The following is an 860387-nucleotide window of genomic DNA, read 5'->3' as shown; positions in this document are numbered from 1 at the left end:
GCCGCCCGTCTTCGCCAGGATCTTCGTGATCGCCGCCGTCAGCGACGTCTTGCCGTGGTCCACGTGCCCGATCGTGCCGATGTTGCAGTGCGGCTTGTTCCGCTCAAATTTCGCCTTGGCCATGACTGTTCCCGCTATCCGCCCCGTGCTCCGCCGCCCGGGACCTCGTGAATATGCCGCGCCTGATGACCATGATCCGCCGCCCGCGCGCGCGTGGAGCGGGTGACGGGAATCGAACCCGCATAGCCAGCTTGGAAGGCTGGAGCTCTACCATTGAGCTACACCCGCGCCGCGGAGGAACTGCGGCACAGCGCCGCCCGGCGGGAGAGACCTGTAGGCCGGCTGGCCCGGGGGGGAGATATGGAGGGGGTTGGATTCGAACCAACGTAGGCGTAGCCAGCGGATTTACAGTCCGCCCCCTTTAGCCACTCGGGCACCCCTCCGCAGCCCTGACCAGGCCTGCCGCCCCAGGCTCATCGCCGGAAGCGGGCGGGACTTGCCTCTTCGCGGGGCGCCTGTCAACGGCGCCGCGTTGGGGATTCCGCGGGAAATGCCCGCGCGGCTTGGACAGAAGGCGCCGCGCGGCGCAGAATGGGGCGATGTCACGTCCCCCGTCTCGCCGTCCCGCCCCAGGCTCCGGCCGCCCGCCCTCGGGCAAATCCCCCCGTTCCACGGGCGGCCCGGCCGCGGGCGGCAAGCCCCCCCGCCCGCCCCGCGATGGCGCGCCGCGCCCCTTCCGGGAGCGTGGCGCGGATGCCGGCCCCCGCGAGGCTGGGCCTCGTGAGTCTGGGCCGCGCGCCCCGCGTGATGCCGCGCCACGCCCGCCGCGCGACGCCGCGCCGCGGGATGCCGCTCCACGCACTCCGCGCGATGCCGCCCCGCGTGCCCCTCGTGACTCCGCCCCGCGCACTTCGCGTGACTCGGCTCCGCGTGCCCCGCGCGACGATTCGGAAGACCGCCCCTTCCGCCCCCTGGGCGAACGCCCGTCCCGCTCCGTCGGCGGCCCGGCCCTGCGCGGCACGGCCGGTCAGAAGCCGCCCCGCAAAACTTCCGGCAAGCCGGCCAGCCGCTTCGGCGGCAAGACCGATCGCGGTTTCACCCGTGGTCCGGATCGGGGACCTGTCCGTGGCCCCCGCGCCACGGCGCCCCACACCCCCGCCACCAATGCCCCTGAGTCCACGGCCGAGGCACCGAGCCGCGGCCGCGACCGGCGCGGCAGTGGCGAGGCCAAGCCGCCGCGCCAGGCGCCCGTCGCCCCGCCGGTCAAGGCACCCCGTCCTTCCCAGGCTGCCATGGCGCGGGATGCGGCGCCGGGCGGCACGCTCTGGCTGCACGGCATCCACGCCGTCGCCGCCGCGCTGGCCAATCCGCGTCGCGGCGTGAAGCGTCTGCTGCTGACGGTGGAGGCCGAGGCCGCCCTGTCCGAACGCCTGCCGCGCCCCTGGCGCATCCAGGCCGAGCGGGTGGAGCGCAACCGCTTTCAGACCTTCCTGCTGGAAGATTCGATCCATCAGGGCGCCGCCCTGCTCTGCGAGCCCTTGCAGCCTTTGCCGCTGGAAGATGCCGTGGCCACCCGTTCCGGCCCCGTGCTGGTGCTCGACCAGGTGACGGACCCGCGCAATGTCGGCGCCATTCTGCGTTCCGCCGCCGCCTTCGGCGCCGCCTGCGTGGTGATGCAGGACCGCCACGCCCCGCCCGAGACCGGCGCCCTGGCCCGCGCCGCCTCCGGCGCGCTGGAACTGGTGCCCATTTCGCGGGAGGTGAACCTCTCCCGCGCCATCGTCGCCTTGCAGAAGGCCGGCTTCTGGGTGCTCGGCCTGGCCGGCGAGGGCAAGCGCACCCTGAGCGAGGCAGTGCCGCGCGATCGGCGCTGCGTGCTGGTGCTGGGCGCCGAGGATGCCGGGCTGCGCCGCCTGCAACGCGAGACCTGCGACGAGCTGGTGCGCCTGCCCATGGCGCCGGAGGTCGAAAGCCTGAACGTCGCCGCCGCCGCCGCCGTCGCGCTGTACGAGATCGCCCGCGGCGCCCTGCCGGCCGATGACGAGGCGCCCGACCCGCAGGACGAGATGGAAGAGGTCCTGGAAGACCTCGCCGAGGAGGAGGACGACCTGGAATGACCAGCCCTGCCGCCACCGCCATCCTGGCCGCGCGCCGCGCGCGCCAGAACCTGGCCCCGCTCGGCGCCCATGCGCCGGCCGATACCGCCGGCGGCTATGCGGTGCAGCGGGAGGTGGCGCAGGCCATGGGGGCCATCCCACCGGCCGGCTTCAAGATCGGCGCCACCACGAAGCAGATGCAGGCCTATCTCGGCCTGACCGGCCCGGCCGCCGGATTCGTGCCGGCGGAGGGGCTGCACAGCAGCCCCGCCCGGGTCCGATTCGCCGATTTCGTCGCCCCCGGAGTCGAATGCGAGGTCGGGCTGCGACTCGGCGCCGATCTGCCGGCTGGCCCCTGCACCCGGGCGCAGGCCGAATCGGCGGTGGCGGAAGTCTTCGCCGCCATCGAGATCGTCGAGAAGCGCTATGACGACCTGGCCGCGCTGGGCACGCCGACGCTGATCGCGGATCAGGTGTTCCATGCCGGCGGCGTGCTCGGCGCCCCGGCGCCGGGCTGGCGCGACCTGGATCTGGGCGCCACCCGCGGCCGTATGACGGTCGCGGGCGACATGCGTGGGGAAGGCGTGGGGGCGGATCTGCTCGGCCATCCGATGGAAGCGCTCGCCTGGCTCGCCGCCTCCCCAGCCGCCACGGCCTTTGGCGGGCTGCGGGCCGGGCAGGTGGTGTTCCTCGGCTCCGTCACGCCGCCCATCTGGATCGCGGGGCCCTGTGAGGTGGTGGTGGAATTCGACACGCTCGGCCGGGTGGCGCTGCACTTCACCTGATCCCCGCGGCCGCGTTTATCCTTTGGCAATGCCGCACTGCCATATTGGCCTTGGTCGCCGCCTTCTCGCGGCCTTTCGCCAAGACGGCGCCCCCTCGTCAGGGACCGTCATGCGCATTGCCGAATGGAACACGCTGCCCGAAGACCTGCAGCTCGTCTTGTCGCGGGAAGCACTTCGCCGCGCGGCGGAGACGCTCGCCGAACATGCCGAATTGCTGGCCGAGGAGATGGAGCAGGGTACCCTCTCCGACCGCGGCGGGCCGGACGCGCTGCGCCTGTTCGCCGCCGTGGTCCGCGCCACCAATGACGATGCCTTCGGCCAGGTCGGCCACGCCTGAGTTCAGGCACATCCTGACCGCCGGCTTTCGCATACCCCTGAACCGCGTCAGCCGGGGGTGACATCCCAGACCTCTCGCGCTACCTGAGCGCCGCAGCCTGCAAGGCGAAGACCCTGGCGGTCCGGCCGGCAAGCTGTAAAATTGGACGGCAGCGGGCGGTCGGTGCAATCCGACCACCCCACAAGCCTCGGCTTCGCGCCGTTTCGCCGGGTTAGCACAGCGGTAGTGCAGCGGTTTTGTAAACCGAAGGTCGGGGGTTCGATCCCCTCACCCGGCACCAAATATTCCGCCATTTTCTGCAAAGTTGCGGGTTTCAGCGCCTCTGTCTGACCGGACATTGACCGGACGGCTACCCCTAAGGGTGCGGCAGGTGATCGCCTTGACGCCCCGTCGGGTCGCTGCGTCCGCCGGATGCCCCTTGAGATAGGGCCGCTCAAGCAGTCTGATCTTCCCTCGCACATTTCCGGCATGAAAATGGACCGCCTGGACTGGAGGGAACAATGAGACAGCGTGTGATGGGTATGGTTTGGTGCGTGGCGGCCTTGTCCCTCGCGTGGCACGGCATCAGCGCTGCACAGTCCCCAGGCCCCGCGCAAGCTGACCTAGCAGTCGCATATTGTCTTGGCGTATCTTTTCAGCACCAAGCAGATTTCGAGGCGATTGGCGTATGCACTGATCCCGCCATCGGGGCCGCCTTACAGGGGGCCTGCGCGGATGGGCAACGTGTTGAGGCGCTGCACCAAAGAAGGCTCAGGGGCTATCTAGCGGCCCGTGGCTATTTTTCGCGAGGTGCTCTCGACGCCGGCATAAGTAGATTGCTTCTCATCCCGCTAGAACAGGGGCATGAAGACGTGCGCACCTGCGGAGCACGGAGCCGCCAAGTCTGTGCTCATTGTACAGAGCAAGCGGACCATGACTTTATGCGGCAGGCTTGCCTGGACCGCTGTAACACAACCATTCCCGAGTGCCAGCGTGTTGTGCGCTGCACCGACGGTGATCTTTTGCGAGGGGTGCCATAACCAGAAGCCCCCATGCGGCCTGACAAAGCGGACCATTATCGCCGCTCAGCGCCCAAGGGTGTCGCTTGCATTAAGGCACGTCAAAACCCGCTAGGGTGGAGTTAGCGGCGGTTGAAGCCTATCGCGCCGTGGGCAGCATGGATGACTTGACAGTAGTTAGGAGAATCGTAGCCGCTGCTGTTAGTCGTATTCAGAAACACGCAATCGGCGAAGCGGCATCCATCATCCCTCGCCACGATCCTGAGTGGCATTCTGCCGACGATGCTTGCGTTGAGATCGTCTCGTCTTTGCTGGGTCTTGCGTCTTCCTAAAAACAACACTAGTCGGCTTTCGTCTGAATATAGAAGCCAGTTTGGGATGCAACACGGGAAGCAAATTAGACGCGTCTCGCGCAACATCTTCAACGCGCTCTAGCAAAAGCGGCAAATCCGATGCCAGAAATGGCTTATCGGGTCGCTTGTCGCTTTTGGCTGCCACTCCAATCCAAGCGTCGCCTTCTATTAAGTGACCCCATACACCATGAATGCAGTGATTTCGATCAAAATTAACAGGCTTAAATTTTTCTACAAACGCGGATATTTTTTCGAAGTCACTATCATCCATAGTGTATTCCGACATGTTCTTGATCATGTCCATCTTGGTCGAAAACATAGCCCTCTCAGTAAGAACTTGATACTTCCATACATTATTGCTTCCTATCATTAACATTAGCGCTATATCAAAACTTTGCTCCATAGCACCCCATACTGTGGCAATCTTTCCAATTACGGCGAATTCCGCTTCTGTTAGGGGAATGGAGTGCGTTAAGCCGAAAGCAGGATGACCTGTCGGCGGCAACAAGGCACTTGGAAGTTTGCGGGGGTTCTTCACCCGGAATTTCCCCCATGCAAAAGATCGGGCTCAATCATGGTGCAAGGCATGCCTTCTGGTGACGATGACGGGCGCCGCGACGCCGTTCTGCGGCGTATGCTGGCGACGCCGAAGGCTACCACCAGCAAGCCGGCTCCTGTCGAGCCCGAAACTAAGGATCGCGAGGCTCTGCCAGAAGGCGACGCAGCCAAGCAGCGAAAGCGCGCCCCCTCTGCCTCTCAGTCTTAGGCCGCGTTAACCCGCCGATAGGTGAGCCGCTTAGGCTAATCCTGCCGCCCCGCAATCGGGCCAGGGTGAAGACGGCCACAGTGCCGCCGGGCAGCAGCACATCCATCGCAACGCGGGGGTTCGGGCGCCTCGCACAGGCAGGGCGCGCAGCACCTGCCAGCCTCGCGCGCGGGCGCCTAGGCGCGCGTGTTTTCTCGGGCTGACAGCCCATCATCAGGCACTGGCCTCACTCCTGTTCGGTCGGGGGTTCGGCGCAGGACAGCCGCTCAGATGGAAGCATGTCGCAGATGTCGCCTCGCACGCATGGAACACCTCCGAAGCCCATGCCCAGCCGAAGGGTGGACCCCCGCCCAAAAGCCGTTGGGCTATATGAACGTAGGGCGATACTTGCGATATTTTGGGCGGCAATTCGGCTCGGCCCGCTCGGCGCGGACCAGTGTAGGGTTGTGTATAGTTTCTCGTAACACCCGTTCGCGCGTGCGCTGGCGTGTCATGCGTGAGAAACAACAAAATACGCTGCACGACCCTACACTGGCCATATGATCCACCATCAGCAGACCCCCGTATCGCTCGGCCGGAGGCGCAGTCCGATGAACATGACCCCAGCATTTGTCCGCCTCTTCGCGTGGTGCCGTTCCAGCGCGGCGGAGAACGCCTTGCTTGTCCCGGCATCCTCGCCGCGCTTTTTCGCGTAGTCCTGCCAGTCTCGGAACAGCGCCGAGGATGGCGCTTCGCCGTGCCGCACCACGTCGCAGCGCTCGGCCAGCCATTGGGCGATCAAGTCCTGTTCCGCAAAGTATTCGGCCGTTGCCTCCAACATCGTCCGGCAGTGGCCGAGCCTTTCGCGTTGCCAGGACAGGCAGCCTTCGATAGCCCATGCCAGGATGCCGGGGGCTTCCGCCTGCAACGCCTCCGCCAGATCGCGGTCCGGTTCTGGCGGCTTGTAGGTCAACGGCAACAGATGCAGTCGGCGCCGCATCGCTTCATCAGGGTTGCGGATCACGGGGCGATGATTGCCCGTCATCACCAGCTTTAAGACAGGCTGAAACTCGAAGAAGTCTTGCCGCATGAAGCGGGCCTTGATCCGGTCGCCGCCCGTCATGGCCTTGATCTTGGCCTCAGCCAGCGCCCGTCCCTGTTCCGTCTCTTGCGCCAGCACCAACCGCGCACCGCGCAGGTCGGCTAGCCCGGTCGGATGACTGTTACCGCCGCCCACCGTGAACAGTTCCATATCGGCTGTGGTGGCGTAGTCCCCCATGACGTGCGCCAGCGTGTTCAGCAGAACCGATTTGCCATTGCCGCCCGGGCCATAGAGGAACAGAAAGGCATGCTCCCGCGTGCCGCCTGTCAGCGCGTATCCGCACCACCGTTGGACATAGGCGATGACCTCGGCGTCGCCTTGCATGATCTCATGCAGGAACCGTCGCCAACGCGGGCAATCACCACCAGCGGCAACCGCCGTCACCTTGGTGAACAGGTCCACCGGCCCGTGCGGGCGCATGTCGCCCGTCCTGAGGTCCACCACCCCACCCGGCGTGTTCAGTGCCCAAGGCTCGGCGTCGAACGCATCCGCCGAGCGTGCATGACGCCGATCCGCGCGGGCCAATCGTTCAACTGCCGAGACCTTTTGTGCGCTGGCCAGTTTGGTGGCGGCCTGTTCATCGCGCCGGCCGCCTCCCTCCGCCGTAATCGCCGCCTCCCGGCAGATCACCCGCGCCAGATCGAAGACGGCCAGCGTCTTGTCAAAGGCCCAGCGGCTGCCATCCCAGCGCAGCCATGCGCCCCACTCGGGCACATGAAGCAACTGGCCCGCATGCCGATCCGAGAAGGCCAGCGCAAGCGCGTCGTCAGAATGCTCTGGCGGTTCCCCTCCCGCCTGAGGCTCCGGCTTCGCACCGCTCGGCGTGAACCATTCCTCTTGCGCGCCAGCCTCACGGAAAATCCGCTCGGCGTCTTCCAAATCACTCAATTGCCCCCCTTCCGCGCCGTAGCGCATCATCCCAATCCCCAGCCGGCGGCCAGATCACCCGCGCGTTTCGGCCCGCCGCTGCCCACGCCCGCGCGCATTGCCGCGCTGCGTTCAGTCCTGCCGTGTCTGCATCCGCAAAGAGGTGAAGCGTCCCGATGGGCCGCAGCACCGGAAACGCCGCGATCCCGCCCGCCGAGGTCGCCGCCCAGATCGGCCGCCATCCGCCGCGCTGCATCACCGCAAGGCCCGTCTCGATGCCTTCCACCAGGCCCAGCGCGTCGCCAAAGTCGTGCAATGGCGAGAGGCAGATGACGCCCGAATGGCCCGCCATCATCTTCGCCTTGCCGTCCGCCTTCCCGCTGCCGTCCGGCTTAAGGAAGGTCCGATGCACGCCCGCTGCCTTGCCCGTCGCTGCCGAGACCATCAGCGTGACCATGGCGGGCAGCCGCTCCGGGCCGCGCGGGCAGGAACCGTGAAACCGGATCGGCGCCGCATCCGGAAGCGCCAGCCCTCGCGATGCGAGGTAGGCTTCAACCACCGTCCCGGCAGCGGGCGCGGACTGCATCCAAATGCACCGGGCAAGGTCCAGCGTCCCGGATACCCCAGTTTTCGCGTCCGGCGAGGCTACAGGGCGTTGCAGCATCACCGGGCGCCGCTGCCCTGCCTCAGCACCCAGCCAGTTCAGCGCCCATCTATAAGCCTCTCGCATGGGCTTGCCGTTTAGATGGGCAATGAAGCCCAGCGCGTCGCCGCCCTGCCCCGCCTCATGGTCAAACCAGCTTCCCCGCTTGGCGCCCTGCACCACCACCGCAAGACTGCCCCTGCGGCGGTAGCGCCATGTCTCCCGGCCGCGTTCGGTAGGCTCGCCGCATAGCTGCATGGCCAGTTCCGACATGCGGCCCGAAAGCATGCCCACCACTTCGGGAATGTCCGGGCGTTCCGTCACGCGGCCCCGCACCGCTCCACCACGCCGCGCGGGGTTTGCTGTTTAAGGCGGATCGCGGATGCGACCGGCCGCTTGCGGCAACCCGGTTTCACCGCAAAGGTGGGGGCGCCATCCGGCCAGGGGCAAGGCTTCTTCGGGCAGGCCATCACGCAGCCTTCCACGGGACGCGCTTCCCGCCCCGGATCGGCGCAGCACCGACCAACTTCGCATCGGCCAGCGCGAACAGTTCGGCGGTCGCCACCACCGCCTTGCCGTTCACGTGGCGCCAGGTCAGGGGCCACACTTCCAAGGTGCGCGGGCTGACCGGGAAATAGATGCGCGTCACCAGTTCCGCGCCCGCCCGGCGGTCCACATACCGGGGCAGAGTAGAGAAATCGGGAACCGCGCTAAGCGCCTCGCGCGCTGCACGGCGGATCATCGCAAGTTGGTCGTGGGGAACAGCAGCGTTCATCTTTGCCACCTTCTCTACGCCCCGAAGCGGGGCCTATGTGGCGCAGATATCGAACGCGGGACCCGCAGTCCGCGACTTAGTTACGCAGCTAATCAGGTCGCAGTCGGGGCTAGGCTCAATCCCTGCCAGCCGTTCGAGAAACTATGTCACTGAGGTAGGCTGCGGCGGCATTACGCTTCTTCCGCCGGGCCAGCAGCAGTTTTTGCAGTCTGCGCTCAAAGGCATCGCGCCCTACTTCCGCAAGCCATCCCCTGCTAACGTATGAGTCGGCAACGCGGGTGATGGTTTGCCTCTCGGATCGCGCCCCGCTCCCGATCCGCGCGTTGTCGAATTGCGCTAACAACTCAGTTTCCGCCATACGACCCGCCATACGGGTCTGTCCCTTCTTCGGCCCTCTCGGCTTCGGGGCTTGAGCTGCGAAACTGTCAGCCATGGCTTGCAGCATCCCGGCGGCGGCGGCGGGGCCAACCAACTGCGCCACACCTTCGGCGTAGGCTTGGATTTTGGCTTCAAAGCCGCCAACAAGCGAGTTGACGCGCCACGCTTCCAGTTCCTCCGGGGAAAGGACAGTGCCGGTTGCCAGGGCATGAGCTAGGTCAATGCGCCGACGAGCGTTATCCCATGCGCCCGTGTCAGGTCGCGCGATGCGCTTGGCAGTTTGCTTCGGCATCGCCGCGCCTCCGCGCGCTCCGCAAGGGGGTAGGCGACGGGGCGGCGTTGGGCGGAGGTCCGACGCGCAGGGCTGGCCGGCCTGCCCCGTCATTGTTCAGATGGTGCCGGTCATTGCTAGATCAAAGCCCGCTGCCTTGCGGGGTCTTGGAGCCTTGGGCCGGCCACGCGTTACAGCGCCCGCCGGGCCCTCATACCGGGGAGACCGCCCCGGCCCGGACCGGTTGGCGGGCGTCTCAGCCCGTCTTGCGCGGCGCCATTGCGACCACGTTGGAAGGCGCGGCCTCACCCTTGATGGCAGCGGCCAGGATCGCGCCCCATGCGTTCATGGCGGCAACCTGTTCCGGCCACCGGCTGGACCGCTGATAGACACCCAGGACACCGCCACGGGTGGCGGCCTGCCGATGGTTCAACACGGCGTCGGCAATCGTCTCCGAAATACCCGCCTCACCTAGCGCGCTGGCGAAGCTGCGCCGCATGTCATGCAGCCGCCAGCCGGTGAAGTCAGGCGCGGCCTTTTCCAGCGCTGCCTTGATCTTCGTGAAGCTATCCACCGTCTTGCCCGCGCGGGGGGACGGGAAAACCAGCCCCTTCGCAGGCTTCTTCGCGGCCTCATGCCGGGCGCGGAGGATTTCCAGCGCCAGCGGGTGCAGATGCAGCCGGTGCGGGTCGCGGTTCTTCGTCATGTGGCCGGGTTGCGCCCAGGTAGCCGCCTCTAGGTCCAGATGTGACCAATCCATACGGGTCGCCTCGCCCCGGCGGCAAGGGACTGCGATAAGGAAACGGATCAGGTCACGATGCACCGTATCCAGCCCCTCCGCCGTCTCCACCAATTTCCATAGCCGAACCAGTTCGGGCGTTTTGAGGTAGTGGGTACGGGATGCCGGAGCCTTCGGACGGCGGGCCTTCGCGATGGTGGTGCAGGGGTTCAACGTCACCAGTCCCTCATCCTGCGCCCAATCGAAGAACCGGCTGACCGCCCCGAACCGATGCCGGGCGGCGTTGGGGTGGTGGGGATCGGCCCTCAGCAGCGCGCGGAGGTCGGCACCGTCCACTTCCGCGACCGGCTTGCCGCCGGCCCGCATCGCCGCCACGGCGGCTTTCACGTGAGAGGCTTCCTCGGCCGCGTGCTTGGCGGAGATTAGGCCGGCCCCGCGCAGCTTCCGGCGCTTCGGGATGACCTTCACATATTCCTCAACCAGCCGGTGCAGCGTCTCACCCCGCCGCTTCGCGGCCTCGGCAATCTGCGCCTTCCGCTCCGCCGCAGGATCGCCCCCGGCCTTGGCGCGTCCCTTCACGGCGCTGGCGGCCTCGCGCGCTTCGTCCGGTGAATGACTGGCGGCGTTGCCGATGGTGACGGATTGAGAGGCGAACCGCTTGCCGGTCGCTTGATCGATGCCGCGCGGCTTGAAGTCAAAGCGCCAAGTCATGCCCGTGGGATTCACCACCAGCGCCAGGCCCCGGCATTCCATATCGCCGATCATCAGCCGCTGGTCTTTGTCACGGCGGCGCCACGCCGCCTCAACCGTCGCCTTCGTGATCCTAACCGGCCCTTCGCGCAGCACCCGCATACCTGTCGCTCCTAGCTGACCGGACCCTAACCGATGGTCCACCTGACCGGACACTGACCGGACAGGGGGCGCGGAGGCAAGCGGAAAATTGCGGGCGCCTACGCAATCCCATCACCCCAGGTCTTACCTAATATATTGGTCCGTTCGGACGAGTGCGGAAGCCATCGGGAGCGGGAGAAGAAGACGAATCTAGGTTTTGTAAACCGAAGGTCGGGGGTTCGATCCCCTCACCCGGCACCATCGCTCAGTCGATGTGCTCCAAAGGCAGTTCCAATCATCCCGGCAGCGTCACCCGCAAACCGCTGGCCGAGGCGCCCGCCACGGCCTCCAGCAGCCGGTGACGCGCGAGCGCCGTGGCAAAGTCCGGCGCCAGGTCCTGGCCCAACCGAATCGCGGTGGCGAAGCGCGCCAGCAGCGGCGCGGCGTAGCGCGGCGGGCCTTCGAGCACCTCGGGCGGCAGATCCGCGGGGGCCACCGGCAGGGTCACCAGGTCCCGGCTGCCCCATAGCGCGCCCTGCAAGGTCAGCACCGCCCGCTGGATGCCGACCGGGGAGGCGCCGATGGGCGGGGTGGTGCTGATCACCAGGTCGCCCTCGGTGCCGTTGATCTCGAAGCGCAGGCCGGTCGGCGCATGGATATCCGCCTTCACATGCACACTGGCCAGGGCGCCACTTTGCAGGCGGCCGGTGACCAGAAGCTGGGTCGGCGCGGTCACGGCCACGGTCTCGCCGGTATCGGCCATCACCGCCACGGGCTGTGGCGTCGCCACCACGGCCGACAGCTCGGCGAAGTCGCCGAGGCAGGTCACCAGCGCATCCAGCGTATGGCCGCCCGGCACGGTCAGGCCCGTGGCACCGAAGCTGGCATCCATGCGATAGGCCTCGCCCGCCGGCAGCACCGGCCCCCAATTGCTCAGCGAGGCGACCAGGGTGGCGGAGATGACGCGGCCGATGGCGCCCTGCTGCACCAGGTGGCGTGCCTCCGCCAGCACAGGATGGACATGGCTTTGCAGCCCCACCATGTGGCGCACGCCGTGCCGCTGCGCAGCCCGCAGCATCTCCTCCGCCTCCGCCGCATGCAGGCCCAGCGGCCATTCACAGAACACATGCAGCCCGGCGGCGGCGGCGGCCAAAACGATCTCGCGATGCGCCGGCACCTTCACCGCCACCAGCACCACATCCAGCTCTGCCTCCGCGATCATGCGGCGCCAATCGTCATAGGCCAGCGGCACGCCATGGCGCTCCGCCGTGGCCTGGGCACTTTCCTGCCGCGTGGTGGCCACGGCTGCGATGCGGAACTGCGGCAGGGCACGCAGCGCGGGGATATGCGCCGCCTGAGCCCAGCCGCGCGTGGGATGCGCCCCGACGATCCCTACCCGCAATGCGTTCTGCGCCATGGTGGATGTGCCTTTTTTTCCTCGCCCGCCGAGGACCCTAGCGGGCCTCCGCCGGCGCCGCCTTTGATGCGGCGGCACAGTTGCTTTGCAGCGCGCGGCCAAGCGCGACGGCACGGCGCATCCCATGATGCGGAACGGGCGCGGAGACGCCCGGTATGATCGGAGGAACGCCATGCCCACCCCCAGATTCCGCCGCGCCCTGCTCGGCGCGCTCGGCCTGCTGGCCGCCACTCTGCCCGCCACCCTGGCCGGCGCGCAGGCGCAGGATTATCCGCAGCGGCCGATCCGGCTGATCGTGCCCTTCCTGGCCGGCGCGGGCACCGACCTGTCCGCGCGCACGGCGGCTGAGGCGTTGACCGCGCGGCTTGGCCGCCCGGTGGTGGTGGAGAATCGGGCGGGCGCGGGCGGCACCATCGGCAGCGCGCTGGTCGCCCAGGCGGCGCCGGATGGCTACACCCTGCTCTGGGGCGAGGCCGGCGGCGTGACGATCCAGCCGATCCTGCAGCGCAACCCGCCCTATGCGCAGAGCGACTTCACCTACATCGCGAAGTTCGCCGAGACCGGCATGACCTATGTCGTCAGCAGCGACGTGCCGGTGCGCAGCATCGCGGAGTTGCAGCACTACGCCGCCGCCAATCCCGGCCGGCTGCGCTACGGCTCCTCCGGCACCGGCACCTCCACCCAGCTTTCCACCGTGCTGTTCCTGAACACCATCGGCGCGCGGATGGAGCATGTGCCCTATGGCGGCGTCGCCGGCATGGTCAGCGACCTGGTGGCCGGGCGGATCGAATTCGGCCTGTTCACCCCCGCCGCCGTCGGCGCGCTACGCGGGTCCGACCGCATCCGCATCCTCGGCATCTCCGCCCCCGCTCGCCACCCCTCGCTGCCCGACGTGCCAACGGCGCGGGAGGCGGGGATCGCCGGGGCGGAGATCACCACCTGGTACGGCATGCTCGCCCCCGCCCGCCTGCCGCCCGCCATCCGCCAGCGGCTTCAGGCGGAAATCGCCGCGATCGCCGCCGACCCGGCCGTGGTCGAGCGCATCCGCCGCATCAACCTGGAGGTGGCGCCGGTGATCGGCGAGGCGTTCGAGGCGCTGGTGGCGCGGGAGACGGAGGTCTGGCGCGGCATCATCCGGGCGGAGGGGATCGTCGCGGAATGAGCTTGATATCAGCGGACCGGTCGACTGATCGGTCCACGCGCCCCGTGGCGCGAGCCAAGCCGGCGGATGTCGGCGCCCGGCCTGAGGGGTCTCGGAATGCGGCAGCATGTCGGGCCAGTGGCATAATGGCTTGATATTCATGGCCGGGCCGCTACCAATCTGTGCAGGGAATGAAAAGAAACCCGGCCGGACCATGGAAACGTTGCGCACGATGAGCCTGTTCGCCGCGGTCGCGCACCACGGCAGCCTTTCCGCCGCCGGGCGCAAGCTGGGGCTTTCCCCGGCTTCCGTCTCCCGCCAGATCACGGCGCTGGAGGAACAGCTCGGCGCCCGGCTGCTGAACCGCACCAGCCGCAGCATGACCCTGACCGGTACCGGCGAGATCTACCTGCGCCACGCCGAGAACATCCTGCACCAGATCGAGGAGATGCAGGCAGAGGTCAGCCAGCGGGAACAGCAGCCCTCCGGCCTGTTGCGGGTGCATTCCCGCCTGCTCGTCGGCACGCTGGTGCTGATGCCGAACCTGCCGCGGTTCCTGCAGGCCTATCCGCAGATCTCGGTGGAACTGGCCATGTCGAACCACCCAATCGACCTGGCGGAGCGGAACGTCGATGTCGATATCCGCATCGGCAAGCTGACCGAAAGCGCCCTGATAGCCCGGCGCCTGGCCACCAGCGAAAGGGTGGTCTGCGCCGCGCCCGCCTACCTCGCCGCCCGTCCGCCGATCCTGTCACCGGCCGATCTCGCACAGCAGAACTGCCTGACCTATCGCCTCGGCATGGGCCGTTCCGTCTGGCGCTTCGCGCATGCGGAGGGTCCGCCGGTGGAGGTGCCGGTCTCCGGCAGCCTGACCACCGACAATGGGCCGGCGCTGCATGCCGCGGCGCTGGCCGGCATCGGCGTGGTGCTGATGCCCGACTGGTCGGTGCGGGAGGATATCCGCGCCGGCCGCCTGGTGCGGCTGTTCGCGGACCACCGCGCCAGCCATCTGGAATTCGAGAACGGCGTCTTCGCCGTCTACCAGCGCAGCCGCCACCTTTCGGCCCGCATCCGGGTCTTCATCGATTTTCTGGTCGACACTTTTCGAAGCGCCGAACGCTAACCCGGCTGCTCCAGCAGCGACATCAGCGCGGGGATGCCGATGGAGCAGGAATGGATGGAGATGGCGCCCGCCAGTTGCAGCACCTCCGCCAACTCCTCCCGCGTCGCGCCCTCCGCCAAGGCACGGCGGATGTGGAAGCGCATGCCGGGCTCGTAAAGTGTGGCGGGGGAGGCCGCGACGGCGAGGCCGATGAACTCCACCACCTTGCGCTCCAGCGGCCCGGTGCGACGCGGGCTGGTCAGGAACAGCAGATAGGCCTCGACATAGGCAGGCGCGACAGAGAGCAGCGTTTCCACCTCCGCCGGCCATTCGCCCAGCAGCGGCTCGAAGCGCTGGCGCAGCGCGGCCAGATGGTCCGCGGCGACCGGCAGCGGCGCCTGGCGGCCGGCGCGGGCCACTTCCTCCCCCAGCATCGCCAGGCCGCTGCGCGCGGTCCAGGTGCCGAGCGCGCTGGTCAGCTCGATCACCTGAAGGATCTCGGCCGGCGTGGCGCCGGCTTCCAGCGCGAATTCCATGTGCCGCTTGGCGCCGCGCTCGTAGAGATGCGCGCAGGACAGGTCGGCGGCGATATAGACGAATTCGCGGACCTTCGCCGGCAGCGCGCCGCTGCGCCACGGGCCGTGCAGGAAGGCCAGATAGGCTTCGAGGAAGGCGGGGTCGTGTTGCAGCAGACCTTCGTGGAACGGCGCCCAGTAGCGCCGTGCCGCGATCACCTCCGCCTTGAGCCGATCCTTTTCGGCCTCGTCCAGGCTCAAAGCGGCGAACGCCACATGGCGGGGACGAAGCCGTAGCCCTCGCTGCGCCGCGCGACATGGCCGATGGCTGGGAAGGCGAGGTGCGAGCCGGCGACCACGATGCGGTCCGTCGCCGCCATATCGAAGATGCGGCTGCGCGTGCGGGCCGCGAGGTCGGGGTCGGAGTCGAAGGAGATCGACCAGTCTGGCCGGGCGAATTGCAGCGACTGCGTGTGCACCACGTCGCCCCACATCAGGAACTGCGCGCCGCCCGAGGCGACATGCACGCCGAGATGACCCGGCGTATGGCCCGGAATGGCGAGGGTGCGGACACCCGGCGCCACCTCCGTCTCCAGCCCGATGCGGCGCACCCGGCTGCCATAGGCGGCCAGCACGGCGCGGGCCGGGCCGAAGAAGGGGCGCAGCGGCGCCGGGGCGCGGGTTTCCTCCCCGCTATCGGACCAGTAGGCGGCCTCCGCCTCCGCCACCAGCAGCTCGCCGCGCGGGAACAGCGCGGTGCCCTCGGCCGTCAGCAGGCCGGCGGCGTGGTCGCGGTGCAGATGGGTCAGCACGATCGCGTCGATATCCTCCAGCGCCACCCCCGCGGCCCGCAGATTCGCCGGGATTTGGCCAAGGGTCGGGCCGAGCGCCGCGGCCGCGCCGGCATCCACCAGGATCAGCCGCGTGCCGGTGTTCACCAGGAAAGCGTTCACCGCCAGGGGCACGCCGCCGGGCGGGTCGAAGGCTTCGGCCTTCAGCCGGTTGCCGGTGGCCGCGTCGTAGTTGCGGAACAGATTCGGCAGCGCCGCATCCGGAAAGGCGAGATTGCCATCGAGCAGCGCCGTCACCTCGATCTCGCCGACACGGTGCCTGTAGAAGCCGGGGGCCTGGTTTGTCGCGCGGGCTACGGCGGCGGCGGCGCCGTGGCTGCTTGCGGCGATGGCGCCCGCAAGACTGCCCAGCAGCAGGCCGCGGCGCGGAAGGGTGATGCGTTGCATGGTCCTGTTTCCCCAGCCTATTCGGCGCGGATGTTGGCGCGCGTGATGACATCCCGCCATTCGGCGATGTCGCGGCGCAGCGTGGTGGCGAATTCGTCCGGCCCCAGCCCGCGCGGCACCATGCCCAGCGCCAGCAACCGGTCGCGGAAGGCGGGCTCGGCGAGGGCACCCTGCACCGCCTCCGCCATGCGTGTCTGGATCTCCAGCGGCAGCCGCGCGGGCGCCATCAGGCCGAGCCAGAACTCGTTGGAGAAGTCCGGCAGGCCGCTTTCGGTGACGGTCGGCACCTGCGGCAGCAGCGGCGCCCGCTGCGCGCTGGTCACGGCCAGCGCGCGCAGCCGCCCATCCTCCACCAGGCCGCGGGAGCCGGGGATGGTGTCGAAGATGAACTGGATGTCGTTCTGCATCAGGGCGGTCACGGAAGGCCCGCCGCCGCGATAGGGCACATGCACCATCTGTGCGCCGGCCCGCAGCGCGAAGAGCTCCCCGATCAGATGGCCGGAGGAGCCGGTGCCGGCGGAGCCGAAGTTCATCTTGCCGGGATTGGCGCGGGCGAAAGCGATCAGCTGCCCTACATCCCGCGCCGGCAGGCCGGGATTGACCACCAGCAGATAGGGCCCGCTGACGAGCAGGGAGACCGGCACCAGGTCGGTCAGCACGTCATAGGGCAGGTTCTGCTTGAAGCTCGGCTCGGTCGCCAGGACGGAGGTATGGAACAGGAAGGTGGTGCCATCCGGTGCCGCGCGCGCCACCGCCTCCGTGCCGATGGAGCCCGCCGCGCCGGCACGGTTCTCCACCACCACGGGCTGGCCGAGGCGGCTTTGCAGGACGGTGGCCAGCAGCCGCGCCACCGGGTCGGTGGAGCCACCGGGAGGATAGGGCACGACGATGCGGATCGGCCGGTCCGGCCAGCGGGGCTGCGCCAGGGCGGGACTGGCCAGCAGGGCGGTGGCCGTGCCCGCCAAGTGAAAAGCCTGCCTGCGGCTCAGCTTGCGCATCTACGCTTCCCCCTTTGTCCCATGCCGTTGCGCGGCCGGATTGCGGCGACGTTAGGCATCGCGTGGCGGCAGGTGAACGTCACTCCGCAGCACGGCATCCTTGCGCCAGATGAAAGGATGAAAGGCGCCTGCGGCCATCCCGGCGTTGCATCCAGAGCAAGGATGCTGCTCATCCGCTGGGCGTTGTCCGCACCGCCGGCGCGCCGCAAGACTCCCGGCAACATGGATCGGGAGAAGAAACGGATGCAGGCGACACGCCGCACGCTGCTCGGAATGGGGGCTGGCCTGATGCTGGCTGCGCCGGCCTTGGCCCAAGGCAATGCACCCTTTCCCAGCCGGCCGATCCGCTTCGTGGTCCCCTTCGCCCCTGCCGGCGGCAGCGACATCGTGGCGCGGCTGCTGGCGGAGGAACTCTCGCCCCGCCTCGGCCAGCCAATGGTGGTGGAAAACCGGCCCGGCCAGGCGGCCTCCGTCGGCGCCGCCCATGTCGCCCAGCAGCCACCGGACGGCCACACCATCATCATCTGCACCCCGGGCGTGCAGATGACCAATCCCTTCCTCTACAGCAACCTGCCCTATGATGCGGAACGCGGCTTCACGCCGCTGGTGCATATCGCCTATCTGCCAAACATCCTGGTGGTGCATCCTTCCCTGCCCGTGCGGAACGTGGCGGAGTTCATCGCCCATGCCCGCGCCAATCCGGACCGGCTGAGCTTCTCCTCCACCGGCCCCGGCAGTTCCAGCCATCTGGCGATGGAGCTGTTCATGAGCATGAGCGGCACGCGGATGACCCACGTGCCCTATCGCAGCTCCGGCCAGGCCTTGGCCGATCTGATGGCCGGCCGGGTGCAGGCCAGTCTGGACAGTTTTGCCGCGATGATCCCGGCGGTGCGTTCGGGCAGCCTGCGCGTGCTGGGCATCTCGACCGAGCGGCCGCTGGAGGATCACCCGGAGATCCCCGCCATCGCCGAAACGCTTCCGGGCTATGAGGGCACCACGCTGCTCTACATGCTTGGCCCGGCCGGCATGCCCGCGCCCGTGGTGCAGCGGCTGAACGCCGCCTTCAACGAGGTGCTGGCCCTGCCCCGCATTCGCGAGCGATTCCGCGAGATGGGCATGGCGGCCTCCGGCGGCACGCCGGAAGAACTGGCGCAGGTCATCACCGACGGCCGCGCCAAATGGCGCGCGGTGATCGAGCGCGCCGCCGTGAAACTGGATTGAGCCGCATGGATTTGCAGACCTGCCGCCTGACGGTGGCCGAAGGTATCGCCACCGTCACCCTCGACCGCCCGCCGGTGAATGCGCAGAACCGCCGGCTGCGGGAGGAGCTGACCTGGATCCTCGACAGCTGCAGCGACCGGCGCGACGTGCGCTGCGTGGTGCTGACCGGCGCGGGCAACAGCTTCTCCGCCGGCGCCGATATCAAGGAGCGTGTGGGCCTGGTGCAGGAGCCGGGCGACTACATCTCCCACAACCGGCTGACTCGGGAATTCTTCTACGCGCCGATGGATTGCCTGAAGCCGGTGATCTGCGCCGCCAACGGCCCGGCGATCGGCGCCGGCTTCGCGCTGATGCTGTCCTGCGACGTGATGTTCGCCTCCGAGACCTGCTGGGTGCAGATGCCGGAGATCGATGTGGGGCTGGCCGGCGGCACCAAGCTGCTCTCCGAGCATTTTGGCCGCTCCAAGGCGCGCGCCATGTATTTCACGGGCCGCAAGGTCCCGGCGGCCGAGCTGTACCGCCTCGGCCTGATCGAGGCGGTGCTGCCGGCGGAAGCGCTGCTGCCCGCCGCGCTGGAAATGGCGCAGGAGATCGCGGCGAAAAGCCCGCTGGCGGTGCGGGAGATCAAGCGGTCCTTCAACGTGGTGGAGAGCATGCCCTATCGCGAGGCCTATCGCTTCGAACAGACGGTAACGGAAGGGCTTTCCCACACCGCCGATGCGAAGGAGGCGCAGCGCGCCTTCGTCGAGAAACGCAAGCCCGTCTTCAAGGGGGAATAGGATGGCAACCGGCCGCTACACCAGCGACCTCGAGGAAGGTGACCGGCTCGGGCCGGTGGATGTCGTGATCAGCCCCTTCCAGGTGCGCGAATACTGCCACGCGAACGAGCTGCACCAGCCCTGCTTCCAGGACGAGGCGAATCCCATCGTGCCGCCCAGCATGGCGCATCTGGAGAAGCTGCGCTTCTACACGCTGTACTGCCCGGGTGGCTGCGGGCCGAATGCCCGGGTGCATTTCACCTTCGACGTGCGCTGGCATGCGGCGGTGCGCGCCGGGCAGGCGCTGGTCGTGGAAGGCGTGGTGCGCAGCCGCTACATGAAGCGCGGGCGCGAATTCATGGATGTGGACATCACCATGCATGACAAGGCGAGCCACCGCCTGCTGGTCGAATACCGCGACACCGTCTGCCTGTCCTACCGCGAAGCCGCAAAGGATGCCGCGTGATGCAGCTGCGCGAAGGCGACGAGATTCGCTCCGCCCCCCGGCTGATGACGCGGGAGCGCATGCGCTGGTACGTCGATGCCCTGCCGACAGTGGAGGCGAATGACGGGCGCGTGCATTTCAGCGTGCCCACCATTCATGACGACGACGACTATGCGAAGGGCCAGGGCCTGCCGGGCATCATCTCGGACGGCATGATCTCCACCAACTGGATCCTGGACCTGCTGCTGCGCAGCTTCGGCACCCAGGTGCTGGAAGACCCCGGCGCGCTGCTGACCAAGTTCGTCGCCCCGGTCTATGAGGATGTGCCGATCACCTGCGTGCTGCGGGTGGAAGGCGCGCAGGCCCTGCCGCAGGGCGGCCGGCGCCTGGCGCTGAAGGTCTGGGCGGAGGATGGGGCGGGCAAGCTCGTCACCGTCGGCACCGCCGCCGTGAACGTGGCCTGAGCCTCGCATGACCGGTGTGCTGGATGGCGTGCGCGTGCTGGATTTCAGCCGCGTCTTTGCCGGCCCCGCGGCGACCCAGATCCTGGGCGACCTCGGTGCCGAAGTGACCAAGGTGGAGGAGCCGGGCGGCGGCGACGAGGCGCGCGGCTTCGGCGTGACGGCGGAGGTTCTGGCCCGGCTCGGCGCCAGCCCGTCCTTCCTGGCCCTGAACCGCAACAAGCGCAGCATCGCGCTGGACCTGAAATCCCCCGCCGGCCTGGCTCTGGCTCGGCGGCTGGCGGAAAGCGCCGATGTGCTGGTGCACAATTTTCGGCCCGGCGCGATGGAGAAATGGTGCCTGGGCTGGGAGGATTTGCGGGCAGTGAACCCGCGGCTGATCCATTGCGGCTTCTCGGCCTATGGCGAGTCCGGGCCCCTGCGCGACTTCGGCGCCAATGACGTGGCGTTGCAGGCCCATAGCGGGCTGATGCACCTGACCGGGGAGCCGGACCGGCCGCCCGTGCGCGTCGGCACTGCGGGGATCGACCTGCATGGCAGCCTCGGCATGGTCAGCGCCATCCTCGCCGCGCTGCTGCATCGGGGGAAGACCGGGGAGGGTCAGAAGGTCACCTCCTCCCTGCTGCAATCCTCGGCGCATCTGATGAGCTATTTCTACACCGACTGGTGGCTGGCGCGGACCGAGCACCGGCGCATGGGCACGGCGAACCACCTGACCGTGCCGAACCAGGTCTTCCCCGCGGCCGATGGCGACGTGGTGATCATCGCCCCCAGCGACGACATGTGGCGCCGCCTGGCCCGCGCGCTGGACCCGGAACGGCTGGAACGGCCGGAATACCTGACGGCGATGGATCGCCGCACCAACCGGGCGCCGCTGCTGGCGACGCTCACGGAGGTGACGCGATCCCTGTCCTGCGACGAAATCCTGCGGCGCCTGGGCGCGGCCAAGGTGAATGTCGCGCGGGTGCATGATGTGGGCCAGGCGGCTGACCATCCGCAATTGGAGGCCGCCGGCGCGGTGCTGCACTGGCAGCGGGATGGCCATGCCGAGCACGGCGTGGCGCCGCCCTTCACCCTGACCGCCAGCCCCGTCGAGGTGCGCCGCCCGCCGCCTTCAGTGGGCGAGCACACGGCCGAGATCCTGCGCGAAATCGGCCTTGGGGAGCAGGACATCGCCCAGGCCCGTCAGGACGGCGCTTTCGGCAAGGCACGCTGACGGGGCAGCTACCTTCGCCGCGCCGGCCTGTCCCGCAGCAGGGTGCCCACGCCCTGAAGGCGGTCCGTCCGGCGAAACTCCTCCAGCAGCCGCCACATGCCGGCCTGGTTGGTGGAGATCACCGGCTTGCCGATCCGCGCCTCGATCGCCTCGGCAACGCCCAGGCAGGGCATGTTGCCGCCCGGCATCAGCACCGCCTGAGCCTCCGGATGGTCGGCGGCGCAAGCCATCTCGATGATGGCCTCGGCGTGGATTTCGGCGATGGCGAAATTGTCGCGCAGGCCGCCAAATCGGGTCGCCACCACGGCGATCCCGCAGGCGCGCAGATAGTCCAGGCTGGCCTGGCCGATCTCCGGCGGGAAGGGCGCGGCGAAGCCGACCCGTGTGACGCCGAGGGCGGCCAGCGCTTCCTCCACCGTCTGGGCCGCGGTCAGGGCGGGCACGCCGGCCCAGGCCGACATGTCGGCGCGGATCGACGCGTCCCAGTCGCGCCCCATCCAGTAGCTCGCCGCCGTCTGGCACAGCAGGATGGCATCCACCCGCGCATCGGCGAGGCTGCCCACAGCCCGCCGGAGATCGGCCAGCTGTTCCGCCATGCCCGCCGCATCCAGCCGCGTCATGGTCAGGCGCGCGAAGTGGAAGGATAGATCCGGCGGCATATGAGCCGGGTATTCGCGCTCGATCGAGGTGTTGGAGGAGGGGATCAGCATGCCGATCCGCCGCCAGGCTGTGCGTTCCGTCATTCCCACACCTTCTCCAGCGGCCAAGACGCAAGCCCGGCGGCGACCTCGCGATTGGGCGCCGATTCCGCGTGCCTGCCAAGCGGCCGGCACCTCGCCATGCCAGGCCAGGCCGCGCTAGACGGGTGACGAGGACGGCCGTGTTGCGCCGGGGACTGGTGGAGGCGATGGACATGACGGCGGCCTTGCTCCGGCGCCTATCGGCCAATTTCTACATGGCACCGCCCGATTGCGACATCGCGCGGTTCTGCGCCCTGGCCGCCGCGCGCGGGCTGGGTGGCGTCGGTCTCACCGCGCGGGCGCTGACGGCCATGCCCGCCCCGGCCCTGGCGCGGCTGCTGCGCGCGCATGACCTGGCGTGCACCTCCCTGAACAGCACGGGCTATGTGCTGCATGCCGACGCCGAGGCCCGGCGCGGCCAGGCTGCGCTGGACGACCTGCTATTCGCCGCGGCGGCGGAGCTGGCCGCGCCCATCAACGTCATCCTCGGCGGCACGCTGCACGCGGCGGTGGCCGGCGCCGCGCCAAGCCTGCGCGACGCCAGGGCGCGGGCGGCCGAAGGCCTTGCGGAGCTGGCGCGACGCGCCGCCGCCGCGGGCGCGCGACTGGCTCTGGAGCCGATGCATCCCAATGGCCTCGGCACCAAGGGCTGCATCAACCAACTTTCCGATGCGCGCCGCCTGGCGGCGCGTCATGTGGAGGTCGGCCTGACCGTCGACTTCTTCCATTCCTGGTGGGATGCCGATCTGGAGGCGACACTGGCCGACGAGGTTGGGCGGCTGGAGGTGGTGCAGATCTGCGGCGTCATCGTGCCGCCCGATGGCGGTCCGGCCCGACGCGCGGAACTGGCGACGGGACCGGCCGACCTGGTCCTGTTCCTGCGCGCCCTGGACGCGGCGGGCTATCGCGGCGCCATCGAATATGAGGTGTTCCACGACCAGATGCCGGGCACGGAGGTCGAAGGCCTGCTGGATCGGCTGGTCGAGGATATGCGCGACCTGCTGGGCTGATCTTCGAAATTCAGCCCAGCACTGCCGCCATCGGGCGCGGCGCATCCGCCCGCTGGCCACGAGCCAGATCCAGCAGCCACGCCAGGCCCTCGGCATCGGCGAGCAGCGCGGCCTTTTCCGCCCGGTTCAGCGCCGCAAGCGCCTCCTCCAGCGTCTCCGCCTCCGCCACCTTGGCGCGACCGAGCAGCAGGTTCGCGTCCAGCGGGTCGAGGCGGGGGCGGCGCGGCGCGGGCAGCATCCGGGCATGGGCCTGATGCAGGGCTGGATCGGTGGAGAGCCGCCGCACCGCTTCCAAGGGTTCCGCCGTCGCCTGCAAGTCGCGCCGGATGGCATTGGCACGCGACAGCACGGCGGGCGGCCGCGCCTCCTCCGGAATCGCCAGAATGCCAGCCCGCCGCAGCATCGTGGTACCGCGCGCCGTCCAGGCCGCCAGCGGAACCGCCAAAGCGAGACCCAGCGTCACCGGCAGCATCCAGAGCGCCAGATAGGGCGAGACGAGCCAGGAGGCGATGCCGAACAGCAGGCCGAACAGCGTGTGCTTCCAGTAAAGTCGCACCACCGCACGCAGCGGCAGCGATCCATCGTCGCGCTGCTGCGGCTGCCAGCCGGAGTCACGGCCCATGAGGATGGAGACGACGTCGGCGCTCTGCGTCAGCATCGTCACCGGCGCAAGCAAACCCGCCACCACCGTCTCCACCAGCATCGACAGCAGCGATCGCACCGGGCCGCCCATCCCCTGCCGGTCCTGCCGGCGGCGCAGCATCAGCAGCCAGGCGAGGACCTTAGGCACCAGAAGCAGTGCCATGGTGCCGATGAACAGCCACATCGCCCGCACCGGGTCCACCACCGGCCAGTCCGGGAACAGCGAGGGGCCGGAGGGAAAGTAGTTCGGTCGGACGAAGCGCACTTCCAGCGCGCCGAAGACACCGACCACCAGGAACAGCAGCCAGAGAGGGGCGGTGATGTAGCTGCCGATGCCGGTGAACAGATGCAGCCGGCTGATCGGATGCAGCCCGCGCGCCGGCAGCACCGCCGCATGCTGAAGATTGCCCTGGCACCAGCGCCGGTCGCGCACCGCGAGGTCGGTCAGCGAGGGCGGGCTTTCCTCGTAGCTGCCCTGCAAGGTGGGCACCATATGCACCGCCCAGCCGGCGCGTCGCAGCAGCGCGGCCTCCACGAAGTCGTGGCTCAGGATGTGCCCGCCGAAGGGCTTCGGGCCGCGCAGCGTCGGCAGCCCGGCATGGGTGGCGAAAGCGCGGGTGCGGATGATCGCGTTGTGGCCCCAGTAATTGCCCTCGGCCCCATGCCACCAGGCGATGCCCGCGGCGATCATCGGTCCATAGACCCGGCCGGCGAATTGCTGCATCCGAGCGAAAAAGGACCTGCCGCCGACGATCACCGGCAGGGTCTGGATCAGGCCGACGTCCTCATGGCCTTCCATCGCCGCGGCCAGGCGGACCAATGCATCGCCTTCCATCACGCTGTCGGCGTCCAGCACCAGCATCTGCGGATAGGCGGCGCCGAAACGCTGCACCCATTCGGCGATATTGCCGGCCTTGCGCTCCGTGTTCTTGGGGCGGCGGCGGTAGAAGATGTGGTCGTGGTCGCCGGTGCGCTCCCGCAGCGCCAGGAAGGCGGCTTCCTCCGTCACCCAGGCATCCGGGTCCGTGGTATCGCTCAGGATGAAGATGTCGAAATGGGCGCCGCGCCCGGTGGCGGCCAGGCTTTCATGGATCGCCTGGAGGCCGGCCATCACCCGTTCGGGGGGCTCGTTATAGACCGGCATCAACAAGGCGGTGCGGCTGGTGAGCTCCGGCAGCGGCGCGGCGGGGTCGATGCCCAGGCGCCGGCCGCCACCCGCCAGCAGGCTGCCAAAGCCGCAAAGCGCGCTGATGAAGGACAGCGCGATCCAGCCGAACAAGGCGATGAACAGCAGCAGCAGGATGACCTGCAAGGCGGTAGGGCGGCTGATATCCAGCGCCAGCCCCATCTCACGCGCCGCGAAGGCGGTCAGCAGCACAGACCCGCCGAGCACAAATAGGCGGCGCCATGCCATGCCCCGGGGTGCGGAAGGGCGGCTTGTGGGACCGGGCTCCGGCATCCGGCGCAACGACTGCACCGGCATCTCCAGCGGTGCGGGCTCGGGCAGCGCGCGCCACGCCTGCGGCGAGGCTTCGATCACGCCGTCCATCGATAAAGCCAGGTCTCGGTCAGCGGGGTGTCACCGATCTTCAGCACCGCCCGCAGCTCGACCAGCCGGGCGGAGCCGGGCACCAGTTCGAAATGCACCCGCCAGCCGCCATTCTGCGGGTTGCGCTGCACCACCGGATTTCGGATTTCGCCGGCGCCGTTCGACAGCTCCAACTTCGGCGTCACATCCGGAGGCACCTCACCGGCCTTGCCGCCCGCGACATCCAGCACGAACAGCCGCCCGCTGCGCCCCGCGGCACCCAGCCGCGTTTCGGTGAACTGCGCCAGCTCCCGGTTGCCGGGATAGACCGGCATCCAGTGCAAACGATAGACGAAATTGTATTCCTGGCCGGCCCGCATCGGCTGCTCCGGCCGCCAAAAGGCCACGATATTGTCGTGGATCTCGCCATCGGTCGGGATTTCCACGAGCTGGACGCGACCGGGCCCCCAGTCGGAGATCGGCTCCACCCAAAGGCTCGGACGGCGCTCATAGACCGCCTCCAGGTCGTTGTAGCCGAGGTAGTCGCGCCGGCGCTGCATCAGCCCGAAGCCGCGTGGATTGACCTCGGCGAATTCGCTGACCTGCAGGTCGCGCGGATTGTGCAGCGGCCGCCAGAGCTGCTCGCCGCGGGAGGTCGCGATCATCAGCCCGTCGGAGTCATGCACGGCATTGCGGTAGTCGTTCACACCCTCCCGGTCATTGGGCGCGAAGAAGAACATGCTGGTCAGCGGCGCGATGCCTGCGGCGGTCACCTCCACGCGCGGGAACATGGTCGCCTGCACATCGAAGACGGTGTGGTCGCCGGGGCGGATGGTGAAGCGGAAGGCGGCGGCGACGCTGGGGCTGTCGAGCAGCGCATGGACCACCACGGAATTCGCGCCGGCATGCGGGCGTTCCAGCCAGAAGGCGCGGAACACCGGGAATTCCTCGCCCGCCGGATCGGCCGTCTTGATGGCGAGGCCGCGTGCCGAAAGCCCGTAGAGCAACCCGCGCCCAACCGCCCGGAAATAGGAGGCGCCGATGAAGGAACACAGCTCGTCGAAGACGCCCTGGGTGTTCAGCGGATTGTGGATGCGGAAGCCCGCATAGCCGAACTCGGCATCCGGCGGCGCGCGGTCGCCCAGCGTGAAGGCGGTCGGGTCGTAGGGGATGAGCCGCGCCTGGCGCTCCACCACCTCATACATCTCGACCTTCTGGGCGTAGAGAAAGCCGCGATGGAACAACTGCACCTGGAAGCCCAGATCCTGGCCGCGCCACATGCTGCGCTGCGGGTCAAAGCGCAGCGTGCGATAGTCGTCATAGCTGAGATCGGTGAAGGCGCGCGGCAGGTTTGAGGGCGGTGCGCGATAGTCACGCTTCGCCAGATCGCGCGCCAGATCGCGTACAGTTCCGTCGTTGAACGGCTGGCCCGCCGCCTGGACGGCAGGCTGAGCCTCCACCTCCTCCCCCGTGTCGCGCAGGAACAGGGCGGAGGCAGCGAGGGCGGCAAGGGCGGTTCGGCGTTGCAATTCTGGCCCCCAATCGGCGCGGGTGAGATGCCGTGGGCGCCTTGCCAGGCGAATCCAGCGGCTGCCCAGCTAACGGGATGAGGCCTGACCGGTTGCATCGGCGATGCGGCAGCGCAAAAAAAGTCGGGCGGGGCACAGGGCCCCGCCCGGTTCATGGCCGCCGGATCAGACCCGCGACGTTTCGCTGGTCATGGACCTGATCGCGCGACCCGCCTGTCAGGCGACATCGCCCGGACGGCGAAGCGACGGATCATTGGCCAGCGGCAACTCGCCCGGGGCGCGGATCGGCGCCGTGTGGCCGACCGGATTGCGCGCGGGGTCGTGCGAGGTGGCCGCATCCGGCGCCCAGCCGCCGTCGCGCCATTCCTGCTGGCGCGCATCCATGTCGATCGGGCCATGCTGCTCCAGGATGCGCTCGGCCTCGGCGGCACGCGCCTCATCCGTGCGCACGGCCACCAGATGGCCACCGCGACGCAGCCCCTCGGAGTAGGTGGCCGCATGTTCCTCACCGACACCGGCGGAGACAAGGCCGCCGAGCAGGCCACCCGTCGCCGCGCCGACACCGGCGCCGGTCAAGGCAGCGACCAGCCAGCCGGCGGCGACCAGCGGGCCAACGCCCGGGATCGCCAGGGCGCCGATGCCGGCCAGAAGGCCAGCGCCGCCGCCCAGCACGGTGCCCAGCGACGCGCCCGTCGCGGCCCCGGTGCCGGTGGGGGCCTCGTCCACGGTGCCCGCGGGATGCGTCGAACTCACATCCGCAGCGGCGGCGCGGCCGGGTGTGGCGGCCAGGTCGTCGCGCACGGCGGTCTCGCCGGCGCTGCCCATATAGGTGATGTCCTCATGCCGGAAGCCGGCGGCTTCCAGGCTCGCCACCGCGGCATGCGCGGTCACGGAGCTGTCGAAAAGACGGGCGATGGTACGGCTTGTCATGGCTGCGTTTCCTGTCGTTGTTGTGGGACCGGGGCGAACGTTCACGGCGTCGCGGCGATGTTGCCCTGGTAGTCCAGGCCAACGCCGGTCTGCTGGCCGTTGCGCATGGCGCGGCCGCGCCAGATGCCCTGGTCATCCAGGCTCAGCCCCTGCACATCGGCGAAGCCGGCATCGGTGATGCGGGACCGCGCCTGGCCCTCGGTGAAGGAGTTGGCGCCCTGCTGAAGCTGCGACGCCTCGCCGCCGCCCTGCACCGGGGCGGCCCGGGTGGTGGCGCCCGTGGCGGGAGCGGCACCGGGGGCGCCCTGCGCGGTCGTGCCCGGGGGCGGGGAGGCCGGCGAGGTTGTCGCGCCCATGCCGGGAGCCTGGTTGGCCTGGCTGCCAGGCGGCATCGGGGTGGGGTTGGTGCGCTGCGCCTCGGTGCCGGGCGCCTGCGTGCCCTGGCGCGGCGCCTGCTGCGTCATCGGCTGGCCGGTGGGTCCCAGATTGGGGGCGGTGGCGCCGGGGGTGGTGCTCTGGGCGAAGGCCGTGCCTGCCAGACCGAGCGTGGCCGCAAAGGCGCCCGCGAGGGCGATGTGCCGGGTACGCATGGTGGTGGTTCCTCCGTGTTCTGATCAGGTGCGATGCACCCATGCCAATCAGAACGCGGCATTCCCCCAACTGTTCATCTCGGCATCGGCACGGTGGCGCACAGCGCCGCGAGCAGCGCCCCTTTCCGGTTCAGGGTCCGCCGACGGCCAGCGCCGCATTGGCGTAGCGCGGGTCCTCCGTCACCTCCGCCCCCAGCCAGTCCGGCAGCGGCACGTCGGTGGTTTCATCCGGCAATTCGACCTCCGCCAGCACCAGCCCGGCGAGCCGCGCCGGCGCCTCGAAGACATCGACGGTCCAGAGATGGCCGGCATGCGGCACCTCATGGCGGGTCTTGGCCAAGGGGGGCGTCAGGCACAGCGCCAGCATCGCCTCCGCATCGGTGACCGGGACCTCATATTCGAACTCCGCGCGCATCAGGCTGCCCGGCCCCTTGATGGTCAGGAAGCCGCGCGGCCCCGCGATTCGCACCCGCACCACCGGCGCGGCCCTGCCCGGCGCTGAGAGATAGCCCTGGCGCATCGGCAGGCCGGGGCCGACGGCCTCGGCGCGCCACCCCTCCCCCGCCACCAGGAATTTGCGCTCGATCTCGATGCCCATGCTGCGGAGTCCCCTGCCGGAGGCGGCATGGCCCCCACTACCATTGCCGCCGTGGAGCGCCCACATTCGTCGCGCCATGAACATCCTGACCCCCGTCGAATTCTTCCCGCAGAAGCGGCCGGCCCCGCCTTCCGGCACGCCGCTGCGCGTCGTTTCGCCCTATGAGCCGAATGGCGACCAGCCGACCGCGATCGCCACCCTGCTCGATGGGCTGGGCAAGGGGGAGCGGGACCAGGTGCTGCTGGGCGTGACCGGTTCCGGCAAGACCTTCACCATGGCCAAGGTGATCGAGGCGGTGCAGCGGCCGACCCTGATCCTGGCGCCGAACAAGACCCTGGCGGCGCAGCTTTACGGGGAGATGAAGTCCTTCTTCCCCGACAATGCGGTGGAATACTTCGTCAGCTACTACGACTACTACCAGCCGGAGGCCTACGTCCCGCGCACCGACACCTATATCGAGAAGGACGCGCAGATCAACGAGCAGATCGACCGCATGCGGCATTCCGCCACGCAGTCGCTGCTGGAGCGGTCCGATGTGGTGATCGTCGCCTCCGTCTCCTGCATTTACGGTATCGGCTCGGTCGAAACCTATTCGCGCATGGTGGTGAAGCTGGAGCGCGGCGGGAAGATCGAGCGTGACGTGCTCATCAAGGGGTTGGTCGAACAGCAATATCGCCGCAACGACAGCGCCTTCCAGCGCGGCACCTTTCGCATTCGCGGCGAGACGGTCGATATCTGGCCGTCGCAGCTGGAGGACCGGGCCTGGCGCGTCAGCCTGTTCGGGGATGAGATCGACGGGCTGAAGGAATTCGACCCGCTGACGGGTGAGATCACCGGCGACCTGGACCGCGTGGCCATCTACGCCAACAGCCACTACGTGACGCCACGGCCGACGATGCAGCAGGCGATTCTCAGCATCAAGGCGGAGTTGAAGGAACGCTTGGCGGAGCTGCATGCGGCCGGCCGCCTGCTGGAAGCCCAGCGCCTGGACCAGCGCACGACTTTCGACATCGAGATGCTGGAGACCACCGGCGTCTGCAAGGGCATCGAGAACTATTCCCGCTACCTGACCGGCCGCAAGCCGGGCGAACCGCCGCCCACCCTGTTCGAATATCTGCCGGAAAACGCGCTGCTGGTGGTGGATGAAAGCCATGTCACCGTGCCGCAGATCGGCGGCATGTATCGCGGCGACTTTGCGCGCAAATCCGTGCTCGACGAATTCGGCTTCCGCCTGCCGTCCTGCAAGGACAACCGGCCGCTGAAGTTCGAGGAATGGGACGCCTATCGCCCCACCACCGTCTTCGTCAGCGCGACGCCCGGGCCGTGGGAGATGGAACGCACCGGCGGCGTTTTCGCGGAACAGGTGATCCGGCCCACCGGCCTTGTCGACCCGGTCACCGAAATCCGGCCCGTGGAGGGCCAGGTGGACGATCTGCTGGCCGAATGCCGCAAGGTGGCGGCGGCAGGTGGCCGCATCCTGGTCACCACCCTGACCAAGCGGATGGCGGAGGATCTGTCCGAATACATGACGGAAACCGGCATCCGCTGCCGCTACCTGCATTCGGACGTGGACACGCTGGAGCGCATCGAGATCATCCGCGATCTGCGCCGCGGGGTGTTCGACGTGCTGATCGGCATCAACCTGCTGCGCGAGGGGCTGGACATCCCGGAATGCTCGCTGGTGGCGATCCTGGATGCGGATAAGGAGGGCTTTCTGCGCTCCACCACCGCGCTGATCCAGACCATCGGCCGCGCCGCGCGCAATGTGGAAGGGCGCGTGGTGCTCTATGCCGATGTGATGACTGAGAGCCTGAAGAAGGCCCTGGGCGAGACGGCGCGGCGCCGCGCCAAGCAGCAGGAATGGAATGCTGCCCACGGCATCACGCCCACCAGCATCCGCCGCGACATCTCCGATGTGCTGCAATCGGTCTATGAGCAGGATTATGTGACGGTCGAGGCGGTCGAAGGTGACAGCACCGCCAACTTCGTCGGCAGGGATATCGGCGCCAGCATCGCCGAGCTGGAAAAGCGCATGCGCGCCGCCGCCGCCGATCTGGAATTCGAGGAGGCCGGCCGGCTGCGCGACGAGATCAAGCGGCTGGAGGCGCTGGAGCTCGGCCTGCAGCCGAACATGGCCGGACGTTCGCTTCAGGACAGCGCGCCGCGCGCTGGCGGCCCCGCCAATGGCAAGGGCCGGGCCAAACAGGACTGGAAGCCGAAGCCGATGGGTCCCGGCGGCGGCGGCTACGACCCGAACAAGGCCAAGGGCGGGCGCGGCCGGCGGCGCTGACGCTCACGCGCGCTTGATCGGCTGTGGCGGAGACAAGGCAGGCGCTGCCGCATGGGCGCCTCAGCCACGCGGCCTATTTGCGCTCAGTGCAACTGACTGAGGAACACTTCCATGCGGACGACTTCTGGGCTGGTCCGGCTGGCGCTCGTCAGCGCCCTTCTCATCCCGCTCGCGGCCTGCGAAGGGCTGTCGCGGCGCGAACAGCGGGCGCTGTCCGGTGGCGCCCTCGGCGCGGCGGGCGGTGCGGCGGTAGGTGCCCTGACCGGCGGCTCCGCGGTGACAGGCGCCTTGATCGGTGGCGCGGGTGGCGCGGCGCTGGGCGCGTTGACCGGTGGTGGTGGCCGCCACCGATAGGACCCTGGCCGCGCCGGCCCTTCACCGCCCGATGCCGCATTCCGACAGCAGGCCGGAGACGCCGCCTCGGGCGGATTGGGCGGACTGGGCCACGCGCAGTTGATCCTGCAGCGGCAGGCCCTGCACCAGGCAGGAGGTCACCGCCGCCGCGGCCAAGCCCCCGCCGATGGCGCAGCGCCCGGCGGCGGTGGCGATTCGCTGGCAGAAGTCGCGCTTCTGCTGGGGGGTTTCCTCTGATATTCCCTGGGGCGCCAGCAGCCCCGGGGTGGAAGGCGCGGCACGGCCGAGCCCTGGAATTCCCTGCGCCAGGGCCGGTGCCGAGCCCAGCAGCACCATCACAGCCAAAGCCGCCCGCATCGACACCTCCCCCAACCCATGGACCCAAGGAAGGCGCCGGCAGGACGGCGGTCAAGCATTGGCGGGTGGCGCGGCGCCCGCTATCTCCGGCCGCGCATGACCCCTTCCCTCATCCCCGCCGCGATTCCCCGCGCGGCCCTGGTCACCGGCGGGGCCAAAAGGCTCGGCCAGGCCATGGCGCTGGCCCTCGCCGAGGCCGGCTTCGACGTCGCGATCCACTTTGGCAGCAGCGCGACGGAGGCGGCGGAGACCGTCGGGCGGATTGAAGCCCTGGGCCGCCGTGCCATCGCGCTTCAGGCCGACCTGGCGCGGGAGGCGGAGGTGGCGCCGCTGGTCGCCCTGGCCAGCGCCGCTTTGGGGCCGATCGGCGTGCTGGTGAACAACGCCTCCACCTTCGAACGCGACGAATGGCACGACGCGACGCGGGAAAGCTGGGACCGGCATATCGAGGCCAATCTCCGCGCGCCCTTCGTGCTGTCCCAGGCCATGGCCTCGGCGCTGCCGGCGGGGGCGGAGGGTGTCATCATCAATCTGCTGGACCAGCGGGTCTGGTCGCTGACGCCGCATTTCATGTCCTACACCGTCTCCAAGGCCGGGCTCTGGACGCTGACCCAAACGCTGGCCCTGGCCCTGGCGCCGCGCATCCGCGTGAACGCCATCGGCCCCGGCCCGGCCATGCCTTCCCCGCGCCAGACCCAGGCCCAGTTCGACCGGCAATGCGCCTCTGTGCCGCTGCGGCATGGGACAGGTCCGGCGGAGGTCGCGCGCGCGCTGCTCGCCATCCTGTCGCTGCCCGCCATGACCGGGCAGATGATCGCCCTCGATGGCGGCCAGCATCTGCAATGGGCGCCCACGCCGGTGGCGGACGCCACGGAGATCGACGAATGATTCACGCCCCCCTCTATGCGCCCGATGCCGAGCACGGCTACCGCGTGGTGTTCCTGCGGCGGATGGCGCTGATGGCGCGGCTGGGCATCCATCCGCATGAGAAGGCGGCGCCCCAGCGAATCATGCTGAGCGTGGAGCTGGTGGTGCGCGACGATGCGGCGCCGGCGGCGATCGGCCCCGATGATTTCCGCCGGGTCGTCGATTACGCCCGGCTGGTGGAAACGGCCCGCGCCACGGTGGCGGAAGGCCATGTGCTGCTGGTGGAGACGCTGGCCGAGAAGGTCGCGTTGGCCGCACTGGCGGACGACCGGGTGGAGCGGGCGCGGGTGACGGTCGAGAAGCCGGATGCCTTTCCGGATGTCGAGACGGTCGGGGTGGTGGTGGAACGCCGCCGCGCAGCCCCGTCATCACAGGCTTGATACCGGTAAGTCTTTGGCAATGGCTGTGTGAACGGTGTGTTACCGGCAGCATGCCACGGTGGGTGGCCGCCCCGGACTTTTCCACCGGGCTCGCAAAAATGAGCGCGGAGGGGGGCTGTCAACCTCGAACTAGCGCTTGACGAGCCGATAGGTGGCCCCGGATCGTGAATTCTGAGCACAATCAACTAGTTAAAAAAACAGCCCAAAAAACAGGCAAGCATGTGTGACTGGCGGATGACGGCCATTCCCGGGGGTTTCGGGGTAGTTGCTCCACAGAGTTGTCCACAGCTTTGGTGGAAAAATCCCCTGGGACCAATATCCTGTCTGATCCCCCTGCATAGGACTGTCGGACCATCCCGATGACCGAGCCCGACCCGCCCGAAATCCCCAGCGTCACGCCCGCACCCAGCGGCCTGGCGGTGATCGAGCGTGCCCTGGAAACCCTGCCGCTGGCGCCGGGCGTGTACCGGATGCTCGATGCCAAGGGTGATGCCCTCTATGTCGGCAAGGCGCGCAGCCTGAAGCGGCGCGTCGCCGCCTATACCCAACTCTCCCGCCTGCCGGAGCGGCTGCGGCGGATGGTCTTCGAGACGCGCGGGCTGGAGGTGGTGACCACTGGCAGCGAGGCGGAGGCCCTGCTGCTCGAAGCCAATCTCATCAAGAAATTGCGGCCGCGTTTCAATATCGTGCTGCGGGACGACAAGTCCTATCCCTGGCTGGTGATGACGGAGGACCATCCCTGGCCGCAGATCGCCAAGCATCGCGGGGAGCGGCGCAAGGGCGCCAGCTATTGGGGACCCTTCGCCAGCGCCTGGGCGGTCAACCAGACGCTGACGGCGCTGCAGAAGGTCTTTCTGCTGCGTACCTGCCGCGACACGGTCTTCGACAGCCGCACCCGCCCCTGCCTGCTGTTCCAGATCAAGCGGTGCTCCGCCCCGTGCGTCGAGAGAATATCGCGGGATGAATACGCCTCCCTGGTTCGTCAGGCGAAAGATTTCCTGGGCGGCGGGATTCCATCCCTGCAACGCAAGCTGGCCACGGAGATGGAGGCAGCGGCGGAGCGACTGGAATTCGAGCGGGCGGCCAGCCTGCGCGATCGCATCCGCGGCCTGACCCATATCCAGGGCAGCGACCGCATCAATCTGGACGGCGTGAACGACGCGGATGTGGTGGCGCTGCACCAGATGGCCGGGCAGTCCTGCGTCCAGGTCTTCTTCTTCCGCGGCGGCCGCAACAACGGCAACCGGCCCTTCTTCCTGTCCCACGCCAAGGCGGAGCAATCGGCGGAGGAGGTGTTGGGCGCCTTCCTGGCGCAGCTTTATGACGACCTGCCGCCGCCACCCCTGGTGCTGGTCAGCCACGAGCCGCATGATTCCGCCCTGCTGGCGGAAGCGCTGACGCTGAAGGCCGGCCGCAAGGTGGAAATCCACCGGCCGCAGCGTGGCGAAAAGCGCGGCGCCGTCGAACATGCGGCCACGAATGCGCGAGAGGCGATCGAGCGTCGCATGGCCGAAGGCGCGGCCCAGGCCGATCTGCTGGCCGGCGTGGCCCGCATCTTCGACCTTCCGGCACCGCCGGAGCGCGTGGAAGTCTACGACAACAGCCACATCATGGGCACCAACGCCTATGGCGTGATGATCGCCGCAGGCCCCGGCGGATTCCTGAAATCCGCCTATCGCAAGTACGCTATCAAGGGACCGGCGCCCGCCATCCCCCCCATGGTCCCCACCCCCGCACCACGCGGAGGTGACGATTTCGCCATGATGCGGGAGGTCTTCGAGCGCCGCTTCGGCCGCGCCTTGAAGGAGGACCCAGGCCGGGAAAGCGACGCCTGGCCCGACCTGGTGCTGATCGATGGCGGTGCCGGCCAGCTTTCGGCGGCGCGGGAGATCCTGGCCGAGCTGGGTGTGGACGACATCCCCCTGGTGGCCATGTCCAAGGGGCCGGACCGCGATGCGGGTCGCGAATGGTTCCACCAGACAGGCCGGGACCCGATCCAGCTCCCGCCCCGCGATGCCGTGCTGTACTACCTGCAAAGGCTGCGCGACGAGGCGCATCGCTTCGCCATCGCCACGCATCGCACCGGCCGGTCCAAATCCCTGGTGCGATCGGAGCTGGATGACGTGCCCGGCGTCGGCGCCGCGCTGAAGCGCAAGCTGCTGAACCACTTCGGCTCGGCGCGCGGCGTGCGCAACGCGGCGCTGACCGACCTGGAGAATGCGCCCGGAATCGGCCCCGCCGTGGCGCGCCGCATCCATGGCCATTTCCACCCGGGCGCCGGGACGGGTAGAGTGGGGGAAGGCTGAGCCGAGACAACGCCGGATGAACATGTGCCGACCGACCTCCCCAATCTTCTGACCCTGTCGCGCATCGCGGCGATCCCCCTGCTGGTCGTGCTGGCGACGCTGGGCCATGCCTGGAGCGACCTGGCGGCCTGCGCGGTGTTCTCCGCTGCGGCCATCACCGATTATTTCGATGGCAAGCTGGCGCGATCGCGCCAGCAGATCAGCGATTTCGGCCGCATGCTGGACCCGATCGCCGACAAGCTGCTGGTGGGCGCCGCGCTGATGCTGCTGGCGGGCACCGGCGGGCTCAGCGAGTTCGGCCTGTTCCCCGCCATTGTCATCCTGCTGCGCGAGATTCTGGTCTCCGGCCTGCGGGAATATCTGGCCGGGCTGAAAATCGGCCTGCCGGTGACCAACCTGGCCAAATGGAAAACAGGCTTCCAGATGGGCGCGCTCGGCACGCTTCTGGCTGGCGACAGCGGCGCCTCCGTCATCTGGCTGTCCTGGCTGCCGGTGTCCCTGATCGGAGAGGTTATGCTGCTGACGGCGGCGGTGCTGACGCTTGTGACCGGCTGGGACTACCTCCAGGCCGGGCTGCGCCATGTCGGCCGCGCGAGCATCCCGCCAGCGGCGCAACCGCCGCCGGCGCAGACTCCGCTACACCCTTGAGACGTGCCATGCTGCGGCGCATCTTCCGCCCGAACCTCGCGAACACGGGAGCCGACATGGCCGCCGAACGTTACCGCCCATCTTTCCGTCGCGGCGCGAATTGCGCGCCGCTTCTGGCACTCACCCTTCTGGCCGGCTGTGCCGGCAGCGACTTTGGCAGCACGCTTTCGGCCGGCTGGGACCGCATCCGCTCGCCCTTCATGGGCTCGGCGAACGTGGTCACCGGCGACAGCCTGACCATCCAGCGCGTCCGCGGCAGCAATCCGACGGTGCAGCCGCTGGTGCCGGAAACCGGCGATGTCTGGCCGGGTGAGGAAGCCGCCCGGCCGACCATGATGGGCGGGCCGGATGAGGCGATGCGCAATATCCCGTCCTATCGCCCCAGCCTGATCGACGGTGCGCCGCCCGCGGCCTCTCCGGTGCCGACGCCAGGGACCCGTCGTGGGTCTTCCAATCCCCCGGGCAGCCTCGGCGCGCCGGGCGAGTATCCGCGCAGCCCGGCCGCGGCCGCGCCGCCCGGCGCCCTGACCCCGCCGGCCGCGCGGCTGGAGGGTCGGTCGCTGACCACCCCCTCCGGCGGCCTGGTCACGGGCACCGGCGGCACGCCGCGCGTGCAGGGCTATACCGGGCCGCAGGGCGGCGGTGCGGTGATCCGCGACGGCAATGTGGAAACCTGGATCGGGCCGGATGGCCGGACCAGCACGCGGGTGGTGCCGAACTGAGGGGACCTGCCGGCTTGAAGATCCTCTATTTCGCCTGGGTTCGGCAAAAGGTCGGTCTGGCCGAGGAGGATGTCGTGCTGCCGGAGGATGTGCGGGACGTGGCCGGGCTGGTGGCCTTCCTGGCCCGCCGCAGCCCGGGCCATGCCGCCGCCTTCGCCGATCCGCGCCAGATCCGCGCCGCGGTGAACCAGGACTTCGCCACGCCGGACCAGATGGTGGCGGCGGGCGACGAGGTCGCCTTCTTCCCACCTGTGACGGGTGGCTGAGATGGCTGGCCCCACAGTCCGGGTGCAGGAAGCGCCATTCGACCTCGGTGCTGAAGCGGCCGCATTGAGCCAGGACCGCACCGATATCGGCGGTCTGGCCAGCTTCGTCGGCCTCTGCCGCGCCGATGACGGGCTGGCCGCCCTGGTGCTGGAACACTATCCGGGCATGACCGAGCGCGCCTTGCGAAAAATCGCGGACGAGGCCTGGGGCCGCTGGCCGCTGACCGGCTGCACTGTGATCCACCGGGTTGGCCGGCTGGTGCCGGGGGCGCCGATCGTGCTGGTGCTCACCGCCTCCGCCCATCGCGCCGCCGCGCTCGACTCCTGCGCCTTCCTGATCGACTGGCTGAAAACCTCCGCCCCCTTCTGGAAGCGGGAGGAATTCGCCGATGGGCGGGAACGCTGGGTGGAAGCCAAGGCCAGCGACGATGCGGCCGCCGCGCGCTGGGCCACGGGGGCTTGATCCTCCGCCTCGCCGCGATCCTGGTCGGCGGGCTTCTGCTGGTCTGGCCGGCCTTCCTCAACGGCTATCCGCTGGTCTTCAGCGATACCGGCGCCTTCCTGCACCAGACGGCACCGCCCCCTGGGGGGCCGCTGGTGATCTGGGACAAGCCGCATGTCTACGGCCCGCTGATGCAGCTTTTCCACGCGCGGATCAGCCTCTGGGGACCGTTGCTGGCGCAGGGGCTGTGCCTGTCGCATCTGCTCTGGCTGACGCAGCGGGCGCTGCGGGGGGATGCGACGCCCGGCTGGCATCTGGCCGCCAGCGCCGGAGCGGCGCTGCTGACCACGGCGCCCTTCACCATCGCGCTGCTGATGCCGGATGTCTTCGCGCCCATCCTCGCGCTGGCGCTGCTGCTGCTGGGCTTTGCGCGGGAGTCGCTGAGCCGGCTGGAAGCGGCCTGGCTGGGTTTGCTGGCCGCGGCCGGCATCGCCACCCACCTGTCCCATCTGCCGCTGGCCCTCGCGCTGCTGGTCTTCGTGCTGCTGGTAGCGCGGCGGTTGAGACCGGCGCTGCGCGTCGCGGCGCCGCTGGTCCTCGCGGTGCTTCTGCTGCTCGGCACCAATCTCTGGGGCCATGGCCGCGCCAGCCTGTCCCCGCATGGCGCCACCTTCGCCTTGGCGCGCTTGCAGGCGGATGGCCCGGCGGCGGCGCTGATCCAAGCGCGTTGCCCGGAAGCCGGCTGGTACCTGTGCGCCTTCGCAGATCGCCTGCCGATGGACAGCGACGCCTTCCTCTGGGAGCCGGACAGCCCGGTGAACCGCGCCCCGGATGGCACGCCGCGCTTCCTCGGCGGCGCGCTGCTCTCCGATGAGGCGCGGGTGATCGTGGCAGAGACGCTGCGCGCCTATCCCGGCGCGGTGGCCTGGAGCACCGCGCGCAATGCGCTGCGGCAGATGGCGCTGGCCACGGCGGGCGACACGCTGGTGGCGACCCATCTGGAGGCCGCGGTGCGCCCGCGCATCGCCGAGGGCTTTCCGGCGCGCGAACTGGCGGCCTACGACGCCGCCCTGCAACCGCGCGGGCTGCTGCCCGCGGCCGCGGCGCCGTTCCTCTGGCCGCACGCGCCCGTGTTGCTGGCCGGCGCGGTGCTGGCCTTGCTCGCCTGGTGGCGGGGCCTGGGGGACCGGCGGCGGATCGGGCTGGTGGTGGGGGTGCTGGTCGCCGTCTCCGCCAATGCCCTGGCGACAGGTGGCCTGTCCAAGCCGCATCTGCGCTACGAGGCACGCATCCTCTGGCTGATGCCGGTGGTGGCGGGGCTGGCCCTGTTGCCTCGCGCGCGACCGGAAGACACGGCACGCACGGCCATCCTGTGACGGCGCGCCTGCTGGCACTGCTGGCCGTACTGGGCGCTGCGCCCTTCCTGATCTGGCCGGCCTGGATGAATGGCTATCCGCTGGTCTTCATCGACACCGTCTCCTACCTGCTGCACACGACCCAGCCGGAGGTGCCCTGGGACAAGACCCAGGCCTATGGCCCCTTTCTCCACCTGTTCCACTGGCAGCGATCGCTCTGGGCGCCAGTGCTGGTCCAGGGCGTGCTGGCCTCCCATTTCATCTGGCTGACGCAGGGCGCACTGCGCGGCCGTGCGCATCCCGGATGGCATCTGCTGATCTGCGCGGGGCTGGGGCTGCTGACCTCGGCACCCTGGTTCCTGGCGACGCTGATGCCGGATGCGCTGACCGGGCTGGTGCCGCTCGGGCTGTTCCTGCTGGCCTTCAGCCGACTCCACCTGGGGCAGGCCCTGTGGGTGGGCGGGATCACCACCCTGGCAGTGGCCGCCCATCTGTCGCATCTGCCGACGGCCCTCGCGCTGCTGGCGCTGACCCTTTTGCTGACCTGGCGGATCGGGCCGGTGCTGCGAGCCGCGCTGCCGGTAGCCCTGGCCGTGCTGTTGCTGTGCACCGCTAACAGCCTGGCCTTCGGCCGCTTCACCCTGTCACCGCATGGCTCCGCCTTCCTGCTGGCGCGGCTTCAGGCGGATGGGCCGGCGGCCGCGCTGCTGCGGGATCGCTGCCCGGAGGCCGGCTGGCACCTCTGCGCCTTCACCGACCGGCTGCCGATGGACAGCGACGAATTCCTCTGGGACGGCACCAGCCCCCTGAACCGGGAGGCCGATGGCAGCCCGCGCGCAATGGGCGCCATGCAGGGCGCGGCCGAGGCGCGGGAGATCATCGCCGCGACGCTGAAGGCCTATCCGGCGGAGGTCGCCCTGGCCGGCCTGCGCAACACCCTGGCGCAGCTCGGCCTGATGCGGGTGGGTGACACGCTGGTGCCGGACCACCTCACCGCCTCCGCCCGTCGCGCCATCGCGGGCCATTTCCCGGCGGAGGAGCTGGGGCAGTTCGATGCCGGGGCGCAGATGCGGGGCGACCTACCAACACTCGCCGCGCCCTGGCTGCGGCCGCATCTGCCGATCCTCGCCGTGGCGCTGGCTGCGGCGTTGTGGCTGGGCTGGCGGGCCGCGCGGGGCAGGGACAGGGCGCGACTGGCCCTGCTCGGCTTCGTGCTGGTGGCGCTGCTGGCCAATGCCGCCGTGGCCGGGGCGCTGTCCAAGCCGCATCATCGCTACCAGGCGCGGATCATCTGGCTACTGCCGCTGGCCGTCGCACTGGTGGCGATCCCGCGCCGCCCCCATTTTCAGTAAAAGCCGAGCCTCAGTAGAAGAAGCGTTCCTCGACCACCTTGCCATCCTTGACCGTATAGAGGCCGATCTCGGCCATCTGGATGCGCTGGCCGGTCTCCTTGACCGTCACGTCCATCTCGAAGCGCAGGGCGAACTGGTCGCCATGCACGAAGGGGCCTTCGGTGATGGCGGAATGCACCTCATGGTTCGCATACCACCACTCGCTTTTGCCCTTCACCGCGGCCCGGCCGCGGATTTCCGCCATCGGGCCTTCCATAGCCTCCCGGCTCACCACCTCCTCGGCCCAAAAGCGTTCGCCGGCTTCCTCATGCTGGTTGGCCTTGCACAGCGCGGCGAAGGCCTCCGCGATCTCCCTGGTCGTCATCTTTGTACCCTCTTTGTTCCGGAGGCATCACGCTAACCGATCAGGCTCGTTGGCAGCAAGTGACGTTTTCAGGGCGCCGCGCAGGCCCCAATCAAGCGGTTGATATCCGCCCAGGCGATGCTGCGCTCCGGCATCGGATGGCCGATCCGCTCGCGCTCCACCACCGGCCCCAGAATGCCGCCGAAGCGTTTGGCGAATCGCGCCAGCCCCTCCGCCCCCGCCGGCACCGCCAGGGTCGCGGCGCGCGCGCCATCCTGCCGCATCCGCTGCGCCAGCAGGCCGAGCAGCGAGCGGCCAATGCCGCGCCCGCGCATCTTCTCCCGCACCTCCAGATGGTCGATCTGTGCCGTGCCGCCCGCCAGCACCGCATTGGCGAAGCCTTCCAACTGGTGGCCCGTCATCGCCACAACCACTTGGCCGGGGCGCTTGCGGCCGCGCAGCAGGTCCTGCCACTGAGCCACCATCGCCGCTTCCAGCGGGTCCTCGATGAATTCGGCGTCGAAGAAGGCGGCGCGCGAGTCGCGCCAGAGGTCGGCATGCAGCTTGCTGATCCGCGCCACATCGCCGACCCGGGCCGTGCGCAGGGTCAGCGGCATCGGCGGCATGTCCCGAAAGGCACCAGAACCATATGTCTCATTTCCCCTGCCGGCCCTGCCGGCATCGCTGATCGCTACTCGTTCGCGCGCCTGTGCCCTATATCTGCAAGCGGCGCGCAGCGCGATGACGCGCGAAGCATCGGTCGGCCCGGCAGAACGGCCGAGGATGAAAGTTCAGGGGACTCCGTAACGGCCATGCCGGCAGAATCTGACATCTCGGCGCCCACCAGGCCCCGCCCAGCCGGGGCGCGGGAGGATGACCGGGCCGGCGCCGCCGGCCGCAACCTGCTTTTCCTTCGGGAGGAGGAGCTGCGCCTGGCGCAGGATCTGCTGTTCTTCGGCTATCGCGACTTCACCGCCGGCGCCGATGCCCTGCTGGCGGGTCTCGACATGGGCCGGGCGCATCACCGCGTGCTGCATTTCGTCGGCCGCCGGCCGGGCATCACCGTGGGCGACCTGCTCGGCATATTGGGCATCACCAAGCAGTCGCTCGGCCGGGTGCTGACGCCGCTGGTGGAGGATGGCTTCGTCACCCAGCACCCAGGCCGCAGCGACCGCCGCCAGCGCCTGCTGACCCTGACCGAAAAGGGCGCGGCGCTGGAACGCAGCCTGTTCGAGCGGCAGCGGGACACGGTGATGCGCGCCTATCGCGAGGCCGGCCCCCAGGCGGTGGAGGGATTCCGCCGCGTCATGCGCGGCCTGATGGGGGAGGAAGCGCGCGCGGCGCTGACGCGGCTGGAGGCCGGGCCGGACCAGGAGGCGGGCCGATGACGCTCAGCGCCGATGCGCCGCACCTTCTGGTGGTGGATGACGATGCCCGGCTGCGCGCCCTGCTGCAGCGCTTCCTGACCGAGCAGGGCTTCCGGATCACCGCCGCCGCCGATGCCGCCGCGGCGCGCCATGCCCTGACCTCGGTCAGCTTCGACCTGATGGTGCTGGATGTGATGATGCCGGGCGAAAGCGGCCTGGAACTGACCGAAAGCCTGCGGCGGGAGGGGCAGGACGTGCCCATCCTGATGCTGACCGCGCGCGGCGCCCCGGATGACCGGGTGAGCGGCTTCGAACACGGCGTCGACGACTACCTCGCCAAGCCCTTCGACCCGCGGGAGCTGGCGCTGCGCATCCGCACCATCCTGCGCCGCGCCGCGCCACCGCCGGTGACGGAACTCACCGGCGGGCCGGTGCAGCTCGGCCAGCGCTGGTTCGACCCGCAGCGCGCGGAGCTGCGGGGGCCGGAGGGCGTGGTGCGGCTGACCGGCGGCGAACAGGCCCTGCTGCTGGCCCTGGCGCGGCGGCCGAACGAGGTGCTGAGCCGCGACGAGATCGCCGAAGCGCTGGGCACGCCGGAGGCCGGCGAACGCGCCATCGACGTGCAGGTGACCCGCCTGCGCCGCAAGATCGAACCCGATCCGCGGGAGCCCCGTTTCGTGCAGACGGTCCGCCACCGTGGCTACGTGCTGCGGCCCGGCGGATGAGCGGCACGCCCGCGCCCCCGATCGCCGAGCCGGTGCCCAGGCCGGCACGGCCGGTGCGCGCCTTCGGCCAGGGGCTGCGCCCCCTGCTGCCACGGGGGCTGCTCGGCCGGTCCCTGCTGATCATCCTGCTGCCCCTGCTGATCCTGCAGGGGGTGGCGCTGCAATTGTTCTATGGCAACCACCTCGATGTCATCTCCCGCCGCCTTGCTGGTGGCGTCGCCGGCGAGATCGGCATGGTCATCGAGGTGATGCAGCGCATGCCGGACCCCGCCGACCGCGCCTGGCTGTTCCGGGACGCCGCCTGGCGGCTCGACCTGGCCCTCGCCTTCGAGGCCGGGGCCAGCCTCGGCAATACGCCGGACCGCACCGCCTCCCTCCCCCTGCTGCCGCTGGAGGATGATCTGGCGCATGCGATGGTGGAGCGGGTGCGCCGGCCCTTCGATGCCGACTGGCAATCCGACCGGCGCAGCGTGATCATCCGCATCCAACTGCCGGACGGCGTGCTGCATGTGGAGGCGCCGCGCAAACGGCTGTTCACCGGCACGCTCTACCTGTTCTTCATCTGGCTGGTCGGCTCCTCCCTGCTGCTGTTCGGCGTGGCGTCGCTGTTCATGAAGAATCAGGTCCGCGCCATCCGCCGGCTGGCCGGGGCGGCGGAAGCCTTCGGGCTGGGCCGCGACATCGGCCAGATGAAGCCGGAAGGGGCGAGCGAGGTGCGCCAGGCGGCGAGCGCCTTCAACCGCATGCAAGACCGCATCCGCCGCTTCGTTGCCCAGCGCACCGACATGCTGGCCGGCATCAGCCACGACCTGCGCACACCGCTGACCCGCATGCGCCTGGCGCTCGCCATGCTGCCGCCCTCCCCGGAGACCGAGCAGGATATTGCCGCGCTGACCGAGGATGTGGAGGAGATGGAGCGGATGATCGCCGTCTACCTCGCCTTCGCGCGCGGCGAGGCGCAGGAGCAGACGCAGCCCACCGATCTCGCCGCCATCGTCCGCGACGTGGCGAAGAAGGCGCAGCGGGACGGCGCCCTGATGGCGGTGCAGGCACCGGAGGCACTGACCCTGCCGCTGCGGCCGGATGCGCTGCGCCGCTGCTTGGCCAATCTGCTGGACAATGCCCGCAAACATGCCGGTCGCATCGAGGTCCGGGTCTGCGAAATCCCACGTGGGGAGAGCGGCAACTGGGCGCAGGTGACGGTGGATGATGACGGGCCGGGAATCCCGGAGGCGTTGCGGGAGGAGGCCTTTCGGCCATTCGCCACGCTTTCGGCGGGCGGCACCGGCCTTGGCCTCGCCATCGCGCGGGACATCGCGCGGTCGCATGGGGGCGACATCGTGCTGGAAGCGAGCCCGCTGGGTGGGCTGCGGGCCCGCATCCGGCTGCCGATGTAGTCAGCCGGGCGTCAGGGCGCGCGCGGTTGGCGCGCGCCCGAAACCTCAGGCCTTCTGCTGCGCGACCAGGGTCTTCACCTCGTCCATGGCTTCCGTGAAGCGCTTGTTCAGCACGCCCAGCGCCTCGGAATTGGAGTTCTGGATGAGGTCCGCGACCTCCTTCATATTCGCCACCGCGCGCTCATAGGCGGACTTCAGCATCTCGGCCTGCTTGGCGGCGCGGACTTGCGGGCTCTCGGTGCCGGACATGGTGCGGATGGCGTCGGTCATTTCGGCCATCGACGCCTGCAGGATCTCCATATGCCGCCGGGCCACGGCCTGCGCGCCTTCCAGCGCCACGCGATTGGCGTTGGAGAGGGCTTCCAGGTTCCGGCGCTGCGCCTCGGCCAGGCCGGTCATGTCCGGCATCGCGGGCAGGCGGAATTCGGACAGCATGCGCATCATCTCGTCAGGCTTCATGCCAAAGCGGTCGGACATCGCAACGTTCTCCTCGGCGCGGGTTTTGCAGGCGCATATCTAGGTGAGCTGGGGAGCCGGGAGAAGGCGCCCAATGATGCACTGCACAAAAAACATCCGACATGCCCAGGACCGCGTCTTGCAGAGCGAGACCCGAGGCGCGATCAGGCCTCCGCGGGCGGCAGCGCCAGATCGCCCGGCTCCAGCCGCAGGCTGCGCGCCGTCTGTTCCGCGCGGTCCAGGGCGCGATCCAGCGCGGCCATGGTGGTGCCGAGATCGACGCTGTCGTCCTGTTCCCAGGCCCGCAGCGTCATCAGCCAGACGCCGACCAGCCCGGTGGCGCGCAACCGGCCTTGCAGGCCGCTGGAATCCAGCTCCGCCGCCTCCAGCATCCGCGCCATGCTGCCTTGCAGGATGGGAAGCAGCGCCACGGCCAGCACGCCGTCGCGGCGCATGTCAGACATCAGCCGCAGCATGCCGGCCCGGTGCGGCAGCAGCGCATCCACGCCCCGCATCAGCACATCGAACACCCGGTCCCGTGGCGTGCCGCCCTGACCGGGCACGGTGCCTTCGGCGACACTTTGCGCCACCGCTTCCGCATGCAGCCGCAGCAGATCGAGGCGGGAGGGGAATCGGCGCACCAGGTCGCGGGCCGGGATGCCGGAAAGGGCCGAGAGCCGGCCGGGTGTGACGCCGCGCCAGCCATGCTCGGCGATCACGGCGAAGAGCGCATCAAGCAGCTTGGGGTCGGAGGCTTCCATGGCGGGGATGTTGGGGGTGGAAGCGCCCCGCGCCAATGGGGATTTCGTGAATTAACCTGCAAGCTCGCGGGATCGCGCCGTGGCGGCCGCGATCGCCTGGGAAATACTGTCCGGCCAGGCCTGCTGCGCCATCAGCACGGCCAGCGCCCGTTCCGTGGTGCCCTTCGGGCTGGTGACGTTCTTGCGGAGCTGGGCCGCATCCTCCGTGCTGGCGGCCAGCAGGGCGCCGGAGCCGGCGACGGTGGCGCGCGCCATGCGGCGGGCGAGGTCGGCCGGAATGCCCTGTTCCACCGCCGCGGCTTCGAGCAGTTCCGCCAGCAGGAAGACATAGGCCGGGCCGCCGCCGGAGACGGCGGTGACCGGGTCGAGCAGCGCTTCCTCCGCCACCCAGTCCACCTCCCCAGTCGCGGCGAGCAGCGTGTCGGCCAGCGTGCGCTGAGCGTCGGAAACGCCAGGGCCGGCGAAGGCCACTGTAAAGCCCTGGCGCACGGCGGCCGGCGTGTTTGGCATGGCGCGGACCACCGCCGCCCCCTGCCCCAGCAGCCCGCGCATGAAGCCCACGGTCTTGCCGGCCATGATGGAGACGAAGACCGCCGAGCCGGCGAAGCGGGCATAGGCCGGAAGGCTGGCCGGTGCCTCCTGCGGCTTGGTCGCCAGAACCACCGCGGCGGGGGCGAAGCCGGCCGGGATCTCGGCCGCATCCCGCAAAAGTGTGGCGCCGGGGATGGGGCCGGTGGCGAAGGGGTCCACCACCAGCGTCTCGCCCAGGCCGCGTTCGCGCCAGCCGGCCAGCATGGCGCCGCCCATCTTGCCGCAGCCGATGAGAAGCAAAGGAGGGAGCGTTTCGGTCATGGCGGCGAGCCTCGCCGTCATGACCGTATTTGGCAAGCCGAGGTCTGCGGAGACGGTCAGGCCTCGCCCACGCAATCCAACATGGCCGCCTGCAGCGCCTCCGCCGGCGGCTTGCCGCCCCAGAGGACGAACTGGAAGGCCGGGAAGAAGCGCTCGCACTCGGTCAGCGCGATGTCGACCATATCCTCCAGGCTCTCGGCGGAGGCGCCCGGCGCGCCCCGCAGCAGCACGGCGTGGCGAAACACCGGCATGCCGTCGTCGCTATCCAGCCCGAAATGGCCGATCCACAGCTTTTCATTGGCCAGGGCCAGCAGCTCGAACAGCTTGTCGCGCTTGTTGGCCGGCACCTTCATGTCGAAGGTGCAGGAGAAGTGCATGGCGCTGATTTCCTGGGACCAGGAGAAATACAGGCCGTAGTCGCACCATTTGCCGGGGGCCTCGGCGGCCATTTCACTGTCCGAGCGCCTGTCGAACGCCCATTCATTGGCCGTTACGATCTGTTCCAGCACATCGAGGGGGTTCGCGGACCGGTCGCGTTCCTCGTATCCGACATAAGCGGACATCGCGGCACCTCCTTCGCCCGTCCAGGCGCGACCCCCCCTGATGGTGGGAGGCGGCTGCCCGAATCGCCACTAGCTGTAGACTACGCAGGTGCGAAAAGGCACCGCAAGCATCGGCTTGATGACGAGCTCAAGGGCTTGCCGGGCGAGTCGGCGAAACAGGATGCACCGCGCCGCCCAGCCACCATTGGCGGACCGCTCAGCCGCCATCCGCCGCAAGGCCGGGATCATTGGCCGGCGGCGCGGTATCCGCCGCCGTCAGCCTGGCCTCCAGCGCCGCGACGCGAGTCTCCAGCGCCTCCGCCTGTTCGCGGGCCCGGCGCGCCACTTCCAGGGCGGCGTCGAGGTCCTCGCGCTTCACCAGATCCAGCCGCTGCACCATGGCATCGAGCTGGGCCCGACCCATCGCCTCCGCCTCCGCCCGCGCGCCGGCGAGCACCGAGAAGGCGCCGCCGGCCATGCCGGCCAGGTCGTCGAACAGGCCGCGCTTCGGCCCCTGCCCGCCGGAGGGTCCACCACCGGTCCCGCCGGAGGCTCCGCCACTGGTACCGCCGCCGCCCATGCCGCCGGGTCCGGTTTCGCTGGTCATCACGACCTCCTGCCTGATCTGTCCGTGCCTTGTCCGGCCGCGACACCGCGGCCTATACCCCGGCCGCGGCGAGATAAGCGCCGCAGCACGAAGGGACAACCACCGATGTATGTCGTGACCGGCGGCGCCGGTTTCATCGGGTCCAACCTGGTCGCCGCACTCTGTGACCGGGGGGCGGAGGTTCTGGTGGTGGACCGGCTGCGCGAGGGGCTGAAATGGCGCAACCTCGCCAAGCACGGCATCGCCGGAATTTTGCCGCCGGAGGCGCTGCCGGACTTCTGGGCCAGCCAGCCGAAGGTCACCGCGGTGCTGCATATGGGCGCGATCAGCGCGACCACGGCGACCGATGGCGACCTGGTGGCGGCCACCAACCTGACCCTGCCGCTGACGCTCTGGGCGGAATGCGCGCAGCGGGCCATTCCCTTCATCTACGCCTCCTCCGCCGCCACCTATGGCGATGGCGCGCTGGGCTTCGCCGATGACGACAGCGCGACGGCGCTGGCAGCGCTGCGGCCGCTGAACCTGTATGGATGGTCGAAGCTGGCCTTTGACCGGCGGGTGGCGGAGATGCTGGCGCGTGGCTATCCGGCGCCGCCGCAATGGGCCGGGCTGCGCTTCTTCAACGTCTATGGGCCGAACGAATACCACAAGGGCCGCATGGCCAGCGTGGTGTTTCACAAGTTCAATGAAGTGCAGCGCGGCGAACCGGCCCGGCTGTTCCGTTCCGACCGCCCGGATGTCGCCGATGGCGCGCAGATGCGCGACTTCGTGCATGTCGAGGATTGCGTCGCGGCGATGGTCTGGCTGCTCGACAACCCAAAGGTCAGCGGGCTGTTCAACATCGGCTCCGGCCAGGCGCGCAGCTTTGTCGATCTGGTGCGGGCGATGTTCGCCGGGCTCGGCCAGAACGACCGCATCGAATTCATCGACATGCCGCCGGACCTCCTCGGGAAATACCAGTATTTTACCGAAGCCCCCATGGCGAAGCTGCGCGCGGCCGGGTTCGACCGGCCGCCGACGACGCTGGAGGCGGGTGTTGGCCGCTATGTGCGGGACTTCCTGTTGAACCCTGACCCGCATAGGTGACCCGGAAAGATGTTCGTGATCGCCTTCCCCGTCATCGACCCGGTGCTGATCGAGATCGGCCCCTTCGCGCTGCGCTGGTACGCGCTGGCCTATATCGCCGGAATCCTGCTGGGCTGGATGCTGGCGCGGCGGCTGATCGCGCTGGCGCCGGTCGCGGCGAGCCGCGAACAGCTGGACGATTTCGTCACCTGGACGACGCTGGGCATCATCCTCGGCGGGCGGCTCGGCTACGTGCTGTTCTACCGGCCCGGCTACTACATCACCGCACCGTGGGAGGCGCTGTATGTCTGGCAGGGCGGCATGTCCTTCCATGGCGGCATGCTGGGCGTCATCCTCGCCGCGCTGTGGTTCTGCCGCCGCCAGGGCCTGCCAGCACTTCGCTTCGGTGACCGCGTCGCGCCGGTGGTGCCGATCGGGCTCGGGCTGGGGCGGCTGGCGAATTTCGTGAATGGGGAGCTCTGGGGCCGCGTCAGCGACGTACCCTGGGCCATGGTCTTCCCGACCGGCGGGCCGGAGCCGCGGCATCCCAGCCAGCTCTATCAGGCGGCGATGGAGGGCGTGCTTCTCTTCATCATCCTGAACATCCTGGTGCGCATCCCGGCGCTGCGTGAGCGGGAGGGCTTCGTCACCGGCGCCTTCCTCGCCTTCTACGGGCTGGCCCGTTTCATCGGCGAGTTCTTCCGCCAGCCGGATGCGCATCTCGGCTTCCTGATCGCCGGCACCACCATGGGGCAGTTGCTGTCGCTGCCGATGATGCTGGTGGGCGCGGTGCTGATGCTGCGGGCGCGCCGCCCGGCATGAGTGAAAGGCTCGACCGCTTCATGGCGCGGGCGGTCGCGGCCTATTACGCCCGGCCAGCGACGCCCTTCGGCCGGGCGGGCGACTTCACCACGGCGCCCGAAATCTCCCAGGCCTTTGGCGAGGTGCTGGGCCTTTGGGCCGCCATCGCCTGGGACCAGATGGGCCGGCCCGATCCGGTGCTGCTGGTGGAGGTCGGGCCTGGGCGCGGCACGCTGATGGCCGACGCGCTGCGCGCCGTGGGCGATGTCGCCGCCCCCTTCCGCGCCGCGCTGCGGCTGCATCTGGTCGAGACCTCTCCGCCCCTGCGGGAGGCGCAGCGGCGCATGCTGGGGGCGGCCGTAAGCGGCTGGCACGACGATCTCGGCAGCCTGCCGCCGGGGCCGATGCTGCTGCTCGGCAATGAATTTCTGGACGCCCTGCCGATCCGGCAATTCGTGCGGCGCGGCAACGCCTGGATGGAGCGGCATGTCGAGGACGGGCAATTCATCGAGGTGCCGTCCGACCTCCCCTTGCCTGCCGAAGCACCCGATGGTGCCGTTTGTGAAGTCGGGGAAGCGGCGCAGGCCGTGGTGGCCGCCCTCGCCAGCCGGCTGGCGGCCCAGGGCGGCGCGGCGCTGTTTCTCGACTACGGGCCTGCGGGATCCGGCTTCGGCGACAGCCTGCAGGCGGTGCGCGGCCAGGCGGCGGGGCTGGACCCGCTGGCCGATCCGGGTTCCGCCGACCTGACCGCCCATGTCGACTTTTCCGCAATTGCCCGCACAGCCCGCGCCGCGGGCGCCGCCGCGCAGGGGCCGCTGCCGCAGGGGTTGTTCCTGCAACGCCTCGGCCTGATGTCCCGCGCCGCCATGCTGGCCCACGGCCGGCCGCGCCTCGCGGGGGAAATCCTGTCGGGCGCGGAGCGGCTGGTGGCGGCGGAGGGCATGGGCCGTCTGTTCAAGGCACTGGCCGTCTGCGACCCTGTGCTTCCCACCCTTCCCGGATTCGACCCTTCATGACCCCCGGCTTCCTCACGGCCGGCCTGGCCGTGCCGCATGGCTTCTTCACCCGGCAGGGCGGCGTCTCCTCCGGCCCCTATGCCGCGCTGAACTGTTCCTTTTCGGGCCAGGATGACCCGGAGGCGGTGCGCCGCAACCGCGCCGCCTGCGCTCAGGTGCTGGGGGCCGAGACCGTGATGGGACTGGTACAGGTGCATGGCGTGGCGGTGGCCGATGCCCGGACGCCCTGGACCGATGACACCCGCCCCACCGCCGATGCGCTGGTGACGAACCGCCCGGGCCAGGCGATTGGCGTGCTGACCGCCGATTGCGCGCCAGTGCTCTTCGCCGATCTCCGCGCCGGCGTCATCGGCGCCGCCCATGCCGGCTGGCGCGGCGCCGTGGCCGGCGTGCTGGAGGCGACTATCGAGGCGATGGAAGCCCAGGGCGCAGTGCGGGAAGATATCGCCGCCGTGGTCGGCCCCTGCATTGGCCAGGCGAGCTATGAGGTCGGCCCCGACCTGCGCGATGCCGTGCTGGCACGGTCAGGGACGGATGCCCGCTTCTTCGCCCCCGGCCAGCGGGAGGATCGCTGGCAGTTCGACCTGGCCGGCTATTGCGCGGCCCGCCTCGCCGCCACCGGCATCGGCCGCGCCGACGCCCTGTTTCAGGATACGCTGGCGTTGGAAGAGCAGTTCTTTAGCCATCGCCGGCGCACCTTGGCTGGCGGAGGGCCTATCGGACACCAACTCTCCGCCCTCGTCCTGCCTGGGTGACCCGATGCCTTACGTAATCATGTTCCTGGTACTGATGGTGGTGACCCTGATGGCTTCCTGTGTCTTCGCATAGCCGTCGGTTCCTGCTGCTGGCGCCCTTGGCGCTGGCGGCCTGTGGCGGGCTTCCGCAGCCCTTCCGTGGCCGGCCGGGCGCCGTGGCGCGCCGGCTGCGCCTGCCCCCCGGCTACCGGGTGGCCATCCCTCCGTCGCGCGATCTGCTGCTGACGGATGCCGATTCCACCAGCCTCGCCCAGGCGATGGCGGGGGCGCTGGTGGCGCAGGAGATTCCGGCCGTGGCCGGCCCCGCTCTGCCGCTCGACTGGCAGTTGCTGATGGTGGCGGAGCGGCAGGGTGAGCTGGTGGTGCCGCGCTTCGCGCTGCGCGACGCAGATGGCCGCGCGCTCGGCATGCTTGTCGGCCAGTCGGTGCCGGTGGGCGCCTGGGCGGAGAGCGGCGCGCCGCTGCATGCCGAGATCGCCGGGCAGGCCGCGCCGCGGCTCGCGGATCTGATCGGCCGCATCGATGCGCAGCGTCGCACGGGGGATGAGCGTGCCTCCGGCGGTGGCGCCCCGGTGCTGCGGCTGCTGCCGGTGCGTGGTGCCCCGGGCGACGGCAATCAGAGCCTGACCGCGCGCATGCGCGACAACCTGGCCGGCTTCGGCTTCCAGGTGCAGGACGAGGCCGAAGGCGCGCAATTCGCGGTGCAGGGGGAGGTCACGGTGGTGCCCTCCGGACCGCGGCTCCAGCGGGTGGAGATCGTCTGGGTGGTCTCCCGCCGCGACGGCGAGGATCTGGGACGGGTGCTGCAGCTGAACGAGGTGCCGGCGGGCTCGCTGGCCGGGCTGTGGGGCGATATTGCCTTCGTGGTGGCGCAGGAGGCTTCCGGCGGCATCCGGGACGTGGTGACCAATGCCGGTGGCTTCCCGCCCGCCGCGACGCCCGCGGCCGCCGCGCCGCGCTGAGGCACGGCCGGACAGGGCCGCCATGCGTGGCGGTCATCCGGCGGTGATGGACACTTTACCGTCACGTTGCTACCAAGCCGCCCGTCGGGCGCGGGGCCTATCTTCCGCGGCCGTGCCCGCCTTTCTCGCACTCCTTCCCCCCGGGGTTCGCGCTCGTCATGAAGATCATCGCCTGCAACAGCAACCGCCCCCTGGCCGAGGCGGTGGCCGCGGCGCTCGGCATCGCGCTGACCCAGGCCTCGGTCCGCCGCTTCGCCGACATGGAGATCTTCTGCGAGATCCATGAGAATGTCCGCGGCGAGGATGTCTTCGTGGTGCAGTCCACGAGCTACCCCGCGAACGACAATCTGATGGAGCTGCTGATCATGCTGGACGCGCTGCGGCGCGCCAGCGCGCGGCGCATCACCGCCGTGATCCCCTATTTTGGTTATGCCCGGCAGGACCGGAAATCCGGCAGCCGCACGCCGATCTCGGCCAAGCTGGTGGCAAATCTGATCGTCGAGGCCGGCGCCCATCGCGTGCTGACCATGGATCTGCATGCGGGCCAGATTCAGGGCTTCTTCGACGTGCCGGTGGACAACCTGTTCGCCGCGCCCCTGTTCGCCCGCGACATTCAGGAACGTTTCGCCGGACGCGACCTGATGGTCGTCTCCCCCGACGTCGGCGGCGTGGTCCGCGCGCGCGCCATCGCGGCCCGCATCCACACCGACCTCGCCATCATCGACAAGCGCCGCCCCCGCGCCGGTGTGTCCGAGGTGATGAACGTGATCGGTGAGGTCGAGGGACGCGATTGCATCCTGGTCGACGACATCGTCGATTCGGGCGGCACGCTGGTGAATGCGGCGGAGGCGTTGCTGAAGAACGGCGCGAAATCCGCCAGCGTCTATGTCACGCACGGTGTCTTCTCGGGCGGCGCGGTGGCCCGCGTGGGCGCCGCGCGGATCGAGCATATGGTGGTGACGGACAGCATCCTGGCCACCGAGGCCGTGCGGATTTCCCACAATATCAAGCAGTTGACCATCGCCCCCCTGCTCGCCGAGGCGATGAAGCGGATCAGCGAGGAAAGCTCCGTCAGTTCGCTGTTCAACTGATACCCGGGGTTGCAATCCGGCTGAAATAGAGCCGGGTTTGGACAGCTTCCCGCCATGATCGCGGCGTTCTCTGAGCATCCCAACCCAGAAGGGAAGACTCAGATGGAACGCCGCCGCTTCTTGTTCGCCGGTCTTGCCGGGGCCCTCGCCGCCACCTTGGGCGGCGTCGCCGCCCAGGCCGCCACACCGGCCATCCGCCCCCCCATCACCCCGGACCCGCAGCCCGCCGCCGAGCCCGCCTTGGCGCGGGAGGAGGAGGTCGATGCGTTGATGGAGGAGGTACAGTGGGGCCCGCCGCCCGGCCGCCCGCGCCCAGGCCGTGGCCCCCGCCGTCGCCGCTGCTGGACGGAGCGCCGCCGCGTCGCCTATCGCGACCGCTGGGGCCGGGTCCGCTATCGCATGGTGGACCGGCGCGTCTGCCGCTGAGGCGATACACCCTCTCCCGGCATGCGGGAGAGGGGTTTGTCAGGCCGGCGCGAACATCGGTACGGGCGCGCCGGCCGCGCCTTCCGCATCCTGGGTCGGCCTGAACACCACCCGCACCTTCATGCCGATGCGGATCTCCTCGAAGGCGCAGTCGACGATGTTGGTGAAGAGGCGTGGCCCCTCCTCCAGCTCGACATAGGCGCAGGCATAGGGCTGGGCGACGCGCATCACCGTGTAGCTGTAGATGGTGCCGCGCCCGCTGGCCTGCACCAGCTCGACATTCGGTGACAGGGTGAAGGGCGAGGCACCGCGCGGATAATAGAAATGCCGGCCGGTATCCTTGCACAGGCCGATCAGCAGCCTGCCTTCGGCCGCGGCGTCCCAGACCGGCTTGGTGCTCGGATCGACGATCGGCGCAGCGTAGATACGTTCCGCCATGGCCCTCACTCCCTTTCCAGGATCAGCGTGGCGCTGCCATGCCGATGGCCGAGCAGCCCGCCCGTGCCATGCGCCAGCGCCAGGCCGCAATCCTTCACCTGCACGGCCGGATGCGCTTCCCCGCGCAATTGCCGCACCGCCTCGATCACCTTGGTCATGCCGCCACGATTGGCCGGGTGGTTGTTGCAGAGCCCGCCGCCATCGGTGTTGAAGGGCAGCTTGCCGACGCCCGAGATCAGATTGCCGTCGCGCACAAACCTGCCGCCCTCCCCCTTGGCGCAGAAGCCGAGGTCTTCGAGCTGGATCAGTACGGTGATGGTGAAGCTGTCATAGATGCTGGCATAGCGGATATCGGCCGGCGTCACGCCGGCTTCCGCGAAGGCCCGGGAGCCGGAGAAGCGGGCGCCGGAGAAGGTCAGGTCCGGATAGCCGCCGAACTGCCCTTTGATCGCTTCACCCGTGCCGCGGACTGTCACCACCGGCCGCTTCAGGGTCCTGGCGATCTCCGGCCGGGCCACGATCAGCGCGCCGCCACCATCGCTGATGACGCAGCAATCCAGGCGGTGCAGCGGGTCCGCCACCATCGGCGAATTCACCACCTCCTCCACCGTCACCACCTTCTTCAGCATGGCGTGGGGGTTGTGCTGGGCGTGGTGGCTGGCGGCGACTTTGATCCAGGCCAGGTCCTCGCTGGTGGTGCCGAATTCATGCATGTGGCGCATCGCGCACATGGCGTAGCTGCCGGCGACGGTGCGGCCCATCGGGATCTCGAAGGGATCGTCCGGCACCTGGGCGTTCTGCGCCCTTGCGCCGGTGCCGGTCGCCATGCCCTCGCTGCGCGGTCGGCCGGCCAGGGTGATCAGCGCGATGTTGCACCGGCCCAGCGCGATGGCCGCCGCCGCATGGGCGACATGGGCGAGGTAGGAGCTGCCGCCGATATCGGTGGAATCGACATGGCTCAGCCGGTCGAGGCCGAGATAATCCGCCATGGCCAGCGGGCCCATGCCGGGGGCGTCGCCGGCGCAGAAATAGCCGTCGACATCGTCCTTGCTCAGCCCGGCATCCTGGAGCGCACCGAAGGCGACTTCCGCATGCAATTGCGCGACGGATTTGTCCTCCGCCTTTCGGGTTGGGTGTTCGAAGGCGCCGACGATACAGGCGCTGCCGCGAAGGCTCATCGGGGGGCGGTCCTGGCGTTGTTCGGAGGCAACCTGCCGTCCCCGCCGCCTCGCGTCCAGCATCCCCACCGGCCAAGGATGCGCTATGCTGGGACCATCGGAGGGAGACGAGCATGGATATCACGCCGCAACAGACCATCATCACGGCAGCCAATGCCGGCTACATGTCCGGCTTCGGCAATGGTTTTGAGACGGAGGCGCTGCCCGGCGCCCTGCCGGTCGGCCGCAATTCACCCCAGCGCTGCGCCTATGGCCTCTATGCCGAGCAATTGTCCGGCTCGCCCTTCACGGCCCCGCGGGCGAGCAATGCGCGGTCCTGGCTGTACCGCATCCGCCCCACCGTGGCCCATATCGGCCGCTTCGCGCCGCGCGATGCAGGGCTGTGGCGCAGCGCACCCTGCGCGGAGGAGACCGGCCTGCCGATCCAGCCGCTGCGCTGGGACCCGCTGCCGATCCCGGAATCGGGCGAGACCTTCCTGACCGGGATGCGGACCATCACCACCTGCGGCGATGCGGCGTCCCAGACCGGCATGGCGGCCAGCATTGCGCTGGTCACCCGCAGCATGGTGGACGAGACGTTCTGGAACTCCGACGCCGAGATGCTGGTCATCCCGCAGCAGGGCCGCCTGCGGTTCCGGACCGAATTCGGCGTGATCGATGCCGCGCCCGGGGAGGTCGCGGTGCTGCCGCGCGGCGTCAAATTCCGGGTGGAGCTGTTCCATGAGGAGCCGGCGCGGGCCTATGTCTGCGAGAATTACGGCGGCGCCTTCACCCTGCCGGAGCGCGGCCCGATCGGTGCCAATTGCCTCGCCAACCAGCGCGATTTCCTGTCACCCGTCGCGGGTTATGAGGACATCGAGCGGCCGCATCTGGTCGTGGTGAAATGGGGCGGGCAGCTCTGGCAGGCGGAGATCGGGCATTCGCCGCTGGATGTGGTCGCCTGGCACGGCAATTACGCGCCGTACAAATACGATCTTTCGCGATTCTCCCCGGTCGGGCCGCTGCTGTTCGACCATGCGGACCCGTCGATCTTCACGGTGCTGACGGCGCCGTCGGAAACGCCCGGCACCGCCAATATCGACTTCGTGCTGTTCCCGGAACGCTGGATGGTGGCGGAAAACACCTTCCGGCCCCCCTGGTACCACATGAACCTGATGAGCGAGTTCATGGGCCTGATCCTCGGCCAGTACGACGCCAAGCCGCAGGGTTTCGTGCCGGGCGGCTTTTCGCTGCACAACTGCATGCTGCCGCATGGGCCGGATGCGGAGGCCTTCGAGAAGGCGAGCACCGTCGAGCTCGCGCCCCACAAGCTGGCCAATACCATGGCCTTCATGCTGGAGACGCGGCTGCCGCAGCGGGTGACGGCCTATGCCGCCGCCGTCGCGCAACGCCAGCCGGATTACGAGGCCTGCTGGTCGGGCCTGGTCAAGAAATTCGATCCGACGCGGCGGTGACCTGGATGCTGGATGCGACTCATGATGCGGCACGGCGCAGCCGCGTCGTCTCCGCCAATGGCCATGCGGATTTCCCGATCCAGAACCTGCCGCTCGGCATCTTCGCGCCGCCGGGTGGCGCGAAGCGGGCCGGCGTCGCGATCGGCGACAGTATTCTGGAGTTGGCCAGCGCGCCGCTGACGGGCGTGGCCGCCGAGGCGGTGGCGGCGATGGCGGATGACACGCTGAACAGCTTCTTCGCCCTGGGCGCGGCCCCGCGTCAGGCGCTGCGGGCGCAGCTTTCCGAATTGCTGGCGGAAGGCAGCGACGCGCCGCTGGTGCTGCATGATGCGGAAAATTGCACGCTGCATCTGCCGGCGCGGATCGGCGACTACACCGACTTCTACGCCGGCATCCAGCACGCCACCAATGTCGGCGCGCTGTTTCGGCCGGACCAGCCGTTGATGCCCAACTACAAGCATGTGCCGATCGGCTATCACGGCCGGGCCAGCTCCATCGTCCCCTCCGGCACCGCGCTGCGGCGTCCCAATGGCCAGCGCAAGCCGGCCGCCGAGACGACCCCCAGCTTTGGCCGGAGCCGCAACCTGGATTACGAGTTGGAGCTCGGCATCTGGATCGGGCCGGGCAATGCGCTGGGGGAGCCAATTCCCATCGCCCGGGCCGCCGGCCATATCGCTGGTTACTGCCTGCTGAACGACTGGTCGGCACGCGACATCCAGGGCTGGGAATACCAACCCCTCGGCCCCTTCCTTGCGAAGAATTTTGGCTCAACGATCAGCCCCTGGGTCATCACGCCGGAGGCGCTGGCACCTTTCCGGGTGGCGCAGCCGGCGCGGCCCGAAGGCGATCCGAAGCCCATGGATTATTTGTGGGACGATCAGGACCAGGCGCGGGGCGCGATGGCGCTGGAGTTGGAAGTCTGGCTGACCGTCCCAGGTGAGTCGCCCTTCCGCCTCTCCACCAGCGAGGCGCGCGGCCTGTATTGGACACCGGCGCAGATGGTGGCGCATCACAGTTGCGGCGGCTGTAATCTGCAACCCGGCGACCTGTTCGGCAGCGGCACCATCTCCACCGAAGCCGGCTACGGCTCGCTGCTGGAAATCACCGCCGGAGGCCGCAAGCCCCTCACCTTGCCATCCGGCACCACCCGACGTTTCCTGGAGGATGGCGACACCATCACCCTGCGCGCCCGGGCGCGGCGGGAGGGTTTTGTCGGTATCGGCTTCGGCGACTGCACGGGCACCATCCTCGCCGCGCCCTGATTCTTGGAGGAAATCCCATGTCCGACCGGCCGAAACGGGTCGAATTCCGCGAGGAAGGCCCGCGCGAGGGTTTTCAGATCGAAAAGACCATCTTCCCGCTGGCGGAGCGGGTGAAGCTGGTGGAGGTGCTGGCCGAGACCGGCCTGCACCACATCCAGGTGGCCAGCTTCGTCAGCCCGAAGCACGTGCCGCAGATGGCCGATAGCGCCGAATTCTTCGCCGCCATCCGCAAGAAGCCCGGCGTCCACTACGCCGGCCTCTGGCTGAACGAGCAGGGTTTTGAACGGGCGCGGGCCACGGGTAACGTCGACCTGTCGGGCAAGATTTCGCTCTATGCCTCCGACGCCTTCGCCCAGCGCAACAATCGCTGCTCGGCAGCGGAGATGGCGGAGCGCCAGAAGGGCTGGCTCGACCTCTATGCGAGTGCCGGCGTGAAGCCCGAATACGCGATCATCATGGCCGCCTTCGGCTGCAATTATGAGGGCGATATTCCGCCGGAGCGCGTTGTCGCCCTGGCCCGCTACGCCCATGACATCTGCGCGGAACGTGGCGAGAAACTGCCGCAAATCTTCCTGGCGGACACCATGGGCTGGGGCAATCCAGACCAGACGCGACGCCTGATCGGCATGGTGCGGGACGCGCTGCCCGACACACGCATCGGCCTGCATCTCCACGACACGCGCGGTCTTGGCACCGCCAATGTCATGGCGGCGCTGGAGATGGGCGTGGACCTGTTCGACAGCAGCGTTGCCGGGCTCGGCGGCTGCCCCTTCGCGGCCCATGGCGATGCCGGTGCGGCGGGGAATGTGTGCACGGAAGACCTGGTCTTCCTCTGCCACGAACTCGGCATCGAGACCGGCATCGATCTGGAAGCCCTGGTGGAATGCGCCCGGATGGCGGAACGCCTGATCGGCCGCCGCCTGAACGGCCGTGTCATGCATGCGGGGTCGCTGGCCAAGTACCGGGGCAAGCGGGAACTGGCGGCGTGACGCCATTGGCGGGCGTGAAGGTCGTCGAGATCGGCCAGGTCTTCGCCGGCCCCTTCGCCGGCGCGATCCTGGCCGATCTCGGCGCCGATGTGATCAAGGTGGAAAAGCCCGAAGGCGGGGACGATGCCCGCCAGATGGGCCGCGCCTTCCGCCATGGCGACGCGCTGAACTTTCATGAATTCAACCGCGGCAAGCGCAGCGTGGCGCTGGACCTGAAATCGGCGGAGGGCGTGGCCGCGCTGCATGCCCTGCTCGAACAGGCCGATATCCTGATCCACAACATGCGCCCCGGCGTGCCGGAAGCACTCGGCCTGGGCGGCGCCGAGACCACGGCGCGCCATCCGCGCCTGATCTATTGCGAGATGGGCGCCTTCGGCCATCGCGGCCCCATGAAGGACCAGCCGGGCTATGAGCCGCTGTTGCAGGCCTTTGGCGGGCTGTCCTCCATCACCGGGGAGCCCGGCGGCAAGCCCGTGCGCATGGGCGCCAGCGTGGTCGACCAGGGCACCGGCATGTGGACGGTGATCGGCGCGCTCGCCGCCCTGCAGCAGCGTGCGCAAACGGGGCGCGGCTGCGTCATCAACACATCCCTGTTCGAAACCGCCTTCACCTGGGCCAACCAGAAGGTTTCCGCCTTTGTGAACCAGGGCGAGCAGCCGGTGCGCCATGCCAGCGGCCATCCCGGCTTCGTGCCCTATGAGGCCTTCGAGGCCAGCGACGCGCCCTTGCTGGTCTGCTGCGGCAATGACCGGCTCTTCGCCAAATTTTCCCGGATCCTCGGCCGCGCTGAGTGGATCACGGACGGGCGCTTTGTCACCAACCGCGACCGCCTGACGAACCAGCACGCGCTGCTGCCGATGATCCGCGAGATCATGCGCACGCGCCGCCGCGCCGAATGGCTCGGCCTGCTGGTGGAGGCCGGCGTGCCCTGCGCGCCCATCAACACCATCGAGGAGATGCTGGCCGAACCCCAGGCCCAGGCCATGGAGATGCTCGCGACCCCGCCCGGAGAGGATTTCGTGGTGGTCGCCGTGCCGATCAGCTTCGACGGCACCCGCCCCCTGCCCCGATCCGGCGCGCCCCGGCTGGACGCCGATCGCGGCGCCCGCTTCGAAAGGTAGCGCCGCGTCAGGGCAACGGCAGCAAGCGGCGCAGTTCCGCCAGCACCGCATCCATGTCGAGCGGCTTGGCGAACAGTGCGATCGGCCCCTCCCCCTGGCCGGCAAAGGCCGCTGCCCCACCGGCGGGCGCATAGCCGGTCATCACCACCACCGGCAGTTCCGGCATCTCCGCCCGCAACGCCCGGATCAGCCCGGCCCCGTCCAGGCGGGGCATGCGCAGGTCGGTCAGCAGCAGGTCTGGTCGGCGCGTCCGCGCCGCTTCCAGCGCCGCCTGTCCATCGGTGGCCAGCACCACCTCATAGCCCTCGCCCAACAATTCCTCCTCGATCGCCATGGCGGCAAGCGCTTCATCCTCCGCCAGCAGGATGCATCGGGCCATCATGAAAGCACCTCGACGGGGGTTTGAAGACTGGAGGTTGGCGCGAGCGCCAGGCGCAGGGTGAAGGCGGCACCGCCTTCGGGCAAGTTCCGGGCCTCGATGCGCCCGCCCATGCCGCGCGCGACCGCGGCCGCCAGGGGCAGGCCGAGCCCGCTGCCTCGGCCCGGATCGCGGGTGGTGAAGAAGGGATCAAAGATCAGGTCGCGCAGCGCCTCCGGCACGCCGGGGCCGGTATCCGCTACCTCCAGCACCGCCTCCCCGGCTTCCGCGCCCAGGGTCAGCGTGATGCGCGCGGGGGCGTCGGGGTCATGGGCACCGCGGTCCCGCACCGCGTCCCGCGCATTGATCAGCAATCGCAGCAAGGCCTGCGAAAGCCGCGCGGCGACGCCCAGCACCGGCAGGGTCGTGGCTGTCCCCTGCAAGGTCACCTCGATCCCCTCCGCCTCGCCTGCGAAGTCGCGCAGCGTGGCGGCGGCGGTCTCGGCGGCGTCGAAGACCTCGGCCGCCCCGGCTTCCTCGACCGGCAAGGCGCGGATCTGCGTCACCAGCTTCCCGGCCCGGCGAAGCTGGCTTTCGATGATGTCATGCGCCCGATGCAGCCGGGCGGCCGCTTCACCGCCCTCCAGCCCCGCCGCCGCGGCGCGCGCGTTGCGCAGCCAGAGCGTGGCGGTGTTCAGCGGCTGGCTGGTTTCATGCGCGAGCCCGGCGGACATGGTGCCGATCGTCGCCAGCCGGGCGCTTTGCAGCAGTTCCGCCTGCAGGCGGCGCATCCGGGTGATGTCCCGTGCCGAGCCGAGCAACCTCTCCACCTGGCCCTCCGCCCCCACCATTGGCACCAGCACGGTTTCCCAGACCCGCCACCCGGCGGGCGTCTCGGCCTCCACCACATAGTCCACCGGCTGCTTGATGCTGATCGCCCTTTGCCAATGCGGCAGCACCTGATCGAGCGCCGGTCGCGGTATCACCGCCGCCACCTCGCGCTGTTCGACGGCCGCCGCCGGAATGCCGAAGAGCTGTTCGAAGGCGGGGTTCACGGTCTCGACCGTCAGGCGGTCCGGTGCCTCCACCCGGATGACGAACAGCGCCTCCGCCAGATGGGTGATGAAGGCGGCGCTGCGGGCTTCGCTGGCCACGGCGCGGGCTTCCGCCGCCCTACGATCCGCCACTTCCCGCGCCAAGGCGGCTGGGCTGGGCAGGGCGAGCAGCCGCGGCAGCAGGGGCCAGAGCAGGATGGCGGTCGCCACCGAAATCGCGGCGGTGACCAGCTTGAGCAACCCCTCCGTCACCGGGGCCGGCCGGAACATGGTCCAGGCATGCATCAGATGGGTGGCGCCGCAGGCGATGATGAAGGCGGCGAAGAGGGGGAGGACCCAGGGAAAGGCCAGGTCCTTCCGGCGCCGCGCGAAAACCAGCAGCGCCGCCGGGATTGAGAAATAAGCGAGACCGATCGCGATATCCGAGATCAGATGCAGATATATGACATCTGGCTCAACGAGCGAGCAAAGGCCGGGCGAAGGGACCCACACCGTGGAGAGGTTCAATATGTCCAAGGCCATGCGTGTGGGCGCGATACTTTGACCGACGTTCGGGATAGGCTAGCAGCATAGAAGGGCGCTCGTGGCAGAAACCCCATGATCCCAGGCCCCCGATCACGCGGCCTTGAACACAATTATTGAGATTCGGCGTCACGTTGCAGCCGGCATGAGGCTCACATGGGCCGAAACCACCCGCCAGCCCTCCGGCAGGCGCACCCATGTCTGGCTTTGCCGCCCGACGCGACCGTTCCGGGCGAAGGTAGTGTTCGCGGTGGCGAAATCCCGCCCATGGGTGGTGATGACCGTCCGCAGCAGCTCCCGCTCCAGCCCGACGGAGGGGCGGGAGGCGCGGAATTCCATGATCTCGGCATAGCCGTGCAGGATTTCCGTGGCGCCGTAGCGGATGGTGCGGGGATCGTTCCAGAACAGCTCGTCCAGCACCGCCACGTCATTGGTGACCAGCGCCGTCTCGTAACGCTGGAAGGCGGCGGTGACCTCGGCGACGACCTCGGGGATGTCGATCTGCATCAGAAGGGGTCCTTGGGCGAAGGGCAGCCGGCGATGCCGGCGGTTTGCAGGGCGGCGGCGGCGCGGAACAGCAGATCCTCCCGCCAGGGCGGGGCGACCAGCTGCACCCCGAGAGGCAGGCCATCCGGACCGATCATCGGCACGGAGAGCGCGGGCAGGCCTATGGCCGAAATCGGCTGGGTGAACCAGCCGAGCTGTGGCCGGGCCGGCACCATCCGCCCCTCGATCTCGATCATCGCCGTGCCGATGGGCTGGGCGGCGAAGGGGGTGGTGGGCGTCAGCAGCAGGTCCCAATCCTGGAAGATGGCCAGGGCCGCGCGCTGCCAGGCCGCCCGCACCCGCTGCGCCTGGATCAGCCAGGCGGCGGGCAGCAGGGCACCGCCAAGGAAGCGGTCGCGGGTCAGCGGGTCATAATCCTCCGCGCGGCTGCGCAGATCGGGCAGGTGCAGGCTGCCGCCCTCCGCCAGGGTGATGAGCAGCGCCGCGGCGCGGCCTTCCGCTGCCAAGGGCAGGTCGATGCGGGCGCTGGCGCCGAGCGCCGCGGCCGCCCGGTCCAGCGCCGCGAAGCAGTCCGGCTGGCCGCCCTGGGCGAAATGGCCGCCGGCGATGGCGATGCGCAGGCCCTCCACGCCTGTGCCGAGAAGGCCGGAGACCGGCTCCGCCAGCCGGTCCTGCTGCACCGGATCCGCCGCATCCCGCCCCTGCATGACGTCATAGGCCAGGGCCAGGTCATCCAGGCTGCCGGCCAGCGGGCCGACATGGTCCAGCGAGGTGACAAAGGGAAAGGCGCCGCGCCGCGACAGCCGACCATAGGTCGGCTTCAGCCCCCAGATGCCGCAAAGCGCCGCCGGCACGCGGATCGAGCCATTGGTGTCCGTACCCAGCGCGATCGGCACCAGCCCCGCCGCCACCGCCGCCGCCGAGCCACCAGAGGACCCGCCGGCGACGCGGCTCAGGTCGTGCGGATTGTGGACGGCGCCGTCATGGCTGTTCTCGGTGGTGAAGCCGAAGGCGAATTCATCCATGTTGGTGGTGCCGACCAGCACCGCGCCCGCGGCGCGCAGCCGCGCCAGGGCGAAGGCGTCCGCGGCCGCGGGCGCGGCCTCGCGCCGGATGCGCGACCCGGCGAGGGTGGGCAGGCCCGTCACATCGAACAGGTTCTTCACCGCGATGGGCACGCCGGCGAGCGGCCCGGGGTCCTGGCCTGCCGCCAGGGCGGCATCCACTGCCGCGGCCTCCGCCCGTGCCCGCTCCGCGGTGATGGCGGTGAAGGCGTTCAGCCTAGGATTGGCGGCAGCGATGCGCGCCAGGGCGGCGTCCACTGCCTCCGCCGCGGGCAATTGCCGGGCGCGGATGGCGGCGGCGAGGGTTCGGGCGCTCATGGTGTCGCCCGGAACACAGGCGCCGGCTCATCCTCCGCCGTCAGCGGCACCTGGGCGATCTGCGCCGCGGCGGCGGCGGCGACCTGCCATGTGGCCACCATGCCCGGCAGATGCGTAGGCGCGATCGGCAGGTCCAGCAGGGCGGCGGCGGAGCGGATATGGGATTCAAGATCAGCAGGGGTCATGGGCCGATGTTGGCAAGCGGCGTGCCGCGGATATGACGAGGATCAAGGCGCCGCGCGCCCTCGTCGCCCAATCTGGCTCCGACGCCATCGGGCGAGGAGGATATCATGGCCTTGCAGGATCTTCTGGTGCATCTGGACGGCTCGCCCCGGGCGGCGGCGCGGCTGGACCACGCGGCGGCGCTGGCGGCGCGGCATGACGCACACCTCATCGGCCTCTACGCGGTCGAGACCGCCCTGCCCCTCGCCCTGACGGGCTACTACCCGGTGGCGGAGTTCGGCCAGTTGGTCGAGCGATTCCGGCAGGATGCAGCCGCCAGAGCCCTGGCGGCACGCGGCGCCTTCGAGGAAAAGCTGCGCCGGGATGGGCTGAATGGCGAATGGCGCGAGGTGGACCTCTTCCCCGCCGACCCGGTCGCGCTGCATGCCCGCTACGCCGACCTCACTGTGGTGGGCCAGCCGGAGCCGGGCAGCGCGGAGGAGGAGTCGGATATCGCCATCCTGGAAGCAGCGCTGTTCCAGTCCGGCCGCCCAATCCTGGTGGTGCCCTATGCCGGCAAGTTCCAAGTCACGCCGGAGCGGGTGCTGGTCGCCTGGAATGCGGGGCGGGAGGCGGCGCGGGCGGTGCATGACGCGCTGCCGCTTCTGCGGGCGGCGAGCCATGTCGACGTGGTGGCGGTGAATCCGCGCCAGGGCATCGGCGGCCATGGCGAGGTGCCCGGCGCCGATATCGCCCTGCACCTGGCCCGCCATGACGTGAAGGTCACCGCGCGGCAGATCCTGGCCGAGGATCTGCGGGAGGCTGATGTGCTGCTGAACGAGGTCGCGGATTCCGGTGCCGGCCTGGTGGTGATGGGCGCCTACGGCCATTCCCGCCTGCGCCAGTTCATCCTAGGCGGCGTCACCCGCGGTATCCTGTCGCGGATGACTGTGCCGGTGCTTCTGGCGCACTGACCGGTCTTCTCAGTCGATCCCGAACAGCGCCGCCGGATTGGTCGAGGTCATCCGGCGGAGTTCCGCATCCGAAAAACCCTCGCTCTGCACCAGCAGCAGAAACTCACGCAGGCATTCCACCGGCGGCGGCAACAGGTAGACGCCGCCATCGGAGGACAGGATGCAATTGTCGCCGGCGGCGCGGATGCGCGGCGTGTAGTCCTGCACGGTGCAGACGGAGGAGCTTTTGTGCTTCTCCTCATCCACATGCGTCAGCCCGACCTGGGTGGCGTGGGACAGGCTGAAGAAGGTCAACTCCACATAGCCGCCGAGCGCGACGATCGCCGCGATCTGGTCGGTGCTGTAGCGCGAGCCATGGGTGCGGATGCGCTTGACGCCACGACGCCCGCATTCCTCCGCCAGGATCACGGCCTCGTCCCCCGAGACATGGCCGCAATCGAACACGACATCCTTCTCGGCGCAGAGGTCCAGGATGGCGCGGACCACATCGGGCACCTGGCCGGAGGGAAGCTGGAAGGTGGTCTCCAGGAAGGCTGGGCTACGGCCCTCCTTCTCCGCGATGTAGCGGGTGTGGTGCGTGGGCAGGGAGACGAAGCGGGCGCCGGTGCCCGGGCCGTAGCCATAGCCGATCGCCGCCTTGGCCGCTTCCAGCGTCACGCCGCCCGCCCCGGGCTGCATGATGAGGCCGCCAAAGACCTTGCAGCCGAGATGGCCAAGTTCGTCATTCGCCAGGGCGGCGAAGCCGGAGGTGTTCTGGAAGTTGCACATGATGCCGATGGCTCGCATGCCCGCCGCGGCCGCCTGACGCACCGCCTCGAACACATTCACCGAACGGCCGTTCAGATGGGGCGCGCAATGCACATGCGGGTCGATGGCGCCCTGCAGCAGATGCGTGCCGGGCATGACGTAAGGCATGGGGAGGGTCCTCAGCGGGTGGCTCGGCGCATTTTGTCAGCACAAATGCATCGCGCCTAGCGACCCGGCCGGGTCAGCGTGCCAGCGACCGTCCGGCCAGCACCGCGAGCAGGCCGGCCAGCAGCAGTGGCAGGGCGGCGAGGGACCAGGATTGCGTGGCCAGGGCGCCGATCAGCGGCGGGGCCAGAAGCTGCGCCAGGTTGTTGCCCTGGATCACCAGCCCGACGGCCGGCGCCAGCAGCGCCGGGTTGGGCACGGCACGCGGCAGCAGGGCGAAGCAGGCCGCCGGCAGGACGCCGCCGATGGCGCAGGCCAGTACCGCGAGGCCCGTCACCGCGACCGGGTCCGGCACGAGGTAGACAGCGGCGGCGGTCACCGCCATGCCCAGCGCACCCACCACCACCAGCCGGTCCGCCGCCACGCCGCGCCCCATCAGCAGGCCGGAGACAAGGTTGCCGCCGGCATTGGCCAGCGCCGCCACCGCCGCCGCGGCGCCCGCCCCGCCGGTGCCGGCGCCGAGCGATTCCAGCCGGGCCGGCAGAAAGGCGGCGATGCCGAAATACATGACGTTATAGGTGGCGAAGGCCGCCGCGATGCGCAGCGGTGCCCGCGCCGCGACCAGGGCGCGGAGCTGTCCGAGGATCGGTGCGCGGGTGGGCGCCGTGGCGGCCTCCGCCTTCGGCACCAGCGCCCAGCAGGCCAGGGTGGCGGCGCCGAGCGCCAGGGCCAGCGCCATCCAGGCGAAGCGCCAGCCGGCCGCCTCCACCAGCGGGGCGCTCAGCAGGCCCAGCGCGATGCCGGCCGGCATGTAGGTGCCCCAGAGACCCATGGCGAGGCCGCGATCCCTTGCCGCGACGCTGGCCGTGATCAGTCCCGGCGCCGCGACGGCCAGCAGCAGGAAGCCCGCCCCTTCCACCACGCGGGCCAGCAGCAGCAAGCCGGTGCTGGGCGCCAGCGCCGCGCCGATGGCCGCCAGCGCGCCCAGCCCCAGCCCGGCCAGCAGCGCCCGCCTTGGCCCGATGCGCGCGGCGGCCAGCCCGATGGCCAGCCCACCCAGCGCCGCCATCAAGGCAAATAACGAGACGAGCAGCGCCGCCCCGGCCAGGCCCAGGCCGAATTCGGCGCCGATGGTGGTCATCGCCGCCGGCACCTTGCCGATCTGCGCCGCCCCCAGGATGCCAGCCGCCAGGATGGCGGCGACGGGGGCCCAGCGGGTTGCGGCCGGCTGGATCAGCCGCGGCGCTCGATCAATTCCACGCGGACGCCATCCGGCGCCTGGAGGAAGGCGATGCGCACGCCGGGCCGGGCCTCGGTGGGGCCGGAGATCAGCGGCACGCCCTTGGCCTTCAGATCGGCCAGGGCCGCGTCCAGGTCATCGACGCCGAGGCCGATATGCTCGATGCCGAGGAAGGGCGGCGCCGGCGGCGCGGCGGTGTCGGCCGGCACCTCCTCGACGAACAGCGGCACGCCGGCCAGGTCCAGGATGATCCGCAAACGGCCGCCGGGGGTCACGCGTTGCTTGATCTCGGCGCCGAAGGCCGAAACATAGACAGCAACGGCGGCCTCGGGGTCGGGGCTGCGGAGATGGATGTGGTCGAATCGATAAGGGCTCATACCTTCTTTTCGCCGATTCCGGGGCGGAACTCCAAGAGGCTGCGCGGGGGGTATAGAAACATGATGACTGATGGATTAGAATATTCGTCATGACCACAGCCATCAAAGACCCGCCGGCCCGCCGCGGCGCGACGGCGGAAGAGACGAAGCAGCGGATCGAGGACATGGCGGAGACGCTGTTCCGGTCGATCGGCTACCAGAAGACCACGGTGGCCGACATTGCCCGCGAGCTTGGCATGTCGCCGGCCAATATCTATCGCTTCTACCCTTCCAAATCCGCGATCAATGAGGCGATCGCCGCGCGGATGCTGAATGGGGTGGAGGCGGAGCTCTGGGCCATCGCCCGCAGCCAGGCGCCGGCGCCGGAGCGGCTGCGTACCCTGCTGAACACGCTGCACAACCGACATATGTCCTTGTTTTTCAAGGAGAGGCGGCTGCATGACATGGTCACCGCGGCCATGGCGGAGCATTGGGGCGTGGTCGAGCGCTTCATCGAAGGCATCCGCACCGCCATCCGCCATGTGCTGCTGGACGGCATGGCCAGCGGTGCCTTCGGCCGGCTGGATCCGGAGGCGACCGCGGGTTCAGTGAAGATGGCGGTGATCGGCTTCATGCATCCGGTGCTGATCGCGGAATGCGGCCTTCGGCAGGTGTCGGAGGAGCAGATGGCGCGGGACCTGGCCGCGATGATCGACCTGTTGCTGCGGGGCCTGCGCCCTGACTGATGTTGACTGACGATTATTGACTTTCATCATTTAGCCGCCATACTCGCTGGCAGACAGCCCGCGAGACCCCCATGCCGCTCCCCCGCGCGACCACCCTCCTGCTCGGCCTGCCCCTGCTGACGGCGGTGAGCATGGCGACGCTGACGGCCTGCGATGGCGAGGCCTCGGCCCCGCCGCCCGCCGCCGAGGCCATGCCGCCCCGGCCGGTCCAGGTGGCGGAGGTGCGGCTTTCCTCCGGCGAGGCCGCCTCCGCCCATACCGGTGTGGTCCGCGCGAGGCGGGAGGTGGAGCTGGGCTTCCGGACCGGCGGGCGGATTGTCAGCCGGTCGGTGGAGGTGGGTCAGGCGGTGGCGGCCGGCCAGGTCCTGGCGCTGCTCGACCCCGCCGACCTCGCCTTGTCGCTGCGTGCGGCGGAGGCCGACCTGGCCTCGGCCGAGGCGCAGGCACGGCAGGCGCGCAATGACGCGACGCGGTCGCGGTCGCTTCTCGCCGCCGGCCATGTCGCCGCCGCCTATGACGACCAGCGCGTCGCCGCCGATCGCGCGGCGGCGGAGCGGGTCGCCTCGGCCCAGGCAGCGCTGCAACTGGCGCGCAACCGCCTGTCCTACGCCACGCTGCGCGCCGCCGGGCCGGGCGTGGTGACCGCCCTGCTGGCAGAGGCCGGGCAGGTGGTGACGGAGGGCCAGGCGGTGCTGCGCCTGGCCGATCCGGCGGAGCGCGAATTGCAGGTGGCTGTGCCGGAATCGGCCTTGCCCGACCTCGCCCGGTCCCATGCCGAGGTGCGCTTCTGGGCGCGGCCCGATGTCACGCTGCCGGCCACCTTGCGGGAGGTGGCGCCCCAGGCCGATGCCACGCTGCGCACCTATGCCGTGCGCTTCGCCCTGGCAGAGGCGCCAGACTGGGTGGCGCTGGGCATGACCGGCACGGTGCGGCTGACGCGCCCCGGCGTGGCCTCCGCCAGCCTGCCGCTTTCCGCCCTGCATGACCGCGGCCAGGGGCCGATGGTCTGGCGCGTGCTGCCGCAGGGGCTGATCGAGGCGGTGCCCGTCACCGTGCGTGCTCTGGCCGCGCTGACCGCGGAGGTGGAGGGCGGCTTGTCGCCCGGCGATCAGGTGGTGGCGATGGGACCGCAACTGCTCGACCCAGGCCAGCGCGTGCGGGTGGTCCAGAACCGCCTCGCCGCGACGCTGCGCTGAGGGGCGCGCCACCATGGACCGCTTCAACCTCTCCGCCTGGGGCGTGCGCAATGGCGCGCTGACCCTGTTCGCCATGCTGATGCTGGCCGTTCTCGGCACCGGCGCCTATCTGCGGCTGGGCCGGGCGGAGGACCCCTCCTTCACCCTGAAGGTCATGGTGGTCTCCGCCGCCTGGCCGGGCGCCACGGCGGCGGAGATGCAGGCCCAGGTCGCTGACCGCATCGAAAGCCGGCTTCAGGACCTGGCCTATCTCGATACGCTGCAAACCTATGTCCGCCCCGGCAATGCCGTCATCACCATCACGCTGCGCGACACCACGCCGCCGCGGGAAGTGGCGGGGCTCTGGTACCAGGTGCGCAAGAAGGTCGGCGACATCACGCAGAACCTGCCCGAGGGCGTACGCGGGCCGTTCTTCAATGACGAGTATTCGGACGTCTATTCCGCCGTCCTCGCTTTGACGGGCGCGGAGAACCCCGAGCTGGTGCGCCAGGCGGAGCAGATTCGCCTGCGCCTGCTGCGCGTGCCGGGGGTGGAGAAGGTCGCGATCCAGGGCGAGATCGAGCAGCGCATCCATGTCGAGGTCAGCCATGCCCGCCTCGCCACGCTGGGCATCACGCCCAGCGTGATCCTGGACGCGCTGGCCCAGCAGAATCCGGTGGTGCCGGCGGGCGTGGTGGAAACCGGCCCGCTGCGCGTGCATCTGCGCGTCGGCGGCGGGCTGGACGGTTTGGCGGCGATCCGCAACGTGCCGGTCAGCGCCGGCGCCGGCCGCACCGTGCGGCTGGGCGACATCGCCGAGATCTCCCGCGGCCTGGCCGATCCGCCAAGTTCGGCCGTGTATCATGATGGCGCCGAAGCGGTGATGATTTCCGTCGTCAAGCAGCGCGGCTTCAATGTGCTGGCGCTGGGCGAGAGCCTGCGCCTGGCGCTGGCGGAGGTGCGGCGCGACCTGCCGCTCGGCCTGGAATTGCAGATGGTCTCCGACCAGCCGCATATCGTGGCGGAGAGCGTGGCGGAGTTCCTGCAGAAATTCGTCGCGGCGCTGACCGTGGTGCTGGTGATCTCCTTCCTCTCGCTCGGCCTGCGTGCCGGCATCATCGTGGCCCTGTCAGTGCCTCTGACCCTGGCCGCGGTGTTTCTGATGATGCTCTACTGGGGCACGGAGCTGGAGCGGATTTCGCTCGGCGCGCTGATCCTCGCTTTGGGCCTGCTGGTGGATGACGCGATCATCGCCATCGAGGCGATGGTGGTGAAGCTGGAGGAAGGCTGGGACCGCAGCCGCGCCGCCGCCTTCGCCTGGGGCAGCACGGCGGGGCCGATGCTGTCGGGCACGCTGGTAACCATGGCGGGCTTCATCCCGGTGGGTTTCGCGGCCTCCACCTCCGGCGAATATGCGGGCGGCATTTTCTGGGTGGTGGGCGGCGCGCTGCTGGCCTCCTGGCTCGTCGCCGTCTGGTTCACGCCCTGGCTCGGCGTGAAGCTGCTGCCGACACCGAAGCATGTGGTGCATCACGACACGCTCTATGATGGCCGCTTTTACCGGACACTGCGGCGGCTGGTGGCCTGGTGCGTGGATTTCCGCTGGGTCGTACTGGCCGCGACGCTGGCCGTGCTGGTGGCGGGCTTCGCCGGCATGGGGATGACCAAGAAGCAGTTCTTCCCCACCTCCGCCCGGCTGGAATTGCTGGTGGACGTCAATCTGCGCCAGGGCGCCAGCTTCGACGCGACCCGGCAGGCGGTGGAACGCGTGGCGGCGGAGCTGGACGGCGACACCGACGCGATGATGTCCACGGCCTATCTCGGCGCTGGCGCGCCCCGTTTCTTCCTGGCGCTGAATCCCGACCTGCCCAATGAGGCCTTCGGCAAGCTGGTGATCCAGGCACGTGACGTGCCGGCCCGCGAAAGACTGCGGGAGAAGCTGATCGCCTTCGCCGAATCCGGCGCGGTGCCGGAGGCGCGCATCCGCGTCTCCCGCCTCGATTTCGGGCCGCCCGTCGGCTTCCCCGTGCAGTTCCGCGTCGTCGGCGGCCAGCCCGATGCGCTGCGCCAGGCGGCGGAGGAGGTGATGGCGGCGCTGCGCGCCATGCCGGGCACGCGCGACGTGCAGCTTGCCTGGGGCGAGCGCGCGCCGTCCCTTCGGCTGGTGCTGGATGAGGACCGTGTGGCGCAGCTCGGCCTCAGCCCTAGGGCCGTGGCGCAGTCGATGCAGGCGCTGGTCTCCGGTGTCACCGCCACGCAGCTGCGGGAGGGTTCGCGGCTGGTCGATGTGGTGCTGCGCGCCCCTGCGGTGGAGCGGCTCGGCCTCGCCGACCTGCGGGACCTGACCCTGGTGACCAGCGCCGGCCCGGTGCCGCTCGGCCAGGTGGCGCGGCTGGAGCCGGTGATGGAGGAGCCGATCCTGTGGCGCCGCAACCGGGAGGCCTTCCTGACCGTGCGCGCCGATGTGGCACCCGGCCTGCAACCGCCCGATGTGACGGCCGCCGCCCTGCCGCGGATCAACGAAATCGCGGCGCGGCTGCCGGTGGGCATGCGCATCGAGACGGGCGGCGCGGCGGAGGAATCCGGCAAGGCCAATGCCAGCCTCTTCGCCCTGTTCCCGGCGATGGTCGCGGTGATGCTGCTGATCCTGATGATCCAGCTGCGGCACTTCGGGCAGGTGGCGCTGGTGGTGGCGACGGCGCCGCTGGGCATTCCCGGCGCGGCAGCGGCGCTGCTGTTGATGGACATGCCCTTCGGCTTCGTCGCACTGCTTGGCGTGATCGCGCTGGCCGGGATGGTGATGCGCAACACGCTGATCCTCGTGGATCAGGTGCGCCAGGATGTGGAGGCGGGAATGCCGCTGCGCCAGGCGATCATCGAAAGCAGCGTGCGCCGCGCGCGGCCGGTGGTGCTGACGGCACTGGCGGCGGTGCTGGCCTTCGTGCCGCTGACGCTCTCCGTCTTCTGGGGGCCGATGGCGGTGGCGATGATCGGCGGGCTGCTGCTGGGCACGGTGGCGACGCTGCTGGTGGTGCCGGCGCTGAACGGCCTGGCGCTCGGGCGTGGGACGCGGAAGACGAAGGTTCCGGCGGGCGCCTTCGCGCCCGCCGAATAGAGCTACGCCACCCGTTGCAGCAGGCGCCCGGCGGGCGTCTCGCTGGCGCCGGCAGCGTGGGTATAGACGGACTGGCCGTTCACCCAGGTTTCCACAATGCCATCGGCCACCTGGCGCGGCTCGGTGAAGGTGGCGCGGTCGCGCACCGTGGCGGCGTCGAACAGCACGAGGTCGGCGAAGGCGCCTTCGCGCAGCACGCCGCGGTCGGGGATGCCGAAGATGGCGGCGGTGCGGCCCGTCATCTTGTGGACGGCGGTCTCCAGGTCGAAGAGTCCAAGCTCCCGGCAATACTGCCCCAGCACCCGCGGAAAGGTGCCCCAGAGGCGCGGATGTGGATGCTTGGCCAGTGGCCCGCCATCGCTGCCGACCATCGACAGGCGATGCGCCAGGATGCGGCGCACATCCTCCTCCGCCATGTTGTGGAAGACACCGCCGCCGGGCGTCAGGCGCTGCGCCGCCTCCTCCAGCGTCACGCCCCATTCCTGCGCGATGTCGGACAATGCGCGGCCCGCCATTTCGGGATGCGGGACGGAGGTCGTCACTGTCACCGGGACATCCGGCCGCGGCTTGCGCGCGGCGAGCGAGGTGGAGGAGGCGGTGTAGGGATAGACGTCGAAGGCGACCTGATACTCCGCCGCATGCTTCTCGATCAGCGGCAGCGTCTCCACCGACCGGCCGTGGTTTTCCGGCTGGGCGCATTTGTGATGGCTGATGATGACCGGTGCGCCGACCGATTTGCCGATGCGCAGCGTCTCCTCGATGCTGTCAAGCACATGATCGGCCTCGTCACGCATATGCGTGACATACAGGCCCTTGTGCTCGCGCAGCGCCTCCGCCACCGCGATCACCTCCTCGGTCGGGGCAGCCTTGCTGGGCGGGTAGAACAGGCCGGTGGAGAAGCCGGCGGCGCCTTCCGAAAGGGCCTGGGCGAGTTGCTTGCGCATCCGCTCCGCCTCCTTGTCCGTCGCCGGGCGGCCGGTGTCGCGGCCCATGGCACCGACGCGCAGCGACATATGGCCGATCAGCGCCAGCGTATTGACCGAAGACGGCGTGGTGCGCAGGCGCTCCGCATAGGCGCCAAAGCTGTCAAAGATCCACCATTCGGGGGCGCAGACGCCGTCCAGCGGGGCGGGCGGGCGTTCGCTCATCGTCACGGGCGACAGGCTGATGCCGCAATTACCGACCACCACCGTGGTGACGCCTTGGCTGGTCTTGCACAGCATGCAGGCCGGGCCGCAGAGCACCGCCTGGTCGTCATGCGTATGCGCATCGATGAAGCCGGGGGCCACCACGCGGCCTTCCGCCATCACCTCGCGGTCTGCGGACATGCCGGACAGGTCGCCGATGCCGGCGATGCGGTCGCCCTTCACTGCGACATCGCCGCGTCGGCGCGGGCCGCCCGTGCCGTCGATGATGGTGGCGTCACGAAGGATCAGATCGCAGCGGAGGGTCATGAGCACAGCTTCCTTGGCCGTTCACGCAGCATGGCGCCGCTTTGCGGATGACGAAACCCCCTTCCCCACCCACAAACTCCTCCGGCATGCTGCGCCGCGTCGCCGCCAGGAGAGTCCAGCCCATGCCCAGCCGCCGTCAATTCCTCGGCACCGCCGGGGCGATCCTGGCCGCCCCGCGCCTGGTCAGCGCGCAGGGTGCCGCCAGCCGCACGCTGCGCTTCGTGCCGCAGGCGGATCTGACGGTGCTGGACCCGATCTACAACACCGCGACGGTGACACTGACGCATGGCGCCATGGTGTTCGACACGCTCTATGCGTTGGATGCCGCATTCAATGTGCAGCCGCAGATGGTCGAGGGCCACATCATCGAGAATGACGGCCTGCAATGGACCCTGACCCTGCGCGAGGGCCTGCGCTTCCATGATGGGGAGCCGGTGCGCGGCCGCGATTGCGTCGCCAGCATCCGCCGCTGGGGCGCGCGGGACATGTTCGGGCAGGAGCTGCTGGCCGCGATCGACGAGCTGACGGCACCCGATGATCGTACCATCCGCTTCCGCCTGAAACGCCCCTTCCCGCTGCTGCCGCAGGCGTTGGGCAAGGTGACGGCGCCACTGCCGGCGATGATGCCCGAACGCCTGGCGCTGACCGATCCCTCCCGCGCCGTGACCGAGATGATCGGCAGCGGGCCCTTCCGCTTCAATGCGGCGGAGCGGGTTTCCGGCGTGCGCGTGGTCTATGACAAGTTCGACGGCTATGTGCCGCGCCAGGGCGCGCCGAGCCGCGCCGCCGGCGCGAAGATCGCGCATATGGACCGCATCGAGTGGCACATCCTGCCCGACCCGGCGACGGCCGCCGCCGCCTTGCAGCAGAATGAGGTGGATTGGCTGGAATATGCGCCGAACGACCTGCTGCCGATCCTGCGCCGCGCCCGCAACGTGCAGGTGAAGGTGACGGAGGACAGCAGCATCAGCATCCTGCGCTTCAACCACCTGCATCCGCCCTTCGACAATCCCGCCATCCGCCGCGCCCTGATCGGCGCGCTGGACCAGTCCGCCTATATGACCGCCGCCTTCAGCGAGGACCGCAACCTGTGGCGCACCGGCGTCGGCGTGTTCCTGCCGAACACGCCAATGGCGAACGATGCCGGCATCGCCGCGCTGGAAGGCCCGCGGGATTATGAGCGGGTGAAGCAGGACCTGATCGCCGCCGGCTACAAGGGCGAGAAGGTGGTGGTGCTGCAGCCGATGGACCTCGCCTTCCTGAAGGTCATGGCGGATGTGGCGGTCGATATGTTCCGCCGCGTCGGCGTGAATGCGGAGGCCTTCTCCGCCGACTGGGGCACCATCGTGCAGCGGCGTGGGTCGCGGGAGCCATCCGATCGCGGCGGCTGGAACGTCTTCATCTCCGGCTTCAGCGCGGCGGGGCTGCTCGACCCCGTGGCCAATCTCGGCCTGCGCGCCAATGGGCCGCGCGCCTGGTTCGGCTGGCCCAGCAGCCCCGATCTGGAACGGCTGCGGCAGGAATGGATGGCCGCGCCCGACGTGCCTGCGCAGCAAGCCAAGGCGCGGGAGCTTCAGACGCAGTTCTGGCAGGACGTGCCCTATCTGCCGCTGGGCGAATATTTCCGGATCATCGCGCATCAACGCAACCTGGCGGACATTCCCGTTGGCATGTCGAACTTCACCGGGGTGCGGCGAATCTGACGTGCCGCATCTGCTGCTGGTCGGCGGCGGCCATGCGCATGTGGAGGTGCTGCGGCAATGGGCCGAGCGCCCCCTGCCCGGCTGGCGCGTGACCCTGCTGACGCGGGAATGGATGTCACCCTATTCGGGCATGCTGCCCGGGGTCATCGCCGGGCTTTATGCGCCGCAGGAGGCGCTGATCGACATCACCGCGCTGGCGGCGCGCTGCGATGCGGCGCTGATCCTGGACCGGGCCACCGGCATCGACCCGGCGCGGCAGTGCCTGCGGCGCGCCCAGGGGGCGGATGTGGCCTGGGACCTGCTGTCGATCGACACCGGCGCGACGCCGGATACCGCCCGCACACCGGGGGCGGCGGAGCATGCGCTGCCGCTGAAGCCGATCGACGCCCTGCTGCCGCGGCTGCGCGGCATCTTTCACGAGGCGCGGCCCGGACAGCGCATCGCCGTGGTCGGCGCCGGAGCGGCGGGGGTGGAGGTGGCCTTGGCGCTGGCGGTGCGGCTGGAGGCGGAGATCACGCTGGTGGCCGGCGCTTCCGGCCTGCTGCCCGGCTTTCCGGATCGGCTGCGACGCCGGGTGACGAAAGCCCTGGCGGCCCGGAAGGTGATGCTACGCGCGGCGGCGGATGTCGCCTCCGTTGAGGCCGGGGAACTGCACTTCGCGGACGCGCCCCCGCTGACGGCGGATGCGATCATCTGGGCCACCGGCGCCGCCGCGGCGCCCTGGCTGGCGGATACCGGGCTGGCACGGGATACGCGCGGCTTCCTGCGCGTCGATGCCTGCCTGCGGGCGGAGGGGCACAGCCATATCTTCGCGGCCGGGGACGTGGCGAGCTTTGGCGCGGGGCTGCCCAAGGCGGGGGTATTCGCCGTGCGCCAAGGGCCGGTGCTGGCGGCCAATCTGCGGGCCGTGGCCCGGGGCCGCCCCCCCCGCCCCTATCGCCCGCAGCGCGACTATCTGCGGCTGCTGTCGCTGGCCGATGGCACCGCGCTGGGCACCCGCAACGGGCTGGTCTTCGGCGGGCGGTGGGTCTGGTGGCTGAAGGACCGGCTGGATCGCGGCTTCATGGCCCGCTACCAGGGCTGAGAATCGCCGCCAGGGCCGGGGAAAGGCCGATGGTCTCCACCGGACCATGCGGGATCAGCCCGGCGCCGCCCTGGCCGAGCGCCGCAACGGCCGCGCGCACGCCTTCCTCCACCGAGCACAGCACAGGCACCGGCATCATGGGTGCCAGCCGGGAGGCCAGACCGGCGAGGCCGGCGCCGCCCAGGATCACCACCTCCGCTCTATCCTGCGCCACACAGGCGCGGCAGGTCTCGGCCAGCAGGGCCAGGGCGCCTTCCGGGTCGCGGGCGATCTCACCGCCGGTCGGCGCCACGGTCCGCACGCCAGTGAGCTGTCCGCCATAGCCGCGCGCGGCAAAAAACTCCTCCAGCATCGGCTTCCAGGCCGCGCCGCCAGTGACCACGCCGAAGCGGCGACCCTGGGCGGCGGCGGCGCTGGCATCGGCCAGGCCGAGCACCGGCACGGGCGCCAATTCGCGCAGTGCGTCGAGGCCCGGATCGCCGAAGCAGCCGATCAGCACGCCATCCGCCCCTGCACCGTGCTCAGCATAGGCGTCGATCGCCGCATGGGCGGCGATGGCGGAGCTGGCGCGGCTGGCGATGTAGCGGGCGCCGAAACGGCCGGTGGCGCCCTGGATCGTCACGCCGGGCGGGGCCAGGTCGCGGGCGATGGCGACCAGCCGGTCGGTGATGGATTCGGTGGTATTGGCGTTGATGAGCAGCAGTTTCATGGGTCGATGCTTCGCGCGGATCACGCGGGATGGCCAGGGGGTGTCAGGCGCCGATCTCATCCAGCAGCGCGTTCAGCCGACCGCTGCGCCGAATGGCGCGGGCGGTATTGTGGTCGTGTGATTCCACCTGCTCCACCAGGACGCCCGGCAGATCCTCGACATGGCGCGCATGCAGGCTATCCAGCGCCTCGCCGGCCGAGACGAAGAGCTGATGGCGGGAGCGCCCGCCGGCCAGCGTCTGCCGCAGGTCCAGATAGCCGGGGGTGGTGGTGCTGGCATGCGTCTCCCGCACTTTTGCCAGCCAGCGAAAATCCTTCCAGGCGCGGCGATGCGCGGTGGTGATGGTGGTCTGCGGTGCGGTGGCGATGGAGCCGGTCAGGCCACAAAGTTCAGCGAACAGCATGGCGGCGTAGCCCCCCATGCTGTGGCCCATGGTGTAGCTGCGGCTGTGGCGGGCCGTATAATCCGCCAGGCGCGCGGCCGTCTCGGGAATATCACCCGCCAGCCCATGCACGCCGGAATGGTACCAGTGCTGCAACCGATCCCGCAGGAAGAGGCAGGCGATGCGGCGGTCCCGCAGCGTGCGGACGAATTCGAACCGCGGCTGTGCGAGCGCGGTGCTGCCGGCGGCACCGGGGATGCCGAAGCTGGAGAAGACGATGACCAGCGCCTCCCCTTCCGGAGCGTATTCGAAATCCGTCTCCTCCATGCCGCGTCAGTGATGCCGGCGGCGGCCTGCTGTCAAGGTGGAACGTTTCAGGTCAGATCGCCGCAGCCCGCATACCAGTCCAGGATCTCACGCGCCTGAAGAAAGGCGATGCCCGGCATGGCGGCGAGGTCGTCCAGCATCGCCTCCAGTGCCGCGATGCGGTGCGGCACGCCGGTGATATAGGGGTGGATGGCGATGCACATCACGCGCGGCGTGGTGGTGGCTTCCGCCAGCAGCCGCGCGGCGTGCAGCCGGGCACGGCGGGGCAGTTCCTGCTCGTCATGGTGCTGGATCATCACCACGGGAATGTCGTTCAGCTCGACGCTGTAGGGCATGGTGAAGATCGGGCCGTGCGCCGTCTCCAGCCGACAGGGCAGGTCGTCCACCACCCAATCGGCGCAATAGCGCAGCCCGGCCTCGGCCAGCAGATCGGCGGTTTCCAACGTCTCGGTCAGCCCCGGGCCAAGCCAGCCGAGCGGCGGCGCGCCGGTGCAGTCCTGGATCGCCTGGATGGTCTGGCGGATCATCGCCCGCTGGTCCGGCACCTTATGGGTCGGCACCTGCACATGGCCGTGCCCCATGAAGTCCCACCCGGCCTCATGCGCCGCCTGGGCCACGCGCGGATAGGCGGTGCAGACGGAGCCGTTGACGGAGAGCGTCGGCCGGATGCCCCGATTCTGGAAAGCTTCGAGAAAACGCCAGAAGCCGACACGCATGCCGTATTCGTGCCAGCCCCAATTGGCGATATCCGGCAGCAAAGCGGCGCCAGTCGGGGCCACGAGAACCTGGCGCGGCATCGGGTTGTCGATCAGCCAGTTCTCGACATTCACCACCGGCCAGACGGCGACCTTGGCGCCATTGGGCAAGGCGGAAGGCGGGCGATCCGAAGGGGTCGCGTAGCGCAGGCGTTGTTCGGGCCGCATCAGGCCGCCTTCTTCGCATGGTGGGAATGCAGCCGCGCACCCAGTTCGCGTCGCACCTCGTTGAATTCCGGGGAGGCGACATCGCGCGGGCGCGACAATTCCACCTGATGCGCGCTGGCGATGCGGCCGGGGCCCGGCTCCATCACCACCACGCGGTCAGACAGGAAGATCGCTTCCTCGATGGAATGCGTGACGAACAGCACGGTCAGGCCCGTACGCTGCCATAGCTCCAGCAATTCGTCCTGGAGCCGCTCGCGCGTCATCGCATCCAGCGCGCCGAAGGGCTCATCCATCAGCACCACCTCGGCGTCATTGGCCAGCACGCGCGCGATGGCGACGCGCTGCTTCATGCCGCCGGAGAGCTGGTGCGGATAGGCATCGGCGAAGCGGCTGAGGCCGATCAGGGAGATGAAGCGCTCGACGGTATCGCGCACTTCCGCCTTGGGGCGGCCACGGCTGGCCGGGCCGAAGCCGATGTTTTCGCGGACGCTGAGCCAGGGGAACAACCCGTAATCCTGGAAGACCATGCCCCGATCCGGCGCAGGCCCCGTGATCGGCTTGCCCCACATCAGGGCCTGGCCCGCAGTCGGGGCTTCAAAGCCCGCGACAATTCGTAAAAGTGTGGATTTGCCGCAGCCGGAGGCGCCGATCAGGCAGACGAATTCGCCCTTCTTCACGGTGAGGTTCGCATCGCGCAGCGCCTCGATGCGGCTGTCGTTCAGGATGTAGGTCTTGCCCACGCCCTGGATGTCGAGGATCGGGATCTCAGCCATGGTGGGAGGGGCTCCAGCGCAGCAGCCGGTTCATCAGCATCACGACCACGCGGTCCGAGATGAAGCCGGCGATGCCGATGACGATCATGCCGCAGATGACGAGCTCGGTCCGCGACAGCGTGCGGCCATCCATGATGACGGCGCCAAGGCCCTGGGGTACGCCCGTCATCTCGCCAACCACGATGACGAACCAGGCAAGGCCGAGGCCGAGGCGCAGGCCGGTGAAGATGGAGGGCAGCGCCGCCGGCAGCACAACGCGAAAGAACTGCGCATTGCCGCGGCAGCCGAGCATCGAGGCTGCCTCGAACAGACGGGGCTCGACATTCTTCACGCCGAAGATGGTGTTCAGCAGGATCGGGTAGAAGGCGCCCAGGAACACCAGGAAGAAGGCGGATCGCGCGCCCAGGCCGAAGAGGATCATGGACAGCGGCAGCCAGGCGGTGACCGGGATCGGCCGCATCAGCTGCAGAAACGGATCCAGCAGCTGCCGCACGAAGGCGTTGCGGCCGATCAGCAGACCGAGCGGAATGGCGACCAGCGCCGCCAGCACGAAGCCGCCATAGACCCGGCTGGCGGAGGCCAGAAGGTGGATGTGCAGCGTGGCGGAAAAGGCATCATCCCAGATGCCCCCCACCGCGAAATCCACCATATATTCGGCGACTTCGGCCGGGGACGGGATCAGCCGCGTCATTCCTGCCGCCACCGCCCAATGCCAGCCGAGCAGCAGCAGCAGCGGCACGATCAGGGAGAGCAGCACCGGCCGGACGCGTCGCCACAGCCGCAGCGCCGGCAGGGGCCGCGCCGCGGGCGCCTGTGCAAGGGTCACGTCCGACATGATGCTGCCCTTCCAGGTCAGGCGGTGGCGATGGCGTTGGAGAAGGAGGGATTGAGGAAGGTGTCGAAGTTCGGCAGGCGGCGGATCTGCCGCAGTTCCAGCATTTGCTGGGCATAGGTGCGGGACTGGCGCAGCACCGTGTCGTCCAGCTTCCAGATGTATTCGACATTGCCGGCACCCAGCGCCTGTTCCACGGCTGCGCGCGGGGCACCCAGGACGCGCACGGTGGCCTCCGCCACCTCGGCCGGATTGGCCTTCATGTAGTCGCTGGCCTGGCGGTGGATGTTCAGCATGGTGCGAACCAGCGCCGGGTCGGATTTGATGAGATCCTCGCTGGTGCCGAAGATCATGTTCAGCCCGCCCATGGCGGTGCCGTAGGGGTATTCCACCAGCTGCCCGACGCCGGAGGAGATGGACAGGCCTGGCCCGGGCTCGGCGCCGACATAGGCGTCGATATCGCCGCGCGACAGCATGGCGTGCATCTCGCCGAAGGGCACGCGGACGGGGGTGATGTCGCGGACCGACATGCCGGATTCACGCAGGCGTTCCAGGATGAAGACCTCCTGCGTCGAGCCGGGCCAGATGCCGATGCGCTTGCCGCGCAGATCGGCCAGGGCGCGCAGATCACTGCCCGCCTTGCTGACCACGCCCATGCCCTTGTTGCAGAAGGCGCCGACGACGACGACAGGTTCACCCGCCGCGGCACCCAGCGTGGCGGCGGCGATGCCGAAGCCGCCGCAGGCGACGGAGCCGGTGACAACGGCGTTCTTGCCATCGGTCGGGCTGTCGAAGGTTATGATCTCGATGGTCAGGCCGGCGGGGGCGAAGCGCTGGTAGAAATGCGGCGTCATCGAATGGATCAGGCGCAGCGAGCCCATCTTCACCGTGCGCGCGGCCTGCGCGTTGGCGATATGGGGCGTAGCCAAGGCGGCGGCGGAGGCGGCGAGCAGGTGGCGACGACGGATCATGATGAGCTCTCCCTGTTTCATGCGGCGTTGGGTCAAGCGGGGGCGAGGCTGGCGATGAAGGCGCGCCAGCCCCCGAAGCGGGTGATGTCCTCAGCCCCGTGCAGCCCCTCGGGCTCCACGAGAAAGCCCTTGGGCGTGGTGCCATCGGCCAGGCGCAGCGTGCCGATGCAGAGCGGCGCGGGAATGCCGGCGACGAAGCGGCCAAAGCCGTCCTCGGTCAGTGCCCAGACCTCCGTGGCAATGGCGGCGCCACTATCCGCGGCGACACGGAGAAGGCCGGGGCGGCGCGGAGGGCCGCCGGCGAGCGCGAAAAGGCGATAGCAGGGCTGGGTGGCGACCACGCGCAGCATGCGGCCGCCCTGCCCCATCAGCTCCGCGTTCAGCGCCATGCCGGAGAGATGCGCGCCGACGACGCAGATCTCGATCATTTCGAAAAACTCCGCATCAGGGCGGCGCCGGTGGCGGCGAGCGCCGCGTCGCTGGCGCGCGGGCCGATCAGCGTGACGCCGAAGGGCAGGCCATCCGGCCGCAAGGGCGCCGGCACGGCCAGCGCGGCAAGGTCCAGCAAATTGACAAAATTGGTATAGGTGCCGAGCCGGGCATTCGGTCCGATCGGGTCGGCCTCCAGCTCCGCCAGCGTCGGGAAGTTGGGCGCGGTCGGTACCAGCAGCGCGTCCATATGCGCCCAGGCGGGCAGGGTCGCGAGGCGCAGCGCCGCGAGGCGGTGCAGGCCCGCAAAGGCATCCATGGCGGTGAAGCGCGCAGCGCCCGCCAGGATGCGCTGCGTCACCGGATGCATCGCCGCGCGCGGCACAAGATGGCCGAAGGCGGCGTCGCGTTCGGCGACGAAGGCGCCCTCATACAGAAGCCGCGCGGTCTCCAGGAAGGGCGAGAGGTCGATCTCCGCCAGAACCACATCGCCCGGCAGCCGTGCCAGCGCCGCATCCCAGGCGGCGCGCTGCTCGGCACCATCCAGCTGCAGATCGGCGGCACGCGGAATGCCGAGCCGGGTCAGCGGGGCGCCCGGCGTGCCGAGGGTGATGGGGCGCGACCAGGGGTCCCGCGCATCCGCCCCCGCCATCACCGCATAGCCGGCCCAGGCATCGGCGATGCTGTGGGCGAAGAAGGAAATGCAGTCGAGGCTCGGGCAGGCCGGCACCACGCCGCGCGAGGGGATCGCGCCCACCGAGGGCTTCAGCCCCACAAGCCCGTTCAGCGCCGCCGGCACCCGCCCCGATCCGGCCGTGTCTGTGCCCAGGGCCAGCATGGCCAGGCCCTGTGCCACGGCGACGGCGGAGCCGGAGGAGGAACCGCCCGGGACGCGGTCCGGCGCGCAGGCATTGCGTGGGATGGGATGCGGCGTGCGAACGCCGACCAGCCCGGTGGCGAACTGGTCCAGATTGGTCTTGCCGACGATCAGCGCGCCCGCCGCGACCAGCCGCGCCACCGCTGGCGCGCTCTCCTCGGGAAGGTAGGAAAAATCCGGGCAGGCGGCCGTGGTCGGCATGCCGGCGACGTCGATATTGTCCTTCACCGCCACCGGCACGCCCCAGAGCGGGAAGCGCGCCGGGTCGAAGGGTGGCAGGGCGGCGGCGGCCGCGGCCAGTTCCGCCGCGCTGGGGCGGTGCAGGAAAATGCCGGGATCGGCCAGCGCATCATGCCGAGCGGACAGCTCCGCCAACAGCGCGGCCGGGGTGAAGCCCCCGGCATAGGCAGCGTGCAGCGCGGCGATGGTGCGGGGGAGGACCGGCGCGGTCATGGGCGGAAGGGCTGGGTCATCGCGCTTTGGTAAGCAAACTGCGTGCCGTCCGCGGCACTGTTTCAGATCAGTGCTTTAGTGACCCTACTCCCGCCCCATGTATGCAATACCGCGTTAAAAACGGCGTTTTGCCTAAATTCTACGCAGCATCCGGTCGACGAAGCGCGGTGGCCATCGCCGACCAGGTCTGTTCCGTCAGCCCGATATGCGTGCGGATTCGCGCCGCGGCGCCGGCCGCATCGCCACGCTGAATCGCCGTGACGATGTCCCCATGCTCCTCATGCGACCGCCGCAGACGGTCCGGCGCCTCCAACTGTGCGGCGCGGAAGGGAGCCAGCCGGCGGCGTGTGGCGGTGGCGATCTCGGTCAGATAGCCGTTATGGGCGCCGAGATAGAGCAGATGGTGGAAGGTGACATTGGCGGCGCGATAGGCCGCGACATCGCCGGCCCGCATCATGGCCGCCATCGCCGCATGCTGGCGTTCCAGCCCGCGCCGCTGGTTCGGCGTCATCGCCAGCGCGGCCAGCGCCGCCGCCATCGCCTCCAGCTCCGCCATCACCAGGAACATGTCCCTCAGCTGCGTCGCATCGGGAATCGCCACCACGGCGCCGCGGCGCGGCGCGACCTGCACCAGGCCGGTGGGGGCCAATTGGCGCAGCGCCTCCCGCACCGGGGTGCGGCTGCTGCCAAAGGCCTTGGCCAGGCCGACCTCGTCCAGCGGCGTGCCGGGCCTCAGGCGCCCCGACACGATCTCCTCCGCGAGGCTGGCGGCGATCGTCTCGCCCCTTGTGGGGCGCGGCGCGGGGGACTCGGCGGGGGTCGTCCGGCGGGGCATCACGCGGTTGTGCCGCCTGGGAAGGCCCTGCGTCCAGGCCCGGGATGCGCCGGCGGATTGTCTCGTCTGCCGAAATGGCTTCCGATGCCTGCCTGGGAGAAACGAAGATGAGCGGCACCGTAAGCCTGCCAACCGATCCGCTGTTCGCCGACCAATGGTACCTTTACCAGGGCGGCCGACCGGGGGTGGATATCAACGTGCTGCCCGCCTGGGCCGACTACACGGGGCGCGGCGTGAAGATCGGCGTGGTGGACACCACGATCGAGGCCACCCACCCGGACCTGGCACCCAATTACGACGCCTCCCTGGAACTGCCCGACGACCCGCTGCGCGTGCCGGATAGCGGCTCCATCCACGCGACGGCGACCGCGGGCCTGATCGCCGCGGCGCGCAATGGCCTGGGCATCGTCGGTGTCGCCTATGAGGCCAGCATCACCCAGATGCCCGTCCTCGCCAGCGGCATCGCCATGCACGGCCAGGCGCGGATCGAGGAAGTCTTCTCCCTGCTGAAGAATTTCGACGTCGCCGCCCAGGTCTGGGCGCTGAGCTGGCCTTTCACCGGCGGCCCGACGAATCGCGAATGGGCCGGTATGCATGCGGGGCTGGTGGCCTCGGTTGAGGAAGGGCGCGGCGGGCTTGGCACCGTCTCTGTCGCCAGCTCGGGCAATGACCGTTTCACCAATTCCTATATCGACGCCAACATGACCGGGCTGACCGCGAGCCGTCACGTGATCAGCGTCGGCGCGGTGGGGCGGGACGGGATGGTCAGCAGCTATTCCAATCCCGCGGCCACGCTGCTGGTGGTCGCCCCCTCCTCCGCCAGCCTCTATGGCGACATCACGACGACGGACCGCACCGGCGCCGAAGGCAGCAGCCTGGGCGACTGGACATCCAGCTTCGGCGGCACCTCCACCAGCGGACCGCTGGTCGCGGGCGTCGCGGCCCTGATCCTGGAGGCCAATCCCGAACTGGGCTGGCGCGACGTGCAGGCCATCCTGGCGCTCAGCGCCCGGCATACCGGCCACGAGATCGGCGGGGCGATGTCCCACCCCGAGCGCAATCCCTGGCGCATCACCCATGCCGAGGACTGGAATGGCGGCGGGATGCATTTTTCCAACGACTACGGCTTCGGCCTGGTCGATGCCCGCGCCGCGGTGCGGCTGGCGGAAAGCTGGCAGCCGGCGGCTCGGACCTCCGCCAATGAGGTCGCCGTCTCCGCGCCTCGCTGGACGGGAAACCTGCTGGTGCCGGACCATGATCCGGCAGGGCTGAGCTTCACCTTCACCATCGCCGACGACATCCGGGTGGAACGCATCGCGCTGTATGTGGACCTGACCTCCGGCATAGCATCCCAGGTCGATATCCGGCTGTATTCGCCGGATGGCACGCGGGCGGATCTGGCGCCGAATGCCGGGGATAACGCCGTCTACAAGCCCTGGACCTTCGGTGCCAACAGCTTCCTGGGGGAAGGCGCGGCGGGCACCTGGCGCGTGGAAATCCGCGACGAAAGGGCCGGCGCGCCGATGACGGTGCGAGAGCTGGCGCTGACCGTCTATGGCGCCGCCGAAAGCGACGACGACCAGTACATCCATACGGACGAATTCGCCCGCTTCGCGTCGGAGGATAGGCGCAACCTGTTGCAGGACGCGGCCGGCCACGACGTGCTGAACGCCGCCGCCGTCACCGGTGCCATGGTGATCGACCTGCGCCCGGGCGCCCAAAGCCGCATCGCCGGGCAGAGCCTGACCATCGATGCGGCGACGCTGATCGAGGATGCCATCGGCGGCGATGGCAACGACGTCCTGCGCGGCCATGTCGGCGCCAATCTGCTGATGGGTGCGCGCGGCAAGGACCGACTGATCGGTCTCGGCGGGGCCGACACGCTGCTGGGCGGCGATGGCGACGACATCCTGACCGGCGGCGCCGGCGCGGATCTGATGATCGGCGGCGCCGGGCTGGACCGGGTGACCTACAACACCCAGGTGCGGCTGGACCTGCTCACGCCCGAACTGTCGACCGGGGAGGCGCGCGGCGACGTGCTGCAGGAGATCGAGCAGATCTGGGGCTCCACTTACGCCGACACACTGGCGGGCGGCAACGCGGCGGATGTCCTGCTGGGGGAGGCCGGCGATGACTGGCTGTTCGGCCGCGACGGTGTGGACCGGCTGATGGGCGGCGACGGCGACGACCGGCTGGTGGGTGGTGCCGGGACGGATGCGCTGACCGGAGGCGCCGGGCGGGACATCTTCGTGATGGAGGCGCCGGGCGCGCGGATGGACCGCATCCTGGACTTCACCAGCGGTGAGGACCGTATCCTGCTGACCGGCATCGGCCTGCCGGAGGGTCGGCTGGCCAAGGTGCGCTTCGGCTATGTGGGGGAGGAGCCGGGCACCCACCGCATCCTGTATGACCGCGACACCGGCCTTCTGTCGCATGACGTCGATGGCGGCGGCCCGGCCGCTCCCGTGGCCTTGGCCATGCTGGTGGGCGCGCCGAGCCTGCTAATCAGCGACCTGCTGATCGGCTGACTCCGATCAGCGGAAGGGATAGGCGTACATCAAGCCGCCACGGCGCCAGAGGTCCGACAGGCCGCGGTCCAGGCCGATGGCGGAGCCGTCACCCAGGTTACGGTCGAAAATCTCGCCGTAATGGCCGACCTGGCGGATCGCCTCCGCCGCCCAGGTGTCGGCCAGGCCCAGCGCGGCGCCAAGGCCGGGGTCGAGGCCGATCAGGAAGCGCACCTCGGGATTGTCCGATTGCAGCGCGGCTTCGAGCGTGCTGCTCGCCACTTCCAGCTCCTCCGCCGCCACCAGGGCCTGAAGGGTCCAGGTGACGATCTTGCGCCAGGCCTCGTCGCCACCGCGCACGAAGGGGGTCAGGGGCTCACGGCTCAGCCGTTCCGGCAGCAGGATGGCGGCGGCGGGGTCGGGAAGCTCGGTCACGCGCAGCGTCGCCAGCGCGGCGGCATCCGCCGTCACAGCATCGCAGGCGCCGCCACGGAAACCTTCGAGCAGCGCCGGCCCGCCCGTGCTGTTGGGCACCGGGATCACGGTGATGCCGGCGCGGCGGGCGGCATCCCGCAGGATCGCCTGGCTGGCATCCGTGGTCGCGACGCAGACGCGCTTGCCATCCAGCTGGGCGAGGTTGCCGATATTGGCATCGGCGCGCACCAGCAGCCCCTGCCCATCATAGAGCAGAACGCCGACCGGGGTGACGCGCTGCCCGGCATCGCGCATGGCGGTGGCGGTCAGGTTGCTGGACAGGACCTCCACCCGGCCTTCCGCCAGATTGGCCATGGCCGCGTCGATGGAGCCGGCGGTGACGAAGGCCACCTTCTCGGCATCGCCGAGTACCGCGGCGGCGGCGGCCCGACAGAAATCCGCATCCAGCCCGCGCATCACACCCTGCGCGTCGGGGGCCGAAAAACCGGGAAGCTGGCCGAAGACGCCGCAGCGCAATTCGCCGCGCTGGCGCACCGCCTCCAGGGTCTGGGCCGGCGCCGCGCCAGCGGCACCGAACAGCATCAGAAGGCCAAGGAGGCAGCGGCGCATGGCGGAGGTCCGATCGAGGAAGGGGCGCGGCATGGGATCAGCAACCGGAGACGGCGATGCGGCAGACGATGCCGGAGCCCGGACGCTCGGCGATCCGGCAATCCTGCAAGGCCTGGGCCTCCGCCTGCTCGCGGGTCTGGCCGGCGCCGGCTGCGCTGCTGCGCAGCTGGGCGGGATTGCCGCTGACCGCCTGGGCCAGGGCGCCGCAGGCATTGGGGAATTCCCGCGCGATCCGGCACTGGTTGCGGCCCACCAAGGCCTCGCAGGCGCGGATTGCCTGCATGCTGGCGGCAAGCCGGTCGGCCTGGCCGCTGGTGAAGCCATAGGCGGTGGAGGGCGGTTCCGCCGTGTAGATGAAACCGAAGCGGCCGCGCACCGCGCTGGACGTGCCACGCAGCGCGGGTGCTGAGGCCTGGATCGTGCCCCCCTCCGCACAGCGTCGCAGGCAGGCATTGGTGAGCGCCCCTGGCTGCGTCTGACAGGCCTGGCGGCAGGATTGCGGTGTGGCGGAGGGGCTGGGTGACGTCGCCAGGCGCTGCGGCGGCGGGGCGCCGGCGCCAAGTGGCTGGAAGCAGGCGCCGGCGGCCGGGCCGCTGGTCAGCCCGCAGGGAAACAGCCGTGGCGCGCTCCAGCGCTGCGCCGGCAAGGCGAGGCGCCAGGGCCCGCCATCCCGGCATTGCAGGTCCCAATAGGCGGTGCGGTCGCGGCCCATGCCGGCGGCGAATAGGTTGGAGACCTCCGCGCAGGCCACGCCATTGGTGCGCAGCAGGCTGCGCAGCGCGTCACGCTGCCCGCTGACGCTCCGCGCCAGCATCGCGTCATGGGTGGGATTGCCGGTCTGCGCCTGCGCCGGCGCGGCCCATAGCGCGCCGAGGAGGCCGAGCAACCCGGACAGTGCCAGCACGGCCAAACGCATCATCGGACTCCCCTATCCCAGGACAAGGTGTCGCTCGTCGTTACGGCAGGCGCAAGTCCCGAAAATGCGCCATGACGCCCCCGCATGACGCGGCCCTCTCGCCTGATGCAGGGCATGATACACTGTGCGTATTCTGTGCCGGATCTGGGATGGCGGGGATGGCGGCGGGTTGTGGCGCCATTTCCATTGCAAGCGGCACGCGCAAAGCCTCGCCTCTTGTCGCCGCCTCGCCCAGCGGGCACCGCGGATGCTATAGGCGGCGGGCGATGCAGACGGAGCGGACGGCATGAAGACGCGCGCGGCAGTGGCCTGGGCGGCGGGCAAGCCCCTTTCGGTGACGGAAGTGGAAATCGGCGGCCCCAAGGCGGGGGAAGTCCTGATGGAGGTGAAGGCCACCGGCCTGTGCCATACGGACCTCTACACCCTGTCCGGCGCGGATCCCGAGGGGCTGTTCCCCTCCATTCTGGGCCATGAGGGCGCCGGAATCGTGCGCGAGGTCGGCGCGGGCGTCACCAGCCTGAAGCCGGGCGACCATGTGATCCCGCTCTACACGCCGGAATGCCGGCAGTGCAAAACCTGCCTCAGCCAACGCTCCAACCTCTGCACCGCCATCCGCGGCACGCAGGGCAAGGGCGTGATGCCGGACGGCACCAGCCGCTTCAGCTGCGAGGGCAGCCCGGTGATGCACTACATGGGCTGCTCCACCTTCGCCAACTACACGATCCTGCCGGAGATCGCGCTGGCCAAGGTTCGCGAAGACGCGCCCTTCGAGAAGATCTGCTACATCGGCTGCGGCGTGACGACCGGCATCGGCGCCGTCATCAATACGGCCAAGGTCTGGCCGGGCGCCAATGTGGCGGTGTTCGGGCTGGGCGGCATCGGGCTGAACGTGATCCAGGGCGCCCGCATGGTCGGCGCCGACAAGATCATCGGCATCGACCTGAATGATGGGCGGGAGGAAATGGCCCGGAAGTTCGGCATGACCGACTTCATCAACCCGAACAAGATCGGCCACGACAAGGTGGTACAGGCGATCGTCGACCTGACCGGCGGCGGCGCCGATTTTTCGTTCGAATGCATCGGCAATGTGAAGGTGATGCGCCAGGCGCTGGAATGCACCCATCGCGGCTGGGGCGAATCCATCATCATCGGCGTGGCCGGCGCAGGGCAGGAGATTGCCACCCGGCCCTTCCAGCTGGTCACCGGCCGGTCCTGGCGCGGCACGGCCTTTGGCGGTGCGCGCGGGCGAACCGACGTGCCGAAGATCGTCGATTGGTACATGGAGGGGAAGATCGACATCGACAGCCTCATCACCCATGTGATGCCACTGGATGAGATCAACCATGGCTTCGAGCTGATGGAACGCGGCGAGTCCATTCGTTCGGTGGTGGTGTACTGAGGGATCGATGCTGAGGCTGACCGAACTCAAACTGCCGCTGGACCACCCGGAAGGGGCGGTCCGGCAGGCACTTTGCGCGGCGCTCGGGCTACGGGCGGAGGCGGTGCGCGACGTCACCATCGCCCGCCGCGCCTGGGATGCGCGCAAGCGGTCAGCCATTCTGCTGGTCTATTCCGTCGACTTTTGTGTGGATGACGAGGGGGCGCTTCTGCGCCGCGCGGCGTCGGACAAGGTGCTGGCGCGCACGCTGATCCGCACGCCGGACACCAGCTACCGCCCCGTCGCCCAGGCCCCTGCCCGCCTGCCGCAGCGCCCCGTGGTGATCGGCACCGGACCCTGCGGCATCTTCGCGGCCCTGATCCTGGCGGAGATGGGGTTCCGGCCGATCATTCTCGACCGCGGCAAGGTGGTGCGGGAGCGTACCAAGGACACCTGGGCGCTGTGGCGCCGCAACCAGCTTACGCCCGAAAGCAACGTCCAGTTCGGCGAGGGCGGCGCTGGCACGTTTTCGGATGGAAAGCTGTGGTCCGGCATCAAGGACCCACAGCATCTCGGCCGGAAGGTGCTGACCGAGTTCGTGCAGGCGGGCGCGCCTGAAGAGATCCTCTATGTCGCGAAGCCGCATATCGGCACCTTCCGGCTGGTGACGATGGTCGAAAGCCTGCGCGCCAAGATCGAGGCGCTGGGCGGCGAATACCGCTTCGGCACCAAGGTGGTGGATTTCCTGGTCGAGACAGGGCGCGACGGCCAACGCCGCATGCGCGGCGTGGTGACGGAAGCGGGTGAGACGATCGAGACCCAGCATGTGGTGCTCGCCATCGGCCATTCGGCGCGCGACACCTTTTTCCAGTTGCACGCCGCTGGCGTCTTCCTGGAAGCCAAGCCGTTTTCCATCGGCGTGCGGATCGAGCATCCGCAGTCGATCATCGACCGGGCACGCTTCGGCAATTTTGCGGGCAACCCGATCCTCGGCGCGGCGGATTACAAGCTGGTGCATCACTGCGCGAATGGGCGCAGCGTCTATTCCTTCTGCATGTGCCCGGGCGGCACCGTCGTGGCCGCGGCGAGCGAGCCGGGGCGGCTGGTGACAAACGGGATGAGCCAGTATTCGCGGGCGGAGCGCAATGCCAATGCCGGCATCGTCGTCGGCATCACGCCGGAGGTGGATTTTCCCGACGGCCCGCTCGCCGGCATCGCCCTGCAGCGACAGCTTGAGGAGAAGGCCTTCATCGCCGGCGGCAGCAATTACTGCGCGCCGGCACAGCTTGTCGGCGACTTCCTGGCCGGCCGCGCCTCGCAAAGCCTTGGCGCGGTCGTGCCGAGCTACAAGCCGGGCGTGACCCCGACCGACCTCGCCACCTGCCTGCCGGATTTCGCCGTGGCCGCGATGCGGGAAGCCCTGCCCGCCTTCGGCAAGCAGATCCGCGGCTTCGACATGGCGGAGGCCGCGATGACCGGCGTCGAGACGCGCACCTCCTCCCCGCTCCGCATCCGCCGCGATGCCAGCTTCCGCAGCGTTAATACGCTGGGCCTGTACCCGGCCGGCGAAGGCGCGGGCTATGCGGGCGGCATCTTCTCCGCCGGCGTTGACGGCATCCGCGTGGCGGAGGCCGTGGGGCGCGACATGGCCGGGCTGGCCGAAGCCGCGTGACCCATTTCGATGTGGTGGTGCTGGGCGCCGGGGCGGCGGGGCTGTTCGCCGCCATGCGTGCCGGGCAGCGTGGGCGGCGCGTGCTGCTGCTGGACCACGCCGAGGAGCCGGGGAAGAAGATTCTGATCAGCGGCGGCGGGCGCTGCAATTTCACCAATACCGGCTGCGTGCCGGATCGCTTCCTCTCCGCCAATCGCCACTTCGCCCGATCGGCGCTGGCGCGCTACACGCAGCATGATTTTGTCGGGCTGGTGAAGAAGCACGGCATCGCCTTTCACGAAAAGACGCTGGGCCAATTGTTCTGCGACGGCTCCGCGCGGGCGATCGTCGCCATGCTGCTGGCGGAATGCGCGGCCGCGGGGGTCGATCTGCGGCTGGCGCATCGGATCACCGATGTTTCGCGGGATGACCGCTTCCGTGTGACCACGGATCGTGGCGGCTTCACGGCGGATAGTCTGGTGCTGGCAACCGGCGGTCTTTCCATCCCGAAAATGGGCGCCACCGGCTTCGCGCATGATGTGGCGCGGCGTTTTGGTCTGGCGCTGGTGCCGCCCCGCCCCGGCCTGGTGCCGCTGACCTTTGGCGGCGAGGATCTGGAGCTGATGCAGCCCCTGTCGGGCGTGGCGCTGGACAGCATCGCCAAGGCCGGCAAGGCCGGGTTCCGGGAGGCGCTGCTGTTCACCCATCGCGGCCTGTCCGGCCCGGCGATCCTTCAGGCCTCGTCCTACTGGCAGCCCGGCGAGGCCATCACGCTCGACCTGCTGCCGGAGCGTGACGCCACTGCACTGCTTCTGGCCGGTAAGCGGGCGCGGCCGAAGGCGGAGCCGAAGACCGTGCTGGGCGAATTCCTGCCGTCCCGCCTCGCCCAGGCCCTGGCGGCCCGGCACCTGCCACCGCGGGTGATCGGCGAAGTGGGGGACGCGCCGTTGAAGGCGCTGGGCACCTTGTTGAAGGGGTGGCGCCTGCAACCTTCGGGGAGCGAGGGTTACGCCAAGGCAGAGGTGACGCTCGGCGGCGTCGACACAGCCGCCCTGTCCTCTCAGACCATGGCGGCCAAGGACGTGCCGGGCCTCTTCGTGGTGGGGGAGGCGGTGGATGTGACCGGCTGGCTTGGCGGCTATAATTTCCAATGGGCCTGGTCGAGCGGCTGGGTCGCGGGCGAAGCCGCCTAGACACAAAAGCCGACCGTCAGGCCGCGCGGTAAGCGCCCTTGCTCAGAATGGGTGCGACGCTGCTGGCTTCGATGTCCAGGGCGATATCAACGTCTTGGACAAAACCCCTGCCGATAAGCTCGCGCCCCGATGCCGAGTCACGGATCAAGCGTGCGATATCGTCGCCGGTTGAACGGAAGGCGCTTCTTGCGATCTCCGCCTCGGGCGAGCAGGGAAGATCCAGATGATGGATGATGGCACCCGCGCCCAGCAGATCTTCGATCGCCGGGCGCAAGCTGTCATCCGGCCAACGCTCTCCCGCAGGGACCACGCCAATCGCGCCCTCTCCCGCCATCGCACGAGCCACCCGCGCGACTGCGGCGGCATTGCGCAAGCAGCCGGTCAGAACCGGCGTGGCACCTCCGGCCAGGGACAAGCGCGAGCCATTGGGTGATGGCAGCATCAGCATTGTTCCGGTCGTGACCGTCATCAGGCTCGCGGGCGACAGGCTGAACTGCCCACCCCCGGCGCCTCTGGGATAAGCCAGTACCGCGCCCGCCTGCCTGGCGGCGATCTCCGCCGCACTACGGTCTCCATATGGGAAGGGAACCACTGCGGCTCCCCTCGACACGGCCACATCGACCGCTGTGGAGAAAGACAGGACATCCACGATGACCAGCACCGCGACCTGCTGCCGCAGAGTCTCGACGCCAGCCATACCCCATTCGGTGTGAACTGAACTCACTCTGCGTCATGCCCCTGGCGCATATCCCTAATAGGACTGCGAAAACCGCAGCAGATACCCATCCGGGTCCTGTACGATGAACTGCCGCACGGTGCTGGCGCCGCCTTCGACGCGATAGGATTTCTCCTCCGGCGGCAGGTAAAGCGGCCACCCGGCCTGCTCCAGCGCCGCCAGGATCGGGTTGCAATCCGGGACTGCAATCTGGAAGTTGATCCCACGGCCAAAGGGCTTTTCCAGCCTGCCGGTGATCCAGCGGCGGCCGGGGCCGGCCGCCTCCTCCAGCATCACCTGGGCCCCGTCACGGTCCAGATAGGCGAAGCGATCCTCCGGCCGGTCATAGGAAACGCGAAAGCCGCACAAGTCGCACCAGAAGCGAAGGCTGGCCGCCAGATCGGCGACCAGCAGTTCCGGAACCAGGACGGCCCGGCGAAGCTCGCTCACCCGAGGCCCGCGACCACCAGCATCAGCGCCGCCATGGCGCCACCCGCGACGCGGACGACCGTGCGGTTGGTGATGGCTTGCGCGCTGAAGACGCCCAGCGCATGCAGCGCGGCGGTGGCGATCAGGAAGCCCGCCGCATAGGGGAAGGCCCCTGCCCCGGCCAGTTCCGTGCCATGGGCATGGCCATGCAGCAGCCCGAACACCGCCACCAGCGGAACGGCCAGCGCCAGCGAAAAGCGCGCGGAGGCGGCGACCAGCGCGCCGAGGATGATGACGGAGGCGAGGATGCCGGCCTCCACCATCGGCAGCGCGACATCCGCCGCGCCCAGCCCGAAGCCGAGCACCATGGCGCCCAGAAAACCCGCCGGCAGCGCCCAGAGCGCCCGACCACTGAGCAGCCCGGCCCAGAGGCCCACCGCCACCATGGCCAGCACATGGTCCAGCCCGCCGACCGGGTGCAGGAAGCCGGCGGCGAAGCCATGCACATGATCGCCCGCGCCATGCGCGAAGGCGGGCATCGGCGCCAGAAGGACGGCGAGGGTGAGAAGACGGCGCATCAGGCAATACCTCCGGATTTCAGGATAAAGTCGGCGATCTCGGACACGCCCTGGTTCGCCTTCAGGTTGGTGAAGATGAAGGGACGCGCGCCGCGCATCTTCTTGGCGTCGCGGTCCATGACGGACAGGTCCGCGCCGACCAGGGGGGCGAGATCGGTCTTGTTGATGACCAGCAGGTCGGACCGGGTGATGCCCGGCCCGCCCTTGCGGGGGATCTTGTCGCCGGCCGAGACATCGATGACGTAGATCGTCAGATCCGCCAGTTCCGGGCTGAAGGTCGCGGCCAGGTTGTCCCCGCCGGATTCGATGAACAGCACCTCCAGCGCCGGGAAGCGGCCGGACATTTCGGCGACGGCGGCGAGGTTGATGGAGGCGTCCTCCCGGATCGCGGTATGCGGGCAGCCGCCGGTTTCCACACCCATGATGCGCTCCGGGGCCAGGGCGCCGGAGCGGGTGAGGAATTCCGAATCCTCCTTGGTGTAGATGTCGTTGGTGATGGCGGCGATGTCGTGGCTGTCGCGCATCGCCTTGCAGAGGCGATCGACCAGCGCGGTCTTGCCGGAGCCCACGGGGCCGCCGATGCCGACGCGGAAAGGGCCGTTACTCATGATCTGAAGAGCCTTGTGTATTGCGTCTCGTGGCGCAGCGAGAACAGGTCGATGATGGGCGCAGCGCTGCCGATGTCATCGGCACCCGTCACCGCCAAGGCGGCTTCGGTGGCGGTGGTGAGCGCCGGCAGCAAGGCAGCCGTGGCGATCTGGCCATCGGTCTGACCAAGCGGCACCAACCGCACACCCGCGGAAACCAGATTGGCGGCGAAGGCAGCGAGCCAGCCGAAACAAGATTCACGCAGCGGCATGCCATGGAAGCCGGCGGCGGCACCGAAGGCCACCGCATGCGTCAGGCGCCCTGGATGGCGCGTGGTGAAGGCGCAAAACGCCGCATGAGGCCAGGCGGCATTGGTGGCGATGGCGAAGGCGCCGCCGGGCTGCGTCGCCTCCAGCGCCAGCTCCGCCGTGCCGCGCAGGGCGGCGGCAAGCTCGGCCAGCTCGTCCAGCGCCGCGGCATCCCCGGCCACGGCAGCGCGCCAGGACAGCGCCAGCAACCCGCCATCCACCGCCCCGGCGCCATGCGCCAGCGCGGCCTCGGCATAGGCGACGAGGCCGGCGCGATCGGTCACCGCGCCCTCCTCCACCGCCATCTCCAGCCCGTGGCTGTAGCTGAAGGCGCCGGTCGGATAGGCGGGCGACAGCCAGGCGAGCAGCCGCGCCAGGGCGCCGAGGTCAGTGCTCGTGGTGATGGTGGTCATGATCGTGGTCGTGGCCGTGGTGACCATGCGGATGCGCCGGCAGGCGGTTGTGCTCGCCATAGGCGCCACCCTCCGGATTGAAGGGCGCGCGCACTTTTTGCAGCGTGGCGCCAAGGCCTTCGAGCATGCGGATGATGACGTGGTCGTGGCGGATCAGGATGCGGTCGCCATCCAGCTCCGTCGGCAGGTGGCGATTGCCGAGATGCCAGGCGAGGCGCAGCAGCAGCGCCGGGCTGGAGGCAGTGACGGAAACCAGATCCTCCGCCGCCGCGCGCAGCCGGATGAAGCCGCCGGATTCCAGTTCCAGCCCATCGCCCTCGCGCATCACCGTCGCTTCGCCGAGGTCCAGCAGGAAGCTGCCACCACCATCGGTCAGATAGACCTTGCGGCGGCGAAAACGGTCGTCGAAATCGACCGTCACGCTGTCCTTCGCTTCGGCTTCCGGCCAGCTTCCGGCGGGGTGGACGGCAATGGCGCGGGCTTGAGGCATGGGCTCTCTCAGAACAGGAAGTAGCGCTGCGCCATTGGCAGCGAGGTGGCGGGCTCGCAGACCAGCAATTCGCCATCGGCGCGGACCTCATAGGTTTCCGCATCGACCTCGATCCTGGGCAGCGCATCGTTCAGCACCATGTCACGCTTGCTGATGTTGCGGGTGTTCGTCACTGCCAGCATCGGGCGTTGCAGGCCGAGGCGTTCCGCGATGCCACCCTCCAGCGCCGCCTGGCTAGTGAAGGTGACGGAGGACAGCGTATTGGCGCGGCCATAGGCGCCGAACATCGGGCGATAGTGGATCGGCTGCGGCGTGGGGATGGAGGCGTTGGGATCGCCCATCGGCGCCATGGCGATGGTGCCGCATTTCAGCACGTAGTCCGGCTTCACGCCGAAGAAGGCCGGCGACCACAGCACCAGGTCCGCCAGCTTGCCCACGGCGATGCTGCCAACATGCGTGGCGATGCCCTGCGCGATGGCCGGGTTGATCGTGTATTTCGCGATGTAGCGGCGCACCCGCAGATTGTCGTTGTCGCCCGTCTCGCCGGGCAGCCGTCCGCGCTGCTGCTTCATCTTATGCGCGGTCTGCCACGTGCGGATGATGACCTCGCCGACACGTCCCATCGCCTGGCTGTCGGAAGACATCATGCTGATGGCGCCGAGATCATGCAGGATATCCTCCGCCGCGATCGTCTCCTTGCGGATGCGGCTTTCGGCGAAGGCGACGTCTTCCGGGATGCGCGGGTCCAGGTGATGACAGACCATGAGCATGTCGAGATGCTCATCGACCGTGTTGCGGGTGTAGGGCATCGTCGGATTGGTGGAGGACGGCAGGAAATTCGGCTCGCCGATGACCCGCAGAATGTCCGGCGCATGGCCGCCACCGGCACCTTCGGTATGAAAGGCCTGGATGGCGCGGCCGCCGATGGCGCGGATGGTATCCTCGACGAAGCCGCTTTCGTTCAGCGTGTCCGAATGGATGGCGACCTGGATGTCGAACTCATCCGCCACCTTCAGGCAGGTGTCGATCGCCTTCGGCGTGGTGCCCCAGTCCTCATGCAGCTTCAACCCACAGGCGCCGGCGCGGATCTGCTCCTCCAGCGCATCCGGCAGCGCCGCATTGCCCTTGCCCAAAAAGCCGAGATTCATCGGGATGGCCTCGGCCGCCTGCAGCATGCGCGCCAGGTGCCAGGGGCCCGGCGTGGCCGTGGTGGCGAGCGTGCCATGCGCCGGACCGGTGCCGCCGCCGAACATGGTGGTGACGCCGGAGACCAGCGCCTCCTCGATCTGCTGCGGGCAGATGAAGTGGATATGCGGGTCGATGCCGCCCGCCGTCAGGATGCGCCCCTCACCCGCCAGCACTTCCGTGCCCGGGCCGATGATGATGGTGACGGCCGGCTGCGTATCCGGATTGCCGGCCTTGCCGATGCTGTGGATCAGCCCGTCCTTGAGGCCCACATCGGCCTTGTAGATGCCGCTGTGATCCACGATCAGCGCATTGGTGATGACGGTATCCACCGCGCCATCGGCACGCGTGACCTGCGACTGGCCCATGCCATCGCGGATCACCTTGCCGCCACCGAATTTCACCTCCTCACCATAGGTGGTGAGGTCGCGCTCCACCTCGATGATCAGGTCGGTATCCGCCAGACGCAGCCGGTCGCCGGTGGTCGGGCCGTACATGCCGGCATAGGCGCGGCGAGAGAGCTTTGCGGGCATCAGAGCTTCCCCTCCGTCTCACCGCGAAAACCATGCACGATGCGCGCACCGGCATAGGGCACCAGCCGCACACTGCGCGACTGCCCCGGCTCGAAGCGCACCGCGGTGCCGGCGGGGATGTCGAGCCGCTGGCCATGTGCGGCCGCACGGTCGAAGCGCAGCGCCGGGTTGGTCTCGGCAAAATGATAGTGGCTGCCGACCTGGATCGGGCGGTCGCCGGTATTCGCCACCTCGATCTCCGTCGTGGGGCGGCCGGCGTTGAGTTCGATCTCACCCGGGGCGGGAAACAGTTCGCCCGGGATCATCGGATGGGCTCATGCACGGTGACAAGCTTGGTGCCGTCCGGGAAAGTCGCCTCCACCTGGATCTCATGGATCATCTCGGCGATTCCCTCCATCACCTGGTCGCGGGTGACCACCGTGGCGCCGTCGCGCATCAGCTCCGCCACGCTGCGGCCGTCGCGGGCGCCTTCCACCACGTAATCGGTGATGAGGGCCACGGCCTCCGGATGGTTCAGCTTCACGCCACGCTCCAGCCGCCGTCGCGCGACGGTGGCCGCCATGGCGACCAGCAGCTTGTCCTTCTCACGCGGCGTCAGGTTCATGCGTCACCTCCGTCGAATGCCAAGCATGGCCCATGCCAGATCATGCACGCCAGAGCCTGGGCAGCAAAGGCGGCAGACCGAGGGCGGCCGCCCGCAAGGCACAGATGGCGGCGGCGAGACTGGCGCGCACCGAACCCGCCTCCCCCAGCCAGCGTGCCACGAGCAGACCGGGGGCCACCAGCCCGGCGCCACCACCCGCCAGATCCCGCGCCAGGTCGCGATGCGACGCGGCCTCCGGCATGGCCAGCACCAGCGTTGCCATGGCGCCGGCGCCGTCCAGGGTGAAGCGATGCGACAGGGTGGCGGCATCCAGTTTCAGGGCCTCGACCCAAAGCAGCCTTCCCCCACGGCGAATGCGCCAGCGATCCGCCAGCGCGCCGCCGGCAAAAACCTCGCCCCGCGCGGCGCGGCCGAAAACCAGCATCTCCGCCGCCAGAAGATGGCTGCCGGGCTCCAGCGCAATATCCAGGCTGCGGGTCAGTCGGGCGTCGTTGAACAGGATGGTCTCCTGCGGGAGCCATTCGCAGACGGCGCCTTCCGCGACATCGAGGTTGCCGGCGATTTCCGTCCGCGGGCCGAGGCTGCGATAGATTTTTTCGGCCGCAGGGGTTGTGGCGGTCAGCCGCGCCCCGGCATCGAGCCGCAGCGCCACGTCCAGCCGGTCCCCACCCGCCAGGCCACCGGCGACATTCACCATCGCCACCTGTTTCGGCTCGCTGGGGTCCGCATCCGGGAACAGCATGCGCAGCGGGGCGGATTGGAACAGGTGGAGGATGCGCGCACCGCCGGGTGCGGCGGCCAGGCGCAGTTCGGCACGCCCGCGGGCACGCTGGTGGCGAGTCTCGAAAGTCATCCCAATGACCATCGCATGGCCGGGATGCGGCGGCCAGACTTCGGTCATCTGCCCAATACTGATGCGAACCGAACGGCGACTGTGCAGAGGACGCTCGTTTCGGGGGCAGCCGTTCAGGTTTCGTTTGCGGAAACGGAAGGAATGCGCCTATCGAATCGTATGCGATGCCGTGGCACGTATCTCGCAATGCCGCATTCTGGGGCGCTTAGACGCCGCCGGTTCGTGCATCCCCGAGGAGGCTTCAAAAAAATGATCCATCGCCTGCCCATCACACGGCGCGCCGCCCTGGCCGGCCTGGGCGCCGCTCTGGCCGCTCCCGCCATCCGACCCTCCTTCGCCCAATCCGCGCCGATCAAGGTCGGCGTCCTGCACTCCCTCTCCGGCACCATGGCGATCAGCGAGACGGCGCTGCGCGACACCGTGCTGATGATGATCGAGGCGCAGAACGCCGCCGGCGGCATTCTGGGACGCCGGCTGGAAGCGGTGGTGGTCGATCCGGCCTCCAACTGGCCGCTGTTTGCCGAGAAGGCGCGGGAGCTGCTCGCGGTTTCCAAGGTCGATGTGACCTTCGGCTGCTGGACCAGCGTGTCCCGCAAATCCGTGTTGCCGGTGTTTGAGGAGCTGAACGGCCTGCTATTCTACCCCGTGCAGTATGAGGGCGAGGAGGAGAGCAAGAACATCTTCTACACCGGCGCCGCGCCGAACCAGCAGGCGATCCCGGCGGTGGAATATCTGATGGGTCCGGATGGTGGCGAGGCCAAGCGCATCGCGCTGCTCGGCACGGACTATGTCTATCCGCGCACCACCAACCGCATCCTGCGCGCCTTCCTGAACAGCAAGGGCATCCCAGATTCCGACATTCTGGAGGAATACACGCCCTTCGGCCACAGCGACTGGCAGGGCATCGTCAGCCGCGTGAAGCGTTTTGCGGGCGAAGGCAAGAAGACCGCCATCGTCTCCACCATCAACGGCGACGCCAACGTGCCGTTCTACCGCGAGCTGGGCAATCAGGGCATCAAGGCGGAAGACATTCCCTCTGTCGCCTTCAGCGTCGGTGAAGAAGAGCTGGCCGGCATCGATGCGCGTCCGCTGGTCGGCCATCTGGCCGCGTGGAACTACTTCATGTCCGTCGACAGCCCGGCGAACACGCAGTTCAAGACCATGTGGCAGGCCTATATCAAGAACCCGCGCCGCGTGACCAACGACCCGATGGAAGCCACCTTCACCGGCTTCAAGATGTGGGCGCAGGCCGTGGCGCAGGCCGGGACCACCGCGGTCGATCCGGTGCGCACGGCAATCATCGGCCAGAAGGTGGACGCCCCCTGCGGCTTCACCGAGGAGATGCACGCCAATCACCACCTTTCGAAGCCGGTGATGATCGGCGAGATCCAGGCGGATGGGCAGTTCAACATCGTCTGGAAGACGCCGAACGCGATCCCGGCGGAGAACTGGTCGCCCTTCATCCCGGAGAATGCGAACCGGCGCCGCGGCTGAGAATCAGGGGGCGGCCTGGCGCCGCCCCCGCCTGATCCGCATGAAGCATCCCTTCCTCATTGTCCTGCTGCTCTTCGCGCTGGCCCTGCCGGCGCGCGCGCAGGATGCCTTCACCGCCGGGCTCACCGGGCTCGGCACCAGCTTCAACCAGACCGCGGAGTCCGTGGACCGTCTCGGCGCAAGCGGCGACCCACGCGCCCTTCCCCTGCTGCGCGCGCTGAATGATGGCCGGCTGCTGCGTCGGGCCGATGACACGCTGCTGATTCGCGAGGCGGCCGGCACCACCGAAGCACTGACCGGCGCGGCGGCCGATGCCACGGGGGCGGAGCTGGTACGGCTGAACAACCGCGTGCGCGTGGCCCTGCGTGGCGCGCTGGGCCGTCTGCAACTGGTCTCGCCCGATCCCGTCGAGCGTCAGGCGGCAGCGGAGGCGGTGTTCCGAAGCCGTTCGGCGGAGAATGTGCCGCTGCTGGATGCGGCCTTGGCGCGGGAGACGGTGCCGGCGATCCGGGCGCGCATCGCGCTGGCGCTGGCGGCCTCTCGGCTGATGGCCAATGACCCGGAGAACAAGCTTCTGGGCGTGACGGCGCTGGGCGCCACCTCCTCCCCGGAAGCACGCGCCGTGCTGCTGGAAGCCCGCGCGACGAACCCCGCCATCGCGGCGCAGATTGAGGATGCGGTGGCGGCGATCGATCAGCGCCTGGCGGTGCGCCGCGCGGCGGAAACGTTGTTCCAGGGCCTGTCCCTCGGTTCCGTTCTGCTGCTGGCGGCGCTGGGGCTCGCCGTGACCTTCGGCGTGATGGGCGTGATCAATATGGCGCATGGCGAGTTCGTCATGCTCGGCGCTTACACCACCTTCATCGTGCAGGAGGCGCTGCGCGGCATTCCGATGTTGCAGCCCTGGTCCCTGCCCCTGGCCGTGCCGGCCGCCTTCCTCGTAACAGCTGCCTGTGGCGCGGCGATGGAACGCGGCTTGATCCGGTATCTGTATGGCCGGCCGCTGGAGACGCTGCTGATGACCTTCGGCGTCGGCATGATGATCCAGCAATCCGTGCGCCTGGCTTTCGGGGCACAGAATCGGGAGATCATCAGCCCGGCCTGGATGCAGGGCACGTTGATGCTGCCGGGCGACATCGCCGTGACGCAGAACCGCCTGTGGATCCTGGTCTTCTCGCTGGTGATCCTGGGCCTGACGGTGGCCGCGATCCGCTTCACCCGCTTCGGGCTGGAAATGCGGGCGGTGACCCAGAAGCGCGCCATCGCGTCTTCCATGGGCATCCGCACGGGCCGCGTGGATGCGCTGACCTTCGCCTTCGGGTCCGGCATCGCCGGCATCGCCGGCGTGGCGCTGAGCCAGATCGACAACGTCTCCCCCAACCTCGGCACCGGCTACATCATCGACAGCTTTTTGGTGGTTGTCTTCGGCGGCGTGGGATCGCTGGCGGGGACGCTGGTCGGGGCCTTCGGGCTGGGTACCATCAACAAGATTCTGGAGCCCTGGGCCGGCGCGGTATTGGCCAAGGTTTTCGTGCTGGTCGCCGCCATGCTGTTCATCCAGCGCAAGCCGCGCGGGCTGTTCGCCCAGAAAGGGAGGGCGGCGGACGCATGATCCTTGCTGTGTCACCCCTCGCCGCGGATGCGCGGCTACGGTTCGGCCTGCGGGCGGGGCTTGCCATCTTCGTGCTGCTGCTCGGCATCATGCCGCTGCTGAACCTGCTGCCGGCGACCAACCCGCTGCATGTCTCGGATTTCCTTGTCTCCATCACAGGCAAATGGATCTGCTACGCCATCCTGGCGCTATCGCTGGATCTCGCCTGGGGCTATGCGGGCATTCTCTCGCTCGGCCATGGCGCCTTCTTCGCGCTGGGCGGCTATGCCATGGGCATGCATCTGATGCGGATGATCGGGCCGCGCGGCGTGTATGGCCATCCGGTGCTGCCGGACTTCATGGTCTTCCTCGGCTATCAGGAACTTCCCTGGTACTGGCTGGGCTTCGACAGCTTCCCCTTCGCCATGCTGATGGTGCTGCTGGTGCCGGGCACGCTGGCGCTGGTCGTCGGCTTCCTGTCCTTCCGCAGCCGCATCACCGGCGTCTATCTCTCGATCCTGACGCAGGCGATGACCTTCGCGCTGATGCTCGCCTTCTTCCGCAATGACATGGGCTTTGGCGGCAATAACGGCTTTACGGATTTCAAGGAGCTGTTGGGCTTCGCGCTGAATACCTCCGGCGCGCGGGCGGGGCTGTTCTATGCCTCGCTGATCGCGCTGGTGCTGTCCTTCCTGATCTGCCTGCGGCTGACGCGCAGCAAATATGGCCGGGTGCTGACGGCGATCCGCGACGCGGAGAGCCGCGTGCGCTTCCTCGGCTACAACACCACCAGCCACAAGTTGTTTGCCTTCGTCCTGTCCGCGATGCTCGCGGGCGTGGCTGGCGCGCTTTACGTGCCGCAGGTCGGCATCATCAACCCGGGCGAGTTCAGCCCCGCCAATTCGATCGAGGCGGTGATCTGGGTGGCGGTTGGCGGGCGCGGCACGCTGGTAGGCGCGGTGCTCGGCGCCTTCACCGTGAACGGGTTGAAGACCTGGCTGACCAGCGCGGCACCCGATCTGTGGTTGTTCGTCCTCGGCGGGCTGTTTGTGGCGGTCACGCTGTTTCTGCCGAAGGGGCTGATTGGCCTGGCGAGGGGGCGCGCGAAATGAAGGAAGGGCGCCGCCTCTATCTCGATGGCGTCTCGGTGGTCTTTGACGGCTTCCGGGCGCTGAACAATCTCTCGCTCATTGTCGAACCTGGGGAGTTGCGCTCGGTCATTGGCCCGAATGGCGCGGGCAAGACGACGATGATGGATGTCATCACCGGTAAGACGCGCCCCACGGCGGGCAAGGTACTGTTCGGCGAGACCGACCTGACCAAGATGGATGAGGCCGGCATCGCCAATCTCGGCATCGGCCGCAAGTTCCAGAAGCCCACCATGTTCGACGCGCTGACGGTGTTCGAGAATCTCGAACTCGCCCTGAAGGCGCCACGCGGCCCCATCGCCTGTCTGCGCTGGAAGCTGAATGGGGAAGCGCGGACTCGCATCGAGATGACCATGGCGGAGATCGGCCTGACCGAGCGCGCTCAGGACCTGGCCGGCATCCTCAGCCACGGCCAGCGGCAATGGCTGGAGATCGGCATGCTGCTGATGCAGGACCCGGAACTCCTGCTGGTGGACGAACCCGTGGCGGGGATGACGGATTCCGAAACCGAGCACACCGCCGCCTTGCTGGTCCGCATCGCCGGGCGTCGCAGCGTGGTGGTGGTGGAGCACGACCTGGAATTCGTGCGCGCCCTCGGGCGACGCGTCACCGTGCTGTGTGATGGCAGCGTGCTTTCGGAAGGGTCGATCGACCATGTGCAGAACGACCAGCGCGTGATCGAAGTTTATCTGGGGCGGTGAGATGCTGACGGTATCCGCAATCGACCTGTCCTATGGCGCCAGCCTTTGCCTGCGCGGCGTCTCGCTGGAAGCGCATCCCGGCAAGGTCACCGCCGTGCTCGGCCGCAACGGCGTCGGCAAATCCTCGCTGCTCCGCGCCATCATGGGGCTGGAGAAGGTGCGCGCCGGCACCATCACCTGGGAAGGCCGCGACGTGACGCGGCTGGGCCCGGCGGAACGCGCCCGCGCCGGCATCGGCTATGTGCCGCAGGGACGGGAGATCTTTCCCTTCCTGACGGTGCAGGAAAACCTGGAAACCGCCCTGGCCGCGGCACCGCGCGGCTCGGGCGTGGATTCCGAAATCTTCGATCTGTTCCCGATCCTGCGGCAATTCCTGCGCCGGCGCGGTGGCGACCTTTCGGGCGGTCAACAGCAGCAGCTCGCCATCGGCCGCGCGCTCTGCGCCCGCCCTCGCCTGCTGATCCTGGACGAGCCGACGGAGGGCATCCAGCCCTCCGTCATCAAGGACATCGCCCGCGTCATCCGCCATCTGGCGAAGGACCGCGGCATGGCCGTGATCCTTGTGGAACAATATTACGACTTCGCCCGTGAGCTGGCGGATTCCATCGCCGTGATGGTCCGCGGCGAGGTGGCATTGGGCGGCCCCGCCGGCACGCTGGATGAGGAAGCGGTACGCAAGCTGCTCACCGTATAGACAGCACGCCCTTGGCATCCAGCGACAGCGGCGGGGTGCCGGGGCGGGCGGCGAAGACTTCCTCCGGATGGAACAGGTAGAGCCAGGGCGGGTTCTGCCGCAGGCGTGCCATGCAGCGGCCATAGGCAGCCTCGCGATCCCCCACCTCCTGCCGCGCAGCGGCGAACAGCGCCTCCAGTTCCGCATCGTCATGGCCCTGCCACCACAGGCCCTTTGTGGTGGAGGACACCTTGTCGTCCAGCACGCGGAAGCTGCTATGCGGCGTGGAATCGAAGATCGCCATATCGCCGATCTGCTTGCGCCCAACCTCCCGCGCATATTCGGGCCGGTCCTCCTGCACCTCGATCCGGCAGTCGAGGCCGATGGCGACAAGGTCCTGCGCAACCTTCGCGCTGATCTCCCGCGCCCGTTCGGGCATGAAGGTGGGCGTACGGATCAGCAACTGGCTGGGAATGTCGCAGCCTTGCAGCAGCCGCTTCGCCGCCTCCGGATCATAGGTGAAGGGCGTGGGGGGCTGCAGCCGCATGCCGAGATGCAGCGGGCTGGCGACACTGGCGCTGCGCTGGCCGAGCCCGTGGCAAAGGCCGTCGATGATGCCCTGGACGTCCACCGCATGGTTCACCGCCAGCCGCGCGGCCGGGCTGGCGAAAAGCCCCGCGAAGCCGTTCAGGTAGTACATGACGGATTGGCAGTGCATCGCCCGGCCCCAGACCAGGTCCGCGCCGAAATCCAGCGCATGCTCCGCACGCTCCAGGTTCATCGCCACATCCACCGCGCCATCGCGCAGCGCGCGCAGCCGGTCCTCCGCCTCCGGCATCGCCAGGGCCTCGATCCGATCCGGGCCAGCACCGGGCGCCACGCGCCGCAGCACCGCCCGGCGATCCTGTTCCAACGCCTCGACCCGATAGGGGCCGGTGCCGAGCACGGCGCGCCCCTCCGCATCCTCCCGGCAGATGTAGAATTCGGAGAAGATATCCAGGATGTCGGCGAAGGGCGTCGGATGGTCCATCGCCAGGATATCGGCCGCCACGGCGGTGAAACGCGCCTCCGCCAAGTAACGGGCATAGGCCCATTTCATGCCGAACTGGTCGATGGAGGCGCAGATCTCGGTGATGTAATGCAGCACATCCTCCGCCGTGCAGGGCTTGCCATCATGGAAGATGGCGCCGGGACGGATGCGAAAGCGCCAGTTGCGCGCAGTGCCGTCATGCGACCAATCGGCCAGCAGGCCCGGCCGCGCCTCGCCCTGCTCCCAACGCGTCAGCGGCTCCAGCACCCAGTTCTTCAGGGTGAGGATGGAGGTGTCGTCGGTGACCGAACGGGCGGGGAGGAAGCGGCATTTGGCGGCCGCGAGGCGAAGCGTTGTCATGCCGCCTTGCTGCTCGATTCGCACCTCTGGCGCAACCGCCAAAACGGCGTAGCCTTCCCGCGATTCACCGGAGACGCCGCATGGCCCTGACCACCGAGATCGCCCGCCAGCTCGCCCTCTGCGCCGTGCCGACGGTGAATGCCGTGATGGCCAAGTCCGGTCTGGGCAGCAACCATATGCGCAGCCTGGCGCCCATCGGCCCGAAGCGCCGCTTCGTCGGCCGCGCGGTGACGCTGCGCGCCATCCCGACGCGGGAGGATCTGAAGAAGCGCGTCGCGGCCGGCGAATTGCCGGACCTGCAGATGGCGGCCTTCGAATCGCTTGGGCCGGACGATGTGCTGGTGATCGAGGCGGGTGGCGATCTGCGCGCCTCCGTCTTCGGCGACATCATGGCGACCTACGCCCTGGTGCGCGGCGCCGCGGCCATCGTCATCGATGGCTGCGTCTCGGATCAGGAGGCGATTGCCGGAATCGACCTGCCCGTCTTCGCCAAGGGCAACGCCGCCACCTCCGCCTCCCTGTTCCTGCACTTCACGGAGATGGGCGGGCCGGTCGGCTGCGACGGCGTGGGCGTGATGCCCGGCGACGTGCTGGTCGGCGACGGCAATGGCGTGGTGCTAGTGCCCGCGGCCCATGCGGCGGAGGTCGCGGCTGCCGCCGCGGCGCGGGAGGAGATGGAGGCCTTCATCGTCGAACGTATCAAGGCCGGCGCGCCGCTGAAGGGTACCTACCCGGCCAATGAGGCGACGCGCGCCGCCTTCGCGGAGTGGAAGGCGGCGCGGGGCGGCTGACTACGGCACGGCCATGCCGCGCGCCACGCCCGGGCGCGCGGCCATGGTCCGCATCCAGGCCCGCAGATGCGGCAGGCCACCAGCCCGGTCCAGCAACCGGCCACGGAAGGCAGCGGTCGGATACAGCGCGAAATCCGCCACTGTTACCTCCTCGCCGCACAGATAGGGCGTGGTGGCGAGCTGCGCATCCGCCTGGCCCAGGAAGCGCAGCAGCCGCGCCTCATAATGCGCGATGATCGGCGCGGGCGTGTCGGTGAATTCGCTGGTCAGGACAAAGATCGGATGCGTCGCGCTGATAACGTCCGTCATCACATAGGACATCCATTGCAGCACCAGGGCGCGCGCCGCCGCCTCCTTCGGCAGGAAGCGTCCTTCCTGCTCGCACAGATGCTGCATGATGGCGAAGGACTGGGTCATGGCGATGCCGGTCGCATCGTCCTTGAGCACCGGGATGGCGCCGTGCGGCGCGATGGCCATCATCTCCGCCGGCTTGGTCGCCGGATCGTCGATATCCACAGCATGGGCGCGGTAGGGCAGGCCCAGCTCCTCCAGCATGATGGAGACGCGCAGCCCGTTGGTGGTCCGGGCAGACCAGATCTCGATCATTGGGGGTCGAAGGTCCTGAGAATGGGCGCCCAGAGCGCTTCCTGCGCCTGCATATAGGCGAGATGGGCGGCGGGGCTGGAGGGGGTGATGTCGACGTTCAGCCGTTCGAAGGCCGCGCGATTGGTGGCGCTGGCGAAGACGGCGTCGAAGCCCTCCTGCAACCGGTCGCGGACGGGGGCTGGCATGCCCTTCGGCCCGAACAGGCCCATCCAGCTCATCACCACATAGCCGGGCAGGCCGCTTTCCTCAATGGTCGGCAGCTCCGGCATGGCGGAGGCGCGGCTGGGGCCGGTGGTTGCCAGGCCGCGCCACTGGCCGGCGCGCACCGGCTCCACGGTGCTGGCGATGGAATTGAACATCACCTGCACGGCGCCGCTGGTCAGGTCCGCCCGTGCCAGGGCATCGCCGCGATAGGGCACATGCACCATCTGGGTGCCCGTCATCCGCATGAACATCTCGGCGGACAGATGAATGGACCCGCCGGCGCCGGCCGAGGCGAAGTTCAGCCGCCCTGGATTGGCCCGCAGATGGGTGATGAACTCCTGCACATTGCGTGCGGGTACGGAGGGATGCACGACCAGCACGTTGGAGGAGGCGAACATCAGCCCCAGCGGTTCCAGGTCGCGTTCCCAGCGGAAGGGCGTGTCCCGCAGCAGATAGGCGGTGTTGATGGTATTGGGGCCGCCGATGACCAGCGTGTAGCCATCCGCCGGCGCCCGCGCCGCGGCCTCCGTGCCCAGATTGCCACCCGCGCCCGGGCGGTTATCCACCAGCACGCGCTGGCCGTAATGTGCCGCCAGCGCATCGGCGAAGGCGCGGGTCTGCGCATCCGACGCGCCACCGGCCGGGAATGGCACGATGATGCGGATCGGCCGCGTCGGGAATGTCTGGCCGAGGACGGCGCCTGGCCAGGCCAGCGCGGCGGAGAGAAGAAGCTTCGCGAGCAACCTACGCATGGCAGGATCCTTCGACGCGCCGATTTACCAAAGGCCGGGCAGCCACAGCGACAGCGCCGGAAACAGCAGCAGGATGATGATGCGCACGATGTCGGAGAGGCAGAACGGCATGACGCCGCGATAGGTCTCCCCCATGGGGATGTCCTTCGCCATGGCATTGATGACGAAGAGGTTCATGCCGAAGGGGGGCGAGATCATCCCCACCTCCACGCTCATCAGCACCAATATGCCGAACCAGACCAGCACCTGATTGCGGTCCATGCCGAAATCCAGGCCGAGCATCAGCGGGATGAAGATGGGCAGGGTCAGCAGCACCATCGCCATGCTTTCCATGAAACAGCCGAGGATCAGGTAGACCACCAGGATTGCTGCGAGGATCGCCAGTGGCGGTACCGGCAGCGCCGCCACCATGGTGGAGAGTTCCGATGGCAGATGCGACAGCGCCAGCGCCGCGCTGAACAGCTCCGCCCCCAGCAGCACCAGGAAGATCAGGCCGGTGGTCTCGGCGGTGGAGAGCAGGCTCTCCTTCAGCCCCTGCCAGCGCATGCCACCCAGCACCACGGCGAGGATACCCGTGGCCGCAGCGCCGATCGCCGCCCCCTCCGTCGCGCTGAACCAGCCGCCATAGATGCCTGTGACGACGGTGATGAAGACCAGCATCACCGGCCAGACTTCACCGGTTGCGCGGATGCGTTCCCGCCAGGGCATCCGCTCCACCGCCGGCGCGGCGCCAGGCACAAGGCGCGCGTAGATGTTCACCACCAGCATATAGCCCGCGGTGGCGATCAGCCCGGGAATGACGGCGGCGATGAACAGGGCGCCGATGCTCATCTCGGTATAGATCGCGTAGATCACCAGAATGACGCTGGGCGGGATCAGGATGCCGAGCGTGCCGCCCGCCGCCAGCGTGCCGGTGGCAAGCGCCGGCGAATAGCCATGCCGCCGCATCTCCGGCAGCGCCACCTGGGACATGGTGGCGGCGGTGGCGAGCGAGGAGCCGCAAATGGCGCCGAAGGCCGCGCAGCCGCCGATGCTGGCCACCGCCAGGCCGCCGCGCCAATGCCCCATCCAGGCGCGCGCGCAGCGGAACAGCGCGCGGTTCATACCGCCCTTGGTGGCGAAATCGCCCATCAGCAGGAACAGCGGAATGACGGAGAGCGTATAGGCGGAAAAGCGGCTGAAGGTCAGCGTGTTCAGCGTGGCGAAAAGTCGGTCCCAGCCCGACAGCTCCGCATAGCCAAGCCCGCCCACCAGCAGCATGGCGATGCCGACCGGCATGCGCAGCGCGATCAGCGCCAGCGCGCCGCCGAACATCAGAAGACCGATGGCGAAGTTGCTCATGCCGCGCGACGCGGCCGCAACAGCCCCTCAATCGCGACGAAGCAGGCGCAGAGGCACCAGGCCAGCATGCCGAGCGCCGCCGCCGCATAGCCCCACCAGAAGGGCAGTTGCAGGAACATCGTGTCCCTTTCGCGATCCCACATATTGTAGCCACCAATCGCCAGCCGCCAGGCCAGCACCGCCACCACCAGCGCCGCGACGGCGCGCATCACCGCATCCAGCCCCGCGATGCCGCGCGCGGGAAGTTTCTGGGTGAAGAAATCCACCACCACATGCGCGCCCTTCATTTCGCAAAGCGGCATGCACAGCGCCACGGCGACACCGAGGAGCATCTCGACCACCTCGCTATCGCCCAGGATCGGCCGCCCAAAGGCGCCGCGCAGGACGGAGGCGGTGGTGACCGCCACCGCCGCCAAAAGCAGAAAGCCCGCGAGAATGGCGCAGCCCACCGCGAGCCGGGTAAAGCCGGCCCGCAGAGCCTCCAGGCTCATACGCGGCCGTGCTTGGCCGTGATGGCCTGCAGATCGTCGAACATCGCGCGGCCATCGCGGCCACGGCGCGTCATCTCCGCGATCCAGGCGTCGTAGGCCGGCTGCACGGCCGTGCGCCAGCGGGCCTTTTCGGCATCGCCAATGGCGATGATCTCATTGCCGGCAGCGATGGTCGCATCCACGGCCGGCTTGGTCTGCGTGTCCCAGATGGCGCCGCGATTGGCGGCGAGCGCCGGGCCGGAATTGGCGTCGATCACGGCCTTCAGGTCCGGCGGCAGGCGATTGTAGCTGCGGCCGTTCATCAGGGTCAGGATCATGCCCTGGAACAGGCCGACGCCCGGCGGCTCGCTGTGGAATTTCGCGACTTCGTACAGGCGGAAGGGCTGGGTGATCGCCCAGTTGATGAGGAAGCCGTCCACCTGGTTGCGCGCCGTGGCTTCGTAGACTCCGCCCAGCGGAATGCCCACCGGCGTGCCGCCGAGCGCCGTCACCGCCTCCCCAATGAAGCGGCCGGCGACGCGCAGCTTGAGCCCCCGAAAGTCCTCCATGGTGCGGATCGGCTTGCGGGAGGTGTGGACCAGCGCGCGGTCGGTGGCATGCACAGCGATGATCTTGATGCCGCGATATTCGGTATCGGCCAGATGCTTGGCGATGAATTCCATCGCCGCCGGGCTTTCGGTTGCGGAGAGGCCGGTGTTCAGGAAGGGCAGTTCCAGCCCCTCCGTCCCCATGAAGCGGCCGGGCGTGAAGCCGGGCACGGTCCAGATCATGTCGACCACGCCGTCTTCCAGCTGCTGCACCAGGTCGCGCGGCTGGCCGCCGAGCTGCATGGCGGGGAAGACATCGATCTTGATACGCCCACCGGATTCCTGCGCCACTTTCGCCGCCCAGGGGTCCAGATGCAGCGTGTGGTCCAGCGCGGTGGGGGAGGAGAAGCTGTGCAGCCGGAAGGTGAAGGTGGTCTGCGCCCGTAGCGTGGCCGGCGCGGCCAGGGCCAGGCCGGTGGTCACACCGGCGCCCAGCAGGTGACGACGATTCAGCATGATCATGCTCCTGTTCAGCGCGCGGGATGCGCGGGCACGAAGACCGGCTTCAGCAGCCAGCGACGCGCGATGTCGAAATAGCCGGGGAAGACGTAGTGGCCGTTATGTTCCAGCAGCTTCTCGCGATGGCGGCGCCAGAAGCCGGGAATCTCGAACCAGGCCATCTGCGGATACAGGTGGTGGACGATATGCAGGTTGTTCCACAGGAACAGCAGGCCGAAGACCCAGTTGGATTCGACGCTGGCCGTGCGTTCGCCCGGCGTCGGACCCCAGCGATGCTCGATGAAGGCGCGCAGCAGGCCGAGGCTGAGCCCGGGCAGCACGAAGACCAGGTAGTAGTGCCAGACCGGCATGCCGGCGACGCCGGAGACGAACCACAGCACCACCGCGAGGCCGGCGAAGAAGCGCAGCCAGATCGGCACATCCCGGAAATCCCCGGCGCGCAGCTTGGCCCATTCTGTCAGCACCAGCTTGCGCAGCCGCAACACCGGGCCGATGGTCAGCCGGCCGAGCAGGGTCTGATTGAACAGCAGCACCGCCTGCCAGGGGCGTGAATAGCCGGACCAGTCCTCCCGCCGGTGATAGACGCTCTCGGTGTCCTCGCCGGGATAGGTGAGCACCGTATTGCGGTGATGCGCCGTGTGGCTGCGCTTGTAGAGCTCGAAGGGGAACCAGCCCCCAATGGGCGGCCAGACCATCGCCGTGCGCAGCCAGCGCGGAATGCTGCGCCAGCCGTGGATCGCCTCATGCTGCAGGGAGAAGTGCCAGGCCAGCACATAGGCCCCGCCCAGCATCTGTAGCGGCCAGGGGATGCTGGCATGGAACCAGACCAGCGCGAACCAGGCGGCATAAATGGCGAAGGCCACGCCCCAGGTCGGCACTTCCCATCGCCGCCACCAGACCGGTGAGGGCGCGAGCGCGGCCGAGCGGGGAAGCGTTTTCTCCTGCATGCCGCCAGCGTGGCAACAATCCGTGGCGGCTTGCAAGCGGGATCGCTCGCCTCAAACCACGCCCCCGCGCCGCGTTGCGCGGACGGCAAGCAGGCGATGCCGGTATACGCAGCAATGCGACCCGGCATACGATTTCCGCCTCCGTTCCGGGGCTGGAAGCGGCGCGAATTCCGACCATTCTCGGCTACCCCTCAGGAGTGATTCGCCTTGCCCGCACCCCGCAGCCTCGCGGCCCTGGAAGACGATGCGCGGCGCGACCTGGACTTGATCGCGCATCCGCGCATGGACTGGCTGCAATCCAAGACCAGCGGCGGCAAGCCCGTGTTGGATGTACTGGTGGTGGGCGGCGGGCAATGCGGCGTCGTCACCGCCTTCGCGCTGATGCGCGACCGCGTGCGCAACCTGCTGGTGCTGGACCGCGCGGCCTATGGGCAGGAAGGGCCGTGGCAGACCTATGCGCGGATGCACAATCTACGGTCCTGGAAGGATCAGAGCGGCCCCGATCTCGGCGTGCCCTCCCTCACCTACCAGGCCTGGCATGAGGCGCAGTTCGGCACCGCGGATTGGGCGGCGCTGCGCTACATCCCCAAGGAATTCTGGAACGACTATCTTCTATGGCTGCGCCGCGTGGTCGGCGTGCCGGTGCGCAACGGGGTGAATGCGGGGCGCATCTCCCCCGCCCGGACCGATGACGGGCTGCCCTGCCTGTCCGTGGAAACCTCCGCCGGCCCGATGCTGGCGCGCAAGGTGGTGCTGGCGACGGGGCAGGAGGGCGCGGGCGTCTGGTGGATGCCGGATTTCGTCGCCGCTCTACCTCGCCATCTGCGCGCCCATAGCGCCGACCCGATCGACTTCGCGGCGCTGCGCGGCAAGGTGGTGGCGGTGCTCGGCGCCGGCGCCTCCGCCTTCGACAATGCGGCGATGGCGCTGGAGGCCGGCGCGGCGGAGGTGCATCTGTTCTGCCGGCGGGCGGAGCCGATGGTGGTGCAGCCCTATCGCTGGCTGACCTTTGCCGGGTTCCTGCGCCACCTGCACGAGATGCCGGATGAGTGGCGCTGGCGCTTCATGGCGCATGTGCTGGGGCTGCGGGAGGGCTTTCCGCCCGATACCTATGCCCGCGTCCTGCGTTTTCCCCATTTCGAAATGCATGTCGGCCGCGCCTGGACCGATGCGCGAAGCGATGGGGTGCGCGTGACGCTGGCCACCCCACGCGGCGACTTCGAAGCCGATTTCCTGATCTGCGGCACCGGCGTGCGGATGGACCCGACTTTGGTGCCGGAACTCGCCGGCTGCGCCCACAACATCGCGCGCTGGTCGGACCGCTACACACCACCGGCGGAGGAGGCCAATCCGCGCCTCGGCGAATTCCCCTACCTTGCCGACGACTACAGCTTCGTGGAGCGTGTGCCGGATGAGACGCCCTGGATGCGGGACATCCACCTGTTCGGCATCGGCACCACCCTGTCCTTCGGCCCCGCTGGCGCTTCCATCAACGCCATGGGCATCGCCGTGCCGCGCCTGGCCGCCGGCATCACCCGCGGCCTGTTTGCCGCCGAACTGCCACGCTATTACGCGGAGCTGCGCGCTTATGACGTGAAGCAGGTGGAGATCGATCCGAGCAGGATCAGTTGAGCGTCTCCATCAGCCGCCGCAGCAGCAGCGCGCGGGGCACCAGGCTGTCGAGATAGATCTGCTCGAAATCGGTGTGCCCGCCCTTGCCATCTGCGCCCAGCCCATCGAGCACCGGCGCAAGATCGGCGCAGAAATTGCCGTCGCTGCCACCGCCGGTCTTCAGGTCCTGCAACTCAAAGCCGATCTCGGTCGCCAGCGCCTTGGCATGATCGAACAGCGCGGCGATCGCGGGCGTCTTCTCATAGGGGGGACGGTTCAAACCGCCGGTCAGGGTCAGGGTCACATCGGGGCCATGCGGGCGCAGCGCCTGGATGCGCGCCAGCATCTCCTCCGCGATCGCGGGCGTCGGCAGGCGCATGTCGATGGCGGCGCGGGCTTCTTCCGCCACCACATTCGCCCGCGTGCCGCCCGTAACGACGCCGACATTCACCGTGACGCCACGCTCGTAATCGGTCATCGCATGCAGGTCGATGATCTGCCGTGCCAGCTCGTCGATGGCGCTGCGGCCGTCCTGATGTCGACTGCCGGAATGCGCGGCGCGGCCCTTCACAACCAGGTCGAAGCGCGCGGCGCCCTTGCGGGCCGTGACGATCTTCCCACCCTCCCGCGCCGGCTCCGTCACCAGCACATATTTGGCGCGGCCGCCGAGGCTGCGGATCAGGTCCTTGCTGGTCGGGCTGCCGACCTCCTCATCCGAATTGAACAGATAGGTGATGGGCAGGGGCGTCTGCGTGCCGGCGCGGAGGAAGGAGAGAAAGGCCTCGAAGGCCAGCCGCGCACCGGCCTTCATGTCGTAGATGCCAGGGCCGTAGGCGATGCCCTCCTGCACCCGGAAGGGCATGCGCGCCAGCATGCCCATGGGATGCACCGTATCCAGATGCGACAGCACCAGGATGCCCGGCGCATCGCCGCCCCAGGGTGAGCGCAGCAACACATGGTCGCCCATGCCTTCCCGGCCCGGGATGATTTCCACGCGTGCGCCGGCCTCGCCAGCCTCCGCCGCGACCTTCGCCATCAGGGCGGAGACGGCATCGGGCGCGTCGGTCGGCGTCTCATGCTCAACCCAGGGGCGGATATTGGCGAGCAGCGCATCGGTGGTGAAGGTCATGTGGAGGGCACCAGTTTCGTCACGAGGGTTGCGGCATCGCCGCCTTCCGCCAGCGCGGCGATGGCGGACAGGGCGTCTTCGGTCGCTGTGGGGCTGAGCACGCGCGCCGCGCAGTCGCGGAATTTCGCGAGATGCTCCGCCTCGGTCATCGGGTTCTCGGCCGCGCCGCGGCGGATGCTGCGTGTTTCGTGCAGCGTGCCGCCATTGCGCAGATGCAGAGTCACCTGCGTCGGTGGGCGCGGGTCTGCATCCGGCAGCGCGCGCATCGTGATGCGCGGCATCAAGGCGCGGATGGCCGCGCGGTGGATCGCATCCCCCTCGAAATCCGCCAGCGTCACCTGGCCCTGGAGCGCGGCCGTGGCCAGGCAATATTCCATGCTGAAACGTGCCTGCATGCCCGTGCGCGGATCGGGATGGATCAGGTTGCCGGCGAGCACCGCGGGCAAGGCCGTCTCGATCGCGGCGATCTCGGCGGGCGGCACCTTCATCGCCAGCAGCGCATCCAGCGACAGATGCGTCGCCGCACAGGTGGGATAGGGCTTGTAGCTGATGCCCACGGCCGCGATGGCCAGCGGCGCATTGTCGCCGGGCGGGTCCATCGTCCCCTCCGGCACATCGGCGCCCGCGAACATCTCCGCGAAGCGCCAACGGCCGGCCAGCGCCTCCTCCGCACCATCCACGCCCTGCTCCGCCAGGCTCGCCGCCAGCAGACCGGATTTCGCGGCGAGGCCGGCATGCACGGACTTGGCCATCGCACCAAGCTGCATGCGGCTGCCGCTGGACATGCTGGTGGCGAGGCTGAGCGCATGCCCGGCCCGCACCGCATCCAACCGCAGAAGCCGCGCGCAGGCCGCCGCCGCGCCGAGGGCGCCGATGGTGGAGGTGGCGTGCCAGCCCAGCCCGTAATGGCGCGGATTCACGCCGCGGCCGATACAGGCCATCACCTCCAGCCCCACGACCAGCGCATCCAGCAGCGCCGGGCCTGCGGCCTGGCGCTCCTCGCCCAAAGCGAGGATGGCGGGCACCAGAACGGCGGTGGCGTGGCCGTGCAGCGGGTTGAAAGTGTCGTCGTAGTCCAGCACATGCGCCGCCGCGCCATTCACCAGCGCCGCCCAGGGCGCGGCCAGGGCGGTTCCCGTGCCGAGCAGGCGCGAACCGCCGCCGCCCCAGCGCGATACGGTGGCGGCGACGCGGCGTGGCGTTTCCTCCACCGATCCAGCCAGCATCACCCCGATGGCATCACGCAGCCCGGCGATGGCCAGCGGCGCCACGGCGGCCGTCCGGGCAGGCGGCACATCCGCGATCCATTCCGCGAGTCGCTGCGTCGGCCCCGCCATCCTCACCCCTTCCCGCCTGCCGGCCGCAGCCTCGCGCGCCACATGCGGCCGGGCAACCCCCGCACGTCTTCACGCCGCCGCCGATGCCTGCGAAGCTTCGCCACGGAACAAGGGTGGAGAGAGCCGGTATGGCGGGGACCAGGGCTGGAGCGATCGCACGCGCGGAACGCTGCTTTGACGATGGCGCATATCTGGAGGCGCTGCGAAAGCTGGTCGCCGTGCCAACCGAAAGCCAGCTTTCGGACAGCCTTCCGGCGCTGACCCGCTACTGCACCGAAACCCTGCCCGATTTGATGCGGGACATGCCCTTCGAGCAGACGGTGCTGCCGAACCCGCGGGAGGGTCGTGGCCCGGTCTTTGTCGCGACGCGCATCGAGGACCCGTCTTTGCCGACCGTGCTGGTCTATGGCCATGGCGATGTGGTGCGCGGCCTGGCGCCGAAATGGAGTGAGGGGCTCGACCCCTGGCAGGTCACGGTGCGCGGCGATAAATGGTACGGCCGCGGCACGGTGGACAATAAGGGCCAGCACCTGATCGCCATTGAGGCGCTGCGCGCGGTGATGGCGGAGCGCGGCGGAACGCTCGGCTTCAACGCCAAGGTGCTGGTGGAGACCGGCGAGGAACAGGGCTCCCCCGGCCTGCGCGCGATGCTGCAACAGCATCGCGAGATGCTGGCGGCGGATGTGTTCATCGGTCTCGACGGCCCGCGCCAGACCACCTTCATGCCGGAGATGAAGCTCGGCGCGCGCGGCGGCGTCGCCTTCGACCTGGTGGTGAAGCTGCGCGACCATGCGCATCATTCCGGCCATTGGGGCGGCGTGCTGACCGACCCCGGCTTCGTGCTGGCGCATGCGCTCTCCACCATCCTCGATCGCAACGGCCGCATCCTGGTGGAAGGCTGGTCGCCGGCGGCCATCCCGCCCGCCGTCAAGCGCGCCATCGGCGATCTGGTGTTCGAGGACATCCCCGGCCTGCCGGAAGGCGACCCCAACTGGGGCGAGCCTGGCCTGACGAAAGCCGAAAAGATCTTCGGCTGGACCAGCGTCATCATGCTGGCGCAGATCACTGGCCATCCGGACGCGCCGACCAATGCGGTGCAAGGCGAGGCGCGCGCGCGGTTGCAGATCCGCCACACGGTGGACGTGCCCGGCGCCGCCTTCGTGCCCGCGCTGCGCAAGCATCTGGATGCCAAGGGCTTCCCGGAGGTCGAGATCATTCCGATGATGGAGCGCGACATGTTCGGCGCCGCGCGGACCAATCCGGACGATCCCTGGGTCGGCATGGTGGCCAATTCCATGGCGCGCACCAGCAACCGCGCGCCGAACATTGTGCCCAGCTCCTCCGGCTCCAACCCCTCCGACATGTTCCTGGAGGAGCTGGATGCGCCGGTGATCTGGATTCCGAACAGCTATGCCGGCTGCAATCAGCATGGTCCCGACGAACACGCCCTGGCGCCGCTGCTGCGTGAGGGGTTGGGGCTGATGGCCGGCATCTGGTGGGATATCGGCGAAGGCAAGGTGCCAGCCCGGCGCTGAGAGAAGGACAACGAGCATGACGGACGCCCTGCCCGCCGCGCTGATCGACCAGGTCAGCGGCCCGGAGATGATGGACAACCTGCGGGAAATCGCCCGTTGGGTGAAGCTGAGCGGCGCGGCAGAGGAGCTGGAGTCACTCGGCTTCCTGAAGGAGCGGATGAAGGCCTATGGCTTCCGCACGCAGATCCTTCTGCACGATGCCTATATCAGCCTGCCGGGCAAGGCCGCCGTCACCGTCGACGGCAAGGCCCTGCGCTGCATCACGCAGTCCTTCTCCCGGCCCGGCCGCGTCTCCGGCGTGCCGGTCTATCTCGGCCATGGGCACGATGCCGACTTCTCTGGCAAGGACCTGGCCGGCCGTATCCTGCTGTTCGAGGGCATGGCGACGCCGGCCGTGGCGCAGCGCGCCTCGCAGGCCGGCGCGGCGGGGCAGCTGCATATCAGCCATCACGAGCATATCCACGAGATGTGCATCTCCCCCGTCTGGGGCAGCCCGGGCGCGAGCACCCTGGCCGATTTGCCGACCACGGTGGTGTGCAGCGTCGACAATGCCGAAGGCGGCGCCATCCGCGACGCGCTGGCAGCCGGCGCGCAGCCGGTGGTGACGCTGGAGGCGGAGGTGGATACCGGCTGGCGCAAGACGCCGATCCTGGTGGCGGAGATGGAGGCGCCGCATGGCGGGGCGGAGGCACCCTTCATCCTGCTCTCCGGCCATCAGGACACCTGGTATTATGGCGTGATGGACAATGGCTCCGCCAATGCCGGCATGATGGAGGCGGCGCGGCTTTGCGCCCTGCATCACGCCAAGTGGCAGCGCGGGCTGCGGGTGTGCTTCTGGTCGGGCCATTCGCATGGGCGCTATTCCGGCTCCGCCTGGTATGCCGACACGCATTGGGATGAGCTGGACCGCCGCTGCGCCGCGCATGTGAATGTGGACAGCCTCGGCGGCGCCGGCGCGACGGTGCTGGAGAATGCGGCTGCGATGACGGAGCTGCGCCACCTGGCGGCGGAGGCCGTGCAGGCGCAGACCAACCAGACCTACAAGGGCAAGCGCAAGGCGCGGAACAGCGACGAGAGCTTCGTCGGCATCGGCATTCCCTCCATGCTCGGCTCCATCAGCGAACAGCCGGCGCGGCACGCGCAGGCGCGCAATGCGCTCGGCTGGTGGTGGCACACGCCGCATGACCTGATCGACAAGGTCGATGAGGCGAATCTGGTGCGCGATACGCGCGTGCTGACGCAGGTGGTGTGGAAGCTGCTGGCGGAACCGGTGCTGCCGCTGGATCATGCTGCGACTGCGGCCTCCCTGGTGCAGGAACTGGCAGGCCTGTCAGGAAAGCTGTCGGGCCGGTTCGAGATGGATGGCTTGGTCGCCGCAGCGACACGGCTGCGGGACAGTGCGGCGCGTATCGCCGGGCGGACGGCGAAGGATGCCGTGGCGGTCAATGCGGCGCTGATGCGGGCGTCCCGTGCTCTGGTTCCGCTGGACTACACGCCGGGCGACCGCTTCGCCCATGCCGCCGCTCTGCCCCTGCCCGCCTGGCCGACGTTGCAGCCGATCCGCGATCTGGCGGCGACGGAAGCCGGGACGGATGCGGAGAAGTTCGCTGCGGTGGACGCGACCCGCGCCCGCAACCGCCTGGCCTTCGCCCTACGCGAGGCGCAGGCCGCGCTTGATGCCGCCGATGCGGCGCTGAACTGAAGGAAGAAGCCATCATGCGGAACGACGAACAGGTCTGGCGCAGCGTCGATGAGCGCAAGGAGACCTATGCCGAACTCAGCGATCGCATCTGGGGCATGCCGGAGCTCTGCTACAACGAGCACCGCAGCGTCGCCGAACATATCGCGATGCTGGAGGCCGAGGGTTTTGCGATCACCCGCGATGTCGCCGGCATCCCCACCGCGGTGATGGGCGAGGCTGGCGAGGGCGGTCCCGTCATCGCCATCCTCGGCGAGTATGACGCCCTGCCCGGCCTGTCGCAGGAAGCCGACGTCGCGGAACACAGGCCTCTGCCCGGCGATGGCTACGGCCATGGCTGCGGCCACAATGTGCTGGGCTCCGCCAGCCTGCTCGCCGCCGCGGCGGTGAAGGATTACCTTAAGGCCAACAACCTGCCAGGGCGGGTGCGCTATTATGGCTGCCCGGCGGAAGAAGGCGGCGCAGCCAAGGGCTTTATGGTGCGCGAAGGCGCCTTCGATGATGTGGACATCGCCATCTCCTGGCACCCGGCCAGTTTTTCGGGCGTGAATGACGCGATTTCGCTGGCCAATACGCGCATCGACTTTTCCTTCACGGGCCGCGCCGCGCATGCCGCGTCGTCCCCGCATCTCGGGCGCTCGGCGCTGGACGCGATCGAGCTGATGAATGTCGGCGTGAACTATATGCGCGAGCACATGCCGAGCGATGCACGCATCCACTACGCCTATCTGAATGCCGGCGGCATCGCGCCGAATGTCGTGCAGTCCCAGACCAAGGTCCGCTATCTGATCCGCGCGCGGAACTTGCTCGAATTGAACGCGCTGGTGACGCGCGTGCGCAAGATCGCCGATGGCGCGGCGCTGATGACGGAGACCACCGTCTCCACCCAGGTGATCTCGGCGGTGTCCAACCTGCTCGGCAATTCGCCGCTGGAACAGCTGATGTACGACAACTTCCAGCGCCTCGGCCCGCCGCAATTCACCGATGAGGACAAGGCCTATGCCGCCGAGATCCAGAAGACGCTGAGCGACGAGGACATCCTCTCCGGCTATCGCCGCCAGGGCGTCACGCCGGATACCGGCAAGGCGCTGTGCGAGCTGATCGTGCCGCTGGACGCCAAGGGCGCGGGCATGAACGGCTCCACCGATGTTGGCGATGTCTCCTGGAAGGTGCCGACCGTGCAGGCGCGTGGCGCAACCTATGCCATCGGCACGCCCGGCCATAGCTGGCAGGTTGTGGCGCAGGGCAAGGCACCGGCGGCGCATACCGGCATGGTGCATGTGGCGAAGGTGATGGCCGGCACGGCGGTGGATGCGCTGCGCAATCCGGACATCATCGCCAAGGCCAAGGCCGATCATCAGGCGCGCACCGGTGGCAAGCCCTATGTCAGCCCGCTGCCGGCCGATGCGAAGCCGGCGCTCGGCATGTCGCTCGCCGAGTGATCTAACCCGGACAACCCCGTGATCGCCGCGAGACTGCTTGCGGTGGCACGGGGATGGCGGCAGCCTTCCGCTTTCTGTGGGAGGTGTCGCCATGGCGCGGCGTCAGATGAAGCTCGGTGTCTCGATGATCGGGCTTGGCTATCACATGGCGGCCTGGCGCCATCCGGATATCGATCCGGCCGGTAACATGAAGCTGTCGCATTATGTCGATGTCACGCGCATCGCCCAGCGCGGCAAGCTGGACCTGGTATTCCTGGCGGATGGCGTCGGCATTCGCGCGCAGGATGAACCGAAGGGGGCGCTGGCCCGCTCCTCGAAGAACGTGGTGTTCGAGCCTCTGACGCTGCTCTCGGCGCTGGCCATGGTCAGCGAGAATGTCGGCCTCGTCGCCACCGCCTCCACCACCTATAATGAGCCCTACCACGTCGCCCGCAAATTCGCCTCGCTGGACCATATCAGCGGCGGTCGCGCGGCTTGGAACGTCGTGTCCTCCTTCACCGATACCGAGGCGCGGAATTTTGGCTTCGAGAAGGCGCCGGATTACGACAAGCGCTACGACCGCGCCGCCGAATTCGTCGAAGTGGTGCGTGGTCTGTGGGAAAGCTGGGAGGATGACGCCTTCGTCCGCGACAAGGCATCGGGCGTCAATTACGACGAATCCAAGCTGCATGTGCTGAACCATAAAGGCGAGCACTTCCGGGTCGCCGGCCCGCTGAACGTCGCACGCACGCCGCAGGGCCATCCGGTGATCTTTCAGGCCGGCGCTTCCGATGCCGGGCGCGAATTGGCGGCGGCAACGGCCGATGGGCTCTATGCCGCATCGCAGGAACTGTCCGTCGCGCAGGCCTATTACAGCGACGTCAAGGGCCGCATGGCGCGCTATGGGCGCGAGCCCGATCATCTGAAGATCATGCCCGGCATCCTCGCCGTGCCCGGCCGCACGCGGCAGGAAGCACAGGACAAGCATGAGCAGGTGCAGTCCCTGCTCGACCCGCTGCTCGGCCTGAACCAGCTGTCCCGCGTCATGGGCGACCTCTCGGCCTATGACGTGGATGGGCCCGTGCCGGATGCGATCGACCCGCGCATGCGCAGCCGCGCGCAGATTTTTCTCGACCTGGCGAAGCGCGACAACCTGACCATCCGCCAGCTCTACACGCTGGTCGCCGCGGGCAATGGCCATCGCACCGTGGTCGGCACGCCCGCCGATATCGCCGACGCCATGCAGGAATGGTTCGAGCAGGGTGCGGCGGATGGCTACAATATCCTGCCGCCCTGGCTGCCGGGCGGCCTCGCCGATGTCGTGGACCTCGTGGTCCCGGAATTGCAAAGGCGAGGCCTGTTCCGCACCGAATATGAGGGCACGACATTGCGCGAGAATCTTGGCGTGCCTTACCCCACCCACCGTCGTGCCGCGCTCGCCCGCGGCCTAGCGGCCGAATGATGTCGGGAAACGCCACCATGCGCCTGCTCCGCCCGCTGCTGATGACGGCAGCCCTGCTCACCGCCCTGCCCGCCGCCGCCCAGGAACTGCGCATCGGCTTCAAGGCCGCGGTCGATGGCAGCGACCCGCACCAGAACTACACGCCGAACCGCAATGTGCAGCTGCATGTCTACGAACCGTTGGTGTTCCAGGACGCCTTCATGCGCCCCCTGCCCGGCGCGGCATCCTCCTGGCGGCAGGTCAGCGACGAGGCCTGGGAATTCACGCTGCGCGAGGGCCTGACCTTCCATGACGGCACGCCGGTGACGGCGGATGACGTGGTGTTCTCGATCAAGCGGGCGCGGGAGATCACCGGCCTGCGCACCTTCGTCGGCCAGACCCGCAGCATCGCCTCCGCCGAGGCGAAGGACGACCGCACCGTCATCATCCGCACCCGCGGCATCTCCACCCTGCTGCCGAGCCAGATGGCGGTCATCGCCATCCTGTCGCGCCGCCTGGCCGAAGGCGCGGTGGAGGCGGATTTCAACGGCGGCCGCGCCGCAATCGGCACCGGCCCCTATCGCTGGGTGCGCCTGTCGCAGGGCCAGGATGTCGTGCTGGAACGGGCCGAGCGGCATTGGCGAGAGCCGGAGCCCTGGCAGCGTGTGACCTTCCGCTTCATCAGCAATGACAGCGCCCGTGTCGCCGCGCTGCTGGCCGGCGATGTGGATGTGATCGACAATGTGCCGGCGGCGCTCTACGGCCGCGTGCGCGACAGCGACCGGTCGCAGCTCATCACCGGCACCGGGCTGTTCACGCTGTACATGTATCTCGACCATTTCCGCGACCAGGTGGCCTTCGCCACCGGCCCGGATGGCCAGCCCCTGGCGCGTAACCCGATCCGCGACCCGCGTGTGCGACAGGCGATGAACCTTGCCATCAATCGCACCACGCTGGCCGAACGTGCCATGGAAGGCTCCGCCGACCCGATCGGGCAGTTCGCCGCGCCGGGCTTCATCGGCCACGATCCCGGCCTCACCGTGCCGGCGCAGGACCAGGCGCAGGCGCGGCGACTGCTGGCGGAAGCAGGCTATCCGAACGGCTTCGGGCTGACGATCCATTGCACGAATGACCGCTTCGCGGGCGATTCCCGCACCTGCCAGGTGGTCGGCCAGATGCTCACTTCGGTCGGCATCCGCGTGACGGTGGATGCGCTGCCGGCGGCGGTGTTCTTCCGCCGTGCCAATGGCAATGCGCAGCTCGATCCCGAATTCACCGCCTTCATGGCGATCTTCGCCTCCTCCACAGGCGTTGCCAGCGAGACGATGAGCAGCATCCTGCGCACCCGCAACGCCGCCCTCGGCCAGGGGCCGCTGAACCGGGGCCGCTATTCCAACCCGGCGATGGATACGGCGCTGGATGTGGTGGACCGCACGCTGGACGATGCGGAGCGGGAGCGGCTGATGGGTGCCGCGGCGCGCATCGCCATCGAGGACAATGCCATCCTGCCGATCTTCTCGCTCCGCGCCTCCTACGGCGTGCGGCGCGGCCTGACCCTGACGCCGCGCGGCGACCAGTACACCATGGCGACCGGCATCCGCACCGCGCCATGACCCGGCCGCGCATTCTGGTCATCGATCCGCAGGGCGAGGACGAGGACATCGAGAGGGCGATCGTCGGAGAGGATGCGGAGCTGGCGTTCCGCCGTTCCATCGGCGGTCGCCTGCCTGACCCGGCGGATTACGCCGCCGCCGATGCGGTGCTGAACTGCCGGTCCATGCATCGCCTGCCGGCGGAATCGATCGCATTGTTCGAAAGGTGCCGAGTGATCGTGCAGGGCGGCGTGGGCTTCGCCCATGTGGACCTGGAAGCCGCCGCCGCGCGCGGCATACCCGTGCTGAACACGCCCGATTACGGAACGACGGAAGTGGCGGATCATGCCGTGGCGCTGGCGCTTGGCCTGCTGCGCGGCGTGCAGGGCTACGACCGGCGGCTGCGGCGCGGCAATGCCGCCTGGGACGCGCGGCAGATGAAGCAGGTGCGGCGGCTCGGCACGCTGCGCGTCGGCATTCTGGGGCTGGGGCGCATCGGCACGGCGGCGGCGTTGCGCTTCCAGGCCTTTGGCATGAAGGTCGGATTCCACGATCCCAACCTGCCGGTGGGCCACCAATTGGCCTTTGGCTGGGAGCGTTTCGACACGGCGGAGGCGCTTCTGGCGCGCAGCGACGTGCTCAGCATCCATGCCCCGCTGAACGCCAGCACCCAGGGGTTGGTCGATGCGCGGCGCCTGGCGCTGATGCCGCAGGGCGCCGTGGTGGTGAACACGGCGCGCGGCGCCATTCTCGACCTGGATGCGGTGCATGCGGCGCTGCGCGCCGGCCATCTCGCCGGCGCGGGCATCGACGTCTTCGAGACCGAGCCTCTGGACCGTGCCCACCCGCTGATCGCCGCCTGGGCGGCCGGGGAGGAATGGCTGGATGACCGACTGGTGCTGACCCCGCACGCCGCCTTTTATTCCACCGCCAGCATCCGCGACATCCGCCGCCTGTCCATGCAGTACATGATGGATTTTCTCCGGACCGGCGCGCGGCCGACCTGTGTGAATGAGGCCCTGTTGGCCAGGCAGGTCTGATCCGCGCCACGCGGGGTGCAACCCGCGCTCGGCCCGCCCGTTCGCCCCAGCGCGCGCATTGCGCTGGGGAATCGATTCCATGACGCCGGACCAGGCCATCGCCTTCGCTATCCTGGGCGGCACCATCGCCTTATTCATCCATGGGCGCCTGCCCTACGATCTGGTCGCGCTGCTGTCCTTGTTCGCCGCGGTCATCAGCGGGGTGGTGCCGGCCGACAAGGCCTTCTCGGGTTTCAGCGACGACGTGGTGATCATCGTGGCCGGCGCGCTTCTCGTCAGCGCCGCGGTCGCGCGCTCCGGCGCGGTGGAGGCGGCGATGCGGCCGCTGCTGCCCTGGATGCAGGGGGGGCCGGCCGTTCAGGTGCCCATCCTGGCGGCGGTGGTGATGGTTCTGTCCGCCGTGACCAAGAATGTGGGCGCGCTGGCCATCATGATGCCGGTGGCTTTCCAGCTTGCCCGACGCACTGGCACGCCAGCCAGCGCCCTGCTGATGCCCATGGCTTTCGCCGCGCTGCTGGGTGGGCTGGTCACCCTGGTCGGAACCTCGCCCAATATCATCGTCTCCCGCCTGCGGGAGGAGATCACAGGCGCGCCCTTCCGCATGTTCGACTTCGCACCCGTCGGGCTGTGCATCGCCGCCGCCGGGCTGGTGGTGTTGGCGGTCGGCTGGCGGCTGCTGCCGGGGGGGCAGAAGGGCAGCGGTTCAAAGGATGCCGCCTTCACCATCGAGCAATACACGACGGAAGCCCGCATTCCGAAGGGCAGCGACCAGATCGGCAAGACGGTGGCGGAGCTGGAGGCGATTGGCGAAGGCGAGGTCCGCATTGCGGCCGTCATCCGCGCCAATGTGCACCGCCTGTCACCCGTCCCGGGCCGTGCGCTGCAGGAGGAGGACCGGCTGCTGCTGGAAGGTGAGGCGGAGGATCTGGATTCCTTCATCGCCCGCAGCGGGCTGACACTGGAGGGTGAACGCCACAAGATTCCCGAGGATGCCGCCCAGGTGGTGGAGGGTGTGGTGACCGGGGAGAGCCCGCTGGTCGGCATGACGCCCGCCGGCTTCGACCTGCACCGGCGCAGTGGCCTGAGCCTGATCGCCGTCAGCCGCCGCGGCCAGCGGATCGCAGAGAAGCTCAGCGACCTGCGACTGCGCGCCGGCGACGTGGTCATCCTGCGCGGCGAGGCCACGGTGATGGCGGAGGCGATGGGCGGGCTGCGGGTGCTCCCCCTGTCGGAGCGCAATGTGCAGCTTGGTCGCAGCCGCCGCGGGTGGCTGCCGCCGCTGGTGCTGGCCGCGGCCATGGCCCTGGTGGCGCTGAACTGGGTGCCGGTCGCCATCGCCTTCTTCGGCGCCGCCGTGGTGCTGCTGGCCCTGCGGACGCTGACGATGCGGGAGGCCTATGAGACGGTGGAATGGCCGGTTGTCGTGCTGCTGGCCGCGCTGATCCCGGTGAGCGAGGCCATCCGCACGACTGGCGGCACCGACTTGGTCGCGGGCTGGCTGTCCGGTGTGGCGCAGGCCCTGCCGCCGCTGGCCGCGCTGGCCCTGATCATGGTGATCGCCATGGCGGTCACCCCCTTCCTGAACAATGCGGCGACGGTGCTGGTGATGGCGCCGGTCGGCGCCAGCCTGGCGCAGCAGATCGGCCTCAGCCCCGATCCCTTCCTGATGGCGGTCGCCATCGGGGCGGCCTGTGACTTCCTCACCCCCATCGGCCACCAGTGCAACACGCTGGTGATGGGGCCGGGCGGCTATCGCTTCGGCGACTACTGGCGGCTGGGACTGCCGCTATCGGTCACGGTGGTGCTGGTCGGCGTCCCGGCCATCGCCTTCTTCTGGCCGCTCGGTTGACGGCGGATCAGATCTTGTGGGCTTCCAGCGTGCTGGGGTGGAACAGCTCCTCCGGCACCAGCAACCGGCTGGACAGGCCCTGCGCGTGATGGTGGCGCAGGAACCAGTCGAAGACATGGCGGTTTGCGGCCAGGCCGTAGGAGAAGAAGTCGTCCCCCATCAGCCGACGGGCGGCGCGCAGGTTTTCCTCGACGAAGGGCAGCGTGACCTTGGTGGCGGAGGTGTCAGCCAGCTTGGCCAGAGCCACGGACTTCGACTTCTCGAAGGCTTTCTGGACCGCGGCGGGTAGCCAGGGGTGGCGCTCCACCAGCGTCTTGCGGATGCCGAGCACATGCATCACCGGGAAGATGCGGGTCTTGCGGAACCAGGCCTGGGCTTCCGCCGTCGGGTCCGGGAACAGCCAGTCGATGTTCGGCTCGCCCCGTTCGAAGCAGGAGGGTGCGCGCGGCCCCATCACGCCGTCCAACTCGCCCGCCGCGAGCATGCCGGAAATGGTGGCGCCTTCCGGCGCATTCTCGACCACCACGCCGGGCGGCAGGGTGAGCGAAATTTTCTCAACGCGGCCGGGGGTGTCATAGCCGCCGCGCACCCAGGTGACCTCGGCGGGGGCGACGCCGTACTCCTCCTCCAGGATCGCCCGCGCCCAGACATTGGCGGTGAGCTGGTATTCCGGGATGCCGATGCGCTTCCCGCGCAGATCGGCGGGCTTCCCGATGCCACGATCCGTCCGCACCACGATGCAGGTGTGGCGAAAGGCGCGGGAGGGGAAGACCGGCACGGCAATGTAGGGCGAGTCCCCCTTGGCGACCCGCACGGAATAGGAAGACAGCGACAATTCGCAGATGTCGAAGGCCTCATGCCGGAAGGCGCGGAAGAAGATCTCCTCCGGCTCCAGCAGCATGAATTGCGGATCGACGGCATCGATCTGCACCTCCCCATCCACCAGGGGGCGCATGCGGTCATAGGGGCCGATGGCGATGGAAAGCTGAAGCTTCGACATGCGTTATTCCGCCGCGATGGAGGACGGGGCGCTGACGAAAAGCTCGCGCTCCATCTCCGTCGTGCCGAAGCTGCGCCAATCGGTGGTCTTCGGCACCACGCCCTCGAAACTGGCGATGTCCTTCAGCGACACGCGCGGTTCGGTGCGGCCCAGCGCCGGGGCTCCCTCCGCCAAGGCGCGCGCGGCCTCGATCATCAAGCGGCGCCATTGCACGATGGCGACATCGCTGGCGCCGAGGCGTTCGCTGGTGCGGTCGGCGATGGGGCCCATGCTTTCCCACATCGCCATATCCTGGGCCGGGATGCCCTTGATGCCGGTGAAATTGCCGAGCGCCATTAACCGGCGATCCTGCCCGTAGTCATTCTCCCGCACCCGCTTCTTCTGCCAGTCGGCATCCACGTCGATGCCGGGCTGAAGTGCCAGGAACTTGCGCCAGTCCTCCGTGGAGGGCACGTCCGGCCCCTCCCCCCACGCCATGAAGTAGAACCAGCTATGGGTGTCGTCGATCGGCACCGTCACCTGAGCCACGTTGTAGCTGGCGTTCGGCGGGATCAGGCAGGTCAGCGGCGCGACGAAGGTGGTGATGCGCACATAGTCATGCGTCGCCGCCTGGGTGATCGGGCGGCGGATGGCGGCATAGCGGAAGCCGTAGGAGGTGAGCTGCACCTGCAGCCGCGGCGCCTTGTCGGTCGAAGGCCGCGTCCAGCTTTTGGCGCTTGCCCCGGCCCGGCCGACGCGGGCCGGCACCATGTCGGAGGAATGAAGGGACGAGGAATGGGCGCTGTCGATCTGCCCCTCGACGATCTGCGCCCAGTTGCAGGGCACCATGGTCTTGCCGATGGACACGCGGGTGGCCGGCGTCGGCGCGAAGGGCGGCGGTTCGAATTCCGGCATGTCGGCACGGTCGCCGAGGAAGGCCCAGACGAAGCCGCCCGCCTCCTCCACCGGAAAGCTCGGATGCTTGAACTTCGCGGCGGCGCAGGCCTCCGGCGGCTCGCTCGGCATTTCGAGGACATTGCCCTCCACGTCGACCTTCCAGCCGTGATAGAGGCAGCGCAGCCCGCCCTCCTCGTTCCGCCCGTAATAGAGCGAGGCCTTGCGATGCGGGCAGGCCTCCGCCACCAGGCCGAGGCGGCCGTCGCTGTCACGGAAGGCGACCAGCTTCTCGCCCAGCACCTGAACGCGGACGGGCTTGCCATCCGCCTCCTCCACCTCCTCCGACAGGCAGACGGGCAGCCAATGGCTGCGCAGCAGGCGGCCCATGGGGGCATCGCCGGTGACGCGGCACAGCAGCTCGTTCTCGGCCTGGGTGAGCATGGCGGTTCCTCCCGATATGCTTAGGTCCCTAAGATATGCGGCGCACCTTTCGCGCTGTCCAGAGGGTGTTGACGGTAGATAGTTAGATTTCTAAGTGAATGGAAAGCGTGCGGAGGCAGGCAGCATGACGGAGGCGGCGTTTCGGCCCCTGCGGGTGATGGCGGCGGCGGAGATCGCCAGCGGCATTTTTCGGTTCGACCTGGCGCATCCCGAAGGCCAGGACCTGCCGCCCTTTACCGCCGGCGCGCATCTGCGGGTGCAACTGCCGGGTGGATTGGTGCGGCGCTATTCGCTCTGTTCCGACCCGGAGGACGTCGCCGCCTGGTCCATCGCCGTGAAGCGCGACACAACCGGCCAGGGCGGCTCCCTTGCTTTGTGTGATGGAGTGAAGGCCGGGGACCTGCTGCCCTGTGGCGAACCCCAGAATGACTTCCCGTTGGAAGGGCGACCGGTCGGGCGGGTCTTCATTGCCGGCGGCATCGGCATCACGCCGATCATGTCCATGATCCGGCATCTGGAAGCCTCCGGCGGGCCGTCCTGGAAGCTGTACTACCTGACCCGCTCCCCTGCCGAGACCGCCTTCCGCGAGGAGCTGTCCGCCTTTCGCGGCAAGGTGGTGATCCACCATGACGGCGGCGATCCGGACCGCGCCTTCGATCTCTGGCCCATCCTGGAACAGCCCAAGGGCCGCCATATTCATTGCTGCGGGCCGCGCGGGCTGATGCAGGCGGTGCGGGACATGACCGGCCACTGGTCCTCCGCCGCCGTGCATTTCGAGGATTTCGGGGCCGGCTCCGGCCAGAAACGACCGGAGGACACGGCCTTCACCGCCGCCCTGGCACGATCTGGCGGCGAGGTGACCGTGCCGGCCGGCACAACCCTTCTGGCGGCGCTGCACGCGGCGGGCCATGCCGTGCCATTCTCCTGCGAAAGTGGCACCTGCGGGTCCTGCCGCACCGGCCTGGTCGCCGGCGCGGTGGACCATCGCGACCTGGTGCTGATGGAGCATGAGAAGGCCATGGCGATCATGCCCTGCGTGTCCCGCGCCGCCCCCGGCTGCGCCCGTCTGGTGCTCGACCTGTGACCCAACCCGCCGAGCCGGAGCTGGACCTGCGGCCACCGCGCCGGCTGAAGCTCGGCGTGGCCGGGCTGGGCCGGGCCTTCATGCTGATGCTGCCGGGGCTGGCGCATCATCCGCGCATCCAGCTTGTGGCCTGCGCCGATCCGCGGCCGGAGGCGCGCATCCGCTTCACCGCCGATTTCGACGCGCCCTCCTATGCCGAATTTGGCGAGCTCTGCGACGATCCGAATGTCGAGGCGATCTACCTCGCCACCCCGCACCAGTTCCACGCCGCCCAGGTCGCCCGCGCCGCCGATGCCCGCAAGCATATCCTGGTGGAAAAGCCGCTGGCGGTGACGCTGGCGGAGGCCGCTTCCATGGTCGAGCGCGCAAGGGCGGCGGGGGTGCATCTGCTGGTCGGCCACAGCCATGCGCAGGACGGGCCAGTGCTGGCGGCGCGGCGGCTGATTGCCAGCGGGGAGGTCGGCGCGCCGCGCCTCATCACCGCGCTGAACTACACCGATTTCCTGTATCGCCCCCGGCGAGCGGAGGAATTGGACACCAGTCAGGGCGGCGGCGTGGTGTTCAGCCAGGGGGCGCATCAGGTGGATGTGGTGCGGCTGCTGGGCGGCGGGTTGGTGCGATCCGTCCGCGCCATGACCGGCGCCTGGGACCCGGCGCGGCCGACGGAGGGCGCTTATGCCGCCTTCCTGGCCTTTGAGAATGGCGCGGCGGCCAACCTGACCTATTCCGGCTATGGCCGCTTCGACAGCGATGTCTTCCTCGACTGGGTGGGGGAGATGGGCCAGCGCAAGGACCCGGGCCGCCACGGCTTGGCCCGTGCCGCCCTGGCCGGGCTGCCTGATGCGGCCGCCGAGGCGGCGCTGAAGGCCAGCCGGACCTATGGCGCCCCCGGCCAGCCGCCCGGCCTGCCGCCGCTGGAGCCCCCCGAATTCCACAACCAGTTCGGCCTGGTCATCGCCAGTTGCGAACAGGCCGATCTGCGGCTGACGGCGCAGGGGGTGGAGGTGCATGGCGATGCCGCGCGCCGCCTTCGCAAGGCGCCGCTGCCCGCCGTGCCGCGCGGCGAGGTCTGGGACGCATTGTGCAGTGCAGTGCTGGATGGCATTCCCCCGGTGCAGGATGGTGCCTGGGGCATGGCCACGCTGGAGGTCTGCCTCGCCATCCTGCAATCCGCCCACGAAGGGCGGGAGATCGCGCTGCATCACCAGGTGGCGCCGAAAGGACCTTGAGACATGCCGACGCTCCGCATCGAGGCGCAGCAGGATGCCACCAGCGGTTTGTTTTTCCTGGAGGTTTTCTTGCCGGCTGAGTCCCCGACCCCCTTCGTCAGCACCGCGCCCCGCTACAGCAGCGCGGCGGCGGCCGAGCAGGACATGATTGCCACCCTCACCGCTGCGGCGAATCGACCGCGCGCCCGATGACACCACCCCGAATGATGTCCCGCCTGCGGCCGGCTTCCTTTGCCGGCCGAGCGGCCGAACGGCCGCCGCGGCAAGTGCCGCGCAGCCAAGCGCGCGGAGCGCGCGCCCGGCGCATGAGGGAAGAACAGTGAGCGACCGCGAATCCGCGCTGCCGTTCGAGCAAAGCCTCGGCTTCCTGGTGCGGGACCTTAACCGGGCCATCCAGAAGAATCTTCAGGCGCGCATCCAGCCCAGCGGCGCGACGCTCGGCGCCTGGTACTTCCTGCGCGTGCTGTGGGAGGAGGACAGCCTGACGCAGCGGGAGCTGGCGCAGCGCATCGGCATGCAGGAACCCACCGCCGTCATCGCCCTGCGCGGGATGGAGGAGGCGGGCTGGATCATCCGGGAACGCAGCGAGACCGATCGCCGCAAGGTCTATATCCACCTGACCGACAGCGGCCGCGCGCTGCGCGAAAAGCTGCTGCCCGAGGCCAAGGGGGTGATCGCCGAGGCGCTGGTCGGCCTGGAGGCCGCCGAGGTGGAAACCCTGCTGAGCCTGCTGCGCCGCGCCCGCGCCAATCTGGCGGAGCCCGCGCCCGCTACCCCGCCGGCGAAAGCCCGAGCTGCCGGGCGGCGGCGGCCACGCAGCGGCTGAACACCTCGAGCGCATCGAAGGGCAGGTCCTGACCGGCGTCGGGCAGGAAGATGGGCAGGCCGCCGGCCTGCTCCACCGCGCCGGGGATCATCAGATTGTCCGGCAGGCCGAAACCGCCCACGGTCAGGCCCGGCATCGGGTCAGGCACCGCCGCCAGCAGCGCCGCGCTGCGGGCGGCGAAAGGTTTGGTGCTGTTGGAATAGGCGAAGATCGGCCGCCCACGCCCCAGGAACCAGCCCAGTTCGACCAGCGTGCCGGCATCGGCCGAGGCACCGCGAAAGGGGGTGAGGTTGGCGATGACCAGATCGGCGCTTTCCATCATCGCCAGGTCCTTGGCGAAGATCACCCGCCAGGCCTCGGCCTCCGCCATGCTGGCGAGGGAGGCGACATCCTCATTCAGCGGCGGCAGGGCGGTGATGCCATGGCGGGCGCAGATCGCCGATTTGCGGGCGGCCTGGGCAGGCGCGTCGGGCAGGAAGACGTCGGGTCCGGCGAGATAGGCGAGCGGCATGGGGTGAAGCTGACCACGCGGCGCGCAAAGCGCGCAAGCGGCGAGCAGTCCCGCGCCAGCATGGCGGGCCTTGGCGGAAAAGGCCTCTGGTCCGGTCACGCGGGGTTCTGGCAGGTTTGCGGCATGAGGAACCCCGTTTGAAGCCGGCCCCCTTTGAATGGCAGGCGCCCGAGACCCTGGATGCGGCGCTGGCCCTGAAGGCCCGGCATGGGGAGGCCGCGCGCTTCCTGGCCGGGGGCCAATCCCTGGTGCCGGCGATGAATTTCCGGGTGGCGCAGCCGGCCGTGCTGGTGGATCTCAACCGAGTGGTCGATCTGGACTTCTGCCAGTTCGACGCGGATGGCACGCTGCGCATCGGCGCCATGGCCCGCTACCGGCGGATCGAGCGGGATGCCGCGGTGGCCGCGCGGCTGCCGCTGCTGGCGGAGGCGCTGGCGGAAGTGGCGCATCCGCAGATTCGCACGCGCGGCACGCTCGGCGGCAATCTCTCCCATGCCGATCCGGCCAGCGAGATGCCGGCGGTGATGCTGGCGCTGGATGCCCGGTTCCGGCTGCGACGGGCAGGCGGGGCAAGGGTCGTGGCGGCGGCGGATTTCTTTCTGGGGCCGCTGGCGACGGTGCTGGCGGAAGATGAAATGCTGGCGGAGATCCTTATCCCGCCTTTGCCGCCCGGCAGCGGCACCGCCTTCCTGGAAGTGGCGCGGCGGCGCGGCGACTACGCCATGATGGGCGTGGCGGCGGTTCTGCGGCGCGGGCCGGATGGGCGCTGTGCGGCGGCACGGATCGCGTTGTGCAGCGCCGGGCCGACGCCCATGGCCGCGCCGGGCGCCGCCGCCGCACTGCTGGGGCTGCGGCTGGATGCGGGGGCCTTCGCGGAAGCGGCGGTGCTGGCTGTGCGGGAAATTGATCCGATGGGTAGCGTGCAGGCCTCCTCCGCCTATCAGCGCCATCTGGCAGGCGTGCTGGTGGGCCGCGCCTTGGCCGTCGCAGCGGAGCGCGCCTGGGATCCTAAGGCGGAGCGTGCGGCATGAAGATCACCATCCGGGTGAACGGCGCGGCTTACACACGGGATGTCGAGCCGCGTCTGCTGCTCAGCGACTTCCTGCGCCACGAAATCGGCCTGACCGGCACCCATGTCGGCTGCGAACACGGCGTCTGCGGCGCCTGCACCATCCTGTGGGATGGCGAGCCCGCGCGATCCTGCCTCGCCTTCGCGGTGCAGGCGGAGGGGCATGAGATCGGCACGGTGGAAGGCCTGGCGCCGGCGCCGGGCAAGCTCAACGCGCTGCAACAGGCGTTCCAGGACGCGCATGGCCTGCAATGCGGCTATTGCACGCCGGGGATGCTGATGACGCTGACCGCCTTCCTGGCCGAGAATCCCCATCCGGACGAGGCGCAGATCCGGGAAGCGCTGTCGGGCAATCTGTGTCGCTGCACCGGCTATCAGCACATTGTCGATGCGGTGCTGCGGGTGGTTGCGGCATGACCAGCTTCGGCCGCCCGCTGACCCGCAACGAGGACCCCCGCCTGCTGCGGGGCGAGGCGCTGTTCGTCGATGATGTGGAGCTGCCCGGGCTGCTGCATGTCGCCTTCTTCCGCAGCCCCCATGCCCATGCGCGGTTGATCTCCATCGATGTGGAAGCCGCCAAGGCGCGGGCCGGCGTGGTGGCGGTGGTGACCGCCGCTGATCTCGGTGACTACTGGCAGCCTGGCCCGCTGCTGGTGCCGCCGCCGCCGGTGCCGGGAATGGATTTCTACCAGCGCTGCCAGGTGCCGCTGGTGCGCGACAAGGCGCGGCATGTTGGCGAGCCGGTGGTGATGGTGCTTGCCGAAAACCGCTATGTCGCGGAGGACGCGGTCGGCGACATTCTGGTGGAATGGGAAACGTTGCCCGCGGTGGGCGATCTGGAAGCCGCTCTGCAACCCGCCGCGCCGCTTGTGCATGATGACCTGGACAGCAATGTCGCCGCGAGGGTGCATCAGGCACGCGGTGACTACGCGGCGGCGGCAAAGGCCGCGCATCTGATCCTGAAGCGTCGCTTCACCTATGACCGCGGCGCCTCCATCCCGATGGAGACACGCGGCGTGGTGGCAAGCTGGGACCCGCGTGCGGACCGGCTGACGGTGTGGGACACCACCCAGGCGCCCGTCGTCATCCGAAACGGTCTCGCCGCCATGCTGGGTCTGAGCGAGCGGCAGGTGCGCGTGGTGGCGCCGAATATCGGCGGCGGCTTCGGGCCGAAGATGATGATGTTCTATCCGGAGGAGGTGCTGATCCCCTGGGCCGCCATGCGCCTCGGCCGTCCGGTGAAATGGATCGAGGACCGGCTGGAGCATTTCTTCGCCACGACCCATGAACGCAGCCAGATTCACGATGCGGAAATCGCGCTGGATGCGCAGGGAAAAATCCTCGGCGTGAAGGACGTGTTCCTGCACGACACCGGGGCCTATGACCCTTATGGGCTGACGGTGCCGCTGAACAGCCAATGCACCCTGCTCGGCTGCTATGTGGTGCCGGCCTATGACAGCCTCTTCACCGCCGTCTTCACCAACCGCACGCTGGTCACGCCCTATCGCGGCGCCGGCCGGCAGCATGGCGTCTTCGTCATGGAACGGCTGCTGGACATGGCGGCGCGGGCGCTGGGGCTGGACCGCGCGGAAATCCGCCGGCGCAACTTCATCGCCGCCGATGCCTTCCCCTTCGACCAGGGCGTGATCTACCAGGATTTTTCGCGGCTGAGCTACGACAGTGGCAATTACGAACCGATCCTCGACAAGGCGCTGCACGCCATTGGCTATGGTGACTTTCTGGCACGTGTGCAGCCGGCGGCACGTGCCGAGGGCCGCGCGCTCGGCATCGGCCTGGTCTGCTATGTGGAAGGCACCGGCATCGGCCCCTATGAGGGGGCGCGGGTGCAGGTGCAGGGCTCCGGCAAGGTCAGCCTCGCCACCGGCATCGGCAGCCAGGGCCAGGGCCATGCCACCGCCTTTGCCCAGGTCGTCGCCGAACAGCTCGGCGTAGATATCCGCGACGTGGAAGTGGTGACGGGCGACACCGACCAGTTCCAATGGGGCGTCGGCACCTTTGCCAGTCGCGGCGCCGTCGTCGCCGGCAGCGCGGCGCATGAGGCGGCGAAGGTGGTGCGCCAAAAGATTTTGAAGACCGCGGCAATGCATTTCGAATGCGCGGAGGAGGATCTGGTCCTCGCCGATGGCAAGGTGCATGTCGCCGGTGTACCCGACCACGCCATCACCCTCGGAAAACTCGCGGGTCTGGCCAATCCGATGCGCGGGGCGGTGACGCCGGGCACCGAGCCCGGGCTGGAAGCCACCAGCTATTTCGGCCCAGCCAGCGGCGCCACGGCGAGTGGCGTGCATGCGATGATCGTGGAGATCGACCGCGGCACATTTCGGCCGACCATTCTCGACTATGTGGTGGTGCATGACTGCGGCACGGTGATCAATCCCCTGATCCTGGCCGGCCAAATTCACGGTGGTGTGGCGCAGGGAATCGGCAATGCCTTCTTCGAGAAGCTGGAATGGGATTCCGAAGGCCAGTTGCTGAATGCCAGCCTGGCCGATTACCTGATCCCCACGGCGCTCGACGTGCCGCGCATGCGGCTGGATCACACCGTCACCCCCTCCCCGCTCAATCCGCTCGGCGTGAAGGGCGCGGGCGAGGCGGGCGCAATTCCGGTGGGCGCGTTGTTCGCCCAGGCGCTTGAGGATGCGCTGGACCTGCCGGCGCAGGGCATCGAGATTCGGGAAATGCCGCTCAGCCCTTCCCGGCTTTGGGAGATCACGCAGGGTGGCTGACGCCGTCATTTCCACCAAGGACCTGTCGCTGGTCTTCGAAACGCGCGACGGGCCGGTGCATGCGCTGTCCGGCGTGAACCTCGACATCGCACCGGGCGAGTTCATCTCCCTGATCGGCCCCTCCGGCTGCGGCAAGACCACGCTTTTGCGGGTCATCGCCGATCTGGAACGCGCCACTTCCGGCAGCATCACGGTGAACGGCCGCACGCCGGAAGAGGCTAGGCTGGCGCGGGACTATGGCTATGTTTTCCAGGCGCCAGCGCTCTATCCATGGCGCACCATCCTCGGCAACGTCATGCTGCCGCTGGAAATCATGGGCGTGCCCCGCGCCGAACGTGCGGCACGGGCGAAGACGCAGCTCGATCTGGTGAACCTCTCCGGCTTCGAACGCAAATTTCCCTGGCAGCTTTCCGGCGGCATGCAGCAGCGCGCCTCCATCGCCCGCGCGCTGGCCATCGAGCCGAAACTGCTGCTGATGGACGAGCCATTCGGAGCGCTGGACGAGATCGTCCGCGACCACCTGAACGAACAGCTTCTGAAGCTCTGGGCTGCGACCGGGAAAACGGTGGTCTTCGTAACGCATTCGATTCCGGAGGCGGTGTTCCTCTCCACCCGCATCGTGGTGATGTCGCCGCGGCCGGGGCGGATCACGGATATCGTGCCCTGCGACCTCGGCCCGGATCGGCCGCTGGAGATTCGCGAGACCCCGGAATTCCTGCGCATCGCGCAGCGGGTGCGGGACGGGCTGCGGGCGGGTCATGCCTATGATGTCTAGGTCCGTCCTGCCGGTGCTGACGGTCTGCGCGGCCCTGGTCGTGCTTTGGTATCTCGGCGCCGTCTGGATGAACTGGCAGCTGGTGGCGGATACCCAGGCGCGGGCCGGCGCCACGCCGGGCCTTACCGAGATGATCCGGCTGACCCTGGCGCAGCCGCGCCCGCTGCTGCCGGCGCCGCACCAGATCATCGAGGAGCTCTGGCGCACCACGGTGACGCTGCCCATCACATCCCGCCGCAGCCTTGTGCACCATGCCTGGGTGACGCTGTCGGCTGCTTTGGCCGGCTTCGGCATGGGAGTGGGTTTCGGCGTGGTGCTGGCGGTGGCCATCGTGCATCTGCGGGCGCTGGAACGCAGCGTGATGCCCTGGATCGTCGCCTCCCAGGCCGTTCCGGTGCTGGCGCTGGCGCCGATCGTCATCGTGGCGCTGGGCACGCTGGGGCTGGAGGGGCTTCTGCCTAAGGCGATCATCGCCGCCTATCTCTGCTTCTTCCCCGTCACCATCGGCATGGTGAAGGGTTTTCGCGCGCCGGATGCCATGGCGCTGGACCTGATGCGCACCTGGTCGGCCAGCCGGGCGCAGGTCTTCTGGAAGCTGCGACTGCCGGCCTCCCTGCCCTATCTCTTCGCCGGGCTGAAGGTGGCGATGGCCGCCGCCGTGGTCGGCGCCATCGTGGCGGAACTACCGGCCGGCGCGCAGGCGGGGCTGGGCGCGCGACTGCTGGCGGGGTCCTATTTCGGGCAGACGCTGCAAATCTGGTCGGCCCTGGCCATGGCCGCGCTGGTCTCCGCCACGCTGGTCGGATTTTTGGGGATCGCGGAGCGTGCGGTGGCGTGGCGCATGGGCGCGCGGGCATGAGGACCGGCCTGCTGGCCTTGATCGTCGCCGCCGGCTTCACTGGGCTGATCGCGGCGGCGCATGCGGGTGTGCCCGGTATTGGCCTGGGGGCGGGCGCAATGACGCTCCTCGCCGCCTGGCTGGTGCAGCGGCTCGGCGATGGCGCGGGCGAGGGAGTTGCGGGCCTTAGCGCCCCGCTTGTCTTCGGCGCGAGCGCCCTGGCCTTGTGGGAAGTGCTGGTCGTCGGCTTCAGCGTACCGATGGTGCTGCTGCCGGCGCCTTCGGCCATCGCCGCGCGCATGGCGGTTTCCGCACCGATGCTTTGGCAGGATTTCGGGCAGACCTTCCTGAAGGCGGTGCTGGCCGGCTATGCGATCGGCTGCGGCGCCGGCTTCGCGCTGGCGCTACTGGCGGATCGGGTGGATTTCCTGCGCCGCGGGTTGCTGCCCTTGGGCAGCTTCGTCGCGGCGCTGCCGGTGGTGGGCATCGCGCCCATCATGGTCATGTGGTTCGGCTTCGACTGGCAGTCCAAGGCCGCTGTCGTCGTCGCCATGACCTTCTTCCCCATGCTGGTGAACACCGTGGCCGGGCTGGCCGCCGCCGGAGCGCTGGAGCGCGACCTGATGCGCAGCTACGCCGCCAGACCAGGCCAGACCCTATGGCTACTGAAACTGCCCGCCGCTTTGCCCTTCATCTTCACCGCGCTGAAGGTGAATGCGCCACTCGCGCTGATCGGCGCCATCGTCGCGGAGTTCTTCGGCAGCCCGACCATGGGCATGGGTTTCCGGATCACGACGGAGGCAGCGAAGCTGGCGCTCGATCTGGTCTGGGCGGAAATCGTTGTCGCCGCGGTGGCGGGTTCGGCATTCTACGGGCTGGTCGCGCTGGCGGAACGTGCCGCCACCTTCTGGCACCCCAGCGTGCGCAACGGCTAGCAGGAGAAAACAGGGATGCGACGGAAGATACTCGCGGGGCTGGTGGGGCTCGGGCTGCTGGCGGGAGGCGCGGCGGCGCAGGCCCAGGCGCAGGCGCAGGAGCGTGTGACACTGCAGCTGAAATGGGTCACCCAGGCGCAATTCGCCGGCTACTACGTGGCGCAGGCGCGCGGCATGTATCGCGCCGCCGGCCTCGATGTGCGGATCAATCCGGGCGGACCTGATATCGCCCCGCCCCAGGTCATCGCCGGCAACCGCGCCGATGTGGTGGTGGAATGGATGCCGGCGGCACTCGCCAGCCGGGAGCGCGGCGTGCCGCTTGTCAACATCGCCCAGCCCTTCAAGCAATCCGGCATGATGCTGACCTGCCGCGCCGAGACCGGCATCCGCACCCCGGCCGATCTGCGCGGGCGGACACTGGGCGTCTGGTTCTCCGGCAACGAATATCCCTTCCTCGCCTGGATGGCGCGGCTGAATCTGCCGACCAATGGCACGCCGCAGGGCGTGCGGGTGCTGCGCCAGGGCTTCAACGTGGACCCGCTGCTGCAGCGCCAGGCGGATTGCGTGTCCACCATGGCCTATAACGAATATTGGCAGGTCATCGATGGCGGCTTCCGCCCGGACCAGCTGACCGTCTTCCGCTACGCCGATCAGGGCGTGGCAACGCTGGAGGATGGCCTCTATGTGCTGGAAAGCCGCCTGACCGATGCGGCCTTCGTGGCGCGCATGGGCCGCTTCGTCCGCGCCTCCATGCAGGGCTGGGACTGGGCGCGCCAGAACCCGGATGCGGCGGCGGCGATCGTGCTGGATAACGATGCCTCCGGCGCGCAGACGGAGGCGCATCAGCGCCGGATGATGGCCGAAATCGCCAAGCTGCTGGACACCACCGGCGGCGGCCGGCTGGACCCCGCGGATTATGAGCGCACGGTGCAGACCCTGCTTTCCTCCGGCGGCGAATCCCCCGTCATCAGCCGCGCGCCGACTGGCGCCTGGACGCATGCGGTGGTGGACGCCGCGCGGTAATTCTCAGCCGCTGGCGAAAACGCAGACGAGGCCGCCGCCCGGTGGCCCCTGATGCTCCGCCCCGCCGCTGACGAAGACCTGCCCGTCGCCGGCCACGCTGGCGACGATGGCGCCCAGCGCGCCGCGCAGATGCCGCTGGGCATCGAGGTCCGTATCGCCCAGCATGGTGTGCCGGGCGCCCCGGATATGCCCAGCCTTCTCCGGCTCGCCTTTGGCGATCACGCCCAGGACGCGATGGCGCTGATCTGCGGGCACCGAGGGATCGGCGGGCAGCCCGGCCGCGTGGAAGGCGGCGACGACGCCCGGCAGGTCCAGCAGGTCCACCATGGGCGCGACGCCGGCAGTCAGGCCGGGCGCCCAACCTTCGGCATGACCGAAGACCACCACCTCATTCGCCACCACCTCGATGCCGGAAGAGATGCTGGCGCGGTTGGAATACTTGGTAAGGTCGCGCAGCAGATCCGCCTCCCCGGCCTCCGCCACATCGCCCAAGGCCAGCGCCACGCCTAGCGCGGCAGCGGCGCGGGACAGGGCCATCAGCAGGCGGGGGTCGGTGCTGCGGGCGTCCGGCCCCGGCGCCTGGGCACAGGGCGCCTTCACCTGCACCAGCGCCACATCCTCCACCCGCGTGATTCCGGCGTCGGCCATGGCATCGCGCACCGCCTGGACCACGGCGGCGATCTGCGCATCGCGGCCGATTTCCGCCGCGGATGTCGGTGGGCTGAAGGCCGTGCCCAGCGCCAGGCCGCGGGGGCCGGAACCGGCCGGGTCCACGACGAAGACCAGGTAATGGGGGGAAAGCGCCCCCTCCGTCCCGCCCGACAGCACGCAGGGGATGCGGGCGGAAAGCGCCGCCGCGTCCTCCCCCGTCTCCCGTGCCAGAAGCAGCATCAGCGACTGGGTGAAGAAGCCGCGCGTGAAATCGTTCAGCCCGCCATTGCCCTCGGTCTTGCCGATCACCGCCCGGATATCGCCGGCACGAACGGCGCCGGCCGCAATCAGCGCGGCCAAGGCGGAAAGATCGCCCGGATGGGCCATGGGCAGTCGGTGGATAGCGAGGCTGGGCATGGCGGGAGCATAATGCCCTGGCGCGGCGATTGCACCGCTTCGCACGGATTACGGGACAGACTTCATGCGCATCGGCATCATCGGCACCGGCGTCGCGGGCAGCCTGCTGGCGGAGGGGCTCGCCGGCTTCGACGTGACCGCCTTCGAGCGTGTGGCGCCGGGCGACCAGGCGGAGGCCGGCACCGGGCTGAACATCGGCCCCAATGCGCTGAAGGCGCTGCGGCTGCACATGCCGGCGCGCCATGCGGCGCTGCGCGAGGCCTCGCTGCCCTGGCACCGCTGGTTCGTGGACCTGACGGATGGCACGCGGCTCTTCGACCTCGACATGCTGTCGGTGGCGGAGGAGCCGGGCCTGCGCATTCGCTGGTCCGAGCTTTACCGGCTGTTGCGCGCGCCTGTGGCAGGCTGCACGCGCAACGGGCATGCGCTGGAAGCGCTGGAGGAGGACGCGGCGGGCCGGCTGGTGCCGGTGTTCCGCACAGCTGATGGGCTGCGGCGGGAAGACGGGTTCGACCTGCTGGTTGGCGCCGATGGCCGCTACAGCCGGCTACGCGCGCTGGCGGCGGGGGAGCCGGAGGGCACGCTGCTCGGCGTGTGCATCTGGCGGCTGCTGGTGACCGATGCGGCGGATTGCCCCTATGACGATTACGGCCAGTGGTTCAACGGCAATGCCCGGCTGCTGTCCTTCCGGGTGCCCGGCGGCGCCGTCTATATCGCCGGCACCTTTCCCCTGCCGGTCGAGGGTCAGATTCCCGAGGCGATGAAGACGGCGGAGGCCCAGCGCGCGCTGTTCACGCCGGCAGATGGTGCGCCCTGCCCGGCCGTCGCCTGGATGCTGGACAAGATCGCGGCGCATCTGCCGGACATCCATTGGGCCCGCTCCGCCACCGTGCCGGTGCTGCGCCATGCGCTGGACGGCCGCGCGCTGTTCCTGGGCGATGCAGCGCAGGCCATGGTGCCGACGCTCGGCCAGGGCGCGACCCAAGCGGTGGAATGCGGCGTGGTGGCGGCGCGGGTGCTGCGGGCGGGTGGCGATGCCGCGGCGGTGGCGACGGCACGCGATGCACGGGTTGATTTCGTGCGGGACTTTTCGCTCGCCGCCTCTGACACGCTGCTGCCGCCGGCCGATGTGGTGGCCGGCACCCGGAAGAAGACGGGGCCAGAATTTCTGGACAGGCTGCGGACGCTCTACACGGAAGTCGATTAGCGTCCCGACCAATGCACGAAGCGCTTTTCAATCAGTAGAAAAGTGAGGTTCAGCAGGTAGCCGAGGGCGCCGGCGACAAAAATCACGCCATACATCAGCCCACTCTCGAACAGCATCTGCGCATTGATGACGCGGTGGCCGAGGCCATCGGTGGAGCCGATGAACATCTCCGCCACCACCACGATGACCAGCGCCAGCGAAATACCGCTGCGCATGCCGACCAGGATTTGCGGCAGCGCCTCCCAGATCAGCACATCCACCAGGATGCGCGGGCCGGAGGCCCCCATGATCTGCGCCGCCAGCACGCGGGTGCGCCGCGCATTGATGACGCCATAAGCCGCGTTGAACAGGATAACGAGCGCCGCGCCGAAAGCGGCCACCGCGATCTTTGTGCCCTCCCCGGGTCCAAACAGGATCAGGAACAGCGGGAACAGCGCGGAGGCCGGGGTGGAGCGAAAGAAATCCACGATGAACTCGACGCCGCGATACAGCTTCTCCTGCGCGCCCAGCGCCACGCCCAGCGGCACGCCAATGGCGGTCGCGATCAGGAAGGCGAGGCCGGTGCGCTGCACGGTACGCCAGGTATCATGCGCCAGCGTGCCACCCGCGAAGCCCCGCCAGGTTTCGGTGAAGGCCTCGGCCGGGGGTGGCAGCAGGATGGGGTCGGCGACGCGCAGCCAGACCGCCACCTGCCATAGCAGTATGAAGCCAACGGCGCCGAGCACCGGTGCGGTCAGCGCCTTCATGCCGCCACCGCGCGCTGGAAGACATCGAGGCAGCGTGCCTTCAGGGCCATGAAGTCGGGCGCCGCCAACGCCTCCGCCAGCCTGGGCCAGGGCAGCGTGATGGGCACGTCATCCGCAACAGTGGTGGGGCGGCGCGTCAGCATCAGCAGCCGGTCAGCCAGCACGATGGATTCCTCCAGGTCATGCGAGACCAGGATGGTGGTGACGCCGAGGTCCTTCAGCACGCGCTGCAACAGGTCGCGCAGCGACAGGGTCGTCTCGAAATCCAGCGCGGAGAAGGGTTCGTCCAGGAACAGCACCTCCGGCTCCACCGCCAGCGCCCGCATGATGGAGACCAGCTGCTGCTGCCCGCCGGAAAGCTCATAGGGATAGCGGTTCAGGTCGAAGCGCACCCGGAAGCGCTCGGAGAGCGACAGCAGCCGGCGTTCCACCTGCGCCTTGGGCAGTCCCATGCGGCGCAGCGGGTAGCGGATATTGTCGGCGGCACGGCGCCAGGGGAACAGCGCCTCCCGGTAATTCTGGAAGACGTAGCCGACGCGGATCTCGGAAACATCGCGCCCGTCATACAGGATCTCGCCGCCATCCCTCGGCAGCAGACCGGCCGCCATGTTGATCAGCGTGGATTTGCCGCAGCCATTCGGGCCGAAGATGGCGAGGATATCGCCACGCTTCACATCCAGGTCGAAGCCCGAATAGACCGGCTGCCCGCCAAAGGCCTTGCGCAGACCACGGATGGTGATCGCGGTCTCGCGGGGGCTCAGCTTCACAGCGCGCGCAGGAAGCTGCCGACGGGAATCGCGCTGCGCACCACGCCCTGCGCCACGGCGAGATCCACGAACTTCTGGAAATCCGCGATGTCCTGCGGCGAGAGGTCCCGCACCATCACGAAGTTCACCAGCGGCACGGTCGGCGCCAGCTCCGCCGAGGTCTGCATGTGCTGCACCAGCAGCGGCCGCACGCTGGCAGCATCCGAGGTGATCAGCGCGCAGGCCTTGGACCAGGCGCTGGCGAAGCGGCGCGCGACATCCGGCTTTTCCTGCAGGAATTTGCCGGTCAGCGCCGCGCCGGCCGCAAAAGCCTGCGCCTCCGCCCGGCCCAGCAGATGCGTGGCGATCACGCCCGCTTCCAGCCGCCGCGCGGCGCCGGCGCGTTCGGCGATGGTGGCGACGGGTTCCAGCGTATAGGCCGCATCGAAAGTGCCGGCGGCCAGCGCCCCGACATGCACGCCCATCTGCTGTTCCTGGATGGTGTAGTCGCGCCCCTCCTGCAACCCATTCGCCGCCAGCACGGCCCGCGCGGCGGAAAGATTGGCCGGGCCGGGGGCGGAGAGGATGCGCGCGCCCTTCAGATCGCGAATGCCCTGCGCCGTGGATTGCGGACGGACGATGAACTGCTCCATCTGGTAACGGGCATTCTGGCCGTTCAGCGCGATATAGACGGCGGTATTGGCGCGCCGGCTGTTGATATTGGCGCCTTCCAGCGTCACCAGGTTCGACGCAGCCTCCACATCGCCGGAGACCATCGCCTGCACGATCAGCGGCGCGGCCTGCAAGGGCACAGCACTGGCCTCGATGCCCTCCGCCGCGAAGAAGCCGCGCTCTACAGCCACGTAGTAAGGCAGTGCGGAGGACACGTTGAAGACCGCGACCCGCACGCGGTCGGCCGCCTGGGCCTGGGCAATGGCGGGTGTGGCGAGGGCGGCGAGCAGCAGCTTGCGGCGGCGGATCATGGGCGCATCCTCAGGACAAAGCGGGATAGGTGGCGGGGTCGTGGAAACTGGCGCCGGCGATGTAGCGGCGGCCCTCGGACATGTCCGGCGGCGGTCCGGCTTCCGCCGCGCCATCGAAGGTCAGCTCGAGCTGCACGCCGGAGGGGTCGTGTACGAAAAGCTGCCAGAGCTGCGTCCCGGGCACGAGGAACTCGCGCCAGTCGAGTCCGGCCGCGCGAAAGCGCGCGATATAGGCGTGATAGCCGTGGCAGCTCAGCGAGACATGGTCGATGGCACCCGTGCCAATCGGCGCACGGCCCTCCGGCCCCAGCGCCGGGCCGCCGGCATAGATGTGCAGAATGGCGCCACCACCCGGCAGCGGCACGGCGAGCCAAGCGCCGGGATAGCCGAAATCCGGCCGCGCCACGGGGCGCAACCCGATGACGCGCGTGTAGAAGGCAACGGTGCCGGCCAAGTCATTGGTCTTCACCGCCACATGGAACAGGCCAGCGGTGATCGCCGCGTCGTCCGAAGGCTCCGTCATTGCCGCTCCGGCTGAATTTGCAGCAGACACCAGCAACTGCCGTGCCAGGGATCACCCGCAGGTTCCGACCAGGCTGACCACGGCCTGGGCATATCCATGCCAGAAGGTGGCGCGGGAGGCGGCAGACCCGCCCAGTGATGCTGCGTCGCAGCAACATTGACGATTGCGAACTGCGCCAGCTTCGTCATCATCGCAGTCCCGTGAGAGGGATTGAGTCCGCATGTCCGATGACGCCGCCGCCCGAGCCCCGTCCGATGCAGGGCGCAGCGCCGCATCGGCAGGACAAATGACAGGACATTCATCTTTCCCTGCCGCGGGCCGCATGCGGGGCAAGCTGGCGACGACTCGGCACAACAGCCAACGGGCCGCGCTGTAGCGTGGCTTCCATGAACAGGGGGACGAGGGACATCATGAAAAAGCTGACGAATTGGGGCCGCACGCTGCTCGGTGCCACCATGGGGGCGACGTTGCTCGCTGGCGCCGCCGCGGCGCAGGCGCCGATCAACCTGCAGGCCGTGACACAGCCGAATCCGCAGCAGCCGCAATACACGCGCGTGGACGTGCCGCTGCTGCGCGACGCCTTGCAGCAGCGCAGCAACGGCCGCTTCCGCGTCACCATCGCCACCTGGCCCGAGCGCAATCTGAACGGGCCGGAACTGATCCGCCTGACCCGCTCCGGCCAGATCGAGATCGGCGCGGCGCCGCTGAACACCGTGGCGGGCGACGTGCCCTTGCTGGACATGGCGGACCTCGCCGGGCTGAACCCCACCATCCAGCAGGCGCGCCAGATCGGCGAGGCCCTGCTGCCCGACATGAACCGGGCGCTGGAGCGCTTCGGCGTGCGCCTGCTGGGCGTCGCGCCCTATCCGGCGCAGGTGCTGTTCTGCCGCGAGAAGGCGGAGAGCCTGGCGGCGCTGCGCGGCCGCCGCATCCGCACCGGCGGCGGCAGCATCAACGACTTCGTCAGCGCCATCGGCGGACAGGCCGTCGGCATCGGCTTCCCGGAGGTCTATCCCTCCCTGGAACGCGGCGTGGTGGATTGCGCCATCACCGGCACTGGCTCGGGCAATGCCGCGCGCTGGTATGAGGTGACGACGCATATGTATGCGTTGCCGGTCGCCTGGTCGACCTACGGCTATTTCGTCAACCTCGCCTGGTACAACCGCCTGGATGCCCCGGCGCGGGAACTGCTGACGCAGGTGATGTCCGAAGTGGTGGATGCGCAGTGGAAGCTGGGCGATGAGGCCTCGGAAGACGGCATCTCCTGCAATATCGGCCAGCGTGCCAATTGTTCCATCGGCCGGTTGGTAGAGACCCGCCCGATGACGGTCACGCGCCCGACGCCGGAGGATCTGGTGACTCTGCGCGGCGTGCTGACCAACAACGTGCTGCCCGCCTTCGTGCGTCGCTGCGGCGCGGCCTGTGGTGAAACCTACAACCGCATCGTCGCGCCGATCTCCGGCGTTCGCTACACGGCGCAGTAGAGCATGCTGCACGTCGCCACCCGCCTGCGGCGCGCCGTTGGCGCGCTTTCATCGCTGATGGGCCTCGCCGCCGGCTGGGGCTTCGTGCTCTGCGCCTTCTTCATTGCCTTCGAGGTGCTGGCGCGGTCGATCTTTCGCTTCAGCACCCAGTCCACCACGGAGATCACGGGCTATATGCTGGCCTTTGGGCTGTCCTGGGGGTTGGGACATGCCTTGAACACCCGCAGCCATGTGCGCATCGACATGCTGGTGAACCGGATGCCCCAGCCGGCGCGCATCTGGCTGCACCTGCTGTCTTTGCTGCTGCTGGGGCTCCTGATGGCCTTTGTCGCCAAGGGAGCATGGGACCTGGTGGATGAATCACTGCTGTTCGGCGCCACCGACATTAGCCTGCTGCGCACCCCCCTGGCCATTCCGCAGGGGCTCTGGGCCTTCGGCCTGATCGTCTTCCTGGTGCAGATCGCCACCATGCTGTTCGAGAACCTGCTGCTGGCCCTGGCCGGCGAAGCGTCCCAGCTGGAACGCAATCTTTCCTCCCGCGGTTATGTGGAGGAAGCGCAGGAAGCGCTGGATGCCCTGGCCGAGGCGGAGGCGCGCCGATGATCGCCGTTGTATTCATCGTCGTCCTGATCGCGGTTTTCCTTGTCCTGTCGATGACGGGCGTCAGCCAGGGCCCTGAGATTCCCTGGACCGGCGTGCTGCTGCTGCTCGGCGTCTTCATCACCTTCTTCGCCGCCGGGATCTATGTCGGCGCGGCATTGGGCGTGCTGGGGTTGCTGGCCGGATTCGCCTTCTCCGACCGGCCGTTCTGGACCTTCCTGGGGCAGACCATCTGGGGGCCTTCCTCCTCCTTCGTCCTCGTTGCCGTGCCACTGTTCCTGCTGATGGGCGAGATCCTGCTGCGGGCCGGGCTGTCGGAGCGGCTGTACCGCTCGCTGAACCTGTGGCTGGACCGCATGCCGGGCGGGTTGCTGCACACCAATATCGTCGCCTCCGGCGTTTTCTCCGCCATCTCGGGCTCCTCCGTCGCCACCGCGGCGACGATGGGCTCGGTCGCCATGCCCTTCTTCCAGGGCAAGGGCTATGATCCGAAGATGGTGATGGGTTCACTGGCGGCGGGGGGCGCGCTCGGCAACCTGATTCCGCCTGGCATCACTTTCATCATCTATGCGCTGATCACCGAGACCTCGGTTGGCGCGCTGTATCTGGCGGCGGTCGGGCCGAGCATCCTGGTGATGCTGGCCTTCATCGGCGTCATCCTGCTCAACCGCAAAAGCGCGCCGCCACCCGGGGAACCTGTTCCACTCAACGTCAAGCTCCGCGGCCTGGTGGATCTGCTTCCCACCATCGTGCTGATCCTGATCGTGCTGGGCACCATCTATGCGGGCCTGGCAACGCCCACGGAATCGGCCGCGCTGGGCGTGGTGGCGGCGATCGTCATCGCCATCGTGGAGCGCCGCTTTTCGCTGCGCATGCTGCACGCCTGCGCCGAGGCCACGGCACGCAACACGGCGATGATCGGGCTGATCCTCCTCGGCGCCTATGTGCTGAACTACATCATCACCCTTCTCGGGGTGCCGCAGATGATGTCGGCGCTGGTCTCCGGCCTGCCCTTGCCGGCCTGGGTCATCATGGCACTGATCATCGGCTTCTACCTGGCGCTCGGCACTTTCATGGAGGGCTTTTCCATGATCATCACCACCATCCCGGTCATCTTTCCGGTGGTGGTCGCGCTGGGCTACGACCCCATCTGGTTCGGCGTCGTTGTCACCATGCTGGTGGAGATCGCGCTGATCAGCCCGCCGGACGGCACGGTGCTCTATGTGCTGCAAGGGCTGCGCAAGGATGGGCGGGGCATCGGCGATGTCTTCGTCGGCGTGCTGCCCTTCGTCACCGTCTATATCCTGGCCATCGGCCTGCTGATGCTCATGCCCGGCATCGCATTGTGGCTACCCAGCGCCGTGGGGCCATAAGGACGCCGATGCTCAGCTTCACCCGCCACACCGCCAACGGCCGCGACCACATCTCCGTTTCACCCGAGGCGCTTGTGATCGCCGGCTGGGCGGCGCGGGATGAAGCCGCGGTGCGGCACCATATCGAGGAGTTGGCGGCGATCGGCGTGCCGCCACCGTCATCCGTCCCGGTCTACTACCGCGCGGCGGCCGCCAATCTGACACAGGCGGAGGTGCTGGAAGTGCTGGGGCCGGATTCCTCCGGCGAGGTTGAACCGATTCTGCTCTCCCTCGCCGACGGGCTTTGGGTCGGCATTGGCTCCGACCACACGGACCGTAAGGCGGAAGCTATTGGCATAGCGCTGTCCAAGCAGATTTGCGGCAAGCCCGTGGGCCGGGACCTTTGGCGGCTGGAGGAGGTGGAGCCGCATTGGGATTCGCTGATCCTGCGCGCCACCGCCACCATCGATGGGCAGGCCGTGCTGTACCAGGAAGGCAGCCTGGCCGCGCTGCGCCATCCGCGCGATCTGCTCGCCCGTCGCCCAGGCGGCCCCAGCTTGCCGCCCGGGACCTTGATGTTCTGCGGCACACTGGGCGCCATCGGCGGAATCCGCCCCTCCAGCCATTTCGCCATGGAGCTGCACGACCCGGTGCTCGGCCGCAGCCTGCGCCATGCCTATCAGATGCTGGAACTGCCCGTCATCGCCTGATCCCGACATGGTTGTCCGGACAAGCCGGACGGTCTAGCCTTTCGCCACAGGGCGGAAGGACGAGATCATGCGAAACGGCCAGGAGGCACGGCTCTGAGCCGGCCCCTCTACGCGCAGATCGAGCAGCAGCTGCGCGAGGCGATCGCGAAAGGCCAGTATCCGGTCGGCGCCTTGCTGCCGACCGAGGCGGAGCTGTGTGACAGCCTGCACGTATCCCGCCACACGATCCGGGAGGCGCTGCGTCGCCTGGCCGAGGCGGGGCTGGTGGAGCGCCGGCAGGGCGCCGGCACCATGGTGGTGGCGCTGGAGGCGCCCAGCGGCACGGTGCAGTCCCTGCGCAGCATCGAGTCCCTTTTCCAATACGCGGCCGATACGCGGCTGGAGATCCGGGACCGCCGCATGGCCCCGCTGGGGGCCGAGGATTCCGCCCTGATTCCCGCCGAGGCGGGAGAGACCTGGCTGCATCTGCAAGGCCTCCGCATCGGCCAGGACGGCGCCGCCATCGCCACCGCCGAAGTCTTCATCCATCCGCGCTTCGCCGCCATTGCCAATGCCCTGCCGGAGCGCGGTGCCATCTACGCCATGATCGAAAGCCGTTTCGGGGTGGAGGTGGCGGAGGTGGTGCAGGAAATCAGCGCCGGCCCGCTGCCCAGCCGCATCGCCACCGCCCTAGGCCGCAAGCGGCGCGAGGTGGGGATGCGCTTCGTCCGCCGCTACCTGGGCACCGATGGCGCCACACTGCTGCTGTCCCGAAGCTGGCACCCGGCGGAGCGCTTCACCTATGCGATGCGTCTGCGGCGCGGCGAAGGTTGAGGGGTTTACGCGCCGCACTTCTGGTCTAGGATTTGTCCGGACAACATAGGTGGACACGATGCCCCTTTCGCCCTGGCCTCAGGATTCCCGCCTCGCCCTCTCCGTCGTGGTGAATGTCGAGGAGGGCGCCGAGATGTCGGTGCGGGATGGTGACAAGGGGCCGGAGCCAGTTGATGAGTTGGGCGTCGCGCTGAAGATTCCGATCCGCAACTACGCCAATGAATCCAACTATCTCTACGGCATTCGCGCCGGCTGGCCGCGCGTCGCGGCACAGCTCGCGAAGTATGAGGTGACGGCGACCTTTACCGCCGCGGCCCAGGCGCTGGAGCGCGCGCCGGAGATCGGCCAGGCCATCGCCGCCGGCGGGCATGAGGCCTGCAGCCATGGCTGGCGCTGGGTGCATCAGTTTTCCTATGATGAGGCGCGGGAGCGCGATTTCGTGCGCAAGGCGGTGGACAGCATTACCCGCACCACCGGCACCCGTCCCTATGGCTGGCTGTCCCGCTACCTGCATTCCCCGCGGCTTCGCACCACGCTGGCGGAGGAAGGCTTCCTCTACCACATGGACGATTTCTCCGACGACATGCCGCGCTGGGATGTGGTGGAGACGAAGGATGGTCCGCGCGCCATCCTCATCCTGCCCTATGCTCTGGACAGCAACGACATGAAGTTCTGGCTGGCGCCGGGCTACACGCCGCAGCAATGGCTGGACTATGCGATCGAGACCTTTGAGGTGCTGTATGAGGAGGGTGCCATCGCGCCGCGCATGATGTCGCTCGGCGTGCATCTGCGCATCATCGGTCGGCCCGGGCGCATCGGCGCCTTCGGCAAGTTCCTCCAGCATGCGCGCAGCAAGCCGGATGTGTGGATCGCCACGCGCGCGCAGATCGCCCGCGCCTTCGCCGCCCAGACCCCGCCCCCCGTGGAGCCAGCCGCACGATGAGCGACGATCTCGCCCAGGCCTTCGCCGAACATGCGGTGCGGATACGGCTTGCCGACCTCTCGCCCGGCGCGGTGACAGCGGCCAAGACCTTTCTGCTCGACACGCTCGGCGTCGGCCTTGCCGGCAGCAGCGGCGCGAATGTGCGGACGGTGCTGGACCTGGCGCAGCAATGGGGGCCGGGCGACGAGGCCACCGCCTGGCTCGGCGGGCGCCGCATGTCCGCCGGCTCGGCCGCCATCGTCAATGCCTATCTGATCCACTGCCTGGAATTCGACTGCGTGCATGAACGCGCGGTGGTCCACCCCATGGCGACGCTGCTCTCCGCCATCTTCGCCTGGTCGGAGCGGGAGGCGGCGCAGGGCCGGCCGGTTTCCGGTGCGCGTTTTCTCACCGCCATGGCGGTCGGCGTCGATCTGGCGGGCCTGCTCGGCGTCGCCACGGATGCCGCGCTGCGCTTCTTCCGCCCGGCGACCGCCGGCGGCTTCGGCGCCACGGCGGCCATCGCCAATCTCGCGGGCTTCGACGTCGCCACAACGCGCAGCGCCTTCGGCCATATGTATGGGCAGACCAGCGGCAATCTCCAGGCGCATCTGGAAGGCTCCCCGCTGCTGGGGCTCCAGATCGGTTTCAACGCCCGCGGCGCCATCGCCGCCTGTGACCTGGCGGCGGCCGGCATGCAGGGGCCGCTGGACGTCTTCACCGGCCGCTACGGCTATTTTTCCCTGATCGATCCAGACCTTCATCCGGAACGGGTGACCGGCGCGCTCGGCCACGAATGGCAGATCGAGAAGCTGTCGCACAAGCCCTTCCCTTCCGGCCGGCTGACTCATGGCGTGGTGCATGGGCTGCGCGACCTGATGGCACGGCATGGCTTCACCGCCGATGAGGTGGCGGAGGTGGTCTGCCGGGCGCCGCCGCTGGTGCTGCGACTGGTCGGCCGGCCCAATGTGCCGGACCCGACATCGAACTACGCCAAGCTCTGCCTGCCCTTCGTCGCCGGCGTCTTCCTGGCCAAGGGGCGTTGCGACGTGCCGGATTTCCGGGGCGCCGCCCTGCGCGATCCGGACGTGCACCGCCATGCGGCAAAGGTGCGGTTGGAGCCGGATGGCAACACGGATGAGAACACGCTGGACCCGCAGGTGGTGGAGGTGCGCCTGACCTCCGGTGCCAGCCACGTCATCACCCTGCCCCGCATCTATGGCCATCCGGAGGTGGCGCTTTCCGCCGCCGACAATGAGGAAAAATTCTTCCGTTGTTGCCGCCACGCGGTGCCGCCGGTGCCGGAGAGCCGCGCGACGGCGCTGCGTGACTTGGTGGCACAGATCGAAACGCTGCCGGATGTGTCGGCGATCACCGCGAAGCTGGCCGGAACCGATTGACGCGGGGCGACTCCGCCCCCTAATTTGTCCGGACAAGTCTGGAAGAGGAACGCCGCCATGGATATGCATGAGGAAGAGGCTGCCCTCCTCGACAGCATCGCCAAATGGCTGGACCGGGATGTGCGGCCACATGTGCTGCGGCTGGAACATGCGGATGAGTGGCCTGCCGAGATGGTCGCCCAGATGCAGGAACTCGGCCTGTTCGGCGCCACCATCCCGGTGGAATATGGCGGGCTGGGCCTGTCCGCCACCGTCTATGCCAAGATCGTCGAGAAGATCGCGGAAGTCTGGATGTCGCTGAGCGGCATCTTCAACAGCCACCTCATCATGGCGGCCTGCGTCTCCCGCCTCGGGACGGAGGAGCAGAAGGCGGAATGGCTGCCGAAATTCGCCACCGGCGAGATCCGTGGCGGGCTGGCGCTGACCGAGCCGGATTGCGGCACCGACCTCCAGGCCATCCGTACCCGCGCGGTGCGCGACGGTGACGACTACATCGTCAACGGCACCAAGACCTGGATCAGCAACGGCATCCATGGCTCCTGCTTCGCACTGCTGGTGAAGACGGATAGCGACGCCAAGCCGCGCCACAAGGGCATGTCCATGCTGCTGGCGCCGAAGGGCGAGGGTTTTACCGTCTCGAAGAAGCTCGAAAAGCTTGGCTACAAGGGCATCGATAGTGCCGAGCTGGTGTTTTCGGACTACCGCGTGCCAGCCGCAAATCTGATCGGCGGCATCGAGGGCCAGGGCTTGCAGACGGCGCTGGGCGGGCTGGAACTCGGCCGCATCAACGTCGCCGCGCGCGGCTGTGGTCTCGCCTCCGCCGCGCTGATGGATTCAGTGCGCTACAGCCAGATTCGCAAGACCATGGGCAAGCCAATCTGCGAGCACCAGGCCATCCAGCTCAAACTCGGCGAGATGGCTACGCGGGTGCAGGCGGCGCGGCTGCTGACCTATGACGCGGCGCGCATCTACGATGCAGGCCAGCGCTGCGACATGGAGGCCGGCATGGCAAAGTACTTCGCCAGCGAGGCCGCGGTGGAGAACAGCCTGGAGGCGCTGCGCATCCATGGCGGCTATGGCTATTCCAAGGAATATCATGTGGAGCGCTATTATCGCGACGCCCCGCTGATGTGCATCGGCGAGGGCACCAACGAGATTCAGCGCATCATCATCGCCAAGCAGATGATCGAGCGGAATCCGGCGTGAGCCCCCTGCTGCCGTTGAAGGGCCTGCGGATCATCAGCTTCGAGCAGTTCGGCGCCGGCCCCTTCGCCACCATGAACCTCGCCGATCTGGGCGCGGAGGTGGTGAAGGTGGAACAGCCGGCGGTCGACGGCGAATTGCCCGGCGACATCGCCCGCCACACCGGCGGCCATGCGCTGGGTGAGAATGACAGCCAGTACTTCCAGTCCTTCAACCGCAACAAGCGCAGCCTGACGCTGGATCTGCGCAAGCCCGGCGCGCGGGATGTGCTGCACCGGCTGGTGCGGGACGCCGATGCGGTGCTGAACAATCTGCGCGGCGACCTGCCGGCGAAGCTCGGCCTCGACCATGCCGCGCTGTCGCAGGTCAATCCCGCCATCGTCTGCGTGCATCTCTCGGGCTATGGCCGCGACGGTCCGCGCGCCGCCTGGCCCGCCTATGACTATCTCGCCCAGGCCGAGGCCGGCTTTTGCGCGATGACCGGCGAGCCGGATGCACCGCCGGCCCGCGCCGGGCTTTCGCTGGTCGATTTCCTGTCAGGCCTGACCGCCGCCATGGCGCTGCTCGCCGGCGTGATGGGTGCGCGCGCCAGCGGGCGGGGCTGCGATCTGGATGTGTCGCTCTACGATGTGGCGATGCAGAACCTGACCTACCTCGCCACTTGGTATCTCAATGACGGGTTCGAGGTCGCGCGCCGGCCGCGTGGCGGCCACCCCTCCGTGGTGCCCTGCGAGATGTTTCCGACGGCCGATGGCCATGTCTTCGTCATGTGCATCAAGCCCGGCTTCTGGCGCGCCTTCTGCGAATTGGCCGGCACGCCCGCCCTGCTCACTGATGCTCGCTTCAAGGGTTTTGAGGCGCGGCTGGCGAATCGGGATGCGCTGATGGTGGAACTCGATCCTGTCATGCGCGGCCGAACCTCTGCCGAATGGGTGGCGCTGCTGGCAGGCAAGGTGCCGGTGGCGCCGGTACTCGGGCTGGGCGCGGCGCTGGACAACCCGTATTTCCGTGATCGCGGTGGCGTGCTGCACCTGCCGCATCCGGCGAGGCCCGACCTCAAGGTCGCGGCCAACGCCATCCATCTGAACGGCCAGCGGCTGCCCGGTCGCGCTGGCCCCGGCCATGGCGCGGACAGCGCGGCGCTTCTGGCGGAAGCCGGCTATGATGCGGCGGAGATCGCGCAGTTGCGCGCATGGGGAGCGGTCTAGGCGATGAAGCTGCAAGGCATTCGGGTTCTCGACCTGTCGCTGTTCCTGCCGGGCCCGTACCTCACCACCATCCTCGCCGATCATGGGGCGGAGGTGATCAAGCTGGAACCGCCCTCCGGCGAGCCGGTGCGCCAGATCGGCCAGCGCGCCGGCGACCACAGCGTGTGGTTCCGCAATGTCGCGCGTGGCAAGAAGTCCATCGTGCTGGACCTGAAGAAGCCTGACGATTTGGAAGCGCTGCGCGACATCGTCCGAACCTGCGACGTGATGCTGGAGGCCTTCCGGCCCGGCGTTGCCGATCGCCTCGGCATCGGCGCCACGGCGATGACAGCGCTGAATCCCCGGCTGGTCTATTGTTCCATCTCCGCCTTCGGCCAGGACGGGCCGGAAAGCCGCCGCCCCGCGCATGACCTGGCGGTGGAGGCGCTGGCCGGCACGCTGGCCATCAATCTCGGCCAGGATGGCAGGCCGACGCATCCCGGGATTCCGATGGCTGATGCCACCGCATCCCTCCTCGCGCTGTCGGGCATCTTGATGGCGCTGCTGCGGCGGGAAAGCACGGGGCGTGGCGATGTGATCGACATGGCGATGTTCGATGCCACCCTATCATGGCTGCCCAATGCGACCGGCGCCGTCTTTGGCGAGGATCGCGCGCCGCTGGTGAAGCATGAACGGCAGTGGGGTGGCGGCGCCTTCTACAACATCTACCCGACCCGCGACGGCAAATGGGTGGTGCTCGGCGGCGCCGAACACAAATTCGTCGAGACGCTGCTGAAGGCACTGGATCGCCCGAACCTCATCCCCGGCGCCTCCGGCCCACCCGGCCCCGGCCATGACGCCGCGCGGGATTTCCTGCGCACCACTTTCGCCACGCGCACGCGCGACGAATGGGAAGCCTGGTTCGCAGGCCGCGACGTCTGCTTCGCGCCCGTGCTCGATCTGAAGGAGGCTTTCGACGGCCCGCAGGTCGCGGCGCGAAAAATGCTGGTGCGGGATGAGGAGGGCCATCTGCATATCGGCCTGCCCATCAAATTCCGCGACGAACCCGGCACGCTCAACCCCAAACTGCCCGCACTCGGCGAGCATACGGCGGAGGTGGTGGCGGAGGCGCGGCGCCGGCTGGCTACATAGCGCGTCGCATCGCCGCCCATTCTTCCGCGAGCCTGTCGCGGAACTGCGGCGCGGCGATCGCGATCAGCCGATCCGCCCGCCGGTCGATATCCGCATGGCGCAGCTCCGCCACGCCATGTTCGGTCACCACAACATCGACATCCGCCCGGGTGATGGAAACGGGCGTGCCGGGCGCGAGGCGCGGCACGATTCGGGTGACCGTTCCGCCACGGCCACTGGACAGCAGCGCGATCACCGCAAGGCCGCCAGCGCTGCGCCGCGCACCCCGCACGAAGTCGGCGACGCCGCCCTGGGCCGAAACCTGCCGCCCCTCGATCATCTCGGAATTCACCTGGCCGAACAGATCCACCTCTACCGCCGAATTCACCGCGGCCAGGCCGGGAATCGCGGCGAGGCTTGCGCCATCGTGGGTTTCGGATACGGGCCGGAAGGCGATATGCGGCGCCTCCGCCAATCGGCCGTACAGCGCCTGGCTGCCGAGGGCGACTCCGGCGGTCGCCTGAGTCAGCGCCCCGGAGTCGAACAGCGCCATGACGCCGTCGGAGATCATGCCGGCGTGATAGCGCAGCCGCCGGTGATCACGCAGCTCCGCCAGCACGGCGCCGGCCACGGCACCGAGGCCGAGCTGCACCGTCGCCCCATCCCGCACCAGCCCCGCCACATGCCGCGCCAGGGCCTGCATGGGTACTGTCGGCGGCTCAACCGGCAGGATTGGCGAAGCGCAGGGACCATCGACCAGCGCATGCAGCCGATCAAGCGGCAGCAGCATGCCATCCGGCACATCTGGCAAATCAGGATCAACGACACCAACCAGGGCCGCCCCGGCTGCCGCCAGCGTCGGCACGAAGTCATGCGCCAGGGCGAGAGAGACACTGCCGCCGCGCGGCGGGGTGCAGCGGAAGATCGCCATATCGGCGCGCGCAGAGCCACGCAGCCAGGCATCGGCCTCGGAATAATGCAGCGGCAGGAATCGTACCCGACCAGCGGCCAGGCCAGGCCGCAGCTCCGGCGTCATGAAGGCGGCCTCCACCGGGGCGATCGCGGCCAGATCGGTGCGGTTCACGCCGGCGACAGGCAGCGCCAGCAACGTCAGATCCGGCCGCGCCGGCATCGCCGTCAGCACGGCCAGCGGTTCCCCCCCGCTGCCAGCGATGAACAGCCGCAACCCTCGCGGCAATGTGGCGAGGAATGCGGCGACAGAGACGGCTTGCGCAGTGGACATGCTTCCGTTGATATGTCCGGACAAGTTTCATGGCAAATCCCATGTCCAATGCCTCCCTCACCGAGGACCTGACCGCACTGCTGCGCCGCCCGATCACGCAAGCCGATCGGATGCGCGCGGCGCTGCATCTGCTGGACTGGATCGGCTGCGCGGTGGCCGGCGCGGCCAGCGAGGTGGGCGGGGTGTTTCGGGCGCAGGCCGCGCGCCAGCCGGGCGGTGCGGCGCGCATCATCTTCGGCGGCCAGGCCAATGCCCGCGACGCGGCGTTCGCCAATGGCGCCTTCGGCAATGTGCTGGAGATGGATGACGTCCACCGGGAGGCGATCCTGCATCCCGGCCCGGTCATCATGCCCGCGGCTCTCGCCCTGGCCGTTGAACGCGGCGCCGTCGGTCTCGCGCTGCTGGATGCGATCCTGCGCGGCTATGAGGCGGAAATCCGCATCGGCCGCGCCATGGGTCCCGTGCATTACAGCCACTTCCACCCCACAGCGAGCTGCGGCCCCTTCGGCGCGGCCGCGGCCGCGGCCTCCCTCCTCGGGCTCGATGACAGGGCGATGGTCTGGGCGCTGGGCAATGCGGGCACGCAGGCGGGCGGTGTCTGGCAATGCCGGGCAGAGCCGGTGATGACCAAGCAGCTTCACACGGCCCGCGCCGCGGTGATGGGGCTGGAAGCGGCGGAGCTGGCGGCGCTCGGCCTCACCGGCCCCCGGCTGATCCTGGAAGGCCCCTTCGGCGTCTTTGCCGGGCTCGCCCCGGATGCGCGGCCGGAACGCGTGCTGGCGGAACCCGACGCGCCGTGGACGGTCCACGCCACCAGCTTCAAACCCTGGCCCGCCTGTCGGCATTGCCATGCCAGCATCGACGCCGCGCTGGTGCTGCACGGCCCGGACGTGGACAGCATCGCGGCCGTGGAGGTGGCGAGCTATGGCGACGCCATCGCCTTCTGCGACAACCCATCGCCGACCAGCGTCATCCAGTCCAAATTCTCGCTGCAGCATGCCGTCGCAGTGGCGCTGCGCGATGGGCCGCCGCCGCTTGAGGCTTTCACGCCAGCGGGGTTCACCGATCCGAGCCTCGCTGGCCTGCGCCAGCGCGTGACGATACGCCGCGACCCGGATTTCAGCGCCGCCTACCCGCTGCGCTACGGCGCTGCCGTCACGCTGATGCTGAAGGATGGCACGCGTCATCGCGCCGAGGTACCGGACGCGCTGGGTGATCCGGAGAACCCGCTGCCGCAGCCGCGCATCCTCGACAAGGCACGCATGCTGATGGCCAGCGTCGATGTGGCACCGGACCGGATCGAGGCCATCATCGCCGCGACACTCGCCTTGGCCGAAGGCGCCTCCCCCGCCGCGCTCGACGCGCTTCTCCCCTGATCCCGAAGGAACCACCGCGCATGCCGGTCTTCGACTACGTCACCGCCATGGACCATCCGGCCTTGCTGCGGGACTACCCGATCGGGCCGGACTTTCCACGGGCGCTGCAAGGCCTCTCCCGCGATGCCCTGCGGGCGCGGCAGGATCGTGACTTCCGCAGGCTGTTGGACTTCGCCTGGAAGGTGCCCTTCTACCAGCGGCTCTGGGGCGCCAAGGGCATCGAGCCGGGGGACATCCAGAGCCTCGACGACCTGCCGAAGCTGCCGGCCTATGACAAGTCCGACCTAATGGCCTCCGTCGCCGCCTATCCGCCACTCGGCGATTTCCATGGGCAGGATGCGCATCCGCCGGAACGCCGGCCGCAGATCATCTTCCACACCACCAGCGGCACAACCGGCACGCCGCAGCCGCTGCTATTCGGCGCGAAATCGCGGGAGGTGCAGAACCGCCTGCTGGCACGAATGTATTTCATGGCCGGCATGACGCGGGAGGATGTGGTGCATTCCGTCTATGGCCACGGCATGATCAACGGCGGTCACTACATCCGCGAAGCCGTGCATCACTGGGTCGGCGCCCGCTTCCTGTCCGCCGGCACGGGGGTGGAGACACGCTCAGCGCAGCAGGTCTTCATCATGAAGCAGTTCGGCGCCACGGCCATCGTCGGCTTCGCCGACTATATCCGCCGCCTGTCCGATGTGGCGCGCGATGAGGGTCTGGTGCCCGGCCGCGACATTCCCATCCGCCTGATCTGCGCCCATCTCGGCAGCGAGACCCAGGCCAGCCTCTCCGCCGCCTGGGGTGGCGCAGCGGTCTATGACTGGTATGGCGTGGGCGATACCGGGATCATCGCTGGCGAAGGGCCGGACCGCAGCGGTATGCACATCATGGAGGATGCGCATGCGCTGGAAATCGCCGACCCCGACACCGGCCTGCCGGTGCCGGAAGGCACGCTGGGCGACATGATCTGCACCTGCCTGTTCAAGGACGACATCTTCCCCATCATCCGCTTCAACACCCATGATGTGACGGAGGAAGTGCTGGGACCGAATCCCCTCGGCATTCCCTTCCGGCGGATGAAGGGTTTTCTGGGCCGCTCCGACAACATGGTGAAGCTGCGCGGCATCAACCTGTTCCCTACCGGCATCGGCGCCTTGCTGGTGGACCAGGCCGGCGAAGCGACCGGCGAATTCATCTGCCGCGTCAGCCGCAGCGAGGGCCGCGACGCGATGACCGCGCAGCTGGAGGTGCGGGGCGCCATCGATGACGCCCTGCGCGAAAGACTGGAAGGCCTGTTGCGGCAGCGGCTTGGCGTCGAGATCGGCGTCGCGCTCTGCGCCCCTGGCAGCCTGGCCGCGCTGACCCAGGTAGAAAGCCGCCAGAAGCCGATCCGCCTGATCGACGACCGCAAATGAGCGACATTCCGGGCTTCCTCGACCGTATCGCGCAGCGGGACGGTGCCATCGGTGCCTTCTGGCAGGTGGATGCTGCCGGCGCCCTGGCCACGACCCCCACCGGGCCGCTGGTCGGGCTTGCGCTGGGGGTGAAGGACAATGTCGATGTGGCGGGGCTGCGGACCACCGCCGGCATCACCGCCTTCAGGGACCGCGTCGCCAGCGCCGATGCACCCTGCGTCGCGGCGCTGCGCCGTGCAGGCGTCGTCATTCTCGGCAAGCTGGCGATGCATGAGGGTGCGCTGGGCGCCACTACGGACACGCCGGGCTTCGGCCGCTGCATGAATCCGCTGCGGGAGGGCTTCACGCCGGGCGGGTCTTCCGGCGGGTCCGGCGCGGCCGTGGCCGCAGGCTTTGTCGATCTCGCCATCGGCACGGACACCATGGGTTCCGTCCGCATTCCGGCCGCCTATTGCGGCGTGGTCGGGCTGAAGCCAACACGGGGCCTGGTGGGTCGCAGCGGCGTCGTGCCGCTGTCGCCAGCGTTGGACACCGTCGGCATGCTCGCCGCCACGCCGCGCCTGGCCGCGCGGGGGCTGGAGGCGATGGTGGCGGAGGACCTCGGCGACCCTGCCTGGCGCCCTGCCCCGGCCGGCTGGCACGCCGTGCCGCAAGCGCCGCCGGATATCTCCACGCTACGCATTGGGCTGCCGGAGCCTGTCCTGGCGGCGGAGATGGAGCCGGAGCTGCGCGCCGCCTGGGCCGCCGCCGCCGCGCATCTGCGCGCGGAGGGCGCGGTGGTGGAGCCGGTGGCCATGCCCGCCTGGCACCCCACCCAGGCCCGCCGCGCCGGCTTGCTGCTGGTGGAGGCGGAGGCGGCGGCACTGCATGAGGCGCTGATCGACAAACCGGAGGCGGCGACCCCTGGCTTTCGCGCCGCCCTCGCCTATGGGCGGGATGCCGGCACGCTGCGGCTGATGCGGGCGCTGTTCCGGCTGGAGGAGGTGACGGCCGCCGCGCTGCGCGCGCTCGACCGCTACGATGTGCTGCTGATGCCAACGGCGCCGCAGCGCGCCTTCGCCCATGGTACGCCGGCGACCGTGGACCAGGCGGATTTCACCGCCCTGGCGAACTTCGCCGGTCTTCCTTCCATCGCTTTGCCCTGGCCGGCCCAGGATGGCGGGCTGCCGGCCTCCGTGCAGCTCGTCGGGCGTCCGCATGCGGAGGCGCTGCTGGTCGGCATTGCGGAGGCGCTCAGTCCGCCGTGAAGCGCGGCGGCCGCTTGGCCAGGAAGGCGGCGCTGCCTTCGGCGAAATCGGCGCCGCGGAACTGCTCCTCGAACAGCGCCTCCAGCTCCGGCGCAGTGGGTGGCGCGCCGGCCTCGATGGCGTCCGCCATCCGCTTCACGGCACGCAAAGCGGGGCGGGAGGTGACGGCGAGGCCGGCCAGGATCTGTGCCGACCCCGCCTCGAAGTCATCAGGCGGCAGCAGCCGCTCCACCAGGCCGATGCGCAGCGCTTCCGCCGCCTCCACCATCCGCGCGGTGAACAGCATCTCCTTCGCCCGTCCGACGCCCACGGCGCGGATCAGGCGCTGCGTGTCGGATTGGCTGTAGATGAGGCCGAGCTTCACCGGAGTGACCGCGAAACGGGCATCTTCCGCGGCGATGCGGATGTCGCAAGCCAACGCCATCGCCACGCCGCCGCCGATGCAGGCGCCACGAATCACGGCAACGACGGGCTTCGGGCATTCGGCCAGCGAGTCCACCGCCGCGCGGATCGCGGCATTGCTGACGGATGCGGCTTCCGGCGTCGCATAGCCCGTGGCGAATTCGGCAATGTCGGCGCCGCCGCAGAAATGCGCGCCCTGGCCGGTCAGCGCCAGTACCGCAATGGCAGGGTCGGCCACGGCCTGTGCCACCAGCCCTGGCAGCGCCTGCCACATCGCGCGGCCCATGGCATTGCGACGCGCGGGATTGTCGATCAGCAGGGTGGCGATGCCAGCCTGGCGGAGCAGTCGGAGGGTCATGGACGAAGACTAACGCAGGGCGAAAAAATTGTCCGTACAAATTCCTTGTCGACTGGCACGCCTCATGCTTGGCTTCATTCCAAGTAGGGGCTTCCTCACAAGGAGTGGGCAGATGCGGCGACGCGATATGATGCGGGTGGCAGGTGGCGCGGTGCTGGCCGGCGCGACGATGCGTGGCGCCGGGGCGCAGGCGCCCGTGCGCTGGGACGTTTCCCTGCCCTGGGGCCCGACCGAGTTCCACACAGTGAACGCCCAGAACTTCGCCGCCGAGGTGAAGAAGGCCACCAACGACGCCGTGCAGATGACGGTGCATCCGGGCGGCGCGCTCGGCGTGCGCGCGAATGAGACGGTGCGCGCGGTGGGCGACGGCGTGGTGCCCATGGCGGAATCCGCCGGTTTCCAGAATGTCGGCGACCTGCCGCTTCTGGGTATCGAGAGCCTGCCCTTCCTGATCGCGAATTACGACGAGCTGCAGATCATGCACAGCCTGGTCCGCGCGACCTGGGAGCGGGAGCTGGAGCGGCGCGGCGTGGGCGTGCTGTACATGGTGCCTTGGCCGACGCAGAACTTCTATTTCAAGAAGCCGATCGTCGCGGCCGCCGATCTGCGCGGCGTGCGCATGCGTACCTATGACCGCGTGACGGCGGAGATGTGCACGCGGCTTGGCATGGTGCCGCAGCAGCTCAACAACCCCGATGTGGTGCCGGCGCTGGCCTCCGGCCGCGTCGATGCGGTGATGACCTCCGGCACCACGGCCGCGGCCCAGCGCTACTGGGAATTCCTCAAGCACACCTACGTCACCAACCATCTCTGGGCGACCAACCTGATGCTGGTGAACCTAGAAAGCTGGCGGCGCCTGCCGGCGGCCACACGCACCACCATCCAGGACATCGCGAAGCGGATGGAGCCGGAATTCTGGAACGTCTCCAAGGCCGAGCATGCGACCCGCATGGCGGAGTTGCAGCGCAACGGCATGACGGTGGAGGAACCCTCCCCCGCCCTGGTGCAGGCGATGCGGACCGCGACCTCGACGATGGCCGATGACTTCGCCCGCGCCAATCCGGCGGCGGGCCCCATCATCCAGGAATTCCGCCGGCGCGTCGGGCGGGCGTGACCTTTTCAGCCAGGCGGAGCTGCGGTGAGTGCCTCGACACGGCGCATCACCGCCGCCCCCGCCTTGGCCCAGCACTGATGCCCGTGGATCAGGATGGCGATGCTCAGCGCCTCCATGATCTGGCCTGGCGTGAGGCCGGCGCGCAGCCCGGCCTCGGCATGCGCGACGGCGCCTTCCACATGACCCGCGGCGACATCGAGCACGATGAAAACCAGTTCCTTGCTCGCCAGGGGCAGATGCCCCTCCGGCGGCAGGCGATAGGCGGCTTCGCGAGCCATCAGATAGGCGGCGAAAGCCTCCGGCGCATGGCGGCGCAACAGCGCGACACTCTCTGGCACGGCCCCGAGGGTGGCTTCGAAATGTTCGGCCTCATCGGCCATGATGGAATCCTTCCCATGCATCCTTCATCCAGGCTAACGCGACACGGCCCCGCACGGCGAGGGCTACTGGGATGAGGATGCTGCTGCGCGGCGTGGATGTGCTTTGCACCGCCGGGGCCTGGGTCGCCGCGATTTCCGCGGCGCTGCTCGCCATCATCCTGATCGTTGAAGTGGTGGCCACCAGCTTCTTCAACTGGTCGCAGCCCTGGGCGGTGGAATACGCCATCTATCTGCAATGCTTCGTGCTGTTCTGCGGCGCCGGCTGGACCCTGCGGCAGGGCGGGCATATCCGGGTCGCGGTGCTGACGCAGACCCTGCCGCCGGCAGCCGCCAGGTTGCTGGACATGGCGGGCTGCGTCTTCGCCATCGGCGTCATCGGCTTCGCCACCCAGACACTGTGGCAGCAATTGCTGCGCAGCTTCGATTTCGCCAGCACCTCCTACTACCCCATGGCCACCCCGGTCTGGATACCGCAGTTGCTTCTGACTTTGGGATTCACGCTTCTGCTGCTGGGCTTCGTCGCGCGACTGCTGCGCCTGCTGCGGCAGGAGGCGCCGGACCTCGGCGATGCGCTGGCGAGTGGAGGCGTGGAATGACCGCGCCCCTTATCCTCGTTCTGGGGATGCTGCTGGTGACACTCGCCGGTGGCGTCTGGGTGGGCGTCGCGCTGATGTCGATTGGCATCGTCGCCTTGGAGGCCTTCCGCGATATGCGGGTGGATCGCTTCCTGGCCGGCGACATCTGGTCCAGCGCCACGGCTGTGGAGCTGATCACCCTGCCGCTTTTCATCCTGATGGGTGAGATCCTGTTCCATACGCGGCTGTCCGAGAATCTGTTCAAGGGCCTGTCGCCCTGGACGCGGCTGCTGCCCGGTCGGCTGGTGCATGTGAATGTGCTGGGCTGCACGCTGTTCGCCGCCGTCTCCGGCAGCAGCGCGGCCACGACGGCGACGGTCGGGCGGATCACGCTTCAGGAACTGCTCGGGCGCGGCTACGATCGGCGGCTGGCGGTGGGGTCGCTGGCCGGCGCGGGCACGCTGGGCTTTCTGATTCCGCCGTCGATCCCGATGATCGTCTATGGCGTCGTCGCCGATGCCTCGATCCTGGAACTGTTCATGGCAGGGCTGGTGCCGGGGCTGTGCCTCGCTTTGATGTTCATGGGCTACATCGCCTTCCGCGCCTGGATGGACCCCACGCTGGTGCCGCCGCAGGAGCCGGCGATACCGATGAAGGACGCGCTGCGCGCCTTGCTGCAACTGGTGCCGATCGCCTTCCTGATCTCCTTCATCATGGGCAGCCTGTATTTCGGTTTTGCCAGCATCACGGAAGCCGCGGCGATCGGCGTGCTGGGGGCGCTGCTGGTGGCGGTGGGCCAGCGCACGCTGACGCTGCGTGGCATGTGGGGCGCGCTGCTGGGCACGGTGAAGACCTGTTCGATGATCGGGCTGATCATCGTCGGCGCGCTGTTCCTGTCCAAGGCCATGGCACGGCTGGGCCTGCCGGCGGATGTGGCGAATGCCATCCAGTCCTGGGGCCTGCACCCCTATATGCTGATCTTCGTGCTGCTGCTGTTCTATCTCGCGCTTGGCTGCATCCTGGATGGGCTTTCCGCGATTGTCATGACCCTGCCCGTGACGCTGCCGCTGGCCGTGGCGGCGGGATTCGATCCGATCTGGTTCGGCGTCTTCCTGATCATCACCATTGAGATGGCGCAGATCACGCCGCCCGTCGGGTTCAACCTGTTCGTCATCCAGGGCCTGACCAAGGAGAACATCTTCCGCATCGCCGGCTATGCCTGGCCCTTCTGCGTCATCATGATGGTGTTCACGGGGCTGATCACGCTGTTCCCCCAGATCGTCACGGCACTGCCCACCTCCCTGCGAGGATGAATTTGGGTCCCTGGATTCGTCGCCACGGCCTGAAGCTGATCGCCGTGGGTGCGCTCGCGGGCGTCGCCCTGCCGGAACTGGCGGAGGCGACGCGGCCTTCGCTGGTGATCATGTCCATCGCGCTGATGCTCTGCGGGCTGCTGCGGATCGAGCCCGCCGCCTTCGGCCAGGTCCTGCGACGCCCTACCCTGGCGCTGCTGATCCTGGCCTGGGTCACCCTCGCCGTGCCGCTGCTGGTCTGGCTGGTGCTGGGGGCCGTGCTGCCGGCGGGCTCGGCCTTTGTCTCGGCGGCGGTGCTGATGTCCGCCGCACCCTCCGTCATGTCCGCCGCCACCTTCGCCCTGCTGCTCGGCGCCGATGCGGCGCTGCTGACCGTGGTCGCCATTCCCTCCAACTTCCTGGCGCCATTATGGCTGCCGTTGGTCGCGGGGCTGATGGGGGTGGGGGCTCAGGTTGATCCGGGCGCCATGGCGATCCGGCTCGGCATCATGGTGGGCGGCAGTTTCGCGGGCGCCTGGCTGGTGGCCTCGATCGTCGGGCGGCCCGCTTTGCGGCAGGCGGCGCCGACCATCGATGCCTGGCTGGTGGTGCTGATCACCATCTCCGCCTTGCCCTGTATGGCCGGGGTGGGGCCGGCGCTGGCCGCGCGGCCGCTGCAATTCCTGGGGATGATCGGCTTCGCGCTGGTCCTGAACCTCGTGCTCCAGGCCATCGGCTGGCTGGTGTTCCGCGCGGCACCCATCGCCGGTGCGCTCTCCGCGGCCCTGGTCAGCGGGTCCCGCAACATGGTGCTGCTGCTGGCGGCGCTCGGCACGCCGGGCGACAGTGACCTGGGCCTGATCGTGGCCGCCGCGCAACTCACGCTGTTCATCATGCCGATGCTGGTCGCACCGGCCTATCGGACCCTCGCGCGCCGCCGCATGATGCGCTAGTAATTTGTCCGGACAAATTTGGGAGAGCCAGCATGGTGCAGACGCATGCCGAGGTGGCGCCGAACCGCTTCCGCGAGAGCTTCGGCCGCTATTTCGAGGATTTCGTGCCGGGCCATATCTATGAGCATCGACCGAACCGCACGGTGACGGAAACCGAGAATACCTGGTTCACCCTGCTGACCATGAACCAGCACCCGATGCATTTCGACGCGGAATACGCCAAGCATTCCGAATTCGGCCGCTGCATCATCTGCTCCCCCTTCACCGTCGCGTTGCTGGTGGGGATGAGCGTCAGCGATGTCTCCCAAAAAGCCATCGCCAATCTGGGCTGGAAGGAGATCAAGCTGACCTTCCCGCTGTTTGCCGGCGACACGCTGTCGGGCGAGAGCGAGGTCCTGGACAAGCGCGAGTCCAAATCCCGCCCGAATGCCGGCATCGTCAATGTCCGCACCCGCGGCTTCAACCAGGACGGCAAGCTGGTCTGCGAATTCGACCGCACCATGCTGATCGCCAGGCGCGGCTTCGACGTAGAGAAGAAGGCGAATTACTGATCGCCCAGCGCCGCTACCGAACGGCGGAGAAGGCGGTTGGCGTCAGGATCAGGTTGCTGATGCGCTCGACGATCGGCCCATCCGCCTCGCTCTCCGCGCGCTTGGCGATCCATTCGGGGTCGGCCTGGAAGGCGGCCCATTTGGCCTCCCGGTCTGCGAGCGAGTCCCAGGCGACAAGGTAGTAAAGGTCCTGGTTGGAGGGGCCGACCGCCACGGTCCAGAACCCCGCCTGACGGATGCCGTGGCGCGCCCACAGGTCGAGCGTCACCGTCTCGAACCGCTTGAGCAGCGCCGGTAGCCGGCCCGTCACGCAGTGATAGATGCGCAGTTCATGGATCATGCTGTGTCCTCCGTGCCGGGCAGCCTGCCTTGCCGCGCGGCGCCGATCAATCCGCCTGGACAACACCGGGCCACCGCTTAGGCTCGGCGCCTTCCAACCCGCTGGAGACGCCTCCCCGTGGATCGGTTCTTCGAACTCACCGCCCGCGGGACGACGCCGCGCACCGAAATCCTGGCGGGCATCGCGACCTATCTCACCATGGTCTATATCGTCGTGGTCAATCCCTCGATCCTGGCCGCGGCCGGCATCGACCACGGCGCCGCCTTCGTCGCCACCTGCCTCGCCGCGGCCATCGGCAGCCTACTGATGGGGCTGCTGGCGAATTTCCCCATCGCGCTGGCGCCGGGCATGGGGCTGAACGCCTATTTCGCCTTCGTCGTGGTCGGCGCCATGGGCATCCCCTGGCAGGTGGCGCTGGGGGCGGTTTTCGTCTCCGGCTTCCTGTTCTTCCTGGTCTCCGTGCTGCGCATCCGCGAATGGCTGATCAACGGCATCCCGATGTCACTGAAACTCGGCATCGCCGCCGGCATCGGCTTCCTGCTGGCGCTGATCGGGCTGCAAGGCATGGGCATCGTGGTGGCCAGCCCGGCGACCATGGTCGGGCTGGGCCGGCTGACGGCGCCGGGCACGCTGCTCGCCTGCGCCGGCTTCCTGCTGATCGCGGGCCTCGCGGCACGGGCGGTGCCGGGGGCGATCGTGCTGGGCATTTTGGCCACGGCCGCCATCGGCCTGCCCTTCGGTTTGACGGAGTTCAAGGGCGTGGTGGCCCTGCCACCTTCCCTGGCGCCGACCTTCCTGCAGATGGACATCCCCGGCGCCCTCAGCCTCGGGCTGGTCGCGATCGTCTTCACCTTTTTCCTGCTGGATCTGCTGGACAATACCGGCACGCTGATCGCCACCGCCCATCGCTCCGGCCTGATGAATCCGGATGGCACGGTGCCGCGACTGGGGCGGGTGCTGATGGCCGACAGTGGCGGGGCGATGATCGGCGCGGCGCTCGGTACCTCCACCACCGTCAGCTATATCGAGAGTGCGGCCGGCATCCAGGCGGGCGGGCGCACCGGGCTGACGGCGGTTGTGGTGGCGGGGCTGTTCCTGCTGACCCTGTTCCTGGCGCCCCTGGCCACCTCCATCCCCGCCTTCGCCACGGCGCCCGCGCTGGTCTTTGTCGCCTGCGTGATGGCCAAGGGCCTTCAGGACCTGGCCTGGGAGGATACGACCGAATACCTGCCGGCGATCCTGACGGCGCTGGCCATGCCCTTCACCTTCTCCATCGCGACCGGCATCGGCCTGGGCTTTCTCAGCTATGCGCTGGTGAAGACCATGGCCGGCCGGGCAGCGGAGGTGCATGGCGCCGTGTGGCTGCTGGCCGCGCTCTCTGCCGTGAAATTCGCGCTCAGCTGACCCGCCAGGGGCGGGGCGTCACGACAGGCCGGCCCGGCGCAGTTCCGCCCCCAGCCGGTCGGTCAGCAGCAGCCAGGTCATCCGCGCATCACTCATCAGAGACCATAAGGGATGGCCGAAGGTGGCCGGCCGGTTGCCCTCGATGAGCAGATGCGAGCCCCAGGCGGCGCCGTAGCCGAACACCACGCCGACCGGCAGCAGCCACCGGGGCCCGGCGACCAGCCCGGAAATCACCAGAACAAGCCCGGTCAGCGTACCCGCCACGTGCACCAACCGGGTCCGCGGATGGGCGTGCTGGCGCAGGTAGTGCAACCAGAAGTCGTCATAGGTCCAGGCGCTCGATGTGTTCATGGCCGCGCGAGCATAGCGGGATGACGGCGCCTTTTCCGTTCAAATCCGCGCTTTGCGCTTCCCCCCGCGCCTCAGGCCAGCCACCTTGCGGCCAAATGCACCTCCCCTCCGCCCTGACCCCGCTTCGGCATTCGGCCTTCCGCATGCTTTGGCTCGCCAATCTTTGCAGCAATACGGGCATGTGGATGCAGAACACGGGCGCGGGGTGGTTGATGACCTCCCTCGCCCCCTCCCCGCTCATGGTCAGCATGGTGCAGGTCGCCAGCCTGCTGCCCGTATTCCTGCTGGCGCTGCCGGCGGGCGCCCTGGCGGATATCGTGGACCGGCGGCGCTATCTGATCCTCGCCCAGGCCTGGATCGCCGCCGCCGGAACCCTTTTGGCCCTGCTGGCCTGGACCGGCACGTTGGGCGCCTGGGGGTTGGTGGCGCTGACCTTCGCCATCGGCATCGGCACCGCCATGAATTCCCCCGCCTGGGCTGCCACGACGCCGGAGGTGGTGCCACGCCAGGACCTGACCGGCGCCATCGTGCTGAACGGCATCGGCTTCAACCTGGCACGCACCATCGGCCCGGCGCTGGGCGGCTTCACGGTGGCGGCGGCGGGGGCGGAGGCGACCTTCGCGCTGAACGCGCTGTCCTTCATCGTCGTCATCGGAGCCCTGGTGGCCTGGAAGCGCGAGGCTCCGCGCGCCGGCCTGCCGAAGGAGCATTTTCTCTCCGCCATCCGCGCCGGCCTTGGCTACACCCGGGCCAGCCCGGTGCTGCGCGGGATCATGCTGCGCGGCTTCGTTTTCTTCCTGTTCGCCGCCGCGCTCTGGGGCCTGCTGCCGCTGCTGGTCCGCCAGCAGCTGGGCCTTGGCCCGCAATGGTTCGGCATCATGCTGGCCTGCATGGGCGTCGGCGCGGTGGCCGCAGGCTTCGTGCTGCCCTCGCTGCGCGGCCGGCTGGACCGTGGCGGCACGGTGACCGCCGCCATGGTGGTGACCGGCCTCGCGCTGATCCTGCTCGGCCAGGCGCAACACTGGGCGGTGGCCATGCTGGCCATGCTGCTCTACGGCGTCGGCTGGCTCAGCGGCGCCTCCACCCTTCAGGCCTCGGCGCAGCTATCCGTGCCGAGCTGGGTCAGGGCGCGGGCCTTGGGCATCTACCAGCTCAGCACCTTCGGCGGGCTCACGCTCGGCGCCGGCTTCGGTGGCTGGGGGGGCGAGGCGCTGGGCATCGGCACGGCGCTTGGGCTGTCCGGCCTGTGCTGCGCGGTGGGCGGGCTTCTGGTGCGGGGCTATGCCATCGAGGCGCCGCCCGCCGAAGCCTCCGCCACCGATGCGCCGCCCCCCGCCGTGCCGAAGCCCGAGCCCGCGGCACAGTCGCTCGCCGCCCTGCTCCAGGGTGACAGCGGCAGGGTGTTGGAGGTGGTGCGCTACCGGATCGACCCCGCCGATCGCGCCGTCTTTCTGGCCGCCATGGTGGCTTGCCGGCAGGTGCGGCTGCGCAGCGGCGCGCAGGGATGGCGGCTTTATGAGGATGTCGCCCATCCGGAAGTCTGGGTGGAGTTCTGGCTGATGGAAAGCTGGACCGAACATCTGCGCGAAGAAGGGCGGATGACAGAATGGGATCGCGGCGTACTGGCCCGCGCCGCCGCACTGCATCGCGGCCCCGAAGCGCCGGAGGCAGCGCGTTTCCTGAATGTCATGCCAGGATTACCGGGTTGAGGGATGCAACGAGGCGGCGGCTTGCTACGTTACTGTGCGACGCAACAGCCACGGAGACAGCACATGGCCAAGTCCGGCGCGAAGAGCCGCAATGACCTTCAGGACAATGCCAAGTCCACCTCGATCGAAGTCCTGCAGGCCTGCCTGACCGACAGCATCGACCTGTACAACACCACGCGCCAGGCCCATTGGAACGTGAAGGGCCCGAACTTCCACGGCCTGCACCTGATGTTCGAGACCTTCTACACCACGCTGGAAACCGACATCGACGAGCTGGCCGAGCGGCTGGTGCAGATCGGTGGCACGGCCATCGGCGCCAGCCAGGACGTGGCGGCCAAGACCCGCCTCGCCGCCTATCCGGGCGATCTGAAGGCCGGTCGCGACCACGTTCTGGCCCTGAGCGAGCGTTACGCGGCGCTGGCCAAGTCCGTGCGTGAGGGCATCGACGACACCGACGAGGCCGGCGACGCCGATACGGCCGACATCCTGACCGGCGTGTCGAAGAACCTCGACAAGGCGCTCTGGATGCTGGAGGCGACGGCCACCGGCGAAAGCTGAGCCGCCTGATCGCATCCCGCACGACCAGAACCACTTTGGTTGTGCGGGGCGCGACCGGCCGCTATCTTGGGCCGGAACTTGAGAACACAGCATGAACGACCTGTTCAAGGCCGGGCGCGCGGCCCGGCCGGCTTCGAAGCCGCCAGCCACCGCGCCAGCGATCGCCGCGCCGACCAGCGACTATTCAGCCAAGGATATTGAGGTCCTTGAAGGGCTGGAGCCCGTACGGCGCCGGCCTGGCATGTATATCGGCGGCACCGACGAGAACGCGCTGCACCATCTGGCAGCCGAGATTCTCGACAATGCCATGGACGAGGCCGTGGCCGGCCATGCCGACCGAATCGAGATGTCGCTGGAAGCCGGCAACTGGCTGACCGTCCGCGACAATGGCCGAGGGATTCCTGTCGATCCGCATCCGCGTTTTCCGAAGCTTTCGGCGCTGGAAGTCATCCTCACCACCCTGCATTCCGGCGGAAAATTCTCCGGCAAGGCCTATGAGACCTCCGGCGGCCTGCACGGTGTCGGCTCCTCCGTCGTCAATGCCTTGTCGGAGCGGATGGAGGTGGAGGTGGCGCGCGACCGCACCCTCTATGCTCATGCCTTCGAACGCGGTCAGCCGGCGCAGCAGCTGAAGACGGTGGGCCCGGTGCAGAACCGGCGTGGCACGCAGGTGCGCTTCCGCCCCGATCCAGATATCTTCGGCAAGCAGGTCTTCAGCGCGGCGCGCCTGCACCGACTCTGCCGTTCCAAGGCCTATCTGTTCCGTGGCGTCGAAATCCGCTGGTCCTGCGATCCGGCGCTGGTCGCGGGCACCGACACGCCGGCCCAGGCCGTGCTGCATTTTCCGGGCGGCCTTTCCGACTTCCTCGCCGCCTCCATCGAGGGACGCGCCCAGGTGGTGCCGACCCCATGGGCGGGGGACGCCACCTTTCCCGATGGCGCCGGCCGAGTCGAATGGGCCGTAACTTGGCTGGAACAGAGCGACGGCTTCCTCTCCACCTATGCCAACACCATCCCGACGCCGCAGGGCGGCACGCATGAGGCAGGGCTGCGCGCGGCCCTGGTGAAGGGGTTGCGGGCCTATGGCGAGCTCAAAAAGGAACGCCGCGCCGCCAATGTGACGGCGGAGGACCTGCTCGGCGGCCTGGCCGGCATGCTCTCGGTCTTTGTGCGGGAGCCACAGTTCCAGGGCCAGACCAAGGACCGCCTGACCAGCCCGGAGGCGGCGCGGCTGGTGGAAGCGGCGCTACGCGACCATTTCGACCATTGGCTGGCGGGCGATCCGGGGCGGGCCGACAACCTGCTCGCCTGGTGCATCGAACGCGCGGAAGACCGCATCCGCCGGCGCGAGCAGAAGGAAACGCCGCGCAAATCCGCCACCCGCAAACTCCGCCTGCCCGGCAAGCTGGCCGATTGCGCGCGAGAGGGCGTGGACGGCACGGAGCTGTTTCTGGTGGAGGGCGATTCGGCCGGCGGCTCCGCCAAGCAAGCCCGGGACCGGGAGACACAGGCCGTGCTGCCGCTGCGTGGCAAGATCCTGAACGTCGCCAGCGCCAGCGCCGACAAGCTGCGTCAGAATCAGGAACTGCGCGATCTGATCGAGGCGCTCGGCTGCGGCGCCGGGGACCGCTTCGACATCGGCCGCCTGCGCTACGGCCGCATCGTCATCATGACGGATGCCGATGTGGACGGCGCGCATATCGCCGCCCTGCTGATGACCTTCTTCTACAAGGAACTGCCGGAGCTGGTGCGCCAGGGCCGGCTGTTCCTGGCGCAGCCGCCGCTGTTCCGGCTGCAGGCGCCGGGCAAGACCATCTATGCCCGCGACGATGCGGACCGGGAGCGGCTGCTCAAGAAGGAATTCAAGGCAAACCAGAAGGTCGATGTCAGCCGCTTCAAGGGTCTCGGCGAAATGCCGCCGGCCTCGTTGAAGGAAACGACGATGGACCCGAAGCGCCGCACGCTGCTGCGCGTGATGTTGCCCTCGGCGGAACTGGCCGCGACATCGGAGCTGATCGAGGCGCTGATGGGCCGCAAGCCGGAGCTGCGCTTCCGCTTCATCCAGGACAATGCGGCGAAGCTGGATGAGGAGGCGGTGGACGCCTGAGGCGTCCACCTTCTTTGCTCAGCCGCGGGCGGCCTGAGCGATGCCGACCACGAAGGGCATCGGGTCCACCGGCCGCACCTGGCGCACCGGTGCGGTGACCTGCACCTTCAGGAAACGCCCGGCGGCGGCGCCGAGGCAGAGCAGGGTCTGCACCGGTTGCCGGCCATACGTGCTGCGCAGGTCCACGCATTGTAGCGGCGCCTGCCCCGGAACCGGCAATTCGCTGCGCACGCCTTCGGTGACCTGCTGGTTGGTGCGCCGGTCCGCCATGGCCAGCGCTTCCTGCACGGCCGTGGCGAATTCACGCTGGATGGCGGCGGAGGTGACGTCCTGCGGCACCATCGGCTCACCCCGGTCATAGAGGCTGACCGTGGAAACGGCGCTGCGCCCTGGCCCGGCATAATCCACCGCCACGCCGAAGCCCGGCCGGTCACGCTCATGCCAGATGGTTTCGCCGCGGCTGAAGGCCGCGACCTCCGCGGGCAGCCGCGCCGCCACCTGCTCCAGGCCCGGCCGGGCGGAAGCCCGCGCCGAGGAGGAGGACGTGCCGTCCGGCCCACCAGCGCAGGCTGTCAGCACGCCGGACAGGAGCAGGCCGAGAACCGGCAGCCCACGCCGCATCATCCGTGGTTCCGCCGGGTCACCTGGCGGGTGAGGTCCACCGCCAGGGTAGCGATCACGGCGAGCACGATGACATGCATCACGGTCGCCATCACCCACAGCCCGACCGGGAAGACCCCCGGCAGCGCGATCCAGCCCATGGGCAGGAACAGATAGCCATAGGCCTGCGGCACGGTCTCGGCGACCTGGTGCGTGCCCTCCACGATCATCATGATCGCGACGTAGAGGATGACGAGCAGACCGATCCAGGCGATCCAGCGATGCTTGTCGAGAAGACGGGCGATCAGCGTCGCGGCCACGCCCATCAGCACGACCGAGAAGGCCAGGCCGATGATCAGGATATAGGGATGGTCCTTCGCCGCGCCGGCGACGGCCAGCACGTTGTCCAGGCTCATCGACACGTCGGCCACCAGGATCTGGATGATGGCCTGCTTCAGCGTCTTGCGCGGCGGGCCGCCCGGCTCGCCTTCCAGCGCCTCGACGCCTTCCTGCTCGGCATGGCCGCCGCCAGTGCGCAGCTCGCGGTACATCTTCCAGCAGACCCAGAGCAGCAGGACGCCACCGGCGAGGACGATGCCGACAATGGACAGCAGCTGCACGGTGATGGACGCGAAGGCGATACGCATGATCGTGGCGGCGATGATGCCCCAGAAAATCGCCTTGCGTCGCTGGTCGGCCGGCAGGCCGGCCGCGGCCATTCCGACCACGATCGCGTTGTCGCCGGCCAAGACGATATCAATGAAAAGAACCTGACCAAGAGCGACGAGCTCTGGTCCATATGAAGAAAAATCCATGTTCTCGACACCTGTCCCGCTTGCCGGCCTAATGCCATGGGGAGCGGGAGACTTGTCAACTGGCTGTCTGCCGCGCGAAGACACGCGCGCACAATTGCTCACGGAATCCGGTCCATGGTCCCCCGCTACAGCCGACCTGAAATGGTGTCCATCTGGTCGCCGGAGAACCGCTTCCGAATCTGGTTCGAGATTGAGGCGCTGGCCGCCGAGGCCATGGCGGAACTGGGCACCATCCCGGCCGAGGCGGCCCAGGCCATCCGGCGTGGCGGCGCGGCGAAGGTCGCCGACATCACCGCCGCCGATCTGGAACGCATCGACGCCATCGAGCGCGAGACCCGGCATGATGTGATCGCCTTCCTCACCTGGCTGGGCGAGGGAATCGGGCCGGAGGCGCGCTTCATGCACCAGGGCATGACCAGCAGCGATGTGCTGGACACCTGCCTGTCGGTGCAGATGACCCGCGCCGCCGACCTGCTGATCGCGGATATCGATGCGCTGTTGGAAGCGCTGCGGGCGCGGGCGGAGGAACACCGCCACACGCCGACCATCGGCCGGTCGCACGGCATCCATGCGGAGCCCACCACCTTCGGCCTGAAGCTGCTTGGCCATTACGCCGAATTCCAGCGCAACCGCGCCCGGCTGGTGGCGGCACGGGCGGAGGTCGCGACCTGCGCCATCAGCGGCCCGGTCGGCACTTTCGCGAGTGTCGATCCCCGGGTGGAAGCGCATGTGGCGGCGAAGCTCGGCCTGACCGTGGAGCCTGTCTCCACCCAGGTGATCCCACGCGACCGCCATGCCGCCTTTTTCTGCGCCCTGGCCGTGATCGCCAGCGGGGTGGAGCGGCTGGCGACGGAAGTGCGGCATCTCCAGCGCAGTGAAGTGCGGGAGGCGGAGGAGTTCTTCCACGCCGGCCAGAAGGGCAGCAGCGCCATGCCCCACAAGCGCAATCCGGTGCTGTCCGAGAACCTGACCGGCCTCGCCCGCCTGGTGCGCGGCTACGCCATGCCGGCGCTGGAGAACGTGGCGCTTTGGCATGAGCGGGACATCAGCCACAGCAGCGTCGAGCGAGTGATCGGCCCGGACGCCACCATCACCCTGGACTTCGCGCTGATGCGCCTGACCGGCATGATGGCCAAGCTCACCATCTATCCGCGGCGCATGGCGGAAAATCTCGCCAGCCTTGGCGGCGTCGTGCATTCCCAGAAAGTGCTTCTGGCGCTGACCCAGGCAGGCCTGAGCCGGGAAGCCGCCTATTCCGCCGTCCAGCGCGCTGCCATGGCGACCTGGCAGGCGCTGGGCCAGCCGGAGGCAAAGGATTTCCGCACCAACCTTCTGGCCGACCCGGACGTGGCCGGCTGCATGACCGCGGACGCGCTGGAAACCGCGATGGATCCGGCACGTGATTTCGTTCATGTGGACGCCACCTTCCGGCGTGTCCTCGGCAGCTAGCCTCGCGCCAGACCGCGATCGCGCGACCGTCATCGGCGGAAAGCGTGGTTTGCCAAGGTCCTGCCACATCTCATGCCTAGCTAGGATGAGAGACAGGGAGGACCATGTCGTGATGCGTTTCCTGGCGAAGTTACTGCCCTTGGCCGCCGGCGCCGTGCTCCTGGCAGGTGCCGGCAGCGCGCCGGCCGTGGCGAAGGACGATGCTGTCCTGCTGGTCCATGACCATCGTCGCGGCGGGTATTATCATGGCCCGCCGCCCCGCTACTATCGTGGCCCGCCGCCGCGCGCCTATTACGGCCCGCCGCCGCGGCGCTACTACCCGCCGCCGGTCTACTATGCCCCGCCGCCGCGGCCGCGCTATTATTATGCGCCGCCCCCGCCGCCGCCCGGTGTCGGATTGTACTTCCGATTCTGAGGATGGCCCGACGGCGTGTGCACCCTGGTTCTGCTGCGCCGTCCCGACCATGCCTGGCCTTTGCTGGTCGCGGCAAACCGCGACGAGAAGCTTGACCGGGCCTGGTCGCCGCCAGCGATGCACTGGTCGTCCTGGCCGGAGGTTGTCGGCGGACTGGACCACAGCGGCGGCGGCACCTGGATGGCGCTGGGCCCTCATGGCGTGATGGCGGCGGTGCTGAACCGGCCCGGCAGCCTGGGGCCTGAGGCAGGCAAGCGGTCGCGCGGGGAGCTCCCGCTGTTGGCAGCCTCCGCCCGCGATGCCCGGCAGGCCGTGGCAGCGCTGGGCGCATTGGATGGTCGCGGCTGGCGCCCCTTCAATCTGGTGATCGCGGACGCCGCCCGCGCCTTTTTCCTGCGCGGCACCGGCGCTGAACAGGTCGACGTCCAGCCCCTGACGGACGGCGTCACCATGGTGACGGCCCAGGACCCGAACGACTTCGCAAGTCCGCGAATCCGCCGGCACCTGCCGCGCTTCCGTGAGACCGCGCCGCCAGACCCCGACAGGGGCGAGTGGTCGGCCTGGGAGGGTCTGCTCGCGGATGGTGACTATGGCGAGGCCGGCATCGCCGAGGCCCTGAGGGTTCCCCCCGTGCGCGGCTTCGGCACCGTCTGCGCGAGCCTACTCGCCCTAGGCGCCCAGGGTGGCCGGCACTGGCGCTTCTGTCCGGCCCCGCCGGGCAGCGCTTCGTTTCAGGACCTGCCCCTGGCCACGGCCTGAAACCGATGCAATGCGGACCTGCGGCCGTGCCGTGGCGGTTCGCGAGAGGCCCTGCTATAGCTCCGCCAGATACCGGGCCGCCGCGGCCTGTCGTCCCGCGCGCCCGCTTCCTGGGATCGCGGCAGTCGAGGAGTCAGCACCATGGCGCGCCGCCGTCAGCTCTACGAGGGCAAGGCCAAGATTCTGTTCGAGGGCCCTGAACCGGGCACCCTGGTGCAGTATTTCAAGGACGACGCCACCGCCTTCAACGCGCAGAAGAAGGGCACGATCACCGGCAAGGGCGTGCTCAACAACCGCATCAGCGAATACCTGATGATGAAGTTGGCGGAGATCGGCATCCCGACCCACTTCATTCGCCGGCTGAACATGCGTGAGCAGTTGATCCGTGAAGTCGAGATCATCCCGCTGGAAGTCGTCATCCGCAATGTCGCGGCCGGCAGCCTGGCCACGCGCCTGGGCATTCAGGAAGGCACGCGGCTGCCGCGCTCCATCCTCGAATATTACTACAAGAACGATGCGCTGGGCGACCCCATGGTCTCCGAGGAGCACATCACCTGCTTCGGCTGGGCCGCGACCCAGGACCTGGACGACATGGTCGCCCTGGCGCTGCGGGTGAATGATTTCCTGACCGGGCTGTTCCTCGGCGTCGGCATCACCCTGGTCGACTTCAAGCTGGAATTCGGCCGGCTATATGAGAATGACGAGATGCGCATCGTCCTGGCCGATGAGATCAGCCCGGACAATTGCCGCCTCTGGGATGTGAAGACCGGCGAGAAGATGGACAAGGACCGCTTCCGCCGCGACCTGGGCAAGGTCGAGGAGGGCTACCAGGAGGTGGCCAAGCGCCTCGGCATCCTGCCCGAGGCCGGGGTGCGGGACATGAAGGGTCCGGAGACCGTCCAGTGAAGGCCCGCGTCACCATCATGCCGAAGAACGGCGTGCTTGACCCGCAGGGCAAGGCCATTGGCCATGCCCTCGCCTCGCTCGGCTTCGACGGCGTTGCCGAAGTGCGCGCCGGCAAGGTGATCGAGCTGGAGCTCGCCGAGACCGACCCCGCCAAGGCGCAGGCCGCGGCGGAGGAGATGGCGCGGCGGCTGCTGGCCAATACCGTGATCGAGTCCTTCCGGGTCGAGCTCGCCTAGCCAGCCATGGTGAAGCTCTCCCTCGTCGTCATGCTGGTGCTGACGGTGCTGATTTCCATGCTGCTGCGCTGGCGCGAACAGCGTCTGCCGGCCGTGGCTCAGCAGCGACGGCTCGGTCTGGTGGCGCGGGGCAAGAAGGGGCTGGATCGCTGGGTGACGGCGGCGGCGCTGGCCACCGTGGCGACGCTGGCCGTGATCGGCGGCCTTCATTGGCTGCGGGTCTGGCTGGAATAGGAGGGCGCCGGGTCGATGCAGGAGCTGTTGGAGCTACTGATCGACCTGTTTGCCCGGCTTGGCCGCCTTATCCTTCGGCCCTTGGGGGCGGAGCAGGCGCTCGGGGTCTTCTTCGGCTTCGCCTGCTGGCTGGTCGGGCTTTTCATCGTCCTGGCCATCCTGGCCGGTCTGATCCTCTGGGTATTCTGGTGACTCCATGAAATCCGCGATCATCGTCTTCCCGGGCACCAACCGCGAGCGCGACATGGCGATCGCGCTGGAACGCGTCAGCGGCCGCAAGCCGGCCATGGTGTTCCACCTGGACACGGCCCTGCCGGCGGGGACGGACCTTGTGGTGCTGCCGGGCGGCTTCAGCCATGGCGACTATCTGCGCTGCGGCGCTATGGCGGCGCAGTCGCCGATCATGAAGGCGGTGCGGGCCTTCGCCGAAGGCGGCGGCTTGGTGCTCGGCGTCTGCAACGGCTTCCAGATCCTGACCGAAGCCGGCCTGCTGCCCGGCGCCCTGCTGCGCAACGCCACGCTGCGCTTCCTGTCCATGGACTGCCTCATGCGGGTGGAACGGGCCGACACGCCCTTCACCCAGCACTGGCAGAAGGGCGCCGTGTTCCGCGCCCCGATGGCCCATGGCGACGGCAACTACTTCTGCGATGACGCGACGCTGGCGCGCCTGAACGGCGAAGGCCTGGTCGCCTTCCGCTACGCGACGCCGGAGGGCGCCATCACGGAGGCCGCCAACCGCAATGGCGCGCGCGACAATATCGCCGGCATCCTCTCCCCCAACCTCCGCATCTGCGGGCTGATGCCGCATCCGGAGGATCTGGTGGACCCGTTGATGGGTGGGGAGGACGGCCTGCCGCTGTTCACCAGCCTGCTGGATTCGCTCGCCTCCGCCTGAGGCCTTCTTCTTCTCCGCCCCCGGAGCCCCCGCCGATATGCAGCTTTTGCCCGCCGACCATGCCGCCCAGCTCGCCGCCGAATTCGGCCTGAAACCGGACGAGTATGAACGGCTGCTGGCCATTCTCGGCCGCTCTCCCTCCCGCACCGAGCTCGGCATCTTCTCGGTCATGTGGAGCGAGCACTGCTCCTACAAATCCTCCCGCGTCTGGCTGAAGACGCTGCCGACCAAGGCGCCCTGGGTGATCCATGGGCCGGGCGAGAATGCGGGGGTAATCGATATCGGCGATGGGCTGGCCGCCATCTTCAAGATGGAAAGCCACAACCATCCGAGCTTCATCGAGCCCTATCAGGGCGCCGCCACCGGCGTGGGCGGCATCCTGCGGGATGTCTTCACCATGGGGGCGCGGCCGATCGCGAACCTAAACGCGCTGCGCTTCGGCATGCCGGATGCGCCGAAGATGAAGCGGGTGATCGACGGCGTGGTGCGCGGCATCGGCGGCTACGGCAATTGCGTCGGCGTGCCGACCGTGGGCGGGGAGGTGAACTTCCACCCGGCCTATAATGGCAACCCACTGGTCAATGCGATGACGGTGGGCATCGCGCCGAAGGACCGCATTTTCCTCAGCGCCGCGGCGGGGCTGGGCAATCCGGTGGTCTATGTCGGGTCCAAGACCGGGCGCGACGGCATCCACGGCGCCACCATGGCCTCCACCGAATTTTCGGCCGATTCGGAGGAGAAGCGCCCGACCGTGCAGATCGGCGACCCCTTCACCGAGAAGCTGCTGATCGAGGCCTGCCTGGAGCTGATGGCGACCGACATGATCGTCGCCATCCAGGATATGGGCGCGGCCGGCCTGACCAGCTCCTCCGTCGAAATGGCGGGCAAGGGCGGCGTGGGCATCGAGCTGGTGATGGACAATGTCCCCCAGCGCGAGGTCGGCATGACGGCCTATGAGATGATGCTCTCCGAGTCCCAGGAGCGCATGCTGATGATCCTCAAGCCCGGCCGCGAGGCCGAGGCCGAGGCCATCTTCCACAAATGGGAGCTGGATTTCGCCGTCATCGGCCATCTGACCGATACCGGCCGCATCGTCATCCGCCACAAGGGCGAGATCGAGGCCGATATCCCCCTCGCCCCGCTGGAATCCGAGGCGCCGCTGTACCGCCGCCCGACGGTGGAAACGCCGAAGCAGCCGGTGCTGGACGCGGCCGATATCGACGACCCCGCCGGCCCGCTGCCGGCGCTGGAGCAGCTGGTGGGCAGCCTCGACCTGTGTTCCCGCCGCTGGATCTGGGACCAGTATGACAGCACGGTGGGCGGTCAGACGGTGAAGCGCCCCGGCGGCGCCGATGCCGCTGTGGTCAAGCTGGAAGGGCTGAAGCGCGCTTTGGCCATGACCACCGACTGCACGCCGCGCTACTGCCAGGCCGATCCCGAGGCGGGTGGTGCCCAGGCGGTCGCGGAAGCCTGGCGCAACCTGACCGCGGTCGGCGCCCTGCCGCTGGCCGTCACCGACAACATGAACTTCGGCAATCCCGAGAAGCCCGAGATCATGGGCCAGTTCGCCGCCGCCGTACGCGGCATGGGCGCGGCCTGCCTCGCACTCGACTTCCCGGTCGTGAGCGGCAATGTCTCGCTCTACAACGAGACCCAGGGCCGCGGCATACTGCCCACCCCCGCCATCGGCGGTGTCGGCGTGCTGGAGGATGCGGCCCAGGCGGTGGGCCTGGCCCTGCAACCCGGCCTCGACCTGGTGCTGATCGGCGAGACCCGTGGCTGGCTCGGCCAGTCGATCTGGCTGCGCGAGATCGTGGGACGGGAGGAAGGCGCGCCGCCGCCGGTCGATCTGGCGGTGGAGCGCCGCAACGGCGATTTCGTCCGTGGCCGCATCCTGGCCGGCGAAGTGGTTGCCTGCCACGACCTGGCCGATGGCGGGCTGCTGGTGGCCGTGGCGGAAATGGCGATGGGTGGTGGCGTCGGCGCCACCCTGACCGCGCCGCCCGCCGGCATCGCCCCGCATGGCTGGTGGTTCGGCGAGGACCAGGCGCGCTACATCCTGGCGGTGCGCGATGGCGCGGTGATGCTGACGGCGGCCAAGGCGGCCGGCGTGCCGGCGCGGAAGCTCGGCCGCAGCGGCGGTGGGGACTTGGTTCTCGGCGATGGCTCCTCCATATCCGTGACGAAGCTGGTGGCGAGCCATGAGGCGACGCTGCCGGCGCTGATGCAGGGGGAGGCAGCCTGATGGCGATGGATGCGGCGGAAATCGAGGCCTTCATCAAGGCCGCCCTGCCCGACGCCGTGGTGACGATCGAGGATCTGGCCGGCGATGGCGACCATTACGCCGCAACCGTGGTCTCCTCGGCCTTCAAGGGCCTCAGCCGTGTGAAGCAACACCAGATCGTCTATGCCGCCCTGCAGGGCCGGATGGGGGGTGCGCTGCACGCCCTGGCATTGCAGACTTCCGCCCCCGAGTAACCTTTCCGACCAGGGACCCCGTGCCATGAGCAATCCCGTTTTCGACCGTATCCAGGCCGACATCTCCGCCAATCCGGTGGTGCTCTACATGAAGGGCACGCCGGTCTTCCCGCAATGCGGCTTCTCCGCCCGCGTGGTGCAGATCCTGTCCCATGTCGGCGTACCCTTCAAAGGCGTGAATGTGCTGGAGGACATGGAGGTCCGCGAGGGCATCAAGGCCTTCGCCAACTGGCCGACCATTCCGCAGCTCTATGTGAAGGGCGAATTCGTCGGCGGCTGCGACATCATCACTGAGATGTTCCAGTCCGGCGAATTGCAGACGCTGATGGAAGACAATGGCGTGATGCCGAAGGCGACCGCCTGACGCCTTTGACTGGGAGTGCCCAGCCCACCGGTTCCGGCGATGCCTGGGCACCGTGGCGGGGCGCTTCTGGCCGATGGCCGCCCCTTGGTTCCGTTCCTGGCTGAACCAGGTCGTCTCGCCTTCGCGGTCACCCTACCTGTCGCCCAGCTCAGCTGGGTCGGTGCCCCTCCTCTCTCGGCCCTGCGACTGCTGACGTCGGAAGCTGGGACCGACCTGGCGGTGGATGGCTGCGGCCCAGCGCTCCAATCAGCCAACGGCCCCGCCGTGCTGGTGGCGGAGCTGTCAGCGCCCGGGGCTGCGCGCGGCGACTGCATCATGTTCCTGAGCGGCGATTCACGCCCGAAGGACGCGCATTTCGGCCCGCTGGTGCGGCGCTCCCTCGTCCCCTTCTTCGAAGCAAGCTTCCATACGGAGGGGGAGCAATCCGGCATACCGCCGGATCAGGCCCTGCCGCGCAGCTTCGCGGAACGGCAGGAATGGCTCACGGGCGTGCTGCAAGGCTGCGCCGATCCGGGCCGGTTGATCCTGATGGGCCGCTCCTCCGGCGCGAGGATCGCCAGCACCCTGGCCGATTTGCGCCCGGTGCGCGGCCTCGTCTGCCTCGGCTATCCCTTCCGTCAGCCAGCGCGGCCGGACGATCCGTCACGCTACACCCACCTGCCGCATCTGCGCACACCCACGCTGATCATCCAGGGCAGCCGGGATCCCTATGGCGGCGACGACGTGCCGGGGCGCTATCCCCTGGCCGAGAGGACCAGGCTCGTCATGCTCGACACGGACCATGGCTTCCGCATGGAGCCGCAAGGCTGGGAGAGGGTGGGACGCGAAATACTGCTGTTCCTGGGACATTGCTGCCCCAACCCTGGCTGACGCGGCTCCTGCCAAAAAGCGCCCATGAAAAAAGGCGAGGTCTTGCGACCTCGCCTTCCATCGCGTTCCCGGGTGACCGGATCAGCGCGAGTAGAACTCGACACCCCTGCCCTTCAAGCCACTGAAACCCTTGTGTTGCAACGCCTTCCGGGGCACCGTGAGGGGGAGAACGTGAGGGGTGGCGTGAGGGGTATGAAGATCAGCGGGTATCTTTCCAAGCGCCGGGCGGGGTTTGAGGCGGTGGTGGACGTGCCGCCCAGCCTGCGGAAGGCGGTGGGGCGCAAGAGGCTCCGCAAGGGCCTCAGCACGCAGGACGTCCACGTCGCGGAGGCGCGCCTCAGGAAGGCGGTGATGGAGTTGCACGCCAGGATAGAGGCCGCCTGCAAACAGCATCCGGCTACCGACACCCTGACCGCCGAGGCCATGGCCTACCGGGAGGAAGCCGCCCGCATCCGCTCCGGGGATGTCGCCGGCTGGGGCGCCACAGGTGGCCGGCTGGTGGAGCTTCAGGACGGCCGGCTGTTGGAGCTGACCGCCGAACAGGAAGCGGAGGAAGCCCTCGCCACGGCTATCGTCACAAGGGCGGAGGACATTGAGGCATCGGAGGGGGCCTCCCGCGCCTCCGCCTTCGCGGACATGGCCCTGGGTCGGTCCACCCCGCTGGCCCACCACGCGGAGACGTGGCTTGCCGAGCCGGGCCGCAAGGGCCGCCGCCATGAGCGGACCAAAGCGGAGTACCGCGCCATGCTGGCCGCCTTCGGGGAGTGGCTGGCCAAGCAGCGCCACCCCGTCACCGTCGAGGCCGTCAGCCGGCAGGTGGCCGGCGCCTATGCCTCCGCCCTCTTGGCCGCTGGCCGAAGCGATGCCCGCATCCGCGATGTCTGCTCCGCCCTGTCCGGTTACTGGCGGTGGCTGGAATACCGGGGGATCGCCAAGGAGGGCGCCAACCCGTGGCCCCGGCAGGCCCCCCGGAAGGTGGCCCAGGAGGACAGCCTGGATGAGCCGGAAAGGGCGTTCACCCCGGAGGAGATGAGGAAGCTCCTGGGTGGCCCGGCCGATGCGGCCCTGTCCGACCTCATGCACATTGCCGCCCTGACCGGGATGCGGGTGGAGGAGATTTGCCAGCTCACTGCCGCCCGCTGCACTGGCCCCGCCTTCGATGTGCCAGGGACCAAGACGGCGGCAGCAATCCGCCGGGTGCCTGTCCACCCCGACCTTCGGGCCATCATCGCCCGCAGGACGAAGGACAAGGCCGGGCCGGAATGGCTGTTCCCTGAATGGGGTGACCCCAACCGCTTCGGCAAGCGCAGCGCCAACGCCATTGCCCGCTTCAACCGCTACCGCCAGGAACGGGGCGTGCATGAGGCGCGGGAGGGCCGCCGCCGGTCGCTCGTCAACTTCCACTCCTTCCGCCGATGGTTCATCACCGAAGCCCTGCGAGCGGGCCAGCCTGAGCGGGTCGTGAAGCAGGTGGTCGGGCACAAGCTGCCGAAGGCTGATGTGACAGTGGGGGTCTACTTCGCCGGGGACACCGCCGCCGCCCTGACCGCCTGTGTGGAGGCCGTGAGGCTGCCGCCCCTGGAGGCCTCCCCAGGAGCCCCCACAGACTCGCCAGCGCCTCCGCCGGTAGGACAGTAGCGGGCGCTCTGCCGGCAGGCTCCAGGGGCTTCCTGGGAGTCGCCACAGGGCTGTTCCTTGGGAGCCTGTCCCCGGTGGTCAGTTCCCCGGTGCGGACCTTCTCCTCGCCCATCACATAGGCGCCGTCCTTGCGGATCGCCGGGAGGACTTCACGGGTTACCCAATCTCGGAAGGCGAGGGCCGCCGTTTTGTCGCTCCGCAGGGTCAGCCGGTAGAGGCCGCTCTCGGAGAGCACGGTGATGGACGACGCCTGCGTCTCCCCGAACAGAGGCAATCCGATTGCCTCACCCCGCCGCAGTGTACGCTTCTCGTCACTGGCCAGCTTTGCGAGGTGGCGGGTGGTGCCCCCGGCAGCGCCTCCGATGGTGACGCCCAACGCCCGGCAGACATCCGCCGCGACGAACCACGGGTTGCCGTCGATCTGGATGACGCGGATGGCCTGGCCGGCGGCGGCGGTGAAGGTGGTCAGCATGGTACCAAAAACAACAGATGGGCGGACATGCGTGACCGGAAAAACACACAGACGATCAATCATCAGTCATCCCCTATAGGGGCATAGTATTGTGCCATGAAGTCTGAACCGTCGGGGCTGTCCCTGGGTCATCTCATGAGGTTCACCATGTCCATCATCTTGAAGCTGTCCAACCTGATCCTGTCCCCCTTCGGCTGGGAGGCTGGAGTCTTTGGCGCTTCTGGCGCTGGTGGCCGGATCATCTTCCCCGACAACGCCCAGGGCCTCGCCTGCCGACGCCTGGATGACGGTGGGGTGGCGGTCCTGGCCGGTGGTCGGGAATGGCTGGCCGGTCCTAGGTGACGCCACGGGGCGCAGGCAGGGAACGCCCATGGGCTGCTCTACTCGCCTGCGCCCTGCTCTGCCCAAGTATTCTCCAAGGAGGCCCCATAGGTGAACCACCATCGGGGATGATGCAGGGGGGATTACCTCCACTGGTCATCACGCCATAGGAGCTTCCTTATGCTCATCCATAGGAGCTTCTTTAGGAGTATCTATAGGGACTTCTTTTTGACTCTCAGGGAAGCGGGGGGAAAACTCGGAGCGGCGAGGAGGTCATAGGGAATGCCTATGGCGTCATTTCCACCACCACCATCGACGGCGAGGCCGTCCAGACGGTGAACGCCCGGGAGCTGCATGCGAGCCTGGAGGTGGCGACCGCCTTCAAGGACTGGATCGCCCGCCGGATCGCGGACTACGGGTTCCGTGAAGACGTTGATTTCATTGCGGAAATTCGCGGCTCAAATCTGAGCGGCAAGACGTGGGGCGGTAGCAACGCCCGCGACTACCACCTGACCCTCGACATGGCGAAGGAGCTGGCCATGGTCGAGCGCAACGACGCCGGCCGCCGGGTGCGTCACTACTTCATCGAGTGCGAGCGCCGGGCGAAGGCCCCATGGTTCCCCTCCAGAACCCATTCCGGCATCATCCCGAGACACCAAAGGAGATCGAGGGTGAGTGGAACCATCACCGTCTATGACGACGACACTGGGCAGCCGGATTACGAGTATCGAACAGGCCCGACAGGCGTCCTCTCTGGCCCCTATACCGCCTATCTACTGGACTATGACCAGCGGGGCGAGAACCCCTGGGCCACCTACGAGATTACCCACGAACTCTACGGCTCCGTCCCCGCATTGGACACCGTGAGGGTCACCTGGGATGACGGGTCGGTGACCCTCAGGGAGGTCAACTATGTGTTCGCCATAGGGGGCAGCCCGGCCGGCATCGCGACAGACACCTATATGACCTTCGACGCACAGGGGCGCACCTTGTCGGAGACGGTCTTCGTCGAGACATCCTATGCGGCAGGGCCGCAGCTCTCGGGTCTGACCTACCGCCAGACCGAGTATGACCCAGGCACCGGCAATCTCGACTATTCCTATGTGGAACACATCGACGGTCTGATCGAGGCCAAGGACTTCAACGCTGCCACCGGCCTGATCGACTATGCCTATACCGTCTTCGCCAATGGTCGCACCCTGGCGCAGGACTATGACGCCCAGGGTCGGCTGGACTATGCGGTGGACAGGTTGGCGGATGGTCGGATGATCGTCACCGACTACGACCTGCTGAACCAGCACACCTGGGACACCTACCAGATCGCCTATAGCGCCTCCGGTCAGATCGACAGTGTGGTAGTGGGCTAGCCCTCCGCCTTGGCCAGCACCCGCCGCACGGTGGTGGCGGTCCAAGCGCCGCCCCTAGGGGACGCCACCCCGCGCGCCGTGAGGGCCGCCGCGAGCTGGTGCAGGCTGCTGGCCCCGGTGGCCCGAAGCTCCGCGATGACCGGCAGGACCGCATGGGCATGGTGCCCGGCCTTGAGGGCGCGGGCCTCCGCCGACGCCTTGGCGCCCTTCTGGATGCCCTCAGGGGTCGCCGGCCGGTGGCCACGGTCGCCGCCGAGCTTCACGCCCCTGGCCTTCGCCGCCACCAGCGCCGCCTTGGTTCGGGCGCTGATGGCCCTGGCCTCCTCCTCCGCCACCAGCGCCAGGATGCCGACTGTGAGCCGGTTCGCATGGGGCATGTCAGCCGCGATGAACTCCACCCCAGCCTTCTGCAACCCGAACAGGAAATGGGCGTCACGGGACAGGCGATCCAGCTTGGCAATCAGAAGGGTGGCCCCGGTGACCCGGCAGCGGGCCATGGCCTCCGCTAGCTTGGGACGGTCTGCCCTGCGCCCGCTTTCCACCTCGACGAAGATGGGGGCCAGCAGCCTGTCAGCCGGCTGGAGGAACGCCTTGATGGCGGCTTCCTGCGCCTCAAGCCCCAGCCCGCTCCGCCCCTGCCGCGCCGTGCTGACCCGGCAGTAGGCCACGAAGGAGCGCCCCTGGGGGCTGGCGGTGGTGGTGCTGGTGGTGGCGGTGCTGGTGGTGGCGGTCATCGGCGCCGGTCCTGGCGGGTGCTGCGCCACCCTGAGTCCCCGGCTGATCTATGTCAACAGCCTTCATCGGAGGTAGTAGGCCAATGACATGGATGGCAGGCTCCCGCCCGCTCTCCGAGGTTGGGGACCGGAGCCGCCGGATGAGGTTGCAGGATCATGCCTGCCGGGCCGCTTGGGGACAGCAATGGGGGGGCCGCTGCGCTGCCCTGCAGTGGTGGTGCCGGGACTAACGCGCCGCGCCCTGGCCGAACCGCCTGCGCCGCCACGGCCACGCCCGGGGGGCATCCATAGAGGGGGGTGGGGGTGCCACCCGGGGAGGGGGGGATGTCGTGCGGCGGCCCTGTAAATGGGCGTCTCGGACATGCACATCAAATATTTCGGAACCGCGACCTTTGCCCTGCGGTAGGCGCCGAGACACAGTGGCCACCGAGGTTCAGCCTGAGGGGTGCCGGATGGGCGAGGACACGATCAAGGACGCTGCGGTTGCGGCCGGGAAGGTCGGGGACGGAATGGGCAAAGTTGCCGAACTGGGCAGCAACGCCCTGGCTACCGGCCGAGCCTTCGGCGGGTGGCTGAAGGATACCCTAGGGACGATCCCCGAAGACCTCCTGGGGTTGGCTGGTGGGGACTGGCTACACCACCAGCGAAGGCGCAACCTCATGGCGCTTGAAGCGAACACCGAGGCTGTCCGCGCCCGCCTTGGCGCCGGGCAAATCACCGCGCCAAGCGTGTCCGTGGTCATGCCACTTCTTCAAGCAGCCGCCGATGAGTCGCGCCCAGAACTTCAGGAACTGTGGGCTGCCTTGCTGGCGAACGCCATGCAACCGGACGGTGGCAGGAGGGTGCGCCGAGCCTTCTTCGACGCGGTTCGTCAGATGGAACCGCCAGATGCCATCGTATTCCTGCTCTACGGGCAGGATGTTTCCACTGGCAGTTGGACCTTCATGAGCGAGCAATTCCAGCGGGTGAAAGCGCAGGCGGCTATTCGCGGAGTTGGGCCGCTCGATTTCGGGCTTTCTATGGCTGCACTTCACCGCCTGGGGCTGCTGACCCAGACAGGCGTCGAAGCCTCCATGTCGGAATTTGGGAAGGGCCTGCTCTCGGCGCTGGCGGGAGTCACCGAGCAATAGAAAGACATCGGCTGGAAACAGGCAGCCGAACCCACCTCAGCCGGGTTAACGCCCCTTTGCGGCATCGCGCTTAACGTGGCCGTGGGGGGGACACCGTGAGGGGTGGCGTGAGGGGGAGCGCCAATGGCTCACCCCTCATAAGGCACTGAAAAAGCGGAGCTTTTAGGCCCCGCCTCGTTACCCTTAGCGCGAGTAGAACTCGACCACCAGGTTCGGTTCCATCTGCACCGGATACGGCACGTCGCTCAGCTTCGGCGCGCGCAGGATGCGGCCGCGCATCGCACGGTGGTCGATCTCGATGTATTCTGGCACGTCGCGCTCGCCGGACTGGGCGGCGTCCAGCACGCAGGTCAGCTGCTTGGACTTGTCCTTCACCTCGATCACATCCGTGTCCTTCACCAGGTAGGACGGGATGTTCAGGCGCTTGCCGTTCACCAGCACATGGCCGTGGTTCACGAACTGGCGCGCGGCGAAGGGCGTCACCGCCAGCTTCATGCGGTAGATGATGGTGTCGAGCCGGCGCTCCAGGATCTCGATCAGGTTCTCCGAGGTGTCGCCCTTACGGCGCACGGCTTCCTCGTAGTACTTGCGGAACTGCTTCTCGCCGATGTTGCCGTAGTAGCCCTTCAGCTTCTGCTTCGCCATCAGCTGAACGCCGAAGTCGGTCGGCTTCTGCTTGCGGCGCTGCCCGTGCTGGCCGGGGCCATACTCGCGCTTGGCGATCGGGGACTTCGCACGGCCCCAGAGGTTCACGCCGAGGCGGCGGTTGATCTTGTACTTGCTTTCTGCGCGCTTGGTCATGCGCTTCTCCTGCCCGGCACCTGTGAGGGTTGCCGGTTCTTACTTGTGCCGGCACCCTTGAAGGCATCGCGGCGGGTTGTCCCGGTAGGCCCAAGGCCAGCATGGCCAAGGGCGGGCGCAGGCCCCGAAGGCCTGTCCGCGTTCCCGGAAGTGCGGCGCCTATAGGGGGACGCCGGGCGGCTTGTCAAACCCGCCCCACCTCCCCTACTTCGCCCGCATGGTCACACGCGAAGACATCCTGATTCTCGGCCTGACCGCGGGTGTGGTCGGCAGCCTGGTGGGCGGAATGATGCTCGGCATCGGCCTGGGGCTGGTCATCGGCGGTCAGCATCTCGGCTGGCTGATGGTCCTGCCCGCCGCGCCCGTCGCCGGCATGATCGGCTATGTGCAGGCGCGGAAGCTGGCCAAGCGCCTCTGATTTAAACCCTCACGCGCCGGGCGAGGCCTCCGGCGTCTTGGCTCGCCGCATAAGCGGCGGCGGCCATCCGGCCGCTCGGACCGGTCAAGCGACCGGCCCGCCGTTCATTGGTCGGGCGTGATGCCGGCGGCCCGGATCAGCCCGGCCTTGTAGTCGAAATCCTGACGCAGGAAGGCGGCGGTGGCTTCCGGCGTCGCCGCATGCACGGTGTAGCCCGCGGGCAGCAGATGCCGCTCCCGCACCGCAGGCTCCGCCATGGCAGTGGCAATGTCGCGCTGGATGCGGGCGACCAGCGGCGCCGGGGTGCCGGCGGGGGCGAAGGCGCCGAACCAGGTGCGCGGGTCGATATCGTCGAAGCCGGCCTCGGCCAGCGTCGGAACATCCGGCAGCGCCTCGAACCGCGTCGGCTTGCCGACCGCCAGCGCCCGCAGCGTGCCGGCGCGGATATGGCTGGCGCCGGAGGCGATGCCCGCCAGCGTCATCTGCACCTCCCCGGCCAGGGTCGCCATCACGGCCGGTGTCAGGCCGCGATAGGGCACATGGACCATCTCGATCTTCTCGCGGGCCATCAGCGCGCCGAAGCAAAGGTGCGGCTGGCTGGCGATGCCATAGGAGCCGAAGTTGAACTGACCGGGCGCGGCCCGGGCCGCCGTCACCAGTTCCGCCATGCTGCGCGCCCCCACCGAGGGATGCACCAGCACCATCTGATGGACATCCACCAGCAGGCTGACCGGCGCCAGGTCCTTCATCGGATCATGCGGCAGACTGCGGATCAGATGCGGATTCGAGGTGATGGAATTGTCCGCCGTGATCAGCAGCGTATGCCCATCCGACGGCGCCTTGGCGACGATATCCGTGCCCGGCACGGTGGACCCGCCCGGCCGGTTGTCCACCACCACCGGCTGCCGCCAGGTCAATTGCAGGCGCTCCGCCAGCACCCGCGCCAGCGCGTCGAGCCCGCCGCCGGGCGGGAAGGGCACGACGATGCGCACCTGCCGCGTCGGGTAGTCGCTGGACTGCGCCCGGGCCAGCGCCGGCGTGGCAAGGCCGGCGAGCAGCGTGCGGCGGGACAGGCGCATGGTCAGTCTCCGAAAAAATGGCGGCGCAGAATGTCCAGCGTCCAGGCCGGGGCTTCAAGCTCCGGCAGATGGCCGATACCGGGTGGCGAGACGAAAACCGAACAGGGGATCGCCTCCGCGATCAGGCGGCCGACCGTCTCCGGCGGATTCACCACATCGTCCGCACCACTGATGGCCAGCGTCGGCGCGCGGATATGCGGCGCGAAATCGGCGATGACATCGACCCGGTCGGTGCAGCGCGCCGCCTGCAGCAGGCCGCGCGGATGGGTCGCGGCGACCACGCCTTGCACCAATTCGCGCACCAGCGAACCGGCATTGGGCGAGACCAGATTGCCCGACCGCGTCCGCGCCAGGGCGACCGCCCCCTGGGCCACGCTCGCCGCCCGCATCGCCAGCATGGCGGCGCGACCCTCCTCGCCCTTCCAGCGCTGACCGCGGGAGGTGCCCATCAGGGCCAGCTTCGCCACACGCTCCGGATGCCGCGCCGCCAGGCAGGCGCCGAGCATCGACCCGAAGGAGGACCCGGCAACACAGACCGGCCCCCGCACGCCCAGCGCATCCAGCAGCGCCACCGCGACATCCGCATAGGCCTCGGCCGTCGGCGCATCGGCGCCAAAATTGTCGGACAGAAAATAGCCTGGCGCGTTCCAGGCGATCACCCGAGCCCGGTCGGAAAGCCCGGCCAGGGAAAAGCGCCAGCCCATGCTGTTGGCGCCGATGCCGTGCAGGCAGAGGATCGTCAGCGGCCCCTCGCCGGCTTCCATATAGGACAGGCGCGGCCCCTCCAGCCCCAGCGCCGCCGCATCCACCTCGCAGAAGCGCGGGTCCGGCAGGGCTGGGATGGGGGTGCCGTCGGGGTGGATCATCCGCTGTCCTTCTCCGCCGCCTCATGCCAGGGCGGCAACGGGTCTTCCGCCGGGAAGCGGCCACGCTGCATGCGGCCGGTGGAAAGCTCCGTCACCACGCCATGCAGGGTGCGCAGCTCCTGCTCCGTCACCTCGCCGCGCTCGAACCAGTGGCGCAGGTTGCGGATCATGCCGGGACGCTTCGGCGGGTTGTGCAGGAAGCCGGAGGCATCCAGCTCCGCCACCAGCCGGCCGAGAAAATTCTCCAGCGCCCCCTTGGTGGCCACCGGCGTACCATTGGTCAGGAACTGGCGGGGCGGCGTGGTCTCGGCTGCCATCCACCATTCATAGGCCAGGATCATCACCGCCTGGGCCAAGTTGAGCGAGCAGTGCTCGGGGTTCAGCGGGTAGCGGACCAGCGTGTCGCAATAGGACAGATCCTCCGCCTCCAGCCCCGCGCGTTCCGGGCCGAACAGCACGGCGGCCCGCAGCCCACGGCCGTTGATCTCGCGCAGATCGGCGGCGGCGGCGCGGGCATCGCGCAGCTGCACGATGGCGTAGCGCGGCCGCGGGCAGGTGCCCATCACCCGGTGGCAATCCGCAACGGCGGAAGCCACATCCGGAAACACCTGCGCCGCGTCCAGGATCGCATCGGCGCCGGAGGCCGCTGGATAGGCATTGGGCTGCGGCCAGCCATCGCGCGGGGCCACGATCCGCAGATGGAACAGCCCCCCATTGGCCATGGCGCGGGCCGTGGTGCCGATATTCATGGCCATCTGCGGCCGCACCAGCACCACGATGGGGCTCTCGCCCGGGGCCGGCGTCAGCACCGCGCCCCCTTCCCCACGCCCGCCTGTCATCGCGTCGGTGGCGCGGTTCGGGCGAGGAAGGCGCGAAGCTGTGCGATCTCGGCCTCCTGCGCCCGGATGATGTCCTCGGCCAGCTTGCGCATCTCCGGCGTGGTGCCGTGGCGAAGCTGGATGCGCGCCATCGCGATGGCGCCCTCATGATGCGGGATCATGCCGGCGGCGAAGTCGCGATCGGCATTGCCGGTGAAGGTGATGTCCATGTCGCGATGCATGCGCGCATTGGCGGCGCGGAACTCGACGGTGCTTGCCGGCTCCGCGGCCCGTTGCGGGGCGCGCGACGCCGGCGGCGCGTGGTGGCCTTGATGCCCCTGCTGGGCGAAAGCCGGCATGGTCAGGGCAAGCGAAAGCGCGGTGGCGATGGCAAGGCGGGGCATGTCCGATCCTCCTTCGATGGGGTCGGCCGGACAGATGGAACCTTGCCCCCGGGGGAAGGCAAGGGGTTCACGCACGGCGCCAGCTCGTGCCCTGCGGCCCGTCCTCCAGCAGGATGCCCTGCCCCGCCAGTTCCTGGCGGATGCGGTCGGCCTCGGCCCAGTCCTTCGCCTTGCGCGCCGCGAGGCGGGCAGCGATGGCGGCCTCGATGGCCTCGGCATCGCCGGCCTCGCCGCGGAACCAGGCGGCAGGGTCGGTGCCGAGCAGGCCGAGTAGCGCGCCGCAGGCCAGGATTCGGCCCTTGAGATGCGGCAGGCCGGCCTCGCTGCCCCGCGCCAGCGTGTCATTGGCGGTGGAGACCAGGTGGTGCAGCGTGGCGAGCGCCAGCGGCGTGTTCAGGTCATCCGCCAGGGCCTGTTCGAAGGGTGGTGATTCGGCCGGATACGGCCGGTCGCCATCCTCCGGCTCGATCTCGGCCATCTTCGACAGGGCGCGATAGAAGCGGTCCAGCTCCCGCCGCGCCTCTTCCAGCGCCGCCAGGTTGTAATCCAGCGACGCGCGGTAATGGGTGCGCAGCAACAGCAGCCGGAACGCCTCACCGGCCCAGGGCCCGTGCGCCAGGATGTCCTGCACCGTCCGAAAATTGCCGAGCGACTTCGACATCTTCTCGCCGTCGACCAGCAGCATCCCATTGTGCAGCCAGTAGCGGGCATAATGGCTGCCCGGGAAGGCGCAGAGGGATTGCGCGACCTCGTTCTCATGATGCGGGAACATCAGGTCGGCGCCGCCGCCATGGATGTCGAAATCCGGCCCGAACTGCTTCCAGGACATGGCGGAGCATTCGATATGCCAGCCCGGCCGACCCCGGCCCCAGGGGCTGTCCCAGCCGGGCTGTTCCGGGGTGGAGGGCTTCCACAGCACGAAGTCGCCCGCATCGCGCTTATAGGGCGCGACCTCGACCCGCGCGCCCGCCAGCATCTCCTCCGTCGAGCGGCCAGACAGGGCGCCATATTCGGGAAAGCTCGCCACGGCGAACAGCACATGGCCCTCCGCCGCATAGGCATGGCCATTGGCGACCAACCGCTCGATCAGCGCCACCATCTCGGGGATGCTGCCGGTGGCCGTCGGCTCCACATCCGGCGGCAGCACACCGAGCGCCGCCATGTCGCGATGGAAGTCGGCCGTGGTCCGCGCGGTCAGCGCCGCGATCCCCTCCCCGCTCTCCCGCGCCCGGTCGATGATCTTGTCCTCGACATCCGTGATGTTGCGGGCATAGGTCAGCTTCGGGAAGGCCTGGCGGAGCAGCCGGGCCAGCACGTCGAAGACCACATTGGGGCGTGCATTGCCCAGATGCGCCAAGTCGTAGACGGTCGGGCCGCAGACATACATGCGCACATGCTGGTCATCGATCGGCACGAACCGCTCCTTGCGGCGGGTCGCGGTATTGTGGAGTTGGATGTCCATCACTTCAGCCTGCGGCGGCCTGAAGCAGGCGCTTCAGCGCCCGTTCCCGGCCGATCAATGGGAGGAAGACCTTGAGGTCCGGGCCGTGGTCCTCGCCCGTCAGGGCGCGACGCAACGGCAGGTACAGCGTGCGGCCCTTGTGGCCACTGCGCGTCGACAGCTCGGATGTCCAGGCCGGCCAGGTGGCCTCATCCCACGGCTCCTCGGGCAGTGAATCCGCGGCCAGACGCAGAAGCTCGGCATCGGCGGGATCGCCCTGCGGAACTATACCACCCGAAGTAACCTCCCACCAGTCGCGAGCTTCGCGCAACAGATCAAGGTTGCCGCGCACCGCCAACCAAAAATTCTCCCCCGCCCCCTCCGGCAGCCAGTCCCGCACCGCGTCGAAGCTCAGGCCGTGCAGCCATCGGCGGTTCAGCGCCAGCATCTGCTTCGTGTCGAAGCGCGCCGCGGATTTGGAGACGCGGCCGAGATCGAAGCCGGGCACCAGATCGGCCGGCATGGCCGGCACCGGATCGGCGGAGGTGCCGAGGGCGGCCAGGTAGCCAACCAGCGCCGCTGGCTCCACCCCATCGCGCCGAAGCTGCCGCAGCCCGACACTGCCGGTGCGCTTGGACAGTGGCCCGCCATCGGCATCGGTCAGCAGCGGCAGATGGGCGAAGCGGATCTTCCGCGGATCCCCGCCGAGGGCGGCGAAGATATCGAGCTGGATGCCGGTATTGGTGACATGGTCCTCGCCCCGGACGATGTCGGTGATCCCCATCTCCAGGTCATCCACCACCGAGGTGAAGGTATAGAGATAGCTGCCATCGGCGCGGATCAGCACCGGGTCGGACAGGCTCGGCAGCTTGACGCTGCGCTTGCCCAGCACGCCGTCCTGCCACTCCACATGGCCGCCCGAGAGCTTGAAGCGCCAATGCGGCGTCTTGCCATTGGCGATGGCACGGGCGAGCTGGTCTTCCGTCATGCGCAGCGCGGCGCGATCGTAGAGCGGCGGCTTGCCCTGGCGGATGCGCTGTTCGCGCTTGAAGGCCAGTTCCTCCTCCGTCTCCAGGCAGGGGTAGAGGTGGCCGGAGGCCTTCAGCCGTGCCGCCGCCGCGTCATAGGCGGCGATCCGGTCCGACTGCCGGGCGAATTCGTCCCAGTCGAGGCCGAGCCAGCGCAGATCCTCCTCGATCGCCTGGGCGTATTCGGGGCGGGAGCGCTCGGTATCGGTGTCATCGAGGCGCAGGAGGAAGCGACCGCCCCGGTGCCGGGCGAGGCACCAGTTGGCGATGGCGATACGGGCATTGCCGACATGCAGCAGGCCGGTGGGGGACGGGGCGAAGCGAACTTTCATGAGGCGGGCAGAGGAACGTCAAAAGGCCGCGCAAAGCAAGGCGCCGGATACAATTCGCCGCATTCCGGTCATGCTTGGGGTGCTAATGTTGGTCGGTAAGGAGACTTTCGATGCCCAGGCTTCGTACCGCGATCTTTGCCGGCGTTCTCGCCTTGGGTGCCATGGCGGCGCCGGCGGCGCATGCCGATTGGCGCTACCGGGGCCATCACGGCGGCGGCTACCACTATAATAACGGCGGCGCCGTGGTCGGTGGCGCCCTGCTGGGGCTTGGCGTCGGCGCGCTGCTGGGTGCGGCCCTGGCGCCGCCTGCGGTGATCTATGCACCGCCGCCGGTCGTCTACTACCCGCCGCCCCCGCCTCGGGTCTATTACGCGCCGCCGCCGCGGGTTTATTACGCGCCGGCCTATCCGCCGCCGGCCTATTACGCACCGTCCTATGCGCCGCCGCCGGGCTATTACGAGCCCGCCCCGGTCTATGCCCCGGCGCCAGGCTGGGGTGGGACGAAGTAGCCGCCGGCTACTCCTCGCCCTCCTCCTCCTCGCCATCATCCTCGTCCCGGCGCGGGTCGATGATGCGCCAGTTGCGCTCCTCGGCATCCGCCGCCGGGCGAGCGGCGAAATCGGCCAGTTCGGTGGCGCTGCGCCAGGCGTCGTCGCCGGCGCCATCCACCTCGGCATCCTCGCCGAAGGTGCCCCAGGCCGCCATCACCGCCTTGGCGTCCATGCCGGAACCCCGGCAGATATCGACCGAGTCCCGCACATAGCGGCGGGCGAAGGCATTGGCATGGGCGATGGTGCCGAAGCCGCGCACCACCTCCACCGGCTCTGCGCCATTGGCACCGGAGAGGTCCATGATGCGGACCTCCAGCCCCTCCACCTGGCCAAGCACCTGTTCGGCGAAGATAGGATCCTCCTCGCCCTCATCCGACCCGCTCATGCGATCAATCCCGAAAAGCCGTTGGTCAGGGGGTAGCGACGGTCGCGGCCGAAGGCACGGGGGGTGATCTTCACCCCGGGTGGCGCCTGGCGGCGCTTGTATTCGGCGCGGTCCAGCATGCGCCAGATGCGCAGCACCGTGGCGCGGTCATGCCCCTGGGCCACCAGCGCATCCACATCCATCTCCCGCTCCACCAGCCCCTCCAGGATCGCGTCCAGCACCTCATAGGGTGGCAGCGTGTCCTGATCGGTCTGGTCGGGCTTGAGTTCCGCCGAGGGCGGCTTGGTGATGACCCGCTCCGGCATCACCGCCCCGTCCGGCCCCAGGGCGCCCTGCGGCACATTCTCGTTCCGCCAGCGCGACAGGGCGAAGACCGTCATCTTCCAGACGTCCTTCAGCACCGAATAGCCACCGCACATGTCGCCATAGAGCGTGGCGTAGCCGGTGCTCATCTCGGATTTGTTGCCGGTGGTCAGCAGCATGTCGCCGAACTTGTTGGACAGCGCCATCAGCGTCACGCCGCGCAGGCGGGATTGCAGGTTTTCCTCGGTGGTGTCGGCGGGGCGGTTGCCGAAGGCCGGCGCCAGCATGCCCTGCATGGCCTGCATCGCCGCGCCGATCGGGATGCTTTCGTAGCGGATGCCGAGCAACTGCGCGCAGCCCTCCGCATCGTCCAGGCTGTCGCGGGAGGTATAGGGCGAGGGCATCATCACCGCCCGCACCCGGTCCGGCCCCAGCGCATCGGCGGCGACGGCGGCGGACAAGGCGCTGTCGATGCCGCCTGACAGGCCCAGCACCACACCGGGGAAGCCATTCTTGTTCACGTAGTCGCGCAGGCCGAGCATCATCGCCCGGTAGATCTGCTCCAGCCGCGGCATGGCGGGTGGGATCGGCTGCGGCGCACAGGCCCAGCCCTCCGGCCCGCGCGACCAGTCGGTGATCGCCACCTGCTCCTCGAACATCGGCATCTGCAGGGCGAGGCTGCGATCGGCGTTGAGGACGAAGGACGCGCCCTCGAAGACCAACTCATCCTGGCCGCAGATCTGGTTCAGGAAGACGAAGGGCAGCCCCGTTTCCACCACCCGCGCCACGGCGAGCTGCACGCGGGTGTCCTGCTTCTCGGCCTCGAAGGGCGAGCCGTTGATGCTGATGAGCATCTCCGCGCCGCTTTCCAGCAGCGTCTCACTGACCGCGGGAAACCACCAATCCTCGCAGATCATCAGGCCGAGCCGGACGCCGCGGAAGGCCACCGGGCCGGGCGCGGGACCGGCGATGAAGACGCGCTTGTCGTCGAAGACGCCGTAATTCGGCAGCTCGTGCTTGGCGCGCCGGGCGAGGATGCGACCGCCTTCCAGCAGGAACAGGGCGTTGTGCAGCCGGTCGCCATCGCGCCAGGGGCCGCCTACAACCACGCCCGGCCCGCCATCGGCGGTCTCCGCCGCCAGCGCCTCGATCCTCTGCATGCAGGCCTCGACGAAGGCCGGCTTGAGCACGAGGTCCTCCGGCGGATAGCCGGCGATGGAGAATTCAGGCGTGATGAGGAGATCGGCGCCAGCATTGGCGGCCTCCGCCCTGGCCCGGCGGATGCGGTCCGCATTGGCGTCGAGCGCGCCCTCATGCGGGTTGATCTGGGCGAGGGCGATGCGGAGGCGGTTTGTCATGATCCGGGGAACCTAGGGACGGCCCCACACAGGGTCAACGCGCCCGTTCCGGGAAGCGGACCACCATCAGGATCATGCCGGCCGAAACCAGCCCGACGCCGAGGAAGCCGATCAGCCCCAACGGCTCCGCCAGCAGCGGCCAGGCCGCCAATGCCGCCATGCCCGGCACCAAAGCGGTGATGGTGGTGGTGGTCGGCGCGCCGAGGGCCGTGACCGCGCGGGTGAACAGCAGCCCGGCCAGGATCGTCGCGCCAATGCCCTGATAGGCGAGCTGATAGAGCACCGCGCCCGTACTGGCCGTGCCCATGCTCGATGGCAGCAGGAACCACCAGACCGGCAGGTAGATGGGCGCGGACCAGAGCGCGATGGACAGCGTCGCCTGCATCGCGCCGATGCCCCAGAGGCGGATCAGCAGCGTATAGACGGCCCAGCAGCAGGAGCCGGCCAGGAACAGCACGTCGCCGCGCCAGGCGCCGGGATGGGTGCCGAAGGTGTCGCTGGCCAGAAGGCCGATGCCCGCCGCCACAACGAGCAGGGAGGCGACTCGCCGTCGGGTCCAGGCCTCGCCGAGGAAGGCGGCGCCGAGGGCGGCGGTCAGGAAAGGCAGCGTCCCCGGCAGCATCACCCCGCCATGCGCCGCGGGCGCCAGGGTGAAGCCGTGATAGGCGAGGATCGGGAAGCCGAAGGAGGCCGAGGCCAGGATCGGCAGCAGTCGCAGAGGCGGCAGCCTCGGCCGGCCCAGCACCGCCACCAGCGGCACTGCCGCCAGGAAGGCGCCCCCATAGCGCAGCATCGCCACATCCCAAGGCGTCAGCGCCTGGCTGGCCGAGAGCCGGGAGGAGAGCAGGAACCCCGCCCAGACGAACAGCACCGCGAAGGCACATGCAAAACCGATGCGCCGCTCGCGCAGGGCGGCAGCGCCGGGCTCGGCGGAGGGGGGAGGCGTTTCGCCGGGCATCAGCTTCAGTCTAATGGTGATCCGAGCCTTTGCCCACCTGACGGAAGGACCCGCCATGGCCACCCCCGATCCCTTCCTGCCCGGTGACCTGCTGCCGGCCCTGTCCCTGCCGGATGCGGCCGGGGCGCTGTTCGACCTGAACCAGCAGACCATCGCCGGGCTGCACCGGGTTCTGGTGCTGGGCAGCGCGCCCAGCGTGCCGAAGGCCGCGGTGCAGCAGGCGGCGGACCACGCGGCATGCATCATCCTGATTTCCGACCAGAGGCCCGATGGCACCCATTCGGCGGACGGGCCGCAACGCCTGTTCGACCCTGCGCGAAAGCTGTTCAAAGGGCTGGGCCTGCCGGAAGGCGGCGTCGCCGTGATCTCACCGCGCGGGCGGCTGGCCTTCGTCCAGGCCGGGGATGCGGCGCTGCGGGCCGGCCTCGCCATATTGCCCGAACCTGCCACACCCGAGTTGCGGCGCCAGGCGGCGCCGGTGCTGCTGATCCCCGGCGTGCTGGAGCCGGCGCTGATCGCCGCGCTGCTGGCGCATTGGGAAAAGGGCGAGAAATCGCAGGACCGCGTTGCCTCCTCGGCCGGCGGCGCCGGGGTGGGCAAGGTGGCGAATATCAAGCGCCGGACGGATGTCTTCCTCGATGACCGGAACCTCTACGCCACCTTCCAGCGCCGGCTGGAACGCCGCGTGCTGCCGGAGATGTGGCGCGCCTTCCATTTCCGCGCCGCCAGCTTCGAGGCTCCACGCATCGGCTGCTATGCGGCGGAGGTGGCCGGCGCCTTCGGCGCGCATCGCGACAACCGCACGCCCTTCACGGCGCATCGCCGCTTCGCCATGAGCCTGAACCTGAACAGCGGCGCCTATCGTGGCGGACGGCTGCGCTTCCCGGAATTCGGCACGGAGGAGTACGAGCCCGAGGCCGGCGGCTGCGCCATCTTCTGCTGCGACCTGCTGCACGAGGCGCTGTCCGTGACCGAGGGCCAGCGCTTCGCCATCTTCACCTTCTTCACCGATGCGGAAGGCGCCCAGCAGGAGCGGCGGCTGATGGCGGAGGCCGCCGCCCGCGGGCAGAAGGGCGTGGAGATGCGGTAGCTTAGCCGGGACCGCGCCGCCGCATCCCATTCCGCAGCAGGAATTCGCGCCCGACCTTCACCCGCGGCGCGCCGTCATAGGCGACGATATCCGCGGTGGCGTAGGTCTCGCTCCAGACATCTGGGATGAAGGAGCCGGTGCCGACCACATCGATCGGCGCCTTGGCCTCCGACATCACGCGGCACTTGCCGACCCCGAAGCCGGACGACGCAACGATGCGGACCTTCGGAAACCCAGCCTCGTCCAGCGCTTCCCTGATCCGCCAGATGGCCGCCGCCGAAACACCGGTGCCGACCAGGTGGCGCAGTTCCGTCTCGCTGCGGTAGCGGCGGACCGCCTGCGGCGCATGACGTTCCAGCACGGCATAGGATTCGCCCGGATCGAGCCCCTCCAGAAAGCGGCCGCCATGGGTGTCGAGCCGCACTGCCATCCGCCCGGCCGCAGCAAGTTCGGGGAAGCGCTGGCAGACCGCCAGGCTGTCCGTCACCTCCCGCCCAAAGTAATCGACCAGAACGGTCAGGTCCTCGGACGGGAAGGTCTCGTGGAACATCTCCGCCGCGCGGACCGTGGAGCCTGCATAGCCGATCAGCGCATGCGGCATCGTGCCGCGCCCACGGGCGGCGCCGAACCAATGGGCCGTGGCGTCATTGGCATTGCCGATGAAGCCCTTCGCACCCTCCCGCTGCGCCGCTACGCTGCCGATGGCGGCGGCATAGGCCATCATCTCCTGCATCTCGGCACCGGCGCAGTGCCGGGCCTCCATGGCCAGGAAGGGGACCTGCGGCAGTTCGACACACATCTGATAGGCGTTATGGGCCGCGACACAGGCCGGGCCCAGCTTCTGCAGCAGGATCGTCTCCAGATCCGCAAGCTGCGCGAAGGACCCCGAGAGGTAGAAGATCGGATCGCCGGCGCCGACCCAGTCCCCCTCCCGATGCATCAACTCCACCTCGAAGCTGGTGTTCCGGCTGGCCGCCACTGCCTCCAGCCATTCGGTTGCCAGGCGCGGTGCGGAGATGACCGGGCGGCGCAGGAACACCGCATAGGTCACACGGCAATCGCCGAATTTCTCGACGACCGCCCGGGTGCGGTTGAAATAGCTGTCGGTCCAGGCCGGGATATCCCCCACCGCCGGCGGCAAGGACCGGCCCTTGGGGGGCATGGCGGTCACTGGGCCGCCTTGGCGGGGATGAAGGCCCCGCCCGGACGTCGGGCCTTCAACTCCTCCGAGACCAGGAAGGCCAGTTCCAGCGATTGCTCGGCGTTCAGCCGCGGATCGCAGAAGGTGGCGTAGTTGGCGGCCAGGTCGGCTTCCGTCATCCGATGCGCGCCGCCGATGCATTCGGTGACGTTCTGGCCGGTCATCTCGACATGCACGCCGCCCGGGATGGTGCCCACCGCCGCGTGGCAGTCGAAGAAGCGGCGGATTTCCGCCAGGATCGAGTCGAAGGAGCGCGTCTTGTAGTCGCCCGCCTTCACGGTGTTGCCGTGCATCGGGTCACAGAGCCAGACCACGTTGCGGCCGGCGCGCTGCACGGCGGTAAGCAGACCGGGCAGCTTGCCCTCGACCTTTTCCGCCCCCATTCGGGCGATCAGGGTCAGGCGGCCCTTCTCGTTGGTAGGGTTCAGGATCTCGGTCAGCCTAACTAGCTCATCCGCCTCCATGGAGGGGCCGACCTTCATGCCGATCGGGTTGGCGACCCCGCGCAGGAACTCCACATGGGCGCCATCCGGCTGCCGGGTGCGGTCGCCGATCCACAGGAAGTGGGCCGAACAGGCATAATGCTTGCCCGGATGGGTCGAGGGCTGGCGGGTCAGCGCCTCCTCGAAGGGTAGCAGCAGCGATTCGTGGGAGGTGTAGAACTCCGTCTCCCGCACCTGCGGCAGGTCGGACATGCCGCAGGCGCCCATGAAGCGCAGCGTCTCGTCGATCCGATGCGCCAGGCCGGCATAGCGGTCGGCCAATGGGCTGCGGGCGGCGAAGTCCAGGTTCCAGCGATGCACCTCGTGCAGGTCGGCATAGCCGCCGGTCGCGAAGGCGCGCAGCAGGTTCAGCGTGGCCGCCGATTGCAGATAGGCGAATTCCATCCGGGACGGATCAGGCACCCGCGCCTCGGGGGTGAATTCCGGGCCGTTGACAATATCCCCGCGATAGGATGGCAGGGTCACGCCATCGATCGTCTCGCTGTCGCTGCTGCGCGGCTTGGCGAACTGCCCGGCCATGCGGCCGAGCTTCACCACCGGCACTGCGGCGCCGAAGGTCAGCACCACCGCCATCTGCAGGAGCACCCGGAAGGTGTCCCGGATGGTATTGCCGTGGAATTCGGCGAAGCTCTCCGCACAGTCGCCCCCTTGAAGGACGAAGGCGTGGCCATCACCCGCACGTGCCAGCTGGGCCTTCAGCCGATCAGCCTCACCTGCAAAAACGAGCGGCGGAAATCGGCGGACCTTGTCCTCGATGGCCTTCAGTTGGCCCGGGTTCGGATAGTCCGGAACCTGCCGGATGGGCATCGCCCTCCAGCTGTCCGGGGTCCACGCGCGCGCATTCATTGTGATCCGTGCTCCACTCCTGGCTGTAACCTTAGCGTCAGGAGCCGCTTAGGGAAACTCCGGCCTATTCGGCCGCCGCCTGCTGGGGTGGCTGCACCCCCGACTCCCGCGCCCGTGTGCGCAGGGTGACGAATTCCTCGGCCGCCGTGGGGTGGATGCCGATGGTGCGGTCGAAATCCGCCTTGGTGGCCCCCATGCCGACGGCGATGCCGATGCCCTGCATGATCTCCGCCGCATCCTCGCCCAGCATATGGGCGCCCAGCACCTTGTCGGTGCGCTGGCAGACGATGAGCTTCATCACCGTCCGCCGCCCCTTTCGACCGCTGATCGTGTGCCGCATGGGGGTGAAGCGGGTGACATAGACATCGACCGGCCCACGCGCCGCGGCCTCGCCTTCCGAAAGGCCCACCGTGCCAATCGGCGGGTTGGTGAAGACCGCGGTGGGTACATTGTCATAGGAGGCTCGGCGCGGCTTGTTGCCGAACAGGGTATCGGCCAGCGCATGGCCTGTGGCGGTGGCCATGGGCGTCAGGTTGATCCGGTCGATCACATCGCCCAGGGCGAAAATATTCGGCTGGCTGGTGCGATGATCCTCGTCCACCACCACGGCGCCGGCGGCATTGGTGGCAACGCCGGCCGCCTCCAGCCCCAGGCCATTGGTATTGGGGGACCGGCCGGTGCAGAAGAAGACCGCATCCGTCTCCCGCATGAAGTTGTTGGACATGGCAACCATCAGATGGCCGTCCACCCGCGTGATGCGGGTGGGGGAGACATCCGGATTCAGCTTGATGCCCTGGGCGGTCAGCGCCTCCACCAGCTCGGCGCGGATGTCGTCATCGAAGCCGCGCAGCGGCAGGGAGGCGCGGTACATCACATCCACCTCCGCCCCCAGCCCGCGCAGGATGCAGGCGAATTCCAGCGCGATATAGCCGGCGCCGATCACCACCACCCGCTTCGGCAGGGCCTTCAGGGTGAACAGGTCGTCGGAGATCAGCCCGAGTTCGGCGCCCGGAATGTCCAGCTTCTGGGCGGTGCCGCCGGTGGCGATCAGGATGCGCTCCGCCGTCACCTTGCGGTCGCCGACCTGGATGGTGTTCGCATCCAGCAGCGTCGCGCGGGCGTCGAAGGTGGTCACGCCATTGCCGGCCAGCAGCTTGCCGTAGATGCCGGACAGGCGCTGCACCTCCCGGTCCCGCGCCTCCGCCAGCTTCGCCCAGTCATGGCCCTTGATCTCGACATCCCAGCCGAAGGCGGCGGCGTCCTCCGCCCATTGGCCGTATTCGGTGGCGTTCACCATGATCTTCTTCGGCACGCAGCCGACATTGACGCAGGTGCCGCCCCAGAACCGCTCCTCCGCCACGCCCACCCGGGCGCCATGGCCGGCGGCGATGCGGGCGGAGCGCACGCCGCCCGAGCCGCCGCCAATGACGAAGAAGTCGAAATCATAGGCCATGGAGGTCAGGTCCCGATGCCACCGAGGGCGAGATACTTGATCTCAAGATAATCCTCGATGCCGTATTTGGAACCCTCGCGCCCCAGCCCGCTCTGCTTCACGCCGCCGAAGGGCGCGACTTCGGTGGAGATGATGCCTTCATTGATGCCGATGATCCCGGCCTCGATGGCTTCCGCCACCCGGAAGATGCGGCCGATGTCGCGGGCGTAGAAATAGGCGGCCAGGCCGAATTCGCTGTCATTGGCGAGTGCCACCGCCTCCTCCTCCGTCTTGAAGCGGAACAGGGGGGCGACGGGGCCGAAGGTCTCCTCGCGGAACACCATGGCGCCGGGGGGCACGTCGGTCAGGATGGTGGGCTGGAAGAAATTGCCGCCGCGGGCGTGGCGCTTGCCGCCGGTCAGGATATGGGCGCCCTTGGCGGTGGCGTCGGCGATATGTTCCTCGACCTTGGCCACCGCATCGGCATTGATCAGCGGGCCCTGGGTGACGCCCGGCTCCATGCCGTCGCCCACCTTCAAGCCCTCCACCGCCGCCTTCAGCTTCTGGGCGAAGGCGTCATAGACCCCGTCCTGCACCAGGATGCGGTTGGCGCAGACGCAGGTCTGGCCGGTATTGCGGTACTTGGACGCCATGGCGCCCTGCACCGCCGCATCCAGGTCGGCATCGTCGAAGACGATGAAGGGCGCATTGCCGCCCAGCTCCATCGAGGTCTTCTTGATGGTCGGCGCGCATTGCGCCAGCAGCTTGCGACCAACCTCGGTGGAGCCGGTGAAGGACAGCTTTCGCACGGCGGGGTGAGAGGTCAGCTCCCCGCCCGTCTCCGCGGCCGGACCGGTGATGATGTTGCAGACGCCGGGCGGCATCCCCGCCCGTTCCGCCAGCACGGCCAGGGCCAGGGCGCTGAACGGGGTCTGGGAGGCCGGGCGGATCACCCCGGTGCAGCCCGCCGCCCAGCCGGGGCCCGCCTTGCGGGTGATCATCGCGGCGGGGAAATTCCAGGGCGTGATGGCAGCGAAGACGCCGATCGGCTCCTTCAGCACCAGGATGCGGCGGCCCTTTGCATTCTGCGGCACGGTGTCGCCATAGATGCGCTTGGCTTCCTCAGCGAACCACTCGATGAAGGAGGCCGCATAGGCGATCTCGCCCTTGGATTCCGTGAGCGGCTTGCCTTGTTCGGCCGTCATGATCGCGGCCAGGTCGTCGGTATTGGCCAGCATCAGGTCGTTCAGCTTGCGCAGGATCGCCGCGCGGTCCTTGGCCAGCATGGCGCGCCAGCCGGCGAAGGCGGCCTGCGCCGCCTCAATGGCGCGGCGGGTTTCCGCCACGCCCATGGCCGGGACCTGGCCGATCACCTCCCCCGTCGCCGGGTTACGCACGGCGATGGTCTTGCCGCTATCGGCCTGGACCCATTGGCCATTGATGCAATTGGCCTGGCGGAACAGCTCCGGGTCCTTCAGCGGCAGCTTGGCCGTGACATCCAGCATATCGGCATTCCTTCCCTCGGGTCCGGCGAAGATAGGACGTCGCCGGGCCGATGTCAGGATCGAGGGTGCCTCACTCCACCGTCACGCTCTTCGCCAGGTTGCGCGGCTGGTCCACATCCGTGCCCTTGAGCACCGCGACGTGATAGGCCAGCACCTGCACCGGGATCGCGTGCAGGATCGGCGCGGCGAAGGGATGCACCGTCGGCAGCACGATGACCCTCTCGGCGAAACGGCCCAGGGCCTTGGCGCCCACCGCATCGGTGAAGGCCATGATCCGCCCGCCCCGCGCCGCCGCTTCCTGGAGGTTCGAGGCCGTCTTCTCGAACAGCGGGCCGGAGGGACAGAGCGCGATCACCGGCACATCCTTGTCGATCAGCGCGATCGGCCCGTGTTTCATCTCCCCGGCCGCATAGCCCTCCGCATGGATGTAGGAGAGTTCCTTCAGCTTCAGCGCGCCTTCCATGGCGATGGGCATCAGCGCACCGCGGCCGAGGAACAGCACATCCCGCGCCTGCGCCACCTCCGCCGCCATGGCGCGGATTTCCTCGTCCTGTTCCAGGATCAGGGCGGCATGGCCTGGCACCTCGGTCAGGGTATTGGCCAGCAGCCGCGCCGTCGCCTCGTCCAATGTGCCGCGCGCCCGGCCAAAGCCGATCGCCAGGCAGGCCAGCAAGGCGAGCTGGGCGGTGAAGGCCTTGGTCGAGGCGACGCCGATCTCCGGCCCCGCCACGGTCAGCAGCGCGCCGTCACTCTCCCGCGCCATGCTGCTCTCCGGCACGTTCACCACGGACAGCACCTTCTGGCCGCCCTGTTGCAGCAGCCGCAGCGCCGCCATGGTGTCCGCCGTCTCGCCGGATTGGGAGACGAGGATGGCGCCGCCGCCCGGGGCGAAGGGCGGCTCGCGATAGCGCAATTCACTGGCCACATCGGCATCCACCGGAATGCGCGCCAATTGCTCGATCCAGTAGCGGCCGACCTGCGCCGCCAGGAAGGCGCTGCCGCAGGCGGACATGGTCAGCCGCGGCACCACCGCCGGGTCGAAGGGCAGCGGCGGCAGGGCCACGGCGCGGGTGCCGGGGTCGAGGTACTGCTGCAAGGTGTCACCCAGCACGGCCGGATGCTCATGCAGCTCCTTTTCCATGAAGTGCCGGAAATTGCCCTTGCCGACGGCGGCGCCGGAGATCGCGGTCAGCCGCACCTGGCGCTGCACCGGACGGTCCTCGGCATCGAAGAAATCGGCGCCGGTGTCGGAGACCACCGCCCAGTCGCCTTCCTCCAGATAGGCAATGCGCCGCGTCATCGGCGCCAGGGCCAGGGCGTCGGAGCCCACGAACATCTCGTTCTCGCCAAAGCCGATGGCCAAAGGCGCGCCCTGCCGAGCCGCGATCAGCTTGCGCGGATGGCCGGCAAACATCATCGCCAGGGCGAAGGCGCCATGCACCCGCTTCAGGGAACGGGAGGCTGCCTGCTCCGGCGTCGCGCCCTGTTGCAGATGCCAGTCGACCAATCGCGCGAACGTCTCGGTATCGGTCTCGGTCTCGAAATCCTGGCCCTGCGCCTCCAGCTCCAGGCGCAGTTCCGCATGGTTCTCGATGATTCCGTTATGCACCACGCTGACGCGCGCCGTGCCATGTGGATGCGCGTTGCGCTCCACCGGGGCGCCATGAGTCGCCCAGCGGGTGTGGCCGATTCCGGTGGTGCCGGGCAGCGGCATCTGATCCAGCACGAGGGCCAGATTGACCAGCTTCCCCTCGGCGCGGCGGCGCTCGATATGGCCATTCACCAGCGTCGCGACGCCGGCGCTGTCATAGCCGCGATATTCCAGGCGCCGCAGCGCCTCCAGCAAGCGCGGCGCGGCGGCTTCCCGCCCGACGACTCCGACGATCCCGCACATCAGGCTTTCACTCCCTTGCCGCGAAAGCCGCGTCCCGGCTTGTTGGCCTGGCGGCCGCGCGCGATGGCCAGAGCATCGTCCGGCACATCCTCGGTGATCACGCTGCCGGCCGCGACCAGCGCCCGCGCGCCGACCCTCACCGGCGCGACCAGGGCGGTGTCGGAGCCGATGAAGGCTCCCGCGCCGATCTCGGTCCGGTGCTTGTTCACACCATCATAATTGCAGGTGATCGTGCCGGCGCCGATATTCGCGCCCGCACCGATGGTGACATCGCCCAGATAGCTGAGGTGGTTCGCCTTGGCTCCCTCCCCCAGCACGGCCGCCTTCAGCTCCACGAAATTGCCGACATGCGCGGCGCGCTCCACCACCGTGCCGGGCCGCAGCCGGGCAAAGGGGCCAATCACCGCGCCATTGCGCACGATGCAGCCTTCCAGATGGCTGAAGGCGCGGATCTCGACCTCATCCTCCACCACCACGCCGGGGCCAAAGACGACATTCGGGCCGATGGTGACATCCTGGCCGAGCCGCGTGTCGAAGGCGAAGGTCACGCTGTCCGGCTGGACCAGCGTCGCCCCCCCTTCCATCGCCGCCGCCCGCAGCCGCGCCTGGACCGAGGCCTCGGCCGCTGCCAGCTCGGCGCGACTGTTGATGCCGCGCAGCTCGGCCTCCGGCGCCTCGATGGCGACCACGCGCTGGCCGTCCTGCCGGGCCAGGGCGACCGCATCGGTCAGGTAGTATTCGCCCTTGGCGTTGTCGTTGCGGATCGCCCGCAGCCAGCCGAACAGCTTTGCGGCGGGTGCGCAGATCACCCCGGCATTGCAGAGGCCGACCTCGCGCTCGGCTGGGCTGGCATCGGCCCATTCGACCACGCGCGCCACGTCGCCATTCGCGTCCGTCAGCACCCGGCCATATCGGCCCGGATCCGCCGGCCGCATCGCCACCAGCGCCAACCCGGCCTCGCCGCGCGCGGCGGCGAGCCGGCGCAGTGTCTCCGGCGTGATCAGCGGATTGTCGGCATAGAGCACCGCCACATCGCCCGCGAAATCCTCCAGCATCGAGGCCGCCTGCAAGGCGGCATGGCCGGTGCCCAGCCGGTCCACCTGCGCCACCACAGGATGCGGCGCGGCGATGCGCTCCAACTCCGGCATGTCGGGGCCGATGACCACCACGGCACGGTCGAAGACCTCCGTGGCCGCGGCCAGAATGTGCCGCAGCATCGGCCGGGCGGCGATCGGGTGCAGGGCTTTGGGCTGGCGGGACCGCATGCGGGTGCCGAGGCCTGCGGCAAGAATGACGGCGGCTGTGCTCATGCCTCCGGGTAGTCCGACAGCCGGCCGCGCCGCAAGGTGCCCTTGGTCAACTCGCATTGCGCGACGTAACCAGGGCAGCTTGCGGGGCGCGCGGGCCCGGCTTATCGGGGGCCATGCAACCGATCGCCGTCTTTGACCTGGATGGCACGCTGGTGGACAGCGCGCCCGACCTTCACGCCTCGCTGGACCGCCTGATGGCGCAGCGCGGCCTTCCCGGCTTCACCCGGCCGGAGGTCGTGGCGATGATCGGCGACGGCGCCAAGGTGCTGGTGGAAAAGGCCCTGGCCGCGCGCGGCGCAGAATTCGACCAGGCGGCGCTGGAGGCCTTCCTGCTGGATTACGGCGCCCATGCCGTGATGGAGACCGCCCCTTTCGAGGGCATCCGCCAGGTCGTGGCGAGCCTTGCCGCCGATGGCTGGCGGCTGGCAGTCTGCACCAACAAGCCGGTCGTGCCCGCCGTGACGCTGCTGCGGGAACTTGGCCTGGAATCGGCTTTCGCGACGATAGGCGGCGGCGATACCTATCCCACCCGCAAACCCGATCCAGGCCATCTTCTGGGCACCCTGCGGGACGCCGGCGGCACGCCCGAAAGCGCGGTGATGATCGGCGACCACCACAACGACATGGCCGCGGCGCAAGGCGCCGGGGTACGGGCGATCTTCGCTGGTTGGGGCTATGGCCCCCGCGCCATGGCCGGCGGCGCGCCGATCGCGGAGCGGCCTGCCGACCTGCCCGGCCTATTGGCCGCGTTGCGCCACGGTTGAAGCCTGCGCCGTCAGCAGCACGGCGGTGGCGCTGCCGAACCAGCGGCTTTCCATCTCGATCCGCACCGGGATCGGCGGCGCGCCCGGATACGGGGCCGCGATCCAGGCCGTGCCGCGTTGCGGTGCCGCCGCCTGGTCACGACGCTGGTCCCGCATGAAGCCGGAGACCATCCGCCCCTCGAAGCCGCAGCGGAGCGCCTGGCCATGCCAGGCGGCCCCCCAGGGGCGAATCACCTCCTGCCCGACATTGCGGCTGATGAAGTCGCTGCGCCGGCGGCCGTCGAAGACCGGTGCCTGACCCTCGCAGCTTCCCGTCATGGCAACGGCACGGGAGAGCAGCGCCATGGCGGAGAGGGAATCGATCGTGCCGAGGCGGTCGGCCTCCGGCACCGGCTCACGTTCCTCGTCATTCGGCGGAACCAGAGCCTGGACCACCGGATTCCCCGCCTCCCAGCCCAGCACGATCACCCGCTGCCGGCCCCGCCAGGTGCCCTCGGACCGGAAGCTGGCCGGGGTCGCCCGATCGCCGCGCCAGGCCCCGACCGCCCGGGCCATCTGTTCCCCCGGGACAAAGGCGGAGGCGACGCCGCGCGTGCGCATCCGGGTTTCCACCTCATAGCCACGCGGCGTGATGTCGAAGACCGCCTCGAGCTGCAGGATGGTCATGCCGGCGGCATAGACGTCGTAGGTGGCACGGACAGGCTGCGCCGTGGCCGCCAGCGGAAGAAGGACCAGGAAGCCTGACAGCACGGCAGGGATGATGCGCATGGCCGGCATATCGGAGTGAGAGGGAGCTCTGCCAAGGTCGGCCGGCTTGACACCCTGGCGACCCCGATCTAATTCCGCGCTCCCGGGATGGGCGCGTAGCTCAGCGGTAGAGCATTCGCTTCACACGCGAAGGGTCACAGGTTCAATCCCTGTCGCGCCCACCATCCCGGGTACTCCTTCAGATTGTGGTCATGATGCGCCGGAGGAGCCGAGGCCCCTCCGACACCTCATGGCTGTTCCGGCCGGCTCAGTTCGCCGGCGCGGCCGGCGGCGGGCCGCCGCGCTCACCGGCGGGCCCACGGTTCTCACCCGGGCCACGATGCGGGTGCTGGCCGGGACGCGGACCGCGATGACGGGGGCGCACTTCCTCGCGTGTCAGGAAGCCATCGCTGTTCACATCCCGCGCCCGGAACATCGCCTCGGCGAAGGGGCGGATTTCCTCCAGCGTTACCTTGCCATCGGCATTCGCATCCAGCGCCCGGAACATCCCGGCACCGTGCTGCTGCGCATCGCGACGCTGGCTGCGCTGACCCATGCGGGCCTGGGCATAGGCCTGCATCTCCTCGATGGTCACGCCGCCATCGCGGTCGGCGTCGACTTCCTGGAAGCGAGCCTGCAACCAGGCCCAGCCTTCATCCCGGCTGACGCGGCCGTCATTGTTCGCATCGGCGCGGGCGAAGGCCTCACCCATGGCGAAACCGCGGGCGGGCGGCGGTCCGCCAGGGGGGCCACCCGGGCCAGGCTGCGCAAGGGCCGGCAGCGCACCGGCCGCGAGGGTCATGGCCGCACCGGCAAACAGGGCGATCCTCTTCGACATCATCTTGCTTCTCCTACCGCCGACCAAGCGCCGGCTACAGGATCAAGATGGGTGCCCCATGCAACGGGGGCGTGTCGGCGAGCCCATCTTCACGTGAGGAAGCGTAACACGCCGTAGCACGCCTTGATCAGCCGCGGGGCGGCGTGCCTGCCTCGCCCAGATCCCACCACATGCCCGTGAAGCTCGCGATACCCTCACGCGCCGCGGAGATCAGCATGTGCTCGTCCGGCCCATGCTGCTTGCAGCCATTGTAGCTGTGCGGAACCCAGACAAGCGGCACGCCGAGATGGTCCACGAAGACATCGCCCGGCAGCCCACCCGAACTGGCCGGAATGATCTGCACCCGCTTGCCCAGGGTCTTTTCCATGGAGGCCTGCGCCCAGATCACCCAGGGGTGGTCGGGGGCGGTGCGGCTGGCGGGCATGCGGATGCCGGGGTTCAGGATCTGCACGTCTTCCAGATGGTGCGCATCCAGATGCGCGCGCAGCGCCGGTTCGAACACCGTCGGCTCGGTGTCCACCGTGTAGCGGATCTGGCAGAAGGCGCGCGCTTCGGGGGCGACCGCATTCACCGGGTTCTCCGGCCGGCCGGAGAGCATGGCGAGCACGATGAAGCTGTTCCAACCGTAGATCTTCTCGGCCGAGGTCAGGCCGGGCTCCCCCCAATCCGCGTCGATGGTCGCCGCGCCATCACCACCGCCCACCGGGCAGCCTTCCAGCACCTTCTTCACCGGCGCCGGCACGCCACCGGCCGGCAGCCAGCCGCGCACCAGGATCTTGCCGTCGCGGTCCATGATGGTGGACAGCGCATGCGCCAGGCGAATGGCGGGATCGGTGGTCAGCCCGCCCCAATGGCCGGAATGGACCCCACCCTCCCGCAGCTTCACCGCCAGCTCGAAGTGGAAGGTGCCGCGCGTGCCGGTGGCGATGGTCGGCACCCCCGGCTCCACCCGCGGCCCGTCCGAGGCGATCAGCGCATCGGCCGCCAGCTCCTTGGCATGGGCCGCCACGAATTCCCGCAGGCCGCGGGAGCCGCGTTCCTCCGCCATCTCGATCACCAGCTTGACGTTGGCGCCGAGCTTGCCGCCGCGCTCCGCCAGCACGGCCTCCAGCGCCGCCAGATTCAGGGCGTGCTGACCCTTGTTGTCGGCGGTGCCGCGGCCGTACCAGCGGCCGTCCTCGCGCGTCAGCTTCCAGGGCGACAGGCCGGCCCGCCACTGATCCTCCAGCCCCCGCACCGTGTCGCCATGCCCGTAGAGCAGGACGGTCGGGCGCGTCGGATCCTCAATGCGCTGGGCGGTCAGGATCGGGCCGAAGCCGGGCAGCGGGTTGGGCGAGATGGTGATGGCGAAGCCCAGCCGTTCCAGCCAGGGCCGCATCGCGGTTTCCAGATAGGCCGTCAGCCCCGGCGCGCCGGATTCCTCCTGGGAGGTCGAGGGAATGGCGACCAGCTCGGCCAGCCTTCCTTCAAAACCACCCTCATCGAAGAATGCCAGGGCGCGTCCAACCGCACCGTCCCGCGTCGCCATGAATCAAGCTCCCACTGCAAAAGGCGCGGCAAGATGACGGAGCGTCCCGGCGCTGTCCAACCTGCGGCCGGCGGGGGCTGCTCAGCGCCCCAGCAGATGCCTGGCGATGATCACCCGCATGATCTCATTCGTGCCTTCCAGGATACGGTGGACGCGCAGGTCCCGGACAATCTTCTCGACGCCGTATTCCGCCAGATAGCCGTAGCCGCCCAGCAATTGCAGCGCCTCATCCGCCACGCGCGATCCCGTATCGGTGGCGAAGCGCTTGGACATGGCGCAGAAGGCGGGCGCATCCGCCGCGCCGGCATCGAGCCTGGCGCAGGCCCGCCACAGCAGGGTGCGCGCGGCCTCCAACTCCGTCGCCATATCGGCCAGCTGGAACTGAGTCGCCTGGAATTTCGCGACAGCCTGCCCGAAGGCGCGTCGCTCCCGCACATGGGCCAGCGCAATGTCGAGCGCGCGCTGCGCGCCGCCCAGGCTGCAGGCGCCGATGTTCAGCCGCCCGCCATCCAGCCCGCTCATGGCGATGCGAAAGCCCTCGCCCTCCGCCCCCAGCAGCGCCTCCGCCGGCACGTGGGCGCCGCTGAAAATCACCTGGCGGGTCGGCTGGGCGTTCCAGCCCATTTTTTTCTCGTTGGGACCGAAGGTCAGGCCCTCGATCTCCCGCGGCACGAGCAGGGCGGAGACGCCGCCGGCGCCAGGCCCACCCGTGCGCACCATGGTGAGATAGAGGTCGGAACTGCCGGCACCGCTGATGAACTGCTTTGTCCCGTCCAGCACATAGCCCGCATTGTCGCGCGTCGCGCGGGTGGCAAGCGCCGCCGCATCGCTGCCGGCGTCAGGTTCCGTCAGGCAATAGCTGGCAATGGCCTGCATCGGGATCAGCCTCGGCAGCCAGGATTCTCGTTGCGCCGGCGTGCCGTAGCGATCGACCATCCAGGCGACCATGTTGTGGATCGACAGGAAGGCGGAAATGGTAGGGCAGCCGGTCGCCAGCGCCTCGAACACCACCGCCGCATCCAGCCGCGTCAGCCCGGCGCCACCGCTTTCCTCCCGCACATAGAGCGCGGCCATGCCGAGGCCGGCGGCTTCCCGCAGCACATCCACGGGAAAATGCCGCTGCTGGTCCCACTCCAGGGCATTCGGCGCGAGGCGATCGCGCGCGAAGGCGAGAGCCGTCTCGCGCAGAGCCCGGGTCGCCTCGGGCAATTCAAACAGCGCCGGGTCATCGGCCATTCCTGTCTCCTCCCGACGCGGCTACAGGCCCGCGCCGATCTCCTGCCAGCGCTGGCGCACCCGCGCCAGGTTGCGCGCCTTGATCGGCCCGAAGCCCTTGATGCCTTCCGCCGCCTCCGCCCATTCGCAGATTACCGCATGGTTGCTGGCGGTCAGGCGCGGCAGCAGCGCGAGGATCGTGTCGCGGTACTCGGCGATCAGCGCCCGCTCCATGCGCCGTTCCTCCGTGCGACCGAAAGGGTCGAGCGGCGTAAAGCGCAGTGCCTTGCCGTGCCGCAACAGCCCCATCGCGCGCAACATCCAGGACCCGAAGCGGCGCTTGCGCGGCAGGCCGGTATTGGGGTCCTCCGCAGAGAGCAAAGGCGGCGCGAGATTCATCTCGATGCGTGGCGCGCCGGCGAAACTCGCCTTCAGCATGTCACGCCATTCCGGCAGACTGTGCAGGCGCGCGACCTCATATTCATCCTTGAAGGCCATCAGCCGGTGCAGCTGCCGCGCCACGGCGCTGGAAAGCCGCGTCTCGCCCGGCAGCAGGGCGGCTTCCGCCGACCGGACCTGCGCCACCACATCGGTGTAGCGCCGCGCATAGGCGGCATTCTGATAGTCGGTGAGGTCGGCCGCGCAGCGGGCGATCATATCCTCAAGCGTTTCCGCCACCGGCGGCCCCGCATCCCGCGCCGCCAGCGCCGCCTGCCGGCCCAGCGCGAAGGCGGTGAGGTTCCGCTCCACCTGCGCCCCATTCAGCGTGATCGCCTGGCGCAGCGCCGTTTCGCTGACCGGCACCAACCCGCGCTGGAAGGCGAGGCCCAGCAGCCAGACGTTTAGGAAGATAGCATCGCCCAGCTCCGCCATGACCTCGGTGGCCGCCGGCAGCGCCGTCATATCGCGGCACACCGCGGCGAGATTGGCCAGCATCGCCTCCGGCGCGTAGCGCGTCGCGGTGTCCCGCACGAATTGCGCGGTGGGCGACAGGTCCGCATTCACCACGGCGGCCGTCCGCCCCGGCCCCAGCATTGGCCGCGCGCTGCGCCCATGCGCCACCACCATGTCGGAGGCCAGCAGCAGATCCGCCTGGCCGGCGCCAATCCGGGGCGCCGGGATGCTGTCCTCCGTCGCGCCGACCTGGCCGATGCGCAGCTGCACGAAGACGCCGCCACCCTTCTGCGCGAAACCCAGCGTATCGACCGAGCGCGACGGCCGCCCATCCAGATGCGCCGCCATGGCAAGGATGGCGCCCAGCGCCGTCACCCCCTGCCCGCCCACGCCCGCCACCAGCACGTTCCAGGCAACGCCATCGACCAGCGCCGGCGGCACCGGATCGGGCAGCGCGGCCTCCGGCGCCGCCACCGGCTTTGGCCGCGCCAGCTCCGCCCCGACCAGCGTGACGAAGGAGGGGCAGAAGGCCTGGACGCAGGACAGGTCCTGGTTGCAGGCGGATTGGTCGATGCGGCGCTTGCGGCCCCAGGGCGTCGCCAGCGGCTCCACCGCGATGCAATTGGAGACGCGGGAGCATTCGCCGCAATCCTCGCAGACCCGCGGATTGATGACGGCGCGGCGCTCGGCCAGCGCCGCCGTGCCGCGCTTGCGCTTGCGGCGGCGTTCGGTGGCGCATTCCTGGTCATAGATCAGGGCGGTGACGCCGGGCTGTTCGCGCAGGCTGCGCTGAACGGTATCCAGCTCACTGCGGTGATGGAAGCCAATGCCCGCTGGCAGCATGGGATCGCCGCGATGCCGGTCGGGATCATCGGCCACGATCTCGATCCGCTCCACACCCTCCGCGCGCAGCTGCGCGGCGATGCGGGGCACGGTGAATTCGCCCTCCACATGCTGGCCGCCAGTCATGGCGACGGCGGAATTCACCAGCACCTTGAACGTCATATTCGCCTTGGCCGCGACCACCGCGCGCAGGGCCAGGCTGCCGGAATGCGCCCAGGTGCCGTCGCCGATATTCGCAAAAATATGCGGCGTGTCCGTAAAGCCCATCTGGCCGAGCCAGGGCACGCCTTCCCCGCCCATCTGGGTGAAGGGCAGGCTGTCCCGCTCCGGCATCTTGGTGACCAGCCAGTGGCAGCCGATGCCGGCCAGGCCCTGCGAGCCCTCCGGCAGGCGGGTCGAGGTGTTGTGCGGGCAGCCAGGGCAGAAGAAGGGATCGCGGGCGGAAAGCGGCTCCGTGGTCTGGCGGTCCAGCGCCTCCAATTCGCGCAGCCGGGCCGCCATGGCCTCCGTGCGCAATTCCTCCGGCAGGCGGGGCGCCAAAGCACGGAGGATTTGGGCGCTGTCGAGCTCCGCGAGATCCGACAGCAGCGGCGCGCCCTGTTCGTCGCGCTTGCCGAGGATGCGCGGCGGCTGCGCCACGCCATACAGCGCATCCCGCAGCTGGGTTTCCAGGAAGGCGCGGCGGTCCTCGATGACCAGGATCTGCTCCAGTCCCCGGCCGAAGGCGCGCGCGCCCTCGGCATCCAGCGGCCAGGCCAGGCCCACCTTCCAGACTCGCAGCCCGTGCCGCCGCGCCATCTCCGCCGTGATGCCGCATTCCGCCAGCACCTGGCGCAGCGTGGCGAAGGCCTTGCCGCGCACGGCGATGCCGAGGCGCGCCTGCGGGCTGTCCATGACCATGCGGTCGAAGCCATTGGCACGCGCGAAGGCCAGCGCCGCCGGCAGCTTGTATTGCCGCAGCCGCTTTTCCTGCATCAGCGCCGGGTCGGGCAGACGGATGGAGAGGCCATCGGCCGGCAGCGTGACACCGCCGGGCTCCTGCGTCGCATAGCGGGCGAGGTCGATGCGCAGCGTCTGGCTGGCATCCATGGTCTCCGCCACGCATTTCAGCCCGGTCCAGAGGCCGGCATGGCGGGACAGGGCGATGCCCTTCAGTCCGAATTCCAGCACCTCCGCCACCTCGCCGGGATCCAGCAGTGGGATCTCCAGATCCTGGAAAGTGAATTCGCAGCCGGAGGTGACGGTGGAGGATTTGGCGGCAGGATCATCGCCGGACAGCGCCAGCACACCGCCACGCGGCGCAGTGCCGGCGGAATTGGCGTGGCGCATCACATCGCCGCTGCGGTCGAGCCCCGGCCCCTTGCCGTACCAGATGCCGAAGACGCCGTCATAGCGGGCGCCGGGCGCCAGCCCGACCTGCTGGGTGCCCCAGACGGCCGTTGCTGCAAGTTCCTCATTCAGCCCGGGCTGGAAGACGGTATGGGCGTCCTTCAGCCGCGCCGCCTGCCGCCCCAGTTCCAGGTCGTAGCCTCCGAGGGGGGAGCCGCGATAGCCGCTGATGAAGCCGGCGGTGTTCCAGCCCATGGCGAGGTCGATTTCGCGCCGCAGCATCGGCAGCCGCACCAGGGCCTGGATGCCGGTGAGCAGCACCGGCTCTCCGGCCAGGTTCCAGCGATCCTCCAGCGTAACCTCGGGACGTTGCAGGCTGCCCATCCGCATTCCCCCGTTGAAGGTTCAGACCTTGGAAAGGATGGACCGATCGCACAAGGGAGCTTTTCCGAATTCTGTTGTGCGCTGCCGAATAAACGGCAGAAACTGCCGCCATGGACGCCATCGACAAACGAATCCTCCGTGCCCTGGCCCGAAAGGGCCGGCTGACCAATACGGAGTTGGCGGAAGAGGTGGGGCTTTCCGCTTCCCCCTGCTGGACCCGGGTGCGACGGTTGGAACAGGCCGGGGTGATCCGCGGCTACGCCGCCATCCTGGACCAGGCCGCGCTGGGCCTGCCGGATACGGTCTTCATCGAGGTGATGATGGAACGCCATGACGAGGACAGCCTGCGCCGCTTCGAAGAAGCGGTGCAGGCGATTCCGGAGGTGCTGGAATGCCACCTCGTCACCGGCGAATACGACTTCATGATCAAGGCGGCGGTCGGCGGTACGGTCGGCTATGAGCGCCTGCTGCGCGACCGCCTCTACCGCCTGCCCGGCATCCGCCACACCCGCAGCAGCTTCGCGCTGCGCTGCCTGAAGCAGGAATTGTCGCCGATGCCTTGATGGGCAATGCACGCCAGTGAACCGGTCGTAGACCGGTTCGAGCGGCCGAATGGCCGCCGCCGCTTATGCGGCGAAGCCAAGGCCGCGGATGCGGCCGCCCGGCGTTTGAGGGCAGCTCAAAGAATCAATGCTGCCCGGCATCCTTGGCATCAAAATGCTGCTTCAGCAGCATCAGCCCAAACAGCACCCCGAAGGCGAAGAGCGCCAGGCCGAAATAGGACAGGCTGGCTTCCTGCGCGGCCGCGGCGGCGGCCAGGCCGATCAGGGAGATCAAGGCAGAGAGGATCATGAAGTAGATCACGGTGTCGGGTCCTTCCTAGGCAAATCATCGAACAGAATGCGGGCGGCGGCGCCATCCAGATCCTCGTATTGCCGGTTGCGCAGCGTCCACAGGAACAGCGCGAGACCCAGCAGGCCGAGGAGGAGGGCGATGGGCACGAGCAGGACGAGGGCGTTCATCAGACCGGCTCCTTCCCCGCGCGCAGGGCGTTGCAGATGACGATGATGGAACTGCTCGCCATCACCAGCGCCGCGATCAGCGGGGTGACCAAACCCAGCACGGCCGCCGGCACCGCCACCACGTTATAGATCAAGCTGAATGCGATATTTTGCCGCGCCAGGCTCTGCGCACGGCGCGCCACGCGGATCGCGTAGGGCAGCGCGCCCAGCCCCTCGCCACGCAGCACCAGGTCGGAGGCCGCCTGGGCGATGTCGGTGCCATTGGCGGGGCTGACCGAGACATGCGCCATGGCCAGCGCGGCCGCATCATTGATGCCGTCGCCCACCATCAGGGGACGGGTTCCGGCGCCACGCAGCGCCTCGATCCGCGCCGCCTTATCGGCAGGCGTCGCCCGGGCCTGCCAGGGGCCGATCCCGGTCACCTCGGCGGCTTCCTCCACCGTGGCCGGCGCGTCGCCGGAGAGCAGCTCGGTCCGCAGGCCCAGGGCCTGAAGCGAGGTGACGACGCGGCCCGCATCCTCGCGCAGCCGGTCCTGGAAATGGAAGGCGATGGGCGCTTGGCCCGGTACGCTGAGCCAGAGGCTCATCCCGGAACCCGGCGCCTCCACCACGCCGCAGAAGGCAGCGCTGCCGAGCCGGACATCGCCGCGCTGCAGGCCGCTGCCGGGCACCTCCACCACCTCATCGAGCGCCGGCGCCTCCGGGCAGGCCCGGACCACGGCCTGGGCCAGGGGATGGCGGCTGCTTCGCGCCAGGGAGGCCGCCAGCCTCAGCATCACCGGGTCCAGCGCCGCATCGGGCAGCAGGTCCGGATGGCCTTCCGACAGCGTGCCGGTCTTGTCCAACACCGCGTGGTCGGCGCTCGCCAACCGCTCCAGCGCCGTGGGCGAGGCGACCAGAACGCCGCGCCGGAACAGCGCGCCCACTGCCGCGACCTGCACCGCGGGCACGGCGATGGCGAGGCCGCAGGGGCAGGTGACGATCAGCGCCGCGACCGCCGGCACAAGCGCTGCCTGCCAACTGACGCCAACCCCCAGCCACCAGCCCAGGAAGGTAGCGAAGGCGACCGTGTGGATGACCGGCACATAGAAGCGCGCGGCGCGATCGGCGATGGAGACGAAACGCCCCCTGCCCTGCTCCGCGCGCTCCAGCAACCGTCCAAGGGCGGCGAGCGAGCCGTCCTTCAGCGCCGCGGTCACCCGCATCCGGAAGCCGGTGCCCATGTTCACCGAGCCAGCGGCCAGAACCTCTCCGGCCGGAAGGCGGCGCGGCACGGATTCGCCCGTGGTGGCGCCGAGGTCGAGCACCACCTCCTCCGCCGCCACGCCATCCAGCCGCAGGCGGTCACCGCTGGCGATCAGAAGCTCATCCCCGGCATGGACGCTTTCCGCCGGCACGGATCGGGTGGTGCCATCGGCGCAAAGTAGTGCCACCGTGCCGTCCTGAAGCGCCAGCAACTCCGCCACCGCCTGCCGCGCCCGCCGACGCATGCCGCGATCCAGCACCCGCCCCGCCAGCAGCAGGGCCAGCAGCGCCGTCGCGCCATCGAACCAGGTGTAGGGGCCGTTCCGGAAAGCTTCGCTGAGGCTCATGAGCGTGGTGGCGATGACGCCGAGCGAGACGGCGAGGTCCATATTGCCACGCCGTGCGCGCAGTGACTCCCAGGCCGAGCGGTAGAAGGGCATGCCGGCGACCAGCACCGTCGGCAGGCCGATCAGCGCGGCCAGCCAATGCATCAGCGCCCGCGTCTGCTCGCCCATGTCGCCACCGACCCAGACGGCGATGGAAACCAGCATGACGTTCATCGAGCCAAAAGCGGCAATGCCCAGCGCGCGCAGCAGCGCCTGGCCCTCCGCATCCTCCGTCGCCCGCAGACAGGCCGGCGACCAGGGTGCGACCCGGAAGCCCAGGCGCGCGACCAGCGCCACCAGGTCCCGCGCGCGTTCGGCCGGGCCGCGCCAGACGACGGTCAGGCGGCGGGCAGTCAGGCTGGCTCGCGCGCGCAGCACGTCCGGCTCCGCGGCCAGCGCCTGTTCCACCAGCCAGACGCAGGCGCCGCAGGTCAGGCCACTGACCATCACCTCCAGGCGCTGGGTACCATCGGCCTGGGCGACGGCGAGCGTCGCCGCATCGAAGGCCGGCGGCGCTTCCGGTGGCCGCAGGGTGCCAGCGGCGGTGTCCTGGCGGCGATAGAAGGCATCCAGCCCCAGGCCGCGCACCAATGCATGCGCCCCGTTGCAGCCGGTGCAGCAGAAGGCGCCCTGGCCGGGTGCCAGGGGCGTGCCGCAATGCGCGCAATGGGCGCGGGACAGGCCGATCTGCGCCGGCTCGAACCGTTCCCGGGTCGCCGGTTCGCTGCTCATGGCGCGATCAACCGCTGGCGGATGTCGAAGGTCTCACCGCCGGCACGCAGCAGCAGGCGGGCTTCCCACTGGCCGGGCAGCGAGGGTGCGGCCGGGGCTTCAAAGCGCCCCGCGGCGCGTTGCTGGAAGGCCAAGGGCTCTTCGAGCCCCTGCAGTGGTCGCAGCAGCACACCCTCCAGCGCGCCGGCCACCGGGGCGCCATCCCGATCCACCACAAGGACCTTCACCATCCCCTGCACCAGCGCGACCTCCGCCCGCCAACCCAGCGCCTCCTGCCGCGCGGCGGCTTCCAGCACGTGGTTGTAGCTGCGGCCCCGATCAAAGGACTTGCCGACGGTGACGCCCGTGAAGGTGGACAGCGCGGCCCAGACCAGGCCGAAATTGACCACGACCACCAGCAGCATGCCGCCGACAAAGACCCAGGGAATCCAGCGGCCGCGCCGCGGATCGTAATTCATCGCCGTCTCGTTCATGGCTTTGGCCCCAGAAAGACGCTGTGGCTGGAGGCGACGACATGGCCCCGCGCATCCAGCAGGCGGAAGGTGACATCCATGCTCTCGCGCGCCGGCAGGCCCTCGGGACGCGTGACCAGCACGCGCCATTGGGTGATGCCGTCCGGACGGGTGGTGACGCCGAAGCGGTTCTCACCCATCGCCACACCCTCCTGCACCGCCACCTGCAAGGGTTGGGGCGCGACGAGTTCGAGCGTCAGGGTCGTTACGTCGCGATCCTTGTTGGCGATCTTCAGCGTGTAGCCGTTGCGCACGGCGCCATCGGAGAGCGTGACAAACAGCGGCGCGCGGTCACGCAGCACGGAGAGGGTGACCGTCTCGCGCAGCAGGAATGCGCCCAGCATCACCGCCATCACCGCAGCCAGCATCGCCCCATAGAGCATGGTGCGCGGCCGGACGAAGCGCGGCACGCGGCGCACTGCCATGCCGGTGGAACAGCGCGTGGAGCTCGGCGGCATGGCCTTCGTCGCCGCGGTGGAGGCGGCTAGGTTGGCGAGCGTCTCGAAGGCCACGAGGCCCTTGGGGCGATCCAGGCGCGTCATGATGTCGTCGCAGGCGTCGATGCAGAGACCGCAGCCGATGCATTCCAGCTGCTGCCCGTCGCGGATGTCGATGCCGGTGGGGCAGACATTGACGCAGGCGCGGCAGTCGACGCAGTCGCCGGCGCTCGCATCCTTCGCCTTGCCGCGAGGCTCCCCACGCCAGTCGCGATAGGTCACGACAAGGGAGTTCTCATCCAGCATCGCGGCCTGGAAGCGCGGCCACGGGCACATATAGGTACAGACCTGCTCGCGCGCCCAGCCAGCCAGGAGATAGGTGGTGCCGGAGAACAGGGCGAAGAAGAAGTAGACCTCCAGCGAGGCGCGGCCGGTCAGCAGTTCCCGGGCCACGGTCGGGGCATCGTTGAAATACATGATCCAGGCACCGCCCGTCGCCGCCGCGATCAGCAGCCAGGCCACGTGCGTGCTCGCCTTCTTGCGGAACTTGTCGAGCGACCAGGGCGCCTTGTCGAGGCGCATACGTTCATTGCGATCGCCCTGGATCAGTCGCTCGACCCACATGAACAGGTCGGTCCAGACCGTCTGCGGGCAGGTGAAGCCGCACCAGACGCGGCCGAACAGGCTGGTCGCCACGAACAGCCCGATGGCACCAAGCACCAGCAGGCCAGTGAGGAAGTAGACCTCCTGCGGCCAGATCTCGATGAAGAAGAAGAACAGCCGGCCGTTGGCGATATCGACCAGCACCGCCTGGTCCGGCGCGCCCGGGCCGCGGTCCCACCGCAGCCAGGGCACGAGGTAATAGGCGGCAAGACACAGAATGAGCACCACCCACTTGGCGCGCCGCACCTGCCCGCTGACCGCCTTGGGATAGACCTGCTGGCGGCTGGCATAGAGCGACGGCGCGGCGACCGAAGCCTCGTTCGTGGGACGCAACCGGTCCTTGGGCGGGATGGTGCTCATGAGACGCGCTCCGCGCTCCGTCCTTCAGTTTTCGCCGCCGCCCAAGGCATGGACATAGACGGCAAGCATGTTGATCACCGCCGCATCCAGCCTCGGACCCCAGGCCGGCATGACGCCGCCGCGGCTGTAGGAGATGGAGCGAACGATGGACGGCTTGTCGCCGCCATAGAGCCAGATGCGATCCGACAGACGCGGCGCGCCGACATCGCGATTGCCCTCGCCGCGTTCGCCATGGCAGGCGGCGCAGTTCTCGGCGAAGAGGGTCGTGCCACGCTCCAGCGCCGCCGCATCCGTCGAGTGCCCGGTCAAGGACAGGACGAATTCGGCAGTGTCGTTCACCTGCGGCAGGGTCAGCACGCCATCGGCGAGGAAGCGCGGCATCATGCTTACCCGCTCGGAGTCGCTTTCGCCGGCGCGGATACCGTGCGTGACGGTCTGGAGGATCGCGTCATGGCTACCGCCCCAGATCCAGTCGTCATCGGCCAGGGAGGGGAAGCCGCCCGCGGCACCCTGGCCGCCTGCGCCGTGGCAGCCGGCACAGTTGTTGGCGAAGGCGATGCGCCCACCAGCGATGGCGAAGTTCCGCAGTTCCGGATCCTCCGCGATCTGCTGCGGCGTCGCGCTACGGATGCGGGCCATCATAGGCTCGCGCCGCGCTTCCGCCTGCCGCACCGTGTCCACCACCGCTTCACGCGCGATCCAGCCGGACAGGCCGGTGGCGCCCTGGAAGGGGAAGGCTGGATAGATCACCACCCAGACGGCGGCGAAGGCGATGCAGGCATAGAAGGTATAGAGCCACCACTTCGGCAGCGGCGTGTTCAGCTCCTGGATCCCGTCCCAGCTATGGCCGGTGGTCTCGGTGCCGGTGAGGCTGTCCTTCTCGATCTTGGTCGGCATGCGATGGGACTCCTCAGCGCTGGCGGTCGGAGGGGTTTTCACGGAAGGGGATCTGCCCCGCCCGCTCGAAATCCTGCTTCCGGCCAGGCGCCAGGACCCGCAGCAGGATTCCGATGAAAAGAACGAAGAACCAGACCACCCAGAGGGTGGAGAAGATCGGTTGCAGGGCGACGAGGTCCATGATGGCGCTCCTCACTGCTGGCGAAGCTGCTCAGGCGTCACGTCGCTGAAGCGAACGAGCGTGCCGAGCATCTGCAGATAGGCGACCAGCGCATCCATCTCCGTCACAACGCTGGCGTTACCGTCGAAGGTGCCCTGGCGGGCGCGGGCGTAGCGGCCGCTGAAGGCGGCGCCATCGAGATCCGGTCTGGCCTGCGCCTCAAGGTCCGCGCGGGCATTGGCGATCATCTCCGGCGTATAGGGCACACCCACGGCGACCTGCGCCCGCAGATGGTCGGCGATGTCGCGCGCCTCCAGCGGACGATCCAGGAAGGCGTAGGGCGGCATCACACTCTCCGGCACCACCGCGCGCGGGCTGCGGAGATGCGCGGCGTGCCAGTCATCCGAATAGCGGCCACCGACACGCGCCAGGTCAGGCCCAGTGCGCTTCGAGCCCCATTGGAACGGGTGGTCGTACATGCTTTCCGCGGCCAGGGAGTAGTTTCCGTAACGCTCCAACTCGTCGCGGAAGGGGCGCACCATCTGGCTGTGGCAGAGGTAGCAGCCCTCCCGCACATAGATGTTGCGGCCCGCCAGTTCGAGCGGCGTGTAGGGGCGGACGCCTTCCACACGTTCGATGGTGCTTTCCACCGTAAACAGCGGCACGATCTGCGCGAGCCCGCCGATGGAGACCGTGATGAGCGTCAGCACGCCCATCAGGATCAGGTTCTTCTCGATGAGTCCGTGATTGAACCAACGCATGACAGGACTCCTCACTCGGCGGGGGCGTGGGTGTAGGTGGCGACGGGCTCAGCCACCGGCGCGGTCTCGTTCAGCTCTTCGCTTGTCACCGTCTTCCACAGGTTGAAGACCATGATCAGCGCGCCACTCAGGTACATCACACCGCCCAGCATGCGGATGACGTAGTAGGGATGCATCGCCGCGACGCTTTCGATGAAGGCGTATTGCAGGAAGCCCAGCTCGTCATAGGCACGCCACATCAGGCCCTGCAGGATGCCGGAGACCCACATCGCGGTGATGTAGAGAACGATGCCAAGCGTCGCGATCCAAAAGTGCCAGGACACCAGCTTCTGGCTGTACAGCGACTTCTTGTTCCACAGCTTCGGGAACAGCCAGTAGAGCGCGCCGAAGGTGATGAAGCCGACCCAGCCCATGGCACCGGAATGCACATGGCCGATGGTCCAGTCGGTATAGTGCGACAGGGCGTTCACCGCCTTGATCGACATCACCGGCCCTTCGAAGGTGGACATGCCGTAGAAGCCCACGGCGGTGACGGAGAAGCGTAGCCCCGGATCGGTGCGCAGCTTGTCCCAAGCGCCGGACAGCGTCATCAGCCCGTTGATCATGCCGCCCCAGGACGGCATCCACAGCATCACCGAGAACACCATGCCCAGCGTCTGCGCCCAGTCGGGCAGCGCGGTGTAGTGCAGGTGGTGCGGGCCGGCCCAGATGTAGAGGAAGATCAGCGACCAGAAGTGCACGATCGACAGGCGGTAGGAATAGACCGGCCGGTCGGCCTGCTTCGGGATGAAGTAGTACATCATGCCGAGGAAGCCGGCGGTCAGGAAGAAGCCCACCGCGTTGTGGCCGTACCACCACTGGATCATCGCATCCTGCACGCCGGCCGCCAGGCCGTAGCTCTTGCCGTGGCCGAGGGTGATCGGCAGCGCCAGGTTGTTGACGATGTGCAGCATGGCGACGGTGACGATGAAGGCGAGGTAGAACCAGTTCGCGACATAGATATGCGGCTCCTCGCGCCGCAGGATCGTGCCGCCGAAGGCGATCAGGTAGTGCACCCAGACCACTGTCAGCCAGATGTCGACGAACCACTCGGGCTCGGCATATTCCTTGCCCTGGGTCACGCCGAAGACGTAGCCGACGGCCGCGGCCACGATGAAGAACTGGTAGCCCCAGAACAGGAACCAGGCCATCGGCTCACCACCGAACAGGCGGGCACGGCAGGTGCGCTGCACGACGTACAGGCTGGTGCAGATCAGCGCATTGCCACCGAAGGCGAAGATCACGGCGGAGGTATGGACCGGGCGCAGCCGCCCAAAGGTCGTCCATTCCAGATCCAGGTTCAGCAGCGGCCAGGCCAGCTGAGAGGCGATCAGCACGCCCATCAGAAAGCCGACCACGCCCCAGAAGACGGTCGCGATCGCGAAGGCCCTTATGGGTGCCTCCACATAGGGCTCGTACCGCGTCACCGCAGCCGATCCGACTGAGCTGGCGGCGTAGCCTGCTGCTGCCATGACAAAACTCTCCCCTCCGCACACCGGGGTCGCAATCTGGGCGGTGTGGTCGCGGCAGAAGACACGAGCCGCCTCACCGGGTCCTTGATGCGGATCAATGGAAACGTCGGGGGTGGCCGGTAATGTGATGACAGGGATGACAAACAGGAAAGTTGGGGCCCGCAAGATGGACGAGACCGCCGCATCGACGGCCCATGGGCCGTGGACACCCTCCATCGGCCCGGCGCCACCCGACAGGCCCTGGGTCTGGCTGGCCGCCGGCTGGCAGGATCTGATGGCCCTGCCGCATATAGGCTTTCTGTACGGCGGCGCCGTGGTCGTCGCCGGCTGGGTTCTGAGCGCGCTGCTGCTGAATTCCTGCATCGCCTGGGCCGTGCTGCCTGCCACCGCCGGCTTCTTCCTGGTGGCGCCCTTGATCGCCGCCGGCCTTTATGAGGCCAGCCGGCGTCGGGAAAGGGGCGAGCCGGTTTCCCTGGCGCTCTGCCTGCAAGGGTTCCGACGCAATGGCCCCCAGCTGGCCTTCATGGGCGTGGCGTTGCTGCTGCTGCATCTGTTCTGGGTGCGCGTGGCGGGACTGCTCTTCGCCGTCTTCTTCGGACTCGGCTTCTCCCCGGCCATCGAGACCCTGCCCATGGCCATGCTGCGGTCCGAGATGCTCCTCCCCTTCCTGATCATCGGCACCGGCTTCGGCTTCGTCCTGGCGTCCGTCGCCTTCGCCATCTCCGCCGTCGCGATCCCCATGCTGGTGGATCGCGACATCTCGGCGGTGGAGGCCATTGTCGTCTCGACGCGCGTGACCCTGCTGAACTGGCGCGCCATGGCGCTTTGGGCCGGGTTGATCGTGGTCTTCACCGCGATGGCCCTGGTGCCGTTTTTCCTGGGTCTCGCCTTGGTCATGCCCCTGATCGGGCACGCCACATGGCATGCCTATCGCGACCTCGTGCGCTGATCAGAACAGGTTGATGTCGCCGGCGTGGAGCTGCGAAGGCGTCAGGCCGAGCAACAACACGCTGCCGCTGCCGAGCGTCAGCATGGCGCCGGCCTCGACGGCACGAATCGCTGTCAAAGCCGCGGCTGCCGTGGCGAAGCTTGAGGCGGGCAATAGCAGAAAGTCCTCGCCGGGCCTGAAATCGAGGATGATGTCGGCACCTGCATTGTGGTCGATCATGAAGCGGTCGGCGCCGGCTCCGCCGCTCAGCGTATCGTCGCCAAGCCCGCCGCGCAGCGTATCGGCCCCACCTTCGCCCAGCAGGAGATTCGGCAATGCATTGCCGGTGATCTGGTTCGCCAGCGCATTGCCTCCCCCCAGAAGCGCTGCGCCCAGAAGGACCAGGTTTTCCACATTCGGCGGCAGCAGATAGCCGCCGGCCGACAACTGCGCCCAGACCGTGTCCGTGCCGCCGCTCGCGTCCTCGATGACGACGTCGCCGCGCGAGTCGATGATGTAGAGATCGTTTCCCGGCCCGCCCAGCAATCGGCTGGTGAGTCGATCCCCCGACGCGGCATCAAGCGTATCGGCGCCGTCGCCACCGCGAAGGATGGAACCAGCGCCGAGCCCCGCCCGCAGCAGGTCATTGCCCGCCCCGCCCTGAAGGTCATCGGCGCCGGAGCCGCCTTCCAGCGTGTCGTCGCCCGCACCGCCATCCAGCCGGTCATTGCCATCGCCGCCACGCAGGATGTCATTGCCGTCACCGCCCATCAGCGTGTCGTTATCGGCTCCGCCATCCAGGGTGTCCGCCCCCGTCCCACCCGACAGCAGGTCGGCTCCCGCCTCGCCGGAGAGCCAGTCCAGACCGTCATTCCCGGAGATGCGGTCATTGCCGGTGCCACCGTACAGGACATCATTGCCCGAATAGCCGATCAGCCAATCGGCTCCGTCGCCACCATACAAGGTGTCGGCGCCGCCATCGCCGGTCATCGTGTCATCGCCGGCCCCACCCTCGACGAAATCATTGCCCGAGCCCGCGGTCAGCAGGTTGTTGCCGTCATTGCCATACAGCGAGTCGTCGCCGGCGGACCCCGTCAGTGAGTGATGGCCACTGCCGGCGCGAAGACGCAGCCGTTCGATCTCCGCCGGCATGGTCATCGACCAGCTCACGACCAGTTCGTCGATCCCTCCCCCCGCCACTTCCAGCCAGGTTTCGGTCTGGTTGCGTAGAAGGTAGACGTCATTACCCAGGCCGCCGATCAGCCTGTTGGCCTCGGTCCCGCCGCCATCCAGCGTGTCGGCGCCATCCCCGCCCACCAGCCGGTCGATGCCCTCGCCACCTTCGAGCCAGTCGTCACCCGCATCGCCGAACAGGCTGTCGGCCCCGTCGCCACCGCGGAGGACGTCATTGCCGTTGCCGCCCCGAATGGTGTCCGCCGCCCCGCCGCCTTCAATGGTGTCGTCACCATCGCCGCCTTCCAGGCTGTCGGCCGCGACCCCGCCGCGCAGCAGGTCATTCCCGCCATGGCCGAACAACGCGGCGGGCGTGCCCCCGGCGGTCAGCGTGTCGGCGAAGATGCTCCCGTCCTGCACCACGAAGGCCGAGCTGGGACCCGGCTGAAGGATGGAGACGGATATGGTGTGACTGGAGATGTTGAGACCGTCATCGGCCTCGATCATCACCTCCCGCACCGTGCCGCCCTGGCCGACCATGTCAACGCCGGGACGCAGCCGCAATTCGTTGCCCACCATCATGAACCAGGCCGAATCCGGCCAGGCCACGCGATAGGTGATAGGGCCGGCCGTATCCGGATCGGTCGCGGTGAGCATGCCGATCGGCGCGCCGACATCATTGGCCAGCACCACGCCGCCGCTGCTGAAGCGAACGCTTTGCGGCGGCGTGTCGTCGAGGTTGACCAGCCGGATGCTGAACTGGAAGCCAGATGGCGCCCAGCCGGCCGAGGTCTTGACACTCAGGGCAAAGGTGAAGCTGGTCCCGGCCGGATACGCCTCTGCATCAAAGGTCTGCAACGGCGTGATGGTCATCAGCCGTCGGCTGCTGCTGAAGGTCGCGGTGAACAATCCGGCATCCACGCCGTACAGCGCGGCCGACTGCACACCCTCCGAGAAAGTCAGGTAGGCGACCCAGTCGCTGCGTTGCGCGTTCTCGTAGATCGTATCCGGTACCGTGCCGCTGAACGACACAGACATGCCAAGGCCCCGTCCTGGTGCAGGGCGCAGATCAGCACGAGGCTGGTTTAGATGCCGTCAACGCCCGGCGGGATTGGTCATCACGCCATCAATTGCATGGCCATCCCGGCCAAAAGGGCCGCATTCACCACGAAGAGCAGCGCCCCTACCATCCGGGTCATCGGCCCGGAGCGCCTCAGGAACAGCCGGCCGAGCAGAGCCACACCGATCAGCGCCGGAATCGTGCCCAGCGTGAAGGCCAGCATGGCCAGCGCCCCGGCAAGGGCGCTGCCGGTCGCCGCCGCCGCCGCCAGCGCGGCATAGAGCAGGCCGCAGGGCAGTGCCGAGAGAAGCAGCCCGAGCCCGAAGCCGTTCCAGCCGCCGGGACGCACCAGCAGCCGACCGATCGCGCGCTGGAAGGGACCTTCGGTGTCGCTGGCGGTGCTTACAGTCTTCGATGCCGCCGCGCCGCGCCGCCAGAAGGCCAATTTGCCCCGCCAGGATGCGGGCAGGCGCCCGAGGGCCTGGCGCATCATCAGCACGGCCGCCAGCAGCAGCAGCGCCGCCAGCACATGTCGCAGCCCTGTCACCTGGCTGAGCAGCCCCGCGCTGGCGCCGGCCACCGCACCCAGCGCCCCGTAACCCACGAGGCGTCCTGCGTGATAGGGCAGCAGCGCCGCACCCGACAGCCGTGCCAGCATCCCATCCCCACCACCACCCACGGCCGCGCCTGACTGGGCGATGACGAAGGGGGCGCACATGCCGGCACAATGGGTCACTCCGCCCGCCAACCCGGTCAGCAGCATGGCGACGAGCACGGATGCCAGGGCACCCGTGCCCAGGGCGGTCAGGTCATGGAGACAATTGGCGAGCATGGAGGCCATGCTACATGCCTTCCCCTGCCGTAACCTTGCGCCAGGTCAATCGCCCGGCACGTTCAGAGGCTGGTGCGGACCGACCACAATTCCGGGAAGAACCGCCCGTCCAGCGCCGTTTGCAAATAGCTGACGCCGGCGCTTCCGCCGGTGCCCTTGCGATGGCCGATGATGCGTTCGACGGTCTTCAGATGGCGAAACCGCCATGTCTGGAAGGCGTCCTCCAGATCCACCAGCTCCTCCGCCAGCTCATAGAGGTCGAAATGGGTGGAGGCGTCGCGATAGACCGTGGCCCAGACGGCCTCGACCGCCGGGTCCGCGACATGGGCTTCACGCACATCGCGCGTCACCACCTGCTCCGGCACCGGCAGGCCGCGGCGATGCAGCAGCCGCAGCGCCTCGTCATACAGGCTCGGCGATTCGAAGGCCCTGCGCAGCAGGCCGTGCACCTCCGGCACATGGGCATGCGGGCGCATCATGAAGGCGTTCCGGCTGCCGAGGCGGTATTCCACCAGCCGATACTGCCAGGACTGGAAGCCGGAGGAGGAGCCGAGGCTCTCCCGGAAGGCCAGGTAGTCGTGCGGGGTCAGGGTGGTCAGGACATCCCAGGCCTCGACAAGCTGGCGCTGGATGCGGCTGATGCGGGCCATCGCCTTGAAAGCGGGGGCCAGGTCGTCGGCCCGGATGCGGTCCATCGCCAGATCCAGCTCATGGCCCATCAGCTTCAGCCACAGCTCCTGGACCTGATGGATGATGATGAACAGCATCTCGTCATGCTGGCCGCTGCGGGGCATCTGCGCCGACAGCAGGCGGTCCAGGCCCAGATAGTCACCATAACTCATCCGGCGGCTGAAATCCGTCTCCGCACCCTCGACCATCCACAGACCTCCATCGGGTAAGATCCAGTCTAGACGCCGCCCCGGCCGATGCCACATGGAAGCCCGCATGTTGGACCTCAGATCGCATTTTTCCCGGTTTCTCGGCGCCGATCCGCAGCGGCTGCACTTCGCCGCGCATAGCCACCACCCCTGGCCTGATGTGACGCGCGCCGCTCAGTTGCAGGCCTGGGACGTGGCAGCCCGCCTGCAGGATGGGAAATGGGAGGAGGTGCTGGGACCAGTCTTGGACCGCTGCCGCCAGCAGGTGGCGCATCACCTCGGTCTGCCCGATCCGGCCACGCTGGTCTTCGCTTCGAATACCCATGATTTCCTTCTGCGCATCCTTTTCTCCCTGCCGACCGGGCGCCCGCCGCGCATCCTGACCACCGATGGCGAGTTCCACAGCCTGTCCCGCCAGCTCGCGCGGCTGGAGGAGGAAGGCCTGGTCACCGTCACCCGGATTGCCAGCGAACCCGGTGAAAGCTGCCTGGACCGGCTGATGGAGGCCGCCCCCCGGGGCTTCGACCTCATCTGGGTCAGCCAGGTCTTCTTTGCCTCCGGCTTCGCGATGGAGGGTCTCGAAGCCCTTGCGGCGGCGGCCGGCGAGGCGGTGTTCGTGATCGACGGCTACCACGCCTTCATGGCGCGCCCGGTCGATCTGGGGCCGCTGGTCGGCCGCGCCTTCTACACCGCTGGTGGCTATAAATACGCCATGGCAGGCGAGGGCGCCTGCTTCCTGCATTGCCCGCCCGGCTGGCTGCCGCGGCCGCGCGCCACCGGCTGGTATGCCGCCTTCGGGGCGCTGGAACAGGCCGGCGGCGGCGTCGGCTATGCGGCGGATGGCTGGCGCTTCATGGGCGCCACCTTCGATCCCTCGGGCCTGTTCCGGCTGGATGCGGCGCTGGGCTGGGTCGCGTCCATGGGGCTGACCACCGCCACCATCCACGACCACGCCCATGCCTTGCAGGCCCGCTTCGTTCAGGGCCTGGGCGGCACGGGCCTCGACCCCAGCCGGCTGGTGGTGCCACTGGCCGAGTCGAGGCGCGGCAACTTTCTCACCTTCGACCTGACGGATGCCGAAGCCTGGCAGCAGCGCCTCGCCGCGGCGGGCATCGTCACCGACCGTCGCGGCAACCGGCTGCGCTTCGGCTTCGGCATCTACCAGACCGAGGTGGAGGTGGATGCACTGCTGCTCCGCCTGCGCCAGATGCCCCACTAGGCGCCCGGCGGCGAAGGCGCTACGCGGCATCCATGACCCGTCTCCCCCTCGCGCTGACCATGGGCGAACCGGCCGGAATCGGCGGCGAGACCACCGCCAAGGCCTGGCGCGCCCTTCGAGAGTCGGGTCCCGCCTTCTTCCTGATCGGCGATCCGGCGCAATGCCTGGATGTCCCCGTCGCGGTGATCGAGGCACCCGAACAGGCCGCCGCCGCCTTCGCCACCGCTTTGCCGATCCTGCCCCGCCCCCTGGCTGCGCCCCTGCGCCTCGGGCATCCGGACCCCGCCAATGCCCCCGCCGTGATCGGCGCCATCGAGGACGCGGTGCATTTGGCCCTGACGGGCCGCGTCGGTGCCGTGGTCACCAACCCGATTCAGAAGGCGGTGCTGACCGCCGCCGGCTTCCGGCACCCCGGCCATACCGAATTTCTGGGCGAACTGGCCGGCGATGGCGGTCCGCCGGTGATGATGCTGGCCTGCCCTGGCCTGCGCGTGGTGCCCGTGACCATCCATGTCGCCCTGGCCGAGGCGCTGCGCAGCCTGACCACGGCGATGATCGTGGAACAGGGCAGGATCGTCGCCGCCGCGCTGCGCCGGGATTTCGGCCTCGCCCAGCCCCGCCTCGTCATCGCCGGCCTCAACCCCCATGCCGGGGAGGCCGGGACCATGGGGCGAGAGGATATCGAGATCGTGGCGCCCGCCATCGCCGCCCTGCGCGAGGCCGGCATCGCCGCCCGTGGCCCTCTGCCCGCCGACACGATGTTCACGCCACGGGCGCGCGCCGGCTACGACGCCGCGCTGTGCATGTATCACGACCAGGCGCTGATCCCGATCAAGACGCTCGACATGGATGGCGGCGTCAATGTCACGCTTGGGCTGCGCATCATCCGCACCAGCCCGGACCACGGCACTGCGCTCGATATCGCCGGCCAGGGCCTGGCCGATCCCGGCAGCCTGATCGCCGCGCTGCGGCTGGCCGCGGAAATGGCCGCAAGCCGCGCAAGGGAATCCACGCCATGAACACGATCCTGCTGTCGATCAATGTGGACCACGTCGCGACGCTGCGGAATGCGCGTGGCGGCCAGTTCCCCGACCCGGTCGCCGCCGCGCATATCTGCCTGGAAGCGGGAGCAGAGGGCATCACCATCCATCTGCGGGAGGATCGCCGGCATATCCGCGACCGCGACGTGGAGCGGATGAAGGCGGAAGTCCCGACCAAGCTGAACCTGGAAATGGCCGCGACCGAGGAGATGGTGGCCATCGCCACGCGCCTGCGGCCGGAGGCCTGCTGCCTGGTGCCGGAGAAGCGCCAGGAACTGACCACCGAAGGCGGCCTCGACATCCTGCGCGCGGGCTCCGACCTCGCCGAGGCGGTGAAGCGCCTGAACGGCGCCGGCATCCGCACCTCCATCTTCATCGAGGCCGATCCGGCGCAGATCGAGGCCGCGGCGCGGATCGGCGCGAACTGCGTGGAGCTGCACACCGGCACCTATGCCGATGCCGCCCCGGCCGACCGCCCGGCGCATCTGGCGCGACTGACCCGCGGCGCGGCGGCGGTCGAGGCGGCGGGCCTGCTCTGCCACGCCGGCCATGGGCTCGACTATGACTGCATCGGCGGCATCGCGGCCCTGCCCCAGGTCTCCGAAGTCTCGATCGGCCATTTCCTCATCAGCCAGAGCGTCTTCGAGGGTCTGCCCTCGGCGGTACGGCGCATGCGATCGCTGATCGATCAGGCGCGCGGCGGAAGGTAAGCTCTCGCAAAATGCATGGCATGGCGGTTGCTCTCATCCCGTAGCATGAGCCCGCGGCACATTTGGCCCGGGCCGGTGATGCAGGATGCGAGACGCCCCATGGCGACAACGGCCAAGGCTCGACAGACCCTTCCCCTCTGGTCCCTGCGGACAGGCGCCGCGGCACGACGGCCACAGGCCCGCGGCGCGAAGGTCATTCGCCTGCCCTGCGGCGCCGCGCGGCGCCACCGCGTGCTGACCTACCCCGCCGCCATCGCCGTTCCGCCGCGCCAGGCCACCTGGTCCACAAGTCCGGAGCGGCCATCCCGACCGCTCACCCTGCTGCTGGCCCTAACCGCACCCACGGCGGTGCTGGGCTGCGGCATGCTGCTGATGCAGCTGCTCGCCTGACGACGACCGTCAGGCCGAGACATTCCACTTCTGGCCCAGCTCGGCAAAGAAGCCGCTGGCCAGGCGGATCGTCACCCAGGTGTTCAGGAAGTTGAGGAAGACCGGGTCCTGCAGCGGCGCCATGAAGGCCATGGGAATCGGGTTGCGCGGCTGATCGCCGAACAGCGCCACCAGGTCGGGATATTCCCGGGTCAGGAAGGCGGCCTCGATCACCGTGGACATGGTGGCATCCACCCGCCCGCCCAGCAGCTCCTGCCAGTCCCGCGCCGGGCTCTCGACCCGGCGCAGGGTCGCGGCCGGCAACGCCTGCTGCACGAACTGCTCCATGGTGGTGCCGAGATTGGTCGCCACCGTCACCCCCCGCTGGTTCAATGCCTCCCAATTCGCGAAGCGGGCGGCGTTGCGGCGCGTGGTCAGGGGGATGAAGCCGGTGCGGCCCCAGGGCAGGGTGAAGCTGCCCGCCATGGCGCGGGCGACGGACATTGAGGTGCCCGTGAAGATCACATCATACTGGTCGGCCTGGAGCCCGTTGATGAGGGTGCGCCATTCGGTCGCGACGAATTCCGCCCGCACCCCCATGTCCTTCGCCAGTTGTTCCGCCGCCTCGATCTGGTGGCCGCGATAGCTGCGGGTGGCGGGGTCGCGGAAGCTCATCGGGTTGAAGTCGCCCGTGGTGCCGATACGGATGCGCCCGGCGGATTGGATGGCCTGCAACCGCCCCCCGCCAGCGGGCTGGGCCGAGGCCTGGGCAGGCAGCAGTAGGGCGGCGGCCGCGGCGGCAGCAGGGATGTGGCGACGATGCATGGGAGGGCTCCTGTTCGGCTCGGGTCGAGTTTGGGCCGGCCCGGCAAATCCGCAACGGTGCGGCACCGAATCACCCCGCCGATATCGCACGGCGGCGCGAAGCATGGGAGACAGCGGCATGGCCCTGCCCCTCCTCCGCCTTCTTCCCCTGTCGCTGTTGCTGGCCGGCTGCGGCGGTAATTGGGGCTGGCACGTGGTCAATCCGGCGGACAGCCGGGGCCAGGCCAATCTGCTGTTCATGGTAGAGGGGCTTTGGGCGACCGTCTCGCTCTCCCTCGCCGCCATCCTGCTTTCGGTCACGCTGGGCACCGGCGTCGCCCTGCTGGGCTTCGCGCGGTCCCGCGCCCTGCGGCTGGCCAACCGCGCCTGGGTGGAGCTGTTCCGCGCGGTGCCGATCTTGGTGCTGATCCTCTGGGTCTTCTACGGCCTGCCGGTCGTGCTCGGCATCCGACTGGATGTCTTCACCGCGGCGCTGATCGCCATCGCCCTCTGCGATTCGGCCTTCGAGGCGGAAATCCTGCGCGGCGGCATCCAGAGCATCGAGCAGGGGCAGCGAGAGGGGGCCCATGCGCTCGGCCTGTCGCGCTGGCAGGCGATGCGCTTCGTCATCTTGCCGCAGGCGCTGCGGCGGATCATCCCGCCGGTCGCGAACCAATTCGTCTATGTGGTGAAGATGAGCAGCCTGGCCAGCGTCATTGGCTATCAGGACCTCACCCGTCGGGCCAATGAGCTGGTGGTCTCCGTCTTCCGGCCGCTGGAGATCTACACCGTGCTGATCCTGGAATATCTGGTGCTGATCCTGCTGATCTCGGCGGGCACGCGCTGGCTGGAGCGGCGGCTAGGAGCGGACCAGACGCGACCGCGCGACTCTTGAGGCGCGCCTCCGGCGCGACGGTTGACGTAGGGCGGCGCAGACGCCAGCGTCACCCGCATGACCTCAGCGCACAACGACAAGCCGATCGCCACCCGGGACGGCGAGGCGGCGCACCACGCCGCCATCCATGCGGCAACCCTGACGCTCGACACCCATGTCGACATTCCCTGGCCGAATACCCCCGATCCCGCGACGCAGACCACGCGACGTGTGGACTATATGAAGATGAAGGCCGGCGGGCTGAAATCCGTGGTCTTCATTGCCTACGTCTCCCAAGGGCCGCTGACCGCGGAAAGCCAGGACGCGGCGGGCGCGCGGGCGGAGGCGATGCTGCGGGCCATCGCCGCCACGGCCGGCGAGACACCCATGCGGCGGAAGCTCTGCACCACACCGGATGAGCTTGAGGCCTGCATCGCCGATGGGGCTCTGGGCATCCTGCTCGGCGTCGAGAATGGCCATGCGATGGGCCAGGATCTGTCGCGCCTCGCCCTGTGGCGGAAGCTCGGCGCCATCTATCTCACCGTGACGCATGACGGCCACAACGCCCTGTCCGATGCGGCGCGGCCCCGCGCCGATCTGGGCGACGGCCCCACCCTGCATGGCGGGCTTTCTGCGCTCGGCCGGCAAGCCATCGCGGAGATGAATCGCGTCGGGCTGATCGTCGATGTCTCGCATGTGGCGCGCAGTTCCATGCTCCAGGCGGCGGAACTGTCCCGCACGCCCGTCGTGGCCACGCATGCCTGCTGCCGCGCGCTGCGCGACCATCCGCGCAACCTGGACGACGTGCAGCTCGATACCCTGCGCGATGTCGGCGGGCTGATCCAGATCACGGCCGTGCCCGCCTTCCTGGTCGATCCAGGCCCGAGCGGCAGCTCCCGCGCCAGCATCGCCGATTATGCGGACCATGTGGATTACGCGGTGCGTCGCATCGGCATCGATCACGTCGGCCTGTCCTCCGACTTCGATGGTGGCGGCGGGATTGAGGGCTGGCAGGATGCCTCGACGACCGGCGCGCTCAGCGCGGAGCTGCTGCGGCGCGGCTATGGCCCCCGGGAACTTGGGCTGCTCTGGTCCGGCAACTTCCTGCGGGTCTGGCGTGCGACGCTACGTGCGGCGGGGTAATTCGGTTCGGCTTGGCAATTCCCGTCGCACCGTCCGTTTCGACCTATACTGACGAGTCCGCCCATCCCAACCGTCTCGTTTTGCATGACACTTGAATGTTCCTTCATGAGCCGCCGCTTTTCACTCGGGCGTTCCCAAAACCGACAGGCTACGGCACAATAACGGACTAAGGGCGCAGGCTGAGACGTCGCCCAGGATCTGACCGCACACGCATGTCGCCCCCTTCCCTGTTCCGCCGCCAGGCGGTCGACGAGGCTGCCGCGCCGGACCGGTATGACGAGGCATTGCGCGTCATGCGACCCTGGACCTGGGCGGTGGGCGGCACGCTTCTGGCACTCGCCGTCATCGGCATCGTCTGGTCCTCCCTGGTCGATGTTCCAGTGAAAGTGGCGGGGCGCGGCATTCTCCTGCCCCCTGGCGGCGTGATCGATATCGTTGCGGATACGGATGGGCGCGTCGAGAACCTGCTGGTCCGCCCTGGGGACCGTGTCGAGGCGGGACGGCCGATCGCCAATGTGGACCAGTCGGAGGTCCGGCTGCAGCTTTCCCTGGCCGAGGGCCAGGCCGCCGACGCCGCCCGGCACCGGCGCGAGCTGATGGAGTTCCATCGCCGGGAGGAGGCGGCCGCCGACGCCTTCCGCATCGCCCGCGACGCCGCCCTGACCCAGAACCTCCGCCTTCTGGAGGAACGGCTGAGCATGATGATCCAGCGGGAGGACGTGCTGCGCGGCCTGTCCCAGCAGAACCTGGTGAACCGGGACCGCGCCTTGTTCGCCCGGGTGGAGGTATTCCAGGTCCGCGAGCAGATCGCCGCCTCCCGCAATGAGCGAGAGCAGCTCGTCCTCGATCAGGCGCTGAAGCGGACCCAGCGGGAACGCGAGACCATGGAGGCCGAGCGCCGCGCCGACGAAACCGGCCGCCAGGCGCAGGCGCTGCGCGACCGGCTGGAACGCCTCGGCGCCGTTCTGGCGCCCTATTCCGGCACGGTCGTGGAGGCCAAGGTCAATGAGGGCCAGGTGGTGCAGCGAGGCACCGCGCTGCTGACCATCGAGCGGGACCCGGCCAGCGGGCCCGGCGGCCCGGTCGCGATTATCTACGTCACCGCCCAGGACGGCAAACGCCTCGCCGAGGGTCTGCGGGTCGAGGTGTCGCCCTCCTCCACGCGGCGAGAGGAGCATGGCTTCGTCTATGGCCGCGTGCTGCGCGTGGCGCATGTGCCGGCCTCCTCCGCCGGCCTGCTTCGGACGCTTCAGAACGACCAGCTGGTGCGCAGCTTCACCACCGGGCTCGGGACGCCCTTCGAGGTGGAGGTGGCGCTGGAACGGGACCCCGCGACCCGCAGCGGCCTTCGCTGGTCCACCGGCAGCGGCCCCGATTTCGCCGTGGAATCCGGCACCCTGGCCGAGGCGGAATTCACCGTCCGCTCCGTGCGCCTCATCGGGCTGGCCTTCCCCGCCCTGCGCGGCTGGCTGACCCGGACCGCGGACGCCGCGACGCCATGAATGCCGGTACCGCCGCGCCGGCAGCCGCCCGGCCCGGACGCCGGGTTCGCACGCCCACCCTGTTGCAGATGGAGGCCGTGGAATGCGGCGCGGCGGCGCTTGGCATCGTCCTTGGCCATTACGGCCGCTGGGTGGCGCTGGAGGAGTTGCGCGTCGCCTGCGGCGTATCCCGCGACGGCAGCCGCGCCAGCCACGTCGCGGCGGCGGCCCGACAATACGGCATGGAGGTGCAGGCCTTCCGCATGGAGCCGAGCCACCTTTCCGGCATGCGGCTGCCCCTGATCGCCCATTGGGGCATGAACCATTTCGTGGTCATCGAGGGCATCGGGCCTCGCCACGCCTTCATCAACGACCCGGCCAGCGGCCCTCGCCGCATCCCGATCGAGGAATTGGACCGCAACTTCACCGGCGTTGCCCTGGTGCTGGAGCCCGGTCCGGATTTCCGCAAGGGAGGGGAGAAGCCGCGCGCGCTGGGCGGCATCATGCGCCGGCTGCGCGGCAATGAGGCCAGCTTCGGCTTCCTGGTCGGAGTCAGCATGCTGCTGATGATCCCGGCCCTGTTGGTGCCGGCCTTCTCCCAGGTCTTCGTCGATGATGTCCTGGTCGGGCGCTTCGATTCCTGGCTGCAGCCGCTGCTTTGGGGCATGGCGGGCGTGGCGGCGGTCATGGCCGTCATCACCTGGCTTCAGCTCGATCTGCTGCTGCGGCTGGAGACGCGGCTTTCCGTCGCCGGCTCCGCGCAGTTCCTGGAGCGTCTGACCCGCCTGCCGGTCGCCTTCTTCGCCCAGCGCCATCCCGGCGATGTCGCGGGCCGTGTCATTCTGAACGACCGCGTCGCGCGGCTGGTCTCGGGCGATGTCGGGCGGGGGCTGCTGGGCCTGATCACGGCCTTTGCCTATGCCGCGGTGATGGTTCTCTATGACCCGCTACTGACCGCGGTCGTGGTCCTGGCCGCGCTTATCAATCTGGTGGCCCTGGCGTGGCTTGGCCGGTCGCTGAGCGACGACAATCAGCGCTTGCTGTCCCGCACCATGCGCTCCGACGGCCTGGCCCGGCAGGGGTTGCAGATGATGGAGACCTACCGCGCCTCCGGCAGCGAAAGCCTGCTGCTGGCGCAGTTGGCGGGTACCCGTGCCGGTGTCGCCAACATCACCCAGCGGCTGGCGTTGCGCCGAGGCATGCTGGAGGGACTGCCCGCCTTCATCGCGGTACTCGCCGGTGCCGCGGTGCTCGTGCTGGGCGGCGGGCGGATCATGGAAGGGGAGATGACGGTCGGCCAGTTGGTCGCCTTCCAGGCTCTCGCTATGGGCTTTATGGGGCCGGTCGCGCAGCTGGTCGGCGTCGCCACGCAGATGCAGGACGCCAAGGCCAACCTGACGCTGCTGGAAGACACCATGCACCACCCGCTGGCGCCGGAATTCGCCACCGCGCCGGCCCGCAGTGCTGCTGCCCGCTTCGCCGGCCATGTCGAGCTGCGCAACGTGGTCTTCGGCCATAGCCGGCTGGAACCGCCACTTCTGGACGGCATTTCCCTGACCCTGGAGCCCGGCCGTCGCCTGGGCATTGTCGGCGGCTCGGGCTCCGGCAAATCAACCCTCGCCCTGCTGGTGGCCGGCCTTTACCGCCCCTGGTCGGGTGACATCCTCATCGATGGCCGGGTGCTGGACAGCATCCCGCGTGAGGAGTTGCGGCGGGAAGTCGCCGTGGTGGACCAGCAGGGCTATCTGTTCGACGGCACCATTCGCGACAATATCGCGATGTGGGACCCGACGCTGGCCGATGAACGCCTGGTCGAATGCGCCCAGGACGCCGCCATCCATGACGAGGTGCTGGCGCGCCGCGGCGGCTATGCCGGGGTGGTGGCGGAGGAAGGGCGCAACTGGTCCGGCGGCCAGCGCGCCCGGCTGGAATTGGCCCGCGCCATCGCCACCGACCCCGCCATCCTGATGCTGGACGAGGCGACGGCCGCGCTCGACAACCGGTCGGAGGCCACGCTGATGCGCAATCTGCGCCGGCGCGGCTGCACCATGATCATCATCGCCCATCGCCTCGCTTTGGTGCGGGATTGCGACGAGGTGATCGTCATGGAGCGTGGGCGCATCATCCAGCGCGGCCATCCGGACGATCTGGCGCGCGACGAGGGGCCCTTCCGCACGATGCTCGCCAGCGGGTGACCATGCCTGACGACCTGCCCGCGACGCCGCTCGCCCCGGCCGAGGCATCCGCATCCGAACCACCGCCGAGCTTCCCCCTGCCCGCCCATGCGCCGTTGGCGCTGGATGATCCGGCGGATCGATGGCTGGTCAGTTCCGGCAGCGTCACCCTGTTCGCCATGCGCCCACCCCGCGCGCCGGCAACCGAGGGGCCGCGCCGCTACCTGGGCACCATTCCGACCGGCGGGTTGATCTGCGGGCTCGGGATCGACGAGATCGGCGCCCGGCTGATCGCCGTGGGCACGGCCGACACGCGACTGACGCCCGTGACACTTGCCCCGGCGGAAACACCGGAGGATCAGACCCGGCTCGCCATCGCCAGCTCGGCCTGGTGCCACGCCCTGGCGGAAGGCCTGGCGCGTCCGATGGCGCCGCGGCCCCGCGCCGACCTGGCCATCTCCGACATCACCGGCCCGGTCCGGACACAGCCCGGCGCGACCATCGCCGCCCGCGGCAATCCGATCTGGGTGCGGCTTCCGCCGGGATCCTGGCTGTTGCTGGGGCTGGAACCGCTGAGCGGCCTGGTGCCGCTGCCGCCCGAGGCCTGGCTGACGGGCAGTGGCGGCGTGCTGACGCCGGTGCTGGCGGCCCAGGCCATAGCGGAGCCGGATTGGGTCGAGGGGCTTGCCTCCTTCAACGCCGCCAGCCTCGCCGCGCTGTCCTCCGCCCTGGCGCTCGATGCCGCCGATGAGCTGAACCGTCTGCGCCTGCGCGCGGAGCGGGATGATGAAGCCGGCGCGGAACAGCGTTCCGCCTTTGCGGCCATCCTCGGCAATGCGCCGGAAGTGCAGGCCAGCGCGGACACCGATCCGCTCATGCCGGTCTTCCGCGTCATCGCGGCACATCTCGGGGTGCGCGCGAAGCGGCCGATCCGAGTGCGGCGCGCGGATATCGACGCCGTGCCGACGCTGGAGGAGCTGGCCCGCGCCTCCGGCCTGCGGCTGCGGCCCGCGCATCTGCCGCAAAAGTGGTGGCTGGAGGATCACGGGCCGCTGTTCAGCACCCTGGGCGGCCAGGCCACCGTGGCGCTGCTGCCGGATGGACGCGGCTACAGGCTGTTCAGCGCGGAAAAGCCGAAAGGCATCCGCGTCGATGCCACATTGGCGCAGGGCATTGGGCGGGACGCGCTGGCCCCCATCGTGCCCCTGCCCCGCAAGGCGCTCGGCCTGCTGGACCTCGTCGGCAGCGGCATGCGCGGCAGCGGCACGGATGTGACGGCCATCTTCGTCACCATGCTGATCGGCGCCGCGCTGGGCCAGGCGGTGCCGATGGCCACCGGCGTCGCCTTCTCCCTCCTCATTCCTGGCGGGCATATGGGGGAGCTGGCGCAGCTCGGCCTGGCACTGGTGCTGGTGGCGGCGGTCAGCTGGATGGTGAAACTGGGCAGCGAGATCGCGCAGCAGCGCATCGAGGCCCAGGCCGGACCCGCCCTGCATGCAGCGATCTGGGACCGGGTGATGCGCCTGCCCATGGTCACGCTGAACCGCCAGACCGTGGGCGAGACCTCCGGCCGCGCCGTCTCCGCCATATCGCTGGCGGTGCAGCTGCGGGCTTTCGGCTTCGTCATCGTCAGCGCGGTGGCGACGATCCTGTCCTCGATGGTGCTGATGCTGCTGTCGCAGCCGCTGGCCGCCGCCGTGGCGGTCGGCATGCTGGTGCTGCAACTCGCCGCCGCCAATCTGGCGGGGTGGTTGCAGGCGCGTGCCTTCGCGACTGGCGAGGCGCTGTCCGGCCTCGCGGACGCCATGGTGTTCCAGATCGTCTCCGGCCTGGTGAAGCTGCGCCTCGCGGGTGCCGAGGCGCGGGCGCAGACCGTCTGGGCGGGGCGTTTCGCGGAAATGCGCCGCCGCCTTGCCGCCGCGCGGCGGATCAGCAATGGCTACGACGCCTTCGCCGCCGGCTTCGCCGTGCTGTCCACCGCCGCCGCCTTCCTGATCATCGCGCTGATGCAGCGGGTCGAGGTGGGAGAGCCGCCGCCGAGCCTGTCCTCGGTCATGACCTTCATCGCCGCCTATGGGCTGATGGCGGCCTCCGGCACCCAGCTCGCCAAGACCATGTTTGCGCTGTGGTTCCTGATGCCGACCCGCAAATTCGCCCAGCCGCTGCTGGATGCCTTGCCGGAGCCGGATACGGGCAAGGTGGATCCGGGCCGGCTGAGCGGTGCGGTGGAGCTTTCCAACCTCGCCTTCCGCTACGGCCCCACCGAGGCCTGGGTCTTCGCGGGGCTCAGCCTGCGGATCGAGCCGGGCGAGTTCATCGCCATCGTCGGCCGCTCCGGCGCCGGCAAATCCACCCTGGTGCGGCTGCTTCTGGGGATGGAGGAACCGAGCAACGGCGCCATCTACATGGACGGCCACGACATTCGCGGGCTGGACCTTGCTGTGCTGCGCCAACAGGTGGCGACGGTGCTCCAGGCCGGCCGCGTCGCGCCCGGCAGCCTGCGGGACGCGGTGCGCGGCCTGTCCCAGGTCCCGGATGTGGAGATCTGGCAGGCGCTGGAGCAGGCAGCGCTCGCGGCCGATGTGCGCGCCATGCCGATGGGGCTGGAGACGATGCTGACCGATGCCAGCCGTGTGCTGTCCGGCGGACAGGTACAGCGCCTGCTGCTGGCGCGGTCGCTGTTGCAGAAGCCGGCCATCCTGATCCTGGATGAGGCGACCAGCGCGCTGGACAATGTCACCCAGCGGGCCACGATGCGCGCCATCCGGACCATGCCGGCCACCCGCATCGTCATCGCCCACCGCCTGTCCACCATCCGCCATGCCGACCGGATCATCGTGCTGGATGGCGGGCGGATCGTGGAAAGCGGCAGTTTCAAGCAGCTTCTGGCGCGCAAGGGCGGCTATTTCGCCCGCCAATACGCCGAGGAAGCCCGCTGGCAGGCGGCGAGCAAAACGGCGCCCGCCAGCGGAAAGGCGTAATCCTCAGGCGGCCTGGATCGCCTGCCAGATCCGCTCCGGCGTCGCGGGCATGTCGATATGCCGGATGCCGTAGTCAGACAGCGCATCGACCAAAGCATTCATCACCGCCGGCAGCGACCCGGCGCAGCCGGCCTCACCGCAGCCCTTGGCGCCCAGCGGATTAGTCGTGGCCGGGACGGCATGGCTGACGAAGCCGATGGAGGGCATGTCCCCGGCCCGCGGCAGCGCATAGTCCAGATAGCTGCCGGTCTGGAGCTGGCCATCCTCGCCATAGCCGACGCTTTCCAGCAGCGCCTGGCCGATGCCCTGGGCGATGCCGCCATGCGCCTGGCCGGCCACCAGCATCGGATTCACGATCACACCGAAATCGTTCACCGACATGTAGCGGTCGATATGGACGATGCCGGTCTCGGGATCGATCTCCACCTCCACCACATGGCAGCCATTGGGATAGGCCTGCGACGCCTGGTCGAAGACATGGGTCACGTCCAGCGTCGCCGGCACGCCTTCCGGCAGGCTGGGCGCCTGCCGCAGCCGGGCGGCGAGTTCCATCATGCCGATGCCGCGGTCGGTGCCGGCGATCAGGAAGCGGCCCTCGCCGCCATCCGGATGAGCCTCGAATTCGATATCCGCGGCCGCCGCCTCCAGCGCCCAGGCGGCCGCTTCGCGCCCCTTCTCCACCACAAGCTCCGCCGCCTCCACGATCGCGGCGCCGGAGGCCATCAGGGATTTGGAACCGCCGGTGCCACCGCCGGCGATCAGCTCATCGGAATCGCCTTGCAGCAGGCGGATCTGGTGGAAGGGGATGCCGATCGACTGGTGCAGCACCTGGGCGAAGGCGCTCCAATGGCCCTGGCCGTAGTCCAGCGTGCCAGTGATGATGGTGACGGTCCCATCCGCCTCGAACCGGATTCCGCCCTGTTCCTTGGTCGGTGGCGCCGTGCATTCCAGGAAGTTGCCGATCCCGAGGCCGCGCAGCAGCCCGCGCTGCGCCGTTTCAGCCTTGCGGGCCGGGAAGCCCGCCACATCGGCGGCTTCCAGCGCGCGCTCCATCAGCGCGGTAAAGTCGCCACCGTCATAGATGCTGCCGGAGGCGGCGGAATAGGGGAATTCCTCGGGCCGGATATGGTTGCGACGGCGGATGTCGAGGGCGCTGATTCCCATCTCCTTGGCGGCGGTCTCGATCAACCGCTCCATGAAATAGTTGCCCTCCGGCCGTCCCGCGCCGCGATAGGCGGAGACCGGGCTGGTATTGGTGAGCAGGCTGCGGGTGACGACCTCGATCAGGGGCGTGCGGTAATTGGCCTGGACGTTCTTCCAGAAATTGGCGGTGCCCATCAGCGGCGCCACGGTGGAGAGGTAGGCACCCATATTGGCGAAGGAGGTCAGGCGCACGGCCAGGAACCGGCCCTCCGCATCCAGCGCCAGTTCCGCATCCACCTCATGGTCGCGGCCATGCTGGTCGGACAGGAAGCTGCTTGTCCGCTCATCCGTCCACTTCACCGGCCGGCCCAGTTCCTTGGCCGCATGCAGCAGGCACACATATTCCGGATAGGCATTCGCCTTCATGCCGAAGCTGCCGCCGACATTGCCGGTCAGGATGCGCACCTTCTCCTTCGGGACCTTCAGCACCTCATTCGCCATCTGGGCGCGCAGGCCGAAGACGCCCTGGCAGCCCACGCGCAGGACGTAGCGATCGTCCTCATAGCTGCCGATGGCGCTGCGCGGCTCCATGGCGCAGACCACGATGCGGTTGTTGCGCAGCGACAGGCGGGTGACATGCGCCGCCTGGGCGAAGGCCTCCGCCACCTTGGCGCTGTCGCCCTGCTGGAAGTCCAGCACCTCATTGCCGGGAATGTCGTCGTAAAGCTGGGGCGCATCGGCGGCCGCGGCGGCCGAGGCCAAAGTGACGGCCGGCAGGGAATCGATGTCCAGCTCCACCATCTCCGCCGCGTCCTTGGCCTGGGCGCGGGTCTCCGCCACCACGAAGGCGACGGGGTCGCCAACGAAGCGCACCTTGTCGGTGGCGAGCGGCGGGCGCTGGGTGGTGCGGAGCGGCGATCCATCCCGGCTTTTCAGGGGCATGCCGCATTTCATCAGGCCGTAGCCCGCGGCCGCGAGATCCGCGCCGGTCCAGACGCCCAGCACACCCGGCATCTCCCGCGCCGTCTCGGTGCCGATGCCGCGGATCACGCCATGGGCGTAGGGGCTGCGCACCATGACAGCCCAGACCTGGCCGGGCAGGGCAATGTCATCGGTGTAGCGCCCCCGGCCCGTCAGCAGGATGGGATCTTCGGCGCGGGGAACGGACTGCCCGATTCCGAATTTCAGACGGGTCGTGTCCAGCATGTTGGTATCGGGCATCAGAACCTCGCGGCAGTTACGCGGTGGAGATGGGTAGCGATCGGCGCCGGTCCATGATCGGACGCATGACGGGACAGGCCAAGCCTCACGGCCGCGCCGTGGCCCGCAGCCAGGCCGCATAATCGGCATAGGCAGCCTCGGGCGTGAAGACCGGCGCCCAGCCGAGCGCGGCGGCACGGTCGATGGCCATCAGGCCGCGCGGCTTTGTCTCGTTGAAGGGGATGTTCGGCTCCTCCCCCGGGGCCGCGTGGCGCCAGGAGAAGCCAGGCATGGCGGCCGCCATGGTGTCGCAGCAGGTGCCGGCATGCGGTGCCCAGTCCCGTGCCGAGGCCAGGTTGAAGACCCGGCTGGGCGGGTCGACGCAATCGAGCAGGGCGATGAGCCCGGCGACCAGATCGCGCACATAGATCCAGTCATAGCGGGGCAGCGGTGCCGGCGGCAGAACAGCCTGCTTCCCGCGCAGCGCCGCCTCGGCAATCGCCAGATGCGGGCTCAGCGTGTCGCGCAGCCCGGTATCGCGCTCCCACGGCCCAAAGGTCGCACCGATGCGCGCCGCCACCGCATCCAACCCCCAAAGCCCGGCCAGCCGAAGGCCGGCGCGTTCCACGGCATATTTGGTCACGCCATAGAGGCTGATCGGCATGCAGGGCGTGGTGACCTCGTCCAGCAGCGGATAGGCATAGGCGGATTCACCATAGACGGCGGAGGACGCGGGCAGCACCACCCGCCGCACCGTGCCCGCATCCCGCGCCGCTTCCAGCGTGGCGATGACGCCCTGCAGATTGACATCCAGCACCAAAGCCGGCGCCGCCGCCTCCCGCGCCGGACCCGCGGTGATGGCGGCGAAGGGGAAAACGCGGTCGATGGGCCGCTCGGCGAACAGCCGCGCCAGGGCAGCCCGGTCGCGGACATCGCCGGTCACCACCTCCAGCCGCCCGGGCAGGCGGGCGAAAACGGTGCCGGCAGGCTCGGGCAGCTCCGTCTCCTGCCCAAAAACCACCACATGCTCGCCGCGGGTGAGCAAAGCCTCGACGAGGTTCAGACCGACGAAGCCGGCGCCTCCGGTGACGAGGATGGCGGTCATGGGCAACTCCTTGAGACACGCGAATTCGACGCAGGCCCTGGATATCCCGCGCTGCCCGCCGCAGTAAGCCATGCATGAACAATGCCGCTCCGCCGACTGCCGTGCAGCACCCCACGGTCACCATCATCGGGGCCGGACCAGCGGGCCTGATGGCCGCCGAAATCCTGGCCCAGGCAGGGCTGCGGGTGACGGTCCACGACCACATGCCCTCGGTCGGCCGCAAATTCCTGATGGCCGGGCGCGGCGGGCTGAACCTGACGCATGGGGAAGCGCTGGAGACCCTGCTGGGCCGTTACCAGCCCGCCGAACCCTCGTTGCTGGAGGCCATTCGGCACTTTCCACCGGCCGCGCTGATCGCCTGGTGCGAGGGGCTGGGCGTGCCGACCTTTCAGGGTAGCAGCGGTCGCATCTTCCCGAGCAGCCTGAAGGCCTCGCCGCTGCTGCGCGCCTGGCTGGGGCGGTTGAACGCGCTGGGCGTGGAGCTCCGCACGCGTAGCCGCTGGACAGGCTGGGATGCGGCAGGGAATCCCTGTTTCCAGGACGGCACAACTGCGCAGGCGGCAGCCACCATCCTGGCGGCGGGTGGCGCTTCCTGGCCCCGGCTCGGCTCGGACGGTCTGTGGCCGGCGCTCTTGCCGGAGGCGCGCGTCACCCCCTGGGCGCCGGCCAATATGGGCTTCACCCTGGACTGGTCGCCCCATTTCCGGGAACGCTTCCAGGGCACGCCGCTGAAACGCATCGGCCTGCGCTTCACCGGCCAGACCTTGCGCGGAGAGGCCATGGTGACCCGGGGAGGCCTGGAGGGCGGCGCGCTCTACGCCTTGTCCGCACTGCTGCGTCAGGCGATTGCGGAGATGGGTCAGGCAGAGATCGAGCTGGACCTGCGCCCCGACCTCGGCGCGGAGGTCGTGGCGGAACGGATGGCGGCGCGGCCGCGCGCGGAATCGCTGGCGAACGGCCTGCGCAAGGCGCTGGCCTTGCCCCCGGTCGCCATCGGGCTGGTGCAGGAAGCCCTCCGCGCCGGGGCTTCGCCCCCGCCGGTGGCGCAATTGGTCAAGGCATTGCCGCTGCGCTTGACGGGCGTTGCCTCGATCGAGCGGGCGATTTCCTCGGCCGGCGGCCTTGCCTGGTCGGAACTGGACGCAAGGCTGATGCTGCGCGGTCGCCCCGGGGTCTTCGCCTGCGGCGAAATGCTGGACTGGGAGGCGCCGACCGGCGGCTACCTTCTGCAAGGCTGTTTCAGCACCGGGGTTGCCGCCGCCCGAGGCGTGCTGGATTGGCTGGCCGAAAGCCGCGACTGAGGATCACACCGGCACCGCGCCGGGCGGCTTCAGCGCCATCAACACGAAGGAGCTGCGGGTCTCCTTCACCCCCGGCATGCGCAGCAGGGCCTTGAGCGCGAAATCGGCATAGGCCTCGAAATCCGCCGCAACGACATGCAGCATGTAGTCCATGCCGCCACTCATGGCGTAGGCGGCGATGACTTCGCCCCGCGCGGCCAGGGCCTTGTGGAAGGCCGCCGCCACCTCCTCGGCATGGGAGGACAGCGCCACCTGCACGAAGGCCTGGATCGGCAGGCCGACCCGGCTGGGCTCCACCACCGCGGCATAGCGGGCAATGACGCCCGCCTCCTCCAGCCGCCTGATCCGCCGCAGGCAGGGGGTGGCGGAAAGGCCGACCTGCTCGGCCAGCAGCGTCACGGCGATGCGACCGTCCTGCTGCAGCAGGCGCAGGATGCGTCGATCAATCTCATCCAGGACAATAGTGGATTTCGCCATTTTTCCGACCTTGTTTGGCGAGTTCACGAAAGCATACCCATTGTCGGAAGGAAATTCGCCGAAAATCACCGCGCGGGATGGCGTATTCCTGAAGCCTCACCGAACGACGGAGAAGCGCCCATGGATGTCCCGCCCGATCGCAGCGCCTATGCCGGCCAGATCTCCGAGGCCAATCCGATGGGCACGGATGGCTTCGAATTCGTGGAATTCACCGGCCCGGACCTGCCCTATCTGGAGACCCTGTTCGCCCGGCTGGGCTTCTCGGCGGTGGCGCGGCACCGGTCCAAGGCGGTCACGCTCTGGCGCCAGGGCGACATCAATTTCATCCTGAATGCGGAGCCGGAGAGCTTCGCCCAGGCCTTTGCCCGGGTGCATGGCCCCTGCGCCTGCGCCATGGCGTTCCGGGTCGCGGATGCCGCCCAGGCCTATCAGCGCGCCATCGCGCTCGGCGCCAAGCCGGTGCAGGGCCGGATCGGCCCGATGGAGCTCAACATCCCGGCCATCGAAGGCATTGGCGGGTCCCTGCTGTATTTCGTGGACCGCTATGGCGCCCGCGGCAGCATCTATGATGTCGATTTCCACTGGACCGGTGAGCGCGACCCCAAGCCCGCCGGCAGCGGCCTGACGGTGATCGACCACCTGACCCATAATGTGCATCGCGGCCGGATGGATGTCTGGTGGCAGTTCTACGCCAAGCTCTTCAATTTCCGCGAAATCCGCTACTTCGACATCGAGGGCAAGCTGACCGGGCTGAAGTCCCGCGCCCTCACCTCCCCCTGCGGCCAGATCCGCATCCCGATCAATGAAAGCTCGGACGATCGCAGCCAGATCGAGGAATTTCTGCGCGCCTATGGCGGCGAGGGCATCCAGCACGTCGCCCTCGGCACGGCGGACATCCATGCGAGCGTGGAGGGCATGCGGGGCGCGGGCGTCAAATTCCTCGACACGCCCGACACCTATTATGAGCTGTTGCCGAACCGCCTTCCCGGCGTCGAGGCCGGACTCGATCGGCTGCGGCGCAATCGCGTGCTGATGGATGGGGCGCCGACGCCGGAGGGCGGCCGGCTGCTTCAGATTTTCACGGACACCGTGATCGGCCCCATCTTCTTCGAGCTGATCCAGCGCCAAGGCGATCAGGGCTTTGGCGAGGGCAATTTCCGCGCCCTGTTCGAGAGCATCGAGCTGGACCAGATCCGCCGCGGCGTGCTCAAGCCGGCGGCGGCCTGACCGGCCTGCGCGGAAGGTCGTCCAGCCGCGCCTGGCTGCGCCTGAGTTGCTCCGCCCGCGCCTCCCGGGCGAGGCGCGCGGCTTCCTCCGTCGCGGCTGTCGCGGCGCGGGATGCCGCGGCGACGGCATCGCGCAGCGGCAAAACCCCGGCCGCGGCCGCGTCGCGGCGGGCGGTGAGTTGCGCAACCCGGGACTGAGACGTCGGCAGCCAGGCGGCATAGCTCTCCGGCGTCGCGTCAGCCCGCTCGGAAAGCTGCGCTTCCTCGGCGCGCCGTAAGGCCTCGATGACCTGTCCCTCCTGGGCCAGCGCCTCACCGAGGTGACGCCGCGCCGCGTCCAGCTCGATGCGCCGCAGCAGGCGCAGGGCGTCGATGGCGCTAGATCGCGGCATCAGACAGCGCCTCGGCCAAGCGGCCGAATGCCTCGTCCAACGTCGAAACCTCGCCACGCGCCTGATGCAGCATGGCGTCGATGCGCGGCGCCATGCGCAGGGCCTGGTCGACAGCGGGGTCGGTGCCGGCGCGATAGGCGCCGAGACGCACCAGGTCCGCCACCTCATCCCGCAGCGACAATATCTGACGCGCACGGCGCACAAGTGCCGCCTGATCCGGCGTCAGGCAGCCCGGCGCACTGCGGGACAGGCTGCGCAGGACCTCCACGGCCGGGTAGCGGCCGGCCTCGGCGATGCGCCGTTCCAGCACCGCATGGCCGTCGAGGATGCCGCGAACCGCATCGGCGATGGGCTCATCATGGTCGTCGCCCTCGACCAGCACGGTCACCAGGGCGGTGATGCTGCCGACGCCCGGGCCGCCCGGCCCCGCCCGTTCCAGCAGTGCCGGCAATTCCCGGAAAACGCTGGGCGGATAGCCCCGGGTCGCCGGCGGCTCACCGGCTGCAAGACCGATCTCCCGGCAGGCCAGAGCAAAGCGGGTAACCGAATCCAGCAGCAGCAGCACGCGATGCCCGGCATCCCGGAAATGCTCGGCCACCGCCAGGCTGGCATAGCCCGCTTCGCGCCGAAGCGCGGCCGGCGCGTCGGAGGTGGCGCAGACAACGACGCTGCGCGCCAGACCTTCCGGCCCCAGATCGTCCTCAATGAACTCCCGCAACTCGCGTCCGCGCTCGCCGATCAGGCCCAGCACCACGGTGTCAAAGGCCGCGGCGCGCGCCATGGTGGCCAGCAGAGTGGACTTGCCGATCCCTGACGCGGCGAAAAGGCCAATCCGCTGCCCTTCCCGCATGGTGCAAAAGGCATCCAGCACGCGCACACCCACGCCGATGGGCGCGCCGAGGCGTTGCCGTGTCGCCGCCGGCGGGGCGGGCGCCCGGGTCGGGCAGGGCTGCTGCGCCCCCAATAGCGGTCCCTTATTGTCCAGCGGCTGGCCCAGCGGATCGACCACACGCCCAAGCCAGCCAGGACCTATACGCAGATCTGAGCACGGAAATGCAATGACCTCATTGCCCACGGCCACATGCGATGTTTCACCGAAAATCACCGCGCGCGCGGAAGCGTGCGCGACGCTGACCACTTCGGCCAGCGGGGCGGCGGAGCCTCCACGGCTCCGGATACTGAGCCTCTCGCCGATGGCGAGGTTCGGACGAATGCCAGCGATCTCGACTGCCAACAGGTCGGCAGCGGCCACGGTGCCGCGGCGCTGATGGCGCGGTGCGCGACGTAAGGCGCGTGCTGCAGCGCGCCAATCGTTACTTTTTATGGACTTATCTAAATAAATCATAAAAAGTCATTTCTCCGTTCAATCCTCGCTACTGTGCGTATTTTTCGGTGAATAAGGCCTTCACAAATCGCGCGGAGGTGGTATTCCTACACGCATCAGGTGTGTGGAGGCCTTCCATGCGTGTCCTTTTGGTTGAAGATGATACAATTGTAGCGCGTGGTGTGACGTTGGCGCTCAAGGCTGCGGCCATGATCGTCGATACCGCCGATACAGGTGAGGAAGCTCTCGAACTCGCCCGGCTCTACGACTACGACATCGTGGTTCTCGATCTCATGCTTCCTGATATGGAAGGTTATGAGGTGGTTCGTCGGCTGCGCGCCGCGAGGCTCGAAACACCGGTGCTGATCCTGTCTGGGCTGACCCGCCCGCAGGCCAAGATCCGGGGCTTCGGCATGGGCGCCGATGACTACATCACAAAGCCCTTCGACCAGCAGGAATTGGTGGCCCGCATTCAGGCCATCGTGCGCCGCGCGAAGGGTTTCAGCCAGCCCACACTTTCCGTGGGCCCACTGACTCTCAACCTGGGCTCGCGAGAAGTGCTGGTCGATGGTCGCGCGGTGCATCTGACCGGCAAGGAATATGCGGTTCTCGAACTGCTCACCCTTCGCAAGGGCATCGTCCTGACCAAGGAGGCGTTCCTCAACCACCTCTACGGCGGGATGGACGAACCTGAGGTCAAGATCATCGACGTCTTCATCTGCAAGCTTCGCAAGAAGCTCGCCAATGCCGGCGCGGCGGAGTTGATCGGCACGGTCTGGGGACGTGGCTATGTCCTGCGGGAGCCGAGCAACACGGTGCGTCTGCCGGCCGGTCCGACCGGACGCGGTGGTCCGACGAGCGCCGCGGCCTAACGGCCCGGCGTCTCTCATGTTTTCGCCCAGGCTGCGATGCAGCCTGGGCAAGCTATCCACCGATTACCAGGCTGCGCACAGCGCGTGCCGCCCTTCAGGCGGCCGCGCGTTGCGTTGAGATGCCATAGGCACCGCGCTCGCCCGCGATCGGCATCAACCGATCCGTCAGCCCGAGCACCGTTTCCGCACCACCCAGATACAGCACACCATCCGGCGTCAATCGGCGTGCCAGGGCATCCAGGACGCGCGTCTTGGTCGGTGCGTCGAAGTAGATCAGCACGTTCCGGCAAAAGATCGTGTCGAAGCGGCCCAGCGACGACAGATCATTCAGCAGGTTACGCTCCTCGAAGCGCACCATCGCGGCCAGCTCCGGTGAAATCCGCCACTTCGCGCCGTCCTGCTTGAAGTGCTTCACCAGCGATCGGATCGGCAAGCCACGCTGCACCTCGAACTGGGTGAACACGCCCTGCCGCGCACGCTGCAGGATCTCCGCCGAGATATCGGTGGCCAGGATCTCAACGCGGCAATCCGGCCGCACCCCAAGCGTGTCAGCCACCAGCATGGCAATCGAATAGGGCTCCTGCCCCGTCGAGCAGGCGGCCGACCAGATCCTCAGCGGCGTGCCCGGCGACCGGGATGCGGCCAACTTGGGCAGGATCTTGGTGAGGTGCTCGAAGGGCTTGCCGTCGCGGAAGAACGACGACTCATGCGTCGTCAGTGCCTCCACAACAGCACGCTCCAGCGGCTCATCCGGCCGCCGCAGCTTCTGGCCCAGCGCGGCAAGCGAGGCCAGGCCGAAGCGAGTCAGAACGGGCCCGAGGCGTGTCTCCAAAAGGTAGGCCTTGTCCGATGTCAGTACGATACCGGATCGGCGTCGCACAACGCCGGCAATCTCAGCGAAATCGTCGTTCGTCATGTCCGCTTTCCGTCTGTGCCAGCCGCAAGAATGCGGCCTGCAATGTCCTCGACACTGAGAATCGCCGAGGCGATCCCGGCCTTCGCGACCGCACCGGGCATGCCCCAGACGACCGAACTCGCTTCATCCTGCGCCAGCACGGCGCCGCCTGCCCCGGCCACCGACCGGCAGCCCGCCAGGCCATCACTGCCCATGCCTGTAAGGATCGCCACCAACAGACGCCCCTGGCAGGCAGCGACCAGGCTGCGCAGCATCGGGTCGACCGCGGGGCGGCAGAAATTTTCAGGAGGGCCGTCGCCGAGTTGCGACACCAGGCTTCCTCCCACATCCTTCACCAGCAGATGCCTGTCGCCTGGCGCCAGATACAGGCGACCTGGCAACAGCTTCTCACCATCGCTTGCCTCGCTGCAGGGCAGTGTACCGATCCGGTTGAGGTGATCGGCGAGCAAGGTGGTGAACCCTGCCGGCATGTGCTGCACAACGACAACCGGCGCACCAAGAGGGCGATCCAGCTTCGCGACAAGGGCAGCCAATGCCTGCGGGCCGCCCGTGGAAGACCCAATGGCGATCGCACGCGGCTTGCCAGTGACGGCAGCCGGACGCTCCGCCAATGCATAGCGTACCGGCGCCTGCACGCTGCGCGCGGCCGGCCGACGCATACGCGCCCAGCCCTTTACCTTCGCGACAAGCTCCGCCTGGAATTGCCCGCCATTCATGCCACCGGCCGCCGCTGACGGCTTCGGCACATAATCCACCGCCCCCGCCCGCAGCGCCGCCATCGTCACGGTCGCGCCGCGCTGGCTGAGCGCGCTGGCCACGATGATGGCAGTGTTCGGCGCCGCCTTAAGCAGCAGCGGCAATGCCGTCATGCCATCCATGCGTGGCATTTCGAGATCGAGCAGCACCACCTGCGGCCGTTCCGCGACAGGCATGGCATTCAGCTGCGCGAGCGCGTCTCCGCCATCAGTCGCCCTGGCGATCACCTTGATGCCGGGGTCGGTGGCCAGCATGCGTGACATGATGTTACGCGCGGCCGCGCTGTCATCGCAAAGCAGGACCCGGACAGGCCCGGTGCCGATCACGCTGGCGCTGCCTGCAACAGTCCGAGTTGGACCAGCTTGTCGCCCAGGATCGCGGCATCGAAGGGCTTCATCACATATTCCTGGGCACCCGCTTCCAACGCCTCGACAATGCGCTCGAAGGCGATTTCCGTGGTGCAGAGCATGATCACCGGATGATCAGGACCGAATTCCGCGCGCGCGGCGCGAAGGAAAGTCACGCCATCCATCACCGGCATGTTCCAGTCGAGCAGCACCAGCTCCGGCAGCAATTCGCGGCAGGCGACCAAGGCCTCGCTCCCGTCGCCCGCTTCGCGGACGGTGAAGCCGAAGCCTTCCATGAAGCGGCGCGCCGCCTTGCGCACGACCCGGCTGTCATCGACGACGAGGCACTGGCGCACGGCCGTCTGATCCATCACGGCGCTCATCGGCCACCTCCGATCGCGAGAACACGCTCGACATCCAGGACGATCAGCAACTGCCCGTCGCGCCGATGCACGCCGCGTGAGACATCACGCCAGACCGGATCCAGGGTCGGCGGGTTCGCCGCCGAATCATCCTGGCGCAGCGGCACCACCTCACCGACCGCGTCGGCCAGCATGCTGTAGAGTTCGCCGGCCATCTCGACCACGATGCTCATCGGCTGAATGTCCGCGGGTCGCTGCGGCAGACCGAGCCTGCGTCGCAGGTCGACCGCGGTGACGATGCGACCACGCAGGTTCAGGCTTCCCGCCACCTCGGGCGGCGCCAGCGGGATGCGTGTGATGACCTGCGGACCGAGCACGTCGCGCACAACCAGCACGGGGACGCCGCAGGCCTGACCCGCAACGGTCAGTGTGAGAATGAGGTCGGCATCCGTAACGGCCGACTGAGTCGTTTGGGTACGCAAGGACAAATCCTCCGCTTCAGGCCGCAACCGGCACGGCCAGGCACTCGGCGAGGCTCGCGAGAAGGGCCTCGCGGTCGTACTTGCCGACATAGTCGGTGAAGCCCGCTGCCCGGCCGCGCGCCACCGCGGCGGGATCGACCCGCCCCGTCAACGCGATCATGGGCAGGTCCTGCCAGCCGCCACCGTTCCGCACCTCACGGGCGAAGTCGTAGCCATTCATCTCCGGCATCTCGATATCGGAGACGATGGCATCGAAGGCCTCGCCCCGCTCCCGCAGACGCAGCGCCTGGGCCGGACCCTCGACAGCGACCACCTCATAGCCTTCGGCGGCCAGGGCGGGCACGACCAGTTCACGGAAGAAGGCGCTGTCCTCCACCACCAACAGGCGGCGGATCGCAGAGGCGGCGGTGAGGGGGCGGAACCAGTCGCCACCACCCTGTCCGAGCCACCATGCCGTATCGATCACGTCCGTGACCTTGCCGGCCACGACGGCCGAGCCCAGGAAGCCCGGACGGCCCTGGCCCGCCTGAACGCTCAGTGCTTCGTCCACCACGTCAAGGATGGCATCGACCATGATGCCGAGGCTCCGCTCACCCTCGCTGAAGACCAGCACGGTCTGCCGGGTGCGGCCGCTCTCGGCCGGGGCGAAGCCGCCGGACATGGACAGCAGCGGCATGAGCTGGCCGCGATACTGCACCACCGGCGTGCCGCCCGAATTCTCGATCTGCTCGACCGGGATATCGTCCAGCCGCGCGATGAGGCCAAGCGGCACCGCCTTCGGGGTCTCATCGCCCGCCCGGAACAGCAGCAGCGAGGTCTTGTCGTTCGAGCGCACGGCGCTGGCCGCCTTCCCTTCCGCGGAGCGCGTTCCGGCCCCATCCGCCACCACGCCGGTGACCCGGGCAATCCCGTTGGGATCCAGGATCATGATGACACTGCCATCGCCCAGAATGGTGTTGCCGGAGAACATGCCGATATGACGCAGGATCGGCGCCACCGGCTTCACCACGATCTCCTCGGTGTCGAAGAGGCGATCCACGATGATCCCGAAGACATTGGCGCCAACCTGCGTCACGACGACGAAGCCGGTGTCGCCATTCTCGCCCAGTGTCGGCGCGACGCCCTCATCGAGGCCCAGGACACGACCGAGGGAGACCAGGGGCAGCAGGCGGTCGCGCAGGCGCAGCACCGGCGCGTCCTTGATCCTCTCGACACGGGAGCCAGAGCCGCCGCCGACCCGCACCAGTTCGAGCACGCCGATCTGCGGGATGGCGAAGCGTTCGCCCGCAACCTCGACGATCAGCGCCGAAACGATGGCAAGTGTCAGCGGAATCTTGATGGTGAAGCTGGTACCGCGACCCTCGACGGAGCTGACGTCGATGGTGCCGCCGATGCGCTCCACATTGGTCTTGACCACATCCATGCCAACGCCACGGCCGGAGACGGCGGTGACGGCGGCGGCCGTGGAGAAGCCCGCGCGGAAGATGAAGCGGTGGATTTCCGCCTCGCTCATCCCGGCGATCTCGGCCTCGCTCGCCAGGCCCTGAGCCACGACCTTCTGACGAATGCGGTCGATATTGAGGCCTCGGCCGTCATCGGAGATCTCGATGAGGATATGGCCGCCCTCGTGATAGGCATTCAGCATGATCCGGCCGGTTTCGGACTTGCCGGCGCGGCGCCGATCCTCCGGCCCCTCCAACCCATGGTCGCCGCTGTTGCGGACCATGTGAGTCAGCGGATCCTTGATCAGCTCCAGCACCTGCCGGTCCAGCTCGGTATCGGCGCCGCGCATCTCGAGATCGATCTTCTTGCCAAGTTCGATCGAGAGATCGCGCACCAGCCTTGGCATCTTCGCCCAGGCATTGCCGATCGGCTGCATGCGGGTCTTCATCACCCCGTCCTGCAGATCGGACGTGATATGCGAGAGACGCTGCAGCGGAACGCTGTAGGCGCCATCGCTGCGGGCACGGGACAGCTGCATCAGCTGGTTGCGGGTCAGCACCAGCTCGCTGACCAGCATCATCAGGTCTTCGAGCACATCGACCGAGACGCGGATGCTCTGCGGGGGCGCGCGGCCACCGCCGCCTTCCTCCGGAGCCGCCTCGGGTGCCGCCACAGGCTTGGGTGCGGGCTTCGATGCCACCACCTCGCTCCGAGGCTCAATGGCCTCGACCACCTGGGGCGGCTCATCGGCCTTCGCATCGGGTTTGACGTCGAACTCCGCCTCGATCTCGGCGGCGTCGGACGATGCGGGCGGCGCGCCGCTGTCACCGCAGGCGGCCGCATCGAGTTCGGCGATCAGCGGCGCGTCGTCGCCAGCGGGTTCTGTCCCACCGACTTCAAGCGCACCAACGATCTCCTTGATCCGATCGAGTGCGCGCAGCACGAGGCTGACGCCGGCGGGTGTGACCGTCAGAACGCCATCGCGGTACAGGCCGAGGATGCTTTCCGCGGCGTGCGCCACCCGCTCAAGGCGCGAAAGACCAAGGAAGCCACAGGTCCCCTTGATGGTGTGCACGAGCCGGAAAATTTCCGACAGCGTGGGTTTGTCGTCAGGGGATCGCTCCAGCCGAAGCAGAGCGACATCCAGCGCCACAAGGCCTTCATGTGTCTCGGTCAGGAAATCAGCGAGCAAGTCGTCCATTCGGGGCTCCGGCGCCTTGTCTTATCCGGAGCCTGCACGAACAGACCGAATTTTCGGTAAACACGCGGTGATATGCCGCGCATTGGCCGGTTTAGTTGCGGGTCGCCAAAGTCAGCATGAGCGGCGCGGCGCCGCTCGCCCCCATCAGCATCTCGACCTGGATACCGGCCGATGCACCCAAGGCGAGCAGAAGCGGCACGGAGACACTGCGTGGATTGAGCGGCACCGCCTCGCCCGCGAGGCCTGCGGCCAGGCCGATGGGCCAGGCCGCCAGCGGGCCATCCGGCCAGATGGACAGGCCGCCGACGGGATCGCCGCCCATCCGCACCACGCCACCACGTGGCAGGGCGTCCACCGCCAACCAGGACGCCAGCAGCATGGCCTGGGTCAGATGGGCCGGGAAGACCGCCGTCGGCTCCAGATCCGCCAGATCGATGCTCGCCCGCCTCCCAAGTGTCAGGCCTTCGGCCATCTCGGCGATTTCCTCCACCCGGCAGTCGCCGCAGCCGGCACCCACGGCGGCACGATAGAATCGGATGCGGCGGTCCATGATTCGGGCCGCGTCGCGCGCAACCTCCATCGCATCATCGCCAGGCCCCTCAAGTAGCTCGAGTGCGCCGGCCAGCGCGCCGGCGGGTCCCCCGAGATCATGGCAAAGTCGCGTGCAAACGGCCTGGGCCAGGGCGATCGTGTCAGGCAGCATTCATTCCTCCGCAACGCAGTAGCCGACCACGACGGTCAGCCCGGGAACCAGGCATTCGGCATACCCATGGCAGGTTGCCAGATCACCAAGGCGAAGTGGCAAATCAATGTCGCGGCGTCGCGCCAGGCTAGGCGGCGGGCGGCAAGCACGGATACCATCGCCTCGTGTGGTCAGAACTCTCACCCGGCATGCGTGTACGTCATCCCCTATGCCCGGAATGGGGTGTGGGGCAGATCCAATCTGTTGTCGGACAGCGCATTACCGTCAACTTCGAGAATGCCGGCAAGGTCGTGATCCGCAGCGACCTGGTGGCTCTCCTACCCGTGGAACATGACGAGTCTTGACCGACATCCCCTTGGAACTGCTGAATTTGTTGCGTGGGTGGCATATTTATGCCGCCATCGCCGTCACGGCGATCGCCGGGCTGATGCGGGGCTATTCCGGCTTCGGGACGGCCGTGCTGCTGGCACCGGCCTACTCCGTGCTCTGGGGGCCGCGAATCGGCATTCCGGTCATGTTGGTGATGGAGCTGGTCGTTTCGCTGCAGCTCGTGCCCCGCGCATTTGCCGAGGCAAACCGCCGCGTCATCCTGCCGATTGGTGCCGCGGCCTGCCTGGCGACGCCCCTCGGGGCCTTTATCCTGCTCACCGCGGATCAGGATACGCTGCGCCGGTTCATCGGCGGCCTGGTGCTGGTGTTTGGGCTGCTGCTGATGTCGGGTTGGCGCTACCACGGATCACGCCCGATGCCCCTCAACCTGATGGTCGGCGGCCTGGCCGGGCTGCTGAAGGGCGCCACCGGCATCAGTGGCCCGCCCGTCATCCTGTACCTGCTGGCGGGGCCGGAGGCGGCGCGGCAGCATCGTGCCAATCTGATCCTGTTCTTTGGCACCATCGCCGTCATTTCCGTCATCCCACCGGCGCTGGGTGGCCTCATGGGCTGGCCGGTGCTGGCCAAGACCATGCTGCTGCTGCCGGTGCTGATGCTGTGCGTGCCGATCGGGGCGCGGCTGTTCCGGGTGCTGCCGGAACGCTGGTACAAACGCCTGGCCCTGATCTTCCTGGTCTCCACCGGGGTGGCCGCCTTGTTGGCCTGAGCAGACGGGGCTTGCATGCCTGGGGGGGGGTGGACCAAATGAAGGCACAGTGGCGCGTCCCTGCCCCCGCCTTGCCCAAGGACCCATGATGATCGACCCGTTTGGCCGAAGGGTAAGCTACCTCCGCGTCTCCGTGACCGACCGTTGCGACCTGCGCTGCGTCTACTGCATGGCCGAGGACATGACCTTCCTGCCCAAGGCGGAGGTCCTGTCACTGGAGGAGTTGGACCGGCTCTGCGGCACCTTCATCGGCCTGGGCGTGGATCGTATCCGCCTGACCGGGGGCGAGCCCTTGGTGCGCAAAAACGTCATCAGCCTGTTTCGCAGCCTTGGCGCCCGGCTTGGCGAGGGTGGCCTGCGGGAGCTGACCACGACGACCAACGGCACCCAGCTCGTCCGCCTGGCCGGCGACCTGTATGCGGCCGGCGTCCGGCGCATCAATGTGAGCATGGACACGCTGGACCCGGCGACCTTTGCGGCCATCACCCGCTGGGGGAAGCTGGAGCCGACGCTGGATGGCATTTTCGCCGCCAAGGCGGCCGGACTGGCCGTAAAAATCAATGCCGTGGCCATGAAGGGCGTCAATGAGGACGAATTCGACCGCATGATCGCCTGGTGTGGCGAGCACGGCTTCGACCTCTGCCTGATCGAGACAATGCCTCTGGGCGAGATCTCCGGCGACCGCAACGACCAGTATCTGCCGCTGTCGACCGTACGGTCCAGGCTGCGGCAAAACTGGACGCTGGATGACACGGATTATACCACCGGCGGTCCGGCCCGTTACTACACGGTCCGGGAAACTGGTCGGCGGATCGGCTTCATCACGCCGCTGACCCACAATTTCTGCGAATCCTGCAATCGGGTCCGGCTCACCTGCACCGGCACGCTGTATATGTGCCTGGGTCAGGATGATGCCGCGGACCTGCGACGCCCGCTGCGCGATCCGGATCTGGACGAGAAGGGATTGCAGCAGGCGATCCTGGAAGCGATTTCCCGCAAGCCGAAGGGGCATGATTTCGTGATCGACCGCAACAGCCGCCAGCCCGCCGTGGCCCGGCATATGAGTGTGACGGGCGGGTGATGCTTCAGGATACCGCCTCTGCCCTGACGATCCCGGGCCTGCCGGACTGGTCCGGCCTTGTCGTTCTGGTGCTGCTCGCGCTTGTTGGCCTCGCCTATCTGCTGATGCCCTTCAGCGTGTTCGGCCTCAAGGGACGGCTGGAGGCGATCGAAGCGCAGCTCGATGAAATCCAGGCCGAGCTGCGCAACCGCACCCTGCCCCTGCCGGAGCAGGGCCGCCGCCGCGCCGCGGTCGAGGACGATTGGGCGGAGCCGCCCCCCCCCGGCCGCACCACGGCCGAAGTGCCGGCGCAGCGCATGCGCCCACCCGTGCCGCCGCCCGCCACATGGCCGGAGCGTGGTGTGGGGCGCGCGGAGCCCAAGCTCGACTGGCCGCGCACGCCGCGCTGAGCCACCCTTGCCCGGCAGGGCCAAGCCGGGCTTGATGGCGCCGCGTTGGAACAGGAGCACTCGCCGCATGCGCGTCGCCGTCGTGCAGATGAATCCCGGGCACGACAAATCAGCCAATATCGCCCAGGCGGAACGGCTGATCGAAGCTGCGGTGGTCGCCGACCAAGCCGAATTGGTGGCTCTGCCTGAAATCTGGACCTGCCTGGGTGGCGACCGCGCCACCCGACTCGCGGCCGCCGAGCCCCTGCCCGCCCCGGGCAGCGCGGAGCCGGGTGGCGAAGCCTATGAATTTCTGCGCGGCATGGCGCGCAAGCATCGCATCTACCTGCATGGTGGCAGCATCGGCGAGGTTGGGCCGGAGAAGCTGTTCAACACCACCCTGGCCTTCGGGCCGGACGGCCAGGAACTGGCGCGCTACCGCAAGATCCATCTGTTCGACATCGTCACGCCGGACGGCACCGGCTACCGAGAGAGCGCCACCTATGGCGGTGGGCAGCAGGTCGTGACCTATCAGGCCGGTGGCCTGCGGGTAGGCTGCGCCATCTGCTACGATATCCGCTTCCCCGAGCTTTTCCTGGCACTTCGGCGCGCTGGCGCGGAGCTGATCCTGCTGCCCGCCGCCTTCACCGTGCCGACCGGGCGCGACCACTGGGAAATCCTGATCCGGGCGCGGGCCATTGAGACCCAGTGCTGGTTCGCGGCCGCGGCGACCTGGGGCGAGCACCAGGAACGCGGCGGGCCACGCCATACCTATGGCCATAGCCTGATCGTGGATCCGTGGGGTCGGGTGGTGGCGCAGCGGCCGGACGGCATCGGCTTCGCCTCCGCCGTCATCGATACGGCGCTGACAGCAAAGGTACGTCGGGACATGCCGGTGCAGGATCATCGCAGCGCTGCCCAGGTGGTCTTTTGAGCCGGCACGCCGCCGGATCGCCGGAATGAGCGGCCTCGCCCCATTGCCCGATGGCCTGGCCCTGGCCGGACGCATCACATTCCTCGCCGCCCCGACCGACCATGCCAAGGAAGCCTTGGAACGCCTGACCACCCAGTTCGGCAATGCGCCGCTGGACCATGCCAGCGTGGTCGTGGCGCTGGGGGGTGACGGCATGATGCTGGAAACCCAGCACCTGCTGCTGGGCCGCAACCTGCCGATCTACGGCATGAACTGCGGCAGCGTCGGCTTCCTGATGAATGACTTCCGGGAGGACGGCCTGCCCGACCGCCTGGCCCAGGCGCAGGCGGCCACCCTGCACCCGTTGCGGATGCGGGCCTTTGTCGGGGTGGGTGATCCGATGGAGGCGCTGGCGATCAATGAGGTCTCGCTGCTTCGGGAAACCCGCCAGGCCGCCAAGATCCGCATCCTGATCGACGGCAAGCAGCGGCTGGAGGAGCTGATCTGCGACGGCGTGCTGGTCTCCACCCCCGCCGGAAGCACGGCCTATAACCTCTCGGCGCATGGGCCCATCGTGCCGCTGGGGGCCAATCTGCTGCCGTTGACCCCGATTTCCGCCTTCCGCCCTCGCCGCTGGCGCGGCGCCCTGCTGCCGGCGGAAGCCCGGGTGGTGTTTGAGGTGCTGGAGCCGGAAAAGCGGCCGGTTGCCGCCGTTGCCGACTACACGGAAGTCCGGGACGTGCGTCGAGTCGAGGTTTGGGAGGACCGTGCGGTCGCGCTGACCATGCTGTTCGATCCCGATCACGGCCTGTCGGAGCGGATCATCGCCGAGCAGTTCACCGTCTGATCCGCGGCAGCCGCTGCCCAGCCCTGCCCGCCCACAGGTTGACGCAAGGCGTCGCTTCTGCGATCCGGCCGACCATCCGGCACAGGTCACCGCCGGGGTAAGGAACCCTGGCGATGCAACCCGCCGCCAGCCAGTCAGGCCGGACATGGACACCGTGACAACCACGCTCTTTGCCGCCGACCCTTCGACGCCCGCCGAAACCGGCGGCCCGCTGGTGCTTGCATTGCCGAAGGGTCGCATTCTGTCCGAACTGGCCCCGCTATTGGCCCGCGCCGGCATTACCCCAGCCGCCGATTTCGCGAATGAGGGCAGCCGCCGGCTGCGCTTCGAGACCAACCACCCCAATCTCGATGTCGTCCGCGTCCGCTCCTTCGATGTCGCCACCTTCGTGGCCCATGGCGCTGCCCATATCGGCGTCTGCGGCGCCGATGTGCTGATGGAATTCGACTACGACCAGATCTATGCGCCGCTCGACCTGGGCATCGGTCGCTGCCGCGTCTCGGTTGCGGAGCCTGCCGCCCTGGCAGCGCGCGAGGATATCGCGGCCTGGTCCCGGGTGACCGTGGCGACCAAATATCCGACCATCGCCCACCGCCATTTCGCCGCCCGCGGCATCCAGGCGGAAGTCGTCCATCTGAACGGCGCGATGGAACTGGCCCCGTCGCTGGGCCTGGCGCGGCTGATCGTGGATCTGGTGCAGACCGGCTCGACCTTGAAGGCCAACGGTCTGGTGGAGACGGACGTGATCGCGCACATCTCCTCCCGCCTCATCGTCAACCGCACCGCCCTGAAAACAAGGCCGGAAGCGATCGGTGCCTGGATCGCGCGGTTCCGGGCCGCGCTGGCGGAGACTCACTCCCGATGAAGTGGCTCAACACCCGGGATGCCGGCTTCGCGGCCGAGTTCCAAGCCCTGCTGGACGATGCGCGGGAGACGACGAGCCGCGTCGATACGGTGGTGGCGGCCATCATCGATCAGGTGCGCCGCCAGGGTGACGCCGCGCTGGTGGAGCTGACCAGCCGCTTCGACCGCTGGAGCCCGGCCGATGGCGGCGCCTTGCGCATCACCGCGGCCGAGATCGATGCCGCAACCGCCTCGGTCCCGGCGGAGCAGGCCGAGGCCCTGGCCGTGGCGGCGCGGCGGATCGAAGCCTTCCACCGCGCCCAATTGCCACGCGATATCGAGATGACGGATGCCGATGGCGTCTGCACCGGGCTGCGCTGGAACGCGATTGATGCGGTCGGCATCTATGTGCCGGGCGGCAAGGCCGCCTACCCCTCATCCGTGCTGATGAACGCCGTGCCGGCGCGCGTGGCGGGCGTGGCCCGCATTGCCATGTGCGTGCCGACGTCGGATGGCGTGTTGAACCCCCTGGTCCTGGCCGCCGCCCGGTTGGCCGGGGTCAGTGAGGTCTGGCGCATCGGCGGCGCCCAGGCGATCGCCGCCATGGCCTGGGGGACCCCGCTTCTGGCGCCGGTGGACCGCATCGTCGGCCCCGGCAATGCCTATGTGGCGGAGGCGAAGCGCCAGGTGTTCGGCCGCGTCGGCATCGACAGCATCGCCGGTCCTTCCGAGGTGGTGGTGATCGCGGATGGCGCCAACCACCCGCGCCATGTCGCACTCGACCTGCTGGCGCAGGCCGAGCATGACGAGGCCGCGCAGTCGATCCTCATCACCGATGATGCCGCCTTCGCGCAAAGGGTGGTCGACGCCCTGCGGCATGAGTTGGAAAGCCTGCCACGCGCGGCGATCGCCGGCGCATCATGGAACCAGCACGGTGCGGTCATCACCGTCGCCGATTGGCAGCAGGCGGTGGAACTGACCAATTGCCTGGCGCCGGAGCACCTGCAGATCATGGTCGAGTCGCCCCGTGCGCTGCTCGCCCAGATCCGCCATGCGGGCGCGGCCTTCCTCGGCCGGTTTTGCCCCGAGGCGCTGGGCGACTATGTCGCCGGCCCCAACCACGTGCTTCCGACCGGGCGCACGGCCCGTTTCGCCTCCGGCCTTTCGGTGTTCGATTTCCTCAAGCGCACCACCTGGGTGGAGGCGGAAGCCGGCGCCATGGCGTCGATAGGCCAGGCGGCAGTGACCCTCGCCCGGGCGGAAGGGCTCGATGCCCATGCCATGAGTGTTGCGGTGCGGATGGGCGTCACGGACAAGCGTCCTTGACCGAAAGCGCCGCGACGCCCATGTTCCGCGCCGATTTGCGCCTTGGCGCAACCCATCTCATGTCGAGCTCTGCCGGCCTTGGCCGAGACGACCTTGATGACTCCGATGAAGGATCTGCATGTCGAAAGAGGACATGATCGAGTTCAGTGGCACCGTTGCGGAGCTGCTGCCCAACGCGATGTTTCGCGTCAAACTCGACAACGACCACATGGTGCTGGCCCATACCAGCGGGAAGATGCGCAAGAACCGCATCCGCGTGCTGGCGGGTGACCGGGTCAATGTGGAAATGACGCCCTATGACTTGACCAAGGGGCGCATCACTTTCCGCTTCAAGTAGCTGCCGCTTTGCCGGCCCAGCTCGGCGTGAACCAGCCGCGGCCGCCGCTGCTGCTGGCATCCGGCAGTCCGCGCCGAATCGAGCTTCTTGGCCGGATCGGGGTTATCCCTGACCGTGTGCAGGCGGCTGACATCGATGAAACCCCTCGGAAGGCGGAGCTGCCGCGTCAGCTTGCGGAGCGACTTGCCGCGGCCAAGGCACAGGCTGTCGCCGCGGAGGCGGGGGATGCGCTTGTGCTGGGCGCGGACACCGTCGTGGGGGTCGGGCGTCGGATCCTTGGCAAGCCAGCGGATGAGGCGGAGGCGGCCCGCTTCCTCAACTTCCTGTCCGGGCGGCGACACAGGGTGATGACGGCCGTCTGCCTGATTCAGCCGGGGGGGCGCCGGACCGCGCGGTTGGTCACGACGATCCTGGCCTTCCAGCGCCTGACCCAGGCACAGATCGAGGACCATATCGCCTCCGGCGAGTGGCGCGGCGTGGCCGGCGGCTACCAGATCCAGAAGCGTGCCGAGATGTATGTCCGCTTCCTCTCCGGCAGCCATTCCAATGTGGTGGGTCTGCCGCTGTTCGAGACGGCGCAGCTTCTGCGCGGAGCTGGCTGGCTGAGGCCATGAGCAGCGGCGCGGTGATCCGCGTCAGCGTGTCCCCCGGTGAAATGCGCGTCGCCGGCCTGGTTGATGACCGGCTGGATGAGGCCTGGATCGAGCGCCCCTCTCACCCTGACGGGGTGGGCGACCTGCACATGGCGCGAGTCGCTGCCATTTCCGCGGCGATGAGCGGCGCCTTCCTGACCCTGGCGGAGGGGCTGACGGGCTTTCTGCCCGAAAGCGAATTGCCGCCGCCCCGGCGCCCGATCGCCAAGGCGCTGCAGGACGGGCTGGCGCTGCCGGTGCGTGTGACGCGCGCTGCCCAGGGCGGCAAAGGTCCACGGGTGACGGCGCGGCTGAGCGCAGCGGAGCTGACGCTGGCACAAGGCGCCGATGCGCCCGCATTGCTGCGGCGTGGAGACGGCGCCGCGCTGCGGCTCGCTTTCGCATGGCCCGAAGCGACCCTCATCACCGATAGCGCGGCCATGGCGGCTGAGCTGCGGACGCGGCTTGGTCCTTCTCGGGTGACCTTTCAGCACGGCCCCGCCTTCGATGCGGAACTGGAGGAGGCATTCGCCGAGCTGGCTTCGCCCCAGGTTTCGCTGCCCGGCGGCGCCAGCCTGACCATCCACCCCACCCCGGCGCTGACGGCGATCGACGTCGATGCCGGCGGCCTCGCCGGGTCCCGGGACGCCGGCGCCCATGAGCGGATGAACATCGCCGCGGCGCGAGAGGTGGCTCGGCAGATCCGCCTGCGGAATCTCGCCGGCGCCATTCTGGTCGATTTCGCCGGCATGCCCATCAAGCGGCGTGAGGACCTTCAGGAGCCGCTGGCAGAGGCCCTGCGGCAGGACCCGCTTGGCGCACGCCTGCTGGGGGTGACGCGGCTGGGCCTCATGGAAATCGTCCGCCCGCGGGTTCATCCGCCGCTGCATGAGCTGATCGGCTTCCCGCACTCCCCACTGACCCTTGGCCTGGCCGCCTTGCGACGCGCGTTACGGGAGGTCTCCGCACGCCCGGGTGCGACCCTCGCCTTGGTCGCCGCCCCCGAGGTCGCGCAGGCCCTCATGGCGCTTCCGCGGGCGCTGGACGCCTATCGGCTGGCGTCCGGACGGCCGCTGCGCTTGCAGCCCGATCCTTGCCTGCGCCCCGGGCAGGAATCCATCGAGGAGGTGCCCGCATGACGACCCAGTCGCCCCAACGCCCGGCCCGTCCCCGGCGCTGCCCGATCTGCAACAAGCCGGTCGCGTCAGGTGCCAGCCGCTTCTGCTCCGAGCGTTGTTCGGCGGTGGACCTGGGTCGGTGGCTGAGTGGGGACTACGCCATTCCGGTCCGCGAAGAGGATCAATCTTCGGATGATTCCTGAGCCAAGGATGGGTGGACAGCCCCCAGCCCATCGGCTATCAGGCCCGCCTCTGCTGCGGGAGACGGTTCAGCACCGCCTCCGCTTGGGCCCAGGTAGCTCAGTTGGTAGAGCATGCGACTGAAAATCGCAGTGTCGGTGGTTCGATTCCACTCCTGGGCACCATACCCCCCTTTCGTCCGCGCTTCTCTTCACCGCCGATACCGCGCCGAAGCGTGCTTGGATCGGGCCAAACGCTCATGATTTGAGGCACTTTGGCGTGGTTTGGCGCAGTCCCGGATACCCCGTCGCGCTTCGGGCATCGGGTGGCTCGTGTTGGTATCTTTGTCGGTATCCGACCCCCTGTTGATATCGTGGCAGTCGAAGGGGCCGGTTCCGATCCCACTGACCGACGCGAGATGCCGCTCCCCGGACCTATGGCGCCCGCCCGGTCTGGCACGACATCCTGGCCTCCTGTGGCAGGGTGGCGCGATTCGGGGTGGTGTCTGCCTCCTGTCGCACCATAACCGCAGGACGCCCAGCGTCACTACGCCTCCAGCCACGCTGCGGCGGAACCAGCTCCACTCAGTGAACACCTCCATCCGTAGATGCGGGCAACAGGATGCTCACCATCAGCCCGCCAAGATGGGAGTCCAGCAGCCGCAACTCGCCGCGATGGGCCTGGACGATGCTTTGGACGATGCTCAAGCCAAGGCCACCCTGCCCGCCTCCTGAAGCCTTGCCATCAAGCTGGCGGAAGGGCTTCAGCATGTCCTGGCGGCGATCGAGGGGGATGCCCGGGCCGTCATCCAGGACATGCACGATGGTGCTCGTTGCCGTGCCGAGAACGTTCACCTGCACGATGGTGCCGTAGCGGAACGCGTTCTCCAGCAGGTTGGCGATGGCGCGCACCAGCGACTCTCGATGACCGAGAGCAAAGGCCGGCTGCGCCGCATCACAGATGATGGCGTATCCCGCCTCCCGAAAATCATCGCAGATGGCGAGAGTCAACGCCGTGAGGTCGAGCCGTTCATGGGGCTCGCGCTCCGCTTCCCCCTTCAAATAGGCGAAGGATGTGGAGAGCATCGACTGCATGGTGTCCATATCGCGAACCATCCGGTCCTTGAATGGGGATTGCGCGTCCAGTTCCAGCTCCAGCCGCAGGCGCATGCGCGTCAGTGGCGTCCGCAGATCGTGGCCGATCGCAGCCAGTGCCAGGCTTCGCTCTTGCAGCAGCCGCAGGATTTCCTGCTGCATCTGGTTGAAGGCCTGCGCGGCGCGGCGGACTTCGGTGGGCCCCTGTTCCTGCAACGGGGCGATGGCCATGGCGGACCCGAACTGCCGCACGCCTTCCGAAAGGCGCTCCAAAGGCCGGACAACACGCCGCACCGCCCAGGCCGCCAGCATCATAGACGAGATGCTGAGGCAGAAGATGAAGGTGAGCATTGGCATGGTCACGGCCGGGGACATGGCCAGCGGCTGCAGCGGGATGCGGACCGTCAGCATTCGCGCATCCAGCGGGATGCGGACTTCCAGCCCATCCTCGTCCTCGCAAGCCTCAAAGACCAGCTGCGCAGAGGCTTCGTCGATCAGCGCGCGCAGGGCATGCTCCATGCTGCGTGCAGCCGGCGTGGAGGCACCACATGGCGCGCTGGCCTCCACCAGGTCGAGCACGAGCTCGTCCTGCTCCGCCCGCGCCACATAGGCGTCCTGCTGTCCCGTGTCCGCATTGCGCAGCGCGTTGACGATCCGCGCAACCGTCGCCGCCTGCGGCCAGGGCCATGGCAGCGGCGGCAGGGCATAGGGCGGCAGGGAGATCAGCAGCACCGCGATCAGCCCGGAGGTGACGCCGAGCGTCACGAAGACGATGCCGAGGATCTGCCCGACCGTGGTTTGCAGGAGCAGGCCGGCACGCCGATACCGCGCCAGAAGACCGTGACGGATGCCGCTCGCGCCGCGCCTCACCAGCCACCTCCAAGCGCCTTGAACAGCGACACCGCATTGCTCGAAAGCTGCGCCTGGCTCTGCACCAGCGCATCCTGCGCCGAGGCCAGGGAGCGCTGCGCCGTCACCACGTCGCTGTAGTCGCCCATTCCCGCCCGGTACAGCGTGGTCGCCAGCGACACGGAATCCGCATATGCATTCACGGTCCGCTGCAGCGCGGCCTCATGCGCGCGCTCACGGTCCAGCGCATCCAGCGCCTTCTCCACCTCCTCGACCGCGCCGTTCACCACGCCCTGCCAGGCGGCCACGGCCTCCTCGCGCGCCGCCACACGCTCCCGCACCACGGAGGCGCGGCGGCCCGCATCGAAGATCGGCAGGCTGAGGCTCGGCCCGAGGGACCAGACGGAGGTGCCGCCGCGCGTGGCGCTGCTCAGCGTCGTCGCATTGAGACCGATGGAGCCCGCGAGCGTGAGGGCGGGAAGCCGATCGGCCTCCGCCACGCCGATATTGGCGGTCGCCGCCGCGATCCGGCGCTCCGCCGCGCGGATATCCGGGCGCCGTGCCAGGGCGGCCAGCGGCGGATCAGGGTTGATGCCGCCGGACAGGCGCGGCGGCGGCCGGGGCTGCTCCAGCCTGTCCAGCATGGCGGCGGGCGTCTGGCTGGTCAGGACGGCCAGGCGGAGCGCCGCCTGCCGGGAGCCCTGCTCCAGCGGCGGAATGGTGGCCCGCGCGCTTTCGAGCTCCGCCTGCGCCTGCACCGCGTCGATCTCCGCCCCCGTGCCGCCCCGCGCGCGGCTGCGCGCCAGGGAGAGGCTGTCCTGCCGCAGGGCGACGGTGCGCCGCGCGATCGCCACCCGCTGCTGGTAGGCGCGGGCGTCGATATAGGCGCTCGCCACCTCGCCCTGGATGCTGACCAATGTGTCCGCAAGATCGGCGACGGAGGCTTCGGCCGAGGCGATGGTGCGTTCCACATCCCTGCGCTGGCCGCCGAAGAGGTCGATCTCCCAGCTCGCATCGAAACCCGCCGCGTAGCTGCTGCTGGTGACCGCGCCGCGATCGCCGCCGGCGGCGCCACCGAGCGAGCCCAGCGCGCTTCGGGAGCGGGAGACGCTGGCGGAGCCCTCGAGGCTCGGCAGCCGCGAGGCGCCGCTCTGGATCGCCACCTCCCGCGCCTGGCGCAGCTTCGCCGCGGCCTGGGCCACATCGGTATTGGCCGCGGTCGCCGCGGCGACCAGCGCATCCAGCACCGGGTCGTCGAAGCGGCGCCACCACTCGGCCAGGCTCTCGATGCGCCCTGCCTGCTGCTGCGCGGAAGACCAGGTCGCGGCGACCTGCAAGGTGGGGCTGGCATGGTCCGGGCCGACCGTGCAGGCGCCGAGCAGCCCGGCCAAGACCAGCACGGCGAGCCGGCTGCGGTACGTGTGGGCCATCATCGGCTGGCCGGCTGCGGCGTGGCCGCGGCGCTGTGCAACGTCAGGGGCTCCGACTTCAGGAAGACGTCGAGGATCTGGCCCGCATAGAGGGGCAGATTCTCGGCTTCGACCTCCATCACCACCTGAAGGACGCGCGTGTCCACACGCTCGTCGCTGGAGCCGGTCAGGGAGGATTTGGGTACCACGAAGGGCTCGACACGCACGAAACGCAGCGGGGAGGACAGCGCTGAATTGCCGCGCAGATAGGCGATCCCCGGCTCTCCGGCGCGAACCCGCCAGGCGTCGTTCTCGTCGATCTCCACGCGCACCTGCAGCCGGCCCGGATGGCCCAGCACCACCAGCGCGGTCTCGAGCGCGGCCGCGGAGGCATATTCGCCAACGCGCAGATTCACCTGCAGCACGCGCGCGGCGAAGGGCGCGCGAATGGTCAGCTTGTCCAGCGCCGCCTCGGCCACTGCGAGCTGCGCCTCGGAGGCTGCGACGGAGGCGCGCGCGGTGACCAGCTTCGCCTCATAGAGGCGGACCGCCTGGCGACGCTTCGACAATTCCTCGCTGCTGATGGCGCGCCGGTCGCCGACCGCCTCGGCGAAGCGCAGCTGGGCGCGGTAATCCGCGAGCTGCGCCTCGGCCTCCGTGACCTGCGCCTGGCTGGAGGCCAGCTCCGCGCGGCGCTGCACCACCGTCGCCCGCTCGCTGCGGTCGTCCAGGCGGAACAGCACGGCGCCCTCCTCCACCTGGTCGCCCGGCGCCACCGCGACCTCCACGGCGACGCCGCTGGCGAAGCTGGCGATGTTGATGGCGCGTCCCGGCGTTTCGGTCAGGCCGGTGCCGCTGACATAGGCCTCGAAGGGCGCGGCGCCGGGCTCCGTGAGCGGCTGCGAGGGTGGCGGGCTTCCCCCGGCGGAGAGCACGGAGGCGCCGGCCAGGCACAGGCCGGCCAGTGCCAGGACGGGCAGCAGATAGGCGCGCAGAATTCCGTTCACGAGGTCTGTCTTTCGAGCACGTCCGCAGGCAGTGCGGTCCGCGTGATCCGGCCGTCATCCATTTCGGCGATGCGGTCCGCAAAGCCGTAGATGCGGTGGTCATGGGTGACAACGATCAGGGTGCAGCCCCTGTCCTGCGCCAGGCCGCGCAGCAGCCGCATCACCTCCTGGCCATTGTGGTGATCCAGCGCGCTGGTCGGCTCGTCGCAGACGATCAGGCGCGGCCCGTGCACGATGGACCGCGCGATGGCCACGCGCTGCTGCTGGCCGCCCGAGAGGCGGGAGGGACGTTCCTGCCCCTTATCCGCCAGACCAACGGAGGCCAGCGCCGCCTGCGCCGCGGCGCGCGAGGCGGCCCTGCCGTGGCCGTTCAGGATCATCGGGATCGCGACATTCTCGAGGACGCTGAGCGTCGGGATCAGGTTGTAGGCCTGGAAGACGAAGCCGAGGTTCTGGCGGCGGAAGGTGGCCGCCGCGGTGGCAGACATGGCGGCCTGGTCCTGTCCGAGCACCTCGCACTGGCCCTGGTCGCGCGCCAGCAGGCCCGCGATGATGGTGATCAGCGTCGTCTTGCCGCAGCCCGACGGGCCGATGAGGAACAGCACCTCGCCAGCCCGGACCGTGAGGCTGGCGCCGCGCAGCACCGGCACGGGACCGGCGGCGGAGGCATAGGCCTTGGTGATGCCGTCGCAGATCACCGCCATGGGCGCGTCGGTCACTTGAACACCACCGCCGGATCGGTGCGCAGCACGCGGACCAGTCCGGCCGTGCCGGCGACCGCGCCCACCAGCACCACGATGCCGCCGACCACCGATAGCAGTGGCCCGGTCAGCCGCATGGAGATCTCGCTGCCGGCCAGCACGTAGGTGATCAGCAGGCTGACGGCGCCGATCCCAAGCCCGAAGCCGAGGACGGTCACCCCAACCGCCTGCAGCGTCACCATGCCGACCAGGGTCCGGTTCGCGGTGCCCATGGCGCGCAGCACGGCGAACTGCCGCTGGCTGTCCAGCATGAAGTTGTAGAAGGTCATCCCCGCGATGCCGCCGCCGATCAGGAAGGCCATCACCGCGGAGAGGCCGACATTCATGATGACGCCGGTGTTCTGGATGAAATAGGCGAGCGAGGAGTCGGAGAATTCCTGCTGCGTATAGGCGCGCAGCCCGGTGCTTTGCCGGATGAGCGCCTGGACCGTGACCACATCGGCATCCGGCTTTAGGCGGACCAGGACGTAGGACAGCAGCTTCCGCTGGCTGGGCACGAAGCTCTTCGCCCGGTTGTAGGTGGTGTAGATGACGGGCTGGGACTGGAAGTTCTGCTGTGCCTGGAACAGGCCCACGACGGTCGCGCGATGGTCGTTCAGCTCGAAGGTGTCGCCGACCGCGGCGGGCCGGGTGGTGCCGTCGGCGCCCCGCTGCGCCAGGTTGCCGCGCGCCGAGTTGATGTCGAGCAGGATGGCATCGGCGTTCCGCAAGTCACCCATCTGCCCGGTCACCAGGCTGGGCGGCCCAGCGATCAGCGTGGCGTCATCCAGCCCGATCAACTGGGCGGTCTGGGACGTGCCGTCCGGCAGCCGGGCCGTGATCGAACCCTTGTAGAGCGGCACCGCCCAGGCCACGCCCGGCACGCCGCGCACGCGATTGACCTGCGTATCCGGCAAGGACTTGATGTCATCCACATTCTGCACCCGCGGGTCCACGACCCACAGGTCCACCCCGCCGACATTGTCCACGAAGCTCGTGGTGGTGGAGAGGATGCCCAGCAGCGTCGCGCCCTGCTGGGTGATCAGCAGGGTGGTGAAGGCGAGCGAGAACAGGATGCCGAGATACTTGGCCGTGTCCCCGATCAGCATCTTCCAGGCCAGTCCGAGCATATCCACCCTTCCCAGCGGTCGCCGTCCCGGCCGCCGCGAAGGCTGAATACCGAACTCAAATTAGAATTTCAATTTGAGTTTTGTGACCGAATGTCATAGGTGGTGGCAGAGCTTGGGAGGTTGCACATGGCCCCGCATCCAGCGGCCCGCCGCTCCGACGGGCGTGTCACGGCGGAAGCCATCCTGCAGGCGGGGGGCGAGGTCTTCGCGGAAAAGGGCCGGCTCGGCGCCACCAGCAAGGAGATCTGCGCCCGCGCCGGCGCCAATGCCGCCGCGGTGAACTACCACTTCGGTGGCTTCTCGAACCTCTATGAGGCGGTGCTGCTGCACGCGCATCAGCGCATGATGAACTGGCAGGACCTGGCCGCGCTCGCCGAGGCCAGGCTGCCGCCCGTGGACAAGCTCGAAGGGCTGATCGTCCTGCATGTCGAGGCGGCGCTCGGCCTCGGTTCGCGATCCTGGGAATTGCGCCTGATCAATCGCGAGATGCTGGCGCCCTCCGACGTCATGCTGCGCCTGCACCGGACGGAGGTGGCGCCGCGCCTGGTGGTTGTCGAGCGCATCGTCGCGGATGTGCTGGGCGCGCCGGTCGACGACGCAACCCTCCGCCGCGCGGTGTTCTGCACCATCAGCCCCTGCCTGATGCTGCTGAACAGGCCGCCGCGCCTCCTCGAGGAGATGTGCGAATCCGAACAGCCCGGCGCCGGCGATGTGCATAGACTGGCGAAGCATTTTGCTCGCTTTGCCTTCGCCGGGCTTGAGGCGGTGAAGGCCGGTGCGCCCTCCGCAGCCGTCGCATCCAGGCCGCGGGCTGCTGCGAGGGACCGACCGGCCTGACGCCGAGCACCGGCGGCCCGGATGCGGCCCTCAGCCAGCCGGTCTTCGCCTCCCGCCACCCCCGGCCATCAAGACCCGCGACGCCGCAGCAGGTCGCCCCTCACTGCCAGGGCGTGCGCTGCCAGATCCCCTGGTAGCGCGCGAGCTGCGCCGGCATCCGGGCCTCCCACTCCGCCCCGCGCAGGAAGGCCATGGCGAGTTCCAGCTGGCGCACCTTCTCCGCCCATTCCGGCGTGGCGATCACCTTCGCGATCGCATCCTCCAGCTGCTTCGCGATCTCGTCCGGAATGCCGCGCGGCGCGCCGATCCCGCGCTCGCTGGTCATCACCACGTCGTAGCCCGCCTCCCGGAAGGTCGGCACATCCGGCATCAGCTCCCAGCGCTGCTCACCCATGCCGGCGATGGCGCGAAGCAGCGGGTTCTCCTGCCCGAGCATGCCGATCTCGCCGAGATTGAGCCCGGCGATGTCGATCTGCTTGCCGAGCACGGCGTTCCGCACCGGCCCCGCCCCGGCGAAGGGGGCGTGGATGAATTCGGTGCCGGAGGCGGCTTCGAACAGCGTCAGGCCAAGGTGGTCGTCGGTGCCGATGCCGGAGGAGCCGACGCTGATCGTCCCGGGCCGGCGCTTCGCGGCCTCGACCACGTCCTGCAGCGTGCGGAAGGGCGAATCGCGGTGCACGACAAAGGCGCTGGGATCGTCCACCAGGCGCGCGACCAGGCGGATCTGGGCGCGGTCATAGCGGACGCGGCGCTGGACGCCGAGCGAGACATAGCCCGGCGTATTGATGGTGCCGAGCGTGTAGCCATCCGGACGGGCGGCCTGCAGCGCGACATAGGCCGTCTCGCCGCCGGCGCCGGGCCGGTTCGAGATGACGAAATTGGCGCCGGGCAATTCGGCGCCGAGGGCCTGTGCCAGGGCGCGCACCATCACATCCGTGCCGCCGCCCGGCGCGAAGCCGACCACGACCTCGATGGGCCGGCCCGCCGGCCAGCTGGGCTGCGCCAGCGCGGGCGCGGCCAGGGATGCGAGGCCCGTGGCCAGGACGCCGCGGCGCGTGAGGGCGATTTGCGTGTTCATGGTTTCCTCTCCTCTTGGAAGTGTTGCCGGGCGGCGCGCCGCGCCCTCCCGTCAGGCCGCCGCGCGCAGGCCGCCCGGGATCACCACGGCGCCCGGCAGGGCCGGCAGCCGGCCCGCCAGCACGGCGACGATGCTCTCGGCCGCGCCCGTGGACATGCCGACGGCGCCGAGCGGCGTATTGGCCGCCAGGTGCGGTGTCGGCAGGATTCGCGGATGGCCGCGGAGCGGGCTGGCGGCGTCCAGCGGTTCCTTCGCGAAGACGTCGAGGCCGGCCCAGGCGATGTGGCCGGAGCCGAGCGCCGCCAGCAGCGCCGCCTCGTCCACGATGCCGCCGCGGGCCGTATGCACCAGGATGGCGCCGCGCGGCAGCGCCGCAAGTTCCCCCGCCCCGATCATGTTCCGCGTCGTCGCATCCAGGGGGCAATGCAGCGACAAGACCTCCGACCGCGCCAGCAGCGCCGGCAGATCGGCAACGCGCGTCCCAGGCCCCGGCAGCGGGCCGGCGGGCAGCAGAGGGTCATAGGCGGCGATCCGCATGCCGAAGGCATCCGCAAGGCGCGCGACCCTGGAGCCGATCGCGCCATAGCCCACCAGCCCGAGTGAAACGCCCTCTACGTCGCGGGTCATGCGAGAGGTCTTCTCCCAGAGGCCCTCCCGCATGCCGGCGGCGACCACGGGCAGGTCCTTCAGCAGGGAAAGCATCAGGGCCATCGCATGCTCCGCGACGGAGCGGGCATTGGCGCCGGCGGCGCGGGTCACCGTCAGGCCGCGTGCCTCGGCCGCGGGAAGGTCGATGCCGTCCACGCCGGCGCCGTGGCGCGCGATGACGCGCAGCGCCGGCGCAGCCGCATCCATGACCGTGCCGTTGATGATGCCCTGGCGGTGCAGCAGGGCGATCGGCCGGTGCTCCGCGATGGCGGCCAGCAGCTCGGCCTCGGACGGATATCCGGAGGTGCAGGGCACGGCGTAGCCGGCCGCTTCAAGGATGGCGACCGCCTCGGGGGCAAGCATTGCCGCCGTGACGAGGACGGCGGGTTTCACGGCATGGGGCTGGGGCATGGCGGACACTTTCGGAAGGGATCAGGGCGCGCGGTTGAAGCAGGACGTCACCGCCCAGGCAGCTTCGGCCGCCCCCAACCCGGCGGGGACGCGGACCGGGACAGGCTCGCCCGGCGATGGGCGCGCGCAGTCAAGGCCGCGCGTGGTGAAATCATGTTTCACTGGGAACGATCACCGCGTCCCCGGACGCCGAGGGCCAGGGTGGCCATCGCATCGAGGAGGCTTGATCGAGGGCCGTAACTGGCTCCAAACATCCTGGATGTCTCCCTTCCCTGCGCCGCAGCTTTTGTTGACAGCCCCGGGCGCCAGGAGCTTATAACGAAACGCCATTTCGAAATGCAAGATCCGCTGTAGAGGTGCGACCGTGCCGGCCGGAGGCGCATCGCCGCGGCGGGAAACCTGTAGCCCTGCCCTCTTGGCGCAATCACCAAGGCCGGGCGGGCGGGCGGGCGCTGTTCACCACCGAAGGCAAGACGGGCCGCGTTCTTCGCCCGCATCCCAAAAAGGCTTAGATGGGGCCAAAGAAGCGGAGGCGTCCATGGCGGAGATGGGAAGGCGGAAACCGGCACTCGAGGGCGTCGCGTCGGCGGACCGCGCCCTGACGGTGCTGTCGGCATTCCGCAGGGGAGATCGCGCACTGTCTCTGGCGGAGCTGGCGGAGCGGACGGGGTTGGTGAAGAGCACGATCATGCGCCTCGCCATCTCGCTGGAGGAGCATGGCTACCTGGCGCGCGCGGGCGACGGTGCCTACCAACTCGACGCCGAAGTCCTCCGGCTTGGGATGATCTACACTCAGTCCTTCCGGCTGGAAGCCCACGTCATCCCGGCGCTGGAGGAGCTCGTGGCGCGCACGGGCGAAACGGCGGCCTTCTACGTGCGGCGTGGCGAGCAGCGGCTCTGCCTGTACCGCGTGGACAGCCCGCATTTGCTGCGGATGCATGTCCGCGTCGGCGATGCGCTGCCCCTCGACAGTTCCGCCATCGCCCAGGTACTCCGCGCCTTCACCCCCCGTCCCCTGCCCGCCTATGCCGCGACGCTCGACCTGCCGATCGTCACCATGGGCGCGACGGATCCGCACACCGGGGCCATGGCCGCGCCGGTCTTCGGGCCGGGCGACAAGCTCGCCGGGGCCCTCGCACTCTCCGCACCCGTGATCCGCTGGACGCCCGAGGCGCAGGCCATCGCGCGGCCCTTGTTGGTCGACGCGGTTGTGACACTGACCCGGCGGATTGGTGGCGAGTTGCCGGAACGGCCACGCCTGGCAGCGGAGTAGGCCTGCATGCGCATGTTACGCGCGACGATGGCGCTGCGCGGGGTCTGTTGCTGCCGGCCTGGCGAAGTTCGAAGTAAGGGCCGCCGAAGGCATGCCGGTTGTCCGTGCTGTCGCCAGACGCCTACACACAGGCGCGGATGATCAGCCCACTCCAATAGATCAGGACGCCCAGGGGTAAAGCCCAACGCACATAGGCGCCGATCTCGGCAAACATCAACGGCGCACGGCGGGCAAGGAAGAAGTCCTTGTTGAGCAGGAACATGTTCAGGAAGAGCACGCTGACGATATAGAGGAAGCCCGTGGAGATGATGCGCGCGATCGGCGTGCCCTGAGACATCGAGCCGGGGAAATTCGATTCGAAGGTGAAGCTCAGCGCGACCAGGGCGAGCAGGGTGGTGAAGGCCAGAGCGCCCTTGGGCGCCAGTGGCATGGTTTGCTCGGTGGTCCAGAGGATGACCAAAGTGCTCGACATCAGGGTCAGGAACGGCAGGAAGATGCGGATCAGGTATTGGCCGTAAAGGCGGACGGCATCGAGGGTGAAGGTGAGTCGGCCATGCGGGGCACCGCTCCAGCCGGCATAGGTGGCGTTGCGGACATCAAGGCGGCGCAGAGTCCAGAGCGTGGTTTGCAGGCGGGTGGGGAAGGCGGAGTGGGCGGCATCGGCCGCGGTATGGACCGGTAGGACTTGGCGGGCGTTGTAGCGGTTCGAGGTCAGGGTGATGTCGAGGGCCTGGCTGTCGAAGGGGAAGGACGCCATGTCGATGCCGACGCGGAAGCTGGCATCAAGGCGGCGCACCAGAGTTACGGCGCCGGAGGCATCGATGACCAAGCCAAGTTGGTCCTGCCGGGGGGCGCTGGAGAGGTTTTCGATCTCGATGGCAGGGTGCCAGATGCGGCGGAGTTCAGCGACGGCGGCGTCGCCGAATAGGCTGCGCTGGGCGCGGGCCTCGCGGACGCGGTCGAAGGCCAGACGGCGGTCCTGCCAACGATAGGTGAGTTCGACGCGGGCGGCCATGAGGCCGGCGGTTTCCTGCACCTGCGAGATGTCGATGACGCGGATAGCGGTGGCGACGCGGATGGGCAGGGGTTCGTCGCGCGGGAGGTCGGTGAGTTCGGCGGCCTGGGCGGCCGTGCCGAGTAGGATGAGGGCCAGGGCGGCGAGCCGGACGAGGGCCTTCATGGCGCGGGCTCGCGGGTGCGAGCGGCGGCGCGGATGAGGCGATCAAGCTCGGGCGCGGCGCCTGGCTTGGGTAGGCTTGGGGGCGTGGCGCCGCCAGGAGCTTCAAGGGCTTCGGCGATGATGGAAACGGGACGGAGGACGAGGCCGCGGAAGAGCAGCAGGATGATTCCGGCCAGACCGATCCAGGCGATCAGGCCCGCGGCGGCGGTGGCGACGGCGAGGCGGCGCAAGGTACGTTGCTCGGGAGCGAGCGATGTCATGGCGATGATGACGCCGATTTCGGCGCCGCTGTAATCGAGCAAGGGGATGGTGGCGGCGCCGAAGGGGACTCCGTGGATGTTGGGGAAGCTGAAAACAGGTTCCTTGACCAGGGTGATGGCGAGCGTCTCGTGCAGGCGGACGACGAGCGGCCAGGTGGTGGCACTGTCGCCGCGTAGCGACCCGAAGAGGCGGACATCGCCAGCGGTGGTGGTGGGGATCAGGCGGCGGTCGATGAGGGTGGCGAAATCGGCATTGGTCCGGGCTCGCAGGGCTTCGAGCAAAGGCTGGAGTTCGACGCCGAATTCGACGCTGCCGAGGACACGGTCGGTACTGACGGGTGCGGCGCCGCGAACGCGGACGCCGGAGGCGCCGATCTCGACGCCCATCTGAGCCTGGTTGGCGCCGTGGGTGGCGACGATGATCTGACGGTTGCGCGTGAAGTCGTCGCCGGCGTCGCGCGGGCTATGGAAGCGGTGCAGGACGGTATTGGTGGCGGCGCTGTTCACCTGGGCGTTGGTCAGACCGTAGCGAGCGTTGAGCGCGGCGTAGGATTCGCCCATGAGAGCGACAAGCGCGGCGCGGTCCTGCTCGGCGAGGGCGGCGCGGATAGGCGGCATGTGGGCGATGAGGTCCGCGCGGGCGGCGAGGTCGCGGGCGGTGCCGGCGATTTCCTCCTCTACCTGGTTGGCGAGGGCGCGGAGGGCAGCTTCGCCGTCCTGGGCACGGGTGGCGGCGAGTTGCTCGAAGAGGAAGAGGCAGAGGCCTCCTATGACCAGGCCGGTGCCGGCGATGGTGACTAGGATGACGCGCATTTTCACGAAAGGCTCCTTGTGCGGGGCCCCTGCGCTGGCCTCTAGGGATTATGTCGTCAGCCCGTTGATAAAGACTGAAGTAGGCCGCCTTGAGCCCCTTGACCAGGAAGGCGAATGCCAGACCGCGCGCCATGTCGGGGTCGAGTTCGGCCTCCGCGGCGCGGAGACGCCGAGACGACGCGCGGCATGTTCGGGCCGCATCCTCAACATCTCATCGATCGGTGGCTACCGCGGCGCCGCGGGCTTCGGCGTCTACGGATCAACCAAGTTCGAGGCTGCGATGATGCCGAGAGGTGTGACGGGTGTTGTATGCGGCGTGGTGGCACAATATCCGCACTCGGTGCTGACGACGATCAGCTACCTTCGAGGACGATACGTCCGGTGCGGGAAGGCCCATTCAGCTGTCCAGCATCTCGCGCAGCGCCCGCATCGCGGTCGCGTAGCCGCGTGCGCCCAGCCCCGCGATCACCGCCGTGGCGGCGCTGGAGACGAGGGACTGGTGGTAGATCGCCTCCCGCCTGTGGATGTTTGAGATATGCAGCTCGATGATCGGCGCTTTGACCATCTTGAGCGCGTCGAGCACCGGGATGGAGCGGAAGGTCAGTCCGGCCGGGTTGATGATGAGGCCCGCCGCGCCAGTGTCGATCGCCTCATGGATCCAGTCCACAAGTTGGCCTTCGTAGTTGGTCTGGTGGAAAACCACCTCATCGTCCCCGGCCTCGGCGCGACACATCGCCTCGACCTCGGCCAGCGTGGTGCGGCCGTAGATCTCGGGTTCGCGCTTGCCCAGCCGGTTCAGGTTCGGGCCGTTGAGGACATGCAGGCTGCGCGTCACGACGTGTTCCCTTTCTGCAATCTTGCGAGCCGCGGCGTCAGCCCTGGTAGCCGAACTGCCGCGGCATCCAGAGCACCAGCTCCGGGATGAAGGTGATCAGGGCCAATGCCACCACCATCGCCGCCACGAAGGGCAGCGTGTCCCGCACCACGGCGGCGAGCGGCGCATCCGAGATCTTCGCCACGATGAACAGCAGCAGCCCATAGGGCGGCGTGATCAGGCCGAGCATGATGTTCACCACCACCACCACGCCGAAATGCACCATGTCGATGCCCAGCGCCTGCGCGGTGGGCACCAGCACCGGCACCACCACCAGCAGGATGGTGCTGCCTTCCATCAGGCAGCCCAGCACCAGCAGGATCAGGTTCACCACCAGCAGGAATTCCCAGCGAGAGAGCTCCCACCCCGCCAGGATATCCCGCACAGTATTCGGCACGTTTTCGCTGGTGATGACGTAGTTGAAAGCGAGCGCGCCGGCGATCAGCATGCCGATGGCGGCGGTGGAGCGCGCGCTTTCAACCACGGCGGCATAGGTCTGACGCAGCGTCAGGCTGCGGTAGAAGACGGCGGCGATGAGATAGGCATAGGCTGCGGCGACGGCGGCGGCCTCGGTCGGCGTCATCACGCCGCCATAGATGCCGCCGAGCAGGATCACCGGCATCAGCAGGGCCGGGAAGGCCTCCACCGTCAGGCGCGGCACCTCGCGCAGCGGCACGCGTTCCGCGATCGGGAAGTCGTGGCGATGCGCCATCCAGCTGTTGATGCCCATCTGCGCCGCCGCCATCAGCAGGCCGGGGATCACGCCGCCCAGGAACAGGTAGCCGATCGAGGCATCGGCCACAAGCGCGTAGAGCACCATGGGGATGGAGGGCGGGATGATCGGGCCGATCACCGCGGTCACCGCCGTCAGCGCCGCGGCATAGCTCACCGGATAGGCGCCGCCCTTGGCCATCATGTCGATCTGCACCTTGCCGCTGCCCGCCGCATCGGCGATGGCGGAGCCCGACATGCCCGCAAAGATCACGCTCTGCACGATGTTCACATGGCCGAGCCCGCCGCGCAGCCGGCCGACCAGCAGGTTGCAGAAGCGCAGCAGGCGATCGGTCAGGCTGCCGGCATTCATCAGCCCCGCGGAGAAGATGAACAGCGGCACCGCCAGCAGCACGTAGCTGCCGTTCAGCCCGTTCAGCACCTGCTCGGCGGCGGTGGACATGTCCTGGCCGGAGGCGCCGAGATAGATGATGCTGGCCATGATCATGGTCAGGCCAAGCGGCAGGCCCATCAACGACAGGCCGAGCAGCGCGATGAGCGAGAGGGTGAAGGGGTCCTGGAAATTCACCGCATGCGCCCCGTGGCTGCGCGCCAGGCCATGGCGGCGTGCCGGATGATCATCGCCACTGCGAAGATCAGCCAGACCGAGTAGAGAATGTCGAAGCGGATGCCGAGATAGGCGCTGCGCTCCACCTTCATGAAGGTGACGTAGTCCACCATGGCCGGCAGCGACCAGCTGAAGACGGCGACGACGGCGAGGCCCGTGATCACGTCGAAGACGCGCCGCAGCGGGCCACGGATCACGCTGTACAGGACGTCGAAGCGGATCTCCTCCTCGTCCCGCAGCACCAGCGCCGCGCCCCAGAGGATGCCCCAGACCCAGGTGAGGGTCGAAAGCTCCGCCGTCCAGCTCAGCGGCGCGTTCAGCACGTAGCGGGTGACGATCTGCAGCATGAAGGCTGCGAACATCACCACCAGCAGCAGTGAAAGCACGTTCTCGGCGCGCCGCCTGGCCCAGCCGAACAGGCGGCACGCCGCGCTCATCGGATCAGCGCACCGCCGCGATGCGGTCCAGGATCCCGGCGGGCCAGCCCTGCGACTGCGGCGAGGCGAGGTAGCGGCGCTGCGCCTCCGCACGGAAGGCGGCGACATCCGGCTCGTAGACCTCGAGGCCCTGCGAGCGGAAGAAGGCCAGCATCTCCTGCTCCTGTGCGATATGGCGCTGCGTGCTCTGGTCGATCGCCTTGTCCGCCGCGGCCTGGATCGCATCGCGCTGCGGCTGCGTCAGCCCGTCCCACAGGCGGGCGGAGATCGAGAGCAGGTCGTAGGCCACAAGATGGCTGGTGAGGACGAACTGCGTCGTGACCTCATGGAAGCGCATGGTGCGGCTGGTCGGCAGCGGATTGTCCTGGCCATCCACCGTGCCGGATTGCAGCGCCGTATAGAGCTCGGCGAAGGCCACCGGAGTCGGGTTCGCGCCCAGCGCCTCGCCGAGGAATTGCCAGGTCTCGCCGGGCGGCATGCGCAGCTTCATCCCCGCCATGTCGGCCGGCGTGCTGATGCGCTTGCGCGGCTTCAGGTTCACATGGCGCGTGCCGAAATACAGCGGGCCGAGCACATGGACGTTCAACTGCTCCCGCGCCATGCGGTTGAAGTCCTGCCCGATCGGGCCCGCAAAAACCTTGCGCATGTGATCGGCGTCGCGGAACAGATAGGCGGAGGCCATCACGGACCAGGCCGGGATCTGCCGCGACAGGTCCTGCGGCGCGAGATTGGCCATCTCGACGTTATTGCGCTGGATTGCCACCAGCTCCGTGCCCTGGCGGAACAGCGTCGCGTTCAGGTGCAGCTCCACGTCGAACTGCGACTGCAGGTCTTGCGCGAAACCGCGCATGGCATCGCCGCGGATGTCCTGGTCGGAGAAGACGGCGGTGAAGCGGAGGCGCCGGCGCGCCTGGGCGCGGGCGGGCAGGCTGGGCGCGGCCAGGGTGGCCGCACCGGCGAGCATGGCGGCGCGACGTCCAAGGGTGATGGGCATGGCGTGGTCCCTCCTCGATGTTCTTTTCGGCCTCGATGGGTCGGCTTGCGGCGACGCTAAGGGGGCTAAGAAAGCCGATCAAGAGAGATTCGCCAGAATCTCCGATATTCGTTCAAATGCCGGCTCTTGCATGGGCAGGGTCACCGCCGTGATACTGGCGCCGGTTGGAGCAGGGAGGCGCTGCCGTGACATCGGCCGAGGACGAGGCCGGGGAATCGCCGGGCGAGGCGGCCTATCGCCGCATCCGCGCCGATGTCGTGCTCGCCCGCCTCGCGCCCGGGCAAAAGCTGGGGCTGGACGGGCTGCGGGAGATCTACGGCGTCAGCATCGGCACGCTGCGGGAGGCGCTGAACCGCCTTGCCTCTGAGGGGCTGGTGATCGCGGAAGGCCAGCGCGGCTTCGCCGTGGCCCCGGTATCCGCCGAGGATTTCCGGGAGATCGCGGAGCTGCGCCTGCTGCTGGAGAGCGAGGCGATCGCCGCCTCCTTCGCCGCCGGCGACCTCGACTGGGAAGGCCAGGTGGTGGGCGCGCATCACAAGCTCGCCGTGCTGGAGCGCCGGCTGCTGGCGGGGGATGGTGCCGATACCTCACTGTGGAAGCAGTACGACCGGGAATTCCACACCGCGCTGATCGCCAGCTGCGGCTCCGTCGCGCTGCTCGAGACCTATGCGGCGGCCTATGACCGCTTTCTGCGCTACCAGATGGCGGCCGTGGTGTTCCGCGGCGCCATCGCGGCGGCGCAGCATGCGGCGCTGCTGGAAAGCGCCCTGGCGCGCGATGTGGCGCGGGCGCAGGCGCTGCTGCGGGCGCATGTCGAGGGCTGCGTCGGCCATGTGGTGCAGGGCGGCGCGCTGGCGCCCTTCGCCGCCACCAGACGCCGCACCCGCGCCGCGCCGGCCAGCGCCACGGCGGCCGCCCGATGAGCGTGAAGGAAACCGCGGAGGCGGCGAGCGAGCGCGCCTGGCGGCTGATCCGCGCTGATATCCTGCGCGGCACCCTGGCGCCCGGCCGCAAGCTGCGGCTGGAAGGGCTGCGCGACAGCTACGGCGTCGCCGTGGGCACGCTGCGCGAAAGCCTGAGCCGCCTGATCGCCGAGCGCCTGGTGGTGGCCGAGGGCCAGCGAGGCTTCGAGGTTTCGCCGTTTTCCGCCAAGGAGCTGCGCGAGCTGGCGCAGTTGCGCCTGCTGCTGGAAGGCCATGCGCTGGAACACGCCTTCCGCGCCGGCGACATGGAGTGGGAGGGGCGCGTCGTCGCCGCGCATCACAAGCTGTCGCAGATGCAGGAGAGGCTGGGCGAGGGCGAAGGCGCCGTGCTTGACCTGTGGCGGCGGCTCGACGTGGAATTCCACCGCACGCTGATCTCCGCCTGCGGCTCGCGCACCCTGATGGCGACCCATGCGACGGTCTTCGATCGCTACCTGCGCTACCAGAACCTGGCGCTGGGCTTTCGCGGCGCCATCGCGGTGGAGGAGCATCATGCGCTGTGCAACAGCGCGACGCGCCGGGACGCGACCGCCGCGCGGCAGATCCTCGCCGCGCATATCCTGGGCGGCGTCGACCACGCGCTGGCCAGCGGCGCGCTGTAGCAGGCCTGGGTCACAGCGCATGCAAGCCGTGGCAGGATGCCGGTGCATCGCCACGAAAGCGCGCTTCGCCCATGTCCCAAATCCTGCCACCCCGCCGGCAGCGCCGTGCCCCCGCGGAAGCGCGGCGCGAGGTGATCGAGGCGGCCATCGCTGAATTCGCCGCCAAGGGTTTTGCGGCTGCGCGCGTGGACGATATCGCGGCGCGCATGCGGACGACCAAGCGCATGATCTACTACTATTTCGGCGGCAAGGCGCAGCTTTACGCAGCGGTGCTGGAGCACATGTACGGCCGGATGCGCGATGCGGAGCAGGCGCTGCAGCTGGATACGCGGCCGGCGATGGAGGCGCTGCAGCGCCTGGTGGAAGTCACCTTCGACCACCATGCGCAGCACCCGGAATTCGTCCGCCTGGTCAGCGTCGAGAACATCCAGGAGGCGCGGATCGTCGCGGCCTCCGAGACCATCCCGGCCCGCAACGCCGCCATCATCGGCACCCTGCGCGACCTCATCGCGCGCGGGCAGGCGGAGGGTGTGTTCCGCGCGGGGCTGGATGCACTCGACCTGCACATGCTGATCAGCGGCTTCTGCTTCTACCGCGTCTCCAACCGCCACACGCTGCAGGCCATCTACGGCCGCGCGCTGGAAGCGCCGCAGGTCGCGGCGTCGCATCGGGAGATGATCATCGACGCGGTCCTGCGCTACGTCGCGTCCTGAGACACCATCTCGGCAAAATGCCGCAGCATGCGCGGTGCATCGGGTTCCAGGCCGGTGAACAGCCGGAAGGCCCCGGCGGCCTGGAACACCGCCATGCCGCCACCATCCAGCGTGCGGCAGCCGAGGCCGCGCGCCGCCCGCAGCAGTGCGGTCTCGAAGGGGAAGTAGACGATGTCGGCCACCCAGAGTGCGGGCCGCAGCCAGTCCACTGGCAGCGGCGTGCCCGGGAATTTCGCCATGCCGACGGGGGTGCAGTTCACCAGCCCATCCGCGCCCCGAACCTCCGCCGCCAGGTCGGTGCAGGCCGCGGCGCGTCCGGTGCCGAAGCGGGCGCACAGCGCCTCCGCCAGCGCGGCTGCGCGCGGCGCGTCGCTCTCGGCGATCACCAGCCGGCCGACGCCCTCGCTCAGCAGCGCGTGCGCCACCGCCGCCCCGGCGCCGCCGGCGCCGAGCTGCACGACGCAGGCGCGGGGCGCATCTGGCAGGCCGCGCCGGAACCCCTCGGCAAAGCCGGTGCAATCCGTGTTGTGCCCGATGCGCCGGCCATCGCGCAACACCACCGTATTCACCGCGCCCAGGGCCTCCGCATCCGGGGACAGCGCATGCAGCAGCGGCACCACGGCCTGTTTGGCGGGATAGGTGATGTTCAGCCCCGCGAAACCCATACGCTCCGCCGCCGTCAGCAGCTCCTCCAGCGCCTCCACCCCCAAGCCGAGGCGTTCCAGGTCGATCAGCCGATAGACCAGCCGCAGCCCCTGCGCCGCCCCCTCCCGCTCATGCATCGCGGGCGAGAGCGAGCCCTGGATGCCGAAGCCGATCAGCCCGGCGAGGAGGGCGGGGGCGATGTCCCGGGTCGTCATGCCGCATCTCCAGGGGAGGTCTTGCTTGCGGTACTTATGTACCCGTTGGTACAAAGCAACTCAATGCCGAGGCCGGCAACCGAATGGAGGATGCGTGATGCCGCAGCACCGCCTGCCGAAATCCATCGCCACGGTCTGCCTTTCGGGCACCCTGCCAGACAAGCTGGAAGCCGCCGCCGCCGCCGGCTTCGACGGTGTGGAAATCTTCGAGAACGACCTACTTACCTTCGATGGCACGCCGGCCGAGGTGCGCCGCATGTGCGAGGATCTCGGCCTCGCTATCGCCATCTTCCAGCCTTTCCGCGATTTCGAGGGGATGCCAGAGCCGCAGCGCCGCCGGAACCTGGATCGGGCGGAGCGGAAATTCGACACGATGCAGGCGCTGGGCACGGACCTCATCCTGGTCTGCTCCACCACCCATGCCGCGGCCCTGCCGGAGCCGGAGCGTGCCGCGGCGGATCTGCGCGAGATGGCAGAGCGCGCCGCCTCGCGCCAGCTGCGCGTCTGCTACGAGGCCTTGGCCTGGGGCCGCCACACCAACCGCTGGCGGCAGGCCTGGGACATCGTGCAGCGCGCGGATCACGCCGCACTCGGCCTCTGCCTCGACAGTTTTCATACGCTGTCGCTGGGCGATGACCTGACCGGCCTCGCGGAGGTGGTACCATTTGAAAAGCTGTTCTTCCTGCAGCTGGCGGATGCGCCGCGGCTGTCGATGGATGTGCTCTCCTGGAGCCGGCATCACCGGCTGTTCCCCGGCCAGGGCGAGCTGCCGGTGCCCGGCTTCCTGAAGGACCTGCTGGCGGCGGGCTACGCCGGGCCGCTGTCGCTCGAGATCTTCAACGACGAGTTCCGCGCCGCCCCCTCCCGCCGCATCGCCCGCGACGGGCAGCGCAGCCTGGTCTGGCTTGAGGACCAGGTGGGCCTCGCCCCGCTGCCGGCCCTGCCGAAGCTCTCAGGGCTGGAATTCGTGGAATTTGCCGTGGACCACGCGGCGCGGGCCGAGCTCGGCGCCTTCATCGGCACGCTGGGCTTCCGGCGCGGCGGCATGCATCGCTCCAAGGATGTGGAGCTGTGGCGCCATGGTGGCGTGAACCTGGTGCTGAATTCGGAGCCGGACAGCGCGGCCAGCGAGCGCTTCGAACAGGCCGGCCCCTGCGTCTGCGCCATCGCGCTGCGCGTCGATGATCCGGCCCGCCTGGTGGCGCGCGCCGAGGCCCTGTCCTACCGCGTCTGGCGCGAGCGCATCGATGCCGGTGAGCGTGCCATTCCGGCGATCCGCGCGCCGGACGGCACGCTGGTCTATCTGGTGGAGGACCCGGTCTCCGGGGCGCGCCCGATCTGGGAGGATGACTTCCGACTGGAAGGCGCGGCCGCCGCCGATGGGTTGCTCGGCCTGGACCATGTGGCCCAGGCGATGACGCCCGACATGATGGACAGCTTCGTCCTGTTCTACCGGGCGCTGCTGGGGCTGGCGGCCCATGCGATCTGGGAGCTGCCGGACCCCTACGGCCTGGTGCGGTCCTGCGCCTTCGTCAGCGCCGATGGCAGCGTGCGCCTGCCGCTGAACGTCTCGGAAAGCCGGCGCACCGGCACCGGGCGCTTCGTCTCCGCCCGCGCCGGCGCCGGGGTGCACCACATCGCCTTCCAGGCTGCGGATGCGGCGGCCGAGGTCGATGCCGCGGCAGCGCGGGCGGCCCCGCTGCTCGACATTCCCCAGAACTACTACGAGGACCTCGGCGCCCGCTTCGACCTGGAGGATGCGGAGATAGCGGCGCTGGCGGCGCGTCACCTGCTGTATGACCGGGACGCGGCGGGCGGCAGCTTCCTGCACGCCTATACGCAAGCCTTCCGCGACCGCTTCTTCCTGGAGATCGTCGCGCGACAAAAGGGCTATGCCGGCTTCGGCGCCGCCAACGCGCCCGTGCGCATGGCGGCGCAGATGCGCCAGGGTCCGAGAGACTGATCTATGTTCCGAGAGAAGAGGCAGTGTCGGTGGCCAGGCACTGAAGTGGCGGCCGCTTGTCGGCGAAGGCTGTTCGCCGGCGCCTGCTGCACCCGGACATATCCGAGCGTATCGCGGGCGCTGGCGCCTGTACCCTACTGAGGAGCCGTCAGCGTTGACGCGATGCCAGGCAGACCCACGGTCAGGCCGCACAGTGCGCTGGGCTATCGGCCGCCGGCGCCGGAAGCGGTGTCGCCCTGGCCGGCTGGCCCCGCCTACGCGCCACTCTGGCAAGGCCCAAGCCAGAACACAGGCCAAGTCTCTCATAGCCGGTGGATGCCCGACCAGGGGGCAGGTCACCCCCCCCGCCGGCAGGTGACCCTCGTGGAGGGATAGACTTAAAGGCCGCCCCTCACCGTTCAGAAGGCCAGGGACAGCGTGCCCCTCACGCCATTGCTCTGCGCATCCTGCCCGAACTGGCCTCGGTAGGAGAGGTTGAGCGCGATGCCAGGCGCCATATCGTAGCTGAGCCCCGCGCCAATGATCGCGGCATCTCGCGCGATCGGCACACCACTGACCTGATAGCCCGCGCCACCATTGTCGAAGGCGAGCCTGGCCGTGCCGGCGACATCGCCGATGGCGTGCTGCCAGCCGAAACTCGCCTGTGGGCGGAAGGTCCTGCCCCAGAGCGTGACCTCGGCCTCGGAGCGCAGTCCAAGGGTGCTGTAGGCGGTGTCCAGCGAGCCAATCTTGCCCGAGAGCGCGGCACTGGAACCGGTTTCGGTGAAGGCCTCGCCACCGGTGTTGACATAGGCCAGTCCGAGATACGGCATCAGCCGGACAGGGTTGAGGTCGATGCGGAAGCTCGCCTCGCCGAAAACCTGCGCCGTATTGGCGCCGTAGCTGCCGCGCGCCGTGCTGTTGACATTCGGGAAGACGATGTGCCGCTTCGTGTCGACGTCGTGCCAAGCATAGGACGCGCCAAGCTGCAGGTTGAGCGCGCCATATTGGCCGCCGAGATAGGCCCCAAGCTCCAGATTGTCAGCGTTGCCGGAGGAGTTGCGGGTATTGGCGTGGAACCCGGTACGGCTGACGCCCAGCACCACGCCCGCCTTCCAATTCTCATCCAGCTGCTGGTCGAGCCCGATGAAAACACCGCCCACATTGCTGGTGATGGAGCCGGCATTGCCGTTCCCGCCCAGATGCGACCAGTCACCGAAGCCCTGGATCCAGGCGGTCGCCCGGCCGTCCAGGGCTGACTGCGTGCCCGCCAGGGCCAGCCGGTCATCCCGCAGCCTTGCGCTCACCGCCTCACGCAGGAAGCGCGACTGCTGGGAGAGCAGACCCGGCACCGCCGCGTGCAACTCACCCGAGAGGGCGTCGAGGGCGGCGGGCACGGCCCCTGTTGTCAGATCGAGCACGGATTCATAGACGGCATTGCCGAGGCCGAGCGTCTGGATCGCATCGGCCGCCGCGGTCTGATTGCGCGTCGTCGCATAGTCGCGGAAGGCGACATCGTTGCGCGCCAGCGTCAGCACCACGGCGCCGGCCTCGTAGCCAAGCACCGGCGTGAGATAGGCGAGGTTGCTGGTCGTCGCATCGAAGGCGCCGCTGACGCCGCCGCCCGCCGTCAGGATCTCGTATCGGGCGAGATGCGTCATATAGCCAGACTGCGCCACCACGGCCACGGTGCCGCCATTGATGGTGGCGGTGCCGGTCGCGGCGATGCGGTCATGCGTGCCGTCGGTCCAGACCTCGACCTGGTAGGTCGAGCCGGGATTGAAGGTGACGTTGCCGGCGACGGAGAGCGTGCCGGGCGAATAGCCTGGCGCGGCCGTGCCACCGTTGTTGATCACCAGGCCCGAGATCGTGCCGGAGCCCGAGATCGTGCCCTGTGCGCCGATGGTATAGGTTGATCCGGAGGTGGAGCCGTTGGCGAGGATGAAGTTCGTCGCGCCGACGGTGACCGGCCCGCTATAAGCATCGGCCTGCTCGAAGACCACGGTGCCGCCGCCGGCGAAGCTGACGGAGCCGCTGCCCGTGATGGTACCAGGGAAGAGGTAACTGTCCGAGCGGTTAAAGACGAGATTGGCGTTGTTGTAGATGGTGCCGATCAGGCTGCCGCTGGTGCCGCCATTGCCGACCTGCAGCGTGCCCTCGTTGATATAGGTGCCGCCGGTATAGGTGTTGGTGCCCGTCAGGATCAGCGTGCCGGCACCATTCTTCTGAAGGTTGCCCGTACCACTGATGCTGCCGGCGAAAGTGCCGTTGCTGGCCTGATCGAAGACGAGCGAAGCGTTGTTCGTGATGGCCGATCCGCGCAACGTCGTCGTATTGCCGACAAGGGTGCCCTCCGAAATCACCCAGTTCTGGTCAGCGAGGCCAGCGCCGCTGCCATAGGTCAGATTCCAGGTCCCTGGGCCGGTCTTGTTGAAGCTGCTGAAGCCCCGGTACTGGCCGCCATCCGCGGTGCCGGTACCGGTATGGACGCCGTCCGCGAGCACGAGGCCGCGCTGCGTGGGCGTGGGGCCAATCTGGCTCACATCAAAGCTCCCACCCGCGCCACCGAGCGTGAGGGTATTGACGCCAATCGTTTCGACACCACCGCTGACGCTACCATTGGTGACGAGGCCGGTGATGGTCGAGCCAGGCAGGATGACCAGCGTGTTGTTGCCGGTGCCGAAGGCGATGGCGGTACCATTCTGCGACCGCGTCTGAATCGCACCGGAGTTGATAACTGTCGAAGCCGTGTTGCCTGTTTCGATCGCGTTGCCGGTCGCAGTGATCGTGCCGGCATTGTCGATGCGGACAGTGCCGCTATCCGTCGCCGCCACGACGCCACGCTGGCCATCAACGCGACCCGTGCTGGTGTTGGTAATGGAGACATTGCCGGAATCAGCCGCGCCCTGAACACCGATGTGGGCGTCCGCCGTAACCTGGCCGGAATTGACGATCTCAACGGTGCCGTTCGGTGTCCAGGCGATGAGGCCCTGCAGCGTGGTCGAAGTCACCTGGCCCGAATTGTTGATCGATGCGAGCCCGTTGTATCCGATGACACGGATGCCCGCGGCATAGGCATCGATGGTCCCGCTGTTGGTCACGCTGACAGTAACAGGAGCGGTGCTGTTATAGCCGCCATCGGCATAGATGCCGCGGCCACCGTTGGAGGTGATCGTGGCGGAATTGGTGATGCGGACTCCGCCGTCATTGGTCGTCGCCGTGATGGCGGGGCTATCGGTGCCGGAAGCCGTGATCAGACCACTCGCGGTCAGCACGATATTGCCGCCGATCTCGTTGCGGACCCAAACAGCACCGGGGTTGTCACCAGAGACCAGCGTTACCTGGTCGAGGGTGAGGTCGATGTCGGTATCCGCGAAGACCGAGGACACCGTGACGGCGGCATAGTCAGGTGAAGTGATCGTGGTGCTGCTGATGGTCAGCGCGATATCGAGCGGACTGTTCTGGGTCGGCCGGGTGCTGACGTTGAGGAAGCCACCCGCGATGACGTGGTCAGTGACGGCGATGACCGGACTGCCGCCAAACAGACGCAGGTCGACGCCACTGGTGTCGCAGGTGAGAAAGCCGCCATTGTAGAGATCACCGCCCGTGACGTTACAGGCCGCCATGGCCACTTCGGGCAGAAACATCAGCCCAGCCGCAGTCGCTGCCGTAACGGTCGCGGAAACGCAGTTTCCTGCTCCGCGCGATATTGGTAAATTATTGGTAAAATTCTTAATCATGACGGCTCGTTCCTTTTATTTGTGATCTTCTAGCCATAATTTCAGTCGTTGCGGTACGCAACCCGCCTGACCTTTACAAATTGAAGGACGCTGACTTCAGGTCGATCCTCCATTTCTGGGATCCCACTCCGGATAGTCGGGGTGGCAGAGAGCTGCGACACCGGGGCACCGGATCCCGATGCGAATGATGAGCGTGCCCGCCGGCCGTTGTGCGGAGCGCCGCTCTGAAGACGTCGCTCTGGCGTGGCAAGGTGGTCCTTGCCGTTGCACCAGGCGCGTGCCTCAGGCGGCTCGCAGCTCTGCCCCGCCATCCAGGATGCCGCGCGCCACCAGCGCCTCGAAGCTGCCGGAATGCGCCACCTTGCCACGCTCGATCACGAGGATGCGGTCCGCGCCACGGATCGTCTCCAGCCGGTGTGCGATGACGATGCGTGTGCAGGTCAGCGACGCCAAAGTGCGTGTCGTCACCGCCTGGGTTGCCGGATCCAGCGCGCTGGTCGCCTCATCCAGGATCAGCACATCGGGCTTGTTCACCAAGGCGCGTGCCAGCAGCAGTCGCTGCACCTGTCCGCCCGAGAGCACATGCGCCGCATCGGCGATCGGCGTGCGCAGCCCGAGCGGCATGGCGCGCACATCCTCGGCGATGGCGGCCGCCGCCAGCGCCTGCCAGATCTGCGCCTCCGTCGCCTCGCTGAAGCCGCGCAGCACGTCGAGCAGCGCACCGGGCGGCAATTGCGCGCCCTGTAGCACCGTGCCGATGCGCCGCCGCAGCAGGCCCAGGTCGAGCGAGACCAGATCCTGCCGATCGAAGGTCACGCTGCCGAAGCGCGCGCGTTCCAGCCCCAGTAGCAGCCGCACCAGGGTGGATTTACCGCAGCCGGAGCGACCGACAATGGCGACGAACTCGCCCGGCTCGATCGACAGGTTCAGGCCGGAAAACAGCGGCGTGTCCGCACCCTCATAGCCGAAGGCGACATTGGTCATGGCGATGCGGCCGGTCAGGCGGCCCGGATCGATGCGCCCCGCCGTCGGCTCCGGCTGCGCTTGCAGCAGCGGCGCGGCATAGCTCCGCATCGCATACAGCGGATAGAAGCCCGTGAAGGCCTGACCCAACCCATTGGCCGCGCCATTGGCGATCATGAAGGCCATCAGGAAGCCGACCACGGCCGCGTTATTGGGCGCCTCGCCGGACATGAACAGCAGGAACAGCAGGCCGACGCCGAAGAGGGACAGGAAAGCGGCAGCGGAGGCCAGCCAGGTGTCGATATGTTCCTCCACCAGCTTCGTGCGGCGCATGCCGATGAAGCGTTCGGCCCAGGCCGCCAGCAGGCGGTGTTCCACCCCGGCCAGGCGCAGCTTGGTGATGCCGCCCACCGCCTCGATCGCCAGGCTGTCCGCCTGGCCCGTAAGCTGCTGCCCGGTTTGCTGCACACGGGATTTCAGAATGCCACCCGCCACCGCGATGCCGAGCTGCACCGCCAGAATGCCAAGCCCGACCAGCGCGGCGATGGCGTGGTACATGAACAGCATGGCCATGGAAGTCGCCAGCGCCGCGGCATAGCCCGTCACGGACAGCCTGAAGCCCTGCATGCCGAGCGGGAGGGACAGCGCCACGTTCAGCCGCGAGGAAACCTCGGAAGGCGTGAATTTACGCAGCAACGGCATGGGCAGCCGCAACAGCCGGTCCCATAGCCCCGCATGCAGCGGCGCTTCCGCGGTCGCCGTCAGCCGGTGCTTGGCGATATCGCCCGCCATCTGCACCACGAAATTGGCCACACCGACGCAGGCCAGCGCGATACCCAGCTCCACCAGCCCCATTCGGTTGCCGCCCGGAATCAGCGATCCGGTGGCGAAGGACATGGCGATCGGCATGCCGAGCCCGAGGAAGGCACCGAGCAGCGCCGCGCCGAGTGCCAACCCGCTATCGCCACGACTGGGCAACACGAATCGGCCGAGATCGGCGACGGTAAGTTGCCGGTCCGACAGCGGCTCGATCATCGTCCAGGCGCGCGGCGCCAGGCGACCCGCCAGCGCCGCGGTCATCGGCTGCGGCGCGACGTCGAAGCCCTGCAGAATATAGCCGCCCTTGCGAGGCAGCAGCGCCACGGGCTCGCCGTTATCCATATGGGCCAGCAGCGGGCCGAGGTCGCGCTTCCACCACTCCGCCGGCAGCCCCACCGGCCGCAGACGAAGGCCGGAGGCGCGGGCGATCTCGTCCATGGTCGGGGGCGTGTCGATGTCCTGCTCGCGCAGCCGGGTCGGGCGCTGGATGCGCGGGCGCATGCGGGCGGCCTTCGCCACCGTGACCATGGCCTGGAACAGCGGCTCCGCCGGCCCAGCTTCCACCGGCTTGGCAGCCACCTGCGGCGCCGGCGCGTGCAGCAGCCCGGCCGCCAGTTCCGTGGTGCGCTGGGCGGCTTCCGCATCCTGCTGGGCGCGCTGACCCAACCGGCCGCTTTCATCGATCTCCGCGAGGCTGCGCAGGCCCGGCAGCATGGCAACGCAGGCATCGGTGAAGGCGGTGATGCCCTCCACCGCCGCATCGAGCAGCGAGGGCGGCGGAGCACTGAGCACGAGCGCATCCAGCTCCCCATCGGCGATCAGCCAGGCTTCGGGCGGCAACGGCAGCAGGCCGCCCACCGGCTCCAGCCCCAGCAGCATGCCGCAGCCGGCAGGCAGTTCCAGCCACACCCCCTCCCCGCGCGCGGTCGCGGACTGGCGCCCGGCCAGATGCAGCCTGCGGCCGGGGCGCGCCACCTTGTCGATGTTGGACGGCCGCCAGAGCCGCGCACCCATGCCGCCGGCCAAGGCCGAAGCCCAGAGCTGCATCGCATCGACCAGCGCCTGGTGCCCGCCCAATGCGGAAAGCTGCGGGAGCCGGCGCAGCCGAGCGCCGGCGGCCGGGCGCAGGACGAGGCATTCCAGATCGGGCCCATGGCCCACCACCAGCGTGCCGGGGCCAATGCGGCCGATGAACATGTGGGGTCCGGGCGGCGCCTGGCCTGGCTCAAAGTCGTCCAACCCGCCCTGAGCCGCGAAGATATCGGCCTCCCCGGCTTCCAGCAGCCAGAACGCGCCTGGCTCCCCCAGGCTGCGGGCCGGCTGCTGGAAGTTGGGGTCGGGCTGCGAAGGCAGGTTGGGCGGTACAAAGGCGTCCATCTCAGGCCCCCATCTCAGCAACGGCCGGCAGCATCAGCGTGGCGAAGGCACCGCGCCGCGCCGCGAGTTCCACGGGCGGTCCGACCTCGACGATCGCGCCGCGTTCCATGACCACCACACGGTCGCAATCGCGCAGCGGCGCCAGGCGGTGGGCCACCACCAGCATGGTGGCGCCACGCCGGCGGATGTTGGACAACAGCTCCGCCTCGGTCTGGTCATCCAGCGCCGCGGTCGCCTCGTCGAACAGCAGGATGCGCGGGTCCTGCACCAAGGCACGCGCGATCTCGATACGCGCGCGCTGGCCACCCGAGAGGTTGGTGCCACCGCCGGAAATCGGGAAGGCGTATCCCTCGCGCCGCTCCAGGATGAAATCATGGATCGCGGCATCGCGCGCCGCAGCATGCAGGCGCTCCTCGGACACCGTCGGATCCCACATCGCGATGTTTTCCCGGACCGTGCCTGTGAACAAGGTGGCCGTCTGGTCGACCACCTGAAGGCTCTGCCGCAGCACGGCGCGTGGAATGTCCCGCAGCGGCTTGCCATCCAGCAGCACCTGCCCCGACCAGGGCTCATGCAGCCCGGCGGCCAGCAGCGCCAAGGTGGATTTGCCGGAGCCGGAGGCACCGACGATGCCAACCCGCTCCCCCGGCTCCACCACCAGCGAGACGCCGGAGATCAACGGCGCGGCGCGGCGCGAGTGACCGAAGGTGACGTCGCGCAGCTCGATCTTACCATCCAGGCGGCGGATCAACCGCGGCGCGGCGGGCGGATTGGTGAATTCCTCGGCCAGCGGGTGCTGCAAGGTGTCGTCCAGCAGTCGCAGGCTGGCTCCCGCTTCCTGCATGCGTGGGCCAAGCTGCACCAGGCGCCCGACCGGGGACAGGAACATCGCCAGAAGGAACTGGAACGCCACGAGCGCTCCGATCGACATCTGCCCGCCGATCACCAGCCCACCGCCGATCGCCAGCGACGTCGCCGCCGCCACGGCGGTCGCCAGCCCTGGCAAATGCCGCAGCGCCGTGCGGCCCAGCATCAGCGACTGCCGCAGGTTCAGCGCCCGCGCGCGGCGCGCCATCAGCCTGTCGAACAGCAGCGCTTCGCTGCCGCTGGCGCGATAGCTTTCGATCATGCGGAGGCCCTGCTTGGCCTCCGCAGCCTCCATCGCCTGTTCGTTCATCAGGCGCTGCTGGTCCTCCTTCAGCCGGGCCGACAGCAGGCCCAGCGCCACGGCCAGCGATGCCGCGGCGGCGAGGGCCACCAGACCCAGCCGCAGATCGAACAACAGCAGCACCACCAGGTAGATCACCGCCATGATCAGCGCCAGCATGGTGCCGCCGATCTCGCCCGCGACGATGCCGGCGACGCGATCGTTCTGCATGACCCGGTCGGCGATGCTCGCCGGGCCACGCTGGCCGTAGAAGGCCATGGGCAGGCGCAGCACACGCTCCATGAAGCCGATGCCGCCAGCGACGGCGACACGGGTCTCCAGATTGTGCTGCAGCGTCTTCTGCATCCAGGTGCACAGGGCGGCGAAGGCGCCGACGCCCAGCATGGCCAGCAGCATCGGCCACAGCCAGGCGATCACACCGGCCGACAGGATGCGGTCCATGAAGACCTGGCGGAAGGACGGGCCAAGCACGCCCGGCAGCGCCAGGATCACGCTGACGCCGATGGCCAGCAACACGGCGCGCCGGCAGCCCCGCAGCCGGTCCGCCAGGCCGCGCATGGCGCTTGGCGGTGATCCGCCCTTCTTGAAGGCGGGCCCCGGCTTGATCATCAGCACGATGCCGCTGAACTGCCGGCGCAATTCCCGGTCATCCACCCGGCGACGGCCGCGCGCCGGATCATTCAACTGCCAGCTGCTGCCGCGCTTGCCTTCCAGGACGAGGAAGTGATCCATGCCCCAATGCAGGATCACCGGTCCTTCGACGGTGGCCAGCGCCTCTGGCTCGCCGCGCACGGCGCGCACCTCGAAGCCCATCTCGCGCGCCGCCGCGGCGATGTGCTGCGCCTTGCTGCCGTCGCGGGACACGCCGCAGCGTGCGCGCAGATCCTCCAGCGTCAGCCAGAGCCCGTGATGGGCGGCGATGATGCCGAGTGCCGCCGCGCCGCATTCAGCGGCCTCGATTTGCAGGATGGTGGGCGTGCGCATCTGCTAGCGCACCGCGACGGTGGTCGGCGGCTCTGCCGCGAGAGGTGCAGCGGAGACACGCACATCCTCCCCCAGCCAGCGTTGCAGCGCGGGCAGTCCGAGCGAGATCATCCGCACATTGCGCACCGTGGCCTGCATCGCCACCGGCGTGCCCCCTTCGATGGTGAAGGGCGGCCCATTTCCCGCAGACCAGCTCAGCCCGCCCTGCGTATTGCGCTCCATCACGATGTTCACCTCGAACAAGGTGCGCTGGTTGCGCTGGAACTCGGTCACCAGCGCATCGTTCTGCAAGGTCCGCAGCATGCCGGCGGACGACGCCGGCGTATCCGCCACCCGCACCACGCGGCCACGCAGATAGCCATATTCCTGCTGCGGGGCGGTGGCCGGGGACAGTTCGACAGACATGCCCGGCTGCAGCTTCTTGCCGTCCTGCGCACCGACATAGATCAGCCCGACGAGCCCGCCAGCCTCGGCGCCCGGCACATCGCTGCGCACCAGCGTCAGCAACGGCCCGCCGCGACTGACCACCTGGCCGGCATTGGCCTTGGCCTCCACCACACGCCCATCGAAGGGAGACCGGATGGCACCCATGCGGCGGATACGTTCGTTCAGGGTGGTCACCTGGCGTTCTGCCTGGGCGACGCGCTGATCCGCTGTCATCAGATCCTTCTCGCGCTGCGTCTGCCGCATCACCGCATCCAGCCCCAGCACACGACGGTCGTTGCTGACGGTCTCGATCTGATCGCGGATTCCGAACAACTCGACCTGCGCACCAATGGCCCGGTCGCGCGTCGCCAGGGAGCGGGAGGCGAGGTCGCGCACCACCTGCTCGCGTTCCGTCATCAGGCGCAGGCGTTCCTGGGCGGAACGCAGGCTTTGCGACAGGCCCTCATCGCGTGCCGTTCGCCAGGCGCGGTCCGCTTCCGTATCGCGTTCCTGAAAGCGCAGCACCTCGGCCCGCGCCGCCTGCGCATCGCGCAGTTCACCCTCCGCCGCCGTCAGCAGCAGGCGCTGCTCCGCCTGGTCCACCACCGCGACGACGCTGCCGGCCGTGACAGTGTCACCCGGCGCCACCAGCAACTCGACGACGCGCCCTTCGGTATCGGAGACGATGTCGGTCAGCCCACCGGCCGACAGAAGGATGCCCTGGCCACCGATCTTCACCGGCACATCCGTGGTCGCGGACCAGGCCAGCAGGCCGACGACCAGTGCTGCCAGCCCCCACCACAGTACCATTAGGGGCGGCTGCACCACCTCCAGCGCATCCTCGACCACGGTGACGGAGGTTGCCGAGGCAACCGCCTCGGCACGGAACGGCGGTGGGCTGGGGGCGGTACTCATGCGGGAAATCCCTCGGGCCGGGGTCGGGAACGACGCAGCCAAAGCTGCTTCGTGATGGGCGCAGGGCAACCGGGAGGAAGGCGGTACGGCACAATCATGCCGCGCCGCCTACCCCGGCCCGGCAATGTCAGAGCCGGAATGCCTTCTTGATGGAATTGCCGGCTTTTTTCGCTCCACTGCTGATGGCGTCTCCGGCGCTCTTCGCAGCCGAGGCCGCGGCGTCGGCCACGGCCTTGGCCTCCGCCGCCGCCTTGTCCGCGGCGGCCTTGGCCGCTGCCGCCGCCTCAGCCGCGGCCCGCTCGGCGGCTGCCGCCGCTTCGGCAGCGGCTCGCTCGGCGGCTGCCGCCGCTTCCGCTGCGGCGCGCTCTGCGGCCGCCTTGGCCTCCGCTGCGGCGCGCTCGGCAGCCGCCTTGGCCTCCGCCTCGGCACGTTCGGCAGCCGCCTTGGCTTCCGCCGCGGCGCGCTCGGTCGCGGCCTTGGCGTCCGCCGCGATCTTCTCGGCCACCGCCTTGGCTTCCGCCGCGGCCTTCTCGGCCGCGGCCTTGGCTTCCGAAGCCGCCTTCTCCGCCGCCGCCTTCATCTCGGCCGCCGCCTTTTCCGTCGCCGCCTGGGCCTCGGCCGCCGCCTTCTCCGCCGCTTCCCGCGCCTCCGCCGCCGCCTCTTCCGCCGCCGCCTTGGCCTCGGCCGCCGCCTTCTCGGCCGCCGCTTCGATCTGGTCGGCGGTGGCCTTCACGGCATCCGAAGCCTGGTCGAGCAACTTCTCGGCGGTGGCCTCCGCCTTCTCAAGCGCATTTTCCGCGGCCTTCAACGTGGCAGTAGCCTTGCTCGCGGCAGCCTCCAGGCGATCCGCCGCGGCATCTGCCGCCTTGGCCTGTGCTTTCTCGACAGCGGCCTTGACGGCATTGCCACTGATTGCGCCGAGAATGCCGCCGCCCACCTTGGCTGCTGCCTGCACGGCTTCCTTCGCCTCCTTGTCGGCGACCTCCCGCGCGTGCTCGGCCGCCTGCTCGGCCTTCTCAGCAGCCTCCTTCGCCTCCGCCACTGCCTCCCGCGCCTGCTCCGCCGCCTGTTCGGCCGCGACCAGCGCCTGCGCCTCGGCCTGAACCGCGGCGTCGCTCGCCGCGTCGCCGATCGCATTCACATCGACCGTGCCGCTGACGCCGAGATTGACGCCGCCGACCAGCAGCGACACCTCGCCGCCCACGCCCAACGTGATTTCGCCGTCCTGATAGCCAGCCTGCACATCCGCGCCGACGCCCGCCGAACCCGGATCGACATAGCCGACCGAAGCGGTGCCGGAGCCTTCGTCGCCGCCGATCGTCGCCTCCAGCGTGACCGAGGCATAGGCGCCCGCCATGATCTCCGCCTCGGTCTCCACACCTTCCGCGCCGATCGAAACCGTGCCTTCCACGCCCGCCTTCACGCCCACTTCGGTGGTGGTGCTGGTGGTCGCGGTCGTGCCGTTGCCAAGGTTGTGCTCGGTCGACACCTCCACCGTCACGCTGCCACCGATACCCGCCGAGGCGCCGTAGCTGATGCCGGTGACGCCGACTTCCACGCCCACCTGCGCGCCCGCGCCAGCTTCCAGCGTGACCGTGGTGGTCACGTTGCCCTCGGTCACGCTGCCGCTGGCATAGACGCCGGCGCCGACACCCGCCCCGGCACTCGCCCCGGTGTGCGTCACCTCATATTCCGCCCCGGCCGCCCAGCCGGCGCCGGCTTCCAGCGTGACGCCATTCACGACGATGCTGGTCGAAACCTGGTCGCCGGTGGAGACGCCGCCCGACACCACGGTCGGGCTGCTGATGCTGGCGCCATACTCCGCCTCATCCTCGTCCCCGCCACTGGTCGGCGTGCTGTTGGTGGAGCCGCTGCCCCCGACAACGGCGGAGAGTGACTTCTCGTCGAGATCGGTCCAGGCGTTGTTGTCAGGTGCGGTCATGGCGGCGCGTCCTTCGGGTCAATGGATTCGAACATAAGTAATACGACGATCTCGTAGCAGACTTATGTTGCGCCATTATTATCGCGCAACATTCTTTATCGAAGATGTATGGCAAACATACTTTCTCGGTCGCTCAGAACCTGAATGCGCGCGAGATGCTTCTGCCGACGCTGCTGGCGCCGCTTGCGACCTGATTCGCGACATTGGTGACCGTCGAGGCTGCCGCCGCGGCGATACGCTCCGCCTCGGCTGCCGCCGCCTGGGCCACACGCTCGGCTTCCGCCGCCGCTTCCTGGGCCAGCCGCTCGGCCTCCGCCGCCACCGCCCGGGCCACACGCTCAGCTTCCGCCGCCGCTTCCTGCGCCACGCGCTCGGCTTCCGCCGCGATGGCCGCGGCAACCCGCTCGGCCTCGGCGGCCTCGGCCTCGATCCGCTCGACGACCGCCTGGACCGCCTCCGATGCCTGGCCGGCCAGACTCTCAAACTGGGCGCTGGCCCGTTCAAAGCCCGCCTGCGTAACATCAAGCGCCTGCTGCGCACCGCCCAGCGCATCCTGCAACCGTACCGCAACCGCCTCGAGGCGGTCGGCGGCGGCGTCGGCCTGGTCTGCCATGAACCGCGGCATGGTCCGGGCGGCTTGCCTGGCATGCGCTCGCGCCCCCTCGGCCGCCTCCTGCGCCTGTTCGGCGGCGTGGCGCGCCCCGTCCGCCGCCTGCCGCGCCTGGTCCATCGCCTCACGTGCGTGCTCCACCGCCTCCTCGGCGGCGATCAGCGCCCGCGCCTCGCCCAACACCGCCTGCGCCGCACGCTCGGCCTCCGCCGCTGCCGCAGCCGCCGCGCGCTCGGCCTCCGCGGCCGCCGCCTGAATGGCCCGCTCCGCTTCCGCTGCCGCCTCCTGCGCGGCCCGCGCCGTCTCCGCGGCAACCCGCTCAGCTTCCGCCGCCGCCTGCGCGGCCGCTCGCTCCGCCTCCGCGGCGACCCGCTCGGCCTCCGCCGCAGCTTCCTGCGCCGCCCGTGCCGCCTCGGCGACGGCCCGCTCGGCTGCCTCTGCCGCGGCTTCCGCCGCCCGCTCCGCCTCCTCGGCGATTGCCGCGGCCGCACGCTCGGCTTCCGCCGCCGGCCACTCAGCCGTGTCCTCAATATGCTCGACAGCCGCCCGCACGGCATCCGAAGCCTGATCCGTCAGGTCGCCGAAGGTGGACTCGGCCTCCCTGAAGCCTGCCCGCGCCTCACGGAGCTCGGCACGCGCCTCGACAACCGCCTCCTGCAACCGGGCCACCGTAGCCTCGGCGCGATCGGCGACACGGTCCAGCTGGGCGGCGACGGCCGCCGGCCCGCCACGGGCGACCATGTTCGCGGCCGTGCGTGCCGCCTGGGCGGTCTCCTGCGCCTGCTCGGCGGCTCGCTGTGCCCCCTCAAGCGCCTCGCGCGCCTGGTCCACCGCCTTCTGCGCCTGCTCCACCGCCTCCTCGGCGGCGATCAGCGCCTGCGCCTCGGCCAGCACGGCCCCGTCAACTGCTGCGGCACCCACCGCGTTGACATCGACGGTGCCGCTGACGCCGAGATTGACGCCGCCAACCCCTAGCGCCAATTCGACTTCGCCGCCCAGCGTGAGCTCGCCATTCTGGTAGCCCACGCCGGACTGCACGCCGACGCCGGCCGAACCCGGATCGACATAGCCGGCCGAGACGGTGCCGGAGCCTTGCTCGCCGCCGACCGTCGCCGCCACGGTGACGGAGGCATAGGCACCGGCCATGATGTCCGCCCCGGCCTCCACGCCCTGCACGCCGAGCGAAACTCCGCCCTCGGCCCCGGCCCGGACGCCGACCTCCGTGATGGTCGTGGTCGTGGCCGTGGTGCCGTGGCCGAGATCGTGCTCGGTCGCGACTTCCACGGTGACCGTGCCGCCGATGCCCGCCGCAACACCGGTGCTCGCGCCGGTGGCGCCCGCTTCCACGGTAACCTGAGCGCCCGCGCCGGCCTGCACCGTGACGGTGGTGGTGACGCTGCCCTCCGTCACGCTGCCGCTGGCATAGACGCCGGCGCCGACGCCCGCGCCGGCGCTTGCCCCCGTATGCGTCACCTCGAAGCTCGCGCCTGCCGCCCAGCCGGCACCGGCCTCCAACGTCACGCCATTCACCACGATTTCCGCGGAGACCTGCTCGCCCGCTGAAACCCCGCCCGACACCACCGTGGGGCTGGTTACGCTCGCGCCGTACTCCGTCTCATCCTCCTCACCACCGCCGCTGCTCGGCGCGGCGCTGGTGGAACCGCTGCCACCGACGATGATGGCCAGAGCGGCCTCATCGAGGTCGGTCCAGGCGTTGTCGTCGGGTGCGGTCATGGTGAGGACTCCTAGCGGTCGGAAGCTGCGGTGAGGTGGGCCGGTTCAGAGCCCGAAGAATTTTTTGGCCGCGTTCGTGGCTTTATTGACAGTGCTTTCAGCTTTGCTGACGACGCTGCTGGCGGCCGAAGCCGTCGCCGCCGCAGCACGCTCCAGCTCCGCCGCTGCATCCGCCGCGGCACGCTCGACCTCCGCCGCCGCTTCCGCCGCGATGCGCTCGGCCTCCGCGGCCGCTTCCGCCAGAGTCTCGAAGGTGGCGCTGGCCGTCTCATAGACGGCGGTCACCTCGGCGAGCTTCGCGGCCGCTACGGCAGCGGCCGCCTCCAGCCGATCTGCCGTGGCCTCGGCGCGCTCGAGCGCGCTCTTGCCACCGATCCCCTTGTTGATGGTGCCCCCACCACCAAAGATGGAGTTCATGTGCATTTTTCTCTCCAGCGACTCAGCGGTCTCGCGCGCCACTTCCGCCTTCTCGCGCGCAGCGTCCGCCGCCTCCTGGGCCTCCGCCATCGCGTCGCGCGCCTCCTCGGCCGCCTGCTCCGCCACGACCAGCGCCTCCGCCTCGGTCAGCGCCACGCCCTCGACGACCGCATCGCCCACCGGGGTGACATCCACCGTGCCGCCGACGCCGATATTGGCGCCGCCGAGCAGCACGGCGGCTTCCCCGCTGATGCCGATTGTGATCTCGCCATTCTGCAGGCCGATCTCGGCGTCCACGCCCGCACCCACGGCGCCCGCATCGACATAGCCGATCGAGGCGGTGCCGGAGCCGCCCTCGCCACCGATCGTCACCTCCACCGTGCTGGAGTGGTAGGCGCCGGCCATGATCTCGCCGCCGACCTCCGCGCCTTCCGTGCCGATCGCCACGGTGCCTTCCACCCCGGCCTTGACGCCGATCTCCTCCGTCGTGGTGGTCGTCATCGTGGTGCCGCCGCCCAGATCCTGCTGGGTCGAGATCTCCACCGTCACCGTGCTGCTGGTGCCGGCGCCGGCGGTTGCGCCGATGCCGGTCACGCCGACCTCGACCGCAACCTCGACGCCCGCGCCCGCTTCCAGCGTCACGGTGGTGGTGGTGTTGCCCTCGGTCACGCTGCCGCTGGCATAGGTGCCGGCACCAATGCCGGCGCTGGCGCCCGCGCTGGTATAGGTGATCTCGTATTCAGCGCCCGCCGCCCAGCCGGCACCGGCCTCCAGCGTCACGCCCTCCACCACGATGCTGGTGGAGGTCTCGTCGCCCGTGGACACGCTGTCGGATGCCGCGGAGGGGGTGGAGATGCTGGTGCTGTATTCCGCCTCGTTCTCGTCCTCGCCGCCGCCCGCAGGCGTGCTGGTCAAGGTGCCACTGCCGCCGACGACGGAAGCCAGCGTGGAATCATCAAGATCAGACCAGGCGTTGTTGTCGGGCGCTGTCATCAGATAGTCCTCGATCTGGCGCAGCGCTCGGGGGGCCGGGCCGCGTATGAAACCATCCTGGTTACATCTGCTTTCCGACCTGTGAACCGTCACGGAAACGTTATGCCTGGGTCAGGCCGGAGGACGGCGCCGCGGCGCCTGTTTCAGCCACGCTGCAGCAGCTTCTCGACCCGAAAGCGGTTCTCGCCGTTCTCCCGGTCGTAGCGCTGCGCGTCCGTCATCTCCCGCACCAGGAACATGCCCAGTCCGCCGATAGCGCGGTCATCCAGCGAAGCCTCGATGTCAGGTTCCGCCTGCGCCGTGGGATCGAAGGGCAGGCCGTCATCGATTGTGGTCATGCTGACATGGAGCCCGGCCTCGCGCGGCTCCGCCGCCAGCTCGACATGAAACTGCGCCTCGGTGCCTTCGGGCCAGGCACAGCGCGCGATGTTGGTGACGATCTCCTCCGCCACCAGGCGCAGCTGCATTACCTCCGGCTCCGCTGCGCCGGCGGCCAGCAGATGCGCCTCGATGGCGTCGAGCGTGCTTTCCACTGCCTCCGGGTCACGGTCGCAACGCAACCGAATTTCGACCATCTCAGGGCGCGACGGCAGCAAGGGCGGAGGCTTCATCGTCGCGGATTGTCACCACCTTGTCGAAGCCCGACATGGCGAAGACCTCCCGCACCGTCGCCTGCAGGCCGAACAGGGAAATGGCACCGCGATTCGCCTTGGCCAGCTTCGCCGCCATCAGCACCACGCGCAGCCCCGCGGAGGACACATAGGCCACCTGGGTCATGTCCATGGCCACGCGGCGACCCTGGCGCACTTCCGCCGTCAGCTTGCGCTCCGCATCGGCGGCCGTGCCGGTATCGATGCGCCCGCTGACGCGGTGGATCAGCGCATCCCCATGCACTTCGGTGGTCACATCCATCAGACCGTCTCCTTCTCACGTGTTTGTACGACAGGCGCCGCCTCGACTCCGCGCCAGTGCAGCGCCACCATGGTGATGTCATCCGCCTGCGGCTCGGTCTCTGCGAAGACCTCGACGCTCTGCGCCACAGCCTCGACGAGCTTTGCGGGTCCAGCGAGGCGCGGATCGGCGACGATGGCGGCCAGCCGCGCATCGCCGAACATCGCATCGCCCGGACCCATCGCCTCCGTCACGCCATCGGTGAACATCAGTAGATGGTCGCCCGCTTCCAGCGTCAGGGTCTGGTCGGCGAAATCGATGCCATCCACCACGCCCAGCGCGATGCCGACTTCGACCGGCAGCTCGCCTTCCCGCCCGTCCTCGCAGCGGCGGCGCGGCGCGTTGTGGCCGGCATTGGCGTAGGTCAGCAGGCCGGTGCGGCAATCCAGCACGGCGACGATGGCCGTGGCGAACATCAGTGTCGGGTTGTCCGCCGCCAACATGTCGTTGGCCTGGGCCAGCGCCTCCGCCGGCGTCGCACCGCGACCCATGGCGGCGCGCAGCAGGCTGCGGGCCATCGCAATGAAGATGGCCGCACCGACGCCCTTGCCGGAGGCATCGCCGATCATCAGCACCAAGCGGTGTTCGTCCAGCATGACCAGGTCGCAGAAATCGCCACCCACCTCCTTCGCCGGCACCATCGCGGCATGCAGGCGGAAGCAGGGGCGTTCGGGGAAGGTGGTGGGCAGCGAGGACAGCTGCAGCCGCCGCGCCACGTCCAGCTCCTCCCGCATCCGGTTGAATTGCAGGCGCTCATCCAGCGCCTGGCGCACAAGGGCCAGGTCGCGGGTGCGTTCGGCCAGCAGTTCCGCCATGGCGCGGTGCTGCTGCACCACATGCCCGGACAGCCGCGCGAAGGCCGGGCCAAGGGTGGCGCCTTCGCCTTCCAGCAGGCCCAGGATTTCCCGCCGCGCCGGGCCTTCCAGCACCGCCGTCAGGCGTGCGATCTCCCGCCCGATCAGCGCGCGTTCGCGCAGCCCTGCCAGGCGGTTGCCGGTCTGCAACCGGTCGAGCGCCAGGGTGTTGCTGCGCAGCGCTTCCAGCGCCTCGCCGATCGCGCCTACCTCGTCGCCACGCCGGCCGATGGCGGCGGAGGCGAAGATGTCGCCGCCCGCCACCGCCTGCAGCGCGCGCGCCAGTTCCGTCAGCGGGTCCAGCGCATCGCGGATCACGCCATACAGCGCCCGGCAGGTAACGGCAGCGGCCACGACGAGCAGTCCGAAGGCCACCAGCAGCAACAGGCGACGGGACTGAATCTCCGCCGTGGCATCCGCCAGCACCAGGATCTCGCCCACCACGGCGCCGGCGGAATTCTCCGATGGCGTCGCCTCCAGCCGGAGCAGCCGGCTGTTCATCTGCACCGTCTCCCCGGCCCGCAGCGCCGCCGCCTCCTCGCGCAGGGCCGGCGTGCTGGCGAACAGCGTTGCGCCGCTGCGATCGCGCATCAGCAGATCGGCGCCGAGATGCCGCGCGATCTGCCCGAGTGCGGCTTCCGCCGGCACGCCGAGCGACAGCAGATCCCCCTGCGCGAGACGCAGGCTGGCCACCAGCAGAACCTCACCTTCGGCCGATTCGAAGCCGGCATGCACCTGGCCCGGCACCAGATCGCGTTGCAGCGCGGTGGCGCCGCTGGCCAGCGGGTCCGCCGCGGCGGGGGCGGCCGCCAGAAGCTGGCCCTGGGCACCGACCATGTCGATGCGCCCCACCATGCCGAGTGATTCGCGCAGCGATGCCAACCTCTGCCGCAGCGCCGATTCGTCATTCGCGGCACGCGCCGCGAGCAGCGCCTCATCCATCGCGGCGCCACGCAGCGTGGCGATCAACGGCGCCGCCGCACGGTCCACGGCCTCGCGCAGCGTTGCGGCCTGCAGGCCGGCGCGCAGCGTGGCGGCGCGTTCCTGCCCGTCGCGGAGCACCAGCCAGGCCGGCAGTGCGACCGAGGCCGCGACCAGCAGCGTGGCCAGCGCGAAGAGCAGCAGGATACGGGATCGGAGGAGCATGGCTCAGACGGTCTCCGCAACGCGCAGCAGCCCGACGGGCGGGAAGATCTGCAGGCGCCGCGCGCTTTCCATGCGGATCAGGAAGGACATGCGCGTCAGCGTCTCCACCGGAATCGTCTCCGGCGCACGGCCGCCGCGCAGGATCTGCTCCGCCTTGAAGCCGGTGAAGGCGCCAACGCTGTAGTAGCGGCTGACCAGCCCGGCGAGGCCTTCGGCGAATTGCACGAAGCGCTCACTGGCGGAGAAGCAGGGCAGGCCCTCCTCCAGCGCCGCGGCGGTCAGCACCGCGCGGTGGTTGTTCAGGAAGGTGTCGGGCGGAATATACAACCACTCCGCGCCGGCGCGGCGCGCCTGCGCCACCAGCTCCGGGATCGAATCCGGGTCCGGCCGGCGCGCGGAATCCAGCGCCACCGGGAATTCCAGCACACCATCGCCCAGCAGCCCGCGCATCTGCGCCACCACGGACAGCGAATTGCGCTCATTCGGATTGAAGGTGGTGGCGACGCGGCGGAAGGCGCGGTAGCGCGCCATCGCCCGCATCTGCACCTCGACCGGCGCGATGTACTCCGTGCCCGTCACCGCACGGCCCGGAGCCTCTCGCGACTGGACGATACGGTTGCCGACGGGATCGGTGACGATGTTGAACACCACCGGCACGCCGGTGATGTGCCGTACCGGATCGGGCGCATCCCACGGCCCGAGTGCCGCGATGGCCAGCGAGGTGCCCCAGACATAGACGAGGTCCGGCTTCAGCTCCCGGATCTCCGCCACCAGTCCCGGCACGCGGCGCAGGTCCTCGGCGATGTCGCGCACGATCAGCTCCACCGGGATGCGGCGCGCGGCGAAATGGTCCCGGAAGCCGTCGCAGGCCTCCTCCCAGCCGCGGAACAGCAGCATCACGATGCGGAAGGGGCGCGGCTGGGCCTGTGCCGCGTCCGGTCGCGCCAGCAGCAAGGCAGGTGCCGCCAGCAGATGTCGCCGATGCAGCATCACGCGGCCTCCTTCTGGCGCAGACGCTGGAAGGCCAGCGACAGCGCATAACCCAGGGCGGTTGCGAGCGAGAGCACGCCGAGCGCCAGCATGGTTTCCTGCCCGGTGCCGAGCGCCAGCAGCGCCGCCGCGGCGGGCGGGCCGATGACGCTGCCGAAGCGTTCGGCCAGGCGCAGGAAGCTGAGCATGGCCGCGGAATTCGGCGCGCCGCGCATCAGGCTCAGCCCGGGAATGATCGCCAGCATCGGCGCGGCGGCCAGGCCCTGGGCCAAGCCGGTGCCGATGATCGCCAGCGGCAGCGCCGTCTCCCGGTCCAGCCACAGCGGCAGCAGCAGGGCCGCGCCGTTGAGCACGCCGGCGGCCGCGATGATCAGGCCGCCGCGCCCGCTGCGATCGGTCAGCCAGGCACCGACGAGGATCGCCGGCAGCATGCACAGCCCGTACAGCATCACGTTGCGGCCGATCGCGGCCTGGCTCAGCCCCAGCTCGCGCAGTTCAAGCGGCGCCAGGAAGAAGATGAAGCCGCCCAGCAGCACCTTCGCCGGGATGGCGGCGAACAGCACCAACAGGGCGAAGCGCGGCTCCGCGAAGGCGGCACGCGCGCTGCGCCACAGGCCCATCGGCTTCTGTTCTGTGGCACCACCGGCGGTGAAGGCACGCCAGACCAGCAGTGCGGTGCCGGCCACCAGCAGCATGGACAGGCCGAAGGTGAGGCGGAAGCCGACACGGTCCGCCAGCACCGCGCCGATGGCAGTGCCGCAGACAGCCCCCGTCATCACCGCCGCGGTGAAGCCGCCCAGGCTGCGCGCCACGCGCCCCTGTGGCGCTTCCTGCGCCAGATGCACCTGGCAGGCGATGGTGACGATGGCATAGCCGGCCCCGCAAACCGCGCGCGCGATGGCGAAGGTGGTCAGGTCCGTGGCCAGTGCCGCGCCGACATGGCCGAGCGCCGCCGGCAGCAGCCCGAGCAACAGCGCATCGCGCGGGCCATGCCGCGCCACGATGGCGCCGCCGAAGGGCGTGAACAGAGCGACCGCCGCGACAAAGGCGACGATAGGCAGCGCCGCGCCCATGATGCCGCCCTGCCCGCCGGATAGTTCCATGGCGAAGATCGGGTTGAAGGAGGTGGAGAGCTGTTCCGCGAAGACGAACAGAAACAGCGGCAGGCGGGCGGAAGCCGCACCCGCGCCGAGCCCCTCCTGCACGGCCGCCACGCCGAAGCGAAGGCGTTCACGCACCGCATCCAGCACGGCCGTCGCGCCCTGGGCGGCGCTGGATTGCGCCGCCATCCAGCACAGCCGGTCCCAGCGGTCATTCATCCGGCGCACCAGCACGTTCAGATGCCGCGCCACGCGCCCGGCCTCCGCGCCCATGTCGCCCGGTGCGCGCAGCGTCCAATCGCCAGCGGCCAACCGCTGCTGCAGACGCAGCACCATGCCGATGGGCGCCGCCACGGTGCGGGACAGCACGAAACGCAGGAACTCCGTGGTGGCCAGCAGCACCACAAGCAGAACGATCAGCACATCCCAGCGCATGTCGTCCAGCGCGGTATCGAGACGTGCGCGGGCGATGCCGACATGCAGCCAGCCTGCCACCCGCCCCGATTCCAGCACCGGCAGCGCCGCATCGTAGCTGCCGCCCAGCAGGCGCATCAGCGCGCCGCGCTCAGGCGGCGCGGTGCCGGCCGCGATGCCGGCGAATTCCGCCGAAGCCTGGCCGGCGCTGGCCACCTGTTGTCCCGCGGCATCGGTCAGCAGCACATAGGCAAGTCCCTGTCGTGCCGCGAGCAGGCTGGCCAGGTATTCATCCAGCCCCGACAGCCCATTGAAGGGCACGCCGAGATCGAGCGCACGCTGCAGCGTGCGGGCGCCGATGCTGCCGACGATGGTGGCCTCGCGCTCCAGCTCCGGCCGCAGCTCCGCCTCGAAGCTGCGCAGCGCGGTGTGGGAGACGAAGCCGACCGCGAGGGTCAGCAGCAGCACGGCCACCGCGACGACGCGGGCCACCAGGCGACGATCCGGCGTCATGGCGCGGTGGCCTCCATTGGCTGCTGGCTGGGATGCTCTGCCGGCGGTTCAGCCTCCGGCAGCTGTGCCGCGATCTGCTCCAGCTTCGCCTCCGCCTCGGTCAGCACGGCATCGGTATGGGCGATCGCAACCTGCAATCCGGCGGCGAGGGCGGCTGGCGGTGCGCCGGGCTGCATTGCCTCCTGCATCGCGGCGAACCAGCGCCGCGTATGGCGCGTCACCAGATGCAGGCCGATGGCGCCGGCCGGAATGGCGATGGCCAGCGCCAGCAGCGTCGCCTGCATCATGGCCAGCAGCGCCGCGGCCAGACGCTCATCCACCGCGGAGCGTTCGTAGCGCAGCAGGATCGCGCCTTCCTGCTGGCCGAAGCCATTGATGATCGGCGCGCCGATGCCGTAGCGCGGCCCGTCGCGGAAACGCCAGGTTCCGGCATTGCCCGCGGCGGCCACATGTTCGCGCGGCAAGGCGGATCCCATGTTCTGCCGGTCCGTGTCGAACAGCACGATCTGGTCCGCATCGGCGATGCTGAGCCCGGCGATCAGCGGTTCCGCCGCGCGGCTTCGCTCCAGCAGCGCCTGCGCGCCGGGCACGCCGGCCAAGCGCACGCCGAGGGCCAAGCTGTTCTCCACCGTGCTGCCCAACTCGCCCGCCAGAATTTCCAGCACGCGGGCCTGCTGCTCCAGCAGCATGCGCTCGAATTTCAGGTAGTTCAGCCCCGCCGCCAGGCCGCAGCCCAGCAGCAGCATCGTGGCCAGCACGCCGGTCAGGCGCGTGGCGAAGGAGAGTTCGCCCTTCACGCTGCCTGCCTCTGCGCCAGTCCCGCCATGGGCAGGGCGGACAGCTCCGGCGAGACGGGGGTGAAGGCATTCTCCAGCACCTGCGCGTAGTCGCGCGCGCTGACGATTGGCACCGGCAGGGCGGCGAAATCCGCCGCGGTCGGGAAGCGGAAATAGGCGCCGCCGGCAGGCTGTGGCGTGCCGGCGGGCTGCCCACCGCGGGCCAGCGTGGCGGCGGCGGCGGCGGCGATGGCAACGCCGCCGCTGTACAGGCCCGCCGTGTGCCACATCAGCGAACGCGTCGCATCGAAGGGCACGCGCGACACGCCGAGGATCGGCCCTGTATCGATGCCCCTGTCCACCATATGCACGGTGCAACCCAGCTCACGCTCGCCGCGCAGCACCTGCCAGAAGGGCGCGAACAGGCCGCGATAGCCGGGCAGCGCGCCGGGATGGACGTTGATGATGCCGCAAGCCACCGCATCGATCACGCGCTGCGGAAAGATCAGGCTGAAGCGTGCGGAGATGACGATATCCGGCCGGAAGGACAGCAAGGTTGCAGCACCGCCCTCGGCGCGCATGTCGTGCAGCGGAATCCATTCATCGGTGTGCGGCAAACCCGATGTCGGCGGCTCCATCATCGCCAGTGCGTCGATGGCCACGTCGCGTTCCAGCAGCTTCATCAGACGCAGCGCGGGAACGTCATCTTCCGCCTGTCGCGTCTTCACGCTGCAGAAGAAGCGAAGATTGGCGAAGCCGAGCCGGGCGGCGAGGATACGGGCCGCCAGAAGGCCATGAATGTCCTTCTTGACGCAGATCGCGATCCTCATGCAGTGCCCCTGTGGCTGCGCAACGCAGGCGGCTATGCCGATGCGTCGCGATACGTGGTCTGGGCCTCCTGCCCCGCAGTGGGCGAATGTAACGATGACAGGTTAGGGCATGGCTAACGGCCGCCCTGTTGCGGCTGCGGGCGGCGGCACCGGCGGTTCCGCCGCACAGGTCACGTGGCGTGACGTGGTTCAGGAAAGCGCCGACCAGCACTGACGTATCGTGCAGAAACTGGCCCGGCTGCCGCAGCTACAGCCTCTCGTAGTGTTCCGCACCGGCGTCCAAGACCAGGATATGTGGCGGCAGCGGAATCGCCTCTGCCACTCACCCCACCATCGGACGTCGCGATGCCGAGTCGGAGATCAAAACCCACTAAAACTTGATCTGGATTGTGCCGTGGGTTTGAGCGGCGAGCTCGGTCATGGATGGCGTCGAAGGCTGCACGACGAACCTTGTGGACCTCACACGCTGTCTGGTCGTTCCCGCAACCCACCACGCAGCAGCATCAGACCACAAGCCAGCGAAGGCAGCGCGCAAAGCAGGTATCCGAGCACATAACCCCCGCTCAGCCCGAGCGCCGCGGCGAAGGCCAGCGGCATCAGCAGCGCGCCAAGCTGGCCGAAGGACAGCACGCCGCCCGTGGCCGCGCCGCGCATCCCTTCCGGCGCCAGCCGCGCCGCCTCCGCCAGCAGCACCCCGTTCCATGACAGCGCCGTTGCGCTCAATCCCAGCCCGACCAGGCCCAAAGACAGAAGCGGCCAGCCCGGCCCGGACAGGCCAGCGAACAGGAAGCTGACCGCCATGCCCAGCGCCAACAGCCCCATCACCACACGAGGACTGGTCAAGACGCTGCCAGCCCAACCCCAGAGGATCCGGCCCGGCACCGCGACCAGCGTCGCCACCGAGAAGACCATGCCGGCCACGGCCAGTTCATGTCCCAGCGAGGTCAGATAGACCACGAAGTAGGACATGAAGACCGTCTGCATGCCGTTGAAGACGAAGCAGGCCAAAGCGAGCTTGAACAGTGCGCGGTCGCGCATCACCACCGCCAGCGTGGTGTGGAAGTCCGAGAGGCGGAAGCTCCGCGACGGCACCCGGTCTTCATCGAACTGCGCCCGGAGGGGTTGCAGTACCACCGCCAGCACCAGGCAGGCGGCAGCGGAGGTCAACAGCGCGCCGCGCCAGCCCCACCAGCCAGTCAATAACGGACCCAGCAGCCCAGCCAGCAGCAGTCCTGCCGGCACCGCCGTCTGCTTGATGGAGAAAACCAGCGGCGCGTAGCGCGGCGGGGAATAGCGGCCGAGCAGGTGCGAACTGGCGGGGGTCGAGACCGCCGCCCCTCCGGCGCCGATCAGTGCGGACAAGGCGAAGAAGACCAAGGCGCCATCCGTCGCCACCACCAGCCCCGCCGCCAGCATCAGCAGCGCCACCTGACTGACTCGCAAGGCGCCGTGGCGGATGATGAAGCTGCCGCAGCCTAGCTGGAACAGCAGCGACCCCGCCGCGCCGATTCCGACATAGACACCCAGCCAGGCCGGATCGAGTGCGAGGTCCAGCAGGATGGCGGGCGCGATGACCGAGATCAGGTTTCGGCCGAGCGCCGCGCAGGTCTGTTGCAGGAACATGGCGCTGAGCGCGACCAGCAGCAGATTCCAGGCCTGGCCGCGTCGCATGCTTTCGGACATCCCCCCGGCGCGGTGATTCCCGCCTTTGCCCAGGCCAACGGGCGAGGGTCAGGCCGGGATCATCCACGCCACGACGGCAATTGTGAACCCACGCAGCCCCGCGGTCCGACGAGGTCCAGACTGCGACCGACGCAGGACTCACCGCCCGCTTGATGGCCCGGCACCCGAGGAACGCATCACATGCTCGCGTGAGGCGCGCGCGTCGTGATGATCGGGCGGCGGCGCAATGTTAAGCGTTTGGCGTCAGAAAGGTGCGCATATGTCCGTCTTTGGAGTTTTCCTGGTTGCATTCCGACCGATTCCTGGCTCTCCACAATGTCAGGCGCCTGGGCCATGGACCACTGCGCATCCTCCTCGCCCATGGCTATGGCTGCGACCAGTCCATCTGGCGGCTGGTCGCGCCATTGCTGGCAGGTGATTTCGAGGTGGTGCTGTTCGACCATGTCGGCGCCGGCGGGGCCGTCGCCGCCTATGACCCTCGCCGCCATGCGGCGCTGGATGGCTATGCCGAGGATGTCTTGGCGATCTGCCGGGCCCTGGGGCCGGAACCGCTGGTCTTCGTCGGCCATTCCGTCAGCGCGAGCATCGGCGTCCTCGCCGCGGCCAGGGCGCCGGAATGCTTTGCCCGGCTGGTGCTGCTGACCCCCTCCCCCCGCTACATCAACGATGGCGACTATGTCGGCGGCTTCACCGCCGAGGATATCGAATCCCTGCTCGCGCTGCTGCAGGCTGACCAGGAGGGTTGGGCCGCCGCCATGGCACCCACCATCATGGGCAATCCCGACAGGCCGGAACTGGCGGAAGAGCTGGAGGCGCGCTTCTGTCGGTTGGACCCCGCCGTGGCGCTCGGCTTCGCCCGCGCCACCTTCACCGCGGACAACCGCGCGGACCTCGCCCGGGTGCGGACGCGGACGCTGGTGGTGCAATGCGCCGATGATTCCATCGCCCCGCCCAGCGTCGGGGCCTTCGTGCGCAACCAGTTGCCCAATGGCACGCTGGAAACACTGGCCGTCTCCGGCCATTGCCCGCATCTCTCGGCCCCGGCGGAGACGGCCGCCACCATCCAGGCCTTCCTGGCGGACCTTGTCCGGCCCGAGCGGAGGTGACCTTGCCGCAGGAGATACAGGCCGACGCTCTGCAGCATTTCTACGAGGACGCGCCCTGTGGCTATCTGTCCTGGCGGATCCAGGATGGTGTCGTGCTGAGCGCCAACCGCACCCTGCGGCGCTGGCTTGGGGCCTGGGAGCCTGTCGCACTCTCCGGACGCTTCCGGGACCTGCTGACCCCACCCGGCCGGATCATGCACGAGACCCGCCACACACCTCGGCTACGCGCCGGTGGGGCGGTGGAGGCCGTGGCACTGGAACTGGCCTGCGCCGGCGGCCAGCGCCTGTCGGTGCTCGCCCATTCCCAATTGCTGCCGGACGGCCCCGGTGGCGGATCCGTCGTGCATACCTCGCTGTTCAACGCCACCGTCTATCGGCGATACGAGGAGGGCCTGGTGGCGGCGCGGCGGAGGGCCGAGCAGGCGGAGGCAGAGGCCCGCCTGGCGCTGGCCGCGGCCGAGGCGGCGGCGCAGGCCAAAACCGGCTTCCTGGCGGCGATGAACCATGAATTCCGCACACCGATCGGCATCGTCTCCGGATTCACCGGCCTGTTGCGGGCGGAGGCTGAGGCCGGAGGGCCGGGCGCCGCGCGGCTGGACTGGCTGCGCGATGTCGAAGCGGCCTCCGACCACCTGCTGACGCTCCTGGAAGATGCGACACTTTTCGCCCGGCTGGACGACATGGCGCGCCGCATGGTGGTGCGGCCCGTGGCGCCAGGACGCCTCGTCGACTCCGCCCTCGCCCTCGCCGCCCCGGTGCTGGAACGGCTGCGGATTCAGACCAGCACGTCGGAGATGAAGACGCTGCCCGGCTTTCGCGCCGATCCGTCCCTGGCGGCGGAGGCCTTGGCCTGCGGGCTGCGGGAGATCGCACGGCTGGCGCCGCGGGACGCCCATATCAGCATCGAGGCGACGGCGGACGCGCAGCTGGCCAGCATCAGCCTGATCTGCCCGACGCTGGAGATGGGCGAAGCCGCGCTGGCCGATTTGCGCGCGCCCCTCGCCCCCTCCGCCTGGCTGGTGCGGGGGCTGCAAGGCTCCGGCCTTGGCATCGCCGTGGCGCAGCGCATTGCGGAGCTGCATCAGGGTCGGTTGCGGATCGAGGCGGCGCCACTGGGCGGGCTGCTGCTAGCACTGGACCTGCCGCAGGGCGATTGAACGGCACCGCGCCCAGCCATCGCAATTCCGTCTGACCCATCCTATATTACAAACAGGAAACCCAGACCGGAGCCACGGACCCTACCATGCGCCGCAAAGCATCCATCCTCGCCGCCTTCGCCGTCGTGGCGCTGGCGCTCGCCCCTGCCCTCGCGGAAGCGCGCCGGGGTGGCGGATTCTCGTCCGGCAGCCGTGGCACCCGCACCTACCAGGCACCGCCTCCGACCAGCACCGCGCCGGGCGGCGCCACACAGATGCAGCGCACCCAGGCGGCGCCGCCCGCGGCGACCGCAGGCGCCGCCGCGGCTGGCACCGCCGCGGCCGGGACTGCCGCCGCGCGCACCGGCATGCGGGGTGGGTTGATGGGCGGCCTGCTGGGCGCCGGCCTGTTCGGCATGTTCCTTGGCGCCGGCCTGTTCGGCGGCCTGGGCGGCTTCGCCTCCATCCTCGGCCTGCTGCTGCAGGTGGCGCTGATCGGCGGCGTGATCTGGCTGGTGATGCGCATGATCCGCGGCCGCCGGGAAGCGACCGCCGGTGGCCCGCCGAATGCCTATGCCCGCGACATGCAGCAGGGCGTCGGCCCGCGGCCGATGACCGGTGGCGCCATGGGCGCGCCGCGTGGCCCGATGCCGGCCGCTGCGGAGCCTGAGGTGGCCACCCTGCCGCTGCAGATCGGCGAGGCCGATTATCAGGCCTTCGAGCAGAATCTTCATGCGGTGAACGATGCCTGGACCCGCCAGGACCTGGAGGCGCTGCGCCGTCTCTCCACCCCGGAGATGACCAACTACTTCGCCAACGACCTGAAGGACCTGCGTGCCCGCGGCTGGACCAATGCCACCAGCGGCACGAAGCTTCTGTCCGGTGACCTGTCCGAGGCCTGGCAGGAAAATGGCCAGCATTACGCCACCGTGGCGATGCGCTACTCCATCGTGGACGTGACCACGGATGCCTCCGGCAAGGTGGTCGAGGGCCATCCGACCGAGCCGCAGGTGGTCACGGAACTGCTGACCTATACCCGCTTCCCGGGCGAGGCCTGGCGCCTGTCAGCGATCCAGCAGACTAGCTGACAAGCCAGGGCGAAGGGGCGGAAAACCCCCTTCGCCCTTGCTTCCGCCCCCTGCATCGGCTAGGCGTCCCCGCTGCGTCGGCACCCCTGGAGGCCGGCGCATTTTCTTTGCGCCCGCCCCGGCGAAAACCGGCTGTGGGCGCAATATTCATGTGAAGGAGCCTGGCAATGGTCCAGACAGTGCGGATCGAAGCCGTGGCGCGCGCAGATGCAGGTAAGGGGGCAGCGCGCGCGACCCGGCGGGAGGGGCTGGTCCCCGGTGTGGTGTATGGTGCGAAGCAGGCGGCGACGCTGGTGGCCTTCGACCCGCGCGACATCATGAAGGAACTCACCAAGGGTGGCTGGCAGTCGCACCTCTATGAGGTTGCGGTGAAGGACGGCCCGACCGAGCGCACCATCATGCGCGAGGTGCAGTTCCACCCGGTGACGGATCGCCCCATCCATATCGACTTTCAGCGCGTGGCCCCCGGTGCGCGTATCCGCGTCCGCGTGCCCGTGATGTTCCTGAACGAGGACACCTCGGTCGGCATCAAGGCCGGTGGCGTGCTGAACGTGGTCCGCCGCGAGGTCGAGGTTCTGGCCGAGACCGACAAGGTGCCGGACCAGTTCGAGATCGACCTGGCCGAGGCCAAGATCGGCGACGGCCTGCGCTGGTCGGCCATCAAGGACCATCAGGGTGCGCGCCCCGGCATCGCCGGCCGCGACTTCATGATCGCCTCGATCGCCGCCCCGACCATCGATGAAAGCCTGGCACCCGTCGTGGTCGCCGCGCCGGAGCCGGTGAAGGGCAAGGGCAAGGCGCCGGCCAAGGCTGCTGCCAAGCCGGCCGCCGCCGCCCCGGCCGCGCCCGCCAAGAAGAAGTAGTCTTTTCAAATCAAGCCCTCTCCCCCCGACGGGGGAGAGGGTTGGTGAGGGGGGCCAGGACGGCCATGCGTGGGTTCAGGCACCCGTATGGCCCCCACCACGCTCCATCTGAAAAAAGGGGTCCGTTGCGGTGGCGCTGCTTTGGGTCGGCCTCGGCAATCCGGGGCAGGAACATGCGCGGCAGCGCCACAACATCGGCTTCATGGCGCTGGATGCCATCGCCCGTCGCCACGGCTTCACCGCCTGGCGCAAGCGCTTCAAGGGTCTGGTCGCGGAGGGCAATCTCGGCGGCCAGAAGATCCTGGCGCTGAAGCCCGAGACCTACATGAATGCCAGTGGCGACGCCGTGCAGCAGGCCGCCGCCTTCCTGAAGCTCGGCACGCCCGATATCTGGGCCTTCCATGACGAACTGGACCTGGCGCCCGGCAAGCTGAAGGTGAAGAAGGGCGGCGGCACCGCCGGCCATAACGGCCTGCGCGACATGCAGCGTGCCTTCGGCAATGCGGATTTCTGGCGTGTCCGTCTCGGCATCGGGCATCCTGGCCACAAGGATCGCGTGACCGGCCATGTGCTGGGCAACTTCGCCAAGGTCGAGACCTGGGTGGAACCGTTGCTGGACGCCGTGGCGGATGCGGCGCCACTGCTGGCGCAGGGCCAGCATGAGGCCTTCATGACGCGCGTCGCATTGCTGACCCAGGAAGGATGACCCGATGAGCGGATTGGACGAGGACAGCGTGTTCGATGGCGATTTCGGCGGCCCGGGCCCCGAGGATTTCGCCAATGGCGCCGCCGCGCTCGCCGCCGGGCTGATCCGGGAAGCGCAGGGCCTGGCCAATGCCGCCGCATCGCTGCGCAGCGTCGCCATGCCCAACCCGCCCGGCGTCGCTGGCGGGGAGCCTGTCTCCGACATCCGTCGCCAGCGCATGGTGCTGCACACGGCCGGTGAGGCCGCGCTGCGCGCAGCTCTCGCATTGGATGCCGCCGCCCTGCTGGCCGAATCCCGCGCGCCGGCCGAACAGGCCGCCCGCATCGCGGAGGCCGCCAAGAAGGTGGGCCTGCCGCCCGCCACCCTCGCCCCCTTCCTGCGCAGCGCCGCGCTGGATTTCCGAACGGATGACGCGGCCGCCCGCATCGCCGCCTCCACGCTTGCCAACGACCTCTGCGCGTTGCTCGACGCCGCTTCCAGCTGAACGGATACTTCCCATGGGTTTCAACTGCGGCATCGTCGGCCTGCCCAATGTTGGCAAGTCCACGCTTTTCAATGCGCTGACGGCCACCGCCAGCGCCCAGGCGGCGAACTACCCCTTCTGCACGATCGAGCCGAATGTCGGCCGCGTCGCCGTGCCCGACCCGCGCCTGGCGGTGCTGGCGAAAGTCGGAAAATCCCAGAAGATCGTGCCGACCAGCCTGGAATTCGTCGACATCGCCGGCCTGGTGCGCGGCGCCTCCAAGGGTGAAGGCCTGGGCAACCAGTTCCTGGCCAATATCCGGGAGGTGGACGCCATCGTCCATGTGCTGCGTTGTTTCGAGGATGACGACGTCACCCATGTCGAGGGCAATGTCGACCCGGTTCGGGATGCCGAGACCGTCGAGACCGAGCTGATGCTCGCCGACCTCGACAGCCTGGAAAAGCGCGCCTACAGCCTCAACAAGCGCGCCCGTGGCGGCGACAAGGAAGCCTCGGCGCAGCTTGCCTTGATCGAGCCCATCCTCGCCGCGCTGACCGCCGGCAAGTCCGCCCGAACCGCCATTCCGAAGGGGGAGGAGGAGGCGGTGCGCCGGCTGCAGCTGATGACCAGCAAGCCCGTGCTGTACGTCTGCAACGTCGAAGAAGCCTCCGCCGCCACCGGCAATGCGCACAGCCAAAAAGTCTTCGAGATGGCGAAGGCGCAGGGCGCCAAGGCCGTGATCGTCTCCGCCGCCATCGAGGCCGAGATCAGCATGATGGCCGAGGCCGACCGCGCCGAATTCCTGGAAAGCCTGGGCCTGGCGGATAGCGGCCTCGATCGCATCATCCGCGCCGGCTACGAGCTGCTCGGCCTGATCACCTACTTCACGGTGGGTCCGAAGGAGACGCGGGCCTGGACCATCACCCGTGGCACCAAGGCCCCGGGCGCCGCCGGCGTCATCCATGGCGACTTCGAACGCGGCTTCATCGCCTGCGAGACCACGGCCTATGACGACTACACCAGCCTCGGCGGCGAACAGGGTGCCAAGGAAGCCGGCAAGATGCGGATCGAGGGCAAGGAATATGTGGTGAAGGACGGCGACGTCCTGCTGTTCCGGTTCAACGTGTGAGACTTACGCTGGCGGATCGGGACCGATCCGCCTCTACGCGCCGGCACCTGCCGAAGCGCGCTTGGCGCCGCGCCATCCGGCACGGCGCCCGTTCGGGCGCAGTTCGCGACCCCTGGGAATTGGTATGACCGACACCTTCGACATCTTCCTCGCCACGGCGCCGGGGCTGGAGCCCCTGCTGTTCGAGGAAGTGCGGGGCCGCGGCTTCAAGAAGCCCCGCGCCGTGCCGGGTGGCGTCGTCGTCACCGGTGGCTGGCCGGAGGTGTGGCGCGCCAACCTTTGGATTCGGGGCGCCGGGCGCGTGCTGGCACGGGTCGACAGCTTTCGGGTGGTGCACCTCGCCCAGTTGGACGAGAAGGCGCGGCGGGTGGACTGGGCCAGCGTGCTGCGCGCCGATGTGCCTTTCCGGGTCGAGGCGACCTGTGCGGCCTCCCGCATCTACCATTCCGGCGCCGCGGCGCAGCGGATCGAGACCGCGATCCGGGAGACCCTGGGCGCGAAGCAGGCCGAGGACGGCGTGCTGGTCATGGTGCGGATCGAGAACGACCAATGCACCATCAGCGTCGACACCTCCGGCGAGCCTCTGCACAAGCGCGGCTACAAGCAGGCGGTCAATCCGGCGCCGATGCGGGAGACCATGGCCTCCCTGTTCCTGCGGCAATGCGGCTTCGAGGGCACGGAGCCGATGCTCGACCCGATGTGCGGCGCCGGGACCTTCGTCATCGAGGCCGCCGAGATCGCCGCGCGGCTGAACCCCGGCCGGTCGCGCGACTTCGCCTTCCAGCGCCTAGCCAGCTTCGATGACGCGGCCTGGCAGCAGATGCGCGCGGTGAAAAGCGCGCGGGTGCCGGTGGCGCGCTGCCAGGGCAGCGACCGCGACGCCGGTGCCATCGAGATGAGCCGCGCCAATGCGGAACGCGCCGGCGTGACCGACTTCACCGATTTCCGCCAGGCGCCGATCAGCGACATCACCCCGCCGGAAGGCCCGCCCGGCCTGGTGATCGTCAACCCGCCCTATGGCGGCCGTCTGGGAGAGGGGAAAGACCCGTCCCGCCTCTATGCGGCGTTCGGGCAGATCATGATGACCCGCTTCAAGGGCTGGCGCGTCGGCCTGGTCACCAGCGAGTCCCGACTGGCCCAGGCAACCCGCCTGCCCTTCCTGCCGCCGACCGCGCCGGTGCCGCATGGTGGGCTGCGGGTGACGCTGTACCGGACGTTGCCGCTGGCCTGACGGCTACATCCGCCAGCGGCGGTGCTGCCACAGCCACTGGCCGGGATATTCGCGCACCCAGCCCTCGACGATGTCGTTCACCTGCTGCGTCGCCGCCTGGATGTCGACCAGGCCCTTCGCGTCCCGTACCAGTTCCACCGCCTCCGTCAGTTCCAGCCGGAAGCGGCCGCCGGGCAAGCGGATGGCGCGGGCGCCGTGGATCGGGCAGTCGAAGCGCCGGGCGAGGCGGGCCAGGATCGGGATGGCCGTCGCCTCCCGCCCGAAAAAGCGGATCTTGGGACCACGGCCGAAGCGCTGGTCGACCAGCATGCCGAGATGCAGCCCCTCGTCCAACGCCTCCATCATGCGGATCGGTGCGGCGGGGCCGGCAGGGATCAGCGCGCCCATCACACCCTTGCGCAGCGCCAGGATGTCGCGGGCGATGGCCGCGTTGTTGGGGGTGCGGTAGAGCGCCGCCGCCGGCAGGCCGTGGCGCAGCGCGGCGACGGCGGGCAGCTCCCAGTTCGCCAGATGGGCAGCGAAGATGATGGCGGGCTTTCCGTCATCCCGCAGGCGCTCGAAGCGGGCCATGCTGTCGGCGTCCAGCTCGATGCGGCCGGTATTCGGATTCTCCGGATCGAAATCCCAGAGATCGCCGAGATGCACATATTCGCTGGCGGTGCGGCCGAGATTCTCCCAGCTCTCGCGCAGGATCGCGGCGCGTTCGGCGGCGGTCTTCTCGGGAAAGGCCGCGTCGATGTTCTCACGTGCGATGCGGTTGGCCGAGGTCAGCGGCCCCAGCGTCCGCGCCACGGCGGCGCCGATGCGCCCCGCGCGGTCCGGCCCCAGCGCGCGAATCAGTGCGAAGCCGCCCCGGACCAGGGCGGCCAGTGTCTCGTCCGCGGCGCGTTTCAGCGAGGCCTTCATGGAAACCGGCAAAAAATCAGAACTTCACCACGATCTTGCCGAAGACGCGGCGCGATTCCAGCCGTTCCAGGCCTTCCGTGAAGCGCTCCAGCGCCACCACCGTGTCCAGCACCGGCAGGATGCCCTGCGACATCTTGCCCAGCGCATCGCCGACGTTGCGGATGGCGCAGCCGAAACTCCCAAAAATGCGGAGCTGGCGCTGGAAGATCATCATCAGGTTCGTCTCGGCCGAGACGCCGGAGGTGCTGCCGCAGGTCACCAGCCGCCCGCCCGTGCGCAGCGACAGCAGCGATCCCGCCCAGGTGGTCGCGCCCACATGTTCGAACACCACATCGACGCCGCGCTTGCCCGTCACCCGGCGTGCGACCGTCGAAAAGTTCTTGTCGGTGTAGTTCACCACATGGTCGGCGCCGAGCGCCTGCGCCTTGGCGCATTTCTCGTCATCGCCGGCCGTGGCGATGACGGTGCAGCCATGCGCCTTGGCGACGCGGATGGCGACGGAGCCGATGCCCGACCCCGCGGCCTGGATCAGGATGGTCTCGCCGGGCTTGAGCTGCGCATTGTCGAACAGCATGTGCTCGACGGTCCCGAAGGTGACGGTGGCGCAGGCGGCTTCCTCGAAGGGCACGTTTTCCGGAACCCGTACCAGCAGCCGCGCCGGCACATTCGCCAGTTCGCGCGCAAAACCGTCGATATGGAAGCCGGCGACGCCCGAGACGTTCTCGCAGAAATTGTCGCGACCTTCGCGGCAGGCGGCGCAATGGCCGCAGGTGCGGGCGCCATAGGGCACGGCGCGGTCGCCGGCCTTCCAGCCGGTGACGCCGGCGCCAACGGCCACCACCTCGCCGGACGCCTCCGCCCCCACCGCCAGCGGCAGGGTGCGCTGGGCGAAGGCCATGCCGCGCCAGCCCCAGACGTCGATGTGGTTCAGCGAGACGGCGCGGATGCGCAGCTGCACCTCGCCCTCGGCGGGCGGCGGCGGAGGTTCGATGTTTTCGAGCCGCAGGTCGCGGTCGCCATGCAGGCGCAGCGCGCGCATCAGCCTGGTGCCCCGCTGAGCACCAGGCACACATTCTGCCCGCCGAACCCGAAACTGTTGGACATCACATGGGTGACCTTCGCGGCGCGGGCGACGTTCGGCACCACATCCAGCGTGATCGCCGGGTCCGGCTCGTCATGGTTGATGGTGGGCGGCAGCATCTGGTCGCGGATCGCCAGCAGGCTAAAAGCCGCCTCGATAGCGCCGGCGGCCGACAGCGTGTGGCCGATCATGGATTTGTTGGAGGAGATCGGCGGCGCCCGCTCGCCGAAGACGGCGCGCATGGCGAGGTTCTCCATCTTGTCGTTCTCCGGCGTGCCGGTGCCATGCGCGTTGACGTAGGAGATCTCCTCCGGCGTCAGACCGGCATCGGCGATCGCATTGCGCATTGCGCGGATCACCGCGCTGCCATCGGGGTTGGAGCGGGTGCGGTGGAAACTGTCCGACTTCTCGCCACAGCCGCGCAGGATGCCGAGCACCTTCGCCCCGCGCGCGCGGGCGTGTGAAAGGCTTTCCAGCACCAGGCAGGCGGCGCCCTCGCTCATCACGAAGCCGCCCCGGGTCTTCTCGAAGGGGCGGGAGGCGGCAGTGGGGTCTTCGTTGCGGGTGGACAGCGCGGAGAGCAGCGAGAAGCGGATCAGCGCCTCCGGCTGCACCGTGCCATCGGCGCCGATGGCCAGCGCCGCCTGGGTCTCGCCGCGCTGGATCGCCTCGACGCCGAGCTGGATGGCCGATGCGCCGGTGGCGCAGGCGGTGGTGACGGCGATGGGAGAGCCCTGGGTGCCGAAACGCGCGGCGAGATGCTCGCCGACGCTGGCGAAGGCGGCCGTCTCATACAGCGACGTCCAACCGGTGGCGGCCTCTGTCAGGGCCGGATAGACGGCCGGCGCAGGTGCCAGGCGGCGGGCGAGTTCGAAGCGGTGCGGCCATTCCACCTCGACCGGCGGCATGCCGAGCATCAGCGGGCCGGGGAAGGCGCCATCGGCCCCGAGCCCGGACTCGGCCAGGGCTTCCTCCGCCGCCATCGCCGCCATGCGCATGACGCGGGGCGTGGCGGTCAGCGGCGGGCCATCGGCCTCCTCCGGCAGGTCCACCGTGCCGGCGATGGTGGTGCGCAGATGGTCGGTGGGGAAGCGGGTGATGCGGCGGATGCCGGAGGTGCCGGCCAGCAGCGCCGTCCAGTTGGCGGCAACGCCGAAGCCGAGCGGCGTGACCAGGCCGATGCCGGTGACGGCGACGATCGGTCGGCCGAGATGGTCGAGGTCGCTCACGGCTGTTCCTCCGCCGGGATCGCCCGCAGATGCGCCAGCGCTTCCCCGCGCCAGGCGCCGAAGCCGGTCACCAGAAGATCGCGCGCCGGTTCGGCCATCGGCGCTTCCGCCTCCTCCAACGCCGCCGGCATCAACCCCTCGGCCAGCATCAGCGCACCGAGGGCGAGGCTGGCCGGGAAATTGGCCTCCACACCCCAGCCAAGCCGGCTGCCGGCGGCGCGCAGCGTGATGTCGCGACCGAGCCCGGCGAGGAATTCCTGCTCCGCCGCCAGCGGCGCGGCGAGGCCTGTGGCGCCGGAGAGTACCGTCAGCGGGCCTTCCGGCAGGTCCAGCCGGGCCAGCGCGCGGCTGGCCGCGGCGGCAGAGGTGTCGGTGGCATTGCGGCGCGCCTGTTCGCAGGCCACGCCCATCACCTGCGCGAGGCCCTTGGCGCCCCGGGCGCGGGCGCTGCCGGCGGTTTCCAGCACCAGGAAGGCGCCGAGCGTACCGGGGATGGCGCCGGGCGCCTCGGTGCGGGAGAAGACCGGCGCATAGCCGCCCCGGCGCAGCAGCCCGCCCGCGTGATACAGCACAAGAAGGTCCCAGCGCGGTGCGATATAGGCACCGCCGACCAGAGCCGACTGGCCCCGCCCCTCGGCGAGACGCGCGGCGGCGATGCGCACCGCCTCCGCCCCCGCCTGCTCCTCCCCCATCAGGGTGCGGGAGGCGCCGGTGACGCCATGGACGATGGAGACATTGCCGGCCAGCAGGTTGGACAATTGCGCCAGGAACAGCGTCGGCCGCAGCCCGCCGGCCAGCAGAGCGTTGAGCTGGGTCGCGGCCTCGGCCGGGGGCAGGCTGGCGAGCGCGGCCAGCACGCTTTCGTCCAGGCCCATATCACGCTCACCGCCACCGGCGGCGATGATGAGGTCCATCTCCGCGACCAGGCCGCGGGCGCCCGCATCATCGAGCGCGAGGCCCGCGGCATAGGTGCCGAGGCGCTGCCAGGGCTCCATCTGCCGCTGATCGCCCTTCTTCGGGATCTGCCGGTCAAGCTCCAGCACCGGCGAAGGGTGCAGCGGAAAGGGGGCGTGGCTTGCGGTATCGACCGGCGGCGGTGCGGTGCCGGCCAGCAGCGCGGCATGGGCGGCGCGGCCTTCCCCGGCGGCGGAGACCAGCCCGATGCCGGTGATCCAGATCGGCTCCTGCACCATCTCAGCCATGCCCCGATCCATCATGTCCGGGCAAGCCAATGCGCCGAGCGGTTTCGGTCATGGCTTCGCGCAGCGGCTCGGCCGGGAAATCCATGATCCGGAAGGTCAGCTCGGCATCGGCCACGCGCTTGCCCTCCGACAGGATGCGGGCGCTGGCGACGGCGTAGCCGGACCCGTCATGGCTGCGCGTCGCCTCCACCACCAGCGGCGCGCCGGGGCCGACGAAGCCGCGGAAATTGGCGCTGTTGACCTTCAGCAGGAAGGGCATGCGTTGCAGCTTCTCGATGGACAGCAGCAGCCATCCGGCGGTCTGGGCCATCGTCTCCACCAGCAGCACGCCGGGGACGATGGGGTAGCCGGGGAAATGGCCCTCGAAGACCGGGCTCGCCTCCGGCACCCGGCTTTCGACCGTGATCTGGTCGGCGCCCAGCGTCACCACGCGATCGACCATCTGGAAATATTCCAGCCGCATCGCCTGTGCCCCCGTGCCTCCCTGAACGCCTGGTCTCAGGCCTTGGCCTGCTTGGCGGCCACCAGCTCCTCGATCCGCTGGGCGAGGTTGCCCATGACGAAATACTTCTCGGCCGGCGCGGTGCCGGCATTCACTTCCTGCGTCCAGCTTTCCACCGGCACCTTGATGCCGAAGGCCTTGTCGATCGCGAAGACGATGTCGAGGAAGTCCAGGCTGTCGATGCCCAGGTCATTGATGACATGCGCGCCCGGCGTGATGCTGTCGCGCGCCACTTCGCTGTTTTCGGCGATGATGTCGGCGATCTGGTCGAAAACCGGGGACGTCATGGGGAACAGGCTCCGGGCGGCGAGGGGGCGATAGCGGAAGGGCGCCTCTTCGCCTGAACCGGCCGGCTTGTCCAGCGCCGAGGGGTGTCAGAGCCTGTTGAGGAAGGCCAAAACGGCCGCATTGAATTGGTCCGGCTGCTCCATTGGCACGGAATGACCGGCATCGGCGATGGCCACGACCTCCGCTTGCGGAACATGCCGCAGCCAGCGCGCCATCAAAGTCGGCGGCGCGTAGAGGTCGGCGCTGGCGGTGACGGAGAGCATCGGCAGGCGAATCGTCGCGATCTTGGCGAAGGTATTGGGCGTGCGCAGCGGCTGGGCTGGCGCCTCCGGCTGTTTCGCCACTTCCTGCGCATGGGCCCAGGCCTCCGTCCGCTGCGGATAGGCGGCGCGGAAGGAGGGGCCGATCTCCCGAAAGCTTTCCGGCAGCGCCTTGAAGCCATCGAACAGCACGTTCCGGGTCAATTGCTCCATTTCGGGCTCGGAGAAGGACCCGGTGCTGGCCGCGACGGTCAGGCTGCGCAGCCTGTCTTGCCGCCAGCTGGCGAAGTCCAGCGCGACGAAGCCGCCGCCGGCGACGCCCAGCAGATGGAAGGGCGGCAAGGCGAGATGGGTGGCCAGCGCATCCAGATCCTCCGCCACGCTGGCAGGCTGCGGGCCGGTGGCGGCGTTGGCGAGGCTGCCACCCCAACCGCGACGATCGAAGGCGATCACGCGATAGCCGGCGGCGGTGAAGGCGGCGAATTGCGGGTCCCAGCTCGCGCTGGTGCCGGTATTGGCGTGCAGCAGCACGATCGGCACCCCGGCGCCGCCAGTGTCGCGGTAGCACAGGCTGACGCCGGGCAAATCCGCTTGACGGGGCGGTGGTGTGGCGGGGCCGGCGAGGCTCATCGGTGGGTCTGGCTCTGGTTCGGGGTCATGGCGGTCCTCCTGGCCCAAAAGGTTATTCCTGTGACCTATACCCTGTCGAGCCGGCCCCATCTGGCCGGTCCACGCTCGCGGCGATAGCCTCCGCGCCAGCGGAATCAGGGGAAGGGAACAGTTCATGGGCAAGCGCATCGCCATCATCGGGGCCGGCGCGGTCGGCGGCTATGCTGGCGCGCATATGGTCCAGGCCGGCGAGGATGTGACCTTCGTCGATATGTGGCCGGAGAATGTGGAGGCGATTCGCGCCACCGGCCTGCGCATCAGCCACATCAAGGACGTGCCTGAATTCACCGTGAAGGCGCGCGCCCTGCACCTGACGGAGTTGCAGTCCGTGGCGCGGGAAAAGCCCTTCGACATCGCCTTCATCTGCGTCAAATCCTACGACACCGACTGGGCGACGCTGATGGTGCGGCAGTATCTGGCGCCGGATGGCTATGTGGTCAGCCTGCAGAACTGCATGAATGAGGAGACCATCGCCGGCCTCGTCGGCTGGGGCCGCACGCTAGGCTGCATCGCCAGCTCCATCACCGTCGAACTCGCCGCCCCCGGCCATGTGAAGCGCGCCTCCGGCAAGGGTGGCGCGGCACATACGGTCTATCGGGTGGGGGAGGTGCATGGCCGCGTCACCGATCGGGCGAAGGAGGTGGCGCGCCTCACCGCCCTGTCCGACAGCACGCTGGTGACGAACAACCTGTGGGGCGAACGCTGGTCGAAGCTGGTGGCGAATGTGATGGGCAACGGCATCTCCGCCGCCACCGGGCTCATCAGCCGCGACGTGCTGCTGGATGACCGCCTGCGCCATTTCACCGCCCGGCTGGGCAGCGAGGCGATCCGCCTCGGCAAGGCGCTGGGCTATGGGCTGGAGGAGATTCTACACCTCGACCCCGAGCTGATCGCCCGCGCGGGAGAAGGCGATGCGCAGGCCGTCGCCGGCTACGACGCGGCGCGCATCGCGGAGGCGAACAAGCCCGGCGGCGCGGCGGGGCACCGCCCCTCCATGGGCCAGGACATGGTCAAGGGACGGCGGACGGAGATCGAATATCTGAACGGCTTCATCGCCACCCAGGCCGCGCCGCTTGGCCTGGCGACGCCGGCCAATGCGGCCCTGACATCGCTTGTGCAGCGGATCGAGCGCGGCGAAATCGCGCCCGATCCGGCTCATATCCATGCGCTGCGGCTGAACTGAGCATCACACCCTCCGCCGGCGCGTCAGGCGCCGGCGAGGGTCAGACCTTCCACGCGGATGGTCGGCGCATCCGTGCCACGGCGGAACACCAGGTCGTCCGCCGCCGTCATGTTCAGGAAGATGTCCTTCAAATTGCCGGCGATGGTGATCTCGCTCACCGCCTCCGCCAGGACGCCATCGCGGATCATGAAGCCGGCGGCGCCACGGCTGTAGTCGCCGGTGATGCCGTTCACCCCCATGCCGATCAGGTCGGTGACGTAGAGACCTTCCTTGATATCGGCCATCAGCGCTGTCGGGCTCAGACTGCCCGGCGCCAGCCACAGATTGCTCGCCGCGGGGCCGGGCGGCCCGCCGGTGCCGCGGCTGGCATGGCCGGTGCTGGCCAGGCCGAGCTGCCGGGCGCTGCGCCAGTCCATGATCCAGGTGGTCAGCACCCCATCCTCGACGATGGCGCGCGGCGCGCCGGCCATGCCCTCCCCATCGAAGGGGCGCGACCGCAGGCCGCGCGGGCGCCAGGGGTCGTCGCGCACCGTCAGGCCCTTGGCCAGCACCTGGCCGCCCAGGCGATCCGCGAGGAAGGAGGTGCCACGCGCCACGGAGGCGCCGTTGATCGCCCCCAGCAGATGCCCCAGCAGGGACGACGCCACACGCGGCCCATAGACCACCGGGATGCGCGCCGTCTTCGCCCGCACCGGGTTCAGCCGTGCCACGGCCTGCTGCCCGGCGCGCCGGCCGATCGCTTCGGCATCCTCCAGATCGGCCAGATGCACGACGGAGGAATAGTCGTAATCCCGTTCCATCGCCGTCCCCTGCCCCGCCAGCGCGGTGCAGGACAGGCTGTGGGAGGTGCGGACGTAGCTGCTGGCGAAGCCCGCGCTGGTGGCGAGTGCGATGCGCACCCGGCCCCAGCTGGCATCGGCGCCCTCGCTATTGGTCACGCCGGGCACCGCCAGCGCCGCCTCCTCCGCCGCGGCGGCGCGGGCGATCAGCGCCTCCGCATCCGGCTCGCTCGGGTCGTGCAGGTCGAGCTCGGCGGCATCACGCGGCGGATCGAACTGGTCGGCGAGGCCGCCAAAGGGATCCTCCGGCACCACTTTCGCCATGGCCACAGCGCGCTCGGCCAGCGCCGCGAAACCGGCGGGGTCCGCCACGGTGGTTGAGACGATGGCCTGCCGCTTGCCCAGGAAAACACGGAGCCCGATGTCGAATCCCTCCGACCGCTCCAACTGCTCGATCCGCCCGAGGCGGCGGGAGACGGAGAGCGAGGCGTTCTGCACCGCCAGCGCATCGGCGCTGTCGGCCCCGGCGCGGCGCGCCGCGGCGACGAGATCCGCCAGCAGTTCGGCGTTGTTCATGCCGCCAGCTTCTCGGTGATCGCCGGGAGCCCCGGCACCTTGCCCGCCGGACCCAGCGCCGCCAGGGTCGGAGCCCCCCGGAAGGCCAGCGCCGCGGCTTCCTGGATCTGGTCCACCGTCACGGCGGCGATGCGCGCCTTGGTTTCCTCGGTGGGGATGATGCGGCCATGCACCTGGAGCTGGCGGGCGAGCTGTTCGCAGCGGCTGCCGGTGGATTCCAGGCTCATCAGCAGGCTGGCGCGCAGCTGGGCCTTGGCGCGGTTCAGCTCATCCTCCGTCACGTCCCGCTGCACCCGGCGCAGTTCCTCGAGCGCCACCGGCACCAGCTCCTCCGCCTGGTCCTCGCCGGTGCCGGCATAGATGCCGAACAGCCCGCCATCCTGGAACGGCGAGGCGAAGGAATAGATGGAATAGACCAGCCCGCGCTTTTCCCGGATCTCCTGGAACAGGCGGGAGGACATGCCGCCGCCGAGCAGGGTGGAGAGAAGCTGCGTCGCCATGTGCAGCCGGTGGGTGGAGGCGACGGAGGGGAAGCCGAAGCACAGATGGACCTGGTCCAGGTCCCGCTCCTCCCGGAACTCACCGCCGGTGTAGCGGGCGGGTTCGGGCACGGCGGCGATGGCGCTGGGCAGTTCGGAAAAATGCCGCTGGGCGAGGTCGAGCAGGTCCTCATGTTCCAGCGCGCCGGCGGCGGCGATTACCATGCGGGACGGGCCGTAATGCCGGCGCATATAGCCGGTCAGCGCCTCCCGGCTCATCGCCGCGACGGTCTCCTCGGTGCCGAGCACCGGGCGGCCCATGGCCTGGGAGAGATAGGCGGTGGCCTGGAAATGATCGAAGACGATGTCGTCCGGCGTGTCGTTGGCCTGGCCGATTTCCTGCAGGATCACGCCCCGCTCACGCTCCAGCTCCTCCGGCACGAAGGTGCTGTGGGACAGGATGTCGCCCAGGATGTCGGCGGCGAGGCCGACATCCTCCTTCAGGATCTTGGCGTAGAAGGCGGTGTTTTCGCGGGACGTATAGGCGTTCAGATGGCCGCCGACATTCTCGATCTCCCGCGCGATGGCGGCGGCGTCGCGGCGTTCGGTGCCCTTGAAGGCCATGTGTTCCAGGAAGTGGGAGACGCCGTTCTCCGGCGCTGCCTCATGCCGCGTGCCGGCATCGACATAGGCGCCGATCGAGACGGTCTCGACCCGGGGCATCTTCTCGGACACCACGGTCAGGCCGCTTGGCAGCCGGGTCAGGCGGATGGCGTCGTTCATGATCTTCCTTCGCCGCCCGTCAGGCGACGTTGCGCAGGGTGTGGCGTCGCACGAAGGCCTCGATCTGGCCGAGATCGGCCGGCAGGCGGGTGAAACGCTCGGGACGCTCATATAGGTCGGCAAGGCGCGAAGGCAGAGGGGCCTCGATACCCGTGGCCTGGCGCACCGCATCCGGGAATTTGGCCGGATGTGCGGTGGCCGCCACGACGATCGGGATGGCCGGGTCGGCGGGCGGGCTGGCCATGGCGGCGGCGGTGCCGATGGCGGTGTGCGGGTCGGCCAGATAGCCCTGCCCATGCAGCCGGCCGATCTCGGCCAGCGTGCCGGCATCATCCAGGGCAAATCCGCGAAACACCTGGGTGGCGCTGCGCCAGGCGGCATCCGGCACCGGCATGCGGCCCTCGGCACGGAAGCGCCGCATGGTATCGGCCGTCGCCACCGGGTCGCGGCCCAGCAATTCGAACAGCAGGCGCTCGAAGTTGGAGGAGACCTGGATGTCCATGGAGGGGGAGAAGGAAGGCTCCACGCTCCGCATGGTCATGTCGTTGGAGGACAGGAAGCGGGTCAGGATGTCGTTGCGGTTGGAGGCGATCAGCAGCTGCGCGATCGGCAGGCCCATCCGCCGCGCCGCCCAGGCCGCCAGCACATTGCCGAAATTGCCGGTGGGCACCGAAAACGCCACTTCGCGATCCGGCGCGCCGAGCGCCAGGGCGGAGGCCACGTAATACGGGATCTGCAAGGCGATCCGCGCCCAGTTGATCGAATTGACCGCGGAAAGCTGCATCTCGGTCCGGAAGGGCAGGTCCGAGAACATCTCCTTCACCAGGTCCTGGCAGTCGTCGAAGGAGCCTTGGATGGCGAGGTTGGCGATGTTGGAGGACAGCACCGTGGTCATCTGCCGGCGCTGCACCACGCTGGTGCGGCCTTCCGGATGCAGGATCACCACATCCACCGCCGCACGGTCGCGCAGCGCCTCGATGGCGGCGGAGCCGGTGTCGCCGGAGGTGGCGCCGACCACCGTCACCCTTTCGCCGCGCCGGGTCAGCACATGGTCGAACAGCGGGCCGAGGGCCTGCATCGCCATGTCCTTGAAGGCGAGCGTCGGGCCGTGGAACAGCTCCAACGCGAAGACCCGCGTATCCAGCTGCACCAGCGGCGCCACCGCCGGGTGGCCGAAGCCGGCATAGGCCTGGCGCAGCATGGGCCGCAGCGTCGCCTCATCCGGCTGGCCGCCGGTGAACAGCGCCAGGATATGGGCGGCGAGGTCCGGATAGGGCATGCCGCGCAGTGCGCGCCATTCGGCGCTGGTCAGCACCGGCCAGGCCTCCGGCACGAACAACCCGCCATCCTCGGCGAGGCCGGCCAGCAGAACGCCTTCGAAATCGCGCGACGGGGCATCGCCGCGGGTGGAGATGTAACGCATGCCCCCAACCTAGCCCGACCAGGCGCCGCCCGCGAGGGGGCGGCGATTATTGCGCGGGGATGGTGACCGTCAGCGGCGTATGCCCCGGCCCGCTTTCGGCCAGCACCTGCAAGGACTGCACGAAGGCGAACGTGACCTTGGAGGGGAAATCGTCGAAATCGATCCAGAAGGACCGGCCGCGATAGACCACCGAGGCATAGGCCTCGGCCGGCGCACGGTCGCCCTGGCGTATCGTCACCAGCCGGTCCGCGGCGCGCGCCTCGTACTGCAAGGTCGCGCCCCTGGTGATATCGGCCTGCGCCACCTCGATCTGGCTGCCCATCTCATACAGGATCTGCAACAGGGACCGGGTCAGCACCGAAACCCGCCCTGCCCCGGCCGCGGCGCGGCCATAGACCAGTTCGAATTCCCGAACCGGTCCGCTCAGCCCCAGCAGGCGGCGCAATTCGCGCAAGGCGGGCTCGGCACGGGAATCGCCGCCGCCGGGCAGCAGGAAGACCCGGTTGCCATGTCCCTCGCTTTCGAAGCGCAGGCTCAGCGCGCGGGCGCCATGCGCTTCGGACAAGGCGCGCATCAGCGCCTCGAACCCATCCGAGCTCTGGCGAGGCGCACCGCCGCTGACGGACTGGTTGGGCAGGCCGTTCACCGATTGCACGCCGATGCGAAACAGCAGGTCCAGCGGCGCGCCGCTTTGCGCCAGCGACAGCAGCTGCGCCGGCTCCAGCGGCCGCAGATAGGCCCGCGCGAAGCGCTCCCCCGTCACCGGCGTGAAGTTGTAGGTGGGACGGGAGGCGAATTCGAAGGTGCCGGACAGGGTGGCGAAATTGCCCGGATTGGCATTGGGATAGGCGTTCAGCCCCGCCTGCCCGCCGGCCTGCAGAGTATAGCCGGAGATCAACTGGCTGACGGTCAGGAAGGTCGGCACGTCGCCATAGCGCAGCCGGACCATGTTCAGCAGCATCTGCCGTTTCAGCCCCTCCCCCAACGCATTGGCATAGCCGAGCTGGTCCAGGTCGAGCTGCTGCGGCCCGAGCTGGTGGCAGCCGGCGAGCGGCAGCAGCGCGGCGGCGAGGAACCGGCGGCGGCCGGGTGGCGGGGAGGCGGACATGGTCCTGCATCCACGCCCCCACCCCCGAAGGTCAACCTTGCCGCGTTGACATCCCTGTGCGGCGGCGCGATTGAATTATATCGTTCATGACGATAAATTCGTCTTATGCGAAGCGATCCCGATCTGGCCCGGCTGCTGTCCGACCGCTACGCGGCGATCTACCGCCACGGCCACCGCCCCTATGCGACGCCGCTGAGCCACCAGGCGGTGCGGGTGCTGCAATATGCGGCGGAGGGTGGCGCGACGGTGCAGTCCCTCGGCCAGGCCATCGGCTGCGCCACCAACACCGCCTCCGAGATCATCCGCCGGCTGGCCGAGAAGGGGTTGGTGACCAAGACGCGGCGCGCCTCGGATGAGCGTGTGGTGGAGGTGGCCGTGACGGCCCAGGGGGCGGCGGTGCTGGAGGAACATACCGGCCTGGATCAGCACCGCCTGGCCGCCGGCCTGGCCCGGCTGACACCGGCCGAGCGCGACCGGATCGCGGAAGGCCTGGCGCTGCTGCTGCGCTGTGTGACGGGGGGCGAGGCGCCATGCTGATGGTCTTCAAGGTTGCCGCCAGCGCCGCGGTGATCGGCGGCATCAACCTGCTGGCGCGGCACAACCCGCAGCTCGGCGGCTGGATCGCCGCTTTGCCGCTGATCTCCATCCTGTCGATGATCTGGCTCGGCGTGGATGGCGCGCCGCCGGCGGAAATCCGCGCCTTCACCGTCACGGTGCTCTGGGGCCTGGTGCCGACGGCGACCGTGCTCGGCATCATCGCCGTCGCCATGGGCCAGGGGCTGTCCCTGCCCCTGGCGCTCGGTTGCGGGGCCGTCGCCTGGGGGTTCTACACCCTGGCAGCCCGGCATTTCGGCCTATTGGGGTGAGTGGCCCACCTCGATCAGGAAGGCCTCGACCAGGGCGTTGAAGGCGGCGGGAGTCTCGAAATAGGCGGAATGGGCGGCATCGGGGATGCGGGCCACCTTGGCGCCGGGAATCTCGGGCGCCATCGCCTCCAGCGCGAAGGGCGGGATCACCTGGTCCTGGCCGTTCGGCATGAACAGCACCGGGCAGTTGCCGCCAGCGAGGTCGGCGGGCGGGCGGCGGCGCATCTCCGTCATCCGGGCACGCAGCGCCTCCTTGTCCAGCCCGGCGCTCAACCGGTCGAGCGCGGCGTAAAGGTGATGCTGCGCCGGCTGGCGTTCGGCCATGGCCGGGCCGCCGGCCGGGTGGATATTCGCGGCCTGCATGGCGGCGCGGGCGGCGGCCGAGTCCCGGTTCCAGCCTTCCAGCCGGCCTCGCGCGGGCTCCCGCATCTGGCGCGGGTCGAGCGAGCCGGTGGTCGCGGCCAGCACCAGGGCCTTCAGCCGCCCCGGCCGTGCCAGCGCATATTCCACGCCCGTCCAGCCGCCCATGGACTGGCAGACCAAGGCGATGTCGCCGAGGTCCAGATGGTCGACCAGCGCCGCCAGATCCCCCGCATAGTCGCGCGGGTCCGGCCCGCCCGCCGGCGCGGTGGAGGGGAAGAAGCCGCGATGGGAGAAGCTGACGCAGGTGTAGCGCGGCGCGAAATGCGCCACCTGCTGGAACCAGGACAGGTAGCAGCCGCCCAGCCCATGGGCGAAGACGATGGGTGGGCCGCTGCCCGTCACCTCATAGGCGATCCGGCAATCCGGGCGTTCGAGCGTGCCGAGCCGGCGCGGCGGGGCGGTGAAGGACATGGGCTGCGTCTCCGTCTGTCCCGCCCAGCCTCGCAGCCCGCGCCAGTGCTGCAAAGGGTCAGGGCCAGCCGAATCCCGCATCCGCGCCGCCGGAGGCCGCCTGGAAGAGCTGGTTCACGCCATAGGGCTTGGCCAGCCGCGCGAAGCAATCCGCCGGGCTGACATAGGTGGCGTGATTGCCGGCGATGGCCTTCATGCCGATCAGGAAGGGGTCCAGATAGACCACCTTGTTCGACCCGCTGATGCCGACGATCAGCACCACATGCCCACCCACGATCCTCGCCGGCCCATAGGTGCCGGAGGCGAGGATCGGCCCGCGATGCCGCAATGCCTCACGCCAACCATCGATCTGGGCGGAGATGTCATTGCGCAGAACCTGCTGCAGCCCATAGCCCTCGATGGCGCCGGGGGCGAAGCCGCGGTTGCGCGCCTTGGCGGTCTGCACCTGGGCGGTATGAGCGACGCGGTTGGCACCGGTGCCGGGATCAACGCCGTAGATGCAGCCGTAGCGCCAGTGCATCAGCATCTCCAGCGCCGTCATCCAGCAATGCAGGCTGATGCCCTGCCAGCGATAGGCGACGTTGTAGCCCATGCGGATGGCCATGCGCGTTTTCTCCCCCTCGGCGGCAGGCCGATGGCGAAAGCTTGTCGCATGTCCCGGGGGCCGGCCATCCCTTTCGGACTTGCAACCAGTCCATATTGTTTCGTCGCATTTTTGGAGTCGGAGACGCCGACTCCCTCATCGTCAGGGACGCTCGAACAACTGTTCCTGCACCCGCACGCCCCAGCTTTCGGCGGGCGCTTCCTCAATCAGCCGGAAGCCGTGCTGCTCATACAGTCGCCGGGCCGCATCCAACCCGGCGAAGGTGGTCAGCCAGAGCCGCTCGAAGCCGCGCGCCGCGGCGAAATCCAGCGCCGCGCCCAGCAGCCTGCGGCCCACCCCGCCACGAGCGCCTTCCGCCACGATGAACCAGCGGATGCGGGCCGATGGACGGTCGCGACCGTCCAGCGCGATGCCGCCCACCACCTCCCCCGCCTCGGACAGCGCCAGGAACAGCTGCGCATCCGGATGCGGCAGGGCGGTGGCGAAGGCGCCGAGTTCCGCCGCCACCTTGGCCTCGAAGGGCAGCCCAAAGCCCCAATGGCGACCGTACCATTCGGCATGCAGGGCGATGATCCGGGCCAGGCCGCCCGGCACCGGAGTCTCGGTGATGACCATCGCCGTCAGAAACGCCGCAGCAGCCGGTCGATGTAGTCCAACTCCTCCTGCGGCCTCGTCCGTTCGGCGCCGCGCTTGCGCAGCTCCTCCTGAATCCGGCGGGTGCGCAGCAGCTCGGCCTCATCCGGCACGCGGGTGTCGCTGCCATTGTCCTGGGCGCCAGGGGATTCGCGGGTGCGGCGGCCGAGCGGGTCGCGGCCCGGGCCCTGGTTCTGGGCCTGGTCATTGCCCTCCCCCTGGCCCTGGCCCTCGCCCATCATCTGGCCCTGGCCTTCACCCTCGCCTTCCTCGTCCCCCTCGCCGGGCTCGCCCTGGCCGAACTGGCGCTGCATCTGCTGCGCCATCTGGCGGCTGCCCTCCTGCAATTCGCGGATCGCCGTCTGCTGGGGCTCGCGGGCGTCGCGGCCCTCCGCCAGCGCCTCCTGCGCCTCCCGCATCGCCTGGTCGGCGCGGCCGAGCGGCGCGGGAATCTCGCCGGTCAGGTCACCGAATTGCTGCATCACCTCGCCCAGCGCCCGGCGCAGGGCGCGTTGGGTGCGGGCCTCCCGCGCCGCTTCCTCCCGCGCCGCGGCATCACCCTCGCGGCGCGGCTGTTGCGGGTCGGGCTGCTGCGGAAGCGGCCGGGACCAGGGGGCGCGGTTCAGCAATTGCTGGGCGCGGCGTTCCGCCTCCTGCCGCTGATTCTCGGCCTCGGCCCGGCGATGGCCGCTGTCCAGCATCTGGGTCTCGCGGCGCACCATGTCCTGCACCACGCCCATCTGCTGCTGGCCGCGTTCGCGCTGCTGGCGCTGGCGGTCCATCGCCTCGGCGCGGGCGGAGCGGCCTTCCTCCAACGCGCGCAGCATCTCCTCCAGCTCCGCCAATTCGCGCTCGGCATCCTGCGGGCGGTTCTCCCGGTTCGCCTCGCGCATCCGCTCCGTCCGGCGGTCCAGGTCGCGGCGGTTCATCAGGCGGTTCTGCGGATCGGTGGTCATCGATTCCGCGTTTTCCTGCTGCAGCCGCTCGGCCAGCGCCTCCAGATGGCGGCGGATGGCGTCGCGCAGCTCCTGGATGCGGCGATCAGCCTCGGCGCGCTGTTCCTGGTTCTGCTGGTTCTGCTCCGGCGTCTGCTCGCGATTCTCCTGCTGCTGGCGCAGCTGTTCCTCCAGCGCCTCCCGCAAGGCCGCGCGGGCCTGTTCCAGGGCGCGGGCGGTGCGGTCGGCGCGGCCTTCCTCCAGCGCCAGGGCGGTTTCCCACATGGTTTCCTGCGCTTCCGCCACAGCCTCCGGCCTGCGGTCGAGTTCCAGCCGATGGCGGGCGCTGCGCAGGGCCAGGAAGGTGATGGTGTCGTGCTCGAAGGCTTCCGGCGCCTCAGCCAGCCCGTCCAGCTCCGCCATCGCCGGCGGCCGCGCGGTGGGGTCCAGCGACAGGGCCTTGCGGATGGCGATCAGGGCCTGGGCCACGGGATGGCTGAAGGCGCGTTCCGGCAGGATCACGATGGCGTCGGCGGAACGCCCTTCCTGCCCCGCCCCGTCCCGCGCCAGAAGCTGCACCCGCACCTCCAGCCCCGCCCAGGGATGGGCCGACAGGTCAGGGCTGGCGACGCCATTGGCCTGGCGCGGCTGGACGGAGGGCAGGTTGATGTCGACCACATGGGCCGGCGCCTGCGGCCGCGCCGCCAGGCGGATCTGGGTGACGAGGCTGACCAGCCCCCAGTCATCCTCCGCATGCCAGGGCAGGCGCAGCGCCAGACCACGGGCGGCGCGGGCCGGCGCCTCCGTGAAGCGGGCGAGCGGCGGCTGGTCAGCCTGCACCGTCAGGGTCCAGCCCGCCACCTCGAACCCGCCGCGGCGAATCGCCAGCCGCGCGCCCTGATCGATCCGCGCCTCCGCCGCCCAGGACCGGGAATCGAGGGCGCGGAACGGCGTCGCGGCGCTGCCAAGCTGCAGTTCCGGCGCGCCGCCGCTGCCGCCCGACAGCGCCACCTGCAATTGGCTACCCTGCGGCACGGTCAGGCTGCCGCCGGCGGCATCAAGGAAGATCGGCGCGGCGCCGGTATAGGCGGGTGGCGTCACCCAGGCTTCCAGACGCAGCGCAGGAACCGGCGTGGTGAGGCCAAAATGCGGCAGGAAGGCACGGCGCAGCCGTTCCGGCGCCTCGCTGCCCGCCATCACCAGCGCGGCACCCAAGGCAAGACCCAGGGCGCTGCGCAACGCGATCGGGTCGCGGCGCGCCAGCCCCGGATGCGGCAGGCCAACGCGCAGGCGGCGGATGGAGGCCGTGGCACGGCGGCGATGCGCCGCCCACACCGCCAGCGCCACGGGGTCGTCGCCGGCCGGGCGGTCGGCCAGGGCGGCAAGTGGCCGGTGGGCGAGGCCGGAGGCGGATTCCAGCCGGCGGTCGGCCTCCTCCACCCGCGGCAGGGCCAGCCCGCGAAAGCCGTGGCGCGCGGCGAAGATCACGGCGACCAGAAAGGCCAGGGAAAGCAGCGCCTGCGCCCAGCCCGGCAGCATCAGCGGCAGACCCAGCAGCGCCACCAGCAGGAACAGCCCAAAAACGCCGAGCGGCGGCCAGAGGGCGGGCCAGAGCCTTTCCCAACCCAGCGCCAGCCGTGCCAGACGGCGGCGGCGCCTCAGGCCGCGAAGCGGGGAGGCAGCCGCCTGATCCGTCATGCGTCGAGCCACTCCGGCACATGCTGCCCGGCGAGCAGCGCTTCCTGCGTCTGGCGTTCGCGCACGACGGCGAAGCGATCGCCATCGACCAGGACCTCGGCGGCCAGTGGCCGGCTGTTATAGGTGCTGCTCATGGCCGCGCCGTAAGCCCCCGCATCCAGTATGGCGACCAGACTAGACGGAGCGAGGGAGGGAATGCCACGACCTCGGGCAAATGTGTCTCCGCTTTCGCAGATCGGCCCCACGATATCGGCCGGTGCGAGGGGGGCGGTGAAATCCGCCGGCGCGACCGGCACGATGCCATGCCAGGCTTCATACATCGCGGGCCTGACCAGATCGTTCATGGCGGCGTCCAGCACCACGAAGCGCCGGGCCTCGCCCAGCTTCTGCAGCACGACGGAGGTGACCAGAACGCCCGCCGGCCCGGCGATCCAGCGCCCCGGCTCCACCATCAGCTCCACCCCCAGATTGCCCAGCGTGGCGGAAATGGCGCCAGCCAAAGCGGCGGGGCTGGGCGCGGGCTCGTCGCGATAGGGGATGCCAAGGCCGCCGCCGCAATCGACGCGCTCCACGCTCAGCCCCTGGGCGCGCAGGCCGCGGACCAGATCGGCCAGATGGCCATAGGCGGTGCGATAGGCGCCGACGCCGGCGGTGATCTGGCTGCCGATATGCACGGCAATGCCGACCGGATGGATGCCGGGCATCGCCGACATGCGGGCATAGAGCGCCGGGGCCTCGCCGATGGCGATGCCGAACTTGTTCTCCGACTTGCCGGTGGTGATCTTGGCGTGGGTCTTGGCGTCCACATCAGGGTTCACCCGCAGCGCCACCCGGGCGGTGCGGCCCATCGCGGTGGCGACGGCGGAGATCATCTCCACCTCCTCCGCGCTTTCGGCGTTGATCTGCTGGATGTCCTCGGCGATGGCGAGACGCAGCTCCGCCAGCGTCTTGCCGACGCCGGAGAAGACGATATGGGCGGCCGGGATGCCGGCGGCGCGGGCGGCGCGCAGCTCCCCCTCGCTCACCACATCGGCGCCGGCGCCCTGCTGGCCGAGCAGACGCAGCACGGCCAGGTTGGGGTTGGCCTTGACCGCGAAATGCACCTGCGCGCCCAGCTGCGCCTCCTTCAACGCGCCCTGCAAGGCCGCGAGGCGGCGGCGCAGCGCGCCGGCGGAATAGGCCCAGACCGGGGTGCCATGGGCGGCGGCGATGCGCGCCAGCGGCACCTCCTCCATCATCAGGCCCGCCAGCGGGTCCATGCGCAGATGCGGGCGGAGGGCGAGCAGCTCGGCGAAGCTGGGGTCGGGGTCCGGGTGAAGCAGGGGAGCGGGTGCGGCCATGCCCCTATTCTGGGGGCGATCGCCCCACCCGCCAAGAAGTACTGTGCTCAGTAGCCCACGGTGAAGCGCGCGCGGGAATGCGCGGGACGCTCGACCTCATCCACCAGGGCGATGGCATAGTCGGCGAAGGAGATGGAGCTGCCCTGGGCGTTGCTCAGCAGCTGGTCGCCGCCGAGCCGAAAAATGCCGGTGCGCGGCCCATCGAAGAACAGGGCGGAGGGGGAGAGGAACGTCCAGTCCAGCGTCTTCTCCTGCCGCAGCAGGTCCAGGAAATCAGCGCCGGCGGTCGCCTCAGCTTTGTAGATGGCGGGAAATTCCGGCGTGTCGATCAGCCGCAGGCCGGGCGCCACCTCCAGGCTGCCGGCGCCACCGACCACCAGGTAGCGCGGCACCTTCGCCTGCCGGACCGCACCGACCAGGGTCGCGGCATCGCTTTGCAGGAAATGGACCGAGCTGATGGCCAGGTCATGGCCCGCCAGCAGCGCCGCCAGGCCCGGCCCGTCGAAGACATCGCCCTTGCGCGCGGTGACGCCGGGCAGGGCCGGCACCTTCTCCGGATTGCGGACGATGGCGGTCACATGATGGCCGCGGGCCGACAGCTCCGCGAGGATCTTGCTGCCAGCCTGGCCGGTGGCGCCAATGAGGGCGATGTTCATGGGGAATGCTCCTATTAGGTTTCTTCTGGTGACCAGATGCCCTTTCTGATATCTACTGCAAAGAAGGCACTAGTTGCTCACTTGGTTACCGACCGGAAACCGCCATGCATCTTCCCAATGCCTATGACGCGAACTGCCCGACGCGGCTGGTGCTGGACCGGATCGCCGACAAATGGGCCGTGCTGCTGCTCATCCTGCTGGCGGAGGCGCCACACCGCTTCAATGCGCTGCGGCGACGGATCGACGGCCTGTCGCAGAAGATGCTGTCGCAGACGCTGAAATCGCTGGAACGCGACGGGCTGGTGACGCGCACCGCCTTCCCCACCGTCCCGGTCACGGTGGAATACGCCATCACCCCCCTGGGCGCGACGCTGGCGGAGCGGGTGGACGGGCTACGGCTCTGGGCCGAGCAGCATATGACCGATGTGCAGGCCGCGCAGGCCCGCTACGACCGGGCCGTGTAGCCCAGAAGCCGCGCCACGCCGGCTTCGAGCACCGCCTCCGGCGGCGGGTCGGCGGGCAGCATGCCGGCGCGTTCCAGCCCGGCCACGCCATGCGACATCGCCCAGACCTGCACCGCCAGGCTTCGCGCATCCATCCCTTGTGGCAGCATGCGGGCCAGGGCCGTGACCAGCGTGCCAAAACTTGCCTCGCTGCCCGGCACGGCGGGGCTGGCCGCCCGCCAGTCGAACATGGCGCCGTAATAGCCCGGCTCCTCCCGCGCGAAGGCCAGGTAGCTGCGGCCCATGGCGGTCAGCCCGCCCTCCTGCCCCGCCTGGCCGAGCCTGGCCCCGAACAGCGCGAAGCCGCGACGGCAGAGTTCCGCGAGCAGCGCGTCGCGATCCTTGAAATGGCGATAGGGGGCGGAGGCGGAAACGCCGGCCAGCCGCGCCGCCTCCGCCATGGTGAAGCCATGGGGGCCGCGTTCCGCGGTCAGGCGCCGGGCGGCTTCCAGCAGCGATTCACGCAGATTGCCGTGGTGATAGCCGCGCCGTGTGGCGAGGTCGGCGAGGGGCGATGTGTCGTCGATTGACATCACCCCGTTCTAATCGCCCTTCAGCGGTTGGGATAGCCGCGCGGGTAGCTGATCTCCTCCGCCGGGCCAGGCGGGCGGATGCCGCCCGCACGGCCACAGGCGGCCAGCGTGCCGACCACCAGCAGCAGCGCCATGAGCAGCTTCATGCCAGTCTCTCCTGCCATTCCGCCGCCATGCGGGCGACATTCTCGGGCGCCGTGCCGCCGAAGGAGGTGCGCGACCGCACGGAGGCGTCAACCGTCAGCACGTCGAAGACGCCCTGGCTAATGCGCGCATCCACCTGCTGCATCTGGGCGAGGCTGAGCCCGGCGAGGTCCAGCCCCGCCGCCTCCGCCATCGCCACCAGCTTGCCAGTCACATGGTGGGCGTCCCGGAAGGGCAGCTTGAGTTCGCGCACCAGCCAGTCCGCCAGGTCGGTCGCGGTGGAGAAGCCGGCGCCGGCGGCGACCTTCAGCCGATCAGGCTGCGGCACCATGTCCCGCACCATGCCGCCGGTGGCCGCGAGGCACAAAGCCAGGGTCTCGGCGGCATCGAAGATGCCTTCCTTGTCCTCCTGCATGTCCTTGCCATAGGTCAGCGCCAGGCCCTTCAGCACGGTCAGCATGCCCACCAGCGCGCCGAACACCCGCCCGGTCTTGCCCCGCACCAGCTCCGCCGCATCCGGATTGCGCTTCTGGGGCATGATGGAGCTGCCGGTGGTGAAGGCGTCCGAGAGCTTGACGAAGCCGAAATAGGGGTTGGTCCAGATCACCACCTCCTCCGCCAGGCGGGACAGGTGGGTGACGCACATGGCGCAGGCGAACAGGAATTCCGCGGCGAAATCGCGGGAGGCCACGGCATCCAGGCTGTTGCGCATCGGCGCATCGAAACCCAGCGCTGCGGCGGTCATGTGCCGGTCGATCGGGAAGCCGGTGCCACAGAGCGCGGCGGCGCCGAGGGGGCTTTCATTCAAACGCTTGCGGCAATCGGCCAGCCGGCCGCGATCGCGCGACAGCATCTCGACATAGGCCAGAAGATGGTGGCCGAAGGTGGTGGGCTGGGCGGGCTGGAGGTGGGTGAAGCCCGGCATCACCGTGCCGGCATGTTCCGCCGCCCGGCCCACCAGCGCCCGCATCACATCCGCGATCTGCCGGTCCAGCCCATCGATCGCATCCCGCGTCCATAGCCGCACATCCAGCGCCACCTGGTCGTTGCGGCTGCGCGCGGTGTGCAGGCGCTTGCCGGCCTCCCCGATGCGCTCCGTCAGCCGCGCCTCGATATTCATGTGGATGTCTTCCAGCGCGTCGCTGAAGACGAATTTTTCCGATTCGATCTCGGCGGCGATATCCGCGAGGCCCTGGCGGATCGAAGCCTCGTCCTCGGCGCTGATGATCCCTACATGGCGCAGCATGGCGGCATGGGCGAGACTGCCCGAAATGTCCTGGCGCCACATCTTGCGGTCGAAGCCGATGCTGGCATTGATCTCCCGCATGATGGCGGAGGGGCCTTCGGCATAACGCCCGCCCCAGAGGTCATGGCTCGCACGCTGTTCGGTCACGGAGGAGGTCTTTCGTAGTGCAGAGGAGATATGGCGGCCGTCGCGGGTTTTTGCAGCTTGCCGCGGGCGCGACCCTACTCGCCACGGCGGGGGGACGCCAAGCCACGGCCAACGGCCTGCAACGGCTGACCGAGCATCCCGAGCCGCGGCCTTTGCCCGAGGGCCTGTCCTTCACCGACGCCGAAGGCCGCCAGACCGGCTTCGAGGCCTTTCGCGGCAAGGCCCTGGTGGTGAATTTCTGGGCCACCTGGTGCCCCCCCTGCGTGGCCGAGATGCCGGCGCTGGACCGGCTGCATGCGCAACTGGCGGCGGAGGGGGTGGAGGTGCTGGCCCTGTCCAACGACCGCGGCGGCCGCGCCCAGGTGGAGCCCTTCTACCAGCGCACCAATCTGCGCCACATGGGCATCTGGCTGGACCCGCGCGGCGCCACCGGCCGTGCGCTGGGCGTGCGCGTGCTGCCCACCACCATCCTGATCGACCGGCGCGGGCTGGAAGTGGCCCGGCTGATGGGTGAGGCTGAGTGGGACCAGCCCCCGGTGGTCGCCGCCATCCGCCGGCTGACCCGCACCCGCGCCGCCGAACCCACCACACGCAGCTGAGACAGGACCAGGCTGACATGACCGACTTCGCCACGCGGCTCGACAGATTGGCGGCGCTTGCCGTGCGCGTCGGGCTGAACCTCCAGCCGGGCCAGGAACTGGTGATGACCAGCCCGGTGGAGGCGCTGCCGCTGGTCCGCCGCATCGCGGTCCATGCCTATCAGGCCGGCGCCACGCTGGTGACGCCGCTGATCGGCGATGACGAAGTCGCGCTGGCCCGCTATCGCCACGCGGCGCCCGAGGCCTTCGATGTCGCCCCCGGCTGGCTGTTCGAGGGCATGGCCCAGGCGTTTCGCGGCAATGCCGCCCGCCTCGCCGTGGTGGGTGAAAGCCCGACCCTGCTCGCCGGCCAGGACCCGGAGAAGGTGGCGCGGTCGAACCGCGCGCGCTCCATCGCCTATCGCCCGGCGCTGGAGCTGATCACCAGCTTCGCCATCAACTGGAACCTGGTCCCCGCCTCCACGCCCGGTTGGGCGAAGGAGGTGTTTCCGGGCATTCCGGAGGAGGAGGCCGTCGCGAAGCTGTGGGACGCGATCTTCGCCGCCTGCCGCGTCGATGTGGCCGACCCGGTGGCGGAGTGGGCCGCGCACAATGCCCGTCTGCATGCCCGCACGAAGTACCTGAATGAGAAAGATTTTTTCGAGCTGCGCTATCGCGGGCCGGGCACCGACCTGACCCTCGGCCTGGCCGATGGCCATCTCTGGGCCGGTGGGGCGGAGCCGGCGAAGAACGGCATCACCTGCAACCCCAACATCCCGACCGAGGAGGTCTTCACCACCCCCCACCGCCTGCGCGTCCAGGGCACCGTCCGCTCCACCAAGCCGCTCGCCTATGCCGGCACGCTGATCGAGGACATCGTGGTGCGCTTCGAGGAAGGCCGCATCGTCGAGGCGCATGCCTCCAAGGGCGAGGAGGTCCTCCGCAAGGTGCTGGAGACGGATGAGGGTGCGGCCCGGCTGGGGGAGGTGGCTCTGGTGCCCCATTCCTCGCCGATCTCGGCCAGCGGGCTGCTGTTCCGCAACACCCTGTTCGACGAGAACGCCGCCAGCCACATCGCCCTCGGCCAGGCCTATACCACCTGCCTGCGCGACGCGGCCGGCGTGCCGATGGAGCGCCTTTCGGCACGTGGCGCCAATGCCTCGCTGATCCACATCGACTGGATGATCGGCAGCGGGCAGTTGGATGTGGACGGCGTGACCAAGGACGGGGCGGTGGAGCCGCTGATGCGCGGCGGAGAATTCGTGGGAGTCTGATTTCCAGCAAATCCCCGCGACAAGCGTTACGCAGGCAGAATCTGGTTTAGCGTCCCATTGCCGGCGGCGGTCACCGCCGCCGGCCCATCAAAATGGGATGAAACGCCATGAGACAGATATCGCGCCGCGGCCTGTTCGGTGCCGCCTGCCTGGCCTGCGGTACCGGCCATCTGGCGGCGACGCCGGTCCAGGCCCAGGGCGGCTGGTCGCCGCCGGCCGCCGCGCAGCGCTGCCCCAGCCGCTGGGGGCCGAATGACCGCCGCGGCTCGATGAACCTGATGACGCCGGCCCGCGCGCAATCCGCCTCCAGCCTGATCCGGACCGGGGAGATGGTGGAGCTTGGCCATGTGCTGGCCCCCACCATGCCCTTCTTCGGCACAAGGCGCTTCGACCTGCACACCAAGCGCACCTTCATGAACCCGGAAGCCAATCGACGAGGCTCCAATGAGGAGATCGTCATCACGGAGATTGGCCAGGTCGGCACCCAGCTCGACGCCTTCCCGCACCAGACCATCGGCGACCAGGTCTATAACTGCGTGGACATGCCCTCCATCACCAGCCGGTCCGGCTTCACCGAAATGGGCGTGCACACCATCGGCACCGTCTTCACCCGCGGCGTGCTGATCGATGTCGCCGGCGCCAAGGGCGTGGCGGTTCTGGGCGACGATTATGAGATCACGGTGGCGGATCTGGAGGAGGCGCTGCGCCGCCAGAACACGCAGTTGGCGGAAGGCGACGCGGTGCTGATCCACACGGGCTGGGGCACGCTCTGGGGCCGCGAGAATGCGCGCTATGTGCGAAGCTGCCCGGGCATTGGCGTCGCCGCGGCGGAGTGGCTGATTGCGCGCAACCCTATCCTGATGGGGGCCGACAACTGGCCGGTGGAATGCGCGCCCTCCAAAACCATGCCCGACGCCTCCCTGCCCGTGCATCAGCTGGCTCTGGTGGCGCATGGCGTGCACCTGCTGGAGAATCTGAAGCTGGATGAATTGGCGCGCCGGCAGGAACGGCAATTCGCCTTCATGATGCAGCCGCTGAAGGTGCAGGGCGGCTCCGGCAGCACCGTGGCGCCGACCGCGATCTTCTGAAGCTGGAGCATGATGACCTAGGGTGCGAAGGCACCGAAGGTCGTTGCGGCCCGCCGCCGTGCCGGCGGCGGGCCTTACGGCTCAGGTCTCCGTGCCGCCATTCACCTGCAGCATCTGCCCATTGACGAAGCCGCCATCCGCCGAGACCAGCAGTCGCACCATCGCCGCCACTTCCCGCGGCGTACCCATGCGGCCCACCGGCACGCGGGACACCATCTTCTGGCGGTACTCGGTGGGATTGTCGCCCTCGTCATCCGCCGCGATCGGCCCCGGCGAGATGGCGTTCACGGTAATGCCCTTCGGCCCGAACTCCTTGCCCAGCGACTTGGTCAGACCCCAGAGCCCGTGCTTGGAGACGGAAACCGGCGCGCGGCCGGCATAGCCGTGGATGGCGTTCATGCCGGTGAAGTTGACGATGCGGCCCCAGCCGCGTTCCAGCATGCCCGGCAGGCAGGCCTGGGACAGCCAGATCGCGGCCTCCAGATCCACCGACATCACCCGGCGCCAATCCTCGGCCGTTGTCTCCAGGAAGGCCTTGGCCGGGCGCAGCGCGGCGTTGTTCACCAGCACGTCCACCGCGCCGAATTCGGACAGGGCCGCGGCGGCGATGCGACCGCAGGCGGCGGGGTCGCCGACATCGCCCATGGCCACCAGCGCCTGCACGCCCAGCGCGCGGGCCTCCGCCGCCACGCTCTCCGCCGCTGCCTTGTCGGAGGAACCGTTGACGACGACGTTGAAGCCATCCCCGGCCAGGGCCAGCGCCACGGCCCGGCCGATATTGCGGCCCGCGCCGGTGATGAGGGCGGTCTTGCGGTCTGTCATTCCTGGAGTCCTCGGATATGGGATTCCCTACCTCCTGCCCGTCCCCGACGCCGGAGGCAAGCTAGCCGCCTCGGCGTATGAAATCCGCGCAGCGCTCCCCCACCATCAGCGCGGCGGGCTGGATATTGGGGGAAGGGATCAGCGGGAAGACGCTGGCATCCGCCACTCGCAGCCCGGTGACGCCGCGCACCCGCAATTCGGGGTCCAGCACCGCCCGGCTATCGGTGCCCATCCGCGCCGTGCCACAGGGGTGGAAGACGGTGCCGGCGGTGGCGCGGATATTGGCTTCCAGCGCCGCATCGCTGTCGCCCTGCGGGCCGGGGCGCAATTCCTCCTCGATCAACGCGGAAAAAGGCGCGGCGGCGGCGATGCGCTGGGACAGGCGGGCGGCGCCGAGCATCACCCGCAGGTCGTTCGGATGATCGAGATAGTTCGGCCGGATCACCGGCTTCGCCGCCGGATCAGGCGAGGCCAGCGTCAGCCAGCCGCGGCTGTCCGGACGGCAAGGCCCGTAATTCCACATCACGCCCGGGAAAGGGTGCAGCCCCTTGCTGTAGTCGAAGGTCGAGAAATTCACGAAGAGGATCTGCGCCTCCGCCTCCTCCGCCCCCGGCGTGATTCGGGCGAAAGCCGTCGCCTCCCCTGCCCCGATCGCCAGCGGCCCGGCGCGCCGGAACAGCCAGTCGAGGCCCATGGCGCCCTTGCGGAAATGGCTGCCCAGAATCTCGTTCAGCGTGCCGCAGGGCTTGGTCCGGAAAATGAATTTGGAGATCAGGTGGTCCTGCAGATTGCGCCCGACATCCGGGCTATGCGCCACACTCTCGATGCCAAAATCCCGCAGCGCCGCCGCATCGCCGATGCCCGACAGCATCAGCAATTTCGGCGACTCGATCGCCCCCGCGCTCAGCACGATTTCACGGGTGGCGCGAAACACCCCCTGCCCCGTCTCCACGCCCGTGGCCCGGCCCTGCTCGAACAGGATTCGCTGCACCGTGATGCCGGTCTCCACCCGCAGATTCGGCCGCCGCATCGCCGGATGCAGATAGGTCCGTGCCGAGGAGGATCGAAAACCGTTGCCCACATTGAGCTGGATCGGCCCGGCGCCCTCGATCGGCCCGCCGCCATTCACATCGGTGAAGCGCGGCAGGCCGGTGGCGACACAGGCCTCGACAAAGGCCCGCGCCGCGGGCGCCAACCGCTTCGGCTCACTGACCCGGATCGGCCCATCCTTGCCGCGCGCCTCGGAAGGTGGCCCCTCCCAGCTTTCCAGCTTGCGGAAGAAGGGCGCCACCTCCTCATGCGACCAGCCACGCGCGCCGGCCTGCGCCCAGCGGTCATAGTCATTCGGGCTGCCGCGCAGAAAGACCAGCCCATTCACCGATCCCGACCCGCCCAGCACCCGCCCCCGCGGCCAATGGATCGCGCGCCCGGCGAGCGCGGCCTCCGGCTCCGTCATGAAGCGTGGATCGTAGCGGCCGCCGCCATACAGCTTGGCATAGCCCATCGGCAGGCGGATCCAGGGGTCGCGATCCGGCGGCCCGGCCTCCAGCAACAGCACGCGGCAGGAGGGATCCTCCGACAGCCGGGCGGCCACCACGCAGCCGGCGGAGCCGCCGCCGATGACGATGATATCGGCGGCAGCATCCATGCTCAGGGCTCCAGCCGCACGCCGGTGCGTTCCACCACCTGGCGGAATTTCGCCAGCTCCGCCTGGAAGAAAGCGGCGGCATCGGCGGGGCTGTTCGGCCGGGTCCAGGGGGCAACGCCGGCGGTCAGCAGACGCTCCCCCAGTTGCGGCTGGGCGATTGCCTCCCGGATCGCGCGGTTGATCTGCGCGGTCACCGCCTCCGGCATGCCCTTCGGGCCGATCACGGCGAACCAGTTCTCCAGGTCGAAGCCGGGCAGCGCTGTCTCGTTCAGGGTGGGGATGTCGGGGAAGGAGGGAAAGCGCTCCATCCCCGTCACCGCGATGCCGCGCACCCGCCCGTCCCGCACCTGGCCCGCAGCGGAGGCCAGCACGGCAACGCCCCATTGGGTTTCCGCCTTGGCGATGCTCTCCACCATCTGCCCGCCGGAACGGTAGGAGATATGCGGGAAGCGCCCGCCGAGGCCGATCACATTGGCCAGCATCTCCCCGGACAGATGCGGCATGGAGGCGACGCCGGAGGAGGCGAAGGGCATCTGCTCCGCCTGCCCCTCCCGCATCCGCGCCACCATCTCCACCGGGTTGCGCACCGGCAGGTTGGGCTGCGCCACCAGGATCATCGGGCCGGTGCCGACCACCGCGACATGGGTGAAATCGGCCAGGGCGTCATAGCGCGTGCCGCCGACCACGGCATTGGGCGCCAGCGCATGGGACGATGCCTCCACCAGCATCAGCGTGTAGCCATCCGGCGACTGGCGGCGCAGCCATTCGCTGGCGATCATGCCGGAGGCGCCGGGCCGGTTTTCCACCACCACCCGGCCATTGGCGCCGAGCGCCGGCCCCAGCCGGTCCGCCAGAAGGCGGGACGTGATGTCGGTGGACCCGCCTGGCGCATAGCCCACGACCATCGAAATCGGCCGGTCCGGATAGGCCAAGGCGGGGCTGGCCAGGCCGGCGGCCAGGGCCAGGCCCAGCAGGCTGCGTCGCATCGTCATTCTTGATCCTCCCAGATCTTGTTGCGGTCAGCGTCGCGCCGCCCGGCGGGGCGCGCAAGTCCCGGCCGTTGGTTGCGAAGTGCAACAGACCGCGCGGGCCTGAAGTGATGCGTTGTGGCGCGCGGCGCGCGCTGGCAGTCTCACCTTTCGAGAAACGAAAGGACCTTCCCGCATGCGCGTTTGGTTGACGGCAGCCGTTGCCCTGGCTTCCCTGGGCATCACCGGTGCCGCCATGTCCCAGGATGTGGTGGCCGATCGCCGCGCGGGTCTGCGCGGCTTGGGTCAGGGCATGGAGGCCGTGGCGCAGACCGTTCAGTCGCGCGGCGACACGCGCGCGCTCGTGCCGCGGATCGAGGCCATGTCCGCCTTCATCGCGACCCTGCCGACCCTGGTGCCGACCGACAGCCTGACGCCGCCGCAACCGCAGGGCACCCAGCCCGGCCAGACCCGCGCTCTGGCGGCCATCGAGGCCGACCGCGCCGGCTTCCAGACCCGCGCCACCAACATGGTCGCCGCCTTCGCCACGCTGAAGACCGCGGCGGAATCGGGCACCATCTCCGCCGACCTGCTGCGCACCACCGGCGGCACCTGCGGCGCCTGCCATCAGGCGTTCCGCGCGAGGTAAACCTCGCGCCCCTCAGGCGCCGGGCGCCGGCTCCGCCGGCTTGGCTCGCCGCATTGGCGGCGGCGGCCATTCGGCCGCTCGGCCGGCGGAAGACGCCGGCCGCAGGTTGGAGAGTTGAAGCTTTATCGGGGGCCTCACCCAAACGCGCTGGCGCTGCCCTGGGCCGAGCCCCACTGCACCAGCGCCCAGACCACCGCCGCCGCCACGGCCAGCAGCGCGGCGGCCAGCCAGTTGCTGCCCATGCGCGGCTGCGGCCCGCGATAGACCACCGGCAGGCGCAGCGCGCCGGTGATCATCGGCCCCACCAGATTCTGCTTGCGCACCAGGCGATACAGCAGGATCGCCAGGATATGCAGCACCGCCGCCGCGACGATTCCCCAGAACACCCGCAGATGGATGGCGGTGGCGAGCGCACTCGTCGCCGGGTCCACGGCGCGGGCCAGCGGCCCCCGGGTGAAGATCTCATCATCCGCAAACAGCCCGCTGCCCGCCTGGGCCAGCAGCAGCCCCAGCAGCACCAGCACCATCCAGCCACCGGCCGCATTGTGGCCGATCTCCACCGCGGCCTGGCGCCGGCGAAAATGGCCGAGATGACGGATCGCCTCCAAGGGGGAGGCCAGGAAGTTGCGGAAGCGCGCGGTCTGGCTGCCAACAAAACCCCAGACGATGCGGAAGATCAGCAGCGTCAGGATGGTGTAGCCGGACAGCACATGCAGATCGAAGCGATGCGTCTCCGCCGACCACCAGGAGATCGGGATCAGCAGCACGATGGCCCAATGCACCAGCCGGATCCAAGGGTCCCAGACCTTCAGGCGGCGGGTTCCCGGCAGGGGGGTGGTCTCGCGGGCCATGGCGGGTCCTCGGTTTGGCAACGATGCCGATTAGGCCGGCCGGTCGCGCCACCGCAAGTTTCGGAAGGTGACGCGGCATGATGGCGCAGGCGATGCCGGGGCTGGTCGGCCTGCTGGTGGCGGGCGCGCTGGCCTTGGCCGGGCGGCGCTGGCGCGGCGCCGGCATTCTGGCGCTGGGCGCGGGGGTGCTGGCGGGATGGTGGTGGCTCTTCGGCGCCCTGCCCGCCTCCCCCCGGCAATTGCCGGAACGCTTGCCGCTGCTGGCGCTGGCGATGCTTCTGCTCGTCGGGCTCGGCGTGGTCTGGCGGCGCATGCCCGCCCGGCTGCTGCCGGGGCTGGGGGTGCTGGGCGCCGGCTGGTGGATGGCGGGGGCGCCGCGCAACCTGGCCGATCTGGCCCAGGCGGCGCCGGTGCTGATCCTGGTCGCGCTCTACGCGCTGCTGGCGCTGCGGGCGACGCGCGGGGCGGCGGTGTTGGCGGCCGGGCTGCTCTGGGCCGGGCTCGCGCTGGCCGGGCCGCCGGGGCCGGCACCGCTGCTGGCCCTCGCTCTGCTGGGCTCCAGTCTGGGCGCGGCGGCCGGTCCGCCCGGCACACGGCTGGCCACCTTGCCCTTCGCCGCCGCCTTGGCCGCCCTCGCCGCCTTGCCCGTGCTGGCGCGCGGCATGGCGGTGGACTGGGCGGTGGCGCTGCTGCCGCTGGCGGCGTTGCTGCTCTGGCCACGCATCTTGACCTTCGGGCGCCGCGGCCGATAGCGTCGCCGCGCGGAGCAAGCCGCATCCGGGCCCGCGGGCAGGGTTCAACCCACTTGCAGCGCTGACCTCGCGCCAAACCTTTGTGCCGCCGGCATTGCGGGCCTTCGGCGATCTAGTGCACGGAGGTTTCGCATGCCCACCTTGCCCGACCGGGTGAATCTCGACCATTTGCGGAAACAGGCGAAGGCGCTGCTGCGCGCCCTTCGCGCCGGCGAGGCCGAGGCCATCGCCCGTTTTCGACGCGCTTTGCCCGCCGCCGCCGACCTTTCGGACGAGGCTCTCGCCGCGCTCCGTCTGCACGACGCCCAATCCTGCCTGGCCCGTGACTACGGCTTCGTCAGCTGGACGGAGCTGAAAAGCTATGCCGAGGCGCAGGGCGACGGCGGCGCCCGACAGCGGCTGTGGCTGGAGCGGGTCTATGCCGGCGACGTCACCGGCAGCCTACACCCTGCCCGCCCCGGCGTCGCCGAACGGATGCTGGCGGAGGCGCCCGAGTTGGCGGCGGGCGACCCCTGGCTTGCCTGTGCCGTCGGCGATGGCGCGGCGCTGCGCCGGGCGATCCAGGCCGATCCCGGCTGGGTGAACCGGCCGGGCGGGCCGCTGCACCTGCCGCCGCTGGTCGCCGTCACCCATTCCAGCCTGCTGCGCCTGCCCGCCTTCGCCAAGGCACTGCGCGATGCCGCCCGGCTGCTGCTGGCGGCCGGCGCCGACCCGAACCAGCGCATCGGCAACCGCTTCCCGCCCGCCTCGCTCGCCGCGCCGGATGCGGCGCAACCCCTCTCGGCCCTCTACGGCGCCGCGGGGCAGCAGCGGGATGTGGCGATGACGCGGCTGCTGCTGGAGGCGGGCGCCGATCCGGATGACGGCGAATCGCTCTATCATTCGCTCGAAAGCCCGGACTGCACGCGGCTGCTGCTGGCCCATGGCGCGCGCATCCCGGGCACCAATGCCATGTTCCGCGCGCTCGACCTCGCCGATCCGACGCCGCTGGAACTGCTGCTGGCCGCCGGCGGCGATGCGCAGGAGCCGGCCCGCAACCCGCCCTTGTCCAGCTATGGCTCACCGCTGCTCTGGGCGATCCGGCGACGGCGGTCGCCGCGCCATGTCGCAGCGCTGCTGGCGGCCGGCGTCGATCCCCGGGACCGCACGCCGGAGGGCGTCAGCGCCTGGCGCCTCGCCATGCAATTCGGCCTGTCGGAGGTCGCGGCGCTGCTGGCCGACCACGGCGCGGCCGAAACCCTGACGGAAGAGGAGGCCTTCCTCGCCGCCTGCGCCAGTGCCGACGAAGCCGCCGCGCGCGCCATCGCGGCGCGGCGCCCGGACCTGCCGGCCGCGCTGACGCCGGGCCAACTGCGCCTGCTCCCCGACCTGGCGGCGGAGGGCGCGGCGCCCGCGGTGCGGCTGATGGTGGCGCTGGGCTGGCCCATCGCGGTGCCGGGCGGCGACTGGAACGCCTCCGCCCTCAACCTTGCGGTGTTCCGCGGCGATGCGGCGCTGGCGCGCTTCCTGCTGGCCCATGGCGCGCATTGGACCGAGCGGCACGGCCATGGCGGTGATGTCCTCGGCACCCTCGGCTGGGCCTCGGTGAACGAGCCGGTCGAGGGCGGCGACTGGCCCGGCTGCGCCCAGGCCCTGCGCGACCACGGCCTGCCGCCCGGCCGGCGCGATCCGGCCGCACCCGGGATGGTGGTGATCGAGGGGCGCGGCCGCCTGTTCTCGGAGGAGGTGGCGGAGGTTCTGGTGGGCGAGGCCGACTGAACTCAGCCGAAGAAAAAGTCCCGCACCAGCGCGGCCGTCGCGTCGGGGTCGGAGGCGGCGACGTGGTAGCTGTCATTCTCCACCACGACGAGGCGGGAGCCGGCGATGCGCTCCTGCCAGGCCTTCACCTCATCAACGGAGCCGAGGCCGCTGCCGGTGGTCGTCACCACCAGCGTCGGCGCCTTGATACGGTCAACCTCCGCCGTCACATCGACGCTCGGCACCATTTGCAGGAAGCCCTCCAGGGTGGAGGCGGCGGTGCGGCCCATCATCCGCGTCCACCAAGCCAGCGCCTCCGGCGACATGCGCGTGCCCATGCGGCCCTCATTGGAAGCCGCGACCCAGGCGGGCACGCCTTCCGCCGCGATCTGCGCCCGCCAGCCGGGGGTGCGGCCGGCCATGTTGGTGAGCGAGGCGGGGCCGCCGAGCACTGCCAGCTTCTCCACCAGTTCCGGATGCCGCGCGGCGACGGCCATGGCGATCGTGCCGCCGATCTTCCCGCCTGCCAGCAGAACCCGCCCGGCGCCGAGATGGCCGATCAGCGCCACCACATCGGCGACAAGCTGGTCGAAGCGCCAGGGATGGTCCGCCGGCATCGGCGTCGATCCGCCATAGCCGCGCAGATCCAGCCGCACCACGCGGGCCTGGCGCGCCAAGGCGGGCACGAAGGCGCGAAACGCCTCCCCGCTTTCCGCCAGGCCGTGCAGCAGCAGCACGGTGGGCGGCGTGGTCCAGCCATCGGTGAAGTCATCCACGGAATAGGCCAGCGTCACGCCGGTCGAGACCTCGAAATGGGGCATTTGAAAAAGGCCTTCAGATGCAGCGGGTGCCGCCGCCGTCGATGTCGATATTCGTGCCGGTGATGAAGCCGGCGCGGTCGGAGCAGAGGAAGGCGACGAGGCCCGATACCTCCTCCGCCGTGCCCAGCCGCCCCATGGCGACGGACCCGATGGCCGCCGCGTTTTCGGCCTCCGGGTCCCGTCCGCTGCCGGCGGCGCCCTGGGCGACCAGCGCATCCCAGCGCGGGGTCGCAATCGGGCCGGGATTCACCCCCACCACCAGCACATTGTCCGGCGCGCAATCCTGCGCCAGGGCATGGGTGAAGCTGAGCAGGGAGGCATTGACGCTGGAGCCGACGATATAGGTGGCGCGCGGCTGGTGGCCGGAGCGGCCGATGATGTTGATGACCCGCCCCCAGCGCCGCGCCCGCATCGGCGGCACCAGCAGCCGGGCGCAGCGCATATAGCCCATCAGCTTCAGATCCAGCGATTTGCGCCAGGTGGCGTCGTCGCTGTCGGCGATGCGGCCCATCGGCGTGGCGCCGGCATTGTTCACCAGGATGTCGATGACCCCGAGCGCCGATTCGGCCTGCGCCACCGCCGCTTCCAGCGCCGCCGGGTCCACCAGGTCGGCCGCGATCGGCACGGTGCGGGCGCCGGTCTCCGCGGCGATGGCGGCGGCGGCCTCCGCCAGCCGTTCCGCGCCGCGCGCCACCATGGCAACGGCCACGCCTTCCGCCGCCAGTTCCCGCGCGATGGCGCGGCCGATGCCCATGGAGGCGCCGGTGACCAGCGCCGTCCTGCCCTTCAGGCCGAGTTCCATCCTGCCCGCTTCCCCAATTCTGGCGGTGAACAGGCCGCCACGCTGCCGTGCTGTCAATCCTGGGTGGTTGGGTTGCGAGGGCGCCGGTCCGACCAAAGATGAGGGGTCATCATGAAAATCCTCCGCTGGTCCCTGGCGCTGTTCGCGCTGTTCTTCCTGCTGCCGCTCGCCATCTCGGCGCTGCTATACCAATTCAACGGCGTGGGAACCGCCTGGTATGCCGCCGATCGCGGCAGCGCCGGGCTGTTGCCGGCGGCAAGCCAGCACCGCCCGGCCGTGGTGCGCGTCTTCGCCGCCCCCACGGTGCGCTGGCGCGGCATCTTCGCCGTGCATTCCTGGCTGGTCATCAAGCCGGAGGGCGCGGACAGCTACACCCGCTACGACTACACCGCCTGGGGCGCGCCGATCCGCGTGAACGGCTTCGCCGCCGATGGCCGCTGGTTCGGCCGGATGCCGGAGCTGGTCTTCGCCGCCGATGGGGCGGAGGCGGCGCGGATGATCCCAGCCATGCAGGCCGCCATCGCGGATTACGCCTGGGCCAACCAGGGCGACTACCGGGTCTGGCCCGGCCCTAATTCCAATACCTTCGTCGCCGCCGTGCTGGATGCCGTGCCCGGCCTGCCGGCCGCGCTGCCGCCCAACGCCATCGGCAAGGATTTTCCGCATGACGGGCGCTGGCTGCGCCCGACCGGGTCCGGCACCGGGCTGCGCCTGTCGCTCGGCGGCTATGCCGGGCTGACGCTGGGCTGGGTCGAGGGCCTGGAGGTGAATATCCTCGGCGCGGTCGCGGGGCTCGATCTGCGCCGTCCGGCGCTGAAACTGCCCGGGCTGGGGCGGATCGGCCTGGCGCCGGTGGCGACGGCGCAGGCCGGCGAGGCTTTTTCCCCAAGGGAATGAACGCGGCACGCCGCGAGGCGTTGTGACCAGGATGCTTGCGCGGAGGGAACCATTCCCCGGCCGAGCAGACTCTGCCGCTTCACGTCCCGAGGGAGGAACCGACGATGCGCCTTGTGGCAACCGTCGCCATGCTGGGCCTGCTGGGCCTATCCACCGCACACGCCCAGGGACCGCGCGGCCCCGACCGCGACAACGACCTGACCGACCATGTGCAGACCGTCGCCGACCTCGCCGCTGTCTGCGATCCGCGCGTCCAGGGCATGCGCCGCTACGAGGCCATCGCCTATTGCCAGGGCTTCGTGACCGCGGCGGGCCAGTATCATGCCCTGCTGCATCCCGCGGGTGGCCCGGTGCGGCCGCTGTATTGCGTGCCGAGCCCGGGGCCGAGCGTGGCCGAAACCGGCATCGGCTTCGCCGCCTGGGCACGGTCCAACCCGTCCTATGCGCAGGAACCGGCGCTGGATGGCTTCCTGCGCTACGCGCAGGCGCAATTCCCCTGCCCGCCGATGACGCCCCCGGCCCGCCGCGGCCGGCCGACACGCTGAGCGAAAGGACCCCGATCATGCGCTTCATGCGCCTCGTTCTTCCCCTTGCCGCCGGCCTTGGCCTGGCAGCCTGCGGTGACCTCAACCCGACGCAGCAGCGGGTCGCCACCGGTGCCCTCGGCGGCGGTGCCGTCGGCGGCGTTCTCGGCTCCTTCAGCGGCAATACCGGCCTGGGCGCCCTGCTGGGCGCCGGTGTCGGCGGCGCTGGCGGCTACCTCTATGACCAATCGCAGCCGCGCTACGACGACCGCCGCGGCCCGCCGCGCCGGAACAACTACCGCCGCTGACGCTTGCCCATTACCGGGCGGCGCGGGTAACGCGCCGCCCGGCACGGACAGGATTCCGCATGCGGTTATTCATCATGCTGGTGGCGCTGATCGCGGCACCGGCCTCGGCGCAGACCCTTCCCATCGCGCTGCATCTGCCCGTCAGCCCGGCCTGCATATCCTCTCCCTTCGGCCCCAGGGCGGAGGGCGCGGCGGGCCCGCGCGCTTCCCGCAACCATCGCGGGCTGGACATGCCCGCACCGGCCGGAGCCTGGGTGGTGGCCGCCGCCGCCGGGCAGGTGGTGGCGATCCGGCGGCAGGGCGCGGCGGGTCTGGCGGTGGAGCTCCGCCATGCCAGCGGGATCACCACACGCTACGTCCATCTCGGCACCGTCGCCCCGAGCCTCGCCTCCGGCCGCCGTCATGTGGCGCAAGGCGAGCGTCTTGGCCGCATCGGGCGCAGCGGCATCACCTATGGCACGCATCTGCATTTCGAACTGGTGGTGAATGGCGAGGTCGTGGACCCGGCGCCGCATCTGCCGATCAGGCCCTGCTAACCGCCCCGCGCGACGCCACGAAGCGTCTCCAACCCCTTTCGTTGGAGCCTCGGCGTGGAATTGCGCGAGATGACCTATTTCCTGGCGGCCAGCCAGACGCTGCATTTCACCCGCGCCGCCAGCCTCTGCGGCGTCACCCAGCCGACCCTGACCCGCGGCATCCAGAAGCTGGAAAAGGAGCTCGGAGCGCCGCTCTTCGCGCGGGAAGGCGGGACCACCCATCTGACGGCGCTCGGCCGCATGGTGCAGCCGCGGATCGAGGAGATCGTCGCGCGCAGCCGCGCCGTGCAGAAGCAGGCGGCGTTGCATCAGCGGCTTCAGGGCAGCGACCTGCGGCTGGGCATCATGTGCTCGCTCGGACCGGCGCGCTTCGGCGCGCTGCTGGGCCGCTTCCGCGCGGCACAGCCCGGCATCGACCTCAGCCTGACGGATGCGCCGCCGGATCGGCTGGCGGAGCAACTGCTGCAGGGTGACCTGGATGCGGCGCTGATGGTGCAGCCGGAGGCCTATCATGAGCGGCTGCGCGCCGAACCGCTTTACGCCGAACGCTACCTGGTCGCCTGCGCGCCGAGCCATCCCTTCGCCCAGCGCCGCTGCATCGCCATGCGCGACATGGATGGCCAGACCTACCTCTCCCGCATCAACTGCGAGCATCGCGACGTGCTGCGGGAGCATCTGGCGGCGGCCGGGGCGCAGCTTGTCCATGCCTGCCGCAGCGAGAGGGAGGACTGGATCCAGTGCCTGGTCGCGGCCGGGATGGGGGTATGCTTCCTGCCGGAATTCAGCGCCGTGCAATCCGGGCTCGTGTTGCGGCCGGTGATGGATTCGCCGGTGGCGCGGCAGGTCTGCCTGGTGACCGTGGCCGGGCGGCGCTGGTCCGGCCCGCTGTCCCGCTTCGTGGAGGCGCTGCGCCGTACCCGCTTCGCCGCGCCGCCGGCGAATGACCAGCCTCATGCGCCGCGCGCATCATTCCGATAGAGGCGGCGCATGGAGGCTGCGCCACCTCGCGCGGCCGCCTCACTTTCCCCGTCAGGCGCGGCACTTCGCCGAAGCCCGAGGACGGAGACGCCCGATGATGTTGACGAACCGCACGCCCCTTCTGGCCGCCGCGCTGCTGCTGCTCGGCGCCCCTGCCGCCCTGGCTCAGAGCTACCCGCGGGTGACCGGCACGGGCGAGAACATGATGGTGGAGTACGGCCCGATGGGTCAGGGCACGCTGGTCGGTGGCGGCCGGGTGATGGTCTCCGAGCCCGGCGGGATGGATGTGAAGGTGGTGCATTTCGACGCCATGTTCGCCCAGGCGCCGCGCCCGGGCTTCGTGCCCCTGACCATCGGCTCCGGCGAATCGCAGCAGACGGTCTATGTCCCGGCGGGAATGGTGGAGATGTTCCGTCGCGCCCGCGACGGCGGCCGCTGAACACATCTGTGTGGAACCCGCGGCGGCGCTTCGATAGGCTGGCGACAGCAACCCGGCGTTCCGCGGAGGATGCATGTGCGAAGAATGCCGCAAATCGGCGCTCGGCATGGTCAGCACCGCGCAGCGGCTCAAGGATGAGCCGCTGCCGGCCTTTGCCCAGGGCCATTACCGCCCGCCGAGCGAGGTGATTCCCAAATTCAACTTCCGCTATGTCCGGCTGCCCACCAGCACGACCTTCGCCCATGCGAACGGCCGCCCGCCGGAGGAGATCAAGGCCTCCGGCGGGCTCGACCCCGCCTTCTCCACTGAGATCTGCTACAGCGGCGACAGCGGCGTCCATGAACGCTGGTTCGACCGCCTCGTCTTCGCCGCGCGCTGGGACCCGAATGGCACGCGGGTGCTGTCCAAGGTGGCGGAGATGCAGGGCTATGGCACCGACGCCCAGGGGAAGGGCGATGTCTTCAACTACATCTTCGAGGCCCCGGCCGGCACGCTGATCCGCAGCACCAACGGCTCGCTGAACGGCGAGGTCTGCTTCCCGGAAGTGATCCCCTGGGCCTGGATTGTCTCGGTCCGCAAGGTCAGCCGCGCAGGGGGCGGCAAGCTGGCCAGCGTCGTCGTCTATACCCGGGCCTGAACGAAGGGCCGCTTCATCGCTTGTGAAGACCACGGGGCGCAGGCTTGCCGCGCTTTCACCGGGCTGCCGTTTCCGGCCGCCGGGATAATGCGGTATTGCTGCGCTGCGGCATGAACAAGGGAATGGCGATGAGCGAGCGGCAGATCTGGGTGGTCTGGGGTGGCGTCTTCACCGACACCAATTTCACGGTGCTGGAGAAGGGGACCGAGGAGCTGCACGGCCCCTATCACAGCGAGGCGGAGGCGGACCGCGCCTGGCAGGACCATACCCGCCGCAAGGTCGATATCGCGACGCACCGCCTATTCGTGCTGCTCGCGCGTCGGGCGGGCTGAGCGGGGACGCAGCCGGGCCAGCGCGGCGCGCAGCCCGGCCACCTGCTGCGCCAGGAAGCCGCCGGTGACGATCGCCTCATCCGCCCCCGGCACGCCGGTGGCGGGGTAGTGGCGCCGGTTCCAGTTGGCCGTCCCAAAAATCCAGTCCCAGACCGGCAGCAGCACGCCGTAATTCACGCCCTTCGCCTCGGTGGACAGCACGCCGTGATGGGCGCGGTGGAAGCGCGGCGAGACCAGCAGCCTTTCGCCGACCGCGCCGAAATCCACCCGCGCATTGGCATGCGACAGCGATTCGACGATGCGGGTGACCAGCACGATCAGCGGGAACTGCGCCGGCGGCACGCCGATGGCCAGCGCCATCAGGCCGAGCCAGACGGCGGCGATGACGTCATCCACCAGATGGTTGCGGTCATCGGTCCAGAAGGTCATCTGCGTCTGGGCGTGATGCACCGCATGCAGCTCCCACCACCAGGGGATGCTGTGCTGCAGCCGGTGGCGCCAGTATTCGCCGAAATCCAGCACCACCACATAGACCGCCAGCGCGATAAGCGGGTACTCCCGCAACGGCGGGATCAGGCTTTCCAGCGTCGGCGGCACCGCGCCGAAATCGACGATGGTGCCATGCAGCCAGACCTGCAAAGGCCGGAACAGGACGAAGACCGCCAGCGGCAGGATGCCGAGGCGAATCAGCAGGGTGTAGAGGATATCCGTCCGCACCGCCGCGCTGTCCTTCCAGCGCTCCACCGGCCGCCACAGCTCCAGCCCGCCGCAAAGCGCGATGCAGACGGCGATCTGCACCAGGCCGAGCAGGGCGAAGCCGAGCCAGTCGAAGGCCTCCTCTTCCCACGCCATCAGGCCGAGATCGTAGAGGGCCGGTATGAGCCAGGCCTCATGGATGCTGGCGCGGATGCCGTCGAGGAATTCGATCATGGGGCCTTGCCACGCTCCGCCAGGAACCGCTCGAAAGCGGCCAGGGTCTCGGCGCTGACATGGTGCTCGATCCCCTCCGCGTCAGCCTCCGCCGTCTCGGCCGGCACGCCCAGCGCGGTGAGGAAGGCGACGACGGTCTGATGCCGGGCGCGGACGCGGCGCGCCAGCTCATGACCGGCCTCGGTCAGGAAGACTCCGCGATAGGGTTTGGAATGCGCCAGGCCGTCGCGCTTCAGCCGGCCGATGGTCTTGATGGCGGTGGCATGGGTGACGCCGAGGCGGCGGGCGATATCGGTCGGCCGCGCCTCCGAATCGCGTTCCAGCAGGTCGGCAATGATCTCCACATAATCCTCCGCCAGCGCGGCCGCGCGGGCGGAGCGGGCGGAGGCATGGCGCGCGGCCTCATCCGGCGGTTCGGATGGGGCGGGGTCCGGGCTGGGATCGGCCGTGGTCATCGCACCATCCTAGCATCACGGAATGGTGGGTGCCAATTTGTAGCTTTGGTAACATTGTGTGCCGGACCTCCCTCATGCAGAGGTCGCGACCTCCGTCCGGGCGGCGACGCGCCGGCGCAGCAAGCCATGGCGTGGCGAGGCCAGCAGCGCGATGACAAAAATCGCCGACAGCGCCAGCACGATGGACCCGGCGGTCGAGGCATTCAGCATGAAGCTGACCTGGATACCCACCACGGTCGCCGTGCAGGCCGCCGCCACCGAGACCATCACCATCCGCCCAAAACGGTCCGTCATCAGCAGGCCGATGGCACCGGGCGTGATCAGCAGCGCCACCACCAGGATGACGCCCACCGCCTGCACCCCCGCCACGATGCTGGCCGCCAGCACCGTCAGCAGCAGCAGCCGGAGCCGGCCCACATGCAGGCCGACGATGCGCGCCTGACCCGGGTCGAAGCAGTACAGCACCAGGTCCCGCCCGCGCACCGCCAGGATCAACAGGGCGGCCGTGGTGATGCCCAGCGTCGTCCAGAAATCCTCGGCTTCGATCCCGAGAATGCTGCCGAACAGCACATGGGAGAGATGGACGTTGGACCGCACCTGCGACAGCAGGATCAGCCCCACCGCGAACATGCCGCTGAACACCACGCCCATCGCCGCATCCTCCTTGACGCGGGAGGTCGCCTTGATGGCGCCGGAGGCGATGGCGCAGGTGAGGCCGGCGACGAAGGCGCCGATCACCAGCGGAATGCCGAGCAGCCAGGCGCCGACCACGCCGGGCAGGATGGCGTGGCTGACCGCATCGCCCATCAGCGACCAGCCCTTCAGCACTACGAAGCAGGACAGGATGGCTGAAAGGCCCGCGACCATCAGGCCAACGACCAGGGCCTGGATCATGAAGCCATGCATCCAGGGGGCGAGCAGGGCTTCGATCATGCGGGGGACTCCACGGCATTCGCGGCGGCGCGGCGGCTGGCGCGGATGCCGTGCTTGGGGGCGAAGACCAGCACGACCACGAAGATCGCGGCCTGGAGGGCGACGATGCTGCCGCCGGTCGAGCCATCCAGGAAATAGCTGGCATAGGCGCCGAGGAAGCCAGTGCCGGCGCCGATGGCGGAGGCGATCGCCGCCATCCGCCCGAAGCGGTCGGCCAGCAGATAGGCGGTGGCGCCGGGCGTCACCAGCATGCCGATGACCAGCACCGCGCCCACCGCCTGCAACCCGGCCACCGCCGTCGCCGCCAGCAGCGTCAGCAGCAGCACCCGCATCCGCCCGGGGCTACCGCCCGCGGCCACGAGTTGCACGGGATCGAACAGCGACAGCATCAGGTCGCGCCCGCGAATGGCGATGACCAGCGCCACCACCACGGCGATGACCGCCATCTGGATGATGTCGGCATCGGCGATGCCCAGCACATTGCCGAAGATGATGGTCTGCAGCCGTACATTTGACGGGAACAGCGAGAGCAGGAACAGGCCGAGGCCGAAGAAGCTGGTGAAGACCACACCGATCACCGCATCCTCCCGGATCGGCGTGCGGCCGCGCAGCCCGGCCATGGCGAGTGCCGCCAACATGCCGGAGGCGAAGGCGCCGATGGCGAAGGGAATGCCGCCAAGCCAGGCCAGCACCACGCCCGGCACGATGGCATGGCTCAGCGCATCGCCCATCAGCGACCAGCCCTTCAGCACCACGTAGCAGGAGAGCAGCCCGGCCACGGCGCCGACCAGCACGCTGATGCCCATGGCGCGCAGCATGTAGTCGTATTCGAAGGGGATCAGGAGTTCGCTCATGGGGCGGGGGTCCCGGTGGCCTGGCCCGCCGCCCTGCTGAAGCCCTCTCCCCCGGACGGGGGGAGAGGGTTGGGGTGAGGGGGGCCGCCGAGACGCAGAACAGCCCGCCAAGCCGGAAGCAGAGGGCTTGTGTGAATTGCGCTGCCCTGCGCGACCAGGCCCCCCTCACCCAACCCTCTCCCCCCGTTGGGTGGAGAGGGCTTTCCTGGAATGGCGAGAATGGCCGTCATCACGCGCACCCTCACAAATCCTGCGTCAGCCGGCCGAGCACCCGCCCGTCCGGCGCCATCACCAGCGGCCGCTCGTCATCCGACAGCACCACCACATGCCCCGCCTCCAACGGCGCATGAGCCTTGGCCTGTTCCGGCAGGCTGTGCTGGCGCAGCGCGCCGCCGAAGGCGTGCAGCAGGTTGGGGCCGGTGAAGACCTCCGCGGTCGGGCCAGCCGCCAGCACGGTGCGGTTCACCAGCACTACGTGGTCGCAGAAGGTGGGCACGGAGCCGAGGTTGTGGGTGGAGACCAGGATGATCTTCCCCTCCTCCCGCAGCGCCTTCAGCAGGTCGATGATGGCATCCTCGGTGGTCACATCGACGCCGGTGAAGGGCTCGTCGAGCAGCAGCAACTGGCCGCCCTGGGCCAAGGCGCGCGCCAGGAAGACGCGCTTGCGCTGGCCGCCGGACAGCTCGCCGATCTGCCGTTCCGCCAGTTCCAGCATGCCGACGCGGGCCAGCGCGGCATCCACCGCCGCGCGGTCGGCGGCGCGTGGGATCCGCAGGATGTTCATGTGGCCGTAGCGGCCCATCATCACCACGTCGCGCACGCCCACGGGGAAGGACCAGTCCACCTCCTCCGCCTGCGGCACATAGGCGACGAGGTTGCGCCGCAGCGCCGCCTGCACCGGTTCCCCACCGATGCGCACACTGCCGGCGCTGGGCCGGACCAGGCCCATGATGGATTTGAACAGCGTCGACTTGCCGCTGCCATTCACGCCCACCAGCCCGCAGACCGTGCCGGGCGCCAGGATGAAGTTGGCATCGCGCAGCGCCAGATGGCCGTTGGGATAGGTGACGGTGATGCCCTGCACCACCAGCCCAGGCAAAGCTCCGCCATCCATCAGCGGGACGCCTGCGTGCCGAGCAGGCCGCGCAGGATCACCTCCGCATTGGCCTCCAGCAGCTTGAGATAGGTCGGCGCCGGGCCGTCATCGGGGGTCAGGCTGTCGACGAACAGGGCGCCGCCGTAACGCGCCCCCGCCTCCCGCGCCACCTGGCGCATGGGGCGGTCGTTCACCGTGCTTTCGCAGAACACCGCCGGCACGCGCGTGCGCCGCACCGTGTCGATCATGCTGCGGATCTGGCGGGGCGAGCCCTCATCCTCCGCATTGATCGGCCAGAGATAGGCCTCCCGCAGGCCGTAGTCGCGGGTCAGGTAGCTGAAGGCGCCCTCGCAGGTGGCCAGCACGCGGCGATCCGCCGGCAGCCGCGCCAGGCTTTCGCGCATCCGCGCATCCACCGCGCGGATCTGCGCCGAATAGCGTTCCGCATTGGCGGCGAAGACGGCGGCGCTGGCCGGGTCGAGCGCGGTCAGCGCCTTGCGGATGTTCTCGACATAGACCAGCGCCAGGGTGGGCGACATCCAGGCATGCGGGTTGGGCTGGTTGGCATAGGGACCCTCACCGATGCCGATGGGGGTGATGCCCTCCGTCAGCACCGCCTGCCGGGCATTGCCGGCGCGGCTGAAAAACCGCTCGAACCAACGCTCCAGCCCCATGCCGTTCCACAGCACCAGATCGGCCGCGCGGGCGCGCACCACATCCAGCGGCGTCGGTTCGTAGTCATGGATCTCGGCGCCGGGGCGGGTGAGGCTTTCCACCAGCACCGCCTCCCCCGCCACGTTCTGCGCCATGTCGGCCAGCACGGTGAAGGTGGCGACGACGCGCTTCGGCGCCTGGGCGTGGGCGGGCAAAGCGAGAAGCGCGGGCAGGGCCAGGCTGGCGGCCAGCAGGCGGCGGCGGGTGGCAGGTCCGGTCATGGCATCCCTATCGGCTGACGAGTCGGTGGATGTCGTATGAGGTTGAACATCAGGCTCGGCCGTCAGTATGTAGCCAAGGCTACATGCAATGCAAGGGAGCAGACTCCCAGGGTGGGAGACCCCCCGTCATCACCCCGTCAGTCGACGTCCCAGCGCCCGTCGCCGGTAATTTCGGATTGCGCCAGCGCAGTGGCCTGGGCGGCGCGCGGCAGGGCCGGCAGCGCCCCGAGGCGTGCCAACACGGCCGCCCCCTGCCCGGCCGACACCGCGTCCAGCGCCGCTGTCGCGCGCGGCACCTCGCCGGCCTCCAGCGCACCGGCGGCATCGAGCATCGCCCCCGCCACGGCGGCCGGCGTGGCGGAGGCCGGGATGCCCAGGGCGGCGCGCAGCTCGTCGCGGCCTTGGATCAGCAAGGGTCCAAGCAAGGGCGAGGCGCGCCGCCATTCGGCCAGCTGGACCAGCTCCGCCGCCAGCCATTCCAGTCGCGCCGCCTGCCGCGCGGCCTCCGCCGGCCGGCCGGCCAAGGCTCCGGTGTCGGCGAAGGCCGGCGCGGCGGCGAGCACCGCGGCGCGGGCCGGGTCCGCCAGCCCGGCCGGCATGGCGATGGGCACGACAGCCGCCGGCGGGGCGGGCAGCGCGCCGCAGCCCGCGAGGATCAGAAAGGCGAGAGCTCTAGAAAATCCGGTCACGCTGGCTGCGGTCATTGTCGCGCCGGTTCAGCGCATCCCGCGCCCGGGCCGTGGCGGAGGCGGCGCGCGGCAAAGGCGGCAACTCCGCCAATCGCGCCAGCGCTGCTTCAGTGCCGCCCTGGGGCACGAGGGGCGCCAGCGCCGTACCAGCCGCCGCGCGATCGTCGCGGCGCAGGGCCGCGGCCGCGTCATACAACGCATTCACCGCCGATTGCGGCGAGGCATCGCTCCGGAAGCCCAGGGCCTGGCGTGCTTCCGCCCGCGCCTGGCGCAGCTCCACCGAAACCCCCGGCTGCATATCCCGCCAAGGGCCGCCGAAGCCCAGCTCCACCGTCAGGTATTCGAGCTGCGCCAATGCCTGCGCCGCCGCCGCCGGGTTTCCGGCCAGGACGGAGGGCGTGCCGAAGGCGTAGGAGGAGGCCAGGATGGCGCCGCGGGTGGGATCGCCTACCCCGGACCGCTCGGCGCTGACCGGCAGGTTCACATATTCCGGGGGTGGGCTGGGCGTGCAGGCGCCGGCCAGCAGGGCTGTCACGGCCAGGGCGGCGAGCGGTGGTCGCATCTCGGGCATCCTCACCTTGCTGACAGGAAACTGGGGCGGGCCTGACCGCCCCGCAAGTCGCCCGCCGAAGCTCAGCGCGCCTTCAACGCGCCAATGAGGCGCGATGCCGCTTCGACAGCGCCACGTAATTCGGCGCGGTGCGGTCGAACTTGGCACGCTCCTCCGCCGACATCACCCGCACCAACTTGGCCGGGCTGCCCATCCACAGCTCGTTCGGGCCGATCACCTTGCCGGGCGGCAGCATGCCACCGGCGCCGAGCATGCCGCCCTCCTCGATTACCGCGCGATCCAGCACCGTCGCGCCCATGCCGACGAAAGCACGGTTCTTCAGGGTGCAGGCATGCACGATGCAGGCATGGCCGATGGTGACGTCATCGCCGATGATCAGCGGCTCCGCCCCCGCATTCAGGTGCAGCACGCTGCCGTCCTGGATATTGGTGCGGGCGCCGATGCGCATGATGTTGGTGTCGCCACGCAGCACGCAGTGATACCAGACGCTGCTGTCCTCGCCGATCTCGACATCGCCAATGACAATGGCCGTCGGCGCCACCCAGGCCTCCGGATGAATCTTTGGGGTCTTGTCCTCGAAGGGAATCACGGGGCCGGTCATCTTGTCGTTGTCCTCCGGTTACGCTGCCAAGGGCAGTGCGGCGGCCACGTCCACACCGAGCATCAGCCCGATATTCTGCACCGCCGCGCCGGATGCACCCTTGCCCAGATTGTCGAGCTTGGCCACCAGCACCGCCTGCCCCAGCGCCGCATTCCCGTAGACGCGCAGCTCCAGAAAATTGCTGCCGTTCAACTCCTCCGGTGCCAGCCGCGCCTTGGGGTCGGCCGCTTCCACCCGCACCCAGCCGCTGCCGGCATAGGCGGCACGCAGGCAGGCTTCGAGGTCGGCCGGCGTCGGCTTGCCGTTCAGCAGGTCGAGATGCAGCGGCAGGGAGACCAGCATGCCCTGGGCGAAATCGCCGACCGAGGGCACGAAAACCGGCCGCCGCGTCAGCGCGCCGTACTTCTGCAACTCCGGCACATGCTTGTGCTCAAGGTTCAGGCCGTAGAGGAAAAACGGCGCGGCGCTGCGGGTCGGCTCGAACTCCGCGATCATCTGCTTGCCGCCGCCCGAATAGCCGGAGACGGCATTGACGGTCACCGGATAATCCGGCGGCAGCAGCCCGGCCTCGACCAGCGGGCGGATCAGCGCGATGCCGCCGGTGGGGTAGCAGCCGGGATTGGAGACGCGCGTGGCAGCGGCCACGGCGGCCGTCTGCGCTGCGTTCAACTCCGGAAAACCATAGACCCAGTTCGGGTCCACCCGGTGCGCGGTGGAGGCATCGATCAGCTTGGGCGCATCGGCGCCGAGGGCCTGCGCCATGGCGGCGCTTTCCTTGGCCGCGGCATCGGGCAGGCAGAGGACCACCAGATCCACCTCCGCCATCAGGGCGCGCTTCGCCTCGGCATCCTTGCGCTGAGCATCGGGGATGCTGCGCAGGGCGATTCCGGGGAAGCGGGCCAGGCGCTCACGGATCTGCAATCCGGTGGTGCCGGCTTCGCCGTCGATGAAGACGCTGGGGATGGGTCCCTTGGCCATGGTCGTATTCCCTCGGATCGCAGCCATGCCGCCCTCCGGCGGCCGAAAAAGCAAGAGGGGCAGGCCCTTGCGGACCTGCCCCCCTGATAAACCAGCCATGCAGGCCGGGCGTGACGCCCGGTCCGCCGGGCGTCAGCGCTTGGAGAACTGGAAGGAACGTCGGGCCTTCGCCTTGCCGTACTTCTTGCGCTCAACCACGCGGCTGTCGCGCGTCAGGAAGCCGGCCTTCTTCAGGATGCCGCGCAGGCCCGGCTCGTAATAGGTCAGCGCGCGGGTGATGCCGTGGCGCAGCGCACCGGCCTGGCCGGACAGGCCGCCGCCGACCACCGTCGCGAAGACGTCGAACTGCTGGTCGCGATCGGCGACCAGGAAGGGCTGGCCAATCACCATCCGCAGCACGGGGCGCGCGAAATAGGTGGTGGAGGGCTTGCCGTTGACTTCGATCTTGCCGCTGCCCGGCTTCACCCAGACGCGGGCGATCGCGTTCTTCCGGCGACCGGTGGCGTAGGAACGGCCGAGCGCGTCACGCTTCGGGGCGACGATCGCCGCCGGCTCGGCAGCCGGACCACCGGCGGCCGCGACCAGATCCTTCAGTTCCGCCAGAGACCCGCCGCTGCGGGTGGATTCGGTTTCGCTCATGATCAGGCAGCCTTACCAGCGGCGGCCTTCGCAGGGGCGCCGAAGACGTTCTTGCGGTTCATCGCGCCGACATCCAGCGCGGCCGGGGTATTGCCGGCATGGGGATGCTCGGGGCCGGCATAGACATGCAGGTTGCGCATCTGCGCGCGGCCGAGCGGGCCACGGGTGATCATGCGCTCCACCGCCTTCTCCAGCACCCGCTCGGGGTGCGGGCTGGCCAGGCGTTCCGCGACCGTGCGGCCCTTGATGCCGCCGGCATAGCCGGTGTGCCAGTAGAAGACGGACTGGTCGGCCTTCTGGCCGGTGACCTTGACCTTCTTCGCGTTGATGACGACGACATGGTCGCCGCAATCCACATGCGGGGTGAAGGTCGGCTTGTGCTTGCCGCGCAGGCGATTGGCGATGACGCTGGCGAGACGGCCGAGCACCAGGCCCTCCGCGTCGATCAGCACCCAGTTCTTGGTGACCTCCGCCGGCTTGATGGAGGTGGTTTGCCGAGTAAGCATTTGCTTCGTAATTCCGACTATCGGTCTGGCGCGCCTTATCCAGCCGCGGGGCCGGAAAGTCAAGGCAAACCGGGGTTTTTCCGTGGCGGTATCCCGATACCGCCACCCTCCCGCCAGGACAGCAAGACCTATCAAGCGCCACCATGGCATGACCCCGCCGCAACCGGAGACCCGCCATGCTCAGCCACGTCACCCTCGGCACCAATGATTTCGAGCGCGCCTTGGCCTTCTACGACGCCCTGCTCACGCCGCTGGGCGTAACACGCTTCCATACCGACGCGGCCCAGGGCCAGGCCGGCTATGCCGCGAATCCCGAGGCGACGCCGCAATTCTGGCTGCTGCGCCCGATCGACGGCCGCCCCGCCAGCGTCGGCAATGGCGTCACCCTGGCCTTCGAGGCACCGGACCGCGCCGCCGTCCGCGCCTTCCACGCCACCGGCCTGGCCCAGGGCGGGACGGAGGAGGGTAGCCCTGGCCTGCGGCCGCATTATCATGCCGACTATTACGGGGCGTATCTGCGCGACCCCGATGGCAACAAGCTCTGCTGCGTGTGCCACCGCCCGGAATAACGCCGGCGCGGGGTGCGTGGCGGCCAGGGCGCGGGGGGAAAGCGGCATGGCGACCAAAGCACACGGACTTGGCAAGAACGCCTCCAATTACGGCGATCGCGACTTCGCCCTCTATCTCCGCCGATCCTTCGCCAAATCCATGGGCTATTCCCAGGCCATGCTGGACAAGCCGGTGGTCGGCATCGCCGATACCGGCTCGGACTACAACAACTGCCACCGCACAGCGCCCGAGCTGATCGAGGCGGTCAAACGCGGCGTGCTGGCCGCCGGCGGCCTGCCGCTGGCCTTCCCGACCATCAGCATCTGCGAGCCGTCGCTCTCCCCCTGTTCCATGCACTATCGCAACCTGATGGCGCTGGACACGGAGGCGATGCTGGCGAACCAGCCGATGGACGCCGCCGTGCTGGTGGGTGGCTGCGACAAGACCGTGCCGGCCCAGTTGATGGCGGCCATCTCCTCCGGCACGCCGAGCGTGATGCTGGTGGTCGGCCCGATGCTGGCGCAGTCCTTTGCCGGCGAACGGCTTTCCGCCTGCACCGATTGCCGCCGCTACTGGGCGCGCTACCGGGCGGGCGAAGTGTCGGGGGAGCGGATCAAGACCCTGGAAGGCAAGCTGGCCACCACCGCCGGCACCTGCGGCGTGATGGGCACGGCCAGCACCATGGCCTGCATCGCGAGCGTGCTCGGCTTCATGCCGCTGGACGCGGCCTCCGCCCCCGCGGTGCATGCGGACCGTCTGCGCATGGCGGAGGAGGCCGGCGCCCAGGCGGTGCGGCTTATCCAGAAGCCGGTCACGCCGCTTTCGCTGATGACCCAGGGCAATCTGGACAATGCCGTGCGGGTGCTGCTGTCCATCGGCGGCTCCACCAATGCCGTGGTGCATCTGGCGGCGATTGCCGGCCGCGCCGGTCTGAAGCTGGATCTGCGGCGCCTGGATGAGCTCAGCGAGACCACCCCCGTGCTGGTCGATCTGAAGCCGACCGGCGAGGGCTATATGGAAGACTTCCACAGCGCCGGTGGCATGCAGGCCCTGCTGTGGGAAATCCGGGACCTGCTGGACCTCGACACGCTGGACCTCGATGGCGTGACGCTGCGCGACCGCATCGGCGATGGCAGTCATTTCGTCGATCGCAAGATCATCCGCGCCCGCGAAACGCCGGTTTCGCCGGTCGGTGGCCTTGTCACGCTCTATGGCTCCCTCGCCCCGGACGGCGCCATCCTGAAGCGCAGCGCCGCCACCGCCGCCCTGTTCGAGACCGAAGCACGCTGCCTGGTCTTCGACGGGCTGGAAGATCTGGCCAACCGGATCGACGACCCGGATCTGGACGTGCTGGCCACCGATATTCTGGTTCTCAAGAATGCCGGCCCGCGTTCCCCGGCGGGCATGCCGGAGGCCGGCTATCTGCCGATCCCCAAGAAGCTCGCGCGCCAGGGCGTGAAGGACATGGTGCGGATTTCCGACTGCCGCATGTCCGGCACCGCCTTCGGCACCATCGTGCTGCATGTGGCGCCCGAGGCCTCGGTCGGCGGGCCCCTCGCTCTGGCCGAGACCGGCGACCGCATCCGGCTGTCCGTGAAGGACCGCCGGATCGAGCTTCTGGTGGAGGAGGCGGAAATGACCCGCCGCCGCGCCCTCTGGTCCCCCGCCCCCGCCCCGGCGCGGGGCTGGGACCGGCTGGTGCATGAGCAGGTGACACAGGCCCCGCAGGGCGCCGACCTGGCCTTCATGCTGCCGCCGGGTGGCTAAGGCTGCCGCACCGGCCGTGCCGCGCTGGCGCCGCTGGCTGAAATGGGTTGTGCTGCTGCTGGTGCTGGGCTGGCTCGGCAACTGCACCCTCACAGTACTGCGCGGCATCCACCCACCGTTCTGGATGCTCTACGCCATGGCGCAGGTGGCCGTGTTCGTGGAGTTCCATGAACACGGCCTCCAGGGCCCCCTCGGTATAGCTGACGGCATGCCAGGTACCCGGCCCGAAGCCTGCTTCCAGAACGGCGCACCGCATCCTTCCCTGGCGGCGGGCCAGAGCTGCCATCCCGGCATCTTTCAACGCGAAGGCGGCTACACCAGCTCCTTTTTCCTGTCGCAGGCGCGGGCCAGCGGCGTCGTCCTGCCGGCCTTCCTGATGCAGACAGGCTTCGGGGGACGGCTCCTCGCCTATGCCGAGGCGCCCTGTCGCGCCGCCCGCGACTTCGAAAGCGTGGTCCTTCCGCCGCGATCTCTCCAGCACTTTGCCTGGCTGGCGCAGGAGATGCACCTCATCCGGACCATTTTCGATTGCGAGGGCGACGGCCGGCTGCGCCCCGAATATCAGCCCTACTGGTCGGAAATGACCTTTCGCGTGCATCTCTATGACGCTGCCGGCCAGGGCGTCGGCATGCTTGACTTCGCACCAAGCTGGACCTTGCGAAGAAGCGGCCATGAGCCGGCCCGCCGCATCGGCGTGCGGGAAGAATTCCGCTGGCTGCCCGACCAGTTCCCGCCCGCCATGGCGCTTGACCAGCCCGCCACCGTCGCGCATCCAGACCCCTGACGACAGAGGCCGCCCCATGCCCATCATCAACCGCATCGCCGAATTCCACCCCGAGATGACCGCCTGGCGGCACGACTTCCACCAGCATCCGGAACTCGGCTTCCAGGAAACCCGCACCAGCGGCGTGGTCGCTGCGAAGCTGCGCGAATTCGGCTGCGACGAGGTCGTCACCGGCATCGCCACCACCGGCGTGGTCGGCGTGATTCACGGCCAGGGCGGCCCGAATGGCCGCGCCGTGGGGTTCCGGGCGGATATGGACGCGCTGCCGATCGAGGAGGCCACGGGCAAGCCCTGGTCGTCCCAGACCCCCGGCCTCATGCATGCCTGCGGCCATGACGGCCACACCACCATGCTGCTCGGCGCGGCCAAGTACCTGGCGGAAACCCGCAATTTCGCCGGCACCGTCTATCTGGTGTTCCAGCCGGCCGAGGAAAATCTGGCGGGCGGCGAGGTGATGGTGAAGGAAGGTCTGTTCGACCGCTTCCCGATGGATCGCATCTTCGGCCTGCACAACTGGCCCGGCGCGCCGGCCGGCATTTTTCTCCACGCGCCCGGGCCCGTCATGGCCGCCGTGGCCAATCTGGAAGCCACCATCACCGGCCGTGGCGCGCATGGCGCCATGCCGCATAACGGCATCGACCCGATCCTCATCGCCTCCCACATCGTCACCGCGCTGCAATCCGTGGTCGCGCGCAATGTGAACCCGCTGGAGGCGGGGGTGATCACCATCGCCCATATCAAGGGCGGCTTCACCTTCAACGTCATCCCCGAAAGCGTGCAGATGCAGGGCACCGCGCGCTGGTTCCTGCCGGAGGTCGGCGACCTGCTGGAGGCGAATTTCCTGCGCATCGTCAACGGCGTCGCCGCCAGCTTCGGCGCCACGGCGGAGGCCAGCTTCACCCGCGCCTACCCCGCCACGGTGAATGAGCCGGTGAGCACGGTGGCCGCCGCCCGCGCCGCCGCCATGGTGGTCGGTGAGGCCCGCGCCCGCCCCCTGCCGCAGCCCACCATGGGCGGCGAGGATTTCAGCTTCATGCTGAACGAAAAGCCCGGCGCCTATCTGTTCCTGGGCGGCGGCAAGGGGGAGGGCGACGCCATGGTCCACCACCCGAAATACGACTTCAACGACGACATCCTGCCCATCGGCGCCTCCTGGTTCGCCACGCTGGCGGAGCAGGAACTGCCGCGGCGCGGCTGAGGACTATACCCCGGCGGCAGGCCCCGCCGGGCTGATGCGCAGCGCCGCGATCACGTCCAGCAGCCGGTGGGGTTCCAGGGGCTTGCGCAGCGCCGCGTCGAAGCCGGAATCCCGGACCTCCGCGGCCACCGGCTCCCCCTGATCGGAGGTCAGGGCCACCAGACGCAGCCCGGGTTCGACCCCGGGCAGACCGCGCACCGCCCAGGCCACGCCGGCGCCGCCAAGGCCCGGCATCTGCAGATCCAGCAGCGCCACGTCGAAACGCGCATCCCGCAAGGCGATCAAGGCCGCGCCGCCATCCGGCACAGCGGTGACGACATGGCCGGCGCGTTCCAGAACCGTGGTCAGCAGCAGGCGCGTGGCCGGAACGGCTTCCGCCACCAGGACATGCAGCGCGGACCCCATAGTTGCGGCCTTCGGCGCCGCGCCGGGGCGGAAAGGCACCCAGAAGACCAGGCGGTTGCCCTCACCGGCCGTCCGCTCGGCGCCGATCGCCCCGCCCATCGCCTCCACCAGACGGCGGCAGATCGCCAGGCCGAGGCCGGAGGATGAGGGCGCCGCCGCATCGCGCGGCGCATCATGGCGAAACCGCTCGAACAGGCGCGGCAGTTCGGCCTCCGGAATGGCGGGCCCCTCATCCGTCACCGCCACCTCCACCCGCTCCGGCCGCGGGGTCAGGCGGGCGGACAGCACCACCTGCCCCACAGTGGCGGTGTGGACCGCATTGTTCAGCAGCCGGGTCGTCACCTGCCGCAGCCGCAACGGATCGCCGCGGATCCAGTGCGGCAGGCCGGGATCGATCGCGACCCGCAGGCGCAGGCCCCTGTCCTGCGCCATGTTGCGCATCAACTGGGCGCAATCCTCCAGCAGGACCGCGATCTCGATGTCGGTGTCCTCGAAGCTGAGGCTGCCATCCTCCAGCCGCGCGAAATCCAGCACATCGCTCACCAGGGCCATCAGCGCCTGGCCGGCTTCGCGCTGCTGCCTGACCCAATGGGCGGCCTGCGGCGGCAGGTCGGCGCGCGCCAGTCGGTCCGTATAGCCGAGCAGGCCGGTCAGCGGCGCATGCAGTTCCTGGCTGACCATGGCCATCAGGGCGCCGCGACTGCGGTCCTGCGCCGCGGCGCGGGCCAGGGCCTCATGCTGACGGCGGCGCTGCTGCGCCTCCTGGCCCGCGCCGCGCATGGACATGCTGGCCGCAATGGCGCAGCCGGCGACCAGGGCGGCGATGCCGCCGGCGATCAGCAGCCACAGCAGCGCCGTATCCCCCGCGCCACGCCGTGGCGCGGCGATGATGAGCGACCAGCGATATTCCGCCAGCGGCATGAGCTGCGCCAGCATGCCGTCGATCTCGACGACCCCGCGGCGGTAGCCGAGCATCGGGCGCAGCGTCTCCGGCTCTGTGCTGCCGCTGGCGGCGCGGGCGATCAGTCGACCATCGGAATCCAGCAGCAGCGCGGACCAGCCAGCCGGCAGGCCGGCGCGGTCCAGCAACTGGGAGAAGCTCGTGGCCTCCTGCGTCGCCACCAGGGCGAAGCGCACCGCGCCGTCGATCCGCACCGGCACACGGAAGGAGACCCGTCCCTCCACCAGCCCGCCGGGCGCGGCGTAGCCGGTGCGGAGCACGCTGCCCACCGCGGCCAGGTCCTGGATGCCCGGCAGCGGCGCCCCTTCCGGATAGCGCAGGTTGAGAAGCTGACGCTCGCCATCGGTCAGGGCGATGGTGAACCACTGGGGCTCCCGCGCCAGCAGGCGCTGGGCTTCCTGGCGGAAGCCCGCCAGGTCGCCGGTCTTCAGATGCTGCGATCCGGCCAGCGCATCCAGCGCCCGCAGCCCGGCGCGCAATTCGGACTCCAGACCCGTGACCAGCGCCCTGCCGATGCGCTGCACATCCTCCCGCCGGTCCGCCTCCTGCTCCGTCCGCATCGCGATGAGCAGAAGCAGGGCGTAGAAAGCCAGGGGCAACAAGGCGAGGAAGGGGCCGAGGCGCGCCAGGCGGTTCCATGACAGGACCTTCGCACCACCGGCCGCCCTGGCCTTGTCATCCGGTGGGTCGCGGAAGGGGAACACGGAAGCGTGGTAGCCTTGCCATGCGTGGTGGGCTGCGGCGCGCCGATGCCACGGCCAGCGGCAGTCCGCCGATCTGCAACTGGCGCTATTTGTCAGAACATACCATCAATGACCGCATTGTCACCCGGCGCGATCACCGGGCGCTGCATCACCCCAGCATGATACAACCGGATGTCACTGGGGCTGGATACGGGCGGCGGCGACCAGGGCCTGGTTGCGGGTGATTTCCGCGGCGATGGTCGCGGCGAATTGCGCGGCGGATTCGGCCAGCGGCGTCAGGCCCAGATCGGCCATGCGCGCGGCGACCGAGGCCTCCGCCGCCGCCTGGTTCACCGCCGCATTGGCGCGGTCCACGAATTCCGCCGGCAGGCCCTTCGGCCCCCAGATCCCGGTCCAACCCTCATAGACCATGTCGGCGAAGCCGGCTTCGACCAGCGTCGGCGCCTCCGGCAGCACGCGCTGGCGGGTTGCGGAGGTGACGCAGTAGGCGCGCAGCCGGCCCTCCCGCACCAGCGGGATCGCCGGACCCAGGGGGGCGAAGAACAGGCTGACGGCGCCGGAGACCAGATCGTTCATGGCCGGCCCGGTACCGCGATAGGAGACGAAGGTCGTCTCCACCCCCAGCTTCTGCCACAGCGCAGCGGTGGCGAGCTGGCCCACCGAGCCGAGCGAGGAGCCGGCGAAGGAGAAGCGATCCGGCGTCGCGCGCAGCCCCGCCAGCAGGGCCGCCATGTCCGGCGGCGCCAGGCCGCTGCCGCCGACCAGCACATAGGGGATGGAGACGGTGCGGGCGACCGGCGTGAAATCCGCCTGCAGGTCGAAGGGGATATTGCGCTGCACGAAGGGCAGCACCGTCAGCACCTCGTTAGAATACAGCAGGGTCGTGCCATCCGCCGGGCTGCGCGCCACCGCCTCCGCCCCCACCACGCCATTGGCGCCGGAGCGGTTCTCGATCACCCAGCTCACGCCGAGGCCTTCCGCCGCCTTCGGCGCGATCAGGCGCGCCGTCAGGTCGGTGGTGCCGCCCGGCGGATAGGGCACGACGAGCCGGGCATTGCGCGGCTGCGCCAAGGCGGGCGCCGCCAGGGCGCCGAGGCCGAGTGCCAATGCCTCGCGGCGGCCCATCCGAGTGGTCATCTGCTATCCTCCATGCGATCGCTTCTGACAGGCGCTGCGCGGCCGGCCGGCGAATACTTCACTATCTAAGCATGTGAGGGGATGTCGTATCGGTCAAGCATCCGCGCATGCCGGGCGAGGCTATCGTATTCGCCGTCATCGGTGCGAAGTTCAAACTGGTGAAGCCTCAAAGCCCACACTGCTCAGGATACAGCCATGCCAGACCGCGCCACCCGCATCGCCGCCCGGCTCAGCGAGACCTTCTCCCATGCGGATGTGACGGTCCAGGACGACAGCGCCCAGCATGCCGGCCATGCCGGCGCCCGGCCGGGTGGGGAGACGCATTATTCGGTGCGCGTCATCTCCCCGGCCTTCACGGGCCTCAGCCGCGTCGCCCGGTCCCGCGCCGCGCATGACGCGCTGGCGGCGGAATTCGACACCGGGCTGCATGCGCTGTCGCTGCGGCTGCTGACGCCGGAGGAAGCGGCGAAAGGGTGAGCCCCCCACCCCCGCAGGCGGGGGAGGGAGAAGCTAGGCGGCGCCGCTTTCGCGGTGCCGCAGCACCACGGGGCTGTCCTCGGCATAGGCGTAGCAGCTGCCGATCGGCAGGCGGCGGGGCGGTGGGGCGCCGGTGATGTCGCCCGCGGCGATCGCCGCTTCCCGCACCGCACGCGCCCGGCGCCACTTCACGGGGGCGATGGTCTGGTAGGCGACGGTCGCCATCTGGGCCATCACCTCCCGCAGATGGGTGCAGCCGAGCACGCCGCCGACCCGTTCCTTCACCGCGCGGTTGAAGCCGGGGCCGATGGAGACGCCGGCCAGCTTGCTCATGCTCAGCGCGGCCTTGGGACACACCTCGTAGGGGGTGAAGTCGGACACCGCCTCGCAGGCGCGGATCACCATCTCCTCATCCACCGTCATCCGCACCCACATGCCGTGCAGCTGGTCGCCAGGCGCCAGCGTGCCCCGGTCCATGTTGTCGAAGGGATAGGATTTGGTGTCGACGAGATGCGCCTCGATGTCGAACAGCCCATCGGTCCGCTGATAGCCATCCATGGTGATCTGGCGGCGGTGCAGCGGAACGCGCGAAACCTCGGGCTCGGAAAGCGGCATCGGGCAGGAACCCCCGGATGGTGCAGTGCAGCGTCCGGGTATCGCATGCAGATGCCACAGCGGGAAGGCTACTCCGTCGCGCCCTCGTCCCGCAGCAGGCTTTCGACGGCAGCCGGCGGCACCTCCGAGGTCGTGAAGGCGTCCCCCGGCCCGCGCAGCAGCACGAAGCGCATCGCCCCGTCCCGCACCTTCTTGTCCTTGCGCATCCGCGCCATCAGCCGTTCCACCGAGAAGTCGCGCGGCAGGTCGCCGATCCGTGCCGGCAGGCCGCAGGCCTGCAAATGGGCGATCACCCGCCCCGGCAGTTCCTGCGAACAGAAGCCGAGCCGGGCCGAGAGCGAGGCGGCAAGACCCAGGCCCACCGCCACCGCCTCCCCATGCAGAAGTGTGCCGCCATAGCCGCATTCGGCCTCGAAGGCGTGCCCAAAAGTGTGGCCCAGATTGAGCAGGGCGCGGCCGCCTTCGGCGCTTTCCTCCCGCTCATCGGCGGCCACCACGCCGGATTTCAGGCGGCAGGATTCCAGCACGGCATGGGCCAAAGCGGCGGGATCGCCGGCCACAGCCTTCGCCCCCTCCGCCTCGCACCAGTCCCACAGCGCGCCTTGCAGCAGCCCGTGCTTGGCGACCTCGGCATAGCCCGCGCGCAATTCGCGCGGCGGCAGGGTCGACAGCACGGTGGTATCGGCCAGCACCAGCAGCGGCTGGTGGAAGGCGCCGACCAGGTTCTTGCCCAGGCCGAGATTGATGCCGGTCTTCCCCCCGACCGAACTGTCCACCTGCGCCAGCAGGGTGGTCGGCACCTGGATGAAGGGCAGGCCGCGCAGCGCCACCGCCGCGGCGAAGCCGGCCAGGTCACCGACCACGCCGCCGCCCAGCGCCACCACCGCGGTGCGCCGATCCGCCCCGGCGGCCAGCGCCGCCTCCACCACCATTTGCAACTGGGCGAAGGACTTGCTGGCCTCGCCCGGCGGCACTTCCACCGTGGCGACCAGGGTGATCCCGGCCTGCTCCAACCCCTCGCGCAGCGCCGGCAGGTGCAGCGGCGCGACGCTGGCATCGGTCACCACCACCACGCGCCGCGCCGGCAGCACCGGCGCCATCAGCGCCCCGGCACGCTCCAGCAGCCCGTCGCCCACCACGATGTCATAGCTGCGTTCCGACAGGCGCACCTTCAGCCGGGCCGGATCACGATGCGCCGCCAGGGCGTCCATCACCCGCTTGGTCGTCGTCTCGGGCGGTTCGTCGGTACAGTCCACGATCACTTGGGCCTCTGCGAAGGTCGGGTGGCGCGCGACCATCAGGCGCTCCAGCACCTCGCGCGGGTCCCGGTTGAGAAACATCGGGCGGTGGTCCCGCCCGGCGACGCGGCGCAGCAGCACCGGCAGGGTGCAGCGCAGCCAGACCGCGAGCGCGCCCGATTCGCGCACGGCCGCCCGCGTCCGCGCATCGGTGAAGGCGCCACCGCCGGTGGCCAGTACCAAGGGCGGGCCCGCCAGCAGCCGGGCGATCACCCGGCGCTCCCCATCGCGGAAATGCCGCTCCCCATACCGGGTGAAGATCTCGGTGATGGGTAGGCCGGCCGCCGCCTCGATCTCGGTATCCGCATCGAGGAAGGGCAGGTCGAGCCGGGCCGCCAGGCGCTTGCCGATGGAGGATTTGCCGCAACCCGGCATGCCCACCAGCACGATGCTGCGATGCGGCGGGGGGTAGGCCGCCGGCTTGGGCGGGGCGGCATCGGGCAGAAGCCAGGCCGGAAGGGCAGTGTTGCGTGACACGGTGGCGGAGGCTACAGCAAGTCGGGCCGGGACGTAATCGTCCGAGCCGGGCGCATACCTTGGTTTCAGGCTTCCGACCGGGAGCTTCACCACGGGCGTCCGGACCCAGGAGGGTTGACCGTGCCGGGGCACGGCCCTCAGCGCAGTAGGATCCTCATCCACGATGTTTCGTCACCCTCTGCTCCTGCTGGCCGCTGTCATCGTCGCGCTGCTGGTGCTCGGGCTGTTGTTCATCGGGGCCTTCCCGCCTTCCGTCGTGCCGCAACCGGTGGAGCGCAGCGTGCCGGCCGAGCGCTTCGGAACCCGCTGACGCCGCGATCGGCATGGACCGCCACGCCGAAGCCTTTCTCGAAATGCTGGCGGCCGAGCGCGGCGCCGCCCGCAACACCCTGGCCGCCTACACCGCCGACCTGGCCGACTTCAGCGCCCACTGCGCGCCGCGCGGCATCACCCCCCTGACCGCCGATGCGGGCACCATCCAGTCCTATCTGCGCGCTTTGACCGATGCCGGCTTCGCCGCCCGCACCGCCGCCCGCCGCCTTTCCGCCCTGCGCCAGTTCTTCCGCTTCCTGGTGCAGGAGGGTCTGCGCGCGGAAGACCCGACCGCGCTGGAGGAAGGCCCCCGCCTGCCCGCCAGCCTGCCCAAGCCCCTGGCGGAGGCGGAGATGGAGGCGCTGCTGGACGGCGCCGCCCGCCTGCCCGGCCATCGCGGCCCCTTCGCCGTCGCGCTGATCGAGCTGCTCTACAGCAGCGGGCTGCGCGTGAGTGAGCTGGCCGCCCTGCCCGCCAGCGCCCTGCGCCCCAACCAGCCGCTGGTCACTGTGCGCGGCAAGGGCAACAAGGACCGGCTGGTGCCGATCTCCACCCGGGCGCGGACGGCCGTGCAGCTGGCGCTGGAGGCCCGGCCCGATCCCCAGAAGCCCTCACGCTGGCTGTTTCCCTCCCGCGCCGCGGGGGGGCATGTCACGCGCCAGACCATCGGGCTGATCCTGAAGGATGCGGCGCTGGCCGCAGGCCTGGACCCGGCACGGGTCAGCCCGCATGTGCTGCGGCATTCCTTCGCCTCCCACCTCCTGGCCCGCGGCGCCGATCTGCGCAGTTTGCAGGTGCTGCTGGGCCATGCGGATATCGCCACCACGCAGATCTACACCAAGGTGCTGGAGGAAAAGCTCCAGCGCCTGGTGCAGGACCACCACCCGCTCGCTGTGCAGGAACCCGCGCCATGACCGCCACCCCCCTCGCCCGTCTGCACCGCAGCGAGCTCGCCGTGCCGGCGATCCGCCCCGAACTGTTCCCGAAGGCCGCCGCCGGCCCGGCCGATGCGGTATTTCTCGACCTCGAGGACAGCGTGCCGGAGGCCGAGAAGGACCGTGCCCGCGCCAATGCCGTGGCGGCGCTGAGCGGCATCGACTGGGGCCGCAAGATCCTGGCGGTGCGGGTGAACGGCCAGGACACGCCGCATTTCTACAAGGACGTCATCGCCCTGCTGGAAGCCGCCGGCGACCGCCTCGACGTCATCATGATCCCCAAGGTCGGCGACCCGCGGGAGGTTTTTGCCGCCGACCTGCTGTTCAGCCAGATCGAGGCCAGCGCCGGTCGCGCCCGGCGCGTGGGCCTGGGCCTTGTGATCGAGACAGCGAAGGGTCTGGCGAATGTGGAGGCTATCGCCACCGCCTCCCCCCGCAATGAAAGCCTGCATCTCGGCGTCGCCGACCTCGCCGCCAGCCTTGGCATGCGCACCACGGCGATCGGTGGGCTGAACCCGGATTACGCCAGCCCGGCCGGGCTGCTCGACCCCTGGCACTTCGCGGTGTCCCGCGTGATCACCGCCGGCCGCGCCGCCGGGCTGCGGCCTATCGACGGCCCCTATGGCGATTTCCGCGATGCGGAGGGGCTGGAAGCCGCGGCACGCCGGGGCCGGGCGCTGGGGGCGGAAGGCAAGATGGCGATCCACCCCAATCAGGTCGCCACGCTGAACGCCGCCTTCCAGCCGGATGAGAAGGAAGTCGCCCAGGCCCGCCGCGTGCTGGCGGCGATGGAGGCCGGGCGCCTGGAAGGCCGCGCCGCCGTGGCGCTGGATGGCAAGCTGCTCGACATCGCCTCCATCCGACAGGCGGAGGCGATGGTCGCCAAGGCCGAACGCGCCGCCTGAGCAAGAGGTGCCGCCCATGACCGCTTCCTCCGACGCCCTGATGGGCGGGGCGATCACCGATGTGGCTGGCGTGAAGGTCGGCCATTTCACCGAGACGCGCCGACCGACCGGCTGCACCGTCATCCTGACGGAGGAAGGCGCCGTGGCCGGCGTCGATGTGCGCGGCGCGGCCCCGGGGACGCGGGAGACGGAGCTGCTCGACCCCTCCAACCTGGTCGAGAAGGTCCACGCCGTGCTGCTCTCCGGCGGCAGCGTCTTCGGGCTGGAGGCGGCGACGGGCGTGGTGCGCTGGCTGGAGGAGAAGGGCATCGGCTTCCCCGCCGGCCCCGCCACCGTGCCCATCGTGCCGGCCGCCATCCTGTTCGACCTCGACCACGGCGACCACCGCATCCGCCCGGATGCGGCCGCCGGACACGCCGCCTGCGCCGCCGCAACCGATCAGCCGCCGGCGGAGGGCTCCGTGGGGGCGGGCACGGGGGCGACGGTGGGCAAGCTGTTCGGATCGCCCCGCGCCATGAAGGGCGGTATCGGCACCGCCTCGGTGAAGCTGGGCCAGATCACGGTGGGCGCCATCGTCGCGGTGAATGCGGTGGGCGACGTGGTGGACCCCGCCAGCGGCCGCGTGCTGGCCGGCGCACGCGACACGGCCGAGGGGCGCGAGCGCATCGGCACCGTCGACAGCATCCTGCGCGGCGACCTGCCCGCCATCCTTCAGGCCGGCATGGCGACCACGATCGGGGTCGTCGCCACCGATGCGACCCTGACCAAGGCGCAGGCCCGGCGCCTGGCCCAGGTGGCGCATGACGGCCTGGCCCGCACCATCAACCCAGTTCACACGATGTGGGACGGCGATACGATCTTCGCGCTGGCGACCGGCAAATCCGGCCAGGCGGGCAACATGACCGTCCTGTCGGTGATGGCGGCGGAGGCGATGGCGGCGGCCGTGCTGCGGGCGGTGCTGCACGCCCAGGCCATCGCCGGCCCGGGCGTCCCGCAGCTACCGACCGCGTCGGACTTCGGCTGACATCAGCCCTTGTGCACGCGCAGCGGCCCGAAGCTCTGGCTCACGGGCATGACCTGCAAGGTGTTCACATTCACCCGCGCCGGCCGCGTCGCCACCCAATGCACGGCATCGGCGATATCCTCCGGCAGCAGCGGATCGGTGCCGGCATAGGGCGCCGCGGCCTTGTCCGCATCGCCCTTGAAGCGCACCGCGCTGAATTCCGTGCCACCGACCAGGCCGGGCTCGATATCCGTCACCCGCACCGCCGTGCCATGCAGGTCGGCGCGCAGGTTCAGGCTGAAATGCCGGACGAAGGCCTTGGTGGCACCGTAGACATTGCCACCCGGATAGGGCCATTCGCCGGCGGTGGAGCCGATATTCACCACATGGCCGCGATTGCGCGCCACCATCCCGGGCAGGATGGCGCGCGTCACATACATCAGCCCCTTGCAGTTGGTGTCGACCATCGCGTCCCAGTCATCGAGGTCAGCGCCCTGGGCCGGGTTCAGGCCGAGCGCCAGCCCGGCATTGTTCACCAGCAGATCGATGTCCATGAAGCCGGCCGGCAACACGGCCAGCGCCTGCTCCACCGCGGCGCGGTCGCGCACATCCAGCGTCACCGCATGGCAGCGCTCGGCGCCCAGCTCCGCTACCAGCCCCTCCAGCCGATCCTGCCGCCGCCCGGCCGCGACGATGCGCCAGCCATCGGCGGCGAAGCGCCGGGCGATGGCCAGGCCGAAGCCAGCGGTGGCGCCGGTGATGAGGGCGATGGGTGCGGTCATTTGCGATCTCCGAAGACATGCGGCACGGGGCGCCGACGTCATCGTAGAAGTCGCGGCTGCGACTAGCCATACGCTCCCGCGCGCTACTCCAGGCGGACGCCGGTGCGCTGGACCACCGCCGCCCAATGCTCGATCTGCTGGGTGAAGAAGGTGGCGAAGCTGTCCGGGTCGGAGGTGACGATGCGGAAGCCCAGCCGATCCGCCCAGCCGCGCATCGCCTCCGCCGCCATCACCTCCCGCACCCCGGCATTCAGCTGCGCGACGATCGGCGCCGGCGTCTGGCCCGGCGCGAAAAGGCCATGCCAGATGTTCACGCCGTAGCCCGGCAGCCCGCTTTCCGCGACAGTCGGCAGTTCCGGCCAGGCCGGCGCGCGATCGATGGTGGAGGTGGCAAGGCCGCGGATGCGCCCCGCCTCGGCCAGCGGCTTGGCGGTGGAGGCCGGGTCCATCACCAGCTGCACCTCGTTCGTCTGCAACGCCGCCAGATAGGGCGCCGCGCCGCGATAGGGGATATGCGTCATCTGCACCTCCGCCCGCACAGCGAAATCCGCCAAGGCGAGATGGCCAGAGCTGCCGACACCCGCGGTGCCGTAGTTCACGGCGCCGGGATTCGCCTTGGCGTGGGCGATCAGCTCCGCCACGCTGCGCGCCGGCGTCGGATTGCTCACCATGAACAGGAAGGGCGTCTCCGCCACCTGCGTCACGGGCGTCAGGTCGCGGCGCGCATCGTAGCTCAGGTCGCGGCGCAGCGAGGGTTCGATGGCCACGGCGGCGGTGTGAAACAGCATCGTCGTGCCGTCCGGCGTGGCACGCGCCACCGCCTCCACCCCCACCGCGCCCCCGGCGCCGGAGCGGTTTTCCACCAGCACCTGCGTGCCGAGCACGGGGCCCAGCCGCTCGGCGATGGCGCGGGCGACGATGTCCGTATTGCCGCCGGGCGCGAAGGGCACGACGATTCGGATCGGGCGCAGTCGCTGCGCGAGAGCCGGCGCGGCGAGGCCAGAGGCTGCGGTTGCCAGCAGCAGGCGACGGGAAAGCAAGGTCATGGCGTCCTCCTTCACTCGGCCCGGATATTCGCGGCACGGATCACGCCGCCCCACAGCGCGACATCGGCCGCGACACGCTCGGACAATTCCTGCGGCGTGCTGGAGCGTTGCGCATAGCCAAGCTCCTGCAACCGCGAGGCCAGTTCCGGCTGCGCCAGCGCCTTGACGAAAGCGGCGTTGAGCCTGTCGCGGATCGCCTCCGGCACGCCGCGCGGCGCGAAGACACCCATCCAGCCGACGATCTCGAAGCCCGGCTGGGTTTCCCCGATGGTGGGCACTTCCGGCAGCAGCGGGTGCCGCGCCCGGCCCGTGGTCGCGATGGCCCGCGTCTGCCCGCCGCGCAGGCTGGGCATGGCGGTGGAGGCGACGTCGAACATGAAGTCGACGCGCCCGCCAAGCAGATCCGCCAAAGCCGCGGCGCTGCCGCGATAGGGCACATGCAGCCAGCGGACCCCGGTCGTGCTGCCAAGCAATTCGGAGGACAGATGGTTGCTGGAGCCAATGCCGGCGGAGGCATAGGTCACGCCATTCGGCGCGGCGCGCGCCCTTTCCAGCAGGTCGCGCAGGCTGCGCACCGGGGAGGAGGCCTGCACCAGCAGGATATTGTCGTACTCGGTCAGCACCGAGATCGGCGTGAAGTCCCGCAGGGGATCGTAGCCGACATCGGTCCCCAGCGACGGGTTGACCGTCATCGTGCCGGTATTCGCCAGTCCGATCGTATAGCCATCCGGCGCGGCGCGGGCGATGCGCGCAACGCCGATGCTGCCGCCAGCGCCGCTGATATTCTCGACAACGACCGGCTGCCCGAGTTCCTGCCGCACCATCTCCAGTATCGGCCGGCTGATCACGTCGGTGGCGCCGCCAGGCGGAAAGGGCACGATGTAGCGGATCGGCCGGGTCGGCCATTCGGCCTGGGCGGATGCAGCGGCGGGCAGGCCGGCCGCCAGCGCGACAAGCGCCAGCAGCCACCATCGCGGGCGGCGGGAATAGGCGGACATTGGTTGTTTCCTCCGTTTCGTTTGGTCTTGGGGCGGCTAGCCCGGCGGCAGGGCCATCACCTGTTCTTTCAGCAGGAAGGTCTTCACCTCGCCCAAGAAGGTGGCGCCATCGGCGAACCAGCGCTTCGCCTCGGGCGAGGCGACCATCGCCCGTCGCGCCGCCAGATCCTGGCACCAGCTTTCGGCGAAGCCATCGATGGGGGAGGCCATGGGCAGGGGCGGAATGTCGTGGCGGAACTGTTCCTCGACGACGCCCGACAGCACGAAGCCTTGCAGACCCGGCACCTCGGAGGCCATGGCCGCATGCCGCTTGCGCCAGGCCTCCTGGAACTGCTCGGAGGTCGCATCGGCGCGGCGGCGGATGACGGTCAGCGCCTTGATCTCGGGGCGCGTCGCGCGCGGCACCGGCAGCACCACCTGCTCCTCCGTCACGAAGGTGCGGATCGCACCGATGATGCTGGCGCCATCGCCATGCCAGCGCTTGCCCTCGGGCGAGGCTGCGGCCGCGGCGCGCGCGGCGAGGTCGTCGAACCAGACCTGGGCGATGCCGTCGAACTCGCCCATCTCGAGCGCCGGGACGTCGGAACGCCCATGCGTCTCGACCGGGATGTTCAGGATGTAGCCCCGCACGCCAGGCACGTCGCGCCACATCGGGGCGTGCACTTCGCGCCAATGGTGCTGGAATTCCTCCGGCGAAAGGCCGGGGCGACGCGACAGGAAGCTGATGGATTTGAGCACGCGGACGTTCCCTTTGCAGCGCCATGCCTGAAGCCAGCGGCGTATTTAAAGGTCATATGATTGGACTTTTAATTCTAAGGCAAGACGTCAGGCCGCTCTCGCGCGATCGCGTAACGACGGATTCTAGCCAACCCGCAGCAGCCGCGGCCCATGCGCCCGCAGCCAAGCGACGGCGGCCTCCCGATGCGGCGTCAGCCCCGCCACAAGCGTCCAGAAGCGCGCCGAGTGGTTCATCTCGCGCAGATGCGCCACCTCATGCGCCACCACGTAGTCCAGCACCCAGGCCGGCGCCATCACCAGGCGCCAGGAGAAGGCGAGCGTGCCATCCGGCGCGCAACTGCCCCAGCGGGTATGGGTATCCTTGATGAGAATGCCGCGCGGGGTGCCGCCCAGCTTCGCCGCATGCGGCCCGACCAGCGCGGCGATGCGGCGCTTCGCCTCCGCCCGCAGGAAGTCGGCCACGCGGCGCGGCAGGAAGGCGGGATCGCCGGTGATGATCAGGTCACGGCCATCCAGGAAGGCGCCGCCCCGCGCCTCTTCCTCATGCCGTATGCGGAATTCCTGCCCGCCGAGGGTGATGCGCCCGCCATCCACCAGAGGCGTGGCCGGGGCCAGCGCGGCCAGCCGGTCCAGCACCCAGGAGGCGTTTTGGTGCAGCAGCGCCAGGCCGGCGCGTCGCCCGGCGCGCGGCGGCAGGATCACCACCACCGCCCCCTGGCGCGGACAGATGCGCAGCGAAACCTGCCGCGCCCTGGCCGTCGGGCGCCACTGCACCGGGCATTCCCCGCTCTGCCCCGCCACGGCGCCCGGCAACACGACGATTTCCAGTTCGGGCAGGTTCATTGACCCAATGATGTCGCAAGGCAGGGCACCGCCGCAACAGCGGCGCCCCCTCGCGACTCAGCCCGCCAGGGCCTTCAGCTCAACCTCGACGAAGGAGAGCTTCTCGGTCCCGGCATTGACCACATTGTGCTCCACCCCGGGGTCGCGGGTGTAGGAGACGCCCGCGGTCAGGGTGGCATTGGCGGTGGCGCCGCCCGGCAGTTCCAGCAGCAGCGTGCCGTCGGTCACCGGAATCACCACATAGCCCCAGCCATGGCGATGCCAGCCGGTCTCCGCGCCGGGATCGAAATCCCAGCGCGTGACGCGGACCATGGCGTCGTCCTGCTGCACGGTGCCGATGGCCGGCGCGCGGCAGGTCAGCGGGGTGGTCACTCCGCGGCGGCCTTCATCCCAAGGCCCGGCAGCGGCAGCGCGCCGGCGGCTTCCATATTGTCCCAGGCCTTCTGCCCAGCCTCGGCCGAGAGCGGCAGGTGCGGCGGGCGGATGTTGCGCCAGGCGTCATCGCCGGTCGCACGGGCGATGATCTCGCGCAGGCCGGGGATGAGCGGGGATGCGGTGGCGGCCTTGCGGGTCGCGTTCAGCACGGCCTGCGCGGCATCAGCTTCCGGCCCGGTGCGGTGCTTGTAGACGATGGCGCCGAAGCGGGCGTTGACGTTGCCGGCCGCGGTGATGCAGCCCGCGCCGCCCTCGGCCAGGATCTTCTGGACGAACTCGTCGGAGCCCGAATAGACCTCGAAGCCGTCCTTGGCGAAGGCATCGATCATCGCCTTCATGTTCGCGTAGTCGCCGGAGCTGTCCTTCACGCCCTTGATCTGGCCCGGGAAGGCCTTCAGCAGCCGCCCGATCAGGTCGAGGCTGAAGGGCACCGCGCTCTGCTGCGGGAAGTGGTACAGGTAGATGGCGATGCCGCCGCCAACCCGGTTCACCAATTCGGAGAAGTAGGCGAACAGCCCGTCATCGGACGGCGCCTTGTAGTAGAAGGGCGGCAGCACCAGCACGCCGCGGCAGCCCTGCGCCTTGGCATGCTTGGTCAGCTCCACCGTATCGGCGAGCGAGGCGCAGCCCGTGCCCGGCATCAGCTTGGAGGCCGGCACGCCGCGGGCGATGATGCCTTCCAGGATCTGCTTGCGCTCCTCGAAGCCGAAGCTGTTCGCCTCGCCCGTGGTGCCCAGGATGCCGAGGCCGTTGCAGCCATTGGCCAGCAGCCAGTTGCAATGCGCGGCATAGCGATCGAGGTCCGGCGAGAAGTCGGCCTTCATCGCCGTCAGGGCCGCGGCGTTGATGCCGCCGAAAAGCGCGTCTTTCATCGGTTCGGGTCCTTCCCGTTGGTCATCGATCCGCCCGCCTCGGGCGGGGTTTTGGCCGTGCCGCCGGCGGCCAGTTGCCTGGCCAGTCCACGGCATGATCTTCCAGAGCGCCGGCATCCCGCTCCGCGACACTACGGCCGCGCACCGAAACGCCGGCCGCGTGCACCGTCTCCCGCGTACCGGACACCAGCGGGTGCCACCAGGGCAGGTCGCGCCCCTCGGCCAGCAGGCGATAGGCGCAGGTGGGCGGCAGCCAGTCGATGGAGGCGACCTTGGCCGGGGTCAGCTTCACGCAGTCGGGCACCAGGGCCTTGCGGTTGGCATAGTTCCGGCACAGGCAGCTTTCGCCATCCAGCAGCCGGCAGGCGACGCTGGTCCAGACCAGATCCTCGGTCTCCGCATCGCGCAGCTTGTGCAGGCAGCAGCGGCCGCAGCCGTCGCACAGGCTTTCCCATTCCGGGCGCGTCATCGCGCCCAGGGTCTTGGTCCGCCAGAAGGGTTCAGGGCCTGCCATCAGCGGCAACCTATCCTGTGCGGCCCCGACTGCAAACGGCGCCGCGTCCCGGCGCGCCTCAGCTTTCGGCGGTATCGCGGAAATAGGGCTCGACCGGCCCCTTCAGCTTCAGCGTCAGGGGCTGGCCCTTGCGGTCCACGGCCTTGCCGACGGAGACCCGCACCCAGCCTTCGCTGACGCAGTATTCCTCGACATTGGTCTTCTCGACCCCGTTGAAGCGGATGCCGATGCCGCGCGCGAGCAGCGCCTCCTGGTAGAAGGGGCTGCGCGGGTCCACGGACAGGCGGTCGGGCAGGGTTTCGGGTGCGTCTTCGGTCATGTCGGGGTGGTAGTCGCCGCGGGGCGCGCTGCCAAGGGTTCCTGCAACCGCCGCAGCGCCGCCAGGAAACGCGAAGCCGCGAGTTCCGGCGGCCAGGGCTGCCATTGGGTGCCGCCGAACTCCGCCACCAGCGGGTCCGTGGCCATCACCCCCGCCCGGATACCGAGCGTGGCGCGCACCTCCGCCTGCGACCAGCCGGCGACATGCACCGCCTCCGCCGCCGCCATCGCCACATCCAGCTTCTTGTGCAGCTTTTTCTGAATTGGGTCCCAGGGCGGCAGGGCGTAGCGCTGCGCCACCACCGCCGAAAGCCGGTCCTGAAGTGCCATGAAGCCTGGGCCCAGGAAGGGTTTCAGCGGGGAGATGCAGTCGAAATTGGTCAGCCCCTCCTCCGCATCATGCAGCAATTCGCGCAGCGCCTCCGCCCGCCCAGGCTCCGGCTTGGCCCGCTTGCGCAGGGCCAGCACCGCCAGGGAATGCTGCGCGACGGACAGCGGCGCGCCGGGCCAGATGGAATGCCCGCCCCAGCGAAAGGTCCGTGCCAGGCCGATGGCCAGGTCCTCATCCGTCCAGTCGAAGGGGGTGGGCGCCAGCAGGTCCAGCCGGCGGCCGGAGGGCAGGCGGACCCAGGCGCGCGCGGCCCCGCTCAAGGCGCCGTCAGGTCGAAATCGGCGGTCACGGCCAGATCCTCGCTGAACCAGGACCGGATGGCCGCCTGTCGCTGGCCGCAATATTCGGGGTGGCCCTCCGCATCCAGCCGCATGGTCAGGTCATGGCCCGGCACCAGCAGCGTGCCCGCCACCGCTCGCCAGAGCGACCAGATCCCCGCCATGGAGGATTCGGAAGCCGCCGCATCCATCGTCATATCCGCCGCCATCGACAGCATCTCCGCCCGGTTCTTCGCCGCGTCCCCGCTGAAGATCACCGGCGGGTCGTTGCTCGCCAGGTAATAGACCAGGCAGCCCGGCGTATGCCCGGGTGCCGCGATGGCATGGATGCCAGGCAGCGGCTCATCCCCCGCCGCGATCCGCCGGGTGCGCGGGCTGTTCGCCAATTCGCGCACATGCAGCTCCGGCAGCGCGTTGAAATCCCAGGGCTCCGCCTCGGCCCAGGCCATTTCCTCGGCGCCGATCCAGATGGTGGCGTTGGGAAACAGCGGGGCGTTCACGCTGTGGTCCCAATGGGCGTGGGTCAGCAGGATGTCCGTCACATCCTCCCGCTTCACGCCCCTTGCCGCGAGTTGCTTGGCCAGTTCCGGCCGCACGCCGAAGGACCCCACATCCACCAGGGCCACCCGCCCCTCCCCGCGCAGCAGGGCAATGGTGCTCCAGCCCAGCGCGCCATGGCAGACCGATTTGCCGGGATAGCCCTGCACCAGCACGTCCAGCGTATACATTCCATGCCCCTCCATCCCACCTTCCACAGTAACGGGGTTGCGGAGGGCGCCAAGCCGGCCGATTCTGGAGGGGATGAAATTCCTGCACGCCGCAGATATCCACCTGGACAGCCCAATGGCCGGATTGCAGGCGCGCGGCGACCTGCCGCCCAATCTGCTGCGCGATGTCACCCGCCGCGCCTTCGCCGCCCTGATCGACCTGGCGATCGCCGAGGATGTCGCCTTCGTCATCATCGCCGGCGACCTCTATGACGGCGACTGGAAAGACTTCAACACCGGCCTGTTCTTCGCTGCCCAGATGAAGCGGCTGGGTCGCCCCTGCTTCCTGCTGCGCGGCAACCATGATGCGCGCAGCGTCATCACCAAGGATCTGTCCCTGCCGCCCAATGTGCGGGAATTCTCCACCCGCACCTGCCAGACGCATGAGCTGGGCGAGCTCGGCATCGTCCTGCACGGCCATTCCTTCCCGAATCGCGCGGTGCCGGAGGATCTCTCGCAGGGCTATGCGGAGCCGCGCCGTGGCTGGCTGAACATCGGCGTGCTGCACACCTCCGGCAACGATCCCGGCGAGCACGAGACCTATGCGCCCTGCGATCCCGGAATGCTGCGGCTGAAGGGCTACGACTACTGGGCGCTCGGCCATATCCACCAGCGCCAGGTGCTGGCGGAGCGACCCTGGATCGTCTTCCCCGGCAATATCCAAGGCCGCCACATCCGCGAATCCGGCGCCAAGGGCTGCAGCCTGGTGACGGTGGAGGATGGCCAGGTGGTCGCGGTGGAGCATCGCGCCGTGGACATGCTGCGCTGGGCGATGCTGGAGGTGGAGGCCGCCGAGGATTCCGCGCTCAGCCGCCGGATCGCGGATGCCGTGAGCGGGGCGCTGGCCGCCGCCGAGGACAGGCCGCTGCTCGCCCGACTGGTGCTGACCGGGGAGGCAACCCCCGGCCTCGCCAGCGATGTCGAACGCCTCGCCGCCGAATGCCGCAACGCCGCCATCGAGGTGGGCGGCGAAGTGCATGTCGAGGCCGTCCGCCTCCGCACCCGCCCGTCCCGCAGCCTGGCCGCCGGCACGCTGGCGCCGCTGCGCGCCGCCTTCGAGGCCGGCCTCGCCGACCCGACCCGCGTCGCGGCGCTGCTGGCCGAGATGGCAGCGCTGCGCGCCAAGGTGCCGGCGCCGGCCCGCGATGCGCTCGACCTGCCGCAGGATGCCGAGGCGCTGGCGCGGCTCGGCGCGGAAGCCTGGGAACTCGCCGCCGCCGCCATCGCCGCGGAACAGCCAGCGTGAGGCTGCTGCGCCTCGACCTGCTGCGCTACGGGCATCTGACCGACGCGCGACTGGAATTCCCCGAAGCCGCGCCACTGGTGGTGGTGCTCGGCGCCAATGAGGCTGGCAAATCCACCGCACTCGCCGCCATCGGCGATGCCCTGTTCGGCTTTTCCGCGCGCAGCCCCCACGCCTTCCTGCATGAGACCAGCGCCCTGCGTCTCGGCTTCGAAATCCTCGGCCAGGACGGCAGCCGCACCGCCTTCCTGCGCCGCAAGGGCAACAAGAACACGCTGCTGGACAGCGCGGAAAACGCGGTGCCGGAAGCCACGCTGCTGCGCCTGCTCGGCGGTGCCAGCCGGGAGGTGTTCAAGACCACCTATGGGCTGAACGGCGTCACGCTACGCGACGGCGCGCTGTCCCTGTTGCAGAGCGGCGGCGAGGCCGGCGAGAGCCTGTTGGCCGGCATGGGCCTGCCGCATCTGCGCAAGGCGCTGGAGCGGCTGGATAACGAGGCCAAGGCCCTGCATGGCGATGGCCGCGGCAAGCGCGCCTTGTCCACCGCCGCGGACGCCTGGAACGACCAGCGCCGCGCTGCCGAGGAGGCCTCGGTCCGGCCGCGGGACTGGCTCGCCGTCACCGCCGAATTGGAGGATCTCTACCGCCGGCGAGAGGCCGCGACCGCCGAGGCCGATGCGCTGACCGTCGAATCCGCACGGCTGCACCGCACCCGGCGCGTGCTGCCGCTGCTGACCGCCCTCGCCGCCCGCCGCGACGATCTCGCCGCCGTCGCCGACGCGCCGGACCTGCCCGGCGGCGCCGCCGACACCCTCGCCCGGCTGGTCGAGGCCCACCGCCTCGCCACCGAGGACCTGCGGCGGGAGACGGCAGAGGCCGAGCGCCTCTCCCGCGAACATGCCGACCTGCCGCAGGATGGCGCGGTGCTGGAGGTGCAGGACGCGATCGACCGGCTGGCCGAACAGCGCGCCAGCATGGTCCAGGCCGAGGCCGATCTGCCGGAGGTGCAGCGCAAGGTGGATGGCTACCGCGCCGAGGTGATCGAGGCCGCGGCCATCCTGGGCAGCGAGGCCACGCCGGAGGCAGTTCGGGATGCGCTGCCCAAGGCCGCCGACCGCGCGGCCGCCCAGGCGCTGATCCGCCGCCGCACCGAACTCACCACCGCGCTGCGCACAGCGGAGGACGCGCTGGCCGAGGCCGAGCGCCAGAGCAGCGCGGCGCAAGCGAAGCTGGCCGCCACCGCCGCGCCACCCCCGACCGCGCCGCTCCGTCGCGCCATCGATGCCGCCCGGGGCGAGGGTCCGCTGGATCGGGAGCTGGCGGCGGCGGAACGGGCGCTGGCCGATGCGACACGGCAGGTGGACACCGCCCTGGCCGCGCTGCCGCTCTGGTCCGCCGACCTGGCCGCGCTCGCCGCCTGCAAGCTGCCTCTGGCCCCGGCGGCGGAGGCCGCGGCGCAGCGCCTGGCCAGCACCAACAGCGAGTTGGAAGCCGCCCGCAGCGCAGAAGCCGCGCTGGCCGCCGAAATCGCCGCGCTGGAGGAGGCGGTGGAACACCTCGCCCGCGGCGAGACCGTGCCGACCCGCGCCGTGATCGCGGCCGAACGCGCCCGCCGGGACGAGGCCTGGGCCGCACTGCGCCGCAGCCTGGACCAAGGCGCTCCCTCGGAACCCGGCCTGCCCGACACTTTTGAAACCCTGCGCGACAGCGCCGACCGCTTGGCCGATGCCCGAGCCGACGATGCCGCGCGGGTCAATGATTACGCCGCGAAATCCGCGCGCCTGACTTTGCTACGCGCCCGCCTGCCGGATGGCGCCGCTGCGCGCCGCAAAGCGGAGGAAGCCGCGACCGCAGCGGCGACGGAATGGAACGCACTCTGGCAGCCCAGCGGCGTCGCCCCCCAGGATGCCGCGACCATGGTCGAATGGCGTCGCGCCCGTGCGGAGGTGCTGGGGCTCGCCACCGTCGCCGAGGAGATTCGGCAGAAGCGGGATGCGCTGGTCGCGCGCCATGCCGCAGCGCTGGCACTGCTGCCGGAGGGCGCCCCGGGCGACAGCCTCGCCACGCGCCTCGGCCGGGCACAGGATGTGCTGGAGGCCGCGCAGGCCGCCGAAACCGCGCATCGCAACCTCGCCAGCAGCGCCGCCGATGCCGCCAAACATGCCGAGACCGCGCGCCTTGGCGCGGCGCGGGCGCGGGCGGCGCTGGACGCCTTCGAACCGCAATGGCGCGCCACCACCCAGGCGCTGGGCCTGCCCGCCGAGGCCTCGGCCGAGGCGGTGGAGGCGGCGCTCGGCGCCTGGACGCGCGTGGCGGAGGCCGCCAAGGCCTGGCGCGGCGATGCCGCCCGGATCGCCGACATGCGGGGCGCCCTGGAGGGTTTCGCGGAGGCCACGGCCGCCCTGCTGCAACGCCTTGCTGCGCCACAGGACGATCCCGCCCCCCTGGCCGTGGCCCAGCTTGCACGCCGCCTGGCCCGGGCGCGGGCGGCGGATACGCAGGCTGCCGCCCTGCTCAAGCGCCTGCGCGAGCGCCAGCAGGCGGCCGCCAAGGCGACCGACCTGCGCGATGCCGCCGAGCGGGACCTCGCCACGCTGCGGCAGGCCGCGAGCGCCGCCGATCTGCCGGCACTGGAATCGGCGATCGCCCGGGCCGCCGCGCGCGACGATCTCCGCCGCGCCATCGCCAGGCTGGAGGCGGAGCTGCTCGCCCAGGGCGATGGCCGTGACGAAGCGGCGCTGCGGGCGGAGGCCGAGGGCACCGATACGGATGCGGCCGCGGCCCGGCAGCAGCACATCGATGCCAGGCAGGCAGCGCTGCGCGAAACCCTCACCAGCCTCGGCGCCCGCCAGCAGGATGCCGAATCCCGCCTGCTCGCCATGCAGCAGGGCCATGACGCCGCCGCCCATGCGCAGGAGGCCCGGCACCATCTGGCGGAGGCCGCTGCCGCCGCCGAGCGCTATGCCAGGCTGCACCTCGCCCGCAGCCTGTTGCAGGCCGGCATCGAGCGTATCCGCCAGGAACGCCAGGGCCCGCTGCTGCGCCGCGCCGGCGACCACTTCGCGCTGCTGACGGAGGGCCGTTACACCCGCCTGACCACCGATGAGGACGAGGCGGGCGGTACCCTGCTGCGCGCCGTGCGCGACAACCACATGGAATGCCCGGTGGAAGCGCTGAGCGAGGGCACGCGGGATCAGCTTTACCTCGCGCTCCGCATCGCCGCGGTGGAGGCGCAGGCCAGCGCGGCGGAGCCCCTGCCGTTCATCGCCGATGATCTGCTGGCGACCTTCGACGACGCCCGCGCCAGCGCCGCCCTGGCCCTGCTGGCCCGGCTGGGGGCCACGACCCAGACCATCCTGTTCACCCATCACGCCCATCTGGCGGAGCTGGCGGCGCGGCAGCCCGGCGTGGTGGTGCGGGAGATGCCGCACCCCTTCCAAGCGGCGACGCCGGCAGCCTAAGCTGGCCCAAATGGAGGACAACGAATATGGACGCCACCACGCTGCCGCCGGTGCTCCGCCTCGCGCCCGATGATGGCGTGCTGATCGCCCGCATCGCTCTGCCGCCGGGCACCAGCGTGGCACCAGGGATCGTGGTGGGGGCAAAGCGCATCCCACCCGGCCACAAGGTGGCGATCCGCCCGCACGCCCCTGGCGACGAAATCCGCCGCTACGGCCAGATCATCGGCTTCGCGACCGAGACCATCGCGCCGGGCGACTGGGTGCACACCCACAACTGCGCCATGGGCGATTTCGCCAAGGACTACGCCTATAGCCGCGAGGTGAAGGCGACGGCCTATGCCAATACACCGGCCAGCTTCATGGGCTTTCGCCGCCCGGATGGCCGCGCGGCGACGCGCAACTACATCGGCATCGTCACCAGCGTGAATTGTTCGGCCCATGTCGCCGACCTCATCGCCGATGCCTTCAAGCGCAATCCCTTTGCCGGCACCGACCCGCTGGCCGATTTCCCCAATGTGGATGGCGTGGTGGCGCTGACCCACAAGACCGGCTGCGGCATGACGGAGGGTGAGCCGCTGCGACTGCTGCGGCGGACCCTCGCCGGCTATGCGCGGCATGCGAATTTCAGCCATGTCATCGCCATCGGGCTGGGCTGCGAGGTGAACCAGCTTGGCGGTCTGCTGGAGGAACAGCGCCTCGCCGGCCGTCTGCGCAGCATGGACATCCAGGAGATGGGCGGCACCCGCAAAACCGTGGAAGCCGGCATCGCCTTCGTGCGCGGGGTTCTGGCCGAGGCCAATGCCGCGCAGCGCGTGCCGATCCCGGCAAGTGAGCTGGTCGTCGCCCTGCAATGCGGCGGCAGCGACGGCTATTCCGGCATCACCGCCAACCCGGCGCTGGGCTATGCCAGCGACTTGGTGGTGCGCCACGGCGGCACCGTGATCCTGTCCGAAACCCCGGAAACCTATGGCGCGGAGCACCTGCTGACGCGCCGCGCCGTCTCCCGCGAGGTCGGCGAAAAACTGGTCGATCTGATGCGCTGGTGGGAGGATTACACGGCGAAGGAGGGGGCGGAGATGAACGCAAACCCCTCCCCCGGCAACAAGGCCGGCGGGCTGACGACCATCTTGGAAAAGTCGCTCGGCGCCATGGCGAAGGCGGGCACCACCAACCTGGTCGAGGTCTATCGCTACGCGGAGCCGGTGACGGCCAAAGGTTTTGTTTTCATGGACACCCCCGGCTACGACCCGGTCGCCGCCACGGGCCAGGTGGCGGGCGGCGCCAATCTGGTCTGCTTCACCACCGGCCGCGGTTCCGTCTTCGGCGCCAAGCCCGCGCCCTCCATCAAGCTCGCCACCAACACCCTGATGTACGAGCGCATGTCGGAAGATATGGACGTGAATTGCGGCACCATCGTCACCGGCGAGGAAAGCATCGAACAGGTCGGCCAGCGCATCTTCGAACTCATGCTGCGGGTCGCCAGCGGGGAGCGGACGAAAAGCGAAAGCTACGATTTCGGCGGCGCCGAATTCGCCCCCTGGGTGATCGGCGCGACGATGTGACGACAGCGGGGCGGGTGGCATGAACAGCTTCAGCTTCACCCCACGCCCCGTCCACCCCGCCCTGCGCGGCCTCGTGCGCGGCTACTGGCACTATGAGGAACAGCGCGACGCCCCCCAGCGCCGCCGCGAAATGCCCTGCGCCGAGGCGGTGCTGCTGATCAATCTCGGCCCGCCCATCGGCGTGTCCTGGCCCGACCCGACGCGCGAAAGCCGCTTCGACACCGCCGCCGGCTTTCTCGCCCGCCCGCACCCCGCCTCCGCCCGCAGCTTCATGCCCGGCCATCAACGCGGCTTGCAGGTGATGCTGACGCCGCTGGGGGCGGAACGGCTGCTGCGCAGCTCCCTCTCCGGCCTGCCGGCCGCGTTTCTCGACCTGCGCGACAGCCTGGGTCGCGACGGCCCTTCCCTCGGCGCCAGGCTGGCCGAGACCGCCGGCGCGGAGGCCTGCCTCGACCTGATGGAGGCCGAATTGCTGCGCCGCTTGGCCGATGACACGCGACCGCCGGACCGGGTGGCAGAGGCTTGGCGGCGGATCGAGGCCAGTGCCGGCGGCCTCGGCATCAACGGCCTGGCGCGCGACCTGGGCTGGAGCCGCCAGACCCTGGTCCGCCATTTCCAGGCGCGCACCGGCCTGACGCCCAAGCTCGCCGCGCGGCTGCACCGCTTCGGCGCCCTCATCGCGCGGTTGCCGGAGGTGCCGGAGCAGGGCTGGGCCGGGCTGGCGGCGGAGCTGGGCTATGCCGATCAGTCGCATCTCATCCGCGACGTGCGCGACTTCACCGGCCTGACCCCGGCCGCGCTGCTGCGACGGCGGCTGCCGGATGGGCTCGGCTTCGCAGTGTAGCGCGACAAATCTCCAATCCGGCGTGGGCCGCCTGGGATTAGCGTCAGGGTCCAAGGCCAGGAGACCTCGACCATGACGGAAGCAAGACCCGGCACGCTGTGCCCCTGCCTGCGCTACCAGGACGCGCCGGCGGCGCTGGACTGGCTGGAACGCGCCTTCGGTTTTCGGCGCGGGCTGGTGGTACCGGACGGCAAGGGCGGCATCGCCCATGCGGAGCTGCATCTGGAGGACGCCGGGCTGGTGATGCTGGGCTCCGTGCGGCCGGACGGTTTTGGCCAGGCGCCCGGCCAGCTGAGGAACATCACCGGCAGCATCTATGTCCGCACCGCCGATACCGATGCGGCGCATGACCGCGCCGTGGCGGCGGGGGCGGAGGTGGTGCGACCGCTGGAGAACACCGACTACGGGTCCCGCGACTTCTCGGTGCGCGATCCGGAGGGCCACGTCTGGTCCTTCGGCACCTATTGGCCGGCGACTCCGTGAAGGTTTCGTGTCAGCCTTGATCCGACCTTGCCGGCCCTCGGGGCGAATGCGACGCCGACGCGCCGCGGATCAGCGCGGCGCAGTCGAACGGCCCAATCCCATGCGCATCTCCCTCCGCACCCTGCTGCTCACCAGCCTCTGCGCCCTTCCCGCGGTGGCGCAGGAGGCCCCGGTCTTCAACCGCATCGCGACTATCGAGGCGGTGCGCATGCTGCCGCCGGACCGCGACCGCGCCGGTCGCTCCATCGCCGAGATCGTCACCGCCTCGGCCGATGGCAACACGCTGATCTATGTCGATGGCGGGCAGCGCGGCCTGGGTTTCGTGGACATCGCCGACCCGGCCGCGCCGCGACCGGCCGGCTTCCTGCCGCTGGATGGCGACCCCACCTCCGTCACCGCGCGCGGCGCCCGCGCCTATGCCGTGCTCGACACCTCCCCCAACAAGGCGGCGCCCAGCGGCCATGTGGTGGTGGTGGATATTGCCGGCCGCCGCGTCGAACAGCGCTGTGACCTCGGCGGCCAGCCCGATGCGGCGACGATCAGCCCGGATGGCCGGACCCTGGTCGTGGTGATCGAGAATGAGCGCGACGAATCGCTGGACCGCGGCCGCATCCCGCAACTGCCTCCGGGCAACCTGACCCTGCTGCCGATCACCGAGGCGGGGCTGGATTGCGCGGCGCTCCGCCGCGTGGACCTGACCGGCCTCGCCGCCGTGGCGCCGACCGATCCCGAGCCGGAATTCGCCGATGTGAACGGCCGTGGCGAGGCCGTGGTGACGCTGCAGGAAAACAACCACATCGCCATCGTAAACTTGGCGGAGGGCCGCGTCGTCGCGCATTTCAGCGCCGGCACGGTCGATCTCGACCAGGTCGATGGCCGCCGCGACAACGTCATCCGCACCAGCCAGCGCCTGACCGGCCTGGTGCGGGAACCCGATGCGGTGCGCTGGCTGGATGATGAGCGCTTCGTCACCGCCAATGAAGGCGACATGGTCACCGGATCGCGCGGCTTCACCATCTTCCGCCGCGACGGCACGGTGGAATGGGATTCCGGCAACCTGCTGGACCATCTGGCGATCCGCACTGGCCATTACCCGGAGGCGCGCTCCGCCGCCCGCGGCAATGAGCCGGAGGGGGTTGAGGTGGCCCGCTTCGGCGATCGCCGGCTGATCTTCATCGGCTCGGAACGCGCCTCCCTCATCAGCGTCTGGCAGGATCGCGGGCCGGGGCAGGCGCCGACCTTCCTCCAGGTGCTGCCGACCGGCGTGGCGCCGGAAGGGCTGCTGGCCATCTCCGCGCGCGGGCTGCTGGTCGCCGCCGGTGAGGGTGACAATCCGGAAAGCGGGCTGCGATCGACCCTGTCGATCTACCGCCTCGGCGATGCGCCCGCCGCCTATCCCACCCTGCTGTCCGAGAATGGGCCGGCGGGCACGCCGATCCCCTGGGGCGCGCTCTCCGGCCTCGCCGCCGACCGCGCGGTGCCGGGCCGCCTCTATGCGGTGACCGACAGCGTTTATGCCGAGGCGCAGATCCTGACCCTCGACGCCACCACAACGCCCGCCCGCATCACCACCAGCCTGACGGTGACGCGCGACGGCCAGCCCGCCGCCAATCTGGATATCGAGGGCATCGCGATGCGCCCCGGCGGCGGCTTCTGGCTGGCGTCGGAGGGCAATCCGGAGCGGGCGCAGAACAAGACCGCCAACCTGCTGCTGCGCGTCTCCGCCGCCGGCGCGATCGAGGAGGAAATCGCCCTGCCGGAGGCCTTGGCCAGCCGCGCCCTGCGCTTCGGCTTCGAAGGCGTGACCGTGACCGGCGAAGGCGCGGCCGAGACGGTGTGGATCGCCGTACAGCGGCCCTGGACCGGCGACCCGGCGAACCACGCTATGATCCTGCGCTACCAGCCCGCGACCCGCGCCTGGGGCGTGTTCCACATGGCGCTGGAGGCGACGCCGGCCGGCTGGATGGGGCTTTCGGAAATCACCGCGGTCGGCCCGGACAGCTTCGTGGTGATCGAGCGCAACAACCAATGGGGGGAGCCGGCGATCAAGCGTCTGGTGCTGATCTCGACGTCCGGGCTGACGCCCGCGGCGCCGGGGGCAACCACCGTGCCGGTGGTTGCACGCCGCCTGCTGCGGGACATGGTGCCGGACCTGGCCGCGACCGGCGGCACGGTGCTGGAGAAGCTGGAGGGCTTCGCGATTGACGCGGCGGGGAATGCCTTCGCCGTCACCGACAATGACGGTGTGCAGGGCGCCTCCGGCGAAACGCAGTTCCTGCGGCTGGGCCGGCTTCCGCTGGATCGCTGAGGCGGTTCAGCGGAGGGGCGAAACCGGCCCCCGGTCGATGCGGGTCAGCACCTCGTTGACCCCGCGATAGCTCGCCTCGATCTCCGTCACGCCGCGGGCGGCCAGGCGCCGGGCGTGCATCGCGTGATAGGCCTCGGCGGCGGCGCGGGTCTCGAACAGATAAACGCCGCCGGCACGGCCGGCGGCGGGCTCCTCGGTCCAGATCTTCCAGATCAGCCCGGCCTGGCCGGCGATATCCTCCGCCAGCGGCTTCAGCGCCTCCGTCCGTTCCGGACCGAAGGCGCTGTTGGGAAAGTCGAAGATGAGGACGGTCGGGCCGTCCGACATCCTCAGGGCGCCGGCGGGGCGGCCGGGGCGTTCAGGTCGAGGAACTTCAGCGGGCGCCAGCCGGAGACGTTGTTGGCCTCGAAGCTCAGCTTCCAGGTCCGGCCGCTGCTGCTGTCGACCAGCACCACGAACATGCCGGTGCCCACCGGGCAGGCGACAACCTGATAGCGGCCATTCTCATTCGACTCAGACATTACCAAAGCTCCTGCATCCAACGTCAGGCGTAAGATATCGTGCGTTGCACCTGTTCGCCTAGGCCCTGAATCGACAAACGCATGCTTTGTCCCGCTTTTAGAAACACGGGCGGCTTCTGACCCAGGCCCACACCAGGGGGTGTACCGGTCGAAATCACATCTCCTGGGTGCAGTGTAATAAAATGAGACACGTAGGACACGAGATGCCGCACGCCGAAGATCATGGTGCGCGTGGAACCGTCCTGCATGCGGACGCCGTCCACATCCAGGTTCATCGCCAGGTCCTGCGGGTCCGCGATCTCATCCTTCGTCACCAGCCAGGGGCCGAGCGGGCCGAAGGTGTCGCAGCCCTTGCCCTTGTCCCAGGTGCCGCCGCGTTCGATCTGCCATTCGCGCTCGGAGACGTCGTTGCACACCGCGTAGCCCGCGACATGCTCCATCGCCGTCTCCTCCGGCACGCATTTGGTCAGGCTGCCGATGATGATGGCGAGCTCGACCTCCCAATCCGTCTTCACCGAATTCTTCGGGATCATCACATCGTCATTCGGGCCGCAGAGCGCGCCGAGCGACTTCAGGAAGACGATCGGCTCCTTCGGAATCGCCGCCCCGGTTTCCGCCGCGTGGTCGGCGTAGTTCAGGCCGATGCAGACGAAGTTCTTCATGCCGGAGACGGGCGGGCCGAGGCGCGGCGTGCCGGTGACGGCCGGCAGGCTCGAAGGATCGAGCGCCGCGATCTGCGCGAGGCCGGCGGGGGACAGCGCGACCCCCGCCAGATCCGGGATCACGCCCGAAAGGTCACGAATGGTGCCGGAGCTGTCCAGCAGGCCGGGTTTTTCCTGGCCCGGGGGGCCATAGCGCAGGAGCTTCATGGGAACCGCCTATAGTCGTGTTGGGGGGATTGGGGAATTACAGGGTCCAGCCGCCATCGATCAGGATGGCCTGGCCGGTGACGAAGGCACTCTCCTCGCTGGCGAGATAAACGGCCAGCGCCGCCATCTCCTCCGCCGTCGCCAGCCGACCCATGGCCTGGCGCGCGACGAAGGCGGCGCGCGCCGCTTCCTCGCTGCCGGCCGCGGCCGCATTGGCGGAGATGCGCTCCCCCAGGCTGGGCGTGTCCACCGTGCCAGGGCAGATCGCGTTGCAACGGATGCCCTGGGTCACATATTCGGTGGCCACCGACTTGGTCAGGCCGATGACCGCGGCCTTGGTGGTGCCGTAGACGAAGCGGTTCGGCGCGCCTTTGATCGAGGAGCAGCCGGAGGACATGTTGACGATGGTGCCGCGCTTGCGCTCCAGCATCCCCGGCAGCACCGCCTGCACCATCTTCCACATCGACCGCACATTCAGCGCGAAGCCGAAATCCCATTCGGCGTCGGTGGCCGTCAGCACCGTGTTCTGGTGCACGAAGCCGGCGCAGTTGAACAGGATGTCGAGCGGCCCCGCCGCCGCGATGGCGGCCGTGATCGCCGCATCGTCCAGCACATCGAGACCCTGCGTTGTCAGCCCCGGCACCGTCAGATCGGCGAGCTTGCCGACATCCTTGTCGGTGGCAATCACCGTCGCGCCCTCGGCAGCGAAGGCAAGCGCGGTGGCGCGCCCGATGCCCTGCGCCGCCGCCGTCACCAGGCAACGTTTTCCTGTAAGCCGTCCGGCCATGGACCCGCTCCTCAGTGGTTGTGCCGGCTTTCGCCGCGCGTCTCCAGGATGTTGAGGAACAGCGTCGCCGGCTCCAGGCAGCCGCCGGTGCCGAGCTGGCCGACCATGCTGCGATAGATCTCCTCCCACGGCGTCTTGTGCAGCAGCACGGGCGCGGTCCAGGCGGCGCGGCGTGCTTCCATCTCCTCCGCCGGGATCAGCACATCCACACGCCGCGCCTTCAGGTCGATGCGGATCGGGTCGCCGTGTTTCAGCAGCGCGAGACCGCCGCCCACCACCGCTTCCGGCGTGACATTGAGGATGGAGGGCGAACCGCTGGTGCCGGATTGGCGCCCGTCGCCAATGGTCGGCAGCGCCATGATGCCGCGTTTGATCAGCGCTGCCGGCGGCTGCATGTTCACCACCTCCGCCGCGCCGGGATAGCCGACCGCGCCGCAGTTGCGCACCACCAGCACCGTCGTCTCGTCGATGCCGAGGTCGGGGTCCTCGATGCGCGCGTGATAATCCTCGGGTCCTTCGAAGACGGCGACCTTGCCCTCGAAGACATCCGGGTTGGTGGTCAGGAAGCGTTCCCGGAACGCCTTGTCGATGACGCTGATCTTCATCACGGCGCTGTCGAACAGATTGCCGGACAGCACGATGAAGCCCGCATGTTCCTTCATCGGCTTTTCGAATGCGCGGATCACTTCGCGGTCCGGCTCGGGCAGCCCCTCCAGATTCTCCGCGACGGTCTTGCCGGTGACGGTCATCACATCGCCATGCAGGATGCCAGCCTTCAGCAGCTCCCGCATCACGCCAGGCACGCCGCCCGCGCGATAAAAAGCCTCGCCCAGGAAGCGGCCGGCGGGCTGGCAATCGACCAGCAGCGGCACATCGGCGCCGACGCGCTGCCAGTCGGACAGGTCGTGCTCCACGCCCATGTGGCGGGCGATCGCCACCATATGCACCGGGCAGTTGCTGGACGCGCCGATGGCCGAGGCCACCATCACCGCATTCTCGAAGGCCTTCTTGGTCATGACGTCGGACGGCCGGAGATTGGCCTTCACCATCTCCACCGCGCGCACGCCTGTCATATAGGCCATCTGCGCGCGCTGCCGGTACGGGCCGGGGATCGCGGCGCTGCCCGTCATCGTCATGCCCACGGCTTCCGCCAGGCTGTTCATCGACAGTGCCGTCCCCATCGTCGAGCAATGCCCGACACTGGTGGAGCTGGCGGCCACCATTTCGATGAAGCCCTCATAATCGATCTCGCCGGCCGCGAGCTTCTTCCGCGCCTCCCACACGATGGTGCCGGACCCCGCCAGCCGCCCATGCCACCAGCCATCCAGCATCGGCCCGCCCGGCAGGGCGATGGCCGGGATGTTCATGGTGGCGGCGCCCATCAGCATCGCCGGCGTGGTCTTGTCGCAGCCCGTGGTCAGCACGACGCCGTCGATCGGATAGCCGTGCAGGATTTCGACCAGGGAGAGGTACTGAAGGTTCCGGTCCAGCGAGGCCGTGGGCCGCTTCAGCGTTTCCTGGATGGGATGCACCGGGAATTCCAGCGGCACGCCGCCCGCATCGCGAATGCCCGCCTTCACCCGCTCCGCCAGCGCGATGTGGTGGCGGTTGCAGGGGGAGATGTCGGAGCCGGTCTGCGCGATGCCGATCATCGGCCGCCCCGACTGCAATTCCGCCCGCGTCATGCCAAAGTTCAACTGCCGCTCGATATAGAGCGAGGTCATCCCCGGATCCTGCGGATCGTCGAACCAGCGCTGGCTGCGTAGACGGAACGGCTTCTTCGTCTGGTCGTGGTCGTCCATGGGCCCCCTCCCCTTCGGCTGTTGCCGTTGGAGGGAGTGAGGCCCCGCGCCAGGCTTTCGTCAACCTCTCCCCGCCCCAGCGGGCCTCAATCCCGCGCGGGCAGCCGTGACAGCCATCGGCTGGACAGCAGGGACCAGAGGCATTCGGCATTCAGGGACATCGCGGCGCGGCTCCGTGGGCGTCCCCTGATGCCCCGGCGCCGGTTTCGTCGCGATTTCGCGCAACCCGCGCCCTGTTGTGCTTTATTGCGCCGCCGCGCTGATCCATGCTGGCGGCGTTGCCGGATTCCGAAGGACATTGCCGCCCATGGCGGAGACACCCGCCATCATCGTCTGCGACGATGAGACCGACCTGCGCGAAGCCATCGCAGAATACCTCACCCGCCGCGGCTTCGCCGTGCGCCAGGCGCCGGATGCGGAAACGCTGCGCCGGCTTCTGGCCGAGCAGATGGCCGATCTCGTGCTGCTGGACATCGCGATGCCGGGGGAGGACGGGCTCTCGCTGGCCCGCGCGCTGCGCGCCGAATCCGACATCGGCATCGTCATGCTCTCGGCGGCGGGGGATGTCGTGGACCGGGTGGTGGGGCTGGAGGTCGGCGCCGATGACTACATCGCCAAGCCGGTCGATCTGCGCGAATTGCTGGCCCGGCTGCGCGCCGTGCTGCGGCGGAGGGAGGCAACGGCCGCGGCCCTGCCCGCGGCACCGCCCAGCGCGCTTCCAGCCGCCGCCCACCGCATCCGGATGGGCCGCACCTGGCTGGATCTGGAAGCCCGCCGCCTGACGGGGCCGGAGGGGCAGGAGATTCCGCTTGGCCCCTCCGAATTCGCACTGCTGCGCGCCTTCGCTGAACGCCCCGGCCGGGTGCTGACGCGGGAGGCGCTGCTGGACCTCGCCCATCCGCGCGGGGAGGAGCATTTCGACCGCTCCATCGATGTCCGCATCGCCCGAATCCGGCGCAAGGTGGAAGCCGTGCCGGATCGCCCCGCGGTCATCCGCACCATCCGCGGCGCCGGCTATGTCTTCGACCCCAGCGCCGAAAGCTGACCCGATTCCGGGCGAGGAAGCGGATGTCGCCTTGCTGCGCGGCGTGCTGGATGCGGCGCCGGCGCGCGTCTGCGTCGTCTCCCGCGACCGGCGCTACCTGTATGTGAACCGCGAATTCGCCGAATTCGCCGAGCGGCCGGCCGAGGAGATCCTGCGGCTTCGCACCCGCGACCTGGTGGGTGAGGAGGTCGCGGCACGGCTCGACCCCTATGCCGACCGGGCCCTGGACGGGGAGGTGGTCAGCCTGGAAGGCTGGATCGACTACCGCCGCAGCGGCCGCCGCTTCATCGCCTGGACTTTTACACCTTTCCGCACCGTCACCGGCCGGCAGGACGCCTTCATCCTGTACATGCGCGACCTGACCGAAGCGAAGCTGCGGGAGGAGGAGGCGGAGGCCAATCGCGACCGGCTGCGCGCCATCCTGGAAGGCATCGCCGATGGGGTGAACATCGTCGGCCCCGACGCCCGACTGGTGCTGGCCAATCCCGGCTTCCTGCGGATGTTCGGCTTCCCGCCCGAACTTGGCGCGCCCGGAACACCGCTGGCCGATTTCGTCCGCAACCGCCTGCGCCGCGCCGATCTCCGCCCCGATGAGGACCCTTGCGATGCGGAGGAATCGCTGGTGCTGCGCCGTGTCGCCGACATCATGATCCGCCCGCCAGGTCGGCAGGAGGAGATCCGCCCCGATGGCAGCATCATCGAACTGCGCACCACCCGTCTCGCCGATGGCACGCTGGTCAACACCTATAGCGACCTGACCCTGCAGCGGGAGGCCGAGCGCGCCCGCCGCGCGAACCGGGAGGCGATGCGCCGGAACGAGCGGCTGTCCGCCATCGCCTCCCTGCTCGGCGGCGTGGCGCATGAAATCAACAACCCCCTCGCCGTCGTCGCCGCCCAGGCCCTGCTGCTGGCGGAGGAGGCGGAGGGCACGCCCCTGGCGCAGCGGGCGGAGAAGGTGCGCCTCGCCGCCGAGCGCTGTGGCCGCATCGTCACCAGCCTGCTCGCCTCCGCCCGGCAGCAGCCGCCGAAGCGCGACAGGGTCGATCTGGCGCGGGTGGTCGAGGCCGGGCTCGATCTGGCGGAGCCGGCGGCCGGAGAGGCCGTGGCGGTGATGACGGAGTTGCCGGCCGAGTTGCCAGGTGTTCTGGGCGATGCGGTACAATTGGCGCATCTGGTCGGCAATCTGGTGGGCAATGCCCGCGCGGCCCTGGCAGGCCATGCCATGCCGGAGGGGCGCGCGCCCCATATCGTCGTCCGGCTGCGCGCCTTGCCGGAGGCCGTGGAGTTGCGGGTGGAGGATAATGGCCCGGGGATTCCGGAAGCGCTGCGCGAGCGCGTCTTCGACCCCTTCTTCACCACCAAGCCGCAGGGCCAGGGCACCGGCGTCGGCCTCGCTCTGTGCCGCACCATCGCCAAGGCGCATGGCGGCAGCATCGGGGTGGAAACAGCGGCGGGGGGCGGGGCCGCCTTGGTGGTGCGGCTGCCGCGCCCCGCCTGACCCGCTACTGGATGTTGAAGTCCGTCAGCTGGCAGGTGTTGCGCTGGCGCCATTCCTGCGAACGGCCATTGCCATAGACCACCTTGATGTCGTTCACGCATTGGCCGCCCGGCAGACGGATGGTCAGCGACTGGCCGGATGCCAGCACATTCGCGCCGAGCCGGTCAGGGCCCCAGCCATTTTCATTGGCCGAGGAGACATAGACCTCGCTGATCGTGCCGCCGGTCCGGTTGTTCAGCCGGAAGGACGGGTCCTGCGCCAGGGCGCTGCCGGCCAGGCCAAGGCTGGCCGCGACGACGAGCGGAAGGACGCGCCGGAAGAAAGCCATTTTCGAAACTCCCTGTCCCACCGGAAGCGGCGAGGACAGGGGGATCGTGGGGCAACAACGGAGCCGAAACGAAGGCGCCCTCGGGGCGAATTCGCGGCGCCGAAATCAGGCCGCCGCTTCCTCCAGGAAGCCCTGCACCGCCTGGAACAGCGCGCCTCGATTGCGCTCCATCCACATGTTGTGGGTGCCTTCCGCCAGCACGGTCATGCGCTTGCCGGGGGACTGCGTCATCAGGCCGAAGATGGCGAAGCCGAGCGGCGCGGGCGTGGTGCGGTCCCATTCGCCGACCACGATCAGGCAGGGCGCGGTGACCTTGCCGGGCTCCCACCACGGCTTGCCCGCATTCCAGAACTCCCGCCCATCCGCCACCGGCCCGTTCGGCACGCGAAGGACGGAGGGGTTGGCGCGGATGCCATCGGGGTCGAGTGCCCAGGTGACGCCGGCAAAATGCTCGAACCAGCCGGGCGGGATCAGCCCGGCGCGCTGGGCTTCCGGCGCCTGGGCCAGGATGCCTTCCCGCAGCGCGCGCTGGGTCAGCGGCCGCCACGCACCGAGCGGCCCGCCACCGGGGTCCGTCCGGCTCGGCCCGTCACGCAGCCAGGGCGGCGCGAACAGCACCAGGCGTTCCACCTGCGCGGGCTGCTCGGCGGCGAAGCGCCCGACCAGCTTGGTGCCCCAGCTATGGCCCAGCAGCGACAGCTTTTCGAGCGACCGGCGCTGCCGGATGAAGGCCACCGCGGCCGCCAGATCGGCCAGCGCCTGTTCGCCGCGCGCCACCGGCGGGTTCTGGTCGGCAGGCTGGGACAGGGCGGCGGGGCGGGTGGAACGGCCGAAGCCGCGCACGTCCAGCGTCCAGACATCGAAGCCGCGCCCGGCAATGTAGTCCATCCAGGACACGCCACCGAAGGGCAGGTCGAAGGAGGAGGAGGCGCCAAAGCCCGCCCCATGCACCATCAGCAGGGTGCGGCTGGCGCCGGACGTGGCGCCTTCCGGCCGCTTGTTGCGCAGGAACACCTCGATGCCCTCACCGCTCGGCACCATGAACTCCTCGGTGACAATCTGCGGCGCGGCCTGGGCGCGCGCGGCACCTGGCAAAGCGGTGGCCAATGCGGCCAAAGCGGGCGCGGCGAGGATGTGGCGTCGCTTCATGAACCAGGCTCCGGACGTCTGTGGCCGCCAATGTAGCCCTGGCATCGTCCGCCCCCAAGGGCCGCGCGCGCGAAGGTCACGGGACGGCGGCGGCGATCCGGGCTATGCCCTCGCCAGCCATGTCACACACAACAAGCACCACCACCGGCAGGCTCGGCGCCTGGGGACCGGAAGTCTGGACCACGCTCGCCCTCGCCTGGCCTCTGGTGCTGACGAACCTCTCGCAATTCGCCCTGTCGCTGACCGACGCGCTGTTCCTCGGCCGGGTGTCCACCGAAGCCCTGGCGGCCGCGACGCTGGGCGGCAACCTGTACTTTGCCGCACTTTCCCCGGCCTTCGGACTGGCTTTGGCCGCAGGCCCCATGTGCGCGCAGACGCGCGGCCGGGGGCGCGGCCATCTGCGCGGCATGCGGCGGGATGTACGGGCCGCCTTCTGGGCCTGCGCGGCGGCCACCATCCCGGTCTGGCTGGCGCTGTGGCATACGGAAGCGCTGCTGCGCGGCCTGGGCCAGGACCCGGTTCTGGCGGCGCTCGCGGCCGAATATGTCGGCGCGCTGATGTGGGGCATGCCGCTGTTCTGCGGCTTTGTCGTGTTGCGCGGCTTCCTCTCCGCCGAGCAGCGTCCGATCTCGGCCCTGGTGGTGTCCTTCCTGGGCGTCGCGGTGAATGTGCCTTTGAACTACTGGCTCATCCATGGCGGCGCCGGCATCCCGCCGCTCGGCGTGTTCGGCGCCGGCATCGCCTCCGCGCTGTGCAACCTGGTGATGTTCGCCGGTCTGGTGAGCTTCATCGCCTGGGACCGGCATCTGCGCCGCTACCACCTGTTCGGCCGGCTGTGGCGCTACGACCTGGCCCGGCTGCGGGAGGTGGCGCAGATCGGCCTGCCCATCGCCGGGTCGATGGCGCTGGAGATATCCGTCTTCGCCTTCGCCGCCATCGCCATGGGCTGGTTCGGCGCCGTCGCGGTGGCCGCCCATGCCATCGCGGTGCAGATCGCCTCCGCCACCTTCATGGTGCCCATGGGTATCGCCCAGGCGGCGACGGCGCGCGTCGGGCTGATGACCGGCGCGGGACGGGCCACGGCGGCGGCGCGCGCGGGCTGGATCGGCATCGCGCTGGGGGCCGGTTTCATGGCGCTGTCGGCGACGATGCTGGTGGCGCTGGCCGGGTCGATCGCCTGGCTGTTCCTCACCCCCGACAATCCCGGCGCGGCGGAAACCGCGGCGCTGGCCGCGACCATGCTGGTGCTGGCCGGGCTGTTCCAGCTCTCCGACGGGGTGCAGGCCGTGGCCTCCGGCGCGTTGCGCGGGCTGAAGGACACGCGGGTGCCGATGCTGCTGGCCGGGCTGGGCTATTGGATCATCGGCCTGCCGCTGGGGCTGCTGCTGGCCCTGCCGGGGGGATTCGGGCCGATCGGGCTGTGGATCGGGCTTTCCGCCGGGCTGTTCCTGGTGGCCGGCATGATGCTGGCCCGCTGGATGCGGCTTTCCGCCAGCGGTGGCTTGACGCTGCGCCGCCGGCTGGGATGACTGGCGAGGAACTCGTGGAGGCTGGCATGTCCTTGTGGAAGCGCGACTGGACCCCGGACCAGATCAATGCCCGCATGGCCGAAAACATGTCCGGCCTGCTTGGAATCACGGTGACGGAGATCGCGCCGGATGCGCTGCACGCCACCATGCCGGTGGATGCCCGCCACGCGCAGCCCTTCGGCCTGCTGCATGGCGGCGCCAGCGTGGTGCTGAGCGAGACGCTCGGCACCTTGGCCTGCATCATGACCCTGCCCGGCCACCAGCGCGCCGTGGGCATCGAGGTGAACGCCAACCACATGGCCGGCGTGAAGCGCGGCGAGGTGGTGACCGCCATCTGCCGCCCGCTGCACACCGGTGCCCGCACCCATGTCTGGCAGACCGAGATCCGCCGCGCCGACGGCAAGCTCGCCTGCGTCTCCCGCCTCACCTGCGCCGTGGTGGATGCGTGATGGCCTGCTGGGCCGTCAAACGCGGGGCGGACGGCCTTTCCTCGTGCCCGAACTGGAGAACGACCACCCCATGAGCAAACCGAAAGTCGCCGTGATCGGCACCGGCGGCACCATCGCCTCCCAGGGGCTGCATCCGCTGGATGTGCAGGACTATGCCTCCTCCGGCCGGCCGATCCTGGATGCCGCGGCGCTGGTCGCCGGCGTGCCGGACCTGGCGCGCGTCGCCGATGTCTTCGCCGTGCCCTTCACCGCCATCCCCTCCACCGCCATCGGCTGGTCCGACTGGCGCGCTTTGGTGGCGAAGATCGTGGAGCTGGAGGCGGCGCATCCCGACCTCGCCGGCGTCGTCATCACCCATGGCACCGCGACGCTGGAGGAGACGGCCTATTTCCTGTCCCTCACCCTGCCCACTGACCTGCCCGTGGTGGTCACTGGCGCGCAGCGGCCCTTCACGGGCCTGTCCTCCGACGCGCAGATGAACCTGGTGGCGGCGGTGCGCGTGGCGGCGGACCCGCAGGCGCGCGGGCTCGGCGTGCTGGTGGTGCTGAATGACGAGATCCAGGCGGCGCGGGAGGTGACCAAGACCTCCACCGGCCGCATGCAGACCTTCCGCAGCCCGGATGTCGGCGTGCTCGGCCATGTCGATGCCGACCGCAACACCTTCTGGCGCCGCCCCACCCGGGTTCTGCCCGTGGCAGACCGCTTCGATATCCTCGGTCTGGAACAGCCGCCCCGCGTCGATGTGGTGTATTCGGTGGCAGGCGGCGATGGCGTCGCCGTGCATGCCTTCCTGGCCGCCGGCGCCGCCGGGCTGGTCGGCGCGGCCCTCGCCCCCGGCTTCCTGACGCCCGCCGAGCGCGGCGCCATGGTGGAGGCGATCACCCAGGGCTGCACCGTGGTGCTGTCCTCCCGCGCCGGATCGGGGCGGACCTTCCCGACGAAGCGCTATGGGGAGGAGGGCTTCATCAATGCCGACAACCTTAACCCGCAGAAGGCGCGCATCCTGCTGATGCTGGCGCTGACGCGGACCAAGAATCGGGCGGAGATCGCGGCGTTGTTCGACGCCGCGTGATCAATTGTCGGGCGGGGGTCGTTCGGGCCGGTCCAGCGACCGGCCCGCTGATCTGATCCCGCTCAGCAGCCGCCGGGCAGCGGGGAGAGTTCCAGCGCCCGGCCGGTGACCGAGAACTCGCCGAAATCCATGACGATCTCATCGGCCACGCCATTGTCGTAATAGCGCAGCCCGACCTCGTAATCGGGCTGAGACGCGCCGCCGGAGGCCGCGCCGCGCTCGAAGAAGGCGATGCGCATATGGCCGGAGGCCGCGCCCGCCAGCAGCGGGAAGCGCGCGTCGCCGGCCGCCTGCACCCAGCTCGGGATCACCGTGGTGGTATCCTGCGCGCCCTCATCCGAAGTGCCATCGAACAGCGGCGCGGTCAGGATGCGCTTGCCGGCGCGGGCGGCTTCCACCGCGAGCACGGTGTGGCGCATCGGCAGCAGCGTGCCGGGCGGCAATGTCTCCTCCTGCCCCGCGGGCTCCGCGAAGCGGACGGTGCCGGAACCGTCGGGCTGCAACGTCGCCTCGCCGGAGATGCGCTGGCTGACCGCGCCCTCCGTCGTCTGGGTCAGGGAGAACCGGAGGCTGGAATTGTCCTTCGCCTCATAGGTCGCGTAGTCGGAGACGGTCTCGATATCCCGCCCGTCCCGGTCCGTCACCGTCATGGTCATGCGCTGACGCGTGGCCCAGCCCTCGCAGGCATCGGCCACGTCGAAGACCATGGCGCCGCGCACCGCGGCAATCCCGGAACTGCGGCCCTCGCCGAGGTCCAGCCGATAGGCCGCGCGATGCGGCGCCATGCGGGCGATGCCGGCCGCCAGCGCCTCCGCCGACACGCCGGCGCGCGGGCCGGCGGTGATCGCCGGCTGGGCCGCCGCGGGCAGAGCGAGGCAGCACAGGGCGGCGAGAAGGCTCAGGCGGCGGGTCTGAGGCATGGGGACTCCGGAATGCGTGCTGCGCTGCATCTAGGAAGCCTTGGGGCCGCCCGCACCACCCTTCGGCGGCGGCAGGTCCAGCTTGATGGACAATTCCTTCAACCGCGCGGCATCGACCGGCGCCGGCGCGCCCATCATCAAGTCTTCCGCCTGTTGATTCATCGGGAAGAGAATGACTTCGCGAATATTCGGTTCATCAGCCAATAGCATAACAATGCGGTCGATGCCGGGGGCGGAGCCACCGTGGGGGGGAGCGCCGTAGCGGAAGGCGTTCAGCATGCCGCCGAAGCGGTCTTCCACTGTCTGGGCCGTATAGCCGGCGATTTCGAAGGCGCGGACCATGACGTCGGGGCGGTGGTTGCGGATGGCGCCCGAAGACAGCTCAATACCGTTGCAGACGATGTCGTACTGATACGCCTTGATCTTCAGAGGATCCATTGTATTCAGCGCCTCCAGCTCCCCCTGCGGCATGGAGAAGGGGTTGTGGCTGAAGTCGATCTGGCCGGTATCCTCGTTCAATTCATACATGGGGAAATCGGTGACCCAGCAGAACTTGTAGGTGTCCTTCTCGATCAGCCCCAGTTCATTGCCGAGCCGCGTGCGTGCTTGCCCGGCCAGCTTGGCGGCGACGTCCACCTTGTCGGCGGCGAAGAACACCGCATCCCCATCCGCCAGACCGCAGGCCGCCTTGATGGCCGCCACACGCTCCGGCTGGAGGTTCTTGGCGATCGGGCCGCCGGCCTCTCCATTGGCGAAGGTGATGTAACCGAGGCCGCCGGCGCCCTGTTCGCGGGCCCATTCGTTCATCTTGTCGAAGAAGCTGCGCGGATTGCCGGCCGCCCCCGGCGCCGGGATGGCGCGCACCACCGCGCCTTTGTCCACCGCCCGGGCAAACAGCCCGAAGCCGCCGCCCGCAAAATGCTCCGTCACATCGGCGATGCGGATCGGGTTGCGCAGGTCCGGCTTGTCGGAGCCGAATTCGAGCATGGACTGGTCATAGGGGATGCGCGGGAAGGGCGCCGGCGTCACGGACCGCTTGGTGCCGGAGAAGGACGAAAACTCCTCGAACACCCCCGACAGCACCGGCTCGATGGCGGCAAAAACGTCTTCCTGTGTCACGAAGCTCATCTCGAAGTCGAGCTGGTAGAACTCGCCCGGGCTGCGGTCGGCGCGGGACGCCTCATCCCGGAAACACGGCGCGATCTGGAAGTAACGGTCGAAGCCCGCGACCATGGCGAGCTGCTTGAACTGCTGCGGCGCCTGCGGCAGGGCGTAGAACTTGCCGGGATGATTGCGCGCCGGCACCAGGAAGTCCCGCGCACCTTCGGGGCTGCTGGCCGTCAGGATCGGCGTCTGGAATTCCGTAAAACCCTGGTCGATCATGCGGCGGCGGATGCTGGCGATGACGGCGCTGCGCAGCATCAGGTTGCGGTGCTGGCGGTCCCGGCGCAGGTCGATGAAGCGGTAGCGCAGGCGCAGATCCTCGGGGAATTCCTGTTCCCCCGCCACCTGGATCGGCAGGACCTCGGCGGCCGACTGCACGGTGACCTCGGCCACCCGCAGCTCGATCTCGCCGGTCGGCAGCTTGGTGTTGATGGTCGCGCCTTCCCGCGGCACCACCTGCCCGGTCACGGTCACCACCGATTCGGGCCGGGCGCCGTCCAGCGTCGCGAAGGCGTCGCTGCCCTGGGCCACCACGCATTGGGTCAGCCCATAATGGTCGCGCAGGTCGACAAACAGCAGCCCGCCATGGTCGCGCTTGCGGTGCACCCAGCCCGAAAGGCGGACGGTCTTGCCGGCGTCGGCGGCGCGGAGCGCGCCGCAATGATGGGTGCGGTAGGCGTGCATGGTGAATTGGCCTGGCGGTGATGTGCTGAAGCGGCAAACCGCCCGACCGCGCCCGCGATGTCAAGGGCGACGCCTTCCGCCGGGGCCCGGCGGGCGCTACAGACATCCCATGAGTCGCCGCACCCCGGGCGCCGAAGCGGCGCCATACCTCGTCACCGACACCGCGGCGCTCGCCGCCCTGTGCACCCGGCTCCGCGCCGAGCGCTTCGTGACGGTGGATACGGAATTCATGCGGGAGCGGACCTACTGGCCCGAGCTCTGCGTGGTTCAGCTCGCCGGCGACAATGAGGTCGCGGTGGTGGACGCCCTGGCGCCCGATATCGACCTGACGCCGCTGGGCGAATTGCTGGCCGATACGGCGGTGATGAAGGTGTTCCACGCCGCCCGGCAGGATGTGGAAATCTTCCTGCTGCGCTTCCACGCGGTGCCCACGCCGATCTTCGACACGCAGATCGCCGCCACCGTCGCCGGTTTTGGCGACCAGGTGAGCTATGACCAGCTGGCCCGGTCGCTCGCCAATGCGCAGATCGACAAGGCGCATCGCTTCAGCGACTGGGCCGCCCGCCCGCTGTCGCCGGCGCAGATCGCCTATGCCGCCGCCGACGTCACCCATCTGCGCCGCATCTACACCGCCCTGACCAGCAAGCTGGAGCGGGAGGGCCGCACCGCCTGGGTGGCGGAGGAAATGGCGGCGCTGGCGGAACCCGCCACCTACCTCCAGGACCCCGAAACGGCCTGGGAAAAGCTGCGCCCGCGCAGCAACAACCGCCGCTTCCTCGGCCTGCTGCGCGCCGCGACGGCCTGGCGGGAGCGGGAGGCGCAGCGCGTCAACATCCCCCGCCAGCGCCTGGTGAAGGACGAGACGCTGCTGGAAATCGCCGCCACCGCGCCCAGCAATGTCAATGAGTTGGCCCGCGCGCGCGGCATTTCGGAAGGCTTTGCCAAGGGCAAGTCCGGCGCCTCCCTTCTTCTGGCGCTGGAGGCGGCGAAGGCGCTGCCGGAGTCCGAACTGCCGGAAGCGCCGAAGGAGCGGGGCGGCGGTGCCAACCCCTCCCCTGCCTTGGTCGCGCTGCTGAAGGTGCTGCTGGCGGCGAAAAGCGAGGAGCACCAGGTGGCGCCTCGCCTGCTGGCCAATTCCGAGGAGCTGGAACGGCTGGCGGCCGGGGAGACGGAGCTGGCCGCCCTGCAGGGCTGGCGGCGCGAGGTGTTTGGCGAGGCGGCGCTGGATTTGCGCGCCGGGCGCGTGGCGATGGGCGTGGATGGGCGGAAGGTGCGGCTGATCCGCAGTTAGGGGTTCGGGGGGGGAAGGTGTCTCCCCCGGCCTGGGTTCACGCATGCGTCCGAGGTGAGTGGGGCGCGCAAGTATATGAACTTGCGCATACATTCCTCGTCCCCCCTCACCCAACCCTCTTCCCCCAACGGGGGGAGAGGGTTGGGTGAGGGGGGGGGCGCCGCAGTACTAGGTACCGCTCACCCACCCGCACCGCCCAGCTCCCCAGCGATATTTCGCCCGGTCTGCAACCGCCATGGACCGCCAACGTTCTTGGCTGCAACCCGACCCCTGGAGCTGCACCATGCCCATCGACCGCCGCACCCTCGCCCGCCACGCCGCCATCGCCCTGACCGGCGGCAGCCTGCTCTCCACCCTGCCGGTCGTCGCCCATGCGGCGACCCGCGCCGAGATCGACGCACAGGTGGCGGCCGCCATGGCGACGCTGCGCGCCCAGTCCAACACCGCGCCGCTGTTCGAGCGTGCCCAGGCGGTGCTGATCTTCCCGCGCATCGTCTCCGGCGGCCTCATCATCGGCGGGCAGTATGGCGAGGGCGCGCTGTATCGTGGCAACCAGCGCCAGGCCTATTACCGCATCGCCGGCGCTTCCTTCGGCCTGCAGGCCGGTGCGCAGGTGGCCGGGCTGGCCATGTTCTTCATGACCGACGAGGCGCTGCGCGCGCTTCAGGCGGCCGATGGCTGGGAGATTGGCACCGGCCCGTCCGTGGTGGCGCTGGACCGCGGCGTGCAGGCGAATGTGACGGCCACGACGCTGCGCGAGCCGGTCTACGCCGTGACCTTCGCCCAGGAAGGCCTGATGGCCGCGCTGGCGATCAACGGGACCAAGATCACCCCGATCAGCCCGGACTGAGCGGGGCGGCGCCGGGGTCGTCCGGGGCCATTTCCGATTTTCATCGATGCCGCCCCTATGGCGGTGGCGAGGGCCGGGGGCCAGCGGAAGCTGGGCCCCGGCCTTTTTCATGGCCTCCGCCGGCGCTGGTTTGTGGGAAATAGCCTTGGCGCCGATCCGGGCCAATTGAGGCGGCTTTGTGGCGGGCTTCACACCCGCCTTTGGCTGCGCAGCACCAGATGGCGGCCGCGGCGCGGCGCCTTCACCACCAGCCGGGGCAGTTCCGGCACATGCAGGCGCGGCGGCGGCAGGCCGCGCAGGGTGCGGCGGGGGATGCGGGGCATCGCCTCATAGCCCAGGGGTGGCAGCGGCATGCCGGGCTCGTGCGGCGGCACCTCCGGCAGCAGGGCGGGATCGAAGGGCAGCGCGCTGAGCAGCCCCAGGCCCCGCGCCATGAACAGGCTGTAGGGCGTAAGCTGCCGCGCGGCGCGCCGGAAGGCGCGGACGATGCGCCATTCCATGCTGTCCATCGCCGGGTCCGAAAAGGGGTGGCGGGAGACGGCGAGCAGCAGCCGGTCCAGCGTGCCGTTGCGGGCCTGATACATCAGCGCGCTATGCGCCGTGCCGTAGTCGCAGAAGTCTTTGGGCAGCGCCGCCCAGGGGTCCGTGCCGCAGGCGACCCAGAAGATGGCATCCCAGATCCTGCGGCGGTCCTTTGGTGGGCGGCCACGGCCGATGGGGAGGTAGTGGGACAGGGCGGCCCATTCGGCATCGGTCATGGGGACCCAGGCATGGGGGGCGGTGGGACGGAGGGCGTAGGTGAGCGGGGGTTTCATGGGGGCCTCGCGGGAAGGGTGCAGGGCCTTATAGGAACATTGTCTCCCATCCATGCAAGCATTTCTTCCTGTACGCGGTCCGCTCGCCGCCGCCGCAACACGGGCGAAACCGGACGAAACGCCCGCAACATCCCCCGCCGTGGTGCGGGCCCTACCCTCCGCTCACCAGCGTCCCCCTGTCACGGAGAGCACCATGGAAATCAATCTGCGCCGCCATGTGGCGGTCGGGGATGCCACGATCGGCACCATGACCATCGGCGACTTCACCTGCTACACGCTGGAAGACGTGATCCGTGACACGAAGGTCTGGGGGAAAACCGCGATCCCGGCCGGCATCTATCCGGTGCTGATGACCGAAAGCCCCCGCTTCACCGAAAGCTATGAGAAGAAGGGGCTGGGCCGGATCGTGCCGCTTCTGGATGGGGTGCCGGAGTACACGGGCGTGCGCATCCATGTCGGCAATGTCGCAGAACACAGCCATGGCTGCATCCTGGTCGGCGATGACTGGGACCAGAAATCTGCCCGCATCACCGGCTCCGCCTCCGCCTTCAAGCGCATGATGAAGGCGCTGAACGCGGCGACGGGCAGCCATCGGATCACCATCGTGAACGATATCGGGGAGGCGAAGGTGAAGCTGAGCCATCCGCCGGCGCCGCTGTTCAATATGATGTATGCGCGGAGTTGTTTTCCGGCGTAGCCTCCCCGGTATGGCCAGACGAACCACGACGCCAAAATCGCCATAGGTGTTTTTCCCACAACGCGCGACATGTTACGGTTGCGTTTGGGATGGACTTGCTTTATTGCTCGCCAGACAAATGCTATCCACACCTCAGATCGTCCGAGCGAGAAAATGGCAACTAAAAACAAGCTACAGCGCCGCGTCGATATTTTTAATTTCGCCTCTTCCACAGAAAAAGGCGCCGGCCCGTACGAGGAAGTTTTCTTAAATCTTAAGAAGAAGTCGCCATTCGAAAGCACCGCCTCTTTTCAAAAAAAAGTTCGCGTTACCTATGTCGAAATGATGGATTCTGTTTGGATTATTGAACTCTACAATATTATTGAACGACTTGACGTGCTCGAGGTCAGCGCTCAACCTCAGCCAAACGACAAACCAACCTTCGTCGTACCTCGCGCAGAAAAGAGCTTTGCAACCAGAACATGCGCGGTATTTAATATTAAAACTCGAACTTGCTGCATTGAGTACGTCCACAATGGGCCAAAATCTATTGATTTTTCCGAAATACTCTCCCAAGAAGCCTTCAAGATCACTCAAAAAAAAGGCACGCACTTTGCCTTAACCCCAGTAATTGGAAAAAGTTTTCTTAGTGAAATAAAGAGTTTTGAGCGCATTAGGCAGGTTCGGGTTGTATTTGAGCGCCCAAATCCAGGCTGGGGGGATATCGGTATTTTAGCCGATGCCATTGAGGGCTCAGGTGACGCCAGAAGAGAAGTCGTACTTACGGCACCTCGCAGCGGATCCATCAAAAAGACTAAAGGTATTCTTGAATTTATAACCGATTCGATCAAATCCGGAACAACCCCGATGTCTAGTGTTGTTGTAGAGGGCAAACGTCCTGGCGACGCTGGTGAAACACGCATTAGCTCAGAAAAATCTGTCGCCAAACAAGTAGTTTCTCTACCTATTACAGAAAACGAAGGCCTCTACAGAAGAGGCTTTGTGGCAGCAACGCTGCCTATGTTCGGGTCACAGAATGGAAGAAAAAATTGACGCCCGCGCTTTAAAAAATGAACGCCATCTCAAAGACGGTTGCCAAATCGACGGCAGGCATTATTTTTTGCCGTCATTTTGCGGCATTCTTTGCCGCATTCCAAATTTTTTGTTATTTCATCAGGCCATTGGCAATTTCGGTTGTTGAAAGTAAAGATTTTGCCAGTATAATTTTAACGTATAATGCACTGGTTCTTAGTCTGAGTTTAGCGTCAATGACTCTTGTCATAGCAATACCATCGCAGGCCTTTATACAATTTTTGGCCGAAGAGCGCAAAATCAACTCAAAAATAATAAATCCGTTCCAGAATCTAATTCTGTCATTTTATCAATGCGCCGCAGCGCATTATTTTTCTCTCTTACTTGTGGTGTTTATCTACATTTTTGCCGGAAACACCATCACCCTTCAAAATTTATTTAATTATGAGAGTTTTTATAGTTACTTTTTTGTTGTACAGGCCTGGTCCATTGTTCTTTTTGGGTTTGCTTTGTGGGACATAGCAAATCTGGGTGTTCTCTATGCCAATTTTCTAGCAAAGAATGGGATTTCGCCTAAGGGAAATTCTAATATTTAAATCGCCACAGTGCTGATTTAATTATCATTTTCATTATGCCGCCTGCCGCTATAGCGCCGCCACCTCGACGCTCGGCACCAACCCAAGCGCAGCGGCCAGCGAATCCAACCGGCGCTGCACGCTCTCCCCCGCAAAAACGCCGCTGCCTTCGACCAGCCGCAGCTGCAATTCGCCGCCGCGGCGGCGGAGCGCGGTGCCGGCCAGCAGGACCGGGGTGCCGCCCGAAAGGGTAAAGGCCAGGCGCAGGGCGGCACCCAGGGTTTCGGCGCGCTTCACCGCGGAGGGGTCGAGCAGTTGCTTGGCCGTGTCCAGGAAGGGGGCGTTGGTGTCGGCCTCGTAGCGAAGGGCGACCACCATCGCCAGGAAGGCGCGCTGGTGGTGGTCCAGGCCCACGCCGGGCTGGCGCAGCACGCGGAAGAAGGCGTGTTCGGACCGGTAGTCGGGGTGGTCGTGGCTGCCGCTGTCGGCGATCCAGCAGGACGCCTCCCGCATCGCGGCCTGTTCGGCGGTTTCCTCCTCGAACAAGCCCTCGGTCCAGGCTTGCAGGGCGCGGGGCAGGTCGGGGTCGCGGCCCCAATGCTGGGCGAGCTCGCGGCCGGCGGCCAGCATCGGCTCCTCCTGCCGCACCTGCTCGGTCAGCAGGCGGCTGTACCAGCCCTCCCGCAATCCATTGGCGGAAAACACCACGCGGCGGGCGCCGGTGGCGCGCAGCAACCGGCGCAGCACCACGGCGGCATAGGCCATGTCGCCCAGTCGCTTGGCGGGCGCGCCCGGCATGCTGGCCAGCATCTTGCGGTCGGCCTTGGCGACGACGCCGGCCAGGTCCCGCGCCTCCTCCCGCCGCAGCACGTAGTGGTGGACGATGGAAAGCGGGTAGCTGGTCTGGGCGATGTGCATCCGGGCCAAGGCGCGCCAGGCGCCGCCGACCAGGTAGAGGTCCCGCCCCTCCCCGCGCTTCAGCCAGGGCACGCGGGCGAGGTCGGATTCGACGATGGCGCGGGCCTTGCTCGGGTCGCCGCCCGCGCGGTCGGCCAGGCGGATGGCGCCGATGGGCAGGGAGACGGCGTTGGTGGCGCGGCCGCGATCCAGCTCCACCAGCTCCAGCGACCCGCCGCCGATATCCCCCAGGATGCCATCGGCGCCGGGGAAGCCGAGCAGCACGCCATCGGCGGAGAACATCGCCTCCTCCTGCCCCGTCAGCACGCGGACGGACAGGTCCGGGTGGCGGTCGCGCAGGGCGGCGATGAAGTCGGGGCCGTTCTCGGCATCCCGCGCCGCGGCGGTGGCCAGAACCTCCACCCGTTCCGCGCCCATGGCCTGGGCGACGGCGGCGTAGCGGCCCATGACGGTCAGGGCCGGGCCGATTGCCTCCTCATTCAGCAGGCCGGTGTTCTGCAGGCCTCGGCCGAGGCCGAGCACGGCCTTTTCGTTGAAGATGGTCAAAGGGTTGCGGGTCAGACCCTCGAACACCACCAGGCGCACGGAGTTGGAGCCGAGGTCCACCACCGCCAGGCGGGGCGGTGCTTCGATGATGCGGCTGCGGGGCATGGTGCGGTGCAATGTCCGGACAGGATGCCGCTGCGTGACGAAAAGCGAGGGGCGCGTCAACGGCTGCACCGCCACTTCAGTCCTGCAACACGCGGTCCTGACGGCGGCGGGTGGCGGTGGCCGGGCGTTGCAGGGCGCTGCCGCGGCCGGAAAGAGACGGGTTGGTCATGAAATACTCATGCGCCGAGACCGGCTTGGCGCCGGGGGCCATGCGGCGATAGGTGCCATCGGCGCGCAGCTGCCAGGACTGCATCGTATCCTGCAAATTCACCGCCATCACCTGGTCGAGGATTTGCGTGTGGACGGTGGGGTTCTCGATCGGGACCATCGTCTCCACCCGCCAGTCCATGTTGCGGGCCATCATGTCGGCGCTGCTGATGAAGACGCGGGCGCGGCGGGACGGCAGGCGGTGGCCGTTGCCGAAGACATAGACGCGGCTGTGTTCCAGGAACCGGCCGACGATGGATTTGACGCGGATATGCTCCGACAGGCCGGGCACGCCGGGGCGCAGGCAGCAGATGCCGCGGACGACGCATTCCACGCGCACCCCGGCCTGGCTGGCGCGGTAGAGGGCATCGATGATCTGCTCATCGACCAGGGAGTTCATCTTCAGCCAGATGCCGGCGGGCTTGCCTTCCTTCGCGAAGGCGATTTCGCGCTCGATCAGGCCGAGCAGGGAGGGGCGGATGGTCAGCGGGGCGAAGGCGAGGCCTTCCATCGTCTCCGGCCGGGCATAGCCAGTCATGTAGTTGAACAGCTTGGCCGCGTCGCGGGTCAGGGCCGGGTCGGCGGTGAAGAAGGACAGGTCGGTGTAGATGCGGGCGGTGATGGGATGGTAGTTGCCGGTGCCGAAATGGGCGTAGCTGCGCAGGATGTCGCGCTCGCGGCGGACCACCAGGGACACCTTGGCGTGGGTCTTCAACTCCACGAAGCCGAAGACGACCTGGACGCCGGCGGCTTCCAACTCGCGGGCAAGGGCGATGTTCCGCTCCTCATCGAAGCGGGCCTTGATCTCGACGATGCCGGTGACGGATTTGCCGGCCTCGGCCGCCTCGATCAGGGCGCGGGCGATGGGGCTGTCGCGGCTGGTGCGGTACAGGGTCTGCTTGATGGCGACGACGTTGGGGTCGCGCGCGGCCTGGCGCAGGAACTGCACCACCACGTCGAAGCTCTCATAGGGGTGGTGGACGACGATGTCCTTGGCGGCGATGGCGGCGAAGCAGTCGCCGCCGAAATCCAGGATGCGTTCGGGGAAGCGCGGGGTGTAGGGGGTGAAGAGCAGGTCGGGGCGGTCGTCCACGATTAGCTGCTTGATGTCGGCGATGCCGATCAGCCCGTCCAGCTTCACCACCCCGGCGCGGTCCGAATCCAGCTCCTCCGCCACCAGATGCACCATGTCGGCGGCCATGCGGCTGTCGACCGACAGCAGGATGGCCTGGCCGCGGCGGCGGCGCTTCAGCGCGGTTTCGTAGGAGCGGACGAGATCCTCGGCCTCCTCCTCGAATTCCACATCGGTGTCGCGGATCAGGCGGAACAGGCCGTGCTCGGCGGCGATGAAGCCGGGGAAGAGGCGATGCAGGAACAGGACGATCAGGTCCTCCAGCATCACGAAGCGGATCGGGGCGCGTTCGCCCGGCGGGGCGAGGCCGGCGGGCAGGCGGATGAAGCGCTCGATCTGCGGCGGCAGCGGCAGCAGGGCGCGCATGGTGCCGCCATCCTCCTCCCGCACCAGCTTCAGCACCATGCAGAGCGCCAGGTTGGCGATGAAGGGGAAGGGGTGGGCGGGGTCCACGGCGAGTGGCGTCAGCACCGCGAAGACGCGGTCCATGAACCAGCCCTCCAGCCAGCTGCGATCCGCGTCGGACAGTTCCCCGGGCTTGCAGACGGAGACGCCGGCCTCGGCCAGCAGGCCGCGCAGCTCATGCCAGGCGGATTGCTGGCCCTCGATCAGCGCCTGGGCGGCGGCATTCACGGCGGCGAGCTGCTGCGCCGGGGTCAGGCCATCCGGCGAGGGGGTGGAGATGCCGGCGCGGTCCTGGCCGATCAGCCCGGCGACGCGCACCGAATAGAATTCATCGAGGTTGGAGGCGGAGATGGCGACGAAGCGCAGCCGTTCCAGCAACGGATGGCGCGGATTGGCCGCTTCCTCCAGCACCCTCGTGTTGAAGGCGAGCCAGGACAGCTCCCGGTTGATGAAGCGGGCCGGGCTGTCGGCGGCGATCGCGGGCGGCCGCACGGCGCCCACCGGCGCCCCGGGTTTCGGGGTGCTCGCGGCGGCGGGGGCGGGGGGAGTCGTGGGCAGCGTGTCCATGAGGTGAGACTAGCCCAGCGCCGGGTCGTTCGGGGAGGCGGTTTGAGATATCGTCTCGGAACGGTCATCCAGCGCCAGGATCTGCCGCGCCAGCGGCCGGGTGATGGGGCTGCCGCCGGCCAGCGCCGCCGCATCCAGCCGGGCCACCGCCTGCGCCAGCGCCGCCGCGCTGCGCGGCAGGCGGGCCAGCAGGAAGCTCTGCACGCCGGGTTCCACCCGCAACTGCCGGTCCGCCAACTGCTTGGCCAGCAGCACGGCCAGCAGCGCATCCGAGGGCGGCTGGATCGCCACCGCCTGGGTGGCGCGCAGCCGGCTGGCGAGGTCGGGCAGCCGCGTCGCCCAGCGGGCCGGGGGGGCGCGGGCGGCCAGCAGCAGCGGCACGCCGGATTCCGCCGCGTGGTTGATCAGGTGGAACAGCGCGGGCTCCGGCGCCCGGTCCGCATCGTCCAGCGCCGTGCCGGCCACATCGGCCAAGGCGAGGTCCATGTTCAGCGCCGCGCCGGCGAAGCAGCGCCAGCCCAGGCCGGCGGCGGTGGCGCGCAGCATATGGGTCTTGCCCACCCCCTCCGGCCCATGCAGCGCCAGGCGGCGCAGCGGCCAGCCCTCCGGCGCCTCCAGCCAGGCCATGGCCTCGGCATTGGAGACGTCGGGGACCAAATCCGCCGCGTCGGTGGAGTCCTGCAAAGGCAGGGGCAAGGGAAGCTGGATCATGCGTCCCGGGGAGATAGGCGATCCGGGGACCTCCTGCGAAGGGCGCGCCGCATTTTGCCGGCGAGATGATCCCGCGGGCGACAGCCCATACTCACGAAATCGCGATCAGAACATCGGCCGGGCGTCAACCACTCCTTCACCCCAGGCCTTCCAAATGGCGCCACCGGCCCCGCCGGAGCGCCGCAAGATGCCGCATCCCCTTCCGCAGCCTGCCCCCGCAGGCGGAGACGATACGGCATGTTCGACGGCCTGATGACACCTGGCGCGCCCAATGGCGGCACCCTGCAGCGCGGCCTGGCCTCTGTGCGGCGGCACCTCGGCATGGAGGTCGCCTATATCGCGCAGTTCATCGAGGGCCGCACCCTGGTGCGGGAGGTGGACGCGCCGGGCCGGGAGGCGACGATCCGGCCCGGCAAGTCCCAGCCCTTCGCCGAGGACTACTGCCGCGCCATCCTGACCGGCGCGCTGCCGGAGCTGATTCCGGACACCGCGCTGCACCCCCTGGCGTCCAGCCTGCCGATCACCGCCGCGCTGCCGGTGCGCGCCCATATCGGCGTGCCGATCCGCCTGCCGAATGGCGAGGCCTTCGGCATGTTCTGCTGCCTCGATTCCCACCCCAACCCGACGCTGAACGCCCGTGACCTGGCGGTGATGCGGGTTTTCGCCGAGCTGGCGGCGAAGGAGATCGCCCGCGAGTTGGCGGAGGCCGAGACGCGCGCCACCCAGTTGACGGAGGTGGAGGCGGTGATCCGCGACGGCATGTTCACCTTCCGCTTCCAGCCCATCCTGGCGATCCAGCCCTTCCAGGTGGTGGGTTTCGAGGCGCTGAGCCGCTTCGCCACCGAACCCTATCGCAGCCCCGACCTGTGGTTCGCCACCGCCCATGCGGTGGGGCTGGGGGAAGCGCTGGAATGCGCCATGCTGCGCCAGGCCGCAAAGGCGGTGAACCGCCTGCCCTATCCCACCTTCGTCGCGGTCAATGCCTCCCCGGCCACCATCCTGGGCGGCAGGCTGCCCGAGATCTTCGCCGGCCTGCCGCTGGACCGGCTGGTGGTGGAGGTTTCGGAACATGCGCAGGTGGAGGATGCCGGCGCGCTGCGCGTGGCGCTGGCGCCGCTGCGCAAGGCCGGGCTGCGGCTGGCGGTGGATGATGTGGGCGCCGGCTATGCCGGGCTGCGCCACATCCTTCAGCTTCGCCCGGACCTGATCAAGCTGGACATGGCCCTGACCCGCGACGTGGACCGCGACCCGGCCAAGCGCGCCTTGGCCGCGGCGCTGTGCCATTTCGCGCGGGAGACGGGCTGCCAGATCGTGGCGGAGGGGATCGAGACGGAGGCGGAGTTCATGACGCTGGAGGCGCTGGGCGTGTCCCAGGGCCAGGGCTACCTGCTCGGCCGGCCGGGGGATTTGGCGACGGCGAACGGGCTGGTGGGGCTGCCGGCGCATTTGCGGGAGTGAGGGCGGGGACGGCTGGGAAGGTAGGGCCCTTCGCCTGCCCCCACCCCGTGAGTCAGGCGCCCGTATCCGGCTCCAGCCCCTCATCCATGATCGGGATTATGTAGCAAGCACACCTAGGCAAAAACTAGATCCTGCTTGCATGCGAGCTAGCAAGGATGCATGATGCCTCTCTAGCAAGCAGGAGGCGCCTATGGCTGACGACGAACCTCAAGATCCCCCGGAGCCGAGCAAGCAGAGCCGGGGCGGCAAAGCGCGTGCGCTGCGCCTAACGCCGCAAGAGCGTTCAGCCATCGCTGCCTCGGGGGCGAGGCAGCGATGGGCAAAGCCGGAAGTCCTCGGCCAGATGCCCGAGGCATCTAGCCAGGGCACGCTCCCGATCGGCGATACAATGGTCGAAGTGTATGTGCTCAAAGATCGGCGAAGGCTGGTTGCGAAGCGGGCCATGGCCCGCGCCATCGGTCTCAAGTCGGAGGGCGGCAACGCCTTCATGAAGACGCTCAGCGGCAAAACCATCGGATCCGCAATCCCGCCGGAGTTGTGGTTGAAGATCGAAAATCCCATTATTTTCAAGCCATTAGTTGGGGATCCGGCCCACGGGTACGAGGCTTCAGTTCTAATCGAAGTCTGCGATGTTCTGATGCGGCTGCGCGGCAAGCTTGGGGAGCAACAGGCGTTTCTGGCGCAGCAGGCGGAGACAATCATCCGGGCGGCGGCCAAGGTTGGCATCATCGCGCTGATTGATGAGGCCACCGGCTTCATCGAAGACAAGCGGCGCGAGGAGTACCGAGAACTTTGGCAAGCGTTTGTTCTGGAAGAGGCGGCGCAGTGGAAGGAAGCCGAGTTTCCGGAAGAATTGTTCAATCTTATTTACAAACTCTACAACCTAAAGCGGTTTGATCCAAAGAGCACGAAGCACCCGAAGTTTTTTCCAAAGGTTCTGCGGAAGTATGTCTACGAGCCTCTCGCCAACAGTAGCGGCGCTATACTGCAAGAGTTGGATCTTCGAAATCCGGTTGTCTACGCGAATGGTGGCCGCCGGTACAAGCTTTGGCAATTTCTTAGCGAAGAAGTCGGCCTCGCTGAGCTTCGCAAGCACATTTGGAAGACGGTTGGCATCGGCCAGTCAGTGTCCACCAAGGAACAGTTCGATCGGGCCTTCTACAAGGCATTCCCCGCCGCTCGCCCACTAGGAACGGACGGGACGCCAGACCTATTCAGCTTGCCGGGCTCCGAAAACTAGGCTGACGCGGATCCGTCGACCCCGATGGCAAGCCCCTCCCTGAAGACAGGCCGCACACCTGCACCCTCCAGTGCAGAGCGGATCGCCGCGAGGTTATTCGCGATGGGGATGCGCCTCCCCTTCTCGAAGTCGCGTACGGTCGACAGGGAGACGTTGGCGCGCTTCGCCAACTCTTCCTGGCTCCAGTCCAGCCAGCCGCGCGCGGCGCGGCTTTGTTCGGGTGCAAGCATGAGGACGCGCATAGTCGAAAACCGCCCAGAAGCCAACGAAATACGTTGACATTACCTCATTCCACGGACACAAGCGATGTCAACGGAAATCGTTGAGGCGCGTCGTGGGTCAGCACTTCCCGCTCGAACGGTGCCTTGCATGGGATAGCGACCGCTGCGGCCCTTTCGCATCCCGTGTCACGCGTCTGGGCCGGCTACTGGCAGCGTTAGACCACTATTCACTCTCGACAACTCCTCACGCCTCCGTAAGGATGCCCGAAGAATCGGGAGCGAAAAAAACCTTGGCTGGAATCACTGCCGCAGACCTACTTTCACCTCCATCCCAGCCCGCGCTTGCCAGGACGATTTCAGACAGGCTTTCGCAGGAGCTAATCATTGCTTTTGTTGGCCCGGTTGGGTCAGGAGTATCCACATCCGCGTCATTTATAAATGAGATACTTGAGGGAACTTACGGTTATCGAGTTTTCCCAATTATCAAGCCCAGTGACATAATCAAGGCAGAATGTCATAGGGTGGGCATGACGATTGGGTCACGAGTAGAATTAAACGAATATATAGCCAGCATGCAAAACGCAGGAAATAAGCTGCGTGAAATGTTTGGTGGCGACTATCTGGCAGAAAAGATTGTTGAGCGCATTTGTAGATATCGCGCCGAAGGCGGCGGCTATGCCCCAGACGGTATAACGCCGCTCCCAGGCAGGCGGGCGTACGTCGTAGATTCTTTGAAAAATACCGAAGAGCTTGATTTACTAAAAAAAATATATGGAGAAACTCTCTGCATCTTCGGCGTCTTCGCGCCGGACGGACAGCGAGAGCAGCGATTAATTCATGCAGGAGCGGTTCAGGAATCGACCAGATCACTCATGGATCGAGATCAAAGCGAGGTAGCCACCTTTGGGCAGAAAACCAGAAAACTATTTGTAATGGCTGATTTTTTTCTGTGCAATGATCGAAAAAAGGAGGATTTGCGAAACCGCTTGGTTAGATATCTTGAATTAATATTTGACACTCATATTCACACCCCAACACGCGCAGAATCCGCCATGTATGAGGCGAGTTCGAGCGCTGCAAACTCAGCGTGCATGTCGAGGCAGGTTGGCGCAGCGATAGTTTCGAAAGATGGGGAATTAATATCCGTCGGGTGGAACGATGTTCCAAAATTCCGAGGCGGACTTTATACAGAGGATGACCAATCGCAGTTTGACACAGAGAAGCGCGTGATTGTTGATGGTGATAATCGCTGCTTTAAGTGGGGAGGCTGCATCTGCCACAATGAAACCCGCCGAATCAAGATAGTTGATGATCTGGCCGCAAAGCTGGTTAGTAAAGGTCTTTTGCGCAAAGGAGTGACCGCACCGCAAGTGAAAGCCGCGCTCGCAGGCTCTTCGATCGACTCTTTGATCGAATACTCTCGTTCCATTCATGCCGAAATGGAGGCGATTCTTGCCATTGCGCGGGAAGGAAAGCATTCTTTAGTTGGAGCCACTCTTTACACAAATACGTATCCGTGCCATAATTGCGCACGTCATATTGTAGCCTCGGGCATAAGCAGCGTGTTTTATATTGAGCCGTATCTAAAGAGTCTTGCGATTGTGCTTCATTCAGACGCAATCAGCGAAGACCCAGAGGTGAAAGACAAAGTTATTTTCCGCCAATTCGAGGGGGTGGCCCCAAGAAATTTCCTCAGATTGTTCAGATCCGGCTCGGATCGCAAAAAAAATGGTCATTTATATCGCACGCTGGCCAAGCAGGCAGATCCTGTTTTTCGCATACAACTCGATGCGCCTTCTGACTATGAAGCGAAAGTGATTGTGGACCTGACGCAAAAAGAGCAGGATGCGTCGTTATCGACAGCGGCTTTGGGTACTGAGGGCGCTTGAAATGGCACATCAGCGTGACGCTAACGGACAGATGAAACTAGCTCTTCCTCCACACGAGCCAGTTCCGCAGCGACGGAAAGAGAATGTAATTACGTTCACCGACGCGGCAACTCGCTCTTTGAGACAATGCGCACTCGAGCGAGTTCTAAAATCTGGAATTTTTTCACCTTACGATCTGGGTTGTTCGGCAAATAAGCGAAAGTAGCGAGGCCTTGGACTGGTTACCTTACGGTCCAACGCTGCCCCTCTGCTGCAACAATCTCATCCACCATCCCATTCGTCCGCTGATACCGAAGCGCCAGCCCCACGCGCTTCACCATGAGTAGCGCGCAGCCCCTTGTCGCTCGCGTCCAACCCGCGCTCCGCGATGATGCGCTTCGCCACCTCAGCAGCCGACAGCGACTCACCGGCAACGCGCAAGGCGTCCAGAACCGCTCGGCTCATCGCACCCGTCTCGGCAGGCGTCTGCGCGCGCCGGTAGCGCGGCCGAAGGTTCCCCACGGGGTATTCGGGATCGAACTGGCGGATTGCCGCGTCGAGGCTGGCCAGATCCGGTGAAGCTGCTGCACAAGGCCTTGGGCCTTCTCCAAATCCCCGAGCATCTCGGCGCGGCGCTTAACCAGCGCGGGGAGAACTTGGTCGGCCATGGTCTTCTCCTCGCGGGAGGCGCCACGATAGCCCGAAGCAAGCAAGAAAGCACGATACGCCCAGGCATGCTTGCTGCACAATTCCGTTCATGATGGCGTAGAGGCGGTCCATCTCCACGTCGAATTCGGCCCAGAGCGCCTGGCCTTCCTCGGGTGGCAGGGCGTCCTTGGCGATACGGAAGGCATCGCCTTCCCGAATGATCGCCAGATGGTGGTCCCTGGGCATCTGGGTCACCGCACCAGCCGCGGATCATAAAGCCATTTGCGCAGCTTGCGGCAGGTCACCGCGCCAGCATCCGGGTGCTCCGGATTCAGCAGCACGTTGAACTCCTCCGGCACGATCACCGACGGCACGACCAGCAGGGCGCTGCTGCCGCCTCGCAGCCAGTCCGTGCCGAAGCCGGTGCTGGTCAGGCTGGCCGGCTCGGCGTCCCAGCCGACCGGCAGGCTTTGGTCGGTTTCGTGCCGCGCGGCAGCCCAGACCGGATCGGGGATGGTGATCTCGACCAGGTAGCGGTTCAGCGGCAGCCCGCCGGCATTCAGATGCACCACGGTTTCCAGGCAGGCCAGGGCTCGCGTCATGGAGGCGTAGACCACCGGGTGGTCCGGTGCGTTCCAGCGCCCGCCCGTCATCTTGGCCCCGGTGCCCGAAAGATCCTCGGCCGGGTAACGCGCGGTGTCGGCGGCGATCCGCCATACCACCTGGGTCACGCGTAGGCGCCGCCGCCGATCTGCGCGAGCTTTTGGGCGACCAGGGCCTGGCCTTCCATCGTATTCATGAAGTCGATCGGCCGTGCATGGCCGAGCGCCGGCAGGGGCTCCGTGAGCCAGCGCGCCAGCCAGGCGCGGGCATCGAAATCGGCCGGGGCGCCGGCCTCCTCCAACAGGGCCTCCACCTGGCCGACGAGGCGCGCGAAGCCGATGACCCTTTCGCTTTCCGCCGGCGACAGCCGCGCATTCGCCTTGACCTTCCGGTTGAAGGTGGCGGCCGGCAGGTCCAGGGCCTTGAGGGTGCTGCTGCGCCCCAGTTCCGCGATGTCCAGCCAGCGCTTGGCGTCAGCCGCCGGCACGCCATCCGTCATCAGGCGGATACGTTCCATGGCGGGGGCCCGGTAGAGGGTGCCGTAGAGGCGGGTCGCGCCGGTGGCGGACATCAGCTCAGCTCCTTTGAGCAATTCCTACACTCAAATGAGCAGCCACGTCGAGAATATCCAGGGGTGAGGTGAAGGGCGGGCTTTCCCTGCCCTCCCTCGACGCAAGCGCAGAACCATGTCGCAACGTTCCGTAATCCGGAGGATTGTCCACTCCGCGTGTCTCGCTATGCTCCGCCCGATAACGGACGGAGCGTCGGCCGAGGGGTCGGCGTGCGGCAGGCGACATGATCCTTCGACACCTGGCCCCCCTGGCCCTGGGCGCGGCCCTGCTCGGCTTCGCCGGCCCCGCCGAGGCGCAGCGGCGGGATGAGGAGGTGGGGCGCAGCGGCAATGTCCGGATCGTGCGGGTGTTCGAGGGCCATCGCTTCGATCGCTGCTACGGCATGGTCCCGGGCCACCAGCTTGGCGCGCGGCTGTTCTGGGCGGTCGGGCGCGACTACATCCTGACGGTTCCGGGCGTGAACCCGCCGGGGGACAAGACCGTGCGAATCCGCACGCCGGGCGGGCTCATCCAGGCGCGCGGCAGAAGCGATGGGGGGCGGACCATCATTCCGTTGAATGGCCCCGACGCGGCGAAGTTCATGCAGCTTCGCGGCGAGCTGGTGGTCGATGTGGCGGGGACGAGCTTTCCCTTCCGCATGCAGGGCACGACGATGGAGCAGGTCTTCGTCAGCGTGGAGAACTGCGCCTCCCGCAACATCCGTTAGCGGCTGGCGGCATCCCGCGCGAAAGCCCTTAGCCGCTGCCGGTCCGCGGCGGGTCCAGGTAGAGCGGGCTTTCGAGGTAGCGTCGCAGCCAGTAGCGGGCGATCACGCCGATGGCGGCGGCCATCGGCACTGCCAGCAGCACGCCCAGAAAGCCGAAGGCCACGCCGCCGGCGAACAGCGCGAAAATCACCCAGACGGCATGCAGCTCCACCCGGTCGCCCAGCAGGCGGGGGTAGATCACATAGCCCTCGACGATCTGGCCAATGACGAAGACGGCGACCACCAGCCCCACCTCGTTCCAGGTCCCGAACTGCGCCATGGCCAGCACCACCGCGGTGACGAAGCCTGTCATCGATCCGACATAGGGGATGAAGGACAGCAGCCCCGCCATCAGCCCCACGGTCAGCCCCAGCTCCAGCCCCACCGCCGAAAGCCCGGCGGCGTAGAAGGCGGCCAGGATGGCGCAGCACATCAGCTGGCCGCGCAGCCAGGCGGACAGCACGCGGTCCGTGTCGAAGGCCAGTTGGCGCAGGGTCTGGGCGGATTTGCGCGGCAGCCAACTGTCGATGCGCGTCATCACCCGCTGCCAGTCGCGCAGCAGGTAGAAGCCGACGATCGGTGTCACCACCAGCAGGGTGAAGACATTGAACAGCGCCACGCCGCCGCCGATCAGACGCGCCACGGCGGTGCCGAGGAAGGTCACCACCTGCCCCGCCTGGCCGATCACCAGGTCCCGCAGTTGGGAATCCACCACCTCCGGCCCAAAGGCGTTCTGGGCTGCCTCCAGCGCCTGGCGCACCGCCTGGCCGATGCCGGCGACATAGGCGGGCATGCGCACCACCAGCACGCCGATCTGCGCCACCAGCAGCGGATACAGCAGCAGCAGCGCCAGCAGCGCCAGCGCCGTCAGCCCCAGCACCAGCAGGAAGGCGGCGATGGAGCGCGGCACGCCGAGCCGGGCGAGCCGCGTCGTCGGCGGGTCGAGGAAATAGGCGATGCAGCCGGCCAGGACGAAGGGCGTCAGGATGGCGGAGAACAGCCAGATGGCGAAGAACAGCGCCGTCAGGCCACCGATCACCAGGGTCCAGCGCTCCGCCCGGGTGGCGACGCGGCCGGGCTGCACGGGGGGCGGCAGCGGCGCCGGGCCGGGGCGCGGCTTTGGCAGCTCGCCGGCCGGCATCGGCACGGGCGGCGGCAGGCCGGGGGGGCGGTAGCCGCTCATCCGCCGCGCCGCGCCGCCTGCACCACATAGGCCGCGCCAGAGGCCAGAGTGGTGCCGGCCACCAGCAGGATGGCGACATCGAGTAGCCCCTGGGCGCCGAGCCCGTGGCCGGCCAGGAACAAGGCGAGGGCCGCGAGGCCGATCTGAAGCGCGGTGTTCAGCTTGGATATCCAGAGCGGTTGGATCAGCGGGGGCTGCCCAAGCACATACAATACCAGGACGCCGCCGACGATCAGCAGATCGCGGAAGACCACCAGGATCGCGAGCCAGTCCGGCAGCACGCCCAGCACCGCCAGCGTGACATAGACCGAGACCAGCAGCGCCTTGTCCGCCACCGGGTCCATCAGCGCGCCGAGGGCGGAGCGGCTGTTGCGCACCCGCGCCAGCCAGCCATCCAGCCCATCGGAGATGCCGGCGGCGACGAAGACCCAGAAGGCGACGTCCAGGCGATGCTGCAACATCAGCCAGATGGCGCCGGGCACCGCGCAGAGCCGGGCGAAGGTGATCGCATTGGGCAGCGTGAACAGCCCGCCATCGGGGGCGGGCGGCGGCGGCGGCTGCGGCGTGTCAGCGCGCCCCGGCAAGGCTGAGGCGCCATCCCTCGCCAAGACCTTGCGGCGACGGCTGGCCGGGGGCGACGGGGCGCGGGTCCATCGGTGCCGGGGACAGATAGAGGCCGGTGGCGGCGAGATCCGACGCCGCCTGCGGCGCCTGGCTGCGCAGGCCCAGGCGCAGCCTTGCCTGGTTGCCGGCCACCGTCACCACCTCCACCCGCGCCACCGGGCCGGCGGCGTTCAGGCGGCGGGTGATCTCCACCCATTCGGCGAAGCCGCGATAGCTGGCCAGCGCCTCCACCGTGGCCACGGTCGGGCCGGTGGCGGCGGGGGGGACCGGCGCCTCCGGCCCACCGCCCGGGGAGACGGCGGGCGGCGCGTCGGGGCTGGAGGGCACGCGGCCGCCGGCGGCGGCGACGCGCTGCGGGTTGAAGTTCACGGTGATGCGGGCGGTGTAGGTGCGGGCCGAAATCCGCTCCGATTCGATGACCAGGGAGCGGACCATGGAATCGATCTGGGCGGCGGAGGCGGTGGGGCTGAGGCCGAGGGCATTGGCCATCCGCTCATAGGCCAGGCGCTGGCCGGCATTCAGCGCCTGTTCGCGCGCCAGCACGGCGGTTTCGGCCGTGGCCTCGGCCGGCACGCCGCGCTGCACCAGCGGGTCGTCCTGCGCCTGGGCCATGGGGGCCATGAGAAGAAGGAACAGCAGTCCAAGGGCGCGCATTGCGAAGGCCACGCGCGCGTGGTTGTTTCCGCGCCGCTGGCCCTGCCCCTGGCGGGCCGGCATCATCCGGGTGACCGGCATCTCGCCATCCTTTTCCGTTCTCAGCCGCATACCCGATCGGGGGCCGCCATGACCAGCCTGACCTACCGTGACGCGGGGGTGGATATCGAAGCCGGCGACGCGCTGGTGGAGGCCATCAAGCCCCTGGCGCGCAGCACCGACCGTAGCGGAACGATGGGCGGGCTCGGCGGTTTCGGGGCCCTGTTCGATCTGAAGGCGGCGGGGTTCCGGGACCCGGTGCTGGTTTCCTCCACCGATGGGGTGGGGACCAAGCTGAAGCTGGCGATCGACAGCGGCATCCATGGCTTCGTCGGCCAGGATCTGGTGGCGATGTGCGTCAACGACCTGGTGGTGCAGGGCGCGGAGCCGCTGTTTTTCCTCGATTACTTCGCGACCGGCAAGCTGGAGGTGGCGCAGGCCGCCGCGGTGGTGGGCGGCATCGCGGAAGGCTGCCGCATCGCCGGCTGCGCCCTGGTGGGCGGTGAGACGGCGGAGATGCCGGGGCTCTACAAGGGCGGCGATTACGACCTGGCCGGCTTCACGGTGGGCGCGGCGGAGCGGGACGCGCTGCTGCCGAAGCCGGATGTCGGGCCGGGCGACGTGCTGCTGGGGCTGGCCAGTTCCGGCGTGCATTCCAACGGGTTCTCGCTGGTGCGGCGCATCCTGGAAGGCACCAACCTGACCATGTCCGCCCCCGCCCCCTTCGCCGGCGGCGGCACAGTGGCGGAGGCGCTGCTGGTGCCGACGCGGATCTACGTGAAGCCGGTGCTGGCCCTGCACAAGGCCGGGCTGCTGAAGGCGGCCGCGCACATCACCGGCGGCGGCCTGCCGGGCAATCTGCCTCGGGTGCTGCCGGAGGGCGTAGTCGCCGCGCTGGATGCCGGCGCCTGGACCCTGCCGCCGGTCTTCGGCTGGCTGGCGCGGACCGGGAATGTCGCGGCGGAGGAGATGCTGCGCGTCTTCAATTGCGGGCTGGGCATGGTGCTGGTGGTGGCGGAGGGCGATGCCGAGGCCGCCACCGCCCAGCTTCAGGCGGCCGGGGAGACGGTATTCCGGATCGGCGTGCTGGAGGCCGGGGAGGGCAAGGCCGGCGTGCGGATCGACAATCTGCGGGCTGGCTGGCCGGGGTGACCATGCGCGTCGCCATCCTGATTTCCGGCCGCGGCAGCAACATGGCGGCGCTGCTGCGGGCGGCCGCGGTACCGGGCTATCCGGCGACCATCGCGCTGGTGCTGTCGAACCGCGCCGATGCGGCCGGGCTGGCGGTGGCGCAGGCAGCGGGCGTGCCGACCGCCGTGGTGGAAAGCCGCCCCTTCAAGGGTGACCGCGCGGGGTTCGAGGCGGCAATGGAGGTGGAGCTCGCCCGCCACGGGGTGCAGCTGGTGGCGCTGGCCGGCTTCATGCGGGTGCTGACGGAGGGTTTCGTGGAGCGCTGGCGGGACCGGCTGGTGAATATCCACCCCGCTTTGCTGCCGCTCTTCAAGGGGCTCGACACCCATGCCCGCGCGCTGGAGGCCGGGGTGAAGCTGCATGGCTGCAGCGTGCATCTGGTGCGCTTCGGCGTGGATGAGGGGCCGATCCTGGCCCAGGCCGCAGTGCCCGTGCTGCCCGACGACGACGAGGCGTCACTGGCGGCGCGGGTGCTGGAACAGGAACATCGCATTTACCCGGCCGCGATAGCCTGGTTGGCCTCCGGGCTGGTGCGGGTGGAGGGTGATGTGGTGCGGGTGACGGCCCCGGCGGCCACCGGCGCCCTCGCCAACCCCTTGCCCGGCCCGGCCCCGGTTTCTACAACCTCCCCCACAAGCTGACCCGCACGAGGATCCCCCATGGCCGAACAGGCGCCGACCTACGAGATGATCGAAGTGAAGGCCGAGGACATCATGGCCGAGCGCGAGGGCCTCTATGCGGGCTTCCTGCGCGCCACCGTCTGGGGCATCGGCATCACCGCCGCCATCCTCGTGCTGATGTGGATTTTCCTGGTTTGATGAGGCGGGGGCGCGCAGGCGCCCCCATTTCTACAGCAGCAATTCCACCCCGCAGGCCGCCGAGGCGCGGCGCAGTTCGGCCAGCACCGCCTCGGGCGGCGGGCCAGGCGGGGTTTCGGGCGTGGCCTCGGCCGCGATCGGCTGGCCGAGCGTGCTGAAGAAGGCCTCGTGCTGGTGGCCCGGCCAGTTGAGGACCAGCATGCTGGCCTCCCCCGCGCCGATATTGCGGAAATGATGCGGCGCGCCGGTCGGGATCGGCACCCAGTCGCCCGGCCCCACCACCCGCACCTCCCCATCCACGCTGAATTCATAGGTCCCGGACAGAATCCGGAACGCCTCCTCATCCCCCGCATGCCGGTTCGGCGGCGCGCCGGCGCCGGGCGCGGAGCGGCATTCGCTGAGCAGGAAGGGCGCGCCCTGGGAGGGGCGGGTGCGGAAGGTCAGGATATTGCCGAACAGATGGTAGCTCTGGGACTCCGCCATGGCGGATCTCCTTGCGACGGGATGGGGCCGGCGGCATATTAGACATCAGTCTCGTTACGAGACAAGTGTCTTATAAGGAATGAGACTTGTCCACCTCGCTGGAATCCGGCCGCAGCGCCCAGAAGCTGCGCACCCGCCAGGCTCTGCTGGCCGCCGCCCGCGCCCTGATGGCGCGTGGCGCGCCGGTGACCGTCGCGGCGGCGGCGGCGGAGGCGGGAATCTCCAAGGCCAGCGCCTATCGCTATTTCACCGCCGCCGAGACGCTGACCATGGAAGCGGCGCTCGACGGCACCTTTGCCAGCCCGGCGGAGGTGGTGGGGGATGCGACGGAGGTGCGGGAGCGGGTGCGCCGCGTGCATCGCTACCTGTTCGCGGCGACGCGGGCGCAGGAACGCGCCTTCCGGCTGTTTCTCGCCAAGGCGCTGGAGGCCTCTGCCCAGGCGGAGGCCGGCGCGGTGCCGCAGCTTCGCGGCGGGCGGCGGCTGCCAATGTATGAGCTGGCGCTGGCGCCGCTGCGCGGGCGGATGGCCCCGGCGGATATCGCCACGCTGGTGCATGCCCTGTCGGGCGCGACGGGGGTCGAAGCCTGGCTGGCGCTGAAGGATGTGTGCCGGCTGGAGGATGCGGAGGCCGAGCGGATTTCGGCGCTGACCGTGGAGGCGATCCTGGACCGGCTGCTGCCGGGGTGAAGCCCCCCCTCACCCAACCCTCTCCCCCCGTCGGGGGGAGAGGGCTTTAGCAAAAAATCAGCCGACGATTTCGGTGCCGGCGAAGAAGTAGGCGATCTCGATCGCGGCGTTCTCCAGGCTGTCGGAGCCGTGGACGGAATTCGCCTCGATGCTCTCCGCGAACAGCTTGCGGACGGTGCCCTCGGCGGCGTTCGCCGGGTTGGTGGCGCCCATCACGTCGCGGTGCTTGGCAACGGCGTTCTCGCCTTCCAGCACCTGCACGACGACCGGGCCGGAGATCATGAAGGTCACCAGGTCGTTGAAGAAGCCACGCTCCTTGTGCACGCCGTAGAAGCTCTCGGCCTGGGCGCGGGACATCTGGATGCGCTTCTGGGCGACGATGCGCAGGCCTGCCTCCTCGAACACGGCATTGATCTTGCCGGTCAGGTTGCGCCGGGTGGCGTCGGGCTTGAGGATGCTGAAGGTGCGCTCGATGGCCATAATGGTGATCCTTGGTTGGTGGCGCGCCGGATAGGCGGGGTTTCACGACTGCGCAAGGGTTGCCGCTGTTACGGCTGCGCGGCCCAGGCCTCCAGCACCCCCACCGCCTCCGCCACCAAGGCCCGCCGCGCCTTCATCCGATGGGTGCCGATGGGGGCGGAGGCTTCGAGGCGCAGCGCCACGCTGTCCACGCGCACGCGGCGCGCCGGGCCGACATCGGCCAGCACCCGGGCGCTGTCGGCCATGGCGGCGGCGTAGACCACCGCTTCCACCTTCGCGATCTGCATCGCGGCGACGCACAGCGCGCAGGGCTCGCAGCTGGTGAAGACGGTGCAGCCGCTCAAATCCAGCGTGCCGAGCCGGTTGCAGGCATCGCGCATCGCCTCCGTCTCCCCGTGGGAGGTCGGGTCGAGCTTGCCGATCGCCTGGTTGAACCCCTCCCCCACCACCTGCCCGTCCTTCACCACCACGGCCCCAAAGGGCTGCGCGCCGGGCGTCGCGGCGGCCTGGGCTGAAAGCGCGATGGCGCGGCGCATGAAGGTCTCGTCGGTCATGGGTCAGGGCCTGTCTGGAGGAGGCGGCAGCTTGAAGCCCCTACGCGCGGGGGGAAAGGCCGGATATGAAACGGTTGGCGCAGGAACGCGCCGAGTGTGGAGCGAGACGGCATGAGGCGCCGCACCCTGCTGGCCATGGCAGGCCTCCTTCTGGTCGCGGCATCGCCAGCGGAACGCCCGCCTTTGCCGGAGAGCCTGGCGGCCTTCCGCGTGACGCCGGCGCAGGGTGATGGGCCGGAATCGATCCTGATACCCGGCGCGCACAGGATGATGACGGGCATTCTCCCGCCCCATCTCTCGGTCTTCCAGGGGCGGGACGGCGTGGTTCTTGAGACCATCGAGGCAGGCAATTTCTCGCTGGATCTCGTCCTGGCCAGGCAGCCGCTTGATCTCGCGGCCCAGTTCAGCCCTCGGCAGATGGCGTTGCTCGAAGCCGCCCTGCAATGCACACGATCCGCCGGCACGCCGCTGAGCCGCAACAACGCCTTTGGGCTTTGGCTGCTGCTGGACCGAGTGGGCACGGCCACGGCGCGCGATCCGGCGGCCTGCCCGGCCTTCACGGCAGCGAGGGGCGCGCCGACACAGCTTGCGCCGCGGGTCGTGGATGGCCCCAATGCCTCGGGTGGCGATCCCTGGTTCAGGGCCATTGCGCAACATCTGGGGCTGCCGCTCAGCGGGCTGGAGACATCGGCCGAGGGCATGGGTCATTGGGCAGCCATTCCCAGCCCGGTCATGCTGCGGATCGTTGCCCGTGACGTGGACATGATCCTGGAAGACCCTGCCGTGATCGCTGGCCTGGACCCGGAGACACTCCCTGCACGGCTGCTGCAGGTGAAGCTCGACGGCGATTTCGAGACGGTGGCCGCCCTGTTCCTGGCGATCCTTTTCGGAGAAGGCGAGGACGCCCGGGTGGCCGGCGCCTACATCCTCGATGCGCGCAACCGCGTGATGGCGGACCGGCTGGCGCCGCGGTTGCGGCACGAAAGCCTGATCGTCACCGCGGGTGCCGCGCATTTCGGCGGCCGCGAGAGCCTTCCGGCCCTGCTCCGCGCCGCGGGCTTCCGTGTGGAGCCGATCCGCGTGCCAACGATGGTCCCGCACAACCTGCGGGTCCCGCCATCACGGAACTGAAGCCCCTACGCCTTGCGGGGAAGGCCGGCTATGAAGCCGTCCCATGACCGTTCTCATCATCCGCGACCTCACCATCCGCTTTGGCGGGCGGGAATTGCTCAACGGGGCCGAGCTGACGCTCGACACCGGCCACAAGGTCGGCCTCGTCGGCCGCAACGGTGCCGGCAAGTCCACCTTGCTCAAGGCCATCACCAAGGAGCTGATCCCGGATGGCGGCGAGATCCGCCTGGCCGCACGCGCCCGCATGGGCGTGGTGGCGCAGGAGGCGCCGGGGGGTGAGTCCAGCCTGCTGGAAGCGGTGCTGGAGGCGGATACGGAGCGTGCCGAACTGCTGGCGGCGCTGGAACGCGACGACCAGGCGCATCGCGTGGCGGAAATCCATGAGCGGCTGATGGCGATCCAGGCCGATGCGGCGCCGGCCCGCGCGGCGACGGTGCTGGCCGGCCTCGGCTTCGACGCGGCGGCGCAGGCGCGGCCGCTGAATTCCTTCTCCGGCGGCTGGCGCATGCGCGTGGCACTCGCCCGCGCGCTGTTCCTGGAGCCGGACCTGCTGCTGCTGGACGAGCCGACCAACCACCTCGACCTGGAGGCGACGCTGTGGCTGGAGGGGTGGCTCAGCCGCTTCGCCGGCGCGGCCATCATCGTCAGCCATGATCGCGGGTTGCTGGACCGGGCGGTGGATGGGATCGCGCATCTCGATCGCGGCAAGATCCTCTACTACCCCGGCAATTACGAACGCTTCGTCCGCATCCGCACGGAACGCGCGGCGCAGGTGGAGGCGCAGCGCGGCAAGATCGCGGCGCAGCGGGCGCATATGCAGTCCTTCGTGGACCGCTTCCGCGCCAAGGCGACCAAGGCGAAGCAGGCGCAGTCCCGCATCAAGGCGCTGGAGAAGCTGCCGGTGATCGAGGCGGTGGTCGAGGACGCCGCCAGCACCTTCAACTTCCCCGAGCCGGAGGAGCTGGCGCCCCCCGTGCTCGCCCTGGAACAGGTCGATGTCGGCTATGGCGGCCCGCCGATCCTGAAGGGCCTCGACCTGCGCATCGACCAGGACGACCGCATCGCCTTGCTCGGCGCGAACGGCAACGGCAAGTCCACGCTGGCCAAGCTGCTGGCCGGGCGGCTGGGGCCGTCGCGCGGCACGGTGAAGCGGGCGCCGCGGCTGCGCGTCGGCTTCTTCGCGCAGCATCAGTCGGAGGATCTGGACGCCACCGGCACGCCGCTGTCCCACATGCAGTCGGCGCTGCCCAATGCCACCATCAGCCAGTGCCGCAGCCAGTTGGCGCGGTTCGGCCTGACGGTGGAGCGGGCGGAGACGAAGATCGCCAATTGCTCGGGCGGGGAGAAGGCGCGGCTGCTGCTCGCGCTGTGTACCCGCGACGCGCCGCAATTGCTGATCCTGGACGAGCCGACCAACCACCTGGACATCGATGCGCGGGAGGCGATGGTGCGCGCCCTGGCCGATTACGGCGGCGCCGTGCTGATCATCACCCATGACCCGCATCTGGTGGAGCTGGTGGCCGACCGGCTGTGGCTGGTGACGGATGGCACCGTGCGCAACTTCGACGGCGACATGGACGAATACCGCGCCCTGCTGGCCGAGCGCGCCCGGGGCGGCAGCGGCGGCGGGCGGGAGGCCGAGGCCGGCGGCAAGGCGGGTGAACGCCGGAAATCCGCCACAAGTCGCGCCGCCCTCGCCCCCATGCGGACCCGCCTGCGGGAGATCGAGAAGGACATCGAAAAACTGGCGCTGGAGCGCAGGCTGATCGAGAAGCGCCTGTCCGACCCCGCGACCTATGCCAAGCGCAAGCCGGAGGACATCACCTGGGCCAATACCCGCCAGGTGGTCATTGCCCGTCAGACCGCGGCGCTGGAGGAGGAATGGCTGAAGCTGTCGGAGCAGTTGGACGCGGCCTGACGGCGGGCACGACCTCCTCCTCCGCCAGGGTCCGGCGCAGGAAGGTCGGCCAGAGCGCCCGCTGGGTGCAGGGCTCGGCGGGGGTCCTGGGGAGCAGGATGGGGGGTTCGGCTTGCATGGGCCTCACCTTCTGGTTGAAAAATCTCGCTTGGCTGCATCCTGACCGCGCGCCCCACCGCGCGCAACAGAAACCCCGCATCCGTGCCGCGGAGGTGATCGGCCCTTGACGCCCCGGGACGCGGTTGCGACACGGCAGCAAAGCCCGGGAGAACGCCCATGATCCGCCGCCGCAGCGTCCTTGCCCTTCCCCTGATGGCCGCTGGCCTGTCCGCGCCGGCCCTGGCGCAGGGCGGTGGCCAGATCCGGCTTGTGGTTCCGGCCCCGCCCGGCGGGCCGACCGACATCCTGGCCCGGGTCACCGCCGAACGCGCCTCCGCCACGCTGGGCCAGTTGATCGTGGTGGATAACCGCGCCGGCGCGGGCGGGGTGATCGGGGCGGAGCTGACGACGCGCGCCGCGCCGGATGGGCTGACCATCATGGTCGGGCACAACCAGACCCATGCCTCCAACCAGTCGATGATGGCCCGCCTGCCCTTCCATGTGGTGGAGGGCTTCACGCCGATCGCCAAGATGGGGACGGTGCATCACGCGACGGTGGTGCCGGCCAATTCCCGGGCGCGCAGCATGGCCGAGCTCGCGGCGATGGGCCGGGATGGCGGGCGGGTGACCTATGCCTCCTCCCAGGCCGGCTCGGCCAGCCATGTGATCTCGGAGACCTTCGTCCGCCGGTCGAACATGAACGCGACCCATGTGCCCTATCGCGGGGCGGCGCCGGCGGCGACGGACACGGTCTCGGGCATCGTGGATTTCTACACCTCCACCTTCCCCACCGTGGCGGCGCTGATCCGCGATGGGCGGCTGCGGGCGCTGCAGGTGGGCGCGCCGGCGCGGCTGGCGGATTTCCCGGATGTGCCGACGGCGGCCGAGGCGGGCGTGCCCTTCATGGCGGTGGATGCCTGGTTCGGCCTGTTCGGCCCGGCTGGCCTGCCCGCGCCGCTGGCGGAGCGCCTGGCGAGCGCCTTCCTGGGCGCGATGGAGAATGCCGATGCGCAGCGCCGGCTGGCCGCCGCGGGCTTCACCATCGACCCGCTGCGGCCGGCGGAATTTGCGGCGTTTCAGCGCCAGGAAGTGTCGCGCTGGGCGGAGATGGTGGAGCTGACCGGGGTGAAGCTGGAGGATTGAGGGGGGGGGCCCTCTCCACCCGCAGGGGGAGGGGGTTGGGTGAGGGGGGCCATGCCACCAGCTGCACCAATGTTGAACAGACGCCCGTAATCCAACGGGCGGATCGTCTGCCAAGCCCCTCACCCTGCCTCTCCCCCCGTCGGGGGGAGAGGGGTCTGTTGCGCGAGGGGCTAGGCCCCCATCCGCCGCAGGAAGGCGCCGTGGACGAAGCCGTCGGGGACGGCGTCGCCTTGCAGGTCCACCAGGCGCCAATCCCCATCCTCCCGCAGCACGCGCAGCATGGTGCCGGGCGGCAGCTTGCGCAGGACGGCAAAACCGGTGCCGGGGCCGCCGCGCAGGTTCAGCGTGTCCCGCGACGCCACCTCGAAGGCGCCGAGGTCGTTCGCCGCCAGGGCGCTGCGCAGGTTCTGGAAGCGTGCCATGGGGAAGGCCGGGCCGGGGTCCTGTTTGCGGCCGGGGGAGATGTCGTCATGGCCGACCACCTCCTGGATGGTCGGATAGGCCGTGAGGATGGCGCGGGTCAGCGCCTCCACCGCCTTCAACTGTGCCTCGGGATAGGCTTCCCATCCCATGATCGGCCCGCCATTCCGATGCGCGGCGACCACCACCTCCTCCGCCGGTAGCACCCGGTTGAGGCCGGCGCGGGTCCAGCCGGCGCCCTCCTTCCGGTCGAGCCAGCCGAGATTGGCGATCTCGATGCCGATGGAGCTGGTGTTCAGCCCGTCATGCCCGCGCCAGTGGGAGGCACCCGCATGATAGGCGAGGCGATTGAAGGGCACCGTCTGGATCACCGTGCCGTCGCGATCGACGAAGATATGCGCCGAAAGCCCGCGATCCTGGATCGCCCGCACCGAATTCCGCGCCGATCCGCCGGCGGTGTAGTGCATCACCAGGAAGCGGGGCGTGATCTCCGGCCCCATATGCTCGGTGGGCTCAAACAGGGTGTCGCGCAGGCGGTGGGCTTCGATCTGCATGGCTGTTCATCCTGCTCTCTAGAGAACATTACAAGAACATAGACCGAAGAAGGTCGAAATTCCTAGGCTTTTTTCTCCCAGCCCCGCGCCCCCTGCTGCCAATAGGTCAGGGCATGGCCGGCCGCCTTGGCCGCCCGCCAGCGGGCCCGCGCCGCGGCCACCGCCTGGTCATCGCCGCCATCGAACAGGTCCAGCACGCGGTCGAAGGCCGCCAGCCGGGCGCTCTCCGTGCCCTCCAGCAGAAACAGGAATTTCGCGCCATTGGGCGCACCCTCCGGCCCCGCATCCTCCGTGGTCAGCCAGATCGGCTGCAACGGCGCATGGCCGATCCTCGGCGTGCCATGCGGCAGCCAGTCCGGGTCCTGGGAGGTCCAGAGCGCGGCGTCCAAAGCCTCCAGCCGCGCCGGCTCCGCCATGCGGACCATGGCCCGGCCACCGCCCGCCAGGACCCGGCCGAGCAGTTTCGGCAGGACCTGTTCCAGCGGGCTGCGGGTGAGGTGGTAGAATCCGTAATCGGCCATCAGGGGCGGCCACCAACTGGTTCCGGTGGCTCCTCATACTGCGCCGCGACCAGCCGATCCAGCAGCCGCACGCCGAAGCCCGTCGGCCCCGCCGGGCCCAGCGCATCGGCCTTGTCCCGCGTCTCCACACCCGCGATGTCCAGATGCGCCCAGGGCGTGGCCTGGCCCACGAACGTCTCCAGGAAGGCCGCCGCATGGCTGGCATCCGGCTGGAAGCGAATCCCCGCCGGCATGCATTGGCGGATATCGGCGATGTCGGAGCGCAAATCCTCCCGATGCCGCGCGCCGATCGGCATGGGCCAGAGATGCTCCCCCACCTCCTCCCCCGCCGCCGCCAGGGCCGCCAGCAGCGCCGCGTCATTGCCGAACAGGCCGGCGCGGTGATGGCCCAGCGCCGTGACGATCGCGCCGGTCAGCGTCGCCGCATCAACCACCACCCGCGGCCGCAGCGCCGTCACCGCGTGATGCAGCGCATCCGCCAGCACCAGCCGCCCCTCCGCATCCGTGTCCACCACCTCCACCGTCCGGCCCGAGGCGGTGCGCAGCACATCGCCCGGCCGGTAGGACTCCGCCCCCGTCGCATTCTCCGCGATCGCCAGCACCGCCACCGCCGGCGCCGGCGAGCGCCTCAACGCCAAAGCCAGCATCGCCCCCGCGCAGGCCGCCGCCCCCGCCATATCGGCCCGCATCGACTCCATGCCCTTGGCCGGCTTGATCGAAATGCCGCCGGTGTCGAACACCAGCCCCTTGCCGACCAGCACCACCGGCGGCGCATCGAAACTGCCGCGCCAGCGCAGAATCGCCATGCGAGGCGGGCTGGCACTGCCACCCCCCACCGCCAGCAAAGCCCCGAACCCCGCCCGCGTCAGCCGCTTGCGACCCCAGACATCCACATGAATCCCGAACTCGGCCAAACCCTCCAACCGCTTCGCGAAGCTCCGCGTGGTCAAATGATTGGCCGGCTCCGCCACCAGGTCCCGAGCGAACAGACACCCCCGAACCCCCGCCTCAACCCCCTCCCAAGCCTCCCGGCACGCCGCCGGGTCATCGACCAGCACCGTCACCCGCTCCAACCCCGGCCTCACCCGCGTCCGATACCCCTCGAACCGCCAGGCCCGCAGCACCATCCCCGCCACGAACGCCGCCACATCCCCCGGCGCCGCTCCCTCCAACCCCACCCGCACCTGCGGCCGCTCCAACACCCGCGCCGCCGCGCCCGCCCCCGCCTCCTCCCACGCCCGCCGCCCCACCGGCACAGACCCGCCACCACCCTCCAAGGGCCAAGCCACGGGATGCGCCGGATCGGCTGGGGGGCGCTTGAAACGAAGCTTCAGCATGAGGGTGTGCGGGTGATTTGCAGGGGGCGCTGCCCCCTGCACCCCCGCCAAAGGGACAGTGGTCCCTTTGGGATCCCGTTAAGGGGCAGGAAGGAGGAGGGGCATGGCGGGGCCGCGGGTTCAGCGCGCGCGCCGGCCCCTCCTCCTTCCTGCCCCTCATCCATGGGTTCGAAGGGGCCACTGCCCCTTCGCGGGAGGGTGCAGGGAGGGCGGAGCCCTCCCTGCAAGACCACCCGCGCAGCCGTCATCGCTCAGCCCTCGTCCCAATCCGCCACCAGCCGGTCCAGGAGGCGTACCCCGTAGGCTGTGGCGCCCTTGGGGATGGTGGGGTGGTCTTTGTTGGTCCAGGCGGTGCCGGCGATGTCGAGGTGGGCCCAGGGCATGGGGCCGTGTTTGGTGTTGATAAAGCGTTGGATGAATTGGGCGGCGGTGATGGCGCCGCCGGGGCGGCCGCCGACGTTTTTCATATCGGCGATGTCGGAGCGGATGGCTTTGTCGTAGGCGTCGCCGAGGGGCATGCGCCAGGCGGCTTCCCCGGTGAGTTGGCCGGCGGCGAGGATGCGCTGGGCGAGGTCGTCGTCGTTGGAGAACAGGCCGGCGTGTTCGTGGCCGAGTGCTACGATGATGGCACCGGTCAGCGTCGCCAGGTCGATCATGCAGCGCGGTTCGAAGCGTTCCTGGCAGTACCAGAGCACGTCGGCGAGGACGAGACGGCCTTCGGCGTCGGTGTTGATGACTTCGATGGTCTGGCCGGAATAGGATTTCACCACGTCCCCGGGGCGCTGGGCGGTGCCGGAGGGCATGTTCTCGACCAGGCCGATCAGGCCGACGACATCGACCTTGGCCTTGCGGCCGGCCAGCGCCGCCATCAGGCCGACGACGGTGCCGGCGCCGGCCATGTCCCACTTCATGTCTTCCATGCCGCCGGCGGGCTTGATGGAGATGCCGCCGGTGTCGAAGGTGACGCCCTTGCCGATGAAGGCGAGGGGCTTGGCCTTCTTGGACTTGGGCGCGCCCTTCCATTGCATGACGACCAGGCGCGGTTCCTGGGCGCTGCCCATGGAGACGCCGAGCAGGGCGCCGAAGCCGAGGCGCTTCATCTCCTTCGGGCCGAGGATTTCGACCTCGACGCCGAGCTTTTCGAGCGCCCTGCAGCGGTCGGCGAATTCGGTGGGGTGCAGGATGTTCGGTGGTTCGCTGACGAGTTCGCGGGTCAGGAACACGCCGTCCGCAACCGCGCGCATGGGGGAAAAGGCCTGCTTGGCGGCGCTGGTGTCGGAGGTGGCGAAGGCGAGGCGTTCGAGCTTCGGCTTGTCTTCCTCCTTCTCCTTCGTGCGGTAGCGGTCGAAACGCCAGGCGCGCAGCAGAGCGCCCATGGCGAGGGATGCCGCGAGGGCCGGCGGCAGGGTATCGGCGGCGATGGTCGCCTCCCGGTCCTGGGCCAAGGCGGGGATCATGCTGCCGCCGGCGGCTTCGGCCGCCTGGGGGGTCAGGTCGGCGAGCTTGCCGAGGCCGATGGCGACGACCTTGGAGAGGCCGCCGCCGGGCGCCCAGATGGTGGTGGTCTGGCCCTTTCGGCCCTTGAAGCCGGCGGCTTCCAGCGCCCGGGTCAGGGCGCCGCCGGTCGCGGCATCGGCCTCGGCGTGGAGGCCGGCGGCTGGGGTCTCGGCTTCGGGAAGCGGCAGCACCAGGGTGGCGGAGCGCGGCAGGGTGGGCTTCGCGAAGGCGATATCGGGCATGGGGACGTGATCCGACGAGTTTTTATGACACGCAGCCTATCACTTCGCGCCGCCTTCGTCGCAACCGGGGCCTCGCTTGCGTCGCATCGCGCGGCTAGAGGCTAGGGCATGGATGAGGACGAGCTTCTGGCGCTGGCGGAGCGCCTGGCCGCGCAGGCGGCGGCGGCGATCATGGCGGTGCGCGCGGCGGGCTTCGTGGTGGAGCGCAAGCGCGACCATTCGCCGGTGACGGTGGCCGACCGGATCGCGGAGGCGCTGATCGTCGAGGGGCTGCTGGAAGCCGCGCCCGGCATCCCGGTGGTGGCGGAGGAAGCGCATGAGGCCAGCGCGGTGGCGGTGCCGCAGGGCCGCTTCTGGCTGGTCGATCCGCTGGACGGCACGCGGGACTTTGCCGAGGGGCTGGACGGCTATGCGGTGAATATCGGGCTGGTGGCAAACGGGCGGCCGGTGCTGGGCGCCGTCGCTTTGCCGGCCTTTGGCGAGGTATTTTCGGGGGTTGTCGGGCGCGGCGCCTGGAAGCTGGCGGCGGGCGAAAGGCGGCCGATCCTGGCGCGGGCGCTGGCGCGGGACCCGGTGGCGATGGTCAGCCGCCGGCACGGACGGGACCCGCGCATCGTCGATTTCCTGGCCGATCGCGGCGTGGCGCAGCTGGTGCCGCTGGGCTCGGCGGCCAAGCTGTGCCGGGTGGCGGAGGGGGCGGCGGACCTCTATCCGCGTCGCGGCCCGACCATGGAATGGGACACGGCGGCGCCGGAGGCGGTGCTGATCGCGGCGGGGGGACGCATGGCGGATTGGGACGGGGTGGCGCTGCGCTATGGCAAGCCCGGCTGGCGCAATCCCGGCTTCCTGGCGGAGGGGCGCGCATGACCCGGTTGCTGACCGATCCGGCCGAGGCCGCCGCGCTGCTTTGCGCGGGCGAGTTGGTCGCCTTCCCAAGCGAAACCGTCTACGGGCTGGGCGCCGATGCCTGGAACGGCACCGCGGTGGCCGCCGTGTTCACGGCCAAAGGCAGGCCGCATTTCAACCCGCTGATCTGCCATTTTGCGAGTTCCGAGGCGGCCTTTGCCGAGGTGGTGGCGGATGCCCGCGCGGTGGCGCTGGCCCAGGCATTCTGGCCGGGGCCTCTGACCCTGGTGCTGCCGCGCCGGCCATCCTGCCGGGTGGACCTGCTGGCGGGTGCGGGGCTCGACACGCTGGCGGTGCGGGTGCCGGCGCATGCGGTGACGCTGGAGATGCTGCGGCAGGTGGCGCGGCCCATCGCCGGGCCTTCCGCCAATCGCTCCGGCCAGGTCAGCCCGACCAGCTCCGCGCATGTGCTGGCGGGGCTGGGGGGACGCATCGCGGCGGTGCTGGAGGGTGGCGATTGCCCGGTGGGGGTGGAGAGCACGGTGCTCGACCTGACCGGCGCGGGGGCGGTGCTACTGCGGCCGGGCGGGGTGCCGGCGGCGGCGATCGAGGCGGTGATCGGGCCGGTCGGGCGCCCCCTGCCGCTCTCGGCCGCCGAGGCCACGCGCAGCCTGCGCAGCCCGGGGATGCTGCTGTCCCATTACGCCCCGTCCCTGCCATTGCGGCTGGAGGCCAAGGTGGTGGGCGCGGATGAGGCGCTGCTGGCCTTCGGTCCGAAGCCGCTGCCCGGGGCGGGGGCGCTGTGGAATCTGTCGCCCGGCGGCGATGTGGCGGAGGCGGCGGCGCGGCTGTTTTCAGGCCTGCGCTGGCTGGATGCGGAAGGGCAACGCCTGGGGCTGGCGGGTATCGCCGCGATGCCGGTACCGGCGGAGGGGTTGGGGGAGGCGATCCTGGATCGCCTGGCGCGGGCGGCGGCGCCGCGGGACTGACGGAAGGATGTGGCGCATTTTGCGCCTAAATCACGTCTTGTGCGGGTCCGAAAGGCTGGTCCCTAGATACTCACCGATCAGATACTCACCGATCGCCCGGTCCCTGCGGCCGAGGCGTCTTCCGGCTGATAGGCCGTCAGGGCACGTTGCAGCATGGCGGTCAGCCGTGTTGCGACTTCTACCTGCGCTTCCGGCGTTGCGTCGCCCGATCCCGCCTCGGCCTGGGCGCTGAACAGGATGTTCAGCATGGCCCCGCTGAGGCTGGCCCGGGGCAGGTCTTCGGCTGTGCCGAGGGCCAGCCGTGTGCCATCGGCGGCAGATCCTGCCGACGCCTGGGCAAGCCCTGCCGAGGACGACCCGGCAGCTTCTGCCGCCTCCGACGGTTGCGGCCGCCGACCTCGTACCTGTTGAAGCAGGGCGGCACCTCCGGTGCCGCCCACGCCCGAAATCTCCATCGTGGAGCCTCCTGACCCCGCCGGCGGAATGCCGGCGGGTGGCATACGTGACTCACATGGCGTGCCATGGCGGGACCACAGGGGCATCACCAATTCTTGATGACGCTGCCCCTTACGAATTGCCGTCCAGCGCGAAACATTACATCATCGGGTAGGTCGGATTTTCCGGCCTAGACCCTGGCATCGTGCCGCCCGATCCTCGCGCGGCACTATCGTTACAGTTGTTAAGGCTACTGCCAAAGCCCCTTGCTGGCCAGCCAATCCTGCACCAGTTGGGCGACCGTGTCGCTGTTGCGATCCATCATGATCATGTGACTGTTGCCGCGAATGCCACGCTCCGGCAGGTCCACCACATCGACGCTGCCGCCGGCCGCCCGCACCGCTTCCGCGAAGCGCACGCCATTGCCACGGATGGTGGGCCAGCGGCTGTCCTGGGCAATGTAGTCGCCATAGACCATCAGCACCGGGATGTTCCGCAGCGCCGCCACCTTGGCGATGTCGCCGATCGCCGCCGGCTCGATCAGCACCAGAGCGCGCACCTTGTCGGGGCGTTCCTGCGCCGCGCGCCAGCCGAAGAGCCCGGCCTGGCTATGCGCCACGACGACCGAGGGGCCGACGCGGTCGAGCAGCGCCAGATAGGCTTCCAGCGTCAGATTGTCCGTGGTGGTGAAGCGCGGCACGTTCTGCCGGATGAAGTTCAGGTAGCTCTCGCGGTCCGACGGGAACTGGTTGCCGGGCAGCACCTCGCCCCGCTGGTAGCTGCCCTGGCCGGCGCCGATGCGGAAGCGCTCGAAGGGATTGTCGACCGACAGGACCACGGCCGTGCCGCCGGTCTGCTCCGGGATCATGCCCCAGCCGGCGCGGCCGCGCTCGACGGCGTCGGAGACATAGGTGGGCCAGCCGCGGCGCAGGAAGAAGCTCTGCCAGCCCTCGCGGCCATCCGGCGTCGTCTCCCAGGTCACGCCGGTCAGCCCGCCGCCATGCCACATCAGCAGCGGCGCCTGGCCGCGCGGATTGGCAGGGATCATGTACTGGGCATACATGCCGCCCATCAGATAGGTGCCGTTCGGATCGACGCGGGCGGGCACGCCGCCGGGGGTGAACAGCACTTCCCGCACCGGCTGGCCGGAGACCACCACCTCCCGCCCCCCGACATGGAAGCTGCCCCAGCTTTGCAGGGCGACGGGCGGCTGGGCGCTGGCGGGCTGCGGCGTACCAGCGGCCTGCTGCGCGCGCGCCGGCATGGCCGGGCCCGCCACCACGGCGGCCAGCGCCATGGCGAGGATGGTCTTGTGCATGGTCTCACTCCCTCGAGTCCCGGTCGTGCCGGAATGCGCGGAGTGGATCACGCGGCGCCGTGATCCGCCAAGCACCCGCCGGGCGGATCGGCGGGGGATTTCGTCCCTGCGGGCTCGGCGGCGCTCAGCACGATGCCGCGCAGCCAGGCGAGGCCCGCATCGCCATCCATCGCCTTCAGCCAGGCCATGTCGAGGCCGTGCAGACGCTCCGGCAAGGGCGAAGGCAGGATGCGCAGACCCAGCGCCTTGGCGAAGGGCGCGACGGCACCGAGCGGCAGGGTGGTCACCAGATCGGTCGCGGCGACGATATGCAGCGCCGCCTGGAAATGCGGCACCGTGACGGCGATTTGTCGCCGCAGCCCCCGCGCCTCCAGCGCTTGGTCCATCCAGCTCAGCCGCCCGGGGAAGGAGGAGACGCGGACATGGCGGCGCGCCAGGAAGGCCGCCATGTCGAAGCCCTCCGCCGGGTCCGAGGCCGCCTCCGCCAGAACGCAGACATGGGGGTCCTGGCGCAGCGGCTGCCGCCGGATGCGGGGCGGCAGCGTGTCGGTCTGGCCGAGCGCCAGTTCCACCTGCCCCTCATCCAGCAGCCGGGGCAGGACAGGGCCATCCTGGTTCTGGCCGCGCGGCAGGTGGATCACCTCCAGCGACACCGCCGGCGCGGCGCCGCCGAGCGCCTGGAGCATGAGCGGCAGCAGCGTGGCGGAGACATAGTCGTTCATGCCGATGCGGAAGCGCCTTTCGCTGGCCTCCGGCCGGAACGGCGCCGAGGGCAGGATGGCCTGCTCCAGCGCCGCCAGCGCCGCGACGGCGGCGCGGCACAATTCGGTGCCGCGCGGCGTCGGCACCAGCACGCCCGGGCCGCGCACGAACAGCTCGTCCGCGAAGGCCAGTCGCAGGCGTTGCAGGGCGTGGCTCACCGCCGGCTGCGAAAGGCCGATCATCCGGCCGGCCGCGGTGATGCCACGGCATTTCCACAGCGCGTCCAGCACCTTCAGCAGGTTGAGATCCAGCGCCCGCAGCGACTGGATGGCTTTGGCGTCATTCGTCCGGTGCATGGGTTGAATGTCTAGCATCGATTTGACCGATGGGCTTGGGGACCGTGACACTTGCCTTCGCCTGGATGCGAAAGGGATGCCTCGCCATGCTGCATGATCGGAGTGGAGGTCGGCGCGCCGCCCGGCGGGCCCTGGCGGGCCTCGCCTGTCTCGCGGCGATGGCCGCCGGCCCGGCCGGGGCCCAGACGCTGAGCATCGGCATGGCCGGTGCCGTCACCTCGGTGGACCCGCATTTCTACAACGCCTCCCCCAACAACAGCATCGCCATGCAGATCTTCGATCGGCTGGTGGAGCGCGGCGCCAATGGGGCGCTGGCGCCGGGGCTCGCCGAATCCTGGCGCCCGGTGTCCGAGACCGTCTGGGAATTCCGCCTGCGCCCGGGCGTGACCTGGCATGACGGCCGCCCGCTGACCGCCGACGACATCGCCTTCAGCTTCACCCGCGCGCGCAACGTGCCGAACAGCCCCGGCGGCTTCGGCGGCTTCCTGCGCAATATCGCCAGCGTCACGGGGGTGGATGCGACCACGCTGCGGATCGAGACGCGCGGCCCCTCCCCCGGCCTGCCGGGCGATCTGGTGAATGTCGCGGTGATCGCGCGCCATGCGGCGGAGGATGCGACCACCGCGGACTTCAATGCCGGCCGCGCCGCCATCGGCACCGGCGCCTTCCGCCTGCGCAGCTTCCGCCCGGGCGACCGGATCGAGCTGGAGCGCAACCCCGCCTGGTGGGGTGCGCAGGTGACCTGGGAGGGGGCGAGCTACCGCATGATGCCGAACCCGGCCGGCCGCACCGCCGCGCTGCTGTCGGGCGATGTCGACATGATCGAGATGCCCAGCGCCTCCGACCTGCCGCGGCTTCGCGGCTCGGCCCAGGTGGTGCTGGTGGAGGCGCCGGGGCTGCGCGTGATCTACCTCGCTCCCCGGCATGGCGCGGCGGTGCCGGCGCCCTTCGTCACCGCGGCGGATGGCAGCGCCCTGCCCAGTAATCCGCTGGCGCGGCGGGAGGTGCGGCAGGCGCTGTCGCTGGCCGTCAACCGCACCGGCTTGGCGGAGCGCGTGCTGGAAGGCACCGCGGCGCCGACCGTGCAGATCCTGCCGCAGGGCACCTTCTCCGCCGTGCCGGGGCTGACGGTGGGTGAGGCGGCGGCGGACCGCGCCCGCGCGCTGCTCGCCTCGGCCGGCTATCCGGGCGGCTTCCGCCTCACCCTGCATGTGCCGACGGATCGCTATCCGGGTGCCACCTCCGTCGCCCAGGCCGTGGCGCAGATGTGGACGCGGATCGGCGTGCGCACCAGCGTCGCCTCCCTGCCCTGGAGCGCCTATGCGACGCAGCGCGACAGCTTCGCGGTGCATGTCGTGGGGCTGGGGAATGCGACCTTCGATGCCTCCTCCATGCTGGTGAACGTGCTCGGCACGCCGGACCAGGCGCGCGGCATCGGCGCCGGCAACACGACCGGCTACAGCAATCCGGCGCTGGACAGCCTGGTGGCGCGCGCCGCCGGCACTTTTGCGGATCCGGAGCGGGAGGCGTTGCTGCGCGAGGCCACGACCATGGCGATGGAGGATGCCGCCATCATCCCGCTGTACCACCAGACCAACAGCTGGGCGCTGCGCCGCGGCCTGACCTACGAACCGCGGCTGGATGAGCGGACGCTGGCCAAGGACGTGCGGCGGGCCGCGCCATGAGCCGCGCCGAGGAGACCTTTCCCGCCGCCGGCTGGGCGGATGTGGAGGCCGCGGCGGCGGGCTTCGACCCGGCAGCGCTGGCGCGCTTCACCGAACGCCTGCGCGGGCTGACCACCACCTCCTTCATGGTGGTCTCCGGCGGCCGCGTGGCCTACCGGTATGGCGATGTCGCGGAGGTCAGCTACCTGGCCTCGACCCGCAAAAGCATCCTGTCCCTGCTCTATGGGCCGCATGTGGAAGCGGGGCGGATCGACCTGTCGCTGACGCTGGAACAGCTCGGCATCGACGATGTGCAGGGCCTGCTGCCGCAGGAGCGGCAGACGACGATCCGCGACATCCTGACCAGCCGGTCCGGCGTCTATGCCCCGGCGGGCAGCCCGGGCGGCGACGATGCCGGCACGCCGGCCCGTGGCGCCCATCCGCCGGGCACGCGCTTCCACTACAACAACTGGGATTTCAACGTCGCCGGCGCGATCTTCGAGCAGCTGACCGGCATCGCCGTGCATGACGCGCTGCGCGACCAGCTCGCCATCCCGCTCGGCTTCGAGGATTTCGATCGCGCCCGCCAACGCATGCTGGGCTATCCGGACCGGTCGCGCTTCCTCGCCTACCACATGTTCCTCTCGGGCCGGGACATGGCGCGGGTCGGGCTGCTGGCGCTGCGGGGCGGGCGCTGGGCCGGGCGGCAGGTGGTGCCGGAAGCCTGGGTGCGGGACAGTGTGGCGCCGCATGTGCGGCCGGAGGACATGCAGGGCCGCTTCGCCGGTCGCGGCATGGGCTATGGCTATTACTGGTGGCTGCCGATGCACAGCGAGGCGCCGGACTGGCAGGGGGCCTTCCTCGCCTCCGGTCACTACGGGCAGTTCATCCTGGGGCTGCCGCGGCTGGACCTGCTGATGGTGCACCGCCGGGCGATCACCGACGAGCGCGCCCTGAAGCGCAATGCCGGGATCGACCTCGGTGACCTGCCCGCCGTCTCGGCCGGGGAGATGGTGGCGCTGGGGCAGGCGGTGCTGGACGCGCGGGGCTGACGCCCCGCGGCCGGCCTGCGCCAATCAATCCGCCGTGATGCCAGCCTGGCGCACCACGGTCGCCCAGCGCTCCCGCTCCCACTTGATCAGCTCGGCGAAGCCGGCGCCGTCCATGGAGGAGGGCTCGGCGCCCTCATCCCGCAGGCGGCGCACCACGTCCGGGTTGGACAGAGCGGCGCGCATCGAGGCGTAGATATGGGCGCGGATCGGCTCCGGCGTGCCCTTCGGCGCCAGGATGCCGTACCAGGCGGTCGCCTTGTAGGTCGGGATGGTCTCGGCGACGGTCGGGATGTTCGGGAACAGCGACATGCGGGCATCGCCGGTCACCGCGAGGGGCCGCACCGCATTGCTGTTCATCAGCCCGACCACGGAAGGCAGGGTGGTGACCATGAAGTGCAGATGGCCGGCGACCACATCGGTCAGCGCCGGGGCGGCGCCGCGGAAGGGCACGTGCTCCGCCTCCAGCCCCGCCATCTGCAGCATCAGCGCCGCCGCGAGATGGCTGGCGGAGCCGTTGGAGGCGCTGGCGTAGTTGGTGCGGCCATTGGCGGCGCGGATTTCGGCCAGCAGCTCCGGCAGGGTGGTGGCCTTGGAGGCCGGGCCGACCACCACGATCAGCGGCGCGTCGGCGACCAGGCCGATCGGCTCCAGCGCCGTTTCCGGGTTCACGCGCATGTTGCGGAACAGGGAGACGTTGACGCTCATCGGGCCGTGATTGCCCATCAGCAGCGTGTAGCCATCCGGCCGGGCGCTGGCGACCTGCTCGGTCGCGATATTGCCGCCGGCGCCGGGGCGGTTTTCCACGACGACGGTCTGGCCGAGGGTCGGCGTCATGGCGCCGCCCAGGGTGCGGGCGATCAGGTCCGTGCCGCCGCCGGGGGCGAAGGCCAGCAGCAGGCGGACCGGGCGGCTGGGATAGGGCTCCTGCGCGGCGGCGGGGCGAGCGGCCAGAAGGGGCGCGCCAAGGCTGGCGGTGAGCAGCGTGCGACGGTCGAGCATGGCAGATCCTCGTATGCGTTGCGGCGCATCTACCATGTTCAGGGCGGTCTTTCGCAATCCTTGTCGGCGCAAGGCTGGGCTGCTCGCAAGATGCTTGCCTGGGGGCTTGATCCGCGGCGCCGCGCGCTGTCCCTTGGGGGCATGTCAGATCCCCCGGCCCGGCCGCGCCCCAGCGTCGCGGCGCTGTTCCTCACCTATCTCAAGATCGGGCTGGTCGGCTTCGGCGGCGTCAATGCCTGGGCGCGGCGCGTGCTGGTGGAGGAAAAGCGCTGGGTGACGGAGCAGGAATATGCCGAGGTGCTCGGCCTGGGCCAGGTGCTGCCGGGGCCGAATGCGCTGAACGTGGCGATCCATCTGGGCGACCGCTTCGGCGGCGGCTGGGGCGCGCTGGCCACCAGTGTCGGCCTGTTCGGCGGGCCGCTGGTGGTGCTGATCGGGCTGGCCTTGCTGCATGACGCCTATGGCGATGTGCCGATGGTGCAGGCGGTGCTGGCCGGCACGGCGGCGGCGGCGGCCGGCATGGTGCTCGGCACCGCCGCCAAGATCACCACCAATCTGAAGCCGGCCTGGCCGATCCTGGCGGTGGGCGTCGCCGCGCTGCTGGGCGGTTCGGTGCTGCGCCTGCCCCTGCCCTGGATCGTGCTCGGCCTGGCGCCCGTCGGCATCCTGGCCGCCTGGTGGACCATGAGGGATCGTGTTCGGCCATGAGCGATGGCGAGGATGTGCTGAGCCAGCTCGCCTTCGGCTTCCTGGCGATCTCCCTGATCGCGGTGGGCGGCGGCATCGCCGTGGTGCCGGAGATGAACCGGCTGGCGGTCGATGTGCATGGCTGGATGAGCAATGAGCGCTTCGCCCAGCTTTTCGCCCTGGCCCAGGCGGCGCCGGGGCCGAATGTGCTGGTGGTGGGGCTGATCGGCTGGCAGGTCGCCGGGCTGACCGGCATGCTGGTGGCCACCCTGGCGATGACCGGCCCGGCCGGGCTGCTGGCCTTCGGCTTTTCCCGCATGCGCAAGCGGCTGGCCGGGGCTGGCTGGCTGCGGATGACGGAAAAGGGGCTGGTGCCGATCGCGGTCGGGCTCATCTTCTCCTCCGGCATCATCCTGGCCCAGGCGGCGGCGGTGCATTGGATGGCCGTGGTGGTGACGGTCGGCTCCACCCTGTTCGTCTGGCGGACGGAATTCTCGCCGCTCTGGGTGCTGGCGGCCGGCGCGCTGATGGGCGCGGTTTTCCTCTAGCCGACGTTCCTGTAGGAGGCCTGACCATGCCCGATACCTTGCCCCCGCTGACCCCGCCCGGCCTGCTCGATGCCCTGGCTGCCCTGCTCGGCCCGCGCGGCCTGCTGACGGCGCCAGAGGATCTGGAACCGCATCTGGCCGATTGGCGCGCCCTGTACCGGGGCGCCACCCCCTGCGTGATCCGCCCGGCCGATACGGCGGAGCTGGCGGCGGCGGTGAAGCTCTGTGCCGCGGCCGGGGTGCCGCTGGTGCCACAGGGGGGCAATACCTCCATGGTCGGCGGCGCGACGCCGGATGAATCCGGGCGCCAGATGGTGGTCAGCCTGGCCCGGCTGAACCGCATCCGCGCCATCGACCCGGTGGACATGACCATGACGGCGGAGGCCGGGGTGGTGCTGAAGGCGGCGCAGAACGCGGCGGCCGATTCCGGCTGCCTGTTCCCGCTGAGCCTCGGCGCGGAGGGCACGGCCACGATCGGCGGCGTGCTGTCCACCAATGCCGGCGGCAACACCACGGTGCGCTACGGAAATGCCCGCGAATTGATGCTGGGGCTGGAGGTGGTGCTGCCGGACGGCCAGATCTGGGACGGGCTGCGCCGACTGCGCAAGGACAATACCGGCTATGCGCTGCGCCACCTGTTCGTGGGGGCGGAGGGCACTTTGGGCTTCATCACCGCCGCCGTGCTGCGCATGTATCCCCGACCGCGCGACACCGCGCTGGCCTTCTGCGCCGTGGCCGATGAGGATGCGGCGCTGGCCCTGTTCCGCCGCTTCCGCGACCGGGATGAGAGCGCGGTGCGCGCCTTCGAATACATGTCCGGCGCCGGCGTCGATTTCTGCCTGAAGCACATCGAGGGGGTGACGCTGCCGGTGGAAACGCGCGCCGACCATTACGTCCTGGTCGACCTCGCCTCCCCCCGGCCCGATGCCGGGCTGCGCGACATGGCGGAATCCCTGCTGGCGGAGGCGATGGAGGCCGGGGAAGTTCTGGACGCCGTCCTGGCCGAATCCGAGGCCCAGGCCCAGAAGCTGTGGAAGATCCGGGAGGAGCATCCGGAGGCGCAGAAGCGCGAGGGCGCCTCGGTGAAGAACGACGTCTCCGTCCCCGTCTCCCGCGTGCCGGAGATGATCCGCCGCTGCTCGGCGGAATTGCAGAAGCTGATTCCGGGCAGCCGGCCGGTGCCCTTCGGCCATATCGGCGACGGCAATATCCACATGAACCTGGAACAGCCGCCCGGCATGGACCCGGCCGCCTTCCTGGCCCGCAGCCACGACATCATGGATTGCGTGAACGCCGTGGTGCGGGAGATGGACGGGTCCTTCAGCGCCGAGCACGGCATCGGGCGGCTGAAGACCGACATGATGCCGGATTGGCGCGGCGGGGCGGAGCTGGACACGATGCGGCGCATCAAGGCGGCGCTCGACCCCTGGGGCCTGATGAATCCGGGCAAGGTCTTTCCCTGATCCGCCGGCTGGCCCTGCCGCTGGCCTTGCTGGCGGGCTGCACGGCGCCGCCGCCGGCGCGGCCGCCCGACCCGGCGCTGGTCGCGGCGGGCGCGGTGGCGCAGGTGCGATCCGGCGAATCGCCGCGCTGCCTGGCCAGCGGGGCGGCGATCCATCTCGGCGGCGGGCAGTTCGTGACGGCGGCGCATGTGGTGGATGGCTCGGCGCAGCGCCCGCGCGGGGTCTGCCCGGCCGGGGCGGGGCCGCTGGTGCTGGCGGTCGCGGGCAATCCGGCGCCGGCGCGGCTGATCCGCGCCGGGCAGGACCGGGTCGATCGCGGCATCGGCCAGCGCTATCTGGAAGGGGAGGATGTGGCCCTGCTGCGCGCCACCGGGCCGCTGCCCAGCCTCGGCACCGCCACGCTCTGCGCCGCGCCGCCCGCCCCGGGCACCCCGGCCTTGCTGGTCACGCCGCGCCGGTCGCAGCGGACGCGGCTGCTGGCGCCGGTGGCCGACCCCGATCCGCGCTTCGGCGCCTATCTCGAAATTCCGGAGACCCTGGCCCCGGGCGACTCGGGCGGCGCGGTGTTCGAGGCCGCGTCGGGCTGCCTGGCCGGGCTGGTCAGCCATCGCGACGACCCGACGGGCGCGGAGGCGGGCGCGCCGCGCACCCGGCTGGTGCCGGCCGCCGTGATCGCCCGTTTCGTCGCGCGTAGCACCGCCCCGTGACCAAGTTTGTGACTCCCCCGGCAGGTGCTTTGCCGCCGCCCCTTCCGCACTGCTAGAAGCAGGCGGATGACACGGATCGACCGCTACATCCTGCGCCAGCTTCTGGGCGGCCTGCTGGCCGTGACCTGCGGCCTCGCCGCGCTGGTCTGGCTGACGCAGTCGCTGCGCTTCATGGAGCTGGTGCTGGATCGCGGCCTGTCGCTGGTGGTCTTCGTGCAGCTCACCGGGCTGATGCTGCCCGGCTTCGTCGCGGTGATCCTGCCCATCACCACCTTCGTGGTGGTGCTGTTCGTCTACGTACGTATGAACACGGACCGGGAGCTGGTGGTGATGCGCGCCGCCGGCCTGTCGCAGCTGCGCCTCGCCCGGCCGGCGCTGGTGCTGGCCACGGCCGCGGTCGGCCTGGGCTATGTGCTGAACCTGTGGCTGGTGCCGATGTCCCACACCGCCTTCCGCATCTGGCAATATGAAATCCGCAACGAGATGGCGGCGATCCTGGTGCAGGAAGGCGTGTTCTCCTCGGTCGGCGGCGACCTGACCGTCTATGCCCGGCTGCGCGACCGCGACGGCACGCTGCGCGGCATCCTGGTGCATGATGCGCGGGAGGCCGGCGCCCCGGCCACCATCCTGGCCGAGGTCGGGCGCATCTCGAACGGCCCCCATGGCCCCCGCGTGACACTGCAGAACGGCGTGCGCCAACAGATGGAACGGGTGCCGCCGCCTGCCGGCTCCCCGCCAGGAACCCCCTCCACCATGCGGCTCTCGGTGCTGAGCTTCAATGAGAACAGCGTCGACCTGGCCCGCGCCACGCGGCAGGAGGAGGTGCGTTTCCGCGATTCGCGGGAACGCGGCATCGCCGAGCTGCTGCACCCCGACCCCGCCGAACAGCTTCGCCCGCGCGACCTGGCCCGCTTCGTGGGCGAGGCGCATCAGCGCATGTCCGCGCCGCTGACCGCCCTGACCTTCGCGCTGGTCGGCATGGCGGTGGCGCTGACCGGGCAGTTCCGCCGCCATGGCGGCGGGCTGCGGCTGGCCATCGGCGTCGGGCTGGTGGTCGGGCTGCTGGCGATCGGGCTGACCATCGGCAACCTCGCCACCCGGGACAACAGCTTCGTCTGGCTGATCTGGGCGCATGCCACCCTGCCCGGCGTGATCGCCGCCTGGTGGCTGGTGGGCGCGCCGGGCCTGCCGCGCTTCCGCCCCGCCCCGATGCCGGCCGGCTGAGCCCCATGGTCCTGACCCCTACCCTGTCGCTGTATGTGGCCCGCGGCTTCCTGCTGGCGACGCTGCTGGTGATGGCGGCCCTGATCGGGCTGGTGGCGCTGTTCGACTTCATCGAGCTGCTGCGCCGCGCCGCCACCCGGCCGGATGTGGATTTCGGCATCCCCCTGCAGATCGCGGCGATGCGGCTGCCCTTCGTGGCCATGCAGATCATGCCCTTCGCCATCCTGCTGGGCGGCATCATCGCCTTCTGGCGCCTGACCCGGTCTTCCGAGCTGATCGTGGCGCGGGCGGCCGGCATTTCCGCCTGGGGCTTCCTGACCGGGCCGCTGGTGGTGGCGGTGCTGCTGGGCATGCTGGGCACCTTCGCCATCTCCCCCATCTCCTCCGCCCTTCTGTCGCGGGCGGAGCGGCTGGATTCGACCTATCTGCGCAGCGGCGGCGGGCTTACCTCCCTGGCCGGCGGCCGGCTCTGGCTGCGGCAGGCGGATCGGGGGCTGGAGCCGCAGGGGGTCGCCATCCTGTCCGGCCGCCCGGTGGCGATGCGGGAGGAAGCCTCCCCGGTGCCGCGCCGGCAGCCGCGCTTCGAATTGCAGGATGTGACCGTCTGGCGCCTGTCGGCCGATGACCGCCCGCTGGCGCGGCTGGAGGCGCCGCGCGCCCGGCTGATCTCCGGCGCCTGGGTGCTGGAGGATGCGGTGAGCTTCGGCGCCGATCGCCGGGCCAGCCCGCCCAGCCGCATCAGCCTGCCGACGGAGCTGACCCCGGACCGCATCCAGGACAGCTTCGCCTCCCCCGAGACCCTGGATTTCTGGTCCCTGCCCAGCTTCATCGCCGTGCTGGAGGAGGCGGGCTTTTCCGCCGTGCGCCACCGCATCCAGTTCCAGTCGCTGCTGGCCATGCCGGCGCTGGCGCTGGGCATGGCGCTGCTGGCCGCCGGTTTTTCCATGCGCCAGACCCGGCGCGGCGGCGTGGCGCAGATGATCGGCGGCGGCGTCGCCGCCGGCTTCGCCCTGTTCGTCCTGGACCGGGTGAGCAATGAAATGGGTGAGGCCGGGTCGCTGCCGGTGATCCTGGCGGCCTGGGCGCCGACGCTGGCCGGGCTATTGCTGGCACTCGCCCTGTTGCTGCATCTGGAGGATGGATGATGCCGCCGACCCCCCGGCCCGCCGGCACCGCCCCTCCTCGCCGCCGCAAGCTGCCGCCACCGATCCGGCCGGTGCCGCCCCTGCCGGTACCGGAGCCCCCGCTGCCCGACCCATCGCGGGAACCGCCATCCTGGCGGCTGGCCGGCCTCGCCGCGCTGACCGCGCTCGGGCTGGTGCTGTCCCCGACCGGCCCCGGCGCCCAGCAGGGGCTGATGGGAATCGGCAATCGCGGCACCAATGACGGCCCGGTGACCTTCACGGCGGAGGAGGTCGAATACGACCAGGTCAACAACGTCGTCACCGCGCGCGGCCGGGTGGAGGCCTGGCAGGGCGACCGGGTGCTGCGCGCCGATGAATTCACCTATGCCCGCGACACCGGCGTCGCCACCGCCACCGGCAATGTCGCCCTGGTCGAGCCGGACGGTCAGACCCTGTTCGCCGAGCGCGTGGTGCTGAGCGACGGCATGCGCGACGCGGCCATCGAGGGCATTCGCGGCCTGCTCGCCTCCAACGCCCGGCTGGCGGCGGCGGGTGGCCGGCGCACCGGCGGCACCGTGACCGACATGGCGCGGGTGATCTATTCCTCCTGCGACCTCTGCCCGGAGGACCCGACGCGGCCGCCGCTGTGGCAGTTGCGCGCCCGCATCGCGACGCTGGACAGCACCGAACAGCGGGTGCGCTACCGCGACGCGGCGGTGCAGTTCGGCGGGGTGCCGCTGCTCTACGCCCCCTATTTCAGCCATGCCTCGCCGGATGCGCCGCGCGCTTCCGGCTTCCTCTCGCCCACCTTGGGCCAGACCAACTTCCTCGGCGGCTTCATGGAGCTGCCCTATTACTGGGCGATCGACGACCATTCGGACGCGACCATCGCCGTCACCGCCTCCACCAAGCAGGTGCCGAATCTGGGTGGCGCCTATCGCCGCCGCTTCAATTACGGCGAAGTGACCTTCGAGGGCTCGGTCGGCAGCCTGGACGACACCAATGCGGATGGCATTGGCGGGCACATCTTCTCCCAGGGCCGCTTCACCCTGGATGAGAACTGGCGCGCCGGCTTCGCGGTGAACCGCGCCTCCTCCCGCGAATATCTCCAGGCCTGGCGCTACGGGGCCCCGCGGGTGCTGACCACCACGGCCTACGCCGAGGGGTTCTGGGGGCCGGAGGGCTATGCCCGCGTCGATACCATGCTCTACCAGGGGCTGGACGCGGCCAATTCCTCCGACCAGACGCCCTTCGTGCTGCCGCGCGGCTATGCCGACTACGTCTTCCCGACGGACAGCCTGGGCGGGCGCTTCACCGTCGATGCCTCCGCCTTCAGCCTGTTCCGCAGCAGCGGCACGGATACACGGCGCGTCGCCACGCGCGGCAATTACGAATTGCCGCTGGTGGGCGACCTCGGCGAGATCTGGACCTTCCGCACCCAGGCCGACATCGTCGGCGGCTGGGTCGATGGGCTGGCCCTGGCGCCGACCTACGGCAATGCCAGTGGCGACGGCTTCTATGGCCGCGGCCATGTCCGCACCGCCGTGGACTGGCGCATGCCCTTCCTGCGCAGCGCCGGCGAATATGGCGCGCAGGTGATCGAGCCGCGGGTGCAGCTGGTGACCGGCCCGGCCACCGGCGCGCAGCTGCGCTTCCCGAATGAGGACAGCCTCGACTTCGAATTCACCGATGCGAACCTGTTCAGCCTGAACCGCTTCGCCGGCCGCGACCGCTTCGAGGGCGGCACGCGGGTGGACGCCGCGCTGCGCGGCGCCTGGCTGTTCCCCAATGGCGGGCAGTTGGAGGGCCTGGCGGGCCGTTCCGTCCGCATGGCCACCGACGAGACCTTCGCCGATGGCTCCGGCCTGGAAAACCGCTCCTCCGACTGGGTCGGGCGGCTGCGGCTCGCGCCTGTCTCCTGGCTGGAGATGGTGGGCCGGGCGCGGCTGGACCGGGAAACCGGCGAGGGCCGGCTTTGGGACGGCACCGCCACCGTCTTCGGCGGCCCCTTCAGCCTCTCCGGCGGCTATTTGCTGACCAATCCGGCGCCGAATGTGACCACCCGCAAGCGGGAGGAATTCTCCCTCGGCGGCACGCTGCGGGTGAACGAGAACTGGCGGGTGGGGCTGTTCGGCCGCTACGACATCGGCCTCGACCGCCCGGTGGCCGCCCAGGCCTCCGCCACCTATGAGGATGAGTGCTTCATCTTCGAGACGCGATTCGTGCGAAGCTGGGCGGAAGATCCGACGACCCGGGCGGATTATACCGGCGGCACGCTGCTGCTGTTCCGCATCGGCCTGAAGACCGTGGGCGATTTCGGCCTGCGGGCGCTTTGACCGAGATGCCGGCGCTGCCAGCCCATCGGCGGGGCGCAAGGCGTTGAGGGTGTTCAGTATTTTAGAAGCCGCCCTCACCCTGCCCTCGCCCCCCTTCGGGTGGAGAGGGTTTTTGGGTGGTCTGACAGGGGTTGACCCTGGCCTTTGGCCGCCCGGCTTTTCGGGACGGGCCCGAAATGCGCTCGGTCAGGTGATTTCGCCGGCCCGGGGAATGCTCTAGGAAAGCGCCATGCGTCCCACCTTCCGCGCCCTGCTGCTGTCCGCCCTGGCCAGCGCCCCCCTCCTTCTCCTGCCCGGGCTCGCCGCGGCCCAGGGGGCGGCGCCGCGCGCCGTCGCCCAGGCCGCCGGTCCGCAGGCCAACCGCATCGTCGCCGTCATCAACGGGGACATCGTGACCCGCGCCGATGTCGATGGCCGGCGGCGCCTGTTCGCGCTGAATGCCGGGCTGAACATCACGCCGGAGGTGCTGGAACGCCTCACCCCGCAGGTGACCCGCCTGCTGGTGGATGAGCGTCTGCGCATGCAGGAGGTGCAGCGCCGCCGCATCCCCGTCACCGACAACGACATCGCCAGCGCGGTGGCGGAGCTGGAACGCCGCAACGGCCTGCCCGCCGGCGCCCTGGTGGCCCAGCTGCGCCGCGCCGGGGTGGAGCCCCGCGTGCTGTACGACCAGCTGCGCGTGCAGATCGGCTGGGCCCGGCTGGTGCGCCAGCTGCTCGGCCCGCAGGCCGAGCCCGGCGAGGCCGAGGTGGCGGAGCTGATCGCCGGCCAGCGCGCCCGCACGGGCCAGCCGGAATTCCTGGTCAGCGAGATCTTCGTGCCGATCGACAACCCGTCGGAGGAGGCCGAGGTCCGGACCTTCGTCGATGAGGTCGTGGCCCAGCTTCGCCGCGGTGTGCCCTTCCCCGTCGCCGCCACGCAGTTCAGCCAGTCCCAGACCGCCTTGCAGGGCGGCGACCTGGGCTGGGTGGGGGCGGAGGCGCTGGACCGGGAAGTGGCGGATGTGGTGCGGCAGATGCCGCCCGGCGCCATCGCCAACCCGATCCGCGTGCCCGGCGGCTTCCAGATCATCGCCCTGCGCCAGCGGCGGGAGGTGGGGCGCGACATGGCGACCATGCTGACGCTGCGCCAGGCCTTCTTCCCCTTCTCCTCCCCGCTCGACCCCAACAACCCGACGCAGCAGCAGATCCAGACGGTGGAGCGCGCCCGCGCGCTGGCCAGCTCCGCCCGGACCTGCGAGGCGGTGGAAGCCGCCGGCCGCGCCGCGAATAGCGGCCGCGATCCGGACCCGGGCGAGGTGCGGCTGGAAGGCGTTCAGCCGCCGCCGCTGCGCCAGCTGATCGGCAGCCTGCAGCCGGGCCGCGCCAGCCAGCCGGTGATCGCCCCGGACGGCGTCGCCGTGATCATGGTGTGCACCCGCGAAACCCGGAACCAGGCCGAGCTGACGCCGGACGCGGCCCGCGCGCAGCTTGTGCGCGACCGCGCCGAGCTGTTGTCACGGCAGGTGCAGCGGGATCTCCGGCGGCGGGCGCAGATTGAGATGCGTAGCTGAAGGGTTTTTGAGGGGGCGGGCCACGGCCCTACCCCTCAAACTTCGCCAGCCTGACCGCCGTATGCCCCCGCATCACCCGCGGGCTCGGCATCACCAGCAGACACGAATCGTGTGGGGTCCGCACCTCGATCTCCCCGTCCAGGGCGATCAGCGTGTTCCGCTGCGGCACCACCTCGCCGCCCCGGAAATCGCGCAGGAAGGCGAAGCCGCTGGTGGTCGCGGTGACGGTGCGGGTCACGCGGGCCAGGCGGCCGGGGGGGAGTGGTTCCTCGGGCGGCAGGGCCGCGCCGGGCTCGGCCATGCCCAGGCGGCGCAGCAGGCGGGCGGCGGCCTGTTCCATCAAGGCGAGGGTTTCGGGCTGCCAATGCGGGCCGGCTTCCAGCAGCAGGGCGCTGGCGCCGTCCTTGAAGCGGGCGTGGTCGATCAGGCGCGTGCCCGCCGCATGGCCGTCATCGGCCACCACCAGCGGCGGCGTGCCCATCGCCTGGCCCAAGGCGCGGGCCGCCGCGCCGGGGCCTGAGAGGTAGAGCGGGTCGGAGGGCCAGAGCATCGAATGCAGGTCCAGCAGCACGTCCGCCTGCTGCACCACCGGCACCAGCGCCCGCGCCCGGTCCAGCTCCACCGAACGGCGCGGCCCGGCCAGCAGTTCGGGCGCCCAGACGCGGTTCAGATCCTCCTCGACGAAGCGGCTGGCGGTGGGGTCGGCGGGGTCGAAGCGGTCGAGCGCCGCCAGATTGGCGAAAACCAGGGTCAGCGTGCCGCGCCGCGGTCGCACCCCCTCCCGCAGCCAGCGCTGCAGCAGCAGCGCGCCGGCGATCTCGTTGCCATGCACGGCGCCACAGATCACCAGATGCGGCCCCGGCTCCGCCGCGGCGAAGCGCCACACGCCCGGCAGGCCGGCATTGCCCGCCCGCCAGCGCGCGAGCGAAGGCAGCGGCAGCCCCACCTTCAGCGAGGGCAGGCCGATATCGCCCAGGGGCGGCAAGGGATGAATCACGCGGCCATCCTGTCGCCGAGCCGGTCGAGGAAGGCGCAGCAGGCCGCCAGTTCGGATAAGGCGATCCATTCCTCCGGCTGATGCGCCTGCGCCACGTCGCCCGGGCCGCAGACCAGCGTGGCGATACCGGCATTCTGGAACACGCCCGCTTCCGTCGCGAAGGGCATCCGCGCCGCGCCGCCCACCGCGCCGCAGCCCACCGCCAGGGCGAAGAGCGGATGCGCCGGGTCGAGGCTGAGCGGCGGGGCGTGGCAGCGCGGGCGCAGGCGGAATTCGGCCTCCGGCGCCCTGGCCTGGAGGTCCGGCAGCAGGGTTTCGCGCGCGAAGGCCAGCAGCGAATCGCGCACGGCCTCCGCCGAATCGCCGGGCACGGCGCGCACCTCGAAAACGAATTCGGCCAGGTCGGGCACGATGTTCAGGATGCTGCCGGCGCGGAAGGTGCCGGTATGGACGGTGGTATAGGGCGGGACGAAGCCCTCGGCCCGGCGGCCTTCGGTGGCGAAACGGCGGGCGGCGTGTTTGAGAAACACCACGGCCTCCGCCGCCGCCTCCAGCGCATTGGCGGTGCGATGCGCCTGGGAGGAATGGCCGGTGCGCCCCGTCACCTCCACTTCCCAGGAGGCATAGCCCTTATGGGCCACCACCGGCGCCATCAGGCTGGGCTCGCCGACGATGCAGAGCGCCGGCGGCGGGCCGCCTTCGGCCAGGCTGTCCACCAGCAGGGGCGCGCCAGCAAAAGTGGTTTCCTCGTCAAAGGACAGGCAGAGGTGGATCGGCCGCGCCAGGGGTTTGGCCAGCAGGCCGGGGACGGCGGCCATGACGCAGGCCCAAAAGCCCTTCATGTCGACGGTGCCGCGGCCGGTCAGGCGGCCGTGGTCGCGGCGCAGGCCAAAGGGGTCGGCCGCCCAGGCCTGGCCCTCCACCGGCACGCAGTCGCTATGGGCGGAAAGCGCCACGCCACCCGCGACGCGCGGTCCGAGCACCGCATGCAGTGCCGCCTTCCGCCCTTCCGGGTCGAAGACGAGCCGGCTCTCCACGCCCTGCCGGGCGAGGTCATCCCGCACGAAATGCACCAGGTCGAGATTGCTGCGCGCGCTGGTGGTGTCGAAGCCCACCAGCCGGTCCAGCATCGCGACCGCCTGTTCCGCCGCCATTCGTGAATCTCCCGCACCGCAGTCTATACGGCGGTGGGATGGCGGCAAATCGCGGCTCGGCTTCGTCTATTGCGCCAGGCCAAGTTCCCGCAGCACGGTGCGGTTCATGTCGCTTTCCTCGGCGAAGCGGCTGCGGAAGGCGGCGCCGGGCAGGTAGCGCGGCACGGCGTTCAGCCGCTCCGCCGCCAGCTTGAAGGCGGGGCTGGCGACCGCGGTGGCGCAGGCACGCTCGATGGCCGCCGCCGCCGCGTCCGGCATATTGGCCGGGCCGACGAGGCCGCCGGCGGAGCTGCCATCGATCGGGTAGCCCAGCTCCGCCACCGTCGGCACCTGCGGCAGGGCCGGCATGCGTTCGCGGCCGAAGACGCCCAGCATGGGCAGGCCGGAACTGGTGGGGATGGAGGGGCTTTCGACGAAGACCTGGATCTGCCCGCCGAGCGCCGCGGTGGCCATCGGCCCGGCTCCGGTGAAGGGCACGTGCAGCCCGTCGACTCCGGCGGCCTTCAGCAGGGCCGCCATCAGGATGTGCTGGGTGCTGCCCTGGCCGGGGGAGCCATAGACCAGCGCCTCCCGCCCCGATTTCGCATGGGCGATCATGCCGGCGAAATCCTGGAAGGGCGCGCCGCGGCCGCCGACCAGCACCTGCGGGTTGTCATAGACCAGGCAGAGGAAGCGGAAGCTGTCGATGGAATAGGACAGGCTTTGCAGATGCGGCTGCGCCGTCAGCGGATTGTTCGGCGACATGCCGATCGTGTAGCCATCCGGCGCCGAGCGGGCCAAGGCGGCGTCGCCGATGGTGCCCGCCGCCCCGCCACGATTGGCCACCACCACCGCCTGGCCCAGCGCCTGGCTGAGTTCGGTCTGCAAGGCGCGCGCCATCAGGTCCGTGTTCCCGCCGGGCGGATAGGGCACGATCATCTGGATGGGGCGCGACGGATAGGCTTCCTGGGCCACCACGGCGGGGGCCAGCACAGCGGGGCTGGCGGCCAGCAGCAGGCCGAGCGCCAGGGCGGCGCGGCGCGTCAGTTTGGACATGTGGTTCCCCCAATCTTGCTTACGGCAGGACGGAAGCCTGCCGGCCAAGGGGGGTCAAGCGCGCCGGGCGGCGGCGGGCTTGGCGCGCGGCCTCAACGCGCCGCGCGGGCTTCCGCCACCAGCCGTTGCAGGGTGGGCAGGTCCACCGCGCCGGGCACCAGGGTCTGGCCGATGACCAAGGCGGGCGTGCCCTCGATGCCCAGGGTCTGGGCCAAAGCGAGATTGGTCTGGATGCGGGCCTGCACCGCCGGGTCCTCCATGTCGCGCCGCAGGCGGGACCAGTCGAGCCCGGCGCGTTCCGCCTGCTGGCGCAGCACCGGCTCCGTCGGTTCGGTGCGCAGCGCCATCAGCGCGTCATAGAGCCGGCCGTAGCCGCCCTGGCGCTGCGCGGCGAGCAGAGCGCGGGAGGCGAGGACGCTGTTCGGACCCAGGATCGGCAGGTCCTTCATCACCACCCGCAGATTGGGGTCGCTGCGGATCAGCGCCTCCATGGTCGGGTGCAGCTGCTTGCAGTAGCCGCAGCGGGCGTCGAAGAACTCCACCATGGTCACGTCGCCGCGCGGATTGCCCTTCACCGGGTCGCCAGCATCCTGAAACAGGGCGGCGGCCTGGGCGGCGATGGCGCCGCGCTGCGCCTCCGCGCGGGCCTGCTGGTCCGCCGCCTCCAGCCCGCCAATGGCATCCCGCAGGATGGTCGGGTCCTCCCGCAGCGCCTGGCGCAGGATCTCGACGATCTCGGCGCGCTGGGCGGGGGTGAAGGTCTGGGCCCAGACGGTGACGGGCACCGCCAAGGCCAGGATCACGGCGGCACTGCGGAGCATCTTGCGCATGGGATTCCTCATCGGCCGCTCCGCGGCGTGTTCTCGACCTCGGCGGCGTTGCGCAGGTCCTGCGCGCGCAGCCGCTGCGGGCCGGCCGGCAGCGCGGCCTCGGCGCGGCGGGCCAGCATGCGGGCGGTGCTGTTCTCGCCCTGTAGCAGCGCCTCCTCGGCCAAAGCCAGATCGGCCAGCGGCATCTGGCCCAGCCGGCCCTGGGCGATGGCCACCTGGCGCCAGACGAAGGGGCTTTCGCGCTCGGTCCGCAAAGTGGCCTCCAATTCCTCCAGCGCCTGGCGAAGCTGGGCGGGCTGGCCCAGCTCGATCAGCACGCGGGCATGGCTGAGACGGATCATCGCCTCATCCGGGGCGAGTCGGCTGGCCATGTCATAGGGGGCCAGGGCCTCCGCCGGGCGATGGCCCTCGAACAGGATCTGGCCCTTCAGCTCATGCAGCCAGGGGATGCGCGGCGATTCGGCGATCAATTCATCGACCAGCGCCACCGCCTCCGCGATGCGGCCGGAGCGGAACTGGGCGATGGCGCGGGCATAGCGGGCGGGGCGGGCATTGTTGCCCGGCGCGTAGCGGCGCCAGGTGACGGAGGGCGGATCGATGAAGGCATCCAGCTTCGCCCGCACCATGGTGAATTCCTCCTCGAACCCCGCCGGCAGGGGCGCGTCGGAGAAGCGGGACCGGGCGATATGCTCGCGGGTGAATTCCAGCCGGTCGCGCGACAGGGGATGGGTGCGGAAGTAGGGGTCCTGCCGGCCGACGGCCAGAAGCTCCTGTTCCAGAAGCTTTTCCAGCAGCGATTCCATGCCTCGGGCGGACCAGCCGAGGCGGTCGAGATAGGTGACGCCGGCCTGGTCCGCCGCCTGTTCCTGGCTGCGGGTGAAGGCGTAGAACTCCCCCATCGCGCTGGCCTGGCCGCCCAGCATGCCCGCCGCCAGCGCGCCCGACTGGCCGGAGGCCGCCGCCGCCGCGCCGCCCAGCAGCATGGCGGCGACGGAGCGCAGCATGGCCGCGCGCATCTCATCCGGCATGCGGGCCAGGTGGCCGCCGGCGATATGGCCGGTCTCATGCGCCAGCACGCCGATCAATTCCCGCACCGATCCGGCCTGCTGGATCAGGCCGGTATGGATGAACAGCCGGTTGCCGGTGCTGACGAAGGCGTTTATGGCCCGGTTCTGGATCAGCGTGATCCGAACCAGTCCCGGATCCACCCCCGCGGTGCGGAACAGCGGGTGGGACAGGCGCCGGATCAGGTTTTCGGTTTCCGCATCCCGGATGGTGACGATGCGCTGGGACGCCGATTGCGCCGCGGCCTGTCCAGGGACGACCAGCACGGCGAGAAGGGCGAGGACGACCAGCATGACGACCAGCTTGGTGCCGGCGATCGACAAGGTCAGGGGGCGCGACATGGGCGCCAGCCTAGCGCGATCGGTGCCCCCTTCCCACCCCGCATGGCGGGGCGCCGGCCGGGCGGCCTTCGCGCTGGCCCTGCTGCCGGCGCTGGCGGCCTGCGGCGGGCTGCCCGAATCGGGCGGCGGGGCGCAGGCCGGCGAGGAAGGCTTCGTGCGCGGCTTCCTGGGCGGCATCGCGACGGAGGAGCCGCGCGCGGCCCTCACCGGGCGCAATGTGCTCTCCGCCGGCGGGTCCGCCGCCGATGCCGCGGTGGCGGCGGCGCTGATGCTCAGCGTCACCCAACCCTCCCGCGCCGGGCTTGGCGGCGGTGGCGCCTGCCTGGTCTACACGCCCAGCCGCAATGAGGTGGAGGCGATCGTCTTCCCCGCCGGCGCGCGGACCGCCGTGCCGGCCGGCGCCGACCGCCCGGCCGCCGTGCCGCTGATGGCGCGCGGCCTGTTCGCCCTGCATGCCCGCGCCGGCCGCCGGCCCTTCGAGGAGCTGGTCGTCCCGGCCGAGCAGGCCGCCCGCTTCGGCACCGAGGTCAGCCGCACCTTCGCCGCCGACCTCGCCGCCGTCTCCGGCCCGCTGTTCCAGGACCCGCAGGTGGCCGCGGCCTTCTCCGCCGGCGGCCGGCCGCTGCGGGCCGGGGAGCGGATGACCCAGGCCGATCTGGGCGCCACGCTCGCCACGCTGCGCACTGCCGGTGTCGGCGACCTGCACCAGGGCGGGCTGGCCCGGCGGCTGGAGGAAACCTCCCGAGCCGCGGGGGGCGGGCTGACGGTGGAGGAGCTGCGCGTGGCGGTGCCGCAGGTGGTGGCCCCCGTGCAGCTGCGCGCCGGCAACGACCTGGTGTCCTTCCTGCCGCCGCCCGCCGATGGCGGTCTGGCGGCGGCGGCGGCCTTCGCGGCGCTGCAATCCGGCGCCGCGCCGGATGCGGCGGCGGCGCGGGGGGAGGCCACGGCGGCGGCCTGGCGGGCGCGGGGCGGCGATGCGATGACCCTGCTTTCCGCCACCAGCCTGCCGGGCGGCGGCCTTGGCGTGCTGCCGGCCTCCACCGGGCTGACGGTGCTCGATCGGGACGGCATGGCGGTGACCTGCGCCTTCAGCATGAACAACCTGTTCGGCACCGGCCGCATGGCGCCCGGCACCGGCATTCTGATGGCGGCCGCGCCGGGCATCGGCCAGGTGCGGCCGGCGCTGCTCTCCGCCGGGCTGGTGCACAGCCCGAACCTTCGGTCCTTCCGCGCCATGGCGGCCGGCAGCGGCCAGCAGGGGGCGCCGCTGGCGGTGGCACTGCCGCTGGCCCGCATCCTGTCCGGCGCTGACGCGGCCTCCGCGGTGGGTTCGGCGCCGGAGCCCGCGCGCACCCAGCTGATGGCCTGCCCGCGCTACCTGCCGGGCGACGCCAATAGCTGCCAGGGCCTGACCGATCCGCGCGGCGCCGGCCTCGCCTTGGGTGCCGTGGACCGCTGATGGCGTTGAAGACGGGCCGGGGGGCGGAGGCGCCGCCCTTCCTGGTGATGGATGTGATCGCGGCCGCCAATGCGCGCGCCGCGACGCTGCCGCCCGGCGCCCCCGGCATCCTGCGCATGGAGGTCGGCCAGCCCGGCAGCGGCGCCCCGCGCGGCGCGGCTGAGGCGGCGATCCGCGCGCTGCAGGCCGCGAATCCCATGGGCTATACGGAGGCCTTCGGCCTGCCCTCCCTGCGCGCCCGCATCGCCGCGCATTATGCGACGAAGTACGGGGTGGCGGTGCCGGCGAGCCGGATCGCGGTGACGGTGGGCGCCTCCGGCGCCTTTCCGCTGGCGTTCCTGGCGGCCTTCGATGTCGGCGACCGGATCGCCATGGCGGCGCCCTTCTACCCGCCCTATGCGAATATCCTGACCGCGCTCGGCATGGTGCCGCAGATGCTGCCCTGCGACGCTTCGACCCGCTTTCAGCCGACGCTGGACATGCTGGAAAAGCTGGACCCGCGGCCGGACGGGCTGATCGTCGCCAGCCCCTGCAACCCCGCCGGCACCATGCTGGCGCCGGAGGAATTGGCCGCGATCGCCCGCTGGTGCCATGCCAATGGGGTGCGGCTGGTCTCCGACGAGATCTATCACGGCCTGTCCTATGGCACCGTGGCGGAGAGCACCGCGGCGGCGTTCTCGGGCAGCGCCATCGTGGTGAACAGTTTCTCGAAGTACTTCTCGATGACGGGCTGGCGCATCGGCTGGCTGGTGCTGCCGGAGGATCTGATCCGCCCGGTGGAATGCCTGGCCCAGAACATGTTCATCAGCGCGCCGCATATCGCCCAGGTGGCGGCCGAGGCGGCGTTTGACTGCGCGGAGGAGCTGGAGGCCAACAAGGCCGGCTATGCCCGTGCGCGGGCGGCGCTGCTGGCGGGCCTGCCGGAGGCCGGCTTCGACCGGATCGCCGCCGCCGATGGCGCCTTTTACCTGTGGTGCGATGTCGGGCACCTGACCAATGACAGCCTGGAATTCTGCGCCCGGATGCTGGAGGGGGCGGGCATCGCGGCCTCGGCCGGCGTCGATTTCGACCGGGAGCGTGGCGGGCGGTTTCTGCGCTTCAGCTATTGCGGGGCGGAGGCGGCGATGGTCCAGGCGCCGGGGCGGTTGAAGGCCTGGCTGGGGCGCTGACGGGAGCCCCCACCCAATCCTTCCCCCTCAGCTGAGCAGCCGCCCACCCCATCGCCACCAGTCCTCCGGCAGCGTGGCCGCCGCTTGCGATGCCGCCTCCGCGGTCGCGAAAATCCCAAAACAGGTGGCGCCCGAACCGCTCATGCGGGCCAGCAGGCAGCCCGGCTGGGCGGCGATGGCGGCGAGCACCTCCGCCACAGGCGGGCACAAGCTGATGGCGGCGTCCTGAAGGTCGTTGCCCAGAGGGCGCAGCCAGTCCGCCAGATCGGCAGCATCGGCCCAGCCGCTGGGCAGGCGGGCTTCCGGCGCGAAGCCGCCCTGGCGGGCGCGGAAGACGGCGGGGGTGGCGAGGGGCAGGCGGGGATTGGCCAGCAACAACCCGCAGGGGGGCAAAGTCGGCACGGGGGACAACACCTCCCCCACCCCCCGCATCCGCGCAGGCTGGCCGGTGACGCAGACCGGCACATCGGCGCCGAGCCCGGCCGCCAGCGCCGGCAGGTCGGCCGAGACGCCCCAGAGCGCCGCCAGCACCCGCAGCGCGGCGGCCGCATCGGCCGAGCCGCCGCCGATGCCGGAGGCCACGGGCAGGTGCTTTTCCAGGCGCAGCGCCGCGCCCCGGGTCACGCCGGTGGCTTGCGCCAAAGCGCGGGCGGCGCGCAGCACCAGGTTGTCGGGCTCCGCCGCCAGCGCCCCCGCCTCCGGCCCCGCCAGCGTCAGTTCCAGCGCGTCCGAAACCGTGGCGGTGACGCGATCACCCACCCCGGCAAACACCGCGAGACTGTCCAGCAGGTGAAAACCGTCGGCGCGCCGCCCGGTGACGCGCAGATACAGGTTCACCTTCGCCGGGGCGAAGCCCGGATCGGCGGCGCTCAATCGCGGCGCTGCGCCGTGGAGGCCGGCGGGTCCGGCAGGCCGTCGCGCAGCTTGGTGGTGATCTTGGCGAGGTCCTCCGGCTCCGGCTCCAGCCCCAAGGCGCGGCGCCATTGGAAGCGGGCCTCCTGCTGCCGGCCGGCGGCCCAATAGGCGTCGCCCAGATGGTCGTTGATGACGGAGTTGCGCGGCTCCAGCTCCACCGCGCGTTCCAGCGTGCGGATGGCGGCGGGGAAGTCGCCCATGCGGTAGAGCGCCCAGCCGAGGCTGTCGACGATGTTGCCATCCTCCGGCCGCAGCTGCACCGCGCGTTCCAGCATGGCGCGCGCCTCGACCAACCGGTTGCCCTGCTCGACCCAGGTATAGGCCAGGTAGTTCAGGACATAGGGCTGTTCCGGCGCCAGCTCGAGCGCCCGCTGGAAGTCCGCCTCACCCCGCGCCCAGTCGCCGGCGCGTTCCCGGGCGATGCCGCGGGCGTAGAACAGCGGCCAGTCAGCGGCAGTGGGGTTGGCGATGCGCGACAGGGCGCCGTCATAGGCCGTGGCAGCCTCCGGGAAGCGGCTGCGGGAGCGCAGCAGGTCGCCGAGGCGCGCCAGCGGCTGCGGCGATTGCGGCAGGGTCTGCGCCAACCCGCGCAGCGCCGCCTCGGCTTCCGGCACACGGTCCATGCGGTCGAACAGCGCGGCGCGGCGCAGCGCGACCACCGGGGCCATGAGGTCGTTGCCGGGGATGCCTTCCAGCACCGCCAGCGCCGTTTCCGGGTGCCGTTCCTCGGCATAGTTCTCGGCGATCAGCAGCAGGGCCGGGCTGAAATTCGGGCGCAGCCGCAGCGACAGCCGGGCGAGGATCAGCGCCGCATCGCCGGCCCCCTGCTGGCGCAGCGCGGCGGCCAGCGCGAGATAGGCTTCGGCGATGCCCTCCACCGGGGAGGATACGGCGCGCGTTTCCATCAGCGCGCGGCGGCCGACGGGGGTGGCGGCGGCCAAAGCGTAGTCGCCCAGGCCTCGGGCCAGGCCATCGACCAGCGCCATCGACTCCGCCTCCCGCCCATTGCGGGCGAGGATGGAGGTGGCGAGTTGCAGCAGGCGCAGCGAGGGTTCGGGGGTTTCCGCCATGGCGAGGCGGATGGCGCGCTCGGCTTCCTGCGGCCGGCCGGCGAGATCGGCGATCAGGGCCACGTGCAGCAGATGCAGGCCGCGCAGGGCGCCCGCCTCCGTCAGCGGGCGCAGGGTGGCCAGCGCCGCATCGGTCTGGCCCTGGCCCTGCTGCACCCAGGCGAGCAGCAGCGGCTTCAGGAGCTGAGAGGGCCCCTGGTTGGGCAAGGCGCGGACCCGCTGCTCGGCGCGGTCCCAGCGCCCGGCGGTGGCCTCGGCGCCCACCAGCAGCAGGGCGGCGGCCTGGTTGCTGGGCAGGCGGCGGGCCAGGCGCAGTGCCTCCGGCCGCCCATCCAGCAGGGCGGCGGCGAAGGCGCGGTTCAGCACCTCGGGCTGGTTCGGCTCCCGCCGCAGCGCCTCCAGCAGCCGGTCGGCGGCGATGCGGGTGTCCGTCTCGGTCTGGGCGAAGCGGCCGGCGAGGTAGTTGCCGAAAACGCCCTCCGGCTCCGCTTCCGCCGCCGCGGCGGGGGTGGTGGCGGGGCCGGGCGTGCCGGCGGCGGCACAGCCGGACAGCAGCGCGGCCGCGAGGAGGAGGGCACGGCGGGGCGGGACGGACCACATCATGGCGGGAGCCTAGCAGGCAAATCCGGCGCTCCGCCAGAAGGCGCCCGCTGCGGAGCAGCATTGGTGATGGTAGCGGGGCAGCAGGGAGTGATGGCTGGGGTCAGCAGGTGGCGGAAGACGCCATATGTCGAAATATTGTGACGGGGCTTTCACCCCTCGCCCATAAATCCCGCTGTTACATGTCCCGCTTCAATCGACACCCAGGGAGTAGAATGCCAATGCGCCGCCCCGTCCTCGCCCTTTTCGCGCTGCTCGCGGGCCTTCTGGCCGCCGGGGCGGCGGAGGCACAGAATCGCTTCTGGCTGGTCAATGACACAGGCCGCACCATCGAGCGTGCCTATGTCTCATCCTCCCGCGTGCAGGATTGGGGGCCGGACATCCTCGGCACTTCGGTGCTGCCCAATCGCGAAAGGGTCTGGGTGGTGCCGGCCTTCGGGGATTGCATCCTCGATATCCGCGTCACCTATCAGGGCGGCGGCGAGGCGACGCGCATGCAGGTGAATGCCTGCGGGCTGAGCCAGGTGGTCTTCGGCGGCGGCGGCGGCGGGGCGGGCACCGGGGCGCAGGTCAGCCCAGGCCGGCCGGCGGGGATGAATCCCTCCTTCAACTTCGTCAACGGCACGAATGTGACGATCCGGGAGTTGTATGTCTCGCTGTCCACCGATGGCGGCTGGGGGCCGGACCGGCTTGGCGCGCAGGTGATGCAGCCGGGCCAGCAGGTTTCGGTGCGGCTGCCGGCGGGCGTGACCTGCGCGGTGGATATGCGCGTGGTCTATGTGGACGGCCGCGCCTTCGAGCGGCGGCGGCAGGAGACCTGCAGCCTCAACAGCTTCGTCTGGCGTTGATCGCTGCGATGAGGGGCCGGGCGGCCCCTCACCCCAGGCCGAGCAGCAGCAGCACACCCGCGCCGCCGAGCCAGACCAGCATGGCGGTGGGCAGCGAGGCGCCGAGCCGTTCCGTGATGGCGGCCGGCAGCGCCGCCAGGAGCAGCGTGGCGGTCGAGACCATCAGGCTGGCGCCGTAGAAGACGATTTCATTGGTCGGCGGCAGCAGTTCCGGCAGCCAGACCGGATGCAGCGCCATCATCACCGGCAGCGCCGGGCTGACCAGGCCATTCATCAGGCACAGCCCGACCACGGCGACGAAAAGGTTCTGCGGGGTCATCGCGATCAGCCGGGCGGGGTGATGCGCGGGCCGAGGCCGGCGGAGAGCATCAGCACGCCGGCCACCAGGCGAATGCCGAACAGCCAGCAGGCGGCGACCAGCGGCAGGAAACGCGCATGGACATAGGAGGGCACGGCGCGGCGTGCCAGCCAGACGGCCCAGCCCGTCAGCAGCCGGAAGCCGCGCCAGATGTAGTTCGCGCTGTCCTCCGGCACGATGACCTGCATCATGAAGCGCGCGAGGCAAGCCCAGGCGGTCAGCGCCAGGACATAGAGCGGAATCCAGAAGCCGAGATGGTCGGTGATGAAAGGCTGCATCGGCAGCAATGGTCCTCGGGCCAAAGGGCTTGATACAGGAAGGGCGGCCACGTTGCCGCGGCCGCCCCTGGGTCTCGACGCCGGAACCCCAGCGTTACTCGACGGCTTCCCGCCGGTCCACCAGGCGAACACCGCCCTTCGGAATGCGGATGTCGTCGATGAAGTCCTGCATCGCCTGGCTCGGCGCCGTGGTGAACTTGGACACCAGCCAGATGGTGAGGAAGGAGAGCGGCACGCCGACGATGCCGCCCGAGATGTTGTTCAGCGTCCAGAGCCGCGCCACCGTCCGGCCGCGCAGAACCAGGCTGTCCGTCGTCAGGATCAGCTGGCCGAACCAGGACAGGACGCCATCCGTGATCTGGCCGGCATTCGCCACCAGCGCGGCGGCATAGGCTTTCAGCTCCGGATCGGCTGCGGGCAGCGCCGCGGTCTGCCGGGCCGCGGCCAGGATCGCCTCCTTCGAGCCGAAGACCTCGACGAAGGACAGGCCGTAGAACTCCGTCCAGATCAGGTAGCCGACGGTGAAGCCATAGCCCACCGCCATGCCCCAGCAGGCGGCGGCATTCGTGGTGCGCTTGTACCAGACGCCCATCACCAGCGCGGCGAACAGGCCGGCGGCGGCGATGGAGAAGGCCCAGGCGACCAGGAACAGGATGTCCGCCCCCGCATTGCCCGCCGTCCAGGCGGCCAGGATCGCCACCAGGATGAGCAGCACGCGGGAGATGATGAGCCGCTTCGCGGTCGGCGCATTGCGGTCGATCATCTTGTAGTAGACGTCATGCGACAGCGCATTGGCGAGCGCCAGCAAAAGCCCGTCGGCGGTGGAGAGCGCGGCCGCCAGGCCACCGGCGGCCACCAGCCCCGCGATCACATAGGGCAGGCCCGCGATCTCTGGCGTCGCCAGCACGACCACGTCCGGATGGATGCGGAATTCGCCCCATTGCACGATGCCGTCGCGGTTGACGTCGACGATGTTCACCCACGGCACGCCATAGGGCGAGACGATCTGCCAGTTCCTGATCCACTCCGGCAGCGCCGCGATCGGCTGGCCGATGACGGTCTGGTAGATCTCGAGCTTGCCGAAGGCCGCATAGGCGGGGGCGGTGAAGTACAGCAGGAAGATGAAGAACAGCGACCAGGCCACGCTCTGCCGCGCCTCACGCACCGAAGGCGTGGTGAAGTAGCGCATCAGGATATGCGGCAGGGCGGCGGTGCCGACCATCAGGCAGAAGACCAGCGCGAAGAAGTTGAAGGCGGCGGACCAGGAGAAGGCGCCGTTGGCGCCGATGAAGGGCGCCGTGTGCCAGCCCGTGACCCCGGGCGGCGGGATCATCCCCGCGGCGCGGAAGCCCTGTTCCAGCCCCTCGATCCGTTCCAGCGCGAAGCCGTACATCAGCTGCGGCACCGGCACGCCCGTGACCTTCACGGACATCAGCACCGCCGGCAGCAGATAGGCGATGATCAGGATGATGTACTGCGCCACCTGCGTCCAGGTGACCGCGCGCATGCCGCCGAGCATGGAGCAGACCAGGATGCCGGCGAGGCCCAGGAACACCGCCGTGAGGAAGGACACTTCCAGGAAGCGCTGGGTGATGATGCCCACGCCGACGATCTGCGCCACGACATAGACGAAGGAGGCGGTGAGCAGCACGATCACGCCCAGCGACCGCGCGATATTCCCGCCAAAACGCGCGCCGAGAAAATCCGGCACGGTGTACTGGCCGAACTTGCGCAGATAGGGCGCCAGCAGGATGGCCACCAGCATGTAGCCGCCGGTCCAGCCCAGGATAAAGGCGAGGCCGCCATAGCCGAGCGCGTAGAGGCTGCCCGCCATGCCGATGAAGCTGGCGGCGGACATCCAGTCGGACCCCGTCGCCATGCCGTTGTAGATCGCCGGCACCCGCCGCCCGGCCACGTAGTATTCGGCCACCGCCGCGGTGCGGCTGATGATGCCGATATAGGCGTAGACGCCGATGGTCAGGACGACGAAGAGGTAGCCGATGATCTTGTCCGGCACGCCCATCTGCTCGAGGATCGCGAGCAGGATGACGAAGACGGCGAAGCCGCCGGTATAGCCGGCGTAGATCTTGCCGAGGCTGGAGATGAAGGGGTCCTTGCCCCCCGTGCTGGTGGACATGGCCTCAGTCCTCCTGCACGCCGAATTCCTCGTCGATCTCGTTCTGTCGCTTGGCGAACCAGAAGAGGCCGACGACGAAAATGATGAGGCTACCCTGCGCGGCAAAGTAGAAGCCCAGCGGGAAGCCCAGGATATGGATCGGGTTCAAGGCGGTGGCAAAGAAATGAACCGCGAATCCGGCGATGAACCAGATCCCCATCACGGTCCACATCAGGGCCGACGTCTTTTTCCAGTAGGCTTCACCATTCACGCGATCGGTGGCTGCCACCCGGGCGCCTTGCCGAATCTCGACATCCTCCACCAACGGCATCCGCTCTCTCCCCGTCATGTCTCCGGCCATCCCGGTGACAACTTGGTACGACGCCCAGGCGCGGGCGTGAATTTTTCGTTGTTAAATCGGCTATCACGTGTCTGGTCCGTCATGCAACATCGTTGCGTTTCAGGGAGGAGAAAGACCGGTGCTGGCATGGCTGCGACAACGCCTGGCGGCGGTGCCGTCGGATGATCCGGACGGTTTCGCCCGGTTCCTGGAACGCCAGGCGGCCTTCGTCGCGCAGAAGACGGTGATCGATTACTGCCGGGTCAAATCCGGCCGGAACGAGCGCCAGACCTTCGCCGACCCGGATTTCCAAGCAGCGCTGAGCCACTGCCGCTGGCAGACCTTCGCCGCCACGGTGGGCGATGTGACGGCCCTGGCCGAGGCCTGGCTGCGCCCCCACGCACCCGGCGCGGAACCCAGGCTGGCCGAGGCCCTCGCCCGGATCGGCGGCGACATACTGGCCCGGGCGGAGGTTCCGGCCGCCGAGCGCGCGGCGCTGGATGCGGAGGCCGCCGGCCTGGCCCGCCACCTCGCCGCGCGGCAGGACAGCCCGCCCGCCAGCGCGGACCGTCTGCCGCTTCTGGCCGAAGCGCCCTTGCTGGCCACCCTGCCGATTCACCCCGATCAGCGGGTGGGGGAGACGCCCTCGATCCGCGGCGCGCTGCGCTTCCACATCGTCTCGACGCAGCAGGAGATGGAGCGCGGCTTCGATCCGGCGATGCTGACGCAACGGTTGCTCGCCGCCTGATACCGCAACGCAAAAATGAATAAAGAGCAATACGTTACGATGTCGTCTTCCAGTTTTGTCTTTATGGATGCGAATTAACCTTCACCCCGCTTGACCTGTATACGCTTGCCATCGGTAAGCTCGAGACCGGCCGGGTTCGACCCGGGCGCGGGCCTTGCTTAGTGACGCAACAATAACGAATGGCGGGCGGCGGTGTCCGCGCGGGAAGGATGGGGGATGTCTGCATCAAGCGCTGCGGCCAGCGAGGCCGCGCGACCAATGTCACCTGAGGAGCGAAAGGTCATCGTCGCCTCCTCGCTCGGTACCGTCTTCGAATGGTACGACTTCTACCTCTACGGATCCCTGGCCGCCGTCATCGGCGCCAACTTCTTCAGCCAGTACCCGGAAGGCACGCGCAACATCTTCGCGCTGCTCGCCTTCGCCGCGGGCTTCCTGGTGCGACCCTTCGGCGCCCTGGTCTTCGGCCGGCTGGGTGACCTGGTGGGGCGCAAATACACCTTCCTGATCACCATCGTGATCATGGGTGCCTCCACCTTCATCGTCGGCATCCTGCCCACCTCCGACCAGATCGGCATCCTGGCGCCGATCATCCTGATCATCCTGCGCATGTTGCAGGGCCTGGCGCTGGGTGGCGAATACGGCGGTGCCGCCACCTACGTCGCGGAGCATTCGCCGCACGGCAAGCGCGGCTTCTACACCAGCTTCATCCAGGTGACGGCGACGGCCGGCCTGTTCCTGTCGCTGCTGGTCATCCTGGCCACGCAGACCGCGGTGGGCGACGAGGCCTTCCGCGCCTGGGGTTGGCGCGTGCCGTTCCTGGTCTCGATCCTGCTGCTCGGCGTGTCCGTCTGGATCCGGTTGCAGATGGAGGAAAGCCCCGCCTTCCGGAAGATGAAGGAGGAGGGCTCGGGCTCCAAGGCGCCGATCAGCGAGGCCTTCGGCCAGTGGAAGAACGCCAAGGTCGCGCTGCTGGCCCTGCTCGGGCTGGTGATGGGCCAGGCGGTGGTCTGGTACACGGGCCAGTTCTACGCGCTGTTCTTCATGGGCCAGGTGCTGAAGGTGGACCCCTTCACCACCAACATGCTGATCGCCTGGTCGCTGCTGCTGGGCTCCGGCGGCTTCATCTTCTTCGGCTGGCTGTCCGACAAGATCGGCCGCAAGCCGATCATCCTGGGCGGCTGCCTGATCGCGGCGCTGACCTATTTCCCGCTGTTCAAGCTGATGAGCGCGGAGGCCAATCCGGACCTCGCCCGCGCGCACCAGACGATCTCGGTCCAGGTGGTGGTGGACAAGGCGAGCTGCTCCTTCCAGTTCAACCCGACCGGCACCGCCCGCTTCACCCAGCCCTGCGACGTGGCCAAGGCGGCGCTGGCCCGCGCCTCGGTCAATTACACGGTGGAGGAAGCGGCCCCCGGCACGGTTGCCGGCGTGCGCATCCAGGGCGCGACGCCGATCATGGCGAACAGCCCGACCTTCGCGCGGGATCTCGGCGCGGCGCTCACGGCGGCGGGCTATCCGGCGGCGTCCAACCCCTCCGTGGTGCGGATGTCGAGCGCGGTCGACATCTTCCGGGAACAGCCGGCGGTGCTGATCGGCATCCTGACGCTGCTCGTGATCTACGTGACCATGGTCTACGGCCCGATCGCCGCGGCCTTGGTGGAGCTGTTCCCGACGCGAATCCGCTACACCTCCATGTCCCTGCCCTACCATATCGGCAATGGCTGGTTCGGCGGGCTGCTGCCGGCGACCAGCTTCGCCATGATCGCGCAGACCGGCGACGTGTATTACGGACTCTGGTACCCGGTGGTGATCGCGCTGATCACGGTGGTCATCGGCGCCTTCTTCGTGCCGGAGACCAAGGACCGGGACATCTTCGCGACCGAGAACGACGCCCGCGCGGCGCGGGACGCGGCGGCGCTGCGGCGCTGACCGGGGCTTCCGCACCGGTCTGAATGGCGCCGGCGGGGCAACCCGCCGGCGCTTCCCGTTTCGGGCGGGGTTCCCGGCCGCCGGCCAGCGATGGCAGAGTTGCACGACACGCCGGGCGAAGCGCAGGCTGCCGGTCGGCGCCATGCCGTAGAGGGGGACATCCAAACCATGCCGATCAGCCGCGCAGCTGCACCGCGCCGCCGCCCCGGCGGGGCCTGAGCCATGCCGGACGGCACCGCCCCCCTTCTGCTGCGCCAGGATTGCGAGGGGGGCGTCGCCCGCCTGACCCTGAACCGGCCGGACAGCCGCAACAGCCTGTCCTTCGCCATGCTCGGCGCGCTGCGCCAGGCGCTGGAGGAGATCGCCCAGGACCCGCGCGTCTGTGTGCTGGTGCTGGCCGCCGCCGGCCCGGTCTTCTGCGCCGGCCATGACCTGCGGGAGATCACCGCCCATCGCAATGACGAGGATGCCGGCCGCGCCTTCTTCGACGCCGCCATGCGCCGCTGCGCGGAGGTGATGCAGGTCATCACCGCCCTGCCCCAGCCTGTGATCGCGGAGGTGCAGGGGGTGGCCACCGCCGCCGGCTGCCAGCTTGTGGCCACCTGCGACCTGGCGGTGGCCAGCGAGGCGGCCGCCTTCTGCACGCCGGGGGTCGATATCGGCCTGTTCTGCTCCACCCCGGCCGTCGCCCTGTCCCGCGCCGTGGCGACCAAGCCGGCGATGGAGATGCTGCTGACCGGGGCCATGGTGCCGGCGGCGGAGGCCCATCGGATCGGGCTGGTGAACCGCGTGGTGCCGGCGGCGGAATTGTCGGACGCCGTCATGGCGCTGGCGCGGCACATCGCCGATCGCAGCGCCCATGCGGTGCGCCTCGGCAAGGCCGCCTTCTACCACCAGCGGGAACTGCCCCTGGCGGAGGCCTATGTCCATTGCGCGGCGGTGATGACGGAAAACCTGATGGCGGCGGATGCGGAGGAGGGTATCGGCGCCTTCCTCGGTAAGCGGAAGCCCGTCTGGGATCGCTGAGTTGCCGTGGATCATTGTCCTGCCGGCGCGTCCTCCTGTTCTTTGGGTGGCCTGATCCGCCCCGCGCCCACGAAAATCCCGAGGAATCCGAGAATGGCTGCCACCGATTACGACGCCCTGCCCCGCACCCCGGCGAACCACCAGCCGCTGACGCCGCTGCTGTTCCTGGAACGCGCCGCCCTGACCTTCCCGGATCACCTGGCGGTGGTGCATGGCGCGACGCGGCGCAATTATCGCGACCTGCGCGCGCGCTGCGTGGCGCTGGCCGATGCGCTGACCAAGCGGGGCGTGACGCGGGGCGACACGGTGGCCGTGCTGCTGCCGAATATCCCCGCGATGCTGGAATGCCATTACGGCGTGCCGATGGCCGGCGCCGTGCTGAACACGCTGAACACACGGCTGGACGCCGGCACCATCGCCTATTGCCTCGACCACGGGGAGGCGAAGGTGCTGGTGGTGGACCGCGAATTCGCGCCACTGGCCCGCATGGCGCTGACCCAATGCGCGGTGAAGCCGCTGCTGGTGGAGGTCGATGACCCGGAGGCCAGCGCCGCCGCCCGGGCCAACCACCTGGAGGGTGCCGTCGATTATGAATCGCTGGTGGCGGAAGGCTCGGCGGATTTCGCGTGGAAGCTGCCGGGCGACGAGTGGGATGCGATCTCGCTTAACTACACCTCCGGCACCACGGGGCGGCCGAAGGGCGTGGTCTATCACCATCGCGGCGCGCAGCTGCTGGCGATCGGCAATATGCTGTCCGCCGGCATCGGCAAGCATCCGGTCTATCTCTGGACGCTGCCGATGTTCCATTGCAATGGCTGGTGCTTCCCCTGGTCGATCACCGCCCAGGCCGGCACGCATGTCTGCCTGCGCGCGGTGCGCGGCAATGCGATGTGGGCGCTGATGGCGAGCGAGGGCGTGACGCATATGTGCGGCGCGCCGATCGTCATGGCGACACTGCTGGCGACCGCCGAGGCCGAAAAGAAGCCCCTGCCGCATCAGGTGCAGTTCGTCACCGCCGGCGCGCCGCCGCCCGAAGCCGTGCTGGGCGCGATGAAGGAATCCGGTTTCGCCGTCTGCCATGTCTATGGCCTGACCGAATGCTACGGCCCCTCCGTGGTGAATGAATGGAACCATGCCTGGGACGCGAAATCCGCCCAGGAGCAGGCGGCGCTGATGGCGCGCCAGGGCGTGCGCTACATCGCGCTGGAGGGTCTGACGGTGATGGACCCCGACACGATGGCGCCGATCCCCGCCGATGGCGTGACGATGGGCGAGGTGATGATGCGCGGCAATGTGGTGATGAAAGGCTATCTGAAGGACGCCGCCGCCACCGAGAAGGCTTTTGCCGGCGGCTGGTTCCACACGGGCGATCTCGCGGTGACCTATCCGGATGGCTACATCCAGCTCAAGGATCGGTCCAAGGACATCATCATCTCCGGCGGCGAAAACATCTCCTCCATCGAGGTGGAGGATGCGCTCTACAAGCACCCGGCCGTTGCCGTCGCCGCTGTGGTGGCAAGGCCCGATGCGAAATGGGGCGAGACGCCCTGCGCCTTCATCGAGCTGAAGCCGGGCGCGACGGCGACGGCGGAGGATCTGATCGGCTGGTGCAAGGATCACCTCGCCAGCTTCAAGGTGCCGCGCCACGTGGTCTTCGCCGAACTGCCGAAGACCAGCACCGGCAAGATCCAGAAGCACATCCTGCGCACGCAGGCGCGTGAAGGCGCGGTGTGATTTTTCCCTTGCGGCGCGGCAGCGCCGCAAGGCAAGCTTTCCACAGTCGTCAACAACCGAAAGGAGGTGATCCAGTGTCTCATGGAATGCAGGCGGGCGCCGGGTCCGCGGGCTGGATCATTGCCACCGCCACAGCGGGGGCGAGTCACTAGCCTCAAGGCGGCGACGCCACATCACCCATGCCAAAAGGCCCCGGCGGAGCGATCCGCCGGGGTTTTTCTTTGCCAATTGACAGGACTCCCCGGGCGGCGTGACGATCCGCCATCGCATAAAAATGGGGGCTTCAATCAATGTCTTGGGCACGGGGCCTTTCGGCCGCGTTGGTCGCCGCTTGCGCGACCTTCTTCCAACCCGCACCGGCTGCCGCCGGGCCAACGCTGGACGCGATCCGCGCGCGCGGGCTGCTGGTCTGCGGCATCCATACCGGCGTCGCCGGCTTCGCGCTGCCGGACAGCCGCGGCGAATGGCAGGGCATGGATGCGGATCTCTGCCGCGGTGTCGCGGTGGCGATCTTCAACGATCCCACCAAGGTGCGCTTCGTCGCGCTGTCTTCCTCCACCCGCTTCACGGCGCTGGGCTCGGGGGAGGTGGATGTGCTGTTCCGCACCTCCACCCAGACCATGCTGCGCGACGTCACGCTCGGCCTGCGCCATGCCGTCACCTATTTCTATGACGGCCACGGCTTCATGGTGCGCAACAACCTCGGCGTCTCCAAGGTGTCGGAGATGCGCGGCGCCACCATCTGCCTGATCCAGGGCACGACGAATGAGCAGGTGACGGCGGATTACTTCCGCAGCATCAACGTGCCCTTCAGCCCGGTGCTGTATGAACGCACCGACCAGGCCGCCGCCGCCTTGCAGGCCGGGCGCTGCGACGCCTTCGGCACCGATGCCTCCCAGCTCGCCGGCGTGCGCTCCGCCATGCCGCGCCCGGCGGATTGGACCATCCTGGATGAGCGCTTCTCGAAGGAGCCCTATGGCGCCTATCTGCGGCGCGGCGATGACGAATGGTTCGACCTGGTGCGCTGGTTCACCTATGCGGTGATCGAGGCGGAGGAGCAGGGCGTGACGCGCGCCAATGCGGAACAGATGCGCCGCACCAGCGTGAACCCCAATACGCGCCGGTTGTTGGGCGTGACTCCGGAACTCGGCCAGTCGCTGAAGCTGGACCCAGCCTGGGCCTATAATGTGGTGCGCGCACTGGGCAATTATGGGGAGCTGTATGACCGCCACTTCGGTCCGAGCACGCCGGTGAACCTGCCGCGCGGGCCGAACCGGCTCTGGACCGAAGGCGGGTTGATCTACGCGCTGCCGTTGCGCTGACAATGGATGGCGGCGGATTCTAGACCCCGCCGCCATCCACCACGAAATACTGCGCCGTGACCATGGCGCTGTCATCCGCCGCCAGCCACAGCACCATCCGCGCGAGATCCGGCGGCATCACCTTTCGCTTCAGGCACTGCTTCGCCATGTGCCGTTCCACCGCCTCCGGCGTCGCCCAGAGCGCCTCCTGGCGTTCCGTGAAGACCCAGCCGGGCACCACCTCATTCACCCGGATGCCGTCCACGCCGAGGTCGCGCGCCAGGCCGCGGGTCAGGCCGCGCACGGCGGATTTCGCGGCCGTATAGGCGGGCATGCCGCCCTGGGCGCCCATCCAGCTCACGCTGCCCATATTGATGATGGACCCCGCCCCCGCCTTGCGCATGGCCGGCGCCACGGCCTGGGCGCAGAAGAACATGTGGCGCAGATTGGTCGCCATGCGCTCGTCCCAATAGTCGGGCTCCACGGTTTCCAGACCGTGGCGGTCGTCGCGCGCGGCGTTGTTCACCAGCACCTGCACCGGGCCGAGCAGATTCGCGACATGGGCCATGGCGGCCCGCAGCGCTTCGATGTCGCGCAGGTCGCAATGGACGAACAGCGCGCCGGTTTCCGCCGCCACGCGTTGGCCGCCGGCATCGTCGAAATCCAGGAAGGCGACGCGCGCCTGCTGGGCGGCGAATTGCGCCACCACCTCCGCCCCGATGCCGGAGGCGCCGCCCGTTACCAGCACAACCTTGCCGGCCAGCGACGGATAGGTCGCGAAGATCATGCGGGTCATCCTTGTTCACGCGGCAGAAGCGGCTGCGGGTCGAGGAAGGTCTGATACCAGGACAGCGAGAAATGCAGATGCGGCCCGGTGACGCGGCCGGTCGCACCCATCAGGGCGATCCGGTCACCTTGCGCCACCACGTCGCCCTCCCGCGCGATACGCTGCGAGAGATGCATATAGAGCGTGTTCACGCCGTGCCCATGATCCAGCACCAGGATCTGCCCCGCAAAATAGAAGTCGCCGGAAAGTGTCACACGGCCCGGCAGCGCGGCCGTGATGGGCGAGCCGGTGGGCGCCGCCACGTCCAGCCCGTAATGCGGCTGGCGCGGCTGGCCGTTCAGGATGCGCTGGCTGCCGAAGACGCCGCTGATGCGGCCGCGCGCCGGCCAGGCCATTGGCGCCATGAAGCCGGTACCCGCCGTGTCCAGCGCCCGCGCGGCGGCGAGTTGGGCGCGTTCCGCCGTGATGCGCGGCAGGGAGGACTGATCCGGCGTCACCATGGCGCCTGGCAGGCCGGTGATGCGCTGCACGTCCCAGTCCCGCTTGGCCACCGGCAGGCGCATCTCCTCCCGCCGCCCATCGGGGTAGGTGATGGACAGGGTGGCACTGGGGTCGTGGTCGCGGCCGAAGCCGAGCGCGAAATAGCCCTCGGGCGAGACCCTCACGGCGCGCCCATCCAGCATCAGCCGCGTATTGGCCGGCGCCTGGCCGCGCAGCAGCCCGCCCTGCGCCGGGACGCCGTTCCAGGTCAGCGCCTGCGCTGCAGCCTGACGCGCCAGCAGCACAGCGGGGGCTGCCAGAAGAAAACGACGTGCAATCACAGCAATGTCTCCTGCGTCGGCGGGGCCTTGGGCGCGCGGCTGCGTTTCGGCGCCTCGCCACCGGCCGTGGCGCCCACCTCTCCATCGGCGAAGGCGATCGAGAGTTTCGCCCCCGGCGCCACCTGGGCCGCCCGGGTCAGCGCCTGCCCCTGCGCGTCGCGCACCAACGAAAAGCCGCGCGCCAGCACGGATTGGTAGGACCCGGCCTCCAGCCGCGCCGAGGCCCCGGCCAGCCGCGCCGCCTTTTCCCGCAGCAGGGCGGCGAGCGGCGCGGCGGAGAAGGCCTGCAAGGCGCGGGCGCCCTGGGCGCGCTGCACCAGCCGGGCGAAGGCCGCGCCCTTGCGGCCTTCCAGCAGCGCCAGGGTGGCGCGGCGGGCGGCGATGCCGGCGCGGGGGTTTGGCATGGGCAGGCGGGCCAGCGAATCCCGCCGCCGGTCCAGGAAATGGCGCAAGGCGGGGGCGAGCCCCTCCCCGGCCTCGTCCAGGCGGCGGCGCAGGTCGGTCACGCGGGCGGGCACGTCCGGCAGGCGGCGTTCCAGCCGCAGCAGCACCGTCTCCGCCGCACGCAACTGCCGCGTCATGGCGCCGCGCAGCCGCGCCTCCCGCTGCGCCAGGTCGGCCAGCAGGTCGAGCCGCGCCGGGACCGCGAGTTCCGCCGCCGCGGTGGGCGTGGGCGCGCGACGGTCGGAGGCAAAATCGATCAGCGTGGTGTCGGTCTCATGCCCCACGGCCGAGATCAGTGGGATGGGGGAGGCCGCGGCGGCGCGCACCACCACCTCCTCATTGAAGGCCATCAGGTCTTCCAGGCTGCCGCCGCCGCGCGCCACGATGATGACATCCGGCCGGGGAATCGGCCCGCCTTCCGGCAGCGCCCCAAAACCGCGAATGGCGGCGGCGATCTTCTCCGCCGCGCCCTGCCCCTGCACCGGCACCGGCCACAGGATGATCCGGCGCGGGAAGCGGCGCAGGATGGTGGTGCGGATGTCCTGGATCACCGCGCCGGATTCGCTGGTGACCACGCCGATGACCAGCGGCAGGCGCGGCAGGGGCCGTTTCCGGTCGTCCTCGAACAGCCCCTCGGCCAGCAGCTTCTTGCGCAGCATCTCGATGCGGGCGAGCAGCGCGCCTTCGCCGGCGAATTCCAGGCGGTCGATCACCAGCTGGTATTTGGAACGGTCCGCATAGGTGGTGATGCGGCCGGTGGCGATGACCTCCACCCCATTCTCCGGCTGGATCGCCAGGCGCGGCACGGCGGTCTTCCAGATCACCGCCTCCAGCTTCGCATTCTCATCCTTCAGCGAGAGGTACCAGTGGCCGGAGGGGTAGCGCTTGGCCTCGCACACCTCGCCGCGCACCCGGACGCGGCCGAAGGCGCCTTCCAGGGTGCGGCGCACCGCGCCGGCGATCTCCGCCACCGCATATTCGGGGATGTTGCTGGGGGGGGCCTCGGGCGTCGTGTTCATCGGCGGACCCTATGCTAGGAGGCCCCCGACGCGAAAGCCGGGCGGGGATATCGTGATGCGGGTGCTGGTGGTGGGCGGCGGTGGCCGGGAACATGCGCTGTGCTGGGCGATCGCCAAATCGCCGCGTCTGGGCAAGCTGTTCTGCGCCCCCGGCAATCCGGGCATCGCCGAAGTGGCGGAATGTGTCGCCATCGGCGCGGAGGACAGTTCGGCGCTCGCCGCCTTTGCCGCGTCCCAGAACATCGACCTGGTGGTGGCGGGGCCGGAGGCGCCGCTGACGCTGGGCCTCGCCGATGCCTGCGCCGCGCTGGGCATTCCCTGCTTCGGCCCCTCCGCCGCCGCCGCCCAGCTGGAAGGCAGCAAGGCCTTCTGCAAGCAGGTGGCCGATGCCGCCGGCGTGCCGACCGCCGCCTGGGCCCGCTTCGAGGATGCCGATGCCGCCCGCGCTTACCTGCGCGACAAGGGCGCGCCGATCGTGGTGAAGGCGGATGGGCTGGCGGCCGGCAAGGGCGTGGTGGTGGCCATGACCATGGCGGAGGCCGAGGCCGCCATCGCCGCCATCATGGAGGACCGCATCCATGGCAGCGCCGGCGCCGCCGTGGTGATCGAGGAATTTCTGGAGGGCGAGGAGGTTTCCTTCTTCGCGCTTTGCGATGGCACGGAAGCGGTGGCCTTCGGCGCGGCGCAGGACCATAAGCGCGTCGGCGATGGCGATACCGGCCCCAATACCGGCGGCATGGGCGCCTATTCCCCCGCCCCGTCTTTTACCGACGCCCTGCGGGACGAGGTGATGGCCCGCTTCATCCGACCCACCTTGTCCGAAATGGCGAAGCGGGGCGCGCCCTTCCGGGGCGTGCTGTTTGCCGGGCTGATGCTGACCGCCAGCGGCCCAAAACTCATCGAATACAACGTCCGCTTCGGCGATCCGGAATGCGAGACCCTGCTGCCTTTGCTGCGCAGCGACCTGCTGCCCGTGCTGCTGGCCGCCGCCAGCGGCAGCCTGGCGCGCACCGCGCTGGACTGGGAGTCGGCGCATAGCCTGGTCGTGATCCTGGCCGCCGAGGGCTATCCCGGCACACCGCGCCGGGGCACCGAAATCCGCGGCCTGGACCGCGCGGCCGCGATCCCCGGCGCGCGGGTGTTCCATGCCGGCACGGTGCGGGACGCGGCGGGCGTGGTGCGGGCCAATGGCGGGCGGGTGCTGGCGGTGCAGGCCAGCGGCGCGACGCTGGCCGCCGCGCGGGACGCCGCCTATCGGGCGGTGGATGCCATCGACTGGCCCGAGGGTTTTGGGCGGCGCGACATCGGCTGGCGGGCGCTGGGCTGAAAACCTTGTCCGGGGCCGCCGCGCGGCGCAGAAGCGTGCCTTCGGCCGGATCATCCCCACAGAGCAGCGTGGCCCTTTTTCCATGACGACCACCTCCTCCGATCCCCTGCCCCCTTCGGGCCTGCCACCCCTTCCCTCCCTGCGCGACACCGTCCGGGAGTACGGGCTGGATGCCCGGAAGTCGCTCGGCCAGCACTTCCTGCTGGACCCGGCGGTCTGCGCCCGCATCGCCGCCTTGGCCGGTGACCTCACGGGACGGCAGGTGCTGGAGGTGGGGCCGGGACCCGGCGGGCTGACGCGCGCGCTGCTGGCGACGCCGGCCGCCCATGTGCTGGCGGTGGAGTTGGACCGGCGGGCGATCGCGGCGCAGCAGGCGCTGGCCGCGCATCACCCCGGACGCCTGACGGTGCGGGAGGCGGATGCGCTGGAGATCGATGCGCTGGCCGAGATGCCGGCGCCGCGCCGCATCATCGCCAACCTGCCCTATAACGTCGCCACCCCTTTGCTGGTCGGCTGGCTGCGCCAGGCCTCGGGCATCGAGGGCATGACCCTGATGTTCCAGCAGGAGGTGGCGGAGCGCATCTGCGCCGCGCCGGGCAGCGATGCCTATGGCCGACTCGGCGTGCTGGCGCAGTGGCGCTGCCGCGCGACCTTCCTGCTCAGCCTGCCGCCCGGCGCCTTCACCCCGCCGCCCAAGGTGTACTCTGCGGTGGTCGGGCTGACCCCGCATGCCGAGGACCCCGGACCGGCGCTGTTCGCCGCCATGGAACGCACCACCGCCGCCGCCTTCGGCCAGCGCCGCAAGATGCTGCGCGGGGCGCTGAAGACGCTCGGGAATGCGGAAGCGCTGCTGGAGGCCGCCGGAATCGCCGGGGACCGCCGGGCGGAGACGCTGGACATCGCTGAATTCGACCGGCTGGCGCGCGCGCTATTGGCGCGCGGGCAGGCAGACGGGGTTGCGCCCCCGGCCTGAGGCGGGTTTTGTCGCGCCCTCAATCCAGGAGAAACGCGCCATGCTGCCCCCCGATGACCAGCTCACCCTCTGCTTCGCCCATGTCGCCTACCGTTTCGGCGAGAGCTACGCGGCGCGCGGCGGCAAGCTGAAGCATTTCGAGGTCCGCAGCCTGGAGGAGCTGGAGGCGAGGCTGCCGGAGGCCGATGTGCTGCTGGTCTCCGGCATGTGGCGCAATCACTTGGCCGCCAAAGCGCCGCGGCTGAAGTTCATCCAGTCGATCAGCGCCGGCGTCGACCAATATGACAAGGCGGTGCTCGGCGGCGCGGGCATCCGCCTCGCCTCCGCCCAGGGCGCCAATGCCAATGCGGTGTCGGAGCATGCGATCTCGCTGATCCTGGCCATCACCCGCCGCCTGCCGGAAGCCCGCGACAACCAGGCGAAGCAGCATTGGCGCGGCATGATCGGCGATCTGAGCCGCCGCGAGGATGAACTGGGCGGCAAGACCCTGCTGGTGGTCGGCATCGGCCGCATCGGCGGGCGGTTGGCCCGGCTGGCCAAGGCCTTCGACATGAAGGTGGTGGGTCTGCGGCAGGACCCGTCCAAGGGCAGCGAGGGGGCGGATGAGATCCATGGCATGGACCAGCTGCATGCCCAGCTCGGCCGCGCCGATATCGTGGCGCTGACCTGCGCGCTGACGCCGGAGACGCGCGGCCTGATGAACGCCGCCGCCTTCGCCGCCATGAAGCCAGGCGCGACGCTGGTGAATGTGGCGCGCGGCGCGGTCTGCGACGAGGCGGCGCTGATCGCGGCACTCGCCTCCGGCCAGATCGGCAATGCCGCGCTGGATGTGACGACGGAGGAGCCGCTGGCGGCGGCCAGCCCGCTCTGGGCCATGCCGAACGTCTTCATCACGCCGCATACCGGCGGTGAGACGCGGGCCTATGAGGGGAATGTGCTGGACCTGCTGGAGGCGAACCTGCCGCGGCTGCGGGCGGGGGAGAAGCTGGTGAATCAGGTGGTGTGAAGAGGGGGGTTGGGGCGGAGGCCCCCACCCCGACCCTCCCCCGCTCCGCGGGGGAGGGAGAAGAAAAAAGCCCTCCCCCGCGCCCTCAATCCAGATTCGTACTCGTCCTCGGCCGCGCGCTGGCGTTCCACGCCGCGCGGATTGCCTCGCTCACCGCCACCGGGTCGGGCACGCCGCGCAGCACGTGGGACTCATCCGTGCGGCCCTCGGTCGCCTTGATGACCACATCGCCGATGCCGAGCATGCGATGCCAGATCGCCTGTTTCGAGACCACGTCGCGGATGCGGAACACCTCCACGTCGTCGCGCAGCTTGGTCCAGAAACCCTGTTCGATGATGACGCGCTCCGTCGTCACGCGGATTCGCTGGCGGCCGAGGAAGGGCAGGCCCAGCATCAGCACGGCCAGCCCGCCCCGGACCAGGCCGAAGGAGCGCTTGGTTTCGCGCGTCACCAGGATATCGGTCTCGGCCATCGGCAATCCTCTCAGGGATATTCATGCTGCGGGGGGATGATGGCGGTATCAAGCCAGTCGAGCAGCAGGGCGGTCACGGCGGCGGGGTCTTCCATCGGCGACAGATGGGCGCAGCCGGGCAGGATATGCAGCCTGGCGCCGGGAATCAGCGCCGCCATCTCCACCGCCAGTTCGGGCGGCGTCAGCAGATCGGCCTCACCCACCGCCACCAAGGTGGGCACACGGATGGTGGGCAGGTCCGGCCGGCTGTCGGGGCGGGCCAGGATGGCGCGCTGCTGGCGGGCGAAGGCCTCCCGGCCCACACGCTCCGCCATCTGTTGCACTTCCTGCCCCAAGGGGCCGTCCAGGTGGTCGGGGTGCAGCAATTGCGGCAGCAGCCGGGGGGTGACGCCGCGGAACTCGCCGGCGCGCGACAGGGTCAGCAGACCACGCCGGCGGCGGGCCTGTTCCGGCGTGTCCGGCCGCGCGGAGGTGTCGATCAGCGCCAGGCGGGCGATGCGGTGCGGCGCCTGGCGCATCACCTCCAGCGCCACATAGCCACCCATGGACAGGCCGACGAGCGCGATGGGCGAGGCCTCCGGCACCAGGGCCAGGGCGCGGGCGGCCATGGCGGACATCGTGTCGTCCTGCGTCAGGTCCGCCACCCGGTGGTCGAGGCCCGCCGGCAAGGCCGCCACCTGATCGCGCCACAGACGCGCATCGCAGAGCAGGCCGGGAAGCAGCAGAAGTGTCGTGGGGAGGGACATGCCGTGGTGCTAGGGCGGCGAAACCGTGCCGTCCAGCGCGGGAGAGGCGGCATCTTGCCTTGATTTCCGTGCCATAGCGGCGCATATGGCGTCCATCCCGCCCGGTCCCGCGAAGCGTCCAGTCTTGCGCCTGCGGGGCGCCCCCGCCGGATGCGCCTCCTGGTTCACCAGGAGTCGTGCAGGTGGCGGGCAGGTCCGAGGCAAGCAGAGAACCAAGCACGTTGAGCGATCATAGCGACGCTACGGCCCCGCGCGCGGCCGATACCGACCAGAACGACGCCGCGACAGCCGGCATCCCTGCGGGAGCCGAGGCCGTGGGGAAGGCCGCGCCCGCCCCGCGCAAGCGGCGCGCGCCGGCCGCGAAGACCAAGCCTGTCGCCACCGAGGACGCTGCCGCGGAGGCCCCGGCCAAGCCGAAGCCCAAGCCGCGCACGCGCGCCAAGGCCGCCAAGCCGGCGGCCGAACCGGAATTGCTGCCTCAGGCGGAGCCGGAGGCCGTGGCGGCTGTTGAGCCGGTCGTGGAAGCGGCACCTGTGATGGAAGCGGCGCCGGAAGCCGTTGCCGAAACGGCACCTGAGGCCGTCGCCGAAATCGTCGCCGAGCCTGTCGCGGAAGCGGCGGTCGAAGCCGTCGCGGAAGCGGCGGTCGAAGCCGTCGCGGAAGCGGCGCCGGAGCCGACCGAGGCCGAGTCGCAGGCGGCGGAAGAAGCCGCCAGCTGGGCCGCCGAGGAAGCGCCCCGCGTCACCTTCGCCGATCTCGGGCTGTCGGAGCCGATCCTGCGCGCCGTGGCCGATACCGGCTACCTGCACCCGACCCCGATCCAGGAACAGGCGATCCCGATCGTGCTGATGGGCCGGGACGTGCTGGGCTGCGCCCAGACCGGCACCGGCAAGACCGCCGGCTTCACCCTGCCGATGCTCGACATCCTGGCCGGGTCCCGCGCCAAGGCACGCATGCCGCGCAGCCTGATCCTGGAACCCACCCGGGAACTGGCGCTTCAGGTCGCCGAGAACTTCGTCAAATACGGCAAGTACCTGAACCTGAACCACGCCCTGCTGATCGGCGGGGAAAGCATGAACGACCAGCGCGACGTCCTGGAAAAGGGCGTCGACGTGCTGATCGCCACGCCGGGCCGGCTGCTCGACCTGTTCGATCGTGGCCGCATCCTGCTGGCCGATTGCAAGGTGCTCGTCATCGACGAGGCCGATCGCATGCTCGACATGGGCTTCATCCCGGATGTCGAGCGCATCGTCTCCTTCCTGCCGAAGCTGCGCCAGACGCTGTTCTTCTCCGCCACCATGGCGCCGGAAATCCGCCGCCTGGCGGATGCCTTCCTGCAGAACCCAAAGGAGATCACGGTCTCCGCCCCCGCCACCGTCGCCAAGACCATCACCACGGGCCTGGTCTGGGTGCGGGAACACGACAAGCGGGAAGCCCTGCGGCGGATGCTGAACAAGGAAGCGGTGCAGAACGCGCTGATCTTCTGCAACCGCAAGGTCGAGGTCGACATCCTCTACAAGTCGCTGAAGAAGCACGGCTTCTCGGTCGGCGCGCTGCATGGGGACCTGGACCAGTCGACCCGCTTCGCCACGCTCAACCGCTTCAAGGCGAATGAGATCCAGCTGCTGGTGTGCAGCGACGTGGCGGCGCGCGGCCTCGACATCGGCGGCCTTTCGCACGTCTTCAATTTTGACGTGCCCTTCCACGCGGAGGACTACGTGCACCGCATCGGCCGCACCGGCCGCGCCGGGCGCGAGGGCCATGCCTATTCGCTGGCATCGCCGGAGGATGCACGCTCGGTCGCCGCGATCGAGAAGCTGACCGGCATGCCGATCCCGCGCATGGAGGTCGAAGGTATCGACCCCGTGACGGCCGAGGAAATCGAGGAAGGCGCCAAGGCCAAGCGCGGCCGCGGTGGCCGCGGCGCCCCCCCGGCCCGCGATGCCGGCCGCGGTCGCGGCGGACGCGACGAGCGCCCCCGCCGTGGCGAGGCCCCGCGCCGCGACGGCGCCCCGCCGCCGCCGCGTGAGGCGGAAGCCGCGCGCCCGCCCCGCGAGGAACGTGCGCCCCGCGAGGAGCGTGCGCCGCGGGAGGATCGCGCACCGCGCGACGATCGTGGTCCGCGCCGGGATGCCGCGCCGCCGCCCGCCCGCGACGACCGCCGCCCCAGCACGCGCCGCGACCCCGGCCCGCGTGAGGCCCCGCAATCCATGGAAGCGCGGCGCGAGGAATTCCGCCGCGAACGCCGCGAAGACCGTGAGGCCGGCCCCTCGCCACTCGGCTTCGGCGACACCGTGCCTGCCTTCATGCTGCTGCCCCTGCCCCGGCCCCGCCGGGACCAGGCGTCGGAAGCCGAAGCCGCCTGACGGACCCGCGCGCGGTTGCCGGATGACGGCAGCCGCGCCAGATTGCCGACCACGGGCTGGCTATCGCGGGGCGTGCATCTGCGCGCATCCCCCCCATCTCCAGCCTTGCTTGATCGCGTGATGCTTCCATCCATCACGCTCTATCGCCCGCCCCGCGAGGAGGAAGCCATGAACGTCGTCACCCCGGTGCCCGCCCAGGCCGCCAAGACCAGCCAGTCCGCCTTCACCTGGGACGACCCCCTGCTGCTCGACCAGGCGCTGAGCGAGGATGAGCGGATGATCCGCGACGCCGCGCGCGACTTCTGCCAGGAAAAGCTGATGCCGCGGGTCCTCATGGCCAACCGGAACGAGCATTTCGACCGGGAGATCATGAACGAGTTCGGCGAGATGGGCTTCCTGGGCGCCACCCTCGACGGCTATGGCTGCGCCGGCGTGAACTACGTCTCCTACGGCCTGATGTCGCGGGAAGTGGAGCGCGTCGACAGCGGCTATCGCTCCGCCTTCAGCGTCCAGTCCTCGCTCGTCATGTATCCGATCCACGCCTTTGGCTCCGAGGAGCAGAAGCAGAAGTTCCTGCCGAAGCTGCGCACGGGCGAATGGGTCGGCTGCTTCGGCCTGACCGAGCCCGATGCCGGTTCCGACCCCTCCTCCATGCGCACCCGCGCCAAGAAGGTCGATGGCGGCTACCTGGTCTCCGGTTCCAAGACCTGGATCACCAATTCCCCCATCGCCGACGTCGCCGTGGTCTGGGCCAAGGACGATGAGGGCATCCTGCGCGGCTTCCTGCTGGAACGTGGCATGAAGGGCCTGTCCTTCCCCAAGATCGAGGGCAAGTTCAGCCTGCGCGCCAGCGTCACCGGCATGATCATGATGGACGAGGTCTTCGTCCCCGAGGAAAACAAGCTGCCGGGCGTGAAGTCCCTCGCCGGCCCCTTCTCCTGCCTCAACCGCGCCCGCTACGGCATCGCCTGGGGCGCCCTCGGCGCCGCCGAATTCTGCTGGCACGCCGCGCGTGACTACACCATGGGCCGCAAGATGTTCGGCAAGCCCCTGGCCCAGACCCAGCTCATCCAGAAGAAGCTGGCCGATATGCAGACCGAAATCACCCTCGGCCTGCACGCCGTGCTCCGCGTCGGCCGCCTGTTCGACGAACACAAGGTCGCGCCGGAAATGATCTCCCTGGTCAAGCGCAACAACTGCGGCAAATCCCTGGAGATCGCCCGCATGTCCCGCGACATGCACGGCGGCAACGGCATCGTCGACGAGTACCACGTGATCCGCCACGTCATGAACCTCGAGACGGTCAACACCTACGAAGGCACCCACGACGTCCACGCCCTGATCCTCGGCCGCGCCCAGACGGGCCTGAACGCCTTCGGCTGAAGCAGACGGGGGTGTCGCGCGGGTAGCTTGCAAGGAGGGCTCCGCCCTCCCTGCACCCTCCCGCCAAGGGGCAGTGGCCCCTTGGAACCCTTTGATTCATGAACGAAAAAGGAGAGGGGCCAGCGGAACCGCCGAAGAAGCGGTTCTTCCGGCCCCTCTCCTTTTTCGTTCAAGGTCCTGAGGTCCAGGAGGCCACTGCCTCCTGGCGGGGAGGGTGCGGGAGGGGCAGAGCCCCTCCCGCAATCACCCGCGCGACCACCCCGTTGCTGCGCCGCAGCATTCAGGGTTACGGTTTCGGGTCGGTTGGGGGATTTCGGGATGTGGACGCGGCGTGGGTTGGGTGGGGTGGTTGCGGCGTCGGTGATGGCGTCCGGGGTCCGGGCGCAGGCGCCCTGGCCGACGCGGCCGGTGCGGATCCTGGTGGGTTTTGCGCCGGGTGGGTTTGCGGACATTGTGGCGCGGGCGATGGCGGAGCAGTGCACGGCGTTGCTCGGTCAGAATTTCGTGGTGGAGAATCGGTCGGGCGCGTCGGGGACCATCGCGGCGGATGCGGTGGCGAAGGCGCCGGCCGATGGGTCGGTGTTGTTGTTGGGGCATTCCACGCCGAATGCGGTGGCGGCGGCCTTGTTCAGCAATTTGCCGTTTGATCCGTTGCGGGATTTGACTCCGGTGGCGCAGATCGCGGTCCATCCGCATTTGCTGGTGGTGCCGGCGGCGTCGCCGTTCCGGACCACGGCGGATTTGATCGCGGCGGCGAAGGTGCGGCCGGGGGCGGTCAGTTTCTGTTCGGCGGGCATCGGGTCGGTGCATCACACGGCCTGTTCGATGCTGGCGCAGGCGGCGGGGGTGGAGTTCACCCATGTGCCGTATCGCGGCAGTGCGCCGGCCATGGCGGATCTGATCGCGGGCCGGGTGGATATGACGATCGAGGGCATCAACACGGTGGGGCCGATGATCGCCGATGGCCGGTTGCGGCCGCTGGCGGCGGGCACGCTGGACCGGATCGCGGTGTTGCCGGAGCTGACGACCTTGCGGGAGCAGGGGTATGGCGAGATCGATGCGGCGAGTTGGGTGGGGATTTTCGGCCCGGCCGGCTTGCCGGAGGAGATTGTGACGACGTTGGGCCGGGTGACGGACCAGGCGATGCAGGCGCCGACGATGCAGCGCATCATGACCAGCGGCGGCACCATCCCGGCCAGCCGTCGCGGTGCGGAGTTCCGGGCTTTCCTGGCGCTGGAGATCGAGCGCTACAAGGCCGTGCTCGGCGATGGGAAGATCGCGCTGTAACAGAGAGCGGAAAGGGCGGCGCGGAGATCGCAAGCGAGTTCAGATACTTGCGCGTCCCCCTCACCCAACCCTCTCCCCCATGAGTGGGGGAGAGGGCTTTCAGGCAAATTTGCCCAGCCTGCTGAACCCCTCAAACGCTACACCGCCCGCACGATCACCGCCGTGACGTTGTCCCTCGCGCCATGGGCCAGCGCGGCTTCCAGAATGGCGTCGGGCCCGTGTCCGGCGGCCAGCAGGGCGCCGATTTCGGCTTCCGGCACCGCCTTGAACAGCCCGTCGGAGCAGAGAAGAAAGACGTCACCGGCGGCGAGGCGGGCGCTGGTCTTGTCCAGCGTCAGTTCGCCTTCGGCGCCGACGGCGCGGGTGATGATATTGGCCTGGGGGTGGGATTCGGCGTCCGCCTCCGCCAACAGGCCCTGATCCACCAGGTCCTGCACCAGGCTGTGGTCGCGGGTCAGGCGGGTGAGGCTGCCCTGGCGCAGCAGGTAGATGCGGCTGTCGCCGGCCCATAGGCAGGCGAAGTGGCCGCCGCGGGCCAGCAGCACCACGATGGTGGTGGCGATGATGCGCCCCGGCCCGGCCTCGGCGGCCTGGCGTTGCAGATCGGCGTGGACGGCGGTGACGCGCAGCCGCACCTGGGCCAGCATTTCGGCGGCGGAGAAGCCCGGCGGCAGGTCCTGCAGCGCGGCGGTGACGGCGGCGGAGGCGACATCGCCCGCGCCGTGCCCACCGGCGCCATCGGCCACCGCCCACAAGCCGATATCGGGGCGATCGACGAAGGCGTCCTCGTTGCGGGGACGCACCGTGCCGGGGTGGGTGGCGGCCTGGCTGGTCAGGGAACCGCTCATGCGCCGCCCTCCACCAGCACGCGGAACAGCAAGGGCGGCGGCAATTCGGGCAGGGGCCAATGGGCGTCGGGTGTCACCCACCAGCCCTCCTCCGGCGCGATGTCATCCGTCCAGGGTTCGACCAGGGCGGCGAGCAGCGTGTCGGCATCCTGGCCCAGGGCGCGGGCGGCGCGGCCGGCCGTTTCCAGCGTGGCGTACCAGTCCTCGGCCGGCGGCGGAGCTTCCAGCGGCAGGGTCGCGGCGAGGGTCAGGGGGAAGCGGCGGCCGACCATGTCCTCGCTGGGCAGGATCACCCCGGCCACGCGGTCGATGCCACAGGCGCCCGCGGGCAGCAGGAAGCGCCAGGCGGGGCCGGCTTCCCAGGCTTCCGCGAAGCCCTCCTCACCCAGCGCTTCCCGCGCCTCGGTCAGCCCGTCCTGGAGCCATGCGTCCCAGGTCAGGCAGAAATCCTCCGGCAGCGCCCGGCGCAGGAAGTCGCCATGCGCCGGCAGTTTGCCGAGGAGGCCGATGGGCATCTCAGCCTCGGCGGGAAGGCGGGGCAGGCGGTGGCGCGCGCATGGCTCGGCTCCTCGGGGTTTCAGGGCGCCAGGGTGGGGCAGCGGAAATCCTGCAATTCCCGCAGGGCGAAGGGATGCACGATGGAGGAGGCGCGCAGCTCGAACTCCGCGCGGCGCTCGCCCTGGGTCAGGGTCAGGCGCAGGCGGTCGGCGGCGCGGGTGGTGGCGAGGCGTCCGCTGGCGACCAGGCGCATGGAGGCCCAGGCGCCATCGGTGGCCAGCGGCCCGGCGGAGCTCGGCGGGGTGAAGGTCAGGGTGATGCCGGCGCGGGAAGGCCAGAGCATGGGGATCGGGCGGGTGGAGGCCCCCTCCCCGGCCAGGACCACGCGGTTGCCCTCCACCTCCAGCACCGCGCCGGTGGCGCCGGGGTCGACGCCCATCGGCACCAGCTCGAAGCGCAGGCCGAGCGCGGCGCCGGCCAGCCCGGCCGGCCAGAAGGCGTCGCGGATGGCGGCCGCGCGCTGGAACTGCATCAGGTCAGCGGGGGTGATGGGAGGCGTCAGCCCTTCCGCCGCCACCGGGCGCCAGGGGCGCTGGGTGGTGTCGACGAAGTTGCGCAGATGCTGGGCGAAGAACTGGTCGAAGACGCCGCCCGGGCCGAACAGCCGCACGAAGTCGTCATAGGGGGTGTCGGGCGCGGTGGTGGTCTGGCGGAAGGGGAAGCGGGTTTCCAGGCCCCGGCAGAAGGGCGCCAGCGCCGCGCCGCCCGCCGCCGCGATCGCCGCCCGCGCGCCGCCGCTGCGCGCGGTGGCGGTGGACAGCGCCAGGGTCTGCAACCAGCGGGACAGAGGCTCCGGCGCGCGCTGCGCCTCGGCGGCCAGGCGCTGGCCGGGGTCGAGGCCGGGGCTGGGCGGGATGACGGTGCCGGGCGGGGAGGACACCACGCGGGCCACCTGCACATACAGCTCATTCACCGTGGCCAGGATGCCATCCAGCGGCTGGCCGGCGACGTCGCGCAGCGGCTTGAAGCGTTCTTCCACCACGGTCGCGACCGGCGCGGCGGAGGAGGGTTGCAGCGCCGCGCCCACGGCGGCGGCGAGGCGGCTGCTGGTCGCCGCGGCGGCGGCCTGTGCGGCGGCATCCGTGGCGGCGCCGGCGGGGGATTCCGGCGGTGTGCCGGGCGAAAGCTGCCGGGCGGCGCCGCGCAGCACGTCCCGCATCGGGGAATTGGGCGCGCCGAGCAGGTTCAGCGCCTCCGCCGCCTGGGGCAGGCTGCGGAAGGGCGGCAGCACGATGTCGGTCAGCACGGCCTGCCATGCGCGGGCGTAATCCTCCGCGTAAAGGCGCAGGACGGAGGCTTCGAGCTGGCGCGGATCGCCGGCCATGGCGGTCGCCGCCTCCGGCCCCAGCACCCAGCTTTCGGAGGCCGCTTCCAGGATGGCGCGCGGCAGTTGCGGCAGCAGCGCCTTGTGCAGCCCGTCCACGGTGAACAGGCCGGGCACGGCGAGTTCGGCGATGGGGCGGCCGGAGGCGGTGGCGAACCAGCGCTGGCCGGCAACGCCCATGGCATCGCCCGGCTTCCAGGGCGGGACGGCGGTCGCGGCGGTGCGCAGTCGGCTGTAGATGCGCTCCGCCATTGGCAGGCGGGAGAAAATGCGCCGCGCCTGATCGACCAGCGCGCCATCCAGCGGGTAGCGGCTGAAATCGGTGGAGAGCAGGGCTTCCAGATGGCGGCCCAAAGCCTCCCGCGTGGGCGTGCCGACAGCCCCTGGGAAAGCCTGCTGCCAGTCCAGCGACATCCATTCCTGCACCAGCGCCCGGTCCATCGGCCCGGCGCGGCCGAGCATCAGGTAGATGCGCGTCGCCTCGTACAGAAATTCGGGCCGCATGATGCCGGCGCGGATCTGGCTTTCCAGCCGCGCCAGCAGGCGGGGCAGCAGCACGCGGTCCAGCGCGTGTTCGTAGGCGAGGCCACCGGCCTCCACCAGCTTCGGCTCCTGGCTCAGCCCGAGGCCGACGCCATCGGCACGGGCGGCCTGCGGCAGGTCCCGCACCGCGTCGAGATAGGGGATCACGCGGGCCAGGGCGTCATCCGCCGTGATGCGGTCCAGCGGCAGGTTCTGGGCCGCCTGTTCGGCGCGGGCGACGGCGGCTTCCAGCTTCGCGCGGCGCGCCTGTTCGGCGGAGATGGCGGCATAGCCCCAGGCGCCGCCGCCGATCAGCAGCAGCACCGCGGCGGCCCAGGCGCCGATCTGCACCAGACGGCCGCGCTGGGCCTGGCCACGGTCGCGCGCGGCCAGCCGCGCCTCACCGAACACCACATCCTTCAGCAGTCGGCCGAGGAAATAGCTGCGGCCCTTCTGGCCCATGACGGAGGCCGGGCGGCGCGGATCGAGCCCGAAGGCGCGGGACAGCGCCCCGGTCAGCCGGTCGATCGGCGTGCCTTCCTGGGTGCCGGAGGTGAAATAGACGCCGCGCAGGAAGGGCGCGGGGTCGAGCTTCGATCCGCCGAAGGCGGCGCGGGCGAAGGCGACCAGCGGCGCTTCCAACGAGGCGAATTGCGCTGGGAAGCCGCCGATTCGGGCGCGCTGTTCCGGTCCGCGCTCCGCCTGGAGGCGTTCCAGCAGCCGGTCCTGCAAACGTTTTGTGAGTGCCGCGAATTCCTCCGGCAGTTTCGCCGCATGACCCTCCGGCCCGGCCTGTTCCGGGAAGGTCACGCCCCAGACCTGGCTGCGCGAATCCTTGTCGAGGTCGTCGAAGAACTCGGAAAAGCCGACGATGAGGTCGGCCTTGCTGACCAGGAAATAGACGGGCAGGCGCTGGCCGAGCCGCTGTTCCAGCTCCCGGATACGGCTGCGCACGGTCTGGCCATGGGCATCGCGCTGCGCGGCATCCAGCCGGCTGATCATATCCGCGCCGAAGGCCACCACCACGCCGTTCAGCGGCTGCTTCGGCCGCTGGCGCTTCAGCAGGTCGAGAAAGCGTTCCCAACCCGCCTTGTCGGCCTGGGCGTCGGAATCCTGGGTGGTGTAGCGGCCGGCGGTGTCGATCAGCACCGCCTGTTCGGCGATCCACCAGTCGCAATTGCGCGTGCCGCCCACGCCGGCGACGCGGCCGGCAGACAGCGGAAAATCGAGGCCCGAGTTCTGGATGGCCGTGGTCTTGCCGGAGCCCGGCGGGCCGATGATGACGTACCAGGGGCGCTCATACAGATAGCCGCCCTTGCCGCCGCCGGCCTGTTTCAGCGCGCCCAGCGCCTCCGCCAGCCGGGCGGAGACGGCCTGTTCCTCGGCGCTCGCGGCCTCGGCGCTGGCCTTGTCCTTGGCGGCGCGGCTATCGGCCTCGGTGACGCCGGCGATCAACCCGGCCTCCCGCTTGCGGCGCCGCTGGACCACGACGAGCATCACCACCAGCCAGATCAGCACCGGCAGGGCGGCCAGCAGGGCCAGCAGCCAGATCGCCTCCACGCCCAGCAGGGCCGGGGCGAACAGCCAGATGACCGGCGCCAGGATCAGCGCGCCGAACAACCCGCCGAGGGCGGGGATGGTGAGGAAGGCCTTCATCTCAGCGGCTCTCCCCACGCGAAAGCACCAGTTCGATGCGGCGGTTTTCCTCGCGCCCCTCCGCCGTGGCGTTGCTCGCCAGCGGTTCGGTGTCGGCGCGGCCGACGGCGGTGAAGCGGCTGGAATCGGCGCTGGCCGCGGCGATCACCTGCATCGCGGCCTCGGCACGGGCCAGCGACAGATGGTGGTTGGAGGGGAAGCGCACGGAGCGGATCGGCTGGCTGTCCGAATGGCCATAGAGCACGACGCGCCCGCGTTCCTCCGCCAGCGCTTCCGCGATGCGGTTCAGCAATGGCCGGAAATTGGGCTCCACCGCGGCGCTGCCGGAGCCGAACATGCCGCGGCCCTTGATGCGGATGGTCAGGCGCTGCGCATCGCCATCCACCACCACCAGGTTCTGGCGAATCTCCGGCGCCAGGAAGGTCCGCACCCGCTCGATCAGGTCCGGCCGCGCTGTGGGTGGCGGCGGCGGTGGCGGGGCGGGCGGCACGGGGGGCGCGCTGCGGTCGATGGTGGGCAGCCCGCCGGGCGGCAGGCTGGCGAGGCGCTGCTGCAAGCCATCGCCGGCCGCATTCACCGTGTCGGAGACAAAAATCCAGCCGAAGGCCAGCAGCGCCACGGCGACGGCGCCCGCCACCCAGGCCGGCACGGAGCGGCCCGGCCCGCGATGCGGCGCGTCCACGCCGCGCCAATGCGGCGACAGCTCCCGCTCCCAATTGCCGCGAAGCTGGACGAGGAGCTGGTACAGACCCTCCCGGATCCGATCCAGCTCGGCATGGCCGCGCGGGGCAAGGCGGTAGCGGCCCTGGAAGCCCAAGGCGAGGCAGAGGTAGCAGATCTCCAGCGCCGGCAGGTACCGGCCGGGGTCCTTCTGCATGCCCGCCAGCAGATCGAAGAAGCGATCGCCGCTGCGCACCTCCTGGTGGAAGGAGGAGACGAGGGAGCGTGTGGCCCAGCCGCTGGCCTGGCCCCAGGGGGTGGCCAGCGCCACATCGTCCAGCGCGGCACAGAGCGCGTAATGCGCGGCGCGGAGCTGGTCGGGCGGGATCTCCATGGCGCGGCACTCGGCCTCGAAGGCGCGCAGCGCCCGCATGGCGCGTTCGCGCAGCTCCTCCGGATTCGCCACCTGCGCCGCCTGCGGCCCGGCGCCGAGCCGCGCCAGCAGGTCGAGCAAGGGCGCGGCGGCGGCGGCGATGGGCGAGAGCCCGACCTTGGGCAATGCCTCCGCCTCCCCCGCCATGCGCGGCGCGGCCTGCATCGGCGCGGCGGGCTGGGGGGCGGCGGCGGCGCGGGGCGGTGGGGGCGGCACCGCACCACCGGCGCCCCGCACCACCGTGCGGTCATTGTCCTCGGGTTCGGAGAAGGGATTGTCGCTCATGCGCGGATTGCCCAGAGCTCCATGCGCAGATTCGGAAACTCGCCGGAGACATGGATGGCGAAGCCGCCGGAGGTCTGCATCTGCTGCCAGTGTGGGCTGCCCCTATCGAGCTCGAAATAGGTGGCGCCGGCATTGAAGGGAATCTGACGCGGCGCGACCGGCAGCGGCCGGATGGCGATGCCGGGCAGCGCGACGTTCACCAGTTCGCGGATATGTTCCACCGCGCCGATCTTCACCTGGTTGGGGAAGATCCGGCGAAGTTGCTCGCCGGGCACGTCGGCCGCGACGGTCAGCACGAACTGGCTGGCGCGCAGCAGGTTGCGATCGACGATGGCGCCAACGCGGACGCCGAACTTGCGGTCCTGCAAAGGGATGGACACCGCATTGGTCTCCAGCACCTGCGACAGCGACCGGCGAAGGTCCGCGACCACGGGCGCGAAGCTGCGTTGCAGGTCGTCGTGGCGATAGGCGGGATAGGCGGTGGCGCGCTTGTCCGGCGCGGTGAAGGTCGCCAGTTCGCCGGCCAACTGCACCAGCGCGGAAAACAGCGTTTCGGGATGCAGATTGCCCGCATCGGCCCAATGCGCGATCAGCGGCTGCCAGCGGTTGATGGTTTGCAGCAGCAGAAAATCCGCCACCTGCGCCACGCCCTGCGCCCCGGGCTGGCCGAGTCGCGCTGCCAGCGCTTCCCCGCGCTGGCCCAGCATGCCGACCAGTTCGGAGACCAGGTTGTTGAGCACGGAGGCGGCGGAGACGCGCAGGCAGGGCGGGATGAAACGCTCATCCAGCACCACGCGGCGATCCGCCTGCACCTCCACCACCCGGGCGAGGCCGAGGCAGGCATAGCCGGCGCGTTCCTCGCTTTCCAGCATGTAGCGCATGCGCAGCTTTCCGATGGCCAGCTCGGCGGCCATGGTGCTGTCGCTATGGGTGTCGAAGGCCTCGAAGGCGCGCAGCGTGTGGCGGGCATGGGTGGCTTCCGGCCCGGCCTCCGGGCTCGCCACCTCCGGCGTGCCGGCGCGGCGCAGCGGCAGGGCCAGATAGACCACGGCGTTGCGCGTGCCCTCCGGCAGGTCGAGCGGCAGCGGCGCATCGGCGGTGCCGGGGATGGCGAAGGGGGTGCCATCCTCCATCACCCCGGCCGCGCCGGACAAGGCGAAGCGCCCGGCCGCCAGCAGGTCCCGGTCCAGGCCGAGTTCGGTGACGCCCCAGGGATGCGGGCGCAGCGGCGCGGCCCGGGACTGGAGCAGATGCTCGAAGTGCCGGTCCTGCTGCTGGAAGTGCTGGGCGCGGAGGAACATGCCCTCCTGCCACACTACCTTGTCGTGCCAGACCATCGCTGTAAGTCATCCCCCCAAGCCGATCAGTGGCGCCGTTCAGTGTCCGCGTGTGGCTTGCTCATAGGCCCTGGCAAAGGCCTTGCCGAAGGCGCTGTCGAAATCATCCTCGAATTGTTCTGCCAGCAGAGCGTGCCGGCGCCTATAGGCTTCCCAGAGACGTTTTTCGCGCGCCCCTGGCAGCAGGCCGCCGCCGGGGTCCTCCGCCTCGATCGAGGCCGGGGCGAGGCGGTCCAGCAAGGCGCGCGCGGCGGCCTGGGTGGCGGCCAGCGTCGCCACCTGATGCGCCGTCAGATCCTCCACCGTCTCCCGCACCGCGGCCAGGGCCGGGGTGCGCGGGTCGAGCAGCGCGGCCAGGGCCTGGTCCTCGGTGGCGGCGAATTTCAGCGGATTGTTGTTGGCGGCGCGCAGCATGGTCTGCTCGATGCGGAATTCGCGCTTCACATCGGCGCGGGCGATCAGCAAGGCGCGAATGCCGGTGATGGCCGCGCGCAGCACCGCGCCGGCGGCGCGCAGCGCGGCATCGGGGTCCTGCGCCGCCAGGCCGGGCGGCAGGCCGGCGCCGGCGAGCAGGGCGGCGAGACCCGTTCCTGACGGAACCGCGGAGGGGGCCGCCGCCGGAGCGGGTGCCGGGATTGGCGGGGCCAGCGGCGGCGGAGCCGGGTCGCCGGCTTCCAGGAAGGGATCGCGCGGCGGCGATAGCGGCGCGGTGGGCTGGGGATAGGAGGCCACAGGCGGCGCAACGGGCGGCGGCTGCATGGCGGGTGGCGGGAAGGAGTCGGCCGGCGGCGGGAAGCTGGGCGGCGGGACGCCGAAGGGATCGGGCGTCGGCGGCGGATAGGCCGCGACCGCGGGGGGTGTCGCCGGCTGGGCCGGCGCCGGGGGCGGTGCGGCCGGGCGCGCCGGGGTCAGGTCCAGGTCCCAGTCATCCGGGATCTGCGACTTGCCCACCGGCAGGCTCGGCGGGACCATGAAGGCCTCGGCGGTGGAGGGCGCGTGATCCGGCATCGGTGCCGAATCCTGGCCGAAGGGGTCGAAATCATCCGGCAGCATGCCGCCGCCCAGGCCAGCGGCCGGCGGTCCGCCAAAGCCCTGGGAGGCGCCAAAGCCCTGCGTCGAAGGGGCGCCAAAGCCGGGTAGCGACGACGCGCCAAAACCCTGGCTCGGCGGGGCATCCGCGAAGGGGTCGGGGGCCGCGCCCCAGCCTGGGCCAGGTCCGGCGCCGGACGCGGTGGCCTCGGCGATCCGCACCTCGATCTCATAGGCGCCGAGGCGCAGCCGGTCGCCATCCAGCAGCGGCCGCACCTGGTCGCGCCCGACCGGCGTCTGGGCATGGTTCACGAAGGTGCCGTTGGTGGACAGGTCGCGCACCTGCCAGCCGCCGGCATAGAATTCCAGCACGCAGTGCCGCTTCGACAGCACCCGGTCCGGATCGGCCAGCGGCCAGTCGCATTCCGCGCCACGGCCCAGGCTGATCTCACCACCCGCGGCCCGACGCTGGCCGGGCACCACGGCGTCAGGGCAGCGCAGGACGGAAAGGGTGATCTCGGCCAAACCGTTTCTCCTCAGCCGCCGATCATGACGGTCGGATAGCCCATGACCAGCACGCCGCCATGGCCGCACATATCGCCGATCCGCGCCGCCGGCAGCTTGTTCACCAGCACGGTCATGCTGCCCTTCACGATGACATCCGGCGGGCCGACGCACATGCACATGTCGCTGATGCGCGCCTGCGGCAGCTTGCCGGTCAGCACATTGGGCGAGCCGGTCAGCACCGGCCCGCCGACATGCGGGATGGGCGGCACGCCCGGCGTCACCATCGGGCAGACATGCATGTCGGTGATGCGCGAGGCCGGGGGTCCCGCCATGCTAATCTGGCTCCTTGTCGATGCGACCGGCGCCGCCGGCGGCGATGTCCCGCGCCGAGGCCAGGAAGCGGGCCAGGCGTTCCTGCGCGCGTTCCGGGCGCAGCCGCACCGCCGCCAGCACCACGCCGCCGCTGATGGCCACGCCGGTCAGATGGTCGGGCGGCGGCACCTCCGGCTGGCCGACGGGCGCCATGCTGCCGCTGGACCAGAAGGCGCCGACGGCGGCCCAGGCTTCGGGCGTGCGGAAGCCGGTGCGCTGCGCGGCTTCCATCGCGGCGCGGCGCAGCCCGTCATCGCCCGGCTTGCGCACCCAGGCCTCCGCGGCGAGCAGCGCCTCCGCATCCACGGGCAGCAAGGCGGGGTCGGGGATGGCGCGGGCGCACATGCAGCCCCACCACACCGCTTCCCGCTTCGGCAGGGCATGGGCGGCGAGCCGCGCGGCCTCGTTGCGCAGCCCGGCGGCTTCCAGCCGGGCGATGCCTTCCGCCGCCGTCGCCACGCCGGCCAGGGCGTGGGCGGCCGGCGGGTCCAGCTCCAGCCGGGGCAGCAGGGGCGGCAGCGGGGCTGCCAGCTTGGGGAGGTTGCCGGTCATCAGTTGATCATCACCAGCAGGCCTTCGGTCTGGAAAAGCACATCGGCCTTTTCCTGGACCATCAGCCCCTTATGCTTGTGCATCAGCTGCGCTTCGCTGCTGATCAGCAGACCCTTCAACGTGATGCCCGTCTGGTCAACGACGAGCGAGGACTGCCCGACCTTCAGCGTGATCGACTGCATCGCCTCCAACGTGATGGCACCCAGATCGCATTTGATCGAGAGATTGCCAAGTTGCAGCTTTGTGCTGTCATTTCCCATTTTCAGCACAGTATCGCGGTTGCCCATGTCGATGGTCAGTGAATCATTGCCCATCTTGATGGCTTCGGTCCGGTTTCCCTTTTCGAGTGTCAGCTTGTCGTCCGCATCCTTCACCGTCACCGTGCGGGCGTTCTGCACCACCTCCGTCTGGTCATGGCCGATGGTGCGGCTCTCATCGTTCTCGACCTCGACCGTCAGGTCCTTCTGCGCGTGCAGCGTGATGTCCTCACTGCCCTTCTTGTCCTCGAAGCGCAGCATGTTCGCATCCGCCGCGCTGTCGGATTTGTAGCTGCGCGTCAGGATGCCGCTCTGGGCCTTGTTGGTGCCGGGCTTGAAGGGCGGTGGCGCGTCCTTGCCATAGACGCTGCCGACGACGATGGGCCGGTCCGGATCGCCATCGAGGAAGGCGACCAGCACTTCATCGCCGACCCGCGGCGGAAACCAGGTGCCGCCCCAGGCGCCGGCGGCGGTCTGCATGACGCGCACCCAGATGGAGGAGGTATCGTCATCCTTCGCCCAGCGGTCCCAGCGGAAGCGCAGCTTCACCCGGCCGAATTCGTCGAGATGGATCTTCTCGCCAGAGGGGCCGGTGACCTTGGCGGAATGCATGCCCGGCATCATCGGGCGCGGATGGCGCGGCTGCGGCATCCAGACGCGGCCGGTGAAGACCAGCCGCAGCGAACCCGCATAATGTTCGGTGCCGCCGCTGCCGGAGGTGGTGCCGGAATTGTCCTGCGCCTCATGCCGCGTGCCGGTGACCAGGTACTGCCGGCTGGCGAGGCTGCCATCTTCCTTCTTCACGCCGATGGCCAGACGCACGCCGGGGGCGAAGCGTGGGTCGCGGCACTCCGCGCTGTAATCCTCCGACGCCGCCTCCTGCGCGCCCATCAGCACCTCCCCCGACTCATTGTCGGGGCGGGTGGACATGCCGCCGGGCCAGTGGAAGACCTCCGCCGCATCCCACATCCGCGCCTCCTCGGCATAGGTGCGGGTCGTGCGCGCGGCCTGCAGCACTTCCGAGGGGCGGGAGCGCTCGCTGTCCATGTCGTCCAGCAGCGTCGACATGCTGCGCGCGCGATTGGCCCGCCGCCAGCCGCCGAGATGGTCGAGCTGCGGCGCGCCATGTTCGGCCGTCATGCTGTCCACGACAAATTGCGGGAAGCCCTGGGCGCTGTAGGCCACGCCCATCTCATGGCCGGATGCCGTATGCGTGAAGTAGTAGGTGAGGCCGTGCTCCTCCAGCAGGCGGGAGACGAAGTGCAGGTCGGTCTCGTTGAACTGGGTGCAGTAGGGCATCGGCGTGAAGCCGGGCAGCATGCTCCATTTCGGCTCGGGCAGGCCGTGTTCGGCCAGCACGAACTTCACCACGTCCTGCACCGTCTTGTCCTGCCAGATGCGGCAGTTGCGGCGCAGGCCGAGACGCCAGAGATGCGGCACCGCCACCAGGCGATAGACCATGCGCCCGCCGGCGCCCGGGCCGACGCGGCGGAATTCCGCCACCATGCCATGGAAGTGCCGCACCAGCGGCGAGGGGCCGCGCTGGGTGACGGTGATGCAGACATCCTTGGTCAGCATATCTTCGGGCATCAGGTCGGGGTCCTCGCCCAGAACCTCCGCCTCAATCGTATAGGGCAGGCCCAGCTCCTCCGTCACGGAGAGCCGTGCGACCAGCAGGGCGCGGTCGGGCAGGTGCGACTTGATGCCGAGTAGTCGCGGCGGCTCCATGCCCTTCAAGCCCTCCTTGGATCTGTCAGGGCGATGGGGCCCCTGTTTCCGCCAGCCAACGCGACTATGCCCCAGGATAGACAGGCTTGGCGCCCAGAGGAAGCGACCGCGCCACCGCGCGCAACAGCCCGCAACACTGTTGCATTGCACACGCAACCTGGGGAACCGAGGCGGCCTGTTCGCCCGCGCGGGCGGCTGATAGCCTGTCGGCACAATCCCGAACGGGGCCATCACCATGCGCCACGCCATATCCCTCCCCTCCTCACCGCGCTCCGGCGCCATGGCGCGGCCGCGGCCCGCCGCCTGGAAGCGCGGCCTGGCGCTGCTGACGGCGGGCGCGATGCTCGCCGGCTGCGTCACGACGCGGGAGGGGCGGATCGGCGCGGATGATGGCGATGCCTGCCGCAGCCAGCTCGTCGCGCTCGACAGCACCGGCAATTTCTTCGGCGAGGATATTCTGCGCGGTGCGGCCATCGGCGCGGTCAGCGGCGCGGTGCTGGGCGGGCTGCTGGCGGCGGCGACCGGCCAGCGCGGCAGCGGCATCGCCGCCGGCGCGGGCATCGGCGCGGTGGCGGGCGGCGTCACCGGCGGCACGCTGGGCTATCTTTCGGCGCGGCAGCAGCAGGCGGCGGACCAGGCCTCCCTGAACCAGGCTATCGCCAATGACCTGGCGGCTGAGAATGCGCAGCTCGACCGCACCCAGATCGCCTTCGACCAGCTGATGGATTGCCGCTTCCGCGCCGCCCAGCAGATCCGCGCCGACCTCGCCGCCGGCCGCATCGCCCGCCCGCAGGCCCAGGCCGCCATGGACAATCTGCGCGCCCGCACCCAGGGCGATGTGCGGCTGGCGCAGACCATCAACGGCCAGATCGGCCGCCGCGGCGCCGAATTCGACACGGCGATCGACAGCGTGGCACCGGAGGCCAAGCAGATGGCGCAGGCGCCGTCCCGCACCGTCCCGGCCGCCGCGCGCGGCGAGGTGAAGCTGCGGCTGCGCCCGGATGCCGGCGCGCCGGAGGTCGTCTCCGTCTCCGCGCGGGAACGTGTGACGCTGCGGCCCGGGCGCAATGGCTATGCGCAGGTGGAAACCGCCTCCGGCCTGCGTGGCTATGCGCCGGCCAATGCCTTTCCGGAGGCGCGCAACCTGGGTGGCCGGCCGGCCACGGCGGAGGGCGGCGACGTGCGGTCGCTGGCGGCCAGCAACATCGCCCGCCGCGACAATTTCGCGGAGAGCGTCGGTACGGCGGACCGGCTGGCGCAGCAGGGCCAGGGCTTCGAGCTGGCAAGCTGATATGCGGCGGCGCGCCGCCCTTCTCCTGATCCTGCTGCTGCTGCTGGCGGCGGCAGGCCAAGCGCGCGCCCAGGACCCGCCCCAACAACCCTTCCTGCGGGTGGAGGCGGCGGCGCATACGGCGCCCGTCGCGCGGCTGGCCACCGATGCGGTCGGGCGCGTGCTGGCCAGCGTGTCCGATGACAAGACACTGCGGCTGTGGGACCTGCCGGAAGGCACGCTGCGCGCCGTGCTGCGCCCGCCCATCGCGCCGGAGGCGGAGGGCGAGCTTTACGCCGTGGCGCTGACGCCGGACGGGCGGCGCGCCTTCGTCGCCGGCTATACCGGCGCCGCCTGGGACCGCAGCTTCGCCATCTATCTGTTCGACACCGCCACCGGGCGCATGCTGGCCCGCCTGCCCGGCCTGCCGGCGCCGGTGCAGCATCTGGCCGTCTCGGCCGACGGCACGCGCCTGGCCGCGGCGCTGGGCGGGCGGGCCGGCATCCGCGTCTGGAACGCCAGCAATGGCGCGCCGCTGTGGGAGGATGCGGGCTTCACCGCGCCCGCCCGCATGGTGGCCTTCGAACCGCAGGGCACAAGGCTGGCGGCGAGCGGCGCCGATGGCCGGCTGCGGATCTATGACGCCAGCGGCCGCAAGCTGGTGGAGCGTGTGCCGCTGGCCAATGCGCGGCCCTTCGGCCTGGCCTGGTCGCCCGATGGCGGGCTGCTGGCCGTGGGATTCGAGGACCGGCTGCGGGTGGAGGTGCTGGCCGCGGCCGATCTGCGCGCCGTCTTCACCCCCGATGTCACGGGCCTCGCCGGCGAGGGCCTGCCGGCGGTGAGCTGGGCCATGGATGGGCGCGGCGGCGTGCAACTGCATGCGGCGGGCTATGCGCGGCGCGCCCAGCAGCCTGCCGCCGCGCGGGGCGTCGCGGTGCCGGGCGGGGCGGAGGAGGCAAGGCGCGACTTCGTCATCCGCCGCTGGGGCGATTACGGCCTCGGCGCCTTCACCGATATTCCCGCCGCGCGGGATGCCATCTCCCATCTTCTGCCCCTGCCGGGTGGCGGGCTCGCTTTCGCGGCGGCCGATCCGGGCTGGGGGATGCTGGCGCCGGATGGCCGGCTGGCCATCACGCCGCGTCCGCCGGGGGCGGATTTCCGGGCGACCGGCGCGGCGCTCGCCATGTCGCCGGACGGCACGCGGCTGCGGCTGGCCTTGCGGCCGGGCGCGGCGCCGCTGGTGTTCGACGCGCTGGCGGGCAGCCTTGGCCCGGCGGAGGGCTCGGGCTTCGTCACCGCGCGGACCGAAAGCGCGAGGCTGGTCGTCACCGACTGGCGCAATGCCAACCGCCCGCGCCTCGGCCGCACGCCGCTGGCCCTCGGCGCCGGCGAATTCGCCCGCAGCCTGGCGCTGCGCGATGGCGATACCGGGCTGCTGCTCGGCACCGACAACCACCTGCGCCTGTTCGACGCCCAGGGCCAGGCGCAGGCGAGCCTTCAGGTGCCGGGCGCGGTCTGGGGGCTGACCCTGGCCGGCGATGTGGCGGTCGGCGCGCTGGGCGATGGCACGCTGCGCTGGTGGCGGATCGGCGCCGGGGAGATCACCGAGCTGGCGGCGCTGTTCATCCATGCGGAATCGCGCCGCTGGGTGATCTGGACGCCGGAGGGGCTGTTCGACCATGCGCCGAATGGCGGGCAGGAGCTGGTGGGGCTGCATCTGAATGGCGGCCGCGCGCAGACGCCCGAATGGGCCAGTTTCCGCCAGGCCTATCGCGCGCTCTATGCGCCCGCCGCCGTGCGCGGGCGCATTGCCGGCGATGGCGCGCCGGCCCGCGCACGGCTGGCGCAGCTCGGCGCGATCCGGGATCGGGTCGGGCGCCTGCCGCAACTGACCGCGCAATCCGCCTGCGCCGTGGTCGGGGAGGCCTGCACCGCGGTCGAATGGAATGCGCGCGACCTGCCGGCCGGCGCCACGGCGCTGCGCCTGCGCTTCGGCGCCACCGATCGCGGGCTGGGGCTTGGCCCGCTGGATGTGCTGGTGAACGACCGCATCGCCGCCCGCGCTGAGACGGGCGTTGGGGCACAAGCCGGGTTGATGGAGGCGGAGGTGCCGCTCGACCCCGGCAGCAACCGCATCGCCACCCGGCTTTACGCCGAGGACCGCACGCTGTTCGCCGAAGGACCGGCGCTGGATCTGCGCCGGTCCGGCGAGGCCATGCCGGCGGAGGCGGGCCGGCTGGTGGTGCTGGCGATCGGCATCAACCGCTACGCCAATCCGGCGCTGAACCTGAACTTCGCGGTGCCGGACGCGGATTCCGTGGCGCAGGCGCTGCGTGGCCGCGCCGGCGGGCTGTTCCGCGACGTGGAGGTGACGGTGCTGCGCGATGCGCAGGCGACGCGGCGCGGCATCATGGCGGCGCTGGAGACGGTGGCGCGGACGACGCAGCCCAACGATACCTTCGTGCTGTATCTCGGTGGCCATGGCCTGCGCACGGAGCCCGACCAGCGCTTCCTGTTCCTGCCGCAGGACACGACCGATACCAGCAACTGGGCGGCGTTGCGGCGCCAGGGCATCGAGGATTCCGCGCTGGTCGCCGCCATCGCCCGCATCCGCGCGCGCGATGGGCTGCTGCTGCTGGACACCTGCCATGCCGGGCAACTCACCCTCGATCAGCTTTCCGCGCTGGGCAATGAGACGGGGCGCTTCCTGCTGGCGGCCAGCACCTCGGTGCAGGAAGCGCTGGACAGCTATAATGATCGCAACGGCGTCTTCGCCCATGCGGTGCTGGAAGCGCTGGGCGGCAGCGCGGCGACGGATGCGGAAGGGCGCGTCAGCGCGCTGGCACTCGGCGAATGGGTGACGCGGCGCGTGCCGCAACTGGCGGCGGAAAAGCGGCACAGCCAGGATGCGGTGTTCCGCAGTGCCAGCCGCGACCTGCGCAGCTTCCCGCTGGCGGTGGTGCCGCGCTGATCCGGCCATGCCGGGCGCCCATATGGCAAAACACCCCCGTCGCGGCGCGACGGGGGCGTGATGGTCGGGCAGATCCGCGCCGGAGATCCGGCGCGGCGGGGTGGCGTCAGCCGGACTTGGCGGCGGAGATGTCGTAGATGACATGGCCCGTGGTGGTCGACTTGAACTTGTCGTCCACCTTCAGGTACTCGCTGTCGAACTTCGTGAAGTTGAACGACAGGGATTCCGAAGGGCGGTCACCGCCGCTGCTGATCGAATAGCCGCTGATCAGCGTGTTGGTCAGGATGTACTTCTGGTAGGCGATATGCTTGCCGCTGGAATCGGTCTGGGTCATCTCGATCTTGACCGTCTTCGCGTCGCCGCCGACCGACTCCTTCAGCATCAGCGGGGAGATCGCGTCCATGGTCTTGGTCACGACGATCTCCGACACGCTCGGCGCCGTCGCCTCACGCTTGGAACCGCCGCCGACGCCGGAGGAGATGCCGCGGCCGACGCCCCACTGCATGGAGTTGACCTCCATCCAGTCCTTGTAGCCCTCGGCGGTGACTTCGCCCTTCAGGTCGCCATACTTGATGAAGATCGCCATTGTCCGGTCCCTTGCCTGTGGTTGACCAACATTCCCCGAATCCCGTTGCCTCGGCGGCGGGGCCTTTCAGCCGAGGTCGTACCGGAAGCCGCCGGCATCATCGATGCCGACCTGCACCCGGCCTATCTCACCACCCTCCGCCAGGCGCCCCAGTATGCCGGCCGAAAGCTCCGGCAGCAGGGTGCGGCTGAGGATGTTGTCGATGTTGCGCGCGCCGGATTCGACCTCCTTGCAGCGGGAGACGATGGTCTCCGGCACCGCATCGTCGAATTCCAGTGGCACGCCGTAGCTCTCGACCATGCGGCGGCCGATGCTGCGCAGCTTCAGGACGCAGATCTTCTTCAGGATCTCATCCGCCAGCGGATAGTAGATGACAGTGTTGCAGCGGCCCAGGAAGGCCGGCTTGAACACCTTCAGCAGGTCGGGCTGCAACGCCTCCCGCAGCGGCTCCGGGTCCGGCGCGGTGTCCGGGTCGGCGCAGAGCTTGGCGATGGTGTCGGTGCCGGCATTGCTGGTCATGATGATGACGCAGTTGCGGAAATCGATATCCCGCCCCTCGCCATCCTTCATCTGGCCCTTGTCGAAGACCTGGTAGAACACGTCCTGCACGCCGGGATGGGCCTTTTCCATCTCATCCAGCAGCACGACGCTGTAGGGACGGCGGCGAACGGCCTCCGTCAGCACGCCGCCTTCGCCATAGCCGACATAGCCGGGCGGCGATCCCATGAGGAGCGAGACCTTATGCTCCTCCTTGAACTCGCTCATGTTGATGACGGTGAGGTTCTGCTCGCCGCCATAGAGAAGATCGGCGACCGCCAGAGCGGTTTCCGTCTTGCCGACGCCGGAGGTGCCGGCCATCAGGAAGACGCCGATCGGCTTGCGCGGATCGGTCAGACCTGCACGGCTTGTGCGGATCGCCTGGGCAATCGCATCCAGCGCATGGTCCTGACCGACGACGCGCTCCATCAGCTTCTGCTTCAGGTTGAGCACGGTCTTGATCTCGTCGGAGACCATGCGGCCCACCGGAATACCGGTCCAGGTCGCGACGACTTCCGCCACCGCCTGGCCATCGACCACCGGATGCACCAGCGGCGTCTCGCCTTGCAGCGTCTTCAATTCCTTCGACGCATCCGCCAGATCCTGCTTGATCTGCGCGGCATCGACCGGCGGCGCATCGGGCGTCAGGCCCAGCGCCGCGGTTTCGGCCTGCAGGCGCAGATCGCGAATCTTCGCGACGAGCGCCTTCTCCTGCTCCCATCGCGTGTTCAGCTCGGCCAGTTCGGCCTCCGCCTTCACGCGCTCCGCCTCCAGCGCCGCGATGCGCGTGGCATGGTCGCTGCCGGTGGCGGATTCGCGGCCCACCGCGCCCAACTCCGTCGCGATCATTTCCAGCCGCCGCGTGCGATCCTCGATCGGTGCGGGGATGGAGGCCTGGCTCATCGACACGCGCGCGCAGGCGGTGTCCAGCAGCGACACGCCCTTGTCGGGCAATTGGCGCGACGGGATGAAGCGCGCGGAGAGTTTCACCGCATCGGTAATCGCCTCGTCGAGAATGCGCACGCCGTGGTGCTTTTCCAGCGTCGCGACCAGGCCGCGCAGCATGGCCATGGCCAGCGGCTCGCTCGGCTCCTCCACCTTCACCACCTGGAAGCGGCGGGTGAGAGCGGCGTCCTTCTCGAAATACTTCTTGTACTCGGCCCAGGTGGTCGCGGCGACGCAGCGCAGCTCACCGCGCGCCAGCGCGGGCTTCAGCAGATTGGCCGCGTCGTTCTGCCCGGCCTGTCCGCCGGCGCCGATCAGCGTATGCGCCTCATCGATGAACATCACAATCGGCGTGGGCGAGGCCTTCACCGTGTCGATGACACCTTTGAGACGATTCTCGAACTCGCCTTTCACACCCGCGCCCGCCTGCAACAGGCCGAGGTCCAGTGACATCAGCTTCACGTTGCGCAGCGCCGCCGGCACGTCGCCCTGTGCGATGCGCAAGGCGAGGCCTTCCACCACCGCGGTCTTGCCGACTCCGGGCTCGCCGGTGAGGATCGGGTTGTTCTGGCGGCGGCGGGTCAGGATATCCACCATCTGGCGGATCTCCGCATCGCGGCCGAGAATCGGGTCGATCTTTCCGGCCTTCGCCTGCGCCGTGAGGTCGGTGCAGAATTGTTCGAGCGGACCATCGCCACGCGGCGCGCCGGCGGCGGGCGCGGCACCCGGCGCGGAAGCGGCGGTCTCGGCCTGGCCGGCCTCGTCGCTGCCGCTGGTGAGATCGGCAAGGTTACGTCGCACGCGATCCGCCGGCACCGCGGCCAGCGTCGCGGAACTGTCACGCAGCGTGCGCGCCAGCGCATCATCCGCCAGCAGCGCCGCCAGAAGATGGCCGCTGCGAATGCGGGTGGCATTGGCTTCCAGAGAGGCGATCAGCCAGGCTTCCCGCAGCCAGGCGACGATATCGGGTGACAGAGCGGGCGCGCGCGCATTGCCGGTGCGCAGCCGGTCGAGCGCCTTGGTCAGATCCCCCGCCACCTTGCCGGCATCAACCTCCAGCTTGCGCAGCGCATGGGCGATGTCGCTGCCGGGCGTTTCCACCAGCTTCAGCAGAACATGCTCGATCTCGACATTGTAGTGGCTGCGCGACAGCGTCAGCCCGGCGGCGGCTTCCACCTGCCTGCGGCAGAGATCGCTCAGCCGACCGACGACGGATTTCAGGTCTACAGCCACCATGAGACGCAACGCTCCCCGACCTGCACTGATGATGATTCTTGCCCGCTAGACCGTAACGGTGCCGCAAGCTAACCATCGGTTGCGCAGGTGTCCACAATGCCAGCGGTTCCGCCGGACCGTGTTTCAGGACGTTTCGCGGCGTTTCGTGCGATGCAGCAAGCGCTATCGCGCCGCGCTGAAGCTGCGGCAGACTGGGCTACCGGCAACGTGGCCGCGGCAGGGCGGGTTGGTCTGTACACGCATGACGCGCAAAGGCGGGGGGATTTGGGGTGGCCGAGGATCCGATCGAGCTTGAGACGCTGCTGGCCCCGATCGAGGACAGCGAGGGTGGGGCCGGCGAAGACCTGCGCGAGGACACCTCGTACAATTCCCCTTTCCGGCGCGTCAGCGACGCCTGGAAGACCGCCCGGAACCGGGAACGCGCGCTCGACAGCGTGACGGAGGGCGCCGAGGAGGGCGAGGGCGGTCGTGAGGCCGCGCCCCTGCCGGCGGAAGCCTGGCGCGAGGTCCTGGTGGTCGGGCAGGAGGTGCTGGCGCGGCGCTCCAAGGATTTCCAGGTCGCGGCCTGGCTGACCGACGCGCTGGTGCGGAGTGATGGGCTGGCTGGCCTCGCCGCCGGGGCGAAGCTCATCACCGGCCTCTGCGAGCGGTTCTGGGAGGCCGGCTTCCCGCAGCCGAACGACTATGGAATGGAAGACCGCGCGCTGCAGATCAGCGGCCTGGCCGGCGCCGGCACCGACGGCACAGTGATGCAGACCCTGCGCCGCCTGCCGCTGTTCCACCGCGCCGACGGCACGCCGCTCGGCCTGTACCAGTGGGACCAGGCGGAGGAAACGCAGGCGATCGTCAATGAGGAACGCCTGGCCGCGCGGCGCGCGGCGGGTGTGCCGGAACTGCCGACGCTGAAGGCCGAAGCCCGGATGGACATGGCCTTCCTGGCCGGCGTGGCGCGGGACGCCGTGGCCGCGAAGGCGGCGTGGACCGAGATGGAGCGGGCGACGGAGGAACGCTTCGGGTCGGAGGCACCCTCCACCGGCAATGTCGCGCGGCTGCTCGACCGGCTGATCGAGGTGACCGGGCAATTGGGCGGTGGCGCCAGCGCCGCGCCGGAACCGGGGGCTGCGGCCGGCCCGGCGCCCGGCGGCGCGCCCGGCGCCCCGGCCGCGGCCATGACCGCCCCCGGCGGTCCGGCGGTGATCGCGACGCGGGAGGATGCGCTGCGCGAGCTGGGCCGGATCGCCGAGTTCTTCCGCCGCACCGAACCCCATTCCCCCCTGGCCTATACGCTGGAGGAGGCGGTGCGCCGCGGCCGCATGACGCTGGCCGATTTGCTGGCGGAGGTGCTGCCGGATGAGGAAGCACGGCATGGGCTGCTGGCCCGGCTCGGCATCCGGCCGGTGACGCCGGAATGAGCACCCTCTGTTACCCGCGCAACGCGGCGAAACCGTTCCCGGCACCCGCAATGGTTGACGCGACCCGGATCGAAAGCGTTCACTGCCACCCTGGCAATGACAGAGGTCGAAACGACCCCGAAACAGGCTGGCCGCCTTCCGGCCACCAGAGTCCCCACCCCACTTCCCCCAGCATGAGGAACCGCGAAGCGCCATGACAAGCGTCCATGACAAGCTGGCGCGCGTGCGCAAGCCCCGCGTCCACATCACCTACGAAGTCGAGACCGAGGGTGCCGCCATCGTGCGGGAACTGCCCTTCGTGGTCGGCGTGATGGGCGACTATGCCGGCGACCCGGCCGAGCCCCTGAAGCCGCTGGCCGAGCGGAAGTTCGTGCAGATCGATCGCGACAATTTCAACGACGTGATGGCCCGCATCGCGCCCGGGCTGAACCTGAAGGTGGACAACACCCTGGCCGGCGACGGCAGCCAGATGGCGGTCAACCTGAAGTTCAGGTCGATGGAGGATTTCGAGCCGGCGAAGGTGGCGGACCAGGTTCCGGCGCTGAAGGCGCTGCTGGAAACCCGGGCCAAGCTGCGTGACCTGATGAGCAAGGTCGACCGCTCCGACGAGTTGGAGACCCTGCTGGAACAGGTGCTGAACGACAAGTCGAAGCTCGAGGCGCTGTCCGCGGAGCTTGGCCTCGACAAGAGGGAGGGCTGACCGATGAGCTCGACCCAGTCACAGCCGGGCGGCGCCACGACCACCACGGAAGAAGGTGGCCTTGGCCTGCTGGACCAGGTGATCGGCGCCACCAAGCAGACCGAGCGCGACCGCGCGCAGGAACTGATCAAGGCGCTGACGGAGGAGGCGCTGAAGGGCACCGTCACCTTCAGCCGCAACCTGTCGCAGACCTTCGACCGCGCCATCGCCGCGATCGACGCCAAGGTGTCCGAACAGCTCAACCAGGTGATGCACCATCCGCGCTTCACCAAGCTGGAAGGGTCCTGGCGCGGGCTGAACTACCTGGTGATGAACAGCGAGACGGGCACCAGCCTGAAGATCCGCATGTTGCAGGCCAGCAAGAAGGACCTGTCCCGCGACCTGCAGCGGGCGGTGGAATTCGACCAGTCCGGCCTGTTCAAGAAGATCTACGAGAACGAGTTCGGCACCCCCGGCGGCGAGCCCTATGGCGCGCTGGTCGGCGACTATGAATGGACCGCGCATCCGGACGATGTGGAGACGCTGCGGCTGATCTCCAACGTCGCGGCCGGCGCCTTCGCGCCCTTCATCTCCGGCGTCGGCGCCGAAATGTTCGGCTTCCAGGACTGGCGCGAATTGTCCAAGCCGCGCGACCTGGCGAAGATCTTCGAGACGCAGGAATACACCAGCTGGCGTTCCTTCCGCGAGACCGAGGATGCGCGCTTCGTGGCGCTGGTCATGCCGCGCGTCATCGCCCGCCTGCCCTATGGCGCCGCGACCAAGCCGATCGACGAATTCAACTATGAGGAAGCGCCCTACAAGAACGGCGTCGCCCAGGCGCAGGGGCATCACGACTACTGCTGGATGAACGCGGCCTATGTGAAGGCGGCGCGGCTGACGGATGCCTTCGCGCAATACGGCTTCTGCACCGCGATCCGGGGCGCGGAGGGTGGCGGCAAGGTCGCCAACCTGCCGAACCACGTCTTCACCTCGGATGATGGCGACAGCGACGCGAAGTGCCCGACGGAAATCGGCATCACCGACCGGCGCGAGGCGGAACTTTCCGGCCTCGGCTTCCTGCCGCTCTGCCACTACAAGAACACCGATTATGCCGTGTTCTTCGGCAGCCAGTCGGCCCAGAAGCCGAAGAAGTACGACCGGCCGGAGGCGACGGCGAATGCCGCCATCTCCGCCCGCCTGCCCTATATGATGGCGACGAGCCGTTTCGCGCATTACCTGAAGGTGATGGCGCGGGACAAGATCGGCTCCTTCATGGAGGCGTCGGATTGCGAGATCTGGCTGAACCGCTGGATCCAGAACTTCGTCAATCCGATGGAAGGCGCCGGCCAGGAATCGCGGGCCAAGTATCCGCTGCGGGAGGCGCAGATCGAGGTGAAGGAGGTGCCGGGCAAGCCCGGCGTCTACAACGCCGTCGCGCATCTCCGCCCCTGGTTGCAGATGGAGGAACTGACCACCTCCATGCGGATGGTGGCGCGGATTCCGCAGAAGTCCTGATCTGGTGACAAATCCGGCCACACCGTTGCGCGAGGCGGTGCTGGCCGGGCGCTTTCTGGGCCGCGACGCGGCGGCGGCGGACCTCGCCGGCTTCGTCGTGGAAACCGCGCCGGCCCTGCAATTGCTGGGCTGGTTCGGGGAGGATCGCCTGGCGGTCATCGCGCGCGATACCGCCCCGGCGGAGGCGCTGCGCGGGGCGCTGGACCGCGACATCGCGACGCTGGATGCGATGATCTCGGCGCAGTTGGATGCCGTGCTGCATGCGGCGCGGCTGCGCCGGCTGGAAGGGTCCTGGCGCGGGCTCGCCTGGCTGGTGGACCGGCTGCCCGCCGCCAATGCGCGCATCCGCGTGAAGCTGCTGACGGCGCGCTGGGCGGAGATATGCCGCGACCTGGAACGCGCCATTGAATTCGACCAGAGCCAGCTTTTCCAGAAGATCTATGAGGAGGAGTTCGGCATCGCCGGCGGCGAGCCCTTCGGCCTGATCGCGGCGGATTACGAGCTGCGCCACCTGCCCGCCCCCGGCCAGCCGACCGATGATGTCGGCGCGCTGACGGCACTCGCCGGGGTGGCGGCGGCGGCCTTCGTGCCGATCGCGCTCGCCGCATCGCCGGCCCTGGTGGGGCTGGATGGCTTCGCGGAGGCGCCGCCCGCCTTCGACCTGGGCGCGGCGCTGGCGGGGCCGGAACATGGGCGCTGGCGCAATGCCGCGGCGCAGGAGGATATGCGCTTCCTCTGCGTCGCCCTGCCGCGCGTTCTGGGCCGCCCGCCCTGGCCGGATGACGGCGCGCGGGTGGACCGCTTCCGCTATCGCGGCCATGCGGCGGGGGCCGAACAGCGGGTCTGGACCACGCCGGTCTATGGCCTGGCGGCGGTCGCCATCCGCGCCTTCGACCGCTTCACCTGGCCCGGCGAGGTGCGTGGCGCGGAGCCGCAGGAGGAAGCGGTGGGCGGCGTGCTGGATGGCCTGCCCTATGAGCGCTTCGCCTCCGACCCGCAGGGCCCGCCGCCACGCGCGCCGCTGGACCTCGCGCTGACCGATGAGCAGGAACGGCAGCTCAGCGATGCGCGGCTGGTGCCGCTTTCGGCGCTGGAGGGGCTGTCGGAGGCGAGTTTTGGCGCCCTGCCGGCGCTGCACCGCCCGCCGCGCATGAACAGCGCGATCGCGGAGGCCAATCAGCGCCTGTCCACCCAGATCAACACGCTGCTCTGCGTCAGCCGCTTCGCGCATTGCATCAAGCTGATGGGCCGCGACATGGTGGGCTCGGCGCGGGAGGCGCCGGATGTGGAGCGGGAGTTGCAGCGCTGGCTGGATGGCTTTGTCAGCGGGTTGGGCTCCGGCGGGGCGGAGGTGACGGCGAAGTATCCGCTGCTGGATGCGCGGGTGGAGGTGCGGGAGCGGCGCGGCAAGCCCGGCGTCTATGGCTGCACCGTGCATCTGCGGCCGCATCACCAGCTGGATGAGGTGGGGGCGGCGTTCCGGCTGGTGACGGAATTCGCGCCTCGCCGCGGAGCGGCGTGATGCCAAAGTCGCGGAGCGGCATGATGCAAAGCTCGCGGAGCGGCGTGATGCCAAAGTCGCGGAGCGGCGCGATGCCAAGCTCGCGGAGCGGCGTGATGCGACCGTCGAAACGCGGCACGCATCGGGACGAAATATTCTGTGGCGCGACGGCCGCTAGGCTGCGCGCCACGCCAATCGCAGGACAGCGCCGCGCAGCGGCCATGGGGACACGCCAAAAATGACCACCGCAGGGGATGCTTTCCATGCCGGCGACCTGGCCGGCGCCCTGGCCGCCGCCACCGCCGCCGTGAAGGCCGCGCCGGCCGATTCCGATGCGCGCTGGCTGCTGGCGGAGCTGATGCTCTATGCCGGGGAGGCGGAGCGTGCGGACCGCATGCTGGACGCCGCCGCGCTGCGCGAACCCAACCCCGCCGTGCTGGAATTCCGCAAGCTGCTGCGAGCGGAGGTGGTGCGCGGCCAGGTGCTGGGTGAGGGCCGCGCGCCCAAATACCAGGGCGACGATGCCACCGCGGCCCAGCAGGCCGCGCTGCGCGCCCGGGTGCTGCTGCGCGCGGGGGAGGTGGAGGCGGCCATCGCGGCGGCGGCGGAGGTGGAATCGCTCCGCCCCCGCGTTTCCGGCCAGGCGAATGACACGCCCTTCGACGATCTGCGCGACGCGGATGACCTGTTCGCCGCGGAGTTCGAGGTGCTGACCACCGCCGGCGACCATATGCTGGTGCCGGTGGAGCGTGTGCGATCCCTGTCCTTCGACCCGCCGCGCCGGCCGCGCGACCTGTTCTGGCGCCGCTGCGCCATCGAGCTGAAGGATGGGACGGAGGGCGTGGTCTTCATGCCGGCGCTGTATTTCGGCGCCGACAAGGAAGCGCAGAACGGGCTGAAGCTCGGCCGCGTCACCGAATGGACCGACCCCGATGAGGGCCCGGTGCGCGGGCGCGGCCAGCGGCTGCTGCTGGCGGGGGATGAGGCGCTGGCCATCGCCACCGTCACCTCCCTGGTCTTCGACTGAGCATGAGTGGCACCAGAGGACCGGCGCAGCGGGCCAGGCTGCCGCTGCTGGATCGGCTGCTGGATGCCGATCCAGGGGCGCCGGAGCCACCGCCCCCCAGCGCCGCCGTGGCGCTGGAGATGCTGCACCACGCCGTGCGGCGGGACCTGGAAGCGGTGCTGAACGCCCGCCGCCGGCGCCGTCCGCTGCCGGTGGAGCTGAAGGAATTGGTGGTCTCGCCGCTGAACTACGGCATCCCCGACGCCACCTCCGGCGCCTATGCGGTGCCGGCCCGCCGCCAGGCCTTGGCGCGGGAGGTGGAGGCGACGATCCGGCGCTTCGAGCCCCGGCTGATGTCGGTGCGCGTCGAGCTGATCACCGGGGAGGACGACCTCGGCCGCGCGCTGCGGCTGAAGGTGGATGCCGTGCTGCGCGCCGATCCGGTGCCGGAGCCGGTGAGTTTCGAGACGCTGCTCGAACCCGTCTCCCGCGACGTCACCGTGCGGGAAGGCTAAGGGCATGCTCGGCGAGGGAAACGGCGCGATCCGACTTGTCTTGTCCGCCCCGGCGGCGTCGGCAGGCTTGCCGATGCAGCCAGCATCGGCTGCACCTGCCTCCCGGCCACGACGCAGAATCCGGCGTCGGCTCCTTGCCGCCCTATCGCCGAGCAAGCCCTGAATGTCCGACGATCTTCTCCCCTTCTACAACCGCGAACTCGCCGCCATCCGGCGGCTGGCGGGGGAATTCGCCGAGGCCAATCCGAAGGTCGCCGGCCGGCTGCGGATGACGCCGGATGCGGTGGACGACCCGCATGTGGAACGCCTGCTGGAAGGCGTCGCCTTCCTCGCCGCGCGGGTGCAGCACCGGCTGGATGACGAGCTGCCGGAGCTGACGGATGCGCTGCTGGAACTGCTCTGCCCGCATCTCCTGGCGCCCGTCCCCTCCCTGACCACGGTGCGGCTGCTGCCCAAGCCGGAAGCCGCCGGCCCCGCCGTGGTGCCACGCGGCACGCGGCTGGAAACGGAGAAGGTGCGCGGGGAGACGCTGACCTACCGCACCTGCCAGGACACCACGCTCTGGCCGCTGGCGGTGGAATCCGCGCGCCTCACCGGCCTGCCGCTGCCGGCGCCGGCCAATCCGCAGGCGCAGGGGGCGGTGGCCGTGCTGCGGCTCGGCCTGTCCACCACCCTGCCGGGGCTGGGCATCGCCGATATCGGGCTGGACAAGCTGCGGCTGCATCTGCGCGGCGCCGGGCCGGTGCCGGTGCAGCTTCTGGAACTGCTCTGCACCTCCACTTTGTCGATCGCGCTCGCCGATGGCCCCTCCGATCCCCGGCCGGTGCTGCTGGGGCGGGAATGTCTGCGCCAGGTCGGCTTCGCTCCGGAGGAAGCGGCCCTGCCCTGGCCGCCCCGCGCCTTTTCCGGCCATCGGCTGCTGACCGAATACTTCGCCTTCCCGGAGAAATTCCTCTACCTCGACCTCGATGGGCTGGAGCGCCGCGGCGCGGTGCAGCGCGGGCCGAAGATGGAGGTTTTTGTCTATCTCTCCCGCGCGGTGCCGGAGCTGGAACGCGCGGTCTCGGCCGAGAATTTCGCGCTGGGCTGCACGCCGGCCATCAACCTGTTCAGGCAGATCTGCGAACCCATCGCGCTGGATGGCACGCAATCCGACTGGCTGGTGGTGCCCGATGCCCGCCGCCCCGCGGCGCTCGAAGTCTATGCGGTGGAGACGGTGCGGCTGAGCCGGGCGGAGGACCCGCGCCCCCGCCGCGTGCCCGCCTTCCACCGCCTGCGCGCCGAGGATGGGGCGGAGGCCGAGGCCACGGGCGTCAGCTGGATCGCCGCCCGTCGCCCGGCGCCCGGCGTGCTCGGCGGCAGCGAGACGCGGCTGATGCTGCGCGACCCGCATTTCGACCCGGCCTTGCCGGCGGATGGCGTGCTGGGCGTCGATGCGCTGTGCTGCAATCGGGACCTGCCCTCCCTGCTGCCCTTCGGCGGCGGCCAGCCCAGGCTGCGGCTGGGTGATCCGGCGACGCCGGCGGCCAGCGCCGAATGCCTCTCCCCGCCCACCGCCACGCTGCGGCCGCAGCTGCGGGAACGCAGCGGCTGGCGGCTGGTCTCGCACCTCGCGCTGAACCATCTGGGCGTCACCGGCGGGCCGCAGGCGGCGCTCGCCTTGAAGGAGATGCTGCGCCTGCATGTGCTGCGGGACACGCCGGAGACGCGGATGGCGCTGGAAGGGCTGGTCAGCGTCACCGCCACGCCGGGCGTGGCCCGCCTGCCCGGCCTGCGCCCCGGCAGCTTTGCGCGCGGGCTGGAGGTGACGCTGACCTTCGAGCCCCAGGCCTGGACCGCCGGCGGGCTTTTTCTGCTGTCGGGCGTGCTGGAACGCTTCCTGGCGCTGCAGGTCTCGATCAACGGCTTTGTTCGCAGCCAGGCGGTTTTGCGCGGGCGCAGCGGAGCGGTGGCGAGCTGGCCGGCACGCAGCGGGACGCGGGTCTTGCTGTGAGCGGGAAGGTCCCCCCATCGCCGCTTGAAAGGCTGAAGGCAGAACCCGCCCGGTTCAGCCTGGACCAGGCGGCCATCGTGCTCGGCGGCGATCCGCTGGACCTGCGCTATCGCAGCCAGGCGCGGCTGGGCGCGCCGGGGGGCGAGGTGGCCAGCGCCAATCCGGAGACGCGGGAGGTCGTCACCCCCACCTTCGGCCTGATTGGCCCCGGCGGCGTGCTGCCGCGCCACTACACGGCGACAGTGGGGGCGGAGGCGCGCAAACGCTCCACCGCCCTGCACCAGTTCATGGACATGCTGGCGCGCCGCTTCACCGGCCTGTTCGTGAAGGCGGGCACGAAATACCGCCCGGCGCGGGACCCGAAGCCGGCCGAGACGGTGCTGGCCGCTGCCGCCGGCCTCGGCACGCCGCATCTGGTGGCGCGGCTGGCGACGCCGCTGCCGGCGCTGCTCTATCACGCGGGCGCGCTGGCCTCCCGCTCCCGCAGCGCGGAGCGGTTGCGCGGGCTGCTGACGGAGGAAACCGGCACGCCGGTGGAAATCGTGGAATTCGCCGGCGGCTGGATTCGCCTGCCGCTGGGCGAACAGTCCCGCATGGCCGGGCGCGGGCGGCCGGGGGTGAATTGCGGGCTCGGCGTGGATGCCGCCGTCGGCGCCCAGGCCTGGGACCCCTCCGCCCGCTTCCTGCTGCGCCTCGGCCCGCTGAAGCTGCGGGAGTTCGAGGCGCTGCTGCCCGGCAGTCCGCTGCATGGCAGGCTGGTGGAGCTGGTGCGGCTGCAGATCGGGCTGGAACAGGATTTCGCCCTCAACCCGGTGCTGGCGGCCGATGAGGTGCCGCCCTTGCAACTCGGCGGTCCGGGTGGCGGCGCGCGGCTGGGCTGGACCGGCTGGCTGACCACACCAAGGCCGCGCCGCGCCGATGCGAAGGACGCGATGCTGCGCCCCGCCGCGCCGCGGATCACCCCCGATCGAATGGACGCCGCATGAACGCCCCCTCCCCCTGGTCACGCGGCTATCCGGTGGCGGAGCCCTATCCGCCCTCCTGGCACAGCTTCCAGTCGCCGGGGCACCTGGCCGCCACCTGCGCGCTGATGGGCGCGGCCTGGGAGATCTCGCCCGACCAGCCGATGCAGATCGCGGAGATCGGCTGCGGCAGCGGCTACACCGCCAATGTGCTGGCCGCCGGCAATCCGAACGCCCAGGTGCTGGGCCTGGACTACAACCCCGCGCATATCGCCGAGGCGCGCTCCATCGCCACCGCCGCCGGGCTGCGCAATGCGCGCTTCGAGGCGACCGATCTGGCGGAGCTGGATGGGGCGGAGCTGGACCGGCTGCCGGAATTCGACCTGGTGACGGTGCATGGCGTCTGGTCCTGGGTCGGCGATCCGGTGCGGGAGGGGATCCTGCGGCTGCTGCGGCGCAAGGTGAAGCCCGGCGGCGTGGTGCTGATGACCTACAACGCCCTGCCCGGGGCCGGCGGCGCGCTGGGCCTGTCGCGGCTGGTGCGCGGCTTCCTGCGCAGCGCCGGCTCGACCGCCGAGGGCATCGAGGCGGCGCGCGCCCAGGTGCAGAAGCTGGTGGCGGCGGAGGCGCCGAACCTGCCCAATTCCACCTGGCGCACCCTGCTGCTGGGCGAGGTGGCGCAGGCGCGGCAGGGCTACATGCTGCATGAGTTCATCACCGACCATTGGCGCCCCTGCTTCTTCGCCGATGTGCAGGATGCGATGGCCAGCGCCCGCTGCGATTATGTCGGCAGCGCCTCGCTGGACGAGAACTTCCCCTCCATGAGCCTGAGCCCGGCGCAGCGGGAGATCTGGGAGGCGGCGCCGGATGAGGCGGCGCGGCAGTTGATCTTCGACTTCTGCGCGCCCCGCGCCTTCCGCCGCGATGTCTATGTGCGGGGCTTGCGCCGGGTGAACCGGGATGCGGCGGTGGCGGCGATTCCGCTGGCCATCACCACCCATGCCGGCGGCGGCCGCGCCATCCGCACCCAGGCCGGGGAGGCGGCGCTGCCGCCGGCGATCCTGGAGCCGATGCTGGCGGCGCTGCGCCAGGGGCCGCAGCAGGTGGGCGCGCTGCTGGCCCTGCCCGGCTGCGGCAATGTGACGCCGGCCGAAGCGCTGGCCATGCTAATCGGCAGCGGCAGCGCCATGCCGCTCTGGCTGCGGCCGGGCGATGCCGGCTGGGACCAGGCCGCGGCCACGGCGCGGCGACTGAACGCCGTCACCGCGGCCCGGCTGGCGCCGCACGGCCTGGGCACGGGGCGGCTGGCGCTGGCCACCCCGGCGCTCGCTGGCGGACTGGCAGTGAATGCCATGGAACTCGCCGTGGCCGCCCTGGCCGCCGAGACGCCGGAGGCCGAAGCGGAGGCGCTGATCCGCCGCCTGGTGCCGCCCGGGACCCAGCCGCCGGAGGAGGTGCTGGCGGGGGTGCGGGAACAGGTCGCGGAGATGCTGCGGGAGCGTCGGCCGGTCTGGCAGAGCCTCGGGATCATCTAAGCCAGCGGCGACACAGAGCGACATATGCCAGGCGGCGCGGCATGGCAGGGTTTTACCAAGCCGAGGAGGAACGCGATGCGCCGCCGTGACCTGATCCGCCCCGCCGCCCTGCTGCTGGCGCTGGCCGCCGGCCCGGCCCTGCCGGGCTTGGCGCTGGCCCAGCCTTCCTCGCCACCCAGCGTGATGAACCTGATTGACGGGCTGGACCCCGCCACCAGCCCCCGGCGCGGCATTCGCGTGCCGGCCGCGCCGGAGGCGGCGCCCAGTGCGGTGCCCAATGCCGGGGTGCCCAGCCCCGCGACCCCGCCCCGCACCGGCATCGCGGTGCCCGATGTTGCCAACACCACGGCGCCGGATGGGGCGGCTGCCATTTCGCTGACCGTCACCTTCGCCACCGGCTCCGCCACGCTGTCGCCGCGCGCCACCGGGGTGCTGGACAATCTGGGCCAGGCGCTCGGCTCCAGCCGCCTCGCCGGCTATCGCTTCCGGGTCGAGGGCCATACGGATGCGGAGGGCGATGCTGCGATGAACCAGGCGCTGTCGGAACGCCGCGCCGAAGCTGTGCGGGACTTCCTGGTGCAGCGCCACGGCCTGGACCCGCGCCGGGTGGATGTTGTGGGGCTCGGCGAGCAGCAATTGCTGGTGCCGACGCCGGACGGGATGGCGGAGCCGCGGAATCGGCGCGTCCAGGTCGTCAATCTGGGTCGATAGTTTCAGCATCGGCAGGGCGCGCGCGCTGATCTATGATGCGCCCCCCAACCGAGGAGGCTCCGCCATGCACCCCTTCCCCCTTGCGGCGCTGGCCCTGGCAAGCTGGGCGATGCTGCCTGCGCTTCCGGCGGCGGCCCAGACAGACCCGGCCGCGCTGCGGCTGATCGAGCAGCTGCGGCCGCGCGCGGGCGATGCGACGCGCGGCATCCGCCTGCCGGCGCCGGCCGATGCGACGCCGCCGCCCTCCTCCGTCGCCCCCGCCGCCGTGCCGGCGCCGCAGCGCCCGGCGGCGCCGCGCCCCGCCACCCCGGCGGCCGTGGCGCCGACCACCACGGCCCCGGCGGGTGTGGCCGCCGCCTCCATCACCGTGACCTTCCCCAGCGGCTCCGCCACGCTGACGCCTGAGGCCGAGGCACGGCTGGCACCGCTGGGCCGCGCCTTGTCCTCGCCGGACCTGGCGCCCTTCCGCTTCCGGATCGAGGGGCATACGGATTCCGTGGGCGATGCCGCGATGAACCAGGCGCTGTCGGAACGCCGCGCGGCCGCGGTGCGGAGCTATCTGATGGAGCGCTTCGGCGTGTCCGGCAGCCGGCTGGAATCGGTGGGGCTGGGCCAGACCCAGCTTCTGGTGCCGACCGGCAACGGCGTGAATGAGCCGCGCAACCGCCGCGTCCAGATCATCAACCTCGACGGCTGAGACCGCCGGTCGCGAGGGGCTGTAACGGACCAGGGGCGGACCAACCGGTTCCAGCTTTGGATGACGCGCCCGATGCCGGCAGAGGAAGACGCCACCATCCGCCGCCGCATGGGCATCGTGCCGCGCCCGGCGGCGCCGCATGTCGAATGGGGCTCCCCGGCGCCCCCGCCGCCCGCATCACGGCGACGCCGGCCCTGGCCGGTGCTGGGTGCGGCGGGGCTGGCGGGACTTGCCGGGATCGCGGCGGGGTGGTGGTGGCTGTCGCGTGAGGACGCGGCGCCGGCCCTGCCCGATGTGCCGGCGCCGATCGTGATGGTCGCGCCACCCGCCCCCCCCGCCAGCCTGCCCCCGACTGCCACGGCCCCCACTGTCACGGCCCCCACTGTCACGGCCCCGCCCGCTGCTTTCGGCCTGCCGCCCGGGCCGCCGGTGGCGGAACCGGTGCCGGAGACGCCACGCCTCGCCGCATTGCCGCCGCTGATGGAGGAGGCGGCGATCCGCGACCATCGCGCGGACCAGCCGGTCCTGCTGCGCTTCGCCAGCAACCCGGCCGTCTTCGTGATCGACTATCCGACGCTGGAGGCCCAGGGCGCGGCGCTGAACCGGGTGGCGGCGCTGGTGGAAAAGGCCGGGCTGCCGCGCGACCGGGTGCTGACGGAGGCCGAGATGGCGGAGGCCATCGCCCGCGCCGGGGACACGGCGGCCACCTTCTATTTCGGCCATAATTATCGCGGCGCCGACCTGGCGCGCTTCTTCCAGCTCGCCCAGCGCGACGGGCTGGCGCTGAACCCGGCGGAGGACTGGCTGCACGCGCAGTTCCGCCTGGCCCGCGGCCTGGTGCCGGCGGGGCAGGAGATCGTGCTGCTGTCGCTCGCCGCGCCCGGCGGGCCGATGGATGCGGCGGGGCGCGCCACCATCCTGCATCACGAGCTCAGCCACGGCCGCTTTGGCACCGTGCCGGCCTATGCCGCCCATATCCGGCAGGTCTGGCACAGCCGCTTCACCGAGGCCGACCGCGCCGCCTTCCGCCATTTCCTGGCGCGGGAGGGCTATGACAGCGGCATCGAGGAATTGATGATCGACGAGGCCCAGGCCTATCTGCTGCACACCCCCGATCCACGCTTCTTCACCCCCGCCCATCTGGGGATGGAAGCGGCGGAGGTGGAGCGTCTGCGCGGGCTGATGCGGGACGGGATGCCCTGAGAACCGCTCACCTGGGCAAGCGACCTCTCGCCATTGTGGATCGGAAACGGGTGACGCCGGGGAAAGGATTCCGGCATGCTCGGCGTCGAGCGGTTTCACGGAAAGCGAAGACGGCTGCCGCGACGCGGGAGAGGAATGTGCGGCATGGGTTGGCCCTGGAATGGAAATACGGACGACCCGATCCATAAATTCCCCTGCCTTGCCCCCATCCAGGACGACATGAAGGAGATCTATCGGCTTTTCAATAATCAGGCCGATGTAGCTTTCTGCCTTCAAAAACTTTCGGTCATGCTGGATTTGAGTTCGGTGTCCTCGTTCCAGAGTTCACTGCTGGAATTGGAAATGCATTACGGGTTCGACTACAACGTCATCACCACAGTCAAACAACTCTCAAGCGTTGAATTTCTTGGGTATATTGGCGCGCGAAGGCCCATCGACGATCTTGCCTTCAAGGACAGCATCCATGGCAGGTCCACCCACCGAATCCAGTTCATGATGATTGCCATGTGGAAGCAGCATCAGAAGGGCCAACTGAAAAGTGGCGCCTTCCAGATCTACAAGGCCATGGCCACGGCCGTGGCGACAGGCGCAAAGCCTGATGCGTCCGGGAATTACCCTTTTGAACAGGTGGCCTGGAATCATTACTTCGATGTTGATCCCGCGCTTTTCACGGTGAACAACGCCTGCCGCCCCGACTACCTGTGCGGGACGTTCATGCAGGATAAATTCCCGAAACTCGCCAGCGTTGCGGAGTAATCCGCCCCAGGTACTTGGCCACGCATTGCCCGGGCCGCCTTGCGAGGCCGCCGGCGCCTGAAGCGATGAGACCTATCGCCGCGCCACCGTCTCCAGCAGCACGGCACGGGCGCTGACGCGGCTGCCCTGGGCGCGGGCCTCACGCAGGGCGGCGGCCAGGGCCGGCAGGTAGTCGTCGAGCGGCTCCACCACCGGGCGCGGCTGCGGGAACAGCGGGCGTTCGGAGGCGAAGACGACGATCATGTCGGTGCCGAAGGGCTCATCCACCTCCCAGCCCGCGAAGCCGGGACGGGGCTCGCCGAGGCGCAGGCTGGCGCCGGCCGGCTGCGGCTGGGAGGGAACGAGATGCACGATCTCGTTCGATTTCATCAGGTAGCTGACATAGAGCTGCCCGGCATAGGGCGGCATCCGCACATCCAGCCGCAGCAGGTCGCCGCGCTGCAAGGGCATGGTGCCGGCGATGCTGACCAGCGGCGCCTCCTGCGCCCCGGCCGCGACCTGGCGGATGGTGTCGAGCGCGCCGCAATAGGGCCCCTCGAAGGCTTGCAGGCGGAGCGTCGCGGTGCCGGGCGGCACGCCCCGATCGGCCAGCGCGCGACGCACCGCCTCCTCCCCGCCCCGGCGCAGGATGCCGGTGATGGTCAGGCTGCTGTCGGTGGCGCTGTGGTCCAGCAGGCTGCAGGGCGCTGCGGAAGCCGCGGCGGCCGCGGCGGCGCGCAGGTCAGGGCGCGGCGCGGGGGTCGGGACGGGTGCCGGTGATGGTGCGGGGGTTGGCGCGGGCGCCGGTTGCGGGGTGGGCTCGGGCGCCGGGCGCGGCGGGGGGATGGGGCTGGGCACGGGGGCCGGTGTCGGGATCGGCGCCGGGGCAGGCGTGGGCGCCGGGCTCGGCGCGGGTGCCGGGGTCGGCGCAGGTATCGGAGCCGGCGTGGGTGCCGGGGTTGGCGCGGGCGCCGGAGCGGGCGCGGGAGCCGGGGTTGGCGCAGGCGCCGGAGCGGGCGTGGGCGTTGGTGCAGGCGCGGGGGTCGGCGTGGGTGCCGGCACCGGCGCCGGGGTTGGCGCGGGCGCGGGCGCGGGCGTATCGCCAGTCGCGACCTGGATGGTCGGAACCGGCGTGGGCGCGGGCCAGAGCAGGAAGGCGGCGCCCCCGGCGGCGAGCAAGGCCACGCCGCCCAGCAGCGCCCATTTCAGCCCGCCTCCGCCGCGCGAGGCCGGCGGCGGCGGCACGATCGGTGCGGGCGGCGGGGTGGCCGGCCGATGCGTGCCGGTGGCGAGCATGGTCGCGTCATCCAGCCCCGGCAGCTTCCCCGCATCGGCGAAGCCTGTGGCGGTGCCGAAACCCGTGGCATCCGCGGCCCCCACCCCGGCCCCCGCGGCGCGGATCGCCTCGGCGAAGGCGCTGGCGCTGGCAAAGCGGTCGTCCGGGCGCTTCGCCAAGGCGCGGGCCACCACCGCGTCGAAGGCGCGCGGGGCGCTGACGGCCAATTGGCTCGGCGGCGGCGGCTCGGTGTTCAGCACGCGGTGCATCAGCGCGCTGTAGCCGCCATCAAACGGCTTCTCGCCGGTCAGCATCTGGTACAGCAGCACGCCGGCGGCCCAGATATCGGCCCGCGCATCCACCGGCTCGCCGCGCAACTGCTCCGGCGCCATGTAGCTCGGCGTGCCCATCACCGTGCCGACCTGGGTCATGGTCGAGCTTTCGATCCGGGCGATGCCGAAATCCGCGATCTTGATCTGCGGCCCGCCCGTCGCCCCGCCGGGCGCCTCGGCCGTCAGCATGATGTTCGCCGGCTTGATGTCCCGGTGCACCACGCCGCGGCCGTGGGAATAGGCCAGGGCGCCCAGGATCTGGTCCATCAGCCGGACGATCTGCGGCACCGGCAGGCGTTCGCCGCGGTCCATCACGCCCTTGAGCGTGCCGCCCTCGACCAACTCCATGACGATCCAGGCGGTGTCGGCATTTTCGCCATATTCGAAGACGCCGACGATATTGGGGTGGGAGAGGCGGCCGGCCGCCTGGGCCTCGCGCCGGAAGCGCGCATGCGCCTCCCGCGCCTCCGCATCGTCGCCGCTGGGCAGGCGCACCAGCTTCACCGCCACCCGGCGTTCGATCATCCGGTCGAAGGCGTCGATCACGGTGCCCATGGCACCGGCGCCGAGCGTGCCGCGCGCCTCGTACTTGCCCGAAATCTCGCTCGGCAGCATGCCTCCGCGTCCCCCTGTCGCCGGCGCCCCTCAGGCCACGCCGCAGCCCTTTACTCATAGAGCCGCCCGCGTCCCGCAGGAAGTATTACCCGGCGACGCGATCCAGCACGAGGTCGCAATGATCGAGACTGGTCATCTGCGCCGCCGTCAGCGGGGTGAAGCTGCCATTCCTCTCGATCCGCTGACAGCGGAAGCCCAGCGCCGCGATCCACTCCGCCAGTTCGGCCACATCGCCGCGCGCCTGGAGCATGATCGGCGACCATTCCATGACGATGCAAAGGCGCGGGGACCGGGCCAGCAGTTCCGTGGCGCCGTACAGCACCAGGCCCTCCGTCCCCTCCGAATCCATGCGCAGCAGGTCGAGCGCCGGCAGATCGGCCAGGGCATCGTCCAGCCGCATGGCGGGGGCGATGAAGCCGTCGCTGTAATTCTCGGCGGCGACAGCGATGGCCAGATGGGCGCTGCCGGTCTGCACCGGATCGGCGGCGAAGCGCACCTCCCCGGGCTCATGCAGGACCGCAACCTCCCGCAGCGTCACGCGGGCGCTAAGGTGGTTGGCGGCGATGGTCCGGCGCAGCAGCGGCAGCACCTTGGGATAGGGCTCGAAGCTGTGGATATGGCCGGTGGGGCCCACCGCCTCGGCCATCACCAGCGTGTGAAAGCCGACGCTGGCACCGACCTCCGCCACCTGCATGCCCGGTTTCAGGCGGCGGCGCAGCACCGCCTCCACATGCGGCTCCCACTGGCCACGCAGGATGATGTCGGGGGTCATGCCGGCATCGTCGCCGGGCAAGTAGATCTTGCGGCCGAAGTGGGTCAGGGTCAAACCCATCCCATTGCCCAGATAATACCAGTCGCGCCGCGCCCGAAACCGGTCGCGCAGCAAGGAAAACAGCTTGTCGAGCATGGAGCCCCGTCCAAAGTCGGACCCAAATCGCATCCGAGAGGAAGCGACGCAACCGGCCACGGATGTCACGATTTCATGGCTTGGCTCGGCGGGGGACGGTGTGGCGGAGACGCCGGCCGGCCCGCTGTTCCTGCCCGGCACCCTGCCCGGGGAGCGCGTGCTGGCCCGAATGGGCGCCCGGCGCGGCGAAGGCATGGCCGCGGAGGTGGAGGCGATCCTGGTGCCGAGCCCGGATCGGGTGGAGCCGCCCTGCCCGCATTTCCTGATCGAATGCGGCGCCTGCGCCCTGCAACACCTGGCCCTGCCCGCCTATGCGGCCTGGAAGCGGGAGAGGCTGGTGGCGGCCCTGGCCCGGGCCGGGCAGCCGGATGCGCCGGTGGCGGAGGTGGTGCTGGCGCCGCCCGGCACGCGGCGCCGCGCGGACCTGGCGGTGAAGCGGCTGCAGGGCGGGGCGGTGGCGCTGGGCTTTCACCAGCGCGGCAGCGCGGCGGTGGCGGATCTGTCCACCTGCCATGTGCTGGACCCGGTGCTGGTGGCGCTGTTCCGTCCGTTGCGGGAATTGCTGCGCCGGATGACGGCGCTGAAGCGGGAGGCATCGGCGGTGCTGAACCTGCTGGACAGCGGGCCGGACCTGCTGCTGCGCACGGATGGCCCGCTCGATGCCTCCCAGCGCGCCATGCTGGCCGCCTTCGGCCAGGCGCATGGCCTGCCGCGGATCGCCTGGGCGCTGAAGGAAGGCCCGGTGGAGAACGCCGCGCAGGCCGGCCCGGTGCGGCTGGACCTTTCGGGCATCTCTGTCGCGCCACCGCCGGGCGCCTTTCTCCAGGCCGCCCCGGTGGGGGAGGCGGCGATCATCGCCGCGGTGATGGCCGGGCTGGCGGCCCAGAAGCTGCCGGTGCGGGCGCGGATCGCGGATCTTTATGCGGGCATCGGCACCCTGTCCTTCCCGCTTTCGGCCAAGGGGCGCGTCGCGGCCTATGAGGGCGATGCGGCGGCCGTCGCGGCGCTGGATGCCGGGGCGCGCAAGGCCGGCGGGCGGGTGGAGGCGATCCGCCGGGACTTGGCCTATCGCCCGCTGCTGCCGGCGGAGCTGAACGGCTTCGGCGCCGTGGTGCTGGACCCACCCTATAATGGCGCGGTGGAGCAGGTGGCGCAGATCACGCGGAGCAAGGTGCCGGTGGTGATCTATGTCTCCTGCAACCCGGTGGCGCTGGCGCGGGATGCGGGGGTGCTGGTGAAGGCGGGGTTCAAGGTGACGCAGGCGACGCCGGTGGACCAGTTTCCCTGGTCGCCGCATCTGGAATCGGTGGTCAGCTTCAGGCGCTGATCCGATCGGCCGGCCCTATGGCGGCGAGAGGCACAGGGCGGGGGACAGGCAGGTGCGGCGTCGTTAACATTGGCCTCGCCGCGTCCAAGGCCCCGATCCAATGCCCCGGAGGAGTCCTGTCATGACGATGCCCCCGAAGAAGCTGAAACCCGATGAGCTGAATGAGGTCAACGGCGGCGTTTACTTTGGCTTCGTCGACAATTTCGGTGGCACCAGCGGCGATGACAGCATCCGCGGCACAAGCGGACGGGACATGATCTTCGGCCATGAGGGGAACGACACCCTGATCGGCCAAGGCGGCGACGACGCCCTGTATGGCGGCGCGGGCGCCGATCTGATGTCCGGTGGGTCAGGCGACGACATGATGGATGCCGGCCTGTCCGATGGCGCCTCGGACAGCCTATATGGCGGCGAGGGCAATGACCGGTTCTTCTGGGAGCCGGGCAGCGGCAATGATTTCTTCGATGGCGGCGACGGCCGCGACACGCTGTGGCTGATGGGGGTCGGGCTGCAGAACACGCTGAGCGGCCTGCAACTGGACGACCCCTCAGTCACGATCAATGTCAGCGACGGCCAGATCAGCTTCACCGACCAGTTCGGCGAACCCGTGGGTGTCAGCGGCAGCCTGACCATCGGCGGGGAGAAGATCACTTTTGCCAGCCTGAACGTCCTGTACGCGCCCTGAGCGCCCTGCGCAGGAAAGATCGTTGCGCGGCAGGGCCTCCGGGCCTTGCAACCGGAGGCCGGCATCCAACCTGACGGCAGGTTGCGAATGCGGGAGGCCTCCACATGAATCGCCGTCACCTGATGCTGGGCGCCGCGGGGGCGCTGGCCGCCCCGGCGCTGATCCGCGCCATGCCCGCCTTGGCCCAGGGCGCCGCGCCGGCCCCGCTGGCCCAGGCGCCGGGCTTTTTCCGGTTCCGGCTCGGCAGCAAGACCGTGGTCATGCTGCATGACGGCAGCCGCGCCATTCCCCTCGCCCAGGGTTTTGTTCCGGCGACGCCGCTGGCCGAGGTGCAGCGGGTGCTGGCGGAAAGCTTCCTGCCGACGGACACCTTCCGCATTCCCTTCACCCTGACCTGCCTGGAAACGCCGGCCGGCCTGGTGCTGTTCGACACCGGCAATGGGGCGCAGCCGGCCGGGTCCCCGGTCGGGCTGCTGGTCGCGAATATGCGCGCCGCCGGGCTGGACCCCGCCCGCGTCACCACCGTGGTGTTCAGCCATTTCCACGGCGACCATGTGAATGGCCTGCTCAACGCCGATGGCAGCGCCGCCTTCCCGAATGCGGAAATCGTGGTGCCGCAGGCGGAATGGGCCTGGTGGAGCGACACCGGCAATGAAAGCCGCAGCCCCGAGGGCCAGCGCGGCAACTTCGCGAACGCGGCACGGCGCTTCGCCCCCTATCAGGGCAAGGTCCGCCAGATCGCCAATGGGGCGGAGCCTGTGCCGGGCGTGACCGCCATCGCCGCCCATGGCCATACGCCGGGCCACACCATCTACCGCATCGCCGATGGCCAGGATCAGATGATCTTCCTGGCCGACATCACCAACCGGCCGGAGCTCTTCGCCCGTCGCCCGGATTTCCGGGTCGCCTTCGACTTCGACGGCACGGCGGCGGAGGCAACGCGGCGCCGGGTCTTCGACATGGTCTCGACCGACCGCATCCGCGTCAGCGGCTACCACTTCCCCTTCCCCGCCACCGGCTTCATGGCCAAGGAAGGCGAGGGCTATCGCTTCGTGCCGGCCGACTGGGCGGCGGCGGGCTGAGGGCGCGCAGATGATCGACCGTCGCACCCTGCTCGCCGCCGGCACCGCCGCCGCGATTTCGCCCGCCCTGCCCGCTGTGGCGCAGGGCAGTGGGGCCACCAACCCGGCCTTCCACCACATCGCGGTGGGGTCGCTGCGGGTCACCGTGGTGAATGACGGCGCCGCCACCCGGCCCGACGCCACCCAGGGCTTTGTCATGAATGCCGAGCCCGCCCAGGTGGCGGTGGCCCTTCGCGCCGGCGGCCAAGCCGGCAATTCGCTCGAAAATCCCTACAACGTCACCATCCTGCGCACCCCCGCCGGGCTGATGGCGCTGGATGTCGGCACCGGGGCCACGCCGGCGCTGCTGACCAATATGCGCGCCGCGGGCCTGGACCCGGCGGAGGTGGTGCTGATCGCCCATACCCATTTCCACGGCGACCATATCGGCGGGCTGACCACGGCCGATGGCGCCGCCGCCTTCCCCAATGCGCGGATCATGGTGCCGGAAGGCGAATGGCGCTTCTGGCTGGATGAGGGGGAGGAAAGCCGCGCAACGCCGGCGCGCCGCCCCGGCTTCGCCAATGCGCGGCGCCGCTTCGCGCCCTATCAGGGGAAGATCACGCCCTTCGCGCCGGGGGCGCAGGTGGCGCCGGGCGTCACCGCGATGGCCAGCCATGGCCATTCGCCGGGCCATGTCTCCTTCCTGCTGGCCGATGGCGGGGCGCAGCTGCTGGTGATCGGCGATGCCATCACCACGCCGTCGCTCTTCATGGCGAATCCCGAATGGTATCCGGTGTTCGACATGGACCCCACCATGGCGGTGGCGACCCGGAAGCGGCTGCTGGACCAGCTGGCAACGGACCGCATCCCCGTGGTCGGCTACCACTTCCCCATGCCGGCGACCGGCCGGGTGGAGCGGGCCGGGACCGGCTATCGGCTGGTGGCCTGACCGGCCCCTGCGTCAGCCCAGCACGCTGGGATTGACGCAGGCATCCGGCGGCAACGGCCGCCCTTGCAGCACCGCCAGCACATGGGTGGCGGCGGCCTCGGCGGTGGCGCTGCGGGCGACGGTGGTGGCGGCGCCCATATGCGGGCTCAGCACCGCATTCGGCACACCGATCAGCGGATTGTCCGGCAGCGGCGGCTCGGTGGAGAGCACGTCGAGCCCGGCGCCGTAGATCCGGCCCTCCCGCAGCACCTCGGCCAGCGCCGCCTCGTCGATCAGCCCACCGCGCGCGGTATTCACCAGGATCGCCTCCGGCCCCAGCAGAGCGAGTTCGGCGGCGCCGATCATCTGGCGGTTCCGCGCGCTCATCGGCGCATGCAGCGACACCACATCCGACTGCCGCAGCAGATCGTGCAGGGAGGCGGCGGCGGTGACCGGCGCGATGTCGCCGCGCCGTGCCAGGTTGGGGCTATAGGCCGAGACCTTCATGCCGATCGCCAGCGCCATCCGCGCCAGCCCCTGCGCGATGCGCCCATAACCCACCAGGCCGAGACGCCGGCCATGCAGCTCGATCCCCATCCTGGACCGGTCCCAGGCCCCGCCCTGGGTGGCGACCGTGTGGCGCGGGATATTGCGCGCGACGGCCAGCATCAAACCGAGGCTGTATTCCGCCACCGACTGCGCATTGGCGCCGACCGCCGTCAGCACCGGAATGCTGCGCGCCGTGGCGCCGTCCACATCGATCAGGTCGTAGCCCACCGCGGCGCGGGAGATGACGCGCAAGGTCGGGCAGCTCGCCATGGCCTCCCCGGTGATGGGGATGGCGCGGGAGATCACGCCCTGCACCGGCGTGGTCGCCAGCTTGCGCTCCATCTCCGCCCGCCCGCCCTCCAGGCTGACGAAATCCACCGTGCAGCCGGCGGCTTCGAGGAGCGAGAGGCCCGCTGGTTCCAGGCGGGCGGCGGTGACGAGGATATGGAAGCTCATATGGTGGGAATCGCGCGCGAGCGACGCGCGGTCAATACGCTCACAGTGCCAGCCCTCATGCGCCGGGCGCACCCTCCGGGTGCTTGGCTGCGCCGCACTTGCGGCGGGCCGCATTCGCGGCCTCGGCCGGTTTCACCGGCCGCAGGTCCATCTTTCGGGCACTGGTATCACAGCGCCAGCCGCAGCCGCCCCCTGCCGCGCGAGACGCAGGCCGTCATCGCGCCCCGTCGCACGGCCGGTGAAAGGCACACGTCGCGATGCTCCGGCTGCCCGGCTTCCACGCCCACCACGCAACTGCCGCAGGCGCCGTATTCGCAGGCCGCGTCCACATTGTGGCCGGCCTCGCGCAGCACCTCCAGCAGGCTGCGATCAACCGGCACCGGCAGCACGGCGCCCGAAGACGCGATCTCCACCTCAAACGCCTCGCCCTGGCGCGCCACCTCACGGTCCAGGCCGGCAAAATGTTCGAGATGCGCGGTGCCTTCCGGCCAATGCGCGGTGGCGGCGCCAAAGCCTTCCAGCATCCGCGCCGGACCGCAGGCATAGGCATGGGTACCGGGCGCGGGCGTGGCGAGCAGCGCGGCCAGATCGAGTCGTGCACCCTCCGCCGCGATCCAGGGATGCAGGCGCGGGCCGAGCCGATCGGTGAGCTCCGCGAGGAAGGGCGCTTCCGCCCGGGATCGCGCGCAGAAATGGAGCGCGAAATCGGCGCCCGACCGCTCCAGCTCCGGCAGCATGGACAGGAAGGGGGTGATGCCGATGCCGCCCGCCACCAGCACATGGCGCGCCGCGCCTTCCGCCAGGGCAAAACCCTGCTGGGGGTGGCTGGCGAGAAGCCGGGTGCCGGGCAGCGCGGCCGCATGCAGCCAGGCGCTGCCGCCCTGCCCCGCATCCTCCCGCAGCACCGCCACCTGCCAGGACTCCGGCCGCTCGGGGTCGGAGGTGAGCGAGTAGAGGCGCCGCTTGCCATCCGGCAGCGCCAGGATGGTGTGGGCACCACCGCGGAAGGCGGGGAAGGCTGGGCGCTTCGTCGGCCGCAGGGTCAGCGCCACCACGCGCGGCGTCACCTGCTGCCGGCTTGTGACCTCCACCCCCATCAACAGCTTCATATCGAAACCCTGAAATGCTGGCGCATTTCAGCCCTCAGACGCCGGGCGGTCCGCATCCGCGGCCCTTGGCTTCGCGCCACTGGGCGCGGCGGCCATTCGGCCGCTCGGCCGGCGAACAACGCCGGCCGCAGGTCGGACATCCGGCGCATGGCGTTCAGACCGGCTCGATCACATCGCCCGGCCGGATCACGCCGCCCTGGATGATGCGGCAGTTGAGGCCGGAGCGGTTGAGCAGCGGGTTGAACAGCGGCCGGCCCAGAAGGTCGTCCAGATATTTGCAGGGCACATTCAGCCGGCCGCCGAACAGCACCACCTCCCCCACCTTGAAGTGGCGGCCGACCAGATGGTTCAACGGCACGCCCTGCGTCGTCAGGTTGCGGCGGCTTTCATGCGGCGCCAGGTCCAGCCCATGGTCGCGGCGCAGCCCTTCGAGCGTTTCCATCTCGATCAGCGTGCATTGCCGGTCCTCATGCGGCTTGTAGCTGTAGGTGCCGCGGCCGGTGGCGTAGCGGTCGCCCTCGATGCCGACGCCGGCGATCATATGGGCGGCCGCCAGCTCCTCCATCTCCATCGAGGCCTGTTCGGCGATATGGGCGGCGATCAGCCGGCCGCGCCACGGGTATGTTTCTGTCACCTGCGTTCCCTTTTCGCGTTGATCGCGTGATTCAGACCTTCGGTGCCTTCGCACCTTCGGTCATCACGCTTGAACCTTGCTTTGTCGCGTGATTCAGACCTCCGGTGCCTTCGCACCTTCGGTCATCACGCTCTAGCCCGCGGTAACGCCCGCCAGCAGCGGACGCCAGCGCGTCACCTCCCGGTCCACCAGGGTCCGGAAATCCGCGCCGCTGCCACCCAGCGGCAAGGTGCCCTGCTGCGTCAGCCGCGCCTTCGTCTCCGGCGCGGCCAGCGCCTCACCAAAAGCCTGGTTGAGCCGGGCCAGCACCGCATCCGGCGTGCCGCGCGGCGCGACGATGCCGGAGGTGGAGCCATTCTCCAGCCCTGGCAAGCCGGCCTCGGCCGCCGTCGGCACCTCCGGCATCAGCCCCACCCGCTCCGGCGAGGCGACCGCATAGGCGCGCAGCGTGCCGGCCTGGACATGGGCGATGATCACCGGCGTGGCCTCCGCTGTCATGGAGACCTGGCCGCCCAGCACCGACTGCACGCTGGCAGAGCCACTGCGGAAATGTACCTCCAGCAGCTTCGCTCCGGTCAGGTTCTGGAAGGCGAGTTGCGTCAGATGCGGCGAGCTGCCGGCGCCGGCGGTGCCATAGGTCAGCGCCTCCGGCCGCGCCTTGGCGGCGGCGATCAGCCCGGCGAGATCGCGGGCGCCCACCGAGGGATGCGCCACCAGGATATGCGGCGTGCTGGCCACCGCCACCACCGGCACGAAATCGCGCCCCGGATCATAGGGCATGTTCGGATAGATGACGGTGTTGACCGAGAACATCGAGACCGAGGCGACCAGCAGCGTATAGCCATCCGGCGCGGCCTTCGCGACGAAGTCGCCGGCGATATTGCCATTCGCGCCCGGCCGGTTCTCCACCACGATCGGCACGCCGAGCCGGCTGGTCGCGCCCTCCGCCACGATGCGGGAGACCAGATCCGTGATGCCGCCCGGCCCGAAGGGCACCACCAGCCGCACCGGGCGGCTGGGATAGGCCTGGGCGCGGGCCAGGCCCGGGGCGAGAAGCGGCGCGGCCAGGCTCGCGCCCAGCAGCCTGCGGCGCGGAATCGGTCTGCAATCGGTCATGTCTCGTCAGCCCTTTGTCGGTGATGCCTCCCCGGTTAGGCCCGTGCTAGGCTGTCCGGGTTTCCTGTGTGGAAACAAGTATCCTGTGAGGAAACCGTGTCGTCAACAGAAATGGAAGCGCCTGAAGCCGCCGGCCTCGGCGAGCGCCTGCGCGCCCGGCGCCAGGCCGCCGGGCTGAGCCTGGCCGCGCTGGCGGAGGCCACCGGCCTGACCAAGGGCTACCTCTCCAAGGTCGAGCGCGGCGTCGGGCAGCCCTCGATCGGCACCGTCTTCCGGGTGGCGGAGGCGCTGGGCGTGCCGGCGGCGCAGTTGCTGGCCGGCGAGCGCGCGCCCGGCACCACCGCCGAGCTCGCCCGCGCCACGCCCGGCCATCCGCCGCGGGAGGATGAGCCGCATCTGCGTCCGCTATTCCCCGGCGGAAGGCTGATCGCGCTGGAGATGTGGCCGCCGATGGAAGCGCGGCCGGCGGAGGACACCTCCACCCATGCGGGGGAGGAGCTGCTGCATGTGCTCTCCGGCCGGATGGAGATCCTGTTCGAGACGGAGACGCTGGTGCTGGAGACCGGCGATTCGCTGCGCTTCGACGCCAGGCGCCCGCATCGCACCCGCTCGCTCGGCGATGTGCGGGCGCGGGTGCTGCTGGTGCTGGCGCTCGGCTGAGCCTGTCCGCTCAGCTCGCTATGGCATAGGCCGGGCGGCGCGGATCGGCGCCGGCGGCCATCAGCCCGGTCGTTGGATCGGTGCGGATCGCCTCCACACTGCCGGCGGCATAGGCCCATTCGGGCCAGGTCTGAATCTCATGGCCCAGCGCCGTCAGCGCGGCGCGCGTTTCGGCCGGGATGCGCGATTCCACCGCCAGCTTGCGCGGGAAATACTCGAAGGGCGCGAAGGAGGAGGGGAAGGCGTAGGTCGCGATGCGCGGCGCCTCGATGGCGTCCTGCACCTCCATGCCGAAGTGCAGCACGTTGAGCAGCACCTGCAGCATGGATTGCACCTGCACATCGCCACCCGGCGTGCCGAAGGGCATGACGCCGCCATCGGCCAGAACCGCCAGCGCCGGGTTCGGCGTGAGGCGCGGCCGCTTGCCGGGCGCGACGCCGCAGGGATGCGCGGGATCGACCCGGCTTTGCGAGCCGCGCGCGGAAGGCACGATGCCGAGGCCCGGCACCACCGGCGAATTCCACGACCCGTCGGAGGGCGTGGCGCTGAAGGCGTTGCCCCAGCGGTCCACGACGCAGACATAGGAGGTATCGGCCTCCACCTCCGGCGGCTTTTCGCGCATCGGCGGCGGCAGTTCGGTGCCATTGCCGATCAGCGGCGGCGGCATGTCCGGGCAGGCGGCGTCGCCCCGGAAGCCGGCGGCGCGGGCGGCAAGATGGGCAGCGGAGAGCAGTTGCTCCAGCGGCACATCCACCATCGCCGGATCGCCAAAATGGTATTCGCGATCGGCGAGTGCCGCCTTCAGCGCCTCCGCGATCACATGCAGATATTCGGCGCTGTTATGCGCCAGCCCGGAAAAGCCGATGCGTTCGGCGATCAGCAGCGCCTCCAGCAGCGCGGGTCCCTGGCACCAGGGGCCGCAGGTGGAGATGGCATGGCCGCGCCATAGGCGCGTCACCGCGGGCTCGATGCGGCTGCGAAAATTCGCGAGGTCGTCGCGCGACAGATAACCGCCCTGGTCCTGCTGGAAGGCGACGATCTTCGCGGCGATGTCCCCCTTGTAGAAGGCGGCATGGGCGGCGGCGAGGCCGGCCGCGCGGTCACCGCCGGCGGCGGCTTCCTGATCCACCATGTAGCTCAGCATGGCGGCGAGATCGGTCTGCACGAATTTTTCGCCGACCGCCGGCGCGCGCCCGCCGGGCAGGTAGATCGCCGCCGTGCTTGGCCAGCGCATGTAGGAGTCGAATTTCTGGACCAGGTTCTTCGCCATGGTCGGGTGCATCGCAAAGCCATCCCGCGCATGGCGGATGGCGGCGCCGGCGACCTCGCCGAAGGTCATGCTGCCGTGGCGTTGCAGCGCGGTGATCCAGGCATCAGGCGCCGCCGGCACCACCGTGCGCAGCACCCCCGGCGGCATCTTGCCGCCGTGCTCGCGCAGGAACAGGTCCGCGGGGAAGGCCATCGGCCAGTGGCCGAGGCCGGCGATCGTCTCCACCTGTCCCGATGCGGTGCGCAGGATGATGGGCGCGACGCCGGCGACATTGACGATGTCCGACTGCACCACGCCCAAGGTGATGCCGGCCGCGACGCCGGCATCGATGGCATTGCCGCCGGCTTCCAGCACCGCATGGCCGGCGGCCGTGGCCAGGTAATGCCCGGCGGAGACCGCGTGGCGCGTGCCGTAGAGGGTGGGGCGGCCGGCCATGGTCACTGCGCCGGGCGCGCGTGGACGGCGACGACCTGCTCATCCATTCGCGGGGTGTAGCTGATGCCGCGCCGCGTGCCGATCGCGGACATCTGCACATAGAGCGGGATCTGCACATGCAGGTCCTGCACCTGGTGCATCGCCTGCCGCACGGCGGCCTCTCGCCCGTCATCCATGCGCACCATCACCTCCCGCACCACGGCATCCACCGCCGGGTCGCTGAAGCCGCTGCGATTGGCGCCGCCGAGGTTCCGCGGCACGTCGCGCGTGTGGAATGAGGTGGAGAGCACATAGGTGGCATCGCCGGAGGAGAAGGAGCGGCCGACGAAATGCATCGGCAGCAGTACGCGGGCGGGGCGGATGCGCGGGAAGAACACCGTGCTCGGCGTGACATCCACATTCATCTTCAGCCCGGCACGCGCCAGCATCTGGCCGACCGCCTGGCAGATGCGGGCGTCATTCACATAGCGGTCGTTGGAACAGGAGATGGTCAGGCCGAAGCCGTCCGGAAAGCCGGCCTCCGTCAGCAGGCGGCGCGCGCCGGCGATATCAACGGGCGGCACCTGCACCGCCGGATCATAGCCGCCGAAGCCTTCCGGCGTGAGCTGGCCGGAGGCCACCGCCTGGCCTTCCATGATGCGCTCGACCAGCGCCCGGCGATCGATCGCCATGGACAGCGCGCGGCGGACGCGGACATCCGACAGCGGGTTCACCGGCAGCGGCTGGCCATTGCCATCGACCACCAGCGGCAGCGGGTCGGAGGCGACATTCAGCGACAGATACATGATCCGGTCGGTGGGCCGGCTGGCGATGTTCACCCGCCCTTCCCGCCGCAGACGCGCCAGGTCGGTCAGCGGCACGTCCTCGATCAGGTCGTAGTCACCGGCGAGCAGGCCCGCAAGGCGCGCCGCGTCATTGGCGATGACGCGGACCTCCACCTCGCTCCAGGCCGGCTTAGTGCCGTAATAGGCATCGTTGCGCTGCAGCCGCATGCCGGTGGGGGAAACGCCATTGCCGACGACGCGGTAGGGGCCGGTGCCGATGGCGGCGCGGCCGCGGTTGAAATCCTCCGTGCTCGCATTCGCCGCGGCGCGGGCAGAGACGATGAAGACATTGGTGAGCTGGCCAGGGATCAGCGGATTCGGCTCGCTGGTGTGCAGGCGCACGGTCAGCGGATCGACGATCTCGACACGGTCGATGGTGCGCAGGTTGATCGTGTAGGGGCCGATATTGCCCGGCACATTGGGGATTCGGGCGATGGAAAAGGCGATGTCTTCCGCCGTGAAGGGCGTGCCGTCATGGAAGGTGACGCCGGCGCGCAGCTTAAGCTCCCAGATCGTGGGCTCCACCGCGCGCCAGCTCTCCACCGCGCCGGGCACCTGGCGGCTGTTCTCGTCGCGGCTGATGACGGTGTCGTAGATGTGGCGCGCGGCGGCCATGTTCGGGCCGTTGAAGAAGAAGTGCGGATCGATGCCGAAGGTCGATTGCGTCGCCATGGTCAGCGTCTGCGCGTCGGCGGGCGCGGCCAGCGGCAGGCACATCGCGCCGAGCGCCAGCAGCCGGGACAGGGTCTTGCGAAGTGGCAGCATCAGACGCCTCCATTCTTGACGCGCCAGCCATCCAGCCGGTCGCGCAGTTGATAGGCCGTGCCGACCAGCGGCATGAACCAGGGATGACCGTTGTAGAGCGGCTTCGTGGGAAAGGGCAGCCGCGCGAAGGCGGAGACGCGGTTGGAACCGCCCAGGATCTGCTGCGCGGCGACGCGGCCGAAATGCGTCATGCCGACCACGCCGCTGCCATTGCAGGCCATGGCGTAATGCACGCCGTCCTGGATGCCGACATGCGGCATCATGTCGAAGGCGAAGGCGACATTGCCCTTCCAGCCATGGGTGATGCGCACGCCGGCGAGATCCGGGATCAGATCCACCAGGAAGCGATGCAGCGTCGCCGCGGCGCGCTTCGGATCGGTCTGCACGAAGCTGGCGCGGCCGCCGAACAGGATGCGGCGGTGGTCCGGCGAGGGGCGGAAGTAGTACAGGATCTTCTTAGTGTCGCCATAGACGCGCAGTTTTGGCAAGGCGCGGCGCACGCGTTCCTCGCCCAGCTCCTCCGTGGCGATCATGTAGCTGGCAATGGGGATCAGGCGGCGGCGGAACCAGGGCGTCGCCGCGCCGGTATAGCCATTGGTCGCCAGCATCAGATGCTTTGCGGATATGCGGCCCTTGTCGGTGGTGACGAGGAAGCTGCCATCCGGCTGCCGCGTGTAGGACTGCAGCGACACGCCAGAGACGAGGATGGCGCCCTGCCGCGTCGCGGCCTCGGCCAGTGAGCGCACATACTTCGCGGGATGCAGCCCGCCCGCGCGCAGCATCACCATGCCGCCATGGTATTTGGTGGTGGCGATCTCCTCCGCCACCGCCGAGCGCGGCAGAATGAAGGCTTCCTCCGCGCCGGTTGCGGCGTTCAGCATTTCGGCGCGGCGCTTCAGCCCCTCCATCGCCTTGGCCGCATGCGCGCCCACGAAGCGGCCGCTGCGCTCGAAATCGCAGTCGAGGTTTTCGCGCGCGATGAGGGAGGCGAATTCCTCATAGGCGGCCTCGCCTTCCTCCACCATCTCATTGACCAGGCTCTCGCCAAAGGCCTCCTTCAGATCGGCACGGACCTTGCCGAGGCTGCCGGCGCCGGACAGCGCGCCACCGTTGCGGGAGGAGGCGCCCCAGCCGATCGTCTCGCGGTCGATGACCAGCGCCTTGATGCCGTTGCGGCCGAGTTCCAGCGCCGTGGACAGGCCGGCGATGCCGCCGCCGACGATGACGACCTCCGCCGCATCGGGCAGTGGCGCGGCGCTGGCGCCAGGCGGCGCGGCCTCCCACCAATAGGGGCTTTCGCGGAAGCCGGGGGCGAAGATGGCGTCGGGTCCATTCATCCGGCGGAGCCTCGCATGCGCGCGGGGCGACGCCCCATATCAATCCGTTATACGGGGACCGGCGCGCTTATGCCCCGGCGACATGCGCGGCGACGCGGTCGCGCACCGCGCGGGCGGTTTCGCGGATGCGCTGCGCCAGCGCGGCGCGTCCAAAACCGTCGCGCACGGCTTCCGGCCAGATCAGGCGGTAGTCGAAGCTCACTGCCGGCTCGAAGGGCCGCAGCACGATGCCGCGGCCGAGGAAGGGGGCGACGGCCAGCGAATCCGCGATGGTGAGGCCGCAGCCCGCCGCCACCATGGCGACGGCGCCCGTGGTCATGCGGCATTCCACGGACTCCATGGGCTGCGCGCCGCTGTCGCGCAGCGCCGATTCCACCAGACCCTGCCGCCCTTCCTCCCGCGACAAGGCGATGAAGGCCTCCCCATGCAGGTCGGCCGCGCGCACCACTGTCTTCCGCGTCAACCGATGGCCCTGCGGCAGCACGCACCAGGCGCGGCTGCGCAGCAGCAGGGAGGAACGGACGCCCGGGATGGTGGGCGCGCTGATGGTGATGCCGAGATCGGCCTGGCGCGATGCCACAAGCCCGATCACGCCGCCGGCGGTACGGGAATGGATCGACAGCGTCTCCGCCCGCCCCGCCGCGCGCCAGGCGGCCACCGCTTCCGGCAGCACGGCGAGCGTGACGGTGGGGAGGGAGGCGATGACCACGCGGCGCGGCGCGCCGAGGCGCAGGCGCTGCGCCAGGGCGGCGAGTTCCTCGACGCCGGTGAAGATGCGCTCCGTCTCCTCATGCAGCGCCTGAGCGGAGGGCGTGGGCACGAGCCGGCCGCGCACACGTTCGAACAGCGGAAAGCCGGCGATGGATTCGGTCTGCGCCAGAAGGCGGCTGATGGCGGGCTGGGAGACGCCGAGCAGCGCGCCGGCACCCGTCACCGTGCCGCTGCGCATGATGGCGCGGAAGGCTTCGAGATGGCGGAATTCAAGCGCAATTCGGGGCATGGCGGCGCAAGGCTCGGCGCTGGCCGCGTCGAGGTCAAGCGATGGCACCGAAGTTGCAAAGCGCGGGCGTCCTTGCAGCAGGGTGTTCATGGCCTACTCCTCCTCCATCGCCGCTCCGGTCGGCGCGAATCCGGTCGCGCGGCGGCTGACACCGGTGACCCGCTTCTTCACCCTGCTCTGCGGCTGGTGGCTGCTGGGCTACAGCCTGCTGGTCTGCGCCGACCTGGTAGCGCGGCGCTATCTGGGCGTGTCGCTGCAAGGCACCGATGAGATCGGCGGCTATACGCTGGCGGGGCTCTGCGCCTTCGGTTTCGCCCATACGCTGCTGCTGCGCCGCCACACCCGCATCGATCTGTTTCTGGCGCGCCTGCCGGCCTGGCCGAAGGCGGCGGCCCATGTGGTCGCCGCCCTCGCCATCGCTGCCTTCGCCATCTTCGTCGCGACCCGCGGCTGGGCGGAGGTGGCGGACAGCATCGACTTCATGTCGGTCTCCACCAGCCCCTTGCAGGTGCCACTGTGGATTCCGCAGGGCGTCTGGTTCTCGGGCCTCGCGCTGTTCGGGCTGGTGGCCGCGATCCTCGCCTTGCATGCCGCCACGCTGCTGATAGGTGGCCGGTTGCGGGAGGTGAATGCCTGGTACGGCCCGCCCACGGTGGATGAGGAAATCGCGGCGGAGACGGGCCAGGAGTCCCCGCGATGAGCGGCTTCGGAATCGCCCAGGCCGCCATCGGCTTCGTGCTGATGCTGGCGCTGATGTTCACCGGCCTGCCCATCGGCGTGGTGATGGGCGCCATCGCGCTGCTGGGGGCGGATCTTTATCTCGGCTGGCCGGTGATCAACGCCATCGGCACGCAGTTCTGGGGGGCGACGGACAGTTTCACCATGCTCGCCGTGCCGCTCTTCGTGCTGCTGGGCGAGCTGCTGGTGAAGGGCGGCGCGACGGACCGGATGTACAAGGCGCTGTCGGTCTGGCTGGGCCCGCTGCCGGGTGGGCTGCTGCACACCAATATCGGCGCCTGCGCGCTGTTCGCCGCCGTCTCCGGCTCCTCCGTCGCCACGGCGGCCACCATCGGCACGGTGGCTCTGCCGACCTTCGCGGACCGGCGCTACGATCCGCGGCTGGTGCTGGGCACCATCGCGGCGGGATCGACGCTCGGCATCCTGATTCCGCCTTCGATCAACATGATCATCTATGGCGCCATGACCAATACCTCGGTCGGCCAGCTCTATGCCGCGGGCGTGGTGCCGGGGCTGCTGCTGACGGCGCTGTTCATGGCGATGACGGCGGCGCTGTGCCTATGGAAGCCGGCCCTGGCCGGAGCGCCGGAGCCGCGCCTGCCGCTGGGCGAAAGGCTGCGCGCGCTGGGAGGGCTGGCGGCGCCAGTTTCGCTGTTCGTCGTGGTGATGGGCAGCATCTATGCCGGCTGGGCGACGCCCACGGAAAGCGCGGCGGTGGGTGTGGTCTTCGCCTTCCTGCTGTCGATGTTCTACGGGCGCTTCAAGCTTTCGATGCTGCATGCCTGCTTCGAGACGACGGTGACCGTCACTTCCATGATCGTGCTGATCGTGGCCGCCGCCTTCTATCTGAACTTCGTGCTCGGCATTCTGGGCGTGCCGCAGGCGCTTTCGGCCTTCGTCACTTCGCTCGGCGTCGGCCCCATCGGCATCCTGTTCGTGCTGTTCGTCTTCTACCTGATCCTGGGCTGCTTCCTGGAAACGCTGTCGATGATGGTGGGCACCATCCCTATCGTCTTCCCGATCGTCGTGGCGCTCGGCGTCGATCCGGTGTGGTTCGGCATCTTCCTGGTGGTGATGTGTGAGATCGCGCTGATCACGCCGCCGGTCGGCATGAACCTTTATGTGGTGCAGGGCATCCGTACCAGCGGATCGGTCGGCGAGGTCATCCAGGGCACGCTGCCATTCCTCGGCGTGATGATCCTGCTGACCCTGCTGCTGATCGCCTTTCCGTCGATTGCCCTTTGGCTGCCGGGGCTGATGTTCGACTAGGGGGAGCGTGTGACGTAGTGCGCACGCACGCCCTGGACCAACTCGGCGACCGCCGCTTCGCGTTCGGCGTCCCAGGGCGCACGGGCGCGGGTGGCGGCCTCGGCCGCGGCGGCTGTGATGGCCGCCGAATCCAGGTGGGGAAAGCGGCCGTCGCGGTACAGCACGCGGCCATCCACCATGGTCAGCCGCACATCCCGCGCATCGGCACGGGCCAGCAGCAGGTCCAGCAGCGGCACGGAGGGATCGGCATAGACGCCGCGCACCCGTCGCAGATCCACCGCGATGACATCCGCCGCAAAGCCGGGCACCAGGGTGCCGATCTGGCCCGCCAGCCCCATCGCCGCCGCGCCCCGCAGGGTCGCCATGCCGAACAGCGTCGCCGCATCCGGTGGCCCCGCCGCCTGCCAGGACGGCACTGTGGCGAGCCGCTCGGCGAGGCGCAGCTCCTTCCACAGATCCTCGTCGTCATCCATGGTCTGGCAATCCGTGCCGACCGCGACGGCGACCCCGGCGGACAGGTAATCGGCCAGTGGCGCGGTGCCGCAGCCGAGGCGCAGATTGCTCGCCGGGTTGCGGACCAGCGTGGTGCCGGTCCGCGCCGCCACCGCGATATCGTCGGGCGTCAATTGCGCCGCATGGGCCAGCGAGGTGGCGGGGCTGAGCACGCCCAGCGCCTCCAGCCGCGCCAGCGTGCCTTCGGGGTAGAGCCGCCGCGCCGCCGCCGCCTGGGCCACGCTTTCCAGCAGATGCATATGTACCGGCACGCCGCCGCGCGCGCGGGCCGCCTGGGCGATGCCGGTGAAGAGCCCGTCGCTGACCCATTGCGGACCGGCGGGCGCGAAGGCCAGGGTGATGCGGCCATGGCCCGGCAGCGTGGCGGCGATACGGTCGAACAGCGCCGCCGCCTCATCGGCCGTGTTGGCAAAAATCGGCGGGTCGGGATTTCCGACCAAATCGCGCAGATGGCTTGGCAGGGCTGCGACGAAGCCAGCCTGCTCCTCCGCCGGGAAGACCAGGCTGGCGCGGTCCTGCGCGCCGATGCCGACCAAGGCCCGCAGGCCGGCGGCATCATAGGCGGCGATGGTCCGCGCCAGATCATCCGGCTGCCTGCCTGCCGCGCCCCATGTCGTATTGGCATGGATGGTGGCGGTGACGCCGGAGGCCAGCATCTGCATCGCCGCCAGCGGCACCATCGCCGCCGGATCGAGCCAGCCGCGTCGGCGCTTTGTCGTCTGCCAGGCCTCCAGGATCATGTCCGGGAAGCCGAGTTGCAGCTGTGTCAGCCCGCGACCGTGCTGATGCGCGTTCACCAGACCCGGCAGCAGCACACAGCTTTCGAGATGCAGATGCTCCGCACCCGGCGCCATGGCCCGCAGATCGTCCGGCGTCGCGATAGCCGCGATGCGGCCATCCGCGCCGACCAGCACACCAAACCCTTCCCGCGCCGCGGGATCCGTGGCACCGGCGATCAGCGCTTCCGCCGTCAGGATGATGCCGCCGTCACCGCTCATCGGAGTTCTCCATGACCCGTTCTGCCGAAGTCCGCGCGCTGGACCTTGCCGAAAACTATCTGGACGCGATCCGCGACGGCAGCCTGGACGCGCCCGGCGTCACCCGCGCCTCCTACGGCCCTGGCGAGCGCCTGTCGCACCGCCTGGCGCGGGAGGCGGCGGAAGGGCTGGGGCTGGAGGTGACGGTGGACCCGATCGGCACCCTGTTCATGACCCTGCCCGGCGCGGATCGCAGCCTGCCGGCGGGGATGATCGGCAGCCATGCGGACAGCGTGCCGCATGGCGGCAATTTCGATGGCGCGGCGGGGGTTGCCATGGGCTTGGCCGTGGCGGCGCGGCTGCGGCATCTCGGCCAAAAATTGCCGCGCGACCTGACGGTGCTGGCGATCCGCGCGGAGGAGATGGTGTGGTTCCCCGCCAACTACCTCGGCAGCCGCGCCGCCTTCGGCCTTCTGGCACCGGAGGCACCCAACACGCTGCGGCGGAGCGACACGGGCCGGACGCTGGCCGATCACATGGCGGAGGAGGGTTTTGACCCGGACTTCATCCGCCAGGGACGCGCCAGCCTGACGGCCGGGCGCATCGCCTGGTTCCTGGAGCCGCATATCGAGCAGGGGCCGGAGCTGGTGGAGGCCGGCATCCCCGCCGCCATCGTCACCGGCATCCGCGGTTCGCTGCGGCACCGAAACTGCCGCGCGATTGGGCAGGATGCCCATGCAGGCGGCGCGCCACGGCGCAGCCGTCGCGATGCCGTGATCGCGGCGGCGCGGCTGGTCGCCGGGCTGGACGACTTCTGGACGGCAGAGGAGGCGGCCGGCACCGATCTGGTCTGCACTATCGGCGAGTTCTTCACGGATGTGACGCGCCATGCGCCGACGCGCGTGCCCGGCGAGGTGCGCTTCACCCTGGATATCCGCAGCGAGAATGTGGCCGCCCTGCGCCGCGCGGAGGCCTGGCTGGCCAATGCGGCGGCGGAGGCCAAGCCACGCCATGGGGTGGATGTGGATTACGGCCCGGCACTGCACGTGCCGCCCGCGCTGATGGATGCGCGACTGCGCGCGGCGCTGGGCGCGGCGGCGGCGGAGGCCGGCATTCCGACGCTGGCCATGGCTTCCGGCGGTGGACATGATTGCGCGACTTTTGCGGGACAGGGCGTTGCCTCCGCCATGCTGTTCATCCGCAACGATGGCGGCAGCCACAATCCGGGTGAGGCCATGGAGATGGCGGATTTCGCGGCCGCCTTCCGGATCGCGGCGGGGGCGGTGGAGCGCTTTGGATAGGCGCTCCACCGCCAAAGCGCTCAGTTGATAGTGAAGCCGCGCGCGGCGCCGACCGTGCCGTTCCAGGTCTGGGTGCATTGCGCCCAGACGCGGTTGCAGGTGTCGCGCCAGCTCGGCAGGATCACGGCGCTCACCGCCTCCCGCACCAGCTGCGCATCGGCCTCGTTCACCGTCACCAGCGTGTTGCGGAACGCCTTGTGCTCGGTGCAGGCGCCGCCGGTGGAGCAGGACAGCGCATCGCCATTGGAATTGGTCGCGATGTCCCACATCGCATCCTCCATGCGGCGGAATTCGCGCGTCAGCGCGGTCTGCTGTTCCGGGGAGAAGCGGCGCCAGGCGGCCATGGTCATGAAGTGGCCTTGCACGGCGCCGGACAGGCCCAGCGGCAGGATATGCGTGGTCACTTCCGGCCAGTTGCCGGTATTGCCCGAGGTGGCGGAGGTGATGGCGCAGCTCGCCACGCCGCGCTGCAAGGCGGGATAGACTTCGCTGAACTGCAAGGTCACCGGCGTCGCGCCCAGATGCTGCAACAGGGCGGACATGGTCGGCGTGAAGGACCGCACCTTCAACCCGCGCAGGTCGCGCACGGAATTGATCGGCGCATTGCAGTAGATGATCTGCGGGCCGAAGGGCCAGAGCGTCATCACCCGCGTGCCGAAGCGCTGCTGCAAACGCTCATCGAAGGCGGCGCGGTAGGATTCCACGGCGCGGCGCAGCTCCGGCACCGTGGTGGAGACGCCGATCAGGTCCAGCCCCTCGAAGAAGGGATCGTCGCGGGCGACCATGCCGATCTGCACGCTCATCACGTCGAAGGCGCCGGAGCGCAGCAGGCGCAGGCTGTCCGCCGCCTGGATGCCGAGCACGTCGAGCGGGTTGTAGTTGACCGCCAGCGGGGTGCCGGAGGCCGCGCCGAGGCCGGCGAAGAAGGGCCGCTCCACGCCATCCACATGCTTGGTGTTCTGGCTGAAATTCCCGGCGACGCGCAGCGGGATCTGGGTCTGCGCCTCGGCCGGAGCACCGAGGCCAAAGGCGGCCGCGGCGGCGAAGAGACCGGCGGCGAGATGGCGGGGAAGGCGACGCATGGACAGTCTCCTGGCAGCGGATGCGGCATGGGGCTTGCAACATCCGGGCCAAAAGTGAGGATATTTCGCCATGCGCCGCGACCTGGTCGGCTACGGCCTGAACCCGCCCCGCATCGCCTGGCCCGGCGACGCGAAACTCGCCGTCTCCCTGGTGGTGAATTACGAGGAAGGCGCCGAGATGGCCGTGGAAGCCGGCGATGCGGAGAATGAGCGCATCGGCGAGGTCATCAGCGTGGTGCCGCCCGGCCGCCGCGACCTCGGCCAGGAGGGGATCTTTGGCTATGGCCTGCGGGCGGGGCTGCCGCGGTTTCTCGAAGCCTTCGACCGGCACGGGGTGAAGGCCAGCTTCTTCATGTGCGGCCGCGCCGTGGAGCGCACGCCCGAACTCGCTGCGGAGGTGGTGCGGCGCGGGCATGAGGCGGCGAATCACGGCTGGGTCTGGCGCCCGCATGCCGATTTTACGAATGAGGCGGAGGAGGAGGCGGCGCTGCTGCGCTCGGCTGCGGCGATCGAGGCCGCGACGGGCGAAAGGCCGGTTGGCTTCTTCTGCCGCGGCAGCGCCTCCGCCTGGACGCGCAAGCTGCTGGCGAAACATGGCTACCGCTACGACAGCAACGCCTTCGACGACGACCTGCCCTACTGGGATAGTGGCATGCTGGTGCTGCCCTATGCGCTGGACTGCAACGACATGAAGTTCTTCCACCCGAACGGCTTCGTGCTGCCGGAACACTTCGTCAGCTATGCCGAAGCGGCGATGGACCAGCTGATCGAGGAAGGCGCGCGCGGCGTGCCGAAGCTGCTGAACATCGGGCTGCATCTGCGCATCTGCGGCCGCCCCGCCCGCTTCCGCGCCGTGGAGGGCATTTTGCGCGCGCTGAAGGCCCGCGCCGATTCCGTCTGGGTCGCAAGGCGGCGCGACATTGCGGAACATCTGCACCAGCTTCTACCCCACGGAGCCACGCCATGATCACCATCGACAACCAGCAGGTTTTCACGGAAACGCATGAGCTGGCGGACCCCGCGCATACCGCGCTGGTCGTCATCGATCCGCAGAATGATTTCTGCGCGGAGGGCGGCATTTTTGCGCGCGCGGGCAAAGATATGTCCGCATTTCCTGCCGCGATCCAGGCCTGTGCGCGACTGGTGGATTCGGCGCGCGCGGCGGGGGTCACGGTGTTCTTCATCCAGAACCAGAAGCTCGCCAACGGCCGCTCCACCTCCCCGGCCTGGCTGCGCTTCCTGACCGTGCGCAACGGCATCATGGAGGAGCCGGAAGTGTGCCTGGCCGGAAGCTGGGGCGCGGAATTCGTGCCCGAGCTGCAACCCAGCGGCACGGATATCGTGGTCCAGAAATGGCGCAGCTCCGCCTTCGTGGGCACCAATCTCGACATGCTGCTGCGCGCCAACCGCATCCGCACCGTGGTCTGCTGCGGCTTCATCACCCAGGGCTGCGTCGAGTCCACCGCGCGGGACGCCGGCTTCTACGACTACTACCCCGTGGTGGTGGAGGATGCGGTGGCGAACCACGACCCCGAATTGCACGCGGCGTCGCTGCTGGTGCAGCGGTCGCGCTACGATGTGATGCCGGGCGCAGAGATCATGGCGGTGTGGGATCGGGCCGCGCCGCAATTCGCACGGCGGGAATGACGGGGGCCGCGCTGGCCCTTTTCGTCGGGCGAATGGAACATTATAACATATCCTGTCCCCAACCGAATGTCGGCGCCCCCATGCCTTTCGACGCCCTGCCTCTGCCCATGATCCTGCCCCCCGCCGGGGACCAGGCCGACAATGACGTCACCGAGCGCCCGCGCCTGTGGCGCCGTTGGCCCGGCGATGACTGGGCCGCCTTCGACGCCCTGCCCCCCTCCATCCGCCGTCGCCTGCAGGACCATGCCTATGATGGCTGGGCGGTGAATGCCTGGATGCTCTGGCGGTCCTTCCGCCGCCAGACCGGCAGCAGCGCCCGCGCCGAACGCCGCCTGCTGCGCTATCTGGATGATTGCGAGGCCAAGGAGAGGGAAGCCTTCGCCGAGGGTTTTTGGCAGGCCACCGGCACGAAGCTGCCGCATGTGGCGGCGGCGGTCAGCGTGCTGCGAGCGCGCTGATCAGACCGGGCGGCGTGACCGCAGCGCCGCGGCCAGCGTGCCCTCATCCAGCACGTCCAGCGCCCCGCCCATCGGCACGCCCTGGGCGAGGCGGGTGACCTTCACGCCGGTGGGGGCCAGCCGATCGGTGACGTAATGCGCGGTGGCCATGCCATCGACGGTGGCGGGCAAGGCGAGGATCACCTCCTCCATCCCCTCCGCCTCGATGCGAGCCATCAGGGGCGCGATGGACAGATCCTCCGGCCCCACCCCGGCCAGCGGCGACAGGGTGCCGCCGAGCACATGGTACAGCCCTTGATGCGCATGGGCGCGCTCCAGCGCCCAGAGATCCGCCACCCCCTCCACCACGCAGACCAGTTGCCGGTCGCGCCGCGGGTCGCGGCAGATGCCACAGGGCGAGTTCGAATCGAGATTGCCGCAGTTCTCGCATGGGCGCACGGCGGCGGCGGCGGCGGACAGTGCCTCGGCCAGCGGCAGCATCGTCTCCTGCGGCCGCATCAGCATACGCAACGCCGCCCGCCTTGCGCTGCGCCGACCAAGGCCGGGGATGCGCGAGAGCAGGGAGATCAGATGCTCGATCGGGTCGCGGTCAGACATTCCCAGACCCATTCCAGCACTGCGAAACCGTGACGACCGCGCCGCTCCGCCACCGCCCGAAACCTGCCGTGGCTTTGCCACGGCAAGGCGACCGTCCGCCCAGGATCAACACCAAACCGGGGTCCCCGCCGCGTTGCGCAGCAACGTGGTGGGGAAATCAGAAGGGCAGCTTGAGGCCACCCAGGCCCCCGAGCCCACCGGGGATGTTCATGCCGGCGGTGGCCTTCTGCATCTCCTCGGCCATCGTCGCCTCCACCTTCTGCTTGGCGTCGGCATGAGCGGCGACCAGCAGGTCCTCCAGCACCTCCCGGTCCTCCGCCACCATCAGGGACGGGTCGATGGAGACGCGGCGCAGGTCGCCCTTGCCGGAGAGCAGCACCTTAACCATGCCGCCGCCGGCGCCGCCCTCGACTTCCGTCTGTTCCAGCTTCGCCTGCATCTCCTGCATGCGGGTCTGCATCTGCTGCGCCTGCTTCAGCATATTGCCGAGGTTCTTCATGGCGTCTCAGTCCTCCTGCGTAAGGTCATCATCCAGCCCGGCCGCTTCCGCGTCGGGTGGGGCGAAGTCACGGCCATCGGCCAGATCGGCGGCCATGGCCGGGGCCAGGCCATAGGCATCGACCGAGGCATCGCGCACCGCCTCGATCTTCGCGCCGGGGAAGGCGGCCAGCACGGCCTGCACCAGCGGGTGGCTTTCCGCCAGGGTCAGGCGATCGGCCTCCGCCGCGCGGCCCTGTTCGGCCAGCGTCGGCTCGCCGCCTTCATTCACCAGGCTGACGGTCCAGCGGCTGCCGGTCACGTCCTGCAAAAGGGCGGTGAGCTGCTGCGCCAGGTCGCGCGGCGCGTCGGGGCGGGGGCGGATTTCGATGCGGCCGGGCGTGACCCGCACCGGATGGACGCTGTGCACCAGATGCGCATGCAGCATAGGCTTCCGGCCGGAGGCGAGCGCGACGATTTCCCGGTAGCTGGAAGGCTGCGGCATCGGCGCCGCGACCGGCGCGGGGGCCGGGGCCACCGCGGCCATGGCCAGCGCGGTGCCACCGCCGCCGGCGATGGCGCGCAACCCGCCGCCCCCACCGGGGGGCGTGGCGGGCGCGGTGCCGGCGGAAACACCCTGCTCGGTCAGCCGGCGCACCAGATCGCCCGGCGTCGGCAGGTCGGCGACATGGGCCAGGCGGATCAGCACCATCTCGGCGGCGGCGCGGCGGTTCACGCCGTCCTGCGCCACCTCCTGCAACCCCTTCAGCAGGATCTGCCAGGCCCGCGCCAGCACGGGGATGGAGAGCGATTCGGCCAGGGCCACGCCGCGCGTCCGCTCCGCCTCCGGCAGGGCCGGGTCGTCCTTCAGCGCCGGCACGGTCTTCATGCGCGACAGAAGATGCACCAGCTCCATCAGGTCGGAGAGCATGATGGCCGGGTCGGTGCCGCCGGCATGGGCCGATTCGGTCAAGGCGAGGGCCGCGGCGGTGTCGCCGGCCATCAGCGCCTGCATCAGTTCCAGCGCCAGGCCGCGATCGGCGAGGCCCAGCATTTCCGTCACCAGCCCGGCGGTGACGCTACCGCCGCCGGCCAAGGCGATAGCCTGGTCGAGAATCGAAAGCCCGTCGCGCACGGACCCATCCGCCGCCCGCGCCACCATGGCCAGCGCCTCCGGCTCGGCGGGCACCGCCTCCAGGTCGCAAATCCGGGCGAAGTGGCCGCGCAGGGCTTCCTGCGGCACGCGGGCCAGCCGAAAAGTCTGGCAGCGGGAGAGGATGGTGGTGGGCACCTTCCGCAGCTCCGTCGTCGCCAGCATGAACTTCACATCCGGCGGCGGCTCCTCCAGCGTCTTCAGCAGGGCGTTGAAGGCGGCGTTGGACATCATATGGACCTCGTCCAGGATGATGACCTTGAAGCGGCCCTGGGCGGGGCGGAAGCGCAGGCGCTCCCGCAATTCCCGCACATCGTCGATGCCGTTGTTGCTGGCGGCGTCCAGCTCCTGCACGTCCGGATGGCGGTCGGCCAGGATGGCGCGGCATTCGGAACAGACGCCGCAAGGCTCGGGGGTCGGCCCGCCATTGCCGTCCGGGCCGATGCAGTTCAGCGCACGGGCGATGATGCGGGCCGTGGTTGTCTTGCCCACGCCGCGGACGCCGGTGAGCATGAAGGCGTGGTGCACCCGCCCCTGGGCGAAGGCGTTCTTCAGGGTGCGCACCAGCGCGTCCTGGCCGATCAGGTCGGCGAAGGTGGCGGGGCGGTATTTGCGGGCGAGGACGCGATAGGGCGTGGTGGCGGGCGCCGCCACGACTGGGGCTGGCGCGGGCTGTGGTGCGGCGGGGGCCGGTTCCCCGAAAAGGCCGGGGCCATCCTGCGGCGGCTCGGGAAGATCGTCGTCAGGGGCGATCGGATCGCCAAAGATGTCGCTGGTCATCGGGGCGCTGTCCGGGAAGCGAGGGCCCGGATGGCAGGGCCACAGGTGAGGTGGAAGATCGGCGGGCGACCCGCGCGAGAACTCGTTACGGCTGCTTCCTTCCGGACCTGACCGGGTTGGCGAGGGGCACGTCCGTCGCCGACCTTCCGCCCCCAATATCGGGCTTCCGGGCGCCCGGGGCAATGCCCCGGGGGTCATTCTCGCAACGCCCTAGGGGTCAGGCGGCCGGTTCGGCGGCCAACGTCAGAACCAGATCCGGCTGCGGACCCAGCGCGGCCTCCGGCCGGGCGATATGCAGCGCCTCGCTCAGCACGCATTCCGCCACCAGCCAGCGCAGCCACCAGCCGAGTCGCGCCGGGCTGGCGCTGCCGCCGAGGCCGGGTTCCGCCAGCAGCACCACCCGCCAGGGCAGCGGCGCCGATGGCGTGGACCAGGCTTCGAGCCCGGGCATGACGTCGCCGATCAGCTTGGGAGTGGGCCGGTCGGAGAAGATCGCCTCCGTCAGATCCGGCTCCGTCTCCCGCATCGCTACGCCCAGGAAGGAGGGGCCTGTGGGCGCACCGGACTCGCTGGGGATGTCCCGGCGCGGAAGGGCGGCGAGGTCGGCGCGCTGCGCCAGGACGGTGGCGCGGGCCAGGGCCGCCGACGCCTCCGGCCGCCGGGCGCCCAGCACCGTCAGCAAAGTGAGAATCAGGGCCTGGCCGCCCTCGATGGATAGGCTGCGGCCATCCTCGCGCCACAGCGCGGTGGGGTTGGGCTGGCGGGCGAAGCCATGGCGCAGCGGAACCCAATCCGCCGCCAGCAGGGGCCGCGCGGCGGCCGCCGTCTCCAGCCCCGCAAGGGTCGGGCCGGGCGCGGCGCCCAGCACGGAGGCGCGGCAGGGCAGCAGCAGGTGGAACAGCGGCACCTTGGCGAGCTGGGCGGCGCGCGCCAAAGCGAGCATCGAATCGAGCGGCGGCGGCGCGGCGACGGGTGCCGGAGCGGGCGCCGGGCTGGGCGCCACTTGCGGCGGCTTTGGCGGCGCGGCGACTGGGACCGGTGGGGGTTCGGCCGGGGCAACCGGCGGCTTGGGCGGCGCTGGCGCCCGGGGGGGCTGGGGCGGTGGCGCGGCCGGGATCGGCGCCTCAGGCGGACGGGCGGCCGGCGCGGGGCTGACCGGCGCCGGGGTGGCCGGCGCGGCTGGGGTGCGTGGCGCGGGCGCGGCGGCCGGCGGCGCGCTGGCCTTGGGGGCGGGGTCCAGGGTGGTCGGTTCCCAGCCCGCCGCAGCCTCCAGCACCTCCCGCATCCGGCGGGTCATGGCGAGGGTGGTCGCCGCCTGCCGGCCGGGGATCACGGCGCGCACGCGCAGCCGGCCCTCCAGGAAATCCAGCGGCGTCAGGGGCATCGGCGCGCGGAGATGGAAGCCGGGATGGCCATCCTCCCGCGTCACATCGGCGCTGCATTCGGCCAGCACCTCCATCCCGCGCATCAGGCGAATAATGGGACGCGCCGCGCGGTCCTGCGGATCGGCGGCCCATCCCACCACGACCTGGCTTTCGCGCAGACCGTCCAGGAATCCGATCGGGCCGCGCGGCGAGGCGGGGGATGCGCCGGACACGGCCCTGCCCTCAGTGTCGCTGGGGCCGGGGAAAGGCCCCGGGGAGCTGGGTCGGGATCGGCGCGCGCATGGTTAGAAGCCCGGCTGGCGCAGCGGCTCGACGCCGCCGCCCCGCACCAGGCCACGGCGGCGCAGGCAATCCATGAAGGCGCGGTTCTCGGCCTCCGCCCGCGCCTGGAGGAAGCGCTCCTCGCTGCTGGGCAGGCCGATCACCACCCGGCGCGATTCCTCCGCCACGCCGGAGGATCGCCGCGCTTCCTCCCGGCAGGCGACCTGGGCCGGGTTGTCGGCCGTGGGGACGGGCGCGGGGTCGCGGCCACCGCAGCCGGCGAGCAGCAGCAGGGCGAGAACACCGGATGTCAAAAAACGGGGGGCCAAAAGCTTCATGGAGTCTGCTCCAGCCAATCCTCGATCAACCGCCGGGCGATGGAATCGACCCGCGGCAGGGAAAATCCATGCGCCGCCGGGTCCCGCAACTGATCGCGGGTGAACCAGCGGGCATCCTGCAATTCCTCAGGGTCGATCCGGATCTCGTCCGACAGGCCCTCGGCATGGAAGCCCAGCATGATGCTGGCCGGGAAAGGCCAGGGCTGGGAGGAATGGTACAGCACGTCACCCACCTGGATGCCGGCCTCCTCCATCACCTCCCGCCGCACCGCCTCCTCCAGGCTCTCGCCCGGTTCCACGAAGCCGGCCAGGGTCGAATACATGGCGACATTCGGGAAACGGTGCGAATGGCCGAGCAGACAGCGCCCGTCGCGCACCACCAGCATGATCACCGCCGGGTCGGTGCGCGGAAAATGCTGGGCCTTGCAGTTGGTGCATTGCATGGCGTTGCCGGCGCTGCGCGGCACGCATTCATGGCCGCAGACGCCGCAGAAGCGGTGCCGCGTGCGCCAGTGCATCAGCCCGCGCGCATGTGCCAGGACGGAAGCCTCTCCCGGCGGCAGCAGGCCCGCGACCTGGCGAAGGTCGGTGAAGCCGCCCATCCCCTCGGGCAGCAGCGGCAGTGGGTCCTCGGCGGCGGAACAGTCCACCGCGAAGACAGGCCGGTCCTCCCAGATTCCGAGGAAGGCCCAGGGTCCGCCGGCCATGCGGAGCGCGCCGGCGGCCTCCCCGGTCAGCAGCACGGCTTCGGGGTGACCCTCCTCGACGCCCTTCATCAGGCTGCGGCTGCGCCAGACGGGGGTGAACAGGGTTTCGGGATGCGCCAATGTGGCGGCGATCCACTCGGCATCGTCCCGGCGGATGCCCGCGCGGTCGATGGGGCTGCCTGTATAGGCATTCGGGCGGCTGGCTGGGACGGAGAGCATGCGGGGCGGACCCTGCCACGCGCCCGGCGGCGGGGCAACCGAGCGGCGGTTGCAGACCGATCATCATGCGCCCCGCCACCGGCCTGTTCGGAAGGCCGGCGCGGTCAGGCCACGCTTCGGCTGTCGGTCACCACCGCCAGCGCCATTTCCGCCAGGGCCTGCGCCGGCATCGGCCGGCCCAGCAGGAAGCCCTGCGCCAGATCGCAGCCGAGTTGCCGCAGCACCGCGAGCTGGGCCGGCGTTTCCACGCCTTCCGCCACCACCTCCGCCCCCAGCCCATGCGCCAGCCGGATGACGGCGTCGGCGATGCGCCGGCCCGGGCAGCCATCGGCGCCGGGCTGCTCATCCAGCCCCTGGATGAAGCTGCGATCCAGCTTGATGACATCGAAGGGCAGGTGCCGGAGATAGCCGAGCGAGGAATAGCCGGTGCCGAAATCATCCAGCGCGATGCGCACGCCCAGCGCCCGCAGCGCCTCCAGGCTCTGGCGCGCCGCCTCGGCGCAGCGCAGGAACAGGCCCTCCGTCACCTCCACCTCCAGCAGCGCCGGATCGCAGCCAGTCGCGGCGAGCGCCTCCTCCACCAGCCGCACCCCCTGTTCCGCCCCGAAATGGCCGGCGGAGAGGTTCACCGCCACCGGCACCTCCAGCCCCATGGCGCGCCAGGCCAGGGCCTGTCGGCAGGCCAGGTCCAGCACCCGCTGGGTGATCGGTTGGATCAGCCCGGTTTCCTCCGCCACCGGGATGAACAGGCCGGGCGAGATCGCGCCACGTTCCGGGTGATTCCAGCGCAGCAGCGCCTCGCAGCCCTTCAGCGCGCCGGTGGCGACGCTGAACTTGGGCTGGTAGGCCAGGTGCAGCTGGCCAGTCTCCAGCGCCAGGCGCAGATCCTCCTCCATCTGCCGGCGCTGGCGCAGCGTTTCCTCCTGCTCCACGGCGAAGAGCACGGCCTGGCCACGCCCCGCCGCCTTGGCACGGTACAGCGCGATATCGGCGCGGCTGAGCATGGCCTCGACCGTGGTGCCGTGCTGCGGTGCCACGGCGATGCCGATGCTGGCACCGGAGCGAAGGGTATAGCCCAGCAGCCGGTAGGGCTGCGCCAGCACCTGCTTCAGCCGGTCGGCGAAGACCGTGGCCTCCGCCTCGCTGCGCAGGCCGGGCTGGATTACGGCGAATTCGTCGCCGCTCAGCCGCGCCAGCATGTCCTGGCCCCGCATCGCGCCGCGCATGCGGGCGGTGACGGCGAGCAGAAGCTGGTCGCCGACGGGATGACCCAGGCTGTCATTCACCTCCTTGAAGTGGTCGAGGTCGATGCAATGCACGGCCACCATCCGGTCCGGCGCGGCACGCAGCAGCTGCGCCTGCAGATGCGTGCCGAACATCAGGCGGTTGGGCAGGTCGGTCAGCGTGTCATGCTCCGCCAGATGGCGGATGCGATGGTCCGCGGCGCGCTGCTCCGTCACGTCCAGCGCCACCCGCACCACCCGCACCACCTCATCCCCCGCGAAGACCGGGGCGGTGCTGACCAGCAGCGTGCGGTCGCGGCCATCCGGATGGATGAAATGGTGTTCCTGCGTCGGCAGGGCCGTGCGGGTCGCCAGCACGCGCTGGATATCCGCCTCCACCCGCGGCGGGGCGCCGATCTCGCCGGCGGTGCGACCGAGCGCGGAGTCCTCCTTCTCCAACTGGGCGATGCCCAGGCTGGCCTCGTTCATCAGCACGATGCGGCCATCGCGGTCGAAGGCCGCGACGCCGACGGGCAGCGCATCGACCAGCACGCGCAGGGTGCGCTCGGCTTCCGCCGCGCGCCGGCCGCCGCGGGCGATCAGCAGCAGCAGCAGCACGAAGGAGAGCAGCAGGCCGCCCAGGCTGGCGACGAAGATGGTGCCCAACTGACGTGAACTGACGCGCGCGGTCTCCACCGCGATGCGGCGTTCCGTGTGCAAGGCGAGGTTCATGCGGGTGAGAAGGATATCCGCCTCCCGCACCACGGCGTCGATGCGCGCGAAGGTGGCCTGGTCGCCGGGCCGCAGCCGCAGCATGTCCGGCTCCAGCTGCGCCAGCGCATCCTGCAACCCGAGCACGACGTCGCCATTGTCCTGCAAGGTGCGGGTTTCCGCCTCCTCCGCCCCGCCCAGCAGCGGCAGGCGGCTGAGCATGATCTCGTAGCGCTCCAGCAGCCGTTCCTTGTCCCAACCGGGCTCGGCGCGCTGATAGCGATGCAGCGCCATGCCGAAGCGGTGCAGTTCCACCAGCGCCTGGGTGCTGAACCAGATGGAGACGCGCTGGCTGCCGGCTTCCAGCCGGAACTGTTCGCGCGCCCGCTGCAAGGCGGCGCCGACCGACAGGACCAGCAGCAGCACCGCCGCCAGCAGCAGCGTCGCGCTGCGCCAGCCGGCGTGGCGAAACCTCAGTCGTCCGAGGCGAGGCATGCCGGCCTCAGCTCACATCGATGTGGCGGAGCTGCCAGATGGCGCGATCCCGGAAGATCGCGATGTCGAGTTCCGGCCGATCGGTCCAGGGATAGACCAGCCAGATCGGCCCGCGGTCGCGGATGCGGATCGGCACCCCGTCCTGCCGCGTCGCCAGGAAGGCGCCGTGCCGGTCGGCATCCGCGCGCGGCACATTCACCGAATAATCGTTCAGCGCCGTGGCGCGCAGCAGGTCGCCCTGCGCCCCCACCGCCCGCAGCAGCACCGCCAGCGGCACGCCGGTGAATCGCAGAATTTCGGTCCCGGTCCAGGGGCTGCGCGTGGTCAGGCTCTCGGTCCCCAGGGCCTCTAGCCCCGCCAGGTCGAAATCCCGCGTCGCGCCGCTGATCCGCCCGCTGACGCTGAGGATGACGCGGCCCGACGGCGCCTGCGCCAGAACGGGCCCCGCCAGGGCGCCGAGAAACGGAAGAAGGGTGAGTGTGCGACGCCGCATGATGAACATCCAGCAGGTGGGGCAGGCGCGAACGGCCCCGCCGCCCGCGGCGTCATTTTCGCTCACAATCTGCTGAAAATGGTTAATACGATCACGCGGACGTGAAAAAAAGACACCCTCAGGCTCAGCTCGGGGCGCCCTCCACCATCTCCACCGCCCGTTGCAGGTCGACGCTGAGCAGGCGGGAGACGCCGCGTTCCTGCATGGTCACGCCGTAGAGCCGGTGCATCCGCCCCATGGTCAGCGGGTGGTGGGTGACGATCAGGAAGCGGGTGCCGCCGCGGCCCTGGTCGTCGCGTGCGGCCATCACCTCCAGCAGGTCACACAGGCGCTCCACATTGGCGTCGTCCAGCGGCGCATCCACCTCGTCCAGCACGCAGACCGGCGCGGGGTTGCAGCGGAACACGGCGAAGACGAGGGACAGCGCCGTCAGCGCCTGTTCCCCACCCGAGAGCAACGCCAGGGAGGACAGCTTCTTGCCCGGCGGCTCGGCGAAGATCTCCAGCCCCGCCTCCAGCGGGTCGTCGGACCCGACCAGGGCCAGATGCGCCTTGCCGCCACCAAACAGGCGGGTGAACAAAGCGCGGAATTCGGTATCGACCTTGTCGAAGACCACCCGCAGCCTTTCGCGGCCTTCCCGGTTCAAATGCCCGATCACGCCGCGCAGCTTGGCGATGGCGGTGGCCACTTCCTGGCGCTCCGCCTCGATCCGGGCGCGGGTGGCGTCCAGGTCGGTGAGTTCGGCCTCGGCGCGGAGATTGACCGGGCCCATCTCCTCCCGCTCCTTGGTCAGCCGCTCCATCTTGCGGCGCGCCTTGTCCTCCGCCTGGTCGGTCAGTTCGGGGACCTCCCGCGGCAGAGGCGGGTGGCCCTCGCCGAGGCGTTCGACGATGCGCTCCTCCACCGCCAAAGCGGCGGCCTCCGCCTGGCCGGCGGCGCCTTCCATGCGGAGCTGGGCCTCACGCGCCTGGGCGAAGGCGGCATCGGCGCCGCGCCGCGCGATGGCGGCCTCCCGGTCCTCGGTCTCGGCGGCGGACAGCGCCGCGGCGGCGGCCTGATGCGCGGCCTCGGCCTCGGCCAAGGCACGGCCGGCAGCGGCGCGCTGGGCGGCAGCGGTCTCCGGTGCCTCGGCCAAAGCGTCGCGCTCGGCTGCGGCGGCGGCGGCGCGCTGGGCGAGTTCCTGGCGGCGGCCGGCGGCCTCCGCCTTGCGGCGCGCCCATTCCGCCCGTTCCGGCCCGATCGCCGCCTGGCGCTGGGCGATGCGGGTGGTCTCGGCCGCCAGGGTCGCGCGGCTGTCGCGGCAACCGGCCTCCGTGTCGCGGGCCTGGGACAAAGCGAGGCGCGCCGCCTCCACCTGCGCCCGCAGCGCGGCGAGGTCGGGGGCGGCGGCACGGGCCGCCTGGGCCTCCGCCAAAGCCTTGGCGGCGGCCTCATGCTCGGCGGTGATGCGGGCGAGTTCGGGGGTCAGCGCGGCCAGCCGCGCCTCCGCCTCCGCCGCCCGCGCGGCGAGGCCGCGCGCCGCATCGCGCGCCGCCGTCAGCCGGGATTCGGCGCCGCGCCGGGCTTCGCGCGCGGCAGTCTCGGCGCGCGTGGCCGACAATTCCTCGGCGGCGGCGGCGCTGCGGGACTGGCGGGCGGCGGCGGCATCGGGGGCGGCGGCGCGGGCGATGCGCGCGGCCTCCAGCGCCGCGGTCGCCGCCTGCACCTCCTGCTCCAGCCGCGCCAGTTGGGGGGCGATGGCGGCGAGGCGCTGCTGCGCCTGCTGGTCGCGCGCCGTCAGCCGGTCCAGCGCCGAGGCGGCCAGGTTGGCGCGGCGTTCGGCGGTGGCACGCGCCTCCCGCTGGCGGGCCTCGGCGCCGCGCGATTCCTGTTCGGCGGCGGCGGCCTCGGCGCGGGCCTGGCCGGCGGCGCCGGCGGCGGCCTCCGCCTTGTCGAGCCGGGCGGTGGCGGCGCGGAGCGCATTGCGCTGGGCGAGGCGGACGGCGCCGGGGGTGGGGATGCCGGGCAACAACCCCTGGCCGTCCCAGCGCCAGACGGCACCATCCTCCGTCACCAAAGACTGGCCGGGCTTCAGCAGCGGCTGCAATGACGTGCCATCGGCGCCCTTGGGCAGCAGCCCGACCTGCGACAGGGCCCGGGCCAGCGCATCCGGCGCTTCCACCAGGCGGGCCAGCGGCGTGGCGCCAGCCGGCAAGGCCGGCATCGGGTCGAGCGGCGGCAGCGCGCGCCAGTGGCGCGGGGCCTCCGGGTCCAAGGCCGCGTCCAGCCCCTCCCCCATCGCCGCGCCGAGGGCGGCTTCCAGGCCGGGCGGCACGCCGATGCGATCGAGCACCGTCTCGGCGCCGCCGCCCACTTCGCGGGCGCGCAGCACATCGGCGAGGGCGGTGGCCTCGGCGGCGGCACGGGCGCGGGCGGCGCCGGCCTCGCTGGCGGCGGTGCGGGCCGCCTCATGGCGGGTCTGGGCGGCGGCGCGGGTTTTTTCGGCGGTGTCGAGGGCAGCGCGGGCCTCGGCCAGGGCGGCGGCCGCGGCCTCGGCCTCGGCGCGGCCGGCGGCCATCTCGGCTTCCGGCACCGCGCCGGCACGGGCGGCGTCGCGTTCGGCGGTCAGGCGCGCCTGCTGTTCGGCGCCGCGCCTCGCAGCGGTCTCGGCGGCCTGGAGTTCGGCCGTGGCGCGGGATTCGGAGGCCTCCGCCTCGGAGGCCAGGCGGCGGGCCGCCTCATGCGCGGCCTGGGCGGTGGCGCGGGCGGATTCGGCGGTGGAGAGCGCCGTCTCGGCCTCGGCCAGAGCTGTTTCGGCTTCCGCCACCCGGGTCGCCGCCGCCGCGCGAGCTTCTTCGGGGATCTGGGCCTGCACGGCTGCCGCATGGCCGGCGGTGATCTTGCGGTGCTGCACGGCAAGGCGTTCGGCGCGCGTGGCGGCCTCGGCCTCGGCGGCGGCCAAAGCGTTGGCCTGGGCGGCGGCCTCGGCGGCGATCTGGGTGGCGCGGTCGGCGGCCTCCACGGCAGCGGCGACGGCGGCGATCGCGGCCTGTTCCGCGGCCTCGGCATCGGCGCTGCGGCCAGGCAATTCGGCGGCAATTTGAGCAAGTTCCTCGCCCTCCGCCGTCAGCCGCGCCTCGGCGGTATCGGCATCGGCCTCCACCCGCGCGGCGTGGTCCAGATCCTTGGCCAATGCCGCGTGACGCTGCACGGCGCCGTCCAGCGCCTCCCGCGCCCGGGCTTCCTCGGCGCCGAGCGTCTCCGCCTCCACGCGCCGGCGTTCCAGGGCGGTGCGGGCATTGCCCTCCGCCGCGCGCGGGGCGGGCAGGCCCTGTTCGGCGGCGAAGGCGCGGCGCACCGCTGCCTCGGCGGCAGCCTCGGCCTGGGTGGTCGCATGGCGGGCCTGGGCAAAGGCGCCGCGGGCCTGGGTCAGCGCCGCCTGGGCGCGGGCGCGCAGAATGGCGAGCCATTCCACCTCCGCCTCCCGCACCAGCCCGGACAGGTTGCGGTAGCGGGCGGCCTGGCGGGCCTGGCGTTGCAGGTTCTGGCGGCCGGATTCCATCTGGCCGAGCAGGTCCTCCGCGCGGCCGAGATTGTTCTCCGCCTGGCGCAGTTTCAGCTCCGCCTCATGCTTGCGGGCGCGCAGGCCGGCGATGCCGGCCGCTTCCTCCAGCACCGCGCGGCGCTCCTCCGGCCGGGCGGAGATCAGCGCGGCGACGCGGCCCTGGCTGACCATGGCGGAGGATCGGGCGCCGGAGCCGATATCGGCGAACATGGTCTGCACGTCCCGCGCCCGCAATTCGCGGCCATTCACCCGGAAGGAGCTGCCCTCCCCCCGCGCGATCTTGCGCGAAATCTCCAGGTCCTGGGCTTCGGCATTGGGTGGCGGGGCGAGGCCGCCGGCCTCCTCCAGCGTCAGCGTCACCTCGGCGAGGTTGCGGCCGGGGCGGGTGGAGGTGCCGGCGAAGATGATGTCGTCCATCTCGCCGCCGCGCATGGCGCGGGCATTGGTCTCGCCCATCGCCCAGCGCAGGGCCTCGACGACATTGGACTTGCCGCAGCCATTCGGCCCGACAATGCCGGTCAGGCCGGGCAGCACCTCCACCACCGTCGCCTCGGCGAAGGATTTGAAGCCGGCGATGCGCAGCCTTGTCAGCCGTGCGCGGCGCGCGGCCTCGACTTGTTCCTCGGTCCGCGCCGGCTCGTCGGGGGTTTCACCCGTCTGGTCTGCCGGCACGGACTCCATGGATCAGCGCGTCTCGCCCACAAGCTGCGCGAAGCGGGCGAAGGGCATGTTGCCCGGCACGGCGCGGCTGCCGAAGACGAAGGTGGGGGTGGAGGCGACGTTGTGTTCCTGCTGCCCGGCGACGCGGGCAGCCAGGATGGCGCGGGCCAGGGACTGGTCGGCCAGCACCTCATCATATTTGGCGCGCGGCATGCCGGCCAAAGCGGCGACCTTGAACAGCTCCTCCCGCGGATCGGCACCGCGCGCGAAGGCCCAGCGGTCCTGGCTGCCCAGCAGGGTGGAGATGAAGGGCTCGTAGCGCTCGGCCGGCAGGCTGCGGGCCACGGCGGCGGCGGCCAGGGCCAGGCCATCCAGCGGGAAGTCGCGGAACACCATGCGCATGCGGCCGGACTCGACGAGGTCCGACTTCACCTTGGGCCAGGTCTCCCGGTGGAAGGCCGCGCAATGGCCGCAGGTCAGGGAGAAATACTCGATCACGGTCACCGGCGCATCGGCGCGGCCCAGGCTGCGCTCCGTCATGCGCGGGTCGTCGGCGGCCAGGGCCGGCGGGGGCGGCGTGGCTGGGGCGGCGCCCTGCGCCAGCACCGCGCCAGGGGCGAAGGCCAGGGCACCGGCGGCGAGCGTCAGCAGTGAACGGCGGTCGGGCATGGGAAGGCAGCCTCCGAAAAGGGTCGGTCAGCGCTTTCGATAGACGCCGAGGGCCAGCTTTGCCAGAGCATCGCGCAATTCGCCGGCCGGCATCTCCGCCAGCCGGGCCTCCACCCCCTCCGGCAGCACCACCGGCTTCGGCCGGGGCCGGGGGGGCACGGCGCCGGCCGGGGCCTGCTGCACGAAGCGCAGCCGTTCCACCGCCGTGCGGCCGAGATGGGCGTTGATCCGGCCGATCAGCTCCGTCGCCAGATGCTGCAACTCCATCGCCACCGGCCCGGCGCAGGCCAGGGTCAGCGTGCCGGAGGCCAGCCGCAACGGCTGGGTCGAGGCCGCCAGGGCCGGGCCGACCACATCCGGCCAATCGGCCATGAGCTGCGCCCCGGCCGGGCTGCGCTTGCGGAAGGCGGGGCGGGTCAGCCGGGGAATCAGGGAAGAGAGCGGCAGGGGGGCTGTCGGGAATCGCCGCTGATCGCCATCCTGTGCCATCCGTGACCCCTTCCCTTCCCGATCCCGCCCTGCTGCTGGCCTGGTATGACCGCCATCGCCGGGTGCTGCCCTGGCGCGGCGACGATGCCCGCCGCCCCGACCCCTACCGGGTCTGGCTGTCGGAGGTGATGCTGCAGCAGACCACCGTGGCCGCCGTTGGCCCACGTTATACACGATTCCTCGCCCGTTTCCCCGATGTCCAGGCGCTGGCCGATGCGGGGTGGGAGGAGGTGGCGGAGGAATGGGCTGGCCTCGGCTACTACGCCCGCGCCCGCAACCTGCATGCCGGCGCCAAGGCCCTGGCGGCGCAGGGATTTCCCCGGACGGTGGAGGGGCTGCGGGCGATCCCGGGCATCGGCCCCTATACCGCCTCCGCCGTCGCCGCCATCGCCTTCGGTCAGCCGGTGGTGCCGGCGGATGGCAATGTGGAGCGGGTGGTGGCCCGGCTGGTGCGGGAGGAAACACCCCTGCCCACCGCCAAGCCGCGGCTGGCGGCGCTCGCCCAGGGCTTCATGGCGCATGCGGCCGCCCGTGCCAGGCCGAGTGATTTTGCTCAGGCGATGTTCGACCTGGGTGCCACCATCTGCACCCCGCGGAACCCGGCCTGCGCGCTCTGCCCCTTTCGCGACGGCTGCGCCGCCCGGGCCGCCGGGGTGCAGGCGGAGCTGCCGCGCAAGACGCCGAAGCGGGCACGGCCGACCCGGCATGGGGTGCATTTCCTGCTGACGGAGGCGACCGGCGCCATCCTGGTGCGCCGCCGTCCGGCGAAAGGGCTTCTGGGCGGCATGCTGGAAATCCCCGGCACGGCCTGGCGCGCCGAGGCCTGGACGATGGCGGAGGCGCTGGAACACGCGCCGCTGCCGGGCCTCGCGTGGCAGCCCTTGCCCGGGGAGGCGCGCCACGGCTTCACCCATTTCGAGCTGCGCATGACCCTGCTGACCGCCCACCTGCCCGGCCCGACCGAGGCGCCGGGTTTTGCCTGGATGGACCCCCAGGCCACCCAGGCCGCCATGCCCAGCGCGATGCACCGGCTGCTGGCGTTGTGGACGGCCATATAGTCCGGACGATTCAACCCCCCTCAACACTTCGTGTGTAGCTTCGGCATGCAAGACGAGCCGGAGTCCACATGCGGATCAAGACCCTTTTCACCCTCGCGATGCTGGGTATTGCAGCGGTAGGCGCGGTGGTCGGCGGCACCATGTCGTATGACCAGTGGCAGCGCAGCCTCCGCGCCGAGCAGGCGAGCGGCCTGACCGAGGCCGCCACCGGATTGCTGCGACTGACCGAGAAGCTGGTCATCGAACGCGGCAACTGGGTGATCCGCATGAATTCCGGCCCGGTCGACGCCGCCACGCTGGCGCGCCTGACCGCCATCGAGGCCGATACCGATGCGGCGCTGACCGCCGCCATGGCCGGCCTCCGCCAATCGGGCCACGCCGCGATGGAGGCGCATAAGCGCCCGCTGGAGGCGATGCCCGCCACCCTGGCCACGCTGCGCGCCGCCACCCGCGCCGCCGCGCAGCAGCCGATGGCCGAACGCGCGGCCGCCACCCGCGCCCGGCCGCAGCAGGTCTATGACGGCCTGCTGACAGAGATCACCGCGGCGCTGGATTCCAGCCATCGCGGCATCGCCATGCTCGGCGGGGGGCTGGAGACGCTGGTCCAGGCCGCGCGGATGGTCTGGGACCTGCGCGATGCGGGCAGCCGCCAGATCGTCGCCATCGCCACCGCCCGCGGCAATGCCCGCGCCCTGACGCCGGCGGAGCTGGAAACCATCGCCGGCGCCGGCCGGGTGCTGGAGACGGGCTGGCGCCAGGTGCGACAGCTGGCTGGCCTGGTCGGCAATCCGCCCGGCCTTGCCGCGGCGATCGACGATGTCGAGCGGCGCTTCTTCGGCGAAGCGGCCGGCAAGGTCCGCGAGTTGATCGCGGCCGGGCGGGTCGGCGGTACCTATCCGATGGACGGCGACGCCTTCACCGCCTTCGCCACGCCGTCCTTGCAGATCCTGCTGGAAGTGCGCGACGCGGCGCTGGCGGAGGCCGCCGGGCTGGCCGCGGCGCAACAGGACGAGGCGCAGGCGACGCTGGCCTTCAACCTCGGCATGGTCGCGCTGATCGGCCTGCTGCTCGCCGGGCTCAGCCTGCTTCTGGTGCGCCGCGTGGTGGTGCCGATGGTGCGGCTGACCGGCACGGTGCAGGCGCTGGCGCAGGGCGACAACAGCATCTCCGTGCCCGGCCGTGGCCGCGCCGACGAGGTGGGCGACATGGCGGAAGCGATCGAGGTGCTGCGCCAGAACGCCGAAGCGGCGCGCCAGGCCGCCGCCACCGCCGCCGCGGAGCAGGAAGCCAAGACCCGCCGCGCCGAGGCCACCCAGGCGCTGGTGGCGCAATTCGAGGCGCAGGTCGCCACGGTGCTGGAAGCCGTGGCCGGCGCCGCCGCGCCGCTGGACGAGACCGCGGACCGGCTGGGCCGCGCCGCCGGGGATGCACGGGAACAGGCGGAAGGCATGGCCATTGCCGCCGGCGCGGCGTCGGAGAATGTGCAGACCGTCGCCGCCTCCGCCGAGGAACTGGCCAGCAGCATCGCGGAAGTGGCGCGCCAGGTGGCGGACAGCGCCCGCATCGCCCAGCGCGCCGCCGTCGATGCCCGCACCACCGACGCGGCCATGGCCGGGCTGGCGGAAGTGGCGGCGCGGATCGGCAATGTGGTGGGGCTGATCCAGTCCATCGCGGGCCAGACCAACCTCCTGGCGCTGAACGCCACGATCGAGGCGGCGCGCGCCGGCGATGCCGGCAAGGGCTTCGCCGTGGTGGCCGGGGAGGTGAAGGCCCTGGCCGCCCAGACCGCCCAGGCGACAGAACAGATCGGCGCCCAGATCAGCGCCATGCAGGCCGAGACGGGCCGCGCGGTGGAGGCCATTCGCGGCATCGGCCGCACCATCGAGGATCTGTCCAACATCGCCACCCAGGTGGCGGCGGCGGCCGAGCAGCAATCCTCCGCGACGCAGGAAATCGGCCGCGCCGTGGCGGAAGCCGCGACCGGCACGGACCAGGTGACGCGCCGGACGGCGGAGGTGATGCAGGGGGCCGAGGCCACCGCCGCCGCCACCAGCGGGCTGCGCGACGCCTCCGCCGGGCTGTCGCGCCAGGCCGATGCGCTGCGCGGCCAGGTGACCGGCTTCCTCGCGGCGATCCGCGCGGCCTGACCGGAAACGCATCATTCCGGAGGGATTGAAGAAAGCCGGACCCGCATGCCAGCCTGCCAATGCGAATTGGCTATGGGTGCGTGATGGCGGGACGGCGCTTCTTCTGCCTGGGTCTGGGCGCCGCGCTCTGCGGCTGCGGTGGGGCGGTGCTGCCACCGCCGCTGCCGCCCGCGGAGGCGGTTTCCCTGGCGGCTTCCGAGGCCGCGCAGGACAGGGTCACGCCGCGCCGCGTCCTGGCCACCGGCGAGGTCAGCGCCACGCTGCAACGCATCTCCCGCCGGCTGAACCCGCCGGCGCTGGAGGTGTGCCGGGAGATCGGGCTGAACCGCTGCGACTGGTTCGTCCGTGCCTCCCGCAGCACATCGCTGAACGCGGCGGCGGGCAGCGATGGGCGGGTGGAGATCAATCGCGGCGTGCTGGAATATGCCCGCAGCGATGATGAGGTGGCGCTCGTCATGGCGCATGAAATGGTGCATCACGCTGCGGACCATGTGCGGCAGAGCGCCACCAATCGCGATGTCGGCGCGACGATTGGCGGCACGCTGATGGGCGCCCTGGTCATCGCCGGGGCCCTGGCGGGCGGGCGCAGCTCCGCCGCCCGGAATCGCCGCGACATCGAGGGGGCGGGACACCTCGGCGGCCGTCTCGGCCAGCTGAGCTTCAGCCGGGAGCAGGAGCGGGAGGCCGATCATCTCGGCGCGCTGATCCTGTACCGCGCCGGCTACGACCTGGATGCGGCGCGCGGCTTCCTGCTGACCATGGCGCGCCTTTCCGAGCGCCGGGAGAGCGGGATCTTCGACAGCCATCCCGCCGGGCCGGAACGCATCGCCGCCTTCGACCAGACCGTGGCACAGCTTCGCGCGACCCAGGGACGCATTCCGGTCCGGCCGAGCTGACTGGACAGCTTGGGCGCGCGGCGCCAAACCGGCGCGGAAACGCTTCGGAGTCCGCGACCATGGCCATCGCCCTGACACCCACCCGCCCGATGCTGCGCTTTGCCGGGATCGCCCTGCTGGGGTCCTGGCTGCTGGCGGCCTCCGCCCAGATCAGCCTGCCGATGTGGCCGGTGCCGGCCACCATGCAGACGCTCGCCGTGCTGCTGCTGGGCGCGCTGGGCGGGCCGGCGGCGGGTTTCGCCGCCGTCGCGGCCTATCTGGCGCAGGGCGCCATGGGTCTGCCGGTCTTCGCCCATGGTACGGGTGGGCTGGCCGTGATGGCGGGGCCGACGGCGGGCTATCTGCTGGGCTTCCTGCTGGCGGGCTGGCTGTCGGGCTTCGCGCGCGGGCTGGATGTGTGGCGCCAGGGCGCGGTGCTGCTGGCCGCGCATCTGCTGATTTTCGTGCCGGGCGTGGCCTGGCTGGCCGGCTTCACCGGCTGGGCGCGCGCCTTCGAGGTGGGCTTCCTGCTGTTCCTGCCCGGCACGGTGGTGAAGACGGCGCTGGCCTGGGCGCTGCTGCGGGCACTGAACCGGCGCTAAGCGAGGGCCACCTTGTTGCAGGCGGCCCGATACGCCGCCTGCGCCGGCCGCTCAGCCACCCTGCGCCACGATCTCCTGCCGCAGCTCGTCGATCAGCCGCAGACGACCGTCGCGGGTTTCGACGTGCCAGAAGGTCCAGCCGTTGCAGGACGGCGCCGCCTGAAGCGCCGCGCCGACCTTGTGGATGGAGCCGACCGCTTCCCCGCAGCGCAGCGTCGCATCGGCGCCGACCACGGCGCGCCAGCGGCGGTTGCGGTCCACCAGGGTGCTGCCGGCGGGCACCAGCCCGCGTTCCACCAGCACGCCGAAGGCGATGCGGGGCTGTTCGCGCTTGTTCGGCAAGGCGAGCGCGGCGCTTTCATCCATCGGCACGATGCCGTCCAGCCGTTCCATCGAGGCATCGCGATAGACCGGGTCCTGCTCGATTCCGATATAGCGCCGGCCGAGCCGCTTGGCGGCGGCTGCGGTGGTGCCGGTGCCGGAGAAGGGGTCCAGCACGACCTCCCCCGGCGCGGTGCAGGACAGCAGCACGCGGTGCAGCAGCGCCTCCGGCTTCTGGGTCGGGTGCAGCTTGGCGCCATCAGCGCCGCGCAGGCGTTCGCCGCCGGTGCAGAGCGGAAAATACCAGTCGCTGCGCATCTGGATGTCGTCGTTCAGCGACTTCATGGCGGCGTAGTTGAAGCGGTAGCGGGACTCTGGGCCGCGCGCGGCCCAGATCATCGTCTCATGCGCATTGGTGAAGCGCCGGCCCCGAAAGTTCGGCATCGGGTTGGCCTTGCGCCAGACTACGTCGTTCAGGATCCAGTAGCCGAGGTCCTGCAAGGACGAGCCCAGCCGGAACACGTTGTGGTAGCTGCCGATCACCCAGATCGTGCCATCCTTGCGCAGCACCCGGCGGCATTCGCTCAGCCATTCGCGGGTGAAGGAATCATAGGCGCCGAAGCTGGCGAACTGGTCCCAGGCATCGTCCACCGCATCGACCAGGCTGTCATCCGGCCGGCGCAGCTCCCCCTTCAATTGAAGGTTGTAGGGTGGATCGGCGAAAATCATGTGCACCGAGGCCGGCGGCAGGCGCTTCAGCACCGAGATGCAGTCGCCGAGCAGCACCTCGTCCAGCGGCAGGTCGAGCCCCGTCCCCATCGTTACGCCACGCACCCCCTCGATTCGCGAGCTGCAAGATGCGCGGCGCCGAGTCGCGCCGTCAACTCAGATACTTGGCGGGGTCAGTTGCAGGAAGAACTGATCCACCGGGGCGAAGCCCCGGCGGTGATGCGGGGTGGGGCCGAGACGGGCCAGGCAGTCCCGGTGCTCGGCGGTGGGATAGCCCATATGGCGGCCGAAACCCCAGCCGGGAAAGCGCGGGTCCAGCCGCGCCATGGCCCGGTCGCGGGTGACCTTGGCGAGGATGGACGCGGCGGCGATGGACAGGCTGATCGAATCCCCGCCCACCAGGCAGCGCACCGCCCAGGGCGAGGGCGGCGCGCGATTGCCGTCCACCAGCACCAGGTCGCAGGGCGCGCGCAGGCGCCGCAGGGCGCGGGCCATGGCGAGATGGCTGGCATGCAGGATGTTGAGCCGCGCGATCTCCGCCACGCTGGCGGCGGCGATGGCATATTCCAGCCGGCCCAGCCGGGCGGCGGCCAGCAGGGCGGCATAGGCGGCGTTGCGGCGTGCCAGGTTCAGCTTCTTGCTGTCATCCAGCAGGGCCGCGAGATCGGCATCCGGCGGCCCGACAAAGACCACGGCGGCGGCCAGCACCGGCCCGGCCAGCGGACCGCGCCCGACCTCATCTACCCCGGCGACCCGGCCGCCGCATTCCGATTCGTGGCTGTAATCCGGCATGGCGCGGTTATAGCCTCCCGCGCCCGCCGTCCAAGCCGTTCAAATCCGCCGGCCCGACCGGGCCGGCGATGCGCCGCGTCTCGACAGCCGCCCGGCTCGGCCCTAGGTAACCCGCCATGCGCGCCGATGCCGAGAACCTGAAGACCCAGATCGCCGAGGGCCTCGCCCTGCTGCGCGCCCATCTCAACTGGGATGAGGCGCTGCGGCGGTTGGAGGAGCTGAACGCCAAATCCGAGGACCCCGACCTCTGGAACAAGGCGGATGCCGCCCAGGCGCTGATGCGGGAACGCAACCGCCTGGCCGCTCAGATCGAGGGCGTGCAGGCGCTGGAGCGCAATGTCGCCGATGCGCTGGAGATGATCGAGCTGGCGGAGGCGGAGGGCGACGTCGCCATCGCCGATGCCGCGGTCGCCGACCTCAAGACCTATGCGGCCGAGGTGAAGCATCGCGAGACGGAAAGCCTGCTCTCGGGCGAGGCCGACCAGAACGACGCCTATCTGGAAGTGAATGCCGGCGCCGGCGGCACGGAGGCCCAGGACTGGGCCGAGATGCTGTTGCGCATGTACACGCGCTGGGCGGAAAAGCGCGGCTACAAGCTTTCCCTCACCGAACAGTCGGACGGCGAGCAGGCGGGCATCAAGTCCGCCACCATCCAGGTGACCGGCGACAATGCCTTCGGCTGGCTGAAGACCGAGACAGGCGTGCACCGCCTGGTCCGCATCAGCCCCTTCGACGCCGCGGCCCGCCGGCAGACCAGCTTTGCCAGCGTCTATGTCTATCCGGTGATCGACGACCGGATCGAGATCGAGATCAATCCCGCCGACCTGAAGACCGACACCTTCCGGGCGTCCGGCGCCGGCGGGCAGCACGTGAACAAGACCGAGTCGGGGGTGCGCTTCACGCATATTCCGACCGGCGTGGTCGCGGCCTCCACCCAGGACCGCAGCCAGCACAAGAACCGCGCCATCGCCATGGAGATGCTGAAGGCGCGGCTCTATGAGCTGGAGCTGCGCAAGCGGGAGGCGATCAGCGACGCGGTGGAGGCCGGCAAGACCGATATCGGCTGGGGCCACCAGATCCGCAGCTACGTGTTGCAGCCCTACCAGATGGTCAAGGACCTGCGGACCGGTGTGGAAAAGGGCAATCCCGCCGCCGTGCTGGATGGCGAGATCGACGACTTCATGGCCGCCGCCCTCGCCCAGCGCGTCGGCACCACCCGCTCCGAGGCCAGCGCCAAGGCGGATTGAAGCGCGATGACCGAAGGCGCGAAGGCGCCCGGTCAGGCGAAGCGTTCGGCCCGGTAGGGTTCGGGCGCGACGAAGGGCGTTTCGCCCGTCATCATCTCCGCCAGCATCCGGCCCGTGGTCGGACCCAGGGTCAGCCCCTGATGGGCATGGCCGAAGGCGCACCAGGCCTGGGAATGGCCCGGCAGCCGGCCGATAACCGGCAGCATGTCCGGCATGCAGGGGCGCACGCCCATCCATGGCGTGTCCTCCACCCGGTCGGCCAGCGGCAGCAGGCCGCGCGCCACCGGCTCCGCCCGTTCAAGCTGCACCGGCGTGGGGTCGGCGTCCGTGGCGGCGAATTCCGCGCCGGTGGTCAGGCGGACGCCCGCGCGCATCGGCGCCAGCAGGAAGCCGCTCTTGGTGTCCAGGATCGGCCGGTGCAGCACGGCATTGCCGCGCAAGCCGTAGTGCATGTGGTAGCCGCGCTTGCCGAACAGCGGCGGCGCATAGCCGAAGCGGGAGGTCAGCTTCACCGCGGCGGCGCCGAGCGCGATCACCACCTCCTCCGCCTCCACCGCGCCCTCCTCCGCGATCACGCGCCAGCCCGCGCCCTGGCGCGCCAGCGTCATCGCATCGCCGCGCAGGATGCGGCCGCCGGCCTGGGTGAATTGCGCGGCGTAGCTCAGCGTCAGGGCATGCGGGTCGCTGACCGACAGCGGATCGGTCCAGTGGATCGCCCCCTCCCGTTGCACAAGCAGATGCGGCTCGGCGGCCGCCAGCGCCTGGCTGTCCAGCGCGGCGAAGTTCACGCCGTGGTCGCGATGCGCCAGTTCGGCCTCGGCCAGCGCCGCCGCCATCTGGGCGGGCGTCGCATAAAGCCGCATCCAGCCGATCGGCCGCAGCAGCGCCATCGCCTCCGTGCCCCGGGCGATGGCCAGATGTTCATCGAGGCAGGTCTCGATCAGCGCGGCATGGGCGGCGGCGGCGCGCGCATAGCGCGCCGGTTCCGAATGCCACCAGTAGCGCAGCAGGGGTGAGGCGAAGGACGGCAGCGCGGAGGGGTGGTAGGAGACATCGACGGCGCGATTGCCCGCCACGCGCAGAATCTCCGAAAACTGGCGCGGGAAGGGATGCGGGAACACCGCCTCCCGCTGGATCAGCCCGCCATTGCCGAAGGAGGCGCCCTCGCCCGGCCCCTGGCGATCGAGCAGCAGGACATCCCGCCCCCGCCGCTGAAGGTGCAGCGCGACGGAGACGCCCACCATGCCCGCACCCAAAACCAGAACCGTCCCGGCCATCCGCACTCAGCCTATCTGCCACTGCGTAACTTCGCCGGTTCCCCGGGGCCAGGCAACCGCGGCTCCGAGCTTTGCTTGATCGCGCGATTCAGACATTTCGGCGATCTCGCCTCAAGTCATCGCGCTCTACCCCTCCCCGCCCAGCCCCAAGGCCCGCATGCGCTTCCATAGCGTGGTGCGGGACACGCCGAGGCTGCGCGCGGCTTCGGACCGGCTGCCACCGGCGCGGCGCAGCGCCTCCTCGATGGCGCGGCGTGTGGCCTCGCCCAGCGCGCCTTCCAGCGATTCGTCCGTGACGGCGGGCGGCGGTTCCAACTCCCGCTCCGGGAACAGGTCCATCGGCGTCAGCGCCTCCGCATCGGCCAGGGCGGCGGCGCGCTCAATGCGGTTGCGCAATTCGCGCACATTGCCGGGCCAGTCGTGATCGGCCAGGGATGCCAGGGCCTCCGGCGTCAGACGGCGCGGACCCAGGCCGAAGCGCGCCACCGCCTGGTCCAGCAGCAGCCGCGCCAGCCCGGCCAGATCTTCCGGCCTCCGGCGCAGCGGCGGCACGGCGACGGTGATGACGGCAAGGCGAAAATACAGATCCTCCCGGAAGCCGCCCGCGCGCACCCGGGCGGGCAGGTCAGCATGGCTGGCACAGACGATGCGCGCGCCAAAGGGGCGTTCGGCGGCGGCGCCGACCGGCAGGAAGACCCGTTCCTGCACCAGCCGCAGCAGCTTGGCCTGCAACTCCGGCGGCAGCTCCGCCACCTCGTCCAGCAGCAGCGTCCCTTGCCCGGCGCGTTCCACCAGGCCGGCATGGCGCGCCACCGCGCCGGTGAAGGCGCCGCGCTCATGGCCGAACAGCGTGCTCTCGGCCAGGTCGCGCGGAATGGCGGCGCAGTTGATCGCGACGAAGGGCTGCGCTGCGCGGGCGGAGGCCGCGTGCAGGAAGCGCGCCGCCACCTCCTTGCCCACGCCGGTCTCCCCGGTCAGCACCACCGGCACATCGACGCGCGCCGCCTTGCGCAGTGTCGCCTCCACCGCCCGCATGGCGGCGGAGGTGCCGAGGCCGGGCGGCGCCGCCTCCGACTGCGCCGGGGGCGCGGAGGCCAGCGCGGCGGCCAGCGCCTCCACCAGCCGGTCCACATCCACAGGCTTGGTCAGGTAGTCGCGCGCCCCGGCGCGCATCAGCCGCACCGCCTGCGGCACATCGGCGAAGGCCGTCATGAAGAAGGTGGGCAGGGCGCCGACCTCCGCGACCAGGCGGCGATAGACCTCTTCGCCGGAAAGGTCGGGCAGGCGGATGTCGCTGAGCACCGCATCGGGGCGCAGCTGCGCCGCCTCCCGCAACGCTGCCTCCCCGGTCGTGGCGAGCCGGGGGCGAAACCCCTCCAGCCGCAGCCGCTGCAGCAAGGCGGGGCCGAGCAGCGGGTCGTCCTCCACGATCAGCACGCGCTTGGATTCGCTCATGCGGCGTTGTCCCCGCTGCCGGGCGGGCTGGCCAGGGGGATGCCCAGGCGGATCACCGTGCCGCCGGCGGGGCCTTCCTCCACCGCCGCCCGCGCCGCCAGATGGCCGAGCAGGCCGACCACCACGCCCAGCCCGAGCCCGCGGGACCGCGTGGCGCCGGCCTCGCCGCCGGCCAGCCGCGCCGCCTCCGCCGCCCCCAGCCCGCTGCCGCCATCGGCGATCTCGCAGACCAGCTCAGCCTCCGTCAGGCGCACGCGCAATTCCACCACGCCGCCGGGGGGTGTCGCCTCGCAGGCATTGAGCAGCAGGTTCAGCAGCACCTGGCGGATGCCGGAGGCACCGGGCGCCAGCTCCCCCTCCGGCAGGTCGAGCGCCACGGTCAGCCGCACGCCGCGCCGTTCCGCCGCCGGGCGGACCAGCAGGGCCAGATCCTCCAGGTCACGGCGGGTCAGGCGGTGGTCCTTCTCGGGCCGGTACAGGCCCAGGGTGCTGGTGACGATCCGGTCCAGGGCGGCGATCCCGCGTTGCAGGAAGTCCAGCGATTCCGTCCGCACCGTGGCATCCGCGCCGAAGCGGCGCAGGGTGGAGACCGCCGTGGCCAGGCCGCCGAGCGGATTGCGCACCTCATGCGCGATGGTCGCGGCCAGCCGGCCCAGCGCAGCGGCCTGTTCGCGATCCGCCAGCTCCGCCGTCAGTCTTTCCCGTTCCCGCACCCCATCGGCCATCTGGTTGTAGGCGCGCAGCACGGCCGCGCTGCGGGGGTCGGCCTGCGCGATCAGCTCCTCCGGCAGGCGCATCGGCAGCCGCTGCGCGCCGCCCGACAGCTCCGTCACCAGGGCGCGCAACGGCCGGCCGAGCCGGTGCAGGGCCAGCCAGGTCAGCAGCGCCGCCAGCCCGGCCAGGGCCAGGTCCACCAGCACGACGATCCAGGACAGCCGGCGCCGCGCCTCCAGCACCGGGGCGATGTCGAGCGCGGCGACCACCCGGCCGGCCGGCCCATCGCGGCCCCGCACCTGCCGCCCGGCCCAGGCGGTGCCGGTGGCCTCATCGATCCGCAGCTCGTCTCCCAGGGCAGCGGCCATTGCCTCGGTCAGGCTGTCCTCGCCATGGCGGGCGATCAGCGTGCCGTCGGGGGCGAAGGCGAACAGCGCGCGTTCCTCCACCCCACGCTGTTCCGCGAAGGCGCGGGCGAAGCGATCGGCGACCTGGAGGGGATCGCGGGCCTCGATCGCCGCCTGCGTGCTGGCGGCGATGCCATCCAGATAGACCTGGCCGAGCTGGCGCAACTGCCGGTCCTGCTGCCGGTTGGTGACCTGCAGTGCCACCTGGGTGGTGCCGACCGCCACGGCGAAGACCATCACGCCCGCCGCCACCGGCAGCCGCAGCGCCGGGGGCAGGACGGGCGGCCGGCGCGTGGCGCCGCCGGCGGCGGAACGGTCGGCGGTCACGGTGGCGGAAGGCTCCTGCTGCCGGGCGACCCTGCCCGCCCGGCGCGACTCAGGGCAAGAGCGTGAGGGGCACCGTTTCGGCCGCCGTCTCGAAGGCACAGCCGCGGAGACTGTCGAAGAAGCCGCCATGCCGGGTGGAGAGGCAGGACATCACCGCCAGGTCGAAATGCGCCAGCGTCTGGCGCAGCTCATCCACCTCGAAATCCAGATCCACCGAGCGGCGGACGGACACGCGCCGCCCATGCGCCCGCAGCAGATCCGCCTGGGCGGCGACCATGGCGGCGACGCCGGCGCGGTCATCGGCCACGGGCAGGATGGCGATGGCCGCCTGCGGCCAGAGGCCGCTGCGCAGCAGCCCGGCGGCGAGCCCACCGCAGCGTGCCGAATGGCCGACCACCAGCACTACGCCCCGCACCCGTTCCGGCCGCTGCCGCACCCGCAGCACCGGCACCACCCGGGCACGGGCGAGGGAGGCCGCGATTTCCATGCCCAGCTCACTTTCCGTGCCATGCGGGCCGATGCCGGCGGGCAGCACCGCCAGGTCATGCCCGGCCAGCAGGCGGCTCAGCGCCCCGGCCTCCGTCTCCTCATGCCGGGCCACCACGTCGAGATCCGGCGCGGCGGCGGCCAGGCGCTGGAACTCATCGAGGGCGGCGGCGCAGTTCTGGCGGATCTGGGCGCGGCTGCGCGCGGCCAGCCAGTCGGCCCAGAACACGCCGCCGACCGGCAGCGGCCCCTGCCAGCTGCGCGGTTCCAGCCCCGCGCCGGACAGGCCGGTGAGTTGGGCGCCCGCGGCGCGGGCGACATCCAGCGCGGCGGCCGTCGCCTCCCCCTGCGCGGGGCCACCCAGCAGGCAGCACAGCACGCGGCGGATCGTCGTGGCTTCGGCGACGGGACCGGGCAGATCGGCCGTGCGGGCCGGCCGGCGGAATTCCGGAACAGTGGACATGGCATCATGGCTCCCCAGCGGTGGCCGGGGCGGCCTCGGACGGGCCGCGCGGCCTGGATCGATGTCGAAGACATGGCGGTCGAGCACCCCGGCCAGCGCGTCCGCGACGCTGTCGGGACCCAGCGGCGCGCCGGCCACATAGGCGGCCCGCCCCAGGGCGTGGGAGGCGAGCGGGGCGGTGAGGAGCAGGAAGAGCATCGCCCCGAGGCTGGTCAGCAGCGCCGCGGTGGTGCCGAAGGCCAGGCCGGCGCCGAGCAGCAGCAGCCCGGCCCCCACCACGCCCGCCTTGGCGGCGGCATGCATGCGGCTGAACGGGTCCGGCAGCCGCGCCACGCCCAGGGCGGCCAGCGCCACCACGCCAGCGCCACCGACCAGCAGCAGGGCGGCCAGTATTTCCCGCACCGCGCTCATTCCGCCGGCTCCGGCGCCTGCTTGCGGCTGGCGCGTTCCAGCAGCCGCGCGAAGGAGATGGCGGCGAGGAAGCCGACCAGCGCGATGCCCAGCGCGATGTCGAGAAAGGCCGCATGCCCGGCCAGCAGCGCCGTCAGCCCGGCGGCGCAGACGCCGATCAGGCCGAGCATGTCGGTGGCGATGGCGCGATCCGCCGAGGAGGGGCCGACCAGCAGCCGCCAGGCGACCGGCACCAGGCCGAGCGCGACGAGAAGGCCGGCCAGGCTGGCGGCCCAGAAGATCAGGTTGCTCATGGCAGAACCTCCCGCGCTCGGGCTTCGAGGGTGGATTTCATGCCGGCGATGGCGGCCGCATGATCCGGCGCGTCCAGCACATGGACGTAGAGCGTGCGGCGGTCGGCGGAGACATCCAGGCTGGTGGTGCCCGGCGTCAGCGTGACCATGTCCGCGAACAGCGCGATGCCGCCATCGGAGCGGACATCGAGCGGCACGGCGAGGATGGCCGGGCGCAGCCGGTCCGGCCGCCCCAGCACGGCGCGCATCGTCGCCCAGGTGGAGCCGGCGAGTTCCACCACGAAGGTCAGCGCGACATGCAGCCAGGCGAGGATGAGTCTCATGGCAGCGTCTCCGCAAGCTGGAGGGGTTGCGGGCCTAGCACCGCGGCGATGTAGCCCTGCCGGTCCAGCAGCGCCTCGGCGGCGGCGAGGGAGAAGGCGGCGAAGGGCTCGGTCCAGAGGCCGATCAGCAGCGTGACGCCGCAGAGCAGGACGATCGGCGCGAAGGTCGCCACGCGCTGGCCCAGGCCCCACTCCTCGGGCGGCGGCACCGCCTCTGGCGCTGCCTTCCAGAAGGCCTCGTTCCAGATCTTCACCATGGAGTAGAGCGTCAGCAGACCGACCGCGAGCGCCACGAAGGCCAGCAGCCAGGCCTCCGCCTCCAGGCTCGCGCGGATGACGACCAGCTTGCCCCAGAAGCCCGAGAGCGGCGGAATGCCGGCCAGCGACAGCGCGGGGATCAGGAAGGCCAGCCCGAGCAGCGGCCATTTGGCCCAGAGGCCACCCATCCGCAGCAAAGCGAAGGACCCGCCGAGCTGGCGCATGGCGCCGGCGACCAGGAACAGGTTCGCCTTCACCACGATGTGGTGAATGATGTAGAGAACGCTACCGGCGATCGCCAGCGGCGTCATCAAGGCGAGCCCCACCAGCATGTAGCCGATCTGGCTGATGATGTGGAAACTCAGGATGCGCCGCACGTCGTAATGCGAGGCCGCGCCGAGCACGCCGACCACCATCGTCGCCATGGCGACCCCGCCGAGGATCGGGCCGAACAGCGCATGGTCATGCGCGAAGACCAGCGTGAAGACGCGGATGATGGCGTAGACGCCGACCTTGGTCAGCATCGCCGCGAAGATTGCCGCCACCGGCATCGAGGCGGTGTGGTAGGAGGCGGGCAGCCAGTTGAACAGCGGGAAGACCGCGGCCTTGGCGCCGAAGGAAATCAGCAGCAGCATCGCCACCGCCGCCAGCGCGCCCTGATTCTCCACCGTCGGCGCGACGCGGGCGAGGTCCGCCAGGTTCAGCGTGCCGGTCAGGCCGTAGAGCAATCCGACCGCCAGCAGGAAGAAGGTGGTGCCGACCAGGTTCAGCATGACGTAGCGGATGCCGCCGTCGAGCTGTTCCTTCGTGCGGTCCAGCACCAGCAGGCCGAAGGAGGCGATCAGCATCACCTCGAACCAGACATACAGGTTGAACAGGTCGCCGGTGGAGAAGGCGCCGCAGACGCCGGCCAGCAGCGCGTGGAACAGCGGCTGGAAGCCGGCGCGGTCGCGTTCCTTCGCGCCCGGCCCCATGGCGTAGACGGCGACCGCCACGCCCATCAGCCCGGTGATGACCAGCATCGCGACCGACAGATGGTCCACCACCAGCGTGATGCCGAAGGGCGCGGGCCAGTTGCCCATCTGGCCGACGACCATGCCACCCGACAGCACCTCCATCAGCAGCCCCAGCGTGGCGGCCAGCAGGGCGACGGCGGCGACAAGACCGATGATGCGCTGCGTCACCGGGCGCGACCACAGCGTGGCGGTGATGGCGGCGGCCAGCAGCGGAATCAGGATCGGCGCAACCAAAAGCATCTGGCGCATCACACCACCTCCCGCATCGGCGGCACTTCGGGACGCGCGGCGATGGGCGGCACGGTGGTGCGCGGCGCCGCGGCCGGTGGCTCGGCCTCCTGCATCTCCTCGGCGCTGGCGGTGCCGAGGACGGCATGGGCGCGCATGACGAGCACCAGCGCGAAGGCGGCCAGGCCGAAGCCGATGACGATGGCGGTCAGCACCAGCGCCTGCGGCAGCGGATTGGCCGCCGTGGCCACCAGCCCCTGCGCATCGGCGGCGACCAGCGGCGGCGTCATGGTGCCGATGCGCCCGGACGCGAAGATGATGAGATTGGTGGCGGTGCCCAGCAGCACGAAGCCGAGCAGCCCGCGCGGCAGGTCGCGCGCCAGCAGCAGATAGGCGGCGGCGGCGACCAGCACGCCGATGGTGAGGCAGATGATGATGTCCATCGGCTCAGTCCTCCGCCACCAAAGCGAAGACCATGGCGGTGATCGTGCCGATCACCGTCAGATAGACGCCGACATCGAACAGGATCGGTGTGCCCAGCGGCAGCGTTACGCCGACATCGGGGAACCACCAGCGATGGGTCAGGAAGCCCGCCTGCGGGTCCAGCCAGGCGAACAGGCCGCTGGCGGCGGCCAGGATCACGCCCGCGCCGCACCAAGTGGCCGGCGCCAGGCGCATCGCCCGCAGCGCCGCCGCCTGGCCGCGCGCGATGGCGTAGAAGACCAGGCCGGAGGCCGCCACCAGCCCGCCGACGAAGCCGCCGCCGGGATCGTTATGGCCGCGCAGCAGCAGGTACAGCGACACGACCATGGGCAGCCACAGCAGCAGCGGCGCCGAGACGCGAAGGATCAGTGAGGCGTCCATGTCTCAACTCCCTGCCCGAAGGCCGCGCGCGGAGCTGCGCAGCAAGGCGATCACCGCGAAGGCGGCGATGGCGAGCACCGCGATCTCGCCGAGCGTGTCGAGCGCGCGGAAATCCACGAGGATGACGTTCACCACATTGCGCCCATGCCCGCCGGGTACGCTGTTGGCCCCGAACCACTCGCCCAGGCGCGGGTCGAAGGGCGCGGCGAGCACCGCCATCAGCAGCAGCGCCACCGACAGGCCGAGCGCGCCGGCGATGGCCGCATCCGCCCGGCGCTGGCCGCCCGTCCGCGCATCCCGCGTGCGCAGCGGCAGGCGCGTCAGCACGGTCGCCAGGATGACGACCAGCAGCACCTCCACCGTGAACTGCGTGAGCGCGACATCGGGCGCGCCGAAGGTGAGGAAGGCGAGCGCCGCGCCGAAGCCGACCAGGCCCATGGCCATCACCGCCGCCAGCGTGTCCCGCGCCATCGCCGCCGCCACCGCGCCCAGCGCGATCACCACGAAGATGCCGGCGCGCGCATCCAGCGGCGCGCCGCCGGGCAGGTCCAGCCCGCCGCGCGCCAGCAGCACGGCCAGCGGCGCGAAGGCCGCGACCAGCAGCAGCAGGCGCATATAGCCGCGCAGGCTGCCGTGCTGCACGGCGCGGGTTGTCGCATCGGACCAGGCGATCAGCCCGGCCAGCGCCTTGTCATAGCCACGCGCCGGGCCGAAGCGTTCCAGCGCCGCGGTGCGGTGCAGGCGCGGCCGCATCCGTTCCCAGAGATGAAGCAGCAGCAGGCCGAGCGCGATGGTGGCGGCGCTGAGCGCCAGCACCGGCGTGAAGCCGTGCCAGAGCGACAGCGCCACGTTGGCGGGCGTGCCGAGAATCGCCGCCACCGCGCCATCCACCAGCGCCGTGCCGAGCAGCGAGGGCATCACGCCTGCCACCAGGCCAAGGCCGGCCAGCAGGATCGGCCCGGCCAGCATGGCCATGGGCGGGTCATGCGGCTTCGTCGGCGTTGCCCGCGGCGGGCCGAAGAACAGGCGCCAGGAGAGCAGGCCGGCGACGGCGACCATGGCGGCATTCACCAGGAAGCTCATCGTCGCCACCACGCCGGCCATGCCGCCCGCATCGAGCTTCACCTCATAGACGATCTCCTTCGCCACGAAGCCGACGAAGGGCGGCAGCCCGGCCATGGAGAAGGCGGCGAGCACGGCGGCGATGGCGGTGATCGGCATGGCGCGGCGCAGGCCGCCCAGCGCGCTGGCATCGCGCGTGCCCGTCTCATGATCGACGATGCCGGCGATGAGGAACAGTGCCGCCTTGTACAGCGCATGCACGATCAGGAAGGTGACCGCCGCCGTGGCCGACAGCGCGGGCGCCAGGCCGATCAGCAGGGTCAGCGTGCCGAGCGAGGTGACCGTGGTCCAGGCCAGCACGCGCTTCAGGTCGGTCTCGCGCAGCGCCATGAAGGCGCCGATCGCGGCGGTGACCAGGCCGGCCCAGGTCAGCAGGTCCTGCCACAGGGCCTGGTTCTGATAGACCGGGTTGAAGCGCGCCAGCAAATAGATGCCCAGCTTCACCATGGTCGCCGAATGCAGATAGGCGCTGACCGGCGTCGGCGCGGCCATCGCATTGGGCAGCCAGAAATGGAACGGGAACTGCGCCGACTTCGTGAAGCAGCCGAGCACGATCAGCAGCATCGCCGGTACCGCCGCCGGATGCGCCAGCACCGCATCCCGCGCCGCGAGGATGCCGCTGAGGCTGGTGGTGCCGGCGGCGAGCGCGACCAGCACGAGCCCGGCCAGCAGGGCCAGGCCGCCACCGCCGGTGACCAGCAGCGCCTGCAAGGCCGCCTTGCGCGCCCCCGGCTTCTCATGGTCGTAGCCGACCAGGAAGAAGGAGGTGATGCTGGTCAGTTCCCAGAAGATGAACAGGGTGATGACGTCATCCGCCGTCACCGCGCCCAGCATCGAGACCATGAACAGCAGCAGCAGCACGATCAGCCGTGGCAGCCGAGGGTCGCCTTCCAGGTAGCGGCCGGCATAGAGCAGCACCAGCGCGCCGATACCGGTGATGAGCAGCACGAAGATCAGCGACAGCCCATCGAGCCTCAGCCCACCGGCGATCCCGAGTGAGGGCACCGCCCAGAAGCCGCTGCGCAGCCCTTCCGGTCCGTCCATGCCCGGGGCCGCGAACAGGTAGATGACCAGCCCCAGCGCGGCGGCAAAGGCCGCCAGCGGCGCGGCGCGGGGCGCGCGCAGCATCGGGACGAGGAAGGCCGCGGCCATGCCGAGACCAAGCGGGAGCGTGAGGGCTAGAGCGGGCGACATGGCCCCGCCCAACCCAAGACCCGTGCCACTGCCCTTTTTATATTCACGTCAATGGTTTGGCCGAGGGAACCGTTGCCGCCGCGTTCACCGCCGCGAACATCGCGACGCTGCGGCGTTCACGCCCGCGAACATCACGCCGCGGTGCGTCCATCACGCCTTGAAGAGATATGACTGAGGCGTCATCTTCCCAAAGCTGGCATGCAGCCGGCACTGCGGAGGAGCACAATCATGGCCTGGAAGACCCCCAAGATCGTCGAGATTTCCCTCGCGATGGAAATCAACAGCTACGCCTCGGCCGAAATCGACTGAGACCACGGCCCGGAGCCGGACTCATGCTCCGGGTCATCGTGCTGGGCGCCGGTGCCGGCGGCGGCTTTCCGCAATGGAACTCCGCCGGCCCGGGCTGCCTTCGCGCGCGCGCGGGCGATCCCGCCGCTTTGCCGCGCAGCCAGGCCAGCATCGCGGTTTCCGCCGATGGGGCGCGCTGGATGCTGGTGAATGCCAGCCCGGATCTGCGCCAGCAGATCGCCGCGACGCCCGCGCTGTATCCCCGCCCAGGCACGCTCCGCAATTCCCCGATAGGCGCCGTGCTGCTGACCGGGGCGGAAGTCGATGCAGTCGCCGGGCTGCTCAACCTGCGGGAACGCCAGGCCTTTGATCTGCTGGGCGCGGCGCCGACGCTGGCCATGTTGGCGCAGAACCCGATTTTTGGCGTGTTGAACCCGGACTTCGTGCGGCGCCGGGCCATCAGCCTCGACCAGGCTTTTGACGTATTGGGCATTTCGGTCACCGCCTACGCCGTGCCGGGCAAGGTGCCGCTCTTTGCCGAAAGCGGTGGTGATCCCGGCGTGGCGGAGGATGGGGAGGCGGTGGGCCTGGCGCTGTCGGCCGGAGGCGGCACGCTGCACTACATTCCCGGCTGCGCGATGATGACGGACGCGCTGCGCGCACGCCTCGCCGGAGCGGATTGCGTGCTGTTCGACGGCACGCTGTTCGACGATGAGGAGATGATCCGCCTGGGCGCCGGCCCCAAGACCGGGCGGCGCATGGGCCATATGCCGATGACCGGCCCGGGCTCGACGCTCGAAGCCTTCGCAACCATCCCCGTCGCCCGCCGCGTCTTCGTGCATATCAACAACACGAACCCCGCTCTGCTATCCGACAGCCCGGAACGCGCGCAGCTTGCCGCCGCGGGCTGGGAGGTGGCGGAAGATGGGATGGAGATTCGCCTGTGAGCCTGCTGTCGCCCGAGGAGCTTGAGGCCGCGCTGCGCCGGATCGGGGAGGAGCGCTACCACATCCTGCACCCCTTCCATCACCTGCTGCATGGCGGGAAGCTCGACCGTGGGCAGATCCAGGCCTGGGCGCTGAACCGCTACTACTACCAGGCCTCGATCCCGGCCAAGGACGCCTCCCTCCTCGCGCGGCTGCCGACGCCGCAGCTGCGGCGCGAATGGCGCCGGCGACTGGAGGATCATGATGGCGACGGCACGCATCCCGGCGGTGTCGAACGCTGGCTGGCGCTGACCGATGGGCTGGGGCTGGATCGCGCCTATGTCGTCTCGCTCGAGGGCATGTTGCCGGCGACGCGATTCGCGGTAGATGCCTATGTGCGCTTCGTCCGGGAGAAGTCGCTGCTGGAGGCGATCGCCTCCTCGCTGACGGAGATGTTTTCGCCCGACATCATCTCCCAGCGCGTCTCCGGCATGCTGCGCAATTATGATTTCGTCACGGCCGAGACGCTGGCCTATTTCACGCCGCGCCTGACCCAGGCGCCGCAGGATGTCGCCTTCGCGCTGGATTATGTGAAACAGCATGCCGATACGGCGGAGAAGCAGCAGCAGGTGCTGGCGGCGCTGCGCTTCAAATGCGACCTGCTCTGGGCGCAGCTGGATGCGCTGCACTTCGCCTATGTGGCGCCGGCCCTGCCGCCGCCGGGCGCCTTCCGGCCCGGCGGGGCATGACCCCGCGCTTCCCGCGCGGCGTGCGCCTGCACCACGACCAGGCGCGGGCGCGCTGGGTGGTGATGGCGCCGGAGCGCATGTTCGTGCCGGATGAGACGGCGCTGGAAGTGCTGCGCTTGGTCGATGGCGCGCGCGACCTTGATGCCATCATCGATGCCCTGGCCACGAAGTTCGATGCGCCGCGCGAGGTCATCGCGGCGGATGTCTCCGCGATGGTCGAGGACCTGGTGGCGCGCGGCGCGCTGGCGCCATGAACGCGCCCCTCGCCTTGCTGGCGGAGCTGACGCATCGCTGCCCGCTGCGCTGCCCCTATTGTTCCAACCCCGTCGAGCTGACGCGCGCGAGCGGAGAGCTGACGACGGCGGAATGGACGCGCGTGTTCCAGGAAGCCGCGGCGCTCGGCTGCCTTCAGGTGCATCTCTCGGGCGGCGAGCCCACGGTGCGGCGCGACATCGTGGAGATCACGGCGGCGGCGCATCAGGCCGGGCTCTACACCAACCTCATCACCGCGGGCGTGCTGCTGGATGCGGCGCTGATGGCGCGGCTGGTGGCGGCGGGTCTCGACCATGTGCAGCTCTCGGTGCAGGACGCGGAGCCGGCGGGGGCGGAGCGCATCGGCGGCATGAAGGGCGCGATGCCGCGCAAGGAAGCGGCGGCGCGGCTGGTGAAGGAGTCCGGCCTGCCGCTGACGCTGAACGCCGTGGTGCATCGCCAGAACCTGCACAACCTGCCGCGTCTGATCGAGATCGCGCTGGCCTGGGGCGCGGGGCGGCTGGAAGTGGCGCATGTGCAGTATTACGGTTGGGCGCTGAAAAACCGCGATGCGCTGCTACCGACACGCGCTCAGCTGGATGATGCCACGGTGATCGTGGAGGCCGCGCGGCTGATGCATCGTGGCCGGCTGATGATCGACTATGTCGTGCCGGACTATCACGCGGCGCGGCCGAAATCCTGCATGGGCGGCTGGGGCAATCGCTTCCTCGGCGTGTCGCCGGCCGGGCGCGTACTGCCCTGCCATGCGGCGGAATCGATCACCGGCCTCGACTTCCCGAATGTACGCGAGACGTCGCTGCGCGCCGCCTGGGAAGACAGCGACGCCTTCAACCGCTTCCGTGGCACAGCCTGGATGCCGGCGCCCTGCCGGGGCTGCGAGCGCGCGGAGCGGGACTGGGGCGGCTGCCGCTGCCAGGCTTTTGCCCTGACCGGCGATGCCAATGCGACCGACCCGGCCTGCGTGCTGTCGCCACATCACGACCTGCTGGCCGCCGCGGTGGCGGAAGCCGGGACGGTCGACTTCCGCTATCGGGAGTTCAGCTGAGTCTCACTCCCGGTGGGACAGGTAATGCGCCAGCGCGGTGAGCTGCGCATCCGACAGGCCGAAGACGGCACCGTTCATCTGGGTGTCGACGCCGACGCGGGTACCATCGCGATAGCCCTGCATGGCATGCAGCAGATACTCCTCCCGCTGTCCGGTGATGCGCGGAACCTGCTCGCGCCCCACCAGGCTCGGCAGGTGGCAGACGGCGCAGTTGCGCGGGCCGATCAGCGCCTGCCCGGCCTCCGCCAGCGCGGCATCGCGCGGCCGGCGATCTTCCGGCGGGCCGGGCGGCAAGGCGGCGAAATGCGCGGCAAGATCCTCGATATCCTGATCGGCCATGCCCTGCGCCACTGTGGCCATCACCGGCACATGGCGGATGCCCTCGCGGAACAGGATCATCTGGATGGTGATGAATCCCGCCTGCTGTCCGGCGAGGGAGGGTGTGCCCTCCATCTGGCTGCGCCCGTTCTCGCCGTGGCAGGCGGTGCAACGATCCGCCAATTCGGCGCCGCGCCGGGCATCCTGGGCCTGCGCGGCATGGGGAAGGGTGAAAAAAGCGGCGGCCATGACGGCCGCCGCGAATACGTCACGTAGCATCACGGGCGATAGGAGATGCGGTAGATCGCACCCATCTGCTCGCCGGCCACCAGCAGCGAACCGTCCCGCATCACATGCACATCGACCGGGCGGTCCAGAAAGCGCTGATTGGCATCGTCACGCAGGCCGGTCATGAATTCCTCCAGCCGCGTCACATTGCCCTGCGCATCCAGATGCGCGACCACAACGTCATAGCCGGTCAGCTGCTCCCGGTTCCAGGAACCGCGGCGGGCGATGAAGATCTGGTTGCGATACTGCTCCGGGAACATCGTGCCGGTGTAGAAGCGCATGCCGAGCGAGGCGGTGTGCGGGCCGAGCAGCGCGGCGGGCTGCACGAACTCGCTGCAATTGCGCCCCGCATTGAACTGCGGATCGGCGCTGCCGCCGGAGCAGAAGGGAAAGCCGTGATCCTCGCCGCTGCGACGGACGCGGTGCAGCGTGTCGTTCGGCCAGTCATTGCCGGCCCAGTCGCGGCCATTGTTGGTGGCCCACAGCTCCCGCGTCACCGGGTGATGTGCCATGCCGACGCTGTTGCGCACGCCACGCGCCTCGATCCGCCGGTCACTGCCATCGGGCGCGAAGGAGACCAGCAAGGCGAACTTGTCGCGGTCCGTCTCGCAGACGTTGCAGTTCACGCCGACATTCGTATAGATCCGGCCATCCGGGCCGATCGTCGCGAATTTCCAGTGATGGTTGCCGGCATGCTCCTGCTCCGTCGGCAGAGCGAAGGCGGCGGTCAGGTCCACCGGCTGCGGCACGTTGTCGAGGTTGGCCTCGATATTGTCGTAGCGCAGCACCCGATTGACCGCGAGCACATAGAGGCTGTCGCCGATCACGGCGAGGCCGTTCGGCTGCGCCAGGCCCTGCGCGATGGTCCGCGTGCGGGTGGTGCCATCCGCATTGCGGCTGACGGCATAGACGCGGCCGATGGCGCGGGTGCCGACAAAGATGGTGCCGTTCGGCCCTTCCGCCATCATGCGGGCGCCGGGCATGCCATGGGCATAGACCTCGGCATGGAAGCCCTGCGGCAGGCGGATGGCCGAGACCGGCAACTGCGCGGGCGGCGTCACCGTCAGCCGCGGCGCATGCGGGGCGAGCGTGGACCCTTCGGGCCGTCCGACGGCCCATCCGGGCACCGGCGCGGGGGCCGGGGCTTGCGCAAGGGCCGGTCCGGTGACGAGCACCGCGGCGAGCCCCCAAAGAAGGCGCCTGATGGACATGCTGTTTCTCTCCCTAAACCAGCCCGTGCCGGGCGTTGCCGGGCCGATGGAAGGACGAAACGGCATGCGCCGCAAGGCACGATTTCGCATATGGGAAGGCTTGCGCGCGGCAAGGTCGCCGGCCGGCGCGGGCCTCAGCTGCCCTGCACGCCGGCGTCGCGGATCACCTGGCTCCACTTCGCGCGTTCGCCGGTGATGGTGCTGGCAAAATCCTGCGACGAGGAGCCGACCACCTCCGCGCCGATCTGCGCGAAGGCCTGGGCCACTTCTGGCCGCTGGCAGATGGTGCGGATCGCCTGGGACAAAGCGCGCAGCGCCTCCTCCGGCGTGCCGGAAGGGGCGAGCAGGCCGTTCCAGACGGAGGATTCGAATTCCGGCAGCCCCTGCTCCGCCACCGTCGGCAGTTCCGGTGCCAGGGACGACCGGCGCAGGCTGGTCATCGCCAGGCCGCGCACCCGGCCGGCGCGGATGCCTGGCAGGTAGCCGCCGCTGAAGGCGAAGTGGATCTCGTTTTGCATCAGCGCCAGCTCGGATTCCGCCGCGGTGCGATAGGGCACATGCACCACCTCCGTCCCCGTCATGCTGGCGAAGAGCGCGCCGGTGAGGTGCGGCGAGGTGCCGGCGCCCGGAGAACCATAGTTCAGCGCGCCCGGCCGCGCCTTGGCCATGGCCACCAGCTCCGCCACATTGCGCGCCGGCAGGTCGTTGGGAACCGCCAGCGCCATCGGCGCCGTCGCCACGATCGACAGCGGCGCAAAATCCTTGGCCGCGTCGTAGCGGATGTTCGGGAACAGGCTCGGATTGATCGACAGGGTGGTGACGGAGCCCATCAGCAGCGTCGTGCCATCGGCCCGCGCCCGCGCCACCGTCTCCGCCGCCAGCATGGTGCTGGCGCCCGGCTTGTTCTCGATGACCACGGCCCGGCCGAGCAGCGCGCCCATCGGCTCCGCGATGATGCGCGCCCAGGTGTCGGAGGCGCCGCCCGGGCCATGCGGGCAGACGATGCGGATCGGCCGGTCGGGCAGCGCGCCGGTCTGGGCCAGCGCGGGCGCCGCCAGGCCGCCGGCCAGAAGGCTGGAACCGGCCAGCAGATGGCGCCGGGTCAGGCCGGTGTCGTTGTTCTTGTTGTTCATGACGTTTCCTCCTCCGTTCAGGCGGCCTGGCGCCGCGTGCCCGGCTCATCCAGCGGCGCCGTCACCGCGTCATAGCCATAGACCCAGTCGGTGCCGCCCGGCCGGCGCAGGAAGGTGTTCTCGGCCGAGAGGCTTTGGATATCCGTGGCGCGCGGCTTGCGGTTGGCTTCGTAGCGGCGGAAGGCGGTCTCGATGCCGCCGGCATCGGTTTCCGCCAGGCAGCGGGACAGGATCACCGCATCCTCCAGCGCCATCGCCGCGCCCTGGGCCATGTAGGGCGACATCGGGTGGCAGGCATCGCCCAGCAGGGCGACGCGGCCTTCCACCCAGCGCGGCAGCGGGTCGCGCGCCAGCAGCGCCCATTTCCAGACCTGCGGGCAAGCCGCCAGCACATGCCGCACCTCCGGATGGAAATCAGCGAAGGAGGCGCGCAGCGCCTCCACATCGCCGCGGGCGGACCAGGATTCCGGGGTCATCCAGGAGGGATCCTCCGGCTGGCTGGTGACGAAGTACACCTCGTCCCGCGCGGCGGTGATGTCGTACATCACGATGTGCCGGTCCGGGCCCCACCATTTGGTGCGGGAATTGTTCAGCCTTTGCGCGCCAAGCAGCGCGGTGGGGAAGACGGTGCGATAGGCGACGCGGCCGGTGAAGCGCGGCGCCTCCTTGCCCAGCATCCCCTCCCGCACCACGGAATGCACGCCATCGGCGGCGATCACCGCATCCACCGTCTCCGCCGCGCCATCGGTGAAGCGCAGCGTGACGCCGGCGGGGCCATGGTCCAGGCCGGCCAGCTTGCGGCCCAGCCGCAGGTCCGCGGCGGGCACGGCGGCCGCCAAAGCGGCGTGCAGGTCGGCGCGGTGCAGGCACATATGCGGCGCGCCGTAGCGGGCTTCCAGCGCATCGCCGCCGGGCAGTTCGTTGGTGACGGCGCCCGTGTCGTAATCCCGGTTCAACAGGCTTTCGGGGCGGAAGCCGATGCGGCGCACCTCCCCATCCAGGCCCAGGCCGCGCAGTGCCTTCATGGCATTGGCGCCCATCTGGATGCCGGCGCCGACGCGGGCGAAGGCGGGGGCCTGTTCGAAGACGGTAACGCGATAGCCGGCGCGGCGCAGCAGCGTGGCGGACGCCAGCCCGCCCAGCCCGGCACCCACAATGCCGATGTGACCCTTGGACGGCATGGCCGTTTCCTTCTCCCGACAGAGGCTACCTACAAAGCGGGGAAGGTTCTGAAAAATGCCGTCTCGTCATGCTTATCCATGCCATGTGGGCATGGGATGACCCACGACCGGCATGGCTTCAGCTCCAGGCACCTTCCGCCGCCACCGCCTGAACCTCCTGCCGCAGAATGTCCTCGGCCAGGGCGCGGGCCGGTGCGGGCGCACCCTCTCGCAGCCGCACCAGGCAGAGCGCGGTGCCTAGGCCGGGCGCCAGAAGCCGCGTCGCCGTCACCTCGCCCCGCACCACCGCCTCCCGCACCGTGGCGATGGTCAGGATGCCGTGGCCGAAGCCGGCGGCGACCAGCTTGCGGGTCAGCGCCACGCCATCGGCCTCCAGCACGATGTCGAGGCGGATTCCGGCCTCGGCCGCCGCCTGCTCGATGGTCAGGCGGGTGACATGCGGATGCGCCGGCAGGATCAGCTTCAGCCCTTGCAGGTCCCGCACCCGGCAGGCGCCGGGGCGCGGCGTGGCGCCGCCGGGGGCGACGAGGTACAGCGCCTCCCGCAACAGGGTTTCCCGCGCCAAAGCGTGACGGTCCGGCGGGTCGTGCATCAGCGCCAGGTCAGCGCGGCCGGTGGTGACCATGTCCAGCAGCGTGGCGTTCACCCCCTCCATCGCATGGATCGAGATATTGGGATGGTCCTGCCGCATGCGCAGCAGGAAGCGGGGCATCACCAGCGCGCCGGTGGTGGGCGGCACGGCGATGACGACATGGCCGGAGACGGAGCGTTCCAGCTCCGCCACCTCATCCTTGATCTGCCGGGCGGAGCGCAGCAGCAACTCCGCCCGGCGCAGCACCACAGCGCCGGCCGCCGTCAGCTCCACGCCCCGGGCGCGGCGCAGCATCAGCGGCGCGCCCAGCTCCTCCTCCAGCTTGCGGATCTGGCGGCTGAGCGCGGGCTGGGCGATGCGCAGCTCCTTCGCCGCGGCGGAGATGCTGCCGAGCCGGGCGACATGGATGAAGCTGCGCAGCTCGCGAAGGTCCATGGCGACCGCGTTTCCCTCGATATTGGCGCGATCATGCCGGCTTCTTGCCCTGCTGCCGAGGCCCGCTACAAAGAAGGTCTGATGGGCCGGAGACGCCGATGGACCAGGACCTCGCCGCCGTTTACGCGCATCTCGACGACCAGCGGGCCGCCTTCGTGCACCGCCTGGCCGAGTATGTGCGCCACCCCAGCATCAGCGCCCAGGATATCGGCATCCGCGACGTGGCGGAGCGCCTGTTGACCCTGCTAACGGAGATCGGCCTTCAGGTGGAGCTGATGGAGACCGCCGGCCATCCGATGGTGGTGGCCCGCTGGGACGGCGCGCCGGGCCAGCCGACGGTGCTGCTCTACGGCCATTACGACGTGCAGCCGCCCGAGCCGCTGGAGGCCTGGACCACCCCGCCCTTCGAGCCCAGCATCCGCGACGGCCGGATGTATGCGCGCGGCGTGGCGGACAATAAGGGCCAGCATCTGGCGCAGATCCTGGCCATCGAATCCCACCTCAAGGTGCATGGCCGCCTGCCCTGCAACGTCATCCTGCTGCTGGAAGGGGAGGAGGAGGTCGGCAGCCCCCATATCGCCGACTTCATCCGCAGCCATGCCGATCTGCTGCGCGCCGACCTGGCGGTCACCGCCGATGGGCAGCTGCACGCCTCCGGCCAGCCCACGCTGAAATTCGGCTCGCGCGGCGTGGTGGCCTTCGAACTGCATGCGCGGCATGCGAAGCGGGATGTCCATTCCGGCAATTTCGGCGGCGTGGTGCCGAACCCGCTTTGGACCCTGGTGCACCTGCTCGGCACGATGAAGAACGCCGCGGGCGAGATCACTATCGAAGGTTTCCACGACGCCATCATCCCGCCCAGTGCGGAGGAACGGGCCGCCGCCGCCGCCTTGCCGATCGACCTGCCCGCCTTCCAGCGCTCGCTGGGCCTGGAACGGCTGGACATGCCGGCGGACCGCCCCTTCTACGACCGGCTCAGCTTCCACCCGACGCTGACGCTGAACGGGCTGCATGGCGGCTATGGCGGGCCCGGCATGAAGACCGTGCTGCCGCACACGGCCTTCGCGAAATGCGACGTGCGGCTGGTCGCCGCCCAGGACCCCTCCGACATCCTGGACAAGATTGCGGCGCATGTGGCCAAGCATGCGCCGGAGGTCGAATTCGTCCGGGCGGAGGAGGGCATGTATCCGTCCAAGACGCCCCTCACCTCCCCGCTCGCCGCCCCGGTGCGCCGGGCGCTGACCGTTGCCTATGGGATGGAGCCGCTGCTCTATCCCTCCGGCTTCGGCAGCCTGCCGGGCTATGTCTTCACCGATATCCTGGGCATCCCGGCCTTCGTGGTGAACTACGCCAATGCGGATGCGGCGAACCATGCGCCGGATGAGAACATGACGCTGGACTGCTTCCACAACGGCATCCGCGCCGGCGCGGCGCTGCTGCACGAGCTCGGCAAGGGGATCTGAGGGCCACCCGGCCACCGCCCCCATGAACGCACGCGACATCGAGATCTTCTGCGAGATCATGCGCAGCAAGTCGCTGAGCCTCGCGGCCCGGTCGCTGCATGTCTCCCAGCCCGCCTTGTCGCAGGCGCTGCGGCATTGCGAGGACCGCATCGGCTATGCGCTGTTCCACCGCCATGCCGGGCGCCTGACCCCCACGGCGGAAGCCAACGCGCTCTGGCCGGAAGCCGAACGGCTGTTTCATGAGCTGCGCAGCTTTCGCGGCCTGGCGCGCGACCTGGGCGGGCATCAGGGCGGGCTGCTGCGGCTGGGCACCACCTCCTCGCTCGGGGTCTCGCTGGTGCCGAAGGCGGTGGCGCGGCTGCGGCAGGACTGGAAGCAGGCACGCATCTCGGTGAACCTGCTGCCGGTGCGGGAATTGGGGGAGGCGCTGCTGGCGCGCCGCCTGGATGTCGGGCTGGCGCTGACCTCGGTGGATGTGCCGGGGCTGGACCAGGCGCTGCTGGGCCAGGTGCCCTGCATCGTGCTGCTGCCGGCGGATCACCCGCTGGCGGCGGCTTCGGAACTCGGCCCGGCGCAGCTTGCCGGCCTGCCCGAGATCGGCTTCGGCGGCTGGCAGGATTTTGGCCACAGCCTAGACCTTGCCTTCAGCGCGGCGGGGGTGGAGCGGCGGATCGCGGTGGAGATCGGCAATACGGTGATGGCCGTGGCCATGGTGCGGGAGGGTATCGGCTTCGCCATCGTCGATGCCTTCGCCCGCGGCGCCCTGCCGCCCGGCGTCGTCGCCCGCCCCTTCCTGCCACGGGTGGCGCGCGACGTGGTGCTGCTGCGCAGCCGCATGCTCGGCAATCCGGACATGGTGGACCGGCTTGCCGAGATCATGCGCGGGCTGTGCGAAGCCGCGCTGTAGGGATCAATCCAGCCGGGCGCCGCTGGCGCGGACGACGGGCAGCCAGTAGCGGATTTCCTCCTGCAGGAAGTCGGCGAAGCGGGTCGGCGTATAGCCGCGCATCGGCGGCAGGCCGAGGTCGAGATCCAGCCGCCGCGCGGTGGTCGCGTCGCTCAGCGCCGTTTCCACCGCCGCGGCCATCCGCTCGACGATCGGCATCGGCGTATTGGCCGGCGCGAACAGGCCGAACCAGGAATAGGCGCGATAGCCGGGCAGACCGGCCTCGGCGCTGGTCGGCACGTCCGGCAGGACGGAGGAGCGCGCCTCGGTCGCCATCACCAGCGCGCGGATCGTGCCGGCATCATGATGCGGCTTGATCAGGCCGGGGACATCGGCGGTGAAGTGGATGACGCCCGCCAGCAGGTCGTTGAACACCGGCCCGCTGCCGCGATAGGGCACATGCAGCGCCTGGGTTCCCGTCATCTGCAGGAAGGCGACGGAGGAGATGTGGCCGGAGGCGCCATTGCCCGCGCTGCCATATTGGAAGCGGCCCGGATTGGCCTTCAGCAGCGCGATGAAGTCCTGCAGCGTGGTCACGCCGAGGCTGGACTGCACGGCGATGCCGATCGGCGCCATCACCGCGGGGGCCACCGGCACGAAGTCCTTCACCGGGTCATAGGGCAGCCGGCTGTAGAGCCCCTGCGCCAGCACCAGGTTGGAGACCGAGGCCATGACGAAGGTGTAGCCATCCGGCGCCGACTTCGCGACGTAATCCGCCCCGGTCGTACCGCCGGCGCCCGGGCGGTTCTCCACCACCACCGGCTGGCCGAGCCCCTCGCTCAGCTTCTGCGCCACGATGCGCGCGCTGCCATCGGTGGCACCGCCGGCAGCGAAGGGCACCACGATGCGGATGGGACGGTTCGGCCAGGCGGCCTGCGCCGCGGCGGTGCGGGACAGGGCCGGCAGGGCGAGGGCAGCGGTCAGCACGCCACGGCGCGACGGCAGAAGGGGGCGGTTCATGGGTCAGGTCTCTCCTTGTCTGGATGGCCGTGCGCGGCGCGGTGGCAGGCTCAGCCCTGCTTCGATGGATTGGACTTCCTGCCGCAGCAGGGTCAGCCAGGCATGGCGATCGGCCGGGGCCAGGCGCGTGGTGATGAAGTTGATGGCGATGGCCGCCGTCACGTCGCGCCCGGCCGGGCGGATCGGCATGGCGAGTACCGAAAGGCCCTGGATCAGCGACCCATTGGCCAGCATGAAGCCCTGTTCCCGGATACCGGCGAGGCTCTGGCGAACCGCCTCCGCCGTCGTGCCGTATTCGCGGTAGCGCGGTGCATTGGCGGCGAGGATGGCCTCCACCTCCGCCGGCTTCTGGCAGGCGAGGATCGCCAGGCTGCCGGAGCCGATGCCGAGTGGCAGCAATCCGCCAACGCCCTGGGTCAGGCTTTCGATGACGTAGCTGCCCTCCTGCCGATCGGCCACCAGCGCGTTCAAGCCGCTGCGGACGATCAGGAAGGTGGTCTCCTGCGTTTCCGCGGCGATGCGCAGCAGCGCGGGGCGGCACAGCCGGCGCAGGCCGCTGCCATCCGCCGCGCGTCCGGCCAGGGCGATCAGCCGCGTGCCCAGGCGGTGGCGGCGGGTCGCCTCCTCCCGATCCACCCAGCCATGCTGTTCCAGCGCCGCCAGCAGCCGGTGCACGGTGGAGGCCGAGAGGCCGAGGCTGGTGGCGAGGCGCGAAAGCTGTTCCCCCCCGTCGCCCGCCTCGCCCAGCCGTTCCAGCAGCCGCACGACGCGGTCCAGCACCTGGATGCCGGAGCTGGTGGTCTCGTCGGGCGGATCAGGGCGGTCCAAGGCGGCATCCCGGAAGCAGGGTGCTGCCGCTATAATTCCACAGAATGGAAATGAGAAGCTTTTCTTTCCATCTGGCAGAAACTACCATCCGCCAGCGATGCGGCGGGAGGTGGCCTTGCGGTTGGTGCGACTGGTCGATCAGGACCGCCCCGAAATCGGCTTCACCCTGGATGGCCAGCCCATGACCGCCCGCCAGGGCGACACGCTGCTGACCGCCATCCTCGCCGGGGGCGAGGACTTCCTGCGGACCAGCGAATTCGGCGACGGCCGCCGCGCCGGCTTCTGCCTGATGGGCGGCTGCCAGGACTGCCGGGTGCTGCTGGAGGGCGGCGATCGTGTTCGCGCCTGCACCACGCTGCTTCGGGCCGGCATGCGGCTGCGCCGGGCATGAGGGTCGCTGTGGTTGGTGCCGGTCCCGCCGGCGTGCGCGCGGTGGAACGGCTGGTCCAGGCGGGCCTTCGCCCGGTCTGGATCGACGAGGCGCCAGATGGCGGAGGCCGCATCTACCAGCGTCCGCCCGCCGGCTTCACCCGCACACCCAAGGCCCTCTACGGCTGGGAAGGCGGCCGCGCCGCGGCGCTGCATGCCACGCTGGATGCGCTGAAGCCGCAGGTGGATTGGCGGCCGGAGACGCTGGTCTGGAACATCCAGGCCGGCCGCCTCGACACGGTGAAGGACGGTTTGATCGGGGAGGTTGGCTTCGACGCCACCCTGCTCTGCACCGGCGCGATGGACCGGGTGATTCCCCTGCCCGGCTGGACCCTGCCGGGCGTCACCGCCATGGGCGCGGCACAGATCGCGCTGAAGGCGCAGGGCTGCGCCATCGGCCGGCGCGTGGCCTTCGTCGGCAGCGGGCCGCTGCTCTGGCTGGTCGCCTACCAGTACATGAAATCGGGCGCCGGCGTCGCCGCGGTGATCGACACCACCCCCTGGCGCACCAAGCTGCAGGCGCTGGCCGGGCTGCGCGACGGCGCGGCGACGCTCGCCAAGGGCGCTTGGTACGTCGCCCGCCTGCGCGCCGCCGGCATTCTGGTCCGCGAAGGCGCGACGCCGCTGGCCATCGAGGGCGAGAGTGCCGTGACAGGGCTGCGCTGGCGTGATGCGGCGGGGGCGGAGCATCGGCTGGATTGCGATGCCGTCGCGCTGGGCTGGGGCGTGCGGCCGGAAACGCAGCTGGCCGATCTCGCCGGCGTCGCGATGCGCTTCGACGCGCTGTCGCATCTCTGGGTGCCGCAGCGCGATGCGGCGGGGCGGACGGCGGTGCCGGGCCTCTATCTCGCCGGCGACGGCGCTGGCATCGGTGGCGCGGATGTGGCGGAACTGGCCGGCGCCCGCGCGGCGCTCGCTTTGCTGGAGGATGCGGGCATGCCCAACGATGCAGCCGGGGCGAAGCGGCTGGAACAGCGGCTGCGTGGCCAGGCGCGGTTCCGCGCGGCACTCGACCGCGCCTTCCCCTTCCCTACCCGTCTCGCCGCCGCCATGCCCGACGACACCATTCTGTGCCGCTGCGAGGCGGTGCGCGCGGGAGAGCTGCGCCAGGCCGCACGCGCCGATGTGGCGACCGGCGCGGCGCCGGAAGTGAATCGCGCCAAGGCTTTCACCCGCATCGGCATGGGCCGCTGCCAGGGCCGCATCTGCGGCGCCGCGGCGGCGGAGGTGCTGGCGGATGCATTGGGATGCGATGTGACGGAAGTCGGCCGACTGCGGGGCCAAGCGCCCGTGAAGCCGCTGCCCATGCCGGCGCTGGCGCCATGAGCCGCATCGTCGAAACCGAGGTTCTCGTCATCGGCGGCGGCGGCGCCGGCTGTTCCACCGCGCTGCACCTCGCGCTGCGGGGCGCCAAGGTGGTGCTGCTGGAACGTGGGCTGGTCGGGTCCCAGGCCTCCGGCGCCAATTACGGCGGCGTGCGCCAGCAGGGCCGCCACCCGGCGGAGCTGCCGATTGCGCGGCGGTCGCATGCCATCTGGCAGGACCTGCCGCGGCTGCTGGGCACGGATTGCGAATTCGTCGCCACCGGGCATCTGAAACTGGCCCGCAGCGCGGCGGAGGAGGCGGACCTCGTCGCCTATCTCGACGTGGCGCGCGACCATCAGCTGGCGGTGCGCTTTCTCGATCGCGCGACACTGCATCGCGATTATCCCTGGCTCGGACCCACGGTGATCGCCGCCTCCCACGCGCCGGAGGATGGCTCCGCCAATCCGCGCCTGCTCTCCCCGGCGCTGGCCCAGGCGGCGCGGAAGGCGGGTGCGACCATCCGCGAACAGGTCCGCGTCACCGCCTGCCGCAAGGACGGCGCGCATTTCGTGGTGGAGGCGGGTGACGAGACTTTTCGTGCCGATGTGCTGGTGAACACCGCCGGTTTTTGGGGTGGCCAGGTGGCCGATTGGTTCGGCGAGGCCGTGCCCGTAAAACCGCACACGCCCAATATGGGCGTGACGGAGCCGATCCCGTACTTCATCCGCCCCAATATCGGCGTGGCCGGCGGCGGCATCTATCTGCGTCAGATCCCGCGCGGCAACGTCATCTTCGGCGGTGGCCGGGGCATGGGTGATCCGGACGTTCCCTTTTCCCGCGCCACGCCCGAAGCGACGCTGGCGGCGATGCGCAAGGCGGTGGAGATCGTGCCCTCGCTGGCCGGCGTTTCCGTCATCCGCAGCTGGAGCGGCATCGACGGGCTGATGCCGGATGCGATCCCCGTGGTGGGCCCCAGCAGCAACACGCCGGGGCTGTTCCACGCCTTCGGTTTCTCGGGCCACGGCTTCCAGCTCGGCCCGGCCATCGGCGCGATCCTCAGCGAGCTGGTGCTGGATGGGCGGAGCGATGTGCCGCTCGACGGGCTTTCGATCCGGCGTTTTCAGGCCGCATAAGCCAGACTTATCCGCGACGCCGGATTCACGATCTGGCTCGCGGCCAGCGCATCGCCGATCCTCGGCACCACGTGACGGAAAGGCATAAGATGGCTTGGCGCATCGGCGTGGATATCGGTGGCACCTTCGCGGACTTCGTCGCGCTGGAAACCTCCACCGGGCGGCTGGAAACGCTGAAGGTGCTGACCACGCCGTCCGAGCCCGGCCAGGATGTCGCCACCGGCCTGCGCCGCCTGGCGGCCGATGGCCTGGTGCCGGCGGAGGTCGAGCGCTTCGTCCACGGCACCACCGTTGGCGTGAACACCATCATCCAGCGCCGCGGCGCGAAGCTCGCGCTGTTCACTACCGCCGGCTTCACCGACATGCTGGAGCTGGCGCGGCTGCGCATGCCCGATCCCTACAGCCTGTTCTGCGAGCGCCCCGCGCCGCTGGTGCCCCGCGAATCCGTCTTCGGCATCACCGAGCGCATGGATGCCGAGGGCCGCAGCGTGACGCCGCCGGACCGCGCTTCTGTCGCCGCGGCGCTGGACGCCGCGCTGGCGCAGGGCTGCGAAGGCGTCGTCGTCTCCTTCCTGCATGCCTGGCGCAATGCGGCGCATGAGGAGGCGGTCGCCGCCATGATCTGCGAGATCGCGCCGGACCTTTTCATCTTCCGTGGCAGCGAGGTCTGGCCGGCGATCCGGGAGTATGAGCGCACCACCACCTCCGTGCTCAACGCCTATGTGCATCCGCGCATCGAAGCCTATCTGGAGCGGGTGCAGGGCCAGCTCACCGCTGCCGGCATCTCCGCGCCGCTGCTGCTGACCACCTCCGCCGGCGGCACCATGACGGCGCAGCGGGGGCGGCGTGATTGCGTCGGCATGCTGCTGTCCGGCACCGCTTCCGGCGTTGTCGGCGCCGGCGTGGTGGCGCGGGCGGCGGGCGAGAAGCTGGTGCTGACGCTGGATATCGGCGGCACCAGCGCGGATGTGGCGCTGCTGGTCGATGGCGCGCCCTCCTTCGGCAGTGGCCAGGCGATCGGGGAGTTTCCGCTGGCGATCCCGACCGTCGCGGTGATCTCCTCCGGCCAGGGCGGTGGTTCCATCGCGCGGGTCGATGCACAGGGCGTGTTGCAGGTCGGGCCGGAAAGCGCCGGATCGACGCCTGGCCCCGCCTGTTTCGGGCGCGGCGGCAGCCATTTCACGGTAACGGATGCCGCGCTGATCTGCGGGATTCTGGGCCAGGGCCAGCTGGGCTTCGGTGCCATCGCGCCGGATCGCGCGCTGGCGGAAGCCGCGGCGCGGCCGATCGCGGAACGGCTCGGCCTGGATGTGCCGACGGTGGCGGAAGGCGTTCTGCGGGTGGCCATCAGCGGCATGCTGGTCGAGATCGACAAGCTGCTGGCCCGCGCCGGCGCGCATGCCAGCGAATTGACGCTGATGCCCTTCGGCGGCGCCGGGCCGATGCTGGGCGCGCTGCTGGCGGAGGCCGCGGGCATCCGCCGCGTGCTGGTGCCGGCGGTGCCGGGCACGCTCTGCGCGCTTGGCGCGCTGGCCGCCGATCTGCGCCGCGACACCATGCGCAGCCTGCTCTTGCCGCTGGCCGAGCCGGCGCTGCCGGTGCTGCATGAAACCTTCGACGCGCTGGCGGCGGAGGCCGCGACGACGCTGGTGGAGATGGGCGGTAGCGGGGAGTCGGAAATCAGCCTCGGCGCCGATCTGCGCTATCAGGGCCAGTCCTTCGAAGTGCCGGTGCCGCTGCCCGCCAACTGGCGCGAACACGGCACCGCCGCCGATCTCGCCGCGCTGTTCCACGCCGCGCACAGGGACGCCTTCGGCCATTGCGACGAGTTCGCACCGGTGGAAGTGGTGGGCCTGCGCGCCGCGGCGCTGCGCCGCGCGCCGCCTTTGCCCGTCCGCGACGACAAGGTGGTGGAGGCGGAAGCCGCGGCCGAGACCGCCATATCCCTCCGCCTCGCCGGCGCCTGGCAGGATGCTGGGCTGTATCGGCGGGAGGCGCTGGGCGCCGGCGCGCGGCTCACCGGCCCCGCCGTGGTCACGCAATCCGACTGCACGGTGCTGGTTCCCGCCGGCTGGCAGGTGCACGCCGATGCGCAGGGCAACCTCGTGATGGAGACGATCTGATGCGCACCGACCCCATCACGCTGCAGGTGCTGCGCAACCATTGCCGCGCCGCCGCCGAGAGCATGGCGACCACGCTGTACCGCACGGCGCATTCCACCTTCGTCAAGGAGACGGAGGATTTCACCGTCCAGTTCCTCGACGCCCAGGGCAAGACCTGCGCGGTGCCGCTGGACCTTGGCGCCACCTGGTATCCGGGCGTGGATTACGAGGCGGCGATCGGGATGGTGCCCGGCGGCTATGCGCCCGGCGACATCGCGATGACCAACGACCCCTATTCGGGCTATCTCGCGACCCATTCGCCGGACACCAATATGTGGAAGCCGGTGTTCCATGAAGGGCGCATCATCGCCTTCGCCGGTGGCCATATCCACAATGTCGATGTCGGCGGCGCCGTGCCGGCCAGCCTGTCCCGCACGCTGACGGAGGTGCATCAGGAAGGCATCCGTGTGCCGCCGTCCAAGCTGTATCAGGAAGGCGTGCTGGACGAGAAGCTGCTGCGCGTCATCCTGGCGAATGTGCGCGTGCCCGACCAGAACTGGGGCGACCTGAAGGCGCTGATCGCCGCGGTGAACACCGGAGAGCGTCGTATCCTGGATCTGGTGCGCCGCTTCGGCGTGGAGACGCTGGTCGATGGCATGGCGGATCTGCTCGACTATGGGGAGGCGCAGGCGCGCGCCGTGCTCGCCGGGCTGCCGGATGGCGACTATGCCTTCGCCGATTACTGCGACGAGGACGGGCCGGATGGCGACCCGCTGCGGCTGAAGCTGACACTGCGCATCATGGGCGATTCCGCCGTGCTGGATTTCACGGGCACCGATCCGCAGACGCTGTCCTCCATGAACGTGCCGACCGGCGGCCATGAGCGGCATTCGCTGGTGATGGTCGGCGTCTATTACGTGCTGTCGGCGCTGAGCCCGAAAATCCTGCTGAACTTCGGCACGACGCGGCCCTTCACCTGCATCCTGCCGGAAGGCAGCGTGGTGAACCCGCAGCATCCGGCCGCCGTGGGCATGCGCAGCCTGACCTGCGCGCGGCTGCGCAGCCTGGTCTTCGGCGCCTTCGTGCAGGCGGCACCGGAACGGCTACCGGCCGCGCCGGCCGGGTCTTCCTCCATCATCAATATCTCGGGCGAGAACCGGCGCACCGGGCGGCGCTCCATCGTCGCGGTGGCGCCGATCGTGGGTGGCGGCGGCGGCATGCCGCATCGCGACGGCACCGATGGCTCCGGCGCCGATGCCGCCTATCTCAAGAACAGCCCGATCGAGATCACGGAATCCGAAGCGCCGGTGCGCGTGCTGCGCTACGGGCTGATGCCGGATACCGGCGGTGCCGGCGCGCATCGCGGTGGTCTGGCCACCGTGCTGGAATTCACCACCGATGCGCCGGATGCGGTGGTGACCGCGCGCAACCGCGACCGCTCCGTCTTCCAGCCCTGGGGCACGCTGGGCGGCAGGCCCGGCGCGGCCAGCACCTTCGCGCTGAATCCGGGCACGCCGGCGGAGCGCAACCTGGGCAACACGGACCTGTTCAACCTGCCCCCCGGCGATGTGGTGCGCATCGTCTCCCCTGGCGGCGGCGGGCGCGGCGACCCCTTGACCCGGGAGGCCGCTGCGGTGCTCACCGATGTCCGGTCCGGGCGCCTGACGGCGCAGGCCGCCGAACGCGACTACGGCGTCATCATCCGCGATGGCGGTATCGACGCGGAGGCCACAACGCAGCGGCGCGCCGGTGAGGCCAGCCGCGGCGCCATGCGCTTCGACCTGGGCGCGGCACGGCTGGCGCATGAGCGGGTCTGGACCGAGGCGGCCTATCAGGCACTGCACGCCGTGCTGGCGGAGATGCCGGTGAGCTGGCGGGCCAGGGCGAAGAAATCGATCTTCGCCACGCTGCGCGCCACGCCGGAAGCGACGCCCGCCGAGGCCATCGCGCGCTTCCGGGAGAAGGCGGGGGCGGCGCGGTAGCGCCGCTTCACCTCAGCCCGGCGCGCGTGCCAGCCAGAAGCGCATGCGGCCATCGGCGAAGGCCGGGACCACGAAGCCCTTGCGGGAGGCGAGCAGCAGCGGGTCGCGATACAGCGGGATCATCCAGTAATTGGCCCGCTCGATGGCGAAGGCCTCGGTCAGCATCGCCGTGCGCCGGGCCGGGTCCATCTCCACCGCCACACGCTCCACCAGCGCATCCAGCGCGGGGTCGGAGGTGCGGCCGGCATTCCAGCTGCCGCGCCGTTCCGTGCGGCTGTGCATGACGTTGTTGAGGATGGAGAAGCCATCGAGCTGCGGCGTATTGGCCCAGCCCATCACATAAATGTCCTGGCCGCGCCGCTGGAAGGCCTGCATATAGGCGGCGAAGCGCACGCCGCTGTAGTTCACCCGCACGCCGATGCGCGACCACATCGCGGCCGAGGCCTGGCAGACGCGGTCCACATTCACGAAGCGGTCCACCGGGCATTGCATGTCCATGGTGAAGCCGTTGGGATAGCCCGCCTCCGCCAGCAGCCGTTTCGCGCCTTCCGGATCGTAGCTGGCGCGCTGCACGGATTGCGCGGGGTCATAGCCGGTGATCTGCGGCGCGATCATCGCATGGGTCGGCTGCGTCAGGCCGCGCATCACGGTGCGGGTGATGGCGCCCACATCCAGCGCCATGGTCATCGCCTGGCGAACACGGGCATCGGCCAGCGGGTTGCGATCGCCGCCGCCGGCGACGCGGTGGTCCTCATGCACGTTGAAGCCGTAATACATCACGCGCAGGTCTTCGGTCTCGACCAGCGTGATGTTCGGGTCCCGACGCAGCCGCTCCGCATCCTGCAGCGGCGTCGGGGTGATGACGTCCAACTGGCCCGACAGCAGCGCGGCCAGCCGCGTCGCGTCATTCGGCACCGGGCGGAAGGAGACGCGGTCGATATTGTGCTCGCGCCTGTCCCACCATTCGGGGAAGGCCTCCAGCACCGTTTCGGAATCCAGCTGGCGGGAGACCAGGCGGAAGGGGCCAGTGCCATTGGTCTGCACATTGGCGTAGCTGGCCGCACCGCGCGCCGGGTCGGTCGGCAACATGGCGTCATGCTGCTGCATCCAGCGCTCGCTGAGGATGGCGACGCCGGCCAGGTCGTTGATCAGCACGGGATAGGGGCCGCGCAGCTGCACATCGACCGTCTCCGGCCCGCTCTGCTCGACGGCGCTGATCATGTGGGTGACGGAGGCGTAGGGCGAATTCGGCACGCTGGCGCGGCGGAGGGAGGCCACGACATCCGCCGCCGTCATCGGCGTGCCGTCATGGAAGCGCACGCCCTGGCGGATGGTGAAGCGGTAGCGGTCCGGGGCCAGCACCTCCCACCCCGTGGCGAGGCCGGGCTCGAACTTCAGGTCGCGGTCGAGCCGGACAAGGGATTCATAGATATTGCCGAGCAGCGCCGCATTGGCCGTGCTGAACACGCCATGCGGGTCCATGGTCGTGACCTCACCGTTATTGCCCCAGCGCACCGTGGTCTGCGCGGCGGCGGGCGCGGCGAGCGTCAGGGAAAGCGCGGCCGCAACGGCTGCGCGGCGCCATGGAAAGCGGGTCATGCGTTGCTCCTGTCCAGCGGGAAGATCGGCCGGCGCACACGCCGGAAGTCGAGGGAATGCAGATCCAGCGTCGCGACGCCCGGGCCCTGGCAATCGACATGGCCCTTGGCCAGCGGCAGGAAGGCCGGGCGATGGTTGGTCTTCGCCTTCAGGATGACGTAGCGGAAGCGCGTCGGCTCCAGCCCGAAGATGCGGTATTGCAGCGGATCCAGCGCCTCCACCCGGCCTTCGCTGACCAGCAGCGTCAGGCGCCCCGTCTCCAGCACCGCGCAGCGGCCGAGATCGACGGGCATGCCGGTGAAGATCGGTCCCTCCACCGTGAAGCGGCCCATGGCCAGCGTGCGCACCGTGCCGGTCAGGCGCAGCGGCACCAGCTGTTCCTTCAGCGCCGGGATCGGCATCTTGGCGCCGATGTCGAGGGTGATGGTGGCGCCCACCCCGGCCTCGATCATCCGCGCCACCGCCTCCGGATCGCAGATCGGCCCGGCGAGAATGCCGTCCATGCCACGGTCCAGCGCGGCGGCGATGACGGCCATGGAATCCATGGTGCCGCCGGAATGGCAATTGTCGGAGAAGTCGGCGAGGATCACCGGCCCGTCCGTCATCGCCGCCGCACGATCCATCGCGGCGTCGAGGCTCTCGAAAGGCGCGGGGCGAAATTCCTCGCGCAGCGACCAGGCAAGGTCGGCGATGGATTGCGCCGCGGCGCGGGCGCGTGCCACGTCGCCGTTGGCGGTGGCCAGCACCGTCATGCAGGTGTCCTGCGTATCGGCCAGCGGGAAGCCGGTGAAGACGGTGACGCTGGGCAGGCCGTCGCGCTCCGCCGCATCGGCAGCCGCGATCAGCCGCGACATCGGCTCCCGGTCCGTCAGGCACTTCACCATATCGGGCAGCATCGGCACGCGCGCGGCGACGGTGACGGGGTTCAGCCGGCCCTCCAGCACATCGCGCAGCAACTGCCCGGCCTTGCGGCCGGTCTCCGGCATGTCGGTATGCGGGAAGGTACGATAGCCCGGCATCACCGTGCAGTTCTCGATGAAGAGATCCGAGAGGTTGGCATGGGAATCGAGCGAGACGCCGATCGGCAGGCCGGGCCGGATCTGGCGGATGCGCGACAGCAGCTCGCCCTCCCCATCCTCCGCGCCCTCGGCGACCATGGCGCCGTGCAGGTCGAGCATCATCGCGTCGCAGCCCCGCGCCGCGGCGCAGAGGATATCGCAGAGCCGTTCGAAGACATCGCGCTGGACGGGGCCGGAGGGCAGGCAACGCGCGGCGATGGGCAGGCTGACCTCCGCCCCCATCGCCTCTGCCACCTCCAGCAGGCCGGACAGGCTGTAGCCTGAATGGCGGAAGGCGCGGTAGGCGGCCTCGCCATGGATCGGGCCGCCTGGCCCGAAATCCTCCCACCGCGTTGGCACGGGCGAGAAGGCGTTCGTCTCGTGCTTGAACATGGCGGCGACGATTTTCATGCGCGTGATCCCGATGCGTTGCGGTGGCTCAGTCGGGCCGCACGATCTTCCAGTAGGTGTCCTTGTTGTGGACCAGCCCGTCCTTGAACTCCCACAGGTCGCAGCCCTGGTAGTTCAGCTCCGTGCCATCGGCCGACTTGCCGGTGACGCGCCAGACGGAGACGGCGCGGTCGCCGGCGACGTATTCATACTCATGGGTCCAGGCCATGTCGGGGATCACCTTGAAGCGGTCCGCCAGCACCTTGTGGACGGCCGCCTTGCCCCGGATGGCGCGGCCCACCGGCTCCGGCCCGCTGGCCATGAAGAAGGTGCAGTCATCGGTGAAGTAGGTCATGATCCGGTCGGCATCGCGGCTGTTGAAGGCGGCGGCGATTTCCAGGATCAGCTCGACATTCACGGGCCGTCCGGCGCGTCCGGTCGGCACTTCGGCGATCTGGCTCATGGCACTGTCCCTGAAGGATCGGTTGACTGGGATACTGCTGGCACGCCGAAGATCGGTCAATGTTTTTGAAGACAATCTCCGCTAGAGTCTCGCCATGACCCGCGCGCCCTATCTCGACCTGCCGCCCCAGCCCCCCGGCCCACTCGAACAGGGCGGCCTGCCCGACTTCGTCGCCGCGCGGCTGCGGGAGGCCATCCTCTCCGGGGCCATCGAGGCGGAGGCGCTGCTGCGGCAGGAGGATATCGGCCAGCGCTTTGGCGTCAGCCGCCCCCCGGTGCGGGAGGCGCTGCGCCAGCTGGAGGCCGAGGGCCTCGTCGTCTCCCGCCCCCGCCGCGGCTATGTCGTGGCCCGCCTCTACCCTTCGGAGATCGCCGAGATCTTCGACATCCGCATGGTGCTGGAGGCCCAGGCGGCCGAGCACGCCGCCCGGAAGCGGACCGCGGAGGATCTGCGCGCCATGGAGGCGTTGGTGGCGCAGATGGAGCTTATCCGCATCGAGAGCGCGGAGGATGGCCTGCGCTTCTCCCTGCTCAACCGCGAATTCCACGACCGCATCTGCCGGGCCGGCGGGCGGCGCTTCTCCGGCCAGGTGCTGGCGACGCTGCGCAACCAGGTGGAGCGCTATGTGCGCCTGGGCTCCGCCCTGGTCGGCAATGTGGACCGTGTGAACCGCGAGCACCGCGCGATCCTGGAGGCCTGCCGCGCCGGCGATGCCGAGCAGATGGCCGCCCTCAGCCTGGCCCATGTGCGGGAGACGGGGCAGCGCCTGCTGGCCGGGCTGGAACAGGCGAGCGGGCGGCGGGAGGAGGACGCCCCCTAAATCACCCGCGCGGCACGCTCCAGCGCCAGGCGCAGATAGCCGGCGGTGCGGCGGTAGTGCTCGACCAGCAGTGCGCAGGCCTCAGGCACCTTCCTGGCCAGCGTCGCCTCCGCCAGGGCCTCATGCTCCGCGGCCACGTCGCGGCTGGGATAGGCGGCGGTCAGCGCCACGCTGCGGTAGCGGCTGGCGCGCTCGCGCAGCGTTTCGCAGAAGCCGAGCATGGTCGGCGATGGGCAGGCGCCGACCAGGGCGCGGTGGAAGGCGATATGCGCCGCGTCCCAGGCGGGGTCATCGCGCGGGCTGGAAGGGTCGGTCCGGCGGGGCAGATTGGCCAGGCGGTAGCGCGCCACCACCAGCCGTTCCTCCCACAGCGCATCGCCGGCCAGAATGGATTCGCGCAGCGCGACCTCCTCCACCCAGCAGCGGGCGCGCAGCAATTCCTCGAAATCGGCCAGGGTGATGGGCGCGGCGCGGAAGCCGCGCTGGTCCAGCCGTTCCACCAGCCCTTCCGCCGCCAGGCTGCTCAGCGCCTCCCGCACCGGGCTGGCGCCGGTGCCGTAATCCGCGGCCAGCACCTGGACCTTCAGCTTGCGGCCGGGCGGCAGGATGCCGTCGATGAGGTCGCTGCGCAGACGGCGATAGACCTGTGTGGCGAGGGTGGTGGGCTCCGCGGGAGCCTGATTCGGCATCATGCCGCCAGAATGCGGCGCGGCACAAATCTCGCCAAGCGCATTGCGCGATAATTTTTGTCGATATAATTTGCATACAAGCCAGATAGTCGTTTTTCTGGTGGGGGACTGCCAGGGCGCAACGTCGCCCGGCCGGCGCGGCGAAGGCCGTGCGGGCTCCGAAGGGAAGGAAATCGAAGAATGCTGCATCGTCGCCGAGATCTTGCCGCCCTGGCCGGCCTCGCTTTCGCCGCGCCGGCCCTGCGCTCCGCCCGCGCCCAGGCCGCCTGGCCGGACCGGCCGGTGCGCATCATCATCCCCTTCGCCGCCAGCGGTGGCGCCGACACCTTCACCCGCCTGCTGACCGAGCCGCTGGGCCAGGCCTTCGGCCAGCCCTTCGTGGTGGAGAACCGCCCCGGCGGCGGCGGCATCATCGGCACCGATGCCGTGGCCCGCGCCACCGATGGCCATACGCTGATGATGCTGACGGTGACGCATACGGCGAATGAGACGCTGATGCCCAACCGCCCCTATGTGCTGATGCGGGATTTTGCCCCGGTCGCCTGCCTCAACCGCACCTATCAGGTGCTGGTGGTGAATGCCGACTTCCCGGCGCGGAACGTGGCGGAGCTGATCGCGCTGGCGAAGGCGCGGCCCGGCACGCTGGACTATGCCTCCTCCGGCCCCGGCACGCCGTATCACATCGCCTTCGAGGTGTTCCGCCATGCCGCCGGCATCCAGGTGCAGCATGTGCCCTTCCGCCTCAGCGGCGATGCCCGCAACGCCATCGCCGGCGGCACCGTGCCGATGATGTTCGACGGCATCGCCACCATGATGCCGCTGATCCAGTCCGGCCGGGTGCGCGCCTTGGCCACCACCGGTCCTGTCCGCTCCTCCCTGATGCCGGACATCCCCACAGTGGCGGAGACGGTTCCGGGCTATGAACAGGTGGGCTTCAACGGCGTGATGGCGCCGGTCAGCACGCCGCCCGCCGTGGTGCAGCGGCTGAACACCGAGATCAACCGCATCCTCGGGACCGACTCCATGAAGGCCGCCTTCGCGCGCCTGGGGGCGGAGATGGCCCCGATGAGCGTGGCGGAATACGACACGCTGCTGCGCACCGATATCGAGCGCCGGCGGGAATGGATCCGCCTGGCCGGCATTGAACCGCAGTGACAGGACGCCGCATGGTCTCGTTCATCCTCAACGGCGCGCCGGTGGCGCTGGATCTGGCGGAGCAGGTGCCGCTGCTGGCCGCGCTGCGCGGCCCGGCGGGCCTCTCCGGCCCGCATTTCGGCTGTGGGGTGGAGGCCTGCGGCGCCTGCGCCGTGCTGCTGGACGGCGTGCCCGCCATGTCCTGCGCCCTGCCGGTCGGCGCTGTGGCCGGCCGATCGGTGACGACGGTGGAGGGCCTCGGCACGCCGGAGGCGCCGCACCCGCTGCAGACGGCCTTCCTGGAGGAACAGGCGGGGCAATGCGGCTATTGCCTGCCCGGCATCCTGGTCGCCGCCGCGGCGCTGCTGCGGGCGAATCCTTCGCCGGATGACGCGGCGGTGCGCCAGGCGCTGGATCCGCATCTCTGCCGCTGCGGCAGCCACAACCGCATTGTCCGCGCCGTGCTGCGCGCGGCCGCGCGCATGAGGGAGGCCGTTCCGGCATGAGCGCGAGCGCGAACCCGCCCAAGCTGCCGGCGAGCCTGCAGGTCAATCCGCGCCTGTCCCAGTGGCTCGATTTTCCGGGCGAGGGGCGGGTGACGATCCGCCCCGGCAAGGTGGAGATCGGCCAGGGCATCCTGACCGCCCTGTCGCAGATCGCGGCGGATGAGCTGGATGTGGCGCTGTCGCGCATCGAGGTGCAGACGGTGACGACGCCGGACAGCCCGGATGAGGGCGTGACCTCCGGCTCGCTCTCCGTGCAGAACAGCGGCGCGGCGCTGCGCCATGTCTGCGCCGAGGCCCGCGCCATCTTTCTGCAGGTGGCGTCCCAGCGTAGCGGCGTGGCGCTGGAGGATCTGCGGGTGGAGGATGGTGAGTTCTTCGGCCCGGATGGCACCGTGGGGTCCTATTGGGACCTGGCGGCGCAGCAGCTGCTGGAGAGCGACGCGACGCCCGGCGCCCGCGCCAAGCCCGCCACGGCGCGCCGCATCGCCGGCACCTCCTCCCCCCGCCGCGACCTGCCAGACAAGGTTTTTGGGGTCGCGCGATTCCTGCACGACATGCGGCCGGACGGACTGCTGCACGCGCGCGTCATTCGCCCACCCTCCCGCGCCGCGATGCTGCGCGACGTGCCGGAGATCGCCCTGCCCGGCGGGGCCCGCATCGTCCGCGACGGCAGTTTTGTCGCCGTGCTGGCGGAGGCCGAGCATGAGGCGGAGGCGGCGGCAACACGCCTCGCCGCCGTGCTGCGATGGGACGAGCGCGACACGCTGCCCGATGAAGGCGCGATGCCGGAATGGCTGCGCGGCGCTGAGGCCAATCACAGCGTGGCGCTGGAACGCAGCGCGGAGGATGCGCCCGCCCCAGCCCAGCGCGTCACCGCCAGCTTCTTCCGCCCGCCCATCGCCCATGCCTCCATCGGCCCGTCCTGCGCCATCTCGCAATGGCATGGGGAGACGGTGGAAATCTGGTCGCATACCCAGGGCCCCTACAATCTGCGCATGGACATGGCGAAGGCGCTGCGCATGCCGGAGGAGGCGGTGCTGATCCGCCATGTCGAAGGCGCCGGCTGCTACGGCCATAACGGCGCCGATGACGTGGCCTTGGACGCCGCTTTGGCGGCGCGCGGCGCGCCAGGCCGTCCGGTGCGGGTGCTGTGGAGCCGCGCGGATGAGCTCGGCTGGTCGCCGGTTTCCTCCGCCATGGTCGTCGATGTGGATGCGACGCTGGATGCCCAAAAGGCCATTGCCGGCTTCCAGGTGGATGTCATCAGCAACGGCCACTCCTCCCGCCCCGGCCGAGGCAAGCTGCCGACGCTGCTGGCCGCCGCCGATCTCGCCGAACCCTTCGCCGTGCCGCCCGCCATCAATCACGGTCTGGAACGCGGCGGCAGCGCGCATCGCAATGCCGTGCCGCTGTATCGCATGCCCAATCTCCGCGTGACGCTGCGCACGGTGACGGACATGCCCTTCCGCACCTCCGCCATGCGCGGCCTGGGCGCGCCGGTGAATGTCTGGGCGCTGGAATCGGTGATGGACGAACTCGCCGGGCTGGCGGGCGAGGACAAGCTCGCCTTCCGCCTGCGCCATCTGGACGACGAACGCGCCGCCGCCGTGCTGCGTGCCGGCGCCGAGATGGCCGGCTGGGAAGGCCGCGTGCGGCGGGAAGGTGTGGGTCTCGGCATGGCAGTGGCGCGCTACAAGAATCTCGGCGGCTGGTGCGCCGTCTTCGCCGAGATCGAGGCGGAAGAGGTGATCCGCGTACGCCGCATCTGGATCGCCGCCGACCTCGGCGAGGTGGTGAACCCCGATGGCGCCGCGAACCAGCTGGAAGGCGGCGCCATCCACGCCACCAGCCAGGCGTTGAAGGAGGCGGTGCGCTTCGACCGCCGCCGCATCACCAGCGACAGCTGGGAGGCCTATCCGATCCTGCGCTTCTCCGAGGTGCCGGCGGTGGAAGTGAAGTTGATCGACCGGCCCGAAATGCCGCCGCTCGGGGCCGGCGAACCCTCCTTCGGCCCCACCGTCGCCGCCATCGCCAATGCGATCCATGACGCGCTGGGGGTGCGGCCGCGGGTGATGCCCTTCACGCCCGAAAACCTCGCCACCGCACCGCAGGCACCCTGACATGGCCGAGGAGATCACGCTGACCCTCGGCTGCTTCGAGACCGATCGCGTGCGGCCCATCCTGGATGGCCGCATCCGTATCCCCGGCGTGCGTTTTGTGCGCGAGCCGGGGGAGCCGCAGGACCTGTTCCGCCGCGCGCTGCGGGATAAGGCCTTTGGCGTCACCGAATTGTCGTTGTCCTCCCATATGGTCACCACGGCACGGGGCGATGCGCCCTATATCGGGGTGCCGGTCTTTCCCTCCCGCTCCTTCCGGCATTCTGCGGTCTATATCCGCACGGATCGCGGCATTCGCAGCGCGGCGGATCTCGCGGGGCGACGCATCGGACTGCCGGAATATCAGCAGACGGCCGCGCTGTGGGTGCGTGGCATGCTGCGCGAGACCTATGGCGTGGACACAAACGGCATCGCCTGGCGCACAGGCGGGCTGGAGCAGCCGGGGGCCGGGGAGCGCGTGGCGCTGACCCTGCCGCCGGGGCTGGATGTGCGGCCGATCGGGCCGGGCGAAAGCCTGAACGGCTTGCTGGCGGCGGGCGAGATCGACGCCATCATCGGCCCGCGCCCGCCCTCCTGCTTCACCACGCAAAGCGCACCGGTCGATCGGCTGTGGCCGGATTATCGGGCGGAGGAGGAGCGTTATTTCGACGCCACCGGCTTCTTCCCCCTGATGCATTGCATGGCGGTGCGGAAGGATGTGGCGGCCGCGCATCCCTGGCTGCCGGCAGCACTGTTCCACGCCTATGCCGAGGCCAAGGCACTGGCGCTGGCCGAGTTGGCGATGGTGAATGTGCTGCGCGTGTCGCTGCCCTGGATCGCGGCGGAAGCGGCGGCGCAGACCGCGCGCTTCGGCGGCGACCCCTGGCCCTACGGCTTCGGGCGCAACCGGGAGGAGATCGCGGCCATGATCCGCTTCGCGCGGGCGGATGGGCTGGTGGCCGCCCCCCTGGCGCCGGAGGATCTGTTCGATCCCTCGACGCTCGGGCTGATGGATGCGAACCGTCAGGCGCCGGAAAAACGCTCCGCCGCATAGGGCGCCAGGTCGTGGTTGCTCGGGCGGCCGAGCACCGCGGGGGCGAGCATTTCCGCGGTTGGCGCAGAACCGGTCAGGCCGAGATGCCCGTGGCCGAAGGCGAAGAACAGCCCGGGCACCCGCTGCGCCGGGCCGATCACGGGCACGGAATCCGGCAGGCAGGGGCGATGGCCCATCCAGAAGCCTTCGGCCCGCTTCACCCGCGCATCGGGGAAGACCGCGGCCAGGTCATCATAGAGCAGCTTCGCGCGGGCCTCGTCCGGCGCGCGGTCCAAGCCGCCGAACTCCACCGTGCCGGCGACGCGCAAGGCGCCTTCCATCGGCGTGATGAACACCTTGCGGTCCGCCGGGATGACCGGACGGGTCAGCGAGATGCCGGCATCCTGAAGATCAACATGATAGCCGCGCTGCGATTCCAGCGGAATGCGATAGCCGAGCGGCGCTGCCAGCCGTGCCGACCAGGCGCCGGCCGCCAGCACCACGGATTCCGCCGCATGCATGGTCGCCTCGCCCTGCGCCCCGCTGATGCGGCCATCAGCGGTCGTCAAGGCCGTGATGCGGTCCTGAAGAATCGTGCCGCCGGCGCGCTGGAACGCCGCCGCCACAGCCCGCGCGTAGCGCAGCGGAGAGGCGCAATGCGCGTGATCCGCCAGGAACATCGCGATCTGATAGGCCTCGCCGACCGAAGGCTCCAGCGCCAGGATGCCGGCGCGGTCCAGCCGTTCCAGCTGCGCGCCATGCGCGCGCCGGATGTCCCAGCTCGGCTGATCCTTCGCGAGCTGCTGCGCATTCCGGTACAGGTAAAGCTGCCCATGCGGCCGCAGCAATTCCGGCGCTCCGATCTCCCGCGCCAAAGCGTGATGCTGTTCCGTCGCCAGATGCAGCAGCGCATCCAGCGCCGCGGTCGCCCGTGCCACCTGAGCCTGGCGTGCCGATGCGACGAAGCGGGCGAGCCAGGGTGCGGCGCGCAGCCAATAGGCGGCCGGCACATGCAGCGGCGCGGCGGGGTCCAGCAGCATGCGCGGCACCTGGCGCAGCAGGCCGGGCATGGCCAGCGGCGCGACGGAACTCGCGCTGATCGCCCCCGCATTGCCGAAGCTGGCACCGCCCTCACCCGGCGGCGCGGCATCCACCACGGTGACGGCAGCCCCGCCTTGTTGCAGGCGGAACGCCAGCGCAAGGCCGACGATGCCGGCGCCGATCACAAGGACCCGGGGGGACGCGCTCTGCGACATGATCACCTGGACTCCCGCTGGCCGAATCTCATGCGGCCAGCCGGTCGGAGCGTCAAGCCGTGCCGCGTCAGGCGCTGGCTTCGATGCGGCGCTTCGATTCCTCGATGAAGCTGAGGTCGACATAGTTCGGCGCCACCTCGATGCGGCGCGGCAGGAAGCCGAGCTGATGCGTGACGTCGATGGTGGTCTGGATGCCGGGCACGTTCGGCACCAGGAAGGGATCGCGGAAGTAATCCTCCTCCGTCATCATGTATTGCAGCGAGGCGACGGGGCGGCGGGAGACTTCGGCGATGATGCGCAGCGCCTCCACCCGGTTCGCCGGATCGTACATCCAGCGCACGGCGCGGGTGTAATCCTCCAGGCAATCGGTAACGGCGGCGCGGTTGGCGTTGAGGAAGCCGGCGCGGGCGGCGAAGAAGGTGAACTGCGTCGGGCCCATCGCGTCGCGCGCCGTGAACAGGGCACGGTAGCGGCCTTCCTTCACCAGGTCGTTGCCCATGGGCAGCGGGATGGTGGTGCCGTCGATCTTGCCATCCTCGATGAAGGGCAGCTGGTTGGCGAAGCTGACCTCCACCCAGGTCACGTCGCTGCGCTCATTCAGCCCCACCTTGCGCAGCATGGCGACGATGGCGGTGTAGCTGGCGGAGCCGATGCCGTTCACGCCGATGCGCTTGCCACGCAGATCCTCCGCCGTGCGGATCGGCGAATCGGCCTTCACATACAGCGTCTGCGACCGGTAGTTGCCGACGCCGTCCTGCAACATGTCGGCCACCGCGCGCATGTCGAGCCGCGCATTGATGACGGCCAGCGCCATGGCGGTGGGGGCAAAGGCGCCGATATCCACCTGGTTCGCGGCCATGGCCGTGATCTGCGGCGTGCTGGCGGTGAAGTTGATCGGTTCCACCACATAGCTGCGGCCGTAATGGCGCATCGCCGTGCGCGCCTGATAAACGGCGGGCACCAGATGCGACGGCATGGTGGACCAGCCGATGCGGATTCGGACCGGGTCGGCGGCATGGGCGCGGGACAGCGCGGGGGCGGTCAAGGCGGCGGCGAGCAAGGTGCGGCGGGTGGTCTGAATCATGGATGGTCTCCCTGATCGGATATCACGACGTCACGGGCCTGGCCTCGGCGTGCCAGTGCAGCAGCAGGCGGCGCAGCAAAGCGAGGCCGCGAATCAGCAATGTGCCAAGCACGGCGATCTCGACGATCCCGGCGAAGAGTCCGACCGAATCCGCGAAGCGCTGCGAATCCAGCAACAGCCCACCGAGGCCACCGCCGCCCATGATCATCTCCCCCACCAGGGTCGTGATCAGGGCGATGGGCAGGGCAATCTGGAAGCCGGTGAGCACCTGCGGCGTCGCGGCGGGCAGGATGATCTCGCGCAGCACCGCCGTGCGGGATGCCCCAAGGGATCGCGCGGCCCACAGGAACTGCCGGTCCACGCCAACCGCGCCGAGATAGGTGTTGGTGGTGATGATGAAGAAGCAGGCCAGCGCCGAGATCGCCACCTTCGAGGCATCGCCGAGGCCCAGCCACAGCATGAAGATCGGCAGGAAGGCGATCTTGGGCGTCGGGAAGCCCACGGAGACGATGGGTTCGAAGAACCAGCGCGCCCAGCGCGATCCCGCCATGGCCACACCGACCGTCACACCCAGCACCGCCGCGATCGCGAAGCCGGTGACGGCCCGATAGAAGGTGAGCCCCACGGCGCCGAGCAACAGCCCATCCCGCAGATCCTCCCAGATCCGCGCCAGAACCACCGACAGCCGAGGCAGCAGGAAGTCCGAGAGAACCTCCGCGCGCGCAAAAATCTCCCAGAAGGCGAAGAGGGCCAGCACCGGCAGCAGCGCGGTGAAGATGCGCATCGCCCTCATCCGCGCCACCGCAGCAGATGCGCGGAGATGCGGCGAAAGCCCTGATCCGCGGCGAAGCCGATGGCCATCACCGTCATGCTGCAAGCGAACATCTGCGGATATTGGCTACCATCACCATAGGTGCGGATCAGGAAGCCGAGGCCTTCGTTGGAAATCAGAAGCTCGGAGCTGACCAGCAGCACGAAGCTCAGTGCGATGGCGGTGCGCAGCCCGGCCAGAATGTCCGGCACCGCGCCCATGAAGGCCACATCGCGGATCATCGCCCAGCGGCCGGCGCCGAGGCTGGCGGCGGACCAGATCAGGTTGCGGTCGATGCCGCGCACACCATTGAAGGTGGCGGTGGCGATCGGCAGCAGGCAGCCGAGGGAGATCAGGAAGATCTTCGACCGATCGCCAATGCCGAACCAGATGATGGTCAAAGGGATCAGCGCCGATTTCGGCAGCGGATAGAACATCTGGACGATCGGCCCCAGCACCGCATTCACGCCCCGCCACCAGGCCAACGACACGCCCAATGCCACGCCCAGCACCAGTGCGAGCGCCAGACCGGAGATGCTGCGGTTGAGCGAGGCCAACACATGCGGATAGAAGGTCGGATCGACCAGCAGCGCCCACCAGGCGGCCAGCACCGTCGTCAACGGTGGCAGCGCATAGGCGGAGACGACGCCGGCGCGCGAAATACCTTCCCACAGCAGCCCGAGCAGCAGCAGCGGCGTATAGGTCCAGGCGGTGCGCGCGATGCTACCCATGTTCGGTCACGAATTCGGCGCGGACCTGGTCCCAGATATGCGCGACCGATTCATGGAAGCGCGGATCCGCGGTCATCTCCCCCTCCTTGGGGAAGCTGGTATCGACGATCTCCTTGATCCGGCCCGGCCGCTTGGTCATCAGCACGACGCGCTCCGACAGATACACCGCCTCCCGCACATCATGGGTGACGAAGAGCACGGTCTTGCCGGTGCTGCGCCAGATCTCCTTCAGCTGTTCCTGCATCACGCTGCGGGTCTGCGCATCCAGCGCGCCGAAGGGCTCGTCCATCAACAGGATGTCGGGGTCCACCGCCAGGGTGCGGGCGATGGCGGCGCGCTGGCGCATGCCGCCGGAAAGCTGCGCGGGGTAGTGACTCTCAAAGCCGTCGAGCCGCGCGGTCTTCAGCAGGTCCCGCGCCCGGTCCAGCGCCTGGGCGCGCGGCATGCGCTGCTTCTCCAGCCCATACATCACGTTCTGCAGCACGGTCTTCCATGGGAACAGCGCGAACTGCTGGAACACCACGCCGCGATCCGGACCGGGTCCCGTGACGCGGCGGCCATTCACCACCACCTCCCCGGTCCGGTACGGAACGAAGCCGCCGATGATGTACAGCAGCGTCGACTTGCCACAGCCGCTGGGGCCCAGCAGGGAAACGAACTCGCCCCGGTTGATGGTCAGCTCGATGCCGTCCAGGGTCAGCACACGCTGCTTCGTGCCTTCACCATATTCGAAGCGCAGCCCGGCGACGCGGATGGCGGGCGTGTCGTTCAAAGGCTCAGCTCCGGCAGGTCGATCCAGCGGCGTTCGCGGTCCGACTGGTAGCAGGCATCGATCAGCTGCAATCCCTTGGCGCCGGCCAGCAGCGGCGAGGGGAAAGGCGCGTCTTCCGCGACATGGCGCAGGAACAGCTCCCACCCTCGGCGGTAGCTGTTGGTATAGGGCTCCATGCCCGGCACCTCCTGCCAATGCGCCTCGTGCCGATTGTCCTCTGGCACGTCCACGTCCCATCTCGGCCGCGGCGTGGCCGCCAGGGGCTGGATTCGGCAACGATGTAGCGAGCAGAGGGCGGAGCCCAGCGCGCCGTCCAGCTTCACCGTCAGCATGTCCTCGCCACTGACGCGCGTGGACCAGGAAGCGCTGACCTGCACAAGGGCGCCGCTTTCCAGCTCAAACTGACCCGTCGCCTCATCCTCGACATCGACGGCATAGGGCTGGCCACGCTCGTCGCGCCGTTCCGGCACGCGGGTGGCGATGCGGCAGGACACGGCACGGATCGGGCCGAGCAGCGTCTCCACGATATAGCGCCAGTGCGGGAACATATCGAGCACGAGACCACCGCCTTCCGCCCGCTTGTAGTTCCAGCTGGAGCGTTGGGAGGGATGCAGCGTGCCGTCGAAGATCCACCAGCCGAAATCCAGCTTTGCCGCATGCACGCGGCCGAGCAGGCCGGTGTCGATCACGCTGCGCAGCTTGAGGAATCCGGGCAGGTAGATCTTGTCCTGCACCACGCCGTGCTTCACGCCGGCGACCTGCGCGGCAAGCGCGATTTCCAGCGCTTCCGCCACCGTCGCGGCGATCGGCTTTTCCAGATAGACATGCTTGCCGGCGGCGATGGCGGCCAAGGCGCGTTCGTGCCGGCCGCCGGTGGCCGACACGTCGAAGTAGATGGCGTTGCGCGCATCGGCCAGGCAGGCAGCGCGATCCGTGCTCCATTCCAGCCCGCCCTGCGCCTTGGCCAGCGCTTCCAGCTTCGCGGGATTGCGGCCGAGCAGAATGGGCTCCGGCAGCAGCCGCGTGCCGTCCGACAGCGGCAGCCCGCCCTCTTTGCGGATCGCCATCAGCGAGCGGATCAGGTGCTGGTTGGTGCCGAGGCGTCCAGTGACGCCATCCATGACGATACGAAGGCTGCGGTCGCTCATGCGCTGATCCTTGCGGCCAGCCAGCCGCCATCCACGGCGAGCATATGGCCGGCGATGAAGTCGGCATCAGGGGACAGCAGGAAGGCGATGGCCGCTGCCACATCCTCCGGCCGCCCGATGCGGCCGGCGGGCGTCGTGGCGATCTGCGCCCGCTGGTACCATTCGTCGGTGGCGATGCGCTTCGCGGTCATTGCCGTTTCGATGCAGCCGGGCGACACGCCGTTCACGCGGATGCCCACCGGCGAAAGATCGGCGGCCAATTGCCGCGTCAACTGCGCCACGCCGCCCTTGGAGGCGGCATAGGCGGCAGCACCCGGAAAGCCGACCTCGCCATAGATCGAGGCGACATTGACGATACGCCCGCCGGGCCGCGCCATCACATGCAGCGCCTCCCGCGTCATGCGCATCACCGCGCGCAGGTTGATGCCGAGCATGCGGTCAATCAGCGCGTCGTCACTCAACTCCAGCGCCTTGGACCCGCCGACCCCGGCATTGTTCACCAGCATGTCGAGCCGGCCGAATTGTTCGATGGCCGCGCGCGCCACTGCCGCGGGCGTGGCATCCTCCGCCATGTCGGCGAGCATGGCGTGACCGGGCGCTTCCGCCAGCCGATCCGCGTCACGATCCACAGACAACACCCGCGCGCCTTCCGCCACAAGGCGCCGTGCTGTCGCGAGACCGATGCCGCTCGCAGCGCCGGTGACGATGGCGACCTCTCCGTCGAACCTCATGCCGGACGCCAGCCCCTTCCCCGTCATTCTCGGCACTTCTCCCCGGAACAGACAACTGCTAGCAGTTACGTGCAGGCAGATTAGGTGCGAACCTTAATGGCAGGTCAAGCAGCGATCGTAGCCATCGAGCAGGGCTTCACACCTGTGGCCGGCGAAACACTGCCCGAGCTTGTGGCAGCGCAGGTCTATGCCGCCCTGATCGAGGGCAGGATTCCACCCGGCAGCCGATTGTCCGAAGCCTCGATCGCTCGCGCGATGGGGCTCTCGCGCGGCCCGGTGCGTGAGGGCCTTCGCCTGTTGGAGCGTAAGGGGCTTTGCGAATTCCGGGCGCGCCGCGGTTTTTTCCTGCGCAGCCTGACGCGGGCCGGCATCGATGATCTTTTTCGTGTGCGTGCGATGCTGGAACAGCATGGGCTGACTCAGGCGATGCATCGCAGCGATGCCGATTTCAGCATCATCGCCGCCTGGCGCGACCGGCTGATCCGCGCCGATCGCGCCGGCCCGCCCGCCTCTCCCGCCATGCTGGTGGAGGAGGATCTGGCATTGCATGCGCTGATCGTGCGGCTTTCCGGCAATGCGACACTGATCGCGACTTTCGAAGTGGTGCTTGCCGAAACGCGCTTGGCCCTCTCCGTCGTCAACCAACGTCTGCGTCGCCTTGCCCGTGTGGCCGCGCATCATGAGGCCCTGGTCGATGCCCTTGTCGCGCGTGACCTGACGGCCGCGAGCGCAGAACTCACCCGCCATCTCGACAGCAGCCGCCAGGGCGTGCTGCAACGATTGACGGCGCTGGATGAAGCCGAAACCAAGCAACGCCGGCCCGGCCTCGGGTCGCGCAAGGCCAGACAGGGGCATGCCGCATGACCGTTGATTTCGAGACCACGCGCGACGCCAGCCGGCAGTGGAACTTCAAGCTGCTCTCGCACAACGAGCTGCAGGGCTTCGGCGGCATGGGCGAGGGCATGTCCATCCAGCTAGCTAAGGACGGCCGCCGCATCCTGTGGCTGGCGCATGAAAGCGCGCCGAAGAACTTCACCGCCGTTGATGTCACCGATCCGCGCAAGCCGAAGGTGATCACCCAGACAGACCTGCCGGCCACCCATATGCGCTCCAACTCGCTGGAGGTGGTGGGCGACATCATGGCCGTCGCCTACCAGGTGCAGAAGCCGGGCCTGCAACCCGCGGGGTTCGAGCTGTTCGACATCTCCGTGCCCGAAAGCCCGAAGTCGATCTCCTTTGTCGACTGCTCCGGCCCTCGGTCACGCGGCGTGCACCAGCTGTGGTTTTGCGACGGGCGCTACATCCACATGGCCGCGGGCGCGCCCGACTTCCAGCCGCGTGTGCAGGCGGATGACCAGTTCTACCGCATCTTCGACGTGCAGAACCCGAGCAAGCCGACCGAAGTCGGCCGCTGGTGGCTGCCCGGCACGGATGAGCGGGACGATGCGCCGCCGGTCACGCGCCATACGATGAAGGGCGCCGATCTCGGCTTTCGCGCGCACAACACCAATGTCTATCCGCAGCGACCGGACCGCGCCTATCTCGGCTATCTCGATGGCGGCGTCATCATCCTCGACATCTCCAACATGTCGCGGCCCAAGATGGTCTCCCGCTGGGACAACTCGCCGCCCTTCCAGGGCTTCACCCATACCGTGCTGCCGCTGTTCGACCGCGACCTGTTCGTGGTGACGGATGAGGCGGTGCGGGAGGATGGGTCGGACCTGCCGAAGCTGACCTGGGTGGTCGATGGCCGCGACGAGACCAACCTCGTGCCGCTCTCCACACTGCCGGCGCCGCCGACCGATGCCTATGGCCGCACGGACAAGCGTATCGGCGCGCACAACATCCATGAGAATGTGCCGCTGCCCACCTCCTGGTCCTCCGACCAGATCATCATCGGCACCTATTTCGGCGCCGGGCTGCGCGCGTATGACATCTCCAACCCCTATCAGCCGAAGGAATGCGGCTTCTTCCTGCCGCCGGCCCCGCCGCTGTCGCGCATCGGCGCCATCTCGCTGAACGATGTCTTCGTGGATGAGCGCGGCATCGTCTATACCGTCGACCGCTTCGCCGGTGGGCTCTACGCGCTGGAGATGGAATTTTGACGGTCTTCGGCCGCCCTCAATCGCGAGAGGGCGGCACCCGTATTCCCGTCATTGTCCTCACCGGTTTTCTCGGTGCCGGCAAGACCACGCTGATCCGGCATTTTCTCGATACACCGGACGGCGCCGGCACCGCCGTGGTGGTGAACGAGTTCGGCGAGGTTGGCATCGACCAAGCGCTGCTGCGCGCCAGCACCGATGCCACCGTGCTGCTCGGCAATGGCTGCCTGTGCTGCGCCATGCGCAGCGACCTGCAACAGACCCTGCGCGCACTGCATATCGACCGCGCCCGCAACGCCATCCCCGCCTTCCGCCGCGTGGTGGTGGAGACCAGCGGCATCGCCGATCCCGGGCCGATCCTGCAGACCTTTCTCACCGACCGCGCTTTGGGCGATGTGTTCTTCCTGGCGGCGCTGATCTGCGTGGTGGATGCCGCGACCTTGCAGGCCAGCCTGCATCGCGCGCCGGAAGTCGCGCGACAGGTGGCCCTGGCGGATCGCTTCGTGCTGACCAAGACGGATCTGGTGGATGCGGCGACGCGGCAGGCGGCGCTGGATGCGCTGCGCGCCGCAAATCCCGCCGCCCCCGTCGCCATCGCCGATCAGGGCGTGGTGGAGCCGGAGGTACTGCTGACCCCGGCCCTGTCCGGCCGACGCTACGGCACGCTTTTCGCTGACTCGCCCGGGCATCTCGCCGATTTACAAAGCTTCAGCATCGTGCTGGATGCGCCGCTGGATTGGGCGGGCTTCGCCGCGGCGATGGAGGCGCTGCGCACGCTGCGCGGTCCCGACCTGCTGCGGGTAAAGGGCTTGCTGGCGATCCGTGGGCAGAAGGGGCCGGTGGTGGTGCATATCGTGCAGCATCTGGCGCATCCGCCCTCGGAACTCGCCGCCTGGCCGGATGACGACCACCGCTCCCGCCTCGTCTTCATCACCCGCGGCATTGCGCGGGAGACGGTGACGGGGCTGCTCGCGGCGATGCAGAGTGCTGTGCTACCCGGCTGAGTGGTGGCGCGCCGCGTAGTCCGGCGTGATCCGCCCATTCTCCAGATCGCGCCGCACCAACGCCGGATCGCGCCGCGCCGGATCGCCCCAACCCGCGCCGCCACCCACGCCGAGCTCCACAAGGTCGCCCGGCAGCAGCGGAAAGCTGGCGGCCGCCGGTAGCTCGATCAACTGGTCGCCGCGCCGCACACGCAGGAAGCCGCAGCTGCCATCGGCGCCGCCGGCGATGCCGCGCGGCGGATAGGCGTAGTGGTCGCTGTAGTGGTTGAGGAACACGCCCTCCTCCAGGATGCGAATGGCACGACAGAAGCCGAGGCCGCCGCGCCATTCGCCCGCGCCGCCGGAATCCGGCAGCAGCGCGTAGGATTCCATGCGCAGATGCGGATAGACCTGCTCGATGGATTCGATCGGCGTGTTGCGGCAGGAGGCAAGCGGCCCATCGGTCGCATCCGCCCCATCGTAATTCGGCGCGGCGCCATAGCCGCCGCCCAGCACATCGACATAGACGCGCCACACGCCGTTCGGACGCGACTGCGCGATGTAGAAACCCGTGGTGGTGTTGAAGCCCTGCGCCGGCACGCGCCGCGGCGCCGCCTGGGCCAGCGCGGCGTGGATCGCATCCAGCGCGCGATAGGCCACCAGCATGCGCGCCCGCACCGGCGCACCCCGGTTCGGATTCACCACGGAGCCTTCGGGGAAGATCAGCGTCAGCGGCCGATTGCAGCCGTCATTCGCCGGCATGTCGTGATCCGCCAGCACATTGCGGAGCGCGGTGAAGGCGGCGGCGCTGGCGGAGGCGACGGGGCAGTTGAACATGCCGCGCACCTGCGGGGCGGAGCCGGCGAAATCCACCGTCACGCTGTCGCCCTGCACCGTCACCGTGGCGCGCACCAGGATCGGCCCTTCGGACAGCGTGTCGCGATCCACCACCGCCTCGCCGGTCCATGTGCCGTCCGGAAAGGCCGTGATCGCCGCACGCATGCGGCGTTCGCTGTAGTCCAGCACCTCCCGCATCGCCTGGCGCAGCACTGGCACGCCCTCCCGCTCCGCCATCTCCCGCACCCGACGGATGCCGAGGTGATTCGCGGCGAGTTGGGCGTCGATGTCGCCGCGGCCGATCTCGGCCGTGCGCGTATTGGCGAAGATCAACCGCTCCACCGCGCCGCCGGGCCAGTCGCGGCCCAGCTCGAACAGGATCGGCGGAATCACCAGCCCTTCGGCCAACAGCTCCGTCGCCAGGATGTTCACGCCCGCCGTGCCGCCGCCGATATCCAGGTGGTGCGCGGTATTGCCGGTCCAGCCGAGCAGCTCGTCATCCAGAAAGATCGGCTGGAAGATGATTATGTCGTTGAGGTGCTGCCCGCCCGAATAGGGGTCGTTCATGATGATGGCGTGGTTCGGCCCAATGGCGGACAGATCCAGCTGTTCCCGCGCCGCGGCGAAGGACCGCCCGAGCGCGGAGGTCTGCATCGGAATCATCTCCGCCTGCGCCACCACCTGCCCCTCCGGATCGAGCAGCGCGGCGGAGCAGTCCTGCGCTTCGCGCACGACGGTGGAGAAGGCGGAGCGGATCAGGTTCACGCCCATCTCCGCCGCCGCGGCCTGCAAGGCCCGGGCGAGGATGGCGATGCGGATCGGATCGGCGCTCATGGCGCGGCCTCCAGCAGCAGGTCGCCGGAGGGCAGTACGCGCGCCTCCCAGCCCGGTGGCACGAGGGTGGTGGCGGTCGGCTCCTCGATCACCGCCGGGCCGGCGACGCCGAAGCCGGCCGGCAGCGCGGCGCGGGGCAGGAAGCTGGCCTCCAGCTCCGTGCCATCCAGGCGGATCGGGGCGCGTTCAGCGATGGGTGCAGGCGTGTCTGGTGGCGGTGGCGTCGCGATGCCGCCGGGTGCGGCGCGTAGCACGCGCAGCCGCTCATTCACCGCCTCCAGCGGCAGGGAGGCCCGCTGGTAGCCGTAGCGTTCCAGGTGCAGCGCCGCAAAGCGCGCGCGCAGATCGGCGACGCTGGCGGGGCCCTGTGGCAGCCAGACAGTCAATTCGAAGGCCTGGCCGGCATAGCGCAGGTCGAGGCCGATCTCCGCGGTCCAGCTTCCCTCGGGCAGGCCGCTGTCCGATGCGGCCTCCGCGGCGCGCCGTTGCAGGCGGGCGACGGTGGCGGCGTCAAAGCTGGTCTCGTCGACCGGGCGCAGCCGGGTCGCGGCGATGTCGATCACGGTTTCCGCCACCAGCAGGCCGAAGGCGCTGGCCAAGCCGGGGGACCAGGGCACCAGCACGCGGCGCATGCCGATCTCGGCGGCCACCAGCGCGCCATGCAGCGGCCCGCCGCCGCCATAGGCGACCAGCGTGTGTCCGCGCGGGTCGATGCCGCGCGCCGTGGACACCAGCCGCACCGCCTGCGCCATATTGGCGTTGACGATGCGCAGCACCGCATCCGCCGCACCGCGCAGCCCACCGGGCTGGTCCAGCGCGCCCAGCGCGCGTTCCGCCGCCGCCATATCGAGCGTCAGCTTGCCGCCGAAGAACCGCGCCGGTCGCAGCACGCCGGCCATCACCTGCGCATCCGTCACCGTGGGCAGCATGCCGCCGCGCCCGTAGCACGCCGGCCCGGGCTGTGCCCCGGCACTCTTCGGCCCCACCGCCAGGAAGCCGCCCTCATCCACCCGGGCGATGCTGCCACCGCCGGCGCCGACGGTGACGAGATCGACAGCCGGGATGCGGATGGGCAGGCGGTCGATCTCGATCTCATGCACCAGGCGCGGTTTCAGGTCGCTGGCGATGCCGACATCGGTGCTGGTGCCGCCCATATCGAAGGTCACGATATCCGCGATGCCATTGCGCGCGGCGAACCACAGCGCCCCGCGCATACCCGCGGCGGGGCCGGAGAGCAGCATGCGCACGGCGCCGGCGCCCGCCTGCGCCGCCGGCATGACGCCGCCGCTGGACTGCATCACCTGCAACACACCGTCATAGCCGCGCGCGGCCAGTTCCGATTCCAGCCGGTCGATGTAGCGACGCACCACCGGGCCGACGAAGGCATTCACCGCCGTCGTCATGCTGCGTTCGAATTCGCGGAATTCCGGGGAAACGATGTGGCTGGCGAAAACCGGGATGCCCGGCGCCTCCTCCGCCGCCAGCGCCATAAGGCGCTGCTCATGCCGGGGATTGGCATAGGCATGCAGCAGGGAGATGGCGATGGCTGCCACACCGGCCTTGGCAAGCTGGCGCAGCACGGCGCGCGCCGCATCCTCATCCAGCGGCAGGATCACGCTGCCATCCGCGCCGATTCGTTCGGGCACCTCCAGCGTCAGCGCGCGCGGAATCGGCGATGGCGGCTTGTGGTAGAGGATGTCGTAGATATTGCCGCTGCGCGCATGGGTGCCGATCTCGATCACGTCGCGGAAGCCCGCGGTGGTGATCAGCGCGGCGGAGGCACCATCGCGGGTCAGCAGCGCATTGGTCGCGACGGTCGATCCATGCACGATCTGCCCGATCTCCGGCAGCGCGATGCCGCCTTCCGCCAGCGCATCCAGGATCGCCTGATGAATCGCGGCGGGGGTGGACGGGACCTTCACGGTGGCCAGCGTGCCATCGGCACGCTGCCAGACCAGATCGGTGAAGGTGCCGCCGATCTCGACACCGACGCGGGGCCGACTGGCCGCCGCGTCATCCATCCCGTCACGCAATGCGCATCCCCTTCGCAGCATCCGGGCTCACCGGATGCGCTACGCTAGGGACCGTTGCCGCGCACTGTCAAACGCCTGCGCAAGGGCCCGCGCCAGCGATGCCGATGCGCGTGATGGGTGATGCCCAGCATTTCGATTGACGCGACATTTGCGGACTTTGATGCTCCGCCACAGGCATGGCGCGTCGCGCCGACATCGCAGGAGATGGGACAGATGAAGCGGAGAAGCATTCTCGCGGCCGGTCTGAAGCTCGGCGCGACGCTACCGGTCATGGGCCTGGCCACACCAGCGCTGGCCCAGGCCGGCTTTCCCAATCGCACGGTGCGGGTCGTGATTCCCGCCGGCCCCGGCGGTGGCACCGATATCCTGGCGCGGCTGCTGGCACCGAAGGCGGCCAGTGTGCTCGGCGCCGCCATCGTCATCGAGAACCGCGGCGGCGGCGAGAGCCTGATCGGCACGGAGTATGTCGTGCGCGCCGCGGCCGATGGCCACATCGTTCTGTTCAGCGACACCAGCCCTTATATCGCGAAGATCCTGCGCTCGCGCATGCCCTTCGATCCGTTGGTGGATCTGGTGCCGGTGATGCGCGCTGCCGTCGGCTCCATCATGCTCTACGGCAATCCGACATTCGGCGCGCGCACGCTGCCGGAGCTGGTGGCGCGCGCCAAGGCCGACCCGGCCGGGGTCAGCTTCGGCACCAGCAGCACCGGGTCCCGCCTGCTCGGCGAGATGCTGAAGATGCGGGCGGGCATCAACCTGCTGCACGTGCCCTATCGCAGCGGCGGCCTGGCGCTGACCGATACGCTGAACGGCACCGTGCAGCTGACCTTCAACGGCGCCAGCAACGGCAAGCCTTATGTGCTCGGCGGCGAATTGCTCGCGATCGGCGCCGCTGGCCCGCGTCGCAATCCGGCCCTGCCCGATGTGCCGAGCTTCACCGAGCAGGGCTTTGCGGATTTCCCCGCCGGCTCCGAATGGGGGCTGTTCGCGCCGAGCGGCACGCCGCCAGAGGCGCTGGCCAAGCTGAACGCCGCCTTCCGCGAGGCGGCCTTCGACCCCGCCATCGCCGACCGCATGTCGGAACTCGGCTTCCGCCCGGATGGCACCGCCGGCGCGACGTATCAGGAGGAGATGGTGCAGGTACTGCGCCTCTGGGCGGAGGTCGTCGCGGCGGCGGGCATCCAGCCCAGCTAGTGCGGGCGATGCGATCGGGTGCAGCGCAGAGCGCAGCTCAACCTCCTGCTCGCGGATCGGCCTTTGTATCGCGTTCGGTGCTGATCCCCCAGAGGTGAGGATTCTGTTCGATGTTCTTGATCAGCATCTCGGTAAGAACCCGCACTTTCCGCTGGGGATGCTGACCGGGCGGGCGGACGACATAGGCGCCGGCTGGAGGAGGCGGATAGCGCGTCATGACCGGAACCAGCGCGCCGCTGGCCACGTAGCCATAGGTAATGCAGTCGGGGAGCCAGGCGATGCCGAGCCCCGCCGCCGCCGCCGCGGCAAGCGCCGTGGCGTTGTCAGCCTTGAACCGGCCCTGGGGCTGAACCGTGACGATCCTGTCGCCGTCGATGAAGTGCCAGCTTTCCGTACCCTGCATCAGTGCCTGATGGGCGACGACTTCATCCGGCGCCTGAGGTGAACCGTGCGTCCTGATATAGTCAGGGCTTGCCACCAGCCGTCCATGGATCGGTCCGATGCGCCTGGCGATCAGGTTGGAGTCCTGAAGATACCCCACCCGGATCGCGCAGTCGAAACCCTCTGCGATCAGATCAACAAAGCGATCGCTGTAGGAGGTATGGATCTGAAGCTGAGGGTGCAGGTGCGCCATGTCCGCGAGCACGGGCGCGAAATGGGTCGGCCCGAAGGACAGCGGCATGGCAACCCTCAGGCGGCCACGCAGATCTCCGGTTGGGAGGATCGCTTCCCTGGCCGTGTCGATCTCGGCGCTGGCGCGGGCCGCGTATTCCCTGAAGGTGATCCCCGCTTCCGTCAGCGCGGCCCCGCGCGTGGTCCTCGCGAGAAGCTGTACGCCGAGTTCCGCCTCGATCCGCGAAAGCCGCCGACTGACGATGGATTTGGAGGTGCCAAGCCAGCGCGCGGCTGCCGATACGCCGCCGGCATCCGCCACAGCCACGAACGTCCGAAGATCCTCGATGTCCAATTCGCGTTCCTCGTTCAGCGACACAGCTTGGCAGAATACGGCACTATCCGGTCAGCCGAAGGAACAGCAATTTCCCGCCAGACAATGTCGCCCGCTGGCGCATGTCTCCGTGAAACCATCGCTGTTCATAGCGGCAGAGAAAGGAAGTCCTGATGACCTTCCGCAACGGCCTTGCTTCGCTTCTTCGTCCCGAAGATTCGGTCCTCGTTCTCATCGACCACCAGCCTTACCAGCTCGCCAACGTGAACAGTCACGAGCCGCAGATGGTGGTCAACAATACGGCGGGGCTGGCCAAGGCCGCCAAGGCCTTCGGCGTTCCCACCATTCTGACGACCGTGATCGCGGCACGGGGCGGCCTGCTGTTCCCCCAGATCACCGATGTGTTTCCCGGGCAGGAGGTGATCGACCGCACGTTCATCAACACCTGGGAGGATCCCAAGGTGGTCGACGCGGTCAAGGCCACGGGCCGCAAGCAGCTCATCATCGCCGGACTATGGACTGAAGTCTGCGTGGCGATGCCGACGATCCAGGCCCTCGGAGAGGGCTGGGATGTGACCGTGATCACCGACGCCTCGGGCGGCGTCTCGGCCGAGGCCCATCAGGTCGCCATCCAGCGCATGATCGCGGCCGGTGCGAATATGATGACCTGGATGGCGCTGGCGGCCGAATGGCAGCGCGACTGGGCGCGGATGGATACCGCCATCAAGCTGACCGAGGTGATTGTCCAGCATGCCGGCGGCAGCGGCATCGCGTTCCTGTGGGAGCAGCAGCTGCTCAACACGCCGGTACCTGCCGAAGGTTGATGGCTGCCGCTTCACCGAAGACGAAGACGGTGAAGCGGCTCCATCTGTCTGACCCTTCGCATTCTTCGAGCCTTGCGAGGCGGCAGGAACTGGAATGCTCGCGCCGCCGCGCTTGACGGCGGCGCCCGGCATCGGATAGCTGACGGATAGATATCGAACAATTGTTCGTATTCCGATCAACAGCCGAGTGCAAGGGCGGAGGACATGGCGAGCAGCCCGGACGCAAGCACCACGGCCCCCCGAGAGACCCGGCTGTGCCTGCTGGCCGATGACCTGACCGGCGCGCTGGATACGGCGGCGGAGTTGACCGGCCTGTGTGGCCCTGTGCCCGTGCGCTGGGACGGTGCGCCCGCCCGCGACGGCAGCCTGGCGCTCGACACCGGCACGCGGGAGGCGGGGCGCGACGCGGCGGCCAAGCGGCTGCGCGACTGGGCCCCGGCGCTACGCGGGGCCGACATCGCCTTCAAGAAGATCGACAGCCTGCTGCGCGGCCAGGTGGCGGCGGAGCTGGCGGCCTGCCTCGCGGGGGGCACCTGGGCGCATTGCATCCTGGCCCCCGCCTTCCCGGCACAGGGGCGGATCACGCGCGGCGGGCAGGTGCTGGCGCGGCAGGCGGAGGGCGGCTGGGCCGCGGTGCGCACCGAGCTGATCGCGGCACTGCGGGCCGAAGCCTTGCAGCCGCGCCTCGCCAGACACGATGCGCCGCTGCTGCCCGGCCTTTCGATTTTCGATGCCGACAGCGATGCGGACCTCGCGCGCATCGCGGCGCTGGGCCGCGCGGCGGCCGGGCCGGTTTTGTGGTGCGGCAGCGGCGGTCTCGCGCGCGCCCTGGCCGGCGAGACCGTGGCGCGGACCTCCACGACCCTGCGCGGCCCGGTGCTTGGCCTGTTCGGCTCCGATCAACCCACCACGGCGCGCCAGCTCGCGGCCTGCGGGCCGCACTGGATCAGGCTGGCCGATGGCGGTGAGGCCGCGGCCGCCAACGTCGCGCGCCAATTGACAAAGACCGGCTGCGTTTTGGTCCGTCCGGAGCTGCCGGAAGGCCTGGATCGCGCGGAAGCCGCACGTCGTATCGCTGCCCTGGCAGCCGACCTGCTGCGCCGCCTGCCCCAACCCGGCACGCTGCTCGCGGCGGGTGGCGAGACCCTGCGCGCCATCTGCGACAGCCTTGGCACCCAGGCGCTGGAGGCGACCGGGCTGGTCAGCGCCGGCGTTCCGCGCTCCATCATGCGCGGTGGCGCCTGGGACGGTGTCGAGGTCATCTCCAAATCCGGGGCCTTCGGCGGTGATACACTGTGGCGCGACCTTCTGGCCGATAACGGCCTTCTCACACGGAGCATTCCCGCATGACGCCGCGGCACCTCGCGATCACCATGGGCGACCCGGCCGGCATCGGTCCCGAGATCATCGTCAAGGCCTGCCGCGCGCTGGCCCCGCGCATCGCGGCGGGGGAGCTGAAGCTGCTGGTGATCGGCAGCGGCCAAGCGCTGGAACAGGCGCGCCGCGCCCTGACGCCGGAGATCGCAATTCCGGAAGTGGTGGCGGAGGCCGCGGACTGGCCCGCGCTGGCCTTCCTGCAGGCCGGGCCGGAAGGCGCGCCGATCGCGCCCGGCGTGATGACCGCCGATGGCGGGCGCTTCGCCTATCTGGCGGTGGAACGCGGCGTGCGGCTGGCGGAGACCGGCAAGGTCGGCGCCATCGTCACCGCGCCGCTGAACAAGGAAGCGCTGAACAAGGCCGGGTACCACTATGCCGGCCATACCGAGATGCTGGCGGAGCTGACGGGGGTGAAGGGCTCCGTGATGCTGTTGGCGCATGGCAATATGCGCGTCAGCCACGTCACCACCCATGTCGCGTTGCAGGATGTGCCGAAGCGGCTGACGCCCGAAAGGCTGCGGCTGGTGCTGGACCTGACGCATCAGGCGCTGCTGGCGCTCGGCATCGCCCGCCCGCATATCGCCGTCGCCGCGCTGAACCCGCATGCCGGGGAGGGCGGCCTGTTCGGGCGGCAGGATATCGACATCTCCGCGCCGACCATCGCCCAGGCGGTGGCGGATGGCATGCAGGTCACCGGCCCCGTGCCCGGTGACACGGTCTTCGTGAAGCTGCGCGCCGGACAGTATGATGCGGTGGTCGCGATGTATCACGACCAGGGGCATATCCCGGTGAAGCTGCTGGGCTTTTCGGTCGATCCGGAGACCGGGAAGTGGGAGGCGCTGTCGGGCGTGAACATCACGCTGGGCCTGCCGATCATCCGCACCTCCGTCGATCACGGCACCGCCTTCGACATCGCCGGCCAGGGCATCGCCAGCGAGCGCAGCCTGATCGAAGCCATCGAATATGCCGAACAACTCGCCGCGCATCGCGCGTCCTGAGGACCCCGCCATGACCGATCTGCTGCGCCCCATCGAGATCGACCGTCCCCCGCGCATCGACTTCGGCGCCGGCCTGGTCGGCAGCGTCGGTGCCTGGGCCCGCGCGAAGGGGCTTGGCCGTATCCTGGTCGTGGCGGATGCCTTCAATGCGGCGCGCGTGGACCTGCTGGCCCTGCCCGGCGATGTCACCGTCTTCGGCGAGGTGAAGCCGGAGCCGGATATTCCGAACCTCGACAAGGTGCTGGCGCTGGCGGATCGGGTGCAGCCCGATCTCGTCATCGGCTTCGGCGGCGGCAGCGCCATGGACCTCGCCAAGCTTGTCGCCGTGCTGCCCGGCAGCGGCCAGTCGATCCATGACGTGGTGGGGCCGGAACGTGTGGCCGGGCGGCGCTGCGCGCTGGTGCAGGTGCCCACCACCTCCGGCACCGGCAGCGAGGCCGGCACGCGGTCCCTGGTGACCGACCCGGCGACGCAGAACAAGCTGGCGGTGCAAAGCCGCCACATGTTGGCCGACCTCGCCGTGGTCGATCCGGATCTGACGCTGACCGTGCCGGCCGCCGTCACCGCCGCCACCGGCGTGGATGCGCTGGCCCATTGCGCGGAGGCCTTCACCAGCCGCAAAGCGCATCCGCTGATCGACCTCTATGCGCTGGAGGGCATTCGCCTGGTGGGCCGCTTCATCGCCCGCGCTGTGGCCGATGGCGGCGACCGGGAGGCGCGGGCGGGGCTGGCGCTGGCCTCGCTCTATGGCGGCTTCTGCCTCGGCCCGGTGAACACCACGGCCGGTCATGCCGTGGCCTATCCGCTGGGCACGCGCCACCACATCGCCCATGGCCTGGCCTGCGCCGTGATCTTTCCGCACACGCTGGCCTTCAACGCGCCCGCGGCCCCCGCCAAGACCGCGCTGATCCTGGAAGCGCTGGGCCTTGGCGCGGTGCAGGGCGAAGCCGCGATCCGCGACGCGGGGCATGGCTTCTGCGCCGGACTGGGCATCGAGATGCGCCTGTCGCGCCTCGGCGTGCCGGAGGCCGACCTGCCCGTGATGGCGACGGAAGCCCATGCCATCCGCCGCCTGCTGGACAACAACCCGCGCGCGATGAGCCGCGAGGATATCCTCGCCCTCTACCACGCCGCGCTCTGAGGAAACGCCACAATGCCGGACAGCAACGGGCTGATCGAACGGCCGGAGGTGCTGGCGCCCGCGCCGGACGATGCCGCGCGGATCGAGGCCTTCATCCCGACCCCCTGCGTGCAGAACCACGCCTCCTTCATCATGCCGCTGCCGGGCGGTGACCTCGGCTGCGTCTGGTTCGGCGGCACGCAGGAAGGCGTGCCCGATATCTCGGTGCATTTCTCGCGCTTGGCAAAGGGCGCGGATCGCTGGACGCCCGCCCGGAAGCTATCGGACGATCCCACGCGGTCGGAGCAGAATCCGCTGCTGTTTCCGGCACCGGATGGCACTGTCTGGCTGCTCTGGACCGCGCAGATTTCGGGCAACCAGGACACCGCGCTGATCCGCCGCCGCATCTCCACCGATAGCGGGGTGAGCTGGGGTCCGATCGAGACGCTGTTCGAGGAGCAGCCGGGCTTCGGCACCTTCATCCGCAGTCCCATTGTGGTGCTGGACAATGGCGATTGGCTGCTGCCGATCTGGCGCTGCACCAAGCCGCCCGCCGGCGCCTGGACCGGGCATCTCGACACCAGTTCGGTCATGATCTCGGCCGATGGCGGCGCAAGCTGGACGGAACATGCGGTGCCGGGCAGCACGGGCTGCGTGCATATGAGCATCGTCGATCTGCGCAATGGCGAACTCGCCGCCTTCTACCGCAGCCGCTGGGCCGATTCCGTCCATGTCAGCCGGTCGACCGATGGTGGGCGGACTTGGTCGGCGCCGGTGCCGACGGAGCTGCCGAACAACAACTCCTCCATCCTCGTCACGCGCCTGGCCAACGGCCATCTGGCGATGGTCTACAACCATTCCAGCGCGGAACAGGCCACTGACCGGCGGCTGTCGCTATATGACGATATCGGCGGCGGCGATGATCTCGCCCCCGCCGCCCTGGCGGATGACGTGCGCAGCGCCTTCTGGGGCGCGCCGCGCGCGCCCATGACGCTGGCGATCTCGGAGGATGGGGGACATAGCTGGCCGCGCCGGCGGAATCTGGAAACCGGCGATGGCTACTGCATGACCAACAATTCGAAGGACCGGCTGAACCGGGAATTCTCCTACCCCGCCATCTGCCAGACCGCGGATGGGGCGCTGCACATCACCTACACCTATTGGCGCCAGGCCATCAAATACGTCCGCGTGACGGAGGAATGGGTCCGATGACCACGCTGCACCCCAGGGGCGTCTTCTGCGCGGCCCTCACCCCGGTCACCGCGGACCATGCACCCGACCATGCCCGCTTCATCGCGCATGGCCGCCGGCTGCTGGAGGAAGGCTGCGACGGCCTGGCGCTACTTGGCACGACCGGGGAGGCGAACTCCTTCACCAGCGCCGAACGCCAGGGCCTGCTGGAAGCAGTGGTCGCGGCCGGCATCGCACCGGACCGGCTGATGCCCGGCACCGGCGTGGCCGCGTTGGGGGAGACGGTGGCGCTGACGCGGCACGCGCTGTCGCTCGGCATCACCACCGTCGTCATGCTGCCGCCCTTTTACTACAAGGGCGTCACCGATGATGGGCTGTTCGCCGCCTATGCCGAGGTGGTGGAGCGCATTGCCGATCCGCGGCTGCGCATCGTGCTGTACCACATCCCGCAGATGTCGGCGGTGCCGATCACCTTCCCGGTCATTGAGCGGCTGCGCGCCCGCTATCCCGGCAGCTTCACGGGCATCAAGGATTCTGCCGGCGACCTGGCGCATATGCAAGCGCTGGTGGAACGCTTCCCCGGCCTGTCCGTGCTGGCCGGCGCCGATCCGCTGATGCTGCCGCTGCTGCGCGGCGGCGGCGCCGGCTGCATCACCGCCACGTCGAACCTGGTCGCCGCCGAGCTCGCCTTCGTCTTCCGCCATTGGAATGACCCCGCCCGCGCGGCGGAGGTGGAGGCAGCGCAGGCGGTCATCGTCGCTGCGCGCAACCGCGCCTCCCGCTTCGCGCAGATGGCGTCCCTGAAGGCCCTGCTGGCGCATCGCAATGAGGACCCGGCCTGGCGCCGGTTGCGGCCACCGCTGCTGCCGCTTTCGGCGGAGGATGAGGCTGCGCTGATCGCCGGCTAGCACTCCCCGCTCGCCTCGACGGTGAGCGGAGCTACCATCATGATAATCCGAACAAATAATCGGAATCCGATATTCAAGGATTCCACCGGGGGAAAAATGCTGAGCAGAAGAAGACTGATGGCCTGTGGCACCGCGGCTTTGGGTCTGGCCGCGCCCTCTATCGCGCGGTCGCAATCCACCTGGCCGCTGGGCCGTCCGATCCGCGTCATCTGCCCGACGCCCCCTGGCGCCGCGAATGACCTTCTGGCGCGGCTTCTGGCGCAGCGGCTTCAGGAGAAGTTAGGCGCCGTCGCAGTTGTGGAAAACCGCCCCGGCGCCTCCGCGCTGCTCGGCACCAATGTCGTGCTGCAGGCGCCACCGGATGGATTCACCCTGCTGGCCTCCACCTTCAACACGGCGGTCATGCCGCTGGTGCTGAAGGGCGCCAATTTCGATCCGCAGCAGGATCTCGCCGCGATGGGTCGCACCGCCCAGGCCCCGCTGGTGATGGTCATCAGCGGCGCGCGGCCGGAACGGACGGTGGCGGAGGTGGTGGCCTCGGCCAAGGCCAACCCACGCGACTGGAACATCGCCATCTCTGCCCTCGGTTCCGCCGGGCATCTGGCGACGATCGACTTCATGCGGCGCACCGGCACGGACCTGAATGTCGTGACCTATCGCGGCACGCAGCCGGCGCTGACCGATCTGATGGGCGGCAGCGCCCAGCTTCTGATCGACCCCAGCTTCGCCCTGCTCGCCAGCCGCAATGACGGCCGCATCCGCGCCCTTGGCATCGCCACCGCCGAACGCTCCAGCCTCGCGCCGGATGTGCCGACGATGGCGGAGATGGGCCTGCCCGGCTTCGAGTTTCAGGCCTGGTACGGCGTCTGGGGCCCCAAGGGCACGCCGCCCGAGATCTGCCAGCGGGTCAATGCCCTGATCCAGGAGACGATGCGCGACCCGGACATCGCCCGTCGCCTGACCACCCAGGTGATCGAGCCGGTGGTCGAGAGCATCGAGGACAGCCGCCGCTTCATCGGCAACGAGATCGCCCGTGCCACGGAGCTGTTGCGCAGCGTCAACTACCAGCCGGAATAACGGCCATCCTGATCGTCGATTCCCAGGTTCATGTCTGGTCCGCCGAGCCCGCGGACCAGCCTTGGCCACAGCCTTCGCCGGCCGTCGTGCAGCGGCCCGTCCCGCTGCTGCCGCGGGATCTGCTGGGGGAGATGGACCGCGCGGGTGTCGACCGCGCGATCCTGGTTCCCCCCTCCTGGGAAGGGTTCCGCAATGCCCTGTCGCTGGAGGCGGCCAGGCGCTTTCCCGACCGTTTCGCCGTCATGGGCCGGCTGCCGATCGAAGCGCAGGACAGCCGCGACCGCTTCGCCGAATGGCGTTTCCTCCCCGGCCTGCTGGGCGCGCGGCTGAATTTCCGGCGCGCCGCGATCCGGCAACTGCGCGACGGCACCGCGGATTGGATTTTCCGTCAGGCAGAGCGCGACGGGCTGGCGTTGATGCTGTTTGTGAACGAGGATTTTCCCGCTGTCGCCGCGATCGCGGAACGCCATCCCGGTCTGCGCCTGATCATCGACCATATGGGCGCACATGTGGAACGGCGTGGCCCGGCGGCCTTCGATCATCTGCCGGACCTGCTGCGCCTGAGCCAATGGCCCAACATCGCCATCAAGGCCTCCGCCCTGCCCTGCGCGGCGGAGGATGCCTATCCCTTCGCCAGCCTGTACCCTTTCCTGAAGGCCAGCTTCGACGCCTTCGGGCCGGCCCGGATGTTCTGGGGCTCCGACCTCACGCGCCTGCCCTGCGACTACCGGGATGCGGTGACGATGTTCACCGACCACCTGCCCTGGCTGCGCGGCGAGGATCTGGCGCTGGTCATGGGCAAGGCGCTGTGCCGCTGGCTGAACTGGTCAACCGAATAAGGACCGCGTGATGTTCCAGGGACGAAGCGTCTGCGTCACCGGCGGGTCGCGCGGTCTGGGGGCGGCGCTGGTGCGGCGCTTCGCGCAGGCGGGCGCGCATGTGCATCTGGGCGACGTGCTGATCCCCGAAGGGGAGGCTTTGGCCGCGTCGCTGCGCGCCGAGGGCCTTTCCGCCAGCTTCCACCGCCTGGATGTGGCGTCGGAGCCGGATTGGGTGGCGCTGACCTCGGCCATGGAGGCGCGTGGCGGCCGGCTCGACGTGCTGGTCAACAATGCCGGCCTCATCATCCGCAAACCGATGGCGACCACCAGCCGCACGGAATGGGATCGGGCCATGGCGGTGAACGTCACCGGCGTATTCCTCGGCATGCGGCATTGCCGGCCGTTGCTGGCGCGCGCGGCGCCCTCGGCCATCGTCAACATCGCCTCCACCGCCGGGCTCATCGCGCATGGCGATCCCTCCTACACCGCCAGCAAATGGGCGGTGCGAGGGTTGACGAAATCCGCGGCGCTGGAACTGGCGGCGGAGGGCATCCGGGTGAACTCCGTGCATCCCGCGACGATCGCCACGCCGCTGACCCAGGCCGCGCCGGCGGGCCATATCGAGGCCAATCGCCACGCCATCCCGATGGGCCGGGAAGCCAGCCCGGACGAGATCGCCAACATCGTGCTGTTCCTCGCTTCCGATCAGGCCTCCTTCATGACGGGCAGCGAGGTCGCGGCCGATGGCGGGCTGACCACGGGCGGCGTGGCGCATATGCGGGCGGCCTTCCAGCGCGGCCTGGTATGTCCCGACACCGCCCTTTAGCGCCCGCTTAACCGCCCTCCGCTATCCCAGGCATCGCACCGCCCCAACACGGGCGCGGATGGGATTGCGCGGAGATCCATGGCGAAGGGCGGCAAAAACGGCGCGACGATTGTCATCAAGCGCATCGAGGAAGGCGAGCACGGGCACCATGGCGGGGCCTGGAAGGTCGCCTATGCCGACTTCGTGACGGCGATGATGGCCTTCTTCCTGCTGATGTGGCTGCTGAACGCGACCACGGAGGAGCAGCGCCGCGGCATCGCCGATTATTTCGCGCCAACCAATGTGCTGGGCCAGAGCACCACTGGCAGCGGCCAGCCCTTTGGCGGCCGGACCCCCAATGAAACCGCCCAGCTCAGCCAGAATGCCGGCGCCATCCGCCTGCAGCGCGGCCCCCTGCCGGTGCTGGAGGATGTGGAGGTGGAGGAGGATGTCCCCACCGTCGCCCGCCCCATCCCGATGCGCGACGCGCCGGAGGGCGAGGATGATGACGCCGAGCGGCAGAACGCCCAGCAATCCCGCGCCAGCGCCCCGCCCGGCGATATCGACCCGCGCGAACAGGCGGAGGCCCAGGCGGCCGAGCTCCGCGCCCTGACCGATGCCGCGCTGCGCGTCGAGCATGAGCGCCGCGAACGCGCCGAATTCGAACGCGCGGCGGAGGAGTTGCGCAATGCCGTGGCGATGGACCCGGCGCTGGCGGAACTGGCCCAGCAGATGCGGGTGGAACAGGTGCCGGAGGGGCTGCGCATCCAGCTTCTGGACGCAGACCGGCAGCCGATGTTCGCCCTCGGCGGCGCCGCGCCGAATGACCGGGCGCGGCAATTGCTGGCCCGCGTCGCCCAGGCGATCGCGCGGCTGCCCAATGCCGTCGCCATCGCCGGCCATACCGATGCCACGCCCTTCCGTGGTGGCGTGGAACGGTCCAACTGGGACCTTTCGGCGGAACGCGCCAATGTCACACGGCGGCTGCTGATGGAGGCAGGGTTGGCGGAGAGCCGCATCCGCAGCGTCACCGGCCATGCGGAGCGCGATCTGCTGCTGCCGGAGACGCCGAATGCCGCGGGCAACCGACGTGTCTCCATCACCCTGCTGCGTGATCCGCCGCCCCAATCCAACGGCGCCCCATCCAACGGCGTCCAGCCGGCTCCTTCCCAGCCTGGCGCAGTCCAGCCCAGCCCAGCCCAGCCCAGGGCAACCCCGCCCAGCACACCAAGGAGTCCCGCGCGATGACCACGATCGGCGGCCTGGTTTTCCTGCTGGCCATGGTTTTCGGCGGCTATGTGATCGCCGGCGGCAAGTTCGGCATCATCCTGCATTCGCTGCCCTATGAGATGATGATGATCGGCGGCGCGGCCATCGGCGCCTTCGTCATGGGCAACAGCATGCACAGCGTGAAGCACACGCTGGGTGGCTTCGGAAAGATCATCAAGGGCGAGCGCTTCCACAAGCATGAATATGTGGATCTGCTGTCGCTGCTCTACTGGTTCGTGCGCCTGGCGCAGACCAAGGGCGCCATGGCGCTGGAGGCGCATATCGAGAAGCCCTCCGAGAGCATCGCCTTCCAGAAGTTCCCCAAGATCATGGCGGACAAGATCGCGCTGGCGATGATCTGCGACTACCTGCGCATGGTCGGCATGAACGCCGACGACCCGCATCAGATCGAGGACATCATGTCCAAGGAGCTGAAGAAGGTGCGGGCGGAGGAGCTGCACGTGGCGCATACCTTCCAGAACACCGCGGATGCGCTGCCCGCGCTCGGCATCGTCGCCGCCGTGCTGGGCGTCATCAAGACCATGGCGGCGATCGACAGCCCGCCGGCGGTGCTCGGCGGCATGATCGGCGGCGCGCTGGTCGGCACCTTCCTCGGCATCCTCCTGGCCTATGGCGTGATGGGCCCGATGGCGACCCGGCTGAACGGCGTGATCGAGGAGGATTGCAAATACTATGAGGTGATCCGCGCCGTGCTGGTGGCGCATCTGCACGGCAATGCACCGCAGGTGGCGGTGGAAGCCGGCCGCAAGACCGCGCCCACGCATTCCATGCCGAGCTTCGCGGAGCTGGAGGAGGCTTTGCAGAACCTGCAGATCAGCTGATCGGCCGGCAGGCTATTCCGCCGCGTTGCGCAGTTCCCGCACCAAGCCGCGCACCCGTTCCAGCAGCTCCGCCCGCAGGAAGGGCTTGCGCAGGATCTGGATATGCGGCGGCAGGTCGCGCAGGCTTTCCACCCCGGGATAGCCGGTCACCATCAGCACCGGCAGGCCCGGCCGCAGCTCCTGCACCCGCCGCAGCAGTTCCAGCCCGGACAGGCCAGGCATGGCGTAGTCCGTCACCACGCAGTCCAGCGGCCTGCCGGCGATCACCGTCCGCAGCGCCTCCTCGCCGCTGCCGGCCCGCACCACCTCATAGCCGGCGCCGGCCAGGAAGGCGCCCAGCGTATGCAACACCGCCGGCACGTCATCCACCAGCAGCACCCGCCCTTCCGCCGGTGGCGACGGGAAGCCGGCGCGCGACGATGACTTGGGCGGATCGGCCCTGGTGCTGCGGGGCAGGAACAGTTCCACCCGGGTGCCATGGCCCGGGGTGCTGAGCACCCTGACATCGCCGCCGGATTGCCGCGCATAGCCGAGCACCATGGGCAGGCCCAGGCCCGAACCCTCCCCCACATTCTTGGTGGTGAAGAAGGGCTCGAAGATCTGTTCCAGGATCTCCACCTCGATCCCGGTGCCGGTATCCTGCACCTCCAGCACCACATAGTCGCCGGCGGGCAGTGTCTCCGTCGCCTCTGCCGCGCTGATGCGTCGGCCCAGCGCGCGGATCGTCAGATGGCCGCCGCGCGGCATGGCGTCGCGCGCATTGATCGCCAGGTTCAGGATGCAGGCCTCCAGCTGCGCCGGGTCGGCGAAGGCGTGCAGCCCGACCGCCTCTTCCGTCGCCTGGATGCGGATATTGGGGCCGAGGGTGCGTTCCAGCATCGCCACGGTCCGGTGCAGCAGCTCGGCAATGCCGATCCGGCTGGGACGCAGCACCTGCTTCCGGGAGAAGGCGAGCAGGTGATGCGTCAGCCGCGCCCCGCGCATCGCCGTCTCGATCGAGGCGGACACCAGATCGTCGCTCTCCGCATCGTCCTGCACCCGGTCCCGCAGCATCTCCAGGCTGCCCAACATGGCCTGCAGCAGGTTGTTGAAGTCATGCGCCACGCCGGCGGTCAGGCGGCCGACCGCCTCCATCTTCTGCGCCTGGCGCAGCTGCGCCTCCAGCTGCACCCGGGCCGAAAGGTCGAGGATGGCGGAGAGGACCATCGGGCCCTCCTCCGTCTCGATCGGGTTGAGGCCGATCTCGACCGGAAATTCCCTGCCGTCCTTGCGCAGCCCGTAAAGGTCCCGCCCCGCCCCCATCGGCCGGGATCGGGGGGCGGCGAAGAAGACGCCGCGCAGCCCGGGATGGTGGCCACGATAGCGCGCCGGCACCAGCATCTCGATCGGCTGGCCCAGCATTTCGTCCCGCGCATAGCCGAAGACACGCTCCGCCTGGGCGTTCACCATCTCGATCAGCCCGGCCGCGTTGATCATCACCATGGCGTTCGGCGCCGCTTCCACCACCTGGCGGAACCTTGCCTCGCCAGCGCCGCGCCGCTGCCGCCGCAGCGCGGCGAGTTCGGCCACCCTGCGCTCCAGCTCGTCATGCGCCGTCCGCAGCGCCTGTTCGGCGCGGTCGCTTTCGGTCAGGTCCTGGACCAGCAGCACGAAGCCCGCCGCCGGCGTTGCCCGTTGCAGGAAGATGCTCCGGGCCCGGAAGCAGGACCCGTCCGCCCGGCACCGCAGCGCCTCCACCACCAGGCTGCCCTGCGCCGCCGCCTGTTCCAGGTCCTGCGCCGGGCGGCCGGTGACGACATCATCCGGAGGGTAGAGCAATTGCAGCGGCTGCCCCAGGGCGGAGGCGGGCGCATGACCCAGAACCCGGACCGCCGCCGTGCTCCAATGCGTGATCTGGCCGTCTGGCGCGAGGCGGATGGCGGCGCAGTCCGGCAGAACCTCCGCCATCGCGTCGAGCAGCAAAACACTGTCCACGGGCGACCTCATTTTTTGTCAGTTGCTTGGCCGCAAAGGATCCTCAAAGCGTCACATTAGGCCCGAAAACCTTACCATTGTCGCGAGGTTTGTTGCGGTCAACCCTCCCCGATCACCCGGCCGGTTGCGGCCTCCACCAGCAGCCGGCGCTGGGTGGCGCGGCGGTGCAAAGTCAGGCGCAGCCGTCCGGCATCCGCGCCCTCCCCCCGCTCGACGACGGAATAGACATGGCCGGCGCGCAGATCGGTCAGGAAATCGGCCAGCTCCACGCCGAGCAGGGCGGCCGCCTGCTCCGCCGTCAACGCCACATCACCGGCGCCGTCGATGTCCACCTTCGCGGGAAGCATATGTTCGTCCTACGGCCGGTTGACCTTGGCGGCCAGGAACGGCAACGGGAAGCCATGACCCAGCTCCCGAATCTCGACCCCGATGGCGCAGCCTATCACAGGCTGCTCGGACTTACCCTGATCGAATGGGAGGACGGCTTTGCCCGCCTCGCCTGCGAGGCCGGCGATGCGCATCGCAACCGCTCCGGCATCATCCATGGCGGACTGATCCTGTCGATGGTCGACCAGGCCGCGGGCTATGCCGGGCTGTGGTGCAGCGTGCCCGGCAATGTCCGCAAGGCGGTGACGCTGGACCTGGATTGCCGCTTCACCGGCCAGGTGAAGGGCGGCCGTGTCATCGCCGCGGCCCGGATGGCGCAGCGCGGCCGCAACATCTTCTTCGTGCGGACCGAAGTCTTCGATGAGGCCGGCGAGATGGTGGCCTTCGGCGCCTCCACCCATCGCTGGCGCGCCGGCAGCGAGACGCATGAGGGCCAGCCACCCGGCGCCTGAGGCGTTTAATAACCGCGCCCGGCGCCTGAGGCTAAGCCGCCTCCAGCAGTGCCAAGGCCGCCTGCGGCCCAGCCAGGATTTCCGCCAGCCGGGCCAGCTCGATGCCGGTCAGGCCGGCGGGTGTTGCCGCGAGGCGCAGTAGGCGCCGCAAGGCCTCCTCCCGTCGCCGGTCGAAATCAGCTTCCTGGCCCAGCCGGCGCCCGGCCCGCTCCAGGGCGGTGAGCTCCCGCGCCGTCGCCTCCAGCCCCGCCACCACGGCATCGCTGGCCGGCGGGGCCGCCGCGGCACGGGTGACCGGGGCGAGCAAGCGCGCCGCCAGTGCCGCGGCGTAATGGCCATGGCAGGCCTGGGCCGCCTGGCGGCGCAGGGCCGCGGCCATGACCTGCCGCGCTTCCGCCACACCCCACGCCGCGCTCAACTCCGCCTCCTCCAGCAGATTGCCGAGCCGGAATGCCGCCGTGGCCAGGGCGCCGGGGCCCTCAGCCTCCTCCAGCATGCGGGCCTCCGCCGCCAACCGCTCCGCCAGCGCCGCCTCGGCCGTGGCTTCCAGCTCCGGTGCCAATCCGGCGGTCAGCGTCGCGACAAGGCCGGGCCGGGCCGCATGGGGCATCAACAGCGCCAGGCCGGCCGCCAGGGGCGCTGGCCCTTCGGCGGCCAGCGGCGCCAGGGCTGCGTGCAGCAGATCCTCCGGCGGGTCGGAGGCCATGACCACCTGCCACAGCGGCACCGCGCGCCGCAAAATCGCGGACACGGTCGCCAGCACGGGCGCCACCGCCGCCTCCGGCAATCCGGGCGCGGACCAGCCCGGTGGTGCGCCATCCCGCAGGGCCTGCCCCGCGGCGGGCCAAAGCCGTGCGCCGAGCGCGGCGACCACCGCGTGATCCGTCAGCCCGTGCCAGGGCGCCGTGGCCTCCACCTCCGCGACCAGCGCCGGCAGGCGATGGACGACAAGGGCAGTGATGGCTGGGATGGCAACGCGCGGGACATGCGGCAGGCCGGCCGCGGCCTGCATCACCCCTTCCAGGGGCAGGAACAGCAGCTGGGCGAGGCGGATCGGCCGCGCGGGGATGCTGGCGGAACCGGTCATGCCGCCAGCACCCGCAGCGCCTCGTTGCGCGCCAGCCCTGCCGGCCTGGGCGGTGCGGGCGGCATGGCGCGGCGCGCCCGCAGCAGCGTGTCCCAGGGCGTCGAGGGGTCGCGCGACACCTCGGGCCAGGCCTCGGCTTCCAGCGGCAGAATGGGCAGCAGCGCCACCAGCTCCACGACCACGCCGCCGCGCGCATCCGGCGGGGCCGCGGCCCAGAGCGCGCCGGGCAAGGCCCAGCCATCGAGCAGCCATTCGACCCGCGACGCCAGCTCCGCCAGCCGGGGCAGAGCCTCCGACCCCGGCGCCTGGCCGCGCGGCAGGGCCGCGACCGCCTCCCACAGCGCCAGAAGACAGGCCTCGGCCTTCGGCAAGGTCATCCGCGCGGCACTGAGGGCAAGGGTGGCGGCACGGCGTTCGGTCTGGGCGGGAACGGTATGCCCCCAGGCGGCGAGGTCGACGCAGAGGCGCCGCAGGGCCTGAAGCTCCCGTGGGATGGCCGCCAGGGGCTGGCCGCCGCCGGGCAGCGCCGGGCCGGCGCCGGTCCGACCCAGAATCGCGAGCAACGGGCCGAGCAGGCCGCCCTCGGCCGCCTGCGCCCCAAAAATGTCGACCAGGGCCGCGCGCAGCGCCTCCTTCGCCGTCGCCTGCCGCTGCTGCGCGGCCAGGGCGGCGGCCTGGGCCGGGCGGCCGGCATAGCCCAGCCGCGCCACCTCCCGCGCCGCCGCGCGGATCCGCGCCGGTGTCGGCTGGTCCTGCCCCACAATGCGGTCCCAAAGCTGCCGGTCATGCAGCGAAGCGGCGCGCTGCCCCAGGCATTCGGACCAGGGCACGACCACCACGCCCCTTCCCTCCGGCGCGGGCAGCAGCAGTTCCGCCGGGCCGGGGGGCAGGCGGCGCAGACGGCCGCCGGTCAGATCGGGCGCGGTGAAGGGCACGGCGCAACCGCGCTCGGCGAAGGTGGCCGGGCGTTCCGGCGGACGGGGGGCGGGGTCGGGCATGGGCGGCGCCAGATTGGCGGGCGCGGGATGAAGAAAGCGTTCGCCGGAGGGCGCCTGAACGTGATGACTTGGGGCGGAATCACCGAAAAGTCTGAATCAGCCTGCTAGCGCCGGCTCTCGGTCGGCGGTGCCTGGAACTGCCGCAGCCGCCGGCGCGGCTCCTCCGCCAGGTCCAGGCCGCAGGCATCCCAGGCGTAGTGGGCCATCATCACCAGCTTGGCCGCGTAGTAGTCCGGGGCGTCGGCGACGGAGGGCAGACTGTCATGCTGCCCCCATCCCACCCGCGCCGCCAGCGTCAGCCGTGCCACGGCCAGAATACCGGCGGTGGCGCCATAGGGGGCGATGGAGCCGTTGGCGAGATCGACCCAGGCGGGCATCTGGCGCCAGCGCGGATCGCCCCAGAATTCGGCGGCGGCGCGCACCGTCGCCTCCTGCAGATGGCCGCCCCATATCAGGTGCAATGGCACCCGCACCGCGTCCCAGGAAAAACGCGGTGGCCAGGGGCTGGCGGGCACGGGGCTGCTGCCATCGGCCGGCAGGCGCAGCCAGTCCGGCGGCAGGCCCCAGCGGCCGAAGCGGGCCTGCCGGATCAGCTCCAGCCCAGTGGCGCGCAGCGCCTGCCAGGCCGGGTCGGGCATCGCGGCTTCCAACATGCGCAGCGCGCCGAACAGCCAGTAGGACAGGTTGACCACCACATGATCGGCATGGCGGAAGCCGTGCACGCCAGGCAGCAGCAGCAGTCGCGTGCCGTGCCGCAGGGTGCAAAGGCGCAGCAGATCGCGCGCGATCGCCAGCGCCTCCGTCCGATGGGTCGCGACGCCCCAGCGTTCATGGGCGATCAGCAGGCCCCAGGCGATCAGCAGGTCGCCATCGCTGGCATTGTTGGGATCATCGACGGGAATCGCGGCGCCGGGGGTGTAACGCCACGCATGCAGCATATCTCCCGGGCGCCGCAGCGTCGCACGGGTCCAGCGCAGGATGCGATCGAAGTTGGCGCGATCGGCGTGCCGGGCCGCGAAGATGAGGCCGGTGCCCTGCCCCTCACTGTGGGAGATGCCACGATTTCCCGAATCCACGACCCTGCCGCTCGGGTCGAGCCACCGCTCGCAGAAGATGGCCCAGTCACGCGCATCCCGCAGAATTTCGGGACGGGACGAAACGGTTGGCGCGGGCAGATCGTGCGCGAGGGCTGGCAGCGGCAGGATCAGGCAGGCGCGGCGCGTGATGCGCAGAACACGGGAGCCGAAATCGGCGGCAGGCCCGGCCACAGCACACCTTCCCATCAAGCCTCTGTTACGAGCACTTTGGCGCGCATCGGCCCCGGCATCAACCATCCCTGGCGTGCAGCGTTAAGAATTGCACGCCCCAGGAGACAGGATGGCCGAGCGTGGCACAATCAAAAGTCGTCACCCCCGACCACGGCGCCGGCACCGATAACAAAAACCGTCCAGTTGATTCATGTCACGTTTCGGCACGTTTTTCGGCGCCACCTTCCCACGATGACGAGCCGTCACCGTAACATATGCTGGCTTCTGACCCTGTTCTTGCCGCCGTGCCTTCCCGCATGGTCGCAGGAGGACGCCAGCCTGCCGCTGCCGCCGATGCTCATCGGCCAGGCCCTGGCGACGGCGCGCGAGCAGGGTCTGGAGCCTCAGGACCCGATGGCGCTGCCGGGCGGACTCACCCTGCGCCTGGCCCTGCCCCCCGCGGATAGCTGCAGCCCCAGCGGCGCCTGGCTGCTCTGCCCGGGCTGGCGGCTGGTCAGCGCGGGGCCGGATGCCGACGCGCCGCTGATGGCCATCTGGTCTACCCGCATCCTGCCGGAGCCCCTGCCGAGGGAGCTCCTGCGGGACGCCGCCTTGGCGCGGCTCGGCCCGCCGGGGGAGGAGGAGATGGTACTGGAGCGGCGCCGTGGCCTCGACCTGCCCATGCTGCGCCTGGCCTGGCGCCTGCCCGGCCCGCCCGCGCTGCGGCTGGAGGTGCGCTATGTGCTGGAGGAAACCTCCCTGCCCGGTCCCGCGCCCCGGGTGCTGCGCGTGGCCTGGTCCGCCGAGCCGGAAGGGGCGGCACGGCTGCCCTGACCCGGCAGGTCAGGCCAGCAGGCGGCGCATCTGGATATAGAGGCTTTCCACCTCGGCCCGCTGGGCATGCGCCGTGCCGGGCTGCGCCACCGTCGCGCCGCCGGCGGCGCTGCCCCAGGCGAAGGCCTCCTCCGCCGCCAGGCCACGCGCCAAGGCAAGGGTCATGGCGGCGACGAAGCTGTCCCCCGCCCCGGAGGCGCCGCGCACCGGCACATCCGGCGCCGGCAGGCGCCACACCCGCTCGGCACAGGCCAGCACCGCGCCGCGATGGCCCAGCGTCACCGCCACCAGCCGCGCCGCGCCGGACCGCGCCATCTCCAGCGCCGCCCTCTCCTGATCCGCGGCATGCGGCAGCTTGTGGCCGAGCAGGGACTCGAACTCACCCAGGCTAGGCTTCACCAGTTCCAGCCCGCCGGCTTCCAGCGCCGCACGCAAAGCGGGGCCGGAACTGTCCACCACCACGCGCTGGCCGCGCTGCCGCGCCTGGGCCGCCGCCTGGGCGAAGAAATCCACCGGCATGCCGCGCGGCAGGCTGCCGCTGAGTACCAGCCAGCCACCCTCCGCCGCCGCCAGGGCGTCCAGCGTGGCCTGGGTCTCGGCCCCGGACACCTCCGGGCCCTCCGGGATGAAGCGGTATTCCAGGCCGCTCGATAGGTCCTGCACGATCTGGGCGATACGGGTGCGGCCGGCGATCTGCACGCTGCGATGCGGCAGCCCGGCTTCCTCCACCAGCTCCTCCAGGAACCGCCCGGTGACGCCGCCGGCCAGCAGCACCGCCAGCACCTCCCCGCCCAGCTCCCGCACCACGCGGGCGACATTCACCCCGCCACCGCCGGGATCATAACGCTCGTTGCGGGTGCGGATCTTGCGCACCGGCCGGACGGATTCCGCGTCGCTGGCCAGATCGATCGAGGGATTCGCCGTCAGAGTGACGATCAGCTTGGGACTTGCCATGGTCACAGCCTGCCAGAGGCAGGGCGAGGAGGCGAGGGGCAGAGCTGTGACGGAAACCGACTGACTGTGGCCAGGCCTCGGGCCGGTCTGCGATGATGCGCGCAACCGCAAGGCGCCCGTCGGCCGCCTCGGAACAAAGGAGACTCCATGCAGGTCGCCGTCTTCAGCACCAAGCCCTATGACCGCCAGTTCCTGGACGCCGCCAATGCCGCCGCCGGGGCGCCGCATCGCCTGACCTTCCTGGAAGCACGGCTTTCCGCCGAGACGGCGGCGCTGGCGCAGGGGGCAGAGGCGGTCTGCGCCTTCGTCAACGACCAGGCGGATGCGGCAGTGCTGGAGACCTTTGCCCGGCTGGGCGTGAAGCTGATCGCGCTGCGTTCGGCCGGTTTCAACAATGTGGATCTGATGGCGGCGCGACGGCTGGGCATCACCGTGGCGCGCGTGCCGGCCTATTCGCCGGAATCGGTGGCGGAACACAGCGTGGCGATGATGCTGTCGCTGAACCGCCGCATCCACCGCGCCTATCACCGGGTGCGGGAGGGGAATTTCGCGCTGGATGGGCTGCTGGGCTTCGACATGCACGGCCGCACCGCCGGCATCGTCGGCACCGGCCGCATCGGCCTGGCGGTGGCCCGCATCCTGCGCGGCTTCGGCTGCCGCCTGCTGGCCTATGACCCCTACCCCTCCGACGAAGGTCGCGCGCTGGGGCTGGAATTCACCTCCGTGACGGATCTGCTGGCGCGGTCCGACATCGTCACCCTGCATTGTCCGCTGACACCGGCGACGCGGCACCTGATCGATGCGACGGCGATCGCCGGGATGAAGCGCGGCGCCATGCTGATCAACACCAGCCGCGGCGGCATCGTGGACACGCCGGCGGTGATCGCCGGGCTGAAATCCGGCGCCATCGGGCTGCTCGGCCTCGATGTCTATGAGGAGGAGGCGGATCTGTTCTTCGAGGATCTGTCCGGCCAGATGCTGCAGGACGACATCTTCGCCCGGCTGCTGACCTTCCCCAATGTGCTGGTCACCGCGCACCAGGCCTTCTTCACGGCGGAGGCGCTGACCGCCATCGCCGAAACCACCCTTGGCAATATCACCGCCTTCGCCCGCGACGGCCGGGCGACGCATGAGGTCTCGACCGAAAGACTGGCCTGAAAAGAGGCGCCCCGACCGGCGGCCGGCTTCACGGCTGATTCATCAGCCGGCGCCTAACTTGCCCGCCAGACATCCAGGATGGAGGTCGGCGCCCGGGCGCGGTCCCGGTCAGGCCAGGATTACGGCCCTTGCAATCTCTGTCCCGCCCCATGCCGCACGGCCGGACCGGCGACGCGACAGGCCGCATGCTGCGCTGGCTCGGCCTGGTGCCGGAGGCAGGCGCGGCGGAGCTCGCGGCGCGAATGGGGCAGGATGTGGCCCTGCTGGACTGCGGCGCACCCGCCCTGGTGGCGCTTGTGCAGCCGGCAGAAGCCCCGCTGCGCCGGCTGTTCCGACGGCGTGACAGCCCCGCGCTGCTGCGCGCCTGGCCCAAGATGCGGCAGCGGCTGGAACGCGCCGCCGCGCAGGGCGCCTTCCTGGCCTGCGATCCCGTCGCCGCGCTCTGTCCGGAAGACGCGCTGCGCCGCCTGCTGCATGAACGCGCATCCGCCTTGGCCACTGCCCTGGCGCGCCAGGGCCTGCGCCAGCAATGGGATGTGGTGCTGCATGGTGACATGGCGCCGGCCGCGGCTCAGACCGCGCTGGAAGCGGCGCTGCACCCGCATATCCTTGCCATGGCCGGCCAGGCGCATTGCGCCGGGGAAGGCGTGGCCTGCGCCACCGTGATCCTGCGCTCCGGCGACAGACCGGCGCTGGTGGCGGCGCTGGAGGCACTGCCCCTGGCCCCGCGCTGCGAATGGCGCGGGCCGCTGCCCGCTCTGGCGCTGGGCGCGCCGCGCCTTGTGCACCTTGCCACCGGATGGGCCATCGAGGGCCTGCCGGAACGGCGGGAGAGCAACGAACTGACCCAGCTCTGGCAAGGCCTGGCCAGCGCCCTCCAGCCTGGGGCGCCCGTGCTCCTCAAGCCCGCGCGCCTCGCAACGACGGATGCCGAGGCCGCCTGAGATGGCCCCGATGCCCCATGCCCCTGCGCGGGAGGCCAGGCGCAATGTCTGACCTGCCCGCACCTTCGAAAACGGAGACATCCATGCAAGCGCCGAAGCCGAATTTCCGCGAATTGGGGCGGGATGGGATGCTGGCCGCGCTGCCGCTGCTCGCCGGGCTGGGCCTGTTGGGCGCGGCGCTGTCGGGCGGGCTGGATGCGCCCTGGGCGCTTCCCGCCGCCGCCGGGCTTGGACTGCTCGGCGGGGTCGTGGCCCTGGCCGGGCTATGGCGCCGCGGCGTCACCCCCGCCGTACCGAAGCGCGACGCCATGTCGGAGCCCATGGCCATCCTGCTGCGCGCCCTGACCGAGGAAATGCTGCGGCTGAAGCGCGATGGCACCGAGACCGCCCGTATCCAGGCGGAGGCCGCGCAGACCGCCGCCCGCCTGACGGAAGCCGCCGGCATCGCCATCGCCCGGCTGGAGGACAGCGCCGAAAGCAGCACCACCGCCGCCCAGGCCCTGGCCCTGCTGCCCGGCCTGGCCGACACCCAGGCGCAACGCATGACGCAGATGACGGCGCGCGCCGAACAGGCGCTCGCTTTGCTGCCGCAGGGTATCGCCGCAAGGCTCGACAGCCTGCCGCAGGAGGTCGCGGCCCAGCTCGCCGGGCCGCTCGACGCCACGCTGGTCGCGGCGGAAGGGCGGATGATGGCGCGGCTCGACCGGATGCCGGAGGCAAAGCCGGAGCTGCGGCCGGAAGCGCGGCCCGAGCCGGAGGAGAATGGCCGGATGGCCCAGGTGGCGCAGCGGCTGGAACGCGCGGCCACCGCGATCCTGGCCCTGGGCGAAGCCCTGCCGCCACGGCTGGAACAGGCCGCCGCCCATGTGGAACAACGGCTGGCCGCAGCCCTGCCCGGCCCGCTGGAAGCCGCCGGCGCGGCGCTGCGGGCCGAGGTCGCCGGGCTGTCCGATCAGCTTGGCGGCGGCATCGCCAGCTTGCGGGAGGAAGCCGCCGCCCTGGCCACGCTGGCGCCCCGGCTGGAAGCCCAGGCCGCCCATGCCGTTGCTGAACTGGCCGGTCTGGCGGAGGCGTTGCGCGCCGAGACCGGCCGCGTGGCCCTGCTGCCCGAGGCCCTGACCGCCGAGGCCCAGAGCTTCGCCACGGAGCTGCGCGAACAGACAACCCGGCTCGGCGCGCTGGAACAGGACGGCGCCGCCACCCTGTCCGTGGTGCGGGAGGCGGCGGCGCAGCTCGGCGCGCTGGGCCCGGCGCTCGCCGCCCAGGCCAGCGCGCTGGTCGCGCAATCCGCCGAGGCCGCCGAAGCGATGCGCCAGGAGGCCGCGGCCCTGGCCGCCACCGCGCCGGAACTGGTGGCCCAGGCCACCGCCATGGCGACCGCGGTGCGAGAGGCAGCGGAAACCCTGCGGCAGGAGGCGACGCAGCTCGGCGCCGCGGCGCCGCAACTGGCGGAGGAGGCCGCCGCCATGGCCGCGCAGGTGATGGAATCGGCCGATGCGCTGCGCGGCGAGGCGACTCGCCTTGGCGGTGCCGTGCCGGCCTTCGACGCCCGGATCGCCGAAATGGCGCAGCGGCTGGACGATGCGACGGAGGCGTTGCGCCAGGAAGCCGCCTGCCTGGGCCTGGTGGCGCCGGCGCTGGAGGTGCAGGGCGCGGAGACCCGCGATGCGATCGAGATGGCCAGCGATGCGCTGCGCCACCAGATGAACCGGCTGGAGACCCTGACGCCGATCGCGGAGGCGCATCTGACCGCGATCCACGCGGCGCAGCCGCTGCTGGAAAGCGCGGCGCAACGGATTGCCAGCTCCACCGGCATGCTGGACGCCGCCGGCAACCGGCTGCGCCCGGCGACCGAGGCGCTGGCCGGGATCGCCGAACGGTTGCCGGAGACCTGCGCCTCGCTGGAACGCGCGGCGGAGGCGCCGAACCGTGCCGCCGAGCGTCTGGCGGAAGCGGCGGCCGCGCTGACCGCCGCGACCGGCCATCAGCCGGTCGCGCTGGACCTCGCCGGCGCCGCCTGAGCCTTACAGGATGAAGTCGCTCGCCTGCAAAGCCGGCTGGCCGACCAGCAGGATCAGCATCTCCGCCGCGCCGCCGTCGCCGGCATCCACCTGTACCGCCGTGCCGGTGATGCCGTACTGCACCCGGATGGAGGCAGCGCCGCCGCCGAGGAAGGCATCGCTGCCGACGAAGGCGAAGCCCTGGTCGCCCGGCGTCAGCAGATCGGTGTCGATGAAGGACAGGTCGATCTTGTCGCCCTCCGCCACCGAGAAGTCGCGGATGCGGTCGGAGCTGCCGCGCAGGCTTTCCTCATAGGCGCCGAAGCGGAAGATATCGGCACCGGCGCCGCCGATCAGGATATCGGCGCCGAGGCCGCCCGTCAGCGTGTCGTTGCCCGCATCGCCCAGCATCCGGTCGATGCCATCGCCGCCTTCCAGCACATCGTTGCCGGCGCCGCCGAGCATCGTGTCGTTGTCGCCAAGGCCGAACATGCGATCGTCGCCGGCATTGCCCAGCATGCGGTCGTTACCGGCATCGCCGGACATGACATCCGCGCCCTCACCGCCGGCCATGGTGTCGTTGCCCGCGCCGCCCATCAGCGTATCGGCGCCGGCATCGCCGACCATCATGTCGTTGCCGCCATCGCCCATCAGCAGGTCGTCGCCGCCACGGCCGAGCAGGCGGTCATCGCCTTCGCCACCGCTCTGCGTGTCGTCGCCCTCGGTGCCGACGAGGCGGTTGGCGCCGGCGGTGCCGGTGACATCCTGGCCTTCGAAGACCGTGTCCTCGGCCTTGGCGTTCAGGTTCTGGATGCGGGTGTCCTCGGCGGCCGAGGTGTCCGCCTGATCGAAGGCGGTCTCCGGCGTGCCGTGGAATTCCTGCATGTAGTCTTCCAGCGCCTGCTGCTCGCCCAGCGCATTGGCGGGGACATTGCCGGCGGCGGTGAAGTCCTGCGACGGGTCGATCGGCGCGCTCAGCGTGCCGTCATCCAGCAGGTAGCGGAAGTTGGTGCCATTCGCCTTGGCCGGATAGCCATCGCCGCCATTCGCCGTGAAGTTCAGCGCGACGACGCTGATCACCGCGGGGGCGCCGGCCACCACCTGGCCATTCTCCACCACGCGGGCGATCACCTTGCCGGTCTGGTCGATCAGGGCGACGCTGGTGACCTTCTGGCCGGCCGCATTGTCCGGGTCATAGGCGAAGCGCACGCCGCCGAGCTGGATGAAGCCGCCATTGCCCGGCGCGATGCCGGCGGCGAAGTTCAGGATGTTCAGCAGGCCCTGCGGCGTGGTGTCGAACACCATCAGCTTGTTGTCGAAGCGCAGCGCGTTCTCGACATCCAGTTCGGAGACGCCGCCCGAGGGCTTGCCGGCGAGGTCATTGGCGATCGGCGGCAGCTTGTCGCCGCTCACCACATCGATGGCGCCGATCTGCGCGCGGATACCGCCGCCATTCTTCAGGGAGAAGATGAAGGGCTGGTCGTCCAGCGCGTCGGCCGCGGCTTCCCGGTTGGCATCGGCGGTCAGGTTGCCGAGGTTGGTTTCCTGGCTGCGCACCTGTGCGCGTTCGCCTTCCAGATAGACGTCGGTGTAGCCGAAGACGTTGCCGTCCTTGGCGGCGATCACCGCCTGCACCGCATCGGTGATCTCGGCCACCTCGGCGCCCTTGGTGCCCTCGGCGAAGGCGGTGGTGTCGAGGTCGGATTCGTCCACGCCCCAGGCCTCGGCGACATTCGCATCGGTCGCGGCGTAGGCGCCGTTCACGGTGCTGTCGAGGTTCTCCAGGATGATGCGGCCCTCGGCATCGAAGTCCACCACCAGGCGGCCGAGATAGGTGAATTCATTGTCCGTGTTGACGATCAGCGTATCGCCGCCATCGGCGCCCTTGGTCACCAGCGGGTAGGTATCCGCGAAGTCGGCGGCATGGCCGGGGAACGCCACCGCCTCGTCATTCTCGTCGCCGAGGCGGGTGTTGGAGCCGGCGGCGAGGATGATGTCCACGCCGTTCAGCAGGGTCGCCAGCTCCTTCTCGAAGCGGATCTGCTGGAGGTGGGACATCAGGATGATCTTATTGACGCCCTGGGCGATCAGCTCGTCGATCACCGGCTGAAGCTGGGCGGCCAGCAGCGCCATGTCGTTGGTCTCGCTGCCGTCGCCGGCAAAGCCCTTCACCTCGACGCCGCCGGTGGAGGAGATGGATTCCAGGATCTGCGTGGTCACGCCAACCAGGCCGATCTTCTCGCCACCCTTGTCCACCACGGCGGAGGGCGCGATGCGGCCGCGAAGGGTCGAGGCATCCTCCAGCCCGCCCACGCCGACCGTTTCCGTGTAGCGGCCGGACAGGGCCGCGTCGCCGGAGAAGTTGAGGTTGGCGGAGAGGTAGGGGAAGGCCGCGTCGTTCACCGCATCGGCAAAGGCATTGGTGCCAAGGTCGAATTCATGGTTGCCGATGGTCGAGGCTTCGACGCCGATGCGGTTGTGGATCTCGATATCCGCCGCGCCGGGGTTGTTGCCGCGGGTATGGGTGGCGGCGACGGAGGCATCGGTGCCGGCGGCCAGGAAGGGGCCGGGGATGTAGTTATCGCCGCCGGCCAGGATCAGCGTGTTCTCATAGGTGCCGTCGAAGGCATCGACCAGCGCGGCCAGGTTCTTCGCCGTGCTGCCGGCCAGCAGGCCGGCCTCGGCATCGGCGAAATGCAGCAGCTGCAGGGTGAAGGCCGGCGTCTGGGTGGTGGTGAAGACGGAGAGCGTGCTGCTCACCTCGTTGCTGACCACCAGCAGCGCCTTGCCGGTCGGCGAGTCCTCGGCCGAGATCACCAGCACGCCCTCGGGGCTCACCGCGCCATCCATCTGGGCGGCACCGACATAGGTCACCGCCTCGGGGTTGGTCACGTCGAAGCTCAGCGTGATGTTGGAGCGTTCCAGCGCGACGAAGGCATAGGTGCTGTCGCCGATCCGGGCGATCTCGATGCCTTCCGGCTCCGGCCCCTTGTTGTCGCTGCGGCTGTCATCGACCAGTTCCGGGAAGTATTCCGCCACGATGCGCTCGATGGCATCGCCGCTGTCGAAGACGATGTTCCCCTGGGCGTCCAGGATCGAGAAGGACCGGCCACCATACATCAGGATCTGGTCGATATCGCCGTCATTGTCCGTGTCGCCGCGCAGGCCCGGCGCGTTGGAGACGGTCAGGCGGCCGAGATTGTCATTGTCCTTCAGCTCGGCCGCATTCGGGAAGACGGTGGGGTCGAGCACATAGCCGTTGTTGCCGACCCGGATGGTCTCGCCGCCCGGGATGAAATCGTCGCGGTCGTCACCCTCATTGGCGATGACGTAGAAGGTCTGGTCACCGGACTGGTAGCTGTCGATCGCGTCCGGCATGTACAGGCCGAAGACCGGCGCATTCACCAGATTGGCCGGCAGGGGGTCGTTGCCCGGCCCGTCACGGTCGCTGTAATCGGCCAGAAGGCTGGAGAAATCCTTCAGCCCCAGCGGCACGATGCCGGTGAAGGTGGCGGTGGCGATGTCCAGCAGGGCGACCGCATTGGCTTCCTGCAAGGTCACCATGGCGGTCAGGCCATCGGCGGAGATGGCGACATATTCCGGCTCGACATCCTGCGAGACGCTGCGGCCTTCGAAGATGCGCACGCCGGCGGCGCGCAGCGCGTCCTCCTGCCCGTCAAAGGCATCGAAGGTGGCGGTGGTGACGGTGGCGTTGGCGGCGCCGGCGCTCAGATCGATGATGCTGACGCTGCCGTCGCCATCGGTGCCGGTGCTGTTCATCTCACCTTCATTGGCCACCAGGATGCGGGTGCCATCGGGGGTGAAGGTCAGGCTGTCGGGCAGCGCGCCGACGGTCACCGAGCTCAGCAGCGCGCCATCGGCGGCGTTCAGCAGCACCACCTCGCCGGGCAGCGCCTTGTCGGCATTGGGCAGGGCCACGGCGACCACGCCATTCTTCACCGCGACGCTGGTGATGTCGGTTGTGGCGAAGCCCAGATCGGTGAAGTCGATGGTGGCCAGCAGCACAGGCGCGGTGGGGTTGGACAGGTCCACCACCTGCAATCCGGCATTGGACGTCACGAAAAGGCGGTTGCTGCCGGCGTCGAAGGCCGAGATCTCGGCGCCGGCCAGGGCCAGGCTGCCGGTTTCGGCGAAGGTCAGGGCGTTGCTGGCGGTCGTGCTCAGGCTCATGTCATCACTCCGGACATCGCGGCACGCCGTTCCGCCGGATCCGTCCGCACGGATGCCGGGCGCCGACTGCCTTTTCATGCCCGGCTTGGTATCCGCGCCATGTGACAAACAAAGGTCAGTCCGGCTTAAGGAAGATTAACCTTGCTGCGACCGTATGGATTGCCGGCCGATGCAACAGCCCGTGTTGCGGCCGGACCGGGGGCGCTTACCGGCCGAAACGCTTCGTAGCCAAAAGTCGGTGGCCGTCAGGGTCTTGCCGGGCCAGAGAGAAAGATAAAGGTCAGCCGCCTCCCCGGCGCCACAAGCAGGGTTCATATTGCGACGCATGCGCCACCACCTCCCCAGCTCCCTCCGCACCTCGGGCCTGCTCGGTCTCGCCCTTCTGGCCAGCGGCTGCGCGGCGCGGATCGACCCTGCCAGCTCCGGCCTGCGCCTGCCCGCCGCCTTCCGCATGGCCCAGGCCGAGCCGGCGCCGACCGCGATGCGTTGGCCGGACGCCGAGTGGTGGCGGGAATTCGAGACGCCCCAGCTCGATGCGCTGATGCGGGGCGCCATGGCCGGCAATCTGGACCTGGCCGGCGCCGTGGCCCGGCTGCGCCAGGCGGATGCCGAGGTGCGGATTTCCGGCGCGGCGCTGCTGCCGACGGTGGATGGGGACCTTTCGGCCGGCCGGTCGCGCGGCACCAACCGCAATCCAGGCTCCGCCGGCAGCGCCGGCAACAGCTTCGGGGTGGGCCTCTCGGCCAGCTATGAGGTGGATTTCTGGGGTCGCAACCGGGCCATCCTGGAGAGTTCCCGGTCCTCCGCCATCGCGGCGCGCTATGCCATTGGCGTCACCGCGCTCAGCACCCAGTCCTCCGTCGCCACCGCCTTGTTCAACGTCCTCGGCGCGCAGGAGCAGCTGGAAATCCAGCGCGGCAACCTGGAACTGGCGACCCGCAACCTGTCCATCCTGCGCCAGCGCGTGGCGGTGGGCACCGCCACCGGGCTGGATGTGGCGCAGCAGGAAACCACGGTGGCGCAGCAGCGCGCCGCCATCCCGCCGCTGCAACAGACGGCCGAGCAGAACAGCTTCGCCCTCGGCACCCTGACCGGCGTGGCGCCCGGGGAGATCGACATCCGCGCCGTGCGGCTGGAGGCGGTCCGTGTGCCGGCCATCATGGCCGGCCTGCCGTCGGAAGTGCTGGCGCGGCGGCCGGACGTGCAGCAGGCGGAGGCCAATCTGGCGGCCGGCAATGCCAATCTCGCCGCCGCCCGCGCCGCACTGTTCCCGACCATCGCCCTGACCGGGTCCGGCGGCTTGCAGAGCACGGCGCTGGACCTGCTGCTGCGGCCGGGTTCCACCGTCTACAGCATGGCGGCGGGGCTGACCGCGCCGATCTTCAATGCCGGATCGTTGCGGGCCCAGGTGGAGCAGTTTGACGCGAGGCAGCAGGAACTGCTGGCGGAGTACCAGCGCACCATCCTGGCGGCCCTGCAGGACACCGAAACCAGCCTTTCCGCCCTGCGCCGCACCAGTGAATCGGTGGAATTGCAGCGGGTGCGCGAAGCTTCCGCCCAGCGCGCCTATGCGATCGCGGAGGCACAGTTGCAGGCCGGCACGGTGGATCTGCTGACGGTGCTGAGCGTTCAGTCCAGCCTGTTCACCGCCCGCAATGCCCTGGCCCAGGCCCAGACGGACCGCTTGCAGGCCGCGGCGGCGCTGTTCACCGCGCTCGGCGGTGGCTGGACCTATGTTCCGCCCGCCGCCACCCCATCTCTTCAGCCCGCCCCGACTGCCGGCGGCCCGACAAGGCCCCTGCCATGAACGACCTGCCCCGCCCACCGCAGCCGGAGCCGCCCCTGGCCTCCACCGCCCCCAAGGCCCTGCCCGCGCCGCCGGAGGTGCTGGCGCTGCCGGCACCTAAGCCCGTCGCCCGGCGCCGCGCCTGGCCCTGGCTGCTTTCGGCCGTGCTGCTGGCGGCGGCGGGCGGCGGCTATGTTGCATGGCGGCAGGGCTGGCTCGGCGCCACGCCCCAGACCGCGACCGGCGCCGCGCCGGCGGGCGGCCCGGTAAGCGCAAGGCGGGGGCCGCCGGCGATTCCGGTAACCGCCGCCACGGCGACGGTCGAAAACCTGCCGATCCTGCTGGATGCGCTGGGCACCGTGCAGGCCTCCAACACCGTCACCATCGTGCCGCAGGTCTCCGGCCGCATCACCGAGATCCTGTTCCGCGAGGGGCAGGAGGTGAAGGCGGGCGATATCCTGGTGCGCATCGATTCGCGCAGCTACCAGGCGGCCCTGGACCAGGCAGTGGCAACACGGGCGCAGCGGGAGGCGCAGCTGGCCAATGCCCGGCGCGACCTGCAACGCTACACCCTGCTGGCGCGCAGCAGCGGCACGTCCCAGCAGGTGCTGGACACCCAGCGCGCCACGGTGGCGCAGCTTGAGGCACAGCTTCAGTTCGACGACGCGACCATCGCCAATGCCCAGGCGCAGATGGATGACACCACCATCCGTTCCCCCATCGATGGCCGCATCGGGTTGCGGCAGGTGGATATCGGCAATTATGTGCAGTCCAGCAGCACCACGGGCATCGTGGTGGTGACGCAGCTGCGCCCGGTGGCAGTGAATTTCACCCTGCCGCAGCAGACCCTGCCGCAGGTGATGCAGGCGCTGGCCGCCGGCCCGGTGCCGGTGGAGGCACGGCTGGCGGAATCGGCGGCGCCGCGCGCCGATGGCAGCCCACCGCCGGCCAATCCGGTCGGGCGGCTGGTGACGGTGGACAATCAGGTGGATGCCACCACCGGCACCATCCGGCTGAAGGCGGAATTCGCCAATGACGACCTGCGGCTGTGGCCGGGCGCCTTCGTCAATACCCGCATCCAGGTGGACACGCTGCGCGACGTGGTGGTGCTGCCGCTGGTCGCGGTGCAGCGCGGCCCGCAGGGGCCCTATGCCTTTGTGGTGAAGGAGGACAACACGGTGGACCAGCGGCCACTGACGCTCGGCACCATCGCCGGGCAGCAGGCCGTGGTGCTGCGCGGGATGCGCCCGGGTGAACGGGCTGTCACCTCCGGCGCGCTGCGGCTGGTGGCCGGCAGTTCGGTGCAGGTGGCCGATCCGGTGGTGCCGACCGCGGCGCCGCGGCAGGTGCGGCGGCGGCCGCCGGGTGCCGGTGGGCCGGGTGCGCCGGGCGCGGGTGGCCCGCCGCCAGGCGCGGGCGCGCCACCGCCGTGAATATCTCCGCCCCCTTCATCGCGCGGCCGGTGGCCACGGCGCTGCTGGCGATCGCGGTGCTGCTGACGGGCCTTTATGGCTATATGCGGCTGCCCGTCTCCTCCCTGCCGGAGGTGGATTTCCCCACCATCCAGGTGACCACGCAGCTGCCGGGCGCCTCGCCGGAGACCATCGCGGTGCTGGTCACCGCCTCGCTCGAACGGCAGCTCGCGCAGATCGCCGGGCTGGCGGAGATGGTCTCGGTCAGTGGTCCCTCGGTCAGCCGCATCACGCTGCAATTCAACCTGAACCGGGACATCGACGATGCCGCGCAGGATGTGCAGGCGGCGATCAATGCCGCGCGCGGCACCCTGCCCTCCACCCTTCCCTACCCGCCCACCTACGCCAAGGTGAATCCGGCGGACCCGCCGATCCTGACCCTGGCGCTGACCAGCGAGACGCTGCCGGTGGCGCGCATGTCGGATATCGTCGACACGCTGCTGGCGCAGCGGCTGGCGCAGGTGGGCGGTGTCGGCCGCGTCGCCGTGCAGGGCAATATGCGTCCTGCGGTGCGCTTGCAGGTCGATCCGCGCCGGCTGGCCGCCTATGGCATCGGGATGGAGGCGGTGCGCAGCGCCGTCACCGCCGGCAATGTCGCCGGGGCCAAGGGGTCCGTGAACGGGCCGCAGCAGGCCTCCGCCGTGATGGCCAACGACCAGATTACCACCGCCGCCGGCTTCGAGGACCTGATCATCGCCTGGCGGGACGGGGCGCCGGTGCGGCTGCGCGATGTCGGCATGGCGGCGGAGGGGTTGGAGAACACGCTGACCGCCGCCTGGTTCAACGGCCGCCCGGCCGTGCTGCTGGATGTGCAGCGCCAGCCCGGCGCCAATATCGTCGCCACGGTGGAAGCCCTGCGCGGCCAGCTCGACGGGCTGCAACGCGCCTTGCCGGCGGGGGTGGAGCTTTCCGTCGTCTCCGACCGGACGGAGACGATCCGCGCCTCGGTGCATGAGGTGCAGTTGACCCTGGTGCTGTCCATCGTCCTGGTGGTGATGGTGATCTTCCTGTTCCTGCGCACCGCGCGGGCCACCATCGTGCCGGGCGTGGCGCTGCCGCTGTCGATCATCGGCACCTTCGGCATCATGGCGCTGCTGGGCTATTCCATGGACAACCTCTCGCTGATGGCGCTGGTCATCGCGACGGGCTTCGTGGTGGATGATGCGATCGTCATGATCGAGAACATCGTCCGCATGATCGAGGAGGGGAAGAAGCCCCTCCAGGCCGCCTATGAGGGTGCGAAGCAGATCGGCTTCACCATCGTCTCCCTCACTTTGTCGCTGATCGCGGTGTTCGTCCCGCTGCTGTTCATGGAAGGCGTGGTCGGCCGGCTGTTCCGCGAATTCGCCATGGTGCTGACCATCTCCGTGCTGGTCTCCATGGTGGTGTCCCTGACCCTCACCCCGATGATGTGCGGGCTGCTGCTGCGCCCGCATGGGGAGGACAAGCCTGGCCGCATCTCCGACCTTTTCGAACGGGGGTTCGAGGCGACGCGCCGCGGCTATGCCCGCACGCTGGACTGGGCCCTGGCGCGGGAGGGGCTGATGCTGATCCTGGCCGGGCTGACGCTGGTCGGCACCATCGGCCTGTATGTGGTGATGCCGAAGGGCTTCCTGCCGCTGCAGGATACCGGGCTGATCACCATCACCACGGAGGCGCCGCAGGACGTCTCCTTCGCCCGCATGTCCGAATTGCAGCGCCAGGTGGCGGAGGTGGCGCAGGCCGATCCGGATGTGATCGCCGTCACCTCCGTCGCCGGCGCCGGCACGGTGAATGCGGCGCAGAACACCGGCCGCCTGACCGCCGTGCTGCGGCCGCGCGCGGAACGCAGCGACGATGTCTCCGCCATCATGGCGCGTCTGTCGCCACGGCTGACCACCATTCCGGGCATCGAGATCTATATGCAGCCGGTGCAGGACATCCAGATCGGCACCCGGCCGTCCTCCACCCAGTACCAGTACACGCTGATGGACAGCGACGCGTCGCTGATCGCCGAATGGGCGCCGCGCATGCTGGCGGCGATGCGGGGACTGCCGGAACTGCGCGATGTCGGCAGCGACCAGCGGGAAGATGGGCTGCGCGTGCAGGTGCAGGTCGATCGCCTGCGCGCGGCGCGGCTGGGCGTGACCATGCAGGCGGTGGACGACACGCTGTACAACGCCTTCGGCCAGCGCCAGATCTCCACCATCTACGCGCAGAACAACCAGTATCGCGTGGTGCTGGAAGCTGATCCGGCTCAGGCCAATGACCCGGCCGCGATCGGCATGCTGCGCGTCACCGGATCGGCCACCGGCGCCACCATCGCGCCGCAGATCCCGCTGGCGGAGATCGCCACCATCACGCGCGGCCGCGCACCGCTGACCATCACCCGGCAGGACCAGTTCCCGGCGGTGACGCTCAGCTTCAACCTCGCCCCCGGCGCCTCGCTGGGTGGCGCGCTGGAGGCGATTAGCACGGCGCAGGCCGGGCTCGGCCTGCCGGATTCGATGCGCGGCAGCTTTGGCGGCGACGCGGCGGAATTCACCCGATCCCTGGCCGGCCAGGGCTGGCTGATCCTGGCCGCGGTCATCGTCATCTACATCGTGCTGGGCGTGCTGTACGAAAGCGTCATTCACCCCATCACCATCCTGTCCACCCTGCCCTCCGCCGGTATCGGCGCGCTGCTGGGGCTGGAATTGTTCGGGCTGGACCTGTCGGTGGTCGGGCTGATCGGCATCGTGCTGCTGATGGGCATCGTCAAGAAGAACGCCATCATGATGATCGACTTTGCGCTGGAAGCGCAGCGCGAGCACGGCATGACGCCGCGCGATGCGATCCGGGAGGCCTGCCTGCTGCGCTTCCGGCCGATCATGATGACCACCATGGCCGCCCTGCTGGGCGCGCTGCCGCTGGTGCTGGGATCAGGCGCAGGCTCCGAGCTGCGGCTGCCGCTGGGTGTCTCGGTGATCGGCGGGCTGCTGCTGAGCCAAGTCATCACGCTCTACACCACGCCGGTGATCTATCTGGCGATGGAGGCGATCCGCGACCGTGCCCAGCGGTTGAACCATCGCGGCGCCCCGCCGGCACCGGCGGAGTAACGCATGTCGATCTCCGCCCCCTTCATCGCGCGGCCCATCGGCACCACGCTGATGGCCATCGGCCTGGCGCTGGCCGGGCTGGTTGCCTATTTCGACCTGCCGGTGGCGCCACTGCCGAAGGTGGATTTTCCGACCATCGCGGTGACGGCGAGCCAGTCCGGCGCAGACCCGGCCATCATGGCGTCTTCCGTCGCCGCGCCGCTGGAGCGCAAGCTGGGCGAGATTCCCGGCATCAGCGAGATGACCTCCACCTCCTCGCTCGGTTCCACCCGGATCATCCTGCAATTCGACCTGTCGCGCTCCATCGAATCCGCCGCGCGGGATGTGCAGGCGGCGATCAATGCGGCGCAGGCCGACCTGCCCTCCGGCCTCACCAGCCAGCCCAATTTCCGCAAGCTGAACCCCGGCGACCAGCCGGTGCTGATCCTGGCGATGACGTCAGACACGCTGACGGCCGGCGAGATCTATGATGCCGCGGACAGCGTGGTGGTGCCGCGGCTGGCCCAGGTGAACGGCACCGCGACGGTGGGTATCGCCGGCGCTGAACAGCCGGCCATCCGCGTGGCGGTGGACCCGGCGGCGGCCACCGCGGCGAATGTCTCGCTCGACCAGATCCGCACGGCGATCACCAACGCCAATGTCACCCAGGCGACCGGGTTGATCGACGGGCCGCTGCAATCGGCCGCCATCGCGGTGAATGACCGGCTGACCACGCCCCAGGATTTTGGCGACATCGTCGTCACCCAGGCCGATGGCGCCATCGTGCGCCTGTCCGGTCTGGCCCGGGTGGATCTGGGTTCGCGGGACCGGCGCCAGGCCGGGTCCTATAACGGGCGGCCAGCCATCATCCTGACGGTCTACAAGCAGGCCGATGCCAATGTGCTGGAGGTGGTGGACGGCATCCGCGCGCTGTTGCCCGATCTCGGCCGCTGGATTCCCGCCGGCATCGACATCACCATCATGCGCGACCGGTCGGAAACCATCCGCGCCAGCGTGGCGGAGGTGCAGCACACGCTGCTGATCAGCATCGTGCTGGTGGTGCTGGTGGTGGCGGTCTTCCTGCGCCGCACCTCCGCCATCATCGCCGCCGGCATTTCCGTGCCGCTATCGCTGCTCGGTACGCTGGGCGTGATGTGGATGGTGGGCTACTCGCTCAACAACTTCTCGCTCATGGCGCTGACCATCTCGGTGGGCTTCGTGGTCGACGACGCCATCATCATGATCGAGAACATGGCGCGGATGACCGAACGCGGGCTGCGGCCGCGGGAGGCGGCGCTGGAGGGCGCGCGGCAGATCGGCTTCACCGTGGTCTCGATGAGCCTCTCGCTGATCGCGGTCTTCATCCCGCTGCTGTTCATGGGCGGCATCGTCGGCCGCATGTTCTTCGAATTCGCCGCGACCCTGTCCATCGCGGTGGCGATTTCCGCCGTCATCTCCCTCACCGTCACACCGATGCTGGCAGTGCTGCTGGCCGGCCAGAAGCCGCGTCCGCCGGGTCGCTTCGGGCGGGGGTTCGAGGCGGTGATGGACTGGCTCATCGCCGGCTATATGCGCAGCCTGATGGCGGTGCTGCGCTGGCGGCGGCTGACGGTGGCCGGCACCGTCGGCCTGGTGGGGCTGACCGTCTGGCTCTACATGCAGGTGCCCAAGGCCTTCTTTCCGGAGCAGGACAGCAATCTGCTGAGTGGCGCCGTGGTGGCGCAGCCCGATACCTCCTTCCAGGCGATGGTGGCCTTTCAGGAACAGGTGGTGGAGATCATCCGCGCCGATCCGGCGGTGGAAAGCGTTTCCGCCTCGCTGGGCGGCGGCGGATTCTTTGGCTCGAGCAATATCCGCCTGCAGGTCGGGCTGACGCCGCTGGCGGCGCGGGACGGAATGAACGCGGCGCAGGTGATCGCGCGGCTGCGTGTGCCGCTCGGCCGCATCGTCGGCGCGCAGACCTTCCTGCGGGCGCAGAGCGACATCATGATCGGCGGCCGCCAGGGCAATGCGAACTACCAATACGTGCTGCTGAGCCCGGACCTGGATGAGTTGGGCACCTGGAGCGAGCGGCTGGTGAACCAGCTTCGCAGCATCCCGCAGGTGGTCGATGTCTCCTCCGACCAGGAACGCACCGGGCTCGTCTCCCGCCTGGTGATCGACCGGGATGCGGCGGCCAGGCTTGGCGTGTCCATCTCGGCGCTGGGCGGCGCATTGAACAATGCCTTCGCGCAGCGGCAGGTCTCCACCATCTACCGCACCCGCAACCAGTATCGCGTGATCCTGGAGATCGACCCGCGGCTGACGGAGGATCCGGGCCAGCTCACCGGCATCTTCGTGCCTGGGCGCGACGGGCCCGTGCCGCTGGGCTCCCTGGTGCGGCTGGAACGCACCACGGCGCCGCGCTCGATCACCCATCAGGGCCTCTTCCCGGCCGCCAGCATCAGCTTCTCCCTCGCCGAGGGGGTGGAGCTGGGGGCGGCGACGCGGATCGTCGAACAGGCGGCGCTCGACATCCAGATGCCGGCCAGCGTGCGCGGTGAATTCGCCGGCAATGCGCGCAGCTTTCAGACCTTCCTGAGCGGGCTGCCGCTGCTGATCCTGGCGGCGCTGGTCACCATCTACATCGTGCTGGGCGTGCTGTATGAAAGCCTGATCCACCCGCTGACCATTCTGTCCACATTGCCGACGGCGGGAATCGGCGCGCTGCTGGCGTTGCTGGCGACCAATACGCCGTTCAGCGTCATCGCCATGATCGGCGTGATCCTGCTGATGGGCATCGTGAAGAAGAACGCCATCATGATGGTGGACTTCGCGCTGTCCCATGAACGCGAAGGTGGCGAGGGCGGCATGGTGGCGATCCTTGAAGCCTGCCGCGAGCGTTTCCGCCCGATCCTGATGACGACGCTGGCCGCTTTGTTCGGCGCCATTCCGCTGGCCATCGCCACGGGTCCGGGGGCGGAGCTGAGGCAGCCGCTGGGCATCACCATCATCGGCGGCCTGATCCTGTCCCAGCTGCTGACGCTCTACACCACGCCGGCGGTCTACCTGACCTTTGAGCGCATGGCGGCGAAGCGGCGGCGGCCGTTGCCGGTGGTGACTGCGCCGGCCTGAGATTGCCCCTGGCGGGCGCGCGGGCCAAGCTGCGCGTCATATCGGGAACAGGATGCCAGCATGGACCGCCAGATTTTCAACTCGCCCCGCGTCACGCCGCTGCGCAGCGCGACGAACCACGCCGTGAAGGCGGGCGGGCTGATCTACACCACCGGCACCACGCCCTTCAAAGGCGAGCGCGACATCGCCCGCGGCGACTTCGCCGCGCAGACGCACCAGGTGATGCAGAACCTCCGCACCATCCTGGAGGATGCCGGCAGCTCGCTGGACCGCGCGGTGAAGATGAACATCGCGATGACCGACATGACGAAATACTACGAGTTTGACGCGATCTTCCGCACCTACTTCGCCGAGGGCAACTGCCCGGCGCGGATGACGACGGAAAGCCCGCGCCTCGCGCATCCGGATTTTCTGATCTCCATCGACTGCATCGCAGTATGTGATTGAGTAGAACTCAGTCCTGGGTCAGGCCGATCTCCGCCACCAGCCGACCCAGCCTTTCATTGTCACGCCGGATCTGCGCCGTCAGCTCCGGCGGGCCCAGCGTGAAGGGCGTCACGCCGATCGGCAGTTTCGCGGCAAAATCGTCGGTGGAGATCACCGACAGCACATCGGCGCCGGCGCGCTCCACCAGCGGGCGCGGCGTGCCGGGCGGGAAGAACAGGCCCTGCCAGGCATTCAGCATCGGCACATCGGGCACCGCTTCCGCGAAGGTCGGCACGTCCGGGAATTCCGGGCTGCGACGTGCGCCGTTGAAGGCCAGCGGCCGCAGCGTGCCAGCCTGCATATGGGGGCGGGTGATGCTGTAGCTGTCCATCGTCACCTGCACCCGGTTGGCCAGCAGGTCGGTGTTGCCGGCGGCGCTGGTGCGGTAGGGCACGTGCTGCATCGGGAAATCCAGCGCCCGGCGCAGGCCCTCCAGGTTCAGATGCGGGACGGAGGCATTGCCCGGCGAGTAGTAGAAGATCGGGTCATTCTCCGGCCGCGCCCGCGCATAGGCCACCAGCTCCGCCAGGCTGCGCACCGGCAGCGCCGCATTCACCGCGAGGAAGGCGGAGGAGACGGAGACGCCGGCGATCGGCGTCAGGTCGGTGAAGGGATCGTAGCGGGACGGCTTGGCCAGATGCGGCGCGATCGCCAAAGCGGCAACGGAAATCATGGCGAAGGTGGCGCCATCGGCCGGGGCGCGGATCAGGTTCAGCGTGCCGAGCATGCCCGCCGCGCCTGGCTGGTTGTCGATCACCAGCCTTCCGCCCCAGCGCGGCGCCAGGGCTTCCGCCAGCACGCGCGCCACCTGGTCGGTGATGTTGCCGGCGCCATAGGGCACGATGAAGCGGCTGGGCGGCGGCGCGGTCCGGGTCTGCGCCAATGCCAGGCTGGGACAGGCGAGGGAGGACAGGGCCAGAAGCTGTCGGCGGAGCATGATGCGGTCCTGTATCCCAGTGTTTTTGCAGGCTAGGGCATGTCCTGCCCGGATGGGAACCTGGCTGAGCGCAGGCGAATCGAAAAAGAGGGTTGATGCATCGCCCCTCAAGGTATTAGCCTTCGGTCATGGCCCTCCCCCGACCCCTCCCGCCCCGCATCGACTACGGCGCCCGCGACTACTGGTCCGGCACCATCAAGATGGGATTATCAAAGTTCTTCATCCTGCGGGTGCTGCATGACCAGCCGCTGCATGGCTACGACGTGGCGCGCGCGGTGGAGCGGGTGACCGGCGGCTGCTGTTCCCCCACCGAGGGCACCATCTACCCCGTGCTGCGGGAATTCGAGGCCGGCGGCTTCGTCACCGTGGCGGAGGAGGTGGTGCAGGGCCGCCAGCGCCGCGTCTATGCCCTGACCGAAAGCGGCCGCGCCGCCTTTCGCGTGGCGCTGGAGGCCTGGATGGAAGCCACCTCCGCGCTGACCGATACCGGCCGCGCCTTTGCCCAACCCTGCAAGGGAGATTGCGCATGACCGAGACCCTACCCGTTGCCATCATCGGTGCCGGCCCGGTCGGCCTCGCCGCCGCCGCGCATCTGCGGGCACGCGGCCTGCGCCCCCTGGTGCTGGAAGCCGGGCCGCACATCGCCGCCGCGGTACGGGACTGGGGGCATGTGCGCATGTTCTCCCCCTGGCGCTACAATATCGACAGCGCCGCCGCCGCCTTGCTGGCCCCGCGCGGCTGGGTCGCGCCGGACCCCGAGGCCTATCCCACTGGCGCGGAGCTGGTCGCGCTGTATCTGGACCCGCTGGCCGAGGCGCTTGCCGCCGATATCCGTACGAACACCCGCGTCACCGGCATCGCGCGCCGCGACCTGGGCCGGCTTCAGGATGGCGCGGACCGCGCCGCGGCGCCCTTCGTGCTGCATGTCGAAGGCCCGGAGGGCGCCGAGGCGATCGAGGCCGCTTCGGTGATCGACGCCTCCGGCACCTGGTCCGCCCCGAACCCCGCCGGCGCGCATGGCCTGCCGGCGCTGGGCGAGGCGCGGAACAGCGCAAGCATCGCCTACGGCATCCCGGATGTGCTGGGCGCCGCCCGGGAAACCTATGCGGGGCGCACCACGCTGGTGGTCGGCGCCGGGCATTCGGCGATGAATGCGGTGCTGGACCTCGCCGAACTGGCGCGGCAGGTGCCGGGCACGCGCATCCTCTGGGCCTTCCGCCGACCGCTCGGCGCGGTGAATTTTGGCGGCGGCGCGCGGGATGGGCTGGCGGCGCGGGGCGCGCTGGGCGGGCGGGCGCAGGCGCTGGTGGAAAGCGGCGCCGTCACCGCCCTCGCCCCCTTCCTGATCGACCGCATCGCGGAGCAGGATGGCGCGCTGGCCATCTCCGGCCGGCAGGACGGCCAGGCGCTGACCGTGCGGGCGGACCGAATCATCGTCGCCACCGGCTTTCGGCCCGATCTGGGCTTCCTGCGCGAAATCCGCCTGCTGCTGGACCCCGCCGTGGAAGCGACGCCGGCCTTGGCCCCGCTGATCGACCCGAACCAGCACAGCTGCGGCACGGTGCGCCCGCATGGCGAGGCGGAGCTGCGACACCCCGAAACGGGCTTCTACATCGCCGGCATGAAGAGCTACGGCCGCGCACCGACTTTCCTGCTGGCCACCGGCCATGAACAGGTGCGCAGCATCGCCGCCCATCTGGCCGGCGATGTGGAGGCCGCGCGGCGCGTGGAGCTGGTGCTGCCGGAGACCGGCGTCTGCAGCCTGGACCCCGCCCCCCAGGCTTCCTCCTGCTGCACGCCGGTGACGCCGCAGGGCAGTTGCTGCGCCCCGAAGCCGGAACTGCCCGCCACCGCGCCCTGCTGCGGCGCCGCGTGAGCGAGGCCGCACCTGCCGGCGCAACCCGCGTCGTCATCGCCCTGGGCACGGCGCAGACGCTGGCCTGGGCCTCCTCCTATTATCTGCCGGCGATCCTGGCGGCACCGATGGCGCGGGATTTTGGTATCTCCACCGCCTGGGTCTTCGGGGCCTTTTCCGCCTCGCTGATGCTCTCGGCGCTGCTGGGGCCGGTGGTGGGGCGGGTGATCGACCAGAAGGGCGGGCGGGGGATGCTCACCGCCTCCAACATCGTGCTGGCGCTGGGGCTGGTCGCGCTCGGCCTGGCGCAGGGGCCGTGGAGCATGGCGGCGGCCTGGTGCGTGCTCGGCATCGGCATGGCGATGGGGCTTTATGACGCGGCCTTCGCGACGCTGGCGGGGCTCTATGGTCGGGCGGCGCGCGGGCCGATCACGGGAATCACCCTGATCGCCGGCTTCGCCAGCACCGTGGGCTGGCCGGTCTCCGCCCTTCTGGCCGAGGCGTTTGGCTGGCGCGGCGCCTGCCTCGCCTGGGCGGCGCTGCATCTGCTGATGGGCCTGCCGCTGAATCGCTTCCTGGTACCGCCCGCACCGCCGCCAGCGCGCAAGGCCGCGATGGTGGAGGAAGCGCCGCCGGCGCCGAGCCGCCTTGCCATGCCACTGCTTGCCTTCGTCTTCGCCGGAAGCTGGTTCATCGCCGGCGCCATGGCCGCGCATCTGCCAGCGCTGTTGCAGGCGGCGGGCGCGACGGGTGCAACCGCGGTGGCCGCGGCAGCGCTGATCGGACCGGCGCAGGTGGCGGCGCGTGTCGCCGAATTCGGGCTGCTGCGGCGGTTTCATCCGCTGGTCTCGGCGCGGCTGGCGATGCTCGGGCATCCGCTGGGGGCGGCGGTGCTGCTGACCTTTGGCGGCCCGGCGGCGGCCGCCTTCGCGGTGCTGCACGGCATGGGCAATGGCGTGATGACCATCGCCAAGGGCACACTGCCGCTCGCGGTATTCGGCCCCGCCGGCTATGGCGCACGGCAGGGGCTTTTGGGGGCGCCGGCGCGCTTTCTTCAGGCGGCCTCGCCCTTCCTGTTCGGGCTGCTGCTGGAACGCGGCGGCGTGGCGGCGGCGCTCAGCGTCACCATGGCGTTGGCCCTGTCCGCCTGCCTGGCGCTGCTGCTGCTGCGCGCGGCGCCGGAGGATGCGGTTCAGGCGGGCAAATAGCCGAGCAGATCCTCCATCCGCATCACCTCGCAATAGATGCGGTTGAGGATTTCCAGCTCGCGCAGGTGCAGCTCCTCACTGCCGGCGGCGCAGGCATCCTCCAGCACGATCACATCAAAACTTTCGTCGGCCAAGCTGCGCACGGTGGAGCTGACGCATTGGTCGGTGAAGATGCCGGCGCAGACCACATGGGTGATGCCCATATTCGTCAGGATCAGCCGGAGATTCGTGCCGGTCAGCGCGGAATCGGTGGTTTTCGTCACCACGATCTCGCCGGGCAGCGGCGCGATGGACTCATGGATGGCGGAATCGGCACGATCATGCGGCAGCAGCAGGTTGTTCCAGCCGGGCTTCTTCTGGCTCAGCGACCGGTCCGCGCCATCCGGCCGCAGGCAGGCGATGCGGGCGAAGAACACCGGATTTCCATCGGCACGGAAGCGTGCCAGCAGGTGCCTGATCGCGGGCATCACGGTGCCATGCATGCGATCATGGAACGGCGTCCAGGTGTGGTAGCGGGCGAGCTCCTCGCCGGTCAGCGTCGCCGGGTCGGGGCGTTCGAGATAGGTGTTCTGGACATCGATCACCAGCAGCGCCACGCGGCCGTGGGCCAGCACCGGGTCCGGCGCTTCCGGGGCGCCCTGGTAGTAGAAGCTGCGCCAGCCGGTCTTCCAATCCATTTGTGCTCAACGCCCCGCCACATGCCCGGTGAGGATAGCCTGGGACAGGGTTGCCAGGTGAAGGGCATTGGCACATATCGTTGATCGACGATGGACGAAAAAACATGAGTCGACGCAAGCTTCCACCACCGGAATCCCGCGACGAGGAGCTCGCCGCGCTCGCCAAAGCGCTGGCGCATCCCGCGCGGGTGCGCGTGCTGCGGCTGCTGGCGCGCCGCGAAGCCGAGGGCGCAGGCTGCATCGGCTGCGACATCGTGGCCGATCTCGAACTGGCGCAATCCACCGTCTCCGAGCATCTGCGCATCCTGAAGACGGCCGGGCTGGTGGAGGGCGAGGTGGATGGGCCGCGCATCTGCTACCGCCTGGGGCGCGCGGCATTGGCGCGGCTGAAGCTGGAAGTGGCCGCGCTGTGACGCGCCTGTCCTTCCTCGACCGCCACCTCACCCTGTGGATCTTTGGCGCCATGGCGGCCGGCGTCGCCGCCGGCTACCTGCTGCCGGCCTTGCCGCGCATGCTGGACAGCGCCTCGATCGGCGGCACCAACCTGCCGATCGCACTCGGCCTGATCCTGATGATGTATCCGCCGTTGGCCCGCGTGCGCTATGAGGCGCTGCCCGTGGTGTTCAAGGACTGGCGAGTGCTGCTGCTGTCCCTGGTGCAGAACTGGGTCATCGGGCCCGTGCTGATGTTCGCGCTGGCCGTGCTCTTCCTGTCCGACCAGCCGGACTACATGACCGGGCTGATCCTGATCGGCTTGGCGCGCTGCATCGCCATGGTGATCGTCTGGAACCAATTGGCACGCGGTGACAACCAATACGTGGCGGGCCTCGTCGCCTTCAACAGCATCTTTCAACTGCTGTTCTTTGGCGCCTATGCGTGGTTCTTCCTCTCCGTCCTGCCGCCGCTGCTGGGGTTGCAGGGGCAGGTGGTGCCGGTGGCCTTCGGCACCATCGCGGGCGCCGTGCTGCTGTATCTGGGCGTCCCCTTCGCTGCCGGCTATCTGACGCGCCGTGTGCTGGTCAGCCGCAAAGGCGAGGATTGGTATTCCCAGAAATTCCTGCCGAGGATCGGGCCAGTGACGCTGGCGGCGCTGCTCTTCACCATCTTCGCGATGTTCGCGTTGAAGGGCGGCGATGTGGTGCGGCTGCCGCTGGATGCGTTGCGCATCGCCCTGCCGCTGGCGATCTATTTCGTGGTGATGTTCGTGGTCAGCTTCGCCATGGGGCGCTGGATCCAGGCGGATTATCCGCGCACCACCGCCATCGCCTTCACCGCCGCCTCGAACAACTTTGAGCTCGCCATCGCGGTGGCCATCGCCGCCTTTGGCCTCGCCTCGCCCGTGGCCTTCGCCACGGTGATCGGGCCGCTGGTGGAAGTGCCGGTACTGATCCTGCTGGTCGGCGTGGCGCTGCGGCTGGGGCGCCGCTGGTTTCCGGCCACCGCATGATGGATGTGCTGGTGATCGGCGCCGGGCAGGCGGGGCTCGCCGCGGGCTATTTCCTGCGGCGCGCCGGCCTGGCCTTCCAACTGCTCGATGCCGGGCAGGCACCAGGTGGGGCCTGGCGGCATGGCTGGGATTCGCTGACGCTGTTCTCCCCGGCATCGCAGAGCGCCCTGCCCGGCTGGCCGATGCCACCAACGCCAGGCGGCGGCTATCCGCCACGCGACGCCGTCGTCGCCTATCTCACCGCTTATGAGGCGCGCTACGCCCTGCCCGTGCAGCGTCCGGTGCGGGTCATCGCGGTGCGCCGCGCAGCGGATGGGCTTCGGGTGGAAGCGGCGGATGGCGCGGCCTGGACCGCGCGCGCCGTCATCAGCGCCACCGGCACCTGGAGCCAGCCTTTCACCCCCGATACTCCGGGCCGCGACATCTTCGCCGGCCGACAGATCCACTCCGCGGAATATCGCCGGCCAGAGGATTTCGCGGGGCAATCCGTACTGGTCGTGGGTGGCGGCAATTCCGGCGCGCAGATCCTGGCGGAGGTCTCGCGCCACGCCGCGCGCGCCACCTGGGTGACGGAGCGCCCGCCGGTCTTCCTGCCCGATGACGTCGATGGCCGTGTGCTGTTCGAACGCGCCACGGCCCGCTGGCAGGCGGAGCGAGAGGGCAAGCTCGCACCCCCGCCGCTCGGCGGCCTCGGCAACATCGTCATGGTCCCGCCCGTGGTCGAGGCCCGGGCGCGCGGCGTGCTGCACAGCCTGCCGCCATTCCAGCGGCTGGACGCAAGCGGTGCCGTCTGGGCGGACGGGTCGTGCGTCACGGCCGATGCCATCATCTGGTGCACCGGCTTCCGGCCGGCGCTGGACCATCTGGCGCCGCTCGATCTGGTGGAGGCCGATGGCCGCGTGCGGGTCAGCCCCACCGGCCGGGCTTTGGCGGAGCCGCGCCTCTGGCTACTCGGCTATGGCGACTGGACCGGCGCGGCCTCCGCCACCCTGGCCGGCGTCACCCGCGCGGCGCGGGCTGCCGTCGCTGAGATCGGTTGAATCCATAATTCCAGTTTCATCGAATTGTCATGCCGCAGGCCCGCCGCGTTGGGCATAAGCACGGCATGGAGATCGAAGACGCGGCCGCCGCTTTCATGGCGCTCGGCCAGGGCACAAGGCTGGAGCTGATGCGGACCCTGCTGGCGGCCGGGCCTTCGGGCGTGGCGGCCGGCGGGCTGGCGGAACGCCTTGCCGTGCCAGGCTCCACCCTGTCCTTCCATCTGCGCGCCCTGGAACAGGCGGGGCTTGTCGCCGCCACGCGACAGGGCCGCAGCCTGATCTACGCCGCACAGATCGACCGCCTGCGTGCCTTGATCGGCTTCCTGACAGACGCCTGCTGCAACGGCGCGCCCGAGCGCTGCGGCGACCTTCACCGCCTGCTTCCGGAGACACCCCACATGCCACCGGTCTTCAACGTGCTGTTCCTCTGCACGCGCAATTCCGCGCGCTCCATCATGGCGGAAGCGATCCTGCAAAAGATCGGCCATGGGCGTTTTCGGGCCTTCTCCGCCGGCTCCGATCCCTCGGTGGAAGGCCCGCTGCCGGAGGTTCTTCAGCAGCTCAAGGCGCTGGGGCACGACACCTCCGCCCTGCGGTCCAAGAGCTGGGACGAGTTCACCGGGCCGAAGGCGCCCAGCATGGATTTCGTCATCGCGCTCTGCGACACGCTGGCTGGCCAGGCCTGCCCGGAATTCGGCGGCACCGCCCTGACCGCCGCCTGGCCGCTGCCGGACCCCGCAAAATTCAGCGGCAGCCCGGCGGAACGCGCGACGCTGCTGAACGAGCTTTACGCCGCCCTGCATCGGCGCCTCGGCATCTTCACGGCCCTGCCCTTCTCCACGCTGGACCGCATGGCACTGAAGGCGCGGCTAGATGAGCTGGCGCAGCCGCATGCGGGCGCCCAGGCATGAGGGTTGGCATCAATGGCATGGGCCGCATCGGGCGGCTGGCGCTGCGCGCGGCGATGGGCGCGGCGGAGCGCCAGCCGGAGGATCCCCGCGCCGGCAACCGCCTGGATGTCGTGCATCTGAATGAGGTGAAGGGCGGCGCGGAGGCCTGCGCGCATCTGCTGGAATTCGATTCCGTGCAGGGTCGCTGGCGCGCGCCGATGATGGCGGATGCCGATGCGCTGCATATCGGGGGCAAGCGAATCGGCTTTTCGGAATATGCGAAGCCCGGCGAGATTCCCTGGGGCGATTACGAAGTCGACGTGGTGCTGGAATGCACCGGCAAGTTCCTGACGCCCGAGACGCTGCAAGGCCATCTCGACCGCGGCGCGAAGCGCGTGGTGGTGGCGGCGCCCGTGAAATTCGACAGCGTGCTGAACGTCGTCGTCGGCGTGAACGATCATCTCTATGATCCGGCGCAGCACCCGATCGTCACCGCCGCCTCCTGCACCACCAACTGTCTCGCCCCGGTGGTGAAGGTGGCGCATGAGGCGATCGGCATACGGCACGGTCAGATCACCACGCTGCATGATCCGACCAATACCAATGTCGTGGTCGATGCGCCGCACAAGGATCTGCGCCGGGCGCGCTCCGCCATGCTGTCGCTATCCCCCACCACGACGGGCAGCGCGACGGCCATCGCCCTGATCTATCCGGAGCTGAAGGGCAAGCTGAACGGCCATGCGGTGCGTGTGCCGGTGCTGAATGCCTCCCTCACCGACTGCGTCTTCGAATTGCAGCGCGCCACGACGGTGGAGGAGTTGAACGGGCTGTTCGCCGCCGCCGCCGCCGGGCCCCTCGCCGGCATTCTGGGGTATGAGGCCCGACCGCTGGTTTCGATCGACTATGCGCGGGACACGCGCAGCAGCATCGTTGACGGGCTGAGCACCATGGTCACCAACGGCACCATGGTGAAAATCTACGCCTGGTACGACAATGAGATGGGCTACGCCTGCCGCATGGTGGACCTTGCCTGCCATATGGAGCGCGTCGGCCTGTGAATACCGGCGCCCGCAACTACGCCATCGTCACAGCCGCCTATTGGGGCTTCACGCTGACGGATGGCGCCTTGCGGATGCTGGTGCTGCTGCATTTCTTCCGCCTCGGCTTCTCGCCCTTCACCCTGGCCTTCCTGTTCCTGCTGTATGAGGCGGCCGGGATTGGCGCCAACCTGATCGGCGGCTGGCTGGCCACGCGCTTCGGCATCGCGCGGATGCTGGCGGTGGGGCTGGCCACGCAGATCACGGGTTTTCTGTTGTTGTCGGCGCTGTCGCCGGGCTGGGGCATGGCGGCCTCCGTCGCCTGGGTGGTGCTGGCGCAGGGTATTTGCGGCGTGGCGAAAGACCTGACGAAGACCGCGTCGAAATCCGCCATCAAGCTCACGGCCGGCGATGCCTCGGGCCAATTGTTCCGCTGGGTCGCCTGGTTCACCGGCAGCAAGAACGCGATGAAGGGCTTTGGCTTCTTCCTCGGTGGATTGCTCTTGGAGATCACGGGCTTTCGCGGGGCGCTGTGGCTGATGGCGGCGCTGCTGGCCTGCGTGCTGGCTGCCGTGCTCCTGTCGCTGCCGCCGCTGATGGGGAAGGCCAGGGCCTCGAAATCCGCGAAGGAACTGTTTGCCAAGAACCGCGGCGTCAACCTGCTCGCCGCCGCGCGCGTGGTGCTGTTCGGCGCGCGGGATGTCTGGTTCGTCGTCGGGCTGCCGGTCTTCCTCTACGCCTCCGGCTGGACTTTCGCGATGGTCGGCGGGTTCCTGGCTATCTGGACCATCGGCTATGGCCTTGTGCAGGCCGTCGCCCCGGCGCTGGTCCGGCGCAGCACGGATGGGCTGGCCACCGAGGTGCCGGCGGCGCGGCTGTGGTCTCTGCTGCTGGCGCTGGTGCCGCTGGCGATTCTCGCCGCCCTGTGGTCCGACCTGCCGCGCGGCGACATGCTGGTGGTCGTTGGGCTCTGCGTCTTCGGCTTCGCCTTCGCGGTGAACTCCTCCATCCACTCCTATCTCGTGCTGGCCTATGCGGGGTCGGAGAAGGCGGCGGAGGATGTGGGCTTCTATTACGCCGCCAATGCGGTCGGCCGCTTCGCGGGCACCCTGCTGTCCGGCCTGCTGTATCAATGGGGCGGCTTGTCCGCCTGCCTGATCGGGTCCGCCGCCATGCTGATCGCTTGCTGGCTGGTCACGCTGGCCCTACCGCTGCGCCGGACAATACAGGCAGTAGCAGCCGCGCCGGCGCCGCCCCGCCACAGCACACCGAAAGCGTGATCGGCCGCGCCTCCGCCCCCGTGGCGTGGCGCGGATCGGTGCCGGTGCCGGGATTGACCGGATAGGCGGGGAAGCAGGCCCCGGCGAGCGAAAGTCGGAGCCGGTCGCCCGGCGTCAGCGTGATGCACAAGGCCCGCAGCTTCAGCCGCACCATCCCATCCGTCAGCACCGCATGCGCCTGGGACAGAGCAAAACTGCGCCCCTGCGCCGTCACCAGCGACAGGGTGGCGTTCACGTCAAAACCCGGCGCATTGGCGCGAATTTCCGCGACCAGCTCCGGCTCCCCCACCAGATCCAGCGGCGCGGTCAGCGGATCCGTGGTGAAGGTCAACACATCGAAGCGCGCATCCACCTCCGCCCGATCGCGCCAGGCGGCGCCACCGTGATGCAGACCGAGCGCCGGCACCGGGCGCCAAGGGTCGTGGGTGACGTATTCCCATTGCGCGGCCTCCGGCGCCGCCGCCGTCAGCCCGCCATCCCGCACCGCCGCACGACCATCGCCCGCCAGGAACAGCGGCCGCATCGCGGGCTCCGGCAGCGCGGCGAATCCCCGCCAGGCGCGCAGGCCGAGGTCGAACAGCCGCACGCGGGATTCGGCCATCCAGCCGGTCAGCGGCGCGCTCTTCAGCACATGGTCGAACAGCGCCACCTGAAGCGCATCGACATCGGAAAGAGCCGCCGGCCCGAAATCCGTACCGGCGCCGACCGGCGACCAGGCGAGATGCGGCCAGGGGCCGATCATCAGCCAGTGATCCGCCCCGCCCTGCGACAGCGCCCGATACCCGGCCAGCGTTCCGTCCAGATGGTAGTCGAACCACCCGCCGACCCAGAGCGCCGGCACATCCGGCCGCGCCGCGCCCAACGCCTGGGCCGGGGAGGCACGCTGCCAATATCCGTCCTCGGCCGGCGCGTCGCGCCAGGTGGTGTAGTGGTGCAGCCCCACATGTTTTTGCAGCACGGCGGGCGCCGCCGGCACTGGCCCGGCCAGCATCTCCGGCCCCGCCGCCGCCAGCTCCGCATAGGCCGCCGCATCCCCCGCGCGTCGCGCCTGGGCCGCGCCCATCTGCGCCGCCCAAAAGGCATTGCCCGCCAGCAGAAAAGCGCCCTTGTCCCGCGCCTTTTCGCCATACAGGTCCCAGCTCGCCATGGCCGGCGACATCACGCGCAGCGCGGCGGGCCCCTGCGACAGCGCCAGCAACTGCGTGGCGCCCTGATAGGAGAAGCCATACATGGCCACCTGCCCATCCGCGCCCGGCAGCGCCGCGGCCCAGGCGATGGCATCCGCGCCATCCCCCGCCTCCCGGTCATAGGCCAGGAAATCGCCCTCGGAGGTGCCGCTGCCGCGCACATCCTGGATCACCACGATATAGCCCTGGGCCGCATACCAGGCGGGATGGGCGAAGACGACGGTAGAGGCGATGCGCCGGCCATAGGGCTGGCGCATCAGCAGGACGGGATGCGGGCCGGGCGTGGTGGGGCGCCAGACATCCGCATCCAGCCGCACCCCATCGCGGGTGCGCATGGACAGGGTCTCGGGCGTCACCCGCCGTAGGTCCGCCGCACCATCTCATCCATGTGCTCGCCCGTGGTGCAGGGCGCGTAGTGCGGAGGGCCGGCCTCCGGCAGGCAGGTCGGCACGCAATGCACCACATAGTCGCGGCGCGGGCTGTAGAAGGCGGCGCAGGAATAGCGGTCGCGCCCGCTGACCGCATTCACCACGCGATGCGGCGTGGACTGGTACAGGTCGTTGGTCCAGCGCCGCACCATGTCGCCGAGATTGACGATGAAGGTGCCTGGGATTGGCTTCGCGCTGATCCACTGCCCCTCCGCATTGCAGACCTCAAGGCCTCCCGCATCATCCTGCAGCAGCAGCGTCAGCGCGCCCCAATCGGTATGCGCGCCGGCGCCCAGCTGGTTGAAGGCCGCGTCCTTCGGATGCGGCGGATAGTGCAGCAATCGGACGGAGGGCTTCACGCCCACAAAGCCATCCGCGAAATAGCTTTCCGCCAGGCCGAGGGACAGGGCGAAGGCGCGCATCAGGCGGTCGGCAAGCGAGGTCACTGCGTTGTGGTAGGCTTCCATCTGCGCGCGGAAGTCCGGCAGCCCCTCCGGCCACAGATTGGGCGGGCCGTTCGGCACCTCGCCCGCGAACATGAAGCTCTCCTTCAGATCGGGCGGGGAGCCTTCATCCAGGCGCTGGCGCTGCATGGCCTCATAGCCGCGATTATGCGCGCCAGGGCGGAACTGCACCGACATCTTGGCATCGAGCGGCAGGGCGAAGAAGGCGCGAGCCGCAGCGAACTGTCCCTCCAGCAGTTTCGGCGAAATGCCGTGATTGGCGGCGTAGAAGAAGCCGGTGTCGCGGCAGGCCTTGTGAATCTCCCAGGCCACATCCTTGCGCGTGGCGGGCTCGGCGGAGGCGAGGCCGGCAATGTCGATCACCGGGATGGTGGTGGCAGCGACGGGCGGCTTGTAGATGATCATGCGGCATCCTCCTGAGGCACAAAGCTCCGCATCTTGCCCGGGTTGAGCAGGCCACGCGGATCGACCTCGGCCTTGAAACGAAGCTGGTCACCGGGGGCGAGCTTGTAGCGGCTGCCATCCTCCACGGTGGAGACATGCGGGTTGGCAATGGCCGCGCCGATGGATTCGTGGAAATCCATCACCGATTGCAGATGTTCCGCTGTCGACCAGCGGATCAGATGCACGCCGCTGAGCGCGGTGCGGCCTTCCCAGACGATGAATTCGAAATGCGCCAGCACCTGGTCGGGGAACTGCGCCTGCACCGCGGCCCACTGCGCTTCCGCCCGGTCGATGTCGTAGAGCGATTGCAGATAGGTGATGGCCTTGTCGCTTTTCAGCGCATGCAGCGTGGTGTGGCCATAGGTGAATTCGAAGATGGGCGTTCGCGCCGGATCGGTCTCCGCCGCCAGGCTGTCGGCACTGTGGTCGATCTGACCGCCATGCGCCGCCACTAGATCACGCAGCGCCGGCAGATGCCCGGCATCCACCATGCAGGGCACCACGTCCCGCCCCGGCGGCACCAGGGCGCGCAGCGGCGCCATCAGCGCGACGGTGGGTGCGCCGAGCAGGCTGACCAGCTTCTTGGCGATGCCCGGCGCCTCCGCCAGCGCGCGGCCAAAGCGCAGCGCGGCGTTGATCTCCGGAAAGCTGACCAGCACATCCTGCCAGGGCCGCACGGGATCGAGCGGCATTTCGATTTCCGTCACGATGCCGGTGCTGCCAAAGGTGCGGTTCACCAGCCCGGTATCCTGGCCGCGCAACTCGATGATGCGCGGCGTTTCCTCCACCGTGATGACGCGCGCGCCCAGCAGATTGCCCGGCTCCCGCAGCCCGCCATGCGTCACCGCGCCGACGCCGCCCGATCCGCCGGCGAAGAAGCCGCCGATGGTGGACAGCCGCTTGGTGGAGGGGTGGTGGCGCAACTCCTGCCCCTGCTTGCGCGCCAGCGCGTCCAGCGCCGCGATGCGGATGCCGACCTGGGCGCGGATGCGGCCGGGCTCGATCCAGCGCAGGCGGTTGAGGCCCGTCATCTCCATCACTACGCCGCCGAAGAAGGGCGTCGCCTGGCCGTAATTGCCGGTGCCGGCACCGCGCACCACCAGCGGCACACGCAGCCGGGCGCAGGTGGCGGCGATGCGGATCACATCCGCCTCGTCGCGCGGCATGGCGACGAGATCGGCGCGGCAGGCATCGAGCTTCTCGGCCAGTACCGGGCTGAACCAGTAGAAATCGCGCGATTTCAGCTTGAGCTGCGCCGGCGCGTCGCTCCACGGCACATCGCCCAGCGCAGCGACCAGCGCGGCCTTGTCGAAGCGTGTCAGCACGGCACTCATGCGGGTTCCTCCTCGCGGCTCACGGCCCAGGGAAAGAAGATGCGTTCGGCCAACATCACCGCCTGGAACAGCAGCATCCCCATGCAGGAGAGGACGAGCATCGCGCCGAAGGCGACCGGCAAGCGGAAATAGGCGGTGGAGGAATAGATCAGGTAGCCGAGCCCGCGCTCCGCCGCGACGAATTCGGCCACGACGGCGCCGATCAGCGCCAGCCCGATCGCCACCTTCAACGCCCCGAAAATGTGAGGCACCGCGCAGGGCAGTCGGATATCGACCAGCCGCTTGAACCACGACGCCTTCATCGAAGCGCTGAGCTCCAGCAATTCGCGCGGCGCGGCGGACAGCCCCGTGGCCATGCCGACCACCAGCGGGAAGATGGCGATCAGCGCGGTGATGGTGATGCGCGCGGATTCGCCCGTGCCCATCACCACCGTCAGAATCGGCGCCAGCGCCACCACGGGAATCGACTGCTTCACCAGCAGCAGCGGATAGATGGCGGAGGAGGCGGCGCGGGAGGAGGAGATGGCGACCGCGATGGGGAAAGCCACCAGGATCGCCGTGACATAGCCGCCGACCACGGTGGTCAGCGTGGCGCGCAGATCGACGAAAAGCGCAGGCCCTACGGCAATCGTCTCCGTCCAGACCGCGCTCGGCGCCGGCAGGATGAAGCGCGGCACGGCGAACAGCCGCACGCCCGCCTCCCACACCAGCACCAGCGTGGCCAGCGTCAGCACCGCGACGCCGAAGCGCCGAAGCCAGCCGAGCTTCAGGCTAGGCAGCGAGACCCGGAAGCCGGGCGGCGCCTGATCGAGTGATGGTGTCCCGGACATCGTTGATGGCCTCCTGGAAGGCAGGCAAACGGGTGACCTCCGGCCCGCGCGGGCGGGGCAGGTCAGGGATGATCTCAGCGGCGATGCGGCCCGGGCGCGGCGACATCACCAGCACCCGGTCGGCCAGCATCACCGCCTCCGCCACCGAATGGGTGATGAGGACCACGGTGCGTGGTCGCGCGCCGCCCAGGCGCAGCAGCTCGAAGCCCAGCTCGTCCCGCGTCAGCGCATCCAGGGCGGAGAAGGGCTCGTCCAGCAGCAGGATCTCGGGCTCCGTCACCAGCGCGCGGCACAGCGCCACGCGCTGCTGCATGCCGCCCGACAGCTCGTCCGGCCGGCGCTTCGCGAAGTCATCCAGCCCCATCATCGCCAGCAGGTCCATGGCGCGGTCGCGCTCGACGCTGCCGATGCGCAATCCGCGATGCTTCAGCGGGAACAGCACATTGCCCAGCACGTCGAACCAGGGCAGCAGCGTCGGCTTCTGAAAGGCCAATGCCATCGAAGCCTGTTGCGTCGCCGGCGCCGCGCCACGCACCTGCACGCTGCCACGAGAGGGCGTCAGCAGCCCCGCCACCATCCGCAGCAGCGTCGATTTGCCGCAGCCGGAAGGGCCGACCACCGCGACGAATTCCTGCGGCGCAACGTCGAACGTCACCTCTGCCAGGGCCTGCACCGGCGCGCCGTTGCGCACGGCATAGGCATGGCCGACGCCGGCGAAGCGGATTGCCGGCGTCATGTGCCGGTGGCGGGCATGAAGCTGCGATCGACGAAGGTTTCGGGGTCCGTCGCCGGGTTCAGATTCTGCGCGCGCACCAGCCAGCCATAGGTCTCCCGCAGCACGGCCGGGTCGAACTGGCCGAAGCGCGCCGGGTCCATCTCCAGCATGCTGCGTTTCATGATTTCGATGCGGCTGGCCTCGATCTCGGGATTCTGCTGGGGGTTGAGCGCGGCGGTGGCGCGGGCCACGGCCAGCGGGTCCTGCTGCTGAAACAGCAGGGAGCGACGCATGGCGCGCAGGAAGCGGCGCGTCAGGTCACCGCGCCGCGCCAGCGTCTCGTCGGAGGCGATCAGCACGCCGCTGTACATGCGCAAGCCCGCCAGGGCGAAGGGCAGCACCACCAGTTCCGCCCCCTGTTCGCGCGCGGGGCCCTCCAACTGCACGGTGTTGGTCAGCCACAGCATGGCGGCATCCACGCGCTTGGTCAGCAGCATCGGCCCCAGCGCCGCGGGGTCCGTGTTCACGATGCGCACCTTGGTCGGGTCCAGCCCCGCATCGCGCATCACCAGCGGAAAGAACAGGTTCGAGGATGCCGTGGGCGCGGTGCCGAGCGACTTGCCCTGCAAATCCGCAAAGCTGTTGATACCGCTGCTGTTCAGCGTGATGACGGCATGCGCCGGCTTGGCATGCAGCGAGAAGATGGCCTTCACCATCGCCCCCTGCGGCCGCGCCGCCATGACATTGGCGATGTCGGAATATCCAAAGTGCGAGGCGCCGGTGGCGACCTTGGTCAGGCTGTCGGCGGCGCCGCTGCCGCGGCGGATTTCCACATCCAGCCCCTCGGCGGCGAAGAAGCCCTGGGCGAGGCCGCCGAAGCCGGCCTGCTTGTCGCCGGTCGGCAGCCAGTCGATGGTCAGGACAATCTTTTCGGTCTGCGACCGGGCGATGCGCGGCGCCATGAGGGCGAGCGCGGTGGTAGCGCCGGCCGTGCCGATCAAGGCGCGGCGCGAAAGGTCGAGGCTTGCGGTGGCAGGGCGGTCGCGCATCGTCCCAACTCTCCTGAGGTCGCGTGTGTGAAGTGCAAGCCGCATGCCACGGCAGGACAGGGCCGCATGAGCGCAGCGGGGGCCGCCGGCTGCGCAAATGCGTGGCGCCGTTCAGACCGGAGTGACTGCGGCCTGGGCATGGATGAAACCGGCGATCGCCGCGATCGCCGCGCGCGAATCCGCCGCCTGCGGGTCCTCCGTGATGAACAAATGGCCTCGGTCCGGAAACAGCCGCAGTTCCACCGCGCCGCCCATGGCGCGGCAGGTTTCGGCAAAGCGCTCGGCCATGTCCGGCGTCAGATTGGCATCGGCGGTGCCTTGGATCAGCAGCGTCGGCGGCGGCACCGCCTCCCCCCGCGCCACGATATGCTGCGGGCTGCCATCCTCCATCGCCGCCTCATCGGGCCACCAGGCGTGATGCGCCGCCAGCAGCTTCTCCGCCTGCCGCGCCCGCGCCATGCGGTAGCGCGCCGGCGGGTCCAGCACGCCCCAGCAGACCGCGACAAAGGCCAGCGACGCATCGCCCCCCGGCCGCAGCGCCGCCAGCATCACCTGGTGCCCGCCGCTGGAGGTGCCGAGCCCGCCCACCGGACCCAGCCCCGGCTGCGCCTTCAGCCAGCGGATGGCGCACAGAATGTCCTGGATCGAGGCGGGATAGGGATGCGCGGGCGGCTTGCGCATCTCCGGCGCCATCACCAGCACGCCCGCCTCTGCCAGCGCGCCATCCAACGCCGCATTCATCATCCGGTCGCCAAAGGTCCAGGCGCCGCCATGCACGGAGACCACGGCCGGATGCGGGCCTGGCTCTTCCGGGCGGTAGATCCGGGCCAGCAGCCCGTCCGGGTGGTAGGGGACATCCTCGATGACCATGCGCGCCTCTCCGCCGGCATGGGGCTTGCTTGCCGCTGGCCGGTCGCAGCGACGGGACAAGCAGCATGTATGCCATCGGCGAATTCATGGCCGCGATCGGCGATGTGCCGGTGATCGAGGATGGCGCGGAGATCAGGCTGCGTTCGCGTGACAATTTCGCGGTCAGCCCGCTGCTGCGGAAGGCGCTGGCCGGCAAGACGGCGGATCTGATCGTCGCGCCGCGCGACCGGGCGCAGCTGCTGCGGGTGATCCAGCAGGCGGTGCGGCTGCGCATCCCGCTGGTGCCGCGTGGCGGCGGCACCGCCAATTACGGGCAATCCGTGCCGCTGGCCGGCGGCATCCTGCTGGATCTGCGGGGGTTGGACGGCATCCTGTGGCAGCGGGACGGCGCGGTGCGCTGCGGCAGCGGCATCCGCATGGACCTGCTGGATGCGGCGCTGCGTCCGCGGGGGTGGGAGGTGCGGATCCATCCCTCCACCCGCAAGGCCAGCACCATCGCCGGCTTCATCGCCGGCGGGTCGGGCGGCATGGGCAGTTGCGGCTTCGGCATGCTGCGCGACCGCGGCAATATCACCGCCTTGCAGATGCTCAGCATCGAAGCGGAGCCCCGCCTGCTGGAACTGCGCGGACGCGACGTGGATCTGGTGCATCACGCCTATGGCACCAATGGCATCATCACGGAGGTCGAGCTGCCCCTCGCCCCCGCCTGGGACTGGCGGGAAGTGATCCTGGCCTTTCCCGATTACCCCAGCGCCGCCCGCTTCGGCGTGCGGTTGGGGAAGGAGGCCGGCATCCTGAAGAAGCTGATCTCCATCCACGAAGCGCCGGCGCCGTCCATGATGCGTGCCTTGGGCGGGCTGGTGCCGGCGGGGATGACGGCGGTCTTCGCCATGCTCGCCCCGGCGACGCGCGATGCGGCGGATGACATGATCGCCGAATTCGGCGGCACGCTGCTGGCCGACCATGCCGAGGGCGAAGGCCCCTATGGCGCGCCGATCTATGAATTCGCCTATGGGCACGGGTTGCGCCAGATCCAGAAATCCCATCCGCAGACCACGGTGCTGCAAGGCATGTTCCCGGCCGATGGGCTTTGGGAGACGCTGACGCGCATCCATCGTCGCCTGGGCCATGTCGGGCCGATGCGCACCGAGATCTTCCTCTCGGATGGCGAGGTGGTGGGTCTCGGCTCCCCCTATATTCCCTTCCAGGACCCGTCGCAGATGGCCGATCTCGTCCAGGCGATGCAGGCGGAAGGCGCGCAGATCGCCAATTCCCACACCACAGGGCTGCGCGGCGTCGGCATCAAGTCCATCGGGGCGCGGGAACTGGCCTTCAAGCGGGAGATGGACCCGCACAACCTGCTGAATCCCGGGCAGATGGAAGTGGAAGCCGTGGCCTCCGCCCTGCCCACGGATGGGTGGCGGTTTCGCAAGGCGGGATGATGATCGCGGGCAGGATTGCCGAAATGGCAAATCCGCGATCTCTCATGCCTCGTCGAGAGACATCTATTGTCCTGACAATTTATTCTTGACGGCCGATCCCGTGGCGTGAACCCTTTCGTGATCTTGTATGGAAGGACTATCGACATGGTCGTCTCGCGACGCAGTCTTCTCGCATCCGGCGCGGCGGCGACACTGGCTTGCTCCATTTCGCCCGCGACGGCACAGATATTCACCCGGCCCGTCCGGCTGGTGGTGCCGATCGCGCCGGGCGGCATCGTCGATTCGGTGGGCCGCATTCTCGCCAGTGGCCTCGCCGGGCCGCTGGGCCAGACCGTCGTGGTGGAAAATCGCGCCGGCGGCGGCGGCGTGGTGGGCACCGATGTGGTGGCCAAGGCGCCGAAGGATGGCCACACGCTGCTGGTCTCGGATTCCGCCATCGTGGTGAATCCCTTCCTGCTGCCCAGCCTGCCCTATGACCTCAATGCCGATCTGCAGGTGGTCGGCATGATCAGCGCCTCGCCGCTCGTCGTCGCCGTCGGGCCGAACCTGCCGGCGACCTCGCTCGCGGAATTCGTGGCACTCGGCCGCAGCCGGGCGGAGCCGATCACCTTCGCCTCCCCCGGCGCCGGCACCATGACGCATCTGGCGGCGGAGCTGTTCGGCCGGCAGCAGGGGCTGCGCATGACCGCCGTGCCCTATCGCGGCGTCGCCGCCAGCTTCCCGGACATCATCGCCGGCCGCGTCGATTGCGTGTTCAGCAGCATCGCCGGCGCGCGCGGCCTGGTCACCGATGGGCGCCTGCGTGGCCTGGCCACCACCGGCGCGGAACGCAGCCCGCTGCTGCCGGAACTGCCGACCATGGCGGAAGGCGGCGTGCCGGATTTTGTCGTCGATATCTGGCTCGGCCTGTTCGCCCCGGCCGGGGTGCCGGAGGCCACGCTAGCCGCGCTGCGCCAGGGGCTGGAGGCGGCGCTGCGCGACCCCGCGACCGTCGCCTCCTTCGCCCAGACCGGCAATGCGGTTGTGCTCTCCTCCCGCCCCGAGGCCATCGCCTTCGTGCGCGCGGAATATGAGCGCTGGCGCGCCATCGCCGCCGCCCAGCCGCGGCCGACGAATTGAGGGCGCCAAACATGTCCCGCCTCATCATCGAGAATATCGGCGAGTTCTTCACCGGCGACATCGCCGCGCCGACCGCCGCTTTGACCAGCCTGCTGATCGAGGATGGCCGCATCGCCGCCCTCGACCCCACCGCGGTGGAAGCCGCGCGCCCCAGCTGCGAACGCATCATCGACGCCGCCGGCGGCGCGGTGCTGCCGGGGCTGGTGGATGGCCATGTGCATCCGGTGCTCGGCGAATGGACGCCGACGCAGGACGCCATCGGCTGGATCGGCAACTACCTGCATGGCGGTACCACCAGCATGGTCTCGGCCGGGGAGCTGCATATCCCCGGTCTCGACTACGGCAATCTGTCGGCGGAGCTGGTGACCTCCATCGCCATCGTCACCAGCGCCACCACCGGCCGCGTGCGCTGGTCCGGCGTGAAGCTCAGCGCCGGCACGGTGCTGCTGGTGCCGGGAATGGAGGAGGCGCATTTCGACCGCCTGGCCGCGGCCGGCGTGCGCTTCGCCAAATTCCTGTTCTACCCCTTCGGCGAGGATCGGACGGAGGCGCTGCGCTATGTCGCGCAATGCCATGCGCGGGGCATCCGGGTGAAGGTGCATACCGGCGGTGTCTCCCGCTCCGGCGCCTCGGCCGTCTGCGGCTATGACACGCTGTCCTGGCTGAAGCCGGATGTCGCCGCCCATGTCAGCGGCGGGCCGATTCCGATGAGCGACGTGGATATCGAACAGGTGGTCGCGCGCACCGACTTTGCGCTGGAGGTCTGCACCTCCGGCAACTACCGCTCCACCTCCCTGCTGGTGCGGCTGCTGCGGGAAAAGGGGGAGTTGCACCGGCTGACGCTCGGCACGGACACGCCGGGCGGCACCGGGGTGATCCCGCGCGGCATGCTGCGCAACCTGCTCTACCTCGCCTCCATCTGCGACCTGACGCCCGGCCAGGCGATTGCCGTCGGCACCGGCAATACGGCGGCGGCGCATGGGCTGGATGTGGGGCGGCTGGAAGTGGGGCGGCCGGCGGATATCGTGATCTGCGGCAGCATCACCGGATCGGCCGGCACCACCGTGGCCGACGCGGTCGCGCATGGCGACCTGCCGGGCATCAGCCATGTACTGGTGGACGGGGTGGATCTCGTCTCCGGCCGCAGCGGGCAGACCCCGCCGCCGGCAAAGCCTGCCTTCTTTTCCTGCTGCGGCGCCGGGGCGCCGAGCCGGTTCAGATGCGACTGAGGCTGCTCAGTCCAGCTTCACCCCCGCGGTCTGCACCACCTGGCGCCATTTCGCCGTCTCGCTGGTGATGAAAGCCGCGAAGTCGCGGCGATTGAGGAAGGTGGGGGTGAAGGCCTGCTCGGCCAGCTTCGCCTGGAAGTCGGGCTGGGCCAGCACCTTCTCCACCTCCACCTCAATCCGCGCCGCCTGGGCATCGGGCAGACCCTTGGGGCCCAGCAGGCTGATCCAGCCCACGGATTCATAGCCCGTGACCCCCTGCTCATGGATCGAGGGCACATCCGGGAAAAAGGGCGACCTTTCCTTCGAGGTCACGCCAATGGCCCGCACCCTTCCATCCCGCACCAGCGGGGTCAGCGCCGCCAGCGTGTCCGACAGGAAGGGCACCTGCCCCGCTACCAGGTCGGTCAGCGCGGGGCCGGAGCCGCGATAGGGCACATGGGTCATCTGCGTGCCGGTCATGGAGGTGAACATCTCGACATTCAGATGCTGCGTCGTGCCATTGCCGGAGGAGGCATAGAAGATGCCGCCCGGATTGGCCTTGGCCCTGGCGATCAGCTCCGGAATCGTGCGCACCGGGAAATCCCGGTTCACCACGAACAATTGCGGCACGCTGGCGATCAGGCAGATCGGCGTCAGGTCCCGCTGCGAGTCATAGGGCAGGTTGGGATAGAGGCTGGGGGCGATGGTGGTGGGGCCGCTGCCGCCCATCACAATGGTCAGCCCATCCGGCGCGGCCTTGGCGGCGTAGTCCATGCCCAGCGTGCCGCCGGCACCCGGGCGGTTTTCCACCACCACCGGCTGGCCCAGCGGACCGGTCAACCGCTCCGCCAGCAGGCGCATCAGCAGGTCGGAGCCCTGGCCGGGCGGGAAGGGCATGATGATGCGCAGCGCCCGCCCCTGGGCGCGCGCAGAGGGGGCAACAGGGGCGGCGGCCAAGGCGAGGCCGGCGGCCATCAGATGTCGACGGGTGGTCATGGGGGGCTTGGGTCCCTGCGGCGTTGCATGGCAGTAGGATGGAACAGCGCGATGCCGCCGGGAATGCATTTCGGCGGCGCCGCCCGTTCTCAGGAGGAAGCAGCATGCCCGACGCCAACCAGCCCGCCAACGGCCCCGTCTTTCCGATCGGCTTCGCCGAAGCCCCGGGCCGCAACCGCCGGCTGCGGGAATTGCTGGCGGGGAAGGAGGTGTTCCTGGCCCCCGGCGCCTTCGACTGCGTCACCGCCCGGCTGGTCGATGCCTCCGGCTTCCCGGCGCTGTACATCACGGGCGCCGGCATCTCGATGAGCGCGCTGGGCGCGCCGGATGTGGCGGCGCTGTCCTTCGGTGAGATCATCGACCGCATCCGCCGCATCTGCGACGTGGTCTCCATCCCCGTCATCGCCGATGGCGATACCGGCTATGGCGGCCCGCTGAACGTCATCCGCACCGTGCGGGAATATGAGCGCGCGGGCGTTTCCGCCATCCAGATCGAGGATCAGGAATGGCCGAAGAAGTGCGGCCATGAGCCGGGCCGCAAGCTGGTCTCCGCCACCGACATGCAGATGCGCATCCGCGCCGCGGTGGAAGCCCGGCGGGACCCGGATTTCGTGGTGATCGCCCGCACCGATGCCCGCGCCGGGGAAGGCCTGGCCGCCGCCATCGGCCGCGCCCGGCAGTACCGGGAGGCCGGGGCCGATGTGATCTTCGTCGAGAGCCCGCAATCCGAGGCGGAGCTGGAGGAGGTGGGCCGCGCCTTCCCGGATGTGCCGCTGCTGGCCAATATGGTGGAAGGCGGCAAGACCCCGATACTGTCCGCCGAGCGCCTGACCGCGCTGGGCTTCAGGCTGGCGATCTACCCGAATGCCATGACCCGGCTGATCGCCAAGGCGGGGATGGAGATGCTGGCCTCGCTGAAGGAGACCGGCTCCTCCAACGCCATGGCGGACCGCATGTACAGCCATGGCAAGCTGTGGGAGCTGTTCGACAACGCCACCTGGCGGGCGCTGGAGGACCGCTACCTGCGGGTGGAGACGCCTGCCAAGGGCTGAGCACGGAAAGGCAGGGAAGACCTGCGGCCGGCGTTCGCGCCGGCCGAGCGGCCGCCGCCGCTTATGCGGCGAAGCCAAGCCGCGCGGATGCGCGGCGCCCGGCGTCTGAGGGAAGGGGGTAACTACCCCTTCTGGGCAATCACCCGGTGCTGGCGGACAACCTCCGCCATCACCCGGCGGATGAATTCCTCGGCAAAATCCTCATCGAGGCCGGCGCGGGCGGCGGTTTCCCGCAGGCGGGCTACCTTCGCCTCCTCCCGCGCCACATCCACGGCATCCAGCCGGTGCCGGGCCTTGAGCTGGCCGACTTCCTGCGTCACCCGGAAACGTTCCGCGAGCATGGCGATCAGCGCCGTGTCGATATTGTCCAGACTGCTGCGCAGTCGCCAGAGATCCTCCGGTGCGGCCGGCTCGGTCGCGGTTTCGTTGGGCATGGGATGCTGCCGCCTTCTCGCCTGAACTGGGATTCAAGGGCGTAGCAGAAGCCCCCCCGGCTCGGAAAGGCAAGCCCTCCCTACAGGATCTGACTCAGGAACAGCCGGGTCCGGTCATAGCGGGGGGCCGAGAAGAACACCTCCGGCGCAGCCTGCTCGACGATCTCTCCCTGGTCCATGAACACCACCCGGTCGGCGACGGTGCGGGCAAAGCCCATTTCATGGGTGACGACGACCATGGTCATGCCGGTGCCGGCGAGTTCCACCATCACCTCCAGCACCTCCTTGATCATCTCCGGGTCCAGCGCGCTGGTCGGCTCGTCGAACAGCATGATGCGGGGCGCCATGCACAGGGCGCGGGCGATGGCCACGCGCTGCTGCTGGCCGCCGGAGAGTTGCAGCGGGTATTTCTTCGCCTGTTCGGGAATCCGCACCCGTTCCAGATGCGCCATGGCGATGGCCTCCGCCTCCGCCAGCGGCATCTGCTTCACCCAGGACAGCGCGAAGGTGCAGTTCTCCAGCACTGTCATATGCGGGAACAGGTTGAAGGACTGGAAGACCATCCCCGTCTCCCGAAGGATCGGCGCATCCCGCTTCGGCTCGCCGCACAGCGCCTGACCGTGGATGCGGATATCGCCCTTCTGGTGCCGCTCCAACTGGTTGATGCAGCGGATCATGGTGGATTTGCCGGAGCCGGAGGGGCCGCAGACCACGACCCGCTCGCCCTCCGCCACGGTCAGGTCCAGCCCCTTCAGCGCCTGGAAGCCGCCATACCATTTGCTGACGCCGATCAGCTCGATGGCCGCCTTCATCGGGGCGGCGCTCATCGACGCTGCCCCGCCGACAGGCGACGTTCCAGGTTCAGGCTGTATTGCGACATCAGGAAGCAGAAGACGAAGTAGATCAGCGTGATGAAGAAGAAGGGCTCGATGAACAGGCCGAGCCAGCGCGTATCCTCCCCCACCGCGCGCGACATGCTGAGCAGGTCGAACAGGCCGATGATGGAGACCAGCGTGGTGTCCTTGAACAGGCCGATGAAGTTGCCGACGATGGACGGGATCATGATGCGCAGCGCCTGCGGCAGGATGATGAGCGAGGTGGACTGCCAGAAGCCCAAGCCCATCGCCGCCGCCGCCTCATACTGCCCCTTCGGGATCGCCTGCAGCCCGCCGCGCACGATCTCCGCCATATAGGCCGAGGCGAACAGGCAGACGGCGACGATGGCGCGCAGCAGCCGGTTCACCTCCACCCCGGCCGGCAGGAACAGCGGCAGCATGGTGTTGAACATGAACAGGATGGTGATGAGCGGGACGGAGCGGAACAGCTCGATGAAGGTCACGCAGAACACCCGGATCAGCGGCATCTGCGACCGCCGCCCCAGCGCCAGCACCACGCCGGCGGGCAGGGAGAAGGCGATGCCGATGCCGGAGATCACCAGGGTCAGGAACAGCCCACCCCAGAAGCGCGTCTGCACCTCCACGAAATCGAGCTGCGACACGATCAGCAGGGCCAACAGATACAGCGCCGCCAGCGCGCCCCAGCCGATGCGGCGCGCCCTTTCATCATCCGCCGCGCCGAACAGCCGCGCCACCAGCGGTGCGAAGCTGAGGCCGAAGCGCATCTCCGTCAGGGTGGTCAGCCAGGTCCAGGCGAAGGCCGCGGCGCCGAGCGCGATCAGCGCGGTCCAGACCAGCGTCTGCTGGCCGCCATGGAAAAAGTAGGAGGCGAGGAAGGGATAGGCCAGCACCAGGCTGAGCCCGATCGCCACCTTCGACCGCACCCGCGGTAGCCATAGCGGCACGGCCCAGGCGATCAGGATCAGGAAGCCGGTATTGATCCGCCAGACCTGATCCTTCGGATACAGGCCGTAGATCAGGTTCGGAATCCAGGCGGCGACGCCCGGCCAGCAGGCGCCGGAACGGCCGACCATGTCGAGGCACTGCCGGCGGTTCTCCGCCTCCCACACCGCATTAACCAGCGCCCAGTTCACGATGGCGCTGACCACGACATAGAAGATGTAGATGCCGAGGAAGGTCAGGATGGCATTCGGCACGGAGGAGAACAGGTTGGCCCGCATCCAGCCCACCACGCCGATGGTGGAAGGCGGCGGCGGATCGGCGGGGCGGGGCGCGAAGACCAGTGGCGCGTCCGACATCTCAGCGTTCCCTCAGCAGGATGCGGCGGTTATAGAAATTCAGCACGAAGGACACGGTCAGGCTGACCACGCAGTAGAAAGCCATGGTCATGGCGACGATCGGAATCGCGCGTCCCGACTGGTTGAGCGAGGTGTTCATCCAGACACTGACGAGATCCGGAAAGCCGATGGCGATGGCGAGCGAGGAATTCTTCGTCAGGTTCAGATACTGGCTGATCAGCGGCGGGATGATGACGCGCATCGCCTGCGGCAGGATGATGAAACGCATGGCGCGGGAAGGCTTCACGCCCAGGGCCCGCGCCGCTTCCGTCTGGCCATGGCCGACGGATTGGATGCCGGCGCGCACGATCTCCGCGATGAAGCAGGAGGTGTAGATGGACAGCGCCACCACCAATGCGCAGAAGGCGGGCGGCACGGAAAAGCCCCCGCGGAAATTGAAGCCGCGCAAAGCCGGCCAGTCCCAGGTGAGTGGCGAGCCCAGCAGCAGATAGACCAGCGTCGGCGCCACCAGCACAAGCGCGATGCCCGCGAGCACGGAAGGAAAGGGCCGCCCCGTCGCAAGGAACCGCTGCCTTGCCCAGAGATGCAGCAGCACGGCCCCGACCAGGGCGGCCGCCAGCGCCAGCAGCACCAGCCCAAAACCCTCGCCCGGCACGGGGGCGGGGAAATAGGCGCCGCGATTGTTCAGGAACATGACGCCGCCCAGATCGATGCTGGCGCGCGGCAGGGGCAGCAGGTTGAAGACGCCGAAATACCAGGCGATGATCTGCAGCAGCAGCGGCGTGTTGCGCAGGATCTCGACATACCAGCGTGACAGGGTGCGGATCAGCCAGTTGGTCGAAAGCCGTCCCAGCCCCACCACCAGACCGAGGATGCTGGCGAAGACCGCGCCAATCACCGCCACCAGCAGCGTATTGGCGATGCCCACCTGGAAGACGCGCAGATAGCTGTCACCCTCCCGATACGGGATCAGGGTGAAGGCGATGTTGAAACCGGCGGAGACATCGAGGAAGTCGAAGCCCGCGGACATGCCGCGCGTCGCCATATTGGCGATGGTGTTCGACACCAGATACCAGATCAGCCCGACGACGCAGGCGAAGGTGACGGCCTGGTAGAAGACCGAGCGCACCGTCGCGTCATTGACCAGCGTGCCGAGGCGCATCGGCGGCGCGGCGGGGCGGCGGATGGCGGTGGATTGGGACATGGTCAGCCCTGCCTGGGCCGTGCGAGGCCGCCCCGGAAGGGCCGCGCATCGCGCGCGGCCCCCGCCTCAGCTTCTCACGGCACGTCCTGTGGGAAGCGAAGGCGCCTCAGCGGAACGGCATCGCGTAGAGAATGCCGCCATTGGTCCAGAGCGCGTTCAGCGAGCGTTCGCGCGGAATGCCGATCGGCGTATTGGCGCCGACGTTGCGTTCATAGGTCTCGCCGTAATTGCCGATATGGCGCAGCACCCGCACCATGAAATCGGCCGGCAGGCCCATGCCCTGGCCGACATTGCCCTCCACGCCCAGCAGCCGCTTGATGCCGGGATTCGGCGATTGCAGCATCTGCGTGACATTGGCGGAGGTAACGCCCATCTCCTCGGCCTCGATCATGCCGTAGAGCACCCAGCGGACGATGTCGCCCCAGTTGTTGTCGCCATGCCGCACCACGGGGCCCAGCGGTTCTTTGGAGATGGTCTCCGGCAGGATGATGTGGTCGTTCGGCGTCGGGAAGGCGGAACGGCGCGCGGCGAGGCCCGACTTGTCGTTGGTGTAGGCGTCGCAGCCGCCGCCGAGATAAGTCTCCACCAGCACGTTGACGTTCTCATTCGTCACCGCGGTGAAGCGCATGTTGTTGGCGCGAAAATAGTCGGCGAGGTTCAGCTCCGTCGTCGTGCCGGTCAGCACGCAGATCGTCGCGCCATCCAGCTGGCGGGCAGAGGTGATATTGGCGGCCCGCGGCACGACAAAGCCCTGGCCGTCGTAGAAATTCACGCCGGCGAATTCCAGGCCGAGCTGGCCGTCCCGCACCGCGGTCCAGGTGGTGGTGCGCGACAGCATGTCGCTCTCGCCATTGGCCAGCGAGGTGAAGCGCACCGCGGAGGTCACCGACTGGTACTGCACCTTGCTGGGATCATCGAAGATGGCGGCGGCCACGGCGCGGCACACATCGACATCCATGCCGGACCAGGTGCCATTCGCCGCCAGGGCGTAGAAGCCCGGGGTGGGCAGGCCGACCTGACAGTTCAGGCTGCCGCGCTGCCGCACCTGTTGCAGCGTCTGCTGGGCGGAGGCCGTGGCGACCACGCCAAACATCGTCGCCGCTGCCATGAGCAGCGAAACACCGAGTTTCATTCCTTCATTCTCCCAGATACCGATCTGAAGCCCTGCAAGTGGCGTGCCATGGCCCTTGAACGGGCCTATGTGCGCAACTGGTCTCAGCCAGACGCCACCTGGGTCGGGACGCTAGGTGGAACGGAATGGGGTTTCAAGCGGTAATGGGCGGGCAGCCCTGGCTGCCCCTCAATGCAGCGCAGGGGCCCCGGCAGCGCCCGGCTTGTCATGCGTGGCGAGCTGGTCCACCAGCGTGGCGCTCGCCGCGTTCAGGCCGAGGATCTCCACCGCCGTGCCCTGGCGGCGGAATTTCAGCACCACGCGGTCCAGCGCGGCGATCGCCGTGAGGTCCCAGATATGGGCGCCGGAGACGTCGATCACCACGCGCTCAATCGCCTCCCTCAGATCGAAGGCCTCCCCAAAACTCTCGGCGGAGGCGAAGAAGATCTGGCCGGTGACGGTGTAGGTGCGTTGCCTGCCATCCACCGAAAGCTCGGAATGGACGCGGAAGATCCTGGCCACCTTGCGGGCGAAGAAGATGCCGGAGAGCAGCACGCCCACCAGCACGCCCTGCGCCAGGTCATGGGTGGCGACCGTCACGGCGACCGTCGCCAGCATGACGATGGAGGAGCTTTTCGGATGCACCCGCAGGTCGCTCAGCGACTTCCAGGAGAAGGTGCCGATCGAGACCATGATCATCACCGCGACCAGCGCCGGCATCGGAATCTGCCGCACCAGATCGGCAAGCACGAGAATCAGGAACAGCAGAAACAGCCCGGCCCAGAGCGTGGAAAGCCGCCCGCGCCCGCCGGATTTCACATTGATGACGGACTGCCCGATCATCGCACAGCCGGCCATGCCGCCGAAGAAGCCGGCGACGATGTTGGCGATGCCCTGGCCGTAGCTTTCGCGGATCTTGTCGGAACCCGTATCGGTCAGGTCATCGACGATCTGCGCCGTCATCAGTGATTCCAGCAGCCCGACCACGGCGAGCGTCGCGGAGTAGGGCAGGATGACCCACAGCGTCTCCAGCGTCAGCGGCACATCCGGCAGCAGGAACATCGGCAGCTCCGCCGGCAATTCGCCCATGTCGCCCACCGTGCGCACATCCAGCCCAAGGCCGATGGCGACAGCGGTGATGACGACGATGGCGACCAGCGGCGAGGGCACCGCCCGTGTCAACCGCGGCAGCAGGTAGATGATGGCCAGCGCCGCGGCGCAGAGCAGGTAGGTCACCCAGGTGACGCCGATCAGCTCCGGCAGCTGCGCCATGAAGATCAGGATGGCCAGCGCATTCACGAAGCCGGTCATGACGGAGCGTGAGACGAAGCGCATCAGCACGCCGAGCTTCAGCGCGCCTGCGATGATCTGAAGCACGCCGCAGAGCAGCGTCGCCGCCAGCAGATAGTTGAGGCCGTGTTCCTTCACCAGCGTGACCATCACCAGCGCCATGGCGCCGGTAGCCGCCGAGATCATCGCCGGGCGGCCGCCCGCGAAGGCGATGACAACGGCGATGCAGAAGGAGGCATAGAGGCCGACCTTCGGATCGACACCCGCGATGATCGAGAAGGCGATCGCCTCCGGAATCAGCGCCAGCGCGACGACGGTGCCTGCCAGAATATCGGCGCGGATGTTCGAAAGCCATTCGGCCTGAAGCCGGGCAAGGGACATGAGGGAGACTCCGGGGCCAAAGCCCCGCACGGGAGAAAAGAACGCTATGCGCCAACCGCCATCAGGCGGGGCGCTGAAGGCACGTCACACCCGCGATGCGGGCGTGGTGCGAAGCGTCAGGGGGGCGTTAAAGCCATGCAGCGCGTTTAGCAGCATGTGGCCGCGCCGCACAACAGGCCTCAGGTGATGACGGAAGGAGCGTCCCGGCCGGTATGGCGGGCGATGCCCGCAATCTCCTGCGCCGCCGCGATCACCGGCGCCAGCACCGCCTGCGTCTCGGCGTCGTGCCGCGCCACATCGGGCTCGAAGCTTTCGAGATAGACGCGGAGCGTGGCGCCGACGGTGCCGGTGCCCGAGAGACGAAACACCGCGCGGGCATCCTCTGCGAAGAGGATGCGCACGCCCTGCTGCGCGGTGACGGAGCCGTCCACCGGATCGGTGTAGGAAAAGTCATCGCATTCCGCGACGGTCAGCCCGGCGAAGACCTTCCCCGGCAGCGTCGGCAGCATGTCGCGCAGCGCCTGCATCAGCCCCTGCGCCGCACCGGCATCGACCTCCTCATAGTCGTGCCGGGTGTAGTAGTCGCGGCCGAAGCGTGCCCAATGGTCGCGCAGTATGGCGTCCGCACGCTGGCCCGTGCTGGCCAGGATGTTCAGCCAGACCAGCACGGCCCAGAGCCCATCCTTCTCCCGCACATGGTCGGACCCCGTGCCGGCGCTCTCCTCCCCGCACAGGGTGATGCGGCCGGAATCGAGCAGGTTGCCGAAGAACTTCCAGCCGGTCGGCGTCTCATAGCAGGGAATGCCCAGCGCCTTGGCGACGCGATCCACCGCGCGGCTGGTGGGCATGGAGCGTGCGACACCCGCCAGGCCACGCGCATAGCCCGGCGCGCGATGCGCCTGCGCCGCCAGCACGGCCAGGCTGTCGCTCGGCGTCACGAACAGGCCGGGTGCGACGATCATGTTGCGGTCGCCATCCCCGTCGGAGGCGGCGCCGAAATCCGGCGCATCGGCGCCGAGCATTTCGGCCATCAGCTCCGCCGCATACACCGGGTTGGGGTCAGGATGGTGGCCGCCGAAATCCGGCAGCGGCTCCGCATTCACCACCGTGCCCGGCGCGGCGCCCAGCGCGCCTTCCAGGATCGCCTTGGCATAGGGGCCGGTCACCGCGCTCATCGCGTCGAAGCGCATCCGGAAGCCGCCCTGGAACATCGCGGCGATGGCGTCGAAATCGACCAGCTTGCGCATCAGCACGGCGTAATCCGCGACGGGGTCCACCACGGCCACCGTGCAGTCGCCGAGCGTCACCTCCCCCACCTTGTCGAGGTCGAGGTCCGGCACATCGAGGATGGCGTATTCGACCATCATGCTCGCCCGGCGATGGATCGCGCCCGTCACATCCTCCGGCGCCGGGCCGCCATTGGCGGCGTTGAACTTGATGCCGAAATCGCCATCCGGCCCGCCCGGATTATGGCTGGCCGAGAGGATGATGCCGCCAATGGCGCCCGAGATGCGGATGAGGTTGGAGGCCGCGGGCGTCGAAAGCAGCCCCCCCTGCCCCACCAGGATGCGCGAGAAGCCGTTGGCCGCGGCCATCTTCAGCGTGGTCTGCACCACCTGCCGGTTCAGGTAGCGGCCGTCACCGCCCAGCACCAGCGTCGCGCCCTGCCGTGGCTCGCCGATGGTGTCGAAGATCGCCTGGACGAAATTCTCCACATAATGCGGCTGCTGGAACACCGTGACCTTCTTGCGCAGGCCGGATGTTCCAGGCTTCTGGTCGGCGAAGGGCGTGGTCGCGATGCGGCGCAGGCTCATGCGGTATCTCTCCGGTTTCATCGCAACATCGCCCCGCGCCTCCGCGCGCGGCAAGCCCCATCCCTGTTACGCTTCGACGAGCCCGCGGTTGCGCAGCAGCGCCGCAACGCTGGGCGGACGGCCCCGGAAAGCAACATAAAGCTCCATCGGGTCGCGGGTGTCGCCGGCCTGGTAGACGGCCTTCAGCTTCGCCGACAATTCCGGATGGAAGGGGTCGCCGGCTTCCTCGAAGGCCTCGAAGGCGTCGGCATCCAGCACTTCCGCCCACATATAGGCGTAGTAGCCAGCCGCGTAGCCGCCGCCCGCGAACAGGTGCTGGAAATGCGCCGGGCGATGCCGCAGGCCGACCGCCTCCGGCATGTCGATCCCGGCCAGGAATTCCGCCTCGAAGGCGAGCAGGTCCAGGTTCTCGGGGTCCGGATGGGTGTGCAGCGCCAGGTCGATCAGGGCCGAGGAGACGAACTCCACCGTCGCGAAACCCTGGCCGTCCCGCCGCGCCGCCAGCAGGTTGCGCAGCAGTTCCTCCGGCAGCGGGGCGCCGGTTTCGTGATGGCGGGCGTGTTCGCGCAGGATCTCCGGCACCTCCAGCCAATGCTCCAGCACCTGGCTCGGGAATTCCACGAAATCCGCCAGCACGGCGGTGCCGGACTGGGAGGGATGGTGCGCGACCGAGAGCAGCCCATGCAGCGCATGGCCGAATTCGTGGAACAGCGTCCGCGCCTCGTCGAAGGACAGCAGGGCCGGCTGGGACTTGGCGATGTTGTTGTTGTTGACGACGATGGGCGTCACCGCCCCATCCAGCCCCTGCCCCACCCGAAAGCTGCTCATCCAGGCGCCGGACCGCTTGCCGGACCGCGCGAAGCTGTCCAGCAGGAAGACGCCGCGATGCGTGCCTTCCCCGTCCTGCATGTCGAAGGCGCGCACATCCGGGTGATAGACGGGGATGTCCGGGCGCTCGACGAAGCTGACGCCGAACAGGCGCTTCGCCGTGTCGAAGACCGCGTTCAGCATGCCGTCCAGCGGGAAGTACGGCTTGGTCAGGCTCTCATCGATGGCATGCCGCGCGCGGCGGGCGCGCTCAGCGTAATGGCGCCAGTCCCAGGCCGCGATCGGGTGCCCGGCCAGCGCCTCCAGCTCCGCCCGCTCCACCTCCGCCCGGCGGCGGGCGGGGGCCCAGACCTGGTTGAGCAGCGCGGCGGCCGCCGCGGGCTCCCGCGCCATGTTGTCGGCCAGGCGCCAGGCGGCGAAATCCGCATGGCCGAGCAGCCGTGCCCTTTCCCCCCGCAATGCCAGGATTTCGCGAATCAGCGAGATATTGTCCCGGGTGCCGGTGCCGCGCGCCACCCAGGCGCGCCAGGCCACCTCCCGCAGGTCGCGGCGGGTGGAGAAGGTCAGGAAGGGCTCGATGGAGGAGCGGGACAAGGTGATGACATAGCCCTGCGCCACGCCGCGTTCCCGCGCGGCCTCCCGCGCCGCCTCGCAGGCGAAGTCGGGCAGGCCGTCCAGCTCCGCCTCGGTCAGCACCATCTGCCAGTCATTCTCGTCGGCCAGGACATTCTGGCCGAACTGGGTGTGCAGAACGGCCAGCCGGGTGGAGATCGCCGCCATGCGGTCGCGCCCGGCCTGGTCCAGCGCCGCGCCGCCGCGCACCAGCCCGGCATGCAGGCGTTGCAGCAGCCGGTCCTGCGCCGGGTCCAGGCCCAGCGTCGCGCGCTGGCCCGCCAGGGCGGAAACCCGCGCAAACAATCCAGGGTCGAGGGTGACGGCGGCGCGGTGCCCCGCCAGTTTTGGCGCATAGTCCCGCTCGACCGCCTGCAGGGCCTCGGTGGCCTGGCTGGAGACCAGGTTGAAGAAGACGCTGCGCACCCGGTCCAGCGTCCGGCCGCTGCGCTCCAGCGCCTCCGCTGTATTGGCGAAGGTCGGGGGTTCCGGATTGGCGGCGATGGCGGCGACCTCCGCCACCTGCTCGGCCATGCCCTGGTCGAAGGCCGGGCCGTAATGTTCGGGCCGGATGAGGTCGAAGGGCGGTACGCCGAAAGGCGTGGTCCAGGGGGCGAGCAGCGGGTTGGTGTCCATAACCCCCAATGTAGGGTGCCGCCCCCCCTCAGGTCACGAGGCCTGAACCATCTCCTCCGGCCCATTCGGATCGCCCGGCGCGGTTTCCCAGGCGAGACCGACCAGGACCACGCTGCGCCTGCCGCCCCGCTCCGCACGCACCACCAGCGCTCCCTGCTCCTCCATATAGGTCAGCAGCCGCCGCGCCCGGCCGATCGACCGGCTGCCATAGGCCCGCGCAAGGGTGGCGTCGGAGGGGCAGGGTTGGCGTTCCAGCGCGGCGCGGGCCAGCAGCAGGAAGACCCCCTGCACGTCGTCGGGCAGGGATTCCGCGCGGCTGACGGCCTGCGCCCAATCACTGCCCTCCGCCACCTCCGCCGCGATGCCGGCGCGGGCGGTGGTCAGCAGGCGACGGAAGGCGGGGATGTCGATGGCCGGGCCGCCCACCTCCTCGATCCGGCAGCGCACCAGGAAATCCTGGTACAGCACGCTGGCCGGGCGGAAGGGTGCATCCGGCTCCATCAGCACCTTGGCCAGCACGGCGCGCAGCCTGCGGCGGTGTTCCGCCTGTTCCGCCGGGCTGGCCGGCGCCACCGGCTCCGCCGCCTGCGCGGTGGGGCGGGCCTGGGCGAGCTGGGCCAAAATGTCGGGCGCCGGCGCGCGCGGGGCGCGGCGGGGCAGGCGCAGCGCCTCCGGCTCCGGCGCCGCCAGTATCAGCTCCCGCGCCTCCGCCGCGCTGGCCTGGGTGGGGGGGGGCACCAACTTCGGCCCGGCGCTGCGCGACCCGGTCTCCACCACACCCACCCGCACCCGCAAGGGGCGGCGGGAGATGGAGGGGCCGAGCGCCATGAACTGGCCCCGCTCCAGGTCGCGGAACATCTCCGCCTGGCGTCGCTCCATGCCCAGCAGATCGGCGGCGCGCGCCATGTCGATGTCGAGGAAGGTGCGCCCCATCATGAAGTTGGACGCCTCCGCCGCGACGTTCTTGGCCAGCTTGGCCAGCCGCTGGGTGGCGATGACGCCGGCCAGCCCGCGTTTCCGGCCGCGGCACATCAGATTGGTCATGGCGCCGAGCGCCGCCCGACGCGCCTCGTCGGAGGTTTCGCTGGCGGCGGCGGGGGCGAAAAGCTGCGCCTCGTCCACCACCACCATCACCGGGTTCCAGGCATCCCGGTCCACATCGAATAGCCCGCCCAGGAAGGCGGCGGCAAGCCGCAGCTGCGCCTCCACCTCCACATGCTCCAGGTTCAGCACGACGGAAACGCGATGCCGCCGCACCCGCTCCGCCACCACCTGCAACGCCGCTTCGGTATGGTCCGCCGCATCCACCACCAGATGGCCGAAGCGGTCGGCCAGCGAGGTGAAGTCGCCTTCCGGGTCCACCACCACCTGCTGCACCCAGGGGGCGGATTGTTCCAGCAGCCGGCGCAGCAGATGCGACTTGCCCGACCCGGAATTGCCCTGCACCAGCAGGCGGGTGGAGAGCAGCTCCTCAAGGTCGAATTCGGCCGGGTTGCCGGAGGCGGTCAGGCCGATCTCGATGGCGATGGTCATCCAGGACTCCAAAGGGCACCCCGCCCCGGCCTCGCCTGGCCGGAGGGCGCGGCGGAGACCTAACGCCAACCCGGCCCGGACGAAAGCGCCGGCGGTTGCCCCGGCGGGATTTCGCGCCCCGCCGACCGGCGCACCCTCATTCGCTGCGCGCCTGCATCGCCCGCATCCAGACCAGCACCGCGCTGGCCCCGGCATCCGGCTGGCCCAGGGCGCGGTCCCCCAGATAGGCGGCGCGGCCGAGACGCGGACGCATGGTGACGGTCGCCTCCACCCCATCCGCCGCCGCCGCCACAGCCGCGTGCCAGGCCGATTCCAGCGGGCCGGAGAAGCTGGCAAAGGTCTCGGCGGCGGGGTGCAGCGCGTCCAGCATGGTGCGGTCGCCGGGCCGGGCGCCGCCCAGCGCGCCGATCGCCGCCACCGCATCCCGGAAGGCTTGCGCCCAATCGGCATGGTCCGGTGCCTCCGGCAGCGCCTGGGCCGCGGCCAGCAGCGCGGTGGCGTAGAAGGGGCCGGAACTACCGGCGATGGCCCGCCGCAGCGCCTGCGCCATGGCGGTGAGGGCCGTGGCGGGGGTGGCGAAGGCGGCCTGCGGCAGCGCCCGGATGGCCGCCGCGCCGCGCGCCATGGACAGGCCGAGATCGCCATCCCCGGCATGGCTGTCGAGCGCCGTCAGCGCCGCCTCCTCCGCCTCCAGCGCCGTCGCCACGGCCAGCGCCAGACGGCGCAGCTCGGGGGCCAGCGGGCCAGGGGCGGTGGCCACCAGGGCATCGGGCTCCGGCGGCGCGGCGATGCGTGCCGACGGGGCCAGCATGCCCCCGCCCGGCCAGGCCGGGGCCAAAGCCGGCGCATCCAGCCGCGCCAGCCGCGCCGCGTCCAGCCGCATCAGGCTGATCGAGCAGCCCGGCATTTCCAGCGCCGTCATGAAATTCCCGGCCCAGCCCCGCGGCACGGCGATGCCGCGCGCCGCAAGCCCGGCCAGGGCGGCGCGGGCGACGATGGACAGTTCCATGGGCGGGGTGCCGCCAAGCCCGTTCACCAGCAGCGCCACCTGGTCCCCGGCTTGCAGTCCGGCATCCGTCACCAGCGTGTCGAGGATGGTGGCGACGATCGCATCGGCGGGTTCCATGGGCGCGCGCCGCACGCCCTGTTCGCCATGAATGCCCAGGCCCAGCTCCATCTCCGACTCGCCCAGTGTGAAGCCCGGCGTGCCAGCCGCCGGCACGGTGCAGGCGCCGAGCGCCACGCCCATGGAGACCACGGCGGCGGCCGCCGCTTCCGCCTCCGCCAGCACGGCATCGAGGTCGCCGCCGGCCTCCGCCACCGCGCCGGCCACCTTATGGACAAGCACGGTGCCGGCGATGCCGCGCCGGCGCTCCGGGTCCACCGTGTCGCGCAGCGCCGCGTCATCGGCCACCACCACGACCTTGGTCGGAATGCCCTCCGCCGTGGCCAGCGCGGCGGCGAGGCCGAAATTCAGCCGGTCGCCGGTGTAGTTCTTCACCACCAGCAGCGCCCCGCGCGGCCCGGCGGCGGCGCGGATGCCGGCCTGCACAGCATCGACGGAGGGCGAGGTGAAGACATCGCCCGCCACCGCGCCCGCCAACATGCCCGGCCCGACATAGCCCGCATGGGCAGGCTCATGCCCCGCCCCGCCACCCGAAATCACCGCCACGGGGCGATCGGCCGGCGCCGGCAGCCCGGCCCGCACCACCACATCCTCCGCCTCCAGCAACGCCAGGCCGGGGTTCATGGCGACGAGCCCCTCCAGCATCTCGCGCACCACGCGGCGCGGGTCGTTGACGAGCTTTTTCATCGGCGTTTCCCTGACTTGTGGCGGGCAGGATCGGCCCTGCCGCGGAGCGGCGTCAATTCGGCGGAGGCAGCAGCCCACGCACCCGGGCGATGCCGGCGAGCAGGTCCGGATCGCCACCGCCCAGAACTTCGGCCTCGGCGAGCCAGCGCCGCGCATCCGCCATCTCGCCGCGCCCGGCCGCGCCCTCGGCCGCGCGCAGATGCAGGTCGGCGGCCTCGCTGGTCGCGCCCAGCGCGCGCGCCACCGCGCCGCGCAGCGCCAGCGCCCGCGACAGGCCGCGATAGTCCAGCGCATCGCGCCGCAGCGTCTCCGCCTGCTGGGCGAGCGACCAGGCCGCCTGGTTCCGGCCGCCCAGCAGGGCGGCCTGGGCGGCAAGCTCCGCTGCATCGGCCTGGTAGGCGGCCTGGCCGGGCTGGCCGATGGCGGCCTGCGCCGCCGCCAGCGCCGGCAGGTCGCGCGCTTCCGCGGCCATCAGGCCGAGCAGGAAATGCGCCCGCAGCGCCGCCTCCGGGCTTTCAGCGCCGCGCGCCGAAACGAAGCGCGCCAGCACACCCGCCTCGCTTGTCTGGCCCAGCCGGTACAGCGCCGTCGCCTCCGCCAGCATCAGCCCGGCGGAGGCGCCGCGGCCGCGCCGGGCGAGATCCAGCCGCACCTGCCGCGCCACGCTCAGCGCGGCCCGCGCCTCGCCGCGCTCCAGCTCGGCGATGGCTTGGCCGAAGGCCATGGAATCGATGGCCGCCGCATCGTCGCGCTGCCGCGCCCGCTCCAGCCCCTGGGCAAAAAGCCGCGCCGCCGCCTGGGGCTGTTCCTGGTCCAGCGCCGCCCCGGCGGCATCCGCCGCGCGGTCCAGCACGGCATCGCGCGGCGGGCCGGGCGGTGGCGCGCGACCGCCGCAGGCGGCCAGCGCCAGCAGCAAGGCAAATCCAGCCCCTCTCACGGGCGCAGCCGCAACCCTTCTCACGGTCGCAGCCGCTCCACCGCCGGGCGGGCCACATTGCCGATCGGCCGGGTCACCTCCCCGCCGCCGGAGCCCAGCAACCAGTGTCGCCGCAATTGCAGCAGCAGAAGCTCCATCTGCCGCGCCGCCTCCTGCGCCTGCACCATCACTGCCGGCAGCCCGTCCGTGCCATCGCGGACATTGGCGGTGATCTGCGGCAGAGCCGGGCTGGCGCGGGCCAGGTCGGCGGTGGCGCGTTCCACTTGCGCCAACACCCGCTCCGCCCGACTCACCAGGCCAGGCAGCGTGCCCGGCCCGGCGCGCCCATCGGCACCACGCAGCCCGGCGGTCAATTGACGCAGCTCACCGCTCGCGCCTTCGATATTCGCCATGACCTGGGCGGCGCGGGCGGTCGCGGCCTCCGCCTCCCGGATCAGGGTGTCGTCGGTCAGCAGCCGGCCCACCGTACCCTCGCCACGTTCCAGGCGCTGGGTGGCGGCGGCGAAGGCGGCGGCGCCCGTGCGCAGTTCCTCCAGCACCGGGAAGACCCGTTGCTGCAACTCGTCCAGCAAGGTGCCGAGGGTCTCGGTCGGCGCGCGCTCGCTGGTGGCGCGGATCCAGGCGCGGTCCCAGTTCAGCTCTTCCCCCCGGCCGCGCTGGATATCGAGATAGGCCGGCCCGGCCACGCCGAAGCGCCGCCGTACCACGGCGGTGGAATCGCGGCGGATGAAGGGCTTGGCCTGGTCCTCGATGCGCAACTCGGCACGGATGCGGCGCTCGGGATCGACGATGATGCGGCGGACGGAGCCGGCACGGATGCCCAGCACCTCCGCCGCTGCCCCGACCGACAGGCCGGCGACGCCCTCCTCCGGCAGCAGCACCATCAGCGTGCTGCCATCGTCGAACCATTCGCGCAGCACCCCGCGCTGGGCCAGCGCGCCGAGGAACAGCAGGATGGCGAGCAGCACCAGTGCGCCCACCCAGCGGTCGGTATGGCGCAGGCGGACCCGGTCCTCATGGGTTACGGCGTTGCCGGACACAGCCCCTCCTCCTCCAACCGCCACCATTGGGTGGCCGGGAAATCCGGTTCCGCCCAGGCCTGCCGCGACCGGGTGGACCACAGCACCGCCGCGCCGCGGTCCAGCGCCGGGCGCAACGCCGTCAGCAGCGGCTTGGCCAGCGCATCCGCCACTTCCCGGTCCAGCGGACTTTCCAGCAGGATCAGATCCGGCGTGCCGAGCAGCGCCCGGGCACAGCCGGCGCGGGCCAGGGCGGGGCGCGAAACCTCCGACGGGTGGCGCAGCAGCAGGCCGGGCAGGCCGAAATGCTTGCAGAGCGCCACCGCATCCGCCCGCAGATCCGTGTCGGGCGTGGCATCATGATGGCGACGCGGCAGCAGCATGCCCTCCGCCACCGTCAGATGTTGCAGCCAACCGCCCTCCCCGGGCGCCAGGCCGATGCGGCCGCGCCGCGCCTCCGCCACCGGCCGGGGCAGGCCCAGCCAATCCTCGCCGAGAAAGCGCACGCGCCCGCCGGCCAGCGGGGTCAGCCCGGTGCAGAGCAGCACCAGCGCGCGCGCCATGGCCGGATCATCCGCCTGCACCAGGGCCAGATCCCCGGGCACCAGGCGCAAGGTGACGGCGCCCGAGATGGGCGAGGTCTCCGAGGCCGGGCGCGCCTCCTCCAGCTCCAGCACCGCGCTCATACCGTCACCACGCTGAGCCCGGCGCTGACCGCCAGAATGCCGAGCAGACCACGCACGAAGGCGCGCGGCAGGAGGTGGGAGGGAGTCTCGGCGGCGGTGGAGGACAGGCCGGTGACGGTGGAAACCAGCGCCACCAGCGCGCCGATCACCACCAGCTTCACCGCGAAGAGCACGAATTCCGGGATCGCCGTCGCCGCCAGCAGATTGTCGAGCTGCTCCATCGGCGAGGCCTGGACCAGGCTGAAGAAGACGCCGGTCAGATAGCCCGCGGCCAGCGACACGGCGAGGAAGATGACGCCGAGCGTGAAGCCCGCCGCCGCCAGCGCCACCACGCGCGGCAGCACCAGCAAAGCGAAGGGGTCGATGCCCTGGGCTTCCAGCACATCGAGCTGCCCGCTGGCCTTGGCGGCGCCGCATTCGACCACGGTGACGCTGCCGCTGCGGCCGAGCAGGATCAGCCCGACCAGCACCGGTGTCACCTCCCGCACCAGGACCGTCACCAGCAGGCTGCCGGTATAGTCTTCCTGGCCGGCGAAGCTCAGCCAGCGGATCGCCTGGTAGACCACGCCGAAGCCGACCAGGCTGGCGGTGATGACGACGGTGCCGAAGCCGCCGGCAATCGCCTGGTGCAGGCTGCGGCGCAGCTCCGTGCGCAGGGTGCGGCGCCAGATGGAGGGGCGCAGCCCCTCCAACAGCACGCCGAAGGCCAGGGCGGAGATGGCCAGCAGAAGCTGAAAGCCGCGCCGCGCCGGCCCGCCGAAGGTCTCCAGCAGCAGCCAGAACGGCAGCAGACGCGGCTGCGCCATCGACCTCGCCTCCGCCATACGTCGCCACCCCCGTTGCAGACCCGCATGGATCAGCGCCCGCGGTCGCGGAAAGTTTCCGGAACCGATGCCACCCCGGGCGGCGCACCGCGTTGCCCGGGTTGCGGATGAGGAGAACAGGCATGCCGGGACGGCGCGTGGTGCGGCAAGGCGGGAATACGGGCGTGCTGATGGCAGCGGCGGTGCTGGCCGGGCTGCTGGCCTATGACGCCGCGGGGCGTGCCCCCGCACCCCACCATGGCCGCGCCCCATCCGCGAAGCCTCCGGTGCCCTCCACGGTGGGCCACAGTGCCGACACACCCTCCGACATTCCGCCGCGCGGCTGGTGGGAGATCCTGCGCCGCACCGTCAGCCAGGCCAGCGAGGACCGGCTGATGACGGAGGCCGCCGGCATCACCTTCTACATCCTGCTGGCGTTGTTCCCCGCCCTGGCGGCGCTGGTGTCGCTCTACGGGCTGGTGGCGGACCCGGCGACGGTGCAGCAGCACCTGTCGGCCCTGGCCGGCATCATCCCCGGCGGCGGCATGCAGATCATCGAGGAACAGGTGCAGCGCGTGGCGCAGACAGCCGGCGGCAGCCTCGGCCTCGGCGCGCTGGCGGGCCTCGCCGTGTCGCTCTGGTCGGCCAGCAAGGCGGCCAAGGCCGTGTTCGACGCGCTGAACGTTGTCTACGAGGAGCAGGAGAAGCGCGGCTTCATCAAGCTGACGGCGATCACCCTGGTCTTCACCCTGGGCTTCATCCTGTTCGCCATCCTGACCATGCTCGGCGTGGTCGCGGTGCCGGTGGTGCTGGGCTATGTCGGTATGGATGGACGGTCGGAGGCGCTGCTGAGCTTCGGCCGCTGGCCCGCTCTGCTGCTGCTGGCCTCCCTGGTGCTGGCCTGCCTGTACCGCTGGGGTCCGAGCCGCGAGAAGGCCCGCTGGCGCTGGGTGAGCTGGGGCAGCGCCTTCGCCGCCCTGGCCTGGCTCGGCGGATCGGCCGCCTTCTCCTGGTACGTCGCCAATTTCGGCAGCTACAACGAGACCTATGGCTCGCTCGGCGCCGTCGTCGGCTTCATGACCTGGATCTGGATTTCCGCCACCGTCGTGCTGCTGGGCGCGGAGCTGAATGCGGAGATGGAGCACCAGACCGCCAAGGACACCACGACGCGGCCGGTGCTTCCGATGGGCCTGCGCGGTGCCCGCATGGCGGACACCGTCGCCTGAACAGGGGGACCTACCCCTTGCGGTGCAGCGCCCGCATATTGGCCGCGACGCGGCGGCGGGCGGGGCGCAGCGCCGCTTCCGCCACCACATCGGGCCGCGATCCGGCCAGCATCGCGCGGCCGGCGGCGAAGGCGCCGTCCGAGAACGCCTTCTGCTTTTCCGCCACCATCGCCGCCAGCGCCGCGCTGGCACCCGCGGGGTCGGTGGTCAGCTGCAGGCTGCGCAGCGTGAACACCCAGCCCGACTGCCAGGCGAACAGCGCATAGGCGGCGGGGTTCGTCACAGGGCGGCGAGCACCGCTTCGGCCTTCGACACCTCGAAGGCGCCCGGCGCCTCGACGGCCACATGCGTCACCTTGCCGTCCTTCGCCACCAGCGCGAAACGCTGGCTGCGCACGCCGAGGCCACGCGCCGTCAGGTCGAATTCCAGGCCCATCGCCTTGGTGAAGGCGGCGGAGCCATCGGCCAGCATCACGACTTCTTCCGTGATGCCCTGGTCCTTGGCCCAGGCGCCCATCACGAAGGCATCGTTCACCGAGACGCAGGCGATCACATCCACGCCCTTCGCCTTCAGCGCCGCCGCCTGGGTCACGAAGCCCGGCAGGTGCTTGGCGGAGCAGGTCGGGGTGAAGGCGCCCGGGACGCCGAACAGCACCACGGTCTTGCCGGCGAAGAGCGCGTCCGTCGACACTTCCTTCGGCCCCTCGACGGTGGCCTGCATGATCTTCACCGCGGGAATCGCGTCGCCAACCTGGATCGTCATTCGATGGGTCTCCTGCTTCCGGCGGGCATTAGAGCAGATCGGGGCGCGACGTCCATCATGGGCAGGTGACGGCTGCTCCGCTTGCAGCGCCCCCCGGGCGCCGCCATCTTGAACCATCATGGCACGCCAAGACCCCTCCCCCCCCGAGTCCAGCGCGGATGGCTATCTGGCCGGCCAGCTTCTGGTCGCCATGCCCGGCATGTCCGATCCGCGCTTCGCCCGCAGCGTGATCTGCCTCTGCGCCCATTCGCCCGATGGGGCGATGGGGCTGGTGCTGAACCAGCCGCTGGACAATCTCTCCTTCGACGAGCTGCTGCGCCAGCTGGGCCTGGACCCGGTGCCGCCCGCGCGCCGCATCCGCATGACCCAGGGCGGCCCGGTGGAAGGCGGCCGGGGCTTCGTGCTGCACACCGCGGATTGGGAGACGGAAGGCAGCCTGGAGGTGATGCCCGGCCTGGCGCTGACCGCCAATGTCGAGATCCTGAAGGCCATCGCCGAGGGCGGCGGCCCGCGCGAGGGCCTGTTGGCGCTGGGCTATGCCGGCTGGGGTCCGGGGCAGCTCGACGCCGAATTGCAGCAGAACGCCTGGCTGAACGTGCCGCTGGACGAGGCCCTGCTGTTCGAGGGCCAGCCCGAACAGCTTTGGCAGCGCGCCTTGGCGAAGCTCGGCGTGGAACCGGCGGCATTGTCCGGCGCGGCCGGGCATGCGTGAAAGCCCTCTCCCCCCGACGGGGGGAGAGGGTTTGGGTGAGGGGGGCTGAGCGGGTCCAGGAGTGCGTTCCGGTTCTTCGCGTCCCCCTCACCCAACCCTCTCCCCCATAAGTGGGGGAGAGGGCTTGCCGCCTGATCTCCTGAAGGCGGCGCGGACGCTGGACATCGCTGCTCCGCCGCCGCACATCTCCCGCATGGCCGCTGCGCCCCGGATTCGCCTTCTCTCCGAGACCACCTCCAACCGCATCGCGGCCGGCGAGGTGGTCGAGCGTCCGGCCGCGGCGGTGAAGGAGCTGGTGGAGAACGCGCTGGATGCCGGCGCCCGCCGCATCTCGGTCGCGCTGGAGGAAGGCGGCATCGGCCGCATCCTGGTGGAGGATGACGGCCACGGCATGGGCGCCGAGGACCTGTCGCTCGCCCTGGAACGCCACGCCACCTCCAAGCTCGCGGAAGAAGCGATGCTGTTCCGCATCGCCACGCTGGGCTTCCGGGGGGAGGCCTTGCCCTCCATCGGCGCCGTCTCCCGCCTCAGCCTCACCTCCCGCCTCATCAACGGCACGGCGCACAGCATCTCGGTCGAGGGTGGGCGCAAATCCGCCGTGGGGCCGGCGGCCGGCGCGCCGGGCACGCGCGTCGAGGTGCGCGACCTGTTCTTCGCCACCCCGGCCCGCCGCGCCTTCCTCCGCACGCCGCGCCATGAGGCCGAACAGGCGGTGGAGGCAGTGCGGCGCCTCGCCATGGCCTGGCCGGAGGTCGCCTTCCGGGTGGAGGTGGAGGGCCGCAAGGTGCTCGACCTGCCGCCGACCAGCCGCGAGGGCCGCATCGCCGCTTTGCTCGGCGCCGATTTCGCCGGGGCGGCGGTGCCGCTGGAGGCGCTGCGCGATGGCGTGGCGCTGACCGGCCTCGCCGGCCTGCCGACGCATCACACGGCGACGGGGGCCGCGCAGCACCTGGTGGTGAACCGCCGCCCGGTGCGGGACCCGCTGCTGCGCACGGCGCTGCGCGTCGCATACCGCGACATGGTGCCGGCCAAGCGCTTCCCCGTCGCCGCCCTGTTCCTGGAGGTGCCGCCGGAAGCGGTGGATGTGAACGTCCACCCGATGAAGACCGAGCTGCGCTTCCGGGACGCGGAAGGCGTGCGCGGGCTGATGATCTCCGCCCTGCGCCGCGCCTTGGCCGTGGGCGCGAGCGGCGCGGCGCCCGAAGGACTCGCCAGCACCCCGTCTTTGGCGCCCTGGCCGATGCGCGGCCCCGCGGAGCCGGCGGGCCTGGAGGGCTTCGCCGAGGCCGCCCCCGCCTTCCCCGGCTGGCGCCCGCCCAGCGGGCCGCTGCCGCAGCGGCCGCGCGGCGCTTCCCTGCCGCTCGGCTTCGCCCCGCCGCCGCCGCCACAACCCTTGCCGGATTTCGCGGAGGAAGGCCCGCTGGGGCGGCCGCTCGGCCAGATCCTCGACACCTATGTGCTGGCGGAGGCGCCGGACGGGTCGCTGGTGCTGGTGGACCAGCATGCGGCGCATGAACGGCTGACGCATGAGGCGCTGCGCGCGCAGCTGGTGGAAGGCGGCGTCCGCGCCCAGCCGCTGCTGCTGCCCGCGGTGGTGGAACTGCCCGCCGGCGACGCGGCGCGGCTGCTGGACCAGGCGCCGGCGCTGGCGCGGCTCGGCCTGGAGATCGAGGGCTTTGGCGGCCCCGGCGCGATCCTGGTGCGGGCCCTGCCCGCCTTGCTCGGCGCCCCTGACCCGGCGCCGCTGCTGCGCGACCTGGCGGCGGAGCTGGCCGAGATGGATGAGGCGCTGGCGCTGGAGGCGCGGCTGGATGCGGCGGTGGCGCGGCTGGCCTGCCACGGATCGATCCGCGCCGGGCGGCGGCTGGCCGGCGCCGAGATGGCGGCGCTGCTGCGCCAGATGGAGGCGACGCCGCGCGCGGCCACCTGTTCGCATGGGCGGCCGACGGTGCTGCGATTCGGCAAGGCGGAGCTGGAGAAGCTGTTCGGGCGGCGGTGAAGCTGCGTAAGCTCTGCGCAACGAATCAGGGAGCTTCCGTCCATGTCCGCCCCCATGCCAGCCGCTGGCCCGCTGACGCAGCTGATCTATGCCTCCCGCCCCTTCGGATTCTCGGGCGACATGCTGGACGACATCCTGATGGCCGCGCGCCGCAACAATAAGCGGGACGGGCTGACCGGCGCCCTGGTCTGCCGCGCCGACCTGTTTTTGCAACTGCTGGAAGGCCCCCGGGAGAAGGTGACCGCGGCCTTCGGGCGCATCCTGCGGGATGACCGGCATTTGGAGGTGGCGCTGATCTGGGTGGGCGACGCGCCGGCGCGGCTGTTTCCGGACTGGGACATGCTGGACGACCCGGCGCGGAGCTGGATGTGGAGCCGGGAGGAGGTGCGGGACGGGGCGATGGGGCGGGCCTCGGCGGCGGAGGCGCGGGCTGTGTTTCAGAGGGTGGCAGGGGAGGTTGGGTGAGCAAAATAATTTCATCGACGACTGGCAAATTTTTCTAATCGAACCGACTACAGGCATTAGAACATGCGCCGATTTCAATTATGGTCCGCCAAGCGATTTGTTCCACCGTTCGAAAATCCGCCACCAATTGGGCATGAAAAAATATAACCTTATTGTCTTCATTGAGCGACTGGGCATAGACTGGCGCAAAATACGATTCTGCTGCGTTTGAGTTGTTAGAGATGCCCGGCGGTATATAAATGGGAATTCGGTGGGCCAGAGCGTCCCGGAATTTTTTGAGGTTCTCCATCCACTCATCCAAACTCTTTAGGTACGAGAAAAATTCTAGCGATAGCGCGCTCCTTACCTCCGTGTTTTTTGGCATCAGACCGATATATTCCGGACGAAGCACACCACCAGAGGACGATCGCAACTGCTTTTCTTCAACGATCACATGCGCCAAGTTGTCAAGCGCACCAAACGAATTAAGTGTAAAGGCCTGTATGTTTATTGACGCATCCAGACGATCTTCATCATCGACATCACAGACGCTATGTATCTTTATTTTTGCATCAATATTTTCAATGCACCGCCTCATTATTTTTAACCGGCGGCAGAACCCCTGAACTGCATACTCTTTCGATTTTGAGGCCCGATAGGTATGACTACAAAATATGCTGTTTAGCTTGTGCGTTCGCGCAAGCAGTAAGCCAACCTGAAATTCATATTCCCGAATCGCCTCTTCAGAATAAGCCACGGACGCCCCCAGAAAACTACCAGAGATACTAGAGCACTGGATCAGCCTGGCCCAAGATAATTCCTAGCGGGCGCGCAATGCTTCAAGCTGGCAGTCCACCCTGCGCGGCTTGGCTTTTACACGCGTTGGCGTTTCCCGTACCCACCTCTTGCCCTCACCCCACCTCCCCTCCTACGACTATCCCGTTCCGGCAACGTCCGGCGCGTCTTCGGAGGAAACACCCGTGCTTCACCGCCGCACCCTGGGCGCCGCCGCCCTTGGCCTGCTCGCCGCGCCCACATGGGCAAAGGCCCAAGCCACCTATCCCGACCGCCCCGTCACCCTGGTGGTCCCCTGGGCCGCCGGCGGGTCCACGGATGCCGTAGCGCGCATCGTCGCGGCGCGGTTGCAGCAGGACACCGGACGCGGCTTCGTGGTGGACAATCGCACGGGCGCCAATGGCACCATCGGCTTCGGTTCCGTCGCGCGAGCGCGGCCGGATGGCTACACGGTGCTGGTCGGCACCGTCAGCACCTATGCGATGGCGCCGCATCTCTACCAACTGCCCTATGACAACGACCGGGCCTTTGTCGGCGTCGGGCTCATCGCCTCCCAGCCCATGATCCTCTGCGTGCCACGAACCTCCCCCTATCGCACGCTGGCCGAGTTCGTCGCCGCTGCGCGGGCGCCGAATGCGCGGCTGGTCTATGCCAATTCCGGCACCGGCTCCTCCACCCATCTGGCGACGGAGCTGTTCCTCAGCGCCGCGGGGGTGGAGATGCAGGATGTCGGCTATCGCGGCGGCGCCCCGGCAGTGCAGGGCACCCTGACGAATGAGGCGCAGATGATCGTGCAGGCGGCCTCCGGCGTGCTGCCGCTGATCCAGTCGGGCGATCTGCGGGCGCTGGCCATCTCCTCCGCCGCCCGGTCGCCGGTGGCGCCGGATGTGCCCACCTTCAAGGAACAGGGTTTTGACGTGGAGGTGGCGGAACATATCGCCGTGCTGGTCCCCGCCGAAACGCCCGCGCCGATCGTGCAGCGGCTGAACGAGCTGTTCCGCGCCGCCGTCACCGCGCCGGAGACGCGCGACCGCCTAGCCGCCCTGGCCACGGTGCCGGAGATGATGCGGCCGGAGGAATGGGCCGCCTACAACACCGCCGAAAACGCCAAGTGGCGGGACGTGATCCGGGCGCGCAACATCAAGGTGCAGTAGCGGGGGCGGGCCGGGGGGGGCGTTGACTTCCCCGGCCCTGCCGCTTCACCTCTCGCCTATGCCAAAGCTCCAAGCCGCCCAGATCCCCGTCACCCCCTTCCAGCAGAACTGCGCCCTGATCTGGGATGCGGAAAGCCTGCGCGGCACGGTCATCGACCCGGGCGGCGACGTGCCGCGCATCCTGGCCGCCATCGCCAAGGCGGGGGTCACGGTCGAGAATATCCTGCTCACCCATGGCCATCTGGACCATGCCGGCGGCGCCGATGCGCTGCGCACGGCGCTCACCGCGCAGCAGGGGGCGCCGGTGCCGGTGGAAGGGCCGCATGAGGCCGATGCCTTCCTGCTCTCCGGCATCGCCGCCCAGGGCCGGCAATACGGGATCGAGGGGCTGGAGAATGCCACGCCCGACCGCTTCCTGGCGGAGGGCGAGACGGTCACCATCGCCGGCCAGCCCTTCGGCGTGCTGCATTGCCCGGGCCATGCGCCGGGGCATGTGGTGTTCGTGAACCAGGCGCTGGGCTTCGCGGTGGTGGGGGATGTGCTGTTCCGCGGCTCCATCGGGCGCACGGATTTCCCCTATGGCGATCATGATGCGCTGATCCAGGCCATCGTCACCAAGCTGCTGCCGCTGGGGGATGAGATGCGCTTCCTCTGCGGCCACGGGCCGGGCTCCACCTTTGGGGACGAACGGCGCAGCAATCCGTTTTTGCCGCGATAGGGGCGCGACCATGAAGAAGGGCTACAAGGACCTGCTGGCCGAGGCCGAGGCGATGATCGAGACGGTGCCGGTGGCCACCGCGCTCGGCCTGGCTGCGGACTCCGGGGTGGTCTTCGTCGATCTGCGCGACCCGCGCGAAATCCAGCGGGAGGGCCGCATCCCCGGCGCCTTCCACTGCCCGCGCGGCATGCTGGAATTCTGGGTGGACCCGGACAGCCCCTATGCCAAGCCGGTCTTCGCGGAGCCGAAGCGCTTCCTGTTCTACTGCGCCAGCGGCTGGCGCTCCGCCCTGGCGGCGCGGACGGTGCAGGAGATGGGGCTGGAAGGCGCGGCGCATCTCGGCGGCGGCTTCACCGCCTGGAAGCAGGCCGGCGGCGCGGTGGAGATGCCGCCGGCGCGCGGCTGAAAGGCCCCCCCGCCGGCGCGGCGGGGAACTCTGGCGCCCCTGGCGCGTCGTCCTGGCACCCCGAATACAGAATTGGTGCCCGTGCCATGCGCAAGGCTGTTGTGCCCGTGATCGCTTTGTCCGTCCTCGCCTTGGCCGCAGGTGGCGCCTTTGCGCTTGGCTGGGGTGGCGCCGTGGATGAGGGGGTGACACCCGAAGCGGCGGCGGGCCGTCCAGCGGATGCGCAGGCCGAGGCCGTTTCGGCGCTTCGCGCGCATCTGACGCGCACGGGTGTGCAGGGGGAGGTGCGGGACATCGCGATCTTCCCGACCCAGGTGACGGGCGAATACGCGATCTGTGGCCGGCTGGTCGGGGCGGATGGGGTGCAGGGCGATCTGGTCGCCCGGGTGCTGCCCGCGCCGCCGATCCGCATGGTTTCGGGCGAGACGGTGCGTGCCCGCGCCTCCATGGTGGTGCTGGAGGATGGGCCGGGGCTGTGGCGCGGTGGCGCGCAGGGCCTGCCGCGTCAGCGCCTGTGTGGCGCGCCGGCCGCGACGCAGCCCATCGCGACGCCCGCCGCCGCGGTGGTGGACCAGCCCGTGGTGGCGCAGCCTATGGCCGCCGCCGCCCCGGCGGGCATCGCGGCCGGCGAGGCCGCCAGCGGGACCGCCACCGTGACCAGCGCGGTGCGGGTGCGCGCCGCGCCCAGTGCGGGCGCCGATATTCTCTGGGTCGCCGAGCGCGGCCGCAGCTTCACCGTCCATGCCCAGGCGCCGGGTGGCTGGATTCAGATCGGCGACGCCACGGCCCCGGCCGGCTGGGCGCATGGCAGCCTGCTGACCACCAGCAACTGATTACGCCGCCGCCTTGTCCGGGGCGGTGATGGTCTGAAGCGTCTCAAAACCCTCGAATTGCGGCGGGCCGATGGTGGTCGGCTTGCTGTTGCCGGCCCCGGCGTGCGACCGGCGGAACTGGTCCGACTTGGTCCAGGCCTCGAAGGCATCGCGCGATTCGAACATGGTCATGGAGGCGTAGAGGATGTGGTCCTCCTCCTGCTTGCCCTTCAGCAGGTGGAAGGCGATGAAGCCGGGCACCTCATGCAGGCGGCTTTCGCGGGTCAGCCAGATCTGCTCGAAACGCTCGGATTCACTGGGGATGACGCGGAAGCGGTTGCTGGCGAAGAACATGAGCGGGCCTTCCTTCCTCGTGTGATGCCGGGAGGTTATTGCGAACGACTCTCATTCGCAATACCTTGCTGGCACGCAAGGGAGAATGCCATGCCCACCGAGCCCTGCAACGCCAAGCACGCCCTCGCCGCCGGTGAGGCCGCGATCGATGACCTGACGCCCGGCGCCCTGTTCGTCGTCGCCGCGCTGCGCGCCTGGGTCGCGCCGCTGATGTATCCGGGGGAGGATCACCCGGATTGGCGCGAGATTTTCCGGCAGGGCGGTGTGCGCTCCACCGGGGCCGTCGGCTTCGACATGGTGATGTCCGTGGTGGCCGGCCAGGCGCAGCGGTTGCTGGAGGTGCGCTGCTGCGACTGCCCAGGCGTTGGCGCGGATGAGGCGCTGATGCTGCACATGATCGCCGCCTTGCAGGCGGATGACATGCAGGGCGCCATCGCTGTGCTGGCCGACTGGCTGCCGCAATCGGCCCTGGCGCCCGCGCTCTGCGGGGCACGGCGCTTCGCGGCGGAGATTTCGGCCGCCGGGCTGCATCTGCGCCTCGCCGCACTGCCGACGGCACGGCCGGCGGGCATGGCGCTGCATTAGCGCAGGCGCCGTTCCACCTTGGCCAGCAGCACCAGGCTGGCTACCAGCAGCAGCGCGCCGTTGAAGGGGTGCAGGGCCAGCGGCAGCCCCTGCCCCGCGGCTCCCAGGGCCACCTGCGCCATGTAGAGCAGCGCCACCAGCCAGGCCCACCAGCGAAAGCCACGCAGGTGCCGCCCAGCCAAGGCGCCCGCGAGCAGCGCCGCGACGGGCAGCAGCAATGTCAGGCCCAGCGCCGCATGCGCGCCCCATCCTGGCGCAGGCCCGAACAGCGCCAGGCCCGCGAGCAGGAACTGGCCGAGCAACCCGGCCGGCAGAAGCCGTGCCGCCAGGGTGAACCACCCAGGCGTGCCGGCGGCGAGGTCCAGCGGCGTGTCATGCACCCGTTCCATGGATCAGGCCTCCGCCATGCTCGCCGCGAAGGCCCGCAGCCGACCCGTATAGGCTTCGCTTGCCGCGGCCAGCGCCGCATCTTCCAGCCGGTTGGCGCGGTACAGGATGAAAGGCTCGGTCCAGCGCAGGCCGGTGCGATGCGCCGTCGCGCGGAGCGGTGCCAGCAGTTCGGACATGGGGAACATATTGGCGCCGCCGGGCTGGTAGGCCTCCGGCACATTGCCCGCGGTGGCGGCGATCAGCAGGGGCTTGCCGAGCAGGGCACGGCCCTCCGTCTCCGGATGGATGTAGAACATCCGCGTCAGCACGGCATCGAGCCAGGACTTCATCAGCGCTGGCGTGGCGTACCACTGCACCGGGAATTGCAGCACGATCCGCGCCGCTGCGATCAGCTGGGCTGCCTCCGCCTCCGCATCGCGCCGCATATCCACCTGGCCGTCCGGGAAGCGGGCGGCCATGTCGCGCAGGGTGACGCCGGGCAGCCGGCGCGCCGCCGCCGCCAACGCGGCATTGGCGCGGGACCGGGCCAGGTCGGGGTGGAACATCAGGATCAGGGTGTCGGTCATCGGGGGTCTCCGCGCGGCCGGGCTGGCCGGAACGGGCCTTGTGTGAACCGCCTGATGAAATCACTCCAATCGATAGATGATCTGGTTTATTATCCATCACATGAATTTACGTAGCCTCGACCTGAACCTGCTGGTGGTGCTGGATGCGCTGCTGCAGGAGGCGCATGTCAGCCGCGCGGCGGAACGGCTGAACTTGTCGCAGCCCGCCACCTCCGCCGCGCTGCAACGCTGCCGGGAGCTGTTCCGCGACCCGCTGCTGGATCGCGGCCGCGGCACCATGCGCCTGACCCCGCGGGCGGAGGCCTTGCGGGCCCCGCTGAGATCCCTGCTGGCGGAGGTGCGGAGTCTGGTCGATCCGCCCGCAACCCCGCTGGCCGAGCTGCGCCAGACGCTGCGCCTGGCCATGGCGGATTTCCCCGCCGCCTTCCTGATCGGCCCGCTGCACCAGGCCCTGCGGCACAGCGCGCCGGGGATCGACCTGGTGCTCCAGCCCTGGCAGGGCCGTGGCAGCGCGGAGGCGGCGCTGCTGGAAGGCCAGACCGACATCGCCCTCTCGGTGGTGCTGGCAGAGCATGACCAGCTGCATCGGGAGGAACTGCTGCGCGAGCATTTCCTGACTGTGATGCGCCAGGACCATCCCGCCGCCGCGAATTTCGGGCTGGAGGCCTGGCTGCGCTACCCGCACATCATCGTCTCCGGCCGTGGCGAGGCGCGTGGGCCGCTGGATGTGGCGCTGGCCGAACGCGGACTGACGCGGCGCGTCGGGCTGGCCGTGCCGAATTTCGGCATGGTGCCGCCGCTGCTGGCGGAGTCCGACCTGATCGCGCTGCTGCCCTCCCGCTGCGTGCCGCGGGGGCCAGGCTTTGTCGCGCTGCCACCGCCAATGCCCGTGGAAGGCTTTGGGCTGCACCTCGCCTGGCACCGGCGTCGCCGCGGCGATGCCGGGCTACAGCATGTGGCGGGGTTGCTGCGGCAATTTCTGATGTAGCGTCAGACCTCGTAGCGGTTCGGTGGCACCGGCACGCCGAGATGGTCGCGCAGCGTATGGCCCTCATATTCGGTGCGGAACAGGCCACGCCGCTGCAATTCCGGCACCACCAGATCGACGAATTGCTCCAGCGGCTTTGGGTAATGCGGCGAGAGCAGGGTGAAGCCGTCGCAGGCCTCGCTCTTCACCCATTGCTCCATGGTGTCGACGATGCGCTGGGGCGTGCCGACCAGCAGATGGTGGCCGAGCGAGGTGCCGAGGTAGCGCGCGGTCTGGATGATCGAAAGATTGTCCCGCTTGGCCTTGTCCATCAGGTGCCGCTGGCGCGCCTGCGCCGCATTGCTGAGCGGCAGCGGCGGCAGGGGCGAATCCGGTGGCAGCGCGAAAATGTCCAGATCGCCGCATAGCCGCGCCAGAAGCCGCATGGAATTCTCATCTGACAGCAGGCCCTGGAGTGATTCGTACTTCGCCTGCGCCTCCGCCTCTGTCTCTCCGACGATGGTCATCAGTCCGGGCATGATCTTCACATGGGACGGGTCGCGGCCGTGCTTTTGGGCGCGCGCCTTCAGGTCCTTGTAGAAGGCCTGCGCCTCAGCAAGGTCGCTCTGCGCCGTGAAGACGAGATCCGCCGTGCGGGCGGCCAGCTCCATGCCGGGGCCGGAGGAACCGGCCTGGGTGACCACGGGCCGCCCCTGCGGGCAGCGCGCCATGTTCAGCGGGCCGCGCACCTTGAAATGCTTGCCGACATGATCCTGGAAATGGATCTTGCTGGGGTCGATGTAGTTACCACTGGCCTTGTCGCGGATCAGCGCGCCCTCGCCGAAACTGTCCCACAGGGCGGCGACGACATCATAGAATTCCTCGGCGCGTTCGTAGCGCTCGGCATGCAGCATGTGATGGTCGGCGCCGAAATTGCCGGCTTCGTCCTCGATCTGAGAGGTCACCAGGTTCCAGCCGGCGCGCCCATTGCTGATATGGTCGATGGAGGCGAAGCGGCGGGCGAGGTTGTAGGGCTCGTTATAGGTGGTGGTGGCGGTGGCCACCAGGCCGATGCGCTGCGTTACCACGGCGAGTGCCGCCAGCAGCGTGGTGGGTTCCAGATAGGCGGTGCGGCCCTGGCCGGGGCGATAGCGGCTGACGCCATCCAGCGCGCCGCTGCCATTCACCGCGACGGTGTCCTGGAAGAAGATGGTGTCGAACTTCCCACGCTCCGCGATCTGCGCGATGCGCACATATTCGGCGAAGTCCATGTCGCATTCGGTGACGGCATCGGGGTGCCGCCAGCCGGCGGAATGGCTGCCAGGGGTGAAGAGGAAGGCGGCGAGATGCATCATCGGGGCAGGCTTTCTCCGTCGCGGCGCAGCAGCAGAGCGCCGAAGGCCAGGGCCTCCGCGCTCCATCCCGGGGGCAGCAAAGTGGTGGCGTCGAGCTGGGTGAGGATGGCGGGTCCGCGCAGCACGTCGCCCTGGCCGAGGATGGCGCGGTCGTAAAGTCCGGCCTGCGCGTCGCCGGCTTCGAAATGCACGAGCTGGGTGCCATAGGGTGCGAGGCCCTGGCCCCGCGGCAGGGCGGTGGTCTGCGGCGTCGGCAGCGCGCCCACCGCCTCCAGCCGCAGCGTGACGATCTCCGCACGGCCCTGCGGCAGGTCGAAGCCGTAGAGCGCGCGATGCGCCGCGGCGAAATCCGCTGGGGCGCTGGCGCCACGCCAGGGCACGGGCAATTCGCCGCCCTGCCCCGCATAACGCATCAGCACCACGGGCGCCGTGCCGCGCGCTTCCGGCGGCACACCCTCCTCAGCGAACCAGGCCTCGGCTTCCTCCGCCAGCGCGGCGAAGCCGGCTTCGATGGTGGCGACATCCGCCTGGCCGGGCAGAACGGAGCGGCTGAATTCCGCGCGCAGATCAGCCGAGAGCAGCCCCTGGGCACAGAGCACACCCGGCGCGGGCGGCACCAGCACCTGGCCGATGCCGATCATATCCGCCAGCGCGCAGCCATGCAGCGGGCCTGCACCACCGAAGGGCACCAGGGTGAAATCGCGAGGATCGTGCCCGCGCTCCACGGAAACCACGCGCAGCGCGCCGACCATGTTGGAATCGACCACGGCCAGAATGCCGCGCGCGGCTTCGTGCAGGCCGAGGCCCAGCGGCTCCGCCACCTCCCGCCGCACCACCGCTTCCGCTGCCGCCGCGTCCAGATGCATGCGGCCACCCAGCAACGCCGTGGGCAGGTGGCCGAGCACGACATGCGCATCGGTGACGGTGGCCCGTGTGCCGCCACGGCCGTAGCAGGCCGGGCCGGGGTGGGCGCCGGCGCTTTCGGGACCGACAGCCAGCGCGCCTTCCGCCGTGACGCGGGCGATGGAGCCGCCACCCGCGCCGATCGTCACCATGTCCAGCATCGGCAGGGGCAAAGGCCAGTCACCGACACTGCCGCGCTGCGTCAGATTGATGGTCCCGCCCTGCATCAGGCAGATATCCGCGCTGGTGCCGCCGATATCCACCGTCAGGATCTTGGTGACACCCGCCGCTTCCGCCACGGCCCGCGCGCCCACCACACCGGCGGCGGGGCCGGAGAGCGCGGTGACGGCGGGGGCGCGGCGGATGGAGGCCGCGCCGGCGACACCGCCATTCGACTTCATCAGCAGCAGCGGCGCGTCGATGGATTCCGCCGCCAGCCGATCCTCCAGCCGCCTTACATAAGTCGAGACGGCGGGCATGACCTGCGCGTTGAGTATGGCAGCCAGCGAGCGTTCGTATTCACGTACCACCGGCAACACATCGACGGAGGCGGTGACGGCGACACCTGGCAGCGCCTCCCGCAGCAGCTCCGCCACGCGGCGCTCATGCGCGGGTGCGGTGAAGGCGTGCAGCAGGCAGACGGCGACGGCGGCCACGCCGACCTCGCGGCAGGATGCGGCGGCGCGCAGCACGCTGGCCTCGTCCAGCGCCGTCAGCACCGTGCCATCGGCGGCGATACGCTCCACCACTTCGAAGACGCGGGAGGGTGGCACGGGGCGCTGCGGCTTGACCCAGGCGTGCAGATTGGCACGACGGGGAATGTCCTGCCGGCCAATCTCCAGCACGTGCCGGAAGCCGGCGGTGGTGACGAGCGCAGTGCGCGCGCCCTTGTTTTCCAGGATCAGATTGGTGGCGATGGTGGTGCCGTGCAGCACGCGACCGATGCGCGCGGCCTGCTCACCTGCTGTTTCCAGCACCAGCCGCACGCCGTTCAGAAAGCCCTCGGAGGGGTCATGCGGGGTGGAGGGGGTCTTGGCGGTCCAGGCGCGGCCCGTGGCGGCATCCTGCAAGGTGATATCGGTGAAGGTGCCGCCGATATCGACCGCGACGGAGAGGGGTCGCGGCTCAGTCGAGGACATCGGCATAGCTCCCGCGATGAAACGCCTTGGTGGCGTGGCGCTGCGCACGCAGGGCCGCGGTGGCGGCTTGATCGATGGCGTTGCCCGCGATGGCCACGCCGTAGTCGCGGCTGGCGGCATCAGATGACACAAGGCCGCCGAGCATATCCTCCAGCACCGCTTCTGCCGGACGATCGAAGGGATGGCCACGGCCGCCACCGCCACCGGTCTCGATGCGGAGGATGTCGCCGCGCACCAGGCGATTGCCGTCGGACAGTGGTCGCAGCAGACGTTCCCCTGGCGTGCCAGGATTGACCACGACGCGACCCGGGCGGCCGGACTGGCCGCCGGCGGCACCCCAGGGCGGGTTCTCGACGCCATCCAGGCGCACGGCGAGGACGGATTCCTCGGCCATTACCTCATATTCCCGGACGATGCCGCAGCCGCCGCGCCAGCGGCCGGGGCCGCCGCTGTCGCGGTGCAGCCCGTATTCGCGCAGGCGCACGGGGTATTCCAATTCGAGGAACTCGACCGGGTAGTTTTCCTGCGCGACGAAATAGACGCCGTCGATGCCATCCGCGAAGCCGCGCGCGCCATATCCAACGCCAAGCCCATCGCTCATCAGGAAGGGCTTTTTGTTGATCGTCCCACGCAGCAGCATGATGACGTAGGCGGCATGGGCAGCAGGGGCTTCGCCGCCGGCTACCGACACCAGGCCATTGAGCGCGGCCAGCATGCGCATCATGGTCAGGCCACGCATGCCCAGCGCCGCGGGGAAGCGCGGCTGCAACAGCGACCCCTCGCGCAGCCGCACTTCGTCCAGCGACTGCGGTCCGCCGGCATTCACCACCTGCGTCGCATCGCCACCCAGGAAGTACAGACCGAGCGCCATACCGGGCACGTCCGGGTTCATCAAAAAATTGACCGGACCGGGCGACTGGTCGTCGGTCTCCGTCGCATCCAGGATGAAACGGTCCTCATCCGTGCGGGTCAAAGCGAAACGCAGCCGCAAGGTGCCGCTGCCATGGCCGTCGCCATCGATGCGGTCGGTGAAGCGGTGCGTCCCCACGGGGAAGGTACCGCGCAGCCTGTCGCGCACGGTCGTGCGGGTACGGTCCAGCAGTTGTCGCAGCGCATCCGCCAGCACCGGCGCTCCGAAACGCGCGGCGACTTCGCGCATGCGCAGCACGCCGAGTTCCACGCTCGCCATCAGTGCGCGGGCGTCACCCTGCGCCTGCTCGGGGTACCGGGAATTGCGGTAGAAGATGGCCAGCGCCGCCTGGTTGATCTCCCCTTCCCGGATCAACCGCGTCGGCGGGATGATGACGCCCTCATGAAAAATCTCGGTCGCATCAGGGCTGATGGAGCCAGGGCGCAGCCCGCCGATATCGGCAAAATGCGCCCAGCCCATGACGAAGGCGACGCGCGCGCCATCCAGAAAGACGGGCGCGAGGAAGACCTGGTCGTTGGAATGGCTGACCGCGCCGCGCGAGCCATAGCAGTCATTGTACCAGTAGAGGTCGCCGTCGCGGATCGTCTCGATCGGGAAGTCGCGAAAGACGGGGCCGCAGATGTCGCCAAAGACCGGCACATTGGACCCCACGGCCATGACGCCATCGGCGTCAAACAGGGCGGTGTAAAAATCCTTCTTCTCGCGGATGAAGGCGGACATGGCGGTGCGTTCGATCAGCGCCTCCATCTCCGCCTGCGCCGCGCGGATCGCGCCGCGCACAATCTCCAGGGTGACGGGGTTGCAGAGGCGCGTCGCCACATCATCCATGTCGGATTCCTCAGGCCAGATGGCAGGCGGCGTGACGGCCGGGGGCGATGGCGCGCAGCGGCGGCGCTTCCTCCGCGCAGCGGGCGAAGGCGGCCGGGCAGCGATCGCGGAAGGCGCAGCCGCTGGGCTGGTTCAGCTGATCCGGCAGCCCGCCCCGGATCGGCAGGTCGCCACGGTCCTGATCCACCCGCGGCACCGGCACGGCGGCGACCAGGGCGCGGGTATAGGGATGAGCGGGGGCAGCGATGATTTCCGCCGTTGGGCCGCTTTCGACGATGCGGCCGAGATACATCACCGCGACATCCTCACAGACATAGCGGATCAGGGCGAGGTCGTGGCTGATATAGATGGCGGCGAGTTGCAGCTCATCCCGCGCGCGCCGCAGCACGTTCAGCACGCCCGCGCGCACCGAGACGTCCAGCATGGAGACCGGCTCGTCGGCGATGATGGCGCGCGGATGGGTGACCAATGCGCGCGCAAGCACCACGCGCTGCAACTGACCGCCCGAGAGCTCGTGCGGATGGCGATCGAGATAGGCCTCCGGTGGGTCGAGCCGGACGCGCGCCATCGCCTCCCGAATCCGGGCCTCCCATTCCTCCGGCGCCAGGCCGAAATTGCGCAGCGGCTCCGTCAGGGACCGGCGGATGGTGAAGCGCGGGTTCAGCGCGTCGAAGGGGTTCTGGAAGACAAGCTGGACGCGGGAGCGGAAGGGCAGCAGCGCTGGGCCGCGCAGGGCGGAGACATTCTCACCCTCGAACAGCACGGTGCCGCTGGTCGCCTCCTCCAGCCGCAGCAGCAGCCGCGCGGTGGTGGTCTTGCCGCAGCCGCTTTCGCCGACGATGCCAAGCGCGCGGCCCGCCGCGACGGCCAGCGACACACCATTCACCGCGCGCAGCACCGGACGATGGCCGCGCAGCACGTCCCGCATGCTGCGGGAGGCTGGGAAGGCCTTGACCAGATCGTTGGCGGCAATCAGCGGGACCATGTCGCGGCCTCCGAGGCCAAAGGCCGCAGCGCGGGGGCTTCGGCCGCCCGCCAGCAGGCGACGTGATGGTCGGTGGATTGCTCGACCAGGGGCGGGTCCTGTGCGCAGCGTGCTTCCGCAAAGGGGCAGCGCGCGGCGAAGCGGCAGCCGGCAGGTGGGTGCAACAGGGAGGGCGGCGAGCCCTCGATCGGCACCAGCTCCCCACCCGCGCGTTCCAGGTCCGGGAAGGCGTTCATCAGGCCCATCGTGTAGGGGTGCAGCGGTGCTTCCAGCACGGCGCGCACCGGGCCGCTTTCCACCACGCGGCCGGCATACATCACCACGACCCGGTCGCAGGCATAGGCGACGACGGCGACATCATGGGTCACCAGGATCATCGCCAGGCCGAGCCGCGCCTGAAGTTCGCGCATCACGTCCAGCACCTGGCGTTGCACGATCACATCCAGCGCCGTCACTGGCTCATCCGCGATCAGCAGGGCTGGGTTCAGCGCCAGGGCCAGCGCGATGGAGGCGCGCTGGCGCATGCCGCCGGAGAATTGGTGCGGCCAGTCGCGCAGCCGCCCGGCATCCAGGCCGACCAGGGCGAACAGTTCCGCCGCCCGGACGCCCGCCGCGGCGCGGGACAGACCGCCGCGCTCCACCAGCACTTCCTGCATCTGCGCGCCGAGTCGCTGCACCGGGTCCAGCGCATTCATCGCCGTCTGCGGCACGAAGGCGAGGCGCCGCCACAGCAGCTTGCGGCGTTCCGCGGGCGAGAGGGTGACGAGATCCCTCCCCTCAAACACCGCGCTGCCGGCGGCGATGCTGGCGCTGCGCGGCATGACGCCCATCAGTGCCCGGCCGAGGGTGGACTTGCCGCAGCCGCTTTCACCGACCAACCCGACGATGGAGCGCGCCGGCACGTCGAAGCTCGCGCCATCCACCGCGCGCACCGGCCCCGCCGCGGTGCGGTAATGCACGGCAAGATCGCGAACCGACAGCAGCGCGTCCATCAATCCCCCAGTTTCGGAAACAGCAGTTTCTCGGACCCGCGCGAGACCAGGAAGCCGGCCAGCACCAATAGCACGATGCAGATGCCGGGCGGCACGAACCAGCTCCACACCCCACGGGACAATGCCTGGTTGGCAAAGGCGTCCTGCAACATCAGGCCCCAGGAGATGGCGGCGGGATCGCCGAAGCCGAGGAAGGAGGCGGAGGCTTCGGTCAGGATGGCCCAGCCCACGGCGATGGAGCCGTAGAGCGCGGCGAGCGGCGCCACCTGCGGCGCGATATGCACGAAGATGATTCGCGTCGTGGAACAGCCGGTGACGCGCGCCGCCTCCACCCATCCGCGTTCGCGCAGCGACAGCACCTGGGACCGGATGACGCGCGCCGTATTGGGCCAGAGCATCAGCGCAACGGAGGCAACCAGCGTGGTGGTGCCCGGCCGCGTCAGGGCCGAGATCACCAGCACGAAGGGCAGGAAGGGCAGACCCAGGATGATGTCCGAGATCCGCATGATCACCCGGTCCACCCAGCCGCCCAGATAACCGGAGAGCAGGCCAAGCAGCGTGCCGATGACCACCACGAAAAAGGCCGCCGTGACGCCCACCTTCAGGGCGGAACGCGAGCCATGGACAAGCTGCGAGAACATATCCCGCCCGCCGGCCGTGGTGCCCAGATAATGCGTGGCGGAGGGCGGCAGATAGCGGGCGACGCGATAGGCCCCGCGGAACAGAATCTCGCGCGGGTCATGCGTCGCGATCTGATCGGCAAAAATCGCCATCACGATGAACAGCAGATAGATGGCGATGCCCGCGATGGCGAAGGGCTGGCTGCGCAGGAAGCCCAGCGTCGCCCGCACGAAGCCGGGCAGCGCCGGCCGGCGCGCCACCGCGCTAGCGCCGGGCACCGACGGATACCCTCGGGTCGAGCCAGGCGTAAAGTAGATCGGCCACCATGTTCATCAGCACCAGCACCGCCGCGATCATGATGAAGGCACCCTGCGCCAGCGGATAGTCCGCCCCCTGTACGGCGGAGACCAGCACGCGGCCCAGTCCGGGCCAGGAGAACACCGTCTCGATCACCACATTCCCGCCGAAGGAACTGCCCAGTCCCAGCGCGAAGGCCGTGGCCACCGGCAGCAGCGCATTGCGCGCCGCATGGCGCATCACGATCGCCCAGCGCGACAGGCCCTTCATCCGCGCCATGATGATGAACTCGTCATTCAGCACTTCCAGCATGGTGGCGCGCATCAGCAGCAGCGGCAGGCCTTGCAGATACAGCGCCAGCGTCAGCGCCGGCAGGACTAGGTGCCAGAGGAAATCCGGCGAGGTCATCCGCGCCCATTCGGACGAAAATTCAGACCCCGCCACATTCGCGCCGCCGGAGGGAAAGATGCCCCAGGCGAAGGACAGCCAGGACAGCAGCAGCATGCCGAGCCAGAATTCCGGCGCGGCGCGGGTGATGAGCGCGGCGGGGATGGCGATGCCCTCCGTCACCGTGCCGCGGGCGAAGGCCAGGAAGGCGCCGGCGATGATGCCGAAGACATAGGCGATGACCAGCGCGGTGATGGTCAACGCCGCCGTGTTCGGCAGCGCCGCCAGCAGAATGTCCAGCACTGGCCGCTTCTGCAGGAAGGACACGCCGAGGTCCCCGCGCAGCAGGCTGGTCAGGTAGATCAGGTATTGCTCCGGCAGCGGCTTGTCGAGGCCGAAGGATTGCAGCAGGTCGGCGCGCATCTCCTCGCTGAAGGAATCCGACAGGAAGTTCAGTGTCGGATCGCCCGGCATCAGCCGGAACAACAGGAATGTCAGAGTCGCCACCGCCCAGAGGACGAAGGCGGCATGCAGGATCCGCGCCCCAAATCGCTTCACGACAGGCGGTTGCCCTTCACTGGTACGGCGTGGTGGTTTCGCGCACGCCGGCCGGGTAGTGCAGCCGGCCGTTCACAACCCGGTAGCCGGCTTCCTGCAACAGACGCTGCGCCCCGGCGAAATTGCCGCCCGGCACGCGGCCGGCGATGCCCTCATCATGCCAGGCGGCGAGCGCCGGGGAGACCAGGGAATTGGCCGGCACCGCCTGCCCGTTCCAGGCCGCGCCCGCCATCATCTCTCGATTCACGGCGGCGGAGAGCGCGCGGCGGAAGGCGGCGTCGGAGAAGGGTGGGCGGCGCAGATTCATGCCGACGAACTGGAAGCCGATATCCACCTCCTCCTTCACCGCGATCATGCGGGGAAGCTGGCGGGCCATGTCCTTCACCAGGTCGGGATCGCCAAAATAGTCGGCCAGCACGTTGATCTCACCACGGCGGAAGGCGCCGAGGGTCGCTTCCGTATTGGTGATGATGCGCATGATCCAGCGATCCGCCTTGGGCTTCGCCCAGTGATTCGGATTCGCCTCCAGCACCACTTCCTCATTCACGCGTGAACGGACGAAGCGGTAGGGGCCGGAGCCGATCGGGCGTTCCTCGACATAGGATTCCAGATTCTCCGGACGGTTCTGATACTCCGCCAGCACCGGCGCCCAGGTCTTCTTCTGCACGATGTTCAGCTTCGCCAGAACGGCGATGCGGAAGGCCGCGTCGGGCCGCTTCAGCGTGAAGCGCACCGTCTTCGCATCGGTGGCGACGACACTGGCGATGTTCTGGACGAAGGGGCGGTACATTGGCGATTCATTGCCGACACCAGGCGCCTCGTAGGAGAAAACCACATCGTCCGGCGTCACGGGATCGCCGTTGTGGAAGGCCATGCCGGCGCGCAGCGTGCAGATGATGGTCAGCGGGTCGGGCTGCTCCACCTTTTCCGCCGCCCAGGGCTGGGGCAGACCGTCCGGACCCACGCGCATCAGCCGGTCCCAGATCAGGTCGGTCACCCAGCTGTCGGGCGCACCGCTGACATAGAAGGGGTTGGTGGCCTTCACCGGCTCCGTGCTGTTGACCACGATGTCGCGCTGGTTGCCGGCGGGTTGCAGGCTGATCCAGTTCCAGAAGTTGCGGATGCCGAGCCCGGCCTGGTTCACCGCGCTGGATTCGACGAAGACCTGCTTGTTGAAGGCCTGCAGATTCACCGGATGCACCAGGAAGGCATAGGGCTGGTCCTGGTTCACCAGTTCCTGCACCTCCCGCACAATCTGCTGGCGGCGGGCCTGGTCCATCTCGCCGCGCTGCGCTTCGGCGAGGCGGTCATAGGCGGGGTTGTTGTAGCCGACGAAGTTGTAGCCGGTGGCGATATTCGCCGAATGCAGCAGGTTATAGACCATCTCATCCGGGTCGCCGCGTTCCGGCCGGCCGACCATCTGCCACATGGTCGCGTCCCAGCGCTGGCGCTCATACCAGACCACCTGGCTCATCTGCTGGTTCGGCAGCGGCCGAAGCTCGATTTGCAGGCCGAGCTTGCGCCATTCCTGGGCAATCAGCTCCGCCGCCTGATAGGCCGCCGGGGCGGCAGCCTGGGGCCGGGTGAGGAGCACGAGCGGGCGGATCGCGTCGCCCTGCGCGCCCTGGGCCTGGGCGGAAGCGCCGCCGAGCGGCAGGCGCGAAAGACCCGTGAGGGCGGAGGCGGCGAGCAGAACGGCGCGACGATTCATGGTGGCGTCCCCTGGTGGCGCCGCGATGTCAGCACAATCCGTGCCAGCCGCACCATGCCTTTCCCTGCGACGCCAGCGATCGCATTCAGGCATCAGTCGGGTGGCTTGCGCGCCGCCGCGTGCGGTGCTGCCATCGCCCGCCGCGTCGCAGACCGAGGGACCATCCGCATGTCGATCACCGCCGAAGAACAGCGCTTTCTGGATGCCATCACGCTGGATGCGCCCTGGGACCTGGTGACCACCTTCGCCGGCATGCATCGCTGGCGGCCGGAGGATGTGAACAAGGCCGCCGATGTGATCGTGGCAAAGCTGAAGCGCCACGGCATTCCGGTGGAGGTGCATGAGCCGGAGATCTGCCTCTCCGTGCCACTGGATGCCTCCGTCACCGCCGGCGGCGTGACGTATCGCGCCAAGCCGCCTTCCTCCGCCTTGCCGGTGCCGGGTGGGCGCACGGCGCCGCTGGTGAAGCTGAATGCCAATCCGAAGGCGCTGCGATCCTATTCACGCGACATCGCGACGCTGTTTGGCGGCTCCATCACCTCCGTCGCGCATGCGAAGGAAACGGTGGGCGGCAAGATCGTCATCATGCAGGGCTTCGGCAATCCGGCGCTGACCAGCCTGATCGAGGAATGGGGTGGGCTGGGGCTGATCGCGGTGAACCCCGGCATCGACATCCATTGGGGCACCTGCACCACCATCTGGGGCAGCCCCGATCTGCACGACCTGCCGCGAAAGCCGAAGATTCCCGTGGTCGCAGTGAACAATCCGGATGGCCAGAAGCTGATGGCCCTGGCGGAAGCCGGCGGCGAGGCCACCATCATGACCGATATGCTGGAAGGCTGGTTCCCGCAGAAAATCCCGGTGGTGACCATTCCCGGCAGCGAAGATGCCCAGAAATTCGTGCTGCTGCATGGGCATTACGATTCCTGGGAAGTCGGCGTCGGCGACAATGCCACGGGCGATGCGACGATGCTGGAAATCGCGCGCGTGCTCTGGGCGAAGCGCGGCGATCTGAAGCGCGGCGTGAAGATCGCCTGGTGGCCGGGCCATTCCACCGGGCGCTATGCCGGCTCCACCTGGTTCACCGATGCCTTCGCGACGGACCTCGATGAGAACTGCCTGGCACAGGTCAATTGCGACAGCCCCGGCTGCCGCTGGGCCACATCCTACCACCAGACCCGCGCCTTCACCGAAAGCGCCGCGCTGGCCACGCAGGCGATCCGCGACATCGTGCCGGATGCCGATATCAAGACCATGCGGCCGCCACAGGCTGGCGACTATTCCTTCAACAATATCGGCCTGCCGAGCTTCTTCATGCTGTCCAGCACGATGCCGGAGGCGCTGCGCAAGGAGAAAGGCTATTACGACGTCTCCGGCTGCGGCGCGAACATCGCCTGGCATACGGAGAACGACACGCTGGAGATCGCCGACCAGAACGTGCTGATGACGGATATGAAGATCTATCTTCTCTCCGTGCTGCGCATCGTGAATGCGGAGGTGTTGCCCTTCGACTGGATCGCGACCTGCGACGAATTCGACGCGACCATCGCGAAGTATGAGGAGGCCGCGAAGGGCGCCGCCGACCTGGCCCCCGCCAAGGCCGCTGTGGCTGGGCTGCGCGCGGCGCTGACGGGCCTGGAAGGCGCGCCGGTGGCGGCGCGCAATGCGGTGGTGCAGGAACTGTCGCGCATCCTGGTGCCGATCAACTACACCCGCGAGGCACGCTTCGCGCACGACCCGGCCTATACCGTGCCGCCCCTGCCCGGCTTGGCCGTGGCGGCGGAACTGGCGACGCTGGAGGCCGGCTTGCAGAAGCCGGCGCAGGTGGAGCTGCTGCGCGGTCAGAACCGCTTCGTCGCCGCGCTGCGCGCCGCCACGCGCCGGGTGCAGCAGGCCATCCCGGCATGAGTCGGGAGGCCGCGATCGCCGCGGCGCGGGGCATGTTGGAGGATGGCAGCCTGCTGGCGCTGCTCGCCCGCCGCGTCGCCTGCCCCACCGCCAGCCAGGACCCAGATAGCGGCCCGCATCTGTGGCGCTATCTGGAGCAGGAGATGGCGCCAGACCTGAAACGCATCGGCTTCAGCTGCGCCATCCATCCCAATCCTACCGGCAAGGGCGGCCCCTTCCTGATCGCGCGGCGGATCGAGGGTGAGGGTCTGCCGACCCTGCTGACCTATGGCCATGGCGACACGGTGCGCGGGCTGGAGGCGGAATGGCTGGAGGGTCTCTCCCCCTGGGTGCTGACGCAGCGCGGCGAACGGCTGTATGGCCGTGGCGTGGTGGACAATAAGGGCCAGCACACGATGAACCTCGCGGCGCTGGAAGCAGTGCTGAAGACGCGGGGGAAGCTGAACTTCAACGTCATCCTGCTGCTGGAAACCAGCGAGGAGGTCGGCTCCCCCGGTATCGACGAATTCTGCCGTGCGCATCGGGACGAGCTGGCGGCGGATGTGCTGGTGGCCTCCGACGGGCCGCGGCTGGTGCCGGATGTGCCGGCGCTGGTGCTCGGCACACGCGGCGCGCTGGCGATGGATCTGCGCGTGAAGTACCGCGACGGCGGGCACCATTCCGGCAATTGGGGCGGGCTTCTGGCCAACCCCGGCGTGCGGCTGGCCCATGCCATCGCCGCGATCATCGACCGCGACGGCCATGTGCTGGCGCGCGACATCCTGCCGGAGCGCATCCCCAACAGCGTGCGCTCCGCCTTGGCGCAATGCCAGGTGGATGGCGGCGAGGACGGGCCGGAGATCAACCACTGGTGGGGCGAGCGCGGCCTGACCGCCGCCGAGAAGGTCTTTGGCTGGAATACTTTTGAGGTTCTCGCATTCAAATGCGGGCATCCCGAGGCGCCGGTGAATGCCGTGCCGCCCGAGGCCTTCGCGCGGTGCCAGATTCGCTACACGGTGGACCGCGACCCGGCCACCTTCATCCCGGCCATCCGCAAGCATCTGGCCGAGGCGGGCTTCGACGATGTGATGGTCGAAGGCATTCGCAGCGGCGCGGAATGGGCGGCGACGCGGATGGATCCGGACGGGCCATGGCCGCGCCTCGCCGCGACCTCCATCGAGCGCACCACGGGCAAGGCGCCGATGATCGTGCCGAATGCCGGCGGGTCGCTGCCGAATGACAGCTTCGCGCTGACGCTCGGCCTGCCGACGCTCTACATCCCGCATTCCTACAGCGGCTGTTCGCAGCACGCGCCGAACGAACACGCGCTGCTGCCGATCATGCAAGAAGGGCTGGAGATCGCCGCCGGCCTGTTCTGGGATCTGGGCGAACAGGAATGGCCGAGGAAAGCCGCATGACCCAACCGGATGCCGTCACGGTCGAGATCATCAAGGGCGCGTTGCGCTCGGCCCAGGCGGAATGCGAGGCGCTGCTGGAACGCACCGCCATGTCGCCGGTGATCCGTGAGAAGCAGGACTATTTCATCGGTTTCTACGGCGCCGATGGCAGGCTGGTCACCGGCACCAAGCTGGCGCTGTTTGGCGATGTGATGCGGCCGATCCTGGACCGCTTTCCGGTGGATGACATCCGGCCGGGCGACATCTTCTGGTACAATGACTGCTACATCTCGCGTGGCGGCGTCTCCCACACCTCCGACCAGGTCTTCGCCACGCCGGTCTTCGTCGGCGACCGGCTGGTAGCCTTCGCGCAGAGCTGGGCGCATTTCCGCGACATCGGCGGCGCCTGGCCGGGCTCCAACACGCCGGGCACCGAGAGCGTCTTCCAGGAAGGCATCATGGTGCCGCCGGTACGGCTGTACCGCGAAGGCGTGCTGAACACCGACCTGTTCGAGACCTTCGTGCGCAACTCCCGCTTCCCGCAGCACGCGCGCGGGGACACGCGTGCGCTGACGGCCGCGGTGCGGCTCGGCGAGAAGCGGCTGGGCGAGCTGTTCGCCCGTTTCGGCACGCAGACGCTGCTGGATGCGGTGGAGGCGATGATCGACCAGTCTTCCCGCGTCTTCCGCCGGCGGCTGGCGGAGCTGTTCCCGCCCGGCGGCACCTGGCGCTTCGCCGATCGCGTCGATGGCGACGGCAAGGGCGGTGGCCCCTTCACCGTCCGCTTCAAGCTGGAGTCCCGGGAAGATGGCTTCACGCTGGACACCACGGAATCGGACCCGCAGGCGAAGGGGCCGATCAACTTCCTGATGAACCCGACCGTGCCCAACACCTGCTTCGGCCTGTACCTGCTTCAGGACGAGCCCGGGCTGATGATGAATGAGGGTCTGCTGCGCGCCATCGCCGATGTGCGGACGAAGGAAGGCACGATCATCCAGCCCGCCTTCCCCGCGCCACTCGGCCAACGCTCCAACACGCTGGCGCGCGTCATCTCCAGCTGCCTCGGGCTGATCGCGCAGGCGACGGGGGGCGAGAGCCCGGCGGCGAGTTCCATCTACACCATCTACACACTGACGGGGCGACAGCCGAAGGACGGGTCGCTGTTCTATAAGTCGGGCGGGCATGGCACGGGCCAAGGCGCGCGACCCTTCGCTGATGGCATCGACGTCATCTACTACGTCGCGCAGCAGAATTATCCGATCGAGTTCCTGGAAGGCGACATGCCGGTGCGCATCCGTACCTATGCCGTCCGTGCCGATTCCGGCGGCCCCGGCCGCTGGCGCGGCGGCGCGGGCATGGTGCGGGAGATGGAGGTGCTGGTGGATGGCACCACGCTCAACACGCGCATGGACAACGTGGACAATCCGCCCTGGGGTGTGAAGGGCGGCCAGGCCGGCCGGCCCGGGCGCTTCCTGCTCAACCCCGGCACGCCGGAGGAACGCGAATTGCCGCGTCTGGCGCAGGGCATGCCGATGAAGCGCGGCGATGTGGTGCGCATGGAATCCACCGGCGGCGGCGGCTGGGGCCATCCCTTCGAGCGCGAGCCCTGGCGTGTGCGGCAGGACCTGCGCGGGGGCTTCATCACGCTGGATGGCGCGCGGGACGATTACGGCGTGGTGTTTCGGGACGGCCCGGACCGCGAGGTGGATGAGGAGGCCACCGCGGCGCTGCGCGCGCAGCGCGGCGGCAATGAGGCGATGTTCCATCGCCACGGCACCTATCGCGATGCCGATGCCTGGTGGGGAGCGATGGCGGGGTAGGCGCTACGCCTCCCCCACCTCCACCACCAGATTCCCGAAGGGATCCATCGTCGCGACGTCGCCGGGATGCAGCCAGGTGGTCGCATCCATCTGCACGACGATCCCCGGGCCGCGCAGCACCGCACCGGCGCCAAGCCTGTCGCGATGCCAGACCGGCACGCGCGCCGGGCCATCCGCCAGTTGCACCAGCGCATCGTCCATTGCCGTCACGGCGCCGGCGGGCGGCACGCTGGCGGCCGCCGGGCCGGGCAGCGTGCCGAGGGCGGTGACGTCCAGCGTCACGATCTCCACCGCCGTGTCACGCTGCGCGAAGGTGTAGAGCTGTTCGTGATAGCTGTGAAAACGCTCCACAGCTTCGGCCAGCGCGGCGGCGTCGGCACGACGGCCGGGCCAGTCCACATACAGCTCGAAGCCCTGATGCACGTAGCGCATGCCGGCGCGCCAGCGGATTTCCCGCGCTTCCTCCGGCACCGCCTCCGCCACCAGCCAGGCGGCGGCTTCCGCATCCAGCGCGGCGAAAGCGTTGGTGAGCGGCGCGAGGTCCGTGACCGGCGCGCGCAGCATCACGGTTCGGGCAAATTCATTGCGCAGCGGCGCGGCCAGCAACCCCTCGGCGGAGAGCACGCCTGGCCGTGCCGGCACCAGGATGCGCTTCATGCCGAGCAGCCGCGCGATGGCACCGGCCTGCAAGGGCCCCGCGCCGCCGAAGGGCAATAGCGAAAAATCCTGCGGGTCAAAGCCGCGCTGCACGGAGACGACGCGGATCGCGCCCGCCATGGCATTGTCCGCCACCGCGACGATGCCGCGCGCCGCATCGGCCAGGCTAAGGCCGAGCGGCTTCGCGATACGCGTCTCGATGGCGCGCGCTGCCGCATCGACATCCAACGTGATGCCGCCATCCAGCAGGGAGGGCGGCAGCCGGCCGAGCACGAGATTCGCATCCGTCAGCGTCGGCGCCTCGCCTCCCTTGCCATAGGCAACCGGACCCGGCACCGCGCCGGCGCTTTCCGGCCCCACCAGCAGCGCGCCTTCCGGCGAGACCCGCGCAATGGAACCGCCGCCGGCGCCGATGGTGTGGATGTCGATCATCGGCAGGGTCAGCGGCCAGTCGCCGACGCGGCCCTCGCTGGTCAGGCGCGGCTCGCCGTCGATCAGGCTGATATCGGCGGAGGTACCGCCGACATCCAACGTGATCAGGCGCGGATGCCCCGCCCGCAGCCCCAGCGCCCGCGCGCCCACCACGCCGGCCGCAGGGCCGGAGAGGGCGGTCTGCACCGGCTGCTTCGCCGCGCCCTCGCCGCGGATCACGCCACCGCTGGACTTCATCAGCAGCAGCGGCGCGGCGATGCCACCCTCCCGCAACCGATCCTCGACGCGGCGGACATAGGTGGCGACGGCGGGCATGACATAGGCGTTCAACGCGGTGGCCATGCTGCGTTCGTATTCGCGGAACACCGGCAGCACTTCGGTCGACAGCGTGATGGGAATGCCCGGCAGTTCCTCCGCCAGGATCGCGTCGGCGCGCTGCTCATGGCGCGGGTCGGCATAGGCATGCAGGAAGCAGACGGCGATGGCCTTCATGCCGAGCCGGCGGAATTCCGCGGCGGCGGCGCGCACATCAGCCTCCTCCAGCGACGTCACCACGCTGCCATCGGCGGCCAGGCGTTCGCGGGCTTCCAGCACATGCTCCGGCGGAATGGGACGGCGCGGCTTCACCCAGGCGTAGAGGTTCTCGTGACGCGGAATGTCGTGGCGGCCGATTTCCAGCACATGGCGCAACCCGGCCGTGGTCAGCAGCCCGGCCTGGGTGCCCTTGTGTTCCAGGATGGCATTGGTGGCAACGGTGGTGCCGTGCAGCACATGCGTCACTTCCGCTGCCAACCGATCCGCCGAGGCCAGGATCTGCGCGATGCCATCGGCGAAGGCCTGGGATCGGTCAGCGGGGGTAGAGGGCACCTTGGCCTGCCAGCGCTGGCCGCTGGCGCGGTCCACCAGCACGATATCGGTGAAGGTGCCGCCGGCATCGACCGCGATGGAAAGCGGCCCCTTCCCATTGGATTGCGCCACCGCCTGCTGATCGCTCATGCCCGCTCCATCATCCGCACCCGGATGCTACAGCGGTTTCGCATGGCCTGGAAATCGGCCCCCGGCGCATTTATCCTGACGTTAGACGAAGTAGCACACCTTGTTGGCGATCTGGCCGAAGGGCAGCGGGTCCCGGTTCAGCCGTACCTCCAGGAAGGTGGTGGTGAAGGGCCAGAACAGCTTGGTGCCGGCGCGGCCGAACACCGCCGGCAGCTTCACCTCCGCATCCCAGACGCCTCTGTCATCCATCGCCGTCAGGTCCTGGGTCATCCTTTCGCTGTTCAGCCCGTGATAGCCGACGAGGTCGGAGCCGGAGGAGGCGATGATGCGCACCCAGAGGTCCGGCACCTGCCCCGCGGGAAAGCGCGCGAACAATTTCGTGAGGTTGATGTGGAAGCAGCGCAGGGATGGATCGGCGCGATAGGCATGCACATCGAGATCGAAGGGCACGCGCCTGTCCGCTGCCTGGTCGCGCGTGAACAGCTCGATGAAATAGTCGGTGATGGGGTCGCCGCGCTCGTCGATCGCGCGCACCACGAATTGCTGGTACTGGTCGATGCCATCCCGCGCCGCCCGCGTCGTATCCTCCGCCGTGTCGCGCCAGGCATCGAAGCCCGCATCATCCGCCACCTTCAGCGCCGACAGCACCAGATCGCGCAGCGTGCCGTCGGGCTTTTCGAGGATGGTGGAGTGGTTCTTGCCCGCCACGGGATAGAGCCGCATGGGCAGCGCGCTGCGCGCCGCCACATCGCTGGCAGCGATGCGTTTCGGATCATCCGGCGCACGCGCCTCGGCATCGCGCGCCAGGTCGATGCACAGCTTCTGGCTGTCCAGGCTGCACCCCGCCAACCGCACCGTGCCGTCCGAACCCTCCTCATTCACCAGCGCCTTCAGCCCCGAATAGCGCGCGGTGCCACAGAGGATGAAGACATAGGGCGAGTCCGCGCCGCGCCGGTAGAAGGGTTCCTTGCCCAGCAGGTCCTGATGCGCGAGGTCCCAGGTGAAGCGGCTGCCGAGTTCCAGCCCATCGAGGATCTGGTCACCAGCCTCCATGAAATCCGTGCCCGGAATCCGGTTGCCCTTGAAGATGGCGCCGAGATAGCCGCGGCCGCGATGCGCCAGCGGCGATCCATTGGTGGCCGGCGCCAGCGCCACCAGTCGCTTCAGCCGTGCCCGCCGGCCGCCATAGGTGGCGAGCCAGGACCGGATCACCAGCATGCCCGTGGAATGCACGATGGCATCGAAGGCCTGGTCGGGCGCGAGGCGCGTGCGCAGCGCGCGATCAAAACCCTCGGCGAGGTCCTTGATGGTCACCTCATTCGTCAGGCTCTTGTATTCGCAGATATGCACATCGGCCTCGGCATGGCCGGCGGCGACGAGCTGGCGCTTCCAGGGCTCGAAGGACAGGCCCTTGTCGGAATAGCCATGCAGCAGGATGATGGGGTTCTTCGCCGGCATCGTTGCCTCTCCGGGATCAGGCGAAAGCTGGCACCCGCCGCCGGGCACGACAATGGCGAAATGCGGAGGAGCAGGGCGATGACGCGCGCGATCCGGGTCGGGCTGATGGTGCCGGGCTCCAACACCACCATGGAAGCGGAGATGCGCGGCTGGCTGCCGGCCGGGTCCGAGATCACCCGCATCGGCATTCCCCCCTCCCCCGGCCCGCTGACGCGGGAGACGGTGCCAGCGCAGCAGGCGGCGGTGCTTGAACTCGCGGCGCGGTGCTTCTCACCGGCGACGCATGACCTGGTGGTCTATGGCTGCACCTCGGCCGGCTTCATCGCCGGGCCGGCGGGCGATGCGGCGCTGGCGCGAGGGCTCGGGCAGGTCACCGGCCTGCCGGTGGTGACCACCGCGCGGGCCATGGTGCTGGGCCTGCAACAGGCCGGCGCGAAGCGGATCGCGGTGGCGACGCCCTATCAGGACGCGGTGAACGACCAGCTTGTGGATTTCCTGGCCGATGGCGGCATCGCCGTGACCCGGCTGGAAACGCTGCGCGCCCCGGATGTCGCCGCGCTCTGCGCCATCCAGGCGCCGGAGGTGGAGGCGCTGGCGCGGCGGGTGATGGGGCCGGATTGCGATGCGCTGTTCATCGGCTGCACGCAGCTGCCAACGCAGCCCTTCCTGGCCGCGCTGGCCCGTGATGTCGGCCGCCCGGTCCTGTCCGCCGTCAGCGCGACGGCGGAGCAGGCGATGCGGGCGCCGATCCCGGCCTGAAAAGCTACTCGCCGCGGCCCGTGAAGTGCTGGTAGCTGCCGTTCACCAGGGACTCCATGCCGGTGAAGCGGATGGTCTCGTTGCCGATGGTGATGGTGCCGCTGACGCCGGTCAGGTTGATGGAATGGGTGGACATGGTCGGGCGCGGGGAGCCGGAATCGGGGGTGATGGCGGAAAACAGCTGCTGCAGCGTCATCCCGGTATCCTCAAGCACCAGTTGGTCGGTGCCACCGCCGCCATTGATGCTGTCGTTGCCCTCGCCGGGGTGCCAGCGGATCACGTCATTGCCCTGCTGGCCATAGACCTGGTCGCCATTGATGACGTCCGCGCCGGTGCCGCCCATGATGACGTCGTCCCCGGCACCGCCATAGATCGTGTCGTTGCCCTGGTTGCCCATCAGCGTGTCGTTGCCGGTATAGCCGTCGATGTAATCGCCCGCCGCGCCGCCGGTGACGATGTCGTTGCCGCCCTGGGCGTTGATGTAGTCGCTGTTGCTGCCGCCCCGCACGGTGTCGTTGCCGCCGGTGATGGCGCCGCCCACCACCTGGTCCAGGCTGGCCTCGTCGAGGGGGGCGGCGGGGGTGTTCTGGGTGCTCATCGGGCTGCTCCGTGGTTGTCTTGGCGTATCGACATCAAAGCCGAACCGGCGCGATGACACCAGCGGCCTGCCATCTATTCCACCCATAGGCAGCCCCTGCCCCCCCGTTGGTGCCGAGGGCTTCACCCCGTGCCCTGGCCCGGCGTCCATGCCATAAGGCGCCCCGAAACACCGTGAGCGCCTGACCGACCGATGATCCGCCTGGACAATATCAGCAAGCAAAATGGCCGCCAGCTTCTGTTCATCGAGGCTTCGGCAGCGCTTCAGAAGGGCGAGAAGATCGGCCTGGTCGGCCCGAACGGCGCGGGCAAAAGCACGCTGTTCCGCATGATCACCGGCCAGGAGCCGCCGGATGAGGGGCTGATCCTGGTCGATCGCGGCATCACCATCGGCTTCTTCAGCCAGGATGTGGGCGAGATGTCGGGCCGTTCCGCGGTGGCGGAAGTCATGGACGGCGCCGGCGATGTCAGCACCATCGCCGCGGAGTTGCGGGAGCTGGAGGCCGCCTTCACCGACCCCGACCGCGCCGATGAGATGGACCAGCTGATCGAACGCTTCGGCGAGGTGCAGGCGCGGTTCGAGGAGCTGGGCGGCTACGCGCTGGAAGGCAAGGCGCGGGAGGTGCTGGCCGGCCTGTCCTTCAGCCAGGCGATGATGGATGGCGATGTCGGCGCCCTGTCCGGCGGTTGGAAGATGCGCGTGGCGCTGGCCCGCATCCTGCTGATGCGCCCCGATGTGATGCTGCTGGACGAGCCGAGCAACCACCTCGACCTCGAAAGCCTGATCTGGCTGGAGCAGTTCCTCGCCCAGCATGAGGGGGCGCTGCTGCTGACCTCGCACGACCGCGAATTCATGAACCGCATCATCAACAAGGTGATCGAGATCGATGGCGGCAGCCTGACCAGCTATGCCGGCGATTACGAATTCTACGAACAGCAGCGCGCCATGGCGGAGAAGCAGCAGCAGGCGCAGTTCGAGCGCCAGCAGGCGATGCTGGCCAAGGAAATCAAGTTCATCGAGCGTTTCAAGGCCCGCGCCTCCCACGCCGCGCAGGTGCAGAGCCGGGTGAAGAAGCTGGACAAGATCGAACGTGTGGAGCCGCCGAAGCGCCGGCAGTCCGTCAGCTTCGAATTCCTGCCCGCGCCACGCTCCGGCGACGATGTCGCCAGCCTGCGCGGCGTGCATAAAAGCTATGGCGACCGGGTGATCTATCAGGGGCTGGACCTGCTGGTGCGGCGGCGGGAACGCTGCTGCGTGCTGGGCACCAATGGCGCCGGCAAATCCACCCTGCTGAAGCTGGTCACCGGCGCGACCACGCCGGATGCCGGCAGCGTGGCGCTCGGCGGCAGCGTGAAGCTGGCCTATTTCGCCCAGCACGCCATGGAATTGCTGGATGGCGGCCGCAGCGTCTTCGAATCGCTGGAGGATGAATTCCCCCGCGCCAACCAGGGCTCGCTCCGCGCCCTCGCCGGCTGCTTCGGCTTTTCCGGCGACGAGGTGGACAAGCCCTGCCGCGTGCTGTCGGGCGGGGAGAAGGCGCGGCTGGTGATGGCGCGGATGCTGTTCGACCCGCCCAATTTCCTGGTGCTGGACGAGCCCACCAACCACCTGGACATGGCCACCAAGGAAATGCTGATCGCCGCCCTGGCGCAGTATGAGGGCACCATGCTGTTCGTCTCGCATGACCGCCACTTCCTGGCGGCCCTGTCGAACCGCGTGCTGGAAGTGACGCCGGAGGGCATCCACGACTATGCCGGCGGCTACACCGAATATGTGGCGCGCACGGGCCAGGAGGCGCCGGGCCTGCACGTCTGAGCGGGCGCTTGCCTAATTCCCAGATGTTGCGACACTTTCCGCAATATCTGGGAGGTTCAAAGATGTCCGTTATCCTCAGGCGGGGGCTGCTCGCTCTCGCCTTGTCCGCTGGCTTTGCTGGCTTGGCCGCCGCGCAGGGCGCCTATCCCTCGCGCCCCATCACCATGGTGGTCGGCTTCGCCCCTGGTGGGCCGGCCGATATCATCGCCCGCCTCATCGCGCCGTCCATCGGCGCCCAGCTCGGTCAGCCGGTGGTGGTGGAAAATGCCTCCGGCGCCGGCGGCTCCATCGGCCAGGCGCGGGTCGCCGCGGCGCGGCCGGATGGCCACACCATCCTGTTCGGCAGCCTGGCCCAGGCCACCATCCCGACGCTCTATCGCAACCTCAGCTTTGACCCTCTGGCCTTGCAGCCGATCGGCATGGTGAACGAGGTGCCGATGTCCATCATCACCCGCCGCGACTTCCCCGCCGCCAATCTGACGGAGCTGGTGGCGAAGGTGCGGCAGGAGGGGCTGCGCCTCAATCTCGGCAATGCCGGCATCGGCTCCACCAGCCATCTGTGCAGCCTGCTGCTGATCTCCGTCATCGGCACGCCGGTGACGCTGGTGCCCTATCGCGGCAATGCGCTGACCATGAACGACCTGATGGCCGGCAATCTGGACATGAGCTGCGACCAGACCACCAACAATGCCGAGCATATCCGCGCCGGCTCCATCCGCGGCTATGCCATCACCACCCAGGCGCGCGCCCGCGCCCTGCCGGATGTGCCGACGACGGCGGAGGCCGGGCTGCCGGAGATGCGCATGTCCGGCTGGAACATGCTCTTCGCCGCCGCCGGTACGCCGCCGGAGGCCATGCAACGCCTGAACGCCGCCCTGCTGGCGACTTTGCGGGAGGAGGCGGTCGCCGGGCGGATGATCGAGCTCGGCAGCCTGCCGGCGGAAGGCGAACGCACCACGCCCGCTGGGGCCGAGGCCTTCTGGCGTGGCGAGATCGCGCGCTGGCGGCCGCTGCTGGAAGCCTCCGCCCGCAGCGGGAATTGAGGGTCAGCCGTCCCGGTCGGTCGCAGCCGGGGCGGCATCATCCTCGGAGGGGGGCACGCCTTCCCGCCCCTCGCGCCGGTCGCGATAGACGGCGGCACGCGTCAGCAGCATGAGGGTGACGGGCGTGGTCAGCGCGACGAAGACCGCGATCAGCACCTCGTGCAGCACCAGCCGCGTCTGCAGCACGGAGAAGAACAGCATCGAAGCCAGCAGCACGAAGCCGATGCCCAGCGTGGTGCCCAGCGTCGGCGCATGCACCCGGTCGTAGAAGTTCGGCAGGCGCAGCAGGCCGATGGTGCCCACCAGGGTCAGCGCGGCGCCGGCCAGCAGCAGCAGCGCGACCGGCAGCGCGGCCCAGAGCGGAAGATCCGCGCCGCCGTTCATTCGATCACCTCGCCGCGCATCAGGAATTTCGACAATGCGGCGGTGGCGACGAAGCCGAACAGGGCAATGGCGAGCGCGGCCTCGAAATACAGGTCGCTGCCGGTGCGGATGCCGAAGACCAGCAACAGGATCGCCGCCGTCACATACATGGTGTCCAGCGCCAGCACCCGGTCCTGCGCCCGCGGGCCACGCAGCAGGCGCCAGGCGCAGCAGGCCAGCGCCAGGCCCAGCATCACCTGCGCCAGCAGCACCGACCAGAACAGCAGCGCGCCGCCAAATCCTCCGGTCATTCGAAGATCTCCCTCAGCGGCGTCTCGTAGCGATCCTTGACGATGTGCAGCCATTCCTGCTCGTCGATCAGGTCGAGCACATGCAGCAGCATGGTGCTGCGCGTGGAATCATATTCCACCCAGACCGTGCCCGGTGTCGCGGTCAGGATGCAGGCCAGCGCCGCCAGGCCGTAGGGCGCGCGCATGTCCAGCGGGATCACCACGAAGCCGGAGGTGCGCTGCCGTGTCTCGCGGCTCAGGATGATGTGCGCCACGGCGTTGTTGGAGCGGACGATTTCCACCATCACCACCCAGACCAGCCGCAGCGCGGCGCGGGACCGGCGGAAGCGGCCGCGCGGCAGATCCAGCAGCACCGCCACCCAGCAGGCCGCCAGCGCCAGCACCAGCCCGACCAGCGCCGCGCCGGGCGAGACCGTCTGGTTCAACAGCAGCCACATCACCAGCAGCGCGGCGGCCAGCAGCGGGAAGGGCAGCAGGCGCCTCATGGCATCGCCCCCATCACGCCGCGCAGATAGGCCGTGGGCGCATGCAGCGCATCCGCCGTCGCCTGCATGTATTGCAGCACGGGCCCCGCACCCACGGTCATCGCCAGACTAAGCGCCAACAGCAGCAGGATAGGGGCGAATTCCAGCAGGCCGATGCGCGGCAGATTGCCCTCCGGCGTCACCCAGAAGGCATCGATGCCGGCGCGCGTCATGGCGATGATGGTGGCCAGCCCCGAGAGCAGCAGCGCCCCCGACAGGGCCCAGCGCAGCAGGCCGGTCTCCCCGGCCGGCGGCAGCAGCGGCGCCAGCATGGCGAACTTGGCCAGGAAGCCGGAGAGCGGCGGCAGCCCGGCCAGCAGCAGGGCGCAGGCGAAGAAGCTCAGCCCCAGCACCGCCTTGGCGGCGGGGATGGCGACGCCGATCTCCTCATCCTCCATGTCCTCCTCCTCCGCCTCGCCAAAGGCCTCGCGCGTCACCGCCAGCACGTCGGCGCCGACATCGCGGCCCCGCTCGGCCAGCTCGATCAGCAGGAACAGCGCGGCGATGCCGGGCACGGAGCTGGCCAGGTAGAACAGCGCGCCGGCCGTCACCCCCACCTGCCCCACCCCCATCGCCGCCAGCAGCGTGCCGGAGGAGACCAGCACCGCCGCCCCCGCCAGCCGCGCCATGTTCTGCGTGGCGAGCACGGCGATGGAGCCGAAGGCGATGGTCAGCAGCCCGCCCACTACCAGCCAGGTGCCGCCGAAGCCGGCCGAATCGCCCGCGCCTTCCCCGAAGAACAGCAGCCAGATCCGCAGCACGGCGTAGACGCCGACCTTGCTGAGGATGGACAGGATGGCGGCGGCGGGCGCGCTGGCGGCGGCATAGGTGGTGGGCAGCCAGAAGCCCATCGGCCACATGCCCGCCTTGATGAGGAAGGCGATGCCGAGGATCGCCACCCCCGCCTCCACCAGCCCGCGATCCTGCGCCGGCAGGGCCGGGATGCGGCTGGCCAGGTCGGCCATGTTCAGCGTGCCGACCAGCCCGTACAGCATGCTGACGCCCACCAGGAACAGCAGCGAGGCGCCCAGGTTGACCGCGATGTAGTGCAGCCCGGCGCGCACCCGCGCGGTGCCCGAGCCATGCAGCACCAGGCCGTAGGAGGCGGCGAGCATCACCTCGAAGAAGACGAACAGGTTGAACAGGTCGCCGGTCAGGAAGGCGCCGTTCAGCCCCATCAGCTGAAACTGGAACAGCGGGTGGAAATGCGCGCCCGCCTTGTGCCAGCGCGCCAGGGCGAAGGTCAGCGCGCAAAGGCCGAGCACCGCCGTCAGCACCAGCATCAGGGCCGAGAGCCGGTCCAACACCAGCACGATGCCGAACTGCGCCGGCCAGTTGCCCAGGCGATAGACCTGCGTCGCCGTCTCCTCCGCCCCCGAGGCGCGCAGCATCAGCAGGATGGCGATCACCACCAGGGCCGTGGTGGAGGCGATGGCGAGGCCCGTGACCAGTCCGCGCCGCCGCTCCCCGGCCAGCACCATCAGCGCGCCGACCAGAAGCGGCAGGATGATCGGTGCGATCATCAGCTGTGCGGTCCAATGCATCATGCCGACGCCCTCAGGCGCAGGTTCGGAATCCGGGGTTGGGACATCACCGCTCCCTCTCCCGCCCATCGACATGGTCGGTGCCGGTCAGGCCGCGGGAGGCGATGAGCACCACCAGGAACAGCGCCGTGGTGGCGAAGCTGATGACGATGGCGGTCAGCACCAGGGCCTGCGGCAACGGGTCCGCATGGTTGGCGAGGCTGCCCACAGCGCCGGGTTCCAGCACCGGCGCCAGGCCGGTGCGCAGCCCGCCGGTGGAGAAGATGAACAGGTTCACGGCATAGGACAGCAGCGACAGCCCCATGATGACCTGGAAGGTGCGCGGCCGCAGCAGCAGCCACATGCCCGATCCGGTGAGCACCCCGATGCCCAGCGCGACGACGAGTTCCATCAGACGCCTCCCGCGCCAGGTGTGGCCGGAGCCGTCTGGCCCGGTGCCGAGGACGGCGTCGCCCGCAGCTTCGCCAGTGGCCGGGCCGCGGCGCGATGGCCGCGGATCGACTGGTGCGCGAGCGCGATCAGCATCAGCACCGTGGCACCCACCACCAGGGCGAAGATGCCGATGTCGAAGATCAGCGCGCTGGCCATCGGCAGGCGGCCCAGCCAGCCAAGATCGGCATAGGCGAAATAGGTGGTCAGGAAGGGCATGCCGAACAGCCAGGCCGCCGCCCCGGTCAGGGTCGCCAGCAGCAGGCCGAAGCCGATCCAGCGCAGCGGCCGCAGCACCAGCCGCGCCTCCAGCCAATCGGCGCCGCCGATCATGTATTGCAGCAGGAAGGCGATCGACAGGGTGAGCCCCGCCGCGAAGCCGCCGCCCGGCAGGTCATGCCCGCGCAGCAGCAGATACACCGCCACCAGCCCGAAAACCGGGAACAGCAGCCGGGTGATGACGGAGGGCACCAGCAGCCAGTCGGAGACGGTGTCGCCATCCTGCCGGCGCGGATCGGCGACATCATGGTCGCGCTGTTCGCGCTGCTGTTCCGGCAGGTCGATGCTGTCCGGCGCCGGACGGAAGCGCCGCAGCAGTGCGAAGACGGTCAGCGCCACCGCCGCCAGCACGGCGATTTCGCCCAGCGTGTCGAAGCCCCGGAAGTCCACCAGGATGACGTTCACCACATTGGTGCCGCCACCCTCGGTATAGGCGCGGGCCAGGAACTGGTCGGCCAGCAGGTCCGGCGGCAGGCGCGTCATCACGCCATAGGCCAGCGCCGCCATACCGCCGCCCGCCGCGATGGCCAGCGCCAAATCGCGCAGACGGCGGGACAGGCTGACAACCTCCACCGCCGGCCCGGCCCCGGCGCCCATCCGCTTCGGCAGCCAGCGCAGGCCGAGCAGCAGCAGCACGGTGGTCACCACCTCCACCAGCAACTGCGTCACCGCCAGATCGGGCGCGGAGAACCAGACATAGGTGATGCAGACCACCAGCCCGGCGCCGCCCAGCAGAATCAGCGCCGCCAGCCGGTGGTACTTCGCCATCCAGGCCGCGCCGAGCGCGCAGCCGGCGCCCACCAGCCAGACCACGGCAATCACCGGATCGATCGGGCTGGCCGGGACATTCCCCTGGAAGAAGCCGCGATGCCACACCGCCCAGCCGGCGGCGAAGACCGCGACACCCATCATCAGACGCAGCTGCTGCTGCAGCCGGCGGGTGCCGAGCAGCCCCTCCAGCGCCCGCGCCAGGCGCCAGGAGAGGAATACCATGGCCCGTTCGAACAGGCGCCGCCCCTCGATCCGGCGCAGCAGCGGCACGCCTTCCCGCCCGCTCAGCAGATAGCGCTGCAAGGCGAGATACAGCAGCACACCGCCGACCAGCGCGATGATGCTCATCAACAACGGCAGGTTAAAGCCGTGCCAGACGGTCAGGCTGTAGACCGGCGTCGCCTCCCCCAGCACCGCGCGGGCGCCCATGTCGAGGAAGGGGCCGATCGTGGCAGCGGGCAGCACGCCCACCATGATGCAGGCCAGCACCAGGATCTCCACCGGCGCGCGCATCCAGGCCGCGGGCTCATGCGGCGTCTGCGGCAGGTCCACCGGATCGGGGCCGAAGAAGGCGCCGTGCAGGAAGCGCAGCGAATAGGTCACGGCGAAGGCGCTGGCCACCATGGCGAACAGCGGCAGCAGGCCGAGCGGCGTGGCGAAAGGCCCCTGGGCGGTCAACGCCTCGGCGAAGAACATCTCCTTGGAGATGAAGCCGTTCAGCAGCGGCACGCCGGCCATGGCGGCGGAGGCCACCAGCGCCAGCCGGGCGGTGAAGGGCATCGACCGGTTCAGCCCGGACAGTCGCCTTATGTCCCGCGTGCCGGTCTCATGATCGATGATGCCGGCGGCCATGAACAGCGAGGCCTTGAAGGCCGCATGGTTAAGGATGTGGAAGATGGCCGCGACCATGGCGAGGTCGCTGTTCAGCCCCAGCAGCAGGGTGATCAGCCCCAGATGGCTGATGGTGGAATAGGCCAGCAGACCCTTCAGGTCGTGCTGGAAGATGGCGATATAGGCGCCGATCAGCAGTGTGATCAGCCCGGCGGAGCCGACCAGCCAGAACCAGGCATCCGTCCCCGCCAGCACCGGCCAGAGCCGCGCCATCAGGAACACGCCCGCCTTCACCAGCGTGGCGGAATGCAGATAGGCGGAAACCGGCGTCGGCGCCGCCATCGCGTGCGGCAGCCAGAAATGGAAGGGAAACTGCGCGCTTTTGGTCAGGGCGCCGAGCAGGATCAGCACCAGCATCGGCACGTAGAAAGGATGCGCGCGGATCACATCGCCCGCCGCCAGCACGCGGTCCAGGTCATAGCTGCCGACGATCTGCCCCAGCACCAGCACGCCGGCGAACAGTGCCAGCCCGCCCATGGAGGTGACGGTCAGCGCCATGCGGGCGCCATCCCGCGCCGCCTGGGTGTGGTGCCAGTATCCGATCAGCAGGAAGGAAAAGAGGCTGGTCAGCTCCCAGAAGAAGACGAGCTGGATCAGGTTGCCGGACAGCACCACGCCCATCATGGATCCCATGAAGGCCAGCAGGAAGGCGAAGAAGCGCGGCACCGGATCTTCGCGCGACATGTAGTAGCGGGCGTAGAGAACCACCAGGAAGCCGATGCCGGCGATCAGCCCGGCGAACAGCCAGGCGAAGCCATCCAGCCGCAGCGACAGGTTCAACCCGAGCGTGGGCATCCAGCCGATCTCGGCCCGCAGCAGGCCGCCGACCGACACGGCGGGATAGGCGGCCCAGACCAGCGCCAGCGCCACCAGCATGACGCCGCCGGCCAGCCAGGCCGCGGCATCCCGCGCATGCGTCGGCAGCAGCATGGCGATCAGCGCGCCAGCGAAAGGCAGCCCGACCAGGACCGCGAGAAGAAGCTGCTCCGGCATCAGTCCTCCGCCGCCGCCCCGCCCTGGCGCAGCAGCGCCGAGGCTTCCTCCGCCGTGCCCACGCGGCGCAGCTTCTGCAGGAAATGCGGGTCGCGCAGCGGCCGGCACAGTTCGGACAGCGCGGGCAGGAAACCCTCCGGCTGCGATTCCGGCCAGAGCACGGCGAAGACCAGGTCCACCGGCTCCTCGTCCCGCGCCTCGAAATCCACCGAGCGTTGCAGCCGGGCGAAGATCATCAACGGCGGGTCCTCCCCGGGCAGGCGGGCATGCGGCAGGGCCACACCGCGGCCGAGCGCGGTGGTGCCCAGGCGTTCGCGCGCCAGCAGCGCCGCCAGCACCTCCTGCTCATCCCGCCCGAGGCGGCGCGCGGCCTCCGCGGCCAGGGTCTGCAGCAGCGCCTTCCGATTCGGCGAAGCGAGATCGAGAAGGATATGGTCCGCAGACAGCAGATCGGTGGCCCGCATCAAGTGCTCCCCGGCCCCTGGCCGTTCGGGTGGTTCGCCCATCGGTCATGCGCCAGCCAGGACGCCGCGACCAGGGATTGTCCTACGCCCCGTCATCAAGATCGCGCTTGGACGACGATTTCGTGGGGCAGGCTTTAGCCCGAAGGTGAAGATTCGGCAATTTTTGGGTCGGGCCGGACACCGCCTGGCCAGGGCCCCGGCAAGGGCACCTCCATTTCGCAGACCAGCCCGCTGGCCTGCCAGTCCAGCCGCACCGCCCCGCCCAACTGCCCGGACAGCGTGGCATCCAGAACCCGCGACCCGAAGCCGCGACGCTTCGGCGGTGCCGGCAAAGGCGGGCCGTCACTTTCCACCCAGCGCAGCCACAGCCGCCCTGCCTTGGTCGCGTGCCAGTCCCAGACCACCCGCACCCGCCCCGTGGCGACGGACAGCGCGCCGTGCTTCACGGCATTGGTCGCCAATTCGTGGAAGGCCATGGCGAGGGCCTGCGCGAGGGCGGGTCCCAACGCCACCTCCGGCCCTTCCATGCTCACCCGCTGGCCGATCACGAAGGGGGCGATCTCGCCCTGCAGCAAGGTGGCCAGGTTGGCACCGCGCCAGCGATTCCCGGCCAGCAGGGTCTGGGTCCGCGCCAGGGCCCCGACCCGCCCCTCGATGGCCTTGATATAGCTCGGCAGGTCCGGCGCCTTGGTCAGCCGCAGCGCAGCCTGCACCACCGCCAGCGCGTTCTTGGCGCGGTGGTCCACCTCCCGCGCCAGCAGCGTCTGCCGCTCCGCCGCCTCATGCTGGTCGGTGATATCGCGGGCGACGCCGGCCAGGGTTCGGGGCCGACCCTCCTCGTCGCTTTCCACCACCGCGCCGCGGGAAGCGATCCAGCGCCAACCGCCACCCGGGCGCGCCAGACGGAACTCGGCATCGAAACGGGAGGCTTCGCCGCGCAGCATCGCCGCCAGCCCCGCCTCGACATGGGGGCGATCTTCGGGATGGATGGGGCGAAGCCAATGCTCCAGCGGTGCCCCCTCGGGGCTGGCCCCACGCAGCATATCCGCCGGCAACCCTTTCGCCTGGCCGAGCCCGCGCCAGACATCATATTCCCAGATACCAAAGCCCACCGCCTCCAGCGCCAGGCGCAGCCGGGCCTCGCTGGCGCGCAGCGCGGACTCCGCCGCCTTGCGGTCGGTGATGTCGATATGGGCGCCATAGGTCACATCGCGCCCGCCGGCCCGCACCCCCTGCACCCGCACCAGCACGTCCCGGATCGCGCCACTGCTGGTTCGGTGCCGGGCCTCGAATTCCTGCGCGCCCGGACCTGCCGCGCGCGCGCGCCCACGGGCACGGATGGCGGCGGGATCGCCCAGCGCGTCGACATCGCCGATATGCAGCCGCAGGAAGGCCTCGCGGCTGTAGCCGTAATCCATGCAGGCCCGCGCATTCACATCCAGGATCGCATGGGTCTCCGGATCGATGACGATCACCGCGAAGGGGGCGGCGTCGAACAGCGCGCGCTGCCGCGCCTCACTCTCCCGCGCCTTCCGCTCCGCCTCGCGCAGATCGGTGACATCGGTGACGCTCTCCGCCACCGCCACCGGCCGCCCCGCCGCATCGCGGCGCAGGGCCTTGCGGATGGACACTGTGCGCAGGCTGCCATCGCGGTGCCGCTGCACCACATCACCCTGCCAGTGCTCACCCCGCAGCAACTGCGCCTCGATCGCCGCATGCGCGATGGGGAAGCGGCTGTCGAGCAGCGCATGGGCCGATCGGCCCAGCGCCTCGGCGGCGGTCCAACCATAGATATCCGTGCAGCCCGCCGCCCAGAAGCGGATCGTGCCATCCAGGTCACGCACCAGAACGCTGGCGAGGTCCAATGTCTCCAGCAGCTCACGCTGCGCCGCCTCCGCCTGGCGCTGCCCGGTGACGTCGACATTCACGCCGATCATGCCAAGGAACCGGCCATCGGTGGCGAAGCGCGGCCGCGCCTCCGTGCGCAGCCAGTGCCAGCCGCCATCGGCGTGGCGGTAGCGGGCCTCCGCCACAAAGCCCTGGCGCAGCCGCATGCCAGTGGCAAAGGGCTCCGCGAGGCCGGCGGCATCGTCCGGATGCAGGGTGGAAGACCAGTCGAACGTGGCCAGGTCGCTAGGCGACACGCCCCAGAATGCCCGCAGCGCCCGGTTCAGATAGATGCACTTCCCCTCGGCATCGCCCATCCACAGCAGCGCCGGCGCATCTTCCGCGACCTGCCGGAACAGATCGTCCTCCACCGGCGCGGCTGGTGTTTGCAGAAGGCGCAGCCCGGCTGATGTTTGCAGGAGGCGCAGCCCGGCTGCGACGACCTCCTCTGCGGTGGCATGACGACCGCTCTCGATCTCGGCCTCGATGAAGGCCGCGAGGGGCTCCGTCAAAGCAACATTGCGGGTCCTGCTCGGCGCCATATCGAGCTATGTCGCGCCCGCACCCAATGCGAGTCAACCTGGGGGCGAAGACCCTGCCGGGATGCTCACACCCGACGCGCGGGGCCGAAACCCCGATCCCCGTCGGGCGGATAGGGCCGGCGATTTCCCGGGACCGGCAAGGCATGGCATGATGATGCGGCGGGCCATGCCCCGTGGCGGCTAGGAGAGAACCCGGTGCCGCAGGACCCATTCGGGGCAGAGCAGGACACGGCCCTGCGGGCCGCGGCGGAAGCCGCCGGCCTGACGCTCAATCCGCCAGAGATGCGGCCGCTTTGGCGCGCCCTGGGCGGCGCATTGCCGGCGGATGCCGCCGCGCTGCGTGAGGCCCTGTTGACCTTGCGCCGCCGCGGCTGGCGCGTCCGGCTGGCCGACCTCGCCCGCCGTGCCACCGGCCTGCCCGCGCGGGGCGAGGACCTCGATGCTGCTGCCGCCGCCCTGACCCGCCTCGACTCCGGGGAGTCGGACCTGTTGCGCGCGCTACGGGAGGCCGTGCTGACGCGCCTGTCCGGCCATGCCGGGCTGGAGACGGCGCTGGCCGCCGCGCTCGAAGACCTGCCCCGCCCGCCCAATGGCGAACCGACGCTGGAGGCCATCGCCCATTGCGCCGGCCTGGTGGCCGAGGCTTTTGCCCTGCCCGCCTCCGACGCCGCCGCCTTCACCCGCCGCGCGACGGAGGAGGAGCGCCGCCAGCGCACCGCCCGCCGCGCCGCCGCCAAGGCTGCCCGCGAAACCCAGGCGGAGGAGGAGGGGCGCCTCAAGGATTGGGAATCCTCCCTGGTGCGGGCGGAGGCCCTGCCCGGCCTGCTCCAGGCGAGCCGGTCGGAAGTGGAAGGCTGGCTGCGCGAGGGCCGGCTGCCGGTCGCGCGCCATGTGCCGCTGCGCAAGGGCGGCCGCCGCATCCGCGTGCCGGAATTCGACCCCGTCGCATTGCGCCAAGTGGTGCCCACCCTGCGCGCGCCCCGCCCTGCCGCCCGCGCGCCCAGCGCGCCCCCGGTGGCTGAGGAAACCCGCCGCAGCAGCAATGCCACCATCGCCCGCATCGCCGGGCTGGACCGCTACGCCGCGCATTTCGCCACCGCCCGGGCGCTGGATCGGCGCATCATCGCGTGCCTCGGCCCGACCAATTCCGGCAAGACCTATTACGGCCTAACCCGGCTGGCGGAGGCCGAGAGCGGCGTGGCGCTCGGCCCCTTGCGGCTGCTGGCGCATGAATATCGCGACGCGCTGGAAGCCCGCGGCGTGCCCACCTCCCTCTCGACCGGGGAGGAACGCATCGACAGCCCCGGCAGCCGCCATACGGCGGCGACGGTGGAGATGTGCCCCTTCCACACCCCCTTCGACGTGGCGGTGGTGGATGAGGCGCAGATGCTGGCCGACCCGGAACGCGGCCCGGCCTGGACCGCGGCCATCATGGGCGTGCCGGCGCGCACCGTCATCGTGCTCGGTGCGCCGGATGCGGCGCCGATGCTGCGACGCCTCGCCGCGCTCTGCGGTGACCCGTTGGAGGAAATACGGCTGGAGCGGATGGGCCCGTTGACCGCCTCCCCCACCCCCGTGCCGCTGGATGAGATCGGCCGTGGCGACGCCGTCATCGCCTTCTCCCGCCGGGAGGTCTTCGCCCTGCGCGCCGCCCTGCTGCGCAAGGGGCGCAGCGTCGCCGTGGTCTATGGCGCCCTGGGCCCGAGCGTCCGCCGCGCTGAGGCCCGCCGCTTCCGCGAAGGGGAGGCGGAGGTGCTGGTGGCGACGGATGCCATCGGCATGGGGCTGAATATCGGCCCGCTGCGGCGCGTGGTCTTCTCCGCGCTCAGCAAATGGGACGGGCAGTCGGACCGGCCGCTGACGGTGCAGGAGATCAAGCAGATCGGCGGCCGCGCCGGGCGCTTTGGCGGCGCCCATGCGGAAGGCGTGGTGGCGGTGCTCGCCGGCGGTGGCAATCCGAAGGACATCGCCCGCGCTTTGGCCGCCGGCCCGACACCGCCCGTGGATCTGCGCCCGCCGGTGGCGCCCGATGCGGATATCGTCGCCGCCGTCGCCGCCGAGATCGGCACGCAAAGCCTGTTCGGCACGCTGCGCCGCATCGAGCGTTCCGTTTTGCGGCGGGACGACCCGAATTACCGCCTGGGCGACCTCTCCACCCAGATCGCCATCGCCGCCGCCGTGGATGGCGTGCGGGAGTTGTCGCTGCTTGACCGCTGGACCTATGCCATGTGCCCGGTGGATGCGCGGGATGAGGGGGTGCAGCGGTTGTCCGACTGGGCGGTGGCGCATGCCCTTGGCAGCGCCATCCCGCCACCCCGCGCCGGCCGCCTGCCGCCCCCCGACCGCGCCGGGCAGGAAGCCCTGCAACTGGCGGAGCGCGTGCATCGCCGCCTGGTCGCCTGGCGCTGGATGGCGATGCGCTTCCCGCTGATCTATCGCGACCTGGAAGGCGCGCTGGCCGAGAGCCGGCGTCTCAACCTGTGGATCGAGGCCGTGCTGTCGGCCCAGCCCAGCGAACGCAACCGCGCGGGGGAAGGACTGGCGCAGCCGGCCTTCAAGGGGCGGAAGCGGCGTTAGCAGGCCTGACGGTTGCGCCGCCTGTGCGGTCGAATGGGGGCCGCTCCAGTGCTCTCCTGGTCGTGCTATGAGATCATCGATTCCTTGGTGTGATCAGCAGACTGACATTCGGCTTACCCGTTCGACAGGACCTTGAGGCCATGAAGATCAGTGCGCATCGCTCCGGCGACAGGTTGACCGTGGCATTGATCGGGCGGCTCGACACCAGCACGGCGCCCATGCTCAGCCGGGACATGGAGTTGGAAGGGGTTCGGCACCTCGTTCTCGATCTCGACGCCTGCCACTACGTTTCCAGCGCAGGATTGAGAGAACTGCTGCGCGCAAGGAAGCGACTGGCGGCCGTGGACGGCACAATGCTGCTGACCAATGTGAGCCGCGATATTCAGGACATCCTAGATATAACGGGCTTCTCCAAGCTCATTCCCAGCCAGCCCAAGGTCCGGACCATTTCCCTGGAGGGGTTGGAATTTCTTTCCGCCGGCGTGTGCGGCGAGTGCTATCGCCTGGACCCCGAAACCATCGTGAAACTCTACAAGGAGGGGATCGGGGCCGACGTCGCCGAGAAGGAGAAGCAGTTTGCGAAAGCCGCCTTCGTGTTGGGGATACCGACGGCGATCTCCTTCGACGTCGTCGCCTGCGGCACCCGAACGGGCGTCGTCTACGAGATGCTGGAAGCGACGCTGTTCAGCGCCAACATCAGGAACGACCTGCAGAACATCGAACGCCACGCCCAGCTTCTCGCGCAGATCGCCCGAACGGTTCACGAAACCCCCGCCGACCCGGCCATCTTTCCCGACATCAAGCAGAACTTCCGGCATTACATCAGCCAGATGGACTTCTTCCTGTCGGCCAGCGAGATCGCGTTGCTGCATCGCCTGCTGGAGACGATTCCGGACGCCGATACCTGTGTTCACTTCGATCTGCACACCAGCAACATCATGATCCGTGACGGCGAACCGGTGATTATCGACATGGGCGATCTATCCCGGGGGCATTACCTGTTCGACATCGGGCTTCTCTGCACGATCTACGGTTATCCCGAAACAGGCATCTGTGAGATGGCGACAAAGATACCCAACGCCGACGGCCTTCGATTGCTGGAGCATTTCCTTGCGCATTATTTTCGCGACAAGCCAGAGGACGAATATCGCTTCTTCCAGGACAACAAGTATTTTCTGGCCTCGCTGAGGCTGATCTACACCAGCACTTTCCTGCCCAGCCTCAAGGCGGAATCTGCCCGGATCATCAAGGACATATTGCTGCCGAAGATGATGAGGTGACGTCGGCTAGGCTGATCCGGCAGGCCGCGGAAGATCGTCGGCAGCCCTCTCAGCGGCCTGTTAATCCCGCGCGCCCGAAGCACGCGCCGCGAACTCCGCCGGCACCTCCTTGCCCGCATCCACAAACGCCTTGCGCAGCGCTTCCACATTCGGGCTGAAGATGGTCCGACGGTTCTCCACCGCCCAGGCGTGGGAGGCGCGAAGCGTGTCCAGCGACTGCTGGAAGCGGGGCATGACCCAGCGGGCGAACAGCTCGTAGCTGCGCCAGCTCTGCTCGCGGTCGGCCCAGTCATTGGCGCGGAACAGGAAGCCGCCGAAGCCGCCATCGCTTGCCTCGATCAGCTTCTCGATGCCGCGCGCCACCGTCTCCGGCGATCCCACCAGCGTGGTGCCGGCCTTCACGCCATCGGTCAGCGGGTCCTGGGACCGGCCGGGCGGGCGGCCCAGCGCGTCCTCGAAATAGGTCACCGTCTCCGCTCGTTCCCCGATGCGGACCTCCTCCAAAGCGCGCTCGTCGGTCTCGGCCACATGCACGTTCATCACCATGCGCCAGTCGGCGCGGTTCATGGTCTTGCCATGCCGCGCCGCCTCCTCCTCCGCGATCTTCCACTGGCCAGGCAGGGCGGCGGAGCCACCCGGAAGGCCAGCGCCGAGGGACAGGATGCCGACGCCGTGGCGGCCCGCCGTCGCCGGCCCGGCGGGGGTCAGGGTGCTGGCGACGGCGATGGGGAAATGCGGGTCGCTATAGGGGCGCAGATGCAGCCGCGCCTCCCGCATCTCGAACCAGTCGGTCTTGCGCGTCACCGGGCCGTCGCAGCGCAGCAGGGCCATGATGGCCTCCAGCGCCTCATCCATCCGGCGGCGCTGGGTGGCAGGCTCGATGCCGAGCATATAGGCGTCCGAGACCAGTGCGCCGGGGCCGCAGCCCAGCATGGCGCGGCCACGCGTCATGTGGTCGAGCTGGACGAAGCGCTGCGCCACCAGGAAGGGGTGGTGATAGGGCAGGCTGGTGACGCCGGAGCCGAGGCGGATGTGCTTCGTGCGCTCCGCCGCCGCGGCGATGATGAGCTCGGGGGAGGCGATGGTTTCCCACCCCGCGGAATGGTGCTCACCGATCCAGGCCTCGTCATAGCCGAGCCGGTCGAGCCATTCGAGCATCTCGATATCGCGGGCGATGGCCAGCGTCGGATTGTCGCCCAGGCGGTGGAAAGGCGCCAGGAAGACACCGAATTGGAGGCCGCGCTTCGCCATGAACCCTGCTCCCCTGTGCTTGGGGGCAAGTCTCCGCCGGAAAGCGCGGCCTGCCAAGCGGTGCCTAGCGCAGCCCCTCGCAGAACCCACGGATGCGGCGGCAGGCCTCATCCAGCAAGGTGTCGGCGGCGGCGAAGCTCAGCCGGAAGTGGCCCGGGAACAGGAAGGCGCTGCCATGAACCGTGGCGACGCCGGTCTCCGACAGCAGCGCCAGCACGAAGTCCCAATCGCTGGTGATCTTCGTGCCGCCGGCGGTGGTGCGGCCGATGCAGTCGGTCAGGTCCGGGAAGGCGTAGAAGGCGCCTTCCGGCAGGTGGCAACGCAGATGCGGGGTGGCATCCAGCGCGGCGACGATGCGGTTGCGCCGCGCCTCATAGACCTGGCGCATCGCCTCCGTCGGCTCCTGCGGCCCGTCCAGCGCGGCGATGGCCGCGGCCTGGGCGATGGAGCAGGTGTTGGAGGTGGACTGGCCCTGCAGCTTGTCCATGGCCTTGATGATGTGCCGAGGCGCGCCGCCGAAGCCGATGCGCCAGCCGGTCATGGCATAGGCCTTGGAACAGCCGTTCATCGTCACCGTGCGGTCGCGCAGCTTCGGCTCCACCTGGGCGAAGGTGGCGAATTCCCGGCCGTCATAGATCAGCTTTTCGTAGATATCATCGGTCAGCACATGCACCTGCGGATGCCGCAGCAGCACGTCGCACAGCCCGCGCAGCTCCGCCGCCGAATAGGTGGCGCCGGTGGGGTTGGACGGCGTGTTGACGATGAGCCACTTGGTCTTCGGCGTGATCGCGGCTTCCAGCTGCTCGGGCAGCAGCTTGAAGCCCTGGTTCGGGCCGCAGGGCAGCAGCACCGGCGTGCCCTCGGCCAGCCCGACGATGTCGGGGTAGGAAACCCAGCAGGGCGTCGGGATGATGACCTCGTCGCCCGCATTCACCGTGGCGATCATGGCGTCGTAGATCACCTGCTTGCCGCCGGTGCCGACCAGGATCTCCTCCGCCGCATAGTCCAGCCCGCTGTCGCGCTTGAACTTGCGCGCCACCGCCTCGCGCAGCGCCTTGGTGCCGGCGATGTCGGTGTAACGGGTCTGGTTGCCCTGGATGGCGGCGATGGCCGCGTCCTTGATGTGCTGGGGCGTGTCGAAATCCGGCTCGCCGGAGGAGATGGCAAGCACATCCTTCCCCTCCGCCTTCAGCGCCTGGGAGCGTTGGCGCATGGCCGTGGTCTGGGAGGGGGAGATGCGGTTCAGACGGTCCGCGATGACGTCGCTCATGGGATTCCTCAACGCGCCAGGTTCAGCCGGGCGCGGGTTACGATGTCCTTGAATTTTGCGAATTCGGCCGCGATGAAGGCGGCGGTCGCTTCGGGGGTGCTGTCGCTGACGGCATCGATGCCGGCGGTGGCGAGGCGCGCCTTCACATCCTCCGTCGCCAGCACGCGATTGGCCGCCGCGTTCAGCCGGGCGACGATGGCCGGCGGCATGCCCTTTGGGCCAAGCATGACATTCCAGGTCGATGCCGCAAAACCCGCCACGCCGGCTTCCTGCAAGGTGGGCACATCCGGGAACAGCGGATGCCGCGCCGGAGAGCCCATGCCGATGATGCGGAACAGCCCGTCCCGCGCCGCCGCCGCCAGCGAACCGAGCGGTTCCCAGCCGAACTGCACCTCTCCCTTCGTCAGCGCTTCCACCAGCGGCGCGCCGCCACGATAGGGGATGTGTTCGGCCTGCAACCCGCCGGCCGAGAGGTTCAGCAATTCTCCCGCCAAGTGGCCAACGCTGCCGGAGCCGGAGCTGCCCCAGCTCGCGCGGCCGGGATTGGCGCGCAGCCAGGCGATCAGCGATTGCGGGTCGCGATGCGGTGAATCCTTCGGCACGGCCAGCGCGATCGGCGCGCGCCCTAGGATGGCGATAGCAGTGAAATCGGCCACGGGGTCATAGGGCGTGGTGTCCGGCTGCAAGGCCGGCACGGTGCCGTGGGTGGAAGGCGTGCCGAGCAGGATGGCATGGCCATCCGCCGGCAGGCGCCGCACATAATCGCTGCCGATGACGCCGCCGGCGCCGGCGCGGTTTTCCACCACCATCCGCGCCGAAGGCCCGAGCAGCGGAGTCATCCGGTCCGCCACCAGCCGCGCCAGCAGATCGGCCGATCCGCCGGCGGGGAAGGGAATGGTGAAGCTGACCACGCGGTCCGGCCAGGCCGCGCCTTGCGCGAAAGCGGAACCGAAGGGCGCCGCCGTGATGGCGGCCAAGGCAAGACGACGGGTCAGCATGGCGAGGACTTCCTCAGATGGTGATGTTCTGGCTGCGGATGATCTCGCCCCATTTGGCGAGCTCCTCCGTCCAATAGGCGTCGAGTTCAGCGGCGGTGCTGCCGATGGTCTCCACCGCCATGGTGTTCAGCCGCTCCTTCGTCGCCGGATCGCGCAGCGCCTTCTGCATCGCGGCGGTCAGCCGGGCCACGATCGGTGCGGGCGTGCCGGCCGGCAGCAGCATGATGACATCGGTGGAGGAGGCGAAACCGGGCACGCCGGATTCCGCCAGCGTCGGCAGGTCCGGCGCGAAGGTCGAACGCTCCGCCGTGCCGACGCCCAGCACCTTCAATTGCCGGTTGGCGCGGAAAGGCAGGCAGGTGACGAGATCGACGAAGGACATCGCCACCTCCCCCGCCAGCAGGCCCTGCACGGAAGGGCCGCCGCCACGATAGGGCACATGCAACAGGCGCACATCGGCCTTGGCCTGGAACAGCTCCGTCGCCAGATGGCTGCTGGCGCCGATGCCGGCGGAGGAAAAGGTGACCTCGCCCGGCTTCGCCTTCGCATAGGCGATGAATTCCGCGACGCTGTTGACCGGGATGGAAGGGTGGACGCAGAGGCCCTGCGCGCTGCGCGCCACCAGGCTGACACCGGTGAAGGCCGCGCGGTTGTCATAGGGAATATTGGCCATCAGATGCGGCGCGATGGCATAGGTGCTGTTGGTGCCGAGCAGGAACGTATAGCCATCCGGCCGCGACCGCGCGACATGGCTGTGACCGATGGTGCCGGAAGCGCCGCCGCGATTGTCCACCACCACGGGCTGGCCGAGATCGGCCGCCATGGCCTGCGCGATGACGCGCCCCATCACGTCGGTGGAACCGCCCGCCGCCCAGGGGATCACCACCGTCAACGGGCGATTGGGAAACACCTCCTGCGCCGCCGCGGGCCGCGACGCCAGCGCGGGCGTGGCGAGGCTGGCGGCGAGCAGGGAACGACGTGTCACCACACTCATGGGTCTTCTCCGTTGTTGCCGCCGCACAGCGACGGCGATTGCGTGAATTGATGCGCGTGGCGGCGACCTTGCGGCCGCCGCTGCCGGCATCCCCCTGTTCGCCGCGTTTCTTGCGTCACGGCGTTGTGCAGTGTTGCCCGATCAAGGCAGTTCGACGACCAGATTCCGGAACTGATCCACAGAAACCTGCGCGCCCGGACCGATGACGCAGGTGGATTCCCGTTCCTCCACCAGAGCCGGCCCCTGGAAGCGTGCGCCTGGCGCGAGCGCGTAGCGGTCATAGACCTGGCAGGGCAGCCAGCCGATGCCTTCGAACAGGGCCTCCCGCACCCCACGCGCCGCCTTGGCGGCATCGGTGAAGCTTTCGGTCACCGTATTGGCGACTTCCGCCAGCTGGATGTCGCGGCCCGGCGCCAGGCAGGCGACACGCCAGGACAGCGCCTCGATCGGCAGGTCGGTCAAGGCGCGGCCGAAGCGTTCGGCATAGCTGGCGAAGAAGTTTTCCCGGATGGCCGGCAGATCGGCTTCGCTCAGCGACATCGACGGCAACTTCACGGGAATCTCGAAGCCCTGGCCGACATGTCGCATGTCGGCGGCGGGCAGCGTGGTGATGCTATCGGGATCAGCACCGGTTTCCAGCAGAAGCTGCCGGCCTTCCTCCGCCATTTGCGACAGCAGGCTGTTCACATGCGCCCAGTCCATCCGTTCCAGCCGTCCGACATGGCTGCGCACCAGATCGGTGGCGGGCGGCGCCACCAGGAAGCCAAGGGCCGAAGCCACGCCGGCGCCCAGCGGCACCAGCATGCGCTTCATCTTCAGCAGCCGCGCCAAGTCGTAGGAATGCACTGGCCCGGCGCCGCCGAAGGCGATCAGCGTGTAGCGGCGCGGGTCCCTGCCCTTCTCCGCCAGATGCATGCGCGTGGCGGCGGCCATCGTCTCATCGACGATGCGGCGGATGCCGAGCGCGGCCATGTCGCGCTCCACCTTCAGCCCCTTGGCAATGCCATTCTCGATGGCGCGCTGCACCGCATTGGGGTCCAGCGCCATCTCGCCGCCGAGAAAGTACTTTGGATCGAGCCGGCCGAGCACCAGGTCGCCATCGGTGACCGTGGGTTCGGTGCCGCCGCGGCCATAGCAGATCGGCCCCGGCTTGGCGCCGGCGCTGCGCGGGCCGACCTTCATCAGGCCGGAAGCGGCATCAACGCGAGCGATGGAGCCGCCGCCGGCACCAATCTCGATCATATCCACCACCGTCACCTTCAACGGCAGCCCAGAGCCCTTTTGGAAGCGGCGGACGCGGCCAGCCTCGAAGTCGAATTTGCGGTCGGGCGCCGCATCCTCCACCAGGCACATTTTTGCTGTTGTACCGCCCATGTCGAAGGACACGACATGGTTCTCGCCGGTGAGGCGCGCGAGGAAGGAGGCCGCCATGGCGCCGGCCGCGGGGCCGGATTCGATCAGGCGGATGGGGAATTCCTTGGCATCCCGCACCGCCGCGATGCCGCCGCCGGACAGCATCACATGCAGCCGCCCGACAAAGCCCAAGGCGGCAAGGTCTGCCTCCAGCTTGTCGAGGTAGCGACGCATCAGCGGCTGCACATAGGCATTGGCGCAGGCGGTGCTGGTGCGTTCGAATTCGCGGATTTCCGGCGCGACGCGGGACGACAGCGACAGCGGCAGGTCCGGATACATCTCCGCCACGATGGCCCCGGCGCGGACCTCATGCCGGTCGTCGTGATAGGCATGCATGAAGGCGATGGCCAGCGCCTCGATCTTCTCCTGCTCCACCAGCCGGGTGACGGCGGCGCGCACCGCATCTTCATCCAGCGGCAGCAGCGTGGCGCCATGCACGTCGATGCGCTCGGGGATTTCCAGGCGGCGATGGCGCGGCACCAGGGTCGGCGGCGCTTCCAGATACAGGTCGTAGAGGTCGTAGCGCGTCTCGCGGCCGATCTCGATCACGTCGCGGAAACCCGCGGTGGTCAGAAGGCCGACCGTGGCGCCGGTGCGCTCGATGATGGTGTTGGTCACCAGCGTGGTGCCGTGAACGATGCTGTGCAGGTCGGCGGGCTTGAGGCCCGTCTCCTCCAGCAGCCGCATCGTGCCGGCGATGATCGCCTCGCTGGGATCGTCCGGCGTGGTCAGCCGCTTACCGGTGGCAACCAGCTTGCGGATCGGATCATGCAGCACGAAATCCGTGAAGGTGCCGCCGACGTCAACGCCGATGCGTGCCGTGCCCGCGCTCATGCCTTCACCCCATAGTCACGCATCGCCGCCTCTTCCGTGATGTAGCCGTCGCGGATATCCGCGCGCACAGCTTCGGGGTCGCGCTGCTTCGGATCGCCGAAGCCGCCGCCGCCTGGATACAGCAAGGTCACGCGCCGCCCGGTCTCCACGCTGGTGCGGGACTTCGGGTGCGGCCGCGTGCCGTCATCAATGGCGATCACCGCCGGCGCGCCGGGGCCACCGCCGAGCAGGCCTTCCGCCGGATGGTCGCGCCGGTCCGACAGCAATGAGAGCCGCACCGCCGCCGGCGTGCGCACCTCGATCTCGGCCTCCTGCCCCAGGCCACCGCGGAACCGCCCGGCGCCGCCGGAATCGGGCCGAAGCTGCTTCCGCCAGACCAGCAAGGGCGCGACGCTCTCATAGGCCTCGATGGAGCCGGCGCCGACATTGGTCGGGAAGGCCGTGGTCGGAAGCCCGTCGCGATGCGGGCTGGCACCCATGCCGCCACTGGCGAAAAGCACTTGCGAAAAGCGATCGCCATTCTGGTCCATGCCGCTGAACAACGCGCGCATGGTCGGCGCGCCGCCGCATTCCGCCAGCACCTTGTCCGGCAGCACATCCGCCAGCGCCTTGTAGATGGCGCCCGCCAACAGATGGCCCGTGAGCTGCCGCGCGCTGCATGGCGCCGGGAAGCGCGGGTTCAGAATGGACCCCTCCGGCGCCGCGACGGTGATCGCCTGGTAGCTGCCCTCGTTGCGTGGCGTAAAGGGATCCAGCGCGCATTTCACCGGATAGACCGAATAGGCATGTGTGTAGTTCAGCACGCAGTTGATGCCGCGATCGATCTGCGGCGAGGTGCCGGCGAAGTCGATATGCATCGTCTCGCCCGAGACGGTCACGGCGCAGACAATCCGCGTCACCTGCTCGTCAAAACCATCGGCCTCGATGGTGGCGTGATAGGTGCCGTCCGGCACCTCGGCTATGGCGCGGCGCATCGCCTGGTCGGCGCGGATCTGCAAGGCCTCCGACAGGGCCTGCAGATCGTCGAGTCCCGTATCTTCCAGGAATTCGGCGAGGCGGCGCACCGCCACCTCATTCGCCACCACCTGCGCTTCCAGGTCGCCCATCACCGGGCCGGGGATGCGCACATTGGCGGAGAGCAGCTCCACCAGATCCTCGTTGCGCTGCCCGGCATGGAACAGGCGGGAGGGCGGGATGCGAATGCCTTCCTCGAACAGCTCCCGGCAATCCGCCGACCACAGCGCGCCACCGACATCCGGCGAATGCGCGATGGATCCCGCGAAGCCGACGATTTTTCCTTTATGGAAGATCGGACTGACAGCTGTGAAATCCGGCAGATGGCCCGTGGCCAGAAACGGATCATTGGTGATCACGCAATCGCCCGGCTGCCAGGTCTCGATCGGGAAGCGCTTGAGGAAATGCTTCGTCGTCTTCGGCAGGATGCAGGAGAAGGAGGCGATGCCGCCGGTGTTCTCCGAAATCGAATCCCCCTTCGCATCCATCAGCACCGTCGCGAAGTCGTTCGACTCGCGCACGATGGTGGAGAAGGCGGTGCGCAGCAGGCCCGTCGCCGCCTCATCGGCGATGGAGATCAATCGGCTCCAATAGACTTCGAGGGTGATGGGATCGAAGGCGTCCAAGGCAAGGCCCTTCCGGCTGGATTGCTGCAACTTCGTGAAGGCTATCCAGGGCGAAACAAGGGGTCCAATATAAAACACCTCTGTATTGAGATGCCCGGCCTATGGATCTGCGTCAGCTTCGCTACTTCGTCGCCTTGGCCGAGGAGCTGCACTTCACCCGCGCCGCGCAGCGCCTGTGCATGGCGCAGCCGCCGCTCAGCCAGCAAATCCGACAGTTGGAAGCGGAGCTGGACACCAAGCTGTTCGAACGCGGCACCCGCCATGTGGCGCTGACCGAGGCCGGCAAGGTGTTCCTGACGGAGGCCCGGGCCACGCTGGTTCAGGCCAGGCGGGCGGAGCTGGTGGCTCGCCGCGCCGGGCGTGGCGAAATCGGCGAGCTGCGCATGGGCCTTTTCGCCTCCGCGCCGCTGCTGCCCGCCTTCACCCGCGCCGTGCTCGCCTTTCGCGCCCGGCTGCCGGACGTGCATCTGACGCTGCGCGAAAGCCCGACGCTGGAGCAGGTGGATGCGCTGCGGCGGGGGGAGCTGGATGCCGGCTTCCTGCGCTGCCCCTCGGCGGATCATATCCCGGTCGATGTCGCGGCGGTGGAGCTGCTGCGGGAGCCGCTGGTGGCGATGATGCGCAGCGACCACCCGCTGGCAGCGGAGGCCACGCCGCTACGACTGGCCGAGCTGGCGGAGGAGAAGCTGATCTTCTTCTCCGCCGCCGTCGGCACAACGTTGCACGCCCAGTTCCTCGGCCTATGCCGCGCCGCCGGCTTCGCGCCGCAGATCACCCAGACGGCGCGGGAGAATTCGACGCTGATCGGGCTGGTGGCCGCGGGGCTGGGCATCGCGGTGATGCCGGCCTCGCTGGCACAAATCCAGGTGGCGGAAGTGACGCATCGCCCGCTGGCCGATGCGGGCGCCACCACGAGCATCTGGCTGGCGACGCCCCGCCAGCCCACGGCGCTGGCACGCGCCTTCCTGGCCTGCGCGACGGGCTAACCCCCTGTCACACCCGCAACCGCGCCCGGCGATTTGCGGTCACCTCGGATTGGATCCGAACTGACCGTTGCGCTAGAATCCGGTGGCAGCAAGGATGCAGCGGGATGTTCTTGAAATGGCGATCAGCAGCGGTCGCTGTAACGCTCGGACTGGCCGTCGCCGCGGCCGGGTCAACCTTCGTTCTACGCACCCCGCGACAGGCCTTTCTGACGGACTGCATCGCAAGGTCCGATTACCCGAAGCGGTGGGAAGCGGTTGACCGCTGCAAAGAGGAACTGGCCGAACTACGGCTCGATCGGACGGTGGGCACGGTGTTTGCCGGAGTTGGAACTCTGATCCTCATCCCCACAATCACCGTGAATGTCATGGTCATCCTCGTGTGGGTGCCGCTGCTGACACGTCGCCGCTAAGCCCAGGTTCCGCCAAGCCCTAATCACCGACCAGCGCCGGCCGCGCGGCCGGGTTCCAGGCGATGCCGGCCTCGGCCAGGCTCGCCGCCAGCATCGCGCCATCCATGCGCGCATGCCGCACCAGCAGCCCGACATAAAGCCCGACGAAATCCGGCCCATGCCCCGCCATGTCGCCATCGCCCGCATCGGCCAAGGCGTGCGCGATTTCGTGCAGCAGCACCCAGCTCGGGAGGCTTTCGGGCGCCTCGATCGCCAGGCGGCTGCCGGTGGCGATCACGGCGCGCGTCGCCTTGCGCGGCCGCAGGCGTGGCGGCCAGCGCAGCCCCTCCGCGGCCCAGACATGATCGACCAGCGCCTGCATCTGCGCGAAGGGCACCACCGAACGGTCCAGCGGCGCCACCACCCGGTCCTCCCAGGCATAGAGGCGCCGCGCGGCCGCGTCGCCCCGGCTCACCCGCCCCGGCGCCCCGGCAGGCGCGGCGTACCGGCCCCCGCCCCCACCGGCCGTTCCAGCGCCACCCGCCCGCCGGCGGCAGCCCCCTGCCGAAAGGCGGCATTGTCACTCACCCGACGCGTGGTGGTGCGGGAGCGCAGGCGGATGCCGAGGTCGCGAAACGCCTCCGCCACCCGCTTTTCCTTCGCCACCACCAGCGCCGTGCCACCGCCCGAAGCGCCGGCCGTGGTCATGCTGGCCTGGCGCTGGGCGGCCAGTTCATCCATCCGTTCGGAAACCCGCTCGGCGAAGCCGTAGCGGAAGCTGCGCAGCCGCTGCTGCGGCGTCTGGCGGCTGCGGCGATAGGCCTCGCTGGCGCGGAACTGCGCCTCCTCATGGTCCACCGCGCCGGCCACCACATGCATCAGGTACTCGCCCATCAGCACATCCGGCTCCAGCCCGAACAGCACGAAGTGGTTGCGGCCGACCATCCAGCCGCGCGTCTCGGTCAGGCGCAGGATCGCCATGAAGATGATGCCGACGGCCTGAAGCCGGGGGCCGGTGATCACGATGTCGCGTTGCAGGCAGGGTTCGTCCCGCAGCTCGACCTCGGACATGGTCAGGCCATAGACCTCCAGCAGCTCGCCCACTTTCTGGGCGGCCATCATCGCCTCGGCCTCGGAACAGCCGCGATCAATGGTCTTGGCGGCCAGGGCGCGCAGCCGGGCCTTTACCTTTTCCAGCTCTGTCCGCTGAGGGATCTGCACGGGGCGAATGTAGCAGAGACAGCCGCGCCCGCACCATGCTGCGTCGCAACATATCGTTGCTTGACTCCTTGGGAAACCGACGGGTATCCCAAACCGGAAACGCACCAGTTTCCCTATGAGGTCGCATGTTCCCTGATCGCGGCTTGCCGCTCCCCACCCGCCGCATCGCCTTCGCCGGCCTTGGCCTGCTGCTGCTCGCCGCCTGTGAGGAGCAGCCGCGCGGCGCCGCCGCCCAGCCCGCCCCGCCGCCGCCCACCGCCGTGACGGTGGTGACCCTGCAGCGCCAGCCCGTGCCGATCACCACCCTGCTGCCCGGCCGCACCGCCGCCTTCCAGGTGGCCGAGGTGCGGCCGCAGGTCGGCGGGCTGCTGCGCGAAAGGCTGTTCACCGAAGGCCAGGCCGTGACGGCGGGCCAGCCGCTGTTCCAGATCGACACAGGGTCGTTCGAGAATGCCGTGACCCGTGCCGAGGCCGCCCTGGCCCGTTCGGAAGCCACGCAGCGCGCGGCCGCCGGCACCGCCAACCGCTACCGCGCCCTGGTGCGATCCCAGGCGGTCAGCCAGCAGAACCTGGACAATGCCGAGGCGACCCTGCGGGAAGCCCAGGCCGATGTGCTGTCCGCCCGCGCCGCGCTGGACACGGCGCGGATCGACCTCGGCTATACCCAGGTCACCTCCCCCATCGCCGGTCGCACCGGCCGTTCCGGCGCCACGGTGGGCGCGCTGGTCACCGCGAACCAGGCGGCGGCGCTGGTCACGGTGACGCAGCTCGACCCGATCTATGTGGACGTCACGCAGCCCAACTCCGCCTTGCTGGCCCAGCGCCGCGATGTGGAAAGCGGCGCCCTGCGGCGCGAGGCCGCGGATCGCGCGCCAGCGAAGCTGATCCTGGAGGATGGCTCCACCTATCCGCATCCCGGCCAGATCCAGTTCTCCGAGGTGATCGTCGACCAGGGCACCGGCTCCGTCACCCTGCGCGCTGTGTTTCCGAACCCCGACCAGCTTCTGCTGCCCGGCATGTTCGTGCGCGCCGAAGTGGCCGAAGGCGTCACCGACCGCGCGCTGATGGTGCCGCAGCAGGGCGTGCTGCGCACCCCGCGCGGCGAGCCCTTCGCCTATGTGGTGAATGCGGAGGGCGTTGTGGAACAGCGCATCCTGCGCACCAGCCGCGCCATCGGCACCAACTGGCTGGTGACGGAGGGCGTGCAAGCCGGCGACCGCGTGGTGGTGGAAGGCGTGCAGCGCATCCGCCCCGGTGCGCGGGTGAACGCCACCGAACGCGGGGCCACACCGCCCGCGGCCCCGCAGGCCCGCAGCTAGGCAGACCGACATGGCACGTTTTTTCATCGACCGCCCGGTCTTTGCCTGGGTGATCGCCATCGGCATCATGCTGGCGGGGCTTCTGGCCCTGCGCACCCTGCCGATCGCGCAATACCCGGCCATCGCCCCGCCCGCCATCTCCGTCACCGTCAGCTATCCCGGCGCCTCCGCGGAGACGGTGCAGAGCACGGTGGTGCAGGTGATCGAGCAGCAGCTCAGCGGCATCGACGGCCTGCTGTACTTCTCTTCCCAGACCACCAAGGACGGCGCGGCCACCATCCAGCTCACCTTCGCCCAGGGCACCAACCCGGATACGGCGCAGGTGCAGGTGCAGAACAAGGTGCAGCTCGCCGTACCGCGCCTGCCGCAGACCGTGCAGCAGCAGGGCATCCGCGTCGCGAAATCCACCAGCAACTTCCTGATGGTGGTGGGCTTTGTCGCGACTGATGGGCGCATGGGCAGTTCCGACATCTCGGACTTCCTGGTCAGCACCATCCAGGACCCGATCAGCCGCACGGCGGGCGTCGGCGACTATCAGGTGTTCGGCGCGCAATTCGCCATGCGCATCTGGCTGGATCCCGCGAAGCTGGTGAATTACGGCCTGACGCCCGGCGATGTGCGCACTGCCATCCAGGCGCAGAACGTGCAGGTTTCCTCCGGCGAAATGGGCGCACAGCCTTCCGTCGCCGGCCAGCAGTTGAACGCCACCATCATCGGCCCGTCCTATCTGCAGACGCCGGAAGAATTCGGCGCGATCCTGCTGCGCGTGCAGACCGATGGCGCGCAGGTGCGGCTGCGTGACGTGGCGCGGGTGGAGATCGGCGCGGAAAGCTATGCCAACACCGCCCGCTTCAATGGCCAGCCCGCCGCCGGCATCGGCATCCGCCTGGCCAGCGGCTCCAACGCGCTGGACACGGCGACGGCGGTTCGGCTCACGATCGAAGGGTTGCGCGGCAACTTCCCCGCGGGACTGGAGGTGGTCTACCCCTACGACACCACCCCCTTCGTGCGCCTGTCGATCACCAGCGTGGTGCACACGCTGATCGAGGCGGTGGTGCTGGTCTTCCTGGTGATGTTCCTGTTCCTTCAGAACTGGCGCGCCACGCTGATCCCGACGCTGGCCATCCCGGTGGTGCTGCTGGGCACCTTCGCCATGCTGTCGGCCACCGGCTATTCCATCAACACGCTGACCATGTTCGGCCTGGTTCTGGCCATCGGCCTGCTGGTCGACGACGCCATCGTGGTCGTGGAAAATGTCGAGCGCGTGATGGCGGAGGAACACCTTCCGCCGGTCGAAGCGACGCGCAAATCCATGGACCAGATCACCGGCGCCCTGATCGGCATCGGCCTGGTGCTGTCCGCCGTGTTCCTGCCGATGGCCTTCTTCGGCGGCTCCACCGGCGTGATCTACCGGCAGTTCTCCATCACCATCGCCACCGCCATGGCGCTGTCCGTGCTGGTGGCGATCTTCTTCACCCCGGTGCTCTGCGCCACCCTGCTGAAGCCGCACAAGCCCGGCCAGGGCCAGCGCGGGTTCTTTGGCCTGTTCAACCGCGGCGTGGACCGCACGACCCGGGTCTATGAACGGGGCGTGCGCGGTAGCCTGAAGCGGCCTTGGCGAATGATGGCGATCTACGCCGCGCTGCTGGCCGCCCTCGGCTACGGCTTCCTGCGCCTGCCCGGCGGCTTCCTGCCGAATGAGGACCAGGGCACCGCCTTCGTGCAGGTCGTCGCCCCCCCGGGCGCCACCACGGAACGCACGCAGCGCGCCCTGGATGAGCTGAATCGCTATCTGATGGAGGAGGAGAAGGGCGTCGTCGCCTCCAACTTCGGCATCAACGGCTTCAGCTTCAGCGGCCGCGGCCAGAATGCCGGCCTCGGCTTCATCAGCCTGCGGCCCTGGAGCGAGCGACCCGGCGCGCAGAACAGCGTTCAGGCGCTGACCGCACGCATCAGCCGCCGCTTCGCCAGCTACCAGGATGCCATGGTCTTCGCCTTCGCCCCGCCGGCGATCACCGAACTCGGCAATGCCACCGGCTTCACCTTCCAGTTGCTGGACCGTGCGGGTGCTGGCCATGCGGCGCTGATGCAGGCGCGCAATCAGTTGCTGGGCATGGCCGCGCAAAGCCCGGTGCTGACCGCGGTGCGGCCGAACGGGCAGGATGACGAGGCGCAGTTCCGCCTGCTGGTGGATTGGGAAAGGGCCAGCGCGCTGGGGCTTTCCGTCTCCGACATCAACACCACGCTGTCCACCGCCTGGGGTTCGACCTATGTCAACGACTTCCTGGATCGTGGCCGCATCAAGCGCGTCTACATGCAGGGCGAGGCGGCATCGCGCATGCTGCCGGGCGACCTCGATCGCTGGTTCGTGCGCAATTCCAGCGGCCAGATGGTGCCCTTCACTGCCTTCGGCCGCACCGAGTGGATCTCCGGCTCGCCACGCCTGGAACGCTTCAACGGCATCGCCTCCCGCGAGATCCAGGGTGCGCCCGCGCCCGGGCGGACCAGTGGCGAGGCGATGGCGGAGATGGAGCGGCTGGCGACGCAATTGCCACCCGGCTTCGGCTATGCCTGGAGCGGCATTTCCTATGAGGAACGCGGCGCTTCCGGCCAGGCCCCGGCGCTTTATGCCATCTCGCTGATCGTCGTCTTCCTCTGCCTCGCAGCGCTGTATGAAAGCTGGTCGATCCCGACGGCGGTGATGCTGGTGGTGCCGCTGGGCGTGCTCGGCGCGGTGCTGGCCAGCCTGCTGCGCGGCATGTCGAACGACGTGTACTTCCAGGTCGGCCTTCTGACGACCATCGGCCTGTCCGCCAAGAACGCCATCCTGATTGTGGAATTCGCGAAGGAGGGTTTTGATCGTGGGCTGGGCCTGGTGGAAGCGGCGGCGGAAGCGGCGCGGCTGCGGCTGCGGCCGATCATCATGACCTCCCTCGCCTTCACGCTCGGCGTGGTGCCGCTGGCGATCTCCACCGGTGCCGGCTCCGGCGCGCAGAACGCGATCGGCACGGGCGTGATCGGCGGCGTGGTCACCGGCACCATCCTGGCCGTGGTCTTCGTGCCGCTATTCTTCCTGCTGGTGCTGAAGCTGTTCCGCACCCGGCCGAAGCAGGCGGCGAAGCCCACCGATACGGCGGCACCGCTGCCCGCGCCGGCGGAGTGACGCCGGTGGGAGAGGATGTGCTGACGGAGCGTCGCCGACCGGGGCGCGATCCGATGCCGGAGGCGGCGCGCAGCCGCCTCCTCTGCGACGCTGCCGCCAGCATCTTCCTGCGCGACGGCTATGGCGCGGCGCGGATGGATGCGGTGGCGAGCGCCGCCGGAATGTCGAAGCGCACGCTGTACCAATTGTTCCCGTCCAAGGCCGCGCTGTTCGAGGCGACGGTCAGCGCGGCCCTGGCGCCGCTGCATATGGACACGGAGCTGGAGCGGGAGCCCGATCTGGAACAGGCGCTGACAGGCACCCTGCTGACCGCCGCGCGGCACCTTCTGGCGCCGCGCCAGACCGCGCTGTTCCGCCTGGTGATCGCGGAGGGGCAGCGCTCCCCGGAGCTGGCGGAGGCCTTCCACCGCGTAAAGCTGAAGGGCGGCACCAACCCGCTGCAAAGGCGCATCGCGGCGGAGATGCAGGGCGGCCGCCTGGCGCCAGGCGATCCGGAACAGGCCTCCCGCCTGCTGTTCGGCATGGTGCTCGGCGGGCCCCAGATGATGATGATGCTGGGCCTGATTCCGCCGCCCGACGATGCGCAGCTGCAGGAGCTGGTGCGGCACGCCGTCGCCATCTATCTGCGCGGCGCGCAGTCGGCGGCTCAGCCGCCAGGAATACCGCCGAACAGCCCGCGCTGATAATCGCGCACCGCCTGCTGGATTTCCTGGGCGGTGTTCATCACGAAGGGGCCGTGCGCGACGACGGGCTCGTCGAAGGGCATCGCATGGCCGAACAGAACCACCGCGCCCTGCGCACCGGCCACCATCTCCACCACATCCCCGTCCTGGTTCAGCGTGACCAGATGGCCGGCCGCGACTTGGCGGCCTGACACGGCCAGCTCGCCGCGCACGATATAGAGAAACACGTTGTGCGCGGGCGGCACGGCGGGGCTGATGGTGCCGCCGGCCTCGAAGCGCAGCACCGTCATCGCGATGCCGGTTTCGGAATGGATCGGCCCCTTTTGCCCATCCCATTCACCCGAGATCAGATCAATCTGGACGCGGCCCGCATCCGCCGCGATCGCCGGAATCTCGGCGCGCTGCAGGCCGGTATAGGCGGGCGTCGTCATCTTCAGTCGCGCCGGCAGATTGACCCAGAGCTGCAGGATCTCCAGCGCGCCGCCGCTGCGCTTGAAGGAGTCGGGGGAAATCTCCGCATGCACCAGGCCACGCCCGGCCGTCATCCATTGCACACCGCCGGCGCGGATCACGCTTTCATGCCCACCGCTGTCCAGATGCGCCAATTCGCCGTCGAGGATGAAGGTCACCGTCTCGAAGCCGCGATGCGGATGCGGGCCGAAGGGCAGGCCGCGATTGTTCGGCGGATAGATTTGGGGGCCGTGATGGTTGAGGAACAGGAAGGGGTCCACCTGGTCCAGCCCCGGCCCCGGCAACGGGCGCCGCGTGGTCAGGTCGCCGATATCGTCACGCAGCGCCGGATGCAGCGCCTTCACGGTACGGCTGGTCATTGGATATCCCCTTCACGCTGTTGCCGGCACGTCCTAGCCTTGCCGCGCGATATGGGAGGAACAGGCGATCTTGACCAGCCTGATGGATCTGTCCGGGAAACGCGCCTTTGTCAGTGGCGCCTCCTCCGGCCTCGGCGCGCATTTTGCGCAATGCCTGGCGGCGCAGGGGGCGGAGGTGGTGCTGGCGGCAAGGCGGGTGGAGGCGCTGGAGGTGGTGGCCAAGGCCATCCGCGCGACGGGCGGCAGTGCAACCACCATACGCCTCGACATCGCCGATCCGGCCGGCTGGGACGGGCTGGAGGACGCGGCCGGCGTGATCGACATATTGGTGAACAATGCCGGCATCGTGCGAGAAGGCGCGGCGCTGGACCAGGCGGAAGCCGACTGGGATGCGGTGATCGACACCAATCTGAAGGGCATGGCCTTCCTGGCGCAGCGCATGGCGCGCGGCATGAAGGATCGCGGTGGGGGCTGCATCATCAACATCGCCTCCATCCTCGGGCTGCGGCAGGCGGGTGGCGTGCTGTCCTATGCCGTGTCCAAGGCGGGCGTCATCCAGATGACGAAGTCGCTCGCGCTGGAATGGGCGCGGCACGGCATCCGCGTGAACGCCATCGCGCCCGGCTATATCGAGACCGAGTTGAACCGCGATTTCTGGGCCTCCCCCGGCGGGGTGGCGATGATCAAGCGCATTCCGCAGCGCCGTCTCGGCCAGTTGCGGGACTTCGACGGGCCGTTGCTGCTGCTGGCCTCCGACGCCTCCCGCTACATGACCGGATCGGTGCTGGTGGTGGATGGCGGGCATATGGTGAGCAGCCTGTGAGGACAGACGCATGATGGAACAGACCCCGCGCAGCCTGAAGATCGCGCAGCGCGTCGAGGATTTCGTGCGCGGCACCGTCATCCCCTATGAGCGCGATCCGCGCTGCGGTGCACATGGGCCGGCCGAGGATCTGGTGCGCGAGTTGCGCGAAAAGGCGCGCGCGGTCGGCGTGCTGACGCCGCATATCCTGGCGGATGGCAGCCATCTGACGCAGGTGGAAACGGCGACCGTGCTCAAGAAGTCGGGCCTGTCGCCGCTCGGCCCGGTGGCGGTCAACACCATGGCGCCCGATGAGGGCAATATGTTCCTGTTGGGAAAGATCGGCACGGCGGAGCAGAAAGCGCGTTTCCTGGCGCCGCTGATCGCCGGCGCGCGATCCGCCTTCTTCATGACGGAACCCGCCGCGGAAGGTGGCGCGGGGTCCGATCCCTCGATGTTGCAGACCATGGCGCGGCGCGACAATTCCGGCTGGGTCATCAATGGCCGCAAGGCTTTCATCACGGGTGCGCAGGGTGCGTCGGTCGGCATCGTCATGGCGCGCAGCACGCCGATGGACGCCAAGATCGGCGCCACCATGTTCCTGGTGGAATTGCCAAACCCCGCGATCCGCATCGAACGCATCCTCGACACCATCGACAGCTCCATGCCCGGCGGCCATGCGGTGGTCGCCATCGAGGATCTGCGCGTGACGGACGACCAGGTGCTCGGCGAGGTGGATGAGGGTTTTCGCTACGCGCAGATCCGCCTCGCCCCCGCGCGCCTGTCCCATTGCATGCGCTGGCATGGCGCGGCGACGCGCGCGCAGGAGATTGCGACGGATTACGCGGTGAAGCGGGAGGCCTTCGGCAAGCTGTTGATCGACCATGAAGGCGTCGGCTTCATGTTGGCCGAGAATCTGATCGAATTGCAGCAGGCCGCGCTGATGATCGACTGGTGCGCCGCCGCGCTGGATGCCGGGCATTCCGGCACGCATGAAAGCAGTGTCGCGAAGGTGGCAGTATCGGAAGCGCTGTACCGCGTCGCCGATCGCTGCGTGCAGGTGCTGGGCGGCACGGGCGTGACCGGGGATACGATCGTCGAACAGGTGCTGCGCGAAACCCGCGCTTTCCGCATCTATGACGGCCCGACCGAGGTCCATAAATGGTCCATCGCCAAGGGCATCAAGCGCGCCGCGCTGGCGGGCCATAAGCGGTGAACGATACGGCCGCGCTCGCAGCCTGGATGTCCGCGCATGTGCCCGGCTTCGCCGGACCTGTGGAGCTCACCCGCTTCCAGGGCGGCCAGTCCAACCCGACCTATCGCATCGACACGCCCGCCGCCCGCTACGTGCTGCGCCGCAAGCCGCCCGGTGTGTTGCTGAAGGGCGCGCATGCGGTGGACCGGGAAGCCCGGGTGATGACCGCACTCGGCGCCGCCGGCTTTCCCGTGCCGCATGTCCATGCGCTGTGCCTGGATGAGGCCGTGCTCGGCAGCGCCTTCTACGTGATGGACATGGTGGAGGGCCGCATCTTCTGGGATGCCACCTTCCCCGACTTTTCGCGCGCCGAACGCGCGGCCTATTTCGCGGCGATGGTCGGCACGCTGGCGGCGCTGCACCGGCTCGACCCTGCCACCATCGGCCTCGCCGATTACGGCCGTCCCTCGCGCTATGTGGAGCGCCAGGTGGCGCGCTGGTCGAAGCAGTATCTGGAAGACACGGAAGCCGGCCGCAACGACGACATGGATCGGCTGGTGGACTGGCTGCCGCGCCATATCCCCGCCGCGGAGGAAGTGGCCGTGGTGCATGGCGACTTCCGGCTGGACAATATGATCTTCCACCCGACCGAGCCGCGCATTCTCGCCGTGCTGGACTGGGAATTGTCGACCATCGGCCACCCGCTGGCCGACTTCGCCTATCACCTCATGATGTACCGCATGCCGCGCGACATTCTGGGCGGCATTGCAGGTGTCGATCTTGCAGCGCAGGGCCTGCCGAGCGAGACGGAATACGTCGCCGCCTATGCCCGGCACAGCGGCCGCGACGCCGTGCCGGATCTGGACTTCTACGTCGCCTTCAACATGTTCCGCTTCGCCGCCATCCTGCACGGCATCCGCGGCCGCGCGGCGCGCGGCACCGCCGCCAATCCGGAAGCCCATGCTTTGGCGGCGCGCTTGGAAAGGGTGGCGGCCCTGGCCTGGAACCAGGCGCAGGCCGTCACCTGATCACACCCCGATCCAGGTCTCCGAAAAGGCCAGCATCGCGGTGGTGATGTGCTGTCCGGCGATCTCGCGCGGAATCGGCGCACCGGGGCAGGCCACGCCATTCACCGTGACGGTCGCCTTGTCGCAGCCGACGAAGAGGCTTGGCATATGGTGCCGCCCCGTGGCGGATTTTTCAGGCGGCAGCGCGAAGCAGAAAGGCGTGCCGAGGCCCGACCATTCCAGCTTCACCGTCATGTCGCCAGCCGTCACCGTCTCGCTATAGCTGGAAATGGCATCGCCACCCGCCGCCACGCTGTCCAGCTTGCGATATTGCAGGCCCGCCAGCCCGGGCAGCCCGCGCCAGGCGCCGAAATGCGACACATAATCAGCGACCAGCCAGCGCGCCAAAGGCTCGTTGTCGGTCAGGCAGATATTGCCCGGGGCGCCATTCTCCTGCGGTGATTGCAGCAGCACCAACGCATGGCCGCGCCCATGCGGCGACAGCACGACGCGGAAGAAGGACGCCAGCGTGGTGAAGGCACCCGCCGGGTCCTGCTTCAGCGAAATGCCCGGATTCTCGCCGGACCATTCGACGCGCCCCGGGAACAGCAATGTTTCTGCCATGTGGTCTCTCCTCAAACCGGCCTGTCGCCCTGGATGGTCACGCGGTTGCCGTAGCGCGTCGCGGGCCAGTAGTCCCACATCGCCCGGTGCTGCGCGCAGCGATTGTCCCAGAAGGCGACGGAATTGGTGCGCCAGCGGAAGCGGCACTGGAACAGCGGATTGGCGCTGTGCTCGAAGAGATAGGCGAGCAGCCCCGTGCTCTCATCCACCGGGATATCCAGGATGCGGCGCGTGAATCCCTTGTTGACGAACAACGCCTTGCGGCCCGTCACGGGATGGGTACGGATCACCGGATGCACCGCGCGCGGATAGACGGGCTTGTCCTGCACACCGACATTCGCATAGGTGCCGCGATAGATCTCCTCCCCGTCATGCACTGCTGTCAGACCCTCCAGATAGATCTTCATGCGGTCCGACAGCGCGTCATAGGCGGCGTACATATTGGCGAACAGCGTGTCGCCGCCGACCGCGGGCGATTCCTTGATATAGAGGATGCTGCCCAGTGGCGGTTCCTCGTCGCAGGACACGTCGGAATGCCAGAACTCGCCATTGGCGCGCGGGCTGTTGCGATCCGCCTTGATGATCATCAGTGCGGGGTGGCCCTCGGTTGGCGCCGCCGGGTGGATGTGCAGCGGACCGAAGTTCTGGCCGAAAGCCAGGTGCTGTTCCGGCGTCATCACCTGGTCGCGGAAGAAGATCACCAGGTTCTCGGCGAAGGCGCGATGAATCTCCTGCATCTGCTCCGGCGTCGGCCGGGCGAGGTCGACGCCGCCGAGCTCCGCGCCGATGATCGGCGTCAGCTTCTCCACCGTGATGCTGCGATAGGGTGCGGCGGCCTCCGCCTCATGCCGGTAGCGCGGGCCGGAAAGGTGGCTGGGCGTGACATGGTTCATGGACGTCCCCTTTTTTGGTGCACCGGCCGGGCCGATGGACGGTCGAGGGAACCGCAGCCTCCACCCCCCGTCAATGCACGCTTTACAACCGGCCCGGCCGCACGACATCGGGCTCGGACCAAGGGGAGGCCCGCTGTGATCCGCCTGCCGCGTCGTGCCGCGCTGGCACTACCCGCCTTGCTGCTGCCCCGCACCGCCCGGGCGGAGGGATGGCCGGTGCTGCACCAGGGCGGCATCGTGCTGTTCCGCCACGCCAACGCCCCTGGCGGCGGCGATCCCCCCGGTTTCCGGCTGGAAGATTGCGCCGCCCAGCGCAACCTGGATGCGGCCGGGCGCGACCAGGCGCGGCGCATCGGCGCGGATTTTCGGGCGCGGGAGATCCCGGTCGGTCAGGTGCTCACCTCCCGCTGGTGCCGGGCGCAGGAGACGGCGGAGCTGGCCTTTCCCGGCCAGTCCCGGCCCGAACCCGTCTTCGATTCCTTCTTCGCCAATCGCCAGAACGCCGCGCGGGTCACCGAGGCGGCGCGAGCCCTGCTGCAAGGCTGGGCGGGGCCCGGCGCGCTGGTGGTCACCACGCATCAGGTGAATATCACCGCCCTGACGGAGATTTTCCCGGCCTCCGGCGAGGGCATCGTGCTGCGCCGCGGCACGCTGGCGATCGCCGGGCGCATCCGGCCATGAGCACCACCCCCGCCATCCTGGCCGTGCTGCTGACCCTGGTGGCCGGCATCGCCTGCGGGCTGCTGTTCCTGCAACGCATCCGCCGCCCGCTGCTGGTGCTGATCCATCTGGTCCTGGCCCTGACCGCCACCGCCCTGGTCGCCTGGCTGGTGCTGCTGACGCCGGGCGGGCGCGGCGGCGGGCCGCCGGCCTGGTTGCCTCTGGCGCTGCTGGCCCTGGCGCTGATCGCGGGCTGGAGCGCCCGCCGCCTGCCCCGTGGCGCCCGGCGCGGCGCCAATGCCCTTCTGGCCAGCCATGTCTTCGCCGGGATCGCCGGCTTCCTGGTGCTGCTCGCCTGGGTCCGCCCGCCCGGTTGAAAAGCCCGGCCCGCCCGCGCATATCGCCGGCCGCGCAATGTGATGTGGGGACGCAAGATGACCGAGACTGCGGAGCGGCATGAATTCGGCGCCGAAGTGGGGCGCCTGCTCGATCTGGTCGTCCACGCCTTGTATTCCGAACGCGAGATCTTCCTGCGGGAGCTGGTGGCCAATGCCGCCGATGCCGTGGACCGCCGACGGTTCGAGGCGCTGACCGATGCCAGCCTGATGCTGCCGGCGGAGGCCAAGGTGCGGGTGGTGCCGGACAAGGCGGCCCGCACGCTGACCATCTCCGACCCCGGCACCGGCATGTCCAAATCGGAGCTGACCCAGCATCTGGGCACCATCGCCCGGTCGGGCACGCTGGCCTTCGCCAAATCCCTCGCCGATGCGCCGGCGGCGGAAAAGCCGAATCTGATCGGCCAGTTCGGCGTCGGATTCTATTCGGCCTTCATGGTGGCGGAGCGGGTGGAGGTCACCTCCCGCCGCGTCGGCACGGAGGAAGCCTGGCTCTGGGCCAGCGAGGGCCGCGGCGACTACACCCTGGCGCCGGCCGAGCGCGCCGAGGCGGGCACCGACATCGTGCTGCATATGAAGGCGGATGCGGAGGAGTTCCTGGAGCCGATGCGGCTGCAGACCATCATCCGCAAATGGGCCGACCACATCACCATCCCCATCACCGTCACCCAGGATGGGGTGGAGCAGCCGGCGAATGAGGGTACGGCGCTGTGGCGCAAATCGAAGTCGGAGGTGACGGAGGAAGCCAGCCTCGAATTCTACCGCCACCTCGGCAATATCTTCGACAAGCCCTGGTCCACCCTGCATTGGCGGGCGGAAGGCGCGCTGGAATTCAGCGCCCTGCTGTTCATCCCCGGCGCGAAGCCCTTCCAGGCGGTGGAAGGGGACCGGGAGAGCAAGGTGCGACTGCATGTCCGCCGCATGTTCATCACCGACGAGGCGGCGCTGCTGCCGCCCTGGCTGCGCTTCGTGCAGGGCGTGGTGGACACCGAGGACCTGCCGCTCAACGTCTCCCGCGAAATGCTCCAGGCCACCCCGGTGCTGGCGCGCATCCGCCGGGCGGTGACCGGCAAGGTGATGGCGGAGCTGAAATCGCGCGCCAAGGATGCCGAGGACTACATCAAGTTCTGGTCGGTCTTCGGCCCGGTGTTGAAGGAAGGCGTCTGGGAGGATGCGGAGCACCGGCAGGAACTGGCCGCGCTGCTGCGCTTCCGCTCCTCCGCCGTGGAGGGCTGGACCTCTCTGGCCGAGTATGTGGCGCGGATGAAGCCGGGGCAGGAGGCGATCCATATCCTGCTGGGCGACAATGCCGACACCCTGGCGAAGTCGCCGCAGTTGGAGGGTTTCCGTGCCAAGGGCGTGGAGGTGCTGCTGCTGACCGACCAGATCGACGCCTTCTGGCCGGAACAGCTCGAGCGCTTCGAGGGCAAGCCGATCCGCAGCATCACCCAGGGCAATATCGACCTGTCCGCGGTGGAAGGCACGGCGCCGGAGGGTGAGGCCGCCGACCTCGCCCGTCTGCTGCCGCTGCTGAAGGAGGCCTTGGCGAAGGAGGTGTCGGAGGTGCGCGCCACAGACCGTCTGGTGGACAGCGCCGTGGTGCTGGCCGCGACGGAAAGCGGCCCGGACCTTCAGATGCAGCGCCTGATGCGCCGCGCCGGCCGTGGCTTTGGTGGCGGGCTGCCGGTGCTGGAGGTCAACCCGCGCCATCCGCTGATCCGCCGCCTGGCGGAAAAGGCGGCGGCGGAAGGCGCGGAGCTGGCCGAGGATGCCGGCCTGTTGCTGGATCTGGCGCGACTGCAGGATGGCGACACGCCGCGCGATCCGGTGGCGTTTGCCCGGAAGGTGGCGGAGGCGCTGGCGATCGGGGGGGCTTGAAGGGCTGCAAGGCCCCCCTCACCCAACCCTCTCCCCCCGTTGGGGGGAGAGGGCTGCGCAGGCTTGGCGCGAAGCGCCTAGCCGGAGCGGGTGAGTGGGGCCTCGCAGGTCAGGGGCCAGCCCCCACCAGATGCGCCACAATCCGCCGAACCACCGCCGGATGCAGCGGCACCCCCGGCCGATCATACAGCGCGAGATTCCCCTCCCGATCCGCCGGCGACTCCCGCAGCACATGGTTCATCCCCGGCACCAGGGCCAGCGCCACCCCCTCCCGCGCCGCCGCCAGCCTTCGCGCATCTTCCGCCGAGACCTGAAGATCCGCCTGCCCCTGCATGACCAGCGTCGGCACCGACAGCCGCCGCAGCAACTCCGCCGGGTCCAGCGCGAACCAGGCGCGCAGATAGGGCTGCACGCTGGGCCGGAACAACGGCATCAATGGCGGCGGGACATCCGCCACCGCCTCTCCGCCCTCCAGCCGCGCAAGAATATCCAGCGACGCGGCGCGCAGATCCCCCGGCATCGGCGCCGCGGTCAGTTGCCGCCGCAGCAGATCGGCGGCCCGAAAACCCGGCGTGGCCAGCAGCACCAGCGCCGCCACGGGCCGCAGTCGTGCCGCCAGCAACGCCACCACCCCGCCCTCGCTATGGCCGAGCAGCGCCAGCCGATCGATGCCGGGCTGGGCCGCCAGATGATCCAGCGCCCGCGCCGCATCCTCGGCATAGAGATGCGGCGTCAGATCCTCCTCCTGGCCGATCGCCGCACGGCTGGCGGCGACGCCGCGCTTGTCCATGCGCAGGGTGGCAATGCCGGCATCGGCCAACCCCTCGGCCAGCAGGCGCAACGCGTCGTTGCGCAGGCCAGGCTGGTTGCCGTCCCGGTCAGTGGGACCGGAGCCCGGCAGCAGCAGGCAGGCGAGGCCGCGCCTGGGGCCTGATGGCCGCAACAGCGTGCCGTGCAGGCCGCCGGGCAGCACCACCGCCTCCGCGGCCTGGGCCGAGCCTGGCAAGGCCAGGGCCGAATGGGCGATCAGCGCGCGGCGGGTCGGTCGAAGAGTCATGGCTTCTCTGTGCCTCCCCCTTGCCCATCCCGCCAGCCTCGCCATTCTGGCGCGCCATTCAGGACGGACCACAGCATGACCAGCAGCGCGATCCAGCAGGTGCCCGGGGTGTTTCACCGGCGCGTGGGCGATATCCTCGTCACCGCCCTGAGCGATGGCCACCAGGACGCGCCGCTGTCGACCCTGGGCGACATCGCGCAGGAGGACGCCACCGCCCTGCTGCACAGCGCCTTCCGCCCCGTGCCGCGCCGCACGGCGGTGAACGGCTTCCTGATCCGCCACGGCGACCGCGTGGCGCTGATCGACACCGGCTGCGGCCCCTCCAAGCCCACGGTGGGGCGGCTGGCCGGCAATCTGGCGGCGGCGGGCGTGGCCGCGGAGTCGGTGGACACGCTGCTGATGACGCATCTGCATCCCGACCATTTTGGCGGGCTGACCGGGCCGGATGGCGCGCCGCTCTATCCCAAGGCGGCGTTTCGGCTGCATGTCGCCGAACATGCCTATTGGCGGGATGACGCCGCCATGGCCGCCTGCGATGCCGCGCGCCGCGCCGCCTTCTTCGGGGGTGCCCGTGCCCGGCTGGATGCCTATGCCGAGCGTACGAACCTGTTCACCGCCGGCGAGGTTTTTCCGGGCGTCACCGCTATCCCCCTGCCCGGCCATACCCCGGGCCATACTGGCTTCCTCATCACCTCCGGCGCAAAATCCCTGCTGATCTGGGGCGACATCGTGCATGTGCCGGAGGTGCAGGTGCCGCGGCCGGAGGCGACGATGGCGGTGGATGTGGACCCCGCCCAGGCCGCCGCCACACGCCGGCGCATCTTTGACCAGGTGGCGGCGGACCGGCAGGCGATCGCCGGCATGCATCTGCATTTCCCGGCCATGGCGCATCTGGCCCGGGAGGGTGACGGCTATCGGCTGGTGCCCGATGCCTGGACCCTCGACCTCGACGGAGACATCTGATGCCCTGGATCGACACCGCCGGCATCGCCCTGCGCTACGAGGTCACCGGCACCGGCCCCGAGACCCTGCTGCTGCTGCACGAAATGGGCGGCAGCCTGGAAAGCTGGGACCCGTTGTTGCCCCTGCTGACGCCGCGCTTCCGCATCATCCGCCACGACCAGCGCAATGCGGGCCTGTCGGAAAAGCCGCGCGGCCCGATGACCATCGACCAGTCGGGGCGGGACGCCATCGCGCTGCTCGATGCGCTGGGCGTCACCGAACCCGTGGTGGTGATCGGCACCGCCGTCGGCGGCGCGCTGGCCTTGCATCTGGCCGCGACCTTTCCGGACCGGGTGCGGGCGGCCATCGTCACATCGCCTGCCACCGGCGTGCCGGCCTCCGCCCGCCCGGGCGTGCTCGACCGCGCCGCGCGGCTGGAGCGGGACGGGCTGCGCGCTGGGGTGGATGACGGGCTGGCACTGAGCTACCCGCCGGTGCTGCGCGGCGATGCGGCGCGCTTTGCGGCCACGCGGGCGCATCGCATGGGCATCGACCCCGCCGGCTTCGCCGCCACCCTGCGCATGCTGGCCGACCTCGACATGACGGCGGAGCTGCCGCGCATCGCCTGCCCCGTGCTGGTCATTGCCGGCCAGCACGACCTGACCCGCCCGCCGGAGCGTGTGGCCCCGGTGGCGGAGGCGATTCCCGGCGCCACCTTCCGGGTGCTGGAGAGCGGCCATTTCATGGCGCTCCAGACCCCCGAATTGCTGGCCGAAGCGATCCTGACCTTCCTCGAAGGTCAATAAGCCGGCGAGGATTCCGTCACCGAGACATGGGCGGCAACGACCTTCCAGCCCACGTCCGGAAACCTCACAAAAGTCTGGCTCTGCCGCCCCGGCATGTCGCGCCCGCGCATGTCGAACTCCAGGTTCACGGTGGCAAAATCGCGCCCCAGCGTGGTGATGACCAGCCGGCGGTGGTGCAGCTTGATGCCCGGCCCCGGCGGCCGGCGCACCCGATGCGCGTGGATCTCGTCGAACCCATAGCCGTTCTCATGAATGGCGTAGCGGATGGTGTGGGGCGAGTTCCAGAAGGTGGCGTCCAGCACCTCCACATTCTTGTCGATCAGCGCCTGTTCGTAGCGTTCGAACAGCGCGCGGATTTCCGCCACCACCTCCGGGATATTCACCTCCATCAAGCCATCTCCTCCATTGCCAGCGCCATGCGCAGCAACAGGGTGTCCGCACCGCGCGCCGCGAGCAAGGACAGGCCCACGGGCCGGGCATGTGCCAGGGCGCCCGGCAGGCTGATCTGGGGATGCCCGGCCAGCCCGCCCTGGGCGCAGAGGCACAGGATCTGATCGCGGATCGGCGTAAGCGCCGACAGCGGCAGCCCGGCCCTGGGCGCCGGGAAGGGCGTGGTGGGCATGGCGAGCACCGTGCCGGGCGGCAGCAGGTGGCGCAGCCGCCCCCTCGCCTCCTGCCGCATCAGCGCGGCCCAGCCCCGCTCCGCCTCCGCCGTCGCGGCGCCCATCACCAGGCCGCGGGCGACGGAGAAGGCGAAGCGCGGATTGTCGCGCTCGATCCAAGCCCGAAAAGTCTCCCAGGCCTCGATGGGCTGCAGCGTGCGCTGGGCACGGCCCCAGGCGGTCAGGCCGGGCGGCGCCATCACCTCCTCCCGCCAATCCGGGACGATCTTTTTCAAGCGATCGAGCATGGGTTGCAGCGCGGCGGCCGTCTCGGGCTCGGCGAAGCCGAAGGCGTCGGTCGCGATGATGAGTTTGGTCGGCAGCGCATCGGCCACCTTCTCCCCCAGCAGCACTTCGGAAACCCGGGCAAAGGTCGCGGCATCGCGGGCGAACCAGCCGGTGGTGTCGGAACTCGGCGCCTGCGGCAGCATGCCGGTCAGGTCCAGCCGCCCATGCGTCGGGCGGATGCCGTAGAGCCCGCAAAAGCTGGCGGGCACGCGGACGGAGCCGCCGGTGTCGGTACCCAGTGCCAATTGGCACAAACCCTGGGCCACGGCGCTGGCGGAGCCGGAGGAGGACCCGCCCGGCACATGCCCCGGCGCGGCCGGATTCAGCGGCGTGCCCTCAAAGGCGTTCTCCCCCAATATGCCCAACGAGACCTCGTCGGTGATGGTCTTGCCGATCAGCGTCGCCCCGGCATTGAGCAGGGTCTGCACCGCCCAGGCATGGCGCACTGGCACCGGGTTCTGCCGCGCCCAGTCCGGATTGCCGCCGCCGGTCGGGTGGCCGGCGATGTCGAACAGGTCCTTGGCGGCAAATCGCAATCCGGCCAGCGGGCCGCCGGGGCTGCCCTCGATGCGAATATCGGTTCCGGGCACGAAGGGGGACATGGCGGCTCCTGCGGCGTTTCGCCGGAGTATGGCGCAGCCCCCCGCGCGCATGGAATGCTGCGGCCGAAATAGGGGGATGGCCATGTCTCAGGAACCGGCGCGGGTCGCGCTCATCACCGGCGCCGGGCGCGGCATCGGCCTCGCCACCGCGCGGCGCTTTCGGGCGGAGGGCTGGCGCGTGGCGCTGCTGGATATCGACGCAGCGCTACTGGATTCGGCGATGGCGGAGTTGGCGCAGCCCGAGGCCACGCTGGCGCTGCCCTGCGACGTGGCCGATGCCATCGCCATCACGGCTGCCATCCGCGCGGCCCATGCGCATTTCGGCCGGCTCGACGCGCTGGTGAACAATGCCGGCACCGCCGTCTTCAAGCCGATGCTGGAAACGACGCCGGCGGAATGGGCGCGGGTGCTGGCGGTGAACCTCACCGGGCCGTTCCTGGCGGTGCAGGCCGCGGCGCCGCTGATGGCCGAAGGTGGCGGCGGAGCGGTGGTGAACATCACGTCCATCTCCGGCCTGCGCGCCTCCACCCTGCGGGTCGCCTATGGCACCAGCAAGGCCGGCCTCGCGCATCTGACGAAACAACAGGCGGTGGAACTGGCGGCGCTCGGCATCCGCGTGAATGCCGTGGCGCCGGGGCCGGTGGACACCGCCATGGCCAAGGCCGTGCACTCACCGGCGATTCGCGCCGATTACCACGACACCATTCCGCTCAACCGCTACGGGCTGGAAAGCGAGTTGGCCGAGGCGATCTTCTTCCTGTGCAGCGACCGCGCCAGCTACATCACCGGCCAGGTCATCGCCGTGGATGGCGGCTTCGAAGCGACAGGGATCGGCCTGCCAACCCTGCGCGCCGCACGACGCAATCTGTAGATCGCGCGCGCGAACACCTACAGCACCAGGCCGCTCTCCGGATCGATCAGATGCATGTGGTTGAGATCGGCCGCCAGCGCCATCGCCTGCCCCGGCTCGGCCGGCGTCGTCGGGTCGATGCGCGCGCAGATCTCGGCACCCTGCATCCAGAAATGCACCAGCGTCTCCATCCCCATCGGCTCGATCACCTCCGGCGTCACCTCGAAGACTGCGATATTGTCGCGTTCAAGATTCTTCGGCTCCGTCAGATGCTCCGGCCGGATGCCGAACAGCACATCACGCCCCGCCGCCGCCTGATACCGCGCCGTGCGATCCGCCGGCACCGGCAGCACAATCCCGTTCGGCAGATTCAGCCGCAACGCACCCGACCCATTCTCCAGCCTGGCAGGGAAGAAATTCATCGCCGGGCTGCCGATGAAGCCCGCGACAAACCGCGTCCGCGGATGATGATACAACTCCTGCGGCGGACCCACCTGCTCGATCACGCCGTGATTCATCACCACCACACGATCCGCGAGCGTCATCGCCTCCACCTGGTCATGCGTCACATAGACCGTGGTGGTGCGCACCTTCTGATGCACCTTCTTGATCTCGGTCCGCATCTGCACACGCAACTTCGCATCCAGATTCGACAGCGGCTCATCGAACAAGAACACCTTCGGGTCGCGCACGATCGCCCGCCCCATCGCCACACGCTGCCGCTGACCACCCGACAGAGCCTTCGGCTTGCGCTGCAACAACGGCTCAATATCCAGAATCCGAGCGGCGTTGTTCACGCGCTTCGCGATCTCCTCCTTCGCGAACTTCCGCAGCGTCAAACCGAACGCCATGTTCTCGTAGACGGACATGTGCGGATACAGCGCATAATTCTGGAACACCATCGCGATATCCCGGTCGCGTGGCGGAATGTCATTCACCACCGTGCCACCAATCGCAATCTCACCCGAAGTGATCTCCTCCAACCCCGCGATCATCCGCAAGGTCGTGGACTTCCCACACCCCGAAGGCCCCACCAACACAACAAACTCATGATCCGCAATCTCCAGATCAATGCCCTTCACCGCCTGGACATTGCCCTCATACGCCTTGACCACCTTGCGAACCGAAACCTGAGCCATGTCGAAACCCCTAGCAGGATGAGGATGGATGCGGGTTGCGCGTGTGGATTTGCAGGGAGGGCGCTGCCCTCCCTGCACCCTCCCGCGAAGGGGCAGTGGCCCCTTCGAACCCTCGAATGAAGGGACAGGGTGGAGGAGGGGCACGAAGCGACCGTCGAACATGCGCTTGCGCCATGCCCCTCCTCCACCCTGTCCCTTGATGGGTTTCCAAAGGGACCACTGTCCCTTTGGCAGGGGGTGCAGGGGGACATCGTCCCCCTACCAGCCACCCAGCGCCACCGGCGCCCATCCTCACCCCGCTAGCCCTTCGTCGCGCCGGCGGTGAGGCCGGCGATGTAGTAGTCCATGAGGAAGGCGTAGACGATCACGGGGGGCAGGGCAGCGAGCAGGGCGCCGGCCATGATCTGGCCCCAGGCGAAGGTGTCCGCGCGCACGAGTTGGGAGACGACGCCGATGGTAAGCGGCATCTGGTCGGGAGTGGTGACGAAGGCGGTCGGATAGACGAAGGCGGCCCAGGAGACGGTGAAGGCGAAGATCGTCGCCGCGATGATGCCGGGCATAGCCACGGGGATGAAGATTTTCAGCAGCATTTGCGACCAGGAGGCGCCGTCGATCAGCGCGGCCTCGTCGAGTTCCTTGGGGATGGAGGCGAAGTAGCCGATCATGATCCAGGTGCAGAAGGGGACAGTGAGCGTCGGGTAGACAACGACGAGACCCCAGGAGGAGTTCAGCAGCCCGAGTCCGCCGACGATCTGGTAAAGCGGGATGAACAGCAGGGTTTCCGGAATCAGGTAGGTGAGGAAGACGCCGGTGGCGAGCGCCTGGCTGCCCCAGAAGCGCATGCGCGCCAGGGCAAAGGCGGCCAGCGTCGAGATCACCATGGTGATCAGCACGACGCAGACGGTGATCTTCACGCTGTTCCAGAAGAAGACCAGGAAGGTTGGGTTGCCGAGGATGGCCGCGTAGTTTTCCAGCGTCGGGTTGCGCACCAGCCAGGGATTGCCGGAGAGGTTGGCGACTTCGGCGCTGGTCTTCAGGCTGGTGATGAACATGTAGATCGGCGGCGCCAGGAAGATGATGGCGGCGAAGATCAGGGAGATATAGGCCGTCCACAGCGCCCAACGCCGTTCGGAGGAAAGGCTGCCCGCCTTGTGGTAGATGCCCGGAAGGTCACGATTGGCACCGCTGGCGCTCATCTCACGCTTCCTCCTTGTTCCGGCGGGTAACGCCGCGCAGCACGAAGTAGGCGAAGATCGCGAGCAGCGGGAACATGAACAGCGACACGGCGGCGCCGCGTGGCACGTTGCCGGACAGGATGCCGACCTGGAAGGCGTAGGTGGCGAAGACGTGGGTCAGGTCGCGCGGCCCGCCATTGGTCAGCACGCGGACGATGTCGTAGTTGGCGAAGGTGACGATCAGGCTGAACAGCACGGTGATGCTGATGATGTTGCGCATCATCGGCAGGGTCACATAGCGCAGCCGCTGGAAGCCCGTGGCGCCGTCGATGGCGGCCGCTTCGTACAACTGCTCCGGCACGGATTTCAGCGCCGCCAGGTACATGATCATGAAAAAGGGCGCGCCATACCAGACATTGACGATGATGACGGAAACGCGCGCCCACCAGGGCTCGCCGAGCCAGGGCACGGCGGGCACGGCAAAGACGTTGAGCAGGTAGTTGATCGATGAATAGCTGGGGTCGAACATCCACCACCAGCCGAGCGTCGACAGGGCCGGCGGGATCACCCAGGGGATCAGCAGCATGCCGCGCCATTTGCGCTGCCCCTTGGCGGGGATGTCGTGCAGCATATGCGCCAGCCAGAAGCCGATCAGCGCCTTCAGCAGCACCGCGCTGACGGCGAAGATGCAGGACTGCATGATCACCATGTAGAAGGTGTCAGTGTCCAGCAGGATGGCGAAGTTCTCGAGGCCGATGTTGCGCACCATCGTGCGGTTCAGCGTCGAGAGGTACATGGCATAGACGGCCGGATAGGCGACCAGCCCGCCGATCACGATGATCAGCGGCAGGGTCATCAGGAAGGCGATGGTCGATCGCCGCCGCGTGAATCGTTGCAGCGAGGTCACACCCTCGCTCCGACCTGCCAGCATGCTGCCGTCGGCTGCCATGCACTCGCTCTCCCACCAAGCTGCAGCGACAAGGGGCGGGGCGCCGGCTGGCGCCCCGCGTCAGGCCAGTTCAGCCGCGCGCGAAGTTGCGCAGCTCGCGTTCGGCCCAGGTCAGCGCCTGGTCGATCGTCTCGCCGCCCTGGGACACGCGGGCGACCAGCTTGGTGTTGATGGCCTGGTTGTAGGCCTGCACAGCGATCTCCGCCGGCGCCGGGGCGAAGGCGACGGATTGCGTGGCGTTGTGGTGTGGCTTCAGCGGGTAGTTGTAGACCACACCGGTGGGCGGGCCTTCGGTGCGCCAGATGTCGAAATTCGCCATGGTGCCGAAGGGTGGGATGTCGTAGCCGCTGCTGGTCGTCGTCTGCCGTTCCGCCGAGGTGCGGTCGGAGAGGAATTCCAGCAGGCCCTTGGCCGCCGTCTTGTTCCGGCTGAACGACCAGATGCCCCAGAAATACGGCAGGTAGGGCGTGAAGCGGCCGGAGGGGCCGGCCGGCATCGGAAAGGTCCAGCACTTCTCCGCCACCTGCGGCGCATCGCGCTTGGCCACCGCCCAGGTGGAGGGCGGGTTGAAGATCAGGGCGGAGCGGCCGGAGATCAGCGCGCGGTTGTTGCTGGCATCGTCCCAGGCCCAGACGTCGTTCGGCAGGAAGCGCGCCAGCTTCACCAGGTATTCCAGGCCGGCGCGTACGCCGGGGTCGCGGCGCACCGTCACGGTGCCGCTTTCGTCGATGAACTTGGCATTGTAGCTGCGGAACAGCGCGCCCACCCAGTCCACCGCATCGGTGAAGCTGCCCATCGGCAGGCCGAAGGAGAAGCCGGCGGCGTGGCACTTCTCGGCCGCGGTCAGGAAGGTGTCCCAGTTCCACTGGTCGACGCCCGGGCCGGTGCGGTCTTCCGCCGGGTACATGGCGCGGACATCAAGGCCCGCATGTTCCTGCAGCAGGTCGAAGCGCGCCAGGCAGGGCTTCTGCTGGGTGCCGGAGACGGCGGGGATGGCGCGCCAGGAGCCTTCCCGCTTGGCCAGGAATTCGGCCGCCGGGTTGATCGGGCCGTATTTCGCGACCAGGCGGCCGACCACGTCATCCACCGGCTCCAGCAGCCGGGCATGGGCGGAGGGCTCCCAGGTCGGGAAAGACAGGATGTCGTGGCCGCTGCGGGCCTGGGCCTGGGCGGCGATGGTCAGCAGGTTCTGGTTGCCGACGGAGGTGATGAAATCGACCTGCACGTCGACGCGGTTGTTGCGGCCCCATTCGGCGCAGAGCTCGCGCATGATGCCGTTGCCGGCCGGCACCCAATGGTCCCAGAAGCCGCAGCGCAATGTGGTGGTGGCCTGGGCGTGGACCGCGGGCGCGGCAAGCGTTCCCCCCGCCACGGTGGCCAAGGCACTGGCGCGCAGCACATCGCGCCGGCTCATCCCGTCGAATGCCATCCGAACCTCCTCCCTCGCGGCCGGTTCTCCGGTCCGCTTTGTTCCCAAGGGTAGGTTAGTCAGCCCTTGCGCGCGCATGCAACCGCTGATGACGTTGCTTTCGCGATAGGAATTGCGCGGTGCCGGAGGATTGACCCAGGCCCCCCGGTCGCGGGACCATGGCGTCATGGATACATCGGACTTCGACGTCGTCGTGATCGGCGCCGGCATCGCGGGCGCCACGGCGGCCGCCCATTGCGCGGCCACCGGCCGCGTCGCGCTGATGGAGGCGGAGGAGACCGCCGGCTATCACAGCACCGGGCGGTCCGCCGCGATCTGGATCCAGAATTACGGCCCGCCGGATGTGCGTCGCCTCTCCGCCGCCTCCCGCGCCTTCTTCGCCACGCCGCCCGCCGGCTTCGCGGAGGTGCCGATCTTCGCGCAGCGCCCCGTTGTCACCGTGGCACCGGCCGACCAGGCGGCGGAGATGCAGGCGATGCTCGACGCCGGCGAGGGGCTGGAGCCGATTTCGCTGGCGGAGGTCGCCGCCATGGGTCCGCCGCTGAAGCCCGGCTATGCCGTCTCCGCCGCGATCGAGCGGGATGCCTTCGACATCGATGTGGCGGCGCTGCATGCGGGCTTCCTGCGGGCCGCACGGGCCGCTGGCGGGGTGCTGGCGCTGCGGGCGCGGGCGGGGCGCATCTGGCACGACAAGGGGCTTTGGCACGCCACGGCGAATGACGGCGCGGTCTATCGCGCCCCGGTGCTGGTGAATGCCGCCGGCGCCTGGGGGGATGAGGTGGCGACCCTGGCGGGACTCGCACCGATCGGCCTTCAGCCGAAGCGGCGCACGGCGCTGATCATCGATCCGGGGCTGGAGGATTGCGGCGGCTGGCCGCTGGTCGGCGATGCGGCGCATAGCTGGTACGTGCGGCCGGAGGCGCGGCGCAAGCTGATGGTCTCCCCGGCCGATGAGACGGACATGCCGCCACATGACGTACAGCCGGAGGAGATCGATGTCGCCATCGCCATCGACCGCATGCAGCAGGCGCTGGATATCCCGGTGCATCGGGTGGAGCACCGCTGGGCCGGGCTGCGCAGCTTCACGCCGGATCGCAGCCTGGCCATCGGCTTCGACGCGCAGGCGCCGGGCTTTCTCTGGATGATCGGCCAGGGCGGCTACGGCATCCAGACCTCACCCGCCGCCGGGCGGCTGGTGGCGGGACTGGTGGCCGGCGCGGTGGCGGAGGAGCTGTTGCCCGTGGTGCCCCTCGTCGATCCCAACCGCTTCAGGACCGCCGCATGACCGCTCTGCCCACCCCCGCCGATGTGCGCGCCGCCGCCGCGCGCATCGCGCCCCACATCATCCGCACGCCAATGCTGCGCCATGCGCTGCTGGATGCGCTGACCGGCGGCACGATCCTGGTGAAGCCCGAACCCTTGCAGCGCACCGGTAGCTTCAAGCTGCGCGGCGCCACCAATGCCGCGCTGCTGATGTCGGAGGCCGCGCGCGCCGGCGGCGTGGTGACGCATTCCTCCGGCAATCACGGCCAGGCGGTGGCCTGCGCGGCGGCGATGCTCGGTATGAAGGCGCTGATCGCCATGCCGATGGACGCCCCCGCCATCAAGGTGGAGAGCACACGCCGCTGGGGCGCCGAAATCACCGTCTTCGACCGCAAGACGACGGACCGGGAAACCCTGGCCGCACGGCTGGCGGCGGAGCGGGGCGGCACGGTGCTGCCACCCTTCGACCACCCGGATGTCATCGCCGGCCAGGGCACGCTGGCGTTGGAGCTGTTCGAGGATGCGGCCGCCGCCGGCCTGGCGCTGGACGCGCTCGCGGTCTGCACCGGCGGCGGCGGGCTGATCGCCGGCTGCGCCCTGGCGGCGGAGGATGCCTCCCCTGCCACGCGGATCTGGGCGGTGGAGCCGGAGGGCTGGGACGATACCAAGCTGTCGCTGGAAGCCGGCCAGCGCATCGCCAATGATGGCCAGGGATCGACCCTGTGTGACGCGCTGCTGTCGCTCCGACCCGGGGAGCTGACCTTCGCGGTGAACCAGCCGCGCCTGGCCGGCGCCGTGGTGGTGACGCCCGCCGAGGTCTTCGCGGCCATGCGCTTCGCCTTCGAGCATCTGAAGATCGTGGCGGAGCCCGGTGGCGCCGTGGCGCTGGCCGCCGTGCTGGCTGGCAAGGTGGAGGCGCGCGGCCGCACGGTGGGCGTGGTGGTCAGCGGCGGGAATGTGGACCCCGCCGTCTTCGCGCAGGCCCTGGCGGCCTGATCGCGCCATGCGCCGCGACCTTCTGGGCGGGGCGCTTCTGCTGGCGGCGCTGGTCGTGGTGGCCGTGCATCTCGGCGGCGGGGCGCGGCTGCCCACGGCGCTGCTGATCGGCTGGTGCGCCGGCGCGGCGGGCTGGATGGCAATGGTGCTGACACGGCGCCGCGCGCATACCGCAGAGGGTCTGCGGCACCAGGCGGCGGCGCTGGATGGCAATCGCTGGGCGATGCTCAGCGCCGCGCTCAGCGCGTCCCTGGCCTCGCTGGTGGCGGTGGGCTGGGCGCTGGTGGAGGCGCCACGGCCGGCCCCGATCGGCCTGCTGCTGCTCGGCCTCGGCACCATCGCGATGTCCTGGCTGTTCCTGCATGTGCTGTTCGCGGTGCATTACGCCCATGCGCATTGGCGCGAAGGCAAGGGCATCGCCTTCCCCGGCAATGCCCTGCCCGATTTCCAGGAATTCCTCTACTTCGCCTTCACCGTCGGCATGACCTTCCAGGTCTCCGACGCCAGCACCGAAAGCGCGGCGATGCGGCGGCTGGTGCTGCTGCACGGGCTGCTGGCCTTCCTGTTCAACGCCGTCATCCTGGCCGCCGCGGTGAATCTGGCGGCGACGCTGGCGGGGTAGAGGGCTTTTTCAGCAGCCTGTTGAGACCTCGGTTCAGGGCTGATGCAGCCAGGGGATCATGCGCCCCGCCACGCCGTCACGCCGGATGAAGGCGTGGTACAGCGTGGCCAGCACATGCAGCACCACCACGCCGAGCAGCAGATTGGCCAGCACCTCATGCACGCCCTCGAACAGCTTGCGCTGCCCATAGGCGGCCAGCAGGTTCGGCACTTCGAACAGGCCGAGCACCGGCACCTGCGCACGGGCGGACAGCACCGTGGCCATGCCGGCGAGCGGCACCAGCAGCATCAGCGCATAGAGCGCCAGATGCGCGGCGGCGGCCAGCCGATGTTCCCAGCGCGCCTCACCCGGCTCCGGTGGCAAGGCGGGCCCCACCAGGCGGGCGATCAGCCGCGGCAGCAGTAGCGCCAGCACGCCAAGGCCGAGCAGCACATGCACGCCAAGCCCCACCGCGCGGTCCGGCCCACGGGCCAGATCCTCCATCAGCGAGCCGAGCAGCCAGGCGGCGGCAATCACCGCCGCCATGGTCCAATGCAGAATGATCTGAAGCGTCGAATGGCGCGTGGGCATGCGAAATACCTCCTGGCCTGACGTGACCCAGGGGGCACAGCCTGCGCGCGCAACCCGCCTGCGGCATTGATCCACCGCAAGCGGGCTGCGTTCGCCTTCAGGCGCCGGCCATCCGGCCACGCTCGCTGCAGGCCCAGCCGTGGCTGTGCACCAGGCCGTCATCGTAATCGACTTCCTGCCGCGTCACCTGCACCGGCGGGCGATGCACCATGCGGCCGCGTTCGCCGCAGGCCCAGCCATGGCTGTGCACCAGGCCGTCATCGTAGTTGTCGTCGGTCATGATCGTGCTCCGTGCTCGGGTTCAGTGGGCGGGAACGGGTTCGGCCTCGCGCGACTCCGCGGCCCCCGTGTGGAACTGCGCGGCCTCGGTGCTGGTGGCCAGCGCCGTGGTGCTGGCGGTGCCGCCGCTGGCGGCGGTGGCCACCGCGTCGAAATAGCCGACGCCGACCTCACGCTGGTGGCGGATGGCGGTGAAGCCCTCGGCCTCGGCGGCGAATTCGGCCTGCTGCAATTCGGAATAGGCGCCCATGCCGCGCTCGGCATAGCCGCGGGCGAGCTGGAACATGGACAGGTTCAGGCTGTGGAAGCCGGCCAGGGTGACGAACTGGAACTTGTAGCCCATGGCGCCCAGTTCGCGCTGGAACCGCGAGGCGGCCTCGACGCCCATCTTGCGCTGCCAGTTGAAGCTGGGTGAGCAGTTGTAGGCCAGCATCTTGCCGGGAAACTCGCGGTGGATCGCCTCGGCGAACTCACGCGCATCCTGAAGGTCGGGGTCGGAGGTTTCCCACCACAGAAGATCAGCATAGGGCGCATAGGCCAGGCTGCGGGCAATGGCATAGGCCTTGCCCATGCCGGGGGCGATGCGGAAGAAGCCTTCCGGCGTGCGCTCCCCGGTCAGGAAGGGGCGGTCGCGTTCATCGACATCGGCGGTCAGCAGCTGCGCCGATTCCGCATCCGTGCGGCACAGCAGCACGGTCGGCACACCCTCCACATCCGCCGCCAGCCGCGCTGCGTTCAGCGTGCGGATATGCTGCTGGATCGGCACCAGGACCTTGCCGCCGAGATGACCGCACTTCTTCTCGGAGGAGAGCTGATCCTCGAAATGCACGCCGGCGGCGCCGGCATCGATCATGGCGCGCATCAGCTCATAGGCATTCAGCGCGCCGCCGAAGCCGGCCTCCGCATCGGCGATGATCGGCGCCATCCATTGGGTGCTGTCTCCCTTGCCTTCCTGCACGGCGATCTGGTCGCAGCGGCGCAGCGCGTTGTTGATGCGGCGCACCACATTGGGCACGGCATCGACCGGGTACAGCGACTGGTCCGGATACATCTGCCCGGCGGTGTTCGCATCCGCCGCCACCTGCCAGCCGGAGAGGTAGATCGCCTTCAGCCCCGCCTTCACCTGCTGCACGGCCTGCATGCCGGTCAGCGCGCCGAGCGTGTTCACGAAGGGCTCCGTTTGCAGCAGCTGCCACAGCCGCCGCGCGCCTCGATCGGCGAGCGTGTGCTGCACCCGGAAGCTGCCGGCCAGCTTCGCCACATCGGCCGGGCTGTAGTCGCGGCGGATGCCGTCGAAACGGCCGGGCTGTGCAGGGCCGGCGCCGAGGCCGCCATCGGGGGCGTGAAGCGGGGCGGGAAAGGGACGCATGCATGAAACTCCTGACGGGCCGCGCGATCGCGGCGCCCGTCAATGATTCACATTGCAGCGCCGAAAATCCTCTGGAATCCTCACCGCGGAGCGGCAATCCTGTGGTGGAATTCACAGAACGGCCGGAAAATTTGTAAAGATTTACCAGAATGGCCCGTGTGGTGATTGGGCGCAGCCTTCGCCGGCTGCGCCTGGAACAGGGAATGACGCAGCAGGCCCTGGCGCTGCGGCTCGGCATTTCCGCCAGCTATCTGAACCTGATCGAGCACGACCAGCGCCCGGTCACCGCCAGCCTGCTGCTGAAGCTCGGCCAGATCTTCGCCGTGGACCTCGCCACCCTCTCGGGCCAGCGCGAACAGAAGATCGAAGCCGGGCTGCGGGAGGTGCTGGCCGACCCGCTGCTGGGGCTGGAAGAAGTGCCGGAGGCGGAGGTGGCAACCCTGGCCGCCGAAGCGCCCCAGGCCGCCAATGCGCTGCTGGCGTTGTACCGCGCCTGGCGCGTGGCGCGGGAGGATGCCTCCGGCATCGCGCTCCCCTCCGGTCGCCGCCTGCTGTTGCCGAATGAGGAGGCGCGCGATTTCTTCCACGACCGCGCCAACCATTTTGCGGAGCTGGAACAGGTGGCGGAATCCATCGCCGGCGAATTGCGCGCGGCGCCGGCGGAGATGAACCACGCGGTGGCGGAGCGGCTACGCCGCACCCATGGCGTCACCGTCTCGGTCGGGCGGCTCGATGGCGCGCTGCGGCGCTACGATCCCGCCTTACGGCGGCTGGATCTTTCGGAATCCCTGCCGCGGGAAAGCCGTGGCTTTCAGATGGCCTTCCAACTGATGCTGCTGGAGGCGCGGGAGGCGGTGGAGGCCATCATCGCCCCGGCCCAGCTCTCCAGCGCAGAGGCCACCGCGCTGGTCCGCCTCGGCCTGCTGAACTATGCCGCTGCGGCGCTGCTGATGCCCTATGCCGCGTACCTTACCGCCGCGCGGGCCCTGCGGCATGAGGTGGAGGCGCTGGCCGCGCGCTTCGGCGTTTCCTTCGAACAGGCGGCGCACCGGCTTTCCACCCTGCAACGGCCGGAAGCGCGGGGCGTGCCCTTCTTCTTCCTGCGCGTCGATCCGGCAGGGAACGTCGACAAGCGCTTTTCCGCCGCCGGCTTTCCCTTCGCCCGCTTCGGCGGGTCCTGCCCGAAATGGATCGTCCATCAGGCTTTCGCCACGCCGGCCACCACCCGCGTGCAGGTGGCGCAACTGGCGGATGGCGCGACCTTCCTGTGCTTCGCCCGCGCCATCGTGGCGCCCACCACCCATTGGGGCGAGCCGCCGCCGATGCATGTGGTGGCGATGGGCTGCGACCTCTCCCGCGCCGCGGAGGTGGTCTATGCCGATGGGCTGGAACTGGGCCGCGCCGCCGTCGGCATCGGCCTGTCCTGCCGGCTATGCGACCGCGCCGATTGCCGCAGCCGCGCCTTCCCGCCACTGGAGCACCGGCTGAAGCTGGACCCCAACGAGGACGGCGCCAGCCCCTGGCGCTTCGAGCCCCGCCGCGCCTGACGCCGGATCGTCAGCTCAGACGTGGAAACTCTCGCCGCAGCCGCAGCGGCCCTTTTCGTTCGGATTGGTGAAGGTGAAGCCTGCGGACATGGCCTTCACCTCGTAATCCATCACGGTGCCGATCAGGAACAGCGTCGCCTTGCGGTCGACCACAACGGTGACGCCCTTGTCGGTGACGACCTCGTCACCCGGCCCCGGCCCATCGACCCAGGTCAGGTCATAGGCCATGCCGGAACAGCCCTTGGTCTTCACCGCGATGCGCAGCGTCTTGCCCGCCTCTCCACTCGCGTAAAGGGCGCGCAGCCGCTCGGCAGCGGCATCGGACAGGCCCATCAGCGGCGGCAGGGCGCGGCGCGGGCGGGTTTCGGTGGTCGTGCTCATCCCGGGGCCTCCCTCAATACATGTTCAGCGCGAGGCGCGCGTCTTCGCTCATCCGGCTCTGGTCCCAGGGCGGGTCCCAGACCACCTCGACGGTCACGTCGGTGACGCCGGGGACAGCGCGCACCGCTTCCTCTGCCTGGCTCGGCAATTCCTGGGCCGAGGGGCAGGAGGGGGTGGTGAGCGTCATCTCCACCTTCACATGACCATCATCGGCGATCTCCACCGCGTAGATCAGGCCGAGCTCGTAGATATCGACCGGGATTTCCGGATCAAAGACCGTCTTGAGGACGGAAATCACCGCATCCTCATTCACCCGAACCGGCGGCTCCGTGCCGCCATCGGGAGTCCAGGTGCCGTGGATCGGCGCTGTGGGAGTCTCACTCACTGCTCGCCTCCTTCGCGCCGCCATCCAGCGCCGCGTTCAGCGTGTGCCAGGCCAAGGTCGCGCATTTCACCCGGCTTGGGAAATCATGCACACCGGAGAGCGGCGCCAGGCGTTCCATGTCTTCCGCGATGTCGCCGCCGCAATCGGGGCACACGCCCGTCATCGCCAGCGCCCGGAAATTCTCGCCCATCTTGCGGGCCTGGTCCTGGGTCTTGCCGCGCACCGTGTCGGTCATCAGGGAAGCGCTGGCCATGGAGATGGCGCAGCCACGCCCCTGGAAGGCCGCGTCCTGGATATGGCCATCGGGCGCAAGTTTCAAAAACAATTCCATGCGGTCGCCGCACATCGGGTTGTCCCCGCGCGCAGTCCGGTCCGCATCGTCCAGCCGCTTGAAATTGCGCGGCTTGCGGCCGTGATCGAGGATCACTTCCTGGTACAGGTCACGCAGATCGTCGAAAAGCCCGCCGCTCATCGAAAGAACTCCCGCGCCTGTTGCAGCGCATCGGCCAGCAGATCGACCTCCGCCGGCGTGGTGTAGAGGCCGAAGGAGGCGCGGCAGGTGCTTTCCACATCGAAGCGCGCGTGAAGAGGCTCCGCGCAGTGCCGGCCGGAGCGCACGGCGATGCCGGCGCGGTCGAGCAGCGTTGCGACGTCATGCGCATGCGCCGTGTCGAGGGCGAAGGCGAAGACGCCGCCGCGATCCTGCGCGCGGCCGAGCAGGGTGACGCCCTCGATCTGCGGCAGGCGCGCCATGGCGCGATCGACCAAGGCGCGTTCATGCGCCTCGATCGCCGCCATGCCGATGGCTTCGACATAGTCGATGGCGGCATGCAGACCGATCGCCTCGATGATCGGCGGCGTACCCGCCTCGAACTTGGCCGGATAGGGCGCCCAGATCGACCGCTCGAAGGAGACCTCGGCGATCATGTCGCCGCCGCCGAGGAAGGGCGGCATCGCCTCCTGCAACGCCGCCTTGGCGTAGAGCACGCCGATGCCTGTCGGGCCGTAGAGCTTGTGGCCGGTGAAGACGTAGAAATCCGCATCGATCTCGCGCACATCGACGCGGCGATGCACGGCGGCCTGGCTGCCATCGAACAGCACCTTGGCGCCGGCCTCATGCGCCATGCGCGCGATCTGCGCGGCGGGCGTGACGGTGCCGAGCACGTTCGACATATGCGTCACGGCCACCAGGCCAACCTTGCCATCCGCAAGCTTGGCAGCGAGGTCGTCCAGGTCCAGCTCACCGCTGTCCGTGATGCGGCAAACGCGCAGCTCGATGCCCACGGCGTCGCGCGCCATCTGCCAGGGCACGATGTTGGCGTGATGCTCCATCTCGGAGATCACCACCGCCTGCCCCGGCTTCATCACGCCGCGCCCAAAACTGTGGGCGACGAGGTTGATGGCGTTCGTGCTGCTGCCCGTGAAGACAATCTCACGCACGTCGCCGGCGTTCAGGAAACGGGCGACGGCGCCGCGCGCCGCTTCATAGGCCTCGGTGGCCTGCTCGCTCATGTGGTAGGCGCCGCGATGGACGTTGGCGTAGGCCGTCTCCATCATCCGCACCATGGCGCCGATCACCTGGCGCGGCTTCTGGGCAGAGGCGCCGCTGTCGAGGAAGGTGAAGGGTTTGCCCCGCACCTTCTCCGCCAGGATCGGGAAATCCGCGCGGATCGCGTCCAGGTTCAGCGTCGGCGCCAGGTGCCCGTCCATCACGCGGCCTCGATCCCACCCTGGATGCCCTGGCGCTGCCACCAGCCGGCGACGGCCCCCGACAGGGCTTCCCGGATATGCTCATCCGCCACGGCTTCCACCGCCTCCGTCAGGAAGGCCTCGACCAGGATGGCCTTGGCCTGCTCCGCCGGAATGCCGCGGGAGCGTAGGAAGAAGATCTGCTCCGCATCCAGCTCGCCCACCGTTGCGCCGTGGCTGCACTTCACGTCGTCGGCGTAGATTTCCAGCTGCGGCTTGCTGTCGATCTCAGCCTCGGGCGAGAGCAGCAGCGCCTGGTTCATCTGGTAGCCATCGGTCTTCTGCGCCACCTGCCGCACCAGGATCTTGCCCTGGAACACGCCGCGCGACTTTCCGGACAGAACCGTCTTGTAGGTCTGGCGCGAGGAACAGTCGGGGGCGGCGTGATCCAGTGCCGTGGTGGTGTCGGCATGCTGCCCATCGGCCAGCAGCTGCACGCCGTTCATGTGGCATTCCGCCTTCGGCCCACAGAGCGCCACATGGATTTCGTTGCGCGCCAACCGGCTGCCGGCGTTGAGCGTGAAATTGTCGTAGGTGCCGCCTTCCTGCACGCGGGCATAGACGGTCGACAGGAAGAAGGCCTCGTGGCCTTCCTGCTGCAGCCGGCCATGGTTCATCCGCGCGCCAGCAGCGACCTCGATCTCGAAGACCGGGTTGTGCAGGTAGCGCGCGGTGGACGGGCCAGCCGCCGTCTCGATCAGCGTCAGCGAGGCGTCCTTGCCCAGGCGCAGCAGGTGACGCGGATGGAAGGCCGGCGCACGCTCGCTTTCCGTGGCGAAGGAGACCAGTTCCAGCACCCCGGCGGCGACACCCTCCGGCACCGTCACAACCAGGCCATCCTCGAACAGCATGTCGTTCAACGCCGCCAGCGCCTGTTCCGCCGGTCGCGCCAGCGCGCCGAGGCGGCTTTCCAGCTCGGGCAGGGCCCAGGCCAGGTTCTCGACGCTGTAGGACAGGCCTTCCAGCTTCGAAAGATCGGCCCGGAAGCGGCCATTGATGAAGACAGCGCGCGGATGGACGGAAGGCGGCAGCGTCAGCGCGTCGTCCACGCCGGTCAGCGGCTCGCCGAAGACGCCGGTGCTGACGGCGGCGAGGTCGGTGTACTTCCACGCCTCGACGCGCCGCGTCGGGAAGCCCTGTGCGCGGAAGGCGGCGGCGCCGCGGTCGCGCAGCGCCTCCAGCCAGGGCAGGGATGCGCCGGGCAGCCGCCCGCGCAGCCCCTCATACCGCCCCAGGAAGGCGGCAGGTCCGGTGCTGCCCATGGCGGTCATGCCGCGGCCGCCTGAATGGCGCCATAGCCGGAGGCTTCCAGCTCCTCCGCCAGTTCCGGACCGCCCGACTTCACGATGCGGCCGGCGGACAGAACATGCACGCGGTCCGGCACGATATGCGTCAGCAGTCGCTGGTAGTGGGTGATGACAAGCGCCGAAAACTCCGGCCCACGCAGGCTGTTCACCGTATCCGCCACCAGCTTCAGCGCATCGATATCCAGGCCGCTATCGGTCTCGTCCAGCAGCGCCAGCTTCGGCGACAGCAGCGCCATCTGCAGCATCTCGTTGCGCTTCTTCTCGCCGCCGGAGAAGCCGACATTCACCGGCCGCTTCAGCATGTCCTCCGGCATGTTCAGCACCTTCATGCGGGCGCGCGCCAGCTTGAGGAACTGGATGGCGTCGATCTCCGCCTCGCCCTTGGCGCGGCGCACCGCGTTCAGCGCCGTGCGCAGGAAGTTGGCATTGCCCACGCCGGGCAGCTCGACGGGCGCCTGGAAGGCAAGGAACACGCCGGCCACGGCACGCTCCTCCGGCTCCATCGCCAGCAGGTCGATACCGCCGAGGGTGACGGAGCCTTCCGTCACCTCATAACCCTCACGCCCCGCGAGCACGTAGGACAAGGTGGATTTGCCGGACCCGTTCGGCCCCATGATGGCGTGGATTTCGCCCGCCGGAATCTCCAGCGTCAGCCCGTTCAGGATCTGCTTGCCGTCGACGGTGGCGTGCAGGTTTTCGATCTTCAACATTTCAGCAATCCTTACCCGACCGAGCCTTCAAGGCTGATCTGCAGCAGCTTCTGCGCTTCCACGGCGAATTCCATCGGCAGCTCCTTCAGCACCTCGCGGCAGAAGCCGTTGACGATCATGCCAACCGCGTCTTCCTGCGTCAGGCCGCGAGAGCGGCAGTAGAACAGCTGGTCCTCCGCAATGCGGCTGGTGGTGGCTTCGTGTTCCACCTTCGCCGTCATGCAGCGGTTCTCGATATACGGCACGGTATGCGCGCCGCACTGGTCGCCGATCAGCAGGCTGTCGCACTGCGTGAAGTTGCGCGCGCCAGCGGCCTTCGGGCTGATCTTCACCAGGCCCCGATAGGTGTTCTGGCCGAAGCCCGCCGAGATACCCTTGCTGATGATCGTGCTGCGCGTGCGCGGTCCGATATGGAACATCTTGGTGCCGGTATCGGCCTGCTGGTGGTTGTTGGTGATGGCGACGGAGTAGAACTCGCCGACGCTCTCCTCCCCGATCAGCAGGCAGGACGGATACTTCCAGGTGATGGCGGAGCCAGTTTCCACCTGCGTCCAGGACACCTTGCTGCGCTTGCCACGGCAGGCGGCGCGCTTGGTGACGAAGTTGTAGATGCCGCCCTTGCCTTCCGCATCGCCCGGGTACCAGTTCTGGACCGTGCTGTACTTGATGCTGGCGTCATCGAGCGCGACCAGCTCCACGACCGCCGCATGCAGCTGGTTCTCGTCGCGCATCGGCGCCGTGCAGCCCTCGAGGTAGCTGACCTTGCTGCCCTCATCCGCGATGATCAGCGTGCGCTCGAACTGCCCCGTGCTCTTCGCATTGATGCGGAAATAGGTGGACAGCTCCATCGGGCACTTCACGCCCTTGGGGATGTAGACGAAGCTGCCATCGGTGAAGACGGCGCTGTTCAGCGCGGCGTAGTAGTTGTCGCCCTGCGGCACCACCGAACCGAGATATTGCTGCACCAGCTCGGGATGCGTGTGCACCGCCTCGCTGATCGCGCAGAACACGATCCCGTCCTTCGCCAGCCGCTCCTTGTAGGAGGTAGCGACGGAGACGCTGTCGAACACCGCATCCACCGCGATCGGCATGCGCCCGCCCTCGGAGGGGCTGTCGCCCGCGCCTTCGACGCCGGCGAGGATCGCCTGTTCCTTCAGCGGGATGCCGAGCTTGGCATAGGTCTTCAGCAGTTCCGGATCGACCTCATCGAGCGACTTCGGGCCCTGCTTCGGCGCGGCGTAGTAATAGGCGTCCTGGAAATCGATCGGCGGATGCTTCACGGCGGCCCAGTGCGGCACTTCCATGGTCAGCCAATGGCGATACGCCTTCAGCCGCCATTCCAGCAGCCAGGCGGGCTCCTTCTTCTTCGCGCTGATGAAGCGAACGATGTCCTCGTTCAGCCCCTTCGGCGCGAAATCCATCTCGATATCGGTCTCAAAACCCCATTTGTACCCGTTCTCGGTGACGGACTGGACGGCTTCGATGGTTTCAGTGACGGCGGCCATAGCGGCTGCTCCTACTCGGCGGCGAGAACGGGCTGGGGGACGGCACGGCGGGCGGGCATGGGGGAGGCGATTTCGCTGACCATGATGGCGGAGAGTGCGCCACGGATGGCCGCATTCACCGGGTCCCAGCGGCCGCGCACGGGGCAGGTCTGCTCCGCCTCGCAGAAGCCGAAACCGCCATCGACGCAGGCGGTCAGCGCGATCGGCCCATCCATGGCGACGATCACCTCCGACAGGCCGAGGGAGGCCAGGGGGCGCAGCAGACGGTAGCCGCCGCGGGCACCGCGCAGCCCCTCCACCACCCCGGCCTGGGCCAGCATCTTCAACACCTTGGCCACCGTGGGCTCGGCAATGCCGGTGCCGGCGGCGAGGCCGGGCGCGGTCTGCACCCCGCCCTCCGCCTCAAGCCGGGAGAGCACCACCACGGCGTAGTCGGTGAATTTCGAGACCCGCAACATGCGGTAAGAACTCCTGCCGCCGTTTAAAGGGGACCTTATCAGTCCGGATTGCAGATGCGCTTGCCCCCCCGCGATGTCAAGGCGAGGCGTCTTGCGATAGGGGGACTCAATCGGCACGATTGGGCTTTCCGACCTGGGATACCAATACCATGCCGAGTCTGCTGACCGATGACGGGGTGACCCTGCACTATGAGGAGGCCGGCAGCGGCACCCCGATGGTGTTCGTCCATGAATATGCGGGCGACCATCGGTCCTGGGAGGCGCAGATGCGCTTCTTCTCCCGCCGCTATCGCTGCATCGCCTATGCCGCCCGGGGCTACACCCCCTCCGAGGTGCCGTCGGACCCGGAAAAGTACAGCCAGGACCGGGCGACGGATGACATCGCCGCCGTCATCAAGGGCCTTGGCCTTGGCCCGACCCATGTGGTGGGGCTTTCCATGGGCGGCTTCGCCACGCTGCATATGGGCCTGCGCCATCCGGACCTGGCCCGCAGCCTGGTCGCCGCCGGCGTCGGCTATGGCGCCGCCCCGGGCAAGACCGCGCAATTCCATGCCGAGACGGACGCCGCCATCGCCCGCATCCGGGCGGAGGGGATGGACAAGTTCGGCCTGACCTACAGCCGCGGCCCCACCCGCCTGGTCTTCGAGGAGAAGGACCCGCGCGGCTATGCCGAATTCCAGGCCCAGCTCTGCGAACACAGCACGGAAGGCTCCGCGCTGACCATGAACGGCGTGCAGCGCCGCCGCCCCAGCCTGTTCGACCTGGAAGCCCAGTTCCGCCAGATGACGGTGCCGACGCTGGTGATCGCCGGCGACGAGGACGACCCGACGCTGGAGGCCAGCCTCTACCTGAAGCGCACCATCAAGAGCAGCGCCCTGCTGGTGATGCCGAAATGCGGGCACACGATGAACCTGGAAGACCCGGACGCCTTCAACCGGGCGGTGCTGGATTTCGTGACCCAGGTGGATTGCGGCCGCTGGACCAACCGCATCCCGGCCAGCCTGGCCGGCGGGATTATCGCGGCGTCGGAGAAGTAGGTCAGGTTCGCGGGCGTGCCGCGTCGCGCGCCCGCAGCTCCGTCCGGAGGCGTTCGAACATGGTGCCGATCTCGTTGGTCAGCTTGAGCACCGCATCCGCCTGCGCGCGCCGCCCAAGTTCTTGCGAGCGGTCGCCGGAACCGACATTGACCCACATTCCGCCCTCCTCGGAATGCGTCAATGCGGTGCCGTAGGGATAGCCGTTGCGCACATCGATCAGCATCGCGGCGGCGGTGGCCCGGCTTTGCAGGACCCGGGACGGGATGATGAAGTTGCCGATGATGGTCAGGTCCAGGACGGAAAGCGGCGTGCTCGTGTCGCGCTGGGTGCTTCCAACCTCATAGACCAACACCGCATCGACATGCTGCCGCGCCGCGCCGATCCGGATCATGTCGACCGGATTTCGCCGCCCCAGCGGGTTCGCACTGCCCGCCGCCATTTGCGCCACAAGCGGGCTCACCGGCACGAATTCACCATAGCCCTGGCCCTGTCGCGCGATCAGGGCGAGCCACATATCGCCTTCCTCGGCTGGGATGGCGGTCAGGTAGCCGCTCTGAAGCCGTGCGAGCCCGATACGCGCGGGAAAACGCAGCAGTGGCTCGGCACGAGCGGCTTCGAAGATCTCTCGATCAACGTCCGAAGTGGTGCGGGCCGGGGTCGCGTCGGGGTTGAATCGGGCTGCCCATTCGGGGCGGGCAGCGACAAAATCGGCGCCTGAACTGGTCTGTATCGCCGGACCGCAGCCACCGAGCGCCATGGCGCAAAGCATGGCCAGACCCGCCAGGCCGGAGACATTCATGTTCATCATCGGTACCGATGCGATGCCGTTGCAATTGGTATCGCAGCGGTCGGGACGCCGCAAGGCAGACGTGCCGGCTGGCCAGTGCGGGACGGGCATGGAGCGGGAGCCCCACCGCCCGGCGCGCACTGGCCCCCTGCTCAGATCATCACGCGCCCAGCGGCGGCGGCCGCCAGCGGTTCCTTCCAGATCACCTCGGCCGGCGTCACTTCCTTGCTCAGCCGGTTCATGCCGCGCAGCTGGTCGATGGCGAGCTGGATGTTGCCGACGCTGTCGGGCGTCAGGTTCATCTTGTACTCAACCTTGGTCATCAGCTCCGCGATGAAGGCGCGGTCCTGGCGCAGGAAGCGGGCGACCTGGGCGGCGGCCTCGGTGGGGTTGCTGGCGATGAATTCCTGCGCCTGGATCAGCGCCCGCATCATGCGCGTCGTCGCCTCCATGTTCGACTGCGCCCAGCCCTTGTTCATGTAGACGAAGTTGCGGACGATCTGGATCTGCTCGTTGGAGACGAGGATCTTGGTGTTCGGAATGGCGCGCATGGCGCGCGTCGGCCAGGGCTCCCACACCGCGAAGGCGTCGATATTGCCGCGCTCCAGCGCCGCCACCATCTCCGGCGCCTCGACATTGACGATGGTGTAGTCGGCCGGGTTCAGGTTCAGCTTGGCGACGACGGACAGCCAGAAGGTCTCGCTGCCGGTGCCGCGGGCGACGCCGACCTTCTTGCCCTTCAGCGCCTCCATATTCTCCACATTGCGGCCGAGCACGCTGATCCAGCGCAGCAGCGCCGTGCCCTCGGCGACGGCGACCACATTCGGGTCCACCAGATGGGCGGAGACGCCGGCCTGTTCGGCGCCATAGGCGGAGTTGATCTGGTTGCCGATCAGGAAGGCGATCATGGCGGAGCCGGAGGGGCCGGTGTTCACCGTCACATCCAGCCCGTTGCGGGTGAAGAAGCCGCCTTCGCGGGCGACGTAATAGGGCGCGAAGGACGGGTCCACGCCGGTGGCGATGGTCATCTTGATCGGCGCGTTCTGGGCAAAGGCGGGGGCGGCCAAGGGGGTGGCGAGTGCGGCGCCACCGGCGGCCAGAAGGGTTCGGCGAAGCATGTTTTGGTTCTCCCTGTTCGTCACATGGTCGGGTTGAAGCGACCCGCGAAGGCGCGGATCAGCAGGCGAAACACGCGGTCCGTCGCGAAGCCCAGCAAGCCGAGCGAGATCAGCGCGACAAAGATGTCCTCCACCTGCATGAACAGGCGGGCATCCCACAGCATCTTGCCCAGCCCGTCATTGCTGGCCACCAGCTCCGCCGCCACGATGGTGACGAAGGCGTTCGCCATCGCCAGCCGCATGCCGGTCAGGATGTAGGGCACCGTGGCCGGCAGGGCGACGAGGGCGAAGACCTGGAACTTGTTGGCGCCCAGGCATTGCGCCGCGCGCAGCTTGTCCTTCCCCACCGCGCCGACACCGGCCGCCGTGGCGATCACCACGACGAAGACGGTGGTATAGGCGATCAGGAAGATCTTGCTCTCCTCCCCGATGCCGAACCAGATCACCGCCACGGTGATCATGGCGACGGCCGGAATGAAGCGGAAAAACTCCGTCCAGGGCTCCAGCAGCAGCCGCACCGGCCGGAAACTGCCGATGGCGAGGCCGATGGGGATGCCGATGGCGGAGCCCAGCAAAAATCCCTGGATGATGCGACGCATCGAGGCCCAGACGGATTCCTGCAACAGCCCGTCCGCGATCAGCACCCAGCCGCGCTCGAAGACCGGAAACGGCGAGGGAAACAGCACCGAGCGGACAATGAAGACGGAGGCCAGGTGCCAGATGGCGAACAGCAGGGCGAAGCCGATCACGTAGCCGGCGACGGTGGCGGCGCGGCTATTCATGGGGATGGATCTCCTCATGGATCAGCGCATGCACCTGGCGGAAGCAGGCCATGAAGCCGTCGGAGGTGCGTTCCCGCGGGAAGGGCAGGTCGATCGGCACCACGGCCTTCAGCGTGCCGCCCGGCCCCCGCTTCATCACGCCGACGCGGGTGGCCAGCGCGCAGGCCTCCTCGATGTCATGGGTGATGAACAGCACCGTCTTCCGGTTCTCGGACCAGATTCGGGAAAGTTCGCCCTGCAACACCGCCCGCGTCATCGCGTCCAATGCACCGAATGGTTCGTCCATCAGCAGCATGCGCGGGTCGTTCGCCAAGGCTCGGGCGATCTGGATGCGTTGCTTCATGCCGCCCGAGAGTTCGGAGGGGTGCTTCGACCCCTGCCCGGTCAGGCCCACCATATTCAGGAAGCGATCGGCGATGGCTCGCCGCTCGCTGCGGCCCATGCCCCGCAGCCGCAGGCCGAAGGCAATATTGTCCCGCGCGGTCAGCCAGTCGTAGAGGCTGTCATGCCCCTGGAAGACCACGCCGCGATCGGCGCCCGGGCCGCGCACCGGCCGGCCTTCCAGCCGGATTTCCCCGCTGGTTGGCCGGTCGAACCCCGCCAGCATGTTCATCACCGTGGTCTTGCCGCAGCCCGAAGTGCCGAGCAGGCAGAAGAACTCGCCCTCGGCCAATTCCAGGTTGAAGTCGCGCACCGCCTCATAGGCGCCGGTGCGCCCCCGGAACATCATGCCGACCCCATCCAGCTCCACAAAGCCCAAAGTGATCTCCCACTTGTATCCAGGGTTGAGTTTAGGGCACCGCCGGGTTGCGGCAAGCCGGCTTCACGCCCCGGCGGTGCGGGATTAGAAGCGGGCTGCGTAGATAGGAGGCAAACGGATGATGCTCGAAGGCAAGGTGGCGGTCGTCACCGGGGCCGGCGGTGGGATTGGGCGTGAAATCGCCCTCGCCATGGCGCTGGCCGGCGCGAAGGTCGTGGTGAACGACATCGGCGCGAGCCTGACCGGCGAGGGTCCCACCAGCGCGAGCCCCGGCGAGCAGACGGTGGCCATCATCCACCAGCGCGGCGGCCAGGCGGTGACCAATACCGACAGCGTGGCGGATTGGGCCAGCGCCCAGCGCATCATCGGCAGCGCCCTGGACGCCTTCGGCCGCATTGACATCGTGGTCAACAATGCAGGGATCCTGCGCGACCAGATCTTCCACAAGATGTCGCCGGAGGAATGGCTGGCGGTCATCAATGTGCATCTGAACGGCTCGTTCTTCGTCTCCCGCGCCGCCGCTGAGCATTTCCGGAAGCAGTCGTCGGGTGCCTATGTGCACATGACCTCGACCTCCGGCCTCATCGGCAATTTCGGGCAGGCGAATTATTCCGCCGCGAAGCTGGGCGTGGCGGCGCTGTCGAAGTCGATTGCGCTGGACATGCAGCGCTTCGGCGTGCGGTCGAACTGCATCGCGCCCTTCGCCTGGTCGCGCATGACCAGCTCCATCCCCTCCACGACCGAGGCCGAGAAGGCCCGCGTCGCCCGCTTGCAGCAGATGACGCCGGACAAGAACGCGCCGCTGGCGGTGTTTCTGGCCAGCGACGCGGCGAAGGATGTCACCGGGCAGATCTTCGCGGCGCGGCACAACGAGCTGTTCCTGTTCAGCCAGCCGCGGCCGATCCGCAGCACGCATAGCGCCGGTGGCTGGACCCCCGAAAGCATCGCCGAAACCGCCCTGCCCGCTTTGCGCAGCCATTTCCTGCCGCTCGATCGCTCCGGCGACGTGTTTTCCTGGGATCCCGTCTGATGGATTTTTCGCTCACCGAGGAACAGGTTGCGTTCCAGGATTCCGTCCGCCGCTTCGCCGAGCAGCATCTGGCCAAGGACGCGCTGGCCCGCGCGCATGACGAGCGCTTCCCCTGGGATGTCGCCAAGCTGATGGCGGAGAACGGGCTGTTCGGCATCATGGTGCCGGAAGCCGATGGCGGCCAGGGCGGCACGCTGTTCGACGCCATCCTGGCGATGGAACAGATCGCCTATATCTGCCCGCGCAGCGCCGACGTTCTGCAGGCCGGCAACTTTGGGGCGTTCCGCACCTTCGCGGAATACGCCACGCCCGATCAGAAGAAGCGCTATTTCGAACCACTGCTGCGTGGCGAGACCATCGCCGCCGTTGGCATGACGGAACCCGATGCGGGCTCCGCCCTGACCGACCTGAAGACCACCGCGACCAAGGTGGAGGGCGGCTATCGCCTCAACGGCGGCAAGGTCTTCACCTCCAACACCGAGGATGCGGGCGTCTTCGTCATCTATTGCCGCTTCGCCCCGGGCGTGAACGGCATCGGCTCCGTCCTGCTGGAGCGCGGCATGGAGGGTTTCCGGCTCGGCCAGCCGAGCCGCTACATGAATGGCGAGACCTGGTGCGCGCTGTATTTCGATGATGTCTTCGTGCCGGATGAAAACCTGCTGCTGGGCGAAGGTGGTTTCCGCAAGCAGATCGCGGGCTTCAACGTCGAACGCGCGGGCAACACCACGCGGGCGCTGGCGCTCGGCGAATATTGCTTCCGGCAGGCCAAGGCGCATGCGGAACAGCGCAAGCAGTTCGGCCGCGCGCTGATGGAATTCCAGGGCCTGCAATGGAAGTTCGCGGAAATGCGCGTGGCGCTGGATAGCGCGCAGCTTCTGCTCTACCGCGCCGCCGTGCGCGCCAAGGATGGCCTGCCGGATGCGCAGGACGTCGCCATGGCGAAGTATGCCTGCAACCAGGCCGGCTGGATGTGTTCCAACGAGTCCATGCAGATCCTGGGCGGCACCGGCTATAGCCAAGACCTGCTGATCGAATACTGCGTGCGCAAGACGCGCGGCTGGATGATCGCCGGCGGCAGCCTGGAGATGATGAAGAACCGCATCGCCGAGGGCGTTTTCGGCCGCAGCTTCTCGCAAAGGCCCCCCAAGGCATGAGCCTCGCCCAGGCCCTGCTGAATCCGCGCCGCGTGGCGCTGATCGGCGCCTCCGCCGACGAACAGCGCCTGACCGCACGGCCGCAGCGCTACCTGCGCCGCCACGGGTTTTCGGGGGAGCTGTTCCCCGTCAATCCGCGTGCGGAAACGGTGCTGGGCGAGCGCGCCTATGCCTCGCTGGCCGATATCCCGGGCAAGATTGATTTTGCCTATATTCTGCTCGGCACAGACAATGTCGAAGCGCAGGTTGTGGCCTGCGCAGCCCGCGGCATTCCCGTGGCCTGCGTGCTGGCCGACGGTTTCGCGGAAGCGGGGCCGGAGGGTGCGGCCTTGCAGGCGCGGGTTCTGGCCGCCGCCCAGGCCAGCGGCCTCCGGCTGCTCGGCCCGAATTCCATGGGCATCGTCAACCTCAACGCCCGCACCGCCCTGACCACCAATGCGGCGCTGGAAGCGGAGGAACTGCCGGCCGGGCGCGTCGCGCTGGTCTCCCAATCCGGCTCCATGATGGGCGCGCTGCTGTCGCGCGGCGCGGCGCGAGGCCTTGGTTTCTCGCACCTCATCGGCACGGGCAATGAGGCCGATCTGACGGCGGGCGAAATCGCGTCCCTGCTGCTCGATGATCCGGATGTGGATGCGGTCGCGCTGTTCCTGGAAGCGATCCGCGCGCCGGAGCAGATGGCCGCCGCTGCCGCCAAGGCCCGCGAGCTGCGCAAGCCGATCATCGCCCTGAAACTCGGCCGCAGCCCCTTTGGCGCGGAGCTCGCCACCAGCCATACCGGCGCGCTGGCCGGCAGCGATGCGGCCGCGGATGCCTTCTTCCGCGCGCATGGAATCTTGCGGGTCTCCATGCTGGAATCCCTGCTGGAACTGCCGCTGCTGGTCGCCGGGCGTCGCGCGCCCGCGCATAGCCATCGCGCGGTCAGCGTCATGACCACCACGGGCGGCGGCGGGGCGCTGGCCGTCGATGCGCTCGGCGTGCTGGGCATCGAGGCGCGCAAGCCCGATGCCAAGTCTGCCGCGAAGCTGGAGGCCGCAAAATTCAACAGCCATGCGCGGCTGCTGGACCTGACGCTGGCCGGCGCCCGGCCGGATCGCGTCATGGCGGCGCTGGATGCGCTGCGGGCGGCCGATGACACGGACCTGGTGCTCGCCGTCATCGGCAGTTCGGCACAGTTCCGGCCGAAGGATGCGGTGGCCGGCATCGTCGAGGGCACCAAGATCCCCGGCAAGCCGGTGGCCGCCTTCCTGGCGCCGCAGGCCGAAGCGTCGCTCCGCCTGCTGGCGGAGGCCGGCATCGCCGCCTTCCGCACGGCCGAAAGCGCCGCGGATTGCATCAACGCCTATTGCGCTTGGCAGGCCCCGCGCAAGGTGCCCGCCCCCACCCCGCCCGCCACCACTTTGCCGGCGCGGCCGGATGAGGCGGATGCGCGCGGGCTGTTCGCGGCGCTGGGTCTCGATTCGCCCTTTGCCGTCATGCGGGACACGCCGCCGGAGGGCATGGCCTATCCGGTCGCGCTGAAAATTCTGTCGCCGGATATCGCCCATAAGACGGAAGTCGGCGGCGTCATACTGAACATCCCGGACGCCACTGCGCTGAAGGAGGCCGCCGCCGCCATGCGCGCCCGCGTCAGCGCGGCGGCGCCACAGGCCAAGATCACCGGGCTGCTGGTGCAGACGATGCGCAAGGGCCTGGCCGAGGCCATTTTGGGCTTCCGGCGGGACCCGGAGGTCGGGCCGGTGGTGCTGCTCGGCGCCGGCGGCGTGCTCTCCGAACTGCATCGCGACATCGCGCTGCGCCTGGCGCCGGTCGATCTGGAGACGGCGCGGGACATGATCGCGGAGGTGCGCGCGCTGAAGCCGCTGTCGGGCTGGCGCAACCTGCCGAAGGGCGATCTGGACGCGCTGGCAGAGGCGGTGGTCGCGGCCTCCCGCCTCGCCGCGCTGCCGCAGGTGGCGGAGGCGGAGATCAATCCGCTGATGGTCGGCCGGCCGGGTGAAGGCGTGACCGTCGCCGATGCCTGGGTGGTGCTGCGCTGATCTGCGTGAGAGGGTACAGGACATGGACGCCGAAACATTGATCCGCGCGCGCTACGGCGCCCTGCCCTTCACCCCGCCCGCCGAAATCCCCGCCGGCCTGGCCATGCTGCTGGACCGGCGGGTCACCCGCCGCTACCGGCCGGACCCGGTGTCGGATGCGCTGCTGGATCTGGTGCTGGCCGGCGCGCAATCCGCCCCCGCGAAATCCGACCTGCAGCAATATTCCATCCTGGTCACGCGCGCCGCGGCCAAGATCGCGCAGGTGGCGGATGCCATCGGCACCATGCCCTGGATCAAGGATGCGCCGGTGCTGCTGCTGTTCTGCGGCGACATCCGCCGCGGCCGGCAGGTCTGCGCGGCGCAGGGCCGCGCCCATGCCAATGACAGCATCGACACTTTTCTCAATGCCTCCGCCGACGCCGCGCTGGCCATGGGGTTTGGGATCGTGGCGGCGGAAGCGCTCGGGCTCGGCACCTGCCCGATCTCCTATGTGCGCAACAACCTGGCGCTGGTGCAGGGGCTGTTTGGGTTGCCGGAGGGGGTGTTTCCGCTCGCCGGCCTGACCCTCGGCTTTCCCGCCGCGCGCAACGAGACCTCCCCCCGCCTGCCGCCTTCGGTGGTGGTGCATCGCGAGGTCTATGACGATAGCGCCCTCGTTGCCGCCCTGCCCGGCTATGACGCGCTGCGCCCGCCGGGCAAGCCGCGCTATCCGGAGGTACATGGGCCGAAGCCGGAAGGCTGCACCTGGTCCGAGAATGCGGCACGGCAGCTTTCCGTGCCGGAACGCGCGAATTTCCGCGCCTGGCTGGCGACGAGGGGCATCAACCTTGGCTGACGCGACCGCCGACAATCCCGGCGGCACCGGCGACATCGTCCCGGCCCCGCGCAAACGCACCGTGGTGCCGCGCCATGCGGCCAGCCTGATCGTCTGGCGCCAAGGGACCAAAGGGGCCTCCGGCGAGCCCGAGATCCTGATGGGCATGCGCCACGCCAAGCACAAATTCATGCCGAGCATCCTGGTCTTCCCAGGCGGCCGCGTGGACCGTGGCGACCATGGCGTGAAGGCCCTCACCGAGATGAAGCCCGAGACCTTCGGGCTGCTGGCGCATCGCGCGAAGCCGTCGCTGGCGCGCGCGCTGGGCGTGGCGGCCGTGCGCGAATTGTACGAGGAAACCGGCCTGCTGCTGGGTGAGAAGAAGGGCGAGCGTCTGCTGGCCGACCTCGCCCCGATCGACTACCTGTGCCGCGCCGTCACCCCGCCCGCCCGCAACATGCGCTTCAACGCCCGCTTCCTGATCGCCCCCGCCGAATCCGTGCGCGGAGAGATCAGCGGGTCGGGAGAGCTGGAGGGGCTGGCCTGGTATCCGCTGAGCCAGGCACGCGCGGCGAAACTGGCCGATATCACCGCCAAGATCCTGACCGAGTTCTCGGAATGGCTGGAGGTGCCGGTGGCAAAGCGGGCGGAGCGGCCGCGGATCGTGTTCCGGGGACAGGACAACCGGATGAGCGACGCCTGATACTCAGCGCGCTTCGAAGCTTTCCCCGTCCCGCACGGCCTGCCCCTCCGCCGCCAGCTTGATCAGATGCGCCAGCAGGCTGCGCGCTGCAGCCGGCACCAGTTTCGGGTCCAGCACCGGCCCATAGACCGCCGGCACCAGCTCCAGCGCCGTGGCGCGACGGGCCACGCGCAGGGCGTCCAGCACCTTCGCCTCCCGCTCCAGCCGATGCGCCGCAAGGGCCGCGACGAAGGGCGCGGGGTTTGGCAAGGGCGGGCCGTGGCCGGGCAGGTACAGGCCGGCATCGCGCGCCGCCAGTTTGCCCAGCGAAGCCATATAGGCCGCCATGTCGCCATCCGGCGGGCTGACCACGGTGGTCGACCAGCTCATCACATGGTCGGCGCTGAACAGCACGCCGTCATCGCGCGCGAAGCACAAATGGTTGGCGCAGTGGCCCGGCGTGTGGATGGCGGTCAGTCGGAACTCATCCCCCTCCAGCACCGCGCCATCGGCCAGCACAACATCGGGCGTGAAGGAATGGTCGCCCCCCTCCCCGCCCTGGTCGGGCGGTGTCAGATGCGGCCCGAAGCCGTAGCTCGGCGCACCGGCGGCCGCCTGCAAGGCGGCCACGCCCGGCGAGTGGTCGCGATGGGTATGGCTGACCAGGATATGCGTGATGGTCTCGCCTTCCGTCGCGCGCCGGATGGCGGCGAGATGCGCTTCATCCACCGGCCCCGGGTCCAGCACCGCCACCCGGCCCTGCCCGATCAGCCAGGTATTGGTACCGCGCCAGGTGAAGGGGCCGGGATTGCCGCACAGGATGCGCCGCACGCCCGGCGCGACCTCCGCCACCACGCCCGGCGGCAGCGGGTCGTCCCGCCGGAAGGGGATGCTCATGTCTTCTTCCTTCCGCGCAGCATGATCTCGCGATGCATGATGTAGAGGCTGGCCAGCACGATGGCCAAGGCGCCGGCCAGGGTCGAGACCCCCGGCACGTCGCCAAAGATGATCCAGCCGAACAGCACGGCCCAGAGCAGCGCCGAATAGGAATAGGGCGCGAGAAAGCTGACCTGCGCGCTGGCCCAGGCCTCCGTCAGCAGGGTCTGCGCGGCGCCGCCGATCAGGCCGATGGCAATCAGCATCACCAGGTCCATCGGCCCCGGCGTCACCCAGACGAAGGGCAGCCAGGTCAGGCTGAACAGCGTCATCAACAGCGACTGCCACAGCACGATGGTGCCGGAGGATTCGGTGGAGGACAGCGTGCGCACCAGCATGGTGGTGCCGGCGGAAAACATCCCATGGGCCAGCGCCGCGATGATCCCCCAGCGCGCCGCGCCGCCGAAATCGCCCGTGAAGGCGCCCTGACCCAGCGCGATGATGACGATGCCCAGAAAGCCCACCAGCACCGCGCCACCTCGATGGATGCCCACCTTCTCCCCCAGTAGGGGAATCGACAGCAGGGTGACGAAGAGCGGCGTGGTATTGGTCAGCGCGGTGTGCTCGGCCAGCGGCAGATGCGCCAGCGCATAGAAGGAACAGGCCTGCGCCGCCGTGCCGGTCAGCGCGCGCAACACATGGCCGGGAAAGCGCTTGGTGCGCAGCGTGCCGGCGATGTCGCCACGCAGCCCGACGCGGCGCAGCACGATCAGCATCACCACCGGCAAAGCGAAGGCGCCGCGGAAGAACATCTGCTCCAGGAAATGGACGCGCCCCGACAGCTCCTTCACCAGCACGCTCATCGCCGCGAACAGGGCGCAGGCCGCCAGCATGAAGATCACGCCGCGCTTGGGATCATGCCGCAAGGCCATCAGCGGGGTCCCATTGCTGCTGCCGCACGGTCCTGGCGGCGGCGGAGCTGTTCGCGATGCAGGTTGTACAGGCCGGCGGCGATGACGATGACCGCCCCCGCCACCGTGTTCCAGGCCGGCACCTCCGCCCAGATCAGGAAGCCCAGCACACCGCCCCAGACCAGCGTGGTGTATTCATAGGGCGCCAGCGCCGAGACCGGCGCTATGGCGAAGGCGCGCGAGAACAGCAGATGCGCGCAGCCATTGGCCATGCCAAGGAAGGCCAGGCAGACCACGATATCCCAGCGCGGCAGCAGCGGGCCGAGCGGCGGGAAGACCGGCAGCAGCAGCAACCCCACCGGCACATGCGCCGCCAGCAGCCAGAAGGCGATGGTCTGCGGCGTGTCGGTGGAGGCCAGCACACGGGTCCAGATCCGCGTCAGGCCGAGCGCCGCGGCGCCGACCAGCAGCATCAACGCCTCCCACCGCCACAGTTCGCCGCCGGGTTGCAGGATGACCATGACGCCGACGAAGCCGACGCAGGTGCTGGTCCAGCGCCGCCAGCCCACCTTCTCCCCCAGCAGCGGGATCGCCAGCAGCGTCATGATCAGCGGCGCGGCGGCGCTGACGGCGTAGGAGGCGCCGAGAGGGAAGGCGTTGAACCAGGCCAGATAGAAGGCCACCGTCACCACGCAATGCAGCACCGAGCGCAGCGCCAGCAGCGGCCGGCGCACCGGCACCAAGCCCCGGCCGCGCACCAGCAGGGCAATGGCCAGCATGCCGAAGGCCCCGCGCCAGATCATGGCGACGGCCACCCCCACCTCCGGCAGCGCCCATTTCACGGCGGCGTCGGCCGCCGAGATCACGGTATAGCCGGTGACGATGATGGCGATGCCGCGCAGCGTGTTCTGGGTCAGCGGCAGCAGCGGGCGCGCTGCCGCCGTGCCCGTTTGTCGATCAGGCAAGGGTATCGGCCAGTTCGGCCTCGGCCTGCATGCAGGTGGCGCCGCCATCGTCGCGGGTTTCCAGGCGCATCTGATCGCCCTCCACCCGGCCCAGCACGGTCAGCGCGCGGCTGCCGAAAGCGGGGCGGCGGCCGCGGAAGGCGAAGCTGTGCAGACGCTTGCCCGGCGACTGCGCCAGCGCGTGCTGCGCCATCAGCGTCGCCTGCAAGGGGCCATGCACCACCAGGCCGGGATAGCCTTCCTCCCCGGTCACATAGGGATGGTCGTAATGGATGCGGTGGCCGTTGCCGGTCAGAGCGGAGTAGCGGAACAGCATCACCGGATCCGGCATCACCACCATGCTGCTGGCATCGGGCCAGGCCGTCGCGGCCGGGGCGGGCTTCACCGCCGCACCCTCCGCCCCTCGATAGACGATGTCCTGCTCCTCCTCCACCGCTAGCCCGGCGGGGCCATGCAGCAGGTGGCCCACCGTGACGAAGACCAGCCGGCCCGATCCGCCCGACTTCTCCTCCACCTTCAGGATGGTGCTGGTGCGGGTGACGATGTCGTCCGGCTTCAGCGGCACCGGGTGGAAGCGCAGCCGCCCACCAGCCCACATCCGGCGCGGCAGGTCATGCACCGGGGGCAGGAAGCCGCCCCGCTTCGGATGGCCATCCGGGCCGATCCCCTCCGGCATCACCCAGTCCTGAAAGAACATCCAGTGCCACAGCGGCGGCAGATCATCCGGGATCGGCAGGCCAAGGGTCGCGGCCATGCCCCGCAGCAGCCTCGGGTCGAGCCGGTCCTCGCGGGTTTCGCTGCGGCCGACGTAATCCTGATGCGACATCAATCCTCACGCACATAGAGAAGGTAGGTGTTCATATGGACCACCCGTGTGTAGTGGCTCCAGGTCTCGGCGAAGGCCGGGTGGCGGGAGAAATAGGCGATCGGGTCGAAATCCTCCGCCCCGCAGCGCGGGATGCCGGAGTTCTTCGCCACCAGAACCGCGCCCGGCGGGGCACGCGCGAAATCCTCCGCCACCGTGCGGTAAACCAAAAATTCGGGGCGCGACATCTCCCAGGGTTCACGATAGCGCGGCGCGCCCTCCGGGCAGTCCGGATAGGCACCGATCAGCAGCCAGAGGTTCATGGTCCGCAGCGTGGACCGGGCGCGGGCGTAGTTCAGCGCGGGATAGACAGGATAGATATCCGGCGAGAGCACCAGCAGGCGTTCCCCGGCGACCTCCCGCTTCAGCGTGGCCGAAAGCTGGCCTTCCGCCAGCGCCCCGTACCAGATCTGCCGCCAGGGGCTTTCGCCGCGGATATGAACGGCCGCCAGGGCCACCACCATGGCGATCGCCAGCATCGGCGCGGCCGCCACGGCGCGGCCCGGGGCCAAGGCGCGGTCGAACCAGCGGGCGATCACCCAGCCGGCCAGCAGTGCGGTGGCCATGGCCATCGGCACCACATGATAGGACCAGCCCTTGTGCTGCACCCAGGCGGAGAGCATCCCCCCGACCCCCGCCGCCGCCAGCATCCGCGCCGGCACCCCCGACCCGCGCCAGAACAGCAGGGCCATGGCCGCCAGCAGCGCCAGGGTGGCGGCGCCCATCCGGTCGGTGAACAGCACATCCCACAGCCCGATGCCGCCATTGCCGAGATAAAAATCCATCACCAGCGGCACGACGAAGCCGAGATAATCCGGAAACAGCAGCGGCAGGCTGGCCAGGTACAGCAGCCAGATGCCGGCCATCAGCCAGGGCAGGCGGTCGCGCAGCGCCGCCGCCGGGCCGCGATGGACCAGGACCATCACCTCGACCAGCGCCGGAATGGCCAGGAAATGGGGCTTCAACGCGAAGCCGAGCGCGGCGGCGAAGGTCACCCCCAGCGCCAGCCCGCGCGGCGTCGCCAGCCCCTGCGCCCGCCGCGCCGCCAGCAGCGCATAGGGCAGCGCGAACAGCGCCATCAGATGTTCCCGCTGGCCGACATCATAGGCGACCATCACCAGCACCAGCGGGATCAGCGCATCTAGCACCGTCCGCTCCACCGGGCCCTCCTCCTCCACCTGCCGTAGCCGCTGGCACATCCACCAGGACAGGGCGCAGAGGCACAGCACGCAGAGCAGCCAGGCGGTGACGATATCCAGCGGGGTGATGCGGCTGATCAGCGCCGGGATGGCGGTCAGCACGAAGATCAGCGGCGGGTTGACGTCGATCAGGTCGCGGAAAAGGGATTCGCCCGCCACCCAGCGCTCGGCGAAGTTCAGGATGGCCGCGACGTCATGGTTCAGCGGCGGCGTCAGCACCATCAGCAGGAAGGCCAGGGCCGGCAAAAGGGCCACGGCCCGCAGCAGCCGCAGGCGAGTTGCAGGCGCCAGCCGGGCCGGCAAATGGGGCACAGCCTCGGCGATCGGCCGGGCCGGCGGGGACGGATGCTTCGGGGTCATGACTGGCTCTCGGCTGGCCCCATCCTCTGCGGCCTTGCCACAGGGTGCAACCGCATTACGGCACCGCTGCGGCATCCGCTGCGCGGATGCTGTGTTTTTTAAGCGCGCCGCATAAGCGGCGGCGGCCATTCGGCCGCTCGGCCCGCAGCGCGGGCCGCCTGTGGTTCAAGAGCGCCGCATAGGCGGCGGCGGCCATTCGGCCGCTCGGCCCGCGTCGCGGGCCGCCTTCGTTAAGGGCGGCGGGGCGGCCTTTGCCCCCGATCCGCCTTGCCGGTGCCTTGCGGTTGCCCCGGTGGGGCGTCACAAGGGCGCGGTGGAACCCGCAGAATACGACCTGATGGACGCGGCCGAGGACGGCATGTGGTGGTATCGCGCCGCCCATGCCCGCATCCTCGACGCCTTGCGCGAACGCCCCGGCGCCGAAGGCCCGGTGCTGGATGCCGGCTGTGGCACCGGCGGCTTCCTCGCCAGGCTGGCCCAGCGCCTGCCCAGCCGGCCCGCCGTCGGGCTGGAATATGTCGCCGATGCCGCCCGCCGCGCGGCGCAGAAAAGCGGCTGCCCGGTCGCGGCCGGCGATGCCAATGCCCTGCCCTTCGCCGAGGCCAGCTTCGGCGCCGCGGTCAGCATCGACGTCATCTGCCATGCCGGCGTCGAGCCATCCCGCGGCATGGCGGAGCTGCATCGCGTGTTGCGCCCCGGCGGCACCGTGGTGCTCAACCTGCCGGCCTATGAATGGCTGCGCAGCGCGCATGACGCCCGCGTGCACACCGCCCGCCGTTACACCGCCCGCAGCGCCCGCGCCCTGCTGGAGACCAGCGGCTTCACCGCCGTCACCACCCGCTACTGGAATGGGTTGCTGCTGCCGCTCATGGCGCTGCAACGGAAGGTGTTGCAGGCTCGCCCCGGCGCGCCCAGCGACGTCACCCATTTCCCCCCCTGGATCGACACCACCCTGCACACCGTCTCCGAGATCGAGCGACGCATCGGCCACGCGGGCATTTCGATGCCCTGCGGTGGCTCCGTCCTCGTCATCGGGACGCGGCCCTGACCGGAGAACGCGACGTGACTGAGATCATGGCCAAAGCCGCCGGATCGGCGGACGCCCGGCCCTCCGGCACTTATGGAAGCGGCCCTGCCGCGGGACTTTCCTCCGGCCTGCCGCAGGCCGAGGGCACCCGCGTCGGCCTGTCCATCGTCGTCCCGGTCTATCGCGGTGCCGCCACGGTGGGCGCGCTGGTCGAGGCGCTGTCGGCGCTGCGTCCGGCCGGCGGCATCGAGATCATCCTGGTGAATGACGGCAGCCCGGACAATTCGGGCGAGGTCTGCCGCGCGCTGGCCGCCACCGCCACCGTGCCGCTGATCTATGTCGAGCACGCCCGCAACTTCGGCGAGCACAACGCGGTCATGTCCGGCCTGCGCCAGTCCCGCGGCGCCTTCGTCATCACCATGGATGACGATCTGCAGAACCCGCCGGAGGAGGTCATCCGCCTCTACGACCATGCCCGCCTCGGCGGCTGGGACGTGGTCTATACGCGCTACGCCAAGAAGGAACATGACGGCTGGCGCAACCTGGGCAGCCGCTTCGCCAATGGCGTGGCGGATATGCTGCTGGACAAGCCCAAGGGCCTGTACCTGTCCTCCTTCCGCTGCATGAGCGCTATGGCGGTGCGGGAAGTGGCGAAATACAGCGGCCCCTACCCCTATGTGGACGGGCTGCTGATGCAGGTGACGCAGCGCCTGGACAGCATCGAGGTGAAGCACCTGCCGCGCGCGGAAGGCCGGTCCAACTACACGCTGAAGCGGCTGGTGCTGCTGTGGCTGAACCTCGCCACCAATTTCTCCGTCCTGCCGCTGCGCCTTGCCACCCTGGCCGGCGCGCTGATGGGCGTGTTCGGGCTGATCGCCGCCACCATCGTCCTGGTCGAGGGGCTGAGCGGGGAAACCCCCTCCGGCTGGGCCTCGATGATGACGGTCACGCTGCTGGTATCGGGCGTGCAGTTCCTGATCCTGGGCGTGCTCGGCGAATATGTCGGCCGCGCCTTCCTCTCGGCGAATGGCAAGCCGCAGGGCGTGGTGCGGGACGTGGTGCGGGCCGGGGGGGCGGAGCAGTGATCGCCGCCTGGGGTACGCTGGCCGCCGCCATCACCACCTCCCTCATCGGCCAGATCCTGCTGAAGGCCGGCGCCTCCGGCTCCGTCGCCGCCGAGGCCGGTTTCATCGACCAGCTGTTCCGCTGGCAGACCATTGTCGGGCTGGGCTGCTACGGCGGCGCGGCGCTGCTCTACATCATCGCGCTGCGCAAAATCCCGATGTCGGTCGCACTGCCCTGCACGGCGGCGAGCTATGTGGTCATCGCCCTGATCGGCTGGGGCATGTTCGGCGAAAGCCTGGGGATGGCCAAGATCGCGGCGATCGGGCTGATCTCCGCCGGCGTGGTGCTGCTGGCCACCACGGCCTGAGCATGCGGCCAGGGCGGGTCCTGGGGGCGCTCGGCGTCACCCAGATCCTTGGCTGGGGCACCGCCTATTTCCTTCCGGGGGTGCTGGGGCCGGCGATGGAGCGGGACCTCGGCCTGGCGCCGGGCCGCGCCTTCCTCGGCATCCTGATCGTGCTGGGGCTCGCAGGAGCCCTGGCGCCAATGGTCGGGCGAGCGATCGACCGGCATGGCGCGCGGCTGGCCATGATCTGCGGCTCCTTCGCTTTCGCCGGCGGGCTGGTGCTGCTGGCCGGCGCCCAGAACAGCGCCCAGGCGCTGATCGCCTGCCTGGTGATGGGCCTGGCCGCCGCCCTGGCGCTGACCGAGGCCGCCAATGCCGCCATCGCCACCCTCGGCGCCGAACGCGCCCGCAAACGGCTCGGCCTGCTGGCGCTGGCCAGCGGCCTGTCCTCCGCCGTCACCTGGCCAGCGCTGGCGGCGCTGGAGGCAAGTTTCGGCTGGCGCGGCGCATTGCTGGCCTCGGCGGCGGTGCATCTGCTCGTGGCGCTGCCGCTGCATGCCTTCTGCGTGCCGGCCGCGCCGCGCGGGGCACGCGCGCTTCGTTCGCCGGGCGGAATCTTGCCGGCGCGGCTGCGCTGGCTCTCCGCCGCCTTCACCATGCAGACGCTGATCGGCAGCGCCATCCTGGCCAATATGGTCCTGCTGGTGGAGGCGCTGGGCATGGAACGCGGCAGCGCCATCTGGTGGGCCGCCCTGGTCGGGCCGGCGCAGGTGGCGGCGCGGCTGCTGGATGTGGTGGGGGGCGGACGCTTCAGCGCCGTGACCATGGCCTCCGCCGCGCTGCTGCTGATCCCCTTCGCCCTGGTTCTGCCGCTGGTGGCGCCGCTCGGCATCGCCGTGGCCGCACCGGTCTTCGTGCTGACCTACGGCCTCGCCTCCGGCATCATGACCGTCATGCGCCCGGCCTGCCTGATCGAACTGCACGGGACGGAGGGCTATGCCACCGTCGCCGGCCAGGTGATGGCGCCGGTGACGGGCGCCATGGCCCTGGCCCCGGCCATCTTCGCGCCCCTGCTGTTCGCCCTGGGGGCGCAGGCGGCGCTGGCCGTGGCGGCGGTGGGGGTGCTGGGCGCCTTCACCCTGCTGCGCGTGGCGGCACGTTCGGCGTAGCATCGACGCCATGCGCCTTCTTGCCCTGCCCCTGCTCCTCGCCGCCTGCGCCACGCCGCCCTGCCCGCCCGGCATGCAGGCCGCCACGCTGGCGGAGGGCTATTTCGGCCGCAATGCGCGCGGCGCGGAGGTGGTGGACGACGCCGCCTGGGCGCGCTTCATGGATGAGGTGGTGACGCCCGCCTTCCCCGATGGCCTGACCGTGCTCGACGGCGCCGGCCAATGGCGCGGCCGGACGGGCATGGTGGCGCGGGAACGCAGCAAGGTGCTGGTCCTCGCCATGCCCGGCGCCGATGCCAGCACCGCCACCGCCCGCCTCGCCCCCGTTATCGCCGCCTATCGCGGCCGCTTTGGACAGGAGAGCGTGATGGTGACGACCACCGGGGCCTGCCTGGCTTTCTGAATCCCGTCCGCCCGGCCTATCGTCCCGGCGGATAAGGGAGAACGAAGCCATGCCGACCACCGTCAAGGACCTACTCGCCGCCGCCAATGCCGCGGTGCCGCGCATCACCGCCGCCGAAGCCCGGGCCCTGGCCGCCGAGCCGGGGACCGTGTTGCTCGATGTGCGCGACACCTCCGAGGTGAAGGCCAGCGGCAAGGCCAAGGGCGCCATCGCCGTATCGCGCGGCTTGGTCGAATTCCGCGCCGATCCGGAAAATCCGATGCACGACCCCGCGCTCGGCAAGGCCAAGACCGTGATCGTCTACTGCGCCTCCGGCGGCCGCTCCGCACTCGCCGGCAAGACGCTGAAGGACATGGGCTACAACGACGTGCGCAACCTTGGCGGCTTCAAGGACTGGGTCGAGGGCGGCGGGGAAGTGGAAAACGCCTGATTTGGTTCGGGGCCTTCAGCCGAAGGCCCCCACCTCATGCACGATGGCGGCTGAGCATTCGCGCACCTGCGCGAACAGCGCCGCCATCGGCGTGAACAACGCGGCGTGCTCCGCGGCATAGGACGCACCACCCCGCCCAGGCGCCGGCTCATGGAAATCGAGGCCACTGGCCGGGTCGGGGCGCGCAGGGAACACCTCCGCCAGCAGCGCCAAGGCGCGCTCTACATCCAGTTGCAGGATGCCGCGGATCAGCGCCTCCCGCGTCGCGCCGTGTCGCGGGCTGAATTCGGGGATCTGCACCGCCAGCAGCCAGATGCGATGGATCAGGGCGAGCCGCAGCGCATGCAGCAGCACCAGCCGGTCCGGCATGCGCGGCAGTTCCGGCCAATTGGCCCGCAGCGCCAGATGGTCCGCCTGAAGCCGCCGGAACATCCGCCGCACATCGGCCGATAGGCCCAGCTTTTCCAGCGCGGCGGAGATATGCATCAGCTCCTCCCGCCGCCCGGGCCGATGCGTGGCGCCGGCACGGTCGAGCCAGGGGCCGGGGTCGAGCGTATCCACCCCCGCCCGCAGCACGCCGAGATCCGAACAGGCCGCCGCCCGGGCCGCCATCGCCACCGCACGGGCAAAGCGCGGGCTGCGCGCCAGCATATCGGCGAAACCATCGGGATTGGCCGCGACCGCCGCGCCCATGCCGTGCAGCGTATTCGCCAGCCAGCCCATCTGGTGCAGGATGGCGTTGTTGGGAATGGCACGCAGTTGCGATGGATGGCTGATTCGCGCCGGCCCGCCCATATCGGATTGCCGCGCCGCCGGGCGTGACCCGGTGCGGTCCAGCAGCCCCGGCCCGAAGGCGCCGAGCAGCGCTGCGTAGCCCGGATCCTCCACCAGGATCTGCATCTCCCGCCGGATCGTGGCGAAGAAGTCGGCGCCGTAGTCGCTTTCCGCATAGATCGGGTCCGGCTCGGCCGGAAGCTCCGCGAAGGCATGCTCGGCGATGCGCGCGATCGTCGCCGCCGCCAGCGCCGGCGTGCCGAACAGCAGATAGCCGTCGCCGCCCTGGAAGCTGCTTTCCTCCCGCAGCTTCAGCCCGGCGCGCGTCAACGCGGCCCGCGCCTGCGGCGGGGAGAGGTAGTCAAGCCGGTCCGCCAGGCTGTCCGGATGCCCGCCCCGGCCGATGCTCTCGCCATGGGTGTCGAACAGCACCAGCTCGATCTCGGCCAGGCCATGCCGGCGCAGTTGGTCCGCCAGCCGCAGCTTCAGCCGCTCCGCCAGATAGCTGGCCGGCAACTGCCCGACATAGCGGCCGGAATCGGAATAGCCGAATTGCAAACACAGCCGGCCATGCTCGCGCAGATAGGCGCGGTAGACCGGGCTGCGCAGCGCCTCCTCCACCACCTTGTCGCCGCGTTCCAGCGCCTCCGCCGTCTCGAACAGCGGCGAGATTTCGATATGCCGTTCGATGCCCAGGCGCTTGGCCAGCCACAGCGCGCCAAGCAAAGTGTAGCCGCTTTCCGTCTCCGCGATCAGGAAACGCACCGGCTGTGACGCATCCACATGCTTGGTGATCTGCGCCACGGTCATCATCAGCCGCACGGCGGAGGCCTGTTCCGCCATCAGCGCGCCGAAATCCACCGGCTGCGGCGTGACCTCCGCCAGCGCCGCATTCATTGTGGCCAACAACCCGCGCCGGCTGGCCATGTCGTCCGGATTGGCCGTCAGCCCCAGCCGCTGGCGCAACGCATTGTGGATCTGGCTGGCATTCAGCCGGGTATGGGTATGCGCCAGCGCCAGCCCATGCCCGACCAGCCCGGCCCGGATCACCACCAGCGCCAGCCGCGTCTCCTCATCCGGCGCCGCCGCCACCGCCGCGGGAAACAGGCCGAGCAGCGCCGCCGGATTGGTCATCGCCGCCTGGCGCTGGCCGATCAGCACCTCCGCAAAGCGCTGCACCGCCTCCGCCACCGGGGTATGCGGCAACGCCTCCAACTGCTGCGCCACCGCGGCCTCGGCCTGCGCCACCCGCTCCGACAGGGCCGCGGCGCATTCACCCAGCGGCGCCAGTTGCGCGGCGATGCGCTGCAACTGCAGCCGCTTCATCGTCAACCGCAGCCCGATCGTGTCCCACCAACCAATATCGGTGCGGCCATCCGTGTCATAACCAACCCAGGAGGCCAGCAGGATCGGCGCCGGCGCCAGAGTCTGCCAGCGATCCGTCCAGATGCCCCGCGCCGCCCGCAACAAGGCACCATTCAAGACATCCAGCGCGTCCCGCCCGCGCTGGATGGCCGCCACCGCCTGCACGAACTCCTCCGTCAGCGTCGGCGCCGTGGGGCGATGGGACAGGCCGCGCGGCAACTCCGCCCCCGACGCCGCCGCCGCCACCGCGGCCCCCGTGCCAGGCGGCAGGGAAAAGGTCGGATGGGCGGTGAACACCGCCGCGAAACGCGGCCGCTCCACCACCTCCCGATACGCCGCGAAAGGCACCGGGCTGTCCTCCGGGTCCGGCCGCACCAGCCGCGTCGCCAGCACATCCAGCGTCGCCGCGCCCCGCTCCACCCCGACATAGGCCGCGATCCGCCGCGCCCGCTCCGCCGCCGCCACATCCGCCAGGCGCGCGATCAACCCGCCCACACCCGCGACATCCAGCCGCCCATCATCCAACCGCCGACTGATCGCCAGGGAAATCAACAACACCGGATCGCCAAAGGGATCGGTCGCCGCCGCCTCCCGCGCCTCGCGCAGCCGCAGCAACAACTCGCCAATGGTGTCACCCAGCTCATCCGCACCAGGCGGCCGGGCAACAGCAACGGGATCGGCGGCAAGCGCCTGTTCGGTCTGATCCATGCCCCATGCTGCACCTGCACACGACCGGAACGCCAGTGCGGATTTGCCAAGTTTTGGCGGGGATGCGTGGGTGGTTGGCAGGGAGGGCGCTGCCCTCCCCGCACCCCTCCCGCGAAGGGGCAGTGGCCCCTTCGAACCCTCGACTTAGGGGTAGGCGAAAGGAGGGGCACAACGGGCGCGTCGGGACAAGCGGACGCTCAATGCCCCTCCTTTCGCCTACCCCTTAAATGGGTTTCCAAAGGGACCACTGTCCCTTTGGCAGGGGGTGCAGGGGGACGGCGTCCCCCTGCAAAGCCACCCTCACAACCCCCGCAGAACCTGGCAAACGTGCTCGACCTGGGTGTCGGTCAGTTCGGGGAACATGGGCAGGCTCATGACTTCGCTGGCGGCGCGGGCGGTTTCGGCGCAGCCGGCGGGGCCGAGGGGGGTGCGGCCGCGGTAGGCGGGTTGGAGGTGGACGGGGGCCGGGTAGTGGATGGCAGTGGCGACGCCTTCGGCGCGCAGGCGGGCCATCAGGGCGGTGCGGTTGGGCACGCGGAGCACGTATTGGTGGTAGACGTGGCCGGCATCGGCGCGGCGGACGGGCGGCGCGTAGGGGCCGTTGGCGAGGGCGGCGTCGTAGGCGGCGGCGATCTCGGCGCGGCGGGCGTTGGTGGCGTCGAGGTAGGGCAGGCGGGTGCGCAGGATGGCGGCCTGGACCTCGTCGAGGCGGCTGTTCACGCCGATGGTGTCGCTGATGTAGCGCTCCTTCCAGCCGTATTGGCGGATGGCGCCGATGCGGTCGGCCAGGGCCGCGTCATCGGTGGAGAGCACGCCGCCATCGCCCAGCGCGCCGAGGTTCTTGGTCGGGTAGAGCGAGAAGCAGGCGGCGTCGCCCATGGTGCCGACCTTGCGGCCGGACAGGGTGGCGCCGTGGGCTTGGGAGCAGTCCTCGATCACCATGACGCCGTGTTCGCGGCAGGCGGCCAGCATGGGGTCCAGGTCGCAGGCCTGGCCGTAGAGGTGGACCGGGATGATGGCGCGGATGGGCGGCAGACCGGGCGGCGGGTCGTTGAGGACGGCGACGAGCTCGTCGGCATCCATGGTGAAGGTGTCCGGGTCGATATCGACCAGCAGCGGGGTCGCGCCCGTCATCTCGATCGCGGCGACGGTGGCGACCGCGGTGTGGGAAACGGTGACGACGGTGCAGCCGGCGCCGATGCCCATGCCGCGCAGGGTCAGCATCAGCGCGTCGGTGCCATTGGCGCAGCCGACGGCGCGGGCGGCGCCCTGCCAGGCGGCGAATTCCTTCTCGAAGGCCGCGCCTTCCTGGCCGAGGATGTACCAGCCGGAGTTCAGCGCGCGCAGCACTGCGGCGTCGATCTCCTCCTTATTGGCACGGTAGCCGGCGCCGGGATCGGCCTGCGGCACGGTGATGGTAGTGGCGTTCATGGGCGTGCCTCCTGTTCAGGCGACATATTCGGCAAGGCGCGGGCGGTACCATTCGAGCGAGCGGCGCAGCCCGTCATCGACATCGACGCGCGGCCACCAGCCGGTGGCGGCGCGGAAGGCGCGGTCATCGGCGGCGTAGCTGCCGATGTCGATCTGCGCGCGATCGGCCGGGAAGGTCTTGGTCACGAAGCTGCCCTGGCCGCCATTCGCGGCGATCAGCCGTTCGGCGAGCTCGTGCAGCGACAGGGGCGGCGGGCCGCCGATGTTGAAGACCTTGCCATTGACCTCCGGCCGGCTGGCCTGGAGGCCCGCGCGCAGGAAGGCGTCGGTGACGTCGTCGAGATAGGTCAGGTCGCGCAGCTGCTCGCCACCCCAGACCTCGAAGGGCTCGTTCTCCAACACGCGGCGGATCCAGATGCCGAGGAAGGTCTGCTTGGCGTCCTTGATGCGCAGGCGCGGGCCGTAGCAGTTGGTCAGGCGGAGGGAGACCACCGGGCGGCCGTGGACGCGGCTTTCCAGCAGCCAGTACTGTTCGCCGGCCCATTTGGAGACGCCATTGGCGTCTGGTGGGTTCACCGTGTGCTTCTCATCCACCGGCAGGTATTGCGGGCGGCCATAGAACTGGCGCGTGGAGGCATGCACCACCGTGGCCTTCGGCGCCGCTTCGCGCATCACGCCGATCAGCCGCACCTGGGCCACCGCGTTGATCGCGATGTCGGAGACCGGGTCCCGCTGCCCGCCCATATGGCTGGTCTGGGCGGCCATGTTGAACAGCACGTCGATGCCGTTGCAGAGGCTGTGCAGCTCCGCATCGCGGATATCGCCGCGCACCAGCATCACGTTGCTGCCTTCGAGGTTCAGCGGATTGGCGCCGCCCTCCGGCTCCATGGCGTCGAGCGCCACCACGCGGGCGCCTTCCGCGGCCAGGGCATGGCACAGCCCGCTGCCGAGGAAGCCGGCCCCACCCGTCACCAAAACGCGCTTGCCGCGCCAGCCGTCCATTGCTTCGAATTCCTCAAAGGTCGCTTACGTGGCCCTCTCCCCCCTAAGTGGGGAGGGGGCTTTCATCGTTATCCAGCCTGTCCCAGCCGCTGGCCCGCATACCGCGCCGCCCGGATCGGGCCCCACCAGGCCTCATTCTCCAGATACCAGCCCAGCGTGTGTTCCAGCCCGCTTTCGAAATCGTACTTCGCCGTCCAGCCCAGCACCTTCTCAGCGCCGGAGGGGTCCATGGCGTAGCGGAAATCGTGGCCCGGGCGGTCCTTCACGAAGGTGATCAGACGCTCCCGCGGCCCGGCCGGGTCCGGCCGCAGCCGGTCCAGCACGGCGCAGATGGTCTTCACCACCGCCAGGTTGCTGCGTTCCTGGCGCGGCCCGATGCAATAGGTGCCGCCGGGCTTGCCGGCGCCGAGCGCCGCCAGGCACAGCGCCTCCGCATGATCCTCCACATGGATCCAGTCGCGGATATTGGCGCCGTCGCCATAGACCGGCAGCGGCCGCCCCTCCAGCGCATTCAGCGACACCAGCGGAATCAGCTTCTCGGGGAATTGCCAGGGCCCGTAATTGTTCGTCGTGTTGGAGACGAAGGCCGGAAAGCCATAGGTGTGGTGCCAGGCGCGCACCAGATGGTCCGACGCGGCCTTCGAGGCGCTGTAGGGGCTGCGCGGGTCATAGGCCGTGTGTTCGTCGAAGGGTTTGGCGTCCAGCGTCTCCAGCGACCCGAAAACCTCGTCGGTGCTGATGTGGTGGAAGCGGAAGGCCGCCTTTCGCGAGGTGTCGAGCCCGGACCAATAGGCGCGCGCGGCTTCCAGCAGCACCTGGGTGCCAACGACATTGGTGCGGATGAACTCCGCCGGGCCGTCGATGCTGCGGTCGACATGGCTTTCGGCCGCCAAGTGCATCACCACCTCCGGCTGCCACTGCGCCAGCACGGCGCTCATCGCCGCCGGGTCGCAGATATCCGCCTTCACATGCACATGGCGCGCATGGCCCCGCGCGGCGCCCAGCGCCTCATGGCTCGCGGCGTAGGTCTCCTTGTCCACATTCACCACCACATGGTCGGTGGTGGCGATCAGGCGGCGGACGACGGCGGAGCCGATGAAGCCCAGGCCGCCGGTCAGCAGGATATTCATGGAGACTCCTCGGTCGGCACATTCATGGCAGCGGATTGCGGCAGCCCCGCGGCCAAGCCCGGGCGGCGCCATGGCCGGGCATGAATTTGCCCGGCCCGGTGCCCGCGGTCGAGGGGGGCATCACGCCGGCGCGAGCGCCACCCCGGTGATCTCCACCTTCCAGCGCGGATCGACCAGCGCCGCCTCGATGGTCATGCGGGCCGGCTTGGCGCCGGGGTCGAGCCAGGCATCCCAGGCGCGGTTCATGGCGGGCGCGTCGCGGATATCGGCCAGCACGATGGTCACGCTCATCAATGCGCGCTTGTCGGTGCCGGCCTCGGCCAGCAGCGCGTCGATCTGCGCCAGGATATCGGCGGTCTGGCCCTCCGCATCCAGCGTCGGGTCATCGGCCACCTGGCCGGCCAGCCAGATGATGCCGCCACCCATCACGGCGCCCGACAGGCGCTGCTCCTCCGCAATTCGCCGGATCATCCCGATGTCTTCCCCTTTCAAAACGACACGGCGCAGGGCACATCCCCCACCGGTCAGCGGAGCGTGCCATGCAGCGGATGATCGACAAAGCCGTCCTCGCCAGCCGGCACCTGCTGGTGGTGTTCTTTCTCGGTCTGGCGGTGGCGCTGGCGATCTATGCGCTGGGCTTCCTGGCGAAACTCTGGAAATTCGCCGGCAACGCCCTGACCGGATCGGACAACCGCCAGCTTCTGGACCTGCTGCACTTGCTGGATTCGGCGCTGGTCGCCTCCCTCGTCGTGACGGTGATGATCTCCTCCTACGACAGCCTGGTCTCCCGGCTGGGCAAGCATGAGGATGCGGAGGGGGTGAGCTGGGTCGCCAACATCGACCCCGGCAATCTGAAGATCAAACTCGCCTCCGCCCTGATCGCCATCTCCTCTATCCATCTGCTGCAAATCTTCATGGAGGTGACCAATTACGACGACCGTTCCGTGATGTGGGGGCTGGCGATCCATGGGATGTTCGTCGCCGGCGCGGTGGCGCTGGGCGTGCTGGACCGGCTGACGAAGAAGTAGCGATGACCGCGATCCGAACCGCGAGGCCGGAGGACCTGCCCGGCCTGCTGGCGCTCTATCCGCACCTCAACCCGGGCGACCCCACCCCGGACCCGGCGCGGGCGGAAGCCGCCTGGGGCGAGATGCTGGCCTCCCCCCTCATCAGCGTGATCGTGGCGGAGCGGGAGGATCAGATCGTCGCCTCTTGCACCCTGATCCGCGTCCCGAACCTCACGGTCGGCGCAAGGCCCTATGCGGTGATCGAGAATGTGGTGACCCATGCGGCGCATCGCCGCGAAGGGCTTGGCCAGGCGGTGCTGGCGGCGGCGCTGGAGGCTGCCTGGGCGGCGAATTGCTACAAGGTGGGCCTCGCCAGCGGGTCCCACCAGGAATCCACACTGCGCTTCTACGAAACGGCCGGCTTCACGCGGAATGCCAAGACCTTCTTCGAGGTCAGGCGGGCCTGAGAAGCAGTCAAAGGATTAACCGCCCCGTCGCATCCTGGGCCTGGCGCCTCAGGAGAAGCGACATGTCCGAAAAGCCCTTATCCGCCCCTCGCCCCCTGCCGGAGGCGGAGCTGTCCGCCGTGACCGGCGGCTATGGCTGGCTGTCCAACCCCCTGCAGGACATCCGTGACAGGCTGGCCCGCGAGCATCCGGAGGCCACGAGCCCGGGGTCCGTCGCCGACCAGATGGCCGCCTACCTGCAACAGCAGCGCGACGCGGCGCTGGGCGACGCCATGGGCGAAGGCTGACCTCAGCCGGCCAGATGCGGCCGGCGCACCCAGCGCGCCAGAAGCCCATCCACCGGCCCGGCGATGACCGACACGGCCCAGAGCACGCCCGCCGTCAGCACGATGGCGGGGCCCGAGGGCAGGTCCAGATGGTAGCTGGCCAGCAGGCCGAAGACCGCCGACAGCACGGCGATCGCCACCGCCGCATAGGCCATGCCCGACAATTCCCGCGCCCAGTGGCGGGAGGCGACGGCCGGCAGCATCATCAGCCCCACCGCCATCAGCGTGCCCATGGCCTGGAAGGCCGCCAGCACGTTCAGCACCACCAGCACCAGGAACAAGGCGTGCCACAGCCCGCCGCGCACACCCTCCGCCTGAGCGAAGCCGGGGTCGAAGCATTCCAGCGCCAGCGGCCGCCAGGCGAGCGCCAGCACCGGCAGGGTCAGGGTGGCGACGCCGGCCATCATCAGCAGCGCAGGGTCATCCACCCCCAGCACCTGGCCGAACAGAAGATGGGTGAGGTCGGAGGTGCTGCCGCGCAGCGACACCAGGGTGACGCCCAGCGCGAGGGCGATCAGGTACAGCGCCGTCAGCGCCGCATCCTCCCGACCCCCCGTGGCACGGGACAGCGCGCCGGCGCCAACGGCCACCAGCAGCCCCGCCACCAGCCCGCCGATCGACATGGCCGGCACCGAGAGCCCGGCGATGAGAAAGCCCGCGGCGATGCCGGGGGTGACGCCATGCGCCAGTACCTCCGCCGTCAGGCTGGTTCGCCGCAACATGAGAAAGACGCCGAGCAGCGGCGCCGCCACGGCCAGCGCCAGGCAGCCCACCAAGGCGCGGCGCATGAAGCCGAATTCCAGAAACGGGCCGAACAGGAAATCCACCGGCGCTAGGCCGCGCAGGCGGGGGCGGATTCGTCCCAGGCCTCGGCCATCATCCGGGCCCGCAGGCGGTTATGGGCGGAGAGCACCTCGGCCGTTGGGCCGCAGGCAATCGCCTCCCGCGCCAGAAGCAGGCAGTCGGGGAATTCGCGCTCGACCAGATCCAGGTCGTGCAGCACGGCGAGCACCGTGCGGCCTTCCCCATGCCAGCGGCGCAGCACGGCCAGCAGGTCGGCGGCGGTGCGGGCATCGACGGCGTTGAAGGGCTCGTCCAGCAGGATCAGGTCCGCATCCTGCACCAGCAGGCGCGCAAACAGCAGGCGCTGGAACTGGCCGGCGGACATGGCGCCGACCGGGCGCCGCGCGAAGCCGCCCAGCCCCACCGCCTCCAGCGCATGTTGCGCCCGGTCCCGGTCCGCCACGCTGGCGCCCCGGAAGGCGCCGAGGCGGGACCAAAGACCTTGCAGCACCACATCGAGGCAAAGGATCGGAAAGGCGCGGTCCATGCCGGATTGCTGCGGCAGCAGCGCCACGCGCGGCTTGTGGCCGGACATGGTGACCCGTCCCTCATCCACCCGGTGCAGCCCGGCGATGCTGCGCAGCAGGGTGGTCTTGCCGGCACCATTCGGCCCGACGATGGCCGCCAGCGACCCGGCAGCGAAATGCGCGGAGACGTGATGCACCGCCGGATGACGCTGATGCGTCGCGGTGAGGTTGGCCAGGTCGACCGCCGGCCCGCGCGGCAAGGTGCCGCTCATGCTGCCATCGCCCAGGCCACGGCCGCCCAAAGCCCTGCCAGCACCAGGGCCGCCAGCAGCAGGCGCGCCCCGACCCCGGCCGACAGGGCAAGCGGATCGGTCAGGGACAGGCCGGACGAAGGAGGGTTCATGGTTACCTTATAACGTTCACAGGGGTCCTGGGCAAAGGCCCCGCGGCGGACTACCTGCGCATGCGATGCAGGACAGCCCCCCGCCCTCCGCTTCCCTTCCCTCCGTCGATCCGGAGGCCCCCCTGCGCCTGGCGCTGCGCCGGCATCGCGCCGCCGCCACCGGCCTTTTGGCCGGCATGGGGGGGCTGTTGCTGGGCAGCTACGCCCTGCCGCCCAGCTACGCCACCGACCTGTTGCAGGCCGCCGCCAAGGCCGGCGTGGTCGGCGGCATCGCCGACTGGTTCGCGGTGACGGCGCTGTTCCGGCATCCGCTCGGCCTGCCCATCCCGCACACCGCCATCATTCCCCGCCAGAAGGAAAGGCTGGGCGCCGGACTCGGCCGCTTCGTGGCCAACCACGTCTTCACCGAAGCCGAGGTCGCCCGCGTTCTGTCCAAGGTGGACCTGGCGCGCGTGCTGGGGGATTTCTTCTCCGACCCCGCCGCGGTGCAGCCCGCCGCCGGGGCGCTGGCCAAGGCCCTGCCGCGCATCCTGGCGAGCCTGGAGGATGGCCGCGCCCGCCGCCTGCTGGGCCGGCTGCTGCCGCGCATCGCCGGCGGCCCCGGCGCTGCCCGGGTGCTGGCCCGTGCCCTGACCGCGCTGATCGAGGGCGGCCGGCATCAGGAAGTCTTCGACCTTGCCATCGGCCAGCTCAAGACGGTGCTGGTGGCGAAGGAAGACCAGTTGCAGACCGCCATCGCCGCAAGGGTGCGGGCGGAAGGCGGCGCGCTGGTCGGCTGGATCGCCGGCGCGGGCATCGCGCGCCGCGTTCTCTCCGCCCTCAATGCCGAGTTGGATCGCGTGCAGCCCGGCGATTCCGACCTGCGCGCGGCCTTCGAAACCTGGATCCGCGCCGAGATCACCCGGCTGGAAACCGACCCCGAACGCGCCGCCGCCGTGGGCCGTGCGCTGCGGGAGGCCTTGTCCCACCCCACCGTCGCCGCCTGGCTCTCCGACATCTGGGGCCGGCTGCGCGCGTCGCTGGAGGCCGATGCCACCAATCCGAACGGCCGCACGGTGCACGCGCTGCAAGCGGCGCTCGGCAATCTGGGCACCATGTTGGCCGAGGACCCGGCGGCGCGGGACCGCCTGAACAAGGGCGCCGAACGCGCTTTGATCGCCCTGCTGCCGCGCGCCCGGAATCAGCTTTCGGACTTCATCGCCGGCGTGGTGCGAAACTGGGACACGGCGACGGTGACGGAGAAGATCGAGCTGCGGGTCGGCAAGGACCTGCAATATGTGCGTATGAACGGGACTCTGGTGGGCTTCCTGGTGGGCGGGGCGCTCTATGCGGCGCTGACGGCGGTCTTTGGGCGGGTGGCGGGGTAGGTCACGCGCCGCGCGATCCATCTCATGAAATCGCGTTCAGTTTAGTTTTTTGGAATGGATTGGGGCGCAGCCTGAGGTCGTCATCCAGTGAGGAAAACGACCCATGCCGAACCGCAACGCCACCCCCGCCCCGCAGCCCCTGCTCTCCCGCGACCCGCTGCTGGCGCTGATCGACAGCATGTATCTCGCGGTGATGCGGCGCCTGTCGAAGGCGCATTGAGGTCAGGCGGGCCTGTGGCGTAGCAGATAGGCGCCATAGGAAACGCCGTCCGCCTCACGGACCTCGTCGAGCACCAGGAAGTTCCGGGCGAGATAGGCGCGCCCCTCCGCGAGGGAGGGCCAGTCGATATCGTCCACCACCAGAACGCCGGATTCGCTCAGCAGGGCCGACCAGCCGATGATGTCGCGCAGCGCCTGGCCAGGCGCGTGCGAGCCGTCGAGATGGATCAGATCGAAGCCTTGGCCGGCCAAGGCGAGACGCGCCTGGTCGGAGGGTATCTCCAGCATCCGGATATGCGGCATCAGGCCAAGCCTGAGTCCGGCGACGTGGAAGCGGGCCTTGACCAGATCGAAGTCGAGCCTGCTCCAGTAGTCGTCATTGGTCCCGGTGGTCGGCTCGGCGACGGCGACGTCGCGCGACCAGGGCTCGACGCCGAACGTCACCCCATCCCAGGCGGAAATCACCGCCGCGATCGGCAGAAGCGACTTGCCGCCATACACCCCGATTTCCAGCGCCCGCGTCACGCGCCGGCTTTCCGCGAGATGCGCCAGCCAGAGTGCCTTTTCGCGGCTGCACCACCCATCGGCCGCCTGCCAGGCCATCAGTGCCCGGTCCTGCGGCGCGGCCTTTGAGAAGCCGTCGAAATCTACCTCCACCTGCGGCATGCCGGCGTAGAGCTCGCGCGTCCTTCTCTCCAGGATCACGACGCGGTCCTCAAGGTCGCGGATACGCGCCTCGCGGTCCCGGACCGTATCCTCCCGCTGTTCGAGCTTGATCGCGTAGTCGTCCTCGATCTCCCGGGTCGCCGCCTCTGCATTCTTGACGGTCATCTCACGCAGACGGACCAGCTCCTCCAGCGCCTTGATCCGTGACTCGCGCATCAGAAGCCAACCCCGTGCCTCGCGCGCGCTCGCACCCGTCACGTCGCGGAACACCCGCTTCACGCCTGCGGAGACATTCATTTCAAGTCGCCATCTTCCGTCTGATTCATCGCAGGGTCGCCCATTGCCGCCTCAATAGGCCACCCTGTCCGCCTTCCCCGCCCATTCCTCAAACACCGTCAGCGCCTCCGCCCCCAACAGTCGCTGCATCGGCAGGCTGCGCGCCTCAATCGGCTTCGGCACTTCCTGGTAGAGAAATTCATCGTCGAAGCCGATCGCGGCGGCCTGCTGGCGGTCATTCGCATAGACCACGCGATCGCAACGCGACCAGTACAGCGCGGCCAGGCACATCGGGCAGGGCTCGCAGCTGGTGAAGACCGTCGCGCCGCACAGATCGAAGCGGCCCAGCGCCGTGCAGGCGCGGCGGATGGCGACGATCTCGGCATGGGCGGTGGGGTCGAGGGTTGAGGTCACCTGGTTCCAGCCCTCCGCCACCACCCTGCCCTTCAGCACCACCACGGCGCCGAAGGGCCCACCCGCGCCGCCCGCCATGCCGCGGCGGGACAAGGCGATGGCGTAGCGCATGAAATCCTCATCGGTCATCGGCCACCTCGACGTGCGGGGGCATAGGCCCCACCTTGCACCCCGGAGGGTCCCCGATGCCGCTTGCGCTGTCCATTCTCGACCAATCGACCATCGCCTCCGGCCGCGGTGCCGATGATGCGATCCGGGAAACGCTGGCCCTGGCGAAGCTCGCGGACCAATGGGGCTATCGCCGTTACTGGCTGGCGGAGCACCACAACAGCGCCTCCCACGCCGGCACCGCCCCCGAAATCCTGGTGGCCGCCATCGCCGCCACCACCCAGCGCATCCGCATCGGCACCGCCGGGGTGATGCTGCCGCATTATGCCGCGCTGAAGGTGGCCGAGCAGTTCCGTGTGCTGGAGGCGATCGCGCCTGGGCGCATTGACCTCGGCGTCGGCCGCGCCCCCGGCTCGGATGGTCGCACCGCCTATGCGCTGAACCCGGACGCGGCCCAGGCGGGGGACCGCTTTCCGCAGCAGGTGCAGGATCTGATGGGCTGGCTCGGCGACGGGCTGCCGGAAAGCCACCCCTTCCGCATGGTCGCCGCCAATCCGGCGATTCCGACGCGGCCGGAGGTTTGGATTCTGGGCAGTTCCGATTTCGGCGCCCAGCTCGCCGCCTATTTCGGCCTGCCCTACTGTTTTGCCCATTTCATCACCGATGGGCGTGGCAGCGAGGAGGCGATGGCGCTGTACCGCGAGGGTTTTCGGCCGCATCCCGGGGTCGCGGGCCGGTTGGCCAAGCCGCAGGGCGTGGTCGCCGTCTTCGCCCTGACGGCTGCGACGGAGGCCGAGGCCTTTCGCCACTTCAAATCCCGCGCCATCTGGCGCCTGTCCCGCGACCGCGGAATCTACCCGCCCCTGCCGAGCCTGGAGGAGGCCGAGGCCTATCCCCTGACGGCGGAGGAGGCGGCGAAGATCGAGCGCATGCGCGCCCGCGCCTTGGTCGGCGCCCCCGAACAGGTGGCGACCCGCCTCGTCGCGCTGGCGGAGGCGCATGGTGTGGAGGAAGTCGCCGTCCTTACGCCCTGCCACGACCCGAAGGCGCGCCAGGAGTCATTCCGGCTGCTGGCGGAGGCGGTCACCGCGCTGCAAAGGGCCGAAGCCGCCTGACCTGGCGGCCCGTGGCGCGGAACAATGTTTCGCGCGCCACGCGCCTGAAGGTCCCTGTTTCGCGCGGCTTCACCGCGCGCTGCCGGCGGATTGCGGCCACGCAAGCGCGGCACAAACATCCCACCACCGGTCCATCCCGACCGGTCGGGGATGTTCCCATGAGCTATCGCAACACACCCAGCATCGGCCAGCTCCACGGCAATTCCTGCTGGGCCGCCAGCCTCGCCTGGTGGCTCAAGGCGGTCGGCGATGGCCGGCCGAGTTGGACGCAGCGGGAGATCATCGAGATCTACTGGCGCAGCACCGACGACAACGGCGCCATGAAGCCCGAATACCTGGTGAATGCCTGGCGCAACGACAAACGGCTGAAAATGGGCACCACCGTCTTCGCCACGCCCTATGCGACGCTGGACCGGCTGCCGATCGGCCCGACGCCGGTCTGCATCGCCTTCAAGCATTTTACCGGCTTCGCGCATATGAATGTCATCTGGCCGAACGGGCCCGGCCGGGTCTGGGCGATGGAGCCCTACTTTCCCTATCCCGGGATGGACGGCAAACGCACCGGCCGCTTCGTGGATCGGGAGATCGACCACTACAATTACGGCGACAACGTCATCCTCGCCTGGGCCGACCCCTATGCGGCGGCCACGCCTTAGCCAGCGTCTGGCCCAGCTATACCGCCTTGGCTGGTGACTCCGTCCATCTCAGTGCTGTCGTTTTCGGCGGCCTTCAGGCGGCGGCGAACGCCGGATCGCTCGCCAGGCGCGCCCGCAGCCCGGTCGCGCGGGCATCGCCGCTTCCAAGATCGAGCGTCCACAGGTCGTAGGCCCTGGGATCGCGGGTTCGCCGCGTGTCCTCCAGGAAGCCCGCCACGCGGCCATCCGCCGACACCGCCACCCGGTTCATGACGCCCAGCAGCCGCGTCACCGCCTCGGCCCGCCCGTCGGGCCGCACCCGCAGCACCTCGTAGAGGAACTCCCCGCGCGGCCCGGTGGGCCGCTCGCGCGACCTCCCGACCGTCAGCACCACTGACCCGCCGCGAGAGGCCGCGACGCCGGACGCGCTGCCGGTCTGGCTCCAGTGTCCGGGTGGGAAAACCTCCGCGGCTGTTCTTGGGAAGAACAGCTCCGGCCGGCCGCCGAAGCGCACCCGCCAGATTGCCGTGTTGGTAAAGGCTAGTCCGATCGCTTCCAGCTGTCCCACCAGGGCGGGATTCCTGGCGCTCAATCCCTGGAACAGCACCTCCTCCGGACCAACGAAGGCGAGGCTGTCGACGTAGAGATGCAACTCGGGGGCCGGCACCACGGTGCGAGGCCCGGCGCCGTCGCCCCAGCCGCCCCCCGCCGCCGGCCAGAGCAGCAACTCCGCCGTACCCGTCGCGGGCAGGACGGAGCAGAGCAGCGCCCCCGTGCCGGGTTGCACCGCGACATCCTGGATCTGGCGCGATGCCGGTGCCTCCGACCGCGGAACCAGGACGCGGTGCGCCAGCCCGGGCAGGTCGATCGCGGAGACGCCCTCCCAGTAGTCCCGCGCGGCGAAGACGCCGTGCAGACAGACGAGGCGGCGGCCGTCGTCGGTGAAGGTCGGGTAACCGAGTTGCAGGCCGGGCGGGTTGGGAATGCGAAGCAGCGCACCGCTGCGCCACTGGTAAAGACCCAGGCCTGAGGCGCTTCCCATCCCGCCGTGCCCCGCCCGTCCGGGCACCCAGAACTGGAAGGCGGCGGTCTCGCCATCGGGCGAGAGGGCGATGGTGCCCAGCGCAAGGGCGGAGGCGCCAGGCGGAGGCGCGGCCCGCCCGCAGGAGGCGGTCATGGACGAACTCGCAAGGCTGCTCAGGATCGCTCGTCGGCCCAACCTAGCGTGTTCGGTCACCCGCAGGCCCTCTCACGAGTTCATTACGCACCTCAAGCTAACATGCTTGTTCAGCCAATAACGTTATTTCGGTGAAGCTCGGGCGCGTCCCGACCAGGCAAAGGCATGTCCTTCGACGGCGAGTTCGCGCGACGAGGCGCCCTGGATCTGGCCCTGGAGCGTGATCCGCGAAGGCGGAGTCGCCGCGGCGGTGAATCACCCCCACGGGGAAGGCTGGGCCATAATCCGTGTTTACGGATCATGGTCTAGCGCGGAAAATAAGCCGGGCGGCGCCGATGCACCCGCCGAGCGCGTCGCCGGGCCGCCACTTCCGCGATGGCCGGCAGCCCCAGCAGCGGCGCCGTGAGCACCGCCAGAAGCCCGAACCCCGCGCCCCAGCGCGGCCCACCCAGGGCCAGCGCGGCGCCGGCGGCGGTCCAGGTCCCACCGTTCACCAATAGTCCGATGCCAAAAAGCCAGCGCATCCGCCGCAGCCTTGCGGCGGCTTCGGCCGGGTCGCCCTCGGTCCAGGCGGCGCCACGGGGGGAGACGTCGTAAAGTCGGTCCATCGCCACCCGGAAGGGCGGCTCGGGCGGCGTGCTCAGCGGCGCATCACCACGAAGACCGGCCGGCCCTGCTGCCGGGCGCGGCGCAGGCGCCACCAGATGGAGCCGGCGCCGATCAGCCCGGCCACCAGCAGCACCGGCAGGATCAGCCCGACGAAGACCACGGCCAGCGAGGCCAGCACCAGCCCGCCCGCGACCAGGGCCACCAGCAGGGCCACGCCGCCGACACGCGCCAGGACGCGATCCAGCATGCCCGGCTGCGGCGGGGTCGGCGGCTGCCGGAATTCCCCGTCGGGCGTCATGTCCAGGACGGGCGGGGGGCGATGCGGTTCCATGACCCATGATGTTGCCCGTCCGCCCCCGCGGTTCAAGGGCCGATCAGACCGGCGCGGCATCCACCACATGGAAGCCGGCGGTCACGCTGTCATTCCAGCTTTCCGCCCGCAGATGCCCGGCCAGATGCAGCGTCCCGCCGCCCAGCAGGGCCGCGGCCAGCGGCCCTTCCTTGGCGCGGAAGCAGATCGCCTTCAGCCGGCCGCCGCCGCCCTCCCCTTCCAGGAAGGCGCGGATCGTGCCGCCTTCCTTGCCGACGCGGTCGGCGCGGACCACACGGGCGCGGGACAGCACGAAGACCGGCTCCTCATTCCCGGCGCCGAAGGGGGCGAGGCGGGTGATCTGGCTGGCCACCTCCACCGTCGCCCCGGCCACGGTCAGCGCGCCCTCCACCGCCAGATCCGCCGCGCCGGGCAGGTTCGCCGCATGCGCCAGGCGTTCATCGAGGAAGGCGTGGAATTCGCCCTCCTTCTCCGCGGGGAAGGAGAAGCCGGCCGCCATGGCATGGCCGCCGCCCGTTTTCAGCAGCCCGGCCTGCCGCGCCGCGATGATGGCCGCGCCGAGATCGACCCCGGCGACGGAGCGGCCGGACCCCTTGGCCAGCCCCTCCGACAGGCCGGCGACGCAGGCCGGGCGGTTGTATTTTTCCTTCATGCGGCCGGCGACGATGCCGACCACGCCGGGATGCCAGCCCTGCCCCACCACCAGCAGCACCGGATGGCCGCGCTGCGCCTGGCGCTCGGCCTCGGCCATAGCGGCGGTCAGCACATCGGCCTCCACCTCCTGCCGCCGCTTGTTCACCGCATCCAGCCGCTCCGCCATGGCGCGGGCCTCGATCGGGTCATCCTCCAGCAGCAGCCGCAGGCCGAGGTCCGACTCATCGATGCGGCCGGAGGCGTTGATGCGCGGGCCGAGCAGGAAGCCGAGCGTATGGGCGGTGGGCGCATCCTTGGCCAAGGCCACCTCCAGCAGCGCGGCGATGCCGGCATGGCCGCGCTTGCCCATCACCTTCAGCCCCTGGGCAACCAGCGCCCGGTTCAGCCCGGTCAGCGGCATCACGTCGCAGACGGTGGCCAGCGCCACGAGGTCCAGCAGATCCAGCAGCCGGGGTTCCGGCCGGGTGGCGAAGGCGCCGCGGCGGCGCAGTTCCCGCACCGTGGCGACGCCGGCCAGGAAGGCGACGCCGGCGGCGCAGAGATGGCCGAGGCCGCTGGTGCAATCCAGCCGGTTCGGATTGACCGCGGCCCGCACCACCGGCACCGGCCCCTCCGCCTTGTGGTGGTCCAGGATCACCACATCGGCGCGGCCCCGGGCGGCGGCCAGCGCCACCTCCGCCGCGATGCCGCAATCGACGGTGACGATCAGCGTGGCGCCGCGGTCGCAGAGCGTGGCGATGGCGGCGGGGTTCGGGCCGTAGCCCTCATTCAGCCGGTCCGGCACGTAATGGGTGACGCGGCAGCCCAACTCCCGCAGCAGGCGCACGGTCAGCGCGCCGGAACAGGCGCCATCCACGTCATAATCGCCGAACACCGCCACGCATTCGCCCGCCTGCGCGGCGTCCGCCAGCCGCGCCGCGGCGGCGTCCATGTCCCGCAGGGTGGAAGGATCGGGCATCAGCGCGCGGAGTGTCGGCTCCAGAAAATCGGCCGCCGCTTCCACGCCCACGCCGCGCGCCGCCAGCAGCCGCCCGACCAGCTCCGGCAGCGCCAGGCGCTGGGCGATGCCGAGGCCCACCCGCGCATCCCCCTGCCGCCAGATCCAGCGCCGCCCAAGCGCGCTGCGGGCGACGCCCAGCGCCACCTCCGCGCCGGGCGGGGCCGGAAAGGCAGCCGAGTCGTTCAACCGGCGAAGGCCGCGGGCTTCAGCGCGAAGTTGTGGTGACCTTCCACATAGCGGACGGTACCGGACTTGGAGCGCATGACGATGGAATGGGTGATGGCGCCCTTCCCGAAATCGCGCACGCCGCGCAGCATCGGGCCGGTGGTCACGCCGGTCGCGGCGAACATCACATCGCCCTTGGCCATGTCGGTCATGGAATAGACGCGGTTCGGATCGCTGATGCCCATGTCCCGGGCGCGGGTCACCTGCTCCTCATTCTCGAACATCAGACGGCCCTGCATCTGCCCGCCGATGCAGCGCAGCGCGGCGGCCGCCAGCACGCCTTCCGGCGCGCCACCGCTGCCGAGATAGATGTCCACACCGGTATCAAGCTGGGACACCGCGACCACGCCCGAAACGTCGCCATCCGGGATCATCATGATGCGGGCGCCGGCGGCGCGGCAGCGCTTCACGATCTCCTTGTGCCGGTCACGGTCCAGCAGGCAGACGACCAGGTCGTTGACGCTGCGGCCCTTGGCCTTCGCCAGATTGGCCAGGTTCTCCTCCACCGAGGCATCGATATGCACCACGCCGTCCGGCAGGCCGGGGCCGACCGCGATCTTGTCCATGTAGACATCCGGCGCGTGCAGGAAGCCGCCCTTCTGGGCCAGCGCCACGCAGGCCATGGCGTTGGGGCCGCCCTTGGCGGTGATGGTGGTGCCTTCGAGCGGATCGACGGCGATATCGACCTCCGGCCCGCCGCCGGCCTTGGCATAGAGGCCGACCTTCTCGCCGATATAGAGCATCGGCGCCTCGTCCATCTCGCCCTCGCCGATCACCACGGTGCCGGAGATGGCGACGGTGTCGAAGGCGCGGCGCATGGCTTCCACGGCGGCGCCATCGGCGGCGTTCTTGTCGCCCCGGCCCATCCAGCGGCTGGCGGCGAGGCCCGCCGCCTCCGTCACCCGCACCAGTTCCAGGGCGAGGTTGCGGTCCACATGGACCTGGCGTTCGTTGTCAGCCACGGAAAATCCTCCGGATCAGTGCGGCAGGGTGGTGCGGTGCGCGCCGCCGCAGACAGCGCGCACGCCATGATGGCTTGTTGCCCCGATCAAGGCGCGCCGAAAAGAGGGGCGCCGAAAACGGGGCGTGGACCGCTTCAATATGCGGAGACGACCGTGCCGCAGGCCGCGGGGGGCAGCTGGGACCCGGCGACGCGGCGCAGCGTGAAACGGTCGCAGCCCGGCCCCTCGACTTGGCCGGACAGCGTCCCGTCCTTGCCCAGCCGGGCCTCCAGGTCCACGGTCACGTAATTCTCCGGGCGCAGCAGCCAGGTGCCGGCGGACAGGGTCACGGCATCGCCGCGCGGCTGGCCTGCCACCTCGAAGCAGCCTTCCGCCGCCACCGGATTGTCCGGCAGCGGGTGGAAATGGAACAACCCGACCAGCCCACCATCCCCCCGCGCCCGCAGGCGCAGATGGAGGCCGGTGACGCCCTGGCCGCAGACATAGCTGCCGCTCCAATCCCCCGCGAAACGCGCCTGCGCGCGCGCCGGCCCGGCAAGCAGCGCCAGGGCTGACGGAACCAGAAGGGGTAGGGCGCGGCGCGCTATCACAAGGTCTCGATCCGGATCAGCGCCGGCGCTTCCACCACCGCCTCGAAGGCCTCGATGCGGGCGATGGCGGCGCGCATCTGCGCCTCCTCGCAATCATGGGTCGTGACCACCACCGGCACCGCCTCCCCAGGCGCGCGGCCGCGCTGGAGCATGGATTCCAGGCTGATATGGTGGTCGCGCAGCGCGGCGGTGACATCGGCGATGACGCCGGGGCGGTCCACCACCATCAGCCGCAGGTAATAGGCACCGACGCGCTTCGACATCGGCACGGAGGGCGCCTGCGACAGGTCCCGCGTGGCGACGCCCCAGACCGGGGTAGTGCGGCCACGGGCGATGTCGATCAGATCGGCGCAGATGGCACTGGCCGTGGGCCCGGCACCGGCGCCGCGGCCTTCCAGCACGATGCGGCCGACGAAATCACCCTCCGCCACCACCGCGTTGAACACGCCATCGACGCGGGCGATGGGATGGGCCACCGGCACCATGCAGGGGTGCATCCGCGTCTCGATCCCCGCCTCCGTGCGCCGGGCGATACCGAGCAGCTTGATGCGGTAGCCGAGTTCCTCGGCCAGCTTGATGTCCAGCGCGGAGATGCTGCGGATGCCCTCCACATGCACGGCGCCGAAATCGACCGGGCGGCCGAAGGCGAGCGCCGCCAAGATCGCCAGCTTATGGGCGGCGTCGATGCCATCCACGTCGAAGGCCGGGTCGGCCTCGGCATAGCCCAGCTTCTGGGCCTCGCTCAGCGCCTGGGCGAATTCGATGCCGCGCTCGCGCATCTGGGTCAGGATGTAGTTGCAGGTGCCGTTCAGGATGCCCAGCACGCGGGTGATGTCATTCGCCGCCAGGCCTTCCCGCAGCGCCTTGATGGCGGGAATGCCGCCTGCCACCGCCGCCTCATAGGACAAAGCGACGCCCTTGGCCTCCGCCAGCTCGGCGAGTTCGGCGCCATGGATGGCGAGCAGCGCCTTGTTGGCGGTGACCACCGGCTTGCCGGCCTTCAGCGCGGCGCGGACAAGATCGGCCGCCTGGCCTTCGGTGCCGCCGATGGCCTCCACCACCACATCCACATTCGGATCATGGGCCAGCGCCACCGGGTCGTCATACCAGCGCAGCCCGGCGATCGAGACGCCGCGATCCCGCGTGCGGTCGCGGGCGGAGACGGCGGTGACGGCGATGGGCCGGCCGGCCCGCGCGGCGATCGTCGCGGCATTGTCACGCAACAGGGTCAGCACCCCGGCACCAACGGTACCGAGGCCGGCGACCGCGACGGAAAGCGGCTTGGTCATTCTCTCAAATCCAATCAGGCGGCGTCGGGGTGCTCGATGGGGCTTTCCACTGGGCCGGCATTGTCGGCGGCGAGGAAGGTCTTGATCCCCCGCATCGCCTGGCGGATGCGCTGGCTGTTTTCCACCAGCGCGATGCGGACATGGCCATCGCCATGCTCGCCGAAGCCGATGCCCGGCGCGACCGCGACCTTCGCCTTGGCCAGCAGCAGCTTCGAGAAATCAACCGACCCCATATGCTTGAAGCGGTCCGGAATCGGCGCCCAGAGGAACATGGAGCTTTCCGGCACCGGCACTTGCCAGCCGGCCGAGGCCAGGCCCTTCACCATCACGTCGCGGCGCTCGCGGTACAGGTCGCGCATCTCCTGCACGCAATCCTGCGGGCCGTTCAGCGCGGCGGCGGCGGCGATCTGGATCGGCGCGAAGGCGCCGTAGTCCAGATAGGACTTCACCCGCGTCAGCGCCGAGATCAGCCGTGGATTGCCGGCGGCGAAGCCCATGCGCCAACCCGGCATGTTGTAGGTCTTGGACATGGAGGTGAATTCCACCGCCACATCCTTCGCCCCCGGCACTTCCAGAATCGAAGGCGGCACCGCGCTGCCGAAATAGATCTCGGCATAGGCGAGGTCCGAGAGAATGAAGATCTCATGCTTGCGCGCGAAATCGACGATCTTCCGGTAGAAATACAGGTCGGCCAGCATTGCCGTCGGATTGGACGGGAAGTTCACGATCAGCGCGGTGGGCTTCGGCACGGAATGCCGCACAGCGCGGTCCAGCGCCTCCAGCATCGCATCATCCGGCGTGCACGGGATTGAGCGCACGGAGGCACCGGCCAGCACGAAGCCGAACTGGTGGATCGGGTAAGAGGGATTCGGCACCAGGATGGTGTCGCCCGGGCTGGTGATGGCGGCCGCGAGATTGGCCAGGCCTTCCTTCGAGCCGAGGGTGGCGACCACCTCCGTCTCCGGGTCCAGCTTCACGTTGAAGCGGCGGTCATAATAGCCGGCCAGCGCCTTGCGCAGGCCCGGAATGCCCTTGGACGCACTGTAGCGATGGGTGCGCGGATCGGCGACCGCCTCGACCAGCTTGGCCACGATATGCGGCGGCGTCGGGCTGTCGGGATTGCCCATGCCGAGATCCACGATGTCCTCGGCGGCCGCGCGAGCCTTGGCCTTGGCCGAGTTCACCTCGGCAAAGACGTAAGGCGGCAGGCGCCGGATGCGGTGGAACTCCTCGGTCATTTTCGTCGGGTCCGTGGGGTGGAGTGAAGAAGAACAGGATAGCGGAAGGGTTCAGTCCCGGCGAGGCGCCAGCAGATCGGCGCCGGGCGGCGGCGGCGGGGCCAGCAGATCGCCGGAAGGCGCCGAAGGCGGGCCGGAGAGCGGTGGAGGTGTCACCGCGGGCGGCGCCTGAGCGGGGGTCGGCGCCGGGGCGGGCACCTGCGGCGCCACGACGGCCGGCTGGGTCTGCCGCGCCGCCGGCGGCGGCACCGGATCGAGCCGCACGGGCGGCACGGCGGCCAGCGTCGGCGGCTGGGGAATGCCCTCCCCCACCGGCGCCGGGGCGGCGCCCGCCGCCCGTTCCGTGCGCGAACCCTCGCGGTCAGCGGCCAGGGCGGCGGTCAGCGCGGCGCGCTCCGCGGCGTCCGGCACCGTCGGGCGGGGCGGCACGGTGGACAGGTTGGGATAGGGCGCGTCGCGGCCAGGCGGGGGTTCGCGCCCGTCCAGATAGCCGCCGCTGATATTGCGCCACCAATAGCTGGGCTTCAGGTCCTGCGGCACGCCGCCGGAACAGCCGGCCAGCAGCAGGGCGCCGCCCAGCATCAAGGTCGCGCGCGCTTGATCGCTCGCGCCGCGGGCCCTACCTTCACAATGTTTCCCGTGGCGTCCGACGCGCGGGTGCATGGCTTCCCAAATCCTTCGCGCCAAGTCTCTTGCGCATGGGGTTACCCTGAACCACCCGCCGGCGAAAGCGCCAAGGCGGGTTTCGGCGGGAAGAGTCACCCGAGCGGCCGGGCCGGGATGGGCTTTTGGGGGGCGCATGGCGCAACAGGATGGTTCGAAGCCGGGTGCCGGGTCTCCGGAGTCCGGCGACAAGGGCGCGGCCGCCAGCTTCCGCCTGCCCGACCCGGCGCTGGTGTCCCGCACCATGGCGGATGTGGCGGAGCGGGGGCAGCGCATCGTCGGCGACTTCCTGAAGCGCCAGGCCGATGGCGCCCCCGCCACTGGCCCCGACCCGCTGCAGATCGGCAGCGCCTTCCTCGACATGACGGCGCGGCTGATGGCCAATCCGGCGCGGCTGATGCAGGCGCAGATTGGCTTCTGGCAGGACTATCTGACGCTGTGGCAGAACACCGCCCGGCGCATGATGGGCGAGCCCACCGCCCCGGTGATCGAGGAAACCAAGGGCGACAAGCGCTTCAAGGACGAGGCGTGGCGGGAGAATGAGGTCTTCGACTTCATCCGCCAGTCCTACCTGCTCTCGGCCCGCTACTTCACCAATGTGGTGCAGGGCGCGGAGGGGCTGGACAACAAGACCGCCCAGAAGGTGGATTTCTACACGCGGCAATTCGTCGATGCGATGAGCCCCTCCAACTTCCTGATGACCAATCCGGAAGTGCTGCGCCGCACCGCCGAGACGGGCGGGGAGAACCTGCTGAAGGGCCTGTCCAACCTGCTGTCCGACCTGGAACGCGGCAAGGGCAACCTGCGCATCCGCATGACCGACGACAGCAAGTTCAAGGTCGGCGAGAACATCGCGGTGACCCCCGGCCGCGTGGTGTTCCGCAACGCGCTGATGGAATTGATCCAGTACACGCCGACCACCGACAAGGTGCTGAAGCGGCCGCTGCTGATCCTGCCGCCCTGGATCAACAAGTTCTACATTCTCGACCTCCGCCCCAAGAACAGTTTTATCCGCTGGGCGGTGGAGCAGGGGCATACGGTCTTCGTCGTCTCCTGGGTCAACCCGGACGAGAACCTCGCGGAGAAGGGGTTCGAGGATTACATGCGCGAGGGGCCCTATGCGGCGCTCGACGCGATCGAGGCGGCGACCGGGGAAAAGGCGGTCAATGCCATCGGCTATTGCCTGGGCGGCACCCTGCTGTCCTGCACCCTGGCGCATATGGCCGCCCGGAAGGACACGCGGATCAAATCCGCCACCTATTTCGTCACCATGACCGATTTCGAGGAGGCCGGGGAGCTCGGCGTCTTCATCGACGAGGAACAGCTTCTGGGCATCGAGGAGAAGATGTCGAAGAAGGGCTTCCTCGAAGGGCGGGAGATGGCGACGACCTTCAACATGCTGCGCGCCAATGACCTGATCTGGTCCTTCGTGGTGAACAACTACCTGCTGGGGCAGGAGCCTTTCCCCTTCGACCTGCTGTACTGGAACGACGACAGCACCCGCATGCCGGCGAAGATGCACAGCTTCTACCTGCGGCGGATGTACCAGCAGAACGACCTGGTGAAGCCGGGCGAGATCGAGCTAGACGGCGTGAAGATCGACCTGCGGAAGATCAAGGTGCCGAGCTACCTGATCTCGACGCGGGAGGATCACATCGCGCCGTGGAAATCCACCTACCGCGCCACCCAGATCTATGGCGGCAAGACCCGCTTCGTCCTCGCAGCTTCCGGTCACATCGCCGGCGTGGTGAACCCGCCCGATTCCGGGAAATACAGCCACTGGGTGAACACCAGCCTGCCGCCCGATCCGGAGGAGTGGTTCAAGGGCGCGACGGAGCTGGCCGGGTCCTGGTGGCCGGACTGGCAGCGCTGGGTCACCGCCATCGACAAGGAGATGGTGCCCGCCCGCCAGCCCGCCGAAGCCGGCCTTGGCGAGGCGCCCGGCAGCTATGTGCTGGTGATGGCCAAGGACTGAACCCCAGAAGGAAGTGTGAGGGGGGCTGCGCAGCCCCCCGAACGCCCTTTCAGTCGAACCCCGGCGCCTGCCGGGCCAGCCCGCCATGCGCGTCCAGCATCCGCTGCCGCCAGGCCTCCACCGGATCATCCGCCGCCAGCACCCGGAACGGGCTGACGCAGCGCGCCCATTGGAAGCCGCCGAAGACGATGGCATCCGCCTGCATCGGCGCCGCCCCACCCAGAAAGGGCTGGCCGCGCAGCATCATCCGCAGCGGGTGCAGGTCGCGCCGGAATGTCTCCACCGCGCGATCGCGATCCGCCTGCACCGCCGCCAGCGCCATGCCGAAGCGGGCCTCACGGCTTTCGCGGAAATAGCCGACATCGTCCGGATGCAGCACCTCGACGATATCCGCCACCACCAGCTTCACCAGCCCGGCATTCACCACCGCATCCGCCCAGGCATTGACGAAGCGCGCCAGCGCCAGGCCGCCGGGGCCGCCGAACAGGCTGGGGCGGTCGGGATATGTCGCCTCCAGATATTCGGCGATGGCGAGGCTTTCCGTCACCACCCGGTCGCCATCCAGCAGCACCGGCACCTTCTCCGCGCCATGGGCGGCGATGGCGGCGCGTTCGGTGAAGCGCCAGGGGATGGTTTCCACCGCCAGCCCCTTGGCGGCCAGGGCCAGCTTCACCCGCCAGCAATAGGGGCTGAAGCGCCGCGCCGGATCGGCGCCGGCCAGGTCATACATCCGCAGCGTCATGGCACATCTCCCCGCCGGACCGCATCGGCGCCCTCGGCATCCCCCAGCTCGCGCAGCCGCAGCGCGATCTCCTGCCGCTCCGCCAGCCCGGCCCGCGCGGCGCGGGTGCGGAGTGCGGCCAGCAATTCGGCGCGGCGGCCCTCACCCTCCAGCATCGCCTCGTAGCGCAGCGGCCAGCCGGGGCCGAGCGCCGATTCCGCCACGCCGCGCAGCAGCGCCTGCGAATCCTGCGGCGCCGCCGCCAGCACCAGGAACATCGCCTGGTCACGCGCCTGGCGCGTCAGGCGCGGCAGCAGCTCGCGCAGCGCCGCCTCCCCGGCCGCCGGCCCCTCCCCGCGCAACAGCGCCAGCACCAGGCCGGGGCCGAAGCGCGCCGGATCCGTCGCCGCCCGCGCGCGCAGCAGCGGCACCGCCTGGGCCGGCGCCAGCATGGAGACCAGCGCCAGCCGCGCCGTTCCCGCCTCATCCATATCGGCCGCCCCGCGCAGCAGCAGGGGCAGCGCGGGATGCTGCGCCGCGCCGAGGAAGGCGGCGGACCCCGCCACCTCCGGCGCCGCGGCCAGCAGCAGCACCACGCGGTCGCTGGCGGCCACATCGGTGGTCCAGGCCAGCAGGTTCAGAGCGGCGGTCAGGCTTTGCGTGGTCAACGGCCGGGCCAGCGCCGCAGTCACCGTCACCTCCTGCGCGGTCCAGCCTTCCGGCCATTCCGGCAAGGCGCGCAGCGCGGTGGCGGCGGCCTCGGCCAGCGCCGCCTGGCGCCGCTGCGCCGCCAGCGTCAGCGTCGCCGTCAGGGCGGAGGCGGAGGCGGTGCCGCCGCCGGCCAGGAATCGGGTGGCATCGGCGGTGCGACCCTCCGCCAGGGCCAACCGCAGCCAGGCGGCCCCGGCCACCGGCCCGCTTTGCCGCAGCCGTTCCAGCAACGGCAAAGCGGCAGACCGGCGCGGCGGCCAGGCGGCGAGTTCGGCGAAAAGGCGCGTAGTGAGCGGCCCGTCCTCCCCGGCCTCGATGGCGCGGCGCAGCCGGTCATATGCCGCCTGATCCTGGCCGAGTTCGCGCAGCACAGCGGCGACGGCGCGGGCGCCTTCCAGCGAATCGGGCGGCAGTTCCACCGCCTGCTGGGCGAAGCGCCGGGCCAGCACGCGGTCGCCCCGTGCCAGCGCCACCACGGCCGCCACCTCCGGCCG

Annotated in this window: 813 protein-coding genes, 5 tRNA genes, 1 other RNA gene and 1 pseudogene (1 of these 820 running past the window's edge); 378 read left to right on the top strand and 442 right to left on the bottom strand. The window is 69.5% G+C overall.

What is annotated here, in order from left to right:
• The 3 genes from ACVFYP_RS12320 to ACVFYP_RS12310 all read right to left on the bottom strand — a co-directional run.
• Window positions 1–123: GTP-binding protein (locus ACVFYP_RS12320; protein ID WP_499200482.1), on the bottom strand; the 123-nt coding region annotated here is incomplete at its 3' end.
• 91 nt (window positions 124–214) lie between these two features.
• Window positions 215–288: transfer RNA gene (locus tag ACVFYP_RS12315), tRNA-Gly, on the bottom strand.
• A gap of 73 nt (window positions 289–361) precedes the next feature.
• Window positions 362–443, bottom strand: a tRNA-Tyr gene (locus ACVFYP_RS12310).
• 849 nt (window positions 444–1292) lie between these two features.
• Between ACVFYP_RS12310 and rlmB the strand changes: the two genes are divergently transcribed.
• The 4 genes from rlmB to ACVFYP_RS12290 all read left to right on the top strand — a co-directional run bounded on the left by rlmB (window position 1293) and on the right by ACVFYP_RS12290 (window position 3498).
• Window positions 1293–2117 (top strand): 23S rRNA (guanosine(2251)-2'-O)-methyltransferase RlmB, encoded by an 825-nt coding sequence (gene rlmB / locus ACVFYP_RS12305; protein WP_499200460.1) that lies wholly within the window; start codon window positions 1293–1295, stop codon window positions 2115–2117.
• On the top strand, window positions 2114–2881 hold the full coding sequence (locus ACVFYP_RS12300; protein ID WP_499200459.1) for a 2-keto-4-pentenoate hydratase: 768 nt from the start codon (window positions 2114–2116) through the stop codon (window positions 2879–2881). Before rlmB ends, ACVFYP_RS12300 begins: the two co-directional genes overlap by 4 nt.
• Window positions 2882–2990: 109 nt before the next feature.
• Complete coding sequence (locus tag ACVFYP_RS12295; protein ID WP_499200458.1) at window positions 2991–3218, top strand: hypothetical protein; 228 nt, start codon at window positions 2991–2993, stop codon at window positions 3216–3218.
• A 205-nt stretch (window positions 3219–3423) separates the two neighbouring features.
• Window positions 3424–3498, top strand: a tRNA-Thr gene (locus tag ACVFYP_RS12290).
• A gap of 961 nt (window positions 3499–4459) precedes the next feature.
• Here the strand turns inward: ACVFYP_RS12290 and ACVFYP_RS12285 are convergent.
• From ACVFYP_RS12285 to ACVFYP_RS12255, 7 genes are all read right to left on the bottom strand, one after another.
• Window positions 4460–5107: a hypothetical protein gene (locus ACVFYP_RS12285; protein WP_499200457.1), complete on the bottom strand. Its 648-nt coding sequence runs from the start codon at window positions 5105–5107 to the stop codon at window positions 4460–4462.
• Window positions 5108–5885: 778 nt separating this feature from the next.
• Entirely contained in the window at window positions 5886–7334 is a 1449-nt protein-coding gene (locus ACVFYP_RS12280; RefSeq protein ID WP_499200456.1) for a phage/plasmid primase, P4 family, read from the bottom strand.
• The gene (locus ACVFYP_RS12275) at window positions 7297–8250 is read right to left on the bottom strand and encodes a DUF7146 domain-containing protein (protein ID WP_499200455.1); all 954 of its coding nucleotides are present in this window, start codon (window positions 8248–8250) and stop codon (window positions 7297–7299) included. The genes ACVFYP_RS12280 and ACVFYP_RS12275 overlap by 38 nt, the downstream gene beginning before the upstream one ends.
• A 145-nt stretch (window positions 8251–8395) precedes the next feature.
• Window positions 8396–8701 carry a hypothetical protein gene (locus ACVFYP_RS12270; protein ID WP_499200454.1) on the bottom strand — a complete coding sequence of 102 codons (306 nt, stop codon included), beginning with the start codon at window positions 8699–8701 and terminating at the stop codon, window positions 8396–8398.
• 115 nt (window positions 8702–8816) lie between these two features.
• A complete protein-coding gene (locus tag ACVFYP_RS12265; RefSeq protein ID WP_499200453.1) occupies window positions 8817–9371 on the bottom strand; it encodes a hypothetical protein in 555 nt (184 codons plus the stop codon).
• Between the two features lie 235 nt (window positions 9372–9606).
• On the bottom strand, window positions 9607–10941 hold the full coding sequence (locus ACVFYP_RS12260; protein ID WP_499200452.1) for a tyrosine-type recombinase/integrase: 1335 nt from the start codon (window positions 10939–10941) through the stop codon (window positions 9607–9609).
• A 274-nt stretch (window positions 10942–11215) separates the two neighbouring features.
• A complete protein-coding gene (locus tag ACVFYP_RS12255) occupies window positions 11216–12337 on the bottom strand; it encodes a Gfo/Idh/MocA family protein (protein ID WP_499200451.1) in 1122 nt (373 codons plus the stop codon).
• A 172-nt stretch (window positions 12338–12509) separates the two neighbouring features.
• Between ACVFYP_RS12255 and ACVFYP_RS12250 the strand changes: the two genes are divergently transcribed.
• Window positions 12510–13499, top strand: a complete 990-nt coding sequence (locus tag ACVFYP_RS12250; protein WP_499200450.1) for a Bug family tripartite tricarboxylate transporter substrate binding protein — start codon at window positions 12510–12512, stop codon at window positions 13497–13499.
• A gap of 211 nt (window positions 13500–13710) precedes the next feature.
• Complete coding sequence (locus ACVFYP_RS12245; RefSeq protein ID WP_499200449.1) at window positions 13711–14601, top strand: LysR family transcriptional regulator; 891 nt, start codon at window positions 13711–13713, stop codon at window positions 14599–14601.
• Here the strand turns inward: ACVFYP_RS12245 and ACVFYP_RS12240 are convergent.
• The 3 genes from ACVFYP_RS12240 to ACVFYP_RS12230 are packed head-to-tail and all read right to left on the bottom strand — an operon-like array spanning window position 14598 to window position 17331.
• A complete protein-coding gene (locus ACVFYP_RS12240) occupies window positions 14598–15356 on the bottom strand; it encodes a carboxymuconolactone decarboxylase family protein (protein ID WP_499200448.1) in 759 nt (252 codons plus the stop codon). The genes ACVFYP_RS12245 and ACVFYP_RS12240 overlap by 4 nt on opposite strands.
• Window positions 15353–16333: an MBL fold metallo-hydrolase gene (locus ACVFYP_RS12235; RefSeq protein WP_499200447.1), complete on the bottom strand. Its 981-nt coding sequence runs from the start codon at window positions 16331–16333 to the stop codon at window positions 15353–15355. Before ACVFYP_RS12235 ends, ACVFYP_RS12240 begins: the two co-directional genes overlap by 4 nt.
• A gap of 17 nt (window positions 16334–16350) precedes the next feature.
• Window positions 16351–17331 carry a Bug family tripartite tricarboxylate transporter substrate binding protein gene (locus ACVFYP_RS12230; RefSeq protein WP_499200446.1) on the bottom strand — a complete coding sequence of 327 codons (981 nt, stop codon included), beginning with the start codon at window positions 17329–17331 and terminating at the stop codon, window positions 16351–16353.
• Window positions 17332–17574: 243 nt separating this feature from the next.
• On the opposite strand from ACVFYP_RS12230, the gene ACVFYP_RS12225 reads away from it, so the two are divergent.
• Genes ACVFYP_RS12225 through ACVFYP_RS12205 form a run of 5 tightly spaced genes read left to right on the top strand, consistent with a single transcriptional unit; the run spans window position 17575 to window position 21432 of the window.
• Entirely contained in the window at window positions 17575–18552 is a 978-nt protein-coding gene (locus ACVFYP_RS12225; RefSeq protein ID WP_499200445.1) for a Bug family tripartite tricarboxylate transporter substrate binding protein, read from the top strand.
• A gap of 5 nt (window positions 18553–18557) precedes the next feature.
• Window positions 18558–19331, top strand: a complete 774-nt coding sequence (locus ACVFYP_RS12220) for an enoyl-CoA hydratase/isomerase family protein (RefSeq protein WP_499200444.1) — start codon at window positions 18558–18560, stop codon at window positions 19329–19331.
• A 1-nt stretch (window position 19332) separates the two neighbouring features.
• The gene (locus tag ACVFYP_RS12215) at window positions 19333–19776 is read left to right on the top strand and encodes a hypothetical protein (protein ID WP_499200443.1); all 444 of its coding nucleotides are present in this window, start codon (window positions 19333–19335) and stop codon (window positions 19774–19776) included.
• Window positions 19776–20219: a MaoC family dehydratase gene (locus ACVFYP_RS12210; protein WP_499200442.1), complete on the top strand. Its 444-nt coding sequence runs from the start codon at window positions 19776–19778 to the stop codon at window positions 20217–20219. Before ACVFYP_RS12215 ends, ACVFYP_RS12210 begins: the two co-directional genes overlap by 1 nt.
• Before the next feature lie 7 nt (window positions 20220–20226).
• On the top strand, window positions 20227–21432 hold the full coding sequence (locus ACVFYP_RS12205) for a CaiB/BaiF CoA transferase family protein (protein ID WP_499200441.1): 1206 nt from the start codon (window positions 20227–20229) through the stop codon (window positions 21430–21432).
• An 8-nt stretch (window positions 21433–21440) separates the two neighbouring features.
• On the opposite strand, the gene ACVFYP_RS12200 is transcribed toward ACVFYP_RS12205, so the two are convergent.
• Window positions 21441–22175 carry a maleate cis-trans isomerase family protein gene (locus ACVFYP_RS12200; RefSeq protein WP_499200440.1) on the bottom strand — a complete coding sequence of 245 codons (735 nt, stop codon included), beginning with the start codon at window positions 22173–22175 and terminating at the stop codon, window positions 21441–21443.
• A gap of 137 nt (window positions 22176–22312) precedes the next feature.
• Between ACVFYP_RS12200 and ACVFYP_RS12195 the strand changes: the two genes are divergently transcribed.
• The gene (locus tag ACVFYP_RS12195) at window positions 22313–23182 is read left to right on the top strand and encodes a sugar phosphate isomerase/epimerase family protein (RefSeq protein ID WP_499200439.1); all 870 of its coding nucleotides are present in this window, start codon (window positions 22313–22315) and stop codon (window positions 23180–23182) included.
• A gap of 10 nt (window positions 23183–23192) precedes the next feature.
• Here ACVFYP_RS12195 and mdoH read toward each other — a convergent pair whose 3' ends face one another.
• From mdoH to ACVFYP_RS12170, 5 genes are all read right to left on the bottom strand, one after another.
• On the bottom strand, window positions 23193–25373 hold the full coding sequence (gene mdoH / locus ACVFYP_RS12190; protein ID WP_499200438.1) for a glucans biosynthesis glucosyltransferase MdoH: 2181 nt from the start codon (window positions 25371–25373) through the stop codon (window positions 23193–23195).
• Window positions 25361–26881 (bottom strand): OpgD/OpgG family glucan biosynthesis protein, encoded by a 1521-nt coding sequence (locus ACVFYP_RS12185; RefSeq protein ID WP_499200437.1) that lies wholly within the window; start codon window positions 26879–26881, stop codon window positions 25361–25363. Before ACVFYP_RS12185 ends, mdoH begins: the two co-directional genes overlap by 13 nt.
• Before the next feature lie 216 nt (window positions 26882–27097).
• Complete coding sequence (locus ACVFYP_RS12180) at window positions 27098–27811, bottom strand: hypothetical protein (protein ID WP_499200436.1); 714 nt, start codon at window positions 27809–27811, stop codon at window positions 27098–27100.
• 41 nt (window positions 27812–27852) lie between these two features.
• Complete coding sequence (locus tag ACVFYP_RS12175; protein ID WP_499200435.1) at window positions 27853–28401, bottom strand: hypothetical protein; 549 nt, start codon at window positions 28399–28401, stop codon at window positions 27853–27855.
• 130 nt (window positions 28402–28531) lie between these two features.
• Window positions 28532–28999: a CYTH domain-containing protein gene (locus ACVFYP_RS12170; protein WP_499200434.1), complete on the bottom strand. Its 468-nt coding sequence runs from the start codon at window positions 28997–28999 to the stop codon at window positions 28532–28534.
• Window positions 29000–29075: 76 nt separating this feature from the next.
• Here ACVFYP_RS12170 and uvrB point away from each other — a divergent pair, with 76 nt between their 5' ends.
• Complete coding sequence (gene uvrB, locus ACVFYP_RS12165) at window positions 29076–31289, top strand: excinuclease ABC subunit UvrB (RefSeq protein WP_499200433.1); 2214 nt, start codon at window positions 29076–29078, stop codon at window positions 31287–31289.
• A 111-nt stretch (window positions 31290–31400) separates the two neighbouring features.
• Window positions 31401–31643, top strand: a complete 243-nt coding sequence (locus tag ACVFYP_RS12160) for a YMGG-like glycine zipper-containing protein (protein WP_499200432.1) — start codon at window positions 31401–31403, stop codon at window positions 31641–31643.
• Between the two features lie 21 nt (window positions 31644–31664).
• Here ACVFYP_RS12160 and ACVFYP_RS12155 read toward each other — a convergent pair whose 3' ends face one another.
• Entirely contained in the window at window positions 31665–32000 is a 336-nt protein-coding gene (locus ACVFYP_RS12155; protein WP_499200431.1) for a hypothetical protein, read from the bottom strand.
• A gap of 96 nt (window positions 32001–32096) precedes the next feature.
• On the opposite strand from ACVFYP_RS12155, the gene ACVFYP_RS12150 reads away from it, so the two are divergent.
• The 9 genes from ACVFYP_RS12150 to ACVFYP_RS12110 all read left to right on the top strand — a co-directional run bounded on the left by ACVFYP_RS12150 (window position 32097) and on the right by ACVFYP_RS12110 (window position 40398).
• Entirely contained in the window at window positions 32097–32888 is a 792-nt protein-coding gene (locus ACVFYP_RS12150) for an SDR family oxidoreductase (RefSeq protein ID WP_499200430.1), read from the top strand.
• On the top strand, window positions 32885–33307 hold the full coding sequence (locus ACVFYP_RS12145; RefSeq protein ID WP_499200429.1) for a dihydroneopterin aldolase: 423 nt from the start codon (window positions 32885–32887) through the stop codon (window positions 33305–33307). Before ACVFYP_RS12150 ends, ACVFYP_RS12145 begins: the two co-directional genes overlap by 4 nt.
• A 359-nt stretch (window positions 33308–33666) precedes the next feature.
• Window positions 33667–35613, top strand: coding sequence for an excinuclease ABC subunit UvrC (gene uvrC / locus ACVFYP_RS12140; protein WP_499200428.1), 1947 nt, complete (start codon window positions 33667–33669; stop codon window positions 35611–35613).
• Window positions 35614–35637: 24 nt separating this feature from the next.
• Entirely contained in the window at window positions 35638–36261 is a 624-nt protein-coding gene (gene pgsA / locus ACVFYP_RS12135; protein ID WP_499200427.1) for a CDP-diacylglycerol--glycerol-3-phosphate 3-phosphatidyltransferase, read from the top strand.
• Between the two features lie 8 nt (window positions 36262–36269).
• On the top strand, window positions 36270–36983 hold the full coding sequence (locus tag ACVFYP_RS12130; protein ID WP_499200426.1) for a hypothetical protein: 714 nt from the start codon (window positions 36270–36272) through the stop codon (window positions 36981–36983).
• Window positions 36984–36997: 14 nt separating this feature from the next.
• Entirely contained in the window at window positions 36998–37249 is a 252-nt protein-coding gene (moaD, locus tag ACVFYP_RS12125) for a molybdopterin converting factor subunit 1 (protein WP_499200425.1), read from the top strand.
• Between the two features lies 1 nt (window position 37250).
• Complete coding sequence (locus tag ACVFYP_RS12120) at window positions 37251–37712, top strand: molybdenum cofactor biosynthesis protein MoaE (RefSeq protein ID WP_499200424.1); 462 nt, start codon at window positions 37251–37253, stop codon at window positions 37710–37712.
• The gene (locus tag ACVFYP_RS12115) at window positions 37709–39067 is read left to right on the top strand and encodes a hypothetical protein (RefSeq protein WP_499200423.1); all 1359 of its coding nucleotides are present in this window, start codon (window positions 37709–37711) and stop codon (window positions 39065–39067) included. Before ACVFYP_RS12120 ends, ACVFYP_RS12115 begins: the two co-directional genes overlap by 4 nt.
• Window positions 39064–40398 (top strand): hypothetical protein, encoded by a 1335-nt coding sequence (locus ACVFYP_RS12110; protein ID WP_499200422.1) that lies wholly within the window; start codon window positions 39064–39066, stop codon window positions 40396–40398. Before ACVFYP_RS12115 ends, ACVFYP_RS12110 begins: the two co-directional genes overlap by 4 nt.
• 10 nt (window positions 40399–40408) lie before the next feature.
• Here the strand turns inward: ACVFYP_RS12110 and ACVFYP_RS12105 are convergent, their stop codons facing one another.
• Entirely contained in the window at window positions 40409–40762 is a 354-nt protein-coding gene (locus ACVFYP_RS12105; RefSeq protein WP_499200421.1) for a SnoaL-like domain-containing protein, read from the bottom strand.
• 68 nt (window positions 40763–40830) lie between these two features.
• A complete protein-coding gene (locus ACVFYP_RS12100) occupies window positions 40831–41358 on the bottom strand; it encodes a GNAT family N-acetyltransferase (RefSeq protein WP_499200420.1) in 528 nt (175 codons plus the stop codon).
• A 195-nt stretch (window positions 41359–41553) separates the two neighbouring features.
• On the opposite strand from ACVFYP_RS12100, the gene ACVFYP_RS12095 reads away from it, so the two are divergent.
• The 3 genes from ACVFYP_RS12095 to ACVFYP_RS12085 are packed head-to-tail and all read left to right on the top strand — an operon-like array spanning window position 41554 to window position 44230.
• A complete protein-coding gene (locus ACVFYP_RS12095) occupies window positions 41554–42129 on the top strand; it encodes a MarR family winged helix-turn-helix transcriptional regulator (RefSeq protein ID WP_499200419.1) in 576 nt (191 codons plus the stop codon).
• A complete protein-coding gene (locus tag ACVFYP_RS12090) occupies window positions 42126–42833 on the top strand; it encodes a response regulator (protein ID WP_499200418.1) in 708 nt (235 codons plus the stop codon). Before ACVFYP_RS12095 ends, ACVFYP_RS12090 begins: the two co-directional genes overlap by 4 nt.
• Entirely contained in the window at window positions 42830–44230 is a 1401-nt protein-coding gene (locus tag ACVFYP_RS12085; RefSeq protein ID WP_499200417.1) for an ATP-binding protein, read from the top strand. The genes ACVFYP_RS12090 and ACVFYP_RS12085 overlap by 4 nt, the downstream gene beginning before the upstream one ends.
• A gap of 45 nt (window positions 44231–44275) precedes the next feature.
• Here the strand turns inward: ACVFYP_RS12085 and ACVFYP_RS12080 are convergent, their stop codons facing one another.
• From ACVFYP_RS12080 to ACVFYP_RS12060, 5 genes are all read right to left on the bottom strand, one after another.
• Window positions 44276–44707 carry a phasin family protein gene (locus ACVFYP_RS12080; protein WP_499200416.1) on the bottom strand — a complete coding sequence of 144 codons (432 nt, stop codon included), beginning with the start codon at window positions 44705–44707 and terminating at the stop codon, window positions 44276–44278.
• Between the two features lie 143 nt (window positions 44708–44850).
• Window positions 44851–45483: a TetR family transcriptional regulator gene (locus tag ACVFYP_RS12075; protein ID WP_499200415.1), complete on the bottom strand. Its 633-nt coding sequence runs from the start codon at window positions 45481–45483 to the stop codon at window positions 44851–44853.
• Between the two features lie 15 nt (window positions 45484–45498).
• Entirely contained in the window at window positions 45499–46299 is an 801-nt protein-coding gene (proC, locus tag ACVFYP_RS12070) for a pyrroline-5-carboxylate reductase (protein WP_499200414.1), read from the bottom strand.
• A 56-nt stretch (window positions 46300–46355) separates the two neighbouring features.
• Window positions 46356–46862: a type III secretion system chaperone family protein gene (locus ACVFYP_RS12065; protein ID WP_499200413.1), complete on the bottom strand. Its 507-nt coding sequence runs from the start codon at window positions 46860–46862 to the stop codon at window positions 46356–46358.
• A 196-nt stretch (window positions 46863–47058) separates the two neighbouring features.
• Complete coding sequence (locus tag ACVFYP_RS12060; RefSeq protein ID WP_499200412.1) at window positions 47059–47448, bottom strand: accessory factor UbiK family protein; 390 nt, start codon at window positions 47446–47448, stop codon at window positions 47059–47061.
• Between the two features lie 105 nt (window positions 47449–47553).
• Here ACVFYP_RS12060 and rfaD point away from each other — a divergent pair, with 105 nt between their 5' ends.
• The 7 genes from rfaD to ACVFYP_RS12025 all read left to right on the top strand — a co-directional run bounded on the left by rfaD (window position 47554) and on the right by ACVFYP_RS12025 (window position 53564).
• Window positions 47554–48534, top strand: a complete 981-nt coding sequence (gene rfaD / locus ACVFYP_RS12055; RefSeq protein ID WP_499200411.1) for an ADP-glyceromanno-heptose 6-epimerase — start codon at window positions 47554–47556, stop codon at window positions 48532–48534.
• A gap of 9 nt (window positions 48535–48543) precedes the next feature.
• On the top strand, window positions 48544–49335 hold the full coding sequence (lgt, locus tag ACVFYP_RS12050) for a prolipoprotein diacylglyceryl transferase (RefSeq protein WP_499200410.1): 792 nt from the start codon (window positions 48544–48546) through the stop codon (window positions 49333–49335).
• Window positions 49332–50330 (top strand): class I SAM-dependent methyltransferase, encoded by a 999-nt coding sequence (locus ACVFYP_RS12045; protein ID WP_499200409.1) that lies wholly within the window; start codon window positions 49332–49334, stop codon window positions 50328–50330. The genes lgt and ACVFYP_RS12045 overlap by 4 nt, the downstream gene beginning before the upstream one ends.
• Window positions 50327–51085 carry a peptidoglycan editing factor PgeF gene (pgeF, locus tag ACVFYP_RS12040; RefSeq protein WP_499200408.1) on the top strand — a complete coding sequence of 253 codons (759 nt, stop codon included), beginning with the start codon at window positions 50327–50329 and terminating at the stop codon, window positions 51083–51085. Before ACVFYP_RS12045 ends, pgeF begins: the two co-directional genes overlap by 4 nt.
• A gap of 59 nt (window positions 51086–51144) precedes the next feature.
• The gene (locus ACVFYP_RS12035) at window positions 51145–52047 is read left to right on the top strand and encodes a hypothetical protein (RefSeq protein WP_499200407.1); all 903 of its coding nucleotides are present in this window, start codon (window positions 51145–51147) and stop codon (window positions 52045–52047) included.
• Window positions 52048–52205: 158 nt separating this feature from the next.
• Complete coding sequence (locus ACVFYP_RS12030) at window positions 52206–53138, top strand: ribose-phosphate pyrophosphokinase (protein ID WP_499200406.1); 933 nt, start codon at window positions 52206–52208, stop codon at window positions 53136–53138.
• Between the two features lie 102 nt (window positions 53139–53240).
• Window positions 53241–53564: a hypothetical protein gene (locus ACVFYP_RS12025; protein ID WP_499200405.1), complete on the top strand. Its 324-nt coding sequence runs from the start codon at window positions 53241–53243 to the stop codon at window positions 53562–53564.
• A 39-nt stretch (window positions 53565–53603) separates the two neighbouring features.
• On the opposite strand, the gene ACVFYP_RS12020 is transcribed toward ACVFYP_RS12025, so the two are convergent.
• Together ACVFYP_RS12020 and ACVFYP_RS12015 are read right to left on the bottom strand one after the other, a co-directional pair.
• Window positions 53604–54002: a Zn-ribbon domain-containing OB-fold protein gene (locus tag ACVFYP_RS12020; protein ID WP_499200404.1), complete on the bottom strand. Its 399-nt coding sequence runs from the start codon at window positions 54000–54002 to the stop codon at window positions 53604–53606.
• A 5-nt stretch (window positions 54003–54007) separates the two neighbouring features.
• Window positions 54008–55180, bottom strand: coding sequence for a thiolase family protein (locus tag ACVFYP_RS12015; protein ID WP_499200403.1), 1173 nt, complete (start codon window positions 55178–55180; stop codon window positions 54008–54010).
• Between the two features lie 113 nt (window positions 55181–55293).
• Here ACVFYP_RS12015 and hmgA point away from each other — a divergent pair, with 113 nt between their 5' ends.
• Genes hmgA through ACVFYP_RS11995 form a run of 4 tightly spaced genes read left to right on the top strand, consistent with a single transcriptional unit; the run spans window position 55294 to window position 60006 of the window.
• Window positions 55294–56634 (top strand): homogentisate 1,2-dioxygenase, encoded by a 1341-nt coding sequence (gene hmgA, locus ACVFYP_RS12010; protein WP_499200402.1) that lies wholly within the window; start codon window positions 55294–55296, stop codon window positions 56632–56634.
• Between the two features lie 5 nt (window positions 56635–56639).
• The gene (gene fahA, locus ACVFYP_RS12005) at window positions 56640–57896 is read left to right on the top strand and encodes a fumarylacetoacetase (protein ID WP_499200401.1); all 1257 of its coding nucleotides are present in this window, start codon (window positions 56640–56642) and stop codon (window positions 57894–57896) included.
• Between the two features lie 17 nt (window positions 57897–57913).
• Window positions 57914–58885 carry a hydroxymethylglutaryl-CoA lyase gene (locus tag ACVFYP_RS12000; RefSeq protein ID WP_499200400.1) on the top strand — a complete coding sequence of 324 codons (972 nt, stop codon included), beginning with the start codon at window positions 57914–57916 and terminating at the stop codon, window positions 58883–58885.
• Complete coding sequence (locus tag ACVFYP_RS11995) at window positions 58882–60006, top strand: CaiB/BaiF CoA transferase family protein (protein ID WP_499200399.1); 1125 nt, start codon at window positions 58882–58884, stop codon at window positions 60004–60006. The genes ACVFYP_RS12000 and ACVFYP_RS11995 overlap by 4 nt, the downstream gene beginning before the upstream one ends.
• A 7-nt stretch (window positions 60007–60013) precedes the next feature.
• Here ACVFYP_RS11995 and ACVFYP_RS11990 read toward each other — a convergent pair whose 3' ends face one another.
• From ACVFYP_RS11990 to ACVFYP_RS11970, 5 genes are all read right to left on the bottom strand, one after another.
• The gene (locus tag ACVFYP_RS11990) at window positions 60014–60385 is read right to left on the bottom strand and encodes a response regulator (protein WP_499200398.1); all 372 of its coding nucleotides are present in this window, start codon (window positions 60383–60385) and stop codon (window positions 60014–60016) included.
• A complete protein-coding gene (locus ACVFYP_RS11985; protein ID WP_499200397.1) occupies window positions 60385–61941 on the bottom strand; it encodes a sensor histidine kinase in 1557 nt (518 codons plus the stop codon). The genes ACVFYP_RS11990 and ACVFYP_RS11985 overlap by 1 nt, the downstream gene beginning before the upstream one ends.
• A 129-nt stretch (window positions 61942–62070) precedes the next feature.
• Window positions 62071–62448, bottom strand: a complete 378-nt coding sequence (hpxZ, locus tag ACVFYP_RS11980; protein ID WP_499200396.1) for an oxalurate catabolism protein HpxZ — start codon at window positions 62446–62448, stop codon at window positions 62071–62073.
• The gene (locus ACVFYP_RS11975; RefSeq protein WP_499200395.1) at window positions 62448–63830 is read right to left on the bottom strand and encodes an AtzE family amidohydrolase; all 1383 of its coding nucleotides are present in this window, start codon (window positions 63828–63830) and stop codon (window positions 62448–62450) included. The genes hpxZ (ACVFYP_RS11980) and ACVFYP_RS11975 overlap by 1 nt, the downstream gene beginning before the upstream one ends.
• Window positions 63827–64015, bottom strand: coding sequence for an AtzG-like protein (locus ACVFYP_RS11970; protein ID WP_499200394.1), 189 nt, complete (start codon window positions 64013–64015; stop codon window positions 63827–63829). Before ACVFYP_RS11970 ends, ACVFYP_RS11975 begins: the two co-directional genes overlap by 4 nt.
• A 105-nt stretch (window positions 64016–64120) precedes the next feature.
• Between ACVFYP_RS11970 and ACVFYP_RS11965 the strand changes: the two genes are divergently transcribed.
• Window positions 64121–64966, top strand: coding sequence for a universal stress protein (locus ACVFYP_RS11965; protein ID WP_499200393.1), 846 nt, complete (start codon window positions 64121–64123; stop codon window positions 64964–64966).
• Between the two features lie 9 nt (window positions 64967–64975).
• On the opposite strand, the gene ACVFYP_RS11960 is transcribed toward ACVFYP_RS11965, so the two are convergent.
• The 3 genes from ACVFYP_RS11960 to ACVFYP_RS11950 all read right to left on the bottom strand — a co-directional run bounded on the left by ACVFYP_RS11960 (window position 64976) and on the right by ACVFYP_RS11950 (window position 67495).
• On the bottom strand, window positions 64976–65881 hold the full coding sequence (locus tag ACVFYP_RS11960) for a DUF6282 family protein (protein WP_499200392.1): 906 nt from the start codon (window positions 65879–65881) through the stop codon (window positions 64976–64978).
• Window positions 65882–65954: 73 nt separating this feature from the next.
• Complete coding sequence (locus ACVFYP_RS11955) at window positions 65955–67055, bottom strand: MFS transporter (protein ID WP_499200481.1); 1101 nt, start codon at window positions 67053–67055, stop codon at window positions 65955–65957.
• A 56-nt stretch (window positions 67056–67111) separates the two neighbouring features.
• Window positions 67112–67495, bottom strand: coding sequence for a VOC family protein (locus ACVFYP_RS11950; RefSeq protein ID WP_216877957.1), 384 nt, complete (start codon window positions 67493–67495; stop codon window positions 67112–67114).
• Between the two features lie 89 nt (window positions 67496–67584).
• On the opposite strand from ACVFYP_RS11950, the gene ACVFYP_RS11945 reads away from it, so the two are divergent.
• The 3 genes from ACVFYP_RS11945 to ACVFYP_RS11935 all read left to right on the top strand — a co-directional run bounded on the left by ACVFYP_RS11945 (window position 67585) and on the right by ACVFYP_RS11935 (window position 72510).
• Window positions 67585–68220: a TetR family transcriptional regulator gene (locus ACVFYP_RS11945; protein ID WP_499200391.1), complete on the top strand. Its 636-nt coding sequence runs from the start codon at window positions 67585–67587 to the stop codon at window positions 68218–68220.
• Between the two features lie 71 nt (window positions 68221–68291).
• Window positions 68292–69416 carry an efflux RND transporter periplasmic adaptor subunit gene (locus ACVFYP_RS11940; RefSeq protein ID WP_499200390.1) on the top strand — a complete coding sequence of 375 codons (1125 nt, stop codon included), beginning with the start codon at window positions 68292–68294 and terminating at the stop codon, window positions 69414–69416.
• A 13-nt stretch (window positions 69417–69429) separates the two neighbouring features.
• Window positions 69430–72510, top strand: a complete 3081-nt coding sequence (locus ACVFYP_RS11935) for an efflux RND transporter permease subunit (protein ID WP_499200389.1) — start codon at window positions 69430–69432, stop codon at window positions 72508–72510.
• A 2-nt stretch (window positions 72511–72512) separates the two neighbouring features.
• Here ACVFYP_RS11935 and ACVFYP_RS11930 read toward each other — a convergent pair whose 3' ends face one another.
• On the bottom strand, window positions 72513–73964 hold the full coding sequence (locus ACVFYP_RS11930) for an N-acyl-D-amino-acid deacylase family protein (protein WP_499200388.1): 1452 nt from the start codon (window positions 73962–73964) through the stop codon (window positions 72513–72515).
• 122 nt (window positions 73965–74086) lie between these two features.
• Between ACVFYP_RS11930 and ACVFYP_RS11925 the strand changes: the two genes are divergently transcribed.
• Complete coding sequence (locus ACVFYP_RS11925; protein WP_499200387.1) at window positions 74087–75667, top strand: ABC transporter substrate-binding protein; 1581 nt, start codon at window positions 74087–74089, stop codon at window positions 75665–75667.
• A gap of 1 nt (window position 75668) precedes the next feature.
• Entirely contained in the window at window positions 75669–76751 is a 1083-nt protein-coding gene (locus ACVFYP_RS11920) for an FAD-dependent oxidoreductase (protein WP_499200386.1), read from the top strand.
• Here ACVFYP_RS11920 and ACVFYP_RS11915 read toward each other — a convergent pair.
• From ACVFYP_RS11915 to ACVFYP_RS11875, 9 genes are all read right to left on the bottom strand, one after another.
• Entirely contained in the window at window positions 76729–77460 is a 732-nt protein-coding gene (locus ACVFYP_RS11915) for an aspartate/glutamate racemase family protein (RefSeq protein ID WP_499200385.1), read from the bottom strand. The genes ACVFYP_RS11920 and ACVFYP_RS11915 overlap by 23 nt on opposite strands.
• A gap of 43 nt (window positions 77461–77503) precedes the next feature.
• Window positions 77504–78169: a hypothetical protein gene (locus tag ACVFYP_RS11910; RefSeq protein WP_499200384.1), complete on the bottom strand. Its 666-nt coding sequence runs from the start codon at window positions 78167–78169 to the stop codon at window positions 77504–77506.
• A 47-nt stretch (window positions 78170–78216) separates the two neighbouring features.
• Window positions 78217–79092, bottom strand: coding sequence for a polysaccharide deacetylase family protein (locus tag ACVFYP_RS11905; RefSeq protein ID WP_499200383.1), 876 nt, complete (start codon window positions 79090–79092; stop codon window positions 78217–78219).
• Window positions 79092–79865, bottom strand: a complete 774-nt coding sequence (locus ACVFYP_RS11900) for an ABC transporter ATP-binding protein (RefSeq protein WP_499200382.1) — start codon at window positions 79863–79865, stop codon at window positions 79092–79094. The genes ACVFYP_RS11905 and ACVFYP_RS11900 overlap by 1 nt, the downstream gene beginning before the upstream one ends.
• Window positions 79858–80700 carry an ABC transporter permease gene (locus tag ACVFYP_RS11895; protein WP_499200381.1) on the bottom strand — a complete coding sequence of 281 codons (843 nt, stop codon included), beginning with the start codon at window positions 80698–80700 and terminating at the stop codon, window positions 79858–79860. The genes ACVFYP_RS11900 and ACVFYP_RS11895 overlap by 8 nt, the downstream gene beginning before the upstream one ends.
• A 17-nt stretch (window positions 80701–80717) precedes the next feature.
• The gene (locus tag ACVFYP_RS11890; protein ID WP_499200380.1) at window positions 80718–81668 is read right to left on the bottom strand and encodes an ABC transporter substrate-binding protein; all 951 of its coding nucleotides are present in this window, start codon (window positions 81666–81668) and stop codon (window positions 80718–80720) included.
• Between the two features lie 32 nt (window positions 81669–81700).
• The gene (locus ACVFYP_RS11885) at window positions 81701–82096 is read right to left on the bottom strand and encodes an allophanate hydrolase-related protein (protein WP_499200379.1); all 396 of its coding nucleotides are present in this window, start codon (window positions 82094–82096) and stop codon (window positions 81701–81703) included.
• The gene (gene atzF, locus ACVFYP_RS11880) at window positions 82093–83427 is read right to left on the bottom strand and encodes an allophanate hydrolase (RefSeq protein WP_499200378.1); all 1335 of its coding nucleotides are present in this window, start codon (window positions 83425–83427) and stop codon (window positions 82093–82095) included. The genes ACVFYP_RS11885 and atzF overlap by 4 nt, the downstream gene beginning before the upstream one ends.
• Window positions 83428–83566: 139 nt before the next feature.
• Window positions 83567–84262 carry a GntR family transcriptional regulator gene (locus tag ACVFYP_RS11875; RefSeq protein ID WP_499200377.1) on the bottom strand — a complete coding sequence of 232 codons (696 nt, stop codon included), beginning with the start codon at window positions 84260–84262 and terminating at the stop codon, window positions 83567–83569.
• A 107-nt stretch (window positions 84263–84369) separates the two neighbouring features.
• Here ACVFYP_RS11875 and ACVFYP_RS11870 point away from each other — a divergent pair, with 107 nt between their 5' ends.
• Window positions 84370–86790, top strand: a complete 2421-nt coding sequence (locus ACVFYP_RS11870) for a S8 family serine peptidase (RefSeq protein WP_499200376.1) — start codon at window positions 84370–84372, stop codon at window positions 86788–86790.
• A 6-nt stretch (window positions 86791–86796) separates the two neighbouring features.
• Here the strand turns inward: ACVFYP_RS11870 and ACVFYP_RS11865 are convergent, their stop codons facing one another.
• Both ACVFYP_RS11865 and ACVFYP_RS11860 read right to left on the bottom strand, forming a co-directional pair.
• On the bottom strand, window positions 86797–87813 hold the full coding sequence (locus ACVFYP_RS11865; RefSeq protein WP_499200375.1) for a transporter substrate-binding domain-containing protein: 1017 nt from the start codon (window positions 87811–87813) through the stop codon (window positions 86797–86799).
• A gap of 37 nt (window positions 87814–87850) precedes the next feature.
• Window positions 87851–88732, bottom strand: coding sequence for a DUF4189 domain-containing protein (locus ACVFYP_RS11860; protein ID WP_499200374.1), 882 nt, complete (start codon window positions 88730–88732; stop codon window positions 87851–87853).
• 283 nt (window positions 88733–89015) lie between these two features.
• On the opposite strand from ACVFYP_RS11860, the gene ACVFYP_RS11855 reads away from it, so the two are divergent.
• Genes ACVFYP_RS11855 through ACVFYP_RS11845 form a run of 3 tightly spaced genes read left to right on the top strand, consistent with a single transcriptional unit; the run spans window position 89016 to window position 92951 of the window.
• Window positions 89016–90128: an S-(hydroxymethyl)glutathione dehydrogenase/class III alcohol dehydrogenase gene (locus tag ACVFYP_RS11855; protein ID WP_499200373.1), complete on the top strand. Its 1113-nt coding sequence runs from the start codon at window positions 89016–89018 to the stop codon at window positions 90126–90128.
• A 7-nt stretch (window positions 90129–90135) separates the two neighbouring features.
• A complete protein-coding gene (locus tag ACVFYP_RS11850) occupies window positions 90136–91779 on the top strand; it encodes an NAD(P)/FAD-dependent oxidoreductase (protein ID WP_499200372.1) in 1644 nt (547 codons plus the stop codon).
• Window positions 91776–92951, top strand: a complete 1176-nt coding sequence (locus ACVFYP_RS11845) for a BaiN/RdsA family NAD(P)/FAD-dependent oxidoreductase (RefSeq protein ID WP_499200371.1) — start codon at window positions 91776–91778, stop codon at window positions 92949–92951. Before ACVFYP_RS11850 ends, ACVFYP_RS11845 begins: the two co-directional genes overlap by 4 nt.
• Before the next feature lie 16 nt (window positions 92952–92967).
• On the opposite strand, the gene ACVFYP_RS11840 is transcribed toward ACVFYP_RS11845, so the two are convergent.
• Genes ACVFYP_RS11840 through ACVFYP_RS11795 form a run of 10 tightly spaced genes read right to left on the bottom strand, consistent with a single transcriptional unit; the run spans window position 92968 to window position 99695 of the window.
• Window positions 92968–93648 carry a 2-phosphosulfolactate phosphatase gene (locus ACVFYP_RS11840; RefSeq protein WP_499200370.1) on the bottom strand — a complete coding sequence of 227 codons (681 nt, stop codon included), beginning with the start codon at window positions 93646–93648 and terminating at the stop codon, window positions 92968–92970.
• A 54-nt stretch (window positions 93649–93702) separates the two neighbouring features.
• Window positions 93703–94116 (bottom strand): bleomycin resistance protein, encoded by a 414-nt coding sequence (locus tag ACVFYP_RS11835; protein ID WP_499200369.1) that lies wholly within the window; start codon window positions 94114–94116, stop codon window positions 93703–93705.
• Window positions 94113–94673, bottom strand: a complete 561-nt coding sequence (locus tag ACVFYP_RS11830; RefSeq protein WP_499200368.1) for a HupE/UreJ family protein — start codon at window positions 94671–94673, stop codon at window positions 94113–94115. Before ACVFYP_RS11830 ends, ACVFYP_RS11835 begins: the two co-directional genes overlap by 4 nt.
• A complete protein-coding gene (gene ureG, locus ACVFYP_RS11825) occupies window positions 94673–95281 on the bottom strand; it encodes an urease accessory protein UreG (RefSeq protein ID WP_499200367.1) in 609 nt (202 codons plus the stop codon). The genes ACVFYP_RS11830 and ureG overlap by 1 nt, the downstream gene beginning before the upstream one ends.
• The gene (locus ACVFYP_RS11820) at window positions 95278–96042 is read right to left on the bottom strand and encodes an urease accessory protein UreF (protein WP_499200366.1); all 765 of its coding nucleotides are present in this window, start codon (window positions 96040–96042) and stop codon (window positions 95278–95280) included. Before ACVFYP_RS11820 ends, ureG begins: the two co-directional genes overlap by 4 nt.
• On the bottom strand, window positions 95957–96472 hold the full coding sequence (locus tag ACVFYP_RS11815; protein WP_499200365.1) for an urease accessory protein UreE: 516 nt from the start codon (window positions 96470–96472) through the stop codon (window positions 95957–95959). The genes ACVFYP_RS11820 and ACVFYP_RS11815 overlap by 86 nt, the downstream gene beginning before the upstream one ends.
• Before the next feature lie 8 nt (window positions 96473–96480).
• Window positions 96481–98190 (bottom strand): urease subunit alpha, encoded by a 1710-nt coding sequence (gene ureC, locus ACVFYP_RS11810; RefSeq protein WP_499200364.1) that lies wholly within the window; start codon window positions 98188–98190, stop codon window positions 96481–96483.
• On the bottom strand, window positions 98190–98495 hold the full coding sequence (locus ACVFYP_RS11805; protein WP_499200363.1) for an urease subunit beta: 306 nt from the start codon (window positions 98493–98495) through the stop codon (window positions 98190–98192). Before ACVFYP_RS11805 ends, ureC begins: the two co-directional genes overlap by 1 nt.
• A complete protein-coding gene (locus ACVFYP_RS11800) occupies window positions 98492–98794 on the bottom strand; it encodes an urease subunit gamma (protein WP_216837806.1) in 303 nt (100 codons plus the stop codon). Before ACVFYP_RS11800 ends, ACVFYP_RS11805 begins: the two co-directional genes overlap by 4 nt.
• 40 nt (window positions 98795–98834) lie before the next feature.
• Window positions 98835–99695, bottom strand: coding sequence for an urease accessory protein UreD (locus tag ACVFYP_RS11795; RefSeq protein ID WP_499200362.1), 861 nt, complete (start codon window positions 99693–99695; stop codon window positions 98835–98837).
• 201 nt (window positions 99696–99896) lie between these two features.
• Between ACVFYP_RS11795 and urtA the strand changes: the two genes are divergently transcribed.
• The 5 genes from urtA to urtE all read left to right on the top strand — a co-directional run bounded on the left by urtA (window position 99897) and on the right by urtE (window position 105272).
• A complete protein-coding gene (gene urtA, locus ACVFYP_RS11790; RefSeq protein ID WP_499200361.1) occupies window positions 99897–101141 on the top strand; it encodes an urea ABC transporter substrate-binding protein in 1245 nt (414 codons plus the stop codon).
• A gap of 40 nt (window positions 101142–101181) precedes the next feature.
• On the top strand, window positions 101182–102750 hold the full coding sequence (urtB, locus tag ACVFYP_RS11785) for an urea ABC transporter permease subunit UrtB (protein WP_499200360.1): 1569 nt from the start codon (window positions 101182–101184) through the stop codon (window positions 102748–102750).
• Window positions 102751–102839: 89 nt separating this feature from the next.
• Entirely contained in the window at window positions 102840–103841 is a 1002-nt protein-coding gene (gene urtC / locus ACVFYP_RS11780) for an urea ABC transporter permease subunit UrtC (protein WP_499200480.1), read from the top strand.
• Complete coding sequence (urtD, locus tag ACVFYP_RS11775; protein WP_499200359.1) at window positions 103838–104578, top strand: urea ABC transporter ATP-binding protein UrtD; 741 nt, start codon at window positions 103838–103840, stop codon at window positions 104576–104578. The genes urtC and urtD overlap by 4 nt, the downstream gene beginning before the upstream one ends.
• A 1-nt stretch (window position 104579) precedes the next feature.
• Window positions 104580–105272 (top strand): urea ABC transporter ATP-binding subunit UrtE, encoded by a 693-nt coding sequence (urtE, locus tag ACVFYP_RS11770; protein WP_499200358.1) that lies wholly within the window; start codon window positions 104580–104582, stop codon window positions 105270–105272.
• Here urtE and ACVFYP_RS11765 read toward each other — a convergent pair.
• Window positions 105262–106641, bottom strand: coding sequence for an ABC transporter substrate-binding protein (locus ACVFYP_RS11765; RefSeq protein WP_499200357.1), 1380 nt, complete (start codon window positions 106639–106641; stop codon window positions 105262–105264). The genes urtE and ACVFYP_RS11765 overlap by 11 nt on opposite strands.
• 80 nt (window positions 106642–106721) lie before the next feature.
• Here ACVFYP_RS11765 and ACVFYP_RS11760 point away from each other — a divergent pair, with 80 nt between their 5' ends.
• Window positions 106722–107432, top strand: coding sequence for an RraA family protein (locus ACVFYP_RS11760; RefSeq protein ID WP_499200356.1), 711 nt, complete (start codon window positions 106722–106724; stop codon window positions 107430–107432).
• On the opposite strand, the gene ACVFYP_RS11755 is transcribed toward ACVFYP_RS11760, so the two are convergent.
• The 6 genes from ACVFYP_RS11755 to ACVFYP_RS11730 are packed head-to-tail and all read right to left on the bottom strand — an operon-like array spanning window position 107433 to window position 112819.
• Window positions 107433–108038: a glutathione S-transferase family protein gene (locus ACVFYP_RS11755; RefSeq protein WP_499200355.1), complete on the bottom strand. Its 606-nt coding sequence runs from the start codon at window positions 108036–108038 to the stop codon at window positions 107433–107435.
• Window positions 108035–108994 (bottom strand): Bug family tripartite tricarboxylate transporter substrate binding protein, encoded by a 960-nt coding sequence (locus ACVFYP_RS11750; RefSeq protein ID WP_499200354.1) that lies wholly within the window; start codon window positions 108992–108994, stop codon window positions 108035–108037. Before ACVFYP_RS11750 ends, ACVFYP_RS11755 begins: the two co-directional genes overlap by 4 nt.
• Window positions 108995–109018: 24 nt before the next feature.
• Window positions 109019–110335 carry a TRAP transporter large permease gene (locus ACVFYP_RS11745; RefSeq protein ID WP_499200353.1) on the bottom strand — a complete coding sequence of 439 codons (1317 nt, stop codon included), beginning with the start codon at window positions 110333–110335 and terminating at the stop codon, window positions 109019–109021.
• Window positions 110332–110826: a TRAP transporter small permease gene (locus ACVFYP_RS11740; protein WP_499200352.1), complete on the bottom strand. Its 495-nt coding sequence runs from the start codon at window positions 110824–110826 to the stop codon at window positions 110332–110334. The genes ACVFYP_RS11745 and ACVFYP_RS11740 overlap by 4 nt, the downstream gene beginning before the upstream one ends.
• Window positions 110823–111869: a TRAP transporter substrate-binding protein gene (locus ACVFYP_RS11735; protein WP_499200351.1), complete on the bottom strand. Its 1047-nt coding sequence runs from the start codon at window positions 111867–111869 to the stop codon at window positions 110823–110825. The genes ACVFYP_RS11740 and ACVFYP_RS11735 overlap by 4 nt, the downstream gene beginning before the upstream one ends.
• 14 nt (window positions 111870–111883) lie before the next feature.
• Complete coding sequence (locus ACVFYP_RS11730) at window positions 111884–112819, bottom strand: fatty acid desaturase (protein WP_499200350.1); 936 nt, start codon at window positions 112817–112819, stop codon at window positions 111884–111886.
• Between the two features lie 207 nt (window positions 112820–113026).
• On the opposite strand from ACVFYP_RS11730, the gene ACVFYP_RS11725 reads away from it, so the two are divergent.
• A complete protein-coding gene (locus tag ACVFYP_RS11725; RefSeq protein ID WP_499200349.1) occupies window positions 113027–114451 on the top strand; it encodes an NAD(P)-binding domain-containing protein in 1425 nt (474 codons plus the stop codon).
• Here the strand turns inward: ACVFYP_RS11725 and ACVFYP_RS11720 are convergent.
• Together ACVFYP_RS11720 and ACVFYP_RS11715 are read right to left on the bottom strand one after the other, a co-directional pair.
• Entirely contained in the window at window positions 114444–115559 is a 1116-nt protein-coding gene (locus ACVFYP_RS11720; RefSeq protein WP_499200348.1) for a M20 family metallopeptidase, read from the bottom strand. The two genes, ACVFYP_RS11725 and ACVFYP_RS11720, sit on opposite strands and share 8 nt — an antisense overlap.
• Window positions 115556–116896, bottom strand: coding sequence for an MmgE/PrpD family protein (locus ACVFYP_RS11715; RefSeq protein ID WP_499200347.1), 1341 nt, complete (start codon window positions 116894–116896; stop codon window positions 115556–115558). Before ACVFYP_RS11715 ends, ACVFYP_RS11720 begins: the two co-directional genes overlap by 4 nt.
• A gap of 128 nt (window positions 116897–117024) precedes the next feature.
• Here ACVFYP_RS11715 and ACVFYP_RS11710 point away from each other — a divergent pair, with 128 nt between their 5' ends.
• From ACVFYP_RS11710 to ACVFYP_RS11680, 7 genes are all read left to right on the top strand, one after another.
• Window positions 117025–118431, top strand: coding sequence for a M20/M25/M40 family metallo-hydrolase (locus ACVFYP_RS11710; RefSeq protein ID WP_499200346.1), 1407 nt, complete (start codon window positions 117025–117027; stop codon window positions 118429–118431).
• A 16-nt stretch (window positions 118432–118447) separates the two neighbouring features.
• Window positions 118448–120133: a M28 family peptidase gene (locus ACVFYP_RS11705; protein ID WP_499200345.1), complete on the top strand. Its 1686-nt coding sequence runs from the start codon at window positions 118448–118450 to the stop codon at window positions 120131–120133.
• A gap of 14 nt (window positions 120134–120147) precedes the next feature.
• On the top strand, window positions 120148–121572 hold the full coding sequence (locus ACVFYP_RS11700) for a M20 family metallopeptidase (protein ID WP_499200344.1): 1425 nt from the start codon (window positions 120148–120150) through the stop codon (window positions 121570–121572).
• Between the two features lie 91 nt (window positions 121573–121663).
• Window positions 121664–123013 (top strand): LLM class flavin-dependent oxidoreductase, encoded by a 1350-nt coding sequence (locus ACVFYP_RS11695; RefSeq protein WP_499200343.1) that lies wholly within the window; start codon window positions 121664–121666, stop codon window positions 123011–123013.
• Between the two features lie 17 nt (window positions 123014–123030).
• Window positions 123031–124605, top strand: a complete 1575-nt coding sequence (locus ACVFYP_RS11690; RefSeq protein ID WP_499200342.1) for an ABC transporter substrate-binding protein — start codon at window positions 123031–123033, stop codon at window positions 124603–124605.
• On the top strand, window positions 124602–125624 hold the full coding sequence (locus tag ACVFYP_RS11685; protein WP_499200341.1) for a C-terminal binding protein: 1023 nt from the start codon (window positions 124602–124604) through the stop codon (window positions 125622–125624). The genes ACVFYP_RS11690 and ACVFYP_RS11685 overlap by 4 nt, the downstream gene beginning before the upstream one ends.
• 79 nt (window positions 125625–125703) lie before the next feature.
• Window positions 125704–127473, top strand: coding sequence for an SLC13 family permease (locus ACVFYP_RS11680; protein ID WP_499200340.1), 1770 nt, complete (start codon window positions 125704–125706; stop codon window positions 127471–127473).
• Between the two features lie 7 nt (window positions 127474–127480).
• On the opposite strand, the gene ACVFYP_RS11675 is transcribed toward ACVFYP_RS11680, so the two are convergent.
• Window positions 127481–128473 (bottom strand): PhnD/SsuA/transferrin family substrate-binding protein, encoded by a 993-nt coding sequence (locus tag ACVFYP_RS11675; RefSeq protein WP_499200339.1) that lies wholly within the window; start codon window positions 128471–128473, stop codon window positions 127481–127483.
• Window positions 128474–128476: 3 nt separating this feature from the next.
• The gene (locus ACVFYP_RS11670; protein WP_499200338.1) at window positions 128477–129790 is read right to left on the bottom strand and encodes a Rieske 2Fe-2S domain-containing protein; all 1314 of its coding nucleotides are present in this window, start codon (window positions 129788–129790) and stop codon (window positions 128477–128479) included.
• 124 nt (window positions 129791–129914) lie between these two features.
• Between ACVFYP_RS11670 and ACVFYP_RS11665 the strand changes: the two genes are divergently transcribed.
• The 4 genes from ACVFYP_RS11665 to ACVFYP_RS11650 all read left to right on the top strand — a co-directional run bounded on the left by ACVFYP_RS11665 (window position 129915) and on the right by ACVFYP_RS11650 (window position 132929).
• The gene (locus ACVFYP_RS11665) at window positions 129915–130874 is read left to right on the top strand and encodes a PDR/VanB family oxidoreductase (protein ID WP_499200337.1); all 960 of its coding nucleotides are present in this window, start codon (window positions 129915–129917) and stop codon (window positions 130872–130874) included.
• The gene (locus ACVFYP_RS11660; RefSeq protein WP_499200336.1) at window positions 130871–132103 is read left to right on the top strand and encodes a Gfo/Idh/MocA family protein; all 1233 of its coding nucleotides are present in this window, start codon (window positions 130871–130873) and stop codon (window positions 132101–132103) included. Before ACVFYP_RS11665 ends, ACVFYP_RS11660 begins: the two co-directional genes overlap by 4 nt.
• Before the next feature lie 3 nt (window positions 132104–132106).
• Window positions 132107–132295, top strand: coding sequence for a hypothetical protein (locus ACVFYP_RS11655; RefSeq protein ID WP_499200335.1), 189 nt, complete (start codon window positions 132107–132109; stop codon window positions 132293–132295).
• 127 nt (window positions 132296–132422) lie between these two features.
• A complete protein-coding gene (locus tag ACVFYP_RS11650) occupies window positions 132423–132929 on the top strand; it encodes a MarR family winged helix-turn-helix transcriptional regulator (RefSeq protein WP_499200334.1) in 507 nt (168 codons plus the stop codon).
• Here the strand turns inward: ACVFYP_RS11650 and ACVFYP_RS11645 are convergent.
• Window positions 132874–133440 carry a nucleoside 2-deoxyribosyltransferase gene (locus tag ACVFYP_RS11645; protein ID WP_499200333.1) on the bottom strand — a complete coding sequence of 189 codons (567 nt, stop codon included), beginning with the start codon at window positions 133438–133440 and terminating at the stop codon, window positions 132874–132876. The genes ACVFYP_RS11650 and ACVFYP_RS11645 overlap by 56 nt on opposite strands.
• Before the next feature lie 137 nt (window positions 133441–133577).
• On the opposite strand from ACVFYP_RS11645, the gene ACVFYP_RS11640 reads away from it, so the two are divergent.
• The 7 genes from ACVFYP_RS11640 to ACVFYP_RS11610 are packed head-to-tail and all read left to right on the top strand — an operon-like array spanning window position 133578 to window position 140827.
• A complete protein-coding gene (locus ACVFYP_RS11640; protein ID WP_499200332.1) occupies window positions 133578–134471 on the top strand; it encodes an FAD binding domain-containing protein in 894 nt (297 codons plus the stop codon).
• Window positions 134468–134926, top strand: a complete 459-nt coding sequence (locus ACVFYP_RS11635; protein ID WP_499200331.1) for a (2Fe-2S)-binding protein — start codon at window positions 134468–134470, stop codon at window positions 134924–134926. Before ACVFYP_RS11640 ends, ACVFYP_RS11635 begins: the two co-directional genes overlap by 4 nt.
• The gene (locus ACVFYP_RS11630; RefSeq protein WP_499200330.1) at window positions 134923–137256 is read left to right on the top strand and encodes a molybdopterin cofactor-binding domain-containing protein; all 2334 of its coding nucleotides are present in this window, start codon (window positions 134923–134925) and stop codon (window positions 137254–137256) included. Before ACVFYP_RS11635 ends, ACVFYP_RS11630 begins: the two co-directional genes overlap by 4 nt.
• On the top strand, window positions 137249–138031 hold the full coding sequence (locus ACVFYP_RS11625) for an ABC transporter ATP-binding protein (RefSeq protein WP_499200329.1): 783 nt from the start codon (window positions 137249–137251) through the stop codon (window positions 138029–138031). Before ACVFYP_RS11630 ends, ACVFYP_RS11625 begins: the two co-directional genes overlap by 8 nt.
• Window positions 138024–138890, top strand: coding sequence for an ABC transporter permease (locus ACVFYP_RS11620; protein ID WP_499200328.1), 867 nt, complete (start codon window positions 138024–138026; stop codon window positions 138888–138890). Before ACVFYP_RS11625 ends, ACVFYP_RS11620 begins: the two co-directional genes overlap by 8 nt.
• Complete coding sequence (locus ACVFYP_RS11615) at window positions 138887–139804, top strand: ABC transporter permease (RefSeq protein WP_499200327.1); 918 nt, start codon at window positions 138887–138889, stop codon at window positions 139802–139804. Before ACVFYP_RS11620 ends, ACVFYP_RS11615 begins: the two co-directional genes overlap by 4 nt.
• A gap of 15 nt (window positions 139805–139819) precedes the next feature.
• On the top strand, window positions 139820–140827 hold the full coding sequence (locus ACVFYP_RS11610) for an ABC transporter substrate-binding protein (protein WP_499200326.1): 1008 nt from the start codon (window positions 139820–139822) through the stop codon (window positions 140825–140827).
• A gap of 3 nt (window positions 140828–140830) precedes the next feature.
• Here the strand turns inward: ACVFYP_RS11610 and atzD are convergent, their stop codons facing one another.
• On the bottom strand, window positions 140831–141895 hold the full coding sequence (atzD, locus tag ACVFYP_RS11605) for a cyanuric acid amidohydrolase (RefSeq protein ID WP_499200325.1): 1065 nt from the start codon (window positions 141893–141895) through the stop codon (window positions 140831–140833).
• Between the two features lie 64 nt (window positions 141896–141959).
• Between atzD and ACVFYP_RS11600 the strand changes: the two genes are divergently transcribed.
• Entirely contained in the window at window positions 141960–143102 is a 1143-nt protein-coding gene (locus ACVFYP_RS11600) for an FAD-dependent oxidoreductase (protein ID WP_499200324.1), read from the top strand.
• On the opposite strand, the gene ACVFYP_RS11595 is transcribed toward ACVFYP_RS11600, so the two are convergent.
• From ACVFYP_RS11595 to ACVFYP_RS11580, 4 genes are read right to left on the bottom strand one after another with little or no spacing between them, the layout of a single operon-like run.
• A complete protein-coding gene (locus tag ACVFYP_RS11595) occupies window positions 143099–143848 on the bottom strand; it encodes an ABC transporter permease (RefSeq protein WP_499200323.1) in 750 nt (249 codons plus the stop codon). The two genes, ACVFYP_RS11600 and ACVFYP_RS11595, sit on opposite strands and share 4 nt — an antisense overlap.
• The gene (locus ACVFYP_RS11590) at window positions 143845–144615 is read right to left on the bottom strand and encodes an ABC transporter ATP-binding protein (protein ID WP_499200322.1); all 771 of its coding nucleotides are present in this window, start codon (window positions 144613–144615) and stop codon (window positions 143845–143847) included. Before ACVFYP_RS11590 ends, ACVFYP_RS11595 begins: the two co-directional genes overlap by 4 nt.
• The gene (locus ACVFYP_RS11585; RefSeq protein ID WP_499200321.1) at window positions 144612–145577 is read right to left on the bottom strand and encodes an ABC transporter substrate-binding protein; all 966 of its coding nucleotides are present in this window, start codon (window positions 145575–145577) and stop codon (window positions 144612–144614) included. Before ACVFYP_RS11585 ends, ACVFYP_RS11590 begins: the two co-directional genes overlap by 4 nt.
• Before the next feature lie 10 nt (window positions 145578–145587).
• Window positions 145588–146100 carry a VOC family protein gene (locus ACVFYP_RS11580; protein WP_499200320.1) on the bottom strand — a complete coding sequence of 171 codons (513 nt, stop codon included), beginning with the start codon at window positions 146098–146100 and terminating at the stop codon, window positions 145588–145590.
• Between the two features lie 410 nt (window positions 146101–146510).
• Between ACVFYP_RS11580 and dctP (ACVFYP_RS11575) the strand changes: the two genes are divergently transcribed.
• The 10 genes from dctP (ACVFYP_RS11575) to ACVFYP_RS11530 all read left to right on the top strand — a co-directional run bounded on the left by dctP (ACVFYP_RS11575) (window position 146511) and on the right by ACVFYP_RS11530 (window position 156923).
• Window positions 146511–147584: a TRAP transporter substrate-binding protein DctP gene (gene dctP / locus ACVFYP_RS11575; protein WP_499200319.1), complete on the top strand. Its 1074-nt coding sequence runs from the start codon at window positions 146511–146513 to the stop codon at window positions 147582–147584.
• A 3-nt stretch (window positions 147585–147587) separates the two neighbouring features.
• The gene (locus ACVFYP_RS11570) at window positions 147588–148187 is read left to right on the top strand and encodes a TRAP transporter small permease subunit (protein ID WP_499200318.1); all 600 of its coding nucleotides are present in this window, start codon (window positions 147588–147590) and stop codon (window positions 148185–148187) included.
• Window positions 148184–149557 carry a TRAP transporter large permease gene (locus ACVFYP_RS11565; RefSeq protein WP_499200317.1) on the top strand — a complete coding sequence of 458 codons (1374 nt, stop codon included), beginning with the start codon at window positions 148184–148186 and terminating at the stop codon, window positions 149555–149557. The genes ACVFYP_RS11570 and ACVFYP_RS11565 overlap by 4 nt, the downstream gene beginning before the upstream one ends.
• Window positions 149558–149565: 8 nt before the next feature.
• On the top strand, window positions 149566–150246 hold the full coding sequence (locus tag ACVFYP_RS11560) for a DUF2848 domain-containing protein (RefSeq protein WP_499200316.1): 681 nt from the start codon (window positions 149566–149568) through the stop codon (window positions 150244–150246).
• 93 nt (window positions 150247–150339) lie between these two features.
• Window positions 150340–151059 (top strand): GntR family transcriptional regulator, encoded by a 720-nt coding sequence (locus ACVFYP_RS11555; RefSeq protein WP_499200479.1) that lies wholly within the window; start codon window positions 150340–150342, stop codon window positions 151057–151059.
• Between the two features lie 58 nt (window positions 151060–151117).
• Entirely contained in the window at window positions 151118–152002 is an 885-nt protein-coding gene (locus ACVFYP_RS11550) for a polysaccharide deacetylase family protein (protein ID WP_499200478.1), read from the top strand.
• Window positions 151999–153381, top strand: a complete 1383-nt coding sequence (locus tag ACVFYP_RS11545) for an MmgE/PrpD family protein (protein WP_499200315.1) — start codon at window positions 151999–152001, stop codon at window positions 153379–153381. The genes ACVFYP_RS11550 and ACVFYP_RS11545 overlap by 4 nt, the downstream gene beginning before the upstream one ends.
• A gap of 57 nt (window positions 153382–153438) precedes the next feature.
• Entirely contained in the window at window positions 153439–154587 is a 1149-nt protein-coding gene (locus ACVFYP_RS11540; protein ID WP_499200314.1) for an acyl-CoA dehydrogenase family protein, read from the top strand.
• Window positions 154584–155792 carry a CaiB/BaiF CoA transferase family protein gene (locus ACVFYP_RS11535; RefSeq protein WP_499200313.1) on the top strand — a complete coding sequence of 403 codons (1209 nt, stop codon included), beginning with the start codon at window positions 154584–154586 and terminating at the stop codon, window positions 155790–155792. Before ACVFYP_RS11540 ends, ACVFYP_RS11535 begins: the two co-directional genes overlap by 4 nt.
• Window positions 155793–155795: 3 nt before the next feature.
• Complete coding sequence (locus ACVFYP_RS11530; protein WP_499200312.1) at window positions 155796–156923, top strand: CaiB/BaiF CoA transferase family protein; 1128 nt, start codon at window positions 155796–155798, stop codon at window positions 156921–156923.
• Here ACVFYP_RS11530 and ACVFYP_RS11525 read toward each other — a convergent pair.
• The gene (locus ACVFYP_RS11525) at window positions 156916–158145 is read right to left on the bottom strand and encodes an acetyl-CoA hydrolase/transferase family protein (protein WP_499200311.1); all 1230 of its coding nucleotides are present in this window, start codon (window positions 158143–158145) and stop codon (window positions 156916–156918) included. The two genes, ACVFYP_RS11530 and ACVFYP_RS11525, sit on opposite strands and share 8 nt — an antisense overlap.
• Before the next feature lie 29 nt (window positions 158146–158174).
• On the opposite strand from ACVFYP_RS11525, the gene ACVFYP_RS11520 reads away from it, so the two are divergent.
• Genes ACVFYP_RS11520 through ACVFYP_RS11510 form a run of 3 tightly spaced genes read left to right on the top strand, consistent with a single transcriptional unit; the run spans window position 158175 to window position 162180 of the window.
• Entirely contained in the window at window positions 158175–159521 is a 1347-nt protein-coding gene (locus tag ACVFYP_RS11520) for an MmgE/PrpD family protein (protein WP_499200310.1), read from the top strand.
• A 20-nt stretch (window positions 159522–159541) separates the two neighbouring features.
• Window positions 159542–160933, top strand: coding sequence for a phenylacetate--CoA ligase family protein (locus ACVFYP_RS11515; RefSeq protein ID WP_499200309.1), 1392 nt, complete (start codon window positions 159542–159544; stop codon window positions 160931–160933).
• Complete coding sequence (locus ACVFYP_RS11510) at window positions 160930–162180, top strand: amidase (RefSeq protein WP_499200308.1); 1251 nt, start codon at window positions 160930–160932, stop codon at window positions 162178–162180. Before ACVFYP_RS11515 ends, ACVFYP_RS11510 begins: the two co-directional genes overlap by 4 nt.
• On the opposite strand, the gene ACVFYP_RS11505 is transcribed toward ACVFYP_RS11510, so the two are convergent.
• The gene (locus ACVFYP_RS11505; protein WP_499200307.1) at window positions 162167–162940 is read right to left on the bottom strand and encodes an enoyl-CoA hydratase/isomerase family protein; all 774 of its coding nucleotides are present in this window, start codon (window positions 162938–162940) and stop codon (window positions 162167–162169) included. The two genes, ACVFYP_RS11510 and ACVFYP_RS11505, sit on opposite strands and share 14 nt — an antisense overlap.
• Window positions 162941–163052: 112 nt before the next feature.
• On the opposite strand from ACVFYP_RS11505, the gene ACVFYP_RS11500 reads away from it, so the two are divergent.
• Window positions 163053–164054 (top strand): TRAP transporter substrate-binding protein, encoded by a 1002-nt coding sequence (locus ACVFYP_RS11500; RefSeq protein ID WP_499200306.1) that lies wholly within the window; start codon window positions 163053–163055, stop codon window positions 164052–164054.
• A 5-nt stretch (window positions 164055–164059) separates the two neighbouring features.
• Here ACVFYP_RS11500 and ACVFYP_RS11495 read toward each other — a convergent pair whose 3' ends face one another.
• Window positions 164060–164434: a carboxymuconolactone decarboxylase family protein gene (locus ACVFYP_RS11495; RefSeq protein WP_499200305.1), complete on the bottom strand. Its 375-nt coding sequence runs from the start codon at window positions 164432–164434 to the stop codon at window positions 164060–164062.
• A gap of 71 nt (window positions 164435–164505) precedes the next feature.
• On the opposite strand from ACVFYP_RS11495, the gene ACVFYP_RS11490 reads away from it, so the two are divergent.
• From ACVFYP_RS11490 to ACVFYP_RS11475, 4 genes are read left to right on the top strand one after another with little or no spacing between them, the layout of a single operon-like run.
• Window positions 164506–165030, top strand: a complete 525-nt coding sequence (locus ACVFYP_RS11490; RefSeq protein WP_499200304.1) for a TRAP transporter small permease — start codon at window positions 164506–164508, stop codon at window positions 165028–165030.
• Window positions 165027–166322 carry a TRAP transporter large permease gene (locus ACVFYP_RS11485; protein WP_499200303.1) on the top strand — a complete coding sequence of 432 codons (1296 nt, stop codon included), beginning with the start codon at window positions 165027–165029 and terminating at the stop codon, window positions 166320–166322. Before ACVFYP_RS11490 ends, ACVFYP_RS11485 begins: the two co-directional genes overlap by 4 nt.
• A gap of 2 nt (window positions 166323–166324) precedes the next feature.
• On the top strand, window positions 166325–167254 hold the full coding sequence (locus tag ACVFYP_RS11480) for a hypothetical protein (protein ID WP_499200302.1): 930 nt from the start codon (window positions 166325–166327) through the stop codon (window positions 167252–167254).
• Between the two features lie 32 nt (window positions 167255–167286).
• Entirely contained in the window at window positions 167287–167805 is a 519-nt protein-coding gene (locus ACVFYP_RS11475; protein ID WP_216878052.1) for a MaoC family dehydratase, read from the top strand.
• A gap of 13 nt (window positions 167806–167818) precedes the next feature.
• Here the strand turns inward: ACVFYP_RS11475 and ACVFYP_RS11470 are convergent, their stop codons facing one another.
• Window positions 167819–168145, bottom strand: coding sequence for an NIPSNAP family protein (locus ACVFYP_RS11470; RefSeq protein ID WP_499200301.1), 327 nt, complete (start codon window positions 168143–168145; stop codon window positions 167819–167821).
• Between the two features lie 117 nt (window positions 168146–168262).
• On the opposite strand from ACVFYP_RS11470, the gene ACVFYP_RS11465 reads away from it, so the two are divergent.
• Window positions 168263–169549: an NCS2 family permease gene (locus ACVFYP_RS11465; protein WP_499200300.1), complete on the top strand. Its 1287-nt coding sequence runs from the start codon at window positions 168263–168265 to the stop codon at window positions 169547–169549.
• A gap of 18 nt (window positions 169550–169567) precedes the next feature.
• On the opposite strand, the gene ACVFYP_RS11460 is transcribed toward ACVFYP_RS11465, so the two are convergent.
• On the bottom strand, window positions 169568–169900 hold the full coding sequence (locus ACVFYP_RS11460; protein WP_499200299.1) for an Mpo1-like protein: 333 nt from the start codon (window positions 169898–169900) through the stop codon (window positions 169568–169570).
• A 95-nt stretch (window positions 169901–169995) separates the two neighbouring features.
• Between ACVFYP_RS11460 and ACVFYP_RS11455 the strand changes: the two genes are divergently transcribed.
• The 3 genes from ACVFYP_RS11455 to parE all read left to right on the top strand — a co-directional run bounded on the left by ACVFYP_RS11455 (window position 169996) and on the right by parE (window position 174274).
• The gene (locus ACVFYP_RS11455) at window positions 169996–171609 is read left to right on the top strand and encodes an MFS transporter (RefSeq protein ID WP_499200298.1); all 1614 of its coding nucleotides are present in this window, start codon (window positions 169996–169998) and stop codon (window positions 171607–171609) included.
• A gap of 63 nt (window positions 171610–171672) precedes the next feature.
• Window positions 171673–172167 carry a DNA starvation/stationary phase protection protein Dps gene (gene dps / locus ACVFYP_RS11450; RefSeq protein ID WP_499200297.1) on the top strand — a complete coding sequence of 165 codons (495 nt, stop codon included), beginning with the start codon at window positions 171673–171675 and terminating at the stop codon, window positions 172165–172167.
• Window positions 172168–172258: 91 nt separating this feature from the next.
• The gene (parE, locus tag ACVFYP_RS11445; RefSeq protein ID WP_499200296.1) at window positions 172259–174274 is read left to right on the top strand and encodes a DNA topoisomerase IV subunit B; all 2016 of its coding nucleotides are present in this window, start codon (window positions 172259–172261) and stop codon (window positions 174272–174274) included.
• Between the two features lie 18 nt (window positions 174275–174292).
• Here parE and ACVFYP_RS11440 read toward each other — a convergent pair whose 3' ends face one another.
• Together ACVFYP_RS11440 and ACVFYP_RS11435 are read right to left on the bottom strand one after the other, a co-directional pair.
• Entirely contained in the window at window positions 174293–174898 is a 606-nt protein-coding gene (locus ACVFYP_RS11440; protein WP_499200295.1) for a hypothetical protein, read from the bottom strand.
• Window positions 174895–175689, bottom strand: coding sequence for a TerC family protein (locus tag ACVFYP_RS11435; RefSeq protein WP_499200477.1), 795 nt, complete (start codon window positions 175687–175689; stop codon window positions 174895–174897). The genes ACVFYP_RS11440 and ACVFYP_RS11435 overlap by 4 nt, the downstream gene beginning before the upstream one ends.
• A gap of 114 nt (window positions 175690–175803) precedes the next feature.
• Between ACVFYP_RS11435 and purB the strand changes: the two genes are divergently transcribed.
• The 13 genes and pseudogenes from purB to ACVFYP_RS11370 all read left to right on the top strand — a co-directional run.
• Entirely contained in the window at window positions 175804–177138 is a 1335-nt protein-coding gene (gene purB, locus ACVFYP_RS11430; protein WP_499200294.1) for an adenylosuccinate lyase, read from the top strand.
• A gap of 109 nt (window positions 177139–177247) precedes the next feature.
• Window positions 177248–177553 (top strand): hypothetical protein, encoded by a 306-nt coding sequence (locus ACVFYP_RS11425; RefSeq protein ID WP_499200293.1) that lies wholly within the window; start codon window positions 177248–177250, stop codon window positions 177551–177553.
• Between the two features lie 15 nt (window positions 177554–177568).
• Window positions 177569–178312, top strand: a complete 744-nt coding sequence (locus tag ACVFYP_RS11420) for an NRDE family protein (RefSeq protein WP_499200292.1) — start codon at window positions 177569–177571, stop codon at window positions 178310–178312.
• Window positions 178313–178453: 141 nt separating this feature from the next.
• Window positions 178454–179218, top strand: coding sequence for a phosphoribosylaminoimidazolesuccinocarboxamide synthase (gene purC, locus ACVFYP_RS11415; RefSeq protein ID WP_216878064.1), 765 nt, complete (start codon window positions 178454–178456; stop codon window positions 179216–179218).
• Window positions 179215–179454 carry a phosphoribosylformylglycinamidine synthase subunit PurS gene (gene purS, locus ACVFYP_RS11410; protein ID WP_216878175.1) on the top strand — a complete coding sequence of 80 codons (240 nt, stop codon included), beginning with the start codon at window positions 179215–179217 and terminating at the stop codon, window positions 179452–179454. The genes purC and purS overlap by 4 nt, the downstream gene beginning before the upstream one ends.
• A gap of 6 nt (window positions 179455–179460) precedes the next feature.
• Window positions 179461–179688, top strand: a complete 228-nt coding sequence (locus ACVFYP_RS11405; protein ID WP_499200291.1) for a hypothetical protein — start codon at window positions 179461–179463, stop codon at window positions 179686–179688.
• A 15-nt stretch (window positions 179689–179703) separates the two neighbouring features.
• Window positions 179704–179880: a hypothetical protein gene (locus ACVFYP_RS11400; RefSeq protein WP_499200290.1), complete on the top strand. Its 177-nt coding sequence runs from the start codon at window positions 179704–179706 to the stop codon at window positions 179878–179880.
• A gap of 4 nt (window positions 179881–179884) precedes the next feature.
• Window positions 179885–180583, top strand: coding sequence for a phosphoribosylformylglycinamidine synthase subunit PurQ (purQ, locus tag ACVFYP_RS11395; RefSeq protein ID WP_499200289.1), 699 nt, complete (start codon window positions 179885–179887; stop codon window positions 180581–180583).
• A gap of 37 nt (window positions 180584–180620) precedes the next feature.
• A complete protein-coding gene (gene purL / locus ACVFYP_RS11390) occupies window positions 180621–182828 on the top strand; it encodes a phosphoribosylformylglycinamidine synthase subunit PurL (protein ID WP_499200288.1) in 2208 nt (735 codons plus the stop codon).
• Window positions 182828–183061: a BolA family protein gene (locus tag ACVFYP_RS11385; protein ID WP_216878068.1), complete on the top strand. Its 234-nt coding sequence runs from the start codon at window positions 182828–182830 to the stop codon at window positions 183059–183061. The genes purL and ACVFYP_RS11385 overlap by 1 nt, the downstream gene beginning before the upstream one ends.
• A gap of 25 nt (window positions 183062–183086) precedes the next feature.
• The gene (gene grxD / locus ACVFYP_RS11380; protein ID WP_499200287.1) at window positions 183087–183425 is read left to right on the top strand and encodes a Grx4 family monothiol glutaredoxin; all 339 of its coding nucleotides are present in this window, start codon (window positions 183087–183089) and stop codon (window positions 183423–183425) included.
• 39 nt (window positions 183426–183464) lie between these two features.
• The gene (locus ACVFYP_RS11375) at window positions 183465–184295 is read left to right on the top strand and encodes an alpha/beta family hydrolase (protein WP_499200286.1); all 831 of its coding nucleotides are present in this window, start codon (window positions 183465–183467) and stop codon (window positions 184293–184295) included.
• Window positions 184296–184319: 24 nt separating this feature from the next.
• Window positions 184320–185768 (top strand): annotated as a pseudogene (locus ACVFYP_RS11370) (DUF6538 domain-containing protein); the annotation flags it as partial.
• Here ACVFYP_RS11370 and ACVFYP_RS11365 read toward each other — a convergent pair.
• Complete coding sequence (locus ACVFYP_RS11365; protein ID WP_499200476.1) at window positions 185719–186405, bottom strand: BRO-N domain-containing protein; 687 nt, start codon at window positions 186403–186405, stop codon at window positions 185719–185721. The pseudogene ACVFYP_RS11370 and the gene ACVFYP_RS11365 overlap by 50 nt on opposite strands.
• 147 nt (window positions 186406–186552) lie before the next feature.
• Here ACVFYP_RS11365 and ACVFYP_RS11360 point away from each other — a divergent pair, with 147 nt between their 5' ends.
• Both ACVFYP_RS11360 and ACVFYP_RS11355 read left to right on the top strand, forming a co-directional pair.
• On the top strand, window positions 186553–186747 hold the full coding sequence (locus tag ACVFYP_RS11360; protein WP_499200285.1) for a hypothetical protein: 195 nt from the start codon (window positions 186553–186555) through the stop codon (window positions 186745–186747).
• Between the two features lie 314 nt (window positions 186748–187061).
• Window positions 187062–188093 carry an antA/AntB antirepressor family protein gene (locus ACVFYP_RS11355; protein ID WP_499200284.1) on the top strand — a complete coding sequence of 344 codons (1032 nt, stop codon included), beginning with the start codon at window positions 187062–187064 and terminating at the stop codon, window positions 188091–188093.
• Here the strand turns inward: ACVFYP_RS11355 and ACVFYP_RS11350 are convergent.
• On the bottom strand, window positions 188090–188827 hold the full coding sequence (locus ACVFYP_RS11350; protein ID WP_499200283.1) for a recombinase family protein: 738 nt from the start codon (window positions 188825–188827) through the stop codon (window positions 188090–188092). The two genes, ACVFYP_RS11355 and ACVFYP_RS11350, sit on opposite strands and share 4 nt — an antisense overlap.
• A gap of 452 nt (window positions 188828–189279) precedes the next feature.
• On the opposite strand from ACVFYP_RS11350, the gene ACVFYP_RS11345 reads away from it, so the two are divergent.
• Complete coding sequence (locus ACVFYP_RS11345; RefSeq protein ID WP_499200282.1) at window positions 189280–189957, top strand: Abi-alpha family protein; 678 nt, start codon at window positions 189280–189282, stop codon at window positions 189955–189957.
• Window positions 189958–190140: 183 nt separating this feature from the next.
• On the opposite strand, the gene rpsD is transcribed toward ACVFYP_RS11345, so the two are convergent.
• Window positions 190141–190758: a 30S ribosomal protein S4 gene (gene rpsD, locus ACVFYP_RS11340; RefSeq protein WP_216878072.1), complete on the bottom strand. Its 618-nt coding sequence runs from the start codon at window positions 190756–190758 to the stop codon at window positions 190141–190143.
• Window positions 190759–190975: 217 nt separating this feature from the next.
• Here rpsD and ACVFYP_RS11335 point away from each other — a divergent pair, with 217 nt between their 5' ends.
• Window positions 190976–191176 (top strand): hypothetical protein, encoded by a 201-nt coding sequence (locus ACVFYP_RS11335; RefSeq protein WP_499200281.1) that lies wholly within the window; start codon window positions 190976–190978, stop codon window positions 191174–191176.
• Window positions 191177–191280: 104 nt separating this feature from the next.
• Here the strand turns inward: ACVFYP_RS11335 and ACVFYP_RS11330 are convergent, their stop codons facing one another.
• From ACVFYP_RS11330 to gltX, 6 genes are all read right to left on the bottom strand, one after another.
• Window positions 191281–192255 (bottom strand): Bug family tripartite tricarboxylate transporter substrate binding protein, encoded by a 975-nt coding sequence (locus ACVFYP_RS11330; RefSeq protein WP_499200280.1) that lies wholly within the window; start codon window positions 192253–192255, stop codon window positions 191281–191283.
• Between the two features lie 2 nt (window positions 192256–192257).
• Window positions 192258–193121, bottom strand: coding sequence for an alpha/beta fold hydrolase (locus ACVFYP_RS11325; RefSeq protein ID WP_499200279.1), 864 nt, complete (start codon window positions 193119–193121; stop codon window positions 192258–192260).
• Window positions 193118–193960, bottom strand: coding sequence for an RNA methyltransferase (locus tag ACVFYP_RS11320; RefSeq protein ID WP_499200278.1), 843 nt, complete (start codon window positions 193958–193960; stop codon window positions 193118–193120). The genes ACVFYP_RS11325 and ACVFYP_RS11320 overlap by 4 nt, the downstream gene beginning before the upstream one ends.
• Complete coding sequence (copM, locus tag ACVFYP_RS11315; protein WP_499200277.1) at window positions 193957–194343, bottom strand: CopM family metallochaperone; 387 nt, start codon at window positions 194341–194343, stop codon at window positions 193957–193959. Before copM ends, ACVFYP_RS11320 begins: the two co-directional genes overlap by 4 nt.
• A 67-nt stretch (window positions 194344–194410) precedes the next feature.
• Window positions 194411–195805 carry a cysteine--tRNA ligase gene (gene cysS, locus ACVFYP_RS11310; protein WP_499200276.1) on the bottom strand — a complete coding sequence of 465 codons (1395 nt, stop codon included), beginning with the start codon at window positions 195803–195805 and terminating at the stop codon, window positions 194411–194413.
• 4 nt (window positions 195806–195809) lie between these two features.
• Entirely contained in the window at window positions 195810–197144 is a 1335-nt protein-coding gene (gene gltX / locus ACVFYP_RS11305; RefSeq protein ID WP_499200275.1) for a glutamate--tRNA ligase, read from the bottom strand.
• Between the two features lie 110 nt (window positions 197145–197254).
• Between gltX and ACVFYP_RS11300 the strand changes: the two genes are divergently transcribed.
• A complete protein-coding gene (locus tag ACVFYP_RS11300; RefSeq protein WP_499200274.1) occupies window positions 197255–197653 on the top strand; it encodes a hypothetical protein in 399 nt (132 codons plus the stop codon).
• Window positions 197654–197660: 7 nt separating this feature from the next.
• Here the strand turns inward: ACVFYP_RS11300 and ACVFYP_RS11295 are convergent, their stop codons facing one another.
• Genes ACVFYP_RS11295 through ACVFYP_RS11285 form a run of 3 tightly spaced genes read right to left on the bottom strand, consistent with a single transcriptional unit; the run spans window position 197661 to window position 200699 of the window.
• The gene (locus ACVFYP_RS11295; protein WP_499200273.1) at window positions 197661–198080 is read right to left on the bottom strand and encodes a hypothetical protein; all 420 of its coding nucleotides are present in this window, start codon (window positions 198078–198080) and stop codon (window positions 197661–197663) included.
• A complete protein-coding gene (locus tag ACVFYP_RS11290; RefSeq protein ID WP_499200272.1) occupies window positions 198077–199741 on the bottom strand; it encodes an NAD+ synthase in 1665 nt (554 codons plus the stop codon). The genes ACVFYP_RS11295 and ACVFYP_RS11290 overlap by 4 nt, the downstream gene beginning before the upstream one ends.
• Window positions 199742–199775: 34 nt before the next feature.
• Window positions 199776–200699 (bottom strand): DMT family transporter, encoded by a 924-nt coding sequence (locus ACVFYP_RS11285; RefSeq protein WP_499200271.1) that lies wholly within the window; start codon window positions 200697–200699, stop codon window positions 199776–199778.
• Window positions 200700–200754: 55 nt separating this feature from the next.
• On the opposite strand from ACVFYP_RS11285, the gene ACVFYP_RS11280 reads away from it, so the two are divergent.
• A complete protein-coding gene (locus ACVFYP_RS11280; protein WP_499200270.1) occupies window positions 200755–201789 on the top strand; it encodes a 2OG-Fe(II) oxygenase family protein in 1035 nt (344 codons plus the stop codon).
• 1 nt (window position 201790) lies between these two features.
• Here the strand turns inward: ACVFYP_RS11280 and ACVFYP_RS11275 are convergent, their stop codons facing one another.
• The 6 genes from ACVFYP_RS11275 to glmU form a co-directional block, all read right to left on the bottom strand.
• Window positions 201791–202951 (bottom strand): beta/alpha barrel domain-containing protein, encoded by a 1161-nt coding sequence (locus tag ACVFYP_RS11275; RefSeq protein ID WP_499200475.1) that lies wholly within the window; start codon window positions 202949–202951, stop codon window positions 201791–201793.
• Window positions 202952–202956: 5 nt separating this feature from the next.
• Window positions 202957–204339, bottom strand: coding sequence for a class II 3-deoxy-7-phosphoheptulonate synthase (locus ACVFYP_RS11270; RefSeq protein WP_499200269.1), 1383 nt, complete (start codon window positions 204337–204339; stop codon window positions 202957–202959).
• Window positions 204340–204403: 64 nt separating this feature from the next.
• On the bottom strand, window positions 204404–205792 hold the full coding sequence (gene gorA, locus ACVFYP_RS11265; RefSeq protein ID WP_499200268.1) for a glutathione-disulfide reductase: 1389 nt from the start codon (window positions 205790–205792) through the stop codon (window positions 204404–204406).
• A gap of 5 nt (window positions 205793–205797) precedes the next feature.
• Complete coding sequence (gene gabD / locus ACVFYP_RS11260; RefSeq protein ID WP_499200267.1) at window positions 205798–207276, bottom strand: NADP-dependent succinate-semialdehyde dehydrogenase; 1479 nt, start codon at window positions 207274–207276, stop codon at window positions 205798–205800.
• A gap of 70 nt (window positions 207277–207346) precedes the next feature.
• Window positions 207347–209170, bottom strand: coding sequence for a glutamine--fructose-6-phosphate transaminase (isomerizing) (gene glmS / locus ACVFYP_RS11255; protein ID WP_499200266.1), 1824 nt, complete (start codon window positions 209168–209170; stop codon window positions 207347–207349).
• A complete protein-coding gene (gene glmU, locus ACVFYP_RS11250; RefSeq protein ID WP_499200265.1) occupies window positions 209170–210480 on the bottom strand; it encodes a bifunctional UDP-N-acetylglucosamine diphosphorylase/glucosamine-1-phosphate N-acetyltransferase GlmU in 1311 nt (436 codons plus the stop codon). The genes glmS and glmU overlap by 1 nt, the downstream gene beginning before the upstream one ends.
• A gap of 113 nt (window positions 210481–210593) precedes the next feature.
• Between glmU and ACVFYP_RS11245 the strand changes: the two genes are divergently transcribed.
• Complete coding sequence (locus ACVFYP_RS11245; protein WP_499200264.1) at window positions 210594–211244, top strand: HAD family hydrolase; 651 nt, start codon at window positions 210594–210596, stop codon at window positions 211242–211244.
• On the opposite strand, the gene ACVFYP_RS11240 is transcribed toward ACVFYP_RS11245, so the two are convergent.
• Window positions 211218–212012, bottom strand: a complete 795-nt coding sequence (locus ACVFYP_RS11240) for a DUF3108 domain-containing protein (RefSeq protein ID WP_499200263.1) — start codon at window positions 212010–212012, stop codon at window positions 211218–211220. The genes ACVFYP_RS11245 and ACVFYP_RS11240 overlap by 27 nt on opposite strands.
• Before the next feature lie 89 nt (window positions 212013–212101).
• Here ACVFYP_RS11240 and ACVFYP_RS11235 point away from each other — a divergent pair.
• Window positions 212102–212176: transfer RNA gene (locus tag ACVFYP_RS11235), tRNA-Val, on the top strand.
• An 83-nt stretch (window positions 212177–212259) separates the two neighbouring features.
• Here the strand turns inward: ACVFYP_RS11235 and ACVFYP_RS11230 are convergent.
• The 4 genes from ACVFYP_RS11230 to ACVFYP_RS11215 all read right to left on the bottom strand — a co-directional run bounded on the left by ACVFYP_RS11230 (window position 212260) and on the right by ACVFYP_RS11215 (window position 219022).
• A complete protein-coding gene (locus ACVFYP_RS11230) occupies window positions 212260–212832 on the bottom strand; it encodes an EF-hand domain-containing protein (protein WP_499200262.1) in 573 nt (190 codons plus the stop codon).
• Between the two features lie 124 nt (window positions 212833–212956).
• Window positions 212957–214357, bottom strand: coding sequence for a M20/M25/M40 family metallo-hydrolase (locus tag ACVFYP_RS11225; RefSeq protein WP_499200261.1), 1401 nt, complete (start codon window positions 214355–214357; stop codon window positions 212957–212959).
• Window positions 214358–214438: 81 nt separating this feature from the next.
• The gene (locus ACVFYP_RS11220; RefSeq protein WP_499200260.1) at window positions 214439–215593 is read right to left on the bottom strand and encodes an acyl-CoA dehydrogenase family protein; all 1155 of its coding nucleotides are present in this window, start codon (window positions 215591–215593) and stop codon (window positions 214439–214441) included.
• 21 nt (window positions 215594–215614) lie between these two features.
• Entirely contained in the window at window positions 215615–219022 is a 3408-nt protein-coding gene (locus tag ACVFYP_RS11215) for an indolepyruvate ferredoxin oxidoreductase family protein (RefSeq protein ID WP_499200259.1), read from the bottom strand.
• Between the two features lie 110 nt (window positions 219023–219132).
• Here ACVFYP_RS11215 and ACVFYP_RS11210 point away from each other — a divergent pair, with 110 nt between their 5' ends.
• Window positions 219133–219585: an Lrp/AsnC family transcriptional regulator gene (locus ACVFYP_RS11210; RefSeq protein WP_499200258.1), complete on the top strand. Its 453-nt coding sequence runs from the start codon at window positions 219133–219135 to the stop codon at window positions 219583–219585.
• A gap of 124 nt (window positions 219586–219709) precedes the next feature.
• On the opposite strand, the gene ACVFYP_RS11205 is transcribed toward ACVFYP_RS11210, so the two are convergent.
• From ACVFYP_RS11205 to ccoN, 9 genes are read right to left on the bottom strand one after another with little or no spacing between them, the layout of a single operon-like run.
• A complete protein-coding gene (locus ACVFYP_RS11205; protein ID WP_499200257.1) occupies window positions 219710–219886 on the bottom strand; it encodes a hypothetical protein in 177 nt (58 codons plus the stop codon).
• On the bottom strand, window positions 219883–220044 hold the full coding sequence (ccoS, locus tag ACVFYP_RS11200) for a cbb3-type cytochrome oxidase assembly protein CcoS (protein WP_499200256.1): 162 nt from the start codon (window positions 220042–220044) through the stop codon (window positions 219883–219885). Before ccoS ends, ACVFYP_RS11205 begins: the two co-directional genes overlap by 4 nt.
• Complete coding sequence (locus ACVFYP_RS11195; protein WP_499200255.1) at window positions 220044–222407, bottom strand: heavy metal translocating P-type ATPase; 2364 nt, start codon at window positions 222405–222407, stop codon at window positions 220044–220046. Before ACVFYP_RS11195 ends, ccoS begins: the two co-directional genes overlap by 1 nt.
• On the bottom strand, window positions 222404–222880 hold the full coding sequence (locus ACVFYP_RS11190) for a FixH family protein (RefSeq protein WP_499200254.1): 477 nt from the start codon (window positions 222878–222880) through the stop codon (window positions 222404–222406). The genes ACVFYP_RS11195 and ACVFYP_RS11190 overlap by 4 nt, the downstream gene beginning before the upstream one ends.
• Window positions 222877–224379 carry a cytochrome c oxidase accessory protein CcoG gene (gene ccoG, locus ACVFYP_RS11185; protein WP_499200253.1) on the bottom strand — a complete coding sequence of 501 codons (1503 nt, stop codon included), beginning with the start codon at window positions 224377–224379 and terminating at the stop codon, window positions 222877–222879. The genes ACVFYP_RS11190 and ccoG overlap by 4 nt, the downstream gene beginning before the upstream one ends.
• Before the next feature lie 24 nt (window positions 224380–224403).
• Window positions 224404–225276 (bottom strand): cytochrome-c oxidase, cbb3-type subunit III, encoded by an 873-nt coding sequence (gene ccoP / locus ACVFYP_RS11180; protein ID WP_499200252.1) that lies wholly within the window; start codon window positions 225274–225276, stop codon window positions 224404–224406.
• A gap of 13 nt (window positions 225277–225289) precedes the next feature.
• Window positions 225290–225457 (bottom strand): cbb3-type cytochrome oxidase subunit 3, encoded by a 168-nt coding sequence (locus ACVFYP_RS11175; protein ID WP_499200251.1) that lies wholly within the window; start codon window positions 225455–225457, stop codon window positions 225290–225292.
• A gap of 11 nt (window positions 225458–225468) precedes the next feature.
• Window positions 225469–226197: a cytochrome-c oxidase, cbb3-type subunit II gene (gene ccoO, locus ACVFYP_RS11170; RefSeq protein WP_499200250.1), complete on the bottom strand. Its 729-nt coding sequence runs from the start codon at window positions 226195–226197 to the stop codon at window positions 225469–225471.
• Between the two features lie 11 nt (window positions 226198–226208).
• Window positions 226209–227663, bottom strand: a complete 1455-nt coding sequence (gene ccoN, locus ACVFYP_RS11165; protein ID WP_499200249.1) for a cytochrome-c oxidase, cbb3-type subunit I — start codon at window positions 227661–227663, stop codon at window positions 226209–226211.
• A 211-nt stretch (window positions 227664–227874) separates the two neighbouring features.
• Here ccoN and ACVFYP_RS11160 point away from each other — a divergent pair, with 211 nt between their 5' ends.
• Entirely contained in the window at window positions 227875–228657 is a 783-nt protein-coding gene (locus ACVFYP_RS11160) for a DUF2189 domain-containing protein (RefSeq protein WP_499200248.1), read from the top strand.
• Here ACVFYP_RS11160 and ACVFYP_RS11155 read toward each other — a convergent pair whose 3' ends face one another.
• From ACVFYP_RS11155 to kynA, 3 genes are all read right to left on the bottom strand, one after another.
• Entirely contained in the window at window positions 228658–230841 is a 2184-nt protein-coding gene (locus tag ACVFYP_RS11155; protein WP_499200247.1) for a calcium-binding protein, read from the bottom strand.
• 86 nt (window positions 230842–230927) lie between these two features.
• The gene (locus ACVFYP_RS11150) at window positions 230928–231710 is read right to left on the bottom strand and encodes an urease accessory protein UreH domain-containing protein (protein WP_499200246.1); all 783 of its coding nucleotides are present in this window, start codon (window positions 231708–231710) and stop codon (window positions 230928–230930) included.
• 53 nt (window positions 231711–231763) lie between these two features.
• A complete protein-coding gene (gene kynA, locus ACVFYP_RS11145) occupies window positions 231764–232579 on the bottom strand; it encodes a tryptophan 2,3-dioxygenase (RefSeq protein WP_499200245.1) in 816 nt (271 codons plus the stop codon).
• Between the two features lie 67 nt (window positions 232580–232646).
• Here kynA and ACVFYP_RS11140 point away from each other — a divergent pair, with 67 nt between their 5' ends.
• From ACVFYP_RS11140 to ACVFYP_RS11125, 4 genes are all read left to right on the top strand, one after another.
• A complete protein-coding gene (locus ACVFYP_RS11140) occupies window positions 232647–233798 on the top strand; it encodes an aminotransferase class V-fold PLP-dependent enzyme (protein ID WP_499200244.1) in 1152 nt (383 codons plus the stop codon).
• 32 nt (window positions 233799–233830) lie between these two features.
• The gene (gene pdxA, locus ACVFYP_RS11135; protein WP_499200243.1) at window positions 233831–234817 is read left to right on the top strand and encodes a 4-hydroxythreonine-4-phosphate dehydrogenase PdxA; all 987 of its coding nucleotides are present in this window, start codon (window positions 233831–233833) and stop codon (window positions 234815–234817) included.
• Window positions 234814–235548 carry a pyridoxine 5'-phosphate synthase gene (locus ACVFYP_RS11130; RefSeq protein WP_499200242.1) on the top strand — a complete coding sequence of 245 codons (735 nt, stop codon included), beginning with the start codon at window positions 234814–234816 and terminating at the stop codon, window positions 235546–235548. Before pdxA (ACVFYP_RS11135) ends, ACVFYP_RS11130 begins: the two co-directional genes overlap by 4 nt.
• 99 nt (window positions 235549–235647) lie before the next feature.
• Window positions 235648–235938, top strand: a complete 291-nt coding sequence (locus tag ACVFYP_RS11125; RefSeq protein ID WP_499200241.1) for a hypothetical protein — start codon at window positions 235648–235650, stop codon at window positions 235936–235938.
• A gap of 9 nt (window positions 235939–235947) precedes the next feature.
• On the opposite strand, the gene ACVFYP_RS11120 is transcribed toward ACVFYP_RS11125, so the two are convergent.
• A complete protein-coding gene (locus ACVFYP_RS11120; RefSeq protein WP_499200240.1) occupies window positions 235948–236742 on the bottom strand; it encodes a transporter substrate-binding domain-containing protein in 795 nt (264 codons plus the stop codon).
• A 118-nt stretch (window positions 236743–236860) separates the two neighbouring features.
• On the opposite strand from ACVFYP_RS11120, the gene ACVFYP_RS11115 reads away from it, so the two are divergent.
• The 5 genes from ACVFYP_RS11115 (at window position 236861) to ACVFYP_RS11095 (ending at window position 245374) form a co-directional block, all read left to right on the top strand.
• The gene (locus ACVFYP_RS11115) at window positions 236861–237616 is read left to right on the top strand and encodes an amino acid ABC transporter permease (protein ID WP_499200239.1); all 756 of its coding nucleotides are present in this window, start codon (window positions 236861–236863) and stop codon (window positions 237614–237616) included.
• Between the two features lie 57 nt (window positions 237617–237673).
• Window positions 237674–238738, top strand: coding sequence for a dipeptidase (locus ACVFYP_RS11110; RefSeq protein ID WP_499200238.1), 1065 nt, complete (start codon window positions 237674–237676; stop codon window positions 238736–238738).
• Window positions 238739–238950: 212 nt separating this feature from the next.
• Window positions 238951–240240 (top strand): NHLP bacteriocin system secretion protein, encoded by a 1290-nt coding sequence (locus tag ACVFYP_RS11105; RefSeq protein ID WP_499200237.1) that lies wholly within the window; start codon window positions 238951–238953, stop codon window positions 240238–240240.
• Window positions 240237–242414, top strand: coding sequence for an NHLP family bacteriocin export ABC transporter peptidase/permease/ATPase subunit (locus ACVFYP_RS11100; RefSeq protein ID WP_499200236.1), 2178 nt, complete (start codon window positions 240237–240239; stop codon window positions 242412–242414). The genes ACVFYP_RS11105 and ACVFYP_RS11100 overlap by 4 nt, the downstream gene beginning before the upstream one ends.
• A 2-nt stretch (window positions 242415–242416) precedes the next feature.
• Window positions 242417–245374, top strand: coding sequence for an ATP-binding cassette domain-containing protein (locus ACVFYP_RS11095; RefSeq protein WP_499200235.1), 2958 nt, complete (start codon window positions 242417–242419; stop codon window positions 245372–245374).
• 3 nt (window positions 245375–245377) lie between these two features.
• Here the strand turns inward: ACVFYP_RS11095 and ACVFYP_RS11090 are convergent, their stop codons facing one another.
• Window positions 245378–247738, bottom strand: coding sequence for a xanthine dehydrogenase family protein molybdopterin-binding subunit (locus ACVFYP_RS11090; protein WP_499200234.1), 2361 nt, complete (start codon window positions 247736–247738; stop codon window positions 245378–245380).
• Window positions 247739–247823: 85 nt separating this feature from the next.
• Window positions 247824–248822: an NAD-dependent epimerase/dehydratase family protein gene (locus ACVFYP_RS11085; protein ID WP_499200233.1), complete on the bottom strand. Its 999-nt coding sequence runs from the start codon at window positions 248820–248822 to the stop codon at window positions 247824–247826.
• A 74-nt stretch (window positions 248823–248896) separates the two neighbouring features.
• Here ACVFYP_RS11085 and ACVFYP_RS11080 point away from each other — a divergent pair, with 74 nt between their 5' ends.
• Window positions 248897–250123, top strand: a complete 1227-nt coding sequence (locus ACVFYP_RS11080) for a BaiN/RdsA family NAD(P)/FAD-dependent oxidoreductase (RefSeq protein WP_499200232.1) — start codon at window positions 248897–248899, stop codon at window positions 250121–250123.
• A gap of 3 nt (window positions 250124–250126) precedes the next feature.
• On the opposite strand, the gene ACVFYP_RS11075 is transcribed toward ACVFYP_RS11080, so the two are convergent.
• A complete protein-coding gene (locus ACVFYP_RS11075; RefSeq protein ID WP_216872629.1) occupies window positions 250127–250600 on the bottom strand; it encodes an Lrp/AsnC family transcriptional regulator in 474 nt (157 codons plus the stop codon).
• Window positions 250601–250720: 120 nt separating this feature from the next.
• Here ACVFYP_RS11075 and hppD point away from each other — a divergent pair, with 120 nt between their 5' ends.
• Window positions 250721–251827: a 4-hydroxyphenylpyruvate dioxygenase gene (gene hppD, locus ACVFYP_RS11070; protein WP_499200231.1), complete on the top strand. Its 1107-nt coding sequence runs from the start codon at window positions 250721–250723 to the stop codon at window positions 251825–251827.
• Here hppD and ACVFYP_RS11065 read toward each other — a convergent pair.
• Together ACVFYP_RS11065 and ACVFYP_RS11060 are read right to left on the bottom strand one after the other, a co-directional pair.
• Entirely contained in the window at window positions 251808–252218 is a 411-nt protein-coding gene (locus ACVFYP_RS11065; RefSeq protein ID WP_499200230.1) for a hypothetical protein, read from the bottom strand. The two genes, hppD and ACVFYP_RS11065, sit on opposite strands and share 20 nt — an antisense overlap.
• Window positions 252205–253563 (bottom strand): FliI/YscN family ATPase, encoded by a 1359-nt coding sequence (locus ACVFYP_RS11060; protein WP_499200229.1) that lies wholly within the window; start codon window positions 253561–253563, stop codon window positions 252205–252207. The genes ACVFYP_RS11065 and ACVFYP_RS11060 overlap by 14 nt, the downstream gene beginning before the upstream one ends.
• 116 nt (window positions 253564–253679) lie before the next feature.
• On the opposite strand from ACVFYP_RS11060, the gene ctrA reads away from it, so the two are divergent.
• Complete coding sequence (gene ctrA / locus ACVFYP_RS11055) at window positions 253680–254414, top strand: response regulator transcription factor CtrA (protein WP_499200228.1); 735 nt, start codon at window positions 253680–253682, stop codon at window positions 254412–254414.
• 94 nt (window positions 254415–254508) lie between these two features.
• On the opposite strand, the gene ACVFYP_RS11050 is transcribed toward ctrA, so the two are convergent.
• The 6 genes from ACVFYP_RS11050 to ACVFYP_RS11025 all read right to left on the bottom strand — a co-directional run bounded on the left by ACVFYP_RS11050 (window position 254509) and on the right by ACVFYP_RS11025 (window position 260624).
• A complete protein-coding gene (locus ACVFYP_RS11050) occupies window positions 254509–255330 on the bottom strand; it encodes a CheR family methyltransferase (RefSeq protein WP_499200227.1) in 822 nt (273 codons plus the stop codon).
• Window positions 255327–256412 carry a protein-glutamate methylesterase/protein-glutamine glutaminase gene (locus tag ACVFYP_RS11045; protein WP_499200226.1) on the bottom strand — a complete coding sequence of 362 codons (1086 nt, stop codon included), beginning with the start codon at window positions 256410–256412 and terminating at the stop codon, window positions 255327–255329. The genes ACVFYP_RS11050 and ACVFYP_RS11045 overlap by 4 nt, the downstream gene beginning before the upstream one ends.
• Complete coding sequence (locus ACVFYP_RS11040) at window positions 256409–256804, bottom strand: response regulator (protein ID WP_499200225.1); 396 nt, start codon at window positions 256802–256804, stop codon at window positions 256409–256411. Before ACVFYP_RS11040 ends, ACVFYP_RS11045 begins: the two co-directional genes overlap by 4 nt.
• Before the next feature lie 8 nt (window positions 256805–256812).
• Complete coding sequence (locus ACVFYP_RS11035) at window positions 256813–257277, bottom strand: chemotaxis protein CheW (protein WP_499200224.1); 465 nt, start codon at window positions 257275–257277, stop codon at window positions 256813–256815.
• 16 nt (window positions 257278–257293) lie between these two features.
• Window positions 257294–259921, bottom strand: a complete 2628-nt coding sequence (locus tag ACVFYP_RS11030) for a hybrid sensor histidine kinase/response regulator (RefSeq protein ID WP_499200223.1) — start codon at window positions 259919–259921, stop codon at window positions 257294–257296.
• Window positions 259922–260012: 91 nt separating this feature from the next.
• Window positions 260013–260624 carry a histidine phosphotransferase family protein gene (locus ACVFYP_RS11025; protein WP_499200222.1) on the bottom strand — a complete coding sequence of 204 codons (612 nt, stop codon included), beginning with the start codon at window positions 260622–260624 and terminating at the stop codon, window positions 260013–260015.
• 188 nt (window positions 260625–260812) lie between these two features.
• Here ACVFYP_RS11025 and ACVFYP_RS11020 point away from each other — a divergent pair, with 188 nt between their 5' ends.
• The 13 genes from ACVFYP_RS11020 to ACVFYP_RS10960 all read left to right on the top strand — a co-directional run bounded on the left by ACVFYP_RS11020 (window position 260813) and on the right by ACVFYP_RS10960 (window position 269550).
• Complete coding sequence (locus ACVFYP_RS11020) at window positions 260813–260968, top strand: DUF3553 domain-containing protein (RefSeq protein WP_499200221.1); 156 nt, start codon at window positions 260813–260815, stop codon at window positions 260966–260968.
• Window positions 260965–261720, top strand: a complete 756-nt coding sequence (locus ACVFYP_RS11015; RefSeq protein ID WP_499200220.1) for a sulfite exporter TauE/SafE family protein — start codon at window positions 260965–260967, stop codon at window positions 261718–261720. The genes ACVFYP_RS11020 and ACVFYP_RS11015 overlap by 4 nt, the downstream gene beginning before the upstream one ends.
• An 88-nt stretch (window positions 261721–261808) precedes the next feature.
• Window positions 261809–262801 carry a GTP 3',8-cyclase MoaA gene (gene moaA / locus ACVFYP_RS11010; RefSeq protein WP_499200474.1) on the top strand — a complete coding sequence of 331 codons (993 nt, stop codon included), beginning with the start codon at window positions 261809–261811 and terminating at the stop codon, window positions 262799–262801.
• Window positions 262801–263190 (top strand): hypothetical protein, encoded by a 390-nt coding sequence (locus ACVFYP_RS11005; protein WP_499200219.1) that lies wholly within the window; start codon window positions 262801–262803, stop codon window positions 263188–263190. The genes moaA and ACVFYP_RS11005 overlap by 1 nt, the downstream gene beginning before the upstream one ends.
• A gap of 67 nt (window positions 263191–263257) precedes the next feature.
• Window positions 263258–264103, top strand: a complete 846-nt coding sequence (locus ACVFYP_RS11000) for a carbon-nitrogen hydrolase family protein (RefSeq protein WP_499200218.1) — start codon at window positions 263258–263260, stop codon at window positions 264101–264103.
• 25 nt (window positions 264104–264128) lie between these two features.
• Window positions 264129–264929, top strand: coding sequence for an NAD kinase (locus tag ACVFYP_RS10995; RefSeq protein WP_499200217.1), 801 nt, complete (start codon window positions 264129–264131; stop codon window positions 264927–264929).
• A 145-nt stretch (window positions 264930–265074) separates the two neighbouring features.
• Complete coding sequence (gene hisG, locus ACVFYP_RS10990; RefSeq protein WP_499200216.1) at window positions 265075–265794, top strand: ATP phosphoribosyltransferase; 720 nt, start codon at window positions 265075–265077, stop codon at window positions 265792–265794.
• Window positions 265791–267098 carry a histidinol dehydrogenase gene (hisD, locus tag ACVFYP_RS10985; RefSeq protein WP_499200215.1) on the top strand — a complete coding sequence of 436 codons (1308 nt, stop codon included), beginning with the start codon at window positions 265791–265793 and terminating at the stop codon, window positions 267096–267098. Before hisG ends, hisD begins: the two co-directional genes overlap by 4 nt.
• A gap of 118 nt (window positions 267099–267216) precedes the next feature.
• Window positions 267217–267435: a translation initiation factor IF-1 gene (infA, locus tag ACVFYP_RS10980; RefSeq protein ID WP_216872644.1), complete on the top strand. Its 219-nt coding sequence runs from the start codon at window positions 267217–267219 to the stop codon at window positions 267433–267435.
• Window positions 267436–267443: 8 nt separating this feature from the next.
• Window positions 267444–268049, top strand: a complete 606-nt coding sequence (locus tag ACVFYP_RS10975) for a Maf family protein (protein WP_499200214.1) — start codon at window positions 267444–267446, stop codon at window positions 268047–268049.
• The gene (locus ACVFYP_RS10970; RefSeq protein WP_499200213.1) at window positions 268046–269206 is read left to right on the top strand and encodes a ribonuclease E/G; all 1161 of its coding nucleotides are present in this window, start codon (window positions 268046–268048) and stop codon (window positions 269204–269206) included. The genes ACVFYP_RS10975 and ACVFYP_RS10970 overlap by 4 nt, the downstream gene beginning before the upstream one ends.
• The gene (yacG, locus tag ACVFYP_RS10965; protein ID WP_499200212.1) at window positions 269203–269388 is read left to right on the top strand and encodes a DNA gyrase inhibitor YacG; all 186 of its coding nucleotides are present in this window, start codon (window positions 269203–269205) and stop codon (window positions 269386–269388) included. Before ACVFYP_RS10970 ends, yacG begins: the two co-directional genes overlap by 4 nt.
• Before the next feature lie 86 nt (window positions 269389–269474).
• Window positions 269475–269550: transfer RNA gene (locus tag ACVFYP_RS10960), tRNA-Phe, on the top strand.
• A 399-nt stretch (window positions 269551–269949) separates the two neighbouring features.
• On the opposite strand, the gene ACVFYP_RS10955 is transcribed toward ACVFYP_RS10960, so the two are convergent.
• Genes ACVFYP_RS10955 through ACVFYP_RS10935 form a run of 5 tightly spaced genes read right to left on the bottom strand, consistent with a single transcriptional unit; the run spans window position 269950 to window position 275594 of the window.
• On the bottom strand, window positions 269950–271329 hold the full coding sequence (locus tag ACVFYP_RS10955) for an ATP-binding protein (protein WP_499200211.1): 1380 nt from the start codon (window positions 271327–271329) through the stop codon (window positions 269950–269952).
• Window positions 271326–272741, bottom strand: coding sequence for an efflux transporter outer membrane subunit (locus ACVFYP_RS10950; RefSeq protein ID WP_499200210.1), 1416 nt, complete (start codon window positions 272739–272741; stop codon window positions 271326–271328). Before ACVFYP_RS10950 ends, ACVFYP_RS10955 begins: the two co-directional genes overlap by 4 nt.
• Window positions 272738–273724 carry an efflux RND transporter periplasmic adaptor subunit gene (locus tag ACVFYP_RS10945; protein ID WP_499200209.1) on the bottom strand — a complete coding sequence of 329 codons (987 nt, stop codon included), beginning with the start codon at window positions 273722–273724 and terminating at the stop codon, window positions 272738–272740. Before ACVFYP_RS10945 ends, ACVFYP_RS10950 begins: the two co-directional genes overlap by 4 nt.
• Complete coding sequence (locus ACVFYP_RS10940; protein WP_499200208.1) at window positions 273721–274443, bottom strand: ABC transporter ATP-binding protein; 723 nt, start codon at window positions 274441–274443, stop codon at window positions 273721–273723. Before ACVFYP_RS10940 ends, ACVFYP_RS10945 begins: the two co-directional genes overlap by 4 nt.
• Window positions 274440–275594 carry an ABC transporter permease gene (locus ACVFYP_RS10935; protein WP_499200207.1) on the bottom strand — a complete coding sequence of 385 codons (1155 nt, stop codon included), beginning with the start codon at window positions 275592–275594 and terminating at the stop codon, window positions 274440–274442. Before ACVFYP_RS10935 ends, ACVFYP_RS10940 begins: the two co-directional genes overlap by 4 nt.
• Before the next feature lie 126 nt (window positions 275595–275720).
• Here ACVFYP_RS10935 and ACVFYP_RS10930 point away from each other — a divergent pair, with 126 nt between their 5' ends.
• Window positions 275721–276431 carry a CerR family C-terminal domain-containing protein gene (locus ACVFYP_RS10930; protein ID WP_499200206.1) on the top strand — a complete coding sequence of 237 codons (711 nt, stop codon included), beginning with the start codon at window positions 275721–275723 and terminating at the stop codon, window positions 276429–276431.
• A 100-nt stretch (window positions 276432–276531) separates the two neighbouring features.
• On the opposite strand, the gene ACVFYP_RS10925 is transcribed toward ACVFYP_RS10930, so the two are convergent.
• Window positions 276532–277509: a tripartite tricarboxylate transporter substrate binding protein gene (locus ACVFYP_RS10925; RefSeq protein ID WP_499200205.1), complete on the bottom strand. Its 978-nt coding sequence runs from the start codon at window positions 277507–277509 to the stop codon at window positions 276532–276534.
• Between the two features lie 51 nt (window positions 277510–277560).
• Window positions 277561–278568, bottom strand: coding sequence for a hydroxyacid dehydrogenase (locus ACVFYP_RS10920; protein ID WP_499200204.1), 1008 nt, complete (start codon window positions 278566–278568; stop codon window positions 277561–277563).
• 538 nt (window positions 278569–279106) lie between these two features.
• On the opposite strand from ACVFYP_RS10920, the gene ACVFYP_RS10915 reads away from it, so the two are divergent.
• Complete coding sequence (locus ACVFYP_RS10915) at window positions 279107–279841, top strand: IclR family transcriptional regulator (protein ID WP_499200203.1); 735 nt, start codon at window positions 279107–279109, stop codon at window positions 279839–279841.
• A 121-nt stretch (window positions 279842–279962) separates the two neighbouring features.
• Here the strand turns inward: ACVFYP_RS10915 and ACVFYP_RS10910 are convergent, their stop codons facing one another.
• The 6 genes from ACVFYP_RS10910 to dctP (ACVFYP_RS10885) form a co-directional block, all read right to left on the bottom strand.
• The gene (locus tag ACVFYP_RS10910) at window positions 279963–281021 is read right to left on the bottom strand and encodes a ligand-gated ion channel (protein ID WP_499200202.1); all 1059 of its coding nucleotides are present in this window, start codon (window positions 281019–281021) and stop codon (window positions 279963–279965) included.
• The gene (locus ACVFYP_RS10905; protein ID WP_499200473.1) at window positions 281018–282094 is read right to left on the bottom strand and encodes a cache domain-containing protein; all 1077 of its coding nucleotides are present in this window, start codon (window positions 282092–282094) and stop codon (window positions 281018–281020) included. The genes ACVFYP_RS10910 and ACVFYP_RS10905 overlap by 4 nt, the downstream gene beginning before the upstream one ends.
• Window positions 282095–282491: 397 nt before the next feature.
• On the bottom strand, window positions 282492–282929 hold the full coding sequence (locus ACVFYP_RS10900; protein WP_499200201.1) for a type II 3-dehydroquinate dehydratase: 438 nt from the start codon (window positions 282927–282929) through the stop codon (window positions 282492–282494).
• Between the two features lie 37 nt (window positions 282930–282966).
• Window positions 282967–284268 (bottom strand): TRAP transporter large permease, encoded by a 1302-nt coding sequence (locus ACVFYP_RS10895; RefSeq protein WP_499200200.1) that lies wholly within the window; start codon window positions 284266–284268, stop codon window positions 282967–282969.
• On the bottom strand, window positions 284265–284744 hold the full coding sequence (locus ACVFYP_RS10890) for a TRAP transporter small permease (RefSeq protein ID WP_499200199.1): 480 nt from the start codon (window positions 284742–284744) through the stop codon (window positions 284265–284267). The genes ACVFYP_RS10895 and ACVFYP_RS10890 overlap by 4 nt, the downstream gene beginning before the upstream one ends.
• Before the next feature lie 4 nt (window positions 284745–284748).
• A complete protein-coding gene (dctP, locus tag ACVFYP_RS10885; protein WP_499200198.1) occupies window positions 284749–285738 on the bottom strand; it encodes a TRAP transporter substrate-binding protein DctP in 990 nt (329 codons plus the stop codon).
• Between the two features lie 185 nt (window positions 285739–285923).
• Between dctP (ACVFYP_RS10885) and ACVFYP_RS10880 the strand changes: the two genes are divergently transcribed.
• From ACVFYP_RS10880 to ACVFYP_RS10870, 3 genes are all read left to right on the top strand, one after another.
• The gene (locus ACVFYP_RS10880; RefSeq protein ID WP_499200197.1) at window positions 285924–286661 is read left to right on the top strand and encodes a GntR family transcriptional regulator; all 738 of its coding nucleotides are present in this window, start codon (window positions 285924–285926) and stop codon (window positions 286659–286661) included.
• Window positions 286658–287323 carry a GntR family transcriptional regulator gene (locus ACVFYP_RS10875; protein ID WP_499200196.1) on the top strand — a complete coding sequence of 222 codons (666 nt, stop codon included), beginning with the start codon at window positions 286658–286660 and terminating at the stop codon, window positions 287321–287323. Before ACVFYP_RS10880 ends, ACVFYP_RS10875 begins: the two co-directional genes overlap by 4 nt.
• A gap of 71 nt (window positions 287324–287394) precedes the next feature.
• Window positions 287395–288036 (top strand): TetR/AcrR family transcriptional regulator, encoded by a 642-nt coding sequence (locus tag ACVFYP_RS10870; RefSeq protein ID WP_499200195.1) that lies wholly within the window; start codon window positions 287395–287397, stop codon window positions 288034–288036.
• Here the strand turns inward: ACVFYP_RS10870 and ACVFYP_RS10865 are convergent.
• Window positions 288021–288896: a shikimate dehydrogenase gene (locus ACVFYP_RS10865; RefSeq protein WP_499200194.1), complete on the bottom strand. Its 876-nt coding sequence runs from the start codon at window positions 288894–288896 to the stop codon at window positions 288021–288023. The two genes, ACVFYP_RS10870 and ACVFYP_RS10865, sit on opposite strands and share 16 nt — an antisense overlap.
• Before the next feature lie 97 nt (window positions 288897–288993).
• Here ACVFYP_RS10865 and ACVFYP_RS10860 point away from each other — a divergent pair, with 97 nt between their 5' ends.
• Window positions 288994–290859 (top strand): bifunctional sugar phosphate isomerase/epimerase/4-hydroxyphenylpyruvate dioxygenase family protein, encoded by a 1866-nt coding sequence (locus ACVFYP_RS10860; protein WP_499200193.1) that lies wholly within the window; start codon window positions 288994–288996, stop codon window positions 290857–290859.
• A 398-nt stretch (window positions 290860–291257) separates the two neighbouring features.
• Here ACVFYP_RS10860 and ACVFYP_RS10855 read toward each other — a convergent pair whose 3' ends face one another.
• The 15 genes from ACVFYP_RS10855 to ACVFYP_RS10785 all read right to left on the bottom strand — a co-directional run bounded on the left by ACVFYP_RS10855 (window position 291258) and on the right by ACVFYP_RS10785 (window position 316171).
• Window positions 291258–294485, bottom strand: a complete 3228-nt coding sequence (locus ACVFYP_RS10855) for an autotransporter outer membrane beta-barrel domain-containing protein (protein ID WP_499200192.1) — start codon at window positions 294483–294485, stop codon at window positions 291258–291260.
• A 375-nt stretch (window positions 294486–294860) separates the two neighbouring features.
• Complete coding sequence (locus ACVFYP_RS10850) at window positions 294861–297737, bottom strand: ATP-binding cassette domain-containing protein (protein WP_499200191.1); 2877 nt, start codon at window positions 297735–297737, stop codon at window positions 294861–294863.
• A gap of 1 nt (window position 297738) precedes the next feature.
• Entirely contained in the window at window positions 297739–299889 is a 2151-nt protein-coding gene (locus ACVFYP_RS10845) for a cysteine peptidase family C39 domain-containing protein (protein ID WP_499200190.1), read from the bottom strand.
• Window positions 299890–299892: 3 nt separating this feature from the next.
• Window positions 299893–301230, bottom strand: coding sequence for an NHLP bacteriocin system secretion protein (locus ACVFYP_RS10840; RefSeq protein ID WP_499200189.1), 1338 nt, complete (start codon window positions 301228–301230; stop codon window positions 299893–299895).
• Between the two features lie 127 nt (window positions 301231–301357).
• Window positions 301358–303172 carry a hypothetical protein gene (locus tag ACVFYP_RS10835; RefSeq protein WP_499200188.1) on the bottom strand — a complete coding sequence of 605 codons (1815 nt, stop codon included), beginning with the start codon at window positions 303170–303172 and terminating at the stop codon, window positions 301358–301360.
• A gap of 133 nt (window positions 303173–303305) precedes the next feature.
• Window positions 303306–305516 carry a hypothetical protein gene (locus tag ACVFYP_RS10830; RefSeq protein WP_499200187.1) on the bottom strand — a complete coding sequence of 737 codons (2211 nt, stop codon included), beginning with the start codon at window positions 305514–305516 and terminating at the stop codon, window positions 303306–303308.
• 45 nt (window positions 305517–305561) lie between these two features.
• A complete protein-coding gene (locus ACVFYP_RS10825; RefSeq protein ID WP_499200186.1) occupies window positions 305562–306926 on the bottom strand; it encodes a hypothetical protein in 1365 nt (454 codons plus the stop codon).
• Between the two features lie 143 nt (window positions 306927–307069).
• Window positions 307070–307459 (bottom strand): ATP-binding protein, encoded by a 390-nt coding sequence (locus ACVFYP_RS10820; protein WP_499200185.1) that lies wholly within the window; start codon window positions 307457–307459, stop codon window positions 307070–307072.
• Between the two features lie 43 nt (window positions 307460–307502).
• The gene (locus ACVFYP_RS10815) at window positions 307503–307838 is read right to left on the bottom strand and encodes an STAS domain-containing protein (protein ID WP_499200184.1); all 336 of its coding nucleotides are present in this window, start codon (window positions 307836–307838) and stop codon (window positions 307503–307505) included.
• Complete coding sequence (locus ACVFYP_RS10810) at window positions 307838–309877, bottom strand: SpoIIE family protein phosphatase (protein WP_499200183.1); 2040 nt, start codon at window positions 309875–309877, stop codon at window positions 307838–307840. The genes ACVFYP_RS10815 and ACVFYP_RS10810 overlap by 1 nt, the downstream gene beginning before the upstream one ends.
• A 3-nt stretch (window positions 309878–309880) precedes the next feature.
• A complete protein-coding gene (locus ACVFYP_RS10805; RefSeq protein ID WP_499200182.1) occupies window positions 309881–310867 on the bottom strand; it encodes an ABC transporter substrate-binding protein in 987 nt (328 codons plus the stop codon).
• Complete coding sequence (locus tag ACVFYP_RS10800) at window positions 310867–312894, bottom strand: MFS transporter (RefSeq protein WP_499200181.1); 2028 nt, start codon at window positions 312892–312894, stop codon at window positions 310867–310869. The genes ACVFYP_RS10805 and ACVFYP_RS10800 overlap by 1 nt, the downstream gene beginning before the upstream one ends.
• Complete coding sequence (locus tag ACVFYP_RS10795; protein WP_499200180.1) at window positions 312891–313691, bottom strand: hypothetical protein; 801 nt, start codon at window positions 313689–313691, stop codon at window positions 312891–312893. Before ACVFYP_RS10795 ends, ACVFYP_RS10800 begins: the two co-directional genes overlap by 4 nt.
• Window positions 313688–314500, bottom strand: a complete 813-nt coding sequence (locus tag ACVFYP_RS10790) for a formyltransferase family protein (RefSeq protein ID WP_499200179.1) — start codon at window positions 314498–314500, stop codon at window positions 313688–313690. The genes ACVFYP_RS10795 and ACVFYP_RS10790 overlap by 4 nt, the downstream gene beginning before the upstream one ends.
• Before the next feature lie 459 nt (window positions 314501–314959).
• Complete coding sequence (locus ACVFYP_RS10785) at window positions 314960–316171, bottom strand: MFS transporter (protein WP_499200178.1); 1212 nt, start codon at window positions 316169–316171, stop codon at window positions 314960–314962.
• A 296-nt stretch (window positions 316172–316467) separates the two neighbouring features.
• Here ACVFYP_RS10785 and ACVFYP_RS10780 point away from each other — a divergent pair, with 296 nt between their 5' ends.
• From ACVFYP_RS10780 to ACVFYP_RS10745, 8 genes are all read left to right on the top strand, one after another.
• On the top strand, window positions 316468–317289 hold the full coding sequence (locus tag ACVFYP_RS10780; RefSeq protein WP_499200177.1) for an alpha/beta fold hydrolase: 822 nt from the start codon (window positions 316468–316470) through the stop codon (window positions 317287–317289).
• A 2-nt stretch (window positions 317290–317291) separates the two neighbouring features.
• Window positions 317292–318446, top strand: a complete 1155-nt coding sequence (locus tag ACVFYP_RS10775; RefSeq protein WP_499200176.1) for a sensor histidine kinase — start codon at window positions 317292–317294, stop codon at window positions 318444–318446.
• A gap of 86 nt (window positions 318447–318532) precedes the next feature.
• Window positions 318533–319513, top strand: a complete 981-nt coding sequence (locus ACVFYP_RS10770) for a Tim44 domain-containing protein (RefSeq protein ID WP_499200175.1) — start codon at window positions 318533–318535, stop codon at window positions 319511–319513.
• Window positions 319514–319680: 167 nt separating this feature from the next.
• Window positions 319681–320376 carry a 50S ribosomal protein L25/general stress protein Ctc gene (locus tag ACVFYP_RS10765; protein WP_499200174.1) on the top strand — a complete coding sequence of 232 codons (696 nt, stop codon included), beginning with the start codon at window positions 319681–319683 and terminating at the stop codon, window positions 320374–320376.
• Window positions 320377–320512: 136 nt separating this feature from the next.
• Window positions 320513–321082, top strand: a complete 570-nt coding sequence (gene pth, locus ACVFYP_RS10760) for an aminoacyl-tRNA hydrolase (RefSeq protein WP_499200472.1) — start codon at window positions 320513–320515, stop codon at window positions 321080–321082.
• Between the two features lie 4 nt (window positions 321083–321086).
• Window positions 321087–321566, top strand: coding sequence for a hypothetical protein (locus tag ACVFYP_RS10755; RefSeq protein WP_499200173.1), 480 nt, complete (start codon window positions 321087–321089; stop codon window positions 321564–321566).
• 13 nt (window positions 321567–321579) lie between these two features.
• Window positions 321580–322674 (top strand): redox-regulated ATPase YchF, encoded by a 1095-nt coding sequence (ychF, locus tag ACVFYP_RS10750; RefSeq protein WP_499200172.1) that lies wholly within the window; start codon window positions 321580–321582, stop codon window positions 322672–322674.
• Window positions 322675–322798: 124 nt separating this feature from the next.
• A complete protein-coding gene (locus ACVFYP_RS10745; protein ID WP_499200171.1) occupies window positions 322799–323905 on the top strand; it encodes a THUMP domain-containing class I SAM-dependent RNA methyltransferase in 1107 nt (368 codons plus the stop codon).
• Between the two features lie 3 nt (window positions 323906–323908).
• Here the strand turns inward: ACVFYP_RS10745 and ACVFYP_RS10740 are convergent, their stop codons facing one another.
• From ACVFYP_RS10740 to ACVFYP_RS10710, 7 genes are all read right to left on the bottom strand, one after another.
• Window positions 323909–324811 carry a lipid A biosynthesis lauroyl acyltransferase gene (locus ACVFYP_RS10740; RefSeq protein WP_499200170.1) on the bottom strand — a complete coding sequence of 301 codons (903 nt, stop codon included), beginning with the start codon at window positions 324809–324811 and terminating at the stop codon, window positions 323909–323911.
• 16 nt (window positions 324812–324827) lie between these two features.
• Window positions 324828–325850, bottom strand: coding sequence for a zinc-binding dehydrogenase (locus ACVFYP_RS10735; protein ID WP_499200169.1), 1023 nt, complete (start codon window positions 325848–325850; stop codon window positions 324828–324830).
• A complete protein-coding gene (locus ACVFYP_RS10730; protein WP_499200168.1) occupies window positions 325850–327121 on the bottom strand; it encodes a beta-ketoacyl-ACP synthase in 1272 nt (423 codons plus the stop codon). The genes ACVFYP_RS10735 and ACVFYP_RS10730 overlap by 1 nt, the downstream gene beginning before the upstream one ends.
• Window positions 327118–328323, bottom strand: coding sequence for a beta-ketoacyl-ACP synthase (locus ACVFYP_RS10725; RefSeq protein WP_499200167.1), 1206 nt, complete (start codon window positions 328321–328323; stop codon window positions 327118–327120). Before ACVFYP_RS10725 ends, ACVFYP_RS10730 begins: the two co-directional genes overlap by 4 nt.
• Window positions 328316–328786 (bottom strand): 3-hydroxyacyl-ACP dehydratase FabZ family protein, encoded by a 471-nt coding sequence (locus ACVFYP_RS10720; protein ID WP_499200166.1) that lies wholly within the window; start codon window positions 328784–328786, stop codon window positions 328316–328318. Before ACVFYP_RS10720 ends, ACVFYP_RS10725 begins: the two co-directional genes overlap by 8 nt.
• A gap of 35 nt (window positions 328787–328821) precedes the next feature.
• Complete coding sequence (locus ACVFYP_RS10715) at window positions 328822–329112, bottom strand: acyl carrier protein (RefSeq protein WP_499200165.1); 291 nt, start codon at window positions 329110–329112, stop codon at window positions 328822–328824.
• 87 nt (window positions 329113–329199) lie between these two features.
• Window positions 329200–330003, bottom strand: coding sequence for an alpha/beta fold hydrolase (locus ACVFYP_RS10710; RefSeq protein ID WP_499200164.1), 804 nt, complete (start codon window positions 330001–330003; stop codon window positions 329200–329202).
• A 154-nt stretch (window positions 330004–330157) separates the two neighbouring features.
• Here ACVFYP_RS10710 and ACVFYP_RS10705 point away from each other — a divergent pair, with 154 nt between their 5' ends.
• Window positions 330158–331225 carry a ketopantoate reductase family protein gene (locus ACVFYP_RS10705; protein ID WP_499200163.1) on the top strand — a complete coding sequence of 356 codons (1068 nt, stop codon included), beginning with the start codon at window positions 330158–330160 and terminating at the stop codon, window positions 331223–331225.
• A gap of 23 nt (window positions 331226–331248) precedes the next feature.
• Here the strand turns inward: ACVFYP_RS10705 and ACVFYP_RS10700 are convergent, their stop codons facing one another.
• From ACVFYP_RS10700 to ACVFYP_RS10685, 4 genes are read right to left on the bottom strand one after another with little or no spacing between them, the layout of a single operon-like run.
• A complete protein-coding gene (locus tag ACVFYP_RS10700) occupies window positions 331249–332580 on the bottom strand; it encodes a TldD/PmbA family protein (RefSeq protein WP_499200162.1) in 1332 nt (443 codons plus the stop codon).
• On the bottom strand, window positions 332577–333842 hold the full coding sequence (locus ACVFYP_RS10695; protein WP_499200161.1) for a M16 family metallopeptidase: 1266 nt from the start codon (window positions 333840–333842) through the stop codon (window positions 332577–332579). Before ACVFYP_RS10695 ends, ACVFYP_RS10700 begins: the two co-directional genes overlap by 4 nt.
• 19 nt (window positions 333843–333861) lie before the next feature.
• Window positions 333862–335265: a threonine synthase gene (gene thrC / locus ACVFYP_RS10690; protein WP_499200160.1), complete on the bottom strand. Its 1404-nt coding sequence runs from the start codon at window positions 335263–335265 to the stop codon at window positions 333862–333864.
• 46 nt (window positions 335266–335311) lie between these two features.
• Window positions 335312–336373, bottom strand: a complete 1062-nt coding sequence (locus ACVFYP_RS10685; RefSeq protein WP_499200159.1) for a hypothetical protein — start codon at window positions 336371–336373, stop codon at window positions 335312–335314.
• A gap of 105 nt (window positions 336374–336478) precedes the next feature.
• Here ACVFYP_RS10685 and ACVFYP_RS10680 point away from each other — a divergent pair, with 105 nt between their 5' ends.
• A complete protein-coding gene (locus ACVFYP_RS10680; RefSeq protein WP_499200158.1) occupies window positions 336479–336910 on the top strand; it encodes a MarR family winged helix-turn-helix transcriptional regulator in 432 nt (143 codons plus the stop codon).
• Window positions 336910–337239, top strand: a complete 330-nt coding sequence (locus ACVFYP_RS10675) for a DUF3147 family protein (RefSeq protein ID WP_499200157.1) — start codon at window positions 336910–336912, stop codon at window positions 337237–337239. Before ACVFYP_RS10680 ends, ACVFYP_RS10675 begins: the two co-directional genes overlap by 1 nt.
• On the opposite strand, the gene ACVFYP_RS10670 is transcribed toward ACVFYP_RS10675, so the two are convergent.
• From ACVFYP_RS10670 to ACVFYP_RS10645, 6 genes are all read right to left on the bottom strand, one after another.
• Entirely contained in the window at window positions 337228–338073 is an 846-nt protein-coding gene (locus ACVFYP_RS10670; RefSeq protein ID WP_499200156.1) for an alpha/beta fold hydrolase, read from the bottom strand. The genes ACVFYP_RS10675 and ACVFYP_RS10670 overlap by 12 nt on opposite strands.
• A 58-nt stretch (window positions 338074–338131) precedes the next feature.
• On the bottom strand, window positions 338132–338677 hold the full coding sequence (locus ACVFYP_RS10665) for a papain-like cysteine protease family protein (protein WP_499200155.1): 546 nt from the start codon (window positions 338675–338677) through the stop codon (window positions 338132–338134).
• A gap of 141 nt (window positions 338678–338818) precedes the next feature.
• Window positions 338819–339292, bottom strand: coding sequence for a GNAT family N-acetyltransferase (locus ACVFYP_RS10660; protein ID WP_499200154.1), 474 nt, complete (start codon window positions 339290–339292; stop codon window positions 338819–338821).
• Between the two features lie 5 nt (window positions 339293–339297).
• Window positions 339298–341943: a DUF4175 domain-containing protein gene (locus ACVFYP_RS10655; RefSeq protein ID WP_499200153.1), complete on the bottom strand. Its 2646-nt coding sequence runs from the start codon at window positions 341941–341943 to the stop codon at window positions 339298–339300.
• The gene (gene lysA, locus ACVFYP_RS10650; RefSeq protein WP_499200152.1) at window positions 341940–343283 is read right to left on the bottom strand and encodes a diaminopimelate decarboxylase; all 1344 of its coding nucleotides are present in this window, start codon (window positions 343281–343283) and stop codon (window positions 341940–341942) included. Before lysA ends, ACVFYP_RS10655 begins: the two co-directional genes overlap by 4 nt.
• 47 nt (window positions 343284–343330) lie before the next feature.
• Window positions 343331–343939 (bottom strand): NAD(P)-dependent oxidoreductase, encoded by a 609-nt coding sequence (locus ACVFYP_RS10645; RefSeq protein WP_499200151.1) that lies wholly within the window; start codon window positions 343937–343939, stop codon window positions 343331–343333.
• 104 nt (window positions 343940–344043) lie between these two features.
• On the opposite strand from ACVFYP_RS10645, the gene ACVFYP_RS10640 reads away from it, so the two are divergent.
• Window positions 344044–344403, top strand: coding sequence for a winged helix-turn-helix transcriptional regulator (locus tag ACVFYP_RS10640; RefSeq protein ID WP_499200150.1), 360 nt, complete (start codon window positions 344044–344046; stop codon window positions 344401–344403).
• Here the strand turns inward: ACVFYP_RS10640 and ACVFYP_RS10635 are convergent.
• Genes ACVFYP_RS10635 through argH form a run of 3 tightly spaced genes read right to left on the bottom strand, consistent with a single transcriptional unit; the run spans window position 344385 to window position 346512 of the window.
• Window positions 344385–344975, bottom strand: a complete 591-nt coding sequence (locus tag ACVFYP_RS10635) for a TetR/AcrR family transcriptional regulator (protein WP_499200149.1) — start codon at window positions 344973–344975, stop codon at window positions 344385–344387. The genes ACVFYP_RS10640 and ACVFYP_RS10635 overlap by 19 nt on opposite strands.
• Before the next feature lie 20 nt (window positions 344976–344995).
• Window positions 344996–345121 carry an LPS translocon maturation chaperone LptM gene (locus tag ACVFYP_RS10630; RefSeq protein ID WP_499200148.1) on the bottom strand — a complete coding sequence of 42 codons (126 nt, stop codon included), beginning with the start codon at window positions 345119–345121 and terminating at the stop codon, window positions 344996–344998.
• Entirely contained in the window at window positions 345118–346512 is a 1395-nt protein-coding gene (gene argH, locus ACVFYP_RS10625) for an argininosuccinate lyase (RefSeq protein WP_499200147.1), read from the bottom strand. Before argH ends, ACVFYP_RS10630 begins: the two co-directional genes overlap by 4 nt.
• A 17-nt stretch (window positions 346513–346529) precedes the next feature.
• On the opposite strand from argH, the gene ACVFYP_RS10620 reads away from it, so the two are divergent.
• The 3 genes from ACVFYP_RS10620 to ACVFYP_RS10610 all read left to right on the top strand — a co-directional run bounded on the left by ACVFYP_RS10620 (window position 346530) and on the right by ACVFYP_RS10610 (window position 349452).
• Window positions 346530–347111, top strand: a complete 582-nt coding sequence (locus ACVFYP_RS10620; protein WP_499200146.1) for a TlpA family protein disulfide reductase — start codon at window positions 346530–346532, stop codon at window positions 347109–347111.
• 17 nt (window positions 347112–347128) lie between these two features.
• Window positions 347129–348364 carry an aminopeptidase gene (locus ACVFYP_RS10615; protein WP_499200145.1) on the top strand — a complete coding sequence of 412 codons (1236 nt, stop codon included), beginning with the start codon at window positions 347129–347131 and terminating at the stop codon, window positions 348362–348364.
• A gap of 107 nt (window positions 348365–348471) precedes the next feature.
• Window positions 348472–349452: a cyclase family protein gene (locus ACVFYP_RS10610; protein ID WP_499200144.1), complete on the top strand. Its 981-nt coding sequence runs from the start codon at window positions 348472–348474 to the stop codon at window positions 349450–349452.
• 81 nt (window positions 349453–349533) lie between these two features.
• Here ACVFYP_RS10610 and ACVFYP_RS10605 read toward each other — a convergent pair whose 3' ends face one another.
• The 3 genes from ACVFYP_RS10605 to ACVFYP_RS10595 form a co-directional block, all read right to left on the bottom strand.
• Window positions 349534–350274, bottom strand: coding sequence for an SDR family NAD(P)-dependent oxidoreductase (locus tag ACVFYP_RS10605; protein WP_499200143.1), 741 nt, complete (start codon window positions 350272–350274; stop codon window positions 349534–349536).
• 61 nt (window positions 350275–350335) lie between these two features.
• Window positions 350336–351922, bottom strand: coding sequence for a GMC family oxidoreductase (locus ACVFYP_RS10600; protein WP_499200142.1), 1587 nt, complete (start codon window positions 351920–351922; stop codon window positions 350336–350338).
• A 2-nt stretch (window positions 351923–351924) separates the two neighbouring features.
• Window positions 351925–352914, bottom strand: coding sequence for a Bug family tripartite tricarboxylate transporter substrate binding protein (locus ACVFYP_RS10595; RefSeq protein WP_499200141.1), 990 nt, complete (start codon window positions 352912–352914; stop codon window positions 351925–351927).
• Between the two features lie 172 nt (window positions 352915–353086).
• On the opposite strand from ACVFYP_RS10595, the gene ACVFYP_RS10590 reads away from it, so the two are divergent.
• Window positions 353087–353539 carry a cytochrome c gene (locus ACVFYP_RS10590; RefSeq protein ID WP_499200140.1) on the top strand — a complete coding sequence of 151 codons (453 nt, stop codon included), beginning with the start codon at window positions 353087–353089 and terminating at the stop codon, window positions 353537–353539.
• 134 nt (window positions 353540–353673) lie between these two features.
• On the opposite strand, the gene ACVFYP_RS10585 is transcribed toward ACVFYP_RS10590, so the two are convergent.
• On the bottom strand, window positions 353674–354390 hold the full coding sequence (locus ACVFYP_RS10585) for a cytochrome b/b6 domain-containing protein (protein ID WP_499200139.1): 717 nt from the start codon (window positions 354388–354390) through the stop codon (window positions 353674–353676).
• Between the two features lie 77 nt (window positions 354391–354467).
• On the opposite strand from ACVFYP_RS10585, the gene ACVFYP_RS10580 reads away from it, so the two are divergent.
• Together ACVFYP_RS10580 and ACVFYP_RS10575 are read left to right on the top strand one after the other, a co-directional pair.
• Window positions 354468–355142, top strand: coding sequence for a hypothetical protein (locus ACVFYP_RS10580; RefSeq protein ID WP_499200138.1), 675 nt, complete (start codon window positions 354468–354470; stop codon window positions 355140–355142).
• A gap of 132 nt (window positions 355143–355274) precedes the next feature.
• Window positions 355275–356900, top strand: a complete 1626-nt coding sequence (locus ACVFYP_RS10575) for an ankyrin repeat domain-containing protein (protein WP_499200137.1) — start codon at window positions 355275–355277, stop codon at window positions 356898–356900.
• Window positions 356901–356902: 2 nt separating this feature from the next.
• Here the strand turns inward: ACVFYP_RS10575 and ACVFYP_RS10570 are convergent, their stop codons facing one another.
• On the bottom strand, window positions 356903–357700 hold the full coding sequence (locus ACVFYP_RS10570) for an alpha/beta fold hydrolase (protein ID WP_499200136.1): 798 nt from the start codon (window positions 357698–357700) through the stop codon (window positions 356903–356905).
• A 13-nt stretch (window positions 357701–357713) separates the two neighbouring features.
• Window positions 357714–358502 carry an SDR family NAD(P)-dependent oxidoreductase gene (locus ACVFYP_RS10565; RefSeq protein WP_499200135.1) on the bottom strand — a complete coding sequence of 263 codons (789 nt, stop codon included), beginning with the start codon at window positions 358500–358502 and terminating at the stop codon, window positions 357714–357716.
• A gap of 111 nt (window positions 358503–358613) precedes the next feature.
• Here ACVFYP_RS10565 and ACVFYP_RS10560 point away from each other — a divergent pair, with 111 nt between their 5' ends.
• From ACVFYP_RS10560 to ACVFYP_RS10525, 8 genes are all read left to right on the top strand, one after another.
• Window positions 358614–359399 carry a DUF3750 domain-containing protein gene (locus ACVFYP_RS10560; RefSeq protein ID WP_499200134.1) on the top strand — a complete coding sequence of 262 codons (786 nt, stop codon included), beginning with the start codon at window positions 358614–358616 and terminating at the stop codon, window positions 359397–359399.
• A 104-nt stretch (window positions 359400–359503) separates the two neighbouring features.
• Window positions 359504–359944 (top strand): Rap1a/Tai family immunity protein, encoded by a 441-nt coding sequence (locus ACVFYP_RS10555; RefSeq protein ID WP_499200133.1) that lies wholly within the window; start codon window positions 359504–359506, stop codon window positions 359942–359944.
• Between the two features lie 17 nt (window positions 359945–359961).
• Complete coding sequence (locus ACVFYP_RS10550) at window positions 359962–360231, top strand: YMGG-like glycine zipper-containing protein (RefSeq protein ID WP_499200132.1); 270 nt, start codon at window positions 359962–359964, stop codon at window positions 360229–360231.
• 59 nt (window positions 360232–360290) lie between these two features.
• The gene (locus tag ACVFYP_RS10545; protein ID WP_499200131.1) at window positions 360291–360767 is read left to right on the top strand and encodes a M23 family metallopeptidase; all 477 of its coding nucleotides are present in this window, start codon (window positions 360291–360293) and stop codon (window positions 360765–360767) included.
• 69 nt (window positions 360768–360836) lie between these two features.
• Window positions 360837–361745, top strand: a complete 909-nt coding sequence (locus tag ACVFYP_RS10540) for a LysR family transcriptional regulator (RefSeq protein ID WP_499200130.1) — start codon at window positions 360837–360839, stop codon at window positions 361743–361745.
• Window positions 361746–361839: 94 nt separating this feature from the next.
• On the top strand, window positions 361840–362184 hold the full coding sequence (locus tag ACVFYP_RS10535) for a hypothetical protein (RefSeq protein ID WP_499200129.1): 345 nt from the start codon (window positions 361840–361842) through the stop codon (window positions 362182–362184).
• A gap of 73 nt (window positions 362185–362257) precedes the next feature.
• Window positions 362258–362821, top strand: coding sequence for a hypothetical protein (locus ACVFYP_RS10530; RefSeq protein ID WP_499200128.1), 564 nt, complete (start codon window positions 362258–362260; stop codon window positions 362819–362821).
• Between the two features lie 128 nt (window positions 362822–362949).
• Complete coding sequence (locus tag ACVFYP_RS10525; RefSeq protein ID WP_499200127.1) at window positions 362950–363153, top strand: DUF4170 domain-containing protein; 204 nt, start codon at window positions 362950–362952, stop codon at window positions 363151–363153.
• Here the strand turns inward: ACVFYP_RS10525 and ACVFYP_RS10520 are convergent.
• From ACVFYP_RS10520 to rplM, 12 genes are all read right to left on the bottom strand, one after another.
• Complete coding sequence (locus tag ACVFYP_RS10520; protein ID WP_499200126.1) at window positions 363121–364083, bottom strand: sterol desaturase family protein; 963 nt, start codon at window positions 364081–364083, stop codon at window positions 363121–363123. The two genes, ACVFYP_RS10525 and ACVFYP_RS10520, sit on opposite strands and share 33 nt — an antisense overlap.
• Entirely contained in the window at window positions 364080–364538 is a 459-nt protein-coding gene (mntR, locus tag ACVFYP_RS10515; protein WP_499200125.1) for a manganese-binding transcriptional regulator MntR, read from the bottom strand. The genes ACVFYP_RS10520 and mntR overlap by 4 nt, the downstream gene beginning before the upstream one ends.
• A gap of 72 nt (window positions 364539–364610) precedes the next feature.
• Window positions 364611–365471, bottom strand: coding sequence for a metal ABC transporter permease (locus ACVFYP_RS10510; protein WP_499200124.1), 861 nt, complete (start codon window positions 365469–365471; stop codon window positions 364611–364613).
• A complete protein-coding gene (locus tag ACVFYP_RS10505; RefSeq protein ID WP_499200123.1) occupies window positions 365468–366325 on the bottom strand; it encodes a metal ABC transporter permease in 858 nt (285 codons plus the stop codon). The genes ACVFYP_RS10510 and ACVFYP_RS10505 overlap by 4 nt, the downstream gene beginning before the upstream one ends.
• Before the next feature lie 241 nt (window positions 366326–366566).
• Window positions 366567–367439 carry an ATP-binding cassette domain-containing protein gene (locus ACVFYP_RS10500; protein WP_499200122.1) on the bottom strand — a complete coding sequence of 291 codons (873 nt, stop codon included), beginning with the start codon at window positions 367437–367439 and terminating at the stop codon, window positions 366567–366569.
• Complete coding sequence (locus tag ACVFYP_RS10495; protein WP_499200121.1) at window positions 367439–368356, bottom strand: metal ABC transporter substrate-binding protein; 918 nt, start codon at window positions 368354–368356, stop codon at window positions 367439–367441. Before ACVFYP_RS10495 ends, ACVFYP_RS10500 begins: the two co-directional genes overlap by 1 nt.
• Window positions 368357–368493: 137 nt before the next feature.
• Window positions 368494–369060 carry a hypothetical protein gene (locus ACVFYP_RS10490; RefSeq protein ID WP_499200120.1) on the bottom strand — a complete coding sequence of 189 codons (567 nt, stop codon included), beginning with the start codon at window positions 369058–369060 and terminating at the stop codon, window positions 368494–368496.
• Complete coding sequence (locus ACVFYP_RS10485; protein WP_499200119.1) at window positions 369029–369607, bottom strand: hypothetical protein; 579 nt, start codon at window positions 369605–369607, stop codon at window positions 369029–369031. The genes ACVFYP_RS10490 and ACVFYP_RS10485 overlap by 32 nt, the downstream gene beginning before the upstream one ends.
• An 82-nt stretch (window positions 369608–369689) precedes the next feature.
• Window positions 369690–370217, bottom strand: coding sequence for a gamma carbonic anhydrase family protein (locus ACVFYP_RS10480; protein WP_499200118.1), 528 nt, complete (start codon window positions 370215–370217; stop codon window positions 369690–369692).
• 18 nt (window positions 370218–370235) lie between these two features.
• Window positions 370236–371195, bottom strand: a complete 960-nt coding sequence (gene argC, locus ACVFYP_RS10475) for an N-acetyl-gamma-glutamyl-phosphate reductase (RefSeq protein ID WP_499200117.1) — start codon at window positions 371193–371195, stop codon at window positions 370236–370238.
• A 132-nt stretch (window positions 371196–371327) separates the two neighbouring features.
• The gene (rpsI, locus tag ACVFYP_RS10470; protein ID WP_499200116.1) at window positions 371328–371834 is read right to left on the bottom strand and encodes a 30S ribosomal protein S9; all 507 of its coding nucleotides are present in this window, start codon (window positions 371832–371834) and stop codon (window positions 371328–371330) included.
• Between the two features lie 2 nt (window positions 371835–371836).
• Window positions 371837–372340: a 50S ribosomal protein L13 gene (gene rplM, locus ACVFYP_RS10465; protein WP_499200115.1), complete on the bottom strand. Its 504-nt coding sequence runs from the start codon at window positions 372338–372340 to the stop codon at window positions 371837–371839.
• A 176-nt stretch (window positions 372341–372516) separates the two neighbouring features.
• On the opposite strand from rplM, the gene ACVFYP_RS10460 reads away from it, so the two are divergent.
• Genes ACVFYP_RS10460 through ACVFYP_RS10445 form a run of 4 tightly spaced genes read left to right on the top strand, consistent with a single transcriptional unit; the run spans window position 372517 to window position 376638 of the window.
• On the top strand, window positions 372517–372909 hold the full coding sequence (locus tag ACVFYP_RS10460; protein WP_499200114.1) for a VOC family protein: 393 nt from the start codon (window positions 372517–372519) through the stop codon (window positions 372907–372909).
• A gap of 46 nt (window positions 372910–372955) precedes the next feature.
• Entirely contained in the window at window positions 372956–374656 is a 1701-nt protein-coding gene (locus ACVFYP_RS10455; protein WP_499200113.1) for a dihydroxy-acid dehydratase, read from the top strand.
• 49 nt (window positions 374657–374705) lie between these two features.
• A complete protein-coding gene (locus ACVFYP_RS10450) occupies window positions 374706–375440 on the top strand; it encodes a hypothetical protein (protein WP_499200112.1) in 735 nt (244 codons plus the stop codon).
• A gap of 16 nt (window positions 375441–375456) precedes the next feature.
• The gene (locus tag ACVFYP_RS10445; RefSeq protein ID WP_499200111.1) at window positions 375457–376638 is read left to right on the top strand and encodes a M20 aminoacylase family protein; all 1182 of its coding nucleotides are present in this window, start codon (window positions 375457–375459) and stop codon (window positions 376636–376638) included.
• 3 nt (window positions 376639–376641) lie between these two features.
• Here ACVFYP_RS10445 and ACVFYP_RS10440 read toward each other — a convergent pair whose 3' ends face one another.
• Both ACVFYP_RS10440 and ACVFYP_RS10435 read right to left on the bottom strand, forming a co-directional pair.
• On the bottom strand, window positions 376642–378708 hold the full coding sequence (locus ACVFYP_RS10440; RefSeq protein ID WP_499200110.1) for a hybrid sensor histidine kinase/response regulator: 2067 nt from the start codon (window positions 378706–378708) through the stop codon (window positions 376642–376644).
• A gap of 174 nt (window positions 378709–378882) precedes the next feature.
• Complete coding sequence (locus ACVFYP_RS10435; RefSeq protein ID WP_499200109.1) at window positions 378883–379845, bottom strand: Bug family tripartite tricarboxylate transporter substrate binding protein; 963 nt, start codon at window positions 379843–379845, stop codon at window positions 378883–378885.
• Window positions 379846–380040: 195 nt separating this feature from the next.
• On the opposite strand from ACVFYP_RS10435, the gene ACVFYP_RS10430 reads away from it, so the two are divergent.
• Window positions 380041–380322 carry a BolA family protein gene (locus ACVFYP_RS10430; protein ID WP_499200108.1) on the top strand — a complete coding sequence of 94 codons (282 nt, stop codon included), beginning with the start codon at window positions 380041–380043 and terminating at the stop codon, window positions 380320–380322.
• Between the two features lie 33 nt (window positions 380323–380355).
• Here the strand turns inward: ACVFYP_RS10430 and ACVFYP_RS10425 are convergent, their stop codons facing one another.
• Window positions 380356–380937: a DUF2889 domain-containing protein gene (locus ACVFYP_RS10425; RefSeq protein WP_499200107.1), complete on the bottom strand. Its 582-nt coding sequence runs from the start codon at window positions 380935–380937 to the stop codon at window positions 380356–380358.
• A gap of 68 nt (window positions 380938–381005) precedes the next feature.
• Window positions 381006–382712 (bottom strand): 3-dehydroquinate synthase, encoded by a 1707-nt coding sequence (gene aroB / locus ACVFYP_RS10420; protein ID WP_499200106.1) that lies wholly within the window; start codon window positions 382710–382712, stop codon window positions 381006–381008.
• A 163-nt stretch (window positions 382713–382875) separates the two neighbouring features.
• Between aroB and ACVFYP_RS10415 the strand changes: the two genes are divergently transcribed.
• From ACVFYP_RS10415 to ACVFYP_RS10400, 4 genes are read left to right on the top strand one after another with little or no spacing between them, the layout of a single operon-like run.
• The gene (locus ACVFYP_RS10415; RefSeq protein ID WP_499200105.1) at window positions 382876–383022 is read left to right on the top strand and encodes a hypothetical protein; all 147 of its coding nucleotides are present in this window, start codon (window positions 382876–382878) and stop codon (window positions 383020–383022) included.
• A 13-nt stretch (window positions 383023–383035) separates the two neighbouring features.
• Window positions 383036–383938, top strand: a complete 903-nt coding sequence (locus ACVFYP_RS10410; protein WP_499200104.1) for a site-specific tyrosine recombinase XerD — start codon at window positions 383036–383038, stop codon at window positions 383936–383938.
• On the top strand, window positions 383935–384864 hold the full coding sequence (locus ACVFYP_RS10405) for an HpcH/HpaI aldolase/citrate lyase family protein (protein ID WP_499200103.1): 930 nt from the start codon (window positions 383935–383937) through the stop codon (window positions 384862–384864). Before ACVFYP_RS10410 ends, ACVFYP_RS10405 begins: the two co-directional genes overlap by 4 nt.
• 16 nt (window positions 384865–384880) lie before the next feature.
• Window positions 384881–385888 carry a P1 family peptidase gene (locus ACVFYP_RS10400; protein WP_499200102.1) on the top strand — a complete coding sequence of 336 codons (1008 nt, stop codon included), beginning with the start codon at window positions 384881–384883 and terminating at the stop codon, window positions 385886–385888.
• Between the two features lie 2 nt (window positions 385889–385890).
• On the opposite strand, the gene ACVFYP_RS10395 is transcribed toward ACVFYP_RS10400, so the two are convergent.
• The 11 genes from ACVFYP_RS10395 to ACVFYP_RS10345 form a co-directional block, all read right to left on the bottom strand.
• Window positions 385891–386649 (bottom strand): SDR family NAD(P)-dependent oxidoreductase, encoded by a 759-nt coding sequence (locus ACVFYP_RS10395; RefSeq protein ID WP_499200101.1) that lies wholly within the window; start codon window positions 386647–386649, stop codon window positions 385891–385893.
• 83 nt (window positions 386650–386732) lie between these two features.
• Window positions 386733–387695 carry a Bug family tripartite tricarboxylate transporter substrate binding protein gene (locus tag ACVFYP_RS10390; RefSeq protein ID WP_499200100.1) on the bottom strand — a complete coding sequence of 321 codons (963 nt, stop codon included), beginning with the start codon at window positions 387693–387695 and terminating at the stop codon, window positions 386733–386735.
• An 11-nt stretch (window positions 387696–387706) separates the two neighbouring features.
• Window positions 387707–388693, bottom strand: a complete 987-nt coding sequence (locus ACVFYP_RS10385; protein WP_499200099.1) for a Bug family tripartite tricarboxylate transporter substrate binding protein — start codon at window positions 388691–388693, stop codon at window positions 387707–387709.
• Window positions 388694–388729: 36 nt separating this feature from the next.
• Entirely contained in the window at window positions 388730–389431 is a 702-nt protein-coding gene (locus tag ACVFYP_RS10380; protein ID WP_499200098.1) for an EthD domain-containing protein, read from the bottom strand.
• Window positions 389432–389554: 123 nt separating this feature from the next.
• Window positions 389555–390274 carry a M48 family metallopeptidase gene (locus tag ACVFYP_RS10375; RefSeq protein ID WP_499200097.1) on the bottom strand — a complete coding sequence of 240 codons (720 nt, stop codon included), beginning with the start codon at window positions 390272–390274 and terminating at the stop codon, window positions 389555–389557.
• Between the two features lie 57 nt (window positions 390275–390331).
• A complete protein-coding gene (locus tag ACVFYP_RS10370; protein ID WP_304809115.1) occupies window positions 390332–390646 on the bottom strand; it encodes a cupin domain-containing protein in 315 nt (104 codons plus the stop codon).
• Entirely contained in the window at window positions 390643–391581 is a 939-nt protein-coding gene (locus tag ACVFYP_RS10365) for a dihydrodipicolinate synthase family protein (RefSeq protein WP_499200096.1), read from the bottom strand. The genes ACVFYP_RS10370 and ACVFYP_RS10365 overlap by 4 nt, the downstream gene beginning before the upstream one ends.
• Window positions 391582–391603: 22 nt before the next feature.
• Window positions 391604–392095: a YcgN family cysteine cluster protein gene (locus ACVFYP_RS10360; RefSeq protein ID WP_499200095.1), complete on the bottom strand. Its 492-nt coding sequence runs from the start codon at window positions 392093–392095 to the stop codon at window positions 391604–391606.
• A 58-nt stretch (window positions 392096–392153) separates the two neighbouring features.
• Window positions 392154–392414, bottom strand: a complete 261-nt coding sequence (locus ACVFYP_RS10355; protein WP_499200094.1) for a DUF3297 family protein — start codon at window positions 392412–392414, stop codon at window positions 392154–392156.
• Window positions 392411–393064 carry a hypothetical protein gene (locus tag ACVFYP_RS10350; RefSeq protein ID WP_499200093.1) on the bottom strand — a complete coding sequence of 218 codons (654 nt, stop codon included), beginning with the start codon at window positions 393062–393064 and terminating at the stop codon, window positions 392411–392413. Before ACVFYP_RS10350 ends, ACVFYP_RS10355 begins: the two co-directional genes overlap by 4 nt.
• Window positions 393061–393810 carry an MBL fold metallo-hydrolase gene (locus ACVFYP_RS10345; RefSeq protein ID WP_499200092.1) on the bottom strand — a complete coding sequence of 250 codons (750 nt, stop codon included), beginning with the start codon at window positions 393808–393810 and terminating at the stop codon, window positions 393061–393063. Before ACVFYP_RS10345 ends, ACVFYP_RS10350 begins: the two co-directional genes overlap by 4 nt.
• A 73-nt stretch (window positions 393811–393883) precedes the next feature.
• On the opposite strand from ACVFYP_RS10345, the gene ACVFYP_RS10340 reads away from it, so the two are divergent.
• The 6 genes from ACVFYP_RS10340 (at window position 393884) to ACVFYP_RS10315 (ending at window position 403750) form a co-directional block, all read left to right on the top strand.
• Entirely contained in the window at window positions 393884–395095 is a 1212-nt protein-coding gene (locus ACVFYP_RS10340) for a metallophosphoesterase family protein (protein ID WP_499200091.1), read from the top strand.
• Window positions 395092–398553 carry an AAA family ATPase gene (locus ACVFYP_RS10335; RefSeq protein WP_499200090.1) on the top strand — a complete coding sequence of 1154 codons (3462 nt, stop codon included), beginning with the start codon at window positions 395092–395094 and terminating at the stop codon, window positions 398551–398553. The genes ACVFYP_RS10340 and ACVFYP_RS10335 overlap by 4 nt, the downstream gene beginning before the upstream one ends.
• A 26-nt stretch (window positions 398554–398579) precedes the next feature.
• Window positions 398580–400115, top strand: coding sequence for a UxaA family hydrolase (locus tag ACVFYP_RS10330; RefSeq protein WP_499200089.1), 1536 nt, complete (start codon window positions 398580–398582; stop codon window positions 400113–400115).
• Between the two features lie 19 nt (window positions 400116–400134).
• On the top strand, window positions 400135–400959 hold the full coding sequence (locus ACVFYP_RS10325; RefSeq protein ID WP_499200088.1) for an AraC family transcriptional regulator: 825 nt from the start codon (window positions 400135–400137) through the stop codon (window positions 400957–400959).
• A gap of 72 nt (window positions 400960–401031) precedes the next feature.
• Window positions 401032–401442 carry a VOC family protein gene (locus ACVFYP_RS10320; RefSeq protein ID WP_499200087.1) on the top strand — a complete coding sequence of 137 codons (411 nt, stop codon included), beginning with the start codon at window positions 401032–401034 and terminating at the stop codon, window positions 401440–401442.
• Between the two features lie 100 nt (window positions 401443–401542).
• Window positions 401543–403750: an esterase-like activity of phytase family protein gene (locus tag ACVFYP_RS10315; RefSeq protein ID WP_499200086.1), complete on the top strand. Its 2208-nt coding sequence runs from the start codon at window positions 401543–401545 to the stop codon at window positions 403748–403750.
• A 6-nt stretch (window positions 403751–403756) separates the two neighbouring features.
• Here the strand turns inward: ACVFYP_RS10315 and ACVFYP_RS10310 are convergent, their stop codons facing one another.
• The 5 genes from ACVFYP_RS10310 to ACVFYP_RS10290 are packed head-to-tail and all read right to left on the bottom strand — an operon-like array spanning window position 403757 to window position 407729.
• Entirely contained in the window at window positions 403757–404077 is a 321-nt protein-coding gene (locus tag ACVFYP_RS10310; protein ID WP_499200085.1) for a YdhR family protein, read from the bottom strand.
• A 2-nt stretch (window positions 404078–404079) separates the two neighbouring features.
• Window positions 404080–404271 (bottom strand): hypothetical protein, encoded by a 192-nt coding sequence (locus tag ACVFYP_RS10305; RefSeq protein ID WP_216872604.1) that lies wholly within the window; start codon window positions 404269–404271, stop codon window positions 404080–404082.
• 23 nt (window positions 404272–404294) lie between these two features.
• Window positions 404295–405140, bottom strand: a complete 846-nt coding sequence (locus ACVFYP_RS10300; protein WP_499200084.1) for a fumarylacetoacetate hydrolase family protein — start codon at window positions 405138–405140, stop codon at window positions 404295–404297.
• Between the two features lie 37 nt (window positions 405141–405177).
• Window positions 405178–405927, bottom strand: coding sequence for an SDR family oxidoreductase (locus ACVFYP_RS10295; protein ID WP_499200083.1), 750 nt, complete (start codon window positions 405925–405927; stop codon window positions 405178–405180).
• A gap of 11 nt (window positions 405928–405938) precedes the next feature.
• Window positions 405939–407729: an IlvD/Edd family dehydratase gene (locus ACVFYP_RS10290; protein ID WP_499200082.1), complete on the bottom strand. Its 1791-nt coding sequence runs from the start codon at window positions 407727–407729 to the stop codon at window positions 405939–405941.
• Window positions 407730–408036: 307 nt separating this feature from the next.
• Here ACVFYP_RS10290 and ACVFYP_RS10285 point away from each other — a divergent pair, with 307 nt between their 5' ends.
• Both ACVFYP_RS10285 and ACVFYP_RS10280 read left to right on the top strand, forming a co-directional pair.
• On the top strand, window positions 408037–408774 hold the full coding sequence (locus tag ACVFYP_RS10285) for a response regulator (protein ID WP_499200081.1): 738 nt from the start codon (window positions 408037–408039) through the stop codon (window positions 408772–408774).
• On the top strand, window positions 408746–410272 hold the full coding sequence (locus tag ACVFYP_RS10280) for a PAS domain-containing sensor histidine kinase (RefSeq protein ID WP_499200080.1): 1527 nt from the start codon (window positions 408746–408748) through the stop codon (window positions 410270–410272). Before ACVFYP_RS10285 ends, ACVFYP_RS10280 begins: the two co-directional genes overlap by 29 nt.
• Before the next feature lie 4 nt (window positions 410273–410276).
• Here ACVFYP_RS10280 and ACVFYP_RS10275 read toward each other — a convergent pair whose 3' ends face one another.
• Both ACVFYP_RS10275 and ACVFYP_RS10270 read right to left on the bottom strand, forming a co-directional pair.
• Complete coding sequence (locus ACVFYP_RS10275; RefSeq protein ID WP_499200079.1) at window positions 410277–410600, bottom strand: hypothetical protein; 324 nt, start codon at window positions 410598–410600, stop codon at window positions 410277–410279.
• A 105-nt stretch (window positions 410601–410705) separates the two neighbouring features.
• Window positions 410706–411749 (bottom strand): alpha/beta hydrolase, encoded by a 1044-nt coding sequence (locus ACVFYP_RS10270; protein WP_499200078.1) that lies wholly within the window; start codon window positions 411747–411749, stop codon window positions 410706–410708.
• Between the two features lie 119 nt (window positions 411750–411868).
• Between ACVFYP_RS10270 and ACVFYP_RS10265 the strand changes: the two genes are divergently transcribed.
• From ACVFYP_RS10265 to ACVFYP_RS10255, 3 genes are all read left to right on the top strand, one after another.
• Window positions 411869–413278, top strand: coding sequence for an MATE family efflux transporter (locus ACVFYP_RS10265; RefSeq protein ID WP_499200077.1), 1410 nt, complete (start codon window positions 411869–411871; stop codon window positions 413276–413278).
• A gap of 26 nt (window positions 413279–413304) precedes the next feature.
• Window positions 413305–413727, top strand: coding sequence for a hotdog fold thioesterase (locus ACVFYP_RS10260; protein WP_499200076.1), 423 nt, complete (start codon window positions 413305–413307; stop codon window positions 413725–413727).
• 70 nt (window positions 413728–413797) lie between these two features.
• Complete coding sequence (locus tag ACVFYP_RS10255) at window positions 413798–414799, top strand: asparaginase (protein ID WP_499200075.1); 1002 nt, start codon at window positions 413798–413800, stop codon at window positions 414797–414799.
• Between the two features lie 62 nt (window positions 414800–414861).
• On the opposite strand, the gene ACVFYP_RS10250 is transcribed toward ACVFYP_RS10255, so the two are convergent.
• Together ACVFYP_RS10250 and aspS are read right to left on the bottom strand one after the other, a co-directional pair.
• Complete coding sequence (locus ACVFYP_RS10250) at window positions 414862–415719, bottom strand: cell envelope integrity EipB family protein (RefSeq protein WP_499200074.1); 858 nt, start codon at window positions 415717–415719, stop codon at window positions 414862–414864.
• Window positions 415720–415749: 30 nt separating this feature from the next.
• Window positions 415750–417567: an aspartate--tRNA ligase gene (gene aspS / locus ACVFYP_RS10245; protein WP_499200073.1), complete on the bottom strand. Its 1818-nt coding sequence runs from the start codon at window positions 417565–417567 to the stop codon at window positions 415750–415752.
• Window positions 417568–417676: 109 nt separating this feature from the next.
• On the opposite strand from aspS, the gene rnd reads away from it, so the two are divergent.
• Together rnd and ACVFYP_RS10235 are read left to right on the top strand one after the other, a co-directional pair.
• Window positions 417677–418858 carry a ribonuclease D gene (gene rnd, locus ACVFYP_RS10240; RefSeq protein ID WP_499200072.1) on the top strand — a complete coding sequence of 394 codons (1182 nt, stop codon included), beginning with the start codon at window positions 417677–417679 and terminating at the stop codon, window positions 418856–418858.
• A gap of 283 nt (window positions 418859–419141) precedes the next feature.
• A complete protein-coding gene (locus ACVFYP_RS10235; RefSeq protein ID WP_499200071.1) occupies window positions 419142–419708 on the top strand; it encodes a lipid-binding SYLF domain-containing protein in 567 nt (188 codons plus the stop codon).
• Window positions 419709–419896: 188 nt separating this feature from the next.
• Here ACVFYP_RS10235 and ACVFYP_RS10230 read toward each other — a convergent pair whose 3' ends face one another.
• Window positions 419897–420523 carry a transposase gene (locus tag ACVFYP_RS10230; RefSeq protein ID WP_499200070.1) on the bottom strand — a complete coding sequence of 209 codons (627 nt, stop codon included), beginning with the start codon at window positions 420521–420523 and terminating at the stop codon, window positions 419897–419899.
• Window positions 420524–420716: 193 nt separating this feature from the next.
• Here ACVFYP_RS10230 and ACVFYP_RS10225 point away from each other — a divergent pair, with 193 nt between their 5' ends.
• The 3 genes from ACVFYP_RS10225 (at window position 420717) to ACVFYP_RS10215 (ending at window position 422827) form a co-directional block, all read left to right on the top strand.
• Entirely contained in the window at window positions 420717–421220 is a 504-nt protein-coding gene (locus ACVFYP_RS10225; protein ID WP_499200069.1) for a DUF5675 family protein, read from the top strand.
• A gap of 69 nt (window positions 421221–421289) precedes the next feature.
• Entirely contained in the window at window positions 421290–422252 is a 963-nt protein-coding gene (locus ACVFYP_RS10220; RefSeq protein WP_499200068.1) for a hypothetical protein, read from the top strand.
• Between the two features lie 17 nt (window positions 422253–422269).
• Window positions 422270–422827, top strand: a complete 558-nt coding sequence (locus ACVFYP_RS10215; RefSeq protein WP_499200067.1) for a hypothetical protein — start codon at window positions 422270–422272, stop codon at window positions 422825–422827.
• A gap of 48 nt (window positions 422828–422875) precedes the next feature.
• On the opposite strand, the gene ACVFYP_RS10210 is transcribed toward ACVFYP_RS10215, so the two are convergent.
• The 3 genes from ACVFYP_RS10210 to ACVFYP_RS10200 form a co-directional block, all read right to left on the bottom strand.
• On the bottom strand, window positions 422876–424375 hold the full coding sequence (locus ACVFYP_RS10210; RefSeq protein ID WP_499200066.1) for a Ppx/GppA phosphatase family protein: 1500 nt from the start codon (window positions 424373–424375) through the stop codon (window positions 422876–422878).
• 76 nt (window positions 424376–424451) lie between these two features.
• Window positions 424452–426686, bottom strand: a complete 2235-nt coding sequence (locus tag ACVFYP_RS10205; protein WP_499200065.1) for an RNA degradosome polyphosphate kinase — start codon at window positions 426684–426686, stop codon at window positions 424452–424454.
• 9 nt (window positions 426687–426695) lie between these two features.
• Window positions 426696–427397, bottom strand: a complete 702-nt coding sequence (locus ACVFYP_RS10200) for an HdaA/DnaA family protein (protein WP_499200064.1) — start codon at window positions 427395–427397, stop codon at window positions 426696–426698.
• A gap of 237 nt (window positions 427398–427634) precedes the next feature.
• Here ACVFYP_RS10200 and ACVFYP_RS10195 point away from each other — a divergent pair, with 237 nt between their 5' ends.
• Together ACVFYP_RS10195 and ACVFYP_RS10190 are read left to right on the top strand one after the other, a co-directional pair.
• Complete coding sequence (locus ACVFYP_RS10195) at window positions 427635–428855, top strand: sensor domain-containing phosphodiesterase (RefSeq protein ID WP_499200063.1); 1221 nt, start codon at window positions 427635–427637, stop codon at window positions 428853–428855.
• A gap of 190 nt (window positions 428856–429045) precedes the next feature.
• Window positions 429046–430095 (top strand): P63C domain-containing protein, encoded by a 1050-nt coding sequence (locus ACVFYP_RS10190; RefSeq protein WP_499200062.1) that lies wholly within the window; start codon window positions 429046–429048, stop codon window positions 430093–430095.
• Here the strand turns inward: ACVFYP_RS10190 and ACVFYP_RS10185 are convergent.
• Window positions 430092–430325, bottom strand: a complete 234-nt coding sequence (locus ACVFYP_RS10185) for a helix-turn-helix domain-containing protein (protein WP_499200061.1) — start codon at window positions 430323–430325, stop codon at window positions 430092–430094. The genes ACVFYP_RS10190 and ACVFYP_RS10185 overlap by 4 nt on opposite strands.
• A 251-nt stretch (window positions 430326–430576) precedes the next feature.
• On the opposite strand from ACVFYP_RS10185, the gene ACVFYP_RS10180 reads away from it, so the two are divergent.
• Window positions 430577–432205: an anti-phage dCTP deaminase gene (locus ACVFYP_RS10180; RefSeq protein ID WP_499200060.1), complete on the top strand. Its 1629-nt coding sequence runs from the start codon at window positions 430577–430579 to the stop codon at window positions 432203–432205.
• Between the two features lie 440 nt (window positions 432206–432645).
• On the opposite strand, the gene ACVFYP_RS10175 is transcribed toward ACVFYP_RS10180, so the two are convergent.
• The 3 genes from ACVFYP_RS10175 to ACVFYP_RS10165 all read right to left on the bottom strand — a co-directional run bounded on the left by ACVFYP_RS10175 (window position 432646) and on the right by ACVFYP_RS10165 (window position 434006).
• Window positions 432646–432852 (bottom strand): hypothetical protein, encoded by a 207-nt coding sequence (locus ACVFYP_RS10175; RefSeq protein ID WP_499200059.1) that lies wholly within the window; start codon window positions 432850–432852, stop codon window positions 432646–432648.
• 231 nt (window positions 432853–433083) lie between these two features.
• Window positions 433084–433563: an RES family NAD+ phosphorylase gene (locus ACVFYP_RS10170; RefSeq protein ID WP_499200058.1), complete on the bottom strand. Its 480-nt coding sequence runs from the start codon at window positions 433561–433563 to the stop codon at window positions 433084–433086.
• Window positions 433560–434006: an Xre family toxin-antitoxin system antitoxin gene (locus tag ACVFYP_RS10165; protein WP_499200057.1), complete on the bottom strand. Its 447-nt coding sequence runs from the start codon at window positions 434004–434006 to the stop codon at window positions 433560–433562. Before ACVFYP_RS10165 ends, ACVFYP_RS10170 begins: the two co-directional genes overlap by 4 nt.
• Before the next feature lie 224 nt (window positions 434007–434230).
• On the opposite strand from ACVFYP_RS10165, the gene ACVFYP_RS10160 reads away from it, so the two are divergent.
• On the top strand, window positions 434231–434713 hold the full coding sequence (locus tag ACVFYP_RS10160; RefSeq protein WP_499200056.1) for a hypothetical protein: 483 nt from the start codon (window positions 434231–434233) through the stop codon (window positions 434711–434713).
• 28 nt (window positions 434714–434741) lie between these two features.
• On the opposite strand, the gene ACVFYP_RS10155 is transcribed toward ACVFYP_RS10160, so the two are convergent.
• From ACVFYP_RS10155 to ACVFYP_RS10145, 3 genes are read right to left on the bottom strand one after another with little or no spacing between them, the layout of a single operon-like run.
• The gene (locus tag ACVFYP_RS10155) at window positions 434742–435935 is read right to left on the bottom strand and encodes an AI-2E family transporter (protein ID WP_499200055.1); all 1194 of its coding nucleotides are present in this window, start codon (window positions 435933–435935) and stop codon (window positions 434742–434744) included.
• Window positions 435932–436519, bottom strand: a complete 588-nt coding sequence (locus tag ACVFYP_RS10150) for a CDP-alcohol phosphatidyltransferase family protein (protein ID WP_499200054.1) — start codon at window positions 436517–436519, stop codon at window positions 435932–435934. Before ACVFYP_RS10150 ends, ACVFYP_RS10155 begins: the two co-directional genes overlap by 4 nt.
• Window positions 436503–437294: a hypothetical protein gene (locus ACVFYP_RS10145; protein ID WP_499200053.1), complete on the bottom strand. Its 792-nt coding sequence runs from the start codon at window positions 437292–437294 to the stop codon at window positions 436503–436505. Before ACVFYP_RS10145 ends, ACVFYP_RS10150 begins: the two co-directional genes overlap by 17 nt.
• Before the next feature lie 48 nt (window positions 437295–437342).
• Here ACVFYP_RS10145 and purM point away from each other — a divergent pair, with 48 nt between their 5' ends.
• The 3 genes from purM to ACVFYP_RS10130 are packed head-to-tail and all read left to right on the top strand — an operon-like array spanning window position 437343 to window position 439261.
• Window positions 437343–438404 (top strand): phosphoribosylformylglycinamidine cyclo-ligase, encoded by a 1062-nt coding sequence (purM, locus tag ACVFYP_RS10140; protein ID WP_499200052.1) that lies wholly within the window; start codon window positions 437343–437345, stop codon window positions 438402–438404.
• Between the two features lie 2 nt (window positions 438405–438406).
• Window positions 438407–439084, top strand: coding sequence for a phosphoribosylglycinamide formyltransferase (gene purN / locus ACVFYP_RS10135; RefSeq protein WP_499200051.1), 678 nt, complete (start codon window positions 438407–438409; stop codon window positions 439082–439084).
• Window positions 439085–439102: 18 nt separating this feature from the next.
• On the top strand, window positions 439103–439261 hold the full coding sequence (locus ACVFYP_RS10130) for an aa3-type cytochrome c oxidase subunit IV (RefSeq protein WP_499200050.1): 159 nt from the start codon (window positions 439103–439105) through the stop codon (window positions 439259–439261).
• A gap of 30 nt (window positions 439262–439291) precedes the next feature.
• Here the strand turns inward: ACVFYP_RS10130 and ACVFYP_RS10125 are convergent, their stop codons facing one another.
• Window positions 439292–439744, bottom strand: coding sequence for a cupin domain-containing protein (locus tag ACVFYP_RS10125; RefSeq protein WP_499200049.1), 453 nt, complete (start codon window positions 439742–439744; stop codon window positions 439292–439294).
• Window positions 439745–439830: 86 nt separating this feature from the next.
• On the opposite strand from ACVFYP_RS10125, the gene ACVFYP_RS10120 reads away from it, so the two are divergent.
• Window positions 439831–440433: a TetR family transcriptional regulator gene (locus ACVFYP_RS10120; RefSeq protein ID WP_499200048.1), complete on the top strand. Its 603-nt coding sequence runs from the start codon at window positions 439831–439833 to the stop codon at window positions 440431–440433.
• Window positions 440434–440490: 57 nt separating this feature from the next.
• On the opposite strand, the gene ndk is transcribed toward ACVFYP_RS10120, so the two are convergent.
• Window positions 440491–440913 carry a nucleoside-diphosphate kinase gene (gene ndk / locus ACVFYP_RS10115; protein WP_499200047.1) on the bottom strand — a complete coding sequence of 141 codons (423 nt, stop codon included), beginning with the start codon at window positions 440911–440913 and terminating at the stop codon, window positions 440491–440493.
• Between the two features lie 68 nt (window positions 440914–440981).
• Window positions 440982–441467 (bottom strand): nucleoside deaminase, encoded by a 486-nt coding sequence (locus ACVFYP_RS10110; protein ID WP_499200046.1) that lies wholly within the window; start codon window positions 441465–441467, stop codon window positions 440982–440984.
• 111 nt (window positions 441468–441578) lie between these two features.
• On the opposite strand from ACVFYP_RS10110, the gene ACVFYP_RS10105 reads away from it, so the two are divergent.
• From ACVFYP_RS10105 to ACVFYP_RS10095, 3 genes are all read left to right on the top strand, one after another.
• Complete coding sequence (locus ACVFYP_RS10105; protein WP_499200045.1) at window positions 441579–442598, top strand: TraB/GumN family protein; 1020 nt, start codon at window positions 441579–441581, stop codon at window positions 442596–442598.
• Window positions 442599–442641: 43 nt separating this feature from the next.
• Window positions 442642–444516 carry an ABC-F family ATP-binding cassette domain-containing protein gene (locus ACVFYP_RS10100; protein WP_499200044.1) on the top strand — a complete coding sequence of 625 codons (1875 nt, stop codon included), beginning with the start codon at window positions 442642–442644 and terminating at the stop codon, window positions 444514–444516.
• A gap of 276 nt (window positions 444517–444792) precedes the next feature.
• Entirely contained in the window at window positions 444793–445758 is a 966-nt protein-coding gene (locus tag ACVFYP_RS10095; RefSeq protein ID WP_499200043.1) for a Bug family tripartite tricarboxylate transporter substrate binding protein, read from the top strand.
• A gap of 170 nt (window positions 445759–445928) precedes the next feature.
• On the opposite strand, the gene ACVFYP_RS10090 is transcribed toward ACVFYP_RS10095, so the two are convergent.
• The 4 genes from ACVFYP_RS10090 to ACVFYP_RS10075 all read right to left on the bottom strand — a co-directional run bounded on the left by ACVFYP_RS10090 (window position 445929) and on the right by ACVFYP_RS10075 (window position 450329).
• Window positions 445929–446732 carry an N-acetylmuramoyl-L-alanine amidase gene (locus ACVFYP_RS10090; RefSeq protein WP_499200042.1) on the bottom strand — a complete coding sequence of 268 codons (804 nt, stop codon included), beginning with the start codon at window positions 446730–446732 and terminating at the stop codon, window positions 445929–445931.
• Between the two features lie 62 nt (window positions 446733–446794).
• Window positions 446795–447253 (bottom strand): DNA polymerase III subunit chi, encoded by a 459-nt coding sequence (locus tag ACVFYP_RS10085; protein ID WP_499200041.1) that lies wholly within the window; start codon window positions 447251–447253, stop codon window positions 446795–446797.
• Window positions 447253–448542 carry a leucyl aminopeptidase family protein gene (locus ACVFYP_RS10080; RefSeq protein WP_499200040.1) on the bottom strand — a complete coding sequence of 430 codons (1290 nt, stop codon included), beginning with the start codon at window positions 448540–448542 and terminating at the stop codon, window positions 447253–447255. The genes ACVFYP_RS10085 and ACVFYP_RS10080 overlap by 1 nt, the downstream gene beginning before the upstream one ends.
• Window positions 448543–448841: 299 nt before the next feature.
• A complete protein-coding gene (locus tag ACVFYP_RS10075) occupies window positions 448842–450329 on the bottom strand; it encodes a leucyl aminopeptidase (protein WP_499200039.1) in 1488 nt (495 codons plus the stop codon).
• A gap of 108 nt (window positions 450330–450437) precedes the next feature.
• Here ACVFYP_RS10075 and cysQ point away from each other — a divergent pair, with 108 nt between their 5' ends.
• Window positions 450438–451196 carry a 3'(2'),5'-bisphosphate nucleotidase CysQ gene (gene cysQ, locus ACVFYP_RS10070; protein ID WP_499200038.1) on the top strand — a complete coding sequence of 253 codons (759 nt, stop codon included), beginning with the start codon at window positions 450438–450440 and terminating at the stop codon, window positions 451194–451196.
• On the top strand, window positions 451193–452164 hold the full coding sequence (locus ACVFYP_RS10065) for an L-threonylcarbamoyladenylate synthase (RefSeq protein WP_499200037.1): 972 nt from the start codon (window positions 451193–451195) through the stop codon (window positions 452162–452164). Before cysQ ends, ACVFYP_RS10065 begins: the two co-directional genes overlap by 4 nt.
• A gap of 77 nt (window positions 452165–452241) precedes the next feature.
• Here the strand turns inward: ACVFYP_RS10065 and ACVFYP_RS10060 are convergent, their stop codons facing one another.
• The 3 genes from ACVFYP_RS10060 to ACVFYP_RS10050 all read right to left on the bottom strand — a co-directional run bounded on the left by ACVFYP_RS10060 (window position 452242) and on the right by ACVFYP_RS10050 (window position 454975).
• Window positions 452242–452619, bottom strand: coding sequence for a hypothetical protein (locus ACVFYP_RS10060; protein ID WP_499200036.1), 378 nt, complete (start codon window positions 452617–452619; stop codon window positions 452242–452244).
• A gap of 230 nt (window positions 452620–452849) precedes the next feature.
• The gene (locus ACVFYP_RS10055; RefSeq protein ID WP_499200035.1) at window positions 452850–453917 is read right to left on the bottom strand and encodes an alpha/beta hydrolase; all 1068 of its coding nucleotides are present in this window, start codon (window positions 453915–453917) and stop codon (window positions 452850–452852) included.
• Window positions 453918–453964: 47 nt separating this feature from the next.
• Entirely contained in the window at window positions 453965–454975 is a 1011-nt protein-coding gene (locus ACVFYP_RS10050; protein ID WP_499200034.1) for a LysR family transcriptional regulator, read from the bottom strand.
• A gap of 86 nt (window positions 454976–455061) precedes the next feature.
• Here ACVFYP_RS10050 and ACVFYP_RS10045 point away from each other — a divergent pair, with 86 nt between their 5' ends.
• Both ACVFYP_RS10045 and ACVFYP_RS10040 read left to right on the top strand, forming a co-directional pair.
• Window positions 455062–456660 (top strand): ABC transporter substrate-binding protein, encoded by a 1599-nt coding sequence (locus ACVFYP_RS10045; protein ID WP_499200033.1) that lies wholly within the window; start codon window positions 455062–455064, stop codon window positions 456658–456660.
• The gene (locus ACVFYP_RS10040; protein WP_499200032.1) at window positions 456657–457691 is read left to right on the top strand and encodes a serine hydrolase domain-containing protein; all 1035 of its coding nucleotides are present in this window, start codon (window positions 456657–456659) and stop codon (window positions 457689–457691) included. The genes ACVFYP_RS10045 and ACVFYP_RS10040 overlap by 4 nt, the downstream gene beginning before the upstream one ends.
• A 24-nt stretch (window positions 457692–457715) precedes the next feature.
• Here ACVFYP_RS10040 and ACVFYP_RS10035 read toward each other — a convergent pair whose 3' ends face one another.
• Window positions 457716–458690: a Bug family tripartite tricarboxylate transporter substrate binding protein gene (locus ACVFYP_RS10035; RefSeq protein WP_499200031.1), complete on the bottom strand. Its 975-nt coding sequence runs from the start codon at window positions 458688–458690 to the stop codon at window positions 457716–457718.
• A 141-nt stretch (window positions 458691–458831) separates the two neighbouring features.
• Between ACVFYP_RS10035 and ACVFYP_RS10030 the strand changes: the two genes are divergently transcribed.
• The 8 genes from ACVFYP_RS10030 to ACVFYP_RS09995 all read left to right on the top strand — a co-directional run bounded on the left by ACVFYP_RS10030 (window position 458832) and on the right by ACVFYP_RS09995 (window position 468331).
• Window positions 458832–459398: a chromate transporter gene (locus ACVFYP_RS10030; RefSeq protein WP_499200030.1), complete on the top strand. Its 567-nt coding sequence runs from the start codon at window positions 458832–458834 to the stop codon at window positions 459396–459398.
• On the top strand, window positions 459395–459925 hold the full coding sequence (locus ACVFYP_RS10025; RefSeq protein ID WP_499200029.1) for a chromate transporter: 531 nt from the start codon (window positions 459395–459397) through the stop codon (window positions 459923–459925). The genes ACVFYP_RS10030 and ACVFYP_RS10025 overlap by 4 nt, the downstream gene beginning before the upstream one ends.
• Before the next feature lie 26 nt (window positions 459926–459951).
• Window positions 459952–461388 carry an FAD-binding oxidoreductase gene (locus ACVFYP_RS10020; RefSeq protein WP_499200028.1) on the top strand — a complete coding sequence of 479 codons (1437 nt, stop codon included), beginning with the start codon at window positions 459952–459954 and terminating at the stop codon, window positions 461386–461388.
• A 26-nt stretch (window positions 461389–461414) separates the two neighbouring features.
• Entirely contained in the window at window positions 461415–462095 is a 681-nt protein-coding gene (locus ACVFYP_RS10015; RefSeq protein ID WP_499200027.1) for a trypsin-like peptidase domain-containing protein, read from the top strand.
• A 66-nt stretch (window positions 462096–462161) separates the two neighbouring features.
• Complete coding sequence (lptF, locus tag ACVFYP_RS10010) at window positions 462162–463319, top strand: LPS export ABC transporter permease LptF (RefSeq protein ID WP_499200026.1); 1158 nt, start codon at window positions 462162–462164, stop codon at window positions 463317–463319.
• A gap of 5 nt (window positions 463320–463324) precedes the next feature.
• The gene (lptG, locus tag ACVFYP_RS10005) at window positions 463325–464464 is read left to right on the top strand and encodes an LPS export ABC transporter permease LptG (RefSeq protein WP_499200025.1); all 1140 of its coding nucleotides are present in this window, start codon (window positions 463325–463327) and stop codon (window positions 464462–464464) included.
• Window positions 464464–466779, top strand: a complete 2316-nt coding sequence (locus tag ACVFYP_RS10000) for an LPS-assembly protein LptD (protein ID WP_499200024.1) — start codon at window positions 464464–464466, stop codon at window positions 466777–466779. The genes lptG and ACVFYP_RS10000 overlap by 1 nt, the downstream gene beginning before the upstream one ends.
• Window positions 466780–467008: 229 nt before the next feature.
• The gene (locus tag ACVFYP_RS09995; RefSeq protein ID WP_499200023.1) at window positions 467009–468331 is read left to right on the top strand and encodes a peptidylprolyl isomerase; all 1323 of its coding nucleotides are present in this window, start codon (window positions 467009–467011) and stop codon (window positions 468329–468331) included.
• A 28-nt stretch (window positions 468332–468359) separates the two neighbouring features.
• Here the strand turns inward: ACVFYP_RS09995 and ACVFYP_RS09990 are convergent, their stop codons facing one another.
• The 5 genes from ACVFYP_RS09990 to ACVFYP_RS09970 form a co-directional block, all read right to left on the bottom strand.
• Window positions 468360–469328, bottom strand: a complete 969-nt coding sequence (locus tag ACVFYP_RS09990) for a M14 family metallopeptidase (RefSeq protein ID WP_499200022.1) — start codon at window positions 469326–469328, stop codon at window positions 468360–468362.
• Window positions 469325–470482 carry an acetylornithine deacetylase gene (gene argE / locus ACVFYP_RS09985; RefSeq protein ID WP_499200021.1) on the bottom strand — a complete coding sequence of 386 codons (1158 nt, stop codon included), beginning with the start codon at window positions 470480–470482 and terminating at the stop codon, window positions 469325–469327. Before argE ends, ACVFYP_RS09990 begins: the two co-directional genes overlap by 4 nt.
• Before the next feature lie 66 nt (window positions 470483–470548).
• Window positions 470549–471517, bottom strand: coding sequence for a Bug family tripartite tricarboxylate transporter substrate binding protein (locus ACVFYP_RS09980; RefSeq protein WP_499200020.1), 969 nt, complete (start codon window positions 471515–471517; stop codon window positions 470549–470551).
• Between the two features lie 92 nt (window positions 471518–471609).
• Window positions 471610–472347, bottom strand: a complete 738-nt coding sequence (locus tag ACVFYP_RS09975) for a DsbA family protein (RefSeq protein WP_499200019.1) — start codon at window positions 472345–472347, stop codon at window positions 471610–471612.
• Between the two features lie 8 nt (window positions 472348–472355).
• Window positions 472356–473753, bottom strand: coding sequence for a M48 family metalloprotease (locus ACVFYP_RS09970; RefSeq protein ID WP_499200018.1), 1398 nt, complete (start codon window positions 473751–473753; stop codon window positions 472356–472358).
• Between ACVFYP_RS09970 and ACVFYP_RS09965 the strand changes: the two genes are divergently transcribed.
• The gene (locus ACVFYP_RS09965; protein WP_499200017.1) at window positions 473704–475212 is read left to right on the top strand and encodes a gamma-glutamyltransferase; all 1509 of its coding nucleotides are present in this window, start codon (window positions 473704–473706) and stop codon (window positions 475210–475212) included. The genes ACVFYP_RS09970 and ACVFYP_RS09965 overlap by 50 nt on opposite strands.
• Entirely contained in the window at window positions 475212–476381 is a 1170-nt protein-coding gene (locus ACVFYP_RS09960) for a pyridoxal phosphate-dependent aminotransferase (protein ID WP_499200016.1), read from the top strand. Before ACVFYP_RS09965 ends, ACVFYP_RS09960 begins: the two co-directional genes overlap by 1 nt.
• Window positions 476382–476408: 27 nt before the next feature.
• Here ACVFYP_RS09960 and ACVFYP_RS09955 read toward each other — a convergent pair whose 3' ends face one another.
• Both ACVFYP_RS09955 and ACVFYP_RS09950 read right to left on the bottom strand, forming a co-directional pair.
• Window positions 476409–477254: a 4-(cytidine 5'-diphospho)-2-C-methyl-D-erythritol kinase gene (locus ACVFYP_RS09955; protein WP_499200015.1), complete on the bottom strand. Its 846-nt coding sequence runs from the start codon at window positions 477252–477254 to the stop codon at window positions 476409–476411.
• Window positions 477251–478969, bottom strand: coding sequence for a tetratricopeptide repeat protein (locus ACVFYP_RS09950; RefSeq protein WP_499200014.1), 1719 nt, complete (start codon window positions 478967–478969; stop codon window positions 477251–477253). The genes ACVFYP_RS09955 and ACVFYP_RS09950 overlap by 4 nt, the downstream gene beginning before the upstream one ends.
• Window positions 478970–479187: 218 nt before the next feature.
• Between ACVFYP_RS09950 and ACVFYP_RS09945 the strand changes: the two genes are divergently transcribed.
• Window positions 479188–479814, top strand: a complete 627-nt coding sequence (locus tag ACVFYP_RS09945; RefSeq protein WP_499200013.1) for a Tat pathway signal protein — start codon at window positions 479188–479190, stop codon at window positions 479812–479814.
• Window positions 479815–479842: 28 nt separating this feature from the next.
• Here ACVFYP_RS09945 and ACVFYP_RS09940 read toward each other — a convergent pair whose 3' ends face one another.
• The 4 genes from ACVFYP_RS09940 to ACVFYP_RS09925 all read right to left on the bottom strand — a co-directional run bounded on the left by ACVFYP_RS09940 (window position 479843) and on the right by ACVFYP_RS09925 (window position 482897).
• Entirely contained in the window at window positions 479843–480133 is a 291-nt protein-coding gene (locus ACVFYP_RS09940) for a hypothetical protein (protein WP_499200012.1), read from the bottom strand.
• 5 nt (window positions 480134–480138) lie between these two features.
• Window positions 480139–480450: a hypothetical protein gene (locus ACVFYP_RS09935; protein WP_499200011.1), complete on the bottom strand. Its 312-nt coding sequence runs from the start codon at window positions 480448–480450 to the stop codon at window positions 480139–480141.
• Between the two features lie 94 nt (window positions 480451–480544).
• Complete coding sequence (locus tag ACVFYP_RS09930; RefSeq protein ID WP_499200010.1) at window positions 480545–482587, bottom strand: sodium:solute symporter family protein; 2043 nt, start codon at window positions 482585–482587, stop codon at window positions 480545–480547.
• 4 nt (window positions 482588–482591) lie between these two features.
• The gene (locus ACVFYP_RS09925; RefSeq protein ID WP_499200009.1) at window positions 482592–482897 is read right to left on the bottom strand and encodes a DUF4212 domain-containing protein; all 306 of its coding nucleotides are present in this window, start codon (window positions 482895–482897) and stop codon (window positions 482592–482594) included.
• A gap of 148 nt (window positions 482898–483045) precedes the next feature.
• On the opposite strand from ACVFYP_RS09925, the gene ACVFYP_RS09920 reads away from it, so the two are divergent.
• The 5 genes from ACVFYP_RS09920 to ACVFYP_RS09900 all read left to right on the top strand — a co-directional run bounded on the left by ACVFYP_RS09920 (window position 483046) and on the right by ACVFYP_RS09900 (window position 489665).
• Window positions 483046–483654 carry a hypothetical protein gene (locus ACVFYP_RS09920; RefSeq protein ID WP_499200008.1) on the top strand — a complete coding sequence of 203 codons (609 nt, stop codon included), beginning with the start codon at window positions 483046–483048 and terminating at the stop codon, window positions 483652–483654.
• A gap of 258 nt (window positions 483655–483912) precedes the next feature.
• Window positions 483913–485583, top strand: a complete 1671-nt coding sequence (locus ACVFYP_RS09915) for an MFS transporter (protein ID WP_499200007.1) — start codon at window positions 483913–483915, stop codon at window positions 485581–485583.
• A 222-nt stretch (window positions 485584–485805) separates the two neighbouring features.
• Complete coding sequence (locus tag ACVFYP_RS09910; protein ID WP_499200006.1) at window positions 485806–486609, top strand: enoyl-CoA hydratase; 804 nt, start codon at window positions 485806–485808, stop codon at window positions 486607–486609.
• A gap of 93 nt (window positions 486610–486702) precedes the next feature.
• Window positions 486703–488343, top strand: a complete 1641-nt coding sequence (locus ACVFYP_RS09905) for an acyl-CoA synthetase (RefSeq protein WP_499200005.1) — start codon at window positions 486703–486705, stop codon at window positions 488341–488343.
• 290 nt (window positions 488344–488633) lie between these two features.
• Window positions 488634–489665, top strand: coding sequence for an amino acid ABC transporter substrate-binding protein (locus ACVFYP_RS09900; protein ID WP_499200004.1), 1032 nt, complete (start codon window positions 488634–488636; stop codon window positions 489663–489665).
• A gap of 19 nt (window positions 489666–489684) precedes the next feature.
• Here the strand turns inward: ACVFYP_RS09900 and ACVFYP_RS09895 are convergent, their stop codons facing one another.
• From ACVFYP_RS09895 to xseA, 3 genes are read right to left on the bottom strand one after another with little or no spacing between them, the layout of a single operon-like run.
• On the bottom strand, window positions 489685–490431 hold the full coding sequence (locus ACVFYP_RS09895) for an SDR family NAD(P)-dependent oxidoreductase (RefSeq protein ID WP_499200003.1): 747 nt from the start codon (window positions 490429–490431) through the stop codon (window positions 489685–489687).
• Between the two features lie 5 nt (window positions 490432–490436).
• Entirely contained in the window at window positions 490437–491252 is an 816-nt protein-coding gene (locus ACVFYP_RS09890) for a M23 family metallopeptidase (protein ID WP_499200002.1), read from the bottom strand.
• A complete protein-coding gene (gene xseA, locus ACVFYP_RS09885; RefSeq protein WP_499200001.1) occupies window positions 491249–492715 on the bottom strand; it encodes an exodeoxyribonuclease VII large subunit in 1467 nt (488 codons plus the stop codon). The genes ACVFYP_RS09890 and xseA overlap by 4 nt, the downstream gene beginning before the upstream one ends.
• Window positions 492716–492770: 55 nt before the next feature.
• Here xseA and purD point away from each other — a divergent pair, with 55 nt between their 5' ends.
• From purD to ACVFYP_RS09870, 3 genes are all read left to right on the top strand, one after another.
• The gene (gene purD, locus ACVFYP_RS09880; protein WP_499200000.1) at window positions 492771–494042 is read left to right on the top strand and encodes a phosphoribosylamine--glycine ligase; all 1272 of its coding nucleotides are present in this window, start codon (window positions 492771–492773) and stop codon (window positions 494040–494042) included.
• 82 nt (window positions 494043–494124) lie between these two features.
• Complete coding sequence (rsmA, locus tag ACVFYP_RS09875) at window positions 494125–495015, top strand: 16S rRNA (adenine(1518)-N(6)/adenine(1519)-N(6))-dimethyltransferase RsmA (RefSeq protein WP_499199999.1); 891 nt, start codon at window positions 494125–494127, stop codon at window positions 495013–495015.
• Window positions 495016–495055: 40 nt separating this feature from the next.
• Window positions 495056–496021 carry a D-2-hydroxyacid dehydrogenase gene (locus tag ACVFYP_RS09870; protein WP_499199998.1) on the top strand — a complete coding sequence of 322 codons (966 nt, stop codon included), beginning with the start codon at window positions 495056–495058 and terminating at the stop codon, window positions 496019–496021.
• Between the two features lie 85 nt (window positions 496022–496106).
• On the opposite strand, the gene ACVFYP_RS09865 is transcribed toward ACVFYP_RS09870, so the two are convergent.
• The gene (locus ACVFYP_RS09865; RefSeq protein ID WP_499199997.1) at window positions 496107–496493 is read right to left on the bottom strand and encodes a PH domain-containing protein; all 387 of its coding nucleotides are present in this window, start codon (window positions 496491–496493) and stop codon (window positions 496107–496109) included.
• 11 nt (window positions 496494–496504) lie between these two features.
• Window positions 496505–497239: an alpha/beta fold hydrolase gene (locus ACVFYP_RS09860; RefSeq protein WP_499199996.1), complete on the bottom strand. Its 735-nt coding sequence runs from the start codon at window positions 497237–497239 to the stop codon at window positions 496505–496507.
• A gap of 182 nt (window positions 497240–497421) precedes the next feature.
• Here ACVFYP_RS09860 and ACVFYP_RS09855 point away from each other — a divergent pair, with 182 nt between their 5' ends.
• The 3 genes from ACVFYP_RS09855 to ACVFYP_RS09845 all read left to right on the top strand — a co-directional run bounded on the left by ACVFYP_RS09855 (window position 497422) and on the right by ACVFYP_RS09845 (window position 502275).
• A complete protein-coding gene (locus tag ACVFYP_RS09855) occupies window positions 497422–499605 on the top strand; it encodes a DEAD/DEAH box helicase (protein WP_499199995.1) in 2184 nt (727 codons plus the stop codon).
• Window positions 499606–499773: 168 nt separating this feature from the next.
• Entirely contained in the window at window positions 499774–500988 is a 1215-nt protein-coding gene (locus ACVFYP_RS09850; RefSeq protein ID WP_499200471.1) for an acyl-CoA dehydrogenase, read from the top strand.
• 363 nt (window positions 500989–501351) lie between these two features.
• Entirely contained in the window at window positions 501352–502275 is a 924-nt protein-coding gene (locus ACVFYP_RS09845; protein WP_499199994.1) for a Bug family tripartite tricarboxylate transporter substrate binding protein, read from the top strand.
• 137 nt (window positions 502276–502412) lie between these two features.
• On the opposite strand, the gene ACVFYP_RS09840 is transcribed toward ACVFYP_RS09845, so the two are convergent.
• The 9 genes from ACVFYP_RS09840 to ACVFYP_RS09800 all read right to left on the bottom strand — a co-directional run bounded on the left by ACVFYP_RS09840 (window position 502413) and on the right by ACVFYP_RS09800 (window position 514343).
• On the bottom strand, window positions 502413–503123 hold the full coding sequence (locus ACVFYP_RS09840; RefSeq protein WP_499199993.1) for a PP2C family protein-serine/threonine phosphatase: 711 nt from the start codon (window positions 503121–503123) through the stop codon (window positions 502413–502415).
• A complete protein-coding gene (gene tagF / locus ACVFYP_RS09835; RefSeq protein ID WP_499199992.1) occupies window positions 503120–503638 on the bottom strand; it encodes a type VI secretion system-associated protein TagF in 519 nt (172 codons plus the stop codon). Before tagF ends, ACVFYP_RS09840 begins: the two co-directional genes overlap by 4 nt.
• Before the next feature lie 62 nt (window positions 503639–503700).
• Window positions 503701–507183, bottom strand: a complete 3483-nt coding sequence (gene tssM / locus ACVFYP_RS09830) for a type VI secretion system membrane subunit TssM (protein ID WP_499199991.1) — start codon at window positions 507181–507183, stop codon at window positions 503701–503703.
• 1 nt (window position 507184) lies between these two features.
• A complete protein-coding gene (gene tssL / locus ACVFYP_RS09825; protein WP_499199990.1) occupies window positions 507185–508561 on the bottom strand; it encodes a type VI secretion system protein TssL, long form in 1377 nt (458 codons plus the stop codon).
• Window positions 508558–509898 carry a type VI secretion system baseplate subunit TssK gene (tssK, locus tag ACVFYP_RS09820; protein ID WP_499199989.1) on the bottom strand — a complete coding sequence of 447 codons (1341 nt, stop codon included), beginning with the start codon at window positions 509896–509898 and terminating at the stop codon, window positions 508558–508560. The genes tssL and tssK overlap by 4 nt, the downstream gene beginning before the upstream one ends.
• A 39-nt stretch (window positions 509899–509937) precedes the next feature.
• A complete protein-coding gene (gene tagH, locus ACVFYP_RS09815; protein ID WP_499199988.1) occupies window positions 509938–511452 on the bottom strand; it encodes a type VI secretion system-associated FHA domain protein TagH in 1515 nt (504 codons plus the stop codon).
• A gap of 11 nt (window positions 511453–511463) precedes the next feature.
• On the bottom strand, window positions 511464–511766 hold the full coding sequence (locus tag ACVFYP_RS09810; RefSeq protein WP_499199987.1) for a PAAR domain-containing protein: 303 nt from the start codon (window positions 511764–511766) through the stop codon (window positions 511464–511466).
• Window position 511767: 1 nt separating this feature from the next.
• On the bottom strand, window positions 511768–512358 hold the full coding sequence (locus ACVFYP_RS09805) for a DUF6931 family protein (RefSeq protein WP_499199986.1): 591 nt from the start codon (window positions 512356–512358) through the stop codon (window positions 511768–511770).
• Entirely contained in the window at window positions 512358–514343 is a 1986-nt protein-coding gene (locus tag ACVFYP_RS09800) for a type VI secretion system Vgr family protein (protein ID WP_499199985.1), read from the bottom strand. The genes ACVFYP_RS09805 and ACVFYP_RS09800 overlap by 1 nt, the downstream gene beginning before the upstream one ends.
• 235 nt (window positions 514344–514578) lie before the next feature.
• Between ACVFYP_RS09800 and ACVFYP_RS09795 the strand changes: the two genes are divergently transcribed.
• Both ACVFYP_RS09795 and ACVFYP_RS09790 read left to right on the top strand, forming a co-directional pair.
• Window positions 514579–515634, top strand: coding sequence for a hypothetical protein (locus ACVFYP_RS09795; protein WP_499199984.1), 1056 nt, complete (start codon window positions 514579–514581; stop codon window positions 515632–515634).
• Between the two features lies 1 nt (window position 515635).
• The gene (locus ACVFYP_RS09790; RefSeq protein ID WP_499199983.1) at window positions 515636–518584 is read left to right on the top strand and encodes a caspase family protein; all 2949 of its coding nucleotides are present in this window, start codon (window positions 515636–515638) and stop codon (window positions 518582–518584) included.
• Between the two features lie 106 nt (window positions 518585–518690).
• Here ACVFYP_RS09790 and ACVFYP_RS09785 read toward each other — a convergent pair whose 3' ends face one another.
• Both ACVFYP_RS09785 and tssH read right to left on the bottom strand, forming a co-directional pair.
• Window positions 518691–519170, bottom strand: coding sequence for an Hcp family type VI secretion system effector (locus ACVFYP_RS09785; RefSeq protein ID WP_499199982.1), 480 nt, complete (start codon window positions 519168–519170; stop codon window positions 518691–518693).
• 66 nt (window positions 519171–519236) lie between these two features.
• Complete coding sequence (gene tssH, locus ACVFYP_RS09780) at window positions 519237–521888, bottom strand: type VI secretion system ATPase TssH (protein ID WP_499199981.1); 2652 nt, start codon at window positions 521886–521888, stop codon at window positions 519237–519239.
• A gap of 269 nt (window positions 521889–522157) precedes the next feature.
• On the opposite strand from tssH, the gene tssA reads away from it, so the two are divergent.
• The 13 genes from tssA (at window position 522158) to ACVFYP_RS09715 (ending at window position 536373) form a co-directional block, all read left to right on the top strand.
• Window positions 522158–523300: a type VI secretion system protein TssA gene (gene tssA / locus ACVFYP_RS09775; protein WP_499199980.1), complete on the top strand. Its 1143-nt coding sequence runs from the start codon at window positions 522158–522160 to the stop codon at window positions 523298–523300.
• Window positions 523301–523493: 193 nt separating this feature from the next.
• Window positions 523494–524000, top strand: coding sequence for a type VI secretion system contractile sheath small subunit (gene tssB / locus ACVFYP_RS09770; protein ID WP_499199979.1), 507 nt, complete (start codon window positions 523494–523496; stop codon window positions 523998–524000).
• Window positions 524001–524003: 3 nt separating this feature from the next.
• The gene (tssC, locus tag ACVFYP_RS09765; protein ID WP_499199978.1) at window positions 524004–525494 is read left to right on the top strand and encodes a type VI secretion system contractile sheath large subunit; all 1491 of its coding nucleotides are present in this window, start codon (window positions 524004–524006) and stop codon (window positions 525492–525494) included.
• A 4-nt stretch (window positions 525495–525498) separates the two neighbouring features.
• The gene (gene tssC, locus ACVFYP_RS09760; RefSeq protein ID WP_499199977.1) at window positions 525499–527016 is read left to right on the top strand and encodes a type VI secretion system contractile sheath large subunit; all 1518 of its coding nucleotides are present in this window, start codon (window positions 525499–525501) and stop codon (window positions 527014–527016) included.
• Between the two features lie 217 nt (window positions 527017–527233).
• Window positions 527234–528022, top strand: coding sequence for a type VI secretion system accessory protein TagJ (locus ACVFYP_RS09755; RefSeq protein WP_499199976.1), 789 nt, complete (start codon window positions 527234–527236; stop codon window positions 528020–528022).
• Between the two features lie 2 nt (window positions 528023–528024).
• A complete protein-coding gene (gene tssE, locus ACVFYP_RS09750; RefSeq protein WP_499199975.1) occupies window positions 528025–528516 on the top strand; it encodes a type VI secretion system baseplate subunit TssE in 492 nt (163 codons plus the stop codon).
• Window positions 528517–528679: 163 nt separating this feature from the next.
• Entirely contained in the window at window positions 528680–530509 is a 1830-nt protein-coding gene (gene tssF, locus ACVFYP_RS09745; protein WP_499199974.1) for a type VI secretion system baseplate subunit TssF, read from the top strand.
• Window positions 530506–531495, top strand: coding sequence for a type VI secretion system baseplate subunit TssG (tssG, locus tag ACVFYP_RS09740; RefSeq protein ID WP_499199973.1), 990 nt, complete (start codon window positions 530506–530508; stop codon window positions 531493–531495). Before tssF ends, tssG begins: the two co-directional genes overlap by 4 nt.
• Complete coding sequence (locus tag ACVFYP_RS09735; protein WP_499199972.1) at window positions 531492–533006, top strand: class I SAM-dependent methyltransferase; 1515 nt, start codon at window positions 531492–531494, stop codon at window positions 533004–533006. Before tssG ends, ACVFYP_RS09735 begins: the two co-directional genes overlap by 4 nt.
• 75 nt (window positions 533007–533081) lie before the next feature.
• The gene (locus tag ACVFYP_RS09730) at window positions 533082–533717 is read left to right on the top strand and encodes an OmpA family protein (protein WP_499199971.1); all 636 of its coding nucleotides are present in this window, start codon (window positions 533082–533084) and stop codon (window positions 533715–533717) included.
• Between the two features lie 64 nt (window positions 533718–533781).
• Entirely contained in the window at window positions 533782–534414 is a 633-nt protein-coding gene (locus ACVFYP_RS09725; RefSeq protein ID WP_499199970.1) for an OmpA family protein, read from the top strand.
• 72 nt (window positions 534415–534486) lie between these two features.
• Entirely contained in the window at window positions 534487–535617 is a 1131-nt protein-coding gene (locus ACVFYP_RS09720) for a hypothetical protein (protein WP_499199969.1), read from the top strand.
• 75 nt (window positions 535618–535692) lie between these two features.
• A complete protein-coding gene (locus ACVFYP_RS09715; RefSeq protein WP_499199968.1) occupies window positions 535693–536373 on the top strand; it encodes a LirA/MavJ family T4SS effector in 681 nt (226 codons plus the stop codon).
• 72 nt (window positions 536374–536445) lie between these two features.
• On the opposite strand, the gene ACVFYP_RS09710 is transcribed toward ACVFYP_RS09715, so the two are convergent.
• Window positions 536446–538575 carry a serine/threonine protein kinase gene (locus ACVFYP_RS09710; RefSeq protein ID WP_499199967.1) on the bottom strand — a complete coding sequence of 710 codons (2130 nt, stop codon included), beginning with the start codon at window positions 538573–538575 and terminating at the stop codon, window positions 536446–536448.
• An 85-nt stretch (window positions 538576–538660) separates the two neighbouring features.
• Entirely contained in the window at window positions 538661–539482 is an 822-nt protein-coding gene (locus ACVFYP_RS09705; protein WP_499199966.1) for an FkbM family methyltransferase, read from the bottom strand.
• A gap of 100 nt (window positions 539483–539582) precedes the next feature.
• Here ACVFYP_RS09705 and ACVFYP_RS09700 point away from each other — a divergent pair, with 100 nt between their 5' ends.
• The 4 genes from ACVFYP_RS09700 (at window position 539583) to ACVFYP_RS09685 (ending at window position 543507) form a co-directional block, all read left to right on the top strand.
• Entirely contained in the window at window positions 539583–540809 is a 1227-nt protein-coding gene (locus ACVFYP_RS09700; protein ID WP_499199965.1) for a class I SAM-dependent RNA methyltransferase, read from the top strand.
• Between the two features lie 121 nt (window positions 540810–540930).
• The gene (locus ACVFYP_RS09695) at window positions 540931–541494 is read left to right on the top strand and encodes a calcium-binding protein (protein ID WP_499199964.1); all 564 of its coding nucleotides are present in this window, start codon (window positions 540931–540933) and stop codon (window positions 541492–541494) included.
• A 104-nt stretch (window positions 541495–541598) separates the two neighbouring features.
• Window positions 541599–542576 carry an MBL fold metallo-hydrolase gene (locus ACVFYP_RS09690; protein WP_499199963.1) on the top strand — a complete coding sequence of 326 codons (978 nt, stop codon included), beginning with the start codon at window positions 541599–541601 and terminating at the stop codon, window positions 542574–542576.
• Between the two features lie 10 nt (window positions 542577–542586).
• On the top strand, window positions 542587–543507 hold the full coding sequence (locus ACVFYP_RS09685) for an MBL fold metallo-hydrolase (protein WP_499199962.1): 921 nt from the start codon (window positions 542587–542589) through the stop codon (window positions 543505–543507).
• 12 nt (window positions 543508–543519) lie between these two features.
• Here ACVFYP_RS09685 and ACVFYP_RS09680 read toward each other — a convergent pair whose 3' ends face one another.
• The 4 genes from ACVFYP_RS09680 to ACVFYP_RS09665 all read right to left on the bottom strand — a co-directional run bounded on the left by ACVFYP_RS09680 (window position 543520) and on the right by ACVFYP_RS09665 (window position 547350).
• Window positions 543520–544491, bottom strand: coding sequence for an NAD(P)-dependent oxidoreductase (locus tag ACVFYP_RS09680; protein WP_499199961.1), 972 nt, complete (start codon window positions 544489–544491; stop codon window positions 543520–543522).
• A gap of 167 nt (window positions 544492–544658) precedes the next feature.
• On the bottom strand, window positions 544659–545600 hold the full coding sequence (locus ACVFYP_RS09675) for a PDR/VanB family oxidoreductase (protein ID WP_499199960.1): 942 nt from the start codon (window positions 545598–545600) through the stop codon (window positions 544659–544661).
• A gap of 154 nt (window positions 545601–545754) precedes the next feature.
• The gene (locus ACVFYP_RS09670; RefSeq protein ID WP_499200470.1) at window positions 545755–546042 is read right to left on the bottom strand and encodes an MOSC domain-containing protein; all 288 of its coding nucleotides are present in this window, start codon (window positions 546040–546042) and stop codon (window positions 545755–545757) included.
• A 324-nt stretch (window positions 546043–546366) separates the two neighbouring features.
• Entirely contained in the window at window positions 546367–547350 is a 984-nt protein-coding gene (locus tag ACVFYP_RS09665; protein ID WP_499199959.1) for a Bug family tripartite tricarboxylate transporter substrate binding protein, read from the bottom strand.
• 96 nt (window positions 547351–547446) lie between these two features.
• Here ACVFYP_RS09665 and ACVFYP_RS09660 point away from each other — a divergent pair, with 96 nt between their 5' ends.
• Window positions 547447–548010 (top strand): helix-turn-helix domain-containing protein, encoded by a 564-nt coding sequence (locus ACVFYP_RS09660; RefSeq protein ID WP_499199958.1) that lies wholly within the window; start codon window positions 547447–547449, stop codon window positions 548008–548010.
• Window positions 548011–548020: 10 nt separating this feature from the next.
• Here ACVFYP_RS09660 and ACVFYP_RS09655 read toward each other — a convergent pair whose 3' ends face one another.
• From ACVFYP_RS09655 to ACVFYP_RS09640, 4 genes are all read right to left on the bottom strand, one after another.
• Window positions 548021–549715 carry a gamma-glutamyltransferase family protein gene (locus ACVFYP_RS09655; RefSeq protein WP_499199957.1) on the bottom strand — a complete coding sequence of 565 codons (1695 nt, stop codon included), beginning with the start codon at window positions 549713–549715 and terminating at the stop codon, window positions 548021–548023.
• A 2-nt stretch (window positions 549716–549717) separates the two neighbouring features.
• Window positions 549718–551304: an ABC transporter substrate-binding protein gene (locus tag ACVFYP_RS09650; protein ID WP_499199956.1), complete on the bottom strand. Its 1587-nt coding sequence runs from the start codon at window positions 551302–551304 to the stop codon at window positions 549718–549720.
• Window positions 551304–552641, bottom strand: a complete 1338-nt coding sequence (locus ACVFYP_RS09645) for an NAD(P)/FAD-dependent oxidoreductase (protein WP_499199955.1) — start codon at window positions 552639–552641, stop codon at window positions 551304–551306. The genes ACVFYP_RS09650 and ACVFYP_RS09645 overlap by 1 nt, the downstream gene beginning before the upstream one ends.
• A gap of 67 nt (window positions 552642–552708) precedes the next feature.
• Window positions 552709–553731, bottom strand: a complete 1023-nt coding sequence (locus tag ACVFYP_RS09640; protein WP_499199954.1) for a LysR substrate-binding domain-containing protein — start codon at window positions 553729–553731, stop codon at window positions 552709–552711.
• Between ACVFYP_RS09640 and ACVFYP_RS09635 the strand changes: the two genes are divergently transcribed.
• Complete coding sequence (locus ACVFYP_RS09635) at window positions 553730–554341, top strand: TRAP transporter small permease subunit (protein WP_499199953.1); 612 nt, start codon at window positions 553730–553732, stop codon at window positions 554339–554341. The genes ACVFYP_RS09640 and ACVFYP_RS09635 overlap by 2 nt on opposite strands.
• Window positions 554338–555648, top strand: a complete 1311-nt coding sequence (locus ACVFYP_RS09630) for a TRAP transporter large permease (RefSeq protein ID WP_499199952.1) — start codon at window positions 554338–554340, stop codon at window positions 555646–555648. Before ACVFYP_RS09635 ends, ACVFYP_RS09630 begins: the two co-directional genes overlap by 4 nt.
• Here ACVFYP_RS09630 and ACVFYP_RS09625 read toward each other — a convergent pair.
• A complete protein-coding gene (locus ACVFYP_RS09625; protein WP_499199951.1) occupies window positions 555645–557159 on the bottom strand; it encodes an amidohydrolase family protein in 1515 nt (504 codons plus the stop codon). The genes ACVFYP_RS09630 and ACVFYP_RS09625 overlap by 4 nt on opposite strands.
• A gap of 11 nt (window positions 557160–557170) precedes the next feature.
• Between ACVFYP_RS09625 and ACVFYP_RS09620 the strand changes: the two genes are divergently transcribed.
• Window positions 557171–558439: a hydantoinase/carbamoylase family amidase gene (locus ACVFYP_RS09620; RefSeq protein WP_499199950.1), complete on the top strand. Its 1269-nt coding sequence runs from the start codon at window positions 557171–557173 to the stop codon at window positions 558437–558439.
• A gap of 20 nt (window positions 558440–558459) precedes the next feature.
• Here ACVFYP_RS09620 and ACVFYP_RS09615 read toward each other — a convergent pair whose 3' ends face one another.
• Window positions 558460–559521, bottom strand: a complete 1062-nt coding sequence (locus ACVFYP_RS09615) for a TRAP transporter substrate-binding protein (RefSeq protein ID WP_499199949.1) — start codon at window positions 559519–559521, stop codon at window positions 558460–558462.
• A gap of 70 nt (window positions 559522–559591) precedes the next feature.
• Here ACVFYP_RS09615 and ACVFYP_RS09610 point away from each other — a divergent pair, with 70 nt between their 5' ends.
• The 3 genes from ACVFYP_RS09610 to ACVFYP_RS09600 all read left to right on the top strand — a co-directional run bounded on the left by ACVFYP_RS09610 (window position 559592) and on the right by ACVFYP_RS09600 (window position 561626).
• Complete coding sequence (locus ACVFYP_RS09610) at window positions 559592–560488, top strand: polysaccharide deacetylase family protein (protein ID WP_499199948.1); 897 nt, start codon at window positions 559592–559594, stop codon at window positions 560486–560488.
• The gene (locus ACVFYP_RS09605) at window positions 560485–561168 is read left to right on the top strand and encodes a cysteine hydrolase family protein (RefSeq protein WP_499199947.1); all 684 of its coding nucleotides are present in this window, start codon (window positions 560485–560487) and stop codon (window positions 561166–561168) included. Before ACVFYP_RS09610 ends, ACVFYP_RS09605 begins: the two co-directional genes overlap by 4 nt.
• An 80-nt stretch (window positions 561169–561248) precedes the next feature.
• Complete coding sequence (locus ACVFYP_RS09600; protein WP_499199946.1) at window positions 561249–561626, top strand: DUF6525 family protein; 378 nt, start codon at window positions 561249–561251, stop codon at window positions 561624–561626.
• Here the strand turns inward: ACVFYP_RS09600 and recR are convergent, their stop codons facing one another.
• The 12 genes from recR to ACVFYP_RS09540 form a co-directional block, all read right to left on the bottom strand.
• Window positions 561627–562223 carry a recombination mediator RecR gene (recR, locus tag ACVFYP_RS09595; RefSeq protein WP_499199945.1) on the bottom strand — a complete coding sequence of 199 codons (597 nt, stop codon included), beginning with the start codon at window positions 562221–562223 and terminating at the stop codon, window positions 561627–561629.
• 157 nt (window positions 562224–562380) lie between these two features.
• Complete coding sequence (locus ACVFYP_RS09590; protein WP_499199944.1) at window positions 562381–562722, bottom strand: YbaB/EbfC family nucleoid-associated protein; 342 nt, start codon at window positions 562720–562722, stop codon at window positions 562381–562383.
• Between the two features lie 6 nt (window positions 562723–562728).
• Window positions 562729–564633, bottom strand: a complete 1905-nt coding sequence (locus ACVFYP_RS09585) for a DNA polymerase III subunit gamma/tau (protein WP_499199943.1) — start codon at window positions 564631–564633, stop codon at window positions 562729–562731.
• A 52-nt stretch (window positions 564634–564685) separates the two neighbouring features.
• Window positions 564686–564778, bottom strand: an RNA gene (ffs, locus tag ACVFYP_RS09580) — signal recognition particle sRNA small type.
• A 72-nt stretch (window positions 564779–564850) separates the two neighbouring features.
• Complete coding sequence (locus ACVFYP_RS09575) at window positions 564851–566230, bottom strand: hypothetical protein (protein WP_499199942.1); 1380 nt, start codon at window positions 566228–566230, stop codon at window positions 564851–564853.
• Between the two features lie 72 nt (window positions 566231–566302).
• Window positions 566303–566617 carry a phosphoribosylamine--glycine ligase gene (locus ACVFYP_RS09570; protein ID WP_499199941.1) on the bottom strand — a complete coding sequence of 105 codons (315 nt, stop codon included), beginning with the start codon at window positions 566615–566617 and terminating at the stop codon, window positions 566303–566305.
• On the bottom strand, window positions 566614–567543 hold the full coding sequence (nudC, locus tag ACVFYP_RS09565; protein WP_499199940.1) for an NAD(+) diphosphatase: 930 nt from the start codon (window positions 567541–567543) through the stop codon (window positions 566614–566616). Before nudC ends, ACVFYP_RS09570 begins: the two co-directional genes overlap by 4 nt.
• 104 nt (window positions 567544–567647) lie before the next feature.
• Window positions 567648–569972: a putative bifunctional diguanylate cyclase/phosphodiesterase gene (locus ACVFYP_RS09560; protein WP_499199939.1), complete on the bottom strand. Its 2325-nt coding sequence runs from the start codon at window positions 569970–569972 to the stop codon at window positions 567648–567650.
• 7 nt (window positions 569973–569979) lie between these two features.
• A complete protein-coding gene (locus tag ACVFYP_RS09555; protein ID WP_499199938.1) occupies window positions 569980–570465 on the bottom strand; it encodes a putative pterin-binding protein in 486 nt (161 codons plus the stop codon).
• A gap of 124 nt (window positions 570466–570589) precedes the next feature.
• A complete protein-coding gene (locus tag ACVFYP_RS09550; protein ID WP_499200469.1) occupies window positions 570590–574600 on the bottom strand; it encodes a chromosome segregation SMC family protein in 4011 nt (1336 codons plus the stop codon).
• 93 nt (window positions 574601–574693) lie between these two features.
• Complete coding sequence (locus ACVFYP_RS09545) at window positions 574694–575338, bottom strand: thioredoxin domain-containing protein (protein WP_499199937.1); 645 nt, start codon at window positions 575336–575338, stop codon at window positions 574694–574696.
• Between the two features lie 27 nt (window positions 575339–575365).
• The gene (locus ACVFYP_RS09540) at window positions 575366–575827 is read right to left on the bottom strand and encodes a DUF721 domain-containing protein (RefSeq protein ID WP_499199936.1); all 462 of its coding nucleotides are present in this window, start codon (window positions 575825–575827) and stop codon (window positions 575366–575368) included.
• 2 nt (window positions 575828–575829) lie between these two features.
• Here ACVFYP_RS09540 and ACVFYP_RS09535 point away from each other — a divergent pair, with 2 nt between their 5' ends.
• The 4 genes from ACVFYP_RS09535 (at window position 575830) to ACVFYP_RS09520 (ending at window position 580509) form a co-directional block, all read left to right on the top strand.
• Window positions 575830–576885 carry an A/G-specific adenine glycosylase gene (locus ACVFYP_RS09535; protein ID WP_499199935.1) on the top strand — a complete coding sequence of 352 codons (1056 nt, stop codon included), beginning with the start codon at window positions 575830–575832 and terminating at the stop codon, window positions 576883–576885.
• Window positions 576886–576953: 68 nt separating this feature from the next.
• The gene (locus tag ACVFYP_RS09530; protein ID WP_499199934.1) at window positions 576954–579032 is read left to right on the top strand and encodes a methyl-accepting chemotaxis protein; all 2079 of its coding nucleotides are present in this window, start codon (window positions 576954–576956) and stop codon (window positions 579030–579032) included.
• 83 nt (window positions 579033–579115) lie between these two features.
• Window positions 579116–579928 carry a M48 family metallopeptidase gene (locus tag ACVFYP_RS09525; RefSeq protein WP_499199933.1) on the top strand — a complete coding sequence of 271 codons (813 nt, stop codon included), beginning with the start codon at window positions 579116–579118 and terminating at the stop codon, window positions 579926–579928.
• A 59-nt stretch (window positions 579929–579987) separates the two neighbouring features.
• Entirely contained in the window at window positions 579988–580509 is a 522-nt protein-coding gene (locus ACVFYP_RS09520; protein WP_499199932.1) for a biotin transporter BioY, read from the top strand.
• A gap of 51 nt (window positions 580510–580560) precedes the next feature.
• On the opposite strand, the gene ACVFYP_RS09515 is transcribed toward ACVFYP_RS09520, so the two are convergent.
• Together ACVFYP_RS09515 and rnhB are read right to left on the bottom strand one after the other, a co-directional pair.
• A complete protein-coding gene (locus tag ACVFYP_RS09515) occupies window positions 580561–581649 on the bottom strand; it encodes a site-specific DNA-methyltransferase (protein WP_499200468.1) in 1089 nt (362 codons plus the stop codon).
• Window positions 581650–581715: 66 nt separating this feature from the next.
• Window positions 581716–582351: a ribonuclease HII gene (gene rnhB / locus ACVFYP_RS09510; protein ID WP_499199931.1), complete on the bottom strand. Its 636-nt coding sequence runs from the start codon at window positions 582349–582351 to the stop codon at window positions 581716–581718.
• A gap of 116 nt (window positions 582352–582467) precedes the next feature.
• Here rnhB and prfB point away from each other — a divergent pair, with 116 nt between their 5' ends.
• Window positions 582468–583598, top strand: coding sequence for a peptide chain release factor 2 (gene prfB / locus ACVFYP_RS09505; RefSeq protein WP_499199930.1), 1131 nt, complete (start codon window positions 582468–582470; stop codon window positions 583596–583598).
• 32 nt (window positions 583599–583630) lie between these two features.
• Here the strand turns inward: prfB and ACVFYP_RS09500 are convergent, their stop codons facing one another.
• The 10 genes from ACVFYP_RS09500 to mbhE all read right to left on the bottom strand — a co-directional run bounded on the left by ACVFYP_RS09500 (window position 583631) and on the right by mbhE (window position 594394).
• Entirely contained in the window at window positions 583631–584875 is a 1245-nt protein-coding gene (locus ACVFYP_RS09500; protein WP_499199929.1) for an NAD(P)/FAD-dependent oxidoreductase, read from the bottom strand.
• Between the two features lie 126 nt (window positions 584876–585001).
• On the bottom strand, window positions 585002–586330 hold the full coding sequence (locus tag ACVFYP_RS09495) for a sigma-54-dependent transcriptional regulator (RefSeq protein WP_499199928.1): 1329 nt from the start codon (window positions 586328–586330) through the stop codon (window positions 585002–585004).
• Window positions 586327–587778, bottom strand: a complete 1452-nt coding sequence (locus tag ACVFYP_RS09490; RefSeq protein WP_499199927.1) for a sensor histidine kinase — start codon at window positions 587776–587778, stop codon at window positions 586327–586329. Before ACVFYP_RS09490 ends, ACVFYP_RS09495 begins: the two co-directional genes overlap by 4 nt.
• A gap of 49 nt (window positions 587779–587827) precedes the next feature.
• Window positions 587828–589138 (bottom strand): monovalent cation/H(+) antiporter subunit G, encoded by a 1311-nt coding sequence (gene mnhG / locus ACVFYP_RS09485; RefSeq protein WP_499199926.1) that lies wholly within the window; start codon window positions 589136–589138, stop codon window positions 587828–587830.
• The gene (locus ACVFYP_RS09480; RefSeq protein WP_499199925.1) at window positions 589135–589431 is read right to left on the bottom strand and encodes an MrpF/PhaF family protein; all 297 of its coding nucleotides are present in this window, start codon (window positions 589429–589431) and stop codon (window positions 589135–589137) included. The genes mnhG (ACVFYP_RS09485) and ACVFYP_RS09480 overlap by 4 nt, the downstream gene beginning before the upstream one ends.
• Window positions 589428–589754, bottom strand: a complete 327-nt coding sequence (locus ACVFYP_RS09475; protein ID WP_499199924.1) for a Na+/H+ antiporter subunit E — start codon at window positions 589752–589754, stop codon at window positions 589428–589430. Before ACVFYP_RS09475 ends, ACVFYP_RS09480 begins: the two co-directional genes overlap by 4 nt.
• A complete protein-coding gene (locus tag ACVFYP_RS09470; RefSeq protein ID WP_499199923.1) occupies window positions 589751–591277 on the bottom strand; it encodes a proton-conducting transporter transmembrane domain-containing protein in 1527 nt (508 codons plus the stop codon). The genes ACVFYP_RS09475 and ACVFYP_RS09470 overlap by 4 nt, the downstream gene beginning before the upstream one ends.
• Window positions 591277–591699, bottom strand: coding sequence for an NADH-quinone oxidoreductase subunit K (locus ACVFYP_RS09465; RefSeq protein ID WP_499199922.1), 423 nt, complete (start codon window positions 591697–591699; stop codon window positions 591277–591279). Before ACVFYP_RS09465 ends, ACVFYP_RS09470 begins: the two co-directional genes overlap by 1 nt.
• Before the next feature lie 4 nt (window positions 591700–591703).
• On the bottom strand, window positions 591704–592120 hold the full coding sequence (locus ACVFYP_RS09460; protein ID WP_499199921.1) for an MnhB domain-containing protein: 417 nt from the start codon (window positions 592118–592120) through the stop codon (window positions 591704–591706).
• Window positions 592121–592123: 3 nt separating this feature from the next.
• Window positions 592124–594394: a hydrogen gas-evolving membrane-bound hydrogenase subunit E gene (gene mbhE / locus ACVFYP_RS09455; RefSeq protein ID WP_499199920.1), complete on the bottom strand. Its 2271-nt coding sequence runs from the start codon at window positions 594392–594394 to the stop codon at window positions 592124–592126.
• A 240-nt stretch (window positions 594395–594634) separates the two neighbouring features.
• Between mbhE and pqqA the strand changes: the two genes are divergently transcribed.
• From pqqA to pqqE, 5 genes are read left to right on the top strand one after another with little or no spacing between them, the layout of a single operon-like run.
• The gene (gene pqqA / locus ACVFYP_RS09450; protein WP_499199919.1) at window positions 594635–594745 is read left to right on the top strand and encodes a pyrroloquinoline quinone precursor peptide PqqA; all 111 of its coding nucleotides are present in this window, start codon (window positions 594635–594637) and stop codon (window positions 594743–594745) included.
• 23 nt (window positions 594746–594768) lie between these two features.
• Complete coding sequence (pqqB, locus tag ACVFYP_RS09445) at window positions 594769–595671, top strand: pyrroloquinoline quinone biosynthesis protein PqqB (RefSeq protein ID WP_499199918.1); 903 nt, start codon at window positions 594769–594771, stop codon at window positions 595669–595671.
• Complete coding sequence (gene pqqC, locus ACVFYP_RS09440; protein WP_499199917.1) at window positions 595668–596399, top strand: pyrroloquinoline-quinone synthase PqqC; 732 nt, start codon at window positions 595668–595670, stop codon at window positions 596397–596399. The genes pqqB and pqqC overlap by 4 nt, the downstream gene beginning before the upstream one ends.
• A complete protein-coding gene (gene pqqD / locus ACVFYP_RS09435; RefSeq protein ID WP_499199916.1) occupies window positions 596396–596653 on the top strand; it encodes a pyrroloquinoline quinone biosynthesis peptide chaperone PqqD in 258 nt (85 codons plus the stop codon). The genes pqqC and pqqD overlap by 4 nt, the downstream gene beginning before the upstream one ends.
• Entirely contained in the window at window positions 596650–597717 is a 1068-nt protein-coding gene (pqqE, locus tag ACVFYP_RS09430) for a pyrroloquinoline quinone biosynthesis protein PqqE (RefSeq protein WP_499199915.1), read from the top strand. The genes pqqD and pqqE overlap by 4 nt, the downstream gene beginning before the upstream one ends.
• A gap of 3 nt (window positions 597718–597720) precedes the next feature.
• Here the strand turns inward: pqqE and ACVFYP_RS09425 are convergent, their stop codons facing one another.
• The 5 genes from ACVFYP_RS09425 to ACVFYP_RS09405 all read right to left on the bottom strand — a co-directional run bounded on the left by ACVFYP_RS09425 (window position 597721) and on the right by ACVFYP_RS09405 (window position 602875).
• Window positions 597721–598284, bottom strand: coding sequence for a c-type cytochrome (locus ACVFYP_RS09425; protein ID WP_499199914.1), 564 nt, complete (start codon window positions 598282–598284; stop codon window positions 597721–597723).
• 29 nt (window positions 598285–598313) lie between these two features.
• The gene (locus tag ACVFYP_RS09420; RefSeq protein WP_499199913.1) at window positions 598314–599534 is read right to left on the bottom strand and encodes a PQQ-dependent sugar dehydrogenase; all 1221 of its coding nucleotides are present in this window, start codon (window positions 599532–599534) and stop codon (window positions 598314–598316) included.
• Window positions 599535–599668: 134 nt separating this feature from the next.
• A complete protein-coding gene (locus tag ACVFYP_RS09415) occupies window positions 599669–600667 on the bottom strand; it encodes a Bug family tripartite tricarboxylate transporter substrate binding protein (RefSeq protein ID WP_499199912.1) in 999 nt (332 codons plus the stop codon).
• A gap of 17 nt (window positions 600668–600684) precedes the next feature.
• Window positions 600685–601848 (bottom strand): FAD-dependent monooxygenase, encoded by a 1164-nt coding sequence (locus tag ACVFYP_RS09410; RefSeq protein ID WP_499199911.1) that lies wholly within the window; start codon window positions 601846–601848, stop codon window positions 600685–600687.
• A 118-nt stretch (window positions 601849–601966) separates the two neighbouring features.
• Window positions 601967–602875 (bottom strand): LysR family transcriptional regulator, encoded by a 909-nt coding sequence (locus ACVFYP_RS09405; RefSeq protein WP_499199910.1) that lies wholly within the window; start codon window positions 602873–602875, stop codon window positions 601967–601969.
• A gap of 98 nt (window positions 602876–602973) precedes the next feature.
• Here ACVFYP_RS09405 and ACVFYP_RS09400 point away from each other — a divergent pair, with 98 nt between their 5' ends.
• Entirely contained in the window at window positions 602974–604338 is a 1365-nt protein-coding gene (locus ACVFYP_RS09400; RefSeq protein ID WP_499199909.1) for a M20/M25/M40 family metallo-hydrolase, read from the top strand.
• 22 nt (window positions 604339–604360) lie between these two features.
• Window positions 604361–605245, top strand: a complete 885-nt coding sequence (locus tag ACVFYP_RS09395; RefSeq protein ID WP_499199908.1) for a LysR family transcriptional regulator — start codon at window positions 604361–604363, stop codon at window positions 605243–605245.
• Between the two features lie 3 nt (window positions 605246–605248).
• On the opposite strand, the gene ACVFYP_RS09390 is transcribed toward ACVFYP_RS09395, so the two are convergent.
• The gene (locus tag ACVFYP_RS09390) at window positions 605249–606244 is read right to left on the bottom strand and encodes a Bug family tripartite tricarboxylate transporter substrate binding protein (RefSeq protein ID WP_499199907.1); all 996 of its coding nucleotides are present in this window, start codon (window positions 606242–606244) and stop codon (window positions 605249–605251) included.
• Between the two features lie 3 nt (window positions 606245–606247).
• A complete protein-coding gene (locus ACVFYP_RS09385; protein WP_499199906.1) occupies window positions 606248–607072 on the bottom strand; it encodes an IclR family transcriptional regulator in 825 nt (274 codons plus the stop codon).
• A 109-nt stretch (window positions 607073–607181) separates the two neighbouring features.
• Here ACVFYP_RS09385 and ACVFYP_RS09380 point away from each other — a divergent pair, with 109 nt between their 5' ends.
• The 5 genes from ACVFYP_RS09380 to ACVFYP_RS09360 all read left to right on the top strand — a co-directional run bounded on the left by ACVFYP_RS09380 (window position 607182) and on the right by ACVFYP_RS09360 (window position 614023).
• Window positions 607182–607463, top strand: a complete 282-nt coding sequence (locus ACVFYP_RS09380) for a (2Fe-2S)-binding protein (protein WP_499199905.1) — start codon at window positions 607182–607184, stop codon at window positions 607461–607463.
• On the top strand, window positions 607460–608827 hold the full coding sequence (locus ACVFYP_RS09375) for an FAD/NAD(P)-dependent oxidoreductase (protein ID WP_499199904.1): 1368 nt from the start codon (window positions 607460–607462) through the stop codon (window positions 608825–608827). Before ACVFYP_RS09380 ends, ACVFYP_RS09375 begins: the two co-directional genes overlap by 4 nt.
• A complete protein-coding gene (locus ACVFYP_RS09370) occupies window positions 608824–609939 on the top strand; it encodes an NAD(P)/FAD-dependent oxidoreductase (protein WP_499199903.1) in 1116 nt (371 codons plus the stop codon). Before ACVFYP_RS09375 ends, ACVFYP_RS09370 begins: the two co-directional genes overlap by 4 nt.
• An 89-nt stretch (window positions 609940–610028) precedes the next feature.
• On the top strand, window positions 610029–612062 hold the full coding sequence (locus ACVFYP_RS09365) for a hydantoinase/oxoprolinase family protein (RefSeq protein ID WP_499199902.1): 2034 nt from the start codon (window positions 610029–610031) through the stop codon (window positions 612060–612062).
• Window positions 612062–614023 carry a hydantoinase B/oxoprolinase family protein gene (locus tag ACVFYP_RS09360; RefSeq protein ID WP_499199901.1) on the top strand — a complete coding sequence of 654 codons (1962 nt, stop codon included), beginning with the start codon at window positions 612062–612064 and terminating at the stop codon, window positions 614021–614023. Before ACVFYP_RS09365 ends, ACVFYP_RS09360 begins: the two co-directional genes overlap by 1 nt.
• 12 nt (window positions 614024–614035) lie before the next feature.
• On the opposite strand, the gene ACVFYP_RS09355 is transcribed toward ACVFYP_RS09360, so the two are convergent.
• Genes ACVFYP_RS09355 through ACVFYP_RS09345 form a run of 3 tightly spaced genes read right to left on the bottom strand, consistent with a single transcriptional unit; the run spans window position 614036 to window position 617533 of the window.
• Entirely contained in the window at window positions 614036–615622 is a 1587-nt protein-coding gene (locus tag ACVFYP_RS09355; protein WP_499199900.1) for an ABC transporter substrate-binding protein, read from the bottom strand.
• The gene (locus ACVFYP_RS09350) at window positions 615619–617091 is read right to left on the bottom strand and encodes a M81 family metallopeptidase (protein WP_499199899.1); all 1473 of its coding nucleotides are present in this window, start codon (window positions 617089–617091) and stop codon (window positions 615619–615621) included. Before ACVFYP_RS09350 ends, ACVFYP_RS09355 begins: the two co-directional genes overlap by 4 nt.
• A gap of 28 nt (window positions 617092–617119) precedes the next feature.
• Window positions 617120–617533 (bottom strand): nuclear transport factor 2 family protein, encoded by a 414-nt coding sequence (locus ACVFYP_RS09345; RefSeq protein WP_499199898.1) that lies wholly within the window; start codon window positions 617531–617533, stop codon window positions 617120–617122.
• Between the two features lie 94 nt (window positions 617534–617627).
• Here ACVFYP_RS09345 and ACVFYP_RS09340 point away from each other — a divergent pair, with 94 nt between their 5' ends.
• Window positions 617628–618353, top strand: a complete 726-nt coding sequence (locus tag ACVFYP_RS09340) for a GntR family transcriptional regulator (RefSeq protein WP_499199897.1) — start codon at window positions 617628–617630, stop codon at window positions 618351–618353.
• On the opposite strand, the gene ACVFYP_RS09335 is transcribed toward ACVFYP_RS09340, so the two are convergent.
• On the bottom strand, window positions 618350–619045 hold the full coding sequence (locus tag ACVFYP_RS09335; RefSeq protein ID WP_499199896.1) for a GntR family transcriptional regulator: 696 nt from the start codon (window positions 619043–619045) through the stop codon (window positions 618350–618352). The genes ACVFYP_RS09340 and ACVFYP_RS09335 overlap by 4 nt on opposite strands.
• Before the next feature lie 177 nt (window positions 619046–619222).
• On the opposite strand from ACVFYP_RS09335, the gene ACVFYP_RS09330 reads away from it, so the two are divergent.
• From ACVFYP_RS09330 to ACVFYP_RS09315, 4 genes are read left to right on the top strand one after another with little or no spacing between them, the layout of a single operon-like run.
• Window positions 619223–620197 carry a Bug family tripartite tricarboxylate transporter substrate binding protein gene (locus ACVFYP_RS09330; RefSeq protein WP_499199895.1) on the top strand — a complete coding sequence of 325 codons (975 nt, stop codon included), beginning with the start codon at window positions 619223–619225 and terminating at the stop codon, window positions 620195–620197.
• Window positions 620198–620208: 11 nt separating this feature from the next.
• Window positions 620209–620682 (top strand): (2Fe-2S)-binding protein, encoded by a 474-nt coding sequence (locus ACVFYP_RS09325; protein WP_499199894.1) that lies wholly within the window; start codon window positions 620209–620211, stop codon window positions 620680–620682.
• Window positions 620679–622802, top strand: a complete 2124-nt coding sequence (locus ACVFYP_RS09320) for a xanthine dehydrogenase family protein molybdopterin-binding subunit (RefSeq protein ID WP_499199893.1) — start codon at window positions 620679–620681, stop codon at window positions 622800–622802. Before ACVFYP_RS09325 ends, ACVFYP_RS09320 begins: the two co-directional genes overlap by 4 nt.
• A 1-nt stretch (window position 622803) precedes the next feature.
• On the top strand, window positions 622804–623832 hold the full coding sequence (locus tag ACVFYP_RS09315) for a substrate-binding domain-containing protein (protein WP_499199892.1): 1029 nt from the start codon (window positions 622804–622806) through the stop codon (window positions 623830–623832).
• Here ACVFYP_RS09315 and ACVFYP_RS09310 read toward each other — a convergent pair.
• The 7 genes from ACVFYP_RS09310 to ACVFYP_RS09280 all read right to left on the bottom strand — a co-directional run bounded on the left by ACVFYP_RS09310 (window position 623802) and on the right by ACVFYP_RS09280 (window position 630344).
• On the bottom strand, window positions 623802–625067 hold the full coding sequence (locus ACVFYP_RS09310) for an NAD(P)/FAD-dependent oxidoreductase (protein ID WP_499199891.1): 1266 nt from the start codon (window positions 625065–625067) through the stop codon (window positions 623802–623804). The genes ACVFYP_RS09315 and ACVFYP_RS09310 overlap by 31 nt on opposite strands.
• A gap of 67 nt (window positions 625068–625134) precedes the next feature.
• Window positions 625135–626151: an ABC transporter substrate-binding protein gene (locus ACVFYP_RS09305; protein ID WP_499199890.1), complete on the bottom strand. Its 1017-nt coding sequence runs from the start codon at window positions 626149–626151 to the stop codon at window positions 625135–625137.
• Window positions 626152–626173: 22 nt separating this feature from the next.
• Window positions 626174–626935: an ABC transporter permease gene (locus tag ACVFYP_RS09300; RefSeq protein ID WP_499199889.1), complete on the bottom strand. Its 762-nt coding sequence runs from the start codon at window positions 626933–626935 to the stop codon at window positions 626174–626176.
• 5 nt (window positions 626936–626940) lie between these two features.
• On the bottom strand, window positions 626941–627693 hold the full coding sequence (locus tag ACVFYP_RS09295; protein ID WP_499199888.1) for an ABC transporter permease: 753 nt from the start codon (window positions 627691–627693) through the stop codon (window positions 626941–626943).
• Complete coding sequence (locus tag ACVFYP_RS09290) at window positions 627686–628465, bottom strand: ABC transporter ATP-binding protein (protein ID WP_499199887.1); 780 nt, start codon at window positions 628463–628465, stop codon at window positions 627686–627688. The genes ACVFYP_RS09295 and ACVFYP_RS09290 overlap by 8 nt, the downstream gene beginning before the upstream one ends.
• Window positions 628462–629613, bottom strand: a complete 1152-nt coding sequence (locus tag ACVFYP_RS09285; RefSeq protein ID WP_499199886.1) for a Gfo/Idh/MocA family protein — start codon at window positions 629611–629613, stop codon at window positions 628462–628464. Before ACVFYP_RS09285 ends, ACVFYP_RS09290 begins: the two co-directional genes overlap by 4 nt.
• Window positions 629610–630344, bottom strand: coding sequence for an SDR family NAD(P)-dependent oxidoreductase (locus ACVFYP_RS09280; RefSeq protein WP_499199885.1), 735 nt, complete (start codon window positions 630342–630344; stop codon window positions 629610–629612). The genes ACVFYP_RS09285 and ACVFYP_RS09280 overlap by 4 nt, the downstream gene beginning before the upstream one ends.
• A 96-nt stretch (window positions 630345–630440) precedes the next feature.
• Between ACVFYP_RS09280 and ACVFYP_RS09275 the strand changes: the two genes are divergently transcribed.
• Genes ACVFYP_RS09275 through ACVFYP_RS09265 form a run of 3 tightly spaced genes read left to right on the top strand, consistent with a single transcriptional unit; the run spans window position 630441 to window position 633450 of the window.
• The gene (locus ACVFYP_RS09275) at window positions 630441–631208 is read left to right on the top strand and encodes a GntR family transcriptional regulator (protein WP_499199884.1); all 768 of its coding nucleotides are present in this window, start codon (window positions 630441–630443) and stop codon (window positions 631206–631208) included.
• Complete coding sequence (locus ACVFYP_RS09270; RefSeq protein ID WP_499199883.1) at window positions 631205–632449, top strand: LVIVD repeat-containing protein; 1245 nt, start codon at window positions 631205–631207, stop codon at window positions 632447–632449. The genes ACVFYP_RS09275 and ACVFYP_RS09270 overlap by 4 nt, the downstream gene beginning before the upstream one ends.
• A complete protein-coding gene (locus ACVFYP_RS09265; protein WP_499199882.1) occupies window positions 632446–633450 on the top strand; it encodes a CobW family GTP-binding protein in 1005 nt (334 codons plus the stop codon). Before ACVFYP_RS09270 ends, ACVFYP_RS09265 begins: the two co-directional genes overlap by 4 nt.
• Here the strand turns inward: ACVFYP_RS09265 and ACVFYP_RS09260 are convergent.
• Both ACVFYP_RS09260 and ACVFYP_RS09255 read right to left on the bottom strand, forming a co-directional pair.
• The gene (locus ACVFYP_RS09260; RefSeq protein ID WP_499199881.1) at window positions 633439–635100 is read right to left on the bottom strand and encodes a hydantoinase B/oxoprolinase family protein; all 1662 of its coding nucleotides are present in this window, start codon (window positions 635098–635100) and stop codon (window positions 633439–633441) included. The two genes, ACVFYP_RS09265 and ACVFYP_RS09260, sit on opposite strands and share 12 nt — an antisense overlap.
• Complete coding sequence (locus ACVFYP_RS09255) at window positions 635097–637133, bottom strand: hydantoinase/oxoprolinase family protein (protein WP_499199880.1); 2037 nt, start codon at window positions 637131–637133, stop codon at window positions 635097–635099. The genes ACVFYP_RS09260 and ACVFYP_RS09255 overlap by 4 nt, the downstream gene beginning before the upstream one ends.
• A 213-nt stretch (window positions 637134–637346) precedes the next feature.
• On the opposite strand from ACVFYP_RS09255, the gene ACVFYP_RS09250 reads away from it, so the two are divergent.
• Window positions 637347–638327 carry a Bug family tripartite tricarboxylate transporter substrate binding protein gene (locus ACVFYP_RS09250; protein WP_499199879.1) on the top strand — a complete coding sequence of 327 codons (981 nt, stop codon included), beginning with the start codon at window positions 637347–637349 and terminating at the stop codon, window positions 638325–638327.
• A gap of 37 nt (window positions 638328–638364) precedes the next feature.
• On the opposite strand, the gene ACVFYP_RS09245 is transcribed toward ACVFYP_RS09250, so the two are convergent.
• On the bottom strand, window positions 638365–639294 hold the full coding sequence (locus ACVFYP_RS09245) for a LysR family transcriptional regulator (protein ID WP_499199878.1): 930 nt from the start codon (window positions 639292–639294) through the stop codon (window positions 638365–638367).
• Window positions 639295–639446: 152 nt separating this feature from the next.
• Here ACVFYP_RS09245 and ACVFYP_RS09240 point away from each other — a divergent pair, with 152 nt between their 5' ends.
• The 11 genes from ACVFYP_RS09240 (at window position 639447) to motA (ending at window position 650505) form a co-directional block, all read left to right on the top strand.
• Complete coding sequence (locus ACVFYP_RS09240; RefSeq protein ID WP_499199877.1) at window positions 639447–640097, top strand: hydrolase; 651 nt, start codon at window positions 639447–639449, stop codon at window positions 640095–640097.
• Between the two features lie 204 nt (window positions 640098–640301).
• Window positions 640302–641447 (top strand): four-carbon acid sugar kinase family protein, encoded by a 1146-nt coding sequence (locus tag ACVFYP_RS09235; RefSeq protein WP_499199876.1) that lies wholly within the window; start codon window positions 640302–640304, stop codon window positions 641445–641447.
• Entirely contained in the window at window positions 641444–642472 is a 1029-nt protein-coding gene (gene pdxA, locus ACVFYP_RS09230; RefSeq protein ID WP_499199875.1) for a 4-hydroxythreonine-4-phosphate dehydrogenase PdxA, read from the top strand. The genes ACVFYP_RS09235 and pdxA (ACVFYP_RS09230) overlap by 4 nt, the downstream gene beginning before the upstream one ends.
• 10 nt (window positions 642473–642482) lie before the next feature.
• The gene (locus ACVFYP_RS09225; protein ID WP_499199874.1) at window positions 642483–643613 is read left to right on the top strand and encodes an iron-containing alcohol dehydrogenase; all 1131 of its coding nucleotides are present in this window, start codon (window positions 642483–642485) and stop codon (window positions 643611–643613) included.
• Between the two features lie 12 nt (window positions 643614–643625).
• Entirely contained in the window at window positions 643626–644804 is a 1179-nt protein-coding gene (locus ACVFYP_RS09220; RefSeq protein ID WP_499199873.1) for a sialidase family protein, read from the top strand.
• Complete coding sequence (locus ACVFYP_RS09215) at window positions 644801–645691, top strand: dihydrodipicolinate synthase family protein (RefSeq protein ID WP_499199872.1); 891 nt, start codon at window positions 644801–644803, stop codon at window positions 645689–645691. Before ACVFYP_RS09220 ends, ACVFYP_RS09215 begins: the two co-directional genes overlap by 4 nt.
• Before the next feature lie 117 nt (window positions 645692–645808).
• On the top strand, window positions 645809–646768 hold the full coding sequence (locus ACVFYP_RS09210) for a Bug family tripartite tricarboxylate transporter substrate binding protein (protein ID WP_499199871.1): 960 nt from the start codon (window positions 645809–645811) through the stop codon (window positions 646766–646768).
• Window positions 646765–647607 (top strand): amidohydrolase family protein, encoded by an 843-nt coding sequence (locus tag ACVFYP_RS09205; protein ID WP_499200467.1) that lies wholly within the window; start codon window positions 646765–646767, stop codon window positions 647605–647607. The genes ACVFYP_RS09210 and ACVFYP_RS09205 overlap by 4 nt, the downstream gene beginning before the upstream one ends.
• Window positions 647608–647617: 10 nt before the next feature.
• A complete protein-coding gene (locus ACVFYP_RS09200) occupies window positions 647618–648415 on the top strand; it encodes an SDR family NAD(P)-dependent oxidoreductase (RefSeq protein WP_499199870.1) in 798 nt (265 codons plus the stop codon).
• A 78-nt stretch (window positions 648416–648493) separates the two neighbouring features.
• Window positions 648494–649642, top strand: a complete 1149-nt coding sequence (locus tag ACVFYP_RS09195) for a flagellar motor protein MotB (protein WP_499199869.1) — start codon at window positions 648494–648496, stop codon at window positions 649640–649642.
• Window positions 649639–650505 (top strand): flagellar motor stator protein MotA, encoded by an 867-nt coding sequence (gene motA / locus ACVFYP_RS09190; RefSeq protein WP_499199868.1) that lies wholly within the window; start codon window positions 649639–649641, stop codon window positions 650503–650505. The genes ACVFYP_RS09195 and motA overlap by 4 nt, the downstream gene beginning before the upstream one ends.
• A gap of 12 nt (window positions 650506–650517) precedes the next feature.
• Here motA and ACVFYP_RS09185 read toward each other — a convergent pair whose 3' ends face one another.
• Together ACVFYP_RS09185 and ACVFYP_RS09180 are read right to left on the bottom strand one after the other, a co-directional pair.
• Entirely contained in the window at window positions 650518–652479 is a 1962-nt protein-coding gene (locus ACVFYP_RS09185) for a hybrid sensor histidine kinase/response regulator (RefSeq protein WP_499199867.1), read from the bottom strand.
• Between the two features lie 98 nt (window positions 652480–652577).
• A complete protein-coding gene (locus ACVFYP_RS09180; RefSeq protein ID WP_499199866.1) occupies window positions 652578–652826 on the bottom strand; it encodes a DUF6522 family protein in 249 nt (82 codons plus the stop codon).
• Window positions 652827–652880: 54 nt separating this feature from the next.
• Here ACVFYP_RS09180 and ACVFYP_RS09175 point away from each other — a divergent pair, with 54 nt between their 5' ends.
• On the top strand, window positions 652881–653318 hold the full coding sequence (locus tag ACVFYP_RS09175) for a PaaI family thioesterase (protein WP_499199865.1): 438 nt from the start codon (window positions 652881–652883) through the stop codon (window positions 653316–653318).
• 31 nt (window positions 653319–653349) lie between these two features.
• Here the strand turns inward: ACVFYP_RS09175 and ACVFYP_RS09170 are convergent, their stop codons facing one another.
• The 3 genes from ACVFYP_RS09170 to ACVFYP_RS09160 form a co-directional block, all read right to left on the bottom strand.
• Window positions 653350–654405 carry a hypothetical protein gene (locus tag ACVFYP_RS09170; protein ID WP_499199864.1) on the bottom strand — a complete coding sequence of 352 codons (1056 nt, stop codon included), beginning with the start codon at window positions 654403–654405 and terminating at the stop codon, window positions 653350–653352.
• The gene (locus tag ACVFYP_RS09165; protein ID WP_499199863.1) at window positions 654402–655403 is read right to left on the bottom strand and encodes a hypothetical protein; all 1002 of its coding nucleotides are present in this window, start codon (window positions 655401–655403) and stop codon (window positions 654402–654404) included. The genes ACVFYP_RS09170 and ACVFYP_RS09165 overlap by 4 nt, the downstream gene beginning before the upstream one ends.
• Window positions 655404–655507: 104 nt before the next feature.
• Window positions 655508–656671 (bottom strand): family 8 glycosyl hydrolase, encoded by a 1164-nt coding sequence (locus tag ACVFYP_RS09160; RefSeq protein ID WP_499199862.1) that lies wholly within the window; start codon window positions 656669–656671, stop codon window positions 655508–655510.
• 276 nt (window positions 656672–656947) lie between these two features.
• Here ACVFYP_RS09160 and ACVFYP_RS09155 point away from each other — a divergent pair, with 276 nt between their 5' ends.
• Entirely contained in the window at window positions 656948–657484 is a 537-nt protein-coding gene (locus ACVFYP_RS09155) for a hypothetical protein (protein ID WP_499199861.1), read from the top strand.
• Between the two features lie 9 nt (window positions 657485–657493).
• On the opposite strand, the gene ACVFYP_RS09150 is transcribed toward ACVFYP_RS09155, so the two are convergent.
• The gene (locus tag ACVFYP_RS09150) at window positions 657494–658438 is read right to left on the bottom strand and encodes a 1-phosphofructokinase family hexose kinase (protein WP_499199860.1); all 945 of its coding nucleotides are present in this window, start codon (window positions 658436–658438) and stop codon (window positions 657494–657496) included.
• 147 nt (window positions 658439–658585) lie between these two features.
• On the opposite strand from ACVFYP_RS09150, the gene ACVFYP_RS09145 reads away from it, so the two are divergent.
• The 3 genes from ACVFYP_RS09145 (at window position 658586) to ACVFYP_RS09135 (ending at window position 662561) form a co-directional block, all read left to right on the top strand.
• On the top strand, window positions 658586–659596 hold the full coding sequence (locus tag ACVFYP_RS09145; RefSeq protein ID WP_499199859.1) for a 2-hydroxyacid dehydrogenase: 1011 nt from the start codon (window positions 658586–658588) through the stop codon (window positions 659594–659596).
• A gap of 128 nt (window positions 659597–659724) precedes the next feature.
• Window positions 659725–660540: a hypothetical protein gene (locus tag ACVFYP_RS09140; RefSeq protein ID WP_499199858.1), complete on the top strand. Its 816-nt coding sequence runs from the start codon at window positions 659725–659727 to the stop codon at window positions 660538–660540.
• 83 nt (window positions 660541–660623) lie between these two features.
• Window positions 660624–662561 carry a hypothetical protein gene (locus ACVFYP_RS09135; RefSeq protein WP_499199857.1) on the top strand — a complete coding sequence of 646 codons (1938 nt, stop codon included), beginning with the start codon at window positions 660624–660626 and terminating at the stop codon, window positions 662559–662561.
• 3 nt (window positions 662562–662564) lie between these two features.
• Here ACVFYP_RS09135 and ACVFYP_RS09130 read toward each other — a convergent pair whose 3' ends face one another.
• On the bottom strand, window positions 662565–666731 hold the full coding sequence (locus ACVFYP_RS09130) for a choice-of-anchor I family protein (RefSeq protein WP_499199856.1): 4167 nt from the start codon (window positions 666729–666731) through the stop codon (window positions 662565–662567).
• A gap of 325 nt (window positions 666732–667056) precedes the next feature.
• Here ACVFYP_RS09130 and ACVFYP_RS09125 point away from each other — a divergent pair, with 325 nt between their 5' ends.
• The 5 genes from ACVFYP_RS09125 to ACVFYP_RS09105 are packed head-to-tail and all read left to right on the top strand — an operon-like array spanning window position 667057 to window position 676606.
• Window positions 667057–668538 carry an efflux transporter outer membrane subunit gene (locus ACVFYP_RS09125; protein WP_499199855.1) on the top strand — a complete coding sequence of 494 codons (1482 nt, stop codon included), beginning with the start codon at window positions 667057–667059 and terminating at the stop codon, window positions 668536–668538.
• Window positions 668535–669950: an efflux RND transporter periplasmic adaptor subunit gene (locus ACVFYP_RS09120; RefSeq protein WP_499199854.1), complete on the top strand. Its 1416-nt coding sequence runs from the start codon at window positions 668535–668537 to the stop codon at window positions 669948–669950. The genes ACVFYP_RS09125 and ACVFYP_RS09120 overlap by 4 nt, the downstream gene beginning before the upstream one ends.
• The gene (locus tag ACVFYP_RS09115; protein WP_499199853.1) at window positions 669947–673066 is read left to right on the top strand and encodes an efflux RND transporter permease subunit; all 3120 of its coding nucleotides are present in this window, start codon (window positions 669947–669949) and stop codon (window positions 673064–673066) included. Before ACVFYP_RS09120 ends, ACVFYP_RS09115 begins: the two co-directional genes overlap by 4 nt.
• Window positions 673067–673069: 3 nt before the next feature.
• Window positions 673070–676159, top strand: coding sequence for an efflux RND transporter permease subunit (locus tag ACVFYP_RS09110; protein ID WP_499199852.1), 3090 nt, complete (start codon window positions 673070–673072; stop codon window positions 676157–676159).
• A 60-nt stretch (window positions 676160–676219) separates the two neighbouring features.
• Window positions 676220–676606, top strand: a complete 387-nt coding sequence (locus ACVFYP_RS09105; RefSeq protein ID WP_499199851.1) for a RidA family protein — start codon at window positions 676220–676222, stop codon at window positions 676604–676606.
• Between the two features lie 7 nt (window positions 676607–676613).
• Here ACVFYP_RS09105 and ACVFYP_RS09100 read toward each other — a convergent pair whose 3' ends face one another.
• The gene (locus ACVFYP_RS09100) at window positions 676614–677582 is read right to left on the bottom strand and encodes a Bug family tripartite tricarboxylate transporter substrate binding protein (RefSeq protein ID WP_499199850.1); all 969 of its coding nucleotides are present in this window, start codon (window positions 677580–677582) and stop codon (window positions 676614–676616) included.
• 128 nt (window positions 677583–677710) lie between these two features.
• Here ACVFYP_RS09100 and ACVFYP_RS09095 point away from each other — a divergent pair, with 128 nt between their 5' ends.
• Genes ACVFYP_RS09095 through ACVFYP_RS09085 form a run of 3 tightly spaced genes read left to right on the top strand, consistent with a single transcriptional unit; the run spans window position 677711 to window position 680645 of the window.
• Window positions 677711–678112 carry a PadR family transcriptional regulator gene (locus ACVFYP_RS09095; protein WP_499199849.1) on the top strand — a complete coding sequence of 134 codons (402 nt, stop codon included), beginning with the start codon at window positions 677711–677713 and terminating at the stop codon, window positions 678110–678112.
• Entirely contained in the window at window positions 678109–679458 is a 1350-nt protein-coding gene (locus ACVFYP_RS09090) for an FAD-dependent oxidoreductase (RefSeq protein ID WP_499199848.1), read from the top strand. The genes ACVFYP_RS09095 and ACVFYP_RS09090 overlap by 4 nt, the downstream gene beginning before the upstream one ends.
• Window positions 679455–680645, top strand: coding sequence for an MFS transporter (locus tag ACVFYP_RS09085; RefSeq protein WP_499199847.1), 1191 nt, complete (start codon window positions 679455–679457; stop codon window positions 680643–680645). Before ACVFYP_RS09090 ends, ACVFYP_RS09085 begins: the two co-directional genes overlap by 4 nt.
• Here the strand turns inward: ACVFYP_RS09085 and ACVFYP_RS09080 are convergent.
• Window positions 680630–681322, bottom strand: coding sequence for a cysteine hydrolase family protein (locus ACVFYP_RS09080; protein WP_499199846.1), 693 nt, complete (start codon window positions 681320–681322; stop codon window positions 680630–680632). The genes ACVFYP_RS09085 and ACVFYP_RS09080 overlap by 16 nt on opposite strands.
• A gap of 104 nt (window positions 681323–681426) precedes the next feature.
• Between ACVFYP_RS09080 and ACVFYP_RS09075 the strand changes: the two genes are divergently transcribed.
• From ACVFYP_RS09075 to arsJ, 6 genes are all read left to right on the top strand, one after another.
• Window positions 681427–681735, top strand: a complete 309-nt coding sequence (locus ACVFYP_RS09075) for an ArsR/SmtB family transcription factor (protein ID WP_499199845.1) — start codon at window positions 681427–681429, stop codon at window positions 681733–681735.
• The gene (arsB, locus tag ACVFYP_RS09070; RefSeq protein ID WP_499199844.1) at window positions 681732–682769 is read left to right on the top strand and encodes an ACR3 family arsenite efflux transporter; all 1038 of its coding nucleotides are present in this window, start codon (window positions 681732–681734) and stop codon (window positions 682767–682769) included. The genes ACVFYP_RS09075 and arsB overlap by 4 nt, the downstream gene beginning before the upstream one ends.
• Window positions 682766–683809: an ArsO family NAD(P)H-dependent flavin-containing monooxygenase gene (locus tag ACVFYP_RS09065; protein ID WP_499199843.1), complete on the top strand. Its 1044-nt coding sequence runs from the start codon at window positions 682766–682768 to the stop codon at window positions 683807–683809. The genes arsB and ACVFYP_RS09065 overlap by 4 nt, the downstream gene beginning before the upstream one ends.
• 65 nt (window positions 683810–683874) lie before the next feature.
• Window positions 683875–684720 (top strand): metalloregulator ArsR/SmtB family transcription factor, encoded by an 846-nt coding sequence (locus ACVFYP_RS09060; RefSeq protein ID WP_499199842.1) that lies wholly within the window; start codon window positions 683875–683877, stop codon window positions 684718–684720.
• A complete protein-coding gene (locus tag ACVFYP_RS09055) occupies window positions 684717–685757 on the top strand; it encodes an ArsJ-associated glyceraldehyde-3-phosphate dehydrogenase (RefSeq protein WP_499199841.1) in 1041 nt (346 codons plus the stop codon). Before ACVFYP_RS09060 ends, ACVFYP_RS09055 begins: the two co-directional genes overlap by 4 nt.
• Window positions 685754–687016: an organoarsenical effux MFS transporter ArsJ gene (gene arsJ, locus ACVFYP_RS09050; RefSeq protein ID WP_499199840.1), complete on the top strand. Its 1263-nt coding sequence runs from the start codon at window positions 685754–685756 to the stop codon at window positions 687014–687016. Before ACVFYP_RS09055 ends, arsJ begins: the two co-directional genes overlap by 4 nt.
• On the opposite strand, the gene ACVFYP_RS09045 is transcribed toward arsJ, so the two are convergent.
• The 7 genes from ACVFYP_RS09045 to ACVFYP_RS09015 all read right to left on the bottom strand — a co-directional run bounded on the left by ACVFYP_RS09045 (window position 686931) and on the right by ACVFYP_RS09015 (window position 694337).
• Complete coding sequence (locus ACVFYP_RS09045; protein ID WP_499199839.1) at window positions 686931–688559, bottom strand: CocE/NonD family hydrolase; 1629 nt, start codon at window positions 688557–688559, stop codon at window positions 686931–686933. The two genes, arsJ and ACVFYP_RS09045, sit on opposite strands and share 86 nt — an antisense overlap.
• Complete coding sequence (locus ACVFYP_RS09040; protein ID WP_499199838.1) at window positions 688556–689500, bottom strand: isopenicillin N synthase family dioxygenase; 945 nt, start codon at window positions 689498–689500, stop codon at window positions 688556–688558. The genes ACVFYP_RS09045 and ACVFYP_RS09040 overlap by 4 nt, the downstream gene beginning before the upstream one ends.
• Window positions 689497–690873: an FAD-binding oxidoreductase gene (locus ACVFYP_RS09035; RefSeq protein ID WP_499199837.1), complete on the bottom strand. Its 1377-nt coding sequence runs from the start codon at window positions 690871–690873 to the stop codon at window positions 689497–689499. The genes ACVFYP_RS09040 and ACVFYP_RS09035 overlap by 4 nt, the downstream gene beginning before the upstream one ends.
• On the bottom strand, window positions 690870–691703 hold the full coding sequence (locus tag ACVFYP_RS09030; RefSeq protein ID WP_499199836.1) for an ABC transporter permease: 834 nt from the start codon (window positions 691701–691703) through the stop codon (window positions 690870–690872). The genes ACVFYP_RS09035 and ACVFYP_RS09030 overlap by 4 nt, the downstream gene beginning before the upstream one ends.
• Complete coding sequence (locus ACVFYP_RS09025; RefSeq protein ID WP_499199835.1) at window positions 691645–692439, bottom strand: ABC transporter ATP-binding protein; 795 nt, start codon at window positions 692437–692439, stop codon at window positions 691645–691647. The genes ACVFYP_RS09030 and ACVFYP_RS09025 overlap by 59 nt, the downstream gene beginning before the upstream one ends.
• A complete protein-coding gene (locus ACVFYP_RS09020; RefSeq protein ID WP_499199834.1) occupies window positions 692436–693467 on the bottom strand; it encodes an ABC transporter substrate-binding protein in 1032 nt (343 codons plus the stop codon). The genes ACVFYP_RS09025 and ACVFYP_RS09020 overlap by 4 nt, the downstream gene beginning before the upstream one ends.
• Before the next feature lie 111 nt (window positions 693468–693578).
• Entirely contained in the window at window positions 693579–694337 is a 759-nt protein-coding gene (locus tag ACVFYP_RS09015; RefSeq protein WP_499199833.1) for an alpha/beta hydrolase, read from the bottom strand.
• A 65-nt stretch (window positions 694338–694402) separates the two neighbouring features.
• Here ACVFYP_RS09015 and ACVFYP_RS09010 point away from each other — a divergent pair, with 65 nt between their 5' ends.
• From ACVFYP_RS09010 to ACVFYP_RS09000, 3 genes are all read left to right on the top strand, one after another.
• Window positions 694403–695779 (top strand): FAD-binding oxidoreductase, encoded by a 1377-nt coding sequence (locus ACVFYP_RS09010; protein WP_499199832.1) that lies wholly within the window; start codon window positions 694403–694405, stop codon window positions 695777–695779.
• Between the two features lie 144 nt (window positions 695780–695923).
• A complete protein-coding gene (locus tag ACVFYP_RS09005; RefSeq protein ID WP_499199831.1) occupies window positions 695924–696898 on the top strand; it encodes a Bug family tripartite tricarboxylate transporter substrate binding protein in 975 nt (324 codons plus the stop codon).
• An 11-nt stretch (window positions 696899–696909) separates the two neighbouring features.
• Entirely contained in the window at window positions 696910–698127 is a 1218-nt protein-coding gene (locus ACVFYP_RS09000) for an amidohydrolase family protein (protein ID WP_499199830.1), read from the top strand.
• Window positions 698128–698133: 6 nt separating this feature from the next.
• Here the strand turns inward: ACVFYP_RS09000 and ACVFYP_RS08995 are convergent, their stop codons facing one another.
• The gene (locus ACVFYP_RS08995) at window positions 698134–699102 is read right to left on the bottom strand and encodes a Bug family tripartite tricarboxylate transporter substrate binding protein (RefSeq protein WP_499199829.1); all 969 of its coding nucleotides are present in this window, start codon (window positions 699100–699102) and stop codon (window positions 698134–698136) included.
• A gap of 104 nt (window positions 699103–699206) precedes the next feature.
• Here ACVFYP_RS08995 and ACVFYP_RS08990 point away from each other — a divergent pair, with 104 nt between their 5' ends.
• Window positions 699207–700154, top strand: coding sequence for an isocitrate lyase/PEP mutase family protein (locus tag ACVFYP_RS08990; RefSeq protein ID WP_499199828.1), 948 nt, complete (start codon window positions 699207–699209; stop codon window positions 700152–700154).
• A 122-nt stretch (window positions 700155–700276) separates the two neighbouring features.
• Here the strand turns inward: ACVFYP_RS08990 and ACVFYP_RS08985 are convergent, their stop codons facing one another.
• The 14 genes from ACVFYP_RS08985 to ACVFYP_RS08920 form a co-directional block, all read right to left on the bottom strand.
• Window positions 700277–700588 (bottom strand): chorismate mutase, encoded by a 312-nt coding sequence (locus ACVFYP_RS08985; RefSeq protein WP_499199827.1) that lies wholly within the window; start codon window positions 700586–700588, stop codon window positions 700277–700279.
• Between the two features lie 80 nt (window positions 700589–700668).
• A complete protein-coding gene (locus ACVFYP_RS08980; protein ID WP_499199826.1) occupies window positions 700669–701415 on the bottom strand; it encodes an amino acid ABC transporter ATP-binding protein in 747 nt (248 codons plus the stop codon).
• Window positions 701412–702743, bottom strand: coding sequence for an amino acid ABC transporter permease (locus ACVFYP_RS08975; RefSeq protein WP_499199825.1), 1332 nt, complete (start codon window positions 702741–702743; stop codon window positions 701412–701414). The genes ACVFYP_RS08980 and ACVFYP_RS08975 overlap by 4 nt, the downstream gene beginning before the upstream one ends.
• A gap of 1 nt (window position 702744) precedes the next feature.
• The gene (locus tag ACVFYP_RS08970; RefSeq protein ID WP_499199824.1) at window positions 702745–703947 is read right to left on the bottom strand and encodes an amino acid ABC transporter permease; all 1203 of its coding nucleotides are present in this window, start codon (window positions 703945–703947) and stop codon (window positions 702745–702747) included.
• A gap of 106 nt (window positions 703948–704053) precedes the next feature.
• Window positions 704054–705079, bottom strand: a complete 1026-nt coding sequence (locus ACVFYP_RS08965) for an amino acid ABC transporter substrate-binding protein (protein WP_499199823.1) — start codon at window positions 705077–705079, stop codon at window positions 704054–704056.
• 168 nt (window positions 705080–705247) lie between these two features.
• On the bottom strand, window positions 705248–706729 hold the full coding sequence (locus ACVFYP_RS08960; RefSeq protein ID WP_499199822.1) for a SulP family inorganic anion transporter: 1482 nt from the start codon (window positions 706727–706729) through the stop codon (window positions 705248–705250).
• A gap of 179 nt (window positions 706730–706908) precedes the next feature.
• Window positions 706909–708543 (bottom strand): alpha-D-glucose phosphate-specific phosphoglucomutase, encoded by a 1635-nt coding sequence (locus ACVFYP_RS08955; RefSeq protein ID WP_499199821.1) that lies wholly within the window; start codon window positions 708541–708543, stop codon window positions 706909–706911.
• Window positions 708544–708609: 66 nt separating this feature from the next.
• A complete protein-coding gene (locus tag ACVFYP_RS08950) occupies window positions 708610–710619 on the bottom strand; it encodes a M3 family metallopeptidase (protein WP_499199820.1) in 2010 nt (669 codons plus the stop codon).
• A gap of 33 nt (window positions 710620–710652) precedes the next feature.
• Window positions 710653–712152, bottom strand: a complete 1500-nt coding sequence (locus ACVFYP_RS08945; protein ID WP_499199819.1) for a helicase HerA domain-containing protein — start codon at window positions 712150–712152, stop codon at window positions 710653–710655.
• Between the two features lie 136 nt (window positions 712153–712288).
• On the bottom strand, window positions 712289–713965 hold the full coding sequence (locus ACVFYP_RS08940) for a dihydroxyacetone kinase family protein (RefSeq protein WP_499199818.1): 1677 nt from the start codon (window positions 713963–713965) through the stop codon (window positions 712289–712291).
• A 52-nt stretch (window positions 713966–714017) separates the two neighbouring features.
• Window positions 714018–714881: a hypothetical protein gene (locus tag ACVFYP_RS08935; RefSeq protein WP_499199817.1), complete on the bottom strand. Its 864-nt coding sequence runs from the start codon at window positions 714879–714881 to the stop codon at window positions 714018–714020.
• A gap of 41 nt (window positions 714882–714922) precedes the next feature.
• The gene (locus ACVFYP_RS08930; protein ID WP_499199816.1) at window positions 714923–715942 is read right to left on the bottom strand and encodes an MlaD family protein; all 1020 of its coding nucleotides are present in this window, start codon (window positions 715940–715942) and stop codon (window positions 714923–714925) included.
• Complete coding sequence (locus ACVFYP_RS08925; protein WP_499199815.1) at window positions 715924–716607, bottom strand: P-loop NTPase family protein; 684 nt, start codon at window positions 716605–716607, stop codon at window positions 715924–715926. Before ACVFYP_RS08925 ends, ACVFYP_RS08930 begins: the two co-directional genes overlap by 19 nt.
• Entirely contained in the window at window positions 716604–717413 is an 810-nt protein-coding gene (locus ACVFYP_RS08920; protein WP_499199814.1) for an MlaE family ABC transporter permease, read from the bottom strand. Before ACVFYP_RS08920 ends, ACVFYP_RS08925 begins: the two co-directional genes overlap by 4 nt.
• Before the next feature lie 140 nt (window positions 717414–717553).
• Between ACVFYP_RS08920 and ACVFYP_RS08915 the strand changes: the two genes are divergently transcribed.
• Window positions 717554–718636, top strand: a complete 1083-nt coding sequence (locus ACVFYP_RS08915; RefSeq protein ID WP_499199813.1) for a YihY/virulence factor BrkB family protein — start codon at window positions 717554–717556, stop codon at window positions 718634–718636.
• Between the two features lie 10 nt (window positions 718637–718646).
• Here ACVFYP_RS08915 and ACVFYP_RS08910 read toward each other — a convergent pair whose 3' ends face one another.
• Together ACVFYP_RS08910 and ACVFYP_RS08905 are read right to left on the bottom strand one after the other, a co-directional pair.
• Window positions 718647–718919, bottom strand: coding sequence for a hypothetical protein (locus ACVFYP_RS08910; protein WP_499199812.1), 273 nt, complete (start codon window positions 718917–718919; stop codon window positions 718647–718649).
• Entirely contained in the window at window positions 718916–719398 is a 483-nt protein-coding gene (locus tag ACVFYP_RS08905; protein WP_499199811.1) for a peroxiredoxin, read from the bottom strand. The genes ACVFYP_RS08910 and ACVFYP_RS08905 overlap by 4 nt, the downstream gene beginning before the upstream one ends.
• A 118-nt stretch (window positions 719399–719516) precedes the next feature.
• Here ACVFYP_RS08905 and ACVFYP_RS08900 point away from each other — a divergent pair, with 118 nt between their 5' ends.
• The 3 genes from ACVFYP_RS08900 (at window position 719517) to ACVFYP_RS08890 (ending at window position 722574) form a co-directional block, all read left to right on the top strand.
• Window positions 719517–720110 carry a YqgE/AlgH family protein gene (locus tag ACVFYP_RS08900; RefSeq protein ID WP_499199810.1) on the top strand — a complete coding sequence of 198 codons (594 nt, stop codon included), beginning with the start codon at window positions 719517–719519 and terminating at the stop codon, window positions 720108–720110.
• A gap of 193 nt (window positions 720111–720303) precedes the next feature.
• Window positions 720304–722109: a DNA mismatch repair endonuclease MutL gene (gene mutL, locus ACVFYP_RS08895; RefSeq protein WP_499200466.1), complete on the top strand. Its 1806-nt coding sequence runs from the start codon at window positions 720304–720306 to the stop codon at window positions 722107–722109.
• Window positions 722110–722151: 42 nt separating this feature from the next.
• Window positions 722152–722574 carry a BLUF domain-containing protein gene (locus ACVFYP_RS08890; RefSeq protein WP_499199809.1) on the top strand — a complete coding sequence of 141 codons (423 nt, stop codon included), beginning with the start codon at window positions 722152–722154 and terminating at the stop codon, window positions 722572–722574.
• A gap of 34 nt (window positions 722575–722608) precedes the next feature.
• Here the strand turns inward: ACVFYP_RS08890 and ACVFYP_RS08885 are convergent, their stop codons facing one another.
• Entirely contained in the window at window positions 722609–723310 is a 702-nt protein-coding gene (locus tag ACVFYP_RS08885) for a hypothetical protein (RefSeq protein WP_499199808.1), read from the bottom strand.
• Window positions 723311–723533: 223 nt separating this feature from the next.
• On the opposite strand from ACVFYP_RS08885, the gene ACVFYP_RS08880 reads away from it, so the two are divergent.
• From ACVFYP_RS08880 to ACVFYP_RS08865, 4 genes are all read left to right on the top strand, one after another.
• On the top strand, window positions 723534–724502 hold the full coding sequence (locus ACVFYP_RS08880; protein WP_499199807.1) for a Bug family tripartite tricarboxylate transporter substrate binding protein: 969 nt from the start codon (window positions 723534–723536) through the stop codon (window positions 724500–724502).
• 58 nt (window positions 724503–724560) lie between these two features.
• Window positions 724561–725220, top strand: a complete 660-nt coding sequence (locus ACVFYP_RS08875; protein WP_499199806.1) for an MBL fold metallo-hydrolase — start codon at window positions 724561–724563, stop codon at window positions 725218–725220.
• 10 nt (window positions 725221–725230) lie between these two features.
• The gene (locus tag ACVFYP_RS08870; RefSeq protein ID WP_499199805.1) at window positions 725231–725626 is read left to right on the top strand and encodes a rhodanese-like domain-containing protein; all 396 of its coding nucleotides are present in this window, start codon (window positions 725231–725233) and stop codon (window positions 725624–725626) included.
• An 86-nt stretch (window positions 725627–725712) separates the two neighbouring features.
• On the top strand, window positions 725713–726459 hold the full coding sequence (locus ACVFYP_RS08865; protein WP_499199804.1) for an SH3 domain-containing protein: 747 nt from the start codon (window positions 725713–725715) through the stop codon (window positions 726457–726459).
• Here ACVFYP_RS08865 and hmuQ read toward each other — a convergent pair whose 3' ends face one another.
• Entirely contained in the window at window positions 726460–726792 is a 333-nt protein-coding gene (hmuQ, locus tag ACVFYP_RS08860) for a heme-degrading protein HmuQ (protein ID WP_499199803.1), read from the bottom strand.
• 90 nt (window positions 726793–726882) lie between these two features.
• Here hmuQ and ACVFYP_RS08855 point away from each other — a divergent pair, with 90 nt between their 5' ends.
• Window positions 726883–727377, top strand: a complete 495-nt coding sequence (locus ACVFYP_RS08855) for a hypothetical protein (protein WP_499199802.1) — start codon at window positions 726883–726885, stop codon at window positions 727375–727377.
• Here the strand turns inward: ACVFYP_RS08855 and ACVFYP_RS08850 are convergent.
• A complete protein-coding gene (locus tag ACVFYP_RS08850; protein ID WP_499199801.1) occupies window positions 727374–727766 on the bottom strand; it encodes a DUF6220 domain-containing protein in 393 nt (130 codons plus the stop codon). The genes ACVFYP_RS08855 and ACVFYP_RS08850 overlap by 4 nt on opposite strands.
• Before the next feature lie 3 nt (window positions 727767–727769).
• A complete protein-coding gene (locus tag ACVFYP_RS08845) occupies window positions 727770–728333 on the bottom strand; it encodes an NAD(P)H-dependent oxidoreductase (protein ID WP_499199800.1) in 564 nt (187 codons plus the stop codon).
• A 100-nt stretch (window positions 728334–728433) separates the two neighbouring features.
• On the opposite strand from ACVFYP_RS08845, the gene ACVFYP_RS08840 reads away from it, so the two are divergent.
• Entirely contained in the window at window positions 728434–729321 is an 888-nt protein-coding gene (locus ACVFYP_RS08840; RefSeq protein ID WP_499199799.1) for a LysR family transcriptional regulator, read from the top strand.
• A 2-nt stretch (window positions 729322–729323) separates the two neighbouring features.
• Here the strand turns inward: ACVFYP_RS08840 and ACVFYP_RS08835 are convergent, their stop codons facing one another.
• The 8 genes from ACVFYP_RS08835 to ACVFYP_RS08800 are packed head-to-tail and all read right to left on the bottom strand — an operon-like array spanning window position 729324 to window position 740007.
• On the bottom strand, window positions 729324–730655 hold the full coding sequence (locus ACVFYP_RS08835) for an LLM class flavin-dependent oxidoreductase (RefSeq protein WP_499199798.1): 1332 nt from the start codon (window positions 730653–730655) through the stop codon (window positions 729324–729326).
• Window positions 730652–732697, bottom strand: coding sequence for a hydantoinase/oxoprolinase family protein (locus ACVFYP_RS08830; protein ID WP_499199797.1), 2046 nt, complete (start codon window positions 732695–732697; stop codon window positions 730652–730654). Before ACVFYP_RS08830 ends, ACVFYP_RS08835 begins: the two co-directional genes overlap by 4 nt.
• Window positions 732684–734456 (bottom strand): hydantoinase B/oxoprolinase family protein, encoded by a 1773-nt coding sequence (locus tag ACVFYP_RS08825; RefSeq protein WP_499199796.1) that lies wholly within the window; start codon window positions 734454–734456, stop codon window positions 732684–732686. Before ACVFYP_RS08825 ends, ACVFYP_RS08830 begins: the two co-directional genes overlap by 14 nt.
• A 10-nt stretch (window positions 734457–734466) precedes the next feature.
• Window positions 734467–735441, bottom strand: a complete 975-nt coding sequence (locus ACVFYP_RS08820; RefSeq protein WP_499199795.1) for an ABC transporter ATP-binding protein — start codon at window positions 735439–735441, stop codon at window positions 734467–734469.
• Window positions 735429–736433 carry an ABC transporter ATP-binding protein gene (locus ACVFYP_RS08815; RefSeq protein ID WP_499199794.1) on the bottom strand — a complete coding sequence of 335 codons (1005 nt, stop codon included), beginning with the start codon at window positions 736431–736433 and terminating at the stop codon, window positions 735429–735431. The genes ACVFYP_RS08820 and ACVFYP_RS08815 overlap by 13 nt, the downstream gene beginning before the upstream one ends.
• A complete protein-coding gene (locus ACVFYP_RS08810; RefSeq protein ID WP_499199793.1) occupies window positions 736433–737332 on the bottom strand; it encodes an ABC transporter permease in 900 nt (299 codons plus the stop codon). The genes ACVFYP_RS08815 and ACVFYP_RS08810 overlap by 1 nt, the downstream gene beginning before the upstream one ends.
• On the bottom strand, window positions 737319–738296 hold the full coding sequence (locus ACVFYP_RS08805; RefSeq protein ID WP_499199792.1) for an ABC transporter permease: 978 nt from the start codon (window positions 738294–738296) through the stop codon (window positions 737319–737321). Before ACVFYP_RS08805 ends, ACVFYP_RS08810 begins: the two co-directional genes overlap by 14 nt.
• 16 nt (window positions 738297–738312) lie before the next feature.
• Window positions 738313–740007 carry an ABC transporter substrate-binding protein gene (locus ACVFYP_RS08800; RefSeq protein ID WP_499199791.1) on the bottom strand — a complete coding sequence of 565 codons (1695 nt, stop codon included), beginning with the start codon at window positions 740005–740007 and terminating at the stop codon, window positions 738313–738315.
• 168 nt (window positions 740008–740175) lie between these two features.
• Between ACVFYP_RS08800 and ACVFYP_RS08795 the strand changes: the two genes are divergently transcribed.
• The 3 genes from ACVFYP_RS08795 to ACVFYP_RS08785 are packed head-to-tail and all read left to right on the top strand — an operon-like array spanning window position 740176 to window position 745111.
• Window positions 740176–741915 (top strand): M28 family metallopeptidase, encoded by a 1740-nt coding sequence (locus ACVFYP_RS08795; protein ID WP_499199790.1) that lies wholly within the window; start codon window positions 740176–740178, stop codon window positions 741913–741915.
• Complete coding sequence (locus tag ACVFYP_RS08790; RefSeq protein ID WP_499199789.1) at window positions 741912–743312, top strand: M20 family metallopeptidase; 1401 nt, start codon at window positions 741912–741914, stop codon at window positions 743310–743312. Before ACVFYP_RS08795 ends, ACVFYP_RS08790 begins: the two co-directional genes overlap by 4 nt.
• Complete coding sequence (locus tag ACVFYP_RS08785; protein WP_499199788.1) at window positions 743309–745111, top strand: hydantoinase B/oxoprolinase family protein; 1803 nt, start codon at window positions 743309–743311, stop codon at window positions 745109–745111. The genes ACVFYP_RS08790 and ACVFYP_RS08785 overlap by 4 nt, the downstream gene beginning before the upstream one ends.
• A gap of 3 nt (window positions 745112–745114) precedes the next feature.
• Here ACVFYP_RS08785 and ACVFYP_RS08780 read toward each other — a convergent pair whose 3' ends face one another.
• Together ACVFYP_RS08780 and ACVFYP_RS08775 are read right to left on the bottom strand one after the other, a co-directional pair.
• Window positions 745115–747196: a hydantoinase/oxoprolinase family protein gene (locus ACVFYP_RS08780; RefSeq protein ID WP_499199787.1), complete on the bottom strand. Its 2082-nt coding sequence runs from the start codon at window positions 747194–747196 to the stop codon at window positions 745115–745117.
• Window positions 747197–747277: 81 nt separating this feature from the next.
• On the bottom strand, window positions 747278–748654 hold the full coding sequence (locus tag ACVFYP_RS08775) for an esterase/lipase family protein (protein ID WP_499199786.1): 1377 nt from the start codon (window positions 748652–748654) through the stop codon (window positions 747278–747280).
• 78 nt (window positions 748655–748732) lie between these two features.
• On the opposite strand from ACVFYP_RS08775, the gene ACVFYP_RS08770 reads away from it, so the two are divergent.
• A complete protein-coding gene (locus ACVFYP_RS08770; RefSeq protein ID WP_499199785.1) occupies window positions 748733–749413 on the top strand; it encodes a maleate cis-trans isomerase family protein in 681 nt (226 codons plus the stop codon).
• A gap of 4 nt (window positions 749414–749417) precedes the next feature.
• Here the strand turns inward: ACVFYP_RS08770 and ACVFYP_RS08765 are convergent, their stop codons facing one another.
• Window positions 749418–750011 carry a calcium-binding protein gene (locus ACVFYP_RS08765; RefSeq protein WP_499199784.1) on the bottom strand — a complete coding sequence of 198 codons (594 nt, stop codon included), beginning with the start codon at window positions 750009–750011 and terminating at the stop codon, window positions 749418–749420.
• Between the two features lie 192 nt (window positions 750012–750203).
• Between ACVFYP_RS08765 and ACVFYP_RS08760 the strand changes: the two genes are divergently transcribed.
• Both ACVFYP_RS08760 and ACVFYP_RS08755 read left to right on the top strand, forming a co-directional pair.
• Entirely contained in the window at window positions 750204–751826 is a 1623-nt protein-coding gene (locus tag ACVFYP_RS08760) for an ABC-F family ATP-binding cassette domain-containing protein (RefSeq protein WP_499199783.1), read from the top strand.
• Between the two features lie 62 nt (window positions 751827–751888).
• Window positions 751889–752869 carry a tripartite tricarboxylate transporter substrate-binding protein gene (locus tag ACVFYP_RS08755; RefSeq protein WP_499199782.1) on the top strand — a complete coding sequence of 327 codons (981 nt, stop codon included), beginning with the start codon at window positions 751889–751891 and terminating at the stop codon, window positions 752867–752869.
• 3 nt (window positions 752870–752872) lie between these two features.
• Here ACVFYP_RS08755 and mnhG (ACVFYP_RS08750) read toward each other — a convergent pair whose 3' ends face one another.
• The 8 genes from mnhG (ACVFYP_RS08750) to ACVFYP_RS08715 form a co-directional block, all read right to left on the bottom strand.
• Complete coding sequence (mnhG, locus tag ACVFYP_RS08750) at window positions 752873–753253, bottom strand: monovalent cation/H(+) antiporter subunit G (RefSeq protein WP_499199781.1); 381 nt, start codon at window positions 753251–753253, stop codon at window positions 752873–752875.
• Window positions 753250–753543 (bottom strand): K+/H+ antiporter subunit F, encoded by a 294-nt coding sequence (locus ACVFYP_RS08745; protein ID WP_499199780.1) that lies wholly within the window; start codon window positions 753541–753543, stop codon window positions 753250–753252. Before ACVFYP_RS08745 ends, mnhG (ACVFYP_RS08750) begins: the two co-directional genes overlap by 4 nt.
• The gene (locus ACVFYP_RS08740; protein WP_499199779.1) at window positions 753540–754028 is read right to left on the bottom strand and encodes a Na+/H+ antiporter subunit E; all 489 of its coding nucleotides are present in this window, start codon (window positions 754026–754028) and stop codon (window positions 753540–753542) included. The genes ACVFYP_RS08745 and ACVFYP_RS08740 overlap by 4 nt, the downstream gene beginning before the upstream one ends.
• Window positions 754025–755614, bottom strand: a complete 1590-nt coding sequence (locus ACVFYP_RS08735; protein WP_499199778.1) for a monovalent cation/H+ antiporter subunit D — start codon at window positions 755612–755614, stop codon at window positions 754025–754027. Before ACVFYP_RS08735 ends, ACVFYP_RS08740 begins: the two co-directional genes overlap by 4 nt.
• Window positions 755615–755657: 43 nt before the next feature.
• Window positions 755658–756002, bottom strand: a complete 345-nt coding sequence (locus ACVFYP_RS08730; protein ID WP_216878680.1) for a Na+/H+ antiporter subunit C — start codon at window positions 756000–756002, stop codon at window positions 755658–755660.
• Window positions 756002–758974 (bottom strand): monovalent cation/H+ antiporter subunit A, encoded by a 2973-nt coding sequence (locus ACVFYP_RS08725; protein ID WP_499199777.1) that lies wholly within the window; start codon window positions 758972–758974, stop codon window positions 756002–756004. The genes ACVFYP_RS08730 and ACVFYP_RS08725 overlap by 1 nt, the downstream gene beginning before the upstream one ends.
• Complete coding sequence (locus tag ACVFYP_RS08720) at window positions 758974–759438, bottom strand: PTS sugar transporter subunit IIA (protein WP_499199776.1); 465 nt, start codon at window positions 759436–759438, stop codon at window positions 758974–758976. The genes ACVFYP_RS08725 and ACVFYP_RS08720 overlap by 1 nt, the downstream gene beginning before the upstream one ends.
• Window positions 759439–759572: 134 nt before the next feature.
• A complete protein-coding gene (locus ACVFYP_RS08715) occupies window positions 759573–761837 on the bottom strand; it encodes a PAS domain S-box protein (protein WP_499199775.1) in 2265 nt (754 codons plus the stop codon).
• Between the two features lie 225 nt (window positions 761838–762062).
• Between ACVFYP_RS08715 and ACVFYP_RS08710 the strand changes: the two genes are divergently transcribed.
• Both ACVFYP_RS08710 and ACVFYP_RS08705 read left to right on the top strand, forming a co-directional pair.
• Window positions 762063–764444 carry a helicase-related protein gene (locus ACVFYP_RS08710; RefSeq protein WP_499199774.1) on the top strand — a complete coding sequence of 794 codons (2382 nt, stop codon included), beginning with the start codon at window positions 762063–762065 and terminating at the stop codon, window positions 764442–764444.
• 140 nt (window positions 764445–764584) lie between these two features.
• Window positions 764585–765724 carry an anti-sigma factor antagonist gene (locus ACVFYP_RS08705; RefSeq protein WP_499199773.1) on the top strand — a complete coding sequence of 380 codons (1140 nt, stop codon included), beginning with the start codon at window positions 764585–764587 and terminating at the stop codon, window positions 765722–765724.
• Window positions 765725–765784: 60 nt separating this feature from the next.
• On the opposite strand, the gene ACVFYP_RS08700 is transcribed toward ACVFYP_RS08705, so the two are convergent.
• The 6 genes from ACVFYP_RS08700 to ACVFYP_RS08675 form a co-directional block, all read right to left on the bottom strand.
• Complete coding sequence (locus tag ACVFYP_RS08700) at window positions 765785–766975, bottom strand: LLM class flavin-dependent oxidoreductase (protein WP_499199772.1); 1191 nt, start codon at window positions 766973–766975, stop codon at window positions 765785–765787.
• 64 nt (window positions 766976–767039) lie between these two features.
• Window positions 767040–768245: a pyridoxal phosphate-dependent aminotransferase gene (locus ACVFYP_RS08695; RefSeq protein WP_499199771.1), complete on the bottom strand. Its 1206-nt coding sequence runs from the start codon at window positions 768243–768245 to the stop codon at window positions 767040–767042.
• Window positions 768246–768253: 8 nt separating this feature from the next.
• Window positions 768254–769243, bottom strand: a complete 990-nt coding sequence (locus ACVFYP_RS08690) for a Bug family tripartite tricarboxylate transporter substrate binding protein (RefSeq protein WP_499199770.1) — start codon at window positions 769241–769243, stop codon at window positions 768254–768256.
• Window positions 769244–769256: 13 nt separating this feature from the next.
• A complete protein-coding gene (locus ACVFYP_RS08685; RefSeq protein WP_499199769.1) occupies window positions 769257–770237 on the bottom strand; it encodes a Bug family tripartite tricarboxylate transporter substrate binding protein in 981 nt (326 codons plus the stop codon).
• Between the two features lie 141 nt (window positions 770238–770378).
• Window positions 770379–772484: a hydantoinase/oxoprolinase family protein gene (locus ACVFYP_RS08680; RefSeq protein ID WP_499199768.1), complete on the bottom strand. Its 2106-nt coding sequence runs from the start codon at window positions 772482–772484 to the stop codon at window positions 770379–770381.
• Entirely contained in the window at window positions 772481–774124 is a 1644-nt protein-coding gene (locus ACVFYP_RS08675) for a hydantoinase B/oxoprolinase family protein (protein WP_499199767.1), read from the bottom strand. The genes ACVFYP_RS08680 and ACVFYP_RS08675 overlap by 4 nt, the downstream gene beginning before the upstream one ends.
• 101 nt (window positions 774125–774225) lie before the next feature.
• On the opposite strand from ACVFYP_RS08675, the gene ACVFYP_RS08670 reads away from it, so the two are divergent.
• On the top strand, window positions 774226–775110 hold the full coding sequence (locus ACVFYP_RS08670; protein ID WP_499199766.1) for a LysR substrate-binding domain-containing protein: 885 nt from the start codon (window positions 774226–774228) through the stop codon (window positions 775108–775110).
• Window positions 775111–775214: 104 nt separating this feature from the next.
• On the top strand, window positions 775215–775520 hold the full coding sequence (locus ACVFYP_RS08665) for a hypothetical protein (protein ID WP_499199765.1): 306 nt from the start codon (window positions 775215–775217) through the stop codon (window positions 775518–775520).
• 19 nt (window positions 775521–775539) lie between these two features.
• On the opposite strand, the gene ACVFYP_RS08660 is transcribed toward ACVFYP_RS08665, so the two are convergent.
• Window positions 775540–775974, bottom strand: coding sequence for a hypothetical protein (locus tag ACVFYP_RS08660; RefSeq protein WP_499199764.1), 435 nt, complete (start codon window positions 775972–775974; stop codon window positions 775540–775542).
• Window positions 775971–776720 (bottom strand): DUF2786 domain-containing protein, encoded by a 750-nt coding sequence (locus ACVFYP_RS08655; protein WP_499199763.1) that lies wholly within the window; start codon window positions 776718–776720, stop codon window positions 775971–775973. The genes ACVFYP_RS08660 and ACVFYP_RS08655 overlap by 4 nt, the downstream gene beginning before the upstream one ends.
• Window positions 776721–776863: 143 nt before the next feature.
• Here ACVFYP_RS08655 and ACVFYP_RS08650 point away from each other — a divergent pair, with 143 nt between their 5' ends.
• Genes ACVFYP_RS08650 through ACVFYP_RS08640 form a run of 3 tightly spaced genes read left to right on the top strand, consistent with a single transcriptional unit; the run spans window position 776864 to window position 781885 of the window.
• Complete coding sequence (locus ACVFYP_RS08650) at window positions 776864–778039, top strand: efflux RND transporter periplasmic adaptor subunit (protein WP_499199762.1); 1176 nt, start codon at window positions 776864–776866, stop codon at window positions 778037–778039.
• 10 nt (window positions 778040–778049) lie between these two features.
• Entirely contained in the window at window positions 778050–781202 is a 3153-nt protein-coding gene (locus ACVFYP_RS08645) for an efflux RND transporter permease subunit (RefSeq protein ID WP_499199761.1), read from the top strand.
• 5 nt (window positions 781203–781207) lie between these two features.
• Window positions 781208–781885, top strand: coding sequence for a TetR/AcrR family transcriptional regulator (locus ACVFYP_RS08640; RefSeq protein WP_499199760.1), 678 nt, complete (start codon window positions 781208–781210; stop codon window positions 781883–781885).
• Here ACVFYP_RS08640 and ACVFYP_RS08635 read toward each other — a convergent pair.
• The gene (locus tag ACVFYP_RS08635) at window positions 781849–782715 is read right to left on the bottom strand and encodes a pirin family protein (protein WP_499199759.1); all 867 of its coding nucleotides are present in this window, start codon (window positions 782713–782715) and stop codon (window positions 781849–781851) included. The genes ACVFYP_RS08640 and ACVFYP_RS08635 overlap by 37 nt on opposite strands.
• Window positions 782716–782785: 70 nt before the next feature.
• Between ACVFYP_RS08635 and ACVFYP_RS08630 the strand changes: the two genes are divergently transcribed.
• From ACVFYP_RS08630 to ACVFYP_RS08620, 3 genes are read left to right on the top strand one after another with little or no spacing between them, the layout of a single operon-like run.
• Window positions 782786–783538, top strand: coding sequence for an SDR family NAD(P)-dependent oxidoreductase (locus tag ACVFYP_RS08630; RefSeq protein ID WP_499199758.1), 753 nt, complete (start codon window positions 782786–782788; stop codon window positions 783536–783538).
• Between the two features lie 10 nt (window positions 783539–783548).
• The gene (locus tag ACVFYP_RS08625; RefSeq protein ID WP_499199757.1) at window positions 783549–784733 is read left to right on the top strand and encodes an acyl-CoA dehydrogenase family protein; all 1185 of its coding nucleotides are present in this window, start codon (window positions 783549–783551) and stop codon (window positions 784731–784733) included.
• On the top strand, window positions 784730–785740 hold the full coding sequence (locus ACVFYP_RS08620) for a phosphotransferase family protein (protein ID WP_499199756.1): 1011 nt from the start codon (window positions 784730–784732) through the stop codon (window positions 785738–785740). The genes ACVFYP_RS08625 and ACVFYP_RS08620 overlap by 4 nt, the downstream gene beginning before the upstream one ends.
• On the opposite strand, the gene ACVFYP_RS08615 is transcribed toward ACVFYP_RS08620, so the two are convergent.
• Entirely contained in the window at window positions 785741–786343 is a 603-nt protein-coding gene (locus tag ACVFYP_RS08615) for a hypothetical protein (RefSeq protein ID WP_499199755.1), read from the bottom strand.
• Window positions 786344–786354: 11 nt separating this feature from the next.
• On the bottom strand, window positions 786355–787236 hold the full coding sequence (locus ACVFYP_RS08610) for a TauD/TfdA dioxygenase family protein (protein ID WP_499199754.1): 882 nt from the start codon (window positions 787234–787236) through the stop codon (window positions 786355–786357).
• A 135-nt stretch (window positions 787237–787371) separates the two neighbouring features.
• Here ACVFYP_RS08610 and ACVFYP_RS08605 point away from each other — a divergent pair, with 135 nt between their 5' ends.
• Genes ACVFYP_RS08605 through htpG form a run of 3 tightly spaced genes read left to right on the top strand, consistent with a single transcriptional unit; the run spans window position 787372 to window position 790169 of the window.
• Complete coding sequence (locus ACVFYP_RS08605; protein ID WP_499199753.1) at window positions 787372–787917, top strand: histidine phosphatase family protein; 546 nt, start codon at window positions 787372–787374, stop codon at window positions 787915–787917.
• Window positions 787914–788273 carry a hypothetical protein gene (locus ACVFYP_RS08600; protein ID WP_499199752.1) on the top strand — a complete coding sequence of 120 codons (360 nt, stop codon included), beginning with the start codon at window positions 787914–787916 and terminating at the stop codon, window positions 788271–788273. Before ACVFYP_RS08605 ends, ACVFYP_RS08600 begins: the two co-directional genes overlap by 4 nt.
• A 57-nt stretch (window positions 788274–788330) precedes the next feature.
• The gene (gene htpG, locus ACVFYP_RS08595; RefSeq protein WP_499199751.1) at window positions 788331–790169 is read left to right on the top strand and encodes a molecular chaperone HtpG; all 1839 of its coding nucleotides are present in this window, start codon (window positions 788331–788333) and stop codon (window positions 790167–790169) included.
• A 109-nt stretch (window positions 790170–790278) separates the two neighbouring features.
• Here htpG and ACVFYP_RS08590 read toward each other — a convergent pair whose 3' ends face one another.
• Complete coding sequence (locus ACVFYP_RS08590; RefSeq protein WP_499199750.1) at window positions 790279–791226, bottom strand: alpha/beta hydrolase family protein; 948 nt, start codon at window positions 791224–791226, stop codon at window positions 790279–790281.
• 75 nt (window positions 791227–791301) lie between these two features.
• Between ACVFYP_RS08590 and ACVFYP_RS08585 the strand changes: the two genes are divergently transcribed.
• Both ACVFYP_RS08585 and ACVFYP_RS08580 read left to right on the top strand, forming a co-directional pair.
• Window positions 791302–792189, top strand: a complete 888-nt coding sequence (locus ACVFYP_RS08585; RefSeq protein WP_499199749.1) for an MBL fold metallo-hydrolase — start codon at window positions 791302–791304, stop codon at window positions 792187–792189.
• Window positions 792189–792974, top strand: a complete 786-nt coding sequence (locus ACVFYP_RS08580) for an alpha/beta fold hydrolase (RefSeq protein ID WP_499199748.1) — start codon at window positions 792189–792191, stop codon at window positions 792972–792974. Before ACVFYP_RS08585 ends, ACVFYP_RS08580 begins: the two co-directional genes overlap by 1 nt.
• On the opposite strand, the gene hpxZ (ACVFYP_RS08575) is transcribed toward ACVFYP_RS08580, so the two are convergent.
• Window positions 792968–793363 carry an oxalurate catabolism protein HpxZ gene (gene hpxZ / locus ACVFYP_RS08575; protein ID WP_499199747.1) on the bottom strand — a complete coding sequence of 132 codons (396 nt, stop codon included), beginning with the start codon at window positions 793361–793363 and terminating at the stop codon, window positions 792968–792970. The genes ACVFYP_RS08580 and hpxZ (ACVFYP_RS08575) overlap by 7 nt on opposite strands.
• The gene (locus tag ACVFYP_RS08570; protein ID WP_499199746.1) at window positions 793363–794526 is read right to left on the bottom strand and encodes an amidase; all 1164 of its coding nucleotides are present in this window, start codon (window positions 794524–794526) and stop codon (window positions 793363–793365) included. The genes hpxZ (ACVFYP_RS08575) and ACVFYP_RS08570 overlap by 1 nt, the downstream gene beginning before the upstream one ends.
• 82 nt (window positions 794527–794608) lie before the next feature.
• Here ACVFYP_RS08570 and ACVFYP_RS08565 point away from each other — a divergent pair, with 82 nt between their 5' ends.
• A complete protein-coding gene (locus ACVFYP_RS08565) occupies window positions 794609–795397 on the top strand; it encodes an SDR family NAD(P)-dependent oxidoreductase (protein ID WP_499199745.1) in 789 nt (262 codons plus the stop codon).
• A 17-nt stretch (window positions 795398–795414) separates the two neighbouring features.
• On the opposite strand, the gene ACVFYP_RS08560 is transcribed toward ACVFYP_RS08565, so the two are convergent.
• From ACVFYP_RS08560 to ACVFYP_RS08545, 4 genes are all read right to left on the bottom strand, one after another.
• Window positions 795415–796515 (bottom strand): ABC transporter ATP-binding protein, encoded by a 1101-nt coding sequence (locus ACVFYP_RS08560; RefSeq protein ID WP_499200465.1) that lies wholly within the window; start codon window positions 796513–796515, stop codon window positions 795415–795417.
• A gap of 299 nt (window positions 796516–796814) precedes the next feature.
• Window positions 796815–797711, bottom strand: a complete 897-nt coding sequence (locus ACVFYP_RS08555) for a carbohydrate ABC transporter permease (RefSeq protein ID WP_499199744.1) — start codon at window positions 797709–797711, stop codon at window positions 796815–796817.
• 1 nt (window position 797712) lies between these two features.
• Window positions 797713–798639, bottom strand: a complete 927-nt coding sequence (locus tag ACVFYP_RS08550) for a carbohydrate ABC transporter permease (RefSeq protein WP_499199743.1) — start codon at window positions 798637–798639, stop codon at window positions 797713–797715.
• Window positions 798640–798709: 70 nt separating this feature from the next.
• Window positions 798710–800068, bottom strand: coding sequence for an ABC transporter substrate-binding protein (locus ACVFYP_RS08545; protein WP_499199742.1), 1359 nt, complete (start codon window positions 800066–800068; stop codon window positions 798710–798712).
• A gap of 166 nt (window positions 800069–800234) precedes the next feature.
• Here ACVFYP_RS08545 and ACVFYP_RS08540 point away from each other — a divergent pair, with 166 nt between their 5' ends.
• From ACVFYP_RS08540 to ACVFYP_RS08530, 3 genes are read left to right on the top strand one after another with little or no spacing between them, the layout of a single operon-like run.
• Window positions 800235–801353, top strand: a complete 1119-nt coding sequence (locus ACVFYP_RS08540) for an NAD(P)/FAD-dependent oxidoreductase (protein WP_499199741.1) — start codon at window positions 800235–800237, stop codon at window positions 801351–801353.
• Window positions 801350–802327 carry a threonine ammonia-lyase gene (locus ACVFYP_RS08535; protein ID WP_499199740.1) on the top strand — a complete coding sequence of 326 codons (978 nt, stop codon included), beginning with the start codon at window positions 801350–801352 and terminating at the stop codon, window positions 802325–802327. Before ACVFYP_RS08540 ends, ACVFYP_RS08535 begins: the two co-directional genes overlap by 4 nt.
• Before the next feature lie 7 nt (window positions 802328–802334).
• A complete protein-coding gene (locus tag ACVFYP_RS08530; protein WP_499199739.1) occupies window positions 802335–802949 on the top strand; it encodes a DUF1345 domain-containing protein in 615 nt (204 codons plus the stop codon).
• 33 nt (window positions 802950–802982) lie between these two features.
• Here the strand turns inward: ACVFYP_RS08530 and ACVFYP_RS08525 are convergent, their stop codons facing one another.
• From ACVFYP_RS08525 to aceA, 3 genes are all read right to left on the bottom strand, one after another.
• Window positions 802983–803519 carry a cytochrome b gene (locus ACVFYP_RS08525; protein ID WP_499199738.1) on the bottom strand — a complete coding sequence of 179 codons (537 nt, stop codon included), beginning with the start codon at window positions 803517–803519 and terminating at the stop codon, window positions 802983–802985.
• Between the two features lie 97 nt (window positions 803520–803616).
• Entirely contained in the window at window positions 803617–803799 is a 183-nt protein-coding gene (locus ACVFYP_RS08520; RefSeq protein ID WP_499199737.1) for a hypothetical protein, read from the bottom strand.
• Window positions 803800–803820: 21 nt separating this feature from the next.
• The gene (aceA, locus tag ACVFYP_RS08515; RefSeq protein WP_499199736.1) at window positions 803821–805167 is read right to left on the bottom strand and encodes an isocitrate lyase; all 1347 of its coding nucleotides are present in this window, start codon (window positions 805165–805167) and stop codon (window positions 803821–803823) included.
• Window positions 805168–805316: 149 nt separating this feature from the next.
• Here aceA and ACVFYP_RS08510 point away from each other — a divergent pair, with 149 nt between their 5' ends.
• Window positions 805317–806714, top strand: coding sequence for a helix-turn-helix domain-containing protein (locus tag ACVFYP_RS08510; protein WP_499199735.1), 1398 nt, complete (start codon window positions 805317–805319; stop codon window positions 806712–806714).
• Between the two features lie 15 nt (window positions 806715–806729).
• Here the strand turns inward: ACVFYP_RS08510 and ACVFYP_RS08505 are convergent, their stop codons facing one another.
• Genes ACVFYP_RS08505 through ACVFYP_RS08470 form a run of 8 tightly spaced genes read right to left on the bottom strand, consistent with a single transcriptional unit; the run spans window position 806730 to window position 813209 of the window.
• Complete coding sequence (locus ACVFYP_RS08505; RefSeq protein WP_499199734.1) at window positions 806730–807095, bottom strand: HesB/IscA family protein; 366 nt, start codon at window positions 807093–807095, stop codon at window positions 806730–806732.
• 13 nt (window positions 807096–807108) lie between these two features.
• Window positions 807109–807504 carry an SUF system Fe-S cluster assembly protein gene (locus tag ACVFYP_RS08500; RefSeq protein ID WP_499199733.1) on the bottom strand — a complete coding sequence of 132 codons (396 nt, stop codon included), beginning with the start codon at window positions 807502–807504 and terminating at the stop codon, window positions 807109–807111.
• Window positions 807473–807952 (bottom strand): Fe-S cluster assembly sulfur transfer protein SufU, encoded by a 480-nt coding sequence (gene sufU, locus ACVFYP_RS08495; protein WP_499199732.1) that lies wholly within the window; start codon window positions 807950–807952, stop codon window positions 807473–807475. The genes ACVFYP_RS08500 and sufU overlap by 32 nt, the downstream gene beginning before the upstream one ends.
• On the bottom strand, window positions 807949–809190 hold the full coding sequence (locus ACVFYP_RS08490; protein WP_499199731.1) for an aminotransferase class V-fold PLP-dependent enzyme: 1242 nt from the start codon (window positions 809188–809190) through the stop codon (window positions 807949–807951). The genes sufU and ACVFYP_RS08490 overlap by 4 nt, the downstream gene beginning before the upstream one ends.
• A complete protein-coding gene (gene sufD / locus ACVFYP_RS08485) occupies window positions 809190–810500 on the bottom strand; it encodes a Fe-S cluster assembly protein SufD (protein WP_499199730.1) in 1311 nt (436 codons plus the stop codon). Before sufD ends, ACVFYP_RS08490 begins: the two co-directional genes overlap by 1 nt.
• Window positions 810497–811246 carry a Fe-S cluster assembly ATPase SufC gene (sufC, locus tag ACVFYP_RS08480; RefSeq protein ID WP_499199729.1) on the bottom strand — a complete coding sequence of 250 codons (750 nt, stop codon included), beginning with the start codon at window positions 811244–811246 and terminating at the stop codon, window positions 810497–810499. The genes sufD and sufC overlap by 4 nt, the downstream gene beginning before the upstream one ends.
• A gap of 11 nt (window positions 811247–811257) precedes the next feature.
• Window positions 811258–812751 (bottom strand): Fe-S cluster assembly protein SufB, encoded by a 1494-nt coding sequence (sufB, locus tag ACVFYP_RS08475; protein WP_499199728.1) that lies wholly within the window; start codon window positions 812749–812751, stop codon window positions 811258–811260.
• A gap of 11 nt (window positions 812752–812762) precedes the next feature.
• Window positions 812763–813209, bottom strand: a complete 447-nt coding sequence (locus ACVFYP_RS08470) for an Rrf2 family transcriptional regulator (protein WP_499199727.1) — start codon at window positions 813207–813209, stop codon at window positions 812763–812765.
• A gap of 149 nt (window positions 813210–813358) precedes the next feature.
• Here ACVFYP_RS08470 and ACVFYP_RS08465 point away from each other — a divergent pair, with 149 nt between their 5' ends.
• Window positions 813359–814246, top strand: a complete 888-nt coding sequence (locus ACVFYP_RS08465; protein WP_499199726.1) for an alpha/beta fold hydrolase — start codon at window positions 813359–813361, stop codon at window positions 814244–814246.
• Between the two features lies 1 nt (window position 814247).
• Here ACVFYP_RS08465 and ACVFYP_RS08460 read toward each other — a convergent pair whose 3' ends face one another.
• From ACVFYP_RS08460 to ACVFYP_RS08445, 4 genes are all read right to left on the bottom strand, one after another.
• Entirely contained in the window at window positions 814248–815108 is an 861-nt protein-coding gene (locus ACVFYP_RS08460) for a hypothetical protein (protein WP_499199725.1), read from the bottom strand.
• A 77-nt stretch (window positions 815109–815185) separates the two neighbouring features.
• Entirely contained in the window at window positions 815186–816151 is a 966-nt protein-coding gene (locus tag ACVFYP_RS08455) for an ABC transporter substrate-binding protein (RefSeq protein ID WP_499199724.1), read from the bottom strand.
• Window positions 816152–816171: 20 nt separating this feature from the next.
• Entirely contained in the window at window positions 816172–816933 is a 762-nt protein-coding gene (locus tag ACVFYP_RS08450; protein WP_499199723.1) for an ABC transporter permease, read from the bottom strand.
• Window positions 816926–817663 carry an ABC transporter ATP-binding protein gene (locus ACVFYP_RS08445; protein WP_499199722.1) on the bottom strand — a complete coding sequence of 246 codons (738 nt, stop codon included), beginning with the start codon at window positions 817661–817663 and terminating at the stop codon, window positions 816926–816928. Before ACVFYP_RS08445 ends, ACVFYP_RS08450 begins: the two co-directional genes overlap by 8 nt.
• A gap of 148 nt (window positions 817664–817811) precedes the next feature.
• Here ACVFYP_RS08445 and ACVFYP_RS08440 point away from each other — a divergent pair, with 148 nt between their 5' ends.
• Genes ACVFYP_RS08440 through ACVFYP_RS08420 form a run of 5 tightly spaced genes read left to right on the top strand, consistent with a single transcriptional unit; the run spans window position 817812 to window position 823430 of the window.
• Window positions 817812–818723: an SDR family NAD(P)-dependent oxidoreductase gene (locus tag ACVFYP_RS08440; RefSeq protein ID WP_499199721.1), complete on the top strand. Its 912-nt coding sequence runs from the start codon at window positions 817812–817814 to the stop codon at window positions 818721–818723.
• Window positions 818723–819877, top strand: a complete 1155-nt coding sequence (locus tag ACVFYP_RS08435; protein WP_499199720.1) for an acyl-CoA dehydrogenase family protein — start codon at window positions 818723–818725, stop codon at window positions 819875–819877. Before ACVFYP_RS08440 ends, ACVFYP_RS08435 begins: the two co-directional genes overlap by 1 nt.
• Window positions 819874–821913: an acetate--CoA ligase family protein gene (locus ACVFYP_RS08430; protein WP_499199719.1), complete on the top strand. Its 2040-nt coding sequence runs from the start codon at window positions 819874–819876 to the stop codon at window positions 821911–821913. The genes ACVFYP_RS08435 and ACVFYP_RS08430 overlap by 4 nt, the downstream gene beginning before the upstream one ends.
• 22 nt (window positions 821914–821935) lie before the next feature.
• A complete protein-coding gene (locus ACVFYP_RS08425; protein WP_499199718.1) occupies window positions 821936–822748 on the top strand; it encodes a nitroreductase family protein in 813 nt (270 codons plus the stop codon).
• Window positions 822741–823430, top strand: coding sequence for an NUDIX hydrolase (locus tag ACVFYP_RS08420; RefSeq protein WP_499199717.1), 690 nt, complete (start codon window positions 822741–822743; stop codon window positions 823428–823430). The genes ACVFYP_RS08425 and ACVFYP_RS08420 overlap by 8 nt, the downstream gene beginning before the upstream one ends.
• Before the next feature lie 3 nt (window positions 823431–823433).
• Here ACVFYP_RS08420 and ACVFYP_RS08415 read toward each other — a convergent pair whose 3' ends face one another.
• The 5 genes from ACVFYP_RS08415 to ACVFYP_RS08395 are packed head-to-tail and all read right to left on the bottom strand — an operon-like array spanning window position 823434 to window position 828585.
• Window positions 823434–824306, bottom strand: a complete 873-nt coding sequence (locus ACVFYP_RS08415; RefSeq protein ID WP_499199716.1) for an MBL fold metallo-hydrolase — start codon at window positions 824304–824306, stop codon at window positions 823434–823436.
• Entirely contained in the window at window positions 824303–825217 is a 915-nt protein-coding gene (locus ACVFYP_RS08410; protein WP_499199715.1) for a DMT family transporter, read from the bottom strand. The genes ACVFYP_RS08415 and ACVFYP_RS08410 overlap by 4 nt, the downstream gene beginning before the upstream one ends.
• The gene (locus tag ACVFYP_RS08405) at window positions 825217–826161 is read right to left on the bottom strand and encodes a DMT family transporter (RefSeq protein ID WP_499199714.1); all 945 of its coding nucleotides are present in this window, start codon (window positions 826159–826161) and stop codon (window positions 825217–825219) included. Before ACVFYP_RS08405 ends, ACVFYP_RS08410 begins: the two co-directional genes overlap by 1 nt.
• Window positions 826154–826987: an HTD2 family dehydratase gene (locus ACVFYP_RS08400; protein WP_499199713.1), complete on the bottom strand. Its 834-nt coding sequence runs from the start codon at window positions 826985–826987 to the stop codon at window positions 826154–826156. Before ACVFYP_RS08400 ends, ACVFYP_RS08405 begins: the two co-directional genes overlap by 8 nt.
• On the bottom strand, window positions 826987–828585 hold the full coding sequence (locus ACVFYP_RS08395; RefSeq protein ID WP_499199712.1) for a hypothetical protein: 1599 nt from the start codon (window positions 828583–828585) through the stop codon (window positions 826987–826989). Before ACVFYP_RS08395 ends, ACVFYP_RS08400 begins: the two co-directional genes overlap by 1 nt.
• A 337-nt stretch (window positions 828586–828922) precedes the next feature.
• Here ACVFYP_RS08395 and ACVFYP_RS08390 point away from each other — a divergent pair, with 337 nt between their 5' ends.
• From ACVFYP_RS08390 to ACVFYP_RS08365, 6 genes are read left to right on the top strand one after another with little or no spacing between them, the layout of a single operon-like run.
• Complete coding sequence (locus ACVFYP_RS08390; RefSeq protein ID WP_499199711.1) at window positions 828923–829633, top strand: class I SAM-dependent methyltransferase; 711 nt, start codon at window positions 828923–828925, stop codon at window positions 829631–829633.
• 14 nt (window positions 829634–829647) lie between these two features.
• Complete coding sequence (locus tag ACVFYP_RS08385) at window positions 829648–830697, top strand: glycosyltransferase family 2 protein (RefSeq protein ID WP_499199710.1); 1050 nt, start codon at window positions 829648–829650, stop codon at window positions 830695–830697.
• A complete protein-coding gene (locus tag ACVFYP_RS08380; protein ID WP_499199709.1) occupies window positions 830694–831044 on the top strand; it encodes a DMT family transporter in 351 nt (116 codons plus the stop codon). The genes ACVFYP_RS08385 and ACVFYP_RS08380 overlap by 4 nt, the downstream gene beginning before the upstream one ends.
• Window positions 831045–831046: 2 nt before the next feature.
• Window positions 831047–832192, top strand: coding sequence for an MFS transporter (locus tag ACVFYP_RS08375; RefSeq protein WP_499199708.1), 1146 nt, complete (start codon window positions 831047–831049; stop codon window positions 832190–832192).
• Between the two features lie 10 nt (window positions 832193–832202).
• A complete protein-coding gene (locus tag ACVFYP_RS08370; RefSeq protein WP_499199707.1) occupies window positions 832203–832595 on the top strand; it encodes a DUF3574 domain-containing protein in 393 nt (130 codons plus the stop codon).
• A 49-nt stretch (window positions 832596–832644) separates the two neighbouring features.
• The gene (locus ACVFYP_RS08365; protein ID WP_499199706.1) at window positions 832645–833025 is read left to right on the top strand and encodes a rhodanese-like domain-containing protein; all 381 of its coding nucleotides are present in this window, start codon (window positions 832645–832647) and stop codon (window positions 833023–833025) included.
• A 15-nt stretch (window positions 833026–833040) separates the two neighbouring features.
• On the opposite strand, the gene ACVFYP_RS08360 is transcribed toward ACVFYP_RS08365, so the two are convergent.
• The 5 genes from ACVFYP_RS08360 to ACVFYP_RS08340 form a co-directional block, all read right to left on the bottom strand.
• Entirely contained in the window at window positions 833041–835872 is a 2832-nt protein-coding gene (locus ACVFYP_RS08360) for a phosphoenolpyruvate carboxylase (protein WP_499199705.1), read from the bottom strand.
• 300 nt (window positions 835873–836172) lie between these two features.
• Window positions 836173–837303: a DegT/DnrJ/EryC1/StrS family aminotransferase gene (locus tag ACVFYP_RS08355; RefSeq protein ID WP_499199704.1), complete on the bottom strand. Its 1131-nt coding sequence runs from the start codon at window positions 837301–837303 to the stop codon at window positions 836173–836175.
• 15 nt (window positions 837304–837318) lie between these two features.
• Window positions 837319–838305, bottom strand: coding sequence for an NAD-dependent epimerase/dehydratase family protein (locus tag ACVFYP_RS08350; protein WP_499199703.1), 987 nt, complete (start codon window positions 838303–838305; stop codon window positions 837319–837321).
• 68 nt (window positions 838306–838373) lie between these two features.
• Window positions 838374–839435 carry a dTDP-glucose 4,6-dehydratase gene (gene rfbB / locus ACVFYP_RS08345; RefSeq protein ID WP_499199702.1) on the bottom strand — a complete coding sequence of 354 codons (1062 nt, stop codon included), beginning with the start codon at window positions 839433–839435 and terminating at the stop codon, window positions 838374–838376.
• 120 nt (window positions 839436–839555) lie between these two features.
• A complete protein-coding gene (locus tag ACVFYP_RS08340) occupies window positions 839556–839906 on the bottom strand; it encodes a RidA family protein (protein ID WP_499199701.1) in 351 nt (116 codons plus the stop codon).
• A 68-nt stretch (window positions 839907–839974) separates the two neighbouring features.
• Here ACVFYP_RS08340 and ACVFYP_RS08335 point away from each other — a divergent pair, with 68 nt between their 5' ends.
• The 3 genes from ACVFYP_RS08335 to ACVFYP_RS08325 all read left to right on the top strand — a co-directional run bounded on the left by ACVFYP_RS08335 (window position 839975) and on the right by ACVFYP_RS08325 (window position 841196).
• A complete protein-coding gene (locus tag ACVFYP_RS08335; protein ID WP_499199700.1) occupies window positions 839975–840463 on the top strand; it encodes a YqhA family protein in 489 nt (162 codons plus the stop codon).
• A 2-nt stretch (window positions 840464–840465) separates the two neighbouring features.
• Complete coding sequence (locus ACVFYP_RS08330; protein WP_499199699.1) at window positions 840466–840909, top strand: GNAT family N-acetyltransferase; 444 nt, start codon at window positions 840466–840468, stop codon at window positions 840907–840909.
• Window positions 840910–840971: 62 nt separating this feature from the next.
• Window positions 840972–841196 carry a hypothetical protein gene (locus ACVFYP_RS08325; protein WP_499199698.1) on the top strand — a complete coding sequence of 75 codons (225 nt, stop codon included), beginning with the start codon at window positions 840972–840974 and terminating at the stop codon, window positions 841194–841196.
• A 2-nt stretch (window positions 841197–841198) separates the two neighbouring features.
• Here ACVFYP_RS08325 and ACVFYP_RS08320 read toward each other — a convergent pair whose 3' ends face one another.
• The 3 genes from ACVFYP_RS08320 to ACVFYP_RS08310 are packed head-to-tail and all read right to left on the bottom strand — an operon-like array spanning window position 841199 to window position 842948.
• A complete protein-coding gene (locus ACVFYP_RS08320; protein ID WP_499199697.1) occupies window positions 841199–842023 on the bottom strand; it encodes a metal ABC transporter permease in 825 nt (274 codons plus the stop codon).
• A gap of 44 nt (window positions 842024–842067) precedes the next feature.
• Window positions 842068–842817 carry a metal ABC transporter ATP-binding protein gene (locus ACVFYP_RS08315; protein WP_499199696.1) on the bottom strand — a complete coding sequence of 250 codons (750 nt, stop codon included), beginning with the start codon at window positions 842815–842817 and terminating at the stop codon, window positions 842068–842070.
• On the bottom strand, window positions 842814–842948 hold the full coding sequence (locus tag ACVFYP_RS08310) for a hypothetical protein (RefSeq protein WP_499199695.1): 135 nt from the start codon (window positions 842946–842948) through the stop codon (window positions 842814–842816). Before ACVFYP_RS08310 ends, ACVFYP_RS08315 begins: the two co-directional genes overlap by 4 nt.
• A 65-nt stretch (window positions 842949–843013) precedes the next feature.
• Between ACVFYP_RS08310 and ACVFYP_RS08305 the strand changes: the two genes are divergently transcribed.
• Window positions 843014–844315, top strand: coding sequence for a DUF445 domain-containing protein (locus tag ACVFYP_RS08305; RefSeq protein WP_499199694.1), 1302 nt, complete (start codon window positions 843014–843016; stop codon window positions 844313–844315).
• A gap of 222 nt (window positions 844316–844537) precedes the next feature.
• Here ACVFYP_RS08305 and ACVFYP_RS08300 read toward each other — a convergent pair whose 3' ends face one another.
• Window positions 844538–845470, bottom strand: a complete 933-nt coding sequence (locus ACVFYP_RS08300) for a class I SAM-dependent methyltransferase (RefSeq protein ID WP_499199693.1) — start codon at window positions 845468–845470, stop codon at window positions 844538–844540.
• Window positions 845471–845548: 78 nt separating this feature from the next.
• Entirely contained in the window at window positions 845549–846019 is a 471-nt protein-coding gene (locus ACVFYP_RS08295; RefSeq protein WP_499199692.1) for a nucleoside deaminase, read from the bottom strand.
• A gap of 56 nt (window positions 846020–846075) precedes the next feature.
• Between ACVFYP_RS08295 and ACVFYP_RS08290 the strand changes: the two genes are divergently transcribed.
• Together ACVFYP_RS08290 and ACVFYP_RS08285 are read left to right on the top strand one after the other, a co-directional pair.
• The gene (locus ACVFYP_RS08290) at window positions 846076–847113 is read left to right on the top strand and encodes an LLM class flavin-dependent oxidoreductase (RefSeq protein ID WP_499199691.1); all 1038 of its coding nucleotides are present in this window, start codon (window positions 846076–846078) and stop codon (window positions 847111–847113) included.
• A gap of 158 nt (window positions 847114–847271) precedes the next feature.
• A complete protein-coding gene (locus ACVFYP_RS08285) occupies window positions 847272–847769 on the top strand; it encodes a hypothetical protein (RefSeq protein WP_499199690.1) in 498 nt (165 codons plus the stop codon).
• Window positions 847770–847842: 73 nt separating this feature from the next.
• Here ACVFYP_RS08285 and ACVFYP_RS08280 read toward each other — a convergent pair whose 3' ends face one another.
• From ACVFYP_RS08280 to ACVFYP_RS08240, 9 genes are all read right to left on the bottom strand, one after another.
• Window positions 847843–848925 (bottom strand): hypothetical protein, encoded by a 1083-nt coding sequence (locus ACVFYP_RS08280; RefSeq protein WP_499199689.1) that lies wholly within the window; start codon window positions 848923–848925, stop codon window positions 847843–847845.
• Window positions 848926–849230: 305 nt separating this feature from the next.
• On the bottom strand, window positions 849231–849533 hold the full coding sequence (locus tag ACVFYP_RS08275) for a hypothetical protein (RefSeq protein ID WP_499199688.1): 303 nt from the start codon (window positions 849531–849533) through the stop codon (window positions 849231–849233).
• A gap of 32 nt (window positions 849534–849565) precedes the next feature.
• Window positions 849566–849865, bottom strand: coding sequence for a hypothetical protein (locus ACVFYP_RS08270; RefSeq protein WP_499199687.1), 300 nt, complete (start codon window positions 849863–849865; stop codon window positions 849566–849568).
• Between the two features lie 43 nt (window positions 849866–849908).
• Complete coding sequence (gene recJ, locus ACVFYP_RS08265) at window positions 849909–851705, bottom strand: single-stranded-DNA-specific exonuclease RecJ (RefSeq protein ID WP_499199686.1); 1797 nt, start codon at window positions 851703–851705, stop codon at window positions 849909–849911.
• Complete coding sequence (glpX, locus tag ACVFYP_RS08260; protein ID WP_499199685.1) at window positions 851702–852706, bottom strand: class II fructose-bisphosphatase; 1005 nt, start codon at window positions 852704–852706, stop codon at window positions 851702–851704. The genes recJ and glpX overlap by 4 nt, the downstream gene beginning before the upstream one ends.
• A 134-nt stretch (window positions 852707–852840) precedes the next feature.
• Window positions 852841–853296, bottom strand: a complete 456-nt coding sequence (locus ACVFYP_RS08255; protein WP_499199684.1) for a hypothetical protein — start codon at window positions 853294–853296, stop codon at window positions 852841–852843.
• The gene (locus tag ACVFYP_RS08250; protein WP_499199683.1) at window positions 853293–854585 is read right to left on the bottom strand and encodes a homoserine dehydrogenase; all 1293 of its coding nucleotides are present in this window, start codon (window positions 854583–854585) and stop codon (window positions 853293–853295) included. The genes ACVFYP_RS08255 and ACVFYP_RS08250 overlap by 4 nt, the downstream gene beginning before the upstream one ends.
• A 14-nt stretch (window positions 854586–854599) precedes the next feature.
• Window positions 854600–855823: an LL-diaminopimelate aminotransferase gene (locus ACVFYP_RS08245; protein ID WP_499199682.1), complete on the bottom strand. Its 1224-nt coding sequence runs from the start codon at window positions 855821–855823 to the stop codon at window positions 854600–854602.
• A gap of 51 nt (window positions 855824–855874) precedes the next feature.
• Window positions 855875–856405 carry a hypothetical protein gene (locus ACVFYP_RS08240; RefSeq protein ID WP_499199681.1) on the bottom strand — a complete coding sequence of 177 codons (531 nt, stop codon included), beginning with the start codon at window positions 856403–856405 and terminating at the stop codon, window positions 855875–855877.
• A gap of 217 nt (window positions 856406–856622) precedes the next feature.
• On the opposite strand from ACVFYP_RS08240, the gene ACVFYP_RS08235 reads away from it, so the two are divergent.
• Window positions 856623–858461, top strand: coding sequence for a PHA/PHB synthase family protein (locus ACVFYP_RS08235; RefSeq protein ID WP_499199680.1), 1839 nt, complete (start codon window positions 856623–856625; stop codon window positions 858459–858461).
• A gap of 49 nt (window positions 858462–858510) precedes the next feature.
• Here ACVFYP_RS08235 and ACVFYP_RS08230 read toward each other — a convergent pair whose 3' ends face one another.
• Both ACVFYP_RS08230 and ACVFYP_RS08225 read right to left on the bottom strand, forming a co-directional pair.
• Window positions 858511–859203 (bottom strand): glutathione S-transferase family protein, encoded by a 693-nt coding sequence (locus ACVFYP_RS08230; RefSeq protein ID WP_499199679.1) that lies wholly within the window; start codon window positions 859201–859203, stop codon window positions 858511–858513.
• On the bottom strand, window positions 859200–860387 hold the 3' portion of the coding sequence (locus ACVFYP_RS08225; RefSeq protein ID WP_499199678.1) for a hypothetical protein. 1098 nt of this gene lie beyond the right edge of the window; the window shows 1188 of its 2286 coding nt (coding positions 1099–2286); its start codon lies off the right edge, out of view; the stop codon is at window positions 859200–859202. Before ACVFYP_RS08225 ends, ACVFYP_RS08230 begins: the two co-directional genes overlap by 4 nt.

The organism is Roseomonas sp. F4 (assembly GCF_053891155.1).
Note: the sequence above shows the minus strand (reverse complement) of the source record. Positions and strands in the feature narration are given on the sequence as shown.

Bases quoted from the DNA above. Each gene is read 5' to 3' on its own strand.
- rlmB (WP_499200460.1), top strand. From the start codon at position 1,293: ATGGCGCGGGATGCGGCGCCGGGCGGCACGCTCTGGCTGCACGGCATC.
- ACVFYP_RS12300 (WP_499200459.1), top strand. From the start codon at position 2,114: ATGACCAGCCCTGCCGCCACCGCCATCCTGGCCGCGCGCCGCGCGCGC.
- ACVFYP_RS12295 (WP_499200458.1), top strand. From the start codon at position 2,991: ATGCGCATTGCCGAATGGAACACGCTGCCCGAAGACCTGCAGCTCGTC.
- ACVFYP_RS12280 (WP_499200456.1), bottom strand. From the start codon at position 7,334: ATGATGCGCTACGGCGCGGAAGGGGGGCAATTGAGTGATTTGGAAGAC.
- ACVFYP_RS12270 (WP_499200454.1), bottom strand. From the start codon at position 8,701: ATGAACGCTGCTGTTCCCCACGACCAACTTGCGATGATCCGCCGTGCA.
- ACVFYP_RS12265 (WP_499200453.1), bottom strand. From the start codon at position 9,371: ATGCCGAAGCAAACTGCCAAGCGCATCGCGCGACCTGACACGGGCGCA.
- ACVFYP_RS12260 (WP_499200452.1), bottom strand. From the start codon at position 10,941: ATGCGGGTGCTGCGCGAAGGGCCGGTTAGGATCACGAAGGCGACGGTT.
- ACVFYP_RS12255 (WP_499200451.1), bottom strand. From the start codon at position 12,337: ATGGCGCAGAACGCATTGCGGGTAGGGATCGTCGGGGCGCATCCCACG.
- ACVFYP_RS12250 (WP_499200450.1), top strand. From the start codon at position 12,510: ATGCCCACCCCCAGATTCCGCCGCGCCCTGCTCGGCGCGCTCGGCCTG.
- ACVFYP_RS12245 (WP_499200449.1), top strand. From the start codon at position 13,711: ATGAGCCTGTTCGCCGCGGTCGCGCACCACGGCAGCCTTTCCGCCGCC.
- ACVFYP_RS12235 (WP_499200447.1), bottom strand. From the start codon at position 16,333: ATGCAACGCATCACCCTTCCGCGCCGCGGCCTGCTGCTGGGCAGTCTT.
- ACVFYP_RS12230 (WP_499200446.1), bottom strand. From the start codon at position 17,331: ATGCGCAAGCTGAGCCGCAGGCAGGCTTTTCACTTGGCGGGCACGGCC.
- ACVFYP_RS12225 (WP_499200445.1), top strand. From the start codon at position 17,575: ATGCAGGCGACACGCCGCACGCTGCTCGGAATGGGGGCTGGCCTGATG.
- ACVFYP_RS12220 (WP_499200444.1), top strand. From the start codon at position 18,558: ATGGATTTGCAGACCTGCCGCCTGACGGTGGCCGAAGGTATCGCCACC.
- ACVFYP_RS12215 (WP_499200443.1), top strand. From the start codon at position 19,333: ATGGCAACCGGCCGCTACACCAGCGACCTCGAGGAAGGTGACCGGCTC.
- ACVFYP_RS12210 (WP_499200442.1), top strand. From the start codon at position 19,776: ATGCAGCTGCGCGAAGGCGACGAGATTCGCTCCGCCCCCCGGCTGATG.
- ACVFYP_RS12205 (WP_499200441.1), top strand. From the start codon at position 20,227: ATGACCGGTGTGCTGGATGGCGTGCGCGTGCTGGATTTCAGCCGCGTC.
- ACVFYP_RS12200 (WP_499200440.1), bottom strand. From the start codon at position 22,175: ATGACGGAACGCACAGCCTGGCGGCGGATCGGCATGCTGATCCCCTCC.
- mdoH (WP_499200438.1), bottom strand. From the start codon at position 25,373: ATGGACGGCGTGATCGAAGCCTCGCCGCAGGCGTGGCGCGCGCTGCCC.
- ACVFYP_RS12180 (WP_499200436.1), bottom strand. From the start codon at position 27,811: ATGACAAGCCGTACCATCGCCCGTCTTTTCGACAGCTCCGTGACCGCG.
- ACVFYP_RS12175 (WP_499200435.1), bottom strand. From the start codon at position 28,401: ATGCGTACCCGGCACATCGCCCTCGCGGGCGCCTTTGCGGCCACGCTC.
- ACVFYP_RS12170 (WP_499200434.1), bottom strand. From the start codon at position 28,999: ATGGGCATCGAGATCGAGCGCAAATTCCTGGTGGCGGGGGAGGGGTGG.
- uvrB (WP_499200433.1), top strand. From the start codon at position 29,076: ATGAACATCCTGACCCCCGTCGAATTCTTCCCGCAGAAGCGGCCGGCC.
- ACVFYP_RS12160 (WP_499200432.1), top strand. From the start codon at position 31,401: ATGCGGACGACTTCTGGGCTGGTCCGGCTGGCGCTCGTCAGCGCCCTT.
- ACVFYP_RS12155 (WP_499200431.1), bottom strand. From the start codon at position 32,000: ATGCGGGCGGCTTTGGCTGTGATGGTGCTGCTGGGCTCGGCACCGGCC.
- ACVFYP_RS12150 (WP_499200430.1), top strand. From the start codon at position 32,097: ATGACCCCTTCCCTCATCCCCGCCGCGATTCCCCGCGCGGCCCTGGTC.
- ACVFYP_RS12145 (WP_499200429.1), top strand. From the start codon at position 32,885: ATGATTCACGCCCCCCTCTATGCGCCCGATGCCGAGCACGGCTACCGC.
- uvrC (WP_499200428.1), top strand. From the start codon at position 33,667: ATGACCGAGCCCGACCCGCCCGAAATCCCCAGCGTCACGCCCGCACCC.
- ACVFYP_RS12130 (WP_499200426.1), top strand. From the start codon at position 36,270: ATGCTGCGGCGCATCTTCCGCCCGAACCTCGCGAACACGGGAGCCGAC.
- ACVFYP_RS12120 (WP_499200424.1), top strand. From the start codon at position 37,251: ATGGCTGGCCCCACAGTCCGGGTGCAGGAAGCGCCATTCGACCTCGGT.
- ACVFYP_RS12105 (WP_499200421.1), bottom strand. From the start codon at position 40,762: ATGACGACCAGGGAGATCGCGGAGGCCTTCGCCGCGCTGTGCAAGGCC.
- ACVFYP_RS12100 (WP_499200420.1), bottom strand. From the start codon at position 41,358: ATGCCGCTGACCCTGCGCACGGCCCGGGTCGGCGATGTGGCGCGGATC.
- ACVFYP_RS12095 (WP_499200419.1), top strand. From the start codon at position 41,554: ATGCCGGCAGAATCTGACATCTCGGCGCCCACCAGGCCCCGCCCAGCC.
- ACVFYP_RS12090 (WP_499200418.1), top strand. From the start codon at position 42,126: ATGACGCTCAGCGCCGATGCGCCGCACCTTCTGGTGGTGGATGACGAT.
- ACVFYP_RS12085 (WP_499200417.1), top strand. From the start codon at position 42,830: ATGAGCGGCACGCCCGCGCCCCCGATCGCCGAGCCGGTGCCCAGGCCG.
- ACVFYP_RS12080 (WP_499200416.1), bottom strand. From the start codon at position 44,707: ATGTCCGACCGCTTTGGCATGAAGCCTGACGAGATGATGCGCATGCTG.
- proC (WP_499200414.1), bottom strand. From the start codon at position 46,299: ATGACCGAAACGCTCCCTCCTTTGCTTCTCATCGGCTGCGGCAAGATG.
- ACVFYP_RS12065 (WP_499200413.1), bottom strand. From the start codon at position 46,862: ATGTCCGCTTATGTCGGATACGAGGAACGCGACCGGTCCGCGAACCCC.
- ACVFYP_RS12060 (WP_499200412.1), bottom strand. From the start codon at position 47,448: ATGACCAGCGAAACCGGACCCGGCGGCATGGGCGGCGGCGGTACCAGT.
- rfaD (WP_499200411.1), top strand. From the start codon at position 47,554: ATGTATGTCGTGACCGGCGGCGCCGGTTTCATCGGGTCCAACCTGGTC.
- lgt (WP_499200410.1), top strand. From the start codon at position 48,544: ATGTTCGTGATCGCCTTCCCCGTCATCGACCCGGTGCTGATCGAGATC.
- ACVFYP_RS12045 (WP_499200409.1), top strand. From the start codon at position 49,332: ATGAGTGAAAGGCTCGACCGCTTCATGGCGCGGGCGGTCGCGGCCTAT.
- pgeF (WP_499200408.1), top strand. From the start codon at position 50,327: ATGACCCCCGGCTTCCTCACGGCCGGCCTGGCCGTGCCGCATGGCTTC.
- ACVFYP_RS12030 (WP_499200406.1), top strand. From the start codon at position 52,206: ATGAAGATCATCGCCTGCAACAGCAACCGCCCCCTGGCCGAGGCGGTG.
- ACVFYP_RS12025 (WP_499200405.1), top strand. From the start codon at position 53,241: ATGGAACGCCGCCGCTTCTTGTTCGCCGGTCTTGCCGGGGCCCTCGCC.
- ACVFYP_RS12020 (WP_499200404.1), bottom strand. From the start codon at position 54,002: ATGGCGGAACGTATCTACGCTGCGCCGATCGTCGATCCGAGCACCAAG.
- ACVFYP_RS12015 (WP_499200403.1), bottom strand. From the start codon at position 55,180: ATGAGCCTTCGCGGCAGCGCCTGTATCGTCGGCGCCTTCGAACACCCA.
- hmgA (WP_499200402.1), top strand. From the start codon at position 55,294: ATGGATATCACGCCGCAACAGACCATCATCACGGCAGCCAATGCCGGC.
- fahA (WP_499200401.1), top strand. From the start codon at position 56,640: ATGCTGGATGCGACTCATGATGCGGCACGGCGCAGCCGCGTCGTCTCC.
- ACVFYP_RS12000 (WP_499200400.1), top strand. From the start codon at position 57,914: ATGTCCGACCGGCCGAAACGGGTCGAATTCCGCGAGGAAGGCCCGCGC.
- ACVFYP_RS11990 (WP_499200398.1), bottom strand. From the start codon at position 60,385: ATGGCCCGATGCATCCTGCTGGCGGAGGATGAAGCGCTTGCCGCCATG.
- ACVFYP_RS11985 (WP_499200397.1), bottom strand. From the start codon at position 61,941: ATGGCCTTGGACATATTGAACCTCTCCACGGTGTGGGTCCCTTCGCCC.
- hpxZ (WP_499200396.1), bottom strand. From the start codon at position 62,448: ATGCAGATCGACATCCCCGAGGTCGTCGCCGAGGTCACCGCCGCCTTC.
- ACVFYP_RS11975 (WP_499200395.1), bottom strand. From the start codon at position 63,830: ATGAGCGCCCGAACCCTCGCCGCCGCCATCCGCGCCCGGCAATTGCCC.
- ACVFYP_RS11970 (WP_499200394.1), bottom strand. From the start codon at position 64,015: ATGACCCCTGCTGATCTTGAATCCCATATCCGCTCCGCCGCCGCCCTG.
- ACVFYP_RS11965 (WP_499200393.1), top strand. From the start codon at position 64,121: ATGGCCTTGCAGGATCTTCTGGTGCATCTGGACGGCTCGCCCCGGGCG.
- ACVFYP_RS11960 (WP_499200392.1), bottom strand. From the start codon at position 65,881: ATGCCTTACGTCATGCCCGGCACGCATCTGCTGCAGGGCGCCATCGAC.
- ACVFYP_RS11950 (WP_216877957.1), bottom strand. From the start codon at position 67,495: ATGAGCCCTTATCGATTCGACCACATCCATCTCCGCAGCCCCGACCCC.
- ACVFYP_RS11945 (WP_499200391.1), top strand. From the start codon at position 67,585: ATGACCACAGCCATCAAAGACCCGCCGGCCCGCCGCGGCGCGACGGCG.
- ACVFYP_RS11940 (WP_499200390.1), top strand. From the start codon at position 68,292: ATGCCGCTCCCCCGCGCGACCACCCTCCTGCTCGGCCTGCCCCTGCTG.
- ACVFYP_RS11935 (WP_499200389.1), top strand. From the start codon at position 69,430: ATGGACCGCTTCAACCTCTCCGCCTGGGGCGTGCGCAATGGCGCGCTG.
- ACVFYP_RS11930 (WP_499200388.1), bottom strand. From the start codon at position 73,964: ATGACCCTCCGCTGCGATCTGATCCTTCGTGACGCCACCATCATCGAC.
- ACVFYP_RS11925 (WP_499200387.1), top strand. From the start codon at position 74,087: ATGCCCAGCCGCCGTCAATTCCTCGGCACCGCCGGGGCGATCCTGGCC.
- ACVFYP_RS11915 (WP_499200385.1), bottom strand. From the start codon at position 77,460: ATGAAACTGCTGCTCATCAACGCCAATACCACCGAATCCATCACCGAC.
- ACVFYP_RS11910 (WP_499200384.1), bottom strand. From the start codon at position 78,169: ATGGAGGAGACGGATTTCGAATACGCTCCGGAAGGGGAGGCGCTGGTC.
- ACVFYP_RS11905 (WP_499200383.1), bottom strand. From the start codon at position 79,092: ATGCGGCCCGAACAACGCCTGCGCTACGCGACCCCTTCGGATCGCCCG.
- ACVFYP_RS11900 (WP_499200382.1), bottom strand. From the start codon at position 79,865: ATGGCTGAGATCCCGATCCTCGACATCCAGGGCGTGGGCAAGACCTAC.
- ACVFYP_RS11895 (WP_499200381.1), bottom strand. From the start codon at position 80,700: ATGTCGGACGTGACCCTTGCACAGGCGCCCGCGGCGCGGCCCCTGCCG.
- ACVFYP_RS11890 (WP_499200380.1), bottom strand. From the start codon at position 81,668: ATGATCCGTCGTCGCCACCTGCTCGCCGCCTCCGCCGCCGCCTTGGCT.
- ACVFYP_RS11885 (WP_499200379.1), bottom strand. From the start codon at position 82,096: ATGATCGAGATCTGCGTCGTCGGCGCGCATCTCTCCGGCATGGCGCTG.
- atzF (WP_499200378.1), bottom strand. From the start codon at position 83,427: ATGACCGCGCCGGTCCTCCCCCGCACCATCGCCGCGCTGCACGCTGCC.
- ACVFYP_RS11875 (WP_499200377.1), bottom strand. From the start codon at position 84,262: ATGCCCCGCCGGACGACCCCCGCCGAGTCCCCCGCGCCGCGCCCCACA.
- ACVFYP_RS11870 (WP_499200376.1), top strand. From the start codon at position 84,370: ATGAGCGGCACCGTAAGCCTGCCAACCGATCCGCTGTTCGCCGACCAA.
- ACVFYP_RS11865 (WP_499200375.1), bottom strand. From the start codon at position 87,813: ATGCGCCGCTGCCTCCTTGGCCTTCTGATGCTGTTCGGTGCCGCTGGC.
- ACVFYP_RS11860 (WP_499200374.1), bottom strand. From the start codon at position 88,732: ATGATGCGTTTGGCCGTGCTGGCACTGTCCGGGTTGCTCGGCCTCCTC.
- ACVFYP_RS11855 (WP_499200373.1), top strand. From the start codon at position 89,016: ATGAAGACGCGCGCGGCAGTGGCCTGGGCGGCGGGCAAGCCCCTTTCG.
- ACVFYP_RS11850 (WP_499200372.1), top strand. From the start codon at position 90,136: ATGCTGAGGCTGACCGAACTCAAACTGCCGCTGGACCACCCGGAAGGG.
- ACVFYP_RS11840 (WP_499200370.1), bottom strand. From the start codon at position 93,648: ATGGCTGGCGTCGAGACTCTGCGGCAGCAGGTCGCGGTGCTGGTCATC.
- ACVFYP_RS11830 (WP_499200368.1), bottom strand. From the start codon at position 94,673: ATGCGCCGTCTTCTCACCCTCGCCGTCCTTCTGGCGCCGATGCCCGCC.
- ureG (WP_499200367.1), bottom strand. From the start codon at position 95,281: ATGAGTAACGGCCCTTTCCGCGTCGGCATCGGCGGCCCCGTGGGCTCC.
- ACVFYP_RS11820 (WP_499200366.1), bottom strand. From the start codon at position 96,042: ATGGCGAGCACAACCGCCTGCCGGCGCATCCGCATGGTCACCACGGCC.
- ACVFYP_RS11815 (WP_499200365.1), bottom strand. From the start codon at position 96,472: ATGCCTCAAGCCCGCGCCATTGCCGTCCACCCCGCCGGAAGCTGGCCG.
- ureC (WP_499200364.1), bottom strand. From the start codon at position 98,190: ATGCCCGCAAAGCTCTCTCGCCGCGCCTATGCCGGCATGTACGGCCCG.
- ACVFYP_RS11805 (WP_499200363.1), bottom strand. From the start codon at position 98,495: ATGATCCCGGGCGAACTGTTTCCCGCCCCGGGTGAGATCGAACTCAAC.
- ACVFYP_RS11800 (WP_216837806.1), bottom strand. From the start codon at position 98,794: ATGAACCTGACGCCGCGTGAGAAGGACAAGCTGCTGGTCGCCATGGCG.
- ACVFYP_RS11795 (WP_499200362.1), bottom strand. From the start codon at position 99,695: ATGACCGAAGTCTGGCCGCCGCATCCCGGCCATGCGATGGTCATTGGG.
- urtA (WP_499200361.1), top strand. From the start codon at position 99,897: ATGATCCATCGCCTGCCCATCACACGGCGCGCCGCCCTGGCCGGCCTG.
- urtB (WP_499200360.1), top strand. From the start codon at position 101,182: ATGAAGCATCCCTTCCTCATTGTCCTGCTGCTCTTCGCGCTGGCCCTG.
- urtC (WP_499200480.1), top strand. From the start codon at position 102,840: ATGCCGCTGCTGAACCTGCTGCCGGCGACCAACCCGCTGCATGTCTCG.
- urtD (WP_499200359.1), top strand. From the start codon at position 103,838: ATGAAGGAAGGGCGCCGCCTCTATCTCGATGGCGTCTCGGTGGTCTTT.
- urtE (WP_499200358.1), top strand. From the start codon at position 104,580: ATGCTGACGGTATCCGCAATCGACCTGTCCTATGGCGCCAGCCTTTGC.
- ACVFYP_RS11765 (WP_499200357.1), bottom strand. From the start codon at position 106,641: ATGACAACGCTTCGCCTCGCGGCCGCCAAATGCCGCTTCCTCCCCGCC.
- ACVFYP_RS11760 (WP_499200356.1), top strand. From the start codon at position 106,722: ATGGCCCTGACCACCGAGATCGCCCGCCAGCTCGCCCTCTGCGCCGTG.
- ACVFYP_RS11755 (WP_499200355.1), bottom strand. From the start codon at position 108,038: ATGATCGAGATCTGGTCTGCCCGGACCACCAACGGGCTGCGCGTCTCC.
- ACVFYP_RS11750 (WP_499200354.1), bottom strand. From the start codon at position 108,994: ATGCGTAGGTTGCTCGCGAAGCTTCTTCTCTCCGCCGCGCTGGCCTGG.
- ACVFYP_RS11745 (WP_499200353.1), bottom strand. From the start codon at position 110,335: ATGAGCAACTTCGCCATCGGTCTTCTGATGTTCGGCGGCGCGCTGGCG.
- ACVFYP_RS11740 (WP_499200352.1), bottom strand. From the start codon at position 110,826: ATGAGCCTGGAGGCTCTGCGGGCCGGCTTTACCCGGCTCGCGGTGGGC.
- ACVFYP_RS11735 (WP_499200351.1), bottom strand. From the start codon at position 111,869: ATGCTGAATCGTCGTCACCTGCTGGGCGCCGGTGTGACCACCGGCCTG.
- ACVFYP_RS11730 (WP_499200350.1), bottom strand. From the start codon at position 112,819: ATGCAGGAGAAAACGCTTCCCCGCTCGGCCGCGCTCGCGCCCTCACCG.
- ACVFYP_RS11720 (WP_499200348.1), bottom strand. From the start codon at position 115,559: ATGACCTTCACCACCGATGCGCTGCTCGCCAATATCCGCCCCTGGGTT.
- ACVFYP_RS11715 (WP_499200347.1), bottom strand. From the start codon at position 116,896: ATGGCGGGGCCGACGCAGCGACTCGCGGAATGGATCGCGGATGTGCCG.
- ACVFYP_RS11710 (WP_499200346.1), top strand. From the start codon at position 117,025: ATGGCGGGGACCAGGGCTGGAGCGATCGCACGCGCGGAACGCTGCTTT.
- ACVFYP_RS11705 (WP_499200345.1), top strand. From the start codon at position 118,448: ATGACGGACGCCCTGCCCGCCGCGCTGATCGACCAGGTCAGCGGCCCG.
- ACVFYP_RS11700 (WP_499200344.1), top strand. From the start codon at position 120,148: ATGCGGAACGACGAACAGGTCTGGCGCAGCGTCGATGAGCGCAAGGAG.
- ACVFYP_RS11695 (WP_499200343.1), top strand. From the start codon at position 121,664: ATGGCGCGGCGTCAGATGAAGCTCGGTGTCTCGATGATCGGGCTTGGC.
- ACVFYP_RS11690 (WP_499200342.1), top strand. From the start codon at position 123,031: ATGCGCCTGCTCCGCCCGCTGCTGATGACGGCAGCCCTGCTCACCGCC.
- ACVFYP_RS11685 (WP_499200341.1), top strand. From the start codon at position 124,602: ATGACCCGGCCGCGCATTCTGGTCATCGATCCGCAGGGCGAGGACGAG.
- ACVFYP_RS11680 (WP_499200340.1), top strand. From the start codon at position 125,704: ATGACGCCGGACCAGGCCATCGCCTTCGCTATCCTGGGCGGCACCATC.
- ACVFYP_RS11675 (WP_499200339.1), bottom strand. From the start codon at position 128,473: ATGTCGAAGCTTCAGCTTTCCATCGCCATCGGCCCCTATGACCGCATG.
- ACVFYP_RS11670 (WP_499200338.1), bottom strand. From the start codon at position 129,790: ATGCTCACCCAGGCCGAGAACGAGCTGCTGTGCCGCGTCACCGGCGAT.
- ACVFYP_RS11665 (WP_499200337.1), top strand. From the start codon at position 129,915: ATGACGGAGGCGGCGTTTCGGCCCCTGCGGGTGATGGCGGCGGCGGAG.
- ACVFYP_RS11655 (WP_499200335.1), top strand. From the start codon at position 132,107: ATGCCGACGCTCCGCATCGAGGCGCAGCAGGATGCCACCAGCGGTTTG.
- ACVFYP_RS11645 (WP_499200333.1), bottom strand. From the start codon at position 133,440: ATGCCGCTCGCCTATCTCGCCGGACCCGACGTCTTCCTGCCCGACGCG.
- ACVFYP_RS11635 (WP_499200331.1), top strand. From the start codon at position 134,468: ATGAAGATCACCATCCGGGTGAACGGCGCGGCTTACACACGGGATGTC.
- ACVFYP_RS11630 (WP_499200330.1), top strand. From the start codon at position 134,923: ATGACCAGCTTCGGCCGCCCGCTGACCCGCAACGAGGACCCCCGCCTG.
- ACVFYP_RS11620 (WP_499200328.1), top strand. From the start codon at position 138,024: ATGTCTAGGTCCGTCCTGCCGGTGCTGACGGTCTGCGCGGCCCTGGTC.
- ACVFYP_RS11615 (WP_499200327.1), top strand. From the start codon at position 138,887: ATGAGGACCGGCCTGCTGGCCTTGATCGTCGCCGCCGGCTTCACTGGG.
- ACVFYP_RS11610 (WP_499200326.1), top strand. From the start codon at position 139,820: ATGCGACGGAAGATACTCGCGGGGCTGGTGGGGCTCGGGCTGCTGGCG.
- atzD (WP_499200325.1), bottom strand. From the start codon at position 141,895: ATGCCCAGCCTCGCTATCCACCGACTGCCCATGGCCCATCCGGGCGAT.
- ACVFYP_RS11600 (WP_499200324.1), top strand. From the start codon at position 141,960: ATGCGCATCGGCATCATCGGCACCGGCGTCGCGGGCAGCCTGCTGGCG.
- ACVFYP_RS11595 (WP_499200323.1), bottom strand. From the start codon at position 143,848: ATGAAGGCGCTGACCGCACCGGTGCTCGGCGCCGTTGGCTTCATACTG.
- ACVFYP_RS11585 (WP_499200321.1), bottom strand. From the start codon at position 145,577: ATGATCCGCCGCCGCAAGCTGCTGCTCGCCGCCCTCGCCACACCCGCC.
- ACVFYP_RS11580 (WP_499200320.1), bottom strand. From the start codon at position 146,100: ATGACGGAGCCTTCGGACGACGCGGCGATCACCGCTGGCCTGTTCCAT.
- dctP (WP_499200319.1), top strand. From the start codon at position 146,511: ATGAAAAAGCTGACGAATTGGGGCCGCACGCTGCTCGGTGCCACCATG.
- ACVFYP_RS11570 (WP_499200318.1), top strand. From the start codon at position 147,588: ATGCTGCACGTCGCCACCCGCCTGCGGCGCGCCGTTGGCGCGCTTTCA.
- ACVFYP_RS11565 (WP_499200317.1), top strand. From the start codon at position 148,184: ATGATCGCCGTTGTATTCATCGTCGTCCTGATCGCGGTTTTCCTTGTC.
- ACVFYP_RS11560 (WP_499200316.1), top strand. From the start codon at position 149,566: ATGCTCAGCTTCACCCGCCACACCGCCAACGGCCGCGACCACATCTCC.
- ACVFYP_RS11550 (WP_499200478.1), top strand. From the start codon at position 151,118: ATGCCCCTTTCGCCCTGGCCTCAGGATTCCCGCCTCGCCCTCTCCGTC.
- ACVFYP_RS11545 (WP_499200315.1), top strand. From the start codon at position 151,999: ATGAGCGACGATCTCGCCCAGGCCTTCGCCGAACATGCGGTGCGGATA.
- ACVFYP_RS11540 (WP_499200314.1), top strand. From the start codon at position 153,439: ATGGATATGCATGAGGAAGAGGCTGCCCTCCTCGACAGCATCGCCAAA.
- ACVFYP_RS11530 (WP_499200312.1), top strand. From the start codon at position 155,796: ATGAAGCTGCAAGGCATTCGGGTTCTCGACCTGTCGCTGTTCCTGCCG.
- ACVFYP_RS11525 (WP_499200311.1), bottom strand. From the start codon at position 158,145: ATGTCCACTGCGCAAGCCGTCTCTGTCGCCGCATTCCTCGCCACATTG.
- ACVFYP_RS11520 (WP_499200310.1), top strand. From the start codon at position 158,175: ATGGCAAATCCCATGTCCAATGCCTCCCTCACCGAGGACCTGACCGCA.
- ACVFYP_RS11515 (WP_499200309.1), top strand. From the start codon at position 159,542: ATGCCGGTCTTCGACTACGTCACCGCCATGGACCATCCGGCCTTGCTG.
- ACVFYP_RS11510 (WP_499200308.1), top strand. From the start codon at position 160,930: ATGAGCGACATTCCGGGCTTCCTCGACCGTATCGCGCAGCGGGACGGT.
- ACVFYP_RS11505 (WP_499200307.1), bottom strand. From the start codon at position 162,940: ATGACCCTCCGACTGCTCCGCCAGGCTGGCATCGCCACCCTGCTGATC.
- ACVFYP_RS11500 (WP_499200306.1), top strand. From the start codon at position 163,053: ATGCGGCGACGCGATATGATGCGGGTGGCAGGTGGCGCGGTGCTGGCC.
- ACVFYP_RS11495 (WP_499200305.1), bottom strand. From the start codon at position 164,434: ATGGCCGATGAGGCCGAACATTTCGAAGCCACCCTCGGGGCCGTGCCA.
- ACVFYP_RS11490 (WP_499200304.1), top strand. From the start codon at position 164,506: ATGAGGATGCTGCTGCGCGGCGTGGATGTGCTTTGCACCGCCGGGGCC.
- ACVFYP_RS11485 (WP_499200303.1), top strand. From the start codon at position 165,027: ATGACCGCGCCCCTTATCCTCGTTCTGGGGATGCTGCTGGTGACACTC.
- ACVFYP_RS11475 (WP_216878052.1), top strand. From the start codon at position 167,287: ATGGTGCAGACGCATGCCGAGGTGGCGCCGAACCGCTTCCGCGAGAGC.
- ACVFYP_RS11470 (WP_499200301.1), bottom strand. From the start codon at position 168,145: ATGATCCATGAACTGCGCATCTATCACTGCGTGACGGGCCGGCTACCG.
- ACVFYP_RS11460 (WP_499200299.1), bottom strand. From the start codon at position 169,900: ATGAACACATCGAGCGCCTGGACCTATGACGACTTCTGGTTGCACTAC.
- ACVFYP_RS11455 (WP_499200298.1), top strand. From the start codon at position 169,996: ATGCACCTCCCCTCCGCCCTGACCCCGCTTCGGCATTCGGCCTTCCGC.
- dps (WP_499200297.1), top strand. From the start codon at position 171,673: ATGGCCAAGTCCGGCGCGAAGAGCCGCAATGACCTTCAGGACAATGCC.
- parE (WP_499200296.1), top strand. From the start codon at position 172,259: ATGAACGACCTGTTCAAGGCCGGGCGCGCGGCCCGGCCGGCTTCGAAG.
- ACVFYP_RS11440 (WP_499200295.1), bottom strand. From the start codon at position 174,898: ATGATGCGGCGTGGGCTGCCGGTTCTCGGCCTGCTCCTGTCCGGCGTG.
- ACVFYP_RS11435 (WP_499200477.1), bottom strand. From the start codon at position 175,689: ATGGATTTTTCTTCATATGGACCAGAGCTCGTCGCTCTTGGTCAGGTT.
- purB (WP_499200294.1), top strand. From the start codon at position 175,804: ATGGTCCCCCGCTACAGCCGACCTGAAATGGTGTCCATCTGGTCGCCG.
- purC (WP_216878064.1), top strand. From the start codon at position 178,454: ATGGCGCGCCGCCGTCAGCTCTACGAGGGCAAGGCCAAGATTCTGTTC.
- ACVFYP_RS11405 (WP_499200291.1), top strand. From the start codon at position 179,461: ATGGTGAAGCTCTCCCTCGTCGTCATGCTGGTGCTGACGGTGCTGATT.
- ACVFYP_RS11400 (WP_499200290.1), top strand. From the start codon at position 179,704: ATGCAGGAGCTGTTGGAGCTACTGATCGACCTGTTTGCCCGGCTTGGC.
- purQ (WP_499200289.1), top strand. From the start codon at position 179,885: ATGAAATCCGCGATCATCGTCTTCCCGGGCACCAACCGCGAGCGCGAC.
- purL (WP_499200288.1), top strand. From the start codon at position 180,621: ATGCAGCTTTTGCCCGCCGACCATGCCGCCCAGCTCGCCGCCGAATTC.
- ACVFYP_RS11385 (WP_216878068.1), top strand. From the start codon at position 182,828: ATGGCGATGGATGCGGCGGAAATCGAGGCCTTCATCAAGGCCGCCCTG.
- grxD (WP_499200287.1), top strand. From the start codon at position 183,087: ATGAGCAATCCCGTTTTCGACCGTATCCAGGCCGACATCTCCGCCAAT.
- ACVFYP_RS11375 (WP_499200286.1), top strand. From the start codon at position 183,465: ATGCCTGGGCACCGTGGCGGGGCGCTTCTGGCCGATGGCCGCCCCTTG.
- ACVFYP_RS11365 (WP_499200476.1), bottom strand. From the start codon at position 186,405: ATGCTGACCACCTTCACCGCCGCCGCCGGCCAGGCCATCCGCGTCATC.
- ACVFYP_RS11360 (WP_499200285.1), top strand. From the start codon at position 186,553: ATGTCCATCATCTTGAAGCTGTCCAACCTGATCCTGTCCCCCTTCGGC.
- ACVFYP_RS11350 (WP_499200283.1), bottom strand. From the start codon at position 188,827: ATGACCGCCACCACCAGCACCGCCACCACCAGCACCACCACCGCCAGC.
- ACVFYP_RS11345 (WP_499200282.1), top strand. From the start codon at position 189,280: ATGGGCGAGGACACGATCAAGGACGCTGCGGTTGCGGCCGGGAAGGTC.
- rpsD (WP_216878072.1), bottom strand. From the start codon at position 190,758: ATGACCAAGCGCGCAGAAAGCAAGTACAAGATCAACCGCCGCCTCGGC.
- ACVFYP_RS11335 (WP_499200281.1), top strand. From the start codon at position 190,976: ATGGTCACACGCGAAGACATCCTGATTCTCGGCCTGACCGCGGGTGTG.
- ACVFYP_RS11330 (WP_499200280.1), bottom strand. From the start codon at position 192,255: ATGCGCCTGTCCCGCCGCACGCTGCTCGCCGGCCTTGCCACGCCGGCG.
- ACVFYP_RS11325 (WP_499200279.1), bottom strand. From the start codon at position 193,121: ATGATCCACCCCGACGGCACCCCCATCCCAGCCCTGCCGGACCCGCGC.
- ACVFYP_RS11320 (WP_499200278.1), bottom strand. From the start codon at position 193,960: ATGACAGGCGGGCGTGGGGAAGGGGGCGCGGTGCTGACGCCGGCCCCG.
- copM (WP_499200277.1), bottom strand. From the start codon at position 194,343: ATGCCCCGCCTTGCCATCGCCACCGCGCTTTCGCTTGCCCTGACCATG.
- cysS (WP_499200276.1), bottom strand. From the start codon at position 195,805: ATGGACATCCAACTCCACAATACCGCGACCCGCCGCAAGGAGCGGTTC.
- gltX (WP_499200275.1), bottom strand. From the start codon at position 197,144: ATGAAAGTTCGCTTCGCCCCGTCCCCCACCGGCCTGCTGCATGTCGGC.
- ACVFYP_RS11300 (WP_499200274.1), top strand. From the start codon at position 197,255: ATGCCCAGGCTTCGTACCGCGATCTTTGCCGGCGTTCTCGCCTTGGGT.
- ACVFYP_RS11295 (WP_499200273.1), bottom strand. From the start codon at position 198,080: ATGAGCGGGTCGGATGAGGGCGAGGAGGATCCTATCTTCGCCGAACAG.
- ACVFYP_RS11290 (WP_499200272.1), bottom strand. From the start codon at position 199,741: ATGACAAACCGCCTCCGCATCGCCCTCGCCCAGATCAACCCGCATGAG.
- ACVFYP_RS11285 (WP_499200271.1), bottom strand. From the start codon at position 200,699: ATGCCCGGCGAAACGCCTCCCCCCTCCGCCGAGCCCGGCGCTGCCGCC.
- ACVFYP_RS11280 (WP_499200270.1), top strand. From the start codon at position 200,755: ATGGCCACCCCCGATCCCTTCCTGCCCGGTGACCTGCTGCCGGCCCTG.
- ACVFYP_RS11275 (WP_499200475.1), bottom strand. From the start codon at position 202,951: ATGCCCCCCAAGGGCCGGTCCTTGCCGCCGGCGGTGGGGGATATCCCG.
- ACVFYP_RS11270 (WP_499200269.1), bottom strand. From the start codon at position 204,339: ATGAATGCGCGCGCGTGGACCCCGGACAGCTGGAGGGCGATGCCCATC.
- gorA (WP_499200268.1), bottom strand. From the start codon at position 205,792: ATGGCCTATGATTTCGACTTCTTCGTCATTGGCGGCGGCTCGGGCGGC.
- gabD (WP_499200267.1), bottom strand. From the start codon at position 207,276: ATGCTGGATGTCACGGCCAAGCTGCCGCTGAAGGACCCGGAGCTGTTC.
- glmS (WP_499200266.1), bottom strand. From the start codon at position 209,170: ATGTGCGGGATCGTCGGAGTCGTCGGGCGGGAAGCCGCCGCGCCGCGC.
- glmU (WP_499200265.1), bottom strand. From the start codon at position 210,480: ATGAGCACAGCCGCCGTCATTCTTGCCGCAGGCCTCGGCACCCGCATG.
- ACVFYP_RS11245 (WP_499200264.1), top strand. From the start codon at position 210,594: ATGCAACCGATCGCCGTCTTTGACCTGGATGGCACGCTGGTGGACAGC.
- ACVFYP_RS11240 (WP_499200263.1), bottom strand. From the start codon at position 212,012: ATGCGCATCATCCCTGCCGTGCTGTCAGGCTTCCTGGTCCTTCTTCCG.
- ACVFYP_RS11230 (WP_499200262.1), bottom strand. From the start codon at position 212,832: ATGATGTCGAAGAGGATCGCCCTGTTTGCCGGTGCGGCCATGACCCTC.
- ACVFYP_RS11225 (WP_499200261.1), bottom strand. From the start codon at position 214,357: ATGGCGACGCGGGACGGTGCGGTTGGACGCGCCCTGGCATTCTTCGAT.
- ACVFYP_RS11220 (WP_499200260.1), bottom strand. From the start codon at position 215,593: ATGGCCGATGACCCGGCGCTGTTTGAATTGCCCGAGGCGACCCGGGCT.
- ACVFYP_RS11215 (WP_499200259.1), bottom strand. From the start codon at position 219,022: ATGGGCAGCCTGCAACGTCCCGAGGTTACGCTGGAGGATCGCTGGAAC.
- ACVFYP_RS11210 (WP_499200258.1), top strand. From the start codon at position 219,133: ATGGACGCCATCGACAAACGAATCCTCCGTGCCCTGGCCCGAAAGGGC.
- ccoS (WP_499200256.1), bottom strand. From the start codon at position 220,044: ATGAACGCCCTCGTCCTGCTCGTGCCCATCGCCCTCCTCCTCGGCCTG.
- ACVFYP_RS11195 (WP_499200255.1), bottom strand. From the start codon at position 222,407: ATGAGCAGCGAACCGGCGACCCGGGAACGGTTCGAGCCGGCGCAGATC.
- ACVFYP_RS11190 (WP_499200254.1), bottom strand. From the start codon at position 222,880: ATGAACGAGACGGCGATGAATTACGATCCGCGGCGCGGCCGCTGGATT.
- ccoG (WP_499200253.1), bottom strand. From the start codon at position 224,379: ATGAGCACCATCCCGCCCAAGGACCGGTTGCGTCCCACGAACGAGGCT.
- ccoP (WP_499200252.1), bottom strand. From the start codon at position 225,276: ATGCCGACCAAGATCGAGAAGGACAGCCTCACCGGCACCGAGACCACC.
- ACVFYP_RS11175 (WP_499200251.1), bottom strand. From the start codon at position 225,457: ATGGACCTCGTCGCCCTGCAACCGATCTTCTCCACCCTCTGGGTGGTC.
- ccoO (WP_499200250.1), bottom strand. From the start codon at position 226,197: ATGCGTTGGTTCAATCACGGACTCATCGAGAAGAACCTGATCCTGATG.
- ACVFYP_RS11160 (WP_499200248.1), top strand. From the start codon at position 227,875: ATGGACGAGACCGCCGCATCGACGGCCCATGGGCCGTGGACACCCTCC.
- ACVFYP_RS11150 (WP_499200246.1), bottom strand. From the start codon at position 231,710: ATGGCCTCCATGCTCGCCAATTGTCTCCATGACCTGACCGCCCTGGGC.
- kynA (WP_499200245.1), bottom strand. From the start codon at position 232,579: ATGGTCGAGGGTGCGGAGACGGATTTCAGCCGCCGGATGAGTTATGGT.
- ACVFYP_RS11140 (WP_499200244.1), top strand. From the start codon at position 232,647: ATGTTGGACCTCAGATCGCATTTTTCCCGGTTTCTCGGCGCCGATCCG.
- pdxA (WP_499200243.1), top strand. From the start codon at position 233,831: ATGACCCGTCTCCCCCTCGCGCTGACCATGGGCGAACCGGCCGGAATC.
- ACVFYP_RS11130 (WP_499200242.1), top strand. From the start codon at position 234,814: ATGAACACGATCCTGCTGTCGATCAATGTGGACCACGTCGCGACGCTG.
- ACVFYP_RS11125 (WP_499200241.1), top strand. From the start codon at position 235,648: ATGGCGACAACGGCCAAGGCTCGACAGACCCTTCCCCTCTGGTCCCTG.
- ACVFYP_RS11120 (WP_499200240.1), bottom strand. From the start codon at position 236,742: ATGCATCGTCGCCACATCCCTGCTGCCGCCGCGGCCGCCGCCCTACTG.
- ACVFYP_RS11115 (WP_499200239.1), top strand. From the start codon at position 236,861: ATGGCCCTGCCCCTCCTCCGCCTTCTTCCCCTGTCGCTGTTGCTGGCC.
- ACVFYP_RS11110 (WP_499200238.1), top strand. From the start codon at position 237,674: ATGACCTCAGCGCACAACGACAAGCCGATCGCCACCCGGGACGGCGAG.
- ACVFYP_RS11105 (WP_499200237.1), top strand. From the start codon at position 238,951: ATGTCGCCCCCTTCCCTGTTCCGCCGCCAGGCGGTCGACGAGGCTGCC.
- ACVFYP_RS11100 (WP_499200236.1), top strand. From the start codon at position 240,237: ATGAATGCCGGTACCGCCGCGCCGGCAGCCGCCCGGCCCGGACGCCGG.
- ACVFYP_RS11095 (WP_499200235.1), top strand. From the start codon at position 242,417: ATGCCTGACGACCTGCCCGCGACGCCGCTCGCCCCGGCCGAGGCATCC.
- ACVFYP_RS11090 (WP_499200234.1), bottom strand. From the start codon at position 247,738: ATGCCCGATACCAACATGCTGGACACGACCCGTCTGAAATTCGGAATC.
- ACVFYP_RS11085 (WP_499200233.1), bottom strand. From the start codon at position 248,822: ATGACCGCCATCCTCGTCACCGGAGGCGCCGGCTTCGTCGGTCTGAAC.
- ACVFYP_RS11080 (WP_499200232.1), top strand. From the start codon at position 248,897: ATGAACAATGCCGCTCCGCCGACTGCCGTGCAGCACCCCACGGTCACC.
- ACVFYP_RS11075 (WP_216872629.1), bottom strand. From the start codon at position 250,600: ATGGCGAAATCCACTATTGTCCTGGATGAGATTGATCGACGCATCCTG.
- hppD (WP_499200231.1), top strand. From the start codon at position 250,721: ATGGATGTCCCGCCCGATCGCAGCGCCTATGCCGGCCAGATCTCCGAG.
- ACVFYP_RS11065 (WP_499200230.1), bottom strand. From the start codon at position 252,218: ATGCCGCGATCTAGCGCCATCGACGCCCTGCGCCTGCTGCGGCGCATC.
- ACVFYP_RS11060 (WP_499200229.1), bottom strand. From the start codon at position 253,563: ATGATTTATTTAGATAAGTCCATAAAAAGTAACGATTGGCGCGCTGCA.
- ctrA (WP_499200228.1), top strand. From the start codon at position 253,680: ATGCGTGTCCTTTTGGTTGAAGATGATACAATTGTAGCGCGTGGTGTG.
- ACVFYP_RS11050 (WP_499200227.1), bottom strand. From the start codon at position 255,330: ATGACGAACGACGATTTCGCTGAGATTGCCGGCGTTGTGCGACGCCGA.
- ACVFYP_RS11040 (WP_499200225.1), bottom strand. From the start codon at position 256,804: ATGGATCAGACGGCCGTGCGCCAGTGCCTCGTCGTCGATGACAGCCGG.
- ACVFYP_RS11030 (WP_499200223.1), bottom strand. From the start codon at position 259,921: ATGGACGACTTGCTCGCTGATTTCCTGACCGAGACACATGAAGGCCTT.
- ACVFYP_RS11025 (WP_499200222.1), bottom strand. From the start codon at position 260,624: ATGCTGCCTGACACGATCGCCCTGGCCCAGGCCGTTTGCACGCGACTT.
- ACVFYP_RS11020 (WP_499200221.1), top strand. From the start codon at position 260,813: ATGCGTGTACGTCATCCCCTATGCCCGGAATGGGGTGTGGGGCAGATC.
- moaA (WP_499200474.1), top strand. From the start codon at position 261,809: ATGATCGACCCGTTTGGCCGAAGGGTAAGCTACCTCCGCGTCTCCGTG.
- ACVFYP_RS11005 (WP_499200219.1), top strand. From the start codon at position 262,801: ATGCTTCAGGATACCGCCTCTGCCCTGACGATCCCGGGCCTGCCGGAC.
- ACVFYP_RS11000 (WP_499200218.1), top strand. From the start codon at position 263,258: ATGCGCGTCGCCGTCGTGCAGATGAATCCCGGGCACGACAAATCAGCC.
- ACVFYP_RS10995 (WP_499200217.1), top strand. From the start codon at position 264,129: ATGAGCGGCCTCGCCCCATTGCCCGATGGCCTGGCCCTGGCCGGACGC.
- hisG (WP_499200216.1), top strand. From the start codon at position 265,075: ATGGACACCGTGACAACCACGCTCTTTGCCGCCGACCCTTCGACGCCC.
- hisD (WP_499200215.1), top strand. From the start codon at position 265,791: ATGAAGTGGCTCAACACCCGGGATGCCGGCTTCGCGGCCGAGTTCCAA.
- infA (WP_216872644.1), top strand. From the start codon at position 267,217: ATGTCGAAAGAGGACATGATCGAGTTCAGTGGCACCGTTGCGGAGCTG.
- ACVFYP_RS10970 (WP_499200213.1), top strand. From the start codon at position 268,046: ATGAGCAGCGGCGCGGTGATCCGCGTCAGCGTGTCCCCCGGTGAAATG.
- yacG (WP_499200212.1), top strand. From the start codon at position 269,203: ATGACGACCCAGTCGCCCCAACGCCCGGCCCGTCCCCGGCGCTGCCCG.
- ACVFYP_RS10950 (WP_499200210.1), bottom strand. From the start codon at position 272,741: ATGATGGCCCACACGTACCGCAGCCGGCTCGCCGTGCTGGTCTTGGCC.
- ACVFYP_RS10935 (WP_499200207.1), bottom strand. From the start codon at position 275,594: ATGCTCGGACTGGCCTGGAAGATGCTGATCGGGGACACGGCCAAGTAT.
- ACVFYP_RS10930 (WP_499200206.1), top strand. From the start codon at position 275,721: ATGGCCCCGCATCCAGCGGCCCGCCGCTCCGACGGGCGTGTCACGGCG.
- ACVFYP_RS10925 (WP_499200205.1), bottom strand. From the start codon at position 277,509: ATGAACACGCAAATCGCCCTCACGCGCCGCGGCGTCCTGGCCACGGGC.
- ACVFYP_RS10920 (WP_499200204.1), bottom strand. From the start codon at position 278,568: ATGCCCCAGCCCCATGCCGTGAAACCCGCCGTCCTCGTCACGGCGGCA.
- ACVFYP_RS10915 (WP_499200203.1), top strand. From the start codon at position 279,107: ATGGCGGAGATGGGAAGGCGGAAACCGGCACTCGAGGGCGTCGCGTCG.
- ACVFYP_RS10910 (WP_499200202.1), bottom strand. From the start codon at position 281,021: ATGAAGGCCCTCGTCCGGCTCGCCGCCCTGGCCCTCATCCTACTCGGC.
- ACVFYP_RS10905 (WP_499200473.1), bottom strand. From the start codon at position 282,094: ATGCGCGTCATCCTAGTCACCATCGCCGGCACCGGCCTGGTCATAGGA.
- ACVFYP_RS10890 (WP_499200199.1), bottom strand. From the start codon at position 284,744: ATGAGCGCGGCGTGCCGCCTGTTCGGCTGGGCCAGGCGGCGCGCCGAG.
- dctP (WP_499200198.1), bottom strand. From the start codon at position 285,738: ATGCCCATCACCCTTGGACGTCGCGCCGCCATGCTCGCCGGTGCGGCC.
- ACVFYP_RS10875 (WP_499200196.1), top strand. From the start codon at position 286,658: ATGAGCGTGAAGGAAACCGCGGAGGCGGCGAGCGAGCGCGCCTGGCGG.
- ACVFYP_RS10870 (WP_499200195.1), top strand. From the start codon at position 287,395: ATGTCCCAAATCCTGCCACCCCGCCGGCAGCGCCGTGCCCCCGCGGAA.
- ACVFYP_RS10865 (WP_499200194.1), bottom strand. From the start codon at position 288,896: ATGACGACCCGGGACATCGCCCCCGCCCTCCTCGCCGGGCTGATCGGC.
- ACVFYP_RS10860 (WP_499200193.1), top strand. From the start codon at position 288,994: ATGCCGCAGCACCGCCTGCCGAAATCCATCGCCACGGTCTGCCTTTCG.
- ACVFYP_RS10855 (WP_499200192.1), bottom strand. From the start codon at position 294,485: ATGTTTCTGCCCGAAGTGGCCATGGCGGCCTGTAACGTCACGGGCGGT.
- ACVFYP_RS10850 (WP_499200191.1), bottom strand. From the start codon at position 297,737: ATGGACGCCTTTGTACCGCCCAACCTGCCTTCGCAGCCCGACCCCAAC.
- ACVFYP_RS10845 (WP_499200190.1), bottom strand. From the start codon at position 299,889: ATGCGCACGCCCACCATCCTGCAAATCGAGGCCGCTGAATGCGGCGCG.
- ACVFYP_RS10840 (WP_499200189.1), bottom strand. From the start codon at position 301,230: ATGAGTACCGCCCCCAGCCCACCGCCGTTCCGTGCCGAGGCGGTTGCC.
- ACVFYP_RS10835 (WP_499200188.1), bottom strand. From the start codon at position 303,172: ATGACCGCACCTGACAACAACGCCTGGACCGATCTCGACGAGAAGTCA.
- ACVFYP_RS10830 (WP_499200187.1), bottom strand. From the start codon at position 305,516: ATGACCGCACCCGACGACAACGCCTGGACCGACCTCGATGAGGCCGCT.
- ACVFYP_RS10825 (WP_499200186.1), bottom strand. From the start codon at position 306,926: ATGACAGCGCCCGACAACAACGCCTGGTCTGATCTTGATGATTCCACG.
- ACVFYP_RS10815 (WP_499200184.1), bottom strand. From the start codon at position 307,838: ATGGATGTGACCACCGAAGTGCATGGGGATGCGCTGATCCACCGCGTC.
- ACVFYP_RS10810 (WP_499200183.1), bottom strand. From the start codon at position 309,877: ATGCTCCTCCGATCCCGTATCCTGCTGCTCTTCGCGCTGGCCACGCTG.
- ACVFYP_RS10805 (WP_499200182.1), bottom strand. From the start codon at position 310,867: ATGCTGCATCGGCGACATCTGCTGGCGGCACCTGCCTTGCTGCTGGCG.
- ACVFYP_RS10800 (WP_499200181.1), bottom strand. From the start codon at position 312,894: ATGACGCCGGATCGTCGCCTGGTGGCCCGCGTCGTCGCGGTGGCCGTG.
- ACVFYP_RS10790 (WP_499200179.1), bottom strand. From the start codon at position 314,500: ATGAGGATCGCGATCTGCGTCAAGAAGGACATTCATGGCCTTCTGGCG.
- ACVFYP_RS10785 (WP_499200178.1), bottom strand. From the start codon at position 316,171: ATGCGACGCGGCCAGGCCTGGAATCTGCTGCTGGTCGCGCTCAGCGCC.
- ACVFYP_RS10770 (WP_499200175.1), top strand. From the start codon at position 318,533: ATGCGCCGCAAAGCATCCATCCTCGCCGCCTTCGCCGTCGTGGCGCTG.
- ACVFYP_RS10765 (WP_499200174.1), top strand. From the start codon at position 319,681: ATGGTCCAGACAGTGCGGATCGAAGCCGTGGCGCGCGCAGATGCAGGT.
- ACVFYP_RS10755 (WP_499200173.1), top strand. From the start codon at position 321,087: ATGAGCGGATTGGACGAGGACAGCGTGTTCGATGGCGATTTCGGCGGC.
- ychF (WP_499200172.1), top strand. From the start codon at position 321,580: ATGGGTTTCAACTGCGGCATCGTCGGCCTGCCCAATGTTGGCAAGTCC.
- ACVFYP_RS10745 (WP_499200171.1), top strand. From the start codon at position 322,799: ATGACCGACACCTTCGACATCTTCCTCGCCACGGCGCCGGGGCTGGAG.
- ACVFYP_RS10740 (WP_499200170.1), bottom strand. From the start codon at position 324,811: ATGAAGGCCTCGCTGAAACGCGCCGCGGACGAGACACTGGCCGCCCTG.
- ACVFYP_RS10735 (WP_499200169.1), bottom strand. From the start codon at position 325,850: ATGCGCGCGCTGCGCCTGCATGGCGACCGCGACCTGCGGCTCGAAAAC.
- ACVFYP_RS10725 (WP_499200167.1), bottom strand. From the start codon at position 328,323: ATGGCTGAGATGGTGCAGGAGCCGATCTGGATCACCGGCATCGGGCTG.
- ACVFYP_RS10720 (WP_499200166.1), bottom strand. From the start codon at position 328,786: ATGCGGCTGGAATATTTCCAGATGGTCGATCGCGTGGTGACGCTGGGC.
- ACVFYP_RS10715 (WP_499200165.1), bottom strand. From the start codon at position 329,112: ATGACGTCCCCGGTTTTCGACCAGATCGCCGACATCATCGCCGAAAAC.
- ACVFYP_RS10710 (WP_499200164.1), bottom strand. From the start codon at position 330,003: ATGAGCCTCGCCGGCCCCGCCACACCACCGCCCCGTCAAGCGGATTTG.
- ACVFYP_RS10705 (WP_499200163.1), top strand. From the start codon at position 330,158: ATGGGCAAGCGCATCGCCATCATCGGGGCCGGCGCGGTCGGCGGCTAT.
- ACVFYP_RS10700 (WP_499200162.1), bottom strand. From the start codon at position 332,580: ATGAACAACGCCGAACTGCTGGCGGATCTCGTCGCCGCGGCGCGCCGC.
- ACVFYP_RS10695 (WP_499200161.1), bottom strand. From the start codon at position 333,842: ATGAACGACGCCATCCGCCTGACCCGGCTGCCAAGCGGCCTGACCGTG.
- thrC (WP_499200160.1), bottom strand. From the start codon at position 335,265: ATGCGTTACATCTCCACCCGCGGCGATGCCCCGTCGCGCGATTTCGAA.
- ACVFYP_RS10685 (WP_499200159.1), bottom strand. From the start codon at position 336,373: ATGTCCGCCTCCCCGCCACCCGGCCGCCGCCGGTTCCTCGCCGCCGCG.
- ACVFYP_RS10680 (WP_499200158.1), top strand. From the start codon at position 336,479: ATGCGAAGCGATCCCGATCTGGCCCGGCTGCTGTCCGACCGCTACGCG.
- ACVFYP_RS10675 (WP_499200157.1), top strand. From the start codon at position 336,910: ATGGTCTTCAAGGTTGCCGCCAGCGCCGCGGTGATCGGCGGCATCAAC.
- ACVFYP_RS10670 (WP_499200156.1), bottom strand. From the start codon at position 338,073: ATGTCCTTCACCGCCCCGCCGCGCCGGCTCGGCACGCTCGAACGCCCG.
- ACVFYP_RS10665 (WP_499200155.1), bottom strand. From the start codon at position 338,677: ATGGCCATCCGCATGGGCTACAACGTCGCCTATCGCTGGCAGGGCATC.
- ACVFYP_RS10660 (WP_499200154.1), bottom strand. From the start codon at position 339,292: ATGGTCATCACCGAGACTCCGGTGCCGGGCGGCCTGGCCCGGATCATC.
- ACVFYP_RS10655 (WP_499200153.1), bottom strand. From the start codon at position 341,943: ATGACGGATCAGGCGGCTGCCTCCCCGCTTCGCGGCCTGAGGCGCCGC.
- lysA (WP_499200152.1), bottom strand. From the start codon at position 343,283: ATGGCCGCACCCGCTCCCCTGCTTCACCCGGACCCCGACCCCAGCTTC.
- ACVFYP_RS10645 (WP_499200151.1), bottom strand. From the start codon at position 343,939: ATGAACATCGCCCTCATTGGCGCCACCGGCCAGGCTGGCAGCAAGATC.
- ACVFYP_RS10640 (WP_499200150.1), top strand. From the start codon at position 344,044: ATGCATCTTCCCAATGCCTATGACGCGAACTGCCCGACGCGGCTGGTG.
- ACVFYP_RS10635 (WP_499200149.1), bottom strand. From the start codon at position 344,975: ATGTCAATCGACGACACATCGCCCCTCGCCGACCTCGCCACACGGCGC.
- ACVFYP_RS10630 (WP_499200148.1), bottom strand. From the start codon at position 345,121: ATGAAGCTGCTCATGGCGCTGCTGCTGGTGGTCGGCACGCTGGCCGCC.
- ACVFYP_RS10615 (WP_499200145.1), top strand. From the start codon at position 347,129: ATGACCGACTTCGCCACGCGGCTCGACAGATTGGCGGCGCTTGCCGTG.
- ACVFYP_RS10610 (WP_499200144.1), top strand. From the start codon at position 348,472: ATGAGACAGATATCGCGCCGCGGCCTGTTCGGTGCCGCCTGCCTGGCC.
- ACVFYP_RS10605 (WP_499200143.1), bottom strand. From the start codon at position 350,274: ATGACAGACCGCAAGACCGCCCTCATCACCGGCGCGGGCCGCAATATC.
- ACVFYP_RS10600 (WP_499200142.1), bottom strand. From the start codon at position 351,922: ATGGATGCTGCCGCCGATATCATCGTCATCGGCGGCGGCTCCGCCGGC.
- ACVFYP_RS10595 (WP_499200141.1), bottom strand. From the start codon at position 352,914: ATGACGATGCGACGCAGCCTGCTGGGCCTGGCCCTGGCCGCCGGCCTG.
- ACVFYP_RS10590 (WP_499200140.1), top strand. From the start codon at position 353,087: ATGCGCGTTTGGTTGACGGCAGCCGTTGCCCTGGCTTCCCTGGGCATC.
- ACVFYP_RS10585 (WP_499200139.1), bottom strand. From the start codon at position 354,390: ATGGCCCGCGAGACCACCCCCCTGCCGGGAACCCGCCGCCTGAAGGTC.
- ACVFYP_RS10580 (WP_499200138.1), top strand. From the start codon at position 354,468: ATGATGGCGCAGGCGATGCCGGGGCTGGTCGGCCTGCTGGTGGCGGGC.
- ACVFYP_RS10575 (WP_499200137.1), top strand. From the start codon at position 355,275: ATGCCCACCTTGCCCGACCGGGTGAATCTCGACCATTTGCGGAAACAG.
- ACVFYP_RS10570 (WP_499200136.1), bottom strand. From the start codon at position 357,700: ATGCCCCATTTCGAGGTCTCGACCGGCGTGACGCTGGCCTATTCCGTG.
- ACVFYP_RS10565 (WP_499200135.1), bottom strand. From the start codon at position 358,502: ATGGAACTCGGCCTGAAGGGCAGGACGGCGCTGGTCACCGGCGCCTCC.
- ACVFYP_RS10560 (WP_499200134.1), top strand. From the start codon at position 358,614: ATGAAAATCCTCCGCTGGTCCCTGGCGCTGTTCGCGCTGTTCTTCCTG.
- ACVFYP_RS10555 (WP_499200133.1), top strand. From the start codon at position 359,504: ATGCGCCTTGTGGCAACCGTCGCCATGCTGGGCCTGCTGGGCCTATCC.
- ACVFYP_RS10550 (WP_499200132.1), top strand. From the start codon at position 359,962: ATGCGCTTCATGCGCCTCGTTCTTCCCCTTGCCGCCGGCCTTGGCCTG.
- ACVFYP_RS10545 (WP_499200131.1), top strand. From the start codon at position 360,291: ATGCGGTTATTCATCATGCTGGTGGCGCTGATCGCGGCACCGGCCTCG.
- ACVFYP_RS10540 (WP_499200130.1), top strand. From the start codon at position 360,837: ATGACCTATTTCCTGGCGGCCAGCCAGACGCTGCATTTCACCCGCGCC.
- ACVFYP_RS10535 (WP_499200129.1), top strand. From the start codon at position 361,840: ATGATGTTGACGAACCGCACGCCCCTTCTGGCCGCCGCGCTGCTGCTG.
- ACVFYP_RS10530 (WP_499200128.1), top strand. From the start codon at position 362,258: ATGTGCGAAGAATGCCGCAAATCGGCGCTCGGCATGGTCAGCACCGCG.
- ACVFYP_RS10525 (WP_499200127.1), top strand. From the start codon at position 362,950: ATGAGCGAGCGGCAGATCTGGGTGGTCTGGGGTGGCGTCTTCACCGAC.
- ACVFYP_RS10520 (WP_499200126.1), bottom strand. From the start codon at position 364,083: ATGATCGAATTCCTCGACGGCATCCGCGCCAGCATCCATGAGGCCTGG.
- mntR (WP_499200125.1), bottom strand. From the start codon at position 364,538: ATGACCACGGCCGATCCCAGCCCGGACCCCGCCCCATCCGAACCGCCG.
- ACVFYP_RS10510 (WP_499200124.1), bottom strand. From the start codon at position 365,471: ATGATCGAAGCCCTGCTCGCCCCCTGGATGCATGGCTTCATGATCCAG.
- ACVFYP_RS10505 (WP_499200123.1), bottom strand. From the start codon at position 366,325: ATGAGCGAACTCCTGATCCCCTTCGAATACGACTACATGCTGCGCGCC.
- ACVFYP_RS10500 (WP_499200122.1), bottom strand. From the start codon at position 367,439: ATGGATGGCGGAGCTTTGCCTGGGCTGGTGGTGCAGGGCATCACCGTC.
- ACVFYP_RS10495 (WP_499200121.1), bottom strand. From the start codon at position 368,356: ATGACCGGACCTGCCACCCGCCGCCGCCTGCTGGCCGCCAGCCTGGCC.
- ACVFYP_RS10490 (WP_499200120.1), bottom strand. From the start codon at position 369,060: ATGACCGCAGCCAGCGTGACCGGATTTTCTAGAGCTCTCGCCTTTCTG.
- ACVFYP_RS10485 (WP_499200119.1), bottom strand. From the start codon at position 369,607: ATGCGACCACCGCTCGCCGCCCTGGCCGTGACAGCCCTGCTGGCCGGC.
- ACVFYP_RS10480 (WP_499200118.1), bottom strand. From the start codon at position 370,217: ATGACCGGCCCCGTGATTCCCTTCGAGGACAAGACCCCAAAGATTCAT.
- argC (WP_499200117.1), bottom strand. From the start codon at position 371,195: ATGGCCAAGGGACCCATCCCCAGCGTCTTCATCGACGGCGAAGCCGGC.
- rpsI (WP_499200116.1), bottom strand. From the start codon at position 371,834: ATGAGCGAAACCGAATCCACCCGCAGCGGCGGGTCTCTGGCGGAACTG.
- rplM (WP_499200115.1), bottom strand. From the start codon at position 372,340: ATGCTTACTCGGCAAACCACCTCCATCAAGCCGGCGGAGGTCACCAAG.
- ACVFYP_RS10460 (WP_499200114.1), top strand. From the start codon at position 372,517: ATGCTCAGCCACGTCACCCTCGGCACCAATGATTTCGAGCGCGCCTTG.
- ACVFYP_RS10455 (WP_499200113.1), top strand. From the start codon at position 372,956: ATGGCGACCAAAGCACACGGACTTGGCAAGAACGCCTCCAATTACGGC.
- ACVFYP_RS10445 (WP_499200111.1), top strand. From the start codon at position 375,457: ATGCCCATCATCAACCGCATCGCCGAATTCCACCCCGAGATGACCGCC.
- ACVFYP_RS10435 (WP_499200109.1), bottom strand. From the start codon at position 379,845: ATGACCACTCGGATGGGCCGCCGCGAGGCATTGGCACTCGGCCTCGGC.
- ACVFYP_RS10430 (WP_499200108.1), top strand. From the start codon at position 380,041: ATGCCAGACCGCGCCACCCGCATCGCCGCCCGGCTCAGCGAGACCTTC.
- ACVFYP_RS10425 (WP_499200107.1), bottom strand. From the start codon at position 380,937: ATGCCGCTTTCCGAGCCCGAGGTTTCGCGCGTTCCGCTGCACCGCCGC.
- ACVFYP_RS10415 (WP_499200105.1), top strand. From the start codon at position 382,876: ATGTTTCGTCACCCTCTGCTCCTGCTGGCCGCTGTCATCGTCGCGCTG.
- ACVFYP_RS10410 (WP_499200104.1), top strand. From the start codon at position 383,036: ATGGACCGCCACGCCGAAGCCTTTCTCGAAATGCTGGCGGCCGAGCGC.
- ACVFYP_RS10405 (WP_499200103.1), top strand. From the start codon at position 383,935: ATGACCGCCACCCCCCTCGCCCGTCTGCACCGCAGCGAGCTCGCCGTG.
- ACVFYP_RS10400 (WP_499200102.1), top strand. From the start codon at position 384,881: ATGACCGCTTCCTCCGACGCCCTGATGGGCGGGGCGATCACCGATGTG.
- ACVFYP_RS10395 (WP_499200101.1), bottom strand. From the start codon at position 386,649: ATGACCGCACCCATCGCCCTCATCACCGGCGCCACCGCTGGCTTCGGC.
- ACVFYP_RS10390 (WP_499200100.1), bottom strand. From the start codon at position 387,695: ATGACCTTGCTTTCCCGTCGCCTGCTGCTGGCAACCGCAGCCTCTGGC.
- ACVFYP_RS10385 (WP_499200099.1), bottom strand. From the start codon at position 388,693: ATGTCCGCCTATTCCCGCCGCCCGCGATGGTGGCTGCTGGCGCTTGTC.
- ACVFYP_RS10375 (WP_499200097.1), bottom strand. From the start codon at position 390,274: ATGAACCTGCCCGAACTGGAAATCGTCGTGTTGCCGGGCGCCGTGGCG.
- ACVFYP_RS10365 (WP_499200096.1), bottom strand. From the start codon at position 391,581: ATGAAAGACGCGCTTTTCGGCGGCATCAACGCCGCGGCCCTGACGGCG.
- ACVFYP_RS10360 (WP_499200095.1), bottom strand. From the start codon at position 392,095: ATGGCAGGCCCTGAACCCTTCTGGCGGACCAAGACCCTGGGCGCGATG.
- ACVFYP_RS10355 (WP_499200094.1), bottom strand. From the start codon at position 392,414: ATGACCGAAGACGCACCCGAAACCCTGCCCGACCGCCTGTCCGTGGAC.
- ACVFYP_RS10345 (WP_499200092.1), bottom strand. From the start codon at position 393,810: ATGTATACGCTGGACGTGCTGGTGCAGGGCTATCCCGGCAAATCGGTC.
- ACVFYP_RS10340 (WP_499200091.1), top strand. From the start codon at position 393,884: ATGAAATTCCTGCACGCCGCAGATATCCACCTGGACAGCCCAATGGCC.
- ACVFYP_RS10330 (WP_499200089.1), top strand. From the start codon at position 398,580: ATGGACGCCACCACGCTGCCGCCGGTGCTCCGCCTCGCGCCCGATGAT.
- ACVFYP_RS10325 (WP_499200088.1), top strand. From the start codon at position 400,135: ATGAACAGCTTCAGCTTCACCCCACGCCCCGTCCACCCCGCCCTGCGC.
- ACVFYP_RS10320 (WP_499200087.1), top strand. From the start codon at position 401,032: ATGACGGAAGCAAGACCCGGCACGCTGTGCCCCTGCCTGCGCTACCAG.
- ACVFYP_RS10315 (WP_499200086.1), top strand. From the start codon at position 401,543: ATGCGCATCTCCCTCCGCACCCTGCTGCTCACCAGCCTCTGCGCCCTT.
- ACVFYP_RS10310 (WP_499200085.1), bottom strand. From the start codon at position 404,077: ATGTCGGACGGCCCGACCGTCCTCATCTTCGACTTTCCCAACAGCGCC.
- ACVFYP_RS10305 (WP_216872604.1), bottom strand. From the start codon at position 404,271: ATGTCTGAGTCGAATGAGAATGGCCGCTATCAGGTTGTCGCCTGCCCG.
- ACVFYP_RS10300 (WP_499200084.1), bottom strand. From the start codon at position 405,140: ATGAAGCTCCTGCGCTATGGCCCCCCGGGCCAGGAAAAACCCGGCCTG.
- ACVFYP_RS10295 (WP_499200083.1), bottom strand. From the start codon at position 405,927: ATGGCCGGACGGCTTACAGGAAAACGTTGCCTGGTGACGGCGGCGGCG.
- ACVFYP_RS10290 (WP_499200082.1), bottom strand. From the start codon at position 407,729: ATGGACGACCACGACCAGACGAAGAAGCCGTTCCGTCTACGCAGCCAG.
- ACVFYP_RS10285 (WP_499200081.1), top strand. From the start codon at position 408,037: ATGGCGGAGACACCCGCCATCATCGTCTGCGACGATGAGACCGACCTG.
- ACVFYP_RS10280 (WP_499200080.1), top strand. From the start codon at position 408,746: ATGTCTTCGACCCCAGCGCCGAAAGCTGACCCGATTCCGGGCGAGGAA.
- ACVFYP_RS10275 (WP_499200079.1), bottom strand. From the start codon at position 410,600: ATGGCTTTCTTCCGGCGCGTCCTTCCGCTCGTCGTCGCGGCCAGCCTT.
- ACVFYP_RS10270 (WP_499200078.1), bottom strand. From the start codon at position 411,749: ATGAAGCGACGCCACATCCTCGCCGCGCCCGCTTTGGCCGCATTGGCC.
- ACVFYP_RS10265 (WP_499200077.1), top strand. From the start codon at position 411,869: ATGTCACACACAACAAGCACCACCACCGGCAGGCTCGGCGCCTGGGGA.
- ACVFYP_RS10260 (WP_499200076.1), top strand. From the start codon at position 413,305: ATGTCCTTGTGGAAGCGCGACTGGACCCCGGACCAGATCAATGCCCGC.
- ACVFYP_RS10255 (WP_499200075.1), top strand. From the start codon at position 413,798: ATGAGCAAACCGAAAGTCGCCGTGATCGGCACCGGCGGCACCATCGCC.
- ACVFYP_RS10250 (WP_499200074.1), bottom strand. From the start codon at position 415,719: ATGCCTCAGACCCGCCGCCTGAGCCTTCTCGCCGCCCTGTGCTGCCTC.
- aspS (WP_499200073.1), bottom strand. From the start codon at position 417,567: ATGCACGCCTACCGCACCCATCATTGCGGCGCGCTCCGCGCCGCCGAC.
- rnd (WP_499200072.1), top strand. From the start codon at position 417,677: ATGAGTCGCCGCACCCCGGGCGCCGAAGCGGCGCCATACCTCGTCACC.
- ACVFYP_RS10235 (WP_499200071.1), top strand. From the start codon at position 419,142: ATGCCCATCGACCGCCGCACCCTCGCCCGCCACGCCGCCATCGCCCTG.
- ACVFYP_RS10230 (WP_499200070.1), bottom strand. From the start codon at position 420,523: ATGAAACCCCCGCTCACCTACGCCCTCCGTCCCACCGCCCCCCATGCC.
- ACVFYP_RS10225 (WP_499200069.1), top strand. From the start codon at position 420,717: ATGGAAATCAATCTGCGCCGCCATGTGGCGGTCGGGGATGCCACGATC.
- ACVFYP_RS10220 (WP_499200068.1), top strand. From the start codon at position 421,290: ATGTTACGGTTGCGTTTGGGATGGACTTGCTTTATTGCTCGCCAGACA.
- ACVFYP_RS10215 (WP_499200067.1), top strand. From the start codon at position 422,270: ATGAACGCCATCTCAAAGACGGTTGCCAAATCGACGGCAGGCATTATT.
- ACVFYP_RS10210 (WP_499200066.1), bottom strand. From the start codon at position 424,375: ATGCCCCGCAGCCGCATCATCGAAGCACCGCCCCGCCTGGCGGTGGTG.
- ACVFYP_RS10205 (WP_499200065.1), bottom strand. From the start codon at position 426,686: ATGGACACGCTGCCCACGACTCCCCCCGCCCCCGCCGCCGCGAGCACC.
- ACVFYP_RS10200 (WP_499200064.1), bottom strand. From the start codon at position 427,397: ATGATCCAGCTTCCCTTGCCCCTGCCTTTGCAGGACTCCACCGACGCG.
- ACVFYP_RS10195 (WP_499200063.1), top strand. From the start codon at position 427,635: ATGTTCGACGGCCTGATGACACCTGGCGCGCCCAATGGCGGCACCCTG.
- ACVFYP_RS10190 (WP_499200062.1), top strand. From the start codon at position 429,046: ATGGCTGACGACGAACCTCAAGATCCCCCGGAGCCGAGCAAGCAGAGC.
- ACVFYP_RS10185 (WP_499200061.1), bottom strand. From the start codon at position 430,325: ATGCTTGCACCCGAACAAAGCCGCGCCGCGCGCGGCTGGCTGGACTGG.
- ACVFYP_RS10180 (WP_499200060.1), top strand. From the start codon at position 430,577: ATGCCCGAAGAATCGGGAGCGAAAAAAACCTTGGCTGGAATCACTGCC.
- ACVFYP_RS10175 (WP_499200059.1), bottom strand. From the start codon at position 432,852: ATGGCCGACCAAGTTCTCCCCGCGCTGGTTAAGCGCCGCGCCGAGATG.
- ACVFYP_RS10165 (WP_499200057.1), bottom strand. From the start codon at position 434,006: ATGTCCGCCACCGGCGCGACCCGCCTCTACGGCACCCTCTACCGGGCC.
- ACVFYP_RS10160 (WP_499200056.1), top strand. From the start codon at position 434,231: ATGATCCTTCGACACCTGGCCCCCCTGGCCCTGGGCGCGGCCCTGCTC.
- ACVFYP_RS10155 (WP_499200055.1), bottom strand. From the start codon at position 435,935: ATGAGCGGCTACCGCCCCCCCGGCCTGCCGCCGCCCGTGCCGATGCCG.
- ACVFYP_RS10145 (WP_499200053.1), bottom strand. From the start codon at position 437,294: ATGCCGGTCACCCGGATGATGCCGGCCCGCCAGGGGCAGGGCCAGCGG.
- purM (WP_499200052.1), top strand. From the start codon at position 437,343: ATGACCAGCCTGACCTACCGTGACGCGGGGGTGGATATCGAAGCCGGC.
- purN (WP_499200051.1), top strand. From the start codon at position 438,407: ATGCGCGTCGCCATCCTGATTTCCGGCCGCGGCAGCAACATGGCGGCG.
- ACVFYP_RS10130 (WP_499200050.1), top strand. From the start codon at position 439,103: ATGGCCGAACAGGCGCCGACCTACGAGATGATCGAAGTGAAGGCCGAG.
- ACVFYP_RS10125 (WP_499200049.1), bottom strand. From the start codon at position 439,744: ATGGCGGAGTCCCAGAGCTACCATCTGTTCGGCAATATCCTGACCTTC.
- ndk (WP_499200047.1), bottom strand. From the start codon at position 440,913: ATGGCCATCGAGCGCACCTTCAGCATCCTCAAGCCCGACGCCACCCGG.
- ACVFYP_RS10110 (WP_499200046.1), bottom strand. From the start codon at position 441,467: ATGACCGACGAGACCTTCATGCGCCGCGCCATCGCGCTTTCAGCCCAG.
- ACVFYP_RS10105 (WP_499200045.1), top strand. From the start codon at position 441,579: ATGAGGCGCCGCACCCTGCTGGCCATGGCAGGCCTCCTTCTGGTCGCG.
- ACVFYP_RS10100 (WP_499200044.1), top strand. From the start codon at position 442,642: ATGACCGTTCTCATCATCCGCGACCTCACCATCCGCTTTGGCGGGCGG.
- ACVFYP_RS10095 (WP_499200043.1), top strand. From the start codon at position 444,793: ATGATCCGCCGCCGCAGCGTCCTTGCCCTTCCCCTGATGGCCGCTGGC.
- ACVFYP_RS10090 (WP_499200042.1), bottom strand. From the start codon at position 446,732: ATGCAGATCGAAGCCCACCGCCTGCGCGACACCCTGTTTGAGCCCACC.
- ACVFYP_RS10085 (WP_499200041.1), bottom strand. From the start codon at position 447,253: ATGGCCGATTACGGATTCTACCACCTCACCCGCAGCCCGCTGGAACAG.
- ACVFYP_RS10075 (WP_499200039.1), bottom strand. From the start codon at position 450,329: ATGCCCGATATCGCCTTCGCGAAGCCCACCCTGCCGCGCTCCGCCACC.
- cysQ (WP_499200038.1), top strand. From the start codon at position 450,438: ATGGATGAGGACGAGCTTCTGGCGCTGGCGGAGCGCCTGGCCGCGCAG.
- ACVFYP_RS10065 (WP_499200037.1), top strand. From the start codon at position 451,193: ATGACCCGGTTGCTGACCGATCCGGCCGAGGCCGCCGCGCTGCTTTGC.
- ACVFYP_RS10060 (WP_499200036.1), bottom strand. From the start codon at position 452,619: ATGGAGATTTCGGGCGTGGGCGGCACCGGAGGTGCCGCCCTGCTTCAA.
- ACVFYP_RS10055 (WP_499200035.1), bottom strand. From the start codon at position 453,917: ATGCACAAGACCATCCTCGCCATGGCGCTGGCCGCCGTGGTGGCGGGC.
- ACVFYP_RS10050 (WP_499200034.1), bottom strand. From the start codon at position 454,975: ATGCACCGGACGAATGACGCCAAAGCCATCCAGTCGCTGCGGGCGCTG.
- ACVFYP_RS10045 (WP_499200033.1), top strand. From the start codon at position 455,062: ATGCTGCATGATCGGAGTGGAGGTCGGCGCGCCGCCCGGCGGGCCCTG.
- ACVFYP_RS10040 (WP_499200032.1), top strand. From the start codon at position 456,657: ATGAGCCGCGCCGAGGAGACCTTTCCCGCCGCCGGCTGGGCGGATGTG.
- ACVFYP_RS10035 (WP_499200031.1), bottom strand. From the start codon at position 458,690: ATGCTCGACCGTCGCACGCTGCTCACCGCCAGCCTTGGCGCGCCCCTT.
- ACVFYP_RS10030 (WP_499200030.1), top strand. From the start codon at position 458,832: ATGTCAGATCCCCCGGCCCGGCCGCGCCCCAGCGTCGCGGCGCTGTTC.
- ACVFYP_RS10025 (WP_499200029.1), top strand. From the start codon at position 459,395: ATGAGCGATGGCGAGGATGTGCTGAGCCAGCTCGCCTTCGGCTTCCTG.
- ACVFYP_RS10020 (WP_499200028.1), top strand. From the start codon at position 459,952: ATGCCCGATACCTTGCCCCCGCTGACCCCGCCCGGCCTGCTCGATGCC.
- lptF (WP_499200026.1), top strand. From the start codon at position 462,162: ATGACACGGATCGACCGCTACATCCTGCGCCAGCTTCTGGGCGGCCTG.
- lptG (WP_499200025.1), top strand. From the start codon at position 463,325: ATGGTCCTGACCCCTACCCTGTCGCTGTATGTGGCCCGCGGCTTCCTG.
- ACVFYP_RS10000 (WP_499200024.1), top strand. From the start codon at position 464,464: ATGCCGCCGACCCCCCGGCCCGCCGGCACCGCCCCTCCTCGCCGCCGC.
- ACVFYP_RS09995 (WP_499200023.1), top strand. From the start codon at position 467,009: ATGCGTCCCACCTTCCGCGCCCTGCTGCTGTCCGCCCTGGCCAGCGCC.
- argE (WP_499200021.1), bottom strand. From the start codon at position 470,482: ATGGCGGCGGAACAGGCGGTCGCGATGCTGGACCGGCTGGTGGGCTTC.
- ACVFYP_RS09980 (WP_499200020.1), bottom strand. From the start codon at position 471,517: ATGTCCAAACTGACGCGCCGCGCCGCCCTGGCGCTCGGCCTGCTGCTG.
- ACVFYP_RS09975 (WP_499200019.1), bottom strand. From the start codon at position 472,347: ATGCGCAAGATGCTCCGCAGTGCCGCCGTGATCCTGGCCTTGGCGGTG.
- ACVFYP_RS09965 (WP_499200017.1), top strand. From the start codon at position 473,704: ATGACGACCAGCTTGGTGCCGGCGATCGACAAGGTCAGGGGGCGCGAC.
- ACVFYP_RS09970 (WP_499200018.1), bottom strand. From the start codon at position 473,753: ATGTCGCGCCCCCTGACCTTGTCGATCGCCGGCACCAAGCTGGTCGTC.
- ACVFYP_RS09960 (WP_499200016.1), top strand. From the start codon at position 475,212: ATGGCGTTGAAGACGGGCCGGGGGGCGGAGGCGCCGCCCTTCCTGGTG.
- ACVFYP_RS09950 (WP_499200014.1), bottom strand. From the start codon at position 478,969: ATGATGTGGTCCGTCCCGCCCCGCCGTGCCCTCCTCCTCGCGGCCGCG.
- ACVFYP_RS09945 (WP_499200013.1), top strand. From the start codon at position 479,188: ATGCGCCGCCCCGTCCTCGCCCTTTTCGCGCTGCTCGCGGGCCTTCTG.
- ACVFYP_RS09940 (WP_499200012.1), bottom strand. From the start codon at position 480,133: ATGACCCCGCAGAACCTTTTCGTCGCCGTGGTCGGGCTGTGCCTGATG.
- ACVFYP_RS09935 (WP_499200011.1), bottom strand. From the start codon at position 480,450: ATGCAGCCTTTCATCACCGACCATCTCGGCTTCTGGATTCCGCTCTAT.
- ACVFYP_RS09930 (WP_499200010.1), bottom strand. From the start codon at position 482,587: ATGTCCACCAGCACGGGGGGCAAGGACCCCTTCATCTCCAGCCTCGGC.
- ACVFYP_RS09925 (WP_499200009.1), bottom strand. From the start codon at position 482,897: ATGCCGTTGGTGGAGGATGTCGAGATTCGGCAAGGCGCCCGGGTGGCA.
- ACVFYP_RS09915 (WP_499200007.1), top strand. From the start codon at position 483,913: ATGTCACCTGAGGAGCGAAAGGTCATCGTCGCCTCCTCGCTCGGTACC.
- ACVFYP_RS09910 (WP_499200006.1), top strand. From the start codon at position 485,806: ATGCCGGACGGCACCGCCCCCCTTCTGCTGCGCCAGGATTGCGAGGGG.
- ACVFYP_RS09905 (WP_499200005.1), top strand. From the start codon at position 486,703: ATGGCTGCCACCGATTACGACGCCCTGCCCCGCACCCCGGCGAACCAC.
- ACVFYP_RS09900 (WP_499200004.1), top strand. From the start codon at position 488,634: ATGTCTTGGGCACGGGGCCTTTCGGCCGCGTTGGTCGCCGCTTGCGCG.
- ACVFYP_RS09895 (WP_499200003.1), bottom strand. From the start codon at position 490,431: ATGATCTTCGCGACCTATCCGTCGCTGGCCGGCAAGGTTGTGCTGGTA.
- xseA (WP_499200001.1), bottom strand. From the start codon at position 492,715: ATGAACACGACGCCCGAGGCCCCCCCCAGCAACATCCCCGAATATGCG.
- purD (WP_499200000.1), top strand. From the start codon at position 492,771: ATGCGGGTGCTGGTGGTGGGCGGCGGTGGCCGGGAACATGCGCTGTGC.
- rsmA (WP_499199999.1), top strand. From the start codon at position 494,125: ATGACGACCACCTCCTCCGATCCCCTGCCCCCTTCGGGCCTGCCACCC.
- ACVFYP_RS09870 (WP_499199998.1), top strand. From the start codon at position 495,056: ATGCTGCCCCCCGATGACCAGCTCACCCTCTGCTTCGCCCATGTCGCC.
- ACVFYP_RS09865 (WP_499199997.1), bottom strand. From the start codon at position 496,493: ATGGCCGAGACCGATATCCTGGTGACGCGCGAAACCAAGCGCTCCTTC.
- ACVFYP_RS09860 (WP_499199996.1), bottom strand. From the start codon at position 497,239: ATGTCCCTCCCCACGACACTTCTGCTGCTTCCCGGCCTGCTCTGCGAT.
- ACVFYP_RS09850 (WP_499200471.1), top strand. From the start codon at position 499,774: ATGAACGTCGTCACCCCGGTGCCCGCCCAGGCCGCCAAGACCAGCCAG.
- ACVFYP_RS09845 (WP_499199994.1), top strand. From the start codon at position 501,352: ATGGCGTCCGGGGTCCGGGCGCAGGCGCCCTGGCCGACGCGGCCGGTG.
- ACVFYP_RS09840 (WP_499199993.1), bottom strand. From the start codon at position 503,123: ATGAGCGGTTCCCTGACCAGCCAGGCCGCCACCCACCCCGGCACGGTG.
- tagF (WP_499199992.1), bottom strand. From the start codon at position 503,638: ATGCCCATCGGCCTCCTCGGCAAACTGCCGGCGCATGGCGACTTCCTG.
- tssM (WP_499199991.1), bottom strand. From the start codon at position 507,183: ATGAAGGCCTTCCTCACCATCCCCGCCCTCGGCGGGTTGTTCGGCGCG.
- tssL (WP_499199990.1), bottom strand. From the start codon at position 508,561: ATGAGCGACAATCCCTTCTCCGAACCCGAGGACAATGACCGCACGGTG.
- tssK (WP_499199989.1), bottom strand. From the start codon at position 509,898: ATGGTCTGGCACGACAAGGTAGTGTGGCAGGAGGGCATGTTCCTCCGC.
- ACVFYP_RS09810 (WP_499199987.1), bottom strand. From the start codon at position 511,766: ATGGCGGGACCCCCGGCCTCGCGCATCACCGACATGCATGTCTGCCCG.
- ACVFYP_RS09805 (WP_499199986.1), bottom strand. From the start codon at position 512,358: ATGACCGGCAACCTCCCCAAGCTGGCAGCCCCGCTGCCGCCCCTGCTG.
- ACVFYP_RS09800 (WP_499199985.1), bottom strand. From the start codon at position 514,343: ATGGAGCCGCCGCGACTACTCGGCATCAAGTCGCACCTGCCCGACCGC.
- ACVFYP_RS09795 (WP_499199984.1), top strand. From the start codon at position 514,579: ATGCGCCACGCCATATCCCTCCCCTCCTCACCGCGCTCCGGCGCCATG.
- ACVFYP_RS09790 (WP_499199983.1), top strand. From the start codon at position 515,636: ATGCGGCGGCGCGCCGCCCTTCTCCTGATCCTGCTGCTGCTGCTGGCG.
- ACVFYP_RS09785 (WP_499199982.1), bottom strand. From the start codon at position 519,170: ATGGCGATCTTCATCAAGTATGGCGACCTGAAGGGCGAAGTCACCGCC.
- tssH (WP_499199981.1), bottom strand. From the start codon at position 521,888: ATGGTGGCTGTAGACCTGAAATCCGTCGTCGGTCGGCTGAGCGATCTC.
- tssB (WP_499199979.1), top strand. From the start codon at position 523,494: ATGACAAGCGTCCATGACAAGCTGGCGCGCGTGCGCAAGCCCCGCGTC.
- tssC (WP_499199978.1), top strand. From the start codon at position 524,004: ATGAGCTCGACCCAGTCACAGCCGGGCGGCGCCACGACCACCACGGAA.
- ACVFYP_RS09755 (WP_499199976.1), top strand. From the start codon at position 527,234: ATGACCACCGCAGGGGATGCTTTCCATGCCGGCGACCTGGCCGGCGCC.
- tssE (WP_499199975.1), top strand. From the start codon at position 528,025: ATGAGTGGCACCAGAGGACCGGCGCAGCGGGCCAGGCTGCCGCTGCTG.
- tssF (WP_499199974.1), top strand. From the start codon at position 528,680: ATGTCCGACGATCTTCTCCCCTTCTACAACCGCGAACTCGCCGCCATC.
- ACVFYP_RS09735 (WP_499199972.1), top strand. From the start codon at position 531,492: ATGAACGCCCCCTCCCCCTGGTCACGCGGCTATCCGGTGGCGGAGCCC.
- ACVFYP_RS09730 (WP_499199971.1), top strand. From the start codon at position 533,082: ATGCGCCGCCGTGACCTGATCCGCCCCGCCGCCCTGCTGCTGGCGCTG.
- ACVFYP_RS09725 (WP_499199970.1), top strand. From the start codon at position 533,782: ATGCACCCCTTCCCCCTTGCGGCGCTGGCCCTGGCAAGCTGGGCGATG.
- ACVFYP_RS09720 (WP_499199969.1), top strand. From the start codon at position 534,487: ATGCCGGCAGAGGAAGACGCCACCATCCGCCGCCGCATGGGCATCGTG.
- ACVFYP_RS09715 (WP_499199968.1), top strand. From the start codon at position 535,693: ATGCTCGGCGTCGAGCGGTTTCACGGAAAGCGAAGACGGCTGCCGCGA.
- ACVFYP_RS09710 (WP_499199967.1), bottom strand. From the start codon at position 538,575: ATGCTGCCGAGCGAGATTTCGGGCAAGTACGAGGCGCGCGGCACGCTC.
- ACVFYP_RS09705 (WP_499199966.1), bottom strand. From the start codon at position 539,482: ATGCTCGACAAGCTGTTTTCCTTGCTGCGCGACCGGTTTCGGGCGCGG.
- ACVFYP_RS09695 (WP_499199964.1), top strand. From the start codon at position 540,931: ATGACGATGCCCCCGAAGAAGCTGAAACCCGATGAGCTGAATGAGGTC.
- ACVFYP_RS09690 (WP_499199963.1), top strand. From the start codon at position 541,599: ATGAATCGCCGTCACCTGATGCTGGGCGCCGCGGGGGCGCTGGCCGCC.
- ACVFYP_RS09685 (WP_499199962.1), top strand. From the start codon at position 542,587: ATGATCGACCGTCGCACCCTGCTCGCCGCCGGCACCGCCGCCGCGATT.
- ACVFYP_RS09680 (WP_499199961.1), bottom strand. From the start codon at position 544,491: ATGAGCTTCCATATCCTCGTCACCGCCGCCCGCCTGGAACCAGCGGGC.
- ACVFYP_RS09675 (WP_499199960.1), bottom strand. From the start codon at position 545,600: ATGAAGCTGTTGATGGGGGTGGAGGTCACAAGCCGGCAGCAGGTGACG.
- ACVFYP_RS09670 (WP_499200470.1), bottom strand. From the start codon at position 546,042: ATGGAAACGCTCGAAGGGCTGCGCCGCGACCATGGGCTGGACCTGGCG.
- ACVFYP_RS09665 (WP_499199959.1), bottom strand. From the start codon at position 547,350: ATGACCGATTGCAGACCGATTCCGCGCCGCAGGCTGCTGGGCGCGAGC.
- ACVFYP_RS09655 (WP_499199957.1), bottom strand. From the start codon at position 549,715: ATGGCCGGCCGCCCCACCCTCTACGGCACGCGCCACGCGGTCTCCGCC.
- ACVFYP_RS09650 (WP_499199956.1), bottom strand. From the start codon at position 551,304: ATGCTGCCACTTCGCAAGACCCTGTCCCGGCTGCTGGCGCTCGGCGCG.
- ACVFYP_RS09645 (WP_499199955.1), bottom strand. From the start codon at position 552,641: ATGAATGGACCCGACGCCATCTTCGCCCCCGGCTTCCGCGAAAGCCCC.
- ACVFYP_RS09635 (WP_499199953.1), top strand. From the start codon at position 553,730: ATGGCCTACTCCTCCTCCATCGCCGCTCCGGTCGGCGCGAATCCGGTC.
- ACVFYP_RS09640 (WP_499199954.1), bottom strand. From the start codon at position 553,731: ATGAACACCCTGCTGCAAGGACGCCCGCGCTTTGCAACTTCGGTGCCA.
- ACVFYP_RS09630 (WP_499199952.1), top strand. From the start codon at position 554,338: ATGAGCGGCTTCGGAATCGCCCAGGCCGCCATCGGCTTCGTGCTGATG.
- ACVFYP_RS09625 (WP_499199951.1), bottom strand. From the start codon at position 557,159: ATGAGCGGTGACGGCGGCATCATCCTGACGGCGGAAGCGCTGATCGCC.
- ACVFYP_RS09620 (WP_499199950.1), top strand. From the start codon at position 557,171: ATGACCCGTTCTGCCGAAGTCCGCGCGCTGGACCTTGCCGAAAACTAT.
- ACVFYP_RS09615 (WP_499199949.1), bottom strand. From the start codon at position 559,521: ATGCGTCGCCTTCCCCGCCATCTCGCCGCCGGTCTCTTCGCCGCCGCG.
- ACVFYP_RS09610 (WP_499199948.1), top strand. From the start codon at position 559,592: ATGCGCCGCGACCTGGTCGGCTACGGCCTGAACCCGCCCCGCATCGCC.
- ACVFYP_RS09605 (WP_499199947.1), top strand. From the start codon at position 560,485: ATGATCACCATCGACAACCAGCAGGTTTTCACGGAAACGCATGAGCTG.
- ACVFYP_RS09600 (WP_499199946.1), top strand. From the start codon at position 561,249: ATGCCTTTCGACGCCCTGCCTCTGCCCATGATCCTGCCCCCCGCCGGG.
- recR (WP_499199945.1), bottom strand. From the start codon at position 562,223: ATGTCTGACCGCGACCCGATCGAGCATCTGATCTCCCTGCTCTCGCGC.
- ACVFYP_RS09590 (WP_499199944.1), bottom strand. From the start codon at position 562,722: ATGAAGAACCTCGGCAATATGCTGAAGCAGGCGCAGCAGATGCAGACC.
- ACVFYP_RS09585 (WP_499199943.1), bottom strand. From the start codon at position 564,633: ATGACCAGCGACATCTTTGGCGATCCGATCGCCCCTGACGACGATCTT.
- ACVFYP_RS09570 (WP_499199941.1), bottom strand. From the start codon at position 566,617: ATGAAGCTTTTGGCCCCCCGTTTTTTGACATCCGGTGTTCTCGCCCTG.
- nudC (WP_499199940.1), bottom strand. From the start codon at position 567,543: ATGCTCTCCGTCCCAGCCAGCCGCCCGAATGCCTATACAGGCAGCCCC.
- ACVFYP_RS09560 (WP_499199939.1), bottom strand. From the start codon at position 569,972: ATGCCTCGCCTCGGACGACTGAGGTTTCGCCACGCCGGCTGGCGCAGC.
- ACVFYP_RS09555 (WP_499199938.1), bottom strand. From the start codon at position 570,465: ATGCGGCGTCGCACACTCACCCTTCTTCCGTTTCTCGGCGCCCTGGCG.
- ACVFYP_RS09545 (WP_499199937.1), bottom strand. From the start codon at position 575,338: ATGCCCGACCGCCGTTCACTGCTGACGCTCGCCGCCGGTGCCCTGGCC.
- ACVFYP_RS09540 (WP_499199936.1), bottom strand. From the start codon at position 575,827: ATGGCACAGGATGGCGATCAGCGGCGATTCCCGACAGCCCCCCTGCCG.
- ACVFYP_RS09530 (WP_499199934.1), top strand. From the start codon at position 576,954: ATGCGGATCAAGACCCTTTTCACCCTCGCGATGCTGGGTATTGCAGCG.
- ACVFYP_RS09525 (WP_499199933.1), top strand. From the start codon at position 579,116: ATGGCGGGACGGCGCTTCTTCTGCCTGGGTCTGGGCGCCGCGCTCTGC.
- ACVFYP_RS09520 (WP_499199932.1), top strand. From the start codon at position 579,988: ATGGCCATCGCCCTGACACCCACCCGCCCGATGCTGCGCTTTGCCGGG.
- ACVFYP_RS09515 (WP_499200468.1), bottom strand. From the start codon at position 581,649: ATGGGGACGGGGCTCGACCTGCCGCTGGACGAGGTGCTGCTCGGCGAC.
- rnhB (WP_499199931.1), bottom strand. From the start codon at position 582,351: ATGCCGGATTACAGCCACGAATCGGAATGCGGCGGCCGGGTCGCCGGG.
- prfB (WP_499199930.1), top strand. From the start codon at position 582,468: ATGCGCGCCGATGCCGAGAACCTGAAGACCCAGATCGCCGAGGGCCTC.
- ACVFYP_RS09500 (WP_499199929.1), bottom strand. From the start codon at position 584,875: ATGGCCGGGACGGTTCTGGTTTTGGGTGCGGGCATGGTGGGCGTCTCC.
- ACVFYP_RS09495 (WP_499199928.1), bottom strand. From the start codon at position 586,330: ATGAGCGAATCCAAGCGCGTGCTGATCGTGGAGGACGACCCGCTGCTC.
- mnhG (WP_499199926.1), bottom strand. From the start codon at position 589,138: ATGAGCGCGGTGCGGGAAATACTGGCCGCCCTGCTGCTGGTCGGTGGC.
- ACVFYP_RS09480 (WP_499199925.1), bottom strand. From the start codon at position 589,431: ATGAGCAACCTGATCTTCTGGGCCGCCAGCCTGGCCGGCCTTCTCGTC.
- ACVFYP_RS09475 (WP_499199924.1), bottom strand. From the start codon at position 589,754: ATGAGACTCATCCTCGCCTGGCTGCATGTCGCGCTGACCTTCGTGGTG.
- ACVFYP_RS09470 (WP_499199923.1), bottom strand. From the start codon at position 591,277: ATGCGCCAGATGCTTTTGGTTGCGCCGATCCTGATTCCGCTGCTGGCC.
- ACVFYP_RS09465 (WP_499199922.1), bottom strand. From the start codon at position 591,699: ATGGACATCATCATCTGCCTCACCATCGGCGTGCTGGTCGCCGCCGCC.
- ACVFYP_RS09460 (WP_499199921.1), bottom strand. From the start codon at position 592,120: ATGGACGCCTCACTGATCCTTCGCGTCTCGGCGCCGCTGCTGCTGTGG.
- mbhE (WP_499199920.1), bottom strand. From the start codon at position 594,394: ATGGCCGCGGCCTTCCTCGTCCCGATGCTGCGCGCGCCCCGCGCCGCG.
- pqqA (WP_499199919.1), top strand. From the start codon at position 594,635: ATGCAGCCGGCACTGCGGAGGAGCACAATCATGGCCTGGAAGACCCCC.
- pqqB (WP_499199918.1), top strand. From the start codon at position 594,769: ATGCTCCGGGTCATCGTGCTGGGCGCCGGTGCCGGCGGCGGCTTTCCG.
- pqqD (WP_499199916.1), top strand. From the start codon at position 596,396: ATGACCCCGCGCTTCCCGCGCGGCGTGCGCCTGCACCACGACCAGGCG.
- pqqE (WP_499199915.1), top strand. From the start codon at position 596,650: ATGAACGCGCCCCTCGCCTTGCTGGCGGAGCTGACGCATCGCTGCCCG.
- ACVFYP_RS09425 (WP_499199914.1), bottom strand. From the start codon at position 598,284: ATGGCCGCCGCTTTTTTCACCCTTCCCCATGCCGCGCAGGCCCAGGAT.
- ACVFYP_RS09420 (WP_499199913.1), bottom strand. From the start codon at position 599,534: ATGTCCATCAGGCGCCTTCTTTGGGGGCTCGCCGCGGTGCTCGTCACC.
- ACVFYP_RS09415 (WP_499199912.1), bottom strand. From the start codon at position 600,667: ATGAACAACAAGAACAACGACACCGGCCTGACCCGGCGCCATCTGCTG.
- ACVFYP_RS09410 (WP_499199911.1), bottom strand. From the start codon at position 601,848: ATGCCGTCCAAGGGTCACATCGGCATTGTGGGTGCCGGGCTGGGCGGG.
- ACVFYP_RS09405 (WP_499199910.1), bottom strand. From the start codon at position 602,875: ATGGACCTTCGCGAGCTGCGCAGCTTCATCCATGTCGCCCGGCTCGGC.
- ACVFYP_RS09400 (WP_499199909.1), top strand. From the start codon at position 602,974: ATGGACCAGGACCTCGCCGCCGTTTACGCGCATCTCGACGACCAGCGG.
- ACVFYP_RS09395 (WP_499199908.1), top strand. From the start codon at position 604,361: ATGAACGCACGCGACATCGAGATCTTCTGCGAGATCATGCGCAGCAAG.
- ACVFYP_RS09390 (WP_499199907.1), bottom strand. From the start codon at position 606,244: ATGAACCGCCCCCTTCTGCCGTCGCGCCGTGGCGTGCTGACCGCTGCC.
- ACVFYP_RS09375 (WP_499199904.1), top strand. From the start codon at position 607,460: ATGAGGGTCGCTGTGGTTGGTGCCGGTCCCGCCGGCGTGCGCGCGGTG.
- ACVFYP_RS09370 (WP_499199903.1), top strand. From the start codon at position 608,824: ATGAGCCGCATCGTCGAAACCGAGGTTCTCGTCATCGGCGGCGGCGGC.
- ACVFYP_RS09365 (WP_499199902.1), top strand. From the start codon at position 610,029: ATGGCTTGGCGCATCGGCGTGGATATCGGTGGCACCTTCGCGGACTTC.
- ACVFYP_RS09360 (WP_499199901.1), top strand. From the start codon at position 612,062: ATGCGCACCGACCCCATCACGCTGCAGGTGCTGCGCAACCATTGCCGC.
- ACVFYP_RS09355 (WP_499199900.1), bottom strand. From the start codon at position 615,622: ATGACCCGCTTTCCATGGCGCCGCGCAGCCGTTGCGGCCGCGCTTTCC.
- ACVFYP_RS09350 (WP_499199899.1), bottom strand. From the start codon at position 617,091: ATGAAAATCGTCGCCGCCATGTTCAAGCACGAGACGAACGCCTTCTCG.
- ACVFYP_RS09345 (WP_499199898.1), bottom strand. From the start codon at position 617,533: ATGAGCCAGATCGCCGAAGTGCCGACCGGACGCGCCGGACGGCCCGTG.
- ACVFYP_RS09340 (WP_499199897.1), top strand. From the start codon at position 617,628: ATGACCCGCGCGCCCTATCTCGACCTGCCGCCCCAGCCCCCCGGCCCA.
- ACVFYP_RS09335 (WP_499199896.1), bottom strand. From the start codon at position 619,045: ATGATGCCGAATCAGGCTCCCGCGGAGCCCACCACCCTCGCCACACAG.
- ACVFYP_RS09330 (WP_499199895.1), top strand. From the start codon at position 619,223: ATGCTGCATCGTCGCCGAGATCTTGCCGCCCTGGCCGGCCTCGCTTTC.
- ACVFYP_RS09325 (WP_499199894.1), top strand. From the start codon at position 620,209: ATGGTCTCGTTCATCCTCAACGGCGCGCCGGTGGCGCTGGATCTGGCG.
- ACVFYP_RS09320 (WP_499199893.1), top strand. From the start codon at position 620,679: ATGAGCGCGAGCGCGAACCCGCCCAAGCTGCCGGCGAGCCTGCAGGTC.
- ACVFYP_RS09315 (WP_499199892.1), top strand. From the start codon at position 622,804: ATGGCCGAGGAGATCACGCTGACCCTCGGCTGCTTCGAGACCGATCGC.
- ACVFYP_RS09310 (WP_499199891.1), bottom strand. From the start codon at position 625,067: ATGTCGCAGAGCGCGTCCCCCCGGGTCCTTGTGATCGGCGCCGGCATC.
- ACVFYP_RS09305 (WP_499199890.1), bottom strand. From the start codon at position 626,151: ATGATTCAGACCACCCGCCGCACCTTGCTCGCCGCCGCCTTGACCGCC.
- ACVFYP_RS09300 (WP_499199889.1), bottom strand. From the start codon at position 626,935: ATGCGCATCTTCACCGCGCTGCTGCCGGTGCTGGCCCTCTTCGCCTTC.
- ACVFYP_RS09295 (WP_499199888.1), bottom strand. From the start codon at position 627,693: ATGGGTAGCATCGCGCGCACCGCCTGGACCTATACGCCGCTGCTGCTG.
- ACVFYP_RS09285 (WP_499199886.1), bottom strand. From the start codon at position 629,613: ATGAGCGACCGCAGCCTTCGTATCGTCATGGATGGCGTCACTGGACGC.
- ACVFYP_RS09280 (WP_499199885.1), bottom strand. From the start codon at position 630,344: ATGAGGTTCGACGGAGAGGTCGCCATCGTCACCGGCGCTGCGAGCGGC.
- ACVFYP_RS09275 (WP_499199884.1), top strand. From the start codon at position 630,441: ATGGCAGGTCAAGCAGCGATCGTAGCCATCGAGCAGGGCTTCACACCT.
- ACVFYP_RS09270 (WP_499199883.1), top strand. From the start codon at position 631,205: ATGACCGTTGATTTCGAGACCACGCGCGACGCCAGCCGGCAGTGGAAC.
- ACVFYP_RS09260 (WP_499199881.1), bottom strand. From the start codon at position 635,100: ATGAGCGCCGATCCGATCCGCATCGCCATCCTCGCCCGGGCCTTGCAG.
- ACVFYP_RS09250 (WP_499199879.1), top strand. From the start codon at position 637,347: ATGAAGCGGAGAAGCATTCTCGCGGCCGGTCTGAAGCTCGGCGCGACG.
- ACVFYP_RS09240 (WP_499199877.1), top strand. From the start codon at position 639,447: ATGACCTTCCGCAACGGCCTTGCTTCGCTTCTTCGTCCCGAAGATTCG.
- ACVFYP_RS09235 (WP_499199876.1), top strand. From the start codon at position 640,302: ATGGCGAGCAGCCCGGACGCAAGCACCACGGCCCCCCGAGAGACCCGG.
- pdxA (WP_499199875.1), top strand. From the start codon at position 641,444: ATGACGCCGCGGCACCTCGCGATCACCATGGGCGACCCGGCCGGCATC.
- ACVFYP_RS09225 (WP_499199874.1), top strand. From the start codon at position 642,483: ATGACCGATCTGCTGCGCCCCATCGAGATCGACCGTCCCCCGCGCATC.
- ACVFYP_RS09220 (WP_499199873.1), top strand. From the start codon at position 643,626: ATGCCGGACAGCAACGGGCTGATCGAACGGCCGGAGGTGCTGGCGCCC.
- ACVFYP_RS09215 (WP_499199872.1), top strand. From the start codon at position 644,801: ATGACCACGCTGCACCCCAGGGGCGTCTTCTGCGCGGCCCTCACCCCG.
- ACVFYP_RS09210 (WP_499199871.1), top strand. From the start codon at position 645,809: ATGGCCTGTGGCACCGCGGCTTTGGGTCTGGCCGCGCCCTCTATCGCG.
- ACVFYP_RS09200 (WP_499199870.1), top strand. From the start codon at position 647,618: ATGTTCCAGGGACGAAGCGTCTGCGTCACCGGCGGGTCGCGCGGTCTG.
- ACVFYP_RS09195 (WP_499199869.1), top strand. From the start codon at position 648,494: ATGGCGAAGGGCGGCAAAAACGGCGCGACGATTGTCATCAAGCGCATC.
- motA (WP_499199868.1), top strand. From the start codon at position 649,639: ATGACCACGATCGGCGGCCTGGTTTTCCTGCTGGCCATGGTTTTCGGC.
- ACVFYP_RS09180 (WP_499199866.1), bottom strand. From the start codon at position 652,826: ATGCTTCCCGCGAAGGTGGACATCGACGGCGCCGGTGATGTGGCGTTG.
- ACVFYP_RS09175 (WP_499199865.1), top strand. From the start codon at position 652,881: ATGACCCAGCTCCCGAATCTCGACCCCGATGGCGCAGCCTATCACAGG.
- ACVFYP_RS09170 (WP_499199864.1), bottom strand. From the start codon at position 654,405: ATGACCGGTTCCGCCAGCATCCCCGCGCGGCCGATCCGCCTCGCCCAG.
- ACVFYP_RS09165 (WP_499199863.1), bottom strand. From the start codon at position 655,403: ATGCCCGACCCCGCCCCCCGTCCGCCGGAACGCCCGGCCACCTTCGCC.
- ACVFYP_RS09150 (WP_499199860.1), bottom strand. From the start codon at position 658,438: ATGGCAAGTCCCAAGCTGATCGTCACTCTGACGGCGAATCCCTCGATC.
- ACVFYP_RS09145 (WP_499199859.1), top strand. From the start codon at position 658,586: ATGCAGGTCGCCGTCTTCAGCACCAAGCCCTATGACCGCCAGTTCCTG.
- ACVFYP_RS09135 (WP_499199857.1), top strand. From the start codon at position 660,624: ATGCAAGCGCCGAAGCCGAATTTCCGCGAATTGGGGCGGGATGGGATG.
- ACVFYP_RS09130 (WP_499199856.1), bottom strand. From the start codon at position 666,731: ATGAGCCTGAGCACGACCGCCAGCAACGCCCTGACCTTCGCCGAAACC.
- ACVFYP_RS09125 (WP_499199855.1), top strand. From the start codon at position 667,057: ATGCGCCACCACCTCCCCAGCTCCCTCCGCACCTCGGGCCTGCTCGGT.
- ACVFYP_RS09120 (WP_499199854.1), top strand. From the start codon at position 668,535: ATGAACGACCTGCCCCGCCCACCGCAGCCGGAGCCGCCCCTGGCCTCC.
- ACVFYP_RS09110 (WP_499199852.1), top strand. From the start codon at position 673,070: ATGTCGATCTCCGCCCCCTTCATCGCGCGGCCCATCGGCACCACGCTG.
- ACVFYP_RS09105 (WP_499199851.1), top strand. From the start codon at position 676,220: ATGGACCGCCAGATTTTCAACTCGCCCCGCGTCACGCCGCTGCGCAGC.
- ACVFYP_RS09100 (WP_499199850.1), bottom strand. From the start codon at position 677,582: ATGCTCCGCCGACAGCTTCTGGCCCTGTCCTCCCTCGCCTGTCCCAGC.
- ACVFYP_RS09095 (WP_499199849.1), top strand. From the start codon at position 677,711: ATGGCCCTCCCCCGACCCCTCCCGCCCCGCATCGACTACGGCGCCCGC.
- ACVFYP_RS09090 (WP_499199848.1), top strand. From the start codon at position 678,109: ATGACCGAGACCCTACCCGTTGCCATCATCGGTGCCGGCCCGGTCGGC.
- ACVFYP_RS09080 (WP_499199846.1), bottom strand. From the start codon at position 681,322: ATGGATTGGAAGACCGGCTGGCGCAGCTTCTACTACCAGGGCGCCCCG.
- ACVFYP_RS09075 (WP_499199845.1), top strand. From the start codon at position 681,427: ATGAGTCGACGCAAGCTTCCACCACCGGAATCCCGCGACGAGGAGCTC.
- ACVFYP_RS09065 (WP_499199843.1), top strand. From the start codon at position 682,766: ATGATGGATGTGCTGGTGATCGGCGCCGGGCAGGCGGGGCTCGCCGCG.
- ACVFYP_RS09060 (WP_499199842.1), top strand. From the start codon at position 683,875: ATGGAGATCGAAGACGCGGCCGCCGCTTTCATGGCGCTCGGCCAGGGC.
- ACVFYP_RS09055 (WP_499199841.1), top strand. From the start codon at position 684,717: ATGAGGGTTGGCATCAATGGCATGGGCCGCATCGGGCGGCTGGCGCTG.
- ACVFYP_RS09040 (WP_499199838.1), bottom strand. From the start codon at position 689,500: ATGATCATCTACAAGCCGCCCGTCGCTGCCACCACCATCCCGGTGATC.
- ACVFYP_RS09035 (WP_499199837.1), bottom strand. From the start codon at position 690,873: ATGAGTGCCGTGCTGACACGCTTCGACAAGGCCGCGCTGGTCGCTGCG.
- ACVFYP_RS09030 (WP_499199836.1), bottom strand. From the start codon at position 691,703: ATGTCCGGGACACCATCACTCGATCAGGCGCCGCCCGGCTTCCGGGTC.
- ACVFYP_RS09025 (WP_499199835.1), bottom strand. From the start codon at position 692,439: ATGACGCCGGCAATCCGCTTCGCCGGCGTCGGCCATGCCTATGCCGTG.
- ACVFYP_RS09020 (WP_499199834.1), bottom strand. From the start codon at position 693,467: ATGCGCGACCGCCCTGCCACCGCAAGCCTCGACCTTTCGCGCCGCGCC.
- ACVFYP_RS09015 (WP_499199833.1), bottom strand. From the start codon at position 694,337: ATGGTCATCGAGGATGTCCCCTACCACCCGGACGGGCTGCTGGCCCGG.
- ACVFYP_RS09010 (WP_499199832.1), top strand. From the start codon at position 694,403: ATGTATGCCATCGGCGAATTCATGGCCGCGATCGGCGATGTGCCGGTG.
- ACVFYP_RS09005 (WP_499199831.1), top strand. From the start codon at position 695,924: ATGGTCGTCTCGCGACGCAGTCTTCTCGCATCCGGCGCGGCGGCGACA.
- ACVFYP_RS09000 (WP_499199830.1), top strand. From the start codon at position 696,910: ATGTCCCGCCTCATCATCGAGAATATCGGCGAGTTCTTCACCGGCGAC.
- ACVFYP_RS08995 (WP_499199829.1), bottom strand. From the start codon at position 699,102: ATGACCACCCGTCGACATCTGATGGCCGCCGGCCTCGCCTTGGCCGCC.
- ACVFYP_RS08990 (WP_499199828.1), top strand. From the start codon at position 699,207: ATGCCCGACGCCAACCAGCCCGCCAACGGCCCCGTCTTTCCGATCGGC.
- ACVFYP_RS08985 (WP_499199827.1), bottom strand. From the start codon at position 700,588: ATGCCCAACGAAACCGCGACCGAGCCGGCCGCACCGGAGGATCTCTGG.
- ACVFYP_RS08980 (WP_499199826.1), bottom strand. From the start codon at position 701,415: ATGAGCGCCGCCCCGATGAAGGCGGCCATCGAGCTGATCGGCGTCAGC.
- ACVFYP_RS08975 (WP_499199825.1), bottom strand. From the start codon at position 702,743: ATGTCGGACGCGCCACTGGTCTTCGCGCCCCGCCCCGCCGATCCGCCG.
- ACVFYP_RS08970 (WP_499199824.1), bottom strand. From the start codon at position 703,947: ATGTCCCAATCCACCGCCATCCGCCGCCCCGCCGCGCCGCCGATGCGC.
- ACVFYP_RS08965 (WP_499199823.1), bottom strand. From the start codon at position 705,079: ATGAAACTCGGTGTTTCGCTGCTCATGGCAGCGGCGACGATGTTTGGC.
- ACVFYP_RS08960 (WP_499199822.1), bottom strand. From the start codon at position 706,729: ATGTCCCTTGCCCGGCTTCAGGCCGAATGGCTTTCGAACATCCGCGCC.
- ACVFYP_RS08955 (WP_499199821.1), bottom strand. From the start codon at position 708,543: ATGAGCCTGCGCCGCATCGCGACCACGCCCTTCGCCGACCAGAAGCCT.
- ACVFYP_RS08950 (WP_499199820.1), bottom strand. From the start codon at position 710,619: ATGGACACCAACCCGCTGCTCGCCCCCTGGACCACGCCTTTCGGCGTA.
- ACVFYP_RS08945 (WP_499199819.1), bottom strand. From the start codon at position 712,152: ATGACCATCGCCATCGAGATCGGCCTGACCGCCTCCGGCAACCCGGCC.
- ACVFYP_RS08940 (WP_499199818.1), bottom strand. From the start codon at position 713,965: ATGAAAAAGCTCGTCAACGACCCGCGCCGCGTGGTGCGCGAGATGCTG.
- ACVFYP_RS08925 (WP_499199815.1), bottom strand. From the start codon at position 716,607: ATGAGCGCGGTGCTGGAGCTGGAGGAGGCGCGCCCGGCCTCGGAGACC.
- ACVFYP_RS08920 (WP_499199814.1), bottom strand. From the start codon at position 717,413: ATGGCGCAGCCGCGTCTGCTGCCGTTCTGGCTGCTGCTGGAGACCTTC.
- ACVFYP_RS08915 (WP_499199813.1), top strand. From the start codon at position 717,554: ATGCCGGGACGGCGCGTGGTGCGGCAAGGCGGGAATACGGGCGTGCTG.
- ACVFYP_RS08905 (WP_499199811.1), bottom strand. From the start codon at position 719,398: ATGACGATCCAGGTTGGCGACGCGATTCCCGCGGTGAAGATCATGCAG.
- ACVFYP_RS08900 (WP_499199810.1), top strand. From the start codon at position 719,517: ATGGCACGCCAAGACCCCTCCCCCCCCGAGTCCAGCGCGGATGGCTAT.
- mutL (WP_499200466.1), top strand. From the start codon at position 720,304: ATGGCCGCTGCGCCCCGGATTCGCCTTCTCTCCGAGACCACCTCCAAC.
- ACVFYP_RS08890 (WP_499199809.1), top strand. From the start codon at position 722,152: ATGTCCGCCCCCATGCCAGCCGCTGGCCCGCTGACGCAGCTGATCTAT.
- ACVFYP_RS08875 (WP_499199806.1), top strand. From the start codon at position 724,561: ATGCCAAAGCTCCAAGCCGCCCAGATCCCCGTCACCCCCTTCCAGCAG.
- ACVFYP_RS08870 (WP_499199805.1), top strand. From the start codon at position 725,231: ATGAAGAAGGGCTACAAGGACCTGCTGGCCGAGGCCGAGGCGATGATC.
- ACVFYP_RS08865 (WP_499199804.1), top strand. From the start codon at position 725,713: ATGCGCAAGGCTGTTGTGCCCGTGATCGCTTTGTCCGTCCTCGCCTTG.
- hmuQ (WP_499199803.1), bottom strand. From the start codon at position 726,792: ATGTTCTTCGCCAGCAACCGCTTCCGCGTCATCCCCAGTGAATCCGAG.
- ACVFYP_RS08855 (WP_499199802.1), top strand. From the start codon at position 726,883: ATGCCCACCGAGCCCTGCAACGCCAAGCACGCCCTCGCCGCCGGTGAG.
- ACVFYP_RS08850 (WP_499199801.1), bottom strand. From the start codon at position 727,766: ATGGAACGGGTGCATGACACGCCGCTGGACCTCGCCGCCGGCACGCCT.
- ACVFYP_RS08845 (WP_499199800.1), bottom strand. From the start codon at position 728,333: ATGACCGACACCCTGATCCTGATGTTCCACCCCGACCTGGCCCGGTCC.
- ACVFYP_RS08840 (WP_499199799.1), top strand. From the start codon at position 728,434: ATGAATTTACGTAGCCTCGACCTGAACCTGCTGGTGGTGCTGGATGCG.
- ACVFYP_RS08835 (WP_499199798.1), bottom strand. From the start codon at position 730,655: ATGATGCATCTCGCCGCCTTCCTCTTCACCCCTGGCAGCCATTCCGCC.
- ACVFYP_RS08830 (WP_499199797.1), bottom strand. From the start codon at position 732,697: ATGTCCTCGACTGAGCCGCGACCCCTCTCCGTCGCGGTCGATATCGGC.
- ACVFYP_RS08825 (WP_499199796.1), bottom strand. From the start codon at position 734,456: ATGGATGATGTGGCGACGCGCCTCTGCAACCCCGTCACCCTGGAGATT.
- ACVFYP_RS08820 (WP_499199795.1), bottom strand. From the start codon at position 735,441: ATGGTCCCGCTGATTGCCGCCAACGATCTGGTCAAGGCCTTCCCAGCC.
- ACVFYP_RS08815 (WP_499199794.1), bottom strand. From the start codon at position 736,433: ATGGACGCGCTGCTGTCGGTTCGCGATCTTGCCGTGCATTACCGCACC.
- ACVFYP_RS08800 (WP_499199791.1), bottom strand. From the start codon at position 740,007: ATGAATCGTCGCGCCGTTCTGCTCGCCGCCTCCGCCCTCACGGGTCTT.
- ACVFYP_RS08795 (WP_499199790.1), top strand. From the start codon at position 740,176: ATGTCGATCACCGCCGAAGAACAGCGCTTTCTGGATGCCATCACGCTG.
- ACVFYP_RS08790 (WP_499199789.1), top strand. From the start codon at position 741,912: ATGAGTCGGGAGGCCGCGATCGCCGCGGCGCGGGGCATGTTGGAGGAT.
- ACVFYP_RS08785 (WP_499199788.1), top strand. From the start codon at position 743,309: ATGACCCAACCGGATGCCGTCACGGTCGAGATCATCAAGGGCGCGTTG.
- ACVFYP_RS08780 (WP_499199787.1), bottom strand. From the start codon at position 747,196: ATGAGCGATCAGCAGGCGGTGGCGCAATCCAATGGGAAGGGGCCGCTT.
- ACVFYP_RS08775 (WP_499199786.1), bottom strand. From the start codon at position 748,654: ATGCCGGCGAAGAACCCCATCATCCTGCTGCATGGCTATTCCGACAAG.
- ACVFYP_RS08770 (WP_499199785.1), top strand. From the start codon at position 748,733: ATGACGCGCGCGATCCGGGTCGGGCTGATGGTGCCGGGCTCCAACACC.
- ACVFYP_RS08765 (WP_499199784.1), bottom strand. From the start codon at position 750,011: ATGAGCACCCAGAACACCCCCGCCGCCCCCCTCGACGAGGCCAGCCTG.
- ACVFYP_RS08760 (WP_499199783.1), top strand. From the start codon at position 750,204: ATGATCCGCCTGGACAATATCAGCAAGCAAAATGGCCGCCAGCTTCTG.
- ACVFYP_RS08755 (WP_499199782.1), top strand. From the start codon at position 751,889: ATGTCCGTTATCCTCAGGCGGGGGCTGCTCGCTCTCGCCTTGTCCGCT.
- mnhG (WP_499199781.1), bottom strand. From the start codon at position 753,253: ATGAACGGCGGCGCGGATCTTCCGCTCTGGGCCGCGCTGCCGGTCGCG.
- ACVFYP_RS08745 (WP_499199780.1), bottom strand. From the start codon at position 753,543: ATGACCGGAGGATTTGGCGGCGCGCTGCTGTTCTGGTCGGTGCTGCTG.
- ACVFYP_RS08740 (WP_499199779.1), bottom strand. From the start codon at position 754,028: ATGAGGCGCCTGCTGCCCTTCCCGCTGCTGGCCGCCGCGCTGCTGGTG.
- ACVFYP_RS08735 (WP_499199778.1), bottom strand. From the start codon at position 755,614: ATGATGCATTGGACCGCACAGCTGATGATCGCACCGATCATCCTGCCG.
- ACVFYP_RS08730 (WP_216878680.1), bottom strand. From the start codon at position 756,002: ATGGAACTCGTCGTCGCGCTGGGCATCGGGGTGCTCACCGGATCGGGC.
- ACVFYP_RS08725 (WP_499199777.1), bottom strand. From the start codon at position 758,974: ATGCCGGAGCAGCTTCTTCTCGCGGTCCTGGTCGGGCTGCCTTTCGCT.
- ACVFYP_RS08720 (WP_499199776.1), bottom strand. From the start codon at position 759,438: ATGCGGGCCACCGATCTGCTGTCTGCGGACCATATCCTTCTCGATCTC.
- ACVFYP_RS08705 (WP_499199773.1), top strand. From the start codon at position 764,585: ATGAAGATCAGTGCGCATCGCTCCGGCGACAGGTTGACCGTGGCATTG.
- ACVFYP_RS08700 (WP_499199772.1), bottom strand. From the start codon at position 766,975: ATGGCGAAGCGCGGCCTCCAATTCGGTGTCTTCCTGGCGCCTTTCCAC.
- ACVFYP_RS08695 (WP_499199771.1), bottom strand. From the start codon at position 768,245: ATGAGCGACGTCATCGCGGACCGTCTGAACCGCATCTCCCCCTCCCAG.
- ACVFYP_RS08690 (WP_499199770.1), bottom strand. From the start codon at position 769,243: ATGCTGACCCGTCGTCTTGCCTTGGCCGCCATCACGGCGGCGCCCTTC.
- ACVFYP_RS08685 (WP_499199769.1), bottom strand. From the start codon at position 770,237: ATGAGTGTGGTGACACGTCGTTCCCTGCTCGCCGCCAGCCTCGCCACG.
- ACVFYP_RS08680 (WP_499199768.1), bottom strand. From the start codon at position 772,484: ATGAGCGCGGGCACGGCACGCATCGGCGTTGACGTCGGCGGCACCTTC.
- ACVFYP_RS08670 (WP_499199766.1), top strand. From the start codon at position 774,226: ATGGATCTGCGTCAGCTTCGCTACTTCGTCGCCTTGGCCGAGGAGCTG.
- ACVFYP_RS08665 (WP_499199765.1), top strand. From the start codon at position 775,215: ATGTTCTTGAAATGGCGATCAGCAGCGGTCGCTGTAACGCTCGGACTG.
- ACVFYP_RS08645 (WP_499199761.1), top strand. From the start codon at position 778,050: ATGGCACGTTTTTTCATCGACCGCCCGGTCTTTGCCTGGGTGATCGCC.
- ACVFYP_RS08635 (WP_499199759.1), bottom strand. From the start codon at position 782,715: ATGACCAGCCGTACCGTGAAGGCGCTGCATCCGGCGCTGCGTGACGAT.
- ACVFYP_RS08625 (WP_499199757.1), top strand. From the start codon at position 783,549: ATGATGGAACAGACCCCGCGCAGCCTGAAGATCGCGCAGCGCGTCGAG.
- ACVFYP_RS08615 (WP_499199755.1), bottom strand. From the start codon at position 786,343: ATGGCAGAAACATTGCTGTTCCCGGGGCGCGTCGAATGGTCCGGCGAG.
- ACVFYP_RS08610 (WP_499199754.1), bottom strand. From the start codon at position 787,236: ATGAACCATGTCACGCCCAGCCACCTTTCCGGCCCGCGCTACCGGCAT.
- ACVFYP_RS08600 (WP_499199752.1), top strand. From the start codon at position 787,914: ATGAGCACCACCCCCGCCATCCTGGCCGTGCTGCTGACCCTGGTGGCC.
- htpG (WP_499199751.1), top strand. From the start codon at position 788,331: ATGACCGAGACTGCGGAGCGGCATGAATTCGGCGCCGAAGTGGGGCGC.
- ACVFYP_RS08590 (WP_499199750.1), bottom strand. From the start codon at position 791,226: ATGACTCTTCGACCGACCCGCCGCGCGCTGATCGCCCATTCGGCCCTG.
- ACVFYP_RS08585 (WP_499199749.1), top strand. From the start codon at position 791,302: ATGACCAGCAGCGCGATCCAGCAGGTGCCCGGGGTGTTTCACCGGCGC.
- ACVFYP_RS08580 (WP_499199748.1), top strand. From the start codon at position 792,189: ATGCCCTGGATCGACACCGCCGGCATCGCCCTGCGCTACGAGGTCACC.
- hpxZ (WP_499199747.1), bottom strand. From the start codon at position 793,363: ATGGAGGTGAATATCCCGGAGGTGGTGGCGGAAATCCGCGCGCTGTTC.
- ACVFYP_RS08570 (WP_499199746.1), bottom strand. From the start codon at position 794,526: ATGTCCCCCTTCGTGCCCGGAACCGATATTCGCATCGAGGGCAGCCCC.
- ACVFYP_RS08565 (WP_499199745.1), top strand. From the start codon at position 794,609: ATGTCTCAGGAACCGGCGCGGGTCGCGCTCATCACCGGCGCCGGGCGC.
- ACVFYP_RS08560 (WP_499200465.1), bottom strand. From the start codon at position 796,515: ATGGCTCAGGTTTCGGTTCGCAAGGTGGTCAAGGCGTATGAGGGCAAT.
- ACVFYP_RS08555 (WP_499199744.1), bottom strand. From the start codon at position 797,711: ATGAGCGCCAGCGGTGCCAATCGTGACCTTCCGGGCATCTACCACAAG.
- ACVFYP_RS08550 (WP_499199743.1), bottom strand. From the start codon at position 798,639: ATGGCAGCCGACGGCAGCATGCTGGCAGGTCGGAGCGAGGGTGTGACC.
- ACVFYP_RS08545 (WP_499199742.1), bottom strand. From the start codon at position 800,068: ATGGCATTCGACGGGATGAGCCGGCGCGATGTGCTGCGCGCCAGTGCC.
- ACVFYP_RS08540 (WP_499199741.1), top strand. From the start codon at position 800,235: ATGGATACATCGGACTTCGACGTCGTCGTGATCGGCGCCGGCATCGCG.
- ACVFYP_RS08535 (WP_499199740.1), top strand. From the start codon at position 801,350: ATGACCGCTCTGCCCACCCCCGCCGATGTGCGCGCCGCCGCCGCGCGC.
- ACVFYP_RS08530 (WP_499199739.1), top strand. From the start codon at position 802,335: ATGCGCCGCGACCTTCTGGGCGGGGCGCTTCTGCTGGCGGCGCTGGTC.
- ACVFYP_RS08525 (WP_499199738.1), bottom strand. From the start codon at position 803,519: ATGCCCACGCGCCATTCGACGCTTCAGATCATTCTGCATTGGACCATG.
- ACVFYP_RS08520 (WP_499199737.1), bottom strand. From the start codon at position 803,799: ATGACCGACGACAACTACGATGACGGCCTGGTGCACAGCCATGGCTGG.
- aceA (WP_499199736.1), bottom strand. From the start codon at position 805,167: ATGCGTCCCTTTCCCGCCCCGCTTCACGCCCCCGATGGCGGCCTCGGC.
- ACVFYP_RS08510 (WP_499199735.1), top strand. From the start codon at position 805,317: ATGGCCCGTGTGGTGATTGGGCGCAGCCTTCGCCGGCTGCGCCTGGAA.
- ACVFYP_RS08505 (WP_499199734.1), bottom strand. From the start codon at position 807,095: ATGAGCACGACCACCGAAACCCGCCCGCGCCGCGCCCTGCCGCCGCTG.
- ACVFYP_RS08500 (WP_499199733.1), bottom strand. From the start codon at position 807,504: ATGGCGGCGCGAAGGAGGCGAGCAGTGAGTGAGACTCCCACAGCGCCG.
- sufU (WP_499199732.1), bottom strand. From the start codon at position 807,952: ATGAGCGGCGGGCTTTTCGACGATCTGCGTGACCTGTACCAGGAAGTG.
- ACVFYP_RS08490 (WP_499199731.1), bottom strand. From the start codon at position 809,190: ATGGACGGGCACCTGGCGCCGACGCTGAACCTGGACGCGATCCGCGCG.
- sufD (WP_499199730.1), bottom strand. From the start codon at position 810,500: ATGACCGCCATGGGCAGCACCGGACCTGCCGCCTTCCTGGGGCGGTAT.
- sufC (WP_499199729.1), bottom strand. From the start codon at position 811,246: ATGTTGAAGATCGAAAACCTGCACGCCACCGTCGACGGCAAGCAGATC.
- sufB (WP_499199728.1), bottom strand. From the start codon at position 812,751: ATGGCCGCCGTCACTGAAACCATCGAAGCCGTCCAGTCCGTCACCGAG.
- ACVFYP_RS08470 (WP_499199727.1), bottom strand. From the start codon at position 813,209: ATGTTGCGGGTCTCGAAATTCACCGACTACGCCGTGGTGGTGCTCTCC.
- ACVFYP_RS08465 (WP_499199726.1), top strand. From the start codon at position 813,359: ATGCCGAGTCTGCTGACCGATGACGGGGTGACCCTGCACTATGAGGAG.
- ACVFYP_RS08455 (WP_499199724.1), bottom strand. From the start codon at position 816,151: ATGCTTCGCCGAACCCTTCTGGCCGCCGGTGGCGCCGCACTCGCCACC.
- ACVFYP_RS08450 (WP_499199723.1), bottom strand. From the start codon at position 816,933: ATGAATAGCCGCGCCGCCACCGTCGCCGGCTACGTGATCGGCTTCGCC.
- ACVFYP_RS08445 (WP_499199722.1), bottom strand. From the start codon at position 817,663: ATGATGTTCCGGGGGCGCACCGGCGCCTATGAGGCGGTGCGCGACTTC.
- ACVFYP_RS08440 (WP_499199721.1), top strand. From the start codon at position 817,812: ATGATGCTCGAAGGCAAGGTGGCGGTCGTCACCGGGGCCGGCGGTGGG.
- ACVFYP_RS08435 (WP_499199720.1), top strand. From the start codon at position 818,723: ATGGATTTTTCGCTCACCGAGGAACAGGTTGCGTTCCAGGATTCCGTC.
- ACVFYP_RS08430 (WP_499199719.1), top strand. From the start codon at position 819,874: ATGAGCCTCGCCCAGGCCCTGCTGAATCCGCGCCGCGTGGCGCTGATC.
- ACVFYP_RS08425 (WP_499199718.1), top strand. From the start codon at position 821,936: ATGGACGCCGAAACATTGATCCGCGCGCGCTACGGCGCCCTGCCCTTC.
- ACVFYP_RS08415 (WP_499199716.1), bottom strand. From the start codon at position 824,306: ATGAGCATCCCCTTCCGGCGGGACGACCCGCTGCCGCCGGGCGTGGTG.
- ACVFYP_RS08410 (WP_499199715.1), bottom strand. From the start codon at position 825,217: ATGGCCTTGCGGCATGATCCCAAGCGCGGCGTGATCTTCATGCTGGCG.
- ACVFYP_RS08400 (WP_499199713.1), bottom strand. From the start codon at position 826,987: ATGTCGCATCAGGATTACGTCGGCCGCAGCGAAACCCGCGAGGACCGG.
- ACVFYP_RS08395 (WP_499199712.1), bottom strand. From the start codon at position 828,585: ATGACCCCGAAGCATCCGTCCCCGCCGGCCCGGCCGATCGCCGAGGCT.
- ACVFYP_RS08390 (WP_499199711.1), top strand. From the start codon at position 828,923: ATGGACGCGGCCGAGGACGGCATGTGGTGGTATCGCGCCGCCCATGCC.
- ACVFYP_RS08375 (WP_499199708.1), top strand. From the start codon at position 831,047: ATGCGGCCAGGGCGGGTCCTGGGGGCGCTCGGCGTCACCCAGATCCTT.
- ACVFYP_RS08370 (WP_499199707.1), top strand. From the start codon at position 832,203: ATGCGCCTTCTTGCCCTGCCCCTGCTCCTCGCCGCCTGCGCCACGCCG.
- ACVFYP_RS08365 (WP_499199706.1), top strand. From the start codon at position 832,645: ATGCCGACCACCGTCAAGGACCTACTCGCCGCCGCCAATGCCGCGGTG.
- ACVFYP_RS08360 (WP_499199705.1), bottom strand. From the start codon at position 835,872: ATGGATCAGACCGAACAGGCGCTTGCCGCCGATCCCGTTGCTGTTGCC.
- ACVFYP_RS08355 (WP_499199704.1), bottom strand. From the start codon at position 837,303: ATGAACGCCACTACCATCACCGTGCCGCAGGCCGATCCCGGCGCCGGC.
- ACVFYP_RS08350 (WP_499199703.1), bottom strand. From the start codon at position 838,305: ATGGACGGCTGGCGCGGCAAGCGCGTTTTGGTGACGGGTGGGGCCGGC.
- rfbB (WP_499199702.1), bottom strand. From the start codon at position 839,435: ATGAATATCCTGCTGACCGGCGGCCTGGGCTTCATCGGCTCCGCCGTC.
- ACVFYP_RS08340 (WP_499199701.1), bottom strand. From the start codon at position 839,906: ATGATCCGGCGAATTGCGGAGGAGCAGCGCCTGTCGGGCGCCGTGATG.
- ACVFYP_RS08335 (WP_499199700.1), top strand. From the start codon at position 839,975: ATGCAGCGGATGATCGACAAAGCCGTCCTCGCCAGCCGGCACCTGCTG.
- ACVFYP_RS08330 (WP_499199699.1), top strand. From the start codon at position 840,466: ATGACCGCGATCCGAACCGCGAGGCCGGAGGACCTGCCCGGCCTGCTG.
- ACVFYP_RS08325 (WP_499199698.1), top strand. From the start codon at position 840,972: ATGTCCGAAAAGCCCTTATCCGCCCCTCGCCCCCTGCCGGAGGCGGAG.
- ACVFYP_RS08320 (WP_499199697.1), bottom strand. From the start codon at position 842,023: ATGCGCCGCGCCTTGGTGGGCTGCCTGGCGCTGGCCGTGGCGGCGCCG.
- ACVFYP_RS08315 (WP_499199696.1), bottom strand. From the start codon at position 842,817: ATGAGCGGCACCTTGCCGCGCGGGCCGGCGGTCGACCTGGCCAACCTC.
- ACVFYP_RS08310 (WP_499199695.1), bottom strand. From the start codon at position 842,948: ATGAACCCTCCTTCGTCCGGCCTGTCCCTGACCGATCCGCTTGCCCTG.
- ACVFYP_RS08305 (WP_499199694.1), top strand. From the start codon at position 843,014: ATGCAGGACAGCCCCCCGCCCTCCGCTTCCCTTCCCTCCGTCGATCCG.
- ACVFYP_RS08295 (WP_499199692.1), bottom strand. From the start codon at position 846,019: ATGACCGATGAGGATTTCATGCGCTACGCCATCGCCTTGTCCCGCCGC.
- ACVFYP_RS08290 (WP_499199691.1), top strand. From the start codon at position 846,076: ATGCCGCTTGCGCTGTCCATTCTCGACCAATCGACCATCGCCTCCGGC.
- ACVFYP_RS08285 (WP_499199690.1), top strand. From the start codon at position 847,272: ATGAGCTATCGCAACACACCCAGCATCGGCCAGCTCCACGGCAATTCC.
- ACVFYP_RS08280 (WP_499199689.1), bottom strand. From the start codon at position 848,925: ATGACCGCCTCCTGCGGGCGGGCCGCGCCTCCGCCTGGCGCCTCCGCC.
- ACVFYP_RS08275 (WP_499199688.1), bottom strand. From the start codon at position 849,533: ATGGACCGACTTTACGACGTCTCCCCCCGTGGCGCCGCCTGGACCGAG.
- ACVFYP_RS08270 (WP_499199687.1), bottom strand. From the start codon at position 849,865: ATGGAACCGCATCGCCCCCCGCCCGTCCTGGACATGACGCCCGACGGG.
- ACVFYP_RS08250 (WP_499199683.1), bottom strand. From the start codon at position 854,585: ATGACCAAGCCGCTTTCCGTCGCGGTCGCCGGCCTCGGTACCGTTGGT.
- ACVFYP_RS08245 (WP_499199682.1), bottom strand. From the start codon at position 855,823: ATGACCGAGGAGTTCCACCGCATCCGGCGCCTGCCGCCTTACGTCTTT.
- ACVFYP_RS08240 (WP_499199681.1), bottom strand. From the start codon at position 856,405: ATGCTGGGCGGCGCCCTGCTGCTGGCCGGCTGTTCCGGCGGCGTGCCG.
- ACVFYP_RS08235 (WP_499199680.1), top strand. From the start codon at position 856,623: ATGGCGCAACAGGATGGTTCGAAGCCGGGTGCCGGGTCTCCGGAGTCC.
- ACVFYP_RS08230 (WP_499199679.1), bottom strand. From the start codon at position 859,203: ATGACGCTGCGGATGTATGACCTGGCCGGCGCCGATCCGGCGCGGCGC.